General features: G+C 57.2%; 827 protein-coding genes, 33 tRNA genes, 3 other RNA genes, 17 pseudogenes and 2 riboswitches (1 of these 882 only partly in view). Of the genes and pseudogenes, 508 read left to right on the top strand and 372 right to left on the bottom strand.

All coding sequences use genetic code 11. From position 1 onward, the window contains the following. From DCL27_RS13380 to lpxC, 5 genes are all read left to right on the top strand, one after another. Window positions 1–691: the 3' portion of a D-alanine--D-alanine ligase gene (locus DCL27_RS13380; protein WP_035594780.1), read on the top strand. Its footprint begins 230 nt before the window's first position; 691 of the gene's 921 nt are visible here — the last part of the coding sequence; its start codon lies off the left edge, out of view; it ends in the stop codon at window positions 689–691. A gap of 1 nt (window position 692) precedes the next feature. Continuing rightward, window positions 693–1,556, top strand: a complete 864-nt coding sequence (gene ftsQ, locus DCL27_RS13375) for a cell division protein FtsQ (RefSeq protein WP_035598297.1) — start codon at window positions 693–695, stop codon at window positions 1,554–1,556. Beyond that, window positions 1,553–2,809, top strand: a complete 1,257-nt coding sequence (gene ftsA, locus DCL27_RS13370) for a cell division protein FtsA (protein WP_035598299.1) — start codon at window positions 1,553–1,555, stop codon at window positions 2,807–2,809. Before ftsQ ends, ftsA begins: the two co-directional genes overlap by 4 nt. 69 nt (window positions 2,810–2,878) lie before the next feature. Beyond that, window positions 2,879–4,039 (top strand): cell division protein FtsZ, encoded by a 1,161-nt coding sequence (gene ftsZ, locus DCL27_RS13365; protein WP_005282657.1) that lies wholly within the window; start codon window positions 2,879–2,881, stop codon window positions 4,037–4,039. Window positions 4,040–4,144: 105 nt separating this feature from the next. Beyond that, window positions 4,145–5,062: a UDP-3-O-acyl-N-acetylglucosamine deacetylase gene (gene lpxC, locus DCL27_RS13360; RefSeq protein ID WP_005282658.1), complete on the top strand. Its 918-nt coding sequence runs from the start codon at window positions 4,145–4,147 to the stop codon at window positions 5,060–5,062. Between the two features lie 10 nt (window positions 5,063–5,072). Here the strand turns inward: lpxC and DCL27_RS13355 are convergent, their stop codons facing one another. Then, window positions 5,073–5,618 (bottom strand): DUF721 domain-containing protein, encoded by a 546-nt coding sequence (locus tag DCL27_RS13355; protein ID WP_005282671.1) that lies wholly within the window; start codon window positions 5,616–5,618, stop codon window positions 5,073–5,075. 46 nt (window positions 5,619–5,664) lie between these two features. Between DCL27_RS13355 and secM the strand changes: the two genes are divergently transcribed. From secM to mutT, 3 genes are all read left to right on the top strand, one after another. Next, window positions 5,665–6,156, top strand: coding sequence for a secA translation cis-regulator SecM (secM, locus tag DCL27_RS13350; RefSeq protein WP_005294861.1), 492 nt, complete (start codon window positions 5,665–5,667; stop codon window positions 6,154–6,156). 75 nt (window positions 6,157–6,231) lie between these two features. Further along, entirely contained in the window at window positions 6,232–8,940 is a 2,709-nt protein-coding gene (gene secA, locus DCL27_RS13345) for a preprotein translocase subunit SecA (RefSeq protein ID WP_005294865.1), read from the top strand. A gap of 101 nt (window positions 8,941–9,041) precedes the next feature. After that, window positions 9,042–9,443, top strand: a complete 402-nt coding sequence (mutT, locus tag DCL27_RS13340; RefSeq protein WP_035598302.1) for an 8-oxo-dGTP diphosphatase MutT — start codon at window positions 9,042–9,044, stop codon at window positions 9,441–9,443. 47 nt (window positions 9,444–9,490) lie between these two features. Here mutT and yacG read toward each other — a convergent pair whose 3' ends face one another. From yacG to coaE, 3 genes are read right to left on the bottom strand one after another with little or no spacing between them, the layout of a single operon-like run. After that, window positions 9,491–9,691, bottom strand: coding sequence for a DNA gyrase inhibitor YacG (gene yacG, locus DCL27_RS13335; protein WP_035598304.1), 201 nt, complete (start codon window positions 9,689–9,691; stop codon window positions 9,491–9,493). A gap of 24 nt (window positions 9,692–9,715) precedes the next feature. Beyond that, on the bottom strand, window positions 9,716–10,468 hold the full coding sequence (zapD, locus tag DCL27_RS13330) for a cell division protein ZapD (protein WP_005282682.1): 753 nt from the start codon (window positions 10,466–10,468) through the stop codon (window positions 9,716–9,718). Continuing rightward, window positions 10,465–11,091: a dephospho-CoA kinase gene (gene coaE, locus DCL27_RS13325; RefSeq protein WP_035598307.1), complete on the bottom strand. Its 627-nt coding sequence runs from the start codon at window positions 11,089–11,091 to the stop codon at window positions 10,465–10,467. The genes zapD and coaE overlap by 4 nt, the downstream gene beginning before the upstream one ends. 324 nt (window positions 11,092–11,415) lie before the next feature. Between coaE and DCL27_RS13320 the strand changes: the two genes are divergently transcribed. Further along, window positions 11,416–12,462 carry a GMP reductase gene (locus tag DCL27_RS13320; protein ID WP_005282692.1) on the top strand — a complete coding sequence of 349 codons (1,047 nt, stop codon included), beginning with the start codon at window positions 11,416–11,418 and terminating at the stop codon, window positions 12,460–12,462. A 52-nt stretch (window positions 12,463–12,514) separates the two neighbouring features. Here the strand turns inward: DCL27_RS13320 and DCL27_RS13315 are convergent, their stop codons facing one another. Genes DCL27_RS13315 through ppdD form a run of 3 tightly spaced genes read right to left on the bottom strand, consistent with a single transcriptional unit; the run spans window position 12,515 to window position 15,476 of the window. Then, a complete protein-coding gene (locus DCL27_RS13315) occupies window positions 12,515–13,714 on the bottom strand; it encodes a type II secretion system F family protein (RefSeq protein ID WP_035598310.1) in 1,200 nt (399 codons plus the stop codon). Further along, window positions 13,711–15,030 carry a GspE/PulE family protein gene (locus DCL27_RS13310; protein WP_035598313.1) on the bottom strand — a complete coding sequence of 440 codons (1,320 nt, stop codon included), beginning with the start codon at window positions 15,028–15,030 and terminating at the stop codon, window positions 13,711–13,713. The genes DCL27_RS13315 and DCL27_RS13310 overlap by 4 nt, the downstream gene beginning before the upstream one ends. After that, a complete protein-coding gene (gene ppdD / locus DCL27_RS13305; protein ID WP_035598316.1) occupies window positions 15,027–15,476 on the bottom strand; it encodes a prepilin peptidase-dependent pilin in 450 nt (149 codons plus the stop codon). Before ppdD ends, DCL27_RS13310 begins: the two co-directional genes overlap by 4 nt. Window positions 15,477–15,724: 248 nt before the next feature. On the opposite strand from ppdD, the gene ampD reads away from it, so the two are divergent. Together ampD and ampE are read left to right on the top strand one after the other, a co-directional pair. After that, window positions 15,725–16,312 (top strand): 1,6-anhydro-N-acetylmuramyl-L-alanine amidase AmpD, encoded by a 588-nt coding sequence (gene ampD, locus DCL27_RS13300; RefSeq protein ID WP_035598319.1) that lies wholly within the window; start codon window positions 15,725–15,727, stop codon window positions 16,310–16,312. 24 nt (window positions 16,313–16,336) lie between these two features. After that, the gene (gene ampE / locus DCL27_RS13295; protein WP_005282710.1) at window positions 16,337–17,191 is read left to right on the top strand and encodes a beta-lactamase regulator AmpE; all 855 of its coding nucleotides are present in this window, start codon (window positions 16,337–16,339) and stop codon (window positions 17,189–17,191) included. Window positions 17,192–17,266: 75 nt separating this feature from the next. On the opposite strand, the gene DCL27_RS13290 is transcribed toward ampE, so the two are convergent. Next, complete coding sequence (locus tag DCL27_RS13290; RefSeq protein WP_228594437.1) at window positions 17,267–18,646, bottom strand: amino acid permease; 1,380 nt, start codon at window positions 18,644–18,646, stop codon at window positions 17,267–17,269. 583 nt (window positions 18,647–19,229) lie between these two features. Here DCL27_RS13290 and pdhR point away from each other — a divergent pair. From pdhR to lpdA, 4 genes are all read left to right on the top strand, one after another. Beyond that, window positions 19,230–19,994, top strand: coding sequence for a pyruvate dehydrogenase complex transcriptional repressor PdhR (gene pdhR / locus DCL27_RS13285; RefSeq protein ID WP_005282728.1), 765 nt, complete (start codon window positions 19,230–19,232; stop codon window positions 19,992–19,994). 147 nt (window positions 19,995–20,141) lie between these two features. Then, on the top strand, window positions 20,142–22,805 hold the full coding sequence (gene aceE, locus DCL27_RS13280; protein WP_005282731.1) for a pyruvate dehydrogenase (acetyl-transferring), homodimeric type: 2,664 nt from the start codon (window positions 20,142–20,144) through the stop codon (window positions 22,803–22,805). A 13-nt stretch (window positions 22,806–22,818) separates the two neighbouring features. Next, window positions 22,819–24,702, top strand: a complete 1,884-nt coding sequence (gene aceF / locus DCL27_RS13275) for a pyruvate dehydrogenase complex dihydrolipoyllysine-residue acetyltransferase (RefSeq protein ID WP_109691487.1) — start codon at window positions 22,819–22,821, stop codon at window positions 24,700–24,702. Window positions 24,703–24,973: 271 nt separating this feature from the next. Then, window positions 24,974–26,398 (top strand): dihydrolipoyl dehydrogenase, encoded by a 1,425-nt coding sequence (lpdA, locus tag DCL27_RS13270; RefSeq protein WP_005294878.1) that lies wholly within the window; start codon window positions 24,974–24,976, stop codon window positions 26,396–26,398. Between the two features lie 62 nt (window positions 26,399–26,460). On the opposite strand, the gene DCL27_RS13265 is transcribed toward lpdA, so the two are convergent. Beyond that, on the bottom strand, window positions 26,461–26,718 hold the full coding sequence (locus tag DCL27_RS13265; RefSeq protein WP_005282737.1) for a hypothetical protein: 258 nt from the start codon (window positions 26,716–26,718) through the stop codon (window positions 26,461–26,463). 283 nt (window positions 26,719–27,001) lie between these two features. On the opposite strand from DCL27_RS13265, the gene acnB reads away from it, so the two are divergent. From acnB to yacL, 3 genes are all read left to right on the top strand, one after another. Further along, the gene (acnB, locus tag DCL27_RS13260; protein WP_035596137.1) at window positions 27,002–29,599 is read left to right on the top strand and encodes a bifunctional aconitate hydratase 2/2-methylisocitrate dehydratase; all 2,598 of its coding nucleotides are present in this window, start codon (window positions 27,002–27,004) and stop codon (window positions 29,597–29,599) included. 143 nt (window positions 29,600–29,742) lie between these two features. Next, entirely contained in the window at window positions 29,743–30,411 is a 669-nt protein-coding gene (locus tag DCL27_RS13255) for a tellurite resistance TerB family protein (RefSeq protein WP_005282742.1), read from the top strand. A 152-nt stretch (window positions 30,412–30,563) separates the two neighbouring features. Then, complete coding sequence (gene yacL, locus DCL27_RS13250) at window positions 30,564–30,926, top strand: protein YacL (protein WP_005282745.1); 363 nt, start codon at window positions 30,564–30,566, stop codon at window positions 30,924–30,926. Here the strand turns inward: yacL and yddG are convergent. Both yddG and DCL27_RS13240 read right to left on the bottom strand, forming a co-directional pair. Next, on the bottom strand, window positions 30,910–31,806 hold the full coding sequence (yddG, locus tag DCL27_RS13245; RefSeq protein ID WP_035596135.1) for an aromatic amino acid DMT transporter YddG: 897 nt from the start codon (window positions 31,804–31,806) through the stop codon (window positions 30,910–30,912). The two genes, yacL and yddG, sit on opposite strands and share 17 nt — an antisense overlap. A gap of 320 nt (window positions 31,807–32,126) precedes the next feature. Next, window positions 32,127–32,474, bottom strand: coding sequence for a YacC family pilotin-like protein (locus DCL27_RS13240; RefSeq protein WP_005282754.1), 348 nt, complete (start codon window positions 32,472–32,474; stop codon window positions 32,127–32,129). Window positions 32,475–32,762: 288 nt separating this feature from the next. On the opposite strand from DCL27_RS13240, the gene hpt reads away from it, so the two are divergent. After that, on the top strand, window positions 32,763–33,299 hold the full coding sequence (gene hpt, locus DCL27_RS13235) for a hypoxanthine phosphoribosyltransferase (protein ID WP_005282756.1): 537 nt from the start codon (window positions 32,763–32,765) through the stop codon (window positions 33,297–33,299). Between the two features lie 161 nt (window positions 33,300–33,460). On the opposite strand, the gene can is transcribed toward hpt, so the two are convergent. Together can and DCL27_RS13225 are read right to left on the bottom strand one after the other, a co-directional pair. Next, on the bottom strand, window positions 33,461–34,123 hold the full coding sequence (gene can, locus DCL27_RS13230) for a carbonate dehydratase (RefSeq protein WP_005282758.1): 663 nt from the start codon (window positions 34,121–34,123) through the stop codon (window positions 33,461–33,463). 90 nt (window positions 34,124–34,213) lie between these two features. Further along, on the bottom strand, window positions 34,214–34,897 hold the full coding sequence (locus tag DCL27_RS13225; protein ID WP_005282763.1) for a winged helix-turn-helix domain-containing protein: 684 nt from the start codon (window positions 34,895–34,897) through the stop codon (window positions 34,214–34,216). A 212-nt stretch (window positions 34,898–35,109) separates the two neighbouring features. Here DCL27_RS13225 and DCL27_RS13220 point away from each other — a divergent pair, with 212 nt between their 5' ends. The 11 genes from DCL27_RS13220 (at window position 35,110) to DCL27_RS13170 (ending at window position 45,079) form a co-directional block, all read left to right on the top strand. After that, a complete protein-coding gene (locus tag DCL27_RS13220; protein ID WP_005282766.1) occupies window positions 35,110–36,036 on the top strand; it encodes an ABC transporter ATP-binding protein in 927 nt (308 codons plus the stop codon). Continuing rightward, the gene (locus tag DCL27_RS13215) at window positions 36,033–36,803 is read left to right on the top strand and encodes an ABC transporter permease (RefSeq protein ID WP_005282769.1); all 771 of its coding nucleotides are present in this window, start codon (window positions 36,033–36,035) and stop codon (window positions 36,801–36,803) included. Before DCL27_RS13220 ends, DCL27_RS13215 begins: the two co-directional genes overlap by 4 nt. 186 nt (window positions 36,804–36,989) lie before the next feature. After that, complete coding sequence (locus DCL27_RS13210; protein WP_005282771.1) at window positions 36,990–37,424, top strand: PTS sugar transporter subunit IIA; 435 nt, start codon at window positions 36,990–36,992, stop codon at window positions 37,422–37,424. A gap of 544 nt (window positions 37,425–37,968) precedes the next feature. Continuing rightward, window positions 37,969–38,742 carry a transcriptional repressor AgaR gene (gene agaR, locus DCL27_RS13205; RefSeq protein WP_005282778.1) on the top strand — a complete coding sequence of 258 codons (774 nt, stop codon included), beginning with the start codon at window positions 37,969–37,971 and terminating at the stop codon, window positions 38,740–38,742. Between the two features lie 128 nt (window positions 38,743–38,870). After that, window positions 38,871–40,052, top strand: coding sequence for an SIS domain-containing protein (locus tag DCL27_RS13200; RefSeq protein ID WP_035596132.1), 1,182 nt, complete (start codon window positions 38,871–38,873; stop codon window positions 40,050–40,052). 3 nt (window positions 40,053–40,055) lie between these two features. Then, window positions 40,056–40,538 carry a PTS N-acetylgalactosamine transporter subunit IIB gene (gene agaV / locus DCL27_RS13195; protein WP_035596129.1) on the top strand — a complete coding sequence of 161 codons (483 nt, stop codon included), beginning with the start codon at window positions 40,056–40,058 and terminating at the stop codon, window positions 40,536–40,538. 16 nt (window positions 40,539–40,554) lie between these two features. Further along, complete coding sequence (gene agaW / locus DCL27_RS13190) at window positions 40,555–41,343, top strand: PTS N-acetylgalactosamine transporter subunit IIC (protein WP_035596126.1); 789 nt, start codon at window positions 40,555–40,557, stop codon at window positions 41,341–41,343. Then, window positions 41,333–42,226 (top strand): PTS system mannose/fructose/sorbose family transporter subunit IID, encoded by an 894-nt coding sequence (locus DCL27_RS13185; protein WP_035596120.1) that lies wholly within the window; start codon window positions 41,333–41,335, stop codon window positions 42,224–42,226. The genes agaW and DCL27_RS13185 overlap by 11 nt, the downstream gene beginning before the upstream one ends. Before the next feature lie 9 nt (window positions 42,227–42,235). Continuing rightward, a complete protein-coding gene (gene agaF, locus DCL27_RS13180; RefSeq protein WP_035596115.1) occupies window positions 42,236–42,673 on the top strand; it encodes a PTS galactosamine/N-acetylgalactosamine transporter subunit IIA in 438 nt (145 codons plus the stop codon). 114 nt (window positions 42,674–42,787) lie between these two features. After that, window positions 42,788–43,642 carry a tagatose bisphosphate family class II aldolase gene (locus tag DCL27_RS13175; protein WP_035596111.1) on the top strand — a complete coding sequence of 285 codons (855 nt, stop codon included), beginning with the start codon at window positions 42,788–42,790 and terminating at the stop codon, window positions 43,640–43,642. A 105-nt stretch (window positions 43,643–43,747) separates the two neighbouring features. Beyond that, on the top strand, window positions 43,748–45,079 hold the full coding sequence (locus tag DCL27_RS13170) for a polysaccharide deacetylase family protein (RefSeq protein ID WP_005282796.1): 1,332 nt from the start codon (window positions 43,748–43,750) through the stop codon (window positions 45,077–45,079). Here DCL27_RS13170 and DCL27_RS13165 read toward each other — a convergent pair. The 10 genes from DCL27_RS13165 to thpR form a co-directional block, all read right to left on the bottom strand. Continuing rightward, window positions 45,063–46,556, bottom strand: a complete 1,494-nt coding sequence (locus DCL27_RS13165; protein WP_050979574.1) for a glycosyltransferase family 39 protein — start codon at window positions 46,554–46,556, stop codon at window positions 45,063–45,065. The genes DCL27_RS13170 and DCL27_RS13165 overlap by 17 nt on opposite strands. Before the next feature lie 142 nt (window positions 46,557–46,698). Next, window positions 46,699–47,079, bottom strand: coding sequence for an aspartate 1-decarboxylase (gene panD, locus DCL27_RS13160; RefSeq protein ID WP_005294898.1), 381 nt, complete (start codon window positions 47,077–47,079; stop codon window positions 46,699–46,701). Window positions 47,080–47,210: 131 nt separating this feature from the next. Next, window positions 47,211–48,071, bottom strand: a complete 861-nt coding sequence (panC, locus tag DCL27_RS13155; RefSeq protein WP_035597832.1) for a pantoate--beta-alanine ligase — start codon at window positions 48,069–48,071, stop codon at window positions 47,211–47,213. A gap of 58 nt (window positions 48,072–48,129) precedes the next feature. Then, complete coding sequence (panB, locus tag DCL27_RS13150; RefSeq protein ID WP_005282805.1) at window positions 48,130–48,924, bottom strand: 3-methyl-2-oxobutanoate hydroxymethyltransferase; 795 nt, start codon at window positions 48,922–48,924, stop codon at window positions 48,130–48,132. Between the two features lie 277 nt (window positions 48,925–49,201). Beyond that, on the bottom strand, window positions 49,202–49,714 hold the full coding sequence (gene folK / locus DCL27_RS13145; RefSeq protein WP_005282807.1) for a 2-amino-4-hydroxy-6-hydroxymethyldihydropteridine diphosphokinase: 513 nt from the start codon (window positions 49,712–49,714) through the stop codon (window positions 49,202–49,204). Then, window positions 49,711–51,117, bottom strand: coding sequence for a polynucleotide adenylyltransferase PcnB (gene pcnB / locus DCL27_RS13140; RefSeq protein WP_206536023.1), 1,407 nt, complete (start codon window positions 51,115–51,117; stop codon window positions 49,711–49,713). Before pcnB ends, folK begins: the two co-directional genes overlap by 4 nt. 139 nt (window positions 51,118–51,256) lie before the next feature. After that, complete coding sequence (gluQRS, locus tag DCL27_RS13135; protein ID WP_035597849.1) at window positions 51,257–52,183, bottom strand: tRNA glutamyl-Q(34) synthetase GluQRS; 927 nt, start codon at window positions 52,181–52,183, stop codon at window positions 51,257–51,259. 122 nt (window positions 52,184–52,305) lie between these two features. Further along, the gene (dksA, locus tag DCL27_RS13130; RefSeq protein ID WP_005282810.1) at window positions 52,306–52,761 is read right to left on the bottom strand and encodes an RNA polymerase-binding protein DksA; all 456 of its coding nucleotides are present in this window, start codon (window positions 52,759–52,761) and stop codon (window positions 52,306–52,308) included. A 183-nt stretch (window positions 52,762–52,944) separates the two neighbouring features. Continuing rightward, window positions 52,945–53,649 (bottom strand): DNA/RNA nuclease SfsA, encoded by a 705-nt coding sequence (gene sfsA / locus DCL27_RS13125; RefSeq protein ID WP_035597838.1) that lies wholly within the window; start codon window positions 53,647–53,649, stop codon window positions 52,945–52,947. A gap of 15 nt (window positions 53,650–53,664) precedes the next feature. Further along, window positions 53,665–54,204 (bottom strand): RNA 2',3'-cyclic phosphodiesterase, encoded by a 540-nt coding sequence (gene thpR / locus DCL27_RS13120; protein ID WP_035597841.1) that lies wholly within the window; start codon window positions 54,202–54,204, stop codon window positions 53,665–53,667. A 131-nt stretch (window positions 54,205–54,335) separates the two neighbouring features. Here thpR and hrpB point away from each other — a divergent pair, with 131 nt between their 5' ends. Next, window positions 54,336–56,771 carry an ATP-dependent helicase HrpB gene (hrpB, locus tag DCL27_RS13115; RefSeq protein WP_035597843.1) on the top strand — a complete coding sequence of 812 codons (2,436 nt, stop codon included), beginning with the start codon at window positions 54,336–54,338 and terminating at the stop codon, window positions 56,769–56,771. Between the two features lie 84 nt (window positions 56,772–56,855). Continuing rightward, the gene (gene mrcB, locus DCL27_RS13110) at window positions 56,856–59,342 is read left to right on the top strand and encodes a bifunctional glycosyl transferase/transpeptidase (RefSeq protein WP_005282816.1); all 2,487 of its coding nucleotides are present in this window, start codon (window positions 56,856–56,858) and stop codon (window positions 59,340–59,342) included. 62 nt (window positions 59,343–59,404) lie between these two features. Here mrcB and DCL27_RS13105 read toward each other — a convergent pair whose 3' ends face one another. The 3 genes from DCL27_RS13105 to DCL27_RS13095 form a co-directional block, all read right to left on the bottom strand. Beyond that, window positions 59,405–60,577, bottom strand: a complete 1,173-nt coding sequence (locus DCL27_RS13105) for a porin (RefSeq protein WP_005294907.1) — start codon at window positions 60,575–60,577, stop codon at window positions 59,405–59,407. A 717-nt stretch (window positions 60,578–61,294) separates the two neighbouring features. Further along, window positions 61,295–62,086, bottom strand: a complete 792-nt coding sequence (locus DCL27_RS13100; RefSeq protein ID WP_005282824.1) for a DUF2076 domain-containing protein — start codon at window positions 62,084–62,086, stop codon at window positions 61,295–61,297. A gap of 145 nt (window positions 62,087–62,231) precedes the next feature. Further along, window positions 62,232–63,245, bottom strand: coding sequence for an aminopeptidase (locus DCL27_RS13095; protein WP_005294910.1), 1,014 nt, complete (start codon window positions 63,243–63,245; stop codon window positions 62,232–62,234). A 383-nt stretch (window positions 63,246–63,628) separates the two neighbouring features. Here DCL27_RS13095 and DCL27_RS13090 point away from each other — a divergent pair, with 383 nt between their 5' ends. From DCL27_RS13090 to recD, 11 genes are all read left to right on the top strand, one after another. Next, the gene (locus tag DCL27_RS13090) at window positions 63,629–63,952 is read left to right on the top strand and encodes a DUF3561 family protein (RefSeq protein ID WP_370547562.1); all 324 of its coding nucleotides are present in this window, start codon (window positions 63,629–63,631) and stop codon (window positions 63,950–63,952) included. A 219-nt stretch (window positions 63,953–64,171) separates the two neighbouring features. Further along, complete coding sequence (gene lgt / locus DCL27_RS13085) at window positions 64,172–65,041, top strand: prolipoprotein diacylglyceryl transferase (RefSeq protein ID WP_005282835.1); 870 nt, start codon at window positions 64,172–64,174, stop codon at window positions 65,039–65,041. 27 nt (window positions 65,042–65,068) lie between these two features. Then, window positions 65,069–65,863 (top strand): thymidylate synthase, encoded by a 795-nt coding sequence (gene thyA, locus DCL27_RS13080; protein ID WP_005282836.1) that lies wholly within the window; start codon window positions 65,069–65,071, stop codon window positions 65,861–65,863. 135 nt (window positions 65,864–65,998) lie between these two features. Then, window positions 65,999–66,481 carry a prepilin-type N-terminal cleavage/methylation domain-containing protein gene (locus DCL27_RS13075; protein WP_035598396.1) on the top strand — a complete coding sequence of 161 codons (483 nt, stop codon included), beginning with the start codon at window positions 65,999–66,001 and terminating at the stop codon, window positions 66,479–66,481. After that, window positions 66,427–67,029: a peptidase gene (locus tag DCL27_RS13070; protein ID WP_223931168.1), complete on the top strand. Its 603-nt coding sequence runs from the start codon at window positions 66,427–66,429 to the stop codon at window positions 67,027–67,029. The genes DCL27_RS13075 and DCL27_RS13070 overlap by 55 nt, the downstream gene beginning before the upstream one ends. Then, window positions 67,026–67,508, top strand: coding sequence for a DUF2509 family protein (locus DCL27_RS13065; RefSeq protein ID WP_050979595.1), 483 nt, complete (start codon window positions 67,026–67,028; stop codon window positions 67,506–67,508). The genes DCL27_RS13070 and DCL27_RS13065 overlap by 4 nt, the downstream gene beginning before the upstream one ends. Beyond that, on the top strand, window positions 67,483–67,767 hold the full coding sequence (locus DCL27_RS13060) for a prepilin-type N-terminal cleavage/methylation domain-containing protein (RefSeq protein ID WP_035598400.1): 285 nt from the start codon (window positions 67,483–67,485) through the stop codon (window positions 67,765–67,767). Before DCL27_RS13065 ends, DCL27_RS13060 begins: the two co-directional genes overlap by 26 nt. Window positions 67,768–67,840: 73 nt before the next feature. Continuing rightward, window positions 67,841–71,224 carry an exodeoxyribonuclease V subunit gamma gene (recC, locus tag DCL27_RS13055; RefSeq protein ID WP_035598389.1) on the top strand — a complete coding sequence of 1,128 codons (3,384 nt, stop codon included), beginning with the start codon at window positions 67,841–67,843 and terminating at the stop codon, window positions 71,222–71,224. Window positions 71,225–71,291: 67 nt separating this feature from the next. Then, on the top strand, window positions 71,292–74,177 hold the full coding sequence (gene ptrA, locus DCL27_RS13050) for a pitrilysin (protein ID WP_080582835.1): 2,886 nt from the start codon (window positions 71,292–71,294) through the stop codon (window positions 74,175–74,177). Then, the gene (recB, locus tag DCL27_RS13045; protein ID WP_035598386.1) at window positions 74,177–77,737 is read left to right on the top strand and encodes an exodeoxyribonuclease V subunit beta; all 3,561 of its coding nucleotides are present in this window, start codon (window positions 74,177–74,179) and stop codon (window positions 77,735–77,737) included. Before ptrA ends, recB begins: the two co-directional genes overlap by 1 nt. Beyond that, window positions 77,727–79,580, top strand: a complete 1,854-nt coding sequence (gene recD / locus DCL27_RS13040; RefSeq protein WP_035598383.1) for an exodeoxyribonuclease V subunit alpha — start codon at window positions 77,727–77,729, stop codon at window positions 79,578–79,580. Before recB ends, recD begins: the two co-directional genes overlap by 11 nt. Before the next feature lie 5 nt (window positions 79,581–79,585). On the opposite strand, the gene argA is transcribed toward recD, so the two are convergent. After that, window positions 79,586–80,911 (bottom strand): amino-acid N-acetyltransferase, encoded by a 1,326-nt coding sequence (gene argA, locus DCL27_RS13035; protein WP_005282851.1) that lies wholly within the window; start codon window positions 80,909–80,911, stop codon window positions 79,586–79,588. A 236-nt stretch (window positions 80,912–81,147) separates the two neighbouring features. Here argA and amiC point away from each other — a divergent pair, with 236 nt between their 5' ends. Next, window positions 81,148–82,410: an N-acetylmuramoyl-L-alanine amidase AmiC gene (gene amiC, locus DCL27_RS13030; RefSeq protein WP_005282852.1), complete on the top strand. Its 1,263-nt coding sequence runs from the start codon at window positions 81,148–81,150 to the stop codon at window positions 82,408–82,410. Between the two features lie 125 nt (window positions 82,411–82,535). Here amiC and DCL27_RS13025 read toward each other — a convergent pair. The 3 genes from DCL27_RS13025 to DCL27_RS13015 form a co-directional block, all read right to left on the bottom strand. Then, window positions 82,536–82,612 (bottom strand) — tRNA-Met (locus DCL27_RS13025). A gap of 41 nt (window positions 82,613–82,653) precedes the next feature. Beyond that, window positions 82,654–82,730: transfer RNA gene (locus tag DCL27_RS13020), tRNA-Met, on the bottom strand. Between the two features lie 41 nt (window positions 82,731–82,771). Then, window positions 82,772–82,848 (bottom strand) — tRNA-Met (locus DCL27_RS13015). A 223-nt stretch (window positions 82,849–83,071) separates the two neighbouring features. Between DCL27_RS13015 and mltA the strand changes: the two genes are divergently transcribed. Both mltA and tcdA read left to right on the top strand, forming a co-directional pair. Further along, entirely contained in the window at window positions 83,072–84,223 is a 1,152-nt protein-coding gene (gene mltA, locus DCL27_RS13010; protein ID WP_005294944.1) for a murein transglycosylase A, read from the top strand. Between the two features lie 98 nt (window positions 84,224–84,321). Then, the gene (gene tcdA / locus DCL27_RS13005; protein WP_005282855.1) at window positions 84,322–85,143 is read left to right on the top strand and encodes a tRNA cyclic N6-threonylcarbamoyladenosine(37) synthase TcdA; all 822 of its coding nucleotides are present in this window, start codon (window positions 84,322–84,324) and stop codon (window positions 85,141–85,143) included. On the opposite strand, the gene csdE is transcribed toward tcdA, so the two are convergent. Together csdE and csdA are read right to left on the bottom strand one after the other, a co-directional pair. Then, entirely contained in the window at window positions 85,113–85,568 is a 456-nt protein-coding gene (gene csdE / locus DCL27_RS13000; RefSeq protein ID WP_005282856.1) for a cysteine desulfurase sulfur acceptor subunit CsdE, read from the bottom strand. The genes tcdA and csdE overlap by 31 nt on opposite strands. Then, complete coding sequence (csdA, locus tag DCL27_RS12995) at window positions 85,565–86,773, bottom strand: cysteine desulfurase CsdA (protein WP_035597760.1); 1,209 nt, start codon at window positions 86,771–86,773, stop codon at window positions 85,565–85,567. Before csdA ends, csdE begins: the two co-directional genes overlap by 4 nt. 529 nt (window positions 86,774–87,302) lie before the next feature. Here csdA and DCL27_RS12990 point away from each other — a divergent pair. The 3 genes from DCL27_RS12990 to rlmM are packed head-to-tail and all read left to right on the top strand — an operon-like array spanning window position 87,303 to window position 89,768. Further along, window positions 87,303–88,250, top strand: coding sequence for a transcriptional regulator GcvA (locus DCL27_RS12990; RefSeq protein ID WP_005282864.1), 948 nt, complete (start codon window positions 87,303–87,305; stop codon window positions 88,248–88,250). 11 nt (window positions 88,251–88,261) lie between these two features. Next, window positions 88,262–88,657, top strand: coding sequence for a DUF423 domain-containing protein (locus tag DCL27_RS12985; protein ID WP_005294949.1), 396 nt, complete (start codon window positions 88,262–88,264; stop codon window positions 88,655–88,657). After that, window positions 88,650–89,768 carry a 23S rRNA (cytidine(2498)-2'-O)-methyltransferase RlmM gene (gene rlmM / locus DCL27_RS12980; protein WP_005282870.1) on the top strand — a complete coding sequence of 373 codons (1,119 nt, stop codon included), beginning with the start codon at window positions 88,650–88,652 and terminating at the stop codon, window positions 89,766–89,768. Before DCL27_RS12985 ends, rlmM begins: the two co-directional genes overlap by 8 nt. 49 nt (window positions 89,769–89,817) lie before the next feature. Here the strand turns inward: rlmM and xni are convergent, their stop codons facing one another. The 3 genes from xni to queF all read right to left on the bottom strand — a co-directional run bounded on the left by xni (window position 89,818) and on the right by queF (window position 93,027). Continuing rightward, complete coding sequence (xni, locus tag DCL27_RS12975; RefSeq protein ID WP_005282873.1) at window positions 89,818–90,582, bottom strand: flap endonuclease Xni; 765 nt, start codon at window positions 90,580–90,582, stop codon at window positions 89,818–89,820. 54 nt (window positions 90,583–90,636) lie between these two features. After that, window positions 90,637–92,001, bottom strand: coding sequence for a nucleotide 5'-monophosphate nucleosidase PpnN (ppnN, locus tag DCL27_RS12970; protein ID WP_005294951.1), 1,365 nt, complete (start codon window positions 91,999–92,001; stop codon window positions 90,637–90,639). Between the two features lie 180 nt (window positions 92,002–92,181). Next, on the bottom strand, window positions 92,182–93,027 hold the full coding sequence (queF, locus tag DCL27_RS12965; RefSeq protein ID WP_005282878.1) for an NADPH-dependent 7-cyano-7-deazaguanine reductase QueF: 846 nt from the start codon (window positions 93,025–93,027) through the stop codon (window positions 92,182–92,184). Window positions 93,028–93,145: 118 nt separating this feature from the next. Between queF and syd the strand changes: the two genes are divergently transcribed. The 4 genes from syd (at window position 93,146) to DCL27_RS12945 (ending at window position 96,102) form a co-directional block, all read left to right on the top strand. Further along, a complete protein-coding gene (gene syd, locus DCL27_RS12960) occupies window positions 93,146–93,700 on the top strand; it encodes a SecY-interacting protein (RefSeq protein WP_005282883.1) in 555 nt (184 codons plus the stop codon). Window positions 93,701–94,369: 669 nt separating this feature from the next. After that, on the top strand, window positions 94,370–94,699 hold the full coding sequence (locus DCL27_RS12955) for a YqcC family protein (RefSeq protein ID WP_005282886.1): 330 nt from the start codon (window positions 94,370–94,372) through the stop codon (window positions 94,697–94,699). 140 nt (window positions 94,700–94,839) lie between these two features. After that, the gene (truC, locus tag DCL27_RS12950; RefSeq protein WP_035597757.1) at window positions 94,840–95,634 is read left to right on the top strand and encodes a tRNA pseudouridine(65) synthase TruC; all 795 of its coding nucleotides are present in this window, start codon (window positions 94,840–94,842) and stop codon (window positions 95,632–95,634) included. A gap of 15 nt (window positions 95,635–95,649) precedes the next feature. Continuing rightward, the gene (locus DCL27_RS12945; RefSeq protein WP_005282892.1) at window positions 95,650–96,102 is read left to right on the top strand and encodes a flavodoxin; all 453 of its coding nucleotides are present in this window, start codon (window positions 95,650–95,652) and stop codon (window positions 96,100–96,102) included. 71 nt (window positions 96,103–96,173) lie between these two features. Here DCL27_RS12945 and DCL27_RS12940 read toward each other — a convergent pair whose 3' ends face one another. The 4 genes from DCL27_RS12940 to map form a co-directional block, all read right to left on the bottom strand. After that, window positions 96,174–96,560, bottom strand: coding sequence for a DUF3461 family protein (locus DCL27_RS12940; protein WP_005282895.1), 387 nt, complete (start codon window positions 96,558–96,560; stop codon window positions 96,174–96,176). Between the two features lie 227 nt (window positions 96,561–96,787). Then, the gene (gene dapD, locus DCL27_RS12935) at window positions 96,788–97,612 is read right to left on the bottom strand and encodes a 2,3,4,5-tetrahydropyridine-2,6-dicarboxylate N-succinyltransferase (protein WP_005282901.1); all 825 of its coding nucleotides are present in this window, start codon (window positions 97,610–97,612) and stop codon (window positions 96,788–96,790) included. Between the two features lie 75 nt (window positions 97,613–97,687). Next, window positions 97,688–100,342 (bottom strand): bifunctional uridylyltransferase/uridylyl-removing protein GlnD, encoded by a 2,655-nt coding sequence (gene glnD, locus DCL27_RS12930; protein ID WP_035597753.1) that lies wholly within the window; start codon window positions 100,340–100,342, stop codon window positions 97,688–97,690. A gap of 90 nt (window positions 100,343–100,432) precedes the next feature. Next, window positions 100,433–101,239: a type I methionyl aminopeptidase gene (map, locus tag DCL27_RS12925; RefSeq protein ID WP_005282906.1), complete on the bottom strand. Its 807-nt coding sequence runs from the start codon at window positions 101,237–101,239 to the stop codon at window positions 100,433–100,435. A 337-nt stretch (window positions 101,240–101,576) separates the two neighbouring features. On the opposite strand from map, the gene rpsB reads away from it, so the two are divergent. The 24 genes from rpsB to DCL27_RS12805 all read left to right on the top strand — a co-directional run bounded on the left by rpsB (window position 101,577) and on the right by DCL27_RS12805 (window position 131,121). Next, window positions 101,577–102,302 (top strand): 30S ribosomal protein S2, encoded by a 726-nt coding sequence (rpsB, locus tag DCL27_RS12920; protein WP_005282909.1) that lies wholly within the window; start codon window positions 101,577–101,579, stop codon window positions 102,300–102,302. A gap of 162 nt (window positions 102,303–102,464) precedes the next feature. Further along, complete coding sequence (tsf, locus tag DCL27_RS12915) at window positions 102,465–103,322, top strand: translation elongation factor Ts (RefSeq protein WP_005282912.1); 858 nt, start codon at window positions 102,465–102,467, stop codon at window positions 103,320–103,322. A 140-nt stretch (window positions 103,323–103,462) separates the two neighbouring features. Next, window positions 103,463–104,188, top strand: coding sequence for a UMP kinase (gene pyrH / locus DCL27_RS12910; protein ID WP_005282915.1), 726 nt, complete (start codon window positions 103,463–103,465; stop codon window positions 104,186–104,188). 134 nt (window positions 104,189–104,322) lie between these two features. Continuing rightward, window positions 104,323–104,880: a ribosome recycling factor gene (frr, locus tag DCL27_RS12905; protein WP_005282917.1), complete on the top strand. Its 558-nt coding sequence runs from the start codon at window positions 104,323–104,325 to the stop codon at window positions 104,878–104,880. 241 nt (window positions 104,881–105,121) lie between these two features. Beyond that, on the top strand, window positions 105,122–106,321 hold the full coding sequence (gene ispC, locus DCL27_RS12900; protein ID WP_005282923.1) for a 1-deoxy-D-xylulose-5-phosphate reductoisomerase: 1,200 nt from the start codon (window positions 105,122–105,124) through the stop codon (window positions 106,319–106,321). Window positions 106,322–106,601: 280 nt separating this feature from the next. Next, window positions 106,602–107,363 (top strand): (2E,6E)-farnesyl-diphosphate-specific ditrans,polycis-undecaprenyl-diphosphate synthase, encoded by a 762-nt coding sequence (gene ispU, locus DCL27_RS12895; RefSeq protein ID WP_005294971.1) that lies wholly within the window; start codon window positions 106,602–106,604, stop codon window positions 107,361–107,363. A gap of 9 nt (window positions 107,364–107,372) precedes the next feature. Further along, the gene (gene cdsA / locus DCL27_RS12890; RefSeq protein WP_005294973.1) at window positions 107,373–108,230 is read left to right on the top strand and encodes a phosphatidate cytidylyltransferase; all 858 of its coding nucleotides are present in this window, start codon (window positions 107,373–107,375) and stop codon (window positions 108,228–108,230) included. Window positions 108,231–108,248: 18 nt separating this feature from the next. Further along, on the top strand, window positions 108,249–109,604 hold the full coding sequence (rseP, locus tag DCL27_RS12885) for a sigma E protease regulator RseP (RefSeq protein WP_035597750.1): 1,356 nt from the start codon (window positions 108,249–108,251) through the stop codon (window positions 109,602–109,604). 34 nt (window positions 109,605–109,638) lie between these two features. Further along, window positions 109,639–112,026 (top strand): outer membrane protein assembly factor BamA, encoded by a 2,388-nt coding sequence (bamA, locus tag DCL27_RS12880; RefSeq protein ID WP_035597747.1) that lies wholly within the window; start codon window positions 109,639–109,641, stop codon window positions 112,024–112,026. A gap of 202 nt (window positions 112,027–112,228) precedes the next feature. Next, window positions 112,229–112,726 carry a molecular chaperone Skp gene (gene skp / locus DCL27_RS12875; protein ID WP_005294976.1) on the top strand — a complete coding sequence of 166 codons (498 nt, stop codon included), beginning with the start codon at window positions 112,229–112,231 and terminating at the stop codon, window positions 112,724–112,726. A gap of 3 nt (window positions 112,727–112,729) precedes the next feature. Then, window positions 112,730–113,752, top strand: coding sequence for a UDP-3-O-(3-hydroxymyristoyl)glucosamine N-acyltransferase (gene lpxD / locus DCL27_RS12870; protein ID WP_005282944.1), 1,023 nt, complete (start codon window positions 112,730–112,732; stop codon window positions 113,750–113,752). 109 nt (window positions 113,753–113,861) lie between these two features. Further along, window positions 113,862–114,317: a 3-hydroxyacyl-ACP dehydratase FabZ gene (gene fabZ, locus DCL27_RS12865; RefSeq protein WP_005282947.1), complete on the top strand. Its 456-nt coding sequence runs from the start codon at window positions 113,862–113,864 to the stop codon at window positions 114,315–114,317. Window positions 114,318–114,320: 3 nt separating this feature from the next. Next, entirely contained in the window at window positions 114,321–115,109 is a 789-nt protein-coding gene (gene lpxA, locus DCL27_RS12860; RefSeq protein WP_035597744.1) for an acyl-ACP--UDP-N-acetylglucosamine O-acyltransferase, read from the top strand. Window positions 115,110–115,112: 3 nt separating this feature from the next. Then, entirely contained in the window at window positions 115,113–116,297 is a 1,185-nt protein-coding gene (gene lpxB / locus DCL27_RS12855) for a lipid-A-disaccharide synthase (protein WP_035597741.1), read from the top strand. Next, complete coding sequence (rnhB, locus tag DCL27_RS12850; RefSeq protein WP_005282958.1) at window positions 116,290–116,883, top strand: ribonuclease HII; 594 nt, start codon at window positions 116,290–116,292, stop codon at window positions 116,881–116,883. Before lpxB ends, rnhB begins: the two co-directional genes overlap by 8 nt. A gap of 56 nt (window positions 116,884–116,939) precedes the next feature. Then, window positions 116,940–120,428, top strand: coding sequence for a DNA polymerase III subunit alpha (gene dnaE, locus DCL27_RS12845; RefSeq protein WP_035597737.1), 3,489 nt, complete (start codon window positions 116,940–116,942; stop codon window positions 120,426–120,428). A gap of 12 nt (window positions 120,429–120,440) precedes the next feature. Further along, window positions 120,441–121,400, top strand: a complete 960-nt coding sequence (accA, locus tag DCL27_RS12840) for an acetyl-CoA carboxylase carboxyl transferase subunit alpha (RefSeq protein WP_035597734.1) — start codon at window positions 120,441–120,443, stop codon at window positions 121,398–121,400. A gap of 151 nt (window positions 121,401–121,551) precedes the next feature. After that, a complete protein-coding gene (locus tag DCL27_RS12835; protein WP_035597731.1) occupies window positions 121,552–121,938 on the top strand; it encodes a VOC family protein in 387 nt (128 codons plus the stop codon). A 114-nt stretch (window positions 121,939–122,052) separates the two neighbouring features. Next, on the top strand, window positions 122,053–123,696 hold the full coding sequence (cadC, locus tag DCL27_RS12830) for a lysine decarboxylation/transport transcriptional activator CadC (RefSeq protein ID WP_005282973.1): 1,644 nt from the start codon (window positions 122,053–122,055) through the stop codon (window positions 123,694–123,696). A gap of 416 nt (window positions 123,697–124,112) precedes the next feature. Then, a complete protein-coding gene (gene cadB, locus DCL27_RS12825) occupies window positions 124,113–125,444 on the top strand; it encodes a cadaverine/lysine antiporter (protein WP_005282978.1) in 1,332 nt (443 codons plus the stop codon). Between the two features lie 138 nt (window positions 125,445–125,582). Next, window positions 125,583–127,727, top strand: a complete 2,145-nt coding sequence (locus tag DCL27_RS12820; protein WP_005282982.1) for a lysine decarboxylase CadA — start codon at window positions 125,583–125,585, stop codon at window positions 127,725–127,727. Between the two features lie 82 nt (window positions 127,728–127,809). Further along, entirely contained in the window at window positions 127,810–129,291 is a 1,482-nt protein-coding gene (gene dtpD / locus DCL27_RS12815) for a dipeptide permease DtpD (RefSeq protein WP_035598494.1), read from the top strand. Window positions 129,292–129,434: 143 nt separating this feature from the next. Further along, on the top strand, window positions 129,435–130,754 hold the full coding sequence (tilS, locus tag DCL27_RS12810) for a tRNA lysidine(34) synthetase TilS (protein WP_005282988.1): 1,320 nt from the start codon (window positions 129,435–129,437) through the stop codon (window positions 130,752–130,754). A gap of 37 nt (window positions 130,755–130,791) precedes the next feature. Next, window positions 130,792–131,121, top strand: a complete 330-nt coding sequence (locus DCL27_RS12805; protein WP_005282990.1) for a c-type cytochrome — start codon at window positions 130,792–130,794, stop codon at window positions 131,119–131,121. Window positions 131,122–131,168: 47 nt separating this feature from the next. Here the strand turns inward: DCL27_RS12805 and rof are convergent, their stop codons facing one another. After that, window positions 131,169–131,429, bottom strand: a complete 261-nt coding sequence (rof, locus tag DCL27_RS12800; protein WP_005282992.1) for a Rho-binding antiterminator — start codon at window positions 131,427–131,429, stop codon at window positions 131,169–131,171. Continuing rightward, the gene (locus DCL27_RS12795; protein ID WP_035598496.1) at window positions 131,416–131,616 is read right to left on the bottom strand and encodes a YaeP family protein; all 201 of its coding nucleotides are present in this window, start codon (window positions 131,614–131,616) and stop codon (window positions 131,416–131,418) included. The genes rof and DCL27_RS12795 overlap by 14 nt, the downstream gene beginning before the upstream one ends. A gap of 225 nt (window positions 131,617–131,841) precedes the next feature. On the opposite strand from DCL27_RS12795, the gene DCL27_RS12790 reads away from it, so the two are divergent. The 3 genes from DCL27_RS12790 to nlpE all read left to right on the top strand — a co-directional run bounded on the left by DCL27_RS12790 (window position 131,842) and on the right by nlpE (window position 133,585). Further along, window positions 131,842–132,390 (top strand): YaeQ family protein, encoded by a 549-nt coding sequence (locus DCL27_RS12790; protein ID WP_005282995.1) that lies wholly within the window; start codon window positions 131,842–131,844, stop codon window positions 132,388–132,390. Between the two features lies 1 nt (window position 132,391). Beyond that, window positions 132,392–132,808 (top strand): alternative ribosome rescue aminoacyl-tRNA hydrolase ArfB, encoded by a 417-nt coding sequence (arfB, locus tag DCL27_RS12785; RefSeq protein WP_005282997.1) that lies wholly within the window; start codon window positions 132,392–132,394, stop codon window positions 132,806–132,808. A gap of 99 nt (window positions 132,809–132,907) precedes the next feature. Beyond that, a complete protein-coding gene (gene nlpE / locus DCL27_RS12780; RefSeq protein ID WP_005283000.1) occupies window positions 132,908–133,585 on the top strand; it encodes an envelope stress response activation lipoprotein NlpE in 678 nt (225 codons plus the stop codon). 28 nt (window positions 133,586–133,613) lie between these two features. On the opposite strand, the gene DCL27_RS12775 is transcribed toward nlpE, so the two are convergent. Together DCL27_RS12775 and DCL27_RS12770 are read right to left on the bottom strand one after the other, a co-directional pair. Beyond that, the gene (locus tag DCL27_RS12775; protein ID WP_005283002.1) at window positions 133,614–133,874 is read right to left on the bottom strand and encodes a YfhL family 4Fe-4S dicluster ferredoxin; all 261 of its coding nucleotides are present in this window, start codon (window positions 133,872–133,874) and stop codon (window positions 133,614–133,616) included. Between the two features lie 130 nt (window positions 133,875–134,004). Next, a complete protein-coding gene (locus DCL27_RS12770) occupies window positions 134,005–134,856 on the bottom strand; it encodes a MurR/RpiR family transcriptional regulator (RefSeq protein WP_005283004.1) in 852 nt (283 codons plus the stop codon). Window positions 134,857–134,989: 133 nt separating this feature from the next. Between DCL27_RS12770 and yfhb the strand changes: the two genes are divergently transcribed. Then, window positions 134,990–135,634 (top strand): phosphatidylglycerophosphatase C, encoded by a 645-nt coding sequence (gene yfhb / locus DCL27_RS12765; protein WP_035598498.1) that lies wholly within the window; start codon window positions 134,990–134,992, stop codon window positions 135,632–135,634. A gap of 41 nt (window positions 135,635–135,675) precedes the next feature. Here the strand turns inward: yfhb and yiaY are convergent, their stop codons facing one another. Next, the gene (gene yiaY, locus DCL27_RS12760; RefSeq protein ID WP_047060357.1) at window positions 135,676–136,827 is read right to left on the bottom strand and encodes an L-threonine dehydrogenase; all 1,152 of its coding nucleotides are present in this window, start codon (window positions 136,825–136,827) and stop codon (window positions 135,676–135,678) included. Window positions 136,828–137,085: 258 nt separating this feature from the next. Continuing rightward, a complete protein-coding gene (gene pspE / locus DCL27_RS12755; RefSeq protein ID WP_035598968.1) occupies window positions 137,086–137,424 on the bottom strand; it encodes a thiosulfate sulfurtransferase PspE in 339 nt (112 codons plus the stop codon). 207 nt (window positions 137,425–137,631) lie between these two features. Here pspE and tadA point away from each other — a divergent pair, with 207 nt between their 5' ends. Continuing rightward, window positions 137,632–138,150 (top strand): tRNA adenosine(34) deaminase TadA, encoded by a 519-nt coding sequence (gene tadA, locus DCL27_RS12750; RefSeq protein ID WP_005294991.1) that lies wholly within the window; start codon window positions 137,632–137,634, stop codon window positions 138,148–138,150. Between the two features lie 7 nt (window positions 138,151–138,157). On the opposite strand, the gene mltF is transcribed toward tadA, so the two are convergent. Then, entirely contained in the window at window positions 138,158–139,624 is a 1,467-nt protein-coding gene (mltF, locus tag DCL27_RS12745; protein WP_035598971.1) for a membrane-bound lytic murein transglycosylase MltF, read from the bottom strand. Window positions 139,625–139,903: 279 nt separating this feature from the next. Between mltF and purL the strand changes: the two genes are divergently transcribed. The 8 genes from purL (at window position 139,904) to DCL27_RS12705 (ending at window position 151,526) form a co-directional block, all read left to right on the top strand. Then, entirely contained in the window at window positions 139,904–143,794 is a 3,891-nt protein-coding gene (gene purL / locus DCL27_RS12740) for a phosphoribosylformylglycinamidine synthase (protein WP_109691488.1), read from the top strand. A gap of 469 nt (window positions 143,795–144,263) precedes the next feature. Beyond that, window positions 144,264–145,679, top strand: coding sequence for a sensor histidine kinase (locus DCL27_RS12735; RefSeq protein ID WP_005283031.1), 1,416 nt, complete (start codon window positions 144,264–144,266; stop codon window positions 145,677–145,679). 8 nt (window positions 145,680–145,687) lie between these two features. After that, window positions 145,688–146,398 (top strand): two-component system QseEF-associated lipoprotein QseG, encoded by a 711-nt coding sequence (qseG, locus tag DCL27_RS12730; RefSeq protein ID WP_074428758.1) that lies wholly within the window; start codon window positions 145,688–145,690, stop codon window positions 146,396–146,398. A gap of 3 nt (window positions 146,399–146,401) precedes the next feature. Further along, window positions 146,402–147,742 carry a two-component system response regulator GlrR gene (gene glrR, locus DCL27_RS12725; RefSeq protein ID WP_005283041.1) on the top strand — a complete coding sequence of 447 codons (1,341 nt, stop codon included), beginning with the start codon at window positions 146,402–146,404 and terminating at the stop codon, window positions 147,740–147,742. Between the two features lie 163 nt (window positions 147,743–147,905). Continuing rightward, complete coding sequence (locus DCL27_RS12720; RefSeq protein ID WP_035598978.1) at window positions 147,906–149,528, top strand: NAD+ synthase; 1,623 nt, start codon at window positions 147,906–147,908, stop codon at window positions 149,526–149,528. A 13-nt stretch (window positions 149,529–149,541) separates the two neighbouring features. Beyond that, window positions 149,542–149,880: a nitrogen regulatory protein P-II gene (glnB, locus tag DCL27_RS12715; RefSeq protein WP_005283058.1), complete on the top strand. Its 339-nt coding sequence runs from the start codon at window positions 149,542–149,544 to the stop codon at window positions 149,878–149,880. Window positions 149,881–150,129: 249 nt separating this feature from the next. Further along, window positions 150,130–150,708 (top strand): D-sedoheptulose 7-phosphate isomerase, encoded by a 579-nt coding sequence (gene lpcA, locus DCL27_RS12710; RefSeq protein WP_005283062.1) that lies wholly within the window; start codon window positions 150,130–150,132, stop codon window positions 150,706–150,708. A 50-nt stretch (window positions 150,709–150,758) separates the two neighbouring features. After that, complete coding sequence (locus DCL27_RS12705) at window positions 150,759–151,526, top strand: class II glutamine amidotransferase (protein WP_035598980.1); 768 nt, start codon at window positions 150,759–150,761, stop codon at window positions 151,524–151,526. Here DCL27_RS12705 and dpaA read toward each other — a convergent pair. Continuing rightward, the gene (dpaA, locus tag DCL27_RS12700; protein ID WP_005283067.1) at window positions 151,497–152,219 is read right to left on the bottom strand and encodes a peptidoglycan meso-diaminopimelic acid protein amidase; all 723 of its coding nucleotides are present in this window, start codon (window positions 152,217–152,219) and stop codon (window positions 151,497–151,499) included. The genes DCL27_RS12705 and dpaA overlap by 30 nt on opposite strands. Window positions 152,220–152,524: 305 nt before the next feature. Here dpaA and DCL27_RS12695 point away from each other — a divergent pair, with 305 nt between their 5' ends. Then, window positions 152,525–153,571: an FAD:protein FMN transferase gene (locus DCL27_RS12695; protein WP_005283070.1), complete on the top strand. Its 1,047-nt coding sequence runs from the start codon at window positions 152,525–152,527 to the stop codon at window positions 153,569–153,571. Between the two features lie 71 nt (window positions 153,572–153,642). Here the strand turns inward: DCL27_RS12695 and gadC (DCL27_RS12690) are convergent, their stop codons facing one another. The 3 genes from gadC (DCL27_RS12690) to DCL27_RS12680 all read right to left on the bottom strand — a co-directional run bounded on the left by gadC (DCL27_RS12690) (window position 153,643) and on the right by DCL27_RS12680 (window position 158,647). Then, on the bottom strand, window positions 153,643–155,097 hold the full coding sequence (gene gadC, locus DCL27_RS12690) for a putative glutamine/gamma-aminobutyrate antiporter GadC (protein ID WP_228594436.1): 1,455 nt from the start codon (window positions 155,095–155,097) through the stop codon (window positions 153,643–153,645). Between the two features lie 50 nt (window positions 155,098–155,147). After that, on the bottom strand, window positions 155,148–156,599 hold the full coding sequence (gene gadC, locus DCL27_RS12685) for a putative glutamine/gamma-aminobutyrate antiporter GadC (RefSeq protein WP_005283076.1): 1,452 nt from the start codon (window positions 156,597–156,599) through the stop codon (window positions 155,148–155,150). A 335-nt stretch (window positions 156,600–156,934) separates the two neighbouring features. Beyond that, window positions 156,935–158,647 carry a pyridoxal phosphate-dependent decarboxylase family protein gene (locus tag DCL27_RS12680; protein ID WP_005295005.1) on the bottom strand — a complete coding sequence of 571 codons (1,713 nt, stop codon included), beginning with the start codon at window positions 158,645–158,647 and terminating at the stop codon, window positions 156,935–156,937. A 715-nt stretch (window positions 158,648–159,362) separates the two neighbouring features. Here DCL27_RS12680 and dinB point away from each other — a divergent pair. The 4 genes from dinB (at window position 159,363) to blc (ending at window position 163,919) form a co-directional block, all read left to right on the top strand. Continuing rightward, on the top strand, window positions 159,363–160,421 hold the full coding sequence (dinB, locus tag DCL27_RS12675; RefSeq protein WP_035599041.1) for a DNA polymerase IV: 1,059 nt from the start codon (window positions 159,363–159,365) through the stop codon (window positions 160,419–160,421). A 201-nt stretch (window positions 160,422–160,622) separates the two neighbouring features. Further along, a complete protein-coding gene (pepT, locus tag DCL27_RS12670; RefSeq protein ID WP_035599043.1) occupies window positions 160,623–161,876 on the top strand; it encodes a peptidase T in 1,254 nt (417 codons plus the stop codon). After that, window positions 161,873–163,234: a C4-dicarboxylate transporter DcuC gene (gene dcuC, locus DCL27_RS12665; RefSeq protein WP_035599046.1), complete on the top strand. Its 1,362-nt coding sequence runs from the start codon at window positions 161,873–161,875 to the stop codon at window positions 163,232–163,234. The genes pepT and dcuC (DCL27_RS12665) overlap by 4 nt, the downstream gene beginning before the upstream one ends. 136 nt (window positions 163,235–163,370) lie before the next feature. Further along, window positions 163,371–163,919 (top strand): outer membrane lipoprotein Blc, encoded by a 549-nt coding sequence (gene blc, locus DCL27_RS12660; protein WP_035599049.1) that lies wholly within the window; start codon window positions 163,371–163,373, stop codon window positions 163,917–163,919. 81 nt (window positions 163,920–164,000) lie between these two features. On the opposite strand, the gene pepD is transcribed toward blc, so the two are convergent. Continuing rightward, window positions 164,001–165,461, bottom strand: coding sequence for a beta-Ala-His dipeptidase (pepD, locus tag DCL27_RS12655; protein ID WP_035599052.1), 1,461 nt, complete (start codon window positions 165,459–165,461; stop codon window positions 164,001–164,003). A 359-nt stretch (window positions 165,462–165,820) separates the two neighbouring features. Here pepD and gpt point away from each other — a divergent pair, with 359 nt between their 5' ends. From gpt to proA, 5 genes are all read left to right on the top strand, one after another. Continuing rightward, on the top strand, window positions 165,821–166,279 hold the full coding sequence (gpt, locus tag DCL27_RS12650; RefSeq protein WP_035599055.1) for a xanthine phosphoribosyltransferase: 459 nt from the start codon (window positions 165,821–165,823) through the stop codon (window positions 166,277–166,279). Between the two features lie 195 nt (window positions 166,280–166,474). Further along, window positions 166,475–167,737 (top strand): esterase FrsA, encoded by a 1,263-nt coding sequence (gene frsA / locus DCL27_RS12645; RefSeq protein WP_035599057.1) that lies wholly within the window; start codon window positions 166,475–166,477, stop codon window positions 167,735–167,737. A 61-nt stretch (window positions 167,738–167,798) separates the two neighbouring features. Beyond that, on the top strand, window positions 167,799–168,200 hold the full coding sequence (gene crl / locus DCL27_RS12640; RefSeq protein WP_035599059.1) for a sigma factor-binding protein Crl: 402 nt from the start codon (window positions 167,799–167,801) through the stop codon (window positions 168,198–168,200). A 187-nt stretch (window positions 168,201–168,387) separates the two neighbouring features. Further along, window positions 168,388–169,494, top strand: a complete 1,107-nt coding sequence (proB, locus tag DCL27_RS12635) for a glutamate 5-kinase (RefSeq protein WP_005283114.1) — start codon at window positions 168,388–168,390, stop codon at window positions 169,492–169,494. Between the two features lie 9 nt (window positions 169,495–169,503). Next, window positions 169,504–170,757, top strand: a complete 1,254-nt coding sequence (gene proA / locus DCL27_RS12630) for a glutamate-5-semialdehyde dehydrogenase (protein WP_035599062.1) — start codon at window positions 169,504–169,506, stop codon at window positions 170,755–170,757. Between the two features lie 71 nt (window positions 170,758–170,828). Here proA and DCL27_RS12625 read toward each other — a convergent pair whose 3' ends face one another. Next, window positions 170,829–171,860: an NADP-dependent oxidoreductase gene (locus DCL27_RS12625; protein ID WP_035599065.1), complete on the bottom strand. Its 1,032-nt coding sequence runs from the start codon at window positions 171,858–171,860 to the stop codon at window positions 170,829–170,831. 216 nt (window positions 171,861–172,076) lie between these two features. Here DCL27_RS12625 and DCL27_RS12620 point away from each other — a divergent pair. Further along, window positions 172,077–172,152: transfer RNA gene (locus DCL27_RS12620), tRNA-Thr, on the top strand. A 28-nt stretch (window positions 172,153–172,180) separates the two neighbouring features. On the opposite strand, the gene DCL27_RS12615 is transcribed toward DCL27_RS12620, so the two are convergent. The 12 genes and pseudogenes from DCL27_RS12615 to DCL27_RS12560 form a co-directional block, all read right to left on the bottom strand. Then, window positions 172,181–173,323, bottom strand: a complete 1,143-nt coding sequence (locus DCL27_RS12615) for a tyrosine-type recombinase/integrase (RefSeq protein WP_223931188.1) — start codon at window positions 173,321–173,323, stop codon at window positions 172,181–172,183. Then, window positions 173,206–173,553: a helix-turn-helix domain-containing protein gene (locus DCL27_RS12610; protein WP_071526388.1), complete on the bottom strand. Its 348-nt coding sequence runs from the start codon at window positions 173,551–173,553 to the stop codon at window positions 173,206–173,208. Before DCL27_RS12610 ends, DCL27_RS12615 begins: the two co-directional genes overlap by 118 nt. A 2-nt stretch (window positions 173,554–173,555) precedes the next feature. After that, window positions 173,556–174,374 carry a hypothetical protein gene (locus tag DCL27_RS12605; protein WP_035600304.1) on the bottom strand — a complete coding sequence of 273 codons (819 nt, stop codon included), beginning with the start codon at window positions 174,372–174,374 and terminating at the stop codon, window positions 173,556–173,558. After that, the gene (locus DCL27_RS12600) at window positions 174,367–174,651 is read right to left on the bottom strand and encodes a DUF4752 family protein (RefSeq protein WP_035600302.1); all 285 of its coding nucleotides are present in this window, start codon (window positions 174,649–174,651) and stop codon (window positions 174,367–174,369) included. Before DCL27_RS12600 ends, DCL27_RS12605 begins: the two co-directional genes overlap by 8 nt. Continuing rightward, window positions 174,651–175,256: a 3'-5' exonuclease gene (locus tag DCL27_RS12595; protein ID WP_035600300.1), complete on the bottom strand. Its 606-nt coding sequence runs from the start codon at window positions 175,254–175,256 to the stop codon at window positions 174,651–174,653. The genes DCL27_RS12600 and DCL27_RS12595 overlap by 1 nt, the downstream gene beginning before the upstream one ends. A 246-nt stretch (window positions 175,257–175,502) precedes the next feature. Next, window positions 175,503–175,656, bottom strand: a pseudogene (locus DCL27_RS17795) (DUF551 domain-containing protein); the annotation flags it as partial. Window positions 175,657–175,659: 3 nt separating this feature from the next. Continuing rightward, entirely contained in the window at window positions 175,660–175,950 is a 291-nt protein-coding gene (locus tag DCL27_RS12585) for an antitoxin PHD (RefSeq protein ID WP_035600298.1), read from the bottom strand. Window position 175,951: 1 nt separating this feature from the next. Further along, entirely contained in the window at window positions 175,952–176,467 is a 516-nt protein-coding gene (locus DCL27_RS12580) for a hypothetical protein (RefSeq protein WP_035600296.1), read from the bottom strand. 24 nt (window positions 176,468–176,491) lie between these two features. Next, window positions 176,492–176,683 (bottom strand): annotated as a pseudogene (locus DCL27_RS17790) (hypothetical protein); the annotation flags it as partial. Between the two features lie 163 nt (window positions 176,684–176,846). Beyond that, complete coding sequence (locus DCL27_RS12570) at window positions 176,847–177,872, bottom strand: hypothetical protein (RefSeq protein ID WP_223931169.1); 1,026 nt, start codon at window positions 177,870–177,872, stop codon at window positions 176,847–176,849. Further along, entirely contained in the window at window positions 177,869–178,765 is an 897-nt protein-coding gene (rdgC, locus tag DCL27_RS12565; RefSeq protein WP_035600310.1) for a recombination-associated protein RdgC, read from the bottom strand. Before rdgC (DCL27_RS12565) ends, DCL27_RS12570 begins: the two co-directional genes overlap by 4 nt. Window positions 178,766–179,543: 778 nt before the next feature. Further along, window positions 179,544–180,308 carry a LexA family transcriptional regulator gene (locus tag DCL27_RS12560; protein ID WP_035600293.1) on the bottom strand — a complete coding sequence of 255 codons (765 nt, stop codon included), beginning with the start codon at window positions 180,306–180,308 and terminating at the stop codon, window positions 179,544–179,546. Between the two features lie 81 nt (window positions 180,309–180,389). On the opposite strand from DCL27_RS12560, the gene DCL27_RS12555 reads away from it, so the two are divergent. The 12 genes from DCL27_RS12555 to DCL27_RS12500 all read left to right on the top strand — a co-directional run bounded on the left by DCL27_RS12555 (window position 180,390) and on the right by DCL27_RS12500 (window position 187,098). Beyond that, complete coding sequence (locus DCL27_RS12555; RefSeq protein WP_071526387.1) at window positions 180,390–180,617, top strand: helix-turn-helix domain-containing protein; 228 nt, start codon at window positions 180,390–180,392, stop codon at window positions 180,615–180,617. Between the two features lie 47 nt (window positions 180,618–180,664). Continuing rightward, window positions 180,665–181,198, top strand: coding sequence for a YmfL family putative regulatory protein (locus DCL27_RS12550; RefSeq protein WP_035607738.1), 534 nt, complete (start codon window positions 180,665–180,667; stop codon window positions 181,196–181,198). A gap of 197 nt (window positions 181,199–181,395) precedes the next feature. Continuing rightward, complete coding sequence (locus DCL27_RS12545; RefSeq protein WP_071526343.1) at window positions 181,396–181,569, top strand: DUF4222 domain-containing protein; 174 nt, start codon at window positions 181,396–181,398, stop codon at window positions 181,567–181,569. Then, window positions 181,566–182,507 carry a conserved phage C-terminal domain-containing protein gene (locus tag DCL27_RS12540; RefSeq protein ID WP_035598363.1) on the top strand — a complete coding sequence of 314 codons (942 nt, stop codon included), beginning with the start codon at window positions 181,566–181,568 and terminating at the stop codon, window positions 182,505–182,507. The genes DCL27_RS12545 and DCL27_RS12540 overlap by 4 nt, the downstream gene beginning before the upstream one ends. Then, window positions 182,504–183,241 carry a replication protein P gene (locus DCL27_RS12535; protein ID WP_035598366.1) on the top strand — a complete coding sequence of 246 codons (738 nt, stop codon included), beginning with the start codon at window positions 182,504–182,506 and terminating at the stop codon, window positions 183,239–183,241. Before DCL27_RS12540 ends, DCL27_RS12535 begins: the two co-directional genes overlap by 4 nt. Next, window positions 183,238–183,480, top strand: coding sequence for a hypothetical protein (locus DCL27_RS12530; protein WP_005293521.1), 243 nt, complete (start codon window positions 183,238–183,240; stop codon window positions 183,478–183,480). Before DCL27_RS12535 ends, DCL27_RS12530 begins: the two co-directional genes overlap by 4 nt. Beyond that, window positions 183,477–184,046, top strand: coding sequence for an MT-A70 family methyltransferase (locus DCL27_RS12525; RefSeq protein ID WP_035598368.1), 570 nt, complete (start codon window positions 183,477–183,479; stop codon window positions 184,044–184,046). The genes DCL27_RS12530 and DCL27_RS12525 overlap by 4 nt, the downstream gene beginning before the upstream one ends. Further along, window positions 184,043–184,435, top strand: coding sequence for a RusA family crossover junction endodeoxyribonuclease (locus tag DCL27_RS12520; RefSeq protein WP_035598371.1), 393 nt, complete (start codon window positions 184,043–184,045; stop codon window positions 184,433–184,435). Before DCL27_RS12525 ends, DCL27_RS12520 begins: the two co-directional genes overlap by 4 nt. 165 nt (window positions 184,436–184,600) lie before the next feature. After that, window positions 184,601–185,287, top strand: coding sequence for a Rha family transcriptional regulator (locus tag DCL27_RS12515; RefSeq protein ID WP_035598378.1), 687 nt, complete (start codon window positions 184,601–184,603; stop codon window positions 185,285–185,287). A gap of 5 nt (window positions 185,288–185,292) precedes the next feature. Further along, window positions 185,293–185,502: a LexA family protein gene (locus DCL27_RS12510; RefSeq protein ID WP_223931170.1), complete on the top strand. Its 210-nt coding sequence runs from the start codon at window positions 185,293–185,295 to the stop codon at window positions 185,500–185,502. A gap of 5 nt (window positions 185,503–185,507) precedes the next feature. After that, complete coding sequence (locus DCL27_RS12505) at window positions 185,508–186,545, top strand: DUF968 domain-containing protein (RefSeq protein WP_223931171.1); 1,038 nt, start codon at window positions 185,508–185,510, stop codon at window positions 186,543–186,545. A gap of 16 nt (window positions 186,546–186,561) precedes the next feature. Then, the gene (locus tag DCL27_RS12500) at window positions 186,562–187,098 is read left to right on the top strand and encodes a DUF1133 family protein (protein ID WP_005293532.1); all 537 of its coding nucleotides are present in this window, start codon (window positions 186,562–186,564) and stop codon (window positions 187,096–187,098) included. Window positions 187,099–187,927: 829 nt separating this feature from the next. Here DCL27_RS12500 and DCL27_RS12495 read toward each other — a convergent pair. After that, on the bottom strand, window positions 187,928–188,206 hold the full coding sequence (locus tag DCL27_RS12495) for a hypothetical protein (RefSeq protein WP_005285615.1): 279 nt from the start codon (window positions 188,204–188,206) through the stop codon (window positions 187,928–187,930). 194 nt (window positions 188,207–188,400) lie between these two features. On the opposite strand from DCL27_RS12495, the gene DCL27_RS12490 reads away from it, so the two are divergent. From DCL27_RS12490 to DCL27_RS12370, 25 genes are all read left to right on the top strand, one after another. After that, window positions 188,401–188,664 (top strand): phage holin, encoded by a 264-nt coding sequence (locus DCL27_RS12490; RefSeq protein WP_228594435.1) that lies wholly within the window; start codon window positions 188,401–188,403, stop codon window positions 188,662–188,664. Between the two features lie 4 nt (window positions 188,665–188,668). Continuing rightward, entirely contained in the window at window positions 188,669–189,202 is a 534-nt protein-coding gene (locus DCL27_RS12485; protein WP_035598712.1) for a lysozyme, read from the top strand. A 102-nt stretch (window positions 189,203–189,304) separates the two neighbouring features. Further along, window positions 189,305–190,186, top strand: coding sequence for a DNA-methyltransferase (locus DCL27_RS12480; RefSeq protein ID WP_050979598.1), 882 nt, complete (start codon window positions 189,305–189,307; stop codon window positions 190,184–190,186). A 52-nt stretch (window positions 190,187–190,238) separates the two neighbouring features. Further along, window positions 190,239–190,520, top strand: coding sequence for a hypothetical protein (locus tag DCL27_RS12475; RefSeq protein WP_071526346.1), 282 nt, complete (start codon window positions 190,239–190,241; stop codon window positions 190,518–190,520). Window positions 190,521–190,906: 386 nt separating this feature from the next. Then, window positions 190,907–191,722, top strand: coding sequence for an antA/AntB antirepressor family protein (locus tag DCL27_RS12470; RefSeq protein WP_035601218.1), 816 nt, complete (start codon window positions 190,907–190,909; stop codon window positions 191,720–191,722). A 103-nt stretch (window positions 191,723–191,825) separates the two neighbouring features. Continuing rightward, window positions 191,826–192,227: a hypothetical protein gene (locus tag DCL27_RS12465; protein ID WP_109691493.1), complete on the top strand. Its 402-nt coding sequence runs from the start codon at window positions 191,826–191,828 to the stop codon at window positions 192,225–192,227. Further along, entirely contained in the window at window positions 192,127–192,369 is a 243-nt protein-coding gene (gene lysC / locus DCL27_RS12460; protein ID WP_080582841.1) for an Rz1-like lysis system protein LysC, read from the top strand. Before DCL27_RS12465 ends, lysC begins: the two co-directional genes overlap by 101 nt. 784 nt (window positions 192,370–193,153) lie before the next feature. Further along, complete coding sequence (locus DCL27_RS12455) at window positions 193,154–193,498, top strand: HNH endonuclease signature motif containing protein (protein ID WP_035599006.1); 345 nt, start codon at window positions 193,154–193,156, stop codon at window positions 193,496–193,498. A gap of 87 nt (window positions 193,499–193,585) precedes the next feature. Beyond that, window positions 193,586–194,053, top strand: coding sequence for a phage terminase small subunit P27 family (locus DCL27_RS12450; RefSeq protein WP_015461993.1), 468 nt, complete (start codon window positions 193,586–193,588; stop codon window positions 194,051–194,053). Continuing rightward, entirely contained in the window at window positions 194,007–195,749 is a 1,743-nt protein-coding gene (locus DCL27_RS12445) for a terminase large subunit (RefSeq protein WP_035599001.1), read from the top strand. Before DCL27_RS12450 ends, DCL27_RS12445 begins: the two co-directional genes overlap by 47 nt. Then, complete coding sequence (locus tag DCL27_RS12440; protein WP_035598997.1) at window positions 195,749–197,077, top strand: phage portal protein; 1,329 nt, start codon at window positions 195,749–195,751, stop codon at window positions 197,075–197,077. Before DCL27_RS12445 ends, DCL27_RS12440 begins: the two co-directional genes overlap by 1 nt. A 7-nt stretch (window positions 197,078–197,084) precedes the next feature. After that, on the top strand, window positions 197,085–197,942 hold the full coding sequence (locus tag DCL27_RS12435; protein ID WP_035598994.1) for a head maturation protease, ClpP-related: 858 nt from the start codon (window positions 197,085–197,087) through the stop codon (window positions 197,940–197,942). A 12-nt stretch (window positions 197,943–197,954) separates the two neighbouring features. Continuing rightward, window positions 197,955–199,178 (top strand): phage major capsid protein, encoded by a 1,224-nt coding sequence (locus DCL27_RS12430; RefSeq protein WP_035598991.1) that lies wholly within the window; start codon window positions 197,955–197,957, stop codon window positions 199,176–199,178. Window positions 199,179–199,226: 48 nt separating this feature from the next. Then, the gene (locus DCL27_RS12425; protein ID WP_115377631.1) at window positions 199,227–199,502 is read left to right on the top strand and encodes a hypothetical protein; all 276 of its coding nucleotides are present in this window, start codon (window positions 199,227–199,229) and stop codon (window positions 199,500–199,502) included. A 9-nt stretch (window positions 199,503–199,511) separates the two neighbouring features. After that, a complete protein-coding gene (locus DCL27_RS12420; protein ID WP_035600367.1) occupies window positions 199,512–199,841 on the top strand; it encodes a head-tail connector protein in 330 nt (109 codons plus the stop codon). Continuing rightward, window positions 199,838–200,182 carry a phage head closure protein gene (locus DCL27_RS12415; RefSeq protein ID WP_035600365.1) on the top strand — a complete coding sequence of 115 codons (345 nt, stop codon included), beginning with the start codon at window positions 199,838–199,840 and terminating at the stop codon, window positions 200,180–200,182. Before DCL27_RS12420 ends, DCL27_RS12415 begins: the two co-directional genes overlap by 4 nt. Then, a complete protein-coding gene (locus DCL27_RS12410; protein ID WP_035600363.1) occupies window positions 200,163–200,543 on the top strand; it encodes a hypothetical protein in 381 nt (126 codons plus the stop codon). Before DCL27_RS12415 ends, DCL27_RS12410 begins: the two co-directional genes overlap by 20 nt. A 3-nt stretch (window positions 200,544–200,546) precedes the next feature. Next, entirely contained in the window at window positions 200,547–200,957 is a 411-nt protein-coding gene (locus tag DCL27_RS12405) for an HK97-gp10 family putative phage morphogenesis protein (RefSeq protein ID WP_035600361.1), read from the top strand. 45 nt (window positions 200,958–201,002) lie between these two features. Next, window positions 201,003–201,458, top strand: a complete 456-nt coding sequence (locus DCL27_RS12400; RefSeq protein WP_035600360.1) for a hypothetical protein — start codon at window positions 201,003–201,005, stop codon at window positions 201,456–201,458. Window positions 201,459–201,467: 9 nt separating this feature from the next. Continuing rightward, window positions 201,468–201,806: a hypothetical protein gene (locus DCL27_RS12395; protein WP_035600358.1), complete on the top strand. Its 339-nt coding sequence runs from the start codon at window positions 201,468–201,470 to the stop codon at window positions 201,804–201,806. Then, window positions 201,806–202,045, top strand: coding sequence for a hypothetical protein (locus DCL27_RS12390; RefSeq protein ID WP_035600357.1), 240 nt, complete (start codon window positions 201,806–201,808; stop codon window positions 202,043–202,045). The genes DCL27_RS12395 and DCL27_RS12390 overlap by 1 nt, the downstream gene beginning before the upstream one ends. Continuing rightward, the gene (locus DCL27_RS12385; RefSeq protein WP_035600355.1) at window positions 202,038–204,962 is read left to right on the top strand and encodes a phage tail tape measure protein; all 2,925 of its coding nucleotides are present in this window, start codon (window positions 202,038–202,040) and stop codon (window positions 204,960–204,962) included. The genes DCL27_RS12390 and DCL27_RS12385 overlap by 8 nt, the downstream gene beginning before the upstream one ends. A 53-nt stretch (window positions 204,963–205,015) precedes the next feature. Next, on the top strand, window positions 205,016–205,369 hold the full coding sequence (locus tag DCL27_RS12380) for a hypothetical protein (protein ID WP_071526391.1): 354 nt from the start codon (window positions 205,016–205,018) through the stop codon (window positions 205,367–205,369). Between the two features lie 45 nt (window positions 205,370–205,414). Then, a complete protein-coding gene (locus DCL27_RS12375; protein ID WP_223931173.1) occupies window positions 205,415–205,750 on the top strand; it encodes a phage tail protein in 336 nt (111 codons plus the stop codon). A 9-nt stretch (window positions 205,751–205,759) separates the two neighbouring features. After that, a complete protein-coding gene (locus tag DCL27_RS12370) occupies window positions 205,760–206,458 on the top strand; it encodes a phage minor tail protein L (RefSeq protein WP_035600353.1) in 699 nt (232 codons plus the stop codon). A 6-nt stretch (window positions 206,459–206,464) separates the two neighbouring features. Here the strand turns inward: DCL27_RS12370 and DCL27_RS12365 are convergent, their stop codons facing one another. Then, window positions 206,465–206,878, bottom strand: coding sequence for a hypothetical protein (locus DCL27_RS12365; protein WP_035600352.1), 414 nt, complete (start codon window positions 206,876–206,878; stop codon window positions 206,465–206,467). Window positions 206,879–207,003: 125 nt separating this feature from the next. On the opposite strand from DCL27_RS12365, the gene DCL27_RS12360 reads away from it, so the two are divergent. The 9 genes and pseudogenes from DCL27_RS12360 to DCL27_RS12320 all read left to right on the top strand — a co-directional run. Further along, the gene (locus DCL27_RS12360) at window positions 207,004–207,177 is read left to right on the top strand and encodes an Arc family DNA-binding protein (RefSeq protein ID WP_080582861.1); all 174 of its coding nucleotides are present in this window, start codon (window positions 207,004–207,006) and stop codon (window positions 207,175–207,177) included. 73 nt (window positions 207,178–207,250) lie between these two features. Beyond that, on the top strand, window positions 207,251–207,787 hold the full coding sequence (locus DCL27_RS17785) for a BRO-N domain-containing protein (protein ID WP_035600350.1): 537 nt from the start codon (window positions 207,251–207,253) through the stop codon (window positions 207,785–207,787). A 72-nt stretch (window positions 207,788–207,859) separates the two neighbouring features. Next, entirely contained in the window at window positions 207,860–208,642 is a 783-nt protein-coding gene (locus tag DCL27_RS12350) for an ORF6N domain-containing protein (protein ID WP_035600348.1), read from the top strand. 68 nt (window positions 208,643–208,710) lie between these two features. Further along, on the top strand, window positions 208,711–209,448 hold the full coding sequence (locus DCL27_RS12345; RefSeq protein ID WP_071526389.1) for a C40 family peptidase: 738 nt from the start codon (window positions 208,711–208,713) through the stop codon (window positions 209,446–209,448). Then, on the top strand, window positions 209,343–209,990 hold the full coding sequence (locus DCL27_RS12340) for a tail assembly protein (protein WP_035600346.1): 648 nt from the start codon (window positions 209,343–209,345) through the stop codon (window positions 209,988–209,990). Before DCL27_RS12345 ends, DCL27_RS12340 begins: the two co-directional genes overlap by 106 nt. Window positions 209,991–210,049: 59 nt before the next feature. Further along, window positions 210,050–213,391 carry a TipJ family phage tail tip protein gene (locus DCL27_RS12335; protein WP_035600344.1) on the top strand — a complete coding sequence of 1,114 codons (3,342 nt, stop codon included), beginning with the start codon at window positions 210,050–210,052 and terminating at the stop codon, window positions 213,389–213,391. Window positions 213,392–213,423: 32 nt separating this feature from the next. Continuing rightward, window positions 213,424–214,998 carry a prophage tail fiber N-terminal domain-containing protein gene (locus tag DCL27_RS12330; RefSeq protein WP_050979660.1) on the top strand — a complete coding sequence of 525 codons (1,575 nt, stop codon included), beginning with the start codon at window positions 213,424–213,426 and terminating at the stop codon, window positions 214,996–214,998. Next, window positions 214,995–215,288, top strand: coding sequence for a hypothetical protein (locus DCL27_RS12325; RefSeq protein ID WP_035600343.1), 294 nt, complete (start codon window positions 214,995–214,997; stop codon window positions 215,286–215,288). The genes DCL27_RS12330 and DCL27_RS12325 overlap by 4 nt, the downstream gene beginning before the upstream one ends. 392 nt (window positions 215,289–215,680) lie before the next feature. After that, window positions 215,681–215,755, top strand: a pseudogene (locus tag DCL27_RS12320) (integrase); the annotation flags it as partial. Between the two features lie 8 nt (window positions 215,756–215,763). Here the strand turns inward: DCL27_RS12320 and DCL27_RS12315 are convergent. After that, a protein-coding gene (locus tag DCL27_RS12315; RefSeq protein ID WP_109691495.1) for an IS3 family transposase occupies window positions 215,764–216,929 on the bottom strand; the annotation gives its coding sequence in 2 pieces (ribosomal slippage) (window positions 215,764–216,674 and window positions 216,674–216,929; 1,167 coding nt in all). Between the two features lie 73 nt (window positions 216,930–217,002). On the opposite strand from DCL27_RS12315, the pseudogene DCL27_RS17730 reads away from it, so the two are divergent. From DCL27_RS17730 to DCL27_RS12290, 6 genes and pseudogenes are all read left to right on the top strand, one after another. Further along, window positions 217,003–217,275: pseudogene (locus DCL27_RS17730) on the top strand (alkaline-shock protein); the annotation flags it as partial. Between the two features lie 316 nt (window positions 217,276–217,591). After that, on the top strand, window positions 217,592–217,864 hold the full coding sequence (locus DCL27_RS12310; protein ID WP_045331406.1) for an Ogr/Delta-like zinc finger protein: 273 nt from the start codon (window positions 217,592–217,594) through the stop codon (window positions 217,862–217,864). Between the two features lie 554 nt (window positions 217,865–218,418). Beyond that, entirely contained in the window at window positions 218,419–218,988 is a 570-nt protein-coding gene (locus tag DCL27_RS12305) for an SLATT domain-containing protein (protein WP_161598459.1), read from the top strand. A gap of 2 nt (window positions 218,989–218,990) precedes the next feature. Next, entirely contained in the window at window positions 218,991–220,331 is a 1,341-nt protein-coding gene (locus DCL27_RS12300; RefSeq protein ID WP_109691497.1) for a reverse transcriptase domain-containing protein, read from the top strand. 55 nt (window positions 220,332–220,386) lie between these two features. Then, window positions 220,387–220,542 (top strand): hypothetical protein, encoded by a 156-nt coding sequence (locus DCL27_RS12295; protein WP_161598464.1) that lies wholly within the window; start codon window positions 220,387–220,389, stop codon window positions 220,540–220,542. A 204-nt stretch (window positions 220,543–220,746) separates the two neighbouring features. After that, window positions 220,747–221,441, top strand: a protein-coding gene (locus tag DCL27_RS12290) for an IS1 family transposase (protein WP_097364082.1) whose coding sequence is annotated in 2 segments (ribosomal slippage) — window positions 220,747–220,990 and window positions 220,990–221,441 — 696 coding nt in all. Because the reading frame shifts where the segments join, the coding sequence is not laid out codon by codon here. A gap of 39 nt (window positions 221,442–221,480) precedes the next feature. Here the strand turns inward: DCL27_RS12290 and DCL27_RS12285 are convergent. Further along, window positions 221,481–221,876, bottom strand: coding sequence for a cell envelope integrity TolA C-terminal domain-containing protein (locus tag DCL27_RS12285; protein WP_161598458.1), 396 nt, complete (start codon window positions 221,874–221,876; stop codon window positions 221,481–221,483). 399 nt (window positions 221,877–222,275) lie between these two features. Between DCL27_RS12285 and DCL27_RS12280 the strand changes: the two genes are divergently transcribed. Next, a complete protein-coding gene (locus DCL27_RS12280; RefSeq protein ID WP_005295035.1) occupies window positions 222,276–222,698 on the top strand; it encodes an Exc2 family lipoprotein in 423 nt (140 codons plus the stop codon). 573 nt (window positions 222,699–223,271) lie between these two features. Next, window positions 223,272–227,414, top strand: coding sequence for a S6 family peptidase (locus tag DCL27_RS12275; RefSeq protein ID WP_035598685.1), 4,143 nt, complete (start codon window positions 223,272–223,274; stop codon window positions 227,412–227,414). Between the two features lie 426 nt (window positions 227,415–227,840). Here DCL27_RS12275 and DCL27_RS12270 read toward each other — a convergent pair whose 3' ends face one another. Both DCL27_RS12270 and DCL27_RS12265 read right to left on the bottom strand, forming a co-directional pair. Then, window positions 227,841–228,509, bottom strand: coding sequence for a fimbrial protein (locus DCL27_RS12270; protein WP_170114858.1), 669 nt, complete (start codon window positions 228,507–228,509; stop codon window positions 227,841–227,843). 434 nt (window positions 228,510–228,943) lie between these two features. Continuing rightward, window positions 228,944–229,834, bottom strand: coding sequence for a LysR substrate-binding domain-containing protein (locus DCL27_RS12265; RefSeq protein ID WP_005283148.1), 891 nt, complete (start codon window positions 229,832–229,834; stop codon window positions 228,944–228,946). 130 nt (window positions 229,835–229,964) lie between these two features. On the opposite strand from DCL27_RS12265, the gene DCL27_RS12260 reads away from it, so the two are divergent. Both DCL27_RS12260 and DCL27_RS12255 read left to right on the top strand, forming a co-directional pair. After that, a complete protein-coding gene (locus tag DCL27_RS12260) occupies window positions 229,965–230,537 on the top strand; it encodes a hypothetical protein (RefSeq protein WP_035597978.1) in 573 nt (190 codons plus the stop codon). Between the two features lie 814 nt (window positions 230,538–231,351). Further along, on the top strand, window positions 231,352–232,848 hold the full coding sequence (locus tag DCL27_RS12255) for a C69 family dipeptidase (protein ID WP_005283154.1): 1,497 nt from the start codon (window positions 231,352–231,354) through the stop codon (window positions 232,846–232,848). A gap of 63 nt (window positions 232,849–232,911) precedes the next feature. Here the strand turns inward: DCL27_RS12255 and DCL27_RS12250 are convergent, their stop codons facing one another. The 3 genes from DCL27_RS12250 to DCL27_RS12240 all read right to left on the bottom strand — a co-directional run bounded on the left by DCL27_RS12250 (window position 232,912) and on the right by DCL27_RS12240 (window position 236,002). Further along, entirely contained in the window at window positions 232,912–234,177 is a 1,266-nt protein-coding gene (locus DCL27_RS12250) for a nucleoside permease (RefSeq protein WP_035597981.1), read from the bottom strand. 335 nt (window positions 234,178–234,512) lie between these two features. Continuing rightward, a complete protein-coding gene (locus DCL27_RS12245; protein WP_035597989.1) occupies window positions 234,513–235,070 on the bottom strand; it encodes a LuxR C-terminal-related transcriptional regulator in 558 nt (185 codons plus the stop codon). Between the two features lie 74 nt (window positions 235,071–235,144). Beyond that, the gene (locus DCL27_RS12240; protein ID WP_005283164.1) at window positions 235,145–236,002 is read right to left on the bottom strand and encodes a helix-turn-helix domain-containing protein; all 858 of its coding nucleotides are present in this window, start codon (window positions 236,000–236,002) and stop codon (window positions 235,145–235,147) included. 528 nt (window positions 236,003–236,530) lie between these two features. Here DCL27_RS12240 and DCL27_RS12235 point away from each other — a divergent pair. Genes DCL27_RS12235 through DCL27_RS12225 form a run of 3 tightly spaced genes read left to right on the top strand, consistent with a single transcriptional unit; the run spans window position 236,531 to window position 238,290 of the window. Beyond that, complete coding sequence (locus DCL27_RS12235; RefSeq protein WP_035597994.1) at window positions 236,531–237,130, top strand: cytochrome b/b6 domain-containing protein; 600 nt, start codon at window positions 236,531–236,533, stop codon at window positions 237,128–237,130. A gap of 9 nt (window positions 237,131–237,139) precedes the next feature. Continuing rightward, complete coding sequence (locus tag DCL27_RS12230; RefSeq protein ID WP_035597996.1) at window positions 237,140–237,928, top strand: molybdopterin-dependent oxidoreductase; 789 nt, start codon at window positions 237,140–237,142, stop codon at window positions 237,926–237,928. A 47-nt stretch (window positions 237,929–237,975) separates the two neighbouring features. Next, window positions 237,976–238,290 (top strand): pentapeptide MXKDX repeat protein, encoded by a 315-nt coding sequence (locus tag DCL27_RS12225; RefSeq protein WP_035597999.1) that lies wholly within the window; start codon window positions 237,976–237,978, stop codon window positions 238,288–238,290. A gap of 426 nt (window positions 238,291–238,716) precedes the next feature. Here DCL27_RS12225 and katG read toward each other — a convergent pair whose 3' ends face one another. Further along, window positions 238,717–240,891, bottom strand: coding sequence for a catalase/peroxidase HPI (katG, locus tag DCL27_RS12220; protein ID WP_005283179.1), 2,175 nt, complete (start codon window positions 240,889–240,891; stop codon window positions 238,717–238,719). 953 nt (window positions 240,892–241,844) lie between these two features. Between katG and tdcA the strand changes: the two genes are divergently transcribed. The 5 genes from tdcA to pflB all read left to right on the top strand — a co-directional run bounded on the left by tdcA (window position 241,845) and on the right by pflB (window position 248,780). Continuing rightward, the gene (gene tdcA, locus DCL27_RS12215; RefSeq protein ID WP_035598013.1) at window positions 241,845–242,786 is read left to right on the top strand and encodes a transcriptional regulator TdcA; all 942 of its coding nucleotides are present in this window, start codon (window positions 241,845–241,847) and stop codon (window positions 242,784–242,786) included. Window positions 242,787–242,875: 89 nt separating this feature from the next. Then, window positions 242,876–243,865 (top strand): bifunctional threonine ammonia-lyase/L-serine ammonia-lyase TdcB, encoded by a 990-nt coding sequence (tdcB, locus tag DCL27_RS12210; RefSeq protein ID WP_005283186.1) that lies wholly within the window; start codon window positions 242,876–242,878, stop codon window positions 243,863–243,865. Between the two features lie 21 nt (window positions 243,866–243,886). Continuing rightward, entirely contained in the window at window positions 243,887–245,218 is a 1,332-nt protein-coding gene (gene tdcC, locus DCL27_RS12205; RefSeq protein WP_005283191.1) for a threonine/serine transporter TdcC, read from the top strand. Between the two features lie 32 nt (window positions 245,219–245,250). Further along, a complete protein-coding gene (gene tdcD / locus DCL27_RS12200) occupies window positions 245,251–246,459 on the top strand; it encodes a propionate kinase (protein WP_228594434.1) in 1,209 nt (402 codons plus the stop codon). Window positions 246,460–246,491: 32 nt separating this feature from the next. Then, window positions 246,492–248,780, top strand: a complete 2,289-nt coding sequence (pflB, locus tag DCL27_RS12195; RefSeq protein WP_005296703.1) for a formate C-acetyltransferase — start codon at window positions 246,492–246,494, stop codon at window positions 248,778–248,780. Window positions 248,781–248,857: 77 nt separating this feature from the next. On the opposite strand, the gene DCL27_RS12190 is transcribed toward pflB, so the two are convergent. Then, complete coding sequence (locus DCL27_RS12190; RefSeq protein ID WP_035598003.1) at window positions 248,858–249,490, bottom strand: hypothetical protein; 633 nt, start codon at window positions 249,488–249,490, stop codon at window positions 248,858–248,860. Between the two features lie 644 nt (window positions 249,491–250,134). Further along, window positions 250,135–250,235, top strand: a riboswitch (TPP riboswitch). A 205-nt stretch (window positions 250,236–250,440) separates the two neighbouring features. On the opposite strand from DCL27_RS12190, the gene thiE reads away from it, so the two are divergent. Further along, window positions 250,441–251,076, top strand: coding sequence for a thiamine phosphate synthase (thiE, locus tag DCL27_RS12185; RefSeq protein ID WP_005283207.1), 636 nt, complete (start codon window positions 250,441–250,443; stop codon window positions 251,074–251,076). 141 nt (window positions 251,077–251,217) lie between these two features. On the opposite strand, the gene DCL27_RS12180 is transcribed toward thiE, so the two are convergent. Beyond that, window positions 251,218–252,318: a glycerol dehydrogenase gene (locus DCL27_RS12180; RefSeq protein WP_035598010.1), complete on the bottom strand. Its 1,101-nt coding sequence runs from the start codon at window positions 252,316–252,318 to the stop codon at window positions 251,218–251,220. Window positions 252,319–252,545: 227 nt separating this feature from the next. Between DCL27_RS12180 and DCL27_RS17725 the strand changes: the two are divergent. Both DCL27_RS17725 and traT read left to right on the top strand, forming a co-directional pair. Beyond that, a pseudogene (locus DCL27_RS17725) lies at window positions 252,546–252,671 on the top strand (mannose-6-phosphate isomerase); the annotation flags it as partial. Window positions 252,672–253,121: 450 nt separating this feature from the next. Further along, complete coding sequence (traT, locus tag DCL27_RS12175; protein ID WP_005296711.1) at window positions 253,122–253,862, top strand: complement resistance protein TraT; 741 nt, start codon at window positions 253,122–253,124, stop codon at window positions 253,860–253,862. 78 nt (window positions 253,863–253,940) lie between these two features. On the opposite strand, the gene DCL27_RS12170 is transcribed toward traT, so the two are convergent. Together DCL27_RS12170 and DCL27_RS12165 are read right to left on the bottom strand one after the other, a co-directional pair. Then, window positions 253,941–254,342, bottom strand: coding sequence for a hypothetical protein (locus tag DCL27_RS12170; RefSeq protein ID WP_005283220.1), 402 nt, complete (start codon window positions 254,340–254,342; stop codon window positions 253,941–253,943). 561 nt (window positions 254,343–254,903) lie between these two features. Beyond that, window positions 254,904–255,481: pseudogene (locus DCL27_RS12165) on the bottom strand (transposase). Between the two features lie 590 nt (window positions 255,482–256,071). Between DCL27_RS12165 and uraH the strand changes: the two are divergent. The 3 genes from uraH (at window position 256,072) to DCL27_RS12150 (ending at window position 263,637) form a co-directional block, all read left to right on the top strand. Next, the gene (uraH, locus tag DCL27_RS12160) at window positions 256,072–256,497 is read left to right on the top strand and encodes a hydroxyisourate hydrolase (RefSeq protein WP_005283225.1); all 426 of its coding nucleotides are present in this window, start codon (window positions 256,072–256,074) and stop codon (window positions 256,495–256,497) included. A 588-nt stretch (window positions 256,498–257,085) separates the two neighbouring features. Next, entirely contained in the window at window positions 257,086–258,765 is a 1,680-nt protein-coding gene (locus tag DCL27_RS12155) for a ShlB/FhaC/HecB family hemolysin secretion/activation protein (RefSeq protein ID WP_228594433.1), read from the top strand. Window positions 258,766–258,807: 42 nt separating this feature from the next. Then, window positions 258,808–263,637, top strand: a complete 4,830-nt coding sequence (locus tag DCL27_RS12150) for a hemagglutinin repeat-containing protein (protein ID WP_109691498.1) — start codon at window positions 258,808–258,810, stop codon at window positions 263,635–263,637. A 141-nt stretch (window positions 263,638–263,778) separates the two neighbouring features. On the opposite strand, the gene DCL27_RS12145 is transcribed toward DCL27_RS12150, so the two are convergent. Then, window positions 263,779–264,795 (bottom strand): SLAC1 anion channel family protein, encoded by a 1,017-nt coding sequence (locus tag DCL27_RS12145; protein WP_035600090.1) that lies wholly within the window; start codon window positions 264,793–264,795, stop codon window positions 263,779–263,781. A 552-nt stretch (window positions 264,796–265,347) separates the two neighbouring features. Between DCL27_RS12145 and DCL27_RS12140 the strand changes: the two genes are divergently transcribed. From DCL27_RS12140 to hypT, 4 genes are all read left to right on the top strand, one after another. Further along, window positions 265,348–266,511, top strand: coding sequence for a serine hydrolase (locus tag DCL27_RS12140; RefSeq protein ID WP_005283239.1), 1,164 nt, complete (start codon window positions 265,348–265,350; stop codon window positions 266,509–266,511). A gap of 183 nt (window positions 266,512–266,694) precedes the next feature. Next, window positions 266,695–267,348 carry an oxygen-insensitive NAD(P)H-dependent nitroreductase NfsB gene (locus DCL27_RS12135; protein WP_035600092.1) on the top strand — a complete coding sequence of 218 codons (654 nt, stop codon included), beginning with the start codon at window positions 266,695–266,697 and terminating at the stop codon, window positions 267,346–267,348. A gap of 300 nt (window positions 267,349–267,648) precedes the next feature. Next, a complete protein-coding gene (locus DCL27_RS12130) occupies window positions 267,649–268,143 on the top strand; it encodes a hypothetical protein (protein WP_005283245.1) in 495 nt (164 codons plus the stop codon). 121 nt (window positions 268,144–268,264) lie between these two features. Further along, the gene (gene hypT / locus DCL27_RS12125; RefSeq protein ID WP_109691499.1) at window positions 268,265–269,209 is read left to right on the top strand and encodes a hypochlorite stress DNA-binding transcriptional regulator HypT; all 945 of its coding nucleotides are present in this window, start codon (window positions 268,265–268,267) and stop codon (window positions 269,207–269,209) included. A 52-nt stretch (window positions 269,210–269,261) separates the two neighbouring features. On the opposite strand, the gene DCL27_RS12120 is transcribed toward hypT, so the two are convergent. Next, on the bottom strand, window positions 269,262–270,563 hold the full coding sequence (locus DCL27_RS12120; RefSeq protein WP_005296720.1) for an anaerobic C4-dicarboxylate transporter: 1,302 nt from the start codon (window positions 270,561–270,563) through the stop codon (window positions 269,262–269,264). An 82-nt stretch (window positions 270,564–270,645) separates the two neighbouring features. After that, a complete protein-coding gene (gene cuyB / locus DCL27_RS12115; protein WP_005296722.1) occupies window positions 270,646–271,365 on the bottom strand; it encodes a cysteate racemase in 720 nt (239 codons plus the stop codon). A 459-nt stretch (window positions 271,366–271,824) separates the two neighbouring features. Here cuyB and DCL27_RS12110 point away from each other — a divergent pair, with 459 nt between their 5' ends. The 4 genes from DCL27_RS12110 to DCL27_RS12095 all read left to right on the top strand — a co-directional run bounded on the left by DCL27_RS12110 (window position 271,825) and on the right by DCL27_RS12095 (window position 274,526). After that, window positions 271,825–272,076, top strand: coding sequence for a DinI-like family protein (locus DCL27_RS12110; protein WP_005296724.1), 252 nt, complete (start codon window positions 271,825–271,827; stop codon window positions 272,074–272,076). A gap of 301 nt (window positions 272,077–272,377) precedes the next feature. Next, window positions 272,378–273,124 (top strand): molybdate ABC transporter substrate-binding protein, encoded by a 747-nt coding sequence (modA, locus tag DCL27_RS12105; protein ID WP_005283264.1) that lies wholly within the window; start codon window positions 272,378–272,380, stop codon window positions 273,122–273,124. A 6-nt stretch (window positions 273,125–273,130) separates the two neighbouring features. After that, complete coding sequence (locus DCL27_RS12100; protein WP_005283267.1) at window positions 273,131–273,919, top strand: ABC transporter permease; 789 nt, start codon at window positions 273,131–273,133, stop codon at window positions 273,917–273,919. Next, the gene (locus DCL27_RS12095; protein WP_035596516.1) at window positions 273,906–274,526 is read left to right on the top strand and encodes an ABC transporter ATP-binding protein; all 621 of its coding nucleotides are present in this window, start codon (window positions 273,906–273,908) and stop codon (window positions 274,524–274,526) included. The genes DCL27_RS12100 and DCL27_RS12095 overlap by 14 nt, the downstream gene beginning before the upstream one ends. Before the next feature lie 13 nt (window positions 274,527–274,539). Here the strand turns inward: DCL27_RS12095 and DCL27_RS12090 are convergent, their stop codons facing one another. Next, a complete protein-coding gene (locus tag DCL27_RS12090; protein WP_035596515.1) occupies window positions 274,540–275,586 on the bottom strand; it encodes a sialate O-acetylesterase in 1,047 nt (348 codons plus the stop codon). Between the two features lie 167 nt (window positions 275,587–275,753). Here DCL27_RS12090 and DCL27_RS12085 point away from each other — a divergent pair, with 167 nt between their 5' ends. Continuing rightward, complete coding sequence (locus DCL27_RS12085; RefSeq protein ID WP_181880788.1) at window positions 275,754–276,392, top strand: YoaK family protein; 639 nt, start codon at window positions 275,754–275,756, stop codon at window positions 276,390–276,392. A 4-nt stretch (window positions 276,393–276,396) separates the two neighbouring features. Here the strand turns inward: DCL27_RS12085 and DCL27_RS12080 are convergent, their stop codons facing one another. The 5 genes from DCL27_RS12080 to DCL27_RS12060 all read right to left on the bottom strand — a co-directional run bounded on the left by DCL27_RS12080 (window position 276,397) and on the right by DCL27_RS12060 (window position 282,023). Then, window positions 276,397–277,287 carry a dihydrodipicolinate synthase family protein gene (locus tag DCL27_RS12080; RefSeq protein ID WP_035596508.1) on the bottom strand — a complete coding sequence of 297 codons (891 nt, stop codon included), beginning with the start codon at window positions 277,285–277,287 and terminating at the stop codon, window positions 276,397–276,399. A 156-nt stretch (window positions 277,288–277,443) separates the two neighbouring features. Further along, on the bottom strand, window positions 277,444–278,328 hold the full coding sequence (locus tag DCL27_RS12075) for a MurR/RpiR family transcriptional regulator (protein ID WP_035596506.1): 885 nt from the start codon (window positions 278,326–278,328) through the stop codon (window positions 277,444–277,446). Between the two features lie 143 nt (window positions 278,329–278,471). Beyond that, complete coding sequence (locus tag DCL27_RS12070) at window positions 278,472–279,953, bottom strand: sodium:solute symporter family protein (protein ID WP_035596503.1); 1,482 nt, start codon at window positions 279,951–279,953, stop codon at window positions 278,472–278,474. 93 nt (window positions 279,954–280,046) lie between these two features. Continuing rightward, window positions 280,047–280,742 (bottom strand): oligogalacturonate-specific porin KdgM family protein, encoded by a 696-nt coding sequence (locus DCL27_RS12065; protein WP_035596500.1) that lies wholly within the window; start codon window positions 280,740–280,742, stop codon window positions 280,047–280,049. Between the two features lie 126 nt (window positions 280,743–280,868). Next, on the bottom strand, window positions 280,869–282,023 hold the full coding sequence (locus DCL27_RS12060; protein ID WP_035596497.1) for an N-acetylneuraminate epimerase: 1,155 nt from the start codon (window positions 282,021–282,023) through the stop codon (window positions 280,869–280,871). 409 nt (window positions 282,024–282,432) lie between these two features. Here DCL27_RS12060 and DCL27_RS12055 point away from each other — a divergent pair, with 409 nt between their 5' ends. The 3 genes from DCL27_RS12055 to DCL27_RS12045 are packed head-to-tail and all read left to right on the top strand — an operon-like array spanning window position 282,433 to window position 285,556. After that, on the top strand, window positions 282,433–282,663 hold the full coding sequence (locus tag DCL27_RS12055; protein ID WP_005283294.1) for a DUF1656 domain-containing protein: 231 nt from the start codon (window positions 282,433–282,435) through the stop codon (window positions 282,661–282,663). A 6-nt stretch (window positions 282,664–282,669) separates the two neighbouring features. Further along, entirely contained in the window at window positions 282,670–283,527 is an 858-nt protein-coding gene (locus DCL27_RS12050; RefSeq protein ID WP_005283297.1) for an efflux RND transporter periplasmic adaptor subunit, read from the top strand. 10 nt (window positions 283,528–283,537) lie between these two features. Further along, window positions 283,538–285,556, top strand: a complete 2,019-nt coding sequence (locus DCL27_RS12045; RefSeq protein ID WP_035596494.1) for an FUSC family protein — start codon at window positions 283,538–283,540, stop codon at window positions 285,554–285,556. Between the two features lie 3 nt (window positions 285,557–285,559). Here DCL27_RS12045 and DCL27_RS12040 read toward each other — a convergent pair whose 3' ends face one another. Next, the gene (locus DCL27_RS12040; protein ID WP_035596491.1) at window positions 285,560–285,874 is read right to left on the bottom strand and encodes a hypothetical protein; all 315 of its coding nucleotides are present in this window, start codon (window positions 285,872–285,874) and stop codon (window positions 285,560–285,562) included. Between the two features lie 604 nt (window positions 285,875–286,478). On the opposite strand from DCL27_RS12040, the gene yjjG reads away from it, so the two are divergent. After that, window positions 286,479–287,153, top strand: coding sequence for a pyrimidine 5'-nucleotidase (yjjG, locus tag DCL27_RS12035; protein WP_005296742.1), 675 nt, complete (start codon window positions 286,479–286,481; stop codon window positions 287,151–287,153). A 184-nt stretch (window positions 287,154–287,337) separates the two neighbouring features. On the opposite strand, the gene DCL27_RS12030 is transcribed toward yjjG, so the two are convergent. Continuing rightward, entirely contained in the window at window positions 287,338–287,541 is a 204-nt protein-coding gene (locus tag DCL27_RS12030; protein ID WP_005296746.1) for a hypothetical protein, read from the bottom strand. Window positions 287,542–287,752: 211 nt separating this feature from the next. On the opposite strand from DCL27_RS12030, the gene DCL27_RS12025 reads away from it, so the two are divergent. Further along, window positions 287,753–288,037: a DUF2623 family protein gene (locus DCL27_RS12025; RefSeq protein ID WP_005283322.1), complete on the top strand. Its 285-nt coding sequence runs from the start codon at window positions 287,753–287,755 to the stop codon at window positions 288,035–288,037. A gap of 95 nt (window positions 288,038–288,132) precedes the next feature. Beyond that, window positions 288,133–288,561, top strand: a complete 429-nt coding sequence (locus DCL27_RS12020; protein ID WP_005283325.1) for a TOBE domain-containing protein — start codon at window positions 288,133–288,135, stop codon at window positions 288,559–288,561. Window positions 288,562–288,631: 70 nt separating this feature from the next. Here DCL27_RS12020 and DCL27_RS12015 read toward each other — a convergent pair whose 3' ends face one another. From DCL27_RS12015 to DCL27_RS11995, 5 genes are all read right to left on the bottom strand, one after another. Next, window positions 288,632–289,999, bottom strand: a complete 1,368-nt coding sequence (locus tag DCL27_RS12015) for an APC family permease (protein ID WP_005296749.1) — start codon at window positions 289,997–289,999, stop codon at window positions 288,632–288,634. A 608-nt stretch (window positions 290,000–290,607) separates the two neighbouring features. Next, on the bottom strand, window positions 290,608–291,960 hold the full coding sequence (yegD, locus tag DCL27_RS12010) for a molecular chaperone (RefSeq protein WP_005296752.1): 1,353 nt from the start codon (window positions 291,958–291,960) through the stop codon (window positions 290,608–290,610). Between the two features lie 33 nt (window positions 291,961–291,993). Then, window positions 291,994–295,002 carry a diguanylate cyclase domain-containing protein gene (locus DCL27_RS12005; protein ID WP_228594432.1) on the bottom strand — a complete coding sequence of 1,003 codons (3,009 nt, stop codon included), beginning with the start codon at window positions 295,000–295,002 and terminating at the stop codon, window positions 291,994–291,996. Between the two features lie 165 nt (window positions 295,003–295,167). Then, a complete protein-coding gene (locus DCL27_RS12000; protein ID WP_035596485.1) occupies window positions 295,168–296,610 on the bottom strand; it encodes a magnesium transporter MgtE N-terminal domain-containing protein in 1,443 nt (480 codons plus the stop codon). Window positions 296,611–296,741: 131 nt separating this feature from the next. Further along, a complete protein-coding gene (locus tag DCL27_RS11995) occupies window positions 296,742–296,927 on the bottom strand; it encodes a YfgG family protein (RefSeq protein WP_005296757.1) in 186 nt (61 codons plus the stop codon). Window positions 296,928–297,233: 306 nt separating this feature from the next. Between DCL27_RS11995 and DCL27_RS11990 the strand changes: the two genes are divergently transcribed. From DCL27_RS11990 to proY, 3 genes are all read left to right on the top strand, one after another. Further along, window positions 297,234–299,468, top strand: a complete 2,235-nt coding sequence (locus DCL27_RS11990; protein WP_050979559.1) for a sensor domain-containing phosphodiesterase — start codon at window positions 297,234–297,236, stop codon at window positions 299,466–299,468. 674 nt (window positions 299,469–300,142) lie between these two features. Beyond that, a complete protein-coding gene (brnQ, locus tag DCL27_RS11985; RefSeq protein ID WP_035602175.1) occupies window positions 300,143–301,462 on the top strand; it encodes a branched-chain amino acid transport system II carrier protein in 1,320 nt (439 codons plus the stop codon). A 143-nt stretch (window positions 301,463–301,605) separates the two neighbouring features. Then, window positions 301,606–302,997 (top strand): proline-specific permease ProY, encoded by a 1,392-nt coding sequence (gene proY, locus DCL27_RS11980; RefSeq protein WP_005283365.1) that lies wholly within the window; start codon window positions 301,606–301,608, stop codon window positions 302,995–302,997. 73 nt (window positions 302,998–303,070) lie between these two features. Here proY and DCL27_RS11975 read toward each other — a convergent pair whose 3' ends face one another. Together DCL27_RS11975 and DCL27_RS11970 are read right to left on the bottom strand one after the other, a co-directional pair. Continuing rightward, window positions 303,071–303,337: a hypothetical protein gene (locus DCL27_RS11975; protein ID WP_005296766.1), complete on the bottom strand. Its 267-nt coding sequence runs from the start codon at window positions 303,335–303,337 to the stop codon at window positions 303,071–303,073. A 131-nt stretch (window positions 303,338–303,468) separates the two neighbouring features. Beyond that, entirely contained in the window at window positions 303,469–304,746 is a 1,278-nt protein-coding gene (locus tag DCL27_RS11970; protein WP_005296769.1) for a mechanosensitive ion channel family protein, read from the bottom strand. A gap of 250 nt (window positions 304,747–304,996) precedes the next feature. Here DCL27_RS11970 and malZ point away from each other — a divergent pair, with 250 nt between their 5' ends. Beyond that, on the top strand, window positions 304,997–306,787 hold the full coding sequence (gene malZ, locus DCL27_RS11965) for a maltodextrin glucosidase (RefSeq protein WP_115377629.1): 1,791 nt from the start codon (window positions 304,997–304,999) through the stop codon (window positions 306,785–306,787). 68 nt (window positions 306,788–306,855) lie between these two features. Here malZ and DCL27_RS11960 read toward each other — a convergent pair whose 3' ends face one another. After that, window positions 306,856–307,458: a peroxiredoxin C gene (locus DCL27_RS11960; protein WP_005283378.1), complete on the bottom strand. Its 603-nt coding sequence runs from the start codon at window positions 307,456–307,458 to the stop codon at window positions 306,856–306,858. A 256-nt stretch (window positions 307,459–307,714) separates the two neighbouring features. Beyond that, window positions 307,715–308,296, bottom strand: coding sequence for an ACP phosphodiesterase (locus DCL27_RS11955; protein WP_005283381.1), 582 nt, complete (start codon window positions 308,294–308,296; stop codon window positions 307,715–307,717). A 163-nt stretch (window positions 308,297–308,459) separates the two neighbouring features. Between DCL27_RS11955 and queA the strand changes: the two genes are divergently transcribed. The 11 genes from queA (at window position 308,460) to pgpA (ending at window position 318,604) form a co-directional block, all read left to right on the top strand. After that, window positions 308,460–309,533, top strand: a complete 1,074-nt coding sequence (queA, locus tag DCL27_RS11950) for a tRNA preQ1(34) S-adenosylmethionine ribosyltransferase-isomerase QueA (RefSeq protein ID WP_005283385.1) — start codon at window positions 308,460–308,462, stop codon at window positions 309,531–309,533. 144 nt (window positions 309,534–309,677) lie between these two features. Further along, window positions 309,678–310,814, top strand: coding sequence for a tRNA guanosine(34) transglycosylase Tgt (gene tgt, locus DCL27_RS11945; RefSeq protein WP_005296778.1), 1,137 nt, complete (start codon window positions 309,678–309,680; stop codon window positions 310,812–310,814). Between the two features lie 138 nt (window positions 310,815–310,952). After that, the gene (gene yajC, locus DCL27_RS11940) at window positions 310,953–311,285 is read left to right on the top strand and encodes a preprotein translocase subunit YajC (protein WP_005296781.1); all 333 of its coding nucleotides are present in this window, start codon (window positions 310,953–310,955) and stop codon (window positions 311,283–311,285) included. Between the two features lie 27 nt (window positions 311,286–311,312). Then, window positions 311,313–313,169 carry a protein translocase subunit SecD gene (gene secD / locus DCL27_RS11935; RefSeq protein ID WP_005296784.1) on the top strand — a complete coding sequence of 619 codons (1,857 nt, stop codon included), beginning with the start codon at window positions 311,313–311,315 and terminating at the stop codon, window positions 313,167–313,169. Window positions 313,170–313,179: 10 nt separating this feature from the next. Beyond that, complete coding sequence (gene secF / locus DCL27_RS11930; protein WP_005283397.1) at window positions 313,180–314,148, top strand: protein translocase subunit SecF; 969 nt, start codon at window positions 313,180–313,182, stop codon at window positions 314,146–314,148. Between the two features lie 281 nt (window positions 314,149–314,429). Next, a complete protein-coding gene (gene nrdR / locus DCL27_RS11925; protein WP_005296787.1) occupies window positions 314,430–314,879 on the top strand; it encodes a transcriptional regulator NrdR in 450 nt (149 codons plus the stop codon). 35 nt (window positions 314,880–314,914) lie between these two features. Further along, window positions 314,915–316,021, top strand: a complete 1,107-nt coding sequence (ribD, locus tag DCL27_RS11920; RefSeq protein ID WP_097364693.1) for a bifunctional diaminohydroxyphosphoribosylaminopyrimidine deaminase/5-amino-6-(5-phosphoribosylamino)uracil reductase RibD — start codon at window positions 314,915–314,917, stop codon at window positions 316,019–316,021. A gap of 87 nt (window positions 316,022–316,108) precedes the next feature. After that, window positions 316,109–316,579 (top strand): 6,7-dimethyl-8-ribityllumazine synthase, encoded by a 471-nt coding sequence (gene ribH, locus DCL27_RS11915; RefSeq protein WP_005283409.1) that lies wholly within the window; start codon window positions 316,109–316,111, stop codon window positions 316,577–316,579. 21 nt (window positions 316,580–316,600) lie between these two features. Further along, on the top strand, window positions 316,601–317,020 hold the full coding sequence (nusB, locus tag DCL27_RS11910; protein WP_005283412.1) for a transcription antitermination factor NusB: 420 nt from the start codon (window positions 316,601–316,603) through the stop codon (window positions 317,018–317,020). 110 nt (window positions 317,021–317,130) lie between these two features. Next, window positions 317,131–318,102 carry a thiamine-phosphate kinase gene (thiL, locus tag DCL27_RS11905; RefSeq protein WP_035600193.1) on the top strand — a complete coding sequence of 324 codons (972 nt, stop codon included), beginning with the start codon at window positions 317,131–317,133 and terminating at the stop codon, window positions 318,100–318,102. Window position 318,103: 1 nt separating this feature from the next. Next, window positions 318,104–318,604, top strand: coding sequence for a phosphatidylglycerophosphatase A (gene pgpA / locus DCL27_RS11900; protein ID WP_005283418.1), 501 nt, complete (start codon window positions 318,104–318,106; stop codon window positions 318,602–318,604). An 82-nt stretch (window positions 318,605–318,686) separates the two neighbouring features. Here pgpA and dxs read toward each other — a convergent pair whose 3' ends face one another. The 3 genes from dxs to xseB all read right to left on the bottom strand — a co-directional run bounded on the left by dxs (window position 318,687) and on the right by xseB (window position 321,776). Continuing rightward, window positions 318,687–320,552 carry a 1-deoxy-D-xylulose-5-phosphate synthase gene (dxs, locus tag DCL27_RS11895; protein ID WP_035600194.1) on the bottom strand — a complete coding sequence of 622 codons (1,866 nt, stop codon included), beginning with the start codon at window positions 320,550–320,552 and terminating at the stop codon, window positions 318,687–318,689. 72 nt (window positions 320,553–320,624) lie between these two features. Further along, window positions 320,625–321,530 (bottom strand): (2E,6E)-farnesyl diphosphate synthase, encoded by a 906-nt coding sequence (gene ispA / locus DCL27_RS11890; protein ID WP_035600196.1) that lies wholly within the window; start codon window positions 321,528–321,530, stop codon window positions 320,625–320,627. Window positions 321,531–321,533: 3 nt separating this feature from the next. Next, window positions 321,534–321,776: an exodeoxyribonuclease VII small subunit gene (gene xseB / locus DCL27_RS11885; RefSeq protein WP_005283425.1), complete on the bottom strand. Its 243-nt coding sequence runs from the start codon at window positions 321,774–321,776 to the stop codon at window positions 321,534–321,536. 211 nt (window positions 321,777–321,987) lie between these two features. Between xseB and thiI the strand changes: the two genes are divergently transcribed. Beyond that, on the top strand, window positions 321,988–323,436 hold the full coding sequence (gene thiI, locus DCL27_RS11880; protein ID WP_035600197.1) for a tRNA uracil 4-sulfurtransferase ThiI: 1,449 nt from the start codon (window positions 321,988–321,990) through the stop codon (window positions 323,434–323,436). Here the strand turns inward: thiI and DCL27_RS11875 are convergent. The 7 genes from DCL27_RS11875 to panE all read right to left on the bottom strand — a co-directional run bounded on the left by DCL27_RS11875 (window position 323,433) and on the right by panE (window position 328,643). Beyond that, window positions 323,433–324,188, bottom strand: coding sequence for an energy-coupling factor ABC transporter ATP-binding protein (locus DCL27_RS11875; RefSeq protein WP_005296802.1), 756 nt, complete (start codon window positions 324,186–324,188; stop codon window positions 323,433–323,435). The genes thiI and DCL27_RS11875 overlap by 4 nt on opposite strands. Then, window positions 324,166–324,936, bottom strand: coding sequence for an energy-coupling factor transporter transmembrane component T (locus tag DCL27_RS11870; RefSeq protein WP_035600198.1), 771 nt, complete (start codon window positions 324,934–324,936; stop codon window positions 324,166–324,168). The genes DCL27_RS11875 and DCL27_RS11870 overlap by 23 nt, the downstream gene beginning before the upstream one ends. Continuing rightward, window positions 324,936–325,541 carry a cobalt transporter CbiM gene (gene cbiM, locus DCL27_RS11865; protein WP_005283437.1) on the bottom strand — a complete coding sequence of 202 codons (606 nt, stop codon included), beginning with the start codon at window positions 325,539–325,541 and terminating at the stop codon, window positions 324,936–324,938. Before cbiM ends, DCL27_RS11870 begins: the two co-directional genes overlap by 1 nt. Further along, entirely contained in the window at window positions 325,528–326,010 is a 483-nt protein-coding gene (locus tag DCL27_RS11860; protein ID WP_005296807.1) for a hypothetical protein, read from the bottom strand. The genes cbiM and DCL27_RS11860 overlap by 14 nt, the downstream gene beginning before the upstream one ends. Window positions 326,011–326,084: 74 nt before the next feature. Then, window positions 326,085–326,870 carry a DUF4198 domain-containing protein gene (locus DCL27_RS11855; RefSeq protein ID WP_035600201.1) on the bottom strand — a complete coding sequence of 262 codons (786 nt, stop codon included), beginning with the start codon at window positions 326,868–326,870 and terminating at the stop codon, window positions 326,085–326,087. 305 nt (window positions 326,871–327,175) lie between these two features. Then, the gene (gene yajL, locus DCL27_RS11850) at window positions 327,176–327,766 is read right to left on the bottom strand and encodes a protein deglycase YajL (RefSeq protein ID WP_035600203.1); all 591 of its coding nucleotides are present in this window, start codon (window positions 327,764–327,766) and stop codon (window positions 327,176–327,178) included. Beyond that, window positions 327,726–328,643, bottom strand: a complete 918-nt coding sequence (gene panE, locus DCL27_RS11845) for a 2-dehydropantoate 2-reductase (protein WP_005283454.1) — start codon at window positions 328,641–328,643, stop codon at window positions 327,726–327,728. Before panE ends, yajL begins: the two co-directional genes overlap by 41 nt. Window positions 328,644–328,843: 200 nt before the next feature. Between panE and DCL27_RS11840 the strand changes: the two genes are divergently transcribed. Continuing rightward, window positions 328,844–329,335: a YajQ family cyclic di-GMP-binding protein gene (locus tag DCL27_RS11840; RefSeq protein ID WP_005283457.1), complete on the top strand. Its 492-nt coding sequence runs from the start codon at window positions 328,844–328,846 to the stop codon at window positions 329,333–329,335. A 25-nt stretch (window positions 329,336–329,360) separates the two neighbouring features. Here DCL27_RS11840 and DCL27_RS11835 read toward each other — a convergent pair whose 3' ends face one another. From DCL27_RS11835 to DCL27_RS11825, 3 genes are read right to left on the bottom strand one after another with little or no spacing between them, the layout of a single operon-like run. Further along, on the bottom strand, window positions 329,361–330,758 hold the full coding sequence (locus DCL27_RS11835; RefSeq protein WP_035600205.1) for an MFS transporter: 1,398 nt from the start codon (window positions 330,756–330,758) through the stop codon (window positions 329,361–329,363). 23 nt (window positions 330,759–330,781) lie between these two features. Beyond that, window positions 330,782–332,263 (bottom strand): muropeptide MFS transporter AmpG, encoded by a 1,482-nt coding sequence (ampG, locus tag DCL27_RS11830; RefSeq protein WP_035600210.1) that lies wholly within the window; start codon window positions 332,261–332,263, stop codon window positions 330,782–330,784. Window positions 332,264–332,304: 41 nt separating this feature from the next. Next, a complete protein-coding gene (locus DCL27_RS11825) occupies window positions 332,305–332,883 on the bottom strand; it encodes a lipoprotein (RefSeq protein ID WP_005296824.1) in 579 nt (192 codons plus the stop codon). Window positions 332,884–333,300: 417 nt separating this feature from the next. Between DCL27_RS11825 and bolA the strand changes: the two genes are divergently transcribed. The 8 genes from bolA (at window position 333,301) to DCL27_RS11785 (ending at window position 343,418) form a co-directional block, all read left to right on the top strand. Continuing rightward, entirely contained in the window at window positions 333,301–333,627 is a 327-nt protein-coding gene (gene bolA, locus DCL27_RS11820; protein ID WP_228594431.1) for a transcriptional regulator BolA, read from the top strand. 469 nt (window positions 333,628–334,096) lie between these two features. Continuing rightward, window positions 334,097–335,398: a trigger factor gene (gene tig / locus DCL27_RS11815; protein ID WP_005283471.1), complete on the top strand. Its 1,302-nt coding sequence runs from the start codon at window positions 334,097–334,099 to the stop codon at window positions 335,396–335,398. Window positions 335,399–335,628: 230 nt separating this feature from the next. Beyond that, complete coding sequence (clpP, locus tag DCL27_RS11810; protein WP_005296829.1) at window positions 335,629–336,249, top strand: ATP-dependent Clp endopeptidase proteolytic subunit ClpP; 621 nt, start codon at window positions 335,629–335,631, stop codon at window positions 336,247–336,249. Between the two features lie 183 nt (window positions 336,250–336,432). Beyond that, on the top strand, window positions 336,433–337,704 hold the full coding sequence (clpX, locus tag DCL27_RS11805; protein WP_005283476.1) for an ATP-dependent protease ATP-binding subunit ClpX: 1,272 nt from the start codon (window positions 336,433–336,435) through the stop codon (window positions 337,702–337,704). 224 nt (window positions 337,705–337,928) lie between these two features. Further along, entirely contained in the window at window positions 337,929–340,283 is a 2,355-nt protein-coding gene (lon, locus tag DCL27_RS11800; protein WP_005296832.1) for an endopeptidase La, read from the top strand. A gap of 215 nt (window positions 340,284–340,498) precedes the next feature. Beyond that, window positions 340,499–340,771, top strand: a complete 273-nt coding sequence (gene hupB / locus DCL27_RS11795; RefSeq protein ID WP_005283482.1) for a nucleoid-associated protein HU-beta — start codon at window positions 340,499–340,501, stop codon at window positions 340,769–340,771. 282 nt (window positions 340,772–341,053) lie between these two features. After that, window positions 341,054–342,934 (top strand): peptidylprolyl isomerase, encoded by a 1,881-nt coding sequence (ppiD, locus tag DCL27_RS11790; RefSeq protein WP_005283485.1) that lies wholly within the window; start codon window positions 341,054–341,056, stop codon window positions 342,932–342,934. Between the two features lie 142 nt (window positions 342,935–343,076). Continuing rightward, window positions 343,077–343,418 (top strand): ComEA family DNA-binding protein, encoded by a 342-nt coding sequence (locus tag DCL27_RS11785; protein WP_005283488.1) that lies wholly within the window; start codon window positions 343,077–343,079, stop codon window positions 343,416–343,418. A 38-nt stretch (window positions 343,419–343,456) separates the two neighbouring features. Here DCL27_RS11785 and queC read toward each other — a convergent pair whose 3' ends face one another. Then, window positions 343,457–344,146, bottom strand: a complete 690-nt coding sequence (gene queC, locus DCL27_RS11780; RefSeq protein ID WP_005283491.1) for a 7-cyano-7-deazaguanine synthase QueC — start codon at window positions 344,144–344,146, stop codon at window positions 343,457–343,459. 48 nt (window positions 344,147–344,194) lie between these two features. After that, window positions 344,195–345,907, bottom strand: a complete 1,713-nt coding sequence (locus DCL27_RS11775; protein WP_005296838.1) for an SgrR family transcriptional regulator — start codon at window positions 345,905–345,907, stop codon at window positions 344,195–344,197. A 101-nt stretch (window positions 345,908–346,008) separates the two neighbouring features. Between DCL27_RS11775 and cof the strand changes: the two genes are divergently transcribed. From cof to amtB, 4 genes are all read left to right on the top strand, one after another. Further along, window positions 346,009–346,827 (top strand): HMP-PP phosphatase, encoded by an 819-nt coding sequence (gene cof, locus DCL27_RS11770; RefSeq protein ID WP_005296840.1) that lies wholly within the window; start codon window positions 346,009–346,011, stop codon window positions 346,825–346,827. 182 nt (window positions 346,828–347,009) lie between these two features. Continuing rightward, entirely contained in the window at window positions 347,010–347,471 is a 462-nt protein-coding gene (locus tag DCL27_RS11765) for an Lrp/AsnC family transcriptional regulator (protein WP_005296844.1), read from the top strand. A gap of 279 nt (window positions 347,472–347,750) precedes the next feature. Continuing rightward, on the top strand, window positions 347,751–348,089 hold the full coding sequence (glnK, locus tag DCL27_RS11760) for a P-II family nitrogen regulator (protein WP_035600207.1): 339 nt from the start codon (window positions 347,751–347,753) through the stop codon (window positions 348,087–348,089). Window positions 348,090–348,115: 26 nt separating this feature from the next. After that, the gene (gene amtB, locus DCL27_RS11755; protein ID WP_035594812.1) at window positions 348,116–349,393 is read left to right on the top strand and encodes an ammonium transporter AmtB; all 1,278 of its coding nucleotides are present in this window, start codon (window positions 348,116–348,118) and stop codon (window positions 349,391–349,393) included. A 24-nt stretch (window positions 349,394–349,417) separates the two neighbouring features. Here the strand turns inward: amtB and tesB are convergent, their stop codons facing one another. Both tesB and DCL27_RS11745 read right to left on the bottom strand, forming a co-directional pair. Then, window positions 349,418–350,284 carry an acyl-CoA thioesterase II gene (tesB, locus tag DCL27_RS11750; protein WP_035600209.1) on the bottom strand — a complete coding sequence of 289 codons (867 nt, stop codon included), beginning with the start codon at window positions 350,282–350,284 and terminating at the stop codon, window positions 349,418–349,420. Between the two features lie 80 nt (window positions 350,285–350,364). Beyond that, window positions 350,365–350,688: an MGMT family protein gene (locus DCL27_RS11745; RefSeq protein ID WP_068869962.1), complete on the bottom strand. Its 324-nt coding sequence runs from the start codon at window positions 350,686–350,688 to the stop codon at window positions 350,365–350,367. Window positions 350,689–350,830: 142 nt separating this feature from the next. Between DCL27_RS11745 and ffs the strand changes: the two genes are divergently transcribed. Continuing rightward, window positions 350,831–350,927, top strand: an RNA gene (gene ffs, locus DCL27_RS11740) — signal recognition particle sRNA small type. Window positions 350,928–351,352: 425 nt separating this feature from the next. On the opposite strand, the gene DCL27_RS11735 is transcribed toward ffs, so the two are convergent. The 4 genes from DCL27_RS11735 to DCL27_RS11720 all read right to left on the bottom strand — a co-directional run bounded on the left by DCL27_RS11735 (window position 351,353) and on the right by DCL27_RS11720 (window position 356,703). Then, window positions 351,353–351,556 carry an HHA domain-containing protein gene (locus tag DCL27_RS11735; protein WP_005283517.1) on the bottom strand — a complete coding sequence of 68 codons (204 nt, stop codon included), beginning with the start codon at window positions 351,554–351,556 and terminating at the stop codon, window positions 351,353–351,355. Window positions 351,557–351,576: 20 nt separating this feature from the next. Beyond that, the gene (tomB, locus tag DCL27_RS11730; protein WP_005283520.1) at window positions 351,577–351,945 is read right to left on the bottom strand and encodes an Hha toxicity modulator TomB; all 369 of its coding nucleotides are present in this window, start codon (window positions 351,943–351,945) and stop codon (window positions 351,577–351,579) included. A gap of 373 nt (window positions 351,946–352,318) precedes the next feature. Continuing rightward, window positions 352,319–355,474 (bottom strand): efflux RND transporter permease subunit, encoded by a 3,156-nt coding sequence (locus tag DCL27_RS11725; RefSeq protein ID WP_005283526.1) that lies wholly within the window; start codon window positions 355,472–355,474, stop codon window positions 352,319–352,321. A 44-nt stretch (window positions 355,475–355,518) separates the two neighbouring features. Beyond that, entirely contained in the window at window positions 355,519–356,703 is a 1,185-nt protein-coding gene (locus DCL27_RS11720; protein WP_005296656.1) for an efflux RND transporter periplasmic adaptor subunit, read from the bottom strand. A 140-nt stretch (window positions 356,704–356,843) separates the two neighbouring features. On the opposite strand from DCL27_RS11720, the gene acrR reads away from it, so the two are divergent. The 3 genes from acrR (at window position 356,844) to mscK (ending at window position 361,475) form a co-directional block, all read left to right on the top strand. Then, window positions 356,844–357,539: a multidrug efflux transporter transcriptional repressor AcrR gene (acrR, locus tag DCL27_RS11715; RefSeq protein ID WP_035599449.1), complete on the top strand. Its 696-nt coding sequence runs from the start codon at window positions 356,844–356,846 to the stop codon at window positions 357,537–357,539. A 24-nt stretch (window positions 357,540–357,563) separates the two neighbouring features. Continuing rightward, entirely contained in the window at window positions 357,564–357,917 is a 354-nt protein-coding gene (locus tag DCL27_RS11710; RefSeq protein WP_005283542.1) for a DsrE/DsrF/TusD sulfur relay family protein, read from the top strand. Window positions 357,918–358,115: 198 nt separating this feature from the next. Continuing rightward, a complete protein-coding gene (gene mscK / locus DCL27_RS11705; RefSeq protein WP_228594430.1) occupies window positions 358,116–361,475 on the top strand; it encodes a mechanosensitive channel MscK in 3,360 nt (1,119 codons plus the stop codon). A gap of 45 nt (window positions 361,476–361,520) precedes the next feature. Here the strand turns inward: mscK and rsmS are convergent, their stop codons facing one another. The 3 genes from rsmS to priC all read right to left on the bottom strand — a co-directional run bounded on the left by rsmS (window position 361,521) and on the right by priC (window position 362,548). Then, window positions 361,521–361,679, bottom strand: a complete 159-nt coding sequence (gene rsmS, locus DCL27_RS11700; protein WP_005283550.1) for a pleiotropic regulatory protein RsmS — start codon at window positions 361,677–361,679, stop codon at window positions 361,521–361,523. Between the two features lie 8 nt (window positions 361,680–361,687). Further along, window positions 361,688–361,939: a GlsB/YeaQ/YmgE family stress response membrane protein gene (locus DCL27_RS11695; RefSeq protein WP_005283553.1), complete on the bottom strand. Its 252-nt coding sequence runs from the start codon at window positions 361,937–361,939 to the stop codon at window positions 361,688–361,690. 69 nt (window positions 361,940–362,008) lie between these two features. Further along, complete coding sequence (gene priC, locus DCL27_RS11690) at window positions 362,009–362,548, bottom strand: primosomal replication protein PriC (protein WP_005283556.1); 540 nt, start codon at window positions 362,546–362,548, stop codon at window positions 362,009–362,011. Window positions 362,549–362,617: 69 nt separating this feature from the next. Here priC and DCL27_RS11685 point away from each other — a divergent pair, with 69 nt between their 5' ends. The 14 genes from DCL27_RS11685 to ushA all read left to right on the top strand — a co-directional run bounded on the left by DCL27_RS11685 (window position 362,618) and on the right by ushA (window position 379,906). Next, entirely contained in the window at window positions 362,618–362,998 is a 381-nt protein-coding gene (locus tag DCL27_RS11685; protein WP_035594374.1) for a DUF454 family protein, read from the top strand. A gap of 169 nt (window positions 362,999–363,167) precedes the next feature. Continuing rightward, the gene (gene apt, locus DCL27_RS11680) at window positions 363,168–363,719 is read left to right on the top strand and encodes an adenine phosphoribosyltransferase (protein WP_035599464.1); all 552 of its coding nucleotides are present in this window, start codon (window positions 363,168–363,170) and stop codon (window positions 363,717–363,719) included. A gap of 248 nt (window positions 363,720–363,967) precedes the next feature. Beyond that, window positions 363,968–365,941 carry a DNA polymerase III subunit gamma/tau gene (gene dnaX, locus DCL27_RS11675; RefSeq protein ID WP_035599483.1) on the top strand — a complete coding sequence of 658 codons (1,974 nt, stop codon included), beginning with the start codon at window positions 363,968–363,970 and terminating at the stop codon, window positions 365,939–365,941. Window positions 365,942–365,986: 45 nt separating this feature from the next. Continuing rightward, window positions 365,987–366,316 (top strand): YbaB/EbfC family nucleoid-associated protein, encoded by a 330-nt coding sequence (locus DCL27_RS11670; RefSeq protein WP_005283566.1) that lies wholly within the window; start codon window positions 365,987–365,989, stop codon window positions 366,314–366,316. Next, a complete protein-coding gene (gene recR, locus DCL27_RS11665) occupies window positions 366,316–366,921 on the top strand; it encodes a recombination mediator RecR (RefSeq protein WP_005283568.1) in 606 nt (201 codons plus the stop codon). The genes DCL27_RS11670 and recR overlap by 1 nt, the downstream gene beginning before the upstream one ends. A 175-nt stretch (window positions 366,922–367,096) precedes the next feature. Then, complete coding sequence (gene htpG / locus DCL27_RS11660; RefSeq protein ID WP_035599467.1) at window positions 367,097–368,968, top strand: molecular chaperone HtpG; 1,872 nt, start codon at window positions 367,097–367,099, stop codon at window positions 368,966–368,968. A gap of 207 nt (window positions 368,969–369,175) precedes the next feature. After that, window positions 369,176–369,820, top strand: a complete 645-nt coding sequence (gene adk, locus DCL27_RS11655; protein ID WP_005283578.1) for an adenylate kinase — start codon at window positions 369,176–369,178, stop codon at window positions 369,818–369,820. 145 nt (window positions 369,821–369,965) lie between these two features. Then, window positions 369,966–370,943 (top strand): ferrochelatase, encoded by a 978-nt coding sequence (gene hemH / locus DCL27_RS11650; protein WP_005296638.1) that lies wholly within the window; start codon window positions 369,966–369,968, stop codon window positions 370,941–370,943. A 73-nt stretch (window positions 370,944–371,016) separates the two neighbouring features. Next, a complete protein-coding gene (locus DCL27_RS11645) occupies window positions 371,017–372,318 on the top strand; it encodes an inosine/guanosine kinase (RefSeq protein ID WP_035599469.1) in 1,302 nt (433 codons plus the stop codon). Window positions 372,319–373,054: 736 nt separating this feature from the next. Then, window positions 373,055–373,588 (top strand): fimbrial protein, encoded by a 534-nt coding sequence (locus tag DCL27_RS11640; RefSeq protein ID WP_005283605.1) that lies wholly within the window; start codon window positions 373,055–373,057, stop codon window positions 373,586–373,588. A gap of 47 nt (window positions 373,589–373,635) precedes the next feature. Beyond that, a complete protein-coding gene (locus tag DCL27_RS11635; RefSeq protein ID WP_005283607.1) occupies window positions 373,636–374,322 on the top strand; it encodes a fimbrial biogenesis chaperone in 687 nt (228 codons plus the stop codon). 17 nt (window positions 374,323–374,339) lie between these two features. Beyond that, window positions 374,340–376,928, top strand: a complete 2,589-nt coding sequence (locus DCL27_RS11630; RefSeq protein ID WP_005296632.1) for a fimbria/pilus outer membrane usher protein — start codon at window positions 374,340–374,342, stop codon at window positions 376,926–376,928. 9 nt (window positions 376,929–376,937) lie between these two features. Then, window positions 376,938–378,008 (top strand): fimbrial protein, encoded by a 1,071-nt coding sequence (locus tag DCL27_RS11625; protein ID WP_035599471.1) that lies wholly within the window; start codon window positions 376,938–376,940, stop codon window positions 378,006–378,008. 239 nt (window positions 378,009–378,247) lie between these two features. Beyond that, window positions 378,248–379,906, top strand: coding sequence for a bifunctional UDP-sugar hydrolase/5'-nucleotidase UshA (ushA, locus tag DCL27_RS11620; RefSeq protein WP_035599473.1), 1,659 nt, complete (start codon window positions 378,248–378,250; stop codon window positions 379,904–379,906). Between the two features lie 88 nt (window positions 379,907–379,994). Here the strand turns inward: ushA and ybaK are convergent, their stop codons facing one another. After that, window positions 379,995–380,480 carry a Cys-tRNA(Pro)/Cys-tRNA(Cys) deacylase YbaK gene (gene ybaK, locus DCL27_RS11615; RefSeq protein ID WP_035599474.1) on the bottom strand — a complete coding sequence of 162 codons (486 nt, stop codon included), beginning with the start codon at window positions 380,478–380,480 and terminating at the stop codon, window positions 379,995–379,997. Window positions 380,481–380,758: 278 nt separating this feature from the next. Next, a complete protein-coding gene (gene gntP, locus DCL27_RS11610) occupies window positions 380,759–382,102 on the bottom strand; it encodes a gluconate permease GntP (RefSeq protein ID WP_035599476.1) in 1,344 nt (447 codons plus the stop codon). A 368-nt stretch (window positions 382,103–382,470) separates the two neighbouring features. Here gntP and DCL27_RS11605 point away from each other — a divergent pair. After that, a pseudogene (locus DCL27_RS11605) lies at window positions 382,471–382,659 on the top strand (GntR family transcriptional regulator); the annotation flags it as partial. An 82-nt stretch (window positions 382,660–382,741) separates the two neighbouring features. Here the strand turns inward: DCL27_RS11605 and DCL27_RS11600 are convergent. Then, entirely contained in the window at window positions 382,742–383,554 is an 813-nt protein-coding gene (locus DCL27_RS11600; protein ID WP_035599485.1) for a TraB/GumN family protein, read from the bottom strand. A 134-nt stretch (window positions 383,555–383,688) separates the two neighbouring features. Further along, the gene (gene copA / locus DCL27_RS11595; RefSeq protein WP_005283634.1) at window positions 383,689–386,433 is read right to left on the bottom strand and encodes a copper-exporting P-type ATPase CopA; all 2,745 of its coding nucleotides are present in this window, start codon (window positions 386,431–386,433) and stop codon (window positions 383,689–383,691) included. A gap of 121 nt (window positions 386,434–386,554) precedes the next feature. Here copA and cueR point away from each other — a divergent pair, with 121 nt between their 5' ends. After that, window positions 386,555–386,968: a Cu(I)-responsive transcriptional regulator gene (gene cueR / locus DCL27_RS11590; RefSeq protein ID WP_005283641.1), complete on the top strand. Its 414-nt coding sequence runs from the start codon at window positions 386,555–386,557 to the stop codon at window positions 386,966–386,968. On the opposite strand, the gene DCL27_RS11585 is transcribed toward cueR, so the two are convergent. Genes DCL27_RS11585 through DCL27_RS11575 form a run of 3 tightly spaced genes read right to left on the bottom strand, consistent with a single transcriptional unit; the run spans window position 386,922 to window position 388,964 of the window. After that, on the bottom strand, window positions 386,922–387,404 hold the full coding sequence (locus tag DCL27_RS11585; protein WP_035596422.1) for an NfeD family protein: 483 nt from the start codon (window positions 387,402–387,404) through the stop codon (window positions 386,922–386,924). The genes cueR and DCL27_RS11585 overlap by 47 nt on opposite strands. Next, a complete protein-coding gene (locus DCL27_RS11580; RefSeq protein ID WP_005283647.1) occupies window positions 387,401–388,318 on the bottom strand; it encodes an SPFH domain-containing protein in 918 nt (305 codons plus the stop codon). Before DCL27_RS11580 ends, DCL27_RS11585 begins: the two co-directional genes overlap by 4 nt. A gap of 46 nt (window positions 388,319–388,364) precedes the next feature. Next, a complete protein-coding gene (locus DCL27_RS11575) occupies window positions 388,365–388,964 on the bottom strand; it encodes a HutD/Ves family protein (protein ID WP_005283650.1) in 600 nt (199 codons plus the stop codon). A gap of 231 nt (window positions 388,965–389,195) precedes the next feature. On the opposite strand from DCL27_RS11575, the gene queE reads away from it, so the two are divergent. Continuing rightward, window positions 389,196–389,867: a 7-carboxy-7-deazaguanine synthase QueE gene (queE, locus tag DCL27_RS11570; RefSeq protein WP_035596426.1), complete on the top strand. Its 672-nt coding sequence runs from the start codon at window positions 389,196–389,198 to the stop codon at window positions 389,865–389,867. Between the two features lie 43 nt (window positions 389,868–389,910). Here queE and DCL27_RS11565 read toward each other — a convergent pair whose 3' ends face one another. After that, complete coding sequence (locus DCL27_RS11565; protein ID WP_005283657.1) at window positions 389,911–390,087, bottom strand: hypothetical protein; 177 nt, start codon at window positions 390,085–390,087, stop codon at window positions 389,911–389,913. 274 nt (window positions 390,088–390,361) lie between these two features. On the opposite strand from DCL27_RS11565, the gene DCL27_RS11560 reads away from it, so the two are divergent. Beyond that, window positions 390,362–391,492: a 3-phenylpropionate MFS transporter gene (locus tag DCL27_RS11560; protein WP_005283662.1), complete on the top strand. Its 1,131-nt coding sequence runs from the start codon at window positions 390,362–390,364 to the stop codon at window positions 391,490–391,492. On the opposite strand, the gene queD is transcribed toward DCL27_RS11560, so the two are convergent. After that, on the bottom strand, window positions 391,493–391,855 hold the full coding sequence (queD, locus tag DCL27_RS11555; protein ID WP_005283665.1) for a 6-carboxytetrahydropterin synthase QueD: 363 nt from the start codon (window positions 391,853–391,855) through the stop codon (window positions 391,493–391,495). Window positions 391,856–392,034: 179 nt separating this feature from the next. Here queD and dld point away from each other — a divergent pair, with 179 nt between their 5' ends. Further along, window positions 392,035–393,759 (top strand): D-lactate dehydrogenase, encoded by a 1,725-nt coding sequence (dld, locus tag DCL27_RS11550; RefSeq protein WP_035596419.1) that lies wholly within the window; start codon window positions 392,035–392,037, stop codon window positions 393,757–393,759. Here the strand turns inward: dld and DCL27_RS11545 are convergent. Continuing rightward, the gene (locus DCL27_RS11545) at window positions 393,756–394,052 is read right to left on the bottom strand and encodes an ArsR/SmtB family transcription factor (protein WP_035596417.1); all 297 of its coding nucleotides are present in this window, start codon (window positions 394,050–394,052) and stop codon (window positions 393,756–393,758) included. The genes dld and DCL27_RS11545 overlap by 4 nt on opposite strands. A 153-nt stretch (window positions 394,053–394,205) precedes the next feature. On the opposite strand from DCL27_RS11545, the gene DCL27_RS11540 reads away from it, so the two are divergent. The 3 genes from DCL27_RS11540 (at window position 394,206) to thiD (ending at window position 397,893) form a co-directional block, all read left to right on the top strand. Further along, complete coding sequence (locus tag DCL27_RS11540; RefSeq protein ID WP_005296607.1) at window positions 394,206–395,861, top strand: FAD-dependent oxidoreductase; 1,656 nt, start codon at window positions 394,206–394,208, stop codon at window positions 395,859–395,861. Window positions 395,862–396,129: 268 nt separating this feature from the next. Beyond that, window positions 396,130–396,227, top strand: a riboswitch (TPP riboswitch). Between the two features lie 35 nt (window positions 396,228–396,262). After that, window positions 396,263–397,066, top strand: coding sequence for a hydroxyethylthiazole kinase (gene thiM / locus DCL27_RS11535; RefSeq protein ID WP_005296604.1), 804 nt, complete (start codon window positions 396,263–396,265; stop codon window positions 397,064–397,066). Beyond that, window positions 397,066–397,893, top strand: coding sequence for a bifunctional hydroxymethylpyrimidine kinase/phosphomethylpyrimidine kinase (thiD, locus tag DCL27_RS11530; protein ID WP_005283680.1), 828 nt, complete (start codon window positions 397,066–397,068; stop codon window positions 397,891–397,893). Before thiM ends, thiD begins: the two co-directional genes overlap by 1 nt. Window positions 397,894–398,059: 166 nt before the next feature. On the opposite strand, the gene DCL27_RS11525 is transcribed toward thiD, so the two are convergent. Next, the gene (locus DCL27_RS11525) at window positions 398,060–398,944 is read right to left on the bottom strand and encodes a hypothetical protein (RefSeq protein WP_035596415.1); all 885 of its coding nucleotides are present in this window, start codon (window positions 398,942–398,944) and stop codon (window positions 398,060–398,062) included. Between the two features lie 168 nt (window positions 398,945–399,112). Here DCL27_RS11525 and DCL27_RS11520 point away from each other — a divergent pair, with 168 nt between their 5' ends. From DCL27_RS11520 to DCL27_RS11510, 3 genes are all read left to right on the top strand, one after another. After that, on the top strand, window positions 399,113–399,571 hold the full coding sequence (locus tag DCL27_RS11520; protein ID WP_005283686.1) for an inhibitor of vertebrate lysozyme family protein: 459 nt from the start codon (window positions 399,113–399,115) through the stop codon (window positions 399,569–399,571). Between the two features lie 128 nt (window positions 399,572–399,699). After that, on the top strand, window positions 399,700–400,338 hold the full coding sequence (locus DCL27_RS11515) for a DsbA family protein (RefSeq protein WP_005283688.1): 639 nt from the start codon (window positions 399,700–399,702) through the stop codon (window positions 400,336–400,338). A 291-nt stretch (window positions 400,339–400,629) separates the two neighbouring features. After that, window positions 400,630–401,574 (top strand): LysR family transcriptional regulator, encoded by a 945-nt coding sequence (locus tag DCL27_RS11510; RefSeq protein WP_035596413.1) that lies wholly within the window; start codon window positions 400,630–400,632, stop codon window positions 401,572–401,574. 535 nt (window positions 401,575–402,109) lie between these two features. Here the strand turns inward: DCL27_RS11510 and trhP are convergent. The 7 genes from trhP to DCL27_RS11475 form a co-directional block, all read right to left on the bottom strand. After that, window positions 402,110–403,471, bottom strand: a complete 1,362-nt coding sequence (gene trhP, locus DCL27_RS11505) for a prephenate-dependent tRNA uridine(34) hydroxylase TrhP (RefSeq protein WP_035596411.1) — start codon at window positions 403,469–403,471, stop codon at window positions 402,110–402,112. Between the two features lie 135 nt (window positions 403,472–403,606). Continuing rightward, a complete protein-coding gene (locus DCL27_RS11500; protein ID WP_005283698.1) occupies window positions 403,607–403,945 on the bottom strand; it encodes a YegP family protein in 339 nt (112 codons plus the stop codon). 152 nt (window positions 403,946–404,097) lie between these two features. Next, window positions 404,098–404,829: an envelope stress response regulator BaeR gene (baeR, locus tag DCL27_RS11495; protein ID WP_035596407.1), complete on the bottom strand. Its 732-nt coding sequence runs from the start codon at window positions 404,827–404,829 to the stop codon at window positions 404,098–404,100. Between the two features lie 81 nt (window positions 404,830–404,910). Further along, on the bottom strand, window positions 404,911–406,284 hold the full coding sequence (gene baeS, locus DCL27_RS11490) for an envelope stress sensor histidine kinase BaeS (protein ID WP_035596406.1): 1,374 nt from the start codon (window positions 406,282–406,284) through the stop codon (window positions 404,911–404,913). Beyond that, the gene (gene mdtC, locus DCL27_RS11485; protein ID WP_109691501.1) at window positions 406,281–409,373 is read right to left on the bottom strand and encodes a multidrug efflux RND transporter permease subunit MdtC; all 3,093 of its coding nucleotides are present in this window, start codon (window positions 409,371–409,373) and stop codon (window positions 406,281–406,283) included. Before mdtC ends, baeS begins: the two co-directional genes overlap by 4 nt. Further along, window positions 409,370–412,501, bottom strand: a complete 3,132-nt coding sequence (locus DCL27_RS11480) for an MdtB/MuxB family multidrug efflux RND transporter permease subunit (RefSeq protein ID WP_109691502.1) — start codon at window positions 412,499–412,501, stop codon at window positions 409,370–409,372. The genes mdtC and DCL27_RS11480 overlap by 4 nt, the downstream gene beginning before the upstream one ends. Beyond that, a complete protein-coding gene (locus DCL27_RS11475) occupies window positions 412,498–413,730 on the bottom strand; it encodes an MdtA/MuxA family multidrug efflux RND transporter periplasmic adaptor subunit (protein ID WP_035600284.1) in 1,233 nt (410 codons plus the stop codon). The genes DCL27_RS11480 and DCL27_RS11475 overlap by 4 nt, the downstream gene beginning before the upstream one ends. Window positions 413,731–413,866: 136 nt before the next feature. On the opposite strand from DCL27_RS11475, the gene DCL27_RS11470 reads away from it, so the two are divergent. Both DCL27_RS11470 and ppnP read left to right on the top strand, forming a co-directional pair. Next, on the top strand, window positions 413,867–414,004 hold the full coding sequence (locus tag DCL27_RS11470) for a hypothetical protein (RefSeq protein WP_005283715.1): 138 nt from the start codon (window positions 413,867–413,869) through the stop codon (window positions 414,002–414,004). 57 nt (window positions 414,005–414,061) lie between these two features. Continuing rightward, complete coding sequence (gene ppnP / locus DCL27_RS11465; RefSeq protein WP_005283718.1) at window positions 414,062–414,352, top strand: pyrimidine/purine nucleoside phosphorylase; 291 nt, start codon at window positions 414,062–414,064, stop codon at window positions 414,350–414,352. Between the two features lie 2 nt (window positions 414,353–414,354). On the opposite strand, the gene DCL27_RS11460 is transcribed toward ppnP, so the two are convergent. Together DCL27_RS11460 and rdgC (DCL27_RS11455) are read right to left on the bottom strand one after the other, a co-directional pair. Continuing rightward, window positions 414,355–414,828, bottom strand: a complete 474-nt coding sequence (locus tag DCL27_RS11460) for an NUDIX domain-containing protein (protein WP_035600283.1) — start codon at window positions 414,826–414,828, stop codon at window positions 414,355–414,357. Window positions 414,829–414,847: 19 nt separating this feature from the next. Beyond that, entirely contained in the window at window positions 414,848–415,759 is a 912-nt protein-coding gene (gene rdgC, locus DCL27_RS11455) for a recombination-associated protein RdgC (protein ID WP_035600282.1), read from the bottom strand. Between the two features lie 122 nt (window positions 415,760–415,881). Here rdgC (DCL27_RS11455) and mak point away from each other — a divergent pair, with 122 nt between their 5' ends. From mak to DCL27_RS11440, 3 genes are all read left to right on the top strand, one after another. Then, complete coding sequence (gene mak / locus DCL27_RS11450; RefSeq protein ID WP_035600280.1) at window positions 415,882–416,787, top strand: fructokinase; 906 nt, start codon at window positions 415,882–415,884, stop codon at window positions 416,785–416,787. A 66-nt stretch (window positions 416,788–416,853) separates the two neighbouring features. Beyond that, window positions 416,854–417,324 (top strand): GyrI-like domain-containing protein, encoded by a 471-nt coding sequence (locus tag DCL27_RS11445; protein ID WP_005283729.1) that lies wholly within the window; start codon window positions 416,854–416,856, stop codon window positions 417,322–417,324. A 109-nt stretch (window positions 417,325–417,433) separates the two neighbouring features. After that, the gene (locus tag DCL27_RS11440; RefSeq protein ID WP_005283733.1) at window positions 417,434–417,781 is read left to right on the top strand and encodes a DUF1294 domain-containing protein; all 348 of its coding nucleotides are present in this window, start codon (window positions 417,434–417,436) and stop codon (window positions 417,779–417,781) included. A gap of 53 nt (window positions 417,782–417,834) precedes the next feature. Here DCL27_RS11440 and DCL27_RS11435 read toward each other — a convergent pair whose 3' ends face one another. Together DCL27_RS11435 and sbcD are read right to left on the bottom strand one after the other, a co-directional pair. Continuing rightward, the gene (locus tag DCL27_RS11435) at window positions 417,835–421,536 is read right to left on the bottom strand and encodes an SbcC/MukB-like Walker B domain-containing protein (protein ID WP_035600278.1); all 3,702 of its coding nucleotides are present in this window, start codon (window positions 421,534–421,536) and stop codon (window positions 417,835–417,837) included. Continuing rightward, the gene (gene sbcD, locus DCL27_RS11430; protein ID WP_005283742.1) at window positions 421,533–422,762 is read right to left on the bottom strand and encodes an exonuclease subunit SbcD; all 1,230 of its coding nucleotides are present in this window, start codon (window positions 422,760–422,762) and stop codon (window positions 421,533–421,535) included. The genes DCL27_RS11435 and sbcD overlap by 4 nt, the downstream gene beginning before the upstream one ends. A 189-nt stretch (window positions 422,763–422,951) precedes the next feature. Here sbcD and phoB point away from each other — a divergent pair, with 189 nt between their 5' ends. Further along, window positions 422,952–423,641, top strand: coding sequence for a phosphate response regulator transcription factor PhoB (gene phoB / locus DCL27_RS11425; protein WP_005296578.1), 690 nt, complete (start codon window positions 422,952–422,954; stop codon window positions 423,639–423,641). Between the two features lie 26 nt (window positions 423,642–423,667). Continuing rightward, window positions 423,668–424,966, top strand: coding sequence for a phosphate regulon sensor histidine kinase PhoR (gene phoR / locus DCL27_RS11420; protein ID WP_068869897.1), 1,299 nt, complete (start codon window positions 423,668–423,670; stop codon window positions 424,964–424,966). Between the two features lie 135 nt (window positions 424,967–425,101). Here the strand turns inward: phoR and ppx are convergent, their stop codons facing one another. The 5 genes from ppx to purM form a co-directional block, all read right to left on the bottom strand. Continuing rightward, window positions 425,102–426,631, bottom strand: coding sequence for an exopolyphosphatase (gene ppx / locus DCL27_RS11415; protein ID WP_035596685.1), 1,530 nt, complete (start codon window positions 426,629–426,631; stop codon window positions 425,102–425,104). A 15-nt stretch (window positions 426,632–426,646) separates the two neighbouring features. After that, on the bottom strand, window positions 426,647–428,752 hold the full coding sequence (ppk1, locus tag DCL27_RS11410) for a polyphosphate kinase 1 (RefSeq protein ID WP_005283754.1): 2,106 nt from the start codon (window positions 428,750–428,752) through the stop codon (window positions 426,647–426,649). A 126-nt stretch (window positions 428,753–428,878) separates the two neighbouring features. Further along, window positions 428,879–429,430 carry a spermidine N1-acetyltransferase gene (gene speG, locus DCL27_RS11405; RefSeq protein WP_035596688.1) on the bottom strand — a complete coding sequence of 184 codons (552 nt, stop codon included), beginning with the start codon at window positions 429,428–429,430 and terminating at the stop codon, window positions 428,879–428,881. A 91-nt stretch (window positions 429,431–429,521) separates the two neighbouring features. Then, a complete protein-coding gene (gene purN, locus DCL27_RS11400; RefSeq protein ID WP_035596691.1) occupies window positions 429,522–430,160 on the bottom strand; it encodes a phosphoribosylglycinamide formyltransferase in 639 nt (212 codons plus the stop codon). Between the two features lie 10 nt (window positions 430,161–430,170). After that, complete coding sequence (purM, locus tag DCL27_RS11395) at window positions 430,171–431,214, bottom strand: phosphoribosylformylglycinamidine cyclo-ligase (protein ID WP_005296574.1); 1,044 nt, start codon at window positions 431,212–431,214, stop codon at window positions 430,171–430,173. A 268-nt stretch (window positions 431,215–431,482) separates the two neighbouring features. Here purM and upp point away from each other — a divergent pair, with 268 nt between their 5' ends. The 3 genes from upp to hda all read left to right on the top strand — a co-directional run bounded on the left by upp (window position 431,483) and on the right by hda (window position 434,355). Next, window positions 431,483–432,109 (top strand): uracil phosphoribosyltransferase, encoded by a 627-nt coding sequence (upp, locus tag DCL27_RS11390; RefSeq protein ID WP_005296572.1) that lies wholly within the window; start codon window positions 431,483–431,485, stop codon window positions 432,107–432,109. 104 nt (window positions 432,110–432,213) lie between these two features. Next, entirely contained in the window at window positions 432,214–433,491 is a 1,278-nt protein-coding gene (gene uraA, locus DCL27_RS11385) for a uracil permease (RefSeq protein WP_005283772.1), read from the top strand. 147 nt (window positions 433,492–433,638) lie between these two features. Beyond that, window positions 433,639–434,355 carry a DnaA inactivator Hda gene (gene hda, locus DCL27_RS11380; protein ID WP_005283774.1) on the top strand — a complete coding sequence of 239 codons (717 nt, stop codon included), beginning with the start codon at window positions 433,639–433,641 and terminating at the stop codon, window positions 434,353–434,355. 98 nt (window positions 434,356–434,453) lie between these two features. On the opposite strand, the gene arsC (DCL27_RS11375) is transcribed toward hda, so the two are convergent. Together arsC (DCL27_RS11375) and bepA are read right to left on the bottom strand one after the other, a co-directional pair. Next, window positions 434,454–434,807 carry an arsenate reductase (glutaredoxin) gene (gene arsC / locus DCL27_RS11375; protein WP_005283777.1) on the bottom strand — a complete coding sequence of 118 codons (354 nt, stop codon included), beginning with the start codon at window positions 434,805–434,807 and terminating at the stop codon, window positions 434,454–434,456. Between the two features lie 67 nt (window positions 434,808–434,874). After that, complete coding sequence (gene bepA, locus DCL27_RS11370) at window positions 434,875–436,356, bottom strand: beta-barrel assembly-enhancing protease (RefSeq protein ID WP_228594429.1); 1,482 nt, start codon at window positions 436,354–436,356, stop codon at window positions 434,875–434,877. Between the two features lie 242 nt (window positions 436,357–436,598). Here bepA and DCL27_RS11365 point away from each other — a divergent pair, with 242 nt between their 5' ends. Beyond that, window positions 436,599–437,678, top strand: a complete 1,080-nt coding sequence (locus DCL27_RS11365; protein ID WP_005296568.1) for an AI-2E family transporter — start codon at window positions 436,599–436,601, stop codon at window positions 437,676–437,678. 41 nt (window positions 437,679–437,719) lie between these two features. On the opposite strand, the gene bcp is transcribed toward DCL27_RS11365, so the two are convergent. Next, window positions 437,720–438,190, bottom strand: coding sequence for a thioredoxin-dependent thiol peroxidase (gene bcp / locus DCL27_RS11360; RefSeq protein ID WP_005296566.1), 471 nt, complete (start codon window positions 438,188–438,190; stop codon window positions 437,720–437,722). Between the two features lie 20 nt (window positions 438,191–438,210). Next, the gene (locus tag DCL27_RS11355) at window positions 438,211–438,813 is read right to left on the bottom strand and encodes a glycine cleavage system transcriptional repressor (RefSeq protein ID WP_370545989.1); all 603 of its coding nucleotides are present in this window, start codon (window positions 438,811–438,813) and stop codon (window positions 438,211–438,213) included. Between the two features lie 102 nt (window positions 438,814–438,915). Between DCL27_RS11355 and dapA the strand changes: the two genes are divergently transcribed. From dapA to ypfH, 5 genes and pseudogenes are all read left to right on the top strand, one after another. After that, window positions 438,916–439,797 (top strand): 4-hydroxy-tetrahydrodipicolinate synthase, encoded by an 882-nt coding sequence (gene dapA, locus DCL27_RS11350; protein ID WP_005283793.1) that lies wholly within the window; start codon window positions 438,916–438,918, stop codon window positions 439,795–439,797. 16 nt (window positions 439,798–439,813) lie between these two features. Next, window positions 439,814–440,854 (top strand): outer membrane protein assembly factor BamC, encoded by a 1,041-nt coding sequence (gene bamC, locus DCL27_RS11345; RefSeq protein WP_005296561.1) that lies wholly within the window; start codon window positions 439,814–439,816, stop codon window positions 440,852–440,854. A gap of 157 nt (window positions 440,855–441,011) precedes the next feature. Continuing rightward, a complete protein-coding gene (gene purC / locus DCL27_RS11340; protein ID WP_035596697.1) occupies window positions 441,012–441,725 on the top strand; it encodes a phosphoribosylaminoimidazolesuccinocarboxamide synthase in 714 nt (237 codons plus the stop codon). A gap of 314 nt (window positions 441,726–442,039) precedes the next feature. Next, window positions 442,040–444,010 (top strand): tRNA(Met) cytidine acetyltransferase TmcA, encoded by a 1,971-nt coding sequence (locus tag DCL27_RS11335; protein WP_035596700.1) that lies wholly within the window; start codon window positions 442,040–442,042, stop codon window positions 444,008–444,010. Between the two features lie 156 nt (window positions 444,011–444,166). Continuing rightward, window positions 444,167–444,840, top strand: a pseudogene (ypfH, locus tag DCL27_RS11330) (esterase). Between the two features lie 12 nt (window positions 444,841–444,852). Here the strand turns inward: ypfH and DCL27_RS11325 are convergent. The 5 genes from DCL27_RS11325 to acrD all read right to left on the bottom strand — a co-directional run bounded on the left by DCL27_RS11325 (window position 444,853) and on the right by acrD (window position 450,787). Further along, complete coding sequence (locus tag DCL27_RS11325) at window positions 444,853–445,059, bottom strand: YpfN family protein (RefSeq protein WP_005283814.1); 207 nt, start codon at window positions 445,057–445,059, stop codon at window positions 444,853–444,855. Beyond that, on the bottom strand, window positions 445,056–445,736 hold the full coding sequence (locus DCL27_RS11320) for a M15 family metallopeptidase (protein ID WP_035596702.1): 681 nt from the start codon (window positions 445,734–445,736) through the stop codon (window positions 445,056–445,058). Before DCL27_RS11320 ends, DCL27_RS11325 begins: the two co-directional genes overlap by 4 nt. Continuing rightward, complete coding sequence (dapE, locus tag DCL27_RS11315; protein WP_035596703.1) at window positions 445,733–446,866, bottom strand: succinyl-diaminopimelate desuccinylase; 1,134 nt, start codon at window positions 446,864–446,866, stop codon at window positions 445,733–445,735. The genes DCL27_RS11320 and dapE overlap by 4 nt, the downstream gene beginning before the upstream one ends. Next, window positions 446,863–447,246, bottom strand: a complete 384-nt coding sequence (locus tag DCL27_RS11310) for an ArsC family reductase (RefSeq protein ID WP_035596704.1) — start codon at window positions 447,244–447,246, stop codon at window positions 446,863–446,865. Before DCL27_RS11310 ends, dapE begins: the two co-directional genes overlap by 4 nt. 424 nt (window positions 447,247–447,670) lie before the next feature. Then, window positions 447,671–450,787 carry a multidrug efflux RND transporter permease AcrD gene (acrD, locus tag DCL27_RS11305; RefSeq protein WP_035596706.1) on the bottom strand — a complete coding sequence of 1,039 codons (3,117 nt, stop codon included), beginning with the start codon at window positions 450,785–450,787 and terminating at the stop codon, window positions 447,671–447,673. A 285-nt stretch (window positions 450,788–451,072) separates the two neighbouring features. Between acrD and DCL27_RS11300 the strand changes: the two genes are divergently transcribed. Further along, the gene (locus DCL27_RS11300; protein WP_005296554.1) at window positions 451,073–451,360 is read left to right on the top strand and encodes a winged helix-turn-helix domain-containing protein; all 288 of its coding nucleotides are present in this window, start codon (window positions 451,073–451,075) and stop codon (window positions 451,358–451,360) included. Window positions 451,361–451,394: 34 nt separating this feature from the next. Here DCL27_RS11300 and narP read toward each other — a convergent pair whose 3' ends face one another. Together narP and narQ are read right to left on the bottom strand one after the other, a co-directional pair. Further along, entirely contained in the window at window positions 451,395–452,042 is a 648-nt protein-coding gene (narP, locus tag DCL27_RS11295) for a nitrate/nitrite response regulator protein NarP (RefSeq protein WP_005296552.1), read from the bottom strand. 54 nt (window positions 452,043–452,096) lie between these two features. Next, window positions 452,097–453,797 (bottom strand): nitrate/nitrite two-component system sensor histidine kinase NarQ, encoded by a 1,701-nt coding sequence (gene narQ / locus DCL27_RS11290; protein ID WP_005296550.1) that lies wholly within the window; start codon window positions 453,795–453,797, stop codon window positions 452,097–452,099. A gap of 393 nt (window positions 453,798–454,190) precedes the next feature. Here narQ and napF point away from each other — a divergent pair, with 393 nt between their 5' ends. The 7 genes from napF to napC are packed head-to-tail and all read left to right on the top strand — an operon-like array spanning window position 454,191 to window position 460,156. After that, the gene (gene napF, locus DCL27_RS11285) at window positions 454,191–454,700 is read left to right on the top strand and encodes a ferredoxin-type protein NapF (protein WP_035596710.1); all 510 of its coding nucleotides are present in this window, start codon (window positions 454,191–454,193) and stop codon (window positions 454,698–454,700) included. Then, window positions 454,700–454,966, top strand: a complete 267-nt coding sequence (gene napD / locus DCL27_RS11280; RefSeq protein ID WP_005283844.1) for a chaperone NapD — start codon at window positions 454,700–454,702, stop codon at window positions 454,964–454,966. The genes napF and napD overlap by 1 nt, the downstream gene beginning before the upstream one ends. Further along, on the top strand, window positions 454,963–457,452 hold the full coding sequence (napA, locus tag DCL27_RS11275; protein WP_005283847.1) for a nitrate reductase catalytic subunit NapA: 2,490 nt from the start codon (window positions 454,963–454,965) through the stop codon (window positions 457,450–457,452). The genes napD and napA overlap by 4 nt, the downstream gene beginning before the upstream one ends. A gap of 12 nt (window positions 457,453–457,464) precedes the next feature. Continuing rightward, on the top strand, window positions 457,465–458,217 hold the full coding sequence (napG, locus tag DCL27_RS11270) for a ferredoxin-type protein NapG (RefSeq protein ID WP_005283850.1): 753 nt from the start codon (window positions 457,465–457,467) through the stop codon (window positions 458,215–458,217). Then, the gene (gene napH / locus DCL27_RS11265) at window positions 458,217–459,083 is read left to right on the top strand and encodes a quinol dehydrogenase ferredoxin subunit NapH (protein WP_005283853.1); all 867 of its coding nucleotides are present in this window, start codon (window positions 458,217–458,219) and stop codon (window positions 459,081–459,083) included. The genes napG and napH overlap by 1 nt, the downstream gene beginning before the upstream one ends. Continuing rightward, a complete protein-coding gene (gene napB / locus DCL27_RS11260) occupies window positions 459,080–459,526 on the top strand; it encodes a nitrate reductase cytochrome c-type subunit (protein ID WP_005283856.1) in 447 nt (148 codons plus the stop codon). Before napH ends, napB begins: the two co-directional genes overlap by 4 nt. A gap of 9 nt (window positions 459,527–459,535) precedes the next feature. Further along, window positions 459,536–460,156 carry a cytochrome c-type protein NapC gene (gene napC, locus DCL27_RS11255; RefSeq protein ID WP_005283859.1) on the top strand — a complete coding sequence of 207 codons (621 nt, stop codon included), beginning with the start codon at window positions 459,536–459,538 and terminating at the stop codon, window positions 460,154–460,156. 139 nt (window positions 460,157–460,295) lie between these two features. Here napC and DCL27_RS11250 read toward each other — a convergent pair whose 3' ends face one another. The 5 genes from DCL27_RS11250 to DCL27_RS11230 all read right to left on the bottom strand — a co-directional run bounded on the left by DCL27_RS11250 (window position 460,296) and on the right by DCL27_RS11230 (window position 465,560). After that, the gene (locus DCL27_RS11250; RefSeq protein ID WP_035596716.1) at window positions 460,296–461,249 is read right to left on the bottom strand and encodes a YdhT family protein; all 954 of its coding nucleotides are present in this window, start codon (window positions 461,247–461,249) and stop codon (window positions 460,296–460,298) included. Between the two features lie 65 nt (window positions 461,250–461,314). After that, window positions 461,315–461,971 (bottom strand): 4Fe-4S dicluster domain-containing protein, encoded by a 657-nt coding sequence (locus DCL27_RS11245; protein WP_109691503.1) that lies wholly within the window; start codon window positions 461,969–461,971, stop codon window positions 461,315–461,317. Window positions 461,972–462,029: 58 nt separating this feature from the next. Next, entirely contained in the window at window positions 462,030–462,713 is a 684-nt protein-coding gene (locus tag DCL27_RS11240; RefSeq protein WP_005296543.1) for a YdhW family putative oxidoreductase system protein, read from the bottom strand. Between the two features lie 10 nt (window positions 462,714–462,723). Then, window positions 462,724–464,826 (bottom strand): aldehyde ferredoxin oxidoreductase, encoded by a 2,103-nt coding sequence (locus tag DCL27_RS11235; protein WP_005296541.1) that lies wholly within the window; start codon window positions 464,824–464,826, stop codon window positions 462,724–462,726. Between the two features lie 107 nt (window positions 464,827–464,933). Continuing rightward, window positions 464,934–465,560, bottom strand: a complete 627-nt coding sequence (locus DCL27_RS11230; protein WP_035600332.1) for a ferredoxin-like protein — start codon at window positions 465,558–465,560, stop codon at window positions 464,934–464,936. Between the two features lie 615 nt (window positions 465,561–466,175). On the opposite strand from DCL27_RS11230, the gene nudK reads away from it, so the two are divergent. The 3 genes from nudK to DCL27_RS11215 all read left to right on the top strand — a co-directional run bounded on the left by nudK (window position 466,176) and on the right by DCL27_RS11215 (window position 470,156). After that, complete coding sequence (gene nudK, locus DCL27_RS11225) at window positions 466,176–466,748, top strand: GDP-mannose pyrophosphatase NudK (protein ID WP_005283883.1); 573 nt, start codon at window positions 466,176–466,178, stop codon at window positions 466,746–466,748. Between the two features lie 215 nt (window positions 466,749–466,963). Further along, window positions 466,964–469,243, top strand: coding sequence for an NADP-dependent oxaloacetate-decarboxylating malate dehydrogenase (gene maeB / locus DCL27_RS11220; RefSeq protein WP_005283886.1), 2,280 nt, complete (start codon window positions 466,964–466,966; stop codon window positions 469,241–469,243). Between the two features lie 94 nt (window positions 469,244–469,337). Further along, window positions 469,338–470,156 carry a ChaN family lipoprotein gene (locus DCL27_RS11215; RefSeq protein ID WP_035598776.1) on the top strand — a complete coding sequence of 273 codons (819 nt, stop codon included), beginning with the start codon at window positions 469,338–469,340 and terminating at the stop codon, window positions 470,154–470,156. Here the strand turns inward: DCL27_RS11215 and DCL27_RS11210 are convergent. The 3 genes from DCL27_RS11210 to amiA form a co-directional block, all read right to left on the bottom strand. Further along, on the bottom strand, window positions 470,142–470,594 hold the full coding sequence (locus tag DCL27_RS11210) for a YaiI/YqxD family protein (RefSeq protein WP_005283891.1): 453 nt from the start codon (window positions 470,592–470,594) through the stop codon (window positions 470,142–470,144). The two genes, DCL27_RS11215 and DCL27_RS11210, sit on opposite strands and share 15 nt — an antisense overlap. Then, entirely contained in the window at window positions 470,591–471,511 is a 921-nt protein-coding gene (gene hemF / locus DCL27_RS11205) for an oxygen-dependent coproporphyrinogen oxidase (RefSeq protein ID WP_005283896.1), read from the bottom strand. The genes DCL27_RS11210 and hemF overlap by 4 nt, the downstream gene beginning before the upstream one ends. A gap of 88 nt (window positions 471,512–471,599) precedes the next feature. Further along, complete coding sequence (amiA, locus tag DCL27_RS11200; protein ID WP_005283899.1) at window positions 471,600–472,469, bottom strand: N-acetylmuramoyl-L-alanine amidase AmiA; 870 nt, start codon at window positions 472,467–472,469, stop codon at window positions 471,600–471,602. 373 nt (window positions 472,470–472,842) lie between these two features. Here amiA and DCL27_RS11195 point away from each other — a divergent pair, with 373 nt between their 5' ends. The 3 genes from DCL27_RS11195 to DCL27_RS11185 all read left to right on the top strand — a co-directional run bounded on the left by DCL27_RS11195 (window position 472,843) and on the right by DCL27_RS11185 (window position 475,069). Continuing rightward, window positions 472,843–473,268, top strand: a complete 426-nt coding sequence (locus DCL27_RS11195; RefSeq protein ID WP_005296536.1) for a GNAT family acetyltransferase — start codon at window positions 472,843–472,845, stop codon at window positions 473,266–473,268. A 155-nt stretch (window positions 473,269–473,423) separates the two neighbouring features. Continuing rightward, window positions 473,424–474,005, top strand: a complete 582-nt coding sequence (locus tag DCL27_RS11190; protein WP_035598773.1) for an RpoE-regulated lipoprotein — start codon at window positions 473,424–473,426, stop codon at window positions 474,003–474,005. Between the two features lie 164 nt (window positions 474,006–474,169). Then, window positions 474,170–475,069, top strand: a complete 900-nt coding sequence (locus tag DCL27_RS11185; protein ID WP_035598770.1) for a Dyp-type peroxidase — start codon at window positions 474,170–474,172, stop codon at window positions 475,067–475,069. 112 nt (window positions 475,070–475,181) lie between these two features. Here the strand turns inward: DCL27_RS11185 and crr are convergent, their stop codons facing one another. The 5 genes from crr to cysZ all read right to left on the bottom strand — a co-directional run bounded on the left by crr (window position 475,182) and on the right by cysZ (window position 480,052). Beyond that, a complete protein-coding gene (gene crr, locus DCL27_RS11180) occupies window positions 475,182–475,691 on the bottom strand; it encodes a PTS glucose transporter subunit IIA (RefSeq protein WP_005283911.1) in 510 nt (169 codons plus the stop codon). A gap of 48 nt (window positions 475,692–475,739) precedes the next feature. Then, window positions 475,740–477,467 carry a phosphoenolpyruvate-protein phosphotransferase PtsI gene (gene ptsI, locus DCL27_RS11175; RefSeq protein ID WP_005283914.1) on the bottom strand — a complete coding sequence of 576 codons (1,728 nt, stop codon included), beginning with the start codon at window positions 477,465–477,467 and terminating at the stop codon, window positions 475,740–475,742. 53 nt (window positions 477,468–477,520) lie between these two features. Then, on the bottom strand, window positions 477,521–477,778 hold the full coding sequence (gene ptsH, locus DCL27_RS11170) for a phosphocarrier protein Hpr (RefSeq protein WP_005283926.1): 258 nt from the start codon (window positions 477,776–477,778) through the stop codon (window positions 477,521–477,523). 382 nt (window positions 477,779–478,160) lie between these two features. Further along, the gene (gene cysK / locus DCL27_RS11165; protein WP_035598767.1) at window positions 478,161–479,120 is read right to left on the bottom strand and encodes a cysteine synthase A; all 960 of its coding nucleotides are present in this window, start codon (window positions 479,118–479,120) and stop codon (window positions 478,161–478,163) included. 152 nt (window positions 479,121–479,272) lie between these two features. Continuing rightward, complete coding sequence (gene cysZ / locus DCL27_RS11160) at window positions 479,273–480,052, bottom strand: sulfate transporter CysZ (protein ID WP_035598763.1); 780 nt, start codon at window positions 480,050–480,052, stop codon at window positions 479,273–479,275. Window positions 480,053–480,320: 268 nt separating this feature from the next. Between cysZ and zipA the strand changes: the two genes are divergently transcribed. From zipA to DCL27_RS11140, 4 genes are all read left to right on the top strand, one after another. Continuing rightward, entirely contained in the window at window positions 480,321–481,268 is a 948-nt protein-coding gene (zipA, locus tag DCL27_RS11155) for a cell division protein ZipA (protein ID WP_005296523.1), read from the top strand. Between the two features lie 69 nt (window positions 481,269–481,337). After that, window positions 481,338–483,365: an NAD-dependent DNA ligase LigA gene (gene ligA / locus DCL27_RS11150; RefSeq protein WP_005283946.1), complete on the top strand. Its 2,028-nt coding sequence runs from the start codon at window positions 481,338–481,340 to the stop codon at window positions 483,363–483,365. Continuing rightward, the gene (locus DCL27_RS11145) at window positions 483,365–483,583 is read left to right on the top strand and encodes a DUF3820 family protein (protein WP_035594827.1); all 219 of its coding nucleotides are present in this window, start codon (window positions 483,365–483,367) and stop codon (window positions 483,581–483,583) included. Before ligA ends, DCL27_RS11145 begins: the two co-directional genes overlap by 1 nt. A gap of 62 nt (window positions 483,584–483,645) precedes the next feature. Beyond that, the gene (locus tag DCL27_RS11140) at window positions 483,646–484,314 is read left to right on the top strand and encodes a hypothetical protein (RefSeq protein WP_005283953.1); all 669 of its coding nucleotides are present in this window, start codon (window positions 483,646–483,648) and stop codon (window positions 484,312–484,314) included. 160 nt (window positions 484,315–484,474) lie between these two features. On the opposite strand, the gene DCL27_RS11135 is transcribed toward DCL27_RS11140, so the two are convergent. From DCL27_RS11135 to DCL27_RS11100, 8 genes are all read right to left on the bottom strand, one after another. Next, window positions 484,475–484,550: transfer RNA gene (locus DCL27_RS11135), tRNA-Val, on the bottom strand. Window positions 484,551–484,681: 131 nt separating this feature from the next. Next, window positions 484,682–484,757 (bottom strand) — tRNA-Lys (locus DCL27_RS11130). Window positions 484,758–484,761: 4 nt separating this feature from the next. Beyond that, a tRNA-Val gene (locus DCL27_RS11125) sits at window positions 484,762–484,837 on the bottom strand. A 35-nt stretch (window positions 484,838–484,872) separates the two neighbouring features. Then, window positions 484,873–484,948 (bottom strand) — tRNA-Val (locus DCL27_RS11120). Window positions 484,949–484,983: 35 nt separating this feature from the next. After that, window positions 484,984–485,059, bottom strand: a tRNA-Val gene (locus DCL27_RS11115). Between the two features lie 31 nt (window positions 485,060–485,090). After that, window positions 485,091–485,166: transfer RNA gene (locus DCL27_RS11110), tRNA-Val, on the bottom strand. 31 nt (window positions 485,167–485,197) lie between these two features. Next, a tRNA-Val gene (locus DCL27_RS11105) sits at window positions 485,198–485,273 on the bottom strand. 38 nt (window positions 485,274–485,311) lie between these two features. Beyond that, window positions 485,312–485,387: transfer RNA gene (locus DCL27_RS11100), tRNA-Val, on the bottom strand. A 509-nt stretch (window positions 485,388–485,896) separates the two neighbouring features. On the opposite strand from DCL27_RS11100, the gene gltX reads away from it, so the two are divergent. Then, the gene (gene gltX, locus DCL27_RS11095; RefSeq protein WP_005283958.1) at window positions 485,897–487,312 is read left to right on the top strand and encodes a glutamate--tRNA ligase; all 1,416 of its coding nucleotides are present in this window, start codon (window positions 485,897–485,899) and stop codon (window positions 487,310–487,312) included. An 82-nt stretch (window positions 487,313–487,394) separates the two neighbouring features. On the opposite strand, the gene DCL27_RS11090 is transcribed toward gltX, so the two are convergent. Further along, the gene (locus DCL27_RS11090; protein ID WP_005283962.1) at window positions 487,395–487,739 is read right to left on the bottom strand and encodes a DNA-binding protein; all 345 of its coding nucleotides are present in this window, start codon (window positions 487,737–487,739) and stop codon (window positions 487,395–487,397) included. A 250-nt stretch (window positions 487,740–487,989) separates the two neighbouring features. On the opposite strand from DCL27_RS11090, the gene DCL27_RS11085 reads away from it, so the two are divergent. From DCL27_RS11085 to DCL27_RS11070, 4 genes are all read left to right on the top strand, one after another. Then, a tRNA-Ala gene (locus tag DCL27_RS11085) sits at window positions 487,990–488,065 on the top strand. A gap of 55 nt (window positions 488,066–488,120) precedes the next feature. Further along, a tRNA-Ala gene (locus tag DCL27_RS11080) sits at window positions 488,121–488,196 on the top strand. Window positions 488,197–488,243: 47 nt separating this feature from the next. Next, window positions 488,244–488,319 (top strand) — tRNA-Ala (locus tag DCL27_RS11075). Between the two features lie 46 nt (window positions 488,320–488,365). Further along, window positions 488,366–488,441, top strand: a tRNA-Ala gene (locus tag DCL27_RS11070). Between the two features lie 341 nt (window positions 488,442–488,782). On the opposite strand, the gene DCL27_RS11065 is transcribed toward DCL27_RS11070, so the two are convergent. Next, on the bottom strand, window positions 488,783–489,967 hold the full coding sequence (locus tag DCL27_RS11065) for a NupC/NupG family nucleoside CNT transporter (RefSeq protein WP_005283970.1): 1,185 nt from the start codon (window positions 489,965–489,967) through the stop codon (window positions 488,783–488,785). Window positions 489,968–490,370: 403 nt separating this feature from the next. On the opposite strand from DCL27_RS11065, the gene DCL27_RS11060 reads away from it, so the two are divergent. Continuing rightward, window positions 490,371–491,609 (top strand): Nramp family divalent metal transporter, encoded by a 1,239-nt coding sequence (locus DCL27_RS11060; RefSeq protein ID WP_005283976.1) that lies wholly within the window; start codon window positions 490,371–490,373, stop codon window positions 491,607–491,609. Here the strand turns inward: DCL27_RS11060 and DCL27_RS11055 are convergent. After that, entirely contained in the window at window positions 491,606–491,941 is a 336-nt protein-coding gene (locus DCL27_RS11055) for a hypothetical protein (protein ID WP_035597238.1), read from the bottom strand. The two genes, DCL27_RS11060 and DCL27_RS11055, sit on opposite strands and share 4 nt — an antisense overlap. A 402-nt stretch (window positions 491,942–492,343) precedes the next feature. Between DCL27_RS11055 and glk the strand changes: the two genes are divergently transcribed. Further along, window positions 492,344–493,321 carry a glucokinase gene (gene glk, locus DCL27_RS11050; RefSeq protein ID WP_035597240.1) on the top strand — a complete coding sequence of 326 codons (978 nt, stop codon included), beginning with the start codon at window positions 492,344–492,346 and terminating at the stop codon, window positions 493,319–493,321. 35 nt (window positions 493,322–493,356) lie between these two features. Here the strand turns inward: glk and DCL27_RS11045 are convergent, their stop codons facing one another. Beyond that, window positions 493,357–493,722, bottom strand: a complete 366-nt coding sequence (locus DCL27_RS11045) for a MysB family protein (RefSeq protein ID WP_005283987.1) — start codon at window positions 493,720–493,722, stop codon at window positions 493,357–493,359. Between the two features lie 277 nt (window positions 493,723–493,999). On the opposite strand from DCL27_RS11045, the gene DCL27_RS11040 reads away from it, so the two are divergent. The 3 genes from DCL27_RS11040 (at window position 494,000) to mdoH (ending at window position 498,908) form a co-directional block, all read left to right on the top strand. Further along, window positions 494,000–494,341 carry a DsrE family protein gene (locus DCL27_RS11040; protein WP_005292722.1) on the top strand — a complete coding sequence of 114 codons (342 nt, stop codon included), beginning with the start codon at window positions 494,000–494,002 and terminating at the stop codon, window positions 494,339–494,341. A gap of 522 nt (window positions 494,342–494,863) precedes the next feature. Next, window positions 494,864–496,360 carry a glucan biosynthesis protein G gene (locus tag DCL27_RS11035; protein WP_035594830.1) on the top strand — a complete coding sequence of 499 codons (1,497 nt, stop codon included), beginning with the start codon at window positions 494,864–494,866 and terminating at the stop codon, window positions 496,358–496,360. Beyond that, a complete protein-coding gene (gene mdoH, locus DCL27_RS11030; protein WP_035597243.1) occupies window positions 496,353–498,908 on the top strand; it encodes a glucans biosynthesis glucosyltransferase MdoH in 2,556 nt (851 codons plus the stop codon). The genes DCL27_RS11035 and mdoH overlap by 8 nt, the downstream gene beginning before the upstream one ends. A gap of 276 nt (window positions 498,909–499,184) precedes the next feature. On the opposite strand, the gene moeB is transcribed toward mdoH, so the two are convergent. Further along, the gene (gene moeB / locus DCL27_RS11025) at window positions 499,185–499,952 is read right to left on the bottom strand and encodes a molybdopterin-synthase adenylyltransferase MoeB (RefSeq protein WP_035597246.1); all 768 of its coding nucleotides are present in this window, start codon (window positions 499,950–499,952) and stop codon (window positions 499,185–499,187) included. A gap of 1 nt (window position 499,953) precedes the next feature. Next, window positions 499,954–501,192: a molybdopterin molybdotransferase MoeA gene (gene moeA, locus DCL27_RS11020; RefSeq protein ID WP_035597249.1), complete on the bottom strand. Its 1,239-nt coding sequence runs from the start codon at window positions 501,190–501,192 to the stop codon at window positions 499,954–499,956. A gap of 384 nt (window positions 501,193–501,576) precedes the next feature. Between moeA and folE the strand changes: the two genes are divergently transcribed. From folE to DCL27_RS11005, 3 genes are all read left to right on the top strand, one after another. After that, a complete protein-coding gene (gene folE / locus DCL27_RS11015; RefSeq protein ID WP_005284021.1) occupies window positions 501,577–502,239 on the top strand; it encodes a GTP cyclohydrolase I FolE in 663 nt (220 codons plus the stop codon). Window positions 502,240–502,315: 76 nt separating this feature from the next. Next, on the top strand, window positions 502,316–503,485 hold the full coding sequence (gene yeiB / locus DCL27_RS11010; RefSeq protein WP_005292741.1) for a DUF418 domain-containing protein YeiB: 1,170 nt from the start codon (window positions 502,316–502,318) through the stop codon (window positions 503,483–503,485). Window positions 503,486–504,125: 640 nt separating this feature from the next. Continuing rightward, window positions 504,126–506,306: an EAL domain-containing protein gene (locus tag DCL27_RS11005; RefSeq protein WP_035597252.1), complete on the top strand. Its 2,181-nt coding sequence runs from the start codon at window positions 504,126–504,128 to the stop codon at window positions 506,304–506,306. 46 nt (window positions 506,307–506,352) lie between these two features. Here DCL27_RS11005 and sanA read toward each other — a convergent pair whose 3' ends face one another. From sanA to sbcB, 7 genes are all read right to left on the bottom strand, one after another. Further along, window positions 506,353–507,150, bottom strand: coding sequence for an outer membrane permeability protein SanA (gene sanA, locus DCL27_RS11000; protein ID WP_035597253.1), 798 nt, complete (start codon window positions 507,148–507,150; stop codon window positions 506,353–506,355). Window positions 507,151–507,297: 147 nt separating this feature from the next. Next, a complete protein-coding gene (locus DCL27_RS10995) occupies window positions 507,298–508,995 on the bottom strand; it encodes an NAD-dependent malic enzyme (protein WP_005284036.1) in 1,698 nt (565 codons plus the stop codon). 230 nt (window positions 508,996–509,225) lie between these two features. After that, window positions 509,226–510,113, bottom strand: a complete 888-nt coding sequence (gene cdd, locus DCL27_RS10990; protein WP_035599996.1) for a cytidine deaminase — start codon at window positions 510,111–510,113, stop codon at window positions 509,226–509,228. A gap of 196 nt (window positions 510,114–510,309) precedes the next feature. Next, window positions 510,310–510,999, bottom strand: coding sequence for a CidB/LrgB family autolysis modulator (locus DCL27_RS10985; protein ID WP_005284043.1), 690 nt, complete (start codon window positions 510,997–510,999; stop codon window positions 510,310–510,312). Next, window positions 510,996–511,412: a CidA/LrgA family protein gene (locus DCL27_RS10980; RefSeq protein ID WP_005284046.1), complete on the bottom strand. Its 417-nt coding sequence runs from the start codon at window positions 511,410–511,412 to the stop codon at window positions 510,996–510,998. The genes DCL27_RS10985 and DCL27_RS10980 overlap by 4 nt, the downstream gene beginning before the upstream one ends. Before the next feature lie 161 nt (window positions 511,413–511,573). Then, window positions 511,574–512,521 (bottom strand): EamA family transporter RarD, encoded by a 948-nt coding sequence (rarD, locus tag DCL27_RS10975; protein WP_005284048.1) that lies wholly within the window; start codon window positions 512,519–512,521, stop codon window positions 511,574–511,576. Window positions 512,522–512,689: 168 nt separating this feature from the next. Further along, window positions 512,690–514,111 carry an exodeoxyribonuclease I gene (gene sbcB / locus DCL27_RS10970; protein ID WP_005284053.1) on the bottom strand — a complete coding sequence of 474 codons (1,422 nt, stop codon included), beginning with the start codon at window positions 514,109–514,111 and terminating at the stop codon, window positions 512,690–512,692. A gap of 192 nt (window positions 514,112–514,303) precedes the next feature. Between sbcB and DCL27_RS10965 the strand changes: the two genes are divergently transcribed. The 3 genes from DCL27_RS10965 (at window position 514,304) to wzz(fepE) (ending at window position 519,021) form a co-directional block, all read left to right on the top strand. Next, window positions 514,304–515,359 carry an FUSC family protein gene (locus DCL27_RS10965; RefSeq protein ID WP_005292754.1) on the top strand — a complete coding sequence of 352 codons (1,056 nt, stop codon included), beginning with the start codon at window positions 514,304–514,306 and terminating at the stop codon, window positions 515,357–515,359. Between the two features lie 89 nt (window positions 515,360–515,448). Further along, the gene (gene dinG, locus DCL27_RS10960; RefSeq protein ID WP_035599993.1) at window positions 515,449–517,620 is read left to right on the top strand and encodes an ATP-dependent DNA helicase DinG; all 2,172 of its coding nucleotides are present in this window, start codon (window positions 515,449–515,451) and stop codon (window positions 517,618–517,620) included. A gap of 261 nt (window positions 517,621–517,881) precedes the next feature. After that, the gene (wzz(fepE), locus tag DCL27_RS10955) at window positions 517,882–519,021 is read left to right on the top strand and encodes an LPS O-antigen length regulator Wzz(fepE) (protein ID WP_223931176.1); all 1,140 of its coding nucleotides are present in this window, start codon (window positions 517,882–517,884) and stop codon (window positions 519,019–519,021) included. Between the two features lie 129 nt (window positions 519,022–519,150). On the opposite strand, the gene nfo is transcribed toward wzz(fepE), so the two are convergent. The 3 genes from nfo to DCL27_RS10940 all read right to left on the bottom strand — a co-directional run bounded on the left by nfo (window position 519,151) and on the right by DCL27_RS10940 (window position 521,597). After that, the gene (gene nfo, locus DCL27_RS10950; protein WP_035599991.1) at window positions 519,151–519,999 is read right to left on the bottom strand and encodes a deoxyribonuclease IV; all 849 of its coding nucleotides are present in this window, start codon (window positions 519,997–519,999) and stop codon (window positions 519,151–519,153) included. A 128-nt stretch (window positions 520,000–520,127) separates the two neighbouring features. Beyond that, complete coding sequence (locus DCL27_RS10945; RefSeq protein WP_005284075.1) at window positions 520,128–521,198, bottom strand: YeiH family putative sulfate export transporter; 1,071 nt, start codon at window positions 521,196–521,198, stop codon at window positions 520,128–520,130. A 141-nt stretch (window positions 521,199–521,339) separates the two neighbouring features. After that, on the bottom strand, window positions 521,340–521,597 hold the full coding sequence (locus DCL27_RS10940) for a DUF2545 family protein (RefSeq protein WP_035599989.1): 258 nt from the start codon (window positions 521,595–521,597) through the stop codon (window positions 521,340–521,342). Between the two features lie 208 nt (window positions 521,598–521,805). Between DCL27_RS10940 and DCL27_RS10935 the strand changes: the two genes are divergently transcribed. From DCL27_RS10935 to DCL27_RS10925, 3 genes are all read left to right on the top strand, one after another. Next, window positions 521,806–522,246 carry a universal stress protein gene (locus DCL27_RS10935; protein WP_035599985.1) on the top strand — a complete coding sequence of 147 codons (441 nt, stop codon included), beginning with the start codon at window positions 521,806–521,808 and terminating at the stop codon, window positions 522,244–522,246. Window positions 522,247–522,460: 214 nt separating this feature from the next. Then, the gene (gene yieE, locus DCL27_RS10930) at window positions 522,461–523,327 is read left to right on the top strand and encodes a DNA-binding transcriptional regulator YeiE (protein WP_005284087.1); all 867 of its coding nucleotides are present in this window, start codon (window positions 522,461–522,463) and stop codon (window positions 523,325–523,327) included. 210 nt (window positions 523,328–523,537) lie between these two features. Further along, on the top strand, window positions 523,538–525,019 hold the full coding sequence (locus tag DCL27_RS10925; protein ID WP_005284088.1) for an amino acid permease: 1,482 nt from the start codon (window positions 523,538–523,540) through the stop codon (window positions 525,017–525,019). Between the two features lie 340 nt (window positions 525,020–525,359). On the opposite strand, the gene DCL27_RS10920 is transcribed toward DCL27_RS10925, so the two are convergent. After that, complete coding sequence (locus DCL27_RS10920; RefSeq protein WP_035600490.1) at window positions 525,360–527,357, bottom strand: acyltransferase family protein; 1,998 nt, start codon at window positions 527,355–527,357, stop codon at window positions 525,360–525,362. A 174-nt stretch (window positions 527,358–527,531) separates the two neighbouring features. After that, window positions 527,532–529,580, bottom strand: coding sequence for a methionine--tRNA ligase (gene metG / locus DCL27_RS10915; RefSeq protein WP_035600493.1), 2,049 nt, complete (start codon window positions 529,578–529,580; stop codon window positions 527,532–527,534). A gap of 221 nt (window positions 529,581–529,801) precedes the next feature. Between metG and apbC the strand changes: the two genes are divergently transcribed. Beyond that, complete coding sequence (gene apbC, locus DCL27_RS10910) at window positions 529,802–530,914, top strand: iron-sulfur cluster carrier protein ApbC (protein WP_035600496.1); 1,113 nt, start codon at window positions 529,802–529,804, stop codon at window positions 530,912–530,914. 184 nt (window positions 530,915–531,098) lie between these two features. Next, a complete protein-coding gene (udk, locus tag DCL27_RS10905; protein WP_005284102.1) occupies window positions 531,099–531,740 on the top strand; it encodes a uridine kinase in 642 nt (213 codons plus the stop codon). A 36-nt stretch (window positions 531,741–531,776) separates the two neighbouring features. On the opposite strand, the gene DCL27_RS10900 is transcribed toward udk, so the two are convergent. Beyond that, complete coding sequence (locus DCL27_RS10900; protein WP_035600499.1) at window positions 531,777–532,712, bottom strand: EamA family transporter; 936 nt, start codon at window positions 532,710–532,712, stop codon at window positions 531,777–531,779. A 210-nt stretch (window positions 532,713–532,922) separates the two neighbouring features. Between DCL27_RS10900 and dcd the strand changes: the two genes are divergently transcribed. The 23 genes and pseudogenes from dcd to DCL27_RS10785 all read left to right on the top strand — a co-directional run bounded on the left by dcd (window position 532,923) and on the right by DCL27_RS10785 (window position 557,424). Further along, on the top strand, window positions 532,923–533,504 hold the full coding sequence (dcd, locus tag DCL27_RS10895) for a dCTP deaminase (RefSeq protein ID WP_005284107.1): 582 nt from the start codon (window positions 532,923–532,925) through the stop codon (window positions 533,502–533,504). 39 nt (window positions 533,505–533,543) lie between these two features. Continuing rightward, entirely contained in the window at window positions 533,544–535,346 is a 1,803-nt protein-coding gene (gene asmA / locus DCL27_RS10890; protein WP_035600502.1) for an outer membrane assembly protein AsmA, read from the top strand. A gap of 271 nt (window positions 535,347–535,617) precedes the next feature. Further along, window positions 535,618–536,976, top strand: coding sequence for an anaerobic C4-dicarboxylate transporter DcuC (dcuC, locus tag DCL27_RS10885; RefSeq protein WP_005284115.1), 1,359 nt, complete (start codon window positions 535,618–535,620; stop codon window positions 536,974–536,976). A 569-nt stretch (window positions 536,977–537,545) separates the two neighbouring features. Continuing rightward, the gene (rfbB, locus tag DCL27_RS10880) at window positions 537,546–538,634 is read left to right on the top strand and encodes a dTDP-glucose 4,6-dehydratase (protein ID WP_035600504.1); all 1,089 of its coding nucleotides are present in this window, start codon (window positions 537,546–537,548) and stop codon (window positions 538,632–538,634) included. Then, window positions 538,634–539,524 (top strand): dTDP-4-dehydrorhamnose reductase, encoded by an 891-nt coding sequence (rfbD, locus tag DCL27_RS10875; protein WP_035600507.1) that lies wholly within the window; start codon window positions 538,634–538,636, stop codon window positions 539,522–539,524. The genes rfbB and rfbD overlap by 1 nt, the downstream gene beginning before the upstream one ends. A gap of 40 nt (window positions 539,525–539,564) precedes the next feature. Continuing rightward, window positions 539,565–540,446: a glucose-1-phosphate thymidylyltransferase RfbA gene (gene rfbA / locus DCL27_RS10870; RefSeq protein ID WP_035600510.1), complete on the top strand. Its 882-nt coding sequence runs from the start codon at window positions 539,565–539,567 to the stop codon at window positions 540,444–540,446. 45 nt (window positions 540,447–540,491) lie between these two features. Further along, a complete protein-coding gene (rfbC, locus tag DCL27_RS10865) occupies window positions 540,492–541,034 on the top strand; it encodes a dTDP-4-dehydrorhamnose 3,5-epimerase (RefSeq protein WP_035600513.1) in 543 nt (180 codons plus the stop codon). A 27-nt stretch (window positions 541,035–541,061) separates the two neighbouring features. Further along, window positions 541,062–542,300, top strand: coding sequence for an oligosaccharide flippase family protein (locus tag DCL27_RS10860; RefSeq protein ID WP_133175561.1), 1,239 nt, complete (start codon window positions 541,062–541,064; stop codon window positions 542,298–542,300). Next, complete coding sequence (locus DCL27_RS10855; protein WP_109691505.1) at window positions 542,297–543,223, top strand: glycosyltransferase; 927 nt, start codon at window positions 542,297–542,299, stop codon at window positions 543,221–543,223. Before DCL27_RS10860 ends, DCL27_RS10855 begins: the two co-directional genes overlap by 4 nt. Further along, complete coding sequence (locus tag DCL27_RS10850) at window positions 543,223–544,524, top strand: hypothetical protein (RefSeq protein ID WP_109691506.1); 1,302 nt, start codon at window positions 543,223–543,225, stop codon at window positions 544,522–544,524. The genes DCL27_RS10855 and DCL27_RS10850 overlap by 1 nt, the downstream gene beginning before the upstream one ends. Next, the gene (locus DCL27_RS17695) at window positions 544,514–545,071 is read left to right on the top strand and encodes a DapH/DapD/GlmU-related protein (RefSeq protein ID WP_109691507.1); all 558 of its coding nucleotides are present in this window, start codon (window positions 544,514–544,516) and stop codon (window positions 545,069–545,071) included. Before DCL27_RS10850 ends, DCL27_RS17695 begins: the two co-directional genes overlap by 11 nt. Before the next feature lie 11 nt (window positions 545,072–545,082). Continuing rightward, on the top strand, window positions 545,083–546,027 hold the full coding sequence (locus DCL27_RS10840) for a glycosyltransferase family 2 protein (RefSeq protein WP_109691508.1): 945 nt from the start codon (window positions 545,083–545,085) through the stop codon (window positions 546,025–546,027). A gap of 61 nt (window positions 546,028–546,088) precedes the next feature. Then, window positions 546,089–546,908, top strand: a pseudogene (locus tag DCL27_RS10835) (transposase). Between the two features lie 198 nt (window positions 546,909–547,106). Further along, window positions 547,107–547,829, top strand: coding sequence for a hypothetical protein (locus DCL27_RS10830; RefSeq protein ID WP_133175559.1), 723 nt, complete (start codon window positions 547,107–547,109; stop codon window positions 547,827–547,829). Next, window positions 547,826–548,566 carry a DUF2334 domain-containing protein gene (locus tag DCL27_RS10825; RefSeq protein ID WP_109691509.1) on the top strand — a complete coding sequence of 247 codons (741 nt, stop codon included), beginning with the start codon at window positions 547,826–547,828 and terminating at the stop codon, window positions 548,564–548,566. The genes DCL27_RS10830 and DCL27_RS10825 overlap by 4 nt, the downstream gene beginning before the upstream one ends. A 79-nt stretch (window positions 548,567–548,645) precedes the next feature. Beyond that, complete coding sequence (locus tag DCL27_RS10820) at window positions 548,646–549,692, top strand: glycosyltransferase (protein WP_109691510.1); 1,047 nt, start codon at window positions 548,646–548,648, stop codon at window positions 549,690–549,692. Continuing rightward, window positions 549,693–550,805 (top strand): glycosyltransferase family 4 protein, encoded by a 1,113-nt coding sequence (locus DCL27_RS10815; protein ID WP_109691511.1) that lies wholly within the window; start codon window positions 549,693–549,695, stop codon window positions 550,803–550,805. Window positions 550,806–550,915: 110 nt separating this feature from the next. Then, window positions 550,916–551,818 (top strand): sugar phosphate nucleotidyltransferase, encoded by a 903-nt coding sequence (locus DCL27_RS10810; RefSeq protein WP_035598344.1) that lies wholly within the window; start codon window positions 550,916–550,918, stop codon window positions 551,816–551,818. 15 nt (window positions 551,819–551,833) lie between these two features. Next, on the top strand, window positions 551,834–552,850 hold the full coding sequence (galE, locus tag DCL27_RS10805) for a UDP-glucose 4-epimerase GalE (protein ID WP_035598340.1): 1,017 nt from the start codon (window positions 551,834–551,836) through the stop codon (window positions 552,848–552,850). Window positions 552,851–552,877: 27 nt separating this feature from the next. After that, window positions 552,878–554,044, top strand: a complete 1,167-nt coding sequence (gene ugd, locus DCL27_RS10800) for a UDP-glucose 6-dehydrogenase (protein WP_035598337.1) — start codon at window positions 552,878–552,880, stop codon at window positions 554,042–554,044. Between the two features lie 165 nt (window positions 554,045–554,209). Beyond that, window positions 554,210–555,217 carry an NAD-dependent epimerase gene (locus DCL27_RS10795; protein ID WP_035598334.1) on the top strand — a complete coding sequence of 336 codons (1,008 nt, stop codon included), beginning with the start codon at window positions 554,210–554,212 and terminating at the stop codon, window positions 555,215–555,217. A 210-nt stretch (window positions 555,218–555,427) separates the two neighbouring features. Next, window positions 555,428–556,843 (top strand): NADP-dependent phosphogluconate dehydrogenase, encoded by a 1,416-nt coding sequence (gene gndA / locus DCL27_RS10790; RefSeq protein WP_035598330.1) that lies wholly within the window; start codon window positions 555,428–555,430, stop codon window positions 556,841–556,843. 248 nt (window positions 556,844–557,091) lie between these two features. Next, window positions 557,092–557,424, top strand: a complete 333-nt coding sequence (locus tag DCL27_RS10785) for a DUF496 family protein (protein WP_005292779.1) — start codon at window positions 557,092–557,094, stop codon at window positions 557,422–557,424. Window positions 557,425–557,549: 125 nt separating this feature from the next. On the opposite strand, the gene DCL27_RS10780 is transcribed toward DCL27_RS10785, so the two are convergent. The 6 genes from DCL27_RS10780 to DCL27_RS10755 form a co-directional block, all read right to left on the bottom strand. Then, window positions 557,550–557,625 (bottom strand) — tRNA-Asn (locus DCL27_RS10780). 230 nt (window positions 557,626–557,855) lie between these two features. Beyond that, a tRNA-Asn gene (locus tag DCL27_RS10775) sits at window positions 557,856–557,931 on the bottom strand. A gap of 233 nt (window positions 557,932–558,164) precedes the next feature. After that, window positions 558,165–558,240, bottom strand: a tRNA-Asn gene (locus DCL27_RS10770). A 207-nt stretch (window positions 558,241–558,447) separates the two neighbouring features. Next, window positions 558,448–558,523: transfer RNA gene (locus tag DCL27_RS10765), tRNA-Asn, on the bottom strand. Window positions 558,524–558,802: 279 nt separating this feature from the next. Continuing rightward, window positions 558,803–559,984: a cystathionine beta-lyase gene (metC, locus tag DCL27_RS10760; protein ID WP_035598408.1), complete on the bottom strand. Its 1,182-nt coding sequence runs from the start codon at window positions 559,982–559,984 to the stop codon at window positions 558,803–558,805. Between the two features lie 11 nt (window positions 559,985–559,995). Continuing rightward, the gene (locus tag DCL27_RS10755) at window positions 559,996–561,276 is read right to left on the bottom strand and encodes an amino acid permease (protein WP_035598412.1); all 1,281 of its coding nucleotides are present in this window, start codon (window positions 561,274–561,276) and stop codon (window positions 559,996–559,998) included. Window positions 561,277–561,533: 257 nt separating this feature from the next. On the opposite strand from DCL27_RS10755, the gene DCL27_RS10750 reads away from it, so the two are divergent. Beyond that, the gene (locus DCL27_RS10750; RefSeq protein WP_035598415.1) at window positions 561,534–562,448 is read left to right on the top strand and encodes a LysR family transcriptional regulator; all 915 of its coding nucleotides are present in this window, start codon (window positions 561,534–561,536) and stop codon (window positions 562,446–562,448) included. A 105-nt stretch (window positions 562,449–562,553) separates the two neighbouring features. On the opposite strand, the gene DCL27_RS10745 is transcribed toward DCL27_RS10750, so the two are convergent. From DCL27_RS10745 to DCL27_RS10735, 3 genes are all read right to left on the bottom strand, one after another. Further along, window positions 562,554–562,629, bottom strand: a tRNA-Asn gene (locus DCL27_RS10745). Between the two features lie 97 nt (window positions 562,630–562,726). Then, window positions 562,727–563,515 carry a DgsA anti-repressor MtfA gene (mtfA, locus tag DCL27_RS10740; RefSeq protein ID WP_005292825.1) on the bottom strand — a complete coding sequence of 263 codons (789 nt, stop codon included), beginning with the start codon at window positions 563,513–563,515 and terminating at the stop codon, window positions 562,727–562,729. A 219-nt stretch (window positions 563,516–563,734) separates the two neighbouring features. Beyond that, window positions 563,735–565,360, bottom strand: coding sequence for a phosphoethanolamine transferase (locus DCL27_RS10735; protein WP_005292828.1), 1,626 nt, complete (start codon window positions 565,358–565,360; stop codon window positions 563,735–563,737). 460 nt (window positions 565,361–565,820) lie between these two features. On the opposite strand from DCL27_RS10735, the gene flhB reads away from it, so the two are divergent. The 3 genes from flhB to DCL27_RS10720 are packed head-to-tail and all read left to right on the top strand — an operon-like array spanning window position 565,821 to window position 569,472. After that, a complete protein-coding gene (flhB, locus tag DCL27_RS10730) occupies window positions 565,821–566,987 on the top strand; it encodes a flagellar biosynthesis protein FlhB (protein ID WP_005292831.1) in 1,167 nt (388 codons plus the stop codon). Further along, a complete protein-coding gene (flhA, locus tag DCL27_RS10725) occupies window positions 566,980–569,061 on the top strand; it encodes a flagellar biosynthesis protein FlhA (protein WP_005284272.1) in 2,082 nt (693 codons plus the stop codon). Before flhB ends, flhA begins: the two co-directional genes overlap by 8 nt. Before the next feature lie 3 nt (window positions 569,062–569,064). Beyond that, on the top strand, window positions 569,065–569,472 hold the full coding sequence (locus DCL27_RS10720) for a flagellar protein FlhE (RefSeq protein WP_035598479.1): 408 nt from the start codon (window positions 569,065–569,067) through the stop codon (window positions 569,470–569,472). Window positions 569,473–569,856: 384 nt separating this feature from the next. Here DCL27_RS10720 and DCL27_RS10715 read toward each other — a convergent pair whose 3' ends face one another. The 3 genes from DCL27_RS10715 to flgA all read right to left on the bottom strand — a co-directional run bounded on the left by DCL27_RS10715 (window position 569,857) and on the right by flgA (window position 571,444). After that, window positions 569,857–570,279, bottom strand: a complete 423-nt coding sequence (locus DCL27_RS10715) for a flagella synthesis protein FlgN (RefSeq protein WP_005284281.1) — start codon at window positions 570,277–570,279, stop codon at window positions 569,857–569,859. A gap of 5 nt (window positions 570,280–570,284) precedes the next feature. Further along, window positions 570,285–570,581, bottom strand: a complete 297-nt coding sequence (flgM, locus tag DCL27_RS10710; protein WP_005284284.1) for a flagellar biosynthesis anti-sigma factor FlgM — start codon at window positions 570,579–570,581, stop codon at window positions 570,285–570,287. A gap of 179 nt (window positions 570,582–570,760) precedes the next feature. Beyond that, window positions 570,761–571,444 (bottom strand): flagellar basal body P-ring formation chaperone FlgA, encoded by a 684-nt coding sequence (flgA, locus tag DCL27_RS10705; protein WP_035598482.1) that lies wholly within the window; start codon window positions 571,442–571,444, stop codon window positions 570,761–570,763. A gap of 228 nt (window positions 571,445–571,672) precedes the next feature. On the opposite strand from flgA, the gene flgB reads away from it, so the two are divergent. The 13 genes from flgB to DCL27_RS10640 all read left to right on the top strand — a co-directional run bounded on the left by flgB (window position 571,673) and on the right by DCL27_RS10640 (window position 583,520). Continuing rightward, window positions 571,673–572,086: a flagellar basal body rod protein FlgB gene (flgB, locus tag DCL27_RS10700; protein ID WP_005284295.1), complete on the top strand. Its 414-nt coding sequence runs from the start codon at window positions 571,673–571,675 to the stop codon at window positions 572,084–572,086. A gap of 3 nt (window positions 572,087–572,089) precedes the next feature. Further along, complete coding sequence (gene flgC / locus DCL27_RS10695; protein WP_005284298.1) at window positions 572,090–572,494, top strand: flagellar basal body rod protein FlgC; 405 nt, start codon at window positions 572,090–572,092, stop codon at window positions 572,492–572,494. An 11-nt stretch (window positions 572,495–572,505) separates the two neighbouring features. Continuing rightward, entirely contained in the window at window positions 572,506–573,204 is a 699-nt protein-coding gene (gene flgD / locus DCL27_RS10690) for a flagellar hook assembly protein FlgD (RefSeq protein WP_035598485.1), read from the top strand. Window positions 573,205–573,254: 50 nt separating this feature from the next. Then, complete coding sequence (gene flgE, locus DCL27_RS10685; protein WP_005284304.1) at window positions 573,255–574,490, top strand: flagellar hook protein FlgE; 1,236 nt, start codon at window positions 573,255–573,257, stop codon at window positions 574,488–574,490. A 50-nt stretch (window positions 574,491–574,540) separates the two neighbouring features. Beyond that, the gene (locus tag DCL27_RS10680; RefSeq protein WP_005284306.1) at window positions 574,541–575,296 is read left to right on the top strand and encodes a flagellar basal body rod protein FlgF; all 756 of its coding nucleotides are present in this window, start codon (window positions 574,541–574,543) and stop codon (window positions 575,294–575,296) included. Window positions 575,297–575,312: 16 nt separating this feature from the next. Next, entirely contained in the window at window positions 575,313–576,095 is a 783-nt protein-coding gene (gene flgG / locus DCL27_RS10675; protein ID WP_005284308.1) for a flagellar basal-body rod protein FlgG, read from the top strand. Between the two features lie 90 nt (window positions 576,096–576,185). Continuing rightward, the gene (gene flgH / locus DCL27_RS10670) at window positions 576,186–576,872 is read left to right on the top strand and encodes a flagellar basal body L-ring protein FlgH (RefSeq protein ID WP_005292842.1); all 687 of its coding nucleotides are present in this window, start codon (window positions 576,186–576,188) and stop codon (window positions 576,870–576,872) included. A 13-nt stretch (window positions 576,873–576,885) separates the two neighbouring features. After that, a complete protein-coding gene (locus tag DCL27_RS10665; RefSeq protein WP_005292845.1) occupies window positions 576,886–578,025 on the top strand; it encodes a flagellar basal body P-ring protein FlgI in 1,140 nt (379 codons plus the stop codon). After that, complete coding sequence (gene flgJ, locus DCL27_RS10660; RefSeq protein ID WP_035600413.1) at window positions 578,025–578,987, top strand: flagellar assembly peptidoglycan hydrolase FlgJ; 963 nt, start codon at window positions 578,025–578,027, stop codon at window positions 578,985–578,987. The genes DCL27_RS10665 and flgJ overlap by 1 nt, the downstream gene beginning before the upstream one ends. Window positions 578,988–579,167: 180 nt before the next feature. After that, window positions 579,168–580,826 (top strand): flagellar hook-associated protein FlgK, encoded by a 1,659-nt coding sequence (flgK, locus tag DCL27_RS10655; protein ID WP_035600414.1) that lies wholly within the window; start codon window positions 579,168–579,170, stop codon window positions 580,824–580,826. Window positions 580,827–580,840: 14 nt separating this feature from the next. Further along, window positions 580,841–581,806, top strand: a complete 966-nt coding sequence (gene flgL, locus DCL27_RS10650) for a flagellar hook-associated protein FlgL (protein ID WP_035600416.1) — start codon at window positions 580,841–580,843, stop codon at window positions 581,804–581,806. Between the two features lie 216 nt (window positions 581,807–582,022). Continuing rightward, window positions 582,023–582,610, top strand: a complete 588-nt coding sequence (gene rclC / locus DCL27_RS10645; RefSeq protein WP_005284333.1) for a reactive chlorine resistance membrane protein RclC — start codon at window positions 582,023–582,025, stop codon at window positions 582,608–582,610. Between the two features lie 61 nt (window positions 582,611–582,671). Continuing rightward, window positions 582,672–583,520, top strand: a complete 849-nt coding sequence (locus DCL27_RS10640) for a cysteine hydrolase family protein (protein ID WP_005284336.1) — start codon at window positions 582,672–582,674, stop codon at window positions 583,518–583,520. 84 nt (window positions 583,521–583,604) lie between these two features. Here the strand turns inward: DCL27_RS10640 and DCL27_RS10635 are convergent, their stop codons facing one another. From DCL27_RS10635 to pncB, 4 genes are all read right to left on the bottom strand, one after another. Next, window positions 583,605–584,798: an amino acid aminotransferase gene (locus tag DCL27_RS10635; RefSeq protein WP_228594428.1), complete on the bottom strand. Its 1,194-nt coding sequence runs from the start codon at window positions 584,796–584,798 to the stop codon at window positions 583,605–583,607. A 235-nt stretch (window positions 584,799–585,033) separates the two neighbouring features. Further along, window positions 585,034–586,170: a porin OmpC gene (gene ompC, locus DCL27_RS10630; RefSeq protein ID WP_097363995.1), complete on the bottom strand. Its 1,137-nt coding sequence runs from the start codon at window positions 586,168–586,170 to the stop codon at window positions 585,034–585,036. Window positions 586,171–586,492: 322 nt separating this feature from the next. Next, entirely contained in the window at window positions 586,493–587,893 is a 1,401-nt protein-coding gene (gene asnS, locus DCL27_RS10625; RefSeq protein WP_005284344.1) for an asparagine--tRNA ligase, read from the bottom strand. 208 nt (window positions 587,894–588,101) lie between these two features. Continuing rightward, window positions 588,102–589,307, bottom strand: a complete 1,206-nt coding sequence (pncB, locus tag DCL27_RS10620; protein WP_005284345.1) for a nicotinate phosphoribosyltransferase — start codon at window positions 589,305–589,307, stop codon at window positions 588,102–588,104. A gap of 403 nt (window positions 589,308–589,710) precedes the next feature. On the opposite strand from pncB, the gene pepN reads away from it, so the two are divergent. From pepN to DCL27_RS10590, 6 genes are all read left to right on the top strand, one after another. Further along, window positions 589,711–592,329: an aminopeptidase N gene (gene pepN, locus DCL27_RS10615; protein WP_035596946.1), complete on the top strand. Its 2,619-nt coding sequence runs from the start codon at window positions 589,711–589,713 to the stop codon at window positions 592,327–592,329. Window positions 592,330–592,440: 111 nt separating this feature from the next. After that, a complete protein-coding gene (locus tag DCL27_RS10610) occupies window positions 592,441–592,824 on the top strand; it encodes a VOC family protein (RefSeq protein ID WP_035596949.1) in 384 nt (127 codons plus the stop codon). Between the two features lie 552 nt (window positions 592,825–593,376). After that, complete coding sequence (pyrD, locus tag DCL27_RS10605) at window positions 593,377–594,387, top strand: quinone-dependent dihydroorotate dehydrogenase (RefSeq protein WP_005284357.1); 1,011 nt, start codon at window positions 593,377–593,379, stop codon at window positions 594,385–594,387. Between the two features lie 174 nt (window positions 594,388–594,561). Further along, the gene (locus DCL27_RS10600; protein WP_035596952.1) at window positions 594,562–595,116 is read left to right on the top strand and encodes a cell division protein ZapC; all 555 of its coding nucleotides are present in this window, start codon (window positions 594,562–594,564) and stop codon (window positions 595,114–595,116) included. A 192-nt stretch (window positions 595,117–595,308) separates the two neighbouring features. Next, window positions 595,309–595,686: a glycine zipper family protein gene (locus DCL27_RS10595; protein ID WP_005284364.1), complete on the top strand. Its 378-nt coding sequence runs from the start codon at window positions 595,309–595,311 to the stop codon at window positions 595,684–595,686. A gap of 17 nt (window positions 595,687–595,703) precedes the next feature. After that, complete coding sequence (locus tag DCL27_RS10590) at window positions 595,704–596,033, top strand: YmgD family protein (RefSeq protein WP_005284368.1); 330 nt, start codon at window positions 595,704–595,706, stop codon at window positions 596,031–596,033. 144 nt (window positions 596,034–596,177) lie between these two features. Here the strand turns inward: DCL27_RS10590 and DCL27_RS10585 are convergent, their stop codons facing one another. Further along, a complete protein-coding gene (locus tag DCL27_RS10585) occupies window positions 596,178–596,945 on the bottom strand; it encodes a potassium channel family protein (RefSeq protein WP_005292870.1) in 768 nt (255 codons plus the stop codon). Between the two features lie 305 nt (window positions 596,946–597,250). Here DCL27_RS10585 and rlmKL point away from each other — a divergent pair, with 305 nt between their 5' ends. The 6 genes from rlmKL to rmf all read left to right on the top strand — a co-directional run bounded on the left by rlmKL (window position 597,251) and on the right by rmf (window position 605,272). Next, the gene (rlmKL, locus tag DCL27_RS10580; RefSeq protein WP_035596955.1) at window positions 597,251–599,368 is read left to right on the top strand and encodes a bifunctional 23S rRNA (guanine(2069)-N(7))-methyltransferase RlmK/23S rRNA (guanine(2445)-N(2))-methyltransferase RlmL; all 2,118 of its coding nucleotides are present in this window, start codon (window positions 597,251–597,253) and stop codon (window positions 599,366–599,368) included. 3 nt (window positions 599,369–599,371) lie between these two features. Further along, window positions 599,372–601,282 carry an ABC transporter ATP-binding protein gene (locus DCL27_RS10575; protein ID WP_228594427.1) on the top strand — a complete coding sequence of 637 codons (1,911 nt, stop codon included), beginning with the start codon at window positions 599,372–599,374 and terminating at the stop codon, window positions 601,280–601,282. 86 nt (window positions 601,283–601,368) lie between these two features. Next, on the top strand, window positions 601,369–602,628 hold the full coding sequence (gene pqiA / locus DCL27_RS10570; RefSeq protein ID WP_005292874.1) for a membrane integrity-associated transporter subunit PqiA: 1,260 nt from the start codon (window positions 601,369–601,371) through the stop codon (window positions 602,626–602,628). Between the two features lie 3 nt (window positions 602,629–602,631). Continuing rightward, window positions 602,632–604,269: an intermembrane transport protein PqiB gene (pqiB, locus tag DCL27_RS10565; RefSeq protein WP_005284385.1), complete on the top strand. Its 1,638-nt coding sequence runs from the start codon at window positions 602,632–602,634 to the stop codon at window positions 604,267–604,269. Further along, window positions 604,269–604,835 (top strand): membrane integrity-associated transporter subunit PqiC, encoded by a 567-nt coding sequence (gene pqiC, locus DCL27_RS10560; RefSeq protein WP_035596958.1) that lies wholly within the window; start codon window positions 604,269–604,271, stop codon window positions 604,833–604,835. Before pqiB ends, pqiC begins: the two co-directional genes overlap by 1 nt. Before the next feature lie 263 nt (window positions 604,836–605,098). Next, the gene (gene rmf, locus DCL27_RS10555) at window positions 605,099–605,272 is read left to right on the top strand and encodes a ribosome modulation factor (RefSeq protein WP_005292881.1); all 174 of its coding nucleotides are present in this window, start codon (window positions 605,099–605,101) and stop codon (window positions 605,270–605,272) included. 126 nt (window positions 605,273–605,398) lie between these two features. Here rmf and fabA read toward each other — a convergent pair whose 3' ends face one another. Together fabA and DCL27_RS10545 are read right to left on the bottom strand one after the other, a co-directional pair. Next, window positions 605,399–605,917 carry a bifunctional 3-hydroxydecanoyl-ACP dehydratase/trans-2-decenoyl-ACP isomerase gene (gene fabA, locus DCL27_RS10550; RefSeq protein WP_005284391.1) on the bottom strand — a complete coding sequence of 173 codons (519 nt, stop codon included), beginning with the start codon at window positions 605,915–605,917 and terminating at the stop codon, window positions 605,399–605,401. Window positions 605,918–605,985: 68 nt separating this feature from the next. After that, a complete protein-coding gene (locus DCL27_RS10545; protein ID WP_181367142.1) occupies window positions 605,986–607,734 on the bottom strand; it encodes an AAA family ATPase in 1,749 nt (582 codons plus the stop codon). A gap of 203 nt (window positions 607,735–607,937) precedes the next feature. Between DCL27_RS10545 and matP the strand changes: the two genes are divergently transcribed. Beyond that, window positions 607,938–608,396 carry a macrodomain Ter protein MatP gene (gene matP, locus DCL27_RS10540; RefSeq protein WP_005292890.1) on the top strand — a complete coding sequence of 153 codons (459 nt, stop codon included), beginning with the start codon at window positions 607,938–607,940 and terminating at the stop codon, window positions 608,394–608,396. 452 nt (window positions 608,397–608,848) lie between these two features. On the opposite strand, the gene ompA is transcribed toward matP, so the two are convergent. Together ompA and sulA are read right to left on the bottom strand one after the other, a co-directional pair. Beyond that, window positions 608,849–609,901, bottom strand: coding sequence for a porin OmpA (gene ompA / locus DCL27_RS10535; RefSeq protein WP_005292891.1), 1,053 nt, complete (start codon window positions 609,899–609,901; stop codon window positions 608,849–608,851). Window positions 609,902–610,267: 366 nt separating this feature from the next. Further along, on the bottom strand, window positions 610,268–610,765 hold the full coding sequence (gene sulA / locus DCL27_RS10530) for an SOS-induced cell division inhibitor SulA (RefSeq protein ID WP_035596961.1): 498 nt from the start codon (window positions 610,763–610,765) through the stop codon (window positions 610,268–610,270). A gap of 221 nt (window positions 610,766–610,986) precedes the next feature. Between sulA and DCL27_RS10525 the strand changes: the two genes are divergently transcribed. Then, the gene (locus DCL27_RS10525) at window positions 610,987–611,610 is read left to right on the top strand and encodes a TfoX/Sxy family protein (RefSeq protein WP_005292897.1); all 624 of its coding nucleotides are present in this window, start codon (window positions 610,987–610,989) and stop codon (window positions 611,608–611,610) included. A 25-nt stretch (window positions 611,611–611,635) separates the two neighbouring features. On the opposite strand, the gene yccS is transcribed toward DCL27_RS10525, so the two are convergent. Both yccS and DCL27_RS10515 read right to left on the bottom strand, forming a co-directional pair. Then, window positions 611,636–613,774, bottom strand: a complete 2,139-nt coding sequence (yccS, locus tag DCL27_RS10520; protein WP_068869785.1) for a YccS family putative transporter — start codon at window positions 613,772–613,774, stop codon at window positions 611,636–611,638. Window positions 613,775–613,787: 13 nt separating this feature from the next. After that, a complete protein-coding gene (locus tag DCL27_RS10515) occupies window positions 613,788–614,234 on the bottom strand; it encodes a YccF domain-containing protein (protein ID WP_005284424.1) in 447 nt (148 codons plus the stop codon). Window positions 614,235–614,435: 201 nt separating this feature from the next. Between DCL27_RS10515 and helD the strand changes: the two genes are divergently transcribed. After that, window positions 614,436–616,490 (top strand): DNA helicase IV, encoded by a 2,055-nt coding sequence (gene helD / locus DCL27_RS10510; RefSeq protein WP_035596967.1) that lies wholly within the window; start codon window positions 614,436–614,438, stop codon window positions 616,488–616,490. A 75-nt stretch (window positions 616,491–616,565) separates the two neighbouring features. On the opposite strand, the gene DCL27_RS10505 is transcribed toward helD, so the two are convergent. Together DCL27_RS10505 and DCL27_RS10500 are read right to left on the bottom strand one after the other, a co-directional pair. Beyond that, window positions 616,566–617,024, bottom strand: a complete 459-nt coding sequence (locus DCL27_RS10505; RefSeq protein WP_005292907.1) for a methylglyoxal synthase — start codon at window positions 617,022–617,024, stop codon at window positions 616,566–616,568. A 110-nt stretch (window positions 617,025–617,134) separates the two neighbouring features. Then, entirely contained in the window at window positions 617,135–617,626 is a 492-nt protein-coding gene (locus DCL27_RS10500) for a YccT family protein (protein ID WP_005284431.1), read from the bottom strand. A 192-nt stretch (window positions 617,627–617,818) separates the two neighbouring features. Between DCL27_RS10500 and DCL27_RS10495 the strand changes: the two genes are divergently transcribed. Next, window positions 617,819–618,241 carry a CoA-binding protein gene (locus DCL27_RS10495; RefSeq protein ID WP_035596970.1) on the top strand — a complete coding sequence of 141 codons (423 nt, stop codon included), beginning with the start codon at window positions 617,819–617,821 and terminating at the stop codon, window positions 618,239–618,241. Between the two features lie 36 nt (window positions 618,242–618,277). Here the strand turns inward: DCL27_RS10495 and hspQ are convergent, their stop codons facing one another. Together hspQ and rlmI are read right to left on the bottom strand one after the other, a co-directional pair. Then, complete coding sequence (hspQ, locus tag DCL27_RS10490) at window positions 618,278–618,598, bottom strand: heat shock protein HspQ (RefSeq protein WP_005284439.1); 321 nt, start codon at window positions 618,596–618,598, stop codon at window positions 618,278–618,280. A gap of 109 nt (window positions 618,599–618,707) precedes the next feature. Further along, on the bottom strand, window positions 618,708–619,886 hold the full coding sequence (gene rlmI / locus DCL27_RS10485) for a 23S rRNA (cytosine(1962)-C(5))-methyltransferase RlmI (protein WP_172460015.1): 1,179 nt from the start codon (window positions 619,884–619,886) through the stop codon (window positions 618,708–618,710). A 200-nt stretch (window positions 619,887–620,086) separates the two neighbouring features. Between rlmI and yccX the strand changes: the two genes are divergently transcribed. Beyond that, a complete protein-coding gene (yccX, locus tag DCL27_RS10480; RefSeq protein ID WP_005292910.1) occupies window positions 620,087–620,365 on the top strand; it encodes an acylphosphatase in 279 nt (92 codons plus the stop codon). Between the two features lie 37 nt (window positions 620,366–620,402). On the opposite strand, the gene tusE is transcribed toward yccX, so the two are convergent. After that, window positions 620,403–620,732: a sulfurtransferase TusE gene (gene tusE, locus DCL27_RS10475; protein ID WP_005284447.1), complete on the bottom strand. Its 330-nt coding sequence runs from the start codon at window positions 620,730–620,732 to the stop codon at window positions 620,403–620,405. A 122-nt stretch (window positions 620,733–620,854) separates the two neighbouring features. Next, a complete protein-coding gene (gene yccA / locus DCL27_RS10470; protein WP_005284449.1) occupies window positions 620,855–621,517 on the bottom strand; it encodes an FtsH protease modulator YccA in 663 nt (220 codons plus the stop codon). Window positions 621,518–621,834: 317 nt separating this feature from the next. Here yccA and DCL27_RS10465 point away from each other — a divergent pair. Beyond that, window positions 621,835–621,922 (top strand) — tRNA-Ser (locus tag DCL27_RS10465). Window positions 621,923–622,081: 159 nt separating this feature from the next. On the opposite strand, the gene DCL27_RS10460 is transcribed toward DCL27_RS10465, so the two are convergent. Both DCL27_RS10460 and DCL27_RS10455 read right to left on the bottom strand, forming a co-directional pair. Next, complete coding sequence (locus tag DCL27_RS10460) at window positions 622,082–622,723, bottom strand: LysE family transporter (protein ID WP_035597481.1); 642 nt, start codon at window positions 622,721–622,723, stop codon at window positions 622,082–622,084. A 169-nt stretch (window positions 622,724–622,892) separates the two neighbouring features. Continuing rightward, window positions 622,893–624,182, bottom strand: coding sequence for an MFS transporter (locus DCL27_RS10455; RefSeq protein ID WP_005284466.1), 1,290 nt, complete (start codon window positions 624,180–624,182; stop codon window positions 622,893–622,895). Window positions 624,183–627,290: 3,108 nt separating this feature from the next. Between DCL27_RS10455 and arnB the strand changes: the two genes are divergently transcribed. The 8 genes from arnB to DCL27_RS10415 all read left to right on the top strand — a co-directional run bounded on the left by arnB (window position 627,291) and on the right by DCL27_RS10415 (window position 635,524). Next, window positions 627,291–628,436, top strand: a complete 1,146-nt coding sequence (gene arnB / locus DCL27_RS10450) for a UDP-4-amino-4-deoxy-L-arabinose aminotransferase (protein WP_005284488.1) — start codon at window positions 627,291–627,293, stop codon at window positions 628,434–628,436. A 15-nt stretch (window positions 628,437–628,451) separates the two neighbouring features. Next, window positions 628,452–629,432 carry an undecaprenyl-phosphate 4-deoxy-4-formamido-L-arabinose transferase gene (gene arnC, locus DCL27_RS10445; protein ID WP_005284490.1) on the top strand — a complete coding sequence of 327 codons (981 nt, stop codon included), beginning with the start codon at window positions 628,452–628,454 and terminating at the stop codon, window positions 629,430–629,432. Window positions 629,433–629,434: 2 nt separating this feature from the next. Beyond that, on the top strand, window positions 629,435–631,414 hold the full coding sequence (arnA, locus tag DCL27_RS10440) for a bifunctional UDP-4-amino-4-deoxy-L-arabinose formyltransferase/UDP-glucuronic acid oxidase ArnA (protein WP_035600524.1): 1,980 nt from the start codon (window positions 629,435–629,437) through the stop codon (window positions 631,412–631,414). Continuing rightward, window positions 631,411–632,310: a 4-deoxy-4-formamido-L-arabinose-phosphoundecaprenol deformylase gene (gene arnD, locus DCL27_RS10435; RefSeq protein WP_005284499.1), complete on the top strand. Its 900-nt coding sequence runs from the start codon at window positions 631,411–631,413 to the stop codon at window positions 632,308–632,310. Before arnA ends, arnD begins: the two co-directional genes overlap by 4 nt. Next, window positions 632,307–633,965, top strand: a complete 1,659-nt coding sequence (arnT, locus tag DCL27_RS10430) for a lipid IV(A) 4-amino-4-deoxy-L-arabinosyltransferase (protein ID WP_035600521.1) — start codon at window positions 632,307–632,309, stop codon at window positions 633,963–633,965. The genes arnD and arnT overlap by 4 nt, the downstream gene beginning before the upstream one ends. Further along, on the top strand, window positions 633,962–634,297 hold the full coding sequence (gene arnE, locus DCL27_RS10425) for a 4-amino-4-deoxy-L-arabinose-phosphoundecaprenol flippase subunit ArnE (protein ID WP_035600520.1): 336 nt from the start codon (window positions 633,962–633,964) through the stop codon (window positions 634,295–634,297). Before arnT ends, arnE begins: the two co-directional genes overlap by 4 nt. Continuing rightward, window positions 634,294–634,677: a 4-amino-4-deoxy-L-arabinose-phosphoundecaprenol flippase subunit ArnF gene (arnF, locus tag DCL27_RS10420; RefSeq protein WP_035600517.1), complete on the top strand. Its 384-nt coding sequence runs from the start codon at window positions 634,294–634,296 to the stop codon at window positions 634,675–634,677. The genes arnE and arnF overlap by 4 nt, the downstream gene beginning before the upstream one ends. Before the next feature lie 771 nt (window positions 634,678–635,448). Then, window positions 635,449–635,524, top strand: a tRNA-Lys gene (locus tag DCL27_RS10415). 593 nt (window positions 635,525–636,117) lie between these two features. Here DCL27_RS10415 and cspE (DCL27_RS10410) read toward each other — a convergent pair. Beyond that, complete coding sequence (cspE, locus tag DCL27_RS10410) at window positions 636,118–636,333, bottom strand: transcription antiterminator/RNA stability regulator CspE (protein WP_005284516.1); 216 nt, start codon at window positions 636,331–636,333, stop codon at window positions 636,118–636,120. A 400-nt stretch (window positions 636,334–636,733) separates the two neighbouring features. Next, window positions 636,734–636,937: a putative selenium delivery protein YdfZ gene (ydfZ, locus tag DCL27_RS10405; RefSeq protein WP_035601186.1), complete on the bottom strand. Its 204-nt coding sequence runs from the start codon at window positions 636,935–636,937 to the stop codon at window positions 636,734–636,736. Window positions 636,938–637,627: 690 nt separating this feature from the next. On the opposite strand from ydfZ, the gene DCL27_RS10400 reads away from it, so the two are divergent. Next, window positions 637,628–637,843, top strand: a complete 216-nt coding sequence (locus DCL27_RS10400) for a cold shock domain-containing protein (RefSeq protein ID WP_071526423.1) — start codon at window positions 637,628–637,630, stop codon at window positions 637,841–637,843. 381 nt (window positions 637,844–638,224) lie between these two features. Here DCL27_RS10400 and DCL27_RS10395 read toward each other — a convergent pair whose 3' ends face one another. After that, entirely contained in the window at window positions 638,225–643,279 is a 5,055-nt protein-coding gene (locus tag DCL27_RS10395; protein WP_115377624.1) for an inverse autotransporter beta domain-containing protein, read from the bottom strand. A gap of 557 nt (window positions 643,280–643,836) precedes the next feature. Here DCL27_RS10395 and DCL27_RS10390 point away from each other — a divergent pair. Beyond that, window positions 643,837–644,115, top strand: a complete 279-nt coding sequence (locus DCL27_RS10390; RefSeq protein ID WP_005284531.1) for a hypothetical protein — start codon at window positions 643,837–643,839, stop codon at window positions 644,113–644,115. 82 nt (window positions 644,116–644,197) lie between these two features. On the opposite strand, the gene DCL27_RS10385 is transcribed toward DCL27_RS10390, so the two are convergent. Next, window positions 644,198–644,485 (bottom strand): hypothetical protein, encoded by a 288-nt coding sequence (locus tag DCL27_RS10385; RefSeq protein ID WP_005284534.1) that lies wholly within the window; start codon window positions 644,483–644,485, stop codon window positions 644,198–644,200. Between the two features lie 201 nt (window positions 644,486–644,686). Beyond that, window positions 644,687–644,833 carry a hypothetical protein gene (locus tag DCL27_RS10380; protein ID WP_157757861.1) on the bottom strand — a complete coding sequence of 49 codons (147 nt, stop codon included), beginning with the start codon at window positions 644,831–644,833 and terminating at the stop codon, window positions 644,687–644,689. A gap of 286 nt (window positions 644,834–645,119) precedes the next feature. Here DCL27_RS10380 and DCL27_RS10375 point away from each other — a divergent pair. The 5 genes from DCL27_RS10375 (at window position 645,120) to DCL27_RS10355 (ending at window position 647,441) form a co-directional block, all read left to right on the top strand. Further along, window positions 645,120–645,195: transfer RNA gene (locus DCL27_RS10375), tRNA-Gly, on the top strand. Window positions 645,196–645,234: 39 nt separating this feature from the next. Beyond that, window positions 645,235–645,308 (top strand) — tRNA-Cys (locus tag DCL27_RS10370). 226 nt (window positions 645,309–645,534) lie between these two features. Further along, window positions 645,535–645,780 carry a hypothetical protein gene (locus DCL27_RS10365; protein WP_223931177.1) on the top strand — a complete coding sequence of 82 codons (246 nt, stop codon included), beginning with the start codon at window positions 645,535–645,537 and terminating at the stop codon, window positions 645,778–645,780. Between the two features lie 278 nt (window positions 645,781–646,058). Then, entirely contained in the window at window positions 646,059–647,099 is a 1,041-nt protein-coding gene (locus tag DCL27_RS10360) for a DUF4396 domain-containing protein (protein ID WP_223931178.1), read from the top strand. Between the two features lie 102 nt (window positions 647,100–647,201). Further along, window positions 647,202–647,441: a putative hemolysin gene (locus DCL27_RS10355; protein ID WP_005292981.1), complete on the top strand. Its 240-nt coding sequence runs from the start codon at window positions 647,202–647,204 to the stop codon at window positions 647,439–647,441. A 66-nt stretch (window positions 647,442–647,507) separates the two neighbouring features. On the opposite strand, the gene DCL27_RS10350 is transcribed toward DCL27_RS10355, so the two are convergent. Together DCL27_RS10350 and DCL27_RS10345 are read right to left on the bottom strand one after the other, a co-directional pair. Then, the gene (locus DCL27_RS10350; protein ID WP_005284555.1) at window positions 647,508–647,693 is read right to left on the bottom strand and encodes a hypothetical protein; all 186 of its coding nucleotides are present in this window, start codon (window positions 647,691–647,693) and stop codon (window positions 647,508–647,510) included. A gap of 86 nt (window positions 647,694–647,779) precedes the next feature. After that, on the bottom strand, window positions 647,780–648,376 hold the full coding sequence (locus DCL27_RS10345) for a cytochrome b/b6 domain-containing protein (protein ID WP_035596934.1): 597 nt from the start codon (window positions 648,374–648,376) through the stop codon (window positions 647,780–647,782). 407 nt (window positions 648,377–648,783) lie between these two features. On the opposite strand from DCL27_RS10345, the gene DCL27_RS10340 reads away from it, so the two are divergent. After that, a complete protein-coding gene (locus DCL27_RS10340; protein WP_035596928.1) occupies window positions 648,784–650,115 on the top strand; it encodes an AppA family phytase/histidine-type acid phosphatase in 1,332 nt (443 codons plus the stop codon). Window positions 650,116–650,203: 88 nt separating this feature from the next. On the opposite strand, the gene pgtA is transcribed toward DCL27_RS10340, so the two are convergent. Genes pgtA through DCL27_RS10325 form a run of 3 tightly spaced genes read right to left on the bottom strand, consistent with a single transcriptional unit; the run spans window position 650,204 to window position 654,685 of the window. Beyond that, entirely contained in the window at window positions 650,204–651,442 is a 1,239-nt protein-coding gene (gene pgtA / locus DCL27_RS10335) for a two-component system response regulator PgtA (protein ID WP_035596925.1), read from the bottom strand. Further along, window positions 651,429–653,456 (bottom strand): two-component system sensor histidine kinase PgtB, encoded by a 2,028-nt coding sequence (gene pgtB, locus DCL27_RS10330; protein ID WP_005284574.1) that lies wholly within the window; start codon window positions 653,454–653,456, stop codon window positions 651,429–651,431. Before pgtB ends, pgtA begins: the two co-directional genes overlap by 14 nt. Further along, entirely contained in the window at window positions 653,453–654,685 is a 1,233-nt protein-coding gene (locus DCL27_RS10325) for an ABC transporter substrate-binding protein (RefSeq protein ID WP_005292990.1), read from the bottom strand. The genes pgtB and DCL27_RS10325 overlap by 4 nt, the downstream gene beginning before the upstream one ends. Window positions 654,686–655,079: 394 nt before the next feature. Between DCL27_RS10325 and pgtP the strand changes: the two genes are divergently transcribed. Further along, on the top strand, window positions 655,080–656,465 hold the full coding sequence (pgtP, locus tag DCL27_RS10320) for a phosphoglycerate transporter PgtP (protein WP_005292993.1): 1,386 nt from the start codon (window positions 655,080–655,082) through the stop codon (window positions 656,463–656,465). A 37-nt stretch (window positions 656,466–656,502) separates the two neighbouring features. Continuing rightward, window positions 656,503–656,694, top strand: coding sequence for a hypothetical protein (locus DCL27_RS10315; protein WP_035596921.1), 192 nt, complete (start codon window positions 656,503–656,505; stop codon window positions 656,692–656,694). A 65-nt stretch (window positions 656,695–656,759) separates the two neighbouring features. Here DCL27_RS10315 and DCL27_RS10310 read toward each other — a convergent pair whose 3' ends face one another. Further along, a complete protein-coding gene (locus DCL27_RS10310; protein ID WP_035596917.1) occupies window positions 656,760–657,611 on the bottom strand; it encodes a cupin domain-containing protein in 852 nt (283 codons plus the stop codon). Window positions 657,612–657,732: 121 nt separating this feature from the next. On the opposite strand from DCL27_RS10310, the gene rclA reads away from it, so the two are divergent. After that, on the top strand, window positions 657,733–659,058 hold the full coding sequence (gene rclA, locus DCL27_RS10305) for a reactive chlorine resistance oxidoreductase RclA (protein WP_035596914.1): 1,326 nt from the start codon (window positions 657,733–657,735) through the stop codon (window positions 659,056–659,058). Between the two features lie 127 nt (window positions 659,059–659,185). Further along, a complete protein-coding gene (locus tag DCL27_RS10300; protein ID WP_005284589.1) occupies window positions 659,186–659,767 on the top strand; it encodes a hydrolase in 582 nt (193 codons plus the stop codon). 72 nt (window positions 659,768–659,839) lie between these two features. On the opposite strand, the gene DCL27_RS10295 is transcribed toward DCL27_RS10300, so the two are convergent. Then, the gene (locus tag DCL27_RS10295; RefSeq protein WP_035596911.1) at window positions 659,840–661,453 is read right to left on the bottom strand and encodes a phosphoethanolamine transferase; all 1,614 of its coding nucleotides are present in this window, start codon (window positions 661,451–661,453) and stop codon (window positions 659,840–659,842) included. Window positions 661,454–661,785: 332 nt separating this feature from the next. After that, window positions 661,786–663,534: a peptidoglycan glycosyltransferase FtsI gene (gene ftsI / locus DCL27_RS10290; RefSeq protein WP_005284594.1), complete on the bottom strand. Its 1,749-nt coding sequence runs from the start codon at window positions 663,532–663,534 to the stop codon at window positions 661,786–661,788. A 457-nt stretch (window positions 663,535–663,991) separates the two neighbouring features. On the opposite strand from ftsI, the gene DCL27_RS10285 reads away from it, so the two are divergent. Then, the gene (locus DCL27_RS10285) at window positions 663,992–664,654 is read left to right on the top strand and encodes a helix-turn-helix transcriptional regulator (protein ID WP_223931189.1); all 663 of its coding nucleotides are present in this window, start codon (window positions 663,992–663,994) and stop codon (window positions 664,652–664,654) included. Here the strand turns inward: DCL27_RS10285 and DCL27_RS10280 are convergent. Further along, a complete protein-coding gene (locus tag DCL27_RS10280) occupies window positions 664,598–665,017 on the bottom strand; it encodes a universal stress protein (protein ID WP_005293015.1) in 420 nt (139 codons plus the stop codon). The genes DCL27_RS10285 and DCL27_RS10280 overlap by 57 nt on opposite strands. Before the next feature lie 220 nt (window positions 665,018–665,237). Further along, window positions 665,238–666,392 (bottom strand): iron-containing alcohol dehydrogenase, encoded by a 1,155-nt coding sequence (locus tag DCL27_RS10275; RefSeq protein WP_035596905.1) that lies wholly within the window; start codon window positions 666,390–666,392, stop codon window positions 665,238–665,240. Window positions 666,393–667,298: 906 nt separating this feature from the next. On the opposite strand from DCL27_RS10275, the gene flhD reads away from it, so the two are divergent. From flhD to cheZ, 12 genes are all read left to right on the top strand, one after another. After that, window positions 667,299–667,643: a flagellar transcriptional regulator FlhD gene (gene flhD, locus DCL27_RS10270; protein WP_005284608.1), complete on the top strand. Its 345-nt coding sequence runs from the start codon at window positions 667,299–667,301 to the stop codon at window positions 667,641–667,643. Between the two features lies 1 nt (window position 667,644). Beyond that, entirely contained in the window at window positions 667,645–668,226 is a 582-nt protein-coding gene (gene flhC, locus DCL27_RS10265) for a flagellar transcriptional regulator FlhC (protein WP_005284611.1), read from the top strand. A 156-nt stretch (window positions 668,227–668,382) separates the two neighbouring features. Then, window positions 668,383–669,273, top strand: coding sequence for a flagellar motor stator protein MotA (motA, locus tag DCL27_RS10260; RefSeq protein WP_005284615.1), 891 nt, complete (start codon window positions 668,383–668,385; stop codon window positions 669,271–669,273). Continuing rightward, window positions 669,270–670,268, top strand: a complete 999-nt coding sequence (gene motB, locus DCL27_RS10255; protein ID WP_005284617.1) for a flagellar motor protein MotB — start codon at window positions 669,270–669,272, stop codon at window positions 670,266–670,268. Before motA ends, motB begins: the two co-directional genes overlap by 4 nt. A gap of 9 nt (window positions 670,269–670,277) precedes the next feature. Beyond that, on the top strand, window positions 670,278–672,368 hold the full coding sequence (cheA, locus tag DCL27_RS10250) for a chemotaxis protein CheA (protein WP_228594501.1): 2,091 nt from the start codon (window positions 670,278–670,280) through the stop codon (window positions 672,366–672,368). 68 nt (window positions 672,369–672,436) lie between these two features. Next, window positions 672,437–672,931 (top strand): chemotaxis protein CheW, encoded by a 495-nt coding sequence (cheW, locus tag DCL27_RS10245; RefSeq protein WP_005284624.1) that lies wholly within the window; start codon window positions 672,437–672,439, stop codon window positions 672,929–672,931. A 186-nt stretch (window positions 672,932–673,117) separates the two neighbouring features. Then, window positions 673,118–674,794, top strand: coding sequence for a methyl-accepting chemotaxis protein (locus tag DCL27_RS10240; RefSeq protein WP_005293024.1), 1,677 nt, complete (start codon window positions 673,118–673,120; stop codon window positions 674,792–674,794). A gap of 146 nt (window positions 674,795–674,940) precedes the next feature. Then, a complete protein-coding gene (locus DCL27_RS10235) occupies window positions 674,941–676,518 on the top strand; it encodes a methyl-accepting chemotaxis protein (RefSeq protein WP_005293027.1) in 1,578 nt (525 codons plus the stop codon). A 56-nt stretch (window positions 676,519–676,574) separates the two neighbouring features. After that, entirely contained in the window at window positions 676,575–677,450 is an 876-nt protein-coding gene (cheR, locus tag DCL27_RS10230) for a protein-glutamate O-methyltransferase CheR (RefSeq protein ID WP_005284639.1), read from the top strand. Beyond that, window positions 677,447–678,499: a protein-glutamate methylesterase/protein-glutamine glutaminase gene (locus tag DCL27_RS10225; protein WP_228594426.1), complete on the top strand. Its 1,053-nt coding sequence runs from the start codon at window positions 677,447–677,449 to the stop codon at window positions 678,497–678,499. Before cheR ends, DCL27_RS10225 begins: the two co-directional genes overlap by 4 nt. A 94-nt stretch (window positions 678,500–678,593) precedes the next feature. After that, a complete protein-coding gene (gene cheY / locus DCL27_RS10220) occupies window positions 678,594–678,983 on the top strand; it encodes a chemotaxis response regulator CheY (RefSeq protein ID WP_005284648.1) in 390 nt (129 codons plus the stop codon). A gap of 9 nt (window positions 678,984–678,992) precedes the next feature. After that, window positions 678,993–679,628, top strand: a complete 636-nt coding sequence (gene cheZ / locus DCL27_RS10215; RefSeq protein WP_005284651.1) for a protein phosphatase CheZ — start codon at window positions 678,993–678,995, stop codon at window positions 679,626–679,628. A 191-nt stretch (window positions 679,629–679,819) separates the two neighbouring features. On the opposite strand, the gene chaA is transcribed toward cheZ, so the two are convergent. Continuing rightward, window positions 679,820–680,929 carry a sodium-potassium/proton antiporter ChaA gene (gene chaA, locus DCL27_RS10210; RefSeq protein WP_035598093.1) on the bottom strand — a complete coding sequence of 370 codons (1,110 nt, stop codon included), beginning with the start codon at window positions 680,927–680,929 and terminating at the stop codon, window positions 679,820–679,822. A 209-nt stretch (window positions 680,930–681,138) separates the two neighbouring features. Between chaA and DCL27_RS10205 the strand changes: the two genes are divergently transcribed. Both DCL27_RS10205 and DCL27_RS10200 read left to right on the top strand, forming a co-directional pair. Further along, window positions 681,139–681,711 (top strand): DedA family protein, encoded by a 573-nt coding sequence (locus tag DCL27_RS10205; RefSeq protein ID WP_035598096.1) that lies wholly within the window; start codon window positions 681,139–681,141, stop codon window positions 681,709–681,711. A gap of 98 nt (window positions 681,712–681,809) precedes the next feature. After that, complete coding sequence (locus tag DCL27_RS10200) at window positions 681,810–682,115, top strand: YceK/YidQ family lipoprotein (RefSeq protein WP_005284663.1); 306 nt, start codon at window positions 681,810–681,812, stop codon at window positions 682,113–682,115. Window positions 682,116–682,169: 54 nt separating this feature from the next. On the opposite strand, the gene DCL27_RS10195 is transcribed toward DCL27_RS10200, so the two are convergent. Both DCL27_RS10195 and dcuC (DCL27_RS10190) read right to left on the bottom strand, forming a co-directional pair. Beyond that, window positions 682,170–683,438, bottom strand: coding sequence for a M20 family metallo-hydrolase (locus DCL27_RS10195; protein WP_005293039.1), 1,269 nt, complete (start codon window positions 683,436–683,438; stop codon window positions 682,170–682,172). A gap of 18 nt (window positions 683,439–683,456) precedes the next feature. Then, on the bottom strand, window positions 683,457–684,734 hold the full coding sequence (dcuC, locus tag DCL27_RS10190; RefSeq protein ID WP_005284671.1) for a C4-dicarboxylate transporter DcuC: 1,278 nt from the start codon (window positions 684,732–684,734) through the stop codon (window positions 683,457–683,459). A 137-nt stretch (window positions 684,735–684,871) separates the two neighbouring features. Here dcuC (DCL27_RS10190) and DCL27_RS10185 point away from each other — a divergent pair, with 137 nt between their 5' ends. Continuing rightward, entirely contained in the window at window positions 684,872–685,786 is a 915-nt protein-coding gene (locus DCL27_RS10185) for a LysR substrate-binding domain-containing protein (protein ID WP_005284674.1), read from the top strand. Window positions 685,787–686,131: 345 nt separating this feature from the next. On the opposite strand, the gene DCL27_RS10180 is transcribed toward DCL27_RS10185, so the two are convergent. The 5 genes from DCL27_RS10180 to iadA all read right to left on the bottom strand — a co-directional run bounded on the left by DCL27_RS10180 (window position 686,132) and on the right by iadA (window position 692,123). Further along, on the bottom strand, window positions 686,132–686,851 hold the full coding sequence (locus tag DCL27_RS10180) for an acid phosphatase (RefSeq protein ID WP_005284678.1): 720 nt from the start codon (window positions 686,849–686,851) through the stop codon (window positions 686,132–686,134). A gap of 116 nt (window positions 686,852–686,967) precedes the next feature. Beyond that, window positions 686,968–687,810, bottom strand: coding sequence for a fumarylacetoacetate hydrolase family protein (locus DCL27_RS10175; protein WP_005284680.1), 843 nt, complete (start codon window positions 687,808–687,810; stop codon window positions 686,968–686,970). A gap of 31 nt (window positions 687,811–687,841) precedes the next feature. Further along, window positions 687,842–689,200 (bottom strand): 2-hydroxycarboxylate transporter family protein, encoded by a 1,359-nt coding sequence (locus DCL27_RS10170; RefSeq protein ID WP_005293044.1) that lies wholly within the window; start codon window positions 689,198–689,200, stop codon window positions 687,842–687,844. Between the two features lie 303 nt (window positions 689,201–689,503). After that, complete coding sequence (gene dcuC, locus DCL27_RS10165; RefSeq protein WP_005284692.1) at window positions 689,504–690,970, bottom strand: C4-dicarboxylate transporter DcuC; 1,467 nt, start codon at window positions 690,968–690,970, stop codon at window positions 689,504–689,506. A gap of 4 nt (window positions 690,971–690,974) precedes the next feature. Further along, window positions 690,975–692,123, bottom strand: coding sequence for a beta-aspartyl-peptidase (gene iadA / locus DCL27_RS10160; protein ID WP_005293048.1), 1,149 nt, complete (start codon window positions 692,121–692,123; stop codon window positions 690,975–690,977). A 265-nt stretch (window positions 692,124–692,388) separates the two neighbouring features. Here iadA and DCL27_RS10155 point away from each other — a divergent pair, with 265 nt between their 5' ends. Beyond that, the gene (locus DCL27_RS10155) at window positions 692,389–693,288 is read left to right on the top strand and encodes a LysR family transcriptional regulator (RefSeq protein ID WP_005284701.1); all 900 of its coding nucleotides are present in this window, start codon (window positions 692,389–692,391) and stop codon (window positions 693,286–693,288) included. 234 nt (window positions 693,289–693,522) lie between these two features. On the opposite strand, the gene DCL27_RS10150 is transcribed toward DCL27_RS10155, so the two are convergent. Further along, window positions 693,523–694,062, bottom strand: coding sequence for a DUF2058 domain-containing protein (locus DCL27_RS10150; RefSeq protein WP_035598102.1), 540 nt, complete (start codon window positions 694,060–694,062; stop codon window positions 693,523–693,525). Window positions 694,063–694,338: 276 nt separating this feature from the next. On the opposite strand from DCL27_RS10150, the gene dbpA reads away from it, so the two are divergent. Next, entirely contained in the window at window positions 694,339–695,712 is a 1,374-nt protein-coding gene (gene dbpA, locus DCL27_RS10145) for an ATP-dependent RNA helicase DbpA (RefSeq protein WP_035598106.1), read from the top strand. Between the two features lie 147 nt (window positions 695,713–695,859). Here the strand turns inward: dbpA and DCL27_RS10140 are convergent, their stop codons facing one another. After that, the gene (locus DCL27_RS10140) at window positions 695,860–697,014 is read right to left on the bottom strand and encodes an HD domain-containing protein (protein ID WP_035598109.1); all 1,155 of its coding nucleotides are present in this window, start codon (window positions 697,012–697,014) and stop codon (window positions 695,860–695,862) included. A gap of 256 nt (window positions 697,015–697,270) precedes the next feature. On the opposite strand from DCL27_RS10140, the pseudogene DCL27_RS10135 reads away from it, so the two are divergent. Both DCL27_RS10135 and DCL27_RS17780 read left to right on the top strand, forming a co-directional pair. Then, window positions 697,271–697,426 (top strand): annotated as a pseudogene (locus DCL27_RS10135) (IS5/IS1182 family transposase); the annotation flags it as partial. Between the two features lie 48 nt (window positions 697,427–697,474). After that, window positions 697,475–697,611, top strand: a pseudogene (locus DCL27_RS17780) (integrase); the annotation flags it as partial. A gap of 100 nt (window positions 697,612–697,711) precedes the next feature. Here DCL27_RS17780 and DCL27_RS10130 read toward each other — a convergent pair. Further along, window positions 697,712–698,458 (bottom strand): HNH endonuclease, encoded by a 747-nt coding sequence (locus DCL27_RS10130; RefSeq protein WP_109691514.1) that lies wholly within the window; start codon window positions 698,456–698,458, stop codon window positions 697,712–697,714. Then, the gene (locus tag DCL27_RS10125; RefSeq protein ID WP_109691515.1) at window positions 698,459–699,640 is read right to left on the bottom strand and encodes an AAA family ATPase; all 1,182 of its coding nucleotides are present in this window, start codon (window positions 699,638–699,640) and stop codon (window positions 698,459–698,461) included. It abuts the gene before it with no gap. Window positions 699,641–699,881: 241 nt separating this feature from the next. On the opposite strand from DCL27_RS10125, the pseudogene DCL27_RS10120 reads away from it, so the two are divergent. Then, a pseudogene (locus DCL27_RS10120) lies at window positions 699,882–700,046 on the top strand (integrase); the annotation flags it as partial. 14 nt (window positions 700,047–700,060) lie between these two features. After that, window positions 700,061–700,341: pseudogene (locus DCL27_RS10115) on the top strand (tyrosine-type recombinase/integrase); the annotation flags it as partial. Between the two features lie 63 nt (window positions 700,342–700,404). On the opposite strand, the gene DCL27_RS10110 reads toward DCL27_RS10115, so the two are convergent. Both DCL27_RS10110 and DCL27_RS10105 read right to left on the bottom strand, forming a co-directional pair. Then, window positions 700,405–701,121 carry a HEPN domain-containing protein gene (locus DCL27_RS10110; RefSeq protein WP_080582859.1) on the bottom strand — a complete coding sequence of 239 codons (717 nt, stop codon included), beginning with the start codon at window positions 701,119–701,121 and terminating at the stop codon, window positions 700,405–700,407. After that, window positions 701,121–702,236, bottom strand: a complete 1,116-nt coding sequence (locus DCL27_RS10105; protein WP_109691516.1) for a DUF262 domain-containing protein — start codon at window positions 702,234–702,236, stop codon at window positions 701,121–701,123. The genes DCL27_RS10110 and DCL27_RS10105 overlap by 1 nt, the downstream gene beginning before the upstream one ends. Window positions 702,237–702,721: 485 nt before the next feature. Between DCL27_RS10105 and DCL27_RS10100 the strand changes: the two are divergent. Next, a pseudogene (locus tag DCL27_RS10100) lies at window positions 702,722–703,644 on the top strand (IS3 family transposase); the annotation flags it as partial. An 84-nt stretch (window positions 703,645–703,728) separates the two neighbouring features. After that, window positions 703,729–704,758 (top strand): annotated as a pseudogene (locus DCL27_RS10095) (IS110 family RNA-guided transposase). A 317-nt stretch (window positions 704,759–705,075) separates the two neighbouring features. Here the strand turns inward: DCL27_RS10095 and DCL27_RS10090 are convergent. From DCL27_RS10090 to pth, 3 genes and pseudogenes are all read right to left on the bottom strand, one after another. Beyond that, window positions 705,076–705,978: pseudogene (locus DCL27_RS10090) on the bottom strand (IS5 family transposase). 428 nt (window positions 705,979–706,406) lie between these two features. After that, window positions 706,407–707,498 carry a redox-regulated ATPase YchF gene (ychF, locus tag DCL27_RS10085; RefSeq protein ID WP_005284745.1) on the bottom strand — a complete coding sequence of 364 codons (1,092 nt, stop codon included), beginning with the start codon at window positions 707,496–707,498 and terminating at the stop codon, window positions 706,407–706,409. A gap of 147 nt (window positions 707,499–707,645) precedes the next feature. After that, window positions 707,646–708,236: an aminoacyl-tRNA hydrolase gene (gene pth / locus DCL27_RS10080; RefSeq protein WP_035597966.1), complete on the bottom strand. Its 591-nt coding sequence runs from the start codon at window positions 708,234–708,236 to the stop codon at window positions 707,646–707,648. Between the two features lie 367 nt (window positions 708,237–708,603). On the opposite strand from pth, the gene ychH reads away from it, so the two are divergent. Further along, window positions 708,604–708,882 carry a stress-induced protein YchH gene (ychH, locus tag DCL27_RS10075; RefSeq protein ID WP_005293084.1) on the top strand — a complete coding sequence of 93 codons (279 nt, stop codon included), beginning with the start codon at window positions 708,604–708,606 and terminating at the stop codon, window positions 708,880–708,882. A 50-nt stretch (window positions 708,883–708,932) separates the two neighbouring features. Here ychH and DCL27_RS10070 read toward each other — a convergent pair whose 3' ends face one another. The 4 genes from DCL27_RS10070 to lolB form a co-directional block, all read right to left on the bottom strand. After that, window positions 708,933–710,069: a DUF1214 domain-containing protein gene (locus tag DCL27_RS10070; protein WP_035597967.1), complete on the bottom strand. Its 1,137-nt coding sequence runs from the start codon at window positions 710,067–710,069 to the stop codon at window positions 708,933–708,935. A 227-nt stretch (window positions 710,070–710,296) separates the two neighbouring features. Further along, window positions 710,297–711,244, bottom strand: a complete 948-nt coding sequence (gene prs, locus DCL27_RS10065; protein ID WP_005293094.1) for a ribose-phosphate diphosphokinase — start codon at window positions 711,242–711,244, stop codon at window positions 710,297–710,299. Window positions 711,245–711,429: 185 nt separating this feature from the next. Then, a complete protein-coding gene (ispE, locus tag DCL27_RS10060) occupies window positions 711,430–712,311 on the bottom strand; it encodes a 4-(cytidine 5'-diphospho)-2-C-methyl-D-erythritol kinase (protein ID WP_005284759.1) in 882 nt (293 codons plus the stop codon). Further along, window positions 712,308–712,928, bottom strand: a complete 621-nt coding sequence (gene lolB / locus DCL27_RS10055; protein WP_035597963.1) for a lipoprotein insertase outer membrane protein LolB — start codon at window positions 712,926–712,928, stop codon at window positions 712,308–712,310. Before lolB ends, ispE begins: the two co-directional genes overlap by 4 nt. A gap of 219 nt (window positions 712,929–713,147) precedes the next feature. Here lolB and hemA point away from each other — a divergent pair, with 219 nt between their 5' ends. From hemA to kdsA, 5 genes are all read left to right on the top strand, one after another. Further along, window positions 713,148–714,410, top strand: coding sequence for a glutamyl-tRNA reductase (hemA, locus tag DCL27_RS10050; RefSeq protein WP_005284764.1), 1,263 nt, complete (start codon window positions 713,148–713,150; stop codon window positions 714,408–714,410). Between the two features lie 41 nt (window positions 714,411–714,451). Beyond that, window positions 714,452–715,534, top strand: a complete 1,083-nt coding sequence (gene prfA, locus DCL27_RS10045; RefSeq protein ID WP_035597961.1) for a peptide chain release factor 1 — start codon at window positions 714,452–714,454, stop codon at window positions 715,532–715,534. Continuing rightward, a complete protein-coding gene (gene prmC / locus DCL27_RS10040; RefSeq protein ID WP_109691520.1) occupies window positions 715,534–716,367 on the top strand; it encodes a peptide chain release factor N(5)-glutamine methyltransferase in 834 nt (277 codons plus the stop codon). Before prfA ends, prmC begins: the two co-directional genes overlap by 1 nt. An 83-nt stretch (window positions 716,368–716,450) precedes the next feature. After that, complete coding sequence (locus tag DCL27_RS10035; RefSeq protein ID WP_035600336.1) at window positions 716,451–717,260, top strand: transglutaminase family protein; 810 nt, start codon at window positions 716,451–716,453, stop codon at window positions 717,258–717,260. Window positions 717,261–717,411: 151 nt separating this feature from the next. After that, window positions 717,412–718,266, top strand: coding sequence for a 3-deoxy-8-phosphooctulonate synthase (kdsA, locus tag DCL27_RS10030; RefSeq protein ID WP_005284779.1), 855 nt, complete (start codon window positions 717,412–717,414; stop codon window positions 718,264–718,266). A gap of 53 nt (window positions 718,267–718,319) precedes the next feature. Here kdsA and DCL27_RS10025 read toward each other — a convergent pair whose 3' ends face one another. From DCL27_RS10025 to DCL27_RS10010, 4 genes are all read right to left on the bottom strand, one after another. Further along, window positions 718,320–718,457: a hypothetical protein gene (locus DCL27_RS10025; protein ID WP_005284782.1), complete on the bottom strand. Its 138-nt coding sequence runs from the start codon at window positions 718,455–718,457 to the stop codon at window positions 718,320–718,322. A gap of 102 nt (window positions 718,458–718,559) precedes the next feature. Continuing rightward, window positions 718,560–720,260 (bottom strand): C4-dicarboxylic acid transporter DauA, encoded by a 1,701-nt coding sequence (gene dauA, locus DCL27_RS10020; RefSeq protein ID WP_005284785.1) that lies wholly within the window; start codon window positions 720,258–720,260, stop codon window positions 718,560–718,562. Window positions 720,261–720,501: 241 nt separating this feature from the next. Beyond that, the gene (locus tag DCL27_RS10015) at window positions 720,502–720,987 is read right to left on the bottom strand and encodes a heme-degrading domain-containing protein (protein ID WP_035600339.1); all 486 of its coding nucleotides are present in this window, start codon (window positions 720,985–720,987) and stop codon (window positions 720,502–720,504) included. 154 nt (window positions 720,988–721,141) lie between these two features. Next, window positions 721,142–721,231: transfer RNA gene (locus DCL27_RS10010), tRNA-Ser, on the bottom strand. Window positions 721,232–721,565: 334 nt separating this feature from the next. Between DCL27_RS10010 and DCL27_RS10005 the strand changes: the two genes are divergently transcribed. Then, a complete protein-coding gene (locus DCL27_RS10005) occupies window positions 721,566–722,324 on the top strand; it encodes an alpha/beta fold hydrolase (RefSeq protein ID WP_035600213.1) in 759 nt (252 codons plus the stop codon). A 291-nt stretch (window positions 722,325–722,615) separates the two neighbouring features. Here the strand turns inward: DCL27_RS10005 and DCL27_RS10000 are convergent. Continuing rightward, window positions 722,616–722,705: transfer RNA gene (locus DCL27_RS10000), tRNA-Ser, on the bottom strand. A 162-nt stretch (window positions 722,706–722,867) separates the two neighbouring features. Further along, complete coding sequence (locus DCL27_RS09995; protein ID WP_035599154.1) at window positions 722,868–724,046, bottom strand: ABC transporter substrate-binding protein; 1,179 nt, start codon at window positions 724,044–724,046, stop codon at window positions 722,868–722,870. 351 nt (window positions 724,047–724,397) lie between these two features. Here DCL27_RS09995 and DCL27_RS09990 point away from each other — a divergent pair, with 351 nt between their 5' ends. Together DCL27_RS09990 and ghrA are read left to right on the top strand one after the other, a co-directional pair. Continuing rightward, the gene (locus DCL27_RS09990) at window positions 724,398–725,897 is read left to right on the top strand and encodes a peptide MFS transporter (RefSeq protein ID WP_005284801.1); all 1,500 of its coding nucleotides are present in this window, start codon (window positions 724,398–724,400) and stop codon (window positions 725,895–725,897) included. Between the two features lie 130 nt (window positions 725,898–726,027). Then, complete coding sequence (gene ghrA / locus DCL27_RS09985) at window positions 726,028–726,969, top strand: glyoxylate/hydroxypyruvate reductase GhrA (protein ID WP_005284804.1); 942 nt, start codon at window positions 726,028–726,030, stop codon at window positions 726,967–726,969. On the opposite strand, the gene DCL27_RS09980 is transcribed toward ghrA, so the two are convergent. Next, the gene (locus tag DCL27_RS09980; protein ID WP_223931119.1) at window positions 726,963–728,168 is read right to left on the bottom strand and encodes a diguanylate cyclase domain-containing protein; all 1,206 of its coding nucleotides are present in this window, start codon (window positions 728,166–728,168) and stop codon (window positions 726,963–726,965) included. The genes ghrA and DCL27_RS09980 overlap by 7 nt on opposite strands. Window positions 728,169–728,687: 519 nt before the next feature. Here DCL27_RS09980 and DCL27_RS09975 point away from each other — a divergent pair. After that, a complete protein-coding gene (locus DCL27_RS09975; protein ID WP_035599160.1) occupies window positions 728,688–729,425 on the top strand; it encodes a phosphatase in 738 nt (245 codons plus the stop codon). A 52-nt stretch (window positions 729,426–729,477) separates the two neighbouring features. Next, complete coding sequence (locus tag DCL27_RS09970) at window positions 729,478–730,053, top strand: TorD/DmsD family molecular chaperone (protein WP_005284815.1); 576 nt, start codon at window positions 729,478–729,480, stop codon at window positions 730,051–730,053. Between the two features lie 78 nt (window positions 730,054–730,131). Here the strand turns inward: DCL27_RS09970 and DCL27_RS09965 are convergent, their stop codons facing one another. Together DCL27_RS09965 and mdtH are read right to left on the bottom strand one after the other, a co-directional pair. After that, window positions 730,132–730,695 (bottom strand): lipoprotein, encoded by a 564-nt coding sequence (locus DCL27_RS09965; protein ID WP_005284817.1) that lies wholly within the window; start codon window positions 730,693–730,695, stop codon window positions 730,132–730,134. Window positions 730,696–730,866: 171 nt separating this feature from the next. Then, window positions 730,867–732,075: a multidrug efflux MFS transporter MdtH gene (mdtH, locus tag DCL27_RS09960; RefSeq protein WP_005284822.1), complete on the bottom strand. Its 1,209-nt coding sequence runs from the start codon at window positions 732,073–732,075 to the stop codon at window positions 730,867–730,869. A gap of 326 nt (window positions 732,076–732,401) precedes the next feature. Between mdtH and rimJ the strand changes: the two genes are divergently transcribed. The 3 genes from rimJ (at window position 732,402) to murJ (ending at window position 735,405) form a co-directional block, all read left to right on the top strand. Then, window positions 732,402–732,986 carry a ribosomal protein S5-alanine N-acetyltransferase gene (gene rimJ / locus DCL27_RS09955; RefSeq protein ID WP_005293125.1) on the top strand — a complete coding sequence of 195 codons (585 nt, stop codon included), beginning with the start codon at window positions 732,402–732,404 and terminating at the stop codon, window positions 732,984–732,986. A 39-nt stretch (window positions 732,987–733,025) separates the two neighbouring features. Beyond that, the gene (locus tag DCL27_RS09950) at window positions 733,026–733,682 is read left to right on the top strand and encodes a YceH family protein (RefSeq protein ID WP_080582842.1); all 657 of its coding nucleotides are present in this window, start codon (window positions 733,026–733,028) and stop codon (window positions 733,680–733,682) included. Window positions 733,683–733,866: 184 nt separating this feature from the next. Then, window positions 733,867–735,405 carry a murein biosynthesis integral membrane protein MurJ gene (gene murJ / locus DCL27_RS09945; protein ID WP_005284831.1) on the top strand — a complete coding sequence of 513 codons (1,539 nt, stop codon included), beginning with the start codon at window positions 733,867–733,869 and terminating at the stop codon, window positions 735,403–735,405. A gap of 346 nt (window positions 735,406–735,751) precedes the next feature. On the opposite strand, the gene argS is transcribed toward murJ, so the two are convergent. Further along, window positions 735,752–737,485, bottom strand: a complete 1,734-nt coding sequence (gene argS, locus DCL27_RS09940) for an arginine--tRNA ligase (RefSeq protein ID WP_005284834.1) — start codon at window positions 737,483–737,485, stop codon at window positions 735,752–735,754. Window positions 737,486–737,750: 265 nt separating this feature from the next. Between argS and DCL27_RS09935 the strand changes: the two genes are divergently transcribed. Beyond that, entirely contained in the window at window positions 737,751–738,314 is a 564-nt protein-coding gene (locus tag DCL27_RS09935) for a VOC family protein (RefSeq protein ID WP_005284840.1), read from the top strand. 1 nt (window position 738,315) lies between these two features. Here DCL27_RS09935 and DCL27_RS09930 read toward each other — a convergent pair whose 3' ends face one another. Further along, window positions 738,316–739,458: a MalY/PatB family protein gene (locus DCL27_RS09930; RefSeq protein WP_005284843.1), complete on the bottom strand. Its 1,143-nt coding sequence runs from the start codon at window positions 739,456–739,458 to the stop codon at window positions 738,316–738,318. Between the two features lie 247 nt (window positions 739,459–739,705). Here DCL27_RS09930 and cutC point away from each other — a divergent pair, with 247 nt between their 5' ends. Then, window positions 739,706–740,503 carry a copper homeostasis protein CutC gene (gene cutC / locus DCL27_RS09925; RefSeq protein ID WP_005293131.1) on the top strand — a complete coding sequence of 266 codons (798 nt, stop codon included), beginning with the start codon at window positions 739,706–739,708 and terminating at the stop codon, window positions 740,501–740,503. Window positions 740,504–740,589: 86 nt separating this feature from the next. Here cutC and cmoB read toward each other — a convergent pair whose 3' ends face one another. Then, on the bottom strand, window positions 740,590–741,561 hold the full coding sequence (cmoB, locus tag DCL27_RS09920) for a tRNA 5-methoxyuridine(34)/uridine 5-oxyacetic acid(34) synthase CmoB (RefSeq protein WP_005293133.1): 972 nt from the start codon (window positions 741,559–741,561) through the stop codon (window positions 740,590–740,592). Then, on the bottom strand, window positions 741,558–742,328 hold the full coding sequence (gene cmoA / locus DCL27_RS09915; RefSeq protein WP_005284859.1) for a carboxy-S-adenosyl-L-methionine synthase CmoA: 771 nt from the start codon (window positions 742,326–742,328) through the stop codon (window positions 741,558–741,560). Before cmoA ends, cmoB begins: the two co-directional genes overlap by 4 nt. 271 nt (window positions 742,329–742,599) lie before the next feature. Here cmoA and DCL27_RS09910 point away from each other — a divergent pair, with 271 nt between their 5' ends. Beyond that, a complete protein-coding gene (locus DCL27_RS09910; protein ID WP_005284865.1) occupies window positions 742,600–743,961 on the top strand; it encodes an amino acid permease in 1,362 nt (453 codons plus the stop codon). Window positions 743,962–743,994: 33 nt separating this feature from the next. Here the strand turns inward: DCL27_RS09910 and DCL27_RS09905 are convergent, their stop codons facing one another. Both DCL27_RS09905 and DCL27_RS09900 read right to left on the bottom strand, forming a co-directional pair. After that, window positions 743,995–744,390, bottom strand: coding sequence for an MAPEG family protein (locus tag DCL27_RS09905; RefSeq protein WP_005293138.1), 396 nt, complete (start codon window positions 744,388–744,390; stop codon window positions 743,995–743,997). A 130-nt stretch (window positions 744,391–744,520) separates the two neighbouring features. Next, window positions 744,521–745,342 carry a DUF72 domain-containing protein gene (locus DCL27_RS09900; protein WP_035600586.1) on the bottom strand — a complete coding sequence of 274 codons (822 nt, stop codon included), beginning with the start codon at window positions 745,340–745,342 and terminating at the stop codon, window positions 744,521–744,523. 171 nt (window positions 745,343–745,513) lie between these two features. Between DCL27_RS09900 and DCL27_RS09895 the strand changes: the two genes are divergently transcribed. From DCL27_RS09895 to ruvB, 7 genes are all read left to right on the top strand, one after another. Then, window positions 745,514–745,780, top strand: coding sequence for an FmdB family zinc ribbon protein (locus tag DCL27_RS09895; protein ID WP_071523947.1), 267 nt, complete (start codon window positions 745,514–745,516; stop codon window positions 745,778–745,780). 25 nt (window positions 745,781–745,805) lie between these two features. After that, window positions 745,806–747,581, top strand: coding sequence for an aspartate--tRNA ligase (aspS, locus tag DCL27_RS09890; RefSeq protein ID WP_035600589.1), 1,776 nt, complete (start codon window positions 745,806–745,808; stop codon window positions 747,579–747,581). Beyond that, the gene (nudB, locus tag DCL27_RS09885) at window positions 747,581–748,012 is read left to right on the top strand and encodes a dihydroneopterin triphosphate diphosphatase (protein WP_035600592.1); all 432 of its coding nucleotides are present in this window, start codon (window positions 747,581–747,583) and stop codon (window positions 748,010–748,012) included. The genes aspS and nudB overlap by 1 nt, the downstream gene beginning before the upstream one ends. 99 nt (window positions 748,013–748,111) lie before the next feature. Beyond that, window positions 748,112–748,858, top strand: a complete 747-nt coding sequence (locus DCL27_RS09880) for a YebC/PmpR family DNA-binding transcriptional regulator (RefSeq protein WP_005293145.1) — start codon at window positions 748,112–748,114, stop codon at window positions 748,856–748,858. Next, window positions 748,855–749,376 (top strand): crossover junction endodeoxyribonuclease RuvC, encoded by a 522-nt coding sequence (gene ruvC, locus DCL27_RS09875; protein WP_005284890.1) that lies wholly within the window; start codon window positions 748,855–748,857, stop codon window positions 749,374–749,376. The genes DCL27_RS09880 and ruvC overlap by 4 nt, the downstream gene beginning before the upstream one ends. Before the next feature lie 98 nt (window positions 749,377–749,474). Continuing rightward, complete coding sequence (gene ruvA, locus DCL27_RS09870; RefSeq protein ID WP_005293149.1) at window positions 749,475–750,083, top strand: Holliday junction branch migration protein RuvA; 609 nt, start codon at window positions 749,475–749,477, stop codon at window positions 750,081–750,083. A gap of 18 nt (window positions 750,084–750,101) precedes the next feature. After that, complete coding sequence (ruvB, locus tag DCL27_RS09865; protein WP_005284896.1) at window positions 750,102–751,106, top strand: Holliday junction branch migration DNA helicase RuvB; 1,005 nt, start codon at window positions 750,102–750,104, stop codon at window positions 751,104–751,106. Between the two features lie 62 nt (window positions 751,107–751,168). On the opposite strand, the gene znuB is transcribed toward ruvB, so the two are convergent. Together znuB and znuC are read right to left on the bottom strand one after the other, a co-directional pair. Continuing rightward, complete coding sequence (gene znuB / locus DCL27_RS09860; protein WP_005284899.1) at window positions 751,169–751,954, bottom strand: zinc ABC transporter permease subunit ZnuB; 786 nt, start codon at window positions 751,952–751,954, stop codon at window positions 751,169–751,171. Next, window positions 751,947–752,723, bottom strand: coding sequence for a zinc ABC transporter ATP-binding protein ZnuC (gene znuC, locus DCL27_RS09855; protein WP_035600790.1), 777 nt, complete (start codon window positions 752,721–752,723; stop codon window positions 751,947–751,949). Before znuC ends, znuB begins: the two co-directional genes overlap by 8 nt. 75 nt (window positions 752,724–752,798) lie before the next feature. Here znuC and znuA point away from each other — a divergent pair, with 75 nt between their 5' ends. From znuA to DCL27_RS09835, 4 genes are all read left to right on the top strand, one after another. Then, window positions 752,799–753,806 (top strand): zinc ABC transporter substrate-binding protein ZnuA, encoded by a 1,008-nt coding sequence (gene znuA, locus DCL27_RS09850; protein WP_005284905.1) that lies wholly within the window; start codon window positions 752,799–752,801, stop codon window positions 753,804–753,806. 12 nt (window positions 753,807–753,818) lie between these two features. Further along, a complete protein-coding gene (gene mepM, locus DCL27_RS09845) occupies window positions 753,819–755,138 on the top strand; it encodes a murein DD-endopeptidase MepM (protein ID WP_005293159.1) in 1,320 nt (439 codons plus the stop codon). A 208-nt stretch (window positions 755,139–755,346) separates the two neighbouring features. Next, window positions 755,347–756,309 carry a lauroyl-Kdo(2)-lipid IV(A) myristoyltransferase gene (gene lpxM, locus DCL27_RS09840; RefSeq protein ID WP_005284912.1) on the top strand — a complete coding sequence of 321 codons (963 nt, stop codon included), beginning with the start codon at window positions 755,347–755,349 and terminating at the stop codon, window positions 756,307–756,309. A 78-nt stretch (window positions 756,310–756,387) separates the two neighbouring features. After that, on the top strand, window positions 756,388–757,188 hold the full coding sequence (locus tag DCL27_RS09835) for a sulfite exporter TauE/SafE family protein (RefSeq protein ID WP_005284916.1): 801 nt from the start codon (window positions 756,388–756,390) through the stop codon (window positions 757,186–757,188). Between the two features lie 66 nt (window positions 757,189–757,254). On the opposite strand, the gene pyk is transcribed toward DCL27_RS09835, so the two are convergent. Both pyk and DCL27_RS09825 read right to left on the bottom strand, forming a co-directional pair. Beyond that, window positions 757,255–758,697, bottom strand: a complete 1,443-nt coding sequence (gene pyk / locus DCL27_RS09830; protein WP_005293163.1) for a pyruvate kinase — start codon at window positions 758,695–758,697, stop codon at window positions 757,255–757,257. A 196-nt stretch (window positions 758,698–758,893) separates the two neighbouring features. Continuing rightward, window positions 758,894–759,763, bottom strand: a complete 870-nt coding sequence (locus DCL27_RS09825; RefSeq protein WP_005284923.1) for a MurR/RpiR family transcriptional regulator — start codon at window positions 759,761–759,763, stop codon at window positions 758,894–758,896. A gap of 352 nt (window positions 759,764–760,115) precedes the next feature. On the opposite strand from DCL27_RS09825, the gene zwf reads away from it, so the two are divergent. From zwf to mdtI, 6 genes are all read left to right on the top strand, one after another. Further along, window positions 760,116–761,588 (top strand): glucose-6-phosphate dehydrogenase, encoded by a 1,473-nt coding sequence (gene zwf / locus DCL27_RS09820; RefSeq protein ID WP_005284928.1) that lies wholly within the window; start codon window positions 760,116–760,118, stop codon window positions 761,586–761,588. 50 nt (window positions 761,589–761,638) lie between these two features. Beyond that, a complete protein-coding gene (gene pgl / locus DCL27_RS09815) occupies window positions 761,639–762,334 on the top strand; it encodes a 6-phosphogluconolactonase (protein ID WP_005284931.1) in 696 nt (231 codons plus the stop codon). A gap of 7 nt (window positions 762,335–762,341) precedes the next feature. Further along, window positions 762,342–764,162, top strand: a complete 1,821-nt coding sequence (gene edd, locus DCL27_RS09810; RefSeq protein ID WP_035596768.1) for a phosphogluconate dehydratase — start codon at window positions 762,342–762,344, stop codon at window positions 764,160–764,162. A 126-nt stretch (window positions 764,163–764,288) separates the two neighbouring features. Further along, window positions 764,289–764,930 (top strand): bifunctional 4-hydroxy-2-oxoglutarate aldolase/2-dehydro-3-deoxy-phosphogluconate aldolase, encoded by a 642-nt coding sequence (locus DCL27_RS09805; protein WP_005284935.1) that lies wholly within the window; start codon window positions 764,289–764,291, stop codon window positions 764,928–764,930. 601 nt (window positions 764,931–765,531) lie between these two features. Continuing rightward, window positions 765,532–765,918 carry a multidrug/spermidine efflux SMR transporter subunit MdtJ gene (gene mdtJ / locus DCL27_RS09800; RefSeq protein ID WP_035596771.1) on the top strand — a complete coding sequence of 129 codons (387 nt, stop codon included), beginning with the start codon at window positions 765,532–765,534 and terminating at the stop codon, window positions 765,916–765,918. Further along, on the top strand, window positions 765,905–766,234 hold the full coding sequence (gene mdtI, locus DCL27_RS09795) for a multidrug/spermidine efflux SMR transporter subunit MdtI (RefSeq protein ID WP_005284950.1): 330 nt from the start codon (window positions 765,905–765,907) through the stop codon (window positions 766,232–766,234). Before mdtJ ends, mdtI begins: the two co-directional genes overlap by 14 nt. 85 nt (window positions 766,235–766,319) lie before the next feature. On the opposite strand, the gene DCL27_RS09790 is transcribed toward mdtI, so the two are convergent. Continuing rightward, window positions 766,320–766,664, bottom strand: coding sequence for a RidA family protein (locus DCL27_RS09790; RefSeq protein WP_005284952.1), 345 nt, complete (start codon window positions 766,662–766,664; stop codon window positions 766,320–766,322). Between the two features lie 179 nt (window positions 766,665–766,843). Here DCL27_RS09790 and DCL27_RS09785 point away from each other — a divergent pair, with 179 nt between their 5' ends. The 5 genes from DCL27_RS09785 (at window position 766,844) to rnd (ending at window position 773,508) form a co-directional block, all read left to right on the top strand. After that, window positions 766,844–768,778, top strand: a complete 1,935-nt coding sequence (locus DCL27_RS09785) for an ATP-dependent DNA helicase (RefSeq protein ID WP_035596774.1) — start codon at window positions 766,844–766,846, stop codon at window positions 768,776–768,778. Between the two features lie 73 nt (window positions 768,779–768,851). Then, on the top strand, window positions 768,852–769,553 hold the full coding sequence (gene tsaB / locus DCL27_RS09780) for a tRNA (adenosine(37)-N6)-threonylcarbamoyltransferase complex dimerization subunit type 1 TsaB (RefSeq protein ID WP_035596777.1): 702 nt from the start codon (window positions 768,852–768,854) through the stop codon (window positions 769,551–769,553). Window positions 769,554–769,651: 98 nt separating this feature from the next. After that, the gene (locus tag DCL27_RS09775; RefSeq protein WP_228594425.1) at window positions 769,652–770,263 is read left to right on the top strand and encodes a Slp family lipoprotein; all 612 of its coding nucleotides are present in this window, start codon (window positions 769,652–769,654) and stop codon (window positions 770,261–770,263) included. 308 nt (window positions 770,264–770,571) lie between these two features. Beyond that, window positions 770,572–772,251 carry a long-chain-fatty-acid--CoA ligase FadD gene (gene fadD, locus DCL27_RS09770; RefSeq protein ID WP_005293178.1) on the top strand — a complete coding sequence of 560 codons (1,680 nt, stop codon included), beginning with the start codon at window positions 770,572–770,574 and terminating at the stop codon, window positions 772,249–772,251. Between the two features lie 141 nt (window positions 772,252–772,392). Beyond that, window positions 772,393–773,508, top strand: a complete 1,116-nt coding sequence (gene rnd / locus DCL27_RS09765; protein WP_035596793.1) for a ribonuclease D — start codon at window positions 772,393–772,395, stop codon at window positions 773,506–773,508. 214 nt (window positions 773,509–773,722) lie between these two features. On the opposite strand, the gene minE is transcribed toward rnd, so the two are convergent. From minE to minC, 3 genes are read right to left on the bottom strand one after another with little or no spacing between them, the layout of a single operon-like run. Then, window positions 773,723–773,992 carry a cell division topological specificity factor MinE gene (minE, locus tag DCL27_RS09760; protein ID WP_005284974.1) on the bottom strand — a complete coding sequence of 90 codons (270 nt, stop codon included), beginning with the start codon at window positions 773,990–773,992 and terminating at the stop codon, window positions 773,723–773,725. 3 nt (window positions 773,993–773,995) lie between these two features. After that, window positions 773,996–774,808, bottom strand: coding sequence for a septum site-determining protein MinD (gene minD, locus DCL27_RS09755; RefSeq protein ID WP_005284977.1), 813 nt, complete (start codon window positions 774,806–774,808; stop codon window positions 773,996–773,998). Between the two features lie 25 nt (window positions 774,809–774,833). Beyond that, the gene (gene minC, locus DCL27_RS09750; RefSeq protein ID WP_005284980.1) at window positions 774,834–775,508 is read right to left on the bottom strand and encodes a septum site-determining protein MinC; all 675 of its coding nucleotides are present in this window, start codon (window positions 775,506–775,508) and stop codon (window positions 774,834–774,836) included. A gap of 137 nt (window positions 775,509–775,645) precedes the next feature. Here minC and DCL27_RS09745 point away from each other — a divergent pair, with 137 nt between their 5' ends. The 4 genes from DCL27_RS09745 to DCL27_RS09730 all read left to right on the top strand — a co-directional run bounded on the left by DCL27_RS09745 (window position 775,646) and on the right by DCL27_RS09730 (window position 777,857). After that, window positions 775,646–775,924 (top strand): YcgL domain-containing protein, encoded by a 279-nt coding sequence (locus DCL27_RS09745; RefSeq protein ID WP_005284983.1) that lies wholly within the window; start codon window positions 775,646–775,648, stop codon window positions 775,922–775,924. Window positions 775,925–776,069: 145 nt separating this feature from the next. Beyond that, window positions 776,070–776,726, top strand: coding sequence for a fumarylacetoacetate hydrolase family protein (locus DCL27_RS09740; RefSeq protein WP_005284985.1), 657 nt, complete (start codon window positions 776,070–776,072; stop codon window positions 776,724–776,726). Between the two features lie 94 nt (window positions 776,727–776,820). Then, the gene (locus DCL27_RS09735) at window positions 776,821–777,282 is read left to right on the top strand and encodes a YcgN family cysteine cluster protein (protein ID WP_005284988.1); all 462 of its coding nucleotides are present in this window, start codon (window positions 776,821–776,823) and stop codon (window positions 777,280–777,282) included. A gap of 143 nt (window positions 777,283–777,425) precedes the next feature. Next, window positions 777,426–777,857: a universal stress protein gene (locus tag DCL27_RS09730; protein ID WP_005284992.1), complete on the top strand. Its 432-nt coding sequence runs from the start codon at window positions 777,426–777,428 to the stop codon at window positions 777,855–777,857. Between the two features lie 89 nt (window positions 777,858–777,946). Here DCL27_RS09730 and dsbB read toward each other — a convergent pair whose 3' ends face one another. From dsbB to DCL27_RS09715, 3 genes are all read right to left on the bottom strand, one after another. Beyond that, window positions 777,947–778,477 carry a disulfide bond formation protein DsbB gene (dsbB, locus tag DCL27_RS09725; protein WP_005293195.1) on the bottom strand — a complete coding sequence of 177 codons (531 nt, stop codon included), beginning with the start codon at window positions 778,475–778,477 and terminating at the stop codon, window positions 777,947–777,949. Window positions 778,478–778,574: 97 nt separating this feature from the next. Next, window positions 778,575–780,149 (bottom strand): sodium/proton antiporter NhaB, encoded by a 1,575-nt coding sequence (gene nhaB / locus DCL27_RS09720; protein WP_035596780.1) that lies wholly within the window; start codon window positions 780,147–780,149, stop codon window positions 778,575–778,577. Between the two features lie 447 nt (window positions 780,150–780,596). After that, window positions 780,597–780,878: a hypothetical protein gene (locus tag DCL27_RS09715; protein WP_005293198.1), complete on the bottom strand. Its 282-nt coding sequence runs from the start codon at window positions 780,876–780,878 to the stop codon at window positions 780,597–780,599. A 255-nt stretch (window positions 780,879–781,133) separates the two neighbouring features. Here DCL27_RS09715 and fadR point away from each other — a divergent pair, with 255 nt between their 5' ends. After that, entirely contained in the window at window positions 781,134–781,853 is a 720-nt protein-coding gene (fadR, locus tag DCL27_RS09710; protein ID WP_035596782.1) for a fatty acid metabolism transcriptional regulator FadR, read from the top strand. Between the two features lie 56 nt (window positions 781,854–781,909). Here fadR and DCL27_RS09705 read toward each other — a convergent pair whose 3' ends face one another. From DCL27_RS09705 to DCL27_RS09695, 3 genes are all read right to left on the bottom strand, one after another. Further along, the gene (locus tag DCL27_RS09705; protein WP_035596785.1) at window positions 781,910–783,445 is read right to left on the bottom strand and encodes a SpoVR family protein; all 1,536 of its coding nucleotides are present in this window, start codon (window positions 783,443–783,445) and stop codon (window positions 781,910–781,912) included. Between the two features lie 227 nt (window positions 783,446–783,672). After that, window positions 783,673–783,888, bottom strand: a complete 216-nt coding sequence (locus tag DCL27_RS09700) for a YccJ family protein (protein ID WP_005285014.1) — start codon at window positions 783,886–783,888, stop codon at window positions 783,673–783,675. A 192-nt stretch (window positions 783,889–784,080) separates the two neighbouring features. After that, window positions 784,081–784,338: a hypothetical protein gene (locus DCL27_RS09695; protein WP_005285017.1), complete on the bottom strand. Its 258-nt coding sequence runs from the start codon at window positions 784,336–784,338 to the stop codon at window positions 784,081–784,083. 646 nt (window positions 784,339–784,984) lie between these two features. On the opposite strand from DCL27_RS09695, the gene DCL27_RS09690 reads away from it, so the two are divergent. Both DCL27_RS09690 and DCL27_RS09685 read left to right on the top strand, forming a co-directional pair. Then, complete coding sequence (locus tag DCL27_RS09690; RefSeq protein ID WP_035596788.1) at window positions 784,985–786,403, top strand: aminopeptidase; 1,419 nt, start codon at window positions 784,985–784,987, stop codon at window positions 786,401–786,403. After that, on the top strand, window positions 786,400–787,857 hold the full coding sequence (locus DCL27_RS09685) for a peptide MFS transporter (protein ID WP_109691522.1): 1,458 nt from the start codon (window positions 786,400–786,402) through the stop codon (window positions 787,855–787,857). The genes DCL27_RS09690 and DCL27_RS09685 overlap by 4 nt, the downstream gene beginning before the upstream one ends. Window positions 787,858–787,932: 75 nt before the next feature. On the opposite strand, the gene DCL27_RS09680 is transcribed toward DCL27_RS09685, so the two are convergent. The 3 genes from DCL27_RS09680 to DCL27_RS09670 all read right to left on the bottom strand — a co-directional run bounded on the left by DCL27_RS09680 (window position 787,933) and on the right by DCL27_RS09670 (window position 793,131). Then, the gene (locus DCL27_RS09680) at window positions 787,933–789,708 is read right to left on the bottom strand and encodes an ABC transporter ATP-binding protein/permease (RefSeq protein WP_005293211.1); all 1,776 of its coding nucleotides are present in this window, start codon (window positions 789,706–789,708) and stop codon (window positions 787,933–787,935) included. 155 nt (window positions 789,709–789,863) lie between these two features. Continuing rightward, window positions 789,864–791,135 carry a YeaH/YhbH family protein gene (locus DCL27_RS09675; protein ID WP_035597264.1) on the bottom strand — a complete coding sequence of 424 codons (1,272 nt, stop codon included), beginning with the start codon at window positions 791,133–791,135 and terminating at the stop codon, window positions 789,864–789,866. A 61-nt stretch (window positions 791,136–791,196) separates the two neighbouring features. Continuing rightward, complete coding sequence (locus DCL27_RS09670) at window positions 791,197–793,131, bottom strand: PrkA family serine protein kinase (protein WP_035597261.1); 1,935 nt, start codon at window positions 793,129–793,131, stop codon at window positions 791,197–791,199. 387 nt (window positions 793,132–793,518) lie between these two features. Between DCL27_RS09670 and DCL27_RS09665 the strand changes: the two genes are divergently transcribed. Further along, entirely contained in the window at window positions 793,519–794,262 is a 744-nt protein-coding gene (locus DCL27_RS09665) for a MipA/OmpV family protein (protein WP_005293218.1), read from the top strand. A 99-nt stretch (window positions 794,263–794,361) separates the two neighbouring features. On the opposite strand, the gene DCL27_RS09660 is transcribed toward DCL27_RS09665, so the two are convergent. Together DCL27_RS09660 and DCL27_RS09655 are read right to left on the bottom strand one after the other, a co-directional pair. Beyond that, the gene (locus DCL27_RS09660; RefSeq protein ID WP_223931121.1) at window positions 794,362–796,617 is read right to left on the bottom strand and encodes a TonB-dependent hemoglobin/transferrin/lactoferrin family receptor; all 2,256 of its coding nucleotides are present in this window, start codon (window positions 796,615–796,617) and stop codon (window positions 794,362–794,364) included. A 505-nt stretch (window positions 796,618–797,122) separates the two neighbouring features. Beyond that, window positions 797,123–798,007: a D-hexose-6-phosphate mutarotase gene (locus tag DCL27_RS09655; protein WP_035597271.1), complete on the bottom strand. Its 885-nt coding sequence runs from the start codon at window positions 798,005–798,007 to the stop codon at window positions 797,123–797,125. A gap of 216 nt (window positions 798,008–798,223) precedes the next feature. Here DCL27_RS09655 and DCL27_RS09650 point away from each other — a divergent pair, with 216 nt between their 5' ends. From DCL27_RS09650 to arsC (DCL27_RS09620), 7 genes are all read left to right on the top strand, one after another. After that, window positions 798,224–798,886, top strand: a complete 663-nt coding sequence (locus tag DCL27_RS09650; protein ID WP_223931122.1) for an NUDIX hydrolase — start codon at window positions 798,224–798,226, stop codon at window positions 798,884–798,886. 715 nt (window positions 798,887–799,601) lie between these two features. After that, the gene (locus DCL27_RS09645) at window positions 799,602–800,243 is read left to right on the top strand and encodes a fimbrial protein (protein ID WP_035600222.1); all 642 of its coding nucleotides are present in this window, start codon (window positions 799,602–799,604) and stop codon (window positions 800,241–800,243) included. Window positions 800,244–800,291: 48 nt separating this feature from the next. After that, entirely contained in the window at window positions 800,292–800,963 is a 672-nt protein-coding gene (locus DCL27_RS09640) for a fimbrial protein (RefSeq protein WP_050979652.1), read from the top strand. A 26-nt stretch (window positions 800,964–800,989) separates the two neighbouring features. Continuing rightward, complete coding sequence (locus tag DCL27_RS09635) at window positions 800,990–801,709, top strand: fimbrial biogenesis chaperone (protein ID WP_005293236.1); 720 nt, start codon at window positions 800,990–800,992, stop codon at window positions 801,707–801,709. Window positions 801,710–801,728: 19 nt separating this feature from the next. Beyond that, window positions 801,729–804,746 (top strand): fimbria/pilus outer membrane usher protein, encoded by a 3,018-nt coding sequence (locus DCL27_RS09630; protein ID WP_115377620.1) that lies wholly within the window; start codon window positions 801,729–801,731, stop codon window positions 804,744–804,746. Beyond that, window positions 804,743–805,894: a fimbrial protein gene (locus DCL27_RS09625; RefSeq protein ID WP_035596799.1), complete on the top strand. Its 1,152-nt coding sequence runs from the start codon at window positions 804,743–804,745 to the stop codon at window positions 805,892–805,894. Before DCL27_RS09630 ends, DCL27_RS09625 begins: the two co-directional genes overlap by 4 nt. Before the next feature lie 216 nt (window positions 805,895–806,110). After that, a complete protein-coding gene (gene arsC, locus DCL27_RS09620; protein WP_035596802.1) occupies window positions 806,111–806,533 on the top strand; it encodes a glutaredoxin-dependent arsenate reductase in 423 nt (140 codons plus the stop codon). 249 nt (window positions 806,534–806,782) lie between these two features. Here the strand turns inward: arsC (DCL27_RS09620) and gapA are convergent, their stop codons facing one another. Then, window positions 806,783–807,778 carry a glyceraldehyde-3-phosphate dehydrogenase gene (gapA, locus tag DCL27_RS09615; RefSeq protein WP_005285091.1) on the bottom strand — a complete coding sequence of 332 codons (996 nt, stop codon included), beginning with the start codon at window positions 807,776–807,778 and terminating at the stop codon, window positions 806,783–806,785. Window positions 807,779–808,137: 359 nt separating this feature from the next. Between gapA and msrB the strand changes: the two genes are divergently transcribed. Together msrB and DCL27_RS09605 are read left to right on the top strand one after the other, a co-directional pair. Then, window positions 808,138–808,548, top strand: coding sequence for a peptide-methionine (R)-S-oxide reductase MsrB (gene msrB / locus DCL27_RS09610; protein ID WP_035596805.1), 411 nt, complete (start codon window positions 808,138–808,140; stop codon window positions 808,546–808,548). A 69-nt stretch (window positions 808,549–808,617) separates the two neighbouring features. Beyond that, window positions 808,618–808,896 carry a YeaC family protein gene (locus DCL27_RS09605; protein WP_035596808.1) on the top strand — a complete coding sequence of 93 codons (279 nt, stop codon included), beginning with the start codon at window positions 808,618–808,620 and terminating at the stop codon, window positions 808,894–808,896. 102 nt (window positions 808,897–808,998) lie between these two features. Here the strand turns inward: DCL27_RS09605 and pncA are convergent, their stop codons facing one another. The 3 genes from pncA to sppA form a co-directional block, all read right to left on the bottom strand. After that, complete coding sequence (pncA, locus tag DCL27_RS09600; RefSeq protein WP_035596811.1) at window positions 808,999–809,634, bottom strand: bifunctional nicotinamidase/pyrazinamidase; 636 nt, start codon at window positions 809,632–809,634, stop codon at window positions 808,999–809,001. 55 nt (window positions 809,635–809,689) lie between these two features. Then, on the bottom strand, window positions 809,690–810,706 hold the full coding sequence (gene ansA, locus DCL27_RS09595; RefSeq protein ID WP_005285101.1) for an asparaginase: 1,017 nt from the start codon (window positions 810,704–810,706) through the stop codon (window positions 809,690–809,692). Between the two features lie 304 nt (window positions 810,707–811,010). Further along, a complete protein-coding gene (sppA, locus tag DCL27_RS09590; protein WP_035596814.1) occupies window positions 811,011–812,864 on the bottom strand; it encodes a signal peptide peptidase SppA in 1,854 nt (617 codons plus the stop codon). Window positions 812,865–813,075: 211 nt separating this feature from the next. Here sppA and DCL27_RS09585 point away from each other — a divergent pair, with 211 nt between their 5' ends. From DCL27_RS09585 to DCL27_RS09565, 5 genes are all read left to right on the top strand, one after another. Continuing rightward, window positions 813,076–813,624, top strand: coding sequence for an NAD(P)H nitroreductase (locus tag DCL27_RS09585; RefSeq protein WP_005293252.1), 549 nt, complete (start codon window positions 813,076–813,078; stop codon window positions 813,622–813,624). A 194-nt stretch (window positions 813,625–813,818) separates the two neighbouring features. After that, window positions 813,819–814,865, top strand: a complete 1,047-nt coding sequence (gene selD, locus DCL27_RS09580; RefSeq protein ID WP_005285115.1) for a selenide, water dikinase SelD — start codon at window positions 813,819–813,821, stop codon at window positions 814,863–814,865. After that, the gene (gene mnmH / locus DCL27_RS09575) at window positions 814,862–815,974 is read left to right on the top strand and encodes a tRNA 2-selenouridine(34) synthase MnmH (protein WP_005285118.1); all 1,113 of its coding nucleotides are present in this window, start codon (window positions 814,862–814,864) and stop codon (window positions 815,972–815,974) included. Before selD ends, mnmH begins: the two co-directional genes overlap by 4 nt. A gap of 8 nt (window positions 815,975–815,982) precedes the next feature. Next, window positions 815,983–817,911 (top strand): DNA topoisomerase III, encoded by a 1,929-nt coding sequence (locus DCL27_RS09570; RefSeq protein WP_005285122.1) that lies wholly within the window; start codon window positions 815,983–815,985, stop codon window positions 817,909–817,911. Then, on the top strand, window positions 817,908–818,246 hold the full coding sequence (locus tag DCL27_RS09565; RefSeq protein WP_005285125.1) for a DUF1496 domain-containing protein: 339 nt from the start codon (window positions 817,908–817,910) through the stop codon (window positions 818,244–818,246). The genes DCL27_RS09570 and DCL27_RS09565 overlap by 4 nt, the downstream gene beginning before the upstream one ends. 29 nt (window positions 818,247–818,275) lie before the next feature. Here DCL27_RS09565 and DCL27_RS09560 read toward each other — a convergent pair whose 3' ends face one another. From DCL27_RS09560 to DCL27_RS09520, 9 genes are all read right to left on the bottom strand, one after another. Continuing rightward, a complete protein-coding gene (locus DCL27_RS09560; RefSeq protein WP_005285128.1) occupies window positions 818,276–818,704 on the bottom strand; it encodes a pyrimidine (deoxy)nucleoside triphosphate diphosphatase in 429 nt (142 codons plus the stop codon). Continuing rightward, complete coding sequence (gene xthA / locus DCL27_RS09555) at window positions 818,701–819,510, bottom strand: exodeoxyribonuclease III (protein WP_005285131.1); 810 nt, start codon at window positions 819,508–819,510, stop codon at window positions 818,701–818,703. Before xthA ends, DCL27_RS09560 begins: the two co-directional genes overlap by 4 nt. Window positions 819,511–819,599: 89 nt before the next feature. Further along, a complete protein-coding gene (locus tag DCL27_RS09550; protein WP_005285134.1) occupies window positions 819,600–820,169 on the bottom strand; it encodes an LOG family protein in 570 nt (189 codons plus the stop codon). Window positions 820,170–820,336: 167 nt separating this feature from the next. Next, window positions 820,337–820,473, bottom strand: a non-coding RNA gene (locus DCL27_RS09545) — RtT sRNA. A 185-nt stretch (window positions 820,474–820,658) separates the two neighbouring features. Then, window positions 820,659–820,787: non-coding RNA, RtT sRNA (locus DCL27_RS09540), on the bottom strand. A 46-nt stretch (window positions 820,788–820,833) separates the two neighbouring features. Continuing rightward, window positions 820,834–820,918 (bottom strand) — tRNA-Tyr (locus DCL27_RS09535). Window positions 820,919–820,996: 78 nt separating this feature from the next. Further along, a tRNA-Tyr gene (locus DCL27_RS09530) sits at window positions 820,997–821,081 on the bottom strand. Between the two features lie 152 nt (window positions 821,082–821,233). After that, window positions 821,234–822,082, bottom strand: coding sequence for a formyltetrahydrofolate deformylase (purU, locus tag DCL27_RS09525; RefSeq protein WP_005285141.1), 849 nt, complete (start codon window positions 822,080–822,082; stop codon window positions 821,234–821,236). Between the two features lie 105 nt (window positions 822,083–822,187). After that, on the bottom strand, window positions 822,188–822,670 hold the full coding sequence (locus DCL27_RS09520) for a YchJ family metal-binding protein (RefSeq protein ID WP_228594424.1): 483 nt from the start codon (window positions 822,668–822,670) through the stop codon (window positions 822,188–822,190). 217 nt (window positions 822,671–822,887) lie between these two features. On the opposite strand from DCL27_RS09520, the gene rssB reads away from it, so the two are divergent. Continuing rightward, window positions 822,888–823,946, top strand: a complete 1,059-nt coding sequence (rssB, locus tag DCL27_RS09515; protein ID WP_035599315.1) for a two-component system response regulator RssB — start codon at window positions 822,888–822,890, stop codon at window positions 823,944–823,946. A gap of 218 nt (window positions 823,947–824,164) precedes the next feature. Continuing rightward, complete coding sequence (gene galU, locus DCL27_RS09510; RefSeq protein WP_005285150.1) at window positions 824,165–825,076, top strand: UTP--glucose-1-phosphate uridylyltransferase GalU; 912 nt, start codon at window positions 824,165–824,167, stop codon at window positions 825,074–825,076. A gap of 277 nt (window positions 825,077–825,353) precedes the next feature. Here galU and hns read toward each other — a convergent pair whose 3' ends face one another. Further along, the gene (gene hns, locus DCL27_RS09505) at window positions 825,354–825,764 is read right to left on the bottom strand and encodes a histone-like nucleoid-structuring protein H-NS (RefSeq protein ID WP_005285153.1); all 411 of its coding nucleotides are present in this window, start codon (window positions 825,762–825,764) and stop codon (window positions 825,354–825,356) included. A gap of 507 nt (window positions 825,765–826,271) precedes the next feature. Between hns and tdk the strand changes: the two genes are divergently transcribed. Further along, window positions 826,272–826,862, top strand: a complete 591-nt coding sequence (gene tdk, locus DCL27_RS09500) for a thymidine kinase (RefSeq protein ID WP_005285158.1) — start codon at window positions 826,272–826,274, stop codon at window positions 826,860–826,862. 782 nt (window positions 826,863–827,644) lie between these two features. Here the strand turns inward: tdk and adhE are convergent. Then, complete coding sequence (adhE, locus tag DCL27_RS09495) at window positions 827,645–830,314, bottom strand: bifunctional acetaldehyde-CoA/alcohol dehydrogenase (RefSeq protein ID WP_035599312.1); 2,670 nt, start codon at window positions 830,312–830,314, stop codon at window positions 827,645–827,647. 492 nt (window positions 830,315–830,806) lie between these two features. Here adhE and DCL27_RS09490 point away from each other — a divergent pair, with 492 nt between their 5' ends. The 6 genes from DCL27_RS09490 to oppF all read left to right on the top strand — a co-directional run bounded on the left by DCL27_RS09490 (window position 830,807) and on the right by oppF (window position 837,748). Beyond that, window positions 830,807–831,451, top strand: a complete 645-nt coding sequence (locus DCL27_RS09490; RefSeq protein WP_005293300.1) for a YchE family NAAT transporter — start codon at window positions 830,807–830,809, stop codon at window positions 831,449–831,451. 756 nt (window positions 831,452–832,207) lie between these two features. Continuing rightward, entirely contained in the window at window positions 832,208–833,845 is a 1,638-nt protein-coding gene (oppA, locus tag DCL27_RS09485; protein WP_005293303.1) for an oligopeptide ABC transporter substrate-binding protein OppA, read from the top strand. A gap of 75 nt (window positions 833,846–833,920) precedes the next feature. Further along, window positions 833,921–834,841: an oligopeptide ABC transporter permease OppB gene (oppB, locus tag DCL27_RS09480; protein ID WP_005285183.1), complete on the top strand. Its 921-nt coding sequence runs from the start codon at window positions 833,921–833,923 to the stop codon at window positions 834,839–834,841. A 12-nt stretch (window positions 834,842–834,853) separates the two neighbouring features. Beyond that, window positions 834,854–835,762, top strand: a complete 909-nt coding sequence (oppC, locus tag DCL27_RS09475; RefSeq protein ID WP_005285186.1) for an oligopeptide ABC transporter permease OppC — start codon at window positions 834,854–834,856, stop codon at window positions 835,760–835,762. Between the two features lie 13 nt (window positions 835,763–835,775). Continuing rightward, window positions 835,776–836,747: an ABC transporter ATP-binding protein gene (gene oppD, locus DCL27_RS09470; RefSeq protein WP_098143262.1), complete on the top strand. Its 972-nt coding sequence runs from the start codon at window positions 835,776–835,778 to the stop codon at window positions 836,745–836,747. Then, window positions 836,744–837,748: a murein tripeptide/oligopeptide ABC transporter ATP binding protein OppF gene (oppF, locus tag DCL27_RS09465; RefSeq protein ID WP_005285192.1), complete on the top strand. Its 1,005-nt coding sequence runs from the start codon at window positions 836,744–836,746 to the stop codon at window positions 837,746–837,748. The genes oppD and oppF overlap by 4 nt, the downstream gene beginning before the upstream one ends. Before the next feature lie 83 nt (window positions 837,749–837,831). Here the strand turns inward: oppF and DCL27_RS09460 are convergent, their stop codons facing one another. Together DCL27_RS09460 and cls are read right to left on the bottom strand one after the other, a co-directional pair. After that, on the bottom strand, window positions 837,832–838,161 hold the full coding sequence (locus tag DCL27_RS09460; protein WP_035594896.1) for an HI1450 family dsDNA-mimic protein: 330 nt from the start codon (window positions 838,159–838,161) through the stop codon (window positions 837,832–837,834). A gap of 48 nt (window positions 838,162–838,209) precedes the next feature. Then, a complete protein-coding gene (cls, locus tag DCL27_RS09455; RefSeq protein ID WP_005285197.1) occupies window positions 838,210–839,670 on the bottom strand; it encodes a cardiolipin synthase in 1,461 nt (486 codons plus the stop codon). 208 nt (window positions 839,671–839,878) lie between these two features. On the opposite strand from cls, the gene DCL27_RS09450 reads away from it, so the two are divergent. Continuing rightward, window positions 839,879–840,055 (top strand): YciY family protein, encoded by a 177-nt coding sequence (locus DCL27_RS09450; protein WP_071523921.1) that lies wholly within the window; start codon window positions 839,879–839,881, stop codon window positions 840,053–840,055. Between the two features lie 36 nt (window positions 840,056–840,091). Here the strand turns inward: DCL27_RS09450 and DCL27_RS09445 are convergent, their stop codons facing one another. Both DCL27_RS09445 and DCL27_RS09440 read right to left on the bottom strand, forming a co-directional pair. Continuing rightward, window positions 840,092–840,580 carry a Dps family protein gene (locus DCL27_RS09445; RefSeq protein ID WP_035594460.1) on the bottom strand — a complete coding sequence of 163 codons (489 nt, stop codon included), beginning with the start codon at window positions 840,578–840,580 and terminating at the stop codon, window positions 840,092–840,094. A 631-nt stretch (window positions 840,581–841,211) separates the two neighbouring features. Next, window positions 841,212–841,508, bottom strand: coding sequence for a YciI family protein (locus DCL27_RS09440; protein ID WP_005293314.1), 297 nt, complete (start codon window positions 841,506–841,508; stop codon window positions 841,212–841,214). 226 nt (window positions 841,509–841,734) lie between these two features. Between DCL27_RS09440 and DCL27_RS09435 the strand changes: the two genes are divergently transcribed. Next, complete coding sequence (locus DCL27_RS09435) at window positions 841,735–842,673, top strand: TonB family protein (RefSeq protein WP_223931123.1); 939 nt, start codon at window positions 841,735–841,737, stop codon at window positions 842,671–842,673. Window positions 842,674–842,720: 47 nt separating this feature from the next. On the opposite strand, the gene yciA is transcribed toward DCL27_RS09435, so the two are convergent. Together yciA and DCL27_RS09425 are read right to left on the bottom strand one after the other, a co-directional pair. Continuing rightward, entirely contained in the window at window positions 842,721–843,149 is a 429-nt protein-coding gene (gene yciA / locus DCL27_RS09430; RefSeq protein WP_005285216.1) for an acyl-CoA thioester hydrolase YciA, read from the bottom strand. Window positions 843,150–843,223: 74 nt separating this feature from the next. Then, on the bottom strand, window positions 843,224–843,763 hold the full coding sequence (locus tag DCL27_RS09425) for a septation protein A (protein ID WP_005285218.1): 540 nt from the start codon (window positions 843,761–843,763) through the stop codon (window positions 843,224–843,226). Between the two features lie 245 nt (window positions 843,764–844,008). Between DCL27_RS09425 and DCL27_RS09420 the strand changes: the two genes are divergently transcribed. Beyond that, window positions 844,009–845,769 carry a SulP family inorganic anion transporter gene (locus tag DCL27_RS09420; protein ID WP_035599126.1) on the top strand — a complete coding sequence of 587 codons (1,761 nt, stop codon included), beginning with the start codon at window positions 844,009–844,011 and terminating at the stop codon, window positions 845,767–845,769. 361 nt (window positions 845,770–846,130) lie between these two features. Then, window positions 846,131–846,904, top strand: a complete 774-nt coding sequence (locus tag DCL27_RS09415) for a hypothetical protein (protein ID WP_035599120.1) — start codon at window positions 846,131–846,133, stop codon at window positions 846,902–846,904. A gap of 66 nt (window positions 846,905–846,970) precedes the next feature. Here the strand turns inward: DCL27_RS09415 and DCL27_RS09410 are convergent, their stop codons facing one another. Together DCL27_RS09410 and DCL27_RS09405 are read right to left on the bottom strand one after the other, a co-directional pair. Next, window positions 846,971–847,720: a YciC family protein gene (locus DCL27_RS09410; protein ID WP_005285232.1), complete on the bottom strand. Its 750-nt coding sequence runs from the start codon at window positions 847,718–847,720 to the stop codon at window positions 846,971–846,973. 106 nt (window positions 847,721–847,826) lie between these two features. Further along, window positions 847,827–848,231 (bottom strand): YkgJ family cysteine cluster protein, encoded by a 405-nt coding sequence (locus DCL27_RS09405; RefSeq protein WP_005285236.1) that lies wholly within the window; start codon window positions 848,229–848,231, stop codon window positions 847,827–847,829. A gap of 282 nt (window positions 848,232–848,513) precedes the next feature. Here DCL27_RS09405 and ompW point away from each other — a divergent pair, with 282 nt between their 5' ends. After that, window positions 848,514–849,152, top strand: a complete 639-nt coding sequence (gene ompW / locus DCL27_RS09400; protein WP_005293331.1) for an outer membrane protein OmpW — start codon at window positions 848,514–848,516, stop codon at window positions 849,150–849,152. Window positions 849,153–849,242: 90 nt separating this feature from the next. Here the strand turns inward: ompW and DCL27_RS09395 are convergent, their stop codons facing one another. The 7 genes and pseudogenes from DCL27_RS09395 to DCL27_RS09365 all read right to left on the bottom strand — a co-directional run bounded on the left by DCL27_RS09395 (window position 849,243) and on the right by DCL27_RS09365 (window position 856,347). Then, window positions 849,243–849,557, bottom strand: coding sequence for a BON domain-containing protein (locus DCL27_RS09395; protein ID WP_005293334.1), 315 nt, complete (start codon window positions 849,555–849,557; stop codon window positions 849,243–849,245). Between the two features lie 139 nt (window positions 849,558–849,696). Next, on the bottom strand, window positions 849,697–850,503 hold the full coding sequence (gene trpA, locus DCL27_RS09390) for a tryptophan synthase subunit alpha (protein WP_035599117.1): 807 nt from the start codon (window positions 850,501–850,503) through the stop codon (window positions 849,697–849,699). Beyond that, entirely contained in the window at window positions 850,500–851,693 is a 1,194-nt protein-coding gene (trpB, locus tag DCL27_RS09385) for a tryptophan synthase subunit beta (RefSeq protein WP_035599114.1), read from the bottom strand. Before trpB ends, trpA begins: the two co-directional genes overlap by 4 nt. A gap of 44 nt (window positions 851,694–851,737) precedes the next feature. After that, window positions 851,738–853,114: a bifunctional indole-3-glycerol-phosphate synthase TrpC/phosphoribosylanthranilate isomerase TrpF gene (trpCF, locus tag DCL27_RS09380; RefSeq protein WP_035599111.1), complete on the bottom strand. Its 1,377-nt coding sequence runs from the start codon at window positions 853,112–853,114 to the stop codon at window positions 851,738–851,740. 20 nt (window positions 853,115–853,134) lie between these two features. Beyond that, on the bottom strand, window positions 853,135–854,151 hold the full coding sequence (gene trpD, locus DCL27_RS09375) for an anthranilate phosphoribosyltransferase (RefSeq protein ID WP_005285255.1): 1,017 nt from the start codon (window positions 854,149–854,151) through the stop codon (window positions 853,135–853,137). Then, window positions 854,142–854,774, bottom strand: a complete 633-nt coding sequence (locus DCL27_RS09370; protein ID WP_035599107.1) for a glutamine amidotransferase-related protein — start codon at window positions 854,772–854,774, stop codon at window positions 854,142–854,144. Before DCL27_RS09370 ends, trpD begins: the two co-directional genes overlap by 10 nt. Window positions 854,775–854,776: 2 nt before the next feature. Then, window positions 854,777–856,347, bottom strand: a pseudogene (locus DCL27_RS09365) (anthranilate synthase component 1). Between the two features lie 346 nt (window positions 856,348–856,693). Here DCL27_RS09365 and rnm point away from each other — a divergent pair. Genes rnm through DCL27_RS09350 form a run of 3 tightly spaced genes read left to right on the top strand, consistent with a single transcriptional unit; the run spans window position 856,694 to window position 858,527 of the window. Then, entirely contained in the window at window positions 856,694–857,605 is a 912-nt protein-coding gene (gene rnm / locus DCL27_RS09360) for an RNase RNM (RefSeq protein ID WP_035599101.1), read from the top strand. Continuing rightward, on the top strand, window positions 857,602–858,222 hold the full coding sequence (locus tag DCL27_RS09355; RefSeq protein WP_005285265.1) for an L-threonylcarbamoyladenylate synthase: 621 nt from the start codon (window positions 857,602–857,604) through the stop codon (window positions 858,220–858,222). Before rnm ends, DCL27_RS09355 begins: the two co-directional genes overlap by 4 nt. A 53-nt stretch (window positions 858,223–858,275) precedes the next feature. Beyond that, window positions 858,276–858,527, top strand: a complete 252-nt coding sequence (locus DCL27_RS09350) for a DUF2766 family protein (protein ID WP_005285267.1) — start codon at window positions 858,276–858,278, stop codon at window positions 858,525–858,527. 183 nt (window positions 858,528–858,710) lie between these two features. Here DCL27_RS09350 and DCL27_RS09345 read toward each other — a convergent pair whose 3' ends face one another. The 6 genes from DCL27_RS09345 to DCL27_RS09320 form a co-directional block, all read right to left on the bottom strand. Then, window positions 858,711–859,409, bottom strand: coding sequence for an amino acid ABC transporter permease (locus tag DCL27_RS09345; protein ID WP_005285269.1), 699 nt, complete (start codon window positions 859,407–859,409; stop codon window positions 858,711–858,713). Between the two features lie 62 nt (window positions 859,410–859,471). Beyond that, on the bottom strand, window positions 859,472–860,245 hold the full coding sequence (locus tag DCL27_RS09340) for an amino acid ABC transporter substrate-binding protein (protein ID WP_097363931.1): 774 nt from the start codon (window positions 860,243–860,245) through the stop codon (window positions 859,472–859,474). 180 nt (window positions 860,246–860,425) lie between these two features. After that, window positions 860,426–861,541, bottom strand: a complete 1,116-nt coding sequence (locus DCL27_RS09335) for an SLC13 family permease (protein WP_047060007.1) — start codon at window positions 861,539–861,541, stop codon at window positions 860,426–860,428. A gap of 12 nt (window positions 861,542–861,553) precedes the next feature. Continuing rightward, window positions 861,554–861,949 (bottom strand): helix-turn-helix domain-containing protein, encoded by a 396-nt coding sequence (locus DCL27_RS09330; protein ID WP_005285277.1) that lies wholly within the window; start codon window positions 861,947–861,949, stop codon window positions 861,554–861,556. A gap of 48 nt (window positions 861,950–861,997) precedes the next feature. Continuing rightward, entirely contained in the window at window positions 861,998–862,225 is a 228-nt protein-coding gene (locus DCL27_RS09325; RefSeq protein WP_005285279.1) for a DNA polymerase III subunit theta, read from the bottom strand. A gap of 111 nt (window positions 862,226–862,336) precedes the next feature. After that, the gene (locus DCL27_RS09320) at window positions 862,337–862,633 is read right to left on the bottom strand and encodes a hypothetical protein (RefSeq protein WP_005285281.1); all 297 of its coding nucleotides are present in this window, start codon (window positions 862,631–862,633) and stop codon (window positions 862,337–862,339) included. A gap of 349 nt (window positions 862,634–862,982) precedes the next feature. Here DCL27_RS09320 and rluB point away from each other — a divergent pair, with 349 nt between their 5' ends. The 3 genes from rluB to DCL27_RS09305 all read left to right on the top strand — a co-directional run bounded on the left by rluB (window position 862,983) and on the right by DCL27_RS09305 (window position 865,433). Next, entirely contained in the window at window positions 862,983–863,858 is an 876-nt protein-coding gene (gene rluB, locus DCL27_RS09315) for a 23S rRNA pseudouridine(2605) synthase RluB (RefSeq protein WP_005285286.1), read from the top strand. Window positions 863,859–864,089: 231 nt separating this feature from the next. Further along, window positions 864,090–864,827 (top strand): adenosylcobinamide-GDP ribazoletransferase, encoded by a 738-nt coding sequence (cobS, locus tag DCL27_RS09310; protein WP_005285293.1) that lies wholly within the window; start codon window positions 864,090–864,092, stop codon window positions 864,825–864,827. A 9-nt stretch (window positions 864,828–864,836) separates the two neighbouring features. After that, window positions 864,837–865,433: an adenosylcobalamin/alpha-ribazole phosphatase gene (locus DCL27_RS09305; protein WP_035599095.1), complete on the top strand. Its 597-nt coding sequence runs from the start codon at window positions 864,837–864,839 to the stop codon at window positions 865,431–865,433. A gap of 5 nt (window positions 865,434–865,438) precedes the next feature. On the opposite strand, the gene cobO is transcribed toward DCL27_RS09305, so the two are convergent. Both cobO and DCL27_RS09295 read right to left on the bottom strand, forming a co-directional pair. Further along, window positions 865,439–866,029 carry a cob(I)yrinic acid a,c-diamide adenosyltransferase gene (gene cobO / locus DCL27_RS09300; protein WP_005285302.1) on the bottom strand — a complete coding sequence of 197 codons (591 nt, stop codon included), beginning with the start codon at window positions 866,027–866,029 and terminating at the stop codon, window positions 865,439–865,441. Between the two features lie 65 nt (window positions 866,030–866,094). Continuing rightward, window positions 866,095–866,877, bottom strand: coding sequence for a YciK family oxidoreductase (locus DCL27_RS09295; protein WP_050979605.1), 783 nt, complete (start codon window positions 866,875–866,877; stop codon window positions 866,095–866,097). 226 nt (window positions 866,878–867,103) lie between these two features. On the opposite strand from DCL27_RS09295, the gene sohB reads away from it, so the two are divergent. Further along, entirely contained in the window at window positions 867,104–868,150 is a 1,047-nt protein-coding gene (gene sohB, locus DCL27_RS09290) for a protease SohB (RefSeq protein ID WP_035599136.1), read from the top strand. A 43-nt stretch (window positions 868,151–868,193) separates the two neighbouring features. Here the strand turns inward: sohB and DCL27_RS09285 are convergent, their stop codons facing one another. Further along, the gene (locus DCL27_RS09285) at window positions 868,194–868,445 is read right to left on the bottom strand and encodes a YciN family protein (protein ID WP_005285317.1); all 252 of its coding nucleotides are present in this window, start codon (window positions 868,443–868,445) and stop codon (window positions 868,194–868,196) included. A gap of 399 nt (window positions 868,446–868,844) precedes the next feature. Here DCL27_RS09285 and topA point away from each other — a divergent pair, with 399 nt between their 5' ends. The 5 genes from topA to rlmA all read left to right on the top strand — a co-directional run bounded on the left by topA (window position 868,845) and on the right by rlmA (window position 874,833). Then, window positions 868,845–871,445, top strand: a complete 2,601-nt coding sequence (gene topA, locus DCL27_RS09280) for a type I DNA topoisomerase (protein ID WP_005285326.1) — start codon at window positions 868,845–868,847, stop codon at window positions 871,443–871,445. 209 nt (window positions 871,446–871,654) lie between these two features. Beyond that, the gene (gene cysB / locus DCL27_RS09275; RefSeq protein WP_228594423.1) at window positions 871,655–872,629 is read left to right on the top strand and encodes an HTH-type transcriptional regulator CysB; all 975 of its coding nucleotides are present in this window, start codon (window positions 871,655–871,657) and stop codon (window positions 872,627–872,629) included. Between the two features lie 764 nt (window positions 872,630–873,393). Next, the gene (locus tag DCL27_RS09270) at window positions 873,394–873,510 is read left to right on the top strand and encodes a DUF2627 domain-containing protein (RefSeq protein ID WP_071523920.1); all 117 of its coding nucleotides are present in this window, start codon (window positions 873,394–873,396) and stop codon (window positions 873,508–873,510) included. 41 nt (window positions 873,511–873,551) lie between these two features. After that, a complete protein-coding gene (gene cspE / locus DCL27_RS09265; RefSeq protein ID WP_004094893.1) occupies window positions 873,552–873,761 on the top strand; it encodes a transcription antiterminator/RNA stability regulator CspE in 210 nt (69 codons plus the stop codon). A gap of 208 nt (window positions 873,762–873,969) precedes the next feature. Continuing rightward, window positions 873,970–874,833: a 23S rRNA (guanine(745)-N(1))-methyltransferase gene (rlmA, locus tag DCL27_RS09260; protein WP_109691524.1), complete on the top strand. Its 864-nt coding sequence runs from the start codon at window positions 873,970–873,972 to the stop codon at window positions 874,831–874,833. Between the two features lie 355 nt (window positions 874,834–875,188). Here rlmA and DCL27_RS09255 read toward each other — a convergent pair whose 3' ends face one another. The 4 genes from DCL27_RS09255 to manX all read right to left on the bottom strand — a co-directional run bounded on the left by DCL27_RS09255 (window position 875,189) and on the right by manX (window position 878,417). Next, on the bottom strand, window positions 875,189–875,650 hold the full coding sequence (locus DCL27_RS09255; RefSeq protein WP_005285356.1) for a DUF986 family protein: 462 nt from the start codon (window positions 875,648–875,650) through the stop codon (window positions 875,189–875,191). Window positions 875,651–875,713: 63 nt separating this feature from the next. After that, the gene (locus tag DCL27_RS09250) at window positions 875,714–876,577 is read right to left on the bottom strand and encodes a PTS mannose transporter subunit IID (protein WP_005285361.1); all 864 of its coding nucleotides are present in this window, start codon (window positions 876,575–876,577) and stop codon (window positions 875,714–875,716) included. Between the two features lie 17 nt (window positions 876,578–876,594). Next, entirely contained in the window at window positions 876,595–877,395 is an 801-nt protein-coding gene (locus DCL27_RS09245; protein ID WP_005285364.1) for a PTS mannose/fructose/sorbose transporter subunit IIC, read from the bottom strand. Between the two features lie 56 nt (window positions 877,396–877,451). Further along, window positions 877,452–878,417 carry a PTS mannose transporter subunit IIAB gene (gene manX, locus DCL27_RS09240; protein ID WP_035600456.1) on the bottom strand — a complete coding sequence of 322 codons (966 nt, stop codon included), beginning with the start codon at window positions 878,415–878,417 and terminating at the stop codon, window positions 877,452–877,454. Between the two features lie 441 nt (window positions 878,418–878,858). Here manX and DCL27_RS09235 point away from each other — a divergent pair, with 441 nt between their 5' ends. Beyond that, window positions 878,859–879,050 carry a hypothetical protein gene (locus DCL27_RS09235; RefSeq protein WP_035600454.1) on the top strand — a complete coding sequence of 64 codons (192 nt, stop codon included), beginning with the start codon at window positions 878,859–878,861 and terminating at the stop codon, window positions 879,048–879,050. A 5-nt stretch (window positions 879,051–879,055) separates the two neighbouring features. Continuing rightward, window positions 879,056–880,618, top strand: coding sequence for a TerC family protein (locus tag DCL27_RS09230; protein WP_005285376.1), 1,563 nt, complete (start codon window positions 879,056–879,058; stop codon window positions 880,616–880,618). Here DCL27_RS09230 and DCL27_RS09225 read toward each other — a convergent pair. Next, window positions 880,615–882,204 (bottom strand): EAL domain-containing protein, encoded by a 1,590-nt coding sequence (locus tag DCL27_RS09225; RefSeq protein WP_035600452.1) that lies wholly within the window; start codon window positions 882,202–882,204, stop codon window positions 880,615–880,617. The two genes, DCL27_RS09230 and DCL27_RS09225, sit on opposite strands and share 4 nt — an antisense overlap. A gap of 752 nt (window positions 882,205–882,956) precedes the next feature. Between DCL27_RS09225 and DCL27_RS09220 the strand changes: the two genes are divergently transcribed. Beyond that, the gene (locus DCL27_RS09220; RefSeq protein ID WP_005285383.1) at window positions 882,957–883,334 is read left to right on the top strand and encodes a YgiW/YdeI family stress tolerance OB fold protein; all 378 of its coding nucleotides are present in this window, start codon (window positions 882,957–882,959) and stop codon (window positions 883,332–883,334) included. A gap of 201 nt (window positions 883,335–883,535) precedes the next feature. On the opposite strand, the gene DCL27_RS09215 is transcribed toward DCL27_RS09220, so the two are convergent. From DCL27_RS09215 to DCL27_RS09195, 5 genes are all read right to left on the bottom strand, one after another. Beyond that, window positions 883,536–883,612, bottom strand: a tRNA-Val gene (locus tag DCL27_RS09215). Between the two features lie 21 nt (window positions 883,613–883,633). Continuing rightward, window positions 883,634–883,710: transfer RNA gene (locus DCL27_RS09210), tRNA-Val, on the bottom strand. A gap of 21 nt (window positions 883,711–883,731) precedes the next feature. After that, window positions 883,732–883,808: transfer RNA gene (locus DCL27_RS09205), tRNA-Val, on the bottom strand. Window positions 883,809–883,829: 21 nt separating this feature from the next. After that, a tRNA-Val gene (locus DCL27_RS09200) sits at window positions 883,830–883,906 on the bottom strand. A gap of 169 nt (window positions 883,907–884,075) precedes the next feature. Further along, a complete protein-coding gene (locus DCL27_RS09195) occupies window positions 884,076–885,449 on the bottom strand; it encodes an MATE family efflux transporter (protein ID WP_005285385.1) in 1,374 nt (457 codons plus the stop codon). A gap of 259 nt (window positions 885,450–885,708) precedes the next feature. Here DCL27_RS09195 and DCL27_RS09190 point away from each other — a divergent pair, with 259 nt between their 5' ends. After that, on the top strand, window positions 885,709–886,344 hold the full coding sequence (locus tag DCL27_RS09190) for a riboflavin synthase (protein WP_035599979.1): 636 nt from the start codon (window positions 885,709–885,711) through the stop codon (window positions 886,342–886,344). Window positions 886,345–886,352: 8 nt separating this feature from the next. On the opposite strand, the gene DCL27_RS09185 is transcribed toward DCL27_RS09190, so the two are convergent. After that, complete coding sequence (locus tag DCL27_RS09185) at window positions 886,353–887,741, bottom strand: MFS transporter (RefSeq protein WP_035599976.1); 1,389 nt, start codon at window positions 887,739–887,741, stop codon at window positions 886,353–886,355. 203 nt (window positions 887,742–887,944) lie between these two features. On the opposite strand from DCL27_RS09185, the gene kdgR reads away from it, so the two are divergent. Further along, window positions 887,945–888,733 carry a DNA-binding transcriptional regulator KdgR gene (gene kdgR / locus DCL27_RS09180; RefSeq protein ID WP_005285393.1) on the top strand — a complete coding sequence of 263 codons (789 nt, stop codon included), beginning with the start codon at window positions 887,945–887,947 and terminating at the stop codon, window positions 888,731–888,733. A gap of 70 nt (window positions 888,734–888,803) precedes the next feature. On the opposite strand, the gene DCL27_RS09175 is transcribed toward kdgR, so the two are convergent. The 3 genes from DCL27_RS09175 to hxpB all read right to left on the bottom strand — a co-directional run bounded on the left by DCL27_RS09175 (window position 888,804) and on the right by hxpB (window position 891,980). Beyond that, window positions 888,804–890,192, bottom strand: coding sequence for an L-cystine transporter (locus tag DCL27_RS09175; RefSeq protein ID WP_005285395.1), 1,389 nt, complete (start codon window positions 890,190–890,192; stop codon window positions 888,804–888,806). A gap of 419 nt (window positions 890,193–890,611) precedes the next feature. Then, complete coding sequence (locus tag DCL27_RS09170; RefSeq protein ID WP_005285403.1) at window positions 890,612–891,160, bottom strand: metal-dependent hydrolase; 549 nt, start codon at window positions 891,158–891,160, stop codon at window positions 890,612–890,614. A gap of 160 nt (window positions 891,161–891,320) precedes the next feature. Then, window positions 891,321–891,980 carry a hexitol phosphatase HxpB gene (hxpB, locus tag DCL27_RS09165; protein ID WP_005285404.1) on the bottom strand — a complete coding sequence of 220 codons (660 nt, stop codon included), beginning with the start codon at window positions 891,978–891,980 and terminating at the stop codon, window positions 891,321–891,323. A 185-nt stretch (window positions 891,981–892,165) separates the two neighbouring features. Between hxpB and DCL27_RS09160 the strand changes: the two genes are divergently transcribed. After that, window positions 892,166–892,711, top strand: a complete 546-nt coding sequence (locus DCL27_RS09160) for a YniB family protein (RefSeq protein ID WP_005285406.1) — start codon at window positions 892,166–892,168, stop codon at window positions 892,709–892,711. Window positions 892,712–892,756: 45 nt separating this feature from the next. Here DCL27_RS09160 and DCL27_RS09155 read toward each other — a convergent pair whose 3' ends face one another. Continuing rightward, on the bottom strand, window positions 892,757–893,629 hold the full coding sequence (locus DCL27_RS09155; protein WP_005285408.1) for a fructosamine kinase family protein: 873 nt from the start codon (window positions 893,627–893,629) through the stop codon (window positions 892,757–892,759). Between the two features lie 87 nt (window positions 893,630–893,716). Further along, a complete protein-coding gene (gene ghoS, locus DCL27_RS09150) occupies window positions 893,717–894,046 on the bottom strand; it encodes a type V toxin-antitoxin system endoribonuclease antitoxin GhoS (protein WP_005285410.1) in 330 nt (109 codons plus the stop codon). Window positions 894,047–894,210: 164 nt separating this feature from the next. Here ghoS and DCL27_RS09145 point away from each other — a divergent pair, with 164 nt between their 5' ends. Continuing rightward, a complete protein-coding gene (locus DCL27_RS09145) occupies window positions 894,211–894,867 on the top strand; it encodes a transglycosylase SLT domain-containing protein (protein WP_005293401.1) in 657 nt (218 codons plus the stop codon). A gap of 401 nt (window positions 894,868–895,268) precedes the next feature. After that, a complete protein-coding gene (locus DCL27_RS09140) occupies window positions 895,269–896,552 on the top strand; it encodes an SLC5/6 family protein (protein ID WP_005285414.1) in 1,284 nt (427 codons plus the stop codon). Window positions 896,553–896,663: 111 nt separating this feature from the next. Here the strand turns inward: DCL27_RS09140 and DCL27_RS09135 are convergent, their stop codons facing one another. From DCL27_RS09135 to DCL27_RS09115, 5 genes are read right to left on the bottom strand one after another with little or no spacing between them, the layout of a single operon-like run. After that, window positions 896,664–897,284, bottom strand: coding sequence for an ATP-binding cassette domain-containing protein (locus DCL27_RS09135; RefSeq protein WP_035599971.1), 621 nt, complete (start codon window positions 897,282–897,284; stop codon window positions 896,664–896,666). Further along, window positions 897,278–898,072, bottom strand: coding sequence for an ATP-binding cassette domain-containing protein (locus DCL27_RS09130; RefSeq protein WP_005285417.1), 795 nt, complete (start codon window positions 898,070–898,072; stop codon window positions 897,278–897,280). The genes DCL27_RS09135 and DCL27_RS09130 overlap by 7 nt, the downstream gene beginning before the upstream one ends. Then, the gene (locus DCL27_RS09125) at window positions 898,066–898,878 is read right to left on the bottom strand and encodes an ABC transporter permease (RefSeq protein ID WP_035599969.1); all 813 of its coding nucleotides are present in this window, start codon (window positions 898,876–898,878) and stop codon (window positions 898,066–898,068) included. Before DCL27_RS09125 ends, DCL27_RS09130 begins: the two co-directional genes overlap by 7 nt. After that, on the bottom strand, window positions 898,868–899,842 hold the full coding sequence (locus DCL27_RS09120; RefSeq protein WP_005285421.1) for an ABC transporter permease: 975 nt from the start codon (window positions 899,840–899,842) through the stop codon (window positions 898,868–898,870). The genes DCL27_RS09125 and DCL27_RS09120 overlap by 11 nt, the downstream gene beginning before the upstream one ends. Continuing rightward, complete coding sequence (locus DCL27_RS09115; protein WP_047059987.1) at window positions 899,842–901,428, bottom strand: ABC transporter substrate-binding protein; 1,587 nt, start codon at window positions 901,426–901,428, stop codon at window positions 899,842–899,844. The genes DCL27_RS09120 and DCL27_RS09115 overlap by 1 nt, the downstream gene beginning before the upstream one ends. A gap of 340 nt (window positions 901,429–901,768) precedes the next feature. On the opposite strand from DCL27_RS09115, the gene DCL27_RS09110 reads away from it, so the two are divergent. Next, complete coding sequence (locus DCL27_RS09110; protein WP_035594473.1) at window positions 901,769–902,134, top strand: DUF805 domain-containing protein; 366 nt, start codon at window positions 901,769–901,771, stop codon at window positions 902,132–902,134. Window positions 902,135–902,349: 215 nt separating this feature from the next. Next, window positions 902,350–904,383, top strand: coding sequence for a penicillin-binding protein 2 (gene mrdA / locus DCL27_RS09105; RefSeq protein WP_035600611.1), 2,034 nt, complete (start codon window positions 902,350–902,352; stop codon window positions 904,381–904,383). Here the strand turns inward: mrdA and DCL27_RS09100 are convergent. Next, a complete protein-coding gene (locus DCL27_RS09100) occupies window positions 904,324–904,506 on the bottom strand; it encodes a GhoT/OrtT family toxin (protein WP_005293409.1) in 183 nt (60 codons plus the stop codon). The genes mrdA and DCL27_RS09100 overlap by 60 nt on opposite strands. Window positions 904,507–904,715: 209 nt before the next feature. Then, entirely contained in the window at window positions 904,716–905,150 is a 435-nt protein-coding gene (locus DCL27_RS09095; protein WP_005285437.1) for a universal stress protein, read from the bottom strand. A 260-nt stretch (window positions 905,151–905,410) separates the two neighbouring features. Here DCL27_RS09095 and DCL27_RS09090 point away from each other — a divergent pair, with 260 nt between their 5' ends. Beyond that, the gene (locus DCL27_RS09090; protein ID WP_005285439.1) at window positions 905,411–905,611 is read left to right on the top strand and encodes a DUF2767 family protein; all 201 of its coding nucleotides are present in this window, start codon (window positions 905,411–905,413) and stop codon (window positions 905,609–905,611) included. 59 nt (window positions 905,612–905,670) lie between these two features. Here DCL27_RS09090 and DCL27_RS09085 read toward each other — a convergent pair whose 3' ends face one another. Next, window positions 905,671–906,021, bottom strand: coding sequence for a hypothetical protein (locus DCL27_RS09085; protein WP_035600608.1), 351 nt, complete (start codon window positions 906,019–906,021; stop codon window positions 905,671–905,673). 228 nt (window positions 906,022–906,249) lie between these two features. Here DCL27_RS09085 and DCL27_RS09080 point away from each other — a divergent pair, with 228 nt between their 5' ends. Continuing rightward, a complete protein-coding gene (locus DCL27_RS09080; protein WP_005293417.1) occupies window positions 906,250–906,942 on the top strand; it encodes an aspartate/glutamate racemase family protein in 693 nt (230 codons plus the stop codon). 40 nt (window positions 906,943–906,982) lie between these two features. Here the strand turns inward: DCL27_RS09080 and DCL27_RS09075 are convergent, their stop codons facing one another. The 5 genes from DCL27_RS09075 to kduI all read right to left on the bottom strand — a co-directional run bounded on the left by DCL27_RS09075 (window position 906,983) and on the right by kduI (window position 912,277). Further along, window positions 906,983–907,501 carry an NUDIX hydrolase gene (locus DCL27_RS09075; RefSeq protein ID WP_035600605.1) on the bottom strand — a complete coding sequence of 173 codons (519 nt, stop codon included), beginning with the start codon at window positions 907,499–907,501 and terminating at the stop codon, window positions 906,983–906,985. A gap of 750 nt (window positions 907,502–908,251) precedes the next feature. Beyond that, complete coding sequence (locus DCL27_RS09070; protein ID WP_005285449.1) at window positions 908,252–909,421, bottom strand: YadA C-terminal domain-containing protein; 1,170 nt, start codon at window positions 909,419–909,421, stop codon at window positions 908,252–908,254. Between the two features lie 611 nt (window positions 909,422–910,032). Beyond that, window positions 910,033–910,284 carry a hypothetical protein gene (locus tag DCL27_RS09065; protein ID WP_005285451.1) on the bottom strand — a complete coding sequence of 84 codons (252 nt, stop codon included), beginning with the start codon at window positions 910,282–910,284 and terminating at the stop codon, window positions 910,033–910,035. Window positions 910,285–910,613: 329 nt separating this feature from the next. Beyond that, a complete protein-coding gene (gene kduD / locus DCL27_RS09060) occupies window positions 910,614–911,375 on the bottom strand; it encodes a 2-dehydro-3-deoxy-D-gluconate 5-dehydrogenase KduD (protein WP_005285454.1) in 762 nt (253 codons plus the stop codon). Between the two features lie 65 nt (window positions 911,376–911,440). Then, on the bottom strand, window positions 911,441–912,277 hold the full coding sequence (gene kduI / locus DCL27_RS09055) for a 5-dehydro-4-deoxy-D-glucuronate isomerase (RefSeq protein WP_035600602.1): 837 nt from the start codon (window positions 912,275–912,277) through the stop codon (window positions 911,441–911,443). A 422-nt stretch (window positions 912,278–912,699) separates the two neighbouring features. On the opposite strand from kduI, the gene DCL27_RS09050 reads away from it, so the two are divergent. The 8 genes from DCL27_RS09050 to ycfP all read left to right on the top strand — a co-directional run bounded on the left by DCL27_RS09050 (window position 912,700) and on the right by ycfP (window position 918,867). Beyond that, window positions 912,700–913,203: a Spy/CpxP family protein refolding chaperone gene (locus tag DCL27_RS09050; RefSeq protein WP_005285458.1), complete on the top strand. Its 504-nt coding sequence runs from the start codon at window positions 912,700–912,702 to the stop codon at window positions 913,201–913,203. A 769-nt stretch (window positions 913,204–913,972) separates the two neighbouring features. After that, the gene (locus DCL27_RS09045; RefSeq protein ID WP_005285463.1) at window positions 913,973–914,512 is read left to right on the top strand and encodes a Spy/CpxP family protein refolding chaperone; all 540 of its coding nucleotides are present in this window, start codon (window positions 913,973–913,975) and stop codon (window positions 914,510–914,512) included. 390 nt (window positions 914,513–914,902) lie between these two features. Next, on the top strand, window positions 914,903–915,253 hold the full coding sequence (gene hinT / locus DCL27_RS09040) for a purine nucleoside phosphoramidase (RefSeq protein ID WP_005285467.1): 351 nt from the start codon (window positions 914,903–914,905) through the stop codon (window positions 915,251–915,253). 51 nt (window positions 915,254–915,304) lie between these two features. Further along, window positions 915,305–915,676: a YcfL family protein gene (locus DCL27_RS09035; protein ID WP_005293429.1), complete on the top strand. Its 372-nt coding sequence runs from the start codon at window positions 915,305–915,307 to the stop codon at window positions 915,674–915,676. Between the two features lie 21 nt (window positions 915,677–915,697). Continuing rightward, complete coding sequence (gene lpoB / locus DCL27_RS09030) at window positions 915,698–916,288, top strand: penicillin-binding protein activator LpoB (protein ID WP_005285470.1); 591 nt, start codon at window positions 915,698–915,700, stop codon at window positions 916,286–916,288. Then, window positions 916,278–917,132 carry a phosphotransferase gene (locus DCL27_RS09025; protein WP_035598595.1) on the top strand — a complete coding sequence of 285 codons (855 nt, stop codon included), beginning with the start codon at window positions 916,278–916,280 and terminating at the stop codon, window positions 917,130–917,132. Before lpoB ends, DCL27_RS09025 begins: the two co-directional genes overlap by 11 nt. Window positions 917,133–917,171: 39 nt before the next feature. Continuing rightward, complete coding sequence (nagZ, locus tag DCL27_RS09020) at window positions 917,172–918,206, top strand: beta-N-acetylhexosaminidase (protein WP_005293432.1); 1,035 nt, start codon at window positions 917,172–917,174, stop codon at window positions 918,204–918,206. Between the two features lie 118 nt (window positions 918,207–918,324). Beyond that, window positions 918,325–918,867, top strand: coding sequence for an alpha/beta hydrolase YcfP (gene ycfP, locus DCL27_RS09015; RefSeq protein ID WP_228594422.1), 543 nt, complete (start codon window positions 918,325–918,327; stop codon window positions 918,865–918,867). A 45-nt stretch (window positions 918,868–918,912) separates the two neighbouring features. Here the strand turns inward: ycfP and potD are convergent, their stop codons facing one another. From potD to potC, 3 genes are all read right to left on the bottom strand, one after another. Beyond that, window positions 918,913–919,971, bottom strand: coding sequence for a spermidine/putrescine ABC transporter substrate-binding protein PotD (potD, locus tag DCL27_RS09010; protein WP_005285480.1), 1,059 nt, complete (start codon window positions 919,969–919,971; stop codon window positions 918,913–918,915). Between the two features lie 188 nt (window positions 919,972–920,159). Beyond that, complete coding sequence (gene cadB / locus DCL27_RS09005; RefSeq protein ID WP_035598592.1) at window positions 920,160–921,491, bottom strand: cadaverine/lysine antiporter; 1,332 nt, start codon at window positions 921,489–921,491, stop codon at window positions 920,160–920,162. Window positions 921,492–921,921: 430 nt separating this feature from the next. Beyond that, window positions 921,922–922,698: a spermidine/putrescine ABC transporter permease PotC gene (gene potC, locus DCL27_RS09000; protein ID WP_005285484.1), complete on the bottom strand. Its 777-nt coding sequence runs from the start codon at window positions 922,696–922,698 to the stop codon at window positions 921,922–921,924. Window positions 922,699–922,746: the final 48 nt, after the last annotated feature.

Genomic DNA, 922,746 nt, shown 5'->3' with positions numbered 1-922,746 from the left:
GTTTTTGCAACTCCCCTACACCGGCAGCGGCGTGATGGCCTCGGCATTAACCATGGATAAGCTACGCTCTAAACAGGTGTGGCAGGCGGCGGGATTACCGGTCGCCCCCTATGTGGCGATCAGTCGCGAGCAGTTCGATGAGGGGCTGACCATGGATACGCTGCGTGAGATTAACGATCTCGGGCTGCCGTTGATCGTCAAGCCCAGCCGTGAAGGCTCCAGCGTCGGGATGAGTAAGGTTAACGAGCCGTGCGAGTTCGATCCGGCGTTGGTCGAGGCGTTGCGTCACGACGACGAGATCCTGATCGAGAAGTGTCTGGTGGGGCCGGAATATACCGTGGCGTTTATCGGCGATGAAATTTTACCGTCGATCCGTATCAAAGCGGCGGGGGAATTCTATGATTATGAGGCCAAGTACCTGTCGGATAAGACCGAATACTTCTGCCCCAGCGGCTTGAGTGCCGAGCAGGAGCAGTCATTGGCGACGTTGGTGAAGCGGGCCTACCAGGCGTTAGGGTGTAGCGGTTGGGGCCGGGTGGATGTGATGCAGGATGAGTCTGGCCGCTTCTGTCTGCTGGAGGTTAACACGGCGCCGGGTATGACCAGTCACAGTCTGGTGCCGATGGCCGCACGCCAAGCTGGCATGAGTTTCTCGCAGTTGGTGGTACGCATTTTGGAGTTAGCGGATTGATATGTCTCAGGCAGCCCTGAATTCGCGTGAGCCGAGCGGCTCGCCCCGTAGCCGCAATACTCTGCGGCGTAGCAACGGGATGCGTCTGGCTGGGATGGTGTTTCTGCTGTTGGTATTGGCGGCGATCGCCTCGGGGGGATGGATGGTGGTCAACTGGATGAAAGACGCCAGTCGGATGCCGATGTCCAAGCTCGTGGTGACGGGAGAGCGTCACTTCACGCGTAACGATGATATTCGCCAGGCCATTCTGGCTCTGGGCCCACCGGGGACCTTCATGACCCAGAATGTGGACGTGATCCAGCAGCAGATTGAGCGGTTACCGTGGATCAAGCAGGCTAGCGTGCGTAAGCAATGGCCGAATGAGCTGAAGATCCACGTGGTGGAGTATGTCCCTGTGGCGCGTTGGAATGACTTGCGGTTAGTGGATAGCGATGGCAAGTCGTTCAGCGTTCCGGCCGATAGAACCGGCAAACAGCCATTGCCGTTACTGTACGGACCGGAGGGCAGTGAAATGGATGTCCTGGATGGTTATCGCGCGATGAGCAAGACGCTGGCGAAAGATAACTTTACGCTGAAGATGGTGGCGATGAGTGCCCGTCACTCCTGGCAACTGGGGTTGGCCGACGACATCCGCTTGGAGTTGGGACGCGAAGATGTCACCGGGCGCTTGGCCCGCTTCGAGGAGCTCTATCCGGCATTGCAGCAGCAGGCCGAGGCTACGCATCAGCGTATCAGTTATGTGGATCTGCGTTATGACAGTGGCGCTGCGGTAGGCTGGGCGCCGGCGTACAGCGATACGCCGCCGTCCGCTGCAAATCAGCAACAGAATCAGCAACAGAATCAGGCACAGGCTAAACAACAATGATCAAGTCGACGGACAGAAAACTGGTAGTTGGGCTGGAGATCGGTACGGCAAAAGTCGCTGCGCTGGTAGGGGAGGTTCTGCCCGATGGCATGGTCAATATTATCGGCGTGGGCAGTTGCCCGTCGCGCGGCATGGATAAGGGCGGCGTTAACGATTTGGAGTCGGTGGTAAAATGCGTACAGCGTACCATCGATCAGGCCGAGCTGATGGCCGATTGCCAGATCTCGTCGGTCTATCTGGCGCTTTCCGGTAAGCATATCAGTTGCCAGAACGAGATCGGTATGGTGCCGATCTCGGAGGAAGAGGTGACTCAGGAAGATGTGGAAAACGTGGTTCATACCGCAAAATCGGTACGTGTTCGCGATGAACACCGCGTTTTACATGTGATTCCTCAGGAATATGCCATTGATTATCAGGAAGGGATTAAAAACCCGGTGGGGCTGTCCGGTGTGCGCATGCAGGCCAAGGTCCACCTGATTACCTGTCATAATGATATGGCGAAAAATATTGTTAAGGCGGTAGAGCGCTGTGGGTTAAAGGTCGATCAGTTGATTTTTGCCGGCCTGGCCTCCAGCTATGCGGTCTTGACCGAAGATGAGCGTGAGCTCGGCGTCTGCGTGGTCGATATCGGTGGTGGCACCATGGATATGGCGGTCTATACCGGTGGTGCCCTACGCCATACCAAGGTGATCCCTTACGCGGGTAACGTGGTGACCAGTGACATCGCCTATGCCTTCGGTACTCCCCCGACGGATGCCGAGGCGATCAAGGTGCGTTATGGCTGCGCCCTCGGCTCGCTGGTAAGTAAAGATGAAAACGTCGAAGTTCCGAGCGTGGGAGGACGTCCGCCACGGAGCTTACAGCGTCAGACGCTAGCCGAGGTGATCGAGCCGCGTTATGCCGAGCTGCTAAACCTGGTAAACGATGAGCTATTGCAGTTGCAGGAGCAGTTACGTCAACAGGGCGTGAAGCACCACTTAGCGGCGGGAATTGTGCTGACGGGCGGTGCTGCACAGATCGAAGGGTTAGCCGAATGTGCTCAGCGTGTCTTCCATACCCAGGTGCGTATCGGACAGCCATTGAACATCACCGGCCTGACGGATTACGCTCAGGCGCCGTACTACTCTACGGCGGTTGGGTTGTTACATTACGGCAAAGAGTCTCACCTGAGCGGTGAGGCCGAAGTCGAAAAGCGTGCCTCAGTTGGCAATTGGTTTAAGAAAATCAATGGCTGGTTGAGAAAAGAGTTTTAATGTTTGAAAAAAGGGATCATTCTACGCGTTAATGATTCCGCAGCGACAGGCACAAGACGGAGAGAAACTATGTTTGAACCAATGGAATTAACCAATGACGCGGTGATTAAAGTCATCGGCGTCGGCGGTGGCGGTGGCAACGCCGTTGAACACATGGTGCGTGAACGCATCGAAGGTGTTGAATTTTTTGCGGTGAATACCGATGCGCAGGCTCTGCGTAAGACGGCCGTTGGCCAGACTATCCAGATCGGGAGCGGTATTACTAAAGGACTGGGCGCCGGCGCCAATCCGGAAGTCGGACGTAACGCGGCGGAAGAGGATCGCGAAGCGCTGCGCTCGGCGCTGGATGGCGCCGATATGGTCTTCATCGCGGCCGGTATGGGTGGCGGTACCGGTACCGGTGCAGCACCGGTAGTGGCGGAAGTGGCGAAAGAGTTGGGTATCCTGACCGTCGCCGTGGTCACTAAACCCTTTAATTTCGAAGGCAAACGTCGTATGGCCTTCGCCGAGCAGGGGATCGCCGAGCTGTCTAAGCATGTCGATTCGCTGATCACCATCCCTAACGATAAGCTGCTGAAGGTGTTGGGGCGCGGTATCTCGCTGTTGGACGCGTTCGGTGCGGCTAACGACGTGTTGAAAGGCGCCGTGCAGGGTATCGCCGAGCTGATCACTCGCCCGGGTCTGATGAACGTCGACTTTGCTGACGTGCGTACCGTGATGTCTGAGATGGGCTACGCCATGATGGGCTCCGGCATGGCCAACGGGGAAGATCGTGCGGAAGAAGCGGCCGAGATGGCCATCTCTTCACCGCTGTTGGAAGACATCGATCTGTCTGGCGCGCGCGGCGTGTTGGTCAACATCACCGCAGGCTTCGATCTGCGTCTGGATGAGTTCGAGACGGTGGGTAATACGATTCGTGCCTTCGCTTCGGATAATGCCACCGTGGTGATCGGTACTTCACTCGACCCGGATATGAACGACGAGCTGCGTGTTACCGTCGTCGCGACCGGTATCGGTATGGACAAGCGTCCGGAGATCACCTTGGTGTCCAACAAACAGGGGCAGCAACCGGTGATCGATCAGCGCTACCAGCAGCACGGTTTGTCGCCGTTGCCGCAGGAGAGCAAGCCGGTCGCCGCTAAAGTGGTTAACGATCAGAGCGTGCCGAGCGGCAAAGAGTCTGACGATTACCTGGATATTCCGGCCTTCCTGCGTAAGCAGGCCGATTGAGTATTGGGGAACTCCGCTCTTTGTGCTAAACTGTCTCGCCACCTTTAATGTATAGTCATTATCATTTAGAGGTGGTTGGACGGATAAACACTGCGAGATAACACGATGATCAAACAACGGACCATAAAACGTATCGTTCAGGCGACCGGGGTCGGGTTACACACCGGCAAGAAAGTCACGCTGACCATGCGCCCGGCGGCAGCAAATACCGGGATCATCTATCGTCGCACTGACTTGAATCCTCCGGTTGATTTCCCGGCCGATGCCAAATCGGTACGTGACACCATGCTCTGTACTTGCCTGGTTAACGAGCATGATGTGCGTATTTCCACCGTGGAGCACCTGAACGCAGCCCTGGCTGGGTTGGGGATCGATAACTTGGTTATCGAGGTCGATGCGGCAGAAATCCCGATCATGGACGGCAGCGCCGCGCCTTTCGTCTTCCTGTTGCTGGATGCCGGGATCGACGAGCTGAACTGCGCCAAGAAATTCTTGCGTATCAAGCAGGCGGTGCGGATCGAGGATGGCGATAAGTGGGCTGAGCTGGCACCGTACAACGGTTTTAGCTTGGATTTCACTATCGACTTCAACCATCCGGCCATTGATGCCAGCACGCAGCGCTACAGTCTGGACTTCTCCGCCGATTCATTCGTGCGTCAGATCAGCCGTGCGCGTACTTTTGGTTTCATGCGTGATATCGAATATCTGCAGTCACGTGGTTTGTGCCTGGGCGGCAGCTTCGATTGTGCCATCGTGGTCGATGACTATCGCGTCTTGAATGAAGATGGTCTGCGTTTTGAGGACGAGTTCGTTCGCCACAAAATGCTGGACGCTATCGGTGATCTGTTCATGTGCGGACATAACATCATCGGTGCCTTTACCGCGTTCAAGTCTGGTCATGCCCTGAATAACCGCTTGCTGCAAGCCGTCCTGGCTAAGCAAGAGGCTTGGGAGCTGGTGACGTTCGAAGATGGCGAGGAGATGCCGCTGGCATTCCGCGCGCCGTCAACCGTGTTGGCCTGACGGGTTTCCCTCAGGAGCGGCGGTTCTTATCGCGACTGGTTGTGTCGGTACTCTCTCCGGCCAATGCAGCCAGTCGTTCCAACTTCTTGCGTAATCCCTCCGGGCTTTGGCTCGCCAACCAACGTAGCTGCTGCGCGCTCTCGGCGCTCAATGAACGGGTGACCGTCACTTCTCGTGCCTTGGCCTCCTGTGCCAGTTGTGAGGCTGTGTTCAACTGCGCATTTTTCCCACATTGACGCATCAGGTCTGGATTAATCCTGGTGTCGATCGATGACAATGATGGTAAAATCTCTCCTCTGAGTGCGGAAAGTAGGCGGCTCTGCTCATAGCGCAGGCGCATTAGCCAACTGGCATTAGCCACTTCCAGCACCAGAACGCCCTGGCGAAAGTTGGCGACGCGACAGAACGGTTGGAGCGGCGTCGGCAGTAGGGCTTGTACTGCCCGATCGAGTCGGAGTAATGCCACTGCGCGTTGCTGAACGTTTTTGAGGATGCCGTCAGCGGCGGCATTGTCATCCAGCAGGGTATCCAGGGATTGTGGGCGACTATCACGCATAAATACGGCTCCGCGGCTATATAGGGCTATTGATTCGGTACGGCATGTGATTGCTATTCTAAAGCGTTGGCGACAGTTTGGCAGACGTTATTTTTGGCCGCATCTCCTGTGGGGGATGGTGGCGGCGACGCTTGGCGTGCCGTCGTTGGCCAATGCCGAACAACCGCGCCCTTCCGCGCAGACCATTACGCTCCAACGCCTGATCGCCGCGCACCATAGCCATGCGACGCTGCAACTGCTCTCCGGCAAGCGGCGAGGTCATAGCGTCGATTACTGGCATCAATATGCCCTGCGTATCGCGATTCGCCAACTGAGCACGCCCAGCGTGGCACTCCGTAGCCTATCACCCGAGCAGCAGTGCCAGCATCTGGTCTTGCTCTCTTCGCTCAGCTCGCTACTGACCCGTCAACCCCCGCGTTATGCACAGCCTCATCCTCAGCCGTTACCACGCGAGGCGTCACAGCCTACGATGCCGCTTCCCGCGCTCTGGTTGGCCCGTATCCAAGGGATCCGGGCGGGACCCGGCATCGCCGTCTAATTTAATTTCTTGCGTTTCTTTTTTGTCCTATTTTGACCCGGGCGGCCGATGCTGCCCATGAGAGATTACATAATTATGTTAATTAAATTATTGACCAAGGTTTTTGGCAGCCGTAACGATCGAACCCTACGCCGCATGCGTAAAGTGGTTGAGCAGATCAACCGCATGGAGCCGGAGATGGAGCAGCTCAGTGACGAGCAGCTCAAGGGCAAGACCGTCGAGTTTCGTGAGCGTCTGGCACAAGGCGCCTCGCTAGAAAGCCTGTTACCGGAAGCGTTCGCGACCGTCCGTGAGGCCAGTAAGCGCGTGTTTGGTATGCGTCACTTTGACGTGCAGCTGCTGGGCGGCATGGTGTTGAACGAGCGTTGCATCGCCGAGATGCGTACCGGTGAAGGTAAGACCCTGACCGCGACCCTGCCAGCCTACCTCAACGCCTTAACCGGCAAAGGGGTTCATGTCGTGACGGTCAACGATTACCTGGCGCAGCGTGACGCCGAAAACAACCGCCCCCTGTTCGAGTTTCTCGGTCTGAGCGTCGGTATCAACCTGCCGGGGATGGCTGCGCCGGCCAAACGCGCCGCCTATGCCGCCGACATTACCTACGGTACCAATAACGAATACGGCTTTGACTATCTGCGTGACAATATGGCGTTCAGCCCGGAAGAGCGCGTTCAGCGTAAGCTGCATTATGCGCTGGTGGATGAGGTGGACTCCATCCTGATCGACGAGGCGCGTACCCCGCTGATCATCTCCGGCCCCGCCGAGGACAGCTCCGAGTTGTATATCAAGGTCGACAAGCTGATCCCGCACTTGAAACGCCAAGAGAAGGAGGACTCCGACACCTTCCAGGGCGACGGTCACTACTCTGTCGATGAGAAGACCCGTCAGGTGAACCTGACGGAGCGTGGTCTGGTGCTGATCGAAGAGCTATTGGTCGGCGCGGGCATCATGGATGAGGGCGAGTCACTGTATTCGCCGGCTAACATCATGTTGATGCATCACGTTACGGCGGCATTGCGCGCCCACGCGCTGTTTACCCGCGACGTCGACTACATCGTCAAAGAGGGTGAGGTGATCATCGTCGATGAGCACACTGGGCGTACCATGCAGGGGCGTCGCTGGTCCGATGGCCTGCACCAGGCCGTGGAGGCCAAAGAGGGTGTGCAGATCCAGAACGAGAACCAGACACTGGCCTCCATCACCTTCCAGAACTACTTCCGTCTGTACGAGAAGCTGGCAGGGATGACCGGTACCGCGGATACCGAAGCCTTTGAATTTAGCTCGATCTACAAGTTGGACACCATCGTCGTGCCGACCAACCGTCCGATGATTCGTAAGGATCTGCCGGATCTGGTCTACATGACCGAGCAGGATAAGATCGCGGCGATCATCGAAGATATCCGTGAGCGTACCGCCAATGGGCAACCGATCCTGGTGGGGACCGTCTCGATCGAGAAGTCAGAGACCGTTTCCCATGAGCTGAAAAAGGCGGGCATTGCTCACAACGTATTGAACGCTAAGTTCCACGCCAAAGAGGCGGATATTGTGGCTCAGGCGGGTCAGCCGGGGGCGGTAACCATCGCCACCAACATGGCCGGTCGTGGTACCGACATCATGCTGGGGGGGAGCTGGCAAGCCGAGGTGGCCGAACTGGAGGCGCCGACGCAGGAGCAGATCGATGCCATCAAGGCGGCATGGCAGGAGCGGCACGATGCGGTGTTGGCCGCGGGCGGTCTGCACATCATCGGTACCGAGCGTCATGAATCGCGTCGTATCGATAACCAGCTGCGTGGCCGTTCCGGTCGTCAGGGGGATGCGGGTTCCTCCCGTTTCTACCTGTCGTTGGAAGACTCCCTGATGCGTATCTTCGCCTCCGATCGTGTAGCCAACATGATGCGTAAGTTGGGGATGAAGCCGGGCGAAGCCATCGAGCACCCGTGGGTGACTAAGGCCATCGCCAATGCGCAACGCAAGGTGGAAAGCCGTAACTTCGATATTCGTAAGCAGCTGCTTGAGTATGACGACGTGGCCAGCGATCAGCGCCGCGCCATCTATACCCAGCGTAATGAGTTGCTGGATGGTGGCGATGTGGTCGATACCATCAACAGCATCCGGGAAGATGTCTTCAAACTGGTGATCGACAACTACATTCCGCCACAGTCGCTGGAGGAGATGTGGGATGTGCCGGGGCTGGAAGAGCGCCTGCGTAATGACTTCGATCTGGAGCTACCGATTGCCGAATGGCTGGATAAGGAGCCGGAACTGCACGAAGAGACGCTGCGTGAGCGTATCCTGAATATGGCCATCGAGCGCTACCAGAACAAAGAGGAAGTGGTCGGCAGCGAGATGATGCGTAACTTCGAGAAGGGGATCATGTTGCAGACTCTGGATTCGTTGTGGAAAGAGCATCTGGCGGCGATGGACTACCTGCGTCAGGGGATCCACCTGCGTGGCTATGCGCAGAAAGATCCCAAGCAGGAGTATAAGCGCGAATCTTTCGCCATGTTCTCGGCCATGTTGGAATCCCTTAAGTATGAGGTGATCAGCGTGCTGAGCAAGGTGCAGGTGCGGATGCCGGAGGAGGTTGAGGCGCTGGAGCGTCAACGTCGTGAAGAGGCCGAGCGTCTGGCCCGCCAGCAGCAACTGAGCCATCTGGACGATCAGAGCGCCGCCGCTCAGGAGATGGCCGCGCAGACTGGCGAGCGCAAGATCGGGCGTAACGATCCGTGCCCGTGTGGTTCCGGTAAGAAGTATAAGCAGTGTCATGGCCGTCTCACCGCCTAATGGCGTGAGGGTGTCACTATGACCATCGACAGGGAAGCGCTTCGCGCCTCCCTGTTTTTTTATCTCGCGATCATGAAGAGAGGAGCGTAGGGGTGAAGCCAATGAATCAGACATTGCAGATCGCCGTCGGGATCATCCGCAATGCGCAGCATGAGATCTTTGTTGCCCGTCGTCAGGCAGGTAGCCACCTCGCCGGGGTGTGGGAGTTTCCCGGCGGTAAGATCGAGGCCGGAGAGAGCGCGCAACAGGGCCTGGCGCGTGAATTGTTTGAGGAGGTGGGCATCGTACCGCAAGCCGACGGCATACGCCTGTTACAGTGTGTCGAGCATGCCTTTAGCGATCGGCGAGTGATGCTGCATTTCTTCTTGGTCAGCGCCTGGCAGGGGGAGCCGTGCGGGCGTGAAGGGCAGGAGACGCGTTGGCTCGCCCAGCGGGCGTTGCGTGTCGAGGATTTTCCCGCGCCCAACCGCGTGATCGTGGAGTGGCTACGGGCTCAAGATTAAGCGAAGCCGAAGACAGCGCCGCTGTTGCGGCGCTGGAGGGGGAGCGCTTAACGCTCCGCCCCCTCGCTCCATCCCTCGCTGTCGGAGTGCTCCGCCTCGCTAGCGATGCGTTTCTCCTCATTGGCCCATTCGCCCAGATCGATCAGTTGGCAACGTTTGCTACAGAACGGGCGGAAGGGGCTTTGCTCACCCCAGATAACCGGCTTGCCGCACGTCGGGCAGGCGACGGTGATGATCTCATTTTCCATTGATGACTCCGTGAGGCCCGCCGCTTAGCAGCAGGCCAGATTAAATGATAGGCGATCGGGCACCACACCTTGCTCGCTGTCTAGGGGAAGAAAACGGATGGCGAAGCGAGTCTTGTGGCCGGATACCTGGGGATAGACCTGGAGATCCAGCGCCAACTGGATGCGCAGCAGATCGGCGCCCTCGGCGTTGTCTTGGTAGAAGCCGTGTAGGCTGGTCATGGGCTTGAACGCCACGGCCTTACGCAGCAGATCCAGCACCAGCGTGAGGCTATCGTTCAAGGGGGCCAGCGAAGCCAGCCATTGATCGATCTGTGCGTCGCGCGTCGCGGCGCTTTGCTTTAGCCATAAGTAGAGCGTCGGTAGATCGAAGCTACAACAGCCACCGGGAATGCCGAGGCGCTGGCGCACCAAGGCGATCAACCGATCTTCACGCAGCAACTGGCCGATACGCGGTGCCGCCATTAAGGTCGCCGCCTGTTGCTTCAGACGTTGACTCAGCGTGTGGATCATCGCCTGATCGACGCCGGGCGCATTAAACCACTGCATCAATTTACGTTGCTGACGCTCCATCTCCTTGAGCAGATCGGTGCGTACCTCGCCACGCTCAAGCACATCGAGCAGATCGGACAGAATACGGAAGAAGGTGAGTGCCGCACAGGCATCACCTTGCGGACGATTGGGTAACAGCTGCTGCAACAGAAATTCCAGGCGTAGCCAGGTACGCATCTTCTCGTTGAGCGGGTGTTCGAACAGTATAGTCGGAGTGACGTCACTCATGCTGGGGATCCTGTTGGGGATGAGGCCGCCTGTGCCAGCGCTAGATAGTGGCGATGTAACGCGGCGACCTGCGGGATAAGCGCCTCGGCCGACCCGCTGTTATCAATAATATCATCGGCCCAGGCGAGCCGCTGTTGGCGTGTTGCCTGGGCGGCCAAAATGCGCTGGGCCTGCTCACGGCTGACGCCGTCGCGGGCCTGGGTACGAGCCAGTTGCTGCTCGATAGGGAGATCGACCACCAGGATGCGATCGGCCTGCGTTGTGAGCCGATTTTCGACGAGCAGGGGCACCACCCATAGGGCATAAGGTGCGCTGATGTGTGCCAGTTGATGCCGTGTCTCCGCCTGGATCTGCGGATGTAACAGCGCATCAAGCCAGGCCTTCTCGGAAGGATGGGTAAAGATGATTTGCCGCAGTGCCGCGCGATCCAATTGACCATCGGCTTGTAAGAGCGCCGCTCCGAAATGGGCGACGATTTGCGCCAGTACTGGACTACCCGGCGCCACCAGTTGGCGAGCGATGACATCGGCATCGACCAACGGCACGCCGAGACGGGCAAACGCGTCGGCGACGGTCGATTTGCCACTACCGATACCGCCGGTGAGAGCAACTGTATACGCCATGAGGAGATCCTGCGAGAGTAGGCGATGGCACGAAGGCATCGCAAAAAAATTGGCTGACCTGCGGATCATAATGGTCTAGACGGCAAGTGCAAGCCGCAGATACGCGTACGGTGGCCCCGTCGCGGATAAATTTAGACGAGTTTACCTGAAATTTTGTTGAAAAAGCAGACTTGTCGCCAGGTTATTCCTGCGTATGATAGCGTCACTGGAACTGGCGTCATACGGCGAAGCAATCGTTTGTATGATCACATTTTCCCTAGGACGTCTCCCGCCCTTGAGTGGGAGGCGGCTTAAACTTGTCGCCATTAACCAGGGAAGTCCCTCATGCGTATTGAAGAAGATCTGAAGCTGGGTTTTAAAGATGTCCTGATCCGTCCGAAGCGCTCCACCTTAAAGAGCCGTTCGGATGTCGAGTTGGCTCGCGAGTATCGCTTTAAGCACAGTGGTTGGCAGTGGTCTGGTGTGCCGTTGATCGCCGCCAACATGGATACCGTCGGCACCTTCCGTATGGCGCAGGTGTTGGCGACCTTCGATGTTCTCACCGCAGTTCACAAGCACTATAGCGTCGAGCAGTGGCAGGCATTTGTCGCTAGCGTCGGCGAAGAGACGCTGCGTCATGTCATGGTGTCGACCGGGACTTCTGAGGCGGACTTCCTTAAGCTAGGTCAGATCCTGGCGCTCTCTCCGACCTTGAAATTCATCTGTATCGATGTGGCCAACGGCTACTCCGAGCACTTCGTCGATTTTTTGCGTAAGGCGCGTGAGGCGTTCCCCGATAAGGTGATCTGCGCCGGCAACGTAGTCACTGGTGAGATGGTCGAGGAGTTGATCCTCTCCGGCGCCGATATCGTCAAGGTGGGGATCGGGCCCGGCTCGGTATGTACCACGCGAGTGAAAACCGGTGTCGGTTATCCACAGTTGTCCGCCGTGATCGAGTGTGCCGATGCGGCGCATGGTCTGGGGGGACAGATCGTCTCCGACGGCGGCTGTTCGGTGCCGGGCGATGTCGCCAAGGCATTTGGCGGTGGTGCCGATTTCGTTATGTTAGGCGGTATGCTGGCGGCCCATGACGAATGCGAAGGGCGCATTGTCGAAGAGCAGGGGCGCAAGATGATGTTGTTCTACGGCATGAGCTCCGCCTCGGCGATGAACCGCCATGTCGGCGGGGTGGCTGACTATCGTGCGGCCGAAGGTAAGACCGTCAGCCTGCCATTGCGCGGCCCGGTGGAAAATACCGTGCGCGACATCCTGGGTGGGTTGCGCTCGGCCTGTACCTATGTCGGGGCCTCGCGTTTGAAAGAGTTAACCAAACGTACCACGTTTATCCGCGTCGCCGAGCAGGAGAATCGAGTATTCGGTCAGGCGGAGTGATCCCCCTTATTTCCCGCAATCACATCCATCATGACGCCAGCGATTGCCGGCGTCATTGCATCACATCACCTAAGTTTAGGATCGGCAGATACAGTGCCAGTACCAATAAGGCGACCAGCGCCGCACTGAGTAGCAGCATCACCGGTTCGACAAGGGTGGTCAGTGTCTCGCCACGCCGTTGCGCGTGTTGTCGATAATATTCCCCCAGATGGGTACACAACAGGGCGAGGCGCCCCGAGGCCTCGCCCTGGCGAATTAATTGCCGACACTGCGCGGGGAAAAGGCGCCCCTCCGTCAAGGCGGCGGAGAGTAGCTCACCTTGACGTAGACGCCGTCCCGCCTGATACAGGGCGCGGCGATAAGCCTCCAGCCGCTGGGCGTGGCGACAGGCCGTCAATGCCTGTGGTAGGGCGATGCCAGCTTGCAACAACAAGGCCAGGATGTGGAAGAGTTGGGCCAGAGTCGTGTCGCGTAGCAGAGGGCCATAGCCGGGGAGGCGGAGGGCTAGGCGTTGCAGCTGATGTCGTAGCGTTGAGGCGTAGTGACGTGCTAGCCCCACGCACAGGATCGCGAGCACACCGGCGCCCCCCAGCAACGCCGGCCAGATTGATCTTAGCCCTGCCGCTAGCGCTAACAGCCGCTGAGTTAGCCAGGGTAAGGGGGCATCCAGCGAGGCATAGAGGAGGGCGAACTGTGGCAAGAGTGTGAAGAGCATCGCGAGGGTGATCGACAGGGCGACCGTCAACAGGAAGAGGGGGTAGCGCAGGGCGCGTAACAGGCGCTGGCGGAGATCGAGGGCATCGCGTTGTTGCCGAGCTAACTGGCGACAGACGGCCGCCAACTCTCCGCTCTGCTCGGCGGCGACGAGCGTGCGTGCATACAGAGGGGGAAAGATGGTGCCGTGTTCGTGTAGCGCTTGGGAGAAGGATAAGCCCGTAGTAATAGCCTGATGTAGTTGGCGAATCAGTGCCTGCCATTCTGGATACGGATGGCCGCCCGCCATGAGCGCGAGTACCGGTGCTAGCGCCAGTCCCGCATCCAGAAGCTCGGCGAGCTGAGCGATGAAGTCACAACAGACACCGGCTTGCCAGTGGTAGCGCAATGGACGCCAAGCGGGCGTAATGGAGAGTGGCAGGGTGCCGTGCTGTTGGAAACGCTGGCGTAATTGGTGCCGGTTGAGGCCGAGTACCGTCCCTTGCCGGAGTGTCCCGTCATGGGTCACGAGACGATAGTGAAATAGGCGGGGAGTCATGCCAATGAACCGGATGGACCGAGTACCCGAATGACTTCCCCCCAGGCGGTGACGCCCTGTTCCGCTAAGCGTTGCGCCGTGGCGCGCAGGGGCTGCATTCCATGCTCTTCGGCCAACTGTTGGAGACGTGTGCTACTGGCGCCATTGCGGATGGCATGACGTAATGCCGGCGTCACAGGCAGCAGTTCGAATAGGGCCCGTCGCCCCCGGTAACCACCATGACAACGCGGACATGTGCCCGGTTGCCAGCGTAACTGAGCCGATTGTGGTGTTTGGCGCCGGCAATGGCGGCAGAGACGACGTACCAGGCGTTGGGCGATAACCAGTGACAGGCTATCGCCCAGTAAATAGGGGGCGATGCCGAGCTGAAGTAGGCGGGTTACCGACTCCGCCGCGCTGTTGGTATGCAGGGTGGAGAGGACCAGATGCCCGGTCTGCGCCGCATCGATCGCGATGTGCGCGGTGGCCTCGTCACGGATCTCGCCGATCATGATCACGTCGGGATCTTGGCGCAATAGGGCGCGTAGCACGGTGGCGAACTGGAGGCCTGCGGCAGGAGCGATGGCTGTCTGGTTGATATTATTCAGTGGTGTCTCGATGGGGTCTTCCACACTACAGATATTGAGTGCCAGCGCGTCTAACCAACGTAGCCCTCCATATAGGGTGGCCGTCTTACCGCTGCCCGTCGGCCCGGTAACCAGGATCAGCCCTTGAGGACGAGTGAGTGCCTGCTCCAGTAGCCGCCGCTGAGCCAGGGTGAGTCCCAGTTGTGCCAAGGCGCGCGGTGCTTGCGTGTCATCCACTTGACGCAGCACGGCCTTCTCGCCATGTAGGGTCGGCAGGGTGGACAGTCGGAAACTGATGTCACGCTCTGCCAGCGTGATACGTAGCTGGCCATCTTGCGGCAGGCGGCGTTGAGCAATATCCAATCCGGCGAGGACTTTCAAGCGGGTGATGAGGCGTGTGAACTGGTTGATAGGATACTGCGCGACTGGGTGTAGCACACCATCGATACGTAGGCGTACACGCCCTTGTTGAGCGAGGGGCTCCAAATGAATATCTGAGGCGCGTCGCGTCAGTGCCTGCGCTAATAGCTGTTCCAGTTGTGGGACGGTAGCTGACTCGTCGAGCATCGGGGCGATATCCGCTTGCTGCGGGCTGAGTGGACGCCAGAGCGGCTCGATGCCGGTGGCGAAGCGGATCGCGGCGCAGAGCGGTTCCGGGGCCTCACCGCTGCCACCGATGATGATGCTGTGTGCGTCCTGGTGCAGCAGGCGGCAGTGGTAGTGCTGACACAGCTGTGTTAAGTCGCTCATGGTTGGTCGTTACCATCATCGCGCAGGATACTGCGGCAAGACGCTAGTAAGGTCGGCTCTGCGCCATCGCTTTGACAGTGTTGCTGCCAGCGTAGCGTGCCCGCATCGCGATTCAGTTCCGGGGTCAGCGTCACCTGTAATCCGGCCAGCGCTTGTTGACCACTGAGGCTGATGACACCCTGAGCGACATCGAGGTTAGCGATATAGGTGGAGGGCGGCAATGTCGCCAGCCCCAGTTGCGCCGCGCTGCATCCGGCAAGGCTGCCTTGCTCTAACGCACAGAGCTCCACTTCGGTCTTATAGGGCGTCACCGCTTGGAGTACGTCGGTCATGGCGGCTTTTTGTAAGTAGCGTTGATAAGCGGGAACGGCGATAGCACCAAGAATGGCGATGATAGCGATGACCACCATCAGTTCGAGTAAGGTAAAACCGTGCTGTGATGACATGGTCGCCTCCAGGGATTGATGCGGGTTAGTGTGCGTTGGCTTGCCGTTGTCGGCGAGTGTAGCGAGGGGGGCTTACGCCCCGCTCCGCAGGCAAGCGGCACAGAGCGACATCATGTTCATCTCGTCTGCGTATGCGTACACAGATGTGGCGAGGCCATTTTGATGGCCATGGATGGGGAGGGGGCGGCGGAGCGTAAGAATCATGCTACCCTGTAGCGTATTTACCTCTGGGAAAAGTGAGTTTGGCGATGCAACTGGAGAATGGGTGGCTATGTGGTGTCAGGCGGGTACCGTCGCCCCATTGCGATGCGCGCCCGCAGGGCGAGTTACCCTCGGTGCTGGTGATCCATAATATTAGTCTTCCGGCGGGGGAGTTTGGGGGGCCCTATATCGATCACCTATTTAGTGGAACCTTGGCGACGGAGGATCATCCCAGCTTCGCCGAACTACGGGGCTTGCGGGTGTCGGCGCATTGCCTGATTCGACGCGATGGTCAGATCGTCCAATATGTGCCGTTCGAGGCGCGCGCATGGCATGCGGGGGTCTCCCGTTACCAAGGGCGTGAGCGGTGTAATGATTTTTCCGTGGGCATCGAACTGGAGGGGACGGATAGCTTGCCGTATACCTCGCAACAGTATCGGGCATTGGCCGAGGTGAGCGCGACGCTCATGCATCACTACCCGATGTCGCCGGCGCGCGTGACGGGTCACAGTGATATCGCACCGGGACGCAAGAGCGATCCGGGCCAGGCCTTCTGTTGGCAGACATTCCACCGCCAATTGCGCGAGGCGCTTGCCGCCCTCGAGGCGGAAGAAATCTCATCCTCCCATCCATAAAATACGAAGAGAGAGCTACCGGAGATGACGTTATTCTCGCTACTACTGGTCCTGGGTTGGGAGCGGTTGTTTAAGTTAGGTAATCACTGGCAAATCGATCAGCGTTTCGCCCCCATTTTTGCCCTGGGCAAAAGGGTCTCGTTGGTGAAAACCCTGTTACTGCTGCTGCTATGGATGCTGTTGCTCGCCTTGGCGCTACAGAGTTTGCGGGGCCTGTTCTTTGGTTTGCCGACACTACTGTTGTGGATTGTCGTCGGGTTGTTCTGCTTCGGCGCTGGTGGTATTCGTCGAGATTATCGTGCCTATATGAAGGCGGCACGGCGCGGGGAACAGGATGCCATGGCGCAGATGGCCGCCGAGTTAGCCTTGATCCCTGGCCTGTCTAAGGATATGCGCCCCGAGGTGCGCCTACGGGAACTGCAGAACGCATTGGTGTGGATCAACTACCGTTTCTATCTGGCGCCGTTGTTCTACTTTGTGGTGGCAGGCCCTTACGGGCCGGTGGCGCTGGGGGGCTACGCGCTGCTGCGCGCTTACCAGAGTTGGTTGACCCGTCAGATCGATCCACTCGCGCGAGCCCAGTCTGGCATCGATCGTCTGCTGCATTGGGTTGATTGGCTACCGGTGCGTGTGGCCGGTATCGCCTATGCGCTGTTGGGGCATGGCGAGCGGGCGTTGCCGGCTTGGCTGGCCTCGCTGGGAGACTGGCGTAGCAGTCCCTACCAGGTGCTGAGCAGTCTGGCGCAGCTTTCGCTGGCGCGCGATCCCCATCTCGATGCATTGAAAACGCCGTTGGCGGCGGTGACATTAGCGCGGCGCATCACGTTGGTATTGATCGTCGTGGTGGCGCTCTTGACCATCTATGGTGCGCTGCTGTAACAGCCGTCTGTTTGCGTGGCAAATAAAACCCCGGTCGATTGACCGGGGTTTTTTATGGTGAGACGAGTGTGTCGTTTAGCCGTGACTGGAGAGGCTACCGTGTTGCCGGGTGCGTTGTTTCTTGATGGCATAACCGATGGCCAAGACCACCAACCACAGCGGGATCAGTAAGACCGAAATCTGGATCCCTGGGGTGAAGAACATGATGACCAGAATCGCGGCCATAAAGATCAGACAGAGATAGTTACCCGCCGGGTACCAGAAGGCACGGAAGCGCGTCACCACCCCCTCGCGATCTTTCTGGGCGCGGAAGCGCAGGTGCGCCACACTGATCATCGCCCAGTTGATCACCAGCGCCGAGACAACCAGCGCCATCAGCAGCTCGAAGGCTTTGCCGGGCATGAGGTAGTTGATCAGGACGCACAGCAGCGTCGCGGCTGCCGATAGACCGATCGCCACCACGGGCACGCCACGGGCATCGACCTTAAGCAGGGCTTTCGGACCATTACCTTGTTGCGCCAGGCCGAACAGCATGCGGCTATTGCAGTAGACACAACTGTTGTAGACCGATAGGGCGGCGGTCAGGGCCACGATGTTGAGGATGGTCGCGACCAGGTTGCTGTCCAGGGCGTGGAAGATCATCACGAATGGGCTACCCCCTTCCACGACTTTACCCCACGGATAGAGGGAGAGCAGAATGGCCAGTGAGCCGATGTAGAAGATCAGGATACGATAGATGACCTGATTGGTTGCCTTCGGAATGCTGCGCTGCGGATCATCAGCCTCTGCTGCGGTGATGCCAACCAGCTCCAATCCACCGAACGAGAACATGATCACCGCCATAGCCATGACTAACCCCATGACACCATTGGGGAAGAAACCACCCTGATCCCACAGGTTACTGACCGAGGCCTCGGGGCCACCCTGGCCGCTGAACAGCAGCCACCCGCCGAACAAAATCATCCCGATAATCGCGACCACCTTGATGATGGCGAACCAGAACTCCAGCTCGCCATAGATTTTGACGTTGGCCAGGTTGATGGCGTTGATCAGCAGGAAGAAGACCGCGGCGGAGACCCAGGTCGGGATCTCGGGAAACCAGTATTGCACATAGATACCGACGGCGGTGAGCTCTGCCATGGCGACCAGCACATACAGCACCCAGTAGTTCCAGCCGGAGGCAAAGCCCGCGAAGTCTCCCCAATATTTATAGGCGAAGTGGCTGAATGAGCCGGCGACCGGCTCCTCGACGACCATTTCACCCAGCTGGCGCATGATTAAGAAGGCAATGAAACCACCGATGGCATAACCCAGTAGTACGGCCGGCCCCGCCATCTTAATCGTCTGCGCAATGCCGAGAAATAATCCGGTGCCGATGGCCCCGCCCAGGGCGATCAGTTGGATGTGGCGATTCTTCAGGCCGCGCTGTAGCTGCTCGCCGCGTTGCTCACTCATATATCCTTGTCCTCTCCCGCTACGTTCAAACCAGTGCGCGTATCAGGGTGTCATAGTATCGCTACGAATCGTGTAATTTTATATTTACATTGGTTGTTAATCTAAATGCTAACGATGACTACCAATAACAATAGAATAATGGTAGTCGAAAAAAAATTCATCTGATTTCTTGTTCAAGTCGTCAACGTACACAGCCTTGTGTCGCGGGATACGAAGGCGTTTTCCTGGGTAAGGTGGCTATCTTCGGGAGATCTCCCGACATGATAGGACGATGGTGGCCGAGCCGCGGAGAGGCCACGATTAGGCTAGGCTTACACGCTTCAGCCTGGAAAATAGGAGGGGAGTTTGCGTTAATTTATATATTGTCATCGTAAATGGTAATACCATGTCTTGGTTATTTCGATGCTGTAACATTGGTGTTGTTTTGTTAAAAAATGCCCGTTTTATGATTTGCATCAATAGCTGTATGGACAAGTAGTGAAGATTTTGTTACTTTGTCGTCATGTTTTTGAAATTGGTAATACCAATTTACTTTGCGGCTCTCCGATGAGAACGCGTTTACGCTCAGAGAAGACATTGCCACATGGCCTACAGCAAAATCCGCCAGCCTAAATTATCAGATGTGATCGAACAGCAGTTGGAATATCTGATCCTGGAAGGAACGCTGCGTCCTGGCGAGAAGCTGCCGCCGGAGCGCGAGTTAGCGAAGCAATTCGATGTCTCCCGTCCCTCTTTGCGTGAGGCGATTCAACGCCTCGAAGCCAAGGGATTACTGCTGCGCCGTCAGGGGGGAGGCACCTTCGTTCAGACCAATCTCTGGCAGAGCTTTAGCGACCCACTGGCCGAGCTGCTCGCCGCCCACCCCGAATCTCAATTCGATCTGTTGGAAACACGTCATGCCCTAGAGGGGATCGCCGCCTATTACGCCGCGTTGCGGGGGACGGACGAAGATTTCGCGCGCCTGCGTGAGTGCCATCTGGCGATCGAGAGCGCGCAGGCCGCGGGCGATTTGGATCGGGAGGCGGATGCCGTGATGCAGTATCAGGTGGCGGTAACCGAGGCGGCACATAACGTGGTGTTGCTCCATCTGTTGCGTTGCATGGCACCGATGTTGGAACAGAACGTAAAACAAAACTTTGAGTTGCTCTACTCGCGGCGCGAAATGTTAGCGCTGGTGAGCGACCACCGCGCCAGTATCTTTGCGGCTATCGTGGCGCGTGAGCCAGAGCGCGCGCGCGAGGCATCGCACCGCCACTTGGCCTTTATTGAAGATATTTTGCTGGAGATGAGTCGCGAGCATAGCCGCCGCGAGCGTTCGCTACGACTGCTCCAGCAGCGTAAAGATTGAAAATTGGTCCGTGCATGACCCGTAAGGGGTGTACACCGATGTTAATGCTAGGCAACTAACCGATTGGGCCTGTCTTCGTGCGCTTTTGCATGAAAGCGCAGGGAGACAGGCTCCAGATAACCCATTAGACAGATAAGGAATACCACCATGTCAGATCGTTTACTTAATGACGTGGATCCGATCGAAACCCGCGATTGGCTGCAGGCGATAGAATCGGTCATCCGTGAAGAAGGCGTAGAGCGTGCGCAATATCTGATCGATCAGGTATTGAACTCCGCCCGTCAAGGCGGTGTTAACCTGCCTTCCGCCACGCTGGCCCACAATTATGTGAACAGTATTGCCCCGGAAGATGAGCCGGCTTATCCGGGAAACCTGGAGCTGGAGCGCCGTATCCGTATCGCGATGCGTTGGAACGCGGTGATGATCGTCCTGCATGCGTCGAAGAAAGATCTGGAGCTGGGCGGTCACATGGCCTCCTATCAGTCTTCTGCTACCGTCTACGAGGTGTGCTTCAACCACTTCTTCCGTGCGCGTAACCAGAAGGATGGCGGCGATTTGGTCTACTTCCAGGGCCACATCTCCCCGGGGATCTATGCGCGCGCCTTCCTGGAAGGGCGTCTGACGGAAGAGCAGCTGAATAACTTCCGTCAGGAAGTGCACGGCAAGGGCTTGTCCTCTTACCCGCATCCGAAGTTGATGCCGGAGTTCTGGCAGTTCCCGACCGTCTCCATGGGATTGGGGCCGTTGGGGGCAATCTATCAGGCTAAATTCCTGAAGTATCTGAACCACCGTGGCCTGAAAGATACCACGGCACAGCGCGTCTATGCCTTCTTGGGCGACGGTGAGATGGATGAGCCGGAATCCAAGGGTGCCATCACCATCGCCACCCGCGATAAGCTGGATAACCTGTGCTTCGTTATCAACTGTAACCTGCAACGTCTGGATGGCCCGGTTACGGGCAACGGTAAGATCATCAATGAGTTGGAAGGGATCTTCGCCGGTGCTGGCTGGAACGTCATCAAGGTCATCTGGGGTTCCCGTTGGGATGCGCTGCTGCGTAAAGACACCAGTGGCAAGCTGATTCAGCTGATGAATGAGACGCTGGACGGCGATTACCAGACCTTTAAATCGAAGAACGGTGCCTATGTGCGCGAACACTTCTTCGGTCGTTATCCGGAAACGGCGGCACTGGTCAAGGACATGTCCGACGACGAGATCTGGGCGCTGAACCGTGGCGGTCACGATCCGAAGAAAGTCTATGCCGCCTTCAAGAAGGCCGAAGAGACTAAGGGCCAGCCGACGGTGATCCTGGTGCATACCATCAAGGGTTACGGTATGGGCGATACCGCCGAAGGTAAGAACATTGCGCATCAGGTGAAGAAGATGAACATGGAAGGGGTACGCCACTTCCGCGATCGCTTCAATGTACCGGTGGCCGACGCCGATCTGGAGAAACTGCCTTACGTGACCTTCGAGGCCGACTCCGAGGAAGCGCGTTATCTGCATGAGCGCCGTGCGGCGTTGCAGGGCTATGTGCCGACCCGTCTGACGCACTTCAGCGAGAAGTTGGCGTTGCCGACGCTGGAGGACTTCTCTCCGCTGTTGGAAGAGCAGAACAAAGAGATCTCGACCACCATCGCCTTCGTCCGTGCGCTGAACGTGATGCTGAAGAACAAATCCATCAAGGATCGCCTGGTACCGATCATCGCCGACGAGGCGCGTACCTTCGGTATGGAAGGTCTGTTCCGTCAGATTGGTATCTATAGCCCGAATGGTCAGCAGTATACCCCGCAGGACCGTGAGCAGGTTGCTTACTACAAAGAAGATGAGAAGGGACAGATCCTGCAAGAGGGGATCAACGAGCTGGGTGCCGGTGCCTCTTGGCTGGCGGCGGCGACCTCCTACAGCACCAACGATCTGCCGATGATCCCGTTCTATATCTACTACTCCATGTTTGGTTTCCAGCGTATCGGCGACCTGTGCTGGGCGGCGGGCGATCAGCAGGCGCGCGGTTTCCTGATCGGCGGTACCTCTGGGCGTACTACCCTGAACGGCGAAGGCTTGCAGCATGAAGATGGTCATAGCCATATTCAGTCGCTGACGATCCCGAACTGCATCTCCTACGATCCGGCCTACGCCTATGAAGTGGCGGTGATCATGCACGATGGCCTGGAGCGCATGTACGGTGAGAAGCAGGAGAACGTCTACTACTACATCACCACCCTGAACGAAAACTACCATATGCCGGCGATGCCGCAGGGCGTCGAAGAGGGCATCCGTCGCGGGATCTACCGTCTGGATACGCTGGCGGGCGACAAGGGTAAGGTTCAGCTGCTGGGCTCCGGCTCCATGCTGCGTCATGTCCGTGAAGCGGCACGCATCCTGTCTGACGAGTATGGCGTAGGCAGCGATGTATACAGCGTCACCTCCTTCACCGAGCTGGCTCGTGATGGTCAGGATTGCGAGCGCTGGAACATGCTGCATCCGCTGGAAACCCCGCGTGTGCCGTATATCGCTCAGGTGATGAACGATGCGCCGGCCGTGGCATCGACCGACTATATGAAACTGTTTGCCGAGCAGGTTCGTACCTATGTACCGGCCAGCGACTATCGCGTGCTGGGGACCGATGGTTTCGGTCGCTCCGACAGCCGTGAGAATCTGCGTCACCACTTCGAGGTCGATGCCTCCTATGTGGTCGTGGCGGCCCTGGGCGAACTGGCGAAACGCGGAGAGATCGCCGCTTCTGTGGTGGCGGACGCCATCAGCAAGTTCAACATCGATCCGGAAAAAGTAAACCCGCGTCTGGCATAAGAGGTACGGAATAATGGCAATTGCAATCAATGTACCGGACATCGGTGCGGATGAAGTTGAAGTCACTGAGATTCTGGTGAAAGTCGGTGACCGCGTCGAGGCGGAGCAGTCGTTGATCACGGTTGAGGGCGATAAGGCCTCGATGGAAGTCCCCTCGCCTCAGGCGGGCGTGGTAAGCGCGCTGAAGGTAGCGGTTGGAGATAAAGTCTCTACCGGCTCCCTGATCATGGAGTTCGAGGCGGCGGATGCGGCCCCGGCTCAGCCGGCTGCCTCGGCTGTGCCGGCAGTTGCACCGGTCGCGGCCAGTGCCGCGGCGCTGCGTGAAGTACAGGTGCCGGACATCGGTGGCGATGAAGTCGAGGTCACCGAGATTTTGGTTAAGGTCGGCGATAGCGTCGAGGCGGAGCAGTCGCTGATCACCGTCGAAGGCGATAAGGCTTCAATGGAAGTCCCCGCCCCGTTCGCCGGCGTGGTGCAGTCAATCACTATCGCCACTGGCGACAAGGTGAAGACCGGCTCGCCGATCATGACCTTCAGTATTGGCGGTAGTGCGCCGGCCGCCGCCGAGCCCGTCGCTGCTGCGGCCTCTAGTGCACCCGCAGCCAGCGCCGAACAGCCGGTCAGCGTGCCGGACATTGGCGGCGATGAAGTGGAAGTGACCGAGATCATGGTGAAGATCGGTGACAGCATCAGCGCCGAGCAATCCCTGATCACCGTCGAAGGCGATAAGGCTTCGATGGAAGTCCCGGCTCCCTTCGCGGGGATCGTGAGCGCGATTAGCGTCAAGGTGGGCGATAAAGTTAAAACGGGCTCGCCGATCATGACCTTCAGCGTAGCTGGCAGCACGCCGACTGCGGCAAGCGCAGCCCCGGCGGCGAGTGCCGCCGCCCCTGCCGCTCCAGCCCAGGCTACCCCGTCTGCAGCGGCTCCGCAGAGCAGCAATACGGTGAAGAGCGAGTTTAGCGAGAATGCGGCCTATGTGCATGCGACTCCGGTGATCCGTCGCCTGGCGCGTGAGTTTGGCCTCGATCTGGCGAAGGTGAAGGGCAGCGGACGTAAAGGCCGCATCCTGCGTGAAGACGTGCAGGCCTACGTGAAAGAGCTGGTTAAGCGTGCCGAAAGCGCGCCAGCCGCCGCCGCGGGTGGCGCGTTGCCGGGTCTGTTGCCGTGGCCGAAGGTTGACTTCAGCAAGTTTGGCGAGGTGGAAGAGGTTGAGCTGGGCCGTATTCAGAAGATCTCCGGCGCCAACCTGCATCGTAACTGGGTGATGATCCCGCATGTGACCCAGTTCGACGAGACCGATATCACCGAGGTAGAGGCGTTCCGTAAACAGCAGAACGCCGAGGCTGAGAAGCGTAAGCTGGGCGTCAAGATCACCCCGCTGGTGTTTATCATCAAGGCTGCCGCTAAGGCGTTGGAAGCGATGCCTCGTTTCAACAGCTCGCTGTCGGAAGATGCTCAGCGCCTGACGTTGAAGAAATATATCAACATCGGTGTCGCGGTAGATACGCCGAATGGCTTGGTGGTTCCGGTGCTGCGTGATGTCAACAAGAAGGGCATCATCGAGCTGTCTCGCGATCTGGCTGAGCTCTCCGCCAAGGCGCGTGCAGGCAAATTGACCGCCAGCGACATGCAGGGTGGCTGCTTCACTATCTCTAGCCTGGGCGGTATCGGTGGGACGGCGTTTACGCCGATCGTCAACGCTCCAGAAGTGGCGATCCTCGGCGTCTCCAAGTCGTCGATGAAACCGGTCTGGAATGGCAAAGAGTTTACGCCACGCCTGATGTTACCGCTGGCGTTGTCCTATGATCACCGGGTGATCGATGGGGCCGACGGTGCTCGCTTCATCAGTCTGATCAATAGTGTGATGTCAGACATTCGCCGTCTGGTGATGTAAGCCCTAGGCCGGCCTATGGGCCGGCCTTTTTCTTGAATCGATGGCTGGATTGAGGCTGGCTCGCGTCAGCTTGATAGCCCGCGTCACCTGACGACAGAACATCTCTTTACAGAATTATTAACATCTCTGTAAACTGTGATGCGCGACAGGTGTCCCGGCGGAAGCCGCGCCCTCACCGTGATGATTACGGGTGGGGGAAGGCGGTAGGCGTGCAGGCCAGGATGCCGCCACGGTGCATCCACACCGCCGGAAAAACAATAAAGAGGTCATGATGAGTACTGAAATCAAAACACAGGTCGTGGTACTTGGCGCAGGCCCGGCAGGGTATTCTGCGGCATTCCGCTGCGCGGATTTAGGGTTAGAGACGGTTATCGTTGAGCGCTATGCCACCCTGGGCGGGGTGTGTCTGAATGTCGGTTGTATCCCTTCGAAGGCGCTGCTGCACGTGGCTAAAGTGATCGAAGAGGCTAAGGCGCTGGCGGAGCATGGTATCGTCTTCGGTGAGCCGAAGACGGACATCGATAAGATCCGTACCTGGAAAGAGAAAGTCATCAGTCAGTTGACCGGTGGTTTGGCCGGGATGGCGAAAGGTCGTAAAGTCCGTGTCGTCAATGGATTGGGTAAGTTCACCTCGGCGAATACGCTGACCGTGGACGGCGCCGATGGCCAGACGGTGATCCGTTTTGATAACGCGATTATCGCCGCTGGTTCGCGCCCGATCCAGCTGCCTTTCATCCCGCATGATGATCCGCGCGTATGGGACTCTACCGACGCACTGGCGCTGAAGTCCGTACCGAAGCGTATGTTGGTGATGGGTGGCGGTATCATCGGCCTGGAGATGGGGACGGTTTACCACGCGCTGGGTTCCGAGATCGACGTGGTCGAAATGTTCGATCAGGTGATCCCGGCGGCGGATAAGGATGTGGTGAAGGTTTTCACCAAGCGTATCGGCAAGAAGTTTAATCTGATGCTGGAGACCAAAGTCACCGCCGTTGAGGCGCGTGAAGATGGGATCTACGTCTCGATGGAAGGGAAGAAGGCACCGGCTGAGGCTCAGCGCTATGACGCGGTGTTGGTCGCCATCGGTCGTGTACCGAACGGTAAATTGATCGACGCGGGTATGGCTGGCGTCGAAGTGGATGAGCGTGGCTTTATCCATGTCGATAAGCAGCTGCGCACCAATGTGCCGCATATCTTCGCCATCGGCGATATCGTCGGCCAGCCGATGTTGGCGCACAAAGGGGTGCATGAGGGTCATGTCGCCGCCGAGGTGATCGCCGGAATGAAGCACTACTTCGATCCGAAAGTGATCCCGTCCATCGCCTATACCGAGCCGGAAGTTGCATGGGTCGGTATGACGGAGAAAGAAGCGCGCGAGAAGGGTATCAGTTATGAGACCTCGACCTTCCCGTGGGCGGCCTCCGGCCGCGCCATCGCCTCCGATTGCGCGGATGGCATGACTAAGTTGATCTTCGATAAGGAGTCGCATCGCATCATCGGTGGGGCGATCGTCGGGACCAACGGCGGTGAACTGCTCGGTGAGATCGGCCTGGCCATCGAGATGGGCTGCGACGCGGAAGACATCGCCCTGACTATCCATGCTCACCCGACCCTGCATGAGTCGGTTGGCCTGGCGGCGGAAGTCTACGAAGGTAGTATCACCGACCTGCCGAATCCGAAGGCGAAGAAGAAATAATCGCGTGAGATAACGCAAAAACGGCTCCCAGCGGGAGCCGTTTTTTTTGATTGTCGCTGTGCTTAGTCGTGCCGAAAACCGATAAAAAAGGCGATCGCCGGTATGCAGATCCCCAACCCGAGCGCGCCGAGGAAGTAGTTCATTCCCCACAGAAAGCCTTCGTGATCCAACTCATCTTGTCCGAGCAGACAGCGATCCAGCGCCAGCGCATTCATGCTATGGCTGATCTTGATCAGGTAGAACAGCGCGCCGACGGCCAGGATCAACGAGAGGATTTGCAGCAGCGTCAGACAGCGTCGCTTATTGATTGTTAATGACATGGTCGCTCCCAGGCTGGCGAAAGCGAGGCATGATACAGAAAAATTGGCCGAGATAAATACAAAACAGATCAAATCTGTGTATTAATCATCCATAATTGGCCGTATAAAAAGGTTTTTATGGCGTTATGTTGCTTTTTTGTAAAGCATTTAACACTATGGCTAAATACTGATATGCTGGGAAAGCATATCCGGGTATCCGGCGAGCCGCAAGGTTAGCGTCAGGCGGCGGCACTCCACCGGTATCCCGGTACTTACAATGACAATGAGAGCGAGGAGTCGAGTCGTGCTAAAAGAATACCGTGAGCACGTCGCCGAGCGGGCGGCCCTGGGTGTGGTTCCTAAGCCGCTGGATGCGGCGCAGATGGCGGCATTGGTCGAGTTACTCAAGGCACCGCCAGCGGGGGAAGAGGCGCTATTACTGGATCTGTTGATCAACCGTGTGCCGCCGGGTGTCGATGAGGCCGCCTACGTCAAGGCCGCCTTCCTGACCGCCTTGGTGAAGGGGGAGGCGCACTCTCCGTTGATCAACGCGGCGAAGGCATTGGAACTTCTGGGCACCATGCAAGGCGGCTATAACATCCACCCGCTGATTGAGGCATTGGATGATGAGACATTGGCCCCGATCGCCGTACAGGCGCTCTCCCATACCCTGTTAGTCTTCGACAGCTTCCATGATGTCGAGCAGCGCGCACGTGCCGGTAATCCTTTCGCTCGCCAGGTGTTGCAATCCTGGGCCGATGCCGAATGGTTCCTGTCGCGTCCGGCCCTGGCAGAGAAGTTGACGGTGACGGTATTCAAGGTCAGCGGCGAGACGAACACCGATGATCTGTCGCCGGCGCAGGATGCCTGGTCGCGTCCCGATATCCCGTTGCATGCTCAGGCGTTTTTGAAAAATCCACGCGAGGGGATCACGCCGGATCAACCCAGTGTTGTTGGGCCCATTAGCCAGATACATGCATTGGCCGAGCAGGGGTATCCGCTCGCCTATGTCGGTGACGTCGTCGGTACCGGCTCTTCGCGCAAGTCTGCCACCAACTCGGTGCTGTGGCTGATGGGGGAAGATATCCCCTTCGTCCCCAATAAGCGGGCCGGTGGGGTGGTACTGGGTGGCAAGATTGCCCCGATTTTCTTTAATACGATGGAAGATGCCGGGGCATTGCCGATTGAGGTCGATGTCAGCCAGTTGCATACCGGCGAGGTGATCGATATCTATCCTTATCGCGGTGAGATCCGCCGCCATGCCGACGATACGCTGCTCGCCAGCTTCACCCTGAAGACAGAGGTGCTGCTGGACGAGGTGCGCGCCGGTGGACGAATTCCGTTGATCATCGGTCGTGCGTTGACGGCGCGGGCCCGAGAGGCGTTGGATCTGCCGCCGAGCGAGGTGTTCCGCCTGTCGAAGGCGGTCGACGAGAGCGACAAGGGTTACACCCTGGCGCAGAAGATCGTCGGACGTGCCTGCGGCGTTGCCGGCGTGCGTCCCGGCCAATATTGCGAACCTCGGATGGCCTCCGTCGGCTCGCAGGATACGACCGGCCCGATGACGCGCGACGAGCTGAAGGATCTGGCCTGTCTCGGCTTCTCCGCCGATCTGGTGATGCAATCCTTCTGTCATACCGCCGCCTATCCGAAGCCGATCGACGTGCAGACACACCACTCGCTGCCGGACTTCATTATGAATCGTGGCGGGGTCGCGCTGCGTCCGGGCGATGGCATTATTCACTCCTGGCTTAACCGCATGTTGCTGCCGGATACTGTCGGTACCGGTGGGGACTCTCATACCCGCTTCCCGATCGGTATCTCCTTCCCGGCTGGCTCTGGCCTGGTCGCCTTCGCCGCCGCGACTGGGGTGATGCCGCTGGATATGCCCGAATCGGTGCTGGTGCGCTTTAAGGGGCAGATGCAACCGGGGATCACCTTGCGAGACTTGGTGCATGCCATCCCCTACCAGGCGATTCAACAAGGGCTGTTGACCGTTGAGAAACAGGGTAAGAAGAATATCTTCTCTGGCCGTATTCTGGAGATCGAAGGGTTGCCACAACTGAAGGTTGAACAGGCTTTCGAGCTGGCCGATGCCTCGGCCGAGCGTTCGGCGGCAGGTTGCACCATTAAGCTGGATCAGGCACCGATCGTCGAGTATCTGGAGTCGAATATCGTATTGTTGCGTTGGATGATTGCCGAGGGGTATGGCGATCGTCGCACCTTGGAGCGTCGTATTCAGGGCATGGAAAAATGGCTGGCCGATCCGCAACTGTTGGCGGCGGATAGCGATGCCGAGTATGCCGCGGTGATCGAGATCGATCTCGACAGCATCAAGGAGCCTATTCTGTGCGCGCCGAATGATCCCGATGATGCTCGGCCATTATCGCAGGTGGCGGGAGCCAAGATCGATGAGGTCTTCATCGGCTCTTGCATGACCAATATCGGTCATTTCCGTGCCGCCGGTAAGCTGCTCGACAGCCATCGGGGGCAGATCCCGACGCGCCTGTGGGTTGCGCCACCGACGCGTATGGATGCGGCGCAGCTGACGGAAGAGGGGTATTACAGCGTGTTCGGTAAGAGTGGCGCGCGTATTGAGATCCCGGGGTGTTCGCTGTGTATGGGCAACCAGGCTCGAGTTGCCGATGGGGCGACGGTGGTCTCTACCTCGACGCGTAACTTCCCCAACCGCCTCGGCACCGGTGCCAATGTCTATCTCGCATCGGCTGAATTGGCAGCGGTCGCGGCGCTATTGGGACGCTTGCCGGATGTCGCGGAGTATCAGCAGTTCATGGCGCAGGTCGATGCGTCGGCGGCGGATACTTATCGTTATTTGAACTTTAACCATCTCGCCCCCTATACCGATAAGGCCGGGCAGGTGATCTTCCAGACTGTGGTCTGATCCTGCGTGTATATGGGGAGGGGAGCTAACCGAGTTGGCTCCCCTTTTTTATTGTTGTTACATACTATTGCATAAAGGCGACATAACTTGACGCTTAACTTCTTAATCTCATAGCACTCTATTTGGCGAAGGGGATAACGCGGATGAGCAAGAGCTGGCTGAATCAACTGCAGTCACTATTAGGTGACACGAAGGGGAATAAAGCGGGAGCGGAAGGGCTGAGCAAACTGCTGGCTCCGGCCGCGCTTGGCGGCTTGGCTGGCGTGCTGATGGGCAATAAGTCGGTACGCAAACAGGCCGGGAAGTTGGGGAAGAATGCCTTACTGATCGGTGGTGGTGCGGCTATCGGTGCATTGCTATGGAATCAATATCGTGCGCGGGTGAAGGCGAACCATCGCGACGAACCACAATATGGCCAACAGAGTGCGCCGCCGGACGCACGCGTGCGTCGCCTGGTGCAGGCCTTGGTGTTTGCCGCCAAGAGCGATGGCCACATTGATGAGCGTGAGCAACAGGCCATCGATGAAAGCCTGTCCCGTATGGCGTTGGGCGAGGAAGCCCGTCAGTGGATCGATCAGGCCTTGGCTCAGCCACTCGATCCTAAGCGGTTGGCGCAGGGGGTAGGCGATGAAGAGGAAGCACTAGAGATCTATACCTTGAGCTGTGCGGTAATCGACATCGATCATTTTATGGAGCGTAGCTATCTGGATGCCTTAGCCCAAGCATTGGGTATTCCATCGGATGTGGCCGCCGATCTAGAACGGGAGTTAGCCGCCCGAGCGGAGGCGGCCCCGGCGCGCTTGACCCCTTAAGCGATTTTTGCTGAAATCGCCCGTCAGACAGCGCGGAGGCCATGGCCTCCGCGTTATTTTTTATAGATTGCGACGCGGATTTCAGGCCATCTAACCGCGCTGGTTTACACTAAAAAGAGTCCCCTTGCGGGGTAGTAAAGGAGGGACTGGCTGTGGATTATGAATTTCGCCACGATATTGGCGGCCAGGTGGTCGCCGTATTTTCTATGGGGCATGAGGCCGTGGGCCATTGGCTCAATGAAGAGGTGAAGGGCGATCTGACTCTCGTGACAGAGATCGAGCAGGCGGCTGCCGAGCTGAAGGGCAGCGAGCGGCAATGGCAGCGAGTCGGGCATGAGTACACGCTGTGGCTGGATAGCGAAGAGGTGATGGTGCGCGCCAATCAACTGGCCCTAGAGGGGGATGAGTTAGATGAAGGCATGCGTTACTACGATGAAGAGAGCCTCGCCTTGTGCGGTCTGGAGGACTTTCTACAGGTATTGTCACGCTATCGCAGTTTCATTTTGCGGCGTTAGCCGGCGATGGGCGACTCGCGCTCCAGCATAAGAGCGATCCCACCACGACTAAACCGACACCGGACCATAGGCTAGTCGGGGTTGGCGCCGCCAGCCAAAACGCCGCGATGGCGATGGAGAGTAACGGCGTGAAGTAAGAAAGGGCAGCGACCAGTGTGGCGTTGCCCTTTTTCATGGCCTGATCCCAGCAGAGGTAGGCGGCGGCGGTGCTCCCCCCCATGAGCAACAGTTCGCAGAGGGCGGTCCTATCGAGCCGTATCGTCGGCTGAGGCGTCGCCAGCCATAACCCCCATAGACAGAGGGCGGTCACCAGCAGGAACAGCGGCAGGGCGCTGTGGCTCGGATGATAGTGGCGTAGCAGATTGGAGTAGAGCGCCCAGGCGAAGGCGGCGGCGAAGGCCAGGCTATAGGCGATGGGATTACTGCCGAGGTTATGCAGCAGGACGGCGATGGCGATGCCATCATTGCCTGCGACCACCCACACGACGCCGGAGAAGGCCAGCAGGACGCCGGGCCACAGCCACCAACGCACGCGTAACCCTAAGAGTGGCACGGCGAACAGTAGGGTGAGGCTGGGCCACAGGTAGTTGATCAGTCCCAGCTCCAGGGTCTGGCTATGGCTGTGCGCCAGGCCGATAGCGAGGGCAAAGGCCACCATATAGAACACGAAGAGCGCACCACACCCCCAGAGATAGCCGAGCGGTTGGCCGCGGACGCGCGGTGCTCCCGTCGTACACCACACCAGGATGCCGCTGAGGGAATAAATCGCCGCCCCGGCGCCGGTCGGCCCGAATGCCTCGGCGAGACTACGCGTCAGGGCGACGCTCATACTCCAAAGTAGAATGGCGCAAATCCCCCATAATGTGGCGCGTTGTTGCATGGCGATCCTCCCTGTCCTCTGCCGCGTCGATGACTGTAACATGTTTCGTGCAGAGCGATAGACGATGGGTGATGAAATGATTTCACCTGGCGTTTAGGAGGCGTCGGGATGATGAGGGCGTCGCTAGCGCCCCGTAGGCTGCTGCGCGTTTACGTCGCTACTGGCGAGGCTGTGTCGAGTGCCGAGATGGCGAGATCTGGGTTGGTGTTAGCGACTATGAGCGCAGGCCCCTCTGTTGGGTGAGCTACGGCTCACTTATCCCCAATAGGGCAACGTGCCTGCGCTATTTGCTGCACGGGTCTACGGGATGGCGGAGGGCGCTAGTTAGCGTAGGCGAGCAAGCCTAAGGAGTCACGGGCCAGGTATTTGCATTTGGTCTCTATCGGCATGGCGATACGACTTAAATCGTGGTAGCTCTCTTCACCCAGTTTCTTCATCTTTTTGGTATTGTAATTACTCATATCCCAGCCGTTGCGGCTGGCGAAAAAGACAATCGCGCGCTTAATCTGGCTATTGGGCAACTCGTGATAACCACAATCATTTTTTAAATAGACAAATATCGCGGTCAAATCAGCCAAGTCCTCCGCCTGCATCTCATCAAGCGCGCGACTGGATGTGGTAAAACTTAATAAGCCCAACAGCAGTAACAGTAGCGAGGATTTTTTCATACCGGGAAACACAGTTTGTTATTGTATTAGGACGGTACCATATTTCACCGCCTAGGCTACAGCCTGATATTCATTTTTAATATGAAATCAGAGTAATTTATTAAATAAGAATATCGCTACCCGCGCGGTCAGGTGACGCGCAACCGTTTAAGAAGCCCCCTTAGCCTGCTATACTCTGCGCCCTTAACAAGCCGCGCTGTTTTGTGCCCTTGGGCGGGAAGGCCCGTCGGCGCAGGGCAGGTTGATTTTGCCGTCCACGCGCGACGGCACATACGCAAGGTAAAAGCGATGAAACATACCGTAGAAGTCATGATCTCGGAAGATGAGATCAAGGCACGCGTAGCCGAACTGGGACGCCAGATTTCCGAACGTTACCGTAACAGTGGCAAAGAGCTGGTGTTGGTGGGGCTGCTGCGCGGCTCCTTCATTTTTATGGCCGACTTGTGCCGCCAGATCAGCGTACCGCATGAAGTCGACTTCCTGACGGCCTCCAGCTATGGCAATGCCATGAACAGCTCACGCGATGTGAAGATCCTCAAAGATCTGGATGAAGATATCCGCGACAAAGATGTACTGATCGTTGAAGACATCATTGATTCCGGTAATACCCTGAGTAAGGTGCGTGAGCTATTTAGCCTGCGTGGCCCGAACTCGTTGGCGATCTGTACCTTGTTGGATAAGCCGAGCCGCCGTGAAGTCGAGGTCCCGGTCGAGTATATCGGTTTCTCGATCCCGGATGAATTCGTGGTTGGCTTTGGTATCGACTACGCTCAGCGCTATCGTTACTTGCCTTATATCGGCAAAGTCATCATGCAGGATGAGTGATAGGCCGTAACGGGTATCACCATCGGATGAGATAAAGGCGGCCTAGGCCGCCTTTTTGCTTTATGTTTCCCCCCGATCGTACAGGGGATAGTCTATGGTGTGGCGCACAATCAATCCGTTGACCGGACAGCGTTTTTTTATTGACCTAGACGATGGCCGCCTCAACCTTCTTGCGCTTGCTGTTGTAACAGCTTCGCCATCGCGTTGCGATAACGCAACTCCAGGCTCTCGCGGCTGGTGGTCGTGATGTCCAGATCGTGTAGGCGTCCATCCTGTAAGCCATAGACCCAGCCGTGGATCATCACCTTCTGGCCGCGCGTCCAGGCCGATTGCAGGATCGTGGAGTGACCCAGGTTATACACCTGTTCAATGACGTTAAGCTCGCACAGGGTATCCATACGTTTCTCCGGCGGCAGCTCGCCCAGCAATGTGCTGTGTTTGTACCAGATATCGCGGATATGCAGCAGCCAGTTATTGATCAGCCCTAACTCTGGGTTAGTGATGGCGGCCTCAACGCCCCCGCAGCCTAAGTGACCGCAGATGATGATGTGCTCAACCTGTAGCACATCGACGGCATACTGTACCACGGAGAGGCAGTTTAGGTCGGTATGGATGACCAGGTTGGCGACATTACGGTGTACAAACAACTCCCCCGGTTGTAGACCGGTTAACTGCTCTGCCGGGACGCGGCTATCCGAGCAGCCGATCCACAGAAAGCGTGGACGCTGGGATTCGGCCAGTTTAGTAAAGAAGTGAGGATTGTCCTCCTTTACCTGCTGCGACCAGGCCTGGTTATTCGCGATCAGTCTCTCGATTTCTTTCATCAGGGTTAATCATCTGTAACAGGAAAGACGCTAATATAGGCCAATCCGCTCGCTTTGGAAATCGGAACAGTGGGGCGAGCCGCGCCGGTATCACTCGATGCTAAACCCGACGCCATGATGCGTTTTTAAGGGAATAGCGTGCGGAGTAATGCGTTGTAGCTTGGCGCGAAGCGTCTTGAGATGGCGATCGACGCAGCGTTCGCCACTCTTCTCATTCAACGGTCGTAGCAGGTCATTCAACTGGCGGCGCGTGAATACCTGGCCCTGGTTTTGTAACAAGGTTTTTAACAACAGGTATTCCGCCCGCGTTAACTGTAAGGCATGGCCATAATAATGGGCACAGTTACGCGCCTCGTTAAGGGTGAAGTCGCCGTAGCACTCCAGGCGGGTAGCTCGGGCATGCGTTTTATCCGGGTGTTGTAGCAGGGTGCGCAACCGAGCACAGACTTCGCGTGCGGAGAAGGGGGCGGCGATAGCCGTGCTGTGCGGCGGGGCTTCGCTACTGAGTTGTGTCAGTTGCTCGCTGTTGTCGGCGAAGAAAAGCAAAGGGAGGGCGGGATGGCGTGTTTGTAGCACGCGCCCAAGCGCGATGCCTGAGCCGTCGGGGAGGACGGTGTGTACGATAGCTAACTGAGGAGTTTGTTGTTTCAGGGCGTCAAGGGCGGGCTGGCTGTGGCTAAACCAGCATACGTTAAACCCTTCCGTTTCCAGCGTATAGATCAGCGAGTCGGCGACGTCGGCCCGATCTTCGATAAGCCAAATTAACGGTGGCACAGGATGTCTTCCACGACAGCAATGAATCATTGCATCATAGCAAAGTAAGCCCGCCCGTGGCAGCAGCGTGATTTCACCCAACACGCCATGTAACATATAATTATACCGTCTTCGCCTACGGGGCGCGCCGTTTTGCCGCGCTTGCGGAGCGAGTCGGTGCTTACCCAGTCACTTCCAAAGCAAAACGCTTGACGTAAGGTTGACCCATCGCCATGACTAATGCTCTCGAGCTATCACAGCTCACCAAAACCTATGCCGGCGGCGTTCAGGCGCTGCGTGGCATTGATTTAACCGTCGAGGCCGGCGACTTCTATGCGCTGCTAGGACCCAACGGCGCAGGAAAATCGACCACTATAGGCATCATTAGTTCGCTGGTTAACAAAAGCAGCGGGCAAGTGAGTGTATTCGGTTACGATATCGATCGCGATCTGGTCAACGCCAAACGCCAGTTGGGATTGGTGCCACAGGAGTTCAACTTTAACCCGTTCGAGACGGTATTGCAGATCGTGGTAAATCAGGCCGGTTATTACGGCGTGACCCGTCATGAGGCGATGCAACGCGCCGAGCGCTATCTAAGTCAGTTGGATCTATGGCAAAAGCGTAACGAGCGGGCGCGGATGTTATCGGGGGGAATGAAACGTCGCCTGATGATCGCCCGCGCGCTGATGCATCAGCCGAAACTGTTGATCCTCGATGAGCCGACCGCCGGGGTGGATATTGAGCTGCGCCGGGCGATGTGGGGATTTCTCAAGGAGCTGAACGCGCAGGGCACCACCATCATTCTCACCACCCACTATCTGGAAGAGGCGGAGATGCTGTGTCGTAACATCGGCATCATTCAGCATGGTCTGCTGGTGGAGAACACCTCGATGAAGGCCCTGCTGGCCAAGCTTGAATCGGAAACCTTTATCCTGGATCTGGCGCCGAAGAGCCCGTTACCCCGTCTGGAGGGGTATCGGTATCAGTTGTGCGATACCGCCACGTTGGAGGTTGAGGTATTGCGTGAGCAGGGACTGAATGGCCTGTTCAGCCAGCTGAGCGCTCAAGGGATCCAAGTATTGAGTATGCGTAACAAGGCCAACCGGTTGGAGGAGTTGTTTGTGTCATTGCTCAACGATGAACAGGAGAAACAGTCATGAGCCGTTTGTACTGGGTGGCGCTGTGCAGCATCTGGAGTAAAGAGGTTCATCGTTTCGCCCGTATTTGGGTGCAGACGCTGGTACCGCCGGTGATCACCATGACGCTGTATTTCATCATTTTCGGTAATCTGATTGGCTCGCGCATCGGCGAGATGCATGGCTTCAGCTATATGCAGTTTATTGTGCCTGGGTTGATCATGATGTCGGTGATCACCAACGCCTACGCCAACGTGGCCGCCTCTTTTTTTAGCGCTAAATTTCAACGCAGTATTGAGGAGTTGCTGGTCGCGCCGGTGCCGACCCACGTGATCATCGCCGGTTATATCGGTGGTGGGGTAGCCCGTGCCGTATGCGTCGGCTTCCTGGTGACGTTGGTCTCGCTGTTTTTTGTCCCGCTGGTGGTCAACAGTTGGCTAGTGGTCGTAATGACGTTGCTGTGCACCGCGATCCTGTTCTCTCTGGGCGGGCTGATCAATGCGGTATATGCGCGTACTTTCGATGATATCAGCCTGGTACCGACCTTTGTACTGACGCCGTTGACCTACCTGGGCGGGGTATTTTATGCGCTGAGCTTGCTGCCACCCTTCTGGCAGGCGGTCTCCAAGCTCAATCCCATCGTCTACATGATCAGTGGATTCCGCTATGGCTTCCTGGGGATCCATGACGTCTCCTTAACGCAAACCTTCGCCGTCCTGCTGGGTTTTATCGTCGTGCTCTACCTGATGGCTTGGTATCTTATCGAACGAGGCCGTGGCTTACGTAGTTGATTCTGCGCTATCTTGCAGTGCCTGCCGCTGATCACAGGGCAGGCGCTGTAAAATCCACCATTTCCGCCTAACTTCACACTCCTGATGCGCCGTTGCCTGTGATTGCTGCCAGCCAGGTCATTTCCTGCTACACCATCCTTATTGAGAGGCGCCGCATGGCGCGCAGCGTGCAGGGGGTGAAGATCTATGCTGGGTATCGTATTCGCCGGTCATAGCGGCTTTGGTAGCGGGATGATGAAGGCATTGACGCAGCTGCTGGGTGCCCGCCCGATCCAATGTATCGGCGTGGAGTTTAGCGACGGGGTCAGTAGCAATATGCTGAGCCGTATGATGTGCGATGCGCTCCACCAGGTGGATAGCGGCGATGGGGTCGTGATCATCGCAGATATTCTCGGGGCGCCACCCTTTCGGGCCGCGGCGCTGATGTGCCATAAGCATCCACACTGCGAGGTCGTGGTCGGTGTCAGCCTGGCGGCGTTAGCCGAGCAGTGGCCACAGCGCGGAATCGGTGATGCCGTCGCCTTCCGTGAGGCGCTCCTGGCGCAGACGCGCAATCACGTCACGAGTCTATGGCATGAGCAGAGCCGCCAGGCGGCGCTATTTATGCCGCCGGAGTCCTAAGCGCGTAGCCCATAGTGTGATCCGCCCCGCCGCCGATGATGCTTCGCCACTCTTTCTATTCGGTTGCTTTCCCCGTCATATTACCGACTACGCCCATCCTTTGATGGGATGAGTCGCTCCCACGATTTTGCCGCATGGCTGGCCGTGATTACCCATTGTGATCACTGGCAGGGTGATCGACGTCGCCTGCCTCGCCTGCCGCTTACGTTGTGTGCATGATCGCGGGGTAAAAAGACAAAAATGTGATCTCCATCGGTTAGACAACGCAACGTTCAGTCACCATTTTCTCCCGATATTTCTTTCGCTTGCTAACGCATCGTGAGTTCGTTAAGGGCATCAATGGGGAATGTGATGACATCTGCGCGCCAGATTGATCGTAGTGAAAACCTTTCGGTTGGCAATTAAGTGAAAGGTTTTTGCCCTTGATCTGACGGAAAAATAAGCTGTAACTGCGATCACACCTTCCTCGCTATTCCTTTGCTGTAATTCTCATACGCCGAATGAAAACGATTACATCTGTGATTGACCGCACTTGGAGGTTGGCATGGGCATCGATACCGTAAAACGCCGCGAGCAGATTATCGATCAGTTGTGCCAGGAGGGCAGCGTGCGGGTTGAGCAGTTGCGTCACCACTTTAGTGTTTCCAGTGTGACTATCCGCAACGATCTGCGCTATTTGGAGCGCAAGGGGTGCGCATTGCGTTCTTATGGTGGCGCGATGTTGAACCAGCAGTTTGTGTTCGATCGGCCATTGCACGATAAGGGGCGCTTGAATCGCGATGTGAAGTCGCGCATCGCTGCCCGAGCGGCTGCGTTGGTGCAGGATGGCGATACCTTGATCCTTGATTCTGGCTCGACAACGGCACAGATCGTCCCGTTTCTTAAGGCGCGTCGAGATCTGGTGGTGATGACCAACGCCCTGAATATCGCCTGTGAATTGACCGGTTATGAGCAGGTTGAGGTACTGGTTTTAGGCGGCAATATGCGGCCTAACTCGTACTCACTGTATGGTCATGCCGCCGAGCAGCAGCTGCGCCAGTATCACTTCGACCGCTTATTCCTCGGTGTCGATGGCTTTGATCTGGAGTGTGGCATTACCACTCCCCATCGCGGCGAGGCACAACTCAACCGAGTGATGTGTGATGTTGCCAGCGAGATTATTGCCGTCGTTGATGCCAGTAAATTCGGGCGAAAAAGCTTTTGTACCATTCGCGGCGCGGCACAGATCCAACGTGTGATCACCGATAGCCGCATCCCGGAGGTGTATCACCGTACGCTGCTTGATTTAGGCGTGGAGGTGATTATCGCCGACGGTTGATGGTGTTTGCCTGCCGTCCCTTTGCCCTATGAGAACGCAGTCGCTTTGCGGCCGTGCGATGGGGAGCCTTTGCTCCGCGTTTGGCCACGAAGCCGTTCACGTCATGAGTCAGTCTGAGGAGTCAGTAGATGTGTGATGATGTTTTAGGCTATTCCCCCGCGTGGTTGCAGGCGCATGGTGCCTGGCATACCGCGCATGAGATAGCGCAACAGCCGCGACTGTGGCAGGCCTTACACCGAACGTTGCATGAGGAACAGGCGCGTTGGCAGCCTTTCTTGGCGGCCGTGCTGGTGCAGCCCAATCTTCAGATCGTGCTGTGTGGCGCCGGATCGTCGGCGTTTGTCGGGCGGGCGTTGGCGCCCTGGCTACGAGAACAGTGCGGGCGGGAGGTGGTGGCCTACGCGACGACCGATATCGTACCGTCGCCACGACAATACTTGGATCCTCGCCGGCCGACATTGCTGGTCTCTTTCGGCCGCTCCGGCAACAGTCCGGAGAGCGTGGCGGCGCTGGCGCTGGCCGATCGTTTGTTACCCCGTTGCTTTCACCTGTTGTTGACCTGTAACCCCGACGGTGAGTTGGCTCGTTATGCCGAAGGGCGTGCGAACGCCTGCTCACTGATCATGCCGCAGGGCTCGCACGATCAAAGTTTTGCCATGACCTCAAGCTTCAGTTGCATGATGCTGGCCTGTGCGCTGTTGCTCGGCCCACGCGCCTTGGCAGAGAGCCCCGACGGGCTACAACGGATGACGGCGTTGTGCCGCCAGGTGTTACCCGTGTGGCTACCGGCGATCAAACAGCTCGCCGGGCGTGGTTTTCAACGCCTGCTGGTGCTGGGGAGTCGCGCCTTTACCGGTGTGGCCGAGGAGGCGGCGTTGAAAATGTTGGAGCTAACGGCGGGGCGCATCGCGACCCGTTACGACTCCGCCATGGGATTGCGCCACGGCCCGAAGTTTATGGTCGGCCCACAAACGCTGGTGGTGACGATGTTGAGCGCCGAGCCTTACTGCCGTTGCTACGATCTCGACTTGTTGGCTGAGCTGCGTCGGGATGGATTGGCGCAGGAGATCGTGGCGTTGAGCGGTGCCGTAGAACCCGATGCGCTCTCCCTGGCAAGCGACCTTGATGAGGTTTGGCTGTTATTCCCCTTTCTGTTGTATCTGCAAATCTTGGCCTTTGAAACCTCACTGGCCCTGGGCATCACGCCAGATAACCCCTGCCCGAGTGGCGAGGTGAATCGCGTGGTGCAGGGGGTGGTGATCCATGATTATCCGCTAACGCATTCCCCGATAACCGAGATGGAGGTGTGAATTATGTCGCAACCCAACATCCTAATGACCCGGATCGATAACCGCTTGGTACACGGGCAGGTTGGTGTGACCTGGACCAATACCCTGGGCGCCAATCTGGTTCTGGTCGCTAACGATGCCGCCGCTGCCGATCCTGTCCAACAGAACTTGATGGACATGGTGGTTGCCGACGGCGTACAGACGCGTTATTTCACGCTGCAGAAGACGATCGATGTGATCCACAAGGCCGCCGATCGCCAAAAGATCTTCCTGGTCTGTAAGACGCCTCAGGATGTGTTGACCCTGGTACGCGGCGGTGTCCCGATCCAGTTTGTTAATATCGGCAATATGCATTTCTCCGAGGGAAAACGCCAGATCCACAAGACGGTCTCGGTTGATGACGACGATGTGGCCGCTTTTCAGGCGCTGAGTTCGCTCGGCATCGCATGCGAGATCCGGCGCGTGCCAGATGAGGCCGGCGAACCGATTAACCGGCTGTTGGGCTGACCCCAGGAGGCGAATCATGTTAACCGATGCATTGTTGATTGGACTGCTGGCGGGGATTGCCGGCATCGATCTGTTCGATGGTTTGACCCATATTCACCGTCCGCTGGTGATCGGCCCGCTAGTTGGGCTGATCTTAGGTGATGTCTATACCGGCCTGCTGGTCGGCGGGACATTAGAGCTGGTGTGGATGGGAATGGTGCCGCTGGCCGGTGCCCAGCCGCCTAACGTGGTCATCGGCGGGGTAATCGGCACCGCATTTGCCATCCTGACGCATGCCGACCCCAAAGTCGCTATCGGCGTGGCGGTGCCGTTCTCCATCGCGGTACAAGGGTGTATCACCCTGCTGTTTACCGTCTATTCGCCGATGATGCATCGCTGCGATGAGATGGTGAAAAAACTCAACTGGCGTGGCGTCGAATGGGTGAACTATGCCGGGCTGCTGATCCTATTCTGCTTCTACTTCATCGTCGCCTTCCTGCCGGTCTATCTGGGGGCCGATGCGGCCAGCGCCATGGTCGCAAAGGCACCGACATGGTTATTAGACGGCCTCTCCGTCGCCGGCGGAATGATGCCCGCCATCGGCTTCTCGCTACTGATGAAGATCATGATGAAGAAGACCTATGTGGCCTATTTCATTTTGGGGTTCATCTCGGTCACCTTCCTCAATATGCCGATTATCGCGGTGGCGTTGGGCGCCCTGGCGATCGCCCTGATCGACTTTTTTAACCGTACCCGTCATGACAATACGCCGGAGCCGCGTGCGAACGCCTCCCACAACCAGGAGATGGAAGAAGATGGCATTTAACGAGAGTGATGATGTGCAGCTCGCCAAGGCGGAGAAGCGTATGGCGCAGGCGCTGGCGACCAGCCGCGTGGAGCGTGATGACTATGTCGATCAGACTCCCGGGCAGGCGTTGAGTCGGCGAGATATCAATATCATGGCCTTGCGATCCCTGTTATTGCAGGCCTCCTTTAACTACGAGCGTATGCAGGCGGGTGGCTGGTTGTACACCCTGATCCCAGGGCTGCGCAAGATCCATCGCAATCCGGAGGATCTGGCCAACTCGATGAAGATGCATATGGAGTTTATCAACGTCCACCCATTCGACGTGACCTTCCTCTCCGGTCTGGTGTTGGCGATGGAGCGCGGCAAGGAGCGAATCTCCACCATCCGTGCGGTCAAGGTGGCGTTGATGGGGCCGCTGGGGGGGATCGGCGACGCGTTATTCTGGCTGACGCTGTTGCCAATCTGCGCCGGTATCGGGGCATCGTTGGCGCTCGAGGGGAGCCTGTTCGGACCGGTGGTATTCCTGCTGTTATTTAACGCCGTCCATTTCGCCCTGCGCTTCGGCCTGGCGCACTACGGCTACAGTGCGGGGACCAGCGCTTTGGCGTTACTGAAGACCCACACCAAGAACATCTCCCATGCGGCTTCGATCGTCGGCATGACGGTGATTGGGGCGCTGGTGGCCTCCTATGTGCATCTCTCGACGCCATTGGTGATGCATGCCGGCAAGGCGACGGTCGCGCTTCAGAAAGATGTTCTGGATAAGTTGATGCCCAATCTGCTGCCACTCTGCTTCACCCTATTGGTGTACTGGTTGATGAAGCGTGGCTATTCGCCGATCAAACTGATCGGGGTGACGGTATTGATCGGCATCGCTGGCAAATGGGTCGGTTGGCTCTAAGGAGGTCTCATGTTGGGCATCGTAATGACCGGGCATGGTCGTTTTGCCAGCGGCTTGCTACAAGGCGTGGAGCAGGTGGTGGGCCCCCAGATGCAGTGCCAGGCGGTCGACTTTCCCGAGGGGATGAGTACGCTCGCATTGGCGCAGGCGTTAAATGCGGCGTGCCGAGCCTGTGACAGCGGCGAGGGCGTGGTGATCCTCAGCGATCTGTTGGGAGGCTCGCCATTCCGCCAGGCGGCATTGTTGGCAGCACACCATGGCTATGAGTTGTTGACCGGTACCAATATGCAGTTGGCGGCGGAGATGATGCTAGAGCGTGATGGGCTCAGCGTTACTGCATTTCGCGATCAGGCATTGGCGTGTGGTCGTCGGGGGCTGACCAGTTTGTGGCACGAGTGTCAGCATCAGGGGGCGCATCAAGCCCGATCAGATGTCGATGGTATCTAGGCCGTGTGTGATGGGTTGCTTAAGTGGTCGTAGCCCGAAGATGACCCCCACCATGGCGAGGCGAATCGCCGCGCCGTGTGGGAGACATCGGCTAACCGAGAGGGGGAAGTCGTTATGTATCTGATCGCCAATCGTGAGATGTTATACCGTGCGCAGCGCGAGGGGTATGCGGTGCCGGCCTTCAACATTCATAACCTAGAGACGATCCAGGTGGTGACTGAAACCGCCGCCGAGTTGGCCTCGCCAGTGATCCTGGCGGGCACACCGGGGACCTTCAGCTACGCCGGTACCGATAATCTGGTGGTGCTCTGTCGCCAGGCTGCCGCTCGCCATGACTTGCCACTGGCCTTGCATCTGGATCACCATGAATCGCCCTCCGACATTGGCGCTAAGGTGCGTGCCGGTGTGCGCTCTGTGATGATCGATGCGTCAGCATTGCCTTTCGCTCGGAATATCGCGACGGTGGCGGAGGTGGTGCGCTTCTGTCGGCGTTATGGTGTCAGTGTGGAGGCGGAGCTCGGGCGACTCGGCGGGCAGGAGGATGACAGGCAGGTCGATGAGGCGGAGAGTCGGCTGACCGATCCCGAGGCGGCGGCCGAGTTCGTCGAGCGTAGTGGAATCGACTCACTGGCCGTGGCGATCGGATCGGCGCATGGTTTGTATCGGGGTGAGCCACATCTCGACTTTGCTCGCCTGGCGGCGATTCGCCAGCGTGTGGCGATTCCGTTGGTGCTGCATGGTGCATCGGGATTGCCGGCCGAGATGGTACGTGAGGCGATCGCCTTGGGGATCTGCAAGGTGAATGTCGCGACGGAGTTGAAGATCGCCTTCGCCGACGCGTTGAAGCGTTATTTCCACGCGCATCCCGAGGCGAACGATCCCCGTCAATATATGGCCGCCGGGAAGCAGGCGATGCGTACCGTGGTCGCCGAGAAGATCCGGCTTTGTGGTAGTGCCGGGCGCCTGTAACGCGTTGGGATAAACGTCGGCGGCGGCTTTGGCGAGCGTCGCCAACGCGTGTTATGCTGAAAACATCACTCATTGGGCATTGGATGCCCCATATTGATTGTTTTCATGTATAAGTCTTTCTGCTTGGCGGGATTACTCCTGCTGGTTTCGTTCTCGACGCTGGCGCAGCCATCGTTGCCGTCTGCATCGACATCGGATCCGATCGTTGCCCGCTATATGGTCACCGCACACGCGAGCACGGTCTATTCGCCGGTCGGCGATCGCATCATTCCGGTCGCACGCCTTCAGGCCGGGACACTGCTCGAAGTGCAGCCGGATGAGACGGGGTACTTTATCTTTCGTTTCGCTAACGCCAGCGGTTTTATTGCGCGCGATGCATTGGTGCCAGCCTCGCCGCCACTGCCCGCCGCGCGCGAGGTGGCATTGCTGCACCGCAAGAGTCGGGACTATCTGCTGACTTTGCATCCTGTGATGATTTATGGCCGTAGCGACCTCCAGTCGCCGCCGTTGGCGACCTTAGCCGCCAATCTACGTTATCCCATCCTGGCGGAAGAGACCGATACGACGGGTCAGCGCTGGATGGTGATCAACCTGGGCGGGCGCTTAGCCTATGTGCGTGCCGATAAGGTTGAGCTGGATAACGGTATTCCGATCCTCACCTACCATCACATCCTGCGTAACCAGGATAACCATCGTTTCCGTCATACCTCGACAACCACCTCGGTCGAGGCATTCGACAGCCAGATGGCCTACCTGCGCCAGGCCGGCTATCTGACCATCTCCCTCTATCAGTTAGAGGGGTATTTGCGCGGCAATGAAAACCTTCCGGCGCGAGCCGTGGCGTTGACCTTTGACGATGGGCTAAAGTCGGTTTACCGCTACGCCTATCCGATTCTGAAGAAAAACGGTCAGCGGGCGACCGCGTTTATCGTCTCCTCGCGTATTAAGCGCCACCCACAGCCGTGGAACCCTAACGGCTTGCAGTTTATGAGCCTGTCGGAGCTCCGCGCCATCCAGTCGGTATTCGATATTCAGTCGCATACCCATTTTCTGCATCGCCTCTCGGCAGATAAGCGGCCGATCCTGCTGCAACGCAGCCAACACAATATTCTGTTCGACTTCGCCCGTTCGCGTCGCGCGCTGACACAGTTTAATCCGCATGTGCAATACCTCTCTTATCCTTTTGGCGCCTTCAATCGTAAGGCGATCGAGGCGGCGCACCAGGCAGGCTACCACATGGCGGTGACCACCATGCGCGGTAAGGTACGGCGTGGCGATAATCCCTACACCTTGAAGCGACTGTATGTATTGCGTACCGACTCGGTACAGACCATGGCGCGCTTGATCGCCAATCGGCCACAGGATGTGCCACCGGTCGATACGCCGGTTCCGATCCGCCTCCCTCCGCTCATGCAGAGCGTTATTCCGCTGGATTAGTCCCGCGGCGCGGGGGAACGATCGCCAGGCAGAGCGGCTGATGCGGCGCGCCGGGCTGGGCGACGAAGTCGATTTGACGGTAGGCATGTGGCTGGAGTTCCGGCCAATCGCGCCAGACGGCACGGAAAGCGGCCGGGGAGCAGGGGGCTCCCAGTCGGCCAACCAGTAATACGCCATCACGCTCGATACGCGCCTGGGTGATCCCCGGCGTATAGATATTGGGTGGGGTAGGGGTGTCTCTCTGCCAGGGTTGAATGGTGCGTGGGCGCGCTATGGCATAGACCAATAACCATTGATGCAGATAGTCGCCGCCCACCAGGCGTAGTGGTGTCGGGCTCTGCTGGCGCCAGAATGTCTCCGCCTGTCGCGCGAAGGGCGTCAACCCGCTCCACTCCTGCCCACAGCCGCGTAGATCCAGCAGGTAGACTACGGCATAACCGCATAGTACCAGCGGCGCGAGCAGAGATAACCCTCGGCTGAGACGGCGAATCTGCCGTGAGGATACGCCGCGCAGGCTGGCGCAGAGCAGTGCGATGGCGGGTATGACGAAGGGCTGTAGCCATTCGGTGATGCGACCGCCACGATAGAGCGTCAGCCACAGTAGGATCAGCGCTAAGGGGATCAGCAGCATAAGCAGGGATAGGCGTAGCGCCCCCGGTGCTGGCCAATGTAGCCGCCCCCCGCTCAGATACACCAGTAGGGTCATGATGAGCAGAGGGTAAAATACGGTCAGCATCGCGAGGCTGGCATGTAGATTCGGTTCAGGATGCAGTTGACCGCTCACCCAGTGGATAGCGGCGAACTGGTGCTGGGTGAGCCATAGCGCGTTAGGCGTGACTAAGGCGAAATAGATCGCGATCGCCAGCCAAAAACGGCGTTGGCGGTAGAGGGGGCGAAGCGAGGGGCTGATGAGGGTGGCGAGCAACAGTAACAGCAGCAGCGCCACGGTGGAGTATTTGGCCATCGTCGCGAGTCCGGCGAGCAGGGCGAATAATGGCCACCCCCAGCGGGGTGAGTCGGTAGCTAATGCTCGCGCCAGCGCCCAGAATAGCCAGGGCCACAGGCCGACTAATAGATAATTGTCGTTATACGGCAGCATGTCGATGTTAATGCTGCCGGAGAGATTCAGACTCATCAAGGCCAGCCAGGCGAGATCGGCTCGGCCGGTGAGGCGGCGAGTCAACATCCAGACCCCTAGCATACCGCCAGCGATGACGACAAAGTGGCAGAGATACCAGTAGTGCTCGGGAGATAAGGCGGGAAAGTAGAGCAGTGGCCGCATCATCGCGCCGACTAGCCAGGGGTTTTTCGGCGATCCCCATTCACCGTTCTGCCCCCAGTTCATCGCCTCGACGGCATCATAGGGGAGCGCCGGGTCTAGGTATTGCGTTACCCCCGTCCAGAGAAGGATATAGAGCAGTAGCCACCCTAGCAGGCGGCCTGGCGGGGCGCGCTGTGGCCAACGGCAAATCGTCATGCCTGGCTATCCTTAGCGGCGTCATCGGGGTAAGCGAAGGGCTTAGGGGGCGGGGGACGCACGTCACCAGAGTATGAACGATAGCGCGAGAAATGCGAGGTAGCGGCGTACTAGAGCGGGGCGTTAGCCCCGCAGCCGGCGATCAGGCGACCTGGACCGGGACAGACTTGGCCAGGCGTTTCATCTGGTTGTCCCCATCGAAGTAGGCCACCCTCGGATGGTGTGTCCGGGCCTGTTCGTCGGGCATCTGCACATAGCTACAGATGATCAGTTTGTCGCCGACGCAGGCGCAGCGAGCGGCGGCGCCATTGACGGAGATGATCTTCGAGCCGGGTTCGGCGGCGATGGCGTAGGTGGAGAAGCGCTGACCATTATCGACGTTGTAGATGTCGATGGCCTCATATTGCAGGATACCGGCCGCGTCCATAAAGTCCTGATCGATGGCGCAGGAGCCTTCATAATTCAGGTCGGACTGGGTGACTTTCACGCGGTGCAGTTTGCCCTGCAGCATTGTACGTACCATAGTGTAATACCTGTAATCATCGTAATGGAGCCGCCGAGCGGCCCGGTAAAAATATGACGTAAACCATCCATTCGTATAGACGGTTTACGTCATGGTTGCGCATTTTGCCGTCGCTGTCTAGCCGTTACGCATTATGCGTCGGCACTAAACGCAACGCGGACGTTATCGATCAGGCGTGCCTGGCCCAACCAGGCGGCCATTAATATGATCGCCGAGCGGGTGTCCAGCGTCACCTCACCGAGGGTATCCGCGTCACGAATGAATAGAACGTCGGGGCGGAAGCCCGCTTGGCGCAGGCGGCCGGCGGTCTGTTCTAGCAGCTCATCCAGATTGCGCTCGCCATTTTCTAGCTGGGTGGCCAGCTGCATCATGATGTTATATAAGCGTGGGGCGAGGCGGCGTTCATCGCTGTCGAGGTAGCCGTTACGCGAGCTCAGCGCCAGGCCATCCTCGCCGCGGACGATCGGCACGCCGACGATCTCGATACCGTAACCCAGATCCGCCACCAGCTTGCGGATCAGTTGGAGCTGCTGATAATCCTTCTCGCCGAAGCAGGCCAGATCCGGCTGCACCAGGTTAAATAGCTTGCTGACGATGGTGGCGACGCCGCGGAAGTGGCCCGGGCGGCTCTCACCCTCGAGGATGGTGGAGAGGGCGGGGACATCGACATAGGTCTGTTGCCCGACACCCTGCGGGTAGATCTCGTCGGCGGCCGGGGCGAAGACCAGATCCACGCCGTTGCGGTTGAGCTTTTCGCAGTCCTCTTGCAGGGTGCGTGGGTAACGCGCCAGATCGTCGGGGCGATCGAACTGCATGGGATTGACGAATACCGATACGATCACCACATCGGCCCGGGCGCGCGCCTCGCGTACCAGCGTCATGTGCCCTTCATGCAGGTTTCCCATGGTCGGGACCAGCGCAATACGTTTCCCCTCCTGGCGCCAGCGGCGTACTTCGCGGCGCAACAGCGGGATAGTCTCGATAATCAGCACAGCTTGTTCTCCAGCAGATAAAAGGGGCGGTCCGTGGAGCCGCCCGACAGGATCTTGCTCAGTTAAAGGTATGTTCGTCGGCGGGGAATTGCCCCTGCTCGACGGCGTCGACGTAACGGCGCACCGCCGCGCGGATGTCACCGCCGTCGGCCAGGAAATTCTTCACGAAGCTGGGCATGCGCCCGCTGCTGATCCCCAAGGCGTCATGCATCACCAGGATCTGGCCGTCGGTCTCTCGGCCAGCACCGATGCCGATGACCGGGATACGCAGTGCCTGCGTGATGGTCTTGGCGACCACGGACGGGACGCACTCCAAGACCAGCAATTGGGCTCCGGCTCCTTCCAGCGCCAAGGCATCGGACAATAACTGGTCAGCCGTATCCTGATCGCGTCCTTGTATGCGGTAGCCGCCGAGAATATTGACGGACTGGGGCTGTAGCCCGAGATGGCCGCATACCGGCACCGCCCGCTCGGTCAGCATCCGCACGGTATCGCTTAACCAGGCGCCGCCTTCCAGCTTGACCAGGTTCGCCCCGGCGCGCATCAGTTCGGCGGCGTTGGCGCAAGCCAGCTCCGGGGTGGCATAAGACATGAAGGGCATGTCGGCCATCAATAGGCAGTTTGGCGCGCCACGGCGTACCGCTCGGGTGTGGTAGGCGATGTCCGCCACCGTCACCGGCAGGGTGGTGTCATACCCTTGTAGGGTCATCCCCAGAGAGTCTCCGACCAGCATCACATCGATGCCCTGCTCGGCGAATAGCCGGGCGAAGCTGGCATCGTATGCGGTGATCGTAGCGAACTTATGCTTGTCCTGCTTGTACTTGCGCAGGCGTGATAGCGTGGTTGGCGTCATCACTGTCTCCCATTGTCGACCGGCCAATGACCGGGCAAATAAAGTTGGGCGCTACGCTGTCATCGCATCCGGCAGCGTTCGCCATGGTGTACGGCTCCGTCGCAGACGGACACCCTGCTGGCGTATTCTACTGCAAGAAAAACGATTGCGGTGGAGATGAGATCAAGCAAATACATCACATCGTGTTTTGTTTTGGCGTCGAGAGCGGAGCCGAGGAGGGGGGCGCGTCGGGAAGAGCGTGGGCATAGCCCGCGCCGTCAGGCGGCGGGCCGAGGGATCAGGTCGCTGGCGTGGCATCATCCTGGGCGGGCAACACCTGGAGATCTCCGGCATCAGCGAGACGCGCGATGGCCGCACGCAGTGTCCCTCCCGTGGGGAGACAGAGGTCGGGGGCGATCTCGGCCAACGGGACCAGCATGAAGCTGCGATTCAACAGGTCATAGTGCGGCACGATCAGCCGTTCGCTGGCGATCACCTGATTACCGAACAGCATGATGTCGATATCCAGGGTACGCGGCCCCCAACGTTCGGCCTTACGCTCGCGACCATGCGCGAGCTCGATGCGTTGAGTGCAATCCAGCAGTGCCTCCGCCGTCAGCGTGGTATCCAGCGCGACGGCGGCATTGACATAATCCGGCTGATCCTGCGGCCCGAGCGGGCGGGTGCGATACAGCGAGGAGACCGCCACGAACTGGCAGTCTGGCAGCGCCGCCAGTGCCTGAACGGCCTGACGCACCTGGTGACGCGGATCGGCCAGATTGCTGCCCAATGCCAGATAGACGCGGGTCATGCGCCGCTTCCCTCGCGGCGAGGCGCGCGACGACGTGGTCGACGACGACGACGGGCGCCGGCATTGCTGTCACCCTCATCATCCAGCGTGTTGACCATGGCCTTCTGCTGCGAGGCGCTGGCGAGTTGGAAGGAGCCCCACCACTCGGCCAGACGTTGCAGCTCGGCGCTCCGCTCGGCTTCGGCGCGCAGCGCCAACAGATCGTAGGCGGCGCGAAACTTGGGTTGCTCCAACAACTTGTGGGCCCGCTTGCCCTGACGGCGTGATAGGCGCAGTTGTAAGGTCCAGATATCGCGGATCAGCGCGGTGATGCGTTTGGGGATCGCCAGGGAACGGCATTGCTCGTCCAGAATGTCGTTCATCGCCAGGGCGAAGGCATCGTGATAGGTCAACCCGCCCTCCTGGGTGATCTTCTGCGCCAACTCGATCAGCGGATACCACAGCATGGCGGCGAACAGGAACGCCGGATTGACGCGCATATCGTTCTGGAGGCGGTGATCGGTATTCTTCAGCACCTGCGCCAGGATGTTCTCCATCGGGCTGTCGCCGTTGGGGGTAAAGTGGCGGCAGATCACCGGAAACAGCGGTTGGAACAGCTGGTATTCACGCAGCTTGAGATAGGTCTCATAGCCATAGCCCGCTTGCAACAGTTTCAGCGCCTCCTCGAACAGGCGAGCCGCCGGGATGTCGCGCAGCAGCGGCGCCAGGCGGGCGATCGGCGCGGCGGTCTCTGGGCTGATATCCATCCGTAGCTTGGCGGCAAAACGCACCGCGCGCAGCATGCGTACCGGATCCTCGCGGTAACGCGTCTCGGGATCGCCGATCAGGCGGATCAGGCCGGCCCGCAGATCGTTGAGGCCGCCGGTATAGTCACGTACCGTGAAGTCGGCCACGCTGTAGTACAGGCTGTTAATGGTGAAGTCGCGGCGTTGAGCGTCTTCTTCGATGTTGCCGTAGACGTTATCGCGCAGCAGCATGCCGTTCTTACCCTGCTGGGAGATATTCTTGCCCTCATCGGCGTGTTCGTGATGACCCCGGAAGGTGGCCACTTCGATGATCTCCGGGCCGAACATGACGTGGGCCAGACGAAAGCGGCGTCCGACCAGGCGACAATTGCGGAATAACTTACGCACTTGTTCCGGAGTGGCGTTGGTGGTCACGTCGAAATCTTTCGGGCGCTTGCCCAACAGGAGATCGCGTACACCGCCGCCGACCAAGTAGGCGTCGAAGCCTGATTTATTCAGGCGATACAGAACCTTCAGCGCATTTTCGCTGATCTGCTGGCGTGAGATCGTGTGTTGATCGCGCGGGATCACGCTCAGATGGGAAGATTCCTGCTCCGGTGCGCTGTCCGCCTCGCGGTTTAACACTCTACGGCAAAAGTTGGCGACTCGGGTAAAAATGGTACACCTCGATAGTGTCTGGTAAATCGCTCCGTCATCGCTCGGGTGGTCGTGTAGCTACACGGGCCGACAGGCCCATTCCGGGCATCCCGCAGGCGATGGGGCATGATATGCAGAAAAATAAGCGGCTAATCATAGCTCACGGAGGGGAATTTGAGAATGGTGCAGACGGAATCGTTGTCGGCATTGTGGCATTCAGCGGCACATTTTCCAGGCGCCAGGCCGCGACGGCATGAGCTAATAGCGCCTCGGTGGACACATCGCGCAGCGCCATCGGATGCGGTTGGCCGAGGAAGGCCAGGGCCTGCAACAGCAACGGACGGGGATCATCCAACGGGATCGGTTGAGCATGATTCTGCTTGGAGAGCTTATTCCCCTGGTTGTTGAGCGCCAATGGTAGATGCAGGTAGGCCGGCTCTTTCCAGCCTAACTGGCGATACAAGGCGATCTGGCGCACCGTCGGCTCGATCAGATCGGCACCCCGCACGATCTCGTTGACGCCTTGCTGGTGGTCATCCACCACCACCGCCAAGTTATAGGCGAACAACCCATCCTTGCGGTGGATGATGAAGTCCTCGCGAGCCAACGCCGCGTCGGCATCGATCCAGCCACGCAGTTGGTCGTAGAAGCGGTAGACCGGTTGGGTCTGGTGCAGGCGTAACGCTGCCTGCTGTGGCCCGAGGCCTCGCGTGCGACAGTGGCCGTCATAGACGCCGCCCAACGCGTGAATGCGTTGGCGGGTACAGGTGCAGTAGTAGGCCAGGCCTTGCTGATGCAGACGCGCGAGGATGGCGCGGTAAGCCTCATGGCGCTGTGACTGATACAACACCTCGCCATCCCAATGGAGGCCATAGTGCTCCAAGGTGCGTAGGATGCGTCCGGCGGCGCCGGGGACTTCGCGGGGGGGATCGATGTCTTCGATGCGAACCAGCCAACGGCCACCACAGGCGCGAGCGCGCAGGTAGCTACCGAGAGCGGCAATCAGGGAACCAAAGTGCAGATCGCCAGAGGGAGAAGGCGCGAAGCGGCCTACATAGCCTGGCTGAATAGATTGAGAATATGACATTTTTTGCAACGGCATACGCGCCGGAAAAACTCCCGGATCGTCAATGCGCACTCCGCCAGCCAATCGGTGATTAGCCAGCGGAGCGCCAGGATAAAACACCGGCTGATGGTGTTTCGGCGGGGTTAGCCCGCCATCTGTTTTTCGCGAATTTCGGCCAGCGTCTTACAGTCGATGCACAGATCGGCGGTCGGACGCGCTTCTAGGCGGCGGATACCGATCTCGACGCCACAGGATTCACAGAAACCGAAGTCGTCATCTTCGATTTTCTGCAGTGTCTTCTCGATTTTTTTGATCAGCTTACGCTCGCGATCGCGGTTACGCAGTTCCAGGCTAAACTCCTCTTCCTGGGTCGCGCGGTCGGCGGGATCCGGGAAGTTGGCAGCCTCTTCCTGCATATGGGATACGGTACGATCCACTTCGTCCCTGAGCTGGTTACGCCATGCCTCAAGAATTCGCTTGAAGTGCGCCAACTGGGCTTCGTTCATGTACTCTTCGCCCGGTTTTTCTTGATACGGCTCCACCCCAGCAATGGCGAGAATGCTCAAGGACGACGGTTTACGGTTTTGCCCTTCTTGCATGCTGCTTCTCCTAATAACACGCATTAGCGATCCCCAAATGGGGGAAAAAATCAGGCCGCTATAAATAACAGATGCGGTAGAGGTTGGCAATTATTCCTGCCTACGGCTTGACAAGGGTGTGAAGGGCGGCGTATTTAGCCGCGTTTCCCCCTTTTCAGCGCGATTCTCCGTTCGATAGCCCCCTTACGACTCGAACGGTAGCGGCTGCGTCAAGGTGATGCCGCCCGGCGTTATCCGTGCCGTGTAACAGATCACTTCTACCCCGAGATCGCTTGCTTGGGCCAATAATTGCGCATAGTGAGCATCGATGTGGCGGGCCGCCCGTACACGCTCGATGCCGCTGTGCAGCACGGCGAAAAACAGCACCGCGCGTGCACCACTCTGCACCTGTTGCTGCAACTCGCGCAGATGCTTCTGCCCACGGGTACTGACCGCGTCGGGAAAGTATCCGCACCCCTGTTGCAGCAGGGTGACCGACTTCACCTCAATATAGCAGTCGGGGCGCTCCTCCGCCTGTAATAACAAGTCGATGCGGCTATTTTCTGTACCGTAACGCACCTCGCTGCGTATTTTTGTGTAACCGGACAATTCCACGATGCGTTGCTGGGCGATCGCCTCGTGAACTAAGGCGTTGGCGCGTTGGGTATTGACACAGATCCACGCCCCCGTCTGGCTCTCGGTCAGCTCCCAGGTCGAGGGATACTTACGCCGTGGATTATCCGACGTGGAGTACCACACCGTGTCGCCCGGCGTGGCGCAGCCCGTCATGGCGCCGGTATTGGCGCAGTGTAGCGTGAAGATCTGGCCGTCGGGGCGACGTACATCGGCCAGGAAACGTTTGTAACGTTTGAGCAGGGTGGCGGATTGTAGGGGCGCGGTGAACTGCATAAGGCTTCCTGTCGGTTATTCTGCGGCGGTGTGGCGTAGTAGGGGCCAACTGGCCAGTGATTGATAGTGGGTCCGTCCCTGAATGCGCTGTGAGCGGAAGAGGGCAAACTGTGTGATCTCAACCTGCCAATGGAAATTAGCCGGAGGAATGGCGACCGGCTGGTAGGCGTGGCGCAGCAGGGTAATGTGCGGGTGAAAGGGTAAGGTGCTTTGTTGGCAGCCGCAGCGTGCCGCTTGCGAGCGCAGCAGTTCGGCCAATTGAATTAATCCACGCGGAGCTCGGCGTAACCCGAGCCATACCACGCCAGCACGCGGCCACTGTCCGGCATCATCCAGCGTTAGGCTAAAGGGGGCCTGGCGAATACGTTCGGCTCCGGCGATGAGTTGCCGCTGTTGCGCCGGTCCGACGTCGCCGAGAAAGGCCAGGGTGAGGTGCAGGTTAGCGGCGGCGATCGGTCGCCCTGCCTCGGTTGGAAAGTGCTGGGCACGCCATTGGATGAGCGATTGCTGTAGCGTCGCCGGCAGGGCGAGGGCGAAAAAAAGGCGTTGCGACATGATGGTTTCCCGTTAACGGCATCGCCCGATGCTACAATGCGCGGCAGTAATTGTTAATAGGTGTGAGGGGGCGTCGCCAGGTGGTGAGCACGCCATTTGCCTCACTCCCCCAGAAGAGAGTGGAGTTCCGCGTGTCCTTATTACCCGTCGCAGCCGTCTTGCCCGAGTTACTCGCCGCCTTGCAATCGGCTCCTCAGGTGCTGCTTAACGCCCCGACCGGGGCGGGTAAATCTACCTGGCTGCCATTGCAGCTATTGCGCCATCCGGCGCTGGACGGACGCATCATCATGTTGGAGCCACGGCGATTGGCCGCGCGCAGTGTGGCGCATCGTCTGGCGCAGCAGCTGGGTGAGCCGCTGGGCGAGACGGTCGGTTACCGTATGCGTGGCGAGAATCGCGTAGGGCCGAACACCCGCCTGGAGGTGGTGACGGAAGGCGTGTTGACCCGCATGCTGCAGCGTGATGCGATGCTGGACGGGGTGGCGCTGGTGATCCTGGACGAGTTCCATGAGCGCAGCCTGCAGGCGGATCTGGCCTTGGCCTTATTGCTCGATGTACAGGCCGGACTACGCGACGATCTCCGCCTGCTGATCATGTCGGCGACCCTCGATGACGCCCGTCTGCGTACGCTGTTGCCTGCTGCACCGACGATCGTCTCCGCCGGGCGCAGTTACCCGGTGACGCGTCATTATCATCCCGTCTCGCCCCATGAGCGTATCGAGCAGGCCGCGGCGAACGCAGTGTTAAGCCTGATGAACCGTGAGTCCGGCTCGTTACTCCTATTTTTGCCCGGCGTCGGCGAGATCCGTCGTTGTGCGGCATTGTTGCAGGAGAGCGTGGCGGCGGATACCGATATCTGTCCGCTGTATGGCGCCCTATCGCTGGCCGAGCAGCAGCGCGCCATCGATCCCGCCCCCGAGGGGCGGCGTAAGATCGTGCTGGCGACCAATATCGCTGAGACCAGTCTGACCATCGATGGTATCCGTCTGGTGGTCGACAGCACCTTGGAGCGCACCAGTCAGTTTGACGTACGCAGTGGCTTGACGCGCCTGGTCACCCAACGGGCCAGTCAGGCGGCGATGACCCAGCGCGCCGGGCGCGCCGGACGTCTGTGCGCGGGGATCTGTTGGCACCTGGTGTCGGCGGAGCAGGCGGAGCGAGCCAGCGACTACGCGCAGGCGGAGATCTTGCGTAGCGATCTCAGCATGCTATGGCTGGATCTGCTCAATTGGGGATGCCGCGATGCCGGGCAGCTCGCCTGGTTGGATACGCCGCCAAGCGCGGCAGTGGGGGCGGCGCAACGTCTGCTCCAACAGTTGGGCGCCTTAGACGCCCAGGGCGCATTGAGTCCCTTGGGGCGGGAGATGGCGCGCGCCGGTAGCGAACCACGCCTGGCGGCGATGCTGTGCGCCGCGCGGGAGGCCGGCGATGCGGCATTGGCCTGTGCCGCCTTATTGGCGGCGGTCATCGAAGAACCACCGCGTCAGGGGAGTCGTGATCTCCGTCAGGCGCTGTACCACCCATTACCGCACTGGCGTCAGCGCGCGGCTCAGTTGGTGAAGCGTCTCGGTGGACGAACGGCGGCGGCGGATCTTGATGCGGCGGCGTTGTGGCTGGCGCATGCTTACCCCGATCGTATTGCCGCGGCCCGCGGCCAGGATGGACGCTATCTGTTAGCGAATGGTCTGGGGGCGGCGTTGGAGGCGGATGATCCCTTAGGGCGCATGCCGGGCGTGATCGCCGCCAGCCTGTTGCAGGGGGCGGCCGGTGGCGAGGCGCGTATTCTACTGGCGTTGCCCTGCGATATCGACCAGTTGGCGCGCCAATTGCCCCAGTTGGTCAGCGAGGAGACCGGGGTCGAATGGGACGAGGCTAAGGGCACGCTGCGTGCCTGGCGCCGCGTCCAACTGGGACGCCTGGTGTTGCGTGCTCAGCCATTAGCGCGCCCCGATGAGGTGACGCTGGCGCAGGCGCTGTTGGAGTGGGTCCGCGCACAGGGGATCGCGGCGCTAGGTTGGGACGAGGCGGCGACACAGCTGCGTCTACGCCTGAGTTGTGCCCGGCAATGGTTAGCGGAGCAGAATTGGCCAGCGGTGGATGACGACAGTCTGTTGGCGTCGCTGGAGCAGTGGTTGCTCCCGTCGCTACACGGAGTGCGGGATCTGCGCGCCTTACGCCAGATCGATCTGGCGGCGGCGCTGCTGCGCCTACTCGACTGGAACACGCGTCAGCGGCTGGATAGTGAGCTGCCGACTCATTACACTGTGCCGACTGGATCGCGCCTGGCGATCCGCTACTTTAGCGATAAGCCGCCGGTGTTGGCGGTGCGCCTGCAGGAGATGTTCGGCGAACGCGAGAGTCCGCGCATCGCCCAGGGGCGGGTGGCCTTGGTATTGGAGTTGCTGTCACCCGCGCAGCGCCCCTTGCAGATCACCCGCGATCTGGCGGGATTCTGGCAAGGCGCCTATCGTGAAGTACAGAAAGAGATGAAGGGGCGCTATCCCAAGCACGTCTGGCCGGATGATCCGGCCAACGCACAGCCAACGAGGCGTACCAAACGGCATTAAATTCAGAGCTTTCCCCTGTCATCGGCGGGGGAGATGCGCGCACATTAGGCGGTTTACGCCATAGCACAGCCGGAGAAACAGGATATGTCTGGGGACGATCGCCAGCCAATCGGGCGTAAAGGAAAAAAACGAGCTCCCTTGCCGCCGCGCAAGGAGCCCTCTCGCCGTCGCCGCCGTTACCAGGAGGATGACTATGATGAGGATGATGAGGCGCTCGATGAGCGCGATAACGATGAGTATGACGATGACGAGGATAATGTGGCGCGCAAACAGCTAAAACGTTCACGCCGACGCCGCGTGTTGTGGCTACTATTCCGCTTGGCGCTGGTGGCACTGGTGGTAATCGGCGCCTACGGCGTCTATCTCGATCAGCAGATCCGTAGCCGTATCGACGGTAAGGTCTGGCAGCTGCCGGCGGCGGTGTATGGCCGGATGGTGAGCCTCGAACCGGGGATGAACTACAGCAAGAAAGAGATGGTCAACCTGCTGGAAGGTATGCAGTACCGAGAGGTTAACCGCATCACGCGTCCCGGCGAGTTCACCGTGGCGGGCAACAGCATCGACATGTTGCGCCGTCCTTTCGACTTCCCCGATGGTAAGGAGGGGCAGATCCATGCTCGCCTGCTGTTTGACGCCAGTGGCTTGAGCGAAATTATCAACCTGGAGAATAAACGCCAGTTTGGTTTCTTCCGTCTCGACCCTCGGCTGATCACCATGCTGCAATCGCCCAACGGCGAGCAGCGTCTGTTCGTGCCGCGCGATGGTTTCCCGACGCTGTTGGTCGATACCCTGCTGGCGACAGAGGATCGTCATTTCTACCAGCACGACGGTATCAGCCTCTACTCCATTGGCCGTGCGTTGTTGGCTAACCTGACCGCCGGGCGCACGGTGCAGGGGGGCAGCACGCTGACGCAACAGTTGGTCAAGAACCTGTTCCTGAGCAACGAGCGCTCCTTGTGGCGTAAGGCGAACGAGGCCTATATGGCGTTGATCCTCGACTATCGCTACAGCAAGGATCGCATCCTCGAGCTATACCTCAACGAGGTCTATCTCGGCCAGAGCGGCAACGATCAGATCCGCGGCTTCCCGCTGGCGAGTCTCTACTACTTTGGTCGTCCGGTGGAGGAGTTGAGCCTGGATCAGCAGGCGTTGTTGGTTGGCATGGTTAAAGGTGCCTCGCTGTATAACCCGTGGCGTAATCCCAAGCTGGCGTTAGAGCGACGCAATGTGGTGCTGCATCTGTTGCTGGAGCAGAAGATCATCGATCAGGATCTGTACAACATGCTCAGCGCTCGCCCGCTCGGCGTACAGCCGAAGGGCGGGGTGATCTCGCCGCAACCGGCCTTTATGCAGTTGGTGCGTCAGGAGTTGCAGGCCAAGCTGGGCGACAAGGTACAGGATCTCTCCGGCGTGAAGATCTTTACCACCCTCGATCCGGTGTCGCAGGATGCGGCAGAGAAGGCGGTCGAGGCCGGTATTCCAGCGCTACGCGCCGCGCGGCATCTGGATGATCTGGAGGCGGCGATGGTGGTGGTCGACCGCTTCAGCGGCGAGGTACGCGCCATGGTGGGCGGTGCCCAGACGCAGTTCGCTGGCTTTAACCGCGCGATGGATGCCCGCCGCTTGATCGGCTCGCTGGCGAAGCCGCCAACCTATCTGACGGCGTTGGGTGAGCCGGACCAGTATCGTCTCAATACGCCGTTACAGGATCAGCCGCTGTCGATCAAACTCTCCAACGGCACCTATTGGGAGCCGAAGAACTACGATCGCCAGTATCGTGGCCAGGTGATGTTGATGTCGGCGTTAGCGCAATCCCTCAACGTGCCGACGGTGAACCTGGGGATGGCTTTGGGACTGGATAAGATCAGTGCGACCTGGCAGCTGTTGGGGGTACCGAAGGCGGTTATCGATCCGGTCCCGGCGATGCTGTTGGGGGCCATTAACCTGACCCCGATGGAGGTGGCGCAGGCTTATCAGACCATCGCCGCCGGCGGTAATCGGGCGACCCTGTCGGCGCTGCGCTCGGTCATCGCCGAGGATGGCACGGTGCTGTACCAGAGTCTGCCACAGGCGCAGAGCGTGGTGGCGCCGCAGGCCGCCTACCTGACGCTGTACGCGATGCAGCAAGGGGTGGTGAGTGGGACTTCGCGCTCGCTGGCGGGTAAGTTTGGCCGTTATCATCTGGCGGCCAAGACTGGGACCACGAACGATCTGCGTGATAGCTGGTTCGCTGGTATCGATGGCAAAGAGGTAGCGATCACCTGGGTTGGGCGCGACAATAATGGCCCCTCCAAGTTGACCGGGGCCAGTGGCGCCTTGACGCTGTATCGCCGCTATCTGGAGAACCAGACACCGCTGGCGCTGGATCTGGTGCCGCCGCAAGGGATTAGCATGGTGGGTATCGATGCCGCCGGTAACTTCCAGTGCGGCAGCGCACAGACCATTCCGGTCTGGAGCGACGATCCGCAGGCGTTGTGCCGTGCGCCGGCGACACCGGCCTCGGGTAGCGCGCCGGCACAGAGTGGTGACGGCGTGGCTAGCTGGATCAAGGAGATGTTCGGCAGCAATTGAGCCGCCGTGCGACATACTAGAAAGGGCCTCCGATGGGAGGCCCTTTTTGATGGCATACCGGATCAGAAGCGGTACTTCAGGCCCAGACCGAGGATGTTGTCGGTAGGGACGCCATTGGTTCGCGTGAACTCGCTGTCATCCAGCAGGTTTATCTTGTAGTCGATATAGGTCACCATATTCTTGTTCAGATTATACTCGGCACCGATATCGACATAGTTGACCAGGTCGCCGTCGGTAACGCGGTCGTCTGCCGTCTGCAGATCGATGCCGCGTGAGTAGAGGTAACCGATGGAGGGGCGCAGTCCAAAGTCGAACTGATACTGGGCGACCACCTCGAAGTTTTGCGTCTTATTGGCGGTCTGCTTATAGTCCTCTCCCCAAGGTGTCATGTTGTGCGTCTCGGCATACATGGCGGCCAGGTAGAGCGAATTAGCATCATACTTGACCCCGAGCGTCCAGACCTCTGCCCGCTCACCATTCGCGCCGCTGGCGCCGCTCGACTGGTAGAAGCTGCGATCCGATCCGCTGTAGGCCGCGGCCAGCGATACCCCGAACTCGCTGTCGTAGCTGACGGATAAGCCGACGCCGTCGCCGTTATCTTTATTGGCGCTGGCCTCTTTACGGTTTTGGGTGCCGGTTTGCGGGCTTACCTCGATGGTTTCGGTCACGCCGGTCTCAGGATTTTCTTTCTTAATTTTCCCTGAACCTTCATTTTTCCCTTGGTATTGCAGGGCAAAGTTTAACCCTTCGACCAGACCGAAGAAGTCGCTGTTACGGTAGGTCACCAGGTTGTTGGCACGACCGTTCATAAAGTTGTCATTGAAGGTGTAGCTGTCGCCGCCGAAGATCGGCATCATATCGGTATAGGCCTCGACATCGTAGACCACGCCGAAGTTGCGCCCATAATCCAGGCTGCCGACGTTGTTGAGCTTAAAGCCGGCGAAGGCGATACGGGTCTTCCCTCCCTGGTCTCCCTCGATGCTGCTGGCATTGGCCTGAAATTCCCATTGACCATAACCGGACAGGTTTTCGCTAATCTGGGTCTCGCCGAGGAAGCCGATACGGGCGTAGGTGTCATTCCCCTTGTCATCTTTCGCGTTGGCGAAGAAGAAGCGGGTATTGACCTGACCATATAGCTCCAGTTTATTGCCATCCTTGTTATACATCTCTGCCGCGTTCACGCTACCCATCGCCAACAGGGCGGGAATAACCACTGCAAGGTATTTATATTTCATATCATATCCTTGATATACATAATCAATTATTATGGGGAAGGTTTATAATGAAACGGGTCGTAACCAAGGGCAGAATAATCGCACGACACTAAAAATGGCACGATTGCTCACTATAAACTTATTACACGATGTGATTTTTCCTGACTTCGTCATGAGTAAATTGATTATTTTTAATAATTAATCTGATAATCGATTTTAAATATAAATAAAATATGATTTTTATATCTTTTAGTGTTGTGGGTTAGATCTAGATATTGATTTTTATTTATTGATTTTATTGTGTTTTATTTGTCGCGATGCTGACTTATATTGTATTTTTATTCTCTCGTTTTTATTTATTTTTATCGCTTCGCTTATTTGCTGGATATGATCATAGCTAATGCGGATTTGAATGATTGATGAGATTTTTACTTCTTATCATGGCGTCTTAAATAAAAATATCATGGCGATGAAAATGGAGTAGATACCATATATCCTCATGCAAAGAGCCTTCTTCTTTACTTATTATGCTAGTGTGAGGTGAGATATCATCTGGACGAATCTATTTCAAGTTACATTTTGTTACATTGGTGATAAGTGATAAGTGATAAGTGATAAGTGATAAGTGATAAGTGATAAGTGATAAGTGATGGGGGACTGGCGGTGGGAGATTCGCTGTGAGTGACGGGGGGAGAGAGAGGGGGGACCCCTTCTCTCTGAGTGTGCTGCACCATGGCATTAGAAGAACGAGGAGTCGTCGTCGTCCCCGCCACCAAAGAAGCTACCATCTTGCTGATCGGCGAAGCCATCGTCTTGCCCGAAGCCGCCGTTGTTATCCTGGCGCCAATCGGCATTCTGCCAGTCGGCGTCGTTCTGGCCATTATCCTGGTTATTATTTTGGCTCTCGTCCGGGGCGTTATTGGCCTGGTCCGTGTTATCACCGTTATTGGTATTATCGGCGGCTGGCGTCTCATCGATGATGTTGACGATCTCTTCGGGTCGGCTCTGATGGAACAGACCGGTCAGCATGTTAGCCATCACCATCCCGCCAGCAACGCCGGCGGCGGTCTGCAAGGCGCCCCCGAGGAAGCTCCCCGCGCGTGAGGGTGCCGCAGGTTGGGCGGGTTGGGCATAGCCCGGTGCCGGTTGCCCGTAGCCTGGTTGCCCGTAGTTAGCGGCGCCGGGGATCGGTTGGCTGCCTAAGTTGCTGCGCGTCGCGGTGGGGGCACTGTTCTGCGGAGCACTCTGCCCGCCACCGAACAGACCGGACAGGAAACCGCCACTACTGCGCGGTTGACTTTGCAATTGGTTAACTTGTTGCTGCAACTGCTCGACCTGTTGATTCAGGCGCTTGAGCGCCGCCTCTTGGATCAGCATGGCTTGCGCCATGTAGTAGGGCGCGGCAGGCTGCTTGGTCAAGCACGCCTGGATCAGGCGTTCCGCCTCGACATCGCGCGGGCCGCTACCCGCTTCGGCCTGTTGCAGACGGGAAAAAAGACCTTCAATGATACGTTGTTCTTCAGTTTGCATAATCTGCCTCGACACTGCGCCTAGAATTGGGCACGGACCTCTGCCGCGCCTTTTGGATCATAATGTAGGGATGCTTTACGCCAATGCAATCCCCCTTTACGCAAAGCGACACAGTTTGCGGTTTCTCGACAATCGATGGGGATGATCAGTCGGCCAATTGTTCCAGCAACGGCAATAGGATCTTGACGCCCTCCCGAGTGCGGGCGCGGATCCGCCCCGGCAAATGCCGATCCAGGTAGCTCATGCTGTCATATTGCGGTTGGTGCCAACTGATCCCCTGGCTGAACAGGCGATCGTGCCGGGTCTGGCGCGCCGGATGTTGAGTGTCGATGGCGGAAAGCAGTAGCAGCGGCAGCCCGGCTTGAGAGAACAGCGCCAAGCCTTCATTTTGGCTGTTCGGCTGGCTGAGCGTACTGCCATTGGTATGGCAGAGGCTGACCCCTACACGTTTCGCCACTTTGAGCAGTCGAGCGCGGCTCTGTTCGGCAAAGGGTTGGCTACTGCTGCTGACACATAGCCGATCGCCGCTAATCAATGAGTCTAATCCAATGACTAGCAGGGTATTTTTCTTCTGCTCCGGGCTCATACGCGCGAGGTAGTTTTCGATGCCTTTCCCCCCCAGCTCTTGGGCGCTGAGTGCCAGGAAGCGAATGCTGGCATCGGTCTTCACCGTACGTAGGCGTTCGGCCAGCTCCAGCATCACGCCGACACCGGAGGCGTTGTCATCGACCCCTTGTAGCGTCAGCCCACCCAGGTTACGGTTGACGTCATCGTCACTCTGCGGCGTGAAGGTGTCCAGGTGGGCGACGATCAGGATCTGTTTATCGCTGCGTCCCGTTTTGGCGGCGATCACCGAGGTGGCGGTGACGTTATGCCAACTGCTCTTGCCGTTGCTGTCGCGGTAGTGGTAGCGGGTCTTAAAATCGCGCAGGTTGCTGTCGTAACCCATTTGGCGAAAGCGTTGATTGACATAATCGGCCATCATGAGTTCGGCGGGACTCCCCGCCATACGCCCAGGGAAATAGGTCGCAATATGACGTACCTCCTGCTCGGCGATCTTGCCGATAGGCTGATGCGTTTGTGCCATGGCCGGCGCGCAGAGCAGCGCTCCCAGGCAGAGAGCGGCCAGGGAAAGGGAGTGTGAGCAACGGGAAAACATCAGTCGGGCATCCTTTGTATCTGCCGCGGGAGCGTCGCCCAGGGGCAGGGAGAGTCATCTGACGCTATTATCTCCCGCACACGGGGAGGAAACAATTGTTACGGCCTAAATTCAGACTCGTGCTAGGCGCGCAGCGCGCTCCGACGCACATTATCGACACGCGTTACTCTAGGGCGTGGTGACCAACAATTGGTAACAAATTCGAACGCGCAAATGTTAGACGTTTTTACCGCCACGGTTATCATCAATGCCACATGCTGGCGTGATAGCCGTAAGGGCTGGCATCGGGCGTCCCGTGCCAGGCTGATACAGCCTGGCGTGTGACTGAGTGGCCGCATCTGGCCACTCGACTAAAGACTTTGCTGCCGCAGGATTCGGGTATGCTGATGAACGCCACCAACAGGCCAGTCGATGAACTGAGTCGCGCCGACTATGACGAGCCCTCCTACGCCTTGAGTGGCGGGGTGGCGGGCTTTCTCTTCTATTGGTTGGCGTTTGCCTTGCCGTTTGCGGTGTATGGCACCAACACCCTGCTTTTCCTGCTCTATACGTGGCCCTTTTTCTTGGCGTTATTACCGGTATCGGTATTGATCGGTATCTTATTAAACCGCTGGTTATCTGGGCGCCTGCTGTTTAGCCTGCCGCTCTGCGCTCTGCTGGTGGTGACGCTATTTTGGCAGACCTTTATTGCCTTGAGCGGTTGGTAATTTGCCGGATTCTCTCCCCCTCTTGCCCTCACGCCCTATTCCGGTAGCGCCTACCATCGCATCGCGAGTGTCACGCCAATTCGACGCAGATGGTTGCGCTACGATATGATTTTTTACACAACTTTATCGTCACGCATACACCGGTCATCCCGCCTTCCTATGCTATGATGCGCCTCTTGAGCGTATTTCCCCGTTTTTTAGACAGTATTGTGGTGACAGATGACGAACTATCTGCATTTCCCCAGTTTTAATCCGGTGATTTTCTCCATCGGTCCAGTCTCCTTGCACTGGTATGGATTGATGTACCTGGTGGGTTTTGTCTTTGCCATGTGGCTGGCGGTGCGTCGTGCTAACCGTCCCGGTAGTGGCTGGACCAAGGATGAAGTCGAAAACTTGCTATATGCCTGCTTCCTCGGAGTGTTCCTCGGTGGACGTATCGGCTATGTGCTGTTCTATAATCTGCCGTTGTTTCTCGATAACCCATTGTATCTCTTCAAGGTCTGGGACGGCGGTATGTCCTTCCATGGTGGCCTGATCGGGGTGATCGTGGCCATGTTGTGGTTCGCCCGTCGCACCAAACGCACCTTCTTCCAAGTTTCTGATTTTATTGCACCATTGGTACCATTTGGTCTGGGCGCCGGGCGTCTGGGGAACTTTATCAATGGCGAGCTGTGGGGGCGTGTCACGCTGGATACCCCTTGGGCGATGCTCTTCCCGGGGTCGAGCAGCGAAGATATGCAGCTGGCGGCCACCCATCCACAATGGCAAGCGGTGTATAACCACTTCGGCATGCTGCCGCGTCATCCTTCTCAGCTGTATGAGTTGTTATTAGAGGGGGTTGTGCTGTTTATCATCCTGAACCTGTTCATCCGCAAGCCGCGTCCAATGGGCAGTGTCTCGGGGCTGTTCCTGGTGGGTTACGGCGCCTTCCGTATCATCTGCGAATTCTTCCGCCAGCCGGACGCGCAGCTGGGTCTATTTGACGGGGTGATCAGCATGGGGCAGATCCTCTCCATCCCGATGATCCTGGCCGGCATCATCATGATGGTTTGGGCCTACCGCCGCCAACCGCGCGCGCAGATATCCTGATTTTTTACGTAGAGAGTTAGAGGTGACATGAAACAGTATCTGGATTTGATGAGAAAAGTGCTGGATGAGGGGACACCCAAGGCCGATCGTACCGGCACCGGCACCCTGTCGATTTTTGGCCATCAGATGCGTTTCAATCTGCAACAGGGCTTTCCGCTGGTGACCACCAAGAAGTGCCATCTGCGCTCCATCATTCACGAGCTGCTGTGGTTCCTCAAGGGGGAGACCAACGTCAACTACCTGCACGACAATAACGTCACCATTTGGGACGAGTGGGCCGATGAGCAGGGTGATCTTGGACCGGTGTATGGTAAACAGTGGCGTGCCTGGGGATGTGCCGATGGCCGTCAGGTGGATCAGATCAGCCAGGTGATGGCGCAGCTGCGTCAGGATCCCGATTCGCGGCGTATTATCGTCTCCGCCTGGAACGTGGGCGAACTGGATCAGATGGCGCTGGCGCCTTGTCACGCCTTCTTCCAGTTCTACGTCGCCGATGGTCGTCTCTCCTGCCAGCTCTATCAGCGCTCCTGTGACGTCTTCCTCGGTCTGCCGTTCAACATCGCCAGTTATGCCCTGTTGGTGCACATGATGGCGCAGCAGTTGGATTTAGCGGTGGGCGACTTCGTCTGGACCGGTGGCGATACCCACTTGTACAGCAACCATATGGAGCAGACCGCGTTGCAACTGAGCCGCGAGCCGCGCCCATTGCCGCGCTTAGTGTTGGCCCGCCGTCCGGCATCGATCTTCGACTACCGTTTCGAAGACTTTATCATCGAAGGTTACGATCCTCATCCGGCGATTAAGGCCCCCGTTGCCATCTAAGGATGTGCATCACCGTTCATCCCGTTGCAAACGCCGGCCCTGTGCCGGCGTTTTTTATGGCGTCGTACCGCGTTTCGTTGCCCCTGACATTGGTCGCGAGGCTTCGGCCCCCTAGGCTGAGGGTGGAGGTGTCGGGTGCGTAGCGTTCAAGAGGGATATACCTTACTGGAGATGATGCTGGTGTGTGTCTTGCTGGCGCTGCTGGCCGCCGGTGCGACACCGCTATGGATGGAGCGGCGTGCGGCGCAGCGGCTACTGGATGAGACGCTACGCCTGCAACGCTATCTGCTGGCATTGCGTGATCAGGCGTTTTACAGCAATACGGCGCGCCCGATCGGGTTACGGCACACCCCGGGGTGGGATTGTCTGGTGACGCGCCCTGGGGATGATTGCCAGGCCAGCACCGCCTTTGTGCCGACACCGTCCTTACGTCTGGAGGCACAACTCTCGCCCGCGGCAGGATTCTACGGGCAACGCAATACGGCTCAGCCCGGCCATGTTCGCCTCAGCGATACGCACCATGCCACGCGGGTGATCTGGTCAGCACAGGGGAGGGTGAGAGTATGCGCCGAGCACGGTTTGCCATCGCTGGCGCCTTGCAACGCCAGCGGGGAATGAGTCTCTTATCGTTGATGTTATCGCTTACCCTCGGGGCGCTGGTGTTATCGGCGGCGTTACGTCTGGTCGGCGAGCTACGACGTCAGGGGCTGTCCGCACAGCGCGAGCAGCAGCGTAACGCGGAGGGGGAGGCATTACTGGCACGTCTGGAGAAGGATGTGCGGCGCAGTGGTTTCTGTGCGTCGCCTTGTCGCCTTCCCGCGCCGCCCCTCGAAATTGCGGCCGTTAGCGGGGAGGCCCCCGCCTCCTGTATGTTGCTGGCCTATGATGAGGATGGCGATGGCCGTGTGGTACACGCGGAACGCGTCGGCTGGCGCTTACGGCAGGCGGCGTTAGAGACGCGGCGTGGCGTGACCTCGTGCCAGGGGGGCGGTTGGGAGCGGGTCAGCGATCAAGGCCGCTGGCGCGTTAACAGCTTGGTATTTCGTCCCTTGCCCATGGGGATCGCCATCACCCTGGCATTGACGGAACGCGATCGACGCGATCCCATCTGGCAACGTCAGGTCTGGTTGGTGACGCCTAATCTGGCCGCGGGACGCGGGCGATGAGACCGCGGAGGTGTCGTCAGCGGGGCGTCATCGTGTTGGCGACGCTATTGGCCGCCTTGACGTTGGCGTTGGGCTGGGTAGTGGCACAGCAGGCTCAGACGCGCGATCTGTGGCAGCGCCACCTTGCCGGGCGGCGTCATTGGCAGGCCGAGGCTCAGGCCGATCTCTGGTTGGCACGGGCGCAACGTTTGCCCTGGCGCGCTAGCGCCCGTTGGCGTTGCCGTCGCTTGGCTGAGCACTGGTGGGCCTGCCTGCGTGCCACGGGGCATCAGGAGGCATTGCTCTGCATTGGTGGGCGGCCCGAGTTACTGGGCTACTCGCTCGTGCGTATTCGCTACCTGTGGAGTGAGGCACATGCACGGACACGATACTATCGGGCGCAGCCCAGCGGTTGGCTCGATTACCTCCCCGGCGCAGAGGGATGCCCGCCAGCGGGGGAGTGGATTGCTGGAGGTGATGGTGGCGTTGCTGCTAACTAGCGTCGGTCTGTTGGGGCTGATTCAGACGCAGCGCGCGCTGCTACACACCCAACGGTTACAGCTACAGCGTCAGGAGGCTTGGCGCTGCGCACGCGAGGGGCTAGCGCAGGCGGCATTGCATCAACCCTTGTCTCCCATGCCGCCGGGGTGGCGGCGTACGCTTGAGTCGCATCCCGAAGGGACATGTCAGCGGTTACGCTGCCGGGTCAGCACACCGCTGGGCGATACGGCCAGCCTGGAAAAGTTGATTTGCCCTTGAGCGGCGTTCGCGGTAGCTTGAGCGCAAAATTCCACTGTCCGCATCGCAGGGCGGCGCTCGACCCGGAGAGGCTATGTTTACCGTTTATCACTCCAACCAACTGGATGTCCTAACGCAACTGATGGCGGCCTTGATGCAGGGGCAGCCGCTGGACAATCCCTTCGAGCGCGAGGTGATCCTGGTGCAGAGTCCGGGGATGGCGCAATGGTTGCAGATGGAGCTGGCGCGCAGCTTCGGGATCGCCGCCAATATCGATTTTCCCCTGCCGGCGACCTTCATCTGGGACCTGTTTACGCGCGTGCTGCCGGATATCCCACAGCGTAGCGCCTTCAGCAAAGATGCGATGACCTGGAAGCTGATGTGGCTGTTGCCCCAGTTCCTGATACGTCCCGAGTTTGCGCCGTTGGCCCACTACTTAAGCGACGATGCGGATCGGCGTAAGCAGTTTCAACTGGCGGCACGTATCGCCGACCTGTATGACCAATACCTGGTATATCGTCCCGAGTGGTTGCAGCGCTGGGAGCAGGGGACATTGATTGATGATCTCGACAGTGCCCAGCTGTGGCAGGCTCCTCTATGGGTCGCACTGCGCGACTACACCGAGCGTCTGGGTCAGCCGCAGTGGCACCGCGCCAACCTCTATCAGCGTTTTATCCAGGCGTTGCAGCAGGCTGACCAGCCACCGGCCGGGCTACCGCGGCGGGTCTTCATCTGCGGTATTTCGGCCTTGCCGCCGGTTTATCTGGAGGCATTGCGCGCCCTGGGGGAACACATCGATGTGCATCTGATGTTTACCAACCCCTGTCGCTACTATTGGGGCGATATTCAGGACTATGCTTTCCTTGCCCGGTTACAGAGTCGGCGGCGGCGCGATTACTTGCTGGCCCAGCGCACGCTGGGTGAGAGTCACAGTACGCTGTTCCGTACGCCGGAACAGGCCTCGGCACTTTTTGGCGAGGATGGTGAACAGCAGCTGAGTAATCCGCTGCTCGCCTCCTGGGGGAAGCTGGGGCGCGATCACATGTACCTATTGGCCCAGCATGGGCCACAGGAGGTCAGCGCCTTCGTCGATCTGGATCAAGACACACTGCTGCAGCGTATTCAGCGTGACATGCTGGAGTTAGAGGATCATGCCTGCATCGCCGATTCGCCGCAGACGTTGCAGGACAGCAGCCGGAAGCGTCTGTTGGCGCCCGATGATCGCAGTATTAGCGTCCATGTCTGCCACAGCCCGCAACGTGAGGTCGAGGTACTGCACGATTGTCTACTGGACATGTTCGCCGCCGATCCTACCCTCAGCGCGCGCGACGTGATCGTCATGGTCGCCGACATCGACAGTTATGCGCCCTTCATTCAGGCGGTCTTCGGCAACGCCCCCGCGGCGCGCTATTTACCCTTCGCCATCTCTGACCGCAGCGCCCGCCAGTTACACCCGGTGGTGCAGGCGACGCTGGCGTTGCTCGATCTGCCCAACAGCCGCTTCACCGCCGAGCAGGTGCTGGCGTTGCTGGAGGTGCCGGCGCTGACCGCTCGCTTTGCCATCGACGAGGAGGGCATCCGCCTGTTGCGCCACTGGGTCGAGGACTCTGGCATTCGTTGGGGGCTGGATGACGAGGCGGTGCGCGCGCTGGCGCTCCCTGCGACGGGTCAGCACACCTGGCAGTTCGGCCTGACGCGTATGCTGTTGGGGTATGCCATGGACAGCCGCTGCGGCGACTGGCAGGGCGTGTTGCCCTATGACGAGTCCAGCGGCAGCGTCGCCGAGTTGGTCGGCCATCTGGCGCAATTCTTGGCGGCTCTGCGTGACTGGCGCCAGCGTCTGGGGCAGATGCAGACACTGGCGCAATGGCAGCCATTGTGTCGCGAGTTGCTCGATACCTTCTTTCTTACCGATGCCGACAGCGAGGCGGTCTGCGCGCTGATCGAGCAACAGTGGTTACAGTTGCTCGCCGATGGACTGACATCGAATTACGCCGAGACTCTGCCGATCGCGTTGTTGCGTGACGAGTTGGCGGCGCGTCTGGATACGCAGCGCATCAGCCAACGCTTCCTCGCCGGGCCGATTAACTTCTGTACCCTGATGCCGATGCGCTCCATTCCATTCAAGGTGGTGTGTCTGTTGGGCATGAACGATGGCGTCTACCCGCGCACCCTGGCACCGTTGGGCTTCGATCTGATGGCCGGAAAGGTACAGCGCGGCGATCGCAGCCGGCGTGACGATGACCGTTATCTGTTCCTTGAAGCGTTGCTCTCGGCGCAACAGCGTCTGTATATCAGCTATATCGGCCGTTCGGTACAGGATAATACGGCGCGCTATCCCAGCGTGTTGGTCAGCGAACTGCTGGAGTATATCGCCCAGAGCCACTGCTTGGCCGCCGATCGGCAACGGGATGTCGACAGCAGCGCCGCGCGGGTGATGACACACCTGTGTCATCTCCATCCGCGGGTGCCCTTCGATGCCGAGAACTTCGACCCGGCTAGCGAATACCAGAGTTACGCCAATGAGTGGTTACCGGCCGCCAGCGGGCAGGGGACGGAGCAGCCACCCTTTGCGGTCAGTCTGGCGCCGCAGGCGCTCGAGACGCTGACGCTGGATGCGTTGATCCGCTTCTACCGTCACCCGGTGCGCGCCTTCTTCCAACAGCGTCTGGGGGTGAGCTTCACCCGCGAAGAGAGCGAACTGCCGGAGGAGGAGCCGTTCACCCTGGATGCCCTTAGTCGTTATCAGATCAATCAGTTGCTGCTCAATCGGCTGATCGCCGGTGAAGAGGTAATGCCGCTATACCGTCAGATCCGCGCCGCCGGTACGTTGCCCTTCGGGGCTTTTGGCGAGCTGTGGTGGCAGGCGCAACACACGGAGATGGCGCAGTTGGCGCAGCGGGTCGGGGAGGTATTCCAACCGGGCGAGAGCCTGGAGATCGACTGTACCCTGGCGGGCTGCCGTCTAAGCGGTTGGTTGCCCCAGGCGCAAGCCGAAGGGGTGGTACGCTGGCGTCCTGCCGAGCTGGGGGCGACGGATGGCCTGGTCTTGTGGATCGAGCATTTGCTGTTTTGCCTCACCCAGGGGAGGGGCGAGAGCTGGATGTTTGGTCGTAAAAATACGGCCTGGCACTTCAGCGGGATTGAGGTCACCCAGGCGGAACAGGCATTAGAGCAGTTGATCGCCGGTTATCGTCTGGGTATGCAGCAGCCGTTGCTGCTGACGCGTAGCGGATGGCAATGGCTAAAGTGCTGTTATGATAAAGAGACGGCGCAGTTGTTGACGGATGAGGCGGTCCTCGCCAAGGCACGTAGCAGCCTCACTCAATGCTGGAACGGTGATGCCTTCGCCAGTGGCGAGGGGCAGGATGCCTATCTGCAACGGGTGGTGAGGACGCTGGATGAGACGGCGCTACAGGCCATTACGAACCAGGCACAGCGCTTTTATCTGCCGTTGTTACGCCATAACCTGGCGTGACGAGGGGGCGAGGAAGTGAGGCGTTACGCGATGGGCGCCGACGACAGAATTGAGAGGGGGAGAGAGCGTGATACGTAGACAAGGTAGGGTGATAGTCCTCTGGCTATTGCTGCTGTTGTGGGCCCCGTTGGGCATGGCCGCCGTGGGCTGGCAACCGTTGGCCGAGAGCATCAACAAGAGCGCCGGTGATCCGCGCGCTTATCAGGCTATCCGTTTAGATAACGGTATGAAGGTGGTGTTGGTCTCGGATCCGCAGGCGCCGCACTCACTCGCGGCGTTAGCCTTACCGGTCGGATCGCTGGATGATCCCGCGAGTCAGCTCGGGTTGGCACACTACCTGGAGCATATGGTGTTGATGGGGTCGAAGCGTTTCCCACAACCGGATAACCTGTCGGAGTTTCTCAAGAAACATGGTGGCAGCTATAACGCCAGCACCGCCTCGTACCGGACGGCCTACTATCTCCAGGTGGAGAACGATGCCTTAGCGCCGGCGTTGGATCGTCTGGCCGACGCCATCGCCGAGCCGCTACTGGATAAGGGCAACGCCGATCGGGAGCGCCATGCGGTGAACGCCGAGTTGACGCTGGCCCGTTCGCGTGACGGCCTGCGTATGGAGCAAGTCTCCGCCGAGACACTCAATCCGGCCCACCCCAGCGCCCGTTTCTCCGGGGGGAACCTGGAGACGCTGAGCGATAAGCCCGGCAGTAATCTGCACCAGCAGTTGGTGGCCTTTTATCAGCGTTACTATTCCGCCAACCTGATGGTTGGGGTGATCTATGGTGATCAGCCGCTGCCCGCGTTGGCGGCCTTAGCGGTGCAGAGTTTTGGCCGTATCGCCAATCGCCATGCGACGGTGGCACCGATCGACGTACCGGTGGTGACGCCGGCTCAGCAGGGCATCATCATTCATTATGTCCCGGCTCAACCACGCCGTATGCTTCGCATCGAATACCGCATTCCTAACGACAGCGCCGCGTTCCGTAGCAAGACTGACACCTACATCAGTTACCTGATCGGCAATCGGAGTAAGAACACGCTGTCCGACTGGCTGCAACGCCAGGGGCTGGCCGAGTCCATCAGCGCCGGGGCCGATCCGTTAGCCGATCGCAACGGCGGTGTCTTTAACATCAATGTCGCCCTGACGGAGAAGGGGGTCGCCGAGCGGGGACGGGTGATCGCGGCGATTTACGATTACCTACGCCTACTCCGTACCCAGGGCATCAAGCAGAGCTACTTTGACGAGATAGCCCATGTGCTGGCGCTCGACTTTCGTTACCCGTCGATCACCCGTGACATGGGATACGTCGAGTGGATGGTCGATATGATGCTGCGCGTGCCGGTCGCCCATGTATTGGACGCCCCCTATTTGGCCGATCGCTTCGATCCCCAGGCGATCGCCGCGCGTCTCGACAGCATGACGCCGCAGCAGGCGCGTATCTGGTTTATCGGCCCCGACGAGCCGCACAATAAGCTGGCCTATTTCGTCGATGCGCCCTATCAGGTCGACCGCATCACGCCGCAACAACTGGCGCGTTGGCAGCGCGATGGGCGGGATATCTCGCTGTCGTTACCGGCGCTCAATCCCTATATTCCCGATGACTTCGCCCTGATTAAGCCGGTCACGCCCACCCCTAGCCATCCGCAGGCGATCGTCGATCGCCCGGGGTTGCGCGCGTTGTATATGCCGAGTCGCTACTTTGCCGATGAGCCGAAGGCGGACATCACGCTGGCGCTGCGTAACCCGCTCGATGGCGACCAGGCGCGAGGTCAGGTGCTCTTTGTCTTGACCGACTACCTGGCCGGATTGGCGTTGGATCAGTTGGCCTATCAGGCTTCGGTGGGGGGGATCGGCTTCTCGACCGGCTATGACGATGGGCTGGTGATCAGCGCCAGTGGTTTCACCCAACGCATGCCACAACTACTCAGCGCGCTGCTTGAGGGGTATCGGGGCTTCACCCCGACCGAGGCGCAGCTGGCGCAGGCTAAGTCATGGTATCGTCAGCAACTCGACGCCGCCGATAAGGCCAAGGCCTTCGAGTTGGCGATGCAGCCGGTGCGGGCACTTTCCCAGGTGCCCTATAGTGAGCGCGCCGCGCGCCGCGCCCTGTTGCCATCGATCACCCTGGCAGACATCGTGGCGTATCGTACACGACTGATCGAGGGAGCCTCACTGGATCTGTTGGCGGTGGGTAACCTCTCCGCCGAGCAGGTGAGCCTGCTGGCCGAGCGCATCAGTAAGCAATTGCATACCCAGGGCACGCGCTGGTGGTATGGTCGCGATGTGGTGATCACCCAGCCGACGGCGGCGACGCTGCATCAGGCGGGTAGCAGCAGCGACTCGGCGTTGGCCGCCGTGTATGTACCGACGGGATACGATGAGGTGGCGGGCATGGCGCGTAGTCAGTTGTTGAGCCAGATCCTACAACCCTGGTTCTACGATCAGCTGCGCACCCAGGAACAACTGGCCTATGCGTTGTTTGCCTTCCCGACCTCGGTCGGGCGTCAGTGGGGGCTGGCCTTCCTGCTGCAGAGTAACAACCGTGCGCCGGATTACGTATATGGTCGCTATCAAGCCTTCTACGCCCAGGCGGAGCGGCGTCTGGCGGCCTTGAGTGAGGCCGACTTTGATCAGTATCGCCAGGCCCTGATCACTCAGCTCCGCCAGCGTCCGCAGACGCTGTCCGAGGAGGCGGGGCGTTTCCAGGGCGACTTTGCCCGCGGCAACCTGGCCTTCGACACGCGAGAGAAGCTGATCGCGGCCTTGGGCGCGTTGACGCGCGCCGATCTGCAGCGCTTCTTCCGTCAAGCGGTCATGGCACCGCAGGGGTTAGCCGTGTTGTCCCAGGTGATGGGGCAGAGCGCCCAAGGGCAATATGCCCAGCCGGCGGGATGGCATAACTACCCTGACGCCAGCGCCCTGCAACGGAGTCTGAAGATCGAGGTCAGCCGTTGATGATGGCGACGCATACGCTGGATCCGCTTACGCTGCCGCTGCGTGGCGCGCGCCTGATCGAGGCCTCGGCCGGTACCGGCAAGACCTTTACCCTGGCGGCGCTCTACCTACGTCTGCTGTTGGGGTTGGGGGAGGAGCATGCCTATCCGCGCCCGTTGGCGGTCGAGGAGATCCTGGTGGTGACCTTTACCGAGGCCGCCACCGAGGAGCTGCGTGGGCGCATTCGCAGCAATATTCACGATCTACGCCTGGCTTGTCTGCGTGGCTACAGCGCGCATCCGTTGCTGAGCGCTCTACTGAGGCAGATCGCCGATCTGCCTCAGGCGGCGGCCTTGCTCCTGGCGGCGGAGCGGCAGATGGATGAGGCGGCGATCTACACCATTCATGGCTTTTGTCAGCGCATGCTTAGCCAAAACGCCTTCGAGTCTGGGGTTCTGTTTCAGCAGACCTTGTTGCAGGATGAGTCTCAGCTGCAACGCCAGGCCTGTGCCGATTTCTGGCGGCGCCACTGTTACCCCTTGCCCCAGGCGGTGGCGGCGATCGTCAGCCAGCTGTGGAGCGGCCCGGAGGCTCTCTTAGCCGAGTTACGCCCCTACTTGTCGGGCGAGATGCCGCTGCTACGACCGGCCAGCGCGCTTCAGGAGTCGGTGGAGCAGCGCCATCGGGCGCTGATCGCCCGTATCGAGGCGCTTAAGGCGGCCTGGCGCGAGCAGGGCGGGCAGGTGGCTGCGCTGATCGCCGACTCGGGCGTGGATAAGCGCAGCTACAGTAGTCGCCATCTGCCCAAATGGTTGGATGAGATGGCGGCCTGGGCGCAACAGGAGACACTGGACTACCAGTTGCCGGGATCCATCGAACGCTTCGCCCAGGCGACGCTGGAACAGAAGACCACGAAAGGTAGCGCACCGCGTCACGCCCTGTTCGCCGCCGTCGAGGCGTTGCTGGCCGAGCCGCTGTCACTGCGCGATGTGCTGCTGGCGCAGGCGCTGGTCGCCGTCAGGGAGAGCGTGCAGCAGGAGAAACGGCGTCGTGCCGAGCTGGGGTTCGACGATCTACTCAGTCGTTTGGCCCAGGCGCTTGATGCGCAGGCGGGGGAGGCCTTAGCCGCCGCTATTCGCCAGCGTTACCCGGTAGCGATGATCGATGAATTTCAGGATACCGACCCGCAACAATACCGTATCTTCCACCATATTTACGGCGGGGCGGCTCAGGCCGAGACGGCGTTGCTGCTGATCGGCGATCCCAAGCAGGCGATCTACGCCTTCCGCGGCGCGGATATCTTCACCTATCTACAGGCTCGCGCGGCGGTGGAGGCGTGTTACACCCTGGGTACCAACTGGCGTTCGGCTCCCGGCATGGTGCAGGCGGTCAATCGTCTTTTCTCCCTGTCCCCCGCCCCCTTTTTGTTCGACGAGATCCCCTTCTTGCCGGTGGCAGCCGCGCCGAAGAATGCCCATCATCGGCTGCTGATCGACGATGTCGCGCAGGCGGCGTTGGATCTGTGGCTGTACGACGTACCCGGCTGTAGCCAGCAAGAGTACCTGCATGTGATGGCGCAACGCTGTGCGACGCAGATCCGCGATTGGCTCAGCGCCGGGCAACGGGGAGAGGCGCGGTTGATCGGCGAGGATGAGGGTGCGGAGGGGCGGCCGCTGTGCGCCGCCGATATGACCATCCTGGTACGCAGTCGCCATGAGGCGACGGTGATGCGTGATGCCTTGAGTGCCCTCAACATCCCCTCGGTGTATCTGTCGAACCGTGACAGCGTCTTCTCTACCCCGGAGGCCCGCGATCTATTGTGGCTGTTGCAGGCCATCCTGGCACCAGCGCAGAGCCGTACCCTGCGCAGCGCCTTGGCTGTCGGCCTGTTGGGGCTGAGTGCCGCCGAGCTGGATGCATTGAATCAAGATGAGCGGCGATGGGATGCGGTAGTGGATGAGTTCGATGACTACCGGCGCCACTGGCAGCGGCGTGGCGTCTTACCGATGTTGCGTGAGTTGATCGGCCGCCGTCGCTTGGCCGAGAACCTGTTGGCGACGTCGGGGGGCGAGCGCCGTTTGACCGATGTGTTGCATCTGGGCGAGTTGTTGCAGGAGGCGGCGCAGCAACTGGAGAGCGAGCCGGCGCTGGTGCGTTGGTTGGCGCAGCAGATCGATAGCCCGCAGCCGCAGGCGGAGAGCCAGCAGATGCGCTTGGAGAGCGATCGGCACTTGGTACAGGTGGTGACCATTCATAAGTCCAAGGGATTGGAGTTTCCCGTGGTCTTTTTGCCCTTCGTCGCCACCTTTCGCCGCCAGCGTCAGGGGCTGTATCACGAATCCCACAGCCTACAAGCCGTCTGGGATCTGTGCGCGGACGAGCAGGCGTTGGCTCGAGCCGATCAGGAACGTCTGGCGGAGGATTTGCGCCTGTTGTACGTCGGCGTCACTCGCTCCATCTACTATTGTGCGTTGGGTATCGCCCCGCTGGTGCTCGGCAATCGCAAGAAGCAAGGTGAAAGCGACTTGCACCATAGCGCGTTAGGGTATCTGTTACAGCGCGGCGACGCCTGCGATGCCGAGGGGTTACATCAGGCGTTGCAGGCATTACAGGATGACGATATCCGCCTGACGCGTCTGGCTCCTGTCGACGTCGAGGCCTGGCAAGGCCCACTCGCGACGGCGCGTACCTTGTGCGCTAAGGCCTTCAACCGCTCGCTGCGCGACACCTGGCGCGTGACCAGTTATTCGGCGCTGCAACAACATGGCAGCAGTGGGCGTTACCTGGAGCTGTTGCCCCATCTGGACATCGATGCCGCCGGCGAGCACCGCGCTCCGCCCGCACCGAGCCTGGATGCCCATAGTTTCCCGCGCGGCGCCGCACCGGGCACGTTTCTACACAGCCTCCTAGAGGCGTTGGATTTCACTCAGCCTATCGATGAACTCTGGCTGGCCGAACGTTGCCAGGAGCAGGGCTTAGCGCCCGAGTGGGTGCCCGCATTGGCGCATTGGTTAACGCAAATCCTCCTGGCGCCGTTAGATGCGCAAGGGTTGAGTCTGAGCCAACTGGCGCCGACGCATTGCCAGCCCGAGTTGCAGTTCTACCTGCCGATCGCCCGTCCGCTCGATCCCGCCCGGCTAGATGAGGTGATCCGGCGCCATGACGCGCTGTCGGCCCAGAGCCCCCCGTTGGCGTTTAACGCGGTCGACGGCATGCTGAAGGGGTTTATCGATCTGGTGTTCTGCCATCGTGGGCGTTACTACCTGCTGGATTATAAATCGAACTGGTTGGGTGAGACGGGAAAGGCCTACAGCGATGCGGCGATGGCGGCGGCGATGGTATCGCACCGTTACGACCTGCAGTATCAGCTGTATAGCCTGGCCTTACACCGTTATCTGCGCCACCGTGTGGCTGACTATGACTATCAGCGCCACTTCGGGGGGGTATTTTACTGTTTCCTGCGCGGCATGACGCGTGCGGTGCCGGGGCAGGGCGTCTTCGCCTGCCGACCCTCGCAGGCGTTGGTGACGGCCTTGGATCGTCTGTTCGCTGGGGAAGAAGGAGATGACGATGTGCGATGAGCTGCTTTCCCAGTTGGCGCAACAGCACAGCCTGCGCCCCTTGGATCTGCAATTTGCCCACCTATTGGCTCCGCAACAGCCCCATCTGGCGCTGGCGGCGGCGTTGGTTAGCCTGGAGCTGGCGGCGGGGCATGTCTGCTTGCCCTTGTCGGCGCTGAGCGTCACGGCGTTGAGTCGACGCTTTCCGGAGCAGGCCGATCGTTGGCCTCCCCTTCTTGGCGGTTGGGACGAGGATCGTTGGCAGGCCTATCTGTTGGCGCAACCCTGTGTCAGTCACGGCGAGCGGGCGACCCCGCTGGTGGTTAGCCACGGTAATCTGTATCTGCAACGTCTCTGGCAGGATGAGGGGACGGTCGCGACATTCTTCGCCACGGCCTGCGCGCAGCAGAGCGCGGATAGTCCACGGCTGACGGCGGTGTTGGCGCAGTTGTTCCCGCGTGCGGATCACGAGGAGCCGGATTGGCAACAGGTGGCGGCGGCGGTGGCGGTGACGCGCCGGGTGGCGGTGATCTCGGGAGGGCCCGGCACCGGAAAAACCACCACGGTGGCGCGCCTGTTGGCGGCCTTGGTCGCGTTGGCGGCCGAGCGTCCGCCGCGGATTCAACTGGCGGCACCGACCGGTAAGGCGGCGGCGCGATTGAGCGAGTCGCTAGGCCAGGCATTGGCGCGATTGGCATTGCCACCGCATCAGGCCGAGGCATTGCCACGTGAGGCGCTGACCCTGCATCGCCTGTTGGGCGCACGCGCGGACAGCGCCCGTCTGCGTTACCATCGAGACAATCCGCTCCATCTGGATGTCTTGGTAGTCGACGAAGCATCGATGGTCGATCTGCCGATGATGGCGCGCCTGATCGAGGCATTGCCGCCGCAGGCACGTTTGATTCTGCTGGGCGATCGCGATCAATTGGCCTCCGTCGAGGCCGGTGCCGTGTTGGGGGAGTTGTGCCGTTTCGCCGAGTATGGCTTCAGTGCCCCCCGCGCCGCCGAGTTGAGTCGCCTGTGCGCGGCACCGATCCCCGCCGGGCCGGCGCAACCGGCGCTGGCGTTGCGCGACGCCATCAGCCTATTACGCCGTAGCTATCGTTTCGCCGCCGATTCGGGCATCGGCCGCCTGGCACAGGCGGTCAATCAGGGCGAACGACGCGCGGCCTTGGCCTGTCTGGAGGCGGCCTTCGCCGATCTGCGCTGGCGTGAGATGGTGCAGGATGATGACTACCTGGCGTTGTTGGACGCTTGTCTGGCGGGGTATCGCCCGATGCTGGAGGGCATCCGTGCGGGACAGGAGCCCGCCCAGATCCTGGCGGAGTTCGCCCGTTTCCGTCCGTTGTGCGCCCTGCGGGAGGGGCCATTCGGCCTGCATGGCTTGAACGAGCGCATCGCCTTGACGCTACAGCGCGCCGGCCTGTTGCAGCGTGGGGCAGGCGAGAAGGCCTGGTATGCCGGACGTCCGGTGATGATCACCCGTAATGACGCCAGTCAGAAGCTGTTCAACGGCGATATTGGCATCACCTTAGGCGATGAGCAGCAGGGCTGGCTGGTGTGGTTTATCGCGAGCGATGGCCAGACGCGTGCGGTGCAGCCAAACCGGCTGCCGCCTCATGAGACCGCCTGGGCGATGACGGTGCACAAGTCGCAGGGGTCGGAGTTTGACCATACCCTGCTGGTGTTGCCGAGCCACCCCTCGCCGGTGGTGACGCGGGAGCTGGTGTATACCGCCATCACCCGTGCGCGTGACCAATTGACCGTATTCGCCACCCGTGCGGCGTTGGAGCGCGCCATTCGCACCCCGACGGAGCGCCGCAGCGGGCTGATGGCTCGCCTGTTGGCGGCCGCCGCAGCGTGAATCGGTTACAGTTCGGTCAATAAGATCTTAGAGCGGCGCTGGTAGTTATACAGCGCCTTTTTCTGTTGCGGCAGCAGGTCGACCTCCACCGGACGGAAACCGCGCTCCTGAAACCAATGGATGCTGCGTGTGGTCAGCACAAACAGCTTCTCCAAGCCCATCAGGCGCGCCTGGGCGGTGATGCGTTGCAGTAATTGTTCGCCGCGCGCCGAGTTGCGGTATTCCGGGTGCACCGCCACGCAGGCCATCTCCCCCATGCGCTCCTGCTCGAAGGGGTAGAGGGCGGCGCAGGCGATGGTCATGTTGTCGCGTTCGATCAGGGTGAAACGTTCGATCTCGCGTTCCAACTGCTCGCGCGAACGGCGCACCAGGATCCCCTGTTGCTCCAGCGGACGGATCAGCGCCAAGATGCCGCCGATATCGTTGATATTGGCGCGGCGGATCTGCTCGGCGCTCTCCATCACGATCTGGGTACCGATCCCATCGCGAGAGAATAACTCTTGCAACAGGGCGCCGTCCTCCCGATAGCTGATGAGATGGCTACGCCGTACTCCGCTCCGGCAGGCGTTGATCGCGCCGCGTAGGAAACGCGCCTCCCCCTCGCCTGCCAACCCCTCACGCTCCAGTACGGCGATGCGCTGCTCTGCCTGGTTGGGCAGCAGTTCAGAGAGAATGACGCCGTCGTCGTCGCGTACCCCTTGTTCGGCACAGAAACCGATCAGTTTCTCCGCGCGTAGCTTAATCGCCAGATGGGTGGCGATCTCCTCACTGGTAAGATTAAAGCTCTCGCCAGTGACCGAGACCGCCACCGGCCCGAGCAACACGATGGCGCCGGCATCCAGCTGATTGCGCAGGGCGGCCTCATCGATGCGACGGATGCGCCCGCTGTGGCAATAGTCGACGCCATCATCCACCCCCAGCGGCTGTGCGATGACGAAGTTGCCGCTGACGACGTTAATATGCGCGCCGGCCAGCGGCGTATTGTTGAGGCTCATCGATAGGCGGGCGGTGATGTCCAGTTGGAGTTGACCGGCGGCCTGCTTGACCAGCTCCAGGGTGCGTGCATCGGTGACCCGAGTCTGTTTATGGTAGCGGGCCGGCTGATGTTGCTGCTGGAGCAACGCATCGATCTGGGGGCGGGCGCCATACACCACCACCAGGCGGATGCCGAGACTATGCAGCAGTGCGATGTCGTTGATGATACCGGCGAAGTTATCGTCGGCGATCGCCTCCCCACTCAGCATGATGACGAACGTCTTGCCATGGTGAGCGTTGATATAGGGTACAGAGTGGCGAAACCCCTGAACCAGTTCGGTGCTGCGCTCCTTCATGCTGCTTCCTTTTTGAATTTTTATTCGAATAAAGTGTATTTTTATTCTGTTACTGTACAAAAGGCAAGCGGCAAATGGTCGTCATAGTGTGGATGGCGCGGAGCGAGGACATAGATTGTTAAATTCTCGCCGGGATTTTCTGATGACATCCCTGGAGGGTTTCGCTAAAGTTTCGCCGGTCTTTTCCCGGCGCAGGGGTGCCGGAGCGGTGTTGTAGCGTGATTCCTTGGGGTTACATGACAGATTCCAACCATAGCCTAACGCGTCGTCGCCTGTTGCAGGCCGCGGCGGCCACTTGGTTTCTCAGCGTGAGTCGCGTCGGTTTTGCCGCGGCGGCGCAGGTTATCGCCGTGCGGGTATGGCCGTCGTCGACCTATACCCGTGTGACGCTGGAGTCGAGCCAGCCGCTGAAGTATAAGCAGTTTGCCCTCAGCAACCCCGATCGTATCGTGGTCGATATCCAGGGCGTTCATCTCAACAGTGTGCTTAAGGGCATTGGCCACCAGGTTCAGGGCGGCGATCCCTATCTGAAGCATGCGCGAGTGGGGCAGTTCGATCAGGATACCGTGCGCTTGGTGCTGGAGTTGAAGCAGAACATCAGCCCGAAGGTGTTTACCCTCGCACCATTCGCCGAGTTTAAAAATCGTCTGGTGGTCGATCTCTATCCCGCCGCCGGATCGTCCGCCGCCCGTACGGAGGATGAGGACGATCCCCTGCTGGCCTTGTTGGAAGATTACAACAAGGGCGATCTGGAACGCACCCTACCTAAGGCGGGTCCACAGAAGGGGAAGGCGGGGCGTGATCGCCCGATCATCATCATGCTTGACCCTGGCCATGGCGGCGAAGATCCCGGAGCCATCGGCAAGAGCCGTACGCGCGAGAAGGATATCGTGCTGAAGATCGCCCACCGTCTCAGCGCGCTGATCAAACGTCAGCCTAACATGCGGGTCTATATGACACGCTACGAAGATGTCTTCATCCCCCTCAAGGTGCGGGTCGCCAAAGCGCGCAAGCAGCGTGCCGATCTGTTCGTCTCTATCCATGCCGACGCCTTTACCAGTCGGACGGTACGCGGCTCATCGGTCTTCGCCTTATCGACTAAGGGGGCGACCAGCGCCGCGGCACGTTATCTGGCGCAGACCCAGAACGAGTCGGATGAGATTGGTGGGGTAAGCCGCAGCGGCGATCAATATTTGGACCATACCATATTCGATCTGATGCAGACCGCGACCATCAATGATAGCCTGAAGTTTGGGCGTGAGGTGTTGAATCGTTTGGGTAAGGTTAACAAGCTGCATAAGAATCGCGTCGATCAGGCCGGTTTCGCGGTGCTGAAGGCGCCCGATATCCCCTCGATCCTGGTGGAGACGGCGTTTATCAGCAACGTAGAAGAGGAGCGGCGTCTGCGTACCAGCGCCTTTCAGCAGCAGGTTGCCGAGGCGATCCTGGCCGGGATTAAGGCTTACTTCGCGAATGGCGGACAACTGGCGAAGCGTTAGCGTTGACGATGGGGTGTCACCCAAGGGGCGCGTCAGATAGGTAACGAGAAATCGGAGCCGTGAGAGGTGGCGAACGCCAGATGCAAAAAAACACCCATAAGGGTGTTGATTGATGCTGACGGAATTGGTTGCGGGGGCCGGATTTGAACCGACGACCTTCGGGTTATGAGCCCGACGAGCTACCAGGCTGCTCCACCCCGCGTCCGTCATACTACTATCATATTGTTGCGCTGCGTATCGAATTGGTTGCGGGGGCCGGATTTGAACCGACGACCTTCGGGTTATGAGCCCGACGAGCTACCAGGCTGCTCCACCCCGCGTCCGTCATACTACTATCATATTTTTTCGCTGCGCATCGGATTGGTTGCGGGGGCCGGATTTGAACCGACGACCTTCGGGTTATGAGCCCGACGAGCTACCAGGCTGCTCCACCCCGCGTCCGATGAGGGCGAATAATACACGCCATCTGACGGGATGCAAGAATTTTTTGACAAACCTCACCAATTAGCCCGTCATTCGCCTGAATATCAGGCGTATTGGCTTAATTTCATCCATATCATAGCGTGGCGTGATTTTTTTATTTCCTTCAATTCCTTTCAGGATAGGGGTTTGTTATGGTGCGCCAGTGGTAATCGAGCGACACGGAGCAAGAAGGCGAGAGATGAAAGGGCGTTGGGGAAAATACGCAGTATGTGGGTTAGTGGTGGCGCTGATGGCGGGATGTTCCTCCCGGCCGACGGATCGGGGCCAACAGTATAAGGATGGTACCCTCAGCCAGCCGCTGGAGCTGGTTAATCATCCGAATGCGAAGGGAAAACCGGTCAATGGTAAGGATTTCGTCGAGCAGGTCGATGCCATCCGCCAGGCTTCGCCTTCACTCTATACGCGCCATGTTGACAATTTCGAGGCGGTCACCGAATGGCTGATGGCGGGTGCCGATACGCGCAAACTGGCGCAGTTTGGTCTCAACGCCTACCAGATGGAGGGCGTCGATAACTTCGGTAACGTACAGTTCACCGGTTACTACACCCCGGTCGTCGAGGCGCGCAAGACGCCGCAGGGGGCATTTCAATACCCGTTATACCGTATGCCGCATAAACGTGGCCGCCTGCCAGCCCGTTCGGCGATCTACGACGGCGCCCTGGATAACCGCAACTTGGAGATTGCCTACAGCAACTCGCTGATGGATAACTTCATGATGGAGGTGCAGGGGAGCGGTTATGTCGACTACGGCGATGGTCAGCCGCTGACATTCTTCGGTTATGCCGGTAAGAATGGCCATGCCTACCGTAGTATCGGTAAGGTATTGATCGATCGTGGTGAGGTGGCAAAGGCCGATATGTCGATGCAGGCGATCCGTCAATGGGCGGACAACCACAGTCGATCCGAGGTTCGTGAGCTGTTAGAGCAGAACCCCTCCTTTGTCTTCTTCAAACCGGAACAGTTTGCCCCGGTAAAAGGCGCTAGCGGGGTGCCGTTGGTGGCGCGCGCCTCTGTCGCCTCTGATCGCTCGCTGATCCCGGCCGGTTCGATCCTGCTTGCCGAAGTACCGCTGTTGAACCAGCAAGGTAAATTTACCGGTCACTACCAGATGCGACTGATGGTCGCGCTGGATGTCGGCGGCGCCATTAAGGGGCAGCACTTCGATATCTATCAAGGCATCGGGCCAGAGGCTGGGCACTGGGCCGGTTACTATAACCACTATGGCCGTGTCTGGCTGCTGAAGACGCCGCAGAGCGGCGCTCCGCTCTTTAACGCCTACCATCCTCAGCCTGCTCACCACGGTGATGGGCAGATGTTGGTGCGTAACTGAGGCTTGCATCGTGTTAACGGGGGGCGTCGCCCCCCTTTTGTTTTTTTCTCCATCCCCTATACTGCCCGGCAGTTTTCATGCTTTGAGGGAGCGCGCTCATGACCACACCATTTTCTGACGCCTACTGGCAACGCTTCAGTGGGATTGCCCGGCTGTATGGCCGCCCGGCCTTGGAGACCTTTGCCAACGCTCACTTCTGTGTCATCGGCTTAGGTGGGGTGGGCTCTTGGGCTGTTGAGGCATTGGCTCGCAGCGGGATCGGTGCCTTGACCTTGGTCGATATGGATGATGTCTGTGTGACCAACACCAACCGTCAGATCCAGGCGTTACGCAGCACCGTCGGGCAGCCGAAGGGCGAGGCGTTAGCCGCGCGTATTCGTGAGATCAATCCGGAGTGCCGGGTGACCTGCGTGGATGATTTCATCACCTCGGAGAATGTCGCGACGATCCTTGCGCCCTCTTTCGACTATGTGATCGATGCCATCGATAGCGTCCGTCCCAAGGCGGCGCTGCTGGCCTACTGCCGTCGCAATAAGATCCCCGTGGTAAGCACCGGCGGCGCCGGCGGTCAGATTGACCCGACCTGTATCACGGTCGCCGATCTGGCGAAGACCATTCAGGATCCGTTGGCGGCGAAGGTGCGTGAGCGCCTGAAGGCGGATCATCGCATCGTTAAAAACAGCAAGGGAAAGTTGGGCATCGACTGTGTCTTCTCCAGTGAGGCGCTGGTCTACCCACAAGCGGACGGTAGCGTCTGCGCCCAACGGAGCACCGCCGAGGGACCGAAACGCATGGATTGTAGCGCGGGCTTCGGTTCGGTGACCATGGTGACCGCCAGCTTTGGCTTCGTAGCGGTCTCCCATGCGTTGAAGAAGCTGCTGGCACGCGCTCAGCGTAGGGCTTCATCCCCCAGCATATAACGTCGGGCAATGGCTTGAACGCCCTGCGACAGGGCATTCAAGCCGCTGCTGCGCGAGGCGCTGAGCTGCGCCATAATGTCGAGCTCGGCAAACAGCGCCAAGGGATCGCTGGCTAACACCTGGGCCGGCGTCTTCCCCTCCACCGCCGTTAACAGAATCGCCAACAATCCCTTGACGATGCGTCCTTCGCTATCGCCGTAGAAATGCAGCGTGCCATCCTCCAGCAGCTCACCCTCTAGCCAGACACGATTTTCACATCCCGCCAGCTCCGCCTGCTGAGCGCGTAGCGCCGCGTCTAACGGTGGTAGCTCGCGCGCCAGCATGATCAATTGGCGGTAGCGATCCTCCCATTGGCTAAGCGGAGCGAAACGCTGCTGGAGCATCTGCGTGGTGATCTGGCGACCAAAGGGATGGGGGGCCTTCATAGCGGATCCTCATTAAGTAGTGAGACGGCTTGCGTGACGGCTTGTAGCAATGCCTGCACGTCGTCCGGGGTATTATAGGGGGCGAAGGAGGCGCGTAGTGTGCCGCTGACGCCCAACGCCTGCATCAGCGGCGCGGCACAGTGGGCTCCACTACGTAGCGCGACGCCCTGCTCGGCGATCAGGGTCGCGAGATCGCTGTGATGGATACCGGCGAAATTGAATGCCAATAGTGGGCTGCCGGGGGCTCGGTAGCTGATGAAACCAGGCAATGCGCCCAGCGCCGCTTCGGCCTGCTGCGCCAGTTGTCGGCAATGCTGTTCGGCGGCTTGACGATCGCAGCCCGCTAACCAGTCGAGGACAGCGGCGAAGCCGATTACCCCAGCAATGTTGGGCGTGCCGGCCTCGAAGCGATGCGGGACGGCTTGCTCGGTAAAGCCGCTAAAGTCGGCGTGGGTCAGCATCTTGCCGCCGCCCTGCCAGGCGTGCATGTCGTTGAGTAGGGAGCGTTTGCCATATAGCACGCCTAACCCGCAGGGGCCATATAGCTTGTGGGCCGAAAATGCGTAGAAGTCGATATCGGCGGCGTGGACGTCCAGAGGGTGATGGACGACACCCTGTGCGCCATCGATCAGTACCACACAGCCGTGAGCGTGGGCTTGGGCGATGGCCGACGCCAGATCCGGGCAACCGCCGGTGACGTTAGACATTTGTCCCAGCGCCAGCAGTCGGGTGCGCGGGCTGAGCAAGGTAGGCAGTTGCGCCAGATCGGGCAGACCGCGCGTATCCACCGGCAGCTTGACGACGCGGGCCTGGCACTGCTCGGCGACCATCAGCCAGGGGATCAGATTGGCATGGTGCTCGGCCTCACTGACCAGGATCTCGTCGCCGGGTCGCAGGCGCGGCCGCAGGTAGCTTTGTGCCACCAGGTTGATCGATTCGGTTGCCCCCTTGCTCCAGACGATTTCGTGCGCCTCGGCGCCGATCAACGTCGCGACCTGTTGCCGGGCCTGTTCGAAGCGCTCGGTCAGGCGGCGGGCCGCGGCGTGTTGGCTGCGGTGGACCGTCGCGCCCTCTGCGGCGTAATAGTGTTGTAGGGCCTCCAGCAGCACGCGCGGCTTCAGCGCGGTGGCCGCGCTGTCGAGATAGACCCCCTCTGTTTCCAGGGCAGGGAAGTCGCGGCGCAAGGCCATAAAGTCAAAGGTCATGGGCAGGATCTCAGTAATTCGGCGCGGAAAGGGCGGTGGATCGCCTTGCCAGGATTAACAGGATTAATCCGAGAGCAGGCTCACATTTGGTGCCACTTCTGCGGCGTGGCGCAGCGCGCGGGGCCTCAATGGCCGGCATTTTAAACCGAGGGGCGGCGATGATGAAGCGATTCTGTGGGCTTTTGTCCCAGCGATAGCGGAAAAAAAAGCACCGCAATAGGCGGTGCTACTAAATCACTATGGACAGACAGGGTAAATGTACAGGAAGTGAAAAACGGCAGGGCTTACGCCACCGCCATGTCTGATAACGCGTCAGACAACTTGCAAACACAACATCACAACCACAAAGCCAAAAGCATTCCTGAAACGATTCATTCCTGCTTTTTCGTTCCGGCTTGGGAAGTTGCCGCCACTATAGGTATTTGCTGGTCTATCCTCAACGGACAAATTATAATGGCTCGGATAAAAAAAACTAATATGTTGCAAATTGGTTGGTAAATAGTAACTATTTGATAATAAGCGATCCCATATGTCAAAACGATTACCGCCTCTGAATGCGTTGCGCGTCTTTGATGCCGCCGCACGCCACCTCAGTTTTACCAAGGCGGCCGAGGAGCTGTTTGTGACGCAGGCCGCGGTCAGCCACCAGATCAAATCCTTGGAGGATTTCCTCGGGCTGAAACTATTCCGCCGGCGCAACCGCTCGTTGCTATTGACGGAGGAGGGACAGAGCTATTACTTGGATATTAAGGAGATCTTCTCGGCATTGAATGAGGCAACGCGTAAGTTACAGGCGCGGAGTGCCAAGGGGGCGCTGACGGTCAGCCTGCCACCCAGCTTTGCCATCCAGTGGCTGGTGCCTCGCTTGTCCGGTTTTAACAGCGCCTATCCCGGTATCGATGTGCGCATTCAGGCGGTCGATCGGGAGGAGGGGAAGCTGGCGGACGATGTCGACGTGGCGATTTTTTATGGCCGGGGACACTGGCCGGGGCTACGGGTCGAGCGGTTATATGCCGAGTATCTGATGCCGGTCTGTTCGCCGCAGTTGCTGCTGGGGGAACATCCGCTAAAGGATCCGACCGATCTGGCTTATCATACGCTGCTGCACGATACCTCTCGGCGTGATTGGTTGGCCTATACGCGCCAGCTTGGCTTGCAACACATTAACGTACAGCAGGGGCCGATCTTCAGCCATAGCGCCATGGTGGTTCAAGCCGCCGTACATGGCCAGGGGATTGCGTTGGTCAATAATGTGATGGCGCAGACGGAGATCGAGGCCGGACGTTTAGTCTGCCCGTTTAACGACGTGCTGATCAGCAAGAATGCCTTTTATCTGGTTTGTCAGGACGCACAGGCGGATTTGGGTAAAATAGCCGCCTTCCGTCAGTGGATATTGGCCAGAGCCGCCGGGGAGCAGGAGAAGTTCCGCTTCCGTTATGAATCCGAGGGCGCGGGTGTGCGCCAAGAGAAAGCGTAAAGGGTTGTGTAATGGGTAGTCGCTCCATGATCATGTTCGCCGCGATCAGCGGTTTTATCTTTGTGGCATTGGGCGCATTTGGCGCCCATGTGTTGGGAAATACGCTGGGCGTCAAAGAGATGGCCTGGTTACACACCGGTCTCCAGTATCAGGCGGTACATACGCTGGCGATCTTGGGGTTGGCGGCGTTGATGATGCGTCGCAGTAATCTGTGGTTCTATTGGAGCAGCGCGCTGTTGGCATTGGGGACCGTGCTGTTTAGCGGCAGTCTCTATTGCCTAGCGCTGTCGCAGTTAAAGATATGGGTATATATCACACCGATCGGCGGCACTTGCTTCCTGATCGGCTGGGTATTGATGTTGATTGGCGCGTTGCGCATGGGAAAGAGGGCGGAACGCCATGAATAGACTTGCTTTGTATTGCCGTCCCGGCTTTGAAAAAGAGTGTGCCGCCGAGATCACCGATAAGGCGGCGGCCTTGGAAGTATACGGTTTCGCGCGGGTCAAGGAGAACAGCGGCTATGTGCTGTTCGAATGCTATCAGCCCGAGGAGGCTGATAAGCTGGCGCGTAGCTTGCCATTTCGCGAGCTGATCTTTGCCCGTCAGATGCTGGTGGTGGGCGAGTTGCTCAAAGATCTGCCGCCGGAGGATCGCATCGCGCCGATCTGCGGCATGCTGCTGGGGGTTGTCGAGGGGGCCGGTGAACTCCGCGTCGAGGTGCCGGATACCAACGAAAGCAAGGAGCTGATGAAGTTCTGCCGTAAGTTTACCGTGCCGCTGCGTGCCGCGTTGCGTGAACAGCGCACCCTATTGCGTCAGGAGAATCCTCATCGCCCGGTGGTGCATGTGTTATTTATCGCTCCAGGCTGTTGCTATGTCGGCTACTCCTACAGCAATAATAACTCACCGTTCTATATGGGTATTCCGCGTCTGAAATTCCCGGCCGATGCGCCCAGCCGCTCCACCCTCAAGTTGGAGGAGGCGCTCCATATCTTTATTCCACGCGATGAGTGGGATGAGCGTCTGGCGAGTGGTATGCGGGCCGTCGATCTCGGTGCCTGTCCGGGGGGCTGGACCTATCAGTTGGTGCGACGCAGCATGATGGTACAGGCCATCGATAACGGCCCGATGGCGCCGAGCCTGATGGAGACTGGCCAGGTGACTCATCACCGCGCCGACGGTTTCCGTTTCACCCCAGAGGGGGATAACGACTGGCTGGTGTGCGACATGGTCGAGAAACCGGCCAAGGTGTCGGCGTTGATGGCGCGCTGGTTGGTTAACGGGTGGTGCCGTGAGGCAATCTTTAACCTCAAGCTGCCGATGAAGAAGCGCTATGAAGAGGTGAGCCATAACCTGGCGAATCTGGCGCAAGCGCTGAAGGAGAGCGGTATCAACGCGCAGATTGCCGCCAAACAGCTGTATCACGATCGTGAAGAGGTGACGGTACATGTACGGCGCATCTGGGGCGCGATCCCTGGGCGACGCGATGAGCGTGAATTCCGTCGTAACGAACGCTAGCGCTACCATTCTCCTCGAGGCCGCCACCGTTGGGTGACGGCCTCTCCGCTCAACTCCCCGTTGTACCGAGGCGTAGCTGTTGCAGATTACCGTGTAGGCTGAGCGTGGTTTGCAGTGTAGCGACCCGGCGACAGGTCTCGGCCATTTCCCGTTGCGCCTCCAGGCGGTGACGCCAGCGCTCCGCGACCTGTGGCAAGTGCTGGTAGATCGCCTCCAGCGAGCCGAACTCGGCCAGCAGCGCGGCGGCAGTCTTGGCGCCGATACCCGCGACGCCGGGGATCTTGCTGCTGCTGATCCCCGCCAGTCCCCAGAAATCGGTTAATTGTTGAGGTTCGACGCCGAACTCCTGACGCACGAAGGGCAGATCCAGCCAGCGTTTTTGAAAGTAGTCACGGATTTGGATCTGCGGCGAGAGCAGTTGGCAGTAGCCCTTATCCGTCGAGACGATGGTGACACGATGACCGCTCCGCGCCACCTTATCGGCCAGCGTGGCGGCCAGATCATCCGCCTCATTACCGGGACTCTGCCAGCAGGCGACGCCCAATGCGGCGAAGGCGGCGCGTAAGGCATCCATCTCTGCGACCAGCGAGTCTGGCATCGCCTGGCGTCCGGCCTTATACGTGGGCAACAACCGATGGCGCCAACTGTCGGCGCGATCATCGTCATCAAACACGGCGACGGCGTGGCTGGGGGTCGTATGGCCCAGCAGTTGGCGTAAGGCCGCGCAGCAGGCCTCGTGGCAAGGAGAGCCTTGTACCGCGTGGATGCGGCGGATGAGATTGAGGGCGTCGACGATCAACAGGTGGATGGACATAGGCGTAGAACCGGATTGATGGGGCGGCGTGCCGCCCCTGATGAGAGGGCTGACTCAGCGCACGATTTCATAGCAGGGCACATAGGCCGAGCCGGGGAGTTTCATGCGCTGCTGGGTGACGAAGCCCTGTAGCAGGCGATCCATGTGCTGCATCATCTGTGCATCGCCATGCAGCTTAAATGGCCCATGCTCGGCGATGGCACGGATACCGCCCTCTTTGACGTTACCGGCGACGATGCCGGAGAAGGCGCGGCGTAGCGCGGCGGCCAACTGCTCCGGTGACTGGTTGGGATGCAGGTTTAGATTCGCCATGTTCTCGTGGGTCGGCATGAAGGGCATCTGCAGGTCGGCGCTGATCTTCAGCGACCAGTTGAAGCTGTAGAAGTCGCCACTCTGACGCCGGTTCTCTTTCACGCGTGGCATGGCAAACTTCATGCGCCGCGCCACCTCAGCCGCATCGCCGATGATGATTTGATAGTGGCGGCGCGCGGTTTCACCCAAGGTATTGACGATGAAGTCATCCAATACTCGGAAGTAGTCGGCACTCTCCTCCGGGCCGGTCAGGATCAACGGCAAGACCTGATCGCGGTTTTCCGGATCCATCAGGATCCCCAACAGGTAGAGCAACTCCTCCGCCGTTCCCACCCCGCCGGGGAAGATGATGATGCCGTGGCCGAAGCGGACGAAGGCCTCCAGACGTTTCTCGATGTCCGGCATGATGATCAGCTCATTCACCAGCGGGTTGGGGGGTTCGGCGGCGATGATCGACGGCTCGGTCATACCGATGAAGCGTCCCTCATGGTAACGCTGTTGTGCGTGGCCGACGGCGGCCCCCTTCATCGGCGCCTCCATGGCACCGGGTCCGCAGCCGGTGCAGACGTTCAGTTCGCGTAGCCCCAGTTGGTTACCGACCTGGCGGCCATACTGGTACTCGATCTCACTGATGGCGTGGCCGCCCCAGCAGACGATCATGTTAGGCTCATCGCCGACATGCAAAGCCCGGGCGTTGCGCAGTATCGAGAACACCAGGTTGGTGATGATGGTCGGATTTTCCAGATCCACGTGCTGGGTGCGCTGGACGTTCATCAGCTGACCGTTGACGAACAGGATGTCGCGCAACACCGCAAATAAGTTAGCCTGCAAGGCGCGGATGAGGCGCCCATCGACGAAGGCCTCTTCCGGTGGATTGACCAGCTCTAATTTGACGCCACGTTCACGGCGCAGCACGTTGATATCAAAGGATTCAAAGCGAGACAGCAGCTCGTTGCTGTTATCGGTCTTGGCGCCGGAGTTAAGCACGGCAAGGGAGCAGTTACGAAATAGACGGTACAGATCGCTGCTGGCGGTACGCTTCAGCATATCCACTTCCATCTGCGATAGCAGATCCATCGATCCCAACGGGCTGATGTGTGTAATCAAAGTCTCTCCTAGGCATCGAAACGATGCGGTTACCGTGCCGCTAGACGCGGCCCAATCCTCAGCGCTGGACGGCGTGAGGCCGAGCGTGCCGCCGATTTTTTTACCTTACCGCGCGTTTCGCCGTTTTACCAATGCTAGCGGGAAAAAAGACACGCAGAATCAAAGGCTCTCCGCAATTATTTATTGCCGAGCCAAACGTCCGCGTGGCGGCTGGAAGGGGACGTTGCTGCGCCACGGATTAATATCTAGCCCACCCCGTCGGGTATAGCGAGCGTAGACGGTCAGCGCTTGTGGCTGGCAGAAGCGTTGAATATCGTTAAAAATCCGCTCGACGCACTGCTCGTGAAACTCGTTGTGGTGGCGGAAGGAGACCAGATAACGCAGCAAGGCCTCGCGATCGATGGCGCCGCCGCGGTAGCGGATCATCAGTGAACCCCAGTCCGGCTGATGGGTGATCAGACAGTTGGATTTTAGCAGGTGGCTGACCAGCGTCTCGTCGACCTGACGAGCGGGATCGGCGGCATTGGCCAGCAGCGAGGCATCGAAGCAGTAGTGGTCGATGGTGATCGGCTGATCATCAATGCAGACGCCCGGCAGGCCGGCAATCGGCTGGCCTTCGACCTGGTCCAGACGTTGTAGGGTGACTTGTACGCCGCCCTGTGCGCAGTGAGCCAGGTCATGCTGCAGGGTGCGTTGTACGCTCTGCCAGTCGGCGAAACGGGTCTGATTGAAGCTGTTGAGATACAGTTTAAAGCTCTTCGACTCGATCAAATTGGCGCTGTAGGCATCCAATTCGACCTCCGCCAGGGCGACCTGCGGCAAGCCGTTGGCATTCAGCCAAGAGAGTTCGTACAGGGTCCAGATATCGGCACCGTGGAACGGCAGGGCGTCGGGATACAAGCCAAGCGGTTCACGGTTCATGCTGCGAGGGACGGCCTGCAACAGCGTGGCGTCGTACTGGTCGCGGTATTCGGTGGCTTTGCCCAGGGTGAGGGCGGACAATGCCGGGTTCTCTTGGTATGACATACGGTTAACCTGTCGATGAAAGCGGCTGTGCACAGGGCGACAGCAGGGTACAATGGGCGACCGGCAGCGAGGCCGGCCATCGCGGATCACAGTTTACCATCACCGAGAGAGAGAACATATGGAGCATCAGGTTTCCGCCGCTCTGGGCGACTTTACCCAGCGTTACCTGGCGTTATGGCGCCAGCAGCACGGCGATTGGCCGAGCAGTCATGCACTGTACGGCATCCCATCGCCCTGTGTGGTGTATAGCCGCGATGCCTGTGTATTCTGGCGCCCCGAACCGGGGAGCCAAGATGAGCTGGCGGGGATTGGTCGAGCGTTAGATATCTGCCTGCACCCCGATCTGGCCCCATTCTTCACCACCCAGTACGCCGGCGATATGCGCGCGTGTTGGCAGGAGGTCGAGATGGATCTGGTGCAGGTGTGGAGCGCGGACGATCTGCAGCGTTTACAGGAGAATCAGATCGGTCATCTGGTTACCCAGCGGCGCCTGAAGCTGTCACCGACCCTGTTTTTAGCCAGCACGGCGGATGAGCTGAGTCTCGTGACGTTGTGTAATCTGAGCGGTAATGTGTTGTTGGAACAGTTTGGTAGTCCGCAGCGGCGGGTATTGGCGCCGACGTTGGCTGAGTTCCTGGCGGGATTGCAACCGTTGGCGCAAGAGGTAGGGTAACGCCTTATCCGCGTGTGAGAGATCTCTTACACGCACTGTAAGAGATCTCGTTTTATTTTCCGATTGTTTTCCAAAGCCTGCGGGTAAAGTCGATAGTTATCATGAGATTAATGTTTATATATTATCTAAGTACCACATATGTAAGACAATATCCCCATTGCGAAACATGCTGAAATCGGCGAAAGTAATCCCATCGAAAGGGAAGTCGCCAGGATGTCAGGACACATTAGGATGATGTTGTCTCAGGATGAGGCGAGGGCCCGCCCAGGATGGGCGATAACGGATGTACCGCAGGATGCCGGTCAGGATATTTCAGGATGAAATAAGGGACACCTCCAGGAAGGAGAGTGAGAGTCGGTTCGGATGACCGATGTGTCAGGATGACTGAAGGATCTCGCCAGGGTGGCGAAGGGACGCAGGCAAAGGAGTGTCCGGTAAAGGAACGCCGTTAGGAAAAGTTTTCAAGGATGAGCAGGGAGCACGTTGTGTAGCGGGACTGCTATAAAACGAATCGGGGGGTATCGCTGAGCGGTACCCCCCTCTCTTTATTGTCTTATTGTCGCCTATTCTTCGCTTATTGTTGTCCGTTCTCCGCGCGGCCATTTCGGCGCCGCGTCGTCGGTGGTATGCTGCGCGCCTTTTCTTCCCCGCTTGTTGAGAGAGTCCGTGATGAGTGATTACGCCATCGTACACACCCACCTACACCAGATCGAAAGTCAGTTGCGTGCGCTCGCCTTGTGGCAGGCGCAGGCACCGAGTGCCGAGGCGCTCGCCAGCCAAGAGCCGTTTTGCGTCGATACCCTCGAGGCGAGTGAATGGCTGCAATGGATCTTTTTGCCGCGCATGCAGGCACTGGTACGTAATCGCGCGCCGCTACCACGCCGTATGGCGATCGCACCTTACCTTGAAATGGCCTATCAGCACGATCTGGTGCGTATCGCACCGTTGTTAGAGGCGTTGCAACGCCTGGATGCCCACCTGGGCGGTGAGTCGTCGTAAGCGGCCGAGGGCGTACATGCGCGATTGCCTATGGCTCGGGTGTGCGTCGCACGTTGTCGCTGTCGTGTGCGGGGTGCCGATTGTGGTATCGGCGGATTATGCGCTAAGGTGCGCGTTTTTTCTTTTTGTCGGGTAGCGGGATGGAAATTATTTATCAGGATGAGCATCTGGTGGCGATCAACAAGCCTGCCGGGTGGTTAGTGCATCGCAGTTGGCTGGATCGCAAGGAAAAGGTGGTGGTGATGCAGACGGTGCGCGATCAACTCGGGCGCCATGTGTATACCGTGCATCGTCTGGATCGTCCGACCTCTGGCGTGTTGCTGATGGGGCTATCGAGCGAGGTGGCTCGCGCCTTGGCGCAACAGTTCGAGCAGCACCAGATCCATAAGGTCTATCACGCGGTGGTACGCGGTTATCTGCAAGGTGAGGCGTTACTCGATTACCCTCTAACGCCCGAGTTGGATAAGATCGCCGACCGTTTCCGCTCCGCCGAGCGTGGCCCGCAGCCTGCGCAAACCCACTATCGTGGCGTAGCGACGGCGGAGGTGCCCTTGGCGATTGGGCGTTATCCGACCGCCCGCTTTAGCCTGATGGAGTTGACCCCCCAGACTGGGCGCAAGCATCAACTCCGTCGCCATATGGCGCATCTGCGTCATCCGATCATCGGCGATACTGCCCACGGCGATTTGCGCCAGAACCGTGGCGTAGCCGCCCACTTCGGTACAGCCGGTTTAATGCTACACGCCAGTGAGTTGCAACTGACGCATCCGGTAACGGGCGAGGCGCTGTGTCTGCGGGCTGGGCTGGATGGGCGCTGGCAGACGCTAATGGCTGGATTGGGCTGGCAGGACTATCTCCCTGAACTTGATCGGGTTGAGTTTACGCCCGATTGCCCTCAGGATAGAGCCGAGACAGACACCGACCAAGAGGCCTGAAATAAGGAGTAGGCGATGGCGCAAGTGGGTATTTTTGTAGGCACCGTATACGGTAACGCCTTGATGGTGGCGGAAGAGGCGCAAGCCATTCTGCAGCAGTTGGGCCATACGGTCGCCCTCTTTGAGGAGGGGACGCTGAGCGATTGGCAGAATTATGCCGACCAGCATGTGCTGGTGGTGACTTCGACCACTGGGCAGGGCGATCTGCCGGATACGCTGGCGCCGTTGTTCAGTGCGCTGCGCGATAGCCTCGGCGAGCAGCGTGCGTTGCGTTATGGGGTGATCGCCTTAGGCGATCGTGGATTTACCCACTTCTGTGGCGCCGGGCATCGGGTCGATAGCCTGTTGCAGGAGCAGGGCGCGACGCGCCTCGGTGAGGTGCTGGAAGTCGATGCGCAGAGTACGCCGGAACCGGAAGCTGTGACCTCACCGTGGGTGAGCGAATGGGCTCGTCGGTTGGTGGCGTGATGACGCCGCATCGCGGCGACATGGCGGGCAGAATCGGCGGCGCTTACCCATCGGCAGCGCCGCTTCGCCCGTTACTTCCCGGCCAGTTTTTCTAAGTCGGCCTCGATCTCGGCGATCTTGTTGGCCACGACACTCTCCAGATGGCGCAGATCGTCGAGGATCTTGCGCTTCAGATCCTCCTCCTGACGATCGCGCAGGCATAGGCGATCCAGCTCTTCGATCACATAACGTAGATTGGGGCTGATCTCGCTGATTTCACGCATGCCCTGACTGTCATTATCGCTCAGTACGGTCTTGCGCTGACGCGGGTACTTAAACTTGACGCTTTTGGCAAAGAACTCGCCCTTATCTTTGCGAAAGTAGATCTTCAGAATGTCGTTGTTGGCCTCCTGACGCAGACTATAGCGGTCGATCTCTTCCGGTTGGGTGATCCCCAGACTTTTCAGGTTGTCATACATAGCGGCACCTTTAATGCGTTACGTGAAATAATGCGTGCGGTGAGTCTGCATTCCCTCCGCCCCGGCACAGGAGCAGGGCGCGGGGAATGAAAACCGTTGACCGCCGGGTGTTGCCCTTTCTTAGCCTAGCGACTATTCGTGAAAAAAATGTGTTCTGTGTGCCGTTATGCGCGCTCTCCCGCACTATGCCTCGGAGAGGGGCGGGAATTTCCCGCCCAGGTGTGCGCTTAGTCGATGGTGCGTAGCAGCTCGTTGATGCCGACCTTGCCGCGAGTCTTGGCGTCAACCTTCTTGACGATGACCGCACAGTACAGGCTGTAGGCGCCGTTCTTGGCAGGCAGGTTACCGGAGACCACCACCGAGCCTGCCGGGACGCGACCATAGTGGATCTCGCCGGTTTCACGATCGTAGATCTTGGTGCTCTGGCCGATGAATACGCCCATCGAGATCACCGAGCCCTCCTCGACGATCACCCCTTCGACCACTTCTGAACGGGCACCGATGAAGCAGTTGTCTTCGATAATGGTCGGGTTAGCCTGCAGCGGCTCTAACACGCCACCGATGCCGACGCCACCGGAAAGATGGACGTTCTTACCGATCTGCGCACAGGAGCCGACGGTGGCCCAGGTATCGACCATGGTACCCTCATCGACATAGGCGCCGATGTTGACATAGGAGGGCATCAGCACGGTGTTACGGGCGATATAGGCCCCCTGGCGCACCGAAGCCGGCGGCACGACGCGGAAGCCTTCGCGTTGGAAGCGGGCCTCATCGTAGTCGGCAAACTTCATCGGTACCTTGTCGTAGAAGCGGGTTTCGGCCCCTTCCATCAGGCGGTTATCGTTGATGCGGAATGAGAGCAGTACCGCCTTCTTCAGCCACTGGTGGGTGACCCATTCGCCGTTGATCTTCTCGGCAACGCGCAGAGCGCCGCTGTCGAGCAGCGCGATAACTTGTTCGACGGCTGAACGGGTAAGTGTGTCGGCGTTAGCCGGGGTGATCTCCGCACGGCGTTCAAAGGCATTCTCAATTAACGTCTGTAACTGCTGCATCCTATCTATTTTCCCCTCGTGAGATGAATCCGCCTGCCACACCCGCCGGGCAGGCGAGGCAGGTAAGCAAAAAACTTACTCTTTATCGGCGCTAAGCAGGGTTTCTGTCAACCGTTGCGCCAACTCATGCTGCATTTCAGGCGTTAATGCGCGCCGTTCGCCATCGGCCAGAATAAACAGATCCTCGACCCGTTCGCCGATGGTGGTTATGCGTGCGCCGTGCAGCGAGAGTCCCATTTCGGCGAAGATCTCGCCGATGCGCGCCAGGAGTCCGGGGCGGTCGAGCGCCACCAGCTCCATATAGCTGCGTCGAGTATTATGTGCCGGTAGGAAGCTGACCGCCGTCGGGACGGTGAAGTGGCGCAGCCGCGCCGAGGCGTGACGAACGCGTGGCGGCTGGTAACTCGCTTGGGTGAGCGCCTGCTCCAGCGCGCGTCGGATGGTAGAGTGCCGATCGAGCGCCAGCGGGCTACCGTCTGGCTCCAGTACCACGAAGGTATCCATGGCATAGTTGTCGCGATTGGTAAAGATTTGCGCGTCATGCACGCTGAGATTGCGTCGATCTAACTCGCCGGCGACGGCGGCGAACAGGTAGGGACGGTCGGGACTGTAGATGAAAATCTCGGTACCGCCCCGGCTGGCGTGTTGACTGACAAGCACCAGGGGCCCGCCGCCGTCGTGGTGCAGGAGATGGCGGGCATGCCAGGCCAATTGGTTCGGCGTATGGCGCAGGAAGTAATCGGCGCGGCAGCGGCTCCAGATGCGCATCAGTTTCGGCTCATCGATGTTGTCCATGCGTAGCAACGCCAAGGCCTGCAGGCGATGGTGCTGTACCCGTTCGCGCATGTCTGGGCTGCTGTGTGTACCGCGACGCAGCTGTTTCTCGCTGGCGAAGAACAGTTCACGTAGCAGGCTCTGTTTCCAGCTGTTCCACAGGTTCTCGTTGGTGGCGCAGATATCGGCCACCGTGAGGCACAGCAGGTAGCGTAGCCGAGTCTCGCTGTGTACTTCGGCACAGAAGTGGCGGATCACTTCGGGATCCTGGATGTCGCGTCGCTGGGCGGTAACCGACATCAACAGGTGGCAACGTACCAGCCAGGCGACCAGTTGCGTTTCGCGCGTGTTTAACCCGTGTAGACGGGCGAACTCCAACACATCCTCGGCACCGAGTAGGGAATGGTCGCCGCCGCGCCCCTTGGCGATGTCGTGGAATAGGGCGGCGAGCAGCAAGAGCTCGGGCTGGGGGAGGCGAGGGTAGAGCTCGACGCACAGAGGATGGCGCTGGCGATTATCGTGGTCGGCGAAGCTCTCCAACTTGAGCAGGAGGCGCATGGTGTGCTCGTCCACGGTGTAGGCGTGGAACAGATCGAACTGCATCTGGCCGACGATGTTGCCCCACTGCGGCATATAGGCCCACAGCACGCTGTGGTGATGCATCGGCAGTAACGCCCGATGGACTGCGCCGGGATGACGCAGGATGGCCATAAACAGATTACGCGCCTCGGGCAGCGCGCACAGTGGCTGTGTCAGATGCCGGCGCGCGTAGCGTAGCTGACGTAGGGTGGTGGAGTAGATCCCGCTGATCTCTGGATTACGCGCCATGGCATAGAACAACCGGAGGATGATCACCGGATCGTGGCTGAAGGTGTCCGGATCGCGTAGATCGATCAGCGTGCCGCGCAGCTGGAAGTAATTGTCGAGGAGGCGTGGCTTCTCATGGGTATGCAACGCCAAGATCGCCTCATCGAAGAGTTGCAATAGCATTTGGTTCAACTCCCGCACTCGTCGGGTCATGCGGTAGAACGCCTTCATCATTTGCTCGATCGGTTGGTTACCCTCCCCGTGATAACCGAGCAGGTGAGCCACGCTGAGTTGGCGATCGAACAGTAGGCGATTGTCGTAGCGGTTAACCACCAGATGGAGGGCGAAGCGGATACGCCACAGGAAGCTGCGGCACTCGTTCAGTTCGTCGGCCTCGGCCTCTGTCAGGAAACCGAAGCCGACCATCTCATCGAAGGAGGTGGCGCCGAAGTGGCGGTGAGCGACCCACAGCAGGGTATGGATATCCCGGAGCCCCCCCGGGCTGGCCTTGATATCGGGCTCCAGATTATAGCTGGTGCCGTGATAGCGCTGGTGGCGCTCGCGCTGCTCATCCAGTTTGGCGTGGAAGAAGCGTGGTGAGGGCCAGAAGTCGTCGCTGAACAGGCGTTTTTGCAGTTGGAGAAAGAGGGCGACGTCACCGCAGAGTAGGCGAGATTCGATCAGGTTAGTGGCGACGCTGAGATCCGCCAGCCCCTCGCTCAGGCACTCCTCCAGGGTACGCACGCTATGGCCAACCTCCAGGCGCAGGTCCCATAGCAGGGTGATCAACGCGCCGATACGTTGGGCCAGTGCCTCGTCCGGCGTCGCGTGGGTGAGCACCAGTAGATCGATGTCCGACAGGGGGTGGAGCTCGCCACGGCCGTAACCGCCGACGGCGATCAGCGCCAGGCCGGGGTGATGATCGCAGCCATAATGACGCCAGAGACGCACTAATAGGCGATCGAGGTAGTGGGTACGCGCCGCGACCAGTGACTCGGCACTTTCCCCACGCAGGAAGGCATCATGCAGCCATTGGCGTAGCTGCTCCATCTGAAGTTTCAGGCCGGCGCAGTTTAACGCGTCGGCGGGCAGGGCATCCGGCGAGACGGGCGGTAGGGCCTCCGGTGCGCCGTGCGGTAACTCGGCCATAGGCACTCCATCAATAAAAAAGCCGGCATTAAGCCGGCCTGCGTTATCGGTGTGCGGCGCAAAACGGCGCCCGCGGGGCGGGATGCCCCCTTACTGGGCACTCATGTCGTGGGTGATGACCCGCGGCAGATCGTGTTCTTCGGCGCGCAACGTCAAGATTTCACAGCCGTCGTCGGTAACCACGATAGTATGTTCATACTGTGCGGACAAGCTGCGATCCTTGGTTTTTACCGTCCAGCCATCTTTCATCAAGCGGATACGGTAATCACCGGCATTGACCATCGGCTCGATGGTGAAGGTCATGCCCGGCTGGAGCACGACGCCGCCGTCGTCGGCATCGTAATGTAGTACTTGTGGCTCCTCGTGGAACACTTCGCCGATGCCATGACCGCAGTACTCGCGTACGACGGAGAAGCCGTTGCTTTCGACGAACTTCTGGATCGCTTTACCGATGCTGCGCAGCCGAATCCCCGGCTTGACCATCTTCAGGGCCAGATACAGGCTCTCTTGGGCGACGCGGCACAAACGCTCGCCGAGAATGGTCGGTTTGCCGACGATAAACATCTTCGAGGTGTCGCCGTGCCAGCCATCTTTGATCACGGTGACGTCGATGTTGACGATGTCGCCATCCTTGAGCACTTTGTCATCGCTGGGAATACCATGGCACACCACCTCGTTGACGGAGATGCAGACCGACTTCGGGTAGCCATGATAGCCCAGACAGGCGGAGATGGCCTGCTGTTGCTGGGTGATATGTGCATCGCATAGGCGATCCAATTCACCGGTGGTGACGCCCGGCACCACGTGCGGGGCGATCATTTCCAGCACCTCGGCGGCCAGGCGGCCAGCGATGCGCATCTTTTCAATGTCTTGTGGGGTTTTCAGTGAAATAGCCATAGGTATTCTGTCCACGGGCGTCGCCGTAGCGACAATGAGAAGCAATGTCTTCTATGGTAACAGCCCCGCCTCGCCCTGCCAAATGGCAGCGAGTGCCGTGGTTCAAAATGCAACAAAAGGTGGAGTCTGACACGGGTTTATGGTATAAAGCGCGCCGCAGTTCCCGTATGTCTATCAGGCATGCGTAGAGGCTGTAAATCTCACTTTGTGTTATTTGCATAAACAACACACACGTATCGGCACATGTGCCGGGGTGCTGTCGGACGCGTATGCGCACGATGGTCGGCGTCATGGGATACGTGGAGGCATAACCCCAATTTTTAATAGAGGTCTAATCATGGCAACTGTTTCCATGCGCGATATGCTCAAGGCTGGTGTTCACTTCGGTCACCAGACCCGTTACTGGAACCCGAAAATGAAGCCGTTCATCTTCGGTGCTCGTAACAAGGTTCACATCATCAACCTTGAAAAAACCGTACCGATGTTCAACGAAGCTCTGGCTGAGCTGAGCAAGATCGCTTCCCGTAAGGGCAAGATCCTGTTCGTTGGTACCAAGCGCGCAGCAAGCGAAGCGGTAAAAGACGCAGCCCTGAACTGTGATCAGTTCTACGTGAACCATCGCTGGCTGGGCGGCATGCTGACCAACTGGAAAACCGTTCGTCAGTCCATCAAACGTCTGAAAGATCTGGAGACTCAGTCTCAGGATGGCACTTTCGACAAACTGACCAAGAAAGAAGCACTGATGCGTACCCGCGAGCTGGACAAGCTGGAAAACAGCCTGGGTGGTATCAAAGACATGGGCGGTCTGCCGGACGCGCTGTTCGTTATCGATGCCGATCACGAACACATCGCTATCAAAGAAGCCAACAACCTGGGTATCCCGGTATTCTCTATCGTTGATACCAACTCCGATCCGGACGGCGTTGATTTCGTTATCCCGGGTAACGACGACGCCATCCGCGCCGTGACCCTGTACCTGAGCGCTGTGGCTGAAGCCGTACGCGAAGGCCGTTCTCAGGATCTGGCTTCCCAGGCTGAAGAAACCATGGCTGAAGCTGAGTAATAAGGACAGCTCGCAGGAGCCCTTATTAACCAGGTATTCATATGTTGGTTAGGGGGCCTATCATGGCCCCCTTTCTTTGTGGCTCACCCCACGAAGATTCATCTCTAGAACAATCGTCTTGCACAGGGGGCTACCCTGGGTGAGATAACCGAGGAAAATAGAATGGCTGAAATTACCGCCTCCCTGGTAAAAGAACTGCGTGAGCGTACTGGCGCAGGCATGATGGAGTGCAAGAAAGCACTGGTTGAAGCGAACGGCGACATCGAGCTGGCCATCGACAACATGCGTAAATCCGGTCAGGCCAAAGCGGCCAAGAAAGCCGGTCGCGTTGCCGCTGAAGGCGTGATCCTGACCAAGGTTTCCGCTGACGGTAAATACGGCATCATCGTTGAGATGAACTGCGAAACCGACTTCGTGGCTAAAGATGCTGGCTTCAAAGCCTTCGCCGACGAAGTGGCTAACGCCGCGCTGGCTGACAAAATCATCGACATCGACGCGCTGAAAGCGAAGTTCGAAGAACAGCGTACTCAGCTGGTTGCTAAGATCGGTGAAAACATCAACATCCGTCGTGTCTCTGAGCTGAGCGGTGAGCTGCTGGGTACCTACAGCCACGGCGCACGTATCGGCGTTATGGTTGCCGCTACCGGTGCCGACGAAGAGCTGATCAAGCACATCGCCATGCACATCGCTGCCAGCAAGCCGGAATATGTTAAGCCGGAAGATGTACCGGCAGACGTGGTTGCTCACGAGCACCAGATCCAGCTGGACATCGCCATGCAGTCTGGCAAGCCGCGCGAAATCGCCGAGAAGATGGTTGAAGGCCGTATGCGTAAGTTCACCGGTGAAGTTTCTCTGACCGGTCAGAGCTTCGTTATGGATCCGAGCAAGACTGTTGGCCAGCTGCTGAAAGAGCACAACGCTGACGTCACCGGCTTCATTCGCTTCGAAGTGGGCGAAGGCATCGAGAAAGTCGAAAATGACTTCGCAGCCGAAGTGGCCGCGATGTCTAAAGGGGTCTAATCCCCTTTTATTACAGAGCCGCCGTTAGGCGGTTCTGTTTTATTCGGCCAGACTTACTTCAATGAGCGGTCCGGGGTACAGACCGTACATTGAAATACCTCCGACTAATTTATTGACTGTTTCTTTAGGACTCGAACACCATGGCAACCAATTCCAAACCCGTTTACCAGCGTATCCTGCTTAAGCTGAGCGGCGAAGCTCTGCAAGGCTCAGAAGGTTTTGGCATCGACGCGAGCGTGCTGGACCGCATGGCGCAGGAAGTCAAAGAGCTGGTAGAACTCGGCGTTCAGGTGGGTGTGGTGATCGGCGGTGGCAACCTGTTCCGCGGCGCTGGTCTGGCACAGGCAGGGATGAACCGTGTGGTCGGCGACCATATGGGGATGTTGGCGACGGTGATGAATGGCCTGGCGATGCGTGATGCGTTGCACCGCGCCTATGTCAACGCGCGCCTGATGTCGGCCATCCCCCTGAACGGCGTCTGTGACAACTATAGCTGGGCCGAGGCCATCAGCCTGCTGCGCAATAACCGGGTGGTGATCTTCTCCGCCGGTACTGGCAATCCGTTTTTCACCACCGACTCTGCCGCCTGCCTGCGCGGGATCGAGATCGAGGCCGATGTGGTACTGAAGGCGACCAAGGTCGATGGCGTGTTCTCTGCCGATCCGATGAAGGATCCGGATGCAACGTTGTATGAGCAATTGAGCTACCAGGATGTCTTGGAGAAAGAGCTGAAGGTCATGGATTTGGCGGCCTTCACGCTGGCGCGTGATCATAATTTACCGATCCGCGTGTTTAACATGAACAAACCGGGTGCGCTGCGTCGCGTAGTGATGGGCGAAAAAGAAGGTACGCTGATCACCAAGTAATGCGCCGCGTGCGTGTGGGACAGCCGGCCTGCCCGGCTGCCGTATTGTATTGTGCTGGCCGCATTGAAAAGCGCTTGGCCTTTGGTGCACAATTCTCTCTTTAACCACCATCACCGTTTTCAAGGGTTCGCAACGTGATCAACGAAATCAGAAAAGATGCCGAAACACGCATGGAAAAATGCGTCGAGTCATTCAAGGGCAACATCAGCAAAATCCGCACCGGTCGTGCGCATCCTAATCTGCTCGACGGCATTCAGGTCGAGTATTACGGTGCGGCCACGCCGTTGCGTCAGTTGGCGAACATCGTCGCGGAAGATTCCCGTACGCTGGCTGTCACCGTATTCGATCGCAGCATGTCTGGTGCCATCGAGAAGGCCATCCTGACCTCCGATCTGGGTCTGAATCCCTCTTCTGCGGGCACCGTGATCCGTGTTCCGCTGCCGCCGCTGACGGAAGAGCGCCGTAAGGATCTGATCAAGCTGGTACGTTCTGAAGCCGAGTCTGGCCGTGTCTCCGTACGTAACGTACGCCGTGATGCCAACGACAAGGTGAAGGCGTTGCTGAAAGACAAAGAGATCAGCGAAGACGAAGATCGTAAGTCACAGGACGATATTCAGAAGATCACCGATCTGATGATCAAGAAGATCGACGCCGCCCTGGCGGATAAAGAAAAAGAGCTGATGGAGTTCTAATCGCTCCAGCATGATCCACGGCCAACGCTGTGCTGAACCTGGTGGCCATCGCTGGCTACCATGGCAGCCTGCATTCAGGCGTCTGCGGGATCGGTGATAAGCGTCGCTTTAGCGGCGCTTTTGCTTTTTGGGTCACGGATTTCGTGTGTACGCGCGTTGGTGACGGTGTAAAATTCGCTGGGGAGTGGCGCTGGCTTAGCGTATCCTGTAGCGATTTGCTCCAGTTATTCAGAGTATCCTCATGAAGAAACTGACCATTCTAGGTTCAACCGGCTCCATCGGCACCAGTACGCTGGCGGTGGTGCGGGCCAATCCCGGCGCATTCCGCGTCGTGGCGCTGGTAGCAGGCAAGAACGTCGATGTCATGCTGCAACAGTGCCGTGAATTCTCTCCCCGTTATGTCTGTATGGCCGATGAGTGTGCCGCCGCCGCGTTGCGTCAGCGCCTGTTTGAGGCTGGGTTAGATACCGTCGCCGTGATGAGCGGTGAGCGCGCCGCCTGTGAACTCGCCGCCTTGGATGAGGTCGATCAGGTGATGGCCGCCATTGTCGGTGCGGCCGGCCTACTGCCGACATTGGCGGCCATCCGCGCCAATAAACGGGTATTACTGGCGAACAAAGAGGCATTGGTGACCTGTGGTCGCCTGTTTATGGATGCCTTGGCACATAGCCAGGCCGAGTTATTGCCTATCGATAGCGAGCACAATGCGATTTTTCAGAGCCTACCCGTCGCGGTACAGCGGCAATTGGGCACGGCCTGCCTGCATGAACATGGGGTGACGCGTATCGTGTTAACCGGATCTGGCGGGCCGTTACGTCAACTGTCGCTGGCGGAGTTCGATGCGGTGACGCCGGCGCAGGCCTGCGCCCATCCCAACTGGTCGATGGGGCGTAAGATCTCGGTCGATTCGGCTACCATGATGAATAAAGGCTTGGAGTACATCGAGGCGCGCTGGCTCTTTAACGCGGCGGCGGAGGAGATGGAGGTGATCATCCATCCGCAATCGGTGATCCACTCCATGGTGCGTTATCGTGACGGTAGTGTGATTGCGCAACTGGGTAATCCAGATATGTGTACGCCGATCGCGCATGCGATGGCTTATCCCGAGCGGGTACCTAGCGGCGTCGCCCCGTTGGACTTCTGCCGCATGGGTTCGTTGAGTTTTGAGGCGCCGGATATGGCCCGCTACCCTTGCCTCCAGTTGGCGATCGAAGCCTTTGCCGAGGGGCAGGCCGCGACGACGGCGTTGAATGCGGCGAATGAAGTGGCTGTTGCCGCCTTCCTGGATGGGCGTCTACGCTTTACCGATATCGCTCGCTTGAACCGCGAGGTAGTCGAGCAATTGTGCTGCGAAGAGCCGGATAGTGTGGAGGGGGTGCTGGCGATCGATCAGGTGGCGCGCCAGGCGGCCCAGGCGCTGAGCCAACGTTTTTCCCGTTAATTACGCCGTGCCGAGTGTGCTGATTTGTGGCGCTAACGGCATGATGATATAGTCTGCGCCAGTTTTTTGGCGCAGACGTCTCGTCATTCGAGGGGGCGTCTGGGATTGACCCCTTACGCCAAGCGCCATCGGGCGTATCGCGTAGACAGGATTAGGATTATTGGGTAGCCGTGCTGATACACGGCTTTTTTACGCAGGTAGTATCGTTGCGACAGGAATAGGCGCGACGATACGGTGCAGTTATGGCCCCTGCTGGCTCGTTGAGGAAATATTTACACGTATGTCATCCACACAACCAACTGTGATGAGCGACGCGGCCTCGGTCCCCCGACATGTAGCAATTATCATGGACGGTAACGGTCGTTGGGCCAAGCGTCAGGGTAAAATGCGTGTATTCGGACATAAGGCCGGCGTGAAGTCGGTACGCTGTGCGGTGCGCTTTGCTGTCGCCCGGGGAATACGGGCTCTGACGCTATACGCCTTTAGCAGCGAGAACTGGAATCGGCCGCAACAGGAAGTCTCGGCATTGATGGAGCTATTTGTCCGGGCACTGGATAGTGAAGTCAAGCGGTTGCATAAGCACCAGGTACGTCTGCGCGTGATTGGCGATATTAGCCGTTTCTCGCCGCGTCTTCAGGAGCGCATTCGTCGCTCGGAGCAGATGACGGCGGCTAATGAGGGTTTGACCCTGAATATCGCCGCCAACTATGGTGGGCGTTGGGACATCGTGCAAGGCGTTAAAGTGCTGGCGGAGCGGGTTCAGCAGGGAACGTTAGCGCCGGAGGCGATCTCGGAAGCGATGCTGGGCGAGCAGGTATGCCTGCATGACCAGGATGCCGTGGATTTGGTGATCCGCACCGGGGGAGAACATCGAGTGAGTAACTTCTTGTTATGGCAAATTGCCTATTCAGAGTTTTACTTTACCGATGTGCTGTGGCCTGATTTTGATGAAACAACCTTTGAAGGTGCACTGAATGCATTTGCACAACGAGAGCGTCGCTTCGGGGGTACCACGCCTATCAACGCAGCTGCTGCGTCATAGGGGGAACTTTTGCTGAAGTCACGAATTATAACTGCATTAATTTTGGTCCCGGTGGTGATTGCCGCACTCTTTTTGCTGCCGCCGCTGGGCTTCTCGCTGGTGACACTCGCCGTGTGTATGTTGGCGGCCTGGGAATGGGGGCAGCTAGCGGGTTTCGCCAGCCGCCATCAGCGTATCTGGGGGGCTGTCATCTGTGGTTTGGTGCTGGCCGCGATGTTGCTGGGCATGCCCGAATTTAACCGTAGCGTGCATTTACCGCTGATCGCAGGTTCCTTGTGGGCGGCGGCTGGCTGGTGGCTACTGGCGTTATTCCTGGTTTTTTTCTATCCACGATCCGCCCGTTGGTGGCGCCATTCGCGCACGATCAAGGTGCTGTTCGGCATCGTCACCATCCTGCCATTCTTCTGGGGAATGGTTGCGTTGCGTCAATATGGCTACGAGGCGAACCATTACCGGGGCGCTTGGTGGTTGCTCTATGTCATGCTGCTGGTCTGGGGAGCCGATTCCGGCGCCTATATCTTCGGTAAGCTATTCGGTAAGAACAAGCTGGCACCGAAGGTCTCTCCGGGAAAAACCTGGGAAGGATTGATCGGTGGACTGATGACCTCGGCGCTGATCTCTTGGCTGTTTGGCCGCTATGCCCCACTGGATATCGATGTCCGTATCCTGCTGATCTGTTCCGTGATCGCCGCACTGGCCTCGGTATTAGGCGATCTGACCGAGAGCATGTTTAAACGTGAGGCCGGGATTAAGGACAGCAGTCATCTGATCCCCGGTCATGGCGGCGTGCTGGATCGCATCGACAGTTTGACGGCGGCGGTGCCGGTATTCGCCTGCCTGATGCTATTGGTGTTTGGTCAGGCCTAACACGGTGGGGGAGAGGCGATGAGTAATATCCTATGGGGATTACCGGCGTTCTTGGTGGCGTTAGGCGTATTAATCACCGTACACGAGTTTGGTCACTTTTGGGTGGCGCGCCGTTGTGGTGTGCGTGTCGAGCGCTTCTCCATCGGTTTCGGCAAGGCGCTGTGGCGTCGGGTCGATCGCCGGGGTACCGAGTTTGTCGTCGCGCTGATCCCGCTGGGGGGCTACGTCAAGATGTTGGACGAGCGAGTCGAGAGCGTCTCGCCCGAGTTCCGTCATCAGGCATTCAACAATAAGAGCGTGGCGCAGCGCGCCGCGATCGTCAGCGCCGGCCCTATCGCTAATTTCTTATTCGCTATCCTCGCTTATTGGCTGGTGTTCGTCATCGGCGTGCCCAGCGTGCGTCCGGTCATCGCGGAGGTCACGCCGGATTCTATCGCCGCCGCTGCGCATATTGCGCCGGGAATGGAACTGAAGGCGGTTGACGGTGTCGATACACCGGATTGGGAGTCGGTTCGTTTGGCACTGGTCGGGCAGATCGGCGACCGCTCAACTACCTTGGGGGTCGGGCCGTTTGGCAGCGATCGGGTTACGACGAAGACTCTTGACCTCAGCGACTGGCGTTTCGACCCCGAGCGGCAGGATCCGGTGGTATCGCTGGGTATCATTCCGCGTGGGCCGACCATCGAGCCCGTGGTAGCCGCGTTACAAAAGGGATCGGCGGCGGAGAAAGCAGGTTTACAAGTAGGGGACAGGATCGTTAAAGTCAATGGCGATTCGATTAATGGTTGGCGTGATTTTGCCCTGCTAATTCGTGATAACCCCGGGCATACGTTAGCGCTGTCGGTTGAGCGGAATGGTAGTCCGCTAACGCTGGCGTTAACGCCGGAGAGTCGGCGTGTCGCGCGCGGCCAAGAACAGGGTTTCGCCGGCGTCGTGCCGCAAGTGATTCCCTTGCCGGAAGAGTACAAAACTATTCGTCAGTACGGGCCTTTCGTGGCACTGTATCAGGCGACGGATAAGACTTGGCAGCTGATGAAGCTGACGGTCTCCATGCTGGGTAAACTGATTACCGGTGATGTGAAGTTAAATAATCTGGGCGGCCCTCTCTCCATAGCACAGGGGGCGGGAGCGGCGGCCGAGTATGGCTTGGTGTATTACCTGATGTTTTTAGCGCTGATCAGCGTTAACTTGGGGATCATCAACCTGTTCCCTTTACCGGTTCTTGATGGGGGACATCTGCTGTTTCTTGCGCTGGAAAAGCTCAAGGGCGAGCCGGTGTCCGAGCGAGTTCAGGCTTTCGGCTATCGCATCGGCACGATTCTGCTGATGCTGTTTATGGGGCTTGCACTTTTCAATGATTTCTCGCGACTTTAATGCGCGGGATTGTTAGGAAGAACGCATAACAACGATGGCGATGAAAAAGTTGCTCTTAGCGTCGCTGCTGTTTGGCAGCGCAACCGTATACGGTGCAGATGGTTTCGTAGTGAAAAATATTCATTTCGAAGGACTGCAACGGGTCGCCGTCGGTGCGGCGTTACTTAACATGCCGGTTCGCGTAGGCGATACCGTCTCTGATGAGGATTTGAGTAATACCATCCGCGCGTTGTACGCCACCGGAAACTTCGAGGATGTGCGTGTCCTGCGTGATGGTAATAATCTGATCGTCCAGGTTAAGGAACGTCCGACCATCGCCAGCATTACCTTCTCCGGTAACAAGTCGGTGAAGGATGAGATGCTGAAACAGAACCTGGAGGCTTCCGGGGTCCGTGTCGGCGAGGCGTTGGATCGCACCACCCTGTCCAGCATCGAGAAGGGGCTGGAGGATTTCTACTACAGCGTCGGTAAATATAACGCTACGGTGAAGGCGGTGGTAACGCCGTTGCCACGTAATCGCGTGGATCTGAAGCTGGTGTTTACCGAGGGTAAGTCGGCGCAAATCCAGCAGATCAACATCGTGGGTAACCATGCCTTCAGTAGCGCCGATCTGTTGGGTCACTTCCAACTGCGCGATGATGTGCCGTGGTGGAACCTGATGGCCGACCGTAAGTATCAAAAACAGAAGCTGGCCGGTGATCTGGAGGCTCTGCGCAGTTATTACTTGGATCGTGGTTATGCGCGTTTTGCGATTAACTCGACCCAGGTCAGCCTGACGCCGGATAAGAAAGGTATCTACATCACCATCAACATCACCGAAGGCGATCAGTATAAGCTGCAAGGGGTGGATGTCACCGGCAATATGGCGGGTTACAGCGCCGAGATCGGTCGTTTGACTAAGGTAGAATCGGGCGAGTTGTACAACGGCGCCAAGGTCACCAAGATGGAAGACGAGATCAAGCAGCTGTTGGGTCGCTATGGTTATGCCTACCCACGCGTACAGACGCAGCCGGAGATCAATGACAAGGATAAGACCGTTATCCTGCATATGAATATCGATGCCGGTAACCGCTACTATGTTCGTCAGATCCGTTTCGTCGGTAACGATACCAGCAAAGACTCGGTACTGCGTCGTGAGATGCGTCAGATGGAAGGGTCTTGGCTGGGGAGCGATCAGGTCGAGCAGGGTAAAGAGCGTCTGAACCGTACCGGCTACTTTGAAAACGTCGACGTCGAGACCCAACGCGTGCTGGGTACGCCGGATCAGGTCGATGTGATCTACAAGGTGAAAGAGCGCAATACCGGTAGCTTTAACTTCGGTATCGGCTATGGTACCGAGAGTGGCGTTAGCTTCCAGGTCGGGGTACAGCAGGATAACTGGCTGGGCACCGGCAACGTGGTGGCGATTAACGGTACCAAGAACGACTATCAGACCTATGCCGAGCTGTCGCTGACCGACCCGTACTTTACGGTGAATGGGGTCAGCCTGGGCGGACGCCTGTTCTATAATGACTTTAAAGCCAACGACGCCGATCTGTCTGACTACACCAACAGCAGCTATGGTTTCGATGGTACCTTAGGTTTCCCGATCAACGAAAATAACTCGCTGCGTACCGGCCTGGGTTATGTGCATAACGACCTGTCTGATATGCAGCCACAGGTGTCGATGTGGCGTTATCTGCGCTCCGTGGGTCAGAACCCGAGCGATAGTAACAGCGCCAGCTACAAGGCGAACGATTATACCTGGACCGCCGGTTGGGCTTATAACAACCTGGATCGCGGTTTCTTCCCGACGGCCGGTAATAAGGCGTCGTTGAACGGTAAGATAACCCTGCCGGGCTCCGATAACGAATATTACAAGCTGACCTTTGACAGCCAGAGCTACTTCCCGATTAACCAAGATCGTACTTGGGTCGTGTTGGGGCGGACCCGTCTGGGGTATGGCAACGGCTTCGGCGGCAAAGAGATGCCGTTCTATGAGAACTTCTATGCCGGTGGTTCAGGTACCGTGCGTGGCTTCCAGTCGAATAACATCGGTCCGAAAGCGGTTTATCTGAATAGCAATGGTAGCGTGGATACCAGCAAGACCAGCGACAACGATGCGGTGGGCGGTAATGCCATGGCGGTTGCCAGCCTGGAGTTGATTACCCCGACGCCGTTCGTCAGCGAGCAGTATGCTAACTCCCTGCGAACCTCCGTGTTTATGGATGCCGGTACCGTATGGGATACTAACTGGGATCATGCGGCCTATCCGGCCCTACCGGACTACAGTAAAGCGACCAACGTGCGCATGTCTGCCGGTGTGGCGCTACAGTGGATGTCACCGCTCGGCCCGTTGGTGTTCTCCTACGCTCAACCGGTTAAGAAATATGAGGGTGATAAGTCGGAGCAGTTCCAGTTCAACATCGGTAAGACCTGGTAACCGGCTACGCGCTATCTGAGAGAGGCCTGGCGGACTCATCTGCGCAGGCCTTTAGGTATAAAGGTGCGGGATCGCATCCGCCCCTTTTTTGCATATGCTCCGCTCAGCGCGTTCTTTTCTCTGGACGTGGTGAGACACGATGGGTCGGCGCCTGTGCAGTGACGTGTCATTGACACAACTAGGTGATGGTAAGGAGTTCAAAGTGAAAAAGTGGTTATATGCCGCGGGTTTAAGCGTCGCAATGGCAGTCTCTGCCAACGTACAGGCTGCTGAGAAAATTGCCTTTGTCAACGTTGCTAGCATCTTCCAGCAATTGCCACAGCGTGAAGCGGTGGCGAAGCAGCTGGAGAGCGAGTTCAAGAGTCGTGCGACCGAGTTGCAAGGGATGGAGCGCGATCTACAGACGAAGATGCAACGTTTGCAGCGCGATGGCTCCACCATGAAAGCCAGTGAGCGTACTCGGTTAGAAAAGGAGATCACGGCACAGCGTGAAACCTTCGCCCGTAAGGCGCAAGCCTTCGAACAGGACAATCGTCGTCGCCAGATGGAAGAGCGCAACAAGCTGTTGAGCCGTATCCAAGATGCGGTACGCAGCGTGGCGAAAGATAAGGGCTACGATATGGTGATCGACGCCAACGCGTTGGCCTATTCTCAGCCGTCTGACGATATCACTGCTCAAGTATTGAAACAGGTTAAATAAGGCATGGCTTCAATTCGACTGGCTGACCTTGCTCAGCAGTTGAATGCCGAACTACACGGTGATGGCGATCTCGTCGTCACCGGCGTGGCGTCGATGCATTCAGCACAAGCGAACCAGATTACTTTTCTGTCCAACAGCCGCTATCGTGAGCAATTGGCCGCCTGCCAGGCTGGCGCCGTGGTGTTGACGCAAGCGGATCTGGCCTATTGCCCCTCGTCGGCATTGGTAGTGAAGAATCCCTACCTGACCTACGCGTTGATGGCACAGCTGATGGACAGTACGCCACAACCGGCGAGCGGCATTGCGGCGAGCGCGGTGATCGATCCGACGGCCAAGCTGGCCGCTCATGTCTCTATCGGCGCCAATGCGGTGATCGAAGAGGGCGTGGAGCTGGGCGAAGGGGCGATCATCGGCGCGGGCTGTTTCATCGGTAAGTTTGCCAAGATTGGCGCCGGCACCCGCCTGTGGGCCAACGTCAGCGTCTATCATCAGGTCGAGATCGGCGCACACTGCTTGGTGCAGTCGGGTACGGTGATCGGCAGTGATGGCTTCGGCTACGCGAACGAGCGTGGTAACTGGGTGAAGATTCCGCAGTTGGGCAGCGTGCGTATCGGCGATCGTGTCGAGATCGGCGCCTGTACCACTATCGATCGCGGCGCGTTGGATGATACCGTGATCGGTAACGGCGTGATTATCGACAACCAGTGCCAGATTGCGCACAACGTCATGATTGGCGACAATACAGCAGTTGCCGGTGGTGTTATCATGGCCGGTAGCCTCAAGATTGGCCGTTATTGCCAGATTGGCGGCGCCAGCGTGATCAATGGCCACATGGAAATTTGCGATCAGGCGGTGGTGACGGGGATGGGCATGGTGATGCGTCCGATCACCGAACCCGGCATCTACTCTTCGGGTATTCCGCTACAGCCGAATAAGACCTGGCGTAAGACGGCCGCATTGGTGATGAATATTGACGAGATCAATAAGCGTCTCAAGGCTGTCGAAAAGAAAGTTCACAGCGATTAATGCCCGCCGGGCCACCAGGCCCAATCCGATTTGCGGCCTGCATCACCTTCCCTTGCGGAGTGAGGCAGGCCGTGTTGTTTGACATCCGTTTTTTTACAGGAAGAGTATTTTGACTACTGACACTCATACTCTCAATATTTCAGAGATCTTAGAACTACTGCCGCATCGTTTCCCGTTCCTGCTGGTTGACCGTGTGTTGGATTACCAAGAGGGTAAGTTTCTGCGTGCGGTGAAGAACGTCTCCTTCAACGAGCCGTTTTTCCAGGGCCACTTCCCGGGCAAGCCGATTTTCCCCGGGGTACTGATCCTCGAAGCGATGGCACAGGCCACCGGTATCCTGGCATTTAAGAGCGTGGGTAAACTGGAGCCGGGCGAGCTGTACTATTTTGCCGGTATCGATGATGCCCGCTTTAAACGTCCGGTACACCCGGGCGATCAGATGATTCTGGAAGTCGAGTTTCTCAAGGAGCGTCGTGGTGTGGCGCGCTTCAACGGTGTTGCCAAGGTTGACGGCAAGATCGTCTGCGAGGCGTCCATGATGTGCGCTCGTAACCGTGAGGCTTAATACGTGATAGATCAAACCGCCTTTATCCATCCCAGTGCCATTGTTGAAGATGGCGCGGTGATTGGCGCCGGAGTTCATATCGGCCCCTTCTGCTATATCGGTTCTCACGTCGAGATCGGTGCGGGCAGCGTGCTCAAGTCCCATGTGGTGGTCAATGGGATCACCAAAATCGGCCGCGACAACCAGATCTATCAGTTCGCCACCCTCGGCGAAGTGAATCAGGATCTGAAGTATGCCGGTGAACCGACCCGTGTTGAGATTGGCGATCGTAACCGCATTCGCGAGAGCGTCACCGTTCATCGCGGTACGGCGCAAGGCGGTGGTCTGACACGTATCGGTAGCGATAACCTGCTGATGGTCAATACCCACGTTGCGCACGACTGTGTGATCGGCGATCGTTGTATTCTGGCGAATAACGCGACCTTGGGTGGCCATGTCTCCATCGATGACTATGCGATCATCGGTGGCATGACGGCGGTGCATCAGTTCTGCGTGATCGGTGCCCATGTGATGGTCGGTGGCTGTTCCGGCGTGGCGCAGGATGTGCCGCCGTACGTGATTGCTCAAGGTAACCACGCCACCCCGTATGGCCTGAATCTGGAAGGGCTGAAGCGTCGTGGCTTCGATAAGAGTGCCCTGCAGGCGATCCGTAACGCCTACAAGATCCTCTATCGTAGCGGTAAGACGCTGGAGGAGGCGAAGCCGGAGATCGAGGCCCTGGCGCAGCAGCAGCCGGCGGTGCAGTTGTTTGTTGACTTCTTCGCCCGCTCTACGCGTGGCATCATCCGTTAATCTATGGTGCAGGCAGCATTGGGCCAACGCCCGCTAACCATTGGTTTGGTCGCCGGGGAAACCTCCGGCGATATTCTCGGAGCCGGCCTGATCCGCGCACTGAAGGCGCGTCATCCCGACGCGCGCTTCGTCGGCGTAGCGGGTCCCTTGATGCAGGCCGAGGGCTGTGAAGCCTGGTTCGAGATGGAAGAGCTGGCGGTGATGGGGATCGTCGAGGTGCTGGAGCGCCTGCCGCGTCTGTTAACGATTCGGCGGGAGTTAACGCGACGCTTTACGGCGTTGCAGCCCGATGTCTTCGTCGGTATCGATGCGCCGGACTTCAACCTGACTCTGGAGGGGCGCCTGCATCAGCGGGGGATTCGCACCATCCACTATGTCAGCCCCTCCGTTTGGGCCTGGCGTCAGAAGCGGGTATTTAAGATTGGCCGCGCTACCGATCTGGTGTTGGCCTTCTTACCATTTGAGAAAGCCTTCTACGATCGTTTCAATGTTCCCTGTCGCTTCATCGGCCATACCATGGCCGATGCGATGCCGTTGGTGCCGGATCGCGCCGCGGCACGTCAGGCGTTGGGGATCGCCGCCGACGCGCGCTGTCTGGCATTACTGCCCGGCAGTCGTAGCGCCGAGGTGGAGATGCTGAGCGCCGATTTTTTGCGTACCGCATTGCTATTGCGCCAGCATTACCCCGACTTGCAGATCGTGGTGCCGCTGGTCAACGCCCGTCGTCGCGCACAGTTTGAGCGCATCAAGGCCGAGGTGGCGCCGGATCTGACGGCGCATCTGCTGGATGGTCAGGCGCGCAATGCCATGTACGCCAGCGATGCCGCGCTACTGGCGTCGGGGACGGCGGCCTTGGAGTGCATGTTGGCCAAGTGTCCGATGGTAGTCGCCTACCGTATGAAGCCTTTCACCTTCTGGCTGGCGCAACGCCTGGTGAAAACCGAGTTTGTCTCACTGCCGAATCTGTTGGCCGGTCGCGAGTTGGTGCCGGAGCTGTTGCAGCATGACTGTGAACCCACGCGTCTGGCGCAGGCGTTGACGCCGTTGCTGGCCGACGGTGCGCAGAGCGAGGCGCTGAAGCAGACCTTCCTGCAACTGCATCGCCAGATCCGCTGTGGCGCTGACGAGCAGGCGGCCGAGGCGGTGCTGGCGTTGGCCGATAGGCCTCAGGAGTCGATGCATGAGTGATATCTTTATTTATCCTGCCGCCGAGCGTATCGCCGGTGTGGATGAGGTCGGGCGTGGCCCGCTGGTCGGCGCGGTAGTGACGGCGGCGGTGATCCTCGATCCGGCGCGTCCTATCAGGGGGCTCGCGGACTCGAAGAAGTTAAGCGAGAAGCGGCGCAACGCGCTGTATGACGAGATCGTCGAGAAGGCATTGTGCTGGAGCCTTGGCCGTGCCGAGCCGGAGGAGATCGATCGTCTGAATATCCTACAGGCCACCATGGTGGCGATGCAGCGCGCGGTGGCGGGGCTGACGTTGCCGCCGGATTTGGTGCTGATCGATGGCAATCGTTGCCCAGCCTTGCCCATGGCGGCCCAGGCGGTGGTGAAGGGCGATAGTCGCGTCGCGGAGATCAGCGCCGCCTCGATCCTGGCCAAGGTGACCCGAGACCGCGAGATGGCGGCATTGGATCGTCAGTACCCGGCGTATGGTTTCGCCCAACATAAGGGCTATCCTACCGCCTTACATCTGGCGCGTCTGGCGGAGCTGGGCGCGACCGATCAACATCGTCGCAGCTTTGCGCCGGTGAAGCGGGTCTTGGGCCTGTGATGGCTCATTCCTCCACGGTATGAGTTTGTTTTCTGGTATTAAAGGGTAATCGTTCGATGGCGGAGCCGCGTTTCATACATCTGCATGTGCACAGTGACTATTCGATGATCGACGGGCTGGCAAAGACCAGTCCCCTGGTCAAGAAGGTCGCTGCGCTGGGGATGCCCGCTTTCGCCATCACCGATCATACCAATCTGTGCGGCCTGGTGAAGTTTTATGGCAGCGCGCATGGGGCCGGGATCAAGCCGTTGGTCGGTGCCGATGTGCTGGTGCGTAGCGAGATGATGGGGGATGAGCTGGCGTCGTTGACCATCCTGGCTAGCGATAATACCGGCTACCAGAACCTGACCCAACTGATCTCGCACGCCTACCAGCGCGGTTACGGTGCCGAGGGTCCCACCATCGATCGTGACTGGTTAGTGCAATACCGCCAGGGCTTAATCTTGCTGTCGGGCGCCCGTCAGGGTGACGTCGGTAAGCTCCTGTTACGCGGTAATCAGGCGTTGGTCAACGAATGCGTCGATTTCTACCAGCGTTACTTCCCCGATTGTTATTTCCTCGAACTGGTGCGAACCGGGCGTCCCGACGAGGAGAATTACCTTCACATGGCGGTGGAGCTGGCGCAGCAGCGTGATCTGCCGCTGGTGGCCAGCAATGACGTCCGCTTCTTGGAGGCATCGGACTTCGACGCGCATGAGATCCGGGTGGCGATCCATGACGGCTATACCCTGGATGATCCGAAGCGTCCGCGTAACTATAGCGCTCAGCAATATATGCGTAGCGAGGCGGAGATGTGCGAGCTATTCGCCGATCTGCCGGAGGCGCTGCAAAATAGCGTAGAGATTGCTAAGCGTTGTAACGTCACGATTCGCCTCGGCGAGTACTTTCTGCCGCAATTCCCGACTGGGGAGATGACGACGGAAGCGTTCCTGGTGAAGAAGGCGCACGAGGGGTTAGAGGAGCGTCTGACGTTCCTGTTCCCCGATGAGGCGGAGCGCGCGCGGTGCCGTCCGCCGTACGATGAGCGTCTGGAGATCGAGCTGAAGGTGATCAACCAGATGGGGTTCCCCGGCTACTTCTTGATCGTGATGGAGTTTATCCAATGGTCGAAGGATAACGGGGTACCGGTCGGCCCGGGGCGTGGCTCTGGTGCGGGCTCGCTGGTCGCCTATTCGCTGAAGATCACCGACCTGGATCCATTAGCCTTCGATCTGCTGTTCGAACGCTTCCTCAACCCGGAACGTGTCTCGATGCCCGACTTCGACGTCGACTTCTGCATGGAGAAACGCGATCGGGTGATCGATCACGTCGCCGAGATGTATGGTCGCGAGGCGGTGTCGCAGATCATCACCTTCGGCACCATGGCGGCCAAGGCGGTGATCCGTGATGTCGGTCGCGTCCTGGGGCATCCTTACGGCTTCGTCGACCGCATCTCCAAGCTGGTGCCGCCCGATCCGGGCATGACCTTGGCCAAGGCCTTCGAGGCGGAGCCTCAGTTGCCGGAGATCTACGAGGCGGACGAAGAGGTGCGCGCGCTGATCGACATGGCCCGCAAGCTGGAAGGGGTGACACGCAACGCCGGTAAACATGCCGGTGGGGTGGTGATCTCCCCCACCAAGATCACCGATTTTGCGCCACTGTATTGCGATGCCGAGGGGAATCATCCGGTCACGCAGTTCGATAAGAGCGACGTGGAGTATGCCGGGTTGGTGAAGTTTGACTTCCTCGGCCTGCGTACCCTGACCATCATCAACTGGGCGTTGGAGATGATCAACGCGCGTCGCGCTCGCCATGGGCTGGAGCCGGTGGATATCGCCGCCATCCCGCTCGATGATCAGAAGAGTTTCGACATCCTGCAACGCGCGGAAACCACGGCGGTATTCCAGTTGGAATCGCGTGGGATGAAGGATCTGATCAAGCGGCTGAAGCCAGACTGCTTCGAAGATATGATCGCCTTGGTGGCGTTGTTCCGACCGGGGCCGTTGCAGTCGGGGATGGTGGATAACTTCATCGACCGTAAGCATGGGCGTGAGGAGCTCTCCTACCCGGACCGCGAGTGGCAGCATGAAAGCTTGAAGCCGGTGCTGGAGCCGACTTACGGCGTCATCTTGTACCAAGAACAGGTGATGCAGATCGCCCAGGTGCTGGCCGGCTACTCGCTGGGCGGGGCGGATCTGTTGCGCCGTGCGATGGGGAAGAAAAAGCCGGAGGAGATGGCCAAGCAGCGCTCGGTGTTTGAGGAGGGAGCCAGGAACAACGGCGTCGACGGCGAGCTGGCGATGCACATCTTCGACCTGGTGGAGAAGTTCGCCGGTTATGGCTTCAACAAGTCGCACTCTGCCGCCTATGCGCTGGTCTCTTATCAGACCTTATGGTTGAAGACGCACTATCCCGCGGAATTTATGGCGGCGGTGATGACGGCCGATATGGATAACACCGACAAGGTCGTCGGGCTGGTGGATGAGTGTTGGCGCATGGGGCTGAAGATCCTACCGCCGGACATCAACAGTGGGCAGTACCACTTCCACGTCAATGATGAAGGCGAGATCGTCTACGGTATCGGCGCTATCAAGGGGGTAGGGGAGGGGCCTATCGAGGCGATCATCGAGGCGCGTAACCGCGGTGAGCAGGGCTATTTCAAGGATCTGTTCGACCTGTGCGCCCGAACCGACACCAAGAAGCTGAACCGTCGGGTGATGGAAAAGCTGATCATGTCTGGTGCCTTCGATCGTTTGGGGCCGCATCGTGCCGCGTTGATGAGCTCGTTGAATGATGCACTCAAGGCCGCCGAGCAGCATGCGCGCGCCGAGGCTATCGGCCAGGCCGATATGTTCGGTGTCCTGGCCGAGGAGCCGGAGCAGGTCGAGAAGTCCTATGGTAGTGTGCCACCCTGGCCACCACAGATGGTGTTGGACGGTGAGCGCGAGACCTTGGGGCTGTATCTGACCGGCCACCCGATCACTCAATACCTGAAGGAGATCGAACGCTATGCTGGCGGCGGTCGCCTGAAGGATATGCATCCGACGGAGCGTGGTAAGATGACCACCGCCGTTGGCCTGGTGCTGGGCGCCAGGGTGATGACCACCAAGCGTGGTAACCGCATCGGGATGTGTACCCTCGACGATCGCTCCGGTCGTCTTGAGGTGATGTTGTTCACCGATGCGCTGGAAAAATACCAGCATTTGTTGGAAAAAGACCGTATCCTGATCGCCAGTGGACAGGTCAGCTTTGATGACTTTAGCGGCGGCCTTAAAATGATCGCCCGCGAGCTCATGGATATCAGCGAAGCCCGTGAAAAATATGCTCGCGGACTTGCCATCTCGCTGACCGACAGGCAAATTGATGATCAGCTTTTAAACCGTCTCCGTGAAGCGTTGGAACCACATCGTTCGGGGACGATCCCAGTTCATCTCTATTATCAGCGCGCGGATGCGCGAGCCAGGGTCCGTTTTGGCGCGGCCTGGCGCGTGACGCCGACAGATCGTCTGTTGCTCGATCTACGTACGCTGGTGGGGAACGAACAAGTTGAACTGGAATTTGACTAATATAGGAATACTATGAGTCTGAATTTTCTGGATTTTGAACAGCCGATTGCCGAACTCGAAGCGAAGATCGACTCGCTGAACGCACTCAGCCGTCAAGACGAAAAATTGGATATTAATATCGACGAAGAGGTTCAACGTCTGCGTGACAAGAGTGTTGAACTGACGCGTAAGATTTTTTCCGATCTGGGAGCCTGGCAAATTGCTCAGTTGGCGCGTCATCCGCGTCGTCCCTATACCTTGGATTATATTCAGCATATCTTTACCGATTTCGATGAACTGGCTGGCGATCGTGCCTTCGCCGACGATAAAGCTATCGTTGGTGGTATGGCGCGTCTGAATGGCCGTCCAGTGATGGTGATTGGTCATCAGAAGGGGCGCGAGACCAAAGAGAAGATCCGTCGCAACTTCGGCATGCCTGCGCCGGAAGGTTACCGTAAGGCCTTGCGCCTGATGGAGATGGCCGAGCGCTTTAACTTACCGATTATTACCTTTATCGATACCCCGGGGGCTTATCCGGGCGTGGGGGCGGAAGAGCGCGGTCAGTCCGAGGCGATCGCACGCAACTTGCGTGAGATGTCCGGCTTGAAGGTCCCGGTGATCTGCACGGTAATTGGTGAGGGTGGCTCCGGCGGCGCGTTGGCTATCGGGGTGGGCGACAAGGTCAACATGTTGCAATACAGCACCTATTCGGTGATCTCACCGGAGGGGTGTGCCTCGATTCTGTGGAAGAGCGCCGACAAGGCACCGTTGGCCGCGGAAGCGATGGGCATTACCGCCCCGCGTCTACAGGAGCTGAAGCTGATCGATTCGGTGATCCCAGAACCGTTGGGCGGCGCGCATCGTGATCCGCAGACCATGGCGGCTACCCTGAAGACGCAGTTGGTCGCCGATTTGGCTGAACTGGACGCGTTGGAGACCGAAGAGCTCCTCGATCGCCGCTATCAACGCCTGATGAACTACGGCTACTGCTGATCGGGCTTTATTCTCCCGCCTTTCTACTTATCAAGCCCGCCTGTCGGGCTTGATGTCTTTATTTCTTGTATATTTTCCACAGTGAGACGCTAACCTTTTTTGTGCAGACGCGGCATAATCCGCCAAACATTGTCACCCCTTTGGAGATACAGTGAAGCTCAACCGTATCCATCACATCGCCATTATCGCCTCGGATTATGCGCGTAGTAAGGCGTTTTATTGTAACATTCTCGGATTTTCCTTAATCAATGAGCATTATCGCGCCGATCGCGACTCTTGGAAGGGCGATCTGGCACTGGATGGCGTCTATACGCTGGAGTTGTTTTCCTTTCCCTCCCCACCAGCGCGTGTTTCCGCACCTGAGGCATGTGGCTTGCGCCATCTGGCTTTCGGTGTGAGCGATCTGGCGCTCGCGATCGCCGAGCTTGCTGAGCAGGGAGTGGCGTGTGAGCCGGTACGACGCGATGAGAACAGCGGGCGCTGTTTTACCTTTTTGCGCGATCCCGATGGATTACCGTTAGAGTTGTATCAGGATTGATTTACTAACAAAATAGTTACTTTGATAAATTAATAGACGGCGTGTAGGTGTTACTTTAAGCACTATGCTAGTATGACACGTTTTAGACTTTTCTCTCCGGGCAATTAGTACACTATGCAAGAGCAAACTTTCCGCGTAGGCGAGTGGTTAGTACTGGCAGCAGATAACAAAATCACTCGCGAAGGACGCGTGTTGGTACTTGAGCCCAGACTCATCGATATGTTGAGCTACTTTGCTCACCATCCGGATACGGTGCTGAGTCGGGATGAACTGATTGACAACGTATGGAAACGAAATATCGTCACCAATCACGTTGTGACTCAGTGCATCTCTGAATTACGGAAGTACCTCAAGGATGGACGTACCGAGGCCCCCGAGTACATCGTGACCGTGCCGAAGCGCGGCTACAAGTTGGTTGAGCCGGTGCTCTGGTGTAACGGGGAGAGTAGTGAACTCGCGCTGGCGAGCGCCACGTCGCTAGAGTCGTCTAGCGCGCCGCTGAGCGGCCGCGTGGAGGCGTCGCCTACGGCAGAGGCACCGCCTCAGACATCCGCGCCTCCCGTGTCGCCACGCACGCCCGTGGAGATGCCGGTGGCGCAAGCGGCCGCACCGGCCTCACCGCTATCCGAGCGAGCGGCAGAGTCAGAGGTTGCGCCACTTACGCGTATTCCGCGTTATAAACGCTCCTCTTTCTGGGTCTGGGTGGCATTTTTGACCGCGTTGCTGCTCTGTGTCAGTTTCGTTGGCTTAGCGGTGTTCAGTAATCGCGTCCCGGTAGCCCCTCAGCCGATGTTGCTCAACCCGCGCGACATCGATATCCGCATCCAGGGCGGGAACAGTTGCAGTAATTGGACCAATCAACTCTCCTATGTCGTGGGGTTGAGTGAGGAGCTGACTCAAGGGTTAAACACCTACTCCACCTTCCTGGTCCACGATCAGACCAACTACAACTATGGCGGCCCCAGTAGCTCGGGTAAGTCGTTGTATATCGAGTTCGTCAACCAACGCCACTATCGGGCGCAACAGTGTTTCCTCTCGGTACGCCTGGTCGATAATGCCGACAACTCGGTGATGCTGGAGAAGCGTTACTTCATCACTCCGGATAATTTGCTGAGTGTGCAGAAGGACTTCGTCGATAGCATTTTCTCCGTTCTCAAGGTCAAGATGCCGCCTTCCTTGGCGTTGCGCTACGATACGCTGGTACCGACTCATAGCCAGATGTTGCAACAGTATTATCAGGCCCATCAATTGTTGCTACAGGGTGATGGCGAGTCGCTGAACCAAGCGAACCGTCTGTTGGCGCAGCTGATCAAACAAGACCCTGATTTCGTCTATGCTAAAGCGGAGAAGGCGTTGGTCGACATTCTGCTTAACTCTTATCAGCCCCTGAGTGCACCACAACTGACGGCGTTGCGTCAGGAGATTAATGAGGTGGAGCAGAATAAGCTGTTGCAGGGAACCCCCATTATTCAGCAGATTTATACTGTCGACTATCTGGGGCAGGGGAAGGTTGAACAAGCGTTTGCCGCCATCAATAAGGGTATCGAGCTGGAGATGTCCTGGCTGAACTATGTCTTGCTGGGTAAAGTGTACGAATTGAAGGGGCAGAATAACCAGGCGGCAGATGCCTATATCACTGCATTTAATCTACGTCCGGGTAACAACACCCTGTATTGGATTAAGAATGGCGTCTTTCAAACGAATATTGAACGCGTCGCCCCCTACCTGCTTAATTATGACGCAGAAAAAATCGAGTAGATTTGTATTATAAATAATCAAGCCCGCCGGCAATGATGTCGGCGGGCTTTTTTATTCCCCTCATCCTGAGTGTTAAATCTCAACTTTGTTCATGTCTCTATGGCTTTTAGTTACTTTTGTGTGACAAATACGGTTAGCCTTTTGTTGCTTTTTTTGTGTTTTTATTGTGCGATTTCTTCATGTCATTTTTATGTCAACAGAATGATTTATAAGGCTTTATATGCCTGCTCTTGATGTTTTTTGGGGTGAGGGAGAAAAACATCAAGATGTCATTTATTGCGACACGCTGAGAATTTAACTTTACCTTTAGGACTTTGCTTTACCGGGTCATTACTATGCCTGCCATCAAGTCGACCACTCGCTAGCTATATGCGTAAAGCCGACTTATCTGAAAATTAATCAGGAGCAACTTGACCATGTCATCGAGCAAAAAAATCGGGCTTATCGCCTGTACCGGTGTTGTTGCCGGTAATATGATGGGGAGCGGCATCGCACTTCTGCCTGCAAACCTGGCGAGTTTAGGTTCTATCGCCATTTTCGGCTGGATCATTTCTCTGGTTGGTGCCATGTCTCTGGCGTATGTTTATGCCCGACTGGCTACCAAGAACCCGCAGCAGGGTGGCCCGATTGCCTATGCTGGTGAGGTTGGCCCTGCATTCGGTTTCCAGACCGGTGTTCTTTACTACCATGCAAACTGGATCGGTAACCTGGCGATCGGCATCACCGCCGTCTCTTACCTGTCTACCTTCTTCCCGCTGCTGAACAGCCCGGTACCGGCAGGTATCGCCTGTATCGCCATCGTTTGGATCTTCACCTTCGTTAACATGCTGGGTGGTACCTGGGTGAGCCGTCTGACCACTATCGGTCTGGTTCTGGTACTGATCCCGGTTGTGGGCACCGCCATCGCTGGTTGGGCCTGGTTCGATCCGGCCGTTTATCACGCTAACTGGAACACCTCTGGCGGTACTGATACTCACGCTGTCGTCAAGAGTATCCTGCTGTGCCTGTGGGCGTTCGTTGGGGTTGAATCTGCCGCAGTCAGTACCGGTATGGTGAAGAATCCGCAGCGTACCGTTCCGCTGGCTACCATGATGGGTACCTGCCTGGCCGGTATCGTCTACATCGCCGCGACTCAGGTTATCGCCGGTATGTTCCCGGCCAGTGAAATGGCTGCTTCCGGTGCACCGTTCGCCGTCTCCGCCTCTGCGATGGTCGGTCATTGGGCTGGTCCGGTCGTCTCTGCCTTCACCGCATTTGCCTGCCTGACTTCATTGGGTTCTTGGATGATGCTGGTTGGCCAGGCGGGTGTTCGCGCCGCCAACGATGGCAACTTCCCGAAAGTTTACGGTGAACTGGATAAGAACGGCATTCCGAAGAAAGGCCTGCTGCTGGCTTCCGTGAAAATGACTGTCCTGATGGTACTGATCACCATCCTGAACGCCAGCGGCGGTAAAGCCTCTGACCTGTTCGGCATGCTGACGGGTATCGCCGTACTGCTGACCATGCTGCCGTACTTCTACTCTTGCGTTGACCTGATTCGCTTCGAAGGTGCCAACGTTAAGAACATCATGAGTCTGGTTGCCGCTGTACTGGGTTGCTGCTTCTGCTTCATCGCACTGATGGGTGCGGGCAACATGGAGCTGTCCGGTACCTTCATCGTCAGCCTGATCATCCTGATGTTCTATGCACGCAAGATGAACACCCGCAAGGCACAGAATACTGAAAACAACAGTAACGCCGCGGCATAAGTAAATAAGCTACACGATTTCGTAATCCTAACGATTACACACAGCAAGTAATTTAACGACTTTATCCAGCCTCTCTCTACTATGACGCGTTCCAACGCACGCGGAGAGAGGCCCGCATTTTGCCTGGAGAATTAAAGTATGAATATTATTGCCATCCTTAATCACATGGGTGTTTACTTCAAAGAAGAACCCATCCGTGAACTGCATAAGGCACTGGAAGCTCAGAATTTTCAGATCGTTTATCCGAACGACCGTGAAGACCTGCTGAAGTTGATCGACAATAACGCCCGTCTGTGCGGCGTCATCTTCGACTGGGATACTTATAACCTGGACCTGTGCCGTGACATCAGCGAGATGAACGAGCATCTGCCGGTTTACGCTTTCGCCAACACCCACTCTACGCTGGATGTTAGCCTGAGCGATCTGCGTCTGAACGTTGAATTCTTCGAATACGCCCTGGGTGCAGCCGAAGACATCGCCCTGAAAATCCGTCAGAGCACCGACGCTTACGTAGACGAAATCCTGCCGCCGCTGACCAAGGCGCTGTTCAACTACGTGAAAGAAGGCAAGTACACCTTCTGTACGCCGGGCCACATGGGCGGCACCGCGTTCCAGAAGAGCCCGGTAGGTAGCCTGTTCTATGATTTCTACGGCGCTAACGCCATGAAATCTGACATCTCCATCTCCGTTTCCGAGCTGGGCTCTCTGCTGGACCACACCGGTCCGCATAAAGAAGCCGAAGAGTACATCGCACGTACCTTCAACGCTGAACGCAGCTACATGGTGACCAACGGTACGTCAACCGCCAACAAGATTGTTGGTATGTACTCCGCACCGGCCGGCAGCACCATCATGATCGACCGTAACTGCCACAAGTCTCTGACTCACCTGATGATGATGAGCGACGTTACGCCGATCTACTTCCGTCCGACCCGTAACGCCTACGGTATCCTGGGTGGTATTCCGAAGAGCGAATTCGCTCGTGAAACCATCGAAGAGCGTGTGAAGAACACCCCGAACGCGACCTGGCCGGTACACGCCGTAGTGACCAACTCCACCTACGACGGTCTGTTCTACAACGCGGAATACATCAAGAAGACCCTGGATGTTAAATCCATCCACTTCGACTCAGCTTGGGTGCCTTACACCAACTTCAGCCCGATCTACAAAGGCCTGTGCGGCATGAGTGGCGATCGTGTAGAAGGCAAGGTGATCTATGAAACCCAGTCTACTCACAAACTGCTGGCGGCCTTCTCTCAGGCATCCATGATCCACGTTAAAGGTGACATCAACGAAGAAACCTTCAACGAAGCGTTCATGATGCATACCTCTACCTCTCCGCACTACGGTATCGTGGCTTCCATCGAAACCGCTGCGGCGATGATGAAGGGTAATGCTGGTAAGCGCCTGATTAACGGTTCTATCGAACGTGCTATCCGCTTCCGTAAAGAGATCAAACGCCTGCGTTCCGAGTCTGATGGCTGGTTCTTCGACGTATGGCAGCCGGAGCACATCGACGAAGCGAAATGCTGGAACCTGGATCCGAAAGAATCTTGGCACGGCTTTAAAGACATCGATGAGAACCACATGTTCCTCGACCCGATCAAAGTCACTCTGCTGACTCCGGGGATGAAGGAAGATGGCACCATGGCGGATACCGGTATCCCGGCATCTATCGTGGCTAAGTACCTGGATGAGCATGGCATCATCGTTGAGAAGACCGGTCCGTACAACCTGCTGTTCCTGTTCAGCATCGGTATCGATAAGACCAAGGCGATGAGCCTGCTGCGTGGTCTGACCGACTTCAAACGTGCCTACGACCTGAACCTGCGCGTTAAGAACATGCTGCCTTCACTGTACCGTGAAGATCCGGAGTTCTATGAAAACATGCGTATTCAGGAACTGGCTCAAGGCATCCACGCACTGATTCAGCATCACAACCTGCCGGATCTGATGTACCGTGCCTTCGAAGTTCTGCCGACCATGGTGATGAACCCGCACAACGCATTCCAGATGGAACTGCGCGGTCAGACCGAAGAGGTTTACCTCGAAGAGATGATCGGCAAAGTCAACGCCAACATGATCCTGCCGTACCCGCCGGGAGTTCCGCTGGTAATGCCGGGTGAAATGCTGACCGAAGAAAGCCGTCCGGTACTGGAGTTCCTGCAGATGCTGTGCGAAATCGGTGCTCACTACCCGGGCTTCGAAACCGACATCCACGGCGCTTATCGTCAGGCTGATGGTCGTTACACAGTGAAAGTTCTGAAAACAGAACAGAAGTAATCGCTGATGACCGAGGGCGCCCCAGTAGGGGGCGCCCTTTATTTTTCCCCTTATCGTATCCCCCCGCTTTCAGGGAGACTCTATGAAAACACCCTCACAACCGCGCGCAATCTACTATGTCGTAGCGCTGCAAATCTGGGAATACTTCAGCTTTTACGGCATGCGTGCGTTACTGATCCTCTATCTCACCCACCAACTCGGTTATAACGATACCCACGCCTTCGGCCTGTACAGTGCCTATGCCTCACTGGTCTATGTGACGCCGATCCTCGGCGGCATCTTGGCGGATAAACTGCTCGGTAACCGCGTCGCGGTGATCACCGGCGCCGCACTGATGACCCTGGGACACGTCGTGTTAGGGTTGAGTGCCGTCTCCCCGTTCTCCCTCTATCTCGCCTTGGCCATCATTGTCTGTGGCTACGGTCTATTTAAATCGAATATCAGCTGCCTGCTCGGCGAACTCTACTCTGCAGAGGATCCACGCCGTGACGGGGGCTTTTCCCTACTGTATGCGGCGGGAAATATTGGCTCGATCATAGCGCCGATTGCCTGTGGTCTGGCCGCCGAGCAGTATGGTTGGCACGTCGGCTTCGCGCTGGCGGGGATCGGCATGTGCGCCGGTCTGGTGATTTTTATCTGTGGACACCGCCACTTCCGCCACACCAAGGGAATGAACGGCCCAGCGTTGCGCGCGCGTAAGGCGCTATTACCTAATTGGAGCTGGCTGGTGTTGGTCTTGGCCCTCTCACCGCTGTTGGTGGCCATCCTGTTCTGGCGCGACTGGTCCAGCTATGCCTTGGCCTTGGTATGCGCCGGGGCGATGATCATCCTGACCAATATCTTCCGTCGTGCGGACAGCGAGCAGCGACGTGGGCTGCTACAGATCATGATATTAATGGGGTTGGGTACTCTATTCTGGGCCTTTGCTCAGCAGGGCGGTAGTTCCATCAGCCTGTTTATCGACCGCTTCGTCGATCGCCATCTGTTCTCCTTCACCGTACCGACGGCATTGTTCCAGTCGGTCAATGGCGGTGCGGTGATGATCAGTGGCGTGGTGCTGGCCTGGCTGGTCAGTGAGCGTAGCGGTGGTAACCGTATCTTGCGTATCTGGGGCAAGTTTGCCCTCGGACTGGCGTTGATCGGCGCCGGTTTCGGCATCCTAACGTTCAATGCCCGATGGGCGGCGCTGCATGGTCAAGCCTCGATGGGGCTGACGGTGTTGGGCCTGGCGGTGATGGGATGCGCAGAACTGTTTATCGATCCGGTCGCCATGGCGCAGATCACGCGCCTGAAGATCCCCGGGGTGACGGGCGTCCTCACCGGGATCTATATGCTGGCGACCGGATCGGTAGCCAACTACTTGGCCGGGATCATCGCCAATCAGACCGCCGAGTCCAGTTTTGCCCATGGCGGCGAGGCGTTGACCCATTCGGTGATGGCCTATGCCAAGGTGTTTAGCGACATCGCCTGGGGGGCATTGGGCTGTGTGCTGCTGGTTGCCGTGATTTGGCTGGTCAACCTGTTGCTGCTGCGCCGTAGCGCGCCGCAGGTGGTGTCAGAGTAAAAGGGCTGCCCTCTTGGGCGGCCCAGCGGAGTGTGATAGCCGGCCCGGTCATTCTGTGAGTGGCGGGGCTTGCTTCTCGACGAATTGCTGGTTAACGTGCTGATACTTATCGATGCAGGGCGGTGTAAGCCGCGAATATTTCCATGAATACCCTAGATATCCAGATGCACATCGCCGACAAGCTAGCCGGGCGGCGGCACCTGTTGGTCGCCTTCAGTGGCGGCCTGGACTCCACCGTGCTGTTGCATGCGCTGGTGCAGTTGCGTGCCACGCGCCTGCCTCAGCTCCGCCTGCGGGTGGTACATGTGCATCATGGTCTGAGCGCTTTCGCCGATCAGTGGGTGGAGCATTGTGAGTCGGTCTGTCACCACTGGCAGGTGCCGTTGCATGTGTTACATGTGCAAGTGGACACCCAGCGTAATAGCGTCGAGGCGGCGGCACGCGATGCCCGCTATCGCGCTATCGCGGCGTTGATCGGCAGCCACGAGACGCTGCTGACCGCCCAGCATCTGGACGATCAGTGTGAAACGTTCCTATTGGCACTCAAGCGTGGCAGCGGGCCGACCGGTCTGTCGGCGATGGCCGAAAGCATGCCCTTCTTCGCCACTGAACAGCGGCGCCCTCTGTTAGGATTGTCCCGACGTCAGCTACTGAGTTACGCGCAGGCACACCACCTGACCTGGGTCGAGGATGATAGCAACGCCGATGCCCGCTTCGACCGTAACTTCCTGCGTATGCGCATCGTGCCACTGTTGCGCGCGCGCTGGCCACACTTCTCCGAGGCGGTGGCGCGCAGCGCTAGCCTGTGTGCCGAGCAGGAGCAGTTGCTGGATGAGCTATTGCTGGAGTCGTTACAGGCGTTGATGAGCGAGGATGATTCGCTGAGTGTCGACGGATTACTGCCGTTGTCCGAGGCCAAACGCTATGCGTTGCTGCGCCGTTGGATCGCCTGTTTTGGCGTCACCATGCCGACTCGTGAGCAGTTACAGCGCCTATGGCATGAGGTGGCCTTGGCGCGCGACGATGCCGAGCCACAACTGCATCTGGCGAATAGCCAGATCCGGCGCTTCCGCCGCCGTCTCTACCTATTGCCCGCGATGCGCTCGTTACGTGACGAGGTGTTGTCGTGGGATCCACGCCAACCGCTAAGCCTGCCCGATGGGTTGGGCGAACTGCAGCTGGGCTCTCGCGGGATCGCCGTTCGCGCGCCAGCGGCCGATGAGGCCGTCTCCATCCGTTTCTGTGCACAAGGGGTGCTGCGTATCGTCGGTCGGCGTCATTCTCGACCGATTAAAAAAATCTGGCAGGAGTTGCATATTCCACCTTGGGAGCGTGAACGGACGCCGATGCTGTATTATGGTGAGCATCTGATCGCCGCCTTGGGCGTCTTCGTTACCCAGGAGGGGCAAGCTGTCTCTGAAGATACGGCATGGAATATTCATTGGACGAAGGACTGGATGTAACAGGCGGGAGCAGTGTGCCCCCCAGGAGAAGAGAGCGATGAGAGTGAGATTGGGCGCGGTGCTGGTGTTGGCGTTGGCGACATCCTCCTGGGCGCATGCCGCGGGGGATAGCCTGGCCGGGCAGAAGAAGTCGGCCACCTGTGTGGCCTGTCACGGTGCGCAGGGGCAAGGGTTGCCGCCGATGTATCCGGCGTTGGCTGGACAGAGCGCGAGCAAGCTGGTCGAGGCGATGCAGGGCTATAAAGAGGGTACGCGGCAGGGCGGTCAGGCGGCGATCATGTCGGCCTATCTGGCACCGCTGAATAGCCAGGATATCGAAAACATTGCCGCTTACTATGCGAGTCTGAAACCGGCGGCCAAGCCGTGAGTGGTGGGGCGCATTGGTGCGCCCCGGCTAAGCGGTGAGGGTAGCCGTTACGACAGGCTAATCGTGATGGTGCCTAATTGGGGGTGGCTGAAGCTGGCGATGTGATCCAGGCGCAGCTCACGGCTCTCGCCCTGATGGGTGATCAGCAAATACTCGACATGTTTGCGTGAGATGAGGTCGCTCGCTAGGCCCTCCAGTGTTTCACCACTACGCAGGACAATGTGTAAAACCAGTCGATGCTGGCAGGCGAGTTCGAGGTTGTCGTAATCATCGCAATTGATGGCTTGGTACTCTTCAGTCGTCGACATAATCACTCACCAATAAGTTCGCGGCGGCATAGGCCGCCTGTTCCCTAACGGCTGATGGCAGCTGTTCATCGGCTGCGACCGCATCCAGTGCCTTTAAGACACACCCTATTGCATCGGGGATATAGCCGAGATCCCCGCTGGCGATCTCGGCATATCTACGCCGAACCAACGCAGAGTACTGTTGCAACGTCTTCTCCTATAGAGCGTAACCCGCTGGTGCTATCAGGCAAGCCCTTCATCGCGATGGCCTGCCCGCATAGATGATCGTGGGTGACTATATCACAGCCCCGAGCACCTCCACAGCGGGGGAGCGGCGGGCATGACGATAAAAATGCGCTTTTCCTTCGGCCTAAATTCGTGCCGCCGGGTAAAAACGGGTAAAATGGCGTAAAGATACGAAACGGGGAAGCCAATGGCACTGAAGGCAACGATTTATAAGGCCAATGTCAACATCGCCGACATGGATCGGCACCATTATCAAGATGCGACACTGACGTTGGCGCAGCACCCTTCAGAGACGGAGCAGCGCATGATGTTGCGCCTGCTGGCCTGGTGTTGCCATGCGGATGAGCGCCTGACCTTCACCAAGGGGTTATGTGCGGATGATGAGCCAGAGCTGTGGCTGCGTAACGATTATAACGGCGTCGAGCTGTGGGTTGAGCTGGGGCTGCCGGATGAGAAACGTCTCAAAAAGGCCTGTGCGCTCTCGCGTCAGGTGGTGCTGTATGCCTATAGTGAGCGGGCGGCGCGCGTCTGGTGGCAACAGAACCAGTCACGGCTAAGTACACTGCGTCCGCTAAGTATCTACTTTATCACCGACGAAGCGTTGAGCCAGCTGGCGGCACTGGCTACCCGAACCATGACGCTGCACGTCACACGTCAAGAGGGGCAGCTGTGGGTTTCCGACAACGAACACAGCGTCGAGATTACGTTTGACGTGTGGCAACAGGGCGCCGCCTGAGATGTTGCAGATCAACGCCCACCTGGTCATCCCCGATCGGGAGATCGTCCTGAGTGCGATTCGCGCCCAGGGTAACGGGGGGCAAAATGTCAACAAGGTCTCCAGTGCCATCCATTTGCGCTTCGATATTCGCGCCTCCAGCCTGCCGCCAGCTTACCAACAGCGGTTACTGGCGTTGCAACATCATTGGATTACGGACGACGGCATGGTGGTGATCAAGGCGCAGTCGTTCCGTACTCAGGAACAGAATCGGGCCGACGCCTTGGCGCGGCTGGCGGCCTTGATCCGCCAGGCGGGCGTGGTGGAAAAGACGCGTCGTCCCACGGCGCCGAGTCGGAGTGCTCGGCGGCGGCGTACTGATGAGAAGAGTCGGCGCGGAGCGGTAAAATCGCTGCGTGCGAAGGTGTCGTTGGAGTAGTCGATACCTTGCCTTTTGGGCCTCGTCGTCCCCCGAGTTGAGCGGGACGGTGAATGCCCCATTTGATATTTTATTCGTTGACACAGTAGGAGATAAACTGTGGGAAAACTGGCTATTTCGCTGCTGTTGGCGGCGGGGGTGATTACGCTATTCGGCTGCCATGCGCGCACACAATATGCCGAGCAACCCCTGGTGCCGATGGCGCAGAGTTTTCAGGGCATGCTACCGTGCGCCGATTGTGGCGGCATGGAGATGTCGTTATTTTTGGATAAGGACGGCAGTTTCGTCCTTAAGTCGACCTATCGCGCGACGCGTGACGGCGATCGGAGCTTCGCCGAGTATGGGCGCTGGCAGCGTACCGCCGACCGCTTAGTCTTGATCGGCAGCGATGGTGAGAAGCGCTATTTCCGCCCGGTGGGGAACGACATGCGTCTATTGGACAGTAGCGGCAACGAGATCGACTCGCCGTTTAACTATACCCTGAAGGCCTCGGCCTCCCCGTTACCGGTGACGGCGATGACCTTCAAGGGAATGTACCTGTATCAGGCCGATGCAACCACCTTTCATGACTGCGCCACCAATAACGTCTATCCGGTGAGCTCGACGGCAACGTTGGAACAGGCCTACCTGAATGCGCGCCCGTCGCCGGGGCAGGCGGTCTATGTCGAAATAGAGGGGCACTTCGCGGTGCTCCCCTCGATGGAAGAGGGGCAGGTGGCCAAGACCCTGGTACCGGATGGCGAGGCCCGTTTCGATGCCAGCGGCCACTGCCGCTAAAGGCTAAAGAGGGCGGGCGGAAGCCCGCTTATAATGAGTCGCTGTGGTAGAGTTGGACAAACTTATCCCACAGTTGCTCTTCGCTCTCGATGTGGGCCGGGTCGGGAATGATCGTGTTGTCGATCGGGCACACCTTGAGGCAGGTTGGTTCGTCGTAGTGGCCGACGCATTCGGTACAGCGCGCCGGATCGATCTGGTAGATCTGTTCCCCCATCGTAATGGCTTGATTGGGGCACTCCGGTTCACACATGTCGCAGTTGATGCATTTCTTGGTAATCAGTAACGCCATTCTTTTCTCTTAAAATCTATTAAATATCATCATGATATGTAGATTTCGTCCCTGTCTGCCATCGTACGCGCAGTATTCTTGCACAGTCCGGCTGAGATTGAAAAAGCTTTCTACGCGCGATGTCTCACGCTCAGAGTAGCGTCTTGACCAGATCGCGGCTATCACGAATATGCTGACAGGCCAGGTCGGCGTTCTGTTGCACCAGCCCCATATACAGCAAATCGGTCAGCGCACCCTGGGCCACGCGCGAGGAGATCGCCATTGCCTGGATGGCGTGATCGTCGGTGACGGTATATAGCGTCAGATCGGCTAACTCCTGTAAGGAGTTGGGGGGGAAGCCGGTCAGCGCTAAGACCTGCGCGCCGCAGCGTCGCGCCATGGCGGCGGCCGTGTTGACCTCTTTGCGCTCACCGCTGTAGGAGATGGCCATCAGCACGTCTTGTGGCTGCATGGCATGCGCGCAGGCGATCTGAACGTGTGCGTCGGACTCGGCATAGGCGGCCATACCGATCTGCATCAGTTTGTTGGCTAAGTCTTTAGCGACTAAGCCCGAGGAGCCGAGCCCGGCGATGATGATACGGCGGGCATTGAGCAACATCTTCAACGCCTGTTGCAATTGCTCTTCATGGTTAATGGTCATGGTAGCCTGGAGGGCCGCGATCTTCTCCGCCATCAACTTCTCGCCGACCAGCTTGAGCGAGTCCTGGCGCAGGATGCCGTGGTGGATCGGGGTTTCTCCACTCGGCGTTTGATGGCGCATCAGATAGGCGGCGATATCCTGTTTCAATGCCGGAAAACCACGGAATCCAAGCTTCTGTGCGAACTTGACGACGCTGGATTGGCTAACCCCGAGGGTATCGGCCAACTCCTGGGAACTCTGCTTCACTAAACGCTCCGGCGAGGCCAGGATAAAGTCTGCCAGTTTGCGCTCGTTCTGCGCCAGTGAATGATAAAGCTGCTTTATTCTCACCAGACTGCTCATAAATATCCCCTTTGCATGCCAGTCGATAGTTTGCCATAGTCGACGCCATGAACGTAAACCCTGCTTGCTATTGCAGCTCACCACCTCGGTGCGGGTTTGCGCGTCTCTGACGGTGACGAAAGGAGGGCGACCGATGTCACAACGACATCATGCGACGCGTCGGCAGGTATTTTTCGATTTGGACGGAACCTTACACCGCCAAGATCTGTTCGGCTGCTTTTTACGCTTTCTCCTGTGGCGCCTGCCCGCTAATTGGCCCCTGGTAGTATTGTGTCTCCCCCTGGTCGCCGTGGGGCTGTTGGCGGGGGGGCGGGCGGCACGGCGGCCGATTAGCTTGTTGCTCTGGAGCATCACGCTCGGCCATAGTGAGGCCACCTTACAGGCGCTGGAGGCCGCGTTTGTCGTCGCGTTTCGCCCCCGCTTACAGCCTTTCCCTCAGGTTCGGGCGCGGCTAGAGGCGTATCTTTCCTGCCCAGAGACGCGAGTCTGGTTGTTGACGGGCTCACCGCAGCAACTAGTCGAACAGGTCTATCGTGATAGCGGCCTGTTGCCTCGTTTGACGTTGATTGGCACACAGATTCGGCGTCGTTATGGTGGCTGGACCTTGACGCGTCGTTGTTTGGGGCAGGAGAAAGTACGCCAGCTGGAGCAGGTACTAGGCCGCCCCTTCCAGCTGTATAGCGGTTATAGCGATAGCCGCCAGGACGACTGTGTATTGCGTCACTGCCGCTTCCGTTATCGGATCGATCGTGACGGCGCGTTACACCGATTACCTTGAGGCGCGCCCCGCCGTGGAGATGGGGAGGCGCGCGATCCGCGTTACAGCGCGGCGCGGAAGATCGCCACGATCTCCGCATGGCTAGCTTGGATCGGGTTGGTTAAGCCACAGGCGTCTTTCAACGCGTTATTGGCCAGGGTATCCAGATCTTCCTCGCGCACCTTTAATTCGCGTAGACCGGCAGGGATCGCCACGTCGTGTGCCAGGCGGCGGATCGCCGCGATACAGGCATCGGCGCCTTGCTCATCGCTCATCCCTTGTACATCGACGCCCATCGCCGCGGCGACATCCTTCAGCCGGCCGGCACAGGCTCGGGCGTTAAACGCCTGGACATGAGGCAGCAGTATCGCATTGCAAACACCGTGCGGCAGATCATAGAACCCACCCAACTGGTGGGCCATGGCGTGCACATAGCCCAGGGAGGCATTATTGAAGGCCATCCCGGCGAGGAACTGGGCATAGGCCATCGCCTCGCGTGCGGCCATATCGCCCCCCTCATTCACGGCGGTGCGCAGATGGGCGCTGATCATCGTGACCGCCTTCAAGGCACAGGCATCGGTGATGGGCGTCGCGGCGGTGGAGACGTAGGCTTCGACGGCATGGGTCAAGGCGTCCATCCCCGTGGCGGCGGTCAGCCCTTTAGGCATACCGCTCATCAGTTTGGGATCGTTGACGGAGAGAATCGGGGTAACGTGTTTGTCTACGATAGCCATCTTGATGTGGCGTTGCACATCGGTGATGATGCAGAAGCGCGTCATTTCGGAGGCGGTGCCGGCGGTGGTATTGATGGCGATCAGCGGCAGTTGGGGATGCTGTGAGCGATCCACCCCTTCATAGTCGCGGATATCGCCACCATTGGTTGCCACGAGGGCGATCCCCTTGGCGCAATCATGCGGCGATCCGCCCCCCAGGGAGATCACACAATCGCACTGCTGCTCGCGCAGCAACGCCAGCCCTTCGGCAACGTTCTCGGTGGTGGGGTTAGGATGGGTCCCGTCATAGACCACGCTTTGAATGCCGCCCTCGGCTAACAGTGCCTGTACTTCCGCGACGACACCGAGACGATTTAGCACGCTATCGGTGACGATCAACGCCTGGCGGTAACCATACTCTTTCATCGTGGCGGTGGCCTCGTTCAGGCAGCCGCTGCCGATCATGTTCACACTCGGAATAAAAAACGTTGAGGTTGCCATCGACAACTCCTTTCATGTTATTTAATTAACATGAAAGATAGCTGTTTCAGGGTGAATTACAGCGATCTTGCGCACGGAATGGTGAAAATTAAATATTTAGGTAACTAACAAATGTATTTCTTTTGTATTGTTTAGTCATTAGTTATTGATTATTTGTTTGTTTTTATTGTGTTTAGCGTATTTTTTTGTCACGGCAGCGAGGAAGAGGGGAAGGGCGGTACGCGCAGTGACTGGGCGTGCCGCCGACTAACTGTGTGATTATTTTACCATCTCTTGGCTTTTTGCTACCTGTTTCAGGCCGCCTTCATTGATGGCGTGCTGGTAACCCATCTCTTGCAATAGCTGTTGCGCCTTGCCGGATTGATGTCCGCTGTTGCAGTACAGATGTAGCGTGTCGTTTTTATCTTGGGTCAGGCTGGCGATGCGTTGTTCCATCTGGCTGAGAGGAATGTTGTGAGCGCCTTTGACGTGCTCTTGCTGGTACTGCTCTGGTACACGGACATCGATCCAGTACTCTGCGGCCCAGAGTGGGGCTGAGGCGGTCAGTAGGCCAGCCAGCAATAGTGCGTGTTTCATGCGCCGAATTTGTGCAAACATCCAGGTATCTCCGGTAAATGGGGGTCATTGGGTGACGATGGGCCGATGGCGTTTTGCCTGGCGATTCGCCAACGCCTAAGCGATAGGCGACATATAGTATGTCTGTGATGTTTTCGCTGTCTGCTGCGATGCCAGCAAAATTGAAATAACGCTAATGGGAGGAGAGGGCTGTGTATAATGCGCGCCGGAAACCGAAGGGGGGATGGAGTGACACAACACGATGATAGTTACTGGATGCGCCGGGCGCTGGCGTTGGCAGAACGGGCCCGAGCGCAGGGCGAGGTACCGGTCGGTGCCGTGTTAGTCCTGGATGATCAGGTGATCGGCGAAGGGTGGAACCGGCCTATTACCCGTCACGATCCGACGGCACATGCCGAGATCATGGCGCTACAACAGGGGGGCGCGGTATTACAGAACTACCGCCTGCTGGAGGCGACGCTGTATGTGACATTGGAGCCATGCGTGATGTGTGCCGGGGCGATGGTGCACAGCCGTATCCGGCGTCTGGTATACGGTGCGAGTGACTTGAAAACCGGCGCCGCCGGCTCGTTACTCGATGTGCTCGGTCACCCGGGAATGAATCATCGCATCGAGGTGTGTGGTGGGGTGTTAGCCGAGGCGTGTGCGGCGCAATTGAGTGATTTTTTTCGCCAACGGCGGGCCCAGAAGCGCGCCGAGCGCGAGGCCCGGCGTCAGGCTGCGCCCGATGAGGGGGCGCAGGAGTAGCCGATCGTTACAGGGTGAGGCGATTGGCACTTAACGGCAGTGCGGCGTTACCGCGTTGCGCCAGCAGTGCCAGACGGGTCGCCTCGGCCGCCTCGCGCTTTTCCTTCTCCTGTAGATAACCGCGTAGGCTGACGGTATAGCGGCGAATATTCTCCACATATTGATAGGCTTCGTGGCCACGGGCGTAGCCATAGTTGAGCCGCTGATAGTATTTCTTCTGGCTCAGCAGCGGCAGACGTTGCTTAACGTCGGCCCAGCTATCGGGATCGCCCCCTTGCTGCTGGGTCAATTGGCGCACATCCAACATATGGCCGTAGCCCATGTTATAGGCGGCCAGGGCAAACCAAATCCGCTCATCTTCCGGGATACTCTCGGGTAGCTTGCTCATCAGACGCTCCAGATAGAGCGAGCCGCCCGCGATACTCTCCTCCGGATCGAGGCGATCCTTGACCCCCAGCCCCTCCGCGGTGGCCCGCGTCAACATCATCAAACCGCGCACCCCGGTCGGTGAGGTCGCCTGCGGATTCCAATGAGACTCTTGATAAGAGACGGCGGCCAATAGGCGCCAATCCATGGTGCGCGCGTGCTGGGTGAAGAACTCTTGCAAGGTCGGCAGCACGTTGTCGATGGCGGCGAGGAAGGTCCGTGTATCGACATAGTCGAAGCTGCCGACATGGCCGATATACTTTTCCTCCAGGCGCGCCAAGGTACCGTCCTCGGCGCTCTGACTGAAGAAGTCGAGCATCGCCGCATACAGGCTGTCGTCTTCATTACGATTGAGGTACCACATCACTGGCTCTTCATCGCTGATATCGAAGGCTACCGCGACCTGGGGATGAATACGCTGGAACAGGGCGATAACCATCGAGTCGGCCACCGTATAGTCCAGTTTCCCGTCGGCCACCTGCTTGAGGAGGTCGTTCGCTGAGAGGCGATCGCTATGCTCCCACTGCAGCTGGGGATACTTTTCCTGGCGATAGTGGTTCAGGGTGGTGATGTGCGCCGAACCGGATTGCACCTTGAGGGTGCCATTCAGTTCGCCGAGGTTGCGCGGACGCGCCTTACCCTGGCGATACACCAACTGTTGTGAGACGGAGTAGTAGGTCGGGCCGGTGCGGTAACGCTGCAGTCGCTCACTGTTGTAGAGCAATCCGGCGGCGATCAGATCGGCATCGTTGCTCTCCAGATCGTCGAACAGCTTGGGCAGGGCGGGGCGCACAGTCACGCGCAGCTTCACCCCCAGATAGTCGGCGAAGCGTTTAGCCAGCTCATAATCCAACCCGGAGAGCGTGTTGCCTTCGCGCTGGTAACTGAGCGGAGAGATGATGGTACTGACGCGCAGCTCTCCACGATCGAGAACCTGTTGTAGCTGATTTTCATTGCCGCTGCGCCACGGAATGTTGGGCCACAGGGCTAACGCTAAAAGCGCGCAGACAATACCGATAAGGTAATAATTATATTTTATACGTTTCAAATAGTTATCCCATGACGGTCTAGCGGGATGCGAGTGCTGGTGTTAAACGTGGAATAAAGGTCAAACCAAAAAAACAGGCGCATTTTGCTTAACAAAACGCCAGTGTGCAACTTTAACCGCATTTTGGGTCAATAAATAGGCGCTCAGGGCTATTTACAAGAAAGGCTACGCAAACGGTTTCGTCGCGCTGGGAGATTCACTATAATGGCGCCGGTTTCCCCCTGTTTCGCCCATTGAGGCGGCTGTAAACAGCTTCCTCGCAGACGAGAGAATTAAATCATCATGGAAATTCTGCGCGGCTCTCCCGCTCTATCGGCCTTTCGTGTTAACCAACTGCTCTCTGCCTGCCGGGATGCATCCCTGCCGGTGAACGCTATCTATGCTGAGTACATGCACTTTGCCGATGTCAGCGCACCACTGGACTCCGCGGCATACGCGACCCTACAACAATTGCTGACCTACGGGCCGTCGCAAGCCACGCATGCGCTGTCGGGACGGCTGCTGTTGGTCACCCCGCGTCCGGGTACCCTTTCGCCCTGGTCCTCGAAGGCGACCGATATCGCCCACCACTGCGGGTTGCATCAGGTTCGCCGCCTGGAGCGTGGTCTGGCCTACTACATCGAGAGTGAGCCGCTGAGCGATGCGCAATGGCAAGCGTTACAGGATCGGCTGCATGATCGCATGATGGAGTGTGTGTTCACCGATCTGGATCAGGCCCAGCAGTTATTTACCCAGCACGAGCCGCAGCCGGTGCAGTATATCGATATCCTGCAAGGGGGCCGGGCCGCCTTAGAGGAGGCTAACCTGCGCCTGGGGCTGGCGTTGGCGCAGGATGAGATGGACTACCTAGTGACGGCGTTCACCCGCCTGGAGCGCAACCCCAGCGACGTCGAGCTGTACATGTTCGCTCAGGCTAACTCCGAACACTGCCGCCACAAGATCTTCAACGCCGACTGGGTGATCGATGGTCAGACCCAGCCCAAGTCGCTGTTCCAGATGATCAAGAATACCTATCAGCAGACGCCGGATTACGTATTATCGGCCTATAAGGACAACGCGGCGGTGATGGAGGGATCGGCGGTCGGGCGCTTCTTCGCCGATGGCGAGAGCGGGCGCTATGACTTCCATCAGGAACCCGCGCATATTCTGATGAAGGTTGAGACCCATAACCATCCGACGGCGATCTCGCCCTGGCCGGGTGCCGCCACCGGCTCAGGTGGGGAGATCCGTGATGAAGGCGCGACGGGGCGTGGCGCTAAACCCAAGGCGGCGCTGGTCGGTTTTTCCGTTTCCAACCTGCGTATTCCCGGTTTTGAGCAACCTTGGGAGCAGGATTTTGGCCGCCCGCAGCGTATCGTCAGTGCCCTGAATATCATGACCGACGGCCCGTTAGGGGGCGCCGCGTTCAATAACGAGTTTGGCCGTCCCGCGTTACTGGGCTATTTCCGCACCTATGAGGAGCAGGTCGCCAGCCATAACGGCGTCGAGCTGCGCGGTTACCATAAGCCGATCATGCTGGCCGGTGGCCTCGGCAACATCCGGGGCGAACATGTCCAGAAAGGGGAGATTGCCGCCGGCGATCAGTTGATCGTGCTGGGGGGACCGGCGATGAACATCGGTCTGGGCGGTGGTGCGGCCTCGTCGATGACCTCCGGGCAGTCGGACGCCGATCTCGACTTCGCTTCGGTACAGCGCGATAACCCGGAGATGGAGCGACGCTGCCAGGAGGTGATCGACCGTTGCTGGCAGTTGGGCGAGGCCAACCCGATCCGCTTTATCCACGATGTGGGCGCGGGCGGCCTATCCAATGCGATGCCGGAGCTGGTGAGTGACGGCGGTCGCGGCGGGCGTTTCGAGTTACGCGATATTCCTAATGATGAGGCGGGGATGAGCCCGTTGGCGCTGTGGTGTAACGAGTCGCAAGAGCGCTATGTCTTGGCGGTCGCGCCACAGGATCTGCCGCGTTTCGCCGCCATCTGTGAGCGTGAGCGCGCGCCCTACGCGGTGATTGGTGAGGCGACGGAGACACGCGAACTGACCTTAAGCGATCGCCACTTCGCCAACCGACCAATCGATATGCCGCTCGACGTGCTGTTGGGCAAGACGCCGAAGATGACGCGCCGGGTCGATACCCTGCATGCGCCGGCCAATGTCTTGGATCGTGGCGTCATCGAGATCGAGGAGGCGGTTCGACGGGTGTTGCATCTGCCAGCGGTAGCGGAGAAGACCTTCCTGATCACCATCGGCGATCGCAGCGTGACCGGCATGGTGGCGCGTGATCAGATGGTTGGCCCCTGGCAGGTGCCGGTGGCCGATTGCGCGGTCACCTGCGCCAGCCTGGATAGCTACTACGGCGAGGCGATGTCGTTGGGCGAGCGTGCCCCGGTGGCGCTGCTCGACTTCGCCGCCTCGGCGCGTCTGGCGGTGGGAGAGGCGCTGACTAACTTGGCGGCCTGTCACATCGGTGACATTAAGCGCGTCAAGCTCTCTGCGAACTGGATGGCGGCGGCGGGACATCCCGGCGAGGATGCCGGCCTGTATCAGGCGGTTAAGGTGGTCGGTGAGGAGCTGTGTCCGGCGCTGGGTCTGACCATTCCCGTGGGCAAAGACTCCATGTCGATGAAGACCCGCTGGCAACAGGATGGCGAGGAGCGTGAAATGACCGCGCCATTATCGCTGGTGATCACGGCTTTCGCGCGCGTGGAGGATGTACGCCGTACCCTGACGCCACAACTGCACTGCACGCAGCCGAACGCTCTGCTGCTGCTCGATCTGGGTGCCGGGCGTAACGCCCTGGGGGCCAGCGCCTTGGCGCAGGTGTACCGCCAGCTGGGGGATATCCCGGCCGACGTGCGCGACGCCGCGCAACTGGGGGCTTTCTTCGCCGCGATGCAACAGTTGGTGGCGCAGGGGCTATTGTTGGCTTATCACGATCGCGGCGATGGCGGGTTGTTGGTGACCCTGGCGGAGATGGCCTTCGCCGGCCACTGTGCGCTGGATATCGACATCGCCACGTTGGGCGAAGATACGCTGGCGGCCTTGTTTAGTGAGGAGTTAGGGGCGGTGATCCAGGTGGCCCAGACCGATCTGGTCGCGGTGCAAGCCATCTTGGCCGAGCACGGTCTGGCGGCGATTAGCCACGAGATAGGCCAGGCGATGCCAGGCGATCGACTGCATATCCGCCATGGCGCGCAGCCGGTATACGACGAGAAACGCTCGACCTTACGCGCCTGGTGGGCCGAGACCACCTGGCAGATGCAACGCCTGCGTGATAACCCGCATTGCGCCGATCAGGAGCATCAGGGCAAGCTGCTAGAGGAGGATCCTGGGCTAAACGTGGCGTTGAGCTTCGATCCGCAAGAGGACATCGCCGCCCCCTTCATCGCCCGCGGGGCGCGTCCGCGCTTGGCGGTGCTGCGTGAGCAGGGGGTGAACTCGCACGTCGAGATGGCGGCGGCCTTCCATCGTGCCGGCTTCGAGGCGCTGGATGTGCATATGAGCGACATTCTCGCCGGGCGCCTCACCCTGGATACCTTCCAGGCGCTGGTGGCTTGCGGAGGCTTCTCCTACGGCGATGTGCTGGGCGCCGGTGAGGGCTGGGCCAAGTCTATCCTGTTTAATCCGCGTGCACGCGACCAGTTCGCCGCCTTCTTCCAGCGTCCGGAGACGTTGGCGCTGGGGGTGTGTAACGGCTGTCAGATGATGTCTAATCTGCGTAGTTTGATCCCGGGGGCTGAGCTGTGGCCACGCTTCGTGCGTAACGTCTCCGAACGCTTCGAGGCGCGATTTAGCCTGGTTGAGGTCAGCGATAGCCCCTCCCTGTTCCTGCAGGGAATGAGCGGGTCGCGCCTGCCTATCGCGGTGTCACACGGTGAGGGGCGGGTCGAGGTACGCGACACGGCTCATCTGGCGGCCTTGGAGCAGCAGGGATTGGTCGCTCTGCGCTATGTCGACAACTTCGCCCAGGTGACCGAACGTTATCCGGCTAACCCGAATGGTTCGCCGAATGGCATTACCGCCTTGAGCAGCCAGGACGGGCGGGCGACGGTGATGATGCCGCATCCGGAGCGCGTATTCCGCAGTGTGAGCAACTCCTGGCATCCGGCCGAGTGGGGCGAGGATGGCCCGTGGTTACGCCTGTTCCGCAACGCGCGTCGGGCGCTGGGCTGAGCCGGCCTGCGCGGCTGGCGTTTCGGCGCTGGCCGTGCGGTGCGCCAGTCGGCGGTGATCGACTGGCGCGCTGAACAGATTGCTCCTAATATTACAGAATATTAATCGCTGCTACTTTTTATTTGTCGGCAGTTGTGTAACCATATTAGTGGTTGCTCATTCAACTCTTTATGTCAGCGCCTTGATGGCCGGCTCCATAAAACCTCGAATGACGCCATTAGCACGGTGCCTACCGTCCGGAAATATCGATAACAGTCGCTTCGGCGCTTTATCAGGCACAGGACGACACGTTGAGTGAGGCGCCACCTATTCTTACCCTGTGCCAGATTGGCGCGGGTCGCGTACCGGGTTACTCCCCGGTGGCAATCATCAGGCCCGCCGGCTTCGTCCCGTCGGGCTTTTCTCGTTCTGGGCGCTCGGGTAGCATGTGGCGACCCGTTTTCTCGCTTCGCGCCGGGAGTGATGCTGCATGTCATGGCCCCAATTCCCTCGTTCTCTCCGTCAACTGGTCTTGTTGGCCTTCTTGTTGGTGCTGTTGCCGCTCCTGGTGTTGGCCTATCAGGCCTACCAGAGTCTGAATCATCTGAGCGCACAGGCCGCCGACGTCAATCACACGACCCTGAGCGATGCGCGGCGGAGCGAGGCGATGGCGGTGTTAGCGCTGGAGATGGAGCGTAGCTATCGCCAATACTGTGTGCTGGGCGATGAGCGTCTCGCCGCGCTCTATCAGCGTCAGCATGCGCAATATCGCCAACTGTTGGAGCAGCATGCCGCGTTGTTGCCCGATGGGAGTGACTATCGGCAACTTGACGCGCTATTGACGCAATTGGCTCAGCCGCAGTGCGTGAATAGCCTGCCGCAGACGGAGGCCGATGCGGCGCTCGCTCGCTTCTCGCAAGCCAATGGCACGATGGTACAAGCGACACGCAATGTGTTGTTTAGTCGGGGGCAGCAGTTGCAACAGGCAATCGCCGAGCGCGGGCGTTACTTCGGCTGGCAGGCGCTGGTGCTATTCCTGGTCAGCGTGTTGTTGGTCGGGCTATTTACTTGGATGATTATCGGCCCGGTGAAGGATGTCGAGCGGATGATCCGCCGTCTGGGCGAGGGGGAGACGCTGGGGCGGGACACCCCCTTTCGCGGGCCTCGCGAGATCCGTACGCTGGCTCAGCGTATTCTCTGGCTGAGCGATCGCCTCGCCTGGTTGGAGTCGCAGCGTCATGAGTTTTTGCGTCACCTCTCCCATGAATTGAAGACACCGCTGGCGAGCCTACGCGAGGGCACGGCGTTATTGGCCGATGAGGTCGCCGGGCCCTTGAGTGTCGATCAGCGCGAGGTGGTGACCATCCTGGATAGCAGTAGTCGCCATTTGCAGCAACTGATCGAGCAATTACTCGACTACAACCGCCACCTGGCCGATGGTGTCCCGACCTTATCGCCGCTGGATCTGGATGCGCTGGTGCAGCGGGTCGTTTCTGCCCATCGGCTCCCGGCGCGCGCCAAGGGGATGCAGACACAGAGCGATCTGCGTGAGCGCCGCTGTTTGGCGCAACCGGTGTTATTAGAACGGGTACTGGAGAATCTCTACTCCAATGCGGTGCACTATGGCGCGGAATCCGGTACCATTTGGCTGCGTAGCCGTCGGGAGGGCGCGTGCCTGGTGATTGAGGTTGCGAACCAGGGAACGCCGATCCCTGCCGATGAGCAAGCGATGATTTTTGAGCCTTTTTTTCAAGGGAGTCAGCAGCGTAAGGGCGCCGTTAAGGGTAGTGGTCTGGGGTTGAGCATCGCTCGGGACTCACTGCGTCGTATGCATGGCGACTTGCGTCTGGTGGCGGATAGCGAGGCCGATGTCTGCTTCCGCATCGAACTCCCGTTAGCGAGATAACAGTAAGTATGCGTACCTGGTTGCTCCGCGCTCCCTCTCTCCCGCGTTTATGCCGTCTGTTGCCGTGGTTGCTGCTGCTGTTGCTCGGCGGGTGCCGAGGCACTGGCGAGCACAGCGCGAATCCGCCGGGTAGCACCAAGGTCAATGCCAGCACGGTACACGGTGATTATCAACAGGTCGCCTGTGCGACGTTGTGGCGCGAACAGGCGCCGTCGGCGTTGGCCAACGGCCTGTACTGGCTGCGTGCCATGAGTTGCGCGCAACAATTAAACCGCGGCGAGGCTCGCGCTCAGGCCCACCGTTTAGCCGGTGAGAGTTGGTCGGCGGCGTTGAAGCAGAGTCTCTTGATCGGGCGCGCCGAGCCGAGCCTGGCCGAACGTCGCCAAATCCTCGACCGCCTGGCGGCCCTCTATGGCCAATTTCCGCCGTCGTTACAGCCGTTGATCCAGCTATGGCGTAGTCAGCAGGCGCAGATCCTTGCCCTGGCGGAGGAGCGGGCGCGTTATCAACGTCTCCAGAGCAGTAGTGAGGCGCAGCTGGAAGGACTACAGGCGGAGTGCCAGCGCTGGCAGACGCAGCTGGAGGAGACCCAGCGCAAGCTGGAGAACCTGACGGATATCGAACGCCAACTCTCCGCGCGCAAGCAGATCGTGCCAGAAGGTCGAACAGGGGGCGCGGCATCGCCGAACGCCAGCGGCGAGACGAGTAAGGAGCCATAACGGATGACATCAACCCACGCCGCCCAGCTGTTGCTGGTTGACGATGATCCCAGCCTGCTGAAACTGTTAGGCATGCGCCTGAGCAGTGAGGGCTTTCGGGTGGCGACGGCCACCAGTGGGCAAGAGGCATTGCGGCAGTTGGCGCGTGAGCCGATCGATTTGGTGATCAGCGATCTGCGCATGGATGAAATGGATGGTATGGCGTTGTTCAGCGAGATCCAGAAACGCCAGCCGGGGATGCCGGTGATCATCCTGACAGCGCATGGCTCGATTCCCGATGCCGTTGCCGCCACCCAGCAGGGGGTGTTCAGCTTTCTCACGAAGCCGGTGGATCGTGACGCCTTATACCAGGCGATCGACGACGCCTTGAGCCAATCGCGTCCTCAGGGCGGCGATGAGGAGTGGCGCCAGGCCTTTGTCACCCGCAGCCCATTAATGTTACGGCTGTTGGAGCAGGCACGCCTGGTGGCGCAGTCCGATGTGAGCGTGTTGATCAATGGCCAGAGCGGGACCGGGAAGGAGCTGTTAGCACGCGCCATCCACCGTGCCAGCCCTCGCGCCGGGCGAGCCTTCATCGCCATCAACTGTGGCGCCCTGCCGGAGCCACTGCTGGAGTCTGAACTGTTCGGCCATGCTAAGGGCGCCTTTACCGGCGCCGTAAGCAGCCGCGAAGGATTGTTTCAGGCCGCCGCCGGTGGGACGCTGTTTCTCGACGAGATTGGCGACATGCCGTTGGCGTTGCAGGTGAAACTGTTGCGTGTCTTGCAAGAGCGCAAGGTGCGTCCGCTGGGCAGTAATCATGACATCGCTATCGATGTGCGTATCATCTCCGCCACCCACCGCAATCTGCCGAAGGCGATGGAGTTGGGCGAGTTTCGTGAAGATCTTTTCTACCGCCTCAATGTGGTCTCCCTACGTTTGCCCGCGCTCAACCAGCGCCCGGAGGATATCCCCTTGCTGGCGGTTCACCTGCTGCGTCAGGCCGCCGAACGCCACAAACCGCAGGTGCGCAGCTTTTCCAGTGGTGCGATGCGCGCCCTGGTCACTGCCGCCTGGCCGGGCAACGTGCGCCAACTGGTCAACGTGATCGAGCAGTGCGTGGCGTTGACCACGGCGCCAGTGATCAGTGAGGCATTAGTCGAACAGGCCTTGCAGGGCGAGAATAGCGCCTTGCCGACCTTCGTCGAGGCGCGTCACCACTTTGAGTTGCACTATCTGCGTAAGCTGCTGCAGATCACCAAGGGCAACGTCACGCATGCGGCGCGCATGGCCGGACGCAACCGGACCGAGTTTTATAAGTTGTTGTCGCGCCATGCGCTTGATCCAAATGATTTCAAGGAGTAAGGGAGCGGTGATCGCATTCTGAGCGGGAGGTTTTTGGCTCGGTGCGCATTCGTGGGCGCTAAACAAAGTCGTCGGAATGATTTACACTCCCTGCGGATTTTTATCAGTCAGGCTGCGGTATGCCGCGTGCGGCGCCCTGCGGCGTATTGGACAGCGAGTATTTATGAGTCGAACTCTCTCCATTGCACTGGCCCAGCTGAACCTGCTGGTCGGTGACATCGAAGGCAATGCCGAGCGTATGTTGGCCGCCATGGCGCAGCAACAGCAGGCGGGTGCCGATATTGTGATGTTCTCTGAACTGGCGCTCTGCGGCTACCCGCCGGAAGATCTGCTGTATCGCGATGACTTCCATCAGCGTTGCCAGAGCCAGTTGGAGCGTCTGCGCCAAGCCTCCGGGTCGATCGCCGTGATCGTCGGCCACCCCTGGCGTGAGAAGGGGGCGCTGTATAATGCGCTGTCGCTATTCGCCGATGGGCAGCTACAGGCGCGCTATTATAAGCAGCGCTTGCCTAACTACGGCGTGTTCGATGAGATGCGTTACTTTAGCGCCGGCGATACGCCGTGCGTTGTCACCCTGAAGGGCTACCGTTTGGGGCTCCTGATCTGTGAGGATGTTTGGTTCAACGAACCGGTGGATGCGGTCGCGGCCGCGGGTGCCGAGATCTTGTTGACCATCAATGCCTCTCCCTATAACCGCGAAAAACCCTACATGCGTAATACCCTGCTGGCGGATCATTGCCGTCGCACCGGGTTGCCGCTGCTCTACCTGAATCAGGTCGGGGGTCAGGACGAGTTGGTGTTCGATGGCTGCTCCAAGGTCTTCGATGCGCAGGGGCAGTTGACCCACCGTCTCGCCGCCTTTGACGAGCAGGTGACGCAGGTGCAGCTGGTGGAGACTCGGCCGCAACCGATGAGCGATCCGGCCAGCGAACTGCCTGCGTTGGCGCAGATCTACCGGGCGTTAGTCCTGGCGGTGCGCGACTATGTCGGCAAGAACGGCTTTCAGGGCGCGGTGCTGGGACTGTCAGGCGGCATCGACTCCGCGCTCACGCTGGCCATCGCGGTGGATGCGTTGGGCAAGGAGCGCGTGCAGGCGTTGATGATGCCGTTCCGTTATACGGCCGACATCAGCGTGGCCGATGCGCAGGAGCAGGCACAGACCATGGGGGTCGAGTTCGATATCCTCTCCATCGAGCCGATGTTCGATGCCTTCATGGGGCAGTTGGCGCCGCTCTTCGCCGGCACCGAACGCGATACCACCGAAGAGAACCTCCAGGCGCGTTGCCGGGGCGTGGTATTGATGGCGATCTCCAACAAGCGCCGTCGTCTGGTGTTGACCACCGGTAACAAGAGTGAGATGGCGGTTGGCTATGCCACGCTGTATGGCGATATGGCCGGTGGGTTCGATGTGCTGAAGGATGTGCCGAAGACCCTGGTATTCCAGTTGGCCAGCTACCGCAACACGCTGGGCTATGTGATCCCTCAGCGAGTGATCGATCGTCCGCCTTCCGCCGAGCTGGCACCGGATCAGGTCGATCAGGATAGCTTGCCGCCCTATGATGTGTTGGACGCCATCCTGCAAGGCTACGTCGAGCAGGATAAATCGGTGGCACAGCTGGTGGCCGATGGCTTCGACGAGGCGGTGGTGCGCAAGGTGATCCGTTTGGTGGACATCAACGAATACAAACGCCGTCAAGCCGCCGTCGGGCCTCGTATCACGGCGCGTAACTTCGGCAAAGATCGCCGTTATCCGATAACCTCCGGCTTTGGCCGCAAAAACTGGTGACAGAGGAGCAGTGATGAAAAAGATTGATGCGATTATTAAGCCGTTCAAACTGGATGACGTGCGTGAGGCGTTGGCCGAGGTGGGTATCACCGGTATGACGGTGACCGAGGTGAAAGGCTTCGGCCGCCAGAAGGGGCACACCGAATTGTATCGTGGGGCGGAGTATATGGTCGACTTTCTGCCCAAGGTGAAGCTGGAGATCGTGGTGGCCGATGATATCGTCGATACCTGCGTCGAAACCATCATGCAGACGGCGCAGACGGGCAAGATCGGCGACGGCAAGATCTTTGTCTATGATGTGGCCCGCGTGGTGCGTATCCGTACCGGTGAGCAGGACGAAGAGGCGATCTAACCCCATCCTCTGTCATCGAGGACGACGCGTGCTTGACGCGCCGTCCCTCTCTTTTCCGTTTTTCGTTTTTTGGCATTAGCGCGCATTGTTGGCCCGTATTGGCTTATTTTCTGTCGCTATTGGCGGGTAAACGAAAAAAAACGCGCCGCCTTAGGTGTCCATCGTTGGACGCGCCCTCGCTTCTCCTCTCGGGATCGATCCGTTACACTGCATCAGTAATCCGATTGAACTCATTGATGAGGCGTGCCCATGTATCAAGATCTGATTCGTAGCGAGTTAAACGAAGCGGCGCAGACACTGAATAATTTCCTGGCCGATCCGGCCAATATCCTGGCTATCCAACAGGCGGCACAGCTATTGGCCGCCTCGTTTAAGGCCGGTGGCAAGGTGCTCTCGTGCGGCAACGGCGGTTCGCATTGCGATGCGATGCACTTCGCCGAAGAGCTCACCGGGCGTTATCGTGAGAACCGTCCCGGCTATCCGGCGATCGCCATCTCCGATCCCAGCCATCTCTCCTGCGTGAGCAACGACTTCGGTTATGACTATGTCTTTTCGCGTTACGTCGAAGCCGTCGGGCGCGAAGGGGATGTGTTGTTGGGGATCTCAACCTCGGGTAACTCCGGCAACATTATTAAAGCCATCGAGGCGGCGCGCGCCAAGGGGATGAAAGTGATCACCCTAACCGGCAAAGATGGCGGCAAGATGGCGGGAAGCGCCGATGTGGAGATCCGCGTGCCGCATTTCGGTTACGCCGATCGCATCCAGGAGATCCACATCAAGGCGATCCATATCATGATCCAACTGATCGAAAAAGAGATGGCGGCCTGATGGCGTTGGGGCGAGCGTCGTGTTCGCCCCAAGACGAGCGAGGAGCGGGAATGTGTGAGCTGCTGGGCATGAGCGCCAATGTGCCGACGGATATCTGCTTTAGCTTTACCGCGCTGGCGTTGCGCGGTGGCCGTACCGGCCCGCATAAGGATGGCTGGGGGATCACCTTCTACGAAGGGAAGGGCTGTCGCACCTTTAAGGATCCCTTACCCAGTCACAGCTCGCCGATCGCTCGCCTGGTGCGTGAGTACCCGATCAAGTCTTGCGCGGTAGTCTCACACGTCCGCCAGGCGAATCGCGGTAGCGTGACCCTGGAGAATACCCATCCCTTCACCCGTGAACTCTGGGGGCGCAACTGGACCTTTGCCCACAACGGCCAGCTCGATGACTACCTGACGTTGGCGACCGGTAACTACCAGCCGATCGGGGAGACCGATAGTGAGTATGCCTTTTGCTGGCTGCTGCAGCAGATGCATACCCGTTATCCTCACCCCCCGCATGACGAGCGGGCGCTGTTTCGCTTTATCGCCGCGTGTGCCGATACGTTGCGCCAACGTGGTGTCTTCAACATGCTGCTTTCTGATGGCCGCTATGTGATGGCCTACTGCAGTACGCAACTTCACTGGATCACGCGTCGTGCCCCATTCGGTCAGGCGACGCTGGTGGATGAGGATGTGATGATCGATTTTCAGGCCGAGACAACGCCGGATGACGTCGTCTCGGTGATCGCGACTCAGCCGCTGACCTGCGATGAGTCTTGGCAGCGCATTGCGCCGGGGGAGTTTGCGCTATTCTGCCTGGGCGAACGCCAGGCGTGAGGGCGCGCTGCCAGCAGGCAGGGGGGCGTTAACCACGTAGCGGCCATCCTGCACGTTGACCTGTGGCGGCAGTGCGTGCTGAGCAAAGTATTGATAACCCGGCTGTAATTCGCGCCAGAAGTTAATATAGCTAGAGTTCCGGTGGCGTTGCATATTCCGCTCGGTCATATGGAAGGGGTAGATATTGATGTCTACCAGCATCTGGCCGTTGCGGAAGGCGCTCTGCACGTAACGGTAGATCTCCGAGATCCCGGCGTTGGTCATGGCGTAGCAGCCGACCGAGACGCAGTCACCATGGATCATCAGGTATTTTCCGGAATAACCGTGCGCCTGATCGTAGGGGTTCGGGTAGCCGATGTTGATCGCCTGGTAATAGCGGCTATCGGGTTTGAGATGGCGGGCGTCGATTTGGTAGAAGCCTTCGGGGCTCTTAAAATCGCCTTCGGTACGTTTCGGACCGAGTCCCCCGGAAAACTTACAGATGGGGAAGCGCTTCACCAGCTGATAGCCATTCTGCACTTTCGCGTACAGCTCCAGTTGGCGCTCTTCCTTGAAGATTTGAATATAGACCGGCGATCCTAGCAGGCTATTAACGCCGCTACGCGGCACGGAACCGGACTCGCTGGCGGACGATTTGCACGCAGCCAACGGCAATGCCAGGCATATCGCCAGCAAGGTAACTATCTTACTCATGTAGAACCCTGTCAAAGAAGTAATAGCACGACGTTTTTCGGATAATGTCGATTGACCCACCCTAAAGTGCGCACAGTGTAATCCAGAGCCACCGGCGAGAGTGAGCGTTTTTTTCGCCCGCTATAGCGGAAATTTCCGGCGGCGCACACGAGGCCCTTTTTTATTATGCAAGGTGGGGATGATGGCGTCGGTTTATAACTATTTGGCATGATTGGACGGCGGAGGATCGGGCCTCCATAATAGGCGCCTTTAGCGTAAGCGATGGGGCATCCAGCAGGATCGCTCCGCGAGAATAGGCATAAAGCATGATGACACTCCTTCTCTCTGGGCGGGGCACCCTGGCCCGCCTTCTGACGCTGCTGGCGACGATCCTGTTGTTGAGTGGCTGCGGCCCGACGCAGGTCGATCTCGCCGGCAAAACCATGGGGACCTACTATGCGGTCAAATACCTACCGGCTGAGGGGACACCGGCAGCGGCTCAGGTTCAGGCGGAGATCGATCGCCTGCTCGAACGGGTAAACGATCAGATGTCCACCTATCGCCCCGGTTCAGAGCTGAGCCGCTTTAACCAGAGTCGGCGGGTGAACACTCCCTTTCCCGTCTCATCAGATACCGCTCGGGTGGTGAACGAGGCACTGCGTATCAATAAATTGACCGATGGTGCGTTAGACGTGACCGTCGGGCCACTGGTGAACCTGTGGGGCTTCGGTCCGGAGGGGCGCCCCGATCGTGAGCCGTCGCCTTCGCAGATCGCGCAGCGACGTGCCTGGGTGGGGATCCAGCACTTATCGCTACAAGGCAATGCGCTGGTCAAGGATATTCCTGAGTTGTATGTCGATCTTTCGGCAATCGCCAAGGGGTATGGCGTCGATGTGGTGGCCGACTATCTGCAGTCGTTGCACATCGATAACTATATGGTCGATATCGGTGGTGAGGTCCGAACCCTGGGGCATAATGGCGAGAAGAGCCCTTGGCGTATCGCGATCGAAAAACCCTCTACCGGCGCGCAGCAGCGGGTACAGGCGATCATCGAGCCGGGCGCGATGGCGGTGGCGACCTCCGGCGATTATCGCAACTATTTTGAGCAGGATGGGCAACGCTTCTCGCACGAGATCGATCCGCAGACTGGCCGCCCGGTCACGCACCGTCTCGCCTCGATTACCGTGTTGGCGCCGACCTGTATGACCGCCGACGGACTCTCCACTGGGTTGTTCGTCATGGGGCCCGATCGCGCCTTGGCGCTGGCTAACCGGATGAATATCCCGGTGTATATGATCGTTAAGGGTGAACATGGCTTCGAGGAGCGCACCTCGACGGCATTCGCCCACTATCTGGCCGCCGTGCAACCGTAAGCGGGAGGCCCGATAGCCGAGGCTGACACCGGCCTGGAGCTGACGCGCCAGGCCGGTGATGCGCTATCTCGTTAGACGCCGCCATGCGGCTGTGGATGCTGCGCCGTATGACGCTGGCTGTAGGCATGTAACAGCAGCGGCAGCGCGACGAAGCCAACCGTCCCCGCCAACAGGAGCAGGACATAGAGCGCCGGTGAGCCGACCGGGATTTGATCCGGCGGAATAAAGCTCAATACGAAGGCCAATAATGCGGCGGCGAGGCCGACGCCTGCCACCAGCCAGACACCGATGCGCCCACCGGGGATGCGGTAAGGTCGAGGCGTCTCGGGCTGGGTATAGCGCAGGGTGATCACCGCAGCAAACATCAGGATATACATCAACAGATAGAGAATGGCGGCCAGTTGGCCGAGGATCTGAAAGGCGGCCTGCACGGAGGGGAGGCAGACCAGCATAATTGCCATCAGGGTGACGATGGCCCCTTGTAACAGCAGGATATTACGTTGTACTCCGTTATGATTGGCCTCTTGTAGCCAGGTCGGTAGATACCCTTCTCGTCCCACCTCAAACAGGCCGCGTGAAGGGCCTGCGACGATCACTGTCACCTGTCCTAATACCCCGACGGCGACCATCAGCGCCACCACATGGCCGAGCCAAGGCACCCCTAACGAGCTAAATAACAGGTTATAGGCGACTAACAGGCTTTGCACCAGGTTGATGCGATCGGCCGGGATCAATGCGCTGATGGTCAGGGTACCGAGGGCCAGCACTACCACGGTCATCAGCGCACTGATCCCGATGGCCAAAGGATAGTTGCGCGACGCGTTCTTCAGTTCACGTACGTGGACGGCGTTGATCTCCATCCCCGAGTAGAACAGGAAGACGCTGGCGGCGAGCACCAGATTGTGCAGATTGGTGATATCGGGAAACAGGGCATGCCAACCGAGGGTAAAGTGGATCGGGTTACCTAACGCGATGTAGGCGATACCGCAGCCGATGAGGATGGCGGCCGGGATCAGGGTGCCGATCATCCCGGCGATGGCGCTGATGCGCGAGGCCGATTTCACCCCATGCAGGTTAATCCAGGTCGCCAGCCAGTAGACGAGGAGTACGATGACTAAGGTATACAGGGCATTGGAGGCGAGGTGAGCGTCGGCACCGGGAAAGGGCAAGGCATAGGCCAGCGCGACGGCGGTGAAGATAAGCATGGTCGGGAAGCAGATGGTGGTTGCCAGCCACTGCAGAAAGATGGCAAGCAGGCCGAGGCGGTCGCCAAAGGCTTGGCCAATCCAACGGAAGACGCCCCCCTTCTGGGGCCAGCCGGTGGCGAGTTCGGCGGCGCATAGCGAAACCGGCACCAGGAAGCATAGAGCGGCGAACAGGTAGAAGAACACCGCCGCCAGGCCATACTCGGCTTCGGCCGCCAGGCCACGCAGGCTGACCACGGTGGTGATGTTCATCATGGCGAAGGTGCCGGCTCCCAGCGTGACCGCCGCCAGTGCAGATTTACTGCTCGATTGCGAAGTCATGATAAGGTTCTCACGCTAATGGGCCGCGCGAGGCGGCCCAGGGCTTGCGGTTATTGCTGATCGCTATTAGCCGGTTGCCAAGAGGGCTTACGGCAGGCGTAAATAATCAGCGGAATGATGAAGAAGCAGATGGAGCCGACGACCAGGATCAGGATGTAGCTGCTCGGGTTGCCGACTGGGATCTGATCCGGAGGGATAAAGCTCAGGAAAAAGGCTACGAGAGAGCCGACGAAACCGGCGCCAGCGATGATCCATATCCCGATCCGTCCACCAGGGACGCGATACGGACGCGGCGTATTCGGCTCTTTATAACGTAGATAGATGGCAGCGGCGAACATCATTATGTACATCAGCAGATAGAGGATGGTCGCGAGCTGTCCCAGGATCTGGTAGGCCGATTGCACCGAGGGCAGCACCACCAGCAGAACGGAGATGATGCTGACCACGATGCCCTGGAAGATCAGAATGTGCTGCTGGACGCCGTGGCGGTTGGTCTTCTGTAAAAAGGGCGGCAGATAGCCGGAGCGGCCAACCTGCAGCAGACCGGTAGACGGGCCCGCGACGATGGCGGTGATCTGACCTAGCACCCCGAAGGCCAGCATCGCGGCCAGTACCTCGCCCAGCCAGTGCAACCCGAAGTGGTCAAATAGCGCGTTGTAAGCGATGAGTAGACTTTGTACCAGGTTGATCTGTTCTTTCGGGATCAGGGTGGCGATACACAGGGTGCCGAAGACAAAGATAACGACGGTGGCGACGGCGGCGCTGATGATGGCCAGCGGATAGTTGTGTGACGGGTTATCGACTTCAACCACGTGGACCGCGTTGATCTCCATCCCACCGAAGAACAGGAAGATACTGGAGGCTAACACCAGATTGTTCAGGTTGGTCAAGTCAGGGAAGAAGTCGGCGGCACGGGCGACAAAATGAACCGGGTTGCCGGTCATCACATATACCAGCGTGAGGATCATCAAGATCCCGGCCGGGATGATGGTCCCGATCAGACCGCCCAGCGTGGCCAGCTTGGCGGATGAGCGGATCCCGCGTAGAGCGACCAGTGTGGCGATCCAGTAGACGAGCAGTAGAATCACGACGGTGTACAAGCGATTCGCTGCCAAATGAGAGTCGACGTCGGGATGAGGGCCGATAAAGGCCAGCGAGACGGCGGCGAAAATCAGTACGGTCGGGAACCAGATCGTGGTAGCGACCCACTGGAGATAGATGGCGACAAACCCCCAGCGATGGCCGAAGGCCTGACCAATCCAGCGGAATACCCCCCCTTTTTGTGGCCAACCCGTCGCTAATTCGGCGGCGACCAAGGAAACGGGAATTAAGAAGAAGACGGCGGCGAATAAATAATAGAAGGCGGAGGTGATACCATATTCAGCTTCGGACGGCAGACCACGTAAACTGACCACCGTGGTAATATTCATGATTGCCAGCGTCACAATGCTGAGCTTGGCGGAAGGTTTCCCTTGCGCCGTAGAGTCCGATGTGGAGGCCATAATTGCTCCTTGATATAACGTGTTTTAGGCGTATCTCATAAGAGCCTATCCCATTAGGCTATTTTATTTGCCATGTTGGCCCTGGGCAGTGCTCACACAAAACTTAACCAAGTTTTGCATGCCCTTCAGGGCGGCCTGAAGGGGGAGCGAAGCGAATAATCCTCACGTATTGCGTGTACGCTTCGGTTGTTCCGCGCTGTCCGTATCCAAACTGGCTGCAACAATACACGCCTACTGGGATAGGCTCTAAGTCAGCTATGCGAAATATAGAGGCATAAAGGCCGGGCTAACCCGGCCTATGCATGGGTACATCTTAATTACGGCATAGTGGCTAATTATTTAGCGCCGAGTACCTCATTACGTGCAGCGGTAACACAGTCAATCACATGCTGCATAATTTCATGTGTTAAATGAACGTTCATCGGGTAAACCTTCAGCGCGAATACCATGGCCTCTGGGTCACTGGCGTCACGATTATATTCGGTGACGCGGAAGCCGGTGCTGAAGCTCATGTACGGAGTATATTGCCCGTTAATTTTCTTACCGCTACGGAACCACTCATACAGTTTGTTACCCACATCCATGGTCAATTTGTTATTGGCCACTAATTGGGATTTATAAGCCGGATCAGTCAGCTCATGTTGATATTGTTGATGTGCCATGACGCCTTCCGGATAAATACGGAACAGGGTGACCAGGCTGTAATCATCCGGGTTGACACAAACGGTATCCGCATTTTCATGCAGTAGGTTACGCAAATAATATTGGTTTTCCAGGATACCGCCCATGATGGCTTGGAAGCCTTCATAGCCGAAGTACTTCATCGTCGCCCAACCAGCCAAGGCGCCGGTTGCGGCACGAGAGACTTCCAGCGTGTAGTCCAGGGGGTTGTACGGAGAACGCGGTTGCAGGTAAGCGGAGCCCGGACGTTTCAGAATGCTTTCGAACTCTTCGGCGTTACGATAGGTGAAGCAGCTGCTGGCGTAAGGCGTAAAGCCGGCTTTATGGAAGTCGAAGCCAATGGCATCGGCATACTTCATCGCTTCCAGCGCGTGGCAGTTGGCTTCGATGAACGGTAACAGTGCCTCGGTGAATTGCAGCGGGTTCTTGGCAAAGTCATATTTTCTAAAGGCCAACCATGACCAACTGGTGACGGCATCGCAGTACAACAGTGCCTTACCGTAAGGGGAGGCGTTCGGATATTGATCCAGCAGTTTACGTACCCCGGCGACCGGGTCAAAGGCGTTGGCATCGGTGGTCCCCATGGTACATACCACGGAGGCGACTGGGATTTTCTTGGCTTGCAATGATTTCAGCACCGCTTCCAAATCTTGCAGATCCATGGCGTTGGTGTCGGGATCGGTCTTGATGCGGATGATGTTATCCATCCCCAACCCCATCCAGTCGGTGCTGTTTAGCATGGTGTAGTGCGCCTGCTGTGAGCACAGTACTTTGGCATCGGTACGGATACCGCTGTGACGGGAGTTAGGCAACACACGGGTCAATGCGTATTTTACATGATAGGTCCAGCAGCCTGAACCCCCATAGGTGTAGACACAGCCTGAATGTTTAGCATCCCAACCGACCAAGTTGGCCAGCATCCCCGCACTTTCCAGTTCGGCGCGGTGCACGTTCCAGGAATATTCCCCTTCTAAGATATTGGGGGAGAAAATCTCTGACATGATAGCCGCGATAATAGAGGCGGTGTTGGCCTGCGGGATCACGTTACACATGGTCAGCGGATGGCCCCAGTTAGGGAGCCCTTCGAACAGCGCGCTGGTTTGTGCGATGACCTGATCGCTGCTGCTCATTTTATCCGCCATTTCAATATCTTTAACTTTATCGAAATCAATAGTCAAAGCCGGATTTTGGCCGAGATAAGCTGGGCCACCATCGTTAGGACGCAGCTTATTCAGATGTTCAATGGCTTTGGCTATAGACTTGGATAAAGGATCATTATCGTCACTGAATGCAGAGGGAAATGCAGAGCACATTTCTTCGCGATATTTGGCCCACTGTTTGTTGCTATTACCGTTATTCGCTTTCATTTGGATGTCCTTGATATGGTCTTTATCACAAGTGTGATAAGCCGCAAACCCATCTCTCAGCGCTAGCTGCGTTGGGAAAAGGAGAACGACCACGGATAGGTAACTAAAAGCTATATTACATATAGTGACTCTATATTTTGGGGAAGCTGTCCCCTCGCTGTAGTTAAACAGCTAACAAAACTGCTGGCGAGGTATCTGCTTAATTATTCATACCCGGCGAGCTAACGTGTTTAATTCTAGCACCACAAAATAAGTCAGTTGAAAATAAATAGTGTAACCATCACAAAGAGCTGATTATGCTGTAATCGAGGCCGATAGTTTCATATTACAAATCAAATAATGATAGGCCGTGATGGTTGTGTGATGGGAATCTCAATAATGGCGCTAGATGATGAGAATGCAAATGCTATGCCTGATTATTTAATCGATTTTGTTTGCTAATTTCTAATGACACAGAGTGGCAGAAGGATGAAACATTGTGAAATGGTTGGTTATCATGATTGATAATATCCGCATGGTGAATTACCCATCGATAAATATTTCTTGGTTAAAATTACATCATAATTAAAGTTTACTCTTATTATTATTTACGACCGTGCGGGAAGCTATCTATTTGGTTATAGTTTATTAGCGTGATGATAAAACGTGGCGGGTTGAATAATAATACACAATGCTGTATATTTATACAGTTATTGATTGAGGGTGGGGCGCTCAGATGCGTAAGATCATTCATATCGATATGGATTGTTTCTTCGCCGCGGTCGAGATGCGCGATTTTCCGGCGCTGCGCGAGGTCCCGTTGGCGATCGGCGGCAGCGGCGAGCGGCGTGGGGTCATTAGCACCGCGAACTATGCCGCGCGGCGCTATGGCGTGCGTAGTGCGATGCCGACGGCGCAGGCGTTGAAGCTGTGTCCGCATCTGACGTTGCGTCCGGGGCGTATGGCGGTTTATAAGGCTGTGTCGGGGGAGATCCAGCAGATTTTCCGCCGCTATAGCGCCTTGGTCGAGCCGCTATCGCTGGATGAGGCCTACCTCGATGTCAGTGACTGTCCCTTGTTACAGGGCTCGGCGACGCGTATCGCGCAGCAGATCCGCGCCGATATCGCCAACGAGTTACACTTGACCGCCTCCGCCGGCGTGGCGCCGCTGAAATTTCTGGCTAAGATCGCCTCGGATATCAATAAACCCAACGGCCAGTATGTGATTCCGCCCGAGCAGGTCGATGCGTTTGTTCAGGCGTTGCCGTTGGCGAAGATCCCCGGCGTGGGGAGGGTGACGGCGGCCCGCTTGGCCGAACTGGGATTACACCGCTGTGCCGACGTGCGCGCCTACGATCTTGCCACCTTGCTGCGTCGTTTCGGTAAATTTGGCCGTGTACTGTGGGAGCGGAGTCACGCCCGGGATGAACGCGAGGTCAATCCCACTCGGCAGCGTAAATCGGTTGGCGTAGAAAAGACCCTGGCGCAGGACATCAGTGATTGGGCGGCCTGCCAGCAACTGTTAGCGCAGCTGTATCCCGAGTTGGAGCGGCGTTTGGCTCGCGTCCAACCGGATCTGCGCATTGCCCGGCAGGGGGTCAAACTCAAGTTTGCCGACTTTCAATTGACGACGCAGGAGCACGCCTACCCTTATCTCGATCGGGACGATCTGTTCGCGGTGGCGCGCCAGGTCTGGGAGACGCGCCGTGCCGGACGCGGGGTTCGTCTGGTGGGATTGCATGTGATGCTGCCCGATCCGCAACGGCAGAAACAGCTCACACTGGACATCCTCTAGCCGCTCTAGCGCACACTTCTCTCTATCTCGTTAACTCATTATCGCGTTGCGGATAGTTGCAGGCTTATCGCGTGAGTCCCCACCCCCTTATCCCTCCGCCTCCCCACTGGCGTTTTTCTTACCGTTCTTGCTGTCGCTTCAAACTTTTACGAGACCATTACTTTTATAATTCCCGGCGTTGGCATTCAAGGAGTATAAATAATGGATATTATTGATCGTTTTATTAGTTACACCCAAATTAATACCACCACCGATCGTGACAAGGGTGCGCAGGGCATCATGCCCTCCTCGCCGGGACAATTGCGTCTGGCGCAACGCTTGGGGGAGGAGTTGCGTACGCTCGGTCTGGAGGAGGTGGTGGTGAGGGAGAACGCCATCGTCACCGCCACCTTGCCGGCGAACTGTACCGCGTCGTTGCCGACGGTGGCGTTCTTCGCCCATTTGGACACCAGCGCCGAACAGAGCGCCGATACCCATGCCCAAGTCCTGCCTTATCATGGCGGCGATCTGTGCCTGAACGCCGAGCGGCAGATCTACCTGCGTCAGAGCGAGTTCCCCGAGCTGGCTGATTACATCGGCGATGAGCTGATCGTGACCGACGGCACCAGCCTGTTGGGGGCGGATGACAAAGCGGCCATCGCCGCCATCATGAACGCCTTGCAATTCTTGCAGGCTAATCCGCAGATTGCCCACGGCCCGGTCAAGATCGGCTTCGTACCGGATGAGGAGCAGGGGCTACGTGGCGCCAAGGCTTTCGATACCGAGTCGTTCGCTGCCGACTTTGCTTACACCCTGGATTGTTGTGGTATTGGTGAGCTGGTGTGTGAAAACTGGAATGCCGGCGACGTGGAGGTGGTGTTCACCGGCGCGTCGGCGCACCCGATGTCCGCCAAGGGTAAGTTGAAGAACTCGCTGCTGATGGCGCACAAGTTTATTGCCATGCTGCCGCCGGGTGAGGCGCCGGAGTATACCGAGGGTCGCGAAGGATACTATTGGGTGAAGCAGTTAGCCGGCAATAGTGCGCGCACCGTGTTGAAGCTGGATATCCGCGATTTTACCGAGGCAGGCTATCGCCAGCGGATGGCGTTCATTCGCCAACTAGCGGATAGCTGTGCGGCGCTATGGGGCGGGGGGAGTGTCGATGCCCGTCTCTCCGATCGTTATGCCAACGTCGCCAACAGCCTGCAAGGGGAGGCGGCTTTCCCGGTCGAGATCGCGTTACGTGCCTATCAGCGCTGCGGCATCACGCCGCGTCCGGTACCGATGCGTGGCGGCTATGATGGCGCCGTCTTGTCACAGAAAGGATTACCCTGCCCCAATCTATTTACCGGGGCGCATAACTTCCACTCCATCTATGAGTACCTGCCGGTGAAATCGCTACGGGCGGCTAGCGAGGTGGTGGTGGCGGTGATTGCCGAGACGCATGCCCACTTCACCGCCGAGGAGCAGGCATGATCCAGGTGATTATCGCGCTGCTGGTGATCGTGGTGGTGGCCCGCCTGATCCTACGCGGCTATAAGGCCGAGCCGGTGCTGTTGGTGGCTGGCCTGCTGTTGATGTTCTGTACGCAGTTGGCGGGGTGGGGCAATGTGTTGCCCAAGGGCGTCGCCACCACGGGGATCGGCGCGCTCGATCCTTTCGAGGTGGTGCGTGATCTGTTTAGCACTCGCGCCGCCGATCTGGGCTTGATGATCATGGCGCTGATGGGCTTTGCCCACTATATGGATCATATCGGCGCCAATGAGTCGGTGGTACGGGTGGTGACGCGTCCTCTGCGCCGCCTCCAGTCTCCCTATACGCTGCTGTTCTTCTCCTACCTGTTGGCGAGCTTGCTGCAACTGGCCATTCCCTCGGCCACCGGGCTGGCGGTATTGCTGATGGGCACCATGTTCCCCATCATGCTGGGGTTGGGGCTCTCCGCCGCCTCGGCGGCCGGGGTGATCGCCACCTCGCTCGGCGTCGCCTATACCCCAACGGCGATCGACGCCATTCGTGGTGCCAAGGCCGTTGAGATGGATGTGGTGGAGTATGTGCTGTATCACCAGGGGCCCGCCGCCTTGGCGACGGTTCTGGTGGTGGGGATCTGCCATGTCTTCTGGCAGCGCCATTGTGATCGCCGCGCCGGTACGCTGCCGCAGGCGGCGACCCAGCTGCAAGACGATGCGCCCGCTCGCTCTCCGGCCTTTTATGCCCTGTTGCCGATGCTGCCCATCCTGATGGCGGTCGGCTCCTCCAAGCTCTTCGTCAGCGGCATCAACCTGAACATCGTCACGATCGTGATGATCGCCATGGCCCTGTGTATGGCGATTGAGTGGTTGCGTCTGCGTGACTTTAAGGCGGTATGTGACGGTTTCAGCCATTTCTTGAAGGGCATGGGGCAAGCCTTCACCGGCGTGGTTGGCCTGTTGGTCGCGGCGGGGGTCTTTGCCCACGGCATCAAGGTGATCGGCGCCATCGATCAGGTGATCCTCTTCGCTGAACATGTCGGGTTGCCGCCCTTCGCCATGGCGATCGTCTTCGCCCTGGTGACCTTTGCCGCGGCGATCATCATGGGGTCGGGTAATGCGCCCTTCCTGGCGTTCGTCGAGTTGATCCCGCAGATCGCCAGCAGCATGGGGGCCAATGCGGTGGCGATGATCCTGCCGATGCAGCAGGCCTCCCATATGGGGCGGGCGCTGTCGCCGGTGTCGGGGGTGGTGATCGCCGTCTCGAGCGGCGCCAAACTCTCCCCCTTCGATGTGGTGCGGCGTACCTCGGTGCCGCTGAGCGCCGGCTTTATCTTCCATACGGCGTTGATCGGCCTGTTCTACTGAGTATGGCAGTGCGACGTTAGCGGTCGCGACAGAGGTTGAGAGGAGGCCGCAGCGCGTAAGGTTGCGGCCTCTTTTTTTGCACTGCCGCAAAGCGGGCTACACTGAGATCATCACTCGCGGGAGGAGGAGAGAGCCGATGAAAGCGTGGCCTGTATTGGCGGTCGCCACTCTGGCATTGCTGGTGGCTGGCTGTCGTTCACCCACACCGCCGCGCGGCGTGGCGCCGTTACAGGGGTTCGACCTCGCGCGTTATCTGGGGAGGTGGTATGAGGTGGCCCGTTTGGATAACCGTTTCGAACGCGGTTTAACGCAGGTGAGCGCCGACTATAGCCTGCGCAGTGATGGTGCGGTCCGGGTGGTCAATCGCGGCTACGATGCGCGCCGTGGGCGTTGGCGCCAGAGCGAGGGACGCGCTGACTTTACGGGCTCGCCGACGCGGGCTGCATTAAAGGTATCGTTCTTCGGGCCATTCTATGGTGGCTATAACGTGATCGCCTTGGATGCGGCGTACCGCTATGCCTTGGTGTGTGGACCGGATCGTGACTATCTGTGGCTATTGTCGCGCACGCCTACGATGCCGCTGGCGGTGCGCCAGGCGTATGTCGACTTGGCCGCGCGACTCGGCTTCCCGACCGCGCGTTTACACTGGGTACAGCCAGAAAATGATACGCCGCCAGCTCGATGAGATGACGGCGTGGGCAATGCGCCCGCCAGGGCGCGCTAAAGGCGCCGCTGGCGATGGGGCGGCTTTGCCGCCCAACGGGTGTTAGGCTTTTTCCGGGATGGCTTTCAGCAGGGCGGTCAGCAACTGCCAGTAACGGCCGACGCTCGGGATATTCACCTGCTCATCCGGTGAGTGCGGCCCGGTGATGGTCGGCCCGATGGAGACCATATCCATCAACGGATAGGGTTTCTTAAACAGACCACACTCCAGACCGGCATGGATCACCATGATATTCGGCAGGGTGCCGAACAGCTTCTGATAGGTATCGCGCACCAGGTGCATCACCGGTGAGTTGGCATCCGGCTCCCACCCTGGGTAGCTGCCTTTGGCCTCGACGCGGGCACCGGCCAAGATCCCCAGAGAGGTCAGCTGGCTGACGACGGCGTCTTTGCCACTCTCGTTGAGTGAACGGATCAGGCAGATGATCTGTGCCTCATTCTCCGCCGTGCTGACGACCCCGAGGTTGAGGGAGGTTTCGACCACGCCTTTCACTTCGTCGCTCATGCGGATCACCCCGTTCGGCGTGCCGTTGAGCAGAGCGATGAAACGTGCCTGGCTGGCCGCATCCAGCGGTTGCTGGGCACTCTCGACATTCTCGATCGTGACGCGAGGGCTTTTCTCCACGGCGCTCAGTTCACCCTGCATGATCGCTTGGAAATGCTGGGCTAGCGTCTGCAGGCGATCGAGGTTAGCCGCTGGCAGCGCCAGGGTCGCGAAGGCTTCGCGCGGGATAGCGTTACGTAGGGTACCGCCGTTGATGTCCAGGACGCGCAGGCCCAGCTCGTCGGCATGACCGGCCAGGAAGCGGCCCAGCAGTTTGTTGGCGTTGCCCAGCCCCAGGTGGATATCGCCGCCGGAGTGGCCGCCCTTCAATCCCTTGATGCTCAGGCGAACCACGCTCATCCCCGCCGGTAGCGTCTCACGCTGTAAGGCCAGGGTGGTGATGACGTCGATGCCGCCGGCGCAGCCCATGTAGACTTCGCCTTCTTCTTCGGAGTCGGTGTTGATCAGGATCTCGCCCTGTAACCAACCGGCCTGCAGACCGAAGGCGCCATCCATCCCGACCTCTTCGGTCATGGTCAGCAGCACCTCTAACGGGCCGTGCATCACGCTATCATCGGCCAGTACCGCCAAGGCGGAGGCCATGCCAATACCATTATCGGAGCCGAGTGTGGTGCCACGAGCCTTGACCCAATCGCCGTCGATATATGCCTGGATCGGATCCTTGGTGAAGTCATGCTGGGTGTCGTTGTTCTTCTGCGGCACCATGTCCAGATGCGCCTGCAACACGACGGGGATACGCTTCTCCATGCCGCGGCTGGCCGGTTTACGCAGCAGAATATTGCCGACGGCGTCGCGCTCGGCATGGATCCCTTTCTCTTGCGCCCAGGCCATGATGTGTGCCGCCAGAGCCTCTTCATGATAGGAGGGGTGCGGAATGGCGCAGATGTTGGCAAAAATCTGCCACAGCGGCTGTGGCGACAGTTGAGACAGTTCAGACATAGTAAGTCCCCTGATAAACGGTTGTGCTGTGAGGGCGCATGCCCAGTGGGTGTCAGGCGAATCAAACGCGGGCGTAACCGCAACCGCTTACGCACCGCCGCTGGCCGCAGAATAAGGTGCGCGGCACAGCCCGATTGCCAGAGAATACCACCATATAGCGCCAGGGGGGCAGACTTTGGCATTAATTAGCACCCGAAGGGAGCGGATAAAGGGAGGAATAGCGCGAGCGCGGCGGCGGTTTAGCGTCATAGTGCTGGTTTTTATCGTGGCTCCTCACTATAATCTCGCGCAACCTTTTTTCCCCCCGACTAATTTATAAGCCATTTAACACTTTGTTATCATTGGCTGGGATATGTTTTATGAGCGAAAAATACGTTGTGACCTGGGACGTGCTGCAGATGCATGCGCGTAAATTGGCTGCCCGCCTGTTGCCTGCCGAACGCTGGACCGGGATCATCGCCGTCAGCCGCGGCGGTTTGGTGCCAGCCGCGCTGTTGGCGCGTGAACTGGGCATCCGCCATGTCGATACCGTCTGCATCTCCAGCTATGACCACGACAACCAGCGTGAGCTCAAGGTGTTGAAATGCGCCGAGGGTGATGGCGAAGGCTTCATCGTCGTGGACGATCTGGTCGATACCGGCGGCACCGCGAAGGCGATTCGCGACATGTATCCCAAGGCTCACTTCGTCACGATTTTCGCTAAACCGGCCGGGCGTCCGCTGGTGGACGACTATGTGGTCGACATCCCGCAGGACACCTGGATCGAGCAGCCGTGGGATATGGCGGTGAGCTTCATCGAGCCGCTGAGCGGCCGTTAATTCCGCCCTCCCTTAGATAACGCCCGGCGTATTGCTGGGCGTTGTTGTTTCTCCCGCTCAGTAGCCCACCATCCCTGCGTTGCCAATCTCCCATCTTGTCGGGCATGATAGCCGCTATGTCGTATCGTCTATCCTGAATATGGACGATCCGTGTCGCGAGGCGACGAAGGAGTATAGGGAGGCCGCCGTTCCGTTATGAGCGAAATCAATCAAACCCGCGCAAATCTGTCTGAGACTCTATTTAAACCGCGTTTTAAACATCGGGAGACCTCCACGTTGGTCAATCGCGCCAGCAGCGAGGGGGGCCCAGGCATCAATAACGCCCTCGATGGCCGCTCGCAGGCAAACTGGTATCGCATCATCAATCGGGTGATGTGGGCCTGGCGTGGCGCCGACCCGCTGGAAGTCGAGATGGTCTTGGCGCGCATCGCCGCCAGTGACGCCGAGCGTAGCGACGAGCGACTGCTGGATACGGTGGTGGGCTATCGCAGTGGTAACTGGATCTATGAGTGGTCCCATCAGGCGATGACCTGGCAGCAGCGTGCCCAGCAGGAGAGCGTGGCGGCGCGCGCGGGCGATATGTGGTTACAGGCCGCCAACCTATACAGCATCGCCGCCTATCCACATCTGAAGGGCGACGATCTGGCCGAGCAGGCCGAGGCACTGGCGAATCGGGCCTATGCTGAGGCGGCGCGCTTGCAGAGCTTCGAGTTGCGCGAACTGACTTTCCGTATTCCCGATGGTAAGCAGATCACCGGTTTCCTGCATCTGCCGGATGCCGAAGGTGGGCCGTATCCGACGGTATTACTGTGCGGCGGCTTGGATATGTTGCAGAGCGATAGTCATCGCCTGTTCCGTGACTACCTGGCCCCGGCAGGGATGGCGATGTTGACCATCGATATGCCTTCGGTCGGCTTGTCGTCTCATTACACCCTGACGCAAGACTCCAGCCGCCTGCATCAGGCGGTATTACAACAGATGGTCGATCTCCCCTGGGTCGATAGCACACGGATCTCGGCGTTGGGCTTCCGTTTCGGCGCCAATGTCGCAGTGCGGTTGGCCTATCTGGAGCCGCGCCGCCTGCGCGCCGTGGCCTGTCTGGGGCCGGTGGTTCACCATCTGTTGTGCGATGCCAACCTGCATCAACGCGTGCCACCGATGTATATCGACGTACTCGCCAGCCGATTAGGGATGGCCTCGGTATCCGATGCCGCATTACTGACGGAGCTTCGCTGTTATTCATTGAAAACACAGGGATTGCTTGGGCGTCGCTGCCCGACACCCATGCTGGCGGCCTACTGGGATCGTGATCCCTTCAGCCCAAGGCAGGAGGCGCAACTGATCGCTAACTCGTCGAGTGACGGCGCCTTGTTACCGGTCGCCGCCTCGCCGCTGTACCAAGGATTCGATCGTGCGCTACGTCAGATTTGTGAATGGATAAATAAGCACTCATCGTAATTACATTGCTTAATTTACGTTTTTTGTTAAAAGAGGGTAACCGCAATAAGGAGCGTGCCCGATGACATTACCTCAAGGTTACCCGAAAGGACGTTTGATCAAAAAATTCATGGCGCTGGGGCCATATCTCCGCGCCGAGCAGTGCGCGGATGATCGTTTCTTCTTCGATTGTCTCGCCGTCTGCGTCAACGTGAAGCCCGATCCGGAAAAGCGCGAGTTCTGGGGCTGGTGGCTGGATCTGCAGGTGACCGAGGATCGTTTTCATTATCGTTACGCCTTGGGGTTGTATGATCGTGCCGGCTGCTGGCAACCGCAGGCGATCGCGGATGAACTGGTGAATGCGCGCCTGCAGCAGACGCTGACCACCTTCCACGGCAATCTACAACGCTTGCTGGATTCCCTCTCGATGCCGCTGCATCCTGCCGATGACGACTCCCTGCGTCTGAGTCGTGCCGAACGCTGACCTGGATCATACGCGAGGCCTTTTCCCGGTTTTGCCTATGCTTTCCCTTTCGCCTGTTGGCATAATGCGCTATGCCTGATAAAAATGCAGGCGGGAGGGAGTGATGGCTGCAGGCCGCCTCCCTCTGGTCAGCGTGCCGGGAACCGCGGTTCCCCCCTTTTCTGTGAAAATACAACGGTTATAGAACATGACGAGTGGCAGTCAAACCCTGGTGGTAAAACTGGGCACTAGCGTGTTGACCGGTGGCTCCCGCCGCCTCAACCGCGCCCATATCGTAGAACTGGTCCGTCAGTGCGCCCAGCAGCACGCCGCCGGACACCGTATTGTCATCGTGACCTCCGGGGCCATCGCCGCCGGGCGCGAGCACTTGGGTTACCCAGACTTGCCCGCCACCATCGCCTCCAAGCAGTTGCTGGCCGCGGTGGGGCAGAGCAGCCTGATCCAGCTATGGCAACAGCTGTTTGCTATCTATGGTATCCACATTGGCCAGGTCTTGCTGACCCGTGCCGATATGGAGGATCGCGAGCGTTTCCTCAACGCCCGTGACACCCTGCACGCATTGATGGATAACCGTATCATTCCGGTGATCAATGAGAATGATGCCGTCGCCACCGCCGAGATTAAGGTCGGCGACAACGATAATCTGTCGGCGCTGGCGGCGATCTTGGCCGGCGCCAATAAACTACTGCTGCTGACCGATCAGGCGGGGTTGTTTACCGCCGATCCGCGTCATAACCCGACCGCCGAGTTGATCCGTGAAGTGAGCGCGATCGACGACACCTTGCGTGGCATCGCGGGCGATAGCGTATCGGGTTTGGGCACCGGTGGCATGACCACCAAGCTTCAGGCCGCCGATGTCGCCTGCCGAGCGGGGATCGAGGTGGTGATCGCTGCCGGTAGTCGGCCGGGAGTGATCGGGGATGTGATCGACGGCGTCTCCGTGGGTACCCGTTTTCATGCCGAGCAGACCCCGCTGGAAAACCGTAAGCGTTGGATCTTCGGTGCCCCGCCCGCCGGCGAAATCGTGGTGGATGATGGGGCGCTGGAGGCGATTGTCACCCGAGGCAGCTCCTTGCTACCGAAGGGGATCCGCGAGGTGAGCGGTGACTTTTCCCGTGGCGAGGTGGTGCGCATCCGTGGCTTGGATGGGCGCGATTTGGCGCATGGCGTCTCCCGTTACAACAGCGACGCATTGCGCATGATCGCCGGGCATCACTCGTTGCAGATCAGCGCCATCCTCGGTTATGAGTATGGCCCGGTCGCCGTACACCGTGACGACATGATCGTCAGTTAAGGAGCCATCATGTTGGAAGAAATGGGGAAGGCCGCCAAACGGGCCTCCTATCAGTTGGCGCTGTTGGGCAGCGCCGAGAAGAATCGAGCCTTGGCGCTGATCGCCGACTGTCTGCAACAGGATAGCGCGGCGATCCTAGAGGCGAACCAAGAGGATGTGGCACAGGCGCGCGCCGATGGGCTGAGTGACGCGATGCTGGATCGCCTGCTGTTAACCGAGGCGCGTCTGGCGGCGATCGCCGATGATGTCCGCCAGGTGTGCCGCTTGCACGATCCGGTCGGCGAGATCATCGATGGACGTCGGCTCGACAGCGGTTTGCAATTGCAGCGCCGCCGCGTACCGCTCGGTGTGGTCGGGGTGATCTACGAGGCGCGGCCCAATGTGACTGTCGACGTGGCCTCGCTGTGCCTGAAGACCGGTAATGCGGTGATCCTGCGCGGCGGTAAAGAGACCTGGCGCACCAATCGGGCGACGGTGGCGGCGATCCGGCGTGCGCTGGCCCTGGCGGATCTGCCCCAGGATGCGGTGCAGGTGATCGAGAGTCCCGATCGGGCGCTGGTCAACGAGCTGCTGCGTATGGACCGTTATGTGGACATGCTGATCCCGCGTGGCGGGGCTGGCCTGCATCGTCTGTGCCGTGAGCAGGCGACCATCCCGGTGATCACCGGCGGTATCGGTGTCTGCCATATCTATGTCGAACGGAGTATGGCGATCGAGGCGGCGCTGACGATCATCACCAATGCCAAGACGCAACGCCCGAGTACCTGTAACACCGTGGAGACGCTGCTGGTCGACGCCGCCATCGCACCGACGCTGATGCCGCGCCTCAGCGCCCAGATGCAGCTATCCGGCGTCACGCTGCATGCCTGCCCACGCGCGCTACCGTTACTCCAGGATGGCCCGGCGGCGGTGGTTCCGTTAGATCCGGCGGCGTTGGATGACGAGTGGCTGTCGCTGGATCTCAGCGTGGTCGTCGTAGATGATCTGGAGGGAGCCATCGATCATATTCGTATCCATGGTACACAGCACTCCGATGCCATCCTGACGCGTGACATGCGTGCCGCCGAGCGTTTCGTTAATAGCGTGGATTCGGCGGCGGTATACGTCAACGCCAGTACCCGTTTCACCGATGGCGGCCAGTTTGGCCTGGGGGCGGAGGTGGCGGTCAGTACGCAGAAGCTGCATGCGCGTGGCCCAATGGGGCTAGAGGCGCTGACCACCTATAAGTGGATCGGCTACGGTGACGATCTGGTGCGTGCCTGATCGCGTTGCAACGGCTCCCTATATGGGGGAGCCGTTGCATTAACCTCAGTCTGTCAGCGGGTGGGCTCGACTCAATCGGCCACCTTGACTAACAGCTTGCCGAAGTTTTTGCCCGAGAGCAGCGCCTGTAACGCGGTAACGGCCTGCTCTAACCCCTCGACGACATCCTCCCGATAGTGGATCTGGCCTTGAGCCAACCACTGGCTCATCTGTTGATAGAAGGCCGCATAATGCTGGCCGAAATCTTGGCCAATGATAAAACCCCGGATCAACAGCCGTTTTCTCAAGATGGTGCTCATCAGCAGCGGGAGGCGATCGTCGAGGCTATCGTTCGCCACGCTATTGTATTGGCTGATCAGGCCACAGAGCGGCACGCGTGCCCGGGTGTTGAGTAACGGTAGCACCGCATCGAAGACCGCCCCGCCGACGTTCTCATAATAGACGTCGATCCCGTTCGGGCAGGCCGCCCGTAGTTGGGCGGGGAAGTCGGGCATACGGTGATCGATGCAGGCCTCCAGGCCGAGGGTATCGCACACGTAGCGACACTTCTCCGCGCCCCCCGCGATCCCGATGGCTCGGGCACCGCGTAGACGCGCCACTTGGCCGACGACCGAGCCGACCGCACCGCTGGCGGCGGAGACCACCACCGTCTCACCAGGCTGTGGATCACCGATGGCGGTCAGCCCCATATAGCCGGTGAATCCCGGCATCCCCAGCACGCCGAGTAGCCAGGTGGGGTGTGCCATCCCTGCGGGGACTTTCTGCAAGCCATCGCCATTGGAGAGGGCATAATCTTGCCAGCCACTTTGCGCCAGCACCCACTCCCCAGCCTCATAGTCGGGATGGTGTGAGCACTCGACCCGAGAGAGGGTGCTACCGACCATCACGTCACCCAGCTGCATGGCGGGAGTATAGGAGGGGCCATCATTCATCCGTCCTCGGATATACGGGTCGATAGAAAGGTAGAGGGTACGTAGCAACAGCTGCCCCTGGGCGGGTTGCGGGATGGCCGTCTGTTGTAACTGGATGTCCTGCTCCGTCGGCATGCCACAGGGCCGTTGGCGTAACACGAGACGCCGATTCGTCGTTCCTGTCTGTGTCATCATTTGCTCCTTTGTCGCCGTGTTGTAGAGACTAACAGGGACAGCCTAGAGCAAAATCGCGTGGGGCAATGTGACGGTGTTGACGCTATCTCGCCCCATAGCATGAACGGTGTATTGTCGAGGAAATGACCATTCGTTTTACTAGCTCTTGACGCTCCTTAGGTTTTTCACTATGGTATCTCCCGCACTTCGGGCAACACGCCCAACTCCCTCAGTGCCGATATAGCTCAGTTGGTAGAGCAGCGCATTCGTAATGCGAAGGTCGTAGGTTCGACTCCTATTATCGGCACCATCTAAATCAACAAGTTACACATCATCATTTAGCTACCTACTTTTCTGTGAGACAGATTTGGGACAGCATCGTCAAAAATCGAGTCTATTTGCCGCGCGTGCTCGGTAAGATGATTTGGTGCGAGGTGTGCATACCGTCTCACCATTTCGATTGATTCCCAACCGCCCATTTCCTGTAGTGCTGACAGTGGAACACCAGACTGTACGAGCCAGCTTGCCCACGTGTGCCTCAGATCATGAAACCGGAAGTCTTCAATGCCAGCTCGCTTTAGTGCGGCCCGCCATGAGGTATTGGCATCGTAGCGCATCTTCCTGACTACTGGTGATTTAGTGCCATCAGGTCGTGTGCTACTCTGTCTGTAGACAAATACCCACTGTTGGTGGTTTCCAATTTGTTTTTTTAAAACCCGGCAGGCTGTGTCGTTGAGTGCCACCCCAATTGCTCGGCCTGCCTTAGCATCCTCTGGATTTATCCATGCCACACGGCGTTGCATATCAATCTGTTTCCATTCAAGATTGATGATGTTTGATCGCCTTAACCCGGTAGCTAGAGCAAACTCAACGACTGATTTTAGTGGTTCCGGGCATTCATCTATCAGCCGTTTTGCTTCGTGTGGTTCAAGCCATCGAATGCGCTTGTTCTTCGGCTGTGGCACTTTGACGATCGGGGCCTTATCTAGCATTTTCCAGTCACGCTCCGCCGTCCTCAGCAGGGCTTTGATAAACGCCAAATGTGTCGCCTTTGTTGCCGTAGAAGCCAGCTTCGGTACGTATGCCGGTGGCTTCTTCCCTCGCTTCGTCGCGGCCTCAGCCATCAACCTCCAGTTTTCCTCATGCCTCCTATTGGTCATTTTTTGGATCGCGGCATAGATATGCCGCTCCGAAATGTCTTTAAGTTGCATCCCTGAAAAATGCTTCAGCCAGAAGCTGATGCGGCTTTTATCATCGTCCAGTGATTTTTTATTTGCCTTCTCTTCAAGCCAGCGCACACAGGCTTCTTCAAACGTCATCCCCGGGCATTCGCCCAGCTTACTGACACGCCATGTTTCAGCTTTCAGCTTGTCATGGAGTTCCGTGGCCTGCCTTTTGTCCTTTGTCCCAAGAGACTGCTTAAATCTTTTGCCGTTTGGCAATGTGAAACTGGCGTACCAGGTTTCACCCCTGCGGAAGATGGACATTTGTTCTCCTCTATGTCATCTGCCGCGCTCACCGCTACAGTATGCAGCGGTGAATTGAGGGCGGCAATACAGGCCTGTCGAGTCGTTAAATACTGTGATTGACGTTTTCCAGGGTTTTTCCGGGTGGCCATGAGCCTCCCGGATTTGATCCACGCTGTTGCAGTGGGCCTAGATATGCCAAGGAACTCGCACGCTTCATTAAGTGTTAACGAGTACTGCTCCACGGCTATACCTCCGCTTTCTTCATGTATTCGTTGATAATCTTCATCACTTCCTCGCCGATCCCATCACGCAGGACCAGTGTGCGTCCGTCTTCTTCCATCTCGACATCGCTTAACAGCTCAACCAGCCGGCGCGATTTTGTCGCACTAAATTGGCTACCGGTGACGCTGCGCGTGACTTTTTTCCTACCTTGAGCATTTGCCCGCTGCACATCCTCTTGCAGCACATCCCCGGCGCGCTCCCCGTGTTCTTTGATGCGATCAATGGCTACGTCCATAGCCACTTCTCCAGACTCGACCAGAGTCTGCACATCGCGATTTGCTGAGCATAGGATCAGCAGCTTATCGACGTGAGTTCGGCTTCTGTTGATCTCGACGGCGATCTCATCAGGCTTCAGATTTAAGGCGGCCAGATCTTTCACTACGAGGCTTTCCTCGTACTGATTCAGCTTGAGCTGGCCAGAGCCATTGTTGCTATTAATGATGCGTGCTGACCGTTTTACGTCGTTCCCAATGAATGGGGTGATGGCGATCACGCTGATTGGTTTTCCCGCGTCACGGATGCGTAGGTAAGCGCTCATACGGCGGTGACCTTCGACGACCCATACGCCGCCCTCATCACGCGGGTATACTTCGAGAGGCGGCACCGTTCCTCCTGCCATCAGGAACTGAAATAGCTTCTCGTCTGCCCTGCGCTTGCGCTCATTCTCAATGCGCCTGTTAAAACCCTCTTTAATGTGGATGTCATCCATATTGATGAACATCCCGCTGTCACGGCGCTTGATTGTTCCATTTTTAATCATTTGCTTGAATGAGTTAGCCATTGCTGGTCTCCTTCGTCCTGCTGACGAGAATCAGCATGTCACCTTTGGTTTTGACTGCGATGGAGTTCCCCGGCTGAATAGCCTCAAGGTTGAAAGCCTTGCAAAATGAATCCAAAGCCAGTGACTTCTCGTCCTTGCGATTCAACCACCGCCAGCCCTTACGCAAGGCTATGTCGGAAATCCATTGCCACGATTTGATGGCCATCCAGAGCCAGATGATTACAACCTGAAGCATGATCATCAAATCGGTGGCAGAGTATTTAGCAAAGGGTTCCATTAGCATTCCTCCCGATATGCGATAGCCATCTGCTCTGCGTCGTTCATTGCGTCATGAAGCGCATGGTGCTTAATCATATGGAAGCACGGCTGATGCCCCTCTAAATAGCCATTGCGGCCGCGCGTAGGGAGCTTGGTATCGATGTATGTCCTTACGTCGCGCTTGCCGTTATATCGCCACGGGCACTCTAGGCCGCACATACGGTAGGCGTTCTCTAGAATGGCGCCATCGAAGTCTGGGCCACGGAAGAACACTCTGGCGCCGGGGTGATAATCCAGCCAGCGAGAGAGGCCGATCAGGGCTTCGCTGAGGGCTACGCGATCGCCGGTTAGGGCTTCGTGTGCATCCTCGGCCTGGTCTTTCCACCACGCCTGGATCTTTATGCTGACGGTTCGGCCTAGCATCAGCTGATCTGTGGCGTCGAGCCGGGTATAAAAGGCCAGTACGGAGAAGTCTTGCAGATCGACATCGCGAGCGACTTTCAGTATGTCGGCCTGGGTAGCATCCAGATCACTGACATCGAGAGCAAAGGCGCCGATAGACAGCAGTAGGGCGCTGGGTTCGGTGTCCATGGTTTCGGTATCGATAACGACGTCTTTAGTCATTGTTGGCCTCCTGCTTCGGTGCTGATGCAATCAGCCTGCTCCACGCATCCTTTGAGTCTTCTGCACCGTGGTCGATAATTGAATCGAACTCATCCAGCATCGCCATTGTCGGCTCAATCGGAACCAGTACGTAACCATCCGGTAATACCGGCGCGATAGGGGCGGTGTAGAGCGGAATGTATACGGTCGGATCTTTATCTGCTCCTGGCTGCTGCTCTAACTCAAACGAACGACCGGTAAAACGGTTCAAATATGCCACCGGCTCAGCCTCCAGCGCCGCCAGCGCGATACGGGCAAGCTCTTCCGCTTCTTCTGCTGGCAACATGACGTTACTTCCAGCGCCAAATTTCTCGCGCCACCGCTTGATCTTGAGTAGGCGTTCTTTGGTAATAGTGGCCATGGGTTACTCCTCGTCTCGACAGCCGGGGCATTTATTGCCTTCCATGTGATAGGGAAAGCTACTGTCAAAGTCATTAATCCACTGCCGATGCTTACTGCACCAGAAAACCTCCCAAGGCATCCCATAGCACTTCATTAGGTTCTGAACTCGGCAGGGAATTTCCTCTGGTGGTAGCTCGTCATCCAACAGGCGGTTATTAAGTTCGCGCTCTGCGCGTGCCAGCATTCTCTTTAGCTCAGCGTTATCTTTTTCCAGATCCGCAACGCGCGCTTGAAGTTCGGCCTTTGTGGGCATATCACTCCCCCTTACTGGTGCCAGCGTCCAGCCATTCAAATACATTCCAGTATTTCGACCAATCTGGCTGATCGTACTCATCAGCATCTTCATTCCATTCCCCAGCAAATGGGTTTTCGCAAACAGATGTGAGCCACAAACCAATTGCTGGTGATTCAGGATTGCTCTCGAAAATTTCAGCAATTCGAGGCCAGTGATTGACGTATCTTTCGTCCACGGGGAAATCAATTAGATACTGGCGAATGCATTGCGCCGCGCGGGAATAGTCTTCTCGAACGACGATCATGTTGTCGTACGTCATCGCCAGAACAGCGCGATTATGTTCGGGGATATCCATACGTTTAGGCAAAGGCCAGAGTTTATCGATCTCCCAGGTGTAAGAGTTTCTGGCCATACCGAGATAGCGCGCAGCCATATCATTCCAGATGACCGGGGCACTTCCATAAGCGTTCTGTAGCTCTTCCATTTTCTCGGACTTCTCGCCTGGCCATACTGAAACCACTGTTGAACAACTCATGCCTCACTCCCCCTTACTTGCGCCAGCAGCGGACTCTATCGATGCTTTGACAAACCAGGCAGCACTGACGATGACGCCATGAATCCAACGTAAATCGCCTGCCTTTACTTCCTGATTCATTTTTTCGCCACTTAGCGCCTTACTGATATGACTACGGACTAGATCAGCTTGCAGGCTGCGTGCTTCTTCCACACTAAATCCACCAGGAAAACTAGCAGTGACTTCCCGCGCCTCCAGTTCTGCAATGCGCTTCTCTGCGGCTTCCAACGCAACAACATTTCGACGTTCGTTATCCAGGTCTATCTGTAGCTGGATAACCCATCTAGCTAGTTCACCTTTTTCACCTGACTCAAGGCGCAAATTATCCAAACGATATTTATCAATCATTGCTGTTATCCTCGCAGCAATGATGCGCCCCGTCCGGATCTGTGCTTTTAAACCCACAGATGTCACATTCTATTTCCGGTAATAATTCCTCTGCCTGGAGTAATTCCTTTAGCTTGGCTAGCTCCTCCATATTCTGTTTGGCAATCAGGCGCCATGAACTGATTTGCTTGGCGGCCTCATGGCCGCCTCTCTCAAGTCGGTCGATACGGTCTTGCTGTTGGTTGATGTGATCGTCCTGGGCCGAGTTGGCGCGCACCAGCGCCTCGTTTTCATCCAGCAGCGCGATAGCCGTAACTGGGGTAAGGAGCTTCGTGAACGCATTCAGTGCATCGATCCGCTGATCGAACGGCATAACCTGAGCCTCGCCGGCTGTTTTTGCGTTTAACGCCGCTTCACGTAGCGCCTGTTTGTCTACCTGGCTCATGCTGCACGCTCCGCCCTGCTCATCGGTGAGAATATCATCAGATACAATCGCGGAACGCTCGCTGCCGGACCAAGATACTGGCTCGCTTTCTTTGATGGCCTTATTCAGAGCATCAGCAGCATCTCTAACTGTTTGTGGGAGAGAGAAATAATCCCCGCCTTCAGGGATGATCTCTTCGCAATGCTGTTCAATGTCGAACTCTGGCGGATAATTTGGTTCACAGATAACTAGCTGTAGCTCGCTGGGTAGTAGCGAGTTTTCCACGCAATAATCAGCCAGCGACTCTGCATCGAAGAAGTATTTATCACTATCGAAGATATTCAGTGGTTCACCAGACCATGCCACCCGCTCCATTGCTAAAAACTTAGCTTGGCGAGCTTCGCGGTGACATTCTTCGCAGTATCCACGTGTACTGTGTACAGGGTGGACGTCTGGTTTATTTTCACATTTTCTGTGAGTCGACCCGCACCAGCGCGCCTGGTACTCATCGTTACCCCAAAAGCGCCCATGACGATCAACCCACCCGGTTACAGTTTGAATGTGGGCTGCTTCATCGCTGTCCATCATTACGATTTTTTCCACTTGTTTGCTCATTTTGCCTCATCACCTAATGCGGTAACCAGATTAGCGATCAGTACTGACAGCTCGCCGGAGAGCAGAACGAAATCGGCGTCAAACCGCTGCGCTGCATCTTCTGGATCGATATCGTCGTTTTGGTAGAGCAGGGCATCACTGAACTTCAGGCGCTTAATGGTGCCGTTATCATCCAGAACGAACTGGATGCGGTCATTCCAGCCCATAGCCAGCTTGGTAACCATCTTGCCGGCTTCGATGTGTACGGTGATCTCGTCGGTATCGACGTCCTGCTGTTTAGTGCGGATGATCCCGCCGTCTTCCAGGGTGGCTTTTAGCTCTGCCTCATCACCCAGGGTAAATCCTGCGGGAGCCTTACCGGTGCGCACCCATTGGGTTAGGGTGAGCTCGATAGGGGTTTTCATGGTGAGCGGTACAACGGGCAGGGAGCCGAGGCTCTTGCGCAGCAGAGAGAGAATATCTTCTGCCTTTTTAGCGCTGGCTGCATCGACCATAACCAGCTTTTTGGCGGTATCGATCCACAGCCAGCTTTGATGCGTCCGGCTAAATGCTCGCGGCAACAGGGAGTGCAGAACCTCATCGCGCAGCGCGTCTTTCTCGGTCTTCTTCAGCTTGCGGCATTGCTCTTGCTCCAGCTTTGCGATGCGTTCGCGTAAGTGTTTTTGGAGCACCTCAGCCGGGAGTATTTTTTGTTCACGGCGGTAGCGCATCAGGAGGTAGCCATTAGCGGCATGAATTAGGCTGTCAGCCGTAGCGATCGGCGCTGTCCAGCCAGAGCGAGACATATCCTGGCTAGCGCATGGGGTGAAAGCCATAGGAGTAAGAGCGGCCTCGATGGCCTTTGCATCTAAGTCAATGTCTCTGGTGAGGCGGTATATCAGTACGTTTTTCACGTTAAAGGTTTTCACGCATTTATCTCCACACATTTTTTAGGTACGAGTGTCCCCGGCGTTGATTACGGGTAATCAACACGATTGGCATATAAGGGGTTCACACAGAGAAGAGTTCTAGCCGGATAGACTGAATAACTCACTTCATACTTAAGTTAAGGTTAGCCAGAACCCTTCTCTGTGTGTGCCGGTTACTGATCCGGCGCGACCAACCTCGGTTGCCGCAGAGTCAAATTGTGGTCCTGCCAATTTGCGAGATATACAGTCGGCTGGAACATGTACTCCCTGTATATCGCCATGCTCTTTATTCATATTGGCGGCATGCATCCACCACGTATCGTGTGTCCCCCGGTGATCGCCTGTGTTGGAAGTCACATCGATCACTGCCGGTGTTATGACGGCACCGCCAGCTGGCCGTTGGTTTCCCGTAGTACAGCAGGATGAGCACTCAGCCAACGCCCCACGAAGGCCAACTACTCATGCTGCTGTAAAAAGGGCGGCGACCCGAGAAGCGCCCTGGTGTTGATGCTGCAGGGGCCGCCAACTGATACAAGGCAATGGTAATCAGTCCGGATATCCGCGCTCGGTTTCCCTACGGTGCCGCCGGTTCGGCGCTATCTCAACACGTTGTCTATCAGTTAACTTTCCATGTGACTGATTATTAACTAGTGGTTGTGATTAGTCAATAACCAGTGGTTAATTTTAGGTTTGTTTTTTATAATGAATTGTTTTTAAACATAAAAAAACCGGCTCGAGGCCGGTTTGGTTGAAGCGTTGTGGGCTATAGGAGCATCACTGAATAGTGAATGACGCGGCCTATTATTTTGACTCTATCAATAGAGACTTCCTCATCATGGTAATCTATCCTATTGTAACTTCTAAGGATAATTTTATGACCAGGCTGTCTGTATAGCAGTTTTACCCTGAACAACTCATCTTGTTCTATTGCGTAGATACCACCATCGACTATGCGCTTATTCGCTGTATCAACGGTAACCGTGCTTCCATTGGGAATTACGGGATCCATACTGTTACCATGAACAGAGAACGCGAACACGCATTCTGGTTGCGCGCCAGCTTTTCTTAATGTTGCCTTAGAAAACCGCAACTTGTATCCGTTATAGTCCATATTTGTGGTGCATCCGTGGCCCGCAGCCAGTTCGATGCTTTTATAAAACGGTATCTCGACTTCGTCATCCATCAGCGGGGTAGTGCTGTCCCATGCCTCAACATCACCCCATTCTTTCTGTGGTGGGATGGATGATAATGTAGCATTACTATTGTCAGCCTTGGCATCCCCGCCGCCATACTCAAGCCATTCCGGGCGGACATTTAGCCACTTACTGATAGCCATGATGTTTGTTTTTTCAGGTATAGCGGCAGCATTTAGCCATTTCCAAATAGCAGCTTCCGTTACATTAATGCCTTGTTTTTTTAGGCATTCCTTTATTCTTCCAGCAAGACCTCTCCCCGCCACGCCTGCATCAACACAGGCAGCGTTTAATCTGTCGCTGAACGCTTTTTTCATATCGTCTTTTTTAACCATGTGTTAATTATCGTCAGGTTTGACACAACTGTCAGTTAATATATAATCTTAACTCAAAGTTAATTTGGTTAAGGTGATTGTATGAATCCTATTAAAGTTGCTGTTGATGCAGTTGGCGGGCAAACCGCCGCTGCAAAAATCTGTGGTTTGTCTGTTGTCGCTGTTCACAAGTGGACTGTACGTGGAACCCTACCCCGCACCGAATACACAGGGAAAACCAGTTACGCCAAGAAATTGTCATCAGCATCTAATGGCGCGTTTACTCCTGACTGGTTGTTGAGCGCAGCAAACCCTGATCTTCAAGGTTAAGAGTAGTCAGAAAAACATTAACTCGAAACAACCAAGAGGAAGAAGAGATGGTAGACATCAAGGCAACGATCAAAGAGATGTGCAAGGCGTATCCAGGAGGCCAGAAGGCGATGGCCGCACAGCTTGGCATGACCTATGACGCGTTCCGCAATCACCTGGATCAGAAGTGCGCTAGCCGCTTCTTCACGCTTATTGAGCTGGAGCAGATGGAGGATTTATCCGGGACGTCACTGCTTGCTGAGTACCACGCTGCCCGCCTGGGAAAGTTGCTGGTTGATATCCCTGTATTGGAGCAGATCGACAACGTTGAGCTTTACGAGCATTCCATGCGGGAAATGGTTGCCGATGGCGAGTTGGCCAAAGCAAAGGTAGAGGCTGTCGCTGATGGGGTGATCTGTAGTGATGAGAAGCAGGAGTTGACGACGTTGTTCTGGAAGAAGATGCGCAATCACGCGTATGGCTTCTTCGCGTTCATGGCTCTGAATGGGGCTGCGATTGCTGATGACTCAGCGGTATGGGTGGCGCACCGGGAATGCCGTCCCAGTGCGCCGGTTGCGCATAACACTCTGTGTGGAGATTAAACGCATGAACATTTTAAGCCAAAACAGGCCATCAACGCAATTTCGGTGCCGGATCGTCGGTGGCCGCCTGAGCTATGAGCAAATCGTAGCGGCGTCAAATAAGCGCGGCAACAACCAACCTCGCCGAGGATTGGTAGTCGGCCGTGCAGCTGTTGATGCGGCGTGGTGTGAGTTTTACGGGAACGGGAGGATTAACCATGGCTAAGTTTCCGCGAGTTGGCCATCACTACCAGGATGGCCTGGGTAACGTCGTGCGGGTTATCTCTACATGCGCTGACGGGCAGAAAGTAGCTTACCGTCGTTTGGGGTATGACTGGACGGTTAGCGCTGCCCTGATCGTGTTTAACGCCCGTTTTCGGAGGTTAGCGTGAGCATTGACGCAATGAGATGGGCCAAGCCCATCAAGACAGGGCGCTCATCCTCCAAGGCTGTTCTAACCTGGCTGGCTGACATGTGCGGTGCTGATCTTTGTGCGTACCCGTCTATTGCTGCCTTGGCTGATGCCACCGAGTTGAACGTAAAGACCGTGCAGTCAAGCCTGAAGCACCTGGTTGAGCTGGGGCTGATTGAGGATACCGGAGAACGCCGTGGCGCCACCCGGCAGGTTATCGTCTATCGCCTGGTAGGAGTGTCTGAGAGCTATGAGGATTCTAAACACACCCAAAAACGGGAGTCTTTAAAGGCACCCAAAAACGGTACTGTTAAAAAAGCAAAGACACCCAAAAACGGTAACGTTACCGAAAACGGGTGTGTTCAAGATGGAAAGGAACCCGAAAACGGTAGTGTTGGCGTGGGAAAGACACCCAATTTTGGAGGGAAAGACCCCCAAAAACGGGATCCGGAATCTATCAGGAACCTAAAAGATAAAGGATCTACCCCCCTAGCCCCCAAGGGGGAGGGGATGGCCGAACAGGTATCAATCCTGATTGACCACCTGAACCAAAACATCGCCACCCTGGCCGACAAGCTGGGCAAACCAAAGCCACTTGGTTTTCGCAAAGGGACCAGCGCTGCTAAGCAAGTTGCCGCCCGCCTACGTGAAGGGTTCACCGTTGAAGACTGCCTACTGGTCATGGACTACCTGTCCGAGATGTGGGGGGCAGATCCTGAAATGCGTGAGTACCTCTGCCCGACCACGATTTTCAGAGCATCAAAATTCGATGAGCGCGTAGTGAAGGCGACTAACTGGTCCAATGCTGGCCGCCCGTCGCGTTGCGGTAACTCCTGGAATCGCGGGAGTGCATCGCCGTTCGGCGCGTCTACTGGACCACACTGGAATAGCCCGGAAGGTTGGGAGAGTACGCTATGAAAGATTTAGCCACGGTAATCAAAAATCGCGATGGTGGCGCGCTGGCGACTATGGCCAGTGGTGATGTTAGCCAACGCCGAGTAGTAAACGCCGACGCCCAGCAGCTGGTTGATGTGCTGTTCGACAACCTGGTTCAGATCTTCCCGGCAGCCAGGCATACGGTGATGGCTGACCCATCCGCCGAAGCGGCGACTAAACGCCAGTGGATCTTGGCATTTGCCGAGAACGGGATCACGACAGTCGAGCAGGTCCGTGCCGGTATGCGTATTGCGCGCCAGCAAGAGACCGACTTCTGGCCGAGCTGCGGCAAGTTTATTGCCTGGTGCCGTGATGGGATGGTTTCAGCGGTTGGGTTGCCAGCGGCGTCGGATATTTTTGATGAGTTCAAGCGGTATGCCGCAGAGCGCGGTCGCTATCAGTCCCCGGAGACATACCCCTGGCCGCATCCGGTTATGTACTGGATCGTGTTGGATGTGCGTCGCCTGATGCAGCAGTACAACTACACCGACGTTGAGGTGATGAAGTCCATCAAATCTAAGCTCGCCGTCTGGGCGCGTGATATCGCGAAAGGTAAGACTATCCCCAATCCAGTCGCCCGCATTGCCGATAACCGTCGGCCAAAAACAGCCGCAGAGCTAGCCGGTAACCCGGAGTATTACAAGTCAATTGGGCTGGCCGCGCTGGCTAGTATCAGGCACCAGATACGCGTGAACACAAGCAGGGGGGTGGCATGAGCAGGGAAAATTCAAGAATGGCCGCCTTGCATTGCAAGCGAGCAGAGGAGCTGGCTGGGCGTGGATTGAATCGACGGGCATTAACGGAGCTGGCAAAAGCGGCGGTATATGCTGATGCATACCAGATCAACGATGTTGTGGCTCGTCGTAATGAGCTATCACTCCGTGTACGCGGCACTCAGCGTATCAGTGGTGATCCTCGTATGGATTATGACAACTGCGTAGGGGGCGTTCTGTGAAGTATCAAATTATCTACGCCGATCCGCCCTGGTCATATCGTGATAAGGCTTCCAGTGGTAAACGTGGTGCCTCGCATAAGTATGAGACTATGAGCGCACAAGAGATCTGCAGATTGCCGGTATGGGATATGGCTGGTGATAACTGCCTGTTAGCTATGTGGTGGGTGCCAACACAGCCGTTAGAGGCTCTTCGCGTCGTTGAGGCGTGGGGGTTCCGTCTGATGACGATGAAGGGGTTTACCTGGCACAAAACCAACCGACGAACAGGAACTAGTGCGATCGGCATGGGACATATGACCAGGGCTAACTCTGAAGATTGCCTATTCGCTGTGAGAGGGAAATTACCGTTACGTCTCGATGCCAGTATTTGCCAGCATCAGACATTCCCGCGTGGGAAACATAGCGCGAAGCCGCCCGAGTTCCGAGAGTTGCTGGTGCAGCTGCTTGGTGATGTCCCTCGCATTGAGTTATTCGCTCGGGGTCAGGTCGATGGTTGGGATAGTTGGGGTAACGAGTGCGAGAAAAGTTGTGAGCTAATCCCCGGCTATCACATGGAGGTTGCATGAGGCTGTACCTCCCATTCCCACCTAGCGTTAACACATATTGGCGCGCGCCCTCGCGGGGGCCGCTTTCTGGTCGCCATCTGGTTAGTGCCAAAGGGCGGGCATTCCACACCGAATGTCGCGCTCGTGTACTGGAGCAGCTGCGCCGCTATCCGACACCGATGGACGGTGATCTATCTGTTCATGTCGTTCTGTTCCCGCCGACCCGCGCCCGCCGTGATCTGGATAACTTCTTCAAGGCTCCACTGGACTCTATGACAAAGCTCGGCATCTGGCATGACGACAGCCAGATTAAGCGGCTGACGGCTGAGTTCGGTGAAGTTGTGAAAGGGGAATGTGTTGAGATCGTGATTCAACCGTTTACTGCAATGCCAAAAAGGATGCCGACATAATAGCGAACGCCGATCAATGCGATTCAATCAATATGCCATATTAATCAATGGATTAAATTCATATTTTATGCCATTTTTTTCTGAAAGCTGTATGGAGATCCAGTAAAATAAATGAGCCGCCAGACCATGCCGAGGGGCGGTTACTCATACAGTGTGGAGGTGCCGATGTATCCGATTTCGCCTACTAATAATGGCGTGATAATGATGTCCACCAGGGAAATTGCGGAGTTGACTGGTAAACGTCATGACCATGTTTTACGCGATGCCCGTAATTTGCTGGCTGAGCTCCAATCTCCCCAAATTAGGGGAGATTACCAAGACGGGCAGGGGAGAACATATCCGATGCTCCTACTGGATAAGGCCCAATCAATCTGCCTCGTCGCGGGGTATAGCGCTCAATACAGGATGGCAATCATCAGGCGATGGCAAGAGCTGGAGCTATCAGCGAGGCCGACGAGCCAACTAGAAATGATTGCGCAAGTAGCTATGGAATCCGCACGTATCGAGCGTCAGGTTGAGGAGGTACAGCAACAGGTTGCTCTAGTTGATCAGCAAGTGAAAGAGATCGCCGCCGGTGCTATTCCGCCAGGCTGGCAGACTATCCGCAACTTGTCAGCTGAAAGTGGGCTATCCGAGCAGAAGACGCGCGATCTGATTAAAGCATTTGGCGTCCACAGTAAAAAAGTCCCGTTCATGACCCCTAGTGGCATTGTGACGAATGCGACCGTTGCCGATGAGACAGATTTTTTTCGTGCTGTTGACGTTGTTATCCATGAGGCTACACGGGCAATGCGCAGCAAATATTGGTATCACCCGAAGCTGGGGAGGTTTGAGCGGAGGGAGGTGGCATGAGAGGGATGACGGAGAAGCAGAAGGCCGTTCTGGTGTTTATTCGAGAATTCATAGTTAAAACTGGATTCCCTCCAACCCGCGTTGAAATCGCCGATGGCATGGGCTATCGCTCGCCAAATGCTGCTGAAGAGCATATTAAGGCGCTTTGCCGCCACGGTGTGATAGAGCTGATTCACGGTACAGCGCGAGGAATTCGCATCGTAGGGGGGAGCTGATGCGTATGTTATTTACCGTATTTCCTCAGAGAAATGCTGGTGTTGTGCTACTGAAAACAGGACGTTTGACACGCCGCTTCAGTGATGGGCAGCGGGTAATGTTATCTGATGTACCTGTGGCGTTTCATAGCTTCCCTGCCGGTGAGTTGGTATCAGATCAGTTGTTAGCCGCCGATCAGATATGGCGCCCTTTTTTTGCTCATGAGCGCGTGCGGCACGCTGCCAGCCTGTACATGCAATTTTCAGATTATCTAGAGTCATTCCACTACTGCCAGTGGAAAGATGTGCGCGATGGTTACCATAGTACAGAGCTGACGAATGCGATGAATGAGCATGGCGGCGCTAAGCTGTGTTGGGCCTGCGACAACGCTATGCGCGGGACTAATGGGAAGATTTTTACAGAGCTATGCGAGAGAAACCGCGCTGAGTGGGTGATAGAGGCTGCCCGTCGTGGGTTAAAGTTGCCAGAAGGGCATCAGTTGACTGAGCCGGAGCTGTGTTGGTGGGCGCTGATAGTCGGTGTCGCTGACCTGATCCCCGGTGGTATTGCGCGTCGGATCACCGGTATTGAGCCGGAGGAGATCACTGGCGTGATGAGCGAATCGACAATCGTACCGGATCAGCCAACGGCTCAGGGCGTGCTGGCCGCTGCGGTAGAAGTCGCAGAGGTTGCAATCCCCCAGGAGAGAATGAAGCCGGTAATCAAGCTGGAGGCAGATGAAGCGCCGACAGCAGGCTTTATGCTGCGCCCCAAACTCCAGCGCTGGGAGAGTGAGAAGTACACACGCTGGGTGAAGACACAGCCGTGTTGCGGGTGCGGAAACCCTGCCGATGATCCACATCACATCATCAATTCGGGATTGGGGTTGGGCGGCATAGGAACTAAGACGCATGATTTGTTCGTGATCCCGCTATGCCGGCGGTGTCACGACGAGCTGCACCGGGACGTAAGCGCCTGGGAGCGGCAGCACGGCAGCCAGGTGAAGCTGCTAGTGCAATTCCTAAACCGTGCGCTAGGTATTGGCGCAATTTTTACAGCTTAATGTGTGGAGATAGCTGATGTTTTATCCTGATTGTATGGCTAAGGCCGACGGTAGTGATTTGAAGCTGCGTACTCTGGATCGGCTATGGTTGCAGGGACGTTTACGCATGTGGGGACGCTGGGCGCTAGTAAGACGTAACCAGGGAGCCGCCGGAATTCTGTCAAAGCTGATCTGTGATCCAACGATCTCAAAAGCAGCATTGCAAAGAGCCAAGCAGGAGATGGCACGCTCAGGAATAACGAGTGAAGAGTTGCAGGTTATTTTCGACTGTATCAAAGGCAATCGCGCTGCTAGCAGCCTGTTATTCCTAAGCGATGACGAGGGTATGATGATTGATCGCGTGATTGCCAGGGTGCTAGGTGCGGGGCAGTTGAACGTAGTCAAAGAGCATTATTGCCATCGGAAGAGTTGCTATCAGATCGCTGTTGAGCGCCATGAGAAAGACCCTAGTGTCTGTCTCAGAACGTATCAAAACAGGGTTAACTCGTGGTTGTCGGCTGCAGAGTTCGCGCTGTTTAAGCCGCTACGCGATGTACTAAAAAAAGATAGTTGACATTTTTACCGAGAAAGTTAGTATTTTGATATACGCTTAGCGAAGCTGCGCTGGCTCAGCAGGCAGTAAAAGCGTAACGAATTTGATTAACCCGCCTATGAGCGGGTTTTTTGTATAAACTAGGCCAATATCTCAATCTAGTACGAGATATTTGATTTGTTGATACTTCCGTGCTAGTTATTAATTGTAGTGAAACGTGTTGTAAAATCCCTGGTGGTTTCCTTTGCGTTATTTTGCTGTGGCACTTACCGCATTATGGATATGATTATTTATTTGGTGTGTGCCTCAGCATTTTTATTTTAGAAGTGTATTGGATGCGATATATATCACATTTTTAATGATATGGTTTTTATTAAAGATATTTCTTTGTTAAATGCATAAGCGCATTATTTTTATCAAAGGTATCATAGCTTATGTTACATAATGAGCATTGATGTACTAATAGCATATTAATTATTTCTAGTGTAATCTTTTTATTGGCTGTTTTTACATCGGCCGGGGCAGGTAAGGAAAATAGGGAATCCTGTTGCTTGGGGAAAGCCAGTTATTTGTTTCTGATTTTGAATGGTCGCTGCAATTATCTAGTCATGCCTCATCTTGTGCGTGGCTTTTTCATTCCCGCCCGCCATACACTGATACTCGATGAGATCGACGTCCTGAGATGGTGCAGGGGGCTACCTATCAGCGCCACACAATAGCCAGCCATTACTCACATCTTACTTTTTCATGAGTGGCCACGCGTGGCGCTGCTCTTTTCATCTGGCGAGCAATTAATTATTGCTCAGTGTTGTCCGAGTGTGCGATCTATAGTTTTTTCATAATATTCAGCTTAATCAAGAAATTTTCTTGATTGATGATTTAGGTCACTTAATGATTTCCCCTCGGGATAGTCCATTAGCCTGTTAATGAAAGCTACTAAGTCATTGTTATGATGGAGCCTCGATAGTGAGCTATTAATGTCGTTTTTTAGCCCTCTTGCAAGCCCCCCTGACGGATCAATACGCTCTAACGTTTGCAAGAGGCTATGAAGTATTAGGCTCACAGCTTGCTCTCTGACCGCCATTGTTACTTTTATGTGTTCTAGCTCTGTTTTTGTTTCGTAATCCATGTCTCCTCCTAGAGCATAAGTGATGGCTTACATCTGCTGCCTCAAAGACTTATCTGTAGTTGAGTATAGATGAGCTTTTGAGAGAGGAAGCGATGAGTTGTCGATACTGGTTTTACGTTTAGTGAACAACCAATAGCCGCGTTTGCGGCTTTTTTATTGCCCCTGCCTCGTAGGTAGAGGTGGAGATCATGCGCATGTATCTACGTACGGCAGATAACACCCTATTGGCGGGTGGGACCATGTCTTTTTTGTCATCTGTTATCAATTTCTTCTCGCCATCTGAGTGGATGGTAATCGGCATCATCATTGGGATCTTTTTCTCGGTGTTGGGTTACATCACGGGGTTTATTTTCCGTTGTCGCCGAGAGCGGTTGCTGAGGCAGTGGATTGACTACCGACGTAGCCGCGCGGATGAGCTAGTGACGCCGGAAGAAGTAGATCGCATGTGGGAGGATTGAGCCGATGACCTGCAAGCCCAAAGTGGCGTTAAGTGCGGCCATGCTGGCACTGATAGCGGGTGGCGCTGCCGCTCCCAGGTTAATGGATCAGTTTTTGAATGAGAAAGAGGGAAATCGCCTGACGGCCTATCAGGATGGCGGCGGCGTCTGGTCAATATGCCGAGGAGTGACTCGCATTGATGGCCGACCAGTTGCTAAGGGGATGAGATTAACGGAGCAGCAGTGCCAGAAGTACAACGCCATAGAACGCGATAAGGCGCTGGCGTGGGTTGCACGCAATGTGCATGTTCCACTGACTGAGCCACAGAAGGTCGGTATCGCCTCATTCTGCCCCTACAACATCGGCCCAGGCAAATGTTTCTCTTCGACATTCTACCGCAAACTTAATGCTGGCGACCGTCGTGGAGCGTGTAGGGAGATTCGGCGGTGGATTTACGATCGCGGTCGTGATTGCCGTATTCGTGCAAACAACTGTCTGGGACAGGTGACGCGCCGGGATGAAGAGGCTGCGTTGGCGTGTTGGGGAATTGATCAGTGAGATATTTGCCATCTGAATACTCACTGCCCAGTAAATAAAGTGATGGACCGCATGAGAATTGCCTGCTATTCTTTTGGTACTTTAGCTTTGAGGTGTTCAGGGATGCTTAGAAAAACGACGACCAATATACACACTGATGATGTGAATCTCTATCAGGGAGACTGCCTCGATATGTTGTCGATGATGGAAGACTCATCAGTCAACCTGATTGTCACATCGCCGCCGTATGCAGACCAGAGAAAGGGAACCTATGGTGGCATTTCTCCTGACCAGTATGTTGATTGGTTTTCACCTATAGCTGAGCAACTGCTGCGGGTTCTTAAGCCATCCGGATCCTTTGTTCTTAATATCAAAGAAAAGGCCGTGAATGGTGAAAGACATACATATGTTTTAGAACTTATTCTTAAAATGCGAGAGCTTGGCTGGCTGTGGACAGAAGAGTACATCTGGCACAAAAAGAATTCATTCCCTGGAAAATGGCCAAACCGGTTCAGAGATTCATGGGAGCGCTGTCTTCATTTCACCAAAAGTAAAAAATTCTCGATGTATCAGGACGCTGTAATGGTGCCTATGGGAGACTGGAAAAATGAACGACTAAAAAAACTGAGCGCCAGAGATGTAACCCGTAATGAATCTCGTGTTGGAAGCGGCTTCGGTAAAAACATATCTAACTGGAAAGGCAGAGATATGGCTTATCCAACAAACGTGCTCCATATGGCTACTGAATGTGGTAATAAAAGCCATAGTGCGGCATTCCCTGAGTCTCTTCCCGAGTGGTTTATTCGTTTATTCACTGTTGAAGGGGATGTTGTTTTGGATCCGTTTGCAGGTTCTGGGACAACTCTTCTGGTAGCGGAGCGTCTTGCTAGAAAGGCGGTGGGTTTTGAATTGCTGGAGGAGTACTGCCTTGTTGCAAAAGAAAGACTCGGCCTGAAGCGAGAAAAACTAGGTGGAGTAATCAGTTATAGTAAAAAGGCTGAATAGCCGCCCTCTTTGTGGTAGTTTCTTCCATGGTTAACCATAGAAGGAAATACTGATGTCAGGAACATGTATTATCGACGGTTGTGGGCGACACGCTGATAAGATTATTGGTGTACGTCTGAGACGTGAGCTGGATAATTTGTCAGCAATTTGGGCTCACAATACCAATGCTTATTTGTGTGACGAGCATGCAGCGATGGGATTTGATGTTGAAGTAACCTTCACGCCTAGGAGCGACAAAACAATCCGAACATCTGTTAGTGATGGTCACGGTAGCCCTGTTGTTCGCCTGAGGGAAATTACAAAACCTGTAAACCCAGATGGAGTGGAAGATTAAAGTGGCATCTTAGTAATGCTAACCGCCCTTGTGGCGGTTTTTTTACGTCCAATATAAGGCGCTATGTTTTCTGATGGCGGCGGCTGTAGCGGTCAGTGGTCATGATGGGTGGGACTGATTGATATTCGCTGGCATCGTTGCTTTGTAGCATTATCATCTAAAAAGTCTGAATCGCTCCGCCGAGCGGATAAAACAAAATCCTGCAAATACACACTTAACATCGTAAAGCCTCGGTTTATACCGGGGCTTTTGTCATATCTGCGTGTCGCAACGCATATCACCAAGAACCTTTCAGGATGAGCCTTGAGGAACCGGCTGGCTGTCGGAGCCTTCTTGGGGCCGTCTTCCTGTGCGAACAAGGTTCATCACTAAAAGGTAAAGCCGATATGAACACATCTGTAGATTCTTCTTATACCGACGCATCCAGTAATCATCATGTCGTTAATGAGTTCGCTGACATTGTTCCTGTTGTTAGTGGCCGGATCGGTGAGCGTGAAACCAGTGTAGTGAGTGCAAAGGCCTTGCATAAGGCATTGGGAGTAGGGCGTGATTACTCTACGTGGCTTTCTAATCGAATTAAGGATTACTGTTTTGAACAGGGCGTTGATTACGAGATTTTTGATTCCCCCGTTTGGGGGAATCAAAGGTCAGAAAATGATCGGTTTGGGGTCGGTTGGGTAACTAAGCGTGGCGGAGATCGCCGTAGCAAAGACTATTGCCTTTCTTTGGGGATGGCTAAAGAACTCGCAATGGTCGAGCGTAATGAGCAAGGCCGCGCCATTCGTCGTTACTTCATCCAGTGTGAAGAGGCGTTACAGCTCACCGCACCAGAAGTCGCAGCGCGTTATCGTCGCAAGTTAAAGGCTCGCATCGGAGTGGCAAACCTGTTTAAGCCGATGTGTTCTGCGTTGGAGTCGGTAAGGGCGGAACAGGGCAAGGTGACACAGTCTCACCACTACAGCAATGAAAGTAACATGATCTCCCGCATCGTCCTGGGTGGCCTTACTGCGAAGCAATGGGCAGGCATGAATGGAGTAGTGGGGGATCCTCGCGATTCGATGAATGCCGAGCAGTTAGAGCATCTGTCTTATCTAGAGAGTACCAATATCACCCTGCTGGATATGGGGATGGATTACCCGCAGCGGAAGGTTGAGTTAACCCGGCTATCTCAGCGCTGGATGGCGCGGCGCCTGGGTTCGTGACGGCTTTTGTTTAACACCACTACAAAAATAGCGGTGGCAGTGTTCAGGCCTTGAATGATGCGAAGAAAATCGCATCGGTCATCACTATCAAGGGTGGGATTACATGGTTGGTGAACGGTTATGGAAGCCACTGGCGCTAATCGCGTTGGTGGCTTTGTCGTATTGGGGGCTGTCGTCCTGGCGGTACGCCGCTGGCCATACAGATGGAAAGGATGAGGCTGATCGAGCGTGGCAGGCTAAATGGTCGCAGCGTGATGCCGGGGAAGCCCAGGCGATTACAGACAACGTGATGCTGACGCTCAACATCATGAATCAGGCGGTGGAGGCTAATCGAAATGCAAAGCACCAGATCGCACTGGAGTCACAGAGAGCCGCGCGAGATATCGCGGTGGCTATTGCGGGCGATGCTTGCACTAGTCGGCTTGTGCCTACTGTCGGTGCTCAGCGGCTGCGGCAGTACGCGGACAGTGTACGTTCCGGCGCCAGCAGTACCGCTGAGCACTGAGTTAACTGCCGACACGCCAGTGCCGGTAGTACCTGATCCGCTGACCTGGGGGGGCAGCCTGGATCTCAATACGCGCCTGTTATCTGCCCTAGGGCAGTGCAATGCGGACAAAGCGGGGATCCGGCGTGTTGAGACAAAATAGCTCAGCATCTAATATTCATCTAATAGCTTTATACTGATCTTGGCTGAAATAGGATGTGTTTTTATTTTCTTACCATGGCAAAGAAACATACCTACTTTAAGTGGGATAGAGTGAGATGATAAAGTTTTTCTAAATGATATGTGCTCGCAAATAAATCCTTCTGATTTTATATAATGTAAAAAACTATTTATTTTTTCCTCGTGGATCATGTGTGTTTCGAAGTGAACGTGCTTATATCCTTTACTTCTTAGTTCTCTAAGAGTTTTTCTCAGTTCGATGAAAATACATGCTGAAGCCATATCTCCAGTAGGGCATTTTGAAATGTTTATATGCAGCGTGTTTTTACCAGATGCTTTTCTTATTACTTTGAATAGCCCTAGGTTTTCTGTATGGCGAGCCCTCCATATTAATATAGGTAGCATTGATACGCACATGACTATTAATGATAATAAAAACCATAGTTGGTAATCTTCCAATGTAATAACTCCAAGTAATAATTGTATAGAATTTTTATAACATATTAGCTTAATGATAGTCTATGCATTATTTCTCAATAATAAATATAGAGTCATATTGTGCTTTATATTCGTTGAATGGGTCTAAATATGAAACATTTGTTATCTAATTTTAATACTGTACGACGCTGTGGGTACTGTGGCTCGCTTGCCCACTGTACGAAGTACTGCCCGAAGACCAATGCAGGGCGCATGAACATCGCTATTCGTGAGCAGATGAACCAACTGAAGAATCGCCCGCAACAGTAATCAATCCTGGTGGTACATACATGAAAGAGCCACGTATCTACGGAAGTAAATGGGATAGGGCAAGGATTGCGTTCCTCCGGGCTAATCCGCTGTGTGTGATGTGTCACCAGCAAGGGCGATTGGAGGCGGCCACGGTGGTCGATCACATCGAACCTCATCGTCTTAAAGAGGCGTTGATGTCAGGAGATGGTCAGCGAATCTCAAAATCCCAAAAGCTGTTTTGGGATCAGAAGAATTGGCAGGGGTTGTGTAAGCAGCATCACGACTCTACAAAGCAGCGGATGGAGAAGCGGGGGCGAGCGGTTGGTTGTAGTGAAGATGGCATACCATTTGGCGCCAACAAGCACTGGGGAGGGGCGGGGTGAAAGTTCACCCCTCTCACGCTAAATGACCGCCGCTTCTCCTTTCCGTGCACAACCGCGAAATGAAAAGTTTTTTTCCGGGAGGTTCCGATGGCAGGACGACGCCCGAAACCGACCCACCTCAAAGTGGTGACCGGTAATCCGGGCAAGCGAAAACTCAATGATAAAGAGCCCACTCCGGCACGAGAAATACCGAGCCCTCCGGCGCATTTGACCGACTGGGGAAAAGTGGCGTGGGGGAAACTAACTCTCTTGCTGGATGGTATGGGGATTCTTACCGTCGCCGATACGCTGGCGCTTGAGCGTCTCTGTGATATCTACGCAGATATTTTGCAGTTGCGTGACACTATCGCGATCGAGGGGCGCACATATACCACAAAAACCCAGATGGGCGACTTTCTCATTAAAGCGAATCCGGCTGTAGCCATGCTGGCAGATGCTGATCGTCGATTTAAGAGCTATTTGGTTGAGTTTGGGCTGACACCTGCTGCTCGCTCTAAGGTACATGTTGATGGTGGAGAGAAAGAAGAGGACCCGCTCAACCAGTTCTTCGGTTGATCCTGCGACCCAGTACGCTCGCGATGTGACCGATGGAAAGGTGATCGCGGGGCCTGATATTCGTAATGCCTGTAAGCGTCATTTGCGCGATCTCGAAGAGGGGCCATCCCGAGGGTTGGTGTGGGATACGGATGCCGTAAAGCGCGTCATTGATTTTTATGCCAAGGTGCTGAAGCTCAATGGCGGCGAGCATGAGGGGGCGCCATTTATTCTATTGCCCTGGCAGTGCTTCGTGGTGGGCTCCCTGTTTGGCTGGAAGCGTGCAGACGGATCTCGCCGATTTCGAACGGCGTATGTAGAGTCTGGTAAGGGATCGGGAAAATCACCACTTGCCGCAGGGGTGGGGTTATATTGCCTGGTTGCCGATAGAGAGCCTCGCGCAGAGGTCTATGCCGCAGCGACGAAGAAAGATCAGGCCATGATCTTGTTCCGTGATGCGGTTGCAATGGTTGATCAGTCTCCCGCTCTATCTCAACGCATCGATAAATCGGGTGGCGCTGGGAAAGAGTGGAACCTGGCTTACTTACAGGCAGGCTCCTTTTTCCGGCCAATTAGTTCGGATGATGGCCAGTCAGGCCCCCGCCCACATTGTGCGCTGATTGATGAAATCCATGAACATAAAGACAACCGAGCCGTAGAGATGATGCGCGCCGGAACGAAAGGTCGGCGGCAGGCGCTGATCTTCATGATCACCAACAGTGGCCATGATAAGACCAGCGTGTGTTACGACTATCATCAGTACGGCCAAAAGATTGCTGCAGGGCAGGCGAGTAACGACGCTTTTTTTGCGTTTATTTGCTCTCTGGATGATGGTGATGACCCGTTTAAGGATGAGTCCTGCTGGGGTAAGGCCAATCCCTCAATGGGCTACACATTCCGCCCCGACTACCTGCGTGAGCAGGTCGAGGATGCCCGGGGAATGCCTGCGAAGGAAAGCCTGGTACGGCGCCTTAACTTCTGTCAGTGGGTTGATGCTGAAAACCCGTGGATCAGTGGCGATGTTTGGATGGCTTGTGAGCAGGAAGTCTCCCTTGAATCGTTGCGTGGGGAGAGCTGTTACGGCGGCTTAGACCTGTCCGGCAAGCGAGATCTGACAGCGCTATCCTTGTACTTCCCGAGGGTTAATACGGCACTGGTTGAGTTCTGGACGCCGGGTGACACGTTATTTGATCGTGCGCGTGTAGATCGGGTTCCTTATGACGCCTGGCTACGCGATGGCTATCTGCATGCACCAAAAGGTTCGGCGATCGATTATGGCTTTGTTGCTAAGCGGATCGCAGAGCTATCTCCGATGTTCGATATTAAGAGCATTGCATTTGACCGCTATCACATCGACTACTTGATCCCTGAGCTGGATGATGAGGGGGTGACGATACCACTGACGCCACACGGTCAGGGGTTTGGTAAATCGACTGAGTCAGGGCTATGGATGCCCCATTCTATAGAGCTGCTGGAGCAGCTTATCACCGAGAAGAAAATCATCATCGTTTATAACCCATGCCTACGCTGGAACGCGGCTAATACGGTGATCGAGGAAGATAAAAGCGGTAACCGAGTGTTCAGTAAGCGCCGTAGCAATGGCCGCATCGATGGTGTAGTGGCGATGGCCATGTCGGTTGGGGCTGCTGATGGCGTACAGGAAGAAGAGGGAGACATTGATGGTTTCTTTGATGATCCGATTATGGTGGGTATCTGATGGGAAAGAGCACACAACCAGGGCGCATTAAAAGCGCCCTTTTAAATTGGCTTGGTGTCCCGGTAAGCCTGACAAACGGCACCTTTCTTCAGGATTGGATGGGCGTGAGTAGTAGCGGGAAAACGGTGACGGTCGATAAGGCGGTTCAGCTTTCTGCTGTATGGGCTTGTGTCAGACTGCTCAGTGAGTCGATATCAACACTTCCACTGAAGGTGTACCGGCGCCAACCTGACGGGTCAAAAGCATTGGCGCTGGCGCATCCGGCTTATCAGGTGCTTTGTCGTCGGCCAAATCTCGAAATGACGCCATCCCGTTTTATGCTGATGCTGGTTGCCAGTATTTGCCTGCGGGGAAATGCTTTCATTGAGAAGCGAATGATCGGTAAAAAGTTGGTGGCCCTGATCCCGCTGTTACCTCAGAACATGGTGGTAAAGCGGTCTGATTCCGGGTCTTTGCAGTACACCTATACCGATAATGGTGTGACACGCACCATCCAGCCTGATCACATGATGCATATTCGAGGTTTTGGCTTGGATGGCATCTGTGGAATGATGCCCATGATGGCAGGGCGTGATGTCATTGGCGCGGCGATGGCCGTTGATGAGGCTGCAGCCAAAATATTTGAAAACGGGTTGCAGAGCACCGGTTTTCTATCATCAAAAATGGCGCTTACGAGAGAGCAGCGTGAGCGGCTTCGTAAAAATATGAATGCCTTTGTTGGCTCAAAAAATGCTGGCAAGTTGATGATACTAGAGAATGATCTCTCTTATCAGAATGTGACTATGAACCCTGAAGCAGCCCAGCTATTGGAAAGTCGCTCATTCAGCATTGAAGAGATCTGTCGTTGGTTTAGGGTGCCTCCCATGATGGTGGGGCATACAACAAAACAGAGCAGTTGGGCATCTAGCGTTGAGGGGATGAACCTCATCTTCTTAACAAATACGCTGCGCCCACTGTTGGTGAACATCGAGCAGGAGATCGCCCGTTGTCTATTAGATACTGATGATGATTATTTTGCAGAGTTCTCCGTAGAGGGCTTTTTGCGGGCCGATAGTGCTGGGCGCTCCGCCTATTACACCACCGCGTTACAAAACGGGTGGATGAGTCGTAATGATGTTCGGCGCTTAGAAAACCTGCCACCTATTGATGGTGGTGATATTTATACTGTGCAACTTAACCTGACCCCATTGGATCAACTGGGGAATGAAACAGCGTCATCCAGTGAGCGCGCTCGCGCAGCAATGGCTGGGTGGTTATTCCCAGAAAGAAGTGATTCACCCTCTCAGTCTTCCAGTTCATTAAGTAGTCACTCAGTCGATCAGGAGTAATCCGTCAATGACAAAAAAAAGCCTTCCGGCAGCGCCGGCGGGGCGACCTTGCGCGCGTGTTTCATGCGAGGTGATGCCTCATGCGCTGGATCACTGGAATAGCGGCATTCGTGCCGCGCAAGCTGATGACAATACCATCTCTATTTTTGACGTCATTGGTCAAGACTATTGGGGTGATGGTGTCACGGCAAAGCGTATTGGCGCCATATTGCGTTCGCTGAATGGGGATGATGTTACGGTCAACATCAACTCACCCGGCGGCGACATGTTTGAAGGACTGGCTATTTATAACCAGCTGCGTGAATACGAAGGGAAAGTTACCGTTAAGGTCTTGGGCATCGCTGCATCTGCGGCGTCAATTATTGCTATGGCAGGTGATGATATCCAGATCGGGCGCGGTGCGTTCCTGATGATCCATAACTGCTGGGTTGTCGCGATGGGTAACCGGCATGACCTGGAGAAAGTGGCTCGGGATATGGAGCCATTCGATAGTGCTATGCAGGATATTTATGCCGCTCGCAGCGGCCTATCTCACGACATTATCGCAGAGATGATGGATAACGAGACCTATATCAATGGTAGTGATGCTGTTGAGAAAGGGCTTGCTGATAGCGTGTTGTCGAGCGATCAAGTAAGCCAAGATGATGAAAGTCCATCTGCGGCGCTGAGAAAGTTGGATGCGCTATTGGCAAAATCCAATACTCCCCGTTCAGAGCGGCGTCGCCTATTAAAAGCACTCTCTGGTAACACGCCTGGCGCTGTTGCCACCTCTGATGGTACGCCGAGCGCTACCGCTGAAATTAACCCTGAAACACTAGCCAAACTGGATGCTGCATTAAGCGGCATGGTTTCGGCGTGCCAATAATCTGGAGAAATTATGTCAGAAGTTAATGAAATCCTGAAAAAAGTCACTGCATCTATTGAGGATGCGACCAGCAAGTTTAACGCTAAGGCCGAAGAGGCGCTCAACGAGGCGAAGAAAACGGGGCAACTCTCAGCCCAGACGAAAGAGACGGTCGATAAAATGGCCGTCGAGCTTAACGCCTTGCGTGATGCGGAAAAAACGCTGAAAGCATCATTGGGTGAGCTGGAGCAGCATGTGGCTCAAATGCCGCTGGCCAATGCAAAGGGCGTAGTTGAATCCGTTGGGCAAGTCGTTATTGGTAGTGAAGCACTGAAGGCGTTTTCGTCCAGTGTAGAGGGTGGAAAGCGCATTAGCATTCCGGTTAGCGCGGCGCTTCTCTCATCCAATGTGCCTGAAGGTGTGGTTGAGCCCCAGCGCCTTCCTGGTATTGATACTGCTCCCAAGCAGCGTTTGTTTATTCGTGATCTCATTGCGCCGGGTCGCACTGGGGCTCCGGCTATTTTTTGGGTACAGCAGACCGGTTTTACCAATGCGGCGAAAGTCGTGGCAGAGGGGACGGTAAAACCCTATAGCGATATTCAGTTTGCTACCAAGATCACGCCAGTAACGACGATTGCCCACATGTTCAAAGCATCCAAGCAGATTTTGGATGATTTTGCACAGCTGCAGTCTACTGTTGATGCGGAAATGCGCTACGGCCTGAAGTATGTCGAAGAGCAGGAGATTCTGTTCGGTGATGGTACCGGGGTTCATCTGCATGGCATCGTCCCTCAAGCCACCGCCTATAAGGCGGAATTTAACGTAGATCAGCAGAACGGAATCGACGATCTGCGCTTGGCGATGCTTCAGGCGCAATTAGCGCGTTTCCCAGCCTCTGGCCATGTACTGCATTTTATCGACTGGGCGAAGATTGAGCTGACCAAGGATACGTTGGGCCGCTACATCCTGGCAAATCCATCGGCGCTCACAGGTCCTACTCTGTGGGGGCTACCGGTTGTAGCAACGGAGACTGCGGCCTTTAAGGGCAAGTTCCTGACTGGTGCTTTCAATGCCGCTGCTCAGTTGTTTGATCGCGAAGATGCCAACGTGGTGATCTCTACAGAAAACGCGGACGACTTCGAAAAGAATATGATCTCAATCCGTTGTGAAGAGCGTTTAGCGCTAGCGGTCAAACGTCCTGAAGCGTTTATCTATGGCGCGTTTACTGCGCCGGTAGTCCCATCAGGTAGCCATTAATCCATCAACGACAAGCGGCCATATGGCCGCTTTTTTCTGGAGTGCGTCATGAAATTAACTGCATTGAGGCCGATTTTTGTTGGTGGTTCGGTTGTTGTTGAGGGTGAAGTATTTGATGTTAACGAGCAGCGAGGCCGCGAGCTTCTTGCAAAGGGCTATGCCGGCTGTTTCGATGATAATCTTCCTGCGGAGCAACCGGAGCAACCGGAGCAACCGGAGCAACCGGAGCAACCGGAGCAACCGGAGCAACCGGAGCAACCGGAGCAACCGGAGCAACCGGAGCAACCGGAGCCAACCTCCACGACAAAAAAGGGTAAAAAATAAGGGGGGAATATGCTCGATCTGCCACTGGTAAAGCAGCATTGCCGGATAGAGCCTGATTTTTCCGATGATGACGTGTTGCTACAAACCTATACAGTTGCCGCCCTTCGATATGTTGAGAATTTTACTGGTTGCAAACTGCGTGAGGTTAACGATCAGAATGCTGCGGATGCCGGTGAGTATGGGCTCATGTTGACTGATGACATCAAGACGGCGGCCTTATTTCTTATCGCGCATTGGTATGCTAACCGTGAGCCAGTGACCACTGATGGCAGCAATGCAGTGAGCGTTCCGTTTGCCGTGGAGGCGTTACTGCAACCGTATCGGGTCTATGGGGTATGAGCGGATTACGGGCTGGCGAGCTGAATAAACGCATTGCTCTGCAATATCTCGTGAAGCAGCGAGGCTCATTGGGAGAGCCTCTTCCGGATCAGGTAGTCGCTGTCGGTAAAGCATGGGCAAAGGCTGAGCCCATTTCTAACAGAAAAATTCGTCTACTGGATCAGCCGCAAGTTGTAGAAACCTATCAATTCACGCTACGTCCGCGCACTGATGTGCAACAGGATTGGCAAATCGTACTGGGCGACCTGGTGTTCACCGTTAGAGCGATGGACAGAACGCAGCCGGATCGACTGGTTATTACTGCGGAGGCCTGTACCCGCAATGATCGAATTAGCCATTAAAACCTCACTGGAGCGCATCACGGGGATGGCTGTTTACCCATTGCTTTTGCCTCCTGATGTGATGACCGGGATTACCTACCAACGTATATCAGACCCTGCCATAGAGACTGGGTTGGTGCGTACCCGCCTGGTCGAGGGGCGGTTTCAAGTAACGTTCTATGTCGTCGATCAGTTTACCCAGTTAGTCACCATGGACCGTGACGTCTGGGCGGTATGGCAAGGGATTGTACATAGCCCCCTGGAGGGGTACGACGTCCAGTTTATTGAGCGTGCCGGATTACAGGACGGACAAGAGATCTCGAACAACGGCTCTATTGTATATAGCCGTCGTCGTGATTATCTGATCACCTTCTCGGAGTAACCCATGGATATATCCATCACATTCCCGCAAGGGAAGGACTTCGATCGCCTACTTACTGAGGTTGGGGAGAAAGTCGGGGTAAAAGTACTGCGAGATGCGGGGCGTGAGGCTTTAGCCATCGTTGAAACGGATATGCGCCAGCATTCTGGATTTGATCCTGAGAATCATGGCGAGCATATGCGAGACAGCATCCGTATTCGTAGCACTAACCGCATGCGCGATGAACGTTATGCCACGGTAGTTACTTTGAGAGTAGGCCCCAGTAAATCCCACCATATGAAAGCATTGGCCCAGGAGTTTGGTACTCGTAAGCAGGTGGCTAAGCCGTTTATCCGTCCGGCACTCGATTACAACCGACAAAAGGTGTTGCGAGTACTGGCTGTCGAACTGCGCTATGCCCTTGAAGGCCGTTAATTCTACCCGCTGCGCTTGCAGCATTTTTAACAGAGAGAAATCGCTATGACCGATGAAATTCGTAGCCCGTCAGAGTTCGCCATGCTCCCTGCGGGAACCCGCGTATCGTATGGGGCTTTGGGAACCTTAATGGCTGCAGGGAAACTACTGCAAAATGCCATGTCAATCGGTACGACGGGGAAAAAGGGGACCTATGTTGAGGTCACTCGCCTGATCGATACCGAGCCCAAGTTTATGCAGGACATGGGTGAGGCTGAAGATAAGACCTTCGTTTTCCTGGATGCCCCTGATGACATCAATCAGGAAGCATTTATTACGGCTGCAGAGGCGAAGCAGACTGTATTGATGTTCATCGAATTTCCCAATAAGCGCATTGCTACTCAGGAGTTGGCATTGAGTGGCTGGAGTATGCAGTCAGTCGATACGCCGAAAGGCAAAGTATTGCAGGTTGAAGTCTACGCCAAGCAAAACAGCGTCTCCTGGTCTCGCAAATCAGCGTAAGGAAAAACAATGTCTTACAAAGAGCTTTTGTTAAAACCTAATAACTCTCCCGTCACGATCAAAGCATTTGGCCAGCAGGTGACTATCCGACGCCTGACGGCCATGGAGTTGATGGAGTACAACCGTAGTATCGATGCAGAGAAAGGTAACGCCCAGGTGCTCGCTGAGATCGGGATCAAGTTGTTTCTCGCTGCGCTGGTAAACCCCGATGGCAGTAAGCCCAGCCCGAAAGATCTCCCTACGGCAACGCAAATTCTCAATTGCCAGGCGCAGGCCGATATTTTGCAGGCCGTGACCGACGTACAGCGTCATAGCTATGGGACGCTGGAGGAAGCGAAAAAAAACTGATGGACTCGCCCTGGCTGTGGGATGTGTTTGAACTGGCCGACAGCCTTGGCGAGAGCGACCCTAGAAAGTTACTGGATCTTCCTGCTGACCTCTTGCTGCATTGGCAGGCGTATAGGGGATTAAAGCAGGATGCTCTCAGAGAGTCAGTGCCACCAGTCGATGCCGTCCCGTCGTATCCGGCAGCGGAGTACGATCCTGATGATTTTTCTCAATGTTTGCGGGTGATTGGTTATGGGTGATGTCGCATCACTGGCGGTTGCATTGCACCTGAATGCGGCCAGCTTTAAATCCCAGTTCTCTGACGCTATGCGTTCAGCGGATTCAGGTGCTCAGCAATTCAACCGAAAGGCCCAATCTGAAGCCCAAAAAACAAAGAGGGCATTTGAGGATATCGGGACAGGGGCTAAAAAAGCAGACGCTGATTTCCAGCTCCTGTCTCGTCGAACCCAGGAGAACATCGTTGGGTTTGATCGCCTGCGTGATGTTTTGGCTAACGTGGTGTCCGGCGGAACGGTAGCCGGCAGCACCATAACATCGGCATTAATCCCAGCGTTGGGGACTGGCCTGACTACTGCGATAGATCGAAGCACCGGTGGATTACAGCAGCAAAAGGTCGCGTTTTTTGAGGCGATGACTGCACAGGCCGAGCATGCGCAGGGGGTCCTTAGTGGGATAAAGGCAACCCGGGAACAAGCACAGGCTCAGGCGGATATCGCGCGTAAAACGATCGACGCGGCCAATGCTCAGCGTGAGCAGGCTTTCGCGCTGGATGAGTATTTGGCGAACCAGGCTCAGGTAAACAAGGAATATGGAATCCTGCTCACGTATGAGAAGGAGCACGAGCAAAATGCCCGGGTGATCGCTGAGGCTAATCTTGCGGAGGCTAACGCTAAGAAAAAGCTGGTTGCGGCTAATTTACAGATGGTGGAGTTGGACGCCACTGAAGCCACGGCAAAGAAAAACTTGGCAGCGGCAACAGATCAGTTATCTGCAGCCAATCAGGAGCTGTCTTTTAGTCAGCGAATGGCAGCCAGTAGCGCTGGTATGCTGCGTGGGGCGATGTCTTTGCTGGGCGGCCCTATTGGTATCGGAATCATGGCGGCCTCGGCGGCGGTCACGATGCTGTATTCGGCGTATAGCTCTGCCGAAATGGAGACGCAAAAGTTTAATGCTGCGCTGATGAAAAGCGGCATGCAGTCGGTCATGACGGTCTCGGATCTTCGCCGATTAACAACCCAGCTTGGCGGAACAGAGAGTGCCGTGAAGGGGGTTCAGGCGGCCGTATCTGCCGGGTTTTCCGGTAGTGCGTTGACTGAGGTTGCCGATTTGGCCAGGCAGATTGACGAAGCCGGCGGTAGCGCTGATGAGTTGGTTAGCCAGTTGAGTGCATTACGCGACGATCCGCTACGTGCCATGGAGCAGTTGACGCAGCAGGGTGTGGTGTTAAATGAAACTATCATCCAGCAGATCGCTGCACTGGAGCGTCGCGGGGAGAAGGTCGCGGCTGGTGATCTCGCTCAAAAGGAAGCGGCCGAGGCGGCTAAGCGTAATCTGGCAGAGCAGAAGCGTCTGACCGACGAACAGACCGAGTCGCTTCAGCGACTAGCGTTGGGCTGGCGCGGCGCCAACGTTGCAATGGGGGAGTTTGGGCTATTGGCCGCTCAGATCCCGCAGATTAAGGCGGCATCGTCATCTGCTGCCGATGATAAGGCAGCAGCAGAGGAGCGGACGCGGACGCTCAAGAATGAGCAACAGCAGGCATTAGAAACCCTGAGAACCGAAAGCCAGATCGCCGCCGTCATGAAAGCGGGGGCGGACAAAAAGGCGGAGGCGCTCAAGATCACCGACGCTATCACTGAGCGCTATAAAGCCGGAAAGATGACGGCTGATGAGTATGCGCAGGCGCTGAAAGGCGTCGATAAGATGTATAGCGAGCGTCAGAAAAAGGCACCGGCCTACAAGGATGATGAGGCCACCCGCCGGCTGGCTGAGTTGAAGCAGCAGGAAGTGGTGCTGCGTCAGCAGAATGCCACGACCGAAGATCTGACGGCGGCGGAGAAAAAGCTGCTGGCCTTTAATCAGGAAATGGCAGAGCTGAAGAGTAAGCGGATACTGACGGCTAGTCAGAAGAGTTTGCTGAATGCTGAGGCTCAACTGCGTGCCCAGCTGCAGATCAATGTCAGTCTGGAGAAAGCCGCGCAGCAGCACCAGATCGCGCTGAAAGCTCAAGAGCAGATGCGTGATGTCGCTGAATCAACCCGCCAGTTACAGCAGGAGCATAATAATAAAATCGCGCAGATGAGCATGACTCCAGCTGCGTATGACCAGATGATCGAAATGCAACGAATTCAGGATGACTTTCGAAAGCGAAGAGAACAGCTGGATGATTTATATGCTAATAAGAGTTCCAAACAATACCAAAAACGAGTCGAGCAACTACGAGTTGCTGAGCTTGAGCAAATAGCCATAGTTCAGGCTAGTAACGATAAAAAAGTCATGATTGAAGCCGATGGCTATGAAGGCATGAAAAAGGGGATAAAAGACTGGCAGGATGTTGCTGGAAACTCCTTTAGTTTGGCTCAGGATGCGGCAATGAATACGATGAACTCCATGGGGGATGCGGTTGCAAATTTTGTCGTGAAAGGGAAGGGGGACTTCCGCTCATTCGCAACGTCGGTCCTATCTGATATTGCTGCGATGATGACCAAGATGGCTGTGTTCAATTTGGTTAAAATTGGCACGGATTTCATGGGGTGGTCGAGCGGCGGTTATACCGGTGATGGCGGTAAGTATGATGTTGCTGGTGTAGTACACCGTGGTGAGTGGGTTGTCCCACAAGAGGTGGTAAAACAACCAGGGATGTTGAGCTTCCTCAGTCAGCTGACTTATGGGAAAGGTTATGCTGAAGGTGGTTTGGTTGGCGGAGGCTCCGTGCCAACGCCAGCATCGTCAACGGCAGCACCGAGAGCGCCGATTTCTCTGCATGTGACCGTTCCTATATCTGTGCATAAAAGTCAGAGTGATTTAGGAAACGTACAGCAGCCGGCATTCACTGCGGAGGTTAAGCGGTTTGTGATCGGTACTGTTGAGGCTCAACTACAAGATGCCATGCGTGATGGTGGCGATCTGGATCAGTTCGTACGGAGTCGGTCTTAGCGTTTTCGCCTGGATTGTGCCAGTATTCGGCCACAACACAGATAGGAGACGTTATGAGAAAATTAATATTGTTAGCCCTGTGTAGTGTGTCGGCGCTAGCTTCGACATCGGTCATGGCAAGGGAATTAGCACAATCAGAAAAACAAGTCATTATGGATGTTGTTAATTCTAGACTGAAAGATCCTTACAGCGCCAAATATACTTGGCAGGATTATAAGGGTGGTGAGACATATTGTGCCTGGGTTAATTCAAAAAATTCATATGGTGGGTATGTTGGCAATCAAGTAATCATCATGGATGTAAGGAAGGATAATTTAGGGAAGATAGTATGGGCGCAAGGCGGATTATCTGACGATCCTATCTCATACCCTATTTGCACTGATGATGGATATAGAGTTAAGCCATAGTTAAAAACTGACCCGCCGCTCGGCGGGTTTTTTCTATTGAGATAAATGAATATGGATACTTTCCACTGGTCTCCACGCCCAGCTATGGGCGTTTCCATTAAACCCAGCGTTACGACGGTTAAGTTTGGCGATGGCTACGAGCAACGGCGTCCATCTGGCATTAACCATATCCTGGAGAGCTATTCTCCGGTATTCCGCGTTAGCCATGATGAGTTTCGGGAAATCGAAGCGTTCTTCCGGCGTCAAGGCGCGGTAAAGGCGTTCTTGTGGCGTTCGCCACAGCGGCACGTCCCGATCCGCGTGGTCTGTCGTGAATGGTCCGAGCAGGTTTACAACAACTATGTTGATGTGTCCTGCAAGTTCGATCAGGTGATGGCGTAAGGAGTCCATATGCAAGATATCCCTCGTGGTACGCTGCTTCAGGTGGGCGAGTCTGCGCAAAACCCGCAACTCGATTTGTGGGAGATCGATCTCACCACGTTGGGCGGCACGCGCTTCTTTTTTCATGATGGCGTCAATGAGCATGGAGAGGCCATTATCTGGCAGGGGCGTAAGTATGAGCCGTACCCTGCCGGCGGCGATGGATTCGAGTTCAATGGTAAGGGGCCAGGTAACCGCCCAACGATGAAGCTATCTAACCTGTTTGGCTTAATTACTGGGCTCGCCGAGGACTATGATGGTCTGGCTGGCGCCAGGGTAGTGCGGCGACAGGTCTATTCCTGCTTTTTAGATGCAGAGAACTTTGTGCAGGGGAATCCTACTGCCGATCCCACCGAGGAGGTTGTATCTCGCTACGAGGTTCAGCAGCTGTCGGAGTTAACCGGTGATGGGGCCGTGTTCACGTTATCTATACCGACCGAGACTGATGGCGCTCAGTTCCCTGGCCGGACAATGCTAGCGGACGTTTGCTCATGGGTATATCGCTCTGATGAGTGTGGTTACCGAGGGGCGGCCGTGGCCGATGAGTTTGATAAACCGACTAGCGATCCGCTCAAGGATAAGTGTGGGAAGTGCCGTAAATCGTGTGAGCTGCGCAATAACATGGGGCGCTTCGGTGGATTCCTGTCGATCAGTAAGCTATCGCGGTAAGCCCACTCACGTGGGCTTTTTGGGGTCAGAATCACTTTCTAAGTATTGTCTTGGAATTGATTTGATTATTTTTTGTATCGCTTTTTCCATGATTACGGCATTGGTTCCGATCGCCATAAAACGGTCTGTTTCCGATAAATTTGCTGATCGCATCATGTCGTCGAGCTTGGCCTTTAAGCCATCAATTTCTTTTCCTCGTTCCTCGGCGACTCTTTCCATGCGTAGAGCGTTTGCCACTTGCATGTACATGTCCTCGCCGTCAGAAGAAGAGGAGGCCAGAAGTTTTTCTAGCTGTCTAAACTTATCAATCCTGTAAAGAATTTCTTGCTGAAGGCTTCTCTTAGCCTTCTCTGCTTCTTTCTCTAGGTACTCCCTAGTATCAGGAGCCATCCGTAAGGGGTATGGCGCAATTCGTGACATTTAAATGACTCCATTTGACTCATGTAAAGACATTGTATTTACGCTTTGGCACATTGACAAGTGAGTCCATTAGATCCATTATTGTGATGTTCTATCATTTTGTTTAGCTAAAACAAGGAGTCAAAATGAATCAAAAGACTGAAAGGATCACGCCATATCCATTGCGCATGCCAAGAGATGTGCGGAAGTGGTATGAGGAGCAAGCGGAAAAAAACTCACGCTCTCTTAATGGTGAGTTATTGAAATTACTGACAGAAAGGATGAATCGGGTAAAGGGAAGGCGAGTGAATGAAGCTTAGAAACGGCGAAACCCCGCAGTGCGTGAACACTAACGGGGTTTCTGTGTCAGTAACCGTATGCAAGGAAACCAACATGGATATTGTAGCAAGATCAGATCTGAACTTCCAAGGCAAAGCACTTGTTCCAGTATCAAACATCACTGGTGTATGGCTAACCTCCTCCGATCTGGCAAAAGCGCTTGAGTATTCAAACAGCCGTGCGGTCACGATGATCTACAACAAATATGCAGATGAGTTTACCAGCGGAATGACTCAGGTACTCGAGGTGAGTACCTCAGGGAATTACCGCAAAAAGGTGCGCGTTTTCTCCCTGCGCGGCGCTCATCTGATTGCCATGTTTGCTCGTACTAATGTTGCTAAAAAGTTTCGTCGCTGGGTATTGGATATCCTTGATCGTGAAGGTGTAGAGCGAACAGAGATTTCTCCTCCTAGTCGTTATCTCGTAACAGTTACGATCCGCGACAATATTTTTGGTGGTGGGATTGAGTTTTTCGGCAAGGGAAACGACATGAACTCGATGGCTACAGGGATCTGTCGAACCATGGGGTTTGAACCATCAGGATTCAGTAGGATTCCAATGGATATGGAAAGGATAAGGAGGGTTAACTAAGTATTTCGGGTAAAGAAAAACCGCCAGTGTGGAGCTGGCGGCCATCATAGTAATCGCATAACGGAGAACTTTATGCAAACTTCTATTGACAATGTAGCAAATAGTAAGATCGATGTCCAGTGCTCTCAGCTAGAGGTTATTGAATGGGCCGGTGTTCGAGTGGTAACCACAGAGACTTTGGCTCGGGGGTACGGTACGGATGAAGTTAACATTCGTAATAATCTGGCTAACAATAAAGCTCGATTTATTAATGGCACCCATTACTTCACTCTAACTGGTTTAGAACTAAGGGAATTTAAGAACAGAGTAAATGATGGTTACTCTGTTGGTAAACGTGCCAGATCGCTCACTCTTTGGACTGAGAAGGGGGCTGCACGGATGTCGAAGATCGTTGATACCGATGAAGCCTGGGAGTTCTTCGAGAAGCTGGAAGATTCTTATTTCCATCCCAAAGGTGTGAGTGCCCTCCCTCTGAGTTATGAACAAGCCTTGGAGGACCTTCTTAATAAGGTTAAGGAGAATCGTAGGTTAGAGCAGCAACGTGATAAAGCTGTCAAAGAGAAATGCTGGATCTCCGAGAAGCGAGAGATTACGGCAATGACAACAGCGTCTGCTGCAGTACGGGCTAAGAACAAGCTGGCAGAGCGTATAGGGGAGAGTAAAAAATATGCCGCCATCATCCCGGTTGAGAAAAAGATCGGCCAGAAGTTCAAATGGCAACCACTTCGGAAGTGGTGCCGGGAAAACGGAGTAACGCCACGAGAGGTTGAAGATCCGCGTTTTGGAACCGTGAAGTCTTGGCCTAGAGAAGCTTGGGTTGCAGTATATGGGGTTGATTTAAAAAACCTGTTTTAAGAACATCCATCGCTGCCCATTCTGGATTATCAAAACCCGCGTTGGCGGGTTTTTTATTGGAGGAGGGTATGATCGTTGATGAGATGATCGCGTATGCCAGCCGATGCGCGCCAGCAGAGGCGTGTGGTTATGTGGTACGCACACAACGAGGTGATATTTTCCTACCTGTTGAGAATAGCTCGATTGAGCCTACACAGTATTTCCGTATGACCCCTGAGGATTTCTTGGTGGCACAGACCAAAGGCGATGTTATCGCGCTGGTGCATAGCCACCCGGATGGTCCCCCGCATTTAAGCTCTGCAGATCGGTTACTCCAAGTACAAAGTGCTTTGCCTTGGTGGTTGGTCTGTGACGGTTCAATCCAGAGATTCCGCTGCGTTCCGCCGTTGCTAGGGCGGCGGTTTACGCATGGGGTGATGGACTGTTACACCTTATTCCAAGACGCCTATCACTTGGCTGGGATCGCTATGCCCGACTTTAGCCGGAAGGATGACTGGTGGCGACATGGGGAAAACCTCTACTTAGATAATATGGCTGCTACAGGATTCAGGCAGGTCAAAGGTACACCCCAGCCAGGTGACATTATGCTGTTCTGTTATGGCTGCTCTGTCGCCAACCATGCTGCTATTTATTGTGGTGGGCAGACTATCCTTCATCACCTTCCTAACCAACTCAGCAAGCGAGAGGAGTTAACCGGATCATGGCAACGACGCATGCACAGTCTGTGGCGACACACGGCATGGCAACCTTCCTCCTTCACGGGGATCTACAACGATTTGGCCGCAGAATTCCATTACAGGTCATGACGGCAGCTGAGGGGATCCACGCCTTGCTAGTGCAGGTTAACGGTTTACGCCAGCACTTACGCAACGGGTGGTATCAGGTACGTATTGCAGGTCATGATGTGGCACCAGATAAAGTGATGCAGCGCTTGCATGAGCCACTGCCCCCCGGGGCGATTGTGCATATCGTTCCGCGTATGGAGGGCGCAGCGAAAGGAGGGATCTTCCAGTTCATCGCTGGCGCCGTACTGACTACTGTCGGTGTATTGACGTCTTGGACAGGGATTAGCTCTGCTCTTACTGCTGCCGGTATCGGGATGATGCTGGGGGGTGTTGCTCAGATGCTGACGCCAACGCCCAGGACACCAAAGTCGTCGCAGACCGATAACGGCAAGGGAAACAGCTACTTCTCTAACCTGGATAACGCTGTATCACAAGGTAATGTCATGCCTATCCCCTACGGTGAGATTCTGACGGGTTCTCGGGTCATATCGCAGTCTGTCAGTGTGTGGGATGGCAATGGCGATACTGATGTTGATCTCGGCAAGGTTGGTCAGAAGTTATAATTTTCGCGCTATTCAATAAGCCACCTTCGGGTGGCTTTTTTGTTTCTGGAGCATAGATCATGGGAAAAGGTGGTGGCGAACAACATACGCCCTATGAGCAACCCGACAACCTGAAATCAAAGCAGAAAGTTTCCATCATTGATGCTATTGGGGAAGGCCCAATAGAAGGCCCTGTAAATGGGCTACAAAGCGTCTTGCTGAAGATGACGCCTGCTATCGATAGCAATGGCGATAGCAACGTGAATGGCATGAGCCTGCAATGGGTAGCGGGTGAGAACGAGCAGCCGGCACTGAAGGGGTTTGAGGGGTCGGGAACGGAAGTGCCGGTAAACGCCGAAATTAAAAACGGCGCACCGCTGACCCGTACCATTACCTCTACAAACATTGACCGCCTGCGCTTTACGTTTGGTGTGCAGTCCTTGGTTCAGGCTCAGGATAATGGTGATCGTGTCGGGACATCCGTTGATTTGCAGATCCAGATTATGCGGGGTGGCCGATGGGTTACCGAGCGAAGGGTAACGATCTCTGGCAAGACTACGACGCAGTACCTGAACGCTTTAGTCGTCGATAATCTCCCTCCGCGCCCGTTTGATATTCGCATGGTCAGGAGCACGCCAAACAGCAATAGCGACATGCTTCAAAACAAAACGCTGTGGGCCAGTTACACTGAGATCATTGATGTACAGCAGCAGTACCCTAACACGGCTGTTGTTGGGCTGACATTTGACAGTGAACAATACGGTAGTGAGATCCCAAGCCGAAATTACCACATCCGTGGCCGTATAGTTCAGATTCCATCGAATTACGATCCGTTGGCCAGAACGTACAGCGGCATATGGGATGGATCATTTAAACCGGGGTGGACGGATAACCCTGCCTGGTGTCTTTACGATGTTCTAACCCATCCCCGCTATGGCCTGGGTAAAAAAATCGGATCGGTCATCGTTGATAAGTGGGCGCTGTACACGATAGGGCAGTATGCGGATGCATTGGTTCCCAATGGCTATGGTGGTAAAGAGCCGCGTATGCGCTGTAATGGCTATATCACAACGCGCCGCTCTGCCTACGAGGTGATTAGTGATTTTTGCTCCATCATGCGTTGTATGCCCGTCTGGAACGGCCAACTGCTTACCTTCATCCAAGATCGCCCCGCCGATTGCGTCTGGCCCTATACCAATGCCAATGTGGTTGATGGCAAATTCTCCTACACCTTTAGCCCTAAATCATCCAGACATAATGCGGTTCTCGTCCGTTGGGTTAACCCTGACAACGGGTGGAAAGAGGATTTTGAGTATGTATCAGATGATTTGTCGATCGCGGCCAATGGATTAAATCAGCTAGAGATCGATGCGTTTTGCTGCACAAGCAGGGGCCAGGCATATCGACATGGTTTGTGGATTCTGACAACAGAAAAACTTGAAGTGCAGACGGTGTCTTTCAAGGTTGGTGCCGACGGGCTGAAGCACTTGCCGGGTGATGTGATCGAGGTCGCTGATAATGACTATGCCGCCAACCAGATTGGTGGTCGCCTGCTGAATATCGATGAGGCTGGTCGTAGTATCACGTTAGATCGGAGTGTAACGTTACCCGCGGGCAAGGTGACCGTGAGTGTTATTGGTACAGATGGCCGCCCTCTGCGTTTAGAGGTAGAGAGTCAGTTGGCGCCTGATGTATTGGTACTAAAGAGCCTGCCATCAGGGATTAAAACTCTTGGCGTGTGGTCACTATCACTCCCTTCGTTACGTCAGCGACTCTATCGCTGTGTATCCATTAAGGATAATCGCGACGGAACATATAGCATCGTGGCTATCCAGCATGTTCCTGAAAAGGAAAACGTCGTTGATAATGGGGCCAGCTTTGATCCTAAGCCGGGGTCAGGTAGCTCTTCTATCCCGCCAGCGGTAGAGCATTTGGATGTGGAAATTACCCCTGATGATGGCCAGTATCAAGCCATCGCGCGCTGGGATACTCCGCGAGTTGTTAGTGGGGTGCGGTTTGAGTTAAAGCTGAATCGGGCAGATCGCGTTGTTGGTTCGCAGGTGACCAGTGATATGGAGTATCGCCTCTCCTCACTCCCGCAGGGGGCGTACACGCTATCGGTAAGGGCCATCAACCAATTTGGACAGAAAGGCGATCCCTCTTCGGTTAATTTTAATATCTCAGTTCCTGATGCACCTGCATTTATTGAGCTAACACCGGGATACTTCCAGATCACGATTACTCCACGCCTGAGTTATTACAGGCAAGATGTGCAGTATGAGTTTTGGTTCTCTGAAAAACGTATTACAGATTATCGATTGATCGAGTCAACTGCGCTTAAGCTTGGCATTTCAAGTTACTGGGTGAAAGATCGCTTGATGAAGCTTGGCACAGATTATTATTTCTATGTGCGCAGCGTTAACCAGGTAGGCAAGTCTAACTTTGTGGAAGCCGTTGGCCAGGTAAGCAACGACGCGAATGGCTATCTCGACTTTTTTAAAGGAAAGATAACTGAGAGCTACTTGGGGAAAGAGCTACTCGAAAAAGTTGACCTGACAACGGACAACGCCAGCCGCCTGACACAGTTTGAGAAAGAGTGGACGGATGCAAACAACAAGTGGAACGCGATGTGGGGGGTTAAGATTGAGCAGACCAAAGACGGCAAGCATTATGTCGCAGGTCTTGGCCTCAGCATGGAGGACACCCCGGAGGGTAAGCTAAGCCAATTCCTGGTGGCCGCAAACCGCATTGAGTTTATCGATCCGGCAAACGGCAACACTACGCCAATGCTCGTCGGCTATGGTAACCAGCTCATCATGAATGATGTATTGCTGAAGCGTCTATACGCGGCATCGATTACATCGTCAGGAAATCCGCCCACGTTCTCTGTGACGCCAGAAGGAAAGCTCACTGTAAGAAACGCTGATATCTCAGGAAAAATCAGCGCGACCTCTGGGGCTATGTCTAATGTGACTATAGAGGAAAACTGCCGGATCAATGGGAAGCTGTCTGCTAACCAGATAGAGGGTGATATCGTTAAATCTGTCGGCAAGGCCTTTCCTCTTTGGGATGGATACCCGGCGGGGACGTTAACTGTAAGAGTAGACGATGACCAAGCTTTTGATCGGCAGATTGTTATCCCATCAATTTTATTTAGTGGTGCTGAATCCATAGATGGTAGTTATTATGCTTGGTGTAAGTTGACAGTGAAACGTAATGGTTCAGTTGTATTTAATTATGAAGCTGATAAAACGCCAGGTATTTTTACATCTGTAATTGACATGCCGGCTGGCAAAGGACCAATAAAACTGGAGTTTATTGTATCGTCACGAGCAATCAATAACTATAAGCCAAGGACAAAAATTAGCGATCTTCTTGTTCTTATCATGAAAAAATCAACCGCTGGTATTCAAATAAGTTGATTAACTTATCACTTAAATCGTGAGGTTTATAAATGGCTACTATTAGCGGAAAGCTAATTAATGGCATCGGCGAGCCGATCAAGAACTGCAAAATCACGCTAAAATCTATCTCGACGAGCACAACGGTAATCGCACATACAACGGCCTCACAGACACCCAGTGCGGCGGGAGATTACTCCATGTCCGTTGAGCCTGGTAAGTATAAGGTAACGCTAGGTGTAGATGGCTTTCCCCCTGAGTATGTCGGGGATATTCAGATATACAAAGACTCGCCCAATGGAACGCTAAACTACTTCCTTGGCTTGCCGCAGGACGATGACCTACGTCCTGATGCCATCAAGCACTTTGAGGCCATGGTGGACAAGGTAGCCTCGCAGGTAGCGGAGGTTGAAAAGAGTAAGCTAGCGGCAGAGGCTAGCGCGCGTTCCGCAGCTGCATCGGCAGATCGCGCCAGCCAGATCACTGGTCTCTCAACCGTGACGGATGCTATCAGTATGGCATCAGTGCCGCTTCCTGATGTGTGGATCCCGCTTAATGATTCATTGCAGATGCTTACCGGATATGGAGACGAGGTAAAGGTAGGAGATATTGTTGTTGCCAAGATGGTAACATTTACTCGCGCTAGTACGGCAAGCTATATTAATAAGGCTAATAACATAAAAACAGCAAGTGTTAATGAGCCAAGATTTGAAACTGATGGTTTGTTAGTCGAGGGGCAGAGTAATAATCTTGTAGAGCATAGTAGCTTTAAGGGTAATCTAAATGCATGGTCAACACCAAACCCTACAGGGAATGAATATTCTTATGTCTCTGCGCCAGACGGTACAAATGAGGCATTAGACGCATTTTTTGTAGGAGATGGGATAAATAGATATATCGCATCTCTTAAGGTTGGGGCTAAGTACACACTTAGTTTTTGGGCAAGGAATATTACTAATGATGAATATCGGTTTTTAATTAGGATTGGTAGCGGGAATGTGTATGGCGATATTTTAAAGATTCCGCCGAATTCTGGATGGAATCGATATTTTTTTACTCAATCATTTTATGAAGGTGATAATGTACTTCGATTATATTCAAATACTCGATCTCAGCACATTCAAATATGGGGAGTGCAACTAGAAGAAGGCGACTCAATGACTTCATACGTCGCAACGTATGGCTCGCAGATCACAAAATCTGGAGATATTTGTTATATTGAAAAGTCGCCAAATATTCCCGGCGTTAACAAGGATATTACGATCGCATTTAATAGCGACATAATAAAGACAAACAATTCATCAACACCGTCAATTTTTTCTATATCAGTTGATAAATTCCAGCCAACTAAAGAGCAGTTAAGAGCTACGATTGAACCAGATAAATCTGTAACGTTGTGGTCTGGCGCTCGTCATGGATTTTCAAAAGATAAGATAAAGCAGAGTAACACTATTGTCTTAAGTGTTCGTGGCGACGAGTCTGTAGTTATGCTTAATGGAGAACTACGTAAGCTACAAAGGACGTATGATATAAAGGGAATAGCTATATCTTTTCAGACGGGACACATCCGTAATGTCAGAATATGGCATAAGGCGCTAACCGATGAGCAGATGAAGGCGATACAATGAAAACGTTATATTTAAGGTTCGATAATAAAGAGCAAGCTGAGTTAATCCTTACCAATAACGGATTCAAGTTAGATGAAAATGGCGTGATGTATAGTGAGTCAGCATACATTGACGTAATTGGTGTGATACATGGCGATGTAACTCTGGGTGAGCAAGGTAATGTGATCTCACAAGCTCCAGATCTTCCTGGATGGCATGTAAACCTACTTGTACCAGATGATTACTCTCTCCAGCCGCCTGGAGTAGCCGTTACTGTCACAACGCCGGTTCGCAAGTGGGCGGGGTACTGATCACGGTAGTTACTTGGTCGCAAGGGACTGCGGCCGCCGTGTCATCGGTGTGTGCAGGTGGGACAGATCTGGGACTACCATCTGTTGATCTGCGGTTCTATGGATTGCTAACTTTTTGCACTTGGGACGGTGTGAGCGCGGCATAGTGCTGTAATTGGTTGTGTTACAAGGTGGTTCTTAGAATTCGTAATGCGAAGGTCGTAGGTTCGACTCCTATTATCGGCACCATCCCCCAGTTTTCTCAAGTCAACTCACATCAATAAAATCCTTTTAAAACATAGGTTTTACGTTGTTTTCAGTCATTTGACGTCAACCTCTATCTATTGAAATCAACATGCCTTTGGGGGCACAATCAGGGGCATGTTCTGTTCGGTCTAGGAAATGTGCCCCCAATGATGCTGAATGCCCGAAAGGTTGAAGCCGCGAAAGGAAAAGAGAAGAGCTACAAGCTGTCTGATGGAGGTGGTTGTAGTGGTCAACTAATTTTGGCCACACGACCTGACTGTTCGTGGAACAGTCGCTCTGATTCATTTGGGGTTAAGCCGCCGTTATACCAGTGAGGCCTGAGAGCACTGTAGTACCCCGTGATATACCGGACTATGGATGACCGTGCTTCACCGAAGCTTTCGTAGCCCGTTGTCGGTACCCATTCACTCTTCAGACTTCGGAAGAACCGCTCCATCGGACTGTTATCCCAGCAGTTTCCCCGCCGACTCATGCTCTGTGTGATCCGGTAGCGCCACAGCATCTGCCGGTATTTACTGCTGCTATAATGGCTCCCTTGATCACTGTGGAACATCACGTCTGATGGCCGTCCTCGTAACTCCCATGCCATCTGAAGTGCTTTTATGGTGAGGTCTGAGTCTGGTGAATACGATAGCGACCAGCCCACCGGTTTGCGGGCGAACAGATCCAGCACTACGGCCAGATAAGCCCATCGTTTGCCCGTCCAGATGTAGGTCACATCGCCACACCAGGCCTGATCTGGCTCTGTGGCGGTAAACTGCCGGGCAAGAAGATTCGGGATTTCAACATGCTCATTGCCCCCTCGTTTGTATTTATGCCCCGGTATCTGGCAACTGGTGATACCCAGTTCCTTCATCAGCCGCCCGGCCAGCCATCGGCCGAGTTTTACACCCTTTGTAGTGACCATCGTGGCGATGCTTCTGGCACCGGCGGAGCCCCCACTGGCGTTCCAGACTTCACTGACCAGACTATGTTTAACGGCACGGTCAGCATCAGGCTCAGTGCTGCTTTTACGTGTATAACGGTAGCTGCTTCGGTGAACACCGAACAGTCGGCACAATGAGGCTACCGGGTAGTGCGCCCTCAGACTGTCTATTACCGAGAACTGTTGAGAGAGTCCGACATCAAGAGCGCTGTAGCCTTTTTTAGGATTTCGTTTTCCATTTCAAGGCGCTGTATACGTTTTCTCATTTCCCTGAGCTCAGCCAGTTCTGGAGTTAAAGGTAACCCCGGTGGCATTTTCCCCTGGCGCTCCATACGTAACGATTTTACCCAACGGTTGATGGCAGAAAGACTGACGTTCATCGCCTTAGCCGCTTCGCTGAGGGTGTAGTGCTGGTCGAGGACCAGCTTTGCCGCTTCAAGTTTAAATTCAGCAGTAAATACTTTGCTCATTAGTTCACCTGTAAAATTTTGAGGTGAGCATAGCACCTCAACGCAGGTGGCCAAATTCAGTGTGCCACTACATAACCAGCTCAGCCGCTTTGCTGACTGGCACGACGACAAGAACCGTCCACTGTCGATGATGGGGTTCAGGAAAGTGGACAAGGGCGACAACGTGACAGAATCCACTGTGACCTTCTACGTATTGCCATCTGGCTGGAAAGAAATTTGTAAAGGGTTCGATTCGCGAAAGGTAGCCAGATTGTGTGTTGAGGCGGGCTGGCTGAAAGCCGGGGAAGACGGGAGAACGCAAAACAGCGTTCGCCTGCCAGAAATAGGGCTTAAGCGCGTTTACTAGTTTAATACGCAAGTACTGGGTAGCGTCGATCCCGAATAGTTATCGCGTGAGTCTTATTTTTATGAGGTAACACTGGTAACAGAGGTAACAGGCAGTAATGACGAGGCTTGCCACTGTTACCAGTCAGAAATATCCACTGGTAACAGTGGTAACAAAAATCAGTGTGTTACCACGCGTTACCTCTTTATTTGGCTCACTGGTAACAGATTAATTTCAATTAAATCAACGATGTTACACGTGTTACCAGTGTTACACGTTCAGAACAAGAGGGAGGGAACCAAAATCCCTTCTTCTGGCAGGCAACAGAGGTTTAGCTATGCGAGTGATGAAAATTTACTGCCCGGAGTGTATGTCTGCGGCAACGGTGAGGAAAACAAACCGAAAGCACCCCAAATTATCAGATGTGTACTGTTATTGCTCAAATGTAGAGTGTGGGCACACGTTTGTGATGAACGTTTCCTTCTCACATACGATTAGTCCCAGCGCTTTGCGCGGCCAGGGACGGATTAAAGAGCTAATGGATGCCCTGCCACCGGACGAGCGACAAAAAGCATTAGAACTCCTGTTGGCAGCCAAAGAGAGTCACTGAACGATTCGCCGGGAGTAACTAAAATTTTCCCGGTTTCGGTTCATTAAATTTCAGCGTCTTAAGAAAAAATGTCTATAAGAATCAGTTTGTTAAGTTTTAAGTGTGCCGTCAGTTATCATGAAAAATCTCACCTAAAATTTTATATCCCTTTACTATCAATAGATTAATTCAAGTGGTTACGATGTTGGAGTAAAGCTAAACTGAAAAAAGCTGAAATTCTTTTCACTCTTTTCAGTTCTCTGCTCGCTGTAAATCCCCAGTTGTGGCGGGGTCTGGCGCTATCATTTGTAAAAAATCCCAACTGAAAAATTTTTGCGATCTAAAAACCGCAGGCGGGTGCGGTGTAGTGCGATTTTGGTCGGTTTCATTTTTGATTTGTTTAACAATGCTATACGTGTAAAATGTTAGTGAGGCGTATCGCTTAGGCGATCATCCAGTGATGGGTGCAACTAATTTTGGGAGGCTTTGCCTCTGGTTTTTCCAGTCTGCTAGCGCAGGCGTTACTATTACTACTATTTTTGACGCCTCCTTACTTCAATTAAGGGCGAATCCTCGTGAGTGATTTCTCGAATCAAATTTGGTGGACAAAGAAAGCAAGAATTAAGGCAGAAAAGCGCTTGCTTAGAATGGATACTATCTCACAATCATTATTGCTGTGGTATTCATTTTTTCTTGTGGCATATTCAATAATTACTCTTGTTGTAAAGGTTGCTAGCTTAACGGAAACAGCAATAATGGTTGCTTTGTCTGTTTTAGTTTTGCTTTTGACGTTGTATGTTAATAACATGCGATTTAAAGAGAGAGCAATGTTGATGAAACAGTGCTATGAGCAACTTGGGTTAATATATGGGGCAATTGGTAGCTCTTCTGATATTGATAGTTTAAAAAAAGAGTTTCATTCAATACTTTCAATATCTGAAAATCACAAGGAAATTGATTATTACAGGGCTATTGATGGCGAGTATGAAAGCGCATCTGATAAGAGTAAATTAAGCAAGCACCCTACGGAGGAACAAAAAAACTCTATACGTATGAGCAATAATGGATGGTGTGTGTCAGTTTTAGTACTAATACTTCTTCCATTCATAATCGTTGCATTTATCAGACACTATTCTCAGGTTTAAATATGGACGAGCATAAGGGTTTCGATAAATATATCTCGATTAACTATCTCCGGGATATATATGATAATCACGTGATATTATCGGCTTCAACCGGCATTGATAATATGTCGCATAAAATCCTCCTGGGTATAATCGATGAACAATTGTCTATAATTAATAGGAAATTTAACTCAAAATCCTATGTGTTTACAAAGTACAAATTAAAATTAATAAGTAAGGGGAGAGGTAAGCCACCAAGGGAAATATCTATCCCAACAATCAGAGATAAAATTGCATTACGTGCAATTTGTGATTATTTGAAAAGTACGTATGATAATGAGTTGCGTTTTAAGCTTCCCCAAGATGTCATAAAATCAGTTAAGGCAGATATTGAATCGGGGGAGTATAACTACTTTTTAAAGCTCGACGTTGCTAACTTTTTCCCTTCTGTGCAACATGATAAATTAATTGAGCAACTTTGTCATAGGATAGATGATAATAGAGTACTGACATTAATATCTAGCGCCATCAAATCACCAACAGTTATAAAGCCTTCAAAGAGCGATGTCCCGAATGTAAACGGCATACCCCAAGGACTATCTATATCAAGCATATTAGCATCAATCTATTTACATACATTAGATAATAAATATAAAGATGAAAATTATTTCAAATATTATAGGTACGTAGATGATGTGCTGATTTTCATAAAATCAAAAGAGGTTGATGAGGTAATTAAAGAGGTTGTTTCGGATTTTGAAGGGTTAGGACTTAAAGTCTATGACCCTAACGCTAATCCAGAAAAATCGTCAAAAGGAGTAATCTCAAAAGATGCCTTCGGCTATCTGGGGTATGATTTTAATTGTGGAGTGGTTAGCCCAAGAAGCGGGTCTGTAGAAAAACTTCGCGAGTCACTTCTCTCTATATTTTCAGGTTACAAGTATTCAAAATTAAAAAGATTAGAGTTCTTAGAGTGGCGAGTTAATCTAAGAATTACAGGTTGTATTTTTCAGGGTAAATCAAAAGGGTGGATGTGCTTTTTCTCAGAAATAAATAACGAAAGATTGCTTCATGAACTCGATGCATTTGTGGATAACTTATGTATTCGATTTAACGTAGAGTTGAAAGTTAAATCTTTCGTGAGAGCATTCTTCCAAATAAAGCATAATAGACGTGAAACTAAATACGTTCCAAACTTTGATAGTTACTCTGAAGAAGAAAAAACATATGTTTTAGAGTATTATTTTTCTAAAAATATCGAGAATTTGACATCGAGAGAGATTGACTATCAATTTAAGAAAAGAATATCTCGGCAGGTTAAGGATATTGAAACCGATTTAAGAGATGCTGGTTTTTCTTCATGAGTTCATGTTTTCCTTGATTCTTATGCTAATAGGGCTCATAGATAGTTTTACCAGCATGAAACAAAAAGCCAAACCACTGCACATAATCAGTGACCATGATGTTGCTGATTGTGGTGGTGGTAAGGTTATGGATGTTAATGTTGGGGGCATTACAGGGGGCACTTGTATTCATTGTTTTTATTTTTACGTTATAAAACAGTTTGTTAAGTGATTGTTTTGTTCCTATTATCGCACCATTATTTCATCCAGCATCATCCCCAATCTTCCATTTTTCCTTTTTTTTCGCAGAATTAACTATTTTGTTTATCTGCCGCCATCCACCTTTTGCCATTGTAATCCAAAATTAAAACGGGTACCGGTGATGCCTCTAATTGGTTGAATCGGATGTATAATGCGGGGCTTTTGAGGTTCTCTCATGGCCAGCTTTCCCGTTCATTGCCCCCGTTGTCAGTCTGCTCAGGTTTACCGCCATGGTCAGAACCCTAAAGGCTATGACAGATTTCGATGCCGTGACTGCCACCGCGTGTTTCAGCTCACTTACGCTTATGAAGCCCGTAAGCCGGGCGTTAAAGAGCAGAATACCAAAATGGCCTTCAACGGTACCGGCGTTCGCGATACCGCCAGGACATTGAAAATTGGCATTAACACCGTCATCCGGGCTTTAAAAAACTCGCGCCGAAGCGAATAACGTCTTCACCCGTCGCCCATGCTGATGTGGCGCTTATCTGCGAACTCGATGAGCAATGGCGCTTTGTTGGTAGCAAAGCCCGGCAGCACTGGCTCTGGTACGCGTACAACATCAAAACGGGCGGTGTACTGGCCTATACTTTTTGTCCCCGGACCGATGAAACCTGTCGGGAGCTACTGGCACTGCTCACGCCATTCAACATCGGCATGATAACCAGCGACGAGTGGGGCAGCTATGGCCGGGAGGTGCCGAAGGATAAGCATCTGGCTGGAAAAATATTCACCCAACGCATTGAGCGTAACAACCTGACGCTGAGAACCCGAATCAAAAGACTGGCCCGTAGAAGTATCTGCTTCTCACGTTCTGTAGAACTTCATGAAAAGGTTATCGGAGCCTTTATCGAAAAATACATGTTCTACTAATTGGATGTACCATCGTCAATTTGAGTCTCTATCACGGCATCAAAGATTAACGTCTATTGGAATGTTCTTCAGCTCGTTAGAATCTTTTTCCTGAATACCGTCTGGTACAGTGGGGAATGCAGCGGATGAAATAGTGTACAATAAGGCCATGCATAACGTTAAATCACCGCGTTCTACTGTGGCTATTTTATTTCGTGCATTAAGCCTTAACCTGCATCGTTGTCCTTTATACGCTGATACACCATACATCTTAGATGAAATAATATTCTTTATTTGTCCGATATACTCGGACTGGTTCATATTAGGTTTAGTGTTGTGATAATAATGAACGGTAACAGTATTTGATGGTAAACAATTTGTCGTTGAAGGCTCAGGTGTTTTTTGCACACAACCCGATACTATTAGCATGAATGAAAAAAAGAGTAATGTTCTCATTGCCAGCGCCATGTTAATTTTGGTTAAAATGAAATATGCTTTTCTTCTGCATATTGTTGTAGGATAGCTCTTGTCTTCAATCCATAAAAGGGAAAGTAAAAAACCAACGATACATCTATGTTATATGCTTGTTACTCCAACACATTTAATGACGTATCCACTTGCTAATGGTTTACACAATAGCAAATAAATTCATCTATTTGTGATGCGGCTCACGTTATCAATTTAAAATAAAGATTAATACTCCAGCTTAAATATACATCAAAATATTAAATTCATAAGAATGATAAACAAGACATATACGGTAATGTGTATCATATTGAAAACTGATTAACAAGCGCTATTATAGAGAGATCTCAACACTGTTACTAAGAACATAGCCTCTGGAGATCCCCGTCAATGAAAGGACATGCACGCTCCCTGTACCTCACGTTATTACTCTCAACCATAACACTCACCGCCTGTACACCACACCAGAGTAGTGTAGAACGTCACACTCGGCATTATGTATATACCTCTGATGATGGTTTCGATCCAAACTTTTATGTTCATAAAACAGATACAACAAAAATGTTAATTCCCTTTTTCCAACAATTTTGGGATATGGGAGCAAAGGATAAGGCAGCCGGTATATCGCCAGAAGAGGCTAAGCAGCGAATTAAATACTATCAAAGCGTAGAGTTTCTAAACTCATTAAAGAAAACCAGCCTATTCGCTGGTAGAGAGTATGCTGACAATGATCCTATCCCAGCGAAAGAAGCTAAACTATTTACTGACACGATTTCAAAAGTTTACTTTGATGGCTATGAGGGGAAGAAGTGATATAACGAAGCCCGCTGATGCGGGCTTTTTATTGTATAGAGGGGGATGCTCATCTATTTGATAGATATGATATTATCATCTCAAGTACCCTCTTAGCTTGACCATGCTAGCCCCCTGGTGGAGCCGCGCTTCGCGAGTAACCGTTCTTACCTTCAAAATCAAATGCTCTATCGTGAGTACCTGTCGATCAGAGGCACTCATATCAGTGCTATATTCGGACCAGCCAATTCAGTGTCTTTGTCTAGCTCAAACGAAAACGATACCGTTATCAAACTGGAAGCATAATAGTAATCATTATCCCGTTCCTTCTTGATTTCTGAGCTTCGATCTAAATACGAATAATGTGTGATGAACACTAAAATTTTTAGTTAAAAACTCGAGATTGCAGTGATAAATATCACAATAATCACTGCATCATGAATTGATGAAAGATATCTATTACATCTCAGTCATCATGATAGGTAATATGATTTGCTTGCAAATCTTTATGCTTGTGTTTAATTTTTTAGTGTCAGTAATGACACTCTGGTCACCATTGCATAATTATACGAATAAAGTGTGTAAGGATATTCTATGAATAAAATATATGCTCTGAAGTACAGTGCAAAACAGGATGCACTGATTCCTGTACCCGAGTTTGCGACTCGTGTTAAGAAGTCTTCACGCATGAGTCGCACAGCCTTAGCGATAATCCTCGCAACAATAACGATGGGAACAATTAGCTTTGCTCAGGCGTCAGTTGTGAGAGAGGATATTGCTTATCAAACCTTCCGGGACTTTGCAGAAAACAAGGGAAAGTTCGCCGCGAATGCAACTAACATAACGATTTACGATAAAAAAGGCGCGATCGTAGGATATCTGGATAAGGCCCCTATGCCGGATTTTAGCAGTGCTAACTTTCAGTCTGGTATTGCAGCATTGATATCACCGCAATATATCGTCAGCGTTAAACATAACGGCGGCTACCAAAGTGTGAGCTTTGGCAACGGGCAAAACAATTACAATCTTGTTACTCGAAATAACCATCCCTCGTTAGACTTTCACGCGCCTCGGCTCAACAAACTGGTGACAGAGGTTGCGCCTGCATTAGTTACGGATGCCGGTACGGTAACTAACATTTATGCTGACAAAGAACGCTTTCCGGTATTCTATCGGGTAGGCTCAGGCTCACAGCAGATCAAAGATAGGGCAGGGAAAACGGTCTGGATTAGCGGGGCATATGGTTATTTAACCGGTGGCACCGTAGGGTCTCCTTGGTCTTATAACAACGGTAAAATGATCAGCAGCCGCACTACAGATACATTTAACCCAGAACAAGGCCCACTCTCCTCAAGTGGCCTTAGTGGTGATAGCGGCTCCCCTCTCTACGCATACGATACAACTCGGCAAGCCTGGGTTCTGGTGGGAACACTCAGCTCCGGTAGTTCAGGCGGAACGAACTGGGCGGTGATCCAAACCGACTTTACCGACAAAGTAATGCAAGATGATCAGGATGGGGCTATTACGTTCAAGCAAGGGATCTCCCCCTTACGGTGGAAATTCAATGCCGAAGAGGGAACCGGGACATTAGCCCAGGGCGAGGCGAGTTACATCATGCATGGTCAAAAGGGCAACGATCTTAATGCTGGCAAAAACCTGACCTTGCAAGGTAACGCTGGCCACATCGTACTAGAAAACTCGGTTAACCAGGGGGCCGGGGCGCTGACTTTTAATGGCAACTACACGGTTTCCTCAGAAAATGACGCGACCTGGACAGGAGCTGGCCTGAATATCGCCAAAAACGCTGAAGTCACCTGGCAGGTAAATGGCGTATCAGGGGATAACTTGCATAAGATTGGTGAGGGTGTTTTGCGTGTTGCCGGGCATGGGGTTAATCCGGGAGGACTCAAGGTTGGCGATGGTACGGTGATCTTAGCCCAACGTCCCGACGAGAATGGGCAGGTGCAAGCCTTTAGCACTATCAACCTGGCGAGTGGCCGTCCTACCGTCGTACTTAGCGATAGCCATCAGATTAATCCCGACAAGATCAGTTGGGGTTTCCGTGGCGGACGGCTCGATATCAATGGCAACGATATTGCTTTTCGTATCCTCAACGCCGCCGATAATGGTGCAAGCATCGTTAATAGTAGCAAGCAGGCAGCAACGGTTAGCCTGACGCCCTACACGGACACCCATGTTCCGATTAATGAATGGGATGCGAATAAACGCTCTGGCGGTGCAGCCGGATTATTATATATCTACAATAACCCCTACTCACATACGGTAGATTATTTCATCCAAAAGAAAAAAGGATATGGATACTTCCCAACCAATCAAACCACTAACAACGATTGGGAGTTTGTTGGCCATGATAAAGAGAACGCGATTGAGTTAGTAAAATCACGTCGTCCTATCGATGATCGGATTTATCACGGCAATATTGCCGGGAACATTAATCTACAAACCGATACCAGCCACAGCGATGGCGGTCTTATCTTCGACGGCAACATCGATACCCCCGCTGGCGAATGGCGTCACACAAATGGGCGATTGACCCTTCAGGGGCATCCCGTTATCCATGCCTTCAACAGTAAGGGTATTGCAGATACGCTTAAGAACCAGGGCGATAACTCCGTTCGGACGCAACCCACCTCTTTCGATCAATCTGACTGGGAAACCCGAACCTTCCGGCTTAACTCACTGCAACTGAATAACACTACCTTCGAGCTGGCCAGAAATGCCGTCTTTAATGGTGACATTAAGGCCACGCGCTCCACGGTAAGGCTAGGATCGCCAGACCTATATATCGACCTGAATGATGGTACCGGGAAAAAGGTAACCCCACAAAGAGGGGCTTCCATCGCCACAGATTCAGCCGATATGAGTCGCTACCAAGGAAGTGTCACACTACAGGATCAATCCACCCTGACCATCAATGAGATCTTCAACGGCGACATCCAAGGGCAGAACAGTCAGGTGACGGTGAAATCCACGCAGGCACAACTGACAGGCTACAGCAACTTCAGTAAGACCCCGCTCACACTGCAACCGGGGGCTAGCCTGACCGCCAACGGTGGATGGTGGAGCGATGCAACAATCAGCGTTGATCAGGGAGCCAGATTAACGCTTGCAGGCACACCAAATACGGATCAATCCGGCCAAGTCAGCCCCAACTTTTATTCCGCAGACTATGGCCAAGGCTTCCGGTTACGTGGTGATGCGGCGCTGAAATTCTCCCCCTATACCTTCGTCAGCGGTGACATTCAAGGTGAGGGCGCCTCTCGTATCACTATTGGTGGAGACGATGAGATTACGTTGAGCGACAAGCTAAGTCAGGCGGATCGCATGATGTACAGCCTGTTTAATAATTTCCGTAATGTCTATGCTGGCCAGGTCACGCTTCCGCAAGGACAGATGAGCATGAGCGATACGCTCTGGCAAATATCAGGCCATTCCCATATGGGGGCACTGCATATGCAGCGCTCGCTCGCTGGCTTTACCGGCAAGGCATTTAGCACACTCACGACCGACACGTTACAGGCTAATCAGTCGGCTTTTGCACTGAAAACCGATTTGCAAGATAGCGATAAGCTCGTCATCAACAAACGGGCGGAAGGGCGAGATAACACGCTGCTCGTGAATTTCTTGCGGCAACCGTCAGTGGACACGCCACTGAATATTCCCTTGGTCACAGCTCCCGCCGGTACCGATCACGCGCTGTTTAAAGCGGCTAATCGAGTGATTGGTTTCAGCTTGGTAACACCCACGATCCGCAGTGAAGAAAAGGACGGTCAGGTACAGTGGATACTCGATGGCTATCGCTCAGCTCCCGATAAAGGCTCGGCCACCTCAGCCAACAGTTTTATGGCGATAGGGTATAAAAACTTTATGACCGAGGTGAACAACCTGAATAAGCGTATGGGTGAACTACGCGATACGCAGGGGGCGGATGGTCTGTGGGTGCGTCTCATGAACGGCGCCGGCACCGGTGACGTCGGCTACTCCGATCGGTATACCCATCTTCAAACGGGCTTTGATAAAAAGCATCGTCTCGCTAAGGGTGATCTATTCACCGGGATACTGATGAGTTACACAAATAGCAGCGCTAGCGGGCAGGCTTACACCGGAAACACCCACTCACTCGGGGGCGGCTTATATGCATCGATGCTGTTTGACTCAGGTGCTTATCTGGATGTGATCGGCAAATATGTTCACCATGATAATGACTATAATGCCCAGTTCGCCAATCTTGGCAAGCGGAGCTATGGTACACACTCATGGTATGCCGGCGTGGAGGGGGGATACCGTTACGCACTCACTGAAAGCCTGTATATCGAACCTCAGGCTGAACTTGTATATGGCTCGGTCTCGGGTACGACACTGAAATGGAGCGATAACGGTATGGATGTCTCAATGCGTAATAAGACTTACAACCCGCTGATCGGACGCACCGGGGTCGCATTAGGTAAAACCTTGAGCGGTGAGGGATGGCGTGTCACGGCGCGAGCAGGAATCGACTGGCAATTCGATCTGATCGCTAATGGTGAAACGGCATTACGTGATGCCTCTGGCGAAAAACGTTTTACCGGTAAAAAAGACAGCCGAATGTTGTACAACCTGGGGATGAATGCGGAGGTCAAAGACAATACCCGTTTTGGGCTGACGTTAGAGCGCTCTGCATTTGGTAAATATAATATAGACCATGCAATAAACGCTAACTTCCGTTACACCTTCTAATCCCCCTATCGAAAACAGCGCCAGCTGGCGCTGTTTTCCTCAAAAGAAAGGATATTTAGTGACTCTTGTGAATTAATGTTATTGCAATCATTTGAATTGTTTTGTTACGGCTTGCGCGGTACGACTCACATTGTACCTATGGACTACTCTTAACTTCTGCGGCTGCTGTCATCCTGGCAGCCGCATTTTTTCTTGCCTGACAACAGCAATCGCCTGCAGGGCTGTTTAGCCAAAATCTGATTTATTCATAGGTAGTCGTCTCCTGTTTGCCCAACTAAATATGTTGTGGTGGATTTACAGACCATCAATTGCAGCCATAGATCTGGACTTTGCCGAGGTGATGTTGGACTGCTCCCACCCCGCTAGACGCTCCTACCCTATAGTTACACGATACGCGCGCCGTTGCGCGTGAGAGGGTGACGCTCGCTAGTTATAGACGAATTCATAAGTAAAGGTCGTACTGAGATTCTCTGCATCAGTCGTGGGCGTATAGTCTAATGGCGATCGAGTGATTACCATATTGATGGTAAATTGTTCGCTCTCTGAGGCAGGGGTAAACAATAGGCCTTCTCTCTGGTTGTCATAATTAGGTATGGCAACACCCCCATTCGTGTTTATGTTGAGCGACTTGACGACCTCTCTAGTGACACTTCGCCATTGCTCACTATTGATGGTTTTAGCAAACAAGATTAAACGGTACTGTAATATATTCTCACCGCCAAAACTATAAACAAAATTCTGACCATGCGGTTGTACCCTTAGTTTAAATAAAAGCGGTGTATCGGCACATTGTGATACCGTAAAGGTAAAGGGGAGTGTGACTAACACGTCATTAAAGCTGGCGGTCCTTACCTGAGCCTGGCTGAGGGTAAACTCATCGCTGTTTTTGTCGACCGATATGGCGCAGCTGCTGTTAATCAGATGGCCGGTAACATTGATGGTGCCGCTACCGCCGGGTACGGCGAAGCCAGAGAGCAGGGAGGTATCTCCACTCGAGAGCTCCGCACCCCACGCCGCCGTACCACTTAATCCCACGGCCAGGGCCATCGCTCCGATGCCGCCCATCCACCCCCGATGATTCCGTTGATCTGCCATAAGCTCTCACTTAAATATATTAATTGTTTATGGGTTAATGCCATCGCCTCGGCGCGCTGCCGTAATCCATCGGTGCATGGTTAGGATGCGATAATATAAGACAATTATCTCAAAGAATATTATTTATACTGTTACATCCTTCGCCAGCGGACGCCATATTTGCTATGTCGTCAGGCTGAATTTTCAGAGAAAGTGAGATAAGCAGGGTTGGGATGTATTAGTAATATTTTTTAGATTGTACCGTTATATTTTATTTATCTATTTTAAAGCGACAGGGTCGCCTTGAACTGGCGACCTGCGTTATTGAATACATCGAACGTTTGCGGAGTGGCAGCATCAGATCTCGCCTCATCCAGCAATAGGGATCGCCCCGTGGCAAAGCGGAAGCTCAGCATCGCCCACGGGTGCCATGACCACACACCCCGGATATCTCCTTAGAAAAACGCCATATGCCGCAGCAGCCAGTCACGCAGTGCCGCGATATCGGCGCGCTGCGCCATCTGTTGCGTCGTGACCAGATAGTAGTTTGCGCCGGGTAGCGACATCGTGAAGGGTGCCGACAATACCCCGCGCTGCAGGAGATCCCGCGCCAGCAACTCGCTGGCAATGACCACGCCCTGGCCCGCAACCGCCGCCTGTAGCGCGTGCGTCTCGTCGCTGAAGGTTAATCCTGAGTCAATATTCAGCTGCGCTGGCCCGTAGCGGCGCTGCCAGTTTTCCCAGCTCGGCGAATCGGCCGGCACGTGGCGATGTTCGACATGGAATAGGGTTACATTACGTAAATCCTCGATCCGGGTAATGGCCAGTGTCGGGCTGGCGACGACGATAAAACGGTCTTCGTACAGCAAGGTGCAATGCAGATCGCACTCCGGCGTTTCACGATAGCGAATGGCGACATCCACGCCGCGCTGCTTGAGGTCCACACGCTCGATGCTGGTATGCAGTCGCAGATCGATGGCGGGAAGCTCCGCTTTAAATTCCGCCAAGCGTGGTACCAGCCAATGCGTTAAAAAATTGGAGGTGGTGGTGACGGTCAGCGATGGCGACGGCTGAGAATGGACAATTTGCTCGGTGGCATCTTCCAGTGCACTAAACGCACGCTGAGTTCCGGCAAAAAGGATTTCGCCGCTGGCAGTAAGCGTTACGCCCTGGGCGCTGCGCTCACAGACCCGGCACTCCAGCACCGACTCCAGGAGCCTGATCTGATGACTCACCGCCGTCGCGCTGACGCCCAACAGGTCAGCCGCGCGTTTAAAGCTGTGGCAGTGGGCAACGGCGTGAAAGGCGCGCAGCGCCCCTAGCGGCGGGAGGCGGTTTTTTTTCATGGCTGAGTTTTTCTCATCTATGGCTGAAATCTATGCGTTTGTCTGGCTGATTATATTGGAGGTAGGCTACCGGCGAGTTATGTTAACACTGAATTTAATTCATCAGTGTATGAGAATATCTGGAGCGAAAATGAGTATTTGCCTGAATCCACATACCGCGAGGGCGACAACGGGTGCTGATCGGCGCACGCAGATTATCGCGCTGAGTAGCGTCATCGCCGCGGGAGCCTTGTTATTGGATGTATCTGCCGTATTGGGCGTTGTCGGTTGTCTGGTATTGCTTCTTGCATTGATGGCTGCCTTTATCGCGGGTCATCTCCTCACTCGTTGGCAACCCTGGCCAGCGCGTTACTGCCTTGCGATAGCGCGTTATGCCTTTTTGCTGTCGGCGGCGGGTTGGCTGTTGTTATTAATCGCTTGGAATGGTGCATGCGACTGGCTGGAGTTCGTGCCTGGGGTCGTGATGGCGGGATTAGGGCTGGGTATCGCTTGGCGAAATAATGACGTAGAAAAAAAGGCGCAGGGGATGATGGCGCATGCGGTGACGCTCGTCAGCATCGTTGTTATCACCCTGGCGACCCTGCTAACCCATCACTACGCCGAGGTGGGAAGAGGCGGTTTCGCTTACGCACTGGCGGTGCTGGTCGATCTGGCGTTACTGGGGGGGGTACTGGTGAAGGTCCGTGAGCAGGATTTAAAATAAGTTAATTTATAGCCCAGCTACCTGAAGATATCTGATGCGTGTTATTCAAATAAAAGCTTTGCTTATAGCGCGGCCGCCACTCTTTTCTGCTGTCAGCGTGGCGCGATAATTCGTCACTCATTCTTTTCAAGAATGAAATGTTCTACGGAATAAGACGATAAGTAAATCGAGTATTAATCAATGGTTAACGTTGGGTGTGGTGAACTCTATCGGTTATCAATGCACCAAAATAAATAAGGGAGGCGGCAGCATGGTAGGACAGTCGCCTAACTTACGCCGCTTAATAGCAGTATGATTTACATAGATGTAACCATGCGGGAATTTATTTCCTTACTAGGTTAATAGGAAAAAATGTGTGAGGAGGCTTGGGATATCGCTATCACCGGGGGGGCGTCAGACTCTGCTGGGGTTATATGGGGTTAATCAATTGATATTGCTAGGTGACCATTATATTAAACGCTGGGAGGTTCTTCTTTAATCGTATGTGTTTCCTGGTGATGTTTTACCGCGGGTGAGCCATAAACTCGCTTTACTTTTATTATCTGAATTCGCGAAGAGTGTCACTGAATCTCACTATAAGCTATTGCTATTCTCAATTTCAGTTCGTGAAACATCCTGCATACCTCGGTATTGGCTGCGTAATAAAATAGCGAAATAGATAGTGCATGCTATCTAAAAGACGCTAAGGCGTGAGCAGATATTTGGAGAAAACGTGGACAGGGGCGTTTATCTCTCTGGCGGACGACGTCAGTCTCCGTATTTAAGGAAATGGTGTGTTTCCGGTGTCTTATAGCGTAATGATGAGGGATACGTAATGTTTGCGTTTAAAAAGTGTCTGATTGCACTTTCAGTTAGCTTGGCCACGGTGTCTTCCGGTTTTGCGTGTACGACGTTGTTGGTGGGCAATGAGGCGTCGGCAGATGGCTCCATGTTGGTTGCGCGGAGTGCAGACAGCGATGCGCTGAAAGCACAACACTTCGTGATTCATCCGGCGAAACAGAATCAGACCGGCGTATACAGTACCAAAGCACATAACGGTGCGAATGATTTTACCTGGCCTTTACCCAAAAACTCCTTGCGCTATACCACGGTACCCAACTGGAAAACGCAGTTACATGGCGCGACCGGTTTTAACGAGTTGGGGGTTGGCGTCAGTGGCACCGAGTCTATTTTCGCCTCGCCAAAAGCCTTGGCCTTTGACCCCTATGTAAAAGATAAAGGCATCACCGAAGACGATATCCCCGATATTCTGTTATCTCAGTCGAAAACGGCGCGTGATGCCGTCGCTTTACTGGGGAATATTATCGAAACCACCGGCGCGGGAGAGGGATTTGGTGTGGCCGTGGTGGACAAGAACGAAATCTGGTATCTGGAAACCGGCACCGGCCATCAGTGGATGGCACAACGCCTACCGAATAACCAGTATTTTGCTACAGGTAACCAAGGTCGCTTGCAGGATTACGACCCGAAAAATCCAGACATGATGGCCTCCAAATCCCTTATTTCGTTTGCTAGCGAAAAAGGGCTTTATAATCCGGAGCGCGACGGGAAATTTAACTTCTCTAAAGTGTATACGCGTGATGATGAGCGTGATCGTAACTATAACGATCCCCGCGTTTGGAGTATCCAGAAGATGTTTAATCCTTCCGTCAAACAGGATGTGGCTGACGGTCGCCAGTTCCCCGTCTTTATGACGCCAGAACATAAAATGACCTTGAATGAGGTGAAAGCGGTGTTGCGTAGCCACTATGAAGGCACGGCACACGACCCCTACACGAATGGATTGAACGGCAAAGAGCCTTGGCGCCCGGTGAGTGTATTCCGTACCTATGAGTCACACGTGATGCAGGTTCGCCCCTGGCTGCCAAAAGAGATCGGCGAAACGACCTATGTTGGCTTAGGGATGGCCGATCTGACCGCATTTGTGCCGTATTACAGTGGATTGAAAGCCTATCCGGCGAATTACTCGATAGGGACGGATAAAGCGGATGATAAGTCTATCTATTGGAAATACCGTAAGCTACAGACGCTGACCATGACGGATTATCCGAAGCTCGCCCCTATCGTTAAGAAAGCGTACCAGGCGTGGGAGGATAAGGTTGCGAAGGAGCAACAAGAGGTTGAGGCGAAATATCTGCAAATGGCGAAAACGAATAAACCGGCCGCCGATAAGATGCTAAATGACTTTAACCTACGGATTATGGCCGATGCCGAAAAACTGACGGACGATCTGACCAATCAGCTTTTTACTATCCGTACCAAAGATATTCAGTCCGATATTTTCTTTTCTAACGCAACGAAGAAGGACTGAGTCCTAATCTCAGCAATCGGCTGGCGCATCGGGGAGTGTGCCAGCCGCTCTTTTCGCAGAGGGTTATCGCCCCTCTTCCTGCACTGGCCGCGGCTCCTCAATCGCCACAATCTCCTGATCCGATTCGCGGAACAGCAGCATAAACAGCAGGGCGATGACGAGGATCATCAAGGCGCCAAAGGTCCACATACCGGTCCAATCAAAAGTCAGGCCATTGATGGGCTCGGGGTAGGCAAACATTTTCTCCATCATGACGCCGCCGAGGCGGTAGCCGAGCAAACTGCCAAATCCTTGGCAGCATAGCGTAATCAGTCCCTGTGCGGCGGTACGCATATGCGCCGGTGCCTTTTTGTCGACGTAGATATAGGCCGTGACGTAGTAGAAATCATAGCTGACACCGTGTAGCAGGATGCCGAGGAAGAGTAGCGCATAGCTGAATAAGTGATCGACGCCGCCATAGATGAAGAAACCATAACGCATGGCCGCGGTGAGTAACCCTAACAGTAGTACCCGCTTGATGCCGAAACGCCGGGTGAAGAAGGGCAGGGCCAGCATGAAGAAGATTTCGGAAAATTGGCCGAGCGTCATCCATCCCGTCGCGTTCCTCATGCCCACTTCGGTCAGATAGCCGTTCGCAAAGATGTAATAGAACGCCAGTGGCATTGCAAAGAGGAATGAGCAGACAAAGAAGACCAGGAAGTTTTTATCGCGCAGCAGTACCAAGGCGTCCAGGCCGAGCATGACCTTCATGTTCAGCCGGCCACGGCGTTGTGGGGGCGTATCGGGGAGAGTGAGGGCGAAGAGGCCGAGTAGGACGGAGCTGGCGGCGGTGATCAGCAAAGGGATATGGGTAGCGGAGATATCGGCGTAACCCAATAACGACGGGAGGAAGCCGCAGACGAGGCCGGAGCCGATCCAGCCGAGCGTGCCCATGACTCGGATGCGTGGAAAGTCACGCTCAACATCGGCGACATTCGCGAAGGCGATGCTGTTGGTCAATGCGATGGTAGGCATATAGGTCAGCGAGTAGGCCAGTAATAGCGGAAAGAAGCCGCTAAAGTGGGTCTGCTGTGCAGCCAGATAGATCAGAAGCGCGCCGAGCAACATCAACACGGCCAGAACCTTCTGTGCCGAGAAGAAACGATCGGTCAGCGAGCCGATCAGGATCGGAGATAAGATGGCAGCAATCGCCGTACAGGCATAGGACCAGCCGATCTCGCCGGCGCTAAAACCATTTTTATGTAGCCATAGCCATAGCGGGACGAACCAGGCCCCCCAAATAAACCATTCCATAAACATCATCAGCGACAGCTTCGCTGTAGTCTTCATTGCGCGATCCTTCGGCAGCAGTAGAGAACCCGTAACAATAGCATCGGTATTGATAGGTTAGATATCTGATTAATCCACTTATCCGATGATTGCGTGCTGAGTCGGTTGGCTGAAGGTGCCTCGTTACGGGGCAGCGTCCGCGGTAAGGGAAGGATAGGATTACATTTTTATCATCACTGGGTATTTTTCTGTGTGTGCGTCGCCTTTCCGTTGGGCTCGCTGAACGTGCCGGAGCTCAAGCCATGTGATTGCGTGTCGAGTGAATGCCCTCCGCCTAAAGGCGTACTCTCAATCGGTACAGGAGCGCCAGCGGCGTCGTGCGCATCGGCCTATGGTTATCCACCACGTCTTGATGTCTGAGCCCGGGATGCTAATGTTGGTATGACTATTTTTTTTGGCGCTAACTTAACCTGATTGATCCAGTTGTAATACGCTATCTTATTTTTAAATTTTAATTTTTGAAAAATATTGCTTTTCATACTGTAAATTGTCTTTCGATTTAGCGAGAATTGCTTAGCAATTGCGTGGATGCTGTAATCTGACTTGATGTAACACAGTAGTCTTTTCTCTATAGAACTAAGCGACTCCATCATGATGCAATACTTACAGATGCTCGTATTCTGTGTAATGCTATACTGTGCAATGATTTTACCTTTCACATCATCTAATGGATCGTTGTAATAAATATATTTACTACTCTCATCATGCTGATACTTTTTGCCAATATACAGCATAGTGCTTTCATCAGAGAGCATGCATAGGCACCTGGTATAGGCAAAATCTTTATCAATAAATGTAATGTTAAATGATCGCTGACACTCGTGACTGAGATCCTCGATGAGTCGCCGCAAGCTAACAGCATAAAATTTTGGAATGCCAATAAAATCAAGCATGATAACCTCGATTAATTCACTCTAATTATTGTAAGTAATGCTAATGAGAGATAGCCCTGGTGCTGGCCTCTGTTTTACTCTATCGGGATATAGTGCTCTAATTTTATTTTTTGCACCGTCTGATCCGTGTCCGACTCGTTAATATAGCTAAAGCGTTCAATGTCATGCCCAATTCTTCTAACAAAAGCGTGTTTGCTTAAAACTTCCATATACAGGCGAAGAGAGAAGACTTGGTATTGTTCCCAATTACCAGTAAAGTCAAACTTGATATATTTACCTGGCTCGATACAGCTGGATATCATCATACCGTCAGATGATGGTACTTTGTCACCTTGAATACCAATAAAGCTGGATATGGCAATGGCGTCATCTCTCTTATGGCAGGGCGCGAAGGATGATGTGCAATAGATATCCTGTCGCCATTGTCGCATCGCCTTGAGGATCCGCAGTCCTTTCTGTGGGCTGATGATCGCAGGTAACTTACTGGTGGATAGTTGATAGTTACTCTGCTGCCCAATGAGTCGTTTATAGGGAAGCCAGCAGATATCGAATCTAATACTCTCATGTGAACCTAAAGGGAGTTTAGGCTGTAACTTAGCGAGATACCATGTTTTGTTACGCCGGTAGTCTCGTGGATTCAGGCCAAAAGCCTTTTTAAACTCTCGACTATACGATTGCACCGAATCGAATCCTGAACTGAGTGCAATGTGTGTAATCGATTGTGAGGTGAGCCGCAAGAGCATCGCTGAGCGACTGAGTCGACGTTGCCGGATATATTTCCCCAGGGTGATATTGTACTTTTCTTTAAAAAAGTTATGCAGGCTGCGGTTAGAGTATCCAGTCACGATAGATAAATCATCAATTGTGATATTTTTATCGCTATTCTCCTCTATCCAGTTCACCATTGAGCTTATAATGATCTCCTTCATCATTTTTATTTCCTTGAGTAACAACTGAGGCGCTGCATAGCACAGTGCAACATCAGCACTTTACAAGATGGTAACAATTATTTTGTTGTGAAACTTAGCTTTTTATGCATAGTCTGTAGATAAAATTTATTTAGATAAAACATAAAATAAATTCTCTATTGCTATGAGGATGATAGTCCATTGGAGAACGATATTAATATCGCACTTGGCGATAAATATATAATTATTGTGTGGATTTGGTTCTGCTCTATGTTGAGGCCCAATAACCGGGTGAGAGCAGTATTGTTATCGGCCATTTTTTGCTAGTGCAGGGCGATCTTTGCGTGATTCTGCCAGCGCTCTAGGCGCAATGTATGGCGGGTGGAATAACGACGTTAGTCGTGGGAGCGATCGGCTGAAGTGGGGTTATCCGCGGCTATCAAATATTGATGTATGCAATCTTTATGCAAGAAGTTATCACGTTTTGTTTAAGGATTTTTTCCTCAGCGATGGCGTAGAGTGAAAAACACCCGATGCCATAGGAATAACAAGATGAAAGAGACTCGCTCGCGGCCGATTCACCCGCTATGGCTACGTGTCTGTCACTGGATTAATGCTTGCGCTATCGTCTTGATGATCTTCAGTGGGTGGCGCATTTACGATGCGTCACCGCTATTTAATTTCTCTTTTCCTCGCGCGTATACCTTGGGGGGATGGCTCGGTGGCGCTTTACAGTGGCATTTCGCCGCGATGTGGCTGCTGGTGATAAACGGGGCCGTGTATCTGGCCCTCAATCTGTTGACCGCTCGCTGGCGCCAGCGTTTCTGGCCCCTCTCATTACGGCAGATCGGCCACGATATGGTCGAGGCCTTACGTGGGCGCTTGTCTCATCGTGACCCTTACCATTACAACGCCGTGCAGAAGTGTGCCTATCTCGTCGCCATCTTGGCGGCCTTAATACTGGTGCTTTCCGGCTTGGTGCTGTGGAAGTCGGTACAGTTTCCGCTGTTACGAACTTTATTCGGTGGGTATGAAGTGGCGCGTTATATCCATTTTTATGCCATGACTGTGCTCTGTGTTTTTCTTGTGTTGCATCTACTGATGGTGGCACTGGTGCCGAAGACATTGGTTGCGATGATCCGGGGTCGCTGAGGAGTAACGATGAATAAGCAGTCTATCGATTTGTCGGCGAGTGATGCCCGACTACTCATCCAGGACGCCCAGCGCCTAGTCGCGGCGCGTTTGTCTGGATCGACCCGCCGCCGCTTCTTACGGCAGGGATTGACCTTGGGGGGAATCGCCATGCTCACGGGCTGTGATCTCAGTGATAACCCTGATGTCGAGAATGTATTGAGTCGGATGTCGCGCTTCAACGATCGCGTGCAGGGCTGGCTCTTTAACGGTCAGCGTTTAGCGCCTGAGTATACGCAAGCCGAAATAACGCGCCCCTTTCCCTTTAATGCCTTTTACACAGCAGAGGCGATTCCCCAGATTGTCGCTGACGATTACCAACTAACCATTCATGGGTTGGTGGGTGATAAGCGCAGTTGGCGTTTACCGGCACTGTATCGTCTGACGCAGTACGAACAGATTACTCGCCATATCTGCGTCGAGGGCTGGAGCGCCATCGGCCGTTGGGGAGGCGTACGGCTGCGCGACTTTCTACAACTGATCGGCGCCGACAGGCGCGCGCAATATGTCAGTTTTCGCTGTGCCGATGACTACTACACCAGTATCGATATGGCCTCCGCATTACACCCGCAGACGATCCTGGCGTTGAGCTGGGATGGTCAGATATTACCCCCGGAGTATGGCTATCCGTTGAAATTACGTATTCCGACCAAGCTGGGTTACAAAAATCCAAAACAGATTGTTGCCATCGACGTTACGAACCGCTTTCCCGGCGGTTATTGGGAAGATCAGGGCTACAACTGGTTTGGCGGTAGTTGATCGGCTCGCTACTCCTATTCACCGAGAAATCACTAAAGGAAGTAAACATGAAAAAAATACTCGCAACCGTATTGGCTGGCTCCTTGCTGATGGCTTTCTCTGCCGCGTATGCGGCAGATAGCATGGCGAAGGATGCAATGGGGCACGATGGCATGAAGCAGGAGCGTGCCATGTCTCACGAGGGGATGAGTCAGGATAAGATGAAGAAAAAGGCGCCCATGTCCCACGATGGCATGAGTAAGGCTCCGATGAAGAAGCAGGACGCGATGTCCCACGATGGCATGGGCAAGGCTCCGATGAAGAAACAGGATGCGATGTCCCACGATGGCATGAGCAAGGATAAGATGAACGAGGGAATGTAAGCCTCGCGTTGTTGGACGGAGCGGAAATAACAGACGCTGGCGCCATGCGGTTGCCGGCGTATTTTTTTATCTGGTCGGGAGACGGCGGCGTGCGATATAGGCTGGACTCGCGCGGCGATGTCAACGCGTCTTATGCCGGTTAGCGGGCGAATCGGCTGGGTATGGGGAGAGTGACGTAGTGCGAGGGGCCGGTGATCGCTCGGCGCATCTAGGGAGCCAAGATCGCCACATGAGAAGGCTGAATCTTCATGTTATCGCGTGTTATGGGTGAGGCGTGCGGAAGAGGCCAGCGAGCGGCGGGTAGAGCGAGAAGGGAACGTTTGTGTGCGCAGTAAGACTCAGTACGACGAGGAAAAAGTAAGCGGGCAGCGTTGCTGCCCGCTTGGATCAGATTAACCGGATAAGGTTAAACGTGGTTGCCCTAACTTAGCGCAGATCGTAGCGATCAGCGTTCATAACCTTGTTCCAGGCGGCGATAAAGTCACGGACAAACTTCTCTTTATTGTCGTCCTGTGCGTAAACCTCGGCATAGGCACGCAGGATAGAGTTGGAACCGAAGACCAAGTCTACACGGCTAGCAGTCCATTTCTTGGTACCGTCAGCACGATTGCAGATTTCATACAGATTGCTACCGGTCGGCTTCCAGGTGTAGGCCATATCCGTCAGGTTAACGAAGAAGTCGTTGCTCAGGACGCCGACACGGTCAGTGAAGACGCCGTCTTGGCTACCGGCATAGTTGGCACCCAGTACGCGCATCCCGCCAACCAAGACCGTCATTTCACAGGCGGTCAGGCCCAGCAGTTGAGCGCGATCCAGCAACATCTCTTCGGCGCTGACGACATAGTCTTTCTTCAGCCAGTTGCGGAAGCCATCGGACAGCGGCTCTAGAACTTCGAACGATTCTTCATCGGTCATCTCTTGGCATGCATCGCCACGACCCGGGGCAAACGGAACGTCTACCGCGACACCGGCCGCTTTCGCTGCCTGCTCAATACCAACATTACCGGCCAGCACGATCACATCGGCGACGCTAATGTTGAATTCGGCGGCGATCGGCTCTAGTACGCTCAGTACCTTAGCCAGACGAGCCGGTTCGTTGCCTTCCCAATCTTTCTGCGGTGCCAGGCGAATACGAGCGCCGTTAGCGCCGCCGCGTTTGTCGGAACCACGGAAGGTACGGGCGCTATCCCAAGCGGTGCTCACCATGTCGGCGATGCTCAGGCCACTGGCTGCGATCTTGGCTTTCACTGCGGCAACATCGTAATCCGTGCGGCCAGCCGGTACCGGATCTTGCCAGATCAGGTCTTCTTGCGGTACGTCCGGACCAAAATAACGGGATTTCGGCCCCAGATCACGGTGGGTCAGTTTGAACCAGGCACGGGCGAAGACTTCGGAGAAGTAAGCCGGATCCTGGCGGAAACGCTCGGCGATCTGACGGTAGGCCGGGTCGACTTTCATCGCCATATCCGCATCGGTCATGATCGGGATGGTACGACGTGACGGATCTTCAACGTCGGCCGGCATGTCTTCTTCTTTGATATCGATCGGAACCCACTGCCAGGCACCCGCCGGGCTCTTCGTCAGGGTCCACTCATGACCGAACAGCATATCGAAGTAGCCGTTATCCCACTGAGTCGGGTTAGAGGTCCAGGCGCCTTCGATCCCGCTGCTTACCGTGTCACGGCCAATGCCGCGTGAGGTGTGGTTCATCCAACCCAGGCCCTGCTCTTGCAGATCGGCACCTTCTGGCGCTTCGCCCAAGTTAGCGGCACTACCATTACCGTGGCATTTACCGACGGTATGGCCACCGGCAGTCAGTGCCACCGTTTCTTCATCATTCATCGCCATACGGGCGAAGGTCACGCGCACGTCGTTGGCGGTTTTTTGCGGATCCGGATTACCATCAACCCCTTCCGGGTTGACGTAGATCAGGCCCATCATAACGGCGGCCAGCGGGTTTTCCAGATCGCGTTCGCCGGAGTAACGGCTGCCTTCGCTACCGCTCGGTGCCAGCCACTCTTTCTCTGAACCCCAATAGGTATCGATTTCCGGGTGCCAGATATCTTCACGACCAAAGGCGAAACCGAAGGTTTTCAGACCCATGGACTCATAAGCCATGGTACCAGCCAGAATGATCAGATCCGCCCAGCTGATTTTGTTACCGTATTTTTTCTTGATCGGCCACAGCAGACGACGTGCTTTATCCAGGTTAACGTTATCCGGCCAGGAGTTGAGCGGAGCGAAACGTTGGTTACCGGTGCCAGCACCGCCACGACCATCGGCGGTACGATAAGAGCCGGCGGAGTGCCAAGCCATACGTACCATCAGGCCGCCATAGTGACCCCAGTCAGCCGGCCACCAAGGTTGGCTATCGGTCATCAGTGCACGCACATCATTTTTCAGCGCTTCAACATCCAGCTTCTTCAGCTCTTCTCGGTAGTTGAAGTCCTTCCCCATCGGGTTGGTTTTGGTATCATGCTGATGCAAGATATCCAGATTCAGGGCATTCGGCCACCAGTCTTTTTTAGACATGCTCGAAGACGTCATGCCACCATGCATGACCGGGCATTTACCGCCAGAAAATTCGTTCTTGTTTCCCATTTCTCGCACCTTCAGTAAATTTATGGAGTACCGCTCAGGCTATTACTACGAATAATGCACTGTGTGATGGAGCACTGCCTTCTATAAATCAGTAGCCATTATACCCGCCTACTGAAATTTGTATTGCGCCTAGACTCAATTTCAGAAATAGGGATGGCCAATTGATTCTTAAGTCTCGATAGGCCCTTACCACTATTTAAATCCATTAATTACTTTGTTTATCGATTGAGGTGAACAACCGAAAGGTAGCCAATAACGTCAGAGTATGGTGTCGCTTCGTTCGATGTTAGGGTTCCTCCCCCAGCAAGGGTAGTCCTGAAGTCAGGAATTCGCTATAAATCATAAAAATATATTCGATGTCGGGGTGCTGACGAAGCGGCGGTCGTTACCTGGTCGAGGCCTGTGTCGTCGGGATGGAAGGCCGTTATAGGCGTGTTCAATTAAACAGCAAATTGCTGATTTTCCCTCGTTCGCAGTTAAAGTATCTGTTTTTATGTGAAAACATGATTTTTTGTATGCATTTATGTGGGTTTTATTGGCATAAAACTTGGTTAAGCTATGCGCTAGGGGGGCCGGGGTCGACATTGCTCTGATTGCCGGAGGAGGGCGGCCTACCTCGTGGCGATAAAATGCAACGCGAGAAGTGCTATATTATTTTTTCTTATCCACCATTCATTTTTCTTAAATAAGAGAATCCTATGCTCAACGCGTTAAAAGTTTATGCTTGTCGCCATGCATTAAATTTATTGCCATAACCATAGGTTATTCCCCTTTATTTTCTTGATTGGTGTCATATAAATGTGTTTTATTTTTTATTTACTTAATTGATTTATAAGAGATAAATATTTGTATCAAATCGTGCTGGATATAATTTGTGAGCAGTAACACATCTCCCTAATATCTATATTTAGTAGAGTCTGACTACACCGATTGAGGGAATAAGTACGATGAACATGAATACGTTTATTCTGCCCAAAACACAGCAGTTGGTTGTCTTCCAAGAGGTGATTCGTTGTGGCTCAATCGGTGCTGCGGCTAAGCGCTTGGGGATTTCACAGCCAGCCGTGAGTAAAACCATCAGTGAAATGGAAGAGTACTTTGGCATTGAAATTATCACGCGGAAAAATACTGGCGTAACGCTAACTAGCGCGGGGCAGGTACTGCTCTCCTACGCCGAATCGATTACCCGTGAAATGAAAAACATGGTCAGTGAGATCAATGGATTGAGTTGTAGTAGTGTGGTCGATGTGGCTTTTGGTTTTCCCTCTCTAATCGGTTTCACCTTCTTATCTAGCATGATTAAAATCTTTAAGGATGTGTTTCCGAGCGCGCAGGTATCGATGTTTGAGGCACAACTCTGCACCTTTCTCCCGGCGATTCGTGATGGTCGTTTAGACTTCGCCATCGGCACCTTGAGTGATGATATGCAGTTACAAGACTTACATGTCGAGTCATTATTTGAATCGGAGTTTGTCGTCGTTGCCAATAAGTCGCGCAGTGCGCATTCACCGACCACGCTCGATGCCTTAAAAGATGAGCAATGGGTATTGCCACAGACGGATATGGGTTATTACAAGCAGTTGTTGATGACCCTGCAAAAACATCATGTCAGTAGCGCCAATATCATTAAAACCGACTCGGTGGTAACCATTTATAACTTGGTATTGAATGCTAATTTCTTAACCGTGATCCCCTGCGATATGACTTCACCATTTGGTTCCAATCAATTTACCACTCTGGCGATTGAAGATAGCTTACCCATCGCGCATTACGCTGCCATTTGGTCGAAAAACTACCGAATTAAACGCTCCGCTTCGTTACTGGTCGAACTGGCCAAGCAATATTCACCGAGTCATTGCGCACAATTTAAACCTTTGGCGAGTATTGCCGATTAACTTTTACAGGATAGCTTGCGGCCAGTGTCAGCCGTAAGTTTAGTATTGTCGTTAATTTTGAATATATATTTACTCTTAGTGAGGATACCATGCATATTACCTATGATCTTCCGGTCAGTATTGACGATATTCAAGCGGCAAAAAATCGTCTGCAGGGGAAGATATATAAAACTGGCATGCCACGCTCGAACTATTTAAGCGAGCGCTGCCAGGGAGAGATATTTCTGAAGTTTGAAAATATGCAACGTACGGGGTCATTTAAGATTCGTGGCGCATTCAATAAACTCTGCTCGCTAACGGAGCAGGAGAGACGAAAGGGTGTGGTGGCGTGTTCGGCGGGTAACCATGCTCAGGGGGTGTCACTCTCTTGCGCCATGCTCGGTATTGACGGCAAGGTCGTGATGCCGACCTGTGCGCCGAAATCGAAGGTCGCCGCAACCAGTGACTATTCTGCCGAGGTCGTGCTACACGGCAATAACTTCAACGACACCATCGCTAAGGTGAGCGAGATCGTCGAGATGGAGGGGCGGATATTTATTCCTCCCTATGACGATGCGCTGGTCATCGCCGGGCAAGGCACGATTGGTTTGGAGATTTTAGAGGATCTCTACGACGTCGATAACGTGATTGTCCCGGTCGGTGGTGGGGGGTTGATCGCCGGGATTGCTTTGGCGGTTAAATCGGTGAACCCGACCATTCGAGTGATCGGTGTGCAGTCAGAGAATGTGCACGGCATGGCGGCCTCTTACTACGCGGGTGATATTACGTCGCACCGGACTAATGGCACATTGGCCGATGGTTGCGATGTCTCTCGCCCCGGAAACCTACCCTTTACCATCGTTAGCGAACTGGTTGATGACATGGTGTTGGTGAGTGAGGAGGAGATCCGTAACAGCATGGTTGCGCTGATCCAGCGTAACAAGGTGATTACCGAGGGCGCTGGCGCGTTGGCCTCTGCCGCCTTACTGAGCGGTAAACTCGATCACTATATCAAAGGTAAGAAAAGCGTCAGCCTGATCTCTGGCGGCAATATCGATCTCTCCCGTGTTTCCCACATCACCGGCCTGGTGGATGCCTGATCCTTTTGAGAGGAATTAACGATGAGTAACACTGACAGTGTCGTCGTGAGTCAAGCTGAGTCAACGACTTGGCGCAAAACAGATACACGCTGGGTTTTAGGGTTATTCGGTACGGCTATCGGTGCCGGGGTACTATTTTTCCCCATCAGCGCCGGTATTGGCGGCTTATTACCGATCATCTTTATGTTGATCTTGGCTTTCCCCATCGCCTTTTTATGTCACCGTGCGTTGGCGCGCCTATGCCTCTCTGGACGCGGCGTATCGGATAATATTACCGATACCGTCGATCAGCATTTTGGCCCTACCGGCGGGGTGGTGATCACCTTCCTTTATTTCTTTGCCATCTGTCCCTTGCTATGGATTTACGGGGTGACGATCACCAATACCTTTATCGCCTTCTGGGAGCATCAACTCCATATGCCGGCGATTAACCGAGGTCTCGTGGCATTACTGATCCTGATGCTGATGGCTTTCTTTATCTACTTCGGTAAGGATCTGATGGTTAAGGTGATGAGCTATTTAGTCTTTCCCTTCATCGCCAGCCTGGTGCTTATTTCGTTATCGCTGATCCCCTATTGGACCTCCGATGTGCTTACCCGCTTCGATATGCAGAGCCTGAGTCTGTGGGGGGGCCAGGGTATTCTGGTGACGGTCTGGTTAGGGATTGCCATCATGGTCTTTTCCTTTAACTTTTCACCGATCGTCTCCTCGTTTGTCGTCTCGAAGCGTGAGGAGTATGAGACCGAGTTTGGCCGCGACTTCACCGAACGTAAGTGCGCGCAGATTATCTCCCGCGCGAGTGTGTTGATGGTCGTGGTTGTCATGTTCTTTGCCTTCAGTTGCCTGTTTACCCTTTCTCCTCAGGATATGGCACAGGCCAAGCAACAGAATATTCCGATCCTCTCTTATCTGGCTAACCACTTCAGTTCGTTGGGCGATGGGAAATCGACCTATGCCACCGTTTTGGAGTATGCCGCGTCAATCATTGCGCTGGTCGCTATTTTTAAATCCTTCTTTGGACATTATCTGGGGACCTTGGAGGGGTTAAACGGTCTGATCATCAAGTTCCGCTATCACGGTAATAAGGCCCAGGTACCGATGAAGAAACTTAACATGCTTAGCATGGTGATCATCATGGGATCGACGTGGTTCATCGCCTATATCAACCCCAATATCCTGGATCTTATCGGTGCGATGGGGGCGCCGATCATCGCCTCATTATTGTGTCTGCTACCGATGTATGCCGTATGGCGTGTGCCAGCCCTGTCGAAATATAAGGGCCACGTAGATAACTACTTCGTCACGATTATCGGCCTGCTCACCATCCTGAACATTGTCTATCAGTTGCTGTAATGCTCTTCAAACGACATAGCGGGAGTTATTCAATGCATGAGTTTCCTGTGGTTCTGGTGATTAACAGTGGCTCGTCGTCGATTAAGTTTTCGGTGCTCGATGCGACGAGCTGTGAGCTATTACTCGCGGGGATAGCTGAGGGGATTAACGGGGGAAATGCTCGTCTCTCGGTTAATGGCGGCGAGGTCGTTAAGCTGACACAACAGGGCTATGAGCCGGCCTTGGCGGCCATTGTTGCCGAGTTGGAGAAGCGTAATTTAAGCGATAGCGTCTCTTTAATCGGTCATCGGGTCGCGCATGGCGGCAACCTCTTTAAGCAGTCGGTGATCATCGATGAGAGCGTGATGGCGCAGATCCGCCAGATCGCCCCCTTGGCTCCGCTGCATAACTACGCCAATCTGAGCGGCATAGAGTCCGCTAGACACCTGTTTCCAGGTGTGACGCAAGTTGCGGTGTTCGATACCAGCTTTCACCAGACCCTGGAGCCAGAGGCGTGGCTGTATGCGCTGCCTTACCGCTATGCCGAAGAGTATGGCGTCCGGCGTTATGGGTTTCATGGCACCTCACATCGCTACGTGGCACATCAAGCCCTCGGGTTATTGGGCCTCCCTGAAACGGATTCGGGGTTGGTGATCGCCCATCTCGGTAATGGAGCCTCCGTGTGTGCGGTGCGTAACGGGCGTAGCGTAGACACCTCTATGGGGATGACGCCGCTGGAGGGGTTAGTGATGGGGACGCGTAGCGGTGACGTTGACTTCGGGGCTCTCGCCTGGATTGCCGAGCAGACGGGGCAGTCTCTCGCCGATCTCGCGCAGATGGTCAATACGGAGTCGGGGTTGCTGGGGATTTCCGGCTTATCTTCGGATCTCCGAGAGCTGGAGCAGGCGGCGCAGGCGGGCCATCGCCGCGCCTACTTGGCGATCCGCACCTTTGTGCATCGCGTCGCTCGTCATATCGGTGCACATGCCGCTTCGCTACATCGCCTCGATGGCATCATTTTTACCGGGGGTATCGGTGAAAACTCGGCGCTAGTCCGGCGCTTGGTGATGGAGCACCTGGCGGTTTTCGGCGTCCGAGTCAATGAGGCACACAACAATCTGTCCGCCAGCGCCGGTAATCGCGTGGTGTCGAGTGACGACTCCGCCGTGCCTTGCGCCGTAATCCCGACCAATGAAGAGAAGATGATCGCCCTCGATGCCTTACGTCTTGGGGCGATGCAGGCTGCTACGCACTATGCCTAGTTACTGGCTTGTCGGTTAAAGAGAGTCTTTCCATGAATATGAAGAGTGAAGTGCGCATCGATAGCGATGCGTGGCGCGGTTTTGCCGGTACGGAGTGGAAAAACGAAATTAATGTTCGTGATTTCATTCAAAATAACTATACGCCTTATTACGGTGACGAGTCATTCTTGGCCCCGGCGACGTCAGCGACGACGGCATTATGGCAAAAGGTGATGGCGGGGATCCGCGTCGAGAATGCGACCCATGCGCCGGTCGATTTTGATAGCAATATCGCGACCACCATTACGGCACATGCTCCGGGTTATATCACGCGCGATCTGGAGACCATCGTTGGTCTACAGACCGATCAACCGCTCAAGCGTGCACTGCACCCTTTCGGGGGGATCAACATGATCCGCAGCGCGTTCCAGGCTTATGGTCGGGAGATGGATCCCGCCTTCGAATACCTATTCAGCGATCTGCGGAAAACGCACAATCAGGGGGTATTCGACGTCTACTCACCCGAGATGCTGCGCTGCCGTAAATCGGGGATCCTGACCGGTCTGCCGGATGGGTATGGCCGTGGACGCATCATCGGCGATTATCGCCGCGTAGCGCTGTATGGCATCGCCTACTTGGTGCGTGAGCGTGAGTGGCAATTCGCCGATCTTCAGCCCCGACTCGAACGCGGCGAGGATCTGGAGGCGGTGATCCGCCTGCGGGAAGAGTTGGCGGAACAACGCCGCGCTTTATTGCAGATCCAGGAGATGGCGGCCAGCTACGGCTATGATATTTCTCGTCCGGCCCGCTCTGCTCAAGAGGCGATCCAGTGGCTCTATTTCGCCTATTTGGCGGCGGTGAAGTCGCAGAACGGTGGGGCGATGTCACTCGGACGGACTGCAACCTTCCTCGATATCTACCTCGAACGCGATCTGCGTGAAGGGGTGCTAAACGAGGTACAGGCGCAGGAGCTGATTGATCACTTCATCATGAAGATCCGCATGGTGCGCTTCCTGCGTACGCCGGAGTTTGATGCGTTATTCTCGGGCGATCCGATCTGGGCGACGGAGGTGATCGGGGGAATGGGGCTCGATGGCCGCACGCTGGTGAGCCGCACCTCGTACCGCTACTTACACACGTTACATACTATGGGACCCGCGCCTGAGCCGAACCTGACTATCCTCTGGTCGGAGTCGTTACCGCCAGATTTCAAACGTTATGCGGCGCGTCTCTCTATTCAGACCTCGTCGTTGCAGTATGAAAACGACGATCTGATGCGCGCCGACTTCAATAGCGACGACTATGCCATCGCCTGTTGTGTCAGTCCGATGGTGATTGGCAAGCAGATGCAGTTCTTTGGCGCTCGCGCCAACCTGGCCAAGACCCTGTTGTATGCGATCAATGGCGGCGTCGACGAAAAACTGAAGATCCAGGTCGGACCGCAGCGGGCGCCGTTGATGGATGAGGTGCTGGATTATGAGACGGTGATCGCCAGTCTCGATCACTTTATGGATTGGTTGGCGGTACAGTACATCAGTGCGCTGAATCTGATCCATTATATGCACGATAAATACAGCTATGAGGCGGCCTTGATGGCGCTGCATGATCGCGATGTGTATCGCACCATGGCTTGCGGCATCGCTGGCCTGTCAGTGGCGGTAGACTCCCTCTCCGCGATCAAGTACGCCAAGGTGAGACCGATTCGTGATGAGCAGGGGCTGGCTATCGACTTCGCCATTGAAGGTGAGTATCCGCAGTACGGCAATAACGATGATCGCGCGGATCGGATTGCCTGCGAACTGGTGGAGCGTTTCATGAAGAAGATTCAGGCGTTGCCGACCTACCGCCACGCGGTGCCGACGCAGTCGATTCTGACCATTACCTCGAACGTGGTCTATGGGCAGAAGACCGGTAATACCCCCGATGGGCGTCGTGCGGGAATGCCGTTTGCTCCGGGGGCTAACCCGATGCATGGCCGCGATCGCTGCGGGGCCGTGGCTTCATTGACCTCGGTGGCCAAGTTGCCCTTTACCTATGCCAAGGATGGTATCTCTTATACCTTCTCCATCGTCCCGCAGGCCTTGGGCAAGGAGGAGGAGACGCGTAAGACGAATCTGGTGGGACTATTGGATGGCTACTTCCACCATCAGGATGGGGTGGAAGGGGGGCAACATCTCAACGTGAATGTGATGAATCGGGAGATGTTACTGGATGCGATCGCGCATCCAGAGAATTACCCCAATCTGACGATTCGCGTATCGGGTTACGCCGTGCGTTTTAATGCGCTCACGCGAGAGCAGCAGCAGGATGTCATCTCACGTACCTTTACCCGTTGTTTCTAACGCTTGGCGTGGAGGCGGTCGTTGAGTCGTCTATGTCGCGGAGCCGTCCTTCTGGGCGGCCTCATTTTTTCTATTTTCTATGCCTTGGATGCGCGTTGTCGCCGTAAATATCGCTCGTGGTTCAACATGTGCAACGTGATAAGAAACAGGCCGATCAGAAACGGGCATTCATATAACTCTTCAATCAGATCTCGGTAAGGGCTCGCACTGGATAGGAGAGGGTGGGCAAGCGCACGTTGATGCTCGACGGCGTCGGCACCGGCGAAGGCTAACACTACCGCCACCAGACGCCATATGGGGATCGGGTGCAGACGGTAGCGTGCGGCGATGGCACGACGTAACTGAGAGGAGAGTAGCGAGAGTAGCAGTGCGGCGATCAGTAGGGCAGCGATGCCATGAAAGAGTAGCCGTGGCCCATGGGGGAAATAGAACCGCCCCCAACTGATGCTGCGCCCTAACAGGGTGAGCCACCATAGGGTAGCCCAGTACCAGAAGCGGCGGTCACCCGCGTCGAGCCGTTCGCGCCAGCAACGGTAGGGGATAAACAACACGACAAAGGCGAGCCATAGCGCCTGTCCCTGCTCAATATAGTCAATCGATGAGGCTAACCATGCGGGCTCGCCGGATGGCGGCAGCCAGATGGCATAGAGTGTGATCGCGATGATCATAATAAATAGGAATATATCACCGAGTGATATCGTTATTTTCATTATCTACTCTGTTATTTTTATTCGCGGCTTGTTGCGTATTGCGCTGGACGGCTCCTTATCTTGAGATATAACTGGATTGGGCTGGCTTTTCCATATTATTCATTTCGGTTATTTTTATTTTCTGGTTTATTAAAGTGAATGTATTTTATTATTTTCTATATTTTATTTATTTTGTTCTTATAGCTAATAACTTGGCTGTTATGCAGTTACACACACAGGTAAGCAGAATTTAATATGCTGATATTTATTGCTTGACATGGGGTGTTGGTGTTTCCTGACGAGGTTGGCTGGTGGGTGGCCTAGCCATGTCGTTCCGCGTGGTGAGTGAGGTCATTATGACGGCGGCCTGGCTGACAGAATAAATAGACCCTGTCTTTTGATAACAGCCAGTTGCAGACGGAGAGGGGATCGCGACACCGTTATTGTTGCCATCTCCCCGACTCGTTCTCGCGGGGGACTCACCCGATCGTTGGCTTGCCAGATTAAGCGATAGTGGCGCGTGTTGCCGACTCTGAGAGGGGCGCGCCGAGCGTGGCGGGGGGAGACGCCGGCGCGTGATGTCGCGGCGATTATCCTCCCTCGCCGCTTGAGATCGCGCCTGTTAACGCGTAGTTTACCCTGCTTCCCCGCTCGCCGAGCGAGGCGTTATCTTGTCGGAGTGCCCCGTTGGGCTGAGACCGTTGATTCGGGATCCGCAGAACCTGATCAGGCTGATACCTGCGAAGGGAACAAGCGTCTTCGTGTTATCACCTCACGTCAGGTGAAAGCCTCTCTGGCGTTATCCGTCGTCCGACAAGCTGCATTTCCGCCTTAGGGGCGGAGGATGTCATTCGTTCAAGTCCCCGCGCCGACAGGTCTATCTCGCCTTGTCCAGCGCGTGTCGCGCCCATGAATCGGCGTCGATTCCCCCTAGGGGGAGTCCGCCTCGTTTTACGCAAGGAGAATGCCTGATGTATCAGCCTGATTTCCCGCCGGTGCCCTTTCGCTTAGGCGCCTATCCCGTGGTCGACAGCGTCGAGTGGATCGCGCGCCTGCTGGAGGCCGGGGTACGAACCTTACAGTTACGCATCAAGGATCGCGATGACGAACAGTTGGAGGAGGCGGTGAAGGCGGCGATTGAGCTAGGTCGTCGTTATCAAGCCCGGTTATTTATCAACGACTATTGGCGCCTGGCGATCAAGCACCAAGCCTATGGCGTACATCTCGGTCAGGAGGATCTGGCTGCGACGGATCTGGCGGCGATTCGGGCGGCGGGATTACGCCTGGGGGTTTCTACTCATGACGATATGGAGATCGAGGTCGCACTCGCGGCGCGTCCCTCGTATATTGCGTTGGGGCAGGTCTTTCCCACCCAGAGCAAGCAGATGCCTTCGGCGCCGCAAGGGATCGCACAGTTGGCGCGTCACATTCAACGTCTGGGTGATTACCCGACTGTCGCCATCGGGGGGATCACTCTGGCGCGGGTGCCTGCGGTATTGGCGACCGGTGTCGGCAGCGTGGCGGTGATCAGCGCCATTACCCAGGCGGCGGATTGGCGCGAGGCCACGGCACACTTGTTGGCGCTGGCCGGTGCCGGGGGCGAGTGAGCCGCCTAGGCCGATACGACGTCGGCTAACGGCAACGAGGCGTGCCTCATTGGCTTTATGGTGGCGTTAGCTGGGTGGCGTAGGCCTCTCCAGCATCAGGACACGGATTAGGCGGGGCGTTGAGTGGCCCCGCCATGAGGCTTACGCTAACCAGGCTCGCCCTAACCGATCGGCGGCCAGGATCGCGGCGTAGACCTGTGCCGGTGTGACGCTAAAGGGCATGTTATGGATGGTCTCGCCCTTGGCGCAACTGGCTTGCGCCACGGCCATAATCTTCTCGTTCAGTTGCGGTCCATCCTCGATCCCCAACTGTGCGAGGGTGACGGGGAGCCCGACCCGTACACAGAAATCGAGTACCGTCTCGATCTGCTCGCTGTCGCTGTTTTGTAGCACCAACTGGCATAGCGTGCCGAAGGCGACCTTCTCCCCATGGTACATCTTATGGCACTCTTCCAGCACCGTCAGGCCGTTGTGGATCGCGTGAGCCGCGGCGAGCCCGGCGCTTTCAAATCCTAGCCCACTCAAGTAGGTATTGGCCTCGACGATATTATCCACCGCAGGCGTGGCGACGCCCGCCTCGACGGCCAGCTTCGCTTTGAAGCCCTCCTCGAGTAGCGTTTCATAACAGAGGCGAGCCAGCGCTAATGCCGCCCGCGTTGACTCGCCACCCGCCATGCTGATGGCATGGGAGTCGACACAGGCCTGGGCTTCGAAGTAGGTGGAGAGGGCATCCCCCATCCCCGCGACCAGCAGGCGTACCGGCGCCTTGGCGATGATCGCCGTGTCCATTAACACCATATCGGGGTTAGTCGGGTAGATCAGATACTCCTCGAACTCGCCATGCTCGCTATAGATCACCGAGAGTGCGCTGGTCGGTGCGTCCGTCGAGGCGATGGTTGGCACGATCAGTACCGGTACGCCTTGGTAGTAGGCTAAGGCTTTCGCGGTATCCAGTGTCTTGCCGCCACCGATCCCGATCACGCCTTGGCAGCCAAGGCTCTTCAACTCGGCACCCAAGCGATCGATCTCCTTCCGGCAGCATTCACCGGCGAAGCGGGAGAAATGCCCCTCCACCCCGGCCTCGCGCAAGCTGGTGGCTACCGTGTCTCCGGTCAGCCCCATCACGAAATCGTCGGCGATGACAAACTGGCTACTGGCTAAGAGCTTGGCATACTGCCCGATGGACTGTAGCGCGTCGGGTCCCTGAATATACTTGGATGGTGATTGGATGACTTTTAACATCATTACACTCCTGTCAGGAAAGAAAGTCGCGGGGAAGGGGCGCGAGGGCCCCCCTCTCTCTGGTGATTATGCCGTAGCATTCAGCCGGAAGACATGCGCTGGGTTAGGTTATACCGATCGACTAACGATCGTTTGATGAGCGGGGAAGGGCGTGGGGTGATGGAGGTGATGGGGATGGTAACCCTCGATATGTCGCTATTCGCGTGGAGTAGGGGGCATATGGTGAGATGCCGTGTGAACCGGGTGAGGCCCATTTCTTGGTAAACCGGGGTGAGCAGCCGTGGAAGGGGGTATTTATCAAGTCGCCGCATCGTCTAAACGATAGTCATCCCGCTGAGCCACTGGCCTGGTGAGCCGCATTACCGTGTCATATATCGTGCCTGCGTTGGGAGTGAGCTCGGCGTGGGCCTCGCGTAGTCATTAATCTTCCGTGCCATGTGAAATAGAGCGGGAACTTTTTGACGTGCGCTGATGGGCTGTTTGAGGGGATAAACCTGGTCATAATACACGGTATTTATGATGCATCTTTTCTGGTTATACAAAATGAGCGAGTGATAACTGTCTTTACTTTATCAAGGTGCTTAACCCTTTAGGAGTAATTAGCTTGGGCTGTCCTATAAAAATACAGATGACTCGTTTACTCTCTATTTAGATTCACCTCGGAATACTCCTGATTCAGGCTCATTTTTTGTCAGTCAATTTGCCTTGCTGACAATCCCATTTCTATAATCGTCACACTTTTTACCTACCATGGCACTAGGCCATGGATGCATTTTATTGACCTCTGAGAGAAGCGATTCATCATGCAACGCCATTATAAAAATACCGCTATTGTCGCCTTGGTTGCGGCCTGTCTGTTGTTGTCAGGTTGTGGTGCGATGACCACGGCGATTAAAAAACGTAATCTGGAGGTGAAGACCCAGATGAGCGAGACGATTTGGTTGGAGCCTTCCAATCAGAAAACGGTTTATCTCCAGGTCAAGAATACTTCCGATAAGCCTCTGAGCGATCTACAGCCGCGTATCGCGCAAGCGATTCAGGCCAAGGGATATCAACTGGTGAGTGATCCCGACCGCGCCTATTACTGGGTTCAGGCCAACGTGCTACGCGCCGATCGTATGGATCTGCGTGAGGCGCAGGGGCTACTAAATCAAGGCTACCAAGGGGCGGCGATGGGTGCGGCATTGGGCGCTGGGATAACGGCTTATAATACCACCTCGGCAGGGGCGACGTTGGGGGTCGGTTTGGCGGCGGGGCTGATCGGTCTGGCGGCGGATGCGATGATTGAGGACGTCAACTACACCATGGTGACGGACGTACAGATCGCCGAGCGCACTACGGCTAAGGTGAGCACGGACAACGTGGCGGCATTGCGTCAGGGTACCTCTGGCGCGAAGATTCAAACCAGCAGTGTGCAGGGCGGCAATCAGCAACGCTACCAGACTCGTATCGTCTCTAGCGCCAATCAGGTCAACCTGAAGTTTAACCAAGCTGAACCGGTACTCGAAGCGCAACTGGCGAACTCTATTGCCGGTATTCTGTAAGCGTTACTCCTCCTGGTGAGGGGATAACGCAAAGCGCCCCGTCGATGACGGGGCGTGATGTTTTCGCAGAGGGCTCGGTTAGGCGCGCAACTCCATCATATCGATCCATTGTGGCAAGGGGACGATGGCGCCGGGGCGATAGCGGAGCTGCAGCGAACCCAGCAAGTGTGCCAGTTGGCTTTGCACCGCGGGGAGATTTTCTCGTACATGCGGTACCACCAGAATATGCTGTTCGAACCAGCATTGCTGGTTTTCCGCGAAGCCGCGATTAAATTCACGCAGCCACTCTTCGATTATTTTCGGGTTACGCCGTAAGATCTGGCTTACCTGCTCACGGGTTTCGCTGACTGGGAATACCAAGGTGCGCATAAGATTGAGGGCATCATCGCGATCCACCACCCTCAGCACGATGGCCGATGCGGCATCGCTACCCTGTTGGCTATTTATCTCGGGGGCTGCTAGCGTTGCGGACTGAACCATGGGAACTCTCCTTGAGAATATGAAGATACTGGTCTGATGACGCCATGCGTCATTGGTCTGCTAACAAGATTAGCGCATCCTTTATGGGGTTACCTCTCGCCATATCACATTGATGTCATGGCGTATCCGGTCAGCGATGTTGCCAGCGTGGCGAGTTATTTCTGAGAGTCGTTTTCCGCATCACTATCATTATGGTGATAGTGGTCTTATTATGCTGTATTTATAGGGAAAACTCCGCCGCTAGAAATATATGGCTTAGGCGCCAACCAAGCTTATTCACCGTGGCGTGTCGATAATAAATCCAATTGGAAATTATTCATTTTTTGAACGCAATCCATTGCCTAAGCTTGGCGACATCGCGCTGTTTGATATATGCACGGGTGAGCGTGGTGAAAATTATCAATTTGATTAGATTTCTACTAATTTATATTATAAATAAAGGCTAATCTTAAAAAAAGATTAGCAAGGGTTAACTTTGCGCGGCCTTCTTAGCTATTGCCATCCCAGGACGATAACGATAATTCCACCGACTGATTGCGATAGCCCGGTGGATAAGATGAGTCACGCTTTAATTGGTAGACTGCGATGGGTGACGATCTGGGGCGTAACAAGCCGTGTGGGGCGAGTGACACCGCCGGGTGTCGTAAGCACCGCTTGCCGCCGCTGACCTGATTTTCCGCGGGATCTGCCGGGTAAGTCCGGGGAGGGTTTTTGCATCGATAACGTTGTTCTACGATAGATCCGTACGGATAACTTCACGTGTTTTGCTGTCAACGGCCAGTACAGCTTTCGCCCGATACGACGGCGTTCCTTAGTGTGTTTTTTGATTCTCCATTCATCTTCGCCGCAGACCTTCAATCCGGTGGAATCCATCATCCGATGCGCTACTTCACCCAGGATGGGCGTTTTAAAGCAGACGTTAACCGACGTAGCTCGCTTGATGACTCGGGTATAATCCGGGCGGCGTAACGAAACGCCTATCAGGGCAAAATGGAATCCATACAGCCCTGTGCTGTCCATTGGGGCAGCCGGAATGTGCGTTTAATCACCAGAATCATCGTGGTGGCGTGGGTGGAATAGCGCCGATATCTCCCCCGTGATGACGGTACTGCTGACTCATACCAGGCCTGGATCGCCACGTCATCCAGCCAGCAAGTGACGGAGCCACGATTGACGAGGGTTTTGTTGTCGTTGCGCCAGTGGGGGATCCTGAACTCCTGCTTTGCTCCGGGACGACCTGTGTTAGCAAATGACGCGTGATCGGCTCCTTCAACTCAGCAAGCGTTCGATGCATGCAACAAAGCCCAGAAAAGTGTATTACGTCCCCATCGGGAGCAAGGCTATGGCCGCCTGATTTCCCGGATTTCACCCTCTTCCACAAAACCGCGGTGCAGTTCAAAGCACCTATTTAGTCATAAATCCTGGGCCTGCTTATACCCGTAAAATATCTGAAGCGAACGGCGGATTAATACAAAGGGATCAGAGTCAACCCCCACGCCGGTCAATTCGAACCGGTGATGTGGAGGGGGCGACTCTATATTTAAACCCTAGAGTACACCCTACCGTGGTGATGTCAGTCAAAGGCAACTATATCAATGAATTGTGATTATGTTATTCATTCAGCATGATTTAAATATCACAAAAAAGTTAACTTTTTCTTATTGACTGCATTATGTTGATTGCATTATTAAATATTCTCCAACAATGTATTATTGAGTGAGTTAAAAAGATGAATAAATATTTAAGACTTTCTCTGGTCGGGATGGTGCTTTCCGCATCCTCAGTTTCATTCGCTGCACAGACGGAAGCTGCTAAAAATCCCATTAGCGTTCATGTGTTGAACCTGAAAACGGGGGCGCCGTCTGAAGGTGTTAGCGTGATCCTGGATAAAAAAGAGGGGGATAAATGGGTCAAGCTGAATTCGGCTGTTACGAGTCAGGATGGGCGCATTAATGCTCTATATCCAGTTGGCAAAGATATCGAGCCAGGCGATTATCGGGTGATCTTTGAAACGGGTAAGTATTATACCAATCATAACGAAGATACCTTCTTCCCTGAAATTCCGGTAATCATTCATGTGAAAAAAGCCGGTGAACACTACCATATACCGCTACTGCTGAGTCAGTATGGATACTCAACATATCGTGGAAGCTGATGAGCTGATTCCACAGAAATCATGAATAAAAAGACGCCGGCTAGGCGTCTTTTAGGATTGGTGATTTACAGTGATTTTATCCTGCAACGGGAAAACGTGGACTGGCCATACCCCGGAAGATGATCTTGAGGCCTGTAAGCATGCCTTGTGGTGAGGACAGAATTTTTATGGCTCTGGGGGGAGTCCATCGATTTAACATTAATGGGCGGTTTTAATCTGGACATATAATCTGTTTGATATAGTTATAATAACTATGATTATAGTTTTGCTATGTATCAAACACCCTATTAAAAATATTAGCTACTGCCATGCGTTCAATAAATTAATGTGAATGTTATCTGCGCTTAGTACGTAACCGATTAACTAGACATTCAATGAGCTAACTCGTGCTCATATCTTAAACCGTTATGAAATGGATGCTAAAAATATCATCAATTTAATTAGATTATTGTTGATTTATATTACAAACAAAGAATAGTCTTAAAAAAAGATTAGCAAGGATTAACTTTACGCTGCTTTTTTAGCCATTGCCGCCCAAGGACGATAACGATAATTCCACCGACTGATTGCGATAGCCCGGGGGATAAGATGAGTAAAACTTTAATTTGTAGACTGCTATGGGTGACGATCTGGGGCGTAACAAGCAGTGTGGGGGCGAGCTCCCAGTGGGACAATACACCGACCGATGAGTCGCGCCGAGCGTTACAAAACAGTACCCGGCAGCTTAATTCATTGCTGGAGCAGCAGACGCTGCAACGCCTAACCAAACAACAGCATGCCGTGCCCTCCGTCGCAGGCGCGGATCAATTACGTGATATCGACACCTGCCTACCGATCAGTGGGGTTTATTTAACCGGGATTACGCTATTGTCCTTGCACGATCTCGCGGCATTGGATGCGCTACCGACGAACTGTATTAGTAGTCGAGATGTTAACCGGTTAGCCAAGCAAATTACCGCCTTATATTTGGATAAGGGGTATATCACGGCTCGGGTACAGTTTTTGCGCCCCAATGCGCGTGGTGAGTTAGGCCTACGAGTCACTGAAGGGTATATCGAGCGTATTGAGGGTGGCGATCGGGGCGTCAACCGGCGCTGGCTGTTTCCTGGCTTGATCGGTAAGCCGTTGCGCTTAAGCGATCTGGATCAGGGATTGGATCAGGCTAATCGTCTGCGCTCGAACCACGTCAGCATGGATATTTTACCGGGTGAGCGGGTCGGCGGCTCGGTCATTCGCCTGTATAACCAACGCAGTCGTCCCTGGCAGGTGAGCACCTCGTTGGATAACACGGGTCAGCAGGGGGCCGGAGAGTGGGTGGCGCGTGGTAATGCCACGCTGGATAGCCCCTTAGGGCTCTCCGATTTCGCCAGCTTGAGCCTCTCTTCGACGCTGGCGCGACCTGCGGAGCGTTATAGCCGCAGCTATATGCTGTTTTATTCGCTGCCTTACGGCGCCTTGACCTTCAGCGGATTCGCCAGTTTTTCGCACTATCTGATGTACCAGCCGTTGCTGCATACCCGTATTCGTCTGGATGGTGTGTCCAGCCAATATGGCTTGCGTGTCGATGGCGTGATTCAGCGTAGCCAGCGGCAAATTAACACGTTGAGCGCCCAATTAACCGCGAAGCGCATTCGTAACTACTTACAGGATGATCTGCTACAGGTTAGCAGCCCGACACTGAGCGTGGTGGAGCTTGGGCTTAACCATCTGCATGTCTTGCCATACGGGCTGGCGACGGGAAATCTCAGCGTAGAGCGAGGGGTGCGCGTGCTGGGCGCCGATCGCGGACGACTGCGCACTGGGGCAGAGGCGCAGTACACCAAGCTGAAGTTGGCCGCCTCGTTGAGCCAAGGTTTCACGCTGCTCGGCGCAGACTACCGCTTCTCTAGCCAATGGTATGGGCAATACAGTCGGGATCCGTTGCCGGGTATCGAATGGATCAGCCTGACGGATCACAGTGCAATACGTGGATTCAAGCGGGGCAGCCTGTCGGCGGATAACGGTTGGTATTGGCAGAATACGCTGTCGCGTCCGGTGACGTGGCGTGCGTTGACGCTGACACCGCGCCTCGGTGTGGATGTCGGCCGCGTGCGGTCGAGTATCGGCCAGCAAGGATGGCAGAGTGGCGTCGGCGCCGTGGCGGGCGTGACGCTGAATATGATGTCCGCGCAGCTCGACATTGAAGTCGGACGCGCCCGGGCGCTTGCCAATCATAACTTTCCAAAACAATCGACTCAGTTACTTACGCAGTTTTCTTACTCCTTTTAACCCGTTCTCGACGTTACTTGACGTCGACATGAGGTAATCTCTATGGCATATCAACATTTTAAACTCTCTTCAGCCGGACGTTTGGCGACCATTATCGCCATCTCCTTCGTCGCCTGTAGCAGTTTTGCCGCGGGTATCGTCGCGGATGGTGGGGCATTGGGTCCAGGGGTGGCGACGGCAGCGAATGGCGCCCAAGTTGTCAACATCGTTAAGCCGACGGATCAGGGACTCTCCCATAACCAGTATCAAGACTTTAACGTCAACCGGCCCGGCGCGGTATTCAATAACGCCTTGAGCGCCGGCCAGTCACAGCTGGCGGGGCAACTGGCCGCCAACCCGAATCTGAACGGGCACAGCGCCAGCGTGATCCTCAACGAGGTGATCAGCCGTAACCCTTCGTTGCTGCTCGGTCAACAAGAGGTGTTTGGCATGGCGGCGGACTATGTCTTGGCTAACCCCAACGGCATTACCTGCGACGGCTGCGGCTTTATCAATACCTCTCGCTCCTCGCTGGTGGTGGGTAATCCGCTGATCGAAAACGGTATGTTGCGCGCCTATTCTACGCTGAATAATCACAACCTGTTGCAGATCGGGAGCGGCGGGGTGACGGCAGAGCGCGTGCTGGATCTGGTGGCCCCGCGTATCGAGAGCAACGGCGCCGTACGCGCCGAGGCGATTAATGCCATCAGCGGCAACAATCGGCTGACGCGCGATCTGACACAGATCGAGGCCGCCCCTAACGATACGGCGTTAGACAGCTACTACCTGGGCAGCATGCAGGCCGGACGCATCCGCATCATCAATACCGCCGAGGGGAGTGGGGTGAAGTTGGCGGGTAGCCTCCAGGCCGAGCAGGCCATCACGGTCAAGGCGAAAGATCGCCTGGCGCTACAGTCGGCGCAGCTGCGTGGCGGGGATGTGACGCTACAGGCGAAGACTCTGCGCGCCGAAGGTACCCTCACCGAACGTACGACACAGAGTAGCGGCAAGGATAACTATCAGAACTACCGCGGAGGGATCGATGTTCACGCGAGCCAGCAGGAGCAGGGGTACCGGCGTACGGAGATCAGCGGCAAGAACCTGACGCTGGTGGCGGCGGAGAGTAACCATCTGACGGCGACGGATCTGCGCGGTGACGATGTGACGATCCAGGGTGGCGACGTCTTGCTGGATGGCCAGCTCCTGACGCAGCGCCAGGAGCAGACCGACAATCGCTGGTTTTACTCCTGGCAACATGACGAGACCCGCCGTAACAGCCAACAACAGGCGCAGACGGGGCGGATTGAGGCGCGCCACAACGTCAATCTTAGCGCCACGCGTGGCGACTTACGCCTGGAGGGCAGTGAGGTGAAGGCGGGGCAGGATATCCGGCTACAGGCGCAGGGCGACATCGCGTTGCGTGGCGTACGTGAGCACGATGAAAGCCAGCTGACGGGCTATAAGCGCAACGAGGGCGCCAGCCTGAATAGTGGGCGCTGGCAACAGCGCCAGAGCGAGGAGCGTCTACGTCAGGTCAGCCTACGCGCCGGCCATGATGCGGCGTTGCAGGCGAAGGGCAACCTGAACGCGCAAGCCGCACAGATCCAGAGTGGTAACGATGCCGAGATCGCGGCGGCGGGGACGGTGACGCTGGATGTGCAGAATGTCGCGAACCGCAAGAGCGAGGTCGATAATCACACCTATTGGGGCGGCATTGGCGGCGGCGGTGAGCGGGACAATAACCATAGCCAGGAGCGCAGCCATGCCAGCGAGGTCGAGAGCGGCGGTACGCTGACGATCAGCGGCGGGCAGGGCGTGACGATCAGCGGCAGCCGTGCGCAGGGCGGGCGCGGCGGGGTGGTGCAGGCGCGTCAAGGGAATGTAGTCATCGATCATGTGGTGAATACCTCGAGTGAGCAGGATAACAGCCGGCGCGGCGGTGCTTTCAATATCACCACCGCCTCCCAGCAGCGTAAGGAGAGCCATGAGCAGTTGCGCGCCAGTCAGCTGACGTCGGACGTGAATCTGCGGGTGCAGAGCGCGGGGGATATTCAGGTGCAGGGCAGCCAGGTGGCGGGTGGCGGACACGTTGACCTGAACGCGGGTGGCCGCGTCGATGTCAAGGCGGCGGCGGGAGTCGATAGCCGTGACGAACAGAGCACCTCGCTACATGCCAGTGCCTACGCCAAAAAACAGGGCGACAAGCAGTACCGCGTCGGCCTGGGACTCGAACATACGGCCCAGCAGGAGACGAGCCAGAGCGTGACGCATCGAGGTAGCCAGATCCAGGGCGCTAGCGTCGCGCTGACGGCGGGTGAGGATGTGCAGTTCACCGGCTCGCGGCTACAGGCTAACGCGGGTGATGCGCAGATCAGCGGTAAAAATGTGGCGTTTGTGAGCGCCGAAGATAGCCAGGAGAGCCGTAGCCAGAAGCAGACGGCGGGGGGCGGCCTCTATTATACCGCAGGGATAGATAAGGCGGGCAGTGGGTACGAGGGGCACTACAGCACCAGCGATAGCCAACAGAAGCAGACGCGTGCGCGGGGCAGTAGTAGTGAGGTTAAGGGGAACTTGATCATCAACGCGCAGGATACGCTGACTCAGCAAGGCGCAAGCCATCAGGTCGGCGGCGCTTACCGCGCGCAGGCGGCCAGCGTCGCGCAGCTGGAGGCCCATGATCGCGACAGTAGCCGTAGTCAAGGTACCCGGGTCGATGCCGAGGTTGGGGCCAACGTTGACTACAGTGCGGTAACTCGTCCCCTGGCTGGGGCGGCACAGAAGGTTGCTAGCCTCGATGTGAATGGTGCCATCGATGAGGTGGGTAAGGTGGGCAAACCGAACCTGGGGCTGGATATCGGCGCCAACGGGGGGACGAAGACGGAGAGCCGTAGCGAGAGTCGAGCCAAGACGACCCACATCCAGGCTGGCTCCATCGAGGTCACGGCGCGCGACACGATCCACGATCGTGGCACGCAATACCGTGCCAATACGGGGGGCGTGACGCTGCAGGCGGATAACCACCGCTTCGAGGCGGCAAGCGACAGCAGCAGCAGCCAGAGTAGCGCGGTCCAGGGCGGCGCCACTCTACGTGTCTACACCACCACGGGTAAGGATATCGGTGTGACGGCCAGTGGCCAGGGGGAGAATCGCCGCCGTGAGGAGCAGCACTCCCAGGCACAGAGTGGGTCGATCCAGGCGCAATCAGGTATCGATATTCGTCTGGGGCAGGCGGGGAACTATCAGGGAACGGCGTTGGATGGCGGTCAGGGCAAGACGCAGATCCACAGCGCAGGCGATCTGCATATCGCTCAGGCCACAGATAGCCACAGCACTCGTCACCAAGGCTTCGATGCACATGCGCGTGCCAGCGGCGATATGAATAGCGGCAGCGCGGCGTTAGGCGGCGGGCAGGATAATGGTCAGCAGAGCAACACGCAGGCGCATGTTGCCTCGATCCGTTCCGCAGGCGGCGTCACCCTAGAGAGCGGCGGTGCGCTGACCCTACAGGGCGCTCAGGTCGACAGTCAGGGGGATGTCACCCTGCGAGCGGCGGATCGTTTAGATCTGCGTCAGGCCGACGCGCAGCGTCAACAGGAGGGCAGCGTGTGGTCGGGCGAGCTGAGTGGTGGCGGTGGTCGCAGCAGCAGCGGCGACAGTAAGAGCCGGAACGGTAGCCTCGGTGCCAAGGTGGGTGTGACGATGCAGCATGAACAGCAGAGCACGGCGCAAGGGGGACGGATCAGCGGGGCGAATGTCACCCTGAGCGCCGGTAGCGAGGCACGCGATGCGTTGCACCTGCAAGGGACTCAAGTCAAGGGCAAGGCGGTGACACTGAATGCCCAGCAGGGCGGTATCGTGCTGGAGTCGGCCAAGGATAGCCAGGTGAAAAATAACTGGGGCTTTGAGGCGACGGGGAGTCTATCCGCCAGCCAGAGCGAGAGTAAGGATGTGCAGGGGCAGGCCGATCCGGCGACACGGCAGAACCGCCATACCCTGAATAGCGGGCTGAAGGTTAATGTGGATCAGCAAGATCAGACGAAGCAACATAACACGCAGATCCACGCCGAACAGGTGAACGTGTCTAGCCACGATGATACTCGACTGGCCGGTGCGCGTATCGAGGGCGAGCGCATCACGGGCAAGATCGGCGGCGATCTGCATTTGGAGAGCCGTCAGGACAGTGAACGCGCTACCCAAGTCAATGCCGGGTTGACCTTCGGGCATAGCAACGATGAGGGGGCGAGCAAGACGGCGAAGCTGTCGAAAGTTGCCACGCCGCATCTTTCACAGAAGGTACAGGGCAAGCTGGAGGGGGCTATCGATCGAGCCAGTGACAAGGTGACGGAGAGCTATAACAGTGCGGTGCGTCGCCTGGACAAGCGCCAGGACACCAGCGGTAGCGTCAGTTTCGATAAGGCCAACGAGCGGGTGACCCTGCCGGAAACGTTGAGCACAGAGAAGCCGCAGGCGGCGCGCTGGGATCGGGCGGCACGCAGCGTCGGCAACGGGGTGAAGTCTTCGCTGACCGGCGCGCCAGGCGCACAGGGAAATCTGCATGTCGAGGGCAAGCGGGTGGACAATCAGGCGGTCGAGCAGCAGTCCGCGCTCATGGGGCGGCAAGGGGTTGACCTGCAGGTCGATGGCGATACACGCCTGACCGGCGCGCTGATCGAGAGCTCGGAGGGCGCGGTCAACCTGAATGGGAGCCGCGTGGTGCAGCAGGATCTGGCCGGGCACCGTTATCAGGGCAGTGGTAAGGGCGAGGTTCCGCTGAGTGTCGGCGGGCTGACCGGGGTGGTGAATAAGCTGGTGACCAAAGGGGAGCTCCCGCTGAGCGTCTCGGTCGACAGCAGCCAGGCCGACAGCCACAGCGCGTTGCGTAGTAAACCCTAACGCACCAGCATCGTGACTCGACGACGGCGGCCAATAGGCCGCCGTTTTTTGTCTCTGACTGCCCCCCTGCTTGGCAGGGGATCTGCACAGCAAAGCCCTCTCCGTTTGCGATACGCCTGTTAGAGGGCGTTGGCACGGCGCTTAACCGGCCAGGGCGCGTAGTCGTCCGCGTAAGCTGCCGTGTAACGTGGCGAGCAGCAGCCAGAACAACAGCAGGGTGACGCTGGCCAGCAGAAATAGGGCGATGGCGTGGCTCACGGGATTGGGGTGATGCGCGGCGTAACGCAGGGCACACCCCACGCTGGAGGCGAGCGGAAAGCCCACCGACCACCATGACAGACGGAAGGGGCAGGTGTGTGCTAACGCTCGGACGCGCGGGATCAACACGCACAGCATAAACAGCGTCAGCATGTACAGGGCGTCGGCGAAGCGATCCATATGACCGAGGGTAGTGACATAGGCAGAGAAGCCGACGGAAAAGGGGGCCAGGAGGATCAACAGCGAGGGCTGTAGGGCGGTAGGTAACGGAGCCTCGAATAGCAGGCGGGCGAAGATCAGGGTAAACAGCGGTAGGGCAAAGAATAGCCCCACAGCCAGGGCGAATAACATGAGCTGCGTATAACCCTGAAGGTGCAGGGCTGGCATGGCCAAGGGCAGGTCGATCAGCCCGACTACCGGCACGATCCAGGCCGGGGTCGCGTGCGCCGTCTGCTGGCGTTGCGAGAGCCAGCGTGTCACGCTATACCAGGCAAACAGCACCATGCCGCTGGCGCCGATGACCCACAGTATTCTGGCCAACACGAGGCTGTAGTCGGCCAGAATCAGCGGCAGCAGCAACAGGCTGATCAGCGGCGTAGCAAAGAGATTGCCAGCGATCGGGTGATGAAACTCGGCGAGGACGGCGGCCGGACCGCTGATAGCCTTGATTAGGTAGGCCACGCTTAACACGACGAAGATGAGCAGGGCCAGCAGGCCGATGCCTTGGGCTGGCCAGCGAGGAAAACCATACAGCTGAGCAGCCAGTTGCCAAGCGGCGGCCAGCCCCGCCATTCCCATGACACTGCCAAATAGCGCGATGGGGAGATAATCGAGGGTACTGCGCCGCATGGCGGCGATCGGTGCGCCCAATGCGCGCAGGGAGTCTTCTGTCTTTGCCATAAAATGTACTCCAACGTCATCGTTATTGTTATCGCGCGCTGAACGCGCCGCCGCAGGCGAGCTGGTCGCCGTGTCGGGCTAAGACAGGCGGTCGTCACTCAAGGTGCGTCGGGGCAAACGGGCTTATTAGGGCGCGATGATTGATGCAGCCTAGTGGCTATTTCCAGGGAATTCAAATCATAACGCGCATTATTTTCCCGATTTTCGAATAAATACGCGCAGACAATAAACAGCGACTTTCTCGCAAGATAGTGACCTCGCCGCCGAGGTATCCTCACTCGGATCTGTGCCCGCTCGCGCCTCGTGCGCATCATGGGACATCGCCCCTTTTGCATTCGCCCGCGGCACTCCACGCAGAAACAACGATTATTATTTTTTCGGCATTATTGGCATTTTGTATTGGTATTCGCGGTTTTCATTACAAATAACATCGGCTGAATTGTTTTTTTTACACTTGTTGACGCTATGCCTCGCCACTTTTGTTAAGAATAGCCGCGCCTAATGCGGCTCCCGCCGTTGCATGACTCTCAACTTAAATAATGAGGCAGTGTTTTGAATACAGCAGCCAAGATCCCGCTGGCCCTACTTTTTTTGGCCGGCGCCGCCCAGGCGCAGAGCGCCTTCCCGCTGGTTCCCCCCCATATCGATGCCGCCTCCTGGGTATTGATGGACGCCCAGACCGGACAGATCCTGGCGCAGGGAAATCCCGATGCCCGGCGTAATCCTGCCAGCCTCACGAAGTTGATGACCAACTATGTGGTGGAGCGCGCGTTGGATCAGGGGCGGATCGGGTTAAACGATCCGGTGCCGATCGGCAACGATGCCTGGGCGACGCGCAATCCCAGCTTTAAGGGATCCTCGCTGATGTTTCTGAAACCGGGCGATAAGGCGACGGTGAGCGATCTGATCCGCGGGATCATCATCGACTCGGGTAACGACGCTTGTGTCGCCTTGGCCGACTATGTCAGCGGCGATCAGGCGGGTTTCGTCCGCCTGATGAATGGTTATGTGCAACAGTTACACCTGCAAAATACCCACTTCGAGACGGTGCATGGCCTGGACGCGCCAGGGCAGTACAGCAGCGCGCGTGATCTGGCGCAGCTGGCGCGCGCCATCATTCTCCACGAGCAGCCTTACTACCATTTCTACGCGCAGAAGAGTCTGAGCTGGAACGGTGTGACGCAGAATAACCGCAACGGGTTGTTGTGGGATCAGGATCTGCATGTCGATGGCATGAAGACCGGCCATACCGCCAGCGCCGGCTTCAACCTGGTCGCCTCCAGCATCGACCCGCACGGCCAGCGCCTGATCGCCGTGGTGATGGGGGCCGACAGCAGTCGGGGGCGTGAGGTCCAGGCGAAGAAGCTGTTGCAGTGGGGCGAGCGAAACTTCGAGACGGTGCAACTGGTGGCGCGCGATCGGGCGATCACGAGCCAGCAGGTGTGGTATGGTCAGCAGAAGACGGTCGCGCTGGGTAACCCGCAGAATATCTACTACACCTTGCCCAAGGGCGAGCTACGTGATGTCAAAGTCGATTACACCCTCAACCATGATTACTTGGAGGCGCCCCTGGCGCGTGGCCAGGTCGTCGGCCGCGTGAACTACCTGTATGACGGTAAGAGTATCGGCAGCTACGACTTGCGTACCCTGGCGCCGGTTGCGGAGGCGGGCTGGTTCTCGCGCCTGGAAGATTACATCGCGATCAAGATAGGTTAAGCCTTCAGCCTCGCTTGCACGCCGTGGATACGCGCCGCATTGCGGGATGACCATGGCGTGCGGGCCGCATTGGTGCGCCCGGATTGTCCTTGCTGGCGATGTCGTAAACAGGCTAGTCTGATTTTACCCCGTGCGCCATGCTTGTGCTGCCGGGCAAGTCTTCGTTTAATCAGGAGTGTCACGATGGATATCATTTCCACGGCGTTATCCCGTTATTCCACCAAGGCGTTCGATGCCGAGAAAAAGATCAGCAGTGCGGATCTCGACAGCGTTAAGGCGTTGCTGCGTTTGAGCCCTTCCAGTACCAACTCTCAGCCCTGGCATTTTATTCTGGCCGGTAGCGCCGACGGTAAGGCGCGTATCGCTCGAGCGACGGCGGGAGTCTATGAATTTAACCAGCATAAAATCTTGGACGCATCGCACGTGGTGGCGTTCTGCGCTAAGACCGAGATTGACGAAGCGTACCTACAGCACCTGTTGCGCCAGGAGCAGGCCGATGGCCGTTTCGCCACTCAGCAGGCGATGGAGACGCAGCATAAGGGGCGCGCCTATTTCGCCTATATGCATCGTGATACGTTACAGGACGCCGGGCAGTGGATGGCGAAGCAGGTCTACCTTAACTTGGGTAACTTCCTGTTAGGGGTCGCCGCATTAGGGATCGATGCGGTACCGATCGAAGGGTTCGACAGCGCGCTGCTCGATGCCGAGTTCGATCTGCCGCGCCAAGGGTTGACCAGCGTGGTGCTGGTCGCGTTGGGGTATCGTCGTGCCGATGATTTCAACGCCGACCTGCCCAAGTCGCGTCTACCGTTATCCGAGATCCTGACCGAGTGCTGATGCACTGACTCGATAACAGAAGAGGGCTACGTGCCTGCGTAGGGACGTAGCCGTGACATTCCGCCGCCCGCCTTGGTCCTGTCTTGGCTTGATGTCGCATTCGTGAGGTGTGCCATCCCTCCTCTACCTTCAGCTCTCTGTCCTCAGCGCTGTCCGCCGCACGTGACGCTTTAGCCCCTGTGCCTTTTTCGGGTAACCCCCCGGCCGTGGGGGGACAGGCGCGGGTAATCGCGTTATAACGATAACACGGAGCCCTCGTCGCACCCGGCGAGGACGGAGCATTCAGTAAGGGGAACACTCATGAACGTGATCGCCATTCCGGGCAAAGTGCCCGCCACCCAAGGGTGGATAACCCAGGTCGCCGAATCATTGCATCTGCCTGCGTTGACACTACAGGTACACCGTTTCGCCGCTTGGCAGCAGCCGCAGGCACCGTTTGATCTCCAGGCAGAGCTGGCACAGATGCCGCAGGGTCACTACGATCTGTTGCTGTCTAAGTCTATCGGCACGCTGGCCTGCGTGTTGACGCCGGCGCTTCAGGCGCAGCGCATCGTGTTTATCGGCGTGGCGCTATCCCTCTATAGCGAGCCACAACGTCAGGCCTTGCAGGCCTTGGCGGAGCGCCAGCCGATGTTGATCATCCAGCAGGAGGCCGATCCCTTTGGCCACTATCAGGAGCTGGCGCAGCTGTTGGGCGATCGCGCGCAGTGCCGCTGCGTGGCAGGCGACGATCACCTGTACAACGATGTGGCCGAGCTCGGTCAGATCATCCGTACCTGGTTGGCGCAGGCCTAAGCCTCATCACGCAGGATCGGTTTCGCGCGCTTACTCGGCGCGACATTCCCCCGCACGCGTAACGGAGTGCGCTATACTGGCGCGCACGATATTGACGGTGAGGCGAGGGAGATAGGCAGATATGGAGCGGGGTGGCGACGGACAGGCGCATAACATTGAGACCAAGTGGCTGTATGATTTCTTGATGCTGGAGGCGTGCCGCAATTTCTCGCAGGCCGCCTTGCGGCGCAACGTCTCGCAGTCCGCCTTGCGGCGCAACGTCTCGCAGTCCGCCTTTAGCCGCCGTATCCAATCCTTGGAGCAGGCCTGCGGCGTGGTGTTGTTCGATCGCGCCGTGTCGCCGTTACCGCTCACGGAACAGGGGAAGATTTTCCACTCCCAGGTGCGTAACCTGCTCCAACAGCTGGAGAGTAACCTGGCGGAGTTGCGCTCCGGCGGCGATCCGGCGCAGCAGCGCATCACGATCGCGGCGGCGCACTCGCTCTCCTTAGGGCTGTTACCCTCGTTGGTGAAGACGCTACCGGCGCAATTTAGCTACACCGTCGAGGCGATCGATGTCGATCGGGCGGTCGATACCCTGCGCGAGGGCAAGAGCGACTTCATCTTCTCTTACCATGACGATAACCTGTTGCAGACGCCGTTCGCGCACATTCATCTATTCTCTTCGCAACTCTTTCCGGTCTGCGCCGCCGATGCGTATGGCGCACCGCTGTATCGCCTGGATCAGGCCGATGCGCCGTTGCTGAACTACAACGCCAACTCTTACATGGGGCGTCAGGTTAATCGCCTGTTGGCACGCCATCCTGCCTTGACCTTCCGTACGGTCTTTGTCTCATCGATGAGTGAACTCTTAAAGCAGGTGGCGTTGGATGGTTCGGGGATCGCCTGGTTGCCGGGGTATGGTATTCGTCAGGAGTTGGCGCAGGGGCGTTTGGTAGCCCTCGATGAGCACGACTTACTGATCCCGATCGATGCCTATGCTTATCGTCTCGATACCCGCATGAGTCAAAGCGTCGAGCGCTTCTGGCAGGCGTTGCGCCAACAGTTTACCCCGCAGGAAGAATGACGCCCCAGCCGGAGGGCCGGGGCGTGGTCGTACGCGTGTAGCTGGGCGTGGATCAGACGACTAACGGGGCGATGAGGAAGCCGAAGGCGACGCCGGCGACGATGCCGCCCAGTCCCGGTAGCATGAAGGGGTGGTTCAGGATGTACTTACCGACGCGGGTGGTGCCGGTGGTATCAAATTCCATCGCCGCCAGCGAGGTTGGGTAAGTCGGCAGGACGAAGACCCCGGTCACGGCGACGTAGGAAGCCAGAATCGCCCAGGTCGGCATGTCGAGTGCGACGGCCAGCGGAATAATCAACGGTGTGGTGGCCCCCTGTGAGTAGAGCAGGGCACAGGTGAGGAACAGCACCAGCGCCAGCAGCATGGGATAGGCGCGCAGCACGTCACCCGCGATGAACTTGATTTGATCCATGTGGGCATCGACGAAGGTGGTACCCAGTGTCACGATCCCCAGGATCACCGCCAGCGAGCTCATCCCCGAACGGAAGGTGGGTGTCATGACGATGGCATCGCCATTCGTCTTGCAGAATGGCACCATCAGGCAGGTACAGGAGAGCATGCAGATGATGATGATGTCGCGGGTACCCATCGGCTTGCCGATGTCGAATCCTGGGCGCAGCTGGGGGAAGGCGGCCAAGATGACGATGGCGACCGTCGCCAACAGGAACAGGACGACGGAGCGCTTGGCTTGCGGGGTGTCGACGTCTTGTTTCTCCTGATACTTGCGTACCAATCCCTTCTGCAGACGCTCCAGATACACCTCGTCGTCCTGTAGCTCGCAACCTTGGCGTGAGGCGATGAGCGCGGCGACCATGGCGGCGACGAATGAGGCCGGTAAGCAGACTGCCATCACCTGAATGAAGGTGACGCCATTGCCCTCCATGATGGTCAGCATGGCAGCCATGGCGGCACTGATCGGTGAGCCGGAGATGGCAATCTGTGAGGCGACCACGGAGCCGGCCAGGGTGCGCGAGGGGCGGATCCCAGAGTCTTTCGCCACCTCGGCGATAACCGGCAAGGTGGAGAAGACGATGAAGCCCGTGCCCGCCATGATGGTCATCGACCAGGTGATGATCGGAGCGATTATATTGATATATTTAGGATTACGGCGCATGAAGGTCCCGGCGAGCCGTACCAGGTAGTCCATCCCGCCCGCCGCTTGGAGCGCCGAGGCGGCGACCACGACGGTCATGATGATCAGGATGACGTCGACCGGGGCAGAGCCGATGGGGAGGCCGAAGCCGAGGGTCAGGATCGCCAATCCCAAGCCGCCGCATAAACCGATCCCGATCCCGCCCATGCGGATCCCGAAGAAGATGGCGCCAAGCACCACGATGATTTCTAGCCATACCATAAAAGGCCTCCAGAGGCAGTCAATTGCCATTAAACGACACAAAGCGAGAAGAAACGGGTCGGCGCTGCCGACGCCGGATGGGTTATTGCGTCAGGAGGCGATCGCTGCCGACGCGTTGTTCGTACCAGCGGATACCGGCGCGCACCAGGGCACCGGTCGACTCGATGTAGCGTGACGGTTGTGCCTTCATCGCCTCGGCCAGGATCACCGGTACCTCGGTACAACCCAGTACGATGAGTTGGGCGCCGCGCGCGAATAGGGCGGCGGCCTGCTGCTCCATCATGGCGCGGGCACGTGCCGCGTCACCGGCCTTCAGGGCGTAAATGCTCGCCATGACCTGCTCTTGACCCGGCTTATCGGGGCGGATACAGCACAGACCACGCGCCTCGATGGCCTGCTGATACAGCCCCATGTACAGCGTGGCATCGGTCGCGAGTAGACCAATCTTCTGTTGGCCGCTGGCGCAGACCTCCTCCATCGTCGCCTCGACGATGTTGAGTAGCTCGACATGGCACGATTGACGCAGCTCCTTGAACCAGAAGTGAGCGGTGTTGCACGGGATGACGATGCACTCGGCTCCCGCTTGCTCCAGGCGTTGCAGGTAGTCGCACATCTCCGGCAGAGGAGAGCGGCCCGACTGCATCAAGGCGGCCGTGCGATCCGGGATATCCGGTATCGAGGAGATCAGCAGCGGAATATGCTGCTGATCGCTGCGCGCGTTGCTAAAGGTGATGAACTTATTGAAGAGATCTGCGGTGGCGGCCGGTCCCATGCCGCCCAAAACACCAATTAATCCTTTCACCTCGTTTCCCCTAGGTTGGCTGAGTACGTTGCTCAGACTGGTATGTTGAATCGTCACGATGCGTTTAGGCACCTTGCCCTTCAGTGTCGACAGAGTGGGGGGCGATCGGAAATGCAATAATGCGATGGTTAATGCATTAAATGCATTATCTAGCGAGTGCTCAGCGAGGTTATCGATAGGAAATCTAGTAATGGTGCTATTTTGAAAGGGTTTTATTGACGATGGTGCCATGGCGTCGTGATGCGTAGAATCGTTTATCTATGCAAATCATGCATTATGCGCTACGAAATAGGAGCAGGTTAGCTCGCGTGTGGCTCAGGGCGACCGACCAGGAGGGCAAGGAGAGAACAGAGAATAAAATCATACTGATGGCGCAGGGGAATGAATGGATTGCATTGTCTAGGGGGAGCTTTTACACTCAAAAGCGACCTATTCACCATCCTTATCGAGGAGTCTGTCATGGATATTAAAATCAGTATCGCTGATGCCAGTATTGCGCCCCTGTCGCAACAACAGTATCAGGCTTATGTCGCAGAGCTGGAGGCGCGGGTGAAGGAGGTCTATCCGGAGAGCCAGGTACTGATCGTACATGACTGCGGCGAAACGTCTTTCAGCGCCAGCGGCTTCCACGATAACGACGAAGTCCGCATCGTAGTGCATGAGTTGCAGCAAGATGTCCGGCAGAATGGTCATTGGCGTAAACAGTCATAACCGAGCGTGCGTTGGGAGCGGCCCTCAACGACCGTTCCCCGCCTATTCGCACGCCATCCCCCTCGCTCTCCGCTCCCTCAACATCACCGCCTACCCCGCCCGGCAACGGTCTATTTTTCTTGTCGTGGTCGACGCACTCGCCGCTCTTATCGCCTGGTACTGAGCGTGTGCAAGTGGGGCGCCTATGGCGCGAAAAGGTCGATGACGATCACGTTGCCCTGGTTTAGTCGTTGTCGAACCATCGTAATATATTTACATATATAGCGATTGATTATTCATCTTACCGTAAGTGAGGGAGTCTATGGGCTGGGGAAAGGCTATCGGGGCGGTGCTATTGTGTGGCTGGGGGGCGCTGGCGACGGCGGCGGAATTGCATCTTTATGCCGGTGCCGGGCTGCGCGAGCCGGTCGAGGCGGTGGTGGCCGCCTTCGAGCAACAGAGCGGCCATCGGGTGACGGTCGAATATGGCGGCTCCGGGCAGTTGCTGACTCGGATCAATTTGACCCAGGCGGGTGATCTGTTTCTGCCCGGCTCTGCCGACTATGTCGAGCGTCTGCGCGCCCAGGATCGCATCGCCTTCTCCGCGCCGTTGGTATTGCATACCCCGGTGATGGTGGTACGCCGCGCCAGTCCAGGCCAGGTTACGACCTTCGCGCAGTTGGCGCAGAGTCCATTGAAGATCGGTATGGGGGATCCGCAGGCCATCGCCTTGGGGCGGAGCGGTGATGCCTTGTTGGAGGCCAGCGGTTATGGCCCGGCCTTACGCGACAAGGTGGCCGTGCAGGCGACGACCATTAAGCAATTGCTGTTATATGTACTGAATGGCGACGTAGATGCGGCGGTGATCGGGCGAGCGGACGCGATGCGTCATCGCGATCAGTTGCGCCTGCTGCCGACGCCGCCCGGCGTACCGCAAGAGGTCGCGACCATCGCCGTGCTGAAGAGTAGCCCTGCGCCGCAGGCGGCGCGAGCCTTGGCTGACTACTTTGCCTCACCAGCGGGGATCGCCGCATTTACCGCACGCGGCTACTTGCCGCTGGCGGAGTAGCGGGGGATGCGCATACTGGCATTGCTGCCGTTGCTGATCCTGTTGTTGTTCATCGTCGGCTCGTTGGCCGCCCTCTTGGGACAGCTTGAGGTGACGACGCTGAGCACATTACTGCGTGATGCGGAGATCCGTTTTGCATTCGGTCTCTCGCTGGCGACGGCCCTGCTATCGTTGCTTTTAGCCTGCGTGATCGCCTTGCCTGCCGCGTGGGCATTGGTACGCCTCGATCTACCGGGTAAGCGTTGGATTAATCTGCTACTCGATTTACCGATGGTGACGCCGCCGCTGGTGACCGGGATCGGCCTGCTGCTGTTATTAGGGCAACAAGGCATGGTGGGCAGTTGGTGGCCGGCGCTGGCGCAGCGGCTGTTCTCGCCATTGGGTATCGTCATCGCGCAGACCTACGTCGCCAGCGCCATTCTGCTCCGTAGCGCCAGTGCCGCGTTGGCCGCTATCGATCGTGCCTGGCTGGAGACGGCTCATAACCTGGGGTTGGCACCGTTGGCCACCTTTCTGCTGGTAGAGATCCCGTTAGTGTGGCGCGCCCTGGTGAGCGGGGCGGTACTGGCGTTGTCGCGAGCGCTGGGGGAATTCGGTGCGACCTTGATGTTGGCGGGTGCGACGCGGATGAAGACCGAGACGCTACCGATCGCGGTGTATCTCAACATTGCCGGTGGCGATTTCTCCGCCGCCGTCGGTTGTGCGTTACTGCTGATCGTGCTGGCGTTTTTGCTGCTGTTGTTGCTGCATGGGATACGTCCCCACGCCGAGGAGGGACGACGTGCTGCATGTTGAAGGATTACAGTGCGCCATTCTGCGTGAGATCAGCCTGACGGCCCCCGTCGGGCGCTGTACGGCTATTTGCGGCGCCTCGGGCAGCGGTAAGACCACCCTGTTGCGCGCCATCGCCGGTCATCTTCCTTACCGAGGGCGCGTGCAGATCGCCGGCCAGTGCGTCGATGGGCTACCCGCCTGGCGTCGTCCCTGCCGTCACCTCAATCAGCGTCTATACCTCTTTCCGTTTCTCACCGTGGAGCAGAACCTGGCACTGGCACAGTTCGCCGCCGGACAGACGCGCCATGCCGAACCACGCCAAGAGCTCCTGCAGGCCTTAGAGGTCGATCATCTGGCGCGGCGCTATCCAGGGCAACTGTCCGGCGGTGAGCAGCAGCGTGTGGCATTGGCACGCGCGTTGGTGAGCGCGCCAGCATTGCTGCTGTTGGACGAGCCGTTCTCCAGCCTGGATTGGCCGCTGCGCCGCCGGCTGTGGCAGGTGTTACGTCAGTTGCAGTCTCGCCGCGCCCTGACGTTACTCTTGGTCAGCCATGAACCGCGTGAGGTCGCGGCGTTGGCCGACGGCGGCTACTGTTTGCAGCAGGGGTGCCTGACGCCCGATGATTAAGGCATACGCGCAGCTAGCCGCCTGTCGTTTCCGCCGGGAGTGGTGCGTGACGCAGAATGGCGGCCACCAGACGCTCAGGGATCAGCGAGCGCCGAGCCGGGGCACTAAAGTGGGCGGCGCGTAGCGCGGTGGTCCAGTTGCTCGCATCGCGGGAGGCGGCGCCGTAATAGTGCATCGCCGGGTTATCGGGATCGTCGGCTGGCGCATTACTCGGTGTCGCCATCCCTTGTGCGTCATACATCAAGGGGACGAAATGCAGCGCCGGCAACGGACAGTGCCGGTAGGCGCCGTAGATCGTCGCATACTGCCGTGGGTAGGTCGTTTGCCAGTACGCGCAGGTATCGCCGCAGATCCAGGGCACCCGATCCGCCCGCCCCCCGGCCATCTGTGGCGCCATATCGGCCATATCGGCGCGGAAGCGCGCGACCATTGCCTGGAACAACGCCGGCTGGCGAGCGTACTCTGCCGTCGTCAGATCAAACTCCCCCTGCATCCAGATCAGCGCCAGCAGACGGTTGTCGGGGTTATGGCGCAACGCGGCCCGAGTCCGATCGCGCAAATCCTGGTAGAGCGGGGTCGCTACCCCCCAGCGACAGGCGTCCGCCGTCGCACCGCGTGCGGGATGATAGGCCCCCAGGTTTCCCTGCGTGAAGGCCGAGCCGCCCCGTGCGCACGGCACGATCAGGATCCCCGCCTCGGCAGGTAGGTAGGGGAGTAGAGTCTTGCCGATATGCAGCGCCTGTGCGACGCAACCATACTCGCCACGTCGCACATCGGCATGCGGATGGGTGAAGCGGCTCATGTCCTGCACATCGTGTGGGCAGTGATCCAAGGCGATCACTTGATTGTAATGGCAGGGGGGACCATAGGGGGTCTCCGTGGCGCGTCGTGCCAGCTGTTTAATGCGCGGATGTGGCGCGTCCAGGGTGTCGGGTAATGGCATGCCTTCGCCATAGGCCATCGCGTTCGACTGCCCGGCGATGGGCAAGACATAGTAGTAACGCGGCGTCGTAGGCGCTATCGTTACGTTATCGACGCTGCCGGTTGGCTGAGTCGTCATTGCTCCTCTCCTGTTTCCCACGTTATGCCACGGGCGTCTGGTGAGACGGCTCCGCGAGGAGGCTGTTCGCCTGCACATTCGCCCATCCGCGTTGCCACGGCTATCGACTATGCTGTAGTTAGGTGCCTCACCCGATGGGAGGCGGGGTGCGCCATCGGGAGAGGGGGATGGATAAGCGTATCCAGGTACTGTTATTGCTCACGCTGGTCGGCGGTTTCGCCGATGCTGGCGCTTTTGTGTTATTAGGCACCTTTACCGGCCATATTACCGGCAACGCCGTGTTGGCGATGATCTACCTGGCTCAGGGTCATTGGCGCACCCTAGGCTACTGTGCTATCGCCTTGTCCTGTTTTTTGGCGGGCACCTTCCTCGGTAGCCGCTGGCGCCAGCGGTGCCAGACCGACAACATGCCACGGCATATCGCGCCGTTGTTAGGGGGGCAAGCGCTGCTCATGCTCGCCGGGAGCGGGCTATGGCTGATGGACAGCGGAGCCGGCTTCATCCTATTGCAGGCGCTGGCCTTAGGACTACAGAATGGCGTGGTCCAGAGCCTGCGTAGCGCCAAGGTTCACTCGACCTATATCACCGGCATGTCGACCTCATTGATCAACAGCCTGGCGAACGGCTGCCAGCCGCAGGAGCGTGCGTTGCGCCGAACGCTCCTGCGCGGCATCCTCGCTTTCGTCGTCGGAGCGCTACTGGGTGGCGTATTGACCGAGCGCTTCGCCGTGCTCGGTTTCCTTGCGCTGCTGTTACCGTTATTGGCTGCCGCACGCTTGAGCCAGCGTCTGCCTGATGAGGGATAGCGCGCTATTGCCAGGCGATGGCCTGTAACTTGGCCAGGGCATCGGCCTTCTGTTGCGCGCTCAACGGGCGCAACGGACGGCGTGGATCGCCGACGTCAATGCCGTGCAGTTGCATGGCGACTTTCCCGGCGGCGACACCGCCATATTCGACCAGGACCCGGATGATGGCGATCACGCTATCCATGCAGCGAGCCACATCCTGCATGTCACCCCGGCGGAAGCTTTCCATCAGGCGCAGGTAGAGTGGCGCGGCATAGTTGTAAGTGCTACCGACCGCACTGGTGGCCCCGCAGGCCAGTCCTGCAGGCATGAATTCGTCGACGCCGAATGGGATGTCAAAACGCCCCTGTTCTACCCGCAGGCAGCGTTGATACTCATACATATCGTTGGCGTTAAATTTCATACCGCTGAGGTTGGGAATCCGCGCGGCGGCCTGGATCAGGAAACGCTCCATATCGATGTTGAGGCCAGACATACTGGAGTGGTAGTAGTAGAAACCCTTATCCGGGGCCGCCGCTGCCACCAGTCGGCAGTACTCCACCAGATCGTCCACACTGCTGGGCTTGAAGAAGCAGGGGCCGATGACGGAGGTGGCCATGATATCCAGCGTGTTGGCATGACGAGCCAGCGTCGTGGCATCGGCGATGCTTAGCGCACCGGTATGTATGATGAGATCCAGTCTCCCGTGGCTGGCGTCGACCCAGCGCTCGGCGATGCCCATCCGCTCTGCGACCGAGCAATGGATGCCCTCACCGGTGGTACCCAAGACATAGGCACCGCTCACGCCACTGGCGATCAGATGGTCGGCAATCTGATCGATCACCAGATAGTTGACGCTACCGTCGCTGTGGAAGGGGGTATGGGGCGCGGCGATTAAACCCGTTAGCTTTTTCATTCCAGCCTCCTTGATGGAGTTATGTTGTTTTGGTTTGCGTGCAAATGGAGTTTTACTCCATTTTAGATGGCGGGTGACGCCGAGGCAACCGCCGCATGAGGTCACGACATATGCGTGACATAAAATGTGACCATGCGCGCTGTTGCTGGCGGAACGTTACAAGGACTTGGCGCTACGCAGGGCCTCTAGGGTACGCAGCTTTTGCGCGCTGCGTTGTGGCTCGGCCTGAACGAGTAAGGTATACAGGAGATCCAGCACGAAGAGTTGGGCGGTCTTGGTACCAATCGAGTCACCCTGCAGTTTGCCCTGTTGGTTGCCGTTAATCAGGCTGATATCGGCGTAGCGCATCAATGCCGAGCCGAGGTTGTGCGTTAAGGCGATCGTGCACGCGCCTGCCTCACGCGCCAGCTTGAGGGTCTGTACCGTCTCCGGTGAGGCGCCGGAGTGGCTAATGGCGATGGCGACGTCACCCGGTTGCAGCAGTGTGGCCTGCATATACATGAAATGGTTGTTGCTGGTGCTGTTAACGCGGTAGCCGATGCGCATCAGCTTGTTTTTCATGTCCTCTGCGGTGATGCCGGAGGAGCCGACGCCGCAGATAAACAAGGTGTTGGCCTGGCGAATCGCGTCTACCGCCGCCTGTACCTGGGCCATATCCAACAGATTCAGCGTCTCCGACAGGACACAGTTGATCGCATTCTGGAGCTTACGGCCGATAGTCAGCAGATCGTCATCATCGGCGATTTCAGCGTCGAGCAACGGTGTTTCTTCATCGTCGTTGCGCGCCAACTCGATCGCCAGATCCAGTTTAAAATCTTGGAAGCCCTTGTAGCCGAGGGTGCGGCAGAAACGGATCACCGTCGCCTCTCCGGCCTGTGTGGCCTGCGCCAACTGGGCAATCGAGAGCTGGCTTACCTGTGTGGGCTCGGCCAGGATATAGTCGGCGATGCGCTGAGACACGCGTGTCAGGCTGTTGCGCATAGCGGAAAGGGTATCGAGGATCTTACCGGGTTGTAGTCGAATCTGCTGAGAATCCTTCATGAGAGGGCGCCTTGATTGATGAACAGCACCGTCCGGCGGCGCGGCAACAGGGGGGTTGCGGTATCGGGAAGTAGCGTAGCAAATAACGACGGCTAAAAAAAGAAGCCCGGCGCTGCCGGGCTGGGCGGGCAGAGGGGGAGGCGCTAAGCCTGATCCTGGTCGAGGCGGAGTTGTTTCGCGGGGGGGAATAACGGCGCGCTGAGCCCGCCCGCGATCACGACCGCCAGTGCCCCGATGACACCGTAGAAGAAGAAGTTGAGATCGCTGGCGTAGCGTGCCAGCAGCACCGCGATGACGCTCACCAGGATGCCGACGACGGCACTGCCGGCATTGGCGCGTTTACAGAAGATCCCCAGCATAAACAGGCCCGTCATCGGGCCGCCCATCAGACCAATCAGGCTGTTGAAGGCGTCCCACACCTCCGATTCGTTGGCGTACACCAACCATAACGTGGCCAGGCTGCTCAGCAAACCGGCAATGATGATCACCAAGCGCGCCAGCTTCATCTTCTGCGCCGTGCTGCGCTCTTGGCGGCTGAGACGCACATAGATGTCGGAGTTGAAGCAACTGGAGATACTGTTCAGGCTACTGGAGATGCTGGACTGCGCCGCGGCAAAGATGGCGGCGATGATCAACCCGGCGATGCCGCTTGGCATCTGCGTCACCACGAAGAGTGGCAGGATGCCGCCGCTGTTGAACTCTTTTGGCAGCAGTTGGGGATGTTGCTGGTAGTAGACAAATAACGCCGAGCCGATGGCGAAGAAGATGAGGGGCATGACGGCGACCAGCTTGGCGTTGGTGATCAGCGTCTGCTTGGTCTGCTCGATGGAGTCGGTGACGATATAGCGCTGAACCACATCTTGGCTGGCGGTAAACTGCTGGATGTTGGCGAACAGGAAGCCAATGGTCAGCACCGGGATGGTGCTATCGGTCCAGCTCCAGTGCCATTGGCTGGCCGGGAAGAACTTGTCGGCGCTAGCGGTAGCGTGGTAGATCTCGACGATCCCACCCTCCACCTTCCAGCAAATCATGAGGAGGATCAGCAGTGCCCCCAGAGAGAGCAGCAGGCCTTGGATCACGTCAGTCCAGATCACCCCTTCGATGCCCCCCATCCAGGTATAGATGATGCATAGGATGCTGATCAGCAACACCAGTAGCGTGGGATCGAGGGTGATGAAGGGCCGTAACGCCAGTACGGTCAGGTAGGTGATGATGGCGACCCGTCCGATATGAAACAACATGAAGGAGAGGCTGGCGAACAGGCGGCTACGGACATCGAAACGCGCCTCCAGATACTCATAGGCCGAGGTGATCTTCAACTTGCGGAAGAACGGAATATAGAAGTAGAACACCAGCGGCAGAATGGCGATCACCAAATATTGGCCGATGATGAAGGTCCAGTCGGCGGTGTAGGTTTTGGCCGGGATCGACATGAAGGTGATGGAGCTGAGGGTAGTGGCGAACACGGAGATGCCCGCGGCCCAGCCGGGGATCCGACCGCCGGCACGAAAATAGTCATCCGCTGTTTTCTGCCGTTTCGCAAAGTACATGCCCACCGACATGATTGCCAGTAGGTAACAGAACAGGACGGTGTAGTTTAGCCATCCGAAGTCATGAGCTTGCATATGTCACTCCTGTCATTGGCTGGGAGAACGCGCCGTGGTGCTATGTGGCGTGTTAGTACAGGCGCCGTGTCCCTGGCGCCTGCGGTGGGAGGATTAAAAGTGATATTGCAGTCCTACACGGTAGCGTGTCTGACGTGCATCGCTATTTTTATTGACTGCGACGTTGCCGACCTCAATATAAGGCGTGAACATTTCATTGATCCGATAAGAGAAGGCGACGTTATGTTCGTAGTTAGTCTTCTTATTGTCATATTTCAGCGCATCGCTATACATTTGTGTGTAGTTATATTCCACACGCGCGGAGTTGAAGTTGTAGCCGATATATCCATCCAGGCGATTCGTCTTTTCATCATCACTGCCATCTTGTGTCTTGCGCGCATAGTCGTAACGATAACGCCCGGCGAGGTAGAGGCCATTGTCGAAACGGTATTGCGCGCGTAGATAGGGTTTATAGATGGCGGTGTCGCTACCACTTTCAAAGATAATACCTGGCTGTAGGCTGATATTCTGATTAAGTTGGTAGTTATAACTCAGTCCCATTTCTACGGCGTTGGTGACGAGGTCACTCAGAAACTTATCCTGTTCGCTATTTACCCCACCCGATTTAACGCTGGCATCGACATAGAAACCGATGCCATTGGCAAAGCTTTGAATAATCGCGATACGATCTTTATGAATACGTGTCGTGTCTGCATATTCATGGCGAAAATCTAATGTAGTGGCGGAGAGCGCACAAGGGAGGCCTAATGTGGCCACCGCCAAGGTCAGCGAGATAATTTCTTTTTTCATTTTATATTCCCAGAGATATTGATAAGTATTTTTTGATAATTGGTCGTCTGTTACCCTCCGCCATAGCGCATCGCTAGCGTGTGCTATGGCGGCCATGCAAAGAAAATGGCTACGGCATCGCCGTGATTATTCGATGGTGAGATGACCGTTGCGCAGACTCAGGCCAATGACCGAATCCACCGCTTGACCCTGTGATGTCTCACCGCCGATCAAGTACAGCGTCTCGCCATCGCTGATCGTGACCCCATAGCCCAGCGGCTGTGGGAGCTCGCCGATGGCACGCCAGGTCTCGCCGTGTTGAGCGAAAATCGCGCGTTGATAAGTCTTGGTCAGTCCCTGATGGGCGTAGTAGTGGTGCTGACGGTAGTTAGCCCGAGCGCCGGGGAAATTGGCCCCGCCAGCCACCAGTAAGGTGCCATGGCTGTAACCCGCGTAGGCCCCGGCGAGTCCCTCTTGGAGCGGGGCTCCCGGAGGGGCAGGCAACCGGGCCTCTCCGGTCCAGCGTAACTTGTCCTGTGACCAGAGTCCGTAATGGATAGCGTCGGTACGCAGACCCGGCTTGATCTCACCATTGATTAGCGTGATGCGTTCGCCGCTACGGACTAGGGCCGAACCGGCCGTACCGGCAAAGGGAGTAATGCCTAAGGCGTGCCACTGATTATTTTTCGCATCGTACAGCAGCGCCTCGCGGCTAAAGAAATAGTCTTCGCTAGGTTTATTAAAATAATTTTGGATAATGGCTTCGCTAGCTTTTTTATCGTCTTTATGCGCGTTGATATCACGCAGATAGCCATCAAAGATGGCCTTATTGACGCCGCCGAGCAATAGCCCCTGATTTGCGTTGAGGGCGACACCAGCATGGCCGACCAATCCGCGCGGAGGATGGCTGGCAATTTTCTGCCAGCGATCGTTGGCCGGATCATAACGATAAATATCACTGAGTACCGAGGGCGTCGCATCTTGCTCCGTCACGTTACCGCTACCACCAAAGACATAGAGACTATTATTCAGCGCCAGGGTGATGGCCTGATCGCGAGGGCTACCGGGGAATTCAGCGATAGGTTGCCAACGTTTCTCCTCGGATCGTTTATCCAGGCGATACCAGGATTTATTCGCACTACCTAAACCAATATAAATAACTTCGTTTAGGATGGCGCCGGTTCCCGCCTTGAGAGGTTGGGGTAAGCGCGGTAGCGATTCCGCGCGCAGTGTCGGAATAACTGCAAGTGAGACGACTAAGGCGGCGATCAGCCGCGTAGTAGACGGTGTTAACCTAGACATAAACACTCCTATGATAAAAGAGTAATGACGCGTAAATAACACGATGACGGTTCCAGTTGTGGCACACTCGTCGCCCCTACGCGGCATGATGACGCTGTCTTTGTAGTATTGCTCCATTATAAAATGATCTTTGGAGTAATCCTTCAATATGTTTAGCGATGAAATGTGAGAGAGTTCAAAAAGCAATCTATGGCTTTATTGTCTGGCGTAGGCGGCGCTCATCACTGGGCATGGGCATGGGCATGGTCGGCGAAGAGGGGAAGAAGGCACAGAAAAATAATCGTCAATTATACTTTGCGTGCTAACATTATCTCACGTTGATTAATTACTGCCTGCTGTCACTCACTTGCCGCGCGTACGCTACCTATCAGGCGCAGGGTGAGAAGGCGGGGGAGTTTGCGGTGTAGCGATGGTGATGTCTCCCTTTTTCCCCCTGAGCGATTTGGTCGTCGGGGCCGCGTTGTACTTTCCGCCGCTATTTAAGGCGATCGCCCTCGGGTTATTCGGCTGGTTGCTACTGCATCGCCTGTTGCGCGCGCAGATCTATGGCGGCGCGATCTGGCATCCCACGCTGTGCGATCTCGCTTTGTTGGTGATCTGCATCGTCCTGGCCTTTGCCCTGCTCCTGATCGGCGGATAGCGTCTCATGAAACTGCACTCCCTCAAGTACTTCTCTAGCGTGATTGTCTGTGCCATTGCCCTGTGTGCGGGTGGCTGGCTGTGGAATTATTACATGCAGTCGCCTTGGACCCGCGATGGCCGGGTGCGCGCCGAATTAGTCACGATTACCCCGGAGGTTTCCGGTCGTATCGCGCAGGTCGCGGTCCGTGATAATCAGGCGGTGGTGAAGGGCCAGTTGCTCTTCACCCTCGACAGTCAGCCGTTCCTTATCGCGCGCGATCGTGCCAATGCCGCGTTGATGCGCGCTCAGAGCGATCTGGAGAAGGCGCAGCATGAGGCGGCGCGGCGTGCTCGGCTGCCAGCACAGGTGATCTCGGCCGAGTCACTAGATGAGGCTCGCCTCACTGCGCAGGCGATGCAGGCCGCCTATCGGGTGGCCAAGGAGGAGGTGGCGCAGGCCGAATGGGATCTGGCTCATGTCCGTATCCTCGCGCCGACGGATGGTTTCATCACCAACCTACAGACGCGGGCCGGTAATTATGCGCAGGTGGGAACGCCGCTGGTGGCACTCCTTGATCGCCATTCGTTCTATGTGATGGGGTACTTCGAGGAGACGAAGCTGCGCCATATCCGCGTGGGGGATCGCGCGGATATTCAGTTATATGATGGTGATAGGCCATTGCGTGGGCGCGTGGAGAGTATTGGCCGGGCTATCTACGATCAGAGTGCCGACCGCGGCGCAGATTTGCTCTTGAGCGTCAAGCCGAGCGTTCCGTGGGTTCGCTTAGCCCAGCGAGTACCGGTACGGATCGCCCTGTCCGATATCAAGCCGGATACGCTGTTGGTGTCGGGCATGACCTGCACCATCGTCATTAAACCGTAAGGACGGCGGAATGGGGCTGCAACTGGCAGGATGGCGTCAGTCGCCATGGGGCAGGGCGACGGCCGGGCAATGGCGTTACGCGTTGCGTAACACCCTGGCTATGTGTCTGGCGTTGTGGATCGCCTTTGCCTTGAACCTCGATGAGCCTTACTGGGCCTTTACCTCGGCGGCGGTGGTCAGCTTTCCGACCATCGGCGGGGTGATCAGCAAGAGTCTAGGGCGCATCGCCGGCAGCCTGTTGGGCGCCGGCGCGGCGATGGTGATCGCCGGCCAATGCTTGAATGACCCTTGGCTATTTACCTTCTTCATTTCCGCCTGGATTGGCTGGTGTACCTACGTCGCGAATCACCACCGTAACAACGTCTCTTACGCCTTCGCGCTGGCGGGGTATACCACGGCGATCATCGCCTTTGCCTGCGTGAACAGCGGCGATAGTCAGCAGATCTTCGACATCGCTCAGGCGCGGGTGTGCGAGGTGATCACCGGTTTGCTGTGTGGCGCCGTGATGATGATGATCCTGCCGAACGACACGGATGGCAGCAACCTGCTGAGCGCCTTACAGCGTATGCATCAGCGCCTCATGGCACATGCGGCGATGCTATGGGCCCCACAGACGGAGGAGGACTTACGCGTGGCGCATGAGGGGGTGATCCGCCAGATCTTAACCCTGGATCTGCTCCGTATTCAGGCCTTCTGGAGCCATTATCACTTTCGGCGCCATAATCCCTTACTCAATACGTTACTGCATCAACAGTTGCGGATGACCAGCGCTATCGCTGGCATTCGTCGCATGCAGCAGAATTGGCCCGATGCTCCGCCGGGTGTGGCGGAGGTATTAGCGCAGATCGTGGCGTGTCTCTCGCAGCCGGGAGGGGATGCCTATCAGACGGCGCGTCTGCTGGCGCCGTTGTATGCTGAGACCTCGGAGCGGGTGCGCCTGCAGGCCTTTAGTCAACGGGTGCAATACTTCGTCCAACTCTATCTGCACAGTGAGCGTTGGTTACGCTATCTCGCTCAGACGCCGCAGGATGGGAAGACGCATGGATTCCCCCCAGCGCCGACGACGCCATCCCTGACACACTATACCGACAGCATCGAAGCCGCCTATAACGGGCTACGCACCGGCTGCGCGCTACTGGTAGGGTGTGGTTTTTGGATTCTGACGCAATGGGATAGCGGCGCCTCGGCCTTGGCCATCGCTGCCGTCACCTGCGTACTTTACTCCAGCGTCAGCTCGCCGTTGAGTAGCCTGATGACACTATTCAAGGCGATGATCATGTTGTCGATCTTCTGTTTCCTGCTGAAGTTTGGCCTGATGATTCAGATCGCGTCGTTTTGGCTATTCTGCGCGCTACTGGCGCCGATCCTGTTGACCATGCAACTGCTTAAGCTGCAGAGCGCGCGCCATGCGGCGTTGTGGGGGCAGGTGATCGTGTTCATGGGCTCTTTCTTGGCGGTGACGAATCCGCCGCAGTATGACTATGCGAGCTTCGTGAACGGCACCATCGCCAAGATCGTCGGTGTCCTGTTGGCGGCGCTCGCCTTCCAGCTTTTGCACCCTAGCTCGGATCGACGGAAGAGTCGGCGCATCATTCGTGCGATGCGGCGTGACTTTATCGAGCAGTTGAGCGCCCAGCCGCGCCACAGCGAGGCGCAGTATGAGTCGTTGATTTACCATCGAATGAGCCAACTGACGCAGAGCCCGGATCGCCTGGCTCATCACTGGTTGCTACGCTGGGGCACCGTATTGTTGAACTGTAGTCATATCGTTTGGCAGTTGCGTGGCTGGGAGAGGCATGCCGATCCCTTGGAGCGGGTACGGGATCGTTGCCTACGCTACCTGCGCGGTATCGTCAACGAGCAGGGGGTTCGCCAGGAGCGATTGAGCCAGACGCTGGCACAATTGTCGCTGATGAGCCACGCTCTGGCTGGCCATCCGGATCCCAGCGCACGCGAGCTGGCCGGGGTTATCTGGCGTCTCTGCTGCGCGCTGACTCCGCTACGCGAAGCGATAGCGGATGAGGCTTAAGCGCTAGGCTAGGTAGAGGCTATTCAGACAATCGCTCTGTTTTTCCACCGGCAGGAAGCAGCGGATCAGCAGCTGTAGATCGATCTTCTCACCGACGAACATCACTTGCAGATAAGGCGCATCGCTGATAGTGATGCCGTGTAGCGCACAAAAATCACGCATCTCCTCACTAATCTCTAGCAGGGATAACAGTAGGCGGTAGCGGGGAGGCGGCGGTGTAGAATGCTGCTTCTCTGCAATCTGATCGATCAATGAGCGTAGACGCGGTGCATTATTCAACCCCGGACTGCGGGGGGTATGCCATCTTCGGGAGGCCATAGAACTATCCTGATGCTGACGTTTTTCTTATCGTATTGATCGTCGTTGTCGGTCTTACGCTGACGCAATGGCGCGATGGCCGCAGTGAGATGCGGCGCCGTAGGCGGGGGCGCAAGGCGACGAACGACGAAAGTCTATCGGTCAAAATGGCCATGAGTAAGCATAGCCATAAAAAGAGTCCGGCGCCTGTATAACAAGAGTCTTTGGCCAGCGTCAAGGCGCTTTTAGCAAGAAAAGAACTAATAAAAACATGGAGCTGCATATTTTCATTCAGATTTTTCGCGGAATGTGCTGCCTGGGTCGTTCGCGCTAGGTCGTTCGCCGCCGATCATACCGGCCGTCTGAATGATCATCGTGATTTAACGGAAACTAGCAGCATGGCGCGGTAACCTTATCGTGCGGGTAGCGGACACCTCGTCGGGGTAGGGGCATCTCACGATTCTATGGCACAATGAGCGGCCCTCAGCCTCCACTGTTGCGTGGACGCTGGGGCAATGTCGCGTTCGGAATGTGGTTCGTTCAGTGTGTCATGGCCTTTCTCCGCCGGCGAGCGATAGCGTCGTCTGACGGAGTGGGGAAGAGAGAGAATGGAATAAATAACGTTATGAAATACAGTTGGATTTTGTTTGATGCGGATGAAACCCTGTTCCGTTTTGACGCCTATCGCGGGCTACGCCTGATGTTTTCTCGCTTCAATGTCGATTTTAGTCTGGAGGATTACCAGACTTACGAGGCCGTGAATCAACCACTATGGGTCGATTACCAAGAGGGACGCATCGATTCGCAGCAGCTGCAAGAGCGGCGCTTCGCCGAGTGGGCCACGCGTTTAAATACGGCGGCGAGCGTTATCAATGCAGCCTTTATTCAGGCGATGGCGGAGATTTGCGAGCCCTTACCCGGGGCGCGAGAGTTAGTGCTGTCACTGCGTGGGCGAGTGCGTATGGGGATCATCACTAACGGCTTTTCCGCGATGCAGAATGAGCGTCTGCAACGTACCGGTTTGAGCGATGTCTTCACGCCGCTGGTGGTCTCGGAAGAGGTGGGGGTGGCTAAACCGGACGTGGCTATTTTTGAGCATGCCTTCGCGTTGATGAATAACCCGCCCCGTGAGCAGATCTTGATGGTAGGGGATAACCCGCACTCCGATATTCTCGGCGGCATCAATGCCGGTATTGATACCTGTTGGTTGAATCCGCGCGAGGAGCCGATGCCGCAGGGCATCACACCGAACTATCAGGTTGGCTCATTACACGAACTCCAGCAGATGTTACTGGCGTAAACCGCAGGGCAGCACGCCATAGCGCCGGATATCCGGAGGCCAATATGGCCCATCAGCAGAGAGACGGCGCAAAGGCGTGCGAGGCGGTATAGATGATACAGCCTAGCGAAAAGGGCGGCAGGTCAGCGAAACGGGCGCCGCGATAGCAACCGGCGGCGTTGTGCGCGGGGAGGGATGGCGGAGGTTAACGCTGGCGCTGGGATTTGGCCCATTGCACTTTTTGCCAGTCTTCGCAGCAGTCGCTGTCGCAGAAGTTGCCTGTCGGGATCGGTGCGTGACAGTTGTAGCAGTAGCCGGTAGGGGCCATGCTGGGTTTGTGACGGTTAGCCAGCGCCAGATCGCGTTCCAGTTCTTCCAGCGCGCTAGCGTTGTCAAATTCGTCTGCCATAGAAATACCTCAACATTTGTAGATAGGATGGACCGGCGCCGATTATACCGATTTCTGAGCGTAGCGTGGAGTGCCGAAGGTACGATTCTTGATCTTTCGGCGCGCTTGGCGTTGCAGAGGGAGGGGGGTACGCCTTTTGTGGGATAGCGCCTTTCGTGTCATTCGTTATATAATTTTGTTTATAGCGATGGGGCTGGTCTAGGGGGGCGCGATGAAGAATCACTTTGGCGATGGTGTCATGGATGGGGTGAAGTGTTACGAACCCTGCGCTGTTGGCGATATGCAACGCTATTGTTTGGATTACCGGCGTGGTTATGTCTGTGGCTTTGCGTATAGCTTAGGAAAACGCATCGATGATCGCTATCTGGCGGCGTGTCGAGCGGGGGAGTTGGCGCGCCAGTACGGCCTCGCACGCGAGGCGATCGCCGAGTTTTTCCTCAGCGGTGAAGATAGCCAGTTGCAGCGTTACTACTACCATGGCTATGAGCGAAACTGATCCAGATCGTACTCTGCGGTGATGCTCTTCCTCTCTCTCGCCGCTCTCTGGTAGGCTAGCCGGGTCCATATAGTCTGATTCGAAAGGAGAAGAACATGAGCGTATCGGCTCGCAATCAGTTGCAGGGAACCATTTCAGCCTTAGCAGAAGGTGCGGTCAACGATGAGGTGGAGTTGACGCTGGAAGGGGGGGAGAAGCTCGTCGCCGTGGTGACCAGCGCCAGCCGTGAGGCGATGGGCCTCGCTCAGGGCAAAGAGGCGATTGCCCTGATTAAGGCGCCTTGGGTGGTATTGGCGTCGGAAACCTGTGGATTGAAATTCTCGGCGCGTAACCAGTTTGCCTGTGCAGTGACCGCGTTGCAGCACGGTGCCGTGAATACCACCGTCGAGTTGACCAGCGATAGCGGGCTGCGCCTGGTGTCGATCATCACCAATGAGAGCGCCGATAGCATGGCGTTGCGTCCGGGGAGCCGGGTCATCGCCTTGGTGAAAGCCTCGAGTGTCCTGCTGGCGGTGCGTCAGTAAGCGTATCCAGATCAGTCAAAAAAAGCGCCCGAGGGCGCTTTTTTTCGTGGCAAATCCAGTGGATTACGCCTTACTGAGCGGCTTCTGCATCCTGATACTGCGGCGGCGGCTGGCGGAAACGACGCGTCAGCACCGCCAGGTAGCCCAGGCCGATGGCGGCCCATACCAGACCCAGCGTCATGGAGCTGGCCTCCAGGTTCATCCACAGTACGCCGACGGTCGCCGCACCGATTAACGGCAGGATCAGGTAGGCGATGGTGTCCTTCAGTGTCCGGTTACGGCGTTCACGAATATAGAACTGCGAGATCACCGACAGGTTGACGAAGGTAAAGGCGACCAGCGCACCGAAGTTGATCAGCGCCGTTGCCGTGACCAGGTCGAAGGAGACCGCCGACAAGGCGATGGCACCGACTAACAGGACGTTGAAGGCAGGGGTACGCCACTTCGGATGGATATAACCGAAGAAACGCTCCGGGAAGACGCCATCGCGGCCCATCACATACATCAGGCGAGAAACCCCGGCGTGTGCCGCCATGCCGGATGCCAGCACGGTGACGCAGGAGAACACCAGAATGATGGACTGGAAGAACTTACCGGCCACATACAGCATGATCTCCGGCTGCGAGGCATCCGGATCCTTAAAGCGGGAGATATCCGGGAAGTAGAGCTGCAGGAAGTAGGAGACCACGATGAAGATAATGCCGCCGATCAGCGCCGTCAGGAAGATGGCCTTCGGGATCACGCGGCCTGCATCCGGCGTCTCTTCCGACAGCGAACTGATGCCGTCGAAGCCGAGGAACGAGAAGCAGAGGATAGTTGCCCCGGTGATCATCGGGATCAGGTGGGCATCCTCCGAGACGAACGGACGGCTGCTGAGCAGGGTGCCGGCGCCTTCGCCCTGCGTGATGCCATGCACCACCAGGCCGAGGAAGATCACCATGATGGCGACCTGGACGATCACGATGCCGGTGTTCAGGTTGGCCACCAGGTTGATGCCACGCAGGTTGAACAGGGTCATCATGGTGACCAGAGCCATGACGAAGATCCACGACGGGACGCCGGGGAAGATCGCTTCCAGGTAAATTTTGGCCAGCAGAATGTTGATCATCGGCATAAACAGATAATCAAGCAGCGAGGACCAGCCCACCATGAAGCCGACGTGCGGGCTGATCGCCTTCTGCGCGTAGGTGTAGGCGGAGCCGGCGGACGGGAAGCGTTTAACCAGCTTTCCGTAACTGATCGCCGTAAACAGGATGGCAATCAGCGCAATAGCGTAGGAGGTGGCAACGTGACCATTGGTCAGTCCACTGACGATGCCGAAGGTATCGAAGATCGTCATCGGTTGCAGGTATGCCAAGCCCATCATGACGACCTGAACCAGGGTCAGGGTCTTGCGTAGCTGAACGCGATTTTGTGCGGTAGCGGTATTAGCGGCCATGACGCAGTCCTCCCATGCTCTCGACGTTTTGATTTGATGAAGCGCAAAGCGGAGAGGTCACAGGAAAACTTCGTGTGAAGCGGTATGCAGGATATTCAAAGAGGGGATGGGATAAAGAAGCGCGTGCGGAAAACGGCGCGCCTGCCCCATAGTCGCTGCTGCTGCAGCGCATACCGGTAAAGCCCGGTGCGAAAGCGAATGATTGCCCCATCTAGGTTTCCTCAGTCAACATGCGGGGGACCGCATAAATAGCTATTTATCATGTCCGGTCGAAGGCCGGCCTCAGTCATCTACTTAATTTTCTGCACTACAAAAAAATAACCGACGTCCATTGGTCTTTACTTACTGACACAACGTAAAACATCGGCTATTCGCAGGGCGCGTATTTTGCCCCAGTCAAATCGTGATGACAAGCCAATAATCACATTTATTAAATTTATTTTTGTTTAGTGAAGGTCATGCATAACTAATTGTTTTTATTTGATTTTTTATGTTACTTGCTCGCAATAGCGCGCAGGAGGGGCGTTTGTTGGGCGGATTTGAAACAAATTGACATAAAACAGTGTTAGTCCGGTCTTTTTTCGCCGCCCATGGGGCGGCGAGGGGGATCAGGCATAGAGGCGCTGAGCGGCACGAGCCAGACCGGCGGTGACCGAACCGAAGTCATCGCCACCGACCAGAGGAATACCGGGAAGTTGTTGTGATAAGGCTTGGCGAATCAAGGGCGATCGCGCGCTGCCGCCGGTCAGATAGATGACATCCGGGGTGATGGCGCTGACGGCCAGTGCGGCGGCGACCTGCTCCTGGATACGGGCTAACGGTTGGCTGATGGCCGCCGCCAGATCGTCTTGGTGCAATGTAGTGGCCAGTCCCGCCTCAAGAAATGCCAGGGCGGCCTGGCAGTGCGCCTGCTGAGAGAGGGCGATCTTGCTCTCTTCGGCGCAGCGAACCAAACGATAGCTGAGGCGCTGCTGGTAGACGCGTAACAGACGCTCCACCTGTTGCGGCTGGCTGGCGTCGCGCACCAACTCGCGCAGCAGGCGGCCATTGGCGATACTGTAGAAGTCGCTCTGCGCCGGGACGTCATTGATGGCAACGGCATTCCAATAGGGGAGCGACGGCAAGGCGATCCCCTTGGCGTTGCTACCGCCAGCGCCCAGTAGTGGCATCAGTTGACGGAAGGCCAGCATGATGTCCAGATCGTTACCGCCGATGCGGCAACCGCTGTGGCCGAGCAGGCTCTGACTGCGGTCTGCCAGGGCGCGCCAGTGTGGACCCATCAGCAACACTGAACAATCCGTGGTGCCTCCGCCAATGTCGACCACTAACACGCGCTGCTCTTGTGTCAGGGTGGCTTCGTAGTCGAGCCCGGCGGCGACCGGTTCAAATTCGAAGCTCACCTCGCGTAACCCGGCTCGGTGCGCCGCTCGCTCGAGGATCCCCTGTGCCTGCGCGTTGGCGTCATCGCCGCCGCTGCCCTGGAAATTGACGGGGCGGCCAATCACGGCCTGGTCGATAGGCTGTTGTAGCGTGGCCTCGGCCTGGCGGCGAATGTGGACCATCATGGCGCAGACCAGATCTTCAAACAGGGCGATTTGCTGGCTCTTCAGGCCATTGGCTCCGAGGAAGGACTTGGGTGACTTGACGAAGTACACCTCCTGCGGATCGCAGTTATAGCTGTGTAGCGCCTGTAGGCCAAACTGGAGGCTCTGGGCATCGACGCGAATGTCCTCTTCGCGGTTGGCGGCGATGGCGCGCCGTAACAGCCGTTGGTTCTCTTCGCTGATCGTCGGGATCTGCCAATGGAGATGTAAGCATTCGCTTACGGCATCGCGCGATGGCGCGCAGAGCATGGAGGGAAGATAGGGGGAGTCTTGCTCCAGCGGCAGCATCCGCACCTGTTCATCCACCATCATCGCTACCGAACAGTTGGCGGTACCATAGTCAAAACCAATATACATCGTCGTCTCCCATGCCGGTGAAGGGCGGCGACTTTACTGCATTGTGACGTCATCGGCAATGGTTGCGCGCTGATCCACCGACGCGGCGCCGGATGGGGCGGCGAGTCGTTTCAGCTGTTGCGTCAACGTGATGGTGGGATGGAGACAGCTGCCGAAGAGTAAATCGATCCCCAGCATATTTAAGGTCGCCAGTGTTGCCGGTAGTTCGGCGGGGCCGGCGATCGTTTGAATACCGTAGCTGTGCGCCTGGGTATGTAGCAGCGAGAGCATCATCTCATCCATACGATTCGCGTGGGCCTGGGCGACTAACCCGCTGCTGGCGATCAAGTAATCGATCTGACAATGCTCCAGGCGGGCGATGTTCTCGAGATGGCGCTCGAATCCCTCGGCGATCAGGCGGCAGCCGTAGCGGCGTAATGCCGCGAGGGCCGGTGCGGTCTGCGTCTGCTGTTCGATCAGCGCACTCTCTTCTAGGCGCAGCCAGAGTCGATCGGCGGGTAGGGGGGAGCGTTCCAGCGCATCGCAGAGCCAACGGACAAACGCCGGTTGACCTAGGCTGGCGGTAGAAATGGCGACGGCCAGCGCCTGAGGTTGCTGGCTTAGGCATTCGGCGTGTTGCTCCAGTACCTGGCTCAATAGCCAGTGCTCGACCTCCTGTTGGCGCTGGTGGCGCAGGCAGGCGGTGGTAAAGGCCTGGGAGGTGTAGGGGGTGCCGTCGTCCTGGCAGGCCTCGAGGTCTAGCAGATAGAAATCGATCTGCTGTGGGGTATCGCGCGGACAGACGGCGCGTAGCAGCAGGGTAAAGCGGGCATCCGCCAGCAAGGCGCTGAGTTGATCGGCCGTCGGTTCACTCCTCGCGGCGGCGGAATGGGGGCTGCGTTGCGGGGAGTGGCAAAAGGCCCGCCCGCGCCCACGGTGTTTGGCCTGGTAACAGGCCGCGTCGGCCTGGTTGATCGTCTCGTCGGCCAGGGCGTTATCATGTTGTAGCTGGGTTAATCCGGCACTGGCGCCGATATGGTACTGCTGGCCCTGCCAGGGGAACGGGTAGGCGGCGATCTCATGGATCAGCTGATCCACCATGAGTTTCCCCTGGCTCAGCTCACAGTCGCAGAGGATCAGCGCGAACTCATCGCCGCCGAGACGGGCGAGGGTATCTTGAGGACGTAGCAGCGAGCGCATCAGTTGCGCCAAGTCTTGCAGCAGCCGATCGCCAGCGGCATGGCCCGCGTTATCGTTGATGGACTTGAAGTAGTCGAGATCGAGAAAGACCAGCACATGGCGCTGATGATATTCGATGGCGCCGCGCAGTGCGCGTCGCAGCGCCTGTTCGAAGCTGACTCGGTTTGGCAGGCCCGTCAACGGATCATGCAGCGCGCTGTAGGAGAGTTGGCGTAGCAGGGTGCGTGTCTCGCTGACGTCTTGGAAGACCACGACATATCCCATCAGGATGCCATCGCCGTGACGCAATTCGGCCACTCGGCTCTGAACCTCATAACGGCGCCCCTCGCGACTGTGTAGAGAGAGTGGCTCGTTCTCATCGTCGCCCTCATCCTGTGCGCCGGCGCGTAATACCGATCGCGCCTTTCCGCTATTACTCTCCTGTAACTGGATCACCGTATCGAGCGGTTGACCGATGGCCTCACCCTGCGGCCAGCCAGTCATCTTTTCCGCACTGGGGTTCATAAAGCGGATGATCTGCTGGGGGTCGCTGCTGATCACCGCCTCGCCGATGGCGCTGAGGGTGGTATGCAAGCGCTCACGCTCTTGATGTAGCGTATCCAGCAAGTGCTGTTTCTGGCGCTGATTGTTTTTGATGTCGTTGATCTCTTTTACCTGCATCACGAAGTAGAGCGGCTCCGCGCGTGGATTGCGTACCAACGAGACCGTCAAGAGGGCCCAAATCGCCTGGCCGTTGCGGTGCAGGTAACGTTTTTCCAGGGTATAGCTGTCGAGATAACCGGCGAGTAATGCGGCCTGCTGGCGCTTGTCGCTCTGGCGATCCTCGGGATGTACCCGTTGCTGATAGGGCATGCTCATCAGGGTCGATGCCTCATAGCCCAACATTTGGCAGAGCGCGGGATTACACTGGATCCACTCCCCCTGTAAGTCGATCAAGGCGGTGCCGATGGCTGAATACTCCATGACGTTACGCAGCCGGGTCTCATTCTCTTGTAACCGTTGACGTTCACGGCGATAGGCTTGTGTCTGGATGGCAATGGCATGAGCGGGTAACAAGACCAGCAGGATCGGCATATATAACAACAGGGGATCGGGCGTGTGCGTGCCGAGCGACAGGTGGTTCATTTGTGCACAAAGCAACAACGCCGAGCAGGCGAAGATCAGGAAGGCAGGCCAGAGTGGCAGCGCGATGGCAGCCCAGAGCAAGGGAATCAGTACGATGGTAAAAGGATAGGGCAAGCGCGGCAAGGCGAAGTAATCGCTTAGCAAGGTGAGCACGAGGATCGGCAACGTGAGGCAGGGGATGCGTCCCCGCGTCGGCCATGCCGGTCCGGCCAGTAGACCCAGTGGGGTAAGCGCTAACATACCGAGCGCGTCCGAGAGGAAGTCAGAGGAGAACTGGGTGATGAAGGTATTCGTGGCTGCCGTATGGCTGAGTGTGCTCAATACGGCGCACAGCAGCGGTATCGCGACCACGACGCTAAGGATGAAACGCAGCCAGTGCGCCAGCGTATCGAAGGGGCGTTGCGCCGGTAGTAGACGCCGGAGCACGGCGGCACCGAGCCAGGCCTGGCCCTGATCGATCAGGGCGTGCAGCAGACCATAATGCGCCGTGGTCAGGGGGAGCGGCAGCAGGCTACTCACCAGGGCGATCGCCAGCAATAATGGCCAGTAGCGGCGCGGAGTATGGAACAAGACGGCGCAGGTGAAGGCCGTCGGTAGCCAGAGCGCGGGCGATGAGGCATCGGGGCGGGCCAACAACAGGCTAAGGAGGGCCAGCAGACCGTTACTCAGGGCGAATAACGACAGACGCCATAGAGAAAGGCAAGCGTCATTTCCGCTACGATTCGGATTGCTTTCCATCTACTCGCCCCTGGCGATCATGTCCACAACGCGCACGAACATTGGCGACGCGCAAAATAAATAAGAAGGCTGCATCGGCAGCGAAACGTTTTTTTCCAGTATAGTGCTGGCTTGGCGTAAAGAAAAAGTCCCCTAGACTTTGGTCGAAGCCATTCGCTAGCGCCATTAAATCAAAAAGAGTGCGCTTAAGAGGAACAGTAGGGCACAGACCAGGCTAGCGGCCAGGGCACCGAGTTGTGTCCGGTTTACCTCTCGCTGGGTCGGCGATAAGCGCGCCGCCAGGCGTGGCCATTCGACGCCAAGCAACGCACAGAGCATCAGGCTGAGTACGGTGAGCAAGACCACCAGGCTACCCAGCTGCGCATCTCGATAGTAGATCCCTCCGCAGAGTCCCAACAGGCTACCGATGATCAAGCCACTGAGCAGCGCCACCCCCAACTCACGAACCAACACCAATGCCGCGCTGGTCGCTGGCAGGTGATGGCGTCTGAGCGCACGTTGGGTGATGGCGGCGCTCTGTTGTGCCGTGTTGCTGCCGAGCAAGATCAGCAGTGGCATCAGTAGGGCCAACATCGGCCAACGTCCCAGTGCCGAGCTGAAGTAGGCCGCCAGTAAGGCGGCAGGAAGCGTGGCGACGATGATGCCCAGCACAGGGAGCGCGCGGTCACGCAGACTGCGCGTGATGGGGGCGAAGAGATCTTCATCCCGCTGTAATCCGACCTCTAGGAAATGTTCTCGCTCTTGCTGGCGTTGTTGATAACGGCTGGCTTGCATCAGGCTAAATTGTCCGAGCAAATAACCTTGCTCATCGACGACCGGGGCGCAAGGCAGCCGTTCATGCAGTAGCCGTTGGCCAGCGTCGAGGGCATCCTCGGTGGGATGTAGGCGCAGGTGCGTCGCATGCATGAGGTCGGCGACCCGGCCATCGGGGGAGGCGGCCAGCAGTTCGCCTAGCGGCAACTCACCGCATAAACGCCCCCGTTCGTCGGTGACCCACAACCGATCGCAGCCGCTGGGCAACGCAGGCCGTTGGCGTAACCATTGCAACAGGAGCAGCAATGGCATATCCCGTCGTACGCTGCCTTCGCTGCTATCCAACGTCATGAGCGCGCCGACACTGTGTAGATCGTAACTCAGTAGGGTGCGCGCCTGATTACGCTGCTCCCCCTCCATCAAGGTAAGGAGACGCCCGCTGAGTGCGCGCGGTAACTGTCGACCCAACATGACACGGCGCTCCAGCGGCAAGGCTTGTAGCGACTGGAGTAGGCTCTTATCGCTCAGGGTCGCGGTGAGCTCTGGCCACAGGCAGGGATCACACTCGGCGAGTACCGCCGCGCGTTGCGGTAGATCGATCAGCGACCACAGCGCCAGGCGTCGATCGCAGGGCAAGGCGGCCAACACATCACCAAGATCGGAGGAGGATAGCTGGCGGACGGCGTGCTTCAACTCGGCGCTCTCATCTAACAACTGCGGGTCGTCGAGTAGTTGGGGATCGTCGAGACGACCGAGCAGTCCGTCGCTGATGATCTGCTCATTCAGCAAGATATGAAGGATGCGTGCGCGCATCTGGGCGCGCGACACGGCACGGGGGGTAACGGTGACGGACATCGGGGTCAATCCTTGTGCTGATTCGGCGCTACGTTCAGAGTAAAACGGCTACGGACAGGCGGCGATCTACCATTATCGGGTGGTTGGGCGCCGTACGCAATGGGGCGTTAAGCGCAGGTACGCATCGTGATTCAGTCGCGCGGGCCGTTATCACTGCGAGAGGAGGCTTGGCTCTGTTCGCTAGCGGGTGTTTGACGGAGTTGATCTTGGTGGTGGCTAATGGCACCGATGGAGGCGTAGAGCAGGCGGCCAAACAAAATGATAAAGCTGATCAGCAGGACGATTCGAGTCATGTGTCCGTTGGTTCGTCGTTTCATTCTGTGGGTCATCATGATTAGAGCGTAGGGTCTCATATTAGAATAATAGAGAGATTTAGGCATAGGAACGGGCGGGCGTCAATGGTGAAAAGGGGGAGGTGAGACGGCAAGGGGGCGCCGTGCCGCGGAACGGCGAGAATATCCCCCCTCTTTAGCGGCCGCCAGCGCTGCGGACGACGCGTTTTTCTCTCCCCCGTTTCGTGCTAACATCCCCCCACTTCAGTTAGCGTGACAGAGGCGTCGTGTCGGGGGCGCTATTTTCTCCTGCTGCGCGCAGTAATAAGGTGTAGTGATTAATTCGGCCCCATGAAAGTAGATAAGCATCGCACAATCTTGGCATTGCAGTGTTCACGCTGGGGCGTGCCGCTTCTGTTGACCCTCCTGGTTATCCCCCTCAGCATCCTGTACTCCCCGCGTGTGATCTTGCCACATGGTCAGGCTTATCTGATCGCGCTTTTACCCGCGGCGGCACTTTCTCTGCTGTTCTTATATGGGACGCGGCTGTTGGCGGCGATCGTGCTGGTCACCCTCGGGACACTCTATCTGGCCTATGGCCTGACGCCGCTCTTCGCGGTCGGTGGCCCTTTTAGCCTGACGCTATTGCTCTGTTGCTGGGGCTATACCCTACAGAGCGGCGAACGCTGGCGCGCCGGTCTGGCGCGGCCCAAACTGTTATGGCCCCGGCTCTTCTGGCTGGCGGGCATGTTTCCGTTGCTGTTCATCCTGTTGACGCAGATTATCGTCACCATGGGGATGTTTTCCGGTCATCCCTTCTTCGCCGAACGCATTCCCTTCTCGCTGAGTACCTTAACCAACTATCAGGCGATGGTCTTGGGTGTCCTCGCCGCGACCCCTCTCTATTACCACCTGCTACGGCTGTTGCATCACCCGCAATATTGGCGAGTAATGCGTCAACGTTGCCGTAACGAACAGGCCAGTGACGTTGCGCGCTGGGAGCGTCCTCTCTGGGGCGCGGTCGTGGTGGTGATGATCGCGCTGTTGTGCATTCGCGCACAGGCCCAGGGCAGTATCCTGTTTACCGATTACACCCTGGCTCTGCTGTTGCCGGTGATGATCTTTGGCGCCATGCGTTACGGTTATCTACTGAGTACCCTGGTCTGGTCGTCGGCGGTCATGGTGTTGCTGTTTAACTACGAGGGCTATGTCGAGCTGGACGATCTGAGCCGTAACATCTGCTTCATCACGGCGATGATGATTGTCTTCAGTTTGACGGTGATCCTGATGGCGGCGATCAACAGTCGTCAGCGGCGTCTCTACCAACAGATGCGTCGCGCGGCGATGGTCGATCCGTTGGTCCATCTGCCCAATATGCGTTGTCTCGAGCGCGATCTACGGCGACATGGCGGGTCGGTACTCTGCTTCGTCCGCATCGCCAACTTGGATTCGTTGTGTCGAACGTATGGCATGCAGGTGCGACTGGCCTATAAACAGCGCTTGGCCTCGGCGTTGCGTACGGTGTTGAGCGCCGAGGAGCAGGTCTATCATCTACCGGGGTATGATCTGCTGATCCGTCTGCGACCGGCGACTTCCTCATCCAGCTTGCGCCGGATAGAGCGCGCGGTACGGAGTTTCCGTTTGCAGTGGAGTGGTCTACCGCTGAAACGCCAGCATGGCTTGTGCTATTGCCGCGTGCCGGGGGCGTTCGAAGGGCTATCCGACCTGATCGGCGAGCTGAGTGCGATGGCCGAGCACTCTTTAGATAGCGGACGGGTGGAGTGCTTGGCGTTAAATCAGCGTCGCTTGCAGCGGGGTATCGCGCGCAAGAGTGGGATGTTACGTCAGTTACAGCAGGCGCTGGAGCAGCAACGCCTAGTCTTGCTGGCTCAACCGATCATCGGCTTTCGCGGGGAGCGTTATCAGGAGATTGTGCTGGCGTTGCGCGATGATCAGGGGGCATTACTTTCCGCCGACCGCTTCTTGCCTATCGCCGATGAGTTTGGCCTACGCGCCACGATCGATCGTTGGATTGTCACGCAGACACTGGCGTTTATCGCCAACCATCGCTACGCCTTGGCAGGGATCCGCGTGGCGATTTCGTTGTCCGGCACCACGCTAAGCCCTCCGACGCTACCAGGCTGGCTGGCCACAGTATTGCAGCAGGCGCATATCGAGCCTTGGCAGTTGATTCTGATTTTCGATGCGACGGAATTGGCGGCATTGGCGCCCGCTCGTTCTACCTTGGAGGCGCTGCGCACGATGGGTTGCCACCTCGCTCTCGATGGCGTCGATGGCGTACACGCCGGCGAGGGGCTGTCGGGCGAGGCGCAGGCCGATATCCTGCTGATGACCCCGTCACTGAGTCGCCGGGCACAGCCCGAGTCGCTGGAGCGCTACATCGTGGCGGCGTTGTGCCAGGTTGCGTATCTGCGGCGTCAGCGCGTGGTGGCGAGAGCGGTGGAGGGGGATGCGCAGCGCCAGCATCTGAGGCAACTGGGGATCGATGCGGTCCAGGGGCGTGATGCGGGGCAGGCGATTCCGCTGGCGGAGCTGCTGTCCTCGGAGGGGGAGAAGAAAGAATAACCGATTATGGTGGATTATTTCATATATTGGCTGAAAATTGGATTTTGAGTGGCCTATCTCCCTCATCAGTCATGACTTTTTATCTAAAAAAGTAGCTGTATTGAGTAGGATCGTCGATGATGAGTGGTCGGTCGAGAGAATAGCGGAAAATCCTTGCGTCTGTCGGTTTTTTGTCCGTCTTACCGCAGGGATCACCAGGGAGTAGGGCAATTTATCTATGGTTATACTCCAATAACTCCAAATCATTCTCTATGCTAATATGTTTCTCTGGAGGATGATTCCGTCGCTGCATTTTGTGCTTGTCTTTTGCCATGGCTAACGTGTTTACTGTCACCGTTGTCGCCATACTGCGCCTGTCGTGGATGGGGATCGGTGCTGTCGCCGTTGGCAAGGGGCGGCAGGCGCGCACGGCGTTGGCCGGGCGTGGTGCGATCTCCCCGTGGTGCGGTGTGTGTGTGGATGTTTATGCGCCGTATGGGCCCGGGTAAAGTGCTGCCTTGGCGCGATTCTGTGGTAAGCTCCCCCAGACTCCTGAGAGTGATCTCGTTTGTCATCCGCAAGGATTTTTCCCCCGCGATATCAACCATGCTGCCGAGCGGTGCGGCGTGCCATTGGCCGTCTCTTACGCGATCGGCGGATATATTCTAAGTATTAAGGCCACACAACATCATATTATGACGCATCGTTTAACCTCTAAAGATATCCTGGCGCTGGGATTTATGACCTTCGCGCTGTTTGTCGGCGCGGGCAACATCATTTTCCCGCCGATGGTCGGACTGCAATCCGGCGAGCATGTCTGGATCGCGGCCTTAGGCTTCCTGATCACGGCGGTCGGTCTGCCCGTGGCGACGGTGGTGGCGCTGGCTAAGGTCGGCGGAGGCATCGATACGCTCAGTTCACCGCTTGGCCGTCGGGCAGGGCTGTTACTGGCGACCATCGCCTACCTGGCGGTGGGGCCGCTATTCGCCATTCCGCGCACCACGACGGTCTCCTTCGAGGTCGGCATCGCGCCGCTGAGCGGCGAAGGGGCGTTACCCTTATTGGTATACAGCCTGATCTACTTCGTTTTAGTGATCGGCATCTCGCTCTATCCGGGCAAACTGTTGGATACCGTCGGTCACTTCTTGGCACCGCTGAAGATCGTCGCCTTGGCGATCCTCGGTATTTCTGCTCTGTTATGGCCGGCGGGCGACTTCGCGCCAGCGACGGAGCTGTATCGCCAGATCCCGTTCTCAAGCGGCTTTATCAATGGGTATTTGACCATGGATACCTTGGGCGCGATGGTGTTCGGCATCGTCATCGTCAATGCGGCGCGTTCACGCGGTGTCAGCGATGCGCGCCTGTTGACACGCTATACCATCTGGGCCGGACTGATCGCCGGTATCGGCTTGACCCTGGTCTACCTGAGCCTGTTTAAGCTGGGATCTGACAGTGGGATGTTGGTTCCGGGCGCCCAGAATGGGGCGGTGATCCTCCATGCCTATGTGCAGCATACCTTTGGCAACATGGGGTCGATTTTCCTGGCCGCGTTGATCTTCATCGCCTGCATGGTGACGGCGGTTGGCCTGACTTGCGCTTGCGCTGAGTTTTTCGCCGAATACCTGCCGCTGAGCTACCGTAGCCTGGTCTTCATCCTCGGGCTGTTCTCTATGGTAGTCTCCAACCTAGGATTGAGCCTGTTGATTCAGATTTCGATTCCGGTGCTGACGGCGATCTATCCGCCGTGCATTGTGTTGGTGGTGCTGAGTTTTACCCGCCGCTGGTGGTGCAGCGCGCCGCGTGTCTTCAAGCCGGTGATGGTGATCAGCCTGCTGTTCGGCATCCTGGACGCCGTGAAATCATCGGCCTTGGCGGCTCAGTTACCGAGCTGGATCGAGCAGCTACCGTTGGCGCAACAGGGGCTGGCCTGGTTGCCGCCATCGTTGGCGATGATGGTGCTGGCCGGACTATACGACCGCGTTCGCGGGGAGCGTGGGCGCGTCATGTCGTCGTAAGCGAGTTGTAAAGGGCGCCGTCATGAAATTGTTACAGTTGATGAGGTGAACTCATCCGGCGCTCACCCTATAATCACACACATTTTTTAGCACGGGCGCTCGCGCCCGTGTTTTTTTGACAGGCAAGATGGGTAACTAACAAGATGCAACAACAAGCCAATAAGTTAAAACGGGGGCTGAATGCGCGCCATATCCGTTTTATGGCATTGGGGTCGGCGATTGGCACCGGCCTGTTCTATGGGTCGGCCGATGCCATCAAGATGGCGGGGCCAAGCGTGTTGCTGGCCTACCTGATCGGCGGTATCGCGGCCTTTATTATCATGCGTGCGCTGGGAGAGATGTCGGTCAACAATCCGCAGGCCAGCTCCTTTTCGCGCTATGCCCAGGATTACCTGGGGCCGATGGCGGGCTACATCACCGGCTGGACCTACTGCTTCGAGATCTTGATCGTCGCCATCGCCGATGTGACGGCGTTCGGTATCTACATGGGGGTCTGGTTCCCGGCGGTGCCCCACTGGATCTGGGTGCTAAGCGTGGTGTTGATCATCGGTGCCGTCAACCTGATGAGTGTGCGGGTCTTCGGCGAATTGGAGTTTTGGTTCTCCTTCTTCAAGGTCGCCACCATCGTGGTGATGATCCTGGCGGGGTTCGGCATCATCATCTGGGGTATCGGCAACGGCGGGCAGCCGACCGGGATCAGCAATCTGTGGAGTCACGGCGGCTTCTTCAGCCATGGCGTGATGGGGATGATACTGTCGTTGCAGTTGGTGATGTTCGCCTACGGTGGGATTGAGATCATCGGTATTACCGCCGGCGAGGCAGCCGATCCTAAGAGGGCGATTCCCAAGGCGATTAACTCGGTGCCGCTACGTATCCTGGTGTTTTATGTCGGTACGCTGTTTGTCATCATGTCTATCTACCCATGGAACCAGGTAGGAACGCAGGGTAGCCCCTTTGTGCTGACCTTCCAGCATATGGGGATCACCGTGGCCGCCGGTATCCTGAACTTCGTGGTGATCACCGCCTCGCTATCGGCGATCAATAGCGATGTGTTCGGTGTGGGGCGTATGTTGCATGGCATGGCGCAGCAAGGGCATGCGCCGAAGATGTTTGCCCGAGTATCGCGTCACGGTATCCCCTGGGTCACGGTGGTGGTGATGGTGCTGGCATTGTTGGTGGCGGTCTACCTGAACTACATCATGCCGCAGAATGTCTTCCTGGTGATCGCCTCCTTGGCGACCTTCGCCACGGTGTGGGTGTGGATCATGATCTTACTGTCGCAGATCGGCTTCCGCCGGGGCCTCACTCCCGCGCAGGTGAAGGCGCTGGACTTCCCGTTACGCGGGGGGATCTACACCTCGCTGCTGGGGATCGTGTTCCTGGCCTTTATCATCGGCTTGATCGGCTACTTCCCCGATACGCGCATCTCGCTGTACGCAGGGGCGATCTGGATCGTGGCGTTGCTGATCGGCTACCGTTTTGTGCGCCGCCCGGCGGCCCCAGATTTGCAGCAGTCCCTACCGCCGGAGGAGTGATCGGCGATCGGGCTGATGAGGGGTAAAAAAGCGGAGCCGTTTGGCTCCGTTTGTTTTTGGGCTGGCTGATGGGTCAATAGGGACGACTGCGGGCGCGAACTTCGGCGCCGTTGGCGATAGGATCGCCGGGGGCCTCCTCTTGCTCATCGCGCCCGGCGCCATTGACGCGTTGACGCAGTGCGTCGCGGACGTCGTGCAGGGTGCTGACCACCTCTTCATAGTGTTGCGCGGCGTGCAGGCGATCGGGCGCCATGCGTTCGCCGTCGACGCTGTGCAGGCCGGCCACCAAGATCAGGGCGGACAGCAGCGGCAGCAGGTGTGCGCGTAGCCGTGTAAACACAACAAACTCTCCCGGTTAAAAACGTGCGTGTTCTTTGTAACCCAGTCACGGCGGGGCGAGAACCCCGCATTCATATTGTGAGAGGGATGGGTGGGGTTTGTTACGCGCCGATACATCCGCGTCGGTAATTGTCAATCGGCGGTAAGGTTACGCGACGGTGCCGCGGTGAGATGATGCGCGATGGCGCGTACATCGGTACCGGTTGGCGTCTGGTGAATGCGTAGACCAAACTGCTCAATCACCGCGAAGGTGTGATCGAAGATGTCCGCCTGGATCGCCTCATACTCCGCCCAGACGACGGTATTGGTAAAGGCATAGATCTCGATGGGCAAGCCATCGGGCGTCGGGGCCAGCTGGCGCACCATGAGGGTCATGTCCTTACGGATACGAGGGTGTTGGGTCAGGTAGGCCTGGAGATAGGCGCGCAAGGTGCCCAGGTTGGTCATACGCCGCCCGTTGAGCGGTGAGCTCAGATCACTCTGGACCTGCTGGTTGTAGCGGGCGATCTCCAGCGTCTTGTCGTGTAGATAGGGTTGCAGTAACGCACTGCGCTGCAGTGAGGTCAGATCCGCCTCGCTCAGGAAGCGAATGCTGGTGGTGTCGATGTTCAGGCTACGTTTGATGCGTCGGCCACCGGACTCTGACATCCCACGCCAGTTCTTGAAAGAGTCGGAGACCAGCGCATAGGTCGGGATTGTGGTGATGGTGTTATCCCAGTTGCGCACTTTCACCGTGGTCAGCCCGATGTCGATCACCGCGCCATCGGCACCATATTTGGGCATCTCCAGCCAGTCACCGAGGTGTAGCATGTCGTTGGCGGAGAGCTGGATGCCGGCCACTAAGCCGAGAATGGGATCTTTAAAGACCAACATTAACACGGCGGCCATGGCACCCAGGCCGCTGATCAGAAAGATGGGCGACTGGCCCATCAGCAGCGAGATCATCAAGATACCGATGATGATCGCCGCCAGCAGCTTGGTTCCCTGGAAGATACCGCGCAGAGGCAACTGGGTGGCGACAGCCAACTGATGCGACAGATCCAACAGAATGTCGAGCAGGGAGAAGAGCGAGAGCAGGGCGTACAGCAGGATCCACAGCTGAGCGGCGATGATCAGCGCATTGCCCGCATCGGTGCCGGGATGAAGCCAGAAGACAGCCTGAAGATTGACAATCACCCCTTGAAACAGCAGCGCCAGGCGGTGAAACAGGTTGTGTTGCGTGAGGACCTTGAGCCACATGTTTTCGCTCTGCAGGCCACGGCGACGCAGGCGAGAGAGCAACAGGCGGTGTAATAGCAGATGGATGACGACCGCCGTCAGTGCAATCAGGGTCAGCACCAGTACCAGCGAGGTCATATGGGTAAATTCAAGGCCGAACTGTTCCAGCCAGCGCATCACTATTTTTTGCATGCAGGCTCCTTTATCTTCTCATGATGCATCGTGGGGAATATGGCGGGATAGCATCCCTGCGCATAGGCTAACGGCTGTTTAGCGTCAGTCAACCCATTTTCTCTTTACTTGACACTGACTTACAAAAAATTATTGCCCATTATCGTCTCTCCTCCCCCCGGCTCCTCCCTCGAAAAGGAGATAATAGAGGAGGCGGCGTGAGAAAGAGCTGCCATGATCGGCCTATCTGAGCGAAAAGGGAGAGGGAAGTATGCTGAATGCCTGGCACTTACCGGTCGCGCCTTATCTGCGCCGGCATGGAGAGGCGTTGGAGGTGACGTTGTGGCTGGCGGGCGCGACGCTGCCGCAACACGTCTTACTGCGTTGCGAACCGGACAATGAAGAGTGGCTGCTGGCGATGAGCCCGCGGCAACATCCGCCGTATGTCGTGTATCGCGCCCGTTTGACGCTGGCGGAGGGAGAGGCGTTGCGGCGCTACTGCTTTAAGCTGTTGTGGGCCGATCGGCAGTGTTGGCTGACGCCAACCGGTCTCCAGAGCATCCCGCCGGGACAGACGGAGCAGTTTGCCGTGAGCGACCCCTCTCCCTATCCCCAGTGGGTCGCGGATCGCCTGTTTTACCAGATCTTTCCCGACCGTTTCGCCCGCGCCTCCGGCCAGCGAGATGAAGCGGCGCAGGGCGTGCGGGCCTGGGATGCGCCATTGGATGAGTCGACGGATGGTTATACCCGCTACGGCGGTGATCTCGACGGGATCATCGAGCGGCTCCCCTATCTCCAGGCGCTGGGAGTCGATGCCTTATACCTCAATCCCATCTTCACGGCGCCGAGCAACCATAAGTATGACACGGCCGATTATGACCATGTCGATGCGTGTCTCGGTGGGGATGCGGCGTTGATTCGCCTACGCCAGGCGACCCACGATGCCGGCATGCGTCTGATCCTGGATGGCGTCTTCAATCACACCGGGGATAGCCACCCGTGGTTTGACCGTCACCGACAGGGGGAGACGGGGGCGTGCCATCACCCCGACTCTCCACAGCGTGAGTACTATACCTTCGATAGCGCGGGGCAGGCGTTAGGCTGGAAGGGCGAAGCCTCGTTGCCCAAGCTGGATTATGCCAGTCCTGGGGTCGTCGATCGTATCTATCGTGATCAGGATAGTGTGGTGCGTCATTGGCTGCGTCCGCCCTATGCCATTGATGGTTGGCGCTTAGACGTGGTTCATATGCTGGGCGAGGGGGGCAGCGCGCGCGCTAATCTTACGCATCTGGCGGGGATTTATCAGACCGTGAAAGCGGAGAATCCTCAGGGCTATGTGCTGGGCGAACACTTCGGTGATGCGCGCCGTTGGTTACAGGCCGGGGTTGAGGATGGGGCGATGAATTACATGGGCTTCGCCTTACCGCTCCGCGCCTTTCTGGCCGGTATAGACGTCGCCTATCAACCGATACAATTGACGGCGGCGGATTGCGCCGAATGGATGGAGCGTTATCGCGCCGGGTTGAGTCAGCAACAGCAGTTGTGCCAGTTTAACCAATTGGATAGCCACGATACCGCTCGCTTCCTCACCCTGCTACAGGGCAATTATGCGCGGATGCGCTTGGCGCTGACTTGGCTATTCACCTGGATCGGGGTGCCTTGTCTCTACTACGGTGATGAGATCGGCCTAGCGGGGGGCAACGATCCCTATTGTCGCGCGCCGTTTCCCTGGGAGACGTCCCGTTGGGATATGACCTTATTGACGTTGTGCCGTCAGTTGGCCGCGCTGCGTAGGCAGTATACCGCGTTACGCCGTGGTGGTTGCCGGGTGATCCATGCCGATGAGGAGTCGTTGCTATTCATTCGTCAGTGGCAAGATGAGCATCTGCTGATCGCCATTCGGCGCACCGGGCGCGCTACGTTGAGCGTACCGTATACGCCTTTGTTGCCTCATGGCACGTGGCGTTTGCTCTGTGGCGAGGGAGAACTCGACGCTGGCGCGCAGGAGATGTCGCTCGACCTTGCCGCCGAGAGCGCGAGCCTGTGGTTACTGCGCCATTGAGTGAGCGGGCGGGGGAATAACAAGAAAGCGGCCATAAGGCCGCTTTCTTTACTCACCGATAGGATGGATTACAGCTGATCGGCGTTTTCAGTCAGGTATTTGGCGACGCCGTCCGGAGAGGCGCCCATGCCAGCTTTGCCTTTTTCCCACTGAGCCGGGCAAACATCGCCGTGCTCTTCGTGGAACTGCATGGCATCGACCATACGCAGCATCTCATCGACGTTACGTCCCAGCGGCAGATCGTTGACTACCTGGTGGCGCACGATACCGTCTTTGTCGATCAGGAAGGAGCCACGCAGTGCGACGCCCTCTTCCGGATGTTCGATGCCGTAAGCACGCATGATTTCATGCTTCACATCGGCAACCAGCGGGTATTGAACTTCGCCGATACCGCCTTTGTCGACCGGTGTTTTACGCCAGGCGTTGTGGACAAACTCGGAGTCCATAGAGACGCCGACCACTTCGACGCCGCGCGCCTGGAATTCTTTATAACGGTGATCGAAGGCGATCAATTCTGACGGGCAGACGAAGGTGAAGTCCATCGGCCAGAAGAACACCACGGTCGGTTTACCCTGGGTGAATGCTTTAAAGTTGAATTTATCAACGATTTCGCCGTTACCCATCACGGCGGCAGCGGTAAAGTCAGGTGCTTGACGAGAAACCAGGACCATAATAACTCCCGTTAAATAGTATTCAATAGGTTATATAATCTTTAACTGGCAACAACTATACGAAGTCGGTGTTTGTAAATAAAGCGTGAAACACCAATCGATATGATAGCCTGCACCAATCATCCTTTGCGTTTGATGGCTAGATTGCCGTCAATCTAGGCCTAACAGTGCTAAAACCATAACGCAACGTCGTATTTTAGCAATCCTTTCTGTGTGAATTCTGTTATCAAAATGTCCTTTCGATGTCAGGTAAGGATTACAGCGCGCGTTCTCGCGCTTGTTGCATCATTTGTGGATAGAAATCCCAGAATTGTCGCTCGAGTTGGCTGTAGTTGCGTTCGATATCGCTAAAGGAGTCGCTGAGGGCGGCCAAGCGAGGGCGGCGTTGCGCCATCCCATGCAGCACGCGTGCGAGGAAGGGTAACTCGGCGTAACGCAGTAGCCAGCGCTCCTGCCAGAGATGGTGATTGAGCCGTTGAAAGCTCTCGGGGGTCCCCTCTAACTGGGGCAGGATGGTGTGCGCCGCGTGAGCGACAAAATGATCCAGCGATTGCTGCGGTTCCAGGCGTGTCCAATGGCGAGCCAGGAAGTGGTCCCAGACGATATCCAGCGTGATCGGTGCGACGCGCCGACAGGCGTCGCTAAACCCGGTTCGTGCGGCGCGCACTTGCGGCAGCCCATCCGTGATGCGATCGATGCGACGATGCATGCGGATACCGGCGCAGACGTCGCCGTCGTAATAGGGCTGGGGATCGCCGCGCACGAAGTCGGCTAACAGATTGCCGAGGAGTGAGCTGTCCGCCAGGGCGGCAAGGTGAAGATGGGCGAGGAAATTCATCCGCCGAGTATAAGGGAGGGGCGGGCGCTGAGCCAGTCCGCGTTGGTTTTTCACGCTAATTTGTCGTGGGGCGGCATCTGCGGTTGCAGCCTATCGCCGCCGGCTCTAGACTAAGCCGCCTGTCTTCGGCGTATTACTGTCAATTATATAGTGAAACCAAACCATGCGTGTGTCCGACTTTACCTTTGAATTGCCCGATGAATTGATTGCCCGTTATCCGCAAGCACAGCGTAGCGCCTGCCGTTTGCTGTCGTTGGATGGGCCGACGGGTAAGCGGGAGCATGGGGTATTCACCGACATCGTCGACAAGCTGCAACCGGGCGATCTGCTGGTCTTCAACAACACCCGGGTGATCCCGGCGCGTCTGTTTGGCCGTAAGGAGAGCGGTGGCAAGATCGAGGTGCTGGTTGAGCGAGTGCTGGATCGCGCGCGCGTATTGGCGCATGTGCGGGCCTCTAAGGCGCCGAAGCCCGGTGCCGCGTTGTTGCTGGGCGACAACGAGGAGATCCGTGCCACCATGTTGGCGCGCCACGATACCTTATTCGAATTGGGTTTCGAGGATGAGCGTGATGTGTTGACCATCCTCAATGCTGCCGGTCATATGCCGTTGCCGCCCTATATCGATCGTCCCGACGACGAGGCGGATCGCGAACTCTATCAGACGGTATACAGCACCCGCCCGGGCGCGGTGGCGGCGCCGACCGCCGGCCTGCACTTCGATCAGCCGTTGCTCGATCGTCTGCGTGCCAAGGGGGTGGAGATGGCCTTTGTGACCCTGCATGTCGGGGCGGGCACCTTCCAGCCGGTACGGGTGGAGAGCATCGAAGATCATGTGATGCACTCAGAGTATGCCGAAGTCCCACAGGCGGTGGTCGATGCGGTGCTGGCCTGTAAGGCGCGCGGTAACCGTGTCATTGCCGTCGGCACTACCTCGGTACGTTCATTGGAGAGCGCGGCGGCGGCCAGTCAGTCGGCCTTGATCGCCCCTTTCTTTGATGATACGCAGATCTTTATCTATCCGGGCTATCACTATCAGGTGATCGACGCGCTGATCACCAACTTCCACCTGCCGGAGTCCACGCTGATCATGTTGGTCTCGGCCTTCGCCGGTTATCGCCATACGCTGGATGCCTATCATGAGGCGGTGGCGCAGCAATATCGTTTCTTTAGTTACGGGGATGCCATGTATATTACCCGTAATCCGCAGGCTGAGCAGGAGACGATCGTATCAGCCTGATCGTTACGCGGCCCGCCTTGCGGCGGGTCATTTTTCGCCTGAATGCAGCGCCAAACGGCGCTGGCAGGACCGGTTTCCCGCTGAGTCGGGTGTGCCGGTAGGGCATGACACCATCAGACTGTCTTTCTGATGACGGAGGTTTACGTGAAGTACGAGTTAGTCACTACGGATGGGCGCGCGCGTCGTGGCCGCCTGATTTTCGAGCGCGGTGTGGTTGAGACCCCGGCATTTATGCCGGTGGGGACTTACGGCACGGTGAAGGGGATGACTCCGGAGGAGGTGGCGCAGACTGGCGCACAGATCCTGCTGGGCAACACTTTCCACCTGTGGCTGCGCCCGGGGCAGGAGATCATGAAACTGCATGGCGATCTGCATGACTTCATGCAGTGGCCGGGGCCCATCCTGACCGACTCCGGCGGTTTTCAGGTGTTCAGCCTGGGAGCGATGCGCAAGATCAAGGAGGAAGGCGTCTATTTCCGTAATCCGATCAACGGTTCACCGATCTTCCTTAGTCCCGAGAAGTCGATGGAGATTCAGTATGATCTCGGCTCCGACATCGTGATGATTTTTGACGAGTGTACGCCCTATCCGGCGGATTGGGATTACGCCAAGCGTTCGATGGAGATGTCGCTGCGTTGGGCGAAGCGGAGCCGCCAGCGTTTCGACGAGCTGGGTAATAAGAACGCGTTGTTCGGCATCATTCAGGGCAGTGTTTACGAAGATTTACGAGATGTATCATTAAAAGGGCTGGTAGAGATCGGCTTTGATGGTTACGCTGTGGGCGGCCTCGCGGTGGGAGAGCCCAAAGAGGACATGCATCGCATCCTGGAGCATGTCTGCCCGATGATTCCGCAAGATAAGCCACGCTATCTGATGGGCGTGGGTAAGCCGGAAGATCTGGTGGAGGGGGTTCGCCGCGGCATTGACATGTTCGACTGTGTCATGCCGACGCGTAACGCGCGTAATGGCCATCTCTTCGTCACCGGCGGGGTGGTGAAAATCCGCAATGCGAAATATAAAGAGGATACGCTCCCGCTGGATCCTGAATGCGATTGTTACACCTGTCGCAATTATAGCCGTGCCTACTTGCATCATCTCGACCGTTGTAACGAAATTCTGGGTGCCCGTTTGAACACCATCCATAACCTACGTTACTACCAGCGTCTGATGGCAGGTTTACGCCAGGCTATCGAGGAAGGTAAATTAGAGACGTTCGTGGCCGATTTCTATGACCGTCGCGGTCGTACGGTTCCACCGTTGGGCGAGGTCGCCGCCTCCTGATGCCGATCGGGCAGAGGGATAGGCAGGCCGCGTAAAAAAGTTAGATCGGTCGGGAAATGGATCCGGCCGATTTAATGCACTTACAGTGCTTTGGCAGTGTGTTGTTGCTATCTATAGTAATTAATGAGGGATATTTCGATGAGTTTATTCATTTCTGACGCTGTTGCATCTGCAGGGGCTCCGGCGCAGGGTAGTCCGTACTCTCTGGTGATCATGCTGGTGGTATTCGGCCTGATTTTCTACTTTATGATCCTGCGTCCGCAGCAAAAACGCGCCAAGGAACATAAGAAACTGATGGATTCCATCGGCAAGGGTGATGAAGTGTTGACCAACGGTGGTCTGATCGGCCGTGTGACCAAAGTGGCTGAAACCGGCTACATCGCCATTGCGCTGAATGACACTACCGAAGTGATCATCAAGCGTGACTTCGTGACCGCTGTCCTGCCGAAAGGTACGATGAAAGCGCTGTAATTTTCGATTTTCCCTAAGGGAACTGCCGTGTTAAACCGTTATCCTTTGTGGAAGTACATCATGCTGATCGTGGCGTTGGTCATCGGTCTGCTATATGCGCTCCCTAACCTTTATGGCGAGGATCCGGCTGTTCAAATCACTGGCGCGCGCGGTGTCGCCGCCAGTGAGTCAACACTGGTCCAAGTCCGTGATGTGCTGGAAAAACAGCATATCCCCAGCAAATCCATTGCGCTGGAAAATGGTGCCATCCTGGCACGCTTTACTGATACCGACATTCAGCTGCGGGCGCGCGAGGCGCTGGTCGACACGCTGGGTGACAAATATGTCGTGGCGCTGAACCTGGCTCCCGCTACGCCGAAGTGGATGGAGATGATCGGTGCTGAGCCGATGAAGTTGGGTCTCGACCTGCGTGGTGGTGTGCATTTCTTGATGCAAGTTGACATGGATACTGCGCTGAGCAAGCTGCAAGAGCAGACCATGGACACCCTGCGCAGCGATCTGCGTGAGAAAGGCATCGCCTATTCCACCATTCGTAAGCTGCCCGATCCCTCCAGCGGTGGCGTAGAGATCCATTTCCGCGATTCCGCCGCGCGTAACCAGGCCAACGACTACCTGTCGTCACGCCATCGCGATCTGGTCTTCAGCAATGTGGGTGATACCACGCTGAAGGCGGTGATGAGCGACGATCGCCTGCGTGAGGCACGCGAGTACGCCGTACAGCAGAACATCAACATCCTGCGTAACCGTGTGAACCAGTTGGGCGTCGCCGAGCCGTTGGTGCAGCGTCAGGGCGCCGACCGTATCGTCGTCGAACTGCCGGGGATCCAAGACACCGCGCGTGCCAAGGAGATCCTGGGGGCCACCGCCACCTTGGAATTCCGTCTGGTGAACGGCAACGTAGATGCTCAGGCCGCTGCGAGTGGGCGTGTTCCGGGCGACTCCGAAGTGAAGTATACCCGCGACGGTCGTCCGGTGGTGCTGTACAAGCGTGTGATCCTGACCGGTGACCACATCACCGACTCGACCTCCAGCCAGGATGAGTTTAACCGTCCGCAGGTTAACATCTCTCTCGATAGCGCTGGCGGCAGTACCATGTCTAACTTCACCAAGGACAACATCGGTAAGCCGATGGCGACCCTGTTCGTGGAGTATAAGGACAGCGGCAAGAAAGATGCCAACGGCAAGCCGATCCTGGTGAAACAGGAAGAGGTGATCAACGTTGCGACGATCCAGTCGCGTCTGGGGAATAGCTTCCGTATCACCGGTATCGATAACCCGGCCGAGGCGCGTCAGCTCTCTCTGCTGTTGCGTGCCGGTGCGTTGATCGCGCCGATTCAGATCGTAGAAGAGCGGACGATTGGCCCAACCTTGGGGATGCAGAACATCCAACAGGGGCTGGAAGCCTGCCTGTGGGGTCTGGTGGCCTCCATCATCTTCATGGTGGTGTTCTACAAGAAGTTTGGCCTGATCGCCACGACGGCGCTGCTGGCTAACCTGGTGATGATCGTCGGGGTGATGTCGCTGCTACCGGGGGCAACCCTGACCATGCCGGGCATCGCGGGGATCGTGTTGACCTTGGCGGTGGCGGTGGATGCCAACGTGTTGATTAACGAGCGTATCAAGGAGGAGCTGCGCAACGGGCGAACCGTGCAGCAGGCGATCCATGAGGGCTACAAGGGCGCGTTCTCCAGTATCATCGACGCCAACGTGACCACGCTGATCACCGCCGTGATCCTGTACGCTGTGGGTACCGGCTCCATCAAGGGCTTCGCTATTACCACCGCAATCGGTGTGGCGACCTCGATGTTTACCGCCATTGTCGGTACGCGCGCCATTGTCAACCTGCTGTACGGCGGCAAGCGCATCAACAAGCTGTCTATCTAAGGGGTAGGGAATGGCACAAGATTATAGCGTTGAACAACTTAACCACGGGCGTAAAGTCATCGACTTTATGCGCTGGGACTACGTTGCCTTCACTATCTCCGGGTTGTTGCTGCTCGCTTCCTGCCTGGTGATGTATGTGAAGGGGTTCAACTGGGGCCTGGATTTCACCGGCGGTACGGTGATTGAGCTGACGGTGGAGAAAGCGCCGGATCTCAATGCGATGCGTGCGGCATTGGTCAAGTCAGGCTTCGAAGAGCCCGTCGTGCAGAACTTCGGCAGTAGCCGTGACATCATGATCCGTATGGCACCGATTAGCGGCAACGAAGGCCAGGAACTGGGCAATCGTGTCGTGGCGGTGGTCAAGCAGGTCATCGATGGCGACGCCTCGGTCAAGCGTATCGAGTTCGTCGGTCCGAGCGTGGGCAGCGATCTGGCGCAGGCCGGCGGCATGGCGTTGCTGGTGGCGCTGATCAGCATCCTGATCTACGTCGGCTTTCGTTTCGAGTGGCGTCTGGCGCTCGGTGCGGTGTTGGCGTTGGCGCATGACGTGGTCATTACGCTCGGGGTACTGTCGTTGTTCCATATCGAGATCGACCTGACCATCGTGGCATCGCTGATGTCGGTGATCGGTTACTCGCTCAACGACAGCATCGTGGTTTCCGACCGTATCCGTGAGAACTTCCGTAAGATCCGCCGCGGGACACCGTACGAGATCGTGAACGTCTCGCTGACACAGACCCTGAGCCGTACCATCATGACCTCGGCGACGACCTTGGTGGTGGTGCTCTGCCTCTACATCTTCGGTGGCGCGATGCTGAAAGGCTTCTCACTGACGATGTTGATCGGGGTCTCCATCGGTACCATCTCCTCCATTTATGTGGCATCCGCATTGGCGCTGAAGCTGGGCATGAAGCGTGAACACATGCTGCAGCAGAAGGTGGAGAAAGAGGGGGCCGATCAGCCTTCACTGTTGCCATAAGCGGCGCGGCAGGCTAAATAGGGCCTAGCTTAGGCTAGCGAATCCGCCATGGGGGGCACCGCATGGCGGATTTTTTTATTGCGGAGCCAGGGGAATCACCCGCTGGCTTTTCGTGTATTCCGTGGCGAGCAGAGCGGGGAGAGACGCAGGATGAGGGTGGGGAAAAGCCGATTTTCGTGCCATTCGTTGTGATTTTCCCTACAAAGCGGGGGATGTCGCCCTTTGTTGTCAGCGGCGTTGAGGGTACACTATGGCGACCCCGAAGCCGTTCAGGAAGAGTTATGCACTGTCCGTTTTGTTCCGCTGTCGATACCAAGGTCATCGATTCACGCCTGGTGGGCGATGGCTCACAGGTACGCCGCCGCCGTCAGTGTCTGGTTTGTAACGAGCGTTTCACCACCTTCGAGGTGGCCGAGTTGGTCATGCCGCGCGTGGTCAAGAGCAACGGTGTGCGGGAACCTTTCAACGAAGAGAAGCTGCGTAGTGGCATGCTAAAGGCGCTGGAGAAGCGTCCGGTTAACTCCGACGATGTCGAGATGGCTATCAGCCAGATTAAATCACAATTGCGCGCGACCGGTGAGCGCGAGGTGGAGACCAAGATGGTCGGTAATCTGGTGATGGATGCGTTGAAGCGGCTCGATAAGGTCGCCTATATCCGTTTCGCCTCCGTTTATCGCAGCTTTGAGGATGTACGCGAATTCGGCGAAGAGATCGCCCGTTTGCAGGAGTAGCGCCCCGAGCGCTGGAGATCGTAACGATGTCGGCTATCCATCCTGATGAATTCTACCTGGCGCGCGCTTTCGAGCTGGCGCGTCGCGGTCGTTTTACGACGACCCCTAATCCTAATGTCGGTTGTGTTTTGGTGCGTGACGGGCAAATCGTCGGCGAAGGGTTTCACCTGCGTGCCGGAGAGCCACATGCCGAGGTGCATGCGTTACGCATGGCTGGCGAACGCGCGCGTGGCGCCACGGCTTATGTCACCCTGGAGCCCTGTAGTCACCATGGCCGGACTCCCCCCTGTGCCGACGCGCTGGTCGCCGCCGGCGTGAGCCGCGTAGTGGCGGCGATGCAGGATCCCAATCCACACGTGGCAGGGCGCGGGCTGTATCGCTTGCAGCAGGCGGGCATCGAGGTGCGCCATGGCCTGATGCTGGCCGAGGCCGAGGCGGTCAACAAGGGCTTCCTGAAGCGTATGCGCACCGGTTTTCCCTATGTCCAATTGAAGCTGGGCGCGTCGCTGGATGGGCGTACCGCCATGGCGTCTGGCGAGAGCCAATGGATCACCTCTGCCGCCGCCCGTGCCGACGTGCAGCGCTATCGGGCGCAGAGCTCGGCCATCTTAAGCAGTAGCGCTACGGTGCTGGCCGATGATCCGTCGCTGACGGTGCGCTGGGATGAGTTAGACGACGAGACACAGCGTCACTACCCGCGTGAGTGGTTACGCCAGCCGTTGCGGGTGATCGTCGATAGCCATAATCGCGTAACGCCGCAACATCGGCTGATCTCTCAACCGGGGGAGACCCTGCTGGCGCGCGAGACGCCCGATACACAGGCTTGGCCGTCGGCGGTAAGTCAGTTGTCGCTGCCGCGCAATGGCGCGGGATTGGACCTGGTGTTGCTGATGATGCAACTGGGCAAGCGGCAGATCAACAGTGTGTGGGTCGAAGCGGGTCCACGCCTGGCCGGTGCGCTGTTACAGGCGGGTGTGGTCGATGAATTGATTGTCTATCTGGCGCCGAAGCTGTTGGGCGATGCGGCGCGAGGACTATGTCACTTACCCGGGCTGGAGCGCCTGGGCGATGCGCCGTCGCTGGCTTTTAGTGAGGTCACGCGCGTCGGCGACGATTTGCGTCTGACGTTGCGCGTTGCCTAAATGGCAACGGAGCTGAGCAGAAGCGCAAAGAGTATGATAGAATCCGCCCCCCTGCGGGGTATAACTTACGTATGTTAAGGAAACCGTATGAAAACGATTCAAGGCGTTGTTGCTGCCCCTCAAGCGCGTGTGGCCATCGCGATCGCGCGTTTTAACCATTTCATCAATGACAGTTTGTTGGAAGGGGCGATCGACGCGCTGAAGCGTATTGGTCAGGTTTCTGACGACAATATCACCGTAGTCTGGGTGCCGGGTGCCTACGAGCTGCCGTTGACCGTACGCGCGTTGACGGCGACCGGTCGCTATGACGCCGTCGTGGCGTTGGGCACCGTGATCCGCGGTGGCACCGCCCATTTTGAATTCGTTGCCGGTGAGTGCAGCTCTGGCTTGGCCAGCGTCGCGCTGAATAGCGAAGTGCCGGTCGCCTTTGGCGTACTGACTACCGAAACCATCGAACAAGCCATTGATCGTGCAGGGACTAAAGCGGGGAACAAAGGGGCGGAAGCCGCGCTGACCGCACTCGAAATGATCAATGTACTGACAGCCATTAAAGCCTGATTTATTAGTAAGGGGAATTCCGTGAAACCTGCTGCCCGTCGCCGCGCCCGTGAGTGTGCCGTCCAGGCACTCTACTCTTGGCAGATCTCTAAAAACGATATCGCCGATGTCGAATACCAGTTTCTGTCTGAGCAGGACGTGAAAGACGTTGATGTAAACTACTTCCGTGAGCTGCTGTCCGGTGTGGCAAGCAATGCGGACTATCTGGATGGTTTGATGGCCCCGGTGCTGTCACGTCAACTGGATGAGCTGGGGCAGGTGGAAAAAGCTATCCTGCGCGTCTCTATCTATGAACTGAGCAAGCGCCAGGATGTCCCCTACAAGGTGGCAATCAACGAAGGCGTCGAGCTGGCCAAAACCTTTGGCGCCGAAGATAGCCACAAGTTCGTCAATGGCGTGCTGGATAAGATCGCACCGCAGGTGCGCCCGAATCGCAAATAATCAGCGCGGCTTGCCCGCCCGGCCCGAGAGGGACTGATAGCTACGCAATAGGCCGGATTTCCGGCCTTTTTTTCGGCTATGGCGGGCGTGCCGCCCGTAGGAAACTTGTTATGGCATACGGTGAGTTTGACCTGATCGCCCGTTACTTTAACCGCCAGCGCACGCTGCGCCACGATGTTCAGCGCGGCATCGGCGACGATTGCGCGTTGTTGTCCGTCTCGGAGAAACAATGGGTGGCCGTCAGTAGCGATACGCTGGTTAGCGGCCTGCATTTCTTGCCGGACATCGATCCGGCCGACCTCGGTTATAAGTCTCTGGCGGTCAATATCAGTGATCTGGCGGCGATGGGGGCCGATCCGGCGTGGGCATCATTGGCGTTGACCCTACCCGCAGTAGACGAGCCTTGGCTCCAGGCCTTCAGCGATGCGCTCTTCGAGCAACTGGACTACTATGGCATGCAGTTGATCGGTGGCGATACTACGCGCGGCCCATTGAGCATGACTTACACCGTGCAAGGGTTGGTACCGGCGGGGCGGGCGCTGCAACGCAATGGGGCGCGCGTCGGCGACTGGATCTACGTCACCGGGACGCTGGGGGATAGCGCCGCCGGTTTGGCACTGTTACAGCAGCGGCTGACGATCGGCGACGAGGCCGATCGGCGCTACCTGTTGGCGCGTCATCTGCGTCCGCAGCCGCGCGTCTTGCAAGGGCAAGCGCTGCGTGATTTGGCGAGCGCCGCCATCGATATCTCCGATGGTTTGATTGCCGATCTCGGCCATATCCTCAAGGCCAGCGGCTGTGGCGCCAATCTGTATCTGGATAAGTTACCGCAGTCCGAGGCGCTACTGCGCCAGGTGGATGCCGAGACGCGCCAGCGCTGGTCCTTGGCGGGCGGTGAGGATTATGAGCTGTGCTTCACCGTGCCGGAGATCTCGCGCGGCGCCCTGGATATGGCCCTCGGTCAGCTCGGGTGCCGCTTCACCTGCGTCGGTCAGGTGGTCCCGGCATCGGAGGGCATCTGCCTATGGCGCGGCGATCGTCAGGTTACACTGGATCTACAGGGGTTTGATCACTTTGGCTAAGATGAGCAAGACACAACGGCAGGCGGCGAAGGCGCGCCTGCGCATGGGGAATCCCTTTCATCTGCTGGCGACCGGCTTCGGGAGCGGATTGAGTCCGGTGGTGCCGGGGACGATGGGCTCCATCGCGGCGATCCCTTTCTGGCTCCTGTTGACGCAGTTACCCTTGGCGCTCTATCTGGCCTTTCTGCTCCTAAGCATCATTCTGGGCACCTACCTATGTCACCGCACCGCGCGCGACATGGGGGTCCATGACCACGGCAGCATCGTCTGGGATGAGTTCGTCGGCATGTGGATCACCCTGTTGGTGGTACCCGCTGTCGAATGGCGCTGGGTGTTGGCGGGCTTGATCATTTTCCGCGTGCTCGACATGTGGAAACCGTGGCCGATCCGTTGGTTCGATCGCAACGTGCATGGCGGCTGGGGGATCATGGTAGACGATATTGTCGCCGGGGTGCTGTCGGCGATCCTATTGTGGCTGGTTGGCTACTATGGGTTAATCTGAGTGGATACCGGGTTATCCATTGTTCCGATAACGCACAGGGGGCCATCAGGCCCCCTTTTGTCGTTCATGGCGCATGCGCGGATCAGCGTGCTCGCCACGCCTCGAACTGAGCGATGATACCGTCGGCGTCGAGGCGCAGATCGTGGCGTATCTCCTCCTGACTCCCCTGGGGAACGAAGCTATCCGGCAGACCGATATTCAGCACCGGACAGGGTAGGCGCTGTTGCATCAGCAGTTCGTTGACGCCGCTCCCGGCTCCCCCCATCACCGCGTTCTCCTCCAGGGTGATCAGGTAGTCATGCTCGCGCGCCAGCTGGCATACTAACGCCTCATCCAACGGCTTGACGAAGCGCATATCGGCGACGCTGGCGTTGAGCCGCTCGGCGGCGGCCAGGGCCTCCGGCAGCAGGGTACCGAAGTTGAGGATAGCGATGCGTTCGCCACGGCGGCGCATGACACCCTTGCCGATCGGCAAGGCCGCCAGCGGCTCCAATGCCGCACCGGTCCCGGTACCGCGCGGATAACGCACCGCTGAAGGGCCTTCACGGTAGAGATAGCCGGTCTGCAGCATCTGGCGGCATTCGTTCTCGTCGCTCGGCGTCATGATCAGCAGATTAGGGATGCAGCGCAGGAAAGAGAGATCGAAGGCACCTTGGTGGGTTTGCCCATCGGCACCGACGATGCCGCCACGATCGATGGCAAACAACACCGGCAAGCGTTGGATGGCGACGTCGTGGATCACCTGATCGTAGGCGCGCTGCAGGAAGCTGGAGTAGATGGCGACCACCGGATGATACCCACCGATGGCGAGGCCCGCACCGAAGGTGACGGCATGTTGTTCGGCGATAGCGACGTCGAAGAACTGTTGCGGGAATTCGCGCGAGAAACGCACCATACCGGAACCTTCACGCATCGCCGGGGTGATCCCCATCAGTTTCTCGTCATCGCGCGCCGCCTCGCACAACCAATCGCCGAAAATCTTGGAGTAGGTCGGTAGGGTGGCATTGCTCTTAGGGAGCGTGCCAGAGGCGGGATCGAACTTGGGCACCGCATGCCAGCTGATGGGATCTTTCTCTGCCGGCGCGTAGCCTTTCCCCTTCTTGGTCATGATGTGCAGTAGCTGCGGACCCTTCAGGTCGCGCATATTCTTCAGCGTCGCTACCAGCGCCTGCACATCGTGGCCATCGACCGGGCCGATGTAGTTAAAGCCCAGCTCTTCGAACAGGGTACCCGGTACGACCATGCCTTTCAGATGCTCTTCGGTGCGCTTGACCAGCTCTTTGATCGGCGGGAGGCCGGAGAGTACCTTCTTGCCCCCCTCGCGCAGGCTGGCATACAGCTTGCCGGAGAGCAGTTGTGCCAGATGGTTGTTCAGGGCGCCGACGTTTTCTGAAATCGACATCTCGTTGTCGTTTAACACCACCAACATGTCGGCCTTGATGTCACCGGCGTGGTTCATCGCCTCGAAGGCCATCCCGGCGGTCATCGCGCCGTCGCCGATGACGCAAACGGTGCGCCGCCCCTCTCCTTCGCGCTCGGCGGCAACCGCCATACCCAGGCCGGCACTGATCGAAGTGGAGGAGTGACCGACGCTCAGCACGTCATACTCGCTCTCGTCGCGCCAAGGGAAGGGGTGGAGCCCCCCCTTCTGACGAATGGTCGCGATGCGATCGCGCCGTCCCGTCAGGATCTTATGCGGATAGGCTTGATGGCCGACATCCCAGATCAGTGAGTCGAACGGGGTGCGGTAGACATAGTGCAGCGCCACGGTTAGCTCGACGGCACCCAGCCCAGAGGCAAAGTGCCCGCTGGAACGGCTGACGCTATTCAGCAGGTACTGGCGCAGCTCATCACACAGCGTCGGCAAACTCTCTTTGGGCAGCAGACGCAGATCGTCGGGATCCTGCACCAGCGCCAGCGTGGGGTATTTGGCAATATCAAAACTCATTAGCGGCTCATGTCGACTTATTCGGGACAACCTTGTCGCTTCGTGGGGGAGGACAAGGTTGTTAGTATGGCGTTAATTATCGCGCTCAATGATAAAACTGGCTAAGGATTTTAGCGCTTGTGTATTCAGGTTGTGCTGTTGTTCAAGCTCTGTCAGCGCGCGTAGCGCCTCCTGTTGGAGGTCGGCCGCTTTTTGCCGCGCCTGATCCAGCCCCAGTAGGGCCGGGTAGGTGCTCTTATCGAGCTGTTGATCGGCGCCTTGGCGCTTGCCAGTCTTGCTGCTGTCGCCGACCACATCCAAGATGTCGTCTTGGACCTGAAACGCCAAACCGATGGCATTGGCGTAACGGTCGAGCAGGGTGAGCGCCGCGTGGCCCGCGTTACCCCCGGCCAGCGCGCCCAGGCGCACCGCACAGCGGATCAACGCCCCGGTCTTGTGACGGTGGATCTGCTCCAGCGCCGCCAGATCGACGTGCTGCCCCTCGGCCGCCAGATCCAGCGCCTGCCCGCCACACATACCGGCAACTCCGCTGGCGTGTGCCAGTTCGCTCAACATGCACAGCCGATCGCGATCGGCAACGCCAGGCATCGGGCTATCGGTCAAGAGGGTGAAGGCGAGGGTCTGCAAGGCGTCGCCGGCCAGAATGGCGTGCGCCTCGCCAAATTTGATGTGGCAGGTTGGCTGCCCGCGGCGGAGATCGTCATCATCCATTGCCGGCAGATCATCGTGCAGCAATGAATAGGCGTGGATGCACTCGATGGCGGCGGCCGGGGCATCCAGCGCGCTGAGGTCGCAATCGAACAGGCGACCGGTCGCATACACCAGGTAAGGGCGCAGACGTTTACCGCCTAACAGGGCACCGTAGCGCATGGCGCCGACCAAGGGCCCATCACCAAAGGGTTGGTTATCCAACGCCTGAGACAAGGCGGCATCCGCCCGCTGACGGTAGGCTTTCAACTGTTGTTCAAAGGTCGCCATGACTCACTCTTGCTCTGCGTTGAAGGGCGATAACGGCGCATCTTGATCGTCGCTCAGCAGAATCTTCACGCGTTGTTCCGCCTGCTGTAGCGTCTGTTGCCCCTGACGAGCCAGTTGGACGCCGCGCTCGAACTCGTTGAGCGCCTCCTCCAGAGGCAGATCGCCAGACTCCAGGCGCACCACGATCTGTTCCAATTCGCTGAGTGCCTGTTCAAATGCCGGTGCGGCGGGTGCTTTCTTGGCCATAATCTCTTTACTTGGTTACTGGCAAAACGAGGGTGACGTCCGTGACACGGCAAGATTCTGCACCTGCCTGCGTACATTCGCACCGTTTTGGCTAACTTAGTGGTATACTGCGCGCCCTGTACTCGGTACGGTGCGCAACACCCTAGCGGATGCGCCCGTGCAGTGTAAGCCCTTTTAACGCATATCTCGACGACTATTAGCCACGACCGCCATGAAGTTTATCATTAAATTATTCCCGGAAATCACTATCAAAAGCCAGTCCGTCCGTCTGCGCTTTATTAAAATCCTTACTGGGAATATCCGCAACGTGTTGAAACCGTTGGTTGAAGATGTGGCGGTAACGCGCCATTGGGATCATATCGAAGTTCGGGCCAAAGAGGAAAGCCGTCGCGACGTCGTGCGCACCGCCTTAACCCGAATCCCGGGTATTCATCACATTTTAGAGGTGGAGGATCACCCCTTCACTGACATGCACGACATCTTCGAACAGACGCTGGCGATGTACCGCGAGCAGTTGGAAGAGAAGACTTTCTGCGTACGCGTGAAGCGGCGTGGTAAGCACGAATTCACCTCGATTGAGGTGGAGCGCTACGTCGGCGGTGGACTGAATCAGAACATCCCCAGTGCCCGCGTCCGTCTGACACACCCCGAGGTAACGGTTAACCTGGAGATCGAAGACGATCGCCTGCTGTTGGTGCGTGGCCGCTTCGAAGGCCAGGGGGGTTACCCCATCGGTACCCAGGAAGATGTGTTGTCGTTAATCTCCGGCGGCTTCGACTCTGGGGTTTCCAGCTACATGCTGATGCGGCGTGGGTGTCGCGTACACTACTGCTTCTTCAACCTGGGCGGTTCCGCCCATGAGATTGGGGTTAAGCAGGTGGCGCATTATCTGTGGAACCGCTTCGGTAGCTCGCACCGCGTCCGTTTTGTCGCCATCGACTTTGCGCCGGTGGTGGGAGAGATCCTGGAGAAAGTCGACGATGGGCAGATGGGCGTGGTGCTGAAGCGCATGATGGTGCGCGCCGCATCACGTGTCGCGGAGCGTTACGGTATTCAGGCGTTGGTGACCGGTGAGGCGTTGGGGCAAGTGTCTAGCCAGACGCTGACCAACCTGCGTTTGATCGATGGGGTAAGCGATACGCTGGTGCTGCGTCCGCTGATCGCCCACGATAAAGAACACATCATTCGTCTGGCGCGTGAAATCGGTACCGAAGATTTTGCGAAGACCATGCCGGAATTCTGCGGCGTGATCTCGAAGAGCCCGACGGTGAAGGCGGTGAAGGCGAAGATTGAGGCCGAAGAGGAGCACTTCGATTTCGCCATTCTGGATCGCGTGGTCGACGAGGCGCAGACCATGGACATTCGCGACATCGCGCGTCAGAGCGAGGCCGGCGTGGTCGAAGTCGAGACCATCGAATCGCTGGCCGAGGGCGATGTGGTGCTGGATATCCGCGCCCCCGATGAGCAGGAGCGTAAGCCGTTGCAGCTCGAAGGGAGCGAGGTGATCTGCCTGCCGTTCTATAAACTGGCCAATGCCTTCGCCGATCTGGACCAAGGCCGTCGTTACGTGCTGTATTGCGAGCGTGGGGTCATGAGCCGTTTGCAGGCCCTCTATCTGCAAGAGCAGGGCTACCACAACGTCCGCGTCTACCGCCCCTAAGCGTTTCCCTCCACCATGTCGCCGCTCAGCCTCGCTTGCAGGCTGAGCGGCAACGTCAAACCATACGCCTCCAGTAGCGCCTCATCGCGCAGGATCTGTGCCGTCTCGCCCTGGGCGGCGATGCGCCCAGCGCAGAGCACCAGCGTTCGTTGCGTCGTCTGTAGGGCTAAATCGAGATCGTGAGTGGCCAGCAGTAGGGCGTTATTCAATCGATTCAGATGATGGATCAGGGTCCGCCGTGCCTGGGGATCGAGCGCCGCGCTGGGTTCATCCAACAGGAGTAAGGCGGGGTGGGTGATCAATAAGGTGGCTAGCGCCGCCCGTTGCTGCTCGCCCCCCGAGAGGTGGTGCGGAGGGCGATCGAGTAGCGGCAGCAGGCCGAAGGTGGTGGCGATCTGTTGGATCTGTTGTTGCCGCGCCGCCTCATCCAGCGGGCTGTCGCAGAGCGATAAGGCGAGCTCTTCACGCAGCGAGGGCAGCAACAGTTGGCACTCTTGGCGTTGAAACAGTAATCCCATCTTGCGCCCCGCGCGTCGGGGCTGTCCGATGCACGACTCCCCCTCGACGAGAATACGCCCGGCGCGGGGAGTCAGGCAGCCGCTTAGGTGTAACAAGAGCGATGACTTACCGCTGCCGTTGGCGCCGACGAGGGCCACCTTCTCGCCATGGCGCAGAGTCAGGTTGACATTACGGAGTACCGCTAATGCCTGGTAGGCGACGGTGAGATGTTCAACCTGCAGCAAGATAGACACGTTCCCCTCCGATGAGTAATAGCAGTGTCAGCAAGATGAAGATCAGGGTCACGCTGTCCCGCCGACGCCAATGCAGATAGCGGCGGATGTCATAGCGCGGCATCGCGGGCTTGCAGCATAGGGCGAGACGCACCTCTTCTGCGTGGCGAGCGGCGTAGACCAATACGGAGCCGAGCATACAGGCGTAGATCCACATCTTGGTGCTGAGCGTTAGGCGTTGGCGGGCCGGCGCGCGTAGCTGCAAGGCTTGCAGGCTAGCACGGAGATAGCGTGCTAAGGTGCTGAGGTGGCGGAAGGTGAGTAGCAACAGCGAGATGACCTGAGGGGGGACACGCATCCCCTGTAATGCTGCCCCCAACGCGCGGGTATCGAGACCGGCGCAGAAGAAGAGCAGGAACGCCAGCGAGACGTTGGATTTGAGCGTTAACAGGAAGGCGAGCGTGACGCCTGGCGATGGGCGTGCTGCCAGGCTGGGGCTCTGGACCTCCGTGCTGCTAAAGGGGAGGGTGAGCCAGAGAAATAGCATCAGGATATTCAAGGGAATAAAGGCGCGATAGGCACCGCGTGGCAGCGGGGTGATCAACAGCGCGAGCGCGGCCAGACAGCCCCAGATGGCGACGCATTGCGGGCTAAGCGTTTGTACCACGCCGCCGCTGGCTAACAACGCGCCCGTGAGCCGGCAGCGCGGATCCCAACCGTAGCGCGGCTTGGCCGAGGGGGTAGATCGGGGAAGATGAAACGAGAACATTAACGGGACTCACCGGCGAGCAGTTCGGGGGCGACCCGCTTCAGAAACAGGAAGGTAAACAGGGTGATTCCCCCCTCCAGCAATGCTAACGGTAGATTGGCAATAAACAGCAGCGTGGCCGTTGAGGCGAGAGCGGCATGACTCCAGCTCAGCGCCAGATAGACGAGTGTGGCGGCGATGACGATGGGCAAGGCACCGCAGAGAAAGGCGATACCCAGCGCCAGGCGGCCGGAGCGCCGCAACCCCGCGCGCAGCGGCAGGCAGCCCAGGAGTGCCGCGCCGCCCATGATGCTGGCATTGACCCCCAGCGACAAGAGCCCGCCAAACTGAAAGAGGATGGCCTGGAGCGCCAGGGCAATGAAGATGGCGGGGAAGGCACTCCAGCCCAAGATGATCCCCATCACGCCGAGCAGGGTAAAGTGTACCGAGCTGGCCCCTAGCGGGATGCGTACCAACGAGGCCAGGAAGAAGGCGCTACTCAGGACAGCGATGCGCGGCAGCTGTTGCGCAGTGGTGCGTCGTAGCGTCAGTGTTGCCAGTAGGGCGCTACCCCCCCAGCCGGTGAGGATCACCGGCAGCGTTAGGATCCCTTCACTGATGTGCATGCGCGTTTTTCCGCCTATGCTGATGCGCCACATAGCCTGCGGCGGCGTAGAGGTTAATAAGTAAGCTAATGCCGAGTAGCGCGCGTAAAGGCAGGGCGAAGCGGGAGAAGAGGTCATGCTTGATCGGCTGGGAGGCCGCCTGGCCCGACGGCGCGCTCACCGTGATGGGGTGGCTGAGCGCATGCCCCATGCCATCGCGCATCTCCAAGCGCCATTCACCGCGCTGATTGGGGACAAAGGCGAAACGCCCCAAACGATCGGTGCGCCCATTCTGATATTCGGTGACGGCATCATTGGGGGCATAGACCTTGATCTGGGCGAAGGGGGCGTCGTCGCCGGTCGAGTAGCCAAACTGTACCACTCGCGCCTGATCGCTGCTCAGATCGTGCGCTAGAACGCTATGCGCGCCGACCGGCGCGGCCAGCCACCCCGCCAGGGGAAGGAGTACCCAGGTTATGCCAGAGCGCATGATCATTGACCTCCTATGCCCCGTTGCCCGCCTGTGGCGTGCGCCAGATGATTAATGCGGAGCGTGCTGATCGCTTATTCTGTGATAGGAAAGACTAACGTTGCCCGCAGATCATATTTATTAATATCCGGTTGGGGCTGTGATTGTGTTACTCCGGTGCGTAATAACCATAGTCCGGGTTGCGTAATTGCAAACTCGGTGATCCCTTGAGCGTCACTCTGTTGATTAGCCAGATAGGCATCGTGCGCCTGTGAATAACCATCGTAGGTAATATTGATTGCGCTCTGCAGTGGTTGACCATCTAATAAGGCTTGAACTTTTATTTTCCCATTGCCTTTAATATCGGCGGGATTGGTGAGTAGAACTAATTCTAATTTTTGCCCTAATACTTGCTGATAGGTGGTATCCCCAGCGCTCGGGTTGAGTAAGGTCTTGGCGAATTTCTCATAACGGTTAACGTTGATGACGTTTTTCCCTTGCGCTTCCAGGGTAGCGCGATCGCCGGGCAACATCCCTTCGGTGGTTTCGCTCCAGGTCTGCGCTAGGCGGTGGCCGACTAACAGGGCACTGCCCGCTTGCGGCAAGACGACCTCGCTGTCCAGGGTGTTGCGCTGGGGTTGCTCGTGCAGGGTCAGGGGGGTATTCGCGCCACCTTGGTATAGGGCTAAGGTGACATCGTTAAGATTCTCCATCTCCTCATTGACCATAAATACATGGGAGGACATCGCTTCGACGCGGACAGCCTCACCGACGTTGAGTTGGCTCTTCTCGGGTTTAATCATAAACTCGTGAGCGGAGGCGGTATTCAGGGCTAGGAGTAGTCCTAAGGGAATAAGTAAGCGAGTGGCTTTAGCGAGCATGGTCATCTCCCGAGGTGGTGTTGGGGGTTAATAAAAATAGAATGATAGAAATGCTAAAATAAGCCGCGCTGAATAACGCGATCCTTTTAATATAAATGATGGGGCGGCGCAACCATCCTATCGAGCGGAATCGGCAGGGTAAGTCGAGGAAAATAACGTTTTGTGATCGCTCAGGAAGTATGATGAATTAATAAAAACTGCATACATAGATGAGGTGGATATTTCCGGGTGATTCTATTTATTTTCCCTAGGGGATTGCGTACCACTACGGCGGCGCCCCCGAGGAGGAGGGGAGCGCCATACGCTTAGTGGTGATAATCGTGGATACCTGCGGCCGTGACCAGCTGCGCCGCGACGGCGGCCGCTTTCTCTCTGCCCAGCAGAATATCGATGATCTTCAGGGCAAAGTCGATGCTGGTACCCGGCCCCTGGCTGGTCAGTAGGCGAACGCGTTCATCGTAATAGGCGCGCTTGTCCATCCACTTCTCGGTGGGGATCTGTGCTTTCATTCCCGGATAGCCGGTCATGTTGGCGATGGGGAATAGGTTGTGGTGTTGCAGGACCACCGCCGGCGTGGCACAGATCGCGGCGACGAGTTTTCCCTCCAGATGCATCTGGCGGATCTTCTCGATCACCAGATCGCTATCGCGCAGGCATTCGGCGCCCGCTAGCCCACCGGGCAGGACAATGACGTCGAACGGCTCATCGGCCACCTGAACCAGCGTGGTGTCAGCCAGCAGACGCACACCGCGTGAGCAAAGAATTTCCCGGTTACCGTCCGGCGCGACGCTGGCGCTGACCACATGGATGCCGGCTCGCACCAGCAGATCGATCGTGGTGACCGCTTCGGTCTCTTCACTGCCAGGCGCCAGACACACCAAGGCCGATACGCTCATAGGTTTGTTCCTTTCGTTTTATCAGATCAAAAAGTTGGCGGTTTTCCGCGAGAGCCAGACCATGGCTGCGGCCACGGCGGATCAGATAGCCGGTGATATAGTCGATTTCGGTATGGCGCTGAGCCTGCACATCTTGCAACATGGAGGAGAGATTGTCGGCGGTCAGATGAATGACCTGCATCACATAGCTGTAGAGCGTTTGGGCGCTGGTACGGTAGCCCTCCGCCTCCATCACCTCGACGATCTCGGCGATCAGGGCGTGGATGTGTTCTTGGTGTTGGACCAGTGCGCCGTTGTGACAACCATACAGTACGCTCAACGGATTGATGACGCAGTTGATCGCCAACTTATTCCATAGCGCGGGTTGAATATTATCGTGCCAGGCGACGTCAGGTAATGCCCGGTGCAAGGCGTCGGCCAGCCCGCTACAGGCTTGCCCCGCCTCGTTAAGCGGGCCGATATGGGTGATGCCGTTGGCGACGTGCCAGACGGTATGTCCCTCACGGCGCGCGGCATGGGTGGTGCTGCCCTGTAACAAGGGTTGCGTGGGCAGTGGCATGAGTTCGTCCAGGGCGCCCATGCCATTGTGTAGCAGCAAAATGGTGCAGTGGGGCGCGAGACGGGGCAACAAGGGGGGCAGTGCGTTGGCGATTTGCCACGCTTTCAGCGTGACCAGCAGCAGGTCACTCTGCGCCAATAGGGCATTATCGTTAGCCGGCAGGCGACGTTGGTCGGTGAGGCCCTGTGGCGTGATCAGATGTACATGACACTCCGACTGAGGGACGCGTAGCCAACCCTGCACCTGGTGCCCGCGCCGCACCAGCGCTGAGAGCCATAATTTGCCCAACGCCCCACAACCTAAAACGGTTATCTTCATTACACCTCCAGTGGCGTTTCCGTGCGCGCCGAAAACGCAGCTTATCTCTGTTCAGTATAAACTTTTCTCCCGCTGATTCGCAGTGCTGTGCGGGGAAATCGCTGCCATCTGTTCAGGGAAAAGACAGGGGAGCGTCTGCGCCTTGCATCATGGCGCCGAGCCGCTATGATGCTCGGCATCATAGTGAGAGGAGAAGTAGCATGCCGTCATTCGATATCGTATCCGAGGTGGATTTGCAGGAAGTACGCAACGCAGTGGAGAACGCCACGCGCGAGTTGGCTTCACGTTGGGACTTCCGCAACGTCGAGGCCAGCATCGAGCTGAATGAAAAGAGCGAGAGCATCAAGCTGACGACTATCTCTGACTTTCAGGTTAAGCAGCTGGTGGATATCCTGCGCGAGAAGCTGGTGAAGCGGGGCATCGAGGCCGGGGCTCTGGAGATCCCGGAGGAGTGTGAGCACAGTGGCAAGCTGTACAGCGTGGAAGCCAAGCTACAGAAGGGCATCGAGTCGGCGATGGCGAAGAAGCTGGTCAAGTTGATCAAGGATAGCAAACTGAAGGTACAGGCGCAGATCCAGGGCGATCAGTTGCGCGTGACCGGGAAGTCACGCGACGATTTGCAGGGGGTGATGGCGCTGGTGCGTGGCGCCGATCTGGGGCAGCCCTTCCAGTTTAATAACTTCCGCGACTGATCGCCGGCGCCTGCGCGCAACGGCCTTACATCGGCTTCGGCGTGCTGGGTGCCGTCTCGGCACAGCATTGCAGGAACTGCTCAATGGCGGCGCGGCTGGTCACGAGGCTATCGATCTTGATGTAGGCCGTGTGCTCGTCGGCGACCAGGATCGCGTCGCTTACCCCCGCCTGTTGGCGTAGCTGCTGTGCCAGGGCCGCATCGGCTGCCAGCGTAGGCGGGAGTACGATGCGTAAGCTGCTGACATAGGGCGGTTCACGCATCGTCAGGCTGATCACAAACCACATTACCGCTAACACGGCACAGCCGGTAAATACCGCCTCGGCCCCGCCGCGCGCGTACACCAAGCCACCGAGAATGCCACCGATGGCGACGCCGATGAACTGGCAGGTGGAGTAGACGCCCATAGCCGTTCCCTTATAACCGGGCGGTGATTCCTTGCTGATCAGCGACGGCAGCATGGCCTCCATCATGTTAAAGGCGCAGAAGAAGAGCAGGATCCCGAGGATGATGCCGGTCAGATGTAACCCGGCATACCACAGCACTACCTCGGCGGCGATCAATATCACCACACAGAATTGAAATACCTGCTTCATGCGCCGCTGCTTTTCGGCATAGATGATGCCGGGCACCATGGCGATAAAGGCCACCAGCATGGTACCCAGATAGACCTTCCATTGTTCGCCACGCGCTAGCCCAGCCTGCTCCATCAATGGCGGTAAGGCGATAAAGCTGGACATCAACAGGATATGCATACACATGATCCCGGCGTTGAGACGCAACAGTGCCGGGTTGACCAATACTCGACCAAAGGCGCCGCGTACTATGCTGGCTTCGCGATTCAGGCGGTGCGCCGTCGGGACGGGGATCAGATAGAGGGTGATCAGCACACCGAGCAAGGCGAGTAGGGCGATCAGCGCGAAGAGACCGGAGAGGCCCAGGGTATGGGTGATCAATGGGCCGGCGACCATGGCGATGGAGAAGGTGACGCCAAAGCTGACGCCGATAAAGGCCATCGCCTTGGTGCGATTCTGTTCGCGGGTGAGGTCGGACAAGAGCGCCATCAGGGCCGCCGCGATGGCACCGGCACCCTGTAGCGCTCGCCCAAGGATCACTCCCCAGATACTGTCGGTCAGCGCGGCGATGACGCTGCCGAGGGCGAAGATCAGCAGGCCTCCGACAATCAACGGTTTGCGGCCTAGACGGTCGGAGAGAATACCGCAGGGGATCTGTAATAGCGCCTGGGTGACGCCGTAGATGCCGATGGCTAGGCCGATCAGCGCCTCGCTGGCGCCGCTGAGGGACATGCCATAGGTGGTCAGTACCGGCAGCACCATGAACATCCCCAGCATGCGCAGGGAGAAGACGGCACCCAGCCCCCAGGTGGCCTTACGCTCGTTGGGGGTCATGCGAAAATCGTTCATTACAACCTCGAATCGGTCGAGCCTCACGCCTGGGGCGTCGGCAGTGCCTGCGCACGGTAGTCGAGCCAAGCGCCCCAGAGCACCCCGGCCACACAGAGGGCCAGCGCCAGCATAAACAGCGGTTCATCCAGCGGGGATAACGCCGTCATCCCCAGGTAGCCCGCCAGCAGCGTCAGCAGCCAGAGGGCGATGAGCAGCACGCCGCCGAGTAACAGGCGCAGCGCGTAGCGATAACCTTGGGCATAGGCGTGGCGTTGGCGGAATGTTCCGGTCGCTTGGACATATTCCAACGTGCGACGGCATAACAGTAGCAACGCCAGCCCGGGTAGGGCGGCGATCACCGAAAACAGGTAGAACAACGGCCAGCCATGCAGTTCGACGAACCAGCCGGCGAGGGGGCCGACATAGACGCGGCCGACGGCGGAGAGGGCGGAGAGCAGGGCGAACTGCGTGGCGGAGAAGGCGCGGTTGCACAGCGTCATCAGCAGCGCGACGAAAGCGGCCGTTCCCATGCCGCCGCACAGGTTTTCCAGGAAGATGGCGCTCCCCATGGTTAGCAGGCTCTTATCCGTGACGGCCAGCAACCAGTAACCAAAGTTAGAGACCCCTTGCAGAATACCGAACAGCATCAGGGCGCGAAACAGCGACAGGCGTTGCATCAATACCCCACCCCACAGGGCGCCGATGATGGTGGCGAGCAGCCCCAGGGTCTTATTGACCAGGCCAACCTCGCCGGCGTCGAAGCCGACACCCCGGATCAGGAAGGTGGTGCTCAAGCTACCGGCGAAGGCATCCCCCATCTTGTACATGACGATTAATAGCAGGATCAGCCAGGCGTTATCACGTTGAAAGAAGTCGCGTAGCGGGGCCAATACCGCCTGTTCCAGGGTGCGTGGCACCGGCACATCGCTTTGCGGCTCTGGCGCCCAGAGGGTGGCGGCGATGCCGATCAACATCAGGCCCGCCATCAGCCAGTAAGTCGCCTGCCAACCGAGGTAGCGATCCGCCAGCCACAGGGCCAGCCCCCCAGAAACCAGCATCGCCAGGCGGTAGCCGAGTACCGAGATCGCCGCCCCGGCACCACGCTCCTCGGCGCTGAGCAGATCGGTTTTGTAGGCATCGAAGACGATATCTTGTGAGGCGGAGCAGAAGGCCACCAGCACCGCCAATAACGCCAGCCACCACAGATGGCGCTGCGGATCCAGCAGCCCCATGGCGAAGATGGTTGTCAATAGCAGGATCTGACTTAACAACAGCCAGCCTCGACGCCGGCCGAGTAAGGGTGGCGTGTAGCGATCCATCAGCGGCGACCAGAGAAACTTGAAGACGTAAGCCTGACCGACCAGCGAGAAGAAGCCGATGGTCTTCAGATCGACGCCCGCGACGGTCATCCAGGCCTGGAGAGTGCCGGAGGTCAAGGCCAACGGGAGCCCCGAGGCGAAGCCGAGCAACAACAGGATGGCGCTACGGCGTTGGGTGAAAATGGCGAAGTAGGCTGTTGGCATAAGGATATTGGCCGGTACGGCGTGCCGTACCGGCATTAGGGTTAACGAGCGTTGGCTTTAATGAAGTCGCTGATGCTGGAGTCCTGCGCCATGGTGCTGACGATATCCGTCAACGCATTGTTGACCGCATTGGTGATCTTGCTATTGCTGGCGGTAAAGGCGCCCTGCTCGTTATAGCTGGCACGGTAGGTTTTCACCAGCTTGCTGCCATTGCGTGCGGTGGCGATGATGGAGACATCGGCGTGCGTGGTGATGTTGTAGCGTAGGTTCCCCTCGCTGACATCGGCGTACAGGCGGTTAACCACGATCTGCAAGTCGACGGCCCCGTTGGCGCCGATCATATAGCCGCGGGCGGTCATCTGTTTTTCCAAGATTTCTTGCAACAGGAAACGCAGATCGCGCTGAGGCATCAGGGTGACCAACTGCCCGTCGCGGTTGACCTTCGCCAGCGCCTTATCAGGGCGAACGTCGGCGCCGTTAATGCTGATGGTGATGCCTTGTAGCGTAGGGTCTTGCTGCGGCAGGGCCATCTGCGGATTGATATTCAGGGTATTGCTTTGGCTAGCGCAGCCGGCCAGGGCGAGCAGAGCCAGCAGCGGAAGAAACAGTTTTTTTAGCATAGTCATTGTGATAGCCATTTTCTGGTGTTGAGTGATAACAGGCACTGCATCGGCTGTGCAGGAGATGGACAGGTATATCATACCATTGCCCTGCCGGGCGAGGGATCCCCGGCGGGGGATTTTCTTCCCTGGTCGGTCAACGCGGGATCACCCGCAGAAAATCATGATTTACCCTATTGATTATAAGGATATATTTGTAGTTGAAAGCCGATGGATCGTGACGTTAAATTAACGTTAGGAGTGCGTAGAATGGCAAAAAGCGGCTACGCTTTAGGATAAGGAGGCGGAAAGATAGACTTGGCCCCCCGATGGGGAGCGAGGACTATCGGATGCGAGTGCGGTGCCTGCCGCCGCGATGTGCTCCCGACGCGTTAGCGTGTCATGTACCACTGCCGTTGCCGGATAAGGGGATGTCGTATGATGAGAGAGCAGATAGAAGCCAAACTGCGCGCGGCTTTTGAGCCGGTCTATCTTGATGTGGTTGACGAAAGCTATCGGCACAATGTGCCTGCAGGATCGGAGACCCATTTCAAGGTGGTCATGGTCAGTGACCGCTTCCAGGGCGAGCGTTTTTTGCAACGTCACCGCGCGATTTATGGCGCGTTGGCCGAAGAGATGGCGGATGGGGCCCATGCCCTGGCGCTGCATACCTATACCCGTAAAGAGTGGGCCGGTTTGCAGGATACGGTGTTAGCCTCGCCGGTTTGCCGCGGTGTCGGGAACGGTAGCGCTAGCCTCGCGTAAACGGAACTTTTTCAGCGCGCGGCGGCCAAAGAGAGGCGAGTGCCGCGACGGAGATGGCCATTAGGCCATCTTTTTTTGTCTGTGTCGCCGGGGCGAACGGCGGGGAGTTCGGGGTGAAAGTGTGAGGCGCCGCGTGACTTAATCCCGCGGGTTCTCGACTCCCAGTGCGCGCATCGCTATAATGTCGCGTCTATTTTTCCGGAATGGTATTCGGGACGCATCTGAAAACAGGGAATGCAATATCGGCCCAATGAATTTCGAGCAGCATCGAGGCGGCGACGCGCTAGCGTCTCCCGAGCTTACCGCGGTAAGCGCGGGGAGGGGCGGCGATAACGGCTAAGATGGCACTTGAAAGGCGGCGGGCGTGACTCTTGCGCCGTCCCGCTTCAGAGTAAGTTGCGGCTCTCAGGCATGATGCAGAGAACGGCTTCTAGCGTTGACCGAGCACTGTGATTTTTTGAGGTATAAGATGCAAGTTTCTGTTGAAACCACCGAAGGCCTGGGTCGTCGCGTAAATATTACTGTTGCTGCTGATAGCATCGAAAAAGCAGTAGAAAGCGAACTGCGTAATGTTGCCAAGAAGGCACGCATTGACGGTTTCCGTAAGGGCAAAGTGCCGATGAACATCGTCGCTCAGCGTTATGGCGCATCTGTACGTCAGGACGTGCTGGGCGATCTGATGCAGCGTAATTTCGTCGACGCGATCATCAAAGAAAAACTGAATCCGGTCGGTGCGCCGAAGTATGTACCGGGCGAATACAAACTGGGCGACGACTTCACCTACGCGGTAGAGTTCGAAGTTTACCCGGAGATCGAACTGAAGGGTCTGGATACCATCGTGGTTGAGAAGCCGCTGGTAGAGGTGAAAGACGCCGACGTTGACGCCATGGTTGAAACCCTGCGTAAGCAGCAGGCTTCCTGGGTGGCGAAAGAGGGTGAAGTGGCTGGCGAAGATCGTGCAACCATCGATTTCACCGGCTCTATCGACGGCGAAGTCTTCGAAGGTGGCAAGGCGACCGATTTCGTTCTGGCCATGGGCCAGGGCCGCATGATCCCGGGCTTTGAAGACGGTATCCTGGGTCACAAAGCGGGTGAAGAGTTCGTCATCGATGTAACCTTCCCGGAAGATTACCACGCTGAAAACCTGAAAGGTAAAGCGGCTAAATTCGACATCGTGCTGAAGAAAGTCGAAGAGCGCGAACTGCCGGAAATGACTGCCGAGTTCATCAAGCGTTTCGGCGTGGCTGATGGCTCCCTGGAAGGCCTGAAGGCTGAAGTTCGTAAGAACATGACCCGTGAACTGAAAAATGCCGTGCGTAACCGCATCAAGGCGCAGGTTCTGGACGGTCTGGTGAGCGCGAACGAAATCGACGTGCCGGCAGCCCTGGTCGACGGCGAAATCGACGTGCTGCGTCGTCAAGCCGCACAGCGTTTCGGTGGCAATGAGCAGCAAGCGATGGAGCTGCCGCGTGAACTGTTCGAAGAGCAGGCTAAGCGTCGTGTCATCGTCGGTCTGCTGCTGGGCGAAGTGATCAGCAAGAACGAGCTGAAAGCAGACGACGCTCGCGTTAATGCGCTGATCGAAGAGATGGCTTCTGCCTACGAAGATCCGCAGGAAGTGATCGAGTTCTACAGCAAGAACAAAGAGATGATGAACAACATGCGCAACATGGCACTGGAAGAGCAAGCGGTTGAACTGCTGCTGGCCCAGGCCAAAGTGAGCGAGAAAGAGACCACCTTCAACGAGCTGATGAACCAGCCGCAGGCCTAAGTTGTTCGCCTGATTGATTAAGGTCATCTGAAAAACCTTCGCCGTAGGGCGAAGGTTTTTTTTTAGTGGGCGCCTTTATTTTGCCGTGTTCACCCCCAAATGAGTGAAATACTGTCTTCCTGAGGCGCAGGGACAGCAGAGGAGGGCCCGATTGTGCATAGTCAATCCGGCCTATCTCAAGTAGAATCAAAACGTACCACTGCTGAAGAGATTTCTATAGGAGACGGTTAATGTCATACAGTGACCAGCGTGAGTTAGCACCGCACATGGCGTTGGTGCCCATGGTTGTTGAGCAGACTTCGCGCGGCGAGCGTTCATACGATATTTTTTCCCGTCTGCTCAAAGAACGCATTATTTTTCTGACAGGGCAGGTCGAAGATCACATGGCCAACCTGATCGTGGCCCAGATGCTGTTCCTGGAAGCAGAAAACCCGGAAAAAGACATCCACTTATATATCAACTCACCGGGTGGGGTGATCACCGCCGGGATGTCTATCTATGACACCATGCAGTTTATCAAACCGGATGTCAGCACCATCTGCATGGGGCAAGCCTGCTCCATGGGATCGTTCCTGCTGGCTGCCGGGGCGCAGGGCAAGCGTTTCTGCCTGCCTAACTCTCGGGTCATGATCCATCAACCGTTGGGCGGTTTCCAAGGTCAGGCGACCGATATTGAGATCCACGCGAAAGAGATCCTCAGTATCAAGGCGCGCATGAACACCCTGATGGCCAAGCACTCCGGTCAGCCACTGGAGGTGATCGAGCGTGATACCGAGCGCGATCGCTTCATGTCTGCACAGGAAGCGGTCGATTACGGTCTGGTCGATGCCGTGCTGACCCAGCGCGCCTGATTTGTGCGGCGAACCGCCCCACATGCTGCCACTCTGGCCATTCGCCGATATACTAGAGCGATAAAAGCGCCCACGGGCGCTTTCGTGTGGATAGGCTGTGTGCCGCGCGGATCAGCGCCAAGGTCATGATAGGGCCTACGCCCGCCGCGGGTGGGACAGCAATTAAATGAAAGAGGTTTACTGATGACAGATAAGCGCAAAGACGGCTCTGGCAAGCTGCTGTACTGCTCTTTTTGCGGCAAAAGCCAGCATGAAGTTCGTAAGCTGATCGCCGGTCCGTCAGTGTATATCTGCGATGAATGTGTCGATCTGTGTAACGACATCATTCGCGAAGAGATCAAAGACGTGACGCCGCACCGCGAGCGTAGCGCACTGCCGACTCCCCATGAGATCCGTCATCACCTGGATGACTATGTCATCGGTCAGGAGCAGGCGAAGAAGGTGCTGGCGGTGGCGGTGTATAACCACTATAAACGCCTGCGTAACGGCGACACCAGTAACGGCGTCGAGTTGGGTAAGAGCAATATCCTGCTGATCGGCCCGACCGGTAGCGGCAAGACCCTGCTGGCAGAGACGTTGGCTCGTCTGCTGGATGTGCCGTTCACCATGGCGGATGCGACGACCCTGACCGAAGCCGGCTATGTCGGCGAGGATGTCGAAAATATTATCCAGAAGCTGTTGCAGAAGTGCGACTACGACGTGCAAAAGGCCCAGCGCGGCATCGTCTACATTGACGAGATTGACAAGATCTCCCGTAAGTCGGACAACCCGTCGATTACCCGTGACGTATCGGGTGAAGGGGTGCAGCAGGCGCTGTTGAAACTGATCGAAGGGACGGTCGCGGCCGTTCCCCCGCAGGGCGGACGGAAACATCCGCAGCAGGAGTTCTTGCAGGTGGATACCTCCAAGATTCTGTTCATCTGTGGTGGTGCCTTCGCCGGGTTGGATAAGGTGATCGGTCAGCGTGTGAATACCGGCACCGGTATCGGCTTCGGCGCGAAGGTGAAAGGGAAGGCGGATAAGGCCAGCGAGAGTGAGCTGCTGGGCCAGGTCGAGCCGGAAGATCTGATCAAGTTTGGTCTGATCCCGGAGTTCATCGGTCGTCTGCCGGTGGTCGCCACCCTGAAAGAGTTGGATGAAGCGGCGCTGATCCAGATCCTGAAAGAGCCGAAGAACGCCCTGACCAAGCAGTATCAGGCGCTGTTTGGCCTGGAAGGGGTCGAGTTAGAGTTTCGCGACGAAGCCTTAACCGCCATCGCGAAGAAGGCGATGGCGCGTAAGACCGGTGCGCGTGGCCTGCGTTCGATCGTCGAGGGGACGCTGCTCGATACCATGTACGATCTGCCCTCCATGGAGAACGTGGAGAAGGTGGTCGTCGATGAGCAGGTTATCGAAGGGCAGAGTAAGCCGATGCTGATTTACGGACAGCCCGAGGCGCAAGCTGCCGGCGAGTAACTCGCCACCCTCGGTGGCACGCGTTCGCCATCGGCGTGCTGAGTAGATGGGACAGTAGGAGAAATGGGGGATGGCATCCCCCATTTTTTTTCCGTAGATCGTGGCGTTGAATCCCGCCAATATAGCCCCATATACTCTAGTAATCCTTTGGTGAAACAGTCTTTACTCATGATGTGGCGCTGTTTCGCCATAACCTGGCGGAAGCTAAACAAAGAGAGAGCTCTATGAATCCTGAGCGTTCCGAACGCATAGAAATCCCCGTATTGCCGTTGCGCGATGTGGTGGTTTATCCGCACATGGTGATTCCGTTGTTTGTAGGCCGGGAAAAGTCGATCCGCTGCCTGGAAGCCGCAATGGATCACGACAAGAAGATCCTGCTGGTGGCACAGAAAGAGGCGTCGACCGACGAGCCGGGCGTCAACGATCTGTTTACCGTCGGGACGGTGGCCTCCATTCTGCAGATGCTGAAGCTGCCGGATGGTACGGTAAAAGTGCTGGTGGAGGGGATCCAACGTGCCCGCATCACCACGCTGTCTGATGGTGGCGAACACTTTGCCGCCCAGGCAGAGTACCTGGCGACGCCGGAGATGGACGAACGCGAGCAGGAGGTGCTGGTACGTACCGCCATCAATCAGTTTGAAGGCTATATCAAACTGAACAAGAAGATCCCGCCGGAGGTGCTGACCTCGCTGAACAGCATCGATGATGCCGCTCGCTTGGCCGATACCATCGCCGCCCATATGCCGTTGAAGCTGAACGACAAGCAGACGGTGCTGGAGATGTTCGACGTGGCCGAGCGTCTGGAATATCTGATGGCGATGATGGAGTCCGAGATCGATCTGCTGCAAGTCGAGAAGCGCATCCGTAACCGGGTGAAGAAGCAGATGGAGAAGAGCCAGCGCGAGTACTATCTGAATGAGCAGATGAAGGCCATTCAGAAAGAGCTGGGTGAGATGGACGATACGCCAGACGAGTTCGAGGCGCTGAAGCGCAAGATCGAAGCCGCCAAGATGCCGAAAGAGGCGCGTGAGAAGGCGGAAGCCGAGCTGCAAAAGCTGAAGATGATGTCGCCGATGTCGGCGGAAGCCACCGTGGTGCGCGGTTATATCGACTGGATCGTGCAGGTGCCGTGGCATGCTCGCAGCAAGGTGAAGAAAGATCTGCGTAAGGCGCAGGAGACGCTGGACGCCGACCATTATGGTCTGGAGCGCGTCAAAGATCGCATCCTGGAATACCTAGCGGTGCAGAGTCGCGTCAGCAAAATCAAGGGACCGATCCTGTGCCTGGTCGGGCCGCCGGGGGTAGGTAAGACTTCGCTGGGGCAATCCATTGCCCGCGCTACCGGGCGTCAGTATGTGCGTATGGCGCTGGGCGGCGTGCGTGACGAGGCGGAGATCCGCGGTCATCGTCGGACTTACATCGGCTCCATGCCGGGTAAACTGATCCAGAAGATGGCCAAGGTGGGTGTGCGTAACCCATTGTTCTTGCTGGATGAAATTGACAAGATGTCTTCCGACATGCGCGGCGATCCCGCCTCGGCACTGTTGGAGGTCTTGGATCCGGAGCAGAACGTCGCCTTTAACGATCACTACCTGGAGGTCGATTACGATCTGTCCGATGTGATGTTTGTCGCCACCTCAAACTCGATGAACATCCCGGCGCCGCTGTTGGATCGTATGGAGGTGATCCGTCTGTCCGGCTACACCGAGGACGAGAAGCTCAACATCGCTCGCCAGCATCTATTGCCGAAGCAGATCGAGCGTAACGCGTTGAAGAAAGGCGAGTTAACGGTGGACGACAGCGCGATCGTCGGCATCATCCGTTACTACACGCGTGAGGCGGGGGTGCGGGCGCTGGAGCGTGAGATCTCCAAGCTGTGCCGTAAGGCCGTCAAGCAGCTGTTGTTGGACAAGTCGCTGCGCCACATCGAGATCAATGGCGATAATCTGAAGGATTATCTGGGAGTACAGCGTTTCGATTATGGCCGGGCCGACAGCGAAAACCGTGTCGGGCAGGTGACAGGCTTGGCCTGGACCGAGGTGGGCGGCGATCTGCTGACTATCGAAACGGCCAGCGTACCGGGTAAGGGCAAGCTGACCTATACCGGTTCGCTGGGTGAGGTGATGCAGGAGTCGATCCAGGCGGCGTTGACGGTCGTCCGTGCGCGTGCCGAGAAGTTGGGGATCAATCAGGACTTCTATGAGAAGCGCGACATCCACGTCCACGTACCGGAAGGGGCTACACCGAAAGATGGGCCGAGCGCCGGTATCGCGATGTGTACGGCACTGGTCTCTTGCCTGACGGGTAATCCGGTGCGCGCCGATGTGGCGATGACCGGGGAGATCACGCTGCGTGGTCAGGTGCTGCCGATCGGTGGGCTGAAAGAGAAGCTGTTGGCCGCGCATCGTGGCGGTATCAAAACCGTCCTGATCCCGGATGATAATAAGCGGGATCTGGAGGAGATGCCGGAGAACGTCCTGCGCGATCTCGACATCCATCCGGTGAAGCGCATCGACGAGGTTTTAACCTTGGCGCTGCAGAATGCGCCGTTTGGCATGGACGTTGTCACCGCGAAATAGTGACATATCGCAAAGTACGTTGATAAAACATCGGCTGGCGGCCCATTTCGGGCTTGCCAGCCTTTTTTTGTGCCGCTAACGTAGAGCCCTGTCAGCCGTAGCGAGCGCCGTAGATGCGTTGGCCGGTCATGACAGGCTTGAGATAACTGCTGCGCGGTCGTACGGTAGGGAGACTCGTTTCCTGTGCGACCGGGATTTTTAAAGGGGATGAGAGAGTGAATAAATCACAACTGATCGACAAGATTGCCGAGGGTGCTGATATTTCCAAGGCGGCAGCCGGTCGTGCGCTGGATGCCTTCATTGCCTCCGTGACCGAAAGCCTGCAACAGGGTGATGCCGTCGCTCTGGTCGGTTTTGGCACCTTCGATGTGCGTGAACGTGCTGCGCGTACTGGCCGCAACCCGCAGACGGGGAAGGAAATCGAGATTTCCGCTGCGAAGGTACCGGGTTTCCGTGCGGGTAAGGCGCTGAAAGACGCGGTGAACTAAGCGTCGAGCGCGATGCGCCTGGCATCGGTAGTGGCGATTTCTGCAAATCGCAAACAATCGACTGACGCCATGGCGTAGCTAAGGTAAAATACAAGGCGCATCATGTTGATGCGCTTTTTTTATGGCTGGCAACTGCCTTCCCTGCACATCGTGGCATGATGCCTCGTCAGGGTAGCCTGAAGCAGTTAATCTATAGCGTGTGCTGTGCATAGCCGGGCGAGTCCCGGCACGACGCGGAGTCACAACGTATTACCAACAATCACAGCGGAGTGTTGCCACACTATGATGGACAATTTACGCGCGGCCGCCAATCACGTCGTGCTCAAGGTTATCCTGGCTCTGATCATCATCTCGTTTGTGCTGACCGGGGTAGGTAATTATCTGATCGGTGGTTCCGGCGACTATGCGGCCAAAGTGGATGGTCAGGAGATCAGTCGGGCCCAGTTGGAGCAGGCGGTACAGAATGAGCGTAGCCGTTTGCAGCAGCAGCTGGGCGATCAGTTCTCGGTGCTGGCAGGCAACGAAGGGTATATGAAGGAGCTGCGTCAGCAGGTGCTGTCACGCATGATCGACGATGTGTTGCTCGATCAGTACGCCAAGAAATTGAACCTGGCTATCAGCGACGCCCAGGTGAAAGAGGCGATTCGTACCCTGCCTTATTTCCAGACGGATAACCATTTCGATAACGCCAAGTATCTGGAGATGGTGGCGCGTCTGGGGTTGACGCCAGATAGCTATGCACAACTGATGCGCCAGCAACTGGTGACGCAGCAACTGATCCAGGGCTTCACCGCCACCGGTTTCACGTTGCCGAGCGAAGTCTCCTCCCTGGCGGCGTTGACCATGCAGCAACGTCTGATCAATCTGGCAACCATCGACATCAAGCAATTGATGCCGCAGCAGAAGGTGAGCGATGCCGAGCTGCAAGGTTACTACCAGCAGCACCAGAATAGCTTTATCGCCCCTGAGGCGGTACGTGTGAGCTATATCGAGATGGATGCCGCCGCGATCAATGACAAGATGACCGTCAGCGATGCGGAGATCAGCGCCTATTACGATCAGCATAAGCGCAGCTTCACCCAACCGGAGCGCAATAAGTACAGCGTGATCCAGGTGAAGAGTGAGGCGGAAGCCAAGGCGATCGCCGAACAACTGGCCAAGGGGGCCGACTTCGCCACCCTGGCGAAAGAGCACTCTAGCGATATTATTTCCCGTAAGAATGGCGGGGAGTTGGGCTGGATGGAGCCGGAGAGTACGCCGCAGGAGATCCTGAACGCCAAGCTGACGACCAAGGGGCAGGTTTCTGCGCCGATCGCCTCTAGCGTCGGTTATCTGATCGTACGTCTGGATGACATGCAGCCGGCGGTGATTAAACCGCTGTCAGAGGTGCGTGCCGCCATCGCCGATAAGGTGAAGCAACAGAAATCGCTGGATGCCTTCTATGCGATGCAACAGAAGGTGAGCGACGCCGCTACCAGCGATAACGACTCGTTGGCTGGTGCGGAAGAAGCCGCCGGGGCTAAGGCGACCGAGACCGCATGGTTTACCCGTGATAGCGTACCGGCTGCATTGAACTTTAAGCCGGTGGTGCAGGCGATCTTCGATGGCTCGCTGTTTGGCGAGAATGGCACGCCGGGTAGCAACTCCGACGTGATCAGTGTCGAGGGCGATCGCGCCTTTGTCCTGCGCGTCAGCGCGCATAAGCCGGAGGCGGTCAAGCCCTTCGACCAGGTACGCGATCAGGTGACCGAGCTGCTGAAACGTCAGAAGGCGATCGCCCAGGCGCGTAGCGAGGGTGAAAAACTGTTGGCTGCGTTGCAGGCGGGTAAAGGCGATGCCGCGTTGCAGGCCGCCGGGTTGAGTTTCGGCGCCGAGCAGACGTTGACGCGCGCCTCCGATGACCGTCAGCTGGTGGATACGGTGTTTGCACTGCCACATCCGCAGGCGAATAAGCCGGTATATGGCCTCTCGGAAGATCGTCAGGATAACATCGTGCTGATCCGCCTGAATGCGGTGAAAGCGGGCCAATTGACGGCGGAAGAGCAGAAAGCCTTCGCTTCGCAGATGCTGACCGGCGAGACCGGGATCACCTTCGAGGCATTGATGGATAACCTGCGCGCCAATGGCAAGATTAAGCTGGGCGCAGCGGCGGAAATGCAGTAATCACCGCAGCAGTACGAGAAACAATGTAACGTATCAAGGCCGCGTCAGCGGCCTTTTGCGTCTCTGGTGGCGAACTTTTGTCAGCGGATGCACCTTCGGGCATGGTAAGCGAGTTTGCTAACCGATCAGAAGGAGAACTGTCATGTCTTTATTTACCTTATTGTTATCCTCCCCGCTGTGGCTCTCTCTGCTGTTTTTTCCCCTCCGTCCCCAGGCCGCGCCAGTCATTTCATCGACCACCACCACGATGCCCGCCTCTGGCGCACGGGGGAGCACGGCGCCCCAGGGAGAGCGGCTGAATATTAATCAGGCCTCGGCACCGGCCCTGGCGGCGGGAATGACGGGGGTGGGACTGGATAAGGCGCAGGCGATCGTCGACTTTCGGCAACAGCACGGCGCCTTCTCTAGCCTTGAGCAACTGTTGCAAGTGAAGGGAATCGGCCGGGCGCTGTTAGAGAAGAATCGCGCACGCTTGGCGTTATAGCTCCCGCCGTCGTGCGGCGGGAGGCGATGAGCGGGGGGTTAGGCCAAGCCGCTCTTCTGGCGCAGGGAAGCCATCACACCCGCCGGGTCGGCCTGGTATTGTTGCAGGCCGTGCGCCCGGAGGTGGCAGGCGGCGCAGTGGCCACATCCGTCGCCCTGGATGCCGTTATAGCAGGTCAGGGTATCGTGACGTACCCGCTCTAGCTGGCCGTAATAGTCGGCTAACGCCCAGGTCTCCGCCTTATTGAGCCACATCAGCGGCGTCTCGAAACGAATGTCTCTGGCCATCCCCAGGCTCACCGCGTGATGCAGTGCCTTGACGAACGCATCGCGGCAGTCGGGATACCCCGAGAAGTCCGTCTCACAGACCCCGGTGATCACCGCCTCGGCCTCGACCTGGTAGGCGTAAATCGCCGCCAGGGTGAGGAACAGAATATTGCGCCCCGGTACGAAGGTATTTGGAATCCCCGTTTCACTCTGGGTGGGCACCGGGATGTTGTCCCGGGTCAGGCTGCTGATCGCGAGCTCATTTAATAAGCCGACATCTAACACCTTATGGGCACTGGCACCGAGTTGATGGGCCAGATTACGGGCGACATCGATCTCGGCGCGGTGGCGCTGCCCATAGTCGAAGGTGATGCAATGGACATCGTCGTAGCGTTGCAACGCCTGGATCAGGCAGGTGGTTGAATCCTGTCCGCCACTGAAAACCACAACGGCGCGTTTCATATAAACCTCGATAATCTATTCAAGAGAGCATGAGGTTATGGTAGCGGCTCAATCGGACGATGAACAGTCTTCATCCGGCGCCGGCACCCATGCTTGGCAAAAGTCGAACCAGCCGTGGGCGGTCAATACGATGCCGTTGACGCGAGGCGGGACGCTAACCTGATAGCGGTAGTTGAACAGCGGCGCCATGTAACCCTGAGTCATCAGCGTGTGGTAGAGGCGCTGGAGCGCGGCCAGGCGTGACGTCTCGTCGGCCATTTGCTGCTGGCGGTTAAGCTGCTCCAACGTATCCCGGTAGCTGGCCGAAGGGAGGATCGCCGGCCACAAGCGATCGGTACGCGGCCAGTTGTCTAACGTGGCGCCGGGGGATTCGCCGATGCGCTTATCACCCAGGATGATATCGGCCTGGGCCAACAGCGCGTCATCGAGCCAGCGTTTACCGGCGAAGAAGCGCAGTTCCAGGATACAGCCGAGGCGCGCCAGGCGGGATTGGAGGCGGCGCGCCAACTGATGCAGCGGCGCCGCTGGCTGCGTCAACAGGACCAGTTGGGGAGGTAAGGGGCAAGGCGTGGCGGGGTAGTCGGGGAGCGGCCAGTCGGGGAGCAGCTCCTCGCAGCGTAGGGTGATCCCCTCCTCAAGAGGGAGGGCGCTAAAGCTCTCCGCGTCGCGCATCAGTCCCAGGAGATAACGCGCCTGGGGGGATGTCAGCCTTCCCTGGCGCTGATTAATGGCCATATAACCGAAACCCAAGCTGGTGCTGGTCTTGAGCCGACGGCTATCTTGAATCCCCTCATCGGGCCCGATCTGGATGCGTACCGCATCCAGACAGGCGCGTAACGCCGCATGTGGTCCGGCGGTGATCCAGTATTCGATGGCGTGCAGATAGGGGCGCTGCAAATGGTATCCCGGGTATTGTTCCAGACGCAGCAACGTCGGATGGGCGTTCGCTAAGCGAAATGGCCCGGCCCCGATATCGGCCAACTGTGGATGGGGCAGTAGACAAAGCAGATTAGCCAGTCGGTGCGCCAGCCAATAATCGGGGCGCCTGAGGAGGAAGCGTAAGCACAGCGGATGAGGCTGATCGATCGCCGACACGCTGGCTAAAAGGGCTCCGGCCTGCGGATGCGTGCGCCGCTGCTGCAGCACCGCTAACAGTTGTGCCGTGGTGATGGCTTGGCCATGGTGCCAGTGGAGATCGCTGTGCAGTTGGAAGCGCCAACAGAGGCCATCGGCACTGACTTGCCAGTGGTGGGCGAGATCCGGCTGTGGCGCCGTGTTGCCGGGGACGAAGCGCGTGAGTCCGGCATGGATCGTGTGTGCCAGATGCTGCTCCGCACGCCCGCTCAGTTGCAGCGGATGAATCGACTCCAGCGGACGGTAATAGGGGATACGCAGGGTCGGCAGCTCGGCTGACCACTGCCCGCCGAGGTGGGGTTGCAGGTAGGGCATCAGGTGCGCCGGATCACGCGCCGCAAGGCGCAAGGCCCCCTGGTGATTGCCCTCCTGCAATAGACTTTCCATCAGTTGGCGACGGAGTTGCTGTACCGGTACGCGGCAATGTAAGCAGCCCCGCCGACCTCGGCCGGCGCTGGCTTGCCAACTCAGCCAACCGATGTCTTGCAACTGGTTGAGCAACGTTCGCGTATGGCGCTCGCTACAGCAGACCGTCGCGGCCAACTCGGCGACGGTGGTCGCCCGAGGGGCATCTCCGGCGAATTGATAGAGCCGTTGGTATTGGTTGAGACGTTGCAGTAGGCGCATCGCTAAATCCTGAACACTTTTCTCTAATTGTTCACTATTAGTTCCGTAAATACCACGCGATACTGCACAACATGCAGAAGGGGTCACAGAGGGGAGGCAGCATGCGTTTGGCAGCGTTTGATATGGACGGCACACTATTGATGCCGGATCACCGCATCGGGGCGGAGACGCTTGAGGCTTTGCGGCACTTGGCGCGGCGGCGGGTGATGCTGACCTTCGCCACCGGGCGTCACTTCCTGGAGGTGAGTCGTATGACGCAACGGCTCGGTCTGCACGGACATTTGATCACCGGCAACGGTACCCGAGTGCATGACCGTAACGGCAAGCTGCTCTTTCGCCAGGATCTGGCACCCGACGTGGTGCATGAGCTGCTCCATGTGACATGGAGCGACAGCGCCTCGGTGCATCTGTTTCGTGACGATGGCTGGCTGACGGGGCACGCCTGTCCTGAGCTCTTGATCCCTCATCAAGCGGATGGTTTCGCCTATCGTCTGGTGGACGTACGCCAGTTGCCTGCCTATGGCATCAGCAAAATCTGTTTTATCGATCATCATCAGCGTCTATTGACGTTGCAGCAGCGATTACGCCAGCACTTAGGCACGGCAATCGACCTCTGTTTCTCGGGCCGTGACTCGTTGGAGGTGGTGCCACCAGGCAGTAATAAGGGCAATGCGTTGGCGGTGCTATGCGACCATGTCGGTGTCTCGTTGGCCGAGTGTATGGCCTTTGGCGATGCGATGAATGATCGGGAGATGCTGGCGATGGTCGGTCAAGGATTCATCATGGGGAACGCCTTGGCGCAACTGCGACAAGCCTTGCCTCATTTGCGCGTCATCGGCGACTGTCAGCAGCAGGCGGTGGCACAACAATTAACATTTTGGCTTACACGATCTACCCTCACAATTCCCCCGAATCACTGAGGCTTTTCGGCCAGCCGACAAGGGAACCTGACTGTCCCCTTGTCGGTTTTTCTTTTGTCGCCAATCCTAACCCTAACCCTCGCCATGCCTTCTGGGCAGCTATCCCATTTATGCGGGAAAAGGATTGATTATTATGGTGCGTATTGGCCTAATTGGAGGAAATATTTCTCCTGGAGGCCCCTATGCTGGATAAAATCGACCGTAGCCTGTTGAATATGTTACAGCGGGACTGCACCCTGTCGTTGCAAGTCCTGTCCGAGGCCGTCAATCTGACGTCGACTCCTTGCTGGAAGCGACTGAAGCGCCTGGAGGAGGAGGGCTACATTACGCAACGGGTGGCGTTGCTGGACAAGGAGAAGCTTGGCCTGGGATTGACGGCCTTTGTGGCGATCAAGACCCAGTATCACAGTGCGGAGTGGTATGGCCACTTTGTGCAGCAGGTAGAACATATGCCGGAGATCTTGGCGTTTTATCGCATGGCGGGTGAGTATGATTACCTGATGCAGGTACAAGTCGCCGATATGAAGAGCTTCGATGAGTTTTATAAGCGCCTGGTGACGGCGGTGAAAGGACTGAGCGATGTCACCTCCAGCTTCGCGATGGAGCAGATCAAGTTTACCACGGCGTTGCCACTCCGCGACTAGCGCATACGCTGGCATCGGATCGGCTGCCGGCGCTCACGACGACCCACATAACATCATACCGCGCTGGCGGTGAGTCGGCGCTGCCCCACGCTGCGCCACATTAGACGCAACACTGGCCATTTCGCACTATTTTGGTGCCATGCGCCTCGTCTCGCCTTACCCCTCAGTTTTGTGACTAACCCCGCATGATCACTGCACTTTTTCACACTATTTTCACTCCTGGCATGACCTTTGCTGAATGTTTCGCTGTATGAGGTGGCGTTTATGGAGGAGAGCGCGATGAAACTGGTGAGTGCGGTGATCAAGCCATTTAAGTTGGATGAGGTGCGCGATGCGCTCTCGGCCATGGGGATCTGTGGGTTGACGGTGACGGAGGTGAAGGGATTTGGTCGGCAGAAGGGGCACGCCGAACTGTACCGTGGCGCGGAGTACGCCGTTAATTTCTTACCCAAGGTCAAGATCGAGATCGCGCTGGCGGATGATCGGCTCGAGGCGGTGATCGAGGCGATCTGCCATGCGGCGGGTAGTGGAAAAATTGGCGACGGTAAGATCTTTGTCGCTGACTTAACGCGCGTGGTACGCATCCGTACCGGTGAATGCGATGAGGCGGCGTTGTGATGATGGGCAAGGAGGGGGAAAGCATGATGACCTTACGTAAGGGAATGGTTGCGGCACTATGGTTGCCGGGGACGGCGTTAGCCGCGACACCGCTCGCGGATCGGGCGGACAATGGTTTCATGTTGATCGCTACCGCGTTGGTGCTGTTTATGACCCTGCCGGGTATCGCCCTATTCTATGGCGGATTATTGCGCGCTAAGAACGTCCTATCCCTGATGACGCAGGTGATGGTGATCTTCGCCCTGATCAGCGTGCTGTGGGTGCTGTACGGCTATAGCTTGACCTTCGGCAAGGGTAACGCGCTGGTGGGCAACCTACACGGTGTGATGCTACGCGGCATCGGTCTGCACGATGTCACCGGTTCGATCTCAACCCTGGTGCATGTGGCCTTCCAAGGCTCGTTCGCCATCATCACCGTGGCGCTGGTGGTGGGCGCGTTTGCCGAACGCATGCGCTTCGGCGCGGTGCTGATCTTTGCCGTGCTGTGGTTCACCCTCTCCTATATTCCGTTGGCCCATATGGTATGGGGCGGGGGATGGTTGGCGACGGATGGCGCGCTGGATTTCGCCGGTGGAACGGTGGTGCATATCAATGCGGCGGTGGCCGGGTTGATCGGCGCCTATCTGTTAGGGCCGCGTAGTGGTTATGGACGAGAGGCGTTCAAGCCCCACAGCCTGCCGCTGGTCTTCCTCGGTAGCGCCATTCTCTATGTCGGCTGGTTTGGCTTTAACGCTGGTTCTGCCGGGGCGGCCAGCGATATTGCGGCGTTGGCCTTCCTCAATACGGTGATCGCCGCTGCCGGCGCCATCCTCTCGTGGCTGTTGATGGAGTGGTGGCTGCGTGGCAATCCCTCGCTACTGGGGGCGTGCTCCGGTTGTATCGCCGGGCTGGTGGCGGTGACGCCTGCGGCCGGGAGCGTCGGGGTCGGCGGAGCGTTACTGCTTGGGGTGTTAGCCGGTATGGCGGGGCTATGGGGGGTCGTGGTACTGAAACAGTGGCTACGGGTGGATGATGCCTGCGATGTCTTTGGGGTACATGGCGTGTGCGGTATTGTGGGGTGCCTAGCGACCGGAGTCTTGAGCGCCGACGCGTTGGGCGGGACCGGTTACGCCAGCGGCGTCACCATGGGACATCAGGTGTGGGTGCAGGCGCTGAGCGTGTTGGTGAGCGTACTGTGGTCGGCGGCGGCGGCACTGATCGCCTATAAGGTTGCCGATCGGTGCGTCGGTCTACGCGTCAGTGAGGAGCAGGAGCATACCGGGCTGGATGTAACCAGCCACGGTGAGAGCGCTTATAACCGTTGACCTTGCGCCATCCCGGCGCGTGGCTCAGCGCGCCGGATGCTGGCGAATGAGGCCCTCTTGCACGGCGGAGGCCACCAATTGCCCTTGGCGATCGAAGAATTGGCCCCGCACCAAGCCGCGTCCGCCAGAGGCGGAGGGGCTATCGATGGCGTATAGCAGCCAGTCATCGAGGCGGAAGGGGCGATGGAACCACATGGAATGGTCGATCGTCGCGACTTGCATGCCTGGTTCAAGAAAGCCTTTGCCATGCGGCTGTAAGGCCGTTGGTAGAAAGTTGAAGTCTGAGGCGTAGCCCAACAGATATTGATGTACTCGGGGATCCTCGGGTAGCTCACCGTTGGCGCGCACCCAGACATAACGCTGCGCCGGGCCGACCTCCCCCTGTAACGGATTGTGGAAATGGATCGGACGCATCTCGATGGGCTGTTCGCGCGTAAAGGTCTCTCGCACCGCCTCGGGGATGAGGTGTTGTAGCGCTCGGGCGATATCGGTCTCGCTGGCTAAGCCTGCCGGTCCCGCCGCTGGTGGCATGGCGCTCTGGTGATCGAACCCTTGCTCCTCGGTTTGGAACGAGGCGGTCATGTAGAAGATCGGGTGGCCGTGTTGAATGGCCTTGATGCGGCGAGCGCTGAAACTATTGCCGTCGCGTAGTATCTCCACATCGTAGATAATCGGCATCCGGCTGTCGCCGGGGCGTAGAAAGTAACTGTGAAACGAATGCAGTTGACGCACCGGGTCGACGGTTTGCTTCGCGGCATAGAGTGCCTGGCCGACCACTTGGCCGCCGAATACCTGACGCAGACCGAGATCTTCACTCTGCCCTCGGTAAATGCCCTGTTCGATTTTTTCCAGATTTAAGAGGTTCAGCAACTGCTGTAACGCCTGACTCATCGGTAATACCTTAACCTATGTTACATAGTCCACAGTGTGCGTAACCGGGACGGCGGCGTCAATCTTCCGCGAGGTTACCGTTAGGGCTGCCAGCGTAATCGCGCCAGGTCGAGATACCCCCGTTCGTCGACGACGACCCCTTCGGCCTGTAGCGCGCGGCGTTGGCGTAGGAAAGCGTCCCCCTGCAGTGAGAGGGCTCCGAGGCGATTGACCACCCGGTGCCAGGGTAGGCGACTCCCCTCAGGCAGGGCACGTAGAATGGCGCCGACACGTCGGGCGGCGCGCGCATGGCCTGCCATCGCCGCGATCTGACCGTAGGTGGCGACCTGGCCGACGGGGATGGACGCGACGCAGAGTAGCACGCGTTGTTGGAAGGTGTCGCACGGGGAGGGGATCATCATCATGATGCGATTATCGGTGCTTATGTCGCCAGGCTCAAGGCCGTTGTCTAAGAAAACAACGTTTAACGGGGGGCGCCTTGCAATTGTGTCTGGCATCGCTGATAATGCCTGCGCGCTGCAGTTGTGGCGCTCGTTATGGGGGCCCTGTTGGTTCTCCCGCAACGCTAGCTTGTGAATTCGGTCAGGTCCGGAAGGAAGCAGCCGTAGCAGGTGACGTGTGTGCCGGGATGTAGCTGGCAGGGCTCCCACCCAATTCTGCCTCTGCCTCTGCCTCTGCCTCTGCCAAACACTCTTTTTATGTTGAGATGAACGAAGCGCCGGCGACAGATGTCCGATTGGCGATAACTACATCATTCGTTTGCATAAGATTGACTAAGAGCCTATCCCAGTAGGCGTGTATCGTTGTAGCCAGTTTGGATACGGACAGCGTGGAACAACCGGGGCGTACACGCAACACATGAGGATGGTAAGCCCTGTCCAGGGCCCAAATGGTAAATAAAATAGCCTAATGGGATAGGCTTCTAAGAGAAGAGGGGAATGAAAACGATGTCGATCGGGCGATTAGCCTCCCCGAGGAGGAATGATAACAATAAATATAATTTATTATATGCTACTAATAATATAACTAGTGTTGCCGGGGCGTTGCATAAAATAACGCCCGGAACATTTAGCGTACGTACTGCCAGACTTCGGCTGGAATTTTATCGTATAGCTTATTCATAGTTAATTCGGCTAAGCGATGATCGGCTGCGGAATAAAAAACTTCCAGCTCATCATTGGAAAGCTCATATTTATTCTTTTCGATCACGCGTTCTAGCGTCTCCAGCGACGTGCACTTACGCAACTTCATCAGATAGTCTATTTTGGTCATTACACAACCCTAGTATTGGATTAAACATGCAAGGCGGCGTTACGTTTCTCATGTGCGAGCGAGTACGCAACTCTGCGCTTGCTTCGTAACCAGTGCCTGAGTGCCTGTTCACTCACGCTATAGGCGCTGAACAAGGCATAGGTTTCATCCAGATAATCATCCACTATTTCGCAAAGAGACGAATGCTGTGGATATTTGATCTTAAATGACAAGGCCACGTTGGCAATATGCTCAATCAGCTCATTAAGCTGAAGATTAACCATTGCCGTCGGATCGCTGACCCAGCCATGATGACTCTCTTCCAGGACATCCATTCCCTGACGATACAGGGAATCACACAGATATTTTAACTCTGCGATGTCATGTCGATAAGATGTGTACTCATCCATAACTGGCCTCCTAGCGCAGCGAAAGGCTCTGATCTGTACTAAGAAATATAGCAACAATCAATAACTTGGCACAATGGCTAGGTTGAGTCACCTTTCTATCATAGCAAAGCTGTTAGGCGATGGGAAAAGTTTTGTGTTAGGAAGTATTTAAATAATACGACTTGGAGAGGTCAAATGCTATAGGGATATGCCTCTTATAGATAAAGTTAACCAGTGTTAATGTCTTTATTTGTATAAGAGATATTAGTAGATATATAAATAATATTAATTAGGACGCTGGATGACAATAGGTTAACGCCTGTGTCAGGAGATGAAGGTAGCTGGGGATAAAAAAAGGCCACCTTGTGGGTGGCCTTCGTTGCGTAGATGACGCTTATTTTCCGTCGTGTGGTGCAACCGGATGGCTGTGCTCGATATCTTCATCGCGGCGGCCAAAGCGGCGGCGTACCACCACGAAGAACACCGGTACGAAGAAGATGGCCAGGATGGTGGCGGAGACCATGCCCCCCATTACCCCGGTACCCACGGCGTTCTGGGCGCCGGAGCCGGCACCATTACTGATCACCAGCGGCATAACCCCGAGGATAAAGGCCAGCGACGTCATCAGAATGGGGCGTAGACGCATACGCACCGCTTCCAGCGTGGCTTCGACGAGGCCTTTGCCTTCCTTATGCATCAGATCGACGGCGAACTCGACGATCAGAATGGCGTTCTTCGCCGACAGACCAATGGTCGTCAACAGACCCACCTGGAAGTAGACGTCGTTGGTCAGCCCGCGTAGTGAGGTGGCGAGCAATGCCCCGACCACGCCGAGCGGTACCACCAGCATGACGGAGAACGGGATTGACCAGCTCTCATACAAGGCTGCCAAGCAGAGGAAGACCACGATCAGCGAGATGGCGTACAACGCCGGTGCCTGGTTGCCAGAGAGGCGTTCCTGGTAGGACATACCGGTCCAGTCATAACCGATGCCTGCCGGCAACTTGGCGACCAGTGACTCCATCATCGCCATGGCTTCACCGGTACTCTTGCCCGGAGCTGCTTCACCGAGGATCTCCATAGACGGCAGGCCGTTATAGCGCTCCAGACGTGGTGAACCATATTCCCAACGCGAGGTGGAGAAGGCGGAGAACGGCACCATCTGCCCATTGCTGCTGCGGACATACCAGTTGTCGATATCGCTCGGCAACATACGGTACGGCGCATCGGCCTGGACATAGACGCGTTTGACACGTCCACGATCGATAAAGTCGTTGACGTAGGCTCCCCCCATCGCGGCGGAGATGGTCTGGTTAATGTTAGAGAGGGAGACACCCAGTGACTGTGCCTTCTCTTGGTCGATATCCAACTTAAACTGCGGCGTATCTTCCAAGCCATTGGGGCGAACACCGACCAGCAGATCCGGGTGTTGCGCCGCCATACCCAACAATTGGTTACGCGCCTCGGTCAACTTCTCGTGCCCCAGGTTAGCCTGGTCAATCAGCTCGAAGTCGAAGCCCGATGCGGTACCCAGCTCGACGATGGCGGGCAGGTTGAACGGGTAGACCATCGCGTCGGTGATCTTACTGAAGGCGAATGCCGCACGTTGGATGATCGCGGTAACTTTGTTCTCATCCCCTTTACGCTCATCCCACGGCTTCAGGCTGATAAACGCCAAACCGTTGTTTTGCCCCTGACCACTGAAGCCAAAGCCGCTGACGGTAAAGACCGACTCGACATTGTGCTTCTCTTTCGTCTCGTAGTAGTCGGTGACCTGCTTGAGCACGTTGTTGGTGCGCTCTTGGGTCGCCCCAGGCGGCAGTTGAGCCATGGTCAACAGGACCCCCTGGTCCTCTTCCGGCAGGAAGGAGGTGGGCAGGCGGATAAACAACAGCCCCATGCCAACCACGATCAGCAGGTAGATCACCAGGTAGCGCCCGGTACCGCGCAGGATGCGGCCGACGCTGTCGGTATAGTGGTGGGTACTCTTCTCGAACAGGCGGTTAAACCAGCCGAAGAAACCGGTCTGTACGCCATGGCTGCCCTTGGCGATGGGCTTCAGCATGGTGGCGCACAGTGCCGGGGTCAGGATCATCGCCACCAGTACGGATAGCACCATCGAGGAGACGATAGTGATAGAGAACTGGCGGTAGATGGCCCCGGTCGAGCCGCCAAAGAAGGCCATCGGCACGAATACCGCGGACAGTACCATGGCGATACCCACCAAGGCGCCCTGGATCTGCTCCATGGATTTCTTGGTGGCCTCTTTCGGCGGGAGTCCCTCCTCGGCCATCACACGCTCGACGTTTTCCACCACCACGATGGCGTCATCCACCAACAGGCCTATCGCGAGCACCATACCGAACATGGTCAGGGTGTTGATGGAGAAACCGACGATCTCAAGGATGGCGAAGGTACCCAACAAGACGACCGGCACGGCGATGGTCGGGATCAGGGTCGCACGGATGTTCTGTAGGAACAGATACATAACGGCAAACACCAGCACGATCGCTTCCAGCAGTGTTTTAACCACTTCATCGATGGAGAGCTGAACGAACGGTGTCGTGTCGTAGGGGTAGACCGTCTTCAGGCTGGCCGGGAAGTAGGGCGCCAGCTTAGCCAACTCGGCCTTCACCGCCTTGGCGGTATCCAAGGCGTTGGCACCCGTCGCCAGCTTCACGGCGATACCGGCTGCCGGCTTACCGTTGTAACGGGCTACGGTCCCGTAGTTTTCCGCCCCTAATTCGACACGGGCGACATCACGCAGTAAGACGCGCGAGCCATCCGGTTGCACCTTGAGCAGGATCTTGCCGAACTCCGCCGGGTCTTTCAGGCGGGTCTGGACAATGATTGAGGCGTTCAACTGCTGACCCGGGACAGGCGGGGTTCCCCCCAACTGGCCACCGGCGATCTGGTTGTTCTGCACCTTAATCTGTGAGATGACGTCGACCGGTGTCAGGTTGTACTTATTCAGCTTGTTGGGATCCAGCCAGATACGCATGGCGTACTGGGAACCAAACAGCTGCACACTCCCCACACCCTGGGTACGGCTCAGGGGATCTTTAATGTTGGAAGCGACGTAGTCGGCGATATCATCCTGGCTCAGGCTGCCATCTTCCGAGATAAAGCCGGCAACCAACAGAATACTGCTGGAGGCCTTATCTACGCTGACCCCCTGCTGCTGAACCTCTTGCGGCAGGGAAGGCATCGCCAGTTGCAATTTGTTTTGCACCTGAACCTGGGCGATATCCGGATCGGTACCGGCTTCGAAGGTCAAGGTGATCGCGGCGTTACCGGCCGAGTCACTGGTTGACGACATGTACATCAGGTTATCGAGGCCGTTCATATTCTGTTCGATAACCTGCGTCACGGAGTTCTGCACCGTGGCCGCATCCGCGCCCGGATAGGAGGCGGAGACGGTGACGGCTGGCGGTGCAACGGTGGGGTACTGTGCAACCGGCAGACTCATGATCGCCAATGCACCGGCCAGCATCAGGATGATGGCGATAACCCAGGCAAAGATCGGACGATCGATAAAAAACTTAGCCATGTATTACTGGCTCCTTTTTCCTAATAGTGTGCATCACAGCGCAATTACTGCTGTGAGCCATTGGCCGCCTGCTCGCCGGCCGGTGCGTTCAGTTTCGTTTCCTCGGCTTTGACCTGCATGCCCGGACGGACACGTTGCAGACCAGCGACGATCACCCGATCGCCCGCTTTCAGACCGCTGGTGACTAACCATTGATCACCGATGGCCTGAGCCGCATCAATGATGCGTACTTCCACTTTATTATCGCTATCGACGACCATAGCTGTCGCCTGGCCACGCGGGTTACGCGTTACCCCTTGCTGCGGCACCAGTAGGGCGTCAGGACGGACCCCCTCTTCCAGACGGGCACGGACAAACATCCCCGGAAGCAGATCGGTGTGCGGGTTAGGGAAGACGGCGCGGATAGTAATCGAGCCGGTGCTCTCATCCACGGTGAGGTCGGAAAACTCTAAGGTTCCCTTCAGCGGATAGGCTTGGCCGTTCTCCATCACCAACTCGACGCTAGCCTTACCGTTATCCTGCTTGATCTGGCCATCGGCTAGCTCTTTCTTCAGACGCAGGAAGTCGGTGCTGGACTGGGTGACATCGACATAGATCGGATCCAGCTGCTGCACGGTGACCAGTGCATTGGCCTGGTTGCCGGTTACCAATGCGCCCTCGGTGACGGAAGACTTACCGCTCAGACCGGTGATCGGCGAGGTAACTTTGGTATAGGCCAGGTTGATCCGAGCACTCTCTACGGCGGCCTTGGCGGCGATGACGGTCGCATCGGCCTGACGAGCGGTAGAGACGGCGTTATCGTAATCTTGCTGACTGATGTACTTGGTCCCCAGCAACGGGGTGTAACGCTTCACCGTCAGATGGGCGATGTTGGCGGCGGCTTGCGCCTTAGCCAGATCGCCGACGGCGCTATCATAGGCGGCCTTATAGGTCGCGGGATCGATTTGATACAGTGAATCGCCGGCTTTTACCGTGCTGCCTTCGACAAAGTTACGCTTAAGGATAATACCACTGACCTGCGGGCGGACTTCTGCAATACGGTATGCAGAGGTTCGGCCAGGAAGCTCGGTGGAGACACTCAATGGTGCTGTTTTCAGTGTGACCACGCCGACTTCAGGCGCGGAGCGCTGTTGGGCGCCACCCTTGTCATCATTACATCCTGTAAGAAGTAAACTGCCGGAAAACAGCAGTATTGCCGCCAGAGGCGTTAACCCTCTGTTTTTCTTCATATTATACCTCAAGAGTCCGAGTGCGAAATGGGCATAATGCACGTTGTTAACAACCCATTGCTGCGCTATAGAAAAGCGCATGTTATGGTACATACATTCATCAATGCATGTAAGTCTTGATACTTTAAAAAAACGACGCCATGGCACGAAAAACCAAACAACAGGCCCAAGAGACCCGACAGCAGATCATTGATGCCGCCATCAGTGAGTTTTCCGTACGTGGCGTTGCCGCGACCTCGCTCAACGATATTGCCAAGGCAGCCGGCGTAACCCGTGGTGCCATATACTGGCATTTTAAGAATAAGATCGATATTTTTAACGCCGTATGGGATTTCATGGAATCCCGTCTTAGCGGACTTGAGTTAGAGTATCAGACAAAGTTTCCGGATGATCCACTGCGGATTTTACGCGAACTCTTAATTTTTATTTTAGTCGCTACGGTAGAGGATCCGCAGCGTCGGGCCATGATGGAAATCCTCTATCATAAATGCGAGTTTGTCGGCGAGATGCGCGCATTGGGAGAACGGCGTAAGCTAATGTATCTGGAGAGTTATGCCCGTATTGAGCGCGTGCTGCAGCGTTGTATCTCGTTGGCGCAATTACCGGCGGATCTGGACACATTGCGTGCCGCCGTCGCCCTGCGCAGCTACATCACGGGGATCATGGAGAGTTGGCTGTTTGCGCCCGATAGTTTCGACCTGCGTCAGCAGGCCTTCCTCTTGGTCGATAATGCGATTTCCATGCTGCAGCACAGTCCTTTCCTGCGTCGGGATGCGGTCAGCGAACCGATCGACGCGGCCGTGTGGCAGGCTTACTCCCTGCCGCATGCCCCTTAATAAATAAGAGACGAGTGAACTACAATGCAAAAAATTGTCGTGATTGCCAATGGGGCCGGTTATGGCCAAGAGTCGTTGTTTAATGCGTTGCGTCTGGCGTTGGCCATGAAGGAGCAGGCGGCGGAGATCGAGTTGAAGATCTTCCTGATGTCGGATGCGGTCACGGCGGCGTTGCCGGGGCAAAAGCCACACGAAGGTTATAACTTGCAGCAGATGCTGGAGATCCTCTGTGCCCAGCAGACGCCGATCCGCTTGTGTAAGACCTGCGCCGATGCACGCGGGATCGCCCACTTACCGTTGATCGAGGGGATCGCCATCGGCACGTTGACCGAATTGGCGGCCTGGACCTTGGCGGCGGATAAGGTTCTTACCTTCTAACGCCCCTGACTTTCCCCTCACCGCCCTGATGTGGGCGGTTATCCTCTCTACCCATTCGTCTGCTTATTATTTTCAGAGTCACGCGTCTTGCGCGCAGAATGGGTAACTTTCTCCGATTGCGCCTATTCTTGCTATTACGGCTTCATGTTACGCTAATGAATCTATTCTCCCGTTATTATACATTCTGCTTATTTAATTATGACTCACGGCGTGTTATTCCAGCCCCGCAAGGGGATGACCTTGTGGCGCATGGTAGTTGTCATTCTGCTATTTTGCCTATTCTCTAGTGCCTCGGCGTGGGCGCAGAGTGGTGACATCGATTCACGCGGTGAGGTGCAGAATCAAATTGATGCGTTGAATCGCCAGAAGAGCCTGTCCGCCAGCGATAAGTTGGTGCTGCAAGATCTTAACCAGACGCTGACCTATCTGGACGGTATCGATCGTTATCGGAAAGAGAGTCTGCAACTGAAGCAACAGGCGCAGCAGGCACCGGGCAAGCTGAATCAAGCCTTGGCCGGGTTGGAGGCGCTCCAGCGTAATAACGATGCCGCCGACGAGGCCAACTTCAGCCAGATGGGCGCGCGGCAACTCCAAAACCAGTGGGATAACACCCTGGAGGAGCTGAAGCAGGCGCAGGAAGATCTCGGTGCTTACAGCAGCCAGTTGATCGCCTTACAGACGCAGCCGGAACGCGCCCAGGCAGCGATGATGGCCAGTTCGCAGAAGATTCAGCAGATCCGCAATACGCTGGCCGAGGATAACCAGTTACGCCCCACTCAGCGCAATATGCTGAATACCGAACTGGCCATGCTCAACCAGTCGCTGGAGTATCAGCAGCAGAGCCTGGAAGATAACACCACCCTACAAGATACCCTGCAAAAACAGCGTGATTACGCCAATGCCCGCATCGCTCAACTGGAGCATCGCGTCCAATTGATCCGTCAGGCCGGCTACAATAAGGAGCTGAGTCAGCAGGAGAAAACGGCCCGTGAGGCACTCAATCCCGATGATGTGGCGCAGGATTTTACCCGCAATCCGCTCATCGCTCAGCAGATCGAGATTAATCGGGATCTGAGCCAGCGCTTGATCGATGCGACCGAAAAGACCAACACCCTGGTGCAGGAGAGTATTCGCGTCAAGAATTGGCTCGATCGCTCGTTGCAGGCCGAGCGTAATTTGAAAGAGCAGATCTCGGTGCTGAAAGGCAGCCTGTTGTTGTCACGCATTCTCTATCAGCAACAACAAAAGCTGCCGACAGAGAAACTCAGTAATGACGTGGCGGAGCAAGTGGCCGATCTGCGTGTCGCGCAGTTCGATATCAACGCCCAGCGCGACACGCTGAGCCAAGGCAGTGATTATGTGGCGAAACTGCTGGCGAGCAGTAAGGAGAAGCTGAGTGACGAGGCGGTCGGCGTACTTGAGGACCTGATCGATACGCGGCGCGATCTGCTGGATAAGCTGAATAAACAGCTGGGTAACGAGTTGACGTTGGCCATCAGCCTGCAGATTAACCAGCAGCAACTGCGCAACGTGAACGACTATTTGCAGCACACCCTGACGCAACAGATCTTCTGGGTGAGCAGCAACAAACCGATGAATCTCGCCTGGTTCATCAGCCTGCCCAATGCGCTACGCAGTCAGGCGGCCAACCTGCACCTCGATCTGAAACCCGCCGCCTTGCTGGATGGGTTTATCAGTTCGCTATATCTATTTATACCGCTGGTGATCGGTACCGGGTTGCTGTTGTGGCGGCGTAAGGCGATCAACGCGCGTCTGGAGAAGTTAGCCGACGAGGTGGGACAGTTAAAGCGGGATGGCCAGCTGCATACGCCGCAGGCGATCCTGCTGACCATCCTGCGCGGGCTGCCGGGTACACTGTTGATACTGGCTCTGGGCGTGATGTTCTACCATACCGCCACCCCACTGGGCGGGCTGCTATGGGTAATGGCGTTACGCTTCTCGCTCTTCTGGTTGATCATCAGCACCACCTATCGACTGATTTCGCCGGGGGGGGTCTCCGAGCGTCACTTTACTGTCTCGCCACTGGTCTGTGCCCACTATCGGCGCATGGTACGGCGTCTCGGCTTCACCCTGATCCCGCTGATGGTATGGTGTGTCATCGGGGAGAAGTCACCGCTACAGTTGAATGAAGATGTGATCGGTCAGGTGGTGATCCTGATCACCTTGGCGCTCCTGACGGTGTTTGTCTTCCCGTTGTGTCGTGATGCCTGGCGCGAGAAAAACTCGCATAGCGTACGGCTGGTGTTGATCACCCTGTTGGCCATCGCCCCCTTGGTGTTGATGATCCTCACCGCCTGCGGTTACTTCTATACCGCCTTGCGGCTGGGTACCCGTTGGATCGAGAGCCTGTATCTGATGCTACTGTGGGCGGTGATCTACTCGACGGCGCTACGCGGCTTGAGCGTCGCCGCCCGTCGCCTGGCCTACCGCCGTGCCTTGGCCCGTCGCCAGCAGAGCGCGGCGGGTATCTCGCGTGAGGGGGCGGAGGGGTTAGAGGCGGTTGAAGAGCCGCCGCTGGCCATCGATCAGATCAACTCCCAATCGTTGCGTCTGACCACCATGGTGCTGTTCCTGATCTTCGGCTGCGTCCTGTATTGGATCTGGGCGGATTTGTTCACGGTGATCTCCTACCTCGACAGCATCACCCTGTGGCACTACAACAGCGGTAGCGGAGCGAGCCAGATCACGCAGGCGGTGACGCTGGGGAATCTGTTGTTCGCCCTGATGACGGTGGTAGTGGCCTACATCATGATGCGCAACTTACCCGGCTTGCTCGAGGTACTGGTGTTGTCGCGCCTGCAACTGCGCCAAGGGGCCTCCTATGCCATCACCACCATCCTGACCTATGTCATTATCAGTGTCGGGGTGATCATCTTCTTCGGCTCGTTGGGCATCTCCTGGGATAAGCTGCAATGGATGGCCGCCGCGCTCTCTGTCGGCCTCGGTTTTGGTCTGAATGAGATCTTCAGTAACTTTATCGCCGGCCTGATCATCCTGTTCGAACGGCCGGTACGCATTGGCGACACCATTACTATCGGCTCCTACTCCGGCTCGGTGAACAAGATCCGTATTCGTTCTACCACCATCACCGACTTCGACCGCAAGGAGGTGATCATCCCCAACAAGGCCTTTGTCACCGAGCGGCTGATCAACTGGTCGTTGTCGGATACCGTGACCCGGGCCCTGATCAAGGTGGGGGTGGCCTATGGCTCGGATCTGGATAAGGTGCGCGAGATCTTACTGCAGGCGGCAGGGGAGAATCCGCGGGTGATGGCCGAGCCGGAACCTCAGGTTTTCTTCCTCGCTTTCGGCGCCAGTACGCTGGATCATGAGATGCGCTTGTATGTGCGCGAACTGCGCGATCGTAGCTATGTGGTGGATGAGTTGAACCGGCGCATCGATCAGCTGTGTCGGGAGAACGACATCAATATTGCTTTCAATCAGTTGGAGGTCTATCTGCACAACCCGCAGGGTAATGAGGTGCAGGAGGTGAAGCGTAAGTTACCGACGGATCGACCCGACTTCCCGACGGCCTAACATGAAGGCGACGACGGCGCGCTCAGCTGAGCGCCGCCGTCGTCATTAGTGCGGGGCGTCCTGTGCGGCCAGCTTAGCCTGGTAGTCGCGTTGCACGATCGCCAAGGCGGCCAGGACGGTGTGGGCGGGTACGTCGTTGCTCTCCAACAGATAGATCAGATCGACGGCCAATTTGACTTCGTCGCTCTCCAGCTCCAGTGACATAGTGTTCCTTATGATCGGATCTTGCGATAGATAAAGAGTAATAGCATCGCCCCGATGACCGAGACGATCAGGCTTTTCAGGCTAAAACCGGCCGCCACATCCAGATGAAAGATGAGATTACCGAGATAGCCGCCGAGTAGGGCGCCGGCGATGCCCAGTGCGACAGTCATGATAAAGCCACCGCCATCCCGTCCCGGCATCAGCCATTTCGCCAGCATGCCGACGATCAACCCCAGAACAATCCACGCGATGATACCCATGGTCAATGTCTCGCTTATGGGCCGAACCCCTGCTCGGCCATCGCTTCCAGTATAGCTAAGGCGTACGCATCAGCTTAGGCCGCGTTCACGCCGCTCGATGGCTTTTTCGATCCGGCGCAACGCTTGGCGGCAGCGTTGGAGGCGCCCCTCTAACGCCGCCAGCTCACGTTGTATCTGTTGCTGTTGTGCCAGGGTTTGGCAGTTCGCCAGGCGCCACTCGCGTTCGCGTATCATTGCTTGCAGGCGGCGTTCATAGTCTTGATGACGGGCCAACTCCTGGTAGGGGTCGCCGCCCGCGGACGCCGGTTGCGGCTCGCGTTGGCGTAGGGCCTGGGTGGCCTGTTCGCGTTGTAACGCCGCCATCTGAGCCAGCAGCCGCTCGGCGAGGAAGGCGACTTGTTGACGCTGGCTGGCGGCGACGGCGCGTTGTAGGGCGGCAAAGTTCTCCTGCGTCTCGCGTAGATAATCTTTTAACCGCGTACCGTGGGTGAGAAACAGGGCGCGATCGAAGCGAGAGCGCGCGGCGGGTTGTTCGGCCAGTGGCGCCAGATCGTGCGCCAGGCGTTGTAGACGCTGCTCCAGCTGTTGGAGCATTTGTTGACTCGACATAACCTGCCCTAGATGATAGTAACCATAGCGCATGGTACTGGAGTGGCAGGGAACGGGGCAAGCGAGAGAATGAAGCGCATAGTGTTGATCGTGGTGGGGTGGTTCGCCGTCTGCTTAGGTGGGCTGGGCGTGGTATTGCCCCTCTTACCCACTACCCCGTTCTTGCTGTTGGCGGCGGCTTGCTTTGCCCGTTCATCCCCACGCTTTCATCGCTGGTTGCTGTATCGCTCCTGGTTTGGGGGGTATCTGCGTCACTGGCAACGTCATCGCGGCCTGCCTCCTGGGGCACGTTGGCGGGCACTGATCCTGTTGTTGGCAAGCTTTTCCCTCTCGCTCTGGCTGGTGGAGCATAACGGCGTGCGTCTGCTGCTGCTGGCGATCCTCGCGGCGTTGCTGATTGGGGTGTGGCGCCTGCCGGTAATTGATGCATCGCAAGAAAAGTCCCCTTAATCGCGCTAGAGTAGTTGCATTTCTTCGGCGCTTTGCATAGATTTGAGCGTTTTCGTGCGCGGGTTACCTCCCTTTTCCGAGGGCTACTGGATGCCATTCCGGGGCAGATTTGGGGGAGTTTTAGGTGGCTTGCGTTAGCCCGAACCCGGTGTTTATCAGGCAACAAGTTATGACCGCTACAGCACAACAACTCGAATTTCTGAAACAAAGCATTAAGACCATCCCTGACTATCCGAAGCCAGGCATTCTTTTCCGTGATGTTACCAGTCTGCTAGAGAAACCCGACGCCTATGCACTGAGTATCGAGCTGCTGGCGGCGCGTTATCGCGCGGCGGGGATCACCAAGGTGGTGGGCACGGAGGCCCGTGGTTTTCTGTTCGGCGCCCCGGTCGCGCTGGCGCTGGGCGTCGGCTTCGTGCCGGTGCGTAAGCCCGGCAAGCTACCGCGTGCAACGCTGGCGGAAAGCTATGCGTTGGAGTACGGCACCGATACCCTGGAGATCCACCAGGATGCCATCGAGGCCCATGATCGCGTGTTGATGGTCGATGATCTGCTGGCGACCGGCGGGACCATCGATGCGACGACTCGGTTGATCCGTCGCCTGGGCGGGATCGTTCACGACGCCGCCTTCATCATCGACTTGCCCGCGCTAGGGGGCGAGGCGCGTCTGGAAGCGATGGAGATCAACTGCTACAGCCTGGTCTCTTTCGACGGTCATTGATCGATCGCGTCTGACGACGGTGTCCCCCCGCGTGGGGCGCGCGCTGTACTCTGAGCCACCGCATTAGCGGTGGCTCAGCCATTTCTGGCGCGGGAATAAAGTCATGGGCATTGCGGCAACTACTGTTACAATGATCAGATAATCAGGCCGGACGGGCGCGTTGCTCGCCGGCGACTATGATGCTGAGCACGCTGGTCATCCCCCGGATGGGCGGCTTAATTTTTTATTCAATCAATGACGAATCATCGATGAGCTATCAGGTTCTCGCCCGCAAGTGGCGTCCACAAACCTTTGCCGACGTCGTGGGGCAGGAGCATGTTCTGACGGCGCTGGCGAACGGGCTCTCTTTGGGCCGTATCCATCACGCCTATCTTTTCTCCGGTACCCGTGGGGTCGGTAAGACCAGTATCGCCCGCCTATTGGCGAAGGGGTTGAACTGTGAGACCGGTATTACCGCCACCCCGTGCGGTGTCTGTGATAATTGCCGGGAGATCGAGCAGGGACGCTTCGTCGATCTGCTGGAGATCGATGCCGCCTCGCGTACCAAAGTGGAGGACACGCGCGACCTGCTGGATAACGTGCAGTACGCCCCGGCGCGAGGTCGCTTCAAGGTTTACCTGATCGACGAAGTACACATGCTGTCGCGCCATAGCTTCAACGCGTTGCTTAAGACGTTGGAGGAGCCGCCGCCACACGTGAAGTTCCTGCTGGCCACCACCGATCCACAAAAACTACCGGTGACCATCCTCTCCCGTTGTCTGCAGTTTCATCTGCGTGCGCTGGATCATGAGCAGATCCGCGCGCAGTTGGCGAAGATCGCCCAGGCCGAGTCGCTGGCCGCCGACGCGCGGGCGCTGCAACTGCTGGCGCGCGCCGCCGAAGGCAGTATGCGCGATGCACTGAGTCTGATGGATCAGGCCATCGCCATGGGGCAGGGGCAGATTACGGCCGATGCGGTCAGCCAGATGCTCGGCACCTTGGACGATGAGCAACCGTTGGCGCTGATCGAGGCGTTGACCGCCGCCGATGGCGCCTTGGTGATGGAGCGTGTGGAGCAGGCCGCCGGGCGTGGCGTCGATTGGGAAAATCTGCTGCTGGAGATGCTGACGCTGTTGCATCGGGTGGCGATGTTGCAGCTACTGCCTAGCGCCTTAGACAGTCAGTATGCCGCCGTTGAATCCCGTCTGCGCGAGCTGGCGCGTCTGCTGCCACCGGCGGATCTGCAGCTGTTTTATCAGATTATGCTCAATGGTCGTAAAGAGCTGGCCTACGCACCGGATCGGCGCATGGGTGTCGAAATGACGCTGTTACGCGCGCTGGCCTTTCATCCTAAGGTTGACATCGCCGAGACGGAGCATGCCTCAGCCTTTGCCGCCGAGCATAGTGTGCCGCCATTGGTCGATGTGGCGCCTCAGGGGATGGTCGCGCCTCACCGCGCTGCCGTACCCATGGCCGCGGAGCCCGCTCTCCCCGCTGCCGCGCCCCCGCAGGCGGCGCCCGCCGTACCGGACAGTACCGCCCAGCTATTACAGGCCCGTTCGCGCCTGCGGCAGAAGGCCGCCGGAGGGAGCGACGTAAAAAAGAGTGAGCCGGCGGCGCAGCAGCGTGCGCAGCCGGCCTCCTCAGCGCTGGAGCGTCTGGCCAATATCAGCGAACGTGGTCAGCAGAAGATGGCGGCCGCGGCCGAGCAGCAACCGGCTCGTAAGGAGGCGTACCGCTGGAAGGCTCAGCATCGCCCGGAGCAGGTAGAGGCGCCGAAGACGACGCCTAAAGCGTTACGTAGCGCGTTAGAACATGAGAAAACCCCTGAGCTAGCGGCGTGTCTGGCGCAAGAGTCGCTGGCGCGTGATGCGTGGGCGTTAGAGTTGAGTCGCCTCAAGTTACCTAAGTTGGTACAGCAACTGGCGTTGAATGCGTTTCGTGTGCCTTCGGCCGAGGGAAGCGTGCTTCTGCATTTACGTTCGGCCCAGCGTCATTTAAACTCCGCCTCTGCACGGCAAACGCTGGCTCAGGCACTGAGCGACCACTATGGACGCGCGGTGGAGCTGAGCATCGTGGAGGATGATGATCCCCAGCAGCGGACGCCGCTGGAGTGGCGCCAGGTGATCTACGAAGAGAAGCTGGCGCAGGCGCGTGCGTCGATTGCCGCGGATGGCAATATCCAGACCTTGCGGCGCTTGTTTGACGCCGAACTGGATGACGAGAGCATCCGACCCGTTTAACCGCTGTGCCGTGATGGCACGGCCCTATGTAAAAGAGAGAACGCTATGTTTGGTAAAGGCGGACTGGGTAACCTGATGAAGCAGGCCCAGCAGATGCAGGAAAAAATGCAGAAAATGCAGGACGAGATCGCCCTGCTTGAGGTGACCGGTGAGTCCGGCGCCGGCCTGGTGAAGGTCACCATCAACGGCGCTCATAACTGCCGTCGTGTGGAGATCGATCCGAGCCTGATGGAAGACGATAAAGAGATGCTGGAAGATCTGATCGCCGCCGCGTTTAACGATGCCGCGCGCCGTATTGAAAGCGAGCAGAAAGAGCGCATGGCTTCCGTCTCCTCCGGTATGCAGCTGCCGCCGGGCTTCAAGATGCCGTTCTGATGCAGACCAGCCCGCTTCTCGAATCCCTGATGGAGGCTCTGCGGTGCCTACCCGGCGTGGGGCCCAAGTCGGCGCAGCGCATGGCCTTTCATCTGCTGCAGCGCGATCGTAGTGGGGGCATGCGCCTGGCGCAGGCCTTGACGCGCGCCATGTCGGAGATCGGTCACTGTCGCGATTGCCGTACCTTTACCGAACAGGAAATCTGTACTATCTGCGCCAACGCACGGCGGCGTGAGAATGGGCAGATCTGCGTGGTCGAGAGCCCGGCGGATATCCATGCCATCGAACAGACCGGGCAGTACTCCGGGCGTTACTTTGTGCTGATGGGGCACCTGTCACCGCTGGATGGCATTGGGCCGCAGGATATCGGTTTGGATCGGCTGGAGGAGCGGTTGGGGCAAGAGACGCTCAACGAGGTGATCCTGGCGACCAACCCGACGGTCGAAGGGGAGGCTACCGCCAATTATATCGCCGAGATGTGTGCGGCGCATGGCGTGATGGCCAGCCGCATTGCGCACGGTGTGCCGGTCGGCGGTGAACTGGAGATGGTGGATGGCACCACGCTGTCTCATTCGCTGGCCGGGCGTCACCCGGTGAGGCGTTAACCCGCTCGTTGGCGACGGGGATAGATGCGCACTATCCCCGATTCATTTTCTCGCCCCCGCTTTTCCTCGCCATGACGGCTTTCTCGCTTTTCCCCCTTGAAAACCTTATGCCGATCCCCATCTGTAACATAACCCATTTGATCTGCGTGTTATCGATGAGAGGTAAAAGCGAATAATGAAAGGCCAAGAAACTCGTGGCTTCCAGTCAGAGGTGAAACAGCTTCTGCACCTGATGATCCACTCACTCTACTCCAATAAAGAGATCTTCCTGCGTGAGCTTATCTCCAACGCTTCCGATGCCGCCGACAAACTGCGCTTCCGTGCGTTGTCAAACCCGGATCTGTATCAGGGTGATGGCGAGTTGCGCGTACGCATCAGCGTGGATCGCGACAACCGCACCCTGACGCTGAGCGATAACGGCATCGGCATGACGCGTGAGGAGGTGATCGAAAACCTCGGTACCATCGCCAAGTCCGGTACCAAGGCCTTCTTGGAATCACTCGGCTCTGACCAGGCGAAAGACAGCCAGTTGATCGGCCAGTTTGGTGTCGGTTTCTACTCCGCCTTCATCGTGGCCGATAAGGTGACCGTACGCACCCGTGCCGCTGGCGCTAGCGCCGATCAGGGCGTCTTCTGGGAGTCCACCGGTGAGGGGGACTACACCATCGCGGATATCGAGAAGGCGGATCGCGGTACCGAGATCACCCTGCATCTGCGTGAGGGGGAGGAGGATTTCCTCGACGATTGGCGCCTGCGTAATATCATCGGCAAATACTCCGACCATATCGCGTTGCCGGTCGAGATCCTCAGCAGCGAAGGCGAAGAGGGTGAGAAGAAGTGGGAGAAAATCAACAAGGCACAGGCCCTGTGGACCCGCAATAAGGCCGACATCAGCGACGAAGAGTATCAAGAGTTCTATAAGCACATCGCCCACGATTTTAGCGATCCGCTGATCTGGAGCCACAACCGCGTCGAGGGTAAGCAGGAGTATACCAGCCTGCTGTATATCCCCGCCAAGGCGCCGTGGGATCTGTTCAACCGCGACCATAAGCATGGGCTGAAACTGTATGTGCAGCGCGTGTTCATCATGGATGACGCCGAGCAGTTTATGCCCAACTACCTGCGCTTCGTGCGTGGCCTGGTGGACTCCAATGATCTGCCGCTTAACGTATCGCGCGAGCTGTTGCAGGATAGCCGGATCACACAAAACCTGCGTGCCGCATTGACCAAGCGTGTGTTGCAGATGCTGGAGAAACTGGCTAAGGACGATGTCGACGCTTATCAGACCTTCTGGCAGCAGTTCGGTCAGGTGCTGAAAGAGGGGCCGGCGGAGGACTTCGCCAACCGTGAGGCGATCGCCAAGCTGCTGCGGTTCGCCTCGACCCATAACGACAATGCGCTGCAAACGGTGTCGCTGGATGACTACATCGGGCGCATGAAAGAGGGTCAGGAGAAGATCTACTACATCACCGCCGATAGTTACGCCGCCGCCGCCAATAGCCCGCACCTGGAGTTGCTGCGTAAGAAGGGTATCGAGGTCTTGCTGCTCTCCGATCGTATCGACGAATGGATGATGAGCTACCTGACGGAATACGATGCCAAGTTCTTCCAGTCCGTCAGCAAGAAAGACGAGGCGTTGGAGAAGTTGGCCGACGAAGGGGACAGCGAGGCGCAGAAAGAGGCCGACAAGGCGCTGGAACCCTTCGTTGAGCGGGTGAAAACGCTGCTGGGCGAGCGGGTGAAGGAGGTGCGTCTGACTCACCGCCTGACCGATACGCCGGCGGTCGTCAGCACCGACGGCGACGAGATGACCACGCAGATGGCTAAGCTGTTCGCCGCGGCCGGTCAGCAGGTTCCGGAAGTGAAGTATATCTTCGAGCTCAACCCTGAGCATCCGTTGGTGCAGCGCGCCGCCGAACAGCAGGAGGACGATCGTTTCGCGCAATGGATCGATCTGCTGCTGGATCAGGCATTGCTCGCCGAGCGCGGTACGCTGGAAGATCCGAACCAGTTCATCAAACGCGTCAACGCACTGTTGTTGGCCTGATCGGCGACGAAATCGCATAACAGGGCGGCCTACGGGCCGCCTTTTTTTATGGCGATGGGCTGGAAATCCGTTTTTTTCTTGCTGCTGAGCAGGATACCGGCAGTTTCACGTTTCAGCCCGCTGCCGTCGCCTTGAGCCGATGGGCGTTATAATGGTAAGGTTTAGCGTTTTTTACATCTTAAGCAATAATCTGAGAGGAATTACGCGATGCGTATCATTCTGCTGGGCGCTCCGGGCGCCGGTAAGGGCACACAGGCACAGTTCATTATGGAGAAATACGGGATTCCGCAGATCTCCACCGGTGACATGCTGCGCGCTGCGGTGAAGGCGGGTAGCGAGCTGGGCAAACAGGCTAAAGCGATCATGGATGCCGGCAAGCTGGTAACGGATGAACTGGTCATCGCGCTGGTGAAAGAGCGCATCGCCCAGGAAGATTGCCGCAACGGTTTCCTGCTCGACGGCTTCCCGCGCACCATCCCGCAGGCGGATGCGATGAAAGACGCCGGTATCAACGTCGACTATGTGCTGGAATTTGCCGTACCGGATGAGCTGATTGTCGAGCGCATCATCGGTCGTCGCGTACATCCGGGCTCTGGCCGTGTCTACCACGTCAAATTCAATCCGCCGCAGGTGGAAGGTAAGGATGATGTGACCGGTGAAGATCTGGTTACCCGTAAGGATGACCAAGAAGAGACCGTCCGTAAGCGTCTGGTTGAATACCATCAGCAGACCGCGCCGCTGATCGGCTACTATGGCCAGGAAGCGCAGGCTGGCAATACCCGCTACGTTAAGATCGACGGCACGCAGAGCGTCGATAGCGTCCGTACCGAGTTGGAGAAGGTGCTGGGCTAAGGCTGCCACGCGGCAGAATAAGGCGGCCTGCGGGCCGCTTTTTTGTCGCCACGACTTAGCTATACGACCAATGCCAGCGATTGGTGGGGGCGCGCGCAGGATGCTTTACAATAGCCTTATCGACATTGCAGTCAACGAGGGCCGTATGGCGGAAAAACAAGGGGTATTACTGGTTAATCTGGGGACGCCATCGGCTGCAACGCCGGCGGCGGTGAAGCGCTATCTGGCGGAGTTTCTCAGCGACAGACGGGTGGTCGATCTGCCTGCCTGGCAGTGGCAGCCATTGCTGCATGGTCTGATCCTGCCGCGGCGCGCGCCACGTGTCGCGCGTCTCTACCAATCCATCTGGACCGAGCAGGGATCGCCCTTGCTGGTCTATAGCCAGCGTCAATGCGCTGCGTTGCAGGCTCGCCTGGGTGAGTCGATTCCCGTCGCCTTAGGGATGAGTTATGGTGAGCCATCGCTGGCGAGCGCCCTGACGGCATTGAATGAGGCCGGCGTGACGCGGCTGCTGGTGATCCCACTCTATCCCCAGTACTCCTGTTCGACCAGCGCCGCGGTATTCGATGGCGTGGCTGCCTGGATCGCGCAGCAACGGCGCATGCCGGCGCTCACCTTCGTGCGTGACTATGCCGAGCATCCGGCCTATATCGCCGCGTTGTGCCAACGTATTCGTCACAGCTTCGCCGAGCATGGCCAGCCGGATAAGCTGTTGTTCTCCTATCATGGTATCCCCCAACGCTATGCCGATGAGGGCGATGATTACCCACAGCGTTGCCGGGCGACTACGTTGGCGGTGGTGGCAGAATTGGGGCTTGCGCCTGCGCAGTATGCCATCAGCTTCCAGTCTCGCTTCGGCCGCGAACCTTGGCTGACTCCCTATACGGACGAGACGGTTGCGACCCTCGCCGGCGAGGGGGTTAAGCACCTTCAAGTGATCTGCCCGGGTTTCGCCGCCGACTGTCTGGAGACGCTGGAAGAGATCGATGAGCAGAATCGCCAGACTTTCCTTGCTGCCGGCGGGCATCAATTCTCTTATATTCCAGCGCTGAATGATGATGCATCGCAGATCGATCTGCTACAGCAATTAGTCGCGGCGTGGCTCTCACCGAGCGTCGAGTAGGATGGTCGCTGACGACGACTGAGGGAGTGTGCTATTCTTGCAGGCTCCCTTTTTCTTTTTGCCGATAACACAGATGAAATTCCCCGGTCAACGCAAGTCCAAACACTATTTCCCGGTCAACGCCCGCGATCCGCTGCTACAGAATACGCAGCACAATGAAATTGATAAAGCCTATGTGGTCGGCATCGACCAGACGCTGGTCGATATCGAGGCCAAAGTGGATGAGGCCTTCATCGCCCGTTATCACTTAAGTAAAGGACACTCGCTGGTGATCGAGGATGAGGTGGCGGAGGCGTTGTACCAAGAGCTGTGCGCCAATGACCTGATCACCCATGAGTTCGCTGGCGGCACCATCGGCAATACCCTGCATAACTACTCCGTCTTGGCTGACGACCGTTCGGTGCTGCTGGGCGTGATGTGCGAGAACGTGAAGATCGGCAGTTATGCCTACCGTTACCTGTGCAATACCTCCAGTCGTACCGATCTGGATCATCTGCAAGGGGTGAATGGTCCGATTGGCCGTTGTTTTACGCTGATCAGCGATAATGGCGAGCGCACTTTTGCCATCAGTCCGGGGATGATGAATCAGCTCCGGCCGGAGAGTATTCCCGAGTCGGTGATCGCTGGCGCCTCGGCGTTGGTATTGACCGCCTACCTGGTACGTTGCAAACCGGGTGAGCCGATGCGTGACGCGACCATGCAAGCCATCGCCTACGCCAAGAAGCATCAGGTCCCGGTGGTGTTGACCCTGGGAACGAAATACGTCATCGCCGACGATCCTCAATTCTGGCGCGATTTCCTGCGTGAACATGTCACCATCGTGGCGATGAATGAAGAGGAAGCCCTGGAGCTGACCGGATTGTCCGATCCGTTGGCGGCCTCCGATAAGGCGCTGGAGTGGGTCGATCTGGTGTTGTGTACCGCCGGGCCGGTTGGGTTGTATATGGCGGGTTATACCGAGGAAGACGGTAAGCGTAAGACCCAGCATCCGCTGCTGCCGGGGGTGATCCCGGAGTTCAATCTGTATGAGTTCAGCCGGGCGATGCGCCGTAGCATGTGCGAGTCGCCATGCCGCATTTACTCCCATATTGCTCCCTATATGGGCGGGCCAGAGAAGATCATGAATACCAACGGTGCCGGGGATGGTGCGCTTTCCGCGTTGTTGCATGATATTGCGGCGAACGAGTTCCACCGTACCAACGTACCGAACTCCAGTAAGCATCAGCGCAGCTATCTGACCTATTCATCACTGGCGCAGGTGTGTAAATATGCTAACCGTGTTAGCTACCAAGTACTCAATCAACACTCGCCGCGCCTGACGCGTGGCTTGCCCGAGCGCGAAGATAGCCTGGAAGAGTCTTACTGGGAACGCTAAGAGAATGCTCCGTTATGGAGTGATGGAGCGAGAATAACGACAGACGCCGGCTTATTGCCGGCGTTTTTTTATCGTCTATCTTCAATAGAAGGGCCGGCTTGTATGATCTCTTTGGGGAACGGGCTTCTCCGATAACGCAAGGGAGAGCGGTAACGCGATTTGGTCAAGAATTGCGTAAAAATGGTCAATGATCAACCATTTCTCTAACCGGAATACACCTTTTCACTTTCTGCAACGTGAGATTTAGCGCATATTCGACTGCTTACTAATAAGTCATACAATATAAAAATCAACTATAAAACAAAAAGATAGGAGATATGTTCGCGTGAATTAAAATGCGCCTTAACCGCATACCATAAAAATCAATCAAATTAAAATTAGTTATCTATTTTATCGATTTTACTGTCTATCAGGTGACAATTAACCTTTGTGCAAGATTTATCATTTAATTAATTTAGTATTAAGAAATTACGCTTAACTACGGCTACGGGTATATAAAATAGTGAGTAATAAGTAGTGTCTTAATCCGCCATCTCTATATAGGGAAGTCGGGCTATTTAATTTTTATAAAAGAAACTAGCTACACCGCCTGATTTCCTCTCTATCGATAACGTGTGATTTATTAATCGTGGAGCCCTATGGCTACACTCGTAATATTTTATACGAGAAGTTCGTTCATCCTCATTCCGTACAGCAGGTGTGCGTGGATGTTTTATTCTATAAATGGAGTGCCAGCATGAAAAAGATTTTACTGCCTGTTATGGCCCTGAGCGCTAGCGTGATGAGTGGTCAGGTCAGCGCCGCCAACGGTACTGTTAATTTTACCGGTGAAATCATTAACTCTACTTGTCAGGTGAGTGGTGATTCAAAAAATATCGACGTATACCTGGGCAAGTATCCGACCTCCGCGTTTAAGGCGATCGGTGATAAATCTGCCTCTAAGGCCTTCCAGATTAACCTGGAACAGTGTGAGCCGGGGACTTATACCGTGCGTTTCGACGGTAACACCGTCGCAGGGCATCCCGATTTGCTGGCGGTCAGTGGTGACGGTTCTACCGCCGCGGCACAAGGGCTCGGTATCGAGATCACCGATATTAATGGTAAGCATTTTGCCATTGCTAACAAGGCGACAGGTGAGGAACCGACGGTGAAAGTTGTTGGTGATAAGAAGGCTGTCTTCAATTTGCAAGCGCGTTATCGCTCTTACGCCGATACGGTTACCGCCGGTCTGGCTAACGCGACCAGCCCGTTCACCATCGAATATAAATAATCATTTATTGTCATACGAGGCCAAGGAAGGTCTGTATAAGGAATAAAATGAAGAAATTAATTGCCGCATTATTGCTGACTTGGGCTTGTAGCGCCCAGGCCGGTATTCAGGTCGATGCCACTCGTGTGATTTATAATGGCGGAGAAAAATCTGCATCGTTGCCGATCCATAATGACAGTCAAGATGCCTACATGGTGCAAACTTGGCTGGATCAAGGTGATAGCAGTAAGGCCAGCAGTAAATTACCGATGGTGGTGGTTCCACCGATCGTAAAACTGGATGCGCAAAAATCGGCAATATTACGCTTCATCTATTCCGGTCAGGGTTTTCCGCAAGATAAAGAAACATTGCTATGGGTGAATGTGCAGGAGATTCCGCCCGCACCCAAACAAGACAATGTATTACAGGTTGCGGTGCGTACGCGCATTAAATTGTTCTACCGCCCCAGTGGCTTGAATACCACCTTGCCTCAACAGGTACAGCAACTGCGCTGGCAGAAGTCAGGTAATCAGCTGGTGGCGATTAACCCGGGACCCTTGCATATCACTTTCGGCACTATTCACCTGCAAGGCAGTAACGGTAAGCCTATCGATATCGAAGCCAACATGGTGGATCCACATGGCCGTTTGGCCATTGCTATTCCAGCAGGAGTGCACATCGGAAATACGATCTCTTTTAGCTATATCAATGATTTTGGGGGTCGTAGCGAAGTTAAAAACGCGTCTGTTCAGTGATAAAAAGGGGTGGAGTAGTGCAACAGAAACAGCTAAGACAACAGAGGACGGATGTGGCGCGCTGGGTGCGTCTGGCCATCTCTGCCAGTACGTTGTCGTTGCTGTGTAGCGCGACGGCGCGTGCCGAGTTCAACATGTCTTTCGTTCATGGCAGCGAGAATATTGATGCCGCTCAGGCCGTTGCCGAGGGCAATGCCTTGCCACCGGGAAAATATCCTTTTGCCATCTATCTGAACAAACAGCAGGTCGATAATAAGGACGTGCGTTTCGTCGCCAAGGCGGGAGGCGCGAGCCAACCCTGCCTGACGGTCGAGGATCTGCTTAACTATGGCGTTAAACTGCCGGATTCGTTAAAACCGGGCAGCTGCGTCGACGTCTCGGCGACATTGCCGGGCGCGAGTGTGTCGTTCGATCCGGCGATTCAACAGATCGATCTCTCTATACCGCAGGTACTGTTAGCCGAACAGGCGCGTGGGGCCATTTCACATACTTTGTACGATCAGGGGATCAACGCCGCCTTCAGCAACTACAACCTGAATTATAACCGTAACGCGAATCATAATCCGGGTGGCGAGAACAGCGAGTATACCTTTCTGGCTTTGAATAATGGTCTCAACCTGTGGAACTGGCGTCTGCGTAATAACATGACGATGAATAAAGTCAGTGGCCAGTCGACGCAGTGGGACAATATCGCTACGTGGGCGGAGACCGATATTCCCGCGTGGCGTAGCCGCTTGGAATTGGGCCAGGCGAGTACCAACAACACGGTGTTTAATAGTATCCAGTTTCGTGGTGCCCAACTTTCCAGCGTCGATGATATGTTGCCCGAAAGCCTACGCGGTTATGCGCCGGTGGTACGCGGCGTGGCGGCGACTAACGCGCGTGTGGAGATTCGCCAGAACGGCTACGTCATTTATAGCACTAACGTGGCGCCAGGCCCCTTTGAGATCCGTGATATCTATCCACACTCTAATAACGGCGATCTTCAGGTCACGGTAAATGAGGCGGATGGTACGCGTAAGCATTTCACCGTGTCCTACTCCTCGGTAGCGAATATGTTGCGTGAGGGGATCTGGAACTATCAGGTGACGGCGGGGCGCTACCAAAATGGCAGTACGACCTATACGCCGAGTTTTCTGCAAGGAACCGTCGCGCGTGGTATGGCCTATGGTTTGACGCCCTATGGTGGGGTGCTCGTGGGACAAAACTACCGTTCTGCGGCTCTCGGCATCGCGAAAAACATGGGGGAGTGGGGGGCGATCTCTTTCGATGCGGCCTATTCCGATACCGCGTTAGCGAACGGCGATCGGGCTCGTGGGCAGAGCTACCGCTTCCTTTATTCTAAGTCCCTCAACCAGTTAGGAACCAACGTACAGCTGGCGGGTTACCGCTACGCTACCTCTGGCTATTATGACTTCTCCGATGCGGTAGAGGAGCGTAGTCGTTGGCGCCAGGGGATCTACGAGAACAGTTATTACGATCCGAGCAAGCCACAGACTGGGATCGCCGATCTGGACAGCCGTAACCAGCATCGGGTGTACACCACGCGCTATGCCAACAAGCGGGAGCGGTTAGATGTCTCCATTAACCAGCAGCTGTGGCAGGGGGCAATGCTGTACGCCAATATTAGTAGCCAGACTTACTGGGGCGGCGGTGGTCGCGATCGTACCATCCAGTTGGGGTATAACGATGCGTTCCGTAGCATCAGCTATGGGCTCTATCTTCAGGATACGCGCAGCCAGTACGGTTATGCCGATCGCAGCATCAACCTCTCCGTCTCTATTCCCTTGAGCTGGGGACGTGACAATCGCTCAGTCTCGCTGAACTTCAGCGGCGCGCATAGCCGCCAGGGGGGCGACAGCTATAACGCCGGCGTCAGTGGTACGTTGCTGGATGATCAGCGCATGAGTTACTCCGTGACCACCGGTCACAGTGAGTCGGGCGGCCAGAGCAGTGCGTTGAATCTGAATTATCACGGCGCTTACGGCAACCTGGACGGCAGCTATAGCTATAGCAACAGCTACAACCAGGTGGGGTTAGGCGCGTCCGGCGGGGTATTGCTCCACGCCGGGGGCGTCACCCTGTCGCAACCGTTGCAGAACACGATAATTTTGGTCGAAGCGAAACATGCTCATGGCGTGCGTGTCGACAACCAGAGTGGGGTAAGCATCGATCCCTTTGGTTACGCCGTGGTCCCGTCGGCGACGCCTTACCGCTTCAATGCCGTGTCGTTGCATACCCAAGACTTCCAACCGGGTTTGGATGTGCCTGTCGCCAGTAAACAGGTGGTGCCGACGGAGAAAGCGATCGTGCGGGTACGCTTCGATACCTTCTACGGCGTGAGTCTGTTAATTCATAGTCGCCTGGCGCAGGGGGGCTATCCGGCGGTGGGCGCCAGCGTCTTCAACCAGCAGGGGCGCAATAGCGGTACGGTTGGCATGAATGGTGATTTGTATGTTTCCGGTGTCCAGCCGGGTGAAAAGCTGACCCTCCGTTGGGGGAACCAACCGGATCAGCAGTGCGTATTACCGTTGCCGCATGATCTCCCCCCACAGGGGAAAACGGCCGGTTACCAAGAATTAACCCTTTCCTGTCAGACTCAGTAAGGTGACAGTATGACGATAACGATAACCGTGAGACGGTTCCTGCTGTTGGCTCTGGTGATCTTCATGGGGCTAAGTTTTAGCCGCCAGGCCTCCGCGCTCTCCTGTCGTGAGGGAAGCTATGCCTGGAGCCGTTATCCGATCGGTGATATTACCCAACTGATTGATATCGGCCAGCCGATCATTCTATCGGCATCCGATTTTAGCGCGGGTAACCTGATTTGGCGCTCGCGGAACTTCACGACGACCCTGACTTGCTGGGATAACTGGAATACGGGGCGGGGGGAGCATGCTTATATCTACTGGAATCCACGTAGTGCCTTCGGTAATTTGCATCGCTCCTTGGCGATCGGTGTATCGATTAACGGGATCGACTATGACAACGTTAACCTGCGGCAGAGCGGTAATCGGCCGAGTGGGCCAGATCTGGGTGAAGGGACTTCGACCGACAGTTGGGGATATGCCCGGCCACGTACGTTAACCGTCAGCTATTCGGTCTATATCAAGGCGACCGGTCTCCCTCCGCCACCAGGGGATTTCCCCGCGTTGGGATTGCCGTCGCTGTTTCAGGTGGATGGTGTTGGGGGGCTGGATGCGCGTCCCAATGGGAACTTCAATGCTTACATCTCCGGTTTGGATAAGATCCGGGTGATCCACTGCAACCCGCAGATTAATGTGCAAACCAACGGCGGCAATAGCATCAACTTTGGTACGCTCAGCGCCGCCAAGGCACGCCCAGGGGTGATCGCCGCTCAGCAGCCCTTTACCATTACGGCGAAATTGCTGGGTGGCCAGTGCGGCGGCCAGCAGTTGCAGGCGAGCTTCAGTACCCTGAAGCCAGATGTCAGCGATCGCACGTTGATCCTGCCCGATACCGCTCCTGGCGTGGGGATCTTTCTGAGTAAGGCGAGTGATCCCTCGCAGCCGATTCCGCTGCAGACCAATGTCGACTTCGGCCGGAAGTTACACGACAAGCAGCATGAAGTCAGTGAGAACTTCGTTGCCAATCTGAAGTGGCTGACCGACCGACCTAAGGCCGGTAAGTTCCACGCGACGGCCAACGTCGATATTACCTTCAAATAATCGCTAGCGGCGCCCCCGTGCGCCGCTAGCTTGTTCACCTCCTCTTCTCGCGTCTGTCTCCGTACTGACCCGCGGTGTATACCCAATCGCCTATTAAGTGATACTCATCACAATAACTGACTGATATATCGGCATAAGCGTGGCTTAACTCAGGTTAAAATAGCGGCGTTCGCTATCTTATTCCTGTTCGTAGGCAGTCAGGCATGGATGGCTCGTTATCGCGACAAGGAGAGATGGCAATGAGAGTAACTTATCGGGGGGTAGCCTGTGCCGTGGCGCTGACACTGGCGATGGCGCCGGGCTGGTCGTTGGCGTGGGAAAAAGATAAAACCTATAACCTGACAATACTACACACGAATGACCATCACGGTCATTTCTGGCAGAACGACCAGGAGGAGTATGGCCTGGCGGCACAGAAGACCTTGGTCGATCGGCTGCGCGCCGAGATTGCCGCCAAGGGGGGCTCGGTGCTGCTGCTGTCTGGTGGTGATATCAATACCGGGGTGCCGGAGTCCGACTTGCAGGACGCTGAACCCGATTTTCGTGGTATGAATCTGGTGGGCTATGATGCCATGGCCATCGGTAACCATGAGTTCGACAATCCGCTGAGTGTCTTGCGCCAGCAGCAGAAGTGGGCCACGTTCCCCCTGTTATCGGCTAATATTTATGCCCAGGACAGCGGTAAGCGCCTGTTCCAGCCCTATCAGATGTTCGATCGTCAGGGGATCCGCATCGCGGTGATCGGCCTGACCACCGATGATACGGCCAAGATCGGTAACCCGGAGTACCTGGAGAATATCGAGTTCCGGCCACCGGCGGCAGAAGCGCGCCAACTGGTGGAGCAATTACGCGCTCAGCAGAAGCCCGATGTGGTGATCGCCGCGACGCATATGGGCCATTATGACAACGGTGCCCATGGCTCGAACGCGCCCGGCGACGTGGAGATGGCGCGCGCCCTGCCGGCGGGATATCTGGACATGATTGTCGGCGGCCACTCCCAGGATCCGGTGTGTATGGTGGCGGAGAATCGCAAGCAGAGCGATTATGTGCCGGGCACGCCCTGCGCGCCAGATCGGCAGAACGGCACCTGGATCGTCCAGGCACATGAGTGGGGGAAATATGTCGGCCGGGCCGATTTCACCTTCCGTAACGGTGAGCTGACCCTACAACATTATCAATTGATCCCCGTCAACCTGAGCCGGCAAGAGAAACAGGCCGATGGAACCAAGCAGCGTATCTATTATACCGAACAGATCCCGCAGGATACGGCGATGCTGCAGTTGTTAACCCCGTTCCAGGAGCAGGGACAGGCCGCCTTAGGGGTAAAGATCGGGCGTGTTGAGGGGCGTCTGGAAGGCGATCGCAGTAAGGTGCGTTTCGAGCAGACGAATATGGGGCATCTACTGTTGGCGGCGCAGATGGAGCGGACGCAAGCCGATCTGGGCGTGATGAGCGGCGGCGGCGTACGTGATTCCATGGCTGGCGGTGACATCAGCTATAAGGATGTCCTTAAGGTGCAGCCGTTTGGTAACACCGTGGCGTATGTTGATATGACAGGCGCCGAGCTGGAGAAATATCTGGGCATGGTGGCGAACAAGAAGCCCAACTCCGGTGCCTATGCTCAGTTTGCCAATGTCAGTCTGATCGCCGATGGCAAGCAGGGCGTTAGCCAGGTGAAGATCAAAGGACAGCCGCTGGCCGCCGATAAGACCTACCGTCTGGCATTGCTCAGTTTTAACGCCAGTGGTGGCGACGACTACCCTAACGTTACTCAGCATCCTGCTTATGTGAATACCGGGTTCGTCGATGCCGAAGTGTTGAAGGATTACATCCAGCGTCACTCGCCGATTAAGGCGGCCGACTACCAGCCGCAAGGCGAGATCGTCTACCACGATTAAGCTGGGTAGCTTACGCCATTCACGGCGGTGTTAATTACGTTAACGGCATGCCAGGCATGCCGTTTTTTTATCACCGGTGGGGTTGCGTTTAGGCCGCGTCACGCTTGGCGATATCGGCAAAGGTGGCCTGCAAGAGCGCGGCCAGATCCGCGGCGGCCAACTCGATGTCTAGCCCACGCTTACCGCCGGAGACGAAGATCGTATCGAACAGGCGGGCACCCTCATCGATCACCGTCGGTAGGCGTTTCTTCTGCCCGAGCGGACTGATACCGCCGACCAGGTAGCCGGTGACGCGTTGCGCCAGTTGCGGATCGGCCATGTCGACTTTCTTGGCGCCGAGCGCCTTGGCGACCTTCTTCAGATCGAGCTGTCCGGCCACGGGGGTGACCGCAACGGCCAGCTTCTTACTGTCGCCGTTTAGGGCGACCAGCAGTGTCTTGTAGACGCGATCGGCGCTGAGCCCCAGCTTACGTACCACTTCATCGCCAAAGTTCGTTTCGTGAGGATCATGCTCATAGGCATGCAGGGTGAAAGTGATTTTGTCTTTTTCTAATAAGAGAACGGCAGGCGTCATCGCTACAACCTCATGATATATTTTTTAGCATTATATATCATACAAAACGCGGAGTGCTCCCCCCGCGTATCGTACTGGTTGAAAAAGTATACGAGGTTAACAATCAGGCCGATAACGGTTGCCAGTGGCGCACGACGGTTGTTACCCTATAAAGACAACAGACTCGCCGTTAGGCGAGTCTGCATAATAATAAGATGTTGAATTCCTCTTTGACTGGCCAATAGTGATATTGGCCTTTTTTTATCTCTCTGGCGGCGGATTCCGCTGTGCAACATGCATTATGCCACCAGGCTGATAATCAATACGATGATCAGACCGACCACGGAGTTGACCAGCTCCAGCAAGCCCCAGGTCTTCAGCGTGTCTTTCACCGAGAGATCGAAGTACCCCTTGAACAGCCAGAATGAGGCATCGTTGATGTGGGTGAGGGTATTGGAGCCGGCGGCGGTCGCGAGGACGAGCAGCGCCGGGTTAACGTCGACCAGTTGTCCCGTCGCCGGGTCGAGGATCGCCGCGCTGATGATCCCTGCCGCCGTCATGGCGGAGACCACACCCTGGCCCGTCGCCAGACGAATCAATACGGTGATTAACCAAGCCATGATGTAGGGGGAGACGTTACCGTGGGACATGAGCATGCCGATGGTATCGCCGATGCCGGTATCGATGATGGTCTGTTTTAGCACGCCGCCCGCACCGATGATCAAGATCACCATCGCGATGCTCTTCACCGCATTCTCAAAAGCATTCATCACCCATTGCATGTCGTGTCCGCGCGCGGTGCCGAACAGGACAAAGGCTACCAGCATGGCGATCAGCATGGCGATGGGTGAGGAGCCGAGGAAGTTCACGATCTCCCAGAGGCGGGTTCCTTTCACCAACCACACATTGGCGATGGTGGTGGAGATCATGATGATCGCCGGGATCAGCGGTACCAGGATCGAGACGCCGAAGGAGGGCAGGTTCGTGCGGTCAACGGGGACGTCGGCCTTGAGAAACTCCGGTGTTGGCCGCTCCAGGTTGCCGAGGAATTTCGGCAGGATGATCCCGGCGCAGATCACGCTGGGGATGGTGACCAGAATACCATACAGATAGACCATACCCATGTCCGCGCCATAGGCGTTAACCAGCGCCACTGGACCGGGTTGCGGCGGAAACAACGAGTGCGCCGTCGTGGCCGCCGCGACGGCCGGGATCGCGAGTTTCAGAAAGGGGATCTTCGCCTCCGCCGCGATCACGATCACCAGCGGCGCCAGCATGATAAAGGCCACCTCATAGAACATCGCCAAGCCAAAGATCAGGCCGATGATGATCACCGACAGTTGTACGTAGCGTAGCCCGAGGCGCGCCAGCAGCGTATGGGCGATCTGGTGGGCTGCACCGGAATCGACCATCAGCTTACCGATGACGGCACCGAAGACGACGATGATCGCCAATTCGCCCAGCGTGCTGCCGAAGCCGGACTTCATGGTATGCAACAACGCCATGAGATCCATACCGGCCAACATCCCGACGGACAGCGCGGCGAGCAACAACGCGACCATGGAGTTGATGCGGAATTTGAGGTTGAGCACCAGCATTAAACCAATGCCGAAGACGACCCATAATATATTTAATATGTGCATTAAATCCCTGCCTTTAATTTACCTGCTTTTAAATTGGTGGCTATGCTAACGTTATTTGGTTGACCAATAAAGCGATGCTTGTCACACCAATTTATGCACTTATCATGAAACTTCATCATCGCTCCCCTATTTCACGAAATAGGACGTTACTTCGCTATGTGCATAATTCAATTAAATATTAAATTGATTAATCTTTCTGTTTTAGTTTAGGGTTAACTTGTTTTTTCTGTCTTGGCGCTATTTATTATTCAACGCACGAGAGTATATAAATTCTTTATAGCAACCTGACTATGAATGGTTAAACCAAATTAGTTGTTATTGGTTGACCAATGATGGAGAGAAAGATTAGGACACGGCACCGTGTTGTGGCCTGGCTGGCCGAGCACCGCCAGATCTTGGCGGTATCGGTTAAGAAAGACGCGCTGGCCATCAAGTTAGCCATGTGGCAACCGCGGGAAAACGTCAAGCCGCGTCCCGGAGTTTTCTCCGATGTCGATGCGATCGACGTCGATGGCTATTTGTTCGACACTTGGCGGTTAGATCGGCTCAGCGTCTGAATGTCGCTCGTCATGTCGCCGGTGCGGGCGATAAGCCGCTCGGCACAAGCTTTGCTGCCGGTTGGGGGGCGTAGGTGACGTCTTATCTCGCGCCCTCGTCGGCGGCCAGCAACTCGGGTAACCCTTGCGGGCCGAAGAGATGCAGGGCGCCGACGGCTACCACATAGTCGCCGGGGGGGAGGGTGCGTAGCTGTTGACACCAAGCGCGGTTACGCTGAGCCATCAAGACATCGGCCAGATCTGGGCAGAAGGTCATCAGCAGCGGCGTTTGCAGCGCCGGGGGCGGCGTTAGCCACCAGCCGATCAGGGTTTGCAGTAGACGCGCGTTGTTCTGCCAGTGGGTCAGGGTGTCATCCAGCAGATCGCGTCCTTGATGCGGTAAGCGATGCAGCATTGCTAATTGGCTCTGTGCCCCTTCCAGTTCGATGATCGGGCGGGGGGCGCGTTGTGCCTCGAGCAGCAGTTGGTAATCGATACCGAACTCACCGTTTAATCCTAGCTGTTGCGCCTGTTGCGCCTGGAGCAGTAGCGCACAGCGCCATAGGGGAAAGCGATCCAGCTGACTCGCATCCAGCCCGGTCTCTCGACAGCGGCGCAGTAGCGCGTCATAGCGTGCCGCATCGAGGCGTTGCGCCAACGAGAGGGATTGCGCTTCGCTGGTGATCGCGCTGTCGGCGCGGGTAATATCTGCCTCGACGATCAGCGCCTGGGCCTGCGCGACGCGCTGCAATAGTGCGGCCGGTAGCGGTGACATCGCCGCGTTGCCCATGTGAATGCTAGCGACCAGATGCAGCCGAATAGCGCCGGGCAAGGTGACATCACAGGCCGGATAGGGGTAGCGTGGGGCAGACAGCAGCCCGAAACGGACCGCCAGACGCCGTAGTCGGTGGAACATGGTGCCTCCGGCAAGGAGCTGCCACATGGAGCGGGCAGCGTTACAGGCTATGCTAATTATTTCATGCTACCTGATGAAGGAAAAAAAGCACCGGATTCCGGTGCTTTTTATCTTCGTGCGGCATGTCGGCATGCTTACCCTTTCGGGGTGAAGCGCAGCAGACGGTTGGCGTTGCTCACGACGGTAATGGAGGAGAGCGCCATGGCGGCTCCGGCCACCACCGGGCTGAGCAGGGTACCGGTCAGCGGGTAGAGTACCCCCGCGGCGATCGGAATACCGAGGGTATTGTAGACGAACGCCCCCAGCAGGTTCTGCTTCATGTTGCGCAGCGTCGCCCGTGACAGCGCCACCGCATCGGCCACGCCAGACAGACTATGACGCATCAGGGTGATGGCCGCCGTTTCGATGGCGATATCACTCCCGCCGCCCATGGCGATCCCAACGTCAGCCTGAGCCAGCGCCGGCGCGTCGTTGATGCCATCGCCGATCATCGCCACCTTATGGCCGTCGCGTTGTAGCGTCTTGATCGCCTCGGCCTTACCTTCTGGCAGTACGCCGGCGATCACCTGGTCGATCCCCGCCTCGCGGGCGATGGCCTGGGCGGTGATCGGGTTATCCCCCGTCAACATCACCAGGCGATAGCCCATGCCGTGCAGGCGTTGCAGGGCGGCGACGCTGTCGCTCCGCAGCGGGTCGCGGATGGCGAGTAGGGCGGTGGCCTGGCCGTCGACGGCCAAGAGGACCGGCGTCGCACCTTGCCCCGCCTGCTGCTCCAGCAGGCGCTCCAAGGCGGTGATGTCGATGCCCTGCTCTTGCATCAGCGCGGCGTTGCCCAGCAGCAGGGTATGTCCCTCAGCCTCGCCACTGACACCCAGTCCGCGCAGGGTACGGAACTGACTGACTTCCGGTAGCGTTTCTCCGGCGGCGCGTTCGGTGATCGCACGCGCCAAGGGGTGGTTCGAGCCGCTCTCTAACGCGGCGGCCCAACGCAGTACCTGCGCCTCGCTGTGCCCCAATAAGGTCTCGATGGCGACCACCTTTGGCATCCCTTCCGTCAGCGTCCCGGTCTTATCGAACACCAGGGTGTCCAGTTCGCTGGCGTGTTGCAGCGCGTCGGCATCTCGCACCAATACTCCCAGTTCGGCGGCGCGGCCAACCCCAGAGATAATCGACATCGGCGTCGCCAGGCCCAGGGCGCATGGACAGGCGATGATCAATACCGTCGTCGCCACCACCAGGGTGTAAATCAGTTGCGGCGCCGGACCGAAGAAGTACCAGATCAGTCCGCTGAACACGGCGATGGCGACCACCGTCGGTACGAATACCGCCGAGATGCGATCCGCCAACTGGCCGATGGCCGGTTTACTGCTCTGCGCTTGCCGCACCAGCTTAATGATGCGCGCCAGGGTCGTTTGGCTCCCGATGGCGGCGGCGCGGAACAATACGCTGCCGTCGGTGACCACGGTACCGGCATGCACCCGATCGCCGGGGCCTTTCTGTTGGGCGATCGGTTCGCCGGTCAACATGGCCTCGTCAAGCCATATCTCGCCGGAGAGGATCTCCCCGTCGACCGGCACGCGATCGCCGGTGACCAGACGCAGGGTCATACCCAGCTGTACCTCGGCCAGCGGCACGCTCTTCTCGCCCTCATCGGTGACGAGGCGTGCGGTCGGTGGTGTCAGATCCAGCAGGCGCTCCAGCGCGCTGGAGGAGCGCTGACGCGCCCGCGCCTCCATGGCGTGACCCAGGTTGATCAGACCGATGATCATCGCGCTGGCCTCGTAGTAGAGGTGGCGCGCCTCCGGCGGAAAGATCTCGGGCCACAGGTTGACGCTGATGGAGTAGAGCCAGGCGGCGCCGGTGCCCAGCGCCACTAAGGTATCCATGGTGGCGCTGCCATTCATCAGGCTACGCCACGCGTTACGGTAGAAGTGGCCGCCCGCGCCGATCATCACCGCCAGCGTCACCAGGCCGACGATCAGCCAAGGCGTGCGACTCTGCTCGGTCAGCGTCATCGAGCCGCCGAACAGCCCCCAGGCCATCAGTGGCAGACCTACCCCCAGGGCGATGGCGGCCTGCCAGCGGAAGGCGCGTACCGCCTTTTGGGCACTCTCATGCTGACGGGCGCGGCGCACGCTCTCATCCTGGATCACCTCGGCGCCGTATCCCGCCTTCTGCACCGCCTCGACCAATGCCTGCGGCGAGCTGTGTCCGCTGACCAACGCGCTACGCTCGGCCAGATTGACGCGGGCATGCTCGACCCCAGGAACCGCCTGCAGGGCGTTTTGCACCTTCAGCACACAGCTGGCGCAACTCATGCCCTCCAGCAGCAGCTGAACACTGTCATCATCGTCGCCGCTCGCCTGAGGCGCCGCGACGACGGAGGTGGCCGGAGTGGATTGCGGAGCCGCTGCCGAGGTTTCCGGCATTACCGTATCAGTACGGGGCAGCGGCTCAGATTTTGGGTGTGACCCCTCCTCCATGAGCTGAGCCTGGTAGCCGGCCTGTTGCACGGCGGCGACCAGAGCCTTACTGTCGGCCTGGCCGTAGACATCGGCTTGCGTCAACGTCACCATGACGGCGTCGACGCCCGCGACTGCCTCCAACGCCTTGGTGACGCTGGCGACGCAGTGACCGCAGCTCAGTTCGCTCAGCGCCAGGCGTTGCGTCGGTTGGGTGGCGAGTGTGGCCTGGTAGCCGGCCTGCTCGACGGTGGCGATGATCGCGGCGGCGTCGGCGCTACCGCTAACCTTGGCGTAACGCGGGGTGGCGACGATGGCTTGCTCCACATCGGGGCGTGCCTCTAACGCGTTTTTGACTTTCTTGGCGCAGTTCATGCAGGAGAGACCCTGCAAGGCGAATAATTGTGTCTGTGACATGATATAAACCTCTCTCGCGAAGGATTCGTCAACGATGCGGCCAGGCCGCTTAGGGTTTGGCGTAGTTCTCAATTGCGTTTAAGCTTAAACCTTCCTGCAAGGTTAAGGTCAAGGGGAAGGGATGAATATTAGCGAAGTGGCGAAAAAAACCGGTCTGAGTAGCAAGGCGATCCGTTTTTATGAAGAGAAGGGCTTGGTTACCGCACCGCTACGTGGGGAGAATGGCTACCGCCGTTATGCGGCGCGGCATCTGGAAGAGCTGACGCTATTGCGCCAGGCGCGTCAGGTCGGCTTTACCCTGGAGGAGTGCCGTGAGCTGGTGGCCTTGTTTCACGATGAACACCGCCATAGCGCACAGGTCAAGCAGCGTACCCTGCAGAAAGTCGCGGAGATCGAGCAACATATTCGTGATCTCCAAGCGATGCGTGACCGTCTGGCGGCATTGGCTCAGGCCTGCCCCGGTGATGACAGCGCCGATTGCCCGATCATCAATGGCCTGGCGGGTTGCCATCATCGCTCCGGGGGCAAGGAATAACCTCGAGGGTGATGCCACTGACGGCCTGTACCTGCACACACTGCCCCGCCGGGAGATCCTGTTGGCAGGTGATGCGCCAACTGCTGTCGCCCAGGCGCAGGCGACCATGGCCGTTGACCAGCGGTTGCTCTAGCGTCGCGCGTTGGCCGATCAATTGGCGCCCGCGTTGATTCAGGGCGCCATCCTGCGCCTCCTCGCGCCCACTATGTCGTTGCCAGCGCCACCAGAGTAGGGCGCTGATCACCGTCAATAGCGCAAACAGGGAGAGTTGCGTCTCCCAACCAAACGGCCACAGCCAATGCAACAGGCCGACCAGTAGGGCGGCGCAGCCGCTCCACAGGGCATAGCCGCCGGCGCCGAGTAACTCGGCGGCCAGCAACAGGCCGCCCAGCGTCAACCATAGACCGTGCGGGTTGGCGAATAGATAGGCCATCATGGCCGACAATCCTTGTCGCCTTCGCGGCGCAGCAGTTCACTGATCCCGCCGACGGCACCCAACAGGCTGCTGGCCTCCAACGGCATCATGATCACCTTGCTGTTTTGCGATTCACCGATGCGCTGTAACGCCTCGGTATATTTTTGTGCGACGAAATAGTTGATCGCCTGCACATTACCGGCGGCGATCGCTTGGGACACCATGGCGGTGGCCTGGGCTTCGGCCTGGGCGGCGCGTTCGCGCGCCTCGGCCTGGAGGAAGGCCGATTGCCGCTCCCCTTCCGCCTTGAGGATCTGCGCCTGTTTCTCCCCCTCGGCACGCAAGATGGCGGCCTGGCGCACCCCTTCGGCTTCCAGGATGTCGGCACGTTTGGTCCGTTCGGCTTTCATCTGGGCGTTCATCGAGGCGATCAGCTCAGCCGGTGGACGCACATCGCGGATTTCGATACGCGTCACCTTGATCCCCCAGGGGTTGGTGGCCTCATCGACGATCTGCAGCAGACGGCTGTTGATCATGTCACGCTGGGAGAGCATCTCATCCAGCTCCATCGAGCCGAGTACGGTACGAATGTTGGTCATGGTCAGATTAATGATCGCCTGATCGAGGTTGCTCACCTCATAGGCGGCACGCGCCGGATCGATTACCTGGATAAAGCAGACGGCATCGATGGTGACATTGGCGTTATCTTTCGATATCACCTCCTGCGAGGGAATATCGAGAACTTGCTCCATCATGTTGATCTTGCGGCCGATGCGATCCATAAACGGAATCACGAGATTCAGGCCCGGCATCAGGGGGCGGGTGTAGCGCCCGAAGCGCTCGACGGTCCATTGATAACCCTGTGGGACGATCTTGATCGCCGACCAGACGATGATCAGCGCGACCACCACTAAGACGGGAAAGACAGTAAACATAGCTGGCTCCTTACGCGTATCGTTCTCATCAGGAGGCCGGGTGGCCTCATTCGGGGAATGCCGTGAGTTCGAAGACCCCCAACTGGCCGTGGCCACTGAGATCCAGGCTATGCGTCTGGGGACAGGGGGTGATCAGGGTGGCGCTATCGTAGCGTTCGAGGTGCAGCGCCTTGGCCGCGCCGAGCGGCGTCAGGGTCACCGCGCCCTCGCGACAGAATAGCAGGATGGTGCTGGCGTGGCAGCGCAACGGTGGCATCTCGGGACGGATGGCGAGCCATTGCAGCCGAGCGCCATAGTGGCGCGGATCGTAGATCAGATTGAGATCGCGTACCATTCCGTCACACAGCTGGCTGGTGACCCGGCTATCGCCGGAGAAGCGCGCGATATCGCCACAATGCAACATCGGCTGCGGCGTACCGTCGATGGTCAGCGCCAGGCCGTCGCCCTCGAGTAGCGAGAGGATGCGTTGATAGCCCCCATAGTGGGAGAAGGGCGCGTCGTGGGTGACGTCGGCCATCGAAAGGCGCCAGCGGAAACGTGTGCCGCTGCGGTTATCTTCCCGCATGATCTCACGGGTATGGCCCTGGCCATTGTGCCAGGGTTGGATCGCGTAATCACTCAATCGGTGAATTTGCCACGGGTTCATCGCTCTCTGTCCTGTCAACGGGGCCGCACGACGGCGTGATCCTGTGGGACGCAGGCGTCCCGGCCATCTCTATAATGTATAGCTATTTTGTGAACAATGGCATGCAATGCGTCAAATAGTTGTCCTCGATGGCAGCCATTGTCGCTGTAGCGTATGGCTGCCGCTGGTTTGGTGCTCGGCGTGAAATCTGCCACAATGGCCGCCCGCAACGGTGTACAGAAAGGCAGAGCGATGCAGTATCCAATCAATGAAATATTCCACAGCCTGCAGGGCGAGGGCTTCTATACCGGCCTTCCGGCCATTTTTATTCGTTTACAGGGCTGCCCGGTCGGCTGTAGCTGGTGTGACAGCAAGCATACCTGGCAGCAGGATGCGGTGCGTCAGGTCGCGCTGGAGCAGGTGGTGGAGAAGGCCGCCGAGAGCGATGCTTGGGCCAGCGCCGATGTCGCTACCCTGTGTGCGCTGTTGCAACAACGCGGTTATGCGGCGCGCCATGTGGTGATCACCGGCGGGGAGCCATGCCTACATGATTTACTGCCGCTGACGCTGGCGTTGGAGCAGGCGGGCTATCAGTGTCAGATCGAAACCAGTGGCACCCAGCCGGTGCGCTGTAGCGAGCAGACCTGGGTGACGGTATCGCCGAAAGTCGCGATGTGCGGGGGCATGGCGGTGCTGACCTCGGCACTACGCCGCGCCAATGAAATCAAGCATCCGGTCGCCAGAGAGCGTGATATTGCGGCGTTAGACGCCTTGTTGGCGACCTTAGGGGAGGCGCTGCCACAGGTGGTGGCGTTACAACCGATCTCCTGTAAGGAGGGGGCGACCCGTCTGTGTATCGACACCTGCTTGGCGCGTAACTGGCGTCTCTCGATGCAGACGCACAAGTATTTACATATCGTGTGACGAGGCAGCCGCCCGTATCCGTAGGGATACGGGCGGTGAAGGGTTAACGCCGGGTGGGGGTGGCCGAACGCCGTGGAGTCGGTGCCGTACCGGCCGGGTGAGCCGGTGATGCGGGTTGGCGATCAGGCCTGAGATCCATCTCAATCATCCATAGTTGCTCATTGATCTCCGCCTTGAGGGCATCGATCTGACGGTAGTCGGAGTGCGGGCTTTGCGTCACGGTATACGCTCCTGATGGATTAATTACCGGCGCATGATAGCGCGTCGCCCGCGAAGGTGAAGCAGGGAATATCCGAAAACCGTTACCCCTCTCATTTCTTGTGTTATCGGCGTGTGCACGATGAAAATTCGGGGTGTCGCCGGCAAGCAGGCCCGTACGCCGAATAATCGTTTGCCTGACATCGGACGGATGGCTAAAGTAGGCGGCTATTTTCAGCGCGCACGGGCGGCCGGCGGGAGAGCGCGACGGCGACGTACGCGGGCAAGGAGAGGTTATGTTGCCATCGGCGGGTTGGTTAGGACTTAGTTATTTCACCTATTTTTTCTCATTCGGCGTCTTTTTGCCCTTCTGGAGCCTGTGGCTGCAGGATCAGGGCGTCGCCCCGGAATCCATCGGTGTGTTGTTGGGCGCCGGTATGGGGGCTCGCTTTATCGGCAGTCTCTTCATCACGCCGGCGGTGAAGAAAACCTCGCAACTGATTGTGGCGCTGCGCCTGGTGACCTTGATTGCCCTGTTCGCCGGTGTCGCCTTCATGTTAGGTAACGCCTGGGCCTGGTTGCTGGCGGTGATGATCGGTTTCAGTCTGTTCTACGGCCCATTGGTACCGCTCACCGATGCGTTAGCCGCCACGTGGCAGCGCCAGATCGGCTTGGATTACGGCAAGGTCCGTCTGTGGGGGTCGTTGGCCTTTATCATTGGCTCGGCGGTGACGGGCGAATTGGTCAACGCCTTCGGCCATCAGGCCATCCTCTATAGCTTGTTGGCGGGGTTGCTGGCGATGTTGCTGGGCATGTTGCCGCGGCCTGCCAGGCCTCCCCTGGATGGCCCGGCACAGCAGGCGGCCCAGGTTACCCCGTGGCCCATCTTGTTACGCGAAGGGGCGGTATGGCGCTTCCTGTTGTGCTGTGCATTATTGCAGGGCGCGCACGCCGGCTATTACGCCTTTAGTACCCTGTTCTGGAGCCAAGCCGGTTACTCCGCCTCGCTGATCGGCTATCTATGGTCGCTGGGGGTGGTCGCCGAGGTGATCATCTTCGCCCTGAGCAATCGCCTATTCCGCCGCTGGACGGTGTCTGGTCTGTTGCTGCTCTCTTGCCTGTGCGCCTTGCTGCGCTGGGTGATGATGGGGGCCACGACGGCGTTGCCTTGGCTGGTGGCGATGCAGATCCTACACGCCGGAACCTTCACCGTGTGTCATCTGGCGGCGATGCGCTTTATTTCTGCACGTCAGGGGGGCGATGTGATCCGTCTACAGGCGGTTTACTCGGCGTTGGGCATGGGGGGAAGCGTGGCGTTGATGACGGTACTGGCCGGTGTGGTCTACCAATATAGCCCGAGTGCGACGTTCTACCTGATGGCGTTGTTGGTGACGCCGGTGCTGTTCCTTCGCCCCGGCGTACGCTGATCAGGCGCCGCGATAGGTACAGCCCGCGGTGCAGGTCTCTTTCACCATGACGGCGCTCAGCAACGGTAGGCGGGGCTTGAGCTGCTGCCAGATCCAGTGCGCTAACACTTCGCTGGTCGGATTCTCCAGTCCGGTGATCTCGTTGAGATAGTGGTGGTCCAGCTGATCGTAGATCGGCTGGAAGCGCGCTTTCAGATCGGCGAAGTCCATTACCCAACCGGTGTGGGGATCGACTTCACCGCTGATCTCAATGCGCACCAGAAACGAGTGACCGTGTAAACGGCCACACTTATGCCCCTGCGGCACATGCGGCAGACGGTGAGCCGCTTCGAACTGAAACTCTTTAAACAGGGTAGTGGTCATGGTGACGCCTCATAACGAAAAGAGACGCATGGTAACGCAAAGCGGCGTGAGGGGGTAGTTTCGTCGCGTATGCATAGATTGTGTTATCGGTCTTGCATTATTCTGTTTTTTCTTTGTTAATTATTGGCGCGTGGCACTATTCTGTGGGCATCCCTCATGTCTGTCACAGGAGTGTTGTCATGCCGCATGATCATTCGTCTCCCCCTGCGGAAATGTTGTTATCGCAGTTACGTGCCATTGTCGGCGCCTCCGCCGTGTTAAGCGAGGCGCGCAAGATGGCGCGCTACTGTAAAGGTTTTCGCTCCGGCCAAGGGCGTGCGCTGGCCGTGGTATTTCCCACCTCATTATTGGCGATGTGGCAGGTGTTTAAAGCCTGTGTCGAGGCCGATCGCATCATTTTGATGCAGGCTGCCAATACGGGCCTGACCGAAGGCTCGACCCCGCACGGCGATGACTATGATCGTGAACTGGTGATCATCAATACCCTACGTTTGGATGGCGCCCAGCTCCTGGATGGCGGGCGTCAGGTGGTGGCGTTGCCGGGCACGACCTTGTGGCAGTTGGAGCGTCTGCTCAAGCCGCTGGGACGGGAACCCCATTCGGTGATTGGCTCTTCGTGCATCGGCGCCTCGGTGATCGGGGGTATCTGCAATAATTCCGGTGGGGCACTGGTACAGCGTGGTCCGGCCTATACGGAGATGGCGCTGTATGGCCGGGTTAACGAACGGGGCGAGGCGGAGTTGATCAATCATCTGGGGATTGCCCTGGGTGACACCCCAGAGACGATCCTGACCAATCTGCAGCAGCGACGCTATGATGATGAGGCGGTGCAGCATGATGAGCGTCAAGCCTCCGATCATGACTATGCCCAACGGGTGCGTGAGATCGACGCGGACACGCCAGCCCGCTTCAACGCCGACGAGTGCCGTCTATTCGAGGCTTCCGGTTGTGCCGGCAAGCTGGCGGTCTTCGCCGTGCGTCTGGATACCTTCCCCGCCGAGCCACGCCAGCAGGTGTTTTACATCGGCACCAATAAGCCCGAGGTATTGAGCGCGTTACGGCGCCATATCCTGGCCCACTTTACTCACCTGCCGGTCGCCGGCGAGTATATGCACCGTGATATTTTCGATATCGCCGAGCGTTATGGCAAAGATACCTTCTTGATGATCGAGAAGTTGGGGACGGATCGCATGCCGTTTTTCTTCAATCTCAAGGGGCGCATCGATGCCCTGACAGAGAAGGTGCCCTTGCTGCCCTCTCATCTATTGGATCGCACCATGCAAGGCTTGAGCCGCCTGTGGCCGAGCCATCTGCCGCCGCGCCTGAAGCAGTATCGCGATCGCTATCAACACCATCTTTTGTTGAAGATGGCTGGAGACGGCATCGAGGAGGCTCAGCAGTGGTTAACACGCTACTTTGCCGAGGCGGAAGGGGCGTTCTTTGTCTGTAGCGCGGAGGAGGGCAATAAGGCTTTCCTGCATCGTTTCGCCGCCGCCGGTGCCGCCATCCGTTACCAGGCGGTGCATAGCGATCAGGTCGAAGATATCCTGGCATTGGATATTGCGTTACGGCGCAATGACAGCCAGTGGTTCGAGCAGTTGCCCGCGGAGTTGACGCAAAACCTGCTACATCGCCTGTATTACGGCCATTTTATGTGCCATGTCTTCCACCAGGATTACATCGTGCGCAAGGGGGCCGATGTGGCGGCGATCAAGGCGCAGATGCTGGCATTGCTGGATGCGCGTGGTGCCGAATACCCGGCGGAGCATAATGTTGGTCATCTTTACTCGGCCAAGGCGCCGTTGCGTGACTTTTACCGGCGCCAAGACCCGACCAACACGCTGAATCCTGGCATTGGCAAGACCAGCAAATGTCGCCATTGGCAGTGCGATGGTCACCACTAGGCGGGGTCGCTCGGCGCGGGGCAGTACAGTTGATGTAGCGTCTCCAGCAGCGTCAGGGTACGAGGATCGGCGATACGGTAGAAGATCTGCTTGCCCTCGCGCCGGGTCTCGACCAGCGCCAGGCGTCGCAATACGCCGAGTTGTTGGGAGAGTGTCGGCTGTCCGATCGCCGTTGCTGCCTCCAGCTCGCCGACCGATGCCTCGTGCTGGCTGAGGCAGCACATTAACAGCAGGCGGTCAGGATTGGCGAGGGCGCGCAGAATCGCCGCCGTTCCGGCCGCGGCCTGTTGCATTCGTCGCGCAGATACGGATGAGGGCATCAGTCATTCTTCCCTTCAACGGTTTACAAATTAACATTATATACTATTGTATAATGATAAGGGTATCGCTGCAACGCGATGGCGCGTGCTGGCCGGTGAGATGAATGAATATGATGAGGTGAGCGGATGAAAATCGTGATTATCGGAGGGGTCGCTGGTGGGGCATCGGCGGCGGTGAGGGCGAGACGATTAGCGGAAGAGGCGGAGATCATTGTCTTGGAGCGCGGACGCTACGTCTCCTTCGCCAATTGTGGCCTGCCTTATCATATCGGCGGCGTGATCCCGCAGCGTGCCAGTCTGCTGTTGAAGACGCCAGAGGACTTCCGTCAGCGCTTCAATCTGGATGTGCGGGTACGTCACGAGGTGCTGGCGATTGATGTGCAGGGGAAATGCATCGAGGTCCGCGATCTGACCAGCGGGCAAGTTTACCGCGAATCTTACGATCGTCTCTTGTTGAGCACCGGCGCCGCGCCGCTGCTGCCTCCCTTGCCCGGTATCGAGAGTCCGGGGGTATTCGCGCTACGCAGCATCGATGATATGGATGCCATCCTGGCCCACATCGCCAGCCATACGGTAAAACATGCCACGGTGGTCGGTGGTGGCTTTATTGGCTTGGAGGTGACCGAGGCGTTACGTCGGCGCGGTCTGGCGGTGACGTTGTTGGAGATGGGGACGCAGGTGATGATGCCGGTGGATGGGGAGATGGCGGTGCCGTTGCATGAGACGCTGCGCGCCAACGCTGTCGATCTGCGTCTACAGACCGCGTTGCAGGCGATCATGCCGTGTGAGGCGGGGTTGCATCTGACCCTGAGCGAGGGCAGCGAGCTGGTCAGCGGCATGGTGATCATGGCCATCGGGGTACGACCGGAGAGTCGCCTGGCCCAAGCCGCCGGCCTGGCATTGGGCGCCAGCGGCGGCATCCGCGTCGACAGTGGCATGCGTACCTCGGCGCCCGATATCTATGCGGTGGGCGACGCCGTCGAGGCGCCTCCCTTCGACGCGGCATTGCCGCCGTTGGTGCCGTTGGCTGGACCCGCTAATCGTCAGGGGCGGATCGCCGCCGACGCCATGCTGGGGCGTGCTAGCCACTACCGTGGGAGTCAGGCGGCCTCGGTGTGTCAGATCTTCGATCTGACCGTCGCCAGCGTAGGATTGAGCGAGAAGTTGTTGCGGCGGCAGCAGCGTCCCTATGAGACCGTATTTGTGCATGGGCCGAGCCATGCCGGTTACTATCCCCACGCGACACCCATCTCGCTGAAGTTGATTTTCGATCCACGCAATGGGGCGATCCTCGGCGCGCAGGCCGTGGGCAAGGAGGGGGTCGACAAGCGTATCGATGTGCTTTCCGTCGCGCAGCGTGCCGGGTTGACGGTGGCCGATCTGGAGCATCTGGAGCTGTGTTATGCGCCGCCTTATAACAGCGCGCGCGATCTGGTGAATCAAGCGGGTATGCTGGCGAACAACGTGCTGTGCGGCGATACCGCCATCTGCCATGTCGCCGATCTGGAGCAGCGCGATCCCGCTCGTCAGTGCCTGCTGGATATCCGCAGCGATGAGGAGTTGGCGACGTTTGGCACCTATCCACAGGCGCGGCATATCCCGCTGGATGAATTGCGCGCGCGTCTGGATGAGCTCCCGCGAGATAAAGAGATCCTGATCGGCTGCCAGTCTGGGCTGCGCGGTCACGTCGCCTATCGCCTGCTGGTGCAGCATGGTTTCCGCGCCCGCAACCTGACCGGTGGTTATATCACTTACCGACGCGTCTTGGCGGCTCAATCTTAAGCTTCCGCTCGCCTTGCCCGCGAGCGGTAACATCGGCCTCGTCCCCTTACGCGCAGCGGGCGGCTAAGGGGGCGGGATCTGGCCCGCCCCGCCGCTAGCGTACGTGACTTGCCTCAGCATTGGCCTGACCTTGACGTCAGCGGGATCCCGCGTGGCTCGACGCCCCGCGCTCGGAGCGGCGTAGAGCACGAGAAGCGCATTTACAATGGCGCACCCGGGTATTATCCTGCTGAAGATTTATGTGTAGTTAAAATATAATATATTGATTTTTAATGACTCGGGGTGCCGACGCATGCGTGGGCTGAGATTTTACCCGTATTACCTGATCTGGATCATACCAGCGTAGGGAAGTCTCGGTGCCTGACCGCGCCGCCTTCTTCGCGCCGGTTGGGAGACACACGATGTTTGTACAACCTGCCCCTTTGCCTGATGCGCTGTGCGCGCAGGCGTTACTCACCCTGCGCCAGCGAGCCCCGCTGGTACATTGCCTGACCAACGAAGTGGTACAAAGCTTCACCGCCAACGTATTGCTGGCGCTGGGCGCCGCCCCGGCGATGGTGGTGCAGGCCGATGAGGCGCGCCAGTTCGCCGCCTTGGCCGATGCGTTGCTGATCAACATCGGGACCCTGTATGACGCGCGGGCGGAGAGCATGCTAGCGGCGATCGCCTCGGCGAACCAGGCCGGCACGCCCTGGGTACTGGATCCGGTGGCGGTCGGCGTCTTGACCTACCGTAGCGACTTCGCCCGTCAACTGTTGCGTTTGCGCCCGGCGGCGATCCGGGGCAATGCCTCGGAGATCTTGGCGTTGGCTGGTCAGCCCTCTAGTGGACGCGGCGTAGATAGCCAGGATGACGCCCTGGCGGCCCTGCCGGCGGCACAGGCGCTGGCCGAGCAGAGCGGCGCTATCGTCGCGGTGACCGGGCAGTATGACTATGTGACCGATGGCGTGCGTAGCTATCAGATCGCGGGTGGTGATGCCGTGATGACTCGGGTCGTCGGTACCGGCTGTGCGCTGTCGGCCGTGGTGGCGGCCTTCGCCGTGCAGGCGGATCGTCTGACGGCCGTCGCCAGCGCCTGCCGGGTGATGGGCGTGGCCGGGCGTCAGGCGGCGCGCGAGGCGCGTGGCCCCGGTAGCTTTACGCCGCACTTCCTGGATGCGTTGTATGGCCTACAACCGGAACAGTTACGCGGGGAGGTCGCCTGATGATGTCACCGATAACCGATGCTGCCGTGCGGATTAACGCGTTGACCATCGCCGGGACCGATCCCAGCGGCGGCGCCGGGATCCAGGCCGATTTGAAGGCTTTCTCGGCGTTAGGGGCCTACGCGACCAGTGTGATCACCGCATTGGTGGCACAAAATACCCGCGGGGTGCAGTCGCTCTACCCCATCGCCGCCGACTTTGTCGCGGCGCAGTTGGACTCGGTGCTGAGCGATGTCCGCATCGATAGCGCCAAGATAGGCATGTTGGCCAGTGCGGATATTGTGACCTGTGTCGCCGAGGCGTTGGTGCGTTATCCGCTGCCTTACGTGGTGCTGGATACGGTAATGGTGGCCAAAAGCGGTGATGCATTATTGGCGCCGCAGGCCGTCAGCGCGATTCGGCAGCAGTTGTTACCGCAGGTCTCCTTGATCACGCCCAACTTGCCAGAGGCCGCCGCACTGCTGGAGTGCGCCGTGGCGCGTGATGAACGGGAGATGTGCGCCCAAGGCGAAGCCCTGTTGGCGTTAGGCTGTCCGGCCGTATTGATGAAGGGCGGGCATTTGCAGGGCGTGGAAAGTCCCGATTGGTTACTGACGCGCGAGGGGATCGCCGAGCGTTTTAGCGCCCCGAGGGTGGCGACACGCCATACCCACGGCACCGGCTGTACGCTGTCGGCGGCGTTGGCGGCATTGCGTCCACGCCATGCGGATTGGTGTGCCACCGTCACGGCGGCGAAGGCGTATCTGCAGGGCGCCTTGATGGCGGCCGACTCGCTACAGGTCGGCCAGGGGATCGGGCCGGTACATCACTTCTATCGTTGGTGGTAAAGGGAAGGCGGCGCGTCACCCGCTGGCCCGCGCCTGGCAGGCAGGGGGTGCCGGTAGCGCGCAATACGCTACCGGCGGTGTGTGGCGGACTCAGCTCGGCTGGCTGCGCTGTCGAGTCAACACGCGGCTGATACGTTTTCTACCCCATACACCGAGCCGCCCGTGGTTATGCCTGCGGTGGCGTCGGCATGGCCAAGCGCCAGACGTGTGTCATGAGGGCGTTCAGGCGCTGGAGATGGGCGGCGTCGAAGCGGTTCAGGGTGAAGAAGGGCTGCTCGGGACGCGGGCGTAGCGCCAGCGCCAGTTGAGGCTGTCCCTGTTCATCCGCTAGCCAGCCGATCAGGTAACTGATCGGTGCGGAGGCCGAGTGCTCGGTTAACAGGAGCGAGGGCCACGGGGTTGCTTCGCTGGCCGCACGACTGGCGATAAACAGATCGCCATACCGGCGTCCGGCATAGTCGCCATCTTGCTCCAAGGGTTGGCCATCACGCTGGATCCACGATTGCACCGCATCGATGCGCGCGATGCTGAGCGTCTCCGCCAACGCTTGCCACTGCGGATAACCCTGTCGTTGCTGCCAGCAGGCGATGCCCAGGTAGTCGTTGATCTCCGCCCACCAGTCGTTCATCTTGTTACGTAGCGTGTCGTCGCGCAGGCTACGGTAGGGGAGTAGACGCCGATCGCCGGCGGTCAGGTTTTGCAGTGCGACCAGTGGCAAGGTTTTCGGCTTGGTGCGTAGGGTGGCCCAGAGCAACAGTTTGGGGATGCGTGGGGTGATAGTCTGTACGCTGAAGCGGTATTCATCGCCGATAGAAAGCAGAAAGCCGCTGGAGGTACCGCGTTTATCCTGGTAGTTGCGAATGATCACCAAGGGATTCGCGCCCATCCAGCCGGTCAGGTAGCTCTCCTGGGGCGTTGCCGTGTCGCCTAAAAAGGCGAGCCGTTGACGAATGGCCGCGCAGGTCAGATCATCGAGCCGTTCGGCATCGGCGGCGCTGTAGCACTCCCGCTCAAGGGGAGCGAGTGAGGGGGAAGGGATCATGTCGCTCATCGTGTGGTTACCCAGAGAATCGTATGCGCGTCAGCTTACCTGAAAGGCCGGCTATACGGCCGCTCTCATGGTACTTTTCTGAGTTAGATCAACTTTTTCGCCCAGTGACGGCGCGATAAAAGCAGGGAATAATATACCTTTCCCTTTCTGAATGAGGTGTTTCGCATTATGGTGAAAATTATTTGTGGTGCCTGTTTCTCTCTGATGATGTTGTACGGGGTTCCGGCGCAGGCCGATGAGGCGATGGCGCCCTCGCTTGCGCAGGTGATGGCGCAAACGGACTACCAGTCGGTCTGGCGTCAGACGGTGCAGGGTGAACAGGGCCTGCCGGCGTGGGTGCGCAGCGGGCAGGGGACCTCGGCGCCGCCGCAGACGTTATCCTGGCAGGGGAAGGATTACCTGGTAGGGAGTGTCTGTCAGCCGCATAACTGCGGAAATCAGCAGTTATTTGTCGTGTTTAGTGCCGATCGTCGGCATGCGTGGGGGCTGCGGGTGATGTTACCGGACAGCGAGGCCGCGATGTTGCATCCGTCGCGCTATGCGCGTTTTCAGTGGCTGGGCAAGCCGGATAAGACGATACAAGCACTATTAATGCATCAGGTAGAGGGGCAGCCTGATTGGCAATGAGCGTAAGTTTATCGGTGAGTGTGTAGCGATGTCTCGCTGTAATCCGGTGTAATTAATCGTAAATCCGAGCGCGATGGGACAGGCGAGGATGCTAATCTGCGCAATCAGTTGACTTGATACGGTATTTGATGATGAAAAAGACACTCTTCCAGGCCGCCGTCGGCCTATTGGCACTGTGCTCCGTCGCCGCTCAGGCCGCAGAATATCAGGCCGGTAAGCAGTATACCGACATGCAAAAGGCCGTGCCGGGCGCGCCGCCTGTGGTCGAATTCTTCTCCTTCTATTGCCCGCCATGTAACCAATTCGCCAACGTTTACCGTATCGGCGAGGCGGTAGATGCCGTGCTGCCGCAAGGCGAGAAGGTGGTGAAATACCACGTGAGCTTTCTTGGCCCACAGGGTGCGGCATTGACCGAAGCCTGGTCTGTGGCACAGGCGTTAGGGGTGGTGGATAAGGTTGAGAAGCCCCTGTTTGATGCGGTGCAGGTGACGCGTAGCATCAACTCACCAGCCGATATTCGCCAGGTGTTCGTCGCTGCCGGTGTCCCGGCGGCGGAGTATGATGCCGCACAGAACAGCTTCGTGGTGAAGTCGCTCACCGCCCGTCAGGAGAACGCCGTGAAGGAGTTTGGCGTGCGTGGCACCCCCTCCTTCTTTGTCGCCGGTAAGTACCAGATCAAAAACGATGGGATGCAGGCAACCAGCGTCGAGGGGTACCGTAGCGAATATGCCGACGTGGTGAAGTTCCTGTTGGCACAGGGTAAGTAATTATCGCCTGCTAAGGGGGCTCGGCTCATCGTGTCGAGCCCCACGCTGGTATAGGATGCGCTGTCATCATTATCTTTTAACGTGTTAATCCCCTCTCTGTTCTTCGACCGTACTCTCCCTCCGCCGAGACCTTCAGCACGCAGCACCGTCCTAGCGCTCATCGTGGCATAGGGAATTCGTGCGATCGTCTCCCGTTAATGGCTGATGACATATTGAGTTATTAGCGTGAATGTATAATCTGTCCAAACTGGTTTTGCGAATAAAAATGGTGTAAAAACATAAGGATATGAAATGGCTCGGGAGTATTATAATCACGGAGGTCTATTACATCTTAAAGGATTCGACCTCAATCTATTGACCGTCTTTGAGATGGTCTTTCTTTATACCAGCGTCAGCCGTGCCGCCGCCGCATTGGGGACGACGCCTTCGGCGGTGAGTCAATCGCTGCAAAAGCTACGGCAACACTTCGACGATCCCCTGTTTGTGCGGGAGGGGAAGGGGATCTCGCCGACGGCGTTGGGGGTGTGTTTACATGAGCAGATAGCCCGGGGGTTATCCTTGATCGATCATACCCTGAATGCGACCCTCTCGGCCAAGCAGCGGCGTAAGTTTGTGATTTTTGCTCCGTGTTGCCTGGCATTACAACTGTTGCCGGCCACCCTCGCCGCCCTTGAACCTCTCGGGGCGGGGTATGAGCTATTGCACTATAGTAGCTATGGTGATGCCAACCCTGACACCATTGCCGAGAGTCTGCTCACCTTCCGCAAGGTCGATGTGGTCTTCAGCCCTGCGGCGGTGAGTGCGCATGCGGTGCAGTGCCACCCCCTGGCATCTCAACCGCTGGTGCTGGTCTGTCGCGATCAGCATCCCCGGATGGCGCAGTGCTGTAGCGAAAGCCAACTCGCCAGTGAGCGGATGGCCCTGTTGCAACGAGCGAATCATAGCGATGTCTGCTGCGACTCCCTGCCGGCGACTCGCGTCGTATTGCGTTCCGACTCCTTTATCTCGATTCTAGAGACCGTCAGTCACAGCGATCTGTTGACGTTGTTGCCCCGAGAGGTGGCGCGGCGTTATGGGGCGTTATTCAATCTGCGCGTGGTCGAGACGACGTTCTCGCTCCCCACGTCGCCGCTCTATCTCACCTACAATAAGTCTTCGTTACGTAACTCCGAGTTTCGCAGTTTGTTGGATCTGCTGCTGGCCAGCATGCCTGGCGCCTCGGTGCCATCGGCGTGAGGAGGCAGAGAATATGGCTGGGGAGAGGCTATCAGGGGATATCAGCCGCAGGGGCTCGGATGAGTCTCTTGCTGTCTCATTGATTGCCGAAGGCGGAATGCGGCCTCTGATGAGCATATATCATGAGAATTTTTAGCTGAACGGATTCAGTTATTCCAGATTATTTCTATTATTCGTAATAATCAGGTTGTTTTGACCAATAAATTAATAAAATAACTTATCAACCGGATGACTAAATATATTGGCCACTCTGGCTAATAACGGAGTAATTAGGGGTGAGATGATACTCTTGTTGAAAAGGCATTGAGAAACAGCATGTTATTATTATGCTGTGAGGGTATAAGATATTTAATACAAAAAAGAAAACCAGCCCAAGGGAGATTGGGCCGGCAAGGAGGTGGTTCCTAGTATTGCTATTCGTTATTGCTTCTTATGCGGCAATAATAACCGGCACGCGCCGGGTTTAGTGTGATCAATATCGGGTATTGCTAAAAAAATAGGAAAAAGCCGGAATTATTCCGGCGTTAACTCTATTTTATTGCGCGTGTGGATTACGCGTGCTGGCACCCTGTAGATTACGCATCAATAGGGCATACGCCAGGTCGATCTCGGCGGGTAATGGAATATAGACCGTGTGGCCGTTGCCGGGCGCAACCTCACTGGGTTGGTTATGCTTATCGCGCAGCTCGTCCAAGGTGAATTGGATGTTCCCTTGTGGCGTCATTAACTCCAGGCTGTCGCCACGGGAGAATTTATTCTTCACCAGCACCTCGGCATAGCCGTCACGGCGCGCCCCAGTCAGCTCGCCGACGAACTGTTGGCGTTCGGAGACGGAGTAGCCGTAGTCATAGTTCTGTTGGTCTTCATGCACGTGGCGGCGCAGGAAGCCTTCGGTGTAGCCGCGATGCGCCAGGGATTCCAGCGTGGTTAACAGACTCGCATCGAAGGGTTTACCGGCGACGGCGTCATCGATCGCCTTGCGGTAAACTTGGGCGGTACGGGCGCAGTAGTAGAACGACTTGGTGCGCCCCTCGATCTTCAGCGAGTGGACCCCCATCTCCGTCAGGCGGCCGACATGCTGGATGGCGCGCAGATCCTTCGAGTTCATAATATAGGTGCCGTGCTCATCCTCGAAGGCGCTCATGTATTCGCCGGGACGCATGCTCTCTTCCAGCATGAAGACCCGATCCGTCGGCGCGCCGATGCCCAACGTCGGCTCGACTTGCTGTACGGGGATCGGCTCATACTGATGGACGATGTTGCCGACCTCATCTTCTTTGCCTTCTTGGACTTTATATTCCCAGCGGCAGGCGTTGGTGCAGGTCCCCTGGTTAGGATCGCGCTTGTTGATATAGCCCGATAACAAGCAACGCCCGGAGTAGGCCATGCACAATGCGCCGTGTACGAAGACTTCCAGCTCCATCTGCGGCACCTGCTGGCGGATTTCGGCGATCTCCTCCAGCGACAGCTCGCGTGACAGGATGACGCGAGTCAGTCCCATCTGTTGCCAGAATTTGACCGTCGCCCAGTTTACTGCGTTAGCCTGCACCGACAGATGGATCGCCATCTGTGGAAAGGCCTCGCGTACCATGGCGATCAAGCCTGGGTCAGACATGATCAGGGCGTCTGGCCCCATGTCGATGACGGGTTTTAGATCGCGCAGGAAGGTTTTCAACTTGGCGTTATGCGGAGCGATGTTGACGACCACGTAGAACTTCTTCCCCAGCGCGTGGGCTTCTTGGATCCCTAACGCCAGGTTTTCGTGGTTAAACTCGTTGTTGCGAACGCGCAGGCTGTAGCGAGGTTGGCCGGCATACACCGCGTCGGCGCCATAGGCGAAGGCGTAACGCATGTTTTTTAGCGAACCGGCCGGAGACAGTAATTCCGGAGTAAACATAGACGACTCTCTTGTTCTGATCACAGGTCAGGCTGTAGCGGAAGGCTACAGTAAAGGCGGGCATTATAGAGAGTTGACGTAGGCAGCACAATCAAGGCGCCGCGAGGGCAGCGACGCCGTGAAGGCGTCGTGCTATCACGCCCGGCTCAGATCGCGGATGTCGCGGCTCTGCGCGTTTCTTTTCACCGACTCGATCCCTTTTCTGGCGGCGCTTTCCGAGCAGTAATGTTCGCTGTGGCCGATCACCTGATGATTCTTGGCCCGCAGTAAAAAGTAAGGCTGTTCGCCCTCGCAGCACAACTCGTATTGCGCATCGTCAGCGGCGTTACTCTGCACATAGAGGATACCGTTTTCCACCGAGGCGCGGGTGGCATACATCTCGCTGTGCAGGATAGCCTCACCATTACCGGCCTTGAGGCAGAAATGAAAGCGCCCATTGTGGGTGCGTGCGATTTCGTAGTAACCCAGGGTCATGGGAATCTCCTTACCTGCCTAGATACCACACTCCACCCTACACGCGGCGGCGCGGGTGGACTGTGACGGGAATCGCTCTAAGTATAGGCAGCGTCGGCATCAAGCGGGGAGGCGATTGTGTGAAAATTGTATGCAAAATATGACGCCGTGGGCTAGGCGATAATCTGACAGGGGAGCCCCTCCCAGCGGTAACCGACACCGTAGACCGAGCGGATCAGCGGCTCTCCCTGCTCGATCGCCTCCAGCTTGCGGCGTAGGTTCTTAATGTGGCTGTCGACGGTGCGGTCAGTCACCACCCGGTAGTCATCGTACAGATGGTTGAGGAGTTGTTCGCGCGAGAGTACACAGCCCGGCTGAGTCGCGAGGGTCTTGAGTAGGCGGAACTCGGCCTGAGTCAGGTCGAGGGTCTGCTGGCGATAGCGTGCCTGAAAATGACGTTCGTCGATCAGCAGCGGCGTGCGGACTTCACCGCCCTCCTGTAATCCACAACGACGTAGGATGGTCCTCACCCGCGCGACGACCTCGCGTGGGCTATACGGCTTGCAGATATAGTCATCGGCGCCGATCTCAAGGCCCAGCAAGCGGTCGATCTCCTCGATCTTCGCCGTGACCATCACGATCGGCACCTCGGAGCTACGACGGATCTCGCGGCACAGGGTCAGGCCATCGACACCGGGCAGCATCAGATCCAGCAGGATCAGATCGTAGAGATGGTTTTGCAGGTGGGGTAATACCTCGTCGCCCCGACTCAGCCAATGGGGGCGGTAGCTGGCAGCGAGCAGGTAGTCGATCAGCAGTTGCCCCAGCTTGGGTTCATCCTCGACGATGAGGATACGTGCGCCCTCCGGCGGCGGAAAGAGTGGGGTGGTAGCCAATAGATTCATCGGATTACTCATGGATCGAGATGACGGATAAGGGTCTCAGTATACCCCGTCGCGTGGCGCGGCGGGGGAATTCTTGTTCACTCAGGCGAGGGGTTCCAAGGGCAATACCACACGCAGCGCCAGGCCCCCTAATGGGGAGTGATGGGCGCTCAGGCTCCCGCTGTGGGCGGCGACAATATTTTGGCAGATGGATAGGCCTAATCCTGATCCCCCGCTGGCGCGACTGCGTGAGCCTTCGGCGCGGTAGAAGCGTTCGAAGATATGCTGTAGTTGTTCATCGTTGACGCCCGGAGCGCTGTCCTGCCAGCACAGCGTTAGCGTCTCGCTCTCCCGTTGGCCGATGATCTGGAGCTCACCCTTGGCGTCGGTATAGCGCAGGCTATTTTCAAAGAGGTTATTGAAGAGCTGGAGTAGGCGATCGGGATCGCCAAACACGTGAGCCTGTTCCGGTAGCTGAACGTGTAGATGGATTCCCTTATCCGCCAGCCGATCGCGGAAGGCGCCGGCGGCCGCTTGCACCAGGGCACAGGCATCGATCGGTCGCTTACGATAGGCCAAGGCGCCGGCATCGGAGAGCGACAGTTGGTGTAGATCGTCGACCAGCTTGGTCAGGGTCTTGACCTCGGCCTGTAACGAGATCAGCGAGTCGGGCGTCAGGCGGCGCACACCATCTTGCAGCGCCTCTAGCTCACCGCGCAGCACCGCCAGTGGCGTACGTAGCTCATGGGAGACGTCGGCCATCAATGCGCGCCGGATCTGCTCATTGCGCTCCAGCGTGGTCGCCAGCTGATTGAAGTCTTGCGCCAATTGGCCCAATTCGTCGCGACTACTGACCTCGACACGGGTGGCGAAGTTACCGGCGGCGAGCTGGTGCATGGCATTGATCAGCCGTTTGACCGGCGCCAACATGCCGCGCGCGAGCAGCAGCGTCACCGCCGCGGCCAGCAACGTCGCGAGGGCGACGATAAACCAACTGGTACGACGTTGTTGGCGGTCGAAGTTGATGTCGGCGTTACGTGTTAGCCGGTCGGGTGGGGTGGTCAATACCCAACCGACTACCGCCCCTTGGTAGCGTACCGCGCTACGAATGCCATCATGGGGCAGTTTGCCCGATGGGCCAACCAGGCGTTTACCCTCGGCATCCAATACCCAGAAGGGGGTGCGCCAGCCATGGGGCGGCAGGTTGACGTGTTGGTTGTTGTTCTGCTCGATGTCACGCATGATACTCATGATCAGGCGCTCATTGTGGCGCAGGAAACGCCAGTTGCCTTGACCCGCGTATAGCGTTTCCAACTCGCTGGACATCAATTGGACGCGCTGCTCGTTACCGTGACGAATGTAGTCGATAAACCCCCGCTCGAAACTGATGCGGACCCCCCAGTGCATGATGATCAATACCAGAATGCAGGTGGAGAGAATGGTCAGAAAGAGTTTGGCGGAAATACCGAGCCTCATGCGTCCTCCTTGTGCGCCAGGGGTGGCAACGTGCGCTGCCGACTAAAGCGGCGCCGCAGTCGTGCCATGTACAGGTAGACCACCGGGGTGGTGTACAGCGTCAACGCCTGGCTGACCAGCAGGCCGCCGACGATGGTGATGCCTAGCGGCTGGCGTAGTTCGGCGCCGTCGCCATAGCTAAAGGCCAGCGGCAGCGCGCCGAACAGGGCGGCCAGTGTGGTCATCATGATGGGGCGGAAGCGCAGCAGGCAGGCCTGATGGATGGCGGCGCGCTCACTCAATCCCTGCTCGCGTTGCGCCGTCAGGGCGAAGTCGACCAACAGGATAGCATTCTTCTTCACCAGGCCGATCAGCAGCAGGATGCCGATCAGCGCGATCAGGCTGAAGGGGGCCTGGAACAGCATCAGCGCCAGCAGCGCGCCGACTCCGGCCGACGGCAGGGTCGACAGGATGGTCAACGGGTGAATATAGCTTTCATACAGTATCCCCAACACGATATACACCGTGGCGATGGCGGCCAGGATCAGCCACAGTTGGCTGCTCTGTGCCTGCTGGAACAGCAGGGCGGTACCGGCGAAGCTGCCACGCAGCGAGGGCGGCGTACCCAGCGCCGTCATGGCGCGCTCGATGGCGCGACTCGCCTCGGCGAGCGTCACCCCCGGCGGCAGGTTGAAGGAGATGGTTGTCGCCGCACTCAGCCCCTGGTGATTGACGGCCAGCGGCGCATCGGCGGGCTGCCAGCGGGCGAACTCGGCCAGCGGGATCGGCTGCCCGGCCTGATTGATGACGAACATCTTGCTGAGGGCGCGCTCATCTTGGGCATAGCGGGCGTCGACCTCCATCACCACATGATACTGGTTGAGGGGTTGATAGAGGGTGGAGATCTGGCGTTGGCCGAAGGCGTTGTTCAGCAGGGTATTGACCTGCTGGACGCTGATCCCCAGACGCGCCATGGCCTGGCGATCGTAGGTCAGCAGCATCTCACTCCCCTTATCCTGCTGATCGGTGCTGACGTCGGCCAGTTGCGGCAGCTCGGCGAACGCCTCACGGATCGTTGGCTCCCACTGGCGCAGCACGGCGAGATCGTCTGACAACAGGGTGTATTGGTAGCTGGCGTTGCCCTGGCGTCCTCCGGCGCGAATGTCTTGCACCGCCATCAGGAACAGATTAGCCCCCGGTTCCTGCGCCAACTGGCTGCGTAGGCGGGCGATCACCTGCTGGGCGTCGTCTGCGCGTTCGCTCAGGGGCTTGAGGGCGATAAACATCAGGCCACTGTTGGTGCGGGCTCCCCCGGTGAAGCCGGTGACGTTCTCCACCGCGGGATCGGCGCGAACGATACGCATAAAATCTTGCAGCTTGCCGCGCATCGCCTGGAACGAAATGCTCTGATCGGCCTGGATGAAGCCCATCAGGCGCCCGGTATCCTGCTGCGGAAAGAAGGCCTTGGGGATGGCGATGTAGAGCCCGATGTTGAGTCCGATCACCGCCAGTAACAGCAAGAGCACCCAACGCGCGTGATCCAGCGTCCAGTTCAGGGAGCTGGCATAGCCTTGACGCAGGCGCGCCAGTAGCCGGCCTAGGACGCCTGCCGGTCGCGTCGAGTGTGTCGTTGTGGCGCGCAGCAGACGGGCGCACATCATCGGCGTCAGGGTCAGCGCGATCAGGAGTGACAGGGCGATGGCGACGGAGAGGGTGACGGCGAACTCGTGGAATAGGCGTCCGGGGACCCCTCCCATGAACAGCAGGGGGATGAAGACCGCCACCAGCGACAGGCTGATGGCAAAGACGGTGAACCCCACCTCGCGGACCCCCACCAGCGCCGCCTGGCGTGGGCGCAGGCCGTTCTCGATGTGACGGGCGATGTTCTCCAGCACCACGATGGCGTCATCCACCACGAAGCCGGTAGCGATGGTTAACGCCATCAAGGAGAGGTTATTCAGGCTGAAGCTACACAGGTAGATGGCGGCACAGGTGCCGATCAGCGAGATCGGTACCGTCACCGCCGGGATCAGGGTGGCGCGTGTCGAGCGTAGAAACAGGAAGACCACCAGGATCACCAGGCCGACGGCGATGGCGAGGGACTGCTCGACCTCGCGCAGCGAGGCGCGGATGGTCGGGGTGCGCTCCTGGGCGATGTCGAGGTTGACCGCGGCGGGCAGCATGGCGCGTAACGCCGGTAGACTCTGGCGTAGCCGATCCACCGTCTCGATGATGTTGGCGTCGGCGCTGCGCCGGATCATGATCAGGATCGCCGGTTCGCCGTTGCTCATCCCGGCATTGCGTACGTCCTCGACGTCGTCACTCACCTGGGCGACATCTTGCAGGCGCACCGCCGCGCCGTCGCGGTAATGAATGATTAACGGTCGATACGCCTGCGCCTGCATCAGGGCATCGTTGGCTTGTAACTGCCAGCGTTGCTGCGCGTCGGCGACGGCTCCCTGAGGACGACGCACGTTGGCCGACGCGATGGCTTGACGCACCGCATCCAGCGAGACGCCTTGGTTGAACAGGGCATCGGGATCAAGGTCGATGCGCACCGCCGGCAGCGAGCTCCCCCCCACCGTGACATCGCCGATCCCGTCGATCTGGGCGATCTTCTGAGCCAGACGCGTTGAGGCCAGATCGTACAACTCCCCCTGATTATAACGCGTCGAGGTGAGCGTCAGGATGGCGATGGGGGCGTCGGAGGGATTGGCCTTGCGGTAGCGTGGGCGCGAGGGCATCCCCGAGGGCAGTAGGCTTTGCGCGGCGTTAAGCGCCCCTTGTACATCGCGCGCCGCCCCATCGATGTCGCGATCGAGATCGAATTGCAAGATGATACGGGTGTTGCCTAGGCTGCTGCTGGAGGTCATCTCGTTGATGCCGGCGATACGTCCCAACGCACGCTCCAACGGTGTGGCGACCGAGGCCGCCATGGTTTCGGGCGAGGCGCCCGGCAGCGAGGCGGAGACCATGATCACCGGGAAGTCGACCTGCGGCAGCGGCGCCACCGGCAACAGACGTAGGCCGAGCACCCCGGCTAAGGTGATCGCCAGCGCCAACAACGTGGTGGCGACCGGGCGATCGATGAACAGGGCGAAGCCTCTCATTCTGCCGTCTCCGGGCGGGGGGCGGTGCGGCGCGGATGGCGTGCCAGACGGTCGAAGGCCAGATAGATCACCGGAGTGGTAAAGAGGGTCAGCACTTGGCTGACGATCAGCCCGCCGACCATGCCGATCCCTAGCGGCTGGCGCAGTTCCGCCCCGACGCCCTGGCTAAACATCAGCGGCAAGGCACCGAGCAACGCCGCCAGGGTCGTCATCAGGATCGGGCGGAAACGCAGCAAGCAGGCCTGATAGATGGCGTCGCGCGGCGTCATGCCTTGCTGGCGCTCCGCCGCCAGGGCGAAGTCGATCATCATGATGGCGTTCTTCTTGACGATGCCGATCAGCAAGATGATGCCGATGATGGCGATGACGTCCAACTCCTGCCCGTAGAGCTGTAACGCCAACAGGGCGCCGACCCCGGCCGACGGCAGGGTGGAGAGAATGGTGATCGGGTGGATAAAACTCTCATACAGAATACCCAGTACGATATACATCGCCACGATGGCCGCCAGGATCAGCCACAGCGTGCTGCTTAACGCGCTCTGAAAGGCGAGCGCAGCCCCCTGAAAGTGCAGGGTGATGTCGGCTGGCATGCCGATGGCCTGACGCGCCGCGTCGATCTCGGCGATGGCCTGCTCCAGGGTATAGCCCTCGGGGACGTTGAAGGAGAGGGTGGCCGACGGAAACTGATCGAGATGGTTGATCGCCAGTAAGCCATGACGCTGTTCGATGCTGGCGAGGCTGGCCAGCGGGATCGCCCGTCCATCGGCCGCCGTCAGGTAGATACGCTGCAGGGTGGCCAGACCATGGGCGTCGGCGTTATCCTGCTCCAGTACCACCCGATACTGGTTGGACTGGGTATAGATGGTGGAGATCAAGCGCTGGCCGAAGGCGTTATACAGCACGTTATCCACGTCCTGCATGCTGATCCCGAGACGACTGGCGCTGTCACGATTGACGTTGACGAAGGCGACCAGCCCGCGATCCTGCCAGTCGCTGTTCACGTCGCGTAACAGCGGTGACTGGGCGAGGCGGGCCTGAAGGCGCGGCACCCAGGTCTGCAACTCATCGAGCGATACGGCCTGCAGGGTGAAGGGGTAGCGGGCGCGCCCCGGCAGGGTATCGATGGTCATGTCCTGCACCGGTTGGAGGTAGAGGCTGATGCCCTCGACGTGGGACGCCAGTGCCTGGAGACGCGGGATGATGCGGTCGATGCGATCGTCTCGCGCGGCCAGCGGCTTCAAGACGATCTGTATTCGTCCGCTGTTTAGCGTCGGGTTGACCCCATCGACGCCGACAAAGGCGCTGACGCTGGCCACGTCGGGATCGCGGCGCAACGCCTCGCTTAGCTGGCGTTGGCGCTCGGCCATGGCGCTAAACGAGATGGATTGGGGCGCGTATACCGTCCCCTGGATCAGGCCGTTGTCCTGCAATGGGAAGAAGCCTTTGGGGATCCACAGATAGAGCAATACCGTCAGCACCAGGGTAAGCCCGGCGATCGCTAGGGTGAGGCGCGAATGATGCAGGGCCACGCTCAGGGCTCGGCCATAGGCGATGATCAGCCGCTGAAACTGGCGCTCACAGGCCAGTGAGAAGCGGTTTTGGCGGCGTAGACGCGCCTGACTCAGCAGCCGGGCGCACATCATCGGCGTCAGGGTCAGCGAGACCAGCGCCGAGATCAGGATCGCCACCGCCAGCGTGACGGCGAATTCGCGGAACAGACGGCCGATGATGTCGCCCATAAACAGCAGTGGGATCAGCACGGCGATCAGTGAGAAGGTCAACGAGATGATGGTGAAGCCGATCTCGCCGGCCCCCTTCAGGGCAGCGGTTAGCGGCGGCTCGCCATTCTCCAGATGGCGCTCGATGTTTTCGATCACCACGATGGCGTCATCCACCACGAAGCCGGTGGCGATGGTTAACGCCATCAGCGTCAGGTTATTGATGGAGAATCCCAAGAAATACATGACGGCGAAGGTGCCGACCAGCGACAGCGGGACCGCCACGCCGGGGATCAGCGTGGCGGGCAGATTGCGCAGGAACAGGTAGATCACCATCACCACCAAGGCGATGGCCAGGAGTAGCTCATGACGGACGTCGCTGACCGAGGCGCGGATCGTCTGGGTACGGTCGTTCAATACCGAGAGTGTGACGGCGGCGGGGAGCGCGGTACGTAACTGGGGCAGCAGCGCCAGCACCGCGTCGGCGGTGGCGATGACGTTGGCACCGGGCTGGCGTTGCACGTTGAGGATTATCGCCGGATGGTTATCGGACCATGCCGCCAATTGGCTGTTCTCCGCCCCTTGCTCAACGGTGGCGATATCGCGCAGATAGACCGGCGCTCCGTTGCGGTAGGCGACGATCAGCGCCTGATACTCCTGCGGTGAACGCAGCTGGTCGTTGGCATTGAGGGTGATGGCGCGTGTCGGGCCGTCCAGACTTCCCTTCGGCGAATTGACGTTAGCGCTGGCGATGGCGCTACGGATCGCCTCGCTGCTCAGGCCATAGGCGGCGGCCGCGGCGCTGTTGAGCCGCACGCGTACCGCGGGGCGCTGTCCCCCCGCCAGGGTGACCAGGCCGACGCCGCCAACCTGGGCGATCTTCTGCGACAGGCGTGTTTCGACCAGATCTTCTACCTGCGGCAGGCTAAGGGCATCGGAGGTGACCGCCAGTGTCAGGATCGGTGGATCCGCCGGGTTCACCTTGCTGTAGATCGGCGGATAAGGCAGATCGTTCGGCAGGAGATTGGTAGCGGCGTTGATCGCCGCCTGTACCTCCTGTTCAGCCACATCCAACGCCAGCGAGAGGCGGAATTGTAGGGTGATCACCGAGGCGCCGCCGCTGCTTTGCGAGGACATCTGTTGCAGGCCGGACATCTGACCGAACTGGCGCTCGAGCGGTGCGGTGATGGCCGAGGCAGTGACGTCGGGGCTGGCGCCGGGGTAGAGGGTGACGACCTGGATGGTCGGGTAGTCGACCTGCGGCAGCGCCGACACCGGCAGTGCGCGGTAAGCGACCAGGCCAGCCAGCAGGATGGCGATCATCAGCAGGGTGGTGGCGACCGGGCGCAAGATAAACGGGCGTGATGGGCCGCCGCCGGGCGGGAGTGCGGGTGTGGCATGTCGACTCATGGGCGTGTGGCATCCTGGCTGTCGTCCGTCGCGCCTGTGCGACGGGCGGCGATGATCTCAACGCGGGCATTCTCCGTCAGCCGATCGATACCGTCGGTGACCACCCGCTCGCCGGGTTGCAGCCCCTGTAACACCACCAGCGCATCGCCGTCGCGCTCTCCGACGCGAATCGGACGTTGGTGAACGCGCTGCTGTGCATCCACGAGCCAGACGAAGCGCCCCTCGCGCCCGGTCTGCACCGCGGCGGCGGGGACCAGCAACGCCGGTTGCTGGCGGGCGATCTGGAGGCGCAGATTGACGAATTGGTTGGGAAAGAGGCGATCGTCTTGATTGTCGAAGCGCGCCTTGATCTTCAGGGTGCCGGTGCTGGTATCGATCTGGTTATCCAGACTAAGCAGACGCCCCGTCGCCAGCCGCTGGCGGTTGCCGCGATCCCACGCCTCGGCCAAGAGCGCCCCCGGCTGTTGCTGGGCCTGTTGTAGGCGAGGGATCTCGCCCTCTGGCAGGGTGAACAGCACATCGATAGGATGAGTCTGGGTGAGCACCACCAGTCCGTTGCTGTCCGCGCTGCTGATGTAGTTGCCCTCGTCGACCTGGCGTAGCCCGGCGCGCCCGGCGCTCGGCGCGCGGATGCGGCTGTAGTCGAGCTGGAGTTCGGCGTTGGCGACGTTAGCCCGATCACTGACCAGGCTAGCCTGGGCCTGAGCGACCAGCGAGGCCTGCGTGTCCAACTCTTGGCGCGACACCAGATTATCTTTGGCCAGGCGTTGATAACGCGCCAGATCGCGCCGGGCGTTATCCAGCAACGCCTGATCACGCGCCAGGGCACCCTGGGCCTGTTGCAGTTGGATCTGGAAGGGACGGGGATCGATCTCCGCCAGCAGATCGCCGGCCTGTACCTGCTGCCCCTCGGTGAAATGCAGCTTCATCAGTTGGCCATCGACGCGGCTGCGTACGGTAACGGTATTGGAGGCGACGACGGTACCCAGTCCATCGAGGTAACTGTCGATCGTGGCGCTACGCACGCTGGCCGCCTGTACCGGCAGCGGTTGTCCGTTGCCGCGCGACCCGGTATTGGCGCGTTTTGCGCCGGGCTGACTGGTGCTGCTACTGGCGGGGGTATTCGGCTGTGCGAGCTGCCGCCAGGCAAAGAGGAACAGGGCGATCAGGAGCAGGCTGAACCCGATACGCCGGGCGCGTCGGGAGGTCAGGGCGGACATGACATTCATAGTAGGGAAACTCTCCTGCTTCCAGCCGACGGGCGGCATCCATTAATCAATCACGGGGCACGAATCGCTCGGGCGATACGCGCGACGGCCTGGCGCCTATTGTAGCCGTTTCATCCGGCGGCAAAATGGAGGAAATATGAAAATCGTGCGCCGTCGCGCTGCGAACGCCAGCCGGATAGGCGAGCAGGGATGTCAGGGCGTGAAAGTGGCGTTTTTTTCAGCGTTCGCCGCGTCGCCGCGTGTCGGCGATCGCACCTTGAACGGAACAGGGTGACAGCCAGGCTTTTTTTGCCCAAGATGAGAAAACCACTAGCGGGAAAGAGGCCACACTATGCTGAATGTGAATGAGTATTTTGCAGGGAAAGTGAAGTCGATCGGCTATGATAGCGGCACAATCGGCCGTGCCAGCGTGGGGGTCATGGAGAAGGGGGAGTATACCTTCTCGACGGACAGGCCTGAAGAGATGACGGTGGTGACCGGGGCGTTGCGGGTATTGATCCCCGGCGCACCCGATTGGCAGGTTTTTACGCCCGGGGAGACCTTCTTCATTCCGGGACACAGCGAGTTCAACCTACAGGTGGCGGAGCCTAGCGCCTACCTGTGTAAGTATCTGAGTCGTTAACGTCAGGCGCGAGGGCGGCGCGTGGCGCCGCCTAGCGTCTCGTCGGCAAATCCCATCTCGCCATAATGGCAGTGGCGAAACTCCGCCAATACCTTACGCACATAGGGCAGGGTCGTTTCCGGTAGCGCATCGGGCGCATACCAGGCGAGCGCGCTGCATTTGTGCGGTTCAGTATTCTCCACCACGGCGGCGTCATCGGCCAGATAGAACCATTGATCGACATAAGTGCGATCGGGGCTGCGCCGGTGCAAGGTATAGACATGCCGTAGCGCCGCCACCTGCGGCGTCAGGCCGATCTCTTCCTGCGCCTCGCGCACCAGCGCCTGACTGGCGGACTCGCCCGCCTCGACATGCCCGGCCGGCAGTGACCAGCAGCCATCGGCGAAGCCGGTGTTGGCACGGCGCGCCAACAGGAAGCGCCCCTGACGCTCTAGGATCAGATAGACGGCGTGAAAGATCTGCCCATGTGCGGCCATCGGCGCGCTCCTCTCTGTGTTAGCCTTGCGCCTCACCGCCCAGCGCGGTGATCAGCTCGTCGATCAGTATCGCCAGTTCGCCGCTCATCAGGGTGAAGTCGGCATCGAAGCGGGCGGCATGATCGTCCCGATCGATATCCTCATTCTGATCGCGCAGGGTATCGGCGAACTTGAGGCGTTTGAGGGCGCCGTCGTCGGCCAGCACCAACTGGACACGTTCGCGCCAGTCCAGCGCCAGCTTGGTCACTAGCTTACCGGCTTCGATGTGGACGGCGATCTCGTCGCTGACCAGCTCCTGCTGTTTACAGCGGATCACGCCCCCCTCTTCCAGGATGGCCTTTAACTCGGCCTCATCTTGTAAGCTAAAGCCCGCCGGGGTATTCCCGCTGCGTACCCACTCCGTCAGGGTCAGCTCGATGGGATCCTCCAGCGTCAAGGGCACGACCGGCAGGGAGCCGAGGCTCTTACGCAGCAGCGCCAGCACGTCTTCCGCCCGCTTGGCGCTGGCGGCGTCCAGCATGATGCGCTGATTGAGCGTATCGATCCACAACCAGGTCTGATTGAAGCGGCTAAAGGCGCGCGGCAACAGGCTGTGCAACACCTCATCCTTAAGCGCATCCTTTTCGGTCTTCTTCAGCTTACGGTGTTGCTCCGCCTCCAGGCGCTCGATCTTGGCTTGCAGCGCCTGCTTGAGGACGGGGGCCGGCAGGATCTTCTCTTCTTTACGGGCGCACAGCAGGATCTGACCGTTGGCGCAGTGGGTCAGGGCATCGCTGTCGCCACCGAGTGGGGGAACCCAGCCGGTGCGAGACATATCCTGGCTGCCACAGGGAGTAAATGCCATGGCGCTGAGTTGGGACTCCATCTCCTGCGCGACCAGCGGGGTTTCACGGTTCAGACGGTAAATCAACAGGTTCTTAAACCATAGCATGGGCATTTTTCCAGAATTTAGGGAGATAATAGCAGGCGTGATGATAGCGAATTCTCCCCGTTTCTTCACGGGAAAACTCCGCTACTATGACGGAGAGAGACGCGGTAAATGAGGAGCGACGGATGCGGATCGGCATTGATTTAGGTGGGACGAAGATTGAGGCACAGGCCCTGAGCGAGCAGGGAGAGACCCTGTTCCGGCGGCGCGTGGCGACGCCTCGCGACGATTATGCTGCCACGCTGGCGGCGATCGCGTCGCTGGTGGAGGAGGCCGAGCAGCAGTGCGGTCAACAGGGTACGGTCGGCGTCGGTATTCCCGGTACGCTCTCACCCTTCAGCGGCCGGGTGAAGAACGCCAACTCGACCTGGTTGAATGGGTCACGCTTGGATGCCGATCTCGCGCGCCGTCTGGGGCGAGAGGTTCGTCTGGCTAACGACGCCAACTGTCTGGCGGTCTCCGAGGCGACGGATGGCGCGGCGGCTGGCGCTCGGGTGGTCTTCGCGGTGATTATCGGCACCGGTTGTGGTGCCGGCATCGCCCTAGAGGGCCGGGTGCATGCGGGCGGGAATGGCATCGCCGGCGAGTGGGGTCACAATCCGCTACCGTGGCTGGATGACGAGGAGCGCGCCATCGCCGCCGCCACCCCGTGCTATTGCGGGAAAGCGGGCTGCATCGAGACCTTCGCCTCCGGTAGCGCCTTCTGCGCCGATTACCGGCGTTTGGGCGGGGAGGCGCTCGATGGCGCGCAGATCATGGCGCGTGTCGCGGCGGGTGAGGCGTTGGCCCAGGCGACCATCGTCCGTTACGAGCGGCGTCTGGCTCGGGCGTTGGCGCAAATCATCAATATTCTCGACCCCGATGTGATCGTGCTGGGGGGCGGCATGAGCAATGTGACGCGCCTCTATCAGACCCTGCCCGATCTGATCACCCCCTGGGTTTTCGGCGGTGAGTGCCGTACCCCGATCCGCCAGGCACAGCATGGCGATGCCAGTGGCGTTCGCGGTGCGGCCTGGCTATGGCCGCTCTGAGCCGTCGGCCTGTTCGTGGGAGTCATGTGGCGTCGCTCGGTGGCGCCTAACACAGGAGAAGCGGATATGACATTACAGATCGAGATGTTGGCGGCGCGGCCGCTGTTCGCCTTGCGTTTAGTCGGGCCGTTGGAGCACACCCTGTCCGAGGGGTTTACGCGTTTAATGGCCTGGGCGGAGCGTCACCATCTGTCTGGGGAGTGGATGGCTATCTATTACGATAATCCCCAGCAGGTGGCGCCCGAGGCGTTGCGGGTGGATGTCGCCCTGGCGGCAGCGCCGGATGTGCCGTTGCCCGCCGATGCCGACGACGCCGGGGTCCGCCGCTTGACGCTGGCAGCGGGCCAGTATGCGTTGGCCGCGGTACAGGTCACTCAACATGACTTCGCCACCCCCTGGATGGCGTTGTTCGCCGAGCAACTGCCTGCCAGTGGCTATCGCCCGAGCGGGGGGCCCTGCTTCGAGCGTTACCTTAACGATGGCCGCCTCACTGGCGAGTGGCAGTTGGAGTTGGGCGTACCGGTGGTAAAAGGGTGAATATGTGCGGATTTCGCCGAGCGGAGGGGGGCGTCGACGGCGCGCCAATTGTACTTTGCGCCGAGACGCGCGAATATAAGTGAAATTTATCACAATTTATTGCAACTGAATGAAACCAACACTGCTCTGTTGCGGCGCGCTGGCGTTGCTGTTAGGGATCTGCCTACTGACCGCTCACCCCGCCTGGTATGGTTTGGCGCTGGTGAATCTGTTGACCTTCTCGCTGTATGGCGGCGACAAACTGGCGGCGCAGCGGCAGTGGCGGCGGATCCCCGAGCGTACCCTGCTGGGACTCGGCGTCGTGGGGGGCTGGCCCGGCGGATTGCTCGGCCAGTGGCTGTTTCGTCATAAGACGCGCAAGGCGGCATTCCGGAACGCCTTCATGCTGTCGGTGGTGGCCAATCTCCTGTTGTTGCTGGCGTTGTGGTATGGCCTGTATGGGCGTTGGTTGTTGTAGGGCGTGGGGGCTCTGAGGCCCCCACGCAGTGAACGCGCCAGCGGCCCCCGGCCTTAGTCGGCGGCGTCGCCCGCCACCCGGTAGCGACTGTCTAGGCGGCTGAAACCCAGCCCATTGATCTTCTTCACCCGGATCTGTAACGGGATACGCTCCTTCATCGCGTCGATATGGCTGATCACGCCGATGGTCTTACCGCTGGCGTTCAGGGTATCGAGGGCGTCCAGCGCGGTATCCAGCGTCTCGGCATCGAGCGTACCGAAGCCCTCGTCGAGGAACAGCGAGTCGATGCGGGTCTTGTGGCTGACCAGATCCGATAGCGCCAATGCCAACGCCAGGCTGACCAGGAAACTCTCCCCCCCGGAGAGGGTGCGCGTGTCGCGCCGCGCATCCGCCTGCCAGGTATCGACGACCTCCAGCTCCAGGGTGTCGCCTTCGCGCCGCCGCAGTTGATAGCGTCCATGCAGGCGCATCAGTTGCCGGTTGGCGAGATAGACCAGGTGATCCAGCGTCAGTCCTTGGGCGAACTTGCGGAACTTGTCACCGCTGCTGGAGCCGATCAACTGATTCAGATAGCCCCACTCTTGATACGCCCGCTCCCGTTGGCCGATCTCGTCGAGCCAGCCTTGTAGGCTGAGGCGCCGTTGTTCATCGCTGTGCAGTTGTTGCTGTCGCTCACCCAGCGTGCGGCCAAGTTGGCGGAGGCGTTGGGCCAGATCGGCGCAGCGTTGGCTCAGATCGGGGTCGTCCTCGGTGACGCACAGCGCCGCCGGGCGGGTCGCCTCGCCGTCCTGCCAGGCTTGGCGTGCCGCCGCCAGTAACGCCGCACTCTGCTGACAGCGGCGTTGGCCGTCGTCGCGCAGGGCGCCGAGGCGCTGCGACTCCTCCTGGCTCAATCTGGCGGCGAGGAACGCCGCCTCATCGTCGAAGGGGGAGGCGGCGAGCGCCGTCTGCCACTGCTGCTGTAATGTCGCGAGGCGTTGCGTCAAGGTGTGGTGGTGGTGTTGGGCCGCCGCCAGCTCACCGTTGAGTCGCTCATGCTGTTGTTGCCAGCGTAGGCTGGCGTGCTGTGCTTCGCTGACGCGCTGTTCCCACGCGTGTTCCTGGCGTTGCAGTTCCGCTTGCACCTGAGCGACGGACTGGCCATCGAGCAGGGTTTGGCGTTGCGCCTGCTGTGACGCGTGTTGTGCGACTAACGCCTGATGCTCGCGCAGCAACACCTGGTGGCGCTGTTGCAGCTCGTCGAGTTGTTGTTGGCGTTGGCGCCACTGCTCGTCGCAGGTCAGGCGTTGTTGTTGCAGCTGTTGTTCGCGCGCCTCGCCTTGTTGCCAGCGCTGTCGCTCGGCCCGGCGCTCGGCCAGCCAGGCCTCGCTCTGCTGCGCCGTGGGCACCTCGAGATCGCATTCGTCCAGATCGGCGCTGATCTGTCGTTGCAGCGTCTCCAGTTGCTGCGCCAGCGTGCGTCGTTGCTGTGTGCTCTCTTGTTGCTGGCGGGTTAACGCCTGCTGCTGTTGGGCCAATAACCCTAATGCATGTTGCGCCTGAGCCACGTTTAGGCTTGCCTGAGTCAGACCATCGTGTGCCTGGCGAAGGCGTTGTTCGAGCGTCTCGCCTTGGTGTTGACGCTGATCCAGCTCGCGCGCCTGAGCACTACATTGCTGTAGGTAGTCAGCGAGCGCCGTGGCCTCATCGAGAGGCAGCGTCACGGCGATCTCGGTGCAGTGCTGTTGCCAGCGCGCCCGGTGCTGCGTCAGGCGCTGTTTGAGCTGCTGGCGTTCGGCGCTCAGCTGGCTGTGTTGCGCGCTGATCTGACGGTCGCGCTCGCTCAGCGCGCTCCCCTCTTGCCCGAGACGCTCGACCTCCTGACTGAGGCGATCGCGCCGTTGTTGGCTCTCGTCGAGCGAGGGGCGCGGGGCATCGCTCGCCAGGGGATGCTCGGTGGCACCGCACAGCGGACAGGGCTCTCCGTCGACCAGATGGGCACGCTCGGCCTCCAGCGTGATGAGGCGTTGTTGGAGCGCGATCTGTCGCTCCAGATCGAGCAGATGCTGGCGCTTTTCGCCGTAGTGACGCCGTTTCTCTGCCAACTGTTGCGCCAGCTGTTGCTGCTCCTGCTGCAGCGCCTCCAGGCGCGAGGTGAGTGTCGCGATTTGGGCGATCTCTTGCTGCGCCAGGGGCTGCAGGGCGATCAACTGCTGACGGGCATCATCCCCCCGTTGCAGGGCGGCTCGCTCGCTGGCCAGCCGGGCAGGCGGATAGCGCCGTTGCCAGGCCTGTAGCTCGGCCTCCAGCGCCTGGTGAGCCTGGCGTAGCTGCTGTTCGGCCTGCTGCTGGGTGTGCAGCGCCTGTTGCTGCGCGGCGTGTTGACGCTGGATCTCGCTCGCCTCCGCCGCCTGGCGGGCTAGGAGATCCGCGTATCGCTGTGCCTCGGCGCTCAGGGTGGCGCGCTGTTCGAACCACACCTGCCAGCGCGCGAGGCGCTCGCTCCATTGGGCATGTGTACTCGTCGCCGCCCGTTGCCGTTGCAGGGCATCATATTCGTGCTGTAACGCCTGGCGTTGTGCCGCGAGTTGCTGTTGCTGCTGGTGTAGACGCTGCTGTTGCTCGAGGCTCTCTTGGCACTGTTGCGCGCGTTGCCGCTCCGCCTCCTCCAGCTTTCCGAGCGCGTGATCGAGCGGCACGACCTGTTGGTTAATCAACGTCTGCGTCGCGTCGCGCCGTTGGCGGAAGCACTGCTGCTCGTCGAGTGCCTGCTGTAATGCCTGCTGCAGGGGGGCCTGCTGGCGGTGTAGTGCCGCGAGTTGGTCGGCCAGTTGCTGTTGATGCTCGACGGCTTGGCGTAGATCCTGTTCGGCCTGAGTCCACCCTTGGTAGTGCGGGTGTAGACGCAGCGCCGGTTCGGCTTGCGCGAGACGTGTCAGTTGCGGCTGGATCGATAGCCAATGCTGCTGTTCCTGTGCCGCTAACGCTTCGGCCTGGCTCAGCGCCTGCCGATGCTCTTGTTGGCGCCGTAACCAGGCCTGTTGCTGTTGCGCCTGCGCGAGCTGAGCGCCTAACTGCTGCTCCTGCTGTTGTCCCTGTTGCAGCTCACCTTGCAGTGCGGCACGTTGCTCCTCGCTGAGCAACGCGACGCCGGCCACCCGCTCGCGCAGCGTTTCCAGTTCGAGCTTAGCCTGCTTAAAGTGTTCGAAGACGGCGCTGGAGAGTTGGCCGTAGATCTCGGTACCCGTCAGCTCCTCTAACAGCTCGGCACGTTTACCGGCATCGGCATTGAGAAAGGCGGCGAATTGCCCCTGGGACAGCATCATCGACTTGGTGAAGCGGCCAAAGTCGAGGCCGGTCAGTTCGGCGACGCGTTTTAGCTTGTCGTTGATCTTGTCACACAGGATGGTGCCATCATCGAGGCGAGCCAGCTCGGCACGGGGGGCCTGCAGCTTCCCATCCGGGCGCTGATTGGCGCGGCGCTGGCTCCAGAAGGCTCGGTAGCCGACCCCTTTGACTTCGAACTCGACCTCGGCCAGCGACTCGGCGGTGCCTCGGGTCATTAATTCATTCTGGCTGGCGGAGATGGTGTCCAGGCGTGGCGTCTGGTGATACAGCGCCAGGCAGATGGCGTCGAGTAGCGTCGTCTTCCCGGCACCGGTGGCGCCGGTGATGGCGAACAGTCCGCTGTCGCAGAATGGTGGGGCACTGAAGTCGATCTTCCATTCGCCGCGCAGCGAGTTGATGTTTTTAAAGCGTAGACTCAGGATCCTCATGCCGACGCCTCCCCAGGTTGGGCCAGTTCGATCTCGTGACACACCTGCTGAAACAGTTGCCGCGCGCGTGCCTGCTGTGTCGCATCGCCCTCTGACTCCAGCGCCAGGCGGCGATTAAAGACCTCGTCGGGCGTCAGTTCACTCAGGGTTTCACCCGCCTGCATGGTTAAGGCGCGTTGGCGCTGCTCTCGGCTGCGGCGTAGCAGCAGGATCTCCACCGGTAGGCTCGCCGCCTGCTGCTGCAAGGTGCGCTCGGCGTCGCTGAGCCAGCCGTCGCTATCGATCTCGATGTCTAGCCAGATCGGTTTCTCCGTCGCCTGGTCGCGTAATGCCTCCAGGGCGGCGCCGATCTCGGCCAGATTCCCCTTCAGCAGGCGCATCGGTTGGCTCTGGGGAACCGCCAGAGGGGTGATTGCCTGTAATCCCTGGGCGTTCAGCTCAACCAGGCAGACACTCTTGGCGCTGCCCAACTCGTCGAAACTGAGCGGGATCGGCGAGCCGCTGTAGCGAATGTGCTCGGCGCGGCCGACACGCTGTGGCCGGTGGATATGCCCCAGGGCGATATAGTCGGCTGGCGGGAAGGCGCTGAGCGGCAAGGCATCCAGCGATCCGATGTAGATGTCGCGTACCGATTCGGAGCGACTGGCGCCGATGGCGGTCAGATGACCGGTGGCGACGATCGGCAGATCCTGTCCCAGCGTCTGGCGTAGCGTCACGGCGCGTTGATACAGGTTCTGGTAGTGTTCGCTGATGGCGTGCTGTAACGCGAACTGTTTATCGTCTGCCGACTGACCGGCCTGGCTACGTAGCAGATCGCGCGGGCGGAGAAAAGGCACCGGACACAGGATGGCGCCGGGCGAGCCATCGCGCTGAGTGAGCAGCAGCGGCGCGTCGTCAGGCTGGGCATGGCTGATCACCTGGGTATGTAGGCAGGCCAACAGATCGCGCGACTCATTGAGGGTCGCCACGGAGTCGTGGTTACCGGCGAGGACGATCAGTTGGCAACCGCTCGCCTGGAGTGCCACCACGAAGCGGTTGTACAGCTCGCGGGCGTAGCTGGGGGGCGTGCCGGTATCAAACAGATCACCGGCGACGATGATGGCATCGACGCGATGCTGCTCGGCCTGTTGCTGCAGCCAGTCGAGAAATGCCCGGTGTTCATCGGCCCGGCTCTTGCCGTAGAAGTGCTGGCCAAGATGCCAGTCGGAAGTATGGAGTAGACGCATGGAGTCCCTTGGCAACGGGTGGCGTGCCCGCGTGGGCGGGCGGAAGCGATGGCGCTCAGTATACGCGGTGGGTATGGGGCGCGCCAAGGCACCCCTCGTCGAGGGCACACGGCATTACGCTTTTTTCATAAATCTGTCATAAAAATGACGCATAATTGCGGACGAATGACAATTACCTGGGAAGTCGATATGGCCAGACGCATTTTAGTCGTGGAAGATGAAACCCCCATCAGGGAAATGGTGAGTTTCGTTTTAGAGCAGAACGGCTATCAGCCGCTGGAAGCGGAGAGTTACGACGGTGCGTTGAGCCGGCTGTGCGAACCCTATCCCGACCTCATCCTGTTGGATTGGATGCTCCCGGGCGGCTCCGGCATTCAGTTGATTAAGCATCTGAAGCGTGAACCGGCCACGCGTGATATTCCGGTGATGATGCTGACGGCGCGCGGCGAGGAGGAGGATCGGGTGCGGGGCCTGGAGGTGGGGGCCGACGATTACATCATCAAGCCGTTCTCGCCCAAGGAGCTGGTCGCGCGTATCAAGGCGGTGATGCGCCGCATCTCGCCGATGGCGCTGGAGGAGACCATCACCCTACAGGGGTTGAGCCTCGACCCGGTCTCGCATCGGGTGATGGCCGATGAGGCGCCGCTGGAGATGGGGCCGACCGAGTTCAAATTGTTGCACTTCTTTATGACACATCCCGAGCGCGTCTATAGCCGCGAGCAGTTGCTCAATCATGTCTGGGGCACTAACGTGTATGTAGAGGATCGTACCGTCGATGTCCATATTCGCCGCTTGCGTAAGGCGTTGGAGAGCAGCGGCCACGATCGCATGGTACAGACCGTGCGGGGCACTGGCTACCGCTTCTCCGCCCGTTTCTGATTGCCGCAGGCGATGGAGTCCTGACTGTGCTTGATAAACTATCCTGGAAGACGCTGCTCGCCGAGCTGCTCTTGTGCTGTGTGCCGGCCTTGTTGCTCGGTGCGCTGTTCGGTTACTGGTCCTGGTTCCTGCTGTTGGCGCTCTGCCTGTTGTGGCTGTGGCAGGGGTGGAACCAATTACGCCTCTCGCACTGGTTATGGGTGGATCGCAGCATGACCCCCCCGAGTGGACGCGGCAGCTGGGAGCCCTTGTTCTATGGGCTGTATCAGATGCAGCAGCGCAATCGACGGCGGCGGCGTGAGTTGACGCTGTTGATTAAACGCTTCCGTAGTGGGGCGGAGTCGCTGCCCGATGCCATCGTGATGCTGACCGATGAGGGCAATATCTTCTGGTGTAACCAACTGGCCCAACACCTACTCAGCTTTCGCTGGCCGGAGGACAACGGTCAGAATATCCGCAACCTGCTGCGTTATCCCGAGTTTAGCGCGTATCTGACCTCGGCCGACTATAGCCAGCCGTTGACGCTGCACCTAAATAGCGGACGCTACATGGAGTTTCGGCTGATGCCCTATAGCGAGGGGCAGCTGTTGATGATCGCGCGTGATGTGACGCAGACGCGTCAGCTGGAGGGCGCGCGGCGTAACTTCTTCGCCAACGTCAGCCATGAGTTACGTACACCGCTGACGGTGTTACAGGGCTATCTGGAGATGTTCGGTAGCGACGAGATGCCGGCGGCCCAGCGCGAGAAGGCGCTCGCCACCATGCAGGCGCAGACGCGGCGCATGGATGGTCTGGTACAGCAACTGCTGGTGTTGTCGCGTATCGAGGCGGCGCCGCACATCGACCTCAACGCGCTGGTGGATGTACCGGCGCGGCTCCATCTGCTGGAGCGCGAGGCGCACTCCCTCAGCGACGGTCGTCACACCCTGCGCTTTATCATCGACGAGACGCTACGGGTACGCGGCAACGAAGAGCAGCTCGGTAGCGCGGTCTCCAACTTGGTGTATAACGCGTTGAATCATACGCCGCCGGGCAGTGAGATCACGGTAAGTTGGCAGCGTACGCCGCAGGGTGCGCGCTTCACGGTCCGTGATAATGGCCCGGGGATCGCCAACGAGCACCTGAGCCGTCTGACCGAGCGGTTTTACCGTGTCGATCGTTCCCGCTCGAGCCGTACCGGCGGTAGCGGATTGGGGCTGGCGATTGTCAAGCATGCCTTGCAGCATCACGATGCACAGTTGGAGATCAGCAGCATCGTAGGCCAGGGGAGCTGTTTCGCCTTCACCCTGCCGAGCCATCTGGTGGTGAGCGCCGATCCGCGCTGATGCCGCAGGGCGAGGCCGGTTCATCCCTCTCTTGCTCTTGGCGGGCTCAGCGTCCGCCTCCCTTTCTGCCCGGCGGGGGGAGCGGCGCTGGCCGTCATCCGACTCGCTGGGCAATGGTGCACGCAGCGGCGGCGTCTAGGCGGGGGTTAACTCCTCGATGATCAGCCCCCAGCCTTCGACATCGCGCCAATAAGCTTGCTCCTTCTCCAGATCTAACTGCATCAGGCTGTTTTGTCGCAGATAATGGGCGGGGAAGCGCAGCACCCACTGGAGTCCACTGGTTTCTAATTGGAGAGTCTGGGGTGGTGTGGTGGCCTGACGCTGGTTATTGAGTAGGGTCGCGAGGCGGAGGATCTGGATCAGCGGCAGATACTGCTTCTTCTTGAACAGGGCGAAGCGTGGCAGATCCGCCAGACGCAATGCCTTGCGTTGGCAGCGAACCAGCGTCGCCAGCATCAACTGCTGCTCCTGAGTGAAACCGGGGAGGTTGGTGTATTGCAAGATATAGGCGGAGTGACGCTGCATGCCGCTGTGGTTGATGCTCAGGCCCACCTCATGCAGCGCGGCCGCCCAGTTGAGCAACGCCTCCAGCTGTGGATGGGCCAGGCGCGGGTTTTGCGCCATCCACTGCGCGTACAGTTGACGAACGCTGGCCTGGACGCGCTGCGCCTGTTCGCGATCGATGTTGTAGTGCTCCGCCAGGCTATGCGCGGTACGGCTCCGGATATCCTGGTGGCGGAAGCGCCCCTCCATCTCATACAACACCCCTTCGCGCAGTGCGCCGTCAGACAGGCGCAACTGTTTGATCGCCAAGGCATCGAACACGCCGCAGAGGATGGCGAGGCCGGGGACGAAGACCTGGCGCCGCTCCTCGGAGAGGCCGGGTAGGCGCAGCGCATCGACCCGTGGGTAGCGCAGCACCTCGTCGCACAACATCGCCAGCCGCGCCGGGGTGATTAACCCATCCTTCTCGCCCATCGCCACCAGCACCTCATAGGCCGCCTTGATCGAACCGGAGGCACCCAACGCGGCATTCCACCCCTGAATGCGATACTGCCAGGCCATATTCTCCAGCTTCTGCGCCGCCGCCAGACGGGCACGCTGGAAGTTGGCGGGGGTAATCACCCCACCGGCGAAGAACTGTTGGGCGAAGCTGACGCAGCCCATACGCCGGCTCTCGACCAGCAGCGGATCAAAGTCTTCGCCGATCACCATCTCCGTCGACCCCCCGCCGATGTCGATGACCAGCTTGCGGCCCTTCTCCGGCTGCGTGTGGGCGACGCCCATAAAGATCAGGCGCGCCTCCTCATGGCCGGAGATGATCTCGATGGGGTAGGGGATCACCTTGGCGGCGCGTTTAAGAAACTCTTGGGCGTTATCCGCCTGCCGCAGGGCATGGGTACCGACGATGCAGACGTTCTCCGCCGGGAAGCCCTGTAGGCGTTCGGCGAACAGCGCCAGGCAGGCCAAGCCGCGTGCCATCGACTCCTCACTCAGTCGCTGCTGATCATCCAAGCCATCGGCGAGGTGGACGCGCTGCTTGAGCCGTCCCAGGATTTGTAGCGCGCCGTTGACGACGCGGGCGATCACCATGTGAAAGCTGTTAGAGCCGAGATCGACGGCGGCGATCTCCTGCGGACGGGGCGAAGAGGGAATCAGCGGCATAGGCGGCAGTCCGGTTTAGTCATGAGTTGGGGCAGCGAGGAGTGCCTGCGCCCGTTGAGCGTCGGCGGATTCCAGCGCCCGGATGTAGTCGTAGATCGCCAGTTGCGAACGCACCTTGCGGCGATTGCCGCGCGGCACCCGGCGGTTACTGAGTTCGCGATCGAGGTAGCGCGCCTTGACCGTATCGCTGAATTGCAGCTCCAGCAGTTCCAGCACCCGTTGCCGCAGCTGTGGATCGAGTAGGCGTACCCCCACCTCGATGCGGTAATCGATGTTGCGCGTCATCCAGTCGGCGGAAGAGAGGAAGACCTGCGGATCGCCGTGGTTGTCGAAGACATAGACCCGCGCATGCTCCAGGAAGCGATCCACGATGCTGATGGCGCTGATGTTGTCGCTCACGCCAGGGATCCCCGGCACCAGCGAGCACATGCCGCGCACCAGCAGACGGATCTTGACTCCGGCGCTGGAGGCGGCGTACAGGCGATCGACCAGCCCCTTGTCCACCAGGTTGTTGACCTTCAAGGTGATGCCGGCGCCCAGCCCGGCCTGGGCATGGGTGATCTCCTGATCGATGAGCTGATACAGCATGCGACGGGAGTTCTGCGGCGACACCATCAGATACTCGAAGTTGACCGGACGATAGGGGTTTTCGATGAAGTTGAACACCCGGCGTACCTCGTTGGTGATGCGCGCGTCGGCGGTGAGCAGCGAATAGTCGGTGTAGAGGCGTGCCGTCTTTTCGTTGAAGTTGCCGGTGCCGATATGGGCATAGCGCACGATGTCATCGCCCTCGCGGCGTGAGATCAAGAATAGCTTGGCGTGGATCTTCAACCCCGGCGCCGAGAAGATCACATGCACCCCGGCCTCCGTGAGCCGCTTGGCCCAGTGGATGTTGGCCTCCTCATCGAAGCGTGCCTGCAACTCGACCACCACGGTAACCTTCTTACCGTTGTGGGCGGCGTGGATCATCGATTCGATGATGCGTGAGTTCTTGGCCACCCGGTAGATGTTGATCTTGATCGCCAACACACTGGGGTCGAAAGAGGCCTGGCGCAACAGCTCTAGCACATGTTCGAAGGTGTGATAGGGGTAATAGAGCAACACGTCGTGATCGCGGATGGCGTCGAAACCGTTGCGGAAGCGATCGAACCATACGTGACGCAGGCGTGGCAGCGGGCGATTGAGCAGATTGGCCTTACCGACATTGGGGAACTTGATGAAATCTTTAAAGTTATGGTAGCGCCCCCCGGCAATCAGCGAGTCGTAGGAGGAGATGCCCAGCTTGCGGGTCAGCAGCGCGACTAATTCGTCGGGCATATCGCGCTGGTAGACGAAGCGTACCGGCTCGGCGGTGAGACGCTGCTTGAGGCTGGAGGACATCAGCTCCATCAGGCTGGACTCCATCTCCGTCACCAGATCGTATTCAGCGTCGCGGGTCATCTTCATCGAGTAGGCGTTGAGGGTATGGTAGTCGAAGAAGCCCTTGAAGATGTCATCCAGGCAGTAGCGTAGGATGTTGTCCACCAGGATCATCGGTTTGCGACGGCGTGGCGTCTCCGGCGGTAGCGTGATAAAGCGCTCGACCTTGTCCGAGGGGATCTCCAGCAACGCGTAGCGGGTCTGTTGACCGTTGATGATTTCGACCGCCAGGTAGGTGTAATCATCCTTGAGGAAGGAGACCAGGTCGGTCTCCTCATCGAGCATGATCGGCGTGATATGCTGGCGTAGATGGTTACGATAGTATTGGCGTAGCCACACCTGTTGATTTTCCGAGAGTTGGCGCTCGTTGATCAGGAAGATCTGATTGCGTGCCATCTCTAACAACAGATCGTTGTAGAGCGAGTCGAATTCCTGGTCGGCCTTTAGCACCTTGGCCTGGATCTGCTGGAGGAGGTGGCGTGAGTTGCCATTATCGGTGCCTTGCTCCTCACTGATCAGAATACGACGTTTCAGCTCGGCGAAGCGTACCTTGTAAAACTCATCCAGGTTACTGGAGTAGATGCCGAGGAAGCGCATGCGCTCGATCAGCGGATTACTCTTGTCGGCGGCCTCCTGCAATACGCGCTCATTGAAGGATAACCAGCTGAGTTCTTTGTCGATGTAGCGCTTTTCCTGCCCCATGATGACTCCAGTAGCCAAGCAAAAACAATCCGCCCCGGTGTTGTCCTGACCGGAGTGGCCCGCCGACGACGGGCCATGATGCGGACTATTATGGCGAGTCTCAGGGGAGAAAGTCCAACCGGCGCGCTAGACGCCCGGTGTCTCGCCGCCGTTGGCGCGGTACATGGCCATATAACGGTGTTGGAACATACACATGCGAATGGCGTTGCGATACTCGCCATTGATGAAAAACTCGTGGACCAGCTCACCCTCGATCTCGAAGCCCAGCTTGCTGTAGATATGGATCGCCTTGTGGTTCTCCTTATCGACCAAGAGATAGAGCTTATACAGGTTTAGCACCGCGAAGGCGTGCTCCATCGCCAGCAGCGCGGCCTTACTGGCGTAGCCTCGGCCCTGATGGGCGGGATCGATGATGATCTGGAATTCGGCGCGGCGATGAATGTGGTCGATCTCCACCAGCTCGACCAGCCCGATCTTGTTGCCATCCTGCTCGACCACGAAGCGGCGTTCGCTCTGGTCGTGGATATGCTTATCGTACAGTTCGGCCAGCTCGACGAAGGCGATATACGGCTCTTCGAACCAATAACGCATCACGCTGGCGTTGTTATCGAGCTGATGGACAAAGGGCAGGTCTTCCCGTTCCAGGGGATGGAGCCTGACGTGGCTGGTGCTGGACATGATCGTTCCTCTCGTCACAGATGGTGGGCGGCCGGCGGGCCGCCGAGTAGGAGCGATAGTATAACTGTTGTTTATCGATTACAGCAGGGGGCTAGTCGTCGGCGTAGCCTTGCGGCGGTAACGGGCGACCGTCTAGCCAGGCTTGTGGCGCGTGGTATTGCAGGCGGCCTTGGCAAAACCAGGCGACGACCAGCGGATAGATGGCATGCTCTTGCACCTGCACTCGGGCGGCGATCTCCTCGACGCTGTCGTCGGGGAAGATCGGCACCCGTGCCTGGAGCACCACCGGGCCGCCGTCTAGCGTCTCGCTGACGAAGTGCACCGAGGCGCCATGCTCACGATCCCCCGCCGCCAGGGCGCGGCGGTGGGTGTCTAGGCCAGGATAATGCGGCAGTAGCGAGGGGTGAATGTTGAGCATCCGCCCGTGGAAGCGGCGGACAAAGTCGGGCGACAAGATGCGCATATAGCCGGCCAGTACCAGCAGATCGGGCTGGTAGGCGGCGATACGCTCCGCCAGCGCGGCGTCGAAGGCCTGACGGTCAGGATAATCCGCGGGCGCCAACGCGTGGGCATCGATGCCCGCCTGACGCGCGCGCGTCAGGCCGTAAGCATCGGCGCGGTTGCTGAAGACGGCGACGATCTGCCCCGGGATGCGTCCCGCCTGACAGGCCGCAATCAAGGCCTGAAGATTACTGCCCTGGCCGGAGATGAGGACGAGGATACGTTTCATCGCCTTCCCCTTAACGCAAGATCTCGACCTGCGGCTCGTCGCCCTGTGCCTCGGCGATGTGACCCAACAGCCAGGCCTGCTCGCCCTGTTGCGTCAGGCGCAGCAAGGCGCTCTCCACTTCCTCCTGCGGCAGCGCGATCACCATGCCGACGCCACAGTTAAAGGTGCGGTACATCTCGTGGCGGCTGACATTACCCGTCTGTTGCAGCCAGTCAAAGATCGCCGGCCATTGCCAGCTGTTCTCGTCGATCACCGCCTTGCTGCCGGCAGGCAGTACGCGGGGAATATTTTCCCAGAAGCCGCCGCCGGTCAGGTGGGCCAGGGCGTGCACGTGATGGTGGGCGATCAGATCCAGACAGGCGGCGACGTAGATCTTGGTCGGCGCGAGCAGATGGTCGGCCAGCGCACGCCCCGCCAACTCGGTGTGACGCGGGTCGCAACCGCTAACCTGCAAGATCTTGCGGATCAAGGAGTAGCCATTGGAGTGGGGGCCGCTGGCCGCCAGGGCGATCAGGGCGTCGCCGGGGCGTACCTGGCTGCCGTCGATGATCTCTGACTTCTCGACGACCCCGACGCAGAAACCGGCGACGTCATAATCTTCGCCGTGGTACATCCCAGGCATCTCGGCGGTTTCCCCCCCGACCAGCGCACAGCCAGCCTGCTTACACCCCGCGGCGATCCCGCTGATCACGCTGGCGGCGGTATCGACATCCAGCTTGCCGGTGGCGTAGTAGTCGAGGAAGAACAGCGGCTCGGCGCCCTGAACCACCAGATCGTTGACGCACATCGCCACCAGATCGATGCCGATGGTGTCATGGCGTTGCAGATCCATCGCCAGGCGCAGCTTGGTGCCGACGCCATCGGTGCCGGAGACCAGTACCGGCTCGCGGTATTTCTGCGGCAACGCACACAACGCGCCAAAGCCACCGAGTCCTCCCATCACCTCGGGACGGCGAGTCTCCTTGACGACTCCCTTAATCCGGTCGACCAAGGCATTGCCCGCATCGATGTCTACTCCGGCGTCTTTGTAACTGAGCGTGGTTTTGTCGGTCACTGCGTAAATCCCCATGGCGGTTAGGCGTGGTCCGCCGGGCGTGTCTGGACGCTGGCGAACCCTGCGGAAAATGTCAGGCGGCGCAATTCTAGCAGTCAAAGCAATCGTTTGCTATCCCCTTATCGCCGACGTGAACGTTTTCGTCGTGCTAGATAGAGAGTGTTCCTTCATTGACGAAGATCATAATTTTTCCTCTGGCATCCCGGCGAAAAGGCGGTATAATCTCGCGATTTTTTTGGGCGCAGAACAGCTACATGGGAGAAAAAAAATGAAGATCGTTGAAGTGAAACACCCGCTTGTGAAACACAAACTGGGTTTGATGCGTGAAAATGACATCAGCACCAAACGATTCCGCGAACTGGCCTCGGAAGTGGGCAGTTTGCTGACCTATGAAGCGACCGCAGACCTCGAAACAGAAAAAGTAACCATTGATGGTTGGTGCGGCCCGGTCGAAGTTGAACAGATTAAAGGGAAAAAGATCACCGTGGTGCCGATCCTGCGCGCAGGGTTGGGCATGATGGAAGGGGTACTGGAGCATGTGCCGAGCGCCCGTATCAGCGTGGTCGGTATTTACCGTAACGAAGAGACGCTGGAGCCGGTGCCGTACTTCCAGAAACTGGTATCGAATATCGATGAGCGTATGGCGCTGGTGGTCGATCCGATGCTGGCGACGGGGGGATCGATGATCGCCACCATCGATCTGCTGAAGAACGCCGGTTGCCGTGCGATCAAGGTGTTGGTGCTGGTCGCCGCACCGGAAGGTATCGCCGCGCTGGAGCAGGCGCATCCGGATGTCGAGCTGTATACCGCCTCCATCGATCAGGGGTTGAACGATAAAGGCTACATTATCCCGGGGTTGGGCGACGCCGGCGATAAGATATTTGGTACCAAATGACCCGTGAGCCGACTCGTTAGTCGGCTTTTTTTTGGCGTGGCGGCGCTTCACCGCCATGCCTTGCCAGAGCATAACACCCTTCAACGTTATTAGAGGAAACTGACATGACCCGTCGCGTCATCGGTGTCAGCGAGCGCCCGCCGCTGCTGCAAACGATTCCGCTGAGCTTCCAGCATCTGTTCGCCATGTTCGGCGCCACCGTGCTGGTGCCTATCCTGTTTAAGATCAACCCGGCGACGGTATTACTGTTTAATGGTATCGGCACCCTGCTGTACCTCTTCATCTGTAAGGGGAAGATCCCCGCTTACCTCGGTTCCAGCTTCGCCTTTATTTCGCCGGTGATGCTGCTGTTGCCGTTGGGCTATGAGTTGGCCTTGGGCGGCTTCATTATCTGCGGTGCCCTGTTCTGCCTGGTGGCGTTAATCGTCAAGAAGGCGGGGACAGGGTGGTTGAATGTGATCTTCCCACCGGCGGCGATGGGGGCCATCGTGGCGGTGATCGGTCTGGAGCTGGCCGGTGTCGCGGCCAACATGGCCGGTCTGTTGCCCGCCGACGGTAGCCATGCCGATACGACGACCATCACCATTTCGATGGTGACCCTGGCGGTGACGGTCCTCGGTTCGGTGCTGTTTCGGGGCTTCCTGGCCATCATCCCGATCCTGATCGGGGTACTGGTCGGTTATGCGCTCTCTTTCTACCTGGGTGTCGTCGATATTACGCCGATCAAAGAGGCGCACTGGTTTGCCCTGCCGACCTTCTATACGCCGCGCTTCGAGTGGTTCGCCATTCTCACCATCCTGCCGGCCGCGCTGGTGGTGATCGCCGAGCATGTCGGTCATCTGGTGGTGACCGCCAACATTGTGAAGAAAGATCTGATGCGCGATCCGGGACTGCATCGTTCCATGTTCGCCAACGGCTTCTCCACCATGATCTCCGGCTTCTTCGGGTCGACGCCGAACACCACCTACGGCGAGAATATCGGTGTGCTGGCGATCACCAAGGTCTACAGCACCTGGGTCATCGGTGGGGCGGCGATCTTGGCGATCCTGCTCTCCTGCGTCGGTAAGTTGGCGGCGGCGATCCAGGTGATCCCGGTGCCGGTAATGGGCGGGGTCTCGCTGTTACTGTACGGGGTGATCGGGGCCTCCGGTATCCGCGTGTTGATCGACTCCAAGGTGGACTACAACAAGGCGCAAAATCTGATCTTGACCTCGGTGATCCTGATCATCGGTGTCAGCGGCGCGAAGGTACACATCGGCGCCGCCGAGCTGAAGGGGATGGCGCTGGCCACCATCGTCGGGATCGGCATGAGCCTGCTGTTCAAGCTGTTTAGCCTGCTGCGTAAGGAAGAAGAGATCATCGAACTGCCCGAGGATATCTGATCGTTGGAATGAGGCGGCCAGCGGACAGGCCGCTTTTCCCTGGGAGCCGCGCCGTCCTACTGCCGGCGCGGCTTTTTGCTCGGCAGACGGATTAGCGCATGCCAGGGCGAATTTCTGTGTTAAACTGAAAACGTTTTTTGCAAGTTCATGTCTGAGGTGATTCTGAACACGCCCACCCAGCTTTCATTGCCGCTCTATCTGCCCGACGATGAAACCTTTGCCAGTTTCTATGCGGGAGAGAATGCCGCGCTGCTCGCCGCGTTGCAGAATGCATTACGTCAGGAGCACGCCTCCTACATCTACTTTTGGTCGCGCGAGGGCGGCGGCCGCAGCCACCTGTTGCACGCGGCCTGTGCCGAGATGTCGCAACATGGCGAGGCGGTGGGGTTTGTGCCGCTGGATAAACGCGCCTACTTCGTGCCGGAAGTGTTGGATGGCATGGAGCAGCTGGCCTTAGTCTGCATCGACAATATCGAATGCATCGCCGGCGATGAGGCCTGGGAAATGGCCATCTTCAACCTGTACAACCGCATTCAAGAGAGCGGGCGCTCACGCCTGTTGATCACCGGCGATCGGCCGCCGCGTCAGCTGAATCTGCATCTGCCCGATCTGGCCTCGCGCCTGGACTGGGGGCAGATCTATAAGCTACAACCCCTGGGGGATGAAGAGAAGCTGCAGGCGCTGCAACTGCGCGCCCGGCTACGTGGCTTCGAGTTGCCGGAGGATGTGGGGCGTTTCCTGTTGAAGCGCCTGGATCGTGAGATGCGTACGCTGTTTATGACGCTGGATCAACTCGATCGCGCCTCGATCACCGCACAGCGTAAGCTGACCATTCCCTTCGTCAAAGAGACGTTGCTGCTTTAGCCGCGGGTTTGACGAGATCTCCATGCGCATCGTGGTGCGCATCGCAATAACGGGCGGCGATGGCTGCCCGTTATCGTTGTCTTCGCTCCCCTCTGGCGTTAGAGCAGCGCCAAGACCTGCTCCGGCGGTCGGCCGAGACGTGCACGTCCATCTTTGACCACGATCGGGCGTTCGATCAGTTGCGGATACTGCACCAGGGCGGCGATCAGCGCCGCCTCGTCCACACTCGCCTCATCGAGGCCCAGGCTTTGATACAGCGCCTCGCCCTGACGCATTAGTTGGCGTGCCGAGCTGAAGCCCAGCGCCTGGAGCAGCGCGCGAAGGGTGGCGGCATCCGGCGGGGTCTCCAGATAATGCACGACCTCGGGCTGGATACCGCGCTCGGTTAACAGTTGCAGGGTGGCGCGACTCTTGGAGCAGCGCGGATTGTGGTAGATGACGACGGCAGACATAGCGGCTCCTGCTGGCTGGGGTGAGCGGGGCGACTCCCGACCGTAGCATGCCGGGAGCGCCGTTGAATTAACGACGTTGGTACTGTTTGAAGCGTTCTTGCAGTTGACGCAGTTGATCGATGCGTGCGTCATAACGCGCCTGCTTCAAGCTGCCGAGTGGGACCAGGGCGCTGGCATTGCCCAGCAAGCCGATGGCTTGTTGCAGTTCGCCCGTCAGCGCCAACTGCTCGGCGCGGGCGGCCAGCTCCTCATCACGCAGCCCTTGGGCGCCACTGGCCTGGGCTAACAACTCCCAGCCGTTGACGTCGTTGGGGTGGCTATAGGTATAGCGGTACAGCAGGCGGGAGGCCTGTGCGGCCTTTCCCCCCTGAATGTAGGCATTCGCCAGGTTGATCTGCAAGACGGCATCGTTGCGATTTTTCGCGAGCGCCGCCTCTAGACGGGCGATGGCGGCGGCGGCCTGTTTCTGGTTGAGATCGATGTCGGTCATCAGGTCGATATACCAGACGTTGTCAGGATCGGCGCTCAGTAGGGGTTGCAGGGTGCGACGCGCATCGTCGAATTTGTTGGCCTGAGAGAACAGAATCGCTTGGCCATAGCGTGACGCCGCCTGCTCACGCACATTGCCGCGCGCCATCGCGTCCAGCATGTCGCTACTGAGGTAGCCGCCATCGATATCGTTGCCGCTATACATGCCTAGGGTACGCATCTTGGCCAGCAGGTAGTCTAGCGACGACTGTACCGGGTGCGGGCGCATCTGGTTGGCGCGGTTACGGGTATCCGTCAGACGGCTGTCCGGCAACGGGTGGGTCAGCAGCATCTCCGGGGGCTTAGAGGAGTAGCGCGACTGGTCGGCCAACTTCTGCAGGAAGTTGGGCATCGCCTGCGGATCGAACCCCGCGCGCTGCAACACCTGGATCCCGATGCGATCCGCCTCCTGCTCATTCTGTTGGGTAAAGCTGATGATCCCCTGTTGGGTCCCGGCCAGGGCCCCGGTGAGGGCCGCCATACCCGCCTGAGGGCTGGCCATCGCCAGCAGAATCGAACCGAGCGCGCCGACCCAGGTCAGCGGCGCGGTACGTTGCTGTTCCTCCATCGCCCGCGCCAGGTGGCGTTGGGTGACGTGTGAGATTTCATGCGCCATGACCGAGGCCAGCTGGCTCTCATTATCGGTATAGCGGAATAGGGCACTGTGCAGCACCACGTTGCCGCCGAAGAAGGCGAAGGCGTTGATCTCGTCGTTACGCACCAGATAGAAGTGGAACGGGGTGCGCACCCCGTCGGCATGGGCCACCAGCCTCTCACCCAGGCGGTTGATGTAGCCGTCGAGGAGTGGGTCATTGATCAGCGGTGCGCTGGCACGTAACTGACGCACGTAAAAATCCCCCATGGCCAACTCTTGGTTGATGCTGAGGATATTACCGGCGGTGGTACCGATGTCCGGTAGCTGCTGGTCCTGGAACGGGGCCGCGTACAACGAGGGTGTCGCACCGAACAGTCCGCCCGTTAGCAGCAGAGCGATAAGCGATCTGTGAAACCGTAAAGTCATAAGTAACGCTTCCAAGGCAACGATAGACATTTGACGCTGATCGCGGCGAAGAGTTCTTCTTCCCGCTCCCGCTCTCTATTACACTAGGCGCGCGAGAGGAACGTGTCCTGCAATAATTGAGGTTTATCATTCTGCCACTATTATCCGGCCGTGCCAAAGCTTGTTAGATTTTATTTATCCTATTGTTATGTAACCCTATTTATAGGTGATCGCGTCATGGCACAGAATGAGGGAGTATAACCGTGCTTGAAATGCTGATGCAGTGGTACCGGCGTCGTTTTACCGACCCGCAGGCGATTGCCCTGCTGACCATACTGCTAGTGGGCTTTTGCATTATCTATTTCTTTAACGGCATCTTGGCGCCGTTGCTGGTGGCCATCGTGCTGGCCTACCTGTTGGAGTGGCCGACTAATAAGCTGGAGGGCATCGGTTGTTCGCGGATCTGGGCGGTGTGCGTGGTCCTGCTGGTGTTTATCGGCATCGTGCTGGTGACGATGTTGGTGTTGATCCCCATCGTCTGGCAGCAGGGATTGGGGCTGATGGGTGACATGCCGAAGATGGTCACCCGTTTCTATGAGTATGCCGCCACCCTGCCACGCCGCTATCCGGCACTGATGGACGCCGGCATCATCGACGTGGTGGTGGAAAATCTGCGTGCGCGCATGGCGCTGATGGGCGAGTCGGTGCTGAAGTTCTCCTTAGCCTCGCTGGTGGGGATGGTGACGCTGGCCATCTATCTGGTGCTGGTGCCGTTGATGGTGTTTTTCCTGTTGAAGGACAAGGAGCAGATGCTCAACGCGTTGCGCCGGGTCTTGCCGCGTGAACGTGGGCTGGCCGGGCAAGTGTGGTTGGAGATGAATCAGCAGATCACCAACTACATCCGCGGCAAGGTGGTGGAGATGATCGTGGTCGGTGTGGCCACCTATCTGGTGTTCCTGATACTGGGGTTAAACTATGGCCTGCTATTGGCCGTCCTGGTCGGCGTCTCGGTGTTGATCCCTTATATCGGCGCGGTGTTGGTCACTATCCCGGTGGTGCTGGTGGCGCTGTTCCAGTGGGGGATGGGGGCGGACTTTTGGACGCTGTTTATCGCCTATCTGGTGGTGCAGGGATTGGATGGTAACGTGCTGGTGCCCTTGCTCTACTCGGAGGCTGTCAACCTGCATCCGTTGGTGATCATCTTGTCGGTGATCATCTTCGGCGGCTTGTGGGGATTTTGGGGCGTCTTCTTTGCCATCCCGTTGGCGACCCTGGTCAAGGCGGTGATCCATGCCTGGCCGGACGACTTTGGTAATGAGGCGCCGGGCGACACGGCGAAGTAAGAGTAACGCGGCGCCGAGTGGCGCCGCGGGATTACGCGCGCTTATGGATGGCTGCGTAGGTAGGCCAGCACCACCTCGCTGTGGGTGCTGGTCTTAAAGTTATCGAACACATGCTCTACGCGGCCGTTAGCGTCGATCAGGAAGCTAATACGGTGGATGCCGTCATAGGTCTTGCCCATGAACGATTTCTCGCCCCAGACGCCAAACTGTTCGGCAACCTGGTGATCCTCATCGGACAGCAGGGTAAAGTTGAGCAACTCTTTTTCGGCGAAGCGTGACAGTTTCTCTGGCTTATCACTGCTAATGCCGAGCACTTCCACATCAAGCTGCTTCAGTTCCGCCATGTTATCGCGCAATCCGCAGGCTTGTACCGTACAGCCCGGGGTCATCGCTTTGGGATAAAAATAGACCAACACTCTCTGGCCCTGGAAGTCGGCCAAGCTGATCTGCTCACCATCTTGATCCAACAAGGTGAACTGGGGGGCGAGGCTACCGGCTTGCAATGGACTCATTACCATTCTCTCCATCTCTTTTATTCGTCATGCTGAGAATAATTCACTACGTTAATGCTGCCCTGGGCGTTCAGCTCGTCACATAACTGGTTGAAGGCCTGCTCGATCAGGCTGGGATCCTGGTTCGCTGGGCTGTGGGCGGTGATCTGGATATAGAGCTGTTGCTCCGCCGAGCCGTCACGGGTTTGGGTGCGTGAAACCAGCTCGGCGATGTTCATCTGATGCGAGTCGAACAGATCGGTGAAGCGTTCGATGATGTGTGGCGAGTCTTTGACCTCCACCTGCACCCAGACCGTCGCTGGCATGGTGGGGCGTTCGTGCCAGGCGGTGCGCTTCATGACGATCAGCAGATCCATCTCGACACCTTTCAGCGGCAGGGTCGATTCGATCAGGGTTATCGCGTTCCAGCTGCCGGAGAGCAGCATGATGAACGTGAACTCTTCGCCCAACATCGCCAGACGGCTGTCTTCAATGTTACAGCCGCAACTACTGACGTGGCGGGTAATATTGTTGACGATACCGGGGCGGTCCGCGCCAAGGGCGGTGATGACTAAATAGTGTTGATTGGGCTGTGGCAAAAGAGTTCTTCCTGTAATGGGGATCGGGTGTACCAAGGTAATCATAAAAAAAAGTACGCGACAAGCAATTAGCATTCAGATGTCTACTTGCGTTGGCAATGCTTTAAAACGTACCATGAGACGCCTGTTTTTAGAGGGGGATGGAGTATGTTCACGGGAAGTATTGTCGCGCTGGTCACGCCGATGGATGACAAGGGTCATGTCGACCGCGCAAGCCTGAAAAAGTTGGTGGATTACCATGTCGCCAGCGGTACGTCGGCGATCGTTGCCGTGGGCACCACCGGTGAGTCGGCGACGTTGAATCATGACGAGCATGTTAACGTCGTCTTACAGACGCTCGAGCTGGCCGATGGACGCATCCCGGTGATCGCCGGTGCGGGTGCCAACGCCACCAGCGAGGCCATTGCGCTGACGGAGCGCTTTAATGATAGCGGTGTGGTGGGCTGCCTGTCGGTGACGCCTTACTATAATAAACCGACTCAGGAGGGGCTGTTCCAGCACTTCCGCGCCATCGCCGCCTGTACCGATCTGCCGCAAATCCTGTATAACGTGCCGTCACGTACCGGTTGCGATATGCTGCCGGCCACCGTGGCGCGTCTGGCGCAGATTGAAAATATCGTCGGAATTAAAGAGGCCACCGGGAACTTAAGCCGTGTCGGGCAGATCCAAGAACTGGTCAACGATCAGGATTTCATCCTGCTAAGCGGCGATGATGCCTCGGCATTGGATTTTATGCGCCTGGGCGGGCAGGGGGTTATCTCGGTTACCGCGAACGTCGCGGCACGCCAGATGGCAGAGATGTGCCGCCTGACGCTGGCCGGTGAGATCGCCGCCGCCCGTAAACTGAATCAGTGTCTGATGCCGCTGCATCACGACCTATTTATAGAAGCAAACCCGATACCCGTAAAATGGGCAACCAAGGTATTGGGCTTGATAGCGACCGACACCCTGCGTCTGCCGCTGACACCATTGAGCGACGCTGCGCGCCCGGTGGTAGAACGCGCACTGCGCCATGCCGGTGTGCTGTAACTCTTAGGGAGATTGAATGGCTTACTCAGTACAAAAGTCGACGATTGCCACCCTCGTTGGCGTCTCTTTGGCGATGATGCTCTCCGCCTGCTCCAGCGACCAGCGCTACAAGCGTCAGGTTAGCGGGGACGAAGCGTACCTGGAAACGCCGGCGCTGCAGGAGCTAAAGGCACCGGCGGGGATGATCCTGCCGCTGCAGAATAGCACCTACGATATTCGTTTTGGCAATGATAAAGGGGCTATTGGCAAGGCGCTGGATATCCGTCCTCCGGCTCAGGCGTTGGCACTGCTGAATGGCTCACGCGCCCAGTATAGTAACGGCGCCGCCATCATGCTGGTGGAGAACACCGCGGGCACCCATGGGTTGTGGGGGCAGGTGGTGCGTGCGGTACAGGCGGATAACTTCCCGATCGCCAACCGCCAGGACGCCAGCCAGTCGTTGACGACGGACTGGATCGCCTTTAATCGTGCCGATGAAGATCAGCAGTATCGCGGGCGTTATCAGATCTCTGTGCAGCCGCAGGGGTATCAGACGGCGATCGTGGTCAAGTCTCTAGCCCTGGAGCAGAGTGGTTCGCCGGTGACGGCGAACGGTGAGATCCAGCGCTATGCGGTTAATGTATTGAACGATGTGGTTAGCAATCTGGATAAGATCCAGGGTGAGCTGGCAGATGCCCGCGCGAATCGCACCATCGGTCAGATCGATGTGCAGAGCGGGGCGGATGATACCGGCCTGCCGTTGCTGATCGTGCGTGCGCCTTATGCGCAGGTCTGGGAGCGCGCGCCGGCGGTATTGACGCGTCTGGGGATGACGATCAGCGACAGCAGCCGTCCGCAGGGCACCATCGCGGTGAAATACAAGGAGCCGAGTAGCAGCACTTGGGAGAGCCTGGGTGTGAGCGCCCCGGATCTGGCTAATGGCGACTACAAGATCCAAGTCGGCGATCTGGATAACCGCACCAGCCTGCAGTTCCTCGATAGCAAGGGACAACCGTTGACGCAGGCGCGTAACGACGCGTTGGTCAAGGTATTCCAGGCGGCGTTCGCCCGTCCATAATCTGCGACGATCACGCATCAGGGGGCCTCGGCCCCCTTTTTTCTGCATTTTTTTCTCCACGCAATCGTTTGGCTGGCGTATAATGCCCCTCATCCGGCGGTAACGCCGCCTCCGAACGCTTCGGTTTATTCTGTTCTTAACCTATGGAGTACGCAAAATGCAAAAGCTCGCTGAGTTGTATCGTGGCAAAGCCAAGACGGTCTATGCCACGGATAATCCGGATCTGCTGATTCTGTCGTTCCGTAACGATACGTCAGCTCTGGATGGCCAGCGCATTGAGCAGTTTGATCGCAAGGGGATGGTGAACAACAAGTTTAATCACTTCATCATGACCAAGCTGGAGGAGGCCGGGATCCCAACGCAGATGGAGCGTCTGTTGTCCGACACCGAGGTGTTGGTGAAGAAGCTGGAGATGGTGCCGGTGGAGTGCGTGATCCGTAACCGCGCCGCGGGCTCGCTGGTGAAGCGCCTGGGCATCGAAGAGGGGAAAGTGCTGAACCCGCCGTTGTTCGATCTGTTCCTGAAGAACGATGCGATGCATGATCCGATGGTGAATGAATCCTACTGCCGTACCTTCGGTTGGGTCAGCGACGCGCATCTGGCTCAGATGAAGGCGCTAAGCTATCGGGCCAACGAGGTGCTTAGTCAACTGTTTGATGACGCCGGGCTGATCCTGGTCGACTTTAAACTGGAGTTTGGCCTATTCAAGGGGGAAGTGGTGCTGGGCGACGAGTTCTCCCCGGATGGTAGCCGACTGTGGGATAAGGTGACGCTGGAGAAGATGGATAAGGATCGCTTCCGCCAGAATCTGGGCGGGTTGATCGAGGCCTACGAAGAGGTCGCGCATCGCTTGGGTGTAGTGCTCGACTGAGCCTAACGATCGACGGGGTGTGAGGCCCCGTCGCTGTTTCCGGCGCGGATTGGGCGCGCCGCTCCTGAGCGTGGCTGTGCCTTTGGCGTATCGGTTATCGAGGGTTATCGGGGTGGGCCCTGCCGTCGTTATCGCTACGCCGCCTTCTCGCCCTGTCCTCCGATTGCTGGCACGCCTTCTGGCGACGTGACGGCGGCCTGATCTCATCCACACTCGCCATCCCCTCCATTCCCGTCTATCCGACACGGGTTAGGGGGAAATGCTGTTATACTCCGCACTTTCTCCCGTGAAACTAACGTGAACGTGATCGCACCATGCCTCTTTCCGCCTCGCTTCCTGCCATGCGTCGTGCCGGTATCCGCCGCCTGTTGGTGATCAGCGGTGACGCCGACTGGTGCCGTAGCCAAGCCTTGCGCGCCATCGCCTCGCTCGCTGAGGTGAGTTGGTGCGGCAGCCCGGCTCCCGCGGGTTGCCAAGCCTTGTCGTTTAGTCAGATACGAACCCTGCTAGGACGCGAGTTGGGTCACGCGTTGTTGGATTGGCATAGCGGTTGCCACGCGGAGGCGTTGGCGGCGCTCGCCGGAACCTTACGCGCGGGGAGCTGGCTGATCCTATTGACGCCGCCCTGGTCGGCGTGGCCGCAGCATGCCGACCCGGACAGCCTGCGCTGGAGTGAGGGCGAGCAGCCTAGCGCGACGCCACATTTCGTTTACCATCTCCAGCGTACCCTGAGCGAGGCCTCCGGGGTGACGCTGTGGCGCCAGGGGGAGGCGTGCCCGCCCCCGGCACCGCTGGCCTGTGCGGATTGGCAGCCACCGGATGGTGCGCCGACGGCACAGCAAGAGGCGATCCTCACCGCCTTGGCGCATCCGGCGGCGGTGAATGTGGTGCTGGGGCCGCGTGGTCGGGGTAAATCCACCCTGAGCGGCATGTTGGCGACGCGCCTCGCGGGGCGCTGCCTATTGACGGCACCGGCGCGGGTCTCGGCGGCGCGGGTGCAGCAGGCGCTGGCGGCGTTGCCCTTCGTCGCACCGGATGCGCTGCTGCTGCGCATCGAGGCGGGGGAGTCGCTGCCTGACTGGTTGTTGATCGACGAGGCGGCGGCGATCCCGGCGCCCCTGTTACAGCGGCTGATCGCCGCCTTTCCCCGGGTGTTGATGACCACCACCGTGCAGGGGTACGAGGGGACGGGACGCGGCTTCCTGCTCAAATTTTGCTCGGCATTACCCGACTGTCGCATCCATCATCTGGATCAGCCGTTGCGCTGGGCTGCCAGCGACCCGCTGGAGGCGTGGCTGAATGCGGCGTTGCTGTTTAGCGAGGTCGACGATCAGGCCGTGGCGCCGGTGACGGCGTTGCGTTGGCTGAACCAGGCGCAATGGCAGACGGCCGCGCCACGCATGCGTGACTTCTACATGTTGCTAACCAGTGCGCACTATCGCACTTCGCCGCTCGACCTCCGTCGCCTGATGGATGCGCCCGGCCAGCATCTGTGCGCGGCGTTGGGCGCGGAGCGGGTGCAGGGGGCGCTGTGGTTGGTGGAGGAGGGGGGGCTGAGCGCCGATTTGGCACAGGCGGTGTGGGCCGGTGAACGGCGCCCGCGTGGTAGCCTGGTCGCGCAGTCGTTGGCCGCGCATGGCGGTGAGGTTATCGCGCCGCAATTACGCTCCTGGCGTGTTAGCCGCATCGCGGTGCGGGCGGGAATGCGTCGGCGCGGTGTGGCGACGGCGCTGATGAGTGAGGCGGTGTCGCAGGCGCGTGGGCAGGCGATGGATTTTCTCTCCGTGAGCTTCGGTTATACCGCCTCCTTATGGGCCTTCTGGCAGCGTTGCGGTTTTACGCTGGTGCGTGTTGGGACGCAACGCGAGGCCAGTAGCGGATGTTATAGCGCCATGGCGCTCTACCCCTTGACCCCGGCGGGGCGGGCCTTGGCTGAGCGTCTGGCCCTACGCCTGGCACGTGATGCTCACTGGTTGATGGCGCAGACCGGGTTGTCGTTGCCGCTGACGCCCTTGGCGGCCATGGCGCCCGATGAGGCCGACCGGCGTGAGCTAATCGGGTTCGCGCACCATGCGCGCCCCTATGAGAGCGTCTGTCCTGCCCTGTTGCGCTTCCTGGCGGCGAGCCCTGCGTCGGCCCTGCCGCCGTTGTTGCTACAGCTGCGCCAACAGCAGGGCGATCTGGCGCGTCTATCCCCACCATCTGGCGTCTGTGGGCGGCGTGGCCTGATCGCCGCTCTGCGTCGCGCCGTGGCCGAGGCCTTGGCGGCGCAGGCGTCATCTTGACACCACAAAGGCGGTGCCGACGGCCACTAGGCATCGGCGTCGACCTGAGCGTATAGTCATAACGTAGAGAAGATAAGTGCGAGTTTGTGATTACGCGCGCCGCTCGCGCTAGCGTCGTATACCAACGGCAAGCCAGGCGCGCCGAAGGAGTCGATTATGGAACATCATCATGTGGTGCAGCAGCCCGATGGGGCGCCGCAGCAACTGATCTTACTGTTTCACACCGCGGGCGATAATCCGGTGGCGATGGGGCAGATCGGCGGGTATTTCGCCCGCGCCTTTCCTCAGGCGTTGGTGGTCAGCCTCGGCTCACCCGAGGTGAGTCCCGATGGCGCGGGATGGCAGTGGTATGCGCCGCAGGCGGAGGACGAGGCGCAGTGCATTGCGGCGATGATGCCGCATTTATTGCACAGGTACGTCATTGGCAGCGAGTGAGCGGCGTCGGTTACCAGGCTACCGCCTTGGTCGGCTTCTCCCAGGGAGCGATCATGGCGTTGGAGGCGGTGCGTTGCGAAGCCGATCTGGCCGGACGGGTGATCGCCTTCAGCGGGCGATTCGCGACCTTGCCGCAGGATAAGCTGGGGAATACGGTGATCCACCTGCTACACGGCAGCGAGGATGAGCGAGTCGCGCTCGCCGAGGCTCAGGCGATGGAGGCGCGCCTGCGCGCGACAGGAACCGATGTGACGCTGGATACGGCGTCGGTGGGGCACGCCATCAATGATGACTTGATGGAGGCGGCGATGAGTCGCCTGTTGAGTTACATCCCTCAGCGTTACTGGGACGAGGCGCTCAGCGGTAAGCGTGGGGAGATCGTGGCCTACCGCTGAGGCGTGCGGACGTTACGGGCGTGGCTTGCGCCCTTTATCCGCCTTTGGCCAGTCGTCATCCGCATCCCACTGGGCGTTATTGTCGCGGTGAGGCGGCAAGGGGGGACGATGGTCTAAATAGCGCTTGGGATCGAGGCGCATCAGCGCCTTGATCCCGTTCCAGATCATCCCGATCAAGACCAGCAAGATCAGCCACCAATAGTCTGCCAGCCAACTCATTGTTTCCCCTCCTGGGTATGAATGTAACGTGCGAAGATCGTCGCCATATTCGCCGTGAGCCAGTCGCGCCCGGCGATCTCGTGATCCTGCCAGGCCGCCAGCAATAACGTCGGCGTGAGTTGCGTTTCGGCCTGCTGCGCCAACGGCCGATAGCTCAGGTGCCAGGGCTCGGCGGCGACGCCGGCAGGCGCGTTGCCTGTGAATGGGCGGTAGAAGTCGAACTCGGCCATGTGCGCGTCCAACCAGCGCGTCAGCGGAAGGAAATAGCCACCGGCTTGGTACTCCCACGGCTCCAGTTGGAGTCGTGCTTCCGAAGGCAGCGCCGCGACATCATAGACATCGAGATCGCTGCCCCAATGGTGGCGGCTGGCACCGGGTAGCGCCGACCAACGCAAGATAGCCTGGCAGCGCGCGTCGGGCGCGAGCGTGTCGGCCTGGATCGGGCGGCTGTCGGCGTCCAGCAGCGGACGGCGGCCATGGAACTTGTCGTTCCAGATGCGCTGTTGGCGGGCGAAGTCGCGGAAGGTGCTGGCGGGCTGGAGATCAATGCCATCCGCTTGCGCCCGCCGTTGCATGGCGAGAAATGCCTCGGCAGCTGGCCGTTGCAGGCGGTGATGGCCGCACAGCGCCACCAGATGGTCGCTGCTTTGGCCGGTTAACATCGCGGGGGTGATCATGCGAGGAGTCGCTCCATGATGCGTTGATACATACGGCAGAGGCGCTGGAGATCGGCGGCGCTGACGCATTCATCGACTTTGTGAATGGTGGCGTTGAGTGGCCCCAGTTCGACCACCTGCGCCCCCATACGGGCGATAAAGCGCCCGTCGGAGGTGCCACCCGTGGTTAACAGGCGTGGCGCCTGACCCGCGTAACAGTTGACGGCATCGACGACCGCCTCGACCAGCGCGCCGCCGGGCGTGAGGAAGGGCAGGCCGGAGAGCGACCAGTTGAGGGTGTAGCGCAACCCATGGCGCTCGAGCAACGCCGTCACCCGTTGCTGGATCGACTCGACGCTCGACTCGGTACTGAAGCGTAGATTGAATTGCACATACAACTCGCCGGGGATCACGTTGTTGCTGCCGGTACCGGCGGCGAGGTTGGCGATCTGCAGGCTGGTGGGGGGGAAGAAATCGTTGCCGCGATCCCATTCGATGGCGACCAGTTCGGCCAGCATCGGCGCGGCACGGTGTACCGGATTGTCGGCCAGATGCGGATAGGCGACATGTCCCTGAATGCCGTGCACGGTCAGATCGGCGGTGATGGAGCCGCGTCGACCATTCTTGACCACGTCGCCGAGGCGTTGCTCGCTGGAGGGCTCGCCCACCAGACAGTAGTCGAGGCGTTCGCCGCGCGCTATCAGGGTTTCGACCACGCGCACGGTACCGTCGCGGGCACTGGCCTCCTCGTCGGAGGTGATCAGGAAGGCCAGGCGACCGGCGTGTGTAGGATGGGCGGCGACGAAACGTTCGGCGGCGACGATCATCGCCGCCAGTGAGCCCTTCATATCGGCGGCGCCGCGACCATATAGCAGGCCGTCTTCGAGTGTCGGGGTGAAGGGGGGATGGCGCCACTGGCGTTCATCGCCGGGCGGCACGACGTCCGTATGGCCGGCGAAGGCCAACACCGGTCCCTCACCGCCACGCCAGGCCCACAGATTACGCGTCTCACCGTGCGGCATCGCTTCGATATGGAAGTCCAGGGCGCGCAGGCGCGCCATCAGGATCTCTTGGCACCCGGCATCGTCGGGACTCAGCGAAGGGCAACGGATCAGCTGTTGCGCCAAGGCGAGAACGGGGCAGAGCGTCATAGCGCCTCCTCGGCGAAAAAGGCCGCGTATGTCTCGGCCTTGAAGCCCAATAACAGCCGTTCGCCCTGTTGCAGCAGCGGGCGTTTGATCAGCGCCGGGTGAGCCAGCATGAGCTGTAGCGCCCCCTCCGCTTGCTGCGCCTGGGCGCGGGTGGCCTCATCCAGCCCCCGCCAGGTGGTGCCGCGCGTATTCAGCAGCGCCGTGACCCCCAGCCGGGCGATAAAGCCGTGTAACAGCGCCGCTTCCAGGCCATCGCTGCGGTAGTCATGAAAGCGGTAGGCGATCTGCCGTTCATCCAGCCACTTGCGGGCCTTTTTTACCGTATCGCAGTTCTTAATGCCGTAGATCACCGGCGCAGGGGAAGATGACGGAGTGGTCATGATACTGTTACCTTTGCTGTGCGAAGGCTCCATAATGCGGTAATTCTGCCGTGGGATCTACCCTTGCCGCACCGCCTGGGGCGTCGCCGTCCCCCTTGCTTTCCGCGTCTCGCCCCCTTCGCACCATGCGGCTTATGCGCTCGCTCGGCCAGACGTTAGGCGCGGGGATGGCGGTGGAGCGCGGCGGGATGTCACGCGCTCGCGTGACACAGCACGAAATTTATCCGCTGAAAACTTCACCACCGGCGGATGGCGAGTTATTATGCAGACGCTATTTTCCCTATAACTTAATAAAGATACGAAAATGATTGATAAAGAATTGGATACCTGGAAGTCATTTATTGAATTTATTTTGAACCAACGGGAACAACAACAGGAGTAGCCGATCCCTCGCCCCCGTTAAGGGGGCGGCGTCGTTTTGGCCTCAGGCGTGGTGGCTCGGTTTTCCGGGGAAGCGGCGACGAACCAAGATAAAGAACAACGGGACGAAGTAGATCGAGAGCAGGGTCGCGGCAACCATGCCACCCAGCACCCCGGTACCGACGGCATGTTGGCTGGCGGAGCCGGCGCCGTGGCTGGTCGCCAAGGGGAGCACCCCGAAGATGAAGGCTAGCGAGGTCATCAGGATCGGCCGCAGACGTAGGCGGCAGGCCTGCAATGTCGCCGCCAGCAGATCCTTGCCGTTACGGTTGAGCTCATTGGCGAATTCGACGATCAGGATGGCGTTTTTGGCCGACAGGCCGATGATGGTCAACAGGCCAACCTGAAAATAGACGTCATTCTCCAGTCCCCGCAGCCAGGTGGCGCAGACCGCGCCCAGCACGCCAAGTGGTACCACCAGCATGACCGAGAAGGGGATGGACCAACTCTCGTACAGGGCCGCCAGGCAGAGGAATACCACCAGCAGGGAGAGGGCATACAGCGCCGGTGCCTGGGCGCCGGAGAGGCGCTCCTGGTAGGACATGCCGGTCCACTCCAACCCGAAGCCGCTGGGCAACTCGCTAACCAACTGCTCCATGATATCCATCGCGTGTCCGGTACTGATGCCGGGCGCCGCCTCGCCGACGATCTCGACCGCTGCCGCGCCGTTATAGCGCTCCAGCCGCGGCGAACCATAGCGCCAATCGGTGCTGGCAAAGGCAGAGAAAGGCACCATCGCGCCCTGGGCGTTGCGGACATACCATTTGTCGATGTCGCTCGGCAACATGCGGTAGGCGGCCTCGCCCTGCACATAGACCTTTTTCACCCGGCCACGGTTAAGGAAATCGTTGACATAGGTGGAGCCCCAGGCGGTTTTCAAAGTGTCGTTGATGTCGTCGATATTGACCCCGAGCGCCTGCGCCTTGCGTTGATCGATGTTGACTTGGAGCTGTGGGCTATCGTCCATGCCGTTGTGACGTACGCGGGTCAGCGCCGGCTGCTTGGCGGCGGCGGCCAGCAACTGGTCGCGTGCCTGCATCAGCGCGTCGTGGCCGAGACCGGCGTGGTCCTCCAACTCCATGTCGAAGCCGGCGGTACTCCCCAGGCCAGAGATCGCCGACGGGCTGCTGGCAAAGACGCGGGCCTCACGGATCTGGGCAAACGCTTTACTGGCACGCTCGACGATGGCGGCCGCGCTGTCGCTATCGTTCGGGCGTTGCTCCCAGGGTTTGAGGCGGACGAACATCCGGGCGACGTTCTGGCCGTTGCCGCCAGGGCCTGCGCCGACGATGGAGAACACCGATTGCACATCCTTACCCTCGTCGACCAGCAGATAGTGTTCCACCTTCTCCACCACCTTCAGTGTCTCCTGCTGGGTCGAACCGACCGGTAACTGGATCTGGGTCATAAACACCCTGCGATCCTCCAACGGGAGGAAGGAGGTGGGCAGATGCAGGTATAACGTGCCCAGGCCAGCGAGGATCAATAGATAGAGCAACATGCTGCGCCCGGCATTGCGTACCACGCGCTCGACACCGTTCTCATAGCGCAGGGCGCTACGCTCGAAGGTGCGGTTAAACCAACCGAAAAAGCCTTTCTTGCCGTGTAACTGCGTCTTGTCGATTGGACGTAGCAGGGTCGCGCAGAGTGCCGGAGTGAGGATTAGGGCGACCAGCACCGAGAAGATCATCGCCGAGACGATGGTGATGGAGAACTGGCGGTAAATCGCCCCGGTAGTCCCACCGAAGAAGGCCATCGGCACAAAGACGGCCGACAGCACCAGGGCGATCCCGACCAGGGCACCCTGGATCTGATCCATCGACTTCCGGGTCGCCTCGCGCGCTGAGAGCCCCTCTTCGCTCATCACGCGTTCGACGTTCTCTACCACCACGATGGCGTCATCCACCAATAGCCCTATCGCCAGCACCATGGCGAACATGGTGAGCGTATTGATGCTATAGCCCATGGCGAGCAACACCGCGAAGGTCCCCAGCAAGACCACCGGCACGGCGATGGTGGGGATCAAGGTGGCGCGCAGGTTCTGCAGGAAGAGGTACATCACCAGGAATACCAACAGGATGGCCTCGAACAGGGTCTTCACCACATCCTGGATCGCCGCTTTGACAAAGGGCGTGGTCTCGTAGGCGTATTCGACTTTGAGGCCGTGAGGGAAGTAGGGTTCCAACTGAGCTAGCTTGGCCTTCACGCGGGCGTCGGTGGCCAGTTCGTTGGCGCCGGAGGCCAGCTTGATACTCATCCCCGTGGCTGGCTTGCCGTTAAAGCGTGACAGATAGTCGTACTTTTCCGCGCCCAGCTCGACCTGCGCCACATCGCCGAGCGTGACCAGCGAGCCGTCGCTGTTGACCCGCAGGGTGATGGCGCGGAATTGCTTCGGCGTCTGCAACTGAGACTGCGCCATCAAGGTGGCGTTGAGCGCCTGGCCGGGCAGTGCCGGGGTGGCGCCGATCTGGCCGACGGCGATCTGGCTATTCTGGCTCTTGATGGCCTGGACGACGTCTTGGGTCGTCAGGGCGAACTGGTTGAGCTTAATCGGGTCGAGCCAGATGCGCATGGCGTATTGGGAGCCGAAGGCATCGACGCTGCCCACGCCTTCGATGCGGCTGATGGGATCTTGCAGGTTACTGGCGACATAGTCGGCGATATCCTGGCGATCCATGCTGCCATCGGTGGAGACGAAGGCCACCGTCATCAGGCTACTGTCCCCCGACTTGCTGACCCGGATCCCCTGTTGCTGTACCTCTTGGGGTAGCTTGCGGGTGGCGGCGCTGAGCTGATTCTGTACCTGTTGCATCGCCTCATTGGGATCGGTGCCGGATTGGAAGGTCAGGGTGATGGAGGCGCTGCCGCTGCTGCTGCTCTGCGAGGACATATACATCAGTCCATCCAGGCCGGTCATGTTCTGCTCGATGATCTGGGTGACGGTGTTTTCCAGCGTCTGTGCCGAGGCGCCGGGGTAAGAGGCGCTGATGCGTACCGTCGGCGGTGCCAAGTCAGGATACTGTTCAATCGGGAGATCGCGGATGGCCAACAGGCCGGCCAGGCTAATGATGATGGCGATAACCCAGGCAAAGATGGGGCGATCGATAAAAAATTTAGCCATGAGTAGCCATCCTGCTAATTCTGACAACCGAGGGAGGTGGTTACTCGTGGTGCGGGTTACGCACGAGCACGCCGATGATGATGCTGCACTGTATCCTGTGTCATGGGAAAAAAAGTGGAGAAAAAATGGAAAAAACGTAAAAAATCGTGCGTTGGCGCATGGCTGAGCGATGAGTGGTCGAAAAAGCGCCAGTACGGCGCTGGCACATGTCGATTTTGCCGGGTTTTGCGGAAAAATTGTGCAATACTAGGCGTTATCGCATCCAGGGAGTCAGAAGGAGAGGGAATGGAGATCAATCCGGTATTTGCCCGCCGCTTGTATCTATGCTGGCTATTGACCCATGAAGAGAAGCCGAATGTACCACGCCTCATGCAGTGCACCGGCTGGCCGCGCCGCACATTACAGGATGTGCTCAAGGCCTTACCCGGGCTGGGGGTTACGCTGCGTTTCGTCGAGCAGGGGGTGCGTCATAACGATGGCTACTACATGCTGACGGATTGGGGGCCGCTTGATGCGGCCTGGGTGGCGCAGCACGCCGAGGCGTTGCGTGTTAGCCTCACGGAGGCGGCATAAGTCGCGAGGCGCCGTTTCCGCCTCGCCCCATGCGTTATTGGTTTTTGTACTCCAGGTAGAGTACCGTCGCGGCGACGCGTGAGCGGACATTCAGCTTACGCAGCAGATTACGGATGTGCACCTTAACGGTCTCTTCCGAGATATGTAGTTGCGCGGCGATCTGCTTGTTGGACATGCCGCGCGCCACCTCTTGCAGGACGTCCAACTCGCGTTCGGTGAGATCGGCCAGTGGATCGGCGATCTCGCTGCGCGTACCCAGGTAGTTCAAGACCGCCTCGCTAAATACATTGTGTCCTTCCGCCGCCTGGTGGATCTGTGCCAGCAGTGTCTCGGGCTCGCTATCCTTCAGCAGGTAGCCATCCGCTCCGGCATCGACCAGGGCATACACATCGCTGCGTGCGTCGGAGACGGTGAGGATGATGATGCGTGCATCGACCCCTTCGTTACGCAACGCCTTGAGTGTATCCAGTCCCGATAGCCCCTTCATATTGAGATCTAACAGGATCAGATCCGGTTGAATGCGTTCGGCCAAGGCGATGGCCTCGCTGCCGCTACTGGCCTCCGCCGCCACGTCGAAGAGGGGATCCAACTCGAGCAGTTGGCGTATGCCACGGCGCATCAGTGGGTGATCATCGACGATCATGACACGAAAGCCGGCGGTAGTTGAAGTTGGGTTTTCCATGACAAGCTCCCTGAAGGAGGGCGGTGTATCACCACCCAGCGTTATTATTATAAATCAGATCCCATCGCCGGATGTGGGGCGAAACGTTAGCGTAACACGCGTCCCTCCCGTCGGCCCTGGGGTAAGGTGTAATTCGCCATCCAGGCGGGCGGCGCGCTCGGCCATGATGGTCAAACCGTAGTGACCCGGCGGCTCTTCGCTACTGGGTAACCCGACGCCATCATCGGTGATGCTGATGACGCTGATGCCATCGGCGCGCCCGTGGCAGTTCACGCTAATGTGTTGTGCCTGAGCATGCTTGATGGCGTTAAGCGTGGCCTCCCGGACGATCTGTAGCACATGAACCTGTTGTTGCGCATTGAGTAATTGGGAAGACAACGTGCAGTGTAGCGTGATCTTTGCCGTCGTCTGCAATTTTAGCGGGGCCAATAGCTGTTGCAACGCCTCGCGCAGATCGGCCTCCTCGATCGTTAGGCGGAAGGTGGCCAGTAGCTCGCGGAGCTGGCGGTAGGCGTCGCTGAGGGCCCGATCGAAGTCTTGAATGATCGCTTGAGCCTGATGGTTTTCGGCCTCAGTCGCCCGGCGTAGCAAGGTAATCTGAATGCGCAGGAAGGCCAGCGCCTGAGCGAGCGAGTCGTGCAGCTCGCGAGCGATGGTGGCACGCTCCTCCATCAGCAGTAATTGCACCTGCTGCTTCTGAGCGCGGTTGAAGTAGACGCCACGGCTGAGCATATTGGCGACGTTTTGCATCAACTGGCGTTGGGGAGCCTGATGCGCCGGCCAACGCAACATACCGAGCGGATGTCCATCCAGCATCAGCGGCAGCGTCTCACTCGCCTCATTGGGCCTCACCTCGCCGCTGGCGAGCAGCCAGCGCCCCTGACCACTGTCCACCACCTCGAGTTGTAAGAAGTCGAGCCCCTCGCTGCTGCGCACGATCTCCAGGACCTGTTCGAAGCTGGGCTGGGTGATCTGACTCACGGTCAGCGCCTGTGAAGCTTCGAACAGCACGCCGAGGGTACGGTTGGCTTGGGTCAGGCTCTCGGTCTTCTCACGGACCTTATCTTCGAGTGAACGGTACAGCTTCTCCAACTCGCCCGACATGCGTACGAAGGCCTTCGACAGGACGCCCATCTCGTTGGGTAAGTTGACGTCCAGCGGCAGCGGCGTGAAGTGACCCCGCTGCATGCGGACGCTGGCGTTGACCAGCTTGTTGAGCGGCGCCACCACTTCGCGCCGAATGGTGCGGATGGCGAACCACACTAAGCCGAGCAGCGCCAGCAGGCCGATCAGGCTGATCAGCACCACCTGTTCCATTTTTTGCTCGGCATGGCGCTGTAGCACCAGGACAAAGTGATCGATCTGATCGACGTAATGGGCCACGCCATGTAGGAAGGCTTGGCTATGTCCCTGGCGGAGTTGGATCTCTAACCCTTGCCAGGTGGTGAGCAGTTGGGCGTACTCGCGTTGCACCGAGCCAGGCACATAGAAGCGGGTCAGTTTTTGCAGCGCGGAGGCGTGCAATGACTGGTTGTACTCTTCGAGGTGACGCGCCACATCCTGCGGTTGGTTGGTGAGATCGTAGGCCAGACGATAGCTTTGCATACGTAGCGAGCCAGCGATGTTCACCGCCTCGGCATCATTGATGCTGCTGGCGACGGTTAACAAGGCGATGCCCGTCGACAGCACGGAGAGGATCACCATGGCGATCAAGGCGCGCGCCAGGGTACTGGTCACGGAACGTTTTACCAACACATCAGCTTTCCTAAGTGAGACATGGCGCAGCGCCGATCGTGGGGAGACGCCATGCGTTATATAACTGTATAAATAGCGAAATTCAGCGCAACAGCGGACACAATGCGTGAAAGTGAGCGGAAAGGTTTGATCCCGCGCAATTATCCCCCCTATTTAACTCTAAAGAGGAATTATCAGCAGTAATAGAAACCGGATACTCGACGCCATAAGCACAATAACAACATAAATGCTGTGGTGAAGGCTAGACGTTGTTCCTGTCGCATGCATGTCATGCGTCGTCGCGTGCCTCTGAGGATACGATCGTAGGCCGCGAGCGCAACGTTGTATGAGCGATGTTGGCGCCGAGCGCGCCCTTTTTGACCCGATGGATGAGCGATGTCACAGGAGCGTTCGATGACTACTCTGTCCCGACGCCATTTATTGCGTGGCCATTGGCGTCATGCCGTGGCGGAGCGCCGCCCGCCTTGGGCGCTAGAGGAATCGGCCTTTGTGGCCGGTTGTAGCCGTTGCCATGCCTGCATCACCCAGTGTGAGAGCGGGGTGTTGGTCGTCGGCCAAGGCGGCTTTCCTACCCTCGATTTTTCCCGTGCCGAGTGCACGTTCTGTCGGCGTTGCGCCGACGCCTGTCCGCAGCCGCTGTTTCACCCCGCCGATCAGCGTCCTTGGCGGTTACATGTTGAGATCCAGGCGCATTGCTTGGCGCAGCGCAGTATTGAGTGCCGCAGTTGTCAGGATGGCTGCGAACCGCGGGCGATTATCTTCATCCCTCGCCCGGGGAGTGTCGCGGCGTTGCGTCTGGCCCCCGAGCGCTGTAGTGGTTGTGGCGCCTGTATCGCCGCCTGTCCGGTTGATGCGCTGCGGATGGTAGAGAGCGCCACCCCCAGCGAAGTTAAGGAAGCGTAATGAGCAGAGAGATATGGCACGTCTGCGGGCTGGTGGTTCAGGCCCGCCCGCAGGCAGTGACGGACGTGGCGCAACAGTTATCCGCCATGGACGGTACCGAAGTCGCGGCCAGTGAGCCGCAGCAGGGCAAGCTTGTGGTTGTCATGCAAAGCGAGGATTCAGGCACGCTGCTGGATCGAATTGAGTCAGTGCGCAATGTGGCAGGCGTGCTGGCGGTGTCGCTGGTTTATCACCAGCAGGATGAGCAAGGTGAGGATACGCCATGAAACTCAGTCGTCGAGACTTCATGAAAGCCAACGCCGTCGCTGCCGCTGCCGCAGCGGCGGGGCTGACCATTCCGACCGTGGCCAGCGCGGTGACGGGAGATGCAGCGGATACGATCACGTGGGAAAAAGCCCCGTGTCGCTTCTGCGGTACCGGATGCGGTGTACTGGTCGGCACACAGAATGGCCGAGTGGTGGCCTCCCAGGGTGACCCGGATGCCCCGGTCAACCGGGGGCTGAACTGCATTAAGGGCTATTTCCTGCCCAAGATCATGTACGGTAAAGATCGTCTGACCCAACCGTTACTGCGCATGAAGAATGGGCAGTACGACAAAGAGGGCGAGTTTACCCCGGTCAGCTGGGATCAAGCCTTCGATGTGATGAGCGACAAGTTCAAGGGTGCGCTGAAGGAGAAGGGGCCGAGTGCCATCGGCATGTTCGGATCCGGTCAGTGGACGGTGTGGGAAGGCTATGCGGCCGCCAAGTTGTTTAAGGCGGGTTTCCGCTCCAACAATATCGATCCCAACGCGCGTCACTGCATGGCCTCCGCGGTGGTCGGCTTTATGCGTACCTTCGGTATGGATGAGCCGATGGGCTGCTATGACGATATCGAGCAGGCCGATGCCTTCGTACTGTGGGGCTCCAACATGGCGGAGATGCACCCGATCCTGTGGTCGCGCATCACCAACCGCCGACTGAGCAACGACAAGGTTCAGGTCGCGGTACTCTCCACCTTCGAACACCGTAGCTTCGAGCTGGCGGATAACCCGATTATCTTCACGCCGCAGTCCGATCTGGTGATCCTGAACTACATCGCCAATTACATCATTCAGAACAACGCGGTCGATCAGGCGTTCCTCGATCAGCACGTCAACATCCGTAAAGGGGCGACCGACATCGGCTACGGCCTGCGTCCGACCGATCCACTGGAGAAGGCGGCGAAGAACCCGGGGAGCGATGCCTCCGAGCCGATGAGCTTCGAGGACTACAAGGCCTTTGTGGCCGAGTATACCCTGGAAAAAACCGCCAAGATGACCGGGGTACCGCAGGATCAACTGTTGGCGTTGGCCAAGCTGTATGCCGACCCGAACATCAAGGTGGTCTCCTACTGGACCATGGGCTTCAACCAGCATACCCGTGGGGTGTGGGCAAATAACCTGTGCTACAACATCCACCTTCTGACCGGCAAGATCTCTAAGCCGGGCTGTGGTCCCTTCTCGTTGACCGGCCAGCCCTCCGCCTGCGGTACCGCCCGCGAGGTCGGCACCTTCTCCCACCGTCTGCCGGCGGACATGGTGGTGACCAACGCCAAGCATCGCCAGATCGCCGAAACCCGTTGGAAGATCCCGGCCGGAACCATTCCGGACAAGGTTGGGTTGCACGCCGTGGCGCAAGACCGTGCGTTGAAAGACGGCAAGCTTAACGCCTACTGGGTGATGTGTAACAACAACATGCAGGCCGGTCCGAACATCAATACGGATCGTATGCCAGGCTGGCGCGATCCGCGTAACTTCATTGTGGTTTCTGACCCCTATCCGACGGTGAGCGCGCTCTCCGCCGACCTGATCCTGCCGACCGCCATGTGGGTGGAGAAAGAGGGCGCCTACGGTAATGCCGAGCGCCGTACCCAGTTCTGGCACCAGCAGGTTCCGGCGCCGGGAGAGGCCAAGTCGGATCTGTGGCAGTTGATGGAGTTCGCCAAGCGTTTCACCGTCGATGAGGTGTGGCCAGCCGAATTGTTGGCGCAGATGCCGGCATTGAAGGGCAAGAGCCTGTATGAGGTGCTGTTCGTCAACGGTAACGTCAACAAGTATTCGCTGGATGAGATCCCGGCCGATCGTCTGAACGATGAGGCGCGCGCCTGCGGCTTCTACGTGCAGAAGGGGCTGTTCGAGGAGTATGCCGGCTTTGGTCGCGGTCATGGTCATGACCTGGCGCCGTTCGATGACTACCACAAGGCGCGCGGTATTCGTTGGCCGGTGGTCGACGGCAAGGAGACCCTGTGGCGTTACCGTGAGGGCTACGATCCGTTCGTTAAGGCGGGAGAAGGGGTGCGTTTCTACGGCAAGCCGGACGGTAAGGCGGTGATCTTTGCGCTGCCCTATGAGCCGCCCGCCGAGGTGCCGGATCAGCAGTATGACCTGTGGCTCTCCACGGGCCGCGTGTTGGAGCACTGGCATACCGGCTCGATGACGCGCCGTGTGCCGGAACTGCATCGCGCCTTCCCAGAGGCGGTGCTGTTTATTCATCCGCTGGATGCCAAGGCGCGCGGCTTGCGCCGAGGCGACAAGGTGAAGGTGTCGTCACGTCGCGGCGAGATGATCTCCATTGTCGAGACGCGCGGACGTAACCGCGTCCCGCAGGGGCTGGTGTATATGCCATTCTTCGATGCCGCACAACTGGTCAACGTGTTGACGCTAGATGCGACCGATCCGCTGTCGAAAGAGACCGACTTTAAGAAGTGCGCGGTGAAGGTTGAGAAGGTGTAAGGACGAGATCCGATGACGGAACAACGAGATAAGGGACCGGCACGGCGGCGCTTCTTGCGCGATGCCGTTCGCGGTGCGGGCGGGTTGGCGGCCGTAGCGATCCTGCTGGGATTGCAACAGAAGCAGTCTCAGGCACGGGATGGGTTGGCATTACGTCCGCCCGGCGCGTTGCCCGATGGTCGCTTCGAGGCCGCGTGTATTCGCTGTGGGCAGTGCGTCCAGGCTTGCCCGTATGACACGTTGCAGTTGGCGACGCTGTTGTCGCCTTCGGCGGCGGGTACCCCTTATTTCATCGCTCGTCAGACACCGTGCGAGATGTGTGACGACATCCCTTGTGTGGCGGCTTGCCCGAGCGGGGCGCTCGATCCGGCGTTGACCGATATCGATGACGCCCGCATGGGGCTAGCGGTGTTGCTCGATCACGAGAACTGCCTCAACTGGCAGGGATTGCGCTGCGACGTCTGTTATCGCGTCTGCCCGGCGATCGATCAGGCCATCACCCTAGAGTTGCATCGCAACGAACGCACCGGTAAACACGCCAAGTTCTTACCGACCGTCCACAGCGATCACTGTACCGGTTGCGGCAAGTGTGAACAGGCCTGCGTACTGGAGGAGTCGGCGATCAAGGTGCTGCCCTTGGCGCTGGCGCGTGGCGAGTTGGGGCGGCACTACCGCCTCGGCTGGGTCGAGAAACAGAAGGCGGGGCATGCCTTGGTGCCAGAGAGTGCGCCATTGCCGATCCGTCAACCGCAGGGAGGTGAGTGATGGCGAATCCGGTCGCCCAAGCGGGGCTGGAGGCGCGTCGGCGTCTCGGTTGGTGGCGTAGCCACCGTTGGCTGTGGCTGCGACGCAGCTGTCAGTTGGGGGTGTTGGCGCTGTTTCTCAGCGGCCCAGTGTTCGGGGTATGGATCCTGAAGGGCAATTACAGCGCCAGTCGCTTCCTGGATACGTTGCCGATGAGTGATCCGCTGATGATGCTGGAGAGCCTGCTCGCGGGCCATTGGCCGGCCATGACGGCGTTACTGGGGGCGTTAGTGGTGCTGGGGCTGTATGGCCTGATCGCCAGCCGCGCCTTCTGCGCTTGGGTATGCCCATTGAATCCGGTGACCGATCTGGCCGCCTGGTTGCGCCGCCGCCTGGCCATCCGCCAATCGGCACCGCTATCGCGCCAGCTACGCTACGGCATCTTGCTGGCCATCTTGGTCGGTAGCGCCGTCAGCGGCACGCTGCTGTGGGAGTGGCTTAACCCCGTCGCGTTATTGGGACGTAGCCTGATCTTCGGCGCGGGCGCCGGGCTGTGGCTGATCCTGGCGATCTTCCTCTTCGATCTGTTGGTCACCGAGCATGGCTGGTGTGGTCACCTCTGCCCGCTGGGTGCCCTGTATGGGGTGATCGGCAGCAAGAGTCTGCTGCGTATCGGTGCGACGCGGCGTGAACGTTGTACCCGTTGCATGGATTGTTTCCATGTTTGCCCGGAGCCTCAGGTATTGCGCGATCCGGTACTCAATCACAATCACAGCCCGCTGGTGCTGAAGCAAGAGTGCATCAGTTGTGGGCGCTGCATGGACGTATGTGCCGAGCAGGTATTTGAATTTAAGACACGATTTCATCGTTCGGGAGATAAACAATGAAGAGCAATGTCATCAAGAAGCGGTTCTCCCTGGGGGTACTGTTACTGGCGTTGGCGGGGGGGGCCTCGGCCGTCGACAATGCGGTCGACTTAGCCCAGTCACCGGAGGTGTCCGGCACCGCCGAAGGGCAGGTCAGGATGCCGAAACAGCAGGAGCGGATGGCATTGAACTATGTCAACCAACCGCCGATGATCCCGCACAGTGTGGACGGCTACCAGATTACCAAGAACACCAACCGCTGCCTGCAATGCCACGGGGTGGAGAACTACCGTACTACCGGTGCGATGCGTGTCAGCCCGACTCACTTTATCGACGCCAGCGGCAAGATGTTGGGGCAGGTAGCGCCTAACCGTTACTTCTGTCTGCAATGCCATGTGCCGCAGAGTGATGCCGCCCCGATCGTCGGCAACACCTTTACCCCCTCCAGCGGTTTCGGTCAGTAAAAGGGGCCTATGATGAGTGAGCAACACAACGCCCCGACGGGCAACAAGCCGGGTCTGCTGCGCCGGGTGTGGCAGTGGTGGCGTCGCCCTAGCCGTTTGGCGATCGGCACGCTGTTATTGCTGGGGTTTGGCGCCGGTATCCTGTTCTGGGGTGGTTTTAACGCCGGTCTGGAGAAGGCGAACACCGAGCAGTTCTGCCTCAGCTGTCATGAGATGCGCGACAATGTTTACCAGGAGTACCTGGAGACGGCGCATTATTCCAACCGCAGCGGGGTGCGTGCCACCTGTCCAGACTGCCACGTGCCGCATGAGTTTGTGCCGAAGATGATCCGCAAGATTAAGGCCAGCAAGGAGCTGTACGGCAAGATCTTCGGGGTGATCGATACGCCGCAGAAGTTTGAGGCGCATCGCTTGCAGATGGCGGAAAACGAGTGGGCGCGCATGAAGGCCAATAACTCGCAGGAGTGTCGTAACTGCCATAACTTCGACAATATGGACTTCAGCCAGCAGAAAACGGTGGCGGCGAAGATGCATGACCAGGCGATCCGGGATAACAAGACCTGTATCGACTGTCATAAGGGCATCGCCCATAAGCTGCCGGAGATGAAAGGCATTCCTACCGGCTATTAAGCGCCCTTGAGGCGATATGCGAATCAATGCGCCCATCTGGGCGCATTTTTTTAGCTATCGACAGGGGGCTTTGGCCGCACCATGCTCGCTTCTGCCGACGCGCGCGCTCTTGTCCGTGAGTTCGCGGCTATCCCACGACTTAGCAGGCGATGAAGCGGTGGGTGTGATCGAGACGGTATCTCACCCCGGCGCGGATACCCTCCTCCCCCTCGACGGCGAGGGCGAAACGTATACGCTTCCCATCGTGGTAAGCCAATGCGGCGCAGCCTCCCACGCCCAAGACAATACTGTTAACCGGCGCGACGCTGGCGATGACCGAGCTGGCACCGACGGCGGTGATATCTACGCCGTCGCCACTATTGATAATTTTGGCCGTATCGCCAAAGCTGACGAGACGCGCCAGATCACCCGTGTTCGCGAGGTGACTCTCTGGCCCACAGGCGGCGAGATGGGCTCGTGTGCCGCCATTGACGATGCGTGCATGCGCGCCCGCGCTACTGACATAGGCCGCATTGCCGCTCAGCGCGATACGGACTTGTTTGCCATTGCTGGCAATATGCGCCTGGTAGCCGCAGCTGGCGAGGCGTACCCGTGCACCACTACAGGCGATCTGCGCGCCGTAGCCCGCGAGGGCCAGTTCACCATGATCGCCGCGCCAACCGAGGTGACAGTGTGAGCCGCAACAGGCGAGTTGGCTCTGTTGCGCGTGGTTGCCCAGCTGGAAATGGTCACCCGCGCAGGCGATGCGGCTGCCGTAAACGCCATTGTGCCAGCGTTCACCATCCCGGGCACTGGCGATCTTGGGTGCATAATCGCCCTGGGGTGGGAGGGGAGCGGCCGCGTTGCGGAGCGAACTTAATCGCTCCGCCAGGTGCATCATGGCGCCGATATCCTCGCGAATAAAGGCCAGGCGCGTGTACCCGCGGGCCCAACCATACTCGGCCAGCGCGCTAGCCCAGTCGAGCCGCTCGGCCTGGATGAGGGCACGGTAGATCGCGCCGTAGTGGCCTCCCCGTGGGAAATGATGCCGCAACCAGCGGTATAGCCAGCGAGAGGCGCACCCGTGGCGCAGGTCGTGCAGGGTGAGGATCATGGCCGCGCCTCCTCACGAGAGGGGAAGCGTGGAGATGGCGAGATAACGGCGTGCATACGCATCGTCTACCCTTTAGGAATGACGTGTTGGGCGGCGCGGCGGTACTGATGTGGCTTACCGGTGCCAGGCAGCCAGTATTGTTCGTACCTATTCCCCTGTAACCAGCGTTTAATCTCTGGGCTCTCCTCGTCGCCAAAGATCAGCGCCTGCTGCGGGCAGACGCTGACACAGATCGGCGGGAAACCTTTCGCCAGCCGCGACTCACAGCAAAAGTCACACTTATCAGCGACATGCCGCCGAGGATCCAGATAACGGGCTTGGTAGGGGCAGGCGGAGACGCAGTAGCCACAGCCAATACAGTCTGCCGGGTTCACGCGGACAATACCGTTCTCGTCACGCCATGACGCGCCGGTCGGACAGACATCGATGCAGGGCGCCTGGTCGCAGTGCTGACAAGCCTGGCGGAAGTAGCGATAGGTCGTCGCCTGTTCATCCTCGGCCAAGGGGATATGCAGGATGCTAAGACGACTCCCCTGGCGGGGGACGCGATGGGTCTTGCGGCAGGCACGCGCGCACAGGTTACAGCCGGTACAGCGTGATTCATCGTGGATCATGGCATAGCGGGTACGCATTCCTGCCTCGGCGTTCCCGGCCCGGCATGGGCCGGTGAAAAAGATGACCGTTCCGAGGCCGATGATAAAGTTCCGGCGAGTCAATGACATCGCGTTATCCTCCTGGCGATGGCGGCGTGCGCCCTATTCCCTACGCGGCCCGCGCCGCTCAGGGGTTCTGATGCTGCTCGATTTCGATCCATTGGCATAACCCATAGGCTTTGCCATGGCTCATAAAACGCTCGCTGAACAGATACGGCGCGCCGTTGCTCGCCTCGACCCGGCGAATGTCGGCATAGTCGGGGTGGGTGTCCAAGGTGGCTAGCGCGGCGCGGATCTGGGCGGCCGTGAAGCCGTATGGTGGTAACGCCAGCATGGCGAGCGGGTAGGGCCGGGGATAGGTACGGCAAGCGAAACGTACCGCCTCGGCGATCGCTCGGCAGATATCCTGTTCCATCATCTGGAGGCAGATATCGGCATAGTTGGCCGTCATGTTACGCGCCGAATAGTAGTAGTCATCCCGAGCACCGGTGAGGCAGACAATGTCCGCCTCTGTTGCGCGTTGGGCCAGACTCGCTAGCAGCGTCGTTAAATCGGCCTCGGCAAAGGCGTAAGGCGGTTGCAGGAAGTGCGCGCGGGCGACCAGTTTACCGCTCGCGGAGTGCTGGCGAATGAAGTCTGCCAGGATCGCTTCCGGCGCATCATGGGTTTCCGCTGGCGCGGGTACGGATAGCGCGTTAGACGCGGGTTTCAGCCGTTGTAGCCATTGGCGTTTGGCGCGGTCGGGCTCGTCGACCGGCGCGGCGGAAGGGGGAGTGGGCGGATCAGTCGCCACATCATGGCGATGAGTCATGGGTCGCTCCCTAGGCCGGCAGGAGATGCAGCGCCGCCAAATCGTCCGCCACGTCGTCGAGACCGAGGCGGATTAAGGTTTCTCGCGTCGGGCAGCCGAGTTGCGCGTCCCACCCCATCGCCTGATAAAACAGGGTCAGCGCCTGCTGCATGTCCGCACGATCTAACTTGTCGGTTCCCTCGCTGAAGACCGGGATGTGGGGATCTTTATCGAATACCCAGGAGCAGATGAGGTCGTGTTGCCGGCGCATGTCGTTGGTCTGCATCAATTTTACCGTGTAGGCGCGGTGTAGGGTGAGGATGCGCTCGGCGGCCAGATCGAGGCTCTGCTGGCTGGTCTCGTCTCCGGTGACCGCCTGGAAGAATTTGGCCTCCAAGGCCAGATCGCCCCGGTAGTTGCGTGACTTGAGCGGCGAGACGGTCATCGGCCAGACCCAGTTGCACAGCGTGATCGCGTTGTGTAGGCAGACGCGGAGTAACGCCCACTTGGCATAATTGATCTTGGCGGCATTGATCGGCGTGTAGTTTTTGGTTTCATCATACGCCGCCTCCGAGCCGAATAGCTCGGCGGCGATCGCGCGTTGCAGCGCCAGTGGTAAGCCTGAACCGATAAAGTTGATGTGGGTGTGGGTCATGCAGTCTCGATTAAACATGCAGTTAACGATGGCACCCACCTGGGCCGAGGCCTCATTGGCGTGATGTACCGGGTAGCCGAAGGGCGACCATAGCTTGTTGTGTTCATCGGCCCAGTACGCCTCACCCAGATCCCAGCGCTGAGCGATGGCATAAGAGCCATCGGCCAGATGGCTGAATTCGCCGATGCGATGCGCGAGGCGAGAGTAGAAATCTTGCAGGAAGGCCGGATCGCCCGCCTCCAACAGATCCCAACGGATTTGGTCATATTCATCGGCGGGCAGGACACGGCGGAAGACACCGTGGCTGTAGCAGTAGCTGAAGTCTCGATGTAGCTGCCCGTAGTTGCACCATAGGCCATAATCATCGAACAGATTCAGGCCGACGAGGTTGCCGACGACACGCCCATCGTCCGGGTCATCGAAGTCCTTTGGCCCGTTGGGAAAAATGGTGGTGTGCACGAAGTTGGCCACGCAGGTACTCCCTCCGGTCGTGGGCACGCCGAAGTCGCCGGCTTGTGGGACATGGAGCTGCGATACACAGCGAATGGGGCAGGAGTGGCAGCCCCCCATCTTCACGGTGTACTTCTCGGCCATCGGGCCGAGATCGAAGACGGCTTTTTGCGTACGCAGGCCGACGGTGTTGGGATTGCCCGGCGGGATCACCCCGGTCTCGATAGGCCCGCCCTCAGCCGCCCCCCAGAATAGCCCCTGACGGGCCGTCCAACGAGAGGCCGGGGAGGAGTACTCCGCCCAAGGTTGGGGTGTGCTGGGAACGACATGGTTGTTATTGGCCCCGATCAACTCACGCAGCATATAGTCGTTGAGGCGCTTCATCGTGTGGCGATCGGCGATAGCGACCCCACGACTGCCGAACACGGCGATGGCTTTGAGGTTTTTCGCCCCCATCACCGCTCCGCTTCCCGCGCCGCCGCAGTGGTTACGGCTATTGATGATGCAGGCGAGCGGCACACGGTTCTCCCCGGCCTGCCCGATGGCGGCGACGCAGGTCTCCGCACTCGTCAGGCGGCAGATGGCCTCGCTGGTGGCGCGGGTGCCCTTGCCCCACAGGAAGTCGGCCTTTTCCAGACTGACCTGATCGTCGTGAATATGGAGCCAGACCGGTGATGGCGAGGCGCCCTCGATGATCAACGCATCATAGCCGGCAAATTTCATTTGTGCGGCGAAGAAGCCCCCCATGTGGGCATCGACCACTAAGTGCCCTTTGGTGAAGGTGGAGAGGGTGGTGATGGTGACGCGTGAGCTACAGGGGGCGCCGGAGCCGGTGAGTGGGCCGACGGCAAAGACCAGTTTATTTTCCGCCGCGAAGGGATGGGTACCGGGCGGCACCTCATGATACATAATCTTATAACCGAACCCCATCCCACCGATAAAGGGCTTGAGTGCGCTCGAATCGAGACGGCTAATCTTTCCGCTCGTCAGATTGACGCGTAAAATAGTCCCGCTCCAACCGTAAATCATCATATTGTCCTTGGTGCCAAGATTAAATTAACCTGTCTCAATTATCTTTTTGCTGAATATATATTGAATAATATCGTTATATATCTACCGGGAATGAGCTGCGCCGTTTATTCATCGATGGCTTGCCAGGCAACGATTTTGAGTGCTCCGGTCGGACAGGCATCGGCACACTCGCCGCATAATATGCACTTGGCGGATTTTTTCGTTACCGTATTGACGGTGGCCATCATCCAGGGGCAGGCCGTGGTGCAGGCGCTACAGCCGATGCAACGTTTCTGATCGACGGCAATACAGCCTAAGTCGGCTCGCCAGCGGATGGCACCGATCGGGCACGCATCCAGGCAGGCGGGATCGCGGCATTGGCGGCAGGTGTCGGCGTGATAGCTGAGATCGCCATACAGGCCGCCGCCGGAGCCGATCCCAGCGTTGCCAAAGAAATAATTCCGTTGGACCTTAATACGGGAAAAGAAGCTGCCTACGCTGCCGTCGTTGAAGAGGGTGCAGGCGAGTTCGCAGCGCTGGCAGCCGGTGCAGCGTGCTCGTCGGGTGATCAAGACGCCCTTCGGCGTGGCGAGTAAGCTCACACGCCCACTGTCGATATCCTCTTGATCGCAACCGAATAAGGCCAGTAGTGACGGGGCGAGGGTTAATCCGACCAGCCCACGTCCAGAGAGGCGGAGAAAGGCCAGGCGAGTTAACTCGGAATCCAATAAGGGATGATCGCTCTGATCCATATCGTATACATCCTTGTGGCGTGATCTCAAGCCGAGAGATTGAACGCGATTTTCTACCGTATGACGATGATCGGCGCTAGCGTAATAGGCCGAGATAAAGACTAATAAGAGGAGTGCTTGGTGAATGTCATAAAATAGTAGAGCGCAGCATGATAACCGTAATTGATCATTGTCAATGAAGCTGACGAATAGAAAAAAGAGTGCTGAGCGATAGTAGACATATTTATTATTGATGGTGAATGGCTTCGGTAAATAATATCAAATCTCATCTTTATATATTTTTGGTGAGATTGGTTATATAAAAACATTTATTTTTATGATGATCATTCCGCATTGTCGCTATTACCTTGGTATATCTTATTTTCGATACCCGATACCCGATACCCGATACCCGATACCCGATACCCGATACCCGATACCGGACGTTTTACATCATGCGGCGCGTCCCGTCGCGGCCCCAGCGTACGTTGATCGCGTCACATCGATGGCGGGGACCGGGATGCGTGACGGCGTTTACGCTCGTCTACTCCTCTCCCGTTTCGCTGGATCAGTGTTAGCGCGTGGTATTAATGAGTATGCTGATGGCTATCTTGGCTCACGATATAAGGCTGTGTGATGAACATCCAATTTATCCATGAACGCTTGCTCTCTGACGCCTGGCGTCCGCTGCGCGAGTACGAGTATGACCTACCACGTCGTCAGGGTGGGGTGGTGCGCCAGCGGCGCGAGGTCTATCTCCGCGGTAATGGCGCGACCGTATTGCTGTATAACCCACAGCGCCGCTGTGTGTTGCTGATTCGCCAGTTCCGTCTACCGACTTACCTTAACGGCAATCCAGACGGCATGTTGATCGAGGCCTGCGCGGGGCTTCTCGATCAGGATGCGCCGGAGGCGTGTGTCCGGCGGGAGGCGATGGAGGAGACCGGCTATGCCATCGGCGAAGTCCGGCGCCTCTTTTCCGCCTACATGTCGCCGGGCGGGGTGACCGAGATCGTACACTTCTTCTGCGCCGAATATAGCGAGAGCCTGCATCAGGGACGTGGCGGCGGCATCGACGATGAAGATATTGAGGTGTTAGAGATCCCCTACCAGGAGGCGTGGCGGATGGTCGAAGAGGGGCGCATCTGCGATGGTAAAACCATCATGCTCTTGCAGCATGCGCGGCTAACCAACTGGTTTTCCTCGTGAGATAGAAGGGCTTAGCGGCTAAATAAATACGCAGACGGTGCCTTTCTTTGTGGCTTTATGCCTTGCCTCATGGTTTCGCACGGTTCCGGCGCTATACTCACGTTTCACAAATCATTTACAGCATAATAAAGAGTGTGCCGCCCTGAGCGGTGTGGTGCCATGGTGGGTGGCTGCACGTTTGGGCGACAGCGAGAGACGCTAAAAGGAAGCCTAAAATGGACGAACAATTGAAACAAAGTGCACTTGATTTCCATCAGTTTCCCGTCGCCGGGAAGATCCAGGTCGTGCCGACCAAGCCGTTGGCGACCCAGCGCGATTTGGCGTTAGCCTATTCGCCGGGGGTCGCGGCGCCATGCTTGGCGATTGCCGACGATCCGTTGGCGGCTTACAAGTACACGGCGCGCGGCAACCTGGTCGGGGTGATCTCTAACGGTACTGCCGTGTTGGGATTGGGCAACATCGGCGCCCTGGCCGGTAAGCCGGTGATGGAGGGGAAGGGTGTGCTGTTCAAGAAGTTCGCCGGCATCGATGTGTTCGACATCGAGGTGGATGAGCTCGACCCCGATAAGTTGATCGAGGTGATCGCCGCGCTAGAACCGACTTTTGGTGGCATCAACCTGGAGGATATCAAAGCGCCGGAGTGCTTTTACATTGAGAAAAAGCTGCGTGAGCGCATGAATATCCCGGTATTCCACGACGATCAGCACGGGACGGCCATTATCTGTACCGCCGCGGTGCTGAATGGCCTGCGAGTCGTCGCTAAGCCGATCGACCAGGTGCGTCTGGTGGTATCCGGCGCGGGCGCCTCGGCGATCGCCTGTCTTAACCTGCTGGTGGCGTTAGGGCTGAAGCGGGAAAACATTACCGCCTGTGACTCTAAGGGGGTGATCTACCGTGGACGCGAGGCGCATCTGGTGGAGAGCAAGGCGGCCTACGCCATCGAGGATAATGGCTGGCGTACCTTGGCCGATGCCATTCCTGGCGCCGATATTTTCCTTGGTTGCTCCGGTCCCGGGGTGTTGACCCAAGAAATGGTGAAGCGTATGGCGCCGTCGCCGTTGATCTTGGCGCTGGCCAACCCAGAGCCGGAGATCCTACCTCCGTTGGCTAAGGCGGTACGCCCGGATGCGATTATCTGTACCGGCCGCTCCGACTTCCCCAATCAGGTGAACAACGTGTTGTGTTTCCCGTTCATCTTCCGTGGTGCGTTGGATGTGGGGGCGACGACGATCAACGAGGAGATGAAGCTGGCGGCGGTGCGCGCCATCGCCGATCTGGCTCTGGCAGAGCAGAGCGAAGTGGTGGCCTCGGCCTACGGTAATCAATCCCTCTCCTTCGGGCCGGAGTACATCATTCCGAAACCCTTCGATCCACGCCTGATCGTCAAGATTGCGCCGGCAGTGGCGCAGGCGGCAATGGATTCGGGCGTCGCCACGCGGCCGATCGCCGATATGGAGGGGTATGTCGAGCACCTGACCGAGTTCGTCTATAAGACTACCCTGTTTATGAAACCGGTCTTCTCCCAGGCGCGCCAAGATCCGAAGCGAGTGGTGTTGGCGGAAGGTGAGTCGGAGCGAGTGCTGCATGCGACTCAAGAGCTGGTGAGCTTAGGCTTGGCGCAACCGATCTTGATCGGACGCCCGCAAGTGATCGCGCAGCGCCTGAAGAAGCTGGGGCTGCAGATCGAGATCGGGCGAGATGTGGAGGTGGTGAACAACGAGTCCGATCCGCGTTATAACGATTATTGGCATAGTTACTATGCGATCATGAAACGGCGCGGTGTTTCCCAGGCGCAGGCACGTCGGGCGTTGATTGCTAACCCGACGGTGATCGCCGCCATCATGGTGCAGCGCGGCGAGGCTGACGCGATGATTTGCGGTACCGAGGGTGACTATCAGGATCACTACGATGTGCTGCATGAGGTGTTTGGGTACCGTGAGGGCTGCCATGTGGCGGCAGCGATGAATGCGCTGCTGTTGCCGAGCGGCAATACCTTTATCGCCGATACCTATGTCAACCAGGATCCCACGGCCGAGCAATTGGCGGAGATCGTGCTGATGTCGGCCGATGAGGTGCGTCGTTTTGGTATTGAGCCGAAGGTTGCGTTGCTCTCTCACTCCAGTTTCGGCACGGCCGATTGCCCATCGGCGCGTAAGATGCGTCAGGTCTTGGCGCTGGTGAAACAACGGGCGCCGGAGTTGGAGATCGATGGCGAGATGCATGGCGACGCGGCGCTGGTAGAGAGCATTCGCCAGGGGGTGATGCCGGATAGTCCCCTGAAAGGGGCCGCCAATATTCTGATCATGCCAAACATGGAGGCGGCGCGTATCAGTTATAACCTGCTGCGGGTCTCTTCCTCCGAGGGGGTCACCGTTGGCCCCATGCTGATGGGGATCCGTAAACCGGCGCATATCCTGACGCCAATCTCCTCCGTGCGGCGCATCGTGAATATGGTGGCGCTGGCGGTGGTTGAGGCGCAGAGTCGAGCGCGTTAAGTCCGTAACATGCCGCCCATTGGGCGGCATTTTTTTAGCGCGTTCCCGCGGTCGTTGAGGGGATGGCGGCGGAGGTTATCTGGCGGGAGGGGCGATGCGAGCGATGCTATTGACGTTGGCGCTCTTGGCGTTGGTGGGTTGCCAGCGCGCGATACCGCCTGCGGAGCGCATCGTGGCGTTGGAGACGGGGCGCCTGTTAACGCCGGAGCAGCTGGTGGAGCACCTGGCCGCGGCACCCCGGCTGATCGTCGGTGAGCAGCCGAGTAACCCTCGTCATCAACAGATCGCAGATTGGCTATTGGAGCAACTGAGCCAGCGACGGGCGCAGGGCAGCCTATTGCTGGAGAGGGTGCAACCGGAGCAGCAGGCTGCCATCGCGGCGTTGACGGGACGCCCACTCACAGATCTGAGCGACGCGAGGTTGTCTGCGATGTTGCACTGGCCGTCTACCTGGCCGTGGGCACAGTATGGTCCCCTGGTGCGTCGCGCGCTACAGGGGCGCTATCCGTTGCTGGCGGCTAACCTGAGCGAGCGGGAGTTGGCGCGAATCCGTTTGCACCCAGTACCGCCGCCGGGTGCCTTGAGTACCCAGGATGCGGTGCAGGTGGAGATCGTCGCCGCCTTGGCCAGCCGGTATAAGGGGACGCTACCGCAGAGCACACAGCTGACATACGACTTGGCGTTACAGCAGTGGCGTGATCGGCGGATGGCACAGGCGCTATTGGCGGCGCCACTACCAGCCTTGTTGCTGGTCGGTACGCTCCATGCACGGCGCGATCTTGGCGTACCGCTGCACATCGAGGATGAGGAGCCGCTGACCGATGTCAGCGTGCTGATCCTCGCTGCGCCGGGGGCGGGGGTGACGGCGCAGCAGGCTGATTATGTCTGGTATAGCGCCTCAGCGCGCCTGTAGCCATAGCTGCAATTGGTTGGCGAACTGCTGACGTTCGCGTGGGCTGAGCGGCGCCGGCCCACCACTCTGGATGCCACTGGCGCGTAGCGTCTCCATGAAGTCACGCATCGTCAGGCGGGAGCGAATCGTCGCCGGATCGTAGCGCTCGCCGCGCGGATTGAGGGCGCATCCCCCCTTTTCCAACACGGCCGCCGCCAGGGGAATATCGGCGGTGACGACCAGATCACCGGGGGCGATACGTTGCACGATCTCGTTATCGGCGGCGTCGGGGGTGGTGGCCACGCAGAGCATACGCGCCCGGCTCCCTGCCGGCAGGCGTTGTGGGCGGTTGGCGACCAGGGTGATCGCCAAGGCGTGTCGCTCCGCCGCGCGGAGTAGCACCTCTTTAATCACCGTTGGGCAGGCATCGGCATCGATCCAGATTTGTCGTGTTGTCATGTTGTCTCGTTAGCCAGCCAATCGCGCGGTGTGAGAAAATCGCGCGTCAGGCGCGCCTCCGGCGAGTCGGCTGGGGGTTGATAGTCATATTCCCAGCGTACCAGCGGCGGCATCGACATGAGAATCGATTCACTGCGTCCGCCACTCTGTAAGCCGAATAGCGTACCGCGATCCCACACCAGATTAAACTCTACATAACGGCCGCGCCGATAGAGTTGGAACTGCCGCTCCCGCTCACCCCATGGTAGGGCACGCCGCCGCTCGACGATCGGCAGATAGGCTGGACAGAAGCCATTACCGACGGCGCGGGTGAAGGCGAAGGCATGCGCGAAGTCCGGGGTGTTGAGATCGTCGAAGAACAGCCCGCCCACGCCGCGCGCCTCTTGGCGATGAGGGAGAGAGAAGTAGCGATCGCACCACGCCTTGTAGCGCGGGTAGTACTGCGCATCGAAGGGTTGGCACAGATCGCGCGCCTGGCGGTGCCAGTGCACCACATCTTCATGAAACGGATAGAACGGCGTCAGATCGAAGCCTCCGCCGAACCACCACAGTGAGGAGCCATCGGGGCGTTCGGCACTAAAGAAGCGGACGTTGGCGTGTGCGGTGGGGACATAGGGACTCCATGGGTGTAACACCAGGGAGACCCCCATCGCCTGGAAGGCACAGCCCGCCAGCTCTGGGCGCTGGGCGCTCGCCGCGGCGGGCAGGCTGTCGCCACGAATGTGAGAGAAGTTGACGCCAGCCTGCTCGAACAGCGCGCCTTGGCGCAGGACTCGGGTGCGTCCGCCGCCGCCTTGGGCGCGTTGCCACTCATCTTGCTGGAAGGTCGCGCCACCGTCGGCGGCCGCGAGTTGTTGGCACAAGTCATCCTGGAGTTGCAGCAGGAAGTGTCGTACCGCGTCACTGTCTGGGATCATCAAGGTGTCTCTCCGCGTGGTTTGTCCCGCTGAGTATAACGGAAGGGCGATCGTCACCGGAGAGGCAGGGCACCGATTGTCCGGCCGCTTACGCGGGTCGGCGCCGTTGATGTGCCTCGAAGTCATGCAGGTAATGGACGATACCCCCGGCGATGGCTTCGGCGATGGTGGTGCGGAAAGCCGAGGAGGTCAGCAAGCGCTCCTCTTCGTGGTTAGTGATAAAGGCGGTTTCGACCAGTACCGAGGGGATGGCCGGTGACTTGAGCACGGCGAAGGCCGCCTGCTCGGTATGCTGGCAGTGTAGGCGGTGGATCGGGCGGATCTGGTTAAGCAGATGGCGTCCGAGGATCAGGCTGTTCTTGATGGTGTCGGTCTGCACCAGATCGAACAACACCTGCTGTAGGTAGTTGTTGTCCTCGGCGGCATAACGCTCTCCAGCCACTTTGTCGGCGTCATTTTCACGCTGTGAGAGGTATTTCGCCATGGCGCTGCTGGCGCCGCGATTGGAGAGGGCAAACACCGAGGCGCCGGCGGCTTCTGGACTGGTAAAGCCATCGGCATGGATTGAGACGAACAGATCCGCTTGATGCTGGGCGGCGATCTCCACCCGTTTGTACAACGGAATGAAGTAATCATCTTCGCGGGTGAGGCGCACAACCAGGTTGTGTTGACGACGTAACAGATCGCGTACCCGGTGGGCGATGTCTAACACCACGTGTTTTTCCTTCGAGCCTTGATGCCCCACCGCGCCGGGATCGATGCCGCCATGACCGGGATCGAGCATGATCACGCGCGGCGCGTTCGCGGCCTTGTGCTGCCTTCCCAAATGCTCGGGAACCGCGGCCTGCGCACGCTGGGGCAGCAAGCCGGCGCCGAGCAACAGGGCCAGCCCCGAGCAGAGGAACTGGCGGCGGGAAGTGGGCTGTGGTAGAGGGCGAAAATCGGAAAATCTCTTCATGGTGCAATCTATTCCATCAGTCAGCGTCGTTAACGATAGACGTTAATCCTAACGCGATGAAAATGCATGGATCGAGAGGATAACTATGTCGATTTGTTGCTTGAGGGAGACGCGGAGAGATGACGCTCGCCATCACGCGATGTCCGCTGGGGTGCCGAGTGACCACAAGGCGTGGGAGATCGCAAGATTTCCATTGCGGATCTGTGGATTACAGCGATAATTAGGCGGCATCCTGCGCCTTATGGGCGGTGGTTGGCGCCGCATCGACGGCTCAACCCGTGTGGGAGCGCGTTGATCGCGCCCGGTCTCGTGCTGTACCGGCCTGGCCCGAGGTCGATGCCCGGGCATCTTATAATCTATAACGGTCGATATCATGGAAATTCGCGTTTTTAATCAATCCGACTTTGACGAAGTGATTACCCTATGGGAGCGCTGCGATTTGTTGCATCCCTGGAATGATCCCGAAACGGATATTGAGCGCAAGATGAATCACGATGCCGATCTCTTCCTGGTCGCGCAAGTCGGCGGTGAGATCGTCGGAACCGTGATGGGCGGGTATGATGGTCATCGCGGCTCGGCATACTATCTGTGCGTACATCCAGACTTCCGTGGGCGTGGTATCGCCAATGCCTTGGCCAGCCGTCTAGAGAAGAAGCTGCTGGCGCGGGGCTGTCCTCAGGTGCGCATCTTGATCGATGCGGACAATGACGCGGCGATTAGCATGTATGAGAAGCTGGAGTATGAGACTCAGGACGTCTTATGCCTGGGTAAGCGCTTGATCATCGATCAGGAGTATTAAGCGCGCGAGGGGGGGATTCGCCGCCCACTTTGCCATCGCGTCGCGTGGTTGTGGCCGCGGTTTTACCTGCGGCACAGCAACTTTTTCGTGTTTTATCACTCCAATCCCCTGATGTTTCCCCCTACGGCACGGCCGTATTCGCAAGGAGTCTATCGATGGGTATTCGTTTATTGATCGTGGCGCTGCCATTATTGTTGAGCGGTTGCGCCAGCATGCCGTCGCTGTCGTGGTCATCGCTTTCCCCCTTTAACTGGTTCGGCTCGACACTCGAGATGCGTGCCGATGGTATCGGCGGGGTCGATGCCTCGACGCCGATGCAGCAGGAGGCCATCGATCAGGGGTTAGCGGGACAGTATCGTCTGCGCAGTGGCATGGGGATCGAAGGGGGGAGGATGACGCGTTTCTACCAGGCGATGGCGGATGGGCAAGTGATCTTGACCCTCCGTGGCGAGACACGGGTCGAGCAGATCACCCTCGATAGCGCCACGATCGCCACCGCGTGGGGAACCCGAGTGGGCATGCCTTTCTCCGCCCTGTATGCCAGTGCCTATGAGGGCGAATGCCAGCGTGTGCCCGCCTCGGAGGGGGTCACGGTGCAGTGTCAGGCGCCGCAGAGTAAGCGTGTCAGCTATCGGTTCTATGGCCAGTGGAACGGCCCGGCGGGCCTGATGCCGCCGAATGATGTGCTGAACGCATGGCCGGTCAGCCAGATCATCTGGCGGGCCGACGCCGTCTAGTCCCCATTCGGCCAAGCGGCATTTCTTTGTTTTGTAACAAGGGAATGCCGCGCGTATGGCGTAATATATGCATAAATCGGCCTCGATAGGCCGTCACTGTGACCGGCGTGATGTCATGCTGCCGGTGGTGTGATTAATTAGACGATAACGTAATGGAGAGCCTCATGTCTCAGCCTCAGAGCGGCATTCTGCCGGAACATTGTCGCTTCGGTATTTTCATCGAAGCCATGGCTTCCGGCGATCTGGCTGGATTACGCCAGGGATGCAAAACCTTTACCACCCAGCTATTGGCACTGCAGCAGCGCTATCCCGATGCGCACCTGGGGGCGGTGGTCGCTTTCGGTCACGCGTTATGGCGCGAATTGACGGCCAATGATGAAGAGGGCGCCTCTCTGAAGCCGTTCGAACCGTTGGGGAAGGGCTTGGCGCCGGCAACACAGCGCGATTTACTGATCCACATTCAGTCATTGCGTCATGATGTGAACTTCTCCCTGGCACAGGCGGCGCTGGCTGCCTTCGGCGACGCCATCGTGGTCGAGGAGGAGGTCCATGGCTTCCGCTGGATCGAGGAGCGTGATCTGAGCGGCTTCGTCGATGGCACGGAGAATCCGGCGGGCGAAGCACGTCCGGCCGTCGGGGTGATCGCCGAAGGGGTCGATGCCGGCGGCAGCTATGTCTTGGTGCAGCGCTGGGAGCATAACCTGCGTCAGTGGTCACGCTTTAGCGTCGAGCAGCAGCAGCAGATCATCGGGCGTACCAAGCAGGAGAGTGAGGAAATCGATCCGAGTGAGCGCCCGGATACCTCGCATGTCAGCCGTGTCGATCTGCAGGAGGATGGGAAGGGACTGAAGATCATTCGCCAGAGCCTGCCTTATGGCACCGCCAGCGGCAAGCATGGTCTGATGTTCATCGCCTATTGCGCGCATCTGCACTATATCGAGAAGCAGTTGCTGAGCATGTTCGGCGAGTTGGATGGCAAGCATGACCAGCTGCTTCGTTTCAGCAAACCGGTGAGCGGGAGTTACTATTTTGCGCCTTCTGTGGAGCGTTTGCTGACCTTATAAGGTCATCAGGGCGGTGGGTGTTATTCCGCCTCCCTTGTCGGGCTCTCTCCCGGCGATAACGCAAAAAAAAACGGCGCCTGAGGGCGCCGCTTTTGCATACTTGACTCGGTCATTACTTCTTGATGCGGATCACCGGCGTCTCGCCAACGACGACGCTGCCAGACAGCTTGATCAGCTCTTTGATCTCATCCATGTTGGAGATCACGACTGGAGTCAGCGTTGACTTGGCCTTCTCCTCCAGCAGCGGCAGATCGAACTCGATGACCACGTCGCCTTTCTTCACGCGTTGCCCTTCTTCGGCGATGCGTTTGAAACCTTCGCCTTTCAGCTCAACGGTATCGATACCGAAGTGGACAAACAACTCAACACCGCTATCGGACTCGATAGAGAAAGCATGGTTGGTCTCAAAGATTTTACCGATAGTACCGTCGACCGGTGCTACCATTTTGTCGCCGGTCGGTTTGATGGCGATACCGTCGCCGACGATTTTTTCGGCGAATACGACATCGGGCACATCTTCAATATTGACGATTTCACCGGACAGGGGAGCAAAAATCTCAATGCTGCCCGTCTCTTTCTTGTCGTCTGAAACCAGCGATTTCAGTTTATCGAACAAACCCATGATCTTCTCCTAAGCAAGTAATGTTGGGCGGCGTTCCAGCGTTCGCCATTAGCAAAGGGTCTTTTCTTCGATGAACTTGTTGACCACGCCCATCAATTCGTCAGCCGTCGGCTGACGCAGCGCCTCTTCTGCCAATGCCTTCACATCTTCAAAGTTCGCATTGCGAATGATTTTCTTGATGCGCGGAATTGAGATTGAACTCATGCTGAATTCATCAAGCCCCATGCCCAACAGGAGCAGTGTAGCACGCTCATCGCCAGCCAGTTCACCGCACATGCCGGTCCACTTGCCATGCGCGTGAGATGCATCGATCACCTGTTTAATCAGGGTCAACACTGACGGCGCCATCGGGTTGTAGAGGTGAGATATCAGCTCATTGCCACGATCTACTGCTAGAGTATACTGGGTTAAATCGTTTGTCCCAATACTAAAGAAGTCAACTTCCTTCGCCAGGTGGTGGGCAACGGTCGCGGCGGCGGGTGTTTCCACCATTACGCCAACTTCGATAGTTTCGTCGAAGGTTTTACCTTCTTCACGCAACTGCGCTTTCAGCAGTTCCAACTCCGCCTTGAGCATGCGTACTTCTTCGACCGAGATGATCATCGGGAACATGATACGCAGCTTGCCGAAGGAGGAAGCACGCAGGATAGCACGCAGCTGAGTATGTAGGATCTCTTTGCGATCCAGACAGATACGGATAGCGCGCCAGCCCAGGAATGGGTTTTCTTCTTTCGGCAGATCCATGTAAGGCAGATCTTTGTCGCCGCCGATGTCCATGGTGCGCACGATGACCGCCTGCGACCCCATCGCCTCGGCCACGGCTTTGTATGCCTGGAATTGCTCTTCTTCCGTCGGCAGCGCGTCGCGATCCATGAACAGGAATTCGGTACGATACAGGCCGACACCTTCGGCACCATTACGCTCGGCGCCGGCGACGTCACGCACGGTACCGATATTGGCGCAGACTTCTACCTGATGACCGTCCAGCGTGATCGCCGGCAGATCCTTCAGTTTGGCCAGTTCGTTTTTCTCGTTGATGTACTGCGCCTGAACGGCCTTCAGCTGATCGATAGTCTCGGCGGTCGGGTTCAGGTAGATCTTGTTATTGACGGCATCCAGGATCAGATAGTCGCCGTTCTGTACCTTCTGGGTCACATCGCTGGTACCGACGATAGCCGGTAATTCCAGAGAGCGTGCCATGATGGAGGTATGGGAGGTCCGGCCACCCAGATCGGTGATGAAGCCCAGCACTTTGTCCAGGTTCAGCTGTGCCGTTTCTGACGGGGTCAGATCGGTGGCAACCAGGATCACCTCATCTTGAATGGCGCCCAGATCGATGATGGTCATGCCGAGGATGTTTTTCAGCAGACGCTTACCGATATCACGTACGTCGGCCGCACGCTCTTTCAGGTATTCATCGTCCAGCTCTTCCAGCGCGGTAGCCTGGCCGTCGATCACCTCGCGGGCGGCGGCTTCGGCACTCATGCCGTTATCTTTAATCAGGGCTATGATTTCCTGCTCAAGCTCTTCATCTTCCAGCAGCATGATGTGCCCTTCGAAGATCGCCGCTTTCTCTTCACCGAGAGTCTCGCTGGCTTTCTGACGAATGGCTTCCAGTTGCTGTGCGGCCTTGTCGCGGCCCTCTTTGAAGCGGGCGATCTCGTGCTCGACTTCGTCGGCAGTGATCTTCTTACGGCTGATGACAATCTCGTCTTCTTTGAGAAGAAGTGCCTTACCAAAAGCGATGCCCGGTGAAACTAAGATACCTGAAATCATAACCCTACCTTTGACGTTAGACTGGTTTAACCTAGAGTGGTGAGCCGTGAGGCTTACTCAAGCTCGGCCATCAGTTTTACCAGATGCTCAACGGCGTTCTGCTCATCTTCACCTTCGGCGGAGATGGTAACTACGGTGCCCTGGGTCAGACCCAGCGTTTGCAGCTTGAACAGGCTCTTGGCGCTGGCGCTCTTACCGTTGGAGGTAACCGTGATGTCGGAAGCGAATGCTTTGGCTTCTTTCACGAACTGAGCGGCAGGACGGGTGTGCAGGCCATTCGGAGCGGTGATAGTGACTTCTTGCTGGAACATAGTTTTCCCCAACTATTTATGTTTAATGTCGTGGCGCTAAAGTTTAGCGTAATCGCTTAACTTTAGCCTGCCTTTAGGTGCGTATCCGGTGCACTGCTCCGTGGTAGTGACGCAGAGGGAAGAGGGTGTGTCGTCCTCCTCTCTGTGTGCTCACCGCGGCTCAATCCACCTCGGTTAAGATCACCGCCTCATTCGTTAAATCGATTCAGCGGATTTTTCATAGCAAGCGCGAATAATTTTGCGCTTCAAAATAATGGTCTGGTTAAATACTAGACCCAGAAAATAAAAGCAAGGATAGGGGGTGGTAAAATTTGAACTGCTCCACAAAAAAAGCACCCAATAGGGTGCTGTTTTGAACAATTCATGCCATCAAATTCGGCGCTCATTCTTGCTCAGGAAATAGCCCGGCAAATAACGCGGTGCTCAAATAACGTTCGCCTGAGGAGGGGAGGATCACCACGATATTCTTACCGCTGAACTCCGGCTGTTGCGAGAGGCGTAACGCCGCGGCGACGGCGGCGCCGGAGGAGATGCCAGCCAGGATTCCCTCTTCACGCATGAGTCGCCGCGCCATCTCGATAGCTTCATCGTTGGCGATGCGCTCGACACGGTCGATCAAGGTCAGGTCGAGGTTAGCGGGAATGAAACCGGCGCCGATGCCCTGGATCTTATGCGGCCCCGGTACCAGGGGTTCACCCGTCAACGCTTGACTGATCACCGGCGAGTCTTCGGGTTCAACGGCGACGACACAGAGTGGATGGGCGCGATCCTGCTTCAGATAGCGGGCGGTACCGGTCAGCGTACCCCCGGTGCCGACACCGACCACCAACACATCGACCTGCCCTGCGCTATCCTGCCAGATTTCTGGGCCGGTAGTTTGGCGATGGATCTCCGGGTTGGCCGGGTTGCTGAACTGTTGCAGCATGAGGTAGCGGGCCGGGTCGCTGGCGACGATTTCATCGGCCTTGGCGATCGCCCCTTTCATGCCCTGCTCTGCGGGGGTGAGAATGAGCTCAGCGCCCAATCCCTTCAAGAGCTTACGGCGCTCTACACTCATGCTCTCTGGCATGGTGAGCGTCAACTTGTAGCCGCGTGCGGCGGCGACGAAGGCGAGGGCGATGCCGGTATTACCACTGGTCGGTTCCACCAGTTCGACACCGGGTTTCAGAATGCCGCGTTTCTCGGCATCCCAGATCATATTGGCACCGATGCGATCCTTGACGCTAAAGCTGGGGTTGCGTGACTCCACCTTAGCCAGAATATGTCCGTTTCCGAGGTGATTAAGGCGTACCAGGGGGGTATGCCCGATAGTCTGGGAGTTATCTTGATAGATCTTGCTCATGGCCGCTCCTGTTCGGTCGACAGTGTCCGTGACTTAGCAGCATACGCAATAACCCGCTTAGGGGAAGTAAATAAATATTATATGGATAGTCGAAATCGCACTAAACGGTGGGGGCAAGGGGGTGCGCCGGTGAGCGGCGCACCGATGTCGCATCAGCGGTTGAGGGCCAGCTCCGCACGATAACGGTCAACCCACATGGCGGTGGCGCCACAGATTGCAACCGGCATGATCACCAGGTTGACGAATGGGATCATGGTAAACAGGCTGACCAGCGCGCCGAATTGCAGGTTATCAACCTTGTCGGCGCGCAGGGCGTCACGCATGCGTGGGAAACTCACTTTATGATTATCGAAGGGATAGTCACAGTATTGCACCGCCATCATCCAGGCGCTGAATAGGAACCAGAGTACCGGTGCCAATGTTTGGCCGACCCCCGGCACCAGATAGAGCAACAGCAGCACCAGGGCGCGGGGTAAGTAATAAGCGAGTTTGATCCATTCACGTTTCAGGATGCGTGGCAGATCTTTCATTACCCCCCACAGGCCGCTGTCGGGTAAGGGTTTACCCGTCAATTGCCCCTCTAACTGCTCTGCCAATAGGCCGTTGAAGGGGGCGGCGATCCAGTTAGCCAGGGTGCTAAAGAAATAGCTAAACACCAGCAGAACCGAGATCACGGCGATCGGCCACAGTAGATAGCTCAGCCACTGTAGCCAACTGGGGACATGCGCCATCAACGCCGGGATCCAGCGCCCCAGACGATCGAATAGCCACCAGAAGGCCGACCCCATCAGGATAATGTTGACCAGGAGTGGCATCAGCGCATAACGCTTGATGCCGGGCAGACGGATCAGGCGCCATCCTTGAGCGAAGTAGTAGACACCGTTGCTGTTGTTCGGGGACTGCCGTCCCGAGGCCGGAAATACGTTATTCATTGGACTCCGTCTTATCTCGTCATGCGCGTCATTCCGTCTCACGAGGAAAGTGTGATGCCGGTCGATTGTGCGCGTCATCGACTTATGATATCTGCGGATGAGGGCGCTTGCCAGTTAGGAGTTGACCGAAAAAAGAACAAAATAGCGGGAAAAATCATCTTTATTAACAGAAAGTTTAGTCCAGACTTGCACTTGTCCTGACAGCCCAATACATTTATAGATTGAGGGTTTGCCGAAATGGCAATGAATTAAAACAACAGAGATTGCGATGATGCAGGATTTGCGTCTGATATTAATTGTTGTTGGTGCGGTTGCCATAATAGCGCTGTTGCTACACGGCTTGTGGACCAGTCGTAAGGAACGCTCTGCGCTGTTTCGTGATCGTCCGAACAAACGTCAAAAGGTCCGGCACGACGAAAAACCGTTCTCTGAAACTGACGACGGGGTCGGTGAAGTGCGCGTGCAGCGTGGCGGCAGCTCGCTTCAACACCCGGTGGAGCCTGCCGTGGGCTCGCTGGATGAGGCGCGGGAGCGCCGTCCTGATCCGTTAGATCGGCAGGAGAGTGAGCACTCGGTAGCGCTCGAGCCGAATGCGCACCCCGAAGCGCGCGATCCCTTGCTGGGAGAGCCTCTGTTGTCCGATGAGCGCGAAGATGAGCCAGCGTTACTGGCGGAGGCGTTAGCGCCTGGCGCGGGTCACGAGGACGCGGCGGCTCAGGACGTGGCGCCGACAGCGGCCGCCTCGCCCGATGCCCCCGCTACGCCAGCGCCCGCTAGCGCGGCGGAGCGTGAGACGGTCTTGGTGATGCATGTCGCCGCCCATCAAGGCAGCAGCATCGGTGGCGAAGTCTTGCTGCAGAGTGTGTTGCAAGCCGGTTTTCAGTATGGCGCAATGAAGATCTTCCATCGTCATCTTAATCCGGCGGGCAGTGGCCCGGTGCTATTTAGCATGGCGAACATGGTGAAGCCGGGGACTTTCGATGTCGAGAATATGGCTGACTTTTCTACGCCCGGCGTCTCCTTCTTCATGATGGTGCCTTCGTATGGTGATGCCCATCAGAACTTTAAGCTGATGCTACAGTCTGCACAGCGTATCGCCGACGATGTCGGTGGCGTGGTGTTGGATGATGAGCGGCGTATGATGACGCCGCAAAAACTGGAAACCTATAAGGCGCGCATCCGGACGGTGCTGGACAATATAGACCGTAACGCCTGATGCCTCTGCGCCGTCGTCTTACTCTAAACCCCCGTTTACCGGGGGTTTTTTATCATCAAATGGTGGCTTATGACTTCCACGATTGAACAACAACTCGAACAGCTGCGTGCCGCGTTGCGCCATCATGAGTATCAATATTATGTCCTAGATGAGCCGCAGGTTACCGATGCGGAATATGATCGGCTGATGATGCAGTTGAAGGCGCTGGAGAGCGACTACCCGCAGCTGGTGACGGCGGACTCGCCGAGCCAGCGCGTCGGTGGCGCGCCGCTGGCGGCCTTCGGCCAGGTACACCATGAGGTACCGATGCTGTCATTGGATAACGTCTTCGATGAAGAGAGTTATCGCGCGTTCGATAAGCGCCTTCATGAGCGCCTGAAAAGCGATGCCGCGCTGACCTTCTGTTGTGAGCTGAAACTGGATGGCTTGGCGGTCAGCTTGCTGTATGAGCAGGGGGTGTTGGTGCGTGCGGCCACGCGTGGCGACGGTAGCACCGGTGAAGACATCACCAGTAATGTGAAGACCATCCGCGCCATCCCACTGCGTCTACAGGGGGAGGATATTCCGGATCGTATCGAAGTACGCGGTGAGGTATTCATGCCCCAGGCCGGCTTCGAGGCGATGAATGAAGAGGCGCGGCGGCGCGGCGGTAAGATCTTCGCGAATCCGCGTAATGCGGCGGCGGGCTCGCTGCGCCAGCTCGATCCGCGTATCACCGCTCGCCGTCCGTTAACCTTCTATTGCTACGGCGCCGGCCTGCTGGAGGGGGGAACGCTGCCGGGGAGTCACTATCAGTGCCTACAGCGCTTCAAGTCTTGGGGACTGCCGGTTAGCGAGCGGGTGAAACGGTGCCACGGCAGCGATGAGGTCTTGGCCTACTACCGCCAGACGGAACAGGATCGCCCCACGCTGGGCTTCGATATCGATGGTGTCGTGATCAAGGTGGATGACATCGCGACGCAAGAGGCCTTGGGTTTTGTGGCGCGCGCGCCGCGTTGGGCGACGGCGTTTAAGTTCCCGGCACAGGAGCAGATGACGCAACTGAACGGCGTCGAGTTTCAGGTCGGCCGTACCGGGGCGATCACTCCGGTGGCGCGTCTGGAGCCGGTACAGGTCGCCGGGGTGACCGTCAGTAACGCGACACTGCATAACGCGGACGAGATCGAGCGTCTGGGGCTACGCATCGGCGATACGGTGATCGTGCGCCGTGCCGGCGATGTGATCCCGCAGGTGGTCGGCGTGGTCGAGTCACAGCGTCCGGCTGATGCCACGGAGATCCTCTTTCCAACCCATTGCCCGGTATGTGGTTCCGAGGTGGAGCGTATCGAGGGGGAGGCGGTGGCGCGCTGTAGCGGGGGGCTGATCTGTGCGGCACAGCGTAAGGAGTCGTTGAAACACTTCGTCTCACGCCGGGCGATGGATGTCGAGGGGATGGGGGATAAGGTGATCGAGCAGCTGGTGGAGCGTGAGTATGTGACGACCCCGGCCGATCTCTATCGTCTGAGCGCCGGCAAGCTGACGGGCTTGGAGCGGATGGGGCCGAAATCTGCCAACAAGCTGATCGCCGCCCTGGATCGTTCGCGAAGCACCACGTTGGCGCGCTTCCTGTTTGCATTAGGGATCCGCGAGGTGGGCGAGGCCACCGCGGCTAACCTGGCCAGCCACTTCGGCTCGTTGTCTGCATTGCGCGGTGCCGATTTGGAGAGCTTAAAGAGTGTACCGGAGGTCGGCGAGGTCGTGGCGCGGCACATCCGCCACTTCTTAAGCGAGGCGCATAATTGCCAGGTCATCGATGAGCTGATCTCCGCCGAGATCGGCATCCATTGGCCCGATGTCACGCCCGCTTTGCAGGCTGCAGAGATCGATAGCCCCTTTGCCGGTAAGACGGTGGTATTGACCGGATCGCTAAGCGTGTTGTCGCGCGACGAGGCTAAAGATCGCCTGGTGGCATTGGGCGCAAAGGTCAGCGGCAGCGTGTCGAAGAAGACCGATCTGGTGATCGCGGGAGAGGCCGCCGGTTCGAAACTGGTCAAGGCCAACACGTTGGGGATCACGGTGATCGATGAGGCGCAGCTACTACAGATGTTGGGCGAATGATGGATAAGCGTCAGCTGGTGGCGCTGGCCAACACCGCGATGCCGTTCGGTAAGTATCGCGGGCGGATGATCATCGATCTGCCGGAGGAGTACCTGCTATGGTTTGCGCGCCAACAGGCCTTTCCAGCGGGAGCGTTGGGGGAGTTGATGCAGTTGGCACTCACGCTGCGTGGCGAAGGGTTGGAGGGATTAGTCAAACCATTAAAGGGAATGCGTTAAAGTTGGCTGCCATAGCGCCGTTATATATCTCGATACGATGAGCCATCAGAGGAGCGGAGCGTATGGCGTTAGGGCCGATTGATATGGCGGGCGGTATGCCGCCACGGGCGCAGGGCGGTGGGCAACTGAGTGCGGAACTGCTAGACGCCCGTATTGAGCGCCTGCTCCAGATCCTGAATCGCAGTGATCTGACCCCGAGTCAGCGTGAGAGTACCCTGCGCGCGCTCACCGCGTTACAGCGGGAGCGTACCCTGCTGCAGGCGTTCGCCCAGAATGAGCCGGCGGCGGCGGTAGGACGCGAGGCTCAACTTGCCGCGTCGCGCCATGCCCCACACGCCGCCGCGCCTACGGCACAGACGCCGACGGGCGCGCGGGTGACACTGGGAGAGCAGGGACGCATGCTGGCGGAGCGTGCCAATGTGGAGCGTGCGTTGGACGTGAGTCAGGGGGCCGATAAGCTCTTCACTGCATTAGGGAAGCAGACATTGCAGGCCGATCCATTACGCTCGGTGTTGGAGAATCAGGTGGTGGCCGCTACGCCGCTGGTCGTCACCACCCATCCGGTCGAGGAGGAGTTATCCGTCGCCTCGGTCGGCAACCCACAACCGGTATTCGGTTTTATCCCACCACACTGGATCCCCGGTAGTGTGCGGCGACAGGCCCGCTCGCCGGCCAGTCTGTTGCTGATCGGTATCGTCGTGTTATTGCTGGTGATCCTATTGATCTGGTAACACCCAAGCCCCGCCATCATCCCCAAGTGAGAATCAGATTAATCATTCGCGTTACACGCTGGGGATGATATCGAGAAGAGGTACTCTACGCGCTAGAGGCGCCGGAGCAGACCGCTGGTCGCACGGAAAAGGAATAATTATGGGAAGCGAATAGGCAGATTGGTGGGTGATGACGGGATCGAACCGCCGACCCCCTCCTTGTAAGGGAGGTGCTCTCCCGGCTGAGCTAATCACCCAATCTGGTCCGGAAAGGTGGTGCAAGAAGAATGGTGGGTCGTGCAGGATGACTCGGCTTACGCCTCGCCCTACGGGCCATCGCTACGCGATGTTATCCTTCACATTAACCAGTTCTTATTTATCGAAAGAATGGTGGGTCGTGCAGGATTCGAACCTGCGACCAATTGATTAAAAGTCAACTGCTCTACCAACTGAGCTAACGACCCGAAGTGGTGGGTGATGACGGGATCGAACCGCCGACCCCCTCCTTGTAAGGGAGGTGCTCTCCCAGCTGAGCTAATCACCCACAACGGTATTGCTGGTATCCTACAAGCCAAGAAGTGGTGGGTGATGACGGGATCGAACCGCCGACCCCCTCCTTGTAAGGGAGGTGCTCTCCCAGCTGAGCTAATCACCCACTTCTTGAGATGCCGGATTGTTCAGGGTTCAGATTGGTGGGTGATGACGGGATCGAACCGCCGACCCCCTCCTTGTAAGGGAGGTGCTCTCCCAGCTGAGCTAATCACCCATCTGAAAACCTGATTGTACGCCTTAAAGATTGGTGGGTGATGACGGGATCGAACCGCCGACCCCCTCCTTGTAAGGGAGGTGCTCTCCCAGCTGAGCTAATCACCCATCTGAAAACCTGATTGTACGCCTTAAAGATTGGTGGGTGATGACGGGATCGAACCGCCGACCCCCTCCTTGTAAGGGAGGTGCTCTCCCAGCTGAGCTAATCACCCAATCTGTATGGCGCTACACGGCGGGACACTCAAAAGAGTGGTGGGTGATGACGGGATCGAACCGCCGACCCCCTCCTTGTAAGGGAGGTGCTCTCCCAGCTGAGCTAATCACCCCCGCTGTGTGGAGCCGCATTATAGGGAGCCGCGGAAAATGGTCAACGCTTTTTTCAAGAAAAACTCTCGTTCGTCGGAAAAACACCCAGCCTGTCGCAACAATAGACAAAAAGCGTCTATTTAGTCGTTTTTTCTCGTGATTCCCACCGTTGTGCCCCCTTTACTGGGCCCCCTTGCCCGCACAGCGGCGTCGCGTCCAGCATCCCGCGAGTGGGGCTATGAGCGCACTGCCGGGGATCATCGGCATGGGAGAACGGCCTAGGCCGGTAAAACAGGAAAGGCGGTGTCGATGATTCGCGAGAGCGCAGGCTGACGCGGCGTCGCGCGATATCTTATGGGGGGGACCTTGCGGGGCGCGCTTTTCATCGGGTACGGGGGGCGCGTTACGCCATTATTCGGCCGAAACAATTGTGGGACATAGCCTAAATGGTAATGGTAAAATAACGCCCACAGATATTTTGCCCCCGCTTAGCGATGCAGGGGAACCTGCGTAACAAGGTCTTATTTACATGAAAATCAAAACCCGTTTTGCGCCCAGCCCGACCGGCTATCTGCATGTCGGCGGTGCGCGTACCGCATTGTACTCTTGGTTGTATGCCCGTCATAACCAGGGGGAGTTTGTTCTGCGCATTGAAGATACCGATCTGGAGCGTTCCACCCAAGAAGCCATCGACGCCATCATGGATGGGATGAACTGGTTGAATCTGGATTGGGATGAGGGTCCGTATTATCAGACCAAGCGTTTCGATCGCTACAATCAGGTAATCGATCAGATGCTGGAGCAGGGGACCGCCTATAAGTGCTATTGCTCCAAGGAGCGTCTGGAGCAGTTGCGCGAAGATCAGATGGCTCGTGGCGAAAAGCCGCGTTACGACGGGCGTTGCCGTCACGACCATAGCCACCATGCCGACGACGAGCCGCATGTGGTGCGCTTCCTGAACCCGCAGGAAGGTTCTGTCATTTTTGACGACAAGATCCGCGGGCCGATCGAGTTCAGTAACCAAGAGCTGGACGATCTGATCATTCGTCGTACCGATGGTTCGCCGACCTACAACTTCTGTGTGGTTATCGACGACTGGGATATGGGCATCACCCATGTGATCCGCGGTGAAGACCACATCAACAACACGCCGCGTCAGATCAACATCCTGAAGGCGCTCGGCGCGCCGGTGCCGGAGTATGCCCACGTCTCCATGATCCTCGGCGATGATGGCAAGAAACTGTCCAAGCGTCACGGCGCGGTCGGGGTCATGCAGTATCGCGACGATGGCTATCTGCCGGAGGCGTTGCTTAACTATCTGGTGCGCCTGGGTTGGTCCCATGGCGATCAGGAGATCTTCAGCATCGATGAGATGACGGCGTTCTTCACCCTGGATGATATCAGTAAGTCGGCCAGCGCCTTCAACACCGAGAAGTTGCAATGGTTGAACCATCACTACATTAACCATCTGCCGCCAGAGCAGGTCGCTCAGCATCTGGCCTGGCATGTGGCGCAGGCGGGCTATGACACCACGCAGGGGCCGCAGTTGGCCGAGATCGTCACCCTGCTGGGTGAGCGTTGTAAGACCTTGAAAGAGATGGCGCAGCAGGCGCGCTACTTCTACGAAGATTTCCGTGAGTTCGATGCCGACGCCGCGAAGAAGCATCTGCGTCCGGTCGCTCGTCAACCGCTGGAGTTGGCGCGTAGCAAGCTGGCGGCGATCAGTGACTGGCAGGTCGAGGCGATCCATCACGCCATTCAGTCGACTGCCGATGAGCTGGAAGTCGGTATGGGTAAGGTGGGGATGCCGTTGCGTGTGGCGGTGACCGGCCAAGGTCAGTCGCCGAGCGTGGACGTGACCATCCATGCTATCGGCCAGGCGCGTGCGCTGGCGCGTATCGATCAGGCTCTGGCTTTTATCGCCGAGCGTGAGGCGCAGCAGTAAGCCTTGTTGGGTTGTATTGCGAACTAAAAAACCGGCCATTGGCCGGTTTTTTTTACGTTAGAGACGGCCGGTGAGGGGAGGGCTAATCGCCTAAGCGGCGCAGGAACTCGTCAATGCCAATCCGCAAGATCACCGAGGTTGCTTTCTTGCGCTCCTCATCGTTCATTTGTAACAGAATGGCATACCAGAGTTGTTCCGGTTGCGTGCTGTTGAGCAGGTACTGCGCTTGATCGTCGCGCGCGATGAGCTCCTCTACCACCTCTTTCGGCAGGCTACTGATATGGTATTCCAGCGCCTTACCCTGGACGCCATTGCGCCGTTGCCGGCGCCATCCCTCGGCCTTGGCACGCTGATTAATGGCTTGAGGCGTGGAGGGAAAGCTGCCGACGCCCACTAATTCTTTGGCCGAGTACCATTCCTTGTTCATGCGTCCGTCCCTATGCGGAGTGTGATCAGCTATATGCTTTAACGAAATCACTTAGTGAGTTATCTAATACCATAGTGCTACGCCGGGCAAAAAAAGGCAAAAACTGCATGCTGAGGAGCTGAATTGTTGAGTAAATAGACTGACTTGGCGGCTTTTGCCGCGCTTGGCGCAGGAAAGGCAATTAGCCGTTGACAGTGCCGGTAGCCTTGCCCTATTATGCGCCCCGTTCCCGCGATGAAGCGGTGTGCACGGGGCTATAGCTCAGCTGGGAGAGCGCTTGCATGGCATGCAAGAGGTCAGCGGTTCGATCCCGCTTAGCTCCACCACTCTTTTTCCAGAGAGAGTGGCGAAGTGCACAGGCTTGCGGACACCACATAATGTGGGGCTATAGCTCAGCTGGGAGAGCGCTTGCATGGCATGCAAGAGGTCAGCGGTTCGATCCCGCTTAGCTCCACCAAATTTACCCGGTAGGCGTATAGCCTGCGTCAGGGGCCACGGTTACGTGGGGCTATAGCTCAGCTGGGAGAGCGCTTGCATGGCATGCAAGAGGTCAGCGGTTCGATCCCGCTTAGCTCCACCAAACTTACCCGGTAGGCGCATAGCCTGCGTCAGGGGCACGATTATGTGGGGCTATAGCTCAGCTGGGAGAGCGCTTGCATGGCATGCAAGAGGTCAGCGGTTCGATCCCGCTTAGCTCCACCAAATCATTAGGCCGACAGCGATGTCGGCCTTTTTGCATTTATTTTTCACCCCATGCCTTGCTTTCAGGTATGAGGATGGGAGCGTTTCTGCCTCTGCCTCTGCCTCTGCCTCTGCCTCTGCCTCTGCCTCTGCCTCTGCCTCTGCCTCTGCCTCTGCCTCTGCCTCTGCCTCTGCCTCTGCCTCTATGCATTCTATGGGGTGGATACGCGGCGATAGGGGAGTCGTGGGATGACGATAAGCGGAGGAAAGGCATCGATCATCGTCAGGGAAGTCAGGGAAGTTATGGCGGTGACAATAAAAAAGGCGCCATCAGGCGCCTTTCCCATCGTGTCGTCTTTAAATCACAGGAACAAGCCGGCGATAGAAGCGGACAGGATGCTGACCAGCGTAGAGCCGTAGACCAGCTTCAGACCGAAGCGGGAGACGACGTTACCCTGATGTTCATTCAACCCCTTGATGGCACCAGCGACGATACCGATGGAGGAGAAGTTGGCGAAAGAGACCAGGAACACGGACAGGATCCCCAGGCCGCGCGGTGACAGCTCTCCGGCGATTTTCTGCAAATCAATCATTGCGACGAATTCGTTGGAGACCAGCTTGGTGGCCATGATGCTGCCGGCATGTAGCGCCTCACCACTCGGGATACCCATGATCCAGGCGAACGGATAGAAGACGTAGCCGAGGATACCCTGGAAGCTGATGCCGAAGATGGAGTCAAACAGGGCATTCACGGCGGCGATCAGGGCGATAAAACCGATCAACATGGCGGAGACGATAATCGCGACCTTGAAACCGGCCAGGATGTACTCACCCAGCATTTCGAAGAAGCTCTGCCCTTCATGGGTGTTTTTCAGTTGCAGATCGGCCTCACCCTCGACGGAGTAGGGGTTGATCAGCGACAACACGATGAAGGTGCTGAACATGTTCAGTACCAGCGCCGCCACCACATATTTCGGGTCCAGCATGGTCATGTAAGCGCCGACAATGGACATGGAGACCGTCGACATTGCCGTCGCCGCCATGGTGTACATGCGCTTCTCTGACATCTTGCCCAGGACATCTTTATAGGCAATGAAGTTTTCTGATTGGCCAAGGATCAGCGAGCTGACGGCGTTGAAGGATTCCAGTTTGCCCATACCGTTGATTTTAGACAGTACGGTACCGATGGCACGGATGACGATGGGCAGTACGCGGATGTGTTGCAGAATACCGATCAAGGCGGAAATAAAGACGATCGGACACAACACGTTGAGGAAGAAGAAGGCCAACCCTTTGTCACTCATGTTACCGAAGACAAAGTTGGTCCCCTCTGCGGCGAACTTGAGCAGCGTTTCGAAGAATCCAGAGAATCCTTTCACAAAGCCCAGACCGATATCCGAGTTCAGGAAGAAGTAGGCCAGCAGGATCTCAACCACCAGCAGCTGAATAATAAAGCGCACGCGGATCCGCTTGCGGTCATGGCTGACCAGCAGGGCGAGGACTGCCACCACTACTAAGGCCAGTAAGAAGTGCAGAATGGGGGACATACATTGCTCCAAATTATGAGGCAGGCTAAATTTCTCGGCTAATTTTATGTAACACGGAAACTAAAAACGAGACATTGATTGCATTTATTGAAATTGTTTTAACGTGATAAACAAAAAAAGTTAGAAAAGTAACAAAATGCACCCATAAACGGGGAGGTATGAGGCGTAATCATCACGCCCAACGGCGGGAGGCTCGACCGTAACAGACTCAGGATGGGGGTTGTGCTGTGCCGAGCAGTATAGCAGCTGAGGCGCGTCATGAGCAAAATTGTGAAATTATTTTCAGTCTTATCATTGTCCATACCTATTGTAGGGATAGGAACTACCGTCAAAACGCTGTTGATAATCATTATCACTAAACTATACTGGGATGTAGTAGAAGCAACGGTAGTAAGGGCATCCTATGTTGAACTCTCGGACTGTAGACTGCGTCACCCGCTCCCCCGCGCGCAAGATCAAGATCTCGCTGATGGGGCCTGCCTTTATTGCCGCTATCGGCTATATCGATCCGGGTAACTTCGCCACCAACATTCAAGCGGGCGCCTCCTATGGCTATACCCTGTTGTGGGTGGTGGTATGGGCCAACTTGATGGCCATGCTGATTCAATTGTTGTCGGCCAAACTGGGTATCGCAACGGGAAAAAACCTGGCCGAGCATATCCGCGATCGCTTCCCGCGTCCTGTGGTGTGGGCGTACTGGGTTCAGGCTGAGATCATCGCCATGGCGACGGATCTGGCCGAGTTTATCGGGGCGGCGATCGGCTTTAAATTGCTGTTCGGTGTGAGTCTGCTGCAAGGGGCGGTGCTTACCGGGATTGCCACCTTCTTGATCTTGGGTCTCCAACGGCGTGGACAGAAGCCGCTGGAGCGCGTCATCGGCGCGCTGCTGCTGTTCGTCGCCGCGGCGTATATCGTCGAGCTGATTTTCTCCCGTCCGAGTGTCGCCGGTCTGGCTCAGGGTATGCTGTTACCGGATCTGCCGACTCAGGATGCGGTGGTGCTGGCGGCTGGGGTATTGGGGGCGACCATCATGCCACACGTGATCTACCTGCACTCCTCATTGACCCAGAAGGGGGATGAAGGGACGCGGGCGGAGCGTTACGCATCGACGAAATTAGACGTTGCCGTCGCCATGACGATCGCCGGTTTCGTGAACTTGGCGATGATGGCGACCGCGGCAGCGGCCTTCCACTTCAACGGCCATAGCGGCATCAGCGAACTGGATCAGGCCTACCTGACACTGAAGCCGTTGCTTGGCGAAGCGGCCGCGACCATCTTCGGCTTGAGCCTAGTGGCCGCCGGGCTCTCCTCGACGGTCGTCGGCACCCTGGCGGGGCAGGTGGTGATGCAGGGGTTCGTCCATTTCCACATCCCGCTGTGGCTACGTCGGGCGGTGACCATGTTGCCCTCTTTCATCGTTATCCTGGCCGGGTTGGATGCCACGCGTATCCTGGTGCTGAGTCAGGTTCTGCTGAGCTTCGGGATCGCCTTGGCATTGTTGCCGCTGCTTGCCTTTACCGGCAACCGTGCGCTGATGGGCGACATGGTTAACGGACGCCTGGTGCAGGCATTGGGACGGGTGATCGTCTTTTTGGTAGTCGCGTTGAACCTTTACTTACTGGTCAGTATGTTGCGCGGTTAATCGTCATCGTCGTCGTCGTCATCATCATCGTGGTGACGATGCCAGGCGGGACGGCGGATAGCGTCGTCCCCATCACCTCGACGCCATTTTCTTGGGCTGAGCGCCTTCTCCGGCCAATCGTCGAGAGGGTCTAACGCCTTCTCCGACCAATCATCCAATGGCTCTAATGCCTCTTCTGGCCAATCATCGAGTGGCTCGAGTATATCTTCCAGTGGGTTATCGATGGAGAGTTTGACGCCGGGGAGTAGGCGCACATCCGCATCATCGGCGTGCGAGGGTTGGCTGAGTAGCAGTAATGCCGCCAGCACGAAATAGTAGCCATGTTTTGCCATTTTACTCAGACTCCTGACGTGACGGTATCGCTGCACTCGGGGTGAAGCGGCCGCGGTGCGATACCAAAAGAGTAAAGACGATAAGGAATATGGCGTAGTGTAACGTGTCTGCGCGATGGCGGGAGCGGGCTCAGGGGTCTCTGCGGCTTTTTGAGAGTTATCTGTACCGGGACGGTATTACTCCGTCAGCTTAGCGTGACGCCCCGCACGATGTGACCTCATCGCGCTGGGCGCGCCAAGCGAGTCGAGGCGCTGGCCTCGAGGGGGAGGAGTGGCGGGGAGGAGTTGTGTTGCGCCTAATCATGACATACTGCCTCTCGGTATACTTGGCCGTTGCGGTGTGGTCAGCCGCCGAGGCGCCACGCCATGCATCCGCAGCGAGAGATGGGGAGTGAGGGGACAATGAAGCGTTTTGCGTTAGTGGGCGACGTGGGGGGCACCAACGCTCGCCTGGCGTTATGCTGTTTAGAGAGTGGCCGCCTGTCGGCGGTACAAAGTTATCGCGGTGAACAGTTCGCGAGCCTGGAATCCGTTATTCGGACCTATCTTCAGACACACGCGGTGCAGGTCGATTCCGCCTGTATCGCTATCGCCTGTCCGGTCACCGATGACTGGGTGGCGATGACCAATCATAGCTGGGCCTTCTCCATCCGCGCCATGCAGCAGGCGCTCGGTCTGGCGCGACTGGCGGTGATCAATGACTTTACCGCGGTCTCCATGGCGATTCCGGTCCTCCCGGCGGAGAGCCTGATCCAGCTCGGCGGCCAAGCCGCGCAGCAGGGACGACCGATCGCCATCTATGGCGCGGGTACCGGTCTGGGCGTCGCCCATCTGATCCAGAGCGGTGAGCGTTGGATCAGTTTGCCGGGGGAGGGGGGGCATGTCGATCTCGCCGCGGGCAGCGAAGAGGAAGATGAATTGTTGGCGCTGTTGCGTGCGGAGTTGGGCCATGTTTCGGCGGAGCGGGTGCTCTCGGGTCCGGGTCTGGTCAACCTCTATCGCGCCGTCGTTAAGGCGGCCGGACGCGAGCCGCAAGCGTTGACACCGCAGATGATTAGCGAGCGCGCCCTGGCAGAACAGTGTGCGGATTGCCGACGGGCCTTGACGCTGTTCTGCGTGATGATGGGGCGTTTCGGCGGTAACCTGGCGCTGAATATGGCCACCTTCGGTGGCGTCTATATTGCGGGGGGGATCGTGCCGCGTTTCCTGGAGTTTTTCCGAACGTCGCCTTTCCGCCAGGCCTTCGAGGAGAAGGGGCGCTTTCAAGCCTATCTTGCCGCCATCCCCGTCTACTTAATCACCCATGACAATCCCGGTCTGCTCGGTGCCGGAGCCTACCTGCGTCAGCAGTTAGGGTACCGCTTGTCGCCGCAGGCATGACGCGTGTTGCCCCGTCATCCGTGCGGCGGGGCGCCTCAGTTCTGTTCATCCCATTCGCTGGCAGCGCTTGCACCCTCTTCGCTGTCGAGCGGTGGTTGATACTGGAACTCCTCTTCATCCCATTGATAGAGGGTGTTCTCCGCTAGCCATTCCTCCTCGATCTCGCTGTCCTCGTAGTCTTGGTCGAAGACCGCTTGGGCTGCCGGGCCGAAGAAGAGGGCGACGCCGTCGCCTTCGTCCCGCTCATCGGCATGGAACTCGGCCATCCACATGGTATCGCCATCCTGCATGATATATTTCTGCAGATTGAGTTGCGCCACCGGCGTGTCCTCGTCGTGCTCGGCAAGGAACGCCTCGCGCGCCGCATCGATGGCTTCATCCAGTGTCAGATACATATCCATGGTTGCCTCCTGTCGTGTGGGGGGAGAGTACGGGGGAGCACGCGCCGCCCCGTTGATTTTATTGTTGACACAATCGGGCAGGCCGCAAGGGGCGTGGAAAAAAATTTACTCTATAGCGCGTCACGAACCCATGGCGGAACAATGACATACCTAGTATTGGCTGCTATGTTCAAACAGGAGCGGTACGGCGGCAGGCCGTGCGCACCGCATTTTTTAGTGAATAACGCTATCGGCGCGTTCGCGCGCCGTGGCGCAGCTTGAGATAGGGTTAACGCTAATGCAAACCATGAAGGTAATTTTTCACGTCTCCGAGGCGGCCAATTGCCCGCATGCATACAATAACGCTCGTAACCTGATGGCGATCCGTGATGGGCAACCCACGGAGATCCATATTCTGTTTAACGGTTCCGCCATCAGCACGCTGCTGGCGGATAGTGAAGAGTCGCCGCGTTGGGAAACCTTGCAGATGCAGGGTATTGAGTTATTCGGCTGTGAAAATAGCATGCGTGCCAATGGGATCACCGCCGATCAGTTGCTGATGGGGGTGCATACGGTAGCGGCCGGTATGTTGTCGCTGGTCGAGCATCAACAGCAGGGCTATCTGTATATTAAGCCCTAATCGGCTGACCTTTCCCAGGCGTGATGCTTTTTCCGCCTGGGAAAATGAGAACCGCTTTCACAGTGTCGCAAATTAACGACAGCTTTATTTCATCCGCTGTCGCAAATTAACGACGTTTTCATAAAATAGGGTATGGATAAAAAAACAGTTTCTGGAAATTTATTATGCTGCTTGCTATTCCAATGAGCATTTTTAAATCTGTAGGACGAATAGTTTAGCCGCTAAATGGTTAAAATACGGGAAGAATAACGATTATCAGACTATTTTAATTTATTGTTTTTTATGTAGAATTGATAGCGTCTCTTCGCCTATGACGCGGGTCGTCATTGCGATGATCATTTGGCTATTATCCGCCGGTTGTCGGCGGGGTAACTAATCCATTACTATAGCCGCAGCAAGTAACTTAATTACCATGTCGTTAGGTTTGGTTGAGCACCATCAGGGGGGTATGTGCTTACACGTTTAATCTCCACTCGGCCGACAGCGCGCGCTGTTTCCGGGCTGGCTGTATCAGTGTTAATGATGTTTGCCAGCGCGCAGGCGTGGGCATTTTCATTGGATGATGTCGCCGCCCAGGCACAGAAGTTGGCTGAGCAATCCTATAAGGCTCCCAAAAGCAATCTGCCGTCTGAGTTTCGTAATATGAAGTTTGCTGACTATCAGCAGATTCAGTTCAACAACGACAAGCTGTATTGGTCAGGGCAGAAAACGCCGTTCCGTTTGGCCTTTTACCATCAGGGCATGTACTTCGATACACCGGTCAAGATCAACGAAGTCACGGCCACGACGGTGAAGGAGATCAAGTACAACCCAGACTATTTCAACTTCGGCTCCGTCAAACATGATAAGGATGCGGTGAAGGATCTGGGGTTTGCCGGGTTTAAGGTGCTCTACCCGATCAATAAGGCGGGGAAAGACGACGAGATCATGAGTATGCTCGGCGCCAGCTACTTCCGCGTGATCGGCAAAGGTCAGGTGTATGGCCTTTCTGCCCGTGGCTTGGCCATCGATACCGCGTTGCCGTCCGGTGAAGAGTTCCCGCGCTTCCGCGAGTTTTGGATCGAACGTCCTAAACCGCAGGATAAGCACCTGGTGATCTTTGCCCTGCTCGATTCACCGCGCGCTACCGGTGCCTATCGTTTCATCCTGCGTCCGGGCGTGGATACGGTGGTGGATGTTCAGGCTCGAGTATTCCTGCGTGATAAGGTTGGGGTGCTGGGGATTGCGCCGTTGACCAGTATGTATCTGTTCGGCTCCAACCAGCCGTCGCCGACGGTTAACTACCGCCCGCAACTGCACGATTCCGAGGGGCTCTCGATTCAGTCTGGTAATGGCGAATGGATCTGGCGTCCGCTCAACAATCCGAAACACCTCTCCGTCAGTACCTTTAGCGTCGATGATCTGAAAGGCTTTGGCCTGCTGCAGCGTACCCGTGACTTCAGCGCCTATCAGGATCTGGACGACCGCTACGATCTGCGCCCGGGTGCCTGGATTGAGCCACGCGGTAACTGGGGTAAGGGTAAGGTCGAGCTGGTGGAGATCCCGACCGCCGACGAAACCAACGATAACATCGTCGCCTTCTGGATCCCGGATAGCCTGCCGCCGATCGGCAAGCCGCTGGATGTCGCTTATCGCCTGACCTTCACACGTGACGAGGCGAAATTGCATGATCCCGAGTTGGCTTGGGTGAAGGACACCTTGCGCTCTGCGGGGGATGTGAAGCAGTCCAACCTGATCCGTGAGGCCGATGGGAGCACGGCGTTGCTGGTGGACTTCGTCGGGCCAGTGCTGAAAGCGCTGCCGGCGGATGCGGCGGTCACGACGCAGGTGACGACCGATGACAACACCAAACTGTTGGAAAATAACCTGCGCTATAATCCCGTTACCAAAGGATGGCGTTTGACGCTGCGCTTCAAGGTCAACGATCCGAAGAAGCCGGTGGAGATGCGTGCCTACCTGATTAAAGACGGTAAGCCGCTGAGTGAAACTTGGAGTTATCAGTTACCTGCCAATGAATAAATCTCAGGAAAATGCCAACGCCTATCTCCAGGCGTTGGCGCCGGACGCGGAGCAACAGGCCGCGCTTCGCCAGCATATCGCTCATCAACCGCAGTCGGTGGAGGAGGTTCATCTGGCATTGGCAGGAGCGGATGCGACGGTCTGTGGCGGCGAGGATGCCGCCTTACACTCCGTGGCGGCGCGTCTGGATCTCGGCTGGCATGGCGGGGCGAAGAAGCGGGCCGAACTGGTGCAGGATCAGGCCGGGCATACGGCCATCAAGGCCATGCCGACCATTCGCCGCACCTCCATGTTCCCGGAGATCTGGCGTACTAACCCGTTTGTACGGCTGTGGGAGCGCCTATTAGGGCGCACCCCGGCACCGAAACACACCTTTCAGAGTCATCAAGAGGCCGAAGCAGATAAACGCTGGCGCCGCGTCGGGTCGCTGCGCCGTTGGGCGCTGCTGTTGCTGACGCTGGGGCAGACGACGGTGGCGACGTGGTATATGAAGACCATCCTGCCTTATCAGGGCTGGGCTTACGTCGATCCGATGTCGATCTTCCACGGCAAGCCGTTGATGCAATACACCCTGGAGCTGCTGCCCTATGTGCTGCAGTTCGGGATTCTGATCCTCTTCGCCATCTTGTTCTGCTGGGTGTCCGCCGGTTTCTGGACCGCGTTGATGGGCTTCCTGCAGCTATTGATCGGCCGCGATCGCTACAGTATCTCCGCCAGTACCGTGGGGGATGAGCCGATCGATGCGGCGCATCGTACCGCATTGATCATGCCGATCTGTAACGAGGATGTTTCACGCGTCTTCGCCGGTCTGCGCGCCACCTATGAGTCGGTGGCCGCCACCGGGCAGTTGGCACACTTCGATGTGTTTATCCTGAGCGATAGCAGCGATCCCGATATCTGTGTCGCCGAGCAGAAGGCGTGGATGGAGCTGTGCCAAGAGGTCGACGGCGCTGGGCAGATCTTCTACCGTCGGCGGCGTCGTCGCGTGAAGCGTAAGTCCGGCAACATCGATGACTTCTGTCGTCGCTGGGGCGGGAACTACAGCTACATGGTGATCCTGGATGCCGACAGCGTGATGAGTGGCGAGTGCCTGACCGGTCTGGTGCGTCTGATGGAGGCGAACCCAACCGCTGGCATCATCCAGACCGCGCCGAAGGCGACCGGTATGGACACGTTGTATGCCCGCATTCAGCAGTTCGCCACCCGCGTGTATGGCCCGCTGTTTACCGCCGGCCTACACTTCTGGCAGCTCGGCGAGTCCCACTACTGGGGGCATAACGCGATCATTCGCGTGAAGCCATTCATCGATCACTGTGCCTTGGCGCCGCTGCCGGGCAACGGCACCTTCGCCGGTTCGATCCTCTCGCATGACTTCGTCGAGGCCGCCTTGATGCGCCGCGCCGGCTGGGGGGTATGGATCGCCTACGATCTGCCAGGCTCCTATGAGGAGTTGCCGCCTAACCTGTTGGATGAGCTGAAACGCGATCGCCGATGGTGCCAAGGCAACCTGATGAACTTCCGCCTGTTTTTCGTTAAGGGGATGCATCCGGTTCATCGTGCCGTGTTCCTCACCGGGGTCATGTCCTACCTGTCGGCGCCGCTCTGGTTCCTGTTCCTGATGCTCTCGACCGCGTTACAGGTGGTGCATACCCTGATGGAGCCGCAATACTTCTTGCAGCCACGTCAGCTGTTCCCGGTCTGGCCACAATGGCGACCGGAGTTGGCCATCGCCCTGTTCTCGACGACCTTGGTGTTGCTGTTCTTGCCGAAGTTGTTGAGTGTGGTGTTGATCTGGGCCAAGGGCTCGCGCCAGTTCGGCGGGCCGTTACGCCTGTTAATGTCGATGCTGCTGGAGATGCTATTCTCGGTGCTGCTGGCACCGGTACGGATGATCTTCCACACCGTATTCGTCGTGAGTGCCTTCCTCGGTTGGTCGATCACCTGGCAATCGCCGCAGCGTGATGATGATGCCACCCCCTGGGGAGAGGCGTTTCGTCGCCACGGCTCGCAGATGCTGCTGGGCCTGGTCTGGGCTGGCGGTATGGCGGTATTGGATCTGCGCTTCCTGTGGTGGCTGTCGCCGATCGTGGGGTCGCTGATCCTGTCCCCCTTCGTGTCGGTGATCACCAGCCGGCGCACCCTGGGGTTGCTGTGTAAGCGTGCCAAGCTGTTCCTGATCCCGGAAGAGTATCAGCCGCCGGTCGAGATGGCCGCCACCGAGCGTTATGTGGCGTTGAATCATCAGCGTCTGTTGGAAGAGGGCTTCATGCATGCTTTGCTCGACCCCCTCTACAATGCGCTGGCCTGTGGCATGGCGACGGCCCGTCATCGCAACCATCCACTGATCGAGCGAGATCGTGAGCGTCGAGTCGCCGAGGCCTTGGCTGAGTCGCCGCGTACCCTGAGCAAGGCTGCTCGCCTGTCACTGCTGAGTGATCCGGTGGTGATGGCGCGTTTGCATCAGGCGGTGTGGTCTGACACACAGCGTTATGAGCAATGGCATAGCGCCTACCAGTCGTTAGCGGCCGCGCATCGCGCGCCACGCTAAATGTCGGCATAACGGTAAAACGCTAAGAGAAGGCCCCGCCCGGTGCGGGGCTTTTTTATGACCAGCGTATCGGTCGCGTCTATGCAGGATTTAATTTATAACTTGTTGTTTAATAAGTTATAAATATGGCGTGTGACGTTAAACCATTCGCGGAGGCGTCGCTCTCTCCCCTTGGGGGATGCGCCGCGCTGGCGGCAGTGGCTTGCCTGGCGCGGAGAGCGCTGCCCATCACCCGTCGGCCAGACGCACGCATCGAACGCGTGTCTGGCCTTGGGCTCATCCGGCGCAGATCTCACAGGCGGGGCTGGCGGCCAGCGTCATCGTGCGCCACTGTGAGGTCATCGCGTCGTACAACATGAGCCGTCCGCGGGGGATCTCACCGAAGCGGCTGAGCAGCTTGATGCACTCCATCGCCTGAGTGGCGCCGATGATCCCCACCAGGGGCGACATCACGCCGGCCTCGACGCAACTGAGGGCGTTGGCACCGAACAGGCGACTGAGACAGCGGTAGCAGGGCTCACCGGGCTGGTAGGTGAAGACGCATACCTGCCCCTCCATGCGGATGGCGGCCCCCGAGATCAGAGGGGTCTGTCCGGCATGGCATAAGCGGTTGAGACGTTCGCGTGTCTCGACGTTATCGGTACAGTCCAGCACCGCATCCACCTGGGCGATCTGCTGAGCCAGCGCCGTGTCATCGAGGTTGGCGGCCACGGTATTCAGTTGTAGATGGGGGTTGATCTCGGCCAAGCGTAGGCGAGCCGACTCCACCTTGGCCATGCCGATACGGGCATCGCTATGCAGGATTTGCCGCTGCAGGTTTGACAGTGCGACCGTGTCGAAGTCGAGCAACGTCAGCTGGCCGACCCCTGCGGCCGCCAGGTATTGGCTGGTGGCGCAACCTAGGCCACCCAGACCGACGATCAAGACGTGGCTGGCCTTGAGGCGTTCCTGGCCATCGAAGTCGAAGCCACGCAGGACAATCTGACGGTTATAGCGCAGGGTCTCTTCATCGCTCAACGGTGGCAGTGGTGTGTGTGCCTCCATCTCAGCTCCTCAATAGCGAATTGAATAGCTCGACCTCGACCCATTCGCCAGCGGCGACGGCTCCCCGTTCGCGCTCCAACACGATAAACGCGTTACCGGCGGCGAAAGAGCTGAAGACGTGTGAGCCTTGGTGGCCGGTGCTCCGCACTTCGAGCTCGCCTTGGGCATTGCGGCTGACGATACCGCGTTGAAAGTCGAGCCGTCCCGGTGCCTTCTTCAGATCGCTGAGCGTGCGGGCCCTCAGGCGTGCGGGAGCCTGCCAATGCGTGTGACCGGCGAGGCGCGCGAGCAGCGGCTGCACCAATTGATAGAAGGTGACGCAGGCGGAGACGGGGTTACCCGGCAGACCGCAAAACCAGGCCTGGCGTAGGCGGCCAAAGGCGAAGGGCTTGCCCGGTTTCATCGCCAGCCGCCAGAAGTTGATGCTACCGACCTCGTCGAGGATCTGCTTGGTGAAGTCCGCCTCACCGACGGAGACGCCACCGCTGCTGATCACCAGATCGGCCTGTTGGTCGGCTTGTTGGAAGGCGGCACGCAAGGCCTGAGGATCGTCACGTACGATCCCCAGATCGATGATTTCACACCCCATTTGCGCCAGCATCAGGCTGACGGCGAAGCGGTTAGTGTCATAGATTTGGCCGGCGCTCAACGGGGCGCCGATCGGCTGGAGCTCATCGCCGGTAGAAAACAGGGCGACGCGTAGCCGGCGCATCACCGGGACGTGGGCGATCCCGAGTGAGGCTAACAGCGGTAGCTCGGCGCCACCCAGGCGTACGCCACGATCCAGCACCATGGCGCCCTGCTGGATATCTTCGCCAGGTAGGCGAATATTCTGCCCCGCCTGTACGGGATGGGTGAAGCGAACCCCCTGGGCATCGACCTGTGCCTGTTCTTGCATGATCACCGCTTCGCAGCCAGCGGGGACGGCGGCGCCGGTCATGATGCGGATGACGCTATGCACCGGCCACTCCCCCTGGAACGGTTGGCCCGCGAAGGCCTTGCCGGCGATAGGCAGTGGCTGAGCGCTGTGCAGGTCGGCCAGACGTACGGCATAACCATCCATCGCCGAATTGGCGAAGGGGGGCACGTTGAGGGGCGAGACGATCGGCTGTGCGCTGATACGCCCGACGGCCTCGGCTAAGGCGACGTCTTCGCTCTCACTGATCGGCTGGGCGGCGCTCAGCAGTCGCTCCAGCGCCTGTTGCAGGGAAAGCAGATCCGGGGGGGTAGAACAATCCATCGTAATCTCCGAAGTGACCACCCGCGCGGGTGCGAGTGATGAAGGAAGTGGTGCGGCTCATTATGGCAGATTATCGCCGGGGGGAGAATGCGGCGGCGCGCGTTTGGCGCCAGGCGCCGGAGCAGGGGATGACGATGAGATGGCAGATTTCTGTGATAGGCGGCAGCGACATTTAGGCGAGAGTGGTGACAAACAAAGCCCGTATGGCGCGGCCTGGCGGATAGGCATAAAAACGATGTGGTATTACGCACGGTCCCTTTCTCGCCTCACGGCGCCGAGCGGTACTGGATTAAGCCGCCGCACTCCACTACAGTGAGAGACAAATCACTGCCGTGATCTGTATCATATCCACGGCGGATATAAGGGGTACTGGGGAGAGAAGTAATGTCATCGCTGAGTAAAGAAGCTGCATTGGTACATGAAGCGTTAGTGGCGCGTGGGTTGGAGACGCCGCTGCGTGGCGAACTGTTGGCACGCGATACGCGTAAGACACAGATCGAGGCCCACATGACCGAGGTGATGAAGCTGTTGAATCTGGATCTGTCGGATGACAGTCTGGCGGAGACACCACAGCGCATCGCCAAGATGTATGTGGATGAGATTTTTTCCGGGTTGGATTATGCCAACTTTCCCAAAATCACCATCATCGAGAACAAGATGCATGTGGATGAGATGGTGACGGTGCGCGATATTACGCTGACAAGCACTTGTGAACACCATTTCGTCACCATCGACGGTAAGGCAACGGTCGCCTATATCCCGAAAGAGGGGGTGATTGGCCTGTCGAAGATCAACCGTATTGTCCGCTTCTTTGCGCAACGTCCGCAGGTGCAAGAGCGGCTGACGCAACAGATCTTGGTGGCCTTGCAGACTCTGTTGGGGACGAAGAACGTCGCCGTCTCCATCGATGCCGTACACTATTGCGTCAAGGCGCGTGGCGTGCGTGATGCGACCAGCGCGACCACCACCACTTCACTTGGCGGTCTGTTTAAAACCAGTCAGAATACCCGCCAGGAGTTTTTGCGGGCGGTACGCCACCACGCCTGATACGGCGATTCGTCGCACCCACCGCAGACGCCGGCCTTTCGCCGGCGTTTTTGTTTTTACTGCACGAGGAATCGCCATGAGCGACACCATGCACGACGATGTGCGGACGACAGCACCCCGTATTGCGACCTTGGACGCCTTACGCGGCCTGGCGTTGTTGGGGATTTTGTTGATGAATATTGTGGGCTTTGCCCTGCCGAAGGCGGCTTACCTCAATCCGGCCTATCAGGGGATGCCCTCGGCAGGGGATCAGGTCGCGTGGTTGCTGAGTAGCCTGTTGGTGCAAGGGAAGTTTCTCGCCCTGTTTGCCTTACTCTTCGGTGCCGGTTTGGAGATGTTGCTGCCGCGTGGCGCCATCTGGATCCAGACCCGCTTGGGGTGGCTGGTGTTGTTCGGCCTGGTACATACACTAGTGCTGTGGGATGGCGATATCCTGCTGGCTTATGGGCTGATCGGCCTGGTGAGCTGGCGGATGATCCGTGACGCCGGTTCAGTACGCACGCTATTTAATAGTGGTGTGACGCTGTATGCCATTGGCTTGGGGATGTTGCTGTTGCTGGCACTGCTAGCCAAGAGTGAACCGCACGCCTTCTGGCATATGAGCTATGCCGAGATCCAGTATGAAACCTATTGGAAGCTGGAGGGAGGGTGGGCGGCTTGGCGTAACCGTGGCGATCTCTTGGCGGACAACCTGTTGGCGTTGGCGGTGCAATATGGCTGGCAGTTGGCGGGCTTGATGGCGCTGGGCGCAGCGTTGATGCGCAGCGGTTGGCTGAGAGGGCGCTTTCCCTCGACCCACTACCGTCGTGTCGGCGTGGCGCTGCTCTTGCTGGGTGTGGCGATTCAGCTACCGACGAGCCTATTACAGTGGCATCTTCAATGGGCATATCGCTGGTGTGGCTATCTCTTGCAGCTGCCGGGGGAATTGGCGGCGCCACTGATGATGCTAGGGTATGTCGCGCTGATTTATGCCTATTGGTCACGCTTGGCGGGTTGGCGCCTGACTCGTGCCTTGGAGCGGGTAGGACGTATGGCGCTCAGTAACTATCTGCTGCAGACCTTGATCTGTACCACGTTGTTCTATCGGTTAGGGTTATTTAATCAGGCTGGGCGCGCCGCCCTGTTGTTATGGGTGCCCGGAGTATGGGGCGGTTGTTTACTCTTCTCTTGGCTCTGGTTGCGTCGTTTTCGTCAGGGGCCGATGGAGTGGCTGTGGCGTCGCTTGACGAGCGCGACTCTCCGCTGATGAACGGTGCCGCGCGCTGTCACTCGTGCACCAGCGGCGTGGCGCCTCCATAGCGTTAGGCATGTCAATGAGGCGCCCGCATGACATTCTGGCGAGTATATTCTCAAAGCTGTAATTATCAATTTCGTTATTGCGCTTGACCTATTCTCGCATCACTATTAAAAAAGATGGGTTTATTTTTATCTATCCGTAGGATCTATCTGGCGATTTTAATTTTTTAATTATTCGTTTCGTTTATCGACCTGATGAGACTTGCTCGCTTGCCAAAATCATTGCTTCATCGCGTACTATCATTATACGCATCAAATTGATTTTAAAGATTAAAAATAATTTTATCGCCGGATGCTACCGTCCTTATAGTTATTTTTATAAGAGAAATCCTATTGCTGCTCATGCGTGATGGCGGGTGGCCGCGACACGGACTGATTATTTTGTCGTATCGCGCCTGGCGGGATAGCGTGAGGATCGGCTGCTTTGTTCGTGCATGCTGCCGCACCAGAAATAGCATGATGTCGCCAGATGTCGTCGCAAGAAAGAAAATAGAAAGTACGACAGGGAGAGACAAGGGAAATCGGGATGATTACCGCGGCGGGTACGGCATTATCCGTTTGGCTCGGTTTTTGGGATGTCGGTCTAGGTGATGAAAAGAATCGCCCTCTCTGGGGGAAAATATGCGCTACCTGGCTTATTAAGCCTGTTACTACTGCCGTTGGCTGGGTGGCTTTCCCCTTTGGCGCAGGTTAATGGCGAGCCGTGCTATCTGCTCTATTTCCCGCTAGCCTTGACCGCGGCCTTGTCGCTGTTGTTTGCTCAGCGGGCATTATTGACGTTGGCGTTATCCTTACCACTCTATTCCTGGTTGTCCTCTTCGCTTCCCTGGGACGCGATCCTGATCCAGTGCCTAGCGTTATTGCTGCCGTTGTGGGTATTCTTGACGCTGAGTCAGCGTTGGCAAGGTACGCGTTGGCGTTGCGATATGCATCGTCTGTCCGCTCGGGGCATGGTCGTGCGCCTGCTGGGTATCGGGCTGTTCGCACCCTTGATTAGCGGCGCTCTGATGCTGAGTGCCGATGTCTTGCCCGCCTTGGCGCCTGCCGCGCCACTTCAACTGCCTACCATCTTGCTCTCTCTGGAGGGGATGGTGCTGAGCGGCCTGGTGCTGACGCCCGCCAGCTATATGCTGTTACGTCTCGCCCTGAGTCCGTGTTACCGGCGCGCCTTCGGCGAGGAGTGCCGGCGGGCACTACAGACGCACCATGGCCGGCCTCGCGCCCTGCTGTTGCTGTCGCTTTACCTCGCGCTAATGGGCGCACTCTGCTTTCCCGGTGCGCTCCACATTAATGTGAGTTACCTGACTCCGTTACTCTTTATCCTGTTTACCTTGGCGGCATTCCATTTTAGCGATCGGGCGTTGTGGCTACTCTGGGCGCTGAGTGTCGCGTTGCTGTTTGCCACTAGCCAGCACTTTATCTGGCAGAGTAATCGTCACTATCAGTTGGCTTTCTTGTCCTCGTCGTTGATTGCCTTCAGTGTCTCGTTGCTCTTCACCCTGTTGGTGATTAAGAAAAACCGGCGCATGCGGCGCTTTCAGCCGCGTTGGGCGGACCGTGCGCTTCCGCCCGCGTTGCCGACACTCTGTGCGTTAAATCTCCACCTACAACGACGCCCGAACGGTACGCTGTGTTTGCTGCATCTAGGCAACCTGGAGTTGCTCGGACGTTGTCATGGCATGACGATGCGCGCGTTGACCAAGAGCCAGTTGGCGACCTTTTTGGAGCCGCTACTGCTGCCTGACGAACGGGTCTATCAGTTGCAGGGGGCGGAACTCTTGGTTTATCTGCAGCCCGATACCGAATCAGCCCGTATCGACGCCTTGCATGCGCGACTGTTGCGCCAGCCGTTACGCTGGCAGCAGCAACCGGTGACGCTACAGTATGGCGTGGCCTATGCCGCATTCGATGCACGCAGCCATGCATTGAATGCCCGCCTCGGGCAGCTGAGCTACCTGGCTGAGCGCGCTTGCCGGGAGCATCGCATCATGCCGTTGCTCGGCCAGGAGGAGGCGGTGAGTCTGGCCGTCAACGAGCAGGTTTTTTGGCTGCAAAAGATCACCCAGGCGTTACAGGAGAATACCCTGTTGCTGTATGCCCAGCCGATCGTACACCGTGGCGGTAAGTGTTATTACGAGATCCTGGCCCGTCTACAGGACGGTGGGCAGCTGGTCTTGCCGGGGAAATTCATTCCTTTTATCACGGCATTCAATCTCTGTGCCCAATTCGATCTGCTGATCATCGAGAATGTCCTGCGGCATATTCGCCGGGCCAGGTTAGACAGCTCCTCAACCTGTTTTTCGGTGAATCTGATGCCATCGACCCTGATGCAACAGGACGTAGCGGCACAGATCATCGCGCTCTTCGAGCGCTATCAGGTACGCGCGGAGGCGGTGATCTTCGAGATCACCGAGCAGCAGTATCTGCTGGATGAAAATCAGGAGCTCGAGACGGTACGGGCCCTGCGCGCCTATAACTTTAAGATTGCCATCGATGACTTCGGTACTGGCCTCTCCAACTATCAACGCTTGAAGCATTTGCATGCGGATGTGGTGAAGATCGATGGCATGTTTGTCAAAGATATCGTCAGCAACTCGCTGGATCGGTTGATCATCAAATCAATCTGTGACATTGCGCGAGAAAAACAGCTGCAGGTGGTGGCCGAGTATGTGGAGTCGCGCGAGCAGATGGAGGTGTTATGCAGCCTGGGGGTTCAGTACCTGCAGGGCTTCCTGTTGGGTGAGCCGCGCCCGTTGGCGCAGGCCAGTTAGTGCCCGCCGTCGGCGTTGATGAGCACCGAGCCTGTCTGTTGAGCGCTTAAGGTTGCTTGGCGGGCTGACTCTGCGCCTTCACTTTCTCTTTCTCTTTCTCTTTTTCCCGCTTCTCTCGTTCGTCGGCACGCTCTCGCCGCTCTAAGGCTTGCAGCTGTTCGGGCAATACCGCCGGGTAACTCTGCGCATCAGCGGCGACCTTATGCACCGCCGGAATGGGGATCTGCGGACCGAGGAAGCGTGGCTGGCGCTGCAGCAGATAGAGATCCGTCAGCGCGCCGATGCGGGCACCGATCTCGCGGAGACGCACCAGCAGCATATCTTTTGGTGAGGGCACCGCCAGGCACTGCGCCTGGATGCCAAGATGCATGGCGATAAACAACGCCCGCTCACAGTGAAAACGCTGAGTGATGATGGTGAAGTCATTCGTATCAAAGACGCGGCGGGTACGCACGATGGAGTCCAGGGTGCGAAAGCCCGCGTAATCCAGCACGATATCACTACTCGGTACCCCGGCCGCGATCAGGTCACGCCGCATCGTTACCGGCTCGTTGTAGCTCTGTAGGGCGTTGTCGCCGCTGAGTAACAGGTAACTGACCTTACCGCTGTTATAGGCGTTGAGCGCCCCCTGGATACGGTAACGGTAGTACTGGTTGATCACGCCGGGGGCGACATACTTGGCGGTGCCGAGTACGACGCCGACCTCGCGGCGCGGCAGATCCTGCACGTCATCATAGATATAGGGGGCGGTGGTCCAACTGATCCAGCGGTCGAGCGCCAACGCCGCCAGCAGCAGTACGATGCCGACGCCGATTAGACCATATATCCACCGCTTCCACCCCATGGCGTGCTTCCTGTCATTCACTCCCTTCCGAGGCTACTGTACACCTTGGCGGGACGCAAGCCATATGGCGCGCTCGCTGGGCGGATGACGCTTATTTGCTCAGGCGGCTACCGCCGGGTCATTACGACCCGGCGTCGATCGGCTGTATCAGAAGGAGGTGCGTTTGTAGCTGCGGTATTGCGGTAACCAGAAGTTTTGCTCGATGGCTTGTAGCAGCGCCTCGTCGGAGGTGAGCACGGCGACGCCGTGCAACTGGGCGGCTTTGGCGACCTGGAAGGCGATGTCGCGCGAGACCTGTTGGATATCCTTCAGATCCGGGAGTAGCGGTCCATGACCGTCGCGTGCCAGCGGGGAGCTTTCCGCCAGAGCGCGGCTCGCGGCCATCAGCATGCCATCGGTGACTCGTTTCGCGCCGCTTGCCAAGACGCCGAGGCCGATGCCCGGGAAGATATAGGCGTTATTGCATTGGGCGATAGGGTAGCTTTGCCCCTGGTAGTTGACCGCCTCGAAGGGGCTGCCGGTGGCGACCAGTGCGGCGCCGTCAGTCCAGGCGATGATATCTTCCGGGCGCGCTTCGACGCGTGATGTCGGGTTCGAGAGCGGCATCACGATCGGTCGGGCGCAGTGGCTGTGCATTTCGCGAATGATCGCTTCGCTGAAGAGTCCCGGCTGGCCGGAGACGCCGATCAACACCGTGGGATGCGCGTTGCGCACCACATCCAGTAGGGAGATCCCCTCGTTTTCCGTCTGCCAGCTGGCTAAGGCTTGCTGTTTTTGTACGAGGCGGCTCTGGAAGTCGAGCAGATTCGGCAGGCGGTCCGTCAAGAGTCCGAAGCGATCGACCATAAAGATGCGCGCACGCGCCTCCTCATCGCTTAATCCCTCCGCCACCATTTGGGCGATGATCTGCTCGGCGATGCCACAACCGGCCGAGCCGGCACCGAGGAAGGTGATGGTCTGGTCACGCAGACGGCTGCCGGCGGCATGGCTGGCGGCGATCAGGCTGCCGAGGGTGACGGCGGCAGTGCCTTGGATATCATCATTAAAACAGCACAGTTGGTCGCGATAACGGCTGAGCAGCGGCATCGCGTTCTTCTGCGCGAAGTCTTCGAACTGGAGCAGGACCTCCGGCCAGCGGCGCTTGACCGCTTGGATAAACTCCTCGACGAACGCGTTGTACTCGTCGCCGGTGATGCGCGGATGACGCCAGCCCATATACAGCGGATCGTTAAGGCGCTGAGGGTTGTTGGTCCCGACATCCAGAACGACCGGCAACGTATAGGCCGGGCTGATCCCGCCACAGGCGGTATACAGCGACAGTTTACCGATGGGGATCCCCATGCCACCGATCCCCTGATCGCCCAAACCGAGAATACGCTCGCCATCGGTAACCACGATGACCTTGACGTTTTGTTTGGTGGCATTTTGTAGCATGTCATCGATGCGATCGCGGTTAGGGTAGGCGATAAACAGTCCGCGCGCACGCCGATAGATATCGGAGAAGTGCTCGCAGGCCTCACCGACCGTCGGCGTGTAGATGATGGGCATCATCTCGCTGAGATGAGCGCGTAGCAGGCGATAGAATAGGGTTTCGTTGGTGTCTTGAATGTTGCGCAGATAGATATGTTTGGCGGTGTCGCTTTGGATATCACAGAACTGGCGATAGGCGCGCTCGACCTGCTCTTCGATCGTTTCGATGGCCTCGGGCAGCAGGCCGTTTAAGTTAAAGGTGTTACGTTCTTCTTCACTAAAGGCGCTGCCCTTATTCAACAAGGGAAACTCCAGCAGGATGGGGCCGGCATAGGGGATATACAGCGGACGTTTACTCTCGTGTTCCAGATCCATAAGTACGCTCTTATGTTAACGGGATTGAAGACTACCCCACCGATCCTAAAAGAGAGTTAATCTCTGTTCAATGTTTGTTATCAAAAGTATTCACATATTATATGTTTTGTAACAATCTGGTTGGATAGCGGATAGCGGATAGCGGATAGCGGATAGCGGATAGCGGATAGCGGATAGCGGATAGCGGATAGCGGCATAGGGCCCTAAGGGGAACCTATGCCGGGAGAGGATTAGATCGTCTGATAGTTCAGGTGAGTGCAGCCGAGCGCCTGCAAGGTCGCCTGTGTCGCCGCCTGTTGCGAGAGGACGGCGCTCTGGCTTTCTACCAGGGCGGCGCGCCGGATCGCCGAGGTGGGCTCCCCGGCCATGTTCAACAGGACCAAGGCCGCCTGCAAAGGAGGCAGACTCGGGTTAAAGGCGGCATTCTCCGCATAGCGTCCGGCATAGATGGCGTGCGCCGTTTCCAGGGCGACACCGCTGTAAGCCTGGCTATAGGGTGCATGGCTGGCGTTAGCCGCGGCTAACGCCGCCAGCAGCAGCGGATCATCGTCAGCGTGGGCGAGCGTCAGACCGTGATGGACATGGTCGAGCAGCAGAGTCTTAATCTGCAAGTCACGCGGGCCAAAGGCGTCTGGGAGATAATCCCCCAGGGTGGCGGCTTGACGTCCCGGCAGGTGGATCGGCAGTTGTGTTCCACTGTTCAATTCATTCATAAACTGACGACAGTGGCCGCAGGGGGTGCAATTCACGGTGATCGAAGCCAGCGCGCGCTCACCGCGCAGCCAGGCATGGGTGATCGCACACTGCTCGGCGTGGATCGTCTGTTGCATCGGCGCACCGGCGAACTCCATATTGGCGCCGAAGTAGAGGTTACCGCTGCTCCCTTGGACGATGGCCCCTACCTGGAAATGAGAGATCGGCGTCAGGGCGCAGGCAGCGGCCAGCGGCAGCAGTGCAAAACTCAACGCCTGACGATCCAACTGGCAGGCATGACAAATGGCATCCACCTGGGCGGCGGTGATTACGGCGTGGAAATCATCCGACGCCATAATGGGGGTGAGCGCCGCTTGAAGTTCGCCAGGCAACTGGCTAAATGCAGCGGCAAAGCGTGCGTGCATGGGAAGGCCTCTTGTGAGTTACGGGAGGCTATTGTAGGTAAGCGCCAGAGTTATATTTGTGACAATTATCACTTTTTGAGTGTAATTTCTGTAATTCGAGCGGTGAATGAGAGAGCTATTTCACCATTTTGCGCTTGTTTGTACACAATAATCAGATGGAGTACGCCAGATGGCGCACTCCACTGTGAAAATTCTCTCAGAAAAGGCGTAGCAGGATGGGGAAGAGAAACGGCGCCAGCAGCGAGGTGATGATGCCGCAGATCACCAGTGCCAGCGAGCTGAACGCCCCCTCTTGGTAATCCACCTCGGCACAGCGCGCGGTCCCTAAGGCGTGGGAGGCGGTCCCCATCGCGAGGCCACGTGATGCCTTGGTGCGGATCTTCATCGCATTCAGCAGGGTATGGCCAAAGACCGCCCCGAGGATCCCGACAAAGATTACACAGACGGCGCTGATGGCCGGGATACCGTGGATCGACTGGGAGACCGCCATGGCGATCGGCGTCGTGACTGACTTCGGTAGAACCGAGGCGGCGATTTCCGGTGTCGCCCCCAGCCACAGCGCAATCGCGGTCCCGGTCGTCATCGCCGTGGCGCTGCCGATGAAGCAGATGGTGATGATGGACTTCCAGCGAGCACGGATCTGGTGCAGTTGCTCATACAGCGGGAAGGCAAGCGCCACCACCGCGGGTTGCAGCAGGCTGTTCAGCACGGAACTGCCGGCGAAGTAGTTGTGATACGGAATATGCAGCAACAGCAACACGGGAATGATCACCGCCATGGAAACCAACAGCGGGTTGAGCAACGGCATGTTCAAGCGCTGAGCCAGACGACGGGCGCCGAAGAAGACCGCCAGGGTTAACGGTAACGACCACCAGATATTGATCATTGTTTACTCTCCTGCGGGCGAATGGCGGGTTGGTTGCCATCGTTAGGACGCTCGCGATGTACCAGATGAGAACAGTAGGCCACGACCACCATGATGATCAGCGTACTGACCACACAGGAGACGACGATAGGACCGAACTGGCGGCATAACACGTCGTAATACTGCATCACCCCGACGCCGATCGGCACGAATAGCAATGCCATATAACGAATAAACAGGCTACAGCCGGGTTTCACCCATTTGGCGGGCATGATCTGCGAAGCCAGCAGGGCGAAGAGGATCAACATGCCGATGATACTACCGGGAATGGTGATCGGTAACAGGGTAGAGAGTGCATTACCGGCGAACAGACACAGGTAGATCAACACAAAGGCGCGTGCGTATTGCCAGCAAACAGAAAGCGGTTTTGACATCGTAATGTACCTAAGAACGAAAACGCAATTATCATACAATTAATGGGTAAAATGTGCTACTGATCACACCATGAATTCGCTCTATGGCAGTCATGCCAATTTGGCAGGGTAGGCGGATGGGGGCGAGAGGCGGCCCACGCGTCGGAGCGGGCCGCGGAGGATTAGCGCTTGTGATGACCGACGGGGAGGCGAGCCCCCGCTTTCGCTGGCGAAGCGGCGGGAGATGTGGACGGATCAGGACGGCGCATGATGATAAAGATCTCGTAGATGCAGAGCGCCAGACCCAGCCAAATCAGAGAGAAACTGACCATCTTCGCAACGTTGATCGGCTCGCCAAAGAGCAGCACCGCCAGCAGAAATTGGAGTGAGGGTTCGACATACTGTGCCAGGCCGACCACCGTCAGCGAGGTGCGCTTAATCGCGGCGGCGAACAGCAGTAGCGGGGCATAGGTGACCGGCGCGGTCAGGATATAGAGTAGATAGTGCGTCGAGCTGATGCCTGTCAGGCCGCTCTCTCCATTCAACTGCAGCCAGAAGGTGATTCCGATCGCCAGCGGCAGCATCCAGAGGGTCTCCAGCGTCAACGAGGTCATAATATCGTAGCGGATATATTTACGCACGAGACCATAAAAAGCGAAGGTGATGCCCATCACCAGCGCCAGCACCGGTACCCGCCCCAACAGGATGATCTGATAGCCGAGGCCGATGATGGCCAGGAGCACGGCGAGACGTTGGAAGGGGGTGAGACGATCGTGCAGGAAGATCACGCCCAATGCGATGGCGAATAGCGGGTTAGTAAAGTAGCCCAAGCTGGCATCCAGCACTAGGTTATGGGTGAGGGCATAGATGAAGGTGGTCCAGGAGACGCTCATAATGGCGCCGCCGAGCAGGCAGCAGTATAGGGAGCGTTTATCCTGCCAGACGGCGCGCCAGGTGGTGCGTTGTTTAAACAGCAGGCGTAGTGCGAGTAGCAGAGGGACGGACCAGAATAGACGCTGGGCTAACAGCTCGAACGCGTTGGCATCGTTCAATAGCTTATAATACAGCGGCGTGATCCCCCACAGAATAAATGACAGTACCGCCAGCAGCGGCCCATTAGTCAGCCACATAGACTCTCGCCTTGATGAAGGCCTCATATGTCGAGGCGTCGTTGTCGTCCGCGCCATCGAGGATGGCGCGGGAGAAGAAGCGTATTTGCCGGGGAGGGCGAGATTGACGATGACGGTCGGGGGGACGTCCCCCGTGGTAACCTGCCGCATCCTTTTGGCTTAAGTATATTATCCTACTAATTCACGAGCATAATCAAATAGCGCGCGTAGTAGCGTCAGGCGTTGGGGTTGATCTTCGTAGCGGTTGTACAACATTTCCAATGTCTGGAGATATTCCTGTACACGCTCCGCGGTCAGCATCTCCCGGCGATGCTGTTGCCAGCGTTGCCGTTCGGCCTCATCCAGCGTGGCCGGATAGTTGCGGGCGCGGTAGCGGAACAGCAGCGGCGTAATGCGTTCATCGTTGAAACGCAGATCCAGGGCGGGGAGATTCTGCGGTTGGGTCGCACGGATGATCTGCATCGCCTGGCGATCGGCGTCGCTAAAGAAGCCATCGTACAGTTGGCTATCCACATCGCTGGCGCGTGGGAAGGGCGGCGCATCGGCGAACAGGGAGACGACCTTGTCACGTACCGCGTGGTGGTGACGGAGTTGGGCCAGATTGTCCAGGCAGCGTTGGCGATCGAGGCCCAGGCGTTCGGCATTCTCGGCGAGCAGCGTCTTCTCCGGTGCCAGTACCGGGCATTTATTGATATGCACCAGCTTGATCGGCACCGGCGCCGCGTCGCCCAACTCGCTGCGCGGCGTATAGAGGCGTTCGCGTAGGGTCTCGCTATCCAGGGTCAGCAGCGGCGTGATGTCGCCCGCCAGATCGCAGACGATCACCGCATTCTTGTTGTCGGGATGCCAGGCTAAGGGGGCCACCAGGCTGGTATTGCCGCGCAGCGCGCCGAACATGCCTGAGACATGTACCAGCGGCGTCATCTCGGCGATGTCGATCAGTTGCGCCACCCGATTCTTGTTGCGCAGTTGGAACAGGTAATCGAACAGCCGTGGCTGCGCCTGCTTGGCGCGCTTGGCCATCTCGATGGTGGCGTAGACGTCGGCCATCGCATCGTGGGCATTGCTGTGTTCGATACCGTTGGCCTGTGAAAGATGCTCCAACTTGAAACTCGGCAGCCCCTGTTCGTTCTCCGGCCAGACGATCCCTTGCGGGCGCAGGGCGTAGCAGGTGCGCAGCACATCCAGCAGATCCCAGCGCGAATTACCATTTTGCCAGCTGTAGGCGTAAGGATCGAAGAAGTTACGATAGAACAGGTTACGGCTGACCTCGTCGTCAAAACGAATATTGTTATACCCGACGACACAGGTGCCCGGCACGCTAAAGAGCTGGTGGATGCGTTCGGCAAACTCCGCTTCACAGATCCCCTGAGCCAGCGCCGTCTGTGGTGTGATCCCGGTGATCATCACCGCCTCGGGCTGGGGAAGATAGTCATCGGCTGGACGGCAGTAAAACACCTGGGGTTCTTCGATGATGTTGAAGTCGGCATCGGTACGCACCCCGGCGAATTGGGCGGGGCGATCCAACGCCGGATGCTGACCGAAGGTCTCATAATCGTGAAACAAGAAGGAGGGCGCAGCCTTGCTCAAAATAGGATCTCTATGGCAAAAAAAGACATGGCCTTAGTGTAACCGTGCCGCACGGGAAACCCAATCCTGGAATGCGTCAGACGCCGTGGTGCCAGGGAGAAATAATGAGTCTGGTTGGCATTTATTTATGGTGTTAATTTCCGTTACACTGAGGACTCATCTCGGTTGAGCGTTTGATCCAAGGTCGTTTCCGTGCGTTTAAATAAAAGTATCACCCCGTTTGACTCCGTCGTTTATGGGCACTATCGCGCCGTACACGGTGTGCGCATGGCGATCTCCTTCGTATTAACCTTTCTGTTGATCCGGCTGTTGGCGGTACCTGAGGGCGCCTGGGCGCTGATTACCATGGTGGTGGTGATCGGGCCGATCTCTTTTTGGGGTAACGTGACCGTACGGGCGTTGCAGCGTTGTCTGGGGACCGTATTGGGCGCGGCATCGGGATTGATCGCGCTCTATCTCGAGCTCTATTCGATGACGCTGATGTTGGCATGGTGCGCCATCGTCATGTTCGTCTGTGGTATCGCCGCCCTAGGGAAACGCCCCTATATGGGGTTACTGATCGGCATCACCCTGGGCGTGGTGTGTGCCGCGGGCCCTGGCGATATCGATACGGCACTGCTGCGTAGCGCCAATGTGATCATCGGTTCGCTGCTGGCGCTGTTATTCGCCAGCATCTATCCGCAGCGCGCCTTTACCCACTGGCGTCTCAAGATGAGCCATGGGCTGAACTGCATGAGCAACATTTATAGCGCTTATGTGTCGCCCAATATGGTTGAGCGGCCGCAACTGACGGATCGTCAACAACGCATTCTCTCTGACCTCGGCGCGCTGCGTGGCTTGCTGGCGCCCAGCGCGCACGAGACCAAGGTAGATAAGGCGGTGTTCGACGCCATTCAGGTGATCACCCGCAACCTGGTCGCCACCTTAGAGATGATGACCGATGCCTATTGGGCCAGTCGGGAGAGCCACTTCATCATGCTGAACGCGACGCGTCTGCGGACCTTCCAGAAGTTGACCATCAGCGCGCTGAACGGTCTGTCGGCGATGCTGCTTAGCGGCCGGGTCGAGGAGCTGGAGCGTCTGCCAGAGATGGTGCCGATGGCGGCCGAGTTGAAGGCGCTGATCGAAGAGGCGCAGGCTCGCTGTGATGAAGAGGCGCCGATCTATGGTTACCTGTGGCTGAATATGCAGCTGGCGACGCAGCTGGATGAGTTGCGCGATCTGCTGGCGAGTGTGCTACGTCGTTAGGGCGCTCCCCGCTCCACGCCCTGCCGGGCGGCTGATTTTAGCCGCCCGCTATGCGACAATAGCGCGTCCCCTTTCCACAGCGAGCATCAATGGCACTTTCCAGCGCACTCAAGACGCAAATCTCCCAGTGGTATAAGTCCCTGGCACAGCAGATCCCCAACTTCGTAACGCGCCCGCAGCAACGGCAGATGATTGCCGAGGTGGCGCGCGCCCTCAGTGGCGATGAGGGACGCCATCTGGTGATCGAGGCGCCGACGGGGGTCGGGAAGACGCTCTCCTATCTGTTGCCCGGGATCGCCATCAGCCGCGATCAACAAAAGCCACTGGTGGTCAGTACCGCCAACGTGGCGCTGCAAGATCAGATCTATAGCCAGGATTTGCCGTTGTTACGCCGCATCATTCCCGACCTGACCTTTACCGCCGCCTTCGGTCGGCGGCGCTATGTCTGCCCACGCAATCTGGCGGCGTTGGCGGAGGAACAGGGGGCGCAGGGGGCGCTGTTGCTCTTTATTGACGATACGCTGTCTCCGAGCAGTGAGGCCGAGCGTGAGCAGTGTCATCAGTTGCAACAGGCGCTGGCGAGTCAGCGTTGGGATGGCCTACGCGATCATCTGCAGGAGAATGTGGAGGAGGGGCTGTGGGCAAGGCTGAGCACCGATCGGGCCAGTTGTCTCAATCGCAGTTGCGCCCACTTTCGCGACTGTCCCTTCTTTCTGGCGCGGCGTGAGATCGAAAGCGCCGATGTGGTGGTGGCGAACCATGCGTTGGTGATGGCGGCGTTAGAGAGTGAGTCGGTGTTACCGCCGCCGAAGGATTTGTTGCTGGTGCTGGATGAAGGCCATCACCTGCCGGAGGTGGCGCGTGATGCGCTGGATATGGAGGGAGAGGTCAGCGCCCTGTTTGTCCAAGGGCAGATCGACATGATCGTGCGACATATCGAGCAGTGTCACAGCCAGTATCAGCCGAAGAATCCGCCGCGCCTGCTGAACAGCGCGCGTCTACAAGAGCATTGCGCCGAGTTGCGCCAACTGATCGGTGATTTCGATCGCGCCGCTCAGGCGCTGTTAGGCGACGAGGCGCAGTATCGTTTCGTCTTGGGCCAACTACCGGAGGCGCTGGCTGGCCTGGCGCAGCGCCTGTACAAGTTGTGCGACGGTTTGCGTGGCCTGTGCGAGTTTATGATGAACGACCTGCAGGAGAAGACCGGGACACACGATGCGCTGCGCGTACAGCGCGCATTGTTACAGATGAGCCGAGCCTTTGGTTACCTGGAGGCATTGACTAAACTGTGGCGTTTGGCGGCGCTGGAACAGGCCTCCAATGCGCCGATCTCCAAGTGGCTGACGCAGGAGGTGACGGAGGGCGTGCACCACCGCTACCTACACTGCGTCGGGCTGCGGGTGAGCGATCAGCTGGATCGTCTGCTGTGGCGCCGTATTCCCCATGCGGTGGTGACCTCGGCGACCCTGCGTTCGTTAAACCGCTTCGATCGCCTCAGCGAGCTCTCTGGCCTCAGCGCCGAGGCGGGCGATCGCTTCGTGGTGTTGGACTCGCCCTTCGATCATGTCCACCAGGGGCGACTGTTGATCCCACAGTTGACGCTGGAACCTTCGTTGGCGAATGAAGGCGAGCATCTACGTCAGATGGCGCACTATTTTCGTCATGCCTGGCAGCAAGGGGAGCATCGCGGCATGTTGGTACTGTTCGCCAGCCAGCGGGCGATGCAGACCTTCCTCGGTTTCCTGCCGGACTTACGTCTGGGGTTATTGGTGCAGGGGGATCGGCCGCGCTACCGTCTGGTCGAGGAGCATTGCCGACGGGTACACGCCGGAACACAGAGCGCGCTGGTGGGGTTACAATCTTTCGCCGAGGGGCTAGATCTCAAGGGCGAATTGTTGACCCAGGTCCATATCCATAAGGTGGCCTTTCCGCCGGTGGACAGCCCGGTGATCGTGACGGAGGGGGAGTGGTTGAAGGCGCGTAAGCGCTATCCGTTCGAGGTCCAGAGCCTACCCGGCGCCTCCTTTACCCTGATCCAGCAGGTCGGTCGCCTGATCCGCAGCCATGGCTGCCATGGCGAGATCATCATTTATGATCGGCGTCTCTTGAGTAAGCCCTATGGCAGTCGTCTCCTGGCGGCACTGCCGGTGTTTCCCATCCTGCAGCCGCCATTACCCGCCGGTGAGCTGCCTGACTGGCCGCAGCCCGCCGCGCCGAAACGCAAGATGCATCGCACAACGACGCGCCGTCGTCGCGAGTGAATGGTAATAGTCTGAATTTTTCGCGATCCTGTACTAGCCTTATACTTGTCATTGCTTACTGGAGTGATCTTATGTATTCTCCCCGGCGGTATATATTCAGCCATATAATTAATGATATGGAAAATATTCTTCGCTAGGAATAATATTCGGCCAAAGTTCCGTTACTAGCCATTTCGTTGATACTGTACCCATCAACCATCGCGTTTCCTCTTTGGTTTACCATAGTCTCATGTAGGGAGGCCTCCCATCTGGGAGAGAAAGGTGTTGTCTGATCAACTTAATCAATCTACTCATTCTCGTATCGCGTTGTCATCGTCTACTCCCGCCTCCGTATCAATGTCGCCAGATGAGATTGATCTCCTCGCGCTGTTGATGGTGTTGTTCAAGGCGAAGTGGCTGATCGTCGGAGCCGTGGTCGCCTGTGCGCTATTGGGGCTGGTGGCCAAGACGCTATTGCCGCAGAAGTGGACCAGCTATGCCGAGTTGGTGCCGGCGCAGGCGCGTGAGCTCTCCTCGATGCATAAAGAACTCAATCAGTTGGCATTGTTGGATATCCAGGTGGACGCCTCTCCCGCGTGGTTGATGTCGCGTTTTGTACAGATTTATGACTCACAGATCGCACGGCGTGAGTACATCCTCCAGTCGGATTACTATCGCCAACTGACCGCATCGATGCGGGACGCGCAGGAGAAGGAGCGGGTATTGAGCGCCTTGGCCGAACAGGCGTTTAGCCTGAGTACGCCGAAGGATAAGGGAATGGAGGATAAAGCCTTCGCCTATTATCGCCTGGGCGCCACGACACGCAGCGCGCTGGAATCGCACACCTTCCTGCAAGGTTATATCGACTTCGTCGCCAAACGCGTTGAGAGCGATCTCCGTTATCGTATTCAGGATCAGGTCGATCAGATCCTGACGCAGAAGAAAGAACAGTACCAGCTGACCCTCGAGCGCTGGAAGAATCAACAGCAGGTGACGATCCGTCGGCTGGATTACTCGCTCGCCTTGGCGCAGGCGGCAGGGATCAATAAGCCAATGTATGGCAATGGGGCGACCTTCAAAGATGATAGCGACTTCCCGATTTCACTCGGGGTCGATGCCCTGCGCCAGAAGCTGGATATCGAGCGCGCACAGACCGATCCGAGTGAGTTGGATGCTGCATTGAAGAATAGTCAGCTGTATATCGAGCGTCTCAGCCAGGTGCATGTGGCCGATTTGCAGATCCAGCCATTCAAGTACCTGATGACGCCTAGTATTCCCTTGCACAAGGAGTCACCGAAAGGCGCATTGATCGTTCTGCTTGCGGCGATCGCCGGTTTCCTACTCGCTTGCGCCTTTGTTCTGCTGCGTCACGCCTTGTCGAGTCGCCACGCCGTGCCGATGGCGCCGATTGACGGCCATTAATCGCCGCTCTGGCGCCGGGTAAGCGGCAGGAGATGGATAAAAAAACGCAGCCTAAGTGCTGCGTTTTTTATTATTGGTTGAAAGTCCCCGGCTCAGCCGGGGCGGCTGCCGTGAGTTGCAGGGTGCAGATTATGCGGTCGCTTGCTGCGCCTTTAACCAGGCGATCTCATCTAGCCAGCGATCGGGGTTGGTCGTTTCCAGGATCAACGGAATGCCATCGAAGCGGGGGTCGCGCATGATCCAACGGAAGGCCGTCGCCCCGATATTGCCTTCGCCGAGACTCTGGTGGCGATCGACGCGGCTATTGAAGTCGCTTTTGGCATCGTTGAGGTGCATGCCACGCAGATAGCGGAAACCGACGCAGCGTTCAAACTGGGCGAAGGTCTCCTCGCAGGCCGCCTCGTCGCGGAGATCGTAGCCGGCGGCGAAGGCGTGGCAGGTATCGATACAGACGCCAACGCGTGACTTATCCTCGACCTGGTCGATGATCTCCGCCAGCTGCTCGAAGCGAAATCCCAGATTGCTACCTTGGCCCGCGGTATTTTCGATGACCGCACAGACCCCCTGAGTCTGGCTCAGGGCAAGATTGATCGATTCGGCGATACGGGCCAAGCAGTCGTGTTCATCGATTTGCAACAGGTGGCTACCCGGATGGAAGTTGAGTAGTGTCAGCCCGAGATCGGCACAGCGCTGCATCTCATCGATAAAGGCGTTACGCGACTTTTCCAGCGCCTCGGCGACGGGATGTCCCAGATTGATCAGGTAGCTGTCGTGCGGCAAGATTTGCTGCGGGGTATAGCCATACTGGGCGCAAGCCGCGCGAAACTTGGCGATATTCTCCGCCGTCAGCGGGGCCGCTTTCCATTGACGTTGATTCTTGGTGAACAGTGCGAACGCCGTCGCCTCTAGCGCATGGGCGCGCAGGACGGCTTGATCCAGTCCCCCGGCGGCGCTGACATGGGCTCCGATATATTTCATGCAGTTATCTCCTGATACGGGGCGCTATTATGGCATCGAATATCGGTGCCGCGTAGCCTTTTAGGTGCCATAAAAAAACACCCTGCTAACCGTGGGTTAACAGGGTGGGGAAAACGCGTGACCCGCTGTTAGAGGCAGCGTTCGATGATCAGGTTGATGGCGGCACCACCGGCGATCAGCCAGGCGAACAGGATACTGGCTAGGATGATGGGGCGAATCCCCGCCTGACGGATGGCGCTGATATGGGTGGTTAGACCGAGTGCGGCCATCGCCATCGCCAACAGGATGGTGTCCAGGGTGATCAGGGCGTGGACCAGCGCGGCAGGCAGGAGGTCGAAGGAGTTAAATCCGGCGACCAGGATGAAGATCACCGCGAACCAAGGAATGGTGATCGGCGCCTTCTTGCCGCCGTTACCTTGCTGACCACGGCTGAGAACGCTGGAAAGCACCAATAGGAACGGCGCCAGCATCATGACGCGGATCATCTTGGTGATCACGGCGGCGTTGCCCGCATCGTCGCTGATGGCGCGTCCGGCGGCGACCACTTGCGCTACCTCGTGGACCGTCGAGCCGATATAGATGCCAAAAGTCTCTTGGGTCATGGCGATCCACTGGTAATGCGCATTGAGCTGATATAACCAGGGATAGAGGAAGATGGCGATGGTACCGAAGATAACCACGGTAGAGACGGCGACGGAAACCTTGCTGGCGTCAGCCTTGACGACCGGCTCGGTCGCCATCACGGCTGCCGCGCCACAGATGCTGCTACCGGCACCGATCAGCATTACCGTCTGGCTATCCATGCGGAATACTTTACGCCCTAACCACATCGCCAGCAGGAAGGTGGAGGTGAGCGTCAACGCATCGGTCACGATGCCGGTCAGGCCGACATCGGCGATCTGTTGGAAGGTCAGTCGGAAGCCATACAGGATGATCCCCAAGCGTAAGAATTTCTGTTTAGCCAGATGCACCCCGACGGAGCAGGGGATGCTGAGTGCCGGATAGGCCGTGTTACCGATGATAATCCCGAGGATGATAGCCAGCGTCAGCGCCCCGAAACCGAGTTGCTCGACCCAGGGGAGCGCACCGGCCCACATGGCGATGGCGGTGATCGCGCCCGTTAAGATCAGCCCGGGTAGCAGACGCAGCAGGGCGTGTGAGTAGTGTGGTGCAGGAGAATGCGATTGATGAGTTGTCATTGTTACGTCGAGTTAGCGTTGTTTTTATAAAAAAGGAGGTCAAGCTTAAAGAGGTCGCGGGTAAATTTTAAATCGATAATATTAGTATGATTAATAGAGATATCTGTTATGCCTCGTATTATGGCGCCTTAGCCTGAAAAATCAGCCTCGTGGCGTATCGGCGGCGCCGAGGTTGATGATGATCAGGAGGACGCTGATCGGCGAGAGTAATGCCGCCAGGGCGGCGGTGACGGCATTCCCCTGAGAGAGTAGCCAGGCGCCTTGGTAGAAGAGGACAGCCAGGACGGCCTGCAAGATGAGGGCGAGTACGCCGGCGTGCCAACCGCGCCGTGTCCAGGCGAAAGCCGCGATCGCCACGGCGATCAGGATAGCGATCAGATAGCCATAGAGTGTTTCCATGATGTCCTCCTCGACCCGGTTTATTCAGTATAGTGCAAGCGTTAGGGGATGTTGAGGGCGGTGTGCGGAGGTCGACGACGCGTGTTTGCCACAAGCACACGGCGGAGAAGTGTGTCCTGGGTTGGCTAATTTTTCACCCGCTCGTGTTATAACTAGCAGGCGTGTTGAATCTAGTATCTATTCCAAATATCCATGCAGGAGGTCCATTATGGATGGTGCCTATCGGGTGATTTTGGTGCCGGTCGATTTGGCAGAGCCGCAGTTGACGCAAGAGGCGTTGCGCCATGCCCTGTTTTTTGCCAATCAGGGCAACGCCACGCTGTATTTGCTACATGTACACCCCGCGATGCCGACCGCCTTTTTAAGTGAGTATCCTGAGCAGATCGCCGAGTTGCGCGATGCGGCGCTGCAGCAGGCCGAAGATCGCCTGGCGGCATTGGCCGCCTCGTTGCCGCTGGCGTCGGATCGCGTCGCGGTCAAGGTGAGTTGGGGTTCCATCTATGATGAGATCCTGAAAGAGGCGGAGGGATGCGGCGCGGATCTGATCATCATCGGCTCGCGTCGTCCTAGCATGTCGACCTACCTACTCGGCTCGAACGCTGCCCGAGTCGTGCGCCACGCCAGTATGTCGGTGTTAGTGGTGCGTTAACTCGCTGTCGTGCCCGCCCTTCTCGTCATTCGAACGGGAAGGGCGTGTGGGATCAGCGATAAATCACTTTAAGTAGTAAATTACCCCTGATTTATCTATATTAACCGAGCGTAAGAAGACTCTGGCGCAGAGCATGGCTTTGTCGTCGTCAGTGCGGGGAGCGATGTGCTCCTGAGCCACGGCGGCGGTCGATTGAAACGGTTTGGATCTGTCTATGCACATTACCTTGCGACAACTGGAAGTTTTTACCGAAGTATTGAAAAGCGGTTCGACGACGCAGGCCTCGATGGTGCTGGCGCTCTCTCAATCGGCGGTGAGCGCGGCGCTCTCCGATCTGGAGACGCAGTTGTCGGTACGACTGTTCGATCGCGTAGGCAAGCGGTTAGTGGTGAACGAGCACGGTCGCTTGCTTTATCCCAAGGCGATGGCGTTGCTGGAGCAGGCTAGCGAGATCGAGCAGCTATTTAAGGGCGAGAGCGGTGCCTTGCGTATCGCGGCCAGCAGTACCATCGGTAACTATATTCTGCCGCCGATGATGGCCGCCTACCGACGAGACTTCCCGGTGACGCCGCTGGAGTTGCATGTCGGCAACAGCCACGATGTGATCAGCGCGGTGGCTGAGTTCAACGCCGATCTGGGATTGATCGAGGGGCCATGCCATATGCCGGAGCTGACCACCCAGAGCTGGTTAGAGGATGAGTTGGTGGTGTTCGCCGCCCCGGATCATCCCCTGCTACGCGAACCGGTAACGCTGGCGCGCCTGGCCGAGGCGCCCTGGATCTTGCGTGAGACCGGCTCGGGTACCCGCGAGGTGGTCGAGCACCTGTTGCTCTCGCACTTGCCACATTTTGACTTGGTGATGGAGTTGGGCAATTCGGAGGCGATCAAGCATGCCGTGCGTTATGGCATCGGTATCAGTTGCCTATCGCGGCGGGTGATCGAGGAGCAACTGAGCAATGGGACCTTGGTCGAAGTGCCTTTGCCGGGGATTAACCTGCATCGTTCTCTCTACTTGATCCATCATCGCCAGAAGCATATCTCGAAGGCGTTGGCACGTTTTCTGAGTTACTGTCAGGCATGACATCAGGGGCGACGGCAGCCAAGGCTGCCGTCGTAGTGCCTTGTCATCCTTGTGTATTTTTCTTGTCCGTTCGCCGTGCCGTTCGCTAATAATCCTTCCATCATCATGAAGCTCTCTTATTATCGTTAGATTGTTACTTCCCGCCGCAGATGGATTTGTTACAATCGCGCCGGGTTTTATGATTTAACGCGAAACAACGATAGGGTTCTAATGGCTCAGACAAAAACTACCGTCTCTGACACGGGACAAGGACCGGCGCTGCGCCGGGAGTTAAAAGCGCGGCATTTGTCGATGATTGCTATCGGCGGGTCCATCGGTACTGGGCTGTTTGTCGCATCGGGCGCGACGGTCTCTCAGGCGGGGCCGGGCGGGGCATTGTTGTCCTACATCATCATCGGCATGATGGTGTATTTCCTGATGACCAGCTTGGGTGAGCTGGCGGCGTTTATGCCGGTTTCCGGTTCGTTTTCTACCTATGGCTCTCGCTACGTTGAAGAGGGCTTTGGCTTCGCGCTGGGCTGGAACTACTGGTACAACTGGGCGGTGACCATTGCCGTGGACTTGGTGGCCGCGCAATTGGTAATGGGCTATTGGTTCCCTGACCTGCCCGGTTGGATCTGGAGTGCGTTGTTCCTGGGGCTGATCTTCCTGCTGAACTACATCTCGGTGAAGGGCTTCGGCGAAGCGGAGTATTGGTTCTCGCTGATCAAAGTTAGCACGGTCATCATCTTTATCGCCGTCGGCCTGATGATGATTGTCGGTATTCTCAAGGGCGGCGAGCATGCCGGCTTCCATAACTGGGTCGTCGGTGACGCACCTTTCGCCGGGGGCTTCGCCTCGATGATCGGGGTCGCGATGATCGTCGGCTTCTCCTTCCAGGGCACCGAGTTGATCGGCATCGCCGCCGGTGAGTCGAAAGATCCGGGTAAAAACATTCCGATGGCGGTGCGTCAGGTGTTCTGGCGTATCCTGTTGTTCTATGTGTTCGCCATCCTGATCATCAGCCTGCTGATCCCCTATACCGATCCCAGCCTGCTGCGTAACGATGTGAAGGATATCTCCGTCAGTCCGTTCACCCTGGTGTTCAAGAATGCCGGTCTGCTGTCTGCGGCGGCGGTGATGAACGCGGTGATCCTGACGGCGGTGCTGTCTGCCGGTAACTCCGGGATGTATGCCTCGACGCGTATGCTGTATACCCTGGCGACGGAAGGCAAGGCGCCGCGTATTTTCGCTCGTCTGTCGAAGGGCGGGGTGCCGCGTAACGCGCTGTACGCCACCACCGTGGTCGCCGGCCTGTGCTTCCTCAGCTCGATGTTTGGTAACCAGGAAGTGTATCTGTGGCTGTTGAACACCTCGGGGATGACGGGATTCATCGCCTGGCTGGGCATCGCCATCAGTCACTATCGTTTCCGTCGCGGCTATGTCAAGGCGGGGCTGGATCTGAATGCCTTGCCTTACAAGTCCGGTTTCTTCCCGCTCGGGCCGATCTTCGCCTTCGTACTGTGCCTGATCATTACCCTGGGGCAGAACTATGAGGCGTTCCTGGAAGATCGCATCGACTGGTACGGCGTAACGGCAACCTATATCGGCCTGCCGCTGTTCCTGATTATTTGGTTCGGTTACAAGCTGACGCAAGGCACGCATTTCGTGCGCTACAGCGAGATGACCTTCCCGAAGACCAAGATCGACTAAGCGTACGCGCCGTGTGGTAAAGCAACGCCCCGTGAGCCTGATGGCGCGGGGCGTTGTGCTATGATGGTTTATGTCCGATTATTGACCGCACTAGCCGCACTAGCCGCACTAGCCGCACTAGCCGCCCTAACCCCATTTTCTGTGTTTACCCCATTCACCTTCCTCACCGTATTTGGCGCAGGCGCGAGTCCAGCGTGCCGAACACTCATGAGCCAGCGTGGTTGTCCCATCAGGCACAGTGAGGGTGAGTAAAGGTGAGCAGGGGGGAGAAGGGTGACATCAAGGGCGTAGTTGACCGGTCAGTCACGAAACTGACCGGTCAACAGGGCGAGGAAAACGATCAGGGTTCTCGTCGCGTGAGCGGGTTCACCTGGAGAAAGGGATTCCCTTGCGTGGCGAGGTAGTGTTGGGCGAGATGTGCCGATGCATAATCGGTAATATGACCCACATCGCGATAGATCGGCACGCCATTAATATCTAGCGCGCAGCGCCCATCGCGGCATTGGACCGCTTTCGGATCGATAATTATTAAGCTTGGGTAGTGCGCCTTGAGCTGATCAACTTGCTGGCTAAACCAGTTAGATTCATTGCCTGCCCAGGCATTATTACACTGTGACACCATGTTGTTATCGTGTAGCTTGATGCCACGATAGAAACAGGCGGCATAGTCTTTCGGCATCGGGTAAATACTTTTGATGATGACGGGAGTGGCACCGCTCGCAACGATGGTGTCGAGCGCCTGCTCTAAGGCGTGGCGAATACGCGCCTTGGCGAGGGGCAGAGAGCGGGTATCGCCAACCTGGTTGATAATACTGTCTGAGACATAGTCATCCCACACTTCGCCGAGAATAACATAGTCATACTTGTTCTGCCTGATCAGCGAGTAATACTTCGCTGTGTCGTCATGGCACTGTTGATAGACTCGATCCTTAAATTTCCACCAATTATATTGGTAAATTCCGGGTAGCGTCAGGCAGCTTGATGTCGCGAGCGGCGTGATGGCGAGCTTGGCATCTTTGCCGATTTTGTCGAAGAAGTACCAGAAATGGTTGGAGTGGGAATCGCCGATCAGCAGTGCGCGGCGAGTACCATGCCGATCACCGATACGACATGTCTTTTCTGCCTGATCGATGTTGCCGATATCGATACATGCCTGACGCGCGCTGGGATCATAGGCCGTCAAGGCGCGCTCCATGTCAACATAGCGCTGGCCCATGCGCGCGGGGAATCCCTGCGCTTTCTGGGTGAGCGAGTAGGCCAAGGAGAACGCGATCGCCGGGATGATGGCGAGGATAGTGAGCGTCTTTAACAGGCTATAGCGCTTACGGCGTAGCGGTGTCTCAATAAGATAGTAGGATAAGAGCGCGAGCACGAAACTGAGCGCAATGCCGAGTAATCGCGAGGGGACTCCCTGCAACCAGCCGACATAGTGTGCAAAGGAGAAGACCGGCCAATGCCATAAGTATAGCGAGTAAGAGATACTCCCGATGAAGACCAACGGGGCCGAGGAAAGTAGTCGGCTGACGATATTGTGTGAACGCTTCCCAATATAGATTAAGAGACATGCCGAGAGGCAGATAGCGAATGACCAAGCGTTTGGGTAACCCGCTAGGATATCGCTTCGGGTACTCATTATCAGCAGGGCTGCAAGGGCGAGAATACCCAATAGGTTGGCGAGCGTCTTCTTATTATCGATATAGCTTGTGCTAATATAGGCCAGCGCCGCACCCGCCATGAACTCGAATACTCGGCTGCTGAAAAAATAATAATTCCTATCGGGAGAGATATATGAAAGTATATTTTCCAGGATGAAAAATAATACGCAGCCACTGACTAAGCATAACTTTATACTCTTCTGACTGAGGTATTTAGCCGAGAGTGAGAGTGCGATGGGAAGTATGAGATACCATTGCCATTCAATCGACAGCGACCAGGTATGTAATAACAGCAATGTCTCACTGTTGGGTGCGGCGTAACTTGTTGTGATTCTTGAATAAAATTGGTTTGAGATGAGTAGTAGCGTGTATTTTGCGCTTTTTATCGTTTCTTCAAAGTCAGCCGGAAGATAGAAAAATATTGCGACAAGGCAAGTGATGATGACCGTGGCTAATAGCGCTGGTTGAATCCGCCAAGCCCTTCGAATATAGAAATTAGCGAGGGAAAATCTACCTTTCTCGATATCCCCCTTGATGATGCTGGTGATTAAAAAACCAGAAATCACAAAAAATATATCAACGCCAATAAACCCTGATGGAAACAGGCCTAATCCACCATGAAAAATCATCACAAGTATAATGGCTAATGCTCTTAGTCCATCGATGTCACGTCTATAGTTCATAATTATTTATCGATAATTTTTATAACCACCTGAACGTGGCTGTTTTATTGATCTAGTCTACGTAGCTTCTCTTAAGTTGTGATGAGCTTGATGCCTTCCCTGGAAAAACTAGATAAGTTATATATGCTAGCAAAGCCAAGCACCTCCGCGTAGGGAGGTGCTTGGCTCAATGGATCACTTCACTTGCTGACCCGGCTGTGCGCCACAATCCGGGCTGAGCAGGAAGATATCCTTCCCGCCTGGGCCCGCGGCCATCACCATCCCCTCGGAGATACCGAAGCGCATCTTACGCGGCGCCAGGTTGGCGACCATCACCGTCAGACGGCCGACCAGCGCCTGCGGATCCGGATACGCGCTACGGATACCGGAGAAGACTTGGCGCAGCTCGCCGCCGAGATCCAGTTGCAGCTTCAGCAGCTTATCGGAGCCTTCTACCAGATCGGCACTGACGATCTGGGCGATGCGCATATCCACCTTGGCGAAGTCGTCGAAGGTGATGGTGTCCTGGATCGGATCGTCAGCCAGCGGGCCGCTGAGGGCGGGTTTAGCCGCGGCGGCGGCGGCCTGTTTACCCTCTTCGATCATGGCCTCAACCTTCGCCATTTCGATGCGGTTAAACAGGGCCTTGAACGGGTTAACCTGGTGGCCGAGCAGCGGGGTGGCGATGGCATCCCACTGCAGTTCGCTATTGAGGAACGCCTCGCTGCGAGCGCTCAACGCCGGCAATACCGGCTTGAGATAGGTCATCAGGACGCGGAACAGGTTCAACCCCATGGTGCAAATCGCCTGCAGATCGGCGTCACGCCCCTCCTGTTTGGCGACCACCCAAGGTGCCTGCTCATCGACATAGCGGTTAGCCAGATCGGCCAGCGCCATGATTTCGCGAATCGCCTTGCCCGACTCGCGCGCCTCATAGGCTTGGGCGATCTCCGTGGCGGCATCGACAAAGGTCTGATACAGCGCCGGATCGGCCAGGGTAGTGGAGAGCTGACCGGCGAAACGCTTGGTGATAAAGCCGGCGTTGCGTGAGGCCAGGTTCACCACCTTGTTGACGATATCGGCATTGACGCGCTGGACGAAGTCCTCCAGGTTGAGATCGATGTCGTCGATGCGGGCGGAGAGTTTGGCGGCGTAGTAGTAACGCAGACAATCCGGATCCAGGTGGTTCAGATAGGTGCGGGCCTGAATGAAGGTACCACGCGACTTGGACATCTTGGCGCCGTTGACGGTGACATAGCCGTGGACGAAGACGTTGCTCGGTTTACGGAAGCCGCTGCCTTCGAGCATCGCCGGCCAGAACAGGCTGTGGAAGTAGACGATATCCTTACCGATAAAGTGATACAGCTCGGCGTCGCTCTCTTTACTCCAGTAGGCGTCGAAGCTCAGGTCACCGCGCTTGTCGCACAGGTTCTTGAACGAGCCCATGTAGCCTATCGGCGCATCCAGCCAGACATAGAAGTATTTACCCGGCGCATCGGGGATCTCAAAGCCAAAGTAGGGGGCGTCGCGGGTGATGTCCCACTGTTGCAGGCCGGACTCGAACCACTCCTGCATCTTGTTGGCCACCTGCTCTTGTAGGGCACCGGAGCGGGTCCAGGCCTGCAACATGGCGCCGAAGGCCGGCAGATCGAAGAAGAAGTGCTCAGACTCGCGCAGGATCGGCGTCGCGCCGGAGACCACGGATTTCGGGTTGATCAGCTCCGTCGGGCTATAGGTGGCGCCGCACACTTCGCAGTTATCGCCATACTGATCGGCTGATTGGCACTTCGGACAGGTTCCCTTGACGAAACGGTCCGGCAGGAACATGCCTTTTTCCGGGTCATAGAGCTGAGAGATGGTGCGGTTCTTAATGAAGCCGTTCTCTTTCAGACGGGTATAGATCAGACTCGCCAGTTGGCGGTTCTCTTCGCTGTGCGTCGAGTGATAGTTGTCGTAGCTGATCTGAAAATCGGCGAAGTCGTGTTGATGTTCGCGACTGACGTCGGCGATCATCTGCTCCGGCGCGATCCCCATCTGCTGGGCCTTCAGCATGATCGGCGTCCCATGCGCATCATCGGCACAGATGAAATGCACCTGGTTGCCGCGCATTCGCTGGTAACGCACCCATACGTCCGCCTGGATGTGCTCAAGCATGTGGCCGAGGTGAATGGAGCCGTTAGCGTAAGGGAGCGCACAGGTCACCAGAATCTTGCGTGAACCTGTTGTATCAGTGACTGAAGCCATAGTGGATTTCGTATCTCTCGGTTAAACAATAGAAGGTAACCGCTGATGTTACCCGATTGCGTCGCGAGCCGCTAGGCCAGCACCCGTGATTCTGGCGCTGGCCGGGAGGAGGATAGCCATAGGAATAATGTGGACAAAATTCACCGCCGTACCCTGCGCGATCGGCGGCCAGTTCTGGTAGACTGGCGATGTTGTTCATAATAACGAATAAAGGAGCCGGGATGAGCAATAAATCCCATGAACAGTCCATGCCTGAGGCGCTGAGCCAGCAAGTCGGCGCGATCCTCGATGGTTTTACCCACCCTACCTTGAATCACCCGTTGAGCGCGCTGAAGGCGTTGCACCACTGTGCCCTGTTGGATGGCGCGCTGCACATTGAGCTGATGATGCCCTTCGCTTGGCAGAGCGGTTTCGACGCCTTGCAGGCCGCCGTGACGCCGGCGTTGTTGCAGCTGGCAGGAGTGCGCAGCGTCGCCTGGCGCTTGGCGCACAACATCGCCACGCTGAAGCGGGCCAACGATCAGCCGGGGGTGAAAGGGGTACGTAATATCCTCGCCGTGAGTTCCGGCAAGGGCGGGGTCGGTAAGTCGAGCACCGCCGTTAACCTGGCGCTGGCGCTGGCCGCAGAAGGGGCGCGGGTGGGCATTCTGGATGCCGATGTCTACGGTCCCTCCATTCCAACCATGCTGGGCACCGCCCATGAACGACCGACCTCACCGGACGGCCAACATATGGCACCGATCATGGCGCACGGCCTGGCGACCAACTCCATCGGCTATCTGGTGACGGACGATAACGCCATGGTGTGGCGCGGTCCGATGGCCAGCAAGGCGCTGCTACAGTTGCTGCAAGATACCCTATGGCCGGATCTGGATTACCTGGTGCTGGATATGCCGCCGGGTACCGGTGACATCCAACTGACGTTGGCACAGAGTATCCCGGTGACCGGCGCGGTAGTGGTCACGACGCCGCAAGACATCGCGCTGCTGGATGCGATGAAAGGGATTGTGATGTTCGAGAAGGTTCACGTCCCGGTATTGGGGATCGTGGAGAACATGAGCATGCATATCTGTAGCCAGTGCGGTTTCCATGAGCCGATCTTCGGCACCGGCGGGGCGCAGAAGCTGGCGGAGAAGTACCATACCCGCCTGCTCGGCCAGTTGCCGTTGCATATCTCGCTGCGTGAGGATCTGGATCGTGGCGAGCCGACGGTCAGCAGCCGCCCGGAGAGCGAGTTTAGCGCCATCTATCGTCGCCTGGCCGCCGACGTGGCCGCCCAGTTGTACTGGGGCGGTGAGGCTATCCCGACCGAGATCGCCTTCCGCGCACTCTAACGCGGAAATGCGGCATGATGACGGGCGCCCATAGGGGGGCCCGTTCTTTTTTCCGCGGAGTGCGTCGCGATTGGGCTGGCGTCAGCCGGGCAGACTCCCTATAATTGCCGCGTCCCTGGCACCGGTCCTCCCGATCCTTTCGTGCCTTGCCCCGTCGAACTTATACATACCAGGTCTTATACACATGACTGACAACACCCACCAGTGCGTCATTATTGGCATCACAGGCGCATCCGCCTCAGGCAAAAGTCTGATTGCCAGTACCCTCTACCGTGAGCTGCGCGAGCAGGTCGGTGAGGCGCATATCGGTGTCATCCCGGAAGATAGCTACTATAAAGACCAGAGTCACCTCACCATGGAGGAGCGCGTCAAGACGAACTATGACCATCCGAGCGCCATGGATCATAACCTGCTGTTTCAGCATCTGCAGATGCTGAAGGCGGGCCAGGCCATCGAGTTGCCGCAGTATAGCTATGTCGAACACACGCGCGTCAAAGAGACCATCCACCTCGAACCGAAGAAGGTGATCATCCTGGAAGGGATCCTGTTACTGACCGATGCGCGCCTGCGCAACGAGCTGAACTTCTCTATTTTCGTCGACACCCCGCTGGATATCTGCCTGATGCGCCGCATGAAGCGCGACGTCAACGAGCGTGGGCGTTCCATGGAGTCGGTGATGGCCCAGTACCAGAAGACCGTACGCCCGATGTTCCTCCAGTTTATCGAGCCCTCCAAGCAGTATGCGGACATCATCGTGCCGCGCGGCGGTAAGAACCGCATCGCCATCGATATCCTCAAGGCGAAGATTAGCCAGTTCTTCGAATAAGACCGAATGACGGCGTGGCGCGCGGCCTTTATTCCGTCAGCGTGCGCCGTCCTGGGTTGAACTCAGCGACTCCAGTTTTCCCTCCCGCGTGCGCGCATCGCGCGAAATCAGCAACACCGAGGCGATGATCAACAGCGATCCCAGCCAGTCCATGACGCCGAAGGTGATCCCCAGCAACAGCAGCGAGAGTAGCGCGCTACACAGCGGCTCGGCACAACTCAGTATCCCGGCCTTGGCGCCGCCGATGATCTGTGCCCCCTTCAGATAGAGACTGAAGGTGAGCGCCGTGCCGATGATGATCAGGTAGAACGCCGCCAGCAGGGTAGCGCTATCCATGCGCACCTGGGCGGTTTCGCCGGCGAAGAAGGGCATCAACATCAGGCCGCCCAATAGCATGCTCCAACCGACGATCGGCAGGGTGCCGAAGCGGGCGATCAGGCCGGCAGGGTAGGTGGTATAGAAGGCGGAGGCGAAGGCCGAGGCGATCCCCCAAAACAGGGCGGCGCGCGAGATGGTCAGCGAGGTCGGGTCACCATGGGTGACCAGCAGGAAGGTTCCGGCCAGCGAGGTGGCGATGGCCAGCGTCACCGCCAGGCTGGGGCGCTGGCACCGGGCGAGCGCGAACCAGGCGACGATGATCGTCGGCGAGAGGAACTGCAGCACGGTCGCCGTGGCGGCGTTGGAGCGTTCGATGGTCATCAGGAAGGTTAATTGCACCATGATGGCGCCCAGTAGCGTAAACCACAGCAGGCTGAGTAAATCCCGACGCCGGGTCAGCGGCGCAAACACCTTGTCACCGTTGAGAAAGGAGACCACCAACAGGATCCCGCCGGAGAAGGTGAGACGGAACATGGTCAGCCATTGGGCGGATAAGCCGGTCTTTTGCAGAATATATTGCGCACAGACCCCCGAACTCCCCCAGAGGGCGGCGGCGATCAACACATACCCCATTCCTTGCCGTAAATTGCCCATGGCGTTCTCCCTGTACGCACGTTGGTTACGCCATGATGTTAATGGTTTATGCTGATGGCGGCAAAGCCTGCGGCATTTTTTTTCTTCCTCCTCGTATCCCCGGGGAAAATAGCGCCAATGTCACTGAATCATTTCGGAAAAATAGGTAATCGGGTAAGATGAGGCGATGGGCAGCCATGCTGCATAGCGATAAGACGGAGAAGAACGATTATGAGACTGTGTGACCGCGATATTGAAGCATGGCTAGACGAGGGACGCCTGAGTATCACACCACGTCCGCCGAGTGAGCGCATCAGTGGGGCGACGGTCGATGTCCGTCTGGGAAACCGCTTCCGCGTCTTCCAGGGGCATACCGCTCCTTATATCGATCTGAGCGGCCCCAAGCAAGAGGTGGCCGAGGCGCTCGAGCGGGTGATGAGCGATGAGATCCTGCTGGGCGAGGATGAGGCCTTCTTCCTGCATCCCGGTGAACTGGCGCTGGCGGTGACCTATGAGTCGGTGACGCTACCGGATGATCTGGTCGGCTGGTTAGATGGACGCTCCTCGCTGGCGCGTCTGGGGCTGATGGTGCATGTGACGGCGCACCGCATCGATCCCGGCTGGCAGGGCTGCATCGTTCTCGAGTTCTTCAACTCCGGCAAGTTACCGCTGGCGTTGCGTCCCGGCATGCCGATCGGCGCATTAAGCTTTGAACCGCTCTCCGGCCCGGCGGCCCGCCCCTATAATCGACGAGAAGATGCCAAGTATAAGGGGCAGCAGGGCGCGGTAGCCAGCCGGATCGATAAGGACTGAGCCGCAGGGCTGTAATGGACGAGTCAGACTGAGGATGGCATGAGACGACTTCTTACCATGTTGATGATCCTGCTGGTGGTGGTGACGGCGGGGCTCAGTGCGTTGCTGTTGCTGATCAACCCCAACGATTTCCGTGCCTATATGGTGAAGCAGGTACAGCAGCGAACGGGTTATACGCTGACGTTGGACGGTGACTTACGCTGGCGCGTCTGGCCACAGTTAAGCATCCTCACCGATCATATGTCGTTACGCGCCGATGGGGCGCTACAGCCGTTGATCAGCGCCGACAACATGCGCTTGGATGTGCGCCTCTGGCCGCTGCTCTCGCATCAGCTGGATGTGCGTCAGGTGATGTTGAAGGGGGCGGTGATCCGTCTGAGTCCCGATAGTGAGCCGCAGCAAGTCGCCAGTGCGCCCAGCTCGCCGGTCGCGCGTAGCGAGGCCATCAGCGACATGGCGTGGCGACTGAACATCCAGAAAGTCAAAGTAGAGGATAGCCTCGTCATCTGGCAGCCCCCCGAGGGGGAGCCGATCAACCTGCGCGACATCCAGCTGTCTCTCGATCAGAACGCGCAGCGCCAAGTCGCGTTGAGCTTCTCGAGCCGTATCAACCGCGATCAGCGTGACCTCCTGGTTAACCTCGAGGCCAGCGTCGATCTGCGCCACTATCCGCAACAGTATCAGGCGCAGATCAGTCATTTTGACTATCGCTATAGTGGCGCCGGTTTGCCTGCGGCGGGGATTGCTGGGCAGGGGAGTACCTCGCTGAGTTATCAGGCGACGCCGGCGACGGTCACCCTGAACGGGCTGACGCTGAGCGCTAACGACAGTCAACTCCAGGGCGAGATCGCGGCAACGCTGGGCGCTCATCCTGACTACCGGGTGACACTGCGCGCCGATAAGCTCAATTGGGATGCGTTAAGTGGGTGGCAGGGCGTCGATGTGGCGGCAGCCAAAGAGGATGCGCTGACCTCTCCGCCGCCCTCGCCGGTGATCTCCCAGGTTTCCGCCCCGATAGCGGATAATAATCTGCCTTTCCTACGCGACTTTAGCGCGGCGGTGAATATTCAGGCCAATCAGTTGACCTACCATGGCTTGACGATCCATGGATTCGACTTACAGGCCAGTAACCAGCAGGGGAAAGGGGATCTGACGCGCCTGAATGGGCGTATCGACAAGGGGAGCTTTGCCATCAGCGGTACGCTGCAGAGCCTGGCCGACCAAGCGCCGCGCGTGACGTTACAGCCTCGTTTGCAGCAGCTCGCCCTACAACCGGTGCTGAAGGCGTTCGCCTTGCCGGAGTTTATCGACGGCCGCTTGTCGCTGGAGGCCAATCTGCGCGGCAATGGTATTGCGCCCGCCTCGCTACTGCGCCATTGGCAGGGGGAGGGCACCCTCACCATCGATAACGCCCGCCTAGAGGGGTTAAACATTGCGCAATTGGTACAGCAGGCGGTGAAGCGTAGCCAACGCGGCATACAGGCCGACGAGCGGCTAGATACCTTCACCACCTTCCATTCCCTGCGCGCCGAGGCGGCGCTTCGCGATGGCCGATTAACGTTGAACCGCTTGAGCGGCCAGTCACCGCTGTTGGATCTGAACGGCAATGGCAGCGTCGATCTGGCGAATCAGCGCTGCGACATCAACCTGGGGGTACAGGTATTGCAAGGTTGGTCTGGGCATAACGAGCTGGTGGCGCTGTTGCAACAGGCGCGTATCCCGCTGCATATTTACGGCGATTGGCAACAGCTCAACTATCAGCTCAATGTTGAGCAGGCGTTGCGTGGCTCGCTGGAGCAAGAGGCGCGCGATGCGCTGAAAAATTGGTTGAAACGGCGCTAGTGTTCCCACTGGGCTACGCGCCCCGCACCTGATCTCCCCATGGCGAAAGTCGCGGGGAGATATTCAGTATAAAAATATATCCTGGCTCACACTCTCCTGGTTGCCACGCATTTCACTTCGGAAAAACTTGACCAATATCAGTAAAATAATCTTATCGTTTGGGCACAGTGCAGGAGTTTCAACGCTAGCAAAGGGAATTGACAACCAATAAAGGCAGGAAGAATGCCTGTTCGCGAGGTGTTGCGCCTCCGTATACCTATTGAGGAACACTATGCTTGAGTTACTGATTGGGATTGTGGTCGCCGTTGGCGTCGGTCGTTATATCATTAAAGGTTATTCCGCCACTGGCGTGTTGATGACCGGCGGTCTGCTGTTGCTGATCATCAGTGCGTTGTTGGGGCATGACATCCTGCCGGCGAGCGCGAAATCCACGGGTTGGCGTGCGACCGATATCGTCGAATATGTCAAGGTTCTGCTGATGAGCCGTGGCGGCGATCTCGGCATGATGATCATGGTGCTGTGTGGCTTTGCCGCCTATATGACACACATCGGCGCCAATGATGTGGTGGTCAAGCTGGCCTCCCGACCGTTACGCTACATTAACTCACCTTATCTTTTGATGATCGCGGCCTACTTCGTCGCCTGCCTGATGTCGTTGGCGGTCTCCTCCGCCACCGGGCTAGGCGTACTGCTGATGGCGACGCTGTTCCCGGTGATGGTCAACGTCGGCATCAGTCGTGGAGCGGCGGCGGCGATCTGTGCCTCGCCGGCGGCGATTATCCTGGCACCGACCTCCGGTGACGTGGTGCTGGCGGCGAAAGCCTCCGAGATGCCGCTGATCGACTTCGCCTTCAAGACCACGCTGCCGATCTCGCTGATCGCCATCGTCTGCATGGCCATCGCCCACTATTTCTGGCAGCGCTATCTGGATAGCAAGGAGCAGGTGCAGCATGAGATGCTGGATGTGAGCGAAATCACGACCACGGCGCCCGCCTTTTACGCCATTCTGCCATTCACCCCGATCATCGGCGTGTTGGTATTCGACGGTAAATGGGCCCCGCACCTGCATATCATCAGCGTGTTGGTGATCTGCATGCTGTTGGCCTCGGTGATCGAGTTCCTGCGCTGTTTCGATGCCAAGAAGGTGTATACCGGCCTAGAGGTCGCTTACCGCGGCATGGCGGATGCCTTCGCCAGCGTGGTGATGCTGTTGGTGGCCGCCGGCGTCTTCGCCCAAGGGTTAAGTACCGTCGGCTTTATCAGTAGCCTGATCGAGTTGGCGCAATCCTTCGGCACTGGCGGGATTATCATGATGCTGGTGCTGGTGGTGATCACCATGCTGGCGGCAATGACCACCGGCTCCGGTAACGCGCCGTTCTATGCCTTTGTCGAGCTGATCCCGAAGCTATCCGGCCAGATGGGCATCAACCCGGCCTACCTGACCATCCCGATGTTGCAGGCTTCTAACTTAGGGCGTACTTTATCGCCGGTCTCCGGTGTGGTGGTGGCGGTCTCCGGGATGGCGAAGATCTCGCCTTTCGAGGTGGTGAAGCGTACCTCGGTGCCGGTGCTGGTCGGCCTGGTGGTGGTGATCGTCGCCACCGAGTTTATGGTACCGCTACACCGCTAAGCACATACGTAATCGCGCTATGAGCAGGCAGGCCAATTGGCCTGCCTTTTTTGTTTCATGGTATGAGCGTCAGGAGGAGGGGCTGCGGACGCCGATACCAGCGCATATGTAAGAGGAAATATTCAGTTTTTTCTATATTTCATCTGATATATTAAGCCATTAATCTATTGCCTATTGAGCGGTCAGCAGGAAAATTATGGGGTATAAAGATTAATTGAACAGGCTTTTTTGGCCAAAAAGCAATCGATCCCGGAAAAATTTAGTAATATTTAGCTTTTCATCTTGCCTGCACAGGCGAGAAGGATAAAAATCTGGCACTGTACTTTTGGCTAGGTTGGCGCGTGGGGAGTTGTGTTAACCCTACTGGATAATGAGGGAGCAAACAGTCACTAACATGATGTTCTGACAAACATTATTAGGTGGCGCGACTCAGGTATGAGCCAGGTAAGCGGGATGATGGGTGAGCGGTCAGTGCATTGGTAGCTGTAGAGCCAAGGGCGGTAGCATAGTCATGACCTTTGTGGTTATTTTTCTTATAAATGTTCATAATTTAATTAAAGAGTAAACACGTGAAAATTCTAGTTACTGGTGGTGCTGGCTTTATTGGTTCGGCGGTGATTCGCCATATTATTAACCAAACCGATGATGAAGTTGTTAATGTCGACAAGCTGACCTATGCGGGTAATTTAGAGTCTTTGGCTGAGGTTGCAGAGAGTTCACGTTATTGCTTTGAGCATGCCGATATTTGTGACAAGGTTGCGATGGTGCGGATTTTTTCTGAGCATCAACCCGATGCCATCATGCATCTGGCGGCTGAAAGTCATGTTGATCGTTCGATTTCAGGACCTGCGGCATTTATTGAGACCAATATTGTCGGTACTTATGTGTTGTTGGAGTCCTGTAGACAATATTGGTCTTCATTGTCCGCGGAGAAAAAAGCGGCATTTCGTTTCCATCATATTTCTACTGATGAGGTCTATGGCGATCTTCCTCATCCCGATGAAATGGCGTCGGAGACTGTGTTACCTCTGTTTACGGAACAGACTGCCTATGCTCCTAGCAGTCCTTACTCTGCATCAAAGGCTTCGAGCGATCATCTGGTAAGAGCTTGGATGCGTACCTATGGCTTCCCGACGGTAGTGACCAATTGCTCTAATAATTATGGTCCTTATCATTTCCCTGAGAAATTGATCCCGTTGGTGATTTTAAATGCCTTAGAAGGTAAGGCCCTACCCATCTATGGTAAGGGCGATCAGATTCGAGATTGGTTGTATGTCGAAGATCATGCACGTGCGCTCTATACCGTCGTTACTCAGGGTAAGGCGGGTGAAACATACAATATCGGTGGTCATAACGAGAAACAAAATCTGGATGTAGTACATACGATTTGTGACCTGTTAGATGAGATTGTACCGAAAAAAGAAGGCTCTTATCGCGATCAGATTACTTATGTCGCGGATCGGCCTGGACATGATCGTCGTTATGCCATCGATGCGCAGAAAATCAGTGCAGAGTTGGGCTGGAAGCCAGTAGAGACCTTTGAGTCTGGGATCCGTAAGACCGTGCATTGGTATTTGGATAATCTTCAGTGGGTGAATAATATCAAGAGTGGTGCTTATCAAGCCTGGATTGAGCAAAATTATGAGAGACGAATCTAATGCATATTCTGTTATTTGGAAAAAATGGCCAGGTTGGTTGGGAGTTACAGCGCTCACTGGCCCCATTGGGTAAAGTGACGGCTATCGATTTTGACTCAATAGATTACTGTGGTGACTTTAGTAATCCTAATGGTGTGGCTGAAACCGTTCGACGGCTTAAACCTGATGTGATTGTTAATGCAGCAGCTCATACTGCAGTCGATAAGGCTGAAAGTGAGCGGGAATTCGCTGAGTTACTGAATGCAACTAGCGTAATGGCTATTGCCAAAGAGGCCGAGCAGTTAGGCGCTTGGCTAGTGCATTACTCTACAGATTATGTTTTTGATGGTAGCGGGGATACGCCGTGGGTTGAAACAGATCTAACTGCACCACTTAATGTTTATGGCGAGACTAAATTGGCTGGAGAGATTGGGGCAAAGCTTTGCTCTCGCCATCTGATCTTTAGGACTAGTTGGGTATATGCCGCTCGCGGTACTAACTTCGCTAAAACTATGTTGCGCTTGGGTCAGGAACATCAGGAAATATCGGTGATCAATGATCAGTTTGGTGCTCCAACAGGGGCTGAGTTGCTGGCTGATTGTACCGCACATGCTATACGGATTGCACAGAATAAGCCGACAGTCTCTGGGCTTTATCATCTGATTGCATCAGGAACAACGACCTGGTTTGATTATGCTCAACTAGTTTTCGCTAAGGCAAGAAAAGCAGGACTTGATCTTACTGTGGGGCAAGTTCGTGCGGTACCGAGTAGTGCTTTCCCAACACCTGCGAAACGGCCTCATAACTCCCGACTGGATACGACAAAGTTTCAACAAACGTTTAATCTGGTATTACCAGATTGGCAGGTCGGTGTAGAGCGAATGTTAGACGAGATCTTGCATACACAATAATAATTTAATCTTAAGTATTAATTTAAAAATAAGATATAAAATGACCATACAACGAAAAGGAATAATCCTGGCTGGTGGGTCAGGTACTCGCCTCTATCCTGTAACGATGGCAGTAAGCAAACAGCTATTACCTATCTATGATAAACCTATGATCTATTATCCTTTGAGTACCCTTATGTTAGCGGGTATTCGCGATATTTTGATCATCAGTACACCACAAGATACTCCTCGCTTTGAACAGTTGCTGGGAAATGGTAGCCAGTGGGGATTAAATCTGCAATACAAAGTACAACCTAGTCCTGATGGGTTAGCGCAAGCGTTTATCTTAGGTGAAGAGTTTATTGGTAATAGCCCATGTGCATTAGTATTGGGAGATAATATTTTTTATGGGCATGATCTACAAAAACAATTGGAGGTGGCCGCAGCAAAAGAGAGTGGCGCAACTGTTTTTGCATACCATGTAACTGATCCTGAACGTTATGGTGTAGTGGAGTTTGATAACCAAGGAACAGCGATCTCGTTGGAAGAAAAGCCTATAAAACCAAAGAGCAACTATGCAGTTACAGGGTTGTACTTCTATGATAATGATGTTATCGAGATAGCTAAAAGTTTGAAGCCTTCTGCTCGAGGTGAGTTGGAAATTACAGATGTTAATCGTATTTATCTTGAAAGAGGGTGTTTATCTGTTGCTATGATGGGGCGTGGTTATGCGTGGCTGGATACAGGGACTCATGAAAGTCTTATTGAAGCGAGTAACTTTATACAAACAATAGAAACACGCCAAGGATTAAAGGTTTCTTGTCCAGAGGAAATAGCATATAGAAAAAATTTTATTGACTCAGCACAGGTAATAAATCTCGCGACTCCTTTGGCCAAAAATGCATATGGTCAATATCTTTTACGTATGATATCTAAATATTAATTTCATCATTAGTAAAAAATCAACAATTTTAAGCAGAGTTGTGTTATGAAAGTAATAGAAACAGCAATACCTGAGGTTTTTATTTTTGAACCTATAGTCTTTGGCGATGAACGAGGGTTCTTTTTTGAGAGTTTTAATCATAAAATCTTTGAGGATGCGATAGGACGTGCTATAGATTTTGTTCAAGATAATCACTCTAAGTCATCTAAAAATGTATTGAGAGGACTTCATTATCAAGATGCTCCTTATGCTCAGGGAAAACTTGTCCGCTGTGTGGTAGGCGAGGTGTTTGATGTGGCTGTTGATATACGTAAAAATTCATCAACATTTGGTCAGTGGGTTGGTGTGAACTTATCGGCTGATAACAAGCGTCAGCTATGGATTCCTGAAGGTTTTGCTCATGGCTTTGTCACATTAACCGATACTGCAGAATTTTTATATAAAGCTAGCAACTACTATTCCCCTAAACATGAGCGAAGTATCATTTGGAATGATCCCTCAATAAATATTAATTGGCCAGTAAAAAATGCTGATGTGATCTTATCAAATAAAGATAAAATTGCGAAAGATCTATATTCTTTAGTTTAATCTAAGGATATGTATTGAGAGGTCGGTTTGGAAAAAACCTTATTAAAAAATATATTTTCAATGTTCAGTATCCAAGGGATTAATTATTTAATCCCTTTAATTACTGTTCCATATTTAGTCCGTGTGTTAGGTTTAGATGGTTTTGGAAAATATAGCATAATACTCGCTGTAATCCAATATTTAGTCATATTAACTGATTATGGTTTTAGTTTATCAGCAAGTAGACAGATATCGTTGAATATAGGCAATAAAAAAGTAATATCTCAAATATTTTGTGCTATTATTTGCTGTAAAATTGTCATTTCTCTATTATTATTTCTGACTCTTTCTTTTATTATATTACATAGTACAACGTATAAAGGAGATTTTTGGCTTTTTTTCAATGGCTTTGGTATTGTAATAGGTGCATCTTTTTTCCCTGTTTGGTTATACCAGGGATATGAAAAGATGCATTGGATTGCCGTTAGCAATTTCATTGCTAAGATATCTGGGTTATTAATGATATTTTTGTTTGTTAGAAATAGAGGGGATATTAATCTAGCTATAATGGTACAGAGTTATGCTGGGATGATCGCTGCAGCATTTGCTTTTTTTGAAGCGAGGCGTGGCGATTTTATATATTTTATAATCCCAACACTCCAAGATATAAAGAAACAATTAAAAATGGGATGGAGTATTTTCCTATCTACGTTTTTTGTTAGCATGTATACAACAAGCATCCCTCTTATTCTTGGATTTAATGCTGGTGCTGAAGCAGTTGGTATTTATAATTCCGCTGATAAGCTTAAGCAGGCATTGCAAGGAATTATTGGCCCAGTATCTCAAGCTATTTACCCTCGTTCAAACAGACTTATGATGGATTCATTAGCTCAATGTGTTCGCTTTGTAAATAGAGTGTCTGTTATTTTAATTCCCATGATGCTTTTATTAAGTGTAGTTTGTTATTGCATGGCTGATTATATTGTATTTATAGCTTTTGGTCCTGAGCATCTATCATCTGTTTATGTTTTTAAAATTATAGTATGGATCCCTCCAATTGTAGCACTAGCTAATATGCTTGGTATTCAAATAATGCTTCCGTTAGGTCTTAATAAACAGTTTGGATTGGTATATGTTATTATAGGAACTATTGGATTACCACTTATGTTTATAACATCTTATTTTTATTCATTTATTGGTGTGTCGTACGCATCTCTTTTTTTAGAGATTATAATTGTATCTATTTTTTCTTATATTGTATTTAAGAAAGTAAAAGGGAAGTTATGATTTATCTTTCAATCTGCATTCCAACAAAAGATCGTTCAGAGCAAGTGAAAAAAACAATTCAATCCATTCTCGATGATAATGTAAACAAGAGTTTTTACCAAATTGTCATATCAGATAACTCTGATGGTTTAGAAACAAAGGAGTATTTAGATACACTTCTTTCGTATGGTATTAATATAAAATACTATAAGAATGAAAAACGTGGATTCTATAATTCAATACAATCTCTTTTATTGGGAGATGGAGAGTTATTAAAACTACACAATGATTATACTTCTTTTAAAAAAGGAGAGTTTGATTATTTAGTTAATCAAGCAATTAAAAATGTTGATACTAAACCATTAATGTTCTTCTCTAATGGTGTTTTACATCTTCGTAAGGATGAACAGTTGTGTGGTAGTTTTAATGATTTTATTTCCATAGCTAGCTACTTGATTACATGGAGTTCATCATTTTCGATATGGAGGAGTGACCTTGAAAACATGAAGTCATCTCAAGAGGATGTTGATTCTATGTTCCCACATACAAGCTTGTTACTTAATAGTCAGTGTGATAAATATAAAATAATTGATAGGGAAATGTTTAGAAATATTAAAGTAGAGAAAAAAGGTGGTTATAATATATTTTATAATTTCTGTATATTGTTTTTAGATATGCTGAAAAATGTAAAAAAAGAAAATCGCATTTCCTTTTTCACATATGAAAAAGTCAAGTTTGATCTGTACCGTAATTTTATATTGACATGGTATTATAGAACTATAATTGATAGTAAATCGAATTATACATTTGATAATAGAGATGCTGATATTAATATAAAGAAGGCTTATGGCTTGTTTGGTTTACTTGGTGTAAAAATTATTGTAAGAATAAAATCATTATTAGTCCTCTCAAGAAAAATAAAATATAAGAAAGGGAATAAATAATGAGAGGAAGAAAAATAAACATATTGCTTTTTTTTAGTATATGGTGTGTTTTATTAGTGATTTTAGGAGGTGCATATAAAACTCCCCTTGGTAATATTAGTACTTTTCATATAATATTTATATGGGGAGTGATTTGCTTATTTTTTTTGATGCAAAGAAAAAGAATAGGTGGTGGGCTTTTAAAATGCTGTAAGATATATTATTTATATCTATTTTTCGTATCTTCTCTCTCTTTTATATCTTTAGTCCAATTCTCTTTTTTTAATATTGGCGATTGGCTTTTTATTGATATTCAGTTTAAAAGAATAATTCAGATTTTTATGTCATGTTTATTTTTGGCAGCAATAGTAAATTATGTTACGCTAAGAATGACACCACGAAGAATTTTTTTTTCCACACTAATATTCTTGGTCTTTTTGCTTATTTTTACATTGATACAGTTAGTGGATGACTCCTTTAGATTATGGTATTTAAATCTAACCGCCATAGATGGATATTGGTATGAATGGGCTCAAAAGAGTAATCGAGCAATAGGTTTGAAGGCAATGGCGATATGGGACACATCTATTGCGTATTCTATATTGATATTTATTGCATTTTCATCTTATCATCTATCTTATGGGAAAATATCATCTTTCTGGTTGTTTATATATATATCCATATTATTTATACTGATCATTTTAAGCGGTAGAACTGGATTGATATTTTTAATCTGCTTCTTTAGTCTTCTTTCAATAAAATATAAAAAATATTCATTTCTTGTTATCTTCTCTGTTATATCAATAATTGGTATCGTTTGTATAGTTAATTTATTTAATAGCTCTTTGGTTTCTCATGTGATTGATTTTGCATTTGAGCTAATTATTAATATTTTCCATGGAAAATTAGAGACAAACTCTACTGATGATCTTTTGAATAATCATTTATTTATTCCTCATGTGAATGATGTGATCTTTGGTGACAATATTTTTATTGGAGATGGTGATGAGATTAAATCTCGGATTGGCCGATCATCAGATTCTGCTTTCGTAATTAATTATGTGGCATATGGCTTTGTTGGGGTTTTTATTACATCAATATTGGCTTTTTTGAGTGGTAAAATGTTCTTCTCTTATTTTTCCTTAAAAAATAAAAACTCTTTTTATTACATGGTAGCTATACTTTGTATGTTATTATCGTTTGGATTATATCTAAAGATATTAGTATATGTAAGTGCAACTCTATTAAATACAATGATATTTGTAACGATTTGCCTACAGAATATGTCATTAAGTACTGAAGGGGGAATTGATGCGAAATGAAAGAATGTTAGTTTTAGCAATGAGGATTATTCCTTCTATTTACAGACGATTTAGAAGTCGGTTATATGGAGTGGCGCTAAATGCCAAAGGCTTAAAGTTAGGAAGAAATACAAATATATCTGGGACAAAGAATATAGTATTGGGGAACAATGTATTAATTGGTAATCAGTCTTGGATCGATGCTATTGATGAGGGGAAGATTATAATTGGTAATAATGTTTCACTAAGCCAAAATGTACATATAGCTGCAAAACTGAATGTTCTCATTGGTGAAAATTGCTTAATAGGAAGTGATGTGTTAATAACGGATCACAATCATATATATGGAAAGGAGTATGCTAACATAGCGCCTAAAGAGAGAGGGATAAGTATTAAAGGAAAGACGATTATTGGAAGAAACTGCTGGCTGTGTGATAATGTAAAAATATTAAGTGGTGTAGTGCTTGGTGATAATGTAGTTGTCGCCGCAAATTCTGTTGTAACAAGTGCTTTCCCTTCAAACTGTGTTATCGGTGGCACTCCTGCTCGCATAATAAAAGAAATTTAACTGGATATTTTATGACTGTCGATGTAATAGTAGCTACTTATAATGGTGAAAAGTATTTAAAAGAGCAACTTCACTCAATACTAAACCAAACATATAAAGATATTAGAGTCCTGATTAGAGATGATAACTCTACTGATGCTACGGTTAGCATTATCAGAGATATAGCAAGGCTAGATAGTAGAGTTATCTTTATTCAAGATGATATATCTCCAAATGGAGTTGGTGAGAACTTTAAAAATTTATTAAAAAACTGTACTGCCGACTACGTACTTCTTGCTGACCAAGATGATGTTTGGCTAGATACTAAAATTGAAAAATTACTTTCATTTTCCAAAAGGAAATTTAACAATAATATTCCTTCTATAGCTTATTCACCAGGGGTTGTTGTTGATGAAGAACTAAATAGAACAGATAGGTTAACTAGTTATACTAATGGGGTGAATTCTATTGCTGATATTTTTCTTACGAACGGCGGCGTGCAGGGATGCTCAATGATAGTTAATAAGGCGTTGTATAATATGGCCCTGAAGAGTGACTTTTTTTGGTATATGCATGATCAAGTCTTAACTCTTTATGCAGTATCTTTTGGGGAAGTGTTTTTCATGAATGAACCTTTGTTTCTTTATCGGCAACATCAAGCCAATGTTATTGGTTATAATAATTCAAAATGCATCGATAAGTTGAGGCGATATTTTCCATTATGGAATGATTCATTTGTTGTGAGTAGGCAGTCTAATGATTTATTTCATTTTTTTTATCGTGAGAATGAATGTTTTTTATCAGAAAGAAATAAGAAAATTTTTGAGGTGTTTTTCTCTTTAAGTACCTCTTGTAAAATATCCAATATGAAAAAAATAATAAAATATAGACTAAAGTTAAATAACTCTGTTTCGATGGCCGTGGTAAAAAGTGTTTTATGTGTTAATTTTAATGAAAAGAATGATGCTGCTAAATAAATTGAACGCTTATTGAGTTTAAGCATCCGGTGATGCATCATTCCGCAACATCGGTCACTCCATGGCAAAGCAGAAGTTCAGAATTACTAGCTGGTATAATGATACTTATCAACTAAGGCAATATCACTGTTTGGCTGAACAAGAAGATGATTTAGTCCAGGACTGAGTCAGTGTCTCCCTCATTACGGAGACAATTTCTGCTCTATTCTGATCTTAGCATCACAACCATCATGGTGATTAAATATGTATTCCTGCTCACCTTAGTGAGCACATAAGGTTTCATCGATTCTATTTTTCCCTGTGAGTGTTCATCGTGTTACCCGGATTATAACAATGATTGTAAATAAGCTAGTATCGTCGATAAATGCCTACCTAGGGTAAAAGTGTGAATCTGGTGATTGATTCTACAAGGCTAAAGCTCTTCGGTGAAGGAGTGAAAAACATGGCAAAGAACGCCAGTAGTTTCTGACCTTTGACTCGAATACATAGGAATTATATGCGTGGAGCTATCGCTGAACAAGGTCACTCAAGTCAATCGTAGTGGATGGCGCTTATGATATGCGGTTGTGTCACGAGAAACTGCGGCGTAAGAAAATCAGTGCCTTTATCCCATTTCGAAAGGGAGCAGGTTACTGGTCAGTGGAGTATGCAGACCGTAATCGTGTAGTAGCGAACCAGCGTCTGACGGGGAGCAATGCCCGGTGGAGATGGACAATCAGATTACAATTGTCGCTCGATAGCGGAAACGGCGATGTACAGGGTAAAATAGTTATTTGACGCTACGAGATTATGACGGTCTGGTAGCAGAGGCTCTAGCTATGGTGCGTGCATTGAACAAAATGACAAGGGCAGGAATGCCGGAAAGTGTGCGTATTGCCTGACAGCATCAACTGGCCTGGGAGATGTTTACCCAGAATCTGAATTATTCAACAACACCCTAACGCTTTCAAAAAAACTAGAGCTCTGATTTAATATAGGTATGTTGACTTCTTACAATGTAAAATATATCCTGCCTAATTGAGGTATGATTTGTAGATTTATCTTTTTATTGAGTGTTGAATGCGAACAAAGGAATATTAATGTTTGTTATAAATGAAAGATTTAAAATTAAATCAGTCTGGTTCTCTGAATCTCCGATATCTAGTAAATATCCATTATTAATATATAAAAATGTTTTTGAAAGTGATTTATTGAATTTTAAAAAAACAAAATCCATTAATGCATTTAAATATGGATATACATTACTCACTGATTTAACTATGGATATCGATGGGATTAAATCAACATTTAAAAAAAATGTTAGATATGAAATAAATAAAACCATTCAAATTTCTCCAGAGATAGTGGAACGGAATTATATAACTGATGATGAACTCACTCTATTAAATGAGCTTTATTTGTCTATTGGTTTACGAAAAGTTACGCCTAATAGAATATCTAAATATAACCCTAATAATCTCAAGGTTACATCTATATCTTATTGCGGGAAGCTTGTTTGTTTTCATGTTTATTTGTATGACTCTAAGAGAGCTAGATTATTATATTCTGCCTGTATAAAAGGAAAGGTTGAGTGTGATGGTGCTAATATTGACTCGTCATTTTTTAATAGATATTTACATTTCAAAGATATTCAATTATTTAAAAACTATGGGCTTCAGTCATACGATTGGGGAGGCGTGTCATCAATTGAAAATCCGAATGGTGTAGATAGGTTTAAATTTGGATTCTCAGGTAGTGTAATAAAATCATATACAATTTACTCTCCGTTATTATCGCTTGCTAAAATATTGAAATTATTATGAGACAAAAATTTATATTAAGATTTGATGACTTAAGTCCATATCATGATAAATTGAAATGGGAGCAGATTGAATCATTCCTAATAGAAAATAATGTGAGGCCAATTATAGCTATAATTCCAGATAATAAAGATGAAAATACCATGTTTAATAGTTATGACAATGATTTTTGGTGTAGAGTGAAACGTCTACAATCGCTTGGTTGGAGTATAGCTTTGCATGGATATCAACATTTATTAAAGGAATGTCATGGCTCTATTGTGAAGATTAATACATACGGTGAAATATGTGATTCATCCTATGAGGAGCAAAAGCTAAAAATAAAAACTGGATTGTCTATTTTAGAGTCTCATGGAGTTAATGCGAAACTTTATTGTGCGCCAGCTCATTCTTTTGATCGAAATACATTGAAGGCGCTTTTAGATAGTGGAATAAAAACTATTACTGATGGCTTTTTTTTGAAGCAAGGCTATTCAAAAAAATATAATTTGACATTTATTCCTCAGCAACTGTGGCGATTTAGGCGTCTACCTATCGGAGTCTATACCATCTGTTACCATCATAATAGCATGTCAGATGCTGATATATATAAATTTAAACAAGATGTCATCAATAATATTGATAATATTATTAGTGCTGATTCTCTAAGCGATCGGCGGTTGAATATATTTGATTATATATTCTCTTTTGTATGGACTAGAATGTTAATTATTAAAAATAAGCTAGCCAAATATAAATAGATCTTTTTAATCTATATTTTTTTGAGCGATATTAAGTTTCTGTTTTAGTTAGTTCCACACTATTCAAAGAGCACCGAGAATGATTAATATAATTAGAATTATACCTCGTATGAAATTAGGAGGTGTAGAGCAGGGCTTACTTAATGAAATCAAATTGATAAATAATGTTGATGGTATAAAATATCATCTTTTCATTATTGAAAAATCAAGTATAAAAATATCTGATACTAATAAATTGTCGGTAATATATCTAGATGATAAATTCACACACTTTTATTTTATTGCTAAAAAAATAAATAAATATATTAAGTGTAATGGTCTTGATAATATTGTTATTTTATCTTCGCTATGGAAATCACATCTCATTACCTTTTTTTTAAGGAAGTATCATCGGATTAGTTTTTTTCATTCTAGTAATTATGCTCATTTTTTAGATAGAATTTGCTCAAAGTTAGCATTTCATTTGCATGATCGATCAATATATGATAGTTGCTCCACTCGGAGCATTTATGATAAGAACGGGACTATAATCCCCTATGTATTTAAAGTTGATGATAAACCTATTTCAGAAGAAAGAAATTTTCGCTTTGTTTTTATAGGAAGAATAAATAAAGTGAAAGGGTTGGATAGGGCTTTGTTGATAATCCATCAGCTTAAAACACTCGGTGTGAATCCAATTTTTGATATTTATGGACCTGATGAGGGAGAAGTGGGAAAACTAAAAAAACTCATATCATCTCTTGGGCTTCACAATAATGTTTTTCTAAAAGGAGAATTGGATCCCATTAGTGTTCCATGTATTTTATCTAAATATACATTTTATTTACAAACAAGCTACCGAGAAGGGATGGGAGCTTCTGTAATACTTTCTCAATCTATTGGTTTAATCCCAATCATTACTCCTGTTGGCGAACTGCCAAATTATTGCGATGAGAGTAATTCCGTATTGGTCAAAAAATTTGATGATAAAACTATTGCTGATGTGGCTAAACGAATAATAAATATAATTAATGATGATTGCCTTTTTTATAAGATAAAAAAAAATACGGTAATAGCATCTTCTAATTATCAATATTTTGATGATGCATTATTGAAATTTTTCCATTCATTAAAAAGTGATTTGTAAATGTATAAGATAGTAATTTCAGCAAATAGTAGCTGGTATTTATATAATTTTAGAAAAAATACTATAATATCACTTTTGCATCAAGGTTACTCAGTAACAGCTGTAGCACCTAGAGATTCATATTCCGATGATCTTGAAAAGTTAGGTGTTAGTTTTATTGATGTTTATATTGATAATGGAGGTAGTAATCCTATTAATGATATTAAAACATTTCTTCATTTCAAAAGTATCTATGCTAATACAACGTATGATATGGTTTTAAATTTCACTCCGAAAAATAATATATATAGTACTCTGGCTGCAAAAATGAGTGGTATGAAAGTTATTAATAATGTTGCTGGTTTGGGGGTGTTATTTATTAACGAAGGAATTACCACTAAAGTTGCTCGAATGCTATATAAGTTCAGCCAACGCTATGCTAGTAAAATATTTTTTCAAAATGAGGATGATAGGATTCTTTTTCTGAAAAATAATATGGCAAAGGATTATGTTACTGATAGGCTTCCGGGTTCTGGCGTTGATTTAAATCGATTTAGTGTCATGAGAGCGGAGGATGATAATGTGATTCGCTTTCTTCTAATCGCTAGGATGCTATATGATAAAGGCGTTGGTCACTATGTTGAGGCCGCTCGAGTACTTAGGTCTAAATATGGGACTAAGGTAGAGTTTAGTTTGCTCGGGTTTTTAGATGTAAATAATCCATCTGCAGTCTCTAAAGAGCAGATGCAATTATGGGTTGATGAGGGTATTGTTAACTATCTTGGTGTTTCTGATAGCGTTGAGAAGGAAATTGCTAAAGTTGATTGTATAGTGCTTCCCTCTTTTTATCGTGAAGGTGTTCCTAAATCTTTATTGGAGGCTGGTGCAATGGGGAAACCCATTGTTACTACAGACAATGTAGGGTGTCGTGAAACAGTGGAGCATGGTGTTAATGGTTTTCTCTGTGAGCCTCGCTCGACAGAAAGCTTGATTGTCATGTTGGATAAAATGATTCAATTGAGCCATCAAGAGCGCTTGAATATGGGATATGAAAGCAGAAAAAAAATAGAAAGGGAGTTTGATGAGCAGATTGTTATAAATAAATACCTAGATGCGATAAAAAGTGTTTTATAACAGTATGTAAACTGCATAATAGTGGTCGTATCCTTTATTGATTTATTAGCTGTTAGAGCAGTAATAACCAGACATAAGATTATCTTACATCTAAACCTTGAGGTTATTTAATGACCATGCTTAAAGCCGTGATCCCCGTCGCCGGGCTGGGGATGAAGATGTTGCCGGCGACCAAGGCCATCCCGAAAGAGATGTTGCCTATCGTCGATAAACCGCTGATTCAGAAGGTGGTGCACGAATGTGTCCAGGCTGGGGTAAAAGAGATTATCCTGGTGACGCACTCCTCTAAGAATGCCATCGAGAACCACTTCGACACCTCCTTCGAGTTGGAGGCGCTGCTCGAGGCGCGTGTCAAGCGCCAACTGCTGGATGAGGTGCGCTCCATCTGCCCGCCGGGAGTGACCATCAACAGTGTACGTCAGCATAAGCCGTTGGGGCTGGGGCATGCCATCCTCTGCGCCCGCCCTCTGGTGGGGGAGCATCCCTTTATTGTGGCGTTGCCGGATATCTGGTTAGACACCAGCACCTTCGATCCCGCAACCCAGAACCTGGCGGCGATGGTTAAGCGTTTCGAGGAGAGTGGTCGTAGCCAGGTCTTGGTGCAGCCGATGCCGCTAGAGGTGCTGTCGGAGTACTCGGTGATCAACTGTGCCGATGCGGTGTTAGCGCCGGGGCAGAGTGCCCGCATGACCTCGATAGTGGAGAAACCGGAAGATGCAGAGAAATATCAGTCCGATCTCTCTGCGGTCGGACGTTATGTGCTCTCCGCCGCCATCTGGCCGATCCTGGCAGCGACCGGTTTCGGTGCCTGGGAGCGTATTCAGCTCTCCGATGCCATCGCTACCCTATTGCAACACCGTCCGGTCGAGGCCTACCGTCAGGTCGGGCATTCCTATGACTGCGGCGAGAAGCTGGGCTATGCCGAGGCCTTCGTCGCCGGCGGTTTGACTCATCCGCAGCAAGGGGAGGCCTTTCGCGCCTGGCTACGCGATCTTCAACAACGCATCGATTAATTTAGGGTACTGACAATGGCGATTTTGGTGACCGGGGGCGCGGGTTATATTGGTTCCCATACGGTATTGGCGCTGCTCGCGCGTGGCGATGAGGTGGTGGTACTGGATAACTTTGTTAACGCCTCTCCGCAGGCCTTGGCGCGCGTCGAACAGATCTGCGGGCAGCAGCCCCAGCTGTATCGTGGCGATGTGCGTGATCGGGCGCTGTTACAGCAGATCTTTGCCCAGCATCACATCAGCGATGTGATCCACTTTGCCGGCCTGAAGGCCGTTGGCGAGTCGGTGGAGAAACCATTGGCATATTATGATAACAACGTCAGTGGGACTCTGGTGCTACTAGACGAGATGCGCCAGGCTGGGGTGCAGGGTTTTATCTTTAGCTCCTCGGCGACGGTGTATGGCGATCCGGAATCGGTGCCATTACGGGAGACGAGTCGCACCGGCGGTACCACCAATCCCTATGGCACCTCCAAGTTGATGGTCGAGCAGATCCTGCAGGATCTGGCCGTGGCGGCGCCAGAGATGCGCATCACAGCGCTGCGTTATTTTAATCCGGTCGGCGCCCATCCCTCTGGCCTGATCGGCGAAGATCCTAACGGCATCCCGAATAACCTCATCCCCTATGTCGCCCAGGTGGCGGTAGGGAAACTGAGTTGTCTATCGGTATTCGGCAACGACTATCCGACTCACGATGGCACCGGGGTGCGTGACTATATCCATGTGATGGATCTGGCGGCCGGTCATTTGGCGGCGCTGGACCATCGCGATGAGGGCGATAACTATAAAGTGTATAATCTCGGCACGGGTATCGGTTACTCGGTGCTGGATATCGTGGCGGCGTTTGAGCGCAGCGCCGGGGTGACCATCCCCTATCGCTTCGTGCCGCGTCGCGCCGGCGATATTGCCGAGTGTTGGTCCGATCCCGCCTTGGCGGCGCAAGAGTTGGGCTGGCGTGCGCAGTACGACTTGGAAGCGATGATGGCCGATACCTGGCGTTGGCAACAATATAACCCCAATGGATACAAGGGTTGATTTTTCAATTAAAAATAAAGGTATGTGATGAAAATTGCGATTAGCGGTACGGGCTATGTTGGCCTGTCCAACGGGATTTTGTTGGCGCAGCATCATGAGGTAGTGGCGCTGGATATCGTGCCGGAGAAGGTTGAGATGCTCAACCGGCGTGAGTCGCCCATCGTGGACAAGGAGATCCAAGAGTACCTTGCCACGCATTCCCTGAACTTCCGCGCCACCCTGAATAAGGAAGAGGCGTACCGTGATGCCGACTTCGTGATCATCGCCACGCCGACGGATTACGACCCGAAGAGTAACTACTTCAATACCAGCAGCGTCGAGGCGGTGGTGCGCGATGTCTTGGCGGTGAACCCGGTGGCGGTGATGATCATCAAGTCGACCATTCCGGTCGGTTTCACTCAGCAGTTGCGTGAGCGTCTCGGCATCGACAATCTGATCTTCTCGCCGGAGTTTCTGCGTGAGGGGCGGGCGTTGTATGACAACCTGCATCCGTCGCGTATCGTGGTCGGCGAACGCTCCGCGCGCGCCGAGCGCTTTGCCGCGTTGCTGCAAGAGGGGGCGATTAAGCAGAATATCCCGACCCTGTTCACCGACTCCACCGAGGCGGAGGCGATTAAGCTATTCGCCAACACCTACCTGGCGATGCGTGTGGCCTACTTCAACGAGCTGGACAGCTACGCCGAGTCCTTGGGGCTGAATAGCCGCCAAATCATCGAAGGGGTGAGCCTCGATCCGCGCATCGGTAATCATTACAACAACCCCTCCTTTGGCTATGGCGGCTACTGCCTGCCGAAGGACACCAAGCAGCTGCTGGCTAACTACTCCTCGGTGCCGAATAACCTGATCCAGGCTATCGTCGAGGCCAACCGTACGCGTAAAGATTTTATCGCCGACTCGATCATTAGCCGTAATCCGCAGGTGGTAGGGGTCTATCGCCTGATCATGAAGAGCGGTTCGGATAACTTCCGCGCCTCCTCGATTCAGGGGATCATGAAGCGCATCAAGGCCAAGGGCATCAAGGTGGTGATCTTTGAACCGGTGATGAAGGAGGAGACCTTCTTCCACTCCGAGGTGATCCGCGATCTGGAGCAGTTCAAGGCGATGTCGGATGTGATCATCTCGAACCGCATGGCGCCGGAGCTGGATGATGTCGCCGACAAGGTCTACACCCGCGATATTTTCGGCAATGACTAACCATTACCGGCAATTTATGTAAGACAATACTGGCCGTTGACGTTAGCATAGCGGCCATCGAGAGTGTGCTGAACGACACCCATCTCCTCCGCACGCCTAAGGGCGTGCGTGTCTTTGAAACGCCTAATCTTGCTCAGGCTAGATGGAATTTTTACGGGATAACTTATGCGTATTTTAGTGACCGGCTGCGCCGGCTTTATCGGTGCCAATCTGTGTGGCCGTCTGTTGGCGGCGGGGCACCAGGTCGAAGGCATCGACAACCTGAATGACTACTACGATGTGTCGCTGAAGCAGGCGCGTCTGGCCCCGCTGCAGGCCGACGCCAACTTCACCTATCATCCGATCGATATCGCCGATAGCGAAGCGATGGCGGCGTTGTTCGGCACCCGTCATTTCGATCGTGTGGTCCATCTGGCGGCGCAGGCTGGGGTACGCTACTCCCTGACCAATCCATTGAGTTATGCCCAGAGCAATCTGCTGGGGCACGTCAACGTATTGGAAGGTTGCCGTCACGGCAAGGTGGGGCATCTGGTCTATGCCTCCTCCAGCTCCGTCTATGGGTTGAACAACAAGGTGCCGTTCTCGACGGACGATCGTGTCGACCATCCGGTTTCGTTGTATGCCGCCACCAAGAAGTCTAACGAACTGATGGCGCACTCTTACTCCCACCTGTATGGCCTGCCGACCACCGGTCTGCGTTTCTTCACCGTCTATGGGCCGTGGGGACGTCCGGATATGGCGCTGTTCAAGTTCACCAAGAACATGCTGGCAGGCCAACCGATCGATATCTATAACCATGGCGATATGCAGCGTGATTTCACCTACATCGACGATATCGTCGAGGGGGTACTGCGTATCATGGAGGTGGTGCCGCAGCCGAACCCTGACTGGCGTGTGGAGCAGGATTCGCCGGCGGCCAGTTCCGCCCCATACCGGGTCTACAACATCGGCCACGGTAGCCCGGTGCGTCTGATGGATTACATCACCGCCCTGGAAGAGGCGCTAGGCATCGAGGCATTGAAGAACTTTATGCCGATGCAGCCTGGCGATGTCTATCAGACCTATGCCGATACCGAAGATCTGTTCGCGGCGACCGGTTACTGCCCTCAGGTAGGGGTGAAAGCCGGGGTGCAGGCCTTCGTCGACTGGTATCGCACCTACTATCAGCAGTAACTCATCCGATTTTCGCCTTCCTCAACCCCGGCCAGCGTGCCGGGGTTGTTTTTTTGCGCGCTTCGCCACACATCCAGAGTCAATCCGTGCCATTAAACGGTTAGCGATAGCAGCAATCGATACCCTTGAAACGCAAACATGAGTTAACATAATACCTACATTTATGCTGTGCATTTGACACAGCCGGTATTGGTTACACAGGAGTTTGTCATGTCCAAACAACAGATCGGCGTAGTGGGAATGGCGGTCATGGGGCGGAACCTGGCGCTGAACATCGAAAGCCGCGGTTATAGCGTCTCTATCTTCAACCGTTCACCCGAGAAAACCGATGAGGTGATGGCGCAGAATCCGGGACGGAAACTGGTGCCTTACCACTCGCTCCCCGAGTTTGTCGCCTCGCTAGAGACGCCGCGCCGCATTCTGCTGATGGTGAAGGCGGGCGAGGGGACGGACAAGACCATCGCTTCGTTGACCCCCTATCTGGAGCCGGGAGACATCCTGATCGATGGCGGCAACACCTTCTTCCAGGATACCATTCGTCGCAATCGCGAGCTGTCGGCGCAGGGCTTTAACTTTATCGGTACCGGCGTCTCCGGTGGCGAGGAGGGTGCGCTGAAGGGGCCTTCCATCATGCCGGGCGGGCAGAAGGAGGCCTACGAGCTGGTGGCGCCGATCCTGCGTAACATCGCCGCCGTCGCCGAAGATGGCGAGGCCTGTGTGAGCTACATCGGGCCGGATGGCGCCGGGCACTATGTGAAGATGGTGCACAACGGTATCGAATATGGCGATATGCAGCTGATCGCCGAGGCTTATTCCCTGCTGAAGCATGCCGTCGGCATGAGCAACGACGAGCTGGCGGCAACCTTCGCCGAGTGGAATCGTGGCGAGCTGAGCAGCTATCTGATCGAGATCACCGCTGACATCTTCGCCAAGAAAGATGACGAAGGGAACTATCTGGTCGACGTGATCCTGGACGAGGCCGCGAATAAGGGGACGGGTAAGTGGACCAGTCAGAGCGCGTTGGATCTGGGCATCCCGCTGACCCTGATCACCGAATCGGTCTTCGCCCGTTATCTCTCCTCGCTGAAGACGCAGCGCGTCGCCGCCGCACAGGTGTTGACCGGCCCGCAGGCGCAGACATTGCCGGCCGCAGAGCGCGCCACCTTTGCCGAGAAGGTCCGCCGTGCCCTCTATCTGGGTAAGATTGTCTCTTACGCCCAGGGCTTCCAGCAGTTGAAGGCCGCTTCCGATGAGTACGATTGGTCGCTGAACTTCGGTGAGATCGCGCGTATCTTCCGCGCGGGCTGCATCATTCGCGCCCAGTTCCTGCAGAAGATCACCGACGCCTATGCCGCCAACCCGGCGCTGGCCAACCTGCTGTTAGCGCCCTACTTCAAGGCGATCGCCGACGAGTACCAGCAGGCGTTGCGCGATGTCGTCTCCTACGCCGTACAGCAGGGGATACCGGTGCCGACCCTCTCCGCCGCCATCACGTATTACGACAGCTATCGCTCGGCGGTGCTGCCAGCTAACCTGATCCAGGCGCAGCGCGACTACTTCGGTGCCCACACCTACCAGCGCACCGATCGGGAAGGGGTATTCCATACCGAATGGCTGGCGGAGTAATCTCGCCGTCATTGCCTCAATCAATCCGGGCTTCGGCCCGGATTTTTTTATCTCAATGCATCCTTTGGAACGCCAATCGCGCAGAGTAACGCCATAGTTTGTTGCATAAAAACTCGGCAGTCATACCGTTTTATTGTGATAATGGGCTGTTCTTGTCTCCCTGTCGATGGTACAAACAGCAATAGAGCGCTGTATGCCAGCCGATGGGCTGCCAGGTTTGGTTTTTTAACTTAAGCAAAGGTGTTGATATGGAAAATGCAAACAAGCCGACGTTCCAGAACGTATTGGAATTCGTGCGTACCTTCCGCCGCAAGAACAAGCTCCAGCGTGAGATCGCGGACATCGAAAAGAAAATCCGCGACAACCAGAAGCGTGTGCTGCTGTTGGACAACCTGAGCGAGTACATCAAGCCGGGCATGAGTGTTGAAGCGATTCAGGCGATCATTGCCGACATGCGCGGCAACTACGAGGATCGCGTCGATGAGTACATCATCAAGAACGCCGATCTCTCCAAAGAGCGTCGCGAGCTCTCTAAGAAGCTGAAGGCGCTGGGCGAAGGCGAGCACAAAGACGAGAAGTAATCGCCCGTCATGAATCTCAACAGCAAAAGGCGTGATCGACGATCGCGCCTTTTTCTTTTGGTTTATCGAGGGGCGATAAAAGCAAACAACCCGCTTAAGTGACCTTAAGCGGGTTGCTTTAAATTTGGCTCCTCTGACTGGACTCGAACCAGTGACATACGGATTAACAGTCCGCCGTTCTACCGACTGAACTACAGAGGAATTGTGACAACGGGGCGCATCATAGCGAAGGGACGCGGGACTGTAAAGCGTTAAATCATCGCTTGCAATCGTTCGCCCAGAATAACGGCAATTCGATGATTTTCAGTCCATTAATTCGAGAAGTCTGCACCGAACGTAGGAAAAGAGCCACCTTGGGAGTAAGGGGAGAGGCCTCGATGAGGAACAGCAAAAAGCCCGCTTAAGTTTCCTTAAGCGGGCCTCTCTAAATCTGGCTCCTCTGACTGGACTCGAACCAGTGACATACGGATTAACAGTCCGCCGTTCTACCGACTGAACTACAGAGGAATCGTGACAACGGGGCGCATGATAGCGAAGGCGCGTAGGGCTGTAAAGGGCTAAATCGTACGGCGCGCGCGTTCGGCTAGAATAACAACAAAACGTCGATTTTCAGTACATTAATGGTAAAGCGTCGGGCTAATGCCATGCCTCGCGGGCGGAGGCACAGCGAAATGAGCCTGCCTCAATCGCCAAACAGCAAAAAGCCCGTCTACGTTTCCGAAGACGGGCTCTTCTAAATTTGGCTCCTCTGACTGGACTCGAACCAGTGACATACGGATTAACAGTCCGCCGTTCTACCGACTGAACTACAGAGGAATTGTGACAACGGGGCGCATCATAGCGAAGCGTGCTCATGCTGTAAAGTAGGAAATGCGTGAGTGAACGCGTTTGCTGAATCTGGCAGCAATCGGCGTAATATTTCTGCATATCGCTGGGCGATCGGTCTGGGAGAGGCGGGGCGCTAGACAGTGTGAACAGAGCAAAAAGCCCGCTTAAGTTTCCTTAAGCGGGCTTCTCTAAATTTGGCTCCTCTGACTGGACTCGAACCAGTGACATACGGATTAACAGTCCGCCGTTCTACCGACTGAACTACAGAGGAATTTTGACAACGAGGCGCATCATAGCGAAGCCGCTGGGGGGTGTAAATAGGGAAATCGATTATTATCATCCGGTTGCTGAATATGACAGCAGTGGATTGCATTTTAGTCGGTTATTGGCTGTATTTTTCGCCGAGAAGCCGAGAAGCCGAGAAGCCGAGAAGCCGAGAAGCCGATCCTCGGCTCGGTGGTGCGCGATCTATCGGCAGCGGCGCGTGTCTCTCGTTAACCCGATAAGGCGAACCTGCCGGGAGAAAGGCGGAATCCCCCGGCAGGGTGGCTTAGCCGCGTGATAGGCGTTGGAATCCCTCGCGCAGATCATCCTGCAGGTCGGCGATATCTTCCAGGCCAACCTGGAGCCGCAGTGTCATGCCGCCGGGGGCCCAGGGGGTGACGCTGCGGTAGTCGCGACAGTCGAAAGGCACGATGAGGCTCTCGAAGCCCCCCCAGGAGAAGCCCAGGCTAAACACCTTCATGCCATCGAGCATCGCATCGACGTTATCTTGGTTGAAACGGCTGTCCAGCACGATGGAGAACAGGCCGGTGGACCCACAGAAATACTTCTGCCAGTTAGCGTGCCCCGGACAGTCGGCGAAGGCGGGATGCAAGACACGGCTGACCTCCGGTTGTGCCTGCAGCCATTCGGCCAGGGCGAGCCCACGCGTCTCCGCCGCCTTGACCCGCAGGTGCAGGGTGCGCAATCCGCGTAAGGCGAGGAAGCAGTCTTCGGCGCCGGGGAGCATCGCTAAGGCATCGTAGGTGGCGCGCAGGGCGGGCCAGTGGCTCTCGTTGGCCGAAACCAACCCCATCAGCAGATCGGAGTGGCCACCCAGGTATTTGGTGCCCGCCTCGACCGAGAGATCGATACCCTGAGCATGAGCCTGGAAGAAAATCGGTGTTGCCCAGGTGTTATCGATCACCGTGGTCACTTGGCGCCGTTTGGCGACGGCGACGATTGCACCGATGTCTTGTACTTCGAAGCTCTGTGAGCCGGGGCTTTCCAACATGATCATCCGGGTATTGGGCAGGATCAGATTGTCAATCTCCTCCCCGATCAGCGGATCATAGTAGCTGACGCTGACGCCATACTTGGCCAGAAAGGTATCGCAGAAATTACGAGTCGGGCGATACACCGAGTCGGTGACCAGAATATGGTCGCCCCGTTGGGTGACCGAGAGCAGTGCCAGCGCTAAGGCGCCCATCCCGGAAGGGGAGATCACCGTGCCCGCGGCGCCGCACAGGGATGACCAGGCCTTCTCTAGGCTCTCAATGGTCGGGGTGCCGAACGTGCCATAGGCGAAGCGTGCCTTGACTTGCCGAATATCCTCACAGCTGTTGAAGATCACCGTCGAACCACGGTATATCGGTGTATTAACGAAGCCCCACTGCTCATCGGGATTGCGCCCGAGTAGAGAGAGGCGTGTATCCAGTTTAAATTTATTGATCTCTGAAGCGCTTTTCATAACCTTACCTTTTACTCGAAGAATTTAAAGAAAGGCGATAGACAAAGCAGTACACCTATCGCCGAGATAAAGACGACTCGCCAAGAGTAGTATTTCTTTAATGCTGGGACTTTAAACACCAGATAACAGGGGATAATACAGGAGACAATGCCGGCAACAGGGGCGGCTATCTGAGATAATAAGAGAATAGGGAAATGTGTCAGTACCCAACCCCATAATAAAATAATTATAGAGAGGGTGATCCCTCGGCTGACGAGTTTCTCATTGATAGATTGCTCATCGATAAAACGTGAGAGAATATTTACGACAATGCCGGTCATGGCCTCCTGAAAACCGAGATAGTTACCAAAGAAGGCGGTAGCGATGGCGGAAATATTTAATGCTATCGACATTATCTTAATGATATTGCCGGGAATGACCTTGGCGACGATGGCCATCGCCGAGATATTGTGCTGCGCCGCCTCGACCGCCTGATCATGGCTTAACGACAGGGTAAAGGAGAAGGCGAAGAACAGGACGGCGCAGACCAGGATGGCATAGGCGATACGACTGGCTCGCTGCGCACGGTAGGTAGCGATAATCGGATCGGCCTCGACCTTACGGAAGGCGACGTTCATCGGGCTGAGGATCTGGACGAACAGGATGGAGAATAGGGTGAAGGGGAGAGTCAGAATCGTACCGACGAGCAGCTCACCCAGGGGCGGAATATTGCCGATATAGCTGAAGTTCCAGTGGGGGATCATCACCATCCCGAGCAGCACGACCACACCCAGCTTCATTAACACCATCGGCCCAGACACCTTGAAGATGAGTCGCTCACCCTGGGCGGCGATGCCGACCAGGAAGGCTAAGATCAGCAGCCCATACCACCAGCGATCCGACAGGGGCTCCTGGGTTAGGCCGAAGGTTTGCAGGTAGGAGGCGCTGTCGAAGGTGGCAGAGAGTGAGTAGGTCAGCATGCCGATCAGTAACATGATGAAATAGGTAATGCCGAGGAAGAACCCCCAGTTTTTTCCCAGGTAGTAGGTGATCACCCCGGAGTAATCTTTACACTCTGGGCTTTGAGATAACGTCTTTAGATAAAGCGCTTGCATCATATACAGGGCGGGGTAGGCGAATAATACCGATAGGGTAAAGACCCAGATCCCTTTTAATCCAATCTGAATCGGTAGAAAAATAATTCCGGCGCCGATGGCCATGCCGATACACAGAATGACCCAGCCCGCATCATAACTGGTGAATGGGATTTTACCTTTAATCGCAGCTTGTGAAATATCATGGCTATTATCCATAATTTTACCATTATATTAGTGGGAGAGGAGTGGGCAGCTCGCCACTTATAACCTCACTATTTGTTTGCCGCCTACTGGTAAAATCATAAATTGTGATCCTGTGAGAATAAAGTTTACTATTGGTGAAATATAATAAATTCATTGTCGAGTGCTAGTGGATTACCCGGTGGAACGTAGTCCTGTTATTTATTCGTTTCCCCATATAGTATTAATTTAATCAATTCCATTCCGTTCTCTTGATAAAAGAGGGAACATCAATGCTTAATGCGTATACTCTGCATCAACTCAGTGTCTTTGTGCGTATTATCGAGATGGGGAGCCTGAGTAAGGCGGCGCGAGAGTTGGGGTTATCTCGTTCGGCGGTGAGCAAAAGCCTGGCAACCTTAGAGCAGCAATTGGGCGTGCTGTTAATTAAGCGTAGTACGCGTCGCCTGTTCCTGACGGAACAGGGCACGGCGGTCTTTAACCGGGCGATTATGTTGCTCGATGCCTGCCAGGATCTCTTTACTCAACTGCATAGCGAGACGGAGCCAGAGGGGGTACTGCGCCTCTCCTGCTCGGTGGCCTATGGTTCGACCTGTTTACCTGATGCGATCAGCGCCTATCAACGCCAGTTCCCGCGCGTCAGGATCCATGTCGATCTCAACGATGAGTTGATTAATCTGGCGGAAAGAAATTTTGATATGGTGCTCAGGATCACTCAACGGCAGTGGGAGCGCGCAAACGCCTTTCTGTTGGGCAAGGTGAATTGGATCTACTGTTGTTCCCCACACTACTTGCAGGGCAAGCCGGCGATCACTCAGCCGGCGGATCTTTCTCACCACCGTTGTCTTACCAATCCGGTGATGAGCTATCAGGATAAGTGGGTCTTCTGCGGTCGCGATGGGCAGCAGATGATCGCGGTGGACTCGCGTCTGACCTCCAACTCTAGCCTGACTTTGCTCAAGGTCTTGCTGAATCACAATGGCGTCTCCTGCCTGCCCGATTATCTGGCAGAGGCTTACATCGCGCGCGGTGAGCTGGTGCATCTGTTGCCGGATTACCATGCCGGGATTTTTCACTATCTGTACGCCATCGAAAAGACGTCTCGGGTGGTGAACCCATTAACCCGTTCCTTTATCGCACATCTTAAGGCGACGCTACCGGTCTATCACGAGGGTGCTGGAGAATAGGGGGGGATGGGGGGCGATGGTGCGGGGGAATGGTGTGACGCGCGCGTTGCATACGCTAACAGCGCAAAAACGAAAAGCCCGCACAAGGCGGGCTTTTCAGGAATCTGGCTCCTCTGACTGGACTCGAACCAGTGACATACGGATTAACAGTCCGCCGTTCTACCGACTGAACTACAGAGGAATCGTTACAACGGGGCGCATCATAACGGCCACGCAGGGCCCTGTCAACCGCTAACCCGCGCGCCCGGGTGCGAGTGCTGTTTTTCTCACCACCTCGGTTAGGCTGAAGGTGAGGGCTGCAATAGGCCACTATCGTAGAGGCGTTGTAGCGGGTCCTGGCGGTAGAAGCGCACAAAGTGGCGATAGACGGCGGGGAAGCGCTCTGCCAGTAGCTCCGGTGCGCTAAAGAAGTATTCGGAGAGGACGGCGAAGCACTCCGCCGGCTCACTGGCCGCATAGGCATCCAGACTAGCGCCCTCTTCGCCCAACAGTTCGACCTCCTCCTGGATCGCCATCATGGCGGCATGCAGATCGTGCTCCCAGGCGGCGATCTCCCGTAATGGGATCGGCGGGATACCGTTGGCGATCCCGGCGTTACGCATGTCGAGCTTATGTGCCGTCTCATGGATGATCAGGTTGTAACCGGAGCGGTCGAAAGAGTCGCGCACATCCAGCCAGTTGAGCAGCACCGGTCCCTGCAGGCTGCACTGGCCGGCCTGCACCGCCGGACCGCTGTGCACCAGTCCGATGTCATCCTCCCACTCATCATGCAGCAGATAGGGCTGCGGATAGAGCAGGATCTCGTGGAAACCATCGAGCCAGTCGATGCCCAATTCCAGGATCGGCAGGGCAAACAACAAGGCGATACGCGCCTCCATCAGCGGTGTGACCTGAAGCGCTTGAAGGGCTACCAGGCGTTTCTGGCGGATGACTTGTTGTGCCAACGTGATCAGGCGTCGTTGCTCGTCGTCGCTCAGCGCCGCTAGCAGCGGGATGGTACAGGCCTCACTCCAGGGATGGTTGTCTGGCGCGTTCGGGGGTTGCGTACGCCAAGGCCACTTAATCATGACGGATCCGTTCCTCTTCTTTTTCTGGGCGCGTGATGTGCTCGTGCGGGTCATACCGTAAACGCCAGCGTGCACAGCCGTGTCATATAGTGTGGGCGTTTTAGAGGTTAACGTATTATGCGGGCGGCGTTGATATTAAAAAGGTTGTACTGAGAGGATTGTGATATATATCGCGCTGTGTAGACAACGCCGCCCCACTGGCGGGGGCGGCGTTGGCGATCAATCGCGGCAGCGTTGCAGAATATCCAACTGCGGATTTGCCGCGCTGGTGGTGACATGCATCATCGAGAGCAGCGTCGGGAACAGATTATCGTGTGAGAAGTGCCCATCACGTGCGGCCTGTTGCAGACATTGAAGATTGATGCGGTTCGCTTTGGCATAGCCATCCGACAGCCAGAGCGACATCGGCACATGGGTCTGCTCGGAGGGGGCGAACTGATAAGGCGTTCCGTGCAGATAGAGCCCCTTCTCACCGAGCGACTCGCCATGGTCAGAGACGTAGTACAGGGCGACGTTGTACTGCTTCTCATACCCTTTCAGTCGTTCAATAAACTGATTCACCACATAATCGGTATACACCAGGGTATTGTCATAGGTGTTGACCAACTGCTGCTGGCTACAGTTTTCGATGTCGCTGCGCTCACAATCCGGCATAAAGACGCGGAAACGCGGCGGATAGCGTAGGTAGTAGGTGGGGCCGTGGCTGCCGATTAAGTGGAAGACCAGCAGTTTGCTCTTACCATCATCCGGGATCTTCTGCTGTAGGTTCTCCAGCATCACCTCATCGAAGCAGGTCTTGCCGTTACACAACGGATTATCGGCCTTGGTCGGCACCAACTCGTTCGGGGTCCGATCACAGGCGCCCTTACAGCCCTCATCATTGTCGCGCCAGAAGGTGGTGACGCCGGCACGGTGCAGCACGTCGATAACGCTGTCGCTGTTGCGGGCCACGTTACCGTCGTAATGCTCCCGCGTCAGGTTGGAGAACATGCAGGGGACGGAGATGGCGGTCGCGGTGCCGCAGGAGGTCACGTTGCGGAAATAGATCAGCCCCGGCTGTTTGGCGCTATAGGGGTTGGTCTCCCGATCATAGCCACCCAGTGACTGGTTTTGCGCGCGCGCGGTCTCCCCCAGGATGACAAACACCAGCGTCGGTTTCTCACCCGGCTGGGCGACCAGTTTGGCATCTTCGCCCACCTTACGGAAGGGCATCGGCTTGGTCAGGTAGCGGCGGTCGATATACTGTGCGGTGCTATACAGATAGCTGGCCGGTTGGATTTCCAGATTCAGGGTACGGTTGTTACGCCCGACAGAGGCATAATCTTGGTAATAGAAGCAGGCGACCAGGGCGATCAGCAACAGGGAGAGCAGCATCACGAGCAGGCGGATACCCAGACGCAGCAGAATGTTATGCCCGTAGATGATGCGGGTCTTCAGCAGCAGCAAGGCGGGTAAGACCCCCGCCAACAGCAGCCAGCCCACCACATAGCGGTTGAGGTAGGAGCCGGCCTCGGCACTGTTGGTTTCGAAGATGTTCTCGATCATCGAACGGTCGAAGATCACCTGATACTTGTACTGGGCATAGCTCGCCAGCGCGGTGATGACCAGCAACAGGGCGAAAAAAGGTTTCAGCAACGGGCGGAAACTAAAGGGCATAAACACAAACAGCAGGGCAGCGAACAGCACCAGCGGAATGGAGATGACAAAGCCGATGCGATACTCACCCAAGGCATGCAGGATGCGGTAGAAATGTAACAGAATCGGGATGTTCAGGACCAGCGTGAAGTAGCCGGCCAACAACAGCATGACGGTAAGAAAGCTGGCGGAAAGGCCTTTATGTGACAATGAAGACTCCTGCCTGTCAGGCGATAGGCTGCCCGAGGGCAGATGCAAAAAATGGTCTAAGCCTAAGTAGAGAAACTTAAAATAGCCTTAAGTAGTGCCTATCCCATTAGGCTATTTTTATTTGCCATTTTGGCCCTGGGCAGTGCTCACACAAAACTTAGCGAAGTTTTGAACGCCCTTCAGGGCGGCCCGAAGGGTGAGCGAAGCGAATAATCCTCACGTACTGCGTGTACGCTCCGGTTGTTCCGCGCTGTCCGTGTCCAAACTGGCTGCAACAATACACGCCTACTGGGATAGGCTCTAAGTCCCTTTCTCCCGCCCGCGATGCGCGTCTGCAAACCTGCGGTGGCGGCGATCGCTCGATAAACCCCGCTTCACGGCGTCTATTCCCGCCATCGCTTCATTTTCACTCTGGCATGCTATGCACTGCGTAATTTTAGGTATTGCAGTTGGGGACGCCGTGGCAGAAGAGAGTGATCTGGAAAAAACCGAAGACCCCACCCCCCACCGAATAGAGAAAGCGCGTGAGAAGGGGCAAATCCCCCGTTCGCGTGAGCTGACCTCGATGTTGATGTTGGCCGTCGGCTTGGCGATTCTGCTGCTGGGCGGCGACTATTTGGCGAGCTCCTTGGCGGTGATGATCGCCCAAGGGTTGCACTTCGATCACCTGCTGCTGAGTAATGACCGACAGATGCTGATCCAGCTCGGCATGCTGCTGCGCCAAGCCGTCGCCGCGCTCTTACCGGTTCTGCTGGGGTTGATGCTGGTGGGATGGTGTGCGCCGATGCTGATCGGGGGTTTTCTGTTCAATCCTGGCTCGATCAAGTGTGAGCTGAATCGTCTGAATCCGCTTACCGGCTTCAAGCGTATGTTCTCCAGCCAGGTGCTGGCCGAGTTGTTGAAAGGGGTGCTCAAGGCCACGCTGGTCGGTTGTGTGACGGGGTGGTTCTTATGGCATTACTGGCCGCGCATGCTGCGATTGATCACCGAGTCCTCGCTGGAGGCGATGGGCGATGCCCTGCATCTGGTGGGGATGTGTGGCTTATTGGTGGTGTTGGGACTCCTGCCGATGGTGGGTTTTGACGTCTTCTATCAGCTATGGAGCAACCTTAACAAGCTGCGTATGACCAAGCAGGAGATCAAGGATGAGTTTAAGGAGCAGGAGGGCGATCCGCATGTTAAGGGGCGCATTCGCCAACAGCAGCGTGCCGCCGCCCGCCGCCGTATGATGAGCGACGTACCGAAGGCCGACGTGATCGTGACCAACCCGACGCACTATGCCGTCGCCTTGCAGTACCAAGAGAACAAGATGAGTGCGCCTAAGGTCTTGGCCAAGGGCGCAGGCAATATTGCTCAACGTATTAAGGCGTTGGGCATGGAGCACCGTATCCCCCAACTGGAGGCGCCGCCCTTAGCGCGTGCGCTCTACCGTCACAGCGAAATCGGCCAGGCGATCCCCGCGACCCTGTATGCCGCGGTAGCCGAGGTATTGGCCTGGGTTTATCAATTGAAACGCTGGCGACGTGAAGGGGGGCAGGCTCCGAAGAAACCGACAAATTTACCGGTGCCGCCCGCACTGGATTTTGGCGTTACTGACTCCGTAGAAGGAACACCGACCGATGGCTAATCTGGCCGCGCTATTGCGCCTCCCCGGCAATATGAAAGACTCTCAATGGCAGGTATTGGCCGGGCCGATCCTGATCCTGCTGATCCTCTCCATGATGGTGCTGCCGTTGCCGCCCTTCGTGCTGGATCTGCTATTCACCTTCAACATCGCCCTGTCGATCATGGTGTTGTTGGTGGCGATGTTTACTCAGAAGACCCTAGAGTTCGCCGCCTTCCCCACCATTTTGCTGTTCTCCACGCTGTTGCGCCTGTCGCTCAACGTCGCCTCGACGCGTGTGATCCTGATGAACGGTTATACCGGTGGCGCGTCGGCGGGGCAGGTGATCGAGGCTTTCGGTCACTTCCTGGTGGGCGGAAACTTCGCCATCGGTATCGTGGTGTTTATCATCCTGGTATTGATTAACTTCATGGTCATCACCAAGGGTGCCGGGCGTATCGCCGAGGTTGGTGCACGCTTCGTCCTGGACGGGATGCCGGGTAAACAGATGGCTATCGACGCCGATCTCAATGCCGGGCTGATCGGCGAGGAGGAGGCGAAGACACGCCGCGCCGAGGTGACGCAAGAGGCCGATTTCTACGGCTCGATGGATGGTGCCAGTAAGTTCGTGCGCGGCGATGCCATCGCCGGCTTGATGATCATGGCGCTCAACGTCGTCGGCGGTCTGTTGATCGGTGTCATTCAGCATGGCATGTCGGTCGGGCAGGCGGCGGAGACCTATACCCTGCTGACCATCGGTGATGGCCTGGTGGCGCAGATCCCGGCGTTGGTGATCTCCACTGCCGCTGGCGTGATCGTCACGCGTGTTAGCACCGATCAAGATGTCGGCGAACAGATGGTAACCCAGCTGTTCAATAATCCGCGGGTGCTGATCCTCAGTGGGGCGGTGCTCGGCTTGTTGGGCCTGGTTCCGGGCATGCCGAACCTGGTGTTCCTGTTGTTTACCGTCGCGCTGTTGGGGACCGCCTGGTGGATGAGCAAGCGTACGGCCCAGGCCGAACAGCAGCAGGAGCAGATGCCGTTGCCAGAGAGCCAGCCGGTGATGGAAGCCAGTTGGGACGATGTTCAACTGGAAGATCCGCTCGGTCTGGAGGTCGGTTACCGTCTGATCCCGCTGGTGGACTTCCAGCAGAATGGCGAGCTGTTGGGGCGCATCCGCAGCATCCGGAAGAAGTTCGCCCAGACGATGGGCTTCCTGCCGCCGGTCGTGCACATCCGCGACAACCTGGAGTTGCAGCCCTCTGGCTATCGTATCCTACTCAAGGGGATCGAGGCCGGACGCGGTGAGGCACATCCGGGGCGCTGGTTGGCGATCAACCCGGGCAACGCCGCCGGTACCTTAGAGGGGCAGGCGACCACCGATCCCGCCTTCGGTTTACCCGCTATCTGGATCGATAGCGCGTTGCGTGAGCAGGCGCAAATCCAGGGCTATACCGTGGTGGAGGCCAGCACCGTCGTGGCGACGCACCTCAACCATATCATCAGCCTGCACGCCAGCGATCTGTTCGGGCGCCAAGAGGCACAACAGCTGATGGATCGCGTCTCGCACGAGATGCCGAAGCTGACGGAAGACTTTATTCCAGGGGTGGTGACGCTGACCATCCTGCATAAGGTGCTACAAAATCTGTTGGCCGAGAAGGTGTCGATTCGCGACATGCGCACCATCATCGAGACGTTGGCGGAGCACGCACCGATCCAGAAGGATCCCTATGAGCTGACCGCGCTGGTACGTGTGGCGTTGGGGCGTGCCATTAGCCAGCAGTGGTTCCCCGGAGAGGGTGAGATCCAGGTTATCGGCTTGGATACGCCATTGGAGCGTTTGCTGTTACAGGCCCTACAGGGCGGTGGCGGCTTGGAGCCAGGCCTGGCGGATCGCCTGTTGGAGCAGGCACGTCAAGCGTTACAGCGCCAAGAATTACTCGGTGCGCCGCCGGTGCTGTTGGTCAACCATGCGCTACGTCCGCTACTGGCGCGCTTCCTGCACCGCTCCTTGCCCCAACTGGCGGTGCTCTCTAACTTGGAGATCAGCGACAATCGCCAGATCCGTATGACCTCGACCATCGGTGGGGCGGAGTAAGCAATGCGCCCGTTGATCGCCTTGTTCATCTGGGGATGGCTGGCGACGGCTTGGGCCGCCGCCGGTGGCAGTTGGTCGGCGGATAGCAGCGGTTTGCAGCTCAGCCAGCAGGGGGTGGTCGCTAACCAACCGCCCTTGGCGCCCTTAGCCGGGCAGGTTCCCGCCGGGGCACGCATCGACGATGTGGTGTGGCAGATCTCGCTGTTGAGCCCCGCGCCGACGGGGCTGACGCTGCAACTGTGCACGACGCGGCGTTGCATGGCGTTGGACGGATTATCGGGGCGCTCGCTGGGATTGCGCGGTGAGCCCGCCGACAGCACGCTGCGGGTGGTGATGTGGGTCGCCGGGAAGGGCGCTATCTACCCGCCGATTAACGTGGTGAGCCAACAGGTCATCGTCAATTATCACTGAGTACAGCCATCCTGAGCCCCGCGTTTAGCGGGGCATGTGGTACTCGACTCGCCGCAGGCTAACACGCCCTCTCCCCACCCTGCGGGGAAACCCTTTCTCTCGTATGACCTCAATCGTGTGATGATCGACGGCTCGATAGACTGACATCGCCCGATTCCCCGTGGCCACGTCACGAGGCAAGCTGGTGCTGGTGCTGGTGCTGGTGCTGGCGTAGATGTAGATGCGGAGCATCGCCTAGCAAACGGGGAGCACGATGGAGAGGATATCCCCAGAGTGGTGGGATGACCCGCCGATTAACCGGGTTAGTCAGCGGGTGTCGCTTCGGAGAGCGGAGTGCGCCGTGCGCACGCGTTCCGGCGAGAGTCCTGGTGTTGGCGCAAAGGCCTAAATACGTAATTTGCGTGCGTTGAGCAAGCCACTCTGGGTCTGACCATCGGGTCCATAAAGCGCTTGGCCGTGACGGCTCTGTAGCGCACCCATCGCCTGTTGATTGTAAGACAGGTGGCGATTGAGCAGTTCGCCGTTGTGTTGGTTCATCTCATGTAGCTGGCGAGTCAGTGTCAGGATGGTCTGCCACAGTTCGGCCTGCTGCGGATCGGTATAGGGTGGCTGGGGAGCGGCATCGCGCCGCCGCTGGTCGAGATGGCGCAGATTGGCCAACTGATTCTCTTTCTCCAACGTCACGGCCTGTAGGCGTACCGCATCGACTTGACCGGCGCACAATAATTGCTGCTCCTGGGTCATCGTGACGTTGAGGGCCTGCAAGATTTCCACCATCTGTTGCAGGTGAACGACTGTGTCTGCCATTAAGCTTACTTATCCTTTAAATAGGCGAACGTATCCTGCAACAAGGCGTCGGCGATTTTACCGGTATCCATCTTCAGTTCCCCGCTGCGGATCGCCTGCTTCAACGCTTCGACGCGCGTGGTGTTGATATCGCGGCTATTCGGTTGCATCAGGCGAGCCTGGGCGTCACTCAGCTTGACCTGGGTGCCGATAACGCCTTCCTGGCTGCTGGCGACCTTGCGGGTCTGTTGCGCCGCATCCTGGGGTTCACGGGCTTGAAGGTGGCTGATGGCACTCAGCGCGGAAGTACGATCTATGCTCATCGTTATGGTCTCTCTGGTTGACCACGCCACCGAGTGTGGCGGGTGGCTATCCGGTCTTTATCTTCTTTAGCTATACCATCGGCAAATTAATCAATAACTTTAGCCAAAATGTGTCGATATTTATCTCTTTATCCCTGCGGAATAACCACACATCTGTGCCTAATCCACGGATAACAGCATTATAACGTCACCGAGAGCGTCCCTGGACCGCTGGCTTTGCCGCTGATCACCTGGCCTGAGGCCGTGCGTGCGCGTACCACGTCGGCCAGCGCCGCATTGTTCATCGCGCGGCCTTCGCTGCTGACATTGAAGCCGTCCCCCTGCGCCAAGATCTGGACCTGTTGCCCTGCGCGGATCACCCACGTGCGGCGCACCATGGTGGCGGCGATCGGTTGCCCGGCGCCGATGTTGCGTAAGACGGTGGCGCCCTCTAGACGAGTAAGATCGAGAATAGTACCGGGAGGGAGGGTGTCGAGTCGACCCTGCGTCAGACGAAATTGTGTCGCGCTGAGGTTTTGCCCACGATTTAACGCCTTGACGGTAACGGGATAGCGCCCAGTGACCTGCACCTCGGTTTGGAGATAACGGCGCTCATCGGGGCACTGCACCAATACGCTGAGACGCCCCCAACGGCGTGGTGAGGCGAGTTGGCTAATCTGCGGCTGTAGGCAATGGGGCCACTGTTCCGCCTCGGACAGGATGCGGACCTGTACCTGGTAGGTCTCGCCCGGGAACTGTTGCTGAAAGTAGGCCTGTATCGCTTGTTGCAAGGGCGCGCTTGTCGTTGCCGCGTCACAGAGCGGCACCACCAACCCTAAGGTGGCGGCGAGCGGCGCCGTCAGGCGCGATAGTCGTCGCAGCATGCTCTTTTCTCCCGGTTAAATCCCCATCACTCACAGGGTGTTTTCTGTACCCGCGGCGTTAGTTTACCCGGACAGGCTAAAAGCAAAGGCGCTAAATAGCAGGCCATTTACGCCTTATTCTCGCCATCGGCTTTACCTGAGCGGCCCTATCCTATGCACTCCAAATTGTCATTGACATAGGGTGGGGGAGCCTTTCCGCCATCCCAGCTAACCGATAGCGGAGACGGTATGCTCGATAAACTGGATGCCGCGTTTCGTTTTCAGCAGGAGGCCCTGAATCTGCGCGCGCAGCGTCAGGAGATCCTGGCTGCAAACATCGCCAACGCGGATACCCCCGGCTACCAGGCCCGGGACATTGATTTTGCCTCACAGCTGTCACGCATCCTGGAACAGGGGCGTCCTGACGGCAGCAGCATGGCGCTTTCACTCACCTCGGCACGCCATATCCCGGCGCAGACAGTGCAACCGCCGACGCTGGATCTGCTGTATCGCGTGCCGGATCAGCCCTCATTGGATGGCAATACCGTCGATATGGATCGCGAGCGTACGCAGTTTGCCGATAACAGCCTGCGTTACCAAACCGATCTCACCGTCCTTACCGGCCAGATTAAAAGCATGATGTCCGTGCTGCAACAGGGGTAATCCATGTCGCTTTTATCCATTTTTGATATTTCCGGCTCTGCGCTGACGGCGCAGTCCAAACGCATGAACGTGGCGGCCAGTAACCTGGCGAATGCCGACAGCGTAACCGGTCCCGATGGCGAGCCGTATCGCGCTAAGCAGGTGGTCTTCCAGGTGAAGCCGGGCGCGGGTGAAGAGATCGGTGGCGTACAGGTCAGCCAGGTGGTTGACGATCCCTCACCGGATCGTCTGGTCTACCAGCCGGGTAACCCGCTGGCCGATGCCAAGGGGTATGTGCGGATGCCTAACGTCGACGTGGTCGGGGAGATGGTGAACTCCATCGCCGCCTCACGGAGCTATCAGGCTAACGTCGAGGTGTTGAACACCACTAAATCATTGATGATGAAGACATTAACCCTCGGCCAATAACAGGAGGCGCTATGGCGATTTCCGTATCGCTTAACGATCCGGTTAATACCGGCTCATCCGTCAACGCCAGCAGTAAGAATGGGTTGGTGGCGGATAACAGTCAGGATCTACAGAATAACTTCTTGACGTTACTGGTGGCGCAACTGCGCAACCAAGATCCGACCAACCCGTTGCAGAACAACGAGCTGACTACCCAGTTGGCGCAGATCAGTACGGTGAGCGGCATCGAAAAACTGAACACCACCCTGGGCAGCATCTCCAGCCAGATCAACAGCAACCAGTCGCTGCAAGCCTCTAGCTTGATTGGTCACGGCGTGATGATCCCGGGGAAAACGATTCTGACGGGGAAAGGCGAGGGGGAAGGAAAGGTTAGTACCACCCCCTTCGGTTTCGAGCTGGAGAGCGGCGCTCAGAGCGTGGTGGTCACCATTACCGATAACACCGGCAAGGTGGTCAAGCAGATCGATATGGGGAGCCACAACGCCGGTGTCTTCAGCTACACCTGGGATGGCAAGGGCGAGGATGGTGTAGAGGTGCCGGACGGCGCCTATAACTTCAGCGTCAGTGCCAGTAATCAGGGGCAGCAGGTGGTGGTGCAGCCGTTGCATTTCGCCATGGTTAATGGGGTCACCCAAAGCAGCAAAGGCGCATTGCTGGAGCTGGGGCTGGCGGGGACGGCCACACTGGCGGATGTCCGCCAGATCTTGTAATCGCGGCCGGACGAGCCGGCCTTTACTGAACTTAGAGACAGGATTTTACTATGGGATTCTCTCAGGCAATCAGCGGCATGAACGCCGCCTCTAGCCAACTGGATGTCATCGGCAACAACATCGCCAACTCGCAGACCGTGGGCTTCAAATCAGGCTCCGTGACCTTCGCCGACATGTTTGCCGGCTCCAAGGTGGGCTTAGGGGTGACCGTCGCCAGCGTAAACCAAGACTTTAAAGATGGTACCACCACCACCACCAACCGTGGTTTGGATGTCGCCATCAGCGGCCAGGGCTTCTTCCGTATGCAAGATCCCAACGGTAGCGTCTACTACACCCGTAACGGTCAATTTTCCAAGGATGCCAAGGGATTCCTGACCAACGCCCAGGGGATGTACCTGACCGGTTATCCGGCCTCCGGCACACCGCCGACCATTCAGCAGGGCGCCGATCCGGTACCGATCCAGATCCCGACCGGGCTGATGCCGGCTAAGTCCACGACTCAGGGCAGCATGGTGCTTAACCTGAACTCGGCGAATAAGGCGATCGACAGTAAAACATCACCGTTCGATCCCAACAAGGTCGACACGTACACCTACGCCACCTCGATGACCACCTACGATTCGCTGGGCAACGTCCACAATATGAATCTCTACTTCGTCAAAGGGGAGTCCACCACTGGGGCTGCACCGGAGACCGCATGGCATGTCTATGCGGTAGATAGCGCGGCACCGGCTACCGATAAGCCGCAGGATGTCGGCTCGCTGACCTTCGACGCCAACGGTAACCTGATCAAGGGTGGCAAGCAAACGATCAACATGGTCGCCAGCAACGGTGCCCCGGCGCAGACCTTCACCCTCGACTTTACCGGTACTCGCCAGCAGAACACCGGTAAAGATGGCGTGACCTCCAAGACGCAGGATGGCTACAAGGCGGGTGAATTGACCGGCTACCAGATCAACGACGACGGCACCATCACCGGTAGCTACACCAACCAGCAGAAACAGCTGCTGGGCCAGATCGTGATGGCCAACTTCGCCGCGCCGGAAGGGTTGGTCTCCGAAGGCAATAACGTCTGGAGTGAGAGCGCCAAGTCTGGCCAGCCGATCGTCGGTACCTCCGGGACCAGCGGCTTGGGCAACCTGACCAGTGGCGCGGTCGAGGCCTCGAACGTCGATCTGAGCAAGCAGCTGGTCGACATGATCGTCGCCCAGCGTAACTACCAATCTAACGCCCAGACCATCAAGACGCAGGATCAGATCCTGCAGACGCTGGTTAACCTGCGTTAATTCCGCTTGACGACCGCCCGTATCGCGGGCGGCATGACGAGACGAGTTAAATGGATCACGCGATTTATACCGCGATGGGGGCTGCCAGCCAGACGCTGAATCAGCAGGCCATCGCGGCCAACAACATGGCCAACTCCACCACGCCAGGCTTCCGTGCCCAGCTGGCGGCGTTGCGCGCCGTGCCGGTCGATGGCGAGTCGCTGGAGACCCGTACCCTGGTCACCGCCTCGACGCCGATGCACGATCTGAGTATGGGCAAGCTGGACTATACCGAGCGCCCATTAGACGTCGCATTGCAGCAAGACGGCTGGCTCGCCGTGCAGATGCCTGACGGCTCCGAGGCTTACACCCGTAACGGTAGCCTGCAGATTAACCCGCAGGGGATGCTGACTGCGCAGGGGCACCTGGTGATGGGCGACAACGGCCCGATCGCCGTGCCCGATCGGGCGCAGTTGACCATCGCCGCCGACGGCACCATCACCGCACTAGGGGCGGGCGATAAGCCGAATGCCACCACCCAGATCGGCCGTCTGAAGCTGGTCAAGGCCAGCGCTCAGGAGGTGGTGCATGGCGATGATGGCCTGTTTCATCTGACGCCGGAGGCCGAGCAACAGCGCGGCGCCCAGTTGCCGCTGGATCCGACGCTGAAGGTGATGCCGGGCGTGTTGGAAGGCAGTAACGTCCAACCGGTCGAGGCGATGGTGAACATGATCACTAACGCCCGCCGTTTTGAGATGCAGATGAAGGTCATCCGCAGCGTGGATGACAACGAACAGAAAGCCAATCAGCTGTTATCACTGAGCTAACAGCGCGGGAGTTATCATGATCCGATCACTATACATCGCCAAGACCGGGCTGGAAGCCCAGCAAACCAACATGGACGTGATCGCCAACAACCTGGCCAACGTCAGCACCAACGGATTTAAGCGCCAGCGGGCGGTGTTTGAGGACCTGCTGTATCAGACCCTGCGTCAGCCGGGCGCCCAGTCCTCCGAGCAAACCACCCTGCCTTCCGGCTTGCAGCTGGGGACCGGTGTTCGTCCGGTCGCCACCGAGCGCCTGCACAGCCAGGGGAACCTGTCACAGACCAACAATAGTAAGGATGTGGCGATCAAGGGGCAGGGTTTCTTCCAAGTCACCCTGCCAGACGGCAGCCAGGCCTATACCCGCGATGGTTCATTCCAGGTTGACCAGAACGGCCAACTGGTGACCGCCAGCGGTTTTCAGGTCTCTCCGGCGATCACCATCCCGGCCAACGCCACCAGCATGACCATCGGTCGCGATGGCATCGTCAGCGTCACCGTACAGGGACAGGCGGCGGCGCAGCAGGTCGGTCAGCTGACGCTGAGCACCTTTATTAACGATGCCGGTCTGGAGAGTGTGGGTGAGAACCTCTACCAAGAGACCGACAGCTCCGGTGCCCCGACAGAGAGCACCCCAGGGCTGAATGGCGCGGGTTTGTTGTACCAGGGCTATGTCGAGACCTCTAACGTCAACGTGGCCGAAGAGCTGGTCAACATGATCCAGACTCAACGCGCCTATGAAATCAACAGTAAGGCGATCAGCACCTCCGATCAGATGCTTCAGCGTCTGACGCAGCTGTAATGTGCGGCCGACCCCGAGTGTGGGGTCGGCGTGCGCCAGCGCCAGAGGTAGCGTAAATCGACGTTAATGGCAGAAAAAGGCAGAAAAACGATGCAAAGACATTCGGGAATCGCGCTGTTATGTGCGCTGGCGTTGTCGGGCTGCGCCTATATTCCCCACGACCAGGTGGTGACCGGGCCGACGACTGCCACGCCGGCACCGGCGACGCCGCCTCGTGCCAATGGCTCCATCTTCCAAGGCGTACAGCCGATGAACTACGGCTATCAGCCGCTGTTTGAGGATCGCCGCCCGCGTAATATCGGTGACATCCTGACCATCGTATTGCAGGAGAATGTCAGCGCCAGTAAGAGCTCCTCGGCGAATGCCAGCCGTAATGGCGGCTCGAAGTTCGACTTCGCCACCGTGCCGCGCTATCTGGAAGGGTTATTCGGCAACGCGCGCGCCAACATGGAGGTCAACGGCGAGAACCAGTTCAACGGTAAAGGGGGCGCCAACGCCAACAACACCTTTAGCGGAACCATCACCGTCACCGTGGCCGATGTCCTGTCCAACGGCAACCTGAAGGTGGTCGGTGAGAAGCAGATCGCCATCAACCAAGGCACCGAATATATCCGCTTCTCCGGCGTCGTCAATCCGCGCACCATCAGTGGCAATAACTCGGTGCCATCGACGCAGGTGGCCGATGCTCGCATCGAATATGTCGGCAGCGGCTATATCAATGAGGCTCAGAACATGGGCTGGATGCAGCGTTTCTTCCTCAATCTCTCCCCCTATTAATAGGTATTTGGCTATGGGTAACGTTAGACAATCCCCGCGCTGGCGTCGCGCCAGCGTTTGGCTCGGCGGCCTGTTACTGGCGCTCGGGCTGGTGAGCCAGGGCGCGTGGGCTGAGCGTATTCGCGATCTCACCTCTATCCAGGGCGTGCGTAATAACGCCCTGATCGGCTACGGCCTGGTGGTCGGGCTGGATGGTACCGGCGACCAGACCATGCAGACGCCGTTTACCACGCAGAGCCTCAACAACATGTTGTCGCAGCTGGGGATCACCGTGCCTGCTGGCACCAACATGCAGTTGAAGAACGTGGCGGCGGTGATGGTCACCGCCAATCTGCCCCCCTTCGCCAAGCCGGGGCAGGCCATCGATGTGGTGGTCTCCTCGATGGGTAATGCTAAGAGCCTGCGCGGCGGGACACTGTTGATGACCCCGCTGAAAGGGGTCGACAACCAGGTGTATGCCTTAGCGCAGGGCAACGTGCTGGTCGGTGGGGCCGGGGCTTCGGCCGGCGGCAGCAGCGTACAGGTGAATCAGTTGTCGGGGGGACGTATCAGCGGCGGTGCCACTATCGAACGCGCGGTACCGACCACCTTCGGCAACGGTAACGTCATTAACCTGGAGCTGAACAACGAGGACTTCTCTCTGGCGCAGCGTATCAGCGATGCGATTAACCGCGCCAACGGCTTGGGGGCCGCCACGCCGCTGGATGCCCGTACCGTGCAGGTACTGGTGCCGCAGGGCGGTAGCAATCAGGTGCGCGTCTTGGCGAACATCCAGAATATCGAGGTTAATGTCGGCACCTTCGACGCCAAGGTGATCATCAACTCGCGTACCGGCTCGGTGGTGATGAACCGCAACGTCGAACTGGATTCGTGCGCCGTCGCTCAGGGAAGCCTGTCGGTGGTGGTCGATCGCCAGATGAACGTCAGTCAACCGAATACGCCGTTTGCTGGCGGTCAGACGGTGGTGACGCCGAACACGCAGATCTCGGTCAATCAGGGTGGCGGCTCGCTGCATCAGGTTCGGGCAGGCGCCAATCTGAATAGTGTGGTGCGTGCGTTGAACGCCTTGGGTGCGACGCCGAACGATCTGATGTCGATCCTGCAAGCGATGCAGAGCGCAGGCTGCTTGCGCGCCAAGTTGGAGATCATCTAATGGCCGACGATAGCCTGGCGTTTAGCAGCGCCGCCTACGATGCGCAGGCGCTTAACTCGCTGAAATACAGTGCAGCCAGTGGTTCCGATAAGGCGCTGCGCGAGACGGCGCGTCAGATGGAGGGCATGTTTCTCCAGATGATGCTGAAGAGCATGCGCCAGGCGACGCCGCAGGAGGGGCTGCTCGACAGCGAGCAGAGTCGCCTCTATACCTCGCTGTACGACCAGCAGGTCGCCCAGGAGATGGCGGCGGGGAAGGGGATGGGGATCGCCGATATGCTGTATAAGCAGATGCGTGGCGCCCATCATCCCCAGTCGGCGATCCCGGACAGCGTGGGCGTCGCGCCGATGGCGCTGGATGGGGAAACGATCAACAGTATGCCGGTACGGGCATTGGAGCAGGTGATGCGCCGCGCCATGCCCCGTATTCCGCAGACTGGCTCGGCCTTGCCATTGCCTAACAGCAATGGTGAGTTTATGGCCCAACTGAGCCTACCGGCACAGTTGGCCAGTCGGCAGAGCGGGATCCCGCATCAGCTGATCATGGCACAGGCCGCATTGGAGTCGGGGTGGGGGCAGCGTGAGATCCCGATGGCGCACGGCGGACGCAGCTATAACCTGTTCGGCATCAAGGCGGGCAAGAATTGGGAAGGGCCGACGACCGAGGTGACGACCACCGAGTATGAGAATGGGGTCGCGGTGAAGACCCGTGCCCGTTTCCGGGTGTATGGCTCTTACTTTGAGGCGATCAACGACTATATCGGCCTGCTGACGAACAATCCACGTTATGCCGCGGTGGTGAACGCCGATACCCCAGAGCAGGCGGCTCATGCCTTGCAGCGTGCCGGTTACGCGACCGATCCGCATTACGCCAATAAGCTGGTTCAGCTGATCGGCCAGATCAAACAGGCTGGCCAGCGGGTCGTTCAAGCCTATACCCACGATCTGGCCAACTTGTTTTGATTTATTTTTCACCGCATGGAGCGTGTGCTGCGGCGCGCGTCTCCGGCGCTGAATGTGGCGGTTACCCGGGATGAGTGCCACAAAAAAGATTCAAGTTTTTTCTCCCCCTGCCGATACAAAAAATAATAGTAAAAGCCCGCCGGTCCTGGCGGCAGGCTTTTTTAGCGCATAGGAAACCGCATGGCCAACTTAATTAATAACGCAATGAGCGGATTGAACGCCGCGCAGACGGCGCTGGCTGTCACCAGCAATAACATCAACCACGTATACACTGCCGGTTATAATCGCCAGAGCGTCAGCTTCGCCGAAAATAATGGCACCAGCACCCCGGCCGGTTTTATCGGCAACGGCGTGGTGGTCAGCGGGATTAACCGCGAATATAACCAGTTTATCGTGAATCAGCTGCGTCAGGGGCAGAGTACATTGGCGACGACGGCGACCTATCATCAACAGATCTCACAGATTGATGATCTGTTGGCGGATAGCACTAACAGTTTGTCTGCCAACATGCAGAATTTCTTTAAAAATCTGCAGAACCTGGTCAGTTATCCGAGCGACTCTGCCGCGCGCCAGACGGTGATCTCCAACGCGAATGGCCTGACGGCTCAATTTAAGACCACCGATGCCTATCTGCGTAATCTGGAAAGCAACACGAACCTGACGGTGAGTAATAGCGCCGAGCAGATCAACGATTATGCCAAGCAGATCGCGAGTCTGAATAACCGCATCTCCGAACTGACGGGTGCCAGCGGCGGCACCGCCCCCAACGATCTCTTGGATCAACGCGACCAGATGGCCAGCGAGCTGAATCAGATCATTGATGTCGATATCAGCATGCAGGATGGGGCGATGAACATCTCCTTTGCCGGTGGTCTCTCTCTGGTGCAAGGGGGTGATGCCTATGGTGTGAAGGCGGTGCCTTCCAGCAGTGATCCGTCTCGTACCACACTGGCTTATGATCGGGGTAATGGTCTGAGCGAAGTGCCGGAAGCGCGCATCCGTGGCGGCAGCCTGGCGGGCGTCTACCGTTTCCGCAGCGAGGCGCTAGATAACACCCGCAACCAGTTGGGGCAGATTGCGCTGAGCATGGCGCATGCCTTTAATCAGGTGCAGGCCGAAGGGGTGGATCTCAACGGCGAGAAGGGCGGTGATCTGTTCGGTTTCGCGCAACCGGAAAGCCTGGCCAATGGCAATAACACCTCTAAGGCTTCACTGTCGGCCAGCTACGAGGACATCGACAAGGTGCAGGCCACCGATTACCGCGTCGACTTTAAGGATGGTAAGTGGAACATCACCCGTCTGGCCGATGGTAGTCAGCAGACGGTGACCCCAGAGAAGGATGGCAGCGACACGGTGCTGAAGTTCGATGGGCTGAAGGTCAAGATTAACGATACGCCGGCAGAGAACGACAGCTTCAAGCTGCGTACTACCTCCACCGTAGTCAGCGGCTTCGATGTCAAGATTAGCGATCCGGCTAAGATCGCTGCGGCTAGCCTGGCCTCTGGCACGGGTAAGGATCATGAGGTCGGTGACAATACCAACGCGCAAAAGATGTTGGATTTGCAAAATAAAAAGCTGGTCGGTGGTAAGGCGACGCTGAGCGGCGCCTATGCCGGTCTGGTGGGTACCGTCGGTAACCAGACCAATAGCTCCAAGGTTGACAACAAGGCGCAGGAGAACGTGGTGAAGCAGTTGACCAAGGCGCAGCAGTCAGTCTCTGGGGTGAACCTGGACGAGGAGTATGGCAATCTGGTGCGTTTTCAGCAGTATTACATGGCGAACTCGCAGGTGATTCAGACGGCCACGACGATGTTTAATGCGTTGCTGAGTATTCGATAAGGGAGCACTGCGCCATGCGTTTAAGTACTAGCATGATCTATCAACAGAATATGAATGGCGTTCTCGATGCGCAGTCCGAGTGGCAACGCATCGGTGCACAGATGGATAGCGGTAAAAGGGTTATCGTCCCGTCGGACGATCCGCTGGCCGCCTCTCAGCTGGTTGGGCTGAATCAGGCCAAGTCGATGAATGAGCAGTATGGTATGGCTCGAGGTTATGCCCGCCAGAGTACCTCGATGGAAGAGAGTGTGCTGCAACAGGTGACTAACGTCATGCAGAACGCCACGCCGGTGTTGGTCGATGGGATGTCCTCCGGTACCAAGAGCGACGACGACCGTGCGGCGATCGCCACACAGCTGGAGAGCATGCGCGATCAGCTGATTAACCTGGCAAACAGCACCGACGGTAACGGGCGTTATATCTTTGCCGGTTATAAGAGCGATAAAGTGCCATTCACCAAGGGAGCTGACAGTAAGGTCACTTATTCCGGCGGTGATAAGGCATTGACCCAGCAGGTGGATGCGGCGCGTACCATGACCGTGAGCCACACGGGCAACCAAGTGTTTCGGAGCGCCTCCAGCAATCCGATCAAGGAGCCGGATGGCTCGGTGCAGAGCGATATTTTCGCCTCCCTGCAGAAGGCGATCGATGCGCTGAAGACGCCGCTGGCGGGGGCGGATGACGCCACCAAGCAGAAGGTGGATGATGACTTGAATTCCGCCAACCGTGGCTTGCGTAACTCACTGAATAACGTCTCGCAGGTACGGGCAGAGCTGGGTACCCAGTTGAATGAGTTGGACTCACTGGATGCGATCGGCGATGAAAACGCGATCACCTATAAGACGCGCATCAGTAACGTGCAGGATGTGGACTGGACCCAGGCGGCTACCGAGTATGCGTTACGCCAAGTCTCGCTACAGGCCTCGTATAAGGTCTTCTCCGATATGCAAGGGATGTCGCTGTTCCAGATGGCGCGCTAAGCATCTCCATCACTGAATTTGCTCTTTGACGCGGCCTTCGGGCCGCTTTTTTTTTTGCCGGTGATTCGTCTTGGGGGAGGGAAAAGGGCGGGGACGATCACAGCACACTCTCTCTGAGACGCGGCCGCAATAGGCTGAGACGTTGTCACATGTTGTTACATCGCTGCCTTGGGTATAACGGATGAGGTTTATTTATCCCCTTAAGGAGCACTTCTCATGTCGACACTCTATTCGCGCCTGGCGCACCAACAGGCGCTCGCCGCCACGCTTTGTCGTCTGGCTATCGCCTTAGTCTTTCTCTGGATCGGTCTGTTGAAGTTTATCCCCTATGAGGCCGACAGCATCGTCCCCTTTGTCGCCAATAGCCCGTTCATGTCCTTCTTCTATAACGATCCTACTCACTATGCCTCGTTTATGAATCACGAAGGTGAGCTGATCGAGGCGAACCGTGCCTGGCATCAGGCCAACAATACCTACGGCTACTCCAGCGGATTGGGGGTGATCGAGGTACTGTTTAGCCTATTGATCCTGGCGCACTATATTTCGCCCCGCATCGGCTTCTGGGGGGCGACGCTCGCCTTCCTGACCCCCTTCGTCACCCTGACGTTCTTGATCTTTACCCCGGAAACCTGGGTGCATGGCGCCGACGCGCATACCGGCTTCCCCTATCTCTCTGGTGCCGGACGACTGGTGCTGAAGGATGTGATCATGCTGGCTGCGGCCTTTGTGGCCATGGTGCATTCGGCCCACTGCATCGTCGCATCCTCCCGAACACGCCAGGCGCACCTGCGCGCTTCGGCATGAGGTAACGCCCCAACGGCGGGGCAAGTGAGTTCATTATGGCTTATCACAACAAGGAAATCGTATGAATCAGAAGACAGCAGCGCAGTCGGAACAGCCTATCACACGGCGTGCCGCGATGGGGAAAGGGGTGAGGTTGGCGGTCGCCGGAGTGGGACTCGCGGCCGTGGGATCGACGATGGCGCAAGCCGCCAGCGGTGCTAAGCGCCAGGCCGATCCCTATGCGGAGCCGAAGGCATATGGCTTGCCGCGTCCGGGGGTCAACCTACAGAAATCCCAGGTGGCGCTGGTGGTCGTCGATCCTCAGGTCGATTTCCTGAGCCCTCAGGGCGTCGGCTGGGCCGTGTTGCAGGAGAGTGTGACGGAGAATAATACCGTCGCGCATCTGGAGGCGCTGTTTCGCCAGGCTAAGCGCCAGGGGATCGTGGTGGCCGTCTCCCCCCACTACTACTATCCCTACGATCATCAGTGGTTGTTTGGCGGGCCGGGCGAGCACTTTATGCATAATACTCATATGTTCGACCGTAAGGGGCCGTTGACGCTGGAGGGATTCAACGACTCGGGGGCCGATTTCATGCCGCAATTTAAGCCCTATATCCTGGATGGTGAGACCATCATCGCCTCGCCGCACAAGATCTTCGGTCCGGAGAGTAACGATCTGGTGCTTCAGTTACGCAAGCGCGGGATCTCGCAGATCCTGCTGGCAGGGATGGCGGCTAACTTGTGTATCGAATCGCATCTGCGTGAGTTGGTGGAGCAGGGGTTCGAGGTGGTGGTGGTGAAAGATGCGACCGCCGGGCCGCGCGCCCCGGAGGGGGACGGCTATCAGGCGGCCTTGATTAACTACCGTTTCATCGCCAACGATCTGTGGACGACGGCGGAAACGCTCCAACGTATGGCGGCCCTGGGGTAATGACGCCCGGCGAGGCCGTTAAACCACCGGAATAAAAAACGGCGGGCCGCCCGTGGGCTCCCGCCGTATGTGGCATCGCCGCGCTTACTTCAATACGGCGACGATAGCCTCGCACAGCGGTGCCATGTTGTCTGGCGTCATGCCTGCGACGTTGACGCGGCCAGAGTTGACGGCGTAAACCGCGAACTCCTCGCGTAGGCGACCGACTTGCTCTTTGCTCAAGCCGCTGAAGGAGAACATGCCATTCTGCTGGGTGATAAAGCTAAAGTCCTGCTCGGCCCCCTTCTCTTGCAGGGTATTCACGAACAGTTGGCGCATGCGCTGGATGCGTTGGCGCATGTCGGTCAGCTCTTGTTCCCACATGGTGCGTAGCGCGTCGTTGCCTAGGATGGTGGCAACGATGGCGCCACCGTGTGCCGGAGGGTTGGAGTAGTTGGCCCGGATCACCGCCTTGATCTGGCTGAAGGCATTGGCGGCGCTGCCGCTGTCGGCGGCGATCAGGGTACAGGCCCCGACACGTTCGTTGTACAGGCCGAAGTTCTTCGAATAGGAGCTGCAGACGATCAGCTCATCGTGGCGTGCCGCAAAGATACGCAGCCCCAGGGCATCCTCTTCCAGGCCGTTAGCGAAACCTTGGTAGGCGAAGTCGAACAGCGGCAACCAACCGTTGCAGCGTGACTGCTCGGCCAGCATCTCCCACTGCTCGGCGGTCGGATCAATGCCGGTGGGATTATGGCAGCAGCCATGGAACAGAGCCACATCGCCAGGCTGCGCCTGAGACAGGCTCTCTTGCAGTGCGGCGAAGTCCAGACAATGGTTGGCGGCGTCGTAATAGGCATACTCGCACACCTCGAGTCCGGCGGCGGCGAAGACACTCTTATGGTTCGGCCAGCTGGGATTGCTGACCCAGACACGCTTGGCTGGCGTTTTCTTGGCGAGAAAGTCGGCGGCGACACGCAGCGCGCCGGTACCGCCAGGCGTCTGGGCGGCGTGCGCCCGGTTAGCTAAGAGAATCGGGTTCTCCTGACCTAACAACAGCTCCAGCGTCCGCTGACCGAAGGCGGCGATGCCATCGATGCTCAGGTAGTTTTTGCTGGTTTCATGCTCCAGTAGGTATTGCTCAGCCTTTTTCACGCTGGTCAGTACCGGGGTATTGCCACTTTCGTCTTTGTAGACGCCGATGCCCAGGTTGATTTTGTGCGGGCGCGCATCGGCGCGAAACAGGTCGGCCAGCCCCAGGATTGGATCGGCGGGTGCAGCAGGGATGTTTTCAAACATGCGAGAGCTTCCATGTGTCCAGTTAAGCCAGTGAAGCGACAGATTACCGCTATGGACAATCCTTGCCAACCGTTTGGCTGAAAAAGACGATAAAGTGGCGAGTAAGGGGCAGATGGCGGAATTAATGCTGTAAAAACAATTGGCAACGGCGGAGATTCGCAGAGATGTCACCATAAAAAAGCAGGGCCGAAGCCCTGCTCTTGATGCTCTTACACAGCCTGAGGCTGCGTCGAGATTAGAACTGGTAGATCATACCAACGCCAACGATGTTGTCGGTGCTGATACCGTTGTCTTTGTAGAACGCGTCGTTGCCATCCAGCAGGTTGATCTTGTAGTCAACGTAGGCGGACATGTTCTTGTTGAAGTAGTAGTAGGAACCCAGATCCAGGTATTTAACCAGATCTTTGTCTACGTTAGCGGCAGTACCCAGCTGCTTGCCCTTAGACTGCAGGTAGGCGATGGACGGACGCAGGCCGAAGTCGAACTGGTACTGAGCCACAGCTTCGAAGTTCTGGGTCTTGTTAGCGATACCGCCGTTACCATACGGGGTCATGTTCAGGGTTTCGGCGTACATGGCGGCTACGTAGACGTTGTTGGCGTCATACTTCAGACCAGTGGTCCAGGCCTGAGCCTTATCACCAGTAGCTACACCGCTAGTGTTAGGCTTGAGATATCCACGTTTCTGATCCAGGGTACGGTTAGAGGAGGAGAAGGCCGCCGCGGCGCTTACGCCCCAGCCCAGATCGTAGGAGGCAGACATACCGAAGCCGTCGCCATTCTGCTTGGACAGCTTGTCACGACCGTTGTTGCTCTCGTCGCTGTTGCCGTTTTTACCCTGATACTGCAGGGCGACGTTCAGGCCGTCAACCAGGCCGAAGAAGCCGTTGTTACGGTAGGTGGCCACGCCGTTGGTACGGCCGTTCATGAAGTTGTCGGTGTAGGTGTAGGAGTCACCACCGAAGACCGGCAGTACGTCGGTCCAAGCTTCGACGTCGTAGACTACGCCGTAGTTACGGCCGTAATCCAGGGAGCCGAACTCGCCATATTTCAGACCGGCGAAGCCCAGACGGGTCTTGTTGCCTTCCTGGCCGATAGCCGGGTTGCTGTCTTCGGAGTTGTTAGCCTGGAAGTTGTATTCCCACTGGCCGTAACCGGTCAGTTCGCTGTTGATCTGGGTTTCACCTTTGAAGCCAAAGCGGGCATAGGTAGCATCGCCGTCTTCAGACTTGTCAGAGCTGAATACGTGACGGGCGTCGACTTTACCGTACAGGCTAACTTTGTTGCCGTCTTTGTTGTACATCTCGGCCGCGTTGGCCGCGCCAGCAACCAGCAGAGCCGGGATTACCACTGCAAGAATATTGCGTTTCATCATTGTTACCCTCATTGGTTTTATTTTTTTGACACCTGCCACTGCCTAATTTGATCCCGTTGGGATTTTTTTAACCCTCAGCGGAACTAAGCTAGAGAGTATGGTGTCTTCCTGTGTCTGGATGGCAGTGTTCCATCCACACCGATGATAATCCATAGGCAAAATGATACAAATATCTTATAGCAGTAACATAATGAAATAATGTGTATCAAAATGTAAAAATTAGGGAACTTTGTGACAGAGGTCTAAGTTTAAAAAAGCGGGGGTCAGCTTAGCTGACCCCCGCTTTTGTTAGTGAATCGTAACGCGCCGATGGCGTGTTAGATCAGAATGTTGCGTTGCGTGGTGTGCGTGGGAACGGGATCACGTCGCGTACGTTCTGCACCCCAGTGACATAGGCGACCAGACGTTCGAAGCCGAGGCCGAAACCGGAGTGCGGTACGGTGCCGTAGCGGCGCAGATCGCGGTACCACCAGTAATCCTCTTTCTTCAGCCCCATCTCATCCAGACGCTTGTCCAGCATATCCAGACGCTCTTCACGCTGGGAGCCCCCGATGATCTCACCGATCCCCGGCGCCAACACGTCCATCGCTGCGACGGTCTTACCGTCTTCGTTTAGACGCATATAGAAGGCTTTGATGTCTTTCGGATAGTTTTTCACCACCACCGGCGCCTTAAAGTGCTGCTCGGCCAGGTAGCGCTCATGCTCGGAGGAGAGATCGACGCCCCAGAACACCGGGTTTTCGAACTGCTTACCACAGCTTTCCAGGATGGTAATCGCATCCGTGTAGTCGACCTGGGCGAAGTCGGAGGTGATGAAGCGCTGTAGCCGCTCGACCGCATCTTTGTCGACACGCTGGGCGAAGAAGGCCATGTCGTCGGCGCGCTCTTCCAGCACCGCCTTAAACACATATTTCAGCATCCCTTCGGCCACGCCGGCGATGGCGTCCAGATCGGCGAAAGCGACTTCCGGCTCAACCATCCAGAATTCGGCCAGGTGACGGCTGGTATTGGAGTTTTCAGCGCGGAAAGTCGGACCGAAGGTATACACCTTGGAGAGCGCACAGGCGTAAGTTTCCCCGTTCAGCTGACCCGATACCGTCAGGAAAGCCTCGCGGCCGAAGAAGTCTTCGTTGTAGTCCACCTTGCCGGCGGCGTCGCGTGGCAGGTTTTCCATATCCAGGGTAGAGACACGGAACATCTCACCGGCGCCTTCGGTATCGGAGGCGGTGATCAGCGGGGTAGAGACCCAGAAGTAGCCGTTCTCATGAAAATAGCGATGGATAGCCTGCGCCAGGGTGTGGCGCACGCGGGCGACGGCTCCGATCAGGTTGGTGCGCGGACGCAGGTGAGCGACTTCACGCAGGTATTCGATGCTGTGGCGCTTAGCCGCCATCGGGTAGGTATCCGGATCTTCGACCCAGCCGACCACGCGGATGCCTGTCGCTTGCAGCTCGAAACTCTGCCCCTCGCCCGGCGAGGCCACGACGCGACCGCTGACTTCCACCGAGCAGCCGGTGGTCAGGCGCAGCACTTCATCTTCATAATTCGGCAGAGAATTATTCACGACGGCCTGTAACGGATCAAAGCAGGAGCCGTCATAGACGGCGAGGAAGGAGATACCAGCTTTAGAATCTCTCCGGGTACGTACCCAGCCACGAACGGTGACCTCAGTGTCTACCGCCACGCGGCCTTGCAGTACGTCGACTACAGGCACTACGCTCATAGATTTCTCTCTTTATAATGATCTTGATTGACAAATAACCTTGCCCCCTCATCGATCAAGGGCATGATGCTATGTTACTTGTCATGCAAACAGACACAAGCGGAATTAAGCCCCGTTGAGGTAACTTTTTCGTGTCATTGCCCCTAATTATGGGGTGAGTGGGGGGAAAACCGGTGCCACACCGCATGGCATCGCACCGGATAAGGGATCAGCTGGCGCGTTTGACCAGCGGCAGATCGAAGGCTTTGCGCAGCGCCTTGACGAAGGCGGCATCCTGGCAGATGGTCTTACCCGGACTATCGGAGAGCTTGGCGACCGGTTTGCCGTTGCATTCCACCAGTTTGATGACGATGTTTAGCGGCCGTACTCCGGGCAGATCACAGGTCAGGTGAGTTCCGATGCCAAAGCTGAGGCGAATACGGCCATGGAAGTGGCGGTAGAGCGCCAAAGCCTTCGGCAGATCCAGACTATCGGAGAAGACCAGCACCTTGTCGCGCGGATCGATGCCCAACGTCTCATAATGGGCGATGGCCTTCTCGCCCCAGGCGATCGGATCTCCCGAATCGTGGCGTAGCCCCTGGTAGTGGCCGGCGAACTGGCTACCAAAGTCGCGCAGGAAGGCATCCATGGTGATGCAGTCGGTCAGGGCGATCCCCAGTTGATCGGGGTACTCATCCAGCCAAGATTGCAGCGCCGCGCGCTGGCTGTTGGCCAGTACCGGGCAGATCTGTTGGTGAGCCTGGAACCATTCATGCGCCTGGGTGCCTAACGGCGCCAACCCCATTTGTTTGGCAAATAGGTAGTTGCTGGTGCCGCTCAGGTAGGGGAACTCCTGCTGTAGGGTCGTCAGGATGGCCTGATGCACCGCCCGCGAGAAGCGGCGCCGGGTGCCAAAGTCCATCAGGCGAAAGCCGCTGAGATCGACATCGCTGCTCAACTGACGGAACGACGCTAAACGGCGCTGTAGCTGTGCGATGGCGATCTGTGGGGTGATGTGCGGGGAGCGATGGCGATGTACCACTTCGCTGATCACCGCCAGTAGCGGCACCTCCCACAGGATCACCTCGCGCCAGGGGCCACTGATGCGGATCGTTAACCGACCGCCCTCGTTACGGATGACGACCTGTGCCGGGTCGAGTCGCAGGGTACGCAGCCAATCGAGGTAGTCACGCTGGAAGAAGGGCAGGGCCGCCAGATAGTCATACTCATCTTGGCTCAGGGTCAACTGCCCCATCAGTTTGACCTGGCTGGCTATCTCGTCGGCATATTCCCCCAGCAGTTCGTCGCCACGGCAGCGAAACTCCGCCGCCACGCTGACATTGCGGTAACGGTGGAACACCGCCTGTTGCATATGCAGTTTATAGGCGTCGGTGTCCAGCAGCGAAGTGATAATCGGGGAGACATCTTGAGTCATGGCGCGTTACTGCATCCTCGTCAGGGATTATTGACAAAAGTCGAAGGAGTATACCTAGTTTATGCGCAGAATGAACCGATAATCTACGCAAACGGTGGCCGATAGGTCGCGGATTGGGCGCCGGTCCGACGCCACGAGCCGGGAAAAATCCAGGCCTCTCTCTGCCGTTACGGGCGAGGCGCGTACGCACCATAGCACTCTGAGCGTGTTATCCCGCCGCGTGCGGCTATATAGTATGGAACAATCCCATCGCACAAGATATGCTGCGACAATAAGGGGTGTGGCGCCGCGTAGCACGGTGTCCGCACAGATCGCGTAGGTGGCGGGGAGGCATCCCGTCTCGACGGGTCGCGCACCCACCCGCCCACTGCCGCCCAGCCAAAGAGAGCCAACAAGGGTAGCTATGACTCAACAACCACAGGCGAAGTATCGCCGCGATTATCAAGCGCCGGATTACACCATCACCGATCTGGATTTAGACTTTGTCCTCGACGCCGACCTCACCACGGTGACGGCGATCAGCCAGGTTCGACTGCTGGGTAGCCCGGGTGCACCGCTGGTGCTGGATGGCGAGGCGCTGACCCTGCGCTCGCTGGCCGTGGATGGTTTGCCGTGGAGCGACTACCGGATTGAGGGTAATCAGCTGATCATTCAAGGGGTACCATCCCAGTTTACCCTGACCATCGTCAACGAGATCTACCCGGCGCAGAACAGCGCCCTAGAGGGGCTCTACCAGTCCGGCGAGGCGCTATGCACCCAGTGCGAGGCCGAGGGGTTCCGCCACATTACCTACTATTTGGATCGTCCCGATGTCCTGGCCCGTTTCCGTACCCGCATCGTGGCGGATAAGGCGCGCTATCCTTATCTACTCTCTAACGGTAACCGGATCGAGCAGGGCGAGCTGGCGGATGGCCGCCATTGGGTACAGTGGGAAGATCCGTTCCCCAAACCCTGTTATCTGTTCGCGCTGGTGGCCGGTGACTTCGATCGGCTGAGCGATACCTTTATTACCCGTAGCGGGCGCAGCGTCGCGCTGGAGCTGTATGTCGATCGCGGTAACCTCGACCGTGCCGAGTGGGCGATGACCTCGCTGAAGAACGCCATGCGTTGGGACGAACAGCGCTTCGGCCTGGAGTACGATCTGGATATCTACATGGTCGTGGCGGTGGATTTCTTTAATATGGGGGCGATGGAGAACAAGGGGTTGAATATCTTCAACGCCAAGTTCGTGCTGGCCAAGGCGCAGACCGCGACCGACAAAGATTACCTGAATATTGAATCGGTGATCGGCCATGAATACTTCCATAACTGGACCGGGAACCGCGTGACCTGCCGTGACTGGTTCCAACTGAGCCTCAAAGAGGGGCTGACGGTGTTCCGCGACCAGGAGTTCAGCTCTGACTTAGGCTCACGGGCGGTCAACCGCATCGACAACGTGCGCGTACTACGCGGCGCCCAGTTCGCCGAGGACGCCAGTCCGATGGCACACCCGATCCGGCCGGAGAAGGTCATCGAGATGAACAACTTCTATACCCTAACGGTGTATGAGAAGGGGGCCGAGGTGATCCGTATGCTGCATACCCTGCTGGGCGAAGAGAAGTTCCAGGCCGGGATGCGCCTCTACTTTGCGCGCCATGACGGCAGCGCCGCCACCTGCGATGACTTTGTCCAGGCGATGGAAGACGCCTCGGGCATCGAGCTGACGCTGTTCCGTCGTTGGTATAGCCAATCCGGTACGCCGCTGTTGACGGTACGCGACGAATACGACGCCGAACGGCGCCAGTATCGCCTGTATGTCACCCAGAGCACACCGGCGACGGCCGATCAGGCCGATAAGCAACCGCTGCACATCCCGCTGGATATCGAACTGTACGATGCCGATGGCCAGGTGATCCCCTTGGTGATGGATGGGCAGGCGGTCGGCAACGTCTTGAGCGTGACCGAGTCGGAGCAGAGTTTTGCCTTTGATAATGTGCCGCAGGCGCCGACACCGTCGCTACTGCGTGAGTTCTCCGCGCCGGTACGTCTGGAATATCCCTACAGCGATCAGCAGCTGACGTTCCTGATGCAGCATGCCCGCAACGACTTCGCGCGTTGGGATGCGGCACAGATGCTGTTGGCCAAGTATGTGCGTCTGAATGTCTCCCGTAGCCAGCAGGGACAGCCATTGTCGTTGCCCGAGCATGTGGTGACGGCCTTCGGCAACGTGTTACGCGACGAGCAGCGCGATCCGGCGTTACGCGCCCAGATCCTGACGTTACCCTCCGAGGTGGAGATGGCCGAGCTGTTCAGCCTGATCGACCCCGAGGCCATCGCTCAGGTCCATCAGGCGATGACCCGTCTGCTGGCGCAACAGTTGGCCGGGGAGTGGTTGGCGGCCTACCATCAGAACGCGACGTCGCTCTACCGTATCGAGCATGGCGATATCGCCAAGCGCGCGCTGCGCAATGTCTGCCTGCGTTATTTGGCCTTCGGGCCCGATGTGGCGCAGGCGGATGCCTTGGTCAGCGCGCAGTATCACCAGGCCGACAACATGACCGATGCGCTCGGCGCGCTGTCGGCGGCGATGGCGGCACAATTGCCGTGCCGTACTGCGTTGATGGATGAGTTCGATCAGCGCTGGCATCAGGATGGGTTGGTGATGGACAAGTGGTTTACCCTGCAGGCGACCGCCCCGGATGATGACGTTCTGGATCGTGTGCGTCAGTTGTTACACCACCGCGCCTTTACCTTAAGCAACCCGAACCGGACGCGTGCGCTGGTCGGTGCCTTTGCCCAGTTGAACCCGCGTGCCTTCCACGCTCCCGACGGCTCCGGTTATGCCTTCCTGACGGCGATCTTGAGTGACTTGAATCGCCGTAACCCACAGGTCGCCGCTCGCATGGTGGATCCGTTGATCCGTTTGAAACGTTACGACGAGGGGCGCCAAGCGCTGATGCGTAAACAGTTGGAGACGTTGTTGGCATTGGATAACCTCTCTGGCGATCTGTATGAGAAGATCACCCGGGCGTTGGAGTCCTGATCGTGGGATGACTGCCCTATCTCTACCGGCTCTCTGGGCCGGTATTTTTTTGCCTGCGCCCCGGGCGGGGTGGCGTGGCCCGGCCTAGCGTGTTTTATCAGGAGGTGAGGAATGGTAATTACAGGAATCGATCACGTGGTGATCACCGTGGAGGATGTCGAGCAGACGCTGGCCTTCTATGTCGATGGGTTAGGCATGACGTTGGAGCGGCGCAACGATCGTCTAGCGCTGACCTTCGGTAATCAGAAGATCAATATTCACCGCCGCAAGGCGGAGTTTACCCCGGCCGCGCGTCAGGTGACCTACGGTAGCTTGGACATTTGCCTGTTGGCGCAGGGGGATATTCAGCAGATTAAGCGGGAGCTGGAGGCGCGTGGGTTGACGATTGAGTTGGGGGTGGTGCCGCGTACCGGCGCCTGCGGGCCGATCGATAGCCTATATCTGCGCGATCCGGACGGTAATCTGGTCGAGATTAGCGTCTATCGAACGGTGTGAGGGAGACGTCGGACTTTCGCCATCATGCCCGCGACTCGGCGCCGCAGGCCCCCCTCGGGGGCTCTGTGCTATTTCTATTCTTGCCTTCTATTCTTGCCGACATAGCGCGTCACCGGCGCTGCGCGCGCCGCTGGCCCCTATCCAATCATACGATTCGGCTAGGCTGAGCCATGGCGTGACACGCCCGGTGGGCTCTGTGGCGTGTCGTCTCGTGACGGCATGAGGCGGGGCGGCGTTAAGGTTAGCGCCCAGGTAACCACGCCTTCTCCATGATTGATGACTAACGGTGTGACACAGAAGTCGGTGAGCGGTCGGCGGCCGTGGTCACTTCGCTCGGTGTAATTGTCTCGCGAAGTGAGGGCGCCTGATATCGTTCCCGTTAATATGGTAATCAGGATAATGATCGAGGCGGCGATTAGCCGCGTGCTAACCCTATCGGGCGGGGGGTAAAACGTTTGCCTTTGTCGGCCTATTTTGTCTTTAATCAATTCCAATTCGTCGCGACTTACCCGATAATAGCGCCCCGTTTGGCAACGGGAATCAGGAGATCTCATGTTCTACCCTTTTATCAGGAAGGCACTCTTTCAACTCGATCCGGAACGTGCGCACGAGTTTACCTTTAAGCAACTGCATCGTATCAGTGGTACGCCGCTCCTCGGCTTGGTGCGCCAGTCCGTGCCGAGTAAACCGGTCAGCTGCATGGGATTGTCCTTCAAGAATCCGCTCGGATTGGCCGCAGGGTTGGACAAGGATGGCGAATGCATCGATGCGTTGGGCGCCATGGGGTTCGGATCCATCGAGGTGGGGACCGTCACGCCGCGTCCGCAACCAGGTAACGAGAAGCCGCGTCTATTCCGTATCGTCGAGGCAGAAGGGTTAATTAACCGCATGGGTTTTAACAACCTGGGCGTCGATAATTTGGTCGAGAACGTCAAAAAGTCCCATTTCGGTGGCGTGCTCGGCATTAATATCGGTAAGAATAAAGATACACCGGTAGAGCAGGGTAAGGATGATTATCTGATCTGTATGGATAAGGTGTATTCCTATGCCGGTTATATCGCGGTCAATATTTCCTCACCGAATACGCCGGGGTTGCGTACCCTGCAATATGGTGAAGCCTTGGATGATTTGCTGGCCGCGATTAAAAATAAGCAGGCAGAATTACAGCAGAAGCATGCCAAGTATGTCCCACTGGCGGTAAAAATCGCGCCCGATCTTAGTCATGAAGAGTTGGTGCAGGTGGCCGATAGCCTGGTACGTCACGGTATCGATGGGGTGATCGCGACCAACACGACGCTGGATCGCTCGCTGGTCGCCGGTCTCAATCATTGCGCTCAAAGCGGGGGACTGAGTGGTCGTCCCTTGCAATTAAAGAGCACCGAAATTATTCGCCTGCTCTCCGCCGAATTACAGGGTCGCCTGCCGATTATCGGTGTTGGTGGTATTGATTCGGTCATTGCCGCGCGGGAAAAAATGCAAGCGGGTGCTTCGCTGGTGCAGATTTATTCCGGATTCATCTTCAAAGGGCCGGGTCTCGTTAAAGAGATCGTTAACTACATCTAACGCTTTATCCCTCCCTATTTAGCCCGGGACTTTATTTCTGTCGCGGGCTAGTCTATATTTCAAACAATCCGTTGTTTATTTATGCAGGCGTTGAGTCGATGGCTGACGGTAACGTGACATCGTTCGCCAGGATCGTTATGTTGCCAGGGAGTTTATGGTCAGGGGGAGTAACACATGAATATAAAGCCCGGGGATCGCTGGCGTTGGTTCTTTGATCAACAACACGATCGTCTGATGCTGGATTTGGCGAATGGCATGGTTTTTCGCTCCCGTTTTCCTGCCAAGATGTTGACGCCGGATGCGTTCGATGTCAGCACCTTTTGTCTCGATGATGTCGCTAATTATTATCACTTCCTGGAGCGTTGTCAGGCGTGTGAGCTGGAGGCGTCACTGCATACCGAACTGGTGCTCAACGCCCTGGTCGCGCAACGTTTTCTCAAGCCGTTGATGCCGAAGAGCTGGCACTTTACTTGCCAGTCGGGGCGTTATGTTCCATCGCTCGGTGAACTGGTCGCCGTGCAACTACAGGATGGGAGTGGCTGGGGGCGTTTGTTAGTGGTCGAGCCGGGTGAGCACGCTAGCCTATGTTTGCTGGCGCAACCACAGCTGGTGTTGGCAGGGAAGACACAGCGATTAGGCGAAGCGATTAAGGTGATGCACGATCGCCTGCTGCCGCTGCATCATGCGCCCCTGGTCGCCGCCTGCGATGCCTTGGCTTACGCCGGATAAGCGCCTTTCTTCTCGCGACGCCCCCTCCTTTTCTTGGGTCGCACGCCTTTAGGTAATAATCCTAAATTCCCGCTATTACCTGCCAAATTGTACTTTATTTAGACGAATATCCGGTATCAGACCCCAAGGCTAGGATTGTTCGTGTTATCATGCGCTCAATGGCAAACGTCACGATCATCAAGGGAGGTTGATATGTTTGACGCGTCAGGGAAATTCCCGTCAGCGCTAAGGAAAACGCTGATTGCAGTGACTACGGTGTCATTGCTGACTTTTTCAACGGCTTCGTTAGCCGGCCCGAGCCGCACCACTAAAGGGGCGTTACTGGGGGCGACCGCCGGCCTGTTGTCCGGTAATGGTGTTAACGGCGTGCTTAAGGGTGCGGCGTTGGGTGCCGGTGTCGGCGCCATCAGTGAAAAAGGTCATAAAGGCAAGAAAGCCCGTAAAGGGGCAACCATTGGGGCGACCGTCGGCGCCGTCGCGGGCGTTTTGTCCGGTAACGGCATAGAGGGCGCCATCAAAGGGGCTGTCGTCGGCGGTGCTGGCGGCGCGATCATCGGCCGGATCCAATAAAACAGAAGGAATTGCATGTGAAAAAGGTATTGTTCTTAGTTTCTGCTCTGGCTGCAGCGCCGACCGTATGGGCGCAATCTTACGACATTAAATCCGGTTTGCCGGCCGAAGTGTACATGACGTGTGCCGATGCTGGCGAGTTGGCTAAGACCGACAGCGCCGGGGTGGCTGAGGTTGTCGCTATCATGGGTAACGCCAGCGTTGAGAGCCGTGGGCTGAAGATCGCTAAGACTGCCGACACCGATAAGGCCGTCATCGACAAGCTGAATCAGGTGTGTGCGGCCGATCCGCAGATGCTGCTGATTACGGCGATCGATGACACCATGCGTGCCATCGCGCAGAAATAAGCCTGACTGAGCCGCGACGACGCGGCGGTTAGCAGGGGATCGGCGATTGAGTCGATGCCCAATGAGAAAAGCCAGCGGATACGCTGGCTTTTTGCTTGAAGGGCCATGGCGTGGGATAGGCAAATCCATGCGCGCGGCTCTCGCTTAGTGTTTCCGTCTCCTAGCCCTCCGGGCTCTTTTATTCTGCGGGAGGGCCTCGGTATCCGCGTTGGCTTCCTTCTCTTCCTCCTCCTCTTTGCCGCATAGCGGTGCCAGCTTGGGAAAGTCGCTAACGATACGGGCGATAAACACCAGAGAGTAAATATACCCCAGGAGCACCACCAGAATGGTCGCGTTACGCGCTGGCCAGGAAACGGCCACAATATCGCCATAACCGACGGTGAGAATACTGATGAAAGAGTAATAGAACAGATCATTAAACATCTGCTGCTGATCGCCGCCGATCCCCTTAAACGAGCCGGGATGTAACACTTCGATACTCGAGAAGATAAACAGACCGATATAGCCAATTAGCAGAAAACCGCTAAGGGCGGCCAGTAATACCTCGATATCGACGCGGGTGGCGAGAATGACTTTACGTACCACGGCGATAGTGACCAGGGTGAAGAAATACAGATATAACATTTTTCCCAGCACGACGAAGGGAACCGAGTGGGGGAAGAAGAGAAATATAACAATATTGACAATAATCGGCACCGTGACGAACTTACGATAACGGCGTAATACGACGTTAAAACCGGCGATCCCTTGTAGTGTCAGGCAGATTAGCGACTTGATTTGTAGATCGCCAATGTTGGGGATGAGGTTGATAAAAAATACGCCGATGAGCGAGGCAAATAGCCAGCCGAATTGATGCTGCTCGGCTTTGACGCGCAATGGAATATGGTGACGCTGGGGTTTCGTCCCGTGCATGATAACCCACCTTGCCAGGAGTCTGATGAAGAGGCAGCACGCCTCGATGCGGCCGGGCATTTAAGCATAGCCGTGGCTGGGGAAGTTAACAAAAATTGCCGCCGTCGTCGCTCGCTCCCTTGATTGAGGGGGAAAATATGTAAAAAAACGCGCTAGGGATGGCATGGCGGCGGGGAAAAGTGGAAAATGTCGGGTTTACTCTCACCGTGATCGTTTTGCTCGGCCTCTTCGGCGCTGTATCGATGGGCTGGCGGCGACATCCGTGAAAAAATCATCCATAACTGACTGATAGCGATAGTGAAAACATGAAATCTCTTTTTGCCAGCACCGCGCGCGGTCTCGAAGAACTACTGAAAAATGAATTGGAAGGGCTCGGTGCGCATGACTGCCAGATCGTCCAAGGTGGCGTGCATTTCAGGGGAGATGGGCGTTTGCTCTATCAAAGTCTGATGTGGAGCCGTTTGGCCTCGCGCATCATGCTGCCGCTGGGCGAGTTCAACGTGTACAGCGATCTGGACCTCTACCTGGGGGTGCAGGCGATCGATTGGACGACGCTGTTTGGTGTCGATAAGACCTTTGCGGTGCATTTTAGCGGTACCAACGAGGAGATCCGTAACAGTCAATACGGCGCCTTGAAGGTGAAGGACGCCATCGTCGATCGTTTCACCCGTAGTATCGACGCACGCCCCAGCGTGGCCAAACAAGATCCCAATATTCGCATCAACGTTAACTTGCAACGCGAGCGCGCCGTGGTGTCGCTGGATCTCAGCGGTGAAGGGCTACATCAGCGTGGCTACCGCGACTTGACGGGTCAGGCACCGCTTAAGGAGACGCTGGCGGCCGCCGTGGTACTGCGCTCCGGTTGGCAGCCGGGCACACCGCTGGTCGATCCGATGTGTGGCTCCGGTACCCTCTTGATCGAGGCGGCGATGATGGCCTCCGATCATGCGCCGGGTCTGCAACGTACCCGTTGGGGCTTTACTGCCTGGCTCGGCCACGACGCCGAATTATGGCAGGCGGTATGTGTCGAGGCGCAGCGTCGCGCGCGTCTTGGCCTAGAGCAGACCACTTCGCGCTTCTTCGGTTACGATCTCGATCGTCGCGTATTGGAGATGGCCCGCGCCAACGCCCGTCGCGCCGGCGTCGCGTCCCTGATCACCTTCAATGCGGGCGATGTGGCACAGCTGCATAACCCGTTACCCGAGGGGCCGCAGGGCACGGTCGTGAGCAACCCGCCCTATGGTGAGCGCCTAGAGAGCGAACCGGCGCTGATCGCCTTGCATAATACCCTGGGGCGCATCATGAAGCGCGAGTTCGCGGGATGGCAACTGTCGCTATTCAGTGCCTCGCCGGAGCTGTTGAGTTGCTTGCAGTTGCGCGCCGAACGCCAGTTCAAGGCCAAGAACGGCCCGCTGGAGTGCGTGCAGAAGAACTACCGTCTTAGCGCGACGCCGCAAGGCGAGGGCGGTGAGGTGGCACAGGATTATGCCAACCGCCTGCGCAAGAATCTGAAAAAATTTGATAAGTGGGCGCGCCAGCAGGGGCTGGAGTGCTACCGCGTCTATGACGCCGATCTGCCGGAGTATAATGTGGCGGTCGATCGCTATGCCGACAAGGTGGTGATCCAGGAGTATGCGCCGCCGAAGAGCGTGGATGCGCAGAAGGCGCGTCAGCGCCTGTTCGATGTGGTGAATGTGACGCAGTCGGTCATGGGGATCAGCGGAAACAACCTGATCCTGAAGACCCGCGAACGGCAGAAGGGTAAGAGCCAGTATGAGAAGCTGGCGCAGAAGGGCGAATTCATGGAGGTGCGCGAGTATGGCGCTCATTTCTGGGTTAACCTGACCGACTACCTGGACAGTGGGCTGTTTATCGACCACCGTATCGCCCGCCGTATGCTGGGCGAGATGAGCCGTGGCAAGGATTTCCTCAACCTGTTTGCCTACACCGGTAGTGCCAGCGTCTATGCGGGCCTGGGCGGCGCGCGCTCGACCACCACCGTGGATATGTCGCGGACCTATCTGGAGTGGGCGGAGCGGAATCTGCGCCTCAATGGCTTGACTGGCCGCCAGCATCGCCTGGTACAGGCGGATTGCCTGGCCTACCTGCGCCACTGCGAGGATAAGTTCGATCTGATCTTCATCGATCCGCCGACCTTCTCCAACTCGAAGCGTATGGAGGGAACCTTCGACGTGCAGCGCGATCATTTGGACTTGATGGCGGATCTGGCGCGTATCCTGCGTCCGGGCGGCGCCATCATGTTCTCTAACAACAAACGTGGCTTTAAGATGGATCAAGCGGGAATGACGCGACTGGGGTTGCAGGCGCAGGAGATCACCGAGCGCACCCTGTCTGCCGATTTTGTCCGTAACCGCCAGATCCACAATTGCTGGCTGATTACCCATGCCGGCGAGGAAAAATAAGCGATGTCTTTGATCAGTCTTTCTGGCGCCTGGCTCTCCTTTAGCGATGCGCCGCTGCTGGATAATGCCGAGTTGCATATCGAGCCGAATGAACGCGTCTGCTTGGTCGGGCGTAACGGGGCGGGGAAGTCGACCCTGCTGAAGATCCTCGGGCGTGAACTGGCGCTGGATGATGGGCGGGTGGTGTATGCCCAGGATCTGGTGGTTTCCCGCCTGCAACAGGACCCGCCGCGCGATGTCGCCGGTTCGGTCTTCGACTTCGTCGCGGACGGGGTAGCCGAACAGGCTCAGCAGCTACGCGATTACCACGAATTGCTGCGTAAGGTCGAGCGTGATCCTAGCGAACAACACCTGCGTCAACTGGCCGACTTGCAGGAGCGCCTGGAGCACCAGGGGATCTGGCGCATGGATACCCGTATCCGGGATGTATTGACCAAGTTGGGGTTAGAGGCCGACGCCGCGCTGTCGTCGCTCTCCGGTGGGTGGCTGCGTAAGGCGGCGTTGGCGCGTGCCCTGGTGTGCGAGCCGGATGTATTGTTGCTGGATGAGCCGACGAACCATCTGGATATCGATACCATCACCTGGCTGGAGGGGTTCCTCAAGGAGTTCAGCGGCAGCATTATCTTTATCTCCCATGACCGTGCCTTTATCCGCGCCATGGCGACGCGTATTGTCGATCTCGACCGGGGTAAATTGGTCTCCTGGCCGGGAGACTACGATGCCTACCTGGTCGGTAAGGAGGAGGCGCTACGGGTCGAGGAGTTACAGAATGCCGAGTTCGATCGGCGTTTGGCGCAGGAAGAGGCGTGGATCCGTCAAGGGATCAAGGCGCGCCGTACTCGTAACGAGGGGCGTGTTCGCGCCCTGAAATCGATGCGTCAGGAGCATGCCCAACGCCGTGCGCAGCAGGGGAACGCCCGGATGCAGGCCGAAGAGGCGCTGCGCTCCGGTAAGATCGTCTTTGAACTGGAAGATGTCAGCTACCGGTGCGGCGAGCGGACCCTGGTGCGAGACTTCTCGGCTCAGGTGCAGCGCGGCGACAAGATCGCGCTGGTGGGGGCCAACGGCTGCGGTAAGACCACGTTGCTGAAGCTGATGCTCGGCCAACTGGCACCCGATAGCGGCCGGGTACGCTGCGGTACCAAGTTGGAGATCGCCTATTTCGACCAGCATCGCGCCGAACTGGGCCCCGACAAGACGGTGATGGATAACTTGGCGGAAGGGAAACAGGAGGTGATGGTCAATGGGCGCTCTCGTCACGTGCTCGGTTATCTGCAAGACTTCCTCTTCCATCCCAAGCGGGCGATGACGCCGGTACGGGCGCTGTCCGGCGGCGAGCGTAACCGCCTATTGTTGGCGAGATTGTTCCTAAAACCGAGTAATTTGCTGGTGCTCGATGAACCGACCAACGATTTGGACATCGAAACCCTAGAACTGCTGGAGGAGTTGGTCGCCAATTATCCGGGAACGGTGCTACTGGTCAGCCATGATCGTCAGTTTGTCGATAACTGCGTGACCGACTGCTGGATCTTCGAGGGCGATGGGGTCATCGGCCATTACGCCGGTGGTTATGCCGATGCACATCAACAGCAGTCCGCCTCGCAGGCGTTGCGTCAGCCGGTCGCCGTGGTCAGCGCGCCGCCGGTGAAGGAAGAGGCGAAGGTGGAGCGCCGACGCAGCAACACCAAGCTGAGCTACAATCAGTTGAGGGAGCTGGAGCAGCTGCCGCAACGTATTGAGACGCTGGAGGAGCAGGTGAGCGAGCTGCAGCAGCGTGTTGCCGATCCGGCCTTCTTTACCTTGCCGCACGGCGAGACTCAACCGGTCTTGCAGGCGTTAGCCGATAGCGAGCAAGCGTTAGAAGAGGCCTATGCGCGCTGGGAATCCCTTGAAACGCAAAAAAACGCTAGCTGATTGAGGCTATAGTCGCAGGGATCATCATCAGCCTGATGGCCGCGCGGGGCGCGGCATGTCAGGCTTTTTTATAACTGGATAACGATATGTGCAATACACAGGATCCAGCCGACGCTCACATGCTCTGCCCACAGTGTGACATGTTGGTCACGCTGCCACGTCTGGCATGGGGAATGAAGAGCGTCTGTCCACGCTGTGGAACCACGTTGGCGATGCGCTGGCGCCACCCGCATCTTCAGCCGACGCTGTATGCATGCAGCGCTTTGTTTCTGCTGCTGGTGGCGAATCTGTTTTCGTTCGTCACCATGTCGGTGGCTGGGCTGAGCAACGCCATCACGCTGATCCAGATCCCGAGTATGCTGATGGCGGAGAACTATATCAGCATCGCGACGCTGTTTATGATTTTCGTACAGCTGATCCCCGCCTTCTGCATGGTGGTGATCATCCTGCTCTCTCTACGGGTACCGTTGCCTCACCCCCTACGGGTGGGGTTAGCGCGTATTCTGCTACAGTGCCGCACTTGGTGTATGGTCGAGATCTTTCTCGCCGGGGTATTGGTCAGTTTTGTTAAGTTGATGGCCTATGGTGACGTGGGGGTCGGTAGCAGTTTTTGGGCTTACTGCCTCTTTTGCCTGTTACAGGTACGCGCCTTTCAGATGGTCGATCGTCGTCTGCTCTGGGATGATATTGCGCCACAACCCCCCTGTGCCGTGCCCTACCATAGCGGAGAGAGCGGGCTACGCCAGGGAGTCCGTTCCTGCGCCTGCTGCACCGCCATTCTGCCGATGACGCAGCGCCAGTGTCCGCGATGCCTGACGACGGGTTATGCTCGGCGTCGCAACAGCCTGCAATGGACGTTAGCCCTGTTGGTGACGGCGTTGATGCTGTATATCCCCGCCAACTTATTGCCCATTATGGTGACTCAAGCGTTAGGCAGTAAGCTGACATCAACCATCATGGCCGGGGTGATCCTGTTATGGGGCGAGGGATCTTACCCGGTGGCGATGGTGATCTTCATCGCCAGTATCATGGTGCCATCGTTGAAGATCTTGGCGATCGCCTGGCTGTGTTGGTCGACCCGCCATGGCGTACGTCGCGACAGTGAGCGTATGCATACTATCTATGAGATTGTCGAGTTCGTCGGTCGCTGGTCGATGATCGACGTGTTTGTCATCGCCGTGCTCTCCTCATTGGTGAGTATGGGGCGTCTGATGAGTATTTACCCCGATGTCGGGGCGATTTTGTTTGCTGCCGTGGTCATCATCACGATGATCTCGGCGATGGTGTTTGATCCCCGCTTGCTTTGGGATCGAGAGGGCAAATTGACTACTGGGGAGCAGGAATAAGCGATGGTAGATAAACACGCAACGGCGCAAATCGAGCGTATTAAACGCTGGTCGCCGGTTTGGATCATCCCAATACTGACGGCACTGATCGGTGCCTGGATCATTTTTTACCATTTTAGTCACCAGGGGCCCGAGGTAACGCTGATCACGCAAAACGCCGAAGGGATCGTCGCGGGGAAGACGGCGATCAAGAGCCGTAGCGTGGATGTCGGTACGGTGGAGAGCGTCACCCTCAGCGATAACCTGGATCAGGTGATGGTGAAGGCGCGACTACAGAGTGGCATGGAAAAACTGCTGCGTAAGGACAGTACATTCTGGGTGGTGAAGCCGCAGATTGGCCGCGAGGGGATCTCGGGGCTGGGGACTTTGCTGTCCGGAGCCTACATCGAACTGCAGCCGGGATCGTCGGATAGCGAGCAGCGCGAGTTCAAGCTACTCGATCAGCCCCCGCTGGCGCCGCCGGATGCCAAAGGTATTCGCATCATGCTGGCCAGTGACAAGGCCGGGCAACTGAATCCGGGCGATCCGGTGCTATTCCGTGGTTTGCGTGTCGGTTCGGTAGAGACCAGCGGCTTCGATACCAAGGCGCGTAAGATCACCTATCAGCTGTTTATCGCCGCCCCTTATGACACCCTGGTGACCGAAAATGTGCGTTTCTGGGTGGACAGCGGCATCTCCTTCGACGTGTCGGCGCAGGGGATGCGCGTTCAGATGGGATCCTTGGCGACGCTGCTGAGCGGCGGCGTGAGCTTCGATGTGCCGCAAGGACTGACGCCGGGGAAAGAGGTGGCGAACATGAGCGACTACGTGTTGTATGACAACCAGAGTAGCATTCAGGATTCGCTCTATACCGAACACTTCGATATGTTGATGTTCTTCGCCGATTCGATCCGTGGCCTGCAGGTTGGGGCGCCGGTCGAGTTTCGTGGTATCCGCTTGGGAACCGTCGCCCAGGTGCCCTTCTTCGTCAAGGGGCTCAATCAGCGCCTCGATGCCGATTATCGTATACCGGTGTTGGTGCATATTGAGCCGGAGCGTATCGATACCAATATGGGACCGGATTTCGATCTGCGTAAGCATCTGCTCGCGATCCGCCATGGCGGTCTGCGGGCGGCGTTGAAGTCGAGCAACCTGCTGACGGGGGCGCTCTATATCGATCTGGATTTCTATCCTAATACCAAGCCGTGGAAGGGGCCGGATGTGATCGATGGTATTCCGCTGATGCCAACCGTCAGTGGTGGGCTGGCACAGCTGCAGCAGAAGGTGACGGCGGTGTTGGATAAGTTCAACGCCTTGCCGCTGGAGCCGATGGTCAAGTCGGCAACCGCAACGCTGAAGACCAGCCAGGATACCATGCGTAAGACGCAGGAAACTCTGGATGCATTGAACGGGATCCTGTCCAGCAAGGCGATGCAGTCGTTGCCGGCAGATCTGCGGCAGTCGCTGATTGAGCTCAATCGTACCATCAAGGGGATTCAACCCGGTTCGCCGGCGTATAACCAGATGGTGGGTGATCTCCAACACTTAGATCAGGTGTTGCGCGAACTGCAACCCGTGCTGCGCACCCTGAATGAGAAGAGCAACGCGCTGGTGTTTGAGGCACCGGCGGGGAAAGATCCACATCCCAAGGGAGCGAAATGATGAAGAGAGGGATGATCCTGCTGGCGGCTCTGGTGCTGAGCGCCTGTAGCGGTGCCGGCTCGAAGCAGTACTACCAACTGCCGGTCGAGCCGGCGGTGAGTCGTGCGGTGACGCAAACGGCGGCGCAGCCGCACCAGTTGTGGGTGCAGCCGGTGAATGTGGCCGATTTACTGGGGGGGATGGGCGTTGTCTATCAGCAGAGCGATGTGCAGTTCGTCACCGCCAGTAACAACTTGTGGGCCAGTCCGTTGAGTCAGCAACTGACGCAATCTCTGGTCGCCGGGTTGGGGGCGGCGATGCCGGGTTGGTTGGTTTCGACCCAACCCCTAGGCATGAGTCAGGATAGCCTGACGGTGAATATCAATGCCTTCTATGGCCGTTACGATGGTAAGGTGGTGGTCGCCGGTGAATGGCTATTGATCCACCAGGGGGTATTGACGCAGCGAGCGTTCCACATCGTGTTGCCGCAACAGGGCGACGGCTATGATGCGTTGGTGCGCACGCTGGGGCAAGCCTGGCAACAGGAGATCGCCGCGATGGCGGGGCAGATCGCCCGCGCCGGATAAAGCGTTACAGCGTGTAAATCCTCTGCATTAACGCGCTCGCCCCCCTGACTCGGTGGCGAGCGTTTTTTTTATGTCCCTCAATCGATTAACTGACCGCGGCGATAGGCGGTGTGCGCTAGCGCGCAGTCAAAGAGAAGAAAGTGTGATCGCTGGATAAATTTTCATCATTGACCTGGTGGCTAAAAATAGCTATTGGTTAAGGGTGGCGGCGGCTGCCGACCACTGTTTTCTTTCCACCAGTGTAATCATGAGGGAAAAAAGGCATGAAGAGACAGAAACGCGATCGTCTGGAAAGGGCACAGGCCCGAGGCTATCAAGCGGGCATTGCAGGACGCTCTAAGGAAATTTGTCCCTATCACTCTCTGGACGCTCGTTCCTACTGGCTGGGAGGCTGGCGGCAGGCCATGGAAGACAGGTCTCTCATTGCGGTAGCCTAGCGCGACCGCCACGATTCGATAAGCAGAACCTCCATTTCGTGGGGGTTCTTGCCCTCTAAGCGCATAGCTCGACAATAAAAAAACGCAGCATAGCTGCGTTTTTAATCCATAGACCGCCTTGCGCGTTTAGAAAGCGCTGGTGTCTTTGAACAGGCCAACCTTGAGGTCGCTGGCGGTGTAGATCAATTTACCGTCGACGAGCACCTCGCCATCCGCCAGACCCATGATCAGCTTACGGTTGATGACGCGCTTGAAGTGAATGCGGTAGGTGACCTTCTTCGCCGTCGGTAGTACCTGACCGGTGAACTTGACCTCGCCGACGCCCAGTGCGCGGCCTTTGCCTTCGCCACCCAGCCAACCGAGGTAGAAACCGACCAACTGCCACATGGCATCCAGGCCGAGGCAGCCCGGCATCACCGGATCACCGACGAAGTGGCAGGCGAAGAACCACAGATCCGGATTGATATCCAGCTCCGCTTCAACGTAACCCTTGTTGTGGTTACCACCATCTTCCGTCATCTTGATGACGCGATCCATCATCAGCATGTTGCCTGATGGCAGCGGAGGTCCGCCTGCGCCGAACAGCTCACCACGACCCGATGCTTCCAGATCCGCCTTTGTATAGGACTCGCGTTTATCTACCATAATTCTCGTCAGCCTTTATCCAATGAAGCGCCCATCTTAGCTAACAGGTGTACGCTGAACAAGTCCGATCAGCCACGACCGAACCAGTTTAACCAGCGCAGCGGCCAAGGCAGTTGGCGCCGATCTAACAAGGGGTTGGCGGCGGCGATACGCGCCTGGATGGCGCCCAACAAGCTGGGGCCATTCTCGCTGAGATAGGCGACGCCGGTCAGTAACGGCAGGGCATCCTCGGCGTTCTCGACCGCCCAGAGATGGAAGGTTCCTGCCTTGACCGCCTCGACGACCTCGTCGCTGAGGCAGAGGTGACGGACATTGGTCGCGGGGATGATCACCCCTTGCTTCCCGGTCAAGCCACGGCGTTGGCAGGCCTCGAAGAAGCCTTCGATCTTCTCGTTAACGCCCCCGATGGGCTGCACATGGCCGAATTGGTCGACGGAACCCGTCACGGCGATCTGTTGGTCGATGGGGACCATGGCCAGGGCACTGATCAGCGCGCACAGTTCGGCCAGGGAGGCGCTGTCGCCATCGACCTCACCGTAGGATTGCTCGAAGACCAGCGAGGCGGAGAAGGGCAGTTGCTGATCCAGCTCCAACTCGGCGATCAGGAAGGCCTGCATGATCATCATCCCCTTGGCATGCAGATTGCCACCCAGTTCGGCTTTACGCTCCACATCCGTGAACTCGCCGTCACCCTGATAGACCACACAGCTGATGCGTGACGGCTCGCCGAAGAGCAGGGGATGGCCGGGATACTCCAAGACGGACAGGCCATTGATCTGGCCGATGGCGGCGCCTTCGGTCTCGATCAGTAACTGCCCGATCTCGATCTCATCATGCATGCGCTCGGCCAGATAGCTCTCGCGCCAACGACGGGCAGTTTGCGCTTGACTGAGCGCCTCGGCGTTGATGTGTGGATCGGCATACAGCGCGGCTTCGCGCAGTAGGCGCCCTAGCATGACGGGATTGAGTGGCAATAGGTTCTGATCGCCGCTATAGCGTACGGCGCTGCGCACCAGCAGTGGCCAGGCGTCTTGCTCGATGGGGGGAAGGTGTTGCTCGGCCGCCAGGGTCGTGACCAGGGCGCACCAGCGCCGCATGTCCTCCTCATCCATCAAGGGCATATCGACTTCGAACTCGCCATACAGCGCGCTGGCGCACAATTCGGGTTCCAACTCTTGGAAGTCGGCCAGCCCCTCGCGGTCACTGACCAGCAAGATCTTTAACTGCAACGGCATCTCGGGGATGGACTGTGGCAATGGCCGACTTTCGTCCGGCGCTAGCCACTGAAAACGCCCGCTGGTGACGAACTGTTTGAGGCGCATCCACAGTAGCGGCTGTGCCAGCAAGGTTCGCAGCGATAGGATCAGTACGCCCCCGTTGGCTTGATGCACCAGGCCGGGCTGTAGCTGGAGCCCGTTCTTACTCTGGCGCACGGTGCCAAATAGCTGCTCACCCTCACACCATTCGGCGCTGAGCACTCGCTGGCTGGCCGCCAGGTTATCGCTCGGCTGTGTGGCGGGCGCGACACGAATCTGGTCCGGTGTAATATCGTAGCGGCTACCATATAGCTCGCCAGGGGGCAGTAGTGCCTCGACGGCGTGTTGCAGACGCGTGAGGTGCTCACCATCGCAGTCAGCCTTGACCAGCATAAAGGGGCTGGGGGCATGGGCGTGGCAGAAGTGAGCCAGGCTATTCTCCAAACGGGGCTGATACTCGGCAAAGGTGATGGCCGACAGCGCGGCGGCACTGCTGAACACAGAGGTATAAGGAGTTGTATCGGGCAGTAGCGATTGCCACTCTAGTCGGAAGTTGCTCAACGTTGTCAAATCATCGTCAGTCAGAAAAAAACAATTATACAAGAATCCGCCTGGCTGCACAGGAAACTCCGTCTGCTGAGCGGGAGGATTGTGGGCTTTGTCGCCGACAGGTTAAATTTTGTGCTTTCTGCGGATTTTGATACGGCAAAAGTGAAAAAAATTGTTATCCTTAGTCATAAGTTACCGTGTCACGAGCAAACGATATGAAATATCAACAGCTTGAAAATCTAGAGTGCGGCTGGAAGTGGAAATACCTGGTGAAAAAGCAGCGGGAGGGGGAGTCGATTACCCGTTATCAGGAGTTGAGCCAGGCTCAGCAGGCGGTGGAGCAACTGTTGCGCTTGGAGCATGAGCCGGTAAAGGTACAGACGTGGATCCGTGAGCATATGGATCCGGCCTTGGCTAATCGGATGAAACAGACCATCCGTGCCCGTCGTAAGCGCCACTTTAATGCCGAAAACCAGCATACGCGCAAGAAATCCATCGATCTGGAGTTTTTAGTCTGGCAGCGTTTGGCGGCGTTGGCACAACGGCGGGGGAGTACGCTATCCGATACCATCGTACAGTTGATCGAGGATGCGGAGCGTAAGGAGCAGTACGCCAATCAGATGAGCTCGTTAAAACAGGATTTACAGGAATTTTTACGCGGTACCCAAGAGTGATGGGGGGCTTCTTGCCCGTCGCGAGTGGCGGGAGAATAGCGGCCATGCTCCTGTGACGGCGTTACGTTATTACCATAACGCATAATATTATCTATAATTAATCGCTTTATTATCTATACATAACGGATGTGATAACAGTCGCTAACGGCTTTATTTCGTGCGCATATTCCTAAAAAGAAAAAATAACGACGCTCTCCATATAAAAAAGAATAACTAAGCACTATCACCGTCGTTTGATTATTGCCTGCGCTCAGCGCGATCCCCTGCGGGAAATTAAAGATCGAGCGGATGAGAGAGGCTAGGGTAAGAAAATAAGCGGGGCTTGCTGGATGAATAGCGCGCATCCGGCGGTGTCGACGGGGACGTTAGCCGTGATGGCTCGCCTTGTGCTCGCTATGATAGCGCGATAAAAAACCCCGCAGAGCGGGGTTTTTATGCAAAGGTTATCGTGATTAAGCCTGCGGCTGAGTCACTTCGTCTTTGATGCCTTTCACTTCGATAACAACACGACGATCCGGGGCCAAGCAGTTGATCAGGGCAGCGCGCGGCTTCACGTTGTCACAGGTAGCACCGGTAACCGGATCCGCTTTACCCATACCACGGGCGGTGATCTTGTCAGCCGGGATGCCTTTAGAAACCAGGTAATCAACCACGGTCTGAGCACGCTGCTTAGACAGTTTCAGGTTGTACTGGTCGGAACCGATGCGGTCGGTGTAACCCAGAACGACGACAGAGCCGTCTTTCGGATCCATGCTGCTCAGCTGAGTGTACAGCTGATCCAGCGCCTGACGGCCTTCGGCCTTCAGGGTGTATTTGTTGAAGTTGAACAGGACGTCAGACTTCAGGGTGAAACGCTTGGTTTCAACGATCGGAGCCGGAGCCGGAGCCGGGATCGGAGCCGGAGCAACGACATCATCCTGACCGAAACGGTAGACAACGCCCAGGCTCAGCAGGGTGTTGTCCGGACGTGCGCCGGTCTGGCTGCTGGTGCCGATCTTGTTGACATACTGATAATCCAGACGGGTTGCCCAGTCTTTGTTCAGTGCGTACTCAACGCCGATCGCGGCCAGCGGAGAAACGCCAGTGTCATGACCAGATACATAGTCGGTAGCGTCAGATGCGTGAGCATCGGCGCGCCATACCATGCCGCCCAGACGGGTGTAGACGTCCAGGTTATCCATCAGCGGGTAGCTCAGTTTGGCAGCCAGCTGGATACCCTGTGCCTTGAACTTACCGTTCACGTCACCGGTGTAGCCCATGCGGCCCAGCCAGTCGTAGCCCATTTCGAAGCCCAGGTACGGATTAGCCTGGTAACCGAAGAAAGCACCGGCGCCCAGCTGATTCGGATGAGACTTCGTGGAGTCCATATTCTCAAAGCTGTTACCGATGTAGTGGGACCAACCCAGTTTACCACCTACGTACCAGGTATCGTCTTTCGGAGCTGCCTGAGCTACGGTCGCGAAACCTGCCAGTGCCACTGCTAATGCGATCGCTGTTTTTTTCATTTTGCGCCTCGTTATCATCCAAAATAGGCAATGAGCTATGTATAACACTAGCTCTTAGTTTAAAACCCTTTATCCGGCTGCCACTCAGTTTTATTACGCTGTTAGTCAGGTAATAATTATAGATATTCCACACAGCCGTCGTGATAACAAGTCTACAACGAGATTAAAAACTTACAAGTACGATGTGATTAGGCTCACCAAAAAAATTTTCTAGACGTGCACTTTGGCTAACAGGTGATGTTTTTTTGTTCATGGGAAGATGTGCCCGCTTCTTATGCCTTTCCCCGTTACACCCTGGTTTTACTATTATGGGAAAACGTATTTTTATCTTTACCGTGTGTATTCTTGGAATTGTCCTAAAGTGCTTCAGTGGAATTGTTCAGTCCGTCGCTTTATTGCGCGATGGCCTGAGGGAGATCGTGTTTCCTCCCAGGGCTGCATCAGGAGGCCGATGCTATTGCCGGCCTTTGCCGCCTGATTGAGACGCAATCGCTCACTCGCGGTGAGTGGCGGTAACCATCCGAGTACCACACTGTAGTTGCCGCTACGCAGTGCCTGTTCCATGGCATGGATCGCCTCACCCGCCTCGGCGCGTTGCAACTGCATCACTTTATTTACCGGTACGCCGCAGGCGGCGAGCCACTGCTTATTGGGCTTGTGTTGCGCGGTGATCCACAGTTGCCAACGCGATTGTTCTCCCAGCTGACGCAGCAATGGCGGCAGCAGCAATGATAACAGCGGTTGTTGATCGCCATAGCCGAATTCACTGACAAAGCCGCTTTGCGGCATCATCGCGACGGGTGAATAGGCGGGACGGTTGAACAGCGTGCGGTCAGTGGCAGGAGGCAACGAGGAGGTACGCATAATCGTGTTCTCTATCTGTATACTGTATGTCTATACAGTAATTCCAGCCTGACCGAAGATCAACCTATTTTTTTGAATGAGCCTCGCATTTATCGGATGTAAAACCACCTGTGCTCCGTTTGTGTATTGGGCGTTCATGCGGGATTAGTTATGTTGCTAACGGTTTCCCGTGACGACCTGATTAAAGGTCATTAATTGTGATGATTATTAAGGAGCTACGCATGAATGGATTGCTCGATGAAAAGCGTAGGGTTGCGGAGTCGCTGTTTGCGGATCTGGGACAGGTTTCGCAACGATCTCAGTTCGGTGGGCTCGGAGTCTGGTGTGATGGGGTGATGTTTGCCTTAATTGCCGAGGGTGAGCTATACCTGCGGGGCCGGGAGGCATTGGGGCGAGACTATGCGGCGCGCGGCATGTGCCCCTTTATCTATACCAAGCGCGGTTTCCCTGTCCGTCTCAATTATTATCGGGTGGATGCGGCGATGTGGCAGCATCCGCACAGCCTTGCCGATCTCCTCCAGCGCTCATTACAACAGGCGCGTAGCGATCAGGCCTCGCGTCTGGCGGCGATGATGCGTCTGCATACACGCCCTAATATCTCCATCAATATGGAACGGCGCTTGTACCGTATCGGTATCTATTCACTGGAGGATCTCGCCCGCGTGGGGGCGACACAGGCCTTTAGCCAACTGAAAGAGGCCAACCACCAAGTCGACGATCGTGTGTTGTTCGACTTGGCGGCGGCGGTGCAGGGCTGCCATAGCGCCGTCTTGCCACGGCCGTTAAACGAGGCGTTACGCCAGTGGTTGCAGGGCAACGCCCATCGCTGGCGTTATAAGAAGTAGCGCTAGTCAGATGGTTGCCAAGGGATCATACCAGCGATTTTTTTAGCCGGGTAAGTTCGGGCAGCAGCGCCAGCATCAGGCTGATCTGCTGCCGTACCAGCTGTCCGGTGCTATCCCCCGAGCGATCGGCATCCTGTAGGCGTTGATGCAGATGGTCGAGCGCCTGGCGCACGCGGGCAGCCAACGCTTCATCCTGGTAGTTTAGCGCATCGTCTATATAGCAAACCGCATCGTCGAGTAGCGCGAGAATGACCGGGTCATCCAGGCGCTGGCGATGGGCGCCGAGGGCGGAGATGTAGCTTAACAGGGTATGGTTGATCCCTAATAGGCGGAAGGCGGCCTCCTGCGACGGGGAGGCGTGGCGTGGCTCCAGTGACATGTTGGAGACGACGGCCGCCAGTTCGGCATCACAGTTGTGTGCATCGCGTCGGGCGATGCGGTACTCCAGTGCATTGGACTTGCCCTGGTGATATTGCACCAGAATGGCATCCAGATAGCGGCAGTCGGCATTCAGCGTGCGGGCGATCACCGCCGGCAATTGGCGGAAGTGCCAGTCTGGCCAGATAAAGGTCACCGCCGCCCAGGCAATGGCGCAACCCAGCAGCGTATCAAACACCCGTGGCCAAGCGACCTCGAATCCCTCTCCCAGGAGGTTGAAACAGAGTAAGACCAGCAGAGTAATAAACATGGTGGCGTGGGCATACTGCACGTTGCGAAAGGCAAAGAACAACACGCCACTGATCACGATCAGTAGCAGTTGCCCCTCCAACGAGGGGACCAGATACAGCACCGGTAGACCCAGGAGGATGCCGGCCAGCGTCCCGACGATACGCAGCCACAAGCGGCGTTTCGTGGCATGGTAGTTGGGTTGGCAGACGAACAGGCTGGTCAGCATGATCCAGTAACCATGTCGCATGCCCGATAATTGGATGAAGGCATAACCGGCGACTAATACCGCGGCCATGCGTACCGCGTGGCGAAAGAGGGGCGATTGTGGGGTGAGGTGGCGGCGGATACGTAACACCATATCGTGCCAACCGGTGATGCGATCTTCGGCGAGCGTGCTCTCTTCCGCCTGTGTCTCCGCCAGCGTCTGCTCCGACTCGATATTCGCCAGTTGCGCATCGATGGCGCGCAGGTTAATCAGTAGATTGAATAGTGACTTGACCAAGACATGCTGGCGGCCATGCTGGGCTGCGAGACGCTCCAGCGTCGACTCCAAATGACAGAAAGCGCGCTCGAAGCGAGCGTCGTGCTGGTAGTGTTGCACCAGGATGATGCTCTGGGCGAGTTGCGTACAGGCGCGAGCCTGGAGCATCAATAGGCGCTGGAAGCGGAACAGCACGTCGCTGTAACGGAACATCTCACACAGTTGTTGATATTGAAAGTGCGAGGAGCTGGCGCGTTCGTGGATATCCTGTGCCACGAAGTAATAGTGCATCATGCGCCGTGTGCTGCGCTGGCCACGATCGCCGCGTAGACGAGTGAGCAGCGTGAGTTTGGTCTGGTTGAGGGTGCTGACCAGGGCACTATTCGCCATGGCGACATCGATCAGCGGTTGATCCATCTGCTCTTGATCGGGATCGAAAAGATTGGATTTGGCATCCAGGTAGGCGGCCAACTGGTTATAACTGCGTGCGATCCCCTCCTGTACCGGGCGGATAGGGAACAGCAGATGGGCGATCAGCGTCAACAGGTTGTACCACACGGCGCCCAGCAACAGCAGTAGAGGCTGTTGGTACCAGAAGTGGTACATCGAGGTGCCTAACATGGTATAGATGGCGATCAGCAAGGCGCCGAAGGCGATGGTCGCGTAGCGTTGTCCTAGGGCGCCGAGTAGGATGAAGCCGACCGTCGACAGCATCAGGCCGCAGGCGAAGAGCCAGGGGTAGGGGAACAGCAACTCGATGGAGGCGGAGGCAATGAAAAAGCAGACCAGGGTGATGACGAGATTACGCAGGCGCCCGACCAGACGGTCGTCAATATCCGTCAGCGCGGCCGCCACCACCCCCAGCGTCAGGGGAATGGTCAGGCGCGGCTGTTGCAACAGCCAAGGAACCCCGGCCGCACCGGCCAGGGCGATGAAGATACGCAGGTTATACAGCAGTGCGCTGTTATAGGCGTAACGGCGCAGGCTGGGCGCGAAGGCGACAAATACCGACATGGCTTAATGCGCGTTACTGAAAGCGGCGGCGGGCGTTGGCCTGACGCATTTCCTGCGCGACTTCGACCGAGACGACGCGGCGTCCGACCGGCCATAACGCGATAGCGGCGATCTTGAAATTGGCGATGCCGACCGGAATACCGATCAGTGTCACGCATTGTACGATACCCGCCGCGATATGAGTCAGGCAGAGCCACCAACCGAACAGCACCAGCCACAGGATGTTGAGTAGGGTTCCCCCGGCACTGAGCAGACCATTCTTCCGCTCGGGATAGAGGTCATCGACATGTACCGCCTCATTGCCATAAGGCAGCAAGGAGAGCTTGGTGATCTCCCAGCAGGAGCGCGTCAGCGGCAGGGTGATGACCAGTAAGGCGCTCACCACGGTCGCCAGTAGCCAGCCCAAGGTGGTGATAAAGCCGCCAAGCACAAAATTCAGAATATTCAGTACGGTTCTCATTGGGATCAACTCATTAGGATTAGGGCGGTTACGACGCGTCAGTTTACCCTGTTTCCTCGCTGGCCGGAATGTGGTGCATTGCGTTTTAGTCGCTTTCGCTGGCGTCGTGCGCGTTCAGCGGATGAGGGAAGGTGCCTAGAGCCGCCGGCGATTCCTGAGTAAACTGTCTACATGATGGCGTCAACACGGGTAAAAGAGAGCATGGAACTCAGAGCCACCAAATTAGGGCAGCGCCTGGCGCAGCACCCTTATAACTGTGTGCGTATGCTGAACGCCGGCGTCGAGGTGAGCGGAGAGCGGCACCACTATCTGATCCCGTTCAACCAATTGATGGCACTGCGCTGCAAGCGTGGGTTGGTGTGGGGGGAGTTGGAGTTTGAGCTCCCCGATCAACGGGTGGTGCGCCTGCATGGCACCGACTGGCAGGAGACGCAACGCTTCTATCACCATCTGCGGCAAAGTTGGCAGGCGTGGAGTGAGGAGATGGCGCAGATCTGTGCCGAGGTGTTACAGGTGCAGTGTCAGGCACTGCAAGCCTTGAGCTCACGTGACGGTTGGTTGGGGCGCGACGAGCTGGAGCAGGCCGTCCAGGCGATCGCGGCGGCATTCCAAGCCTTGCCATTGCCGTGTGCCCGCTTGGCCGAGTTCCCCGTCTGTGCATCGTTGTATCACGACTGCTTAGCCTGGCGCGATGAGGGGGAGTCATTGCGCCAACAGCACAACCGCCAGTGGAGCCAACGTATGCTGAATGAGCAGGCGGACTTCTTCGCTCAGGTCGAGGCGCAGCCGCTTAATCCCAGCCAGGCGCTGGCGGTGGTCAATGGCGAGGCTAACGTGCTGGTGTTGGCGGGCGCGGGCAGCGGGAAGACCAGCGTGTTGTTGGCGCGCGTCGCCTGGCTGCTGCAGCGGGGACTGGCCGAGGGGCCACAGATCCTGTTGTTGGCCTTCGGTCGGCGAGCGGCGCAGGAAATGGCACAACGTCTACCCGCTTGTCCGGGGGGCGACTCGGTAGCGGCAAAGACTTTTCACGCGTTGGCATTACAGATCGTCGAACAGGCGGGGCGTAAGCCCGTACGCCTCTCACGCCTAGAGAGCGATCGTCAGGCACGTCATGACTTTTTACTCGCCGAGTGGTGCCTGCAGTGTGCAACCAAGAAGAGCCAGGCCAAGGGGTGGCGTCAATGGCTGGCGAGTCTGTTTGATGAGACACCGCTGGAGGAGGCTTTCTGGCAGGATAAGGCGCTACAGGCGCGCCTGGTGCCACGTCTGGCCTATTGGGTCGGATTACTGCGTGAACAGGGGGCGTCGCAGGCGGCGATGACGGCCTTGGCTCCCGAAGCATTGCGAGTGCCGTTTCAGCAGCAGTTGCGTCTGTTAGCGCCGTTGCTAAAGGCGTGGAAGGCGGAGTTGAAGCGGGAGGCAGCCCTTGATTTTCCGGCGTTGATCCAGCAGGCGTTAGCCCTGCTAGAGAAGGGGCGCTTTATCAGCCCGTGGAAACACATCCTGGTGGATGAGTTCCAGGATATCTCGCCGCAACGTGCCCGTCTGCTGGCGGCATTGCGTCGGCAGAATAGCCACAGTGCGCTGTTCGCCGTCGGCGATGACTGGCAGGCTATCTACCGCTTTAGCGGCGCCGCGCTGACGCTGACCACCGCCTTTCATCACCATTTCGGGGATGGCGAGTGTTGCCCGCTAGACACCACTTACCGTTTTAATCGCCGTATTGGCGAGATTGCCAATGGTTTCGTACAACAGAATCCGCATCAACTGAAGAAGTCGCTCACGAGCCTGTGCGCTGGCGAGCGCCAGGCGGTGACCCTGTTGCCGCAGGATCAACTGGAGGCGCTACTCGATAAGCTGAGCAGTTATGTGCGCGCCGAGGAGTCGATCCTGATTCTGGCACGTTATCATCATCTGCGCCCGGCATTGCTGGCGCGCGCGGCGACACGTTGGCCCGGGTTGGATCTGCGCTTCATGACGATCCACGCCAGTAAAGGGTGCGAGGCCGATTATGTCATCGTGCTCGGGTTGCATGAGGGGGATGACGGCTTTCCGGCGGCGACGCGGGAGAGCGTTATCGAGCAGGTGTTGCTGCCGGATGGCGAGGCATTCCCAGATGCCGAAGAGCGGCGTCTGCTGTATGTGGCGTTAACGCGAGCGCGTCGGCGGGTATGGTTGATGCAAGATCCCCAGCATCCTTCGCGCTTCGTCGCGCCGTTGCAGCGTCTCGGGGCGGTGGTGCGGCGTAAGCCTTAACATCGTCGTGGAAGGCACGCAGACGATACGTTGAGTTGGGAGAGGGCCTGCAGGCCCTCTCTGCATCGGGTCCGCTTAGATCAAGCGCTGGTTGAGATAACGCTGATAGTCGGGGATGGCGATCTCCACTTCACCGGCAAACATCGGCGAGCTGATGAGAAAGTCTGCCGTCGCGCGGTTGTTAGCCACCGGGATGTTCCAGACGGTCGCCAGGCGCAGCAACGCTTTGACATCGGGATCGTGCGGGACGGCATTGAGGGGATCCCAAAAGAAGATCAGCATGTCGATCTTGCCTTCGGCGATCAGGGCGCCAACCTGCTGATCTCCCCCCATCGGGCCGCTCATCATACAGTTGACCGGAATGCCACTGGCCTTCTGGATCAGATTCCCGGTGGTACCGGTCGCGAAGAGTTGGTGCTGGCTGAGCTGAGCCTTATTGTGTGTAACCCACTCCAGCAGCGCCTGTTTACGGTGATCGTGCGCCACCAAGGCGATGCGCTTATGGTTGGGGAGGGTGCGGGTCGTCATTTCCATGCTATTGGCCTTCATTAAAAAAGAGTGTCAAAACAAGGGAGCGCTACACCATAGCAGGGTCGGGTGCCGAGTGTCGCGATACGGCGCAAGAAAATGGTGACACCCGGGTATTAGGGCGCCAGCGTGGGCAACGCGGCGTTGGCGTTACTGTGATTATAGCGCCGCAGTAATTGGCGATACCCTTCCGCGTCGGCCGCGCCGGATTCGAGGACATCGGCCCGAAACTCGAGCGGAATGCCGCGATGGTTGAGTAACTCGAAGCTCTGCGTCTGCTCTAACTGTTGGATGTCGTGATCATTGCCCAGGCGGGGGAGCTTGATGGTGACCGAGGTGGCGTCGCGGGTATCGAACAGCGCCAGCAGGGGCGCGGAATAGTGCGCTTGCCCGTTTGGTATAAAGGGTTTGGCGACGCGGAATAAGACCTGGTGAGTGCCGCTATCTAGCTCCAGGCTGTTAGCGCTCTTGAACAGCGCCGTCGGTAGTGGTTGGCCGTCGAGCGCCAGCAATTCAACATCGCTGCCAAACTTCAGCGTGGTCGCTGACAGGGGGGAGCAAAACAGCAGCGCACCGCCAATCAATGCCAGTAAAACACGTTGTCGCATGGGATCCTCAAACTTGCTCGGACGAAGCGCGTGTGGCTATCGCGGCGAGACGGAAAGCAAAATGCGCAGGGCGCCTTCTTTGTAACATATTTTTACATTATACGGGTGGTAGCGGCACCGCGTCAAAAAACCTTTGTCATCCGCCGGCCGAGTTCTATGCTGAGGAAGAGCCTTTTTGCTTAGGAGTTTGAAATGGAAGATGAAGCGCTAACGCAGATTTTACGTCGAGTGCGGCATATCGCCCTGGTGGGGGCCAGTGATAAGCCGGAGCGGGCTAGTTATCGGGTGATGGCCTACTTGCTGGCGCAAGGGTATCGAGTCACGCCGATCAGCCCGAAATTAGCGGGTCAGACGCTGTTGGGGCAAAGGGTCTATGCGACCCTGGAAGAGGTGACGCAGCCGATCGATATGGTCGATGTTTTTCGTAACGCCGACGCGGCTTATGGCATCGCACAACAGGCGATCGCCGTCGGGGCCTCGGTCCTATGGTTACAGCTGGGGGTAATCAATCCCGAAGCGAGCGCTTTGGCGCAGGCGGCCGGGTTACAGGTCGTGATGGATCGTTGTCCGAAGATCGAGATCCCCCGTCTGGGTCTGGAGCGTGACGAGGCGTGAGGTAAAAAAGACCCCCGCCTGTGCGGGGGCGTCGGTTCAGTTTCTCAGGCGCGGTGCCTGCAGTTGGGCACGGATAGACTCGGCCAGATCGTCCATCGAAGGTTGTTCAGGATGTGAATCGTTACTTTCACCATCCAACTGCGCCTCCGCCAGATAGGTATGTACCGGACGCCCTTCGTCATCTTCCATCACCACGTGATACCACGGCGCGTGGCGTAACATCTCGTTGGCGCCCAAATCATCGGCCTCCGGGGTGTCGACTAAGGCATACTCGGGGTCAATGTCTATCACCACACCCAGCGAGCCTAACAGTTTGTGGCGTACCTGCTGCCCAATGCCGAATTTACTGGTAATCATATGACCTCCTTAGAAACCGCAACTTCTACCAACAAATATGTGGGTGGAAATCTCTGTTTCAAGCATGGCGTCATCGACTTGCGCCCCTTGCCGAGGCGCATCGCACGACTTAATCCATGACGCGGCAGGCAAAGCCTTTCAGGTAGAGCCCCTCTGGATAGCTGGCGATCACCGGGTGATCGGCGGCCTGACGATACTGCTCTATAAATTGTATATCACGTCCGGCATCGACGGCGGCATCGGCCAAAATTTTCTGGAACAGATCGGTGGGCATCAGTCCTGAGCAGGAGAAGGTCAACAACACGCCACCGGGGCGCAGCAGTTGCAGGGCCAGCATGTTGATATCTTTATAGCCGCGGCAGGCACCCGCCAGTTGGCTCTTATTCTCGACGAACTTTGGCGGATCCATCACGATCAGGTCGAAGGTTTTTCCTTCATCGCGATAGCGGCGTAGCAACTGGAATACGTCATCGCGTAGGAATTCGGCGCGCGCGAGATCCAGGCCGTTCAGCTCGACATTCTGACGGGCGATATCGAGCGCCGCTTGTGAGGTATCCACGCTGGTTACCTGGGCGCAACCGCCCATCAGTGCCGAGATGGCGAAGGCGCCGGTGTAAGAGAAGCAGTTGAGGACGTGAGCGTCACGGGCGAAGCGACGCGCCGCCAACCGGCTGTCGCGCTGGTCGAGGTAGAAGCCCGTCTTATGCCCCCCCTTAATATCGACCAGGATTTGCATACCGTGTTCGCGGATGGGCAGCAGGTCGGGCGGCAGCTCACCGCTGATCGGCCCCTGGGTCAGCGGCAGGCCCTCTTTCTTGCGCACGGCCACGTCAGAACGGTCATAGATGGCGCACTGAGGATAACAGGTGTGCAGTGCGGCCAATAGGGTAGCGCGTTGGTATTCGGCACCGGCAGAGAGCAGTTGTAGCACCAGGGTATTCTGGAAGCGGTCGATGGTGATCCCCGGCATGCCGTCTGACTCACCGGCGATCAGGCGATAGCCCGTCAGATCGTCACGCTCTGCCAGCCAGTCGCGCCAGCGTTGGGCCTGCTGTAGACGGCGTTCGAAGAAGGCTTGATCGATACGTTCGTCGCGGTTGAAGCTCCAGACTCTCGCCCGGATCTGCGATTGGGGCGAGTAGGCGGCGTGAGCCAGCCATTTCCCTTGGTGATCGCAGATATCCAGCGTCTCACCGCTGGCGGCATTCCCTTCGATGCGAGCCACCGCGCCAGAGAAAACCCAGGGATGGCGGCGGAGTAAGGACTTTTCGCGTCCTTTAGCGAGGATTAAACGGGCCAAAATTCACCTTCAATATACAGTTATGGAAGCGGCGGGCGGCTATCATAGCCGAATGTCGGCGCCGTCACTACCTCTGGCGGCGCCGAGGCGGACAGGGGGCCTATGATAGACTAGGCTGTTAGCAGCGGTGAGGCTGTTATCGTAGCGGTGGTCTCGCCGAGAAGAAGGATACGAGGGGAGGAGCGACGATGGCGACACAATGTGTGGCAGCCTACATCAGCGGCTGTGTGCAAGGCGTGGGTTTCCGTTATGCGACCCAGCGCCAGGCGGTGGCGTTAGGGGTAACCGGATATGCCCTCAATCTGGACGATGGTCGGGTCGAGGTGTTAGCCGAGGGGGAGGAGAGTGCCGTGGCGCGCCTGTTACAGTGGCTGGTGGACGGGGGACCGCGTCATGCGCGGATCGAACATGTCGTGACGGAACCCCGTCCGCGGCAACATTTCTCGGCGTTTACCATCCGTTATTGAGCGGAGAGCCCGATCGTCTGCGCGGTGTGGCCGACGATCAGATACATTTTACCGGTTTGGGTAAGCCAGCAATTTTGGTCGCTTGCTTGGCGGGCCCCTTGGGGAAGAGGCGATACAGGTAGCGGCTGTTGCCTTTCTCCTCGCCATACTTCTGCGTCATCGCCTTCACCAGCATGCGGATGGCCGGTGAGGTGTTAAACGTTTGGTAAAACTCACGGACGAAGCGAACCACCTCCCAGTGGGCTTCGCTTAGGGTGATCCCCTCCTGCTGAGCCAGCAGCTCGGCTAGCGCCTCACTCCACTCCTGACTATTGAGCAAATATCCCTGGGCGTCGGTCTCGATGCTACGGCCGTCAAACTCTAACATGACAAAATAATCCTAACAGGCAAACAGCGCCTCAGTGTATCTCAGCTGTCGGTCTGCGCCAAATAGGGAAAAACAAAAGCCCCGCTTAGGCGGGGCTGGATAGGCTATCTCTCGAGGCGCGATCAGTTGCTACGCGCGAAGCCCAGCAGGCTGAGTAAGCTGATGAACAGGTTATACAGCGAGACATACAGGCCGACGGTAGCGCGGATGTAGTTGGTCTCACCGCCGTGAATGATATTGCTGGTCTCCCACAGGATGGCACCGGTAGAGAACAGGATAAACAGGGCGCTGATGGCCAGTGACAGCGCGGGCAGTTGCAGGAACAGATTGGCGACGACCGCCAGCAGCAGCACCACGAAGCCAGCCATCATCATCCCGGAAAGGAATGACATGTCTTTACGTGTGGTCAGCACATAGGCCGAGCAGCAGAAGAAGACCAGCGCGGTGCCGCCCAGCGCCAGCATGATCAGATCACCGGCGCCACTGGCGATGAAGGAGCTGAGAATCGGCCCTAGGGTATAGCCCATAAAACCGGTTAAGGCGAAGACGGCCAGGATCCCCGCCGGGCGATCGGCCAGGCGATAGGTCAGAAACATCAGACCATAGAAGCCGACCAGCATCAGTAACAGGCCGGGGGCCGGTAGCATCAGCACGGTGCTTGCGGTAGCGGTGAGGGCAGAGAAGGCCAACGTCAGCGCTAAGAGGAAATAGGTATTACGCAGGACCTTATGGGTACTCAGTAACGAACTGCGCGCAGAGGTAGAAGAAACGACAATACGATCCATACGGAGACTCTCTTGTTGTGTTATCGATAGGGGAAAGGGATAACCCAGCGTCGTTGGTGATGGCAACCATCCTTGCCGGTCACGCGTCTTGTCATCCCATAACCCAACATAAAATATAAGGAGAGGGGAGGAAAGCGAGAAGACGTTTTACCCATCTTTACGCATTTTCGTGCCGGCTGTACGGTGTATCCGGTTGTTTTTTGGCGCGATTGCACAAAAAGAGATCGAACGATAACGCGGTTGTCGATTTTGCCAGCACTCGCACCGCGGCAGACTTTACAAGGCATCTCCGGCTGGCTATAGTCTTCCCCATCAACGGAGGAGTGGCTGAGTGGTTTAAGGCAGCGGTCTTGAAAACCGTCGAGTGTAACAGCTCCTAGAGTTCGAATCTCTACTCCTCCGCCAAATTCTAAGGCCCCGCTAGGTAACTAGCGGGGCCTTTTTCGTTGCATCGCTTTTCCCGCTACGGCTCTGGTGAGATCGCCGGCGAGCTTGATGTCTCTTCTACATCGGTTGTGCGCAGTTATTTCCCCCGATCTCTTTGTTTGTCGCCCTCCACAGGCGTTAGCGCTGCGTCATGCTGGTGACCCCTTCATAGATCAATCTGAGTGCAAAGAGTCCGATGATGGCACCGATGAGGCGACTGGCAACATGCTGTATTCGCCCATAGGTGCGCCGTACCGCCGGTAAGGAGAACGCCTGGCTGAGGAATAAGCGCCAGAGGAGGGAGGAGATGACGATTCCGCCCCAGGCGGCGAGTCGCGCCCAAAGCGGGGTATCGGTACTGAGCGTCACCGAGAAGATACTGATAAAGAATAAGACAGTCTGTGGGTTCGACAGGTCGGTCAAGAGTCCTCGACGGAAGAATCTCCCCCAGGGTTCCGTGCGTGTGGGCTGCAGGGTGAGCAGCGGTAGCCTGGCTTGAGAGCGTACATTGCTCCAAGCGAACCAGAGTAGATAGACCCCCCCGCCGATCTTAATCAGCGCGAACAGTGTCTCGCACTGGCTGATCAGTGTCGCCAGGCCAAACAACCCTAACCCTGAGTAAAAGGCATCGCCGAGTGTGACCCCGAGCCCGGTCATCATACCGGCACGCCGCCCGGAGGCGAGGCTGGTCTGCACGACGACAAAGAGGTTGGCGCCAGGATTGAAGAAGGTGAGGACAAAGAGGCTGACGGTGAGCACGATGGCATGTAACGGTTCCATAAACGACAGACTCATAAACGGACATAGTGTTACTTATAGCAAATTATTATCGCGCAGGCTTGCGTTGGGTCATCGATCGGCGGAGAGAGGAGGAAACTCCGCTTTCATCGCTAGGGATGTGGTAAGCGGAGCGTGACCAGCCAGGGGAGCCCTGGCTGGTGAGGGGAGATTACTTCGCGTTGCTGCGGTTATAGTGCTTGTCCATACCGATGATGCCGATGGTTAGCACGACGAGCAGAATAGCGATGGCACCCATTAGCATAAAGACACCGTTCCAAGAGTAGGCTTTTTCGATCAGGGCGATAGGCGCACCGGCCATCGCGGCACCGATATAGGTTACCCCTCCCTTCAGGCCAGTTGCGGCCCCGGCACCGTCGGCGTGTGAGGCTTCGATGATCCCCAGGGCAAACAGCATCTGCGGAGCGTAGATACCGGCGCCGATGATGAAGAAACAGATCGCGACCAAGTAATAATGCACATGGATGGTCAGGGCGACGCCGATCATGCCGCCGATTAAGACGAAGCTGTAGATGAGGATCGTCTTCCAACGGTCGGCGTTAAAGAATTTGTCGGAGATAATGCCCGAGGTTAAGCCGCCGAGAATGCCGCCGACCTCAAACCAGGCCACCAGCGAGTTTGATTTGACCAGATCCCAGCCCAGTTCCTTAACAAAATAGACGCTGACCCAGTCATTAGTGACGGTGCGGATGACATAAATACAGAGGTCGCCACCGATCGCCAGCCAGATGATGGGGTTATTGACGATATAGCGGGTGAACATCTGCCACATGCTCAAACCGCTTTCCGAACGTTTATTGATCGCCAGCTGTTTGCTGTCTTTCTTCCATTCGCCAACATTAGGCAGACCATATTTTTCCGGCTTCGCACGCATAAAGATAGCCGAAATGATCGCCTGTACGGCCGTGATCGCGGCCGGTACATAGAAGGCATAGCGCCAGTTACCGGTGTACTCGATAACCCCAGAGGCGATCAGCGGAGCCAAGGCGCCACCGACGTTATGGGAGGTATTCCAGAGTGAATACCAGCCGCCACGTTCGGACTTGGAGTACCATTGGCTGATTGCCTTAGCGATGGGCGGGAAGCCACAACCTTGCGCTACGGCGGTTAAGCAGTAGAGTGAGAGCAGCACGGTGACATTATTGGACATCCCGATGCCTACGTTAATCACCGCAACGACTAACAACACGGGCGCTAAGAATAACCGAGGGTTAATCCGGTCAGCTAATAAACCAGAGCTGAATTTTGAGATGCCATACAGAATATAATAAATAGATGAAGCAGTACCGAACTGTACTGCGGTCATGCCAATATCCTGCATCAGCAATGGCGCTGCGGCGGCAAATGCTTTACGGGATATATACATCACGGTATAGGTAAGGAAAGTGGTGATGATAATTTGCCAGCGTAATTTCTTATAGATTTTATCTATATTATTCATTATTGGTACACCATGTGAGCAAGGCGGCGTAAACACGTCATAAAAAAAGCACGGACTAAAATAGAGCCAGTGCAGCCTGGTGGTTCGATACATGCCACAATTCTGTGGGTATGGGATAGGAACGCGGGGTATCTTGTCATGATCTAGGGGGGAGCGTCTAGCGCCAGGCGTAACAAATATCGGACAAAACAGCGCCAATTTGTATATAACTTGGTTTATTTGTTTCCATTTATATTTGTGTGAGTTCTATCATTTATCCGCGCGCTTCATTGCAGTAAAAGTAATCAGGCGTGGCGTAAAAGGTTTTTATTATTCTATTTTAGTTAACTGCATTACATCGTGGAAATAAGTATTGCAGATGGCGTTATTGGGTCACTGTACTTATTAAGTGATAGTCGCTAAATGTAATTATCCGCCTCATCGTCATGGTTATCGGCAGGCGATGATGAATGAAAAAATAGCCACCATGACTTCCTGGCTAATGTCAGTTACCCGTCACCGGTGTCATATCATCCCGTCGGCCGTGGGCTAGTTCTGGGCCTAGCTAGCGAGAACGGCTACGTGATCCGCACGTTTACCTTTAGGGTTTGGCGTGGGGACTGCTCCGAGGCTGAGTGGTGTGTGGCTTGACCTGAAGGCGGGCTGTTCGCTGTCGTGTGTCGGTAACCTGTTGCGGAGGCGAAGAGGATGAAATAGATGAAACAGCAGTGGGATAACAACGATGCAGATAGGGGGGCGCGTGTAGATAAGGGCGTGGCAATACGCTTGACGTGATCCTTTTTCACTGGACATGGCGTCATCGCAGAATAAATTTATCCACGGCGAGCTATCACGCGACGCCCTTACCACACCAAGTGAACCGGGAGGCTAATTTTAACGCCGCCGCCTGCGTGAACTGATCCGTGTTAATACTACTCCTGCTGATGCTTCGGCGGATGCCTTGGCTGATTATTGTCGTGCCCCAGTAGATAAGGCGGGGACGACAGGGATAACATTGGGAGATAAAACATCGCCCCCGTTTTTCCTTGGCGAGTCAGGAAAGAGGACGGTTGATATAAAAATAGTGTAGGTATTGTTAATATCGGAGCGTACTCCCCTTGAGACGCTCATCGAGATATAAATTGTTTCACTCTGGCGCGCTGAGAATAGAAATATATAGGGTAAGTGAGTTGGGCGCATCTGATGCTATCGATAATGTCGCTCGCAAATTATCGCCTCGTCATAAAATGGCGGCGGATTTTCCCGCGTGACGAGAATCTGACGCGGTATGCCGTGTCGCGTTGCGATATGTGATGGTGCGATACATCTGATATTAAGAGCCTATCCCATTAGGCAATTTTATTTGCCATGTTGGCTCTGGGTAATACTCATAAAAAACTTAACAACGTGTCGAATGCTCTTCAGGGCGGCGTGAAGGGTGAGCGAGGCGAATAATTCTCAGGGACGGCGTGTATGCTCCGCTTATGGCGTGCTGTCCGTGTCCAAACTGGCGGCAACACTACACATCTACTGGGATAGGTTCTAAGAGGGGTCCATACCGCTAACGAGGTTAATTCAGGGAAAAGTGAGTAGCGCGACGCGTAGTGTTGGGCTCTTGCTCAAACAGATAGCATGTTATTGGTCTATTACGCACTTAGCGTGTTGTGAGTCTCTCGCCGATGGTGGGGGCGGTTACGATCCCTGAGTGCTGGTGGCACGGTATGAGGTATTCGGTCATAAACAGATTATCTCTATCGATAATCGATGGGGAGTGAGGCGTATGCCGATGCGAGGGTACCCGGTAGGAGAGTTCGGCTCAATGGGAAATATATCGCCACGCAGGCTGATTGGGGACTTATGGCGGAGGCTTCTGTCGAGCTTTTTCATCGATAGAGCGATTTATCGCGCTATTACCGTTGGCGATGATCTCTATATTATCACGCTATCGTCTACAGATATTGGGACGCTTTGGTGGCAGCAAGATAGTCGCCGTATGCTCCGTTAACCCTGTGTTAGCAGGTTGCATCGGGGAATTACCCTCGGGGTGTTTATCCTTTGCGAACGGAGTGATTCGATTTACTTGATTGTTTTTTATCGTGAAATTGTTAATGCCCGCGTGGTTATCGCTACGGTGTCATAACCATCTCGGCAGCAGCCGGCTGGCTGAACGCGCAGCGCTATCTACACGTCGCGTTGTGTTAGTGCCTATTTTTTGAGGTCAGCAGCGTAAAAGCGCGCTGGTATGGGTACACCTACGCTTCTCGGCTGAGACTGGCGTCACTCTGATGTGCTTTTATCATTATTCAGCACGATTAAGCATTATGGATATCAATATTTTTAGCTATGAGTCCGCGCATGACTGCGATCTCTATTCTTGGCTTGTTACTCGGTATGCGAGGGTGAGTTGCCGTTTGAAGCCGTGATAAAGATAAGTATCAGCGTATGCGAGCGCCTTATCTCTATTGAGAATCATTAACCTGCGCAGGAGAGGGGAAAGGTCGACTCGCCATCATCACGGAGGAAATCACCTCCACGGTAGAGATAACCGTTGGCATTGGCTTATTGAATATAATTTTATCGCATACTATACGATGAAAAATAGATGTCGTAACTATACTTATTATTGCGTTTCCCTCCCATGCTCGTAGTGGAACGCAGGTGAGAATGCTTTACCGCTGATGGCAAAATAACCGCCTCTCCCTTAAAGGAAAACGGAGATATAAAAAATAGTATGACGGATCTCACTTATTAATAGATTGGTTTGCATATTGTTACTGAATGCTGGAGATTGGCGATTCCCTTTCTCTGTGGGATGGGTTAATCAATACTTTTTTAATCTGGTGACGGCTAGCTTGAAATGTATAGACCTATCCCCGCGTAGGTCGCGAATAGCTTAGAGGTAAGTATGGTATGCCTAGGGAGGGGCGTCCATTGAGATCGCCATTTGGTTGTCGTAACGTTGAGGTTAGCGGGTTGAGATCGCCTATTTTCTTAATCTTGGTTTAAGAAAAGTGCGCTATGCTCAATCCAATTTCGGCGTTTCCCTGTGTGGGAATAACGTTATTTTATTGTCGTAATTTGAATAGAGATCACATTTTTCATTGCTGTTACTGATATGGGAACGTGTTAATGAAGGACTTTTTGCCATTCTCGAAACCGGCTATCGGTGAGGAAGAGATTGCTGCGGTAAGCGAGGTATTGCGTTCCGGTTGGATCACCACTGGCCCACAAAATCAGGCATTAGAGCAAGAGTTTTGTCAGGTCACCGGTGCCCGTCATGCTATCGCAGTCTGTTCGGCCACGGCGGGGATGCATGTGACGCTGATGGCGTTGGGGATCGGCCCCGGCGATGAGGTGATCACGCCGTCGATGACCTGGGTATCGACCCTGAATATCATCACGCTATTGGGCGCGACGCCGGTGATGATCGACGTGGACCGCGATACGTTGATGGTAACGCCGGAGGCCATCTCTGCCGCGATCACCCCCCGTACCAAGGCCATCATTCCGGTTCATTTCGCTGGGGCGCCGGTCGATCTCGACCCCATCCGGGCATTGGCCCAGCAGCAGGGTATCGCGTTGATCGAAGACGCCGCGCACGCCATCGGTACAACCTATCGTGGCGAGGCTATCGGCCAGCGTGGGACGGCCATTTTCTCGTTTCATGCCATTAAGAACGTGACTTGTGCCGAAGGCGGCATGGTGGTGACCGATGACGATCACCTCGCGGATCGGGTGCGTAGCTTGAAGTTTCACGGCTTGGGCGTGGATGCCTATGATCGTCAGACCCATGGCCGTGCGCCTCAAGCGGAGGTGGTGACGCCAGGGTATAAGTACAATCTGGCGGACATCAACGCCGCCATTGCGCGCGTCCAACTGCGCAAGCTGCCGGCGCTTAACGCGCAGCGCGCCAAGCTGGCCGACTACTATCTGCAGCAACTGGCGGCCCATGATTTGCCACTGTTGCCACTGAGTGCCCCGGCTTGGCCGCATCAACACGCTTGGCATCTCTTTATCGTCCGCTGTGATGCGGCGCGTTGTGGTATCGACCGCGATCAGCTGATGCAGGCCTTGAAGGCGCACAACATCGGTAGCGGATTGCATTTCCGTGCCGCCCATACGCAGAAATATTATCGTGAGACCTACCCTCAATTGCAGTTGCCGCAAACCGAATGGAATTCGCAGCGTATCTGTTCGTTGCCGTTATTTCCTGACATGAGTGAAGCGGATGTGGATAGGGTGATCGCGGCCTTAACGGCGATCCTTGGCGAGTAACGATTAGGTATAACAATGAGTGATTCTAAACCCATCAAGTTTGTATCGGTGGTGATCCCGGTTTATAACGAACAAGAGAGCCTGCCGGAGCTGTTGCGGCGTACCTTGGCCGCCTGTGATGCCATGGGTAAGCCTTATGAGGTGGTATTGGTCGATGACGGTAGCAGCGACGATTCAGCGGCGATGCTTTGTGAGGCGGCAGAGCGGCCGGGTAGCCCGGTGGTCGCGGTACTGCTTAATCGCAACTACGGTCAGCACTCCGCCATCATGGCGGGCTTTAGCCACGTCAAGGGGGATCTGGTGATCACCCTGGATGCGGATCTACAAAACCCGCCGGAAGAGATCCCGCGTCTGGTCGAGACCGCTGAACAAGGTGGCTATGACGTAGTCGGCACTATCCGCCAGAATCGTCAGGACAGTTGGTTCCGTAAGCGCGCCTCGCGCATGATCAATAGTCTGATCCAGCACACGACTGGTAAGAGCATGAGTGACTACGGCTGCATGTTACGCGCCTACCGTAGCAACATCATCAAAGCCATGCTGCACTGCCATGAGCGCAGCACCTTCATTCCTATTTTGGCTAACAGCTTCGCCCGCCGCACCATCGAGATCCCGGTGAAACACGCCGAGCGTGAGCATGGCGAATCTAAGTATGGCTTGATGAAGCTGATCAACCTGATGTACGACCTGGTGACTTGCCTGACCACGACGCCGCTAAGGGCATTGAGCATTTTTGGCAGCGTGATCGCGTTGTTGGGTTTCGCCTTCGCGGTGTTGTTGATCCTGATGCGTCTGACGCTCGGCCCGCAATGGGGTGCGGAAGGGGTGTTTACCCTGTTCGCCATACTGTTCATTTTCATCGGTGCGCAATTCGTCGGGATGGGGCTATTGGGTGAGTATATTGGCCGCATCTATAACGACGTGCGTGCTCGTCCCCGTTATTTTATTCAGAAAGTCGTTCAGACCACGTCGTCGAACGAAGAACAGGAAAAGTGATTATGAAAGCTGTTGTTTTTGCCTATCATGATATGGGCTGTGCCGGTGTGCAGTCATTAATTGACGCCGGTTATGAAATTGCTGCAATTATTACTCATCAGGATGCTCCCGGCGAAAATGTCTTCTTCGCCTCCGTCGCACGTCTGGCGGCACAGCATACGATCCCGGTTTTTGCCCCGGACGATGTTAACCACCCGCTGTGGATCGAGCGTCTGCGTGAACTGCAACCGCAGGTGATCTTCTCCTTCTATTATCGTCATCTGCTGAGCGACGAGATCCTGGCGTTAGCCCCGCAAGGCGCCTTCAACCTGCATGGCTCCCTGCTGCCCGCCTACCGTGGCCGCGCGCCGCTGAACTGGGTGTTGGTGAACGGTGAGACGGAGACTGGGGTGACGTTGCATCGCATGGAGGCTCGCGCGGATGCTGGCAATATCATCGCTCAGCAGCGTATCGCCATCGCCGACGACGACACTGCGCTGACGCTGCATCACAAGCTGTGCCAATGTGCCAAGACATTATTGGCCGAGGCGCTGCCGCAAATCCATAGCGGCAACTATAGCGAATACCCGCAGGATGAGAGTGCGGCAACCTACGTAGGGTGCCGTACGCCAGCCGATGGCCGTATCGAATGGAACAAACCGGCGCGTACACTGTACAACCTGGTGCGCGCGGTGAGCGAACCTTGGCCGGGCGCGTTCAGTTACGCCGGTAATCGCCAATTCACCCTTTGGCAGGCACGGGTACGCCATGATCTACCGGCCGCCCGCCCGGGTACGGTACTCTCCACGGCGCCATTAGTCGTCGCGTGTGGCCAGGATGCATTGGAGATCGTTGCCGGCCAACCGCAGGATGGGCTGTATATGCAAGGCAGCCAGCTAGCGGAGAGCCTGGGGCTGGTCGAAGGGGCGATCCTGAACAGTTCGCTGAACTTCGGTGCACGTCGGGCGACGCGCGTGCTGATCTTAGGGGTTAACGGCTTTATCGGTAACCACCTGACCGAGCGTCTGTTGGCGGAAGAAAACTATGAGGTGTATGGCCTGGATATCGGATCCGACGCCATCTCGCGCTTTATCGGCCACCCGCGTTTCCATTTTGTCGAGGGGGATATTAGCATCCACTCCGAGTGGATCGAATATCACATCAAGAAGTGCGACGTGGTATTACCGCTGGTCGCCATCGCCACGCCGATCGAATATACCCGTAACCCGCTGCGTGTCTTCGAACTCGACTTCGAAGAGAACCTGAAGATCGTCCGCGACTGCGTGAAGTACCAGAAGCGTATCATCTTCCCCTCCACCTCCGAAGTGTACGGTATGTGCAGCGATCCGCAGTTCGATGAGGATCACTCTAATCTGATCGTCGGGCCGATCAATAAGCAGCGTTGGATCTACTCGGTCTCCAAGCAGCTGTTGGATCGCATCATCTGGGCCTATGGTGCCAAAGATGGTCTGCGTTTCACGCTGTTCCGTCCCTTTAACTGGATGGGCCCGCGTTTGGATAACCTGAATGCGGCACGCATCGGGAGTTCACGCGCCATTACCCAGCTGATCCTCAACCTGGTAGAAGGCTCGCCGATCAAGCTGGTGGATGGCGGTCGCCAGAAGCGCTGCTTCACCGACATTAAGGAAGGGGTCGAAGCGCTCTTCCGCATTATCGAAAATAAAGATAACCGCTGCGACGGCCAGATTATCAACATCGGTAACCCGGATAACGAAGCCAGCATTCGTGAGTTGGCCGAACAACTGTTGGTTTGTTTCGAGCAGCATCCGTTGCGCGATCGCTTCCCGCCATTCGCCGGTTTCCGCGAGGTCGAGAGCAGCACTTACTACGGTAAAGGCTATCAAGACGTGGAGCATCGTAAGCCGAGCATTCGCAACGCACAGCGTCTGCTGGGATGGCAGCCGGTGATCCCGATGGAGCAAACCATTGAGGATACCCTGGACTTCTTCCTGCGCACCTTCGACGGTACGGAGCAGGAATGAAACGGGTCGGTCTACGCATTGACGTAGACACCTGGCGCGGCACGCGGGACGGCGTGCCGGCGCTGGTGTCGCTGCTGCGCCAGCACGGTATTCGCGCGACCTTTTTCTTCACGCTCGGGCCGGACAACATGGGGCGCCATTTATGGCGCCTGTTAAAGCCCCGCTTTCTATGGAAGATGCTGCGCTCTAATGCCGCTTCGCTATACGGTTGGGATATTTTGCTGGCGGGCACCGCTTGGCCGGGTCGCCGTATCGGTGCCGGACTGGGCGAGGTGATCGCCGCGGCCGCGCGCGAACATGAGACCGGTGTGCATGCTTGGGATCACCATGCCTGGCAGGCCTGGGCGGGTGTCTGGTCGCAAGAAAAAATGGCCGAACAGATAGGCCTGGCCTATGACGAGCTGCAGCAGCTGACCGGGACGACGATCGCATGTTCGGCGGTGGCCGGTTGGCGCGCCGATGAGCGTGTGTTGCAGGCCAAGGAGCCCTTCGCTTTTCGCTATAACAGCGATTGCCGTGGTACGCATCCTTTCCGTCCACGTTTGCCCGATGGTCGTTTAGGGACGGTACAGATCCCGGTGACGCTGCCGACCTGGGACGAGGCGATCGGCGTGATGACCGACGAGGCGGGATTTAACCGTTTTATCCTCGCCAAGATGGCGGCGGATCGCGGCGTGCCGGTTTATACCATTCATGCCGAGGTCGAAGGGATCGCCAAACAGGCACAATTCGCCGAGCTACTGACGCTGGCGCGTGAGCAACAGATTGAATTTTGCCCCTTGGGGGATTTGTTACCAGACGATATGACGCAATTGCCGCGTGGGCGAGTCGTTCGCGACACCCTGGCAGGGCGTGAGGGATGGCTGGGTTGTCAACGGGAGGAGGTGGTGCCATGAAGAAAATTGCGGGGTGGTTCGCGCTGGCCGTGTTATTCGTTCTCTATTACATCGTCCCGTTACCGGGACGTTTATTATGGCAGCCGGATGAAACCCGTTATGCCGAGATTAGCCGAGAGATGTTGGCCAGCGGTGACTGGATCGTGCCACATTTCCTGGGCATTCGTTATTTCGAAAAGCCGGTCGCGGGGTATTGGGTCAACAACCTAGGCCAATGGCTGTTCGGCGACGGTAACTTCGCGGTACGTGCCGGCGCCGTCTTGGCGACGGTATTGAGCGCGTTGTTGGTCTTCTGGCTGGCGCGTCGCCTGTTGGCGAATCGTGGCGCGGCATTGCTGGCGGCGCTGATCTACCTGACCAGCTTTCTGGTGTACGGTGTTGGCAGCTATGCGGTACTCGACCCGATCTTCACCCTGTGGATGACGGCGGCGATGTGCAGCTTCTGGCTCGCTGAGCAGGCGAGCTCGACCCGAGGCCGCATCGGCGGCTATATCTTGCTGGGATTGGCTTGTGGTATGGGCTTTATGACCAAAGGCTTCCTGGCATTGGCGATTCCGGTGATCGCGGTGTTGCCCTGGGTCATCGCTCAACGTCGCTGGAAGTCGCTGTTCTGCTTCGGCCCGCTGGCGGTGTTGAGCGCCATCATCATTAGTCTGCCGTGGGTGGTGGCGATTGCTCAGCGTGAGCCGGACTACTGGCACTATTTCTTCTGGGTGGAGCATATTCAACGTTTTGCCGAGGAGAATGCCCAGCATAAGGCGCCGTTCTGGTACTACCTGCCGATTCTGTTGCTTGGCGCGTTACCGTGGTTGGGGCTGTTACCCGGTGCCCTGCGCGAGGGATGGCGTGGCCGCGCCAGCCAAGGCGGCGACTTCTACCTGCTGGGGTGGATGGTGATGCCTTTTCTGCTGTTTAGCATCGCCAAGGGGAAGCTGCCCACTTACATTCTGCCTTGTTTTGCGCCGTTGGCGATCCTGATGGCGGGGTATGCCCAACGTCTGGTTGCCCAGACAGGCAAGGCGTTGCGAGCCAACGGGATGATTAACCTGCTGATCGGGTTGGCGGGGATGGCAGCCGTGTTGCTGGTGTTGGCACCATGGAGCGTGACCGGACGCCCATTATATGGGGCGCAGGAGGTCGGCAAGGTGATCCTGGCTGCGCTCGCCTTTGGTTTCTGGGCCGTGCTGGGAGGGCTGGCTTGGCGTAATCCTGTGCGCTACTGGCGCTGGAGCGCGGCCTGCCCATTAGGTATTGCACTGTTGATCGGTGCCGCGTTGCCACAACAGGTGATGGAGTCGAAGCAGCCGCAGACGCTGATCCAGGCGGCGATGCCTGAGCTTCAGGCGAGTCGCTATATTTTGAGTGATAGCGTCGGCGTGGCGGCGGGGCTTGCCTGGGAATTGAAGCGCAGTGATATCTATCTGTTCGATAATACCGGCGAGCTGCAATATGGTTTGAACTATCCGGACTCGGCCGATCGCTTGGTACGTGCCGCTCAGTTCCCGGCTTGGCTGGCAGAGCATCGTAAGCAGGGGGCGGTTTCTTTGGTACTGTTGCTTGCGCGTAACGAGGGTCTGGACCCGACATTACCTCCCGCAGATGTGACGCTGCATAAGGGACGCTTCCTACTATTGCAGTATCATCAGCAGCCATGAGTTATCTCTTGGTGCTTTTCTCTAGCCTGTTGAGCTGTGCCGGGCAACTGTGCCAGAAACAGGCGGTGTGTGGTGAGCCGCATGGCTCACCACGCCGCCATTTGCTGCTGTGGCTGATGGCGGCACTGTTCTGTTTAGGCGTCGCATTGCTGCTCTGGTTGTTGGTCTTACGCACATTGCCGGTTAGCGTGGCCTATCCGATGCTCAGCCTTAACTATGTGTTGGTGTTGCTGGCGGCTCGCTTTATCTGGCATGAGCGCCTGACCTGGCGTCATCTGTTTGGGATCACGCTGATCATGGGGGGAATCGTCTTGCTGGGGGTTAACGCATGAGCGGCTACCTGTGGGCGCTCGCGAGTGTGATCCTGGTGAGTGCGGCGCAGTTGATGATGCGCTACACCATGATGCAGGTCGGCGATTGGTCCATGTTTCTGACGGCATTATTGACAGGGGCGGGGTGGGTCTGGTGGCTACCTGCCGGCATTCTCTGCTATGCCTTGTCGATGTTGTGCTGGTTGTTCGCCCTACGTCGCCTGCCATTGAATCAGGCTTATCCCCTGTTGAGCCTCAGCTATGTGCTGGTGTGCGCGTTGGCGATCGGTCTGCCATTATTCGATGAGCGCTTAAACCTAGGAAAATTGCTGGGTATGGCCTTGATCGTGATGGGGTTACTGGTGATCTATCCACCCAGGCGCCGCAGACGTAAGCCGTGATCTCATTCTTAATACGCTGTCCCGTTTGCCTGCCAGTAGCGGGATTGCAGTATTATTTGATGAATTGCACGAATAGTTGCAGCGGCGTAGACTGATCGTACTGAGCGAATCAGCCGTATAGGTCACTGCTATGCAAATCGTCCGTGCTTTCATCAAGAGTCACTCACAACTGATGGCGGCCTTCTGGTCGGTGTTTATTGTCCTCATTGAAGCCTCCATCGCATTCTATATCTTGCGCAACGTCTGATATCTCCACGCTGTCTGCGGCTCCTCTACCCGTTAGGTTATCGTGCGCGGGGGGCTCCTTATCTGCTTACTCCTGTCTATTCTTGTCTATTCTTGTCTGTTCGAGGCTCGGCTCTCATTGGGCGTGGGGCTCTGCGCGCCGCCAGTGAGCGGGCTGACGCGGTTCTTCGCTTTTACTCTGCGCCGTGTTGGATGCCGTTTTCGCGGCTAAGTGGAATGATATCACCTGGCTCGCCGCGCTTTGCGCATGTTCGGCGCGGGGAGTAGCGTGCCCTGCTTATGCTCGCGGAGGGGCGCGCGATCTCTACGTAGAGGAGGAGGCCGGGAGGCGCTGATGCTACCTTTCCCCACTATCGGGATTCTGTTTTATGGCCCCTCGTCGGTCATATAGGCCGGTTAGGTCATGGATACTTGGCTTTGTTTAATTATTAAACTAAATGTAAAGTTGTGCGGACAGCAGAGTAGGGGCATGCAGCGAAGAACGTGTTGACCCTTAGCGGCGAAAGGTGAATAATCTTCTGCGTTGGGTCGTTAGCTCAGCTGGCAGAGCAGTTGACTCTTAATCAATTGGTCGACGGTTCGATCCCGTCACGACCCACCAACAATTTCAAGGCGTTACGCTAAATGCGTAGCGCCTTTTTTGTTGATTGTACCGTTTTTGTCTCTTTGACATGAAAAACATTATCGATAATCCTCGCGTGCTGGCTTAAATCTTTATGCTAAATATGTGCATGTTTATGTACAGTGTCAACCAGCTCCCATTCCCCCCTCTTCGATAAGCATCGATGCTGCTCCCCCTTGATTAAACAAGCCTGCTCGCCTAGGTGGGCCGTACTCGCTCTCTGGGAATGCCCATCCGTGGTTATCTCAGTCGTTGTATTCGGCACACTCTGTGAGCATTCGATACCAGGGCATTCGCTCTCGTTACGATGCTATCGTGGTTAAATGCTATGGTGAGATCCGCTATGGCCGTGAGGTAGGGGGGTTATTCCACCGGGTAAGATGAGCTGAGTCGTTAAGCTATAGTTGTGACAGTCAGGTGGTGGTGTTTGGGATGAGCCGTGGCGATTTAGTATGCGAGTGGAATATAAAAAAACCGGAGCGATATTAGCTCCGGTTTTTCATCAAGAGTTACTATCCTGTCTACTCCGGCTCTAGCCATCTTCGTTATCGCAGGAGAGTGAGTCTATAAGATTAGTTGATAGCGACTACGTTTACTGCGGAAGGGCCTTTAGGGCTATTCTCTACAGAGAACTCAACCTTTTGACCTTCATCCAGAGTACGGAATTCATTGCTTTGGATCGCAGAGAAGTGAACGAAAACGTCCTTGCTGCCATCAGCAGGAGAGATAAAACCGAAGCCTTTATCGGCGTTGAACCATTTTACAGAACCAGTCATTTTATTAGACATTATTTTTACCTTCTAAATTTTGTGAGTCACACAAGGCGACGAACGAGGCCTGCTCGGATAGAAAAGCTTACTAAGGCATTGAAGGAGGAGACTCACGACGAAGGGTAATCAGATGATAACTCTGGAACTGAGGCTACTTAACTAAAACTGCTTTACTAAGGTCTGTTCTGCAAACCGTGACGCTATTAACGCATAGTGCCTCAGTAAGTACAAGATTTATTTTAGCCATCCGGATGGACTGATGCCTGACACTATCATCGGTCTGATATTTTAACTTGTAGAATGATTATGTTAATGATTAACGGATGAGACAGAAATAAAGGCCACGCCGTGGCCTTTATTTCATTGTTTTATTTAAAATTATTTAAAAGTAAAACCCTGACTTAGCGTCAACAGGTCATCAGTTAAAACCCAGGCGGATAAGATCGAGTGGATAGAACAATCCCTCCATCCCCTCAATAGACACACAGGCGGCGCGGCGTAGCTGCTCTGCAGATTGGTCTGTGCCGTGGATTGCGGTGATAACACCCGTAGCGCCATTGGCCGCCACCATGACGTAGCTGCCGACAGTGATAGCGTTACGGTTGCGATCATAGGTTCTCATCGTTTCCTCCTTTCACTTTGGTCAATACTGGGGCATAAAAGCGGGAATTTAATAGCCGTAAAACTAACGAGGTGCCTTGAGCCTCATCAAAAAATCACAGGCATGGCCTAATAATGGGTGGTAAAATAATCAACGTGTCAATTAATGAGGCCATTATGGCGGGCGAATCGTTGTTGCCCTGCGCTGAGGGTAAACTCGAGTCAACTTCGCAGAGGCGTTAGCGACGAGCTATACAGCCTGTGGCTGTCATGTATAACTATGCCGAGTCGACATAGACGATGCCAATACATGTCGAGTGGTATAAGTGGGTGGTGCGGGTTAACGCACCACTGATATTGTAGCGATGGGTTTGCTCCCTTAATCATGGTAACAATACAGAAGGTTATCGTTGAATGCGGCGGGGAAAGGTATACCAGCAGTATCGACAATAGGCCCGAGATGGCGTTAGTCTGTCTATATTATCTATCCATCTATCTGGACGGCTAAAATAGCCCTTGCTATAAGTTTTTATTTATGGATAAATGACGGCTCTTGGTTTGCAGTACAGAACCGAAGCCGTTTCTTAGCAGTACTCAGTCAAAGCAATATCACCAGATACCTTTCTTTTATCGAGTCTCCTCTCTCATTCGCTTCAAAAAATCTGTAGTACAGACCCATTAGCGCCAAGGGCGAAAATTAAAGGAAGTATTTATGTCAAGTGTAATGACTGGATTAGTTAGATGGTTTGCCACGAATAAAAGCGCGGGATTTATTACGCCAGATAATGGTGGGCAAGAGGTATTTATTCATTTCTGTGTCCACAATAATATAGGGTGTCGAAAGTTTGTCGAAGGGCAACGAGTTGCCTTTGAACTACAAACTGATGCGATGCAGAGGTTGTCTGCAATCAACTTACTGGCATTGTAATATTATCGATAGCGATGAAGGTATTGTCCCGAGCAGTGCTAGCTGAAGAGCGACGCTATCTGTGCCGAGTTTATTTCAATCTCGTCCCGATTATCGGCGTTGCTTTTATTACGACGTTATTATTAGCGTCACGTGTGATATGGCCACCACCCGCTGTCGTTCCACGTTTTTTTGGTAAATCGCAAACTCGCTGAGCTAGGCATCTATTTATACCCTGTATTATCGCTGAAACAGCTCTCTGGCAGGAGATAGGCGTCGATGTATCAAACATCTCGCTGAATGTCTATTCTTATCCCCCTAGCGGCTTTATGCTCCTTCAGCGCGCCAAATCATGAGCGAGACAGCTATCCCCGGCAGATGCCGGGGATTATTGATGATGTCTTACAGTGATCGATTACAGATGACTAATGATTGGCCCGCGCCACTCGCGATGGAAATCGCGTACAAATAACCGGTGGTTAAGCCGGTGGTATAGCGCTGCGTGCTGCCTCTTAACTCTTTACTCCAGGTTTGATCCGAGGGGAGTCCTGACGCCGGGTAGCTGGCCATGGCTCCCCATTCGGTCCATAAGCCGCCGATGTCACGATACCCCGGAGATAAGTTGAAGGTCGTATTGGTCACCCGCGTATAGCTGGGAACCTGATAGCCATTTCCCTGAGTACTACACCAAGCATCGGCGTCATCTGCGCTCATATAATTCCAGGCCCCTGCACTGATAAACCAGTCTCGGATATCGAAATGGTAGGTCAGCGTATCGCCGCCATCCTTGGCCGTGGCGGTGAGGGTGACTGGTTGCCGGGTCGCTGGCTCAGCGGTGAGCTGTACCTCGCCGGTAGGGGAAATACTGACCCACCCCGGGGCAGAGCTTGACCAGGTATACGCTGAGTTTCTGGCGGTATCATTATTGATCTGCAACTGGAATTTAGCGCCAATAAACCCGGTGCTAGGGAATCCCTCGTTAACGGTAAAGATCTTGCCATTGACCAAGACCCCGGTTAACACGTCATAGGGTGCAAAGGTCGTTATGACGCTGGCCTGGTTGTTGTTGCTCAGGGTGGCGCTGACGTGACTGGGGCCGTCGGTCAGGCTGGTGAGGGTGACGGTGACATAACCGTCCGCATCGCTGGCGGCCTGCTGGGCGCTCAGGGTGGCGCCATTGTCGGCGCTAAACTGCACCGTCTGATTGGCCAGTGGGTTGCCGTTGGCATCGGTGACGCGGGCGCGCACCGCATTCTGAGCGCTGCCGTCGGCCTTGGCGTTGTCCTGGGTGACGATCAGGTTGCCGTTGAGAATCGACGCACTGGCATCGTCGGCGACGAAGGTAGTGGTGACGCTGGCCTGGCTGTGGTTACTCAGGGTGGCGTTGACGAGGCTGGGGCCAGCGGTCAGGCTGGTGAGGGTGACGGTGACATAACCGTCTGCATCGCTGGCGGCCTGCTGGGTGCTCAGGGTGGCGCCATTGTCGGCGCTAAACTGCACCGTCTGATTGGCCAGTGGGTTGCCGTTGGCATCGGTGACGCGGGCGCGCACCGCATTCTGAGCGTTGCCGTCGGCCTTGGCGTTGTCCTGGGTGACGATCAGGTTACCGTTGAGGATCGACGCACTGGCATCGTCGGCGACGAAGGTGGTGGTGACGCTGGCCTGGCTGTGGTTGCTCAGGGTGGCGCTGACGTGGCTGGGGCCGGCGGTCAGGCTGGTGAGGGTGACGGTGACATAACCGTCTGCATCGCTGGCGGCCTGCTGGGCGCTCAGGGTGGCGCCATTGTCGGCGCTAAACTGCACCGTCTGATTGGCCAGTGGGTTGCCGTTGGCATCGGTGACGCGGGCGCGCACCGCATTCTGAGCGTTGCCGTCGGCCTTGGCGTTGTCCTGGGTGACGATCAGGTTACCGTTGAGGATCGACGCACTGGCATCGTCGGCGACGAAGGTGGTGGTGACGCTGGCCTGGCTGTGGTTGCTCAGGGTGGCGCTGACGTGGCTGGGGCCGGCGGTCAGGCTGGTGAGGGTGACGGTGACATAACCGTCTGCATCGCTGGCGGCCTGCTGGGCGCTCAGGGTGGCGCCATTGTCGGCGCTAAACTGCACCGTCTGATTGGCCAGTGGGTTGCCGTTGGCATCGGTGACGCGGGCGCGCACCGCATTCTGAGCGTTGCCGTCGGCTTTGGCGTTGTCCTGGGTGACGATCAGGTTGCCGTTGAGGATCGACGCACTGGCATCGTCGGCGACGAAGGTGGTGGTGACGCTGGCCTGGCTGTGGTTACTCAGGGTGGCGCTGACGAGGCTGGGGCCAGCGGTCAGGCTGGTGAGGGTGACGGTGACATAACCGTCTGCATCGCTGGCGGCCTGCTGGGCGCTCAGGGTGGCGCCATTGTCGGCGCTAAACTGCACCGTCTGATTGGCCAGTGGGTTGCCGTTGGCATCGGTGACGCGGGCGCGCACCGCATTCTGAGCGTTGCCGTCGGCCTTGGCGTTGTCCTGGGTGACGATCAGGTTGCCGTTGAGGATCGACGCACTGGCATCGTCGGCGACGAAGGTGGTGGTGACGCTGGCCTGGCTGTGGTTACTCAGGGTGGCGCTGACGAGACTGGGGCCGGCGGTCAGGCTGGTGAGGGTGACGGTGACATAACCGTCCGCATCGCTGGCGGCCTGCTGTACGCTCAGGGTGGCGCCATTGTCGGCGCTAAACTGCACCGTCTGATTGGCCAGTGGGTTGCCGTTGGCATCGGTGACGCGGGCGCGCACCGCGTTTTGAGCGTTGCCGTCGGCCTTGGCGTTGTCCTGGGTGACGATCAGGTTGCCGTTGAGGATCGACGCACTGGCATCGTCGGCGACGAAGGTGGTGGTGACGCTGGCCTGGCTGTGGTTACTCAGGGTGGCGCTGACGAGACTGGGGCCGGCGGTCAGGCTGGTGAGGGTGACGGTGACATAACCGTCCGCATCGCTGGCGGCCTGCTGGGCGCTCAGGGTGGCGCCATTGTCGGCGCTAAACTGCACCGTCTGATTGGCCAGTGGGTTGCCGTTGGCATCGGTAACGCGGGCGCGCGCCGCGTTTTGGGCGTTGCCGTCGGCCTTGGCGTTGTCCTGGGTGACGATCAGGTTGCCGTTGAGGATCGTCGCACTGGCATCATCGGCGACGAAGGTGGTGGTGACGCTGGCCTGGCTGTGGTTGCTCAGGGTGGCGCTGACGTGACTGGGGCCGGCGGTCAGGCTGGTGAGGGTGACGGTGACATAACCGTCCGCATCGCTGGCGGCCTGCTGTACGCTCAGGGTGGCGCCATTGTCAGCGCTAAACTGCACCGTCTGATTGGCCAGTGGGTTGCCGTTGGCATCGGTGACGCGGGCGCGCACCGCATTCTGAGCGCTGCCGTCGGCCTTGGCGTTGTCCTGGGTGACGATCAGGTTGCCGTTGAGAATCGACGCACTGGCATCGTCGGCGACGAAGGTGGTGGTGACGCGGGCCTGGCTGTGGTTACTCAGGGTGGCGTTGACGAGGCTGGGGCCAGTGGTCAGGCTGGTGAGGGTGACGGTGACATAACCGTCTGCATCGCTGGCGGCCTGCTGGGCGCTCAGGGTGGCACCATTATCGGCGCTAAACTGCACCGTCTGATTGGCCAGTGGGTTGCCGTTGGCATCGGTGACGCGGGCGCGCACCGCATTCTGAGCGCTGCCGTCGGCCTTGGCGTTGTCCTGGGTGACGATCAGGTTGCCGTTGAGGATCGTCGCACGGCTGTCGTCGGCGACAAAGGTGGTGGTGACGCTGGCCTGGCTGTGGTTGCTCAGGGTGGCGCTGACGTGGCTGGGGCCGGCGGTCAGGCTGGTGAGGGTGACGGTGACATAACCGTCCGCATCGCTGGCGGCCTGCTGGGCGCTCAGGGTGGCACCATTATCGGCGCTAAACTGCACCGTCTGATTGGCCAGTGGATTGCCGTTGGCATCGGTGACGCGGGCGCGCACCGCGTTTTGGGCGCTGCCGTCGGCCTTGGCGTTATCCTGGGTGACGATCAGGTTACCGGCCAGAATGGTCGGCACGATCTCACGCTGTGATTGTAATACCTGAATACGGGTCGTACTCAGGTTAGAGCGATGACCTTTGATGTCATAGGCGATGACATCGATGTTATAACGGTTTTCTCCCTGCTGATTATAGGGGGGATAGATCAGTGCGAGGCTATTATTAGGCAGTACGTTAATCGAGCCTCCCGCCAGCAAGAAGCTGGCGGTATTCTGCCAGTCGAGATAATCGATGGCATGCTTGCTGTTGATGCTGACTTGGATCGCGGCGCTTTCGCCGGCATAGCCCTCTAAATATTCGGTGCTGCTGATATTCAGCAAATTAGGTTGCCGATACGCTAATACGATGTCGTTGTTGCGTTCGACGAAGTCGTGGCGCGAGTTGGCTAGGGTGCGCATGGCGGCAACACGAGAGGAGTCGAGTTGGGCGGATCCGTCATCGGCCAGACGATAGGTAAGGGTAGCGCTAACTTGGGTATCATGTTGGCCTCCTTTGCCGCGTCGTTCATCGAGGCCGAGGGTTAACAAGGGAAACGGCGTGTAATTGATACCCGCGGTGAAGGCATAGGGATTCGCTTGCAAGGTGTTGCGCCCGAATAGGGCAACATGATCGCCGCGATACTGTTCGTAGATGAACGAGCCCCCCAACTGTGGCAGCGTCGGCAGCCAACCATTGATCCGAATATCGAAACCATTAGCTGGGCGTTCATCATAATCGGTGATATCGCGTGATGCGCGCCAGTCACTCAGGCGCAGATATTGGTTGCCGGAGAGGCGCCAATAGTCGGTCCATGCCTCTAGGCCGAGTCCTAACCGACGGTTATGACCACTGAGATCATAATCATAGAAGCTGTTGACACCCAGTAGCCATCCCCCTTGCAGGGTACGGACACCTAGCCCAGCATTGAGGGTGTTACGCCGATCTTTATTTCTTGCACCCAACTGGCTGAAGACGGTCCAGCTCTCATCATTGTAGAGGGGGAGTAGCCAATCGAACGCACTGTCCTGCAGGGTGAAGTTTTTATCGACGTTGAGCTGAACTCTGGCATTGCCATAGCGGCTTAACCAGGTTTGGATTTCATCGTTTGCCGCTCGCGTTGCCATAGTCCGTGCTATGCCCGAGGCTGCATCGGAGGTCGGGTGGCTGGCGAGTGATTGGCCGAGTAGGCCGACTGTGGGTACCAGGGGGTTATGCGCGACGGCTTCGTCGCCCTGAAGAGCCCGTGTCGGCGAGGTGACCACATTCTGTGGCGGAGGATCCTGTGCCGTGCCGCTTAGCGGCATGACGAGCAGGCCCAGCGAGAGTGCACCTTGTCGTAAAGGTTTTAACCAGATCATCATGTTTCGTGGGGTAGCGCACGTGTCAGTGGCGCGCTGCGGCGAGGCCAGACTCAGATGGGGAAGGGGGGATTGGTCTTTCATCATATTTTCTCATCGAACACATAAACCGGGGACAATCACGTTAAATCGGGGCTTATTACCCATGGTGGAATTGTGACCGGCGCCATGATGTGCCTTGAGTAAAAGACGCAAAAAATGACAAAATGCGCACGATATGTTGCCTCATTGTTGAGAACGGCGGCGCGTGATGAGGCAATGGCTGCGCATATATAACAAAAACTATTGTATATGCAGGCAAAAATAAAATACAAAAATGCAATATTAAGTATTGTCATTTTGCCATGATGTACACCTCAGATACTGGCAATAGAGCGTAACTCAATATTTATCTCTTATTTTTTGTTAAAGGTATGGAATTGGTCGATGGCTCTGGATCTTCCACGAGGGAGTGCATAGAATGCGTCGCCGTGAACTTTATTCTCTCTGTGTCAGCCAATTTATTATTTTAAATTTTATTGCTGCGTTGATTCATTTTATGAATTTATTTGACCGGAGAGGATAAGTGTTCGTAGGGTATGGTGCGTTATCTGCACCAGAATGATCAGTTAAATAGAGTAGTGTTGTGGAATTAAGTGACTAAGATGCAGGTATTACAGAATCAGGAAGGATTTTATCAGTGGTTTACTCAAACATTTTTATTTGATGAGGCAATTATGGCCGAAGGATGGGTGAGCGAGGATGAGATGCGCGCCTTAGCAAAGACGATGGCACCGCAGTACTACCCTTGTCTAGCGACGATGTATCCGGGATCGCCTCATGCCGATTCGCCACAGGCCGTCTATTTCTATCGTGAACAACTGCTGCTATGGCTGGCGCAATTCATACCCTGCCAGACCTTGGCAGATGAGGCGAGAGGGTGACACCGAGACGTGTGCCGGTGCAAAAACGTATTATAGCGGGTCAACCCACTCGCCGTCGTCAGGCGGCGAGTAGGTTGATAAATTATTTTTTATAGATCTCCACAAATGCAGTCTTGTGATCGCTGGAGTCTCCCAAAATACTTAATACTCGGAAGTAGCATTGATCGGGTTGGATACCTAATTTATGACATTGTTTATCGATGGCTTGTACAGCTTTGCTATCACCAACAGTCGGAAGTCCCGCTTGCTGGAGGCTAAGCGAAGCCACTTTCGTATAACCGGCGGTGTCCATACTATTGATTTGTGTGGCGGCAAAGGCAGGAACGCAGAATAGGGTGCAAACAGCAATAATCGCTTTTAATTGCTTCATAGACAGATCCTTTATTCCATTAATATAGTTTAGAGAAACTGCGTGTTAGCTAACCGGCATGTTTCAGTATAGGGTAGCCGCGTTATAATGCCAGTCGCCAATCATCTAAATTTATTTTTTAGCACTTTTAGTTATTGTTTTATTTATCATGTCGTTGTTATCGCATTTATTGGGTTTGTCTGACTCTTGTTCCGCTCGCCGCTAATCAGGGTGAAATAAGATCGTGGCGGCGAGGCGAGCGAGTCGGCCCCAACCGGCTGGCAACAGGAACAGGAGTAGCAAGAGATAGAGTAAGGCAAAGCGGGCCGATGGCGACAAGAGCAGCAGGGGCGAGCGGCGTCGATGCATGGTGATGTGCCTTAGCGGGAGTGGTGATAGCTCTAGCGTAGCGTGTCGATATGGCATAAATGTGACAGTCAGAGTGACGACGTAAAGCGTCTGGGATGGCGGTGACACGTTTTTCTCGTCATACGGCGTCAGCAAATTGCCGATTGTCTGCACGAAGTGGGCTAAAAAGCGGCATTCGATCGTGCGACGGATAAATTTTTGATGACGTGGTGCGTGAAATCCGTAGAATACGCCTCACCCGATGAGAGTCGCTTGTCAATCACATCGGCCGGTATTTTTACCTGATGCGGGAATAGCTCAGTTGGTAGAGCACAACCTTGCCAAGGTTGGGGTCGCGAGTTCGAGTCTCGTTTCCCGCTCCAATATTATGCGGCGAGCCTGATGGCAGCAGCAAACGATATGGCGCGTTAACAAAGCGGTTATGTAGCGGATTGCAAATCCGTCTAGTCCGGTTCGACTCCGGAACGCGCCTCCATTTTAGACCCCGTAGGTATTTGCCTGCGGGGTTTTTCTTTATCTGTCATCTAGACGCTGCCCGAGTATCCTTTCATTTTTGTCTCCCTTGTCTGGCGATCGGCATCCGGCCATATCGGCTCGTTTTCTTGCACGTTATGCTAAACACCGGTTTGCTTCGCCTTAGCGAAGTACGGTGACATAGTCAGCGAGAGGGTATCAGTATGCGAATCTCCAGTGAAAATATTATGAGTTACTTGATGCGCAGTGTGGAGATGGGCCAATTTAAGAAGCTCACCTTCTCTACCTATAAACGCGATCGTTGGATCTCGGTCATCAATCTGCCGTTGATGAACGCTTATCAGGTGATCGAACACGGTTTCCATCCTCAGGAGATCGAAGTTCAGGGGTGTGATGCCCTGTATGCGGCGGTTAAAAAAGCGATTCGGCGTGAATTCAGCAGCAATCGGACCGCTAACTTCACACAATGGTAGTCGACCGCGTCGCGCAAGCGTTGAGCGTACACCGCCTCAGCTTAGGCTAACCTCGATCCTTCTATTACCGAGGGGGCAGGTGGCCATGGGGGGCTGTATGCCATTCCTGCCAGCCGGGAATTTTTTTTATTCGGCAGAATGAGCAGGAAGCGTGTTTTTGTTCTACACCAGAGACAGACCCGTTGTCGTCTGGACACTCTGCTTCGTTGTCTGAGCAAGCCTGCCCACTATTTTGCCGCTACGGGATGTCTGAAGAATACACTGGATATGAGGAGATAATGATGTCTTATCCTGAGTGGCTGCATATCTTGGCGTGGAGTTGGTTAGTGAGCGCCGCATTAAGTGCATTGATTATTATTTGGGATATTCGCCATGGCCATCCACAGGCTATGGCTATTATGACGGTCGCTTGGCCGGTTAATGCGCTCTATTTTGGTGTATTGGGATTGATTGCCTATTTCTGGTTTGGTCGAGGTCATCCCGGTGATCATTGCGATATGGCGATGCCGATGGCCGGGCATGAATCGATGACGATGCCAATGGATAAGCCGATGGCCGGGCATGAATCGATGACGATGCCAATGGATAAGCCGATGGCGGGGCATGAATCGATGACGATGCCAATGGATAAGCCGATGGCCGGGCATAAATCGATGACGATGCCGATGGATAAGCCGATGGCCGGGCATGAATCGATGACGATGCCAATGGATAAGCCGATGGCGGGGCATGAATCGATGACGATGCCAATGGATAAGCCGATGGCCGGGCATGAATCGATGACGATGCCGATGGACAAGCCGATGGCCGGGCATGAATCGATGGCGATGCCGATGGATAAGCCGATGGCGGGGCAGGCGTCGATTAAGCGGGCGCCAGCAAGCTGGCAGAGTATCTTTAAGACCAGTACTCACTGCGGTACCGGGTGTACCTTAGCCGATATCGTGGGTGAAGGGTGGGTGATGCTGATGCCGGTAACCTTACTAGGGAGTTCGCTACTGGGGGCGTGGACGTTGGATTTTATCCTGGCGTTATGCCTGGGGATCTTCTTTCAATACTGGCCGGCTCGCCAGATGGGAATGTCCCGTTGGTTGGCGCTAAAGAATGCGGTTAAAGCGGATGTGCTGTCACTGATCTGTTGGCAGTTGGGCATGTATGTCTGGATGGCGATTGCGCTGTTTCTGCTTTTTACCCCGGATATGCCCCATGCCAGCGCGCTATACTGGTTTATGATGCAGATAGCGATGATCGTCGGTTTCTGCAGCGCCTATCCGATGAACAAGTGGTTGGTCAGCAAAGGCATTAAACACGCCATGTGAGATGTGACGCGCCGTTTTAATCATAATCTGATGGGCAGACGATCGCCTGGGGCTAGACTGGACGCTTTTCCGTGTTCGAAACGATAACCAAGGATATGAGCGATGAAGAGAATGTTGGCGTTGCTTGGCGTGGTGATGGTGAGTGGGTGTGCGGCGACGTCGACTCCGGAACAGCCATCGCCTATTGGCATGGCGAATCCGGCGGCGCGCTATTGTAGCGATCAGGGGGGGAAACTGATACCTGTCGAGACGGCGCAAGGGCAGCGTAACGACTGCCTGCTACCGAGCGGTGAGCGGCTCGATGAGTGGGCACTCTATCGCCGCGCGCATCCTCAGCGCTAATCGTGTTGAGCCAATAGTGAGGCCGCCCTTGGGCGGCCTCTTGCGTCTCAGCAGGTAAGACACGCTTTACGGTTGCTTACTGTGAAAGGCGAAGCGTTGATCGAAGTAAGCCTTCACGTGGGCCTCGAGGCGATGAATTTTGGCATCGACGGCTTGTAACAGATACTCGTCATTATTCATGGCGTATATCCGCTCCAACGCCAGTTCATCGGCGGCGGCCTTTTCCTGTGGTGTTAATGTGTTACTAGTCATGCGCTAACCTACCTCAGAGAATGATGAGGCGAGCATGGCACAACGATTCATGCTTTTCAATCGGCATGCCAGCCCATCGGCGACGATTAACCGTGCTGACGTTGCGCGGGTTCGCGCAGCCAGAGCACGAAGTGCAGCAGCGCCATAAAGCCATGACCGGCGAGATAGACTTCGATCAACCCGGTGAGTGTCTTATGGATCGACTTGGCATCGCCACTCCAAGGAGAGCCGCTACGCCACAGTACAAACCATACCAGGCCAGATAATACCACCAGCCATAGCGCGCCTAATCCCAATCCCTGTACACACGTCGCCACGCCCTTCGGGTCGGTTCCGGGCAGGCGCAGTTTCATGACGTCACCGATATCGGTCTTCAACTGGCTGAAGTCCCCCCACAGGTAGGGGAAAAAGTAACGCAGACCACGGGTGGAGAGGCTATATAGGGTTAAGATCAAGGTCAAGATGACCATCAGTAGGCCGATGCCGATATGCATCCAGGTAAAGATGTCATAACTGAGGCCCGGTCTAATCTGTTGAGCCTGGGTAAATCCCATTCCGTTGCTGTCGAGGATCTGAGTGATGACCAACAGCATGACAATAAAATGCAGTATGCGCAGAAAAGGCTTCTGATAACTGCCGAGATAACGCCAGAATTGAGAACATAGCAGGGAGAGTCGAGACATCATAGTTACCTTCTATCTTTATGTTTTTTTGCGTCGAGATACACGATTGTGCGGATAGCTATGGCATCTGGGTAGACACTTCCCAGCACGGCATAATATGGAACGCATCGGCAATCTATCTCTCTGTTTACTATAGTCTGAGCACGGATAGCTCACCAGCAAGTTATGCTATCGCTCTGTTACATATTGTTTTAATTAGAATACGGATGCTGGCGATAATGAATATCATTATTATCTCATTGCGTATCAGCGTGGGGATCGCGAGAAAATATCAGTGAAGTGCGCCGGTTTAGCCGTAAATTAGCGTGTGGATTTTCCACGCCTGCGCGGGAGAGGGGCGAGTGGCATCATCAATGGGCAATACCGGTGTCTGGCGATCTGAAGCCGGGCATGTCATGGAGAAAACTATGCGTGAGAGTAGGTTAGCTCGGTGGTTCTGTTTGAGTGTTGTTGGGCTCGGGTCGCTGTTCCCCCTGGGAGCACAGGCGACCTCCTCCCCGGAAGCTGACGGCTATCGCCTCGATAAAGTGGTGATCGTTAGTCGGCATGGTGTGCGTGCGCCGACTAAAATGCCTGCGTTGATCCGTGAGGTGACGCCGGATACCTGGCCGGTATGGCCGGTTGCATTGGGCCATATCACCGAGCGAGGTGAGGCCTTGGTGATGCAACTCGGTGCCTATTATCGCGCCGCGTTACACCAGCAGGGGTTGCTGGCGGAGCAGGGATGTCCCGCCGCGGACTGGGCCTATGCCTGGACGGATGTCGATCAGCGTACTCGTAAGACTGGCGAGGCGTTTCTGGCTGGCTTGGCGCCGGGCTGTGGCGTGGCAATACATCACCAGGCCGATCTGAAACGGGTCGATCCCTTGTTCCACCCGGTCAAGGCCGGGATATGCCATCTGGCGGTCGAGTCGACGCGTCAGGCCATCGAGCAGCAGGCGGGAATGCCGCTGGCGGCGTTGAACCGCCACTATGGCGACGCCTTGGCTCAAATGGATCAGACGCTGAATTTTGCTGCCTCCGCCTATTGTCGGGCGCAGCAAACGGATGGGGCATGTACCCTGGCGGCGACGATGCCGAGTGTGTTACACCTCTCCGCCAGCGGCGCAGTCAAACTGCATGGCGCCGTCGGCCTATCGGCGACGCTGGCGGAGATGTTCCTGCTGCAGCAGGCGCAGGGGATGGCTCAGCCCGCCTGGGGGCGTATCGCGACGCCGGCGCAGTGGCGTGCGTTGCTGAGTCTGCACAATGCCCAATTCGACCTGTTATCACGCACAGACTATATCGCGCGCCACCGTGGCACGCCATTGCTGCACACCGTCATCCAGGCATTAAACGATCAGCCGCTATCTTTGCCGGGATCGAGCGAGGCGAACCGCCTCCTGTTGCTGGTCGGACATGATACTAATCTGGCTAACCTCTCCGGCTTGCTACAGACGCCCTGGACATTGCCGGGTCAACCGGATAATACGCCGCCTGGCGGCGAGTTAGTCTTCGAGCGCTGGTTAGATGCGGCAGGGCACCCCTGGGTTCGGGTAAGGGTCGTGTACCAGACCCTGGCGCAACTCCGTCAGCAGACGCTGCTGACCCTAGCGACGCCACCGCATCAACTGCGTTTATCCTTGCCGGGGTGCCACGGCGCGACGCCGAGCGGCCTCTGCCCCCTGGCGGAGCTTAGTCGACTGCTGACGGCGCGTCTGCAGCCTGACTGCCTGTTACCCAGCGCGACATCGCGCTGAAAGGGGCTGGCGCCTCGCGCGCGGCGCGCAGGGGTTCCCCACGCTGCGCGCGTCGTCATCGCCGATTCCCCATGAGGGAGCACGGGGATCAGCGGTAGTGCGTCTTATCGAGGTGGTACTTTTTCATCCGTAGATAGAGCTTCTTACGCGGGATCTGTAGGTATTCCGCCACCTCGTTGATACGCCCCTGATGCAGGTTGAGGGCCTCGGTGATGATCTGGCGCTCATACTCTTCGACACGCTGGTCGAGCGGCGTCGGAGAGGCGGTATGGACTTGGGGACAGGCGAGCTCAGCCAGTGGTTGCACGCCGACCGCGAACAGTTGAGCGGCATTGGCCAGTTCGCGCACGTTATTGGCCCAGTGGCGCTGTAAGAGGCTCTTGCGCAGCGTGGCGGGTAGGGCAGGACAGGGATGGTTGAGGCGTTGACACGCCTGTTGGAGATAGTGTGTAAACAGCGGCTCAATATCATCGGGGCGCTGTGCCAAGGGGGGACAATGCAGCTGCGTCATGGCGAAGCAGTAGTAGAGATCCGGCAGAATGCGTTGGGCGGCGGCGTGCTCGACTAACGGCCCTGCGCCGCAAGCCAAGAGGCGGAAGGGGCGTGGCTCTTGGCTCTGGCTACGCACCAGGCTGTATTGCGCGCCCTCATCGAGACGTTCCGGATTCTGAATCAGCAGGGTGCCGCCGGCGGCCTGAGTGAGGCTATGTTGCAGATCGCCGCCCTCACCGGCTTGATGGATGATGAACGCGCCGTCGCTACGCCCGCTCAGGCGGTGTAGATGGCGCGCGCATAGGGTGCGTCCGCTGCCGGGCTCGCCATAAAAATAGACGGCCAGATCGGTCTCCGCCAGTTGTTGCAGGCGGGTACGCATCTGCAACACCCACTCGCTGCGTCCAACCAACTCGGTCTGGAGCTGGTGCCGCTGCCACTTGCGCCGGGCGATCAGCGCGCGTCGCTCATCGAGAGCGGCCTGCACGCGCGCTAAGAGCTGGGCCGGGTCGACCGGCTTCTGGAGAAAATCGCGCGCTCCCTTCTTGACCGCCTCAACGGCCATCGGCACATCACCATGGCCGGTGATCAGCAGTACCGGCAACTGACTATCCTGGGCGCGCAGACGCTCCATCAGGGTGATGCCGGAACAGCCTGGCATACAGACATCGCTGAGGATCACCCCCGGCCAATCCGGCGGGATCAAGGTCAGGGCTTGCAACGGATCGGTGCAGGCATGCACGCCATAGCCACTCTGGGTCAGCAGCAGGGTATAGGCATCCAGCACGTCGGGATCATCATCAATCAATACAATGGTGTGTTTATGGGTCAGCATGCGGAATTTCCGTTGAAGACGGCGGAGCGTCCGCCAGGGTAAAACATAAGAGAATACAGGCGCCGTGTGGCAGGGCCGAGGCGATGCGTAGTTCGCCGCCCAACTGCTCCATCAGCGATAAACTGATGGAGAGGCCGATCCCCAGTCCCACCTGCTTGCTGGTGGTGAAGGGTTTGAGTAGGCGTGGGGCCAGAGCCAGTGGCCAGCCAGGACCATCATCGCACAGCATGACCTCCAGGCGCTGCGCCGTCGCCAGCCAGCTGACGCGGATGTGCATGGGCTGCTCGGCGGCATCTAACGCATTGGTCAACAGGTTGACCAATACCTGCTGCAGGCGGACCTCGTCGGCGCCGATCCAGATCTCTTCATCCGGTAGCTGCAGCGTGACCTGAAGGCGACGTCGGCGTGGCGCCAAGAGCTCCCAGGCGCTCAACCAGGCCTGGCGTAATGCCACCGGGTGCAAGGGGGTATCCTCGGCGCGGCGGGCGAACTGGCGCAGGGAGCGAATGATGGCATCCATGCGGACGATCAGTCCATCACACTTGGCGAGGGTCGTTTCGGCCTGCGCCAACTGACCGCTCTCTAACGCTCGTCGAGCGGTGAACAGGTACATCGACAGGGCATTCAGGGGTTGGTTGATCTCGTGTGCCAAGGTGGTCATGGTCTGGCCGACCACCGCCAGCTTGGCCGCTTGGATCAACTCGTCTTGGGTGGTGCGTAGGTGATGCTCGATCTCCTTGCGTTCGCCGATCTCGCGCTCCAGACGCCGCTGCTGGCGATGCTGCTGATTGAGGGTATGGCGCAGCAGACGCGCGATACGACCCAGCTCATCGACGCCGTAGACCGGGATGCGGCTGCGTCGGTCGCCGGTACCGATGCGCGCCACCGCCTGGCTGAGGGCGGTAAAGCGCTTCACCAGACGGGAGCGAATGAAACCATAACTCAGCAGCAGGGCCAGTAACAACGCGAGTAGGGTGGCGATCAAGATCAGGCGACCACTGACACGAATGATGTGCTCGAGACGCTGGTTGAAGGTCTGCATGCGGCGATGGCTGGTATCTAACTGTTGCTCCAGGACGGCGCGGAAACGCCCCAGAGTACGCTCTTTCTGTTGGGTCGCCTGTTGCAGGGCGGTACGGGCGTGTTGGTAGTCCGCCAGGGTGGCGGGCAGCTTGCCGGCATTCATGCCGATCTCCAAGAGCTCGTCGATGGTCTGGCGTAGGGTGACGGTACTGGGGTAGGCGGCCAGCGCCTGGACGATCTCCGTGGCGTTGTTGCGCAGATAGTTCAGATAGCGCTGATGCCCCTGTTGATTGATCCCGCCGCTCTCGGCACCTTGCAGTTCGCTGATCTGATCGCGCAGATCGTTGGTGATCTGGTTCTCGAGGCGCGCCAACGCATACACCTGTTGCTGCTCCTGTTGCACCGTCCGCAGGCGCTGTTGGAGCTGGCGCATGGTGGCGGCATCGCGGCCCTCCATCTGGTCGATCAACGCCCCTTGTTGCCAGCTGAAATCTTGCATCAGCGAGTTCAGCTCGGTGGTGAAGTCATCGTGCAACCAACTGATGCGTCCGGCGATCTCGTTGGTCTTTTCGCGGGCTAAGAATAGGGTATACAGGGCACTATCCAGCGAGGTCAACAACTGGTGACTCTGTTCTAGGATCCCGGCCAGCTGTTGGCGTTCCCCCGCCTCTAAGCGTTGGCTGACTTGGGCTATCTGATCCAGATGACTGATGATCTGTTGGCGGAATTGGAGGCGTACACTGGTGTTGGGGGCCAGTACGAACTCATTGAGTTGATCGACCAAGATATTCAGGGCGCTCTCGATAACCAGCGATGACTGGATGCGTGGCAGGTAGTCATCCAGCGTGTAACGTACCTGGGAGCTTTGCGCGTGCCAGGAGTAGAGGCTGACAGCGCTGACGAACAGCGTTAACAATGCGCTGGCGAGGAAGGCGATCTGTAGGCTGGCGCTGATGCTTAGTCGGCGCGCCCAATGGAGCAGGCGCCTCATTTCAGCTCCTCCAACTGGTTGATCGCCTGGCGCTGTTTCTGGCGGAAGAATTGCTGCCACTCCATCATCAGTTGTTCACAGCCGGCACGCGTGGCGCACTGCGCCAAGAAGGCGGGCTGTTCGCTCTGGGCACTGCTGACCGGCAGTGCCGTCAGCAAGGCACGGATGCGTGGTAAGGGGCGTTTCTGGCGCGCCTCGGCGGCATAGAGCGCGCGCCAGGCATCCTTGAGCTGTGGCAAGCGGAAGCTGATGGCGGTATCGAACAGCGCCTGGACCAGACGTTGGCGTTGGAGCACCAACTGGTAGTCAAGGGGGGGCTGGGCGAGCAAGCGCTGTTGTTGCTGAGCGCGGGGCGAATCCGCCGGTAACGCGACGATCGGGTACTTGCCGGTGTTGGTGTCCGCCAGAGCCCGCTGTCCGTCAGGGCTGAGTAGGAAGCGAATAAAGCGTCGCGCCTCGTTGGGATAGAGTGAGTCGCGGGTCACCGCCACATAGGTGGGCGCGGCGATGCTGTGCGGGAAATAGTGGAAGATCAAGTGTGGGTCGGTGCTCAGTAACTGAGCATAGTTATCGATCACCGGGCCGATGGCGCCGAGGCCGCTCTGGATCTTGTCCGCCACACCGAAGCTCCGTGCCGAGATGGTGCTGAGGTTACCGGCGACGGTCAGGAGGATCTGCCAACCGCGCTCCCAGCCATACTGTTGTAGCAGCGACTCGATGATCAGATGGTTCGTGTCGGAGCGCGATGGGCTGCTCATCAACACCATGTCGCGATACTGGGGCTGGGTGAGATCCGACCAATCCTTCGGCAAGGGGAGGTGTTGTGCCGCCAGATTGCTGCGATTGATCAATAAGCCGAAGCCGGAGATGGCGACCGCCGCCGAACTGGCGCGGATCGAAGCCGGCACCTGACGTTGGATCTCGGCGGGAAGATCGTCGATGGGGGCCAGACGATGGTGGGCCTGCAGGTGTTGCAGCAGCATCGGCGAGGAGGTGAGCACCAGGTCGATATGACCATCGTTGACACTGTCCAGCAGCTGTTCCAGCGAGGCGCTGGTACGGTTCAGGGTACGGATGGGAACCGCCCCCGGCTGATGTTGCCAGCGGTTGATGATATAGGCCGTCGCTTGCGGCGAGAAGGTGGTCGCCATCACCAGTTCGCTACGCTTGGCCAGCAGCGCCGACGGGAGTAACAGGGTGATGATGAGGATCAACAGGGCGCGATACATGGCGCACTCCTACTGGCAAGTGTGATCATGGTCATGGTTTTATCATAAAGTTGCCAGGCGGTATCTGTACGCTTTGGGACAAATCCTACCTGAATAGACTTAGCGTTAGATTGGGTAATAAAAGCGCCCACCTTGTGGATATATTATCCGTTGGGCTCTGGAGGATACTGTTACTCGACTCAAATAATGGCAGCAATCCTAACTGTTCACGTTAAATATGTCAGCTGATTCCGTATCGGCTTATTTAATTTGGGTCAAAAAGGCTCATCAATAAGACAATTTGAGTCAAAAGTGACTCATCTTGGTGATCTTGTAGCTTTTTGTTTCTCTGCGCATTATTACCTGGACAAATAGCAATACCTCTCCCTCGGGCGATTAAATAACAGGTGATAATATGCAATCATTAAACAGCCAGCAGGCGGCTAAACGCGTGCCGCCGGAAAAGGTCGACGCGACCTATCGGCGTTATCGAGTTCAGGCGCTGATGAGCGTCTTCTTGGGTTATATGGCGTATTATATTGTACGTAATAACTTTACGCTTTCTACGCCTTATCTGAAAGAGCAGTTGGATTTAAGCGCCACCCAAATCGGTTTACTGAGTAGCTGTATGCTGATCGCTTACGGTATTAGTAAAGGGGTGATGAGTAGCCTGGCGGATAAAGCAAATCCGAAGATCTTCATGGCCTGTGGCCTGGTGATGTGTGCCCTGGTCAACGTCGGCCTGGGATTTAGCAGCGCCTTCTGGCTATTTGTTGCCCTAGTGGTATGCAACGGTCTGTTTCAAGGGATGGGGGTCGGCCCGTCTTTTATTACTATCGCCAACTGGTTCCCACGCTGCGAGCGTGGCCGTGTCGGGGCCTTCTGGAACATCTCCCATAACGTGGGTGGGGGGATTGTCGCACCGATTATCGGTGTCGCCTTTGCCATGTTGGGGAGCGAGCATTGGCAGAGCGCCAGTTACATGGTGCCGGCCGCCATCGCGGTGCTGTTTGCCGGCGTGGTATTGCTGTTGGGCAAGCGCTCACCGAAGAAAGAGGGGCTGCCCGCACTGGATGAGATGATGCCGGAAGAGAAGGTGGTGCTGAAGAGCCATAGCCAACAGGCGCCGGAAAATATGTCAGCCTTCCAGATCTTCTGTACCTATGTCTTGAAAAATAAAAATGCTTGGTATGTCTCCATGGTCGATGTCTTCGTCTATATGGTGCGTTTCGGCATGATCAGTTGGCTGCCGATCTACCTGTTGACGGAGAAGAACTTCAGCAAGGAGCAGATGAGCATCGCGTTCTTGTTCTTTGAATGGGCGGCGATCCCGTCGACGCTGCTGGCGGGCTGGTTGACGGATAAGCTGTTCCATGGTCGCCGTATGCCGTTAGCCATCATCTGCATGTGCATGATCTTCGTCTGCCTGATCGGTTACTGGCAGAGCAACTCGTTGGCCGTGGTCACCGTCTTTGCCGCTATCGTCGGCTGCCTGATCTATGTACCGCAGTTCTTGGCCTCCGTACAGACCATGGAGATCGTCCCGAGCTTCGCGGTGGGCTCTGCCGTCGGTCTGCGTGGCTTTATGAGTTATATCTTCGGCGCTTCGCTCGGTACCAGCCTGTTCGGGGTGATGGTCGATAACTTCGGTTGGCATGGTGGGTTCTACCTGCTGATGGGTGGCGTGGTGTGCTGCGTCCTGTTCTGTATCCTGTCGCACCGTGGTGCCTTGGAGCTGGAACGTCAGCGCCAGCAGGCGCTGGACGAGCAGTCGGAGTTGGTCCTGGCGACCAGCCGTTAAGCGGTTCTCGACGAGCGATAATCATTCGGAGGCGCCTATGTGGATGGCAAGCGAAGAAAACTTCTGGCGCTTTTATAGCGATGCGCGTGGCCAATGGGGCTGGTGTGTCGTGGCACCGACCGGCTACATTCTGCGCCACTCTGCGCGTTTCTTTGTGCGACGGCAGGCGTGCCTGGCCGATGCCCGCCGACATGGTTACCAGGATCAACCCTTGACCGTCGAGGAGTGATCCTCCTACACGCCGCCCGTCACTGACGGGCGGCGTGCCTTTTTTTGCCCCGTGCTGGGGCGTTCTCAAGGGAAGGGTTCGGAGCCCGCCAGCAGGCGAGCGCGTCGTCGATACTCCCCCGGTGTGACGCCCATATGGCGGACGAAGGCGTGGTGGAAGGCGGACTCGCTGGCGTAACCCGCGTGTTCAGCGATGACGGCCAACGAGTGAGATTCGCGTGCCAGTAACGCGGCACCATGTGCCATGCGGATTTGGGTGAGCAGTAACAGGGGCGTACTGCCCGTGACGGCGCGAAACTGGCGAGCGAAGCTGGCGCGCGATTGATGGCTTAACTCGGCCAGGCGCGCGACGCTCCATGCCTGCTCCGGTTGGTGCAGCATCGCCGCGATGGCGACGCCGAGGCGTGGGTGCATTAAGGCCTGCAACAGCCCTCCCTGCGTCGGTGCCTGGGCTAACCAGTGCCGTAATGCCAATGTTAATAGCACGGTGCTGAGCTGCTGACAGAGGAGTTGGCTTCCCGCCTGCTCCTCCGCCGACTCCTGATAGAGGCGCTGTAGGGTTGCCGTGAGCCACGCGCCGGGCTCGTGATAGATCAGAATGTCGGGTAGGGCCGCCAACAGATGGCGTTGGGCGGGGGCGATCCACAGGCTACCACAGATCAAACGCACATCGCCGTCATCGTGGCACAGGCGGTGGGCCCCGCTTTGCGGCAGCATGATCAGGCTACCGGCCTGTAGGGCATGGCGCTGCCCCGTCGCCAGTTCGATATGTGCGCCCCCATCCAGTAATCCATGCCAGCGAATGACATTCAACTCGCCGGCGGCATGGGGACGCAGCCAATCCCCTTGGAGCTGACAGCGTACATCGATACGGCTGCGCAACTCATGTAGCGTTAACAGCGCGCTTAATAAATCCATGATGAGACTCCTAAACAAAATCCTGCGCGCCAAACACAGCGGAACTCACCGACGGCTGGCGTAACCTAAGCGCATTGGACACATCGTCCATTATTCATTTTATTGGACGCAGGAGAACCCCATGACACACTTTCAGAATGTAGTGATCGGCTTTGGTAAGGCGGGAAAGACGCTGGCTGCCGACTTGGCACGGCGTGGTGAGTCGGTGGCGTTGATCGAGCGCTCTGCGCAACGCTACGGCGGAACCTGCATTAACGTCGGCTGCATTCCCACCAAAACCTGGGTACACGACGCCGATACGGCGGTGCCTTTCCCCTTGGCGGCGCAACGGCAGCAGCACCTGGTCGCCCAACTGCGGGAAAAGAATCGCCAGATGTTGGCAGACTTGGCCACGGTGACCCTGATCGATGGTCAGGCGCGCTTTATCGATGCCTATACCCTGGCGGTGGAGAATGCCCAGGGCGAGCAGATGATCCGCGCCGAGCGAATCTTCATCAATACCGGGGCTCGCTCGACCCTGCCGCCGATCCCCGGGTTAGCCGAGTCGGCACAGGTATATGATAGTGCAGCGTTATTACAGTTGACGACCTTACCGCGGCGCGTGGCGATCCTCGGCGCTGGCTATATTGGCATCGAGTTTGCGTCGTTACTGCGTCGCTTCGGCGCCGAGGTCCTGCTGTTGGAGGCCAGCGAGCATTTCCTGGCACGCGAGGATCGTGACATCGCCGAGGCGGTCGCGACCCTCTTGCGTGACGACGGGATAGATCTGCGCCTGGCGACGCAGGTCACACGGGTGTTCGAGCAGGGGGATGAGGTCTGCCTTGAGGTCGCCGGCGCAATCTTGCGGGCCGACGCCGTGCTGGTGGCCTCGGGACGCACGCCTAACAGCGCTGGACTGGCGCTGGATCGGGCCGGTGTGGCGGTCGATGCGCGCGGCGCCATCGTGGTCGATGAGCAGTTACGCACCACGCAACCTCATATCTGGGCGCTGGGGGATGTCAATGGCGGGCCACAGTTTACCTATATTTCATTGGATGATTTTCGCATCGTGCGTGATGCGCTGTATGGTGAGGGGCAGCGCCGCACCAGCGATCGCGGCGCCGTTCCCTATTCGGTCTTTATCAGCCCGACGCTATCGCGTATCGGTCTGAACGAGGAGCAGGCTCGGGCGCAGGGCGTTCCCTTCTCGGTGGTCAGTTTACCCGTCAGCGCCATTCCGCGAGCCCACACGCTGAACGACACGCGTGGTGTACTGAAGGCGCTAGTGCGGCGCGATAATGGTCAGATCCTGGGGGCGACCCTGCTGTGCCGTGACTCCCATGAGATGATCAATCTGCTGAAGATGGCGATGGACGCCGGTTTGCCATACAGCGTGTTGCGCGATCAGATCTATACCCATCCGACGATGAGTGAGGCTTTTAACGAGCTGTTCGCCCGCGTAGCGTGAGGCCATCTCGGCTCACATTTGCTAACACAATGATGAGCGCGGGATACGCGTCGGTCCGGCACCTTGGTTACACTGTCTCCACAGGCGGCGATGTGTCGATCGCCGCAGAATCGTCACGAGGAGCGCCATGATGCTACAGTTTAATCCGGCCACTACGGCCCTGGTCCTGATCGACTTACAGCAGGGGATCTTGCCCGTCGCCGCGGCGCCCTGTGAGGGGGAGACGGTGGTGCGCCGTGCCGTACGGCTTGCCGAGGCCTTCCGTGCCCGAGCGCTGCCGGTGGTGCTGGTACGCGTCGGCTGGTCGCCCGATGGCGGCGACGCATTGCGTCAGCCGGTGGATCAGCCATCGCCAGCGCGCACACTGCCGGATAACTGGTGGCACTATCCCGCATCGCTACAGCCGCAACCGCAGGATATCCAGGTGATCAAGCATCAGTGGGGGGCCTTTTATGGTACCGACTTGGATCTGCAACTGCGTCGACGTGGCATCGATACCTTAGTATTAGGCGGTATCTCGACCAATATTGGCGTGGAGTCGACGGCGCGTAGCGCCTGGGAGCATGGCTATGGGTTACTGCTGGCCGAGGATCTCTGCGCCGCCGCCGATGAGGTTCAGCACCGCCATAGTCTACAGTATATTTTCCCACGCATCGCCCGGGTGACACAGAGCGACGCCATCTTGGCGGCGCTGGCGGCGAACGGATAACGCGTGCCGGGGGCGGTGCGGAACAAGAAAGCGTAAGGGCGCCAAGCGGCGCCCTTGTGTCGGGAGGCGAACTTAGTGGCGCTGCTGTGCCGCCGAGTCTTGCACAATGAAGGGATCGTCCTCTAACGAGTCGTAAGGAACCTGTTTCAGGGCGAAGTTCTGCACCATCACCTTGGCGGGGATCGCCTTCTGTCCGGAGATGAAGCGGTAACGATCGACGATCTCTTGACTCTGGATCCCGGTCCAATCGGAGAACAGGTGCAGGAAGTCATGGGCCGAGCGCCGCGCCTTGATCACCGTACGGCGGGTATCGCCGGAGGAGAGGATCATTAATGGGACTTGATAATCCTGGCGGTAGCGGTCGTGGTGGGCCAGAAATTCGCTACGCGTTCCCTTCTCATGGAAGGCCAATCCGTGATCGGAGAAGTAGATCAACGAGAAGTTTTCTCCACTCTGTTGCAGCTGGCCGTACAGATCGCGTAAGAACTGATCGGTTTGAGTGATGCTGTACAGGTAGCAGGAGGTCTCCTTGGTGTGAACAAAGGTGGTGAAGTGATTGTTGGTACGATCACAGGCCTTCGGATGCGAGCCGATCAGGTGATAGACGATCAACTTAGGCCCATTGCTCGGGGCGTCTAGCGCCGATTGCGTAAACTTCAGCAGATTCATGTCAGAGGTGGACTTATCGTCTTCGAAGTCACCCTGCTTGAGGAAGCGGACCTCATCGGCGCGCTTGGCGATGCTGGCGACGATGGTGTCATATTTACCCAGTTGCCCCTGGTTAGAGAACCAATAGGTCTGGAAGCCGGCTTTTTTCGCCAGGGTAATAATGCTGTTTTGGTATTCGGCCTGGCCGTCACGCACCAGGTTCAGCGTCTGCCCTAGCGATTTTTGGGTCGACGGTGCCGCCGAGAGGTAGTCATTAAAGAAGATACCGTTGACCTGGCTGGCGAATGGAGTAGTGGGCCACTTGCCACCAAATGCCCCCAAGGCGTCACGCCGTGCACTCTCGCCGATGACCAACACATAGACCTGATGCCGCGGTTTTACCGCCGTGACATGCCAGGTGTCGGAGACAGAGGCCAGTTTCTGCATCCGCGCCATCTCTCGATCCACCTCTAGCTTACCGGTGGTGGTGTCTTCGATAAAGCGCACCACCGGGTAGCCGGTATCGTTCAGGCGGAAGTCACCGCCGGCGCTGAGATTCGTTACCGGCGTCAACAGCAGACCCGCTAAGGCGAGCAGCAGATAGAGCGTCTTAGGGACTCCCCAGCGTTTCTCGCGCGGTATCGGGCGCCAAACCAGCAGGCCGCCGAGCAGCAAGATAAATAGCGCGATCAGATAATCCCAGAAGGGGAAGATCTGTGCCATCTCACCGGCCTCTTCCGGGTTGGTCGAGTAGAGCGCCAGCACGGAGTTAAAATTAGGCGGGCCAAAGACGCGGCCAAAGGGATAATACAGTCCGGCCACCAGGGTGCAGATCAGCAAGAGTACGCGTTGTGCGCGCGGCAGATAGTGCGCCAATAGCAGGAAGACGCTGGCGAAGCCTAACGCATAGAGGGCGCTGAAGGGGTAGCCTAAGCCCAGATTGATCAAGCTGGCAAGGATCAGATAGAGCAGTGGGTAAGGGGTTAATAATTCGCCACAGCATGCTTTGATGCGTAACAGAAGTTCTTTTATTTTCATGTTTTTTCTGCACAAGATGCGCTGGTGATCCTGACTCACCGTAATGAACCTCCAACGCTCCGGTTGGTCGGTGTAATGTTTCGCAGTGCTGCTGCTGGAGAGGGGATCCGGGCGGGGCGGATTCGGTCCGGCTAGGCAGCATGAAGATAATCTGAGCCAGAGGGAATAGCAACCGCTAGCGCAGCGAATATCTGTGATAAACAGAACAAATCGTTCAGGTTAATTGTATTCTGTTTCGCCGGGATGATGCTGCGCTTCCCGCCGCTCCCTGCTCGGCGCAGCGTGCCGTGCTGCACCGAGGCTCATGGCTGAAAGTATAAGTTAAAAATATCTTATGTACCAGAGTGTTGCATCATGTTGCCAGGCTGGTTAAGGGTGATGGCCTGATCGGTCAAGGCGTCGGGTGGGATATTCATGTGGCGTAGCACATCCCCCATGATTTGACCAAACACGGGGCCGGCGACCGAACCGCCGAAGTGTTTACCCGCGGTGGGGTGGTTGATCATCACCACCAGGGCGACGCGTGGGTTGCTTGCCGGGGCGACACCCGCGGTATAGTTGATATAGCCACCATCATACTTACCATCGCTGCCCATCTTCTCTGCGGTACCGGTCTTGATCGCCAGGCGGTAGCCGGGTACCGCTGCCGCCACGCCGCTCCCACCGGGCAGGGCGTCGCTCTCCATCATATGGACCACGGTGCGCACGATGTTTTCATCGATCACCCGGGTGCCGATCACGGGGGGGGTCACTTTCGTGATCGATAAAGGACGGAACAGGCCGAAGGCGCCGATGGTGGCGTATTCACGCGCCATCTGTAGCGGCGTGATGCGCAGGCCATAGCCGAAGGAGAAGGTCGCACGCTCGATATCCGACCAGCGCTGGCGATGCAACGGAAAGTAGCCGCTACTTTCGCCGCTGATCCCTAGGGCCGTCGATACGCCCAAGCCAAAACTATGGTACAGATTGACCAGCACGTCGGCGGGCATCGCCAGCGCGATGTGTGAGACACCGATATCGCTCGACTTCTGTAGGATGCCGGTGATGGTCAGGCGCGGCCAGTGGCCAACGTCACGGATCAGGTGGCCGTTGACCGGGTAGGGGGTGGTGTCGATGACCGAATCGGGGCGGATCAGATGGCGTTGGAGCCCCGCCATCACCACCAGTGGCTTCACCGTGGAGCCGGGCTCAAAGCTGTCGGAGATGGCGACGTTGCGCATATCTTGCTGCGCCACACCTTGGTAATTGTTCGGGTTGAACGAGGGGTAGCTCGCCATGCCCAGAATTTCGCCGGTATTGACATCGACCAATACGGCGGCGCCGGAGTCAGCCTGGTTACGGAGAACCCCATCGCGCAGGTGAGAGTAGAGCGCATACTGCAGATAACGGTCGATGCTCAGCGCCAGGGTAGGCGCCTGCTGCGCCGGATCATCCTCCATCAGGCCGACCACATGGCCGTAGCGATCCTTACGATAGAGACGATAACCGGGTTTACCCTGTAATAAGGCGTTGAAACCATGCTCTATGCCATTCAATCCCTGCTGATCGAGGCCGACAATCCCGATCAAGGGGGCCGCCGCCGCGCCCATCGGGTAGTAACGACTCGCGTCATTGGGGGTCGTGATGCCGGTGATATGCAGCTTGGCAATATAGTCGGCGATCTCCGCCTCGACCTGGCGGCCAAGGTAGATGAAGCGTCGCTGACTATTTTGCAGGATTTTGTCACGCACGCTATCCAGTGGTTGGGAGAGGGCACTGGCCAGGTAACGCCACTGTGGGCTGGAGAGTTGTGGGTCGTGTTCCAGGACGCGTAGCGGATCGGCGATCACATCGTTGGAGGCGACGCTGACGGCCAGGGGTTGGCCGTTACGATCGGTGATAGTGCCGCGTAGCGGGTGTGTCACCAGTTCGCGTAGCGAGCGTTGATCGGCCTCTTTTTCTAGCTGCGGTTGCTTCATTAATTGGAGGTAACCGACGCGTAATAGCAGTAACAAGAGAAAAACAGCGATGCCAATATAGATCAGCACAAAGCGGCCGGAAAAATAGTTGACTCTAACGTTCTGAGGGCTTTTTTTGCGCATAAAATCGTCTATGACGGAAGGTAATAAAATAACGATAATTCATAGCACTATAAATTAGCTGGGGCGGCGGGTCAGCGTGGCGAAACATTTATACGTAATAAAGGCCAGGTTGAAATAAATAGCCATACAATGCTGTGAATATGAGCGGGGGAGAACAGCGTGTCTGACGATGCGGGGGGTATCGAGCAAGCGCTTAGCTTAACAGGAAATAACTCGACAAGATAAGGAAAAATATTTGTCAAGTTGTTCGAATTCTCCAAATAGCCAGCGGGCGGGGGATGGGGGATACTTAGCCAGGCATCAAGTCGAAGTACGGCGGTAGATACAGTGTCGGCCAAGGCGCTGGCTTAGGCACGGGAGAGATAAAAAAGCAATGAGTGCAGTGGCAGAGCCCCCCCTTTTCCGGTCTACAGAGACTCGCGATCACCATGATACCCCTGAGCGAGCGACGTTAGTGATGGATTGTGACCGCTTCTTTTGCGACAGTCTGAGACGCTATGTGTTGGCGGACGATCGGCCGGTATGGCAGGAGACGTGTTACGCGCGTCTGTTGGAGCGGGCGATGAATCAATCGGTGGGGCATGTGGTCGCTGAACTCTATACTCGCCACGATGCCCCCATCGATGCCTTATTGAGCTTGTTACGCTTACGCGCTTATCGCCCCGCCTTGCCCATCACGGTGATGACCGACATCGTCGATCCTGCCGTCTTGGCGGCGTTACATAGCCTGGGGACGTTGAGTCTACTCTCGAAGCGTGAGACGTTGCCGCAACTGGCACTGGCTTATCGATACGCGCTCACCCGGCCCCATGTTAGCCCTCGTATCGTGGGTAAGATACGCCATCATCCGGCGATCACCCCGATGACCTTTCCTGAATGGAAGGTGGTGGCGATCCGTAGTCGAGGGGGCGATACCTATCAGATCGCCGACTATTTGGGCATCCATCATAAGAGTGTTAACTACCGCCAACGTGGGATCATGCGCAAACTGGCCTTTGCCAGTAAGCCTGAGTATCTGCGTTTTCTCGGGGCAATGAGTGCGAGCCCGCTCTCCATCGTTGCCTCAGAGCGCGACCAACAGCACGTCAGTATGGGTGCGATCGATGAGCAGCCCCGATGAGCTCAGCAGACGTTTAAAGAAGCCCTCGTAATGATTACCGCAGATCAACAGTTCGATCCGTTGGCGTTGGCAGGTGTCGACGATACAGTCGATTAACTCACCGTTACAAATATACGTCTGGGCGATCGGGTAATCGATGCGTTGACCCAATTGCGCCAGGAACAGGGCCGCCTCCTCATGCAGTAAGTGGCGCATATCGGCGAGAAGGGGGCCGGCATAGGTACAACACATATCCGCTTCATGACATAGCGTGAGTAGGCTGATGCTGGCCCCGGTGGGGCGTGCGATAGCGACCGCTTTCTCTAATAAAATGTGGCTATCGGCGTCTTGGGCCACGGCGACCAGGATAGTGTGATAACTCATGCGACGCCTCCTTGTGCTGAGTTTGGATGGCAGATGATGGATGTGCTGGCACGCGGTCAACCGATGATGAGGCAGTGGAGCGGAGTCGCGCCTGAGCGAGGCCATCCTGTTGCCGGGTGTGCTGCACTACGCTGAAAAATAAATAATACAAAAATGCGCTGTGGCGCAGTGAGGCCGGGTTCACAGAGTGCCCCCGCAGGCGGGCGAGGGCCACCGCGACTCAGTAGCTCAGGCTGAGTAGGCGGCGTACGACGACCTCGTCCATATCTTGCCGTTCACCCAGTGGCAGTAGGCCAAAATGGCGGAGATTGTCGATCACCGCATCAATACACGTCTCGCCGAGGCCGCAGGCACTAAGGCGTGTCGGCATGCCCATATCGCTGAAGAAACGTTCGGTCTGTTCAATGGCCGCGGTGATGCGTTGCTCTTCGCTTCCTTGCCGGATGCCCCATACACGCTCAGCGTATTGCAGTAGTTTGAGTCGTTTATCGTGCTGTTGCACCCGCATCACTGCCGGTAATAGGATGGCGAGAGTCAGGGCATGGTCCAGTCCATACAACGCGGTGAGTTGGTGACCGATACGATGGCTCGACCAGTCCTGCGGCACGCCGACGCCCAGTAATCCATTGAGTGCCATACTGGCGGCCCACATGATGCTGGCGCGAACATCATAGTTTTGTGACTCACTCAGCGCCCTCGGTCCCTCTTCGATCAGTGTCAGTAGCAGGCCCTCGGCGAAGCGATCCTGCACGCGTGCGTAGACGGGATAGGTCAGATACTGCTCAATGACATGAACAAACGCATCGACGACACCGTTAGCAATCTGACGGGGCGGTAGGGTATAGGATTTGTGTGGGTCCAACACCGAGAAGCGAGGGAAGAGCGCGGGATGGGAGTAGCCCACCTTGGCGCCGAGCGCCTGGTGCGTGACCACCGCCGTTGGGTTCATCTCAGATCCGGTTCCCGGTAGGGTCAGTACACACCCCAAGGGTAGGACTGTTTGTGGCGGCAGTTTCTGGCTCCACATCGTCCAGACATCGCCAGAATAGTGGGCCGCTGCCGCGATAAACTTACACCCATCGATGACGGATCCACCGCCTACCGCCAGCAAGAAGTCGATCTGTTTTTCCCGGACCTGCTGCACCGCTTGCATGAGTGTCTCCATGCGTGGGTTCGCTTCAATACCGCCGAATTCAAAGAGGGTGTATCCCGCGAGAGCATGGCGGACTTCATCCAGGTAACCGAATTGACGAGCACTGTGACCGCCGTAGGCGATCAGAATGCGTGCCGTTCGCGGAATATGCTGGGTGAGATCGGCGATGCGCTCGCCACCAAACAGGATGCGGGTCGGGTTGTAGTAGTCGAAGTTGAACATAAAGGAGGTTCCTCAATGATACGGGGTGGCCATTGGGCATTCCCTGAACAATGACCCGTTGGGTTAGCGTCTTCCTCTCCGCCATATGATGACAAGATACCCCATTTTAGGCGATAAAAAACATTAACCCCATTGATAATACAGCCGGGTATGGTCGATTTATTCCAATTAATAACGCAGAGTGAGAATAATATGAATGAGGTATTCGCCGCGTATTTCATTATTTCCTAATAAAACTAGGCCAATAACCAAACCGGTCAATATAGATATCAGCTGAATGTCTTGTAAGGCCGCGATAAGGCAGAAAATAGGGATTATATGCTGGCGAACTTATCAAGTTAATCTAACCTTATTGTCTCGGCAGCCTCCGTTCTATCGTACTAAAGGCGGATATTTTATATTTCTCAGAATATTTATATAAACATTTGTTATATTGCAGGATTTAAATCTGAAAGTGTTTAAAATGGATTAAAAATTGAGCGATAAATGTCCTTTTTATTCAAAAAGTTAACCACATAAAGTGCGCACGCCGCGCAATAGCGCAATTTGTGAACTAATTCCGCAAAAATCATACTTTTCTGGGGTAATTTTGTGATCTAGGTCACGCTTTTCTCAAATCAAAGGCCTTTGTGCGTTGTGTATGGCCGCCATTCAGGGGTAGAGTTGCTGCGTTTTAAGAATAGTCCTAAGTGTTATCCGTTATTCATCCTCATGTGCATAACGGCGATTTGTATATCAAAAGCACAATTTCTGGCTATGTGGTACGCAACGATCGTGGCCGTCATGCTCCAATTAACATTTGTACGGTTTTCCGCTATCTGACTGAGACCTGCGCCGCGGCGTAGTGTAGCGAGGGTAGCGGTACGTTTCATTGTGTTGGTTTAGTAAGTCAAGCAGGGTGAGATAATGAGTAGCGCAGAAATACTCAAGCATATTTATGACATTAATCTGTCATACCTATTACTGGCACAGCGATTAATTCATGACGATAAACCTTCCGCGATGTTTCGCTTAGGCATTGATGCGGATATGGCGGAAATGTTGGTGCAACTGACGTTACCTCAGATGGTAAAGTTGGCTGAAACCAACCAATTAGTTTGCCAGTTTCGTTTTGAAAATCATCAGACTATCCAACGTTTGACGCAAGAGTCACGCGTGGATGATTTACAACAGATCCATACTGGGATCTTGCTGTCCAGTCATCTACTACAACAATTGCAGGACGGCTCTGAAGGGGGGAGACGAGACTGAAATGAGCGAAAAGAGCATCATTCAGGAAGCGCGAGATATCCATCTGGCCATGGAGTTGATCACGCTAGGCGCTCGTCTACAAATGCTGGAGAGTGAGACGCAGTTGAGTCGTGGGCGGCTGATCAAGCTGTACAAGGAGCTGCGTGGTAGTCCGCCACCCAAAGGAATGCTGCCATTTTCTACCGATTGGTTTATGACATGGGAGCAGAATATTCACTCTTCCATGTTCTATAACATCTACGCCTTCATGCTGAGCAGCGGTGCTTGCCAGGGGGTAGAAGCGGTGATCCGTGCTTATAAACTCTACTTGGAACAGTGCCCACCGGCAGGCTGTGACCAGCCCGTGCTGGCCCTGACCCGCGCCTGGACGCTGGTGCGTTTTGTCGAGAGTGGCATGCTGGAACCGGCCTGTTGTAACATCTGTGGTGGACGCTTTATTGCCCATGCCCACCAACCCGCGCACAGTTTTACCTGTAGCTTGTGCCAACCGCCGTCACGGGCGATAAAAAAACGTAAACTTTCTGAGAATCTTGCCGATATCTTACCACACTTGCTCGCTGAGCAAGAGAAATGTGTGGTGTAACCGGCTGAGGTAATCAGTCCATTCGCGTGTTGCCGTGAGTTTCTCGCCGCGGCGGCACGCCGTCTACGACGGCTATCCGTCTTCGACCCTCCTCTCTCCGGCTTTGTGCCGGCAGGTTACGCCCGACTGTTCATTGCGATCATGTAAGGAATTCACGTGCTGATTCTACTGGGATATGCCGTTGTGCTAATCGCGGTTTTTGGCGGTTACGCGCTTGTGGGGGGCCATCTGGGTGCGTTGTATCAGCCATCTGAGTTACTGATTATTGGCGGGGCCGGCATCGGCGCCTTCATCGTTGGGAATAACGGCAAAGCGATTAAATCGACCTTGCGTACCTTGCCCAAGCTGGCGCGCGGCTCAAAGTACAACAAGGCGTTGTACATGGATGTGATGGGGCTGATGTATCAACTGTTGGCGAAGTCACGCCAGCAAGGGATGCTCTCCCTGGAGCGCGATATCGAAGATCCGAGTTCGAGCGATATCTTCTCCAACTATCCCCGTCTCCTCGCCGACCAGACGTTGATCGAGTTTGTCACCGACTACATGCGCCTGATCATTAGCGGCAACATGAATGCCTTTGAGATCGAGGCGTTGATGGATGAGGAGATCGAGACCTTCGAACAAGAGGCCGAGGTGCCGGCAGGTAGCCTGGCGGCGGTCGGCGATTCGCTGCCGGCCTTCGGTATCGTGGCGGCGGTGATGGGGGTGGTGCATGCGCTGGCCTCGGCAGATCGTCCCGCCGCTGAATTGGGCGCCTTGATCGCCCATGCGATGGTCGGCACCTTCCTCGGTATCTTGCTCGCCTATGGTTTTATTTCGCCGTTGGCCTCGTTGATGCGCCAGAAGAGTGCTGAAACCAGCAAGATGATGCATTGCATCAAGGTGACGCTACTCTCCAGTCTGAATGGTTATGCGCCGCAGATCGCCGTGGAGTTTGGGCGTAAGACGCTCTATTCCACCGAACGTCCCTCCTTTATCGAACTGGAAGAGCATGTTCGTCAGGTGAAAGCGCCGGCGAAACAGGCGGCAACGGAAGAAGAAGTATGAAGGGCGGTAAACATCCGGTCATTCTGGTCAAGAAGAAGCGCTCGGGGCATGGCCAGGCGAGTCATGGTGGAGCCTGGAAGATCGCCTATGCCGACTTTATGACGGCCATGATGGCTTTCTTCCTGGTGATGTGGTTGCTGGCCATCGCCAGCCCGCAAGAGTTGACCCGGATCGCCGAATATTTCCGCACGCCACTCAAGGTCGCTTTACAAGGCGGTCAGCGATCCAGCGATAGCTTTAGCCCTATCCCTGGCGGTGGCGATGACGTGACGCAGAAGAGCGGAGAGGTGCAGCGGTTTGCGGCCGATCCCGATCCAGAGCAGCGCGTCGAACAGATGCGTCTGAAGCGTCTGCGTGAGCGGCTAGAGAAGGTGATCATTAATGATCCGCGCCTGAAGGCACTGCGTCCTCATCTGATGATCAACATGATGGATGAAGGGTTACGAATTCAGATTATTGATAGTCAAAATCGACCGATGTTCCAGAATGGTAGCGCGCGCGTCGAACCCTATATGCGTGACATCCTACGTGCCATCGCGCCGATCCTGAATGAACTGCCGAACAAGATTAGCCTGTCCGGTCATACGGACGATCTTCCCTATGCCAACGGTGAGCGTGGTTATAGCAACTGGGAGTTGTCGGCGGATCGGGCCAACGCCTCGCGCCGGGAGCTGGTCATCGGTGGCCTGGCGGGTAATAAGATCCTGCGGGTGGTCGGGATGGCAGACACGATGAACTTACGCCATTTGGCTGGCAACGCGGCCGTCAACCGACGAATCAGTATCCTGGTGTTGACGAAAGCCGCACAAAGCCGGATCGAGCATGAGGATGCGGATGGCGGCAATGCGGTCGAGATGGCGCAGCCGACGGTCAGCGAACAGTGGCAGCGCATCGGCGCCGCGAGCGGTCAGCCGGCAGCGACCCCGTTTATCCCGACGCCGCTGGCGCCGATGAATGACCACGTCAAAATTCCGAGCGCGATAGACAAGAGGTGACCTGTGAGCATGGATATTAGCGCGTTTTATCAAACCTTTTTTGATGAAGCGGATGAATTGTTGGCGGATATGGAGCAGCACTTGCTGGCGCTGGATCCGCAACAGCCCGATAACGAACAACTGAATGCCATCTTTCGCGCGGCACACTCGATCAAGGGCGGCGCGGCCACGTTCGGTTTTACTGTATTGCAGGAAACCACGCATCTGCTGGAGAACCTGCTCGATGGTGCTCGCCGGGGTGAAATGCGGCTGAGTACCGAGATCATCAACCTGTTTCTGGAAACCAAAGATATTATGCAGGATCAGCTCGATGCCTATAAGTCCTCTCAGGGCCCCGATGCCGCCAGTTTCGAATATATCTGTCAGGCGCTGAGACAGTTGGCCTTGGAAGCGCAAGGGGCGGCGCCCACTGCGTCAACCAGCGCGGAAGCGCCTAAGCCGCAGGCCGCCGCGCCGACGTTACCGGCGGCCTCCGCCGAGGCGTGCGAACAACCGGCCGCAGGGTTAGCGATCTCACTGAGCGGGCTGAAGGCAAGCGAGGTGCCGTTGATGCTGGAGGAGCTGGCGAATCTGGGGACGATTCTGCAGCAACAAAGCGGCGATGACACGTTGGATGTGGTGCTGGATACCACGGTCAGCGAAGAGGATATCACCGCAGTGCTCTGCTTTGTGCTGGAGCCTGAACAGATCCATTTTGCCCCCTCATCCGCCAGCACGCCGATCCCCGAGGTGAGCCTGGAGGAGGCGGCGCTGGCACCCGCCGCACCCACGGTTGAACCAGCGGTGGCCACCACGCCCCATCCTGCTGAGCCGAGTGTGGTCCCGGCTCCCCAGGAGAGCGCGCCATCCCATGAACCCGCCGTCTCCCCTGCGACGCGTAGCGCGCCACCCCGCGCCGCCAAAGGCATGGAGAATAGCACCAGCATCCGTGTCGCGGTCGAAAAGGTCGATCAGCTGATCAACCTGGTCGGTGAACTGGTGATCACCCAATCGATGTTGGCACAGCGTTCCAACATGTTGGATCCCGTCGATCACGGCGATCTCTTGAATAGCCTCGGGCAGTTGGAGCGTAACGCGCGCGATCTGCAAGAGTCTGTCATGTCGATCCGCATGATGCCGATGGAGTATGTCTTCAGCCGCTTCCCGCGCCTGGTGCGCGACCTAGCCAGCAAGCTGGATAAGCAGGTAGAGCTGACGCTATTGGGGAGCTCTACCGAGCTGGATAAGAGTCTGATCGAACGCATCATCGATCCCTTGACCCATCTGGTGCGTAATAGCCTGGATCATGGTATCGAGTCGCCGCAGGTCCGTCAGGCCGCGGGCAAGAGTGCCGTCGGCAATCTGACCCTCTCTGCCGAGCATCAGGGGGGCAACATTTATATCGAGGTCATTGATGATGGCGCGGGATTAAACCATCAGAAGATCTTGGATAAGGCGCGTTCCCAAGGGATGGCGGTACACGACAACATGACCGATGAAGAGATCGGCCTGTTGATCTTCGCCCCGGGTTTCTCGACCGCCGAGAAGGTGACCGATGTCTCCGGGCGTGGCGTCGGCATGGATGTGGTGAAACGTAACATTCAGGAGATGGGCGGCCACGTCGAGATCGCCTCGCGCGAAGGCAAAGGCACGACCATTCGCATCGTCCTGCCGTTGACCCTGGCTATCCTCGATGGCATGTCGGTTAAGGTCAGCAATGAAGTCTTCATCCTGCCACTGAATGCGGTGATGGAGTCGCTCCAGCCGAACGACGATGATCTCTATCCACTGGCTGGTGGCGAGCGCGTGCTACAGGTCCGGGGCGAATACCTGCCGTTGGTCGAACTGCATAGCGTGTTCGATGTGGCGGGGGCGAAAACCGATGCGACGCAGGGCATCGTAGTGATCCTGCAAAGCGCCGGACGGCGCTATGCGCTGCTGGTCGATCAGTTGATCGGGCAGCATCAGGTGGTGGTAAAGAACCTGGAGACCAACTACCGCAAGGTACCGGGGATCTCCGCCGCGACCATCCTCGGTGATGGCAGCGTGGCATTGATCGTCGATGTGGCGGCGCTCCAGAGTATCAACCGGGAAAAACGGGTAGCCGTTTCGGCCGCCTGACTCTTAATGCTGCAACCGGCGCCGCAGCGGCGGCGTCGATGACGATGAATAACGAAAGGTGAACAGACATGACTGGACTGGCTTCCGTAAGCAAGCTGGCGGGTGAGACCGTCGGCCAGGAGTTCCTGGTATTTACGCTGGGTGATGAGGAATATGGCATTGATATCCTCAAGGTGCAGGAGATCCGCGGATACGATCAGGTGACGCGTATCGCCAATACGCCTGCCTTTATTAAGGGCGTGACCAATCTGCGTGGTGTGATCGTGCCGATCATCGATCTGCGGGTGAAATTCTCGCAACAAGATGTCAGCTATAACGAAAACACCGTGGTGATCGTGCTGAACTTTAGCCAGCGTGTCGTCGGCATCGTGGTAGACGGCGTTTCCGATGTGCTGTCGCTGAGCGCCGATCAGATCCGACCGGCACCGGAGTTTGCCGTTACGCTCTCCACCGAGTACCTGACCGGCCTCGGGGCGTTGGGCGAACGCATGCTGATCCTGGTGGATATCGAGAAGCTATTAAGTAGCGAAGAGATGGCACTGGTCGATAGCGTCACGGCCTAATGGTTGTCCGCCGCCCGTGGCTCGGGCGGCGAATTGGGTGATTTATCCGCGCTGCCTTGGCGAGTTTTCAAAACAAAATATCGGAATTACAGGTTAAAAAAGATTCTTTAACCACCATACACAGGTAAAGTTTTCCTGCCGTGCGCCGATATTCTTGAAATCTGATGCAGCAAAGATGAGACGCCCATGTTAAACCGCATTAAAGTTGTGACCAGCTTACTGCTGGTATTGGGGTTATTTGGCCTTTTGCAGATAACCTCCTCTGGAGTGTTCTTTGACGCACTGAAAAGCGACAAGGAAAGCATCACTGTTTTGCAAACTATTCGTCAGCAACAGGCCGCCTTGAATAATAGCTGGGTGGCCCTGATCCAGACCCGCAACACCCTGAACCGCGCCGGGATCCGCTATATGGCCGATCAGAACAACAGCGGTTCCGGTGCGACACTACCCGACCTGCTGCAACTGGCGCAAAGTCAGCTGAAGCAAGCGGAGAGTGAATGGGCGCACTACCATAACCTCCCACGGGTGACCGATCAGAGCGATGACGCGGCCCAACAGGTCGATCAACGCTATGACACCTTACATAACGCCTTGACCGAACTGATACAACTGCTCTCGGCGGGCAATATTAAAGCCTTCTTCGATCAGCCGACACAGCGCTATCAGGATAGCTTCGAGCAGGCCTATAACAGCTATCTGCTGGAGAACGATCGTCTCTATCAGCGCGCGGTCGCGGCTAATAGCACGGCTTATGATCTGTCGTTGTGGCTACTGTTTGGCGTGCTGTTCTGCGTTGCCATCGCCATCGCCGCCGTCTGGCTCGGGATCCAACGCGTGTTGATCCGTCCGCTCCACAGCCTGATGGCCAATATTCGTCAGTTTGCCGTCGGCGATCTCTCTGGACAAATCTCGGTACACGGTAGCAACGAAATGGGGCAATTGGCCGATAGCTTGCGCCACATGCAGAGCGAGCTGATCCGTACCGTGAGCGATGTTCGCCAAGGTTCCAGTGCCATCTACAGCGGTGCGAGTGAAATCTCCGCCGGCAACAACGATCTCTCCTCACGTACCGAGCAGCAAGCCGCCTCGTTGGAAGAGACGGCGGCCAGTATGGAGCAGTTGACCGCCACGGTGAAACAGAACGCCGAAAACGCGCGTCAGGCGAGTCAGTTGGCCTTGAGTGCCTCGGAAACCGCCGAGCGCGGCGGCAAGGTGGTGGCGAATGTGGTGCAGACTATGCATGACATCGCCAGCAGTTCGCAGAAGATTGCCGATATTACCGGTGTTATCGATGGCATTGCCTTCCAGACCAATATCTTGGCGCTCAACGCCGCGGTAGAGGCGGCGCGTGCCGGTGAGCAAGGGCGTGGCTTTGCCGTGGTGGCGGGCGAGGTGCGCAACCTGGCGCAGCGTAGCGCTCAGGCGGCAAAAGAAATCAAAGGGTTGATCGAGGAGTCGGTGAGTAAGGTCGACACCGGTTCGGTCCTCGTCGAAGGGGCCGGTGAGACGATGGGCGACATCGTTAACGCCGTGACGCGTGTCACCGACATCATGGGCGAGATCGCCTCGGCCTCTGATGAGCAGAGCCGCGGCATCGAGCAGGTCGCTCAGGCGGTTTCCGAGATGGATCGGGTGACACAGCAGAACGCCGCGTTGGTGGAAGAGTCCGCCTCGGCCGCCGCCTCCCTCGAGGAGCAGGCCAGTCATCTGAATCAGGCCGTGGCCGTATTCCGCATCGAAATGCTGCGTGAGGAGGAGCCGGTAGTGGCAACGCCGGTAACCACGAGCCGACCGGCCAGTGCCGTCGTGCCACCGAGTAAAGCCAAAGCGGCTGATGATAGCGACAACTGGGAGACCTTCTGATACTCCCTCATGCGGCGTCGGCCAGGAGGCCCTCGCCGCATTTCGCCGCCGATCGCCGTAGGGCGCTATCGGCCCATGAGTAAGAAGAGAAAGAATAATAATCGCGCCGGTACCCTACAGCTTGCCGGCTAATGAGGACGCTTATCGTGCTTAACCGAATCCGCCTATCGACCAGCCTGTTTCTGTTGGTGATGTTATTTTGTTTGCTGCAGCTTGCCTCCAATGGCATGTCGTTTCTATCGATACGCGCTGACACCCATAACTATGCGCGCGTGCAGCTTTCCAACGAACAGCGTGAGTCGTTGAATCAGACCTGGGTCGCATTGCTTCAGGTGCGTAACACGCTGAACCGAGCGGCGACCCGTGCGGCATTGCACATTCCTCAGGAGCAGATCGATGCGTTGATGGTAAGAGCGCGCGCCATTCTGAAAGAGGCCGACGCCTCGATGCAGCGATACATGGCCTACTCCGAGAGCGACGAGGAGGACCGCGTACTCTCCCAGCAGACCGCGCAGAGTTACCAGGCATTGAACCAGGCATTACATGAGCTGGCCTCGATGTTGGAGCAGGGCCAGCTGCAAAGCTTTATGGATCAGCCGACTCAGCGTATTCAAGATCAGTTTCAGGCACGTGTGCAGACGGTGAATCACCATGTGGAGAAAGAGCTGAAGCAGGGCGGGGAGAATAACCAGTCCTCGTATCATCTCTCCATGATGATGATGCTGCTGACGCTGATTATTCTGCTGGTGGTGATGGCGGTAGCCATCTGGTGGCTGCGTAACATGCTATTACGACCGCTGGATGTAATGCGTAGCCACTTTGAGCGCATTGCGCAGGGCGATCTGTCGAGTGAGATCCTGGTCTATGGGCGCAACGAGATCAGCCAGCTGTACGCCAGCCTGCGGAGTATGCAGCAGGCCTTGGCGGGCACCGTGCTATCGGTACGCCAGGGAACGGATGCCATCTATACCGGGTTGCAAGAGATCAGCGCCGGTAACAACGATCTCTCCTCACGTACCGAGCAGCAGGCGGCCTCGTTAGAGGAGACGGCCGCCAGTATGGAGCAGTTGACCGCCACGGTGAAACAGAACGCCGATAATGCCCGCCAGGCATCGCAGTTGGCGCAGGAAGCCTCGCGTACCGCCGGCGAAGGTGGGGAGATCGTGGGCCAGGTCGTGCGTACCATGCATGACATTACCCATAGTTCGCAAAAAATTGGCGATATTACCGGCGTGATCGATGCCATTGCCTTCCAGACTAATATCTTGGCGCTGAATGCGGCGGTCGAGGCGGCGCGTGCCGGTGAGCAGGGACGTGGCTTCGCGGTGGTCGCGGGTGAGGTGCGTAATCTGGCGCAACGTAGCGCCCAGGCAGCGAAAGAGATCAAGGGGTTGATCGATGAATCGGTCAGCCGAGTGAAGCAGGGGTCAACCCTGGTGGAAAATGCCGGGAACACCATGGATAACGTGGTGCGTTCGGTGGTGCGCGTGACCGATATCATGGGCGAGATCAGCTCCGCATCGGAGGAGCAGAGTCGAGGTATCGAGCAGGTCGCACAGGCGGTTACCCAGATGGATCAGGTAACCCAGCAAAACGCCGCGTTGGTCGAAGAGGCTGCGTCGGCGACACAATCGCTGGAGAGTCAGGCCGATGTCTTGTCACGCGCCGTCGCCACCTTCCGTTTACGCAACGATGTGGAAACGGTGGCTAACGGTACCAGCTGATGGGCGATCCGCCTGGCGGATCGCGAAGTTGAAGTAGGCGAATGAACTGGTGAGTGATGACGAATCAAGTACAACAGGCAGCACAGGGGGAAAACAACGTCTCCTCACTGGCAATGCAACGTCTGACGTTGGGGGATGCCCATTTTCGGCGGATCAGCCAGTTGATCTACCAGCGGGCCGGCATCGTACTCGCCGACCATAAGCGTGAGATGGTCTACAACCGGTTGGTCCGTCGCCTACGGGCGTTGAACCTGAATGATTTTGGTGACTATCTGGCACAGTTGGAGAGTCACCCGGAGAGTGCGGAGTGGCAGACCTTCGTCAATGCCTTGACCACGAACCTGACCGCCTTTTTTCGCGAGGCGCATCACTTCCCGATCCTGGCGGAGCATGCGCGCGCCAGGCGGCACAACTATTGCGTATGGAGCACTGCGGCCTCGACGGGCGAGGAGCCTTACTCCATCGCCATGACGTTGGCCGAGGCATTGGGGCCTGCGGCGGTGATGCCGCAGGTGTGGGCGAGTGACATCGATACGCAAGTGTTGGAAAAGGCGCGCCGCGGTATCTATCGCCAGGATGAGGCCAAGCTGTTGAGCGACGCGCAGTTGCAGCGCTTTTTCCTGCGGGGCACCGGGCCGCACCAGGGATTGATCCGGATACGTCATGAACTGGCCCAGCGGGTCCATTTTCAGATGTTGAATCTGTTGGACAGCCGTTGGGATCTGCCGGGGCCGTTCGATGCGATCTTTTGCCGTAATGTAATGATCTATTTCGATAAACAAACGCAGGCTAATATTTTGCGTCGTTTTATCCCCTTGTTAAAGCCGGGTGGCCTGCTGTTTGCCGGCCATTCGGAGAACTTCAGCCAGATCTCTCGCGATTTTCAACTACGCGGGCAGACGGTATACGGGCTGACGAAGGAGAGCCGATGAATAAGATCCGAGTATTGTGCGTGGATGACTCCGCGTTGATGCGCCAACTGATGACGGAGATCGTCAATAGCCATCCCGATATGGAGATGGTCGCCGTGGCACAGGGCCCCCTGGTCGCACGGGATCTGATCAAAAAATTCAATCCACAGGTATTGACGTTAGATGTGGAAATGCCGCGCATGGATGGCCTCGACTTTTTAGAGAAACTGATGCGCCTGCGCCCGATGCCGGTGGTGATGGTCTCCTCCCTTACCGGTAGGGGATCGGAGATCACGCTACGTGCGCTGGAGCTGGGAGCGGTGGATTTCGTCACCAAGCCACAACTGGGGATCCGCGAGGGGATGCTGGCCTATAGCGAGCTGATCGCCGATAAGATCCGGACTGCCGCTCGGGCTCGTCTGCCGCGTCAACTGAGCGGCCAGACACCGCCGCCCACCCTCAGTCACGGTCCGCTACTGAGCAGTGAGAAATTGATCGCTATCGGCGCCTCTACCGGCGGAACCGAGGCGATTCGTCACGTATTGCAACCGTTGCCACCGACCAGCCCGGCGCTATTGATCACGCAACATATGCCACCGGGATTTACCCGCTCCTTTGCCGAACGCCTCAACAAACTGTGCCAGATCACGGTGAAGGAGGCCGAGGATGGCGAACGCATCCTGCCGGGCCATGCCTATATTGCGCCCGGCGCGCACCATTTGGAGTTGGCACGCAGCGGCGCCAACTATATCGCGCGTCTGAATGAGGGGCCGCCGGTCAACCGTCACCGTCCCTCCGTCGAGGTGCTGTTCGACTCTGTCGCCCGTCACGCCGGTCGTAACGCCGTCGGGGTGATCTTGACGGGGATGGGTAACGATGGTGCGGCGGGGATGCTGCGTTTACACCAGGCCGGAGCCTATACCATCGCGCAAAATGAGGCGAGTTGCGTGGTGTTTGGTATGCCGCGTGAGGCGATTCAGATGGGCGGCGTCGACGAAGTGGTCGATCTGTCCCAGATCAGCCAGCGAATGCTGGCACAAGTCAGTGCCAAGCAGGCGCTGCGTATTTAACCGATAGTCGGCCGCGTCATGCGCGCGGCCATTAACGAATACCTGGTCTTCAGGTTATTGCACCCCGGCTCAAGGGCTTTTTTTAGGAGTTAGTATGGCGGATAAGAATCTGCGTTTTCTGGTTGTCGATGATTTCTCTACCATGCGTCGTATCGTACGCAATCTGTTAAAAGAGCTGGGATTTAACAACGTAGAGGAAGCGGAGGATGGCGCCGATGCACTGGCGAAGCTACGTGCCGGCGGCTTCGACTTTGTGGTGTCTGACTGGAACATGCCCAACATGGATGGTTTGCAACTGCTGCAGGCGATCCGCGCGGATGGCACGCTGAACAAGATGCCGGTGTTGATGGTGACGGCCGAGGCGAAGAAAGAGAATATCATCGCCGCCGCCCAGGCGGGTGCCAGCGGCTATGTGGTCAAGCCGTTTACCGCCGCAACGCTGGAAGAGAAGCTGAACAAGATTTTTGAGAAGCTCGGGATCTAAGGAGTTACGATGAACGAACATCCGATGCCCGTCACCGATGCCGGCGAGATCATCGCGCGGATTGGTCATTTGACGCGCATGCTGCGCGACAGCATGAAAGAGCTTGGCTTGGATCAAGCCATCGCCCAGGCCGCCGAGGCCATCCCCGATGCGCGCGATCGCCTGGATTATGTGGTACAGATGACACGTCAGGCTGCCGAGCGCGCCCTGAACTGCGTCGAGGCGGCCCAGCCGCGTCAGACATTGATGGAGCAGGAAGCGAAGGCACTGAAGCAACGTTGGGATGACTGGTTCGCGGATCCGATCGAGTTGGACGAGGCCAAGGTGCTGGTCACGGATACTCGCCAGTTCTTGAGCGCGGTACCGGAGCATACCGCCTTCACTCATAGCCAGCTACTTGAGATCATGATGGCGCAAGATTTTCAGGATCTGACCGGTCAGGTGATCAAGCGCATGATGGACGTGATCCAGGAGATCGAAAAGCAGCTGTTGATGGTGCTGTTGGAGAACATGCCGGAACAACCCGCCAAACCGAAGCGTGAGAACGAGAGCCTGTTGAATGGCCCGCAGATGAACCAGAACGGTCCGGGTGTGGTCGCCAACCAGGAGCAGGTGGACGATCTGCTGGACAGCCTGGGATTCTAACCTCTGTTTAGTCTCTCGCGACAGGCCACCGTGTGTGGCCTGTTTTTTTGTCCTCGACACCGAGAGGGAGTCTGCGCGCCGCGTACGTTTTACCCGACGGCCGTCGTGATGCTGGTGGCGCGAGCCACTGGGCCTGGCCCGATGGGGTGAGGCCCAGGTGAGGGGGGGCCGGGTATGCCCTCCCGCCCGCGCTACATAAACAGGGTCATCAAATAGGCGACGAACAGCGCCAGGTGCGCCGCCCCATTCAACACATTGGTGCGCCCGGTGTTAAACGAGACTTGGCACAGCATCAGCGCCGCCAGCATCACCACCGCTTGCGGGGCTTCCAGGCCAAACAGCAGCGGCTGATCGGTCAATAGCGCGATCAAGGTGACCGTTGGTACGGTCAGTGACAGGGTCGCCAGCACCGATCCGAAGAACAGGTTCATCGCGCGTTGTACCTGATTCGCTAATACCGCCTTCAACGCCCCGAGCCCTTCGGGTGAGAGGATCAACAGCGCGACCAGAAAACCGGTTAAAGGCTGTGGGGCATTCAGGGCACCGAGCAGCCCTTCCAACGGCAGGGCGTTCAGCTTGGTCACCGCGATGACGGCGACCAGGTAGACCACCAACCAGCTGGCATGCCAGAGATTACTGTGCGCCGACGGCTTACCATGGTGTGGATCGTTCGGATCATCGCCCTCATCCTCATGCGCATAGATGAAGAGACTCTGGTGAGTGCGTGTTTGAATCAATAGGAAGACGCCATACATTGCCGCCGAGAGTAGCGCCACCACCAACGACTGGCCATGCGTGAAGTTATCGCCCGGTAGCGTCATCGGCAGAACCAACACAATGATCGCCAAGGGGATTAAGGCGATAAGATACTGTTTGATACCGCCGAGATTGACATATTGGGTGGCGAACTTATGGCCGCCGAGCAGCAGCGAGAAGCCGACCAGCCCGCCGGTAACGATCATCACGATGGAGTAGAGCGTATCCCGCATCAGTTCGGGTGCCGCCTTGCCACTCACCATCAATGCCGAGATCAGGCTGACCTCCAGAATCACCACCGAGAGGGTGAGGATCAATGAGCCGTAAGGTTCACCCAGGCGGTGTGCCAATACATCGGCATGGCGTACTACGCTGAAGGCGCTGACCAGGATGGCGACCAGCGCCAATAAGTTTAATGCGCTCAATGCGCCGAGAGTCGCGGGTTGGCCGCTGCTCACCAGCACGCCCAGGGCGATGATGGGGAGAAAGAGTTGATACTCGCTGTGGCGAGTGTGCTGGTGGCTGGTTTTGAGATGCGACTTCATGGATTGTTCCCTCCTGCACGTGAACGCGTGTACTCTCGGCTATGGATCAGCGATGCGTAAATTTACCAGAAAAAGAGATATGTAATATCTGTTTTTGCGATTGATTTAACTTGTATTCAGTTGGATCGTCGTATCGCTTGCATAGGGCGGGCGTGACGATAGCCATTTTTACGGTATGATAGGCGCGATATCGCTATAAAGGATAAACGATGATTGATGCAGCGCGCTGGATTACGGAGTACGGCTATGTTGCCGTGGTGATTGGCAGCATTATCGAAGGCGAAACCATCGCCTTTCTGGCCGGGGCAGCGGCGCATAAACATCTACTCTTCTACCCTTGGGTGGTGTTGTTGACCATTATCGGCGCGATCTTGGGGGATACGACACTCTATTTCGTCGGCCGCCACTTTGGCACGCCGATCCTGCGGCGCTTTCCCGGCCAACAGGCCAAGATCAGCTATGTCCAGGCGAAGATCCGGCGTAATGAGAGCTGGTTGATCCTCGGCATGCGCTTCGCCTATGGGTTTCGCACCATCGGTCCGATCATCATCGGCTCTTCGGGCGTCCGCCCGGCCAAATTCATTCTCTTTAACGTACTGGGGGCTATCCTTTGGGCGTTGACTATCGTCACTCTCGGTTATGGGGCGAGCGAGTTATTGTTGCGCCTATTCGCTGATCCGCATCAGCGTCTATGGGCCGGCGGCGCGCTACTGCTTGGCTTGGTGCTGGCGTTGCTACTCTTCCGTTGGTATAAGAGACGCCGGCGCGACGCACAACAGTGAGCCGCGGCAAAAAAATCGGCACGCAGGATGCGCGCCGCTAGGTCGTTGGGACGATCTTGATTATCATCGATGCTTAGCGACATTTCAGGGAGATAAACATGAAACAGCGACTGTTGAGAGCTGTGTTGATCGGGGGTGCCGCGCTGTTGTTGGCGGGGTGCGGCAGCATTATGGGACGGACCACCATGCAGGATGGTCACACCTATTACCCCGGCGTGCGCAACGACATGGCGCGCGTCAGCGGATCCGGGAATTATGACTACGATTTTTTGACGCGCAGTCGCGCCTTTATCGATCTTCCCTTCTCCTTATTGGCCGATACCCTGTACGCACCGGTGGACTATTTTCATGGCCCCTATGACGGCAAGGGCGCCTCGGATGAGGCGACCCCGCCGCGACGCTGAGTGGCTAACGCCCGGCCAGCCATATGGTGTGATGAGCCGGGCGATCTGGGGGGTTTAGCGCTGGCAGAGGCGCTCGACACAGGCGCTAAAGAGAGCAACGCCCTGGCCCAGCACGGCCTCGTCAAAATCGAAGGCGGACTGATGATGGCCCGCCGTCAGATCGGCGCCCAGTACGATATAGGCCGCCTGGCCACCGTGCGCCTGTACTCGCTCCACCAGTAGCGTGGCATCCTCGCTGCCGCCAAAGCTGGCCTCTCCGATGCGCAGATCCAGCTGCTGGCTGGCGATATCCGCTACCAGCGTCATCAGCGTCGCATCGTTGTGGAGATCGACGGCGCTGCCCATTACCTGATGTTCGACCCGTAGCGCGAAGCTCTGTGCGATGCCCTCGGCGATACGTAGGACCTGTTGCTGCATATAATCATTGATGGCGCGGTTCTCCCCACGAACCTCTAACTGCATCTCGGCATAGGCGGGGATCACGTTACGCCCTTCGCCGGCACGTAGCGTACCGATGTTGATGCGTGACATCCCCGCGCTGTGTCGAGGGATCGCCAGGAGTTGGGTCACGCAGTGGCAAGCGCCCGCCAAGGCGTTGGCTCCCCCCTGAGGCATCATACCGGCATGCGCCGGGGCGCCGAAGAAACGCAGATCCAACTTGGTGGTGCAGAGAAAATCGCGTGGATCGACGACGATCTCGCCGCTGGGAACCCCCATGCCGATATGGGCCGAGAGGAAATAGTCAACATCGTCTAGGATCCCCCCTTCCGCGACCGGTTTGGCGCCGCGCACCCCTTCCTCCGCCGGTTGAAACAGTAGCTTCACCGTGCCGCAGAGGCGATCGCGTAATGCATACAGTGTCTGGGCGACGCCGAGCCCGATGGTCATGTGGCCGTCATGCCCGCAGGCATGCATGCAGCCGGGATGGCGCGAGGCGAAGCCGGCCGCCTGTGGCCGATGTTGCGGTGCCTCGCTTTCATGGACGGCGACGCAGTCGATGTCGAAGCGCAGGGCAATGGTTGGCCCCGGACGGCCCGTTTCCAGTAGGGCGACGCAGCCGGTTAATGCCTCCATCTCGGCCAGCAGTGCCGCCTCGACCGGGAAGGCCCGCGCGCGCGCTAGGCCTTGGGCCACCTCCTCCTCGTTACGTCCCTGGATATGCTCACGGGAGAGAAATGCCGCGCCCGGTAATACGCGGTAGCCCATGGCGCGTAACATCTCGATCAAACGGGCGGTGGTAATGAATTCGCTCCAGCCGGGCTCGGGAAGCTGGTGGAACATCCGACGCCATTGGCGTAGCTGCTCCGTATCGGAAAGGGTCATCATGATCTCCCTATAGCATTAAAGAAAAAATAGCGCGACGTACAACACGGCGACGATGGCGCCTGGCGCGGTGCGCTTGGCGATATCGACCGGACTGACACCCGCCAGCCCGGCGCAGACGATGGCGGCTCCGGCGAGCGGCGACATATTACGGCCGAGAGCCGAGGCGAGCATGACGCCAGCCCCCAGATTATTGACCTGATAGCCAAAATCACCGGCGTGCGGGGTGACGGCTTCGTTAAAGGCAAAGGCGGTGGCGTCGCCGGTACCGGTGATCAGCCCCATCAGAAAGGGGCCGAGGGTGCCGCCCCAGCGGGCGAACTCCGGCGAGTCGGTCAGCAGTTGGATGAACGCCTTGATTAAGCCGACGGCGTTGAGCCCCTCGATGAAGACGGCCGCGGCGATGATGATGCCGAGGATGTTGGCGTAGGAGGCGCCCATACCGTCGAAGAAACTTTTGGTCAGTGCGCTGGGGCTCACGCGTGTGATGAGTAACGCGTACAGAGAGCCGATGATCATCGCCGCGGGCACCCCCATTTTGCTACTGCCGAGCCAGCCCAGGCTGGAGCACACCAACAGGAGTACCGGGAGAAACGGGGCGAGGGTTTGGAGATAAAAACGCAGGTTGCGCAGCGGCTCCTCTTGCTCACGCGCTCCGTCTTGCAGGGTTGCACCATCCGGATGGTAGTTCAGACCGTGGCTGGCAAAGGCGACCAGGGTCAGGCAGACGGCGCAGATCACGGCGCAGATGATGGTCGTCGGGGCATGATAGAAGACGAAATCCATCAGTGGCGTCTTGGAAATATGGGAGATAAAGGCATTATGCGCCACGCCAGGATTCAGGTAGGCGCCCAGCGTGCCCGAGAGCACGGCGCCGCCGGCGATGGCGGGGTGGACGCGAGCGGCGATCAGCAGGGGGATCAGCGTAGCCCCCACCGCCGCCGAGACGCCGGCGGCAGAGGGGATGGCGATGCAGATGACGAAGGTGACGGCAACGGCTGTCGGCACCAGCAGAAAGCCCAGCTTGCTCAGACCGCGCGTTAATAGGCGGACCAAACACATATCGCAGCCGGTAAATTTCATCACATAGGCAAAGCCCATACTGCTACAGATAGACTCGATCAAGCCCGATGTGGTCATGCGCGTGGTGAACGCGTTGAATGCATTCATCGGCGCGAGGGAAATAATACATAATAGAATCCCAGCACCGATTAGTGTGGTGCGGGTGTCGTAGCGTTTAATCAATAAAATGACCGTGGCAATTAATACCGCGACGCCTAAGATTATTGTCAGCATAAAAATCGCTCCCCAGGTTGATGCTCTTTTTTATGATGGTTAAAGTCAGTATGATGCTTATAGATTTAACGGAAAATTGGTGGCAGGGTAATATGCTATTAGTTTTACGATGATAAAAAAAACTGATAGGGGGAGCGATGCGTTATTTGCCAAAAATACAACAATTGAAGGTATTTAATGAGGTGATCCGCAGTGGGAGTATTCGGGCGGCGGCGCGAAAGATGGATCAGTCGCAACCGGCTTTAACTCGTACACTCAAGGAGTTAGAGCACCATATGGGCGCGACGTTGTTGATCAGAAGCAACGAGGGCGTGACCCTGACGGATGCCGGGAAATCCTTTGCGATTCGTGCTCACTTGATTCTGGAAGAGTTAGAAAAGGCGGCGGAGGAAGTTGAGCAAATAACTAAGAATAGCCATGGCCATGTCGCCCTAGGTATTTCTTCGCTGTTCGGAATAACGGTGTTAAATAAAGTGTTGAATGATTTTAAACAGGGGTTTCCAGCGACCGTGATTAATGTTAAGGAAGCACAGCTTTCTACATTATTACCCAGTTTACGTGACGGGAGACTCGATTTTGCCATAGGGACATTGACGGATGAAATGCCACTGGGAGACTTTATTTCTATACCGTTATTTGATGCGCCATTTTGTATTGTCGCAAGGCGCGGACATCCGTTAGCGAATTGTCGTGAGTTAGCGGCATTATGTCAGGCCAAGTGGGTGATGCCGGAAACGGATATGGGCTATTACCATCATATCCGTTGCATTATCCCGTTCGACCACCCGGATAATCCGCACTACCCCATCTTGACGGATTCTACGGTGTGCATAATGAATCTGGTGATGAATGGTGACTACCTGACCATTCTGTCCCGGGCGCGTCTGCGTGAGGCGCGGTTCGGCGGGGTGCTGACGGCGTTACCGATCGAACAGTTCCATCTGCCGGTCGGGCATTATGGATTGATTTACCCGCGCAAGCGCCCGTTGACGCAAGCGGCGCAGGCGTTGATCGAACAGTTTCGCTGGCACTGCCAGCACCATGATTGGTAAGGGGGACAGGCCGCGTGTGGCGCAACGCGTTCACGACACCTCCCGCCGTCATCGTCGCACCGGGGCGCCTGCCTGTGTGAGCGGCCCCGTCGCACAGCGTCAAGCGCCTCGAGACGGAGGGCACCGCCCTGCCGCGTCGTCCGCTAGCATGATCTCCACGAGTACGCGGCTCGCCAGGCTGCCGCGTGGGATGTGGCGGGGGGCACTCACGCCGGGTGATAATATTTTCTGATACGGTGGGTGAGGATGGCGCAAGCGGCTTGCCCCCGCCTAACTGCATGCGCCGTTAGGCGGGTCGTCCAGCGCGCTGCCGTTGCCATGGGGAGTCCGTGGACGGGATAAGGCTCAGTGAGCGAGGCGTTGGAACTCCGCCTTGGCGGCGGCCAGATCGCGCTCGAACGACGGCTGTGCGTGCAGGCTCGCGACGAAGGCGGATCCCAATAACCGCCCCTGATCGACATCACTCTGCCAATGGGCGCCGCAGATCACTCGACTCTGGCCGAATTGATAGCCGCGTTGCAGTAATTCGTTCTGGCGTGCCGGGTTGATTTCGGCCAACACCAGCGCGACGGCCCAACCGAGCGTGGCATGGCCGGAGGGATAGGAGCCAGAGTTTGCCATCTCCTGATCATATTTGGGAGTGCAGGTATGCCCATGGTTAAACACGAATGGGCGCTGACGCCGGTAATGATCTTTGGCGGAGCGTAGGGTGGGGTTATGGCTATCGGCCATGATGTTATCGAGCAGCCGTGTAATGGCCGGTGTGGTTTTGGCGCTGATCGTCATGCCGAAGGCGGGGGAGAAGAGGGCCGGGATCTGTTTATAGTTGCCGTCGTTAGCCGCTTGCTCGATACGTTGCGCGCCATAGACGGCATCTTTCGCCTGGTAAACGGCCTGGTCTTGGAGAAAGGCGACAGAGTCGTAGCTCGGCGGAGGGGGGAGGATCTTGACCGCATCCGGTGCCGTTTGCGGGGTCAGGTAGACCCCCTGGGCGCTGGCGTAGGCGTGTCCGCCCAACAGTAGGGCGGTGGTCAATAGAAGAGCATGGTACTTATGACCCAACATAAATCGATCTCCAATAGATAACAGCCATGCGGCGCACCCAGTAGACCGCAGGCCGACTGGGAGAATACGCCGTCAGAGGGGGCGCACGGTCGTGTCCCGTGCGCAGCGGTGTGCCGTTAGAGTACGCCTTCGACGATGCGGTTACTGAGATGTCCCACACGTTCGATCTCGACTTCGACGCAATCACCCGGCTGCATAAACAGGGGAGGATGGCGTTTCTTGCCCACACCGCCCGGTGAACCGGTAATGATCACATCGCCGGGACTCAGCAGGGTAAAGGTGCTGATGTACTCCACGAGCTGGGCGATGGGATGGATCATCGCGGCGGTGTTGTCTTCTTGCACCACATGGCCGTTTAAGCGAGTAAGGATACGCAGCTGTTGAGGGTCGGGGATCTCGTCGCCCGTCACCAGCCACGGGCCGAAGGCGCCGGTCCGGCTCCAATTCTTACCGGCGGTGAACCAGCTATGCTGCCAGTCACGTACCGAGCCATCCATGTAGCAGCTGTAGCCTGCGACATGCTCCAGCGCTTGGCCACGGGAGATGTTGCTGCCCCCTCGGCCGATCACCACGGCTAATTCCCCTTCGTAATCGAACTGTTGCGATTGCGACGGTTTCAGCAGTGGGGTCATGTGCCCGGTCTGCGAGTCGGCGAACCTGACGAATAGCGTCGGCGCGGGATCTTGCTGATCGAACTCGCGGCGCTTATCCGGGTAGTTCATGCCGACGCAGAGGATCTTATTGGGATTATCGATCACCGGCAGGAAGGTGACCTCGATATAGTCGATATCGACCGGCTGCTGCTCGAATACACGGGCCTCCTCCAGCGCTTGGGCGCCGAGCAGGCTTTTGAGGTCGTCATAGTAGAGACCGAGGCGTCGCTTCAAGTCGATGATGCCTTCCGCTCGCGCGATGCCATAACTGCGTTGTCCACGATACAGATAACTAACGAGTTTCATAATAATGATGACTTAATCGGTTGAAGTAGGGTTACAGTAATACTTTGCCCAAAAATAGCAGGGCCAGGGAGACGTTAATGGCCCCACCGATACGCGTCGCGATCTGGGCGAAGGGCATCAGTGCCATACGGTTGCCTGCGGTCAGGATGGCCACATCGCCGGTACCGCCTTGTCCACTCTGGCAGCAGGAGACGATAGCCACATCGATCGGGTGCATCCCGATCCGTTTACCCACGATAAAGCCGGTGGCGACCAGGGTGACGACGGTGCTGACGATCACCGCGAGGTTCGCCAGCGTGAAGGCGTTAACCAACTCCTGCCAAGGGGTGATGGCGACCCCGACGGCGAACAGGATCGGGTAGGTGACCGAAGTCCGGAAGAAGTGGTAGACGATTTGCGAACCTTGCATGATGCGCGGTGAGACGCCGTGTGCCAACTTGATCAGGACGGCGACGAACAGCATGCCAACCGGTGCGGGCAGACCGATTAAACGGTGTCCCAGCATCCCGACCATGTACAGCAGCACCGCCAGTAGTGCGCCGGAGGCCAGGGCGGAGATATCGAGCTTATCGCTGCCGGTGTCGGTCAAGGCGGCCATCTGTGTTGCGTTATCCCCTGCGCGACGTGGCATCAGTTCGCCTTCTCCGGTCAGGTGTGGGAAGCGCTTGCCCAGCATGTTCAGCGATCCGGCAATCACGATGGCCGTCAGGCTGCCCAGCATGACGATCGGCAGGATACGCCCCAAGGCGACACCCTGTTGCATATGCAGTAGGGTCGCATAGCCCATAGAGAGCGGGATGGCGCCTTCGCCGACCCCCCCGGCCATGATGGGCAGGATGAGGAAGAAGAAGGTTTGGAACGGCGCGAGACCCAAGGCGTAACCGACGCCCATGCCGACCAGCATGCCGGCGATCTCACCGCAGAGCATGGGGAAAAAGATACGCATAAACCCTTGGATCAGGGTGCTGCGATTCATGCTCATAATGCTGCCGACGATAATGCAGCAGATATAGAGATAAAGAATATTGCTGCTTTTAAAAAATTGCGTGGTTGAAGTGACCACCGTCTGAGGTAATACCCCATAATAGACCATGGCCGAAGGAATAAAGGTGGCACAGATTGCCGCCGCACCCATTTTGCCAACGATCGGTAGCCGCTTGCCAAATTCACCACAGGCAAAACCGAAGAAGGCCAGCGTGGCAACCATGACCACGATATTATTCGGTAGACTATCATTGAGACAATCTACAGCAATTAATATACCAGCGAGAACAAATAACGGTAAGGGAATAATTCCCACACGCCAATTGTCCATGATGTTCCACCACAGCGTTTTCAGCGATGACGCGGGGTAGGTAAGCGAATTCACGTCTTGTTCGGATGTGTTCATTATGCAGCCCATTTATTTTTATGCGGGCAATATATATAGCATGCTAATTTTTTGTGAAAATGTGATCGCTGCGCGATCTGTCGTCAGATGTTTATTTTCTTATTCTATCTTAATTTATTTAATTAGAGTGATAGGGTAAAAAATGTTTTTTATTTATTTAAAGGAGAATATACCGGTTATTAATTGGTGGTATCGCTTAGCTTATTGATCGATAAGCGTAAGGCTCGGCATTAAGGTATTAACCAGTGGTGAGGGAAATAAACGAAAAAAACGACTCCCAGAGTATGGGAGTCGTTGGGGCGATTAGCCGGCGTGTTGCTGGCTAGTATTTTTCTTGCGCGCCATGGCGTATAGGGCAGCGATCATGATGATCATGATCAGGGCGATGAAAGGCAGTACCGATAACAGTTGCCCGGAGCGGTAGAAGGTCAACAGCAGCATGAAGCACCAACCGCCGAGCATCGGGATGAGGGTACGGCGTACGATATCGACCTGTGAGATGCCGGCGATGCCGGCGACGGCGATGATCACCCCGGCGATCGGCGAAATGGTGCGTCCCATACCGGCGGAGATCTGCACCGGCAGGATCATCTCGGCGGTACTGCCGCCGACGCGCTTGGCGATATCTGGCAGCATCGGTGCGAATGAGAAGAAGGCGGCGTTGCCGGAGCCCATCAGCGCGGCGATAGTGAAGGTTAACAGGGCCATCAGCAGCACCACCACGCCACTACCGAATCCGGCGTTGCTGGCCAGTTCCAACAGGTCATGCACCGCACCGATCGACTTCAACCCCTCGGCGAAGGTTTGGCCGGCGACGATTAAGGTCACCACGGTGGCGAACACCTTACCCATGTTGCTAAAGACCACGCTGAGTCCCGCCATGACGGGCTTGGCGGCACGGAAGCGCAGGTATTCACACAGCATGGAGAGCGCGACGCTGATCAACACGGCGGTATTCATGTTGATGATGATTGTACCGACGCCTAACTTGCTGAAGGTCAACATAAAGAACAGCGGCAGCATGGGCAGCAACACATAGTGCAGCGGGGCGTCGCTCTGCGTCTCCTGTAGCTTCTCCTGATCCAGATTAACCTCTTCGGCCATGGCACCGTCGCGGCGGTCGAAGTAGCGTTGCACCAGGATGTGCAACAGTGCGACCACCAGGATGGTCAATACGGCGACGGGTAACTGCTGGTGGATAAAGTATTCGGTGATATCCACCCCCGAGGTTTGCGCCGCCATGATGGAGTTGCCGGATCCCGGGCCGAATTCGATGGCACAGGTACTGGCAAGCACCGCCGCCGCCGCCGCGCGGCTACAGCCCAGGCGCGTCAGCACCGGATACAGGGTTGCCATCAACAGCAGGCTTAACCCCGTGGCGCTGGTGATAAACAGCGACAGCGTCTGGCCGAGGATAAAGGCGATGCCCAGCAGCAGGTAGGGAGAGTTGAGGCGCTGCAATGGGCGTGCCGTCACGCGTACCAGCGCCTGGCTGGCGCCGATGGCGGACATATACATGGCAAAGCCGCCGATCAGCATGATTTGCAGACCGAGCCCACCGCCCATCTTTTGGAACAGCTGGTTAATGTACTCCAGCAGATCGAAGCCGATCCAACCGGTTGACTTGCTAATAAAGGTGGCGTCATTGGTGAAGACGGCGATGGCCATCATCACCAGGCCGCTCAGTAATAATACCGCCTGGGGATTATAGTTTTTTAAGATCAGGCGCCCGGCAAATAGCACGGCGCACAGCGCGATCAGTAGACTCATTCTCTCAGTTTCCTTGTTCAAAGTTACCCATGGCCAGATACTCCTCTCCCTTCAGCATCAAGCGGCCACGGGCATAGACGCGTTCGGGGCGCAGATTATCGTCGAATAGACACAGGTCTGCATCCTTTCCGGGTAAAATTCTGCCTTTATCGATTCCCAGGGCCTCGGCGACGTTGGAGCTGACCATCGCCAGCGCCTGGGCTAGAGGAATCTGCTGATCGACCAGTTGCGGCAACAGCAGTAGGTTACCGTCGAGCGGTGCCGCCTCCAACGCCACCATATTGCCCTGCGCATCGAAGCGCGGCATGCTGCCGTTACCGTCGGAGCTGATGGTGATCCGGTCGGCGGCGACACCCGATTCGAGTGCCAACTTCACCGCACAGGCCGGTTCCAGGAAGCGGCTACCACCGGAGGTGACATCGATGTGACCACCGGCGCGGGCGAAGGCGATGGCGTCGGCGAACAGCGCCTCGGTACGCGCCACATGGGTCGGCGAGATGTGATGGATGGGCAGGCCACGCGCCAGCAGCTCGTTGATCTGCGCAAAGGCATCGGGCAAGGCGCCGAGATGAATGTGTAGCAACCCCTTCTTGCCCGCCAGTAGGGCGGCGACCCGAATATCGGAGACGATGCGCAGCAACTCTTGGCTGGTGGGGAAGGAGCCACGGTGGTCGGCCAGGGCGATCTTCACGCCCAATACCCGCTCGATGAAGGCGATGTCGTCGCGGATGGTGCCGCTGATGGTCCGCGTCGGTAGCTCGTAGGAGCCGGTATGCATATAGGCGCTTAATCCTTCCCGATTCAGCCCCTGCATCTTGGCGTACAGATCCTTGGGTGAGCGTGAGATCCCATCGGTCCCGAGGACACCCACCACACAGGTGGTGCCTGCGCGCACGAGGCGTGACAGCGAGACCGCCGGGGTGCGGCTGGCGAAGCCGCCCTCACCCCCGCCCCCGATCAGATGCACATGCTGGTCGATGAGGCCGGGGGCTAATATCTTGCCCCGACAGTCGATCACCTCGCACTGGCCGGGTAGGGCGGCCACCTGTAACGCGGTATCGATGGCGACGATTTTTTCACCGCACAGCAGCACATCTTGACGCCCCAGATAGCGGGGTTGGTAGACTTCGGCATTCTTCAGCAGGGTAAACATGGGCATCTCTCCTGGTTGTGGCGTTATGCGTGCGTCACCGATGAGGGCTCGGCGGGCGGCGCGTGGGGAATGGCTGGCGGTCGGCGCGGGCACAGCGGCAAATACTTGTGGCGCGCTACGCCTGGGGGTGGTGCAAGGGTGGCGCAGTACGATTTCGTGCCGCACTGCGCAGGAATTTATTGAGATAAAATATAATATCGCCACGCTTTATGTGACTATTGCTTATTGAGCATGGGGTTATGCCGTCAGAACATAGGATGTCGTGATGGATGTAAAATGGTTGGAGGATTTTCTTAGCCTGTATCGGCTGGGGAACTTTTCGGCGGCGGCCAAGGCGCGTAATGTCACACAACCGGCATTCAGCCGCCGCATTCGGGCCTTAGAGATCTGGTTAGGGGTGCCGCTGTTCGATCGCAGTAGTAATCCCATCGCGCTGACCCCCTATGGTGAGAAGTTTCTCCCCTCCGCCGAGGATATTCTGGCGCGCATCCACGATGTGAAGTTCGATTTTGCCCAACTGGCGGTGCAGTCCGATGAGACGGTACGTATCGTCAGCCTGCATACTTTTGCCGTCAACGTGTTGCCCGCGCTGCTCGACGCGCTCGGCGAGGCGTTGGCGGGGATCAATGTGGTGGTCAATCCGGGGTTGCAGGGGGTGGATAATCACTTTAATACCCTGCTGGAAAACAGCGCCGATCTGTTGATGGTATATGATATCGACGGCGCACGCCCGAACGCCGTCGAGAGGGAGGGGTTGCAGGCACACCTGTTGGCCCACGAGACATTGATTCCGGTGATCTCGCGTAACCTCGCCGCGCGCCAGGATGCGACACAACCGTTGCCTTATCTGGCCTACAGCGACTTCTCCTTTATCGGCCGGGTGGTGGCGCCGCTATGTCGTCAGGCACCCAGGGCGTTGGCGAAGTGCTACGAGACCAGCATGAGCGAAGGGCTCAAGCATATGGTGCTGCGCGATCGGGGCCTGGCCTGGCTGCCGCTCTCGATGATCCACCAGGAGTTAGCTCAGGGGGTGATTTGCAACGCCTTTCCTGACCATCCTCAGCTCAGTTGTTGTTTACCGATCCTACTGTATAAACGGCGCGAGAGCTGTCGCCCGGCGGTGGAGCGTTTCTGGCAGGCGGCGACAGCCTGTTGCCTACCTTGAGCCGCGCCTCGCGGCGGGATGTCGGGGGGATGGGCGCTTAGCCGTGTCGGCGGCGGTCATGGTGCGGGCTCACTCGGCCGAGGCGTAACCGGTGTTCGGGTCGGGATGATCTCGTTGGGGGGGCGGGCGCCGATGCGCCTGGCATCCGTTCATCCCGACCCACGCCGCCTGAGGCGCGACAAAGGTCGCGCGGGCGATCCCCGGCTCATCCTCCCTTGAGGCAGGCCGCCTGGTTTACCACATCAGATCATCCGGCACCTTAAAGTCGGCGTACGGATCGTCCTCATCCTGCGCCTCCTGACTCAGGGCGCTGTGCAAGACGATGCTCTCGGCGTCCCGCTGCGCAATCTTATCGGCGACGCTCGCCGGGATCACCGCGTACTCCGTGGTACCGTTACTGTCGATGGCGAGACGCGCGATGGCGAGACGACCATTGACCAACTGGCTGTGTGTCAACTTATCGAGGGTGATTTTCTTGATGAGGTTGCCATCGGTAAAGTTAAAGTCGATATCGCCTTTTTTCAGGCTGATTCTATTCATTTCGATCAGTTGCTTCACCTGGGCTTTAATTTCTTTCGCCAGGGTGGCCTGCTTCTGCTGTTCGCTGAGCTGCTTGTCCCGTTCGAGTTGTGCCTGTTTCTTTTCTTCCACCGCTTCGCGCGCCTCTCGGGCCTGGACGCGTGATTTTTTTGCCGTTCTCTGGACTTTGGCTATCTTCTTACTGGTCACCAGTCCCGCTTTTAACAGCTGCTCTTGCAAGGTCAGTTTGGTCATATTGGTATCTAAATCTGCTAAGTTATGCCAAGGATTATACCTGTAATCCTACGCTCTGTAGCAAGTCGTCGGGGAAAATGAGGCTCATCGGGAGGCGAGTCGGCTCCACTCCCGCCGTGTTGGGACGAGACGCGTGCCCCCAGGAGGGCGGTACGCTATACGCCGTGACACCCAGAAAAAATCCCGCCAGCGCCGAGACGATTGGATGGTATCATGTCGCCTCGACGTCCGGGCAATAACGCTCGGGCGGCTTTTCTACCCGCTGAGACTATCATTGTGACCTCCTTTGCCGAACTGAATGCCCTTTCCGCCGAACAACTCAATAACCTCAAGGAGCTGGGTTACCAGACCATGACGCCGGTACAGGCGGCGACCCTGCCAGCGATTCTGGCGGGTAAAGATGTCCGTGCGCAGGCGAAGACCGGGAGCGGGAAGACGGCGGCGTTTGGGCTCGGTCTGTTACAGCATATTGATGCTAGCCAGTTTATTACCCAGTCACTGGTACTCTGCCCGACCCGTGAACTGGCCGATCAGGTGGCGAATGCCTTACGCAATCTGGCGCGCTGCATACCGAATATTAAGGTGCTGACACTGTGCGGTGGCCTGCCGTTCAGCGTGCAACGTAACTCATTGACCCACGCGCCGCACATCATCGTCGCCACGCCGGGCCGACTGCTCGACCATCTGCAAAAAGAGACCGTTAGCCTGGCCGCCTTGCAGACACTGGTCCTGGATGAGGCGGATCGGATGTTGGATATGGGCTTCGCCGAGGCTCTCGACGAGGTGATCGCCTGGGCGCCGGAAAAGCGCCAGACGCTGCTGTTTTCCGCCACGTGGCCATCGACGATCGCCGCCATCAGCCGCCGTATCCAGCGCGATCCGCTGAGCATCGAGATCGATACCGTCGATGCCTTGCCCGCCGTGGAGCAACGCTTTTATGAGGTCGCCCGTAGCGCGAAGCTCGGCCTGTTGCAGACGCTGTTAAGCCAGTATCAACCCGCCTCCTGTGTGGTGTTCTGCAATACCAAGAAAGATTGCCAGGCGGTGGGGGATGCATTAAATGACGCGGGTCAGAGCGTGCTGGTCTTGCATGGGGATATGGAGCAGCGGGAGCGTGACCAGACATTGGTCCGCTTCGCCAATGGCAGCAGCCGGGTGCTGGTGGCGACGGATGTGGCGGCGCGAGGGCTGGATATTAAGGCTCTGGAGATGGTCATCAACTACGAACTCGCCTGGGATCCCGAGGTGCATGTGCATCGCATCGGGCGTACCGCCCGTGCTGGCGAAAGCGGATTAGCCATTAGCTTCTGTGCACCGGAGGAGGCCCAACGCGCCAGCGTGCTGGAGGAGATGCTGGGTCTCAACCTTAACTGGCAACCGCTACCGAGCGGGGTACGCGTCGTCCCGCTGGCGGCGGCGATGGCGACCCTATGTATCGATGGCGGCAAGCGCGCCAAGATGCGTCCAGGCGATATCCTCGGGGCATTGACTGGCGATCTGGGGCTGGAGGGGGCGGATATCGGTAAGATCGATCTCCATCCGACCCACGCCTATGTCGCCGTGCGTCAGGCGGTCGCCCGCCAGGCGTGGAAGCGTCTACAGCAGGGGAAGATCAAGGGCAAGGCGGTTAAGGTTCGCCTGCTGAAGTAACGGCGACGAGCCGCGATGCCGGATGTGCCCGCGCCCGGCGCTCGGGCCGCGTGGTCCTTCGCGTGGTGAGCGACGGCGCGGCCTGCAGATAGGGCGCGAGCGGTGACGGGGCGCGATGGCGCCCCTTTGATCCTGCAGAGATCGCGCTTATGCCGCGGCCACGACGCCGTGCATCAATGCCCGGACCGCGCCCTCGCCTTGGGTCAGATAGGCATGATGCACACGCATCGCGCTGTGCGCCGAATACAGCCGGTTGCGTAGCGCATTAAAGGCGTCGCCATCCGGTGCGATGCCATAGTCTTGGCGGGCGAGGTGTTGCAGGAGCGGTAGGGTTTGCTTCACCGCCGGGCCCGAGAGGACAAAGTCATGATCGCCCAGATGGCAAATATACCCCTCTTGCTGGGCAATATTCTTCAGGGTCAGGCCGTTGCCTCGCTGGGCGACTAATCCATAGGCGACGGGGTCGCGGCCCGCAATGATGGCGGCCGCCGCGAGCCAGCCTGCGATCTGCGCCTCACTCTCGGCATTGGAGGGCGGTTGGTGCGCGCAGGCCGTCGCGACCACCAACTCTGGCGGCAGCTTCCGGTAAATCAGCTCGGCAAGGGATAAGATATGGTGTTCGCCGGTACCGGCCAGTGTCTGCTCCTGACGGCTGGCATGATCCGCCTGCCACTGAAAAACATACGGCTTATGCAGATCGTGTAGCAGCTGGGCGGCGAGCGCAATGTCACGCTCAACCTGGTAGCCATAGACATCGATATAGGTCGCGATGATCCCGTTAGTGATCGCGACATTGGCCGCGACATGGGTCGCGAGTCCACCTGGGTAGGCATGATGACTCTGGTAACCGCTTCCCGGCGCGCTGAAAAACGCCTCACCATCGTTACGCTGTGTGGGAAGAGGGGGAAGAAAATCTGTCTCCTGGGCGTCGGTGTAGCCTTTCGCACGGAGCTCCTGCCAAACGGCGCGGCGTTCATCGCTACTCATGCGGGCGATAGACAGCGGCACCGGCTGGCGATAGAGCGCGCCGATCGTCTGCTGCAACGCCTGATCCTGGATAGTGGCGATCTGTTCTTGTAAATAGTCCCGCGCCTGTTGAATGAGCGGTGAGCTCGCGGCCATCTCTTCCGGTGTTAGCGCACGACATTCTGCTAGGCTTATCGGCTGTAGCGCGGCGGGCATGACCCGATCGCTGAGCGGTGGTGAGACGCGCGTCTCGGCATGGATTGGCGGAAGAAAGAGGGCGGCGGTTGCGACGCTGGCGCTTTTGAGAAAGTGTCGCCGTATGGGGTCATAGATCATCGTTTATCCCTTATCGAATGGGTCTATTGTCATTTGTCATGGGCAAAAAGCGTAACAGCGCTTTATGACGCGGCGATGAATGGCGATGACCCTGTACGTACCATCGTGGGGCGTGGGGGAAGTGTGTGACTGTGCAGCCTGAACAGGCGGGAGGCTGCTTTAGTGGCAGGGGCTGCGTCAGTCCGGAGGGCTTTGAACGGGCCTCATTGTGAGGACAGAATTTGTCTACGGTTTTGGGGTCAGTCCACGTCGCTAGATAGCGGAAACGGCGATGTACAGGGTGAAACAGCTATTCGAAGGTTCGTTGACGCAGCGTGATTATGATGGGCAGGTTGCGGAGGCTATGGCCATGGTGCGTTCGCTGAACAAAATGACGAAGGCAGGTATGCCAGAAAGCGTTCGTATTACCTAAAAACACGACCCGCTACGGGGATCCTTGCCAGAAACCTGATTTATGCAACAAAGCCCAGATAAGGCTGAAGCAACATATCAACGTGGGACGTTATGGCCTAAGCGGGTGGGGCGCTGATGGATGAGTGGACGGGGGTTTGTTTTGCAAACATATTAACCCCACTAAGTGATGTTACTATGTTATGACAGGCTTGGATGTTCTCAGCCTGTCATAGATAATCAAAATATGTGAGTGACACAGAATAATTAATTCCGTTTACTCATATAGCAGAATGACACTTTTATATTAAGCTGTTGTTGGTAATTGTATATTGCTTGACCTTATGTGAAGGTTCTCCATATCTTCATCCCATAACTCATGAGCTATCATATTATCCCGTAAAGTCAGATAATCCTCGCTCGTATGTAATATAGTAGCCGATACTGCGGAAAATATGGCACTTCTTTGACATTCTTTAAGTATCCCTCTAACAGTACCGATTAACTTTCTTTTATTTGTGCTTGTTGAATTTGAAAGATACACCTCAAATAAAGTTAAAGAATCCTCTATTTTTTCCGCGATTATAGCTCCTGTTTCACATCTTGGTTTAACCAAGTGTTCTCTATCGTTAAGATTTAAAACATCTATAGTCAGAATACCTTTCTCATTTCTTCCTTTCATTCTGAAATTTTTAATATAAAAAAACTCTGCCGGGAGTTCCTCAAAAGGATTAACTATTGGTTCTTGGACAACATCATGAGTCCCTTTAGAACCATTACAATGACGACATGAAGGTAATAGGTTACTCCACTCTATTACATCATCAGGGTAATCATTCTTATCTTTAAAATGCTCCACCTCATGATATGTGCTTTTTTCACCAAGCTTAACCTCACAGTATGCACATTTTTTATCACTTAACTCCATCAACGAATTTTTTACATCATCATGATGCCATACATGAGTACCGCTGCTCTTAAATTTTTCAGTTAAACGACTAACATTATGAGGAGAAAAGAATAAAGGTGTAAAATTTCTTTCCAGCTTAATCATTTATTTATTGCCCTCCTCGATTACTGAGGAAAGATCAATGCTAAGCATTTTTCTAAGCACATTTGCTGGATGAAGTGCCCTATCTAATTCTTTATAAATGCGCTCTGCTTCAATTTTATTCTCCTCATCAATAGCTTGATCAAATGCAGCAAGCATATTTTGTAATTTCTTACTTCTTGTGTCCTCCATCCCCATTACATCTTTGAGTACCTCATCTAATGTCCATCCTGTATAACCAAACTCATTACTTGGGAGTTCTCTGACGTATGTATATCCATTACTATCTGTTCCTAATGCAATTATCTGATTAGGTTCTGCATTTTGTATAATGTGAGGACTATGAGTAGTAACTATAAATTGTGTTGCAGGAAATGTGCCTCGCAAAACAGAAACAATTTTAGACTGCCATTCAGGGTGAAGATGCATTTCCAGTTCATCAATCAACACAATGCCATCAAAATACTGTGCTAAACAATTTTCATCAGGCATTCTTAGTTCAATCTCTTTGATTATACCGAATAAAATACTCAGACATGATTTAAATCCTGATGACAAATATTCATACCAAATTTCCCCATTCGGAGTAGACACGAAAACATCAAATTTTTTTGCATCTACGCGAGAAAATTTATATTCAGCATTAAGCAGCGAAAAACATTTTTTTGCCAACTCCAAATTAACTTTATTATTTTCACTTAATGCTTCTGGTGTATTAACGAACAGGCAGCGTTTTGCGAACCAATTTTTCATATCCGCAACCGAAATTCCGTTAGTCAAAAGTGTGTATATGCTATGATCTTGTCTTTCCTCATCTTTAGAAATATTAGATAAAGATACATATTTGAACATTCTAGAAATGCTCAAATAAATCACTTTCCTTCCTGACTCGCTTAAGCCACTAATATATGAATAATCCTCAGGATTGAACTGTTCAAGGGAAATGTGATTCTCTCTAATATTGTCACAATCATTTAATACGGTATTTATCTGACCATCAGTAGACTGAGCATGTCTTTTAAGGACATAGCTGTTTGTAGCAATAAAACTATGTGCTACGGAATCTAAAATTGTGGTTTTCCCGATCCCATTTGGTCCACAAATAATATTCATACTTGCATCAAAATTAATTATTGCTCTTTTTATACCACCAACATCTTTGATATCAATTTTTTGTATTTTCATTAATACCCTCTACTTTACAAACCAGTAAATGATGACTATACTATTGAATAGTAGTTATTATACATCAAAATAATTGGATAATAAACAACCAGATTACATGCAATAATTAACATTTTCTATCAGCGCATACTAACACTAACCTAAGATATCGTTAAGATTGTAAAAAGATGCTAGCTCAAATAACGTCTTCGATGATACAGTGATGTCTTACAAAAGATGAATTCCTCCTAATGCCGCTTAACTGTCAGTGTTGAAACGCATGAGATATCCCAACTTAACGCAGAATGGGTTCAGATCAACATTTCGTGATTGGGCAGGCAAGACTATATAATATCAACATAGGACGTTGTGGCCTCAGTGTGTGGCGCTGATGGATGATTGGACGCGATATTGCTTTGCCGCTTAACTGCTCTGTTTACAAATACCATCAACAAAGCCCTGCGCAATCAATATGGGCTATGGCACGAAGCAGGACATCATTGGCACGGCTTCCGCACACTTGCATGTTGTGCCTTAATTGAGTCTGGTTTGTGGTCAGAAGACGCTGTAGAGCTTTAGATGAGCCACAAGGAAAGCAACAGCGTCCGTGCTGCAAGGCCAAGCACTTTGATCAGCGCCGTTTGATGTTGCAGTGGTGGGCTGATTTCCTTAATGTTAACAGCAATGCTATGGTCAGGCCATTTGAGTTTTCTCATATATGATAAACACAGAGGCCAAAGATGGCTTCAACTAAAATGCGGCTAAAGACATTAGCCGCAATAATATTAAACAATTAATAATTCTGTTTTCCAGTATTTACTACCACTTTTAGCACAAATATGTGTATATAATATTCTATCGAGAATTTTAACAATCTCTTTTACATTATTTAAGTTACCAATAACAGTGCCTTTCGTAATATTAGTAGAAGAATAAGAATGAGCTAATTCCGTACGGCTATCAGAAAAAGATTGAAGCATGAGTTCATAATCCTTTTTACCTTTCATAGCCATAGCTTTAAATATATCTTTAATTCCAAATCTATTAAAAATAATTTTAATATTTTTTTTAGATGGATATTTTTTATCCATGATTAGCTGTTTTGAGACAATAACTGGTTTAACAGGGCAACCTGGTGAAGTTAACACCTGAAGTTTATCTTTACACTTATTCAAGTCGCTCATCATTATGGACTCTGAGCCATGTGATATGTAATTTATGAAATTTTTCTCTTGGTTTTTAAATAAAGAGAATAATATAATCTCATCAGGTAAGTGTGAAAGACATCCGTTATTGTTATTAAGCATATCAATCCAATCTTCCAAAACCTCCTTAATGTAATCTTCGAATGCAGCGGATGCTCTGAATATCGCGTTATTATAAACACTATGTACAATGTCTGATCTTAGCTCTTTTATCTTTGATACATAGCGAACCTGTTCGAGCAAACTTAAATGAATCTGCTCGAATTGCTTCCTAGATGCACTTTTAACGTATGCCATCAGTCGAAATACCGTTCAATGAATGCTTTCATTGTGCTAATACGATAATGAACTAATTGCGTTGCTGACGTGCCAGAAGTAATCGACTCATTAAAACGTTCCTCTGATATAATTCTCTGGAAATTTATTAAAAAATCATTAAGCGCTATGCCATTCAATTCATTTACTAAATTCTGATTAAATCTTGATGTCATAAAGCCGACAATAAGAGCATCAAATAATGCAGAGTTAAAGTTTTTCACTTGCGGTTCTAAGTTTTCATTTAGGACTCTAAATGCTTTTTTGCCGAACAATTTATTAATGCAGTTCAATGCCCTAAGAAATCTACTACGCCATTCTAAAGCAAGATTAGGTTCAATATATTGATTTTCAGAACTAAAGGTATTAAGAAATTTCTTTAACGGTTTCCTGTATGGTGTGGCAGAAAATGAAAGCGCAAAAGCTCTTAATATGAGCTCATTATTCTTCATTCGCGTATCATTTTTAATGCCTGTCAACTCTTTCCACACTTTTTCTTCACTTACTTCATCAATCATAGTAAATAATGGGCCATGATAAACGCCATGGCGTACCTCTTGGGGATTTAATTGCACAGCACCAGTATTAATCCTTTCAAAGACATCAATTTTAATTTGAGGGTGAGTTTCTTTTAATATAGTTATACATCTCAATGTTCTATTTAAAATATGTCTGCGAAATCTCGCATCCAAAGATGAAAACAAATTCCCTTCTAATTCTGGGTATGCTGTCAGTCCCTGTAATTCAAAGCCATCCTCAATAAAAAGCTTAATTGAAGTCAATCGTTGATTGCCATCAATAACAGATAAGCTTTCGTCTTTCTCTTGATTCAAATAAATAACGGGAATAGGGCATTGGATTATTAAAGATTCGATCAATCTTGATGCCTGTCCTCTATTCCAAACATACTTCCTTTGAAAATCAGGAATAAAAACAGCACCACTTTTTAAATAATCAACCAGTGTTGATATTGAAAAATCATAAGTTTCTGTATGCAACCGGCGCTGCTCTGGGGGAATATCAACTATGGAAACATCATCATCATCAAATACTGGGAAAAGTTTGTCCGCAAGTTTTTTTGCATCATTAACAGACATAGTAGGACCTCATTAAAAGAATTGAATATATGTTACATTAATGAGTAGGAAAAATAAACACCACTACAACCTCTCAAGGATAACTTAGTGAGTATAGAAGCATTAGTCATAGCACAATATATAGTTACATTAATTATAATTAACATTTAAATAGTTTCAGCATCTTTTTTGCAATTGATCTATTTGAACTACCTTATACGCACAAAGTTCTGATTATTCATGGTAATATCAAACAAAATCAATGGATTAGTACCTTGAGTGAGTGTAATTTATGTTCAAAAAATAAGTGAGCCATCCATTAAAGAAGCGTACAGTGTCCGTACGCTGTGTATCCCCACAAAGCCAAGCACCTGAACCAACGTATTATGATGCTACAGTGGTAGATTGATTACCTTGATTCTAACAGCCATGATATGGTACCCCCCCCGGAAAATCGGTGTGTTGATAAGTAGAATTTTATCGTAATCTAAACTGGGGAGATCTCTATGAAAAAATCACGTTTCACTGACAGCCAGATCATGTCCATCCTGAAGCAAGCCGAGGCCGGAACACCGGTGGCTGAGCTGTGCCGCGAGCATGGCATGAGCAATGCTAATTTCTATAAATGGCGTTCACGCTTTGGCGGTATGGACGCTTCCATGATGACACGCCTGAAAGACCTGGAAGACGAAAATCGTCGCCTCAAAAAATGTATGCTGAAGAGCGGCTCAAAGCCGAAATCATTCAGGAAGCCATGGCAAAAAAGTGGTGACGCCATCTCATCGAAAGCAGATGGCACAGCACGCAGTCAGAAGTCGAAACGTCAGCGTACTTTTGCCTGTAAGCTGTTTGTAGTTGCTATCGCTATCAGCCCCAACTGAACGCAGAAAATGACCTCATTGCTGACTGGCTGCTCCACATCACTGACAGCCAGCGAAACTGGGGATTTGGCCTGTGTTTTTTATACCTGCGCAACGTAAAAGGCTTCCGGTTCAACCACAAAAGGGTGTACAGAATTTACTGCGAGTTGTCGCTGAACATGCGCATAAAGCTGAAAAAACGACTTAAAAGGGATAAGCCTGAACCACTGAGGGTTCCTGAAAACAGTAATGAATGCTGGTCGATGGACTTCATGCACGATCAGCTATCGGATGGTCGCTCAGTTCGTCTGCTGAATGTTATCGATGATTTTAACCGTGAGGCACTGGCAATAGACGTTGATTTTTCTCTCCCGACGAATCGGGTTGTGCGAACACTGGAGCGGCTCATCGAATGGAAGGGAAAACCGGCAGCCATACGGTGCGACAACAGGCCAGAATATACCAGCAGGATACTGATGACATGGGCGGCTCAGCAAAAGATAACCCTGCGTTTTATTCAACTCGGCAAACCTCAACAGAATGCATATATTGAGCGATATAACCGTACAGGCTTTATTAATGGAATGGTCGCCCCCTACATCTTGTGCCACAGTGGGACGATAAATCGTCACTACTTGAGCGGAGCGGCCATCATAAGTGTTAAGACTATCGGCATCGATTTGGCAAAAGAGGTTTTTCAGATCCACGGAACTGACGAACACGGCAAGCGCTTGTTCAACAAGCAACTCAAGCGAGCAAAAATGCTTTCCTTTTTTGCCAACATCCCTCCATGTTTGATCGGCATGGAAGCCTGTGCTTCTGCCCACTTTTGGGCCGGCAAACTAATATCGATGGGCCATAACGTCAAGCTGATGGCCCCTCAGTTCGTCAAGCCCTATGTCAAAACCAATAAGCATGATGCTGCAGACGCAGAGGCTATTTGCGAAGCCGTCACTCGACCTAACATGCGGTTCGTGCCAGTCAAGACTCCTGAGCAACAAGCCGTATTGGCACTTCACCGGAGTCGTCAGAGTTTCATCAAACAACGGACCGCTCAGGCGAATCAAATTCGGGGGCTATTGGCTGAATTTGGCATCGTTGTATCCCGGGGGATCCAGCAGTTACAACTACAGTTACCTGAGATCCTGGAAGATGCCAATAACTCATTACCATCTCTATTTCGTGTACAACTGAGTCTGTTACAGCACCATATGGCATATCTGTTCGATGTCATCGCTACGCTCGACAAGCAGATTGAGCAGTGCTACCACCAAAATGCGCTATGTCAGCGTATCAGCAAGATCCCAGGCATTGGCCCAGTCACCGCCACCGCACTCATTGCGACTATCGGCAACGCCAACAATTTCGAAAATAGCCGACAGTTGGCTGCCTGGTTAGGACTGGTTCCACGTCAGCATTCAAGTGGTGGCAAACAAGTCTTGCTCGGGATAAGCAAACGAGGTGATGTTTATTTACGAACCTCACTTATTCACGGAGCCAGGGCTGTGTTGCAGTCGGTCAAACGTAAACAGGATGCTGTATCGGGATGGGCCAGTCGGCTACCTACTGGCACGCCGAAATAACAACATTGCCTCAGTAGCATTGGCTAATAAGAATGCGCGGATTGTGTGGGCACTATTGTCAAAAGACCAGGAGTACTGTGCAGCAGTGATAAACGTTTAATTATCTGAGTCAATAAGACAGAAACAACACCACCGATTGTTCAGGCAAGCATGACGTGATGGCAGGACAGGTCAGACCGTGATGGGGAAAACCCGGTTTATTCAAGGCTACTGAAAGAGCGCTTTGTTGATAGAGGTCTCCATCAGCGTATTCCATCAGGGACAGAGGAGTTTCACATCACCTCGGCAAAGTCCGGATCTATGGCTGCAATTGATGACCTGCAAATCCACCACAACATGTTTAGCTTGGCAAACCGGAGGCGACCATCTATGAATAAATCAGGTTTCAGGCAAGGATCCCCGTAGCGGGTCGTGTTTTCAGGTAATACGAACGCTTTCTGGCATACCTGCCTCCGTCATTTTGTTCAGTGCACGCACCATGGCCATAGCCTCCGCAACCTGCCCATCATAATCACGCAGCGTCAATGAACCTCCGAATAGCTGTTTCACCCTGTACATCGCCGTTTCCGCTATCGAGCGACGATTGTAATCTGTTGTCCATTTCCACCGGGCATTACTCCCGCTCAGACGCTGATTAGCAACAGCACGGTTGCGGTCTGCGTATTCTCCGGGCCAGTAACCGGTACCCTTTCGGGGAGGGATGAGGACACTAATTTTCTTTCGGCGCAGTTCATCGTGACATAACCATGTGTCATAAGCTCCGTCTGCAGCGGCTGACCTGATTTTTCTGTGTGTCTGCCGGATTAACCCGGGAAAGGCCTCTGCGTCCGTGACATTGTTCAGTGAAAGGTCGGCGCAGATTATTTCATGTGTTTTAGCATCGACTGCAAGGTGCAGTTTTCGCCAGATGCGACGACGTTCTTTACCCTGTTTTTTGACTTTCCATTCACCCTCACCGAAGACTTTCAGTCCTGTTGAATCAATCACCAGATGGGCTATCTCACTCCGGGTGGGGGCTTTAAAACTGATGTTAACTGACTTTGTTCGCTTGCTAACGCTGGTGTAATCCGGGCAGCGCAGCGGAACGTCCATCAGCGTAAAAATGGAATCAATAAAGCCCTGTGCGGCGCGTAGGGTGAGGCGGAATACGCGTTTAATCACGAGGACGGTCCTGATGGCAAGGTAAGAATAGCGCTGAGGCCTTCCCCGGGATGAAGGTGTGGCTGATTCGTATCACGCCTGAATAGCCTCATCGTCCAGCCAGAAAGTGAGGGAGCCACGGTTGATGAGGGCCTTGTTGTAGGTCTTCCAGTTGGTGATTTTGAATTTTTATTTTGCCACGGCATCGTCTGCGTTGTTGGGAGGATCTGAGCTCTGATCCTTCAACACAGCAAAAGTTCGATTTATTCAACAACGCCCTTAACTCATTGAAAAATAGTGAGCTGTAAAATGCGTTTCTTTTCTTTTTGTTGCTTATTTATTGAGCGTATTGTTTATAACGTATTGATATTAAATTATTTTCTTTCTTTGTTTTCGGTATCTGTTGTACTCCACGTTAGCCATTTCCTGAAAGGAGACGGTGTGGGGTTCTCTCTCTGATTGGGAACTGACCGATCGCAGTGATTCACGGTGGTTACGAAATGTGGTAAGACTTTATAAAATGAAAAATCCACGCAATTGCGTGGATTTTATAGGGTTTCACCGTCTTCTTGAGATTCAGTGAAACCTCATGAGACCACAATAACGATTTAGACGTTAAACAGGAAGTTCATGATATCGCCATCTTTGACGATATAGTCCTTACCTTCGGAACGCATCTTACCGGCTTCCTTGGCGCCCTGTTCGCCCTTATAGGTGATGAAGTCATCAAAGGCGATGGTCTGGGCGCGGATGAAGCCTTTCTCGAAGTCGGTATGGATCTTACCGGCCGCCTGCGGGGCGGTGGCGCCGACCGGGATGGTCCAGGCGCGGACTTCTTTCACCCCGGCGGTGAAGTAGGTTTGCAGGTTCAGCAGCTTATAACCGGCGCGGATCACACGGTTCAGGCCCGGCTCTTCCAAACCCAGTTCGGCCATGAATTCGTCACGGTCGGCATCATCCAGTTCGGCGATGTCCGCTTCGACGGCGGCGCATACCGGCACCACGACGGAGCCTTCTTGTTCGGCGATGGCGCGGACCTGATCCAGGAACGGGTTGTTTTCAAAGCCATCTTCGTTGACGTTGGCGATATACATGGTCGGTTTCAGCGTCAGGAAGCTCAGATACTTGATGGCCGCCTTCTCTTCGTCGCTCAGATCCAGCGCGCGCAGCATGCCAGCCTGCTCCAGGTGCGGCAGGCATTTTTCCAGTGCGGACAGTTCCAGTTTGGCGTCTTTATCGCCGCCCTTGGCCTTCTTCTGCACGCGGTGGATGGCGCGCTCACAGGTATCCAGATCCGCCAGCGCCAACTCGGTGTTGATCACCTCGATGTCTTCCGCCGGATTGACTCGGCCGGAGACGTGTACGATGTTGTCGTTCTCAAAGCAACGTACCACGTGGCCGATGGCCTCGGTTTCACGAATGTTGGTCAGGAACTGGTTGCCCAGGCCTTCGCCTTTGGAGGCCCCTTTCACCAGGCCAGCGATGTCGACGAACTCCATGGTGGTTGGCAGGGTACGCTGGGGTTTCACGATCTCGGCCAGCTGATCCAGACGCGGATCGGGCATCGGCACCACGCCGGTGTTCGGCTCGATGGTACAGAACGGGAAGTTAGCGGCTTCGATCCCCGCTTTGGTCAGCGCATTGAACAGCGTAGATTTACCGACGTTAGGAAGGCCGACGATACCGCATTTAAAACCCATGTTTAATCACCTTAACTCATTGAATTTTTGGTGGTTAATACATTAGCCACCAAATAAACAGGAAAATTTTGCCCAATTATACACGCAACGCGTCATTTTCTCGACTTATCCTTAGGCGACGCGTGGCGTGGGCTACGCTGCTCGCTATCAGCGTGGCGTGGCCTTAAAGCCATTCTGGCGATTCATCGCCTTTTCCATCCCGTCGCGCATCAGTACCTCGGTACAGCGCAGCGCCTCGTCGATCGCCTCGTCGATTAACGGCTGCTCGCTCGCCAGAGGTTTACCCAGCACGAAGCCGACGACCTTACTCTTGTCGCCGGGATGGCCGATGCCGATACGCAGGCGATAGAAATTGGGATTGTTGCCCAGCTTGCTCTGAATATCCTTGAGGCCATTGTGGCCACCATTACCCCCGCCTAACTTCAGCTTCGCCACACCGGGGGGCAGATCCAACTCATCGTGCGCCACCAGGATCTCATCCGGGGCGATGCGGTAGAAACCGGCTAGCGCGGAGACGGCCTTGCCGCTGAGGTTCATGAAGGTGGTGGGGACCAGTAGGCGTAGATCGTGCCCGGCCAGGTTGAGGCGGGCGGTATAGCCAAAGAATTTACTCTCGTCTTTCAGGGATTGGCCGTGGCGTTCGGCGAGGGCGTCAACGAACCAGGCACCGGCATTGTGGCGCGTCTGTGCGTATTCCGCGCCAGGGTTGGCCAGGCCGACAATCAGTTTAATCGTCATCAGTACATTCGATCTTTGTGTGATAGACGCGGGAGCGCCCCGCGGCAAGTCGTGGATAAAAGAACAGCCGTAATTAGACCACACTTTGCCGCGGCTCACTACCTTGCCGCGTCCGTGTCACCGCTGTCGGGATGCAATGATGAGCGGCGCTGCTGACTGCGCGCGCTAACGATGCGTCCCGTACTCGATATATCTGGTTGCAAAATGAAATAACTAATGGTTGCAAGGGCAGAATGTGAACTGCACCCAATCAGGTAAATATTAAGCGACTATACTGTCACTAACGGGATAGGTTAGCGTCCCTGATAGGAGGCTAACCTAGCATCAGTCGATTTTATGGATACTGATACAGCGAAGGAGGAGACCAATGAAACGTAAAAGCTCAATGCTGCTTGGCAACATTCTGATGGGGCTGGGGCTTATTACCATGGTGGGCGGTGTCGGTTACTCCGTACTGGCTCAGTTACCCCAATTGGATTTACCTCAATACTTTTCACATGGTGCGGTGATGAGCATCTTCATCGGTGCGCTGTTATGGCTGGCGGGGGCGCGTGTCGGAGGTCGTGAGCGCGTCGCCGACCGCTATTGGTGGGTACGTCACTACGATAAACGCTGTACCCGTAAAACGCGTGAACGTCACTCTTAAAATAACGACGTGTCATACCGTTTGAGCGCCGCCGGGAAGGGCGGCGTTTTTTATGGTTTTTGCGCGTCGGCGTGGGACAGTCGTTGCACCTCGAACTCGGGATAGCTTTGCGAGCCCAGGTAACGGATGGCCACGATACCCTGATCGTAACCGGCGCTGGTGAGGTTATTCGGCAGATCGCGCGGTTGGCGCGTCAGGTTGATCTGGTAGTGCCCATCGGCCTGCTGGACGATCTCTTTCCCGGTCAGGTAGGTGCGCGCGTTGCGGTAATCGGGCGTGATATAGTAAGGCGTATAGAATACGACGGAAATGTAGGTGGCATCGCGTGGCAGGGTGCCGCTGATGCGGATCACGCTGTCATCGTCGGGCAGGGTGACGTAGACGCCGTTGTAACGATTGTCTGTGGTGGGGTAGAGCGCGTCGGATAAGCGGCGATCGACCTCGACCTCCTGATTGCTGTTACGCACCTGTGCCATCTTCTCGGCAATATCCAATGAACTGAGTACCAGGCTACGGTAGAAGGCGTCGGCCAGGGCGACGCGTTGCCGCGCATCCGGGATGGGCGGCTGCGCCTCACCGCTCAGGCGCTGAATGCGGTAACGGGCGGGGTTATGCAGCTTCTGCTGTCCGTTTTGGTAATACTCACGGACGATGAGCATATAGTCCTCTGGGGTCGTGGTGATGCTATCCCCCTCACCGGAGAGAGGCTTGGGGCTGAGACGCAGCGTAAAGTTACCCCGGCAGTCGATCTGCATCGTGTTCGATGAGCGATTTTGCTGAGCCAGGGCGATATTACGGCCATCACGCATGCCATATACCTGGAAGCCGACGTATTCGGCGGCACCGAGGTTACCGGTGATGAGGTAGTCGTTGCGGCTATCGAACAGGGTGGAATGATAGGTGGTCCAGGGGTTATCGCCGGCCACCTTGCGGGTTCCGCTCATCCAGTTGACGAAGTAGGGATGGCTGTCCGCCGCTTGGCGCAAGAAGATCGCCGAAGAGAGCGAGGCCGCGCTGCGTAGAAACTGTTGGCTGGCGGCGGCGTACGGCGCCGCCAGGCCCATGCGTTGATTAAACGCCGCCGTCTGCCCGGCCATATCTTTTTGGGGTAAGGGCGGGATCGTCGGCGTGCAGTTGGCCGTGGTGCTGAGCAGGCTAAGTAGGGGGGCACATAATAGTCTGAACATGATGGCATCCATTAACGCAGCAGAGAATGAATGGGCAGCCTAGCATAGTGCGGACGAACGCTGCCCGGATAGCCGCGCGGCGTATAGCTTCGGTTTAATCTGTGGGGAAGACGCAGGGAGGGTGTGGAGAGAAAACGATGCGGCGGGATCTACCCAACCCGCCGCGATGTCAGCGCTAGAAACGAAAAACGGCGGATAAATCCGCCGTTTTTATTAGGCGCAAGCTATCAGTGTTCGAACATCGCCGAGATGGACTCTTCGTTGCTGATGCGGCGGATGGCTTCGGCCAACATGCCAGACAGCGTCAGGCTGCGAACCTTGTCCAGTGCCTTGATTTCCGGCGCTAGCGGGATGGTGTCGCAGACCACGAACTCGTCGATGACGGAATTCTTGATGTTATCGATGGCGTTACCGGAGAAGATCGGGTGAGTGGCGTAGGCGAAGACACGCTTGGCACCGCGCTCTTTCAGCGCTTCCGCCGCTTTGCACAGGGTACCGCCGGTGTCGATCATGTCGTCGACCAGGACGCAGTCACGATCCGCCACGTCACCGATGATGTGCATCACCTGAGAGACGTTGGCGCGCGGACGACGCTTGTCGATGATGGCCATATCGGTATCGTTCAGCAGCTTGGCGATGGCGCGAGCACGCACCACACCGCCGATGTCCGGAGAAACCACGATCGGGTTTTCCAGCTTCTGCTGCAGCATGTCTTCCAGCAGGATCGGGCTGCCGAATACGTTGTCTACCGGTACATCGAAGAAGCCTTGGATCTGTTCAGCGTGCAGGTCCACGGTCAGCACACGGTCAACCCCGACGCTGGACAGGAAGTCAGCGACGACCTTGGCGGTGATCGGCACACGCGCGGAGCGTACGCGACGATCCTGACGCGCGTAACCGAAGTAAGGGATGACCGCCGTGATGCGACCGGCAGAGGCGCGGCGCAGTGCGTCGACCATAACAACCAGCTCCATCAGGTTATCGTTGGTCGGGGCACAGGTGGACTGGATGATGAAAATATCACCACCGCGTACATTTTCATTGATTTGCACGCTCACTTCGCCGTCACTAAAACGGCCTACAGCGGCGTCGCCGAGGCTGGTGTACAAACGGTTGGCAATACGTTGTGCTAGTTCCGGGGTAGCGTTACCAGCAAAAAGCTTCATATCAGGCACGAGAAGAACCTCAGGCTTGCGTCCAGAGAAGTTGATAGTACGGCGCGTTAACGAGGAGTGGGCTGACGCGCCGCATTACCCTACGGGTATCGGTTTGAGTCACGGCAGACTCTGCATTCGTTCGGCGAACAAATGGCCGCGCAGCATGCAAAACGATTGTCAAACGCAGCGAGGTGCTTTAAACGTTAGTCGGTTGTGTGCATGGAGGCCAGCAGCTCGGAGCGGGCACGGTGCAACGGCGACGTATTGACGCCACGCGCCACGAATCCCTGCATCCACTCGGGGGCATTGCTTAACACCTGACGAGCCGCGCACTCGGTGTCGAATTCCGCAAACACACAAGCGCCGGTCCCTGTCAGACGCGACGGCGCGTATTCTAACAGCCACGAAAGCGCCTGTTCAACCTCACGAAAACGTTTTCTTGCTATAGCCTCGCAATCGTTACTGTACGGTGTTGCCAACAGTTCCGCCAAAGTTCTTACCGGAGAGTCTCTTTTCAGTGCAGGATCGGCGAAGATCGCCGGAGTGGGGATGCTGACACCCGGGTGTGCAACGAGATACCATTTTTCTTCAGGATGTGCTGGCTGTAACAATTCTCCAACACCTTGCGCAAAGGCGGCAACGCCATTAACAAATACGGGTACATCGGCGCCCAGCCGGAGGCCGATCTGTGCCAGCTGATCGTCGCGCAATCCCGCTTGCCAGAGAGTATTGAGCGCCACGAGGGTCGAGGCCGCATCCGACGACCCGCCGCCCAGGCCGCCGCCCATCGGCAGCACCTTCTCCAGGGCGATGTCGGCGCCGCAGTGAGCGAAGCGAGCGGGCAAGGCCGCGCGCAACGCCCGCGCCGCGCGTAGGATCAGGTTATCCTCATCGGCGACGCCGTCGACGGGCGTCAGTAGGCGCAGTTGACCATCGTCGCGCGCCTGAATAGTGAGCGTGTCGCCGTAATCCAGAAACTGGAACAGGGTCTGCAACAGGTGGTAGCCGTCGGCGCGCCGTCCGGTGATGTATAAGAACAAGTTCAGCTTAGCCGGGGCCGGCCAATGGGTCTGTGCGCGGATCATGGTTGCAGCGTCCAGCTATCCATCTTCAGCTTGATGCGTTGTTCCCCCTGGCTCAGCTCCAACTGTGCCGGTAAGGGAGGGGTGACGCGGGTGTCGTAACGCAGGTAATCGACCTGCCAATTCTGGCCAGCATGGCGGTAGGTTAACTGGCTGAGGCGTTGTGCGCTATCCAGACGAACCTGCTGTGCCTGGCCGGGTAGCCCCAGCATCCATTGGCGTAAGTTATCTAACGGGATCTGCATTCCCGTCAGTTTTTCGATCATCACGGCGGCGTTATCGCTGACGTAGTGACGTCCTTGGCTGTCGGTGATCTGCGCCACACCTGGCCGCACGTTCAGCTCCAGCTCGGTACTCCCCAGCGGATTGGTCAACAATAAGCGGTAGTGCCCGGCGGCGGTCTGTTGCCAGAAGAATCGTGCATAAACCTTTTGCTTATCGGAAAGATAGGCAAATGCCCCGCGTGTTTGATAGGCGGCGATATTTTCTACTTGTTGCTGATGCGCTTTCCATTGCGGCGAGTCGATGTTACCGCCCGCGCCGGGTTGGGGCAGGGAACTACAGGCTGCGAGCAGCAAGCAGCTAACTGGCAGTAAACGCAGGAGATTTACCTTTTTCATCCTCGGATTCCATGGTGAAGGTTGTTGGTGGCTAACGCTAGCCTCCTTACCGGAGGGCGTCAATGGGGAGTGGTGGCTATCGAGGAGGAAAAGGGTAAAAAAATGTCTGTCAGCGCACGCCATGCCGGGGTGCAGTGGCTTTTATTGCTTCGACTCATCAAGTAGAATGCTGCCATTACCACTAAACCCTAATGACGTCGGGACTACTAACGGTTTTTCATGAGTCTTCTTGCACTTGGAATCAATCATAAAACGGCACCGGTCTCCTTACGGGAGCGGGTAACGTTTTCTCCCGATACGTTGGATCGGGCCATTGAAAGTCTGCTGCGGCAGCCGTCGGTGCAGGCGGGAGTGGTGTTGTCTACCTGTAACCGGACCGAGCTGTACCTGAGCGTAGAGCAGCGGGCCGATCTCCGCCAACAGATCGTCGACTGGCTGTGCAGCTATCATCAACTGTCACCGGAAGAGGTGAGCGATAGCCTATATTGGCACCAAGATAACGAGGCCGTCAGCCATCTGATGCGCGTCGCCAGTGGCTTGGATTCGTTGGTGTTGGGCGAACCGCAAATCTTGGGGCAGGTCAAGAAAGCCTTCTCGGAATCTCAACGTGAGCAGGCGCTGTCTGCTGACCTGGAGCGTCTGTTTCAGAAGACTTTCTCTGTCGCCAAGCGGGTGCGTACCGAAACCGAAATCGGCGCCAGCGCCGTGTCGGTGGCGTTTGCCGCCTGTACCCTGGCGCGGCAGATCTTCGAATCCTTGGCTCGCCTGAATGTCTTGCTGGTCGGCGCCGGAGAGACCATCGAGCTGGTGGCGCGTCACCTGCATCAGCACCAGGTGCAGCATATGCTGATCGCCAACCGTACCCGCGAACGCGCCCAGACGTTGGCCTCAGAGGTCGGCGCCGAGGTGATCACCTTAGAGGCGATCGGCGAGCGTCTGGCCGAGGCCGACATCGTCATCAGTTCGACGGCGAGCCCGTTACCGATCATCGGTAAGGGGATGGTGGAGCGCGCCCTGAAGGCGCGGCGCAACCGTCCGATGTTGCTGGTGGATATCGCCGTGCCGCGCGACATCGAGCCGGAGGTCGGCGAGTTGGCGAACGCCTATCTGTATAGCGTGGATGATCTTCAGGCGATCATTCAGGGCAACATGGCCCAGCGTCAGGCGGCGGCGGTGCAGGCTGAGCATATCGTGCAGCAAGAGTGCGCCAATTTCATGGCCTGGCTGCGCGCGCAAGGCGCCGTCGAAACGATCCGCGAATACCGCGCTCAGGCCGATCAGCTGCGTGCCGAGGCCGAGTCCGAGGCGTTGGCCGCCCTGGCTCAAGGCGTCGATGCCGAGGCGGTGATCCGCCGTCTGGCCCATCGCCTGACCAATCGTCTTATCCATGCCCCGACCAAATCCCTCCAGCAAGCCGCCGGCAGCGGCGATGCGCAGCGTCTACAGGTACTGCGCGACAGTCTCGGACTGGACCACAATTAGTTTTGTTCTCTTCCTTTTTATTGATAGGTAAATAGCCACGCATGAAGCCTTCTATTGTTGCCAAACTAGAAGCATTACAAGAGCGCCATGAAGAAGTTCAGGCGCTGCTCGGTGATGCCGGAGTCATCGCCGATCAGGATCGTTTTCGCGCGCTGTCGCGTGAATATGCCCAGTTGACCGATGTATCGCGCTGTTTTCTTGACTGGCGGCAGGCCCAAGATGATATCGAGACGGCGGAGATGATGCTGGATGATCCTGAGATGCGTGAAATGGCGCAGGAGGAGATCAAGGAGACGCGCGAGCGCCTGAACGAGCTGGAGCAGCAGCTACAGATCTTGCTGCTGCCCAAGGATCCTGACGATGAGCGTAACTGTTTCCTCGAGGTGCGCGCCGGTACCGGTGGCGACGAGGCGGGTCTGTTCGCCGGCGATCTGTTCCGCATGTACAGCCGCTACGCCGAGGCGCGTCGTTGGCGCATCGAGGTGATGAGCGCCAGCGAGGGGGAGCACGGTGGTTATAAAGAGGTGATCGCTAAGGTCAGCGGCGAGGGGGCTTACGGGCGCCTCAAGTTCGAATCCGGCGGCCACCGCGTGCAGCGTGTCCCCGCGACGGAGTCGCAGGGGCGCATCCATACCTCGGCGTGTACCGTAGCGGTGATGCCAGAGGTGCCGGAGGCGGAGCTGCCGCAGATCAATCCGGCGGATCTACGCATCGATACCTACCGCTCTTCCGGGGCCGGGGGTCAGCACGTGAACACCACCGACTCGGCGATCCGTATTACCCACCTGCCGACCGGTATCGTGGTGGAGTGTCAGGATGAGCGCTCGCAGCATAAGAACAAAGCCAAGGCGATGTCGGTGTTGGGGGCGCGTATTCGTGCCGCCGAGATCGCCAAGCGTCAGCGGGAGGAGGCATCGACGCGCCGTAACCTGCTGGGTAGCGGCGATCGCTCCGATCGCATTCGTACCTATAACTTCCCGCAAGGGCGGGTGACCGACCACCGTATTAACCTGACGCTCTACCGTCTGGACGAGGTGATGGAGGGTAAGCTGGATAGCCTGATCGAGCCTATCGTGCAGGAGTACCAGGCGGATCAGCTCAGCGCGCTGTCCGAGCAGGAATGATGCGTTACGACGATTGGTTGCGTCAGGCCATCGCTCGCCTGACGCCCGGTGACAGCCCACGGCGCGACGCCGAGATCTTGCTGGAGCATGTCAGCGGCAAGGGGCGTAGCTTTATCCTCGCCTTCGGCGAGACGCGGCTGACGGCGGCGCAGCTAGAACGGCTTGCGGCGCTGTTGGCGCGGCGTGAGCAGGGGGAGCCGGTGGCCTATCTGATCGGGCAACGTGAATTCTGGTCGCTAGCGCTCGAGGTCTCGCCGGCGACGCTGATCCCGCGTCCTGATACCGAGTGCCTGGTCGAGCAGGCGCTACAACGTCTGCCCGCACGGCCGGCTCAGATCGTCGATCTCGGTACCGGCACCGGCGCCATCGCCTTGGCCTTGGCCAGCGAACGTCCCGACTGCCGGGTGAGTGCCGTCGAGTTCAATCCCGAGGCGGTGGCGTTGGCCCGCCGTAATGCCGAACGATTGGGGCTGGCGCGTGTCGAGATCTTGCAGGGGAGTTGGTTCGCCCCATTAGCCGGGCGTCGCTTCGATATGATCGTGGCCAATCCCCCCTACATCGATGCCGATGATACGCACCTGAGCCTGGGCGACGTGCGTTTCGAACCGGCCAGTGCCCTGGTGGCCGCCGAGCAGGGGTTGGCGGATCTGCGCATTATCGCCAGTCAGGCGCCGCACTATCTGGCTGCGGAGGGCTGGTTACTGTTGGAGCATGGTTGGCAACAGGGGGCGGCGGTACGCGCCCTGTTGAACGATGTCGGCTTTAGCCGGGTCGAGAGTGTGCGCGATTATGGCGACAATGAGCGTGTCACGCTGGGTCAGTGGAGCGTTTAATGTCGAGATGGCCGCTTGCCGGATGCACCCGGCGTCATGAAGAAATAGGCGATGAACGGACTGCCGCTGAGTATGGAACCAATATGAGTGTAATGGCCGATTTTGCCTTCGATGAGATGACGCTGAGCGACGGCGTGCTGCAGATGCAACAGGGGGTTCGTCCCGATCTGGCCGTGGAGGAGGTACGCCACGCGTTGGATGCGTTGGCGGAACAGGCACAGACGGCACTGCAAGCGGTGAGCGACGAGACGTCGCGTCTGCAAGGTCTGCTGACGCTGTTCTTTGGCGAGTGGGGCTTTGGCGGCGTTGGCGGCGTCTATCGCCTCTCCGATGCACTGTGGCTGGACAAGGTGCTGGCATGCCGTCAGGGGACGCCGGCCTCGCTGGGGGTGATCCTGCAACAGGTCGCCCAGCGTCTGGCGCTCCCCGTGCAGGCGGTGGTCTTTCCGACCCAGCTGCTGCTGCGCGCCGACTGGCCGGATGGCAGCGTTTGGTTAATCAACCCGCTCAACGGCGAACGCTTGGAGCGTGCGCTGCTGGCGGTCTGGCTGAAGGGGCATTTGGGCATGCAGGCCGAGGTGAGCGACGAGGATCTGGCCGCCGCGGAGAACAGCCAGGTGGTGCGCCGCCTGTTGGCGACGCTGAAGACGGCGTTGATGGAAGAGCAACAGATTGAGTTGGCGCTGAACGCGTGCGAGGCACTGCTGCAATTCGACCCCGAAGATCCTTATGAGATCCGCGATCGTGGGCTGATCTATGCCCGTCTAGAGTGCCCACACATCGCCTTATCCGATCTGAACTATTTCGTCGAGCAGTGCCCGGAGGATCCGGTGGCCGATGTGATCAAGCTGCAGATCCACGCCATCGAAGCGTTTACGGTGGTTCTGCATTAAGCGGGTGGCGTGCCGCTGAATCAAGCGATCCTGGCATGCCGATTCGATTTCTTTTTGCCTGCGCCGTGGCGGCGATTGGCGGCGGAGTATGGCATACTCTGTGCGTCCGCTGTTGGGTTAGCAGGTTTTTTCACAAATTAAAGGCGCAAGCATGAAACAGAAAGTTGTCAGCATTGGTGATATTCAGGTCGCTAACGATCTGCCGTTTGTTCTCTTCGGTGGGATGAATGTGCTGGAGTCGCGTGATCTGGCGATGCGCATCTGTGAGCACTACGTCACCGTCACCCAGAAGCTCGGGATCCCCTATGTCTTTAAGGCCTCTTTCGACAAGGCCAACCGCTCCTCTATCCACTCCTATCGTGGTCCCGGCCTGGAAGAGGGGATGAAGATCTTCCAGGAACTGAAGCAGACCTTTGGGGTGAAGATCATCACCGATGTGCATACGCCTGAGCAGGCACAGCCGGTGGCAGAGGTGGTGGACGTGATCCAGCTCCCGGCGTTTCTGGCCCGTCAGACCGATCTGGTCGAGGCGATGGCCAAAACCGGCGCGGTGATCAACGTGAAGAAGCCGCAATTCCTCAGCCCGGGCCAGATGGGTAACATCGTGGACAAGTTCCAGGAAGGCGGCAACGATCAGGTGATCCTGTGCGATCGTGGCAGCAACTTCGGTTACGATAATCTGGTGGTCGACATGCTGGGCTTCGGCGTGATGAAGAATGTGAGCCATGGCGCGCCGGTGATCTTCGACGTCACACACGCCTTACAGTGCCGTGACCCGTTCGGTGCCGCCTCGGGCGGTCGCCGTGCCCAGGTCGCCGAGTTGGCCCGTTCCGGTATGGCTATCGGTCTGGCTGGCCTGTTTATCGAGGCGCATCCGGATCCGGCGCACGCCTTGTGCGATGGCCCTTCCGCGTTGCCGTTGGATAAGCTGGAGCCGTTCCTGGTACAGATGAAAGCCATCGACGATCTGGTGAAGAACTTCCCGCCGCTGGATACCGCCAACTAAGCGTCCGAGCGCACGATACACGTCTTGTAGGGGGAGCGAAAGCTTCCCCTTTTTTATCCGCGTTCGCAGAATATCCCCTGTACGCGCCCGCCGGCGTCCAGGCAGGCATCCTGCATCAGGAAACGGTCGGCTCTGATACCGGCATAGAAGGCGGCGCACAGGGCGACAAGGGCTATTAGGGCTCTTTTCATCGCGTTCTCTCTCCGTGTGGGAGCGCGATCATAGCGGGGAGCGGGGCGGGGAGACAGAGAAAAATGGCGCCCGTTTGGGCGCCATTGCAGGAGCGGGCGGCGTTAGCGCTCCTCCTCCAGCGTGCGCAGGGCATCGGGCAGGGTGGCGTAGAACGCCAGGCGTCCATCGATCGGCGTCACGCGTGCGCGCGCCAATGTCTTCAGCGGCTGGAACGGTAGATCGGTGACCAGCAGACGTTTCCCTTGCGGCAGGGTGTCGATGAAACGCAGGAAGGCGTTCAGGCCGCCGGCGTCCAGTACCGGTACCGCATCCCACTGCATGACGACGGTCTGGTATTTATCCCCCATCGCCAGGATCTCATTGAAGATACGCTCGGCGGCGGCGAAGAACAGTGGACCGCTGACGCGCAGCACCAGCACCCCACGCGCATCGTCATGGCTCACCTCGCTGATACGGGTCATGCGCGCGATACGGCGCATAAACAGCAGTGAAGCCAGCACGATGCCAACGGTGATGGCGATCACCATATCGAACAGTACCGTCAACGACATGCATAGCAGCATGACGATGATGTCATCCTTCGGCGCCCGGCGCAGCAGATAGACCACCTTATGCGCCTCGCTCATGTTCCACGCCACGATCAGCAGCAGGGAGGCCATCGCCGCCAGCGGCAGATAGGAGAGCCAAGGGGCCAGCACCAGCAGCGCCAGGATCACCAGTAGCGAATGGATCACCGCCGAGACGGGCGAGGTGGCGCCGGCGCGTACGTTGGCGGCCGAACGCGCGATGGCGGCGGTGGCGGTGATGCCGCCGAAGAAGGGCGCGGCGATGTTACCCAGCCCCTGGCCGATCAACTCACCGTTGGAGTGGTGTTTCTTCCCGGTCATGCCATCCAGCACCACGGCGCACAACAGCGATTCGATCGCGCCCAGCATCGCCATGGAGAAGGCCGCCGGCATCAATGCCGTCAGGTTATGCCAACTCAGGGAGAGGGTGCTGCCATCGGTCGCGGGGAGTTTCCACGGCAATACGAACTGCGGCAGGATCGGCGGAATGCCCTGCCCGTGGCTGCCGTCGGCCAGGATATAGCTGAAACGGGAACCGATGGTCGCCACATCGTGACCGAATAGGGAGCAGATGCCCATCACCGCGCTCCCCGCCAGCAGTGCCGGCAGGTGGCCCGGTAGGCGTACGCCGAGCTTAGGCCACAGGATCAATACCGCCAGGGTGGTGGCACCGATCAGGGTATCCGCCCAGTTGATGGTCGGCATGGCTTGAGCCAGCGCCGCCACCTTAAACAGATAGCTCTCGGGAACATGCTCCAGGTGCAAGCCGAAGAAGTCTTTGACTTGCATGGTGGCGATGGTGATGGCGATCCCGGAGGTGAAACCGAGGGTGACGGAGAGCGGGATGTACTCGATCAGGCGACCGAAGCGCGCCATCCCCATCAACAGCAGGAAGATCCCCGACATCAGCGTAGCCACCAACAGCCCGGAGAGGCCGAACTGTTGCGAGACTGGATAGAGGATCACCACGAAGGCGGCGGTCGGGCCAGAGACGCTGTAGCGTGAACCGCCGGTCAGGGCGATGACGATACCGGCGACGGCCGAAGTGTATAGACCATACTGTGGCGGCACGCCGCTACCGATGGCTAATGCCATCGCCAACGGGATGGCGATGATGCCGACGGTAATACCGGCGATGAGATCCTTGGTGAAACGCTGGAGTGAATAGGGATCACGCCAACAGGACTCAATCAGCGCGCTGAACGGCATAACGCCGCCAATTTTATGGGTTTTCATTATGCGATTAAACCAACTATAGAAAAATCAAAGAAAGGCGGGCCATAGGCGGTCCGTCGCGAAGAGGAGCAATACGATACGCCTTTAGTGAAGCGGAAATATAGATATATATCAAGTCAGACGAGTAAATTGTCGGCAGCGTAAAAAAAGCGGTTTCTTTACAGCGCCGTTGCTAGAGATGTCAGGCGGGGCAGGGGTTTGTCCCCTCCCGCCTGATGATGAAGAAAAAGAGTTTTAGCGACTAGGCGGATTTTGCCTGACTAAGCCCGAGAAAGTTGCTAATAACCTCACTTACCAGCAGGTGATCCTCGCGCTGTGGCGCGCCAGAGACACTGACCGCGCCGACACAACCGCAGTTGGCGATACGGAGCGGGAAGCTTCCCCCCTGTACGGCGTAGTCGGCATTGCTCAAGCCATAGAATGCCTCCAGGGTCGTATTACGTAGCGCCAGACGCATTCCCATGGCATAGGAGCTACGATGAAAACGCAGTACTACGTTGCGCTTACGTCGGATCCACTCGGCATTGTCCGGCGAGGTACCCGGCATGGCGTAATGGAATAGCGTCTGATCGGCGAATTGGATATCGATGGTGACATGCAGCCCGCGTCGCTCGGCCTCCTGTCGGAGGGCACATCCCAACTGCCAGGCGTTCTCATGGTTGAAGGTCGGAAACTGGAGGCGTTGCTCCTCGGCGTGCAGGCGTAATAGCTCTTCTTCACTGCTCATAGCGAGATCTCATTGTTGAACGTGATAGATAGACTATCGGCAATAATGGGAAGGCGGGCTAGCGACGGCGATCTGATTTTTCACCGAAAGTGGTGAAGAATTAGGGGAGAGAGAAATGCAAAAAGCCCGGCCATAGGCCGGGCTTTTCAGAATCTGGCGGTGAGGAAGGGATTCGAACCCTTGATACGTTTTCACGTATACACACTTTCCAGGCGTGCTCCTTCAACCACTCGGACACCTCACCAAATTTTGCGCTGCGGCGTTGTACGCTGCAACGGGGCGCTACTATAGGGATCACGCCCCGGATGGTCAAGCAGATTTTTTCACACCCACTCCATCTGACGAATGCGTAGCCAATCTGGGTCTTTTATCGGCATACTCTGCAGTCAGAGGCCGAGGCGGTAGTACACCTCGTTCCAACGTAACTGCTGCTTTAGCTGCTCCAATTGGGTTTCTTGATCGATCAACACAAACTCGATGCCCATCAACTCGGCGAAACGCAGCGGGTACCTTATGCCCCAGAGCCGACTATAGGTGGCGTGGGCGCGGAGTCATGGATCTCGAATGAGGAGAGGCTTTTGCTATCATCGTGCTATTCCACGGTTGCGCGCTGCCGGGTGCGTTGGCTGACCTTGCCGGGTGAGGGGATACCCGTGGTGTTCATACACGGCCTGGGATGTGCCGCATCGTATGACTATCCTCGCGTGGTTTGCGATCCTCATTTTAGACGCAGAGCCGCGATTCTGATCGACTTGCCCGGCTACGGGTATAGCGACAAGCCGTGGGAGTATGGTTACACCATCGGGGAGCAGGCCCGGGTGGTTAACGAGGTCATTCGAGCTATCGGGTTACGCGATTACTTCATTTATGGACATAGCATGGGGGGAAGCATCGCCATCGAGAGTGTCGCCGAGGCGGCGGCGGGGGTTCGTGGGCTGATCGTCTCTGAGCCGAATTTCCATCCTGGCGGTGGCCTGTTTAGTCAGAAAATCTATGCGAATAGCCAGCATGATTATATTGCATCGGGGCACTCGGCTTTCGTGGCGAGCGAGGATAGCGCCTGGGCGGGCAGCCTCGCGGTCGCCGCGCCGTGGGCGGTTTGGCGCTCGGCGGCTAGCCTGATCGCCGGAAACGCCTGGTTAGCGATCTTCCTGCGAATGACACGGCCAAGCGGGTTGATCTTCGGCGAGGCGTCGCTACCCGATGCGGATTTTTCACGGCTGCAATCCTTAGGGATGGCGTGTATTACCGTGGCGCAGTGCGGTCACGCGATGGCCTGGGAGAATCCGGCGGGCTTAGCCGCTGCGCTGAGCGCCTTCTGCGCCCGCCATGAATAAGCAGGATCCGCGGGCGTTGAGTGCGCGGAGCTTACCCTCTCTGGAAGACGATAGCGCCGGAATGTTATCAGACACTAACCGCCCACTCGATTCGCTAACGAGCGAACCCGAGAGGCAGTCTCGCTCCCGGAGCGAGAGGGATAGTTTCCCACGACGTAACAGGCGAGAGCGTGGCCTTCGATGAGGCATCCAAGGTGGCGGTATGAAGGCTGAGCGAGAGGAAACGCGGCCGCTAGGTTGCTCAGCGCGAAAACGCAAAAAGCCCGGCCATAGGCCGGGCTTTCTAGAATCTGGCGGTGAGGAAGGGATTCGAACCCTTGATACGTTTTCACGTATACACACTTTCCAGGCGTGCTCCTTCAACCACTCGGACACCTCACCAAATTGTCGCCGCAACAGCGAGCCGTGTTGCGATGGGCGCTAATGTAGGGAAAAGCCGTGGCGACGTCAACACTCTTTTTTCGTAAAACCAACTGTTTAGCTAAACATTCAACAAATTGGCCAATTACGCCGCGAAATGCGGCGTAATTAAACGTGACGAGGCTACTGGCCGTAACGCTGCTGCCAGGTCTTCTCTAAGGCCTCTTGCCAAGAGGGATGGGGTTCGGGCAGGGCAGGGAACAGCGTCGGGAGCTGGCCGAAGGCCTGGCGCTGCGCGGCGGAGAGGCGGGCCACATCCAGAATCGTGGGGTCGCCCCAGATACGGGCATCGGCCTTGCGCGCTTGGGCGGCAGGTGACTGAAGGAAGTTGATGACCACCAGCGCGGCGTCCTTGGCGCGAGCATTGAAAGGGATCGCCAGGAAATGGACATTGCTTAGCGCGCCAGCCTTAAAGGCGTAGACCTGCGCATCGGGCGGCAGTTCACCCGCGGCGATGGCGGCAGGCGCCATGCCCGGGTTGAAGGTGATGGCCAGATCGAGGGCACCATCGTTAAACAGTTGCAGCTGCTGGGCATCGCTGGTGGGGAAGACACGTCCCTGGCGCCATAAATAGGGGTGAATCTGATCCAACCAGGCCCATAGCGGTGCGCTGTCTCGCGCGAAGGTCTGGGCATCGACGGGTTTATCCAGTGGCAGGTTAGGGCTCAGTTGCATCAGGATACTTTTTAGGAAGCTGCTACCGTGGAACTGTGGCGGGCGAGGGTAGGTCAGACGCCCAGGATGCTGGCGGGCATAAGCCAACAGCGCCTGCGGATCGGCGGGGGGCGTGGGCAAGGTGGCGGCATCGTGGATCAACACTAATTGGCCGACGCCCCACGGCGCTTCGTAGCCATCGGTCGCGACGGTAAAGTCGTTGCGTACCGGCAACGCCTGATTCACCCAGCGCCAGTTGGGTAACTGCTCGGCGAAGGGGCCATACAACAGGCCATCGCGGCGCAACGCGTTAAAGTTCTTACCATTGACCCACAACAGATCGATGCTGCCCTGCTGGGTATTCCCTGCGGCCTTCTCCGCGCGGATACGACCGACGCTCTCGGCGATGTCGCCCACTTTGACCTGCACGAGGGTGATGCCGTAGCGTTGCTTCACCTGCTGGGCGGCCCAGCTTAGGTAATCATTCACCTGCGGGCTGCCGCCCCACGCATTGAAGTAGACCGTTTCACCGCGCGCGTGTTGGAGATGGCTCTCCCAGGTAGTTTCGCGGGGTTCGGCGGCATGGAGGTTGACGGTTAAGGCGAGGCACAGCGCCGCGGCGTTGCGCAGTAGAGTCAAGGGTCGCATCAGGATACCTTATTCGGTCATGGCGTTAATACTCAAGCCGCTATTGTAGTCGCCGCGTGCTGTCACGCCTAGGCGTGTATGCATGCGCGGTGATGCTCACCGTGGGCGTTAGGCTGTTCCTTTCAGCATAAGATAGGGAAGTAATGTGAATAGTTACGCTTATAAACTGACTAAATAATAGCTAAATAGGCAATTAATTGAGATTATCGCTGGCCTTTTGGTCGTTTATCCCGCTAAATGAGAGTGCGGCCTAAACAAACGCTATGGACTAACAACAAAGGCCGACCGGCACAACACCGGGAAGTTCTCAGGATGAGTTGTGACTAGCCCCTTCGTTCGAGGAGAAAAGCGGTGAACGCTTCGACCACCCACTCTCATCAAGGCGCGGTACCATCGGGAACCGGCGCCCTATTCTTCATTCAGACGTTTGCCACCCTTGGCTTCGCCGTGCTCTATTCCACCCTGGTGCTGTATGCCACCAAGCGTCTCGGCTTTAGCGAGAGCCAAGCCAACGCCATGATGGGGATCTTCGGCGCCTTCAACTACGGTTTGCATCTGTTCGGTGGCTACTTAGGCGGACGCTGTCTGAGTAACCGTAACCTGTTTGTCCTGGGGATGGTGCTGCAGGTCATCGGTTGTTATCTGATCGCCGAACTGGGCGTCACCGGGCTGTATTGGGGGTTGGCGATGTTCCTGACCGGTAGCGGTCTGAATGTCACCTGTATCAACATGATGCTGACCCAACGCTTCGCGCCGGACGATAACCGCCGTGAGAGCGCGTTTTTGTGGAACTATGCCGGGATGAACCTGGGGTTCTTCATCGGTTTCTCCGTGGCGGGTTACTTCCAGTTGACGGAGAATTACCGGGCGTTGTTCCTGTTCGCCACCTTGGGTAATGCGGTGGCGATCCTGGTCACGCTGTCACGCTGGCGTATTCTGGCCGACATCAATACTCCGCTACGCCACATTGGCGGTCGGGCGTTCTATGGCCGTATGCTGATTGGCTTGTTGATCTTGGTGGCGCTGGTCCCGGTGCTGCGTATCCTGCTGACGCATGCCGGTTTCAGTAGTAACTTCGTTATCTTGCTGGGTATCGTGGTCTTCGCCCTGCTGTGCGTGATGACGGCGCGCCATCGCCAAGAGGGAGAGCGGCGCCGCATGGTGGCCTACCTGATCTTGGCGCTGGGCTCCCTGGTATTCTGGTCGTTGTATCAATTGGCACCGATGGGCCTAATGTTGTTCTCCGAACATAATATCGACTTGAATGTCTATGGCTGGCGTGTGGCGCCACAGTGGATCCAGAACATCAATACCCTGGTGATCGTCATCGGCGGACCGCTGATGGCCTGGCTCTTTAAATGGTTGCGTGAGCGTGGGATGCGCATCGATATTCCCTCTCAGTTTGCCGCCTCGCTGTTCTGTATGGGCTTGGGGATGCTGGTCTTGCCGCTGGGCATTTCGCTGGCCGGAGCGAATGGTTTGGTCGCCTTTAAATGGATCGCCATCAGCTATCTGCTGCAAAGCCTGGGCGAACTGCTGATCTCTCCTATCGGTTACGCGATGATCGGTAAGTTGGCACCGGCACGCCTGCAAGGCTTGATGATGGGCTGCTGGATGATGGTCACCGGGGTGGCCTCTGTGCTGGCGGGCTACGTCTCGGGGCTGATGCCGCAGAATAGTGGCAATACGCCGCTGGAGACGAACCCCGGTTATAGTTCGGTGTTTAACGCGCTGGGGTGGGGTTCGATCGTTACCGGCGTGATCCTGGTGTTGCTGGTACCGTTGCTTCGGCGCCTGATCGCCCGCCAGGAGACGGCAAAAGCAGGGGCGGCGAGTCGCTGCGAGCAATGATAGGCGGCGCTAAGCAATAATGGCGCTCGGCGTTGACAGACGGCGGAGATCCTGACAAAAGGGTATTCGCCGTTTTTTTATCCGCTAACCGGGTGGCAGCGATGCCGCCATCATCCCTCAGGAGGCCGACGTGGAGATCATCTATTACCATCCTTTTTTCGATGCTCAAGCCTGGCTGGACGGCATGCGCCAGCGCTTGCCGCAGGCGCGTATCCGTCAGTGGCTACCGGGCGATAACGCCCCGGCGGACTACGCTTTGGTTTGGCAACCCCCCTATGAGATGTTAGCCGAACGCCAGGATCTGCGCGCCATCTTCGCCTTGGGCGCCGGCGTCGATGCCATTCTGTCGCAGGCGCGCGAACACCCCGGCATGCTGCCGGCGGGGATCCCATTGGTGCGCCTGGAAGATACGGGGATGGCGCAACAGATGGAGGAGTACGCAGTCGCCGCGGTGATGCGCTACTTCCGGCGTTTCGACGAGTATGCGCAGCAACAGCGCCAGGGGATTTGGCGTTATCTGGCGCCGCATGAAGCCGAGACGTTCACCATCGGCGTGTTGGGGGCAGGGGTGTTGGGGGGACGTGTCGCGCGCCGCTTGGCCTCGTTTGGTTTACCGGTACGCTGCTGGAGCCGTGGGGTGAAAGATTATCCCCAGGTGCAGAGTTTCTACGGTAACGATCAGCTTGCGCCCTTCCTGCATGGCGTACAGTTACTGATCAACCTACTGCCAAATACGCCGCAGACGGTCGGTATCCTGAACGCGTCACTGTTCGCGCAGTTGAATGCCGGGGCCTATGTCATTAACCTGGCTCGCGGGGTGCATCTGGATGAGGACGCTTTGTTGGCGGCGCTCGACAGCGGTCAGGTGGCCGCGGCGACCCTGGACGTGTTCGCCCGCGAGCCCTTGCCGGGCGATCACCCCTTCTGGCAGCATCCACGCGTCACCTTGACGCCGCATATCGCCGCGATCACGCTGGCACCCGTGGCGATGGACTATATCGCCGATAATATCCGTGCCATCGAGGCCGGGCGTCATCCTGAAGGGGTGGTAGATATCGCCCGCGGCTATTGATCCGGCCACGCATTGGCTCCGCTCGGTGTGGGGACCGGCGGGCGCTCCGGCGGTAAGGTCGCGCAGTTTTTCCCGTGATGCTTGCTGATATACAGCCGATTGTCCGCCAGGGTTTGTAGCACCAGGCGCTCGCTGGCCTCAGCGCTGTCGCTGGCTCCGATGCTGAGGCAGGCGTGCCTACGCGCCGCCTCGGCCAGGAGCGTGTCACAGCATTGGGCTAGGGCACGACGATCCGTCACGTGTCGTTTATCGAGCAGGGCGGCGAAGACCTCCCCACCGAGTCGGTAGAAGCGCCATCCCTCTTGATACTGAGCGAAGAGGGCGGCGACTTGCGTCAGGCGCAACTCTTCCGCTTCGTGTGTGGCGAGTGAGTCGTCGCTAGAGGCGGTATCCAGTTCGAGTAACAGCAGGTAAAAGGGGTGCTTTTGGTACAGACGCTGCGCGATGTCGTAATCATACTTACGCCGGTTGTACAGCTTGGTTAAGGGATCGCGTAACAGTGCGTGGTTATCCAGCTCGACGCGCCGCTTCACCGCGTCGTTAAAGAAGAGGCCGTGCGTATGCGACGGCGTTTTGCCGGCTAAAAAGGTTTCTCGTTCCTGCTCGATCTCACGCTTGATCTTTTTGTAGAAATAACGCAAGAAAAATATTGCACAGCTAAATGACAAAATAAAATAGAGCAGGTTAAAACCGATCAGTTTTAACAGATAGGCGGCGGGAATATAGCCTACCAGGGTCGCCTGTTTACCATTTAACAACGCATTTTGTTGGCTAACCTTTATTTCAAACGGGCGGCTGGTATGGAGATTGTCACCACGGATGCTATCGGGCAGTTGTGTCGGCGCATTGGCTGAACGGGCGATCAATCTATTCTCTTGGTCGAAGACATAGAGATAAATGGGGGTGGTAGCACTGTGTTCATCCAGTACCTTTTCCAGACCATTAATATCCAGTAGAAAGAGTAATACCTTTCCCGCCTGGGTGGTATATTTCAGATAGGGGAGTACGGTCTCGCCGCGATCGAGGTGGCCGTACCAATAAGGCTGAGGATGGACGCGTAACTGGGCGATGAGCGCCAGCTTCTTGTCGTGAGAGAGTCGATCTTGCGCGTCCTGATCCAAGAGGCGCAGGTGTGTGCCATCCAGCCAATAGACGCTACTGCCCCAATGTAGATCGCGCGCAACGCTAAACAGATCCATATCTTGGTCGGCTCTTTTTGTGACGTACTCGATAATTTTACTGCGTCGCTGAATATTCCGATTATCATTATCTAGTTGACTTTTTGAAATGCCATTCACGATCGCCGAGGTCACCAGGCGCATATTTTGCCATTCGCGCGCACTGCTATAAACGACTAAGGCGGCGGTGCTGATAAATAAGATAACGAAAAGGCCCGCAACGGCTCTACGCAACGTTCTTTCGAGAATCATAGCGGCAACTCCCAATTAAAACCAGTGGGCCTGAAATAGAACGTCGCTACACGGTTACGCTACCGTTAGCAGTGAATACGCTATAGATAGTGGCATCATAAAACAAAGCGATAATATAAACAATGTGGCAAACAATGGGTTTAATCGTTGTACTAATAGGCGAAAAGAGGCACGAGGCGCGGGGGAGTGAGGGGCAGGGTATGAATCATGGCGCATTTTTTGTTACCGTAGACAGGTGATTTTGCCAGCGCGCGCGAGCGGCGCGCGGACACCCAGCAAGGAGAGATGATGTATCCCGTCGATTTACACATGCATACCGTCGCCAGCACCCATGCCTATAGCACGCTGCACGACTATATCGCCCAGGCGGCGGCACGTGGGCTACGGCTCTTCGCCATCACCGATCATGGCCCGGAGATGGCCGATGCCCCCCATCTCTGGCATTTTATGAACATGCGCGTTTGGCCACGCTGTGTCGATGGTGTTGGCATTCTGCGAGGGATCGAAGCCAACATCAAAAATGAACGTGGTGAGATCGACTGTCCGGGACGCATGTGGACGGAGATGGATCTGGTGATCGCCGGTTTTCATGAGCCGGTACTCGCCCCGCAGGATCGGGACTACCATACCAGCGCGTTATTGGCGCTGATGGCGCGCGGCGAGGTGGATATCATCTCTCATCCCGGCAATCATAAATATCCGATAGACATTCCCGCCGTCGCTCAGGCGGCGGCACGCTATGAGGTGGCGCTGGAGTTGAATAACTCCTCTTTTATCCATTCGCGTGTCGGGAGCGCCGACAACTGCCGCGCCATTGCGGCGGCGGTGCGCGATGCCGGTGGTTGGCTGTCACTGGGCTCCGATGCCCATATCGCCTTCGATATGGGGAACTTTAGCCACTGTATCTCGATCCTGAATGAGGTAAACTTCCCGCCGGAGCGGGTATTGAATGCTTCCGCGCGGCGTGTGCTCGACTTTTTACAGCGCCGAGGCCATCGCGCTATCCCCGAGTTTGCCGCGTGGTAACTCTCTAAATTTGTGACATTGTCACTTTGAACGATCGATTGCAGGAACGGATATGAACGAGTTTTCCATGGTATGTCGTCTGCTGGGTTCGCTGTTCGCCCGCCAGCCACAGGATCCCCTGTTGGATCCGCTGTTTACCCTGTTGCAGCAGAATCGTCTGGCGCAGCACTGGCCGTTGGAGCAGGAGGCATTGTTGACGCGTCTCCAGGCGGCGGCCACCGATCGTCAGGCATTGGCTCAGGATTATCAGGCGCTGTTCGGTGCGGATGGGGCGGTAGCGACTCAGCGCAGCGCCTATGTGGAAGGGGCCTGTGAGCAGCAGGTACGTGATTTCCTGCTACAGCGCGGCATGCCGTTGGGAAGCGGCGCAGCGGACAGTTTCGCCCAGTTGCTGCTGGCGGCTTCCTGGTTGGAAGATCAGGCGCAGAGCGATGAACTGCTGGCGCAGGCCAGCCTGTTCGATAGCTATCTGATGCCCTGGGCCGGGGCGTTTTTAGGCAAGGTTGAAGCGCATGCGCGCACGCCATTCTATCGTACGCTGGCGGAACTGGCGCGTGAGGCGTTGCAGGCGCTGCGTGACGATCTGGCGGAGGATGAGGACGTCGCTGACGAGGCGGGCGACGCCTAAACACCGTACCGATCTTACCGACGACAACGGCGCCCAAGGGCGCCGTTGTCATGATAGCCTGGCGATGCAGCGTGACGATCACTCCGTCAACGGGATCACCAGCTCGCCGGGTTTGACTTCGAGTCCCTTGGCCAGTTTACGCGCGATGGCCTCGGCATTGCTCTTCTCCGGGTTGAGCACGTAGGCCGGCTCCTGGTCGAAGTAGGTCCGCAGCGACTGGTTTAGATAGGGGGCCAGCGCCTTCATGATGGTCTCCATCTTCTGCGGTTGCACCTGGTAATCCACCAGCGTCAGATCGCGTAGGTAGATAGCCCCCTGTTCACGCTGATAGACCGGTTTGGCGCGCAAGGTTAGCGTCAACTCGCTCTGCTGGGGGCCGAGGATCGAGCTGATGGCGACGTTGGCATGGCCACTCAGGGTGATGGTGTTCGGCTCGCTACGCCCGATTTGGCTGCTGAGCTGGCTGAGGGTGATACGGGCATCCACCAAGCCGGGAACCCCGATCTGTTTTTCAAACTGGCTGTGTTTCTCCAGGTAGCTGTTAATCTGCTGCTCGCTGATGCTGTAACTGGTCAGCTTATTACAGGCGCTCAACAAGAGACCGGCCGCCAACAGGGCGGCGGTGAACCATAGTTTTTTCATTAATCAAGCCTCGGCGGCGGGAACAACCCGCAGGAAAAAATGCATTGTGACACAGCGCGCGCGGGGGAAACACCCGTGCCTGGAGAGGCGTATCATGCGCTAACTCCATGACAGCATACACCTTATGGCGCACGACGGGGATCGGATAAGGCCGAATCCCCGCCGCCGGGGTCAGCTGGAGCGCGGCTGACGGACCGCACAGGGCGCACGTAGGCTAAACTGCCAATACAGTATCGCTAAGGTCAATAGGCCGATCAGACCGAGCAAGGCCCACGGCAGTTCGGGCATGGCGAAGGAGCGCCCGAGGTCATACATCCAACCGCCACCGGTATAACCCAGGGCGCCCCCCAGCGCCAGACCCAGACGACTGAACCCCATGTAGCTGCCCCGCGCCCGCGCGTCGGCCAGCGAGGCGCTCAGGGTTTCCCGCGCCGGCTCGGCGATGATCGAACCGAGATAGAAGCAGCAGATCAGGGCGAACAGCGACGGGAGTGAGCCGCTGAGACCTACCGGGAACAGGCTTAGGGTCATCAGTAACAGACCAAACATCAGGCGCTGCTCCAACCGGAAGCGCTTCTCGCTCCAGCGGGCGATGGGATAGAGCAGCGTCAGCGATAGCGCCGCCTCGATGGCGTACATCCATTTAACGGCGCTTGGTCCACCGGCGATATCGTTGACGACGATCGGCAGCATCAACATCACTTGCACCGCTAACACGTAGTAGCCGGTCAGGGTGAGCACATAGGTGAGGAAGCGGCGATCGCGGATCACGCGTAGCATCCCTTCGCCGACCGGCGCACGGACCGTCGATAGGCGATAGGCGGGGAGCAGCCACGCGTTCCAGGCGGCGGCCAGCACGAAGATCAATGCGCCGGTCCAGCAGACATAGTGGAAGTCATAGGCCAATAGCCAGCTACCGATCAGCGCGCCGACCACCGCGCCGGCGCTATCTTGCATCATCAGCAACGAGTAGAAGCGCCCACGCTCATGGGGACGAGTCAGCTTGATCACCAAGGCCGTTCGCGGGGGATCGAACAACGTACCGCCGAGGGCGGAGAGGGCGCAGGAGGCCCATAGGATCCACGGCTCACTGGCGACCGCCATCGTGGCGAAGCCGGCGGCGCGTAGCAACATGCCGATGACGATCATCGGCTTAGCACCGACGCGATCGGCGATGGCACCGCCGAAAATGCCGAGCCCCTGTTGTAGCAGCTGACGGAGGCCGAGGGCGATACCGACCATCAGTGCCGCCCAACCTAATTGGTCGACAAAGCGGATAGAGATTAACGGGAATACGACAAAGAAACCGAGCACGACCAGTAGGTTATCGATCAGCAGAAAGTACTTTCCCGATCGCCTGGCCTGTAATACCAGCGACATGTTCCACCATTAAGCGTAAGCGCAAGTAAGAAATTGATACCGAGCGGTACTATTTTCGCCCGTTCTGGGCACTAATGACAGAGGAAGTCATAGAATGGCTGAATAAACAGTAAATTGTATTGTGGATTCAGAAAATTTTGGCATATAGCGTTAACTAGCCAGCAGAACCGAGAGAAATTGCTGACGGGGCGGCGCGTTTGGACATTATAACATCAGTCAATGACTTACCGCCGGAAGAGGGAGAGGTTATAGTAATCAGTAACAGCGTTCGCGGGCCACGCGCGGTGCGGCGCTATTCGATGAGGGCAACGCATACGGAGGGATGCATGTTTGGCTATGGCAACACGGGCCCTAAGGTCCACCTGACCACGGATCGGTTAGTCGTTCGTTTGGTAAGCGAGCGCGATGCCCACCGATTGGCGGATTACTACGCGGAAAATCGAGACTTCTTGCGTCCCTGGGAGCCGATACGCGATGAAAGCCACTGTTATCCTTCTGGTTGGCAGGCGCGCTTGTCGATGATCCGTGAACTCCAGAAGCAGGGCAGCGCCTTCTATTTTATTTTGCTGGGGCAAGATGAGCAGGAGGTGCGTGGGGTCGCCAACTTCAGCAACGTGCTGCGCGGCGCCTTTCATGCCTGTTTCCTCGGTTACTCTGTCGCGGCCAAGTGGCAGGGGCAGGGGATGATGTATGAGGGGTTGCAGTCGGCGATCCGTTATATGCAACGCCAGCAACGCATGCATCGCATTATGGCCAACTACATGCCCCATAATCAGCGCAGCGGCGCGCTACTGCAGCGCCTCGGCTTTGAAAAAGAGGGCTATGCTAAAAACTATTTATTAATCAATGGGAAGTGGCAGGATCACGTGCTGACCGCCTTGACTACCCCCGATTGGACGCCGGGGCGCTGATGCGGCCCCATGGCCGGGTTTACCAGGAGATAACCGCAGATGATTAAACATATTCTTTCCCCGATCGAGGCACGCGTCATCGGCTGCTTCCTTGAGAAGCAGGTCACGACGCCGGAACAGTATCCGTTATCGCTTAATGCCCTGACCACCGCCTGCAACCAGAAGACCAATCGAGAGCCGGTATTGGATCTGAGCGAAAGCGAGGTGCAGAACGCCCTGGATCTGTTGGTACGTAAGCATCAGATCCGTAGCATCAACGCCCCGGGCAGTCGCGTGGTGAAGTATGAACACCGCTTCTGCAACTCCGAGTTTGGCGATCTGCGCTTCAGCCCGGCGGAGGTCGCGCTGATCTGCTGCCTGTTACTGCGTGGTCCACAGACACCGGGAGAGCTGCGTACCCGTAGCAACCGGCTGTATGCCTTCGCCGATGTCAATGAGGCGGAGCAGGCGCTGAACCGCCTGGCGGAGCGTGAAGATGGCCCCTTCGTCGTGCGTCTGGCGCGTGAGCCGGGACGGCGAGAGAGTCGCTACGCGCATCTCTTCTGCGGCGAAGCGGCGATCGGGGCGGAGAGCGCCGCGGTAGATACAGCGAGTGCGGCGGTGGAGACGGATGAATTGAGCGCACGAGTCACGGCGCTGGAGTCGGAGGTCGCCGACTTGAAACGGCGTTTGGCGAGCCTGTTGTCCGACGAATAAACGGCGCGGGGCCCCGTCGTGGCCCCAGTCCTCTTCCCTCTGCGCAATATCGCGCCTAGCGTCTGAAATCCGAGCCTTTTGTTACATCCTGCACTGGCTATTCGTTCGGGGATAAGTAGACTAGTTGGCCTATTTCCACCCCGCCAGCGATGGACGGCGGGGCCGCAACCCTGACGATGAACCGATGAATCTACTTAAATCACTGGCTGCGGTCAGCTCGATGACCATGTTTTCGCGCGTGTTGGGCTTCGCCCGCGACGCGCTGGTAGCAAGGATCTTTGGTGCCGGGATGGCGACCGATGCCTTCTTTGTCGCCTTTAAACTGCCTAACCTTTTGCGGCGTATCTTCGCCGAGGGCGCCTTCTCTCAGGCATTCGTGCCGATTCTTGCGGAGTATAAGAACCAGCAGGGCGAGGAGGCGACGCGTACCTTCGTCGCCTATGTCAGCGGCCTGTTGACCCTGATCTTGGCGCTGGTGACCGTGGCGGGGATGGTGGCCGCCCCCTGGGTCATCTATGCCACCGCTCCCGGCTTCGCCGATACGCCGGATAAGTTTGCGCTGACCAGTGCGCTGCTGCGCATTACCTTTCCCTATATTCTGTTGATCTCGCTGGCTTCGATGGCCGGCGCGGTGCTGAATACCTGGAACCGCTTCTCGGTACCGGCCTTTGCCCCGACGTTGCTTAACGTCAGCATGATCGGTTTCTCGCTGTTCGCCGCGCCCTATTTCCATCCGCCGGTGTTGGCGCTGGCGTGGGCGGTGCTGGTGGGGGGCGTCTTGCAACTGGGTTATCAGTTGCCGCACTTGAAGAAGATCGGCATGTTGGTCTTGCCGCGCATCAATCTGCACGATCGGGGTGTCTGGCGAGTGCTTAAGCTGATGGGGCCGGCGATCGTCGGGGTCTCCGTGAGCCAGATATCCCTGATCATCAATACCATCTTCGCCTCTTTTTTGGTCTCCGGCTCGGTCTCCTGGATGTATTACGCCGACCGGCTGATGGAGTTGCCCTCGGGTGTCCTCGGGGTTGCGCTGGGAACGATCCTGCTGCCCTCGCTGGCGAAGAGCTTCTCCTCGGGGCGGCTGGACGACTATAACCGCCTGCTCGACTGGGGGCTGCGCCTCTGTTTCCTGCTGGCCTTACCCTGTGCCGTGGCGCTCGGCGTGATCGCTAAGCCGTTGACGGTGGCGCTATTCCAATACGGTAAATTCAACGCCTTTGATGCGGCGATGACGCAGCGTGCCTTGGTCGCCTATTCGGTGGGATTACTGGGGATCATCATGGTCAAGATCTTGGCACCGGGTTTTTACTCACGCCAGGACATCAAGACACCGGTCAAGATCGCCATCGTGACGCTGATCCTGACCCAAGTGATGAACCTGATCTTCATCGGTCCGCTGAAGCACGCCGGGCTCTCGCTCTCTATCGGCTTGGCCGCCTGCCTCAATGCCGGTTTGCTCTACTGGCAGCTGCGCCGTCAGAAGTTGTTCACGCCGTTGGCCGGTTGGTTGGGCTTCCTGTTGAAGCTGTTGGCGGCGGTGTTGGTGATGGCGGCCGTCTTGGTCGGCATGATGTGGTGGATGCCCGCCTGGGATGTCGGCGGCATGCCTTATCGCCTGTTGCGGCTGATGGGGCTGGTGATCGCCGGTGCCGCCAGCTACTTTGCGGTATTGGCGCTACTGGGTTTCCGCCTGCGCGACTTTACCCGTAGCGCGGTGTTATAACGCCTATCCGCGCTCGGCATTTCCTCAGCGCGTCACGCGCGCCACGGCGGCGCTAGGTTCGGTGCGCGCCGACTCCCCGGCATTGCCGGGGATTTTTTTTCCCCGCATCGTTCATCGGATCACGGCGCGACCTTGGCGATGCTGTCGCGCGGCACAGACTCACCCTGCCAGGCGTGATCTGCCCCGCTGGCGTCGGCGGCGGATCGCTTTGCTCGCTCGGCTCGATAGGGGGCGGTATCGGGAGGCGGCGATCGGCCTAAACCGCCATGCCCGGACGCCGGGCGGCGAATAAAAAAGCCACCGGCTAGACAGCGGGTGGCTTGCGATGCGGCATATGCCTAGGCGGTTACATACGCTCGACGGTCTTGATACCCAGGGTATCCAGGCCGGTTTTCAGCGTGCGTGCCGTTAAGGCGGCCAGCTTCAGGCGGCTGGCGCGGACGTGCTCGTCGTCGGCGTTGAGGATCGGACAGGCCTCGTAGAAGCTGGAGAACAACCCGGCGACCTCATACAGGTAGGCACACATGACGTGCGGGGTGCCCTCGCGCGCCACCGTCAGGATGGTCTCCTCAAACTGCATCAGGCGAGTCGCCAGCGCCTTCTCACGCTCCTCTGTCAGGATGACGGCACCGCTGAGGCTGTTCTCATCGATACCCGCGCGTTTGAAGATGGAGGCCACGCGGGTGTAGGCATACTGCATATAGGGGGCGGTATTGCCCTCGAAGGCCAGCATATTGTCCCAGTCGAAGATATAGTCGGTGGTGCGGTTCTTGGAGAGATCCGCATACTTGACTGCGCCGATACCGACCACTTCCACCAGCTCTTTCAGCTCGTCGCCACTCAGCTCGGGGTTCTTGTCGGCGATCAGCTTGGCGGCGCGCTCGGTGGCTTCATCCAGCAGATCGGCCAGCTTGATGGTGCCGCCGGCGCGGGTCTTGAACGGTTTACCGTCCTTGCCCAACATCATGCCGAACATGTGGTGCTCCAGACTGACGGATTCCGGGACATAACCCGCCTTGCGCACGATGGCCCAGGCTTGCATCAGATGCTGATGCTGGCGTGAGTCGATATAGTAGAGGATACGATTGGCGCCGAGTGTCTCGTAGCGATATTTGGCGCAGGCGATGTCGGTGGTGGTGTACAGGTAGCCGCCGTCCTTCTTCTGGACGATGACCCCCATCGGCTCACCTTCTTTATTCTTGAACTCGTCGAGGAACACCACGGTGGCGCCTTCGCTCTCCGTCGCCAGTCCTTTGGCCTTCAGATCGGCCACGATGCCCGGCAGCATCGGGTTGTACAGGCTCTCGCCCATCACATCGTCATCGGTCAGGGTGACGTTCAGACGATCGTAGTTGCGCTGGTTCTGGCGCATGGTGATGTCGACCAGCTTACGCCACATCTCACGGCAGTATTCGTCACCGCCCTGCAGCTTGACCACGTAACCGCGTGCGCGTTCGGCGAAGGCGGCGTCTTCATCATAGTGCTTCTTGGCTTCACGGTAGAAGGCTTCCAGATCGGCCAGGGCCATCTCGCCAGCCTGACTTTCGCTTTGCACCCTTTCCAGATAGGCGATCAGCATGCCGAACTGGGTACCCCAGTCGCCGACATGGTTGGCACGAATGACGTTATGACCGAGGAACTCCAGGGTGCGTACCGCGGCATCGCCGATGATGGTGGAACGCAGATGACCGACGTGCATCTCTTTGGCGACGTTTGGGGCAGAGTAGTCCACGACGATGGTCTGCGGCGCGACGCGAGCGACGCCCAGGCGTGGATCCGCCAGTGCGGCATCGACCTGGTCAGCCAGCCAGGCGGCGTCGAGGAAGATATTGATGAAACCCGGGCCGGCAATCTCTACCTTGCTGGCGATCCCATCCAGGGCCAGATTGGCCACCACCTGCTCGGCGAGTTGGCGTGGAGGCATAGCCATTTTTTTCGCCGCCGCCATGATGCCATTGGCCTGATAGTCGCCGAACTGGACTTTGGCGGAAGGACGAACCAGGGCCTCGCTGTCGGCCGGCGCACCGGCTGCAACCAGCGCCTGAGTGACTTTATCTGAAATAAGTGCCTGAATATTCACAGGGTTACCTTAAGCTGTTCGCACCGGTCGCCGTGGGCGCCGGCATCGTGAATGTGAAAACCGAATCCTAACCGCCGAATGATATGATGCGACGGAAAACAGCCGGCCATTATAGGTGAAATCACTACTGCCGTCAGCACCTGTGCGCCTTTCCCTGTGGGGGCACGCGTGGGGGATGGATGTGGCGCGCGCGGCGCGGTAGAGTACGCGCCTCGGTTTTGGCGTCGCCGTCAGGGGCGATGCACCTATCATTACGGGAGAGGGCATGAATAACTTAGCCGATATCGACGAGCTACAGGAGTTAGCGGCGGATCTGACGCGTTTCGAAGCGGCATTAACGGCGCTGGCGGACTCACTGTCGCTGGATCTGGCACGTTTCACGGCGGATCACATTTCGCTGCGTTGCAACGAACGGGAGACCGCCGAGCGCTGGCGGCGTGGCTTCCTGCGTTGCGCCACGTTGCTGGCCGAGAATCCGATCAATGGCCGCCCGATCTGTCTATTCGATCTGGCGCAACCGTTGCGCGTCGGGCCTTGGTCGATCGACTGTGTCGAGCTGCCGTATCCGGGGGCGAAGCGCTACCCGCATCAGGGCTGGCAGCATGTGGAGCTGGTCTTGGCGGGCGATCCGGCCACGCTGCATAGCCGTGCCCTGGCATTGCTGCCGGATGAGGGGTTGCTCGCGCCGGGGATCAGCCTCACCTTTAGCCACCCGCAGGGCGAAGGCGAGCGCTTGCCCAATCCGACGCTCGCCGTCGGTGATCGGCTGACGACGATCAAGTTTCACCCCTATACCTTGCGGGCGATCGTCGCCAGCGAGCGCGCCTAACCTAGAGCGTGGCGATGGCCTGCGCCATACGATCCAGCGCCTGATCGAGCAGGGCGCGCCGACAGCCGAAGTTGAGGCGCACGAAGCGTGGCGCGCCGAAGTCGGCCCCGTCGGAGAGCCCGACCCCCGCGCGCTCGAAGAACGCCTGCGGTTGCTCGACGGGCAGGGCGCTGGCATCGATCCAGGCCAGGTAGCTCCCCTCGACGCTGACGGTACGTAGCCCCGGCATGGCGTTGATGCGCGCGCTAAGGTGATCGCGATTGGCGCGCAGATAGTCCAACTGTGCATCCAGCCAGGGTTGGCCGTGGCGATAGGCGGCCTCAGCGGCGACGAAGGCCAGGATATCGACTTGCGGAACGATGCCGGTACGTGCCGCGATAAAGCGGCTACGCAGCTGGGCATCGGGGATGATGGCGACGGAGGCGCCGAGGCCGGCGATGTTAAAGGTCTTGGAGGGCGCCATCAGCGTCACGCTGCGCCGTTCGGCATCGGAACTCAGCGCGGCGATCGGCGTGTGGCGTACGCCCGGCTCCAGCAGGAGATCGCAGTGGATCTCGTCGGAACAGATCAGCAGGTCGTGGCGTTGGGCGAAGGCTAACTGTGCCGCCAACTCCTCGCGCCGGTAGACCGTTCCCCCCGGGTTCTGTGGGTTACACAGCATCAATAGCCGTTCCTGTCCGCTCATTCCCGCTTCGGCCGCCGCCAGATCGACCACCCAACGCCCGTCACGCAAGGTGAGTGGCATCGCCGTCTGGCTACGCCCGGCCAGGTGGGCCGACTTCATGAAAGGGGGGTAGATAGGGTGAGGGGCCAAGGTGCCTTGATCCGCGGCGGTCAGGGCGCGCACCGTGAGGTTAAGACCACAGACTAATCCCGGCAGGAACACCAGCCAGTCGGGTTGGATGGTCCACTGATAACGTTGCGCCATGCGCTCGACAAACAGGGCGATCAGCGACGCGGGCGGCGCGCCGTAGCCGAATACGCCGTGCGCCACCCGCTGTTGCAAGGCCTCGATGACGGCCGGTGGCGAGCGGAAGTCGGTATCGGCGACCCACAGTGGAATTGTGTCCTGTCCCGCATATTTGCCCCATTTCTCGCTGTCACTGTGACGGCGGTCGATCACTTCATCGAAATTAAATGTCATCACTATTATCCTTTAGTAGGCTAATTGCATCCTTCAGGCTGCAACCGGTTACTTTTCTGTTGCGCCATGATCTTGCCAGTCGGCTGTGTGCGTCGGGTGGCGAATTTATCATCACGCGCATGGGGGAAAAACTCAAACGCTATAGGGAACAGACTAGGCGAGGCGTGGGGTGATCCTCAATATTGGCTGCATGGGTATGAGTATTTTTCATCTCGGCGCCCTTTTGGCTGTTGATTCGGAGGTTGGAATGGTGAAGTTAGAAGTCTGTTGCTACTCGTTGGCGTGTGCCGAGGCCGCTCAGGCGGCGGGGGCCGATCGTATCGAGCTGTGTGCCAGTCAGCAGGATGGGGGGATCACCCCCAGTTACGGCACCTTGGTGGGGTGCCGTGAGCAGGTGAGCATCCCGGTGCATCCGATCATTCGTCCACGCGGCGGCGATTTTTGCTATAGCGATAGCGAGTTTGCCTTGATGAAGCGTGATCTGGCGTTGGTACGCGATCTGGGGTTTCCCGGTGCGGTGATCGGCTTATTGGATGAAGAGGGGCATATCGATCTGCATCGTATGCGCCAGCTCATGACGCTGGCCGGGCCGATGGCCATCACCTTTCATCGAGCCTTCGACATGTGTGCCAATCCGATGTTGGCCTTGGCGCAGCTAACCGATTTAGGGGTGGCGCGTATCTTGACGTCGGGTCAACAACAGAGCGCCGAAGCGGGTTTGCCGCTGTTGCGTCAGTTGCATCAAGCCAGCCAGGGGCCGTTGATCATGGCCGGAGCCGGGGTACGCCTGTCCAACTTGCATAAGTTCGTGGAGATCGGCCTGCATGAGGTGCATACCTCGGCGGGTCATTGCGTGCCGTCGACGATGCGTTATCGCAAGGCGGGCGTGAGTATGAGCCATGCAGAGAATGACGAATTTTGCCACTATTGCGTGGACAGCGGCATGGTCGAGGCGATGAAGGCGGCATTGCAGATGATGCCGGAAGCCTGTGTCGCCGCAGAGTCGCATCCGCTCTCCACGCCCTGTAGTCGCCATCTCCAGTAGAAGTCAGTACGAACTTGTAGCGGAGGGTTCGCTCACTCATCAAGCCCCATCCCTTGTGGTTGGGGCTTTTTTCTGCGCCGCTCGCCTTAGGGCTTGCGGGCGATGAAGGCGGCGCGCAGCGGGGCCGGATAGCCTTCACAGGTCTTCCGGGCGTCGTGCGGGTCGAGGAATTCGGCCAGAGACTCGCTGGTCATCCAGCTCGTACGGCGCTGCTCTTCGACACGAGTCGGGCATTGATCGACCAGGCGGACGTCACAGAAACCGCACTTCTCTAGCCAGGTGATCAACATGGCGGCCGAGGGAATGAAGTAGACGTTGCGCATCTGCGCGTAGCGCTCGCCGGGGACCAACACCTGCTGGGCATCACCCTCGATCACCAGCGTCTCCAGCAGCAGTTCGCCGCCGCTGACCAACTGATCCTTGAGTTGATACAGATGATCGAGCGGTGAACGGCGGTGATAGAGCACCCCCATCGAGAAGACGGTGTCGAAGGCACCCAGTGCCGGTAGTTGTTCGATGCCTAGGGGCAGCAGATGGGCGCGTTGGTCGCCGCCGAGCAGTTTGCGTACCGCCTCGAACTGGCACAGGAACAGTTGCATCGGGTCGATCCCCACCGCCAAATGCGCGCCGGCGCCCACCATGCGCCATAGGTGATAGCCGCTACCGCAGCCGACATCGAGGATGGTCCGCCCGGCCAGCGGCGACAGATGCGGCAGTACGCGCTGCCATTTCCAATCCGAGCGCCACTCCGTATCGATGTGAATGCCATACAGATCGAATGGCCCCTTACGCCAGGGCATCAACGCGCGTAACATCTTTTCGATACCGATGCGTTGCCCTTCGCTCAGCGGTTGCTCCGCCTCGGCGTGTACGCCATGCAGTAGATCCAGGTGGTAGGGCGTCAGTTCAGGCAGCCGCTCTACCGCGTTGTTCCAGTCGCGGAAGTAACCGTGCAGGGAGTCACGCTGCCAGGCCGCCAACTGGGCCGGTAGCACCTCCAACCATTTACTCAGCGGCCCGTGGGCGATTTGGGCGTAGAAGTTGCCGAAGTCGATCATTCCTGGGTCTCCTTGATGGCCAGTAGCGAACCAAAGTTAAAGCACTGGAACCAGGTCTCGGCGTGCTGGAAGCCTGCCTGGTGCAGGCGCTGTTTGTGAGTCTCGACGCTATCCGTCAGCATCACGTTCTCCAACATGCTGCGCTTCTGGCTGATCTCCAGCTCGCTGTAACCGTTGGCACGCTTGAAGTCATGGTGCATATCGAACAGCAGTTCGCCGACGGTGGTGTCGGCGAAGTTAAACTTCTCCGACAATACCAGCGCACCGCCCGGCAGCAACCCCTGGTAGATCCGATCCAGCAGGATCTGGCGATCGTCCGGGGCGAGAAACTGCAAGGTAAAGTTCAGCACTACCAGCGAGGCATTCTCGATGGCGACATCGCGGATGTCGGCTTCCAACACCTGAACCGGCGTTGGGCTACGGAAGGCATCGATGTGACGGCGGCAACGGCTGACCATCGCCGGTGAGTTATCGATGGCGATGATCTCGCATCCCTCGGCCTGAATATTGCGGCGCATGGAGAGGGTAGCGGCCCCCAGAGAGCAGCCGAGATCATACACCCGCGTTCCCGGCAGGACGAAGCGCTGCGCCAGCATACCGATCATGGCGATGATGTTGGAGTAGCCAGGCACCGAACGCTGGATCATGTCGGGAAACACTTCGGCCACGCGTTCATCAAAGGTCCAGTCGCCCAGCTTGGCGATCGGGGCGGAAAATAGCGTGTCGCGCCCGGCGCACGGTGCGGGATTTTTATCGCAGTCAGACATAGCGGATGTAGGGAGTTTCAATAAGGGGCGCATAGTTTAGCAGAAGATGGCCGCCGTCGGCTATGCGCCATTTCGCCTTGTCGACGGACACCTCACCGACGGTACGCTCGCTGAATATTCCGCCAGCAGTCAGCGGGCTAGCATGATATTTATCTTGATTGCAATAGTTTGCAGTGATACAAATCGCCGCGCGTTGTAAATAAAATAATACGATACGCCACGGAGATCGCGCTTCAGAGAGCCACCATGACGCTATCGCACAGAGGAAAAAATGGGCGATTCGCAGCACAGTAGTACCACCCTGGAGAGGGGATTAAAAAACCGACATATTCAACTGATCGCCCTCGGCGGCGCCGTCGGTACCGGGCTGTTTCTCGGCATCGGTCCGGCGATCCAGTTGGCCGGGCCAGCCGTATTGTTGGGCTATGCCCTCGGCGGGGTGATCGCTTTTTTCATTATGCGTCAACTGGGTGAGATGGTGGTTCAGGAGCCGGTGGCGGGCTCCTTCGCCCACTTTGCGCACTGCTACTGGGGGCCGTTCGCCGGCTTCGTCTCCGGCTGGAACTATTGGGTTATGTTCGTGTTGGTCGGCATGGCCGAGCTGACCGCCGCCGGGATCTACATGCAATATTGGTGGCCGGAGGTGCCGACCTGGATCTGGGCCACGCTGTTCTTTGTGCTGATCAACGCGCTGAATATGGTCAACGTGCGCCTGTATGGCGAAACCGAATTCTGGTTCGCCCTGATCAAGGTGGCCGCGATCCTGGGGATGATCGCCTTCGGTAGCTGGTTGCTGCTCTCCGGCGAGGCGGGACCGCAGGCCGGGCTCGATAACCTCTGGCGTCACGGTGGCTTCCTGGCACACGGCTGGGGGGGATTAGTGATGGCGCTGGCGGTGATCATGTTCTCGTTCGGTGGATTGGAGCTGATCGGTATCACCGCCGCCGAGGCCAGCGAGCCGCGTAAGAGTATCCCCAAGGCGACCAATCAGGTGGTCTACCGTATCCTGATCTTCTATATCGGTTCTCTGCTGGTGCTGCTGATGCTGTACCCCTGGCCACAGATCGACGCGGCGAGTAGCCCGTTTGTGATGATCTTCGCCCATCTGAATAGCGGGACGGTGGCGGCGGCACTCAACGTGGTGATCCTGACGGCCGCGTTATCGGTCTACAACAGCTGCGTCTACTCGAATAGCCGTATGCTGTATGGGCTGTCGCTGCAAGGCCATGCCCCGCATTGGCTTACTCGGATTAGCCGCCGTGGTATCCCGCTGCGCTCGATCGCCTTATCGGGTTTGACTACCTCACTGGTGATCCTGATCAACTACCTGATGCCGGGTAAGGCGTTTGCGTTGTTGATGGCGCTGGTGGTTTCGACGCTGGTGATTAACTGGGTGATGATCTGCATGGCGCACCTCAAGTTTAAGGCGGCGATGAACCGTCAGGGCGTGGTGACCCATTTTCGTGCGCTGTGGTATCCCTATGGCAACTACCTCTGTTTGGCCTTTCTAGGCCTGATCTTGGTGATCATGGCGTTGACGCCCGCCATCCGCATCTCGGTGCTGTTGCTACCGCTATGGCTCGGGGTGTTGTGGGGCGGATTTTGCCTGGCGCGCAGGCCGCGTCGGGACTAAGGTGCGAACCCGGCGATCCCGCCGGGACGCCGGTTAATCGCCGAGCAACATTTGCCCCCAGGGGAGATAATAGAGGTTAGCCAATACCATCAGCAGCAGGGCGAGGTAAGTGGCACTCATTCCGGAGCGGCGCCAATGCATCTCGTGTTGGCGCAATCCCCAGGCGTGCATGATACGCCCCAGGATCAGCAGTATTCCACACAGATGCACCATCCATACTCGGGCACCGTTCATCTCCATCATCACCAGCAGGATGGCGGCGATGGGGATGTATTCCACGGCGTTGCCGTGGATGCGGATGGCGGTCTGTAACTCATAGAAGCCGCCATCGCCATAGCTGACGCGATAGAGCATGCGCAGCCGTACTACCTGCCAAGAAAACGTGACTAATAATAGTGCGCCAAGCACAACATAAAGCGCGCTTATCATTCTCTTAAGCTCCATAGTCTTAATCGTATGAACTGGTAAATGATAGCCGTAGCACAGAGGAATGTCCTGACTAATCTGTTGAGGTATGTCGATTTTTTTACTGTAGCCTACGTTTAATCCGCCTCACTGTTCAGAACAGCGCCGCCTGCTGCGGCCAATCGGGGCGCGCGGGCAGTCCGGCGACATCGGCCTGCGCCAGGGCACGCCATAACGCCTGCGCCTGTTGCGGCGCGTCGCGGCAGTCCGGGGTATGGATAAACAGATAGGGGGTGCCCTCTTGGCTCCAGCGCTGGAGCGGTGCTAGCCAGGGCTGCAACCACTCGCGATTAGCCGCTAGATCGTCGCCGCCGACGAAGCGCACCATTGGCTGACTGCCGCTCATCACCACGTGTACTGGTAATTGCGGCTTCTTGCGCTGTGCCTCGCGCACGGCGTGGCTGTCGGGACGGGCATGGTGTACCGGGCGACTGTCGAGGATGACGCGGTTGATCGCGCGTTGGCGCAGCCCGTGATTAAGCGAGCGCTCGGCCTCACCCTTGGCGAAGAAGGCTGGATGGCGAACCTCGACGCCATACTGGAAGCCACGTGGCAAGGCGTCGAGAAAGTGCCACAGACGCGGCAGATGCTCCGGGCCACAGGCCGCCGGCAGTTGTAGCCAAAGTTGCCCTAGGCGGCCATCCAGAGGTTGCAGCGCACGGTAAAAAGCGCCAATCTGTTGATCGCAATGCAGGAGTGCCGCCTGGTGACTGATGGCGGAAGGAAATTTGAAGCAGAAACGAAAGTGGTCGTGGGTCATGGCGCGCCAGCGCTGCACCAACTCGGGTGCTGGCAGGGCATAGAAGGTGGTGTTGCCTTCGACGCAGTTAAAGTAACGGCTATAGTCGGCTAAGTCGTGCAGACCGATCTTCGCCCAGGCGGCATGCTGCCACTGCGGCAGCCCATAGTAGAACATCCGTTGGCTCCATAATGAACACGCCTGAAATATAACATAAAGCTAACAAGTTAGGCAGAGGGGGAAGGGTGGTGAGAAACAGTGCAAAGTGCGCGCGCGCTCTTATCGCAGCGGGGAATTTCCAGTATAATAGCCCCCTTTTTTCATCAAGCATGTAAATCCGCCTGAGCTATGCCGATCTACGAATACGTTTGTAGCGACTGCAATCATCATCTTGAGAAGTTGCAAAAAATGTCCGATGCACCGCTGGTCGATTGCCCGGCGTGCGGTCATCCTGCCTTGAAAAAACAGATTTCAGCCGCCGGTTTCCAGTTAAAGGGAAACGGCTGGTACGCGACCGATTTTAAGCCACGTACCGACAAAACACCGTCTTCAACAGAGCGCTGCGCAGGCAGCACGTGTCCGGCCGGTTGTCCGGGCGCGGCGTCGGCAAAATAAATTAAGCAAGCCAAAGGATATCGTTATGCGTACTAATTATTGCGGGCAGTTGAATCTGTCCCATGTGGGCCAGGAAGTGACCCTGTGCGGTTGGGTACATCGCCGCCGCGACCTGGGTGGTCTGATCTTCATCGATCTGCGTGACCGCGAAGGGGTGGTGCAGGTGTTCTTTGATCCGGATCATCAGGATGCTTTCCGTCAGGCCTCTGAGCTGCGTAACGAGTTTTGCGTGCAGATCACCGGCACCGTGCGTGCTCGCCCGGAGAGTCAGCGTAACAGCGATATGCCGACCGGGGAGATCGAAGTCTTTGGCCATGGCCTGACCCTCATCAACCGCGCCGAGCCGCTGCCGCTGGACTTTAACCAGACTAACAGCGAAGAGAATCGCCTGAAGTACCGCTACCTGGATCTGCGTCGTCCGGAGATGGCTGCGCGTCTGAAGACCCGCGCCAAGATCACCGCATTCGTGCGTCGTTTCATGGATAACCACGGCTTCCTGGATATCGAAACCCCGATGCTGACCAAGGCGACGCCGGAAGGGGCGCGTGACTACCTGGTGCCGAGCCGAGTCCATAAGGGCAAATTCTACGCGTTGCCGCAGTCTCCGCAGCTGTTTAAGCAGTTGCTGATGATGTCCGGTTTCGACCGTTACTATCAGATCGTCAAATGCTTCCGCGACGAAGACCTGCGTGCCGACCGCCAGCCGGAATTCACCCAGATCGATGTGGAAACCTCCTTCATGAGCGCCGAGCAGGTGCGTGAAATCATGGAAGAGCTGGCCCGTGCGCTGTGGCTGGAGATCAAAGGCGTCGATCTGGGCGACTTCCCGGTGATGACCTTCGCCGAGGCGATGCGCCGTTTCGGCTCCGATAAGCCGGATCTGCGTAACCCGCTGGAGCTGGTGGACGTGGCCGATCTGGTTAAAAACGTCGATTTCAAAGTCTTCTCTGGCCCGGCCAACGACGCCAAGGGCCGCGTTATCGCGCTGCGTGTACCGGGTGGCGCCAGCCTGACCCGTAAGAACATCGACGAGTACGGTCAGTTCGTCGGCATCTATGGCGCCAAGGGGCTGGCCTGGATGAAGGTCAACGACCGTGCCGCCGGGATGGATGGCGTGCAGAGCCCGATCGCTAAGTTCCTCAACGCCGAGGTGCTGGAAGGTATCCTGGCGCGTTGCGCGGCCGAGAGCGGCGACATCATCTTCTTCGGCGCCGATAGCGCCAAGGTGGCTACCGATGCCATGGGCGCTCTGCGCCTGAAGGTGGGTCGTGACCTGAAACTGACCGACGAAACCCGTTGGGCCCCGCTGTGGGTGATCGACTTCCCGATGTTCGAAGAGGACGGCGAAGGCGGTCTGGCGGCGATGCACCATCCGTTTACCTCACCGCGTGATATCAGTCCGGAAGCACTGAAGGCCAATCCGGTCGGTGCGATCGCCAACGCTTACGACATGGTGATGAACGGTTACGAAGTGGGCGGCGGCTCGGTGCGTATTCACAACGGTGCCATGCAGTCGGCGGTATTCGACATTCTGGGCATCAACGAGCAGGAGCAGCGCGAGAAGTTCGGCTTCCTGCTGGATGCCCTGAAGTATGGCACCCCACCGCATGCCGGCCTGGCCTTCGGTCTGGACCGTTTGGTGATGTTGCTGACCGGCACGGAGAATATCCGTGACGTGATCGCCTTCCCGAAAACGACCGCCGCCGCCTGTCCGCTGACCGATGCGCCGAGCCGCGCCAACCCGGCCGCGTTGCAGGAGCTGTCCATCGCCGTCAGCCTGAAACAGGGTGACGACGAGTAATGGCTTATAAGCGTCCGGAATCCGTGCTGGTGGTGATCTATGCGCGCCAGAGCGGACGGGTGCTGATGTTGCAGCGGCGCGATGACCCCGATTTTTGGCAGTCGGTTACCGGCAGCCTGGAAGCGGGGGAGTTGGCGCCGCAAGCCGCGCAGCGTGAAGTAAAGGAAGAAGTGGGAATCGACATCGTCGACGAGCATTTGACGCTGACGGACTGCCAGCGTTGCGTGGAGTTTGAGCTGTTCGCGCACCTGCGTCGGCGTTATGCGCCTGGGGTGACGCGCAATCTGGAGCATTGGTTTTGCTTGGCCTTGCCTGACGAGCGGGCGATCCCGCTGAGCGAACATCTGGCTTACCGCTGGATGGACGCCGCCGCCGCCGAGCTGACCAAGTCCTGGAGCAACCGCCAGGCGATCGAACAGTTCGTACCTTGATTACCTGCCTGTCCGGGCGGCCATGCTGGCCGTCTGGCTTGTTGACAGGCGTTTGCATATTGACTATTTAGGGCCTTTGCGCCTTTAGCGGAGATTTATATGGCAGGTCATAGTAAGTGGGCCAACACCAAACATCGTAAGGCTGCGCAGGATGCCAAGCGCGGTAAAATCTTTACCAAGATCATTCGCGAGCTGGTCACCGCCGCCAAGCTGGGCGGCGGCGATCCGGACGCTAACCCGCGTCTGCGTGCGGCCGTCGATAAGGCTCTGTCCAACAACATGACCCGTGATACCCTGAATCGCGCCATCGCCCGCGGCGTCGGCGGCGACGACGACGGTAACATGGAAACCATCATCTATGAAGGCTACGGCCCGGGCGGCACCGCCGTGATGGTCGAGTGCCTGAGCGACAACCGTAACCGTACCGTTTCCGAAGTGCGTCATGCCTTCACCAAGTGTGGCGGTAACCTGGGTACCGACGGCTCCGTATCCTACCTGTTCACCAAGAAAGGGGTGATCTCTTACGCGCCGGGCCTGGATGAAGACGTCGTGATGGATGCCGCGCTGGAAGCGGGTGCCGATGACGTGGTGACCTATGATGACGGCGCCATCGATGTCTACACCCCGTGGGAAACCTTCGGTAAGGTGAAGGATGCGCTGGATGCGGCTGGCCTGGTGGCCGAGTCGGCCGAAGTCTCCATGATCCCCTCGACTCAAGCAGACATGGACGCGGAGACCGCGCCGAAGCTGCTGCGCCTGATCGATATGCTGGAAGACTGCGACGATGTGCAGGAAGTGTATCACAACGGTGAAATCTCCGACGAGGTTGCGGCTACTCTGGAATGAGTATCATCCTCGGGATTGACCCCGGCTCGCGTATTACCGGTTACGGCGTGATCCGCCAGTGTGGGCGCCAACTCGACTATCTCGGCAGCGGCTGCATTCGCACCGCTGTCGATGATCTGCCGACGCGCCTCAAGCTGGTCTATGCCGGCGTTAGCGAGATCATTACCCAGTTTAATCCCGACTACTTCGCCATCGAACAGGTGTTTATGGCGAAGAACGCCGACTCGGCGCTCAAGCTGGGACAGGCGCGCGGCGCCGCCATCGTGGCGGCGGTCAATCGTGACCTGCCGGTGTTTGAGTACGCGGCGCGCCAGATCAAACAGACGGTGGTGGGTAACGGGGGGGCGGAGAAGGCCCAGGTGCAGCATATGGTGCGCTCCTTGCTCAAACTCCCCGCCAACCCGCAAGCCGACGCCGCCGATGCGCTGGCGGTGGCGATCACCCACTGCCATGTCAGCCAGAACGCGCTGCGTATCGGCGATGGGCGCCTCAATCTGGCGCGGGGTCGCCTACGCTGAGTGGGGCAGGACGCGCTTTCTATCAGGCTGGATATTCATCCAGCCTTTTTTATGGTATAAGCGGGGGAATATTTGACTGAGACAGAGAGGAAGTGCGCGTGATTGGTCGCCTCAGAGGAGTGATTCTGGAAAAGCAGCCACCACAGGTGTTGCTGGAGGCCGGCGGCGTCGGCTACGAAGTACAGATGCCGATGACCTGCTTTTATGAGTTGCCGCAGCCTGGCAGCGAGGCGGTAATTTTCACCCACTTCGTGGTGCGTGAGGATGCCCAACTGCTGTATGGGTTCAATAATAAGCAGGAGCGCGCGCTATTCCGTGAGCTGATCAAGGTCAACGGCGTCGGGCCGAAGCTGGCGCTGGCGATCCTGTCGGGTATGTCGGCACAGCAATTCGTCGCGGCGGTGGAGCGTGAAGAGGTGGCCGCATTGATCAAGCTGCCGGGCGTGGGTAAGAAGACCGCCGAACGTCTGGTGGTCGAGATGAAAGATCGCTTCAAGGGGCTGAGCGGTGATCTGTTCACTCCGTCGGACGATTTGCCGCCGAGCGCCCAGCCGCAGGCTCAGGCCGATGCCGAGGGTGAGGCGGTGGCGGCGCTGATCGCCCTGGGCTATAAGCCGCAGGAGGCCAGCCGCCTGGTCAACCGGGTAGCCAGCGTCGGGGCGGACAGTGAAACCCTGATCCGCGACGCGTTGCGCGCGGCTCTGTAACCCTCTGGAGAGTTTGGGATGATAGAAGCCGATCGTCTGATTTCCGCCGGTAGCCAGAGCGAGGAGGAGTTCCTCGATCGCGCAATCCGGCCGAAGAGCCTGGCCGATTATGTCGGCCAGCCGCAGGTCCGCGAGCAGATGGAGATCTTCATCAAGGCGGCCAAGCTGCGCGGCGACGCGTTGGATCACCTATTGATCTTCGGCCCTCCGGGGCTGGGCAAGACCACCTTGGCTAACATTGTCGCCAATGAGATGGGCGTGAATCTGCGTACCACCTCGGGGCCGGTGTTGGAGAAGGCGGGCGATCTGGCGGCGATGTTGACCAACTTAGAGCCGCACGATGTGCTGTTTATCGACGAGATCCACCGCCTCTCCCCGGTCGTCGAGGAGGTGCTCTATCCGGCGATGGAGGATTACCAGCTGGATATCATGATCGGCGAGGGGCCGGCGGCACGCTCCATCAAGATCGATCTGCCGCCCTTTACCCTGGTCGGCGCCACCACCCGCGCCGGTTCGCTGACCTCGCCGCTGCGCGATCGTTTCGGCATCGTGCAGCGTTTAGAGTTCTATCAGGTGGCCGATCTGCAACATATCGTCGGGCGCAGCGCCCAGTGTCTGGGGCTGTCGTTGACGGAGGAGGGGGCGTTAGAGATCGCACGCCGTTCGCGCGGTACGCCGCGTATCGCCAACCGTCTGTTACGCCGGGTGCGTGACTTTGCCGAGGTGTGCGCCGATGGCCACATCGATGGGACGGTGGCGGCGCAGGCGCTGAATATGCTGGATGTGGATGCCGCCGGCTTCGACTATATGGATCGCAAGCTGCTGTTGGCGGTGATCGACAAGTTTATGGGCGGCCCGGTTGGGTTGGATAACCTGGCGGCGGCGATCGGCGAGGAGCGTGAGACCATCGAGGATGTGCTGGAGCCCTACCTGATCCAGCAGGGTTTCATTCAACGCACGCCACGTGGGCGCATCGCGACCGGCCATGCCTACCGTCACTTCGGCATCGAACGCCAGGCGTAATGCCCTCGGCGTCGGATAAAAAAATCCCGCAGCTGGCTGCGGGATTTTTTTTATCTGGGGGATCAGGCGGCCTGACGTCGGCTTAGACTCAGCATAAATAGGAAGGCGGCACACAGTACCACCGAGGGCCCGGCCGGGGTGTCATACCAGGCGGAGAGGGCCAGACCGCCGCTGATGGCCAGCCAACCCACCAGTACTGCGCCCGTCGCCATCTGTTCGGGGGTACGGGCGAAACGGCGTGCCGTCGCCGCCGGGATGATCAGTAGCGAGGTGATGATCAACGCGCCGACAAACTTCATCGCCAGCCCGATGGTCAGCGCGGTGGTCAGCATCAGCAGCAGCTTGGTACGCCCGAGCGGCACGCCATCGACATGCGCCAGATCGGGGCTGATGGTCATCGATAACAGGGCGCGCCATTGCCATAGCAGCAGCGCCAGTACCAGCACCACGCCGATGGCGATCAGCACCACATCCTGGTAGGTAACCGCCAACAGATCGCCGAACAGGTAAGCCATCAGATCGACGCGCACGTTAGACATCAACGCCACTACCACCAGGCCGAGGGAGAGCGCGCTGTGCGCCATGATACCCAGCAGGGTATCGACCGCGAGCTGCGGACGGCGCTCCAGCCACACCAGGGCACAGGCCAACACCAGCGTCACGGCGATCACCGCATAGAAGGGGTTGACGTCGAGCAGCAGACCGAAGGCGACGCCGAGCAGCGAGGCATGCGCCAGGGTGTCGCCAAAGTAGGACATGCGTCGCCAGACGACAAACGAACCCAGAGGCCCGGCCGCCAACGCTAACAGGGCACCGGCTAGCCAGCCGGGCAACAACAACTCAATCATCGGCCTCTCCCGTGCGGCTCTTGAGGATCACCTTGCCGCACAGATCGTGGCGGTGGTTGTGATGGTGCTGGTAGAGCGCCAGCTGCTGGGCGCCACGGTTACCAAACAGCGCGATAAACTGGGGGTGATTGGCCACGGCCTGTGGAGTACCGGAACAGCAGATGTGTTGGTTTAGGCACAGCACATCGTCGGTCTTAGCCATCACCAGATGCAGATCGTGGGAAACCATCAGCACTGCGCAATTCAGCTCGTGGCGTAGGCGGTCGATCAGATCATACAGCGCCAACTGGCCGTTGACGTCGACGCCGGCGGTAGGCTCGTCCAACACCAATAGATCCGGGGTGTTGAGCAGGGCGCGCGCCAGTAGGACGCGCTGATTCTCGCCGCCGGAGAGTTTCTGCATCGGCTGAGTCAGCAGATGGGCGGCCTGCACCCGTTGCAGCGCCGGCAACACATCCTGACGTTTGACGCCGGGACGCAGGCGCATAAAGCGCTCTACCGTCAGCGGGAGAGTCGCGTCCAGGTGCAGCTTCTGCGGTACGTAGCCAATGGTTAGCCCGGGGCGGGTAATGCGCTCGCCACGCGTCGGGGCGACCAACCCCAGCACGACGCGCACCAGGGTGGACTTACCGGCGCCGTTGGGGCCGAGCAGCGTCAGGATGCGCCCACGCCGTAGCGTCAGGGAGATATTATCCAGCACATCGCGGGTGCCGAAGCGGACGGCGATGTGCTGAAGGGTGACCAAGGGATGATTATCTGGTTGTGACATGGTTACGGCGTATTGCACTATAAATGGAATGTTATAATATAACGTTTCTTCGTACGTTTCCCAGGAAATTTTCTCATGATATCGCAAAACAATATAGTTAAACGCACGCTGATTGCTTCCGCACTGTCGGTATGCGCGCTGGTCGGTAGCGCACGAGCCGATGTGGTCACCTCGATTCGCCCATTGGGTTTTATCGCTGCGGCGATCGCCGATGGGGTGATGCCGACGCAGGTGTTGCTGCCTGACGGTGCCTCACCGCATGACTATGCGCTGAAGCCATCCGATATCAAACGATTGCGTGACGCCGACCTGGTGGTATGGATAGGGCCAGAAATGGAGAGTTTTTTGGTTAAACCAACTCAACAGCTAGAAAAAAGCAAAAATCTCTCTCTCAGCACGCTGCCGACCGTGCGGAGTCAGCTGATCGAGGGAGATGATGATGATCATGATCATCATAGTTCGCAGAGTGAAAAGCACGCGGAAAAATCCGAATCTGCCGAGTCACATATTGTTACAAATGGCGCCCAGACTGGCTTAGCGGCCGATCACGCCGATGATCATGGCCAGTATAATATGCATATCTGGCTCTCTCCGGCCATCGCCAAACAGGTAGCGATCGCCATCCACGACCGATTAGTGCAACAAAGCCCACAAAATCGCGAGAAACTGGATGTCAACCTACGTAAATTCGAGCAACAACTCGAGCAGACACAAACGAAAGTTGCTATGATGCTGCGGCCCGTGCAAGGTAAAGGTTATTTTGTCTTCCACGACGCCTATGGTTACTTCGAGAATGCTTTTGGCCTGACCCCGTTGGGGCATTTCACCGTCAATCCCGAGATCCAGCCTGGCGCACGGCGCTTACATCAAATTCGAACACAGTTGGTTGAGCAAAAAGCGGTTTGCGTTTTTGCTGAGCCACAGTTCAGGCCAGCAGTCATCTCGGCGATTGCGCAGGGGACCCCTGTCCGGCAGGGTACACTTGATCCCCTAGGGAGCGCGATCCCCCTGAGTGCGGACAGTTATCAGGTCTTCTTGACCACACTGGCGCACCAGTATTCTAGCTGCCTGAAGGGAGATTAAGAGGAAAACCGAGTGCAGCAGATAGCGCGTTCTATCGCTCAGGCATACAGTAATCTGCCCCGGCCCCATCGTGTCATGTTGGGGTCCCTGAGCGTCGTTACCCTGGCTGTCGCCATCTGGCAGCCTTTCGTCTCTCATCCTCGCCTGGTCGAGGGTGAGGTCGCCAAGAGTGTACAACTGGAGACTCAGTCGCTCACGGCGTTGTCCCCTGAGGCCAGCGAACCTCTCGACCAGCCGGCGCCAGAAGACGACGTGCCCAAGGATGAGATCGACGATGGCAGCGACGCCGGCAACAGCCATGACTATGTCGTTTCCAGCGGTGATACGCTGGGCAGCATTCTGACCCAGTATGGCGTCGACATGTCTACCGTCTCGGCGTTGGCGAAGCAATATCCCGCCCTGCGTAACCTGAACGTCGGTCAGACGCTGACGTGGGAGATCAACGACGATGGCGCCCTGCAGAAACTGACTTGGGACGTCTCGCGTCGTGAGACGCGGGTCTACCAGCTGAGCGATGGCAGCTATAAAGAGACGGTAGAGAACCAGCAGGGGGAGTGGAAGAACCGGGTGATCACCGGTACGCTCAACGGCAGCTTCGTCGCCAGCGCGCAGGCGGCTGGCCTGAATCGTAATGAAATCAACACCGTGATCAAGGCGTTACAGTGGCAGATGGATTTCCGTAAGCTGCAGAAGGGCGATCGCTTCTCGGTGCTGCTGTCTCGTGAGATGCTGGATGGCAAGAGCGCGCAGAGTCAGATCCTCGGCGTGCGTCTGCGCAGTGGCGACAAGGACTACTACGCCATTCGTGGCGAAGATGGCAAATACTACGATCGTCAGGGCGGGGGGTTGGCCAAGGGCTTCATGCGTTATCCGACCAGTAAACACTTCCGTATCAGTTCTAACTTTAACCCGCATCGCCTCAATCCGGTGACGGGACGCGTCGCGCCCCATAAGGGGGTCGATTTTGCCATGCCAGTCGGTACGCCGGTGTTGGCGGTGGGCGACGGCGAAGTGGTGATCGCCAAGCGTAGCGGCGCCGCCGGTAACTACGTGGTGATCCGTCACGGTCGTCAATACACCACGCGCTTTATGCATCTGAAGACCATCCTGGTGAAACCGGGGCAGAAGGTGAAACGCGGCGATCGTGTCGCCCTGTCGGGCAACACCGGTCGCTCGACGGGTCCGCATCTGCATTACGAGTTTTGGGTCAACAACCAGGCGGTGAACCCGTTGACGGTGAAACTGCCACGCTCCGATGCGTTGACCGGCAAAGAGCGTACGGCCTTCCTGGCGCAGGCGCGCGAGGTGGTACCGCAACTGCAACTGGACTGAGCGGGGGCCTAAGCCACCGATGCGCAGTCAAGCCCGCTTCGGCGGGCTTTTTGTTGTTTCGAGGCCGCCGTTCGTCGGTTTGGCAGCATGCCGGCACGCTGAGCGGACATCCCGGCAGACGGCAACGGTTTTTTTTTGCCGGCCAAATGATTACAATTTTCCGCCATCCGCCCGGATCACCGAGCGGATATCACAAAAGAGCCCATTGATGGAAACAGAGACTAAATCGAACGTTGAGTTTATCCCGCGTTTTCGCGCCGCCTTCTTACATCCTCGCTATTGGGGAGTCTGGTTAGGGGTCAGCCTGATGGCCCTGATGGCCTACTTACCGCTGCGCCTACGCGATCGCCTGATCGGCGCCGTCGGGCGGTTGGCGGGGCGCCTGGCCTCAGGCGCGCGGCGTCGGGCGCGTATCAACCTGATGCTCTGCTTTCCCTTATGGAGCGAACGCCAGCGCGAGGAGACCATCGACACGATGTTTGCCCGCGCCGGTCAGTCGATGCTGCTGATGGCCGAACTGACCCTGCGTGGCCCGCGCCGTCTGCTGCGCCATACCCATTGGCATGGCGCGGAGATCATCGAGCGTGCGCGTGAACAGGGGGAGAATGTCATCTTCCTGGTGCCCCATGGCTGGGCGGTCGATCTGCCGGCGATGTTGCTGGCGGCGGGGGGGCAGCCGATGGCCGCCATGTTCCATAACCAGAAGAATCCCCTGGTCGATTACCTCTGGAACTGGGCGCGTCGCCGCTTCGGTGGTCGCCTGCATGCGCGCAACGATGGCATTAAACCGTTTATCAGCTCGGTGCGGAAGGGGTATTGGGGCTACTATCTGCCCGACCAGGATCATGGTGCCGAGCACAGCGAGTTCGTCGATTTCTTCGCCACCTACAAGGCCACGCTGCCAGCCATCGGACGCTTGATGAAGCTGTGCCGGGCGCGCGTTATCCCCTTGTTCCCGGTGTATGATGGCGACCGGAGCCGCTTGGATATCTACCTGCGTCCGCCGATGGATGATATCGCCGGGCAAGATGATGCCTATATCGCCCGGCGGATGAATCAGGAGGTGGAGCTGCTGATGGAGTCGCACCCGGAGCAGTACACCTGGATCTTAAAACTGTTGAAGACCCGTCGGCCGGGGGAGATTGAGCCTTACTGCCGTCAGGATTTGTAGTCGCGCGACACCGGCTCGTCGTGAGAGGCAGCGCCGTAAGCGACGTGTCCGGCCAGCGTAAGAAACGAAGGTAACCGGATGAGCCTGGGAATTATTGCGTTACTCTGCCTGTGCGGGGCGTTGACCAGTCTGCTTTCCGCGCTGTTTGGGCTGGGGGGCGGTATCGTGCTGGTGCCGGTGCTGCATGTGTTGTTTCCCGCGTGTGAGGTGCAACTGCTGGCCGCCACCTCGCTGAGTGTGGTGATGCTGACGGCGTTAATCAACGTGTTAGCCTTTTGGCGGCAGCAATTGCGCCCCGATCCCCGCCTGCTGATCGGCTGGGCATTGGCGGTAAGCGCCGGCATGCAACTGGGGGTGCACATCAGCTTCCTGTTGCCTGGACGGGCGATTCTGCTGATCTTCGCCGCCATCCTGCTACTGATGGCTTGGCGTAACCTGCGTTGTGCGGCGAGCTCGACGACGACGGTGATGTCCCCGCCACGTACCCGTAACTATGGCATTGGCCTGTGTCTGGCGGGGGGCACGGTCGCGGGTATTACCGGCTTGGGGGGCGGGTCGGTGCTGGCGCCGTTACTGGCTCTGTTGCCTTCGATTCCACGTCAACGTATCGCCCTGTATTGCAACTGGTTGCTGCTGCTGGGTAGCGCGGTTACCGTCACCAGCTATCTGTTACGCACCCCACCGCTTGGCGCGGTCTTGCCAGGGGCCTGGCAGTTCGGCTATGTCAATCTGAGTGTGGTGTTACCGGTGTTCGCGTGCGCGCTATTGACCCAACCGTTGGCGATGCAGTTACGGCGTCGGGTGAGTGATAGCCATCAGCGTCAGGCATTTTCTGGGGTATTGGCGGGGATGGCGTTGTTTATCGTGCTGACCCTATAAGGTGCCGCTCAGGATCGGGATGAAAAAAAGGGGGCGCCATGGGCGCCCCCGTTGCGAGAGGGTGCGTTACTCGACCCGTAGGGTTCGGCAGGTATTGGTGCTGCCGATGGTGCCCATCTGATCGCCCTGGGTGACGATCACCAGATCGCCAGAGACTAAGAAGCCTTTATCGCGCAGCAGATTCGCGGCAGCTTGTGCGGCGGCGATGCCGTCACATTGGCTATCGAAGTGAACCGGCGTCACGCCACGATACAAGGCGGTCAGGTTCAGGGTACGCTCATGGCGTGACATGGCGAAGATCGGCAGGCCAGAGCTGATGCGGGACATCATCAATGCGGTGCGGCCGGACTCGGTCATCGCGATGATGGCGGCCACCCCCTTGAGGTGGTTGGCGGCGTACATGGCCGACATCGCCACGGCCTCTTCCGTGTTGTCGAACTGCGCGTCTAAGCGGTGTTTGGAGATGTTAATGCTGGGGATCTTCTCTGCCCCCAGGCAAACACGCGCCATCGCGGCCACCGTTTCGGCCGGATATTGACCGGCGGCGGTCTCGGCGGAGAGCATCACCGCATCGGTGCCATCGAGCACGGCGTTGGCGACGTCCATCACCTCGGCACGGGTCGGCATCGGGTTGGTGATCATCGACTCCATCATCTGGGTGGCGGTGATCACCACGCGATTCAGCTTGCGCGCACGGCGGATCAGGGCCTTCTGAATGCCTACCAGCTCCGGATCGCCGATTTCGACGCCCAGATCGCCACGGGCAACCATCACCACGTCGGCGGCTAAGATGATGTCATCCATCGCCTCTTCGCTGGCAACGGTCTCGGCGCGCTCTACCTTGGCGACGATTTTCGCTTCGCAGCCGGCATCGCGCGCCAGACGGCGGGCGTAGTTCAGATCCTCGCCACAACGCGGGAAGGAGACGGCCAGATAATCGACGCCGATCTGCGCGGCGGTCAGGATGTCGGCCTTATCTTTTTCCGTCAGGGCATCGGCGGAAAGTCCCCCGCCCAGTTTGTTGATCCCCTTGTTGTTAGAGAGCGGGCCACCGACGGTCACTTCGGTGAAGACCTTATTCTCTTGTACGGAGAGGACCTTCAGTTGCACCCGCCCATCGTCGAGCAGCAGAATGTCGCCCGGCACCACATCTTCCGGTAGACGTTTATAGTCGATACCAACTTTTTCTTTATCGCCTTCGCCCTTATCCAGGGTGGCATCCAGTAGGAACTTATCCCCCACGTTGAGGAATACCTTGCCTTCCTTAAAGGTGGATACTCGAATCTTGGGACCCTGTAGATCACCGAGAATGGCGACATGACGCCCGAGTTTGGCGGCGATTTCCCGAACTTTGTTCGCACGCAGCTGATGGTCCTCTGCGCTACCGTGTGAAAAGTTAAGACGCACCACGTTCGCGCCGGCGGAGATAATCTTTTCCAGATTATTGTCGCGGTCGGTGGCCGGGCCAAGCGTGGTAACGATTTTGGTTCTTCTAAGCCGTCTGGACATGCATAACTCCATTGACATGTGAAGCATTGGTGTTGCCAATACAACGGTGGGCAAATATAACGGTCAGTGCCGCCACATCTCGCCCGGGTAGTCCACAGGCGGCGAGCGCCTGCGGGGGACACCGATTGAGTCGATCTCGACCGACCGGCACCCAGTATTTAGAACCAGCCTGCTAACGGAAAGCCAGGCCATACCCTCACTCGATGGGAGAGGGAAAGGATAGCTCCTTATCAAAGCGCGATTCTTTCAAGGCTTCCTTGACCCGCTTCAAGTTATCCCGGAATTTCGCCCCTCGGCGCAGGGTAAAGCCGGTAGCCAGGGCATCGACCAGCGTCAGTTGCGCCAGACGCGAGACCATCGGCATATAGACATCGGTATCCTCCGGCACATCCAACAGCAGGGCGAGGTTGGCCTCCTGGGCCAGCGGGGTACCGAGCGAGGTGATGGCGATCACCGTGGCGTCGTTTTCACGCGCCAGATGGGCCATCTCCACCAGACTCTTGGTACGCCCGGTATGGGAGATCAACACCACCACATCGCCCTCATTGGAGTTCATACAGCTCATACGCTGCATGACGATGTCGTCGAAGTAGACCACTGGAATGTTGAAACGGAAAAACTTATTCATCGCATCGTGGGCGACGGCGGCGGAGGCGCCCAAGCCGAAGAAAGAAATTTTCTTTGCCTGGGTCAGCAGATCGACGGCGCGATTGATGGTCGCCATATCCAGATGATTCTTCGCCATCTCCAGCCCGGCCATCGCCGACTCGAAGATCTTGCTGGTATAGGCATCGACGCTGTCGCTCTCTTCGACGTTGCGGTTTACGTAGGGGGTGCCGTTGGCAAGGCTTTGTGCCAGATGCAATTTAAAATCTGGAAACCCTTTTGTTTCCAGGCGGCGGCAAAAGCGGTTTACCGTAGGCTCACTGACGTCAGCCATCTTCGCCAGGGTGGCAATGCTAGAGTGGATAGCCGTCTGTGGTGCGGCCAGGATGACCTCGGCGACTTTGCGTTCGGATTTGCTCAGCTGATCCAGACTTGCCTGGATTTTTTCCAGCGTATTCATAGGAGAGGGCCACTCATCGGGTTAGGCGATTTCATATAAAAGAGAAATCTATCAACGTTTGTTGAAAATATACAACGAGCGATGACGGCTTTGCAGTCCATCTGCGGCGGAGAACGGCCTTTTTTTGCAATGTATGACCTGTGTCTAACTTTCGGCATGGTAATTTTTCTACAAATTTGGTAGAAAATTACATAGAAGGTCGGTCGCATGGCTGAGTGAGGTGGCGCATAGGCTGCTTTCCGCATTAACGGTGTAGTAAAGCATGCCTCGGAAGCCGTTTTTCTCGCTACAATCAGTATCATTAATCTGATTCTGTAAAAAAATTACAAGTAACCTGCACGAGGAGAGAGATATGGCGGTAACGTCAACGGCACAGGCTTGCGACCTGGTTATTTTTGGCGCCAAGGGCGACCTGGCGCGACGTAAATTGTTGCCTTCCCTGTATCAGCTGGAGAAGGCGGGACATATCCATCCCGAGACGCGCATCATCGGCGTCGGGCGTGCCGAGTGGGATGCCGAGGCCTATCGCGAGGTGGTACGCGAGGCATTGGATACCTTTTTGAAGGAGCGCCTGGATGAGGCGCTGTGGCAGCGTCTGAGTGCGCGCCTCGATTTCTGTAACCTGGATGTCAACGATACGGATCACTTCCAGCGTCTGGCCAAGATGGTCGACCCGCAGCAGCGTGTCACCCTCAACTACTTCGCCATGCCGCCCAGCACCTTCGGCGCCATCTGCCAAGGATTGGGCCATGCCGGAATGAACCGTCAGCCGAGTCGCATCGTGATGGAGAAGCCGCTGGGTACCGATCTGGCCTCATCACGGGCGATCAACGATCAGGTGGCGCATTATTTCGACGAGAACCAGGTCTATCGTATCGACCATTACCTGGGCAAAGAGACAGTGCTGAACCTCTTGGCGCTGCGCTTCGCCAACGCGTTGTTCGCCAATAACTGGGACAACAGCATGATCGACCACGTGCAGATCACCGTGGCGGAAGAGGTAGGCATCGAAGGGCGCTGGGGTTACTTCGATCAGGCGGGCCAGATGCGCGACATGGTGCAGAACCATCTGCTGCAGATCCTGACGATGATCGCCATGGATCCGCCGGCGGATCTCTCCACCGATCGTATCCGTGATGAGAAGGTGAAGGTCTTGCGCTCCCTGCGTCGCATCGATCACAGCAACGTGCGTGAGACCACGGTGCGTGGCCAGTACACCGCCGGCTTCGTCCAAGGGAAGAAGGTGCCGGGCTACCTGGAGGAGGAGGGTGCGAACAAGAGCAGCAACACCGAGACCTTCATCGCCATTCGCGCCGACATCGACAACTGGCGCTGGGCCGGTGTGCCGTTCTACCTGCGTACCGGTAAGCGTCTGCCGAACAAGTGTTCCGAGGTGGTGGTCTACTTTAAGAACCCACCGCTCAACCTGTTTAGCGACTCCTACCAGGCGTTGCCGCAGAACAAACTGACCATCCGTCTGCAACCGGATGAGGGGGTGCAGATCGACATCCTCAACAAGGTGCCGGGGCTGGAGCATAAGCACCGCCTGCAGACCACCAAGCTGGATCTGAGCTTCTCCGATACCTTCCATCAGGAGCATCTGGCGGATGCCTATGAGCGCCTGCTGCTGGAGGCGATGCGCGGCATTCAAGCGCTGTTCGTACGGCGCGATGAGGTGGAGGAGGCCTGGAAATGGGTCGATTCCATCATGACCGCCTGGGCCGACGATAACGATGCGCCGAAGCCCTATCAGGCAGGCACGCTGGGGCCCGTCTCCTCTGTGGCCTTGATTACGCGTGATGGCCGCTGCTGGAACGAGTTCTAAGCAGCCAGGGCGGGGCGGAGTGGCCCCGCAATGAGAGAGGAGGAGAGACGATGGTAACCTTTAACGAAGTACAGGGCGCGCAGGCGCTGAACGAACAATTGGCTGACGACATCGCCGCACGCCTACGTCAGGGGATCGCCGCTCGCGGCCAAGCCAGCCTGGTGGTCTCCGGCGGGCGTACCCCGCTGGGGCTGTTCGCCTGCCTATCGCAGCAGGCGCTCGATTGGTCACGGGTGACGATTACCCTGGCCGACGAACGCTGGGTCGCCCCGCAGGATGAGGCCAGCAACGAGCGTCTGGTGCGGGAGCACCTGTTACAGGGGGCGGCCTCGGCAGCGCGTTTCATCGGGCTGAAGAACGACGCCGCGACACCGTTCGTCGGCGCGGCCGCCAGCGAGGCGGCCCTGGCGGCGGTACCGCGTCCTTTCGACGTGGTGATCCTGGGTATGGGGGACGATGGCCATACCGCATCACTTTTCCCCGGAGCAGAGAATCTGTTTCCGGCTCTCGCGATGGACTCCGGTCGCGTGTGTATGGGGATGACTCCCCTCACGGCGCCGCTCGATCGCATAACCCTCACACTCCCGGCGCTGCTGGACAGCCGGCAGATTTACCTGCACCTGGTGGGCGACACCAAGCGACAGGTCTATCTGCAGGCGGTCGGCGGTGTGGAGGTGAATGAGATGCCGATCCGCGCCGTACTCCAACAGAGTCGGACGCCGGTCGACGTCTACTGGACGGCATGAGGCTGCAATGAATCCAACCGTAGAACGTGTTACCCAACGCATTATTGAACGCTCACGCGCCGCGCGTACGGCCTATCTGGCCAAGATCGAGCGCGCACGCAGCAAGCGGGTACAGCGCGCCCAGTTGGCGTGCGGTAACCTGGCGCACGGCTTCGCCGCCTGCACCCAGCAGGACAAGGCGACGCTGAAGAGCATGACCCAGAGCGATATCGCGATCATCACCGCCTATAACGATATGCTCTCCGCCCACCAGCCCTATGAAAGCTACCCCCAGCAGATCAAGGCGGCGTTGCATCAGGTCGGCGCGGTCGGCCAGGTCGCAGGCGGCGTGCCGGCGATGTGCGACGGGGTGACTCAGGGGCAGGACGGCATGGAGCTGTCGCTGATGAGTCGCGAGGTGATTGCCATGTCCGCCGCGGTCGGGCTGTCACACAACATGTTCGACGGCGCGCTCTACCTGGGGGTCTGCGACAAGATCGTTCCGGGGCTGTTTATGGCGGCGATGTCTTTCGGTCATCTGCCGACCCTGTTCGTACCGGCCGGGCCAATGGCCAGCGGCCTGCCGAATAAGGAGAAGGTGCGCATCCGCCAACTGTTCGCCGAGGGTAAGGTCGGGCGTGAGGCGTTGCTGGAGTCGGAAGCCGCCTCCTACCATGCGCCGGGTACCTGTACCTTCTACGGAACCGCCAACTCTAACCAGATGGTGATGGAGGTGATGGGGATGCATCTGCCGGGCTCCTCCTTCGTCCAGCCGGATACCGCGCTACGCCACGCCCTGACCGATGCGGCGGCTCGCCAGGTGACGCGCATGACGGAGAGCAGCGGTAACTACCTGCCGATCGGCCGGATGGTGGATGAGCGTGTGGTGGTTAACGGTATCGTGGCCCTGCTGGCGACCGGCGGATCCACCAACCTGACCATGCACCTGGTGGCGATGGCGCGCGCCGCGGGCATCATCATCAACTGGGATGACTTCTCCGAACTTTCCGAGGTGGTGCCGCTATTGTGCCGCATCTACCCGAACGGTCCGGCCGACATCAACCACTTCCAGGCGGCGGGCGGTGTCGCCGTGCTGGTGCGTGAACTGCTTAAGGGCGGATTGCTGCATGAAGCGGTCGAGACCGTCGCGGGCCATGGCCTGAGCCGTTATACCCAGGAGCCGTTCCTGGAGGATGGTCAGTTGGTCTATCGCCCCGGTGCCGAGCAGTCGTTCGATTCCGAGGTGATCGCCAGCATCGAGGCGCCCTTCGCCCCTCACGGTGGCACCAAGGTATTGGCCGGTAACTTGGGACGTGCGGTGATGAAGACCTCGGCGGTGCCGGAGGCGAACCAGATCATCGAGGCCCCGGCAGTGGTATTCGAAAGCCAGCACGATGTGCTACCCGCCTTCGAGGCCGGCAAGCTGGATCGCGACTGCGTGGTGGTGGTGCGCTACCAGGGGCCGCGTGCCATCGGCATGCCGGAATTGCATAAGCTGATGCCGCCGCTGGGCGTCTTGATGGATCGCGGCTTGAAGGTGGCGTTGGTGACGGACGGTCGTCTCTCCGGCGCCTCCGGTAAGGTTCCGTCCGCCATTCACGTGACACCGGAAGCCTACGCCGGTGGCCTGCTGGCCAAGGTGCGCGACGGTGACCGGGTGCGCGTCGATGGGCGTAATGGGACCTTGACCCTGCTGGTTGACGAGGCCGAGCTGGCGGCGCGTAGCGAGGCGCGGCCGGATCTCTCGGCGTTGCACGATGGCTCGGGGCGTGAGCTGTTCCATCCGTTGCGCGAACAGCTGTCCGGCGCCGAAGAGGGCGCCAGCTGCATCCCCTTTTATCAGGCTTAACCCGCTGGGGCGGTGTTGACCGCCCCCGCTATGACCGATCCCCGCCTGTCTTCAGGCGTCGTCGGCCGGCGTGCCGCTAAGGGATCACCGATTAATCCGCCGAAAGGCATCAGGAGAGAAGCGACAATGAACAACTGGAAAGTGAGTGCGGAATCCATTCTGACCGCCGGCCCCGTCGTGCCGGTCATCGTGATCAACCAGCTGGAGCAGGCGGTGCCCTTGGCGAAGGCGCTGGTCGCCGGTGGGGTACGCGTACTGGAAGTGACGCTGCGTACCGACTGCGCGCTGGAGGCGATCCGCCTGATCGCGCAGGAAGTCCCGGAGGCTATCGTCGGTGCCGGGACCGTGACTAACGCCGAGCAGCTGCGCCAAGTGACCGAGGCTGGCGCTCAGTTCGCCATCAGCCCGGGTCTGACCGAGGGGCTGTTGCAGGCGGCGACGGCGGGTTCGATTCCGTTGATTCCGGGTATCAGCACGGTATCCGAGTTGATGCAGGGGATGGATTACGGCCTGAAAGAGTTCAAATTCTTCCCAGCGGAGGCCAACGGTGGGGTGAAGGCGCTGCAGGCTATCGCCGGGCCGTTCTCTCACATCCGTTTCTGCCCGACGGGTGGCATCTCGCCGAGCAACTACCGGGATTACCTGGCGCTGAAGAGCGTGCTGTGCATCGGTGGTTCTTGGCTGATCCCGGCGGACGCGTTAGCGAGCGGTGACTACGCGCGCATTACCGAGCTGGCCCGTCAGGCTGTGATGGGCGCCAAGGATTAATCTCATCGTCCCATTGCATGATTAACCACCGGCGCGCTGGCTTTATTCAGCGTCGCGCCGAGGGGGATGAGACTAACGCCTTGACGGCGCAGGAGAATAGGGCTATCCCCATGGGGTGGCCCTATTTTTTTAATCTGATAACTTATTTATTTTTGGCATTTTTTCCATGAAAAATACGGGAAAGGGCGGTTTGCTTAAATAAATTGCCTATGCTACAACTAATATAACGATGACTAACCGGAGGACACTGCACAAACCGTACAACCAGATTCAGGTACGGGGGAAGAGGGTAAACAACTATGAAAACGCATAATCGTTTGATGATCAAAACCTCTGCATATCTATTATTCATTTCTTGCACAATCGCCAGTCAGTACCACTGGTGTAGTGAGCTATAGCGTCATTCTCCATCGTCTGTTCGCCGCGTGTGTATCGCACCACGCCGGGTGACGGCATTAGGCTATCGGTTATTTATCTTCTGCATTCGCGGCGGACTCCGTGCGTGATGAGTTTCTCTATCATCTTATTTATAAAAATAATTTTTTAGAACTTAAAGAAAAATATCGGCCTGATAACTAAAACTAAATTAATGGAGAATATTATGATTTATTGGATCTTTTTGGCTTGTGCCATCGCCGCCGAAATCATCGGCACCTTATCGATGAAGTGGGCCAGCGTCAGCGGCAGCATCGGCGGCAATATTGTGATGTTACTGATGGTGGCGATCTCCTATATTCTGCTGGCCTTCGCGGTTAAACGCGTGGCGCTGGGCGTCGCCTATGCCCTGTGGGAGGGAATCGGTATCCTGTTTATCACCCTGTTCAGCGTGCTGTGGTTCGGCGAGTCGATCTCCCCGCTCAAGCTTGCGGGGTTGGCGCTGTTGGTGGGCGGCATCATCTTGTTGAAGTCCGGCACGGTGAAACGTGGCTTGAGCGGTACGCGCCCGAACGCTGATGAGGCGGCGGGGAGGAAACATGTCACCGTTTGAATGGTTACACGCCGTCTGGCTGGGCGCGGCGGTGGTGCTGGAGATCGGTGCCAATATCCTGCTCAAGTGGTCCGATGGTTTTCGTCGCCCCTTGCCGGGAGTGCTCTCTCTGTTGGCGGTTCTGGCGGCCTTCGGTGCCTTGAGTCAAGCGGTGAAAGGGATCGAGCTGTCGGTGGCCTACGCCCTATGGGGGGGCTTCGGTATCGTGGCGACCATGGCGGCGGGATGGGTGTTGTTCGGTCAACGCTTGAACGTGAAGGGATGGTGCGGATTGGCGCTGTTGCTGGCCGGCATGGTGATGATCAAGCTGGCCTAGTGGCTATCTCGCGGCTGGCCGGCAGGGGGATGATCCCGCCGGCCTCGGCGCGAGCGCCAGGGTGGCCCATTCGCGGGCCCTCCGGTTAGCGGGCGGCGACGATCTTGATCTCGACCCGATACTGCGGGTGCATCAGTTTGGCCTGTACGGTACAGCGCACCGGCGCCTTGCCCGGCACCACCCAGGCGTCCCAGGCGGCATTCATGGCCTCGAAGTCCGCGCCATCGGCCAGGAAGATCGTGGCATCCAGGACGCGGCTCTTATCGCTGCCCAACTGGGCGAGCAGCATGTCGATGGCCGCCAGCGCATTGGCGGTCTGCGCCGTGGCGTCGGCCTCCAGATTCTCCGGCACACTGGTAAAATAGATGGTGTCGTTGAAGACGGTGGCATCCGACCAGCGTTTCTCCGGATTAATACGTTCGATAGACATTTCTCACCCTTCTCGTCATGTTGTTGGCGTGTCGCTAGTATACCCAAAATCGTCGCCAGCGGGCGATCTCCCGCCCGCGTATGCGTGCGTCTGTCAGATAATAAAGCCCCATGGCGATGGAGCTTGCGCCACGGAGTTGGCATAATCCCCCCACTATAATTCCCGAGATGAGAGATGCCGTGGCCGACGATTTTGCCCCCGATGGGCTATTAACCCAGAAAATACCCGGCTTCACCCCCCGCGAGGCGCAACGCCAGATGGCGCAGGCGGTCGCGGAGACGATCACCACCCAGGGACAATTGGTGGTGGAGGCGGGCACCGGAACCGGCAAGACCTTCGCCTACTTGGTGCCCGCGCTGCGTTGTGGCCAGAAGGTGATCATCTCGACCGGCTCCAAGGCATTGCAGGATCAGCTGTATAACCGTGACCTGCCGCTGATGAAGGCGGCGCTGGATTACCAGGGGGCGACGGCACTGCTTAAGGGGCGCGCCAACTATCTGTGCAGCGAGCGTCTGGAGCAACAGTCACTGGCCGGGGGCGAGCTGGCCCCGGCGCTGTTGGCCGAGTTGATGCAGGTGCGCAGTTGGTCGATCCAGACCGAGGATGGCGACATCAGCCAGTGCCACGGTGTGGCGGAGGAGAGCGCGGTCTGGCCGTTAGTGACCAGCAATAACGACAACTGTCTGGGCGGTGACTGCCCACACTACAAGGGCTGTTTCGTGGTCAAGGCGCGGCGGCGGGCGATGGAGGCGCAGGTGGTGGTGGTCAACCACCATCTGTTCCTGGCCGATCTGGTGGTCAAGGAGGGGGGCTTTGGCGAGCTGATCCCCGAGGCGCAGGTGACCATCTTCGACGAGGCGCACCAGGTGCCGGACATCGCCAGCCAATACTTCGGCCAGCAGCTCTCCAGCCGCCAACTGGTGGATCTGGCGCGCGACATCATCATGGCCTACCGTACCGAGCTGCGCGATGTCGCTCAGTTACAGAAGAGCGCCGATCTGCTGACGCAACGCAGTCTCGATCTGCGCATCGTGCTGGGCGATCCCGGCTTTCGCGGCAACCTGCGCGACATCCTGGCGCAGAACGAGGTGCGTCGCGCCCTGCTGTTGGTCGATGATGCCCTCGAGCTGTGCTACGACGTGATGAAGATGTCGCTGGGGCGTTCGGCGTTACTCGATGCCGCCTTCGAGCGGGCCACCCTCTACCGCAATCGGCTGAAACGGCTCTCCGATGTGAGCCAACCCGGCTACAGCTATTGGTACGAATGTACCCCGCGCCACTTCGTGCTGGCGTTGACGCCGCTGACGGTAGCGGAGAAGTTCCGCGAGGTGATACAAAGTAAACCCGGCGCCTGGATCTTCACCTCGGCCACCCTGGCGGTGGAGGAGGAGGTCGGTTACTTTAGCGAGCGCCTGGGATTGACGGCGGCGCGCAGCCTGCTGCTGCCCAGCCCGTTCGACTATGCCCATCAGGCCTTGTTGTGTGTTCCCCGTTTCCTGCCCTCGCCGAATCAGCCCGGTGGCGCCGTGCAATTGGCGCGTATGCTCAGCCCGCTGATTGAGGCCAACAACGGGCGTTGCTTCTTTCTCTGCACCTCCCACGCCATGATGCGCGATCTGGCCCAGGCGTTTCGTGTCAGTTTGACCTTGCCGGTGTTGGTGCAGGGGGAGAGCGGTAAGTCGCGCCTGCTGGCCGACTTTATCGCCGCCGGTAACGCCTTGCTGGTGGCGACGGGCAGCTTCTGGGAGGGGGTCGATGTGCGCGGTGACGCCCTCAGTTGCGTCATCATCGACAAGTTACCCTTCACCGCGCCGGACGATCCCTTGCTCAAGGCGCGCATGGAGGATTGCCGACTACGCGGCGGCGACCCCTTTAGCCAGGTGCAATTGCCCGATGCGGTGATCACCCTCAAGCAAGGGGTCGGGCGCCTGATCCGCGACAGCCGCGACCGCGGGGTGATCGTCATCTGCGATAATCGCCTGGTGATGCGCCCCTATGGTGAGGTGTTTCTGCGTAGCCTACCGCCAGCGCCGCGTACCCGCGATCTGGCGCGAGCCATCGACTTCCTGCGTGCCGCTCCGGCGGCGCAGGCCGAGGGCGCGACGGAGAATTGACAAATACAGCCTTAGGGGGCTGTGTTATCATTCTCCATATCAGTAACTCATTTATTTTCCTGCCGAGGTTGGCATGTCCACGCGAATTTTAGCGATTGATACCGCAACGGAAGCCTGTTCCGTTGCTCTGTGGAATAACGGCGAGAGCCTGGCGCAGTTCGAACTCTGCCCACGCGAGCACACGCAACGTATCCTGCCGATGGTGCAGCAGATCCTGGCCGAAGCCGGATTAACGCTGGCGCAGTTGGATGCGCTGGCCTTCGGCCGCGGCCCGGGCAGCTTTACCGGGGTGCGTATCGGGGTCGGCATCGCTCAGGGGTTGGCGTTGGGCGCCGATCTGCCGATGCTGGGTGTCTCCACGTTGGCGACCATGGCACAGGGCGCCTGGCGCGTCGGAGCGGCCGGTCAGGTGCTGAGCGCCATCGATGCGCGCATGGGCGAGGTCTACTGGGGCGAATACCGGCGCGATGTCGACGGTATTTGGCAGGGTGAGGACAGCGAGGCGGTACTCAGCCCGCAGCAAGCGGCCGCGCGTCTGGCCGCCTTGCAGGGCGAGTGGGCTACCGTCGGTACCGGCTGGCAGACCTATCCGGATATGGCGGCGGCCAGCGGCCTGTCGCTACGTGATGGGCAGATACGCTTACCGCATGCCGAGGATATGCTGCCGTTGGCGCTGCAAGCCTGGCAGGCGGGGGCGGCGCTGGCGGTCGAGCAGGCGCAACCGGTTTACCTGCGCAACGAGGTGACCTGGAAAAAGCTGCCGGGACGCGATTAAGCGACCAGGCGGCGGGAACCCGCCCGCGGGACGCGAGTCTAACTGGCTAGTCACGAGATCTGCCCGGCAGGTATGGGGCCGGGTTAACGGAGGGTGAGATGAGTCGGCGAATAATAAGGGCTATCGCGGCGGCGGGCGTCGTCGGATTAATGGGGCTGCTGGCTGGCTGCGTGAGTGTGCCGGAATCGGTGCGTGGTACCTCGCCGACGCCGCAGCAGAACTTCGTGGCGGTGCATAATGCGCCCGATCTGTATGTCGGCCAGGAGGCGCGTTTCGGCGGTATGGTGGTCAGCGTGACCAACAAGAAAGAGGCCAGCTACCTGGAGATCGCCGTGATGCCGCTGGATGACGCGGCGCGCCCGATCCTCGGTCAGGCGGCCCAGGGGCGCATCCTGGCCAAGAGCGTGAACTTCTTGGACCCGGTCAACTTTAATCACCAGTTAGTCACCGTGGTCGGCCCGCTGACGGGCAGCGTCGCGGGTAAGATCGGCCAGACGCCGTATACCTTCGTGACCCTGGATATCACCGGTTACCAGCGTTGGCAGGTCGATCAGCAGGTGATCATGCCACCGCAGCCGTTAGGCCTCGCGCCATGGGGCTATGATCCTTACTGGCGCGGCCCTTACTGGGGGCCAGGTTTCGGCCCCGGGTGGGGATGGGGTCCGCCGATGCCCGCACGCATCGAAAACGTGGTGGCCCCGCAAGGTTAACCGCTCATGCGCTGCGCAAAGCGTGGCCAGTCGTGAATTAAAAGCGGGCAAACTGCCTCATCATGGGGAGATTTAGGTGCCATCGCGCCGCTTCGGGTATAAAATGGCGCGCTGCCGCGCAGGCGCCTCGTTTGCACGAGGTCGCGCGGCACTTAACAAAGCAACCCCGCCCTGCGGGGTTATTTGTTTTTAATGCCAGGAGGGCATATTCACGACGGCGATCGCACGCCACGGGTCGGCTCTCGCCGCCTCGCCACGGGCGACGATCGTCATCCCCTCACACAGATAAGAGACAAGGGAGAAGCACCTTGGAAAAGGTTTGGCTTAAACGCTATCCGGAGGATGTGCCGGCGGAGATCGATCCGGACCATTACGCGTCGTTGGTGGAGATGTTTGAACACGCCGTCGCGCGTTATGCGGATCAGCCTGCGTTCATCAATATGGGGCAGGTGATGACCTTCCGCAAGCTGGAGGAGCGCAGTCGCGCCTTTGCCGCCTACCTGCAAAACGGCCTCGGCTTGCAGAAGGGCGATCGCGTGGCGTTGATGATGCCCAACCTGTTGCAGTACCCCATCGCCTTGTTTGGCATCCTGCGCGCCGGGATGGTGGCGGTGAACGTCAACCCGTTGTATACCCCGCGCGAACTGGAGCATCAGCTGAACGACAGCGGTGCCAGCGCCATCGTCATCGTCTCCAACTTCGCTCACACCCTGGAGAAGGTGGTGTATTCGACTCAGGTGCGCCATGTGATCCTGACGCGCATGGGGGATCAGTTACCGGCGGCCAAGGGGACGCTGGTTAACTTCGTGGTCAAGTACATCAAGCGCCTGGTACCCAAATATAACCTGCCGGACGCCATCTCTTTCCGTCGGGTGTTGCAACGTGGGCGACGCATGCAGTACGTCAAGCCGGACATCGTCAACGACGATCTGGCCTTCCTGCAATATACCGGCGGTACCACGGGCGTCGCCAAGGGAGCGATGCTCACGCACCGTAACATGCAGGCCAATCTGGAGCAGGCCAAAGCGGCCTATGGGCCGTTACTGAAGCGCGGACAAGAGATGGTGGTGACGGCGCTGCCGCTGTATCACGTCTTCGCCCTGACGGTGAATTGTCTGCTGTTTATCGAGATGGGGGGGCGCAACCTACTGATCACCAACCCGCGTGACATTCCGGGCATGGTACGGGAGTTGAGTCGTTACCCCTTCACCGCGCTGACCGGTGTGAACACCCTTTTCAATGCCTTGCTGCACAACGAGGATTTTCGCGAGCTGGACTTCTCGTCGCTGCGGCTATCGGTCGGTGGTGGCATGCCGGTGCAGAAGGCGGTGGCCGAGCGTTGGGAAAAGCTGACCGGGCATCATTTACTGGAGGGCTACGGCCTGACGGAGTGTTCGCCGCTGGTGGCGGGTAACCCTTACGATCTAAAACGTTACAGTGGCAGCATCGGTTTGCCGGTGCCCTCGACCCAGGTCAGGCTGGTGGATGATGATGGTCGCGAGGTAGCCTTGGGCGAGGCGGGCGAGTTGCAGGTACGCGGCCCGCAGGTGATGCGGGGCTACTGGCAACGGCCAGAGGCGACGGATGAGATCATGCGTGACGGCTGGCTGGCGACCGGCGATGTCTGCACCATGGATGAACTCGGCTTCCTGCGTATCGTCGATCGCAAGAAAGACATGATCCTGGTCTCCGGCTTCAACGTCTATCCCAATGAGATCGAAGAGGTGGTGGCCATGCATGCAAAGGTGCTGGAATGTGCGGCCATCGGCGTACCGAGCGAAAGCTCCGGTGAGATGGTTAAGGTGTGCGTGGTCAAGCGTGATCCCAGCCTGACGCGCGATGAACTGGTGAGTCACTGCCGCCGTCATCTGACGGGCTATAAGGTGCCGAAACAGATCGTGTTCTATAACGAGCTGCCGAAGAGTAACGTGGGTAAAATCTTGCGCCGGGTACTGCGCGAGGAGCAGACAGCAGGTGACAAGCCGTAGCCTCGGCGCGTACTCTGTCAGCAGGCTTTTTGCCTCGGGCGCCGGCAGCAACGCCGGCGCACTGTTTTTGGCGCCGGCGGCGATGCTGGGCCACCCGACCGCGCCGGGCCGCGAGCCTGGCGCCTGAATGAGATTATTATGTTGAAGTATCAGTTAATTACATCGAACAGCGCGCTACAAGATGTCTGCGAGCGCGCCAGCGCGTTTCCCTATGTCGCGCTGGATACGGAGTTTGTCCGTACCCGCACCTACTATCCGCAGCTGGGATTAGTGCAGCTGTATGACGGTGAAACCCTGTCATTGATCGATCCGCTGCCGATCTCCGACTGGCAGCCGTTTGTCGATCTGCTGCGTAATCCGCAGGTCGTCAAACTGCTGCACGCCGGCAGCGAGGATCTGGAGGTCTTCCTGCATGATTTTCAGACCCTGCCTCAGCCGCTGATCGACACACAGATCCTGGCGGCTTTTACCGGGCGTCCGCTCTCCAGCGGCTTTGCCGCCATGGTCAACGCCTATCTGGGCGTCGAGTTGGACAAGAGCGAGTCACGGACCGATTGGTTGGCTCGTCCGCTGAGCGAACGTCAGTGCGACTACGCGGCGGCGGATGTGTATTATCTGTTGCCGATGGCGCATCATCTGTTGGCCGAGGTGGAGGGCTGCGGTTGGCTACCGGCGGCGTTGGACGAGTGCCAGGCGCTGTGTCGCCGCCGTTCTGAGGTGGTCGATCCCCGCCAGGTCTACCGTGACATGACCAATGCCTGGCAGTTGCGCCCGCGGCAGCTGGCGTGTCTGCAACAGTTGGCGGAGTGGCGCCTGAACTTGGCGCGTAGTCGTGACATGGCGGTGAATTTCGTGGTGCGCGAAGAGAGCTTGTGGCAGGTGGCGCGCTACTTGCCTGGCTCGATGGGGGTGCTGAGCGAGTTGGGCGTCAGCGGCCCGGAGATCCGTTACCACGGCAAGGCGATGCTGGAGATTGTCGCACAGAGCGCGGCGCTGGCCGACGATCAGCTGCCGCCCATGGTCGAACGCTTGATCGACCACGCCGGTTATAAGCAGGCGTTTAAACACATTAAGGCGTTGGTGCAGCAGGTGGCGGAACAGCGAGGCTTAACGGCGGAACTGATCGCTTCACGCCGTCAGATCAACCAGTTACTTAGCGTACACTGGGGCTTGAAGGCGGAGCAGCCGGAGCTATTGAGCGGATGGCGCGGCCAGTTGCTGGCGGAAGGATTACACGCGCTGCTGCAAAAAATATAAGCGGGTATGGCGCAATAATAAAGGCAGCGTGACGCTGCCTTTATTGTCTGTGAGATAAAATCGATTGGCTCATTTTATCTATCAGACAATTCACCTCATTCGACAATAATCAGATTATTCCCGCCACCCGGAGTAATAATAAACCAGGAACGCCTAATTATCTGTTTATTTATCCAGTCGTTCCCCCGAAAAATAAGGAAACGACGGGCCACGATCATTTAGCGGCTTCTTCACTCTCGGGCAAGGTGACATTCAGTTCCAATACTGAAATATCATCCCCTTTCTGTTCCAGTTGCACGCTGACCATTTCTGGATCGATCTGTACATACTTACAGATCACCGCTAACAAATCGCGTTTTAACTGCGGCAGATAGTGTGGTTCACTGTCGCCCCGGCGCCGCTCCGCGACGATGATTTGTAGCCGTTCCTTGGCGATATTGGCTGTCGTCTTTTTACGCGACAGGAAGAAATCAAGTAATGCCATCTCTTATCCCCCGAACAGGCGCTTCAGGAAGCCCTTCTTCTCTTCTTCAACAAAACGGAACTGGCGCTCTTCGCCCATCAGGCGCTCTACCGTATCACGGTAGGCCTGGCCCGCATCGGATTCGTTATCCAGGATCACCGGCTCACCCTGGTTGGAGGCGCGCAGCACCGACGGACTCTCTGGGATCACCCCGACCAGCGGAATGCGCAGGATCTCCAGCACATCCTCCATGCTCAGCATGTCGCCACGGCTGACACGCCCGGGATTATAGCGGGTGAGTAGCAGATGTTCTTTGATCGGCTCATCGCCATTCTCCGCCCGGCGGGACTTGGAGGAGAGGATACCCAGGATGCGATCGGAGTCGCGTACCGAGGAGACCTCCGGGTTGGTGGTGATGACTGCCTCATCGGCGAAGTAGAGCGCCATCAGCGCCCCGGTTTCGATCCCCGCCGGCGAATCGCAGATGATGAACTCAAAGTCCATCGCCTGCAGATCATTCAAGACCTTCTCTACCCCTTCACGGGTTAGCGCATCTTTGTCGCGCGTCTGCGAAGCGGGCAGGATGAACAGATTCTCGGTGCGCTTATCTTTGATCAGCGCCTGGTTCAGGGTGGCATCCCCCTGGATGACGTTGACGAAGTCATAGACGACGCGGCGCTCGCAGCCCATGATCAGATCGAGGTTACGCAGGCCAATGTCAAAGTCGATAACAACGGTTTTCTTGCCTTTCTGTGCCAGTCCGGTTGCGATGGCCGCGCTTGATGTAGTCTTGCCAACGCCCCCTTTACCCGATGTAACAACAATAATGCGTGCCATGAAAATATCCTTTTTGGAGAAGGGCCTAGAATAAAGATTGAATGGTAAGGGTGCCGTCGCTCAGAGAGAGCCGGGCGGCCTGCCCGTAATAGTTTTCTGGGATCTGCTCACTCAGCCAGTACTGTCCGGCGATAGAGACCAACTCGGCCGCCAGATGGGTGCAAAAGATTTGGCTGGCACTATTGCCGCCCGCGCCGGCGAGCGCACGACCGCGCATCATGCCATAGACATGGATATTGCCGTCGGCGATAAGCTCGGCGCCCGCGCTGACATGGCTGGTGACGATGAGATCGCCGTTGCGTGCATAGATCTGTTGCCCCGAACGGACCGGTGTCGCGATGATCTTGGTCTGCGCGATGATGGGCGCGCTAGGCGGCACGATCTTCGGCGCATTCTTACCCTCGCTGAGTAGGGGTAATCCCGCCGCCAATACCGCCTGCTTTTGTGCCTCATCGCGGCAGCCGCTGACGCCGATAACATGCAGACCGGCGGCGCTAAACACGCGCAGCATTTCTCGCCATTCCACGCTGCCGTTTACATCAGTAATATTAATAACAACAGGCGCATTTTTCAAAAAAGCGGGCGCTTGCTCGACCTTGGCGATTAATGCCGGACGAATTACCTCTGGTTGAGAATTATGCAAATGAACAACCGAGAGTGTAAAACTGCTGCCTTTCAGTTCTATTGGCGCTTGTGACATCTATCCTGACTCAGCTCAGCAACTTGGGAAATCTCCGAAATAACCACGGGCTACGTGATATTCCGCTGTATCTAAGCATGTTATAGTCAGTGGTATATCTAGGCAAGTCGCCGTCAGAATTAAATAGAGTGGAAAAAATGCTTTGTGTGATCTACCGAAGCTCCAAACGTGAGCAAACTTATCTGTATGTGGAAAAGAAAGACGATTTTTCCCGCGTGCCTGAGGATTTGTTGAAAAGCTTCGGCCGGCCGCAGTTGGCGATGGTGCTCAATCTGGCTAATCGTTCACGCCTGGCGGGCGCGGATATTGCGGCGGTGCGCGCGGCGCTGGCCGAGCAGGGCTATTACTTGCAACTGCCGCCGCCGCCGGAGGATCTGCTGAAGATGCATCGTCTGACGCAGGGGGGCGCCGCCTGAGGCGGGATCATATCGCCTAGGGTGTGAAGGCGGTCACGCTACACTCGGTGGCGGGCTTCCGTCTGCGCCAGGACACGATAGACTCAATGGTTGAGGTGAATCGGCCGTGCGTGACGGCGGCTATCAGCGAGCATGGAGGTGAAGGATGTATCAGCATCGTGATTGGCAGGGCGCCCTGCTGGAGTTACCGGTTAGCAAGGTCGTCTGTGTCGGCAATAATTACCGTGACCATATTCGCGAGATGGGCAGCCAGGTCGCGCCGCAGCCGGTGCTGTTTATCAAGCCGGAGAGCGCATTATGCGATCTGCGCCAGCCGATCGTCATTCCCCATGGCCTGGGTGAGGTGCATCATGAGGTCGAGCTGGCGGTCTTGATCGGTACGCCGTTGAGCAACGCCAGCGAGGATCGCGTGGCGCGGGCGATCGCCGGTTATGGCGTCGCGCTGGATCTTACCCTGCGTGACATCCAACGTGAATGCAAGCAGCACGGCTACCCCTGGGAGAAGGCCAAGGCGTTCGATGGGGCTTGCCCGATCTCCGGTTTCATCCCTGAAAACGAATTCGGCGACGCACAGAACGCCAACCTGACGTTGAGTGTCAATGGCGAGGCGCGTCAGGCGGGTAATACGCGTGATATGTTGACGCCCATCCTGCCGTTGATCAGTTACATGAGTCGCTTCTTTACCCTGCGTGCCGGCGACGTGGTCCTGACCGGTACACCCGCCGGCGTCGGCCCCCTGTGCTCCGGCGACATGCTGAGCATCGGTCTCAATCAGCGCTCGCTGACCACGCGAGTGATCTAGCTCGGCCCAGGGCGCTGGCACAAGTCGCTTGCATCCGTCGCCCAAAGCGTCTATACAGTCCGCCTTTAACGGTATTGTTGCGGGTAGAGCAAAGATGAGTACGACGCCCTTTTGGCAGGAAAAGACGCTGGAACAGATGAGTGATGCCGAGTGGGAGGCGCTATGCGATGGCTGCGGCCAATGCTGCCTGCACAAGCTACAAGATGAAGATACCGATGAGATTTACTTCACGAATGTGGCCTGTAACCTACTCAACATCAAGACCTGCCAGTGCCGCCACTATGAGCGGCGTTTCGAGTATGAAGAGGATTGCATCAAGCTGACGCGGGACAACCTGCCAACCTTCGAATGGTTGCCGCCGACCTGCGCCTACCGCCTGCTTAACGAAGGGGGGACGTTACCCGCCTGGCACCCGTTACGCACCGGCTCGAAGTCGGCGATGCATGCCGCGCGTATCTCGGTGCGCTATATCGCGGTGCGCGAGAGTGAGGTCAGCGACTGGGAAGAGCACATCATGCGTCGGCCTTTGTGGCAGCAGGATGAACACGCCGAGTAACCTCATCGCGTGATGCGGCGTCGGTGGGTGATCCGCCCACGGGCTAAAGCGGTTGTCCTCACCCGGTCAGCTTTGTATGATGATTTGACGCGTATCGGCACCGCCGATGCGTGGCACCCATCACAACAGAGGAGAGGGGAGCGATGTATCAGAACATTTTACTGCCGCTGGATCTGGGGGAAGAGGCGCTGACGGCGTTAGCGCTGGAGCAGGTGAAATCCGTGATCCGTAGCGAGGAGACCCGGGTGCGCCTGATGTACGTGGTCGTTCAGATCCCCGATTTTATCCTCAATCGTTTCAATCCGCAGACCAACCAGTTCGACGATGTGATGAGCGAGGAGCTGCATCGCCGTCTACAGGCGCTGGCCGCACAACTGCCGCTGCCGGCAGAGAATATCAGCGTCGTGGTGCGCCAGGGCGGTATCTACGACGAGATCTTGAAAGAGGCGGAGTGCATTGGTGCCGACTTGATCCTGATCGGTTCGCGGCGTCCCAGCATGAAGACCTATCTTCTCGGCTCCAACGCGGCGGCCATCGTGCGCCATGCGCATACCTCGGTACTGATCGCGCGCTGAGTCGTGTGGGTGACGCGGGCATCATGCGCCCCGAGGAATAAAAAACGCCAGGCTCGATTCGAGTCTGGCGTTTTGATAGCGGGTAGGCCTTAACGGCTAAACAGCGAGCGGCGCTTGGTCTTAACAAACTGGGCGAGCAAGACCAGCAGGGCGACCAGCAGATAGGCGGCGAAGATCCCCACCAACCACTGCGGCATCTCCAGCGTCAGGAACTGCCATTGACGCTCGGCACAATCGCCATTGGCAAAAAAGATCGCCGGGAACCACTTATCCAGCGGCAGCCATGTCGGGAATGAGACGAAGAAATCGCAGGTGGTGAAGGGAGAGGGGTGCAACTGGATCATGGTGTGCTGCCAGGCCAACTCCAGACCGCGATACCCACTATACAGCCACAATAATAGCGCGGCCCAACGCAGCGGGGTTTGCGGCGCGACGGCGCCCAACAGCCCGGCACCCAGGATGCCGAACAGCGCGCAGCGCTCATAGATACACATGACGCAGGGTTTCAACAGCATCACATGCTGAAAATAGAGCGCGGTCAGTTCCAGTAACAGCGCCGTTAACGCCATCAGCAGCCAAGCTCCGCGCCCCTGAGAGCAACGCTTCAAAAATTGCAACATAACTACGCTTCCATGTCACAAAAAGGTGCAGCCAGTGTAAACCATTGACTGCACACTACCAGAAAAAAATCGCCGAAATGTGTTTCGCCGCGCGTGCTTATAGGCCGCTGGCCAGCACCTCTTGCGCCGGTGGCAGCGTTAACAGATGCCACTGGGAGAGAAGCTGCGTCGCCGGTTCGAGGGCGAAGGAGACACACAGTAAGCCGACCAGCGTCATCACGACGGTATAGGGCAGCGCCATCCAGACCATGCGGCCATAGGAGAGGCGAATCAACGGCGCCAGCGCGGAGGTCAGCAGGAACAGGAAGGCCGCCTGGCCGTTAGGGGTGGCGACCGACGGCAGGTTGGTCCCGGTATTGATGGCGACGGCTAACATCTCGAACTGTTTCAGCGAGATGGCCCCCGACTCCAATGCGGCTTTCGCCTCATGAATATAGACCGTACCGACGAACACGTTATCGGAGATCGAGGAGAGCAGGCCGTTGAACAGATAAAACAGCGTCAGCTGGCGATCGGGCGGCGCCTGCAGGACGAATTGGATCACCGGGGTGAACAGGTGTTGGTCGATGATCACCGCCACCACCGAGAAGAACACGGTGAGTAGGGCGGTGAAGGGCAATGACTCTTGGAATGCCTTACCGATCAGATGCTCGTCGGTGACGCCGCACAGCGAGGTAACCAGCACGATCACGCTCAGGCCGATCAAGCCGACCTCGGCCAGGTGGAAGGCCAACGCGATCACCAACCAGACCCCGACCAGCGCCTGGATCATCAGCCGGAGCTTGTCTTGGCGTGTCCGGCTGTTGCTGCTCTCCTGGTCGAAGTTACGCAGGATTTGGCGCACACGATCCGGCAACTGAGCGCCGTAGCCGAACAGCGAGAAGCGCTCCACCAGGTAGCAGGTCAGGATGCCGCAGAAGAATACCGGCACGGTGACCGGCGCCATGCGCAGCAGGAAGGAGACGAAATGCCAGTCGGCGTTCTTGGCGATGATCAGGTTTTGCGGCTCGCCGACCATGGTCATGACGCCGCCGAGGGCGGTGCCCACCCCGGCATGCATCAGCAGGCTGCGTAGGAAGGCACGGAACTGATCCAGTGCCTCGCGTTTGGCGCTGTCCGTCAACTGACTATCGTCGCTGAGTGCCACGTTGCTCCCACCCCCCGAGGCAACCTGGTGGTAGATGCCGTAGAAACCGATGGCCACACTGATCACCACCGCGATCACCGTCAGGGCGTCGAGGAAGGCGGAGAGGAAGGCGGCGGCCAGACAGAAGGCCAACGACAGGGCAATCTTGGAGCGAATGTTGAGCAGTAGCTTGGTAAAGACGAACAGCAGCAACTGCTTCATAAAGTAGATCCCGGCGACCATAAAGATCAGCAGCAGCAAGACCTCAAGGTTGGCGGCTACCTCATGGGCGATCTTCTCCGGCGTGGTCATGCCGATAAACACGGCCTCCAACGCCAATAGACCGCCGGGTTGTAGCGGATAGCACTTGAGCGCCATCGCCAGGGTAAAGATGAACTCGACGACCAACAGCCAGCCGGCGTAGAACGGGCTGATAGCGAACACCAGCGGATTGATAAGCAGGAATACCAGAATGGCCACCTTGTACCATCCCGGCGCGTTGCCGAGGAAGTTCTTGGCGAACGCCTGGGTATATGTGATTGTCATAACGTCGTTAAACCTAATTTCTTATGAGATTTGCCGGTATCGGTTGCTCTCCCGAGCCGCGCAATGGCGCCTATCTTCGCCGGGAAATGATTAGACTATACTACTTTCACCTTGGGTAGCAAATCACGCTTCCGATATAACCTATTGTAAATCATTTAATTATTGATGGATTACTGCAATCCCTTACCCGAAAGTCGGCACCATCCCCGGCCGGCTTGCGTCAGGCGCGGCAAAGCGCGCCCGGCAATGAGGGCCAAGCTTGCCGATTTTAGCGTCCGCCTGCAATGGGCGTGGGGTGAAATGGGTAAGGAAAGCGGTCAGAAACTTGAATTGCCGGATAAATGACTAGCATGCGTGGTTTTTTTGGTGAGCCTCATCCAGAAGCGTGCCGCGCGATGCGCGATAAGGCACGCATGAGATGCGCATGCGTGCGGCATATCGGCTGTGTCAGCCGAGATCGCCCAGGGCGATGCGCGGGGCCGGCAACGGAATATCGAGCGGGCCGATGGCCGGTAAGGCGGCGGGGGGCAACGTCAACGTGCCGAGGCGTGGCACGGCCGCCTCATCCTGTGGTGTCAGGGGCAATGCTCGACGATCGCAATGCGGTTCGGCGCGTGGGGCGCGCCGCTGCCAGAAGCGCGGTAGGCCGCCATCGATACATAGTGTGACCAGGAGAGCCGTCCCGCTCAAGGCGGCGGCGCCGGTAATGGTTATTCCCAGCAGATCCATATCCTTCATCCTCACAGCATCATCAATTGATAATGATTTTCATTATACATATGCATCGCTTTAGGCCAAGGAGAAATTATCGTGTTGGGCGCTGACGATCGTGCGGGGGCGGGCGGGGTATGCGGCGCGCCAGCCCTGTGTCGCCGGTCACACTGTTTCGCGCTTTCCTACCTCCCGGTGCTATATCAGCGGGATGCCATCTGGTATGATGAGCGCCATAGTTTTTGCTGATTGTCGTGACGGAACGTTAACAACATGGTTATTAAGGCGCAGAGTCCAGCTGGTTTTGCGGAAGAGTATCTTATTGAGAGTATTTGGAATAATCGTTTCCCCCCCGGTTCCATTCTCCCTGCAGAACGTGAATTATCTGAGCTGATCGGTGTCACCCGCACGACCCTGCGTGAGGTGCTACAGCGTCTGGCGCGTGATGGCTGGCTGACGATCCAGCACGGAAAACCGACCAAAGTAAATAATTTCTGGGAAACCTCCGGGTTGAATATCCTGGAGACCTTGGCGCGTCTGGATCACGACAGTGTGCCACAGCTGATCGATAACGTACTGGCGGTGCGTACCAATATCGCCGCGATCTTCATTCGTGCGGCGGTGCGTCAGCATCCCGACAAGGTGCAGAGTATCGTGGCCGACGCGCCGACGGTGGAGGATAGCGCCGAGGCCTTCGCCGCCCTCGACTACCGTATCTTCCGCGCCTTGGCCTTCGCCTGCGGCAACCCGATCTACGGTTTGATCCTCAATGGCCTGAAAGGGTTGTATACCCGAGTGGGGCGCTACTACTTCTCTAATCCACAGGCACGCCGTCTGGCGCTGGCCTTCTATGCCCGTCTCGGCGAACTGGCCGCGGCTCACCAACACGATCTGGTCATGGATTTTGTGCGTAACTACGGCAAAGAGAGTGGTGCCATCTGGCACGGGATGCAGAGTGGCATTCCGCGTGATTTAGCCGAGGGGCGCGGCTAAGCCGAGAAACGCTTGACGACGGTCGACAACAGGGGCGCTAAGGCGCCCCTGTTGTGTTATAGGCCGGCGGGCTGCGGGGGGCAGCGCTCTAACAGTTCGACGCCGCCGTCTGGGTTAAGCTGCTCCAGATAGACGTCGAAGCCCCATAAACGTTGCAGATGCTTGAGTACCGCTCGGCGACTATTGGCCTCCAGTGGGATGCGATTGTGGGGAATGTAGCGCAGGGTCAACGAACGGTCGCCGCGTAGCGCGACGTTCCAGACTTGGATATTGGGCTCCAGATTGCTCAGATTATACTGGGCGGAGAGGCGTTCACGCAGGCGCCGATAGCCCTCCTCGTTATGGATCGCCTCGATTTCCAGATAGTTATTGCGATCGTCGTCCTGCACACAGAACAGGCGGAACTCGCGCATCAGATGCGGCGAGAGAAACTGACTGATAAAGCTCTCATCCTTGAAGTCACGCATGGCGAAGTGCAGCGTCTCGAGCCAATCGCCTCCGGCGATGTCGGGAAACCATTCGCGATCCTCCGCCGTCGGTTGCTGGCAGATACGCTTAATATCCTGATACATGGCGAAGCCCAGCGCATAAGGATTGATGCCGCCATAATGGGGGCTGTTATAGGCGGGTTGCGCGATGACGTTGGTATGGCTATGCAGAAACTCCAGCATGAAGCGGTCGCTGACCTTACCCTCGTCATACAGGTGATTAAGGATGGTGTAGTGCCAGAAGGTGGCCCACCCCTCGTTCATGACCTGAGTCTGCTTCTGGGGATAGAAATACTGGCTGATCTTGCGCACGATACGCACGATCTCGCGCTGCCAAGGCTCCAGTAACGGCGCATTCTTCTCGATAAAGTACAGGATATTCTCTTGCGGCTCGCTGGGGAAGCGTGCCGCCTGGCGATCGATGACACCGGCCTCGCGGCGCGGCAGAGTACGCCACAGATCGTTGACCTGGCTCTGCAGGTAGGCCTCGCGCGCCTGCTGGCGGGCCCGCTCCTCGTCCAGTGAGATCTTCTGCGGTCGTTTGTAGCGATCCACACCGTAATTCATCAGGGCATGGCTGGAGTCGAGGATCTTCTCGACCTCCTCCACACCGTAGCGCTCTTCGCACTGGCGGATATAGTTCCGGGCGAACAGCAGGTAGTCGATGATCGAACCGGCATCGGTCCAGGTGCGGAACAGATAGTTATTCTTAAAAAACGAGTTATGGCCGTAACAGGCGTGCGCCATCACCAACGCCTGCAGGGTGATGGAGTTCTCCTCCATCAAATAGGCGATACAGGGGTTGGAGTTAATCACGATCTCGTAGGCCAACCCCTGCTGTCCCTGCTTATAACGGCGCTCCGTCTCGATAAATTTCTTACCGAAGGACCAGTGAGCATAGTTAATCGGCATGCCGATGCTGGAGTAAGCATCCATCATCTGCTCGGCGGTAATGATTTCGATCTGATGAGGGTAGGTCTCTAAGCGGTAGTGTTTGGCGACGCGATCGATCTCGCTCAGATACGCCTGCAATAACGGAAACGTCCAGTCCGGGCCATCACTCAGGCAGCGACTGCTGCGGGACTCCGCGGTTGATATGGCCATGGCACACCTCCCTTAACTCGTGGTATGGACTGCGGCACGCCGTCCTGATACAAGCGTAGTCTACGAGGCTAAAACCTGCCGCCATCGGCGGAAAAGGTGAGTGGTGGAAGGGCGCGTGATGCTTGCCGCGGGAGAGGACGGCGATGGGAGAGGGGGGAAAAAAGGTGGAGCGCGTAGCATGACTCGCGCCCTCTCCCCGCTCGGCAAGGCGAGGGCGCGAGAGGCGATCAGACGTCGCGGCGGTCGATGGTTTCGTCACCCCAATAGAGTTGATCCTTATCCGTCTTGGCGAAGGCCAGAGGCAGCACCTTATCGTTCCCCTCTTCCCAGATCTGTTGGGCTAAGGTTTCGTCATCGTGGGCGAGTTCGAAGATGGCTTCGGCGATTTCTAAAGAGGTTTCACGCACGCGTGCCCATTCGGCAATGTGATGCGGCTTGGTCATAAAAGGTCTCCTTGAAAATGATCGCGGTCACAGGCGTGCTAGCGACACTACTTACGGAGAGCGGTTAGCGCAACCTGTCCTGCTTTCACCATAACGCAGCCTAAGCGGCGACGCCAGCACCTTATGTTGCCGTATGTTACTGTTATGCGGGGAAGCCAGCCAGGAGAAGGCCTGGCTGGCGATGTCGATGCGTTAGGCCAGTTCGCTGTGTGCCGGTTGATCGCCCAGCAGGCGATCTAAGGCGCTGAGCAGCAGCGTCCGACGGTGTTGGCAGGATTCGTGGCGAGCCGTGCGCGCGATGGCATGGATGAGATCGCCGTAGATGATGTCGCCATCGCGCGCAATCAGCGCGCTGACGGTTTCACCGATCAGACGAGATACTTCATGGTCAAAATGAACGGTATCACTAAAGTGAATGCCGTAATCAGGCAGTTCAGTGAGTGTACTCATGGTGTCTTTCCCTTGGTGTTGCGACAAATGACCCGGCAAGCGGTATCAATTAACGAGCGAGTAGATAAGATTACGAAATTAATTAGTCATCTATGATTATAATTAATAACACTAGCATCTTTTGCCAGTGATACCTATTTTGATGGGCTGAGGATGTTATGTGTTGTGGCTTAGTTCACAGTTAATTAATTTATTTTACGCCAGCGCGCCGCTACCCACCCGTTTGGGGCCGGAATAACGGCGGCGGTGAGCGGATGCGGCGCGTGTCTCGGTGGATTATTCTCTATTGTTGAGTCGAGTAATCATAAGCATACTTTATCTTTATTTTGCGCGTATTGCCGATGAGTCGTACCGTACGTCAGCGCCCACGTCCGCCTGGAACGTGGGACTTCTCCCTTATGATGCCGCAATAACCCCCCTCGAACGGCGTCGGCGTGGTGGGGCATTTATCACCGTTACTTGTGCCGACCCCGGTAATTATTTTATTCACCTCCCGGCTGCCGCCTAGTGATAAATATAACCATGACATGTTTTTATTAAAATATAACACTGAAATCAATAATTTAATTGGTGATCTATTTCAATAATCCGCCAAAATTCAGGTTATATTATTGCCGCACTCTACAATAATATTAAGGGGAGTGTGATGGAGAATTATTTATCTTCTGAATATATAAACCAGGTGGAATTATTCTGTAACGGTTATAAAGCTTTCCTCGATCGGGCTAAAACCGAACGGGAGTGTATTCGCGCTATTCGTGAGGTGGTGCAGGCGCAGGGATTTGGTCCTTTGCCAGCGGCGGAGAGCGTGAGGGTCGGCGGGAAATATTACTGTGTTAATCGTAATAAGAGCATGGCGTTGATCGTCATGGGGCACAGCCCCTTATGCCAGGGTGTGCGAATTATCGCCGCGCACAGTGATGCGCCGCATCTCGATCTTAAGCCAAATCCGCTCCATGAAGCGCAGGGATTGGCGCTGATGCGTACCCACTATTATGGCGGCATTAAGAAGTACCAGTGGGGGGCTCGCCCCTTGGCGCTGCATGGGGTGGTCTTCACCCGTCAACATGGGCGTATCGAGTTGACCTTGGGTGAGCGGGGCGATCAGCCGGTATTTACCATCCCCGATCTGCTGCCGCACCTGGATGCGAAGATCCAGCGTAAGCGTCCGGGGGATGAACTATTAAAGGGGGAGGAGCTGCAGATCCTGGTTGGCAGTCTCCCCTTGGCCGAGTTGGCCGAAGAGGATAAGGATCGGGTCAAGCGCCAGATCTTGGCCCGTTTGCAGCATGACTACGCCCTGGAGCAGGCGGACTTGCTACGCGCCGAGCTGGCGTTGGTGCCCGCGGGGGAGAGCCGCGATGTCGGCCTGGATGGTTCGCTGCTCGGCGGCTACGGTCAAGATGATCGGGTGTGCGTCTATACCGCGCTGCAGGCCTTGCTGGCGTGCGAGCAACCGGAGCAGACCCTGATCTGCCTGTTCCTGGATAAGGAGGAGACCGGTTCGTCGGGCGCCACCGGGATGCAGTCCGACTTCTTCCCCTGGGTTATCGAGATGCTCTTGCAGCGTATGCCGGGAGCGTCGGTCACCCAGTTGCGCCAGTGCCTCTGGAACTCTTACGCCCTGTCGGCGGATGTGGTGCCGGCGCTCGATCCGCTGTTTCCCGAGGTCCATGACGCCGATAACGCCGCTCGTCTGGGCGGGGGGATGGTGCTGAGTAAGTACACCGGGGCGGGTGGGAAGAACTTAACCAACGACGCCGATGCCGAATACCTCGCCCTGCTGCAGCACATGTTGGACAGCCATGCATTGCGCTGGCAAAACGGCCTGTTGGGTAAGGTCGATGAGGGGGGCGGCGGTACCATCGCCCGTTTCCTCGCCCAGCATGGCCCCTGTGTCGTTGACGCCGGGGTCCCCCTGTTGTCCATGCACTCACCGTTTGAAGTCAGTGCCAAGTCCGATATCTGGCAGACTTTCCAGGGTTATCGCCACTTCTTCAGCGCCGCCTTTCCTTGTCCATCACAGCTATACGATGAGGCAGAGACGATGGGAGGTGCCTCATGAACCGGCGTTATCCCGCGACCTTCTACATCCTATGCGCCTGCCAGTTTTGGTGGGCCGTCTCCTTCTATAGCCTGTGGACCGTCCTGCCGGTTTTTCTACATGATGCGCTCCATCTCGACGAGAAGAGCGCCTTCAGCATCTTCGGTAGCTTCACGGCCATCGGCGCCTCGTTGCTGTTTGTCGGCGGCTGGCTGGCGGACAAGGTGTTAGGTGCCAAACGCACGCTATGGTGGGGTTACGCCTTCCAAGGGGTGGGTTACGCGCTGATCACCGCGGCTTCGCTGAGCGACGCGTCGTCACTGCTCTTCGCCGGTTTAGGCTGCGTGATCGTCGGGCGCAGCGTCGGCGGGGTGGCCGCCCCGGCGTTGGTCGCCGCGGCCTATAACCAGGGTGACCAACGTCTGGATAGCGCCTTTACCCTGTTTTATATGGTCAACAATATTGGCGCCTTCTTGACGACCGTGGCGGCGGCGGAGATCGCCGCCTGTCTCGGCTGGCAGGCGGCCTTTATTCTCAGCACGCTGGGGATGGTGATCAACCTGTTGCTGCTGGCGCGTTATAGCCGTTATCTGGTGAATGCGAGCCCGGTGGATAGCCGCAAGCCGGGGAGCGCTATCATGGCCGCTTACCTGGGCGGTTCGTTGCTGGTGGTGGCGCTCAGCATGTTCCTGCTGCGTGAACTGCTGATCACGCGGGTGCTGCTGGTGGCCGTCGCCCTGATCATCCTGTTGCTGATTGTGCGTATCATGCGGCGTGAGACGCGCATCTCGCGGCTGAAGATGGTGGTTGGGCTGGTGCTGATGGGGCAGGCCTTGCTGTTTTTCATCCTCTACAATCAGATGCCGACCTCGCTCAACTTCTTCGCCATCAATAATGTGCGCCCCTCCTTGCTGGGGGTAGCGGTCAACCCGGTCTCCTTTCAGGCGCTGAATCCGATGTGGATCATCGTACTCAGTCCCGGTCTGGCCTGGCTCTATACCTGGCTGGGCGAGCACGGGCGTGACCCCTCGATGCCGGTCAAGTTCGCCGTGGGGATGTTAGCCTGCGCCGCCGCCTTTGCCTGCGCCGGTAGTGCCCGCTTCTTCGGCAATGCGGCGGGCATCGTCTCCCCCTTCTGGATCATCGCCCCGCATCTGCTATTCGCCATCGGCGAACTGTTGATCTCGGCCCTGGGTCAGTCGATGCTCGCCAAGCTGTTCCCGCGCGAGGTGCGTGGTTTTATCTATGGCGCGTGGGGGATGGTGTTGGCGCTGGCGTCGCTGGGGGCGGCTTGGCTGGCGGGCTTCTCCGCCAGCGACAACGAGGCCGCGGGCGATGCACTGCACTCCCTGCAACAGTATGGCGCTTACTTCTATGCCTTAGCCCTCGCGACCTTGGTCGTCGCGCTGATCTGCTGGTGGCTGGCGCCCCGGTTGGATCGGCTGATCAACACGCCCGATCACCCCGCAGCGTAGGCGAGCGGGGCTAGCGTCACGATCAAGGCGGCAAAGAGGCAGATGGCCGGGGCATGGCGCCCCGGCCGATCGCATTTAGTGGTGGCCTGCGAGCAGGGAGACCTCGACCTGTGAGGGGGCGAAGTAGCGCTCGTCGTCGTCGGCTTGGCTCGCCTTGCTAAAGCGCCAACGCAGGGTATGGAAGGGGGCCACGCTGCTGCGGTGCGCCACGCTGATCAGGGTGAGGCCCGGTAACCACTCGCTCAATAGGCGGTAGACATGCTGCTCGGTATCTTCGTCTAGGGCGCTGGTCGCCTCGTCCAGATACAGAATATCCGGTTGCAGCGCCAGCGCGCGGGCGAAGGCGATGCGCTGTTGCTCGCCGGGGGAGAGCTGTTGCGACCAGTTGGCGCGCGTCGCCAGCTGATCGCACAGGTGGTTCAGGCGGCAGGCGCGTAGGATGGTCTGTAGACTCTCATCGCTGTGGGTCGTGGCGTCAGAGGGGTAACAGATGGCGTCGCGCAGGCTGCCTATCGGCAGATAGCTGCGTTGCGGCAGGAACAGGGTACGCAGCGAACCCTCGTCGGGGCGTAAGATCTCGCCGTGGCCATAGGGCCAGACACCGGCGATGGCGCGCAACAGCGTCGACTTGCCACAGCCGGAAGGGCCGGTGATCAGGACGCGATCGCCGCGCGCTACCTGCAGGCTAACGTCGTTGAACAGCGTGCGCCCCTGGTGGATCTGCAGGGTCAGCCCGTTGATCGCCAGTGCCTGGTTGTCATCCTGGGTTTGCCCGTGGCGAATATCGCCGGGGTGCTCCGCCAGATCGGCCACGGCCTTATTGAAACCGGCCAGACGGTTGACGCATGCCTTCCAGGCGGCCAGATCGTCGAATGCGTTGATAAACCAAGAGAGCGCCCCCTGCACCTGGCCGAAGGCCGAGGAGATCTGCATCAGGGTGCCGAGCTGAATGGCGTTGGCGAAGTAGCGCGGGGCGGCCACCAGGATCGGGAAGATGATGGCGAACTGGCCATAGAAATTGCTGGCGAAGTTCAGCCGCCGGGTCAGGCGCATGATGCTCCACCAGTTGCGGCGGATGTTCTGGAACTGGCCATCAAGCTGCTGGCGCTCTTGCGGCTCGCCGTGATACAGAGCGATCGGATCGGCGTTGTGGCGGATGCGGATCAACCCGAAGCGGAAGTTTGCCTCGAAGCGCTCCTGATCGAAGGAGAGGTTGACCAACGGCCGGCCAACCAGCCAGATCATCAGCGACCCCAACCCGGCGTACAGCAAGGCGAACCACACCATGTAGCCGGGGATCTCCAGGGCATGGTCGGCGATCATCAGCGACAGCGAGCCGGAGACCGACCACAGGATGGCGACGAAGGAGAACAGCGTCACCAGGCTGGAGAGCAGCCCCAGGGTCAGGGAAAGGGTGCCGTTGGTCAAGGCGCTCAGATCTTGGGCGATACGTTGGTCGGGGTTATCGATCGACTGCTGCATCTCGGTATGGTAGTAGGCCTGATGCTGGAGCCAACGGTCCATATAGCGCCGGGTCATCCACTGGCGCCACAACATTTGCAGCCCCTGGGTCAGATAGATGCGGAAGATAGCGATGGCGATATAGATAAACGCCAGGTAGCTGAAGCGGATCAACTGCGCCTTAAACACCGCATAGTTACGGTTTTGTAGGGCATCGTAGAACACCCGGTTCCACTCGTTAAACAGGACATTCAGATACACCGCCGCCAGCGTCAATACGATGATGGCGCCGAGTCGGCTCCAGGCGCTGAATTTTTCGTCTGAAACCCAATAGGGTTTGATCAGATGCCACACTTCTCGCCAGTGGGTGGCTTTTTGGCTGGAATGCATGCGATGACTTTCCTACAGCATGAAAAGAATAAATTTAACCGTCCGTATTAGGCCACAAAACGCGACAAATGTTCTGCACCGCTTTGTAAAGTAATTTAATGATGCGCGAAAAGTCAGCAGGTTATGCCGCCCAACGGGCGGCAGGGGCGAGAGACTCAATCGTTGGCGAGCTGGCGGGCGAACAGTTCACGGAACACCGGGTAGATGTCCTGCTGCTCGCGAATATGTTGCATGGCGAAGTTGTCGCAGCTGCGGCTTAACGCCTCATATTCACGCCACAGGGTCTGGTGCGCGCGGCGGGTGATTTCGATGTAGCAGTAGTAGCGCACCAACGGCAGCAGCCGCTCAGTCAATAGTTTCTGGCACAGCGGCGAGTCGTCGGCCCAGTTGTCGCCATCGGAGGCCTGTGCGGCGTAGATGTTCCACTGCGCCGGATCGTAGCGGGCGCGCACGATCTCATCCATCAGCTTCAGGGCGCTGGAGACGATGGTGCCGCCGGTCTCCTGCGAGTAGAAGAACTCCTGTTCATCCACCTCCTTCGCCTGAGTATGGTGACGAATGTAGACCACCTCGATGTTCTTGTAGTTACGGCTGAGAAACAGATACAGCAGAATATAGAAGCGCTTGGCCATCTCCTTGGTGGCCTGATCCATCGATCCGGACACATCCATCAGGCAGAACATCACCGCCTGGCTGGAGGGTTCGGGGCGCCGCTCATAGTTCTTGTAGCGGAGATCGATACTGTCGATAAACGGCACCCGGGCGATGCGTTGGCGCAGCGCCTCGATCTCGCCGCGTAGGCGCATGCTTTCCAGCGGTTGCGCCGGTTCGCGCTGTTGTAGCGCATCGAGCTGCTCCTCCAGTTGGCGCAGCTCGCGCCGCTTGGCGGCGCTCATCGCGGTACGCCGCGCCAAGGAGTTCTGTAGCGAACGTACCACGCTGATGTTGGCCGGTACTCCGCTGGCGGTATAACCGGCGCGATGGCTCTTAAATTCGGTCAGCTGGCGGTAGTGGTTGTGGCGCAGGTTGGGCAGCGCCAGATCGTCGAACAGCAGATCCAGGTACTCCTCTTTAGAGAGCTGAAAGACAAAATTATCCTCGCCGCCCTCACCGTTACCCGCTTCCCCGCTGCCTCCCCCGGCGCCGCCGCCCGGTTGGCGATCGATGCGGTCATTCTGTACAAAGTGGTCATTACCGGGATGGACCCGTTGGCGTTCCCCCCCAGCGCCCTGTTGAAACAGCGGCTCGCTGATGTCGTCGTGCGAGATGGTGACCGACTCGCCGCTCTCGACATCGGAGACGGAGCGGCGATGAATGGCATCCGCGACGGATTTCTTGATCTGCGCGGTATAGCGGCGCAGGAAGCGCTGGCGGTTCACCGCGCTCTTGTTCTTGCCGTTTAGGCGACGATCGATAAAGTAAGACATGGCGCCTCCCAATCTGCCAACCGCTAGAAAAGGGCGGCAAAACGCCGCCCATAGCGCATCCTCATGACGACTTACGTACGCGCAGATACCATTCGCACAACAGGCGCACCTGCTTGCGGGTATAGCCCTTCTCCATCATGCGGTGGACGAAGTCATCGTGCTTCTTCTGCTCCTCGCTGGAGGTCTTGGCATTGAAGGAGATCACCGGCAACAGCTCCTCGGTGTTGGAGAACATCTTCTTCTCGATCACCGTGCGCAACTTCTCATAGCTGGTCCAGTTGGGGTTGTGGCCATTATTGTGGGCGCGGGCGCGCAGCACGAAGTTGACGATCTCGTTACGGAAATCTTTCGGATTACTGATCCCCGCCGGCTTCTCGATCTTTTCCAACTCGGCGTTGAGCGACTCACGGTCAAACAGCTGGCCGGTATCCGGATCGCGGTACTCCTGATCCTGGATCCAGAAGTCGGCATAGGTGACATAACGGTCAAAAATGTTCTGCCCATACTCCGAATAGGACTCCAGGTAGGCCGTCTGGATCTCCTTGCCGATGAACTCGACATATTTCGGGATCAGGTAGCCCTTCAGGTGTTCCAGATACTTCTCCGCCACCTCTTGCGGGAACTGTTCGCGCTCGATCTGCTGCTCCAGCACATAGAACAGATGCACCGGGTTGGCGGCCACCTCGCCGTGGTCGAAGTTAAACACCTTGGAGAGTATCTTGAAGGCGAAACGCGTCGACAGGCCGTTCATGCCTTCGTCCACCCCGGCATAGTCGCGATACTCCTGGTAAGACTTGGCCTTGGGGTCGGTATCCTTCAGGCTCTCGCCATCGTAGACACGCATCTTGGAGTACAGGCTGGAGTTCTCTGGGCTCTTCAGGCGCGACAGCACGCTGAAGCTGGCCAGGGTCTCCAGGGTGCCGGGGGCGCAGGGCGCCAGGGCCAGCTCGCTGTTATCCAACAGCTTGTCGTAGATCTTGATCTCTTCCGAGATGCGCAGGCAGTAGGGCACCTTGACGATGTAGACGCGGTCGAGGAAGGCCTCGTTATTCTTGTTGTTGCGGAACTGCACCCACTCCGATTCGTTGGAGTGCGCCAGGATGATGCCGCTAAAGGGCAGGGCGGAGATGCTTTCGGTGCCGTTATAGTTGCCCTCCTGGGTGGCGGTCAGCAACGGATGCAGCACCTTGATCGGCGCCTTGAACATCTCCACAAACTCCATGATCCCCTGGTTGGCCCGGCACAGCGCGCCGGAGTAGCCATAGGCATCGGGATCGTTCTGGGCGTAATGTTCCAGTTTACGGATATCGACTTTACCCACCAGGGCGGAGATATCCTGGTTGTTTTCATCGCCCGGCTCGGTCTTGGCGATGGCGATCTGTTGTAGGATCGATGGCCACACCTTGACGACGCGGAACTGGGTGATGTCGCCGCCGAACTCGTGCAGGCGTTTGGCCGCCCATGGCGACATGATGGTGCCCAGGTAGCGCGGCGGAATGCCATACTCCTGGCTCAACAGGGTGCCATCCTGCTGATGACTGAACAGACACAGCGGGTGGTCGTTGACCGGGCTGCGTTCGCCGTTGGCGCTCAACACATAGATGGGGACGCATTGCATCAACGCCTTTAACCGTTCGGCCAGCGAGGACTTACCTCCACCGACCGGCCCCAGCAAGTAGAGGATCTGTTTCTTCTCTTCCAATCCCTGCGCCGCGTGGCGCAGATATGCCACGATCTGCTCGATGGCCTCTTCCATGCCGTAGAATTCGGCGAAGGCGGGGTAGCGGGCGATGACGCGGTTGGAGAATAGGCGGGAGAGTCGGGGATCTTGCGCCGTGTCGATCATTTCCGGGGTACCGATGGCCTGTAACAGGCGTTCGGCGGCGTTGGCATAGGCGCTGCGATCCTGGCGGCAGAGAGTCAGAAAGGCCTGTAGCGTCAGCTCCTCATCCTTGGCCGATTCATAACGCTGGCGATATTGTTCAAATATGTTCATAGCGATGCCCATCCTTTTGTCAGCACAAGTTAAGGAAGATGTCTCAGCGGCATAGTCAGTGACATGGCTAACGGCGCCGCGCACCGCCCCGAGGCATCCGCACCCGGCGGGCCGACCGCAGTCTCCCCCTGAGATCAAGCTTAGGCGGACTCCCCCGAATGCGCGAGCGGCGCCTGTCTTTTTTTTAAGCGATTTCAAGCACTCAGTTTAGGGTTTTTCCCGCGTCATGGCGGGCGGAGCGGCACAAATTGGCGGGAGGCGGCGCGAGGGGGCGGAGCGGATAAAAAGTGGCATGTTAACGATTTTTTAGATAAAACCTAATGATATTAACCAGTCTCTGAGTATAATCGTTCAACTTATTTTGATTTGTTATTGGATGATGTAAAGGTGAAAAAACGTACGCTCTGCGCGCTGGGTACCCTCTCCCTGCTTGTTAGCGCCGCCGCTCAGGCGGGTACCTGGTCTATTGGTGCTTCCGCCCTGGTTTCCCCGGATCCATACCGTGGAGAATCCGAGCGAGTTTATCCCGTGCCGATGGTGAATTACGACAGTGATGATTTCTATTTTCACAGCCTGACCGCGGGTTATTACCTGTGGAAAGATCAGCAGGATCAGCTGAGTGCGACCGTGTTTTATTCACCTTGGCGTTACCGCGCCAGCGACAGTGACGACTGGCGCATGAAGCGTCTGGATAACCGCTACGCCACCGTGATGGCCGGTTTGAGCTATAGCCACCACGAGAGCTGGGGGACACTGCGCGCCGCCTTCTCTGGCGACATCCTGGATAACAGCAATGGGTTGGTGGGGGATCTGGCCTACCTCTACACCTGGCGTCAGGGCGATTGGAGCTTCACGCCGGGCGTTGGGGTGACCTGGAACAGCGCCAACCAGAACAACTACTACTTCGGTGTCTCCGGCGACGAGTCACGCCGCAGCACGCTGGATCAGTACAGCCCGAAAAATAGCTGGTCGCCTTACCTGGAGCTGACTGCGCACTATCGCATCAACGCCAAGTGGAACGCCTTCTTCGCCGGCCGCTACGTCTCACTGAGCGACGAGATCACCAACAGCCCGATGATCAGCAAGGATTATACCGGCATGTTGTGGTCAGGGGTGACCTACACCTTCTAAGAGGGTGTCAGACGTTGCCAATCAGCGTAACAGGGTCGCCTCGGCGACCCTGTTTTCGTTGCCCGCCTCACCCGTTTGCCTCGGGCGTGGATGCGGAGATTAGAAGTAGAAGGAGATGTCGGCGGCGACGTTCCGCCCCGGCGCGGTGAAGCGCTGTAGACCCACTCTATCGCTATCTATCTGGTTGGTTGTGCCGAATTCCGGCAGGCTGCGTAGCGTATCCCAGGTGCTATATTTTCTATTCAACAGATTAAATACGCCGGCACGCAGCGAGATATTATCATTGATGTGATAATAGGCGGTGGTATCGAATACCACATAGCTCGCGCTCAGATAGGGCCAGGGGCGGCCATTATGGATGGCCTGGCTCGCGGTCTTCTTTGCCGCATAGGTCATAAAGAACTCTGCGCCATATTTCCCGCCGAGATCGCGATAGGCGAGGGAGGAGACCCATTTAACGGGTTGAATCGAGAGCAATGCGTTGCCATCGGCATCTTTCCCCCGGGCGTAGCTCACGCTATTACGCAGGCTATAGTTATCCTGCCCGCCAAGCGCCTTACTGAGGTGAAACTCGTTGCTCAGCTCCAGCCCCCAAACAGCCGCCGAGGCGACATTGGCATATTGCAGGTGATTCTGCGACAGGGTCGGCTTGTTCCAGCGTGAGGGATTGCTGGGATCGTACCAAGGATTGGGAACCTGCTTCTCGGTCTGCTTGAGATCGATAAAGTCGGTATATTTGGTGTAATAGGCGTTGATCTTATTCTGGAGCAGATCCCCCTGATAACTCAGGGCGATTTCGTTACTGAGGCCTTGCTCCTGCCTTAAGTTGGGATTCGGCTCGACACGGTTAGCCGCGATGCTATCGCCATAATCGAAATAGAGTTCCTGCGCCGTAGGAATACGGAACCCCTTACCGATCTTATACTGCAACGTATAGTTGGGAGTGATGGCATAATTGGCGCTCAGGGCCCACGACAGGGCGGAATAGCGGTTGGGTTGGGGATCGCTATCTTTCGCCAGGGATAATGGCCCCGCGTCGGGTTTATGCGTGACATGATCATAGCGGGCGCCGACGATAAAACTGAGCTTCTCGTCGGGCAGAGTGATCTCATCGACGAAGGTGGCATTGATATCGCGGCTAGAGACGGGGCGAATGATTTTTTTATCATCTAGGTAGGGTTGTTTGGGATTACCTAACCAGGTGATATCGGCATTGACATTATCAAAGCGTTTCGTGGCATATTGGCTGCGTAGCGTCAGATGATGACGTGTCGCCCATAATGACCAGGTATTGAATGAAATCTCGTTATTCAGATAGCGGCCATACTGAGTCAGGCGGCGGCTTTTCTCTTCGAAAATATCGCCATAATACCCTTGCTCAAAGTCTTCATAGATCGTGCTAAAGGCGGTCTGGTCGATCTTTTGCCAGTTAAACTCCGTTTTGACGGTGTCGATGTACGCGCTGGGTTGCCAGGTATCGGAGAAACTATAACGCCGCTTTTCCGCGACATCGTCGCCGGTGCGGTGATATTTGGAGAAGAGGTGCCACGACTTCTCATCGGTATAGTTTTTTTCTTTGGCGTATTCGACGGTAGCGCTGAGGGTGTGCGCATCGCCGAGCATGAGGTTGAACTTGGAGAGGAGCGACTGGCGCTTTCTCGTTTGCGGGTCTGGTGTACCACGGGCCCGGCCAAAGACGTCGTTCTCATGGCGGAAATTGTCGGTTTCATGGCCATTCCGATAGGTATAAAGCAGCATTCCCTCCAGCCAATCGCCGCTAAATGCACCGCCGAGAGTCTGCATCTTTTCGTCATTTTTCGAGCTGTAGGCGGTGCGGGAAACCAAACCGCTATTCCCCGAGCGGATCAGATCGCTGGGATCTTTGCTGACATATTGCACACCGCCACCCAAGGCGCCACTCCCCAGGAATAACGAGTCGGCTCCTTTCGTGATCAATACGCTTTTCAGTTGCTCGGTTTCGACGTTGTTAATGCTGCCGTTAAAATAGCCATATCCCTTGTAAATCAGGTTGTCGAAGGTTTCTCCCTGCGGTATGCCGTCGACGGAGATCGCGACGCGATCTTTATCGACGCCACGCATGCTATAGCCATTATTACCAAAACGCCCGTCGCTGGAGACGCCGACGTCGGGCAGGTGGCGGACAATATCCTGCATATCGAAAATCAGCTGATTCTCTATCTCATTCTGCGAGATGGCCGTCTCGTTGATTTTCTCCTCCTTCTTCTCGATGACATAAACGCTATCCTCGCTGTCTTTTTTCTCCGCTTCCGCCGCTTGGACGACCAGTGGAGAGCAGAAGGGGAGCAATAGAGTGAAAACTGTTCTTTTTATCATATACATAACCCAGAAGTATCAAAAGGTCATACATATTAATTGATAATGATAATTATTTGCAAGTGATCGATGGCAAGGTGGCCACACGTCGGTGCGGTGCGGGAAAATGGGTGAGGTGGCCGGTAAGGTGGTCGGTGGGGCGAACAGGAGGCGTCAGGCGAGTGACGAGGGGAAAGTGACTCAGTGGCCAAGGGCTTGCCCAAGAGGGCGGGGCGCGGGTGCAAGGCGTTAACCTGGCGAGCGTACCCTTCAGGGGGCGTTCCCCTCATGCCGTGGCGCAACGGGTACTGCCAGGGATGGCGCGAGGCCGGGAGCATTCGCGTCGGTGACCCGTCTGGCGTGGCTATCGCCGAGGGGGGCGATGGGCGGGATGGGCGCTTGTGACGGTGGGGAGAACAGGCGGTGAGGCAGCGTGGGGGTGAGAGAGGCACTGGCCATCCCGTTCTGGCCCGCGCCGTCGGCGGGGCGATCCCGGCGCCCACACCGGGGCGCCGGCGATGGAGCCTTAGCGTTGTGGGCGCAGGCGCAGGGTGGCGGCCAGGTGCGCCGGGTTGCCGTCGCTGGCCTGCATCGGCTGGCTGACACGGGCGGTCTCCACGCAGACCATGGTGTGGTAGCCCTCGTTCGGCATGTCGGCCATCGCGGCGGCGATTTCGCTCCACGGGTTCCAGGCGACCACATCGCTATGCTGGTGGTGATGGATCTCAATGCTACGCTGGAAGCCCTTATCGTGGATCACGCTAAAGGCTTCCGGTGCGGTATAGACCCGATCGGTACGGGCAGAGAAGGTTAGTGCTCCTTGCTGCACGCCCGCTTCGCCGCCATTCACCTTGTCGAGATAGGTGCTGCCCAGCCCGGAAACGGAGACGTCTTGGATGTCGGCGACGTTGAAGTAGCTGTGCAGGGCGGCCTGGCACTGGTAGTCGCCATAGGCGTCCAGCTCGATCGCACAGTGCTGGCCCAGGCGGTAACGGGCGATCAGGCTAAAGTCATGTGGCCAATACTTGCGTGAGGCATCGCTCGCCGTCAGGGTAAAGGTCAGGGTGACGCCCTGGGCGTCTTCGTCGTGTGCGCTAAAGGTCCATGGCAGGTTACGCGCGAAGCCGTGTGACGGGTAACCCTCTTGCTGCGCCGGGCCAAACCAAGGCCAGCAGATGGGTACACCGCCACGGATCGGCTCGCCGTGACGGAAGGCGGAGATGGGGGATAACCACAGTGCCGGTTGCTCACCGCTCGGTTGCCACAGCAGCAGATGAGCGCCTTGTAGGGCGACGGCGGCACGCACCAACGGGTGGTTGATGACCACGATGGGCAGCTCGTCCAGTTGGCGTAGGCTGATGTAGGGGGTCATCTGTTGTTCGACCGGCAAGGCAAAGATCTTCTCGGACATGCTCTGGGACATGGAACGGCTCCTTGATAAAAGCGGTACAGTAGACGGAAGTCGGCCGATTATCCCACCTTCGTCGCCGCGCCTCAATTGCGTTGCCTTTCTGACGCGAGCGTGATCCCATCTGTCACTCTGTCACTCTGTCACTCTGTCACTCTGTCACTCTGTCACTCTGTCACTCTGTCACTCTGTTCGCCGGAGACCTCATCTGAGCCCGCCATGGTGAGGTGCGCCATCATCGGCTCGCAGGCGCGCGGCATGCCGCTGGCTGCCATGGCCGCCTTATCCCGTGTATGCTATCTCCCTCGCCACGGTGGCGGGGTGCCGCCGCTCGCGCGCCCTGGGCGCTCAGCTCAGCAAGGCGGCCCCGCTATCCCCGAGGGGGAGAGGCATCACTGGAAATATGACGCGTCACGCGTGGCATCGCGTGCAGAGATAACGGGTTACTATCGAGGGGTCGGCCAAGTGAATAATCATGCTGTAGCGAAAGAGATTGATAAATTAGGCTGGGTTTATATTCAGGATAAAAAGATCCTGATGGCGCGCTCATACCATAAAGCGACCTACTATATTCCCGGTGGTAAGCGGGAGGCGGGCGAAAGCGATCAGGCCGCGCTCATTCGTGAGATTAAAGAAGAGCTCTCCGTCGATTTGCTAGCGGACAGCATCGTCTCTCTGGGGGAGTTTCGTGGACAGGCCGACGGGAAGCCCGCCGGTGTAAGGGTAAAGATACACTGTTTTCGCGGCGAATTTAGCGGAGAGCTCGCCGCCAATGCCGAAATCGAACATATCGCCTGGCTCACTTATGCCGATCGGGCGCGTTGCTCATTGGTCTCGGCAAAAATATTGGCGGCGTTAAACGCGCAGGGGCTGATTGATTAAATCGCGAGCCAAGCGATTTTCCCTCTGCGCTTTTCACGCCTTCTCCACTCTAGCGTTAATCGGGTAAGGCAAAGGGGGGCAGTAACGTGCCGCGGCGTGTAGCGGCCGCTTGCCCGGGATACCTGGCGCTGAGCGTGCGCCGGGCCATGCTGGCGGGCGATACGGGCAGGGGGCACCTGCGAGCGCCGGTTTTCGTGCCCACCTTCCTCGCCGCGCCATCTGCCACCTTGGGCCGGTTTATCCGGTGGCGGCCAGCGTGCGAAATAGGCTCACGATGAGGTGAGTGGGGCGAGTCGATGGAGGTAATGCGGCGAGGTCAGCGTGTGCGGATGCCCCCTGCGATGATGATTGAACAATAAAGATGACATGATGATGTCACCCTCCCGATTTTAATACTTATCTCACCGAGGCTTTAATCATTCGCAGATATTATAAAACAATTCATCTTATTTAAATTGCGATATTCATCAGGTGCAATGCATAAAATAAAAATCAATTATTATTAAGATGGATTTCATCCTTTATAGTGATTTAAATAATTGTGAAAGTGTAAAGTAAAAGTATTGCACCTAAGTTTTTGCTGAAATACAATGCCGAAAAATGACAATATTAATATAATAATGTCTCCTTAATGTCTTTATTCCCCGTAATAATAAATAGCTTTGATGTCATTGATGGTACAGCTTATTAACTCGCTAAAGAAAGGAGTCATGAAATGAAGCCAGTTTGGATAGGTGCTGGAATCTTGGTGTCGATGTTTTGGGTTGTGCCGCAATCCTTTGCCGATAATTCGGGGCTTGTGCGCTTTCAAGGGAAGCTGTCGAATACGACCTGCGGCGTGGATCTCCTCGACTGGAGCACGGAGCGCAGCGCTTCGACGGAGATGAATGTCTATGGCCAGCCGATGAGCGTCGCCACCATCCCCTTGCCTAAGGTGCCGACGTCAAGCCTGAACGAGCCGGGTAAGACGGCGGGCGAGGTGAAATTTAACCTGCGCTTAATCCGCTGTACACCAAACCTCCCGGAGAGTTTGAAGGCCTACTTCACCAGTAACCCCTTTACCGATACCCGCTCCGGCAATCTGATCAACGGAGGGACGGCGCGAAACGTACAGGTGCAGTTGTTGAGTGGCGGAAACAACTGGCAGCCGGTCCCCATTGGCGATAATAGCCAGATTGAAAATGGCAAGTTTTACACGAGGAGTGATTTAGTCTACGTCCCCGATCCGACCATGAATTCAGGGAAAGCGGGCGGCAATGTCTATATCTTGCCCTATGGCGCGCGCTATTACGCCACCGGGCAGGCGACGCCTGGTACGGTTAATACTATCGCTACCTTCAATATCATTTATCAGTAACCCTCGTAATCACACTGAGTAGTTTCATCGTCATCCAAGGAGAGAATAATGAAAGTCGTTAATGTTAAAAAAGGGATTGTGGCGGCAGCGACGGTAGCCAGCCTGTTCTCCGTGGCGCAACCGGCGAACGCGGTGGCGACCGGGGGATTGATCTATTTCACCGGGGAGTTGGTGTCCACCAGTTGTCAGGCGGCGGTGGCGGGTGATGACATCGGTGTGCCATCCGGCACCATCGGTGCGGAAGGTAGCCTGTATGAGAATTATAGCCAGGTGACCCTGCCTACCATCCCGATCACCGAGTTGAACGCCAGCGGCAAGACCGCCGGGCAGACCACCTTCCATATTATCGTCTGGGGCTGTAATGGGGTCGCCCCCGAGGGGGGGAGTGCGGACGAGGCCGGGTCGTCGGTTAAGGCTTTCTTCTCGGGGGGGCCCTTCGTTAACAGCCAGACAGGGCGGTTGAAAAACGCGCGCGAGGCACAGACGGCGACAGACGATCACGGGGCTGGGGCGCAACGCGTCGAGCTGGAACTGCTAGATGGTTCGCAGCACTTCCAAAAGATCAATATCGGCAATGGTGACCAGATTAGTGGTGGTTATGTCACCAGCCTGAACAGCGGCTATGCGGTGCTGCCCTATGCCGTGCGCTACTACGCGACCGGTGCCGCCGCTGCAGGGCTCGTCGAGTCGTTAGCCACCTACACCCTGGTTTATCAGTAATCCCTTGGCGGGGCTGAGGACTGACTATGAGCGTGATACGTTGTTTTACCACTCTAGCCGTACTCTGGGCGTTGCTGTCATCAGCCCACGCCAGCGTGCAGATCAATGGTACCCGGGTGATCTATAACGCCGATGCCCGTGATGTGAGCGTGCAACTGACCAACAGCGGCAAGTACCCGGTGTTGGTTCAATCCTGGCTGGACGATGGTGATCCCGATACGTTACCGGAGAAGGCGTCGGCGCCGTTCGCCTTAACCCCACCGTTGGCGCGTCTGCGAGAGGGGGGCGGGCAGACGTTGCGCCTGGCCTTCATCGCGACCCAGACGCCGCCAGCGGATCGGGAGAGTGTCTGGTGGCTGAATGTGCTGGAGATCCCGCCGGAGTCGGATAAGGGCGGTAATGAGTTGCAGCTCCAGCTTGCCTTTCGTTCCCGTATCAAGCTGTTTTACCGCCCGGCAGGGTTGAATGCCGAGCAGGCTAACAAGGCGGTGCGGCAACTACGCTGGCGTAGCGCGGGGAACACGCTGACGCTGCACAATCCCACCCCCTATTTTGTCTCACTGACCCGGGTTTCGATCAGTGGAGGCCCAAAGAGCCTAACGTTGGAAGCGGATATGGTGTCGCCCTATGGCGAGTTCTCCCTTGACCTACCCGCCGGGCGTACGCTCAACGGCCAGGAGAAGGTGGTAGTGGGTTACGTGAACGACTACGGGGCTTTCAATAGTCAACCGATCCAACATCAGTAGTCGCTGATCGAGGCAAAACATGCACAAGGCAAAAGTATTAGCTTATTGGCTATGGCCATGGGCGACGGGCTGCCTGTTGCCGTTAGTCAGCCTCGGTGTTGCTCACGCAGAGGTCGCGGAGTGGGCCCGCGCTCGGGCTCAGACGTTGCCTGCGGAAGAGGCGCCACCGATGGCCTTGGCGTCTGCCCGCTCATCCGCGTCATTATTCTCGGCGGGCGGCGAGAGTGGCCTGGCGCTGGCGGCCAACCCGGCAGAGTCTGGGGCGTCGCGTGCCTCCGCCTCGGCGGCGGGCGGCGAGAGTGGCCTGGCGCTGGCGGCCAACCCGGCGAAATCTGGGGCGTCGCGTGCCTCCGCCTCGGCGGCTGACGGCGAGAGTGGCCTGGCGCTGGCGGCCAACCCGGCGGAATCTGGGGCGTCGCGAGCCTCCGCCTCGGCGGCTGATGGCGAGAGTGGCCTGGCGCTGGCGGCCAACTCGGCGGAATCTGGGGCGTCGCGTGCCTCCACCTCGGCGGCGGGCGGCGAGAGTGGCCTGGCGCTGGCGGCCAATCCGGCGGAATCTGGGGCGTCGCGAGCCTCCGCCTCGGCGGCTGACGGCGATAGCGGCACGGCGTTGGCCGCCAATCCGGCTGGCCGCCGGGGGCATCTGGCCTTTAATACGGCCTTTCTTCAGTACTATGCCGGTAACGCCGATCTCAGCCAGTTCGATCAAGAGAGTGGGCTGATGCCAGGCGAATGGCTGGCGGATATTTACCTCAACGATGAGCAGGTGGGGCGCGAGAGCGTCATCCTGCGCCGTGGGGAGGAGGGGGGTGAGGTTAACATCTGCCTTAGCCCGGCGCTGCTGCGTAAACTCAACCTGACCGACGAGGCGATCGACGCCGACGCGTTGGCCGAGGCGGACTGCACCCCCGTAAGTTTAGCCATCCCGGCGGCGACGGCGGAATTCGATGCCGGCCGCCAACGCCTCACCCTCCATATTGCCCAGAAGTATGTGCAACACAGCGCCCGAGGCTATGTCCCGCCCGCGTTGTGGCAGGATGGCAGCACCGCCGCCTTCTTGGGTTACGCGTTCAATAGCTACTACGCCCATAACAATGGGATGAGCTACAACTCGCAGTATCTAGGCATCAACAGCGGCTTCAACATTGCCGGTTGGTATTTGCGTCACAACGGTTCGCTGAATCGCCAGTCGGGCAGCGGTAGCGAGTATCAGAGCCTGAATACTTGGCTCCAGCACGACATCGGCGCCCTGGGGGGGCGGCTGCTCGTCGGCGAAGGTTACACCTCGGGGCGGCTCTTCGACACCCTCGGCTACACCGGGGTGTCGTTGGTCAGCGATGAGCAGATGTTGCCCGCCTCGCGCCGCGACTATGCGCCGGAGATCCGGGGCATTGCGCGCGGTAATGCGCGCGTGACGGTGCGCCAGAACGGTAACCTGATCTATGAAACCAGCGTCCCGGCGGGCGAGTTCGTCATCGACGATCTCTACCCGATGGGCTACGGCGGCGATCTGGAGGTGACGGTGCGCGAGGCCGATGGGCGCGAGAGCACCAGCCTGGTGCCGTATGCGGCGGTAGCCGAGTTGCTCCGTCCCGGCGCCTTCCGTTACGAGCTGGTGGCGGGCCGCTACCGCACCGCGCAGAAACACAGCGATCAGCCCCTCTACCTGCTTACCTGGCAGCAGGGGATTAGCAACCTGCTGACGCTGTACGGCGGTACGCAACTGAGCGAGGGGTATCGCGCCTTCCTCGGCGGAGGCGCGCTCTCCACGCCGATCGGGGCTTGGGCGTTCGACGTTACCCACTCGGATGCGCATACCGGCAGCCAGGAGCTGACCGGGCAAAGTTACCGTGTCACTTATAATAAGTTTCTGCGCCAAACCGGGAGTTACATCGCCTTGGCGGCCTACCGCTTCTCTACCCAGAACTACCTGGACTTCGATCAGGCGATGGATTATCGCGATTGGTATGGTGGCGTGGGCATCGATCCCGTCTATCTCTGGCGCGAAAAGAGTCGCTTTAGCCTCTCGCTGAGCCAAGATCTGCCGACGGGCTGGGGGCAACTCTCCGCCAGCGCCTTGGCGCGCCACTGGTGGCACCGCACCGGGGCCGATCTCCAGTATCAGCTCGGTTGGTCGAGCGGCTGGCGGCGAGTCAATTGGTCGCTCAGCGCCTCGCGCAGTCGGATGATGAATGGCTTACAAGATAGCAATCTCTATCTCTCTTTCAGCGTGGCCCTCGGCGATCAGCACCCGTTAAGCCTGAGCAGTGGTTTCTCACGCGATGGCGAGGGGCATTACGGCGAGCAGCTGTCGTTAGCGGGCTCGTTGGGCGAGCGCCAGCAGATGAGCTGGAACGTCGGCGTGGATCATAACGACTACAGCGGCACCACGGGCAGTCTCAACGGCCAGTACACCGCCCCCTGGACCAGCCTGTCGGCTAACGCCAGCATTGGCAGCGAGACCCGCACCGTATCCGCCGGGCTCAACGGGGCGTTGGTGGCTCATCCGCGAGGGGTGACCTTTACCCCTTATAGCAGCGACGGCTATATCGTGGCGTCGGCACCGGGGGCGGCAGGCGCCGAGGTGACCAGCTATCCAGGGTTACAACTGGATTATTGGGGCAATGCGGCGATCCCGCTCTCCTCGGTCTATCAACGCAACCTGGTCACCCTCGACCCGACCCGAGTGGAGAATGTGGAAATGGATTCGACCATGCAGAGTGTGGTGCCACGTGCCGGCGCGGTGGTACTGGCCGACTTTGCCACCCGGCATGGCTATGCGTTGCTACTGCTGCCCTCATCGGCGGAGCAGGGGTTGCCCTTCGGCAGTACCATCACCGATGAGGCGGGCAATAACATGGGGATCGTTGGGCAGGGTGGCTTGTTATATGCCCGTGTCACCGAGACTCAGGGGCAGTTATTGGCGACCTGGAGCGAGGAGGGCAAGGCGCGTACCTGCGTGCTGCCTTACCGGATCGAGGATCTTGAGTCGAGTACGCCGCAACGTCAGCATTACCGCTGTGAGAGGTCACAATGAGACGACAACGCATACCCCGCTTGGCGCTTTGGGCACGCCTGCTGTTGGTGTTGGTGCTCCTGGGCCTGGCGCCAGCGCTTAGGGCGTCTTGCTATGGGGGAGGCTACCATCGCGTGGTGCCGTTAGGCTGGGGAGACTATAGCATCGGGGAGGATGCACCGATCGGCACGGTGTTCTATCGGCAGTTAGTGCATGGCGACTTACCCTATAGCATAAGCTGTAACACCGACAGCGTTCATAGCGGTCGTATGCAAGTTAACTTCCGGGTGGATGAGAAGAACTGGTCCGTCAACGGGGAGTTCATTGCGTCACCCGTCGCAGGGGTAGGCGTCCGCTTCCGCACTATGAGGGGAGATATATTCGGATCGTTGAGCAACCACTATACGATCACCTACCCCAGAGACAATCCGAGCACGATTGGGCCGGAGGAGACGTCGTTCATCGTCGAGTTTATTAAGACTGGCCCGGTTCCCGTGGGGGGAAGCTTCAGTGGTAGTAACCTGCCGATGGTGATCATCGAGGCCGCCACCGGAGGGGCGGATGACTGGAGTCCGGTAACCGAGATCGAGTTTATTGGCGACATGCGCCTGATGATCCACGCCGGGACCTGCCAGGTGGCGAATGACCGCTACACCTATACCTTTCCCAAGCAATTAGGGGCCGACTTCCCGGCGCTCGGCGCGACCAGCGAGTGGCTGGCGGCACCGGTGACGCTGCATCGATGCAGCGCCTTCACCCGTAGCCACCGTAATAATGGCGACTATGCCGAATCGACGGCGTCAGATCCTAACGCGATACTCGCCGAGGTGAGGGATGTGCACACCACGCCTAGCCGTGTGAAGCTGACTCTGTCGCCACAGACTGCGGTGCTGGATAGCAACAACGGCGTGATCGCTATTGAACAGGGGGAGGATGCTGCCATCGGTCTCGCTATTCAATTAGGGTGGAATAATGGTAGCGGCAGCTATCAGCCTCTGGCGTTAGCTAACGGGGTGGCCGAGTTGGTTGCCGAGCCCTCTCCCCCCGTCGGCGCCTATGACTCCACCGATTTCGTTTATCGCTTGGCTGCCCGCCTGATCCGCACCGGGGCGGCGCTGAAGGGGGGTAAAATCCGCGCCCAATTGACCTACACGGTCACCTATCTTTGAGCCAGGTCGTCGGGCAGGGCCCACATCAGGCCTCGGCCTGGCCGCTGCGGCATGGCGCGTGCCGCTCGGTCCCCTTAGCGCCAGCGTGTCGCCCCATTGCTCGCTGGTGTTAAGGCCTCCTATCATGCTAAACATAGGTAATGATCCCTATGGACTATTTATCTGAATAAACGCGATGAGGCGATGACGCCCCTGACCTGGTCATGAGAGAGGGCTATGAATACGATTACGATTTATCACAACCCGGCCTGCGGCACCTCGCGCAACACCTTAGCGATGATCCGCAACAGTGGCGTGGAACCGACCATCATCCACTACCTGGAGACGCCGCCGTCGCGCGCGGAGTTGCTCGGCTTGATCGCCGCGCTGGGGATCTCGGTACGGGCGTTGCTACGCCAGAATGTCGAGCCCTACGAGACCTTAGGCTTGGCGGACGAACGACTGAGCGACGCGCAACTGATCGACGCGATGTTAAGCCATCCCATCCTGATTAACCGGCCGATCGTGGTGACCCCGCTGGGGGCGCGTCTGTGTCGCCCCTCGGAGCGTGTGTTGGAGATTTTGCCCACGGCGCAGCAGGGGGCGTTTAATAAAGAGGATGGCGAGCCGGTGGTGGATGAAACAAGGAAACGGCGCTAAACCGTGGCGGTGAGCGGCGTTTAGCCGAGCGTTAGGGAGGGGCGTCCGTCTCCCCGTCGCGGCGGAGTGTTCACCCGCCGTTGCCGCCCTGCGGAGCACGCACAGGCGAGTCTACCCGGGCGTTGAGTCGGGTGACGTTGCGTAAACCGTATGTCGAGTGAACCGGGGTGAGGCGTCAGTAGAGCAGGGGCGGGGCAGCATAAAAAAGGGCGACTTGCGTCGCCCTTTCGTCATTCAAGTCTCTGACGCTTATTTGGAGATGTGCGCGATCAGATCCAGAACCTTGTTGGAGTAACCAGTTTCGTTGTCATACCAAGAAACCAGTTTCACGAAGTTGTCGTTCAGGGAGATACCGGCGTCGGCATCAAACACAGAGGTGCAAACTTCGCCGTTGAAGTCGGTAGAAACGACGGCTTCGTCGGTGTAGCCCAGAACGCCTTTCATTTCGCCTTCAGAAGCGGCCTTCATCACGTCACAGATCTGCTGATAGGTAGCCGGCTTGGCCAGGCGTGCAGTCAGGTCAACAACGGAAACGTTCGGGGTCGGAACGCGGAAAGCCATACCGGTCAGTTTGCCGTTCAGTTCCGGGATAACCTTGCCAACAGCCTTGGCAGCACCGGTAGAGGACGGGATGATGTTCTGGCTAGCGCCACGGCCGCCGCGCCAATCTTTCATGGACGGGCCATCAACGGTTTTCTGGGTAGCGGTGGTAGCGTGAACGGTGGTCATCAGTGCTTCAACGATGCCGAAGTTGTCGTTCAGGACTTTAGCCAGCGGTGCCAGGCAGTTGGTGGTGCAGGAAGCGTTAGAAACGATCTCCTGGCCAGCGTAGTTCTTGTGGTTTACGCCCATAACGAACATCGGGGTAGCATCTTTGGACGGGCCAGTCATGACGACTTTCTTGGCGCCGGCAGCGATGTGCTTACGTGCGGTTTCGTCGGTCAGGAACAGACCGGTTGCTTCGGCAACTACGTCAACACCGATTTCGTCCCACTTCAGGTTAGCCGGATCTCTTTCAGCGGTAACACGGATTTTTTTACCGTTAACGATCAGGTGGCCATCTTTCACTTCAACAGTGCCGTTGAAACGACCGTGAGTAGAGTCGTACTTCAGCATGTATGCCATGTAGTTGGCATCCAGCAGATCGTTGATGCCAACGATTTCGATGTCAGAACGTTCCTGAGCAGCACGGAAAACAATACGGCCGATACGGCCAAAACCGTTGATACCTACTTTGATAGTCATATATTCCACCAGCTATTGGTTAGTGAATAAAAGGTTGCCTGTAAAATTACAAAAACCTTATGGAGCGTCAAGCGGAATCGTGTCAATTGTTGCTATACGTCAAAGCCGCCAGGCGACTGCGCAGATAGCGCCCACGATACCTAACTCACCGTATCCCATCATACATGGGGACGGGAGAAGCCGTCTCAAGCCTGCGTGCGGTCTCTTTGTGATGTACATCACAAATGTTGCCGCTCGCCGCGCTCCAGCCATCCAGTTTAGACCAAATGATGCTGATCTATTGTTAACTGTTTGTTATGTTGGATTGCATAATCTTTCTGTGTCATCCATCCATTCGGCTCAAGACCGCGGACCATAACATGGCTAAAGAGAACCACTCCTTGTCCCCACCTCAATTAACCGAGATGCAACGCTATGTGACTCATGAGCGTGGCACCGAACCGCCCTTCAGCGGCAAGCTGCTCTACAATCAGCAGGAGGGCGTCTACCACTGCCTGTGTTGCAACAGCCCCTTATTCTACTCCGACAGCAAATATGAGTCGGGGTGCGGCTGGCCGAGCTTCTTTCGCCCCTACCAGCCCGATGCCATCCGTTATCTGGATGACAATTCGCATCACATGCGGCGCACCGAGATCCGCTGCGCACACTGCGATGCGCACTTAGGCCACCTGTTTCCCGATGGCCCGGCGCCGACGGGCGAGCGTTATTGCGTCAACTCTGCCGCGTTGCACTTCCACGCTGCCGATGATGGCAGTTGGACTGCGGGTTAGCGTCGTGATGTCTGTTAAGGATAATAACAGGGTGAAGCGATTCAGCAAAGTAGATATTGGTGAGGAATTATGGATATTGAGCGCTTGCTCTCAATAATGAACGATGATGTCTATCAGCGCTTGCTGAGCGCGGTGGAATTAGGGCGTTGGCCTGAGGGGAGTCGCCTGAGTGAGGCGCAGCGTGCACAGGCGATGCAGATCGTGATGCTTTATCAGTCGCGGCATAATCACCAGGCGGAGCATCTGACGGTGAACACCCGGGGCGAGATCGAGATGAAGAGTAAGCAGGCGCTCAAGGCGCAGTTCGCCTCGCCTGAGGCCGACTTGGCGATACGTCGCATCGAGTAAGCGGCAGCGCAAGGGGGTAACCTCTTGCCTCCCCCTCGCGCCGTTTCGAGTATATCGCCTGGAGGGAGCGCTGCCGCGCCGTCGCGGGCGCGGCAGGGGGGATCAACGCAGGCTGTCGATCTCGCTTAACGTGCTCAGCGTCGCGCCGGCGGCCTGCATCTCTGCCAAGGCTCGTTCGCTATCGCCCGGCGCGAGATCGACCCCGCGACACCCGTCTTGGATCACCGTGACGGCATAGCCCAGACGCAGGGCGTCTAAGACCGAAAACTTCACACAGTAGTCCGTCGCCAGTCCCAGTAGCCACAGATGGGTGATGCCGTGCTGTTGCAGCCAGCCATGCAGCGCCGTGGCGGCGCGTTGGCCGTTGTCGAAGAAGGCGCTATAGCTATCGATCGTCGCATCGCTACCCTTGTGCACCACGAAGTCGAAGGCGGTATCGCGCAGCATGGGGTGGAAGGCGGCGCCGATGGTGTTCTGTATGCAGTGATCCGGCCACCACACTTGCGGCAGGCCGTTCAGCTTGCCCAGGGCACCGATCTGGCCGCCGCTTTGGCTGGCGAAGCTACCGTGATCGGCGGGGTGCCAATCCTGGGTCGCGATCACCGGGACGCCGTCCCGCTGTGCTAGCTCGACGGCCTGTAGGGCCACGGGGATGACCTCATCGCCCCGAGGCACCGCCAGGGCGCCCTGGGGACAAAAATCATTCTGTAGATCGATCAGCAAAAGTGCGGCGGACATCGGTCTTTCTCCCATGGTTGTGTGACTAGAGCCGGCCTACTCGGTGATGGGCGCTCTAGGGATTCTCGCTCAGCTCACCGCGTAGATCCTGTTGCATCAGATGACGGATCTCATCGGCGGTGAGTGTTTGGCTTAATAGATAATGCAGTTTAGTCAGTGCCGCCTCAACCGTCATGTCGAAACCACTGATCACGCCAGCATGCGCCAAGGCGTTTCCGGTGGCATATCCCTCCATGTTCACCCGTCCGGAGAAACATTGCGTCAGGTTGACCACCACGATGCCGCGCTGGGCGGCCCGTTGCAGCTCGTCGAGCAGCTCCGGGTTTTGCGGGGCATTACCCACGCCGTAGGAGCGTAGGATCAGCGCCCGTACCGGTTGGCGCAGGAAGTTACGCACCACGTCGGCGGAGATGCCGGGATAGAGGGTGACCACCCCGATGGGCTGTGGCGTGATGGGATGAACCTGGAATGGCGCCTGGTGCAGCGGGGTGACCAACGGGGCGACGCGGCGAATATTGATCCCGGCCTCCAGCAGCATCGGATAGTTCGGTGAGGCGAAGGCATCGAAGCCATCGGCGTGCGCCTTGGTGGTACGGTTGCCGCGAAACAGCTTGTTATTAAAGAACAGCGACACCTCATTGATCGGGTAGTTGGCCGCCAGGTACAGGGCATTCAGCAGGTTGGTCTGGCCATCGGAGCGCAGCTCGGCCAATGGGATCTGCGAGCCGGTGACGATCACCGGTTTGGCGAGATGCTGGAACATGAACGACAGCGCCGAGGCGGTGAAGGCCATGGTGTCGGTGCCGTGCAGAATGACGAAGCCATCATAGTGCGCGTAGTTGGCCTGAATGTCGTCGGCGATATGCTGCCAGTCGGCGGGGGTGGTATCCGATGAGTCGATCAGCGGGTGGTATTCATGGATGGTGAAGTCCGGCATCTCCGGACGATGGAACTCGGGCATCTGCGCCAGCTGGCGTTGGAGGTGGCCGGAGACCGGAATATAGCCATGTTCGGAGCGTTGCATGCCAATGGTGCCGCCGGTGTAGGCTACATAGATAGATTTTTTTTGCATGACAGAAAATTCGCCGTTACTGGGCGCGTATGCGCAACGATGCGTGGATTATAGGGATAATACGGCAGAAAAAAAGGAGAGGGGCGTCCTTGGGCGTGATTTAACCCCGATCTGGGAGCGAGTATCGCTATCTTGTCGGCGCCAATCGAGATCCACGCTCCGTGCGGGCGGAATAAGAACCCGCGAACAGGGGCGTTCATCGGCCGCACGCCTACTTCGCCGCGTGTGGTGCAATCGAGGTGAAGCGTGAAGCGTGAAGAAGCCGGAGCGGTCATCCGTGTGATGAGCGCCCCGGCGGGGAGGGCTAGCGAATTTCGCTACAGGTCAGGCAGAGCGCATAGCGCTGCTGGGGATCGTTGAGCGAGGCAACCCAGTCGCTCTGCGCCGCGATCTGGCGCGACAGTTGGAGCAACGAGGCGGGTACCACGCCCTGCAAGGCCTGCGGTAACGACGCCTGCACCGAACCGGTTAACTGGCTGAGTAGCATCTCGCCGACGCTCGGTGTATCGACATACCACTGCAAGCGCGGTTGCTTGATCCCGGCCAATTGCGCGGCCTTGGTGACGGCATCGTCGAAGTCACCCAACTGATCGACCAGGCCATTGGCCTTGGCGTCGATGCCGAGCCAGACACGGCCCTGGGCGATCTGATCGACCTGCTCCGGTGTCTTGTGGCGGGCTTCAGCCACCAGATTGATGAAGCGTTGATAGCCGTTGGCAATGGTCAGCTGCATCAGATCGCTGACGCTTTGTGGCAGCGCCTTGGTGAGGGCGGTGTCGGCCAGCGATGAGGTGGCGACGCCATCGGTGTAAACCCCCAACTTGTTCAGCGGTTTCTCGAAGGTGTTGATCACCCCGAAGATGCCGATCGAACCGGTGAGGGTCGTCGGGCTGGCGATGATGTAGTTAGCCGGGGTCGAGATCCAGTAGCCACCGGAGGCTGCCAGGCCGCCCATGGAGACGACCACCGGCTTACCGGCACTCCGGGCGGCGGCCAGTTCGCTGCGGATCTCCTCGGAGGCGGTGACGCTGCCGCCAGGGCTGTTGACGCGCAGAATGATCGCCCGGATCGCCGGATCGAGACGAGCCTGGCGGATCTGGTTGGCGGTGGTATCGCCGCCGACGCTGCCCGGCGTCGCTTCGCCATCGATGATCGCGCCGCTGGCGAAGATCACCGCGATCTGCCCCTTGCCGGACTTCGGCGCTTTCAGCGGGTAGTCATACAGGCTGATATGGCGATAATTGCGCGCCTGGGCGTCCCAGCCAAACTGTTTCGCCAGGATCCCTTCGGCTTCGGTGCGCGACGCGAGTCCATCGACCCAGCGATGCAGCACGGCGTATTGTGCCATGTCGCCGCCGGTGGCCTGCAGCCCCTTGATGAGCTGATCGGCGCCGGGGAAGAGCTGCTGCACCGAGAGGTGGCGGTTGGCGGCGACGGTGGTGAGGTAATTATCCCACATACCGTTCAACCACTGGCTGTCGGCGCTACGCGCCTGCGGCGACATCTGGTCACGCATCAGCGGTTCGACCGCCGACTTGTAGGTGCCGACCCGGAAGATGTGGGTGCTGACGTCCAGTTTATCCAACAGACTCTTATAGTAGAGATTATTGGTCGCCATCCCCTGTAGGGCGACGCTACCTTGCGGCGACAGGTAGATCTTGTCGGCATAGCTGGCCAGGAAGTATTGCGCCTGGCTGTAGCTTTCGCCTACCGCAATGATCGGCTTGCCGCTGGCGCGGAACTCGCTTAAGGCCTTGCCGAGGTAACGCAGCGACGGCTGATCGGCACCGACGAAGTTATTCAGGGAGAGCACCAGCCCGGTGATATTGGCATCGTCCTTGGCCTGACGCAGGGTATCTACCAGATCGAACAGCGAGTTTTCTTGCAGGGTATTGCCACGCATCCCCAACAATTCGCGTCCCAACTGGCCGAACTTGTTGTTCAGGGTCGGATTGTCGACCACCACGCCATTGAGATCGACCAGTAGCGCACCCTTACTGGCGGGGGCGGCGGGCTTGTCTTGCAGTTGTAAATAAATGCCGACCCCGACCAGGATCAGCAGGAGAAGGAACAGGTTCAGGATAAATTCGCGGATAAAGTTGAGGATCCGCCAACACCAGCGGAACAGTCCGGCGATGTAGCGCCATAACACGCGCATGTAAGCTCCAGGTAAAAAGTTGCAGTCACGCTATCCTAACGGGGGAGGAGCGAAATGTCAGCGTCGAGATGGTTAGCGTCGCGCGGCGGCATCGTTATGCGCACGCATTGCGTCGTGCGGGGCTGGTATCTTGGCGTAGCGCGGCGGATAATTGTCATAACGTTGATTTAACATCATTTGGGTTTACCCATTTTGTCCGCAGGAGAGTGTTATGGACGCTTTAGAGTTACTGCTGCAACGCCGTTCCGCCTCGCGCCTGAGCGAGCCGGCCCCGGCGGGGCAGGTGTTAGAGAATATCTTTCAGGCCGGGTTACGCGCACCGGATCACAAGGGGTTGCAGCCGTGGCGTTTCGTCACCGTGCAGGGCGAGGGGCAGGCACGCCTCAGCGCGCTGTTGCATGCCATCGCCGTCGAGGAAGGGCGCGACGAGAAGGGGATCGAGAAGGCGCGTAAGGCCCCATTTCGTGCGCCGCTGATCATCACGGTGATCGCCCATTGCGATGCCGAAAGTCGGGTACCGCACTGGGAGCAGGTGGCATCGGCCGGTTGCGCGTTGATGGCGATGCAGATGGCGGCGCAGGCGCAGGGATTTAACGGTATCTGGCGTAGCGGTCACTGGGTCGAGCATCCGCAGGTGCGCGCCGCGTTCGGCTGCCGCCCGCAAGATGCCATCGTCGGCTTTCTCTATCTGGGCACGCCGCAACTGAAGGCCGCGCGTCTGCAACCGTTGGATAGCAGCGCCTTCGTGCGCGCCTTCTGAGGTCTCTCTTCCTCCCTCTTCGCGTCGCTCGCGGCATCCGCTATCGGTAGCGCGGGCGACGGCGGCCATTTACTGCGCGCGTAACCGTTTGCCTCGTTATGCACGACGGGGTTATTGATCCCGTTGCTTATCAATTTCCTGCTCTAGCGTTACCATAGCGTGATTTTATTTTTCTTGATGGAGAGGAGTAGGGTATGACTGCGCCGGCCATTCGTTTGACACAGTACAGCCATGGGGCGGGATGTGGCTGCAAGATCTCGCCGAAAGTATTGGAGTCCATCCTGCATAGTGAGCAGGCTAAGTTTGTCGATCCCCACCTGCTGGTGGGCAATGAGACGCGTGACGACGCGGCGGTTTATGACATCGGCAACGGGGTTGGCATCATCAGCACCACCGACTTCTTCATGCCGATTGTGGATGATCCGTATGATTTTGGCCGTATCGCGGCCACCAATGCCATCAGCGACATCTATGCCATGGGCGGCAAACCGATCATGGCGATCGCTATCCTCGGCTGGCCGGTGGATAAGTTGGCGCCGGAGATCGCCCGGCAGGTGATCGAGGGGGGGCGCCAGGTATGTCGTGAGGCGGGGATCTCACTGGCTGGCGGCCACTCCATCGATGCGCCGGAACCGATCTTTGGCCTGGCCGTCACCGGCACGGTCAGCACCGAGCGGGTGAAGAAGAACAGCGCGGCGCAGGCCGGTTGCCGACTCTACCTGACCAAGCCGCTGGGCATCGGGGTGTTGACCACCGCCGAGAAGCGTAGCTGCCTGCTGCCGGAGCATCAGGGGCTGGCGCGCGACACCATGTGCCAGTTGAACCGTCCCGGCGCCGACTTCGCCGATATCGCCGGGGTGACCGCCATGACCGACGTCACCGGCTTTGGCCTGTTGGGCCATCTGAGCGAGATCTGCCAGGGGTCCGATCTGCAGGCGACCTTGTGGTTCGATCAGATCCCGCGTCTGCCGGGCGTCGAAGCCTACATCGCGCAGGGGTGTGTCCCCGGTGGCACCGGGCGCAACTTTGACAGCTATGGCCACTTGGTCGGGGCGATGAGCGATCTTCAGCGTCAACTGCTGTGCGATCCGCAGACCTCCGGCGGCCTGTTGCTGGCGGTGACGCCGGATGCCGAGGCGGCGGTGGCTGAGGTCGCGGCACGCCACGGTCTGACCCTGAGCGCCATCGGCGAGTTGCATACGCCGCGCGCCGGTGCGCCGTTGATCGAGGTTCACGGATGATCGACACGGCAGTAACCCGTCCGGATGGCACGGACTATCTCGCCATCCTGGCCGCCGACACCCCGTTGATCGACGTGCGCGCCCCTGTCGAGTTTCAGGCGGGGGCCTTCCCCAGCGCCTGCAATTTGCCGTTGATGTTGGACAGCGAACGCGAGGCGGTGGGCATCTGTTACAAACAGCAGGGCCAGGAAGCCGCCATCGCCTTGGGCAATCGCCTGGTGTATGGCGAGGTGCGCGCCGCCCGGGTCGATGCCTGGTTGGCGCAGTGCCGGCGTCATCCGCACGGCTATCTCTACTGTTTTCGGGGCGGCCTGCGTTCCCACATCGTGCAGCAGTGGTTGCGCGAGGCGGGGCTGGACTATCCGCTGATCGAAGGTGGCTATAAGGCGCTACGCCAGGCGGTGATGCAGCAGACCGAACAGGCCGCCACGCTGCCGATGGTGCTGATCGGGGGGAACACCGGTTGCGGCAAGACACGCATGTTGCGCGAGTTGCCGGGCGGCATCGATCTCGAGGGGGCGGCGCGCCATCGCGGCTCCTCCTTCGGGCGTGTCGTGGTGGCGCAGGGCAGTCAGGTCGACTTCGAGAACCAGCTCGGTATCGCGCTGTTGAAGCAGCAGCGTGCCGGTGTCCGGCGCTGGATGCTGGAGGATGAGGGGCGGGTGATCGGCTCTAACCATATTCCACTCTGCCTGTATAACGCGATGCAGCAGGCGCCGGTGGCCGTGGTCGAGGAGCCCTTCGAGGCGCGCCTGGCGCGTCTGCAAGAGGAGTACATCGATCTGATGTGCGTGGAGTATGAGCGCGCCTATGGGCGCGAGGCGGGTTGGCAGGCTTACGCCGAGTATCTGCACCATGGGCTGTTCGCCATCCGCCGTCGTCTGGGCCTGGAGCGTTATGCCGAGCTGGATGGCCACCTGACGCGTGCCTTGCAACGGCAACGGGACGGCGACGGCAGCGAGGCGCATCTGGCCTGGTTGGTGCCGCTGTTGCAGGATTACTACGATCCGATGTACGGCTATCAGCTGGAGAAGAAGGCGGCCCGCATCGTCTTCCGCGGCGACTATGCCGCCGTGCGGGATTATCTCCTTTCCCTCGGCCAGAATTAAGGTGACCGATGCGGCTGTTTATCGCGGAAAAACCGAGTCTAGGGCGTGCCATCGCCGATGTGCTGCCGAAACCCCATCGCCGAGCGGATGGCTACATTCAATGCGGCGATGACGATGTCGTCACCTGGTGTGTCGGCCACCTGCTGGAGCAGGCCGAGCCAGATGCCTATGACGCCCGTTATGCCCGTTGGAATCTGGCCGATCTGCCTATCGTGCCGCAGAAGTGGCAGCTACGCCCCAAGGCGTCGAGCGCCAAGCAGCTTAAGGTGATCGAGCGGCTGTTGCACGACGCGCAACAGGTGGTACACGCCGGTGACCCGGATCGCGAGGGGCAGCTGCTGGTCGATGAGGTCCTCGACTTCCTGGCCCTGGCACCGGAGCGCCGCCGCCAGGTGCAGCGTTGCCTGATCAACGATCTGAACCCCCAAGCGGTGACGCGGGCGCTGGGGCGGCTGCGCGACAACCATGAGTTCATGCCGTTGTGTGTCTCGGCCTTGGCGCGCGCGCGCGCCGATTGGCTGTATGGTATCAACATGACGCGCGCCTACACCCTGTTGGGGCGTAACGCCGGTTATAACGGCGTCCTCTCCGTCGGGCGGGTGCAGACGCCGGTGTTAGGGCTGGTGGTGCGGCGCGATGAGGAGATCGAGCACTTCGTGGCGAAGGATTTCTACGAGGTGCGGGCGCATATCGTCACGCCGGCGGGGGAGCGTTTCTGGGCGCAGTGGCAACCCAGCGAGGCCTGTGAACCCCATCAGGACGAGGAGGGGCGCCTGCTTAACCGGGCGTTGGCCGAGCACGTCATCACACGCATCGCGGATCAACCGGCGCGGGTGACCGGCTACAACGATAAGCGTGAGTCGGAGGTGGCGCCGCTGCCATTCTCGCTTTCCGCGTTACAGATCGAGGCGGCTAAGCGCTTCGGCCTGAGCGCCCAACAGGTGCTTGATATCTGTCAGCGTCTGTATGAGACCCATAAGCTGTTGACCTATCCACGCTCCGATAGCCGCCATCTGCCGGAGGAGCATTTCGCCGGTCGTCACGCGGTGATGGCCGCCATCGCCAGCCATGTGCCTGAGCTGGCTGATTTGGCCGCGGTCGATAGCGAGCGCCGTAATCGTTGCTGGGATGACAGCAAGGTGGATGCTCACCACGCGATCATTCCCACCGCCCGCAGCGGCAACGTCTCGCTGTCGGCGGACGAGCGCAACATCTACCAGCTGGTGGCGCGCCAGTACCTGATGCAGTTCTGCCCCGACGCGCAGTACCGTAAGTGCGTCATCGATCTGACGATCGCCGGGGGCGCGTTCTGTGCCAAGGCGCGTTTCTTGGCGGCTCCCGGCTGGCGCGCGCTGCTCGGCGCCAAGGAGCGTGACGATGAGGACGAAGGGATGCCGTTGCCGGTGGTGGCGCGCGACGACGTGTTGCATTGTGAGCGCGGCGAGTTGATGGCGCGTCAGACGCAGCCGCCACGTCCCTTCACCGATGCCACGTTATTGTCGGCGATGACCGGGATCGCCCGCTTCGTACAGGATAAATCGCTAAAGAAAATCCTGCGAGCGACCGATGGTTTAGGGACCGAGGCCACGCGAGCCGGGATCATCGAGCTCTTGTTCCGTCGAGGATTCCTGCAGAAGAAGGGGCGTAACATCCACGCCAGCGAGGCGGGCAGGGCGTTGATCCATTGCCTGCCGGAGATGGCGGGGCGTCCCGATATGACGGCGCACTGGGAGTCGACGCTGACGAAGATCAGCGAGAAGGGCTGCCGCTATCAGGATTTTATGCACCCGCTGGTGGAGACGCTACAGCAGCTGATCCATCAGGCGCGTACCGCCGTGGATCCCCGCGCGTTTCGCCATCTGCCGCCCGCTCAGCAAGGGACGGCACGGCGAGCGTCAGGGCGAGCAACCGCAGCCAATAAGAGGAAGAAAGCATGAAACAGGCCGTAATCGTGGCGCTAGGCGCGCTGTTGTGGAGCGCCGCGCTCCAAGCAGAGGTAACGCTCTCGACCAATGGGGGCGCCGCTAACGTCAATCAGGCGGGAACGGCAGCCGTCGCCGCCGGTGGCGTCGATGTGGTGGTGCCGATGCCCGCCAACGGCTATAACAACGGGGGAACGAGTGTCACCTGTAGCCGCTGTTGCCTGTACCAGGATCGTTACTATTCGGAGGGGGCGGTAGTGGCGACCGATGGGCTGTTGTTGCAGTGCCAGGCTAACCCACAGGTGTTGAGTACCAATAACCTGCGTTGGGTGGTGCTGAAGAAGGGTTAAGCCCGAGGGGCTTAACCCGGAGTGAGGCGTTACGCATCGCGCGCGAAGCGCGCCAGCCGCGCCAGATAGGCCTGCAGCAGCGGGAGATCCGCAGGCGCCAACGGATAGTCCAGCGCCTGTTGTGGCGTGACCCAGTGCAACGCGGCGTGCTCTCGCGCCTGGGGCTCACCCGCGTCGGGCTGTACCCGCCAGGCATGCAGATGAATGCGCCGGCCTGGCTGGAGTAGGGTGCTGCTGGCGACATAGTCGCTTACCTGGCAGGCTAGCCCTAGCTCCTCCTCCAGTTCACGCTGCAACGCCTGAGGCTGGCTCTCGCCCGCCTCGACCTTCCCGCCGGGAAACTCCCACAAGCCAGACTGATCCTGGCTGGCGCCACGCTGCGCCAGCAGGATACGCCCCTGTCGTTCGATAATCGCCGCGACGACATGCAGGATCTTCTCCGCTCCCTGCGCCGTCATGATAACGTGAACTCGGCCCAGATCGGGGCATGGTCGGAGGGCTTCTCCATCGCCCGGATCTCATAGTCGATGCCGCTATCGACGCAACGCTGTGCCAGCGGTTGGCTGGCGAGCAGCAGATCGATGCGCAGCCCACGGTTATCGTCGAAACCTTTGGAGCGGTAATCGAACCAGGAGAAGCGGTCGTCGCGCTCGGGATGGGCTTGACGATAGGTGTCGACCAGTCCCCAACTCAGCAGGCGATCCATCCAGGCCCGCTCCTCCGGCAGGAAGGAGCATTTGCCGCTACGCAGCCAGCGGCGGCGGCTCTCGTCGCCGATACCGATGTCGATGTCGGCCGGGCTGATGTTCATATCGCCCATGATCAAGACCTGATCCTGCGGGGTCAGCGACTGTTGCAGGTAATCCTGTAGATCGGCATAGAACTTGCTCTTGGCCGGGAACTTCAGGGGATGGTCGCGACTCTCCCCTTGCGGGAAATAGCCGTTGATGACGGTTAACACGCCCTGTTCCGTCGGGATATCGGCCATGATGATACGCCGTTGGGCATCCTCAGCGTCGCCTGGAAAGCCCTTGCGTACCGCCAGCGGCGCCATGCGAGTCAATAGGGCGACGCCGTAGTGTCCTTTCTGGCCATGGTAATGCAGATGGTAGCCGAGCGGGGCCAGATCCTGGAGCGGGAACATATCGTCGTGAACCTTGGTCTCTTGTAGACCGATCACGTCCGGATTATGTTTCTCCACGATCGCCGCCAGCTGATGGGGACGGGCACGCAGCCCGTTGATGTTGAAAGAGATAAACTTCATGGATTCTGGCCGTTGAATAAGGGTGCCCGCATGGTAGCAGATGGCGGGCGTTAGCTGAACCTTGCGCTCAGTAGGGGTATTGCCGTGGGTTACTCCCAGCGGCTCAGATGATGCGGTTGGTAATCGTCGAAGGCGCGCAGCAGGCTGGCCGGATCGTCATCGTGCAGCAGGGTCGCGAGGTAGGGGGGACGAATAAAGCCTTCGTCGGCGCTGTAACGCAGGAAGTCGCGTAGACGGCGATAGTAGTCGCCGACATCCAGCAGGCCGACCGGCTTGTCGTGGCAGCCGATCTGTCCCCAGGTCCAGATCTCGAACAGCTCCTCCAGGGTGCCGATGCCGCCCGGCAGGGCAATGAAGCCATCGGAGCGTGCCGCCATGCGAGCCTTACGCGTGTGCATGTCTGGGACGATCTCCAGGGAGGTCAGGCCGTGGTGGGCGGTTTCCGCCTCAACCAGTCGCTGCGGGATGACGCCGTGTACCTCGCCGCCCGCCGCCAGCGCGGCGTCAGCCACGACGCCCATCAATCCCTTGCGACCACCGCCATAGACCAGTGTTCGCCCCTGGCGGGCGAGGGTCTGGCCCAGCTGGCGTGCCGTGGCGACATAACGTTCAGCGACACCGTCGCTGGCCCCGCAAAAGACACAAATCGCATTACGCATCCCATCACTACCTTAATTTACCGACAAGCTGTGAGGTATAACGAATGTGGCGCGGGATGGCAAGCCTGACGGTGTGAGGCCGCGTTTGGCGAGCCGCTACGGTCGTCTGGATCGGGTTCTGGTTTGATATAGGCGTTTGGGATGTCTAGCAGAGAACAACAGAAGAATGGTGGTGGGGGAAGGATGACTCGCCGCGTTGCGGCTCGCCCTACGGGCCGTTGCCTGCGGCAACGTTGGTCGCGCGTTGCTCGACGCGAACCGAGGTTCCCGGTCATGCGGCTATCTTGTTCGCCATTTTGCCCCTGGGCAGTGCTCGAAATCCTCACGTACGACCAGTACGCTCCGGTTTCTGCGCGCTGTCCGTGTGCCAACTGGCTTCACCGATAACGCCGCTTGGCCGGGAACCTTGTCGAAGGTTCTCACCTTCCCCGAATTGGGTTCTGGCTTGATATAGGCGTTTGGGATGTCTAGCAGAGAACAACAAAAGAATGGTGGTGGGGGAAGGATGACTCGCCGCGTTGCGGCTCGCCCTACGGGCCGTTGCCTGCGGCAACGTTGTCTCGCGTTGCTCGACTCGAACCTTGTCGAAGGTTCTCACCTTCCCCGGATCGGGTTCTGGCTTGATATAGGCATTTGGGATGTCTAGCAGAGAACAACAAAAGAATGGTGGTGGGGGAAGGATTCGAACCTTCGAAGTCTGAGACGGCAGATTTACAGTCTGCTCCCTTTGGCCGCTCGGGAACCCCACCATTTGGGGATGATATTGCTAACCGGTCACACCGGACGCCGGGCTAGGGCGTTTTACGATACCATTTCGAGAGAAGAAATGGTGGTGGGGGAAGGATTCGAACCTTCGAAGTCTGAGACGGCAGATTTACAGTCTGCTCCCTTTGGCCGCTCGGGAACCCCACCAGATTGTCGCGCTTCGTTATCAGCGGAAGCGGGGCGCATAATAACAAATCGCGCCGCGCTGTAAAGGGTTGCGTAAGAAAAAAAAATCGTTTGCCGTTTTTTTGCCCGCACTGTTGTGCGGGCGTACAAAAAACAGAGAAAAAACGAACAAATCAAAAAATTACTGTGCGATTACCGCAGACGAACACCCGTTGTGCCAACACGCGGTAGAGGGCGCGGCTCAGCACATTTTTTTCCACATCTCGCCCCGCGCGGATCATCTCCTCGGCCGTGTAACTGTGGTCGACATGGATCACGTCCTGCATGATGATCGGCCCCTCATCCAGATCGTTGTTCACGAAGTGCGCGGTGGCGCCGATGATCTTCACCCCGCGTTGATAGGCTTGGTGATAGGGGCGCGCACCGATAAAGGCCGGCAGGAAGGAGTGATGGATATTGATGATGCGATTCGGGTAGCGCGCGACGAAACCGGGCGTGAGGATGCGCATATATTTGGCCAACACCACATAGTCGGGTGCCAGGCGATCGATCTGTTCGGCGACGGCATCGTCGTGTGCCTCGCGGCTCAGCCCGTCGTGGCTGACCAGGATGAAAGGGATCGCGAACTTTTCGACTAACGGTTGCAAGGTGGCGTGGTTAGCGATGACCGCGGCAATCTCGATATCCAGATCGCCGAAGGCACTCTTGATCAGCAGATCACCCAGGCAGTGCGCCTCCTTGGTGACCAGGATGACTACCCGTTGCCGAGCGGTGGCGATGATTTCACGCTCGGAGCCTGCTGGTAGGGCGCCATCCAGATCGGCGAGCAGGGTCTCATCGTTGAAGATCCCTTCTAGCTCGGTACGCATGAAAAAACGCCCGCTATGGTGATCGACAAACTCGTTATTCTGGATGATGTTGAGTTGATGCTTGTAACAGATATTGGTGATCTTGGCGATCAGCCCCTTGGCGTCTGGGCAGGTGGTACGTAGGACTTTGCGTTGAATAACGGGGTGTGACATAGGTTTGCATCCTTGTTGTGTCGCCGTGGTGGCCGGGCACACCCCGCCATGGCGCCTAAGCGCCGCCGATCGGCACCGTTGCGCCGCACGGTGGCGGGACTCTGCCTAGCGTCCGCAGCATTTTTTATATTTGTTCCCACTGGCGCAGGGACAGGGGTCGTTACGTCCTACCTCCGGCCGGGGCCCGTCGACATAGTACCAAGTGTGATGCAGATTCAGAAAACGTGAACGCTCGTGAATTGCGCCGTTTCTATTAGTTGAGGGAGTATGGAAACGGGCGATAAATTCGACATAGCCTTCGTGTTCGTTCTGACCCGGCGAGCAGGCGATAATGCGTAACCCCAGCCATTCGGTATCGGCGAAGCTGGCGCAGATGGCCGCGCGTTCGGCCGCCATGCCACAATCGGGATGCCAGCTGGCGATCAGATAGTCGGCATTGTGGGTCACAAAGGCGCTATAACGCGAGCGCATCAGCTGTTCCGGGGTACTGGCCGGGAGTGAGCCATCGAGGCGTGGCGCGCAGCACGCGGCGAAGGTGAGTGTGCTGCCACAGGGGCAGGGGGCGGTGTGGGCGATCGGTGACATCATAGCTATAACCATTTGCAACTATTGGTGAGAAAAGATGAGCATAATAGCGCGAGGACTCTATGCTGATCATAATAACTAATAATAATGCTGAATAAGTTAATTCTGATTTTATGAAAAGTGCGTTAAATCGCGCAGTATAGAATATTTTTACTGGCCGTCAGGGCATTCGTACCGGTATTGAACCACACTAGGATCAGATGAGTAGGAGGGGCCGGCCATGTCACAGGTGCTCACCAATAAACAGATCATGATCGTCGATGATGATGCGGTGTTCCGCCGTATGTTGTGCGGCTATCTGGAGGCGCAGGGGGCCGGAGTGACGCAGGCGGAAAATGGGCGCCAGGCGTTACGCCTGTATGAACAAAATCGTCCCGATCTGATCCTGTGCGATCTGGCGATGCCGGAAATGGATGGTGCCGACTTTCTTCGTCATCTGCGAATGCGGGGCCAGCGGACGCCCGTCGTGGTGATTTCGGCGACCGAGTCGGTCAGCGACATCGCCCGCGTGATGCGTCTGGGGGCCAAGGATGTATTGCTGAAACCGGTGCGTGACCTTGACCGTCTGCGTCAGATGCTCTTGGCCTGTCTCTATCCGGCGTTGTTTGACTCCTTGGCGCTGGAGGAGGATGCCCTGAGTCACGATTGGGAGGTGTTGTTGCACGATCCCGCACGGGCCGTGCGCCTGTTGCGTCAGTTACAGCCACCGGTGCAGCAGGTAGTGGCGGGCTGTCGGGTCAATTACCGTCAACTGACCGATCCGGCCAGCTGCGGTTTAGTGCTGGATATGGCCGCGCTGTCAGCGCATGAGATGGCGTTTTACTGTTTGGATGTGACGCGTAGCAGTGAGTATGGCGTATTGGCGGCATTGATGATGCGCGCCATCTTTAACGGCTTATTACAGCAACAGATGATCACCCATCGGCGGCCACTACCGCATATTGCCGCCGTGTTGAAGCAGGCAAACCAGTTGCTGCGGCGGGCGGGATTCATTGGGCAATTCCCGATGTTGGCGGGGTACTATCATGCGTTGACGGGGAATGTCCTGATGGTTTCCGCAGGCCTGCATGCTTGTCTGGAGGCCGAGGGGCAGACGGTGCAACTAAACGGCGGCGTACCGTTGGGGACGCTGGGGAGTACGCCGATGAACCAGTTGTGCTTGCGTAGTCGCCGTTGGCAGTGCCAGATCTGGGGGAGCGGTGGGCAATTACGCTTGATGTTGACCGCCCCTGACCATCACCATGCCTTGCCTACATTGTGTCAGGCGCAGTCGTCATAAAGGCGATCCTCCTTTCTTATTTTTCGGCATTTTCTGCTACTCTTGCGGCTAACGCTCGGCGTTATTTTGTACGCTGTCGCTTGTTTATCCACTTGATATCAAATATAGATGAAAGAAATGCGTAGGATTACCGAACTGGTATACTCGCAGACAGTTTAGTACTCATATCGTTCGGTTATGGACGGGCGAACAATGCGTCATCTGTAGAGAGAGGTTGTATGTCAACGTCAGTGAGAAAAGTAAAAAAAGCGGTTATCCCGGTCGCAGGGCTAGGGACGCGCATGCTGCCGGCAACGAAAGCAATTCCTAAAGAAATGTTGCCGTTGGTAGATAAACCGCTGATCCAATACGTGGTCAATGAATGTATTGCCGCCGGTATTAATGAAATTATTTTAGTAACGCACTCATCTAAAAACTCTATCGAGAACCACTTCGATACCAGTTTCGAACTGGAAGCCATGCTGGAAAAGCGTGTTAAGCGTCAGCTGTTGGCCGAGGTGCAGGCTATTTGTCCCAAGCACGTCACTATTATGCAGGTGCGTCAGGGACTGGCCAAAGGTTTAGGTCATGCCATTCTGTGCGCTCATCCGTTGGTGGGTGATGAACCTTTCGCCGTGGTATTACCAGATGTTATTTTGGACGAATATAGCGCGGATTTGAGTAGCGATAACCTGAGTGAGATGTTGCGTCGTTATGAATCTACCGGTGCGAGCCAGATTATGGTGGAGCCGGTGCCGATGGAAGATGTCTCTAATTATGGGGTGGTCGACTGTAATGGCACACAATTGGCCGCAGGCGAAAGCGTGGCGATGAGAGCCGTGGTAGAAAAGCCGCCGCGTGATAAAGCACCGTCTAACCTCTCCATTGTTGGGCGTTATGTTCTTTCTCCGGACATTTGGCCGTTACTCTCTAAAACCCCGCCGGGAGCCGGTGAAGAGATTCAGTTGACGGACGCTATTGCCATGTTGCTGAAGAAGGAAACCGTCGAGGCTTATCACCTGAAAGGGCGTAGCCACGACTGTGGGAATAAACTGGGCTATATGCAGGCGTTTGTCGAGTATGGTCTGCGTCATCCGGCCTTGGGTAAAGATTTTGCCGCTTGGCTCAAAGCGCTTAACTTAAGCAAGTAAGTCGATGAATAAACGTGGCGGCCATTGGCCGCCATTTTTTTTATCAGGATGCAACTAGACAAAAGTCTGGGTAGCACGAAGTTGAACTACCTCTAATTGATTAAAGTCACAAATAAGACTTTTCCTAAGACGGGGTGATGCGTTGAGCAATAATAAATAAACTGAAGAAATAATTATAGATCTTGATGGTGTGCTAAGGCGGGTCGTGTGGGGGAGTGGCATGGCGCTAGAAACAAAAATAGCCTCATTGAGAGGCTATTTTTAGGCGTATTCTGGATTAGATCAGGAAGTCGTCTAGAGACTTACCTTGCTCTTCCATTGCGGTCTTGATCACGGCAGGCGTGCGGCCCTGGCCGGTCCAAGTCTTGGTTTCGCCATTCTCGTCGACATACTGGTATTTAGCCGGACGTGCAGCGCGCTTGGTTTTACCGCCAGTGACTTTGCTGGCATTCATGCTCTGCAACAGCTCATTCGGGTCAATACCATCAGCGATCAACATTTCGCGATATTGCTGCAGTTTACGGGTGCGCTCTTCGATCTCGGCTTGTGCTTGCTGCTCTTCTTCGCGACGTTCTTTAACGACGACTTCCAGTTTCTCCAGCATCTCTTCCAGAGTTTCCAGCGTGCATTCGCGAGCCTGGGCGCGTAGAGTACGAATGTTGTTAAGAATCTTTAATGCTTCGCTCATTTTCCTAATCTCAAATTATATTGGTGGGGGCGTCATCTTTATAATAGAGTGCGCTTTTATTTAACGCAATAGTGAATTTTGTAAGATTAGCAAAATATTCGTGGGGGGAGACGAATATGTTCTTGGCTCGAATTGTTAATATTATACCCTATTATCTATATAAACCGAGACAAGCATGGGGCCTTACGGGGAGGGCTTTAGATGATGGGGCGCTTTGCCATGTATATAAATGCATCTTGTCGCTCGTCCCGCGCGTCAATTGCCGAACCGCTCATCGCTTATCCCCTCGAGTATCTCGCCAGCCGGATAACTGTTAGGTTGATCACTTATTGGCATGAATAATGCCATAATTATTCTGTGGCGTCTGCTGGATCTGTTTAGCCATTGTGCATGAGGCGTTGCGTCGCTTGCTTGCCGGTGGCGGAGAATAAGTGAGCCTCCCTCGCTGCGGCTTATATGGTAGAATCCCTCACAATTGATGACTGTTTTCCGTTTTAAGGCGCTTTGATGGCTCAACTCTATTTTTATTACTCTGCAATGAATGCAGGAAAATCTACGGCATTGTTGCAGTCCTCCTACAACTATCGCGAGCGGGGCATGCATACGCTGGTGTTCACCGCAGAAATTGATAACCGTTACGCGGTAGGGCAGATCAGTTCGCGTATCGGCTTACATTCGCCGGCGATGCTGTATAACCAACAGACTGATCTGTTTGAGGAGATCCGCCGGGCTCATCAGCAACAGAGTGTGCATTGTGTGTTGGTGGATGAGAGCCAATTCTTGACCAAGAGTCAGGTGCTGGCGCTCTCTGACGTGGTGGATGAGTTGGATATTCCCGTGTTGTGCTATGGCCTGCGTACCGATTTTCGCGGTGAGCTGTTCCCCGGTAGCCAATATTTATTGGCTTGGGCGGATAAGCTGGTCGAGCTGAAAACCATCTGTCATTGTGGCCGCAAGGCGAATATGGTGTTACGTTTGGATCAAGATGGCCGCGCCTTAAAAGATGGTGAACAGGTGGTCATCGGCGGTAATGAGCGCTATGTATCCGTTTGCCGTAAACATTATAAGGAAGCGCTCGGCGTTGCGCCGCACGCATAAGTCTGCCATATGGCTGGGGGCGTAGGCCCCAGCACGCCGCGCTGGAGATGAGGTTGGCGGTCTGCTCTCCAGCGCACATCTCTTGTCAGGCGCGAGGCTCCACTACTCGCCGCCTACGCCGCTCAGGCTTCTTACCCCCTCCTTGGCGCGGTTCTTGTGCCCCCGAGGCATCTCCACCGCTTATGTGCGCCCAAGCGCCGTATCGCGCGGCCATGAGCGCTGCGAGTGCGGAGAGCGCTCTCCGCCTGAGGGCGAGACGTGCGTAGCCGTCCGAGGCGTCGTCATCGCGCCGGTGTACTAGGCGGGCGGCGAGCGTCATGAGAAATCACTGGCAGGGCCGCGCTTGGCCGGGGAAATGCCGCTGTGATCCGTTGCCTCATCCGCCATCCGCCATCCGCTATACGCTATACGCTATACGCCATTCAGCCTGCACTATCGTTGACGGTTTCCGTTTGTCCTCATCGCTAGGCGTGCCTGGGGGGCCATCAATGGATGCCGCGTGTAGGGCGTCGTTGGCGGATTGAGAGGCCTCTCCCTGACGAGAGGGGGGCTGGCAGGCTGAGTGTGCCGCGCCGCTACAGGCGTCGGGGGAGGCGAGCATGGGGACTACTGAGGCGAGCGAGCGGCGACGGGAGGCCTTTGGCTGGGCGAATGAGGATGAGGCCGCAATCCAGCGCAGCGCGAGGGAGAGGCCATAAATAAAAAAACGGGCCGCGTTATAACGTGGCCCGTGGTGCGAGTAGGCGAATGTCACGCATTCGCCTCAGGTACGGTGCGTCGAATTAGGCTTTCTTCGCCTTCTTCTCGGCTTTCGCTGCGACGGCTTTGTCGTCCGCCTGAGCGTGCTCGACGTAATCGCGACCGTAGTAGGTGTCCAGCAGGATCTGCTTGAGTTCAGCGATCAGCGGGTAGCGCGGGTTGGCGCCGGTGCACTGGTCGTCGAACGCGTCTTCAGACAGCTTGTCCACTTTCGCCAGGAAGTCGGCTTCCTGTACGCCCGCTTCGCGGATAGAGGCCGGGATGCCCAGCTCTGCCTTGATGCTGTCCAGCCAAGCCAGCAGCTTCTCGATCTTCTGCGCGGTGCGGTCGCCCGGTGCGCTCAGACCCAGATGGTCGGCGACTTCAGCGTAGCGACGACGCGCCTGCGGACGGTCGTACTGGCTGAATGCGGTCTGCTTGGTCGGGTTGTCGTTCGCGTTATAGCGGATGACGTTGGAGATCAGCAGGGCGTTGGCCAGGCCGTGCGGGAGATGGAACTCGGAGCCCAGTTTGTGAGCCATAGAGTGACATACCCCGAGGAAGGCGTTGGCGAACGCGATACCGGCGATGGTGGCGGCGTTGTGTACACGCTCACGAGCTACCGGGTTTTTCGCCCCTTCTGCGTAGCTGGCCGGCAGGAACTCTTTCAGCAGTTTCAGGGCTTGCAGCGCCTGGCCGTCAGAGTATTCGTTCGCCAGTACGGAGACGTAGGCTTCCAGGGCGTGAGTGACCGCATCCAGGCCGCCGAAGGCGCACAGGGATTTCGGCATGTTCATCACCAGGTTGGCATCGACGATAGCCATGTCCGGCGTCAGCGCATAGTCAGCCAGCGGGTATTTCTGACCGGTCGCATCATCGGTAACGACGGCGAACGGCGTGACTTCAGAACCGGTACCGGAGGTGGTGGTGATGGCAACCATCTTCGCCTTCACACCCATTTTCGGGAACTTGTAGATACGCTTACGGATGTCCATAAAGCGCAGCGCCAGCTCTTCGAAGTGGGTTTCCGGGTGCTCATACATCACCCACATGATCTTGGCCGCATCCATCGGAGAACCACCGCCCAGCGCGATGATGACATCCGGCTTGAAGGAGTGCATCTGCTCGGCGCCTTTACGCACGATGCTCAGGGTCGGGTCGGCCTCGACTTCGAAGAAGACTTCGGTTTCGATACCGTGTGCCTTCAGCACATTGGTTACCTGGTCGGCATAGCCGTTGTTGAACAGGAAACGGTCGGTAACGATGAAGGCGCGTTTGGCACCGTCGGTTGCCACTTCTTCCAGTGCGATCGGCAGAGCGCCGCGACGGAAGTAGATAGACTTCGGAAGTTTATGCCACAACATGTTTTCTGCTCGCTTCGCTACCGTTTTCTTGTTGATCAGGTGCTTCGGACCCACGTTTTCAGAGATGGAGTTACCGCCCCAGGAGCCGCAGCCCAGCGTCAGGGAAGGCGCCAGCTTGAAGTTGTACAGGTCACCGATACCACCCTGAGAGGCCGGGGTGTTGATCAGGATACGAGCGGTCTTCATCTTCTCGCCGAAGTAGTTGACGCGAGAACCCTGGTTGTCTTGGTCGGTGTACAGGCAAGAGGTATGACCGATACCGCCCATGGCGACCAGTTTTTCAGCCTTGCTGACGGCATCTTCGAAGTCTTTGGCACGGTACATCGCCAGCGTCGGAGAGAGCTTCTCGTGAGCGAACGGCTCGGAGTCATCGACCACGCTAACTTCACCGATCAGGATCTTCGTCCCAGCCGGTACGGTGATACCGGCCATTTCGGCAATCTTCGCCGCCGGCTGACCCACGATAGCGGCGTTCAGCCCGCCATTCTTCAGGATGATGTCCTGAACGGCTTTCAGTTCTTTACCCTGCAGCATGTAGCCGCCGTGGGTAGCAAAACGCTCACGTACTTTGTCGTAGACGGAGTCGACCACGATGACAGACTGCTCAGAGGCACAGATGACGCCGTTGTCGAAGGTCTTGGACATCAGGATGGAGGCGACGGCACGCTTGATGTCAGCGGTTTCGTCGATCACTACCGGGGTGTTGCCCGCGCCGACACCGATCGCCGGTTTGCCGGAGCTGTAGGCCGCTTTAACCATGCCCGGGCCACCGGTGGCCAGGATCAGGTTGATGTCCGGGTGGTGCATCAGGGCGTTGGACAGCTCGACGGACGGCTCATCGATCCAGCCGATGATGTCTTTCGGCGCACCGGCGGCGATGGCAGCCTGCAGTACGATATCAGCCGCCTTGTTGGTGGCCTGCTTGGCACGCGGATGCGGAGAGAAGATGATACCGTTACGCGTCTTCAGGCTGATCAACGCCTTGAAGATTGCGGTAGAGGTCGGGTTAGTGGTCGGAACGATACCGCAGATCAGGCCAGTCGGCTCGGCGATGGTGATGGTGCCGAAGGTGTCGTCTTCAGACAGAATGCCGCAGGTCTTCTCGTCTTTGTAGGCGTTGTAGATATATTCGGAGGCGAAGTGGTTCTTGATCACTTTATCTTCCACGATACCCATGCCGGATTCGGCGACGGCCATCTTAGCCAACGGGATGCGGGCATCGGCAGCGGCCAGGGCGGCGGCGCGGAAGATCTTGTCGACTTGTTCCTGAGAGAAGTTAGCAAACTCGCGTTGGGCGTTTTTTACACGGGCGACCAGCGCATCGAGTTCAGCAGTATTGGTTACAGCCATGAATGCTCTCCTGATAATGTTAAACTTTTTTAGTCAATCAGCCGCACAAGGCACACAAGTATAGCTGGCGGTGTCACCTTTGCCGGGTTATTGCCGACGCCCGGGCTGCTAATTTGCTAAAACAGCTTAATCTCCGAGGTAAGGCGCTCAGGCATACAGCCGTTTCACCTTACCAAGATGGTCATCCCTAATTCATCTTTTTTGATGTAACGAAGCTTACTCATTCTTGGGTATTTGTTTTGTGATTAGGGTCACGAAAACGGCAGGCTGACTCCATTCAGCATGGTTGTTTTGATAATGATTATTAGTTACAAGAAAAAAGACAGGATTAATGGTTAAAATCACGTCGCTGGGTAGCGCACACAATGGAGAGTAGGATAGGCGGCATCTCTGGTTAAATGACAAAATTCTATGGCGGGATGATAGATCGGCGCAGGTATTTCTATTACATTAGCGCGCGATGACCATCATCTTTAACTTGTGGAGCACATAGTGAGTCAGTCTCTGCTGGACTTGTCCGGGTATATCAAATTTTTTATTGGCCTGTTCGCCTTGGTAAACCCGGTAGGGATCTTGCCCGTCTTCATCAGTATGACCAGCTATCAGGCCGTTGCGGCGCGCAATCGGACTAACCTGACCGCGAATCTCTCGGTGGCGATCATTCTTATTATCGCCTTGCTACTGGGCGACTCCATCCTCTATTTCTTCGGTATCTCCATCGACTCCTTCCGTATTGCCGGCGGCATCCTGGTGGTGACCATCGCCATGTCGATGATCAGCGGTAAGCTGGGGGAGGACAAACAGAATAAACAGGAGAAATCGGAGACGGCGATCCGTGAGAACGTGGGGGTCGTGCCGCTGGCATTGCCTCTGATGGCCGGTCCTGGCGCCATCAGCTCGACCATCGTCTGGAGTTCACGTTACCACGGCTGGCAGAATCTGCTGGGCTTCTCGTTGGCGATCATCTTGTTTGCCTTCTGCTGCTGGCTGCTCTTCCGCGCCGCGCCGCTGTTGGTGCGTTTGTTGGGGCAGACGGGGATTAACGTGGTGACGCGTATCATGGGTCTGTTGCTGATGGCCTTGGGGATCGAGTTTATCGTGACCGGGGTGAAGGCGATCTTCCCAGGATTGCTGTAACTTTGCCAGGTGGTTCGGCGTGTCTGCGATGGCGCGCCGAATACAGAATCTCGTGCCTTTAATTAGCTGTTTATTTTTTTAATATATTTAATCATTTTCTATTTTGTTTTCCTCTCTAACTATTACTCAGGGTTAATTCACCTATTCCCGTTCTATTTGCGCAAATTTGTCCTACACAATCGTTGCTATTGTGTACATTCTTCCGCGCCGAGCCGAAAAATACACGCTAACAATTAGTCTTTATCTCTAGAAAAAACACATCAATTGTAATTTTATTTTGCTTTTTTTCTGTTCGGCGAAACATTAGACAATGGAAAGGGGGTTTCACGTATATTTTATTTTATATCAGTAAGTTAAGATTGATTTTTGTCTTGGCTGAGGGCAGTCTGTGAGAAAGCACGAATTAAAACAGTGCGTCGGGCAGTGAGTCGACTCAGGGTAGGCGTTAGGCGGCCAAGCGTGGCTGCCAGCATTACAGGTGGTTCCCTTGGTATGGCATGTTACAGCGTCAACTCGCGCTGATTATGCGTCCTCTCCCGTGGTGTCATAGCGCATCCTGCGCCGCTCCTGTCCATCATTAACCTCGCGACGTATGGCGTCGTGATTTCGTTACCCGGCAACAATAATGCTTGCGGCCCCCTGTGGGCACGTCAGGCCAGCCGCCGCCGCGGACTCGTTCCTCCGCGACGGTAGCCATAACACACCATGTTGACCAGCCTGCTAACAGGCTTCCTTTTGAATACGGGAGTGGTAGTAATGAGCAAACACATCATCAAAAAGCGTATGTTAACCCTCGCCATCTGTAGCGCCCTGGGCGGTGTCGCCTTCCAGGCGGCGGCAGCCGAGGTGCCCGCCGGCGTGAAACTGGCGGCAAAGCAGGAACTGGTCAGAAACAACGGCTCCGAAGTCTCCTCCCTTGATCCACATAAAATCGAAGGGGTGCCGGAGAATAATGTCACCAACGATCTGTTGGAGGGGCTGACGCAGCATGACACCAAGGGGCATACCATCCCTGGGGTGGCCGAGCGTTGGGAGAGCAAAGACAACAAGGTGTGGGTCTTCTATCTGCGTCCGGACGCCAAGTGGTCGAATGGTGAGCCGGTCACCGCCGAAGACTTCGTCTATAGCTGGCAGCGCATGGCGGATCCGAAGACGGCATCACCTTACGCCAGTTATCTGCAGTATGCGCATGTCGCTAATATCGATGACATCATCGCCGGTAAGCAGGACAAGTCGGCGCTGGGGGTGAAGGCGCTGGATGATCACACCTTCCAGGTGACCCTGAGCGAGCCGGTGCCTTACCTGCCGGAGATGACCGCCCACTACGCGATGAAGCCGGTCAACAAGGCGGCGGTCGAGAAGTATGGCGAGAAATGGACCCTGCCGCAGAACTACGTCAGCAATGGCGCCTATAAGTTGAAAGACTGGGTGGTCAACGAGCGTATCGTGCTGGAGCGTAACCCGCAGTATTGGGATAACGCCAAGACGGTGATCGACAAGGTGACCTTCCTGCCCATCGCCTCGGAAGTGACCGATGTGAACCGCTACCGGACCGGCGAGATCGACATGACCTACAACAACATGCCGATCGAGATGTTCCAGAAGCTGAAGCGTGAGATCCCCGAGCAGGTTAAGGTCGACCCGTATCTGTGTACCTACTACTACGAGATCAACAACCAGAAGCCGCCGTTTAACGATCCGCGTGTGCGCGAGGCGCTTAAGCTGGGGTTGGATCGCGACATCATCGTCAACAAGGTGAAGAATCAGGGCGATCTGCCGGCCTATAGCTTTACCCCTCCCTATACCGATGGTGCCAACCTGACGCCGCCGGCCTGGTTTGGCTGGTCGCAGGAGAAGCGCAACCAGGAGGCCAAGAAGCTGCTGGCCGAGGCGGGCTATGGCCCGGACAAGCCGCTCAGCTTCAACCTGTTGTACAACACCTCGGATCTGCATAAGAAGCTGGCGATCGCCGCCGCCGCCATCTGGAAGAAGAACCTGGGCATCGACGTGAAACTGGAGAACCAGGAGTGGAAGACCTTCCTCGACTCGCGTCACCAGGGGAACTACGACGTGGCGCGCGCGGCCTGGTGTGCCGACTATAACGAGCCGAGCTCTTTCCTCAACATGATGCTGTCCAACAGCAGCAACAACACGCCGCACTATAAGAGCGCGGCCTTCGATCGCATCATGTCTGGTGCCTTGCAGGCGAAGGATAAGGCTGGACGCGCCCAGGTGTATCAGCAGGCCGAGCAGCAGTTGGATAAAGACTCCGCCATCGTGCCGGTCTATTACTATGTTAACGCCCGTCTGGTGAAACCCTATGTCGGTGGCTACACCGGCCAGGATCCGCTGGATTATGTCTACGATAAGAACCTCTACATCATTCAACACTAATAACCGCGCGGCCGGGCGACCGGCCGTCGGGTAGACGACCGCCGGCCGTTGCGGCCGGCGTACAGGGTTTGGGCTATGCTAAAATTCATATTTCGTCGCTTCCTAGAGGCGATACCGACGCTGTTCATCCTGGTGACTATCTCCTTCTTTATGATGCGCCTAGCGCCAGGCAGTCCGTTCACCGGCGAGCGTACGCTGCCGCCGGAGGTGATGGCCAACATCGAGGCCAAGTACCATCTCAACGATCCCATCTGGAAGCAGTACGGCCACTACCTGCTGCAACTCTCCAAGGGGGACTTCGGGCCATCGTTCAAATACAAGGATTATTCGGTTAACGATCTGCTCGCCGCTTCCTTTCCGGTCTCCGCTAAGTTGGGGCTGGCCGCCTTCGTGATGGCGCTGGTGCTCGGCGTCACGGCGGGGGCCGTCGCCGCCTTGAAGCAGAATTCGCGCTGGGACTACTTGGTGATGACCTTCGCCATGACCGGCGTGGTGATACCCAGCTTCGTGGTGGCGCCGTTGCTGGTACTGATCTTCGCCATTTCGCTACATTGGCTGCCTGGCGGCGGCTGGAACGGTGGGGCGTTGAAATACATGCTGTTGCCGATGGTGGCCTTGTCGCTCTCCTATATCGCCGGCATCGCGCGTATCACCCGCGGATCGATGATCGAGGTGTTACATTCGAACTTCATTCGTACCGCGCGTGCCAAGGGCTTGCCGATGCGGCGTATCGTGTGGCGCCACGCGCTGCGTCCGGCGCTGCTGCCGGTGCTCTCCTATATGGGGCCTGCCTTTGTCGGCATTATCACCGGTTCGATGGTGATCGAGACCATCTACGGTCTGCCGGGGATCGGCCAGCTGTTCGTCAACGGGGCGTTGAACCGTGACTATTCGCTGGTACTCAGCCTGACCATCCTGGTCGGTACGCTGACGATTCTGTTCAATGCCATCGTTGACGTGCTATACGCCGTGATCGATCCCAAGATCCGCTACTAACAGGAGGCGTTTATGCGAGTCAATAAGAGTAACGCCGCCGCCGTCGAGCGTTTCAGCGAACAGTTGGATGTCGAGGGGCGCAGTCTATGGCAGGATGCCCGCCGCCGCTTTATGCATAACCGGGCGGCGCTGATCAGCCTGGTTGTCTTGGCCTTGATCGCGTTGTTCGTCGTGTTGGCGCCGATGTTGTCGTCTTTTGCCTATGATGATACCGATTGGAACATGATGTCCTCGGCCCCGGCGCTCGAGGGCGGGCACTATTTCGGCACCGACTCCTCGGGGCGCGATCTGCTGGTGCGTGTCGCCATCGGGGGGCGCATCTCGCTGATGGTCGGTATCGCCGCCGCGTTGGTGGCGGTGGTGGTCGGCACGCTGTACGGCGCGCTCTCCGGCTACCTGGGGGGGAAGGTCGACTCGGTGATGATGCGTCTGCTGGAGATCCTGAACTCCTTTCCCTTCATGTTCTTCGTCATTCTGTTGGTCACCTTCTTTGGTCAGAATATCCTGTTGATCTTCATCGCCATCGGCATGGTTTCCTGGTTGGATATGGCGCGTATCGTGCGTGGCCAGACGCTGAGTTTGAAACGTAAGGAGTTCATCGAGGCGGCGCAGGTCGGCGGGGTGAGTACCGGGCGCATCATCCTGCGCCACGTGGTGCCGAACGTACTGGGGGTGGTGGTGGTCTACGCCTCGCTGTTGGTGCCCGGCATGATCCTGTTCGAATCGTTCTTAAGCTTCCTCGGTCTGGGGACGCAGGAGCCGCTCAGCAGTTGGGGGGCGTTGCTAAGCGACGGCGCCAATTCGATGGAAGTTTCCCCCTGGTTATTGATCTTTCCGGCCGCCTTCCTGGTGATCACCCTGTTTTGTTTTAACTTTATCGGCGATGGCTTGCGTGATGCCCTCGACCCGAAAGACCGCTAAGGAGCGTGTACCGATGAAGTCCTGTTTGCTAGATGTCCGCGATCTTCGCGTGACCTTCGCTACGCCGGACGGTGATGTCACGGCGGTCAACGATCTCAACTTCACCCTGGCGGCCGGCGAAACCCTGGGGATCGTCGGCGAGTCGGGCTCCGGGAAGTCACAGACCGCCTTCGCTCTGATGGGGCTACTGGCGGCCAACGGGCGCATTGGCGGCTCGGCTCGCTTCGACGGGCGTGAGATCCTCAACCTGCCGGAGGCGCAACTCAATCGGCTGCGTGCCGAGCAGATCGCCATGATCTTCCAAGATCCGATGACCTCACTCAATCCCTATATGCGGGTGGGCGAGCAGCTGATGGAAGTGCTGATGCTGCATAAGGGGATGAGCAAGGCGCAGGCGTTCGATGAGTCGGTGCGCATGTTGGATGCGGTGAAGATGCCGGAGGCGCGTAAGCGCATGCGTATGTTCCCCCATGAGTTTTCCGGCGGGATGCGTCAGCGGGTGATGATCGCCATGGCGTTGCTGTGTCGCCCACGCCTGCTGATCGCCGACGAGCCGACCACCGCGCTGGATGTGACGGTTCAGGCGCAGATCATGACGCTGCTCAACGAGCTGAAGCGCGAGTTTAACACCGCCATCATCATGATCACCCACGATCTGGGGGTGGTGGCCGGTATCTGTGACAAGGTACTGGTGATGTATGCCGGGCGTACCATGGAGTATGGCCAGGCGCGCGACGTGTTCTACCATCCCTCCCATCCGTACTCCATCGGCCTGTTGAACGCGGTACCACGCCTGGATGGCGAGGAGGCGGCACTGCTGACCATCCCGGGGAATCCGCCTAACTTGTTGCATCTGCCGGCGGGGTGTCCATTCCAGCCGCGCTGTCCTTATGCCGATGCCGGCTGTGAGGCCACGCCGCCGTTGGCGGCCTTTGGCGATGGGCGCTTGCGCGCCTGCTTTAGAACGGTGGAGGAATTGGCATGAGTGGGCAGCTAAACGATAAGAAGGTCTTGCTGGAGGTGGCCGATCTGCGCGTGCATTTCGATGTTCGTGACAGTCGGGCTTGGTTCTGGCAGCCCCCCAAACGCCTCAAGGCGGTGGATGGGGTGACGTTGCGCCTGTATCAGGGCGAGACCCTCGGCGTGGTGGGGGAGTCGGGCTGCGGTAAGTCGACCTTCGCCCGCGCCTTGATCGGCTTGGTGAAGGCGACCTCCGGTAGCGTCAGTTGGCTGGGGCGCGATCTGTTGGGGATGAATGAGGCGCAATGGCGCGCGGTACGCAGCGATATTCAGATGATCTTCCAGGACCCGCTGGCCTCATTGAACCCGCGTATGACCATCGGGGAGATCATCGCCGAACCGCTGCGCACCTACCATCCCGAGATGGGGCGAAGCGAGGTGCGTGATCGCGTCAAGACGATGATGATGCGCGTCGGTCTGTTGCCTAACCTGATCAACCGTTATCCGCACGAGTTCTCCGGGGGGCAATGTCAACGCATCGGCATCGCGCGTGCGCTGATCCTCGAGCCGAAGCTGATCATCTGTGATGAGCCGGTATCGGCGTTGGATGTGTCGATCCAGGCGCAGGTAGTCAACTTGTTGCAGGAGTTGCAACGTGAGATGGGGTTATCGCTGATCTTCATCGCCCATGATCTGGCGGTGGTGAAGCATATCTCCGATCGCGTGTTGGTGATGTACCTGGGGCATGCGGTGGAGTTGGGCACCTACGATGAGGTGTACCACAATCCGCAGCATCCCTACACCAAGGCGTTGATGTCGGCGGTGCCGGTACCGGATCCCGACAAGGAGCGCAACAAGCGGATTCAGTTATTGGAGGGGGAGTTGCCGTCACCGATCGATCCCCCTTCCGGTTGCGTGTTCCGCACCCGTTGTCCCTTAGCCGGTCCCGAATGCGCCGAGACACGGCCATTGCTGGAGGGCAGCTTCCGCCATGCGGTCTCCTGCCTGAAGGTCGATCCGCTGTAAGTGTTCGGCGCTGGCGCCTCGTCGCGTTCGAATAAGAAAAAACCGCCCAAGTTGGCGGTTTTTTTATGCGGCAAGCCGGGAGGTTACTCCTTCCACAGGATGTGGCACAGCTTGTGGTCCTTCTCGCGGCAGATCAGGACGCGGGCGAAGACATCTTCGATGGCATCGCTCTCGGCATCGCCGTTGGTCAGACCGATCACCACCTCGGCGAAGAAGTCAGGATTGAGGTCGAAGTCGACATGCTCCTGCCAATCTTCCGCCGGATCGAACAGTTCGGCGGCACCGCGCTGCTCAAACTGGAGGTTGAACAGCAGCACATCCGCCGGATCCAGATTGTCCGCCGCCAGTTCCAGGAAAATGTCATAGGCCTGATCCAGGGTCTCTTCTTCGCTCAGGCGGTTGTTTAAGTCCATCATTTTACTATCTCACGAGGGCCGTGGCCCGGTTAAATACCCTGCATCTTACAGCAGAGGACTGAAAAAGTAGAACAGGCGCTCGACCATACGTTGCCACAGGGGACGCTTCAACCACGTCAGCGGATCCAACAGGGTCGAGCGAGCGATATAGTCGTCCTGCACGCAGGCCAGATCGCTGCCGAAGCCATCATCGTCGATCACCAGGGTGATCTCGAAGTTGAGCCAGAGGCTGCGCATGTCCAGGTTGACGGTACCGACCAGGCTCAGTTGGCCATCGACCAGCACGCTCTTGGTGTGCAGGAGGCCGCCTTCGAATTGATAGATCTTGACGCCGGCGGCTAACATTTCGGTAAAGAAGGCGCGACTGGCCCAGCCGACCATCATCGAATCATTCTTCTTCGGCACGATGATGGAGACATCCACACCCCGTTGCGCGGCGGTACAGATGGCGTGCAACAGATCGTCGCTGGGGACGAAGTAGGGCGTCGTCATGACCAACTGTTGGCGCGCGGAATAGACGGCGGTCAGCAGCGATTGATGGATTAACTCCTCGGGGAAGCCGGGGCCGGAGGCGATCACCTGAATGGTATGGCCGGACTCCTTCTCGAAGGGGAGGATGTTACAGGTTGGCTCCGGCGGCAGGATACGTTTGCCGGTCTCCATCTCCCAGTCGAAGGCATAGTAGATGCCCATGGTCGTCGCCACCGGGCCCTCCATGCGTGCCATCACGTCGACCCATTGTCCGACGCCCGCATCCTGCTTGAAATAGCGCGGGTCGACCAGGTTCATGCTGCCGGTATAGGCGATGAAGTTATCGACTAATACCACCTTACGGTGTTGACGGAGATCCATGCGGCGTAGGAAGACACGCAGCAGATTGACTTGCAGCGCCTCGACCACCTCGATGCCCGCTTCACGCATCATCGCCGGGTAGGGGCTACGGAAGAAGGCCACGCTACCGGCCGAATCGAGCATCAGGCGGCAATGGACGCCGCGCCGCGCCGCGGCCATCAGCGCCTCCGCCACCTGATCGGCCAGACCGCCCGGTTGCCAGATGTAGAACACCATCTCGATGCTGTTATGCGCCAGCTCGATGTCGCGGATCAGCGCCTTCAGCGTCTCGTCACTGGAGGTGAGCAGCTGTAGTTGATTGCCTTTGACCCCGGCGATCCCTTGGCGGCGTTCACACAGTTGGAACAACGGTGCCGCCACCTCGCTATTGTGGGTCGCGAAGATACTACGGCAGTTGCGTAGATCGGCCAGCCAACGCGCCGTAGAGGGCCACATGGCGCGCGCCCGTTCGGCGCGACGTTTGCCGAGATGCAGCTCACCAAAGGAGAGGTAGGCGATGATCCCCACCAGCGGCAGAATATAGATGATCAGCAGCCAGGCCATCGCGGAGGGGACCGCGCGGCGCTTCATTAATATCCGTAATGTAACGCTGGCGATGAGCAACCAGTAGCCGAAGATCGCCAGCCAACTGATTACTGTATAAAAAGTGCTCATAATCGCAGGATGTCCTTACACAAATCGATCAATTGAGAGTTTACGCACAGATATACAAAGAAGAAACCTTTAGCGGCTAAATATATACAGCAGGGAGGGAAAGCGGGTGAGATCGTGCGCTAGCCGGCTTTTTTATTTCGCCGCGCTGTCGGGACTTGGTTTGTCGTACTAGGGGGGTATAATCGCAGCGCAGCTATCTGGAGGGAGTATGCGACACAGTCGAAATGAAGTAGGGCGTTGGCGGATGCTGCGTCAGATCCATCGGCGCCGCAGCCACTGGTTGGAAGGCCAGTCACGCCGCAATCGCCATATCTATTGCATTCGCCGTTTACACAGAATTCAGCATCATCGTTCCTTGCTCTATTCCGTTGCCTACGAGTGGTAAGCGTTTAGCCCCGCCTGCGCGGGGCTGACCTCATGATTAACCGAGGTAGGCGTTCAACATCCACACCTGTTTTTCCTGTTGCTTAATATAGTCGCTCATCAGTGCGACCGTGCCCTCGTCGCCCGCCTCGGTAGCCAGTTGCAGGATGGCGCGCTGTTGTTCGAGTAATAAGGCGTAACCGGCGAGTAGCCCGTTGAGCGTTCCGCGATCGTCGCAGACATCGACGTCTTCTTTAATGGTGGCGATCTTCAGGTAGTCGCTAAAGGCGTGACGCGGGCGGTCGCCCAGCGTCAGCACGCGTTCGGCCAGTTCGTCGACCTTCAGCAGCAGATCGTTATAGATCTCCTCAAACTTAACGTGCAGCGCGAAGAATTGCGGACCGCTGATGTTCCAGTGATAGCCGCGCACGTTCATATACAGGATCTGATAGTTGGCCAGCAGAGTGTTGAGTGCCTCGGCCAATTGGGTGGATTGCTGGGAATCGAGGCCGATAGAGGTTTTACCGTTTTGCTTACTGTTTGCCATATTCATACTCTCCTTGAGGAACGCGGGTATCGATACGATTCGATACGGATTAAAGCCCTATAAAGCGTGTCGGATTAGGATAGCTTCTCCCATCCTGCCAGAGTCGCTGGCGGAGATCTAGCGCCTGTGCGTGGGGATGAGAGACGCGGCAAGCTAGCGCACGATGGCGGGTGACTCGGCGGGAGAGTGTGTGATATCAGCATGAAATGGTTGGAGATAATAGTCAGCCGCCGCATCGGCGACGCGGTAAGCGCTGCGTAGGCATCGTCCGGGGGGATGTCAGGGTTGCCGTGACGCTAACGCGGGTCATCCTCGCGGCGAACGCGCATCGTCGGGCGAGGCGGCGGATAGGGCTGTTGTCGCCACGCGGGTAGTGAGGCCGGCGTGAAGGCGTGGCGAGTGGGTTGAGTGAGAATAAAAGCAGCGAATGTATTTATCCTAATTATCATGATATTGCGGTTACTGAGGAATCAGGGTAGACTGCCCGGCATCACAGCAATGTGACAGAAAAACGCATTTAGCATTTTAATGAAATCTTCATGTAGCCACGGCTAAGTGCGTTTCTCTGAGGTAAGGAAAAGCCCGCCTTGTGCGGGCTTTTTTCTATTCTACGACCCGCCCTAGGGCTTGGTTAGAAGACCTGCTTATACGGGGTGACACTGACTTGGTGGTAGACACCGGCAGCCACATAGGGATCGTTTCCTGCCCATGCCTGCGCCTCGGTCAGAGAGGCGAACTCGGCGATCACCGCCGATCCGGTGAACCCTGCCGCGCCGGGATCGTTGCTGTCGATGGCTGGTAGTGGGCCAGCCGTTAATAGGCGACCTTGATCGCGCAGGAGTTGGAGTCTGGCCAGATGGGCGGGGCGGGCAGCCAGACGCTGCGCTAGCGTGTCGGGTGCATCCTGGGCGTAAATCAGGTACAACATACTCATCTCCTTGTTATGAGGTCCGGCTAATGGCGGGGCCTGTAAGGCATACGTTAAGATATCGTTGCAGATGGTGCAATATTCCCGCCTCGTTCGGCGCGGATAATCCGTACCGTCGCACAGTTTTTTATTCGTCGCGCGCTCGCAGTTGAATATGATTGTCATTTGCATTTAAACTGGCGCCAATACACCCTGTTCATTTACCCATTGAGTTATCCACATTTTGTTGGCTGATAAATCTATCTTGCAGCATTTTTTCCTGGCACGTCGCCTTTCATGGCCGATGGCGTTGTCGTTGTCGCTGCACGCCTCGTTGATCGCCGCGCTGCTCTATGCCTCCTATCATGAGGTTCGCCCGCAGCCGGTGAGCCAGCCTGGACCGATCAATGCGATCATGGTCAATCCCGCCATGTTTGCGATGGCGGGGGCCGCTGCATCGGCGCGCCCTGGCGCGTCCTCCTCGACATCTGGTGAGCCGACAGCGGCGACGCTCCCCGCACCACAGGCGCAACAGAAGACGATGCCGCCAGAGCAGGAGGCTCGTCCGGAGAAGACGCCGGTGAATGCGTCACCTGCGCCGACGCGGCCGGTGTCCCCTGCGCCGACGCGGCCGGAGAGCGTGCCGCGTGCCGCGCCAGCGCTGGAAAAACCCAAGCCGCAGCGGCAAGCGCGAGCGCACCGCAGCGCGCCGCCGTCGGCCGTCGCGCCCGCCAAGGCATCCCCTCATGAGACGCCGCCGAACACGCCGCGTCCGGCGGTGAGTGCGCCCCAGTCGGCGGCCTTGACTTCCGCGCCACCATCGTCGCGGGCGGGGGCAATGACGTCGGCCGATCAGGCGCCTCAATCCGGCGCCAGCGGGGGAGGCACGCCGGGCGCCACGGCGAATAATCATGCCGCCGCGCCGCAGGCGATCAGCCGCCGGGAGCCGGAGTACCCGGCGCGCGCATTGGCGCTACACGTCGAGGGGCGGGTTAATGTCAGCTTCGATGTCGACGGCGAGGGGCGAGTCGATAATGTGCGCATCGTGAGCGCCGATCCGGCGGGGGTGTTTGAGCGCGAGGTGAAACGCGCCGTACGCCGCTGGCGCTACCAGGCGGGGCGTCCAGGGCACGATGTGAGGGTAACGGTCTATTTCCGTATCGATGGGCGCAGCACGATAGAGTAATGGCAAAGGGCCGGCGGAGAGGCCGGCCCGGGGGAGAGCGGTTGGGGTTATTCCGTCATCCCTTGACGGAAGTTAGCCTTACCGGCCGGCAAGGCCCGTGACTTGTTGGCATCGTTGACCGCAACATAGGTAAATACCGCTTCGGTGACACATTCACGCTGGCCGATGGGCTCAGAGGCAACCTTCTTCACCCAGACCTCAATATTGACGGTAATCGAGCTACGCCCGGTACGGATGCAGCGTGCGTAACAGCAGACCACATCGCCCACCGCTACCGGTTTTAGGAAGGTGATGGCGTTGACCGCCACCGTAACGACACGCCCTTCGGCGATCTCTTTGGCCAGGATTGCGCCGCCAATATCCATTTGTGACATGATCCAACCGCCGAAGATGTCCCCGTTAGCGTTGGTGTCGGCTGGCATGGCCAAGGTACGCAGAACAAGCTCACCTGCCGGTAAACGAAGTTTTTCGCTCATAGTTGTTGTCAGTCTTTAATCAATGCCCAAACTCACGCCGACCCACTTGGCCGGCGCCCACTCATTTTATCTGTTTAATTCTTTTGCTCTTCCGCCATATTTCGGTAGATGTAAATACCACTTAACAGGGTAAACAGCAGGGTCAGGATCGTCAGGCCAAAGACTTTAAAGTCGACCCAGACGCTCTGAGGTAACCAGAAGGCGACATAGATATTCGCCAGGCCACAGGCCAGGAAGAATAGCGCCCAGGCCGTATTCAATCGCGACCAGACACCATCAGGCAGTTGCAACTCTTTCCCCAGCATGCGCTGGATCAACGGCTTCTTCAGCACCAGCTGGCTGACCAGCAGCGCCAGAGCAAAGAGGGTATAAATCACGGTAACCTTCCATTTGATAAACAGATCGTTATGGAAGACCAGTGTCAAGGTACCGAAGATGGCGACCATGATAAAGGTGATCAGGGTCATCTTCTCTACCCGGCGATATTTCAGCCAGGTCAATACCAATGCCGCGGCGGTCGCCGCGATCAACGCGCCAGAGGCGACATAAATGTCATACAGCTTGTAACAGACGAAAAATACCACCAAGGGTAAAAAATCTAACAGTTGCTTCATTCGGCAATCCATCCTTTCATCGACCGGGCGACTATACCTGATTCGGCGCGGAGACGGTATCTTTGTCGACGCCGGAACGCTCGCCCATATGTGTTGATTATCTCCGATCCTGCATTATGCCGTCGTATTGGCCATCGCTTTATTTTTTTGCAAAAGATTACATCCCGTGTCGCAAGGGGAGTGACTTGACCAATGTCGCCCGACTTACCATGATGAGAGGGAGCACCTCGTAGGATAAATGGCTTATGCAATGGAATTTTTTGCGCCGCTGGATGCCAGGGCTGTATCTGTTAATGCACTATCGCCGCGAATGGTTGGGCGACGATCTGCGCGCCGGGCTGTCGGTGGCGGCGGTGGCGCTACCGGTTGCGTTGGCCTATGCCGATCTGGTGGGCGTGAGCGCGGTGGTGGGGATCTATGCGTGCATTTTGCCGATGATCGCCTATGCGCTGTTTGGCTCGTCGCGTCAGGTGATCGTCGGGCCGGACACCGCCACCTGCGCGGTGATCGCCGCGGTGGTGACCCCGTTAGCGGCCGGCGATCCGCAGCGTCAGTGGCAACTGTGTGTCATGATGAGCCTGATGACCGGCATATGGTGCCTGGTGGCCAGCCGCTTTCGGCTGGGGGCCTTGGCCGACTTGCTCTCGCGCCCCATTTTAACCGGCTTGCTCAATGGCTTGGCGGTGACCATCATCGTCGATCAGCTGGCCAAGATGATGGGCTATCAACCCGCCTCGCGCGAGGTGATCGAACGTATCCTATCGTTGCCTCATGACGTACTCGGTAGTCATTGGCCGACCCTGTTGCTGTCGTTATCCGTGCTGGCGGCGTTGCTGGCTCTGCGTCGCTGGCGTCCTGGTTGGCCGGCGGCGTTGCTGGTGATGATGCTGGCGATGTGTGCGATGTGGCTGTTCGACTTACGGCGCTACGGCATCCAGACTATCGCCGGTTTCGATGGCGCCTTGCCGTTGGTACAGTGGCCCAGTTTCCAGCCTGCGCTGCTGCGTGATCTGGTGATGCCCTCCCTTAACCTGGCGTTGATCAGCTTTGTTAGCTTGATGCTGACGGCGCGTAGCTTCGCCAGCAAGAATGGTTATGACGTCAACGCCGATGATGAGTTTCGCGCCTTGGGGATGGCGAACATCGCCTCGGCTCTGTCTCAGGGATTCGCCATTAGCGGCGCGAGCTCACGCACCGCCGTCAACGATGCTAACGGCGGTAAGAGTCAGCTGGTCTCCATCATCGCGGCGTTGACCATCGCCGCGGTGTTGTTCACGTTGGGCCACCTGTTGCATTACATTCCGGTGGCGGCGTTGGGCGTGGTGTTGATCTACGCCTCATGGCTGTTGTTGGACATTCGCTCGCTGGCCGGGCTGCGTAAGCGTAACCCCTCAGCTTTTCGTCTGGCACTGTTTACCTTCGCTAGCGTGCTGCTGGTGGGGGTCATGCCGGGGATCGGCTTGGCGGTGCTGTTGGGCCTCTTGCAATTTTTCCGCACCGTCTTTCGTCCCAGCGAACAGCTCTTGGGGGTGAACGAAGAGGGGATGATCCATTCTCTCGGTAATGGCAATGCGGTACGGGCGGTGGAGGGGGTGCTGATCTACCGTTTCAACTCGCCGTTGACCTACTTCAACATCGCCTATTTCAAGCGTCGGATTCTCAATCTGGTGGATGGTATGCCCTTCCAGGCGCGCTGGGTGGTGATCGACGCGGTATCTTGCTTTACCTATCCCGATGTCAGCGTGTTGGCGGGTATCGATGAATTAAAGCGCGATCTGCGGCAGCGTAAGGTGCATCTGGTGTTGGCCGGGCGCAAGACCGATCTCAAACGCTGGTTTGGTCGCAATCGTGCCGCGGGGGAGGAGAAGGGGTTGTTGTTTGTCGCCGATCTCTACCTAGCGCTGAAGTTGATCCAGAGTAGTCAGTGTGCGCATGAAGAGTCTGCGGGCTCAGTCGCTAGCGATACGCCGTCTTCTGTTAGGTCCACGCTTAGCGTCTCTGGCTAGCATGATCAGTTGTGCGTTCTCGCACAAAAAATAGTTGCATGTTAGTTGGGATTATCTCGACTGTTCGTGGCACTTCCAACTTTTCATTTTAGGGCTTGTTGGGCCGGATGAAAGAGCGTAGAGAAGTGGTATCGCTTGAGGGAGGGAGTCATATGATACAGCGAATCGGCCAGTTACTATTAGCACTTGATAGGCTTATGCTTTGGGATAATCCGAAAGAGATAGAGCACTCTACGCAGAGTAAAATTAGGACGGACGCCAATGGAGGCGCTGTCTTAAATATGAACAACCCACAGGTTTGTAAGGCAATGATTGCACGTATGAAGGAGTTGGCCGCTAAAGATTAATTAAAGGATATGCGATGAGTTCGCTGATTATCATGGTCGTAATGGCCTGTGGTTTTTGGTATACGGATAATCACTATCCTTCTCGCCTACGTTATGCCCGGACTCATGGCTGGAGTTCTTATTTTTATATCGCTATGCAAGGCTGTAAGTTTGTGGCACAAGGTGCCGTCATTACTTTACTCCTGTACCCCTTTGTTATCCTTATTATCCTGCTATTCACCCCCTTTCATTATGCCTCATGGCTTCATCAAGTCAGGATACTCAACGTCTGGTTATGGGAACATGACATATTCTCTTATCCTATATTTTGTGTTAGCACATTAATGTTGGCTGTCGTCTTTACTTATGTTGCTGGTGATGTGGCGCGTAATATGCTGAAAAACGAGAGATTTCGTGAAGAGGCATATCGAGAGGTTGCTGCGTTAGATGATGTCGAGTCGTTACTGGTACAGGCGATAGATAGAGAGATGCTGATATTTATTACGTTAAAATCACGTAAATTTTACGTCGGATATGTCACGGCACCACGTATTGAGCATGGTCAAGATCGTCATTTGGCGCTAATTCCCTATATCAGCGGGTATCGCGATAAAGAGACGCTTCGCTATTATGAGCAATATCGATATTATGCGTTATATTTAGCGCAAGGGATTACGGCTAATTCAGCGTGGTTAAATCTACAACACTTTCGCCATGTGATTCCAATGAATCAAATTGAGTCTATTTCACTTTTCGACATATGTAGCTACCGCTGGTTGAATGAGCATGTTACGACCTATTCTATCTAAAATAGGTTACTTCAAGGCAAGAATAAACATTATAATTCCCCCGCTCAGCGAGCGGGGGAAGCATGATCAGGCCGGGGTACGCAGCAGCATATACAGGCGAGAGAGGTAGAGGATCAACCCGACGGAGATCAGGTTGCTCAGCGTCCCCATGATCACCATCCCCAGGCTGGGGTGCAGCGCGGCGAGGGTATCGACCAAGAGCAGCAGAACCAGCTTCATCAGCATCCAGAGCAGGATGGCGGGGCTGATCAGGCGTACATTGGCGAAGGAGAGGCGGAAACTGCTACGGATCGCCTTGATGACACCACACTGCTCCGCGGTCATGATCATCGGCGATAGCGCCAGGCCGACGGCCAGGATGATCCCTGGCAGAATAAACAGCGTAATACCCAGTTGCACCATCAAGGTACACAGCAGCATCAGCAGCAGCAGGCGCGGCAGCATCGGTGCGGAGAGGCCGATGGCGCGTAAGGCGCTGAGACGGGCGCCATTCGATGCCTGCGCGATCAACACCAACATCCCCCCCAGTAACAAGACATTCCCGATGAGGACGGAGAAGCTCGCGGCGGCTGACACCTTCAGCAGCGTCATCTGCTGTTCGGGGGTCATCTGGCGGATCATATCCTGTAATCCTCGCGCCGCGCTGACATTGTCATCGCTCGCCAATTGGGTCAGCGCTTGGCTACTCGGGCTAAAGGTTTGGTTTAACGCCACGCTGATAAACGCCGTCAATAAGGCTAACAGGATGATGGGGGCCATCTGGTGGCGGAAAAAGTTAATGCTGTCACGGTAAAGGCTCCGGGCCGTGATGGGCATGCATAGCTCCTTGGCATGTCGCCGGGCGGTACAGGTGCCGCCCGTGGTGAAAAGTAAGATGCGCGATTGTACCCCGTTAATTGCACCTGTGGCACCCTGCAATTTTTCAGGTGGTGATTTCTTCCGCGTTCTGACGGTATGCCGTCATGTGGGGAGATAGGGGCGGCAGGCCGTAAGCCGCGCGCGCCCGATCACAGGCCGGATTCGGCTGGCCGTTCTCTCCGGACGGCATAAAGTCCCGGCAAGGCGTCGGTCGTTGCGCATAGGCGCGGCAACTGACCGCCTGGCCGACCTCGCCACACAGGTAGATGCAGCGCGGCCGTTTGCTGTTGGTGCCGCGCATGCAGCGCATCAATGATGAGATTCGCTCCGTATCGTCGGCGGCGAGTTGGCCACCGCCGTCGTCGGCTTCGGCCCAATAGAAGGAGACGCGAAAATAGGCGCAACAGGCACCGCAACGAACACAGGGATTGGTTTGAATGGTGAGTGGAGTCAGCGTTGAATGAGCCATGATGATGTTTTACCTAGATTAATCACCGCTATCTGCCATTACGCTAATCCCAGCCTTCCTCCGACGTCAAGATGACACGGCGAGAAATTTTTTATCTTTTTTGGGGATGGATGGTGAATTTTGATGTGCATCAAAATGCTTGGATGTAGTTAATTAGACGTATATCCAAAAATATCATTTTGTTTCTTTTCTATATAAAAGATGTGATCCGAGCCAGATCAAAAATCACTCGATGTGGTTATATTGCAGGCGCACACAATAACCATATAAAGGAAAGGGATGATGAAAAAGTTTAGCGTTGCGCTCTGTCTTGCCGCGGTATTGGCGCCGGTGGTGGCTTCGGCTCATCAGGCGGGCGACTTTATTTTCCGCGCCGGCACCGCTACCGTGCGTCCGACCACCAGCTCCGATAATGTATTGGGGTTGGGGGAGTTCAAGGTGGATAACAATACGCAGTTGGGGCTGACCTTCGGCTACATGGCGACGGATAATATCGGCATCGAGCTGCTAGCCGCCACGCCATTCCGCCACAAGGTGTCGTTGGGTGAGCTGGGGAATATCGCCACCGTGCATCAACTGCCGCCGACCCTGATGGCACAGTGGTATTTTGGTCGTGCCGAAGACAAGCTGCGCCCCTACTTGGGGGTCGGGGTCAACTACACCACCTTCTTCGATAACAGCTTCGATCAAAATGCCAAGAACCTGGGATTGCACGATCTCCAGGCGACCAGTTCGTGGGGCGTCGCCGGTCAGGCGGGATTGGACTATATGGTCAGTGAGAACTGGATGATTAACGCCTCGGTGTGGTACATCAATATCGACACCAAGGTGAAGTTCCGCGATAGCGCGGGCGATCAGAGCAGCATCAAGACGGAGATCAATCCGTGGGTGTTCATGTTCGGCGCCGGTTATCGCTTCTAAACAGGCCGACTCGGCAGGTAGGCGACGGATCCCCCCGTCGCCTGGCGTTCCCCGCCGCGTTGTGGCGGCGGGAGAGACCTTAGAGTCAGCTTAGCGGATACGCATGTCATTCTCGACTGAACGCACCCCTTTGACCCCTTGGGTGATCTGCACGGCCCGCTGAGCATCGGCGCGGGAAGAGACAAAACCACTCAGTTGCACCCGTCCCTTATAGGTTTCGACGCCGATCTCCGTAGACTTAATGTTCTTGGCGTTGAGTAACGCACTCTTCACCTTGGTGGTGATCACGGTGTCATCGATATAGTTGCCAGTACTTTCCTGGGTGGAAGAGCCGGCGCAGCCAGCCAGTGGCCCGGCTAACATGGCGGCCAGCCCGAGCGCATAGAGATGCTTCGACCATTTCATACTGTTCTCCTTAGACGGTAGCAGGAAAGGTGCGCCGTGCGGCACGGCGTCCCGATACATCATTAATAATATCAATGGGTCGTCAGAGGGCAAGGTGAAATCGGTGACCAGGTTACCTGGTCACCGGGGATCGAGCGGGTTAAGGCCGCGCGGCGGCACGCATCGTTTGGACGAAGTCATGCAACTGGCGCAGCATCTGATCGGGATCGTCGAGGTGCTCGGCGATCAGGTCGACGACGGCCGAACCGGAGATGGCGCCTGCCGCCCCCTCATCCAGGGCGGCGCGCACCTGTTCGGGGACACGGATGCCGAAGCCCTGCAACGCCGGGGCCCCGCCCAGCTCGCGTAAACGCTGGGTGAGATGGCGTAGTGGAGGCAGGTCGGCGTTGACGGCGCCGGTGACTCCGGCGCGCGACAGCAGGTAGATATACCCCTGGCTATGGTTCGCCAGGCGTTGCAGTAGTGCCTCGTCGGCATTGGGCGGGCAGATATAGATCGGGGCGACCCCGTGGCGGAGTGCCGCCGCATGGAAGGGGGCGGACTCCTCCAGCGGCACGTCAGCGATCAGAACCGAGTCGACTCCGGCTTCGGCGCAGCGGCGGTAGAAGGTGTCGATACCCGGGTTGACCACCAGATTGGCATACATCAGTAGCCCGATGGGTAACTGTGGATACTTCGCGCGGAGGGTATGCAGCAGTGCGAAGCAGCGTTCGGGTGTGACACCGGCCTGTAGGGCGCGCAGGGTGGCATTCTGGATCACGGGGCCGTCGGCTAACGGATCGGAGAAGGGGATCCCCAACTCCAAGGCATCGGCACCGGCCTGTACCAGCGTATCGATGATGCGTAGCGAGAGTTCAGGCGTCGGATCGCCTAAGGTGACGAAGGGAACGAAGGCGCCTGCCTGGTGTTGGCGTAAGTGTGAAAACAGAGTCTGATAACGCGTCATTGCATCTCTCCCCGAGCTTGCAGAATGTCGTGAACGGTAAAAATATCCTTGTCGCCGCGCCCTGAGAGGTTCACCACGAGGAGCTGCTCTTTATCCGGCTGTTGGCGGATCAGCTTCAAGGCGTGAGCCAGGGCGTGAGCCGACTCCAGTGCCGGGATGATCCCCTCCTGGCGTGAGAGCTGCATGAAGGCCTGCAACGCCTCCTCGTCGCTGGCCGAGACATAGTCGGCGCGGCCGATGCTGTTCAAGTGGGCGTGTTGTGGCCCGACGGAGGGGAAGTCCAATCCGGCGGAGAGGGAGTAGGACTCCTCGATCTGCCCATCGGCGGTCTGCATCATCGGTGAGCGCATGCCGAAGTAGATGCCCACTCGGCCATGCTTGAGCGGTGCGCCATGTTGGCCGGTCTCGATTCCCAGCCCGGCCGGCTCGACCCCGATCAGGGCGACGTCGCTGTCGTCGATAAAGTCGGCGAACATGCCGATGGCGTTGGAGCCGCCGCCGACGCAGGCCAACACCGCATCGGGCAGACGTCCTTCGGCCTGGAGGATCTGGCGGCGCGTCTCGGCACCGATCATGCGTTGAAACTCACGCACGATAGTCGGGTAGGGATGTGGCCCGGCGGCGGTGCCCAGCAGATAGTGGGCCTGGTCATAGTGAGCGGACCAATCGCGCAGCGCCTCGTTACAGGCATCTTTCAGGGTGGCCGAGCCGCTGTGTACCGGGATCACCTCGGCGCCCATCAGTCGCATGCGGAACACGTTGGGCGATTGACGGGCGACATCTTTGGCCCCCATATAGACGCGGCATTTCAGCCCCAATAGGGCGCAGGCGAGCGCCGTCGCCACGCCATGCTGGCCGGCGCCGGTCTCGGCGATGATCTCGCGTTTGCCCATCCGTTTCGCCAAGAGCGCCTGGCCGAGAACCTGGTTGGTCTTGTGGGCGCCGCCATGTAACAAATCCTCACGTTTCAGATACAGCCGGGTGCGGGTACCGGCGGTCAGATTACGACACAGGGTCAGGGCGGTGGGACGTCCAGCATAGTTGTGCAGCAGATCGTGAAACTGAGCCTGAAAGTCGGGATCGTCGCGCGCCTCGAGGAAGGCGGCCTCCAACTGATTCAGCGCCGGGATCAGGATCTGGGGCACGAACTGGCCGCCAAATTCGCCGAAGTAGGGGTTCAGTAAGCTCATAACATTCTCATCCTGTCAGTAAGGGCAAAAAGGGGCGATGGCGTTCAGGGACGCAGCGCCAGAAACGTGGCCTGGAGTTTGGCGTGATCCTTAACACCAGGGAGGGATTCGAGCGCCGAGTTAACGTCGAGGCCACAGGCGCCGAGCGCCGCCGCCTGCCGGCAGTTGTCGGCACCGATCCCGCCGGCCAACATCACGTTCTCCAACGCTTGGCCGGCCAGCAGTCGCCAGTCAAAGGGACGTCCGCCGCCGGGGCGCGCCGCATCGAACAGGTAGCGATCGACGTGGTGTAGGTTGCGTTGCGGCAGGGTGTCGCCCACCGCCAACGCCTTCCAGATCTGGCAATGCGCGGGTAGCAGGGGGCGTAGGCGGTCGATATAGGCCTGATCCTCGGCGCCATGGAGCTGCACGGCGTGCAGACCTAGGCGCTCGGCGGCCAGGGCGACGCTGGTCGGTTGGGCGTCGCGAAAGACACCGACGTAGCGCAGCGGCGCGCCCTGCATGACGCGTTGTGCCGTGGCGATATCGATGTAGCGTGGCGAGCGGGCGACGAAGATCAGTCCGCCATAGATCGCCCCGGCCTGATAGGCGGCAGCGGCATCCTGTGGCCGGGTCAGGCCGCAGACTTTGTTGTCGCCGAAGCGTAGCCGACAGACGGCGCTACGCAGATCCGCCTGAGCCATCAGCGCGCTGCCGATCAGGAAGCCCTGGACGTGGCGCCCCAGATCGCGTAACTGGGCGTGATGGTGGATGCCGGACTCGGCGATCAGGGTGACAGAGGCCGGCGCCAGTGCCGCCAGATGGTGAGTGCGCGCGGTATCGACGCTCAGATCATGCAGGTTACGGTTGTTGATACCGATGACGCGAGCCCCCAGCGCCAGCGCGCGCGCCATCTCCTGTTCGTTGCTGACCTCGGTCAATACGCCCATCGCCAAGCTGTCGGCGAGCGCGGCCAGGCGGCGATAGCTGTCGTCATCCAGCACCGAGAGCATCAACAGGATGGCATCGGCCCGGTAGTGCCGCGCCAGGTAGATCTGATAGGGATCGAGGATAAAGTCCTTGCAGAGCACCGGCTGCGTGACAACGTCACTTACTGCGCGCAGGTAGGTGAAGTCGCCCTGAAAGTCCTCGCTATCGGTCAGCACCGAGATCGCCGCCGCGTGGTCGCGGTATACCCGGGCGATGGCCTGGGGATCGAAGTCGGCGCGGATCACCCCGCGTGAGGGGGAGGCCTTCTTACACTCTAGGATTAAGGCGCATTCTGTGGCGCTGAGCGCGTGGTAAAAATCACGCTCGGCGCGTTGCAGCGTCGCGTGAAACGTCGCCAGCGGCTGGTGGCGTTGGCGCTCGGCGATCCAGCGTCGCTTACCCGCCACGATACGGCGCAGCAGGCTGGGGGATGAGGAGAGGGGCGCGGTCATGGTCGGTTCCTTGCGTAGTGTTAGCCGCGTGCGGCCAGGGCGGTGACATAGTGATAGGCGCGTCCACTGCGTAGCGTCTCCAGCGCCAGACGGGCGTTCTCCGCCAGATCGCGTCGACCGAATAGGCGCAGCAGTAGGGCGACGTTGGCGGCGACGGCGCTTTGATGGGCGCGCTCGCCGTTCCCCTGTAGCAGACGGGTCAGTAGGGTACGATTCTCCTCCGGCGCGCCGCCGCGTAACGCGCTCAGCGGGTAGGCGGGCAATGCGAAGTCCTCGGCGCTCAGTTGGTAATGGCGGAGGGTGCCGTCACATAGCTCGGCGACCTGGGTTGGCGCGTGCAGGGCAACCTCGTCCAGCCCGCCGCCGTGCACCACCGCCGCATGCCGGTAGCCTAGCTCGCGCAAACTCTCGGCCAGCGGTAAGACCAGCTCGGGGCTGTAGACGCCGATCAATGCGCGAGTCGGCCGGGCGGGGTTTACCAGCGGGCCGAGCAGATTGAAGATGGTGCGCGTCTTCAATTGTTGGCGTACCGGCATGGCGTGACGAAAGCCGCTGTGATAGTGCGGCGCGAACAGGAAGCAGAGCCCCAGTTCATCCAATGCCTGGCGTGCCGCCTCGGCGCTCATATCCAGGCGGATCCCCAGCGCCTGCAACACGTCGGACGATCCGCTTTGGCTGGAGACGCTCCGATTGCCGTGCTTGGCGATGCGTACGCCGCAGGCCGCGGCGACAAAGGCGCTGGCGGTGGAGATGTTGATGCTATTGCTGCCGTCGCCACCGGTGCCGACGATGTCGGCGAACTCATAGGAGGGACGGGGAAAGGGGTGTGCGTGCTCCAGCAGCGCCGTGGCGGCGCCCGCGATCTCTTCGGGGTGTTCGCCGCGCACTTTGAGGCTGATCAGGACCGCCGCCAGTTGGCTCGGTTCGAGCTGGCCGCGCATGATGGCGGTAAACAACTGTTGGCTCTCGGCGCGGCTGAGCACCTGGGCCTGGTACAGTTTCTCCACGATCTGTTGTTGCTGGGGGGTCAACGGCATGAGGCGGCCTCCATGGCGAGTGGGGTGACGGTTGGCGTAACGTAGGGGGCTTGCGCCCAGGCGAGGCTCTGCTCCAGCAGTTGTGCGCCGTGCGGAGTCAGCAGCGATTCGGGATGGAACTGAAAGCCACATACCCGATGACGATCGTGGCGTACCGCCATCACCATCTCCCCGGCTCGGGCGTTGACACACAGCGCGGCGGGGATCTGGCTCCCCACCAGCGAGTGATAACGCGCCACGGTTAAGGGGGTAGGCAATCCGGCGAACATCGCCTGGCCATCGTGTTCAATGGCGCAGGTGCGGCCATGTAGGATCTCGCTCGCCGGGCTGACCTGACCGCCGTAGTGTTGGACGATGGCCTGGTGGCCGAGGCAGATGCCGATGATCGGGAGGCGACCGCACTGGGCACGCAATAGGGCGGGCATGCAACCCGCCTCGGCGGGTGCGCCGGGACCGGGAGAGAGCATCAGGATCGGGCGAGTAAGCTCCGACAGGTGATGTTGCAGGGTCGCCAGGCTGACGCTATTGCGGTAGATCACCACCCGGTGACCGGCGCTCCGCAGTTGATCGACCAGGTTATAGGTGAAAGAGTCGACATTATCGAGCAACAGAATATCGGCCATCATCATGCTCCTTGTGCGTATTGGTCGGCGCCATGCGCCTGGAGGATGGCGTTGAGTACCGCCTTGGCCTTATTGCGCGTCTCCTCGGCCTCGGCCTGGGGCTGCGAGTCGAGTACCACACCGGCGCCAGCCTGTACGCTGGCGATGCCCTCTTCGACGTAGGCCGCGCGAATGACGATGCAGGTATCCAGATCACCGTGCGCCGTCATGTAACCGACGGCACCGCCGTAGCTACCGCGCCGCCGCGCTTCGCAGGCGGCGATCAGTTGCATGGCGCGGACCTTAGGCGCGCCACTCAGGGTGCCCATATTCATGCAGGCCTGATAGGCGTGTAGGGCATCGAGATCGGCGCGCAGGGTGCCGACGACTCGCGAAACCAGGTGCATCACCACGGAGTAACGGTCGACCTGGGTCAGCTCGGCGACGTAGCGCGAGCCGGGTTCACAGATGCGTGCCAGATCGTTGCGCGCCAGATCGACCAGCATCAGATGCTCCGCCAGCTCCTTGGGATCGGTGCGCATCTCCAGTTCGAGGCGGCCATCGAGATCGGTATCGAGGCGGCCATCGGCATGGCGCCCGCGCGGTCGGGTCCCGGCGATGGGATAGATTTCGATCTGTCGACTGTCGGCGTCGTACTTCAGCGCGCTCTCCGGCGACGCGCCAAATAGCGTGAAATCGCGATCCTGCATGAAGAACATGTACGGGCTGGGGTTACTCCGCTTCAACTGGCGGTAGGCCGCCAGCGGCGCGGGACAGGGCAGAGAGAAGCGGCGCGAGGGGACGACCTGGAAGATCTCGCCGGCGCGGATGGCTTGTTGGAGTGTGCGCACCATGTCCGCGAAGGCGGCATCATCCCGATCGACACTGACCGTCGGGGCCACGCCGATCGGCGCCGGACGGGGGGCGGCAGGTGTGTCAGCCTGCTCTGCAGCGTGGCTAGACGCTGGCTTAGCCGCCGCCGCTCGGCGGGGTCGGCGCTGAACAGACTGGCTTGTAAGCGGGCGCTGCCCTGGCGATGGTCGAGGATCAACAGACTCTCCGCCAGGTAGAAGCAGAAATCGGGGCAGCGCGGTCCCGCCGTGAGGGAGGGCAGCGCCTCGAAACCGGCGACCAGATCGTAGGCGAACAGGCCGCCGAGTAGCAGGGCTTCACGTTCGTCGGGCGGGGTCGGCAGCGTCGCGAGCAGTGCACGCAGGGCATCGAACACCGAGGGCGTGCGTAGCCGGCTCTCCTCGTCCACCTCGGCGCTGGGCGTCGGGAAGGTCAAGAGGCAACCTTGGGGTTGCTGCTGGCAAAGGAGGTCGGCGGGAAGCGTACGGTACAGGTGGGTCAACAGGGCGCAGCCGTTAGCGCTGAGGGCCTCTAGCGTCACCTGACGTCCTCGCGCGGTGATGCGTAAGGCGCTGTCGATGATCAACAGGCTTCTCAGATGGCGCTTGCTGGCGATCTCGGCGGATTCCAGTAATAGGGTGGCCGGGCGTTGGCCACACAACTGTTCGAAGGGCAGCGTCGGATCGGCGGTGTAGGCGGCGCGGCGCTGTAATACGGTAACGATGGGGTGACTCGAATGCATAACGGCGAATCCCTGGTGGTGATGGCGCTATGGGCATAAAAAAGCCCGCTTGATGCGGGCGGTGTTGGCATGGCAGAGAGACTCTGCCTATCAACCTACCGCCCAGGGGGGATTCGCGCGCCAGCCGCCGCAGAGGAGAGGAAAGTGTGCATCAAGCGTCATGGTCGACTCCAATCAGGTCATTAGTGAACTTGTGTACTAGTAAACTAGTTTAATGGTCTCGTGTCAACGGGATGGTGCATTTTTTCGTCATCTGTGGCGCCGGGCGTGCCTCCCACCGGGATTGGGTTAGTGCCATGGGGATTAACCCGCTATGATAGGGAGAGAAGTCAGAGAGTGGAGAGTCATGGTGTTAGCGCATGCCCCGGAGTCGCCTCCGGTTTTGTTTGACCTACATAGCCATACCCAGGCGTCGGATGGGCTACTGAGCCCCGAGGCGCTAGTGGCGCGCGCCGTGATGCGCGGCGTGAGCACGCTGGCTATCACCGATCACGATACGGTGGCGGGGATTGCGCCCGCCCGGCAGGCGATCGCCGCCCAGGGATTGCCGTTGACGTTGGTTGCTGGCGTGGAGATCTCCACCTTATGGGAACACCATGAGATCCATGTCGTCGGCCTCCAGGTGGACACGCGTAACCCGCAGTTGGTCGAGTTTTTGGCGTTGCAGTCGCAGCGGCGCGATGAGCGGGCCGCCGAGATGGGGCGGCGTCTGGCGCGCGCGCGGATTGAAGGTGCGCTGGAGGGAGCGCGGCGTCTGGCGCAGGGCGCACAGTTAACCCGCGGCCACTTCGCCCGTTATCTGGTGGAGCGCGGCTATGCGACTCGCTGTAGCGACGTGTTTAAACATTTCCTGGCGCGCGGTAAGACCGGCTATGTCCCGCCGTTGTGGGGGGACATGGCGGAGGCGGTAGCGGCGATCCATGCCGCAGGGGGTGTGGCGGTGCTGGCGCATCCCGGGCGTTATCGTCTCAGCGCTAAGTGGCTGAAGCGGCTATTGACCGCCTTCTGCGCCGCCAGCGGGGATGCGTTGGAGGTGGCGCAGTGCCAACAGCCGCCGCATGAGCGCCATCAGTTGGCGTTGCTGGCACGCCAGTTCTCCCTGCTGGCCTCGCAAGGCTCGGACTTCCATCAACCTACCCCCTATCTCGATTTGGGGCGTGCACTTTCCTTACCCGACGGGGCGATCCCCGTCTGGACGCATTGGGCTTTGGCGCCACTGGCTCCCCAACCCGGCGCGAGCTTACTGGAGGCGTTATGAGTCAATTATTTTATATCCACCCGGAGAATCCGCAGCCGCGGCTGATCAAACAGGTGGTCGACATCCTGCGTAAGGGCGGCGTGATCGTCTATCCGACGGACTCTGGCTACGCCTTGGGCTGTATGCTGGAAGAGAAAAACGCCATGGAGCGCATCTGTCGTATCCGGCGTATCGACAGTAATCATAACTTCACCTTGGTGTGTCGCGATCTCTCCGAGCTGTCGAGCTATGCCTTCGTCGACAATGCCGCGTTCCGCCTGTTGAAGAATAATACCCCGGGCGGCTACACCTTTATTCTTAAGGCGAGTAAAGAGGTGCCGCGTCGACTGATGAGTGAGAAGCGTAAGACCATCGGCTTGCGGGTGCCGTCGAATCCGATCGCGCAAGATCTGTTGGCTGAACTGGGGGAGCCGTTGATGTCGACGACCCTGATGTTGCCGGACAGTGAGTTCGCCGAGTCGGACCCCGAGGAGATCCAAGAGCGGCTGGGTAAATTGGTCGATCTGGTGATCCACGGCGGCTACCTGGGGCAGCAACCGACGACGGTGATCGATATGACGGACGATAATCCCCAGGTGGTGCGGGTCGGTTCCGGCGATCCCACCCCCTTTGAGTGAGGCCGCGGAGCATACCGTAGGCTTTGTTAACCCATGATGAACAAGGAAAAACCATGTCGCAGATGTTGACCGAAAGCGATGAATTGGCCTCCGATCTGGTGGCTTGCCAACTGGTGATTAAACAGATCCTGGATGTGATCGAGGTGATCGCGCCGGCAGAGGTACGCGCGAAGATGGCGCAGCAACTGAAGAGCATCGATTTTAATCAGCCAGGCATCGATGCGGTGACACAGCGCGGCGTGCAGAAGGCCATCGCCCTGATCGAGCTGAAGTTTAACCGTCAGGATGAGGTGGCTGCGCACTAAGGTGACGGCCTGCACAGTTTAACGCAAATAAATTGTTAAAAAAATGTAGTGTGATAATCTCTGTTTGTTGAATAATATCGACATAGAGTTTCTCATTGTGTATTAGCCCGCAGGCAGCGCCCGCGGGCTTTTTTTATGTCGTCAGTGGCCCTTACCGTTATCGTGTGGCGATCGGGTCTAGGGCTACTCATAGCGGCGGTAGTAACGCTCTAAGCGCAACTGCAACTTGCCGAGTAGGGTACTGAAGGCCAGGTAGATCAGCGCCGTCTCGCTGTAGATGATCAGCGGCTCGTAGTTCACGGCCACGATGCGCTGGGCGGCGAGGAACATCTCCGGCACGGTGATGACGGCGGCTAACGAGGTGTCCTTGAGCAGCGAGATAAAGGAGTTGGAGAGCGGCGGCAGACTGACGAAGACCGACTGCGGCAAAATGACCCGCCGCAGGGTCTGGCTGCTGCTCATCCCGATGGCGCTGGCCGCCTCCCACTGTCCGCGTGGTACCGACAGGATGGCGCCGCGCATGATCTCCGAGCTGTAGGCGCCGACGTTAAGTGTGAAGCCGATCAACGCGGCCGGGAAGGCGTCCAGGGTGATGCCGGCGCTCGGTAGGCCATAGAAGATCAGGAACAGTTGCACGAGCAGCGGAGTACCGCGGATCACCCAGACATAGAAGTCGGCGCAGACGCGTAGCGGCCAGACACCGTATAGACGGATTAAGGCGGTGGCCAGGCCCAGCAGGAGTCCCCCGGCAAAGGCGAGGAGTGCCAAGGGCACGGAGAAACGTAGCCCGGCAGAGAGCAGTGGCCAAAACGCCTCCACCACCGGTTGCAGCCAGGTGGGGTGGGGCAGCGTGTCGAGCAGTGGGGATAACCAAGCGGGCATGGGCAGACTCCGTGCATGATCCCGTCACGGGGACGGGATCGAGCGAGAAATGAGTGGTGAGGTTACTGGGAGACGTCGCTGCCGAAGTAACGCTGCGAGATAGTATGGTAGGTGCCATCGGCGCGGATCTCGCTCAGCGCCTGGTTCAGTGCCTGTACCAACTGCGGCTGATCCTTACGCACCAGGATGGCCGAGTCGGCGCCCTGTTCGGCGACGGCGACCACCTTGAGAGGCGCGTTCGGTTTATGCTGCCGGAAGTCGAGGTAGGAGAGGTTATCGTTGAGGGTGGCCGCCGCTCGCCCGCTGATCACCAACTCCAGTGACTGGTTAAAACCGTCGGTCGGTACCAACTCCGCGCCATACTTTTGCGCCAGTTTGGCATAGTTACTGGTCAGACTCTGCGCCGCCTTCTGGTCACGCAGATCGGCAAAGCTTTTGATCTGGGCGTTGTTGTCACGCACGATCAGCACCGCCTTCGAGGTGATGTAGGGATCGGAGAAGGCGAACTTAGCCTGACGTTCCGGGGTGATCCCCACCTGGTTGATTACCGCGTCGTAGCGCTTGGCCGACAGGCCGGCGATCAGCCCGTCCCAGCGTCCCTCGACAAACTCCGGCTTCACCCCCATCTTGGCGGCGACGGCACGGGCGATGTCCACATCGAAGCCGACCAGTTTGCCGCTGGCATCATGATAGGTATAGGGGGGATAGGTGCCTTCGGTGCCGAATTTAATGCTGCCAGCAGCCTGAATGGCTGCCAGTTCATTGCCGCTCTGAGCCAGTGCGCTGCCGCTGAGCAGGGTGAGGGCCAGTAATGCCCGTGCTGTTGTTTTCATCATAGTCCCGCCTCGTGTGTGATGGAGCGGCCGTGACTGGCCGATGACAGCAGACTAACCGATGCCGCACCGCCGGCTAAATCACATTGCGGGATTATTCATAACCAAATGGAATAACGCGACGCCGTATCGTGTCGACTCGATTCTCCGCGTCTCGGTTACGTCATGGCCGAAGGCGCGGGCTTAACGTAACCACCAACCGGCCAGCGCCGCCAGCAGCAGAGCGGGCAAACTATACAGATGAAATAGCCCCCAGATCCGGCGCTCTCCGGCCATGCGCAGGGCGATCAGGTTGGCCATCGAGCCAAGCGCCAACCCGAATCCACCGATGTTTACCGCGTAGGCGAGCGTCAGACTGGCGGGCTGGATCCCGAGCAACAGGATGGTGGCCGGCACATTGCTGATCGTCTGACTCAGGGCGATGGCGGAGAGATAGAGTGGGAGGCCTTGCATCGCCGCCGCCCGTTGGCTGAGGTCGGCCAGGGCGGGTAGACTGGTCAACAGGCGGACATCGATAAACATCGTGATGAACACCATCAGTAACGGCCAGTCGATGCGGCGTAGGGTCGTCGGCGCAAGGTAGAGTAAGGCGGCCAGCAGCACCGCCAACCCGGCGAGCGCTTGACCGGCATCGATGGCGATGATGAAGAACGGGTAGAGGGCGAGACAGCTCCCGAGTTGGCGCCGCCGTAGGTTACCTGCCGCGGTGAAGGTCGGCAGGCAGAGCTGGCGTCGCGGGGTGGTGAACAGGGTCAGCGTGAGCAGTAACACGCTGAGTAACGCCGCCAGCGGCAGCATGGCACCGGTGAAGGTCCAGAATCCCCAGCCAGAGTGGCCCCATAGCAGGATGTTTTGGGGATTGCCGATGGGGGTGAGCAGTGAGCCGACGTTGACCGCCAACGCCTCTAAAATGATCAGGCGCGTCACGGCCAGGTTAGCGAGTTTCTTCAGCGTCAGGGTCAGCGGAACCACGATAAACAGCGCCACATCGTTGGTCAGCAGCGCCGCCAGCGGTAGGGAGGCACCGACCAACAGTAGCGCGATGGCGCGTTCGCTGTGCAGGCGGGTGAGTAGGCGTCGTCCCAGCCAGTCGAAGTAGCCGCTACCTTCGATCCCTTTACTCAGCAGCAACAGGCCGGTCAGGGTGATGAGGGTGCGCCAGTCGATCCCCGCCGCCAGCTCGCGCGCGCTGAGTGAGCTGAAAGGTAATAATAGCGCGGCCAAGAGCAGTGGCAGACTCAGCAGGGGATCGCGCAGCAGCGTCAGTAGGCGTCCGATGACGCACCGGTAGCGTATCACGGTGTGTCGACGTCAGGCGCTTTGTACCGTCGCATACTGTTGATGCAACGGCGCGGGGGGGGTAAACGGTAAGTCGGCCAGCAGACGGTAACGGGTTGGTGTCACGCCGAAGTGTTTGCGGAACATATAGGTAAAGTGCGATTGCGAGGCAAAACCGTAACACAGTGCGATGTCGATGATGCCATCGTCACTATGACGTAAACGGCGTGCGGCACCGGTTAACTTACGCAGGCGGATGTAGCGCCCCAGCGATAGGCCGGTGGTTTCGCGGAAGATCTTCTGCATATGCCATAACGAGTAGCCGGAGTAACGCGCCAACTCATCCAGGTAGATATCGCGTCCCAGATGTTGCTCGATCCATTCGCTCAGGGCACAGACCAGAGCGGTGTTACGTTGTTGCTGTGTCATGGGGATTCCGCGCTGGGTGGAAGAGGACGCCCGAGCACCAGACGGGGATTAACGGCCGCCGTCGGGTTCGTAGGGCAGGGTGGCGAGCGACAGGGTGCGGTAATAGTGCAGACGCTCCCGAAAATAGCCGCGTAGCGCCTCGGGCTGCTCGCGCTCGACCTGTTCGGCGATCACCGGCATATGGTAACGCTCTTTGTAGGATACGCTCCCGGCGGCCAGATCGACATTGACGCGATCCATCTGCTCTTGGGATAGCGTGGCCAGATTAAAACTCATAACAGCCTCCTCTCGATATCGGGCTATTATTTCAGAATTTAGCGCTGGGAAAAAGGGTCGCAGGGGAGCGGGCCGTGCCCGCCCGGTCAACCGGGCGGTGGAATCAGGGGATCAGAAGGGATTCGAGTGGCGTGGCCCGCGCATAATCGGGCGACGTGGGCGGAACAGGGCGAGTAGCCCGCCGATCAGGGCAACGCTTAGCGCCACCAGATTGAATAGCAAGAAACCGGCCATCAGCAGGCTCATCATCAACACGGCACTCAGCAGCATTACGGCCTGGCGCAGCTTGCCTTCCAGCCCCATCTTGCGCGATTGACGCGCCAGATACATCCGCCAGTACTGCATCTGCTGCTGGAAGAAGGTACGCAGACGGCTGGTGGTGGAGGTGGTAGAAGAAACGTCGGTCATAGAAACTCCTTTAATTCCTACAGGATTTCCGCAGGATGGATGCAGCCTACGCGATCTGGGCCGCGGAGGCCCAGCGGATTTAGGCAATTTTACGCCCCTGACAAAACCTGACATGGCCGCCGGGATCGCGAGCTATTACAACAGCCGGATCTTAAGGATTGCTTAGGGCGGCGGACTTTTTCCTCGCTGGCAAATTATTCACGGCATATATCCCGATTTCGTGTAAAATAAGCGCCCGCGTCAGGCCAGGGCTGCGGCCCAGCGCGCTGAACGCCTGTTTTAGCATCGGTCGCCACGGCGGCCGGTCGACAATAACGACGCCTGTGAAGGCGACAGCTGAGGTTGCTCAATGAGCGAAAAATTACAGAAGGTTCTTGCCCGCGCCGGTCATGGCTCCCGTCGTGAAATCGAGGCGTTGATCAAAGAGGGGCGCGTGAGTGTGGACGGTAAACTGGCCACGCTGGGTGACCGCGTGGAGGTCACCGCCAACATGAAGATCCGCGTCGATGGCCGCGTCGTCTCCATCCGCGAATCCGAACAAGAGATCTGCCGTGTTCTGGCCTACTACAAACCGGAGGGTGAGCTGTGTACCCGCCGCGATCCGGAAGGTCGTCCGACGGTGTTTGACCGCCTGCCCCGCCTGCGTGGCTCCCGCTGGATCGCCGTCGGGCGTCTGGATATTAACACCTCCGGTCTGCTGCTGTTTACCACCGATGGCGAGTTGGCAAACCGCCTGATGCACCCGAGCCGCGAGGTTGAGCGTGAGTATGCGGTGCGCGTCTTCGGTCAGGTGGACGAGGATAAGCTGCGTCAGCTTAGCCGCGGTGTTCAGTTGGAAGATGGCCCGGCCAGCTTCAAGAGCATCAGCTTCCAGGGCGGCGAAGGGTTGAACCAATGGTACAACGTGACGCTGACGGAAGGGCGTAACCGTGAGGTGCGTCGCCTGTGGGAGGCCGTCGGCGTGCAGGTCAGTCGTCTGATCCGCGTCCGTTATGGCGATCTGACCCTGCCGAAGGGCTTGCCGCGTGGCGGCTGGCAGGAGCTGCCGTTGGAGAACATTAACTACCTGCGTGAGTTGGTGGAACTGAAGGCCGAGAGCACCAGCAAGCTGCCGGTGGAGCGCGAGCGTCGCCGCATGAAGGCGAACCAGATCCGGCGAGCCGTCAAGCGTCACAGCCAGCACGGTAGCTCGAGCCGTCGCGCCCCGGCCGCCAAACGCGGTTAAGCGTCACAGAGACCGTTTCATCGTAGATAACCGCTCCTCGGAGCGGTTTTTTTATCGCGCGTGGATGGCCTTCGCTCGGCCCGTTGCCGATTTTGCTTAGCCTGGGCTGGCATCACGCGCAGAAAGTGGTATTACTATTGGGGTATCAGTACGTTATTAGATCGTGTCCCGGCGCCGTTGGCGTGACGTCAGGTACGATGCTTTCCCTTTTTACGGACGACTCGACGGACAATGAAACTTTTCCTGGCGACCTTGCAGTTTATGACCCGCATCCCGGTCTCTCCACGTTGTAGCGATGACCTGGCGCTGAGCGACTATCCGCGCGGCATTATTTACTTTCCCTTTGTTGGCCTGCTGGTCGGGGTAATCAGTGCGTTGGCCTATGGCGTGTTGGCGACCACCTATGGCAGTTGGCTGGGGGCGGTGGCGGCGGTATTGGCCAGCGCGCTGGTGACCGGCGCCTTTCATCTTGACGGCCTGGCCGATACCTGTGATGGGTTGTTCTCCGCCCGCCCGCGCGATCGCATGTTGGAGATCATGCGGGACAGCCGTATCGGCACCAATGGTACGCTGGCGTTGATCTTCGTGATCCTGATGGAGGTGGTGTTGATCCAGCGTCTGGCGGGGTCGTCGTTGCATATCTACGCCGTGCTGGTGGCTCTGCCGCTGGTGAGTCGCACCCTGCTGGCGGTGATGATGTACCGCCAGCGTTACGCGCGCGAGAGCGGCATGGGGAATCTGTATATCGGCAAGATCAGCGGTAGCCACTACGCCTTGACCTTGGCGATCGGCCTGCTGCTAACCTTTGGCCTGCTGCATTGGCAGGGGTTGCTGGCCTTCTTCATCGCCTACCTGTTCGCCCTGATTTACCGCGCCTTCATTAACATGCGTCTGGGTGGGCAGACGGGGGATACGCTGGGCGCCGCCAATGAGTTGTCTGCGTTGGTATTCCTGTTGGCATTGTACTGAGGCGTGGCGATGGAACTGTATCTGGTGCGTCATGGTCAGACTCAAGCTAACCTGGATGGCGTCTACTGCGGGCGCAGTAATCTGCCGCTGACGGCGCAAGGGCAGCTGCAGGCACAGGCGGTCGCGCGCCAGTTACAGGGGGTGGCGTTCGACGTCGCCTATGCCAGTCGCCTGTTGCGTACCCAACAAACCTTGCGGCCGATCATCGGTGAGCAGGGCGCCTTCCATGTGCACGCGGGGTTGGATGAGATGGATTTCGGTGACTGGGAGCTGCGTCATCACCGCGATCTGGCGCGTGAGCAGAGCGCGGCCTACCAGGCGTGGTGCGATGACTGGCGGCATGCCGCGCCGCCGCAGGGGGAGAGCTTCACGGCTTTCAGCGCACGGGTGACGGCGACGCTCGACGAGTTGGTGGTGCGTCACGCCGGACAGCGGGTGCTGCTGGTCGCCCATCAGGGGGTGCTGGCGCTGTTGTGCGCCCATCTGTTGGGGATGGCGGCGGATCAGATGTGGCATTTCACCTTTGCTCAAGGTTGCCATAGCCTGATCTCCATCGATCACGACTTCGCGCTACTGCGCCGCCTTAACGACCGTGGCGTCGGCTGAGGTGGTTACCAGTCGATGCCTTTCTGCGCCTTGATACCGGCGTTGAAGGCATGCTTTTCTGGGCGGATTTCACTCACCGTATCCGCCAAGGCGATCAGATCGCGGTGGCAGGCCCGTCCGGTGATGATCACCGACTGATGGGGGGGACGGGCACGTAACGCGGCAACGACCTCCTCCAGCGGCAGATAATGGTAACTGACCATGTAGGTCAGCTCATCCAATACCACCAGATCGAGATGCGGGTCGGCCAGCATGCGTTGCGCGTGGTGCCAGACCTGCTCGGCGGCCTCGATGTCCGCCTGCCGATCTTGAGTCTCCCAGGTGAAGCCGCTGGCCATCACCTGGAATTCGACGCCGTGTGGCTCGAGTAGGTTGCGTTCACCATTCTCCCAGGTGCCCTTGATAAACTGTGCGACGGCGGCCCGTTTACCATGGCCGACGCTACGGGCGACGGTGCCGAAAGCGGCGCTACTTTTTCCCTTGCCGTTGCCGGTGAAGATGATCACGATACCGCGCTCCTCACGGGCGGCGGCGATGCGGGCATCCACCTTCTCTTTCAGGCGTTGCTGGCGCTGCTGGTGGCGCTGTTGATCCATCCTCGACTCCTTAACGTAATGTGATGAGCTGGTCGCCCCACGCTCAATGGCGGGGCGCGGGGCCGTTAGCCGGCTCGACCGGGACGACGGCCGGGTTGGGCGTCCAGGCTACGACCATGTACGTTTTGGCTATCATCTCCCATCAGGTAGAGATACAGCGGCATGATCTGCGCCGGGGTGAGCAGGGTGTGGGGATCCTCATCGGGATAGGCGCTGGCGCGCATGGCGGTCCGCGTCGCCCCCGGGTTGATGGCGTTGACCCGCACCGAACTGGCCGCGAGCTCCTCGGCCCAGACCTGCATCATGCCCTCGGTGGCGAACTTCGAGACGGCGTAGGCCCCCCAACCGGCGCGACCCTGGCGGCCAACGCTGGAGCTGGTGAAGATGAGCGAGGCGCGGGGGGCGCGCTGCAACAGCGGCAGCAGATCGCGCGTCAACAGGAATTGGGTGTTGACGTTGACCTGCATCACCGCCTGCCATTGGTCATAATCTTGTTGCGCCAATGGCGCGATGTCACCCAACAGGCCGGCGCTGTGCAGCAGGCCGTCCAGTCGATCGACGCGTTGACCGAGATCCGCGACCAGCGCTCGGCTCTGCGCCTCATTCAGGGTCAGCAGATCGCAACGGATGAGATGGGGACGTGGCGCCCCTTCGGCGACGATCTGCTGCGCCAGCGTCTCTAATCGTGTGCCATCGCGCCCCAGCAGGATCAGTTGCGCACCGTGGCGGGCATAGCTGAGCGCGGCTTCACGGCCAATGCCGGCGCTGGCACCCGTCACCAGAATGATACGATCCTGTAACAGATCGGCGGGGGCAAGGTAGGCTTGGCCCGGCAGGGAAACGGTCATGGTAAGCTCCGAATACGGGAACAATGGCAGATCTATAGCCCGTCGCTCGGTCTCGGGTCAACGAGAATCGCGTTTGCGGCGTGCGCTTGGCGGATTTACAAGCTGTTTACCTGACAAGACTTGCTATTTTACGGCGTCCCCTTAGTCTGTGTGGCGTACGTGATGCGTATCCCGTGGCACGGGGGCGCTCAGTGGTATTAACAGCATGATGAACAAGGCGGTGAGTGTGGAGTGGTTATCCTTATATAGCCTGTTTTTGGCCAAGGCGGCGACGCTGCTGGTGGCTGTGGCGGCGTTGGTGTTATTGGTGCTCGGGTTACGTCAGCGCCAAGGGCATGGCGGCGGTGAGCTGCAACTGACGGATCTGGGCGAACAGTACCGTGAGATGCAGCGCAACATGCGTAGCGCCCGCCTACAGGGAGCCGCATTGAAACAGTGGCGCCGTTTGCAGAAGAAGGTGGCGAAGGCCGAGGAGAAACAGCGTAAGGCGGAGGCGCGAGGGGGATTGTTGGCCGCCGAGAAGCCCTGCATCTACGTGCTGGACTTTAAGGGCAGCATGGATGCTCACGAAGTGACTTCGCTGCGTGAGGAGATCAGCGCGGTATTGGCGGTCGCCGGCCCCCAGGATAGTGTGTTACTGCGCCTGGAAAGCCCCGGCGGGGTAGTGCATGGCTATGGGCTGGCGGCTTCGCAGCTACAGCGCCTGCGTCAGGCCGGCGTGCGTCTGACGGTGGCGGTGGATAAGGTGGCGGCCAGCGGCGGTTACATGATGGCCTGTGTCGCCGATCGCATCGTGGCGGCGCCCTTCGCCATCATCGGCTCGATCGGTGTCGTGGCGCAGATCCCTAACTTTAACCGTTGGTTAAAGAAGAATGATGTCGATGTCGAGCTGCATACCGCCGGTGAGTTTAAGCGCACCCTGACGCTCTTCGGCGAAAACACCGAGGCGGGGCGCGAGAAGTTTTGCCAGGAGCTGGATGAGACGCATCGTTTATTTAAGCAGTTCGTCCAGCGTCAGCGGCCATCGCTGGATGTCGATGCGGTGGCGACGGGTGAGCATTGGTACGGTGAGCAGGCGTTGGAGAAGGGGTTGGTGGATGAGTTGAGCACCAGCGATGATCTGCTCATTGCCGAGATGGAGCAGGCCGAGGTGATCGCGGTGCGTTATATGCGCCGTAAGGGGCTGATGGCTCGCATGGGCATGGCGGCGGCACAAGGGGCGGATAGCCTGCTGCTGCGTTGGTGGCAGCGTGGTCAGCGCCCCTTACCCTAAGGCATGGCATTCGGCGCGCCCAAAGGGCGCGCCAGAGTGGACATCAATCGGCCAGATGGTATTTTTCTGACAGCGTGTGAGCCAGGTGTTTGAACATGTTGAAGGCTGCGGTACTCTTCGGCGTCGGTAGCCCATCCTTATCCAAGAAAAACTCGCCACGAAAGACGAGCACATTCCCTTTCTGTTCGACGTCGGTAGCCACCATTCCCTGCATGTAATCTTCGTGATCGCGGATGATCTGATTGGCCTCGGCCAACAGTTGTTCGCGGGTGATCGGGGCAGTTTCATACAACATCTTTTTCTCTCCAACTGATACTTTTGGCTTATTTTACCCTGTCAGACGGGAGCGGCAAGAGGGGGATAGGATGGGGGAAAATTGGTAAAAATGTGCGGAGCGTGCTAATTAGGTTGCGTGGCGCTGACGATCGGGTAGAGTGAGGCACTTCTTGATTCTGACGGAATCTCTTGTTTACACTCTGCGCGCATCGCTTGCTGTGCCGCGGAGGGCGTAAGCGAAATATTGCGCTAGATCAGCGAATTGAGCTGTGTCTGCACAACGATGAGGCGTTTAGGACGGTGAGTCTTGATCTCTGCTGTGCCTGTCGCAATATAAAAAAGAATTCTATACAGTGCCGGTTTAATGGCGAATTAAAGGCTTCTGGCAACAGAAGGATGCATTCAGGTAAAGAGAATTATGGGTAAAGCTCTCGTTATAGTTGAGTCCCCGGCAAAGGCCAAAACCATAAATAAGTATCTCGGCAATGACTACGTGGTGAAGTCCAGCGTCGGTCATATCCGCGATTTGCCGACCAGTGGCTCAGCCAGTAAGAAGGGCGCTGCCTCGACCGACGACAAAACCAAGACCAAGGTCAAGAAGAACGAGCGCGATGCGCTGGTCAATCGCATGGGGGTCGACCCTTATCACGACTGGCAGGCGCATTACGAAATTCTGCCGGGCAAAGAGAAGGTGGTCGCGGAGCTAAAGTCTCTGGCCGAAAAAGCTGACCACATCTATCTGGCAACCGACTTGGACCGCGAAGGGGAGGCCATCGCCTGGCATCTGCGTGAGGTGATCGGCGGCGATGATGGGCGCTATAGCCGCGTGGTGTTTAACGAAATTACCAAGAACGCTATCCAGCAAGCCTTTAGCCATCCTGGCGAACTGAATATCGATCGCGTCAACGCCCAGCAGGCGCGCCGTTTTATGGATCGCGTGGTCGGTTATATGGTGTCGCCGCTGCTGTGGAAGAAGGTCGCGCGCGGCCTCTCTGCGGGGCGTGTACAGTCGGTGGCTGTGCGGTTGATCGTTGAGCGGGAGCGGGAGATTAAGGCGTTTGTGCCGGAAGAGTATTGGGAGTTACGCGCCGATCTCGCCGTCGGTGCCGAGACGAACTTCCAGGCTCAAGTGACCCACTGCAACGATAAACCGTTTAAACCGGTCAATGCGCAACAGAGCCAGGCGGCCGTTAGCGCGTTGGAACATGCCCGTTTCGTGGTGCGTGAACGGGAAGATAAACCGACCAGCAGCAAGCCATCGGCCCCCTTTATCACCTCGACGCTACAACAAGCCGCCAGTACGCGTTTGGGCTTCGGGGTGAAGAAGACCATGATGATGGCACAGCGTCTGTATGAAGCGGGCTACATCACCTATATGCGTACCGACTCGACCAACCTGAGCCAGGACGCCCTGAATATGGTGCGCGCCTATATCGGCGACAACTTCGGTGCCGAGTATCTGCCCGCGCAGGCTAACGTCTATGCCAGCAAGGATAACTCGCAGGAGGCGCACGAGGCGATCCGTCCATCCGATGTGAAGGTCTCCGCCGACGACCTTAAGGGGATGGAAGACGACGCGCTGAAACTGTACCAACTGATCTGGCGTCAGTTCGTGGCCTGCCAGATGACGCCGGCCAAATATGATGCCAGCACCATTACCGTACAGGCGGCGGATTACACCCTGAAGGCGCGTGGGCGTACCCTGCGCTTCGACGGTTGGACACGGGTGTTGCCGCAGCTGCGTAAGGGCGACGAGGATCGGACGCTGCCAGCGGTGGAGAGCGGGCGGGCACTCGACCTGTTGCAGCTGCAACCCAGCCAACACTTTACCAAGCCGCCGGCTCGATTCAGCGAGGCCTCGTTGGTGCGCGAGTTGGAGAAGCGTGGCATCGGTCGCCCGTCGACCTATGCCGCCATCATCTCCACCATTCAGGATCGCGGCTATGTGCGCACCGATAATCGTCGTTTTTACGCCGAGAAGATGGGGGAGATCGTCACCGATCGCCTGGAAGAGAACTTCCGCGAATTGATGAGTTACGACTTCACCGCCCACATGGAAGATGGCTTGGATCGGGTTGCCAATGCCCAGGCCGACTGGCGCGGCGTGCTCGATGGTTTCTTTAGTGACTTCAGCCAGCAGCTTGAGGTCGCGGAGAAGACGCCGGAAGAGGGGGGAATGCGCCCCAATCCGATGGTATTAACCAGCATCGCCTGCCCGACCTGCGAGCGTGCGATGGGGATCCGTACCGCCAGCACCGGGGTATTCCTCGGCTGCTCCGGTTATGCGCTGCCGCCGAAGGAGCGTTGCAAGACCACCATCAATCTGATCCCCGAGGCCGAAGTCCTCAACGTGCTAGAGGGCGAGGACGCCGAGACCAATGCGCTACGCGCTAAGCGGCGTTGTCCGAAGTGTGGCACGGCGATGGACAGCTATCTGATCGATAACCATCGTAAGTTGCATGTCTGCGGTAATAACCCGGCGTGTGACGGTTACGAGGTGGAAGAGGGCGAGTTCCGCATCAAAGGGTATGATGGCCCGGTGGTGGAGTGCGATAAGTGCGGGGCCGAGATGCACCTGAAGATGGGGCGTTTCGGTAAGTATATGGGTTGCACCAACGAAGCCTGTAAGAATACCCGCAAGATCCTGCGTAACGGTGAGGTGGCGCCGCCGAAGGAGGATCCGGTGCCGTTGCCGGAGCTGGCGTGCGAGAAGTCCGACGCCTACTTCGTATTACGCGATGGTGCCGCCGGGGTATTCCTGGCCGCCAATACCTTCCCTAAATCGCGCGAGACCCGCGCGCCGTTAGTGGCGGAGCTGTTCCGTTTCCGCGATCGCCTGCCGGAGAAACTGCGCTATCTGGCCGATGCGCCGCAGCAGGATGAACACGGCAATCCGACGCTGGTGCGCTTTAGTCGTAAGACTAAGCAACAGTATGTCTCCAGCGAGAAAGAGGGCAAGGCTACCGGTTGGAGCGCCTTCTTCGTCGATGGCAAGTGGGTCGAGAGCGAGAAGAAGTAAATCGTACCGACTGAATGCATTATGATGCCGGCCTTGGGCCGGCATTTTTTGTCTAGGTGTGTGGGTGCGTGCTGGAGGAGAGAACCGGTTATCCGCTTATACGTTTAGTAACATAATGATATAGTAGTGATATAAAACCATTTCGTGGTTTTTTAGCGTTAGTGTCCATGCATCGCACTAACCAACGCACACTTAGGATGGCACCGGCTATGAAATTGCAGCAGCTTCGTTATATTGTTGAAGTTGTTAACCACAACCTTAACGTATCCTCTACCGCCGAGGGGCTATATACCTCGCAGCCCGGCATCAGCAAGCAGGTTCGCATGCTGGAGGATGAACTGGGGGTCCAGATCTTCTCGCGCAGCGGTAAGCACCTGACGCAGGTGACGCCGGCGGGACAAGAGATCATTCGCATCGCCCGCGAGGTGTTGTCCAAGGTTGATGCCATCAAGGCGGTGGCGGGAGAACATACCTATCCCGATCAAGGCTCGCTGTATGTGGCGACCACCCACACTCAGGCGCGTTATGCCTTGCCCGCGGTGATCCAGGACTTTATCCAACGTTACCCGCGGGTGTCGCTGCATATGCATCAGGGCTCACCCAGTCAGATCGCCGAGGCGGTCAGTAAGGGGAATGCGGATTTCGCCATCGCCACCGAGGCGCTGCATCTGTATGCCGATCTGGTGATGTTGCCCTGCTATCACTGGAATCGTGCGTTGGTCGTGCGCCCCGATCATCCATTGGCTGGATGCGGCCAGGTGAGCATCGAGGCATTGGCGGAATACCCGCTGGTGACTTACACCTTTGGTTTTACCGGGCGCTCGACGCTGGATCGGGCCTTTAATCAGGCCGGGTTAACGCCACATATCGTCTTCACCGCGACAGATGCCGATGTGATCAAGACTTATGTCCGCCTGGGGCTTGGGGTGGGCGTGATCGCCAAGATGGCGCTCGACCCACAGGTTGATGCCGATCTGGTGGCGCTCGATGCCAGCCATCTGTTCGGCTTTAGTACCACCAAGCTCGGGTTTCGCCGCAGTACCTTCCTGCGTAGCTACATGTATGACTTTATCGCCCGTTTTGCGCCGCATCTGACGCGCGAGGTGGTCGACGCGGCATTAGCGTTACGTAGCAATGAAGAGATTGAGGCGATGTTTCAAGATATTGTCCTACCGATTAAATAGTTTGAATCAGTCGCGGCTATTTTTATGGATCCGTGAGGCGCCGCGCCATATACCCTGGCGGCGCCGCTTGGCATTCGGCGCGATGGCGGCGACGGCATCGTGATATTACGGCGGTGAGGGCGGTGCGCTGGTATTAAATAGGTCATATAAAGCAGCTGAATGCTGATGTATCATTTTTCCTGCGGGATATAAATAATCGGTGTTCGGTGACGATGATTCCGATGATTATTTTTTCAAATCATTATTCTGTTAATAATCGGTAAGTGATTATAAATAGAATTATCAATATATTATCATGATTTACTCACTGTACTGTTCAGTACGGTGCTCCTCTCTATCGCTTTTACGATGCTATTTGGCACTGTTCTTGAATAAAGGTTAAAAAAGCAATTTGTACTATGATTAATCTCACTTCGTTCTGATGAGGCCGGCTGGAAAAATAAGTGAAAAATGTATAACGCATCGCATTTCAAACTTATTATTTGCTGTTTTTCGCCGAGAAGAGGATGACGAATGGGCCAGAATAGCGTAAAAAGGAACGCATGAGAGTCAGAGGAGAATGGCAGGGAGATGCTGGAAAAGTGAACGTCATCGAGACAGCAGAAAACACTGTTCATGGCAACTTATTTCAGCATAAACATGGCCAATTTTCCGCCGACCGTTTTATTTCTGTGCGACATGTCGATCACTGCATAAAAATGGCTTGCCATTGAATAGAGAGTGTGTGATAACGCATTCGAGTAAAGCGAGGTACAGTTCTGTCTATGTGTGGCATTTTCAGTAAAGAAGTTCCCAGTAAAAACGTTTGCGTTGATTACTACTTCTCTGCCGAACCTTATCTTAGTGCCTCAAGCAGTAACGACTCTAGTTTGTCTGTGTAACGCCTACGGGCGGTTTAATCAATAGTAAGGAAATACGTAAGATGGCTAAGATCAAAGGTCAAGTGAAGTGGTTCAACGAAGCGAAGGGTTTCGGTTTCATCACCCCGGCTGACGGCAGCAAGGACGTGTTCGTTCACTTCTCTGCAATCCAAGGCAATGGTTTCAAAACTCTGGCTGAAGGTCAGCACGTAGAGTTCGAAATCCAGGATGGCCAGAAAGGCCCGTCTGCTGTTAACGTAACTGCTATCTAAGCTACGTTAGTGGTTAGAAAACCCGCCGCCGGCGGGTTTTTTTATGGCTAGCGATACGATCTCCCTAATCGACCTCAAGTTTCGCATCGACCTCAAGCTCCTTGGCTCGGCTTGCACCCAGCGTCGCCGACCAGGATAATACCCGCATCCGCGATGTCGCCGCCCAATGGCCGCCGGCGTCCTCTCCCCCGTTAAAAGAGTAAACAGCATGCCGTACCAATGTCCCCTATGTCACTCCGCGTTGCGTCTGGACGGGCGCCAGTGGAGTTGTGCCAACAATCATCGTTTCGACTGCGCTAAAGAGGGCTATGTCAATCTGATGCCGGTACAGTTCAAGCATTCGCGGCAACCGGGCGACAGCAGTGCAATGATGCAAGCGCGTAGCGCCTTCTTACAGGCGGGGCACTACCAACCGCTGCGTGACGCCGTCCAGGCGGCCCTGGCGCGTTATCTTCCGGCACCAGGCTGTAATGTGCTGGATATCGGCTGTGGTGAGGGCTATTACACCGCCAGTTGGTGTGAGGCGGCACAGGCGCAGGTCTATGGCTTGGATATCGCGAAGGTCGCTATCCGTTATGCGGCCCGTCACTATCCCGCAGTACGCTTTTGCGTCGCCTCTAGCCAGCGTCTGCCGTTCGCCGATGCCAGCATGGGCGGTGTGGTACGCATCTACGCGCCCTGTAATGCAGCCGAATTAGCGCGCGTTGTCGCTGCCGGCGGTTGTCTGGTGACGGTGACGCCTGCGGCACGCCACCTCTACCAGTTGAAGGAGTTGGTCTACCCTCAGGTACACCTGCACGAACAGAAAGAGGAGTTGTTAGCGGGATTCACGCCGGTGGCGAGCCAGCGCTTAGCCTATGAGATGAGCCTCAGCGGCGCGCAGGCCGCCGATCTGCTGCAGATGACCCCCTTTGCTTGGCGAGCGGCACCAGGCGTCTCAGAGGCGTTACGCGCGCGTAGCGCATTGATGTGTGAAACGGATTTCTTAATCCGGGTCTACCGACGCGATGCGGCGCCGGAGAAGAGCGATGCGGCTCCCGTCGACCAGGCGAGGGCGGATACGCGCGCCTAAAGCGCTCACGCTCCTCCCGTGCCGCTCGGTGGGCAATCTGGCTTGGCGCTTGCCGTGTTGCTCAGGCGAACCGTGCCATGCCTCTCCCTCGTGCGCCGTCGCGGGGGCTGGGGCGCTCAACACATTGCGGCCATCCCCCCGGGTGATGTCCACCGCCACCGAGCAGTGTGCGACGCGCCATCCTCGCCTCCACGGCCGGTAGACGGTCGAGTTGTGGTGGATGAGGCTGGCCTACCGGGGGAGGGCGTTGAGCGGCGAGAGCGGCGGTAGGCGTGGGATATGACGGTGTGCAATCCGCCGTGAGTCGTGCATGACGAGGCGAGGGAGCGTGCTACGGCTCCCGCGTCAGGGGTTATTACTGCTGATGCTCCAGCATAAACTTGTAGATATCATCCAGGGCGTCGAGTTTGGCGACCTGGATCAGCAAGCGGCGTTTTTCCAACTCGATCACCAGAATACCGTCTTCAGACAGATTCATGCCGCGGATGCGCGCATAGTCGATAAACACGTTGCCGTAATAGAATCCCTGCGCTTTAAACAGCAGCTTGGGCCAGCGCAGATAGAAAATATAGATCGAGACGATGATCAGCGTGGCCAACAGCCAGGTGGTAAAGGGGTCGCCCTGATCGCTGATGTTACGGTAGGCCAGGATGGCTAACAGACCGATAAAGATAAAGCTGTCGGCTTTGTTGCGCCGCTTTAGGTTAACACGCAACAGCGTGGCACCACGTTGGCGCGGCATGATCGCCTCATCGTAGACGGCGTAGAGCAGGAACAGCACGATAAAGACCAACAGGGCGATATCGGTTAAAGACATGAACAACTCCGCAGGTAGGGATAAAACGACACCGGACGGCCGAAGCCGTCCGGTGTGGGGAGATTACTGACCGAGCAAGCCGATCCAGTAACCAAAGATACCGATGAAGAAGAAGCCCACGATGATCCACAAGGCGTTCACCTTGCGGCGCAGCAGCCACATACAGCCAAAGGTCAGCAGCAGCGGCACCAGACCCGGCATCAACTGATCCAGGATATTCTGGACCGTGGTGACGGTGGTGTGGCCCTCTTGGTTGGTCACCTTAGAGACCACCAACGGAATGTTGACGTGGGTCCACTTGTTGACCAAGGCCCCCATGACAAACAGGCCGAGGATGGACGCCCCTTCCGTCAGTTTCTGCAGGAAGCCGCCGCCCATATCGGAAACGATATCGACCCCTTTCTTATAGCCGTAGGCGACGCCGTAGTAACGAACCAGCAGACGTACCAGGTTAAACAGCACGAAGAACAGGATCGGGCCCAGCAGGCTACCGGTCATTGCGATACCGGCACCGAGGGCGGCGAACACCGGACGGACGGTACCCCAGAAGATCGGGTCACCGACGCCGGCCAGCGGCCCCATCAGACCGACCTTGATACCGTTGATCGCGGCATCGTCGATCGGGGCGCCGTTAGCACGTTCCTCTTCCATCGCCATGGTCACGCCGAGAACCGGCGCCGCGACGAACGGTTGGGTGTTAAAGAACTCCAGATGGCGGCGGATTGCCTGGCGGCGTTCTTCGCTGTTCTCCGGATACAGGCGACGGATCACCGGCACCATGGAGAAACAGAAACCCAGCGCCTGCATACGTTCGAAGTTCCATGAACCTTGGAAAAGGTTAGAGCGCAGGAATACACCGCGGATATCGCCAGCGGTCAGCCTCTTCTCACCCTGAGACGGGGTTACAGATGAAGTCGTATCAACCATTTTTCTCACCTTCTCTCTTAGTCCAGTTCGTTGTCGAGATCGTTATTGCCGTTGGCAGCGGACTGTACCACCTGCGCCTTGTTGTATTTCGGGCTGAGCTGGATATACAGGATGGCCATGACCAGACCCAACACACCCAGTGCAACCAGGTTGAAGTTGGTGAATGCCGCGGTAACGAAGCCCAGGTAGAAGAACGGCATCAGGTAGCCGGCACGCATCATGTTGATGACCATGGCGTAACCGACAACGACGATCATACCGCCCGCGATACCCAGACCGGTGGTGACCACCTCAGGAATGGCGCTCAACATAGAGTGAACGGCATCGGTGCCCACGGAGACGGCGACGATGACCGCCGGAATGGCGATACGCATCGCTTGCAACAGCAGGGCAGAGCAGTGCAGGAACGAGATAGCGCGCAGATCACCACGTTCCGCCGCCCCGTCAGCCGCGTGCTGGAAGCCCACGGTGATGGTACGCACGATGATGGTCAATACCTGACCGGCCGCGGCCAGTGGAATCGCCAGGGCGATACCGGCACCGATGCTTTGCCCACCGGCGATGACCAGGATGGTGGAGATGATGGAGGCCAGGGCGGCATCCGGGGCCACGGCGGCACCGATGTTCATCCAACCCAGGGCGATCATCTCCAGGGTACCCCCGATGATGATACCGGTTTTCATGTCGCCGAGTACGATACCGATCAGGGTACAGGCGATCAGCGGACGGTGGAACTGAAACTCATCGAGGATAGAGCCCATCCCCGCAATACATGCCACGATAAATATCAGCACAATCTGAAGAGTGGTAATCTCCATTGTACTTCTCCTTTTACCAAAGAGCTGAGTTAGTTAAATCAATGCCTTGCGGCATATCAGTTCATTTTACTAATGAGGTCCATCATCTTCAGACGCGGATCGTTGGACACCTTACGCACCTCTAGCTCGATACCGCGGGCATCCAGCTTCTTGAAGGCGTCGATATCCGTTTCATCGACGGAGACGGCATTGTTGACCTGGGTTTTCCCCTGGCGGAATGCCATACCACCGATGTTCACCGAGGTGATCTTGACGCCACCCTCGACCAGACGCTCGACATCGGTCGGGTTGGTAAACAGCAGCATCACGCGATCGTTCGCGTATTTCGGGTTGTTGTAAACGCGGATCATCTTAGCGACATCCACGACGTGGGCGGTGACGCCCGGAGGAGCCACCTGCTTGAGCAGGGTAGAGCGAACGTGGTCCTGGGCGACTTCATCGCTGACGACGATGATGCGTGAAACCCCGGTTTCCTTGGTCCAGCGGGTGGCGACCTGACCGTGAATCAGGCGATCGTCGATACGCGCCAGACCAATGGTCATGTGATCTTCGGGATTCATTGGCTTGGCGGGAGCTACCGCTGCCGGTGCGGCCGGTTTCGCGGCGCTGGCGGCTGGGGCTTCCTCTTTCGCACGTAGGGCACGCACACCTTCGCGCCCGGTCTCCAGGGCGATGGCAACGAGCTCATCAAAAGCGGGGTTATCGTCGCGCGCCATAAAGGTCTCGACCAACATCGGCACGTTGACGCCGGTGATCACTTCATAGTGCTCTTTGTCCAGTACGATCCGGCTAGCGGCGTTAAACGGGCTGCCGCCCCAGGTGTCTACCAGGAAGATGACCCCTGCGCTGGTATCCATCTGTGCCAGTTTCTGACTGTACTTTTCGATCAATGTTTCGGCATTCTCACCGGGCACGAAGTCGATAAAGCCAACATTACTCTGTTCGCCCAACAACATTTCGGCGGTCTTTAACAGCTGCTCCGCCGCGGCCCCGTGAGTACCGATCATAATAGCAATACTCACTCGCTACCTCCTCTGCTTTCCTTGATACTTTCACGCCGCGAAATAAACCCGACGCACCGTATGCAATTAAAGATACGAACTGTTTAACGAAACATCCATGTTGAGTCACTGCCCGCTGAAATTTCTTTGATCTTGCCGACATAGTGATCGTGCCTTACAAATCAATCAATTAAATTTATGAATCGATTCAGGCGTTGTCTGCAATCGGTTTCAGCAGGATTTATTTTAGTCAGTAAAAAAAATTTTTATGTGACGTCCATCGGTTATTAGTACATACCGTGAATAAATGTAGCGCGCATGGCGCTTTTTTGTGCGCCGACTTTTACGATTTTGTGCACGATAACGATAAAATGTTACCGCGCTACCCGTAGAATGACGGCGTGTTTCTTGTTACAGTAGCGCACCTATTTAAAAGAAGGAGTATTGGGTTAAACCCAACCTATGGATCGTCACCGACGCCGTTTCACCGTCCCGTTATCTTTCCCGATCGTTTCTCATTCCTGCCGTTTCTCGCCGTGCGCCAGCCTGCTGGAGGATTCCCTGCGCGTTGTGCTGTCTGCGTTGCCTCACCGTCAGTGCATTGCCATCCTGGCGTCGGATCTGCGCGCTAGCCGCGTCGGCTTAGCGGAGTAAACGCCATGGAACTGTTACTCGACCCATCTATCTGGGCCGGCCTACTGACGCTGGTGGTGCTGGAAATCGTCTTGGGTATCGACAACCTGGTCTTCGTCGCCATCCTGGCGGAGAAGGTGCCACCGCACCAGCGAGACAAGGCGCGCCTCATCGGGCTCGGCTTGGCCTTGATCATGCGCCTGGGCTTGTTGTCGCTGATTTCGTGGATGGTCACGCTGACCCGGCCGCTGTTTAGCATCGCCATGTTCTCTTTTTCCGGGCGCGACCTGATCCTGTTGCTGGGCGGGCTTTTCCTGCTGTTTAAGGCCACGATGGAGCTGCATGAACGCCTCGAGGGACGGGTGCATGCGGTGAGTCAGAAGGGGTATGCCAGCTTCTGGTCGGTGGTGGTACAGATTGTGATTCTGGACGCGGTCTTCTCGCTGGATGCGGTGATTACAGCCGTCGGCATGGTCGACCATCTGGCGGTGATGATGGTGGCGGTGGTGATTGCCATGGCGATCATGCTGTTGGCCTCCAAGGCGCTGACCCGGTTTGTTAACGCCCATCCGACCGTGGTCGTCCTGTGCCTCAGTTTCTTGTTGATGATCGGTTTGAGCCTGATGGCAGAAGGCTTCGGCCTGCATATCCCGAAAGGGTATCTGTATGCCGCGATTGGCTTCTCGATCCTGATCGAGCTATTCAACCAGATCGCCCGGCGCAACTATCTGCGTCATCAACAGCATAAACCGATGCGTCAGCGTACCGCAGAGGCCATCATGCGTCTGATGGGGGGCGAACGCGGCGTGGCGCCGGAGAGCGCGAATGAAGGGATCTTAACGCCCGGCGAGGCGGGCGCCTTCGCCGCCGAGGAGCGCTATATGATCAGTGGCGTGTTGACCCTGGCCTCGCGCTCCTTGCGAACCATCATGACGCCACGCAATGAGATCTCGTGGATCGACTGCCGTCAGTCGGCCGATGACATTCGCCGCCAGCTGCTAGAGACCCCGCATAGTCTGTTCCCGGTATGTGAGGGCAGTCTGGATCAATTGTTGGGTGTGGTGCGTGCCAAGGATTTACTGATGGCGCTGAAGCAGGGCGTTCCGCTCGCGGAGTTCGCCGCGCAGCATACCCCCATCGTGGTGTTGGAGAGCCTGGATGTCATCAACGTGCTGGATGTGTTACGCCAGGCGAAGGGGCGGCTGGTGATGGTCAGCGATGAGTTCGGTGAGGTGCAGGGTCTGGTCACCCCTCTGGATGTGTTGGAGGCCATCGCCGGCGAGTTCCCCGATGAAGATGAGACCCCGGATATTGTCACCAACGAGAGCGGTTGGTTGGTCAAGGGCAGTACCGATCTCCACACCTTGGAGCAGACATTGGGTGTACACGGCCTGGTGTTGGGCAGCGGTACGCAGTATGCCTCATTGGCGGGGCTGCTGCTGGCGCACTTCGATCGGATGCCCGCGGTTGGCGCCGCCTTGACGCGAGATGGGCTGCGCTTCACCGTGGTCGAGGTGGAGGAGTATCGTATCGAGAAGGTACAGGTCGAGCGTATCCCCGAGGATCCGACGCCATTGCCGGAGGCTTAAGCCTGACATGGAGTAGGTGTCTCCTCGACATGACATTGCCCGTGCTGCGCGAGCCAGCGCGGGAATTCACTCAACGGCATCGGGCGGGCGAACAAGAATCCTTGCATGGCGTACACCCCCTTCTTACGCAGGTAGTCAACCTGGTGCTCATCCTCGATCCCCTCGACCACCAGATGTAAATGCAGCTGGTGGGCCAGATCGATCAGCGAATCCAGTACGGTGGCGTTGATGGCGTCACTGCCGATAGTCGTGCAGAAGGAGCGATCGATCTTCAGCATGTCGGGTTGCAGATCTTGCAGATAGCTTAATGATCCGTGTCCGGTGCCGAAGTCATCCAGTGCCAACCAAACTCCCAGTTCTCGTAGCCGTTCTCGCTGTTGATAATCTTGGCACGGCAGCGGGGTGCGTTCGGTTAACTCGACCATGAGGCGTTGCTGAGGGTTAACGCTGAGCCATAGCCGTTGAATATCTTGCGCCAGGAGCCCCTGAGCGACATGCTCTGGCGCGACGTTGATGCTGAGATAGAAGTTTTCATTGGCGGGAAACAGATGGCGCTGTGCCGCGAGCATCGTGAGCAGGTAACGGGTCAGCGGAATGATCAATCCGTTTTGCTCGGCGAGGGGAATGAAGACCTCGGGTGAGGTCCAGCCGTGGCGAGGGTTGTACCAGCGCAGCAAGATTTCGACGCCTTCGCAACAGCCGCTCTGGGCGCGAATGATCGGTTGGCAGTAGAGCTGGAGTTCGCGCCGTTGTATGGCCTGAGTGAGGGGGTAAGCCAGGCTCATCCGGTTGGCCGCGGCCAGATAGACTAATCCCGCCGACAGTAGGAATAACAGCAGCGCCAAGGGGAGATGTTGTGGCAGACGCTGTAACGCCAGGACGCGGGGAGGGGGGGCGAACAGGCTGATGGAGAACGGATAGTTCTTCGAGTGTAACTCCAACTGTGGTGAGTCGCCCTGCGGTACTGGGTAAGGCAATATCCGTCGATCCTGGAAGCGCAAGGTATGCCCAGCGACATTCAGCGCCATATAGTCGACATCAGGGGTATGCGGCGCCAAGATAAATGAGGAGAGGGTGGCGATATTGAAAATATGTACGATGCCACTGTCCGGCTCTTGCGCTATGGGCAACCAGAACAGCAATACCGGGATGCCGCGGTTAAACAACCGCGCTGGCCGCAAGACCAGGGTTCGCTTAGCCATTTGCAGCTCGGGATAGACGGCATACAGCGAGGTGAAGGGTTGATGCAGCAGATTAGAGCAGGTGATCATGCCGTGCTTGACTAATAGCACCGCCCGGATAGTTTCGAGATGGATCGCCATACTACTCAGTAAGGGGCTGATGATGTCACAGTTTTGATCACGCCAGGCCAGACTGTTTTGGCTGACACGTTCGGCGTGAGCGAGCTGGGCATCGAGTTGAGCGATCGCCATATTGGCCATCTCGTGTCGAGCCTGGCGTATGGTCCCGAGCTCTTGCTGATAGCGTACCGCGAGCGAGCCCATCCCCACCAAGGCGCCAACGAGGATAGCGAATAACAAGTGATATAAGCGATAGTGTTTACCCACCCAGGTGGAGTTATGCATCAGGGTGCCCTTTCTTATTTTTTCTGCTCGCGATGGTGGGAGAGTACACGTGTGTGCCTGTTAGCAGGCTGCGGCACATGTTACGGCCCGATGCGTTGATCTTTAGTCGCTTCTTTTTTCCGCTGCGCTACCTAGGCTACATTCGACGATGTCGATATGCGTGGTAATCATTAGCCTTAGCGCCTATCCCATTAGGCTATTTTATTTGCCATGTTGGCCCTGGGTAGTGCTCACACAAAACTTAACCAAGTTTTGCACGCCCTTCAGGGCGGCCCGAAGGGTGAGCGAAGCGAATAATCCTCACGTATTGCGAGTACGCTCCGGTTGTTGCGCACTGTCCGTGTCCAAACTGGCAGCAACACGATACGCCCGACTAGGATAGGCTCTTAATCCTTAAGAAAGAGAATAACCTAGCGGTAGCGGAAAAGATCTCCGACCACTGTCAGCATACGCGATTTTTCTTATTGCGCCGCACGATTGACCGCGCTGAAGCGGGAATTAGGATAAAGCTTAATGCCGCCTGTTCTCGTGCCGCCTTGCATATACGATCTTCGTTTAGGAATCGCCGTAACGTAACCGGGAGCGACGAGCCACGAGCCGCGAGCGAGTCTTTTCCGCGTGCAGAGGTTGCCTAAGGTGAGGCGATCGCTTACTGTGACTATAATGATCTGGATAAACAAGTAGATATCAAAATGGTCTGCGGCCATCGCCTGGCCGACAGGCCCCATACCGCATGGATAAGGAGTGGTAAGATGAACAACTCGCTCAAGGGTGTGATCCTGGCGCTATCGGTAATCGGGTTGGCGGCGTGCAGCACGCCACCGCAGACCTCATTGGGGGGCGGTTTCGATGGCCCGCATCAGCAGACGGTGATGACGGTCAGCCAGGTCGAGAAAGCCAGCGTGATCGATGAGGGGCAGATGGTCTTGCTGCGCGGGCATATCGTACAGGCATTGGGCGGTGAAGATTATCGTTTCCGTGATGAGAGTGGCGAGATGACGCTGATCGTTCCAAATAGCGCCTGGGCAGGGCGAGTGATCACGCCGCAGCAACGCGTCAGCGTACAAGGGCGTATCATCAAGGAGTTCGATGGCGTGAAGTTATATACCGTCGCTATTCGCCTCGATTAAAGGCGTCAGGTGGCCGGGCATCTCCGGCCGCCACTTGCGCGCAGGATGACGCATGGCGCGCGAACGCAGGGGAGCCATCAAGGCTATCGCTGTGGCCTAGGGCAGGGAGGCGTGCGTCGGTTCTCAAGGGAAACGGATGGTTTTTATCGCGATAGGAAATGCGTGGCGCAAGTCGTGAAATAGCTTTCGGGGAAAGAGAGATGGTGCGTCCGAGTAGACTCGAACTACCGACCCCCACCATGTCAAGGTGGTGCTCTAACCAACTGAGCTACGGACGCACTGAGTACAGCCTGTTGTGATGGTGCGTCCGAGTAGACTCGAACTACCGACCCCCACCATGTCAAGGTGGTGCTCTAACCAACTGAGCTACGGACGCACTGAATACAGCCTGTTGCGATGGTGCGTCCGAGTAGACTCGAACTACCGACCCCCACCATGTCAAGGTGGTGCTCTAACCAACTGAGCTACGGACGCACTGAATACAACCTGTTGTGATGGTGCGTCCGAGTAGACTCGAACTACCGACCCCCACCATGTCAAGGTGGTGCTCTAACCAACTGAGCTACGGACGCATCCGGTGTCGTCGTGGCTGACGACGGGGACGAATATTAGCGGCACATCGCCGGACTGGCAAGGGGGAATTATCACTTTTTCCCAGAAATTCACGCGATTGCTGGCAGAGTGTGCAGCCTTATGAAAAAAGCGGCAGCCTGGGCCACCGCTTCCGTCATCGCATCCCGATTAGTGGGCGGCGCGCTGCAAGATCCAGCTCTTTGGCTGGCGTTGCAGCCAGCGAATTCGTAGCGCCATCATGATCGCCGCCGACGTCAGGCCGATGATGAAGCCAATCCAGAAGCCACTGGGCCCCATGGCTGGCCCGATCAGATCGGTCAAGGCCAAGAGGTAGCCGATCGGCAACCCTAACAGCCAATAGGCGATAAAGGTGATGAAGAAGATCGAGCGGGTATCCTTATAGCCACGCAGCACGCCACTGCCGATCACCTGTACCGAGTCGGAGATTTGGTAGAGCGCCGCCAGCAACATCAGGTGGGTGGCCATGGCGAGCACCGCGGCATCGTCGTTGTACAGCAGGGCGATGGGTTCGCGTAGCACGATGGTGAAGATCGCGGTACAGCACGCCATCGCCATGCCGACAGCGATGGCGGTACGGGCGGAGACCCGGGCATCGTCCGTCGACCCCTGCCCGAGGCGATAGCCGACGCGGATCGTGGCGGCCACCCCCAGCGACATCGGCAGCACAAACATCAACGAACTGAAGTTGAGCGCGATCTGATGGCCGGCGACCGCGACGATACCCAGTGGCGACACCAGCAGGGCGACCACGGCGAAGAGGGTGACCTCGAAGAACAGTGCCAGGGCGATCGGCATACCGATGGCGATCAGCCGACGCAGCGTCGCCCAGTCCGCAGGCTCGAACCGCCGTACCTGGCGTACATCTTTCAGTGAAGGGGCGCGGGTAACATAGCTGCGCATCAGCAGATACATGATCCAGTAGACGCTGGCGGTCGCCACGCCGCAACCGACGCCACCCAAGGCGGGGGCGCCGAACTTACCGTAGATGAAGATGTAGTTGATCGGAATATTGACTAACAAGCCGATAAAGCCGATGACCATCCCCGGCTTGGTCTTCGACAACCCCTCACACAATCCGCGCAATACCTGAAAGCAGAGATACCCCGGCGCCCCCCACATAATGGCATGCAGATAGCCGATGGCTTTCTCGGCCAGCAGCGGATCGATATTATCCATCATGTCGATGATATACCCGGCGTTATACAGCACGACGATGATCAGCACGGAGAGGCCGGCGACGAGCCAGAATCCCTGCGTCACCTGATGCGGAATGTTGGCACGCTTGCCGGCTCCGTTCAGTTGTGCGATGACGGGGGTCAGCGCCAGCAATAAGCCGTGACCGAACAGAATGGTGGGCAGCCAAATCGAGGTCCCTACCGCCACCGCCGCCATATCGGTGGCACTGACGCTACCGGCCATGACGGTATCGACAACCCCCATCGCCGTTTGGGCAATCTGAGCGATGATGACGGGGATAGCCAGGGCCAATAAACTACGCGCTTCGCGCCAATACTTCTGCACGGATACACCTTTGTGATTGTTGTCAGACGAAAGAGGGATGCACCTATCCCCACGGCACACCGTGAATGAAGCCACATAGAGGGGGGACGAACGCACTATTCTACCGACTTGCCCGCTAGATGGAAACTGATTGCGATGGAATGTTACTGCTGAGCCGCATATGGCGGGCTTTTACGGCGTAATGCTTTGGTTTACGAATAATTTAGGGCACACTCATCAGCATTAATCCTAGACGGAATAGCGAATAGAGGAAGGCATTATGTTTACCGGAATTGTTCAGGGCACCGGCTCGGTGTTGGCGATCGATGAAAAACCCAATTTTCGTACCCATGTGGTACAGCTGCCGCCGGAGATGTTGGCCGGATTAGCGTTGGGCGCATCGGTGGCGAATAACGGCGTCTGCCTGACCGTCACCGGGATCGAGGGTGACCGTATCAGTTTCGACCTGATGAAGGAGACGCTACGCGTCACCAACCTGGGCGGATTGCAGGTGGGCGATCGCGTCAACCTGGAGCGGGCGGCCAAGTTTAACGATGAAATCGGTGGCCATCTGATGTCTGGCCATGTGATGGGCATGGCGGAGATCGTCAAGATCCTCAGTTCCGAGCACAACCGCCAGATCTGGTTCCGCGTCAACGACAGCGAGATGATGAAGTATGTGCTGCATAAGGGCTTCATCGGTATCGATGGCATCAGCCTGACGCTCGGCGAGGTGAGCAAGAATCGCTTCTGCGTTCATCTGATCCCAGAGACGTTGCAACGTACCACGTTGGGCGCCAAGCGCCTGGGTGACTGGGTGAATATCGAGATCGATCCGCAGACTCAGGCGGTGGTTGATACCGTCGAGCGTGTGTTAGCCAGTCGCGCCATCGCGGAGGGTGGACCGGCGGTGTAACCCTCTCCTCAGCGTGACTGGGCGATGCCCGGGGTGCGCAGCAGGCTGACGGCGGCGGCGGCGAGGGCACAGGCCGCGCCCAGGAGTAGGGCGCCGTGTGTGCCGTGATCGTCACCTAACCAGTTAAACATCAGGGCGACCAAGGCGGCCCCTAACGTTTGGCCGAATAGCCGCGCGGTGCCCAGCATGCCGCTGGCACCGCCGCTACGTTGACGCGGCGCCGAGGCGATCATGGTGTGGTTATTGGGCGATTGGAATAGGCCGAAGCCGGCACCGCAGAGCGCCATGCGCCAGATGAGCGCGACATCATCCGGCTGCGTCGGCAGCCAGGCCAGGGACAAGAGGCCGACACCGGTCAGCGCCATACCCAGGCCACCGAGTACGCCGGTGTTGACGCGCTCGACCAGGCGGCCAGCGATTGGCGCAACGATCATGGTCGCCAGCGGCCAAGGGGTGAGGAGCAGTCCGGTCGCAACCTCACCGTAGCCGAGGGTGCGTTGCAGGAAGAAGGGCAGCGAAACCAGGGCCAGCATCTGGGCGCAGAACGAACAGATGGAGGTGGCGATGGACAGGGCGAACACCGGGATGCGCATCAGATCGATCGGCAGCAATGGCTGTGGCTGTTGGCGCTCACGTCGGATCAGTAGCGTCGCGCAGATCAGCAATGCGACGCCCTCCAGCCAGAGTACGCTAGGTGATTGGCGTTGCGCTACGCCGCTGATCAGCGACAGCAGTAAACCGAACGTCAACGCGTTGAGCAATGCACTCAGACGATCGAAAGGCGCATGAGTGGGGGTCGCGGGATTGGCCGGTAGGCTGCCTCGCCCGATCAGATAGGCCAGTAGGCCAAAGGGGATGTTGATGGCGAATAGCCACGGCCAGTCACCCAATGACAGCACGGCGGCGGCGATGGTCGGGCCGGCGGCGGAGGAGACTGCGACCACGAGGGCGTTGAGCCCCATGCCCCGTCCCAGTTGGCTTGCCGGGTAGATCAGGCGGATCAGCGCGGTGTTGACGCTCATCAAGGCCGCGGCGGCGAAGCCTTGTAACACCCGCGATAGGGTCAGGGTCAGCAACGAGTCGGAGAGGGCGCAGGTCAGCGAGGTGAGACTGAACAGCAGACAGCCCGCGAGGAAGATGCGTCGGTAACCGATGCGTTCCCCGATCGCCGCCAGCGACAGCAGCGAGATGGTCACCGCCAGTTGATAGGCATTGACGATCCAGATGGCATCGGCCGGGCTGGCGCGCAGATCATGGGCGATACTCGGCAAGGCCACGTTAGCGATGGCGCCGTCGAGTACGGCGATGGCGATGCCTAAGGCGATGGCCAGCATGGCGCCATAGCGCTGGCGTAAGGGCAGACCATCGAGGCTGTGGGGGGGACTGATCGCCACCATGACTCCTTATCAACACGCGTAACGTATTAGCATGCGTGATTAGTTGTGACCGTTATCACTTTGCACGTAAATCAGCGTGCTGGCAATCATCTTATCTTGCCGTAGCGCCTGCATTGTCGGTGGGTTGATGGCTGTCATTCCCCTCCTGTTCCGACTATAATGAAACACAGGTTCGTTTTTTTTGATAAGGTTGAGCTGACCCTATGACACTAGAAATCGATAAACAGCCCGATGCCGTTTCCTCTGTCCTGAAAGTCTTTGGCATTCTGCAAGCGTTGAGTGAAGAGCGGGAGATCGGTATCACCGAGCTCTCGCAGCGGGTGTTGATGTCCAAGAGTACCGTCTACCGCTTCTTGCAGACCATGAAGTCGCTGGGTTATGTGGCTCAGGATAGCGAGACGGAGAAGTATACCCTGACCTTGAAGCTGTTCGAGCTCGGCGCCCATGCGCTGCAAAATGTTGACCTGATCCGTCTGGCGGATGTGGAGATGCGTGAGCTATCGCGTTTGACGCGCGAGACCATTCATCTGGGGGCGCTGGATGAGGATGGTATCGTTTATATCCATAAGATCGACTCGATGTACAACCTGCGCATGTACTCCCGTATCGGGCGCCGCAATCCGCTGCACAGTACCGCCATCGGCAAGGTCTTACTGGCCTGGCGCGACGCGGCGGAAGTCGATGAGATTTGCCAGCAGATCGTCTTTACGCGCAGTACCACACACACTATCGGCAGTGTGGCCGAGCTGAAGCAGGCGCTGGCACAGGTGCATGCCCAGGGCTACGGTGAGGATAATGAAGAGCAGGAAGAGGGATTGCGTTGCATCGCCGTGCCGGTCTTTGATCGTTTTGGCGTCGTGGTGGCCGGACTGAGCATCTCTTTCCCGACCTTACGTTTTTCCGAGGAGGCCAAGCAGGAGTATGTGGCCATGTTGCACCGGGCGGCGCGCCGCATTTCCGAGCAGATGGGCTGCCACAGTTATCCGTTCTGATCCGCAGTGAGTCTTGATGCAGACGGGGGCCGAGTGGCCCCCGTTGTCGTTGCGTGTAGCGCTAAGCGGGTTAGTGTTGCAGTTCGGCGTCTTGGTCGGCGTCGAATACCTGGCGATCGGTCTGACGCAGCAGCTGGCTGGTGACCGCACCGGCAGTCATCGCGCCGTTCACATTGAGGGCGGTCCGCCCCATGTCGATTAACGGTTCCACAGAGATCAGGAGCGCGACCAGGGTAACCGGGAGTCCCATTGCCGGTAGCACGATCAGCGCGGCGAAGGTGGCGCCGCCGCCGACGCCGGCAACCCCGGCCGAGCTGACGGTCACCACGCCGACCAGGGTCGCGATCCAGATCGGATCGAAGGGGTTGATGCCGACGGTCGGCGCGACCATGACCGCCAGCATCGCCGGGTAGAGGCCGGCACAACCGTTCTGACCGATGGTGGCGCCGAAGGAGGCGGAGAAGCTGGCGATCGACTCGGGGATGCCGATGCGGCGCGTCTGCGCCTCGACATTCAGCGGAATGCTGGCGGCGCTGGAGCGACTGGTGAAGGCGAAGGTCAGCACCGGCCACACCTTGCGGAAGAAGCGCAGCGGATTGATGCCGACCAGCGACAGGATCAGGGCATGCACCACAAACATGATCGCCAGACCGAGGTAGGAGGCGACGACGAACCCGCCCAACTTAATAATGTCGTGAATATTCGAGCTGGCGACCACCTTGGTCATCAGCGCGAACACCCCGTAAGGCGTTAACTTCATCACCTGGCGTACTAACTTCATCACCAACGCCTGCAGAGTATCGATGCCCTGCAGCACACGAGGTCCACGTTCGCCATCATCTTTCAGTAACTGCAACGCCGCGCTGCCGAGGATGGCGGCGAAGATCACCACGCTGATGATCGACGTCGGGCTGGCGCCGGTTAATTCGGCGAACGGATTCTTCGGAATGAAGGAGAGGATGAGCTGCGGCACGCTGAGATCGGCGACCTTACCGGCGTAACTGCCTTCGATCATCTGCAGGCGCGCGCTCTCCTGACTGCCCTGCACTAAGCCGTCGGCGGTGAGGCCGAACAGATCGGTGACGGCGACACCGACCAGTGCGGCGATCAGGGTGGTGAACAGCAGGGTGCCGATCGCTAACAGGCTGATCTTGCCCAGGGAGGCGGCATTATGCAGTTTGACCACGGCGCTGAGGATCGAGACGAAGACCAGCGGCATGACGATCATTTGCAGCAGTTGGACGTAACCGTTGCCGACGATATTGAACCAGGCGATAGAGTGCTTGAGCACCGGATGGTCGGCACCGTAGATCAGTTGCAGCACCAGACCAAACAGGACGCCGAGTAGCAGACCGGCCAAGACTTTCTTCGCCAGGCTCCAATGAGTATGGCGCGCGCGCGCCAGTAGCAGTAGTAGCGCGACAAACGCCACGATATTACCGATAAGCGGTAGGTTCATCCCAAAGTCCTCTCAACCAAGATGCCGTTGTCATTGTTATGGCCGATCATTCGATCGACATTCTGGGCGACAGATTATCAGTACTCCCGCTGCCCGTTTTAGAACGAAATGGAATTAAATATAACGATAAGAGCGAGATTGTCGCAAATTCAGCCAGCAGAGTGTGAGTCAGCGCGCGTTACCCGTAGTGTGCTCGCTTGGCCGCCGGGGGATCGCGCCGCGAGTCGGCGCTAGGACGTGCCGTACTGGATCGGGCTCCAGGGTGGGGCGATGGCAGCATGCAGGGTGCACGCAACGGACAGTCCGCAGCAGTCAGCAGATTGCCGACGACGGCCGCTATCATCGGCTTGGCAGGCCGCCCCGTTCGTCTCGGAGAGGCAAGGCGGCTTAAAACGTGTGGTGAGGATAGGGCGTGAGGGTTACCAGTAGTGGCCAGTATAGTGCTGGATCAAGGTCATCAGCGGCATCAGATTGCCTTGCCAGTAGAGGGAGAAGCCGACCAAGGCCAGGCAGAGTACACGCTCTAGCTGATTGCCCTGGCGAGTGACCAGTAGCGGCAGACGAAAGCGCCAACGGATTGGCCAGAGCAAGGGGACCCCGGCGGGCGTCAACATGTCGGCCAGCAGGTGGCTGAGGTAACCGATGATCATCGCCTGGAGGGCATCGGCGGGGATCCCCCAGGTGGTACTGGGCCATTCGTGGTTGAGCAGATAGAGCGCCCCCCCGATGGCCAGCAGACTATGGGTAAAACCACGATGGCCAAAGGCGCGGGCGATAGGCACCGAGATCCAGCGTAGCCGCTGACCGAGTAAGGAGCGCGGGTGATCGATGTCCGGTAACAGGCTGGTCAGCAACGCACCGGGGATCATATGCCACCAGTCACCGTGCGCCAGTACCGGCGTCACCTCGGCCTTCTTCGCCAGGATGATGCAGGCTACCGAGAAGAGGAGATGGCCTTCCGCCGTCATGAGAGTGCCTAATCTAAATACTGTGAATTTATCCAGAGTATCGTAGTCAGACGATTCTGCAATAGGTGACAGCGTCACTGATGGCTGTTTGCTGTATAAATATACAGAAAAGGGGCCTTTTTGTGCGACCCCGGGTGCGTGGCTCCCCGCTGAGGGGGCGTCAGGGCTGGAGATCGCGCGCGCGCAACTGCTCTAGCGATGCCAGCTTGACCTCGGCCAAGGCCCAGCGCGGGTCGTCGAAGGCGCTGGCGGCGGGCACCACGATCGAACGCATACGCGCCGCTTTGGTGGCGATCATGCCGTTGAAGGAGTCCTCCAGCGTGACGCAGGACAGGGGATCGCTGCCGAGCGCCTCGGCGGCCCCCAGATAGACTTCCGGATGTGGCTTGCTATGGGGCAGATGCTCGGCGGAGGCCACGTGATCGAAGTACTCTTCCAGGGCGAACATTTTCAGCACTTCCTGCAGCATGGGTAACGGCGAGGCCGAGGCTAAACCGATGCGCAGATCCTGCTGGCGGCATAGGCGTAGCGCCGCCTCCACGCCGGGCAATAGCGGGCGTGTCTCTCGCACCTGCTCCAGTACCCGATCCAGGATGCGTTGACACACCGCCTGTTGGCTCAGGCCGCGCCAGGGTTGGCGTTGATACCACAGGCGAACCACTTGATCGATGCGCAGGCCCAGCGTCTCTGGCACATCATCGTGTATGTTGAGCCCCAACTCAGCGAAGATCTCCAGCTCGCTGCTTTGCCATAATGGTTCTGAGTCTATCAATAACCCATCCATATCGAAGAGGGCGGTGGTGATGCGTCCAGTACTCATGATGCTCCTTGCGTGGGCAGAAAGTCAGTGCGCTTACTGTATCATTCACTATGCTTTTGTTTAAGCAGATGATGTGCAAGTCCCCCCGCAGCGTGTGGCGGGCGCCTCCTGCCGATTGCGTCGCCGCGCATAGCCACGTAGACTGCGCGGCATCAATTTAAGGATTAAGTAACTGAGGGGTGAGTATGACCTATCAACAGGCCGGTTGGATGGCGATCGCCAAGCGTATCTTGGGCTGGATAGTGTTCATTCCTGCGCTATTGTCGACGTTGATTTCGTTGTTGGGTTTCCTCTACCAACACAGTGAAAAGCAGCAGGGTATCAACGCGGTGATGCTGGATTTCGTTCATGTGATGATCGACATGGTGCGTTTCAATACACCGTTTCTGGATCTGTTTTGGCAACATTCGCCGCTTCCGGTGTGGGGTGAGGGGATCACCGCCGCTAATGTGCTGTTTTTCGTGATCTATTGGTTCATCTTTGTCGGCATGGCACTCTGCACCTCCGGGGCGCGTATGACGCGCCAGGTACGCCACATTCGTGAGGGACTGGAGGATTATCTGATCCTCGAGCAAGCCAAAGGTGAGACCGGGCAGACGCGCGCGCAGCTGGAGCAGCGTGTCGTCATCCCTCATCACACCATCCTGCTGCAAATCTTCCCACTCTATCTGTTGCCGCTGATCCTGTTGGCGCTGGGCTACCTGGTGCTCCGTCTGCTGGGGATGATATAAGCGCGGCCAGGCATGAGCGCCTGACCGTCGCGGGGGATGCGCGGATTAGCTCGCGTCGCTGTGCATAAGCGTATCGATGGCTTTGCCCGCCAGCGCCAGGTGAGGACCGGCGAACAGATTGCAGTGGTTGAGGCGGTGATAGAGCTGGTAGAGCGGCTGGCGCGCAATAAAGTCTTTCGGGAGTGGCCAGACGCTCTGATAACCGTCGTAGATCTGTGCGGGGAGTTGCGGATAGAGGGGTAACAGCGCCAGATCGCATTCGCGATCGCCCCAATAACAGGCGGGATCGAAGATCACCGGGCCCGCCGGGCTGAGCCCCATGTTGTCTGGCCACAGGTCGCCGTGCAGCAACGCCGGTTGTGGCTGATGCTCTTGCAGGCCGCTTCGTACGCGCTCGACGATCTGGTCGATGTCACCAAAGGTGATGCCCTTTTCCGCCGCCAACTGTAGCTGCCAGCCGATGCGCTGTTCGGCGAAGAAGGTCGACCAGCGCCGTTGCCAGGTATTGGGTTGCGGGGAGGTGGCCAGCAAGTTGTCGGTGTCGAAACCAAACTGTGGCTGTTCACCCCAACGGTGTAGCCGTGCCAGCTGTTGGCCGAGCAGGTAAGCATGATGCGCATCCAACGGACGCACCGGCAAGTATTCCAACAGTAAGAAGCTGGCGTCTCGGGTGCTGCCGACGCCATATACCTGGGGGGTACGCACCGTCGCGCTCCGCGCCAGCAGCGCCAACTGATCGGCCTCTGCCTGGAAGCTGTGTAAGAAGTCGGGGGTGTCGCATTTGATGAAGACGTTGCGCTGCCCATCGCTGATCCGCCAGGCACGGTGTACCGTCCCGCCGGGGAGCTCAAGACGCTCTTGCAGGGTGAAGGTCTCGTTGAAATGGCTGCTTAATAGACGGCTTACGGCTTGCCACATGGTTTACCCCCTCGACGTTGGCGGAGAGACGAAACGACCGCGCCGCCTGTCGGCACGGCCTTGGAAACCGGATGCTGTGTCGCGTACTTAGTCGTGTTGGGGAGCGTTGCGTGCCTCGGCGCGCGCTAAGCGCCGAGCGGTGAAATACTCATCACGCGGTAATGCCTCGACGGTGAGGCATTGCCCCAGCGCCTGTTGCCCCAGGGCCTGGGCCAGGCGTTCGACATCGGACTGCGCCTGCACGCTGGTCAAGGCGTAAGTATCGGCCGCCAGGCGATGGGGGATGCCATCGGCATCGGCGACGGTCGTGGCGAAACCGGCCTGCTGCAATGCCTGCCGTAAGCCGGCGCGGGCCGCCTCGTCGTCGGGCAAACCCATTAATCTGACGATATAGCAGGCAAAATTGGATTGGCTCATGGTATACCTCAGCAGATCGGCGAATCTTCACAAGAATAGACTAAAAATGTGTGTAAAAAGGTGAAAGGCGCAACAAAGCGTAAAAATCAGCTAGCCATGCCCCTTTTTTTTCTGGCACCATTCACCAACCTAATTATTAACCCTGTATAAGAGGTGCCGTAACGGTGAAGATTCGACTCGGTTGTCTGTTGGCGGTATTGCTGCTGGCGGGATGCGCCAAGCAGCACACGTCAACACCAGCCAAGGTAACGCTTAATCAGCATAGCGGTGGATTTTTACGGGATTCGGCCGATATGGATCTGGCAGACGACAGCGAGTTTGCCAGCTATATTCGCAGCGCGGCCAATACCTATAACGTGGATGAAACCTTGATCAAGGCGATTATCCAGGTAGAGTCGGGCGGGAATCCCCGCGCGGTGAGTCGCTCCAATGCCATCGGCCTGATGCAGTTGAAGGCCTCGACCGCCGGTCGCGACGCTTACCGTAAGAAAGGGCGCTATGGACAGCCGACCACCCGTGAACTGAAAGATCCGGCGGTGAATATCGATCTGGGTACCGCCTATTTGAATATCCTGAAGAACCAGCAATTGGCCGGGATCACCAATCCCGAAACCATGCGTTATGCGATGATTGTCGCGTATGCCAACGGGGCGGGCGCCATGTTGCGTACCTTCGCCCGTGACCGGGATGTGGCGATCGCCAAGATCAACCGCATGACGCCGGAGCAGTTCTGCCAGTATATTCGTAAGAAGCATCCGGCCGCCCAGGCGCCGCGTTACCTCTGGAAGGTCAACAACGCCTATCTGGCGATGGCGCGTTGATTCAGGCTTGGTCCTGACTGTGGTTAGCCCCGGTTTGGTTGTAGGCTAACCACAGTCATCTCTCCTCCCTCGCTGCTCGCAGGCGATGCGCTGCTCACGCCACCCTCTGAGACTGTCCTGGCGATCCCCAGAGGAACCTCGTTTATAGCGACGATTGTCGGTTTTTTATGCTATAAAAAAGGCTTTTTGTGACTTTTAGCGCAAAATTTTATATCATTGCCACCGTAGTTATTCTGCCACCCTTTGCTCACCGCTGTATGACCTCCGCATTTGCCACGTCAGTGCCGCTAGGATGACACCGCATCCACCGGATGGTCGCGCGTGGGCGGGGGGCAGTGTTTCGGGCAGAACTGGATGTCTGCATGAGCCTATCGTCCGTATAACCAAGGTATGAAGAATTAATGACCGTACTTGCTACTGATGCCGGGCAGAACGCCACTCCGCGGCTGTCCCGCTGGAATAAAACCGATACCGTCTGGATGTTCGGACTGTATGCCACCGCCGTTGGCGCGGGGACACTGTTCCTGCCGATCAATGCCGGTCTGAACGGACCGCTGGTATTGATCCTGATGGCGCTGCTGGCCTACCCCTTGACCTACTTACCGCACCGGGCGCTGTGCCGCCTGGTCCTCTCCGGCAGCCGACGCGACGGTGATATCACCGATGTGGCGGAAGAGCACTTTGGTACCCTGGCAGGCAAGGGGATCATGGTGTTGTATCTGTTGGCCTTCTTTCCCATCGTGTTGGTCTATAGCATCTCCATCGCGAACGCCTTGGAAAGCTTCCTGATCCACCAGTTTCATGTGACACCGCCGCCGCGCCTGTGGCTCAGCTTCGGCGTCGTGGCGTTGTTGGCGCTGATCCTGAGTACCGGACGGGAGGCCATCGTGGCTGCCATGGGGGTGTTGGTGTTTCCCCTGATCATTTTCCTGTTGGGGATCTCGCTGTATCTGATCCCTTACTGGCAGCCGGGGCGTTTCTTTGCCGGTCTCGGGCAGACCGATCTGGCCGACCCCACGCTATGGCGTTCGCTGTGGCTGGCGGTACCGGTGATGGTGTTCTCCTTTAGCCATGCGCCGATCATCTCCTCCTTCGCCTCCAGTCAGCGTCAGCTGTATGGTGAGCAGGCGGAGCGCCGTTGCGCGCGCATCATGCGTTACAGCTACATCATGATCTGTGTCAGCATTCTGTTCTTCGTGTTCAGCTGTGTGATGAGCCTGTCCCATGCGGATATGTTGGCGGCCCGCCAGCAGAATATTACGGTGCTCTCCAGCCTGGCGAACCGTTTCTCCAACCCACTGATCGCCTATCTGGGACCGGTGATCGCCATCCTGGCGATGTCCAAATCTTATCTGGGCACGTCGCTGGGCGTGACGGAGGGGGCGACCAGTTTGATCGATGGCCTGTTCCGGGGAGTCGGGCGTCCGGTCTCCGCGCGTGTGACTAACCGTCTCGCGGCGCTGGTCTTGTTCCTGGTCACCTGGTTGGTGACCTTCTTGAACCCGAGCGCGTTGCATATCATCGAGACCATTAGCGGGCCGTTGATCGCGGTGATCCTGTTTATCCTGCCGATGTATGCCATCCACCGTATTCCGGCGATGCGCAAGTACCGTTCGGCGAGTAATCCCTTCATCCTGTTGATGGGGCTGATCGCCCTGTCCGCGCTGGTGTACAGTCTGCTGTAATCGCCTGACGTCTCGCTTAAACGCCCCCATACGCTATGCGTGTGGGGGCGTTTTTTCAAGCGCGAGGGGCGGATGGGAAGGGCGGTTCGGCGGAATCCGAGGCGCTGGCCGTCACCGCGAGCATGGCGGCGCTACGGTCGCGTCCGCCGGGGTGAGGATGTGTGGTGCGATCTGCTGCAACAGCGCCTGCTGGTGGCTGAAGATGATCATCCCGAGCGGCCGGCGTTGACTCTCCTGTAGCAGGTAATGCCAGATATCACGTTGGATCGCGGGATCTAACTGGGCGGTGATCTCGTCGGCGATCAGATAGCGCGTGCGCGGATCTAACGCCCGTAGCAGGGCGATACGCGCCAGTTCGCCGCCGGAGAGTTGGCCCGGCTTGCGCAGGAGCCACTGCGGCTGAATATGCAGCCGCGCCAAGATCTGCGCATCGGGTCGCCAGGCATCATGCAGGGCGGCACCGGTGGTACGCCAGGGGTTAAAGGTCAGCTCGGGGTGCTGGGGGACCAGTTGCACCGGGCAATAGCCGCGGGAGGGGAGCGGAGCGCCGTCGAGCCGCACCTGGCCCGCCGCGGCTTTCTGCCAACCGGCGAGTACCCGCCCGAGTGTCGTCTTGCCGAAGCCGCTCGGCGCGCTGATGCCCAGGCGCTCGCCGGGTTGGAGGGTGAGATTGAGCCCTTGCCATAGCCATTTCCCACCTTGCCGAATGGCCAAATCGTGACAACTCAGCATGGCATCGTCTCCGCCGTCGGGAACAGCGTGACGCGCTCGGGTAGCGCCTGCCATTGTCGCATCAGGCGTGCGCTGATCTCCCCGCGTTGTAATTGCGCCCGGCTGACGCTGTCGCAAACCTCGCCCTGATGCAGGGCGACGATGCGATCGGCATAGCGGGCGGCCAGCATCAGATCATGCGTGACCCACAGGATACCGCAGCCCTGATCGCAGAGTCGTCGCAACTGTTGCAACAGCTGGCAGGCCAGCGACTCATCCAGCCAGGCGGTGATCTCGTCGGCCAATATATAACGGGCGTGGCTGAGGGAGGCATGGCAGGCCAGTACCCGCTTCGCCATGCCGCCGGAGAGTTGGCGTGGGTAACGCTGCATTACCGCCGGATCGAGCTGACTCTGGCGTAGCACGGCGCTGGCCTGTTCGACGTCCCAATGTTGTCCGGCCAGATGACGGGTGCGTTGCAGGTGGCGCTCGATGTTGAGCAGCGGGTTGAGCGCCGAGACGCCTTGCGGCACGTAGCACAGGGTATGGCCGCGTAGGCGGCGGCGACACTCGGCGGAGAGCGGCTTGCCATCCAGGCTCAGGGTGCCGTGGCTGCGCAGGTTATTGGGCAGCAGATCGAGGGCGCACTGTAACAGCAGGCTCTTCCCTTCGCCGCTGCCACCGACTAGTGCCACCAATTCGCCGGGGGCGACATCCAGCGAGATGCCACGCAGTAGCGGCGACCAGCGCCGCGCGCCGTACCAGCGGTAGTGGGCCGCCTCCAGGGTGATCGCTTGAAAACTTAACATGTCTCACTCCTTAGCCACAGCCGCTGTAGTGCATGTGCGAACTGATCGAACAGTAACACCAACGTCAGCAGCATCAGGCCGGGGAACAGTACCAGCCACCAGTTACCGTGGCTGATGAAACGCAGGGCATCGGCCAACAACAGGCCGAGCGACGGTTCGTGCGGCGCCAGGCCGAAACCGAGAAAACTGAGCGCGGCGCTGTGTAACACGGCGTGCGGGAACATCAGCAGGGTACCGGTCAGCCACTGCGGCAGCAGGGCTGGCAGATAGTGATGGCGCCAGCAGTAGAGGGGGCCGTTGCCGATACGTCGCGCCAGGGTCAGATAGTCGCTATGCGCCACCCGTTGCGCCTCGGCGCGCAGGAGCAGCGCCAGGCGCGGCCAGTGAGTCAGCGCGACCGCCATGATCACCCCGCTCTTGCCTCCCCCCAGCGTGAAGCAGATCAGGATCAGCAACAACAGATGCGGTAGGGAGAGGAGGGTATCCGTCAGCAAGCGCATCAGCGTGTCCAGACGGGGATGCCACTGGGAGAGTGCCGCCATCAGCAAGGCGATCACCCCGCTGCATAGCGCCGCACCGGTACCGATTTGTAGGCTGGTCAGCGCGCCTTGGAAGCTGCGTAGCCAGAGATCGCGCCCCATGTTGTCGGTACCGAACCAGTGGCTGGCGCTGGGGGGCTGATGACGCGCCAGTAGATCGATCGCCAAGCTCTGATCCAGCGAGTTGTAGGCGTACCACGCGATCAACAGTAAGAGTGACGACGAGAGAAACAGGCGCGCCAGGGTTGGGGCAGGGTTATACAGCATCGGGTCGCTCCAGTGCGCGGTTCATGCGGCGGATTAGCCAGGCCGACAGGGTATTTCCGCTGAAGACCAGCAGCGTACTGAATAGGACGATCCCCATCAAGAGGGGAACGTCGCCGCGTAATCCGGCGTCGATGGTCGCCTGTCCCAAACCGGGATAGGCGAAGACCTTTTCCGCCAGCAGTGCGCCGCCGAGCAGTTCACCGAGGGAGGCGAATTGCAGGCACAATGCCGGGGTGAGGGCATGGCGCAAGACTTGGCTGCGCAACAGCGACCAGCCATGATCGCCCTGGGCACGCGCGAAGCGTACGAAGTCGCTGGCCATCACGCTGGCGATCTTCTCCCGCGTATGCAGGGTGATCTGTCCCATCCCCAACAAGCTGAGGGCGCATACCGGTAAGACGAGGTGGCGCAGCCGCTCCGCCCAACTGGCGCTGGCGGCATCGCCGCCCGGCTCCCAGGCGCAACAGACCGGCAGCAACGGCCACTGGACGGCGAACAGAGCCAGCAGTAGCAGCGCGATCCAGAAGGTGGGCAGCGAGGAGAGCAGGTAACTCAGGCGGCAGATCAGACGATCCGGCCAGCGATTCAGGTAGCGTCCCGCCAGGCAGCCCAGGCCGAGACCGGCCAGGCCGGAGAGTAACCAGGCACCGGCGAGTAGGGCGAAGGAGGTGGCGAAGCGTTCGCCGATGACGCTGGCGACGGGCGCGTTAAACAGCATCGAGTAGCCGAGATCCCCCTGTAACAGGCGCAGGAACCAGTGGCCGAACCGTTGCCATAGGGGTTGGTCTAACCCCCAGCGCGCGGCGATCTTGGCGTACTGCTCGGGCGGCACGTGTAGCAGATCGTTGCCGATGTAGGCGCGGATAGGGTCGACCGGTGAGAAGCTGAGCAAGACGAAGGTGCCGGCTGCCACCAGCACCAACAGTAAAGCCAGCCGTAACAACGGGGCAAGCAGACGCATCATTAACGGCAGGTCCAGGTCCAGTCATCCAGGTTATTCAGCAGTGACCAGCTACCGTGGATCTCCGGTGCGCCTTTGCCGAGATTGACGCACGGATTGGCCAGGTAGGTGTGCTGGATGTTGAGCAGCCATGCCCAAGCGGCATCACCCTGCACCCCGGCACCCTGTTTCCCGTCCCACTCGACCTGCTGCCAGAAAGGCAACGCCTGACGCCAATCGGGGGCATCCACCGCCTGTTGCAGATGGCGCTCTACCACCGGATTACTGTAGTAGCCGGGGTTGTAATACTCTACGCCAGCCGCCTTGCCACTATAGTGGTGATATAACTCCATCGGATCCAGGCTGCCCCAGCCGAACAGGGTCGGATTGGCGTGCATGTGGCGTTCGACGGTCTCCCAGCTGCCGGATTTCAGGGTAATGGCGATACCCAGCGGTTGTAACATCGCGCGCACCGCCTCGGCGATATCGCGTCGGGTGCTATCCCCGCTGGCATACCACAGGGTCAGGCGTGCCTGCTGGCCCGCTTTTTCACGGATGCCATCTTTCCCGACTTTCCAACCGGCCTGATCCAGGATGGCCTTAGCCTTGGCCAGATCGCCGTCTTTAAAGGCGATGTCTGGGTTCTGCCACGGTAAGCCCTGTACCGCACTATAGGCAGGGATGGCGTGTCCTTCCATCAGTTGATCGGCCAGTTGCTGGCGATTAATGGCGTAGTTGATGGCGCGGCGGATGGCGACGTCGGCGGTGACATCATTGCCGATGGGATTACCCTCGGCATCTTTTTTCCCGGCCGGTACCATCGGGAAGACGATGCCACGGTTCTCCACGCTATCGCGTACCCAGAGCTTCAGATTCTTCTGCTGTGGGGCCACGGCCATGGAGGGAGCGATGCGGACCAGATCCAGCTGACCGCTCTGCGCCGCGGCGTAGGCGTTATCTTCGTCGAGGAAGACGAACACCAGACGGTTAAAGTCGTTTTTCTTGCCGGCGTAGTAGGGGTTAGCCTCGACGATCAACTGTTGGCCAGGCTGGAAGCTGACCAGACGATACGGGCCCGCCCCGATCGGTTGTTTGGCGAAGGTCTTCGCGTTGTAATGGTCGCTGGGGACGATCCCCAGGGAGCCGAGTACGTTAACGAAGGTGCTCTGCGGCGCGCTCAGGGTGATTTCGATGCGGCGATCATCCAACGCACGGGCCTGCTGAAAGTTACCCATGTCGATCTTGCCACCGCTTTTCGCCGCCTGATTATAGGTAAAGACGACGTCTTCGGCCGTCAGCGCGGAGCCATCAGAGAATTTCAGATCGGGCTTCAAGGTTAATACCCAGGTCTTACCGTCCGCGCTGGTGGTCACTTGTTCCGTGAGCAGATCGCCCCAGCTCATGTCGGCATTCTGACGCAATAGCGGTGCGTGCAGGAGGAAATAGCTGCCGTGGCTCCAACCGAGCATCGGGTCGAAACCCTCAGTCGGTTCGGCGCCGATGGCCATCTTCAGGGTATGGTTGGTGGCCGGCTGTTCGGCGAACACCGGTGCGGCCAGCGCCAGGGTGAGGGCAGTGGAAAGGAGGGTAAATCGACCGATTGTCATCATTATTCTATCCCAGGGTTATTTTTTATCATCTGGGCGACGTCATTGTCGCCACATGGCAATGCCTGCGTTAGGGAGCGCACGCAACGGCGCTTGTTATAACAAACCCGCTGCCGGCTAAACATGATTTAGAACAGGTAAAGTATGCAGTTTATCAGCCTTCTGCATACGCGTGTATAGAAAACAGACGTCAAGCCGGGTGGCGGAGAATTTTTTGGCTAATGAATGTACGACGGCGGCGAAAAAGCGTTTTGCGCTGGCTGGATTAATAGTGCAGTCAATCCCATACTAGAAAGGAGAAGACGATGTTGCCGTATGTTCGCAGGCCAAGAAGGAAACGATGATGGATTGGTATCTGAAGGTTCTGAAAAACTATTTTGTATTTTCCGGCCGGGCGCGCCGCAAAGAGTATTGGTGGTTCGTGCTGATCAACTGCATTATCTCGGTGGTCTTGGCGATGGTGCAAAACGCCTTGGGCTGGACGTTTGAGAATGGTGAGGGCGTATTGACCATTGTCTATAGTCTGGCGGTCTTGATTCCCTCCATCGCCGTCCTGGTGCGCCGCCTGCATGATATCGGTCGTACCGGTTGGTGGGTGTTGATCGGTCTCATCCCGTTGATCGGTTGGTTGGTGTTGCTGGTCTTCACGTTCTCCGACAGCCAGAGCGGGAGTAACGCGTATGGCCCGAACCCGAAAGGGATCGCGTAATCTGTCGTGAGCGGCGTCGCGTGCGCCGCTCACGGTAACCTTTGTTCATCGCCCGTCACACTTTGCGCCAGATGTTATATCTTGAAACAATGCCGCCAGAAGATTAGCAAGCGCCGGGTTGGCCGTGCTGGACTTTCTGCGTACCCTTAGACTCCGAGTTCAATCCGTTACGCCGTATCGCAGTCGCCTGTGTATGCCGCTCGTGTCACCTTTGCATGAATCTGTTAAAAGACGCCATCCGTGATCATGGTGCCGAGTCGGCGCTGTTTCTGCGCCGCACGCTGATAGCGTTGGTCGTGGTGATCCTCTGTTTTGCCTTGCTGATCGCCAACCTATATCACCTTCAGGTGCAGGATCATGCCGAATATCAGACCCGTTCCGATGAGAATGATATCAAGACGCTGCCGGTCGCGCCGGTGCGGGGCTTGATCTACGATCGCTACGGTACACCGTTGGTCGAGAATCAAACCCTGTATCAGATCTCCCTGATCCCGGGTAAAACACCACATCTGGCGCAAACGCTCAAGGCGCTGACGCCGCTGGTGGATCTGACGCCACAGGAGATCGACGACTTTCATCAGGCGATGAAGCATGCCCGGCGTTTCGCCGAGGTGCCCTTGAAGGAGGGGCTAAGCGAGCGGGAGGTATCGCGTTTTGCGGTCAACGAGTTCGCCTTTCCCGGCGTACAACTCTCGACCTACCAGCAACGTTATTACCCCTATGGCGCCGAGTTGGCTCACGTGGTCGGCTACGTCTCGAAGATCAACGATCACGATCTGCAACGACTCGATGCCGAGGGGCAGCTAGAGAACTACTCCGCCGATCATGACATCGGTAAACAGGGTATCGAGCGTTACTACGAGTCATTGCTGCATGGCAAGACCGGTAGCCAGGAGGTGGAGGTCGACAGTCATGGGCGCATCGTCCGTTATCTGAAGGAGCAACCACCACACGCCGGATCCAGCGTCTATCTCACGCTCGATTTACCATTACAACACTTTATCGAGCAACAGTTGAAGGGGCAGCGTGCGGCGGTGGTGGTGATGGATCCGCGCGATGGCGGTATCCTGGCCATGGTTTCCAGCCCGAGCTATGATCCGAACCCCTTTGTCAATGGCATCTCTTATAAGGCGTATAATGCCTTATTGCATAATCCGGCGCTGCCGCTGATTAACCGTGTCACCCAGGGTATCTATCCCCCAGCCTCGACGGTCAAGCCCTACATGGCCAGCGCGGCCTTGCTGGCGGGCGTGATCACCCCGCAGACCACCTTCTTTGGCGCGCCGACCTGGACGTTGCCCGGGACACATCGGCGCTACCGTGATTGGCTGAAAAGCGGCCACGGCATCCTGAATGTGGTGAAGGCCATCGAGGAGTCGGCGGATACCTTTTTCTACCAAGTCGCCTACGAAATGGGCATCGACCGCATCCATCAATGGATGAGCCAGTTTGGCTATGGTCAGCTTTCGGGTATCGATCTAGATGAGGAGGCGCGCGGCGTGTTGCCCGATCGCGATTGGAAGCTGCGGGTTCACCATAAACCGTGGTACCAGGGCGATACGGTCTCGGTCGGCATTGGTCAGGGGTACTGGACGGCTACGCCGATCCAGATGGTGAAGGCGCTCGGGATCTTGATTAATAACGGCAAGGTGGTGACGCCGCATCTGCTGTATGCCGTGAAGCATGGTCAGCAGATCGTGCCGTATCGCCAGAGTCACTTCCGCCAGATCGCCACGCCAACGTCGCCGGTGTGGGATATCGTCAAACGGGGCATGTATGGTATGGCGAATGACCCGAATGGTACCGGCTACAAATATTTCCACACGGCCCCCTACCAGATCGCCGGTAAGTCGGGGACTTCGCAAGTCTTCGGCCTGAAGCAGAATCAGGTCTATAACGCGAAGATGATCCCGGTTCGCTTGCGCGACCATATCTTCTATACCGTCTTTGCGCCTTATCCCCATCCACGCATTGCCATGGCGGTGATCCTGGAGAATGGCGGCGGCGATGGTGTGGTGGCGGCTCCCGTGACGCGTGCCATTCTCGACTATATCTTTCGTTCGACGACGACGACAGCAACGACCAATGCCCCGGCGTCTACCGTCGGGCCGAGGGACAAGAGTGCGTTTTCTCCCGTGCGTGCCAACGCGTCGGCTACGCTTACCCCGGCGTCTCAAGCGGGTCGCCAGTTAGAACAGCCAGGTGATCAGGACCAGCGGAAAGCTCATCGGCCAGGTCAGGCCGACTAAGAGGGCTGAGAGTAGACGTATCTTGATCGAGGGGTCGCGCGAGGCGAAAAACGTCACCAGCGCACAAAAGAGTACGCCGATACAGTAGGCCGTTTTAATCAACGCCCATATTTCGGGATGCATGTGTAACCTAATAATAATAAATGGCGCCGCCAATCGATCGGCGCAATGCGGCGCACTCAGGCGCCGCTAAGCGAACATTAGCTGTGTGTCGGGCTATGATGGCAAATTTTCCCCGCGACGCCAAGGGGAAGGCGTAGACCAGGGGGATGGGTTACGCTGAGGGCAGGCGGCAAGCAGGCCTGACAGCAAGGAGTGCCAGGCCCGAGGGATTAACGGATCACCAGGACAGCGCTGGTGGCGTGTCGTACCACCGAGGCTGCCGTCGAACCCAGCAGATAGGTGGTAATATCGGGGCGATGTGAGGCGACGATGATCAGATCGGCGGCGATTGACTGCGCCTGTTCCAGAATGCGATCGCGAGGCGCACCGATAGCGACGCTACAGTGCACGCGATCTTCCGGCAGGTTGAAGCTGGCTGCTACCTGCCGCAATCCCTCCTCGGCATGACGTAGGCGATCTTTCTCCGAAGGATAGTGGCCGACCGGTAACGATCCCATGCCATAGAAGCTGCTGAGTGGCGGCAGCACGGCGAGGAAGTGGATATGGGCGTCCTCTTGCTTGGCGAAATGCTCTACGTGCGGGATCACCAGTCTGGACATGTTATCTTCACTGAGGTCGATGGGAACCAGAATGGTCTTGTACATACAATCTCCTGTTTTTTAGACAAAAGTAAAGTAATGACTCCGTTCTTTAAGTGTAGTCTGTTTTCCTTATTGCTAGCGGTATCGGGAAAAATAAAGTCATGGCTTGCTATACCCGCGGAGCCGATGTGGCTGTGCGGCTGTCGAGTGAGGCGTGGCTGTGGTAGCGTATAAGGTGTCCTCACCCAGTGAGGTGGCGAGATAAGCGTGGTAGCAAACGTAACGGAAGTCGCGGTATTCTTATCGTATTATGAGGCTGTAAAATGAAAGATACACTCTTGTTCAACCAGGCTTGTGAGTTGATCGGCCTGGCGGTGATCCGCCTACATCAACATGGTTTAGAGGTGAATAGCAGCAATATCTTAGCGCACCTGCAGGCCCATCAGGCGACGGCGAAAGAGCAGGCGGATACGCGCCAGCAACAGATCGCCGAAATGGCGATCGATATCCTCGGTGATCTCTAACCTCCCTCTGCATCCTGCGCTGGCTGACGTCGTCCGCCGCCGTGGCCGCGTCGCGAACGTCATACTCCGTCTTGGCGCGCCATCTTCAGCCAGAAGGCCTGTTGACAGAGGTTGTGGGAGGTCTTCTCGCGCGGTTGGATGATGAGACCGGCGTCGTCCAGCACCCGCCAGCGGATCAGGCAGGCGGGGCAATGATCGGCCTCATCGATGGGCAGCAACTCCGCCTCCTGCTCTTGTTGCAGTAGTACGCCATTAGTAAAACGCCATTGGCTTAGGGTCAATCGCACCTCGGCGGATCCGTCGATCTGGGTGGTGCGGCGCTGTAGTTGGCAGGGGGCCGTGACAGACTCAGACTCGGTGGCCAGCGCTCGGCATAGATAATCGGCCAGCTTCTCCACGTTATTCTCCATGATGCAGTGTTACCCACGATGTTACCACCTCACCTCGTCCTCGTCGGCGCCGTAAAGAGCGGTGTTATGCTCTGTCTGCCGGGAGAGCGTACTGAGGGCGTGTGACGTGCTATTGAGCTCAGGCAAAAAAACGGTAACGTAGAGAGGTTGAGTACGGCATGGGACAGCGAGATGGCAACAGCCATCATCAATAATAATTATCACCATCAATCGAGTAGGGAACGCTGAATGAAAACGATAGGATTGCTTGGCGGGATGAGTTGGGAAAGCTCGGCAGAGTATTACCGTATTATCAATCAAGGCGTACGCGAGCATCTCGGCCCGACCGCCTCGGCGAGCGTGGTATTGTGGTCCTTTAATTTTGCCGAGATCGAGGCGTTACAGCATCAAGGGGATTGGTCGACGCTGAGCGAGCGGATGGTCGATGCGGCTCAACGTCTTCAAGGTGCCGGTGCCGACGTGTTATTGATCTGTACCAATACGATGCATCGTATGGCCCCCGCACTGGAGAGCGCACTATCCATCCCATTGATCCATATTGCCGACCCGACGGCCGCGGCGATCAAGGCGGCAGGCTTGCGTAAGGTGGGGCTGCTAGGTACCGCGTTTACCATGGAGCAGGATTTTTATAAGGGGCGGTTACGCGAGCGACATGGATTGGAGGTGATCGTGCCCGAGGCGGACGATCGTGCCACGGTCCATCATATTATTTATGATGAATTGGTCGCTGGGCAGATCACCCCGTCGTCACGAGCGGCCTATCGCCAGGTGATCGCGCGTCTGGTCCAGGCCGGCGCCGAGGCGGTGATCCTCGGTTGTACGGAGATCATGTTGTTGGTGCAGCCGGAGGATAGTGCCGTGCCACTCTTTGATACGACGGCGCTGCATGCCGCCGCCGCTGTCGAGGCAGCGCTCAGCTAAGCGATGACTCCGCTGCCGGGCGCCAGCGGGACGCATATCACTACGGCCAGATTTCAATCGCCTCGTCGACAGATTGGCCGCTTAACAGCGCGGCGATATGTTTACCGAGTGATTTAGGATATAGCGTGGCGTGCGTCGTCTCGAGTTCAGCCACGCGCCACCAGCGGTAGGCGAGGTGATCCTCGACCTCAAAGAGCTCCCGGCCTGCGGGCGCGATCGGCGGTGCAGACTGGGTGATCGTTGCCAGGCAGATCTGTTCGAATTGGCGTCGATACTCACCGCGATAGCGGTAAAGGACCTCGCGTCGCCATAGCGGCCTGCTTAATGTGGCGGGATCGAGATGGATCCCGGTCTCTTCCCAGATCTCTCGGCACGCCGTTTGCGTTAGATTCTCTTCACCTTGGACGCCGCCGCCAGGCAACTCCCATGAGGGAATAAAGTCGGGATTACTCGCATCACGTGTACTGAGTAAGAGGATTGCGCCTTGGTTATCGACGAGGATGACGCGTACGGCATGGCGCAGGGTGTAGGCGGGTGCTGTCGGGGTGTGGATTGGCATTGATCAGAGTAACCATGATTCATTTCTGTGGTCATGATTATTCCTCAATAAGCCCGACAAACCTAGCGCTGAGTGTTAACAGACGGTGTCATCCGCCTTCCCGTGACTTGATGAGTGTTTACTCCCAGCACTTATTCGTTTACCGCTTAGCGATCGGCGGAATAGCGCGCTATTTATTTAGGAATAGAGTCGTTTTGATAAATTTATTGAGGAGGTGTTGTCGCTTTACTTGTTGCCTGAGGTGTTGTGACACCGTTGGGATATGCTGCCACTGTTCCTCATAATATAAAGTTGGCGCTGCTGCAATATTTAGTCAAAAGTCATGACCGGCTGAGCCGGTATCACTCGAATCCGATAAAAACCAGGGGGCACGTCATATTCGCCTCACTCTTAGAGGGATTGACACAACACACAGCACTGCCTCGTAATGGCGCCTCTGCGCTAAAAGATGGGCGGGTTAATGAACCTATTATAGTCGTCCGCGATCCCCAATATTGGATAGGGTAAAACCCGTTGTCGGCGGTTATAGCGGTCAAGATCCGTTTAACTATCTCTATGATAAAAACGCGATATCCGTACGCATGCGTGGCTTGGTTCGCTGAGTTGTCGTTGCGCCGCCATGATGCCCCCGAGATGGCTTATCGGGGGCGATGCGTCGGCGATGTCATGCTGTTGGCCGTACTCCTCGCGTTCGCTTCTCTTGCATGAGCGGTAGTGCGATTGTTCGTACGGCGGGTGAGAGACGCGCGTTTAGTTAAACTCGTAGTTCACGCCAACATTATATTCGACGCTGTTGTCATTAAAGGCCGCTCCGGCTTTGGCCGCAAACTGTTCGTTGAAGCGGTAACCGACCCCAACGGCTAGCGCCTGTTGGTCTTTGTATCCGCCTAAGGCCGCGCTGGCGTTAAACTTACCGACGTGATAGGGCTGAAATAGTCCGGCTAAGGCGGCGTTTTTGGCGGCGATCTGTCGAATTTCGTGCCGATTATTGTCGATTTGATTCTGCATGCCGCCGAGGCGATGGCTGACGCTGTTTTGCCAGTGAGTGACCGCCTGCTGCTCGCGATGGATATCCTGGCGGTTGTCAGCGATCTGCTGATCATGCTGCATCAGGTGTGAATTATGTTGCACGATGGCGCTATGGTCGCTCTTTTCGGCCTGCTGCACCTTTTGCAATTGACTGACGTTGACCGCATCGGTCTGCTCACTCCCGGCGGCAACATGCGTGAGTTGTCGGTTCTGCTGTGCATTACCGAAGGAGACGCTTTGGCTACGCTGATTTGTACTGTGATCGCCGATGCTGACGGCATGGCTGACACTGGTAGAGGCGTGATCGCCGAGGGCGATGCTGCTGACGGCATCGGCAGCAACACTGGCATGATTGCCGATGGCGCTGCTGTGGTACGCGTTATCCGCCACGCTGGCATCGCTACCTAACGCGATAGCGGCACTGGCGTTGTTGCCGACCTGGCTAAAAGTACCGATGGCATTGGCACCCGCTGAATGGCTACCGACGCTGGCCGTATCGCCGAGTGCATTGCTGCCGCCTGAATTGTCCTTGATCTGACTGTCGATGCCGATAGCGTTGCTGCCGGTGTTATGGCTACTGATCTGGCTCTTCCAACCGATGGCGTTGGCACCATCGGAATCACTTTGGATTGTGTTATAGGAGCCAATGCTCGTCGCGCTCACACTGCCGTCGATGGTGTTCGCGATACCGATGGCGATTGCGGTATGCGATTGTGCGCTGGCATGAGAGCCTTTGCCGATGACAATGGAGTTTTGGCCATCGGCTTGGCCACCACCCACCTGGTAATTTCCTGAGCTGGCTGAGGTACTGCCGGTATCGCTGGCGGCATAGCTGAGTGGTGAGGTGAGGGGAAGTAGGGACAGTAATAAAATAACGTGACGGTTTTTCATTATCGGCAGCCAATTATTTATTCAGGGTGAAAGAGATCGGCCCATTGCGCAATGGCAAGAGGCTTATCGCACCACGTTATGAGGTGGTGAGTTTCTTGAATGTATTTAGGCAAGCGCTGACGAGCGTAATTTACGCTAAGGATAAAGCAGTGGGGATGCCTGAGTTGCTAGGCAATATACGTCACACCCGTCGCAGGTGGCCATATCGGAAATTTCTCGCATTATCTGCGATTAAATTCACTTAACATCGATTAAGATATTTCTATAAGTGCTATTTTTAGCATAAAATTCTAATGCGTGTATTTTTTTAAGATTATCTAAAAATAATTAACCTGAGAGCACGCCGAAGAACGATAAAAAAGTGCCAGATGTGTTATTTATTCATTTGTCTCTTTTATCTCATCAATAATAATTGGTAACATCTGGAATTATTTGTAAATTTATTTTATTGGCAGCGCATAGCATATTTTATCCGTCGCCTATGAGGACGTGCGGCTGTTTTTAGCGTGATGAGAGATATGGACAGAGGGCGAGTATCCTGCGCGCCATGGTATGGCTGGCGGTAGGTAACTCGCTCTCTTTTAGCGTCGTGGGGAAGCGTAACGTTGCCGCTATGCAGGCAGATAGTGAATGGAGTGCTCGACACTGTCGCCCTGTGCATCAATGACTAAACTCCATAGCCCGCTAAAGGGAATACTGAGATAGATCTCACCTGTCGTCTGGCGCTGAGTTGGTGCCGCCGGCGCGAGACGCTGCAGATGGAGGTTGTCATCGCTGGCGAGGTGTACCGAGAAGGTATGCGCACAACGAACGATGAGTGTATCGCCGCCGAATAGATTGAGGCGGGTATGAATAACCGACATAGCGTTTCTCCTACAGCAAAAAATTAAACAAGCGCCGAGTGGCAATTTATTGTGATAACCCTCACATAAGTGAGTTTTCATAGAAGCAAAACTTCACTGAATAAATAATGACCAATATCAATCTTTGTGTGGGTAGTTGATGTCGGCGATAAAGGGATACACTTGATAAGAAATGCTTATGATTTCGCTAATTAGCGGAGATGTGGCGCAATATGCTGCGTGGCGTTATCAGCCTAGTGGTCGCTATGGTTTTTATGGCGTTAATTGGTGTAAGTGCGAATGGTATGCGGGGAGAGCGGAACCCGCTGAGGGCGGGCTCCGCTGAGAAATTAGCGGGCTAACCAACCGCCATCAACCGCCAAGGTATAGCCGTTGATGTAATCGGAGGCGGGCGATGACAGGAATACGACCGGCCCCATCAGATCTTGCGGCAGGCCCCAACGGTTGGCCGGGATACGCTCTAGGATCTCTTTGTTGCGAGACTCATCGCTGCGCAGCTGTTGGGTATTGTTGGTCGCCATGTAGCCGGGGGCGATGGCGTTCACATTAATCCCGTGTTTAGCCCACTCGTTGGCCAGGAGACGCGTTACCCCCATGACGGCACTCTTCGAGGCGGTGTAGGAGGGGACGCGGATACCGCCCTGGAAGGAGAGCATGGAGGCGATGTTGATGATCTTACCGCCCTGGCCCTGAGCAATAAACTGGCGAGCGACGGCCTGAGAGAGGAAGAAGACGCTCTTGATGTTCAGGTTCATCACATCATCCCAATCCCGTTCGCTGAAGTCGATTGCATCTTGGCGGCGGATAATGCCGGCATTGTTGACCAAAATGTCGATATGGCCACAGCTAGCGACGGCCTGGGCGACCAAATCCGGGATGACGGCCTGGTCACGCAGATCGGCGGTTAAGCTGACGAAAGTCCGTCCTAAGGCGCGCACCTTTTCGGCAGTTTCGGTCGGTTCAACCACATTGACGCCTACGATGTCACAGCCAGCCTGCGCCAAGCCCAGTGCCATACCTTGCCCCAGCCCGGTATCACATCCGGTTACCATGGCCACTTTACCCTGCAGAGAGAATGCATCCAGAATCATGAGTCTTGTCCTTTATCGTATAGCCAGCCCGTACGGCTGACGTGCGGGTGAATAAATGTACCGGGTTAGCGCAGATCGGCGATGGCGAGGTGGTCCATGTCGTCAAAGACCTGATTCTCGCCGACCATGCCCCAAATGAAGGTATAGGCCTGGGTGCCGACGCCGGAATGGATCGACCAGCTCGGCGAAATCACCGCTTGCTCGTTATGCATGATGATGTGACGGGTTTCCTGTGGCTGCCCCATCATGTGGAAGACGCAGCTATCCGGCGCCATGTTGAAATAGAAGTAGACCTCCATGCGGCGCTCATGGGTATGGCATGGCATGGTATTCCACAGATTGCCCTCGGCCAGCTCTGTCAAGCCCATTGAGAGCTGACAGGTCGGTAAGACTTCCGGGACCATATATTTATTGATGGTGCGGCGATTACTGGTCTTGGCATCACCGAGTGTCTGCGTGGCAACCTCGGCTTGGGTAATTTTACGCGTCGGATAGTGGGTGTGTGCCGGGGCACAGTTGTAGTAGAACTTAGCCGGATGGGCGCTATCGAGGCTACTGAATGTCAACGTACGGGCACCTTTGCCAACATACAAGGCTTCGCGCGTGCCAACTTCATACGTCTGCTCATCGACCAGGATACGCCCGGGACCGCCGATGTTGATCACCCCCAGCTCCCGACGCGCTAAGAAGTAGTCGACGCCGAGCTGTTTTCCTACCTCGTCACCGATGGTGACCGACTGCGTCAGCGGCATGATCCCGCCGACGATAATGCGATCGATATGGCTGTACACCATGGTGTAACGATCGGCTTCGAAGATCGTCTCGATGAGGAACTCCCGGCGTAGGCCGGCGGTATCTAACTGTTTGGCGTGATCGCTGTGGATGCTTTGACGGACTTCCATGCTTGTTACCTCGTTATGCTCAGTCATGCCTGGCGTCACACGGCTAGACGTGAGCCGGTGGCGTCATCAGATGGCAGGATCCTAACGCAATCCCTCGGCCGCTTCAATTAAAAATGAAATGCCGTTTTGATTTTTTAGAATCATCATTGCATTTCTTGTGAGCGATCACATTTTATTGGCGAGGCGTCACAGGCGTCGCCAGTAAGAAGCGGCAGATAGTGGCGATAATTGAAACATTTAGCAAAGAGTAAGAGTCATTGAACACAATTGATTTGCATTAATTTACATATGTTTACCTTGTATGATGTATTGAGTTATAAGCTAAATTTATGAGACGCGAGTCGTACGGAGAGCAGCACCACGCGGTGGTGCTCGTCCGGTGGCGAAGGCGCCAGTCGATGGGTGAGAGTTAAGGAGTCACAATGAATAAGCTAACCGTTATTGCGCTGGCCGCATCGTTGGCCTTGGGCGCGGGATCGGCTTGGGCACAACAGTCAGATGACGATACGCCACCCTGCTGGCAGGATGGTGGCATGATGATGGGGTATGGCTACCATCACCATAATATGATGTGGCGTGATGGGCACGGGCCGCGTCATTGGGGGATGTTTAGCGGGCTTAATCTCAGTGATGCGCAACGCCAACAGATGCGTGATATTGTCCGTCAATATGCGGGCGAGAATGATCGCGCAGCATGGGGTGAGGATTTTAAACAGCAACAACAGATTATTACTGGCGATAAGTTTGATGACAATGCCGTACGCAGTCAATTGGATGCGGCCAATGTGCGCCACAATAAACAGATTCTGCAACGGTTAAAGATGGAGCATCAAATGTATAATGTGTTGACGCCGGAGCAGAAGAAAGCGTTTAACGCGAATGCCGAGCAAGGCTGGCAACAGATGCAGCGTTGGATGCAAGACTAAGCGCCTATCCCATTAGGCTATTTTATTTGCCAGGTTGGCCTGGGCAGTGCGCACGAAAAACTTAACCAAGTTTTGCACACCCTTCAGGGTGGCCCGCAGGGTGTGCGAGGTGAATAACCCTCACGTACGGCGTGTACGCTCCGCTGGTTGCGCGCTGTCCCTGTCCAAACTGGCTGCAGCTACACGCCTACTGGGATAAGCTTTAAGCGCGGCCTAGCACTCGGCATATTGCTCATCACGGGGGTACCCAAAGTCATGGTGCGTTGACGCCGTCCAGGGTGGCACGGCCGAGGGGCTTAATGGCGCGCATCCGAGCTCAGTATATAATAATTCTCATTATTATATTTTTGTCGACTATCAAGGAGATCGGTTGTGCGGGGAGGGCTGGGGCGAACAGGCCGTTTGCTGCTGGATTAATTAATACTTTTCCTATTTAATTCTTTCGGGTATATTTTCTGCATATATTCTCCATAATTTATACATAATTAATCTATTCGCCATCCTCTCTCCATAATTTATCCATAATCAAGTCATTAGGCATATTTCTGCTTTCAGTTATTTACACAGCATGTAATTAATTGAATTCTTTTCGGCTACATTTATTACCAGACACACGATGAAGTCATCGCCCACGCGGGTTCGTGAATGTCGCTGGCGCTCACATGCGCATCAAGTCGAGGGCGCAAGATTAATGTTGGCGAGACGCCATTGTGCCATACGGAACGCCAGCCTAAACCACAACAGATAAATTGATATCGAGGAACTCCTAATGCGTAAACTGACCGCTATGATTTTTGCTTCTACTTTGGCTCTGGGCGTCGGCGCAGCGAATGCCGCAGATACGGCCGCCGCGCCTGTAGCAAACGGCGCTGGTAATGGCAACGGGATGGGGATGATGCATCACCAGGATATGAATCATCAGAATGGGGTTATGCAGAAGAAAGGCAATCGTCATGCTGGCGGCATGGGGATGCTGGCCGGTATCCAGTTGACGCCGGAACAGCGTCAGCAGATCCGCGACATTCGTCAGCAGTTCCATAAGGCACATCCGATGCCGCAGATGATGGATAACTTCAAGCAGATGCAGCAACTGATCACCAGCGAGAAGTTTGACGAGGCGGCGGCGCGTGCCCACATCGAGGCCAACAATAAGGCGCGTAACGATGTCGCCGTCGAGCGAATGAAGATGGAGCATCAGATTTATAGCCTGTTGACGCCGGCACAGAAGCAACAGGTAAACCAGAACTTTGAGAAGCGGGTTCAGGTGATGATGGAGCGTCAAGGTAAGATGGGGCAGTCACAGCAGTAATCCGTTAGGCTTTTTCTTCGCCCAGGCGTTTTGCCTCGCTGTGGGTGGGCGTCTGAAGTGGACGCGGTGTGTGATGCGCCGCGTCTGCGTTTCTGTTTCCCCTTGCCCCGACTGCCTGGGCGCGTCACACTTCACTGATTGTCTCTCTGCGGCGTACGCTGTCGCTTGCCAAGCCAAGCCAAGCCAAGCCAAGCCAAGCCAATACCTATCGTCGGAAAATCCGCCAGTTACGTCGTTCCGCTCCTCTCAGGCTTGAAAGCCGAGCGCGCTCTACTCATACTGCATGCTGAGTCGCTTAATTATCCACGCCAGCGGCGCCTAGGGGAATTAAGCGACTCGCTTCGGGGTGCAAAACTACCTTTATCACTATCTCAATCAAGGACATCCGCCATGGCTGAAGAGACCATTTTTAGCAAGATTATTCGCGGGGAAATTCCCGCCGATGTGGTGTATCAGGACGATCTGGTGACGGCCTTCCGTGACATCTCTCCACAGGCGCCGAGCCACGTGCTGATCGTGCCCAATAAGCTGATCCCGACCGTGAACGATGTGCAGCCGGAGGATGAGGCCGCACTGGGGCGTATGATCAGCGTCGCGGCTAAAATTGCACAGCAGGAAGGGATCGCCGACGATGGCTATCGTCTGGTGATCAACTGTAATCGCCATGCCGGGCAAGAGGTGTTCCACATTCACATGCACCTGCTTGGCGGCCGTCCGTTGGGGCCATTGCTGGCACATTAATCCGCGATACGCGCGCTGGCAGGGGGCGGTATGACAGGAAAGGCAAAATGGATGGCGCTCATATTACTGTCGCCGCTGGTGCTGGCGGGATGTCGCTCGTCTGCGCGTATTCCGATCAACGCCGAGCAGCGTCTGGTGATGGAACCGGCGTTACTGACGGCGGGCGTTACCGCCAGTGCACCCACGGTGGTGGCGTATGGGGTGGGGCGCCAAGCCGAGGCGCAAGTCAGTTATGGTGATGGTGAGGGGGGCGCTGCGTTGGCGCTGCACTATCGCTTCTATTGGTATGATAGCCGAGGGCTAGAGTTGAGTTCCGCTCAGCCTCCTCGGCAGATGACGCTGCGTGCCGGTGAGCGGGTCACTGTGACCTCATTCAGCCGAGATCCCCAAGCACGCCAGGTGCGGTTGTACCTCTATCGTTGAGGATAAACAGGATTGAACACGATGAAAAAAATAATGGGTGTCACGCTGGCTGCATTGATGTTGAGTGGCTGTCAGGGGTTATTGCCACGTGGTGAAGCCCCGGTTACGCCGCCTCCGCCGGCACCGACGACCCCGGCAAAGCCGAGCGTAGTGCCGCAGCCACCTGCGGTCACGCCGGTGCCGCAGCCGCCTAAAATGAGCAGTGTCGACTGGCAGGGCAGCTTTGCGCCCCTGGTTGCTCAAATGCTGAATGCTCAGGGTATCGAATCTGGCGCGGTGCTGCTGGTCGATGGCGTACAGAACAAGACCAATGGCCAGCTGAGTATGGCGAATGCTAGCGAGGTGTTGCGCAGCGCGCTGTCTGGCGCGAGCCGTTTTCAGTTAGTCTCTGCCGCGCAATTGGCGCAGGCGCAACAGAGTTTGGGATTGTCGCCGAACGATCGTCTGGGATCGCGTAGCAAGGCGATTAGCCTGGCGCGACTGGTGAACGCGCAGTATGTGCTGTACACCACCGTCAGTGGCAATATTCAGTCTCCCCACTTAGCGATGCAGCTGATGCTGGTACAGAGTGGCGAGATCATCTGGTCTGGGAAGGCTCCTGTTGCACTCTGAGTCTCCGCTTCCAGAAGCCGAGTTACGCGCGCTGTTGGCCCGCCGTTTCGCGGATACGCTTGCCGATGATTGGCAATTTGACCGGATCAGCGGCCTGAGTGGCGTTAACTGGCGGGCAAAGAATAGTGACGGTGTCACTTTTTTATTGCGTCCCAGTACGATGCAGCGGCGTCAGTTAGGCATCGATCGGCGTTATGAGTGCCAGGCGTTGCGCCTGGCCACGGCGGCGGCGTTAGGTCCCGGCTGTCAGGGTGTGTTGGACGGCTGGTTACTGGCCGACTGGTTGGCCGGGCAACCGCTGGCGGCGGGATCGCCGCCCAGTGCGCGTCTGGTGTCCTTGCTGGTCGATTTACACCGTTTACCTCCGCGTCTGCCGTTGCGTACGTTGCGCCGTTATTGCGCCGGTTATTGGGATAGTCTCGCGCCGGCACGGCGCACCTTTCAGGCTCAGCGGATCCATCGGCGCTGGCAGCGTCGTCGAGAGCCGCGCCCACTGAAGTTGACCATGCTGCATATGGATATCCATGACGGTAATCTGATCGAGACGGCGCAGGGGCTACGGCTGATCGATTGGGAATATGCCGCCAGCGGCGATATCGCGTTGGATCTGGCCGCCTTGAGCCGTAACTATGGCTTAGATCGCGCCGCCCGGCGTGCGCTGGTCGCCGATTATTGTCGCCACGGCGGTTATGCCGCCCCCGAGCGCTTGACGCGCCAGGTCGAACGCTGGTTGGGCTGGGTCGATTATATGGCCTGGCTCTGGTTCGAACTGCGTTGGCAACAGAGCCAACAACCGAGTTATCGTCAGCAGGCCGATGCCCTGCTGAATCATCTAAGCCAATGAGTGATGCGGCGCGGCGCGCCGCCAGAAAGGAGAAGTGGTGTGGGTCCTGTAATGCTGGATGTTGTCGGCTATGAGTTGGATGCCGAAGAGCGTGAAATCCTCAATCATCCGTTGGTCGGCGGCCTGATCCTGTTCAGCCGTAACTTTCATGATACTGAGCAGTTGCGTGAGTTGGTGCGCCAGATCCGTCAAGTTTCGCGTCAGCGCATCTTGGTGAGCGTCGATCAAGAGGGGGGACGGGTGCAGCGTTTCCATCAGGGATTTACACGCTTACCCGCGGCGCAGGCCTATGGCGCGTTGAATTCGCCCGCAGAGGCGCGACGCCTCGCGTTAGAGGGCGGCTGGTTGATGGCATGTGAGATGATCGCCATGGATATCGATCTCAGCTTTGCTCCGGTTCTGGATCTGGGGCATGGTAGCGCCGCTATCGGCGAACGCGCCTTCCACCGTCAGCCAGAGCAGGCGATTCCATTGGCCGAGGCCTTCATCGATGGCATGCATCAGGCGGGAATGAAGGCGACCGGTAAGCATTTCCCGGGGCACGGTAAGGTGAGCGCGGATTCACATAAAGAGACGCCGATCGACGATCGCCCTCTGGCGCAAATCCTTGAGCATGATATGGTTATTTTCAGTGAGCTGAATGCCCGCGCGAAACTGGACGCGGTGATGCCGGCACACGTGATCTTCCCTCAGGTCGATCCGCGCCCGGCCAGCGGCTCACCTTACTGGTTACGGCAGGTATTGCGTCAGGAATTAGGCTTCGAGGGGGTGATCTTCTCGGACGATCTGTCGATGAATGGCGCGGCGGTATTGGGCGACTATGCTCAGCGGGCGCAAGCCTCTCTGGATGCCGGTTGTGACATGATTCTGGTGTGTAACAATCGCCAGGGCGCGGTCAGCGTGTTGGACAATCTGCGAGCCGAGGGAACGGCGCGTATCGCGAGCCTGTATCATCGTGGCGTGGTCGATGGTCAAGCGTTGCGTGCCAGCGCGCGTTGGCAGCAGGCGCATCAAGAGCTACAGCGATTACAGCAGCGTTGGGAAGAGGCCAAGGCGGCCGGTGTGCAGGCATAGCGACCGCTGTATCATTGCCGTGCGAGCTGCGGCGTAACGGCCCGGCGGCATCCTCGCCTCGTGACGATGCCGCCTGTGGGACGTAAGAATCAGCGCGGGAAACCGCCTAGGGAGAGAGATGATTATTTATCTGCATGGTTTCGATTCCACCAGTCCGGGGAATCATCAAAAGGTGTTGCAGTTGCAGTTTATCGATCCGGACGTGCGCTTAGTCAGCTATAGCACGCGTCATCCGCGCCATGATATGCAGCATCTGCTGAACGAGGTGCATCGCGTGGTACAGCAGGGCGGTGATGAGCGTGCGCTGATCTGTGGCGTCGGCTTGGGGGGCTACTGGGCTGAGCGCATCGGTTTCCTCTGCGGTATCCGTCAGGTCTTGGTCAACCCGAATCTCTTTCCGCAGGAGACCATGCTCGAGTTGATCGATCGCCCCGAGGAGTATGCCGACATCGCAACCAAGTGTGTGGATAACTTTCGGAGTAAAAATCGGGGACGCGCGTTGGTGTTGTTGTCGCGTCATGATGAGGCGTTGGATAGTGCGCGTAGCGCCGCCTTGTTGGGCCCCTACTATGAGGTGGTGTGGGATGAGCAGCAGGGGCATAAGTTCCCGAGCTTATCACCGCATCTCCAACGTATTCGCGCCTTTAAGAGCGTGGCGTGATGATGGGCGGGGGAGTCGACTCCCCCGCGCGGGGTAGGGCGTGGCTTAGCGTCCCGCCTTCAGTTTCTGGAAGTCAGTCTCGTAGATCTCGCTGGCGCTGCCAACATCGTTCTGCCATTCGCCCTTGGCGATGGTTTCCGCATCCGGGTAGAGTGACTTATCGCCGACCACCTCTTTCGGCAACAGTTTTTGTGCCGCCAGGTTTGGCGTCGGGTAGCCGATGGTTTCGGCTACTTGTGCCGCGATCTCAGGGCGTAGCAGGAAGTTGATCAGCTTCAGCGCCCCCTCCGGGTTCTTGGCGTTGGCCGGAATGGCCAGGCTATCCATCCAGAAAATGGCGCCCTCTTTCGGCCAGACGATCTGTACCGGTGTGCCGGCTTGGCGCGCCACGTAGGCCGAGCCGTTCCAGATCATCCCCAGATTGACCTCTCCCTCCATGAACGGATTGGCCGGGTTGTCGGAGTTAAAGGCCAGGACATTGGGCATCAGTTTCACTAACTCCGCATAGGCGGCCTGGATCTGTTTGGGATCGGTGGTGTTACCCGAGTAGCCCAGTTTACGCAGGGCGATCTGGAAGACTTCACGCGCGTCATCCGTCAACAGCAGGCTACCTTTATACTCGGGTTTCCACAGGTCGGCCCAACTGGTGATGGTGGCGGGATCGATCGCATCGCTGTTGACGCCGATCGCCGTCGCTCCCCAGATATACGGGATAGAGTAGTCGTTCTTCGGGTCGAAGGACTTGTGCAACAGATTCGGGTCCAGGTTATGGAAGTTACTCAGTTTGCTGTGGTCGATCTTTTGCAGCATCCCTTCGTTACGCATCTTGGCCACATAGTAGGTGGAAGGCACCACCAGATCATAGGCCCCGTCCTTGTACGTCTTCAGTTTGGCGTACATGGTCTCGTTAGATTCGTAGGTCGAATAAATGACCTTGATGCCCGTCTCCTTAGTGAACTGCTCCAGCAGCCCCGGCGGTACATATTCGGTCCAGTTGTAGAAATAGACAGTGTTATTGTCAGTTTTCGGCGCATCGGCAGCGTATGCAGCATGGCTCCCGCATGCCAGCAAACCTGCGGCTACCAGAGGTGACCACTTTTTCATTCAGCGTATCCCTATAGTGAAGGTCGAAACAGAAGATGGAGCTGTCCGCCGCCGGAACGCCTGGGCGAACCACAACAAACAGGGCGGCTATTATAGGAGCGCGTCGGACGGGGGTAAAGCGTCAATGGTCGAGGTGGGGCGCTGAACAGGCCGCCCGGCAAGGAAAGCGGACGGCCTGCGTGGTACGTTTAGCGCGGGGTGCCTCGATTGAGACGGGCGTAGGCTTGCTCGTGCGCCCCCTGGCGGCGCGCGTAGAACATCAGGATGCTCAGGCTGATGATGAAGGTGAGCGCCAGCTTGACCGACTCTGCGCCACTCAGTGCGATAAAACAGAACAAGCAGCCCAGGGTGGCGGCCGTCAGGCTCAAGAGGTGATGCAGTGAGGCCCCCTCCAGGCGGATCAGCGCCACGCAGGAGTAAAAGTAGGGCAGCATGGTTAACAATACGGCGATGCCGATCAGATTACCGAAGATATCGGAGGTCTTGGCACCACTACTGGCCAAGAAGGTCATCAGCGCCATCAGCGCGGTCATTTTCAGCGCCGACAGGATGATCCCCTTGCGCGGCACCCCGTTGGCATCGACCTCACCATAGATCTTGGGGAAGTTACCGTCGCGCGCGGCGCGCACCCCGGCTTGGCCGACTAACATCATCCACGAGCCTAATGCCGCCAGGCAGGCGAAGGCGGTGAAGGCGGACACCACCGGCGCGGCCCAGCCGCCGAGGATCATGGCGGCACTGGCGGCGAAGGGGGCACCGGTCGCCGCCATGGTCGCGGCGGGGAACATGCCACTCATCACCTGGGTTGCCAGGATGTAGACTAGCCCCGCCAATGCCGTCCCCAGCATGGTGGCCAGCGGCACGGTACGTTGCGCATTCTTCACCAGTCCTGAGCTTACTGCGGCGCTCTCGACGCCGACAAACGCCCACAGGCAGATCAAGATACTGTGCAGTACGGCATCACCGCTACTGCTGTGGGTGGTGTTCCAGTTGGCGTGATACAGCGCAGGATCGAACCAGTGCCAACCGGCGATGGCGGTACCGACGACCGGGAGCAGCACCAGGATCAATCCCAAGGTGGTCAGGCGGCTGACCCAGCTCCCGCCCATCAGGTTGATGAAGGCCATGATCCAGATGATGACGATGCTGGCGATGCCGGCGGGGATCGGGTGATTGAGCATGGGAAAGAAGACCGACAGGTAGGCTACCCCCGCCAGGCAGTCGGCCAGGTTACCTATCCAGTTGGCGTGATAGTAGAGCACCGCCGTTTGGAAGCCGAAGGCTGGGCCGAGGCGGCCGGCATAGGCGATGGGACCGCCAACCTGCGGATCGCGTGTTGTCAAACGTGCAAAAACAAAGGCCAACGACATGGCGCCGACCAAGGCAATTAACCAACCAAAGAGTGCAATGGAACCAATTTTGGCGAGGTTTGCCGGTAACAGCGCGATGCCGCTGCCCATCATGTTACCGGCGACGATACCCGTGCAGGCGAAAAGCCCAATTTTTTTTGAAGACGCCATGTTAGCCCCGTAAATACTGACGTGGTGACCGTGCTCCTTCACGGTGCGCGCCGCTGTTATTAATCAAGTCCTGGACGTAATTATAGGTTAATTTGTGACTCGAATCACAGCCACTGGTATGGTTAATGTATTACTTAATTGTCTTTTTTCTCGTCTTTTCGCGTCTTTCCTGACGTGGTAAGCGGTTTTGAGCGGGGTCATTGCACGGGAGGGGCGCGCAGTGGGTGCCGGTGTTTGGCCGAGCCAAAACCGAGGAGAATGCGTCAATGGGGGGAGAAATGCCCCACTCTGAGAGGGGAATGGGAAAAATATTTTTATGCTCAGCGTGCAGCGGGCACTATCGGGCTATTCGGCCGACGTTAGTCAACTTAAAGCCGTCTATCGACGTTGACGTGTGTTGGCGACCCATACGGCCGCCAACATGCAGGGATCAGTGTTTGGTACGGTCGCGCAGGATCAGTTGGCTGGCGAGGACCAGCAATAGCGACAGCGCCAACAGGATCGTAGCTAAGGCGTTGACCTCTGGTGAGACGCCGACCTTAACCATCGAGTAGATCTTCAACGGCAGGATCTCATAGCTCGGTCCGGTGACGAAGGAGGAAACGACCACATCGTCCATCGACAGGGTAAAGCTGAGTAACCAGCCGGCAGCCACCGCCGGCATGGCCAGCGGTAACAGGATCTTGCGCAGGATAACCAACTCGCTGGCACCGAGGTCGCGCGCCGCTTCCAACATCCGCACGTCGAATCCTTTCAGGCGCGAGAAAACGGTGACCACCACGAAGGGCAGGCAGAAAGTGATATGGGAGAACAGCAGTGACCAGAAGCCGAGCGAGACCCCCAACAGCATAAATAGGACCAGTAGAGAGATCGCCATCACAATATCCGGCGACATCATTACTACGAACAGCATGCCGCCAACGAAAGGCTTGCCCCGAAAGTGGTAGCGGAATAGCGCCACCGCCGTCAGTGAACCGATCAGGGTGGCAAAGGTGGCGGAGAGCACGGCCATGGTGATCGAGTGGCCCGCCGCCTGGAGCAGGCTGTCGTTATTCATCAGCGTGCTGTACCAGTCGAAGGTAAAGTGCTTCCAGTTGATGCCAAAACGCGAGCTGTTAAAGGAGTTGGCGATCAAAATAATGATAGGGATATATAAGTAAGCGTAGACGAGGGTCATGAACCCTCCGCGCATCAGGCGACCGAACATGGCTGTGCCTCCTGGGCGTGGCGGCATACGCCTCCGTGGTACTTATGC

The organism is Edwardsiella tarda ATCC 15947 = NBRC 105688, from assembly GCF_003113495.2.
GTDB lineage: Bacteria > Pseudomonadota > Gammaproteobacteria > Enterobacterales > Enterobacteriaceae > Edwardsiella > Edwardsiella tarda.
Note: the sequence above shows the minus strand (reverse complement) of the source record. Positions and strands in the feature narration are given on the sequence as shown.

Bases quoted from the DNA above. Each gene is read 5' to 3' on its own strand.
- ftsQ (WP_035598297.1), top strand. From the start codon at position 693: ATGTCTCAGGCAGCCCTGAATTCGCGTGAGCCGAGCGGCTCGCCCCGT.
- ftsA (WP_035598299.1), top strand. From the start codon at position 1,553: ATGATCAAGTCGACGGACAGAAAACTGGTAGTTGGGCTGGAGATCGGT.
- ftsZ (WP_005282657.1), top strand. From the start codon at position 2,879: ATGTTTGAACCAATGGAATTAACCAATGACGCGGTGATTAAAGTCATC.
- lpxC (WP_005282658.1), top strand. From the start codon at position 4,145: ATGATCAAACAACGGACCATAAAACGTATCGTTCAGGCGACCGGGGTC.
- DCL27_RS13355 (WP_005282671.1), bottom strand. From the start codon at position 5,618: ATGCGTGATAGTCGCCCACAATCCCTGGATACCCTGCTGGATGACAAT.
- secA (WP_005294865.1), top strand. From the start codon at position 6,232: ATGTTAATTAAATTATTGACCAAGGTTTTTGGCAGCCGTAACGATCGA.
- mutT (WP_035598302.1), top strand. From the start codon at position 9,042: ATGAATCAGACATTGCAGATCGCCGTCGGGATCATCCGCAATGCGCAG.
- yacG (WP_035598304.1), bottom strand. From the start codon at position 9,691: ATGGAAAATGAGATCATCACCGTCGCCTGCCCGACGTGCGGCAAGCCG.
- zapD (WP_005282682.1), bottom strand. From the start codon at position 10,468: ATGAGTGACGTCACTCCGACTATACTGTTCGAACACCCGCTCAACGAG.
- coaE (WP_035598307.1), bottom strand. From the start codon at position 11,091: ATGGCGTATACAGTTGCTCTCACCGGCGGTATCGGTAGTGGCAAATCG.
- DCL27_RS13320 (WP_005282692.1), top strand. From the start codon at position 11,416: ATGCGTATTGAAGAAGATCTGAAGCTGGGTTTTAAAGATGTCCTGATC.
- DCL27_RS13315 (WP_035598310.1), bottom strand. From the start codon at position 13,714: ATGACTCCCCGCCTATTTCACTATCGTCTCGTGACCCATGACGGGACA.
- DCL27_RS13310 (WP_035598313.1), bottom strand. From the start codon at position 15,030: ATGAGCGACTTAACACAGCTGTGTCAGCACTACCACTGCCGCCTGCTG.
- ppdD (WP_035598316.1), bottom strand. From the start codon at position 15,476: ATGTCATCACAGCACGGTTTTACCTTACTCGAACTGATGGTGGTCATC.
- ampD (WP_035598319.1), top strand. From the start codon at position 15,725: ATGCAACTGGAGAATGGGTGGCTATGTGGTGTCAGGCGGGTACCGTCG.
- ampE (WP_005282710.1), top strand. From the start codon at position 16,337: ATGACGTTATTCTCGCTACTACTGGTCCTGGGTTGGGAGCGGTTGTTT.
- DCL27_RS13290 (WP_228594437.1), bottom strand. From the start codon at position 18,646: ATGAGTGAGCAACGCGGCGAGCAGCTACAGCGCGGCCTGAAGAATCGC.
- pdhR (WP_005282728.1), top strand. From the start codon at position 19,230: ATGGCCTACAGCAAAATCCGCCAGCCTAAATTATCAGATGTGATCGAA.
- aceE (WP_005282731.1), top strand. From the start codon at position 20,142: ATGTCAGATCGTTTACTTAATGACGTGGATCCGATCGAAACCCGCGAT.
- aceF (WP_109691487.1), top strand. From the start codon at position 22,819: ATGGCAATTGCAATCAATGTACCGGACATCGGTGCGGATGAAGTTGAA.
- lpdA (WP_005294878.1), top strand. From the start codon at position 24,974: ATGAGTACTGAAATCAAAACACAGGTCGTGGTACTTGGCGCAGGCCCG.
- DCL27_RS13265 (WP_005282737.1), bottom strand. From the start codon at position 26,718: ATGTCATTAACAATCAATAAGCGACGCTGTCTGACGCTGCTGCAAATC.
- DCL27_RS13255 (WP_005282742.1), top strand. From the start codon at position 29,743: ATGAGCAAGAGCTGGCTGAATCAACTGCAGTCACTATTAGGTGACACG.
- yddG (WP_035596135.1), bottom strand. From the start codon at position 31,806: ATGCAACAACGCGCCACATTATGGGGGATTTGCGCCATTCTACTTTGG.
- DCL27_RS13240 (WP_005282754.1), bottom strand. From the start codon at position 32,474: ATGAAAAAATCCTCGCTACTGTTACTGCTGTTGGGCTTATTAAGTTTT.
- hpt (WP_005282756.1), top strand. From the start codon at position 32,763: ATGAAACATACCGTAGAAGTCATGATCTCGGAAGATGAGATCAAGGCA.
- can (WP_005282758.1), bottom strand. From the start codon at position 34,123: ATGAAAGAAATCGAGAGACTGATCGCGAATAACCAGGCCTGGTCGCAG.
- DCL27_RS13220 (WP_005282766.1), top strand. From the start codon at position 35,110: ATGACTAATGCTCTCGAGCTATCACAGCTCACCAAAACCTATGCCGGC.
- DCL27_RS13215 (WP_005282769.1), top strand. From the start codon at position 36,033: ATGAGCCGTTTGTACTGGGTGGCGCTGTGCAGCATCTGGAGTAAAGAG.
- DCL27_RS13210 (WP_005282771.1), top strand. From the start codon at position 36,990: ATGCTGGGTATCGTATTCGCCGGTCATAGCGGCTTTGGTAGCGGGATG.
- agaR (WP_005282778.1), top strand. From the start codon at position 37,969: ATGGGCATCGATACCGTAAAACGCCGCGAGCAGATTATCGATCAGTTG.
- DCL27_RS13200 (WP_035596132.1), top strand. From the start codon at position 38,871: ATGTGTGATGATGTTTTAGGCTATTCCCCCGCGTGGTTGCAGGCGCAT.
- agaV (WP_035596129.1), top strand. From the start codon at position 40,056: ATGTCGCAACCCAACATCCTAATGACCCGGATCGATAACCGCTTGGTA.
- agaW (WP_035596126.1), top strand. From the start codon at position 40,555: ATGTTAACCGATGCATTGTTGATTGGACTGCTGGCGGGGATTGCCGGC.
- DCL27_RS13185 (WP_035596120.1), top strand. From the start codon at position 41,333: ATGGCATTTAACGAGAGTGATGATGTGCAGCTCGCCAAGGCGGAGAAG.
- agaF (WP_035596115.1), top strand. From the start codon at position 42,236: ATGTTGGGCATCGTAATGACCGGGCATGGTCGTTTTGCCAGCGGCTTG.
- DCL27_RS13175 (WP_035596111.1), top strand. From the start codon at position 42,788: ATGTATCTGATCGCCAATCGTGAGATGTTATACCGTGCGCAGCGCGAG.
- DCL27_RS13170 (WP_005282796.1), top strand. From the start codon at position 43,748: ATGTATAAGTCTTTCTGCTTGGCGGGATTACTCCTGCTGGTTTCGTTC.
- DCL27_RS13165 (WP_050979574.1), bottom strand. From the start codon at position 46,556: ATGACGATTTGCCGTTGGCCACAGCGCGCCCCGCCAGGCCGCCTGCTA.
- panD (WP_005294898.1), bottom strand. From the start codon at position 47,079: ATGGTACGTACAATGCTGCAGGGCAAACTGCACCGCGTGAAAGTCACC.
- panB (WP_005282805.1), bottom strand. From the start codon at position 48,924: ATGACGCCAACCACGCTATCACGCCTGCGCAAGTACAAGCAGGACAAG.
- folK (WP_005282807.1), bottom strand. From the start codon at position 49,714: ATGACCCGCGTCTATCTGGCATTGGGCAGCAATCTGGCCGATCCGCGT.
- gluQRS (WP_035597849.1), bottom strand. From the start codon at position 52,183: ATGTCATATTCTCAATCTATTCAGCCAGGCTATGTAGGCCGCTTCGCG.
- dksA (WP_005282810.1), bottom strand. From the start codon at position 52,761: ATGCAAGAAGGGCAAAACCGTAAACCGTCGTCCTTGAGCATTCTCGCC.
- sfsA (WP_035597838.1), bottom strand. From the start codon at position 53,649: ATGCAGTTCACCGCGCCCCTACAATCCGCCACCCTGCTCAAACGTTAC.
- thpR (WP_035597841.1), bottom strand. From the start codon at position 54,204: ATGTCGCAACGCCTTTTTTTCGCCCTCGCCCTGCCGGCGACGCTACAG.
- mrcB (WP_005282816.1), top strand. From the start codon at position 56,856: ATGTCTGGGGACGATCGCCAGCCAATCGGGCGTAAAGGAAAAAAACGA.
- DCL27_RS13105 (WP_005294907.1), bottom strand. From the start codon at position 60,577: ATGAAATATAAATACCTTGCAGTGGTTATTCCCGCCCTGTTGGCGATG.
- DCL27_RS13100 (WP_005282824.1), bottom strand. From the start codon at position 62,086: ATGCAAACTGAAGAACAACGTATCATTGAAGGTCTTTTTTCCCGTCTG.
- DCL27_RS13095 (WP_005294910.1), bottom strand. From the start codon at position 63,245: ATGTTTTCCCGTTGCTCACACTCCCTTTCCCTGGCCGCTCTCTGCCTG.
- lgt (WP_005282835.1), top strand. From the start codon at position 64,172: ATGACGAACTATCTGCATTTCCCCAGTTTTAATCCGGTGATTTTCTCC.
- thyA (WP_005282836.1), top strand. From the start codon at position 65,069: ATGAAACAGTATCTGGATTTGATGAGAAAAGTGCTGGATGAGGGGACA.
- DCL27_RS13070 (WP_223931168.1), top strand. From the start codon at position 66,427: ATGCGCCGAGCACGGTTTGCCATCGCTGGCGCCTTGCAACGCCAGCGG.
- DCL27_RS13065 (WP_050979595.1), top strand. From the start codon at position 67,026: ATGAGACCGCGGAGGTGTCGTCAGCGGGGCGTCATCGTGTTGGCGACG.
- recC (WP_035598389.1), top strand. From the start codon at position 67,841: ATGTTTACCGTTTATCACTCCAACCAACTGGATGTCCTAACGCAACTG.
- recB (WP_035598386.1), top strand. From the start codon at position 74,177: ATGATGGCGACGCATACGCTGGATCCGCTTACGCTGCCGCTGCGTGGC.
- recD (WP_035598383.1), top strand. From the start codon at position 77,727: ATGTGCGATGAGCTGCTTTCCCAGTTGGCGCAACAGCACAGCCTGCGC.
- argA (WP_005282851.1), bottom strand. From the start codon at position 80,911: ATGAAGGAGCGCAGCACCGAACTGGTTCAGGGGTTTCGCCACTCTGTA.
- amiC (WP_005282852.1), top strand. From the start codon at position 81,148: ATGACAGATTCCAACCATAGCCTAACGCGTCGTCGCCTGTTGCAGGCC.
- mltA (WP_005294944.1), top strand. From the start codon at position 83,072: ATGAAAGGGCGTTGGGGAAAATACGCAGTATGTGGGTTAGTGGTGGCG.
- tcdA (WP_005282855.1), top strand. From the start codon at position 84,322: ATGACCACACCATTTTCTGACGCCTACTGGCAACGCTTCAGTGGGATT.
- csdE (WP_005282856.1), bottom strand. From the start codon at position 85,568: ATGAAGGCCCCCCATCCCTTTGGTCGCCAGATCACCACGCAGATGCTC.
- csdA (WP_035597760.1), bottom strand. From the start codon at position 86,773: ATGACCTTTGACTTTATGGCCTTGCGCCGCGACTTCCCTGCCCTGGAA.
- DCL27_RS12990 (WP_005282864.1), top strand. From the start codon at position 87,303: ATGTCAAAACGATTACCGCCTCTGAATGCGTTGCGCGTCTTTGATGCC.
- DCL27_RS12985 (WP_005294949.1), top strand. From the start codon at position 88,262: ATGGGTAGTCGCTCCATGATCATGTTCGCCGCGATCAGCGGTTTTATC.
- rlmM (WP_005282870.1), top strand. From the start codon at position 88,650: ATGAATAGACTTGCTTTGTATTGCCGTCCCGGCTTTGAAAAAGAGTGT.
- xni (WP_005282873.1), bottom strand. From the start codon at position 90,582: ATGTCCATCCACCTGTTGATCGTCGACGCCCTCAATCTCATCCGCCGC.
- queF (WP_005282878.1), bottom strand. From the start codon at position 93,027: ATGTCATACCAAGAGAACCCGGCATTGTCCGCCCTCACCCTGGGCAAA.
- syd (WP_005282883.1), top strand. From the start codon at position 93,146: ATGGAGCATCAGGTTTCCGCCGCTCTGGGCGACTTTACCCAGCGTTAC.
- DCL27_RS12955 (WP_005282886.1), top strand. From the start codon at position 94,370: ATGAGTGATTACGCCATCGTACACACCCACCTACACCAGATCGAAAGT.
- truC (WP_035597757.1), top strand. From the start codon at position 94,840: ATGGAAATTATTTATCAGGATGAGCATCTGGTGGCGATCAACAAGCCT.
- DCL27_RS12945 (WP_005282892.1), top strand. From the start codon at position 95,650: ATGGCGCAAGTGGGTATTTTTGTAGGCACCGTATACGGTAACGCCTTG.
- DCL27_RS12940 (WP_005282895.1), bottom strand. From the start codon at position 96,560: ATGTATGACAACCTGAAAAGTCTGGGGATCACCCAACCGGAAGAGATC.
- dapD (WP_005282901.1), bottom strand. From the start codon at position 97,612: ATGCAGCAGTTACAGACGTTAATTGAGAATGCCTTTGAACGCCGTGCG.
- glnD (WP_035597753.1), bottom strand. From the start codon at position 100,342: ATGGCCGAGTTACCGCACGGCGCACCGGAGGCCCTACCGCCCGTCTCG.
- map (WP_005282906.1), bottom strand. From the start codon at position 101,239: ATGGCTATTTCACTGAAAACCCCACAAGACATTGAAAAGATGCGCATC.
- rpsB (WP_005282909.1), top strand. From the start codon at position 101,577: ATGGCAACTGTTTCCATGCGCGATATGCTCAAGGCTGGTGTTCACTTC.
- tsf (WP_005282912.1), top strand. From the start codon at position 102,465: ATGGCTGAAATTACCGCCTCCCTGGTAAAAGAACTGCGTGAGCGTACT.
- pyrH (WP_005282915.1), top strand. From the start codon at position 103,463: ATGGCAACCAATTCCAAACCCGTTTACCAGCGTATCCTGCTTAAGCTG.
- ispC (WP_005282923.1), top strand. From the start codon at position 105,122: ATGAAGAAACTGACCATTCTAGGTTCAACCGGCTCCATCGGCACCAGT.
- ispU (WP_005294971.1), top strand. From the start codon at position 106,602: ATGTCATCCACACAACCAACTGTGATGAGCGACGCGGCCTCGGTCCCC.
- rseP (WP_035597750.1), top strand. From the start codon at position 108,249: ATGAGTAATATCCTATGGGGATTACCGGCGTTCTTGGTGGCGTTAGGC.
- bamA (WP_035597747.1), top strand. From the start codon at position 109,639: ATGGCGATGAAAAAGTTGCTCTTAGCGTCGCTGCTGTTTGGCAGCGCA.
- lpxD (WP_005282944.1), top strand. From the start codon at position 112,730: ATGGCTTCAATTCGACTGGCTGACCTTGCTCAGCAGTTGAATGCCGAA.
- lpxB (WP_035597741.1), top strand. From the start codon at position 115,113: ATGGTGCAGGCAGCATTGGGCCAACGCCCGCTAACCATTGGTTTGGTC.
- rnhB (WP_005282958.1), top strand. From the start codon at position 116,290: ATGAGTGATATCTTTATTTATCCTGCCGCCGAGCGTATCGCCGGTGTG.
- dnaE (WP_035597737.1), top strand. From the start codon at position 116,940: ATGGCGGAGCCGCGTTTCATACATCTGCATGTGCACAGTGACTATTCG.
- accA (WP_035597734.1), top strand. From the start codon at position 120,441: ATGAGTCTGAATTTTCTGGATTTTGAACAGCCGATTGCCGAACTCGAA.
- cadC (WP_005282973.1), top strand. From the start codon at position 122,053: ATGCAAGAGCAAACTTTCCGCGTAGGCGAGTGGTTAGTACTGGCAGCA.
- cadB (WP_005282978.1), top strand. From the start codon at position 124,113: ATGTCATCGAGCAAAAAAATCGGGCTTATCGCCTGTACCGGTGTTGTT.
- DCL27_RS12820 (WP_005282982.1), top strand. From the start codon at position 125,583: ATGAATATTATTGCCATCCTTAATCACATGGGTGTTTACTTCAAAGAA.
- dtpD (WP_035598494.1), top strand. From the start codon at position 127,810: ATGAAAACACCCTCACAACCGCGCGCAATCTACTATGTCGTAGCGCTG.
- tilS (WP_005282988.1), top strand. From the start codon at position 129,435: ATGAATACCCTAGATATCCAGATGCACATCGCCGACAAGCTAGCCGGG.
- DCL27_RS12805 (WP_005282990.1), top strand. From the start codon at position 130,792: ATGAGAGTGAGATTGGGCGCGGTGCTGGTGTTGGCGTTGGCGACATCC.
- rof (WP_005282992.1), bottom strand. From the start codon at position 131,429: ATGTCGACGACTGAAGAGTACCAAGCCATCAATTGCGATGATTACGAC.
- DCL27_RS12790 (WP_005282995.1), top strand. From the start codon at position 131,842: ATGGCACTGAAGGCAACGATTTATAAGGCCAATGTCAACATCGCCGAC.
- arfB (WP_005282997.1), top strand. From the start codon at position 132,392: ATGTTGCAGATCAACGCCCACCTGGTCATCCCCGATCGGGAGATCGTC.
- DCL27_RS12775 (WP_005283002.1), bottom strand. From the start codon at position 133,874: ATGGCGTTACTGATTACCAAGAAATGCATCAACTGCGACATGTGTGAA.
- DCL27_RS12770 (WP_005283004.1), bottom strand. From the start codon at position 134,856: ATGAGCAGTCTGGTGAGAATAAAGCAGCTTTATCATTCACTGGCGCAG.
- yfhb (WP_035598498.1), top strand. From the start codon at position 134,990: ATGTCACAACGACATCATGCGACGCGTCGGCAGGTATTTTTCGATTTG.
- yiaY (WP_047060357.1), bottom strand. From the start codon at position 136,827: ATGGCAACCTCAACGTTTTTTATTCCGAGTGTGAACATGATCGGCAGC.
- pspE (WP_035598968.1), bottom strand. From the start codon at position 137,424: ATGTTTGCACAAATTCGGCGCATGAAACACGCACTATTGCTGGCTGGC.
- DCL27_RS12735 (WP_005283031.1), top strand. From the start codon at position 144,264: ATGTCATGGCCCCAATTCCCTCGTTCTCTCCGTCAACTGGTCTTGTTG.
- qseG (WP_074428758.1), top strand. From the start codon at position 145,688: ATGCGTACCTGGTTGCTCCGCGCTCCCTCTCTCCCGCGTTTATGCCGT.
- glrR (WP_005283041.1), top strand. From the start codon at position 146,402: ATGACATCAACCCACGCCGCCCAGCTGTTGCTGGTTGACGATGATCCC.
- DCL27_RS12720 (WP_035598978.1), top strand. From the start codon at position 147,906: ATGAGTCGAACTCTCTCCATTGCACTGGCCCAGCTGAACCTGCTGGTC.
- glnB (WP_005283058.1), top strand. From the start codon at position 149,542: ATGAAAAAGATTGATGCGATTATTAAGCCGTTCAAACTGGATGACGTG.
- lpcA (WP_005283062.1), top strand. From the start codon at position 150,130: ATGTATCAAGATCTGATTCGTAGCGAGTTAAACGAAGCGGCGCAGACA.
- DCL27_RS12705 (WP_035598980.1), top strand. From the start codon at position 150,759: ATGTGTGAGCTGCTGGGCATGAGCGCCAATGTGCCGACGGATATCTGC.
- dpaA (WP_005283067.1), bottom strand. From the start codon at position 152,219: ATGAGTAAGATAGTTACCTTGCTGGCGATATGCCTGGCATTGCCGTTG.
- DCL27_RS12695 (WP_005283070.1), top strand. From the start codon at position 152,525: ATGATGACACTCCTTCTCTCTGGGCGGGGCACCCTGGCCCGCCTTCTG.
- gadC (WP_228594436.1), bottom strand. From the start codon at position 155,097: ATGACTTCGCAATCGAGCAGTAAATCTGCACTGGCGGCGGTCACGCTG.
- gadC (WP_005283076.1), bottom strand. From the start codon at position 156,599: ATGGCCTCCACATCGGACTCTACGGCGCAAGGGAAACCTTCCGCCAAG.
- DCL27_RS12680 (WP_005295005.1), bottom strand. From the start codon at position 158,647: ATGAAAGCGAATAACGGTAATAGCAACAAACAGTGGGCCAAATATCGC.
- dinB (WP_035599041.1), top strand. From the start codon at position 159,363: ATGCGTAAGATCATTCATATCGATATGGATTGTTTCTTCGCCGCGGTC.
- pepT (WP_035599043.1), top strand. From the start codon at position 160,623: ATGGATATTATTGATCGTTTTATTAGTTACACCCAAATTAATACCACC.
- dcuC (WP_035599046.1), top strand. From the start codon at position 161,873: ATGATCCAGGTGATTATCGCGCTGCTGGTGATCGTGGTGGTGGCCCGC.
- blc (WP_035599049.1), top strand. From the start codon at position 163,371: ATGAAAGCGTGGCCTGTATTGGCGGTCGCCACTCTGGCATTGCTGGTG.
- pepD (WP_035599052.1), bottom strand. From the start codon at position 165,461: ATGTCTGAACTGTCTCAACTGTCGCCACAGCCGCTGTGGCAGATTTTT.
- gpt (WP_035599055.1), top strand. From the start codon at position 165,821: ATGAGCGAAAAATACGTTGTGACCTGGGACGTGCTGCAGATGCATGCG.
- frsA (WP_035599057.1), top strand. From the start codon at position 166,475: ATGAGCGAAATCAATCAAACCCGCGCAAATCTGTCTGAGACTCTATTT.
- crl (WP_035599059.1), top strand. From the start codon at position 167,799: ATGACATTACCTCAAGGTTACCCGAAAGGACGTTTGATCAAAAAATTC.
- proB (WP_005283114.1), top strand. From the start codon at position 168,388: ATGACGAGTGGCAGTCAAACCCTGGTGGTAAAACTGGGCACTAGCGTG.
- proA (WP_035599062.1), top strand. From the start codon at position 169,504: ATGTTGGAAGAAATGGGGAAGGCCGCCAAACGGGCCTCCTATCAGTTG.
- DCL27_RS12625 (WP_035599065.1), bottom strand. From the start codon at position 171,860: ATGACACAGACAGGAACGACGAATCGGCGTCTCGTGTTACGCCAACGG.
- DCL27_RS12605 (WP_035600304.1), bottom strand. From the start codon at position 174,374: ATGGCTAACTCATTCAAGCAAATGATTAAAAATGGAACAATCAAGCGC.
- DCL27_RS12600 (WP_035600302.1), bottom strand. From the start codon at position 174,651: ATGGAACCCTTTGCTAAATACTCTGCCACCGATTTGATGATCATGCTT.
- DCL27_RS12595 (WP_035600300.1), bottom strand. From the start codon at position 175,256: ATGACTAAAGACGTCGTTATCGATACCGAAACCATGGACACCGAACCC.
- DCL27_RS12585 (WP_035600298.1), bottom strand. From the start codon at position 175,950: ATGCCCACAAAGGCCGAACTTCAAGCGCGCGTTGCGGATCTGGAAAAA.
- DCL27_RS12580 (WP_035600296.1), bottom strand. From the start codon at position 176,467: ATGAGTTGTTCAACAGTGGTTTCAGTATGGCCAGGCGAGAAGTCCGAG.
- DCL27_RS12570 (WP_223931169.1), bottom strand. From the start codon at position 177,872: ATGAGCAAACAAGTGGAAAAAATCGTAATGATGGACAGCGATGAAGCA.
- DCL27_RS12560 (WP_035600293.1), bottom strand. From the start codon at position 180,308: ATGGTTAAAAAAGACGATATGAAAAAAGCGTTCAGCGACAGATTAAAC.
- DCL27_RS12555 (WP_071526387.1), top strand. From the start codon at position 180,390: ATGAATCCTATTAAAGTTGCTGTTGATGCAGTTGGCGGGCAAACCGCC.
- DCL27_RS12550 (WP_035607738.1), top strand. From the start codon at position 180,665: ATGGTAGACATCAAGGCAACGATCAAAGAGATGTGCAAGGCGTATCCA.
- DCL27_RS12545 (WP_071526343.1), top strand. From the start codon at position 181,396: ATGGCTAAGTTTCCGCGAGTTGGCCATCACTACCAGGATGGCCTGGGT.
- DCL27_RS12535 (WP_035598366.1), top strand. From the start codon at position 182,504: ATGAAAGATTTAGCCACGGTAATCAAAAATCGCGATGGTGGCGCGCTG.
- DCL27_RS12530 (WP_005293521.1), top strand. From the start codon at position 183,238: ATGAGCAGGGAAAATTCAAGAATGGCCGCCTTGCATTGCAAGCGAGCA.
- DCL27_RS12520 (WP_035598371.1), top strand. From the start codon at position 184,043: ATGAGGCTGTACCTCCCATTCCCACCTAGCGTTAACACATATTGGCGC.
- DCL27_RS12515 (WP_035598378.1), top strand. From the start codon at position 184,601: ATGTATCCGATTTCGCCTACTAATAATGGCGTGATAATGATGTCCACC.
- DCL27_RS12510 (WP_223931170.1), top strand. From the start codon at position 185,293: ATGACGGAGAAGCAGAAGGCCGTTCTGGTGTTTATTCGAGAATTCATA.
- DCL27_RS12505 (WP_223931171.1), top strand. From the start codon at position 185,508: ATGTTATTTACCGTATTTCCTCAGAGAAATGCTGGTGTTGTGCTACTG.
- DCL27_RS12500 (WP_005293532.1), top strand. From the start codon at position 186,562: ATGTTTTATCCTGATTGTATGGCTAAGGCCGACGGTAGTGATTTGAAG.
- DCL27_RS12495 (WP_005285615.1), bottom strand. From the start codon at position 188,206: ATGGATTACGAAACAAAAACAGAGCTAGAACACATAAAAGTAACAATG.
- DCL27_RS12490 (WP_228594435.1), top strand. From the start codon at position 188,401: ATGTATCTACGTACGGCAGATAACACCCTATTGGCGGGTGGGACCATG.
- DCL27_RS12485 (WP_035598712.1), top strand. From the start codon at position 188,669: ATGACCTGCAAGCCCAAAGTGGCGTTAAGTGCGGCCATGCTGGCACTG.
- DCL27_RS12480 (WP_050979598.1), top strand. From the start codon at position 189,305: ATGCTTAGAAAAACGACGACCAATATACACACTGATGATGTGAATCTC.
- DCL27_RS12475 (WP_071526346.1), top strand. From the start codon at position 190,239: ATGTCAGGAACATGTATTATCGACGGTTGTGGGCGACACGCTGATAAG.
- DCL27_RS12470 (WP_035601218.1), top strand. From the start codon at position 190,907: ATGAACACATCTGTAGATTCTTCTTATACCGACGCATCCAGTAATCAT.
- DCL27_RS12465 (WP_109691493.1), top strand. From the start codon at position 191,826: ATGGTTGGTGAACGGTTATGGAAGCCACTGGCGCTAATCGCGTTGGTG.
- lysC (WP_080582841.1), top strand. From the start codon at position 192,127: ATGCTTGCACTAGTCGGCTTGTGCCTACTGTCGGTGCTCAGCGGCTGC.
- DCL27_RS12455 (WP_035599006.1), top strand. From the start codon at position 193,154: ATGAAAGAGCCACGTATCTACGGAAGTAAATGGGATAGGGCAAGGATT.
- DCL27_RS12450 (WP_015461993.1), top strand. From the start codon at position 193,586: ATGGCAGGACGACGCCCGAAACCGACCCACCTCAAAGTGGTGACCGGT.
- DCL27_RS12445 (WP_035599001.1), top strand. From the start codon at position 194,007: ATGGTGGAGAGAAAGAAGAGGACCCGCTCAACCAGTTCTTCGGTTGAT.
- DCL27_RS12440 (WP_035598997.1), top strand. From the start codon at position 195,749: ATGGGAAAGAGCACACAACCAGGGCGCATTAAAAGCGCCCTTTTAAAT.
- DCL27_RS12435 (WP_035598994.1), top strand. From the start codon at position 197,085: ATGACAAAAAAAAGCCTTCCGGCAGCGCCGGCGGGGCGACCTTGCGCG.
- DCL27_RS12430 (WP_035598991.1), top strand. From the start codon at position 197,955: ATGTCAGAAGTTAATGAAATCCTGAAAAAAGTCACTGCATCTATTGAG.
- DCL27_RS12425 (WP_115377631.1), top strand. From the start codon at position 199,227: ATGAAATTAACTGCATTGAGGCCGATTTTTGTTGGTGGTTCGGTTGTT.
- DCL27_RS12420 (WP_035600367.1), top strand. From the start codon at position 199,512: ATGCTCGATCTGCCACTGGTAAAGCAGCATTGCCGGATAGAGCCTGAT.
- DCL27_RS12415 (WP_035600365.1), top strand. From the start codon at position 199,838: ATGAGCGGATTACGGGCTGGCGAGCTGAATAAACGCATTGCTCTGCAA.
- DCL27_RS12410 (WP_035600363.1), top strand. From the start codon at position 200,163: ATGATCGAATTAGCCATTAAAACCTCACTGGAGCGCATCACGGGGATG.
- DCL27_RS12405 (WP_035600361.1), top strand. From the start codon at position 200,547: ATGGATATATCCATCACATTCCCGCAAGGGAAGGACTTCGATCGCCTA.
- DCL27_RS12400 (WP_035600360.1), top strand. From the start codon at position 201,003: ATGACCGATGAAATTCGTAGCCCGTCAGAGTTCGCCATGCTCCCTGCG.
- DCL27_RS12395 (WP_035600358.1), top strand. From the start codon at position 201,468: ATGTCTTACAAAGAGCTTTTGTTAAAACCTAATAACTCTCCCGTCACG.
- DCL27_RS12390 (WP_035600357.1), top strand. From the start codon at position 201,806: ATGGACTCGCCCTGGCTGTGGGATGTGTTTGAACTGGCCGACAGCCTT.
- DCL27_RS12385 (WP_035600355.1), top strand. From the start codon at position 202,038: ATGGGTGATGTCGCATCACTGGCGGTTGCATTGCACCTGAATGCGGCC.
- DCL27_RS12380 (WP_071526391.1), top strand. From the start codon at position 205,016: ATGAGAAAATTAATATTGTTAGCCCTGTGTAGTGTGTCGGCGCTAGCT.
- DCL27_RS12375 (WP_223931173.1), top strand. From the start codon at position 205,415: ATGAATATGGATACTTTCCACTGGTCTCCACGCCCAGCTATGGGCGTT.
- DCL27_RS12370 (WP_035600353.1), top strand. From the start codon at position 205,760: ATGCAAGATATCCCTCGTGGTACGCTGCTTCAGGTGGGCGAGTCTGCG.
- DCL27_RS12365 (WP_035600352.1), bottom strand. From the start codon at position 206,878: ATGTCACGAATTGCGCCATACCCCTTACGGATGGCTCCTGATACTAGG.
- DCL27_RS12360 (WP_080582861.1), top strand. From the start codon at position 207,004: ATGAATCAAAAGACTGAAAGGATCACGCCATATCCATTGCGCATGCCA.
- DCL27_RS17785 (WP_035600350.1), top strand. From the start codon at position 207,251: ATGGATATTGTAGCAAGATCAGATCTGAACTTCCAAGGCAAAGCACTT.
- DCL27_RS12350 (WP_035600348.1), top strand. From the start codon at position 207,860: ATGCAAACTTCTATTGACAATGTAGCAAATAGTAAGATCGATGTCCAG.
- DCL27_RS12345 (WP_071526389.1), top strand. From the start codon at position 208,711: ATGATCGTTGATGAGATGATCGCGTATGCCAGCCGATGCGCGCCAGCA.
- DCL27_RS12340 (WP_035600346.1), top strand. From the start codon at position 209,343: ATGGCAACGACGCATGCACAGTCTGTGGCGACACACGGCATGGCAACC.
- DCL27_RS12335 (WP_035600344.1), top strand. From the start codon at position 210,050: ATGGGAAAAGGTGGTGGCGAACAACATACGCCCTATGAGCAACCCGAC.
- DCL27_RS12330 (WP_050979660.1), top strand. From the start codon at position 213,424: ATGGCTACTATTAGCGGAAAGCTAATTAATGGCATCGGCGAGCCGATC.
- DCL27_RS12325 (WP_035600343.1), top strand. From the start codon at position 214,995: ATGAAAACGTTATATTTAAGGTTCGATAATAAAGAGCAAGCTGAGTTA.
- DCL27_RS12310 (WP_045331406.1), top strand. From the start codon at position 217,592: ATGCGAGTGATGAAAATTTACTGCCCGGAGTGTATGTCTGCGGCAACG.
- DCL27_RS12300 (WP_109691497.1), top strand. From the start codon at position 218,991: ATGGACGAGCATAAGGGTTTCGATAAATATATCTCGATTAACTATCTC.
- DCL27_RS12295 (WP_161598464.1), top strand. From the start codon at position 220,387: ATGAAACAAAAAGCCAAACCACTGCACATAATCAGTGACCATGATGTT.
- DCL27_RS12285 (WP_161598458.1), bottom strand. From the start codon at position 221,876: ATGAGAACATTACTCTTTTTTTCATTCATGCTAATAGTATCGGGTTGT.
- DCL27_RS12280 (WP_005295035.1), top strand. From the start codon at position 222,276: ATGAAAGGACATGCACGCTCCCTGTACCTCACGTTATTACTCTCAACC.
- DCL27_RS12275 (WP_035598685.1), top strand. From the start codon at position 223,272: ATGAATAAAATATATGCTCTGAAGTACAGTGCAAAACAGGATGCACTG.
- DCL27_RS12270 (WP_170114858.1), bottom strand. From the start codon at position 228,509: ATGGCAGATCAACGGAATCATCGGGGGTGGATGGGCGGCATCGGAGCG.
- DCL27_RS12265 (WP_005283148.1), bottom strand. From the start codon at position 229,834: ATGAAAAAAAACCGCCTCCCGCCGCTAGGGGCGCTGCGCGCCTTTCAC.
- DCL27_RS12260 (WP_035597978.1), top strand. From the start codon at position 229,965: ATGAGTATTTGCCTGAATCCACATACCGCGAGGGCGACAACGGGTGCT.
- DCL27_RS12255 (WP_005283154.1), top strand. From the start codon at position 231,352: ATGTTTGCGTTTAAAAAGTGTCTGATTGCACTTTCAGTTAGCTTGGCC.
- DCL27_RS12250 (WP_035597981.1), bottom strand. From the start codon at position 234,177: ATGAAGACTACAGCGAAGCTGTCGCTGATGATGTTTATGGAATGGTTT.
- DCL27_RS12245 (WP_035597989.1), bottom strand. From the start codon at position 235,070: ATGCTTGATTTTATTGGCATTCCAAAATTTTATGCTGTTAGCTTGCGG.
- DCL27_RS12240 (WP_005283164.1), bottom strand. From the start codon at position 236,002: ATGATGAAGGAGATCATTATAAGCTCAATGGTGAACTGGATAGAGGAG.
- DCL27_RS12235 (WP_035597994.1), top strand. From the start codon at position 236,531: ATGAAAGAGACTCGCTCGCGGCCGATTCACCCGCTATGGCTACGTGTC.
- DCL27_RS12230 (WP_035597996.1), top strand. From the start codon at position 237,140: ATGAATAAGCAGTCTATCGATTTGTCGGCGAGTGATGCCCGACTACTC.
- DCL27_RS12225 (WP_035597999.1), top strand. From the start codon at position 237,976: ATGAAAAAAATACTCGCAACCGTATTGGCTGGCTCCTTGCTGATGGCT.
- katG (WP_005283179.1), bottom strand. From the start codon at position 240,891: ATGGGAAACAAGAACGAATTTTCTGGCGGTAAATGCCCGGTCATGCAT.
- tdcA (WP_035598013.1), top strand. From the start codon at position 241,845: ATGAATACGTTTATTCTGCCCAAAACACAGCAGTTGGTTGTCTTCCAA.
- tdcB (WP_005283186.1), top strand. From the start codon at position 242,876: ATGCATATTACCTATGATCTTCCGGTCAGTATTGACGATATTCAAGCG.
- tdcC (WP_005283191.1), top strand. From the start codon at position 243,887: ATGAGTAACACTGACAGTGTCGTCGTGAGTCAAGCTGAGTCAACGACT.
- tdcD (WP_228594434.1), top strand. From the start codon at position 245,251: ATGCATGAGTTTCCTGTGGTTCTGGTGATTAACAGTGGCTCGTCGTCG.
- pflB (WP_005296703.1), top strand. From the start codon at position 246,492: ATGAATATGAAGAGTGAAGTGCGCATCGATAGCGATGCGTGGCGCGGT.
- DCL27_RS12190 (WP_035598003.1), bottom strand. From the start codon at position 249,490: ATGAAAATAACGATATCACTCGGTGATATATTCCTATTTATTATGATC.
- thiE (WP_005283207.1), top strand. From the start codon at position 250,441: ATGTATCAGCCTGATTTCCCGCCGGTGCCCTTTCGCTTAGGCGCCTAT.
- DCL27_RS12180 (WP_035598010.1), bottom strand. From the start codon at position 252,318: ATGTTAAAAGTCATCCAATCACCATCCAAGTATATTCAGGGACCCGAC.
- traT (WP_005296711.1), top strand. From the start codon at position 253,122: ATGCAACGCCATTATAAAAATACCGCTATTGTCGCCTTGGTTGCGGCC.
- DCL27_RS12170 (WP_005283220.1), bottom strand. From the start codon at position 254,342: ATGGTTCAGTCCGCAACGCTAGCAGCCCCCGAGATAAATAGCCAACAG.
- uraH (WP_005283225.1), top strand. From the start codon at position 256,072: ATGAATAAATATTTAAGACTTTCTCTGGTCGGGATGGTGCTTTCCGCA.
- DCL27_RS12155 (WP_228594433.1), top strand. From the start codon at position 257,086: ATGAGTAAAACTTTAATTTGTAGACTGCTATGGGTGACGATCTGGGGC.
- DCL27_RS12150 (WP_109691498.1), top strand. From the start codon at position 258,808: ATGGCATATCAACATTTTAAACTCTCTTCAGCCGGACGTTTGGCGACC.
- DCL27_RS12145 (WP_035600090.1), bottom strand. From the start codon at position 264,795: ATGGCAAAGACAGAAGACTCCCTGCGCGCATTGGGCGCACCGATCGCC.
- DCL27_RS12135 (WP_035600092.1), top strand. From the start codon at position 266,695: ATGGATATCATTTCCACGGCGTTATCCCGTTATTCCACCAAGGCGTTC.
- DCL27_RS12130 (WP_005283245.1), top strand. From the start codon at position 267,649: ATGAACGTGATCGCCATTCCGGGCAAAGTGCCCGCCACCCAAGGGTGG.
- hypT (WP_109691499.1), top strand. From the start codon at position 268,265: ATGGAGCGGGGTGGCGACGGACAGGCGCATAACATTGAGACCAAGTGG.
- DCL27_RS12120 (WP_005296720.1), bottom strand. From the start codon at position 270,563: ATGGTATGGCTAGAAATCATCGTGGTGCTTGGCGCCATCTTCTTCGGG.
- DCL27_RS12110 (WP_005296724.1), top strand. From the start codon at position 271,825: ATGGATATTAAAATCAGTATCGCTGATGCCAGTATTGCGCCCCTGTCG.
- modA (WP_005283264.1), top strand. From the start codon at position 272,378: ATGGGCTGGGGAAAGGCTATCGGGGCGGTGCTATTGTGTGGCTGGGGG.
- DCL27_RS12100 (WP_005283267.1), top strand. From the start codon at position 273,131: ATGCGCATACTGGCATTGCTGCCGTTGCTGATCCTGTTGTTGTTCATC.
- DCL27_RS12090 (WP_035596515.1), bottom strand. From the start codon at position 275,586: ATGACGACTCAGCCAACCGGCAGCGTCGATAACGTAACGATAGCGCCT.
- DCL27_RS12085 (WP_181880788.1), top strand. From the start codon at position 275,754: ATGGATAAGCGTATCCAGGTACTGTTATTGCTCACGCTGGTCGGCGGT.
- DCL27_RS12080 (WP_035596508.1), bottom strand. From the start codon at position 277,287: ATGAAAAAGCTAACGGGTTTAATCGCCGCGCCCCATACCCCCTTCCAC.
- DCL27_RS12075 (WP_035596506.1), bottom strand. From the start codon at position 278,328: ATGAAGGATTCTCAGCAGATTCGACTACAACCCGGTAAGATCCTCGAT.
- DCL27_RS12070 (WP_035596503.1), bottom strand. From the start codon at position 279,953: ATGCAAGCTCATGACTTCGGATGGCTAAACTACACCGTCCTGTTCTGT.
- DCL27_RS12065 (WP_035596500.1), bottom strand. From the start codon at position 280,742: ATGAAAAAAGAAATTATCTCGCTGACCTTGGCGGTGGCCACATTAGGC.
- DCL27_RS12060 (WP_035596497.1), bottom strand. From the start codon at position 282,023: ATGTCTAGGTTAACACCGTCTACTACGCGGCTGATCGCCGCCTTAGTC.
- DCL27_RS12055 (WP_005283294.1), top strand. From the start codon at position 282,433: ATGGTGATGTCTCCCTTTTTCCCCCTGAGCGATTTGGTCGTCGGGGCC.
- DCL27_RS12050 (WP_005283297.1), top strand. From the start codon at position 282,670: ATGAAACTGCACTCCCTCAAGTACTTCTCTAGCGTGATTGTCTGTGCC.
- DCL27_RS12045 (WP_035596494.1), top strand. From the start codon at position 283,538: ATGGGGCTGCAACTGGCAGGATGGCGTCAGTCGCCATGGGGCAGGGCG.
- DCL27_RS12040 (WP_035596491.1), bottom strand. From the start codon at position 285,874: ATGGCCTCCCGAAGATGGCATACCCCCCGCAGTCCGGGGTTGAATAAT.
- yjjG (WP_005296742.1), top strand. From the start codon at position 286,479: ATGAAATACAGTTGGATTTTGTTTGATGCGGATGAAACCCTGTTCCGT.
- DCL27_RS12030 (WP_005296746.1), bottom strand. From the start codon at position 287,541: ATGGCAGACGAATTTGACAACGCTAGCGCGCTGGAAGAACTGGAACGC.
- DCL27_RS12025 (WP_005283322.1), top strand. From the start codon at position 287,753: ATGAAGAATCACTTTGGCGATGGTGTCATGGATGGGGTGAAGTGTTAC.
- DCL27_RS12020 (WP_005283325.1), top strand. From the start codon at position 288,133: ATGAGCGTATCGGCTCGCAATCAGTTGCAGGGAACCATTTCAGCCTTA.
- DCL27_RS12015 (WP_005296749.1), bottom strand. From the start codon at position 289,999: ATGGCCGCTAATACCGCTACCGCACAAAATCGCGTTCAGCTACGCAAG.
- yegD (WP_005296752.1), bottom strand. From the start codon at position 291,960: ATGTATATTGGTTTTGACTATGGTACCGCCAACTGTTCGGTAGCGATG.
- DCL27_RS12005 (WP_228594432.1), bottom strand. From the start codon at position 295,002: ATGGAAAGCAATCCGAATCGTAGCGGAAATGACGCTTGCCTTTCTCTA.
- DCL27_RS12000 (WP_035596485.1), bottom strand. From the start codon at position 296,610: ATGTCCGTCACCGTTACCCCCCGTGCCGTGTCGCGCGCCCAGATGCGC.
- DCL27_RS11995 (WP_005296757.1), bottom strand. From the start codon at position 296,927: ATGAAACGACGAACCAACGGACACATGACTCGAATCGTCCTGCTGATC.
- DCL27_RS11990 (WP_050979559.1), top strand. From the start codon at position 297,234: ATGAAAGTAGATAAGCATCGCACAATCTTGGCATTGCAGTGTTCACGC.
- brnQ (WP_035602175.1), top strand. From the start codon at position 300,143: ATGACGCATCGTTTAACCTCTAAAGATATCCTGGCGCTGGGATTTATG.
- proY (WP_005283365.1), top strand. From the start codon at position 301,606: ATGCAACAACAAGCCAATAAGTTAAAACGGGGGCTGAATGCGCGCCAT.
- DCL27_RS11970 (WP_005296769.1), bottom strand. From the start codon at position 304,746: ATGCAAAAAATAGTGATGCGCTGGCTGGAACAGTTCGGCCTTGAATTT.
- malZ (WP_115377629.1), top strand. From the start codon at position 304,997: ATGCTGAATGCCTGGCACTTACCGGTCGCGCCTTATCTGCGCCGGCAT.
- DCL27_RS11960 (WP_005283378.1), bottom strand. From the start codon at position 307,458: ATGGTCCTGGTTTCTCGTCAAGCACCTGACTTTACCGCTGCCGCCGTG.
- DCL27_RS11955 (WP_005283381.1), bottom strand. From the start codon at position 308,296: ATGAATTTCCTCGCCCATCTTCACCTTGCCGCCCTGGCGGACAGCTCA.
- queA (WP_005283385.1), top strand. From the start codon at position 308,460: ATGCGTGTGTCCGACTTTACCTTTGAATTGCCCGATGAATTGATTGCC.
- yajC (WP_005296781.1), top strand. From the start codon at position 310,953: ATGAGTTTATTCATTTCTGACGCTGTTGCATCTGCAGGGGCTCCGGCG.
- secF (WP_005283397.1), top strand. From the start codon at position 313,180: ATGGCACAAGATTATAGCGTTGAACAACTTAACCACGGGCGTAAAGTC.
- nrdR (WP_005296787.1), top strand. From the start codon at position 314,430: ATGCACTGTCCGTTTTGTTCCGCTGTCGATACCAAGGTCATCGATTCA.
- ribH (WP_005283409.1), top strand. From the start codon at position 316,109: ATGAAAACGATTCAAGGCGTTGTTGCTGCCCCTCAAGCGCGTGTGGCC.
- thiL (WP_035600193.1), top strand. From the start codon at position 317,131: ATGGCATACGGTGAGTTTGACCTGATCGCCCGTTACTTTAACCGCCAG.
- pgpA (WP_005283418.1), top strand. From the start codon at position 318,104: ATGAGCAAGACACAACGGCAGGCGGCGAAGGCGCGCCTGCGCATGGGG.
- dxs (WP_035600194.1), bottom strand. From the start codon at position 320,552: ATGAGTTTTGATATTGCCAAATACCCCACGCTGGCGCTGGTGCAGGAT.
- ispA (WP_035600196.1), bottom strand. From the start codon at position 321,530: ATGGCGACCTTTGAACAACAGTTGAAAGCCTACCGTCAGCGGGCGGAT.
- xseB (WP_005283425.1), bottom strand. From the start codon at position 321,776: ATGGCCAAGAAAGCACCCGCCGCACCGGCATTTGAACAGGCACTCAGC.
- thiI (WP_035600197.1), top strand. From the start codon at position 321,988: ATGAAGTTTATCATTAAATTATTCCCGGAAATCACTATCAAAAGCCAG.
- DCL27_RS11870 (WP_035600198.1), bottom strand. From the start codon at position 324,936: ATGTTCTCGTTTCATCTTCCCCGATCTACCCCCTCGGCCAAGCCGCGC.
- cbiM (WP_005283437.1), bottom strand. From the start codon at position 325,541: ATGCACATCAGTGAAGGGATCCTAACGCTGCCGGTGATCCTCACCGGC.
- DCL27_RS11860 (WP_005296807.1), bottom strand. From the start codon at position 326,010: ATGCGCTCTGGCATAACCTGGGTACTCCTTCCCCTGGCGGGGTGGCTG.
- DCL27_RS11855 (WP_035600201.1), bottom strand. From the start codon at position 326,870: ATGCTCGCTAAAGCCACTCGCTTACTTATTCCCTTAGGACTACTCCTA.
- yajL (WP_035600203.1), bottom strand. From the start codon at position 327,766: ATGAGCGTATCGGCCTTGGTGTGTCTGGCGCCTGGCAGTGAAGAGACC.
- panE (WP_005283454.1), bottom strand. From the start codon at position 328,643: ATGAAGATAACCGTTTTAGGTTGTGGGGCGTTGGGCAAATTATGGCTC.
- DCL27_RS11840 (WP_005283457.1), top strand. From the start codon at position 328,844: ATGCCGTCATTCGATATCGTATCCGAGGTGGATTTGCAGGAAGTACGC.
- DCL27_RS11835 (WP_035600205.1), bottom strand. From the start codon at position 330,758: ATGAACGATTTTCGCATGACCCCCAACGAGCGTAAGGCCACCTGGGGG.
- ampG (WP_035600210.1), bottom strand. From the start codon at position 332,263: ATGCCAACAGCCTACTTCGCCATTTTCACCCAACGCCGTAGCGCCATC.
- DCL27_RS11825 (WP_005296824.1), bottom strand. From the start codon at position 332,883: ATGCTAAAAAAACTGTTTCTTCCGCTGCTGGCTCTGCTCGCCCTGGCC.
- bolA (WP_228594431.1), top strand. From the start codon at position 333,301: ATGATGAGAGAGCAGATAGAAGCCAAACTGCGCGCGGCTTTTGAGCCG.
- tig (WP_005283471.1), top strand. From the start codon at position 334,097: ATGCAAGTTTCTGTTGAAACCACCGAAGGCCTGGGTCGTCGCGTAAAT.
- clpP (WP_005296829.1), top strand. From the start codon at position 335,629: ATGTCATACAGTGACCAGCGTGAGTTAGCACCGCACATGGCGTTGGTG.
- clpX (WP_005283476.1), top strand. From the start codon at position 336,433: ATGACAGATAAGCGCAAAGACGGCTCTGGCAAGCTGCTGTACTGCTCT.
- lon (WP_005296832.1), top strand. From the start codon at position 337,929: ATGAATCCTGAGCGTTCCGAACGCATAGAAATCCCCGTATTGCCGTTG.
- ppiD (WP_005283485.1), top strand. From the start codon at position 341,054: ATGATGGACAATTTACGCGCGGCCGCCAATCACGTCGTGCTCAAGGTT.
- DCL27_RS11785 (WP_005283488.1), top strand. From the start codon at position 343,077: ATGTCTTTATTTACCTTATTGTTATCCTCCCCGCTGTGGCTCTCTCTG.
- queC (WP_005283491.1), bottom strand. From the start codon at position 344,146: ATGAAACGCGCCGTTGTGGTTTTCAGTGGCGGACAGGATTCAACCACC.
- DCL27_RS11775 (WP_005296838.1), bottom strand. From the start codon at position 345,907: ATGCGCCTACTGCAACGTCTCAACCAATACCAACGGCTCTATCAATTC.
- cof (WP_005296840.1), top strand. From the start codon at position 346,009: ATGCGTTTGGCAGCGTTTGATATGGACGGCACACTATTGATGCCGGAT.
- DCL27_RS11765 (WP_005296844.1), top strand. From the start codon at position 347,010: ATGCTGGATAAAATCGACCGTAGCCTGTTGAATATGTTACAGCGGGAC.
- glnK (WP_035600207.1), top strand. From the start codon at position 347,751: ATGAAACTGGTGAGTGCGGTGATCAAGCCATTTAAGTTGGATGAGGTG.
- amtB (WP_035594812.1), top strand. From the start codon at position 348,116: ATGACCTTACGTAAGGGAATGGTTGCGGCACTATGGTTGCCGGGGACG.
- tesB (WP_035600209.1), bottom strand. From the start codon at position 350,284: ATGAGTCAGGCGTTACAGCAGTTGCTGAACCTCTTAAATCTGGAAAAA.
- DCL27_RS11745 (WP_068869962.1), bottom strand. From the start codon at position 350,688: ATGATGATGATCCCCTCCCCGTGCGACACCTTCCAACAACGCGTGCTA.
- DCL27_RS11735 (WP_005283517.1), bottom strand. From the start codon at position 351,556: ATGACCAAAATAGACTATCTGATGAAGTTGCGTAAGTGCACGTCGCTG.
- tomB (WP_005283520.1), bottom strand. From the start codon at position 351,945: ATGGATGAGTACACATCTTATCGACATGACATCGCAGAGTTAAAATAT.
- DCL27_RS11725 (WP_005283526.1), bottom strand. From the start codon at position 355,474: ATGGCTAAGTTTTTTATCGATCGTCCGATCTTTGCCTGGGTTATCGCC.
- DCL27_RS11720 (WP_005296656.1), bottom strand. From the start codon at position 356,703: ATGAAGAAAAACAGAGGGTTAACGCCTCTGGCGGCAATACTGCTGTTT.
- acrR (WP_035599449.1), top strand. From the start codon at position 356,844: ATGGCACGAAAAACCAAACAACAGGCCCAAGAGACCCGACAGCAGATC.
- DCL27_RS11710 (WP_005283542.1), top strand. From the start codon at position 357,564: ATGCAAAAAATTGTCGTGATTGCCAATGGGGCCGGTTATGGCCAAGAG.
- mscK (WP_228594430.1), top strand. From the start codon at position 358,116: ATGACTCACGGCGTGTTATTCCAGCCCCGCAAGGGGATGACCTTGTGG.
- rsmS (WP_005283550.1), bottom strand. From the start codon at position 361,679: ATGTCACTGGAGCTGGAGAGCGACGAAGTCAAATTGGCCGTCGATCTG.
- DCL27_RS11695 (WP_005283553.1), bottom strand. From the start codon at position 361,939: ATGGGTATCATCGCGTGGATTGTTCTGGGGTTGATCGTCGGCATGCTG.
- priC (WP_005283556.1), bottom strand. From the start codon at position 362,548: ATGTCGAGTCAACAAATGCTCCAACAGCTGGAGCAGCGTCTACAACGC.
- DCL27_RS11685 (WP_035594374.1), top strand. From the start codon at position 362,618: ATGAAGCGCATAGTGTTGATCGTGGTGGGGTGGTTCGCCGTCTGCTTA.
- apt (WP_035599464.1), top strand. From the start codon at position 363,168: ATGACCGCTACAGCACAACAACTCGAATTTCTGAAACAAAGCATTAAG.
- dnaX (WP_035599483.1), top strand. From the start codon at position 363,968: ATGAGCTATCAGGTTCTCGCCCGCAAGTGGCGTCCACAAACCTTTGCC.
- DCL27_RS11670 (WP_005283566.1), top strand. From the start codon at position 365,987: ATGTTTGGTAAAGGCGGACTGGGTAACCTGATGAAGCAGGCCCAGCAG.
- recR (WP_005283568.1), top strand. From the start codon at position 366,316: ATGCAGACCAGCCCGCTTCTCGAATCCCTGATGGAGGCTCTGCGGTGC.
- htpG (WP_035599467.1), top strand. From the start codon at position 367,097: ATGAAAGGCCAAGAAACTCGTGGCTTCCAGTCAGAGGTGAAACAGCTT.
- adk (WP_005283578.1), top strand. From the start codon at position 369,176: ATGCGTATCATTCTGCTGGGCGCTCCGGGCGCCGGTAAGGGCACACAG.
- hemH (WP_005296638.1), top strand. From the start codon at position 369,966: ATGGCGGAAAAACAAGGGGTATTACTGGTTAATCTGGGGACGCCATCG.
- DCL27_RS11645 (WP_035599469.1), top strand. From the start codon at position 371,017: ATGAAATTCCCCGGTCAACGCAAGTCCAAACACTATTTCCCGGTCAAC.
- DCL27_RS11640 (WP_005283605.1), top strand. From the start codon at position 373,055: ATGAAAAAGATTTTACTGCCTGTTATGGCCCTGAGCGCTAGCGTGATG.
- DCL27_RS11635 (WP_005283607.1), top strand. From the start codon at position 373,636: ATGAAGAAATTAATTGCCGCATTATTGCTGACTTGGGCTTGTAGCGCC.
- DCL27_RS11625 (WP_035599471.1), top strand. From the start codon at position 376,938: ATGACGATAACGATAACCGTGAGACGGTTCCTGCTGTTGGCTCTGGTG.
- ushA (WP_035599473.1), top strand. From the start codon at position 378,248: ATGAGAGTAACTTATCGGGGGGTAGCCTGTGCCGTGGCGCTGACACTG.
- ybaK (WP_035599474.1), bottom strand. From the start codon at position 380,480: ATGACGCCTGCCGTTCTCTTATTAGAAAAAGACAAAATCACTTTCACC.
- gntP (WP_035599476.1), bottom strand. From the start codon at position 382,102: ATGCACATATTAAATATATTATGGGTCGTCTTCGGCATTGGTTTAATG.
- DCL27_RS11600 (WP_035599485.1), bottom strand. From the start codon at position 383,554: ATGTTCCACCGACTACGGCGTCTGGCGGTCCGTTTCGGGCTGCTGTCT.
- copA (WP_005283634.1), bottom strand. From the start codon at position 386,433: ATGTCACAGACACAATTATTCGCCTTGCAGGGTCTCTCCTGCATGAAC.
- cueR (WP_005283641.1), top strand. From the start codon at position 386,555: ATGAATATTAGCGAAGTGGCGAAAAAAACCGGTCTGAGTAGCAAGGCG.
- DCL27_RS11585 (WP_035596422.1), bottom strand. From the start codon at position 387,404: ATGATGGCCTATCTATTCGCCAACCCGCACGGTCTATGGTTGACGCTG.
- DCL27_RS11580 (WP_005283647.1), bottom strand. From the start codon at position 388,318: ATGTTTACTGTCTTTCCCGTCTTAGTGGTGGTCGCGCTGATCATCGTC.
- DCL27_RS11575 (WP_005283650.1), bottom strand. From the start codon at position 388,964: ATGAACCCGTGGCAAATTCACCGATTGAGTGATTACGCGATCCAACCC.
- queE (WP_035596426.1), top strand. From the start codon at position 389,196: ATGCAGTATCCAATCAATGAAATATTCCACAGCCTGCAGGGCGAGGGC.
- DCL27_RS11560 (WP_005283662.1), top strand. From the start codon at position 390,362: ATGTTGCCATCGGCGGGTTGGTTAGGACTTAGTTATTTCACCTATTTT.
- queD (WP_005283665.1), bottom strand. From the start codon at position 391,855: ATGACCACTACCCTGTTTAAAGAGTTTCAGTTCGAAGCGGCTCACCGT.
- dld (WP_035596419.1), top strand. From the start codon at position 392,035: ATGCCGCATGATCATTCGTCTCCCCCTGCGGAAATGTTGTTATCGCAG.
- DCL27_RS11545 (WP_035596417.1), bottom strand. From the start codon at position 394,052: ATGCAACAGGCCGCGGCCGGAACGGCGGCGATTCTGCGCGCCCTCGCC.
- DCL27_RS11540 (WP_005296607.1), top strand. From the start codon at position 394,206: ATGAAAATCGTGATTATCGGAGGGGTCGCTGGTGGGGCATCGGCGGCG.
- thiM (WP_005296604.1), top strand. From the start codon at position 396,263: ATGTTTGTACAACCTGCCCCTTTGCCTGATGCGCTGTGCGCGCAGGCG.
- thiD (WP_005283680.1), top strand. From the start codon at position 397,066: ATGATGTCACCGATAACCGATGCTGCCGTGCGGATTAACGCGTTGACC.
- DCL27_RS11525 (WP_035596415.1), bottom strand. From the start codon at position 398,944: ATGAGCGACATGATCCCTTCCCCCTCACTCGCTCCCCTTGAGCGGGAG.
- DCL27_RS11520 (WP_005283686.1), top strand. From the start codon at position 399,113: ATGGTGAAAATTATTTGTGGTGCCTGTTTCTCTCTGATGATGTTGTAC.
- DCL27_RS11515 (WP_005283688.1), top strand. From the start codon at position 399,700: ATGATGAAAAAGACACTCTTCCAGGCCGCCGTCGGCCTATTGGCACTG.
- DCL27_RS11510 (WP_035596413.1), top strand. From the start codon at position 400,630: ATGGCTCGGGAGTATTATAATCACGGAGGTCTATTACATCTTAAAGGA.
- trhP (WP_035596411.1), bottom strand. From the start codon at position 403,471: ATGTTTACTCCGGAATTACTGTCTCCGGCCGGTTCGCTAAAAAACATG.
- DCL27_RS11500 (WP_005283698.1), bottom strand. From the start codon at position 403,945: ATGACCCTGGGTTACTACGAAATCGCACGCACCCACAATGGGCGCTTT.
- baeR (WP_035596407.1), bottom strand. From the start codon at position 404,829: ATGAATCTATTGGCTACCACCCCACTCTTTCCGCCGCCGGAGGGCGCA.
- baeS (WP_035596406.1), bottom strand. From the start codon at position 406,284: ATGAGGCTCGGTATTTCCGCCAAACTCTTTCTGACCATTCTCTCCACC.
- mdtC (WP_109691501.1), bottom strand. From the start codon at position 409,373: ATGAGAGGCTTCGCCCTGTTCATCGATCGCCCGGTCGCCACCACGTTG.
- DCL27_RS11480 (WP_109691502.1), bottom strand. From the start codon at position 412,501: ATGAGTCGACATGCCACACCCGCACTCCCGCCCGGCGGCGGCCCATCA.
- DCL27_RS11475 (WP_035600284.1), bottom strand. From the start codon at position 413,730: ATGAATGTCATGTCCGCCCTGACCTCCCGACGCGCCCGGCGTATCGGG.
- DCL27_RS11470 (WP_005283715.1), top strand. From the start codon at position 413,867: ATGAAAATCGTGCGCCGTCGCGCTGCGAACGCCAGCCGGATAGGCGAG.
- ppnP (WP_005283718.1), top strand. From the start codon at position 414,062: ATGCTGAATGTGAATGAGTATTTTGCAGGGAAAGTGAAGTCGATCGGC.
- DCL27_RS11460 (WP_035600283.1), bottom strand. From the start codon at position 414,828: ATGGCCGCACATGGGCAGATCTTTCACGCCGTCTATCTGATCCTAGAG.
- rdgC (WP_035600282.1), bottom strand. From the start codon at position 415,759: ATGCTATGGTTTAAGAACCTGTTGATTTACCGTCTGAACCGTGAAACC.
- mak (WP_035600280.1), top strand. From the start codon at position 415,882: ATGCGGATCGGCATTGATTTAGGTGGGACGAAGATTGAGGCACAGGCC.
- DCL27_RS11445 (WP_005283729.1), top strand. From the start codon at position 416,854: ATGACATTACAGATCGAGATGTTGGCGGCGCGGCCGCTGTTCGCCTTG.
- DCL27_RS11440 (WP_005283733.1), top strand. From the start codon at position 417,434: ATGAAACCAACACTGCTCTGTTGCGGCGCGCTGGCGTTGCTGTTAGGG.
- DCL27_RS11435 (WP_035600278.1), bottom strand. From the start codon at position 421,536: ATGAGGATCCTGAGTCTACGCTTTAAAAACATCAACTCGCTGCGCGGC.
- sbcD (WP_005283742.1), bottom strand. From the start codon at position 422,762: ATGCGTCTACTCCATACTTCCGACTGGCATCTTGGCCAGCACTTCTAC.
- phoB (WP_005296578.1), top strand. From the start codon at position 422,952: ATGGCCAGACGCATTTTAGTCGTGGAAGATGAAACCCCCATCAGGGAA.
- ppx (WP_035596685.1), bottom strand. From the start codon at position 426,631: ATGCCGCTGATTCCCTCTTCGCCCCGTCCGCAGGAGATCGCCGCCGTC.
- ppk1 (WP_005283754.1), bottom strand. From the start codon at position 428,752: ATGGGGCAGGAAAAGCGCTACATCGACAAAGAACTCAGCTGGTTATCC.
- speG (WP_035596688.1), bottom strand. From the start codon at position 429,430: ATGTCCAGCACCAGCCACGTCAGGCTCCATCCCCTGGAACGGGAAGAC.
- purN (WP_035596691.1), bottom strand. From the start codon at position 430,160: ATGAAACGTATCCTCGTCCTCATCTCCGGCCAGGGCAGTAATCTTCAG.
- upp (WP_005296572.1), top strand. From the start codon at position 431,483: ATGAAGATCGTTGAAGTGAAACACCCGCTTGTGAAACACAAACTGGGT.
- uraA (WP_005283772.1), top strand. From the start codon at position 432,214: ATGACCCGTCGCGTCATCGGTGTCAGCGAGCGCCCGCCGCTGCTGCAA.
- hda (WP_005283774.1), top strand. From the start codon at position 433,639: ATGTCTGAGGTGATTCTGAACACGCCCACCCAGCTTTCATTGCCGCTC.
- arsC (WP_005283777.1), bottom strand. From the start codon at position 434,807: ATGTCTGCCGTCGTCATCTACCACAATCCGCGCTGCTCCAAGAGTCGC.
- bepA (WP_228594429.1), bottom strand. From the start codon at position 436,356: ATGACTTTACGGTTTCACAGATCGCTTATCGCTCTGCTGCTAACGGGC.
- bcp (WP_005296566.1), bottom strand. From the start codon at position 438,190: ATGAGTCCATTGCAAGCCGGTAGCCTCGCCCCCCAGTTCACCTTGTTG.
- DCL27_RS11355 (WP_370545989.1), bottom strand. From the start codon at position 438,813: ATGATTACCTTGGTACACCCGATCCCCATTACAGGAAGAACTCTTTTG.
- dapA (WP_005283793.1), top strand. From the start codon at position 438,916: ATGTTCACGGGAAGTATTGTCGCGCTGGTCACGCCGATGGATGACAAG.
- bamC (WP_005296561.1), top strand. From the start codon at position 439,814: ATGGCTTACTCAGTACAAAAGTCGACGATTGCCACCCTCGTTGGCGTC.
- purC (WP_035596697.1), top strand. From the start codon at position 441,012: ATGCAAAAGCTCGCTGAGTTGTATCGTGGCAAAGCCAAGACGGTCTAT.
- DCL27_RS11335 (WP_035596700.1), top strand. From the start codon at position 442,040: ATGCCTCTTTCCGCCTCGCTTCCTGCCATGCGTCGTGCCGGTATCCGC.
- DCL27_RS11325 (WP_005283814.1), bottom strand. From the start codon at position 445,059: ATGAGTTGGCTGGCAGACTATTGGTGGCTGATCTTGCTGGTCTTGATC.
- DCL27_RS11320 (WP_035596702.1), bottom strand. From the start codon at position 445,736: ATGATCACCCCCGCGATGTTAACCGGCCAAAGCAGCGACCATCTGGTG.
- dapE (WP_035596703.1), bottom strand. From the start codon at position 446,866: ATGACGCTCTGCCCCGTTCTCGCCTTGGCGCAACAGCTGATCCGTTGC.
- DCL27_RS11310 (WP_035596704.1), bottom strand. From the start codon at position 447,246: ATGACCACTCCGTCATCTTCCCCTGCGCCGGTGATCTACGGCATTAAG.
- acrD (WP_035596706.1), bottom strand. From the start codon at position 450,787: ATGGCTAAATTTTTTATCGATCGCCCCATCTTTGCCTGGGTTATCGCC.
- DCL27_RS11300 (WP_005296554.1), top strand. From the start codon at position 451,073: ATGGAGATCAATCCGGTATTTGCCCGCCGCTTGTATCTATGCTGGCTA.
- narP (WP_005296552.1), bottom strand. From the start codon at position 452,042: ATGGAAAACCCAACTTCAACTACCGCCGGCTTTCGTGTCATGATCGTC.
- napF (WP_035596710.1), top strand. From the start codon at position 454,191: ATGACTACTCTGTCCCGACGCCATTTATTGCGTGGCCATTGGCGTCAT.
- napD (WP_005283844.1), top strand. From the start codon at position 454,700: ATGAGCAGAGAGATATGGCACGTCTGCGGGCTGGTGGTTCAGGCCCGC.
- napA (WP_005283847.1), top strand. From the start codon at position 454,963: ATGAAACTCAGTCGTCGAGACTTCATGAAAGCCAACGCCGTCGCTGCC.
- napG (WP_005283850.1), top strand. From the start codon at position 457,465: ATGACGGAACAACGAGATAAGGGACCGGCACGGCGGCGCTTCTTGCGC.
- napH (WP_005283853.1), top strand. From the start codon at position 458,217: ATGGCGAATCCGGTCGCCCAAGCGGGGCTGGAGGCGCGTCGGCGTCTC.
- napB (WP_005283856.1), top strand. From the start codon at position 459,080: ATGAAGAGCAATGTCATCAAGAAGCGGTTCTCCCTGGGGGTACTGTTA.
- napC (WP_005283859.1), top strand. From the start codon at position 459,536: ATGATGAGTGAGCAACACAACGCCCCGACGGGCAACAAGCCGGGTCTG.
- DCL27_RS11250 (WP_035596716.1), bottom strand. From the start codon at position 461,249: ATGATCCTCACCCTGCACGACCTGCGCCACGGGTGCGCCTCTCGCTGG.
- DCL27_RS11245 (WP_109691503.1), bottom strand. From the start codon at position 461,971: ATGTCATTGACTCGCCGGAACTTTATCATCGGCCTCGGAACGGTCATC.
- DCL27_RS11240 (WP_005296543.1), bottom strand. From the start codon at position 462,713: ATGACTCATCGCCATGATGTGGCGACTGATCCGCCCACTCCCCCTTCC.
- DCL27_RS11235 (WP_005296541.1), bottom strand. From the start codon at position 464,826: ATGATTTACGGTTGGAGCGGGACTATTTTACGCGTCAATCTGACGAGC.
- DCL27_RS11230 (WP_035600332.1), bottom strand. From the start codon at position 465,560: ATGGATCAGAGCGATCATCCCTTATTGGATTCCGAGTTAACTCGCCTG.
- nudK (WP_005283883.1), top strand. From the start codon at position 466,176: ATGAACATCCAATTTATCCATGAACGCTTGCTCTCTGACGCCTGGCGT.
- maeB (WP_005283886.1), top strand. From the start codon at position 466,964: ATGGACGAACAATTGAAACAAAGTGCACTTGATTTCCATCAGTTTCCC.
- DCL27_RS11215 (WP_035598776.1), top strand. From the start codon at position 469,338: ATGCGAGCGATGCTATTGACGTTGGCGCTCTTGGCGTTGGTGGGTTGC.
- DCL27_RS11210 (WP_005283891.1), bottom strand. From the start codon at position 470,594: ATGACAACACGACAAATCTGGATCGATGCCGATGCCTGCCCAACGGTG.
- hemF (WP_005283896.1), bottom strand. From the start codon at position 471,511: ATGATCCCAGACAGTGACGCGGTACGACACTTCCTGCTGCAACTCCAG.
- amiA (WP_005283899.1), bottom strand. From the start codon at position 472,469: ATGAAGAGATTTTCCGATTTTCGCCCTCTACCACAGCCCACTTCCCGC.
- DCL27_RS11195 (WP_005296536.1), top strand. From the start codon at position 472,843: ATGGAAATTCGCGTTTTTAATCAATCCGACTTTGACGAAGTGATTACC.
- DCL27_RS11190 (WP_035598773.1), top strand. From the start codon at position 473,424: ATGGGTATTCGTTTATTGATCGTGGCGCTGCCATTATTGTTGAGCGGT.
- DCL27_RS11185 (WP_035598770.1), top strand. From the start codon at position 474,170: ATGTCTCAGCCTCAGAGCGGCATTCTGCCGGAACATTGTCGCTTCGGT.
- crr (WP_005283911.1), bottom strand. From the start codon at position 475,691: ATGGGTTTGTTCGATAAACTGAAATCGCTGGTTTCAGACGACAAGAAA.
- ptsI (WP_005283914.1), bottom strand. From the start codon at position 477,467: ATGATTTCAGGTATCTTAGTTTCACCGGGCATCGCTTTTGGTAAGGCA.
- ptsH (WP_005283926.1), bottom strand. From the start codon at position 477,778: ATGTTCCAGCAAGAAGTCACTATCACCGCTCCGAATGGCCTGCACACC.
- cysK (WP_035598767.1), bottom strand. From the start codon at position 479,120: ATGAGCAAGATCTATCAAGATAACTCCCAGACTATCGGGCATACCCCC.
- cysZ (WP_035598763.1), bottom strand. From the start codon at position 480,052: ATGAATAACGTATTTCCGGCCTCGGGACGGCAGTCCCCGAACAACAGC.
- zipA (WP_005296523.1), top strand. From the start codon at position 480,321: ATGATGCAGGATTTGCGTCTGATATTAATTGTTGTTGGTGCGGTTGCC.
- ligA (WP_005283946.1), top strand. From the start codon at position 481,338: ATGACTTCCACGATTGAACAACAACTCGAACAGCTGCGTGCCGCGTTG.
- DCL27_RS11145 (WP_035594827.1), top strand. From the start codon at position 483,365: ATGGATAAGCGTCAGCTGGTGGCGCTGGCCAACACCGCGATGCCGTTC.
- DCL27_RS11140 (WP_005283953.1), top strand. From the start codon at position 483,646: ATGGCGTTAGGGCCGATTGATATGGCGGGCGGTATGCCGCCACGGGCG.
- gltX (WP_005283958.1), top strand. From the start codon at position 485,897: ATGAAAATCAAAACCCGTTTTGCGCCCAGCCCGACCGGCTATCTGCAT.
- DCL27_RS11090 (WP_005283962.1), bottom strand. From the start codon at position 487,739: ATGAACAAGGAATGGTACTCGGCCAAAGAATTAGTGGGCGTCGGCAGC.
- DCL27_RS11065 (WP_005283970.1), bottom strand. From the start codon at position 489,967: ATGTCCCCCATTCTGCACTTCTTACTGGCCTTAGTAGTGGTGGCAGTC.
- DCL27_RS11060 (WP_005283976.1), top strand. From the start codon at position 490,371: ATGTTGAACTCTCGGACTGTAGACTGCGTCACCCGCTCCCCCGCGCGC.
- DCL27_RS11055 (WP_035597238.1), bottom strand. From the start codon at position 491,941: ATGGCAAAACATGGCTACTATTTCGTGCTGGCGGCATTACTGCTACTC.
- glk (WP_035597240.1), top strand. From the start codon at position 492,344: ATGAAGCGTTTTGCGTTAGTGGGCGACGTGGGGGGCACCAACGCTCGC.
- DCL27_RS11045 (WP_005283987.1), bottom strand. From the start codon at position 493,722: ATGGATATGTATCTGACACTGGATGAAGCCATCGATGCGGCGCGCGAG.
- DCL27_RS11040 (WP_005292722.1), top strand. From the start codon at position 494,000: ATGCAAACCATGAAGGTAATTTTTCACGTCTCCGAGGCGGCCAATTGC.
- DCL27_RS11035 (WP_035594830.1), top strand. From the start codon at position 494,864: ATGTTTGCCAGCGCGCAGGCGTGGGCATTTTCATTGGATGATGTCGCC.
- mdoH (WP_035597243.1), top strand. From the start codon at position 496,353: ATGAATAAATCTCAGGAAAATGCCAACGCCTATCTCCAGGCGTTGGCG.
- moeB (WP_035597246.1), bottom strand. From the start codon at position 499,952: ATGGAGGCACACACACCACTGCCACCGTTGAGCGATGAAGAGACCCTG.
- moeA (WP_035597249.1), bottom strand. From the start codon at position 501,192: ATGGATTGTTCTACCCCCCCGGATCTGCTTTCCCTGCAACAGGCGCTG.
- folE (WP_005284021.1), top strand. From the start codon at position 501,577: ATGTCATCGCTGAGTAAAGAAGCTGCATTGGTACATGAAGCGTTAGTG.
- yeiB (WP_005292741.1), top strand. From the start codon at position 502,316: ATGAGCGACACCATGCACGACGATGTGCGGACGACAGCACCCCGTATT.
- DCL27_RS11005 (WP_035597252.1), top strand. From the start codon at position 504,126: ATGAAAAGAATCGCCCTCTCTGGGGGAAAATATGCGCTACCTGGCTTA.
- sanA (WP_035597253.1), bottom strand. From the start codon at position 507,150: ATGGGGTGGAAGCGGTGGATATATGGTCTAATCGGCGTCGGCATCGTA.
- DCL27_RS10995 (WP_005284036.1), bottom strand. From the start codon at position 508,995: ATGGATCTGGAACACGAGAGTAAACGTCCGCTGTATATCCCCTATGCC.
- cdd (WP_035599996.1), bottom strand. From the start codon at position 510,113: ATGCACGCACGCTTTGCCGCTGCATTTAGCCAGTTGCCTGGCGAACTT.
- DCL27_RS10985 (WP_005284043.1), bottom strand. From the start codon at position 510,999: ATGATCAATATCTGGTGGTCGTTACCGTTAACCCTGGCGGTCTTCTTC.
- DCL27_RS10980 (WP_005284046.1), bottom strand. From the start codon at position 511,412: ATGTCAAAACCGCTTTCTGTTTGCTGGCAATACGCACGCGCCTTTGTG.
- rarD (WP_005284048.1), bottom strand. From the start codon at position 512,521: ATGTGGCTGACTAATGGGCCGCTGCTGGCGGTACTGTCATTTATTCTG.
- dinG (WP_035599993.1), top strand. From the start codon at position 515,449: ATGGCACTTTCCAGCGCACTCAAGACGCAAATCTCCCAGTGGTATAAG.
- nfo (WP_035599991.1), bottom strand. From the start codon at position 519,999: ATGAAATATATCGGAGCCCATGTCAGCGCCGCCGGGGGACTGGATCAA.
- DCL27_RS10945 (WP_005284075.1), bottom strand. From the start codon at position 521,198: ATGACAACTCATCAATCGCATTCTCCTGCACCACACTACTCACACGCC.
- DCL27_RS10940 (WP_035599989.1), bottom strand. From the start codon at position 521,597: ATGGAAACACTCTATGGCTATCTGATCGCTATCCTGATCGCCGTGGCG.
- DCL27_RS10935 (WP_035599985.1), top strand. From the start codon at position 521,806: ATGGATGGTGCCTATCGGGTGATTTTGGTGCCGGTCGATTTGGCAGAG.
- yieE (WP_005284087.1), top strand. From the start codon at position 522,461: ATGCACATTACCTTGCGACAACTGGAAGTTTTTACCGAAGTATTGAAA.
- DCL27_RS10925 (WP_005284088.1), top strand. From the start codon at position 523,538: ATGGCTCAGACAAAAACTACCGTCTCTGACACGGGACAAGGACCGGCG.
- DCL27_RS10920 (WP_035600490.1), bottom strand. From the start codon at position 527,357: ATGAACTATAGACGTGACATCGATGGACTAAGAGCATTAGCCATTATA.
- metG (WP_035600493.1), bottom strand. From the start codon at position 529,580: ATGGCTTCAGTCACTGATACAACAGGTTCACGCAAGATTCTGGTGACC.
- apbC (WP_035600496.1), top strand. From the start codon at position 529,802: ATGAGCAATAAATCCCATGAACAGTCCATGCCTGAGGCGCTGAGCCAG.
- udk (WP_005284102.1), top strand. From the start codon at position 531,099: ATGACTGACAACACCCACCAGTGCGTCATTATTGGCATCACAGGCGCA.
- DCL27_RS10900 (WP_035600499.1), bottom strand. From the start codon at position 532,712: ATGGGCAATTTACGGCAAGGAATGGGGTATGTGTTGATCGCCGCCGCC.
- dcd (WP_005284107.1), top strand. From the start codon at position 532,923: ATGAGACTGTGTGACCGCGATATTGAAGCATGGCTAGACGAGGGACGC.
- asmA (WP_035600502.1), top strand. From the start codon at position 533,544: ATGAGACGACTTCTTACCATGTTGATGATCCTGCTGGTGGTGGTGACG.
- dcuC (WP_005284115.1), top strand. From the start codon at position 535,618: ATGCTTGAGTTACTGATTGGGATTGTGGTCGCCGTTGGCGTCGGTCGT.
- rfbD (WP_035600507.1), top strand. From the start codon at position 538,634: ATGCATATTCTGTTATTTGGAAAAAATGGCCAGGTTGGTTGGGAGTTA.
- rfbA (WP_035600510.1), top strand. From the start codon at position 539,565: ATGACCATACAACGAAAAGGAATAATCCTGGCTGGTGGGTCAGGTACT.
- rfbC (WP_035600513.1), top strand. From the start codon at position 540,492: ATGAAAGTAATAGAAACAGCAATACCTGAGGTTTTTATTTTTGAACCT.
- DCL27_RS10855 (WP_109691505.1), top strand. From the start codon at position 542,297: ATGATTTATCTTTCAATCTGCATTCCAACAAAAGATCGTTCAGAGCAA.
- DCL27_RS10850 (WP_109691506.1), top strand. From the start codon at position 543,223: ATGAGAGGAAGAAAAATAAACATATTGCTTTTTTTTAGTATATGGTGT.
- DCL27_RS17695 (WP_109691507.1), top strand. From the start codon at position 544,514: ATGCGAAATGAAAGAATGTTAGTTTTAGCAATGAGGATTATTCCTTCT.
- DCL27_RS10840 (WP_109691508.1), top strand. From the start codon at position 545,083: ATGACTGTCGATGTAATAGTAGCTACTTATAATGGTGAAAAGTATTTA.
- DCL27_RS10830 (WP_133175559.1), top strand. From the start codon at position 547,107: ATGTTTGTTATAAATGAAAGATTTAAAATTAAATCAGTCTGGTTCTCT.
- DCL27_RS10825 (WP_109691509.1), top strand. From the start codon at position 547,826: ATGAGACAAAAATTTATATTAAGATTTGATGACTTAAGTCCATATCAT.
- DCL27_RS10820 (WP_109691510.1), top strand. From the start codon at position 548,646: ATGATTAATATAATTAGAATTATACCTCGTATGAAATTAGGAGGTGTA.
- DCL27_RS10815 (WP_109691511.1), top strand. From the start codon at position 549,693: ATGTATAAGATAGTAATTTCAGCAAATAGTAGCTGGTATTTATATAAT.
- DCL27_RS10810 (WP_035598344.1), top strand. From the start codon at position 550,916: ATGACCATGCTTAAAGCCGTGATCCCCGTCGCCGGGCTGGGGATGAAG.
- galE (WP_035598340.1), top strand. From the start codon at position 551,834: ATGGCGATTTTGGTGACCGGGGGCGCGGGTTATATTGGTTCCCATACG.
- ugd (WP_035598337.1), top strand. From the start codon at position 552,878: ATGAAAATTGCGATTAGCGGTACGGGCTATGTTGGCCTGTCCAACGGG.
- DCL27_RS10795 (WP_035598334.1), top strand. From the start codon at position 554,210: ATGCGTATTTTAGTGACCGGCTGCGCCGGCTTTATCGGTGCCAATCTG.
- gndA (WP_035598330.1), top strand. From the start codon at position 555,428: ATGTCCAAACAACAGATCGGCGTAGTGGGAATGGCGGTCATGGGGCGG.
- DCL27_RS10785 (WP_005292779.1), top strand. From the start codon at position 557,092: ATGGAAAATGCAAACAAGCCGACGTTCCAGAACGTATTGGAATTCGTG.
- metC (WP_035598408.1), bottom strand. From the start codon at position 559,984: ATGAAAAGCGCTTCAGAGATCAATAAATTTAAACTGGATACACGCCTC.
- DCL27_RS10755 (WP_035598412.1), bottom strand. From the start codon at position 561,276: ATGGATAATAGCCATGATATTTCACAAGCTGCGATTAAAGGTAAAATC.
- DCL27_RS10750 (WP_035598415.1), top strand. From the start codon at position 561,534: ATGCTTAATGCGTATACTCTGCATCAACTCAGTGTCTTTGTGCGTATT.
- mtfA (WP_005292825.1), bottom strand. From the start codon at position 563,515: ATGATTAAGTGGCCTTGGCGTACGCAACCCCCGAACGCGCCAGACAAC.
- flhA (WP_005284272.1), top strand. From the start codon at position 566,980: ATGGCTAATCTGGCCGCGCTATTGCGCCTCCCCGGCAATATGAAAGAC.
- DCL27_RS10720 (WP_035598479.1), top strand. From the start codon at position 569,065: ATGCGCCCGTTGATCGCCTTGTTCATCTGGGGATGGCTGGCGACGGCT.
- DCL27_RS10715 (WP_005284281.1), bottom strand. From the start codon at position 570,279: ATGGCAGACACAGTCGTTCACCTGCAACAGATGGTGGAAATCTTGCAG.
- flgM (WP_005284284.1), bottom strand. From the start codon at position 570,581: ATGAGCATAGATCGTACTTCCGCGCTGAGTGCCATCAGCCACCTTCAA.
- flgA (WP_035598482.1), bottom strand. From the start codon at position 571,444: ATGCTGCGACGACTATCGCGCCTGACGGCGCCGCTCGCCGCCACCTTA.
- flgB (WP_005284295.1), top strand. From the start codon at position 571,673: ATGCTCGATAAACTGGATGCCGCGTTTCGTTTTCAGCAGGAGGCCCTG.
- flgC (WP_005284298.1), top strand. From the start codon at position 572,090: ATGTCGCTTTTATCCATTTTTGATATTTCCGGCTCTGCGCTGACGGCG.
- flgD (WP_035598485.1), top strand. From the start codon at position 572,506: ATGGCGATTTCCGTATCGCTTAACGATCCGGTTAATACCGGCTCATCC.
- flgE (WP_005284304.1), top strand. From the start codon at position 573,255: ATGGGATTCTCTCAGGCAATCAGCGGCATGAACGCCGCCTCTAGCCAA.
- DCL27_RS10680 (WP_005284306.1), top strand. From the start codon at position 574,541: ATGGATCACGCGATTTATACCGCGATGGGGGCTGCCAGCCAGACGCTG.
- flgG (WP_005284308.1), top strand. From the start codon at position 575,313: ATGATCCGATCACTATACATCGCCAAGACCGGGCTGGAAGCCCAGCAA.
- flgH (WP_005292842.1), top strand. From the start codon at position 576,186: ATGCAAAGACATTCGGGAATCGCGCTGTTATGTGCGCTGGCGTTGTCG.
- DCL27_RS10665 (WP_005292845.1), top strand. From the start codon at position 576,886: ATGGGTAACGTTAGACAATCCCCGCGCTGGCGTCGCGCCAGCGTTTGG.
- flgJ (WP_035600413.1), top strand. From the start codon at position 578,025: ATGGCCGACGATAGCCTGGCGTTTAGCAGCGCCGCCTACGATGCGCAG.
- flgK (WP_035600414.1), top strand. From the start codon at position 579,168: ATGGCCAACTTAATTAATAACGCAATGAGCGGATTGAACGCCGCGCAG.
- flgL (WP_035600416.1), top strand. From the start codon at position 580,841: ATGCGTTTAAGTACTAGCATGATCTATCAACAGAATATGAATGGCGTT.
- rclC (WP_005284333.1), top strand. From the start codon at position 582,023: ATGTCGACACTCTATTCGCGCCTGGCGCACCAACAGGCGCTCGCCGCC.
- DCL27_RS10640 (WP_005284336.1), top strand. From the start codon at position 582,672: ATGAATCAGAAGACAGCAGCGCAGTCGGAACAGCCTATCACACGGCGT.
- DCL27_RS10635 (WP_228594428.1), bottom strand. From the start codon at position 584,798: ATGTTTGAAAACATCCCTGCTGCACCCGCCGATCCAATCCTGGGGCTG.
- ompC (WP_097363995.1), bottom strand. From the start codon at position 586,170: ATGATGAAACGCAATATTCTTGCAGTGGTAATCCCGGCTCTGCTGGTT.
- asnS (WP_005284344.1), bottom strand. From the start codon at position 587,893: ATGAGCGTAGTGCCTGTAGTCGACGTACTGCAAGGCCGCGTGGCGGTA.
- pncB (WP_005284345.1), bottom strand. From the start codon at position 589,307: ATGACTCAAGATGTCTCCCCGATTATCACTTCGCTGCTGGACACCGAC.
- pepN (WP_035596946.1), top strand. From the start codon at position 589,711: ATGACTCAACAACCACAGGCGAAGTATCGCCGCGATTATCAAGCGCCG.
- DCL27_RS10610 (WP_035596949.1), top strand. From the start codon at position 592,441: ATGGTAATTACAGGAATCGATCACGTGGTGATCACCGTGGAGGATGTC.
- pyrD (WP_005284357.1), top strand. From the start codon at position 593,377: ATGTTCTACCCTTTTATCAGGAAGGCACTCTTTCAACTCGATCCGGAA.
- DCL27_RS10600 (WP_035596952.1), top strand. From the start codon at position 594,562: ATGAATATAAAGCCCGGGGATCGCTGGCGTTGGTTCTTTGATCAACAA.
- DCL27_RS10595 (WP_005284364.1), top strand. From the start codon at position 595,309: ATGTTTGACGCGTCAGGGAAATTCCCGTCAGCGCTAAGGAAAACGCTG.
- DCL27_RS10585 (WP_005292870.1), bottom strand. From the start codon at position 596,945: ATGCACGGGACGAAACCCCAGCGTCACCATATTCCATTGCGCGTCAAA.
- rlmKL (WP_035596955.1), top strand. From the start codon at position 597,251: ATGAAATCTCTTTTTGCCAGCACCGCGCGCGGTCTCGAAGAACTACTG.
- DCL27_RS10575 (WP_228594427.1), top strand. From the start codon at position 599,372: ATGTCTTTGATCAGTCTTTCTGGCGCCTGGCTCTCCTTTAGCGATGCG.
- pqiA (WP_005292874.1), top strand. From the start codon at position 601,369: ATGTGCAATACACAGGATCCAGCCGACGCTCACATGCTCTGCCCACAG.
- pqiB (WP_005284385.1), top strand. From the start codon at position 602,632: ATGGTAGATAAACACGCAACGGCGCAAATCGAGCGTATTAAACGCTGG.
- pqiC (WP_035596958.1), top strand. From the start codon at position 604,269: ATGAAGAGAGGGATGATCCTGCTGGCGGCTCTGGTGCTGAGCGCCTGT.
- rmf (WP_005292881.1), top strand. From the start codon at position 605,099: ATGAAGAGACAGAAACGCGATCGTCTGGAAAGGGCACAGGCCCGAGGC.
- fabA (WP_005284391.1), bottom strand. From the start codon at position 605,917: ATGGTAGATAAACGCGAGTCCTATACAAAGGCGGATCTGGAAGCATCG.
- matP (WP_005292890.1), top strand. From the start codon at position 607,938: ATGAAATATCAACAGCTTGAAAATCTAGAGTGCGGCTGGAAGTGGAAA.
- ompA (WP_005292891.1), bottom strand. From the start codon at position 609,901: ATGAAAAAAACAGCGATCGCATTAGCAGTGGCACTGGCAGGTTTCGCG.
- sulA (WP_035596961.1), bottom strand. From the start codon at position 610,765: ATGCGTACCTCCTCGTTGCCTCCTGCCACTGACCGCACGCTGTTCAAC.
- DCL27_RS10525 (WP_005292897.1), top strand. From the start codon at position 610,987: ATGAATGGATTGCTCGATGAAAAGCGTAGGGTTGCGGAGTCGCTGTTT.
- yccS (WP_068869785.1), bottom strand. From the start codon at position 613,774: ATGTCGGTATTTGTCGCCTTCGCGCCCAGCCTGCGCCGTTACGCCTAT.
- DCL27_RS10515 (WP_005284424.1), bottom strand. From the start codon at position 614,234: ATGAGAACCGTACTGAATATTCTGAATTTTGTGCTTGGCGGCTTTATC.
- helD (WP_035596967.1), top strand. From the start codon at position 614,436: ATGGAACTCAGAGCCACCAAATTAGGGCAGCGCCTGGCGCAGCACCCT.
- DCL27_RS10505 (WP_005292907.1), bottom strand. From the start codon at position 617,024: ATGGAAATGACGACCCGCACCCTCCCCAACCATAAGCGCATCGCCTTG.
- DCL27_RS10500 (WP_005284431.1), bottom strand. From the start codon at position 617,626: ATGCGACAACGTGTTTTACTGGCATTGATTGGCGGTGCGCTGCTGTTT.
- DCL27_RS10495 (WP_035596970.1), top strand. From the start codon at position 617,819: ATGGAAGATGAAGCGCTAACGCAGATTTTACGTCGAGTGCGGCATATC.
- hspQ (WP_005284439.1), bottom strand. From the start codon at position 618,598: ATGATTACCAGTAAATTCGGCATTGGGCAGCAGGTACGCCACAAACTG.
- yccX (WP_005292910.1), top strand. From the start codon at position 620,087: ATGGCGACACAATGTGTGGCAGCCTACATCAGCGGCTGTGTGCAAGGC.
- tusE (WP_005284447.1), bottom strand. From the start codon at position 620,732: ATGTTAGAGTTTGACGGCCGTAGCATCGAGACCGACGCCCAGGGATAT.
- yccA (WP_005284449.1), bottom strand. From the start codon at position 621,517: ATGGATCGTATTGTCGTTTCTTCTACCTCTGCGCGCAGTTCGTTACTG.
- DCL27_RS10460 (WP_035597481.1), bottom strand. From the start codon at position 622,723: ATGGAACCGTTACATGCCATCGTGCTCACCGTCAGCCTCTTTGTCCTC.
- DCL27_RS10455 (WP_005284466.1), bottom strand. From the start codon at position 624,182: ATGAATAATATAGATAAAATCTATAAGAAATTACGCTGGCAAATTATC.
- arnB (WP_005284488.1), top strand. From the start codon at position 627,291: ATGAAGGACTTTTTGCCATTCTCGAAACCGGCTATCGGTGAGGAAGAG.
- arnC (WP_005284490.1), top strand. From the start codon at position 628,452: ATGAGTGATTCTAAACCCATCAAGTTTGTATCGGTGGTGATCCCGGTT.
- arnA (WP_035600524.1), top strand. From the start codon at position 629,435: ATGAAAGCTGTTGTTTTTGCCTATCATGATATGGGCTGTGCCGGTGTG.
- arnD (WP_005284499.1), top strand. From the start codon at position 631,411: ATGAAACGGGTCGGTCTACGCATTGACGTAGACACCTGGCGCGGCACG.
- arnT (WP_035600521.1), top strand. From the start codon at position 632,307: ATGAAGAAAATTGCGGGGTGGTTCGCGCTGGCCGTGTTATTCGTTCTC.
- arnE (WP_035600520.1), top strand. From the start codon at position 633,962: ATGAGTTATCTCTTGGTGCTTTTCTCTAGCCTGTTGAGCTGTGCCGGG.
- arnF (WP_035600517.1), top strand. From the start codon at position 634,294: ATGAGCGGCTACCTGTGGGCGCTCGCGAGTGTGATCCTGGTGAGTGCG.
- cspE (WP_005284516.1), bottom strand. From the start codon at position 636,333: ATGTCTAATAAAATGACTGGTTCTGTAAAATGGTTCAACGCCGATAAA.
- ydfZ (WP_035601186.1), bottom strand. From the start codon at position 636,937: ATGAGAACCTATGATCGCAACCGTAACGCTATCACTGTCGGCAGCTAC.
- DCL27_RS10400 (WP_071526423.1), top strand. From the start codon at position 637,628: ATGTCAAGTGTAATGACTGGATTAGTTAGATGGTTTGCCACGAATAAA.
- DCL27_RS10395 (WP_115377624.1), bottom strand. From the start codon at position 643,279: ATGATGAAAGACCAATCCCCCCTTCCCCATCTGAGTCTGGCCTCGCCG.
- DCL27_RS10390 (WP_005284531.1), top strand. From the start codon at position 643,837: ATGCAGGTATTACAGAATCAGGAAGGATTTTATCAGTGGTTTACTCAA.
- DCL27_RS10385 (WP_005284534.1), bottom strand. From the start codon at position 644,485: ATGAAGCAATTAAAAGCGATTATTGCTGTTTGCACCCTATTCTGCGTT.
- DCL27_RS10380 (WP_157757861.1), bottom strand. From the start codon at position 644,833: ATGCATCGACGCCGCTCGCCCCTGCTGCTCTTGTCGCCATCGGCCCGC.
- DCL27_RS10365 (WP_223931177.1), top strand. From the start codon at position 645,535: ATGAGTTACTTGATGCGCAGTGTGGAGATGGGCCAATTTAAGAAGCTC.
- DCL27_RS10360 (WP_223931178.1), top strand. From the start codon at position 646,059: ATGATGTCTTATCCTGAGTGGCTGCATATCTTGGCGTGGAGTTGGTTA.
- DCL27_RS10355 (WP_005292981.1), top strand. From the start codon at position 647,202: ATGAAGAGAATGTTGGCGTTGCTTGGCGTGGTGATGGTGAGTGGGTGT.
- DCL27_RS10350 (WP_005284555.1), bottom strand. From the start codon at position 647,693: ATGACTAGTAACACATTAACACCACAGGAAAAGGCCGCCGCCGATGAA.
- DCL27_RS10345 (WP_035596934.1), bottom strand. From the start codon at position 648,376: ATGTCTCGACTCTCCCTGCTATGTTCTCAATTCTGGCGTTATCTCGGC.
- DCL27_RS10340 (WP_035596928.1), top strand. From the start codon at position 648,784: ATGCGTGAGAGTAGGTTAGCTCGGTGGTTCTGTTTGAGTGTTGTTGGG.
- pgtA (WP_035596925.1), bottom strand. From the start codon at position 651,442: ATGCTGACCCATAAACACACCATTGTATTGATTGATGATGATCCCGAC.
- pgtB (WP_005284574.1), bottom strand. From the start codon at position 653,456: ATGAGGCGCCTGCTCCATTGGGCGCGCCGACTAAGCATCAGCGCCAGC.
- DCL27_RS10325 (WP_005292990.1), bottom strand. From the start codon at position 654,685: ATGTATCGCGCCCTGTTGATCCTCATCATCACCCTGTTACTCCCGTCG.
- pgtP (WP_005292993.1), top strand. From the start codon at position 655,080: ATGCAATCATTAAACAGCCAGCAGGCGGCTAAACGCGTGCCGCCGGAA.
- DCL27_RS10315 (WP_035596921.1), top strand. From the start codon at position 656,503: ATGTGGATGGCAAGCGAAGAAAACTTCTGGCGCTTTTATAGCGATGCG.
- DCL27_RS10310 (WP_035596917.1), bottom strand. From the start codon at position 657,611: ATGGATTTATTAAGCGCGCTGTTAACGCTACATGAGTTGCGCAGCCGT.
- rclA (WP_035596914.1), top strand. From the start codon at position 657,733: ATGACACACTTTCAGAATGTAGTGATCGGCTTTGGTAAGGCGGGAAAG.
- DCL27_RS10300 (WP_005284589.1), top strand. From the start codon at position 659,186: ATGATGCTACAGTTTAATCCGGCCACTACGGCCCTGGTCCTGATCGAC.
- DCL27_RS10295 (WP_035596911.1), bottom strand. From the start codon at position 661,453: ATGAAAATAAAAGAACTTCTGTTACGCATCAAAGCATGCTGTGGCGAA.
- ftsI (WP_005284594.1), bottom strand. From the start codon at position 663,534: ATGCGCAAAAAAAGCCCTCAGAACGTTAGAGTCAACTATTTTTCCGGC.
- DCL27_RS10285 (WP_223931189.1), top strand. From the start codon at position 663,992: ATGGATTGTGACCGCTTCTTTTGCGACAGTCTGAGACGCTATGTGTTG.
- DCL27_RS10280 (WP_005293015.1), bottom strand. From the start codon at position 665,017: ATGAGTTATCACACTATCCTGGTCGCCGTGGCCCAAGACGCCGATAGC.
- DCL27_RS10275 (WP_035596905.1), bottom strand. From the start codon at position 666,392: ATGTTCAACTTCGACTACTACAACCCGACCCGCATCCTGTTTGGTGGC.
- flhD (WP_005284608.1), top strand. From the start codon at position 667,299: ATGAGTAGCGCAGAAATACTCAAGCATATTTATGACATTAATCTGTCA.
- flhC (WP_005284611.1), top strand. From the start codon at position 667,645: ATGAGCGAAAAGAGCATCATTCAGGAAGCGCGAGATATCCATCTGGCC.
- motB (WP_005284617.1), top strand. From the start codon at position 669,270: ATGAAGGGCGGTAAACATCCGGTCATTCTGGTCAAGAAGAAGCGCTCG.
- cheA (WP_228594501.1), top strand. From the start codon at position 670,278: ATGGATATTAGCGCGTTTTATCAAACCTTTTTTGATGAAGCGGATGAA.
- cheW (WP_005284624.1), top strand. From the start codon at position 672,437: ATGACTGGACTGGCTTCCGTAAGCAAGCTGGCGGGTGAGACCGTCGGC.
- DCL27_RS10240 (WP_005293024.1), top strand. From the start codon at position 673,118: ATGTTAAACCGCATTAAAGTTGTGACCAGCTTACTGCTGGTATTGGGG.
- cheR (WP_005284639.1), top strand. From the start codon at position 676,575: ATGACGAATCAAGTACAACAGGCAGCACAGGGGGAAAACAACGTCTCC.
- DCL27_RS10225 (WP_228594426.1), top strand. From the start codon at position 677,447: ATGAATAAGATCCGAGTATTGTGCGTGGATGACTCCGCGTTGATGCGC.
- cheY (WP_005284648.1), top strand. From the start codon at position 678,594: ATGGCGGATAAGAATCTGCGTTTTCTGGTTGTCGATGATTTCTCTACC.
- cheZ (WP_005284651.1), top strand. From the start codon at position 678,993: ATGAACGAACATCCGATGCCCGTCACCGATGCCGGCGAGATCATCGCG.
- chaA (WP_035598093.1), bottom strand. From the start codon at position 680,929: ATGAAGTCGCATCTCAAAACCAGCCACCAGCACACTCGCCACAGCGAG.
- DCL27_RS10205 (WP_035598096.1), top strand. From the start codon at position 681,139: ATGATTGATGCAGCGCGCTGGATTACGGAGTACGGCTATGTTGCCGTG.
- DCL27_RS10200 (WP_005284663.1), top strand. From the start codon at position 681,810: ATGAAACAGCGACTGTTGAGAGCTGTGTTGATCGGGGGTGCCGCGCTG.
- DCL27_RS10195 (WP_005293039.1), bottom strand. From the start codon at position 683,438: ATGACCCTTTCCGATACGGAGCAGCTACGCCAATGGCGTCGGATGTTC.
- dcuC (WP_005284671.1), bottom strand. From the start codon at position 684,734: ATGCTGACAATAATCTTAGGCGTCGCGGTATTAATTGCCACGGTCATT.
- DCL27_RS10185 (WP_005284674.1), top strand. From the start codon at position 684,872: ATGCGTTATTTGCCAAAAATACAACAATTGAAGGTATTTAATGAGGTG.
- DCL27_RS10180 (WP_005284678.1), bottom strand. From the start codon at position 686,851: ATGTTGGGTCATAAGTACCATGCTCTTCTATTGACCACCGCCCTACTG.
- DCL27_RS10175 (WP_005284680.1), bottom strand. From the start codon at position 687,810: ATGAAACTCGTTAGTTATCTGTATCGTGGACAACGCAGTTATGGCATC.
- DCL27_RS10170 (WP_005293044.1), bottom strand. From the start codon at position 689,200: ATGAACACATCCGAACAAGACGTGAATTCGCTTACCTACCCCGCGTCA.
- dcuC (WP_005284692.1), bottom strand. From the start codon at position 690,970: ATGAGTCTACTGATCGCGCTGTGCGCCGTGCTATTTGCCGGGCGCCTG.
- iadA (WP_005293048.1), bottom strand. From the start codon at position 692,123: ATGTTTACCCTGCTGAAGAATGCCGAAGTCTACCAACCCCGCTATCTG.
- DCL27_RS10155 (WP_005284701.1), top strand. From the start codon at position 692,389: ATGGATGTAAAATGGTTGGAGGATTTTCTTAGCCTGTATCGGCTGGGG.
- DCL27_RS10150 (WP_035598102.1), bottom strand. From the start codon at position 694,062: ATGACCAAACTGACCTTGCAAGAGCAGCTGTTAAAAGCGGGACTGGTG.
- DCL27_RS10140 (WP_035598109.1), bottom strand. From the start codon at position 697,014: ATGATCTATGACCCCATACGGCGACACTTTCTCAAAAGCGCCAGCGTC.
- DCL27_RS10130 (WP_109691514.1), bottom strand. From the start codon at position 698,458: ATGATTAAGCTGGAAAGAAATTTTACACCTTTATTCTTTTCTCCTCAT.
- DCL27_RS10125 (WP_109691515.1), bottom strand. From the start codon at position 699,640: ATGAAAATACAAAAAATTGATATCAAAGATGTTGGTGGTATAAAAAGA.
- DCL27_RS10110 (WP_080582859.1), bottom strand. From the start codon at position 701,121: ATGGCATACGTTAAAAGTGCATCTAGGAAGCAATTCGAGCAGATTCAT.
- DCL27_RS10105 (WP_109691516.1), bottom strand. From the start codon at position 702,236: ATGTCTGTTAATGATGCAAAAAAACTTGCGGACAAACTTTTCCCAGTA.
- ychF (WP_005284745.1), bottom strand. From the start codon at position 707,498: ATGGGTTTTAAATGCGGTATCGTCGGCCTTCCTAACGTCGGTAAATCT.
- pth (WP_035597966.1), bottom strand. From the start codon at position 708,236: ATGACGATTAAACTGATTGTCGGCCTGGCCAACCCTGGCGCGGAATAC.
- ychH (WP_005293084.1), top strand. From the start codon at position 708,604: ATGAAACGTAAAAGCTCAATGCTGCTTGGCAACATTCTGATGGGGCTG.
- DCL27_RS10070 (WP_035597967.1), bottom strand. From the start codon at position 710,069: ATGTTCAGACTATTATGTGCCCCCCTACTTAGCCTGCTCAGCACCACG.
- ispE (WP_005284759.1), bottom strand. From the start codon at position 712,311: ATGATCCGCGCACAGACCCATTGGCCGGCCCCGGCTAAGCTGAACTTG.
- lolB (WP_035597963.1), bottom strand. From the start codon at position 712,928: ATGAAAAAGGTAAATCTCCTGCGTTTACTGCCAGTTAGCTGCTTGCTG.
- hemA (WP_005284764.1), top strand. From the start codon at position 713,148: ATGAGTCTTCTTGCACTTGGAATCAATCATAAAACGGCACCGGTCTCC.
- prfA (WP_035597961.1), top strand. From the start codon at position 714,452: ATGAAGCCTTCTATTGTTGCCAAACTAGAAGCATTACAAGAGCGCCAT.
- prmC (WP_109691520.1), top strand. From the start codon at position 715,534: ATGCGTTACGACGATTGGTTGCGTCAGGCCATCGCTCGCCTGACGCCC.
- DCL27_RS10035 (WP_035600336.1), top strand. From the start codon at position 716,451: ATGAGTGTAATGGCCGATTTTGCCTTCGATGAGATGACGCTGAGCGAC.
- kdsA (WP_005284779.1), top strand. From the start codon at position 717,412: ATGAAACAGAAAGTTGTCAGCATTGGTGATATTCAGGTCGCTAACGAT.
- DCL27_RS10025 (WP_005284782.1), bottom strand. From the start codon at position 718,457: ATGAAAAGAGCCCTAATAGCCCTTGTCGCCCTGTGCGCCGCCTTCTAT.
- dauA (WP_005284785.1), bottom strand. From the start codon at position 720,260: ATGAAAACCCATAAAATTGGCGGCGTTATGCCGTTCAGCGCGCTGATT.
- DCL27_RS10015 (WP_035600339.1), bottom strand. From the start codon at position 720,987: ATGAGCAGTGAAGAAGAGCTATTACGCCTGCACGCCGAGGAGCAACGC.
- DCL27_RS09995 (WP_035599154.1), bottom strand. From the start codon at position 724,046: ATGCGACCCTTGACTCTACTGCGCAACGCCGCGGCGCTGTGCCTCGCC.
- DCL27_RS09980 (WP_223931119.1), bottom strand. From the start codon at position 728,168: ATGGATCTGTTTAGCGTTGCGCGCGATCTACATTGGGGCAGTAGCGTC.
- DCL27_RS09975 (WP_035599160.1), top strand. From the start codon at position 728,688: ATGTATCCCGTCGATTTACACATGCATACCGTCGCCAGCACCCATGCC.
- DCL27_RS09970 (WP_005284815.1), top strand. From the start codon at position 729,478: ATGAACGAGTTTTCCATGGTATGTCGTCTGCTGGGTTCGCTGTTCGCC.
- DCL27_RS09965 (WP_005284817.1), bottom strand. From the start codon at position 730,695: ATGAAAAAACTATGGTTCACCGCCGCCCTGTTGGCGGCCGGTCTCTTG.
- mdtH (WP_005284822.1), bottom strand. From the start codon at position 732,075: ATGTCGCTGGTATTACAGGCCAGGCGATCGGGAAAGTACTTTCTGCTG.
- rimJ (WP_005293125.1), top strand. From the start codon at position 732,402: ATGTTTGGCTATGGCAACACGGGCCCTAAGGTCCACCTGACCACGGAT.
- DCL27_RS09950 (WP_080582842.1), top strand. From the start codon at position 733,026: ATGATTAAACATATTCTTTCCCCGATCGAGGCACGCGTCATCGGCTGC.
- murJ (WP_005284831.1), top strand. From the start codon at position 733,867: ATGAATCTACTTAAATCACTGGCTGCGGTCAGCTCGATGACCATGTTT.
- DCL27_RS09935 (WP_005284840.1), top strand. From the start codon at position 737,751: ATGAATAACTTAGCCGATATCGACGAGCTACAGGAGTTAGCGGCGGAT.
- DCL27_RS09930 (WP_005284843.1), bottom strand. From the start codon at position 739,458: ATGACATTTAATTTCGATGAAGTGATCGACCGCCGTCACAGTGACAGC.
- cutC (WP_005293131.1), top strand. From the start codon at position 739,706: ATGGTGAAGTTAGAAGTCTGTTGCTACTCGTTGGCGTGTGCCGAGGCC.
- cmoB (WP_005293133.1), bottom strand. From the start codon at position 741,561: ATGATCGACTTCGGCAACTTCTACGCCCAAATCGCCCACGGGCCGCTG.
- cmoA (WP_005284859.1), bottom strand. From the start codon at position 742,328: ATGTCTGACTGCGATAAAAATCCCGCACCGTGCGCCGGGCGCGACACG.
- DCL27_RS09910 (WP_005284865.1), top strand. From the start codon at position 742,600: ATGGGCGATTCGCAGCACAGTAGTACCACCCTGGAGAGGGGATTAAAA.
- DCL27_RS09905 (WP_005293138.1), bottom strand. From the start codon at position 744,390: ATGATAAGCGCGCTTTATGTTGTGCTTGGCGCACTATTATTAGTCACG.
- DCL27_RS09900 (WP_035600586.1), bottom strand. From the start codon at position 745,342: ATGTTCTACTATGGGCTGCCGCAGTGGCAGCATGCCGCCTGGGCGAAG.
- DCL27_RS09895 (WP_071523947.1), top strand. From the start codon at position 745,514: ATGCCGATCTACGAATACGTTTGTAGCGACTGCAATCATCATCTTGAG.
- aspS (WP_035600589.1), top strand. From the start codon at position 745,806: ATGCGTACTAATTATTGCGGGCAGTTGAATCTGTCCCATGTGGGCCAG.
- nudB (WP_035600592.1), top strand. From the start codon at position 747,581: ATGGCTTATAAGCGTCCGGAATCCGTGCTGGTGGTGATCTATGCGCGC.
- DCL27_RS09880 (WP_005293145.1), top strand. From the start codon at position 748,112: ATGGCAGGTCATAGTAAGTGGGCCAACACCAAACATCGTAAGGCTGCG.
- ruvC (WP_005284890.1), top strand. From the start codon at position 748,855: ATGAGTATCATCCTCGGGATTGACCCCGGCTCGCGTATTACCGGTTAC.
- ruvB (WP_005284896.1), top strand. From the start codon at position 750,102: ATGATAGAAGCCGATCGTCTGATTTCCGCCGGTAGCCAGAGCGAGGAG.
- znuB (WP_005284899.1), bottom strand. From the start codon at position 751,954: ATGATTGAGTTGTTGTTGCCCGGCTGGCTAGCCGGTGCCCTGTTAGCG.
- znuC (WP_035600790.1), bottom strand. From the start codon at position 752,723: ATGTCACAACCAGATAATCATCCCTTGGTCACCCTTCAGCACATCGCC.
- znuA (WP_005284905.1), top strand. From the start codon at position 752,799: ATGATATCGCAAAACAATATAGTTAAACGCACGCTGATTGCTTCCGCA.
- lpxM (WP_005284912.1), top strand. From the start codon at position 755,347: ATGGAAACAGAGACTAAATCGAACGTTGAGTTTATCCCGCGTTTTCGC.
- DCL27_RS09835 (WP_005284916.1), top strand. From the start codon at position 756,388: ATGAGCCTGGGAATTATTGCGTTACTCTGCCTGTGCGGGGCGTTGACC.
- pyk (WP_005293163.1), bottom strand. From the start codon at position 758,697: ATGTCCAGACGGCTTAGAAGAACCAAAATCGTTACCACGCTTGGCCCG.
- DCL27_RS09825 (WP_005284923.1), bottom strand. From the start codon at position 759,763: ATGAATACGCTGGAAAAAATCCAGGCAAGTCTGGATCAGCTGAGCAAA.
- zwf (WP_005284928.1), top strand. From the start codon at position 760,116: ATGGCGGTAACGTCAACGGCACAGGCTTGCGACCTGGTTATTTTTGGC.
- pgl (WP_005284931.1), top strand. From the start codon at position 761,639: ATGGTAACCTTTAACGAAGTACAGGGCGCGCAGGCGCTGAACGAACAA.
- edd (WP_035596768.1), top strand. From the start codon at position 762,342: ATGAATCCAACCGTAGAACGTGTTACCCAACGCATTATTGAACGCTCA.
- DCL27_RS09805 (WP_005284935.1), top strand. From the start codon at position 764,289: ATGAACAACTGGAAAGTGAGTGCGGAATCCATTCTGACCGCCGGCCCC.
- mdtJ (WP_035596771.1), top strand. From the start codon at position 765,532: ATGATTTATTGGATCTTTTTGGCTTGTGCCATCGCCGCCGAAATCATC.
- mdtI (WP_005284950.1), top strand. From the start codon at position 765,905: ATGTCACCGTTTGAATGGTTACACGCCGTCTGGCTGGGCGCGGCGGTG.
- DCL27_RS09790 (WP_005284952.1), bottom strand. From the start codon at position 766,664: ATGTCTATCGAACGTATTAATCCGGAGAAACGCTGGTCGGATGCCACC.
- tsaB (WP_035596777.1), top strand. From the start codon at position 768,852: ATGTCCACGCGAATTTTAGCGATTGATACCGCAACGGAAGCCTGTTCC.
- DCL27_RS09775 (WP_228594425.1), top strand. From the start codon at position 769,652: ATGAGTCGGCGAATAATAAGGGCTATCGCGGCGGCGGGCGTCGTCGGA.
- minE (WP_005284974.1), bottom strand. From the start codon at position 773,992: ATGGCATTACTTGATTTCTTCCTGTCGCGTAAAAAGACGACAGCCAAT.
- minD (WP_005284977.1), bottom strand. From the start codon at position 774,808: ATGGCACGCATTATTGTTGTTACATCGGGTAAAGGGGGCGTTGGCAAG.
- minC (WP_005284980.1), bottom strand. From the start codon at position 775,508: ATGTCACAAGCGCCAATAGAACTGAAAGGCAGCAGTTTTACACTCTCG.
- DCL27_RS09745 (WP_005284983.1), top strand. From the start codon at position 775,646: ATGCTTTGTGTGATCTACCGAAGCTCCAAACGTGAGCAAACTTATCTG.
- DCL27_RS09740 (WP_005284985.1), top strand. From the start codon at position 776,070: ATGTATCAGCATCGTGATTGGCAGGGCGCCCTGCTGGAGTTACCGGTT.
- DCL27_RS09735 (WP_005284988.1), top strand. From the start codon at position 776,821: ATGAGTACGACGCCCTTTTGGCAGGAAAAGACGCTGGAACAGATGAGT.
- DCL27_RS09730 (WP_005284992.1), top strand. From the start codon at position 777,426: ATGTATCAGAACATTTTACTGCCGCTGGATCTGGGGGAAGAGGCGCTG.
- dsbB (WP_005293195.1), bottom strand. From the start codon at position 778,477: ATGTTGCAATTTTTGAAGCGTTGCTCTCAGGGGCGCGGAGCTTGGCTG.
- nhaB (WP_035596780.1), bottom strand. From the start codon at position 780,149: ATGACAATCACATATACCCAGGCGTTCGCCAAGAACTTCCTCGGCAAC.
- DCL27_RS09715 (WP_005293198.1), bottom strand. From the start codon at position 780,878: ATGGATCTGCTGGGAATAACCATTACCGGCGCCGCCGCCTTGAGCGGG.
- fadR (WP_035596782.1), top strand. From the start codon at position 781,134: ATGGTTATTAAGGCGCAGAGTCCAGCTGGTTTTGCGGAAGAGTATCTT.
- DCL27_RS09705 (WP_035596785.1), bottom strand. From the start codon at position 783,445: ATGGCCATATCAACCGCGGAGTCCCGCAGCAGTCGCTGCCTGAGTGAT.
- DCL27_RS09700 (WP_005285014.1), bottom strand. From the start codon at position 783,888: ATGACCAAGCCGCATCACATTGCCGAATGGGCACGCGTGCGTGAAACC.
- DCL27_RS09695 (WP_005285017.1), bottom strand. From the start codon at position 784,338: ATGAGTACACTCACTGAACTGCCTGATTACGGCATTCACTTTAGTGAT.
- DCL27_RS09690 (WP_035596788.1), top strand. From the start codon at position 784,985: ATGGAGAATTATTTATCTTCTGAATATATAAACCAGGTGGAATTATTC.
- DCL27_RS09685 (WP_109691522.1), top strand. From the start codon at position 786,400: ATGAACCGGCGTTATCCCGCGACCTTCTACATCCTATGCGCCTGCCAG.
- DCL27_RS09680 (WP_005293211.1), bottom strand. From the start codon at position 789,708: ATGCATTCCAGCCAAAAAGCCACCCACTGGCGAGAAGTGTGGCATCTG.
- DCL27_RS09675 (WP_035597264.1), bottom strand. From the start codon at position 791,135: ATGTCTTACTTTATCGATCGTCGCCTAAACGGCAAGAACAAGAGCGCG.
- DCL27_RS09670 (WP_035597261.1), bottom strand. From the start codon at position 793,131: ATGAACATATTTGAACAATATCGCCAGCGTTATGAATCGGCCAAGGAT.
- DCL27_RS09660 (WP_223931121.1), bottom strand. From the start codon at position 796,617: ATGATAAAAAGAACAGTTTTCACTCTATTGCTCCCCTTCTGCTCTCCA.
- DCL27_RS09655 (WP_035597271.1), bottom strand. From the start codon at position 798,007: ATGTCCGAGAAGATCTTTGCCTTGCCGGTCGAACAACAGATGACCCCC.
- DCL27_RS09650 (WP_223931122.1), top strand. From the start codon at position 798,224: ATGGTGAGGTGCGCCATCATCGGCTCGCAGGCGCGCGGCATGCCGCTG.
- DCL27_RS09645 (WP_035600222.1), top strand. From the start codon at position 799,602: ATGAAGCCAGTTTGGATAGGTGCTGGAATCTTGGTGTCGATGTTTTGG.
- DCL27_RS09640 (WP_050979652.1), top strand. From the start codon at position 800,292: ATGAAAGTCGTTAATGTTAAAAAAGGGATTGTGGCGGCAGCGACGGTA.
- DCL27_RS09635 (WP_005293236.1), top strand. From the start codon at position 800,990: ATGAGCGTGATACGTTGTTTTACCACTCTAGCCGTACTCTGGGCGTTG.
- DCL27_RS09630 (WP_115377620.1), top strand. From the start codon at position 801,729: ATGCACAAGGCAAAAGTATTAGCTTATTGGCTATGGCCATGGGCGACG.
- DCL27_RS09625 (WP_035596799.1), top strand. From the start codon at position 804,743: ATGAGACGACAACGCATACCCCGCTTGGCGCTTTGGGCACGCCTGCTG.
- arsC (WP_035596802.1), top strand. From the start codon at position 806,111: ATGAATACGATTACGATTTATCACAACCCGGCCTGCGGCACCTCGCGC.
- gapA (WP_005285091.1), bottom strand. From the start codon at position 807,778: ATGACTATCAAAGTAGGTATCAACGGTTTTGGCCGTATCGGCCGTATT.
- msrB (WP_035596805.1), top strand. From the start codon at position 808,138: ATGGCTAAAGAGAACCACTCCTTGTCCCCACCTCAATTAACCGAGATG.
- DCL27_RS09605 (WP_035596808.1), top strand. From the start codon at position 808,618: ATGGATATTGAGCGCTTGCTCTCAATAATGAACGATGATGTCTATCAG.
- pncA (WP_035596811.1), bottom strand. From the start codon at position 809,634: ATGTCCGCCGCACTTTTGCTGATCGATCTACAGAATGATTTTTGTCCC.
- ansA (WP_005285101.1), bottom strand. From the start codon at position 810,706: ATGCAAAAAAAATCTATCTATGTAGCCTACACCGGCGGCACCATTGGC.
- sppA (WP_035596814.1), bottom strand. From the start codon at position 812,864: ATGCGCGTGTTATGGCGCTACATCGCCGGACTGTTCCGCTGGTGTTGG.
- DCL27_RS09585 (WP_005293252.1), top strand. From the start codon at position 813,076: ATGGACGCTTTAGAGTTACTGCTGCAACGCCGTTCCGCCTCGCGCCTG.
- selD (WP_005285115.1), top strand. From the start codon at position 813,819: ATGACTGCGCCGGCCATTCGTTTGACACAGTACAGCCATGGGGCGGGA.
- mnmH (WP_005285118.1), top strand. From the start codon at position 814,862: ATGATCGACACGGCAGTAACCCGTCCGGATGGCACGGACTATCTCGCC.
- DCL27_RS09570 (WP_005285122.1), top strand. From the start codon at position 815,983: ATGCGGCTGTTTATCGCGGAAAAACCGAGTCTAGGGCGTGCCATCGCC.
- DCL27_RS09565 (WP_005285125.1), top strand. From the start codon at position 817,908: ATGAAACAGGCCGTAATCGTGGCGCTAGGCGCGCTGTTGTGGAGCGCC.
- DCL27_RS09560 (WP_005285128.1), bottom strand. From the start codon at position 818,704: ATGACGGCGCAGGGAGCGGAGAAGATCCTGCATGTCGTCGCGGCGATT.
- xthA (WP_005285131.1), bottom strand. From the start codon at position 819,510: ATGAAGTTTATCTCTTTCAACATCAACGGGCTGCGTGCCCGTCCCCAT.
- DCL27_RS09550 (WP_005285134.1), bottom strand. From the start codon at position 820,169: ATGCGTAATGCGATTTGTGTCTTTTGCGGGGCCAGCGACGGTGTCGCT.
- purU (WP_005285141.1), bottom strand. From the start codon at position 822,082: ATGTCACACCCCGTTATTCAACGCAAAGTCCTACGTACCACCTGCCCA.
- DCL27_RS09520 (WP_228594424.1), bottom strand. From the start codon at position 822,670: ATGATGTCACCGATCGCCCACACCGCCCCCTGCCCCTGTGGCAGCACA.
- rssB (WP_035599315.1), top strand. From the start codon at position 822,888: ATGTCACAGGTGCTCACCAATAAACAGATCATGATCGTCGATGATGAT.
- galU (WP_005285150.1), top strand. From the start codon at position 824,165: ATGTCAACGTCAGTGAGAAAAGTAAAAAAAGCGGTTATCCCGGTCGCA.
- hns (WP_005285153.1), bottom strand. From the start codon at position 825,764: ATGAGCGAAGCATTAAAGATTCTTAACAACATTCGTACTCTACGCGCC.
- tdk (WP_005285158.1), top strand. From the start codon at position 826,272: ATGGCTCAACTCTATTTTTATTACTCTGCAATGAATGCAGGAAAATCT.
- adhE (WP_035599312.1), bottom strand. From the start codon at position 830,314: ATGGCTGTAACCAATACTGCTGAACTCGATGCGCTGGTCGCCCGTGTA.
- oppA (WP_005293303.1), top strand. From the start codon at position 832,208: ATGAGCAAACACATCATCAAAAAGCGTATGTTAACCCTCGCCATCTGT.
- oppB (WP_005285183.1), top strand. From the start codon at position 833,921: ATGCTAAAATTCATATTTCGTCGCTTCCTAGAGGCGATACCGACGCTG.
- oppC (WP_005285186.1), top strand. From the start codon at position 834,854: ATGCGAGTCAATAAGAGTAACGCCGCCGCCGTCGAGCGTTTCAGCGAA.
- oppD (WP_098143262.1), top strand. From the start codon at position 835,776: ATGAAGTCCTGTTTGCTAGATGTCCGCGATCTTCGCGTGACCTTCGCT.
- oppF (WP_005285192.1), top strand. From the start codon at position 836,744: ATGAGTGGGCAGCTAAACGATAAGAAGGTCTTGCTGGAGGTGGCCGAT.
- DCL27_RS09460 (WP_035594896.1), bottom strand. From the start codon at position 838,161: ATGGACTTAAACAACCGCCTGAGCGAAGAAGAGACCCTGGATCAGGCC.
- cls (WP_005285197.1), bottom strand. From the start codon at position 839,670: ATGAGCACTTTTTATACAGTAATCAGTTGGCTGGCGATCTTCGGCTAC.
- DCL27_RS09450 (WP_071523921.1), top strand. From the start codon at position 839,879: ATGCGACACAGTCGAAATGAAGTAGGGCGTTGGCGGATGCTGCGTCAG.
- DCL27_RS09445 (WP_035594460.1), bottom strand. From the start codon at position 840,580: ATGGCAAACAGTAAGCAAAACGGTAAAACCTCTATCGGCCTCGATTCC.
- DCL27_RS09440 (WP_005293314.1), bottom strand. From the start codon at position 841,508: ATGTTGTACCTGATTTACGCCCAGGATGCACCCGACACGCTAGCGCAG.
- yciA (WP_005285216.1), bottom strand. From the start codon at position 843,149: ATGAGCGAAAAACTTCGTTTACCGGCAGGTGAGCTTGTTCTGCGTACC.
- DCL27_RS09425 (WP_005285218.1), bottom strand. From the start codon at position 843,763: ATGAAGCAACTGTTAGATTTTTTACCCTTGGTGGTATTTTTCGTCTGT.
- DCL27_RS09420 (WP_035599126.1), top strand. From the start codon at position 844,009: ATGCAATGGAATTTTTTGCGCCGCTGGATGCCAGGGCTGTATCTGTTA.
- DCL27_RS09415 (WP_035599120.1), top strand. From the start codon at position 846,131: ATGAGTTCGCTGATTATCATGGTCGTAATGGCCTGTGGTTTTTGGTAT.
- DCL27_RS09410 (WP_005285232.1), bottom strand. From the start codon at position 847,720: ATGCCCATCACGGCCCGGAGCCTTTACCGTGACAGCATTAACTTTTTC.
- DCL27_RS09405 (WP_005285236.1), bottom strand. From the start codon at position 848,231: ATGGCTCATTCAACGCTGACTCCACTCACCATTCAAACCAATCCCTGT.
- ompW (WP_005293331.1), top strand. From the start codon at position 848,514: ATGAAAAAGTTTAGCGTTGCGCTCTGTCTTGCCGCGGTATTGGCGCCG.
- DCL27_RS09395 (WP_005293334.1), bottom strand. From the start codon at position 849,557: ATGAAATGGTCGAAGCATCTCTATGCGCTCGGGCTGGCCGCCATGTTA.
- trpA (WP_035599117.1), bottom strand. From the start codon at position 850,503: ATGACGCGTTATCAGACTCTGTTTTCACACTTACGCCAACACCAGGCA.
- trpB (WP_035599114.1), bottom strand. From the start codon at position 851,693: ATGAGCTTACTGAACCCCTACTTCGGCGAATTTGGCGGCCAGTTCGTG.
- trpCF (WP_035599111.1), bottom strand. From the start codon at position 853,114: ATGACCGCGCCCCTCTCCTCATCCCCCAGCCTGCTGCGCCGTATCGTG.
- trpD (WP_005285255.1), bottom strand. From the start codon at position 854,151: ATGCCGTTGACCCCCCAGCAACAACAGATCGTGGAGAAACTGTACCAG.
- DCL27_RS09370 (WP_035599107.1), bottom strand. From the start codon at position 854,774: ATGGCCGATATTCTGTTGCTCGATAATGTCGACTCTTTCACCTATAAC.
- rnm (WP_035599101.1), top strand. From the start codon at position 856,694: ATGGTGTTAGCGCATGCCCCGGAGTCGCCTCCGGTTTTGTTTGACCTA.
- DCL27_RS09355 (WP_005285265.1), top strand. From the start codon at position 857,602: ATGAGTCAATTATTTTATATCCACCCGGAGAATCCGCAGCCGCGGCTG.
- DCL27_RS09350 (WP_005285267.1), top strand. From the start codon at position 858,276: ATGTCGCAGATGTTGACCGAAAGCGATGAATTGGCCTCCGATCTGGTG.
- DCL27_RS09345 (WP_005285269.1), bottom strand. From the start codon at position 859,409: ATGCCCGCTTGGTTATCCCCACTGCTCGACACGCTGCCCCACCCCACC.
- DCL27_RS09340 (WP_097363931.1), bottom strand. From the start codon at position 860,245: ATGATGAAAACAACAGCACGGGCATTACTGGCCCTCACCCTGCTCAGC.
- DCL27_RS09330 (WP_005285277.1), bottom strand. From the start codon at position 861,949: ATGACACAGCAACAACGTAACACCGCTCTGGTCTGTGCCCTGAGCGAA.
- DCL27_RS09325 (WP_005285279.1), bottom strand. From the start codon at position 862,225: ATGAGTTTTAATCTGGCCACGCTATCCCAAGAGCAGATGGATCGCGTC.
- DCL27_RS09320 (WP_005285281.1), bottom strand. From the start codon at position 862,633: ATGACCGACGTTTCTTCTACCACCTCCACCACCAGCCGTCTGCGTACC.
- rluB (WP_005285286.1), top strand. From the start codon at position 862,983: ATGAGCGAAAAATTACAGAAGGTTCTTGCCCGCGCCGGTCATGGCTCC.
- cobS (WP_005285293.1), top strand. From the start codon at position 864,090: ATGAAACTTTTCCTGGCGACCTTGCAGTTTATGACCCGCATCCCGGTC.
- DCL27_RS09305 (WP_035599095.1), top strand. From the start codon at position 864,837: ATGGAACTGTATCTGGTGCGTCATGGTCAGACTCAAGCTAACCTGGAT.
- cobO (WP_005285302.1), bottom strand. From the start codon at position 866,029: ATGGATCAACAGCGCCACCAGCAGCGCCAGCAACGCCTGAAAGAGAAG.
- DCL27_RS09295 (WP_050979605.1), bottom strand. From the start codon at position 866,877: ATGACCGTTTCCCTGCCGGGCCAAGCCTACCTTGCCCCCGCCGATCTG.
- DCL27_RS09285 (WP_005285317.1), bottom strand. From the start codon at position 868,445: ATGTTGTATGAAACTGCCCCGATCACCCGCGAACAACTGTTGGCCGAG.
- topA (WP_005285326.1), top strand. From the start codon at position 868,845: ATGGGTAAAGCTCTCGTTATAGTTGAGTCCCCGGCAAAGGCCAAAACC.
- cysB (WP_228594423.1), top strand. From the start codon at position 871,655: ATGAAATTGCAGCAGCTTCGTTATATTGTTGAAGTTGTTAACCACAAC.
- DCL27_RS09270 (WP_071523920.1), top strand. From the start codon at position 873,394: ATGTGTGGCATTTTCAGTAAAGAAGTTCCCAGTAAAAACGTTTGCGTT.
- cspE (WP_004094893.1), top strand. From the start codon at position 873,552: ATGGCTAAGATCAAAGGTCAAGTGAAGTGGTTCAACGAAGCGAAGGGT.
- rlmA (WP_109691524.1), top strand. From the start codon at position 873,970: ATGCCGTACCAATGTCCCCTATGTCACTCCGCGTTGCGTCTGGACGGG.
- DCL27_RS09255 (WP_005285356.1), bottom strand. From the start codon at position 875,650: ATGTCTTTAACCGATATCGCCCTGTTGGTCTTTATCGTGCTGTTCCTG.
- DCL27_RS09250 (WP_005285361.1), bottom strand. From the start codon at position 876,577: ATGGTTGATACGACTTCATCTGTAACCCCGTCTCAGGGTGAGAAGAGG.
- DCL27_RS09245 (WP_005285364.1), bottom strand. From the start codon at position 877,395: ATGGAGATTACCACTCTTCAGATTGTGCTGATATTTATCGTGGCATGT.
- DCL27_RS09235 (WP_035600454.1), top strand. From the start codon at position 878,859: ATGGATCGTCACCGACGCCGTTTCACCGTCCCGTTATCTTTCCCGATC.
- DCL27_RS09230 (WP_005285376.1), top strand. From the start codon at position 879,056: ATGGAACTGTTACTCGACCCATCTATCTGGGCCGGCCTACTGACGCTG.
- DCL27_RS09225 (WP_035600452.1), bottom strand. From the start codon at position 882,204: ATGCATAACTCCACCTGGGTGGGTAAACACTATCGCTTATATCACTTG.
- DCL27_RS09220 (WP_005285383.1), top strand. From the start codon at position 882,957: ATGAACAACTCGCTCAAGGGTGTGATCCTGGCGCTATCGGTAATCGGG.
- DCL27_RS09190 (WP_035599979.1), top strand. From the start codon at position 885,709: ATGTTTACCGGAATTGTTCAGGGCACCGGCTCGGTGTTGGCGATCGAT.
- DCL27_RS09185 (WP_035599976.1), bottom strand. From the start codon at position 887,741: ATGGTGGCGATCAGTCCCCCCCACAGCCTCGATGGTCTGCCCTTACGC.
- kdgR (WP_005285393.1), top strand. From the start codon at position 887,945: ATGACACTAGAAATCGATAAACAGCCCGATGCCGTTTCCTCTGTCCTG.
- DCL27_RS09175 (WP_005285395.1), bottom strand. From the start codon at position 890,192: ATGAACCTACCGCTTATCGGTAATATCGTGGCGTTTGTCGCGCTACTA.
- DCL27_RS09170 (WP_005285403.1), bottom strand. From the start codon at position 891,160: ATGACGGCGGAAGGCCATCTCCTCTTCTCGGTAGCCTGCATCATCCTG.
- hxpB (WP_005285404.1), bottom strand. From the start codon at position 891,980: ATGAGTACTGGACGCATCACCACCGCCCTCTTCGATATGGATGGGTTA.
- DCL27_RS09160 (WP_005285406.1), top strand. From the start codon at position 892,166: ATGACCTATCAACAGGCCGGTTGGATGGCGATCGCCAAGCGTATCTTG.
- DCL27_RS09155 (WP_005285408.1), bottom strand. From the start codon at position 893,629: ATGTGGCAAGCCGTAAGCCGTCTATTAAGCAGCCATTTCAACGAGACC.
- ghoS (WP_005285410.1), bottom strand. From the start codon at position 894,046: ATGAGCCAATCCAATTTTGCCTGCTATATCGTCAGATTAATGGGTTTG.
- DCL27_RS09140 (WP_005285414.1), top strand. From the start codon at position 895,269: ATGACCGTACTTGCTACTGATGCCGGGCAGAACGCCACTCCGCGGCTG.
- DCL27_RS09135 (WP_035599971.1), bottom strand. From the start codon at position 897,284: ATGCTGAGTTGTCACGATTTGGCCATTCGGCAAGGTGGGAAATGGCTA.
- DCL27_RS09130 (WP_005285417.1), bottom strand. From the start codon at position 898,072: ATGTTAAGTTTTCAAGCGATCACCCTGGAGGCGGCCCACTACCGCTGG.
- DCL27_RS09125 (WP_035599969.1), bottom strand. From the start codon at position 898,878: ATGCTGTATAACCCTGCCCCAACCCTGGCGCGCCTGTTTCTCTCGTCG.
- DCL27_RS09120 (WP_005285421.1), bottom strand. From the start codon at position 899,842: ATGATGCGTCTGCTTGCCCCGTTGTTACGGCTGGCTTTACTGTTGGTG.
- DCL27_RS09115 (WP_047059987.1), bottom strand. From the start codon at position 901,428: ATGATGACAATCGGTCGATTTACCCTCCTTTCCACTGCCCTCACCCTG.
- DCL27_RS09110 (WP_035594473.1), top strand. From the start codon at position 901,769: ATGGATTGGTATCTGAAGGTTCTGAAAAACTATTTTGTATTTTCCGGC.
- mrdA (WP_035600611.1), top strand. From the start codon at position 902,350: ATGAATCTGTTAAAAGACGCCATCCGTGATCATGGTGCCGAGTCGGCG.
- DCL27_RS09100 (WP_005293409.1), bottom strand. From the start codon at position 904,506: ATGCATCCCGAAATATGGGCGTTGATTAAAACGGCCTACTGTATCGGC.
- DCL27_RS09095 (WP_005285437.1), bottom strand. From the start codon at position 905,150: ATGTACAAGACCATTCTGGTTCCCATCGACCTCAGTGAAGATAACATG.
- DCL27_RS09090 (WP_005285439.1), top strand. From the start codon at position 905,411: ATGAAAGATACACTCTTGTTCAACCAGGCTTGTGAGTTGATCGGCCTG.
- DCL27_RS09085 (WP_035600608.1), bottom strand. From the start codon at position 906,021: ATGGAGAATAACGTGGAGAAGCTGGCCGATTATCTATGCCGAGCGCTG.
- DCL27_RS09080 (WP_005293417.1), top strand. From the start codon at position 906,250: ATGAAAACGATAGGATTGCTTGGCGGGATGAGTTGGGAAAGCTCGGCA.
- DCL27_RS09075 (WP_035600605.1), bottom strand. From the start codon at position 907,501: ATGCCAATCCACACCCCGACAGCACCCGCCTACACCCTGCGCCATGCC.
- DCL27_RS09070 (WP_005285449.1), bottom strand. From the start codon at position 909,421: ATGAAAAACCGTCACGTTATTTTATTACTGTCCCTACTTCCCCTCACC.
- DCL27_RS09065 (WP_005285451.1), bottom strand. From the start codon at position 910,284: ATGTCGGTTATTCATACCCGCCTCAATCTATTCGGCGGCGATACACTC.
- kduD (WP_005285454.1), bottom strand. From the start codon at position 911,375: ATGATTCTGGATGCATTCTCTCTGCAGGGTAAAGTGGCCATGGTAACC.
- kduI (WP_035600602.1), bottom strand. From the start codon at position 912,277: ATGGAAGTCCGTCAAAGCATCCACAGCGATCACGCCAAACAGTTAGAT.
- DCL27_RS09050 (WP_005285458.1), top strand. From the start codon at position 912,700: ATGAATAAGCTAACCGTTATTGCGCTGGCCGCATCGTTGGCCTTGGGC.
- DCL27_RS09045 (WP_005285463.1), top strand. From the start codon at position 913,973: ATGCGTAAACTGACCGCTATGATTTTTGCTTCTACTTTGGCTCTGGGC.
- hinT (WP_005285467.1), top strand. From the start codon at position 914,903: ATGGCTGAAGAGACCATTTTTAGCAAGATTATTCGCGGGGAAATTCCC.
- DCL27_RS09035 (WP_005293429.1), top strand. From the start codon at position 915,305: ATGGCGCTCATATTACTGTCGCCGCTGGTGCTGGCGGGATGTCGCTCG.
- lpoB (WP_005285470.1), top strand. From the start codon at position 915,698: ATGAAAAAAATAATGGGTGTCACGCTGGCTGCATTGATGTTGAGTGGC.
- ycfP (WP_228594422.1), top strand. From the start codon at position 918,325: ATGATTATTTATCTGCATGGTTTCGATTCCACCAGTCCGGGGAATCAT.
- potD (WP_005285480.1), bottom strand. From the start codon at position 919,971: ATGAAAAAGTGGTCACCTCTGGTAGCCGCAGGTTTGCTGGCATGCGGG.
- cadB (WP_035598592.1), bottom strand. From the start codon at position 921,491: ATGGCGTCTTCAAAAAAAATTGGGCTTTTCGCCTGCACGGGTATCGTC.
- potC (WP_005285484.1), bottom strand. From the start codon at position 922,698: ATGTTCGGTCGCCTGATGCGCGGAGGGTTCATGACCCTCGTCTACGCT.